Genomic DNA, 922,746 nt, shown 5'->3' on the forward strand with positions numbered 1-922,746 from the left:
ATTATATGGCATGGGCGACCAACTGGCTAAAGCCTTGGTTCAAAAAGGATATCGGGTGAGAATGTATTGTCCTTATGGGGATTTATTACCCGGAATGTCCTATTTAATTCGGCGGTTATTAGAGAATACGGCTAATAGTTCTTTTATCCGTCAAAGTTCGGAAAATCGCCCGGTTGACGAGTTATTATCTCCCCCCAAAGATAACCCGAATAGCAATATTTTTGATACCTGGAAACCCGTATTTCCTAATTCAGCCGATACCAATTTTTCTAATGCTGCCTTACGCGATAAAGGGGTGCGGGCTTTAGAAATTGTCTATAACCAATTGGGACAAACCTACAACCCATTAATTAATGGTCAATATGTTAATACCACCCAAATTATAGACTCGGTAAACCCCTCTAACCCCTCGGAAATTGTTGGAAAAGTCGGGTTAATTAATGTTGAACAGGCGGAAACAGCTATTCAAGCCGCTAAAACTGCGTTTCCAAAATGGCGGCATACTCCTGTGCGGGAACGGGCAGGTGTGCTACGGAAAGCAGCCGAACTGTTTGAACAACGACGGGCGGAGTTCAGTGCTTGGATGGTCTATGAAGTGGGCAAACCCCTGCATCAGTGTGATGCTGAGGTGTCAGAAGCGATTGATTTTTGTCGCTATTATGCCGACGAAATGGAACGGCTAGATCAGGGCTACCAGTATGATACTGCTGGCGAAACTAACCGTTATAACTATCAGCCGCGCGGCATTTCTCTGATTATTTCCCCCTGGAATTTCCCCCTGGCGATTCCCGTGGGCATGACGGTGGCATCTTTGGTAACGGGTAACTGCACGTTACTCAAGCCTGCGGAAGTGTCATCGGTGATCGGTGCTAAGATTACGGAAGTATTAGTCGATGCGGGTGTGCCACCTGGTGTGTTCCAATTTGTGCCAGGAAAAGGATCGACGGTGGGTTCCTATATGGTACAACACCCGGACGTTCACATGATTACCTTCACGGGTTCCCAGGAAGTCGGGTGCCGGATTTATGCTGAGGCGGCACTGCTAAAACCCGGACAGAAACACCTAAAACGGGTTGTTGCCGAAATGGGGGGCAAAAATGCCGTTATTGTTGATGAAAGTGCCGACCTTGACCAAGCGGTGGCGGGGGTGGTCTATTCTGCCTTTGGGTATACGGGGCAAAAATGTTCCGCCTGTTCCCGGGTGGTGGTGTTGGAACCCGTTTATCAGGCTTTTGTTAACCGTTTAACTGAGGCAGTACGGTCTTTAAATGTGGGGGATGCAGCGTTACTGAGTACGCAGGTTGGCCCGGTAATTGATGCCAATGCTCAACAGAAGATTAAGGAGTATATTGAGATCGGCAAACAAGAGGCCGAACTTGCCATCCAAGTGACTGCACCGGAAACGGGTTATTTTGTCGGCCCAACGGTTTTTATTAATGTTTTACCGACGGCAAAAATCGCCCAAGAGGAAATTTTTGGCCCGGTTTTAGCGGTGATCAAAGCCAAGAATTTTGATGAAGCTTTGGATATTGCTAATGGGACTAATTTTGCTTTAACCGGGGGTTTATATTCAAGAACTCCCTCCCATATTAGCAAGGCTAAAGCGGAATTTGAAGTGGGAAATTTGTATATTAACCGAGGCATTACGGGGGCAATTGTTTCCCGTCAACCCTTCGGTGGTTTCAAACTTTCCGGTGTCGGTTCTAAGGCGGGGGGCCCAGATTATTTATTACAATTCTTAGAACCCCGTCACATCACAGAAAACATTCAACGTCAGGGTTTTGCCCCCATTGAAGGAATGGAATAACCCCGTTGTTGCGCTTTAGCGCATTAAAAGGCGATCGCTCTTTTAAAAAGGGCGATCGCGCTATAATCATAAAAAAAGGAGGAAACCCTAATGAGACAAGTGATCATTTATCCGGGTGAAGATGGCTATTGGATAGTTGAATGTCCGAGTTTACCTGGCTGTATTAGTCAAGGAAAAACTAAAGAAGAAGCGTTGATAAATATTAAAGAAGCGATTGAGCTTTATATTGAAGTGTGTCAAGAAAAAGGGCAACCTGTGTCAGAAGATCCCCTATAATAAAAAAATAAATTTTAACTCTAGTCCAGATAATCTTACAAAATTTCTGGCATTTCTAATCTGTTATATTTTCTAGCTATTTTTATTTTTCTTGGATGATTGATCAGGTGTATTTATATATACTGATAGATCATTCATAATTACTTGTTCATCTACTGTTGTTCTATAACCACCTCGTAAACTTTCATAATATCTACGACCTGCTTCCAATGCAGCTTTTCTAAGTTTAATATCTGTAGGATTTTTGCTTAAAGATTCTTTAGCTTGTTCATATTGTTTAAGTTTATCAACTTGAGAATCAAAGATTAGATAACCTATTATTCCAATAATGAGTAAAGAGACTATAAATGCAAAATAGAAACCTATACCTATTCTGGATTGAACTGTAACCTCAATCCAGGCTTGCCGAAGCAAGATAATATCTAAAAAAGATAAAATTAGTAGACTTAAGTTTAATTTTTGTTTAAGTGTTAACTTTTTCATAATGTAACAACTCTGTTTTTCTACAGAACAGTAAATCAATATAATATTGTACTGCCTTTTAATAAGATTGACAAGGGGTGCTGTTTTCGCAACAGAGAGCGATCGCTTTTTTAAGTTAACTGTTAAAAATTGCTAGGTTAGTGGCACAGAGCGTGCAACGACAAACAGACAATCGCTAAATCCTATAAAACAACTCCCTTAACGTACTCACGGACTGCGGAAGTCCTTGTTTTATCAGCGTGTCCAGATATTCGTCAGGTGTTTTAGGGGGATTTTTGAGTCTCATTCGTTGTATTTCGGCTGCGCTACAGACTATTGCTGGGTTTAAGTCGAGTAAGTGCAGAATAAACTCATCCGGGTGCTGCGCTTCAACACCATATTGTTGAAGTGCTTGACTGGGAAAATCATCAAGATTAAAAGTAACAATTACATCAGCATTACAGCGAATTGCAGCAGCAAGAACATGGCGATCATCTGGATTCTGATCCATTCATCGTGAATAGCATCTGTCCAACGCGCCTTAAATAAGTCAGTGATGGCAAGTTCCAGTGAACTACTCCTAGCCGGCTTCGCCTGAGCTAGTAGCTTCGTGTATCATTTGCCAATGCCTCTGTTAGTAAGCTAACTTTGGTCTTACTTAGCATCTCTGGTATTGCTACCTTTACCAGTACAAGACTAGACCCACGCAGAAGTCCTAGTTCCTAAGACCTATATAGTTTTTGTTTTGACCTGACTAAGGATACGCTTTTATTGCTATTGCCCTAGTCACCTTCTCAGACTGAGATCGAGAGCGAGTCCCCTGGCACACTTCTGAGAGCCTGATAACTGGGTAAGTACAGGTTTGATCGTGGTTATCAAGAACATCTTTATTATCCTTTGATTGGGGTAATTTAGTCAAGCATAAAGTTCAAAAATGTGTTCGCTTTCATGCCCACACCGCTATCTGAATGTGGGGACTTCTCGCTCACAAACTGTTAAAAAATCACGAAGCGGTGCTGGATATAAAACACAAGCATCGTAGACAACGGAAAAATTAGCCACTACATGACTCCTTCATATCCCATATTCAGTTCTTGAGCTTGAATAGTAAGCTCATCAAGAGTTTTCCGTCGTGCTGCATCAACTCGATTTTTGTAGTCCATTAAATCTTGGTAACGCACCCTTCGGCGCGTACCCACTTTACGAAAAGGGATTTCTCCAGACTCCAGCAGTTGCACCAAATAGGGACGGGAAACATTCAAAATGTCAGCAGCTTCTTGGGTGGTAAGTTCTGCTTGAATTGGAATCAGCGTTACAGCATTTCCCTTCGCCATCTGTGCCAAAATCTCAAGCAGTAGACGAAAAGCCTCAGCAGGTATGACAACAACTTCATCTTGACTGTCATCTTGCACAAGCTTGATGGTACGGGTACATCCATCTTGGTTGTTGATGTACTGTGCTAAAGACGAGCTACTGGCTTGTGCAATCGTAGCTTCTTCTTCCGTAGGTAGAACAGACCGCAAGTTTGGAGCCTCTGTAAGTGTCATTGATTCAGCCTCTCACTATCTAAATAATTCTTGATGGAGGTTTTTAGACAGGTAAAAATCATGATTTTCCGCCCCGTCTTTTGGCAATTGACTTAAAACTTCTTCAGGAATATCTTTAATAATATCATCTGCTACTTCCCAAATGGGTTTATACGGTTTTTCTGTCGGTTTAACGGCTTGCTTAAGAGAGCGAATGAAATCTAATACCTCATCCAGTTGAGAAGAAGGAATTTGTTCTAATTCGTGTAGGATTATTTCTTTGGTTGTCATAGTGTTTTTATTGATTAACGTAAGTTAATTATACCATCTTAGTAAATTGTATCAGAGGCGATCGCATTCCAACACATGAACCCAGTCAGAAAAGCGATCGCCATTTTTAAAATAGCGATCGCTCTACACCCAACAAAATTAATATTAGAATATCAAATATCTCCAATATTACTATCAGGATCATTATTACTATCAGGAGCATCGACGAATAAAGCTGCAAAACCGCCAGGATCATCATTACTATCAGGAGCATCGACGAATAAAGCTGAAAAACCGGCTATAACCGTAGTTACAGATACCAGAAATTTCCCCCCTAATCCTAGGATTACATTGAATGGAAATAAAACCCTTACTAAAATAGCTCCTAGCTCATTAAAAAAGCCTCTTACAAAAGCAAGAATAGATTCCTTAGCAACTTTTTCAGGAAATTTATCGTCCATAATTACTCCTTAATATTATTATCGAACCTGTTTGAGTTTAGTTTTTAATAACTGTATCAAAACTATATTGTGATTTCTGGAAAAAACGATAATGTTTTGGACAAAAGCTATTTTTTGCTAAACTCTTTAATATGCTAATATATAACTCTGGTTTTTGTCAACCGTATAAGTGCAGAAAATTTTATTCTGTCATCAATCCGTATAAACACATAAATTTTCTAATAAAGACTGTATTAAAAGTTGAATCTTAAATTTACTTGACATTTAGATAGATTATAAATAAAATATAGATTGATCACCATTGATGATTAACCAGGGGTTTGATTATGAATGCTTTTATAAAAGCCGATTTAGAGTCTCTAAAAGACGAACAACTAAAAAATATTTTTAACAACCTTAATCTGATTAATGTTAATATTTTTCCTCCTAAACGACAGGAAATGATAGATAAGATTTACAGTTTTCTGCAAAACCATACTAAGTCTGTAAAAGGTCTTAAAAAAGTTGATGATCAAGACATTATTGATTGTTGGCAGGACTACATAACCTCTCTTTTGCAAAAAACACAGGAAAAAGATAATAATTTAAAGAAACAAAAAAAACTGATATTAGCAGAAATTTATAAGATTGATACAGTCCCAGAAATTAGTGAGCAATTAGCAGCGATCGCACGCAGTATTTTACTGTTTGTATTTCAATCATTAGGAGAAAAAGAGCAAAAACAATTAATCAAAAAAATTCGGGAAGAAACTGCTGTTAAGTATCATTTCAAACTAGCCGATGGCATACTCAATAAAGCTTTGATTGAAGCCATTTTAGGCGGTGCTGCTCCAGTGGTTTTAGGTGCTGCACTACCTATAGTCGCTGGTTTCTTATTTAACTATTTAGCAGCAGGTTTCCTATTCACTGTTGTACTCCCGGCTATTTTAGGTGTTTTGGGGATCAACTTAGCTGCATTCATAGGAGGTTTAGGAGTTGTAGCAGGCCCTATTGGATGGGGAATTGCTGGTGGTGTTGGTTTAGTGGCAACATTATTAGCAGGTTCTAAGTTTTTTAAGCAAAGAGATGAAGTATTATTGATAATGACAATACTTTTTATCTATACTAGCATATATCAAAACGGAATGCTCACATTACCAGGAAATTAATAATATGAATAATATGTATGACGAGCTTTTAAAACAATTGACTCAACTGAATCATTTAGGAGAGGTAACGATTAATTTTGCTAGTGGTATTGCTAGGAATACTGCTACTCAGGAAGTTATTGCTCATGTCGAGCAAATCTTAGCTTGTAGTGATGTGGCGACCTATGCGGAAATTGTACTATCGTCTGCTGGGACTGTAATTGTTAATTCCATTGATATCAAAAAAACCTTGACTCTTGTTAAACAAATTCATAGTTTATCTGGGATTAATATTGCTCTATCAGGAATGAATTTAGGCGTTAATTTAGTCGGTTATTATCTAATTAGCTCCAAGTTAGAAAACCTTGATAAACAATTATTTATTGTTCAAAATCAAATAGAAAGCTTAATCAAACATGAACAGCGTCAACTTTTATCCGAGAGTAAATTCTTAATTAAACATTCATTAAGCTTAATTCAGCTTTTAGAAGATTATGGGCTGAGTGAAAATACAGCTATAGATATAGAAAAATTATTAAATAAACAGGAAACTCATCTAAGAGACTTAATTAGCCGTCACAATAATCGAGAGCAAATCAGCTTATCCTTAGATCAGATTTATATTATCTACTCAGCTTATATAAATTTATTCAAAGCTTATCTGACAGCGATTTACTTAAAACAGCAAAATCTAACTAGACAGAAAAATCGGATTCAAGAAGCTCGTGAAATTAATAATCTTTTATTGTCTAAAGCCATTTTATATTTTATTTATCAAGAATGTTTATTTAATCCTCGAAAGATTTTAACTGAATCAGAGATACAAGAGGTTATTACTTTGTATCAATTATATTGCCAGAGTTATACTGATAATCTCAAAAATCATTATGATTTTTTAATAAAAACTCCTTTAGATAAGTATCAAGATTTTCAGCAAAAAACCAATAATGCTTATCAGCCTATGATTTGGATTAAGCATTGAGTTATTGCACAAACACAATGATTTACCCAACCACCAAAAACCAGGCGTATTATTTATTGGTGTTAACGATGATGGAACTTGTGCCAATATCAGCGTTACTGACGAACTGTTGCGAACGCTCTCTGATATGCGCTCGGATGGCAATATCCTCCCTTTTCCCAGCATAACCGTGCAAAAGCGAACTTTAGCAGGTTGTGAGTTAGCTGTTGTGATTGTAAAACCGTCAGATGCTCCCCCCGTTCGCTTCAACGGACGAGTTTGGGTGCGAGTAGGGCCACGTCGCGCCACTGCTACCCATGAATGGGAGATAAGTTTTTTTCGAGATAAAGAGTTAACAGATAACTTGTCATAATCAATTATCCGAAAAAAGTAATTGAATAAAAAAATCGACCCAAAAATCTGTCTAAGAATGACAGAGAGATTCATAACTAAAAAAGTAATAGCAATTGCCGTTTCGGAAGTATGAGCTAGTTTATTCATACAGCAACCGGAAGATTAGGGGCGACCAGTTCCCCCGTTTTCAAGCAGGTTAGGGGGGATAAATTCCCCCATTTTTAACGGGGTTAGGGGGGATCAGTTATTGAAACATAGTATCGAACAGTTGTCACAATTCGACATTGATTACTCCGTAAAGCTTGGCGAATAAATAAAGCGGTTTGGTTGTGTAATAGTTCTTCCCACCAATAGCGGGTAACAATTAAAAGAAGCCGCCGCCACCAACCCAGCGTGCAGTCCGAGGTTTTCCTTCGCTACTAAATAGGCACTTCCACCTTGAGGGTAAGCGCGAATCGTTTGACGATAGGATAAGGTAATTACAAACAACAGTAAAATGATTCCCCCGGCAATGGGCAGAGACAGTCCTAAAGCACTACTTCCGGCGGCCACTAAAACCAAGAGAATTTCTTCCGTTGCGTAGGCCACAGAAGACAACGCATCAGAGGCTAAAATTGCTAAGGCGGCAAAGTTTGTTAGTCTTTCCTGGGCGTAGGCACTGGTTGGTAAGGGTTTCCCTAGTAGAAAACGATTAATTTGAGATAGGGTTGGCATAAAGACCTAAAGGGATAAAAACTTAACTAACAGCAGGGAAGTCCCTCGGTGTATTTAGAGGGGATGTCTCGGAGCGCTGGCGCGGAGTACCCCGATTAAATCACCGCTCCCGATGAAATGCTCGTCGGACTCCGTACCTCCGTCCGACAATTATACTTCGGGTAACATATCATCTAAGTGTTGAAATAATCTATACTAGAAACAGGTCGAAAAGGAAGTTTTCAATGCAACTAACGTACAAATACCGCCTTAAACCCACAAAAGCCCAAGTTGTAACGATCACTGCTCACCTAGAACTCTGCCGGAGGCAGTACAACTACCGCTTAGGTGAAAGATTTAGATGGTGGGAATCCACAAGGACACCTATCAATGCTTGTCCTTATAAAAGTAAATAAAATTATTAAGAGAAAACAAATTTTTTAAAGGGTCTGAGTTTGTGCAGCAATCCAGTCTAAATAACCTACTAAACCATTAACAATAGGTAAAGCGATAACTTCAGGTACTTCATAGGAGTGAAGTTGTTTAACCCTTATGGTTAAAGGCTCAAATTTTCTGAGATCCGTTTTAATAATTAATTGCCATTCATCTGCTCGGCATAATTTTGATTCCCAGGTATAAATAGAATGAATTGGCATTAAACTTACGCAGGCTGCTAGTTTTTCTTCCACTAACACTTGAGCAATTTTTTCCGCTTCCAAACGAGAACTTGCCGTAACAAAAACCACAGTATAATCTGTTTCCATGAATGCGCCGTTAAATCTGAATTTTAATTATCCTAACTCAAGTTCACACTTCTGAGTATGAGCTTGATATAAATTAGAGCAGGTCATCGCTAAATCCAGATAAAGTTTTAAAGATTGCGGTAATTGCGCTCCTTGGAATTGAGTATTTTCAAGGTTAGCTCCCAATAATGACGCATCTCTTAAATCCGCATCTCTCAAGTCTGTTTGTGATAAATTTGCCCAGTTTAAATTTGCCCACATTAGACTAGCCTGTTCTAAATTAGCTCCGGTTAAATCAGCTTTAGTTAACCTAATACCTCGCATTTGAGCTTGACTTAGATTAGCATTTATCAGGTTTGCCTCCTCTAAATCAGCCCCATTCATTCTAGCTTCATGCAGATTAACACCCTCAAGATTAACGCAACTTAATTTAATCCCATTTAAGTAGGCTCTTTGTAAATTAACTCCCGTTAATTCCGCCCCAAATAAATTAGCCCCACTGAGTTTTGCCGCCACTAAATTTGCCCATTTTAAATTAACTCCGGTTAAGTTTGTTTCTCTTAAATTCGAGAATGGCAAGTTAGCCGAGCATAAATTAGCATTCGGTAAGCTGGCGCGTCTTAAATTAGCTCCGGCTAAAGTTGCACCGCTTAAATTAGCATTGGGAAGTTTAGCTTTAACCAAAAAAGCCCCCGTCAAATTGGCTTTAGTTAAGTTTGCATCCCCCCCTTGTGCCTCATTCATTTTGGCATAACTCAAATTCACTCGATGCAAACACGCCCCATTGAATTTAACCCGACTCAGGAAGGCTCGACTCAAGTTGGCTCCCGTTAGGTTAGCTCCCGAAAGGTTAACCCCAATCAAAATTACCCCGGATAGGTCTGCTCCTTCGAGGTCTACCTCCGTAAACTCTCTTTCCCCTTCTTCGTATTCCCTCAACAGTTGACTGACTTCCATGGGTGTCTCACTCCAGTTACTTCTGCTGCTATTTTCAATATAACCATAAAATCTTAATAAAGTTTTTATATTTTTGTGTTTAACATTTTTTAATAATTTAATTTTGGCAATCGGGTTCCATTATTTTTGATTTAGTTTAATAGGCTGTTAATCTTCTAAATAGGGTATGTAGAAACTAAGTGAACAGACTTAAATTTAGGGTTTTAACTATTTTTTCCAGAAAAAATAAACCTCCGATCGAATTTCCTTGGGGATCAAGGGGTGGACTGTAACAAGCGATCGCTCCCTGTAGGGGAATAATTGACAATACCGCCCCACTCACCCCCGATTTAGTTGGGATTCCCAACTTCAGCGCAAAATGTCCCGATGTTTCGTATAACCCACAGGTGATCATTAAGGTTTTGACGATGCGAATGGCGCTTTCCCATTCCGGGTTAGTTGGTTGTAGCAATAACCAACCCAATTTGGCTAAATCTGAAATTGTGGCCGATAAACAACAAATTTGGTTATAGGTATCTAAGGTAATATCGGGATGCTCCACATAACCCGCAGTCGCCAGGGTGGAAACCAGGGCCAGGTTTTTGGGATTGGGGGATGAACGCACGGACTCCAGAATATCCTGGTCTAAAACTAACTGACAATCGGCTAATTGATTTAACCAGGAACAGAGATACTGACAGCGAGTATCCGCATCCTGACCGGGAAGTAATCCAGCTAGGGCGATCGCCCCACTATTAATCATTGGATTACGCGGCCATCCGTGATCGGATTGTAGCTGTTCGAGGGAATTAAACGGTTGATCGGAAGGCTGATCCCCCACTTGTTGGAAGACCCGCTCCTCCCCCAATTCCAGCAGTCGATTTAATAATAGAAAGCACTTGATCACACTCATCACGGGAAATCGGAGGGTTTGATTCCCCGCCCGATAAGATTGGCCCTGGAGCGTCAGGATTTTGACCCCGAATTCCTGGGGGTTCACCTGGGCTAACTGGGGAATATAGCTGGGTAACTGGCCGAATTGACTCCGTTGTTGTCCTTCCTGAACCCAAGTATTGACCTGCTCCTGAGTTAACCTGTCTAATGGATTAAACTCCATATTCACTGAGAATCCCTCCGAATTTGTTTTCTTTAGTCTAGCTTTGCGGGGAAGACTCCACCAAAAGCCCCGTCAAAAAAATTTTCCCAGCAAAGGCTTGACAAATAAAAAAAAAGCAGTAATAATAAAAATTGTCGCAAAAAAAAGAACGACAGCAAGGGACTGTAGTTCAATTGGTTAGAGCACCGCCCTGTCACGGCGGAAGTTGCGGGTTCGAGCCCCGTCAGTCCCGTTCTAAAGTTAATAATCAAGAAACCGGGTTTCTAATTAAGTTAATTGCTACAAATCAAGATATCTTGAGAAACCCGGTTTCTGATTCCTCAACTTCTGTAATATATTCTTTAACATGAATTGAAATCTCAAATCCCAAACTATTCAATAACTCAATAAAACCATAAATTTCAGCACAACCTGATTTTGTTAACAGGTGATTAAGTTTTTCATAACATAATTTGGCTTCGTTTGATAAATCTTGATTTTGATATTTTGCTTCAATTACCTTAGCGATCGCATTTTTCAATAATTCAGGTTCGGGGTTTTCTTCTTCTAATATTGCGGTCAAAAAACCCGCAGCGTGTTCAGAATTTTTCAGCTTTTCAATGATAAAATCCTGATAGGGTTTAGAAGTTGGTATTTTAATGTTTGTCATAATCTTTCCAATACTCCTGAGCTTTCTGAACTCATAAACCCCTGCTCCTACAAAACGGTAATCTCCTAAATTACCTAACGCAATTCGTTCTATCCTTTATTATCAAATCCCCCAATGCGATCGCAATACCCAAAGAAACCCGGTTTCTGAAAGCGATCGCAAATTGCCAAAAGACTTGATAACTAGGGTTTATTGCCTTCAATATAGATTACAGTAATTGTAAAAAATCATCAACACTTAATCCAGCCCCTCTAATAATTGATCTTAAAGTTCCTTTATCCAGTTCGGAATGATTTGGAACAACGACTTGTGTTAAAGGTTCATTACGTCTGAGAATCAGATGGCTACCTTGTTGTCGTCTCAAATAAAAACCTACTTTCTCTAAAGCTTTAACACATTCCTTACCTGAAATTCTAGGCAATTTACTCATACCACTAATAGTAAATTTTCTAAAGTCTCAACATTTTCGAGGGGTACAGGTAAACCATCTTCTTCTAAAGCTAGAATATAGCCTTGAATTGCTTCTTTAATATTGATTAATGCTTCTTCTTGGGTTTTTCCCTGACTCACACAACCGGGTAAACTCGGACATTCAACAACCCAGTAACCATCCTCACCGGAATAAATTGTTACTCGTCTAATCATAATCACAGCAATTAATAATATTGTTTCCTGGTTTTAGAATAACAGAAATTTTTCTATATCGTAGGGGCGGGTTCGAGACAATCTCTGTTTTGATCCCCCTAAATCCCCCTTAAAAAGGGGGACTTTGAAGTCCGGTTCCCCCCTTTTTAAGGGGGGCTAGGGGGGATCAGGAATTGTTGATAGGTTGGGGGCGGGTTTATTCAGATTTCTGCTGATTAACCAAGATTAACGCGAACCCGCCCCTACGGTGCTCGCCACAATTTAATCGTGTTGTTCCAACCCCCACTCCCACTGGCTAACGTCCGACCATCGGGACTGAAGGCTACAGACTTGACCCGATATGAATGTCCGGTGAGAGTAGCAATTTCCCGTTGGCTCTGCACATCCCACAATTTTATCGTCCCGTCAGCACGCCCACTGGCTAACGTCCGACCATCGGGACTGAAGGCTACAGAGTTGACAAAACCTGAATGTCCGGTGAGAGTAGCAATTTCCCGTTGCTTCTGCACATCCCACAATTTAATCGTGGTGTCCCAACTCCCACTGGCTAACGTCCGACCATCGGGACTGAAGGCTACAGACATGACAAAATATGAATGTCCGATGAGAGTAGCAATTTCCCGTTGGCTCTGCACATCCCACAATTTAATCGTCCCGTCAGCACTCCCACTAGCTAACGTCCGACCATCGGGACTGAAGGCTACAGAGTTGACAAAACCTGAATGTCCGGTGAGAGTAGCAATTTCCCGTTGCTTCTGCACATCCCACAATTTAATCGTGGTGTCCCAACTCCCACTGGCTAACGTCCGACCATCGGGACTGAAGGCTACAGAGTAGACATCATCATATCCGGTGAGAGTAGCAATTTTCCCTTGGCTCTGCACATCCCACAATTTAATCGTCTTGTCATTACTCCCACTGGCTAACGTCCGACCATCGGGACTGAAGGCTACAGAGTAGACATCATCTGAATGTCCGGTGAGAGTAGCAACTAAAGCAGCATTTTGCGAGGATACTTGGGGTGAGGGGGCGGTTGTGGCAACGGCTATGGGAGTTGGTGATATTGTAGAATTGCTGATCTGATTTTCCGTTGGTGTGGGAGTTGATTGGGCGATGGGTGAGGACTTTTGATTAGAAGTATTTTTATTCGTATATATAGCAAGTCTGACTAACAGCAATATCCCAATAGATAATCCGACTAACAGCAATATCCCAATAGATAAACCCACCCAGAAGTTAATATGATTATTGTGGGTGCGCGTTGGTTTCGGTGTTGGCTTCGGTGTTGGCTTCGGTGTTGGCTTCGGTGTTGGCTTCGGTGTTGGCTTCGGTGTTGGCTTCGGTGTTGGCGCTGGTTGTGGTGGTCGTATTATCTGTAAATTCTGTAACACCTGATCAGCAGAAGAATAACGATCTTCAATATCTTTTTTTAATAGCTGATCAAGAACTTTCTTTAATTGTGGACTCAGAGGTTGCTTGACATATTTTTGCCAATTTGTCGTCCAACTGTAACCGTCATCTAACCATAATTCCAGAGGTGAAATTTTAGTTAATAGATAAAAACAAGTTACTCCTAAACTATATAAATCACTAGCGGCATAGGCTTCCCCCCCTTGCATTTGTTCCCGGCTTGCATATCCATGAGAACCAACACGGGTTCCGATTTGGGTATATACCACCGTTCCTGATAAATCTTTCGCTACGCCAAAATCAATTAATACATATTCCCCATTTCCACGACGCATAATATTATCGGGTTTGAGGTCACGGTGAATCACCTTTTGCTGGTGAATAAATTTGAGAACAGGTAATAAACTGATTAATAATTCCTTAACTTGCTGTTCTGTCCAAACCCCTTGTTTTTGTAAAATTTTATCTAAAGTTTCCCCTTCAATATATTGCTGAATTAAATAGAGTTGATTATTTTCTGAAAAATAGCCCCATAATGCCGGAATTTGCGAATGGTGTCCTAGTTGTTGCAGTTGTTTCGCTTCTCGTTTAAATAATTCTAAAGCTTTTTGTAGTCCTGCTGTCCCTTGGATCATGGGAACAAACTGTTTAACTACACATTTTTCATCCAGTTTATCCCGATCTTCGGCTAAATAAGTCCGACCAAACCCCCCTTGTCCTAACAGTTTGATCATGCGAAACCGTCCCCGCAGGAAGTCGGGTATGGGGACGCCGCAGCTTTGACAGTAAACCGTATTATCGGGGTTGTTTGGGTTCGGACATTGGGGGTTGATGCAACATTTCATCGTTCTCAAGGGTTAGAATATTCTCTCTATTTTGTCTCAATTTTGGGAAACTGGAATATCAACGGGGATATTGCTGCTTTAAGGCTCTAACCTTGAGAGGGAGTCCTAAAGGACTCACTACGGTATTAACGCGGATATCGTTGTATTAAGGCTCGAACCTTGAGAGGGAGTCCTAAAGGACTCACTACGGTATTAACGCGGATATTGGTGCATTAAGGCTCGTACCTGTTCTGCGTGGTAGGAACTGCGGGTTAGGGGAGAAGCCACCACCTGTAAGAAACCGATAGACTCACCAAACTGCTGCCAAGTATCAAATTGTTCGGGTGGGATAAATCCCTCGACGGCTAAATGTTTGGGTGTGGGTTGGAGATATTGACCCAAGGTTAAAATATCACAATCAACGGCTCGCAAGTCCTCCATGGCCTCTCGAACTTCCGCATCGGTTTCACCCAGTCCCACCATTAACCCAGATTTAGTATAAACTTCGGGTCTGAGTTGGCGCGATCGCTTTAATAACTCCAAACTGCGCTGATAGTCGCCTTGGGGACGAACCCGCCGATACAGCCGTTTGATGGTTTCGGTATTATGGTTGAGAACTTCCGGTTTAGCCTGCAAAATTATTTCTAAGGCGTCCCAGTTACCACACAAATCGGGAATTAAGACCTCAATAGTGGTTTGGGGAGAGAGCGATCGCACCCCCTCAATACACCGAACAAACTGGGACGCACCGCCATCGGGTAAGTCATCCCTATTCACAGAAGTGATCACAACATGATTCAAGTTCAGGCGTCGTACCGCTTCCGCTAGTCTTTCGGGTTCAGTAATATCTAGGGGTTGGGGTTTTTTCTCAAAATCAATATCACAGTAGGGACAAGCCCGGGTACAAGCTGGCCCCATAATTAAAAATGTAGCGGTTCCAGCATTGAAGCATTCCCCAATATTGGGACAGGAGGCTTCCTCACAGACGGTGTTTAAGCCTAAATCCCGCAAAATCCCTTTGACGTTGCCAACACGCTCCCATTGAGGGGCTTTGACTCTTAACCAGTCTGGCTTGACTACCACGGGCTACCTTTTCCTAATAAATTCACATCTTTATAGATCCTAACTGATCTTTTCTGTGTTATACTCACTAAAGGTGTCTTAATTAAGGCATCGGGATGTAGCGCAGCTTGGTAGCGCACCTCGTTCGGGACGAGGGGGTCGTAGGTTCAAATCCTATCATCCCGATTTTGACGGTTGTCGAGTGTCAAATTATTTGGAGGAAGAAGAAAGAAATTGTCCCAGAGTCCCCCTTCACTGATGACTGATAACTGATGACTGATAACTGATTAACGCTTCTCCCAAATTCCGATAAAACCATAAATGAATCGGTTCTCCTTGTAATTCTATCCCTTTTTGATAACAATTAATTGACTCTTTTAAATAGCCTTGACGATGTAATTGTTGTCCTAGATCCTGATAAGTTTCAGGATCTGTAGGACGGTTTTTCTGCATTTCCCGATATCGAGAGAGGGGATCTAAGTTAACTCCCTTTTTTTTTTGAAATCACGCGACCCATGGCTTCATAGGCTAAATCAAAGTCTGGTTTTAGGTTAATTGCTTTCTGCAAATAAGCCAGAGCCTCTTGATAGTTTTCTTTCTGTTCTAAGGCTTCTCCCCAATGTAAATGAATATCGGGAGAATGGGGATAAATCTCGCAAGCCCGGCGATAACAACTAATAGCTTCATCCCACTTTTGTAAGATGGCAAAGGTATGACCTAAAAGGTGATAAGCGACTGGAGATCCGGGGTTAAGAACACAGGCGCGACGTAGGGCTACAATAGCATTTTCAATATCGCCTTGTTGTCGGAGAGTTTGTCCTAAATTTTGATAGGATTCAAAGGAATTAGGATTAAACTCTTGGGTACGACGATAGATGGCGATCACTTCTTCAAATTGACGCTGTTTCTCTAAAATTTGTTGTAGGCGGGCTTGAATTTCACCCTGATTTTCAGGATTCAATTCTAAGGCTTGGCGATAGGTGGCGATCGCTTCTTCAAATTGATAAAATTGTGCTAAAGTTTGTCCTAATTGATCATATAACTCAGCCGAAGAAGATTCTAAATAACAAGTTTGACGATAAACTTGAATCGCTTCTTCCCAGTTATAAACTTGAACTAAGGCTTTAGCTAAACTCCATTGATATTCAACAGAATCAGGATTAAGTTGAACACAACGTCGATAAACTGTTACGGCTTCTTCCCATTCATTTTGTTGAAATAAAGCCTGTCCTAGCTGTTGATAAGCCTCTATAAATTCAGGATTGAGTTCACAAGCTCGACGCAAAGCAATGATACCTTCTTCCCATTCCTGTTGGTGAATTAATCCTGTTCCTAAATCATAATAGGCTTCGGCGGAGTTAGAATTCACCTGACAACAACGACGGGAGAGTTTAATGAGTTCTTCCCATTCTTCCTGCTGTTCTAAGATAGTTCGCAAACTCTGATATGCTTCTATTAAATTAGGATTGAGTTGACAACTCCGATGATAATTCTTAATAGCTTCATCGGTCTGACCTAAGTTATCTTGAATCTTGGCTAATTCTAAATAACATTCCGACCAATAGGGATTAATTTCTAAGGCTTGATGGTAAGCTGCGATCGCCTCTTGCTTTTGGTTTTGTTGTGTGAAAGCCTGTGCGAGATAGTAATAAGTTTCCCCATCATTGGGCTTTAGGGCTAATGCCTTATGGAAGGAAGAAATAGCTTCTGAAATATTGCCTTGTTGAGTCAAAGCCATACCCAAATTGGTGTAAAATTCAGAAAAGCTGGGATCGAGAGCAATGGCTGTTTGAAAGCAACTTATGGCTTCACTCAACTGTCCAGCTTGCAGTTGCATACTACCTAAGCGATCATGAAACCAAGGGGAATTAGAGTTGAGATCCACCGCTTTTTGGTAAGCTGCGATCGCTTCTTTAATACTTCCGGTATTGACCAGGGCTTCCCCTAAATTGTAGTAAGACCAAGCCGATTTTGGGTTTTCTTCAATCGCTTTTTGGTAGCTTTCAATGGCATTGTCAAACTGACTTTTTCTTAACAGTTGATTGGCGGTCTCAAAATAGCTAACACTCATACCAAAAATCTCAATAAGTTTTATGATTTAATTAAAGGTAGATTCTACCGGAGGACGAAAACTTTAGCCAAACACTTAGGAATTGAGAAGTTAATCACGACCCGATTGTTCCAACCGAATTTCCGCCCCATTGTACCTATTCTGAATTTTACACCGAATTGATGTCATTTTCTGTTTCCCAATTAAAAAAGATTGCAGCATTAAAAGAACCAGAAGTAGGACAGGAGTTAAAGCAGAAATTAGAAACAATCGGTCAAAAAGTAGAACTCTGAACCACTCAACTTTCGAGAAAAGACTATTTAGAGCAGCTAAATCGTGCTACAATAACAGTGTTTCTCCCCAACCAAAAAGAAGGAGAGGGTTTTTATCTTCCGGCTTTAGAGGGAATGGCAGTTGGAACACTGGTCATTTTTCCAGATTGTATTGGTAATCGTTCCTTTTGTCTGTCGGGGTATAATTGTTTCCGTCCCGACTATACCACAGAAAGTTGATTCCGAACGAGCTAACAAGCCTTACAATATTCTCAGACTCAAGTTCAGGAAATGTTAACCCATGGGAAACAAACCGCCAATGAACATAATCTACTAAAAGAGCGTCAGGCTTTTTGAGAGATTCTCGATAATATCCGAGAAATTTGGTAGGACAGGCAACCCATTTATACTAAAATTATTTAATTGACATAGTATTCAAAAATTATGCAAAAATCCCACAGCGAACAAACCGTTTTCATTATCACCGGAATGCACCGTTCAGGAACCTCCTTAACTGCATCAATTCTGCAAAGTGCAGGGGTTCATATTGGTCGTCGTTTGATGGAAGCGACCGAATTTAATGCCAAGGGATATTTTGAAAACCCAGATTTTTTGGAATTTCATTTGGATGCCTTTCGTGCCCTAGGGGTTAATATTGATGGATGGACACTTGAGGAAAATCTACAGATTAATGCACCCTTAATTGACCGAGCTAAATATATAGTAGAACAAAATGGGTTAAGTTCTGTTTGGGGATGGCAAGAACCTCGAACTACCTTATTTTTAGACTTTTGGGCAAAACTGTTACCCGAAGCCAGATTTTTATTAATATATCGTTCTCCTTGGGAAGTGGCTGACTCCTTGTATCGACGGGGGGATGAAATGTTTCAATCTCAACCCGAATTAGCGATCAAATATTGGCAGCATTATAATCAAAAAATTCTCAATTTTTATAATCGGGAGCAACATCGTTGTTTGTTAACTAATCTAAAAACAATTGTTCAATATCAAAACGCCTATATTGATACAATTAATCATAAGTTTAACGTTGATTTAAGTCATCCCGCCCCCACTGCTTATGATCCTTCGTTGTTGAGAACAGAAATTTCATCTAATAGTCAGCGACCCACATTAATTGACCATTACTTTCCCGAAGCCATTGAACTCTATCAAGAACTAGAAGGGAGAGGATGGCATCCTGAACAAACACCTGATTTTTCTTGGCAAGAATTATTAAAACCTTCCCTATACAAAACTTGGGCTTTTCAAGAATGGGTTAATTTACGTCAATTAGAAATAGAGAATAAATCCCTAAAATCTCAATTGCAGGAGGAACAAGTTGAATTAGAAGAAGCCAAAGTCATTCAAGCTGAATCAGAGCAAACAAAAACCCAACTAAAAACGGCGGAATCTCTATTAGACGAATCTCAATCTCAGTTACAAGAAGCCGAATCTGTTTTACAACAATTTCAAACTCAGTTAAGTAAAACCGAGTCTGTTTTACAACAATCTCATAATCAACTCCATCAAACTCGTACTGAATTAGAAACAGTTAAAACCCAATTAAGTCAAGCTCAATTTGATGTGATGCGGTATCAATCGCAATTACATCAAACTCAAGAAGAATTAGAAGACTATGAAATTAAGTATCCTCAAATTCAAGAGGATTTAAAACGCTCTCAATCTCAACTAGATGAAGCGGAAGCTCAACGGAATGAAGTTGAATCAATTTTAAGTCAATTAACAATACAGTTACAACAGGCGCAAAAACGGGAAGAACGTTTTCAAATTCAACTGCATCAAAGTTTAGAAGAATTAGAGAAAACTCAAATTAAACTCCAACAAGATCAAGATAAATTACAAGAAACGAGCAATCAAGTTAAACAACTCAAACGAGACTTAAAACGTTCTAATTCCCAACTATATCAAGTCGAAAGTGAGTTTGATTTGTCCCATTCTCAATTACAACAGTCCGAATCTCAACTCGAACAAGCTCAAACCGAATTAACAGAAATTAAATCTCAATTCCAGGAAACCAAACAGGAGTTAGAACAACAACAGACCTATATCAAGGAATTAGAAACATCAGTCTCCCAACTCCAACAAGCTCAAACCGAATTAACAGAAATTAAATCTCAATTCCAGGAAACCAAGCGAGAATTAAAACAAAAACAAGCCCAAGTTAATCAACTGCAAACCGAATTAAAACGATCGCAATCTCAAATGTATCAACTTCAAATTGAATTAGCTCAATCTCAATTGCAAACCCAACAAATCCAAGAGCGCCAACAACTGGAACAAACCCTCAGCAATGATCCTAAAAAACATACGGAGATGGACTATAACCTCCTAATTTGGGATGCTTGGAACGCCTATCGTAACGGTAAACTGCCGCAAATGAAAGCCCACCTGCAAAAAGCCTTAAAGTTAACCACAGCTTCCCCTAGCGAAATCATTTTAACCTGGTTAGAAAGTTTCTCTAAATTGTCCTTAGCCCAGGGCATGGAACTAGATTCCGAAAGTTTAACTAATTCTGAGGAATGGCAACAGTTAGTCCGACAAATGACACTAAAAAAAGGTGTTACCCTGACCGAAAAATCTCATGACCCAAGCAAGACCCAAGAGGTTGAAGAAGAAGTTGAAGCGGTTGAAACCGCAGCTACACAAGCAAAACCCGCCGATGCGGGTTGAAGATTTGGATGCTGTGGACGTTATTTGTCCGCGCAGGCGGACATCGTTTGTTTAGCTACGGTTTTTAATTACCCGGCGGTTGAAACCGCAGCTACACAAGCAAAACCCGCCGATGCGGGTTGAAGATTTGGATGCTGTGGACGTTATTTGTCCGCGCAGGCAGACATCGTTTGTTTAGCTACGGTTTTTAATTACCCGGCGGTTGAAACCGCAGCTACACAAACAAAACCCGCCGATGCGGGTTGAAGATTTGGATGCTGTGGACGTTATTTGTCCGCGCAGGCGGACATCGTTTGTTTAGCTACGGTTTTTAATTACCCGGCGGTTGAAACCGCAGCTACACAAGCAAAACCCGCCGATGCGGGTTGAAGATTTGGATGCTGTGGACGTTATTTGTCCGCGCAGGCGGACATCGTTTGTTTAGCTACGGTTTTTAATTACCCGGCGGTTGAAACCGCAGCTACACAAGCAAAACCCGCCGATGCGGGTTGAAGATTTGGATGCTGTGGACGTTATTTGTCCGCGCAGGCGGACATCGTTTGTTTAGCAGCGATTTCAATCGCCGAGATTTCTTTTTGTCAGAAAGGTTCCCAAATGTAGTAAACTCTGGCTGACACCCAAAGAACTTCTTGCACCTGTAACCTCAGATGCCCCACCATCTGTACCACCTACTCGCTTTTTTAATTTCGGCTCTAGTTGTGATCTGGAGTACCCCGATTGTTAAGAAAATCGCCATCCGTTTCGGGAAGGGTTGATTTGCCCAATGATCGAAAAGTTCATCAACAACCAATGGTGCGCTTAGGTGGCGTTTCCATCTTTGCTGGCGCCTTAATTGCTCTGTTATTTGTTTGGGGGTCAGGTGGCTTTATTGATGCCACCGGAAAACCCCTAAGCCCCCAGGATGAATATGAAATTTGGGGCGTGACCCTTGGGGGTATTGCCTTTTTTCTGATTGGTCTGGCGGATGATTTATTTAACCTATCCCCTGTGACTCGCCTAATCCTACAAACCGGGGTCGCGAGTCTGGCTTGGTGGGTAGGTGTCCGAATTGACTTTTTAACGATTCCGAATTTGGGTCTAGTTCACATTGGATGGTTGAGTTTACCTATCACGGTTATTTGGTTAGTGGGGATGACCAATGCGATTAATTGGATTGATGGTTTAGACGGACTGGCGGCGGGGGTTTGTGGTATTGCCGCCGTGGTCATGTTGATTGTCAGTTTATTTATGAATCAACCCGCCGCGGCTTTAATTGCAGCAGCCTTAGCGGGAAGTTCCCTAGGATTTCTCAGGTATAACTTTAATCCCGCCCAGATTTTTATGGGGGATGGGGGTTCCTATTTCATGGGATTTACCCTAGCTGGGGTTGGGGTGATTGGTTTAGTCAAAGTAACGGCTGTAACCTCGGTGATTCTCCCATATATGATTCTAGCGGTTCCGATTTTAGATATGTCGGCGGTGATTTTAGATCGAATTCGCCATGGTAAATCCCCCTTTACTGCGGATAAACGCCACCTGCATCATCGACTTTTAGACGCGGGTTTATCCCAACGGAGAACGGTATTATTTATCTATTCTTTAACCCTTTGGGTAGGAAGTTTAGCCCTGGCTTTTTCGGGAATACCCAGTGGTTTAGCCTATGCTATGGGTGCAACTGGATTATTAGGATACACCAGTTGGCAAGCCTTAAAACGAGCCAGATTATAACAACCGTAGTCACCCCTGAAGGGGTTTCTTAATTATTTATTTAATTATTGAATTCAAAAAGATAAAGTAGTAACCCCTTCAGGGGTTTCTTAATTATTTAATTCAAAAAGAAAGAGCAGTTGATTGAACTTCTTGCCAATGTAAACGATAAAGTTGCAGGGGTTCGGTTTTCCCTTTAACAATAACAGGAGGTATTGTTTCTAAAGGCAAACTCCGATCTTTTAACTGATCAAAAGTTGATTGAGAAATTAAAATTTCATTTTTATTAGCTGCTGAACAAATCCTACTAGCTACATTCATGGTATCACCAGTATGGGTATATTGAATCAGTTTTTCTGAACCAATATTTCCCGCAGCTACCTGTCCGGTATTCAGTCCAATATGAATATAAATTGGTTCTCCATAACGCTGTTTCCATTTTTGATTCATTCTATCTACCGTCCACTGCATTTCAATGGCGGCTCGCACCGCTCGATCCACATCATCATGGCGGGAATAGGGAGATCCCCAAACCGCAACTAAAGCATCCCCAATGTATTTTTCTAAGGTTCCTTCAAAGGGAAAAACAATTTCCTCCACCATCAGTTTAAAATATTCATTTAACATAGAAATAACTTGACGAGGCTGCATTCGAGAAGACATTTCTGTAAATCTAGTAATATCAGAAAATAGGGCGGTAACTTCACTTTCTACAATGGCATCAAATTTTCCTTCTTCCCGAAGTTTTCGACTCACTGCTGGAGGAAAAAACCGTTCTAATTTATTTCTAATTACGGCTTCTTCCTGCATTTTTTTATAGAGTTCGGCATTGTCAATCGCGATCGCGGCTTGATTGGCTAAGGCGGCTAAAAATTCTACATCTTCGGGAGAATAAAGATTAGATAAAGATAAATTATCCACATACAAAACCCCAATCACAATATCCCGTAACTTTAAGGGCGCACACATCGAGGCATGAATGGCTTGACACAGAATCGACTCAGACCCCTCAAATCGCTCATCGGCTTGAGCATTATCTATTAATACGGCATTTCCTGTTTCTCTAACAATATTGGTAATTTTTTTACTATAAAAATGTTCATCGGCGAGGGGTTCCTCCCGAAATTTAACCGCCTTATTTTCTAAGTTATTGGTTTTAGGATTAACTAACAAAATCGCCGCCCGATCCAGATTCATTATTTGAAATAATAGATCTAAAATTTTATCTAAGAGTTTATTGGGTTCATTCGGAGAAGATAACTCTTTACTAACTTCTAATAAAATTTTTAACTTATCAACAATTCTTAAATTAGCATCTTGTTGTCGAATATTTAAAACTGAATTTATGGCTTGAGAAGTTCCTAATAAATCTTGAATAATGGTATAACTATTATCGGTAGCAAATTCGTGAATAACCGAGGTTTGATGATTTTCAGCCTCCGATTTTAAAGAGGGTGTGAGGGAAACATTCATAAATTTAAACACTACACGACCACAACGAATTAAATCTCCAGATTTGAGATTCGCGTGTTCAATTATCACCTCATTCACAAAGGTATGATTACTACTCTGCATATCGGTAATCGTGTTTTTTCCCTCGCTGACATCAATGCGAGCGTGATGACGAGAAAGACTCACATCTGCTAAACAAATTGTGTTATCCCGCCCCCGTCCGATGGTATTTACACCGAACTGTAGGTTAAAGGTCATAGCCCCGGTTGTATCGGGATTATAAATTAAATATGGCACTGTCCTCTTATCAGTAATTAGTTATCAGTAGGGACGTGCGATGGCGCGTCCGTATCGGTGATTTCTACGGTTTCCATCCCTTCCCCCTTCCAGTGTAACCCCAATTCACCGATTTATCTAGTTTATAGCATCGTAGCACCGAATTAGCATTGGGTAACAACTCAAAACTTCATTAGATACTATGGTAAAGTAATTCGTAATTTGTAATTCGTAATTACCTATTCCCTCTTGCCATGTATTTGAAATTATTATATCTACGACAGTTTCGCAATTATGCCGATCAAAAAGTTATATTTGAAGCTCCTAAAACAATTTTATTAGGAAATAATGCCCAAGGGAAATCTAATTTATTAGAAGCAGTTGAATTACTTTCTACCCTCAAAAGTCATCGAGTTAGTCGAGATCGGGATTTGATTTTTGATACCCAACCTACCGCACAAATTACAGCTACTTTAAAACGGGATTTAGGCACATTAGATTTAGGGATTACTTTGCGTTCCCAAGGGGGGAGAACTGTTTGTTTAAATGGGGAATCCCTGCGCCGACAGTTAGATTTTTTGAGTGTCTTAAATGTAGTACAGTTTTCTAGTTTAGATTTAGAATTAGTCCGGGGTAGTCCCGAATATCGGCGCAATTGGTTAGATCGTTTATTAGTGCAGTTAGAACCAATTTATGCTTATATTTTACAACAATATAATCAAGTTTTACGCCAAAGAAATGCTCTATTAAAACAAATTAAACAAAATCCAGAAACATCAGAAATTCACCATAAACAAGAGGAATTAGAACTCTGGAATGTTCAATTAGCTGTAGCTGGAACTAGGGTTATCCGCCGTCGCGATCGCGTTTTAGAACGTTTAGTCCCTCTGGCTAAAATTTGGCATGAATCTATTAGTGGAAATACGGAATTATTGGATATAATTTATCAACCTAATGTTAATTTAGAGTTACCAAATTACAGTTTATCAATAACTCCACCAGAAAAAATTCAACAGGCTTTTTTTGATAAAATTAGAACCAGGGCGATCGCTGAAAAACAACAAGGAATTTCCTTAGTGGGGCCCCATCGAGATGATGTGATTTTTAGTATCAATCAAACTCCAGCCCGAAGTTATGGGTCATCGGGTCAACAACGGACTTTAGTTTTAGCCCTAAAATTAGCGGAATTACAACTAATTGAAGAAGTAGTTAAGGAACCGCCTTTACTGCTTTTAGACGATGTTTTAGCTGAATTAGATATAAACCGACAAAATCAACTTTTAGATGCGATTCAAGACCGATTTCAAACTTTAATTACAACTACTCATTTAGGTGCTTTTGATGCTCAATGGTTAAAACATACTCAAATTTTAAATGTTAAAGCTGGGGAGATTAGTCCGTTTATATATTAGGGAATTACGAATTGGGAATTACGAATTACGAATCGGGAATCTTGCTATAGTTATAACTTACGCATCAACTAATTGTCTAACGGATTTTTTACCTGATTCGGCTTGTTTAATTGATTCTAATAGGTGTTCTGCATTGGCTGGATTTGATAATAAATATAGTGTTTCTTGCCAAGAGTTAAATTCATCTAAAGACATTAAAACAGCTTGTTTACCTTGATCATTACATAAGATAGTCGGCTCCGCATCAAGGATCACTCTATCAATGATTTCATCTAATTTTTGTTTGGCTTGGTTACTTGTAATTGCTTTCATTTTTTAGCTAAGTAGTTACACAAAATAAATTACCTAGTTGAGAGAGGGAACAGCCCCCCCAAACCCCCCGTGCACGCAGGGCTGTTTCAAAGTCAGGTGAAAAAGAGTAAAGAAAGAGCGATCGCCACCTGATAAAATGGAGAGCGATCACCATTTTTTTCTAAAATAAAGATGCTAACAAGTTTAATAGAAAATTTAAAAGAAGTCAAGGATTTCCGAAAAAATCAGGGAAAAAGGTATAGTTTATGGGAAGTGCTATTAGTAGTAGTTTTAGGGGTGATGTTAGGGCATCAAGGATATCGAGAGATGGAATATTTTGTCAAAGCCAACGAAGTTATCCTGAAAAGAACATTCAATATCTATAGCCAAGGAATGCCATCTTATTCAACAATAAGGAGGGTGATGAGAGGAGTAGACGAGAAGGATTTAAGCAAAATAGTAAAAGAATGGTCAAGAGAGAATTCTCCTAAATTAAAGGGAATAGAGGGATTAGCAATAGATGGAAAAAGTTTAAGAAGTACGGTAAAAGACCCAGGCAATCAGCAGCAAAACATGGTAATAATGGTATCTCTATTTAGTCAAGAAACCGGATTAGTATTAGCGACGGAAAAGTTCGAGAGTAAAACCGGTTCAGAACAAGCTGTAGCCCAAGGGATAATAGAAGAATGTGGTCTAAAAGGAAAGTTAATAACTGCGGATGCGTTACATTGTAATGTCACCACAGTCCGAAAGATTATCGAGAGTGAAAACGATTATTTAATCGCGGTTAAAAAGAATCAAATCAAACTGTATAATCAAATTGAAAAAATTACAAAAACGACGAAAGCTGAAAGTATAGATACTCAAAAAGAGAGGGGTCATGGACGAGAAATAACTCGTCGGGTATCAGTGTTTAAAAATTCGATAAAAATTGAAAGCCCTTGGGAACATATTCAAAGTATAATTCAGGTAGAAAGGTGGGGATACAGAGGAAAAAAGCCTTATAGAGAAACGGTTTATTATATAAGTAGTATCTGGGAAAAGGCGGATTTTTTTTCCAAAAAAATTAAAGGGCATTGGGGGATTGAGAATCAAGTTCATTGGGTAAAAGATGTGTTATTTAAAGAGGATAGTATGAAAATTCATCAAGTACAAGCCGCGACTAATTGGGCACTGCTCAACACCCTAGGATTGAATATTTTCAGAGGTTTAGGATTTTTGTCAATAACAGAGGGAAGAAGGTGGTTAGGAAATCATTGGGAGAAATTACTGGCTATCTCTTAATCCCAAAGTTAAAAATGAAAAAATAGAGCGATTAATTTAGGAAAAATAGATAAAAATCGGGAATGTAAGTCTTACTCCATAGGGAATAAGAATATTTATGCTGCTTAGATAATACCTCCTATAATTAATATTAATATAGCAATTATATGAAATATTAATTATTCGGAAAATAGCTATCATGTTTGAGAATTATGACCCAAAAGTAGGCTATAATTTTCAAACATGAAACAGCCCTGCCCGTGCACGGGGGGCTAGGGGGGGAGGGAACAGGGTGGAGGATGTGTAATTAATTTTGTTTAGGTACTTATTAGACTGCTATTTTCCTTAAAGATAACATATATTGAGATGTTGATATCTAGCAAGCGAGGACGCTCGCACTGCTTCCTCGTTTTCTTACCCAACTTCACCCCATAAAACCATCTTTAATTACCTTAAGTTGTTTCGGATAATGGCGGCGGAGTGTCGGTTTTAAACACAATTCGCAGTAAAGGAGGCGCTAAGAAAGTTGTGATAATTACCATCAGAATAATTGCCACATCCAACGCGGGAGATAATGCACCACTAGCCGAACCAACAGCCGCGAATACTAATCCCACTTCTCCTCGCGGAATCATCCCGACACCAATTCCAAGACGGTTGGGATTATCCAAACCAAATACCCCCCAACCAGCGGCAATTTTGCCCACAATAGCCACCACAATCAAAAAGGTAGCAATAATTAACCCTTCCCGATTTTCAGGGACTGCTGGGTTCAAAACCCCTAAATTTGTTTTTGCCCCCACCGCCACAAAAAATACCGGAACAATTACATCTGCAATGGGTTTAATTAGTTCTTCTAACTCCCTACCGGGTTCAGTTTCATCTAACACTAACCCGGCTGCAAATGCCCCTAAAATTGCTTCCAGGTGAATCGCGCCGCCAATATAGGCTAAAATCAACGCTAAAGTTAGGGCAGGTACTACAACCCGACCCCGGGTTTTAAATTGGGAAGCCAAGGCCACAAAAGTCCCGTTAAAAAACTTCCCTAAAACAATTGCACCGACAATAAAAACGGTGGCACTAATAATCAAATAGATGATATTAGTTACATCAATTTCTCCGGTTTTAGCTAAACTGGCAACCACCGCTAAAATCAAAATTCCTAAGACATCATCAATCACGGCCGCACCCAAGATAATTTGACCTTCTTGGGTAGATAAACAACCAATTTCTGATAGCACCCTAGAGGTAATTCCGATACTGGTAGCGGTCAATGCTGCACCCGCGAAAACCGCCGGAATTACAGGAACATGGAAAACAATCATTAATCCGGCTGTTCCCGCCACAAAGGGAACCACAACCCCCAAAGAAGCGACAACAAAAGCTTGAATTCCAACAGCAAGAAGTTGTTCAACATTGGATTCCAGACCAATTTCAAACAACAGAACAATCACACCCAGTTCCGATAAAATCTCTAAAACTTCGCTTTGACTTTTAAAAGTCGCTTCTGCGGCATCTGGACTTAACCCGGCGGTTTTTTCCAGAATACTGATAATTACGGAGTGAGAACTATCAATACCGCCTTCTGGAAAAATCACTAAATTCAGGGCAGAAACCCCAATAATTACGCCTCCAAGTAGTTCTCCAAGCACGGGAGGAAACCCTAACCAATTGGCAAATTCTCCCCCCGCTTTACTGGCTACAAAAATAGCCACTAAACTGAGCATAACTCCTAGGAGTACCATGGTTGATTCGGCTTCAACGGCAGGATGGGCTTCCGTTGCTGTCCCCAAAATTGGGAAGAAATTTAATCCCCAGCTTGAGAATATAGAGTCTAGCGATAAAAATCCTGTAACTAGATCCACAGTTAGCTCCAGATAAATCAACCCAATCACTTTAGCGAAAATAGGGATATTAAGAAAGGGGGAGGGGAAAAATCAATATATACCCGTTTAAACTCTAAATGTTAAGGATTATTTAGCCAAAGGAAGTGAAAATCTAAAAATACTACCTTGTCCTAAATTACTGGAAACCGTAATTTTTCCGCCCTGTAATTCCACTAAGCGACGGGTGATAGCTAATCCAATTCCGGTTCCCCCGGAATGTCGAGAACGGGAACGGTCGGCTCGCCAAAACCGTTCAAAAACATGGGGTAAATCTTCGGGAGAAATGCCAATTCCGGTATCAATAACCCCAATCCACAAAAAGTTTAAGTCATAACCTATTTTAACAGTAATGGTTCCGGTTTCTGTATAACAAATTGCATTTCCTAATAAGTTAACTAAAATCTGTTCAGTTCGATCTAAATCGGCTAAAACTAAAGGTAAATCCGGTGAGGATTCCAACTGAATAATCGGCCCATCTTCTAAGATTTGATCGGAAAACTTTTGTACTAATGATACTAATAAAGGATATAAATTAACGGGTTTTTGATGGATGGGTAAATAACCGGATTCGACTTTCGAGAGTTCCTGTAAGTTATTCACTAACCTTTCTAAACGTTTTGTTTCTTTAGCTAATTGTTGATAAATTTCTGGGGAAGGGGCAATATTTCCGTCGGCTATTTCTTCTAAATACCCTCTAACAATAGTTAAAGGAGTTCTTAATTCGTGGGTTAAATCACCAATCAATTCCCGTCTACCTTTTTCAACATTTTGTAAACTAGCCGCCATTTGATTGAAACTCATAGCTAATTGATTTAATTCGGGAATATCATTAGGAGACATTCGTTCTGACCATTCCCCAGAAGCAAATTTCTGGGTAATTTCTTCCATTTCGGTGAGGGGTTTAGTAATACGTTTAGTTAACCAATAACTGAGTCCGACGGCGGCAGTTGTTCCGGCTAAAACTGACCAAAAGGTGCTACGGTTCCAGGCTATTTCAAAGCCTTTGACCAGACGAGTTCTAATATATTGTAACCGAAATCCTGGGCCTTCGAGTTGTTCTAAATTACTGACGAAAAACCTAGGAGAATATATTTTTCCAATAATTACTAAGGATGTTACCCCAATTAACATTACTAACAAATGGGATAAAAATAAACGCCCTCGCAAACCAATTTTATTCATATCAGTAGTAAGCCCTTCAGGGCTTTATTAAATCTTTGTTAACCACCTCAATCACAAATAAACCCAGCTAGGGAACAGCCCCCCAAACCCCCCGTGAACGGAGGGCTAGGGGGGGAGGGAACAGGGAACAAGCAAACAGTAGGTTATCCCTTTTTACAAGGTTTAGTATTGTCAAACATCTTAATTGGTAGCTGTACAGTAATAACTGTTGACTATTGCCCATTCTAGTTTACCAAATAACGCGATCGCTAATTTTCTCTAATAATTTTGGCCCAAAACCAGATACCTGATCTAAATCTTCTAGGGAAGTAAAGGGTTTTTTCTGTCTAGCTGCTATAATATTTTTAGCTAACTTTTCCCCGACTCCGGGTAAGGTTTGTAACTCCTCTTGAGTAGCAGTATTGAGATTGATTTTAGTAGTTAGATTTGCTTTTGCAGAAGGGGTTTGAGAGACAACAGAATCGCCACAGGCTTTTAAATCTTTTTCGATTTTTGTTAATAGCCAATTGGGAATCCCTAGGGCGGAATTTTGATATAAACGTTCAAATTCTCGCTGAAAATGAGACGCAACTGTTGGATTTTCTACTACAATTAGAGTTTCATCATTTTGGGTATTAGCGGCTTCTGTCCAATTATGGGAACCTGTAATTACAATTTTACCATCAATAATTCCAAATTTATGATGTAGGCGATCGCCCTCTGGTAAATTAGGAATTCCTACGGTTGAAATCGGCTGTTTCCAAGGATTATTTCCCGATTCATAACGACACTTATTAACTAAAGAAATTCCCATCATATCCAAACCTTCACTATAGAAACGATAGGCAAAACTCGGATCAATTAATCCCCGAATTGAGACGTTATTTTGATGTTTTCTTTCTAAAGTATTAACAATATCTTGGGCGGAAAAAACAAATAAAGCGAAATCAAAGGATTGATTAATTCTCAGTAATTTTTGATTAATTAAACCATTAGTGCTATTTTGCCAAGGTTGTTTTTGAGAAGTAGGAGAAAATTGAACTTTTACCGGAGTATTACCAACTGAAATATTCTGCACCCCGCGAAAAGTTTTTTCAATCCCAAATAGACTATCCTTTTTTTTGCCAACTCCATCCCCCCACATTAAGTTAAATTCTTCGGAAAATAGTTTTGCTAATTTTGAACTTTCAATTTTTAATAAATTATTGGCATTTCCTAGACTTTCTATGGTTTGAAAATCTCCATGAACATCGCTGGTTGTCCAGTTAGCAGAAGTTACAATTAAATTTTTTTTGTCTACTACCATAAATTTATGGTGCATTAACCCCGTACCTTTAGAACCATTTTCAGTATCATCAATAATCGGAATCCCAGCCTTTTCTAAGATAATTAAAGCATCCCGTTGTTGACTTTCCTCCGGGCTAACTTTTCCATCTTGGTTCAAATCAGCTAGTAAGATAAATTCTTGATATCGATTCTGTTCTTGTTCAGGTAACTATAGAGTTAAACTGATCTGCAAAGATATCTTGACAAGTTGACGCACGACCATAAAAAAATCGGGGCTTTTCTGTTATATTAACTAATGATTGTAATAAGTACCTAAACAAAATTAATTACACATCCTCCACCCTGTTCTCTCCCCCCCTAGCCCCCCGTGCACGGGGGGTTTGGCGGGGCTGTTCCGGTGTTCCCTCTCTCAACTAGGTAATTTATTTTGTGTAACTACTTATCAGAATAGACCTTAAACTCAATTCGGGGACATTGATTTTTAACCGAGATTTTAGATAACAATCAAAAAATAAACAACTATTGTCCATTGCCCATTTTTCTAAAACCCATTGCCTATTAACCATTGCCTAGCTTCATGATTCAGGTAATCTATTAATAGGACGAGATTAACTTAATTTCTGCCAAGTCACCGACGGAAAAAGATGTAACAGTCTGTCAGCGCCGTAAGCACTTGCTCAGAGCTTGTAGGCGCGGGTAATCACCCTCACTGCTGTGCTATGCCAAAACGAAAGAGGACATTTCCCTGTGGCCATAAAGGATATGGGAAAATCTGTCATCGTTGTAATCAACAAGAGGTGACACAGGATTCCCACAGTCAGGCTATAGAGGACAAACGAACCAAAAAACTAGAATGGGAAGCCTCCTTTACTCAGGATATCATTGATCTCAGAGGCTTACCCGATTATGTTGTGATTAAGGCCAGGACTATTTTAGCGGGCTTAAATGACCAAAAAAATTATCGAGACTTTGGAGGGAAGCGACTGCGCCATAATCGTTTTATTATCAGTATTCCCGTAACCCGAAATTATCGAATGCTTTGTCAAGATAGCGGTAATTTACTCGTTCCTCAAAAAGTCCTTTCCCATGAAGATTATAACGTTTGTAAACCAGGAGATTAATTAACTTAAACACCTTCAATTTTAACGATTTTTAATTGTGCTTGCGGAAAATAAAACTCAACTTTTGATTGATAAAAATTTATGCAAATTTACCTCGATCATAGCGCTACCACTCCTCCCTCAGATGAAGTTATCGCCCTTATGCAAACGGTGATGACTCAAAATTGGGGAAATCCTTCTAGTATTCATGAGTGGGGTAACAGAGCCGCGATGATTTTAGAACGCTCGAGAATACAGGTGGCCCATCTGATTAACGCTCCACCGGAATCAATTATTTTTACCTCCGGGGGAACCGAATCCGATAATCTAGCTATTATGGGGGTCGCCCGTCAATATTCCCAACCCCAACATCTGATTATTTCTGCGGTGGAACATTCGGCTATTTCTGAACCCGCAAAACTCCTAGAGCAGTCGGGATGGCAAATTACCCGCTTACCCGTGGATAGTCGCGGACGCATTCACCCCCTGGACTTACAGGCGGCCATTCAACCGAATACGGTTTTAGTATCGATTATTTATGGCCAAAGCGAAGTGGGAACCCTGCAACCCATTGAAACTTTAGGCAAAATTGCCCATACTCACGGGGCTTTATTTCATACCGATGCGGTACAGGTGGCGGGACGTTTACCCCTGGATATGCAGCAGTTACCCGTTGATTTATTATCCCTGTCCAGTCATAAATTGTATGGCCCCCAAGGAGCCGGAGCCTTATATGTGCGGGAAGGGGTACGGTTAACTCCGTTGTTAGCCGGAGGGGGGCAGGAATTTCAACTGCGTTCAGGGACACAGGCTGTTCCCATCCTGGCTGGATTTGGGTTAGCTTGCCAATTAGCAGCCCAGGATATTGTGACAGAAACCTCTCGGTTAATTAGATTACGCGATCGCCTATTTGACTTATTAGCCGATGTGCCGTATTTATTACCCATAGGCGATCCTTTAAATCGTTTACCCCATCATGTTAGTTTTTGTCTTACCCCAAAACACATCAACCCCACCACCTTGACGGGAAAAACCCTAGTCCGTCAACTGAATTTAGCCGGAATTGGCATTAGTGCAGGTTCGGCTTGTAGTAGTGGTAAACTCAGTCCCAGTCCGATTTTATTGGCAATGGGATATGACGAAATCACCGCGTTAGGTGGGATTCGTTTTACCCTGGGACGGGATACCACCGAAGCTGATATTGATTGGACAGCAATGGTTGTGAAACAAGTCCTCAAGCGTTTGATTCCAAATCAGTTGTTAGCCATGAGTATTTAACTTAAAATCAAGTTTGTAGAATTCTAAAGAGTATGATTAATGCACTTGAACAACAGTTTTTTTCATATTCACATATTGCAGGGGAAATTCCTTGTAATCTGGAGTCAGAAAAATTTATAACCGTTCAGAGAAAGCCACCTCTGAAAATCTACTCTTTAGGATTTCAACCTGCCAAATTTATTCCTGAGATTCCCCGTTGGTTTCTCAAAAAATATGCTTCACCTTCTTTTACTGTACTTGATCCATTTTGTGGATCAGGTACAACTTTATTAGAAGCAATTCAACAGCAGATTTCAGGTTATTGGTTGGACTATCATCCTCTCAGTCGTTTAATTTGCCAGGTCAAAACCACTGTATTTTCACCCCTAGATGTTTTAGAAGCAACAACCCAAATTATTGAAAAAGCATCAACCCAAAAGTTTGCAGAATCAACTATCAATTTTGCAAATAAAGATTTTTGGTTCCAACAACCCGTACAAGAAGGTTTGGAAATTTTAAGAGAACATATCCTCTTAGCCAAATCTACCCTTCAACCCTTACTCTGGTTAGCGTTTGCCTCTACAGTTAGAAAGACTTCCAATATGAATGATGGGATGATTTTGGCAGCCAGACGTCCCCATATTGAGAAAATCCCTGATCGTTCCCGTTTAGATGTATTTCAATATTTTCAACACTATGTTAAACAATCCATTGAAGCGTTTGTGGAATGGAACCCTTTCTTAAAAAGATTTGGGGCTCAAATTCAACAACTCTCATCTCAAGATGCTCGACAACTTCCAGAACCTTTAAAAGTTGATGCAATTATTACTTCTCCACCCTATATTAATGCAATTGATTATGTTTGGGCTTCTAAGTTTGAACTGCATTGGTTGGGCTTAGTAGGTCATGACCAAGAACGTTTAAATTTATACTCTCAAGAAATCGGAACTGAACGAATACCTAAGCAAGAGTGTAAAGAATTAGGAAAAACTGGCTATTTGCATTTAGATCAGTTGATCGAAGATATCTATTTTGGGAAAAAATATCAAGCAACTTCGGGTCAAAATCAACTTAGATCCAGAGTTGTTTATCAATATTTTATGGACATGAAAGAGCATTTTTTACAGAGTTTACAGGTATTAAAACAAGGAGGATATTATTGCTTTTCCGTGGGAGATGTTAGTAATATTTGTGGTGTTGAGATACCCGTTGCTTATTTTTTGTCAGAAATAGCTTTTGACTTAGGTTTTAAGCAAATATTCACTTTTAATCTTCTGTTGAAAAATCGACGTTTGAATCTTCCAAGAAACGTTGATTGGGCAGGGACGATTAAACATGATACTACTATTGTTATGGAGAAAATAAATTAATGTCTAATTCAATAGATGATGACCAACTTAAATCAATTTTACAAAAGTATAGTCTATCATTCACTGACAAAAAATTTATAAACAAATTGTCGGGAGAAGATGATTTAATGATGGTTTTTGGCTTAACACAAGAAATCAAAGATCTCAATAAACAGTATTGGGGGAGAGAGTTAGGGAAATGTTGGGAACGTCTGGTTATTGAGGTTTGCAGACAAGGTTGTGCAGACTTTTCCCCAGCTATCCGAGATGGAAAAGATGAATTATGTGATTTAGTGATCGGAACTGATGCTATCGATACAAAATATAGAATTGGATCAGGAGATTCAGGAACTTTAAAAAAGTTCAGAGGACACGCTGAACGATTAAAGAATAGAGGATATACACCTGTTTTACTGATTTTGCGAACTGATAGTTTACCTCAAGCTGTCAATACTTGTAGTGTTGGAGGGTGGAGAGTGCTATCTGGGCAAGATACCTTTGAGTATTTATCTCAAACAACAGGTTTTGATTTACAAGCTTGGTTACAAGCCCTAAGAGGGTTATACTTAAGATGAATTAACAAACAACAGCAACTTAATCAAAACAATTAATAGTCACATCATACCTATGTCGCAGCTACCTAACAGTTTAGAAGCAGCCGTTGAACAAGCCAAACAAGCAACTAAAGCCGCTTTAGATGATGGTTATAAATTAATTCAAATCGAATTAGTTTTTCCTGAAATTGAACTCGAAGCCCAATCTATAGCCCTAGAATTTATTCCCGTTATTCAAAAACCCGATAATCAATTAGTCGTCTTATTTCCCGATACCGGAGCCGCCGCTTTAGCCCGTCGGGACTGGGGAGAAACCTCTTTTCGAGTCACGGATTTAGGGACTTCTCGTTCTCCGGTAGAAACTCGTTTACAACCCGAAGATCAGCAATTTTTAGTGGTATCTCCTTCTGCGATAGAAGTGGCACAGATGGAAAAATTGTCTCAATTAGCCGGAGATCGCCCAGTAATTTTACTTAATCCAAAACTAGAAGATATTGCTATTATAGGAATAGGATATGCTGCTCGTCAGTTGCGAGAACGGTTTATCAAGACCATTGAATCTTGCTATTACCTTAAGTCCCTAGAAGGTGCAGCACTCAGGCGTTGTTATCCTTCAATGTGGGAAGTTTGGTTAGAAGTGGATGGACAGTACCAGTTAATCACTGAACAACCGACAAAACCCGTCGGCGATGAGTTGGATCTGATTTTGGCACAGGCGACCCCCGGAGGTGACTCGTCAGTGACACAATCTGTACAACGGCCCAAAAAAGGTGTTTTATCTGGACTTCAGAGTTTTATTCGCGCCTTAAGTCGATAATTTCCAGTTTGAAGAACACCTTATGTGTGTGCAATTAAATAAAAAATGCTGACTCGACGCATTGTTATTGGTGATGTACATGGCCATTATGATGGGTTAATGACCCTATTAGATCGTATTGCTCCTAATGCAAATGATCAGGTCTATTTTTTAGGGGATTTAATTGATCGTGGCCCTAAAAGTGCCCAAGTGGTTAATTTTGTCAAAAATAGTCCCTATCAATGTTTACGGGGCAACCATGAACAACTGATGTTAAATGCGTTGCCCGATGAAGGGAAAAATCCTCAAGCTTGGCAGGCTTGGTTATATAGCGGCGGTTTAACGACCATTACCAGTTATCAGGATTTAGGAATTATTCCCAGGGATGACGTGCATTGGATGGCTTCTTTACCTCTATATTTAGATTTAGGGGATGTTTGGCTAGTTCATGCGGGGGTGCATCCCAAAATGTCAATTAAAGAACAAAATGAGGAAGAATTTTGTTGGATACGGCGAGAATTTCATAATATCCCCAAACCATATTTTGCTGATAAATTAATTATTATTGGTCATACCATTACCTTTACTTTTGATGGCATTGAACCAGGACAGTTAGTTCAAGGTCAGGGATGGTTAGGAATTGATACGGGAGTTTATCACGCAAAAAGTGGCTGGTTAACTGGATTAGATATTACGAATAAAAAGGTGTATCAAGTGAATGTGATGCACCATAATCAAATTCGGATTTTACCTTTAAATCGGGCTGTTACCCATTTAAAACCGCCCTCTTTCTTGGCCCGATTGGGTTATGTTAGACCATAAAGATGTGGCAAGAAGTTTTTAGAAAAAGAATCCGTGTGTTAAAAGCTGCAACCAGGAGCTATAGCAATCTTAAATGATTTGCGATCAGAATATAGAACCCCACCCTAGCCCTCCCCTTACTAAGGGGAGGGTTGGGAGGGGTCGAGATAGATGGAAATATTACAACTGATTTAGGATTGCTATAGTGATGTTGCAGAATTGACACTCCCACGGGTGAACCGCGTGGGATTCTCCTGTCTAGCCCCGATTGCTCGGTATTCATGGAGTTGCCCCCTACTGTTTCCAGAATTGCTTCACAGCAATATTAAAGGAGAGTACGAGACTCTGAGGAATGCCAAGTACCTCGTCCCAATTGACGGCTACGACTATTACAGTCTTTGGCTCTGCCAAGATTTTTCGGAGCTTTCTGTAGTCAACAGGGATAATCACAGTGGTTGCCTTTTTCTCGCCATTGACAACTTGTTTTTAAGGAGGTCAGAACATCTGACCAGATAAGCGAGGAACATCCTTGCTATACTCTGATAATAGAGTCTTAAATAGAGTATGTCAAGGGAAAAGAAAATTCAGTTTAATGTTAACGAGAAAGAATATGAACGTCTCAAAAGTCATGCTGAATCAGAAGGATTATCAATGGCTGAAGTTCTTAGGGATTACATTAAAACCCTCACACCCCTAAAGGGGGTCGCACTACATCCCACGACTGAAGTGCGTGGGCTTTGTGCGAGGTTGTTGTAAATTTTTGTTAATTTTTTATGTTATCAGCTAATCTTTTCTCTAAATCATGGTAAGCTTTCCGACAAGGGAAGCACTAGGGTGATTACCTCCAGAATATTGGGCAATCACCTGTCAACAATATATCGGGAAGCAAACTAATTATGGAACAATTGTTAAACACCCTAAAAAACATCAATATTGATGTTTCAGGTGTCCCCGTCGGCAAAATTCTTCTAGTCATTCTGATCCTGACAATAACACAGGTATTCAGACGATTTTTGATCGAAGCAATTATTAAACGCATTGAGTATTTAACCCGAAAAACCGAGAGTACACTGGATGATGAATTAATTGCCATTCTCAAACCCGCCTTAAGTTGGCTGATTCTGATTGGTGGATTTTTGCTAATGAAGGAGATTCTGGCGACCAACATTGGGCCACAATTGAGCGAAGCAATTACTAAAGTTCTTAACTTAATTGTTTTTTTCATCGTTGCTTATGTGATTTATCGCAGTGCTTCGATCTTCGGGCAGCTAATTGCTAACGTCGTGCTGCGGACTGAAACCGAACTCGATGAGTTACTCAGACCATTGATGCCCAAGATTTTTCAATCGACAGCAATTATCGTCATCGCAATTAAAGTCAGTGAGATATTTTTAGGACAATCAGCAGCGGCACTCGTGGGTCTATTAGGGGGTGCTGGGGTTACTTTGGGTTTGCTGTTGAAAGATATTGTTTATGACTGGTTTTGTACAGTTATTATCTATTCTGATGGTCTCTATCGAGAAGGAGATTGGGTTTCAGTCTCAGGATTACAGGGTTTTGTGCAGATCATGAGTATTGGATTTAGAACTACAACTCTCCATGTCTATCAATGGGGTTCAATTGTGAAAATGCCCAACTCCAGGATGATTACTGGAATTGTAGAAAATTGGTCACAAAATGCGGGTGAGGAATTAAAGTGGGGTATTAGTTTAACCCTCAAAATTGATGGTATTTCAGCCAAGCAAACCGCCAGAATCTGCGATGCTATTCGAGAAATGCCTCCATCTATTCCGGGGTTATCTAAAGAGATGATTGTTCGGTTTAGCAAGATTGAAAATAATGCCCGTGTGATTAACATTGGTGCCTTTGTTAATGATAATAATCTCTACGTTGATGCCGAGAAAAATTTGAACCTAGCTATATTAGAAATGCTAGAACAAGAGGGGATTGATTTCTTGTATGTGGATCTGCGAACCGATCCCGAAAACTATAAACAAAGTCAGAAAGCTGCGAACAATTAAATCTAGCAATCCTATTCAGTCTAACCAACTTTATTCCCATTAACTATGAACACTCTCGTATCTAATTGTCCTCCTCAACTTAATTGTTGCGATCGCCAAACCCTGATTAATTATTTTCAGGAGGCTTGGCAACTCGAAGATATGCTCCTAAAAAGTTTAGTCGGGGAAGACACATTTTATCTGAATCCCGACCCTTTGAGAAATCCGTTAATTTTTTATCTGGGACATTCGCCATCTTTCTATATCAATAAATTAGTTCAGGTGGGATTATTAGAAAAATGTCTGAATCAGGACTACGAAATTCTGTTTGGAGTTGGCGTCGATCCCGAAATACCAGAGGAGTTAAATCAAGCGATCGCCCACATGGAATGGCCAGAAGTTTCCTCAGCTTGGGAATATCGAGAACAAGCCTATAAAATCCTATCAGAATTAATTCAAAAAACGCCGATTACTCTGCCGATTCTTCCCGATTCTCCCCTGTGGGCCTTAATCATGGGAATTGAACACCAGCGCATTCATGTCGAGACGTCTTCGATGTTATTTCGCCAGCTTCCCCTAGAGCGAGTCAAACGCCCCTCAAACTGGAAATATGCACCTTCTAAAAGTTATATTCCAGAGAATGAAATGCTTAAAGTTGCCGGGGGAATTGCCCAACTTGGTAAAGATTTTGATGATTCCACCTATGGTTGGGATATTGATTATGGGTCACGCACCGTTGAAGTTGCACCTTTTTTAGCTAGTAAATATCTAATTACCAATAGCGAATTTCTGGATTTTGTTAAGGCGGGTGGCTATGGAAATCAAGAGTATTGGGATGAAAAATCTTGGCAATGGAAAACTGAAAATAATATCCAACATCCAAAATTTTGGAGCTCACAAAATGGGAGTTATAAATATCGCGCCCAGTTTGATGAAATTGATTTACCTTTAGATTGGCCTGTGGAAGTCAATTATTATGAAGCAATGGCTTATTGTCGTTGGCAAGGTAAAGATACTCGTTTAATGAGTGAAGCTGAGTACAATGTAGCAACTTATGGGAATGGTTTGGTAGAAGATGTAGACGATTATAACCTGAATTTTAAATTTGGTTCACCGAGTCCAGTTGGAATGTTAGAAACCGCCAAAAGTCCCTCTGGACTTTATGATTTGCGGGGGAATGTTTGGGAATGGTTGAGTGATAATTTAAACCCCCTTTCAGGATATGAACCCCATTTTCTTTATGAAGATAATTCTGCTATCTTTTTTGATACCCAACATCAAATGATGTTAGGAGGATGTTGGATAACAAATGGCACGGAATCTTTAAAATATTACCGCAATTGGTTTCGTCCCAATTTCTATCAACACGCTGGTTTTCGGATCGTTCAAGATATTTAATTAATACAGTCATCAGTGTAGAGACGTGCCATGGCGCGTCTTTACCCGTTAGCAGTTATCAGTAAATAGTCTATTAAACTCTTGACTCTGAAAACGAAATGAGCGACATATTAATTATCTTGGCTGAAGTCAGCCTAGTGATCATTATTTTTCTATTCTTGATTGCGTTAGTTAGAAATTCATCCCAACTATTAGTTAAATTTTCAATATTTAAAAGTGACGATTCTCGACTTAAAAATCTGCGTCGAAACATCACCCGATTGTTGGTATTGATTGGCTTAGTGTTGTGTATTGTAATTGTCGGTGCGAATAGTTTTTTGCTATATCAAGGTAAAAATATTCAACAATATACACTCAATTTAATTAGCCGTATTCCCCCAGGATTTTGGATTACCTTTGGCATTGGTATTGCTGAAAGTATTGGTGCGGTTATTGTAGCCATAATTGCCCTTAAACTGCTGAAATATTGGCTAAAAATAGCCAGCACTCGCGCCAAAAACATTGAAAGAAGCACCGCCGACGATGAAAGTATAGATGCTTTCTTTACCGCCCTTTATCAAAGAGTTCGAGGCGGAATATGGCTGTGGGTAATAATTTCCTGTACTCAATTTCTCAAATTACCTGCAATCATTTCTGAATATCTCTATATCGCACTGCGAATCTATCTAATTATTGCAGTCGGATTACTGATCCTAAAAGCCGTCGCCACCATTGTCGATACCCTCGATATTCTCACTCTCAAATACTCCAACTCGGATAACCTGTTGCGATTTTATGCTCGTCTCCAACACCTGATTCCATTATTAAAACGGTGTCTGGAATTTGTTATCTATGTCTGCATTGCCACATTAGTAACACAACAAATCCAATTAATCGCCCAACTCTCTACTTTTGGTCTACGAATTATTAAGATTATTGCCATAGTTTTCTTGAGTCAGGTGTTATCTGAAGTCATCCACTTACTGGTAGAAGAAGTTGTATTTAAAGAGCAGAATTTGACGGAAATTCAAAGAAGTAGACGCTTAACTCTAATTCCCTTGTTTAAGAGTTTATTGCAATACTTAGTGTATTTTACCGTTGGAATTTTCATTCTTTATACCCTTGATATTAATCCCACTCCCATATTAGCAGGTGCGGGTATCGTTGGTATCGCTGTGGGTTTAGGAGCCCAGACCCTAATTAATGATATCGTCAGTGGCTTTTTTATTCTGTTTGACAATTACTATTTAGTCGGTGATTATATTGAAGCGGGGAAAGTAGAGGGTACGGTGGAGGCGATAGAATTGAGAACAACCCGCATCCGACATCCTAATGGTCAATTACAAATTATTCGCAATGGTGATATGGGTTCAATTACCAATTATTCCAAACAATATATTTTTGCCGTAGTAGATGTTAGCGTCCCTTATGATTCTAATTTGGCTCATGTTTATCAAGTTATTGAGGAGGTAGGACAACAGTTAAAAGCCAATTCTACAGATATACTCGAACTCACACAAATTGATGGCGTAGAAAGTCTGAGCGAGTCTAACTTATTGTTACGGACATTAACCAAAGTCAAGCCCGGAAAACATCTTCAGATTCAGCGTATTTTGCGAAAGAATTTTATGGATACCTTGTTACAAGAAGGGATTCTACTTCCGGCTAACCCTAAAATTAGTGAAGATTAATTGGGTATTATTGGGGATGTTATAAATCTTAAAATGTAGCGATCAATTTTGTAGTATGATCGTTTACAGAAACCATAATCACTAATCTAGTCTTGCATAAAGATCACAAAGATTGGCGTTAGCTAACCCAAAACAGCATCCAAACTCGGTAATTTTATCCTAAATTTATCAGGAATAAAAAATTAATAATTTGCACAATTAAACCCAGAACCCTTTATTTTTTTGACCAAAAAAGTATGAGTGATCCTAAACCCAAAATCCGCATCGAACATCTGATCAAGATCTATGGAGAGAATTGCTCTGCCGCCCTGAAGCTGTTTTCACAGGGAGCCAACCGAGAAGCTATCTTACAAGCCACAGGTCAGGTTCTCGGCATTGCCGATGTATCTTTTACCATTAACCCAGGGGAAATTTTTGTGGTGATGGGTTTGTCCGGTTCGGGTAAATCGACTCTTATTCGTTGTATTAATCGTTTGATTACACCAACCCGGGGACACATTTATATTGATGATGAGGATATTGCTTATATAGATGAAAAACGAATTCGTCAAATTCGTCTTACTAAAGTATCAATGGTATTTCAGCATTTTGGGTTATTTCCCCATCGAACCGTCGCGGATAACGTAGAATACGGACTAAAGTTACTTGGGATGAGCAAAACCCAACGCCGGAACAAAGCCTTGGAAGCCTTGGAAGTCGTGGGGTTAGCTCAATGGGCAGACTATCGACCCTCTGCTTTGAGTGGGGGAATGCAGCAAAGGGTTGGGCTGGCTCGTGCTTTGGCAACGGATGCCGAGATTTTGCTGATGGATGAACCGTTTAGTGCCCTCGATCCCTTAACTCGCAGGGAGATGCAGAATGAATTATTACGACTTCAGAAAGAGTTGAATAAAACCATAGTTTTTATTACTCACGATACTCAAGAAGCCCTAAAATTAGGCGATCGAATTGCGGTGATGAAAGAGGGGGTGATTGTTCAACTTGGGACACCAAAAGAACTGTTAAATCAACCAACTAATGACTATATCCGTGATTTTATTCAAGATGTTAATCGCGGGCAAATACTCAAAGCAGGAACCATTGCCCGTCCAACTATTTGTTTAATTATTGGTGAAGATTTGGAGCCAGGAACACTCAAACAGATACAGAAGCAAAACCTCCAGCGCATCTATATACTCAATTCTGATCAAGAACCTATTGGTTTTATTAATCCAGAACAGCTTGATCTAGCAATTCAGCAAGACCTTAAAAATATTACCAATAAATTGATACAAACCAACTTTTCCCAGGTTAAATCCACAGTGCCTTTAGAAGATATTTTTCACCTTTACCGCAACGAACAAAGCCTAGTTGTGGTTGATGAAACCGGAAAGTTTAAGGGAGTTTTAGAATCGGCAGATGTCCTTGCTAGTATTAGTAAGTTCACCTAAATAGATTGTAATAATTTACAATTGAAGGGAACAGGCAATAGGCAATAGGCAATAGGCAATAGGCAATAGAAAGAGTTTACCTGCCTCCCCTGCTCCCGCTACCTTGGGGACTGCTATATTATCCCCATTCGTAATTCGTAATTCGTAATTCATAAAGATGATCAAACAACGCCTAAAAAAATCAGTTTTGTTAGTTCTGACAACTATATTTCTGATCGGTTTAATCAGTTTTTCCTCCGGCGCACAAACTACAAATTCTGCTCTACCCGGAAATGCTATTACTATTCGTTCAGGGACAAGTGATTGGATTGAGGATTTTTTTCAAACTGAGATTGTTAATATTGGGTTGGGGAGACTCGGCTACAAAACAGCCCCACTGGTGGCGGTAGCCTATCCAGCCCTCTATACCGCCATCGCTAATGGTGATTTAGATATTGCTCCCGTCTTTGGAGACCCCGGACATAACGAATTTTATAAAAATGCTGGCGGTGAAAAAAAGTTGGAGAAATTGGGTCTGCTTTTTCCGATTATACAGGGCTATCAAATTGATAAAAAGACTGCTGATAAATATGGGATTACTAACTTACAACAATTTCAAGATCCAAAAATTGCCCAGTTATTTGATAGCGATGGAGATGGCAAAGCCGATCTAGTAGGTTGCGATCCCGGTTGGAGTTGTGAGTTAGAAATGAAGCATCATTTAGATGCTTACAAACTACGCGATACTGTTGAAATCAATCAGGGAAATTATACCGCCTTACTTGCCGATGCCTTAACTCGTTACAAACAAGGAAAACCGTTTTTTTCCTATGCTCATAGTCCTTTCTGGCTGGGTCAGGTGCTAAAAGTCGGTCAAGATGTTATTTGGTTAGAAGTTCCTTTTACTGCCTCTAATATTGAAAATCTTACCGCCAAAGATACATCTGTAAATGGGAAAAATCTGGGGATGGTTCAAGGTAAATATCGAGTGATTGCCAATAAGGAATTTTTGGCAAAAAATCCATCGGTAAAACATTTCTTGGAACTGGTTGAAATTCCTTATGAAGATATGATTCAGGAAAGCTATCGGATTAAAAACGGTGAAAATAAACCCCAAGATATTCGTCGTCATGCCGAAGAATGGGTTAAGCAAAATCAAGATGTTTTTGATGGCTGGTTAGCTCAAATAAATCAGAGCAGTAATAATTTAGTAGAAAATTCCTCAAATATAGGAAATAATACTAACAGCAAAAATCCACAAGGACTGAATATATTACTAAATCCCTTCCAACTTTACACCATTCCTTTAGATAAATGGATTACAGGCGGCATTAATTTCCTGGTAGATAACTTTCGTCCCTTTTTCCAGACTATTCGTATTCCTATCAGTTGGGTATTAACACAAATTCGCGGTTTATTGCTGGCAATTCCCCCTCTGATTTCTTTACTTTTAATTAGCCTGATGACCTGGAAAATTGCCGGACAAAGTATAGGAATTTATAGCCTGCTTGCCCTAACTTTGATTGGTTTTCTTGGGCTGTGGGAAGCCGCCATGGTTACCCTTGCCTTGGTGGTTACGGCGGTTATATTCTGTATTATAGTCGGCATTCCCTTGGGTGTGGCCTGTGCCCGGAGCGATCGCTTTGAGCAAGCATTTAGACCCCTGCTCGATGCCATGCAAACCCTACCAACTTTTGTCTATCTAGTTCCCGTGGTGATGCTATTTGGGATTGGAGAAGTTCCGGGGGTAATTGCCACGATTATCTATGCCCTTCCCCCCTTAATTCGGTTTACTAATTTGGGTATTAGACAAGTCTCGGCAGATGTTGTGGAGGCGGCCTATGCTTTTGGTTCAACCCCTGGACAAATCCTGTGGGAAGTGCAAATTCCTCTGGCCATACCAACAATTTTGGCAGGAGTGAATCAAACAGTATTATTTGCTTTGGGAATGTCGGTAATTGCTTCCATGATTGCAGTACCCGGACTTGGTTTAACTGTATTACAAGGAATGGGGCGTTTGGATGTGGGGATGGCCGCAGTGGGGGGATTAGGAATTGTTTTGTTAGCAATTCTGCTTGACCGGATTACTCAAGCCATGGGAAAATCAAATAACTCTTGAGATCTCTATTTTGTAGAGGATTAGCTCTGATATTGAACCCGGCGATCGCTTTCTTCAGCAACAGAATAAGCCTGAATTATTGTGTATAAATCAGTATCTCTTTCTAATAAACAGGCATGACCGCTATCGGGTAAAACCACCATTTGAGCATTAGGTAAAGTTTGGGTTAAAAATCTTGCTTCTAACACAGAAGGTAATAATCTATCAGCACCACTGGCAATTACTAAAACCGGAATATTAACCCGATTCAGATCGGATTTACTGGGTTTAAATAGGCGCAATAATTCTAATCGCCAAACTGAAGTTCCTTGGGGAACGGACTTCATCGCTGTTAATAGGGCTTGACGTTCTGAAGCTTCAATCCGTCCTAAAGCTCCTAAAAAGGGCAATAAACCAACAATAGAACTGGGATAAAACCAATCGGGAAGCCATTGGGTTAAATAGGAACCCCATTGTAACCAAGGCTGTTGTTTAATAGATGAAGCGGGATTAACTAAAATTAAACGACTAAACCAATGGGGGGCAAAAATTGTGACTAATAACGCCAAACATCCCCCAAAGGATTCTCCACATAAATAAATCTCCCGTTTGGGGTTAGTTTTACGTTCTATTTCAATTAAATCTATAGTTTTTTTAACTAAGGTTTCCCAGTTAGATTGATCGGTTTGGGGAATAGTTAAACAACGAATTTCAAACGCATCCATTAACCGAGGAATTTGAACTGTGAATAGTTGACCTGTTCCATCCATTCCTGGAAAAAAGAGGAATAGGGGTAAATCGGGTCTGGGATCAGTGGGTTTAAGAAAATTCAAAGTATTTTAGGTGATTCTAATTAATATTCCCCGTTGTTGCGCTTCAGCGCAATCTTAGAGGCCCTCAAGTGCAACAACGAACCTTAGTATATTTTCTTTCGTTGTCGTTGTTAAGGCTCTTAAGATTGCGCTGAAGCGCAACAACGGTTGTCAGATTGCGCTGAAGCGCAACAACGGCAACAACGGCAACAACGGTTGTTATATGTTTTGTAACAGAATTTCGGGACAAGTCCGTTTCATTAAGCCTGTAAGGACGTTTCCAGGGCCAATTTCTACAACTTGTGTCACCCCTAATATTGATAATTGTAAACAAATTTCTCGCCATCGCACAGAACCCGTCATTTGTTGGGTGAGACGTTGTTTTAACAGAGTAGCATCAGTTGTGGGTGTGGGATCAACATTGGAGAGAACTGGAATTTTGGCATTATTAAAGGCAATTCCGTCTAAAACCTGTTGAAATTGTGTGGCGCTTAGGTGCATTAAGGGGGAATGAAAAGCGCCGGAAACGTTTAATTTTACCGCCCGTTTGACTTTAATATTTGCTAAGACATGATCAACCGCTTCTGGGGTTCCAGAAATTACCACCTGGGCGGCACTATTATCATTCGCCAGAACAATATTTGGGGTTTGTTGAATTTGTTGATCCAGTTGTTCTCGATCAAAACCAATTAACGCCGCCATTTGTCCCCCGACCGAACTATTCATTAATTCAGCCCGACATTGAACTAATTTCAAACCCGTTTCAAAATCAAACACCCCCGCAACATATAACGCCACATATTCCCCTAAGCTATGACCTGCAACATAATCGGGGGATTGTCCTTGTTTTTTTAAATGATCAACTAATAGGCTTTCAACCACATATAAACTAGGTTGAGTATATAAAGTTTGAGATATTTTATCTTCGGGATGTTGACAAATTTCAGGAACAGACCAACCCAGAATTTTTTCAGCTAATTTTAATCGTTCTTGATGTTCAGATTGTTCAAATAAATCCGATCCCATCCCAATTTTTTGTGAACCCTGACCCGGAAAAATCCATGCTGTTGTTGTCATTTTTATTAGTCAATTGTTAATTGTTAATAGTTAATTGTTAATGAGCGGGGACACCCCCCTACCTCCCCCATTCAAACAAAGCCGCCCCCCAGGTTAATCCCGCACCAAAACCAGATATCATAATCCGATCACCCGGTTTAATTTTTCCCTCTCGCACCGCTTCATCGAGGGCTAAGGGAATCGAAGCCGCAGAAGTATTACCATATTTTGCCAAATTACTAATCACTTTTTTCGGGGGAATATTTAATCGTTCTGCGACCGCATTTAAAATACGTTGATTGGCTTGATGGAGAATTAACCAATCAATTTGATCGACGGTTAAATTGGCTCTAAATAATGCTTTTTCAATGACTTCTGGAACCTTTTTTACCGCAAATTTATAGATTTCTTGACCATTCATCGTAATCGGGTTATAGGTTCCTTGACCAATCGTAATTCCGGTTAATATTTCCTGTGGTTCGGGTCGATAGGATAAATTTAAAGACTGATTTTGCCTACCATCACTTCTAATTTCAAATCCTAATAAGCGATCGCGTTCATCCGCTTGTAAAACCACCGCCCCGGCCCCATCTCCGAATAAAATACAGGTTCTGCGATCTGACCAATCAACCCAACGGGAGAGAATATCAGCCCCAATTAAAAGAACATTTTGATAGACTCCAGTGCGAATAAATTGAGAGGCGGTGACTAACCCAAATACAAACCCCGAACAGGCGGCGGTCATATCAAAAGCCACCGCTTTAGTTGCACCTAATTGATATTGAATAAAACTAGCACTGCCAAACAGATCATCAGCCGTGGATGTAGCTAAGATAATCAAATCAATATCCGCCGGGTCAATTGCTGCCATGGCGATCGCATTTTGAGCCGCCGCTATTGCTAATTGACTCAACGACGTATCAGGGTCAGCTAAACGTCGCTGAGTAATTCCGGTGCGAGAAGTAATCCATTCATCGGAGGTTTCGACCCGTTCAGAGAGTCCATGATTATCCAGTAAAACCGAGGGTGTAGCCGATCCGCAACCCGTAATTGAAATGCCTGTTGTTATCATTGTTTCTGTTCCGGTGTTCCGGTGTTCCCTATTCCCTGAAATAGCGATTAACCACTGATCACCTTTTCATCCGGTTGAGGGTGTTTTTGATATTGGGATTGAATCCTTTCTAGGACTTGGTTATCGATCGCTTCTTTGGCCAAACGAACCGCATTCGCAATCGTTGCCGCTTTAGAAGATCCATGACTAATAATGCAAACCCCCGCCACCCCAAGGAGTAAGGCGCCCCCATGTTCAACATGATCCACCCGTTGTTTAAACCGCATTAAACTAGGTTTGAGCAGAGTAGTCCCTAATTTAGCCTGTAATCCAGAGGTTAATTCCTCCTTGAGCATTTGTAAAACCGCTTCTCCCACTCCTTCAGCAAATTTCAAAAGCACATTCCCCACGAAACCATCGCAGACAATCACATCAAATTTCCCCGTCAGGACATCCCGCCCTTCGGCGTTTCCATTAAAGGCAATTTCAGGATGATTTTCTAGGAGTTGATAGGTACGAATGGCCAGATCATTGCCCTTACAGGATTCTTCACCAATATTGAGTAACCCCACTTTGGGTTCAGAAGTTCCCAGAACATAACGACTGTAAATCGATCCCATTACAGCAAACTGTTCTAAAAATTTGGGCCGACAATCGACATTCGCCCCCACATCTAACACCAAAACCGGGGAATCAGGCTTCATGGTGGGTAAAACGGCCCCGATCGCTGGGCGATCAATCCCCGGTAGGCGTCCTAAACGCAACAGAGCCGAGGCCATGGCTGCACCGGAATGACCCGCCGAGACGACAGCATCGGCTTTTTTTTGCCTAACTAGATTCATAGCCACGTTAATCGAAGCTTTGGGTTTGCGTTTTAACGCACTCAAGGCTTCTTCGTGCATTTCGATCGTGCCTTCAGCCGGAATAATTTGAGACAGAGGGAGCTTGCTATGGTGGTGTTTGAGGGCTGCTTCAATTTGATCGGGGTCGCCAACCAACAAGACTTCTACATCCCATTTTTCCTGTGCCATTAGCGCTCCAGCAACGATGTCGGCAGGAGCATGATCTCCGCCCATAGCGTCAATTGCAATTCGTGCGCGAGTTGAACTCATTGACCAACTTTTGAGAAACCTTCAGGATTTTACCAAAAAAACGGCTCTAAAGCCCTGTCTTTTCCTCGCGGATGCGAGAGATGGCTTTTTAATTGGGGTGATAGAGTCAATCTTGATCTGGTGCTGGCACGATCAACGGCATAATAAATGAATCAGGACTTACGCTATTACGCTATATGTAGCGCATAGAAAAATTGATATTTTATGATGTAATTTTCCCCTACTTTCAACAATAGCCATGAACAATATAGAAAAAATTTACACTTTATATTTTGCAATTGATGATCTAACAAATATAATTTGCAGTATTATTAATAATCGAGATAATTCAAAAAAAGTTAATAGTGATGAACTGTTTAATAAATTCTGGACTAAAGCCAAAAATCAATATTCTGATTTACACTATGATCTTGTTTGTGAAATTGGGGCAGCTAACTATAAGGCAGAACAGGAGTTTGGGAGAATTGCATCAGCCATAAACAATTCTTTAGGGAAATTAGAAGGTGATCGGAATGTACAATTGATTTATTACCTCTGGTTTGCTTTAAATTTAGCTTTGGTTGAATATGCTTTTACCTCTCCCGCAGCTAATAGCCATAATCTATATTCTGAGATGGAAAATAGGTTGAAATTGGGTTCTGAAAAATATCTTTCATTGTCCCAATCTAGTCTTAAAGATTGGCAGAATCTTGATTTGAGCATTAAGTCAAAATTGGGGGAGTTTTAAAGGAGGGTGTTAGGAAATATAGCAATCTTAAATAGGTCGTAACACTTTAATACTGATATGAAACAACCCTAAGTATTATCCGGTGTTCCTAGCCCTGCGTGCACGGGGGGTTTGGGGGGGTTGTTCCCTGTTCCCTGTTTGCTATATAATTAATTAAAGAATAGAACAATTGTTGGATGATGATAAAACCATGAATAAAACCCCTAGAATTTTTATTCCCCCAGAAGTCAGAAAATATGTATTTGGACGGGACAATTATCAGTGTAAGAGTTGTGGTAAAATGGAAAATGAAGCTCAACTAACTGTTGATCATATTATTCCCTTAGCCAAGGGAGGATCTAACGATATTAGTAATTTACAAACCTTGTGTTTTCAATGTAATCAGAAAAAAAAAGCCGATCTTGATCCCCGTTTCAAACGGCACTTCACAAATTGAAAATTGATCCCATGATCCCAAAAATGATAAAATAGTAGATGCAGACTACCCAATTCTTGATTTGAACTGGTAAAGATGATAAATCCGCTTAGAAAAAAACTGCACTACTTAGTGGATCAGATCTCCGAAGAAGACTTAGGGAAAGCATGGAAATCCTTACAAATCCTAATTTATGATACCTATATGCTCAAAGCCATTCAAGAAGCTAAGGAAAATCTCAGACCCGGGGATTCCTTAACCTATGATGAAGCCTTACAAATGCTAAATTTTGAGTATAATCGATCTACCACTACCCATCCAGAACATCCTACCTATCGTCCCATGCCAAAAGTGAATGAGTAAATAAATAACCCTGTCGTGACTCTCGATGTTCGCTATGGTCGTTTTTTTGTCCATGACCTGATGAACTTAGAAGCATCAGCTTATTCTAGGGTCTATCATTTTGTGTTTGTCGAATTTAAAGAGGTTAACAACATCAAAGATTTACCGGAACTTAAATCTTTAGGTTCCAGTGCTATTTTTTATAGATTTACTTTAGAAAATCATTTAATCGGAATTGAAGTGACAGGTCAAATTGTTAAATTTGTCCGTATTTTGCCCAAACCCCATCTATGAGAGTAGGGGGATTCTTGATTCAAGGGTATGCACCCATTTCTTTGATAAGATGGGTAGCACCTGATCTGTTCATCTGGGAGTAGAGAATCGCATGAGTCGGGGAGATGGTCGAAAGCTGAAACTCATGGTCGTCGATGACGAACCAGACAACTTAGATTTGTTGTTTCGGACATTTCGCCGGGACTTCCAAGTGTTCAAGGCCGACAGCGCCCTCAAAGCTCTGCAAATTCTCGACGACGAGGGTGAAATGGCTGTGATTATTTCTGATCAACGAATGCCAGAAATGAACGGAACCGAATTTCTCGGTAAAACCGTTGAACGTTTCCCAGACACCATTCGGATTCTGTTAACCGGATATACGGATGTCGAAGACCTTGTGGAAGCGATTAACTCTGGCCAAGTTTTCAAATATATCACCAAACCTTGGAATCCCGAAGAACTCAAGTCTGTAATTCAACAATCTTCGGAAACATACAAATTCTTCAAACAACGGACAAACACCCTGCGCCGGGCCCTGCGTCGGGAATCTCTATATAACGATGTCGTCAGCGCCCTACGAGAGTCCCTAGACTACTCCAGTATGCTCCAGACGATTGTTCGTACCCTGGGAGAAACCTTTAATGCCACGGGCTGCTGTATTCGCTCTGCCGAAGCGGGGAAACTTTCTGCTCAAACTTTTTCTTATGGGGGAGAAACAGAGAATGTTCAAACTTGGTTATCTCAACTCGAAACCCCCATGCAAGGGGTCTTAGAAAGTCGAGATACTCAAATTCAAATCGAGGAAAACCCCAACCCAGTCAGTCAAATCATTTTACCCCTGACCTATCAACATGATTTACTGGCAGTATTAGCCATTTATCAAGAAAACAGTCCCTCGCCTTGGTCAGAGGATGATATTCAACTGTTAGAAGTAGTTTCCGAACAAGCCTCCTTAGCACTGTCCCAAGCCAAACTCTATCAACGCACGCTAGAATTAGCCGAACAGATGCAAAATGAACTCAAGGTCGCCAGCCAAATTCAAAATAATCTCCTGCGTCAAAGTTGGCCAGAGTTTGAGACCCTGCGAGTACAAGCCTGTTGTCATCCGGCTAGGGAAGTCGGGGGAGATTTCTTTGAAGTCTTTACCCATCCCCAAGGAGATATTTGGGTAGGTTTGGGAGATGTATCGGGTAAAGGAGTTCCGGCGGCCTTATTTATGGCCAGTGCGATTTCCGTCATGCGTCGGGAACTTTCCGTGGAAACTTCCCCAGAACCCGATCAAGTCATGCAAAATCTGAATAGCATTTTGTCGGATGATTTAGTCAGTAATAATCACTTTATTACGATGGTTGTGGCTCGTTACACCCCGTCTACGGGACATTTAGCCTATGCCAATGCCGGACATATTTATCCATTGGTTTGGTCAAGGCTGAATAGTAACCTGGGGGAAAATCACCCAAATCCATCTGTTCCCGTCGAACCTTTGTTTCTCAAGACCCGTGGGATTCCTTTAGGAATTCTTCCCGTCTGGAGAGGCAAAGGAGACAGTCTCACCCTGAATCCAGGTGATATATTTTTAGTCACCAGTGATGGGATTACTGAAGCTACAGTGGTGCAAGAAACAAGCGATGGCAGTCCTGCCATTCGTTCAATGTTGCAACAGGAGGGACTTTGGAAGTTACTCCAACAGCAAGAAAAACTAAATTTAGATGGCTTATTAGCCGCTATCCGAGAACATAATCCCGTTCAGGAAGATGATCAGACTATACTCTCTCTGGAGGTTTTGTTGACCGATGAAAACTGAGCTTCAAGTGCCGAGCGATATTAGGTTTTTAACCATCGTTGAAAACTGGTTATTGAGCAGTTTGGAAGTCGAGCTAGGAGATCACGTCGATTGGCCCCGTCAGTCAAATCGGTTTCGCCTTGTCCTTGCAGAAGCTTACTCCAACGTCATCCGTCATGCTCACCGCGATCAACCCCATCTTCCTGTGATGGTTCGTTTAGAATTACAAGAACGAGATATTTCCTTAGAAATTTGGGATCACGGTACTGGTTATGAAGTCGATAATTATAATCCACCCAAACCAGAAGATAAACAAGAAAATGGTTATGGTTGGTTAATCATGAATCGATTAATGGATCGAGTGGATTATTCTTTACGAATTGAAGGTGGCAATTGTTTAAAATTACAAGCGAGTTTACCCGATAAAACCCCGAAAGCATAGGCGCTGATTCAATGCAAACCGGAGACAGGAGGAATGTTAAATTTTCTCCTTCTGTATCCCAATTAGTTTTTTTAAAAATAGCACTACGCGCTAGGGAACAGGGAACACCGGATCTGGGAACAGGGTTTAGAAGTGTCCTAACTGTAATGAGTAGCGCTATAAATATTAATCACCCCATCAAAACCCCCTTTCCTTTCTTTGTGTCTTCCTGTCTTTGTGGTTCCTGCTTGTCTTTATGAATTCACTAATTAACACCAATCTAGTTAAACAAAAAGCCCTAGATTTGGGATTTCATCAAGTTGGGATTGCGGCAATTACTGAAACCGAACAAAACCGTCAACACCTACAATCTTGGTTAGATCAAGGATATGCGGCGGATATGGCTTGGATGAATAGCCCCAAACGCCAAAATATTCGTGAATTAATGCCAGAAGTTGCATCGGTTATTTGTGTAGCACTTAACTATTATACCCCCGATCAAGTACCCGATAATCCCGAATTGGGTAAAATTTCTCGTTATGCCCGGGGACGAGATTATCATAAGGTTTTACATAAAAAATTAAAGACTTTTTCCGAATGGTTACAACAACAAGCAACAGGAATTCAAGCTAGATATTATGCCGATACCGGGCCAATTCAAGATAAAGTTTGGGCAGAAAAAGCCGGAATTGGATGGATTTCTAAAAATAGTAATCTGATTACCACAAAATACGGATCTTGGGTATTTTTAGGGGAAATTTTAACTAATTTAATTCTAACTCCCGATATTCCCCATACTCAACATTGTGGGACTTGTACCCGATGTTTAGAAGCCTGTCCCACGGGGGCAATTACTCAACCATTTGTGGTAGATGCTAACCGTTGTATTGCCTATCATACCATCGAAAATCGGGCAGAAACCTTACCAGAAAATATTAGCAAAAATTTAAACGGTTGGGTCGCTGGATGTGATATTTGTCAAGAAGTTTGTCCTTGGAATCAACGTTTTGCCCAGGAAACTGATGTTCCAGAATTTCAGCCCTATCCTGAAAATATTGCTCCTAAATTAACCGAATTAGCCGAACTTTCTGAAACCGAATGGGATCAACGATTTCGGGCTTCTGCTTTACGACGAATTAAACCGCAAATGTGGCGTCGGAATGCGCGAGCAAATTTGGATTATTAATACAAAAAAAATCGGAGAAAATTGGGGACTCAATTTGAGTCCCTAATTTTGTTTGTAGGGGGATTTAGGGGGATCGACCAAACGTCTGTAATCACCAGTTTTCGACTTATTTACTATTAATTCGACGCAAGGTTAATACATCGCTGATATTTTTGATTTGGGTACAAGTGCGTTCAAACTGTTCGCGATCGCAAATTTCAATTCCCAATTCAATTAACGCCGGAGCATCGGGAAAAGTCTTAACTTGGGCACTACAAACATTAATATTATTATCTTTCAAACGGGATAAAATATCATTCAAAACCCCCACTCGATCCAATACTTCAATACAAACATTTACCCCATAAGTTTGAGGACGTCCGCCCTGTTGATAGTTAGGATTCCAACTCAAAGGAACGAATCTTTCTCCCTCCACGGTTAAGGTATTAGAACACCCTTGTTGATGAATGGAAATTCCTTTTGTGCGGGTGACAACCCCAATAATCGGTTCCCCTGGAATCGGATTACAACATCCTGCAATATGATAAAGTAATCCTTCAACTCCCGTAATCGGAGAATTACTGGGGGAAGAAGACGGAAGTTGAGAATAGGAAGGTAGGTGAGGAACCTGTAAGGAAGTGGTAGTCAGTTCTTGAGAAACCGTTTGAATTTGATTCTGGGATTTCAACACATCCCGCAAACGATTCACCACTAAATTTAAAGTGATTTCCCCATAACCTAATGCGGCTAATAAATCATCAACATTATGATAGTTAAAGCGCTTAGACACCGATACCATCCGTTCAGATTTGAGCAGGGATTCAAAGCCATTTTTTCCCATTTCTTTCTCTAATAATTCCCGTCCTCGGTCGATATTTTCATCCCGGTGCGATCGCTTATACCACTGACGAATCCGGTTTTTAGCAGTATTGGTTTTAACAAAATTCAACCAATCTAAACTAGGGCGAATATTTTTCTGGGTTAATATTTCCACAATATCGCCATTTTTCAGGGGAGTATCTAAGGTTACAATTCGCTCATTTACCTTTGCCCCTTTACAATGATTCCCAACTTCACTATGAATCCGATAGGCAAAATCCACCGGGGTCGCCCCGTGAGTTAAAGCAATTACATCTCCCTCTGGGGTAAAGACATAAACATCATCAAACTCTAAATTACTCTTAACACTTTCCAGATATTCTGTAGCATCTTTTAAATCACTTTGCCACTCTAATAATTGCCGTAACCAAGTGAATTTATCATCCATTCCGGTGACTTCACCCATATTAGAATTGCCCTTTTCTTTATACTTCCAATGGGCGGCAATCCCATATTCAGCAATATGGTGCATTTCTACGGTACGAATTTGGACTTCAACGGATCTTCCCGTATTGCCAATTACCCCCGTATGTAAGGACTGATAGCGGTTAGGTTTAGGTAATCCAATATAATCTTTAAAACGACCCGGAATTGGACGGAAAGCATCATGAACAATTGCCAAAGTCCGATAACATTCTTCATTAGTTTCAACAATCACCCGTAAAGCGGCAATATCATAAATTTCATGGAACTGTTTCTGTCTTTGGTTCATTTTTTTATAAATGCCATACAGATGTTTAGGTCGTCCACTAACTTCATAACATTTAATTCCCGCTTTCTCTAGTCTTTCTCGTAAAACTTGAGCAAGTTGGGCTAATTTTTCTTCTCGAAATGCTCGGCGATCAAAAACTAATTCCTTAATATTTTTGTATGCTTCCGGTTCTAAATATTTGAAGGATAGATCTTCTAATTCCCATTTTAACCGACCGATGCCTAAACGGTTAGCTAGGGGGGCAAAAATTTCGCGGGTTTCTAAGGCAATGCTACGCTGTTTATGTTCGGGTAAAAAGTCCAAAGTTCGCATATTATGGAGTCGGTCAGCGAGTTTAACTACAATCACCCGAATATCTTTCGCCATGGCTAAAAACATCCGGCGGAAGTTTTCCGCTTGACGTTCTGTGGTATTAGAAAAATTAAATTTAGATAGTTTGGTGACGCCTTCGACTAAATGACGAACTTCCGCCCCAAAATGCTGTTCTAGTTCTTCCGGGGTGACTTCGGTATCTTCAATAATGTCATGGAGAAAACCGGCCGCCACCATCGCCGAATCCCCTCCTAAATAGCGCAATAAACCCGCTACGGCAATGGGATGATTAATATAGGGTTCTCCTGATTTGCGATACTGTCCCCGATGCAATTGATAGGCAAATTGAAACGCCCGCACAATTAAATCGCCGTTTTTTGAAACAGATGTATCAGATTTGACTAGATCTCCAGATATCTCCATACACTGTTGCAACCAATCGGGGATGCTACAATCATAGGAAAAGTCTTTTTTGGCAAGGGTTTTAATATTCATGATAGTTCCACCTAAAGGGTAATAATACTGATAAAACGATCAGATAACTAAAAGTTATGTGCTTTTTTATACTTGTGCAAAGGATAAAATCCCCAACGAGTGAAAGGGTTAAGTTTCACGGAATTGAATTGCACTTTATAGAAGAATAACACCTCTTAAGGTAAGCTTAATCTGCCTCTTAATCCATTTTTACAGCAGAGGCTTAACCGCAAATCTCCCTGAATATCAGGATTTGGTCTATGGGGTAGCGGATCGGATTTAGCTAAAAACGGGCAAAAACCCGATCACAATACTTATTTATTATTTAATAATTGTAGACAAGTTTCTTAATAATATGTTGTCAAAATCTGCCTGTGAAGCGATCGCCCAGTTCCAAAATAGCTTAAAACAGTTTGATCGTAAGCTAATTTTAGTTCCGGTTGATCCCATCGGTTTAAAACAAAGTTTTCAGCAGCTAAAAGCCACCTTTGAAACCGAAATTATGGGGATCAGCGATGGTGATTTTGATCCCCCTGTTGAGTCTCCAATTCAATCCTATTTAACCGAAACCCATAAACAGATGCGACTGCTAGAAATGGATTTCAAATTTCTGCAAGCCGCCCGTCAAAGTGCCACCTTTAACAATCGTCTGATCCCAATTCAAAACCGCCTTAATACTTTATTAAGTTATTCTGAGGATATTTTGAAGTTAGGGGAGATCAAAGGTCTGTAATAGCATGAACACTCAATATCACAATTTTTTCATTCGAGATTGGCAACCGCAGGATCGTCAGGAAGCGGTGGATTTAATTGATTCTGTTTTAACTGAATATGGCTTAGGTTGTGAACCTGATGGCGCGGATGTGGACGTTTATAAAGTGGAGAAATATTATCAACAGACTGGGGGAGAATTTTGGGTTATAGAACAGAATCAAAGATTAATCGGAACGGCTGGATTTTACCCGATTAAACGGGGAAATCTGGCGGTAGAAATTAGAAAAATGTATTTATTATCCGAAGCTAGAGGAAAGGGATTAGGAAAGTTTCTGTTATTACAATTAGAACAAACCATTAAACAAAAAGGGTTTAAGGAAATTTGGATCGAAACCGCATCGGTTTTAAACGAAGCGGTACAACTCTATGAACATTCTGGTTATGAACCTACAACGGGAGTCGAAACCAAACGTTGTGATTTGGTTTATAGAAAAATGGTTATATAAAAGATTGAGTCCTTCAGGACTCACTACGGGTTAGGATTAAATAGTTGGAAAATTTGCCGACAAAAGAGTTTTAATTTTTCCGCCGATTCGGGTTTGGGTTCCGTTTTGCCGACAAAATTCCAATTTTCAATGGTGGAGAGTTTCCACTGTTGTCCTTGATGGTCATATCCGGCGGCTTCAACACCAATGACCCGACGGGTTTGATCAATCGGATCGTGATAAAATCGAATTTCAATTAAAATGCAGCGACTTTGCAATAACCGACTCCGACCCGGGAAGTGGAAACCAATATCAATAGAATCAGGATCAACCAGTTCTCGCGTCTCTGGGTCATTTGTCCAGGGTTTGAGATCGACCCGGGCGTCGGGAAATTGAGTTTTAAATAAAGTCACAACCGATGCAATTTTGCTGGCAACCACCACGTTATTCGCCTGTTCAGCAGCATTCACGAACCTACTCTCCTTAAAAACAACTGTCTGAGTACCTGGAATTAACTTAGATTAACTATAGGTTATGGGTAATGGGGATCACGGATTTAAGAAGATTTCACGGATTTCACGGATTTTAATCTGTGTTAATCTGCGTAATCCGCTTAAATCCGTGATCGGGAATGGGGAATGGTTAAGATCAAGAGTTCAGTTTGAGTATCAGTTTATCGAAAATTTGGGTTTAAAATCCCATGGAATTTGATATAATTAGTAAAATAGATTATTCTAAAAGTCTCTATAAAATTTAATATTAATTTAATTTTTACTATGACGACTTCAGAAATTTGTTCTCATTTTCCGAATAGGGGATACCAAGTGTTACAGTCCCCAACCTGGGATGCACGATGGCAGATGAATCAATTTTTGGGAGTGATTCATGATCTGATCGTGATTATTGATTGTGAACAGCAACAAATTCATGTTTTACCCACGAAAGCGTCTCCTAATTTATCTTCGGAATCGAACCCATTTTCTTGGGTTTTACAAGAGTTAAAAAATTGCCAGGAATCCTCTGAGTTTCCCCATCTAATTCAACAGGTGATCGAGACTCAAATAGCCCAAAATATTATTTATAAATGTGATCAGGATCGGTCAGATTATCATATTTTAGTTGAGATTTATCCCCTATCAACAACAGAAGTTATAGCCGTAATTAAAGATCTAAGTCAATGTTCAACGGTGAAAGCAGTTCTGCAAAAAGTATCTGAAAAAACCCATTCCCCAACTCCAACTCCCACCCCCGTACTTCAAACAACTCAAGAATCCTTAAAAAGACAAATTGAAGAACGACAACGGATTGAAACTCAACTTCAAGCTCGCAAACAAAAACGCACCTTTGCGGAAACTCAGAAACAAAATCAATTTTTAAACCTATTAACCGAAATTACTTCAAAAATTAGGCAATCTTTAGAAATTAATTTAATTTTAAAAACCACTGTTGAGGAAGTACAGAAAGTTTTAAATGTTGATCGAGTGATCATGTTAAAATTAGATTCCCAGAGAGGAGGAACCGTAGTTCAAGAAGCGGTTATACCCCAATGGTTATCCCTATTATCCCATAGAATTTATACCCCGGAATTAATCCCCTACCTGTCCGATGCTGCCGTACCGGATCGAGTGCTTATTTTTAGCGATTTGAGTCAAGAAAATTTAGATGCTTGCTATTTAGAATTAATGGAATTTTTCCAAGTTAAGGCGAGTTTAATTGTTCCGATTTGGTTAGAAAAAAAAGAAATTGATTCGATGATCACCCCACCCAAAAATCCAGAATCAACGAATGATTCCTCCGACCCTAAACCGAAATTATGGGGATTTATGATGGCCCATCAATGTGCAGAACCTCGCCAATGGGCAACCCTAGAAACTAACTTTTTAAAACAACTGGCTGATCAAGTCGGAATTGCCTTAAAACAGGCTCAATTAATTGCCGAATTAAAACAGGCTCATCAATGTTTATCCTGTCATTTTGATAATTCTCCCTTGGTGGTGATTGAATGGGATCAGCAACTCAAAATTAAACGCTGGTCATCCCAAGCTGAAAGGATTTTTGGTTGGACATCGGCGGAAGTTTTAGGTCAACAATGGTCTACCTTTCAAGAAGTTTTTGCCACAAATATCTTGCAAGTGAATCAAGAAATGATTCAACTGATTGATGGCACCAATAATCACCAAATTATTGAAGCTCAAAATCGCACTAAAGACGGCAGAGTGATTGATTGTGAGTGGTATAATTCCGTGGTTCGAGATGAAGGCGGGAATTTAGTTTCCCTCTTGTCCTTGGCGCAAAATGTTAGCGATCGCAAACAATCCGAACAAAAATTACTCAAAAGCGAAGAACGATTCCGAACCATTTTTGAACAAGCCGCCGTCGGATTTGCGGTTGTTGATTTATCGGGAGAACTTCTGCGAGTCAATCAACGCTATTGTGAGATTATAGGCTATTCCGAAAAAGACTTAATCGGTCAAACTATTCATAATTTTATTCATTATCCCAATTCCGCAGGAATGGAGTGGTTAGAACAAATTCAAGATCAAGATTTATCCGAAACATTTTCCATCGAAAAACAGTATATTCGCCCCAATGGTCAACGTAATTGGGTGCAAATTTTTGTGTCTACCCTAGATCAATTATGGCAAGGAAAAAAATATATCTTATTAGCCTTAGAAGATATTCAAGAACGTAAACAAACCGAAGAAGCTCTGCGAAAAAGTGAAGAACGCTGGCAACTGGCTTTAAGAGGAAATAACGACGGAATTTGGGATTGGAATATTCAAACAGAGGAGGTATTTTTCTCGCCCAGATGGAAAGAAATGTTGGGCTATCACGAACAGGAAGTCTGTGACCATTTAACCCAATGGAATCAACGAGTCCATCCCGATGATTTACCTTGGGTGATGAAAGTCATTCGAGAACATTTAGATCAAAAAATACCTTTTTATATTACAGAGCATCGAGTTCAATGCAAAGATGGCAGTTATAAATGGATTTTAGATCGAGGTCAAGCCCTATGGGATGATCAGGAAAATTTAGTGCGGATGGTGGGGTCTTATACTGATATTAGCGATCGCAAACGAGCCGAAGAAGAATTACATCGAGTTAATCGAGCTTTAAGAACCATTAGCGACTGTAATCAAGTCTTAGTCAGAGCTACCACAGAAACCGAATTACTCCATGATGTTTGTCAGATTTTAATTAATATTGGAGGCTACCATTTTGCTTGGGTTGGTTATACCCAATATACCCAAGGAAAACAAATTATTCCAATTGCTAAAGCCGGATTTGAAGCGGGCTATTTAGATAATTTAACCGTAACTTGGGATGACAGTGAATGGGGTCAGGGGCCTTCGGGAACCGCCGTTAGAACCGGGCAAACCTGTGTTTTTCAAAACTTTGAAACCAATGGCAATTATGCCCCATCGAAACAACAGGCTCAAAAACGGGGTTATACCTCCTCGATTGCCATGCCTTTAATCATGGCGACCGACTCTCACAACCAACATTTACAACCAAAATTGAACGGAGAGATTTTATCAATTCCCTTTGGCGTACTGAATTTATATTCCACTCAAACTAATGCCTTTGATCCAGCCGAAGTTAAATTACTCAAAGAATTAGTGGATGATATTGTCTATGGAATTATAGCATTAAGAATTAGAGCCTCCCATGCCGAAACCGAGAAAAAATTCCGCCAACTAGCTGAAAATATTGATGATGTTTTTTGGATTACCAATGCTTTAGGTAATCAGTTTATTTATGTGAGTCCTGCATATCAACAAATTTGGAATCGAAATGTTAACGCCCTCTATCAGAATTTCCCAGCCTTTATTAATACCATTCATCCCCAGGATCAAAATCGGGTTTTACGCGCCCTGCAAAATCCCGATGGTCGGGGATTTGATTTAGAATATCGCATTCTGCGTCCCGATGGCTCCTATCGTTGGATTTGGGATCGGGGATTTCCAATTTTGAATGAAACCGGAGAATTAGAGCGTCGGGGGGGAATTGCCAAAGATATTACCCATCGCAAAGAAACCGAACAATTATTGCAAAAAAATAATGAAGAATTAGAATTACGAGTCACTCAACGCACAACCGAATTAGAAACCGCCAATGAGCGCTTACAATTTGAACTGATGCAGCGCCATCGGACGGAATTTAAACTGCGAAAAAGTGATGAACAATATCGCACCTTAGTTAAGAATTTTCCCGATGGAGCGGTGTTTTTAGTCGATCTGGATTTTCGTTATACCATTGCCGATGGTATGGGCTTAGTCCTCAAGGGATTATCTCGAAAAATATTAGAAGGAAAAACCATTTGGCAAGTTTTACCGACCGCCCTATTAGAGATTGTTGAACCCCTGTATCGTTCTGCTTTAGCTGGAGAAATAACAATTTCTGAAGTAGAATATGAGGGACGAATTTATTATCATCAAGCCTTACCCGTTCGCAACGAACAGGAAGAAATTTTTGCCGGAATGGTGGTGATGCAAGATATTACCCAACGCAAACAAGCCGAAGCCGAACGAGATAAATTGATTGCTATTATCGAAGCGACTCCCGACTTTATTTCCTCGGCAAAACCCGAGGGAGAAGTGGTTTATTATAACCAGTCGGCTCGACGAATTTTGGGATTAGATAGACAGGGAAAAATTAGCGATCAACATATTCCTCAAAATCATCCCCAATGGGCGGTTGAAGTTATTAAAAATCACGGAGTTCCGGCGGCAATTCGAGACGGATCTTGGATCGGTGAAACCGCATTGACCAGCTATGATGGGCGAGAAATTCCCCTATCTCAATTGATTATTGCCCATAAAAATCAGGAAGGACAGGTGTATCTTTTATCCACAATGGCTCGGGATATTACCGAACAAAAACAAAGTCAAGCGAATTTGCTCGAAGCCGAAAGACGGTGGCGGAGTTTATTAGAAAATGTCCGGTTATTAGTGGTCGGATTAGATCGGAATGGTAAAGTTGAATATGTCAATCCTTTTTTATTGGAAGTCATGGGCTATACCCAAACTGAAGTTTTAGGAAAAAATTGGTTATCAGATTTTCAAGAAAATTCGGCTCAAAGGCTCAGTGCCTCAGACTTTGCAGAACTATTAGAATATGATTTTAAACCCTATAGTCAACAGTTGATTGAGACAAAATTAGGCGAGGAAAAAATTATTAGTTGGAATCATACCCTGTTAAAAGATTTACAAGGAAATGCGATCGGGATGATGAGTATTGGGGAGGATATTACCGAAAGATACGCTATTGAAAGAATGAAAGATGAATTTATTTCCGTGGTTAGCCATGAATTGAGAACTCCCTTAACTTCCATTCATGGCGGGTTAAATCTGTTATCGACAGGATTAATTAATCCCCAGTCCGAACGGGGAGTCCACGTTATGAAAATTGTCGCCGAAAGTGCCGAACGTTTAGTGAGATTGGTGAATGATATTTTAGAATTAGAACGGTTAGAATCGGGAAAAATTTGTCTAAATAAACAAGTTGTGAATGCGGCAGATTTACTTTTGCAGGCTACGGAACAAATGCAGGTTATGGCTAATCGAAGCGGGATTAATTTGGAGGTTAGTAGCAAAAGTTTACAATTCTATGCCGATCCTGATCGAGTATTACAAGTTTTAACTAATTTATTAAGTAACGCGATCAAATTTTCCGAGTCCCGGGGGGGTAATATTAAGTTGAGTGTGGAGACGGAACTTCCAGAAAATCTCGAAGAAATACCCAAGATTTTATTTAAAATTCAAGATCAAGGTCGGGGTATTCCTTCTGATAAAATTGAAAGAATATTTGAGCGTTTTCATCAAGTCGATGCCTCAGACTCTCGGAAAAAAGGTGGCACCGGGTTGGGTTTGGCCATTTGTCGTTCGATTGTTGAACAACATGGTGGGCAGATCTGGGTACGCAGTAAAGTAGATCAGGGTAGTTGTTTTTACTTCACCCTACCGATGGCAATATTAACAGAAGTGGATCATGACAACAAAACGAATTCTGATTATTGATGACGATGATGGGGTGCGGGAGATTATCCAAATGTGCCTGGAAGTTGCCGGGGGTTGGGAGGTCATAACCGCTTGCTGTGGGAGTGATGGATTGGATTTAGCTCAGAAAGCGCAACCGGATGCTATTCTCTTAGATGTGATGATGCCCGAGATGGATGGAGCCACCACCTTTAAGTATTTACAAGCTAATCCCGAAACCCAGCATATTCCCACGATTTTGTTAACTGCTAAGGCAAAAATGAGTGAAAAACAGCAATTTATTCAGTTAGGAGTAACGGGAGTGATTACTAAACCCTTTGAAGCCATGGATTTAGTGAATCAAATTCGTACCCTTCTGCAATGGACGGAGTGAACTGTAACAAATTATTGCAAAATCAGCATGGGAATTTTTTCTTCACAAAATCTTCAAATTTATTAGTTACAGTTCAACCATAGGCAATTGCTTTTTTTTAGGTTCAACTGTGTTCCATGTATTTAAACTCTAAAAGTCTAACTTCGGTTGACAACACCCCGACTTCGATTGATCCCCTTCCTGAATTCGTCAAAAGTAAGTGTTCCATTGTTAGCTTTTCCACCTGTTCATCTTTAAATCAACCTTTTCACAGCCTTAGTCATTCGGGACAGGAAAATATGATTAACTCATCGGATCAAGAAAGGGAAAATCAGGGTGAGATGGATCATTCCTATGTAGAATTGACCATTGATGTTCTCCGTGCTCAAAACCGGGAATATATCCAAGCATTAAAGAATTTTTTAACGGTTTTGCCCAATCCTGGCTGGATTGAATTGGTTTTAATCAAGGCGATTTATCAACTTGCCGAAATTGATAGGGACGCTTGCAGTTGGGTTTTGGATCATTCTTCCTATTTGATGCCGGAGTTGGATGTCAACAATTATGCGGTGCAATCGGTTTGTTTTAAACTCCAATCCCAGGGATTTATTTTCAATCAAGATTTTTGGTTTGCAGCCCCTTTGCAACTCGAACTCACGAAAAATGCTGAACTGGAATTATGGCAGGATGTTTCTATCGGCGATCGCTTAATTATAGAAGAAATTTTGAAAATTCATGACTCCTAAATTGTATTTTTCATCAGGGTTTAAATCCAGTTCTAATCTTGAATTTCTTGAATTTTTTTAATTGTTATTATTTCCAATCCTGACTTTGAGGAAGTTAATTATGTCTAACGTGATTTGTCCCTGCTGTTCATCTACACTCCTGCGCCATATTCGCCACACAGGAGTTTATTGATATTGTAGTCGTTGCCATGAAGAAATGCCTGATTTGTCCCTGAATCCTATAGAAAAAGAGAAATATAAGGAAATTGTTCCATTATCTTCGGTGAAAGAATTGCCAAATTTTAAGTTTAATTATATTTGTTGAATCAATCGAAAGAATTTGTTAAAAATTGCTAGTTCAGCCTGATTTAATGTTACAACCTATTTAGGGTTGCCATAATCTTCAACTGATCTTTCCCTTCTCCATCGAAAGTTCCATGACAGATAGAGCAAAATTTGTTAAAATTCCCATGTTAATGGAATCAATTCCAAAACACAAAAGTCAATTAAATTTTAATTAGGAGAAAAAATGGCTGATAACAGACTTCGTAACTTTTTAATTGGTGCCGGAATTGCCACTGCGGGTGCTATTGGAACTAAAGTCGCCGTTGATTATTTTCGGAACAAGGGCAAAGAAGAAGTAGTAGATGCAAGTCAAGGAGATGCGATCGCCGCTTCTCCAGAACAAGTGAGTTATGCTGTAGTTCAACCCAGTGAAGTCCAGACCTTTTTAGATACCAGTTTTGGCGAACCCGGTCGTTATGTTCCCCTTCGAGAACCCAAAGTTTTTGATTATCAAGATCAACAATATATGGTGATTTGGGCCGAAGATAATAAAAACAAAAAAAATCAAATGATGGCCTTCCAATATACGGACTCCGGCCGGAAAATGATTGCCAGTGTCGGCTATACTTCTGCAAAAACCGATTATAACCTTCCTGGCCTGGATAGTACCCCCTTTGCGGTGGAAGTCAATGGTCAAAAATTAACCTCCGGTAAAGGAGAAACAGGCGGCAGTAACGACGTCGATTTTGTTCTAGCTTAATTATTCCTTTGTAGAGACGTGCCACGGCGCGTCTCTCTATCTTTAAGGCGATCTACCTAACTCAGTTGACCAATTTTCTGTTGACAATTCTATAATTTGTCCAAAGTCTGACTGATTACAGGTGAGTAAAATAGCTTGATGTGTCAAACTAATAGCAGCAATTCTCAGATCCATAGTCCCTAAACGAGGGTAAGATTTTCGGAGTTGTTGATATGCGATCGCTGCGGTTCCATTAAACGGAAGAATTGGAATTGAACAGTAGTCTGTTGCCAATTGTTGTAGTCCTTGATAGGCTAAAACTTGTTCATCTATATTTTTAGCTCGTCCTAAAAAACTAAGTCGCCCTCTGGTTTGTTCTTCATAAGTAATAATCGTGACAGCAACTTCAACTTTTTCTAGGGTTTCTAGTCTTTTTAAAATGCGTTTTCCCTGTTCTCCATTGCGCTGAATTAAGCTCAGATGGTCGGTGTCTAGGATGTACATAAACAAATCTGATTAACCTACTTCACAGAGTTACGCCACTCTTTCCCTAATTCTAGGACAGCATCAAAGGTAGGGTCATTTTCGCAACTACCCGCGACTTTTTGCCACCAAGGATTTTTCTGCTCAATGAAGCTAGATAAAATCTGTTTCATCTCTGCGAGTTCCGTTTCTAAAATGGCAACTCGTGCTTCAATTTTTGGGGGCTTTTCTTCAGTCTGTTGAGATATCATAATTTAGGAGAAGTTTATTTAAGATTTTGTATTGATTAAAGTATAGCTCAGGGGAAGCATCGCGTAACCTAATATTGACTCAATCTCTAGTTTTTGTTCGGAATCAACTATTTGCCACTCCCTAGCCATATTTTAATCCTTATTAAAATGAATGGTATAAAATAGCAACAATATTTCCACCCTGCCCAGTGCCATGAACGAACAACGCCTACTCGCCTATCTGTCCCTAATTCAAGCACTCCTCGACTGTCCCAGTGGGGAAGAAAACCAAATCCTCAACCAACATCTCGATTCCTTCACCAACATTTAACAAAGAAACCGGGTTTCTGAGGTTTGGGAATGGGGTAAAATAAAGGGGCTATCCTAAAAATGTGGCGTCATGCTCACCACCGAAACCGAAATACTAGCTATCCTTCGCAACCTACCCCAACCCGCCCTGGAAGAAGCCAAAATATTCTTAGACTTTCTAGCTTGGCGGTATCAAAACCACTCGCCTCAAGGAGCAAATTTAATCGCCAGTCTGCGGGGAAAAGCCACCGGGGAGATGACCACTGATGAGATTCTCAACTTAACGCGGGGTGAAAAATGACGGATTTCCTCGTGGATAGCAATGTGATTCTGGATCTGTTAACGGAAGATCCCCATTGGTTTGATTGGTCATCAGCGCAACTGGCTGATTGTGCCCAAACCGGAACACTGCATATCAACCCTATTATTTATGCAGAAGTATCCATTGGGTTTAAAGATGTAACAGAAGTCGAATCGGTATTATTTTCTAGCTTTTTTCAGAGAGACGCATTACCTTATGAAGCGGCATTTTTAGCGGGTCAAGCCTTTTTACAATATCGTCGCCGGAAAAGAAACCGGGTTTCTAGCAGCATCTCGATTCCTTCACCAAGATTTAACAAAGAAACCCGGTTTCTGAGGGTTGGGAATGGGGTAAAATTGGGGTCTATCCCCTACCTGATGCGCCACGATGAACGAACAACGCCTACAGGCCTATCTGTCCCTAATTCAAGAACTCCTCGACTGTCCCAGTGGGGAAGAAAACCAAATCCTCAACCAACATCTGGAACTGCTTGATGGGGCATTTGTGCAGGTGTGCGAACAGAAGGCCGAACAATTGCAGAGTGACGGACAAGAGAATAACGCGGGTTTTCTGCGACATCTGGCGCAACGGGTGGGGGCGTTTTTGGCGCAGCAGGGAACTGGCGGAAATCAGCAAGAAGTATTACAACAGTTTTGGCAACAACTGCTCAAAGCCGAAATGGAAAGCGGGGGGAATGAGGTCGCAGTCCATCAGGTGATGCTGCAAAATATGGGGTTGATTGTTCCCAACCTGGGGGATACCATTGTCCAGTCAATACCAGGACTTCTAGCTCAGTTTCCTGACCAAGCCGAAGGAGTGGCAGGCTTAATACAAAATACCTGCAACAGTATTCAACAATTCCCCTATGGTCGGTATGCAGAAGCCTTAGAGATTGCCATTCGCGGCTATGGGGTGGTGCTGGAACTGCGGGCGGATAACCCCGAAAAACGGGCGCAAACCCTGAATAACCTCGGAGTTGCCCGCCGCACCCAAGCCGAGATGGGCATCAACCCCGCCGCCAATCTCGATAGGGCGATCGCTGCCTACGATGAAGCGGCAGAAATTCTGCGGCGGTTGGGGTTAGAAAAAGACCTCTCCCAAACCCTGACTAACCTCGGAGTTGCCCGCCGCACCCAAGCCGAGATGGGCATCAACCCCGCCGCCAATCTCGATAGGGCGATCACTGCCTACGATGAAGCGGCAGAAATTCTGCGGCGGTTGAAGTTAGAAAAAGACCTCTCCTCTACCCTGACTAACCTCGGAGTTGCCCACCAAACCCAAGCTCAGATGGGCATCAACCCCGTCGCCAATCTCGAAGGTGCGATCACCGCCTACCATGAAGCCGCAGCCATCAGGCGGGCGTTGGGGTTAGATAGAGAAATCTCCAGTACCCTGACTAACCTAGCAGTCGCCTATCTTACCCAGGCTGAAATGGGCATCAACCCGGCAGCTAATTTGGAGCAAGCAATCAGTCATTACCAAGAAGCTTTAGAGATTTTGACCCCTGAAGCATTTCCTATAGATTGGGCAATGACGCAAAATAATTTAGCAAATGCTTATAATCAACGTATTCATGGAGAACGTGCAGCTAATATAGAACAGGCAATGCAGTGTTATCATGCTGCATTAAGGATTTTAAATAAGGAAAGTTTTCCAGAAGAATGGGCAAGAACTTACAATAACTTAGGAGCAGCATATTCTTTACAGATCAGAGGAGATCAGCGCACAAATATCGACACGGCAATTAATTGCTATAAAACAGCATTAGAGGTTTATAGTCGTTCATCTTATCCAAAAGATTGGGCTAGAATTCAAAATAATCTGGGAACCTTGTACCTCAAGCAATATCTAATCAGTCAAAGTAATGAATCCTAACCTCTACCAGTCGATTAAATATTTTGAGCAAGCGTTGAATGTTTATACACCTGATTTATTTCCTCAGCAAGCGTCTGAGACATACATTAATCTTGGCTATGCTTATTTACAATCTGGACAGTTTAACGAAGCTAACAATGCTTTTGTTAAGTCAAGCCAAATTTATACAAACTTGAGTGCTTGTCGAAAGTGGGCAGATATTCAGCTAAAGATAGGATTTGCCCTACATCAAACATCGAATATTGATTGTCTTAGGGCTGCTATTAGCTACTTCTCTGCATCAACACATATATTTCAATTACTAAAGCTAAGTGATGGCTATCTAATATCTTTACTTAATCTTGGTTTGACTTATAAAAAAATAGGTTTTTTTGACCTTGCTTTTCAAACACTAGAAAAGGTTGTTCAAACTATTGATTTTGACAAAAAAACTTTAGAATCTATGCAAGAAGCAACACAGGTATTTATAGAAAAAACATCTAGAAAGCCTTCAAATTTGCAAAGTTTTAAATCAGATACAAACGGCTTAATTAATGAATTAATATCAGAAGAAACAACAATTGACACAGTTGACTTTTTGCAAGTTGACATGGGATTAAAAAGCGCGAGATCACCAAATCTCCGAGAGAGTACACATCAACTGTATCAATCCATTGTAGAAATTTGCCTTAATCTTGGGAATTGGGAAAAAGCTATTGAATATACCGATCGCAGTAAAGCCCGCAACTTGGTGGAACTCATGGCTACCCGTGACGCTTATCCTGGTGGCGTGATTCCCGATGACATCCATCAACAGTTGCAATCCCTCAAAACCGCTATTAGTCAAGAAGACCGTCGCCTGCAACAAGAGGAAAACCCAGATTATACCCACCTCAACCAACTGCGACAACAAAAGCGGGAACTCGAACCCTATAAACCCCTGCATTTCCAGGGGATGCAAGAGTTACTGGATAAAGAAACCGCCATCCTGGAATGGTACATCCTGGGGGATAAATTCCTCACCTTCACCCTCACCGCCCAAACCCTCAATCTTTGGACATCTTCAAAGGAAGACCTAGATAAACTCATCGACTGGACTAATACCTACATCAACGACTACCGCCGCCTCAAAAGCGATCAATGGCGAGACATTCTCCCCCAACACCTCGAACAACTCCCCAAAATCCTGCATCTGGATGAAATCCTGGCTAACCTACGGCAACAACTCCCCAACTGCCAAAAACTTATCCTCATCCCTCACCGCTTCCTGCACCTGTTCCCCCTCCATGCCCTACCCATTCCCACAGAAGACGATCAAGGCCAACTCCTACAAGACCTGTTCCCCAAAGGCGTGGGTTATGCCCCTAACTGCCAAGTCCTGCAACAATCCCAAAAACGCATCAATCAACGCCTCGACTTTAATCACCTTTTCGCCATCCAAAACCCCACCCAAGACCTCCACTTCACCGATATGGAAGTGGAAGCTATCCAATCCCTATTTAACCCCCACCAAGTAGTCCTCAAACATGACCAAGCCGAAAAAGCCGACATTGATGCCGAAACCCTGAAAAACGCCAACTGTGTCCACTTCTCCTGTCATGGCTACTTCAACTTTGAATATGCCCTCAAATCCGCCCTCATCCTGGCTAAAAGTGAATTTACACCCCCGCCGCCCACCGATGACCCCAGCCGCTATCTGTCCCTAGAAGACAACAAACTCCTCGACCTGCAAAAATGTCTGACTTTAGAGGATATCTTACGCCTTGACCTGAGCAACTGCCGTCTCGTCACTCTCTCCGCCTGCGAAACGGGTATCACCGACATCACCTCCAGCAGTGATGAATATATCGGTTTACCCAGTGGCTTCATTTTGGCGGGTTCTCCCAATGTGGTCAGTACCCTCTGGGCGGTGAATGACCTCTCCACGGCGATTTTTATGATTCAGTTTTATCAAACTCTCCAGCAACAGCCTGAACTGTCGGTGGTTTTGGCGTTGCGGCAGACTCAGACTTGGCTGCGAGAAGCCACGGTGCAAGATTTGTTAGACTGGGTTGATGGCTGTGCGGTGATTAGTCCAGAACGGCGGAAGCAAATGCAAAAACGACTCACTTTTGGCGCTTGGAAAAATAAACTGGATGCTAAACGGTTTGAGTCTCCTTACTACTGGGCAGCATTTTGCGCCATTGGAGCGTAAAATCTTGAGACTGCCCTCCTCTGTATTTTAGTCGTTAAGCCAGATTAGGATAATTATGAACCCAGAAGACCTTATCAGCGCTTTTCTATCGGTTTGGGAAAAAAACTCAGAACTGTTTAACAATTCAGAAGTCTCGGACAGTTTAGGAGACTTGCAAAAGCAATTGGCTGAGTTGGAAACTGCATCTGATGAAGAAATAGCCAATTGTTTGGAAGATTGGTTGTCAGCTTATGAGGCAATAACCGATGCAGTGGATGCAGCCAGTACCCGCAAGCTAAAAGGTTCTGATAATGATTCCCACAATACAGGGGACACGGCTTATAAAAATATCTATCCGAAAATTACGGAAATTCTGCGAACCCGCGCTCCGATAACGGGCAAAAAAGAGGGTCAATCTTGATGGGTTTTCAACTGTAATGGCAAACCATTTTTACAGGTGGCAGAGCCGCAGAATGGCGTGTTACGAGAGTAGCCCAGTTTATGGCACATAATTTAATAAAATGAAACATCAAAAATTACCGGAGATTATAGAATTTATTAAAAATTGGTTTAAAACCAATTATTCTGAACAGGTTGTTCAAATTATTTTATATGGTTCTCAAGCTAGGGGGGAAGCTAAACCTGATTCAGATATTGACTTACTGATTGTGATGAAATCCGCGTTTAATTACTCTGATGAAATCAAAAAAACCAGTGAGTTTATTCAAGAATTATCCTTAAAATATGATACGGTTATCTCCCGTGCTTTTGTCTCTGAGCAGCGTTTTAATCAAGAAAAAAGTCCATTTATTTTGAATGTTCATCGGGAAGGAATTGTTCTATGAGTGATGAACAAAAATTACTACTAGAAAAAGCTAAACGGAGTCTAATGGGTGCAGATTTATTGGTGGAAAATAATCTAGCCGAACTGGCAACGTCCCGTGCTTATTATGCAATGTTTTATATTGCTTCTGCCTTTTTGTTGGCAAAAAACTTAAGTTTTTCTAGCCATTCTGCTGTGATTAGTGCTTTCGGTCGAGAATTTGCCAAGGACAATCAAAAATTTCGAGAATTTCACAGGGCTCTAATTGATGCACAGGATATGCGAAACCGGAGTGATTATGATTTAGATGTTAATATTACCACATCTGAAGCTAAACAACAAATTGATATTGCTAAACAATTTATGAATTTTTGGGAAACTTATCAGGGGAATTAAATAGAGTCAAGCCAAACAACAACGCGCCGATGGACAAGCTACTTTAAGTTATTTTGAACAGGGCACGGGGTTAATTAGTCAGGCGATCGCCTCGATTCGCGCTATTGTAGAAATTGACAGCACCTTGGAGTCTTCCCACACGCGATAACTGGATGAAATCCTTTCCCCTTCCCCCTTTTATTATCGCCCTGCTTTTGAGTGCATTCTGTTCTTGGGGAGCATGGAAATTAATGAAATGGCGAATTGAGAGTCGAAGAAAGCGATCGCTAAAATCTACCTCACAAAAATCCGCTCTTGAGTCCGATAAATCAGGGATTTATAAATCATAAAAACCTTGTAGTACGAGCGTCCTCGCTCGCTAGAATATATACTTTAAACGCTAAAAATTATCTCACAAAAACCCGCTCTTAAACCCGATAAATCCTACCTGACCGGACTCGAACCCGCAGGACATTTTAACCCTTCTCCGGGTACAGGAGTTGAGGATAAAGCCGGGGGTTCGGTGGAGGGTTGATCAGTTTTACAAATATTCGCTATAGCCATTACACCGCCTGCTGTGTGGCTTACGGTCACGACTCCAGCATAACTAGGGAGTCCGTCTTGTTTGGCCGCCGCCGTCATCAACACGGTTTCCGCATATTGACCTTCAGTATTAACGCTATAGCGATATTCTCCCGTGTCTAAATTCGCATTCAGAGATAACCCTTGAATGGAATTCGCAAACTGACCATTGGCTTGATAATAAGCTTGTTGTCCTGTGGTCATAGTTTGCATAACAAATTCGGCTTTATCGCTTTCATTCACTTCGGGTAAGGACAAATTCAGAGAACAACTCGTTAACAGGACAGGAGTAACGAGGAGAACTCCCGAAAGCCATTTTCTTAAAGACTTATCCATATTTACCTTAACCTGTAATCACCGGGTATAACGTTTGTTATCCCCATCTACAAGGTTAAACCAGAGTATTCCTGAATTCTTCATCTTTAGGGTTTATAAACTTCTAAAGTGGTAACTCGGTTGGGAGTTTCCGATACACTCACCCGCATAATTTGGATATGGCTATCAACCGGAATTCGAGAAAAATATAGACACATTTCCTCCGTAGTTCCATGGGGACATAAGGGATGATCATTAACAATTTCGGGTAACTGTTTTGCCCAAACTTGTAATTGATTTTCCATTTCTACCATATCCAACCCATACAAATCTTCAGGATGTCTCACAGCTTGCAATTCTAAGCTAATTTCAAAATCATGAAAATGGCAATCTTTCCAAATCGGCGGATTAAAATGTTGACGGTGTAAAGTGGTTTTAATGGTATAATTAAAGGTTAAGGATTCTCGATAAATCTGTTCATTCACCCCAACAATATTCCGATAGGGAATAGTTTGTTTTTCTAGCCATTCTGGAGGATAGTGGGAACGGAATTCTGGTTTCATAGTTATAACGGGGAATAGGTAATTACGAATTACGAATTACGAATTGGTAAATAAATAGGATTTTAGACCTGAACAAAATAATTTTAAATTAAGGAACTTGTAACCATTTATGAATTTGGACTGATAACCGATAGTGAGGAAATTTTTTTAATAATTCTAAAACTAAAGGTAAAGTGCGATCGCGTTGGTTCCATTCCGGTTGTAGAAACACGGGAATTTGATCATTAAGCTCTAAATATTCAGCATAAAACTCTAATTCCGATCCGGTTTCAATCACTATTTTAATCTCGTTTGCTCGTTTCCATATTAACGGAATTACAGGATAATTGGGACTAACATGATGTTTAGGACTGAAAGTTACCCAAACAGAATTAGGAATATCTTGCCAAAAAGAACCCGATGTTTCAATCGCAACAGTTCTGACCGTCGCTTCAATAGTTTGAATTAACTGGGGAAGTTGAGCATATATCAACGGTTCTCCCCCTGATATTACCACCCTTGGCGATCGCAATTCTGCGATTAACGAATCAAAAGATCTAACCTTACGGGGTAAATTCATTCCCCCATCTCCATAACCCGTATCACACCAAGGACAACCAACCGGACAACCTGCTAACCGAATAAAATCTACAGGAGTTCCGACCCAATATCCTTCTCCTTGAATCGTCGATTGAAAAGTTTCATGAACTGGAATTTCAAACATCAATATTTTAACAATTTATCCCCCACTAATTTTAGCTTTATATCCTAATTTTATCAAGGTTTCCATCACTTTAGGACGATGATCACCTTGAATTTCAATCGTATTTTCTTTAACCGTTCCCCCCGCCCCACATTGGTTTTTTAACTGTTTAACTAACAATTCCAAAGTTTCCGGTTTAACTTGAAATCCACTAATTACCGTTACAGTTTTTCCCCTGCGTCCTGAACGAGTTGCTTGGACTTTCAGATTGTGTTGATTGGGGGGAAGTTCAGGAACAAAACCTTGAGAACGTTCTAAAGCCGCTGAATTTGTTCCCGTCCCAAACTCCGAATAAACCACACGGTTTCCCCCAGAGTTAACCTTATCCTCAGAATCCCGTTTTGATGTAGCCATAAGCCAGAGCAAGAATTATATTTAAGGGTAAAAAAACAATCTTTACAAAGATAAAAATTTCCTGATCATCGCACATTGACAACAGATTTGTATTCTTTGCGTCTTTGTGTCTTTGTGGTTAAATTAGGCTAAACAAGCCGCAACCAAAAATAAACTATCAACCAAAATTGTACTCAATACCGCTCCCCCAAAAGCCCACCAATGTTGTTCTTTTGATTGTAACGGAAAAACACCAACTCCAAATAAAAATAGGGCAAATCCGACGGCCCAACTAATCCCCCATGGGGTAGTCACTATTTGCAGGGCGTTTTGAAATATTGGTAAGGCTAAGGCGGGTTCAACGTGCATCAGTTGGCGCCAACTGGGAATTAATCCGGCGATATAAAAATATCCGTCCGTGACCGCCGTACCAAATAGGGAACCCAAATAAAACCAGTTTCCCACCTTTCCCCAACCTCGATATAAACACCAGATGGCAAAGGGGACGCCGATAGCTTCTACGGGTAAATGTAAGAGGGGTTCCCAGCATAACCAACCCCAATAGATTGCACCCGTAAACCAACTCCAACTAAAGCCGAATAATAAGTCTCCCCAAACCCAAGTGGCGGGTTGTCTGATTAATCTCCAACTAATTCCTAGCCATCCCAATGTCAAAATCACGCTAAATTCTGGCCATTGTCGGACTAGGGGGGCTTGGAAAAACACCGGGACAGTCACGAGAAATACCGACGCGAAAAATACCAGCCAAGTCTGGGAGATCCTAACTTTGGCCAGAACTCTCTGAAGGAATCCAGAGGTGGGTTGAATCGGTTGAGTGGTAGTCAAAATAGAACCTAGTAGGATGTTGAGCAATATCTTTAAGATTTATTAAGTAGGTTATCATAATTTAATATATCTTGACAATTATCCCCCCCTAGGGGATTTAATCTTTAATTTAGCATAATGGGGATCGGGTATCTGGTGTCAAAAAATGTTACATATTGTTGCATGGGTTCAGAAAAACGCCAGATGAGTTGCCGAAATCCCCTAATCTGTACTATAGCCAAGCCTGTCGCTCTAAAGCCCTGAGCGATCGGGGCAACACCCGACCACAAGATAAAAAATAAAGTTGACCTTCAAAATTAAGGAGATATTTAAGGTGGCGCTTCCTTTATTAAGTTATGGCCCGACCAGCCGCAATGTTCGCGTGGCTGGCTTTGAAGTAGCGGGTGATGAACAACCCAGAGTATTTACGACGGAAAATCTGCCTTCGGCTTCTGAGTGGAATGAGATCATTTGGGCTGCTTATCGCCAGATTTTCAGTGAACATCAAATGCTCAAAAGCAACGTTCAAACTTGCTTAGAGTCTCAGCTTAAGTTTGGTCAAATTAACGTGCGGGATTTTATTCGGGGTTTAGCGACTTCCGATCCTTTCCTGCGTCGCAATTACCAAACCAATAGCAACTACCGTTTTGTCGAGATGTGTGTCCAACGCATCCTCGGACGGGACGTTTACAGCGAACGTGAAAAGATCGCATGGTCTATCGTCGTTGCTAACAAAGGCCCTAAAGGGTTTATTGATGAGTTACTCGATAGCGATGAATACCTAGATAACTTCGGGTATGATACGGTTCCCTACCAACGTCGTCGGGTACTACTTCAACGCAATCAAGGTGAAGTTCCCTTTAACCTGAAAACCCCTCGTTACAACGAGTACCACCGGAACCAACTGGGCTTCCCCCAACTGGTTTGGCAAAATGCGGTTCGTCGTTTTATTCCCCAAGAAAAACAAATCAAAGCTGGCGATCCCGCACAGTTCCTGGGTTTAGTTACTCCTACCGTTATCCCTGTGACTCGCATTGCTTTAGGTGATATCAATATTGAAACCATGGTTCCCTACCGCAAACGCTAAGGTAAACCGATTTTCAACACAAATATTATTAAAATATTGTTGAAAATTGATCAATTCTAGGGGCGGAGAATTTGGATCTAAAGTGATGAGAACACCATCATTTAATATCTGAATCCTTCGCCCCTAATTTTTGAGAATATTGATTACACAAAGGAACGAATAACCCCGTTTAAATTACTTTTTAAGGGTGTTCCTAATGCTTTGAATTTCCATTGTCCGTTTTCTTGAGAGAGTTCCCCCAGTAACATAGAAGTTTGTCCTGAGTAAGCAGGTTCACCCGAAAGACTATAACGAGCAATTTCTTTACCCTTAGCATCTATGGCTCGGACAAAGGCATTTTTAACCATCTCGAAGTTTTGTTGGCGGTCTTCGGCGTGGTATATATTCACTCCTAAAATAATTTGATGATAGGTTTTAGGAAGGGTTTTAAAATCAATAATAATTCGTTCATCATCTCCCGATCCTTCCCCTGTGAGGTTGTCTCCTGAATGAACTACGGTATTATTTTTGGTGGCTAAATGTCCGAAATAAATCACATCTTCTTGCTGATTTTTTAATTTTCCTCGCTCATCTAATAATAGGGCAAATCCATCTAAATCGAAATCAGCAGATCCGCTAAATATTCCGCCAAACATTCCTTTTTTAGAGACATCCCACCCTAAGCCCATGACCATTTTTGATAGGTCATATTCGCTTTTATCGAGAACAATGCTTTGACCTTTTTTTAAATTAATCGCCATTGTTTAGAATCCTCAAAATAAATTAAACGTATTTGTCTACAAAACTTTGTAAACCCGCATTATATCCCTGTCCGACGGCTTGAAATCTCCATTCACCATTTTTGAGATATAATCTGCCAAATTCCACGGCGGTTTCCCTGGAAAAGTCTTCTTCTAAATCATATTTTGTGACTTCGGTTTGAGTGTCGCCATCATAAATTCTGATATAGGAATTTTTCACCTGTCCGAAGTTTTGACGCCGTTGGTCAGCATCGTGAATAGTCACCACAAAAATTAATTCTTGAATCTCAGGATTGATTTTTGCTAAATCAACAACAAGAGTTTCATCATCCCCGCTTCCTTCTCCGGTGCGACTATCTCCTAAATGTTTGACGGATTGATCAGGAGAGTTTAAGTTGTTATAAAATACGAAATATTCATCAATGGGAATTTTACCATCTCCTGCTAACATAAACAGAGAAGCATCTAAATCAAAGGCTGTTCCGGTATCACTAGCATTGACATCCCAGCCTAAACCAATGGAGGCTCGTTTTAACCCTGGAGCTTCTTTCGATAAACTGATCCTTTCGCCTTTTTTAATATTAATTGACATGGTTAATCAATTCCTGAAATTGTGAACAAAAAACTAGGTTTTGGGGTTAATCTTTTTAGGTATACTGTTTAACAAAGGTTTCTAAACCTGAATTATAACCTTGTCCAACGGCTTGAAATCTCCATTCACCGTCTTTGCGATAGAGGCGACCGATTTCGATGGCGGTTTCTCTGGAAAAGTCCTCCTCTAAATCATAGCGAGTGATCTCGACGTCGGTTTCATTGTTATAAATTCGGATATAGGAATTACGAACTTGTCCAAAATTTTGTCTTCTGTTTTCGGCTTCGTAAATAGTGACAACAAAGACAATTTCTTGAATATTAGGATCAACAGTATTTAACTCAACAAAAACTGTTTCATCATCTCCGCCTCCTTCTCCGGTGCGATCGTCTCCTAAAGATTCTACTGAACCATCGGGAGATTTTAGGTTATTATAAAATACGAAATATTGTTCGTTGGGAATTTTACCATTACTCCCGATCATAAATACCGATACATCTAAGTCAAAAGCAGCCCCAGTATCAGAAGCGTTAGTATCCCATCCTAATCCCACTCCGGCTTTTTTGAGACCGGGTGCTTCTTTAGATAGACTAACTCGTTCACCTTTACTTAAATTAATGGTCATGGCGTTAATTATTTTCCTTAAAATTGACTTACAAACATTCTACAATAATCAATGGAACTATTCCGCAAAATCAAGATCGCTGATTTAGATGGATTTCACACAAATCTAATCTGTGAAATCAGCGAAATCCGTGAAAATCAGCGATCCGTTTTTGATATTCGGCTTCGGTAACTAAATCTTGGTTACTTTCAACCCGATCTACAAATACAATTCCATTCAAATGATCTAGTTCATGTTGAAAAATTCTAGCGACAAAATCTGTTAATTGTTGATAGCATAATTCTCCTTCTCGGTTGGTATATTCAATTTCTATAGCCTGATACCGAGGAACTAATCCCCTAATTCTAGGGACACTTAAACAGCCTTCCCAGTCTTTAATTGTTTTGTGAGAATGGTTAAGAATTTTAGGGTTAATCATGGCTGTGGGTTCCATCAAGGGTGCGTTAGGATAGCGCAATGTGGGACGGGAGGAAATAATAAATAAGCGATTGCTAATTCCCACTTGAGGCGCGGCAATCCCCACTCCATTAGCTTGAGATGCGGTGATAATTAAATTATCAATTAAGGTTTGAATTCGCTCCTCCCTAACATTATTAATCGGATCAGCATAATGTCGTAAAACTTGGTTGCCCAATTCAAAAATGCCTAAAATTTCACTCATAAATCTCTTTCCATTCAACAATAAACAGCTTAGTTAATCCCCTGCTCCTGCGGCATATTGCCAGTTTTAACTTCTAAGATTAGGGGATTTCCTTGACGGTTTAGCTCTACTTTCATCGGTATTCCGACATTCTTATTTTGAACTAATTCTTGAACATTATCGGATTTTGTCATAGGTTTTTCATCAATTTTTACAATAATATCTCCTGGTTTTAATCCAGATTTCATCGCCGGTGAACCTGGAATTACCTTCATAATTAACACACCATTATCTTGAGTAATGGGGAAATCTAAATCATGATTTTCTTTTAATTCTTGCAGTAATTCCGGGCTGAGTGTGACCATTTCAATACCTAAATAGGCGTGTTCCGCCCGTCCAGTTGTAGCTAATTGTTGGGCAATTTGTTGAGCTTTATTAATCGGAATGGCAAAGCCTAAACCTTGAGCACCACTAATAATAGCGGTATTCATTCCGATCACTTCTCCCTTGGCATTTAATAGTGGCCCCCCAGAATTTCCGGGGTTAATGGCGGCATCGGTTTGAATAAAACCAATCCGTTTATCAGGAACGCCAATATCACTACTTGACCGTCCGGTGGCGCTAATAATTCCCACCGTCACCGAATTATCTAATCCTAATGGGTTGCCAATGGCGATCGCCCATTCCCCAGGGGATAGGGCCTCAGAATTGCCAATTTTTACGCTAGGCAAATTATCAGCATCAATTTTGATTACGGCCACATCCGTCACCGCATCCGATCCTAATACCTTGCCATCGAAGCGACGACCATCTTTTAAAACCACTTGCACCCGCTCAGTTCCCTCTACAACGTGGGAGTTAGTCATAATCACGCCATCGGCCGAGAGAATAAACCCGGAACCAGTCCCCTGTTCAATCGGGCCATCGGAGCGGCGTTTGGGGGGAGTCGCCCCAAAAAATTCTTCGGGAAAGCCATTTCCAAACTGCTCCAATCCTCGGCGCTTGGCTTGACGAGAGGCATTAATCCGAACCACAGCCGGCCCAATCTCGTTAACAGCATCGACAATAAAGTTAGAATCTACGGGCTTTGCAGCCACTTTTTGAGCTAACCAGCTAGTCGGACTGGAGGCAGAATTAGCCTGACCGTTGAAATTAGCAGCAGGGGCGGGGGCAGTTTCGACAGGAGTTTCAGCGATTGAGGGCGGAACAGTTGAAGCGGTACGGGTGGCTAACCAGCGATCGCCCATCAAGGCTAACCCACCTCCAATTATCAACAGAAACAGGCTCCAGAGAGGGCTTTTACGATTTTCTTTGTCAGATGTAATTTTCATGTATTGATAACATCAGTAGTTTTGAGGTATTTCCTCGGCTTGCTGGGTTTTTCCAAGCCTCCGGTTTACGGTATTAACTGTAATCAAAAAAGATATCGAGAGGTTTTTAGGTTATAATCAGGGGTTTGGTTCTCTCGTGAACGTCAGAAATTGTCGGCATTATTATTATGCTAACACATACTAATGGAGGTTAACTATGAAATTTATTGTTGAGCAGGACAAATTAAGTTCTAATTTATCTTGGGTATCGAGGGCAATTCCATCCCGCCCGAATCATCCAATTTTATCGAATATTTTAATTGATGCTGATGCAGAAAATCAACGGTTAAATTTAACCGCATTTGATTTAAGTTTGGGGATTCGGGCGAGTATGTCGGCGACGGTCACGGAGGGAGGAACCTTAACTGTTCCGGCTAAATTATTTAATGATATTGTCTCCCGTTTACCTGGGGGAGAAATTACCATTGATGATGAAGTTGGGGAAGCAATTGTTAATTTAACTTCCAGTTCAGGAAAGTATCAAGTTCGAGGGATGGCGGCGGAAGAATATCCCGAATTACCTTCTATTGAAACGGGGGATTCTATTCATTTGGCGGCGGAATCTTTAATTTTGGGATTGAAGGGAACGTTATTTGCTACGAGTTCCGATGAAACTAAACAGGTGTTAACGGGAGTACATTTAAAAGTTCAAAATAATACGATTGAATTTGCATCAACGGATGGTCACAGATTAGCAGTTGTGCAAACAGAAAATTTAAGTGAAACCGATCCCGATGAGGAATTAGAGGAATTTGAGGTAACAGTTCCAGCTAGGGCTTTAAGGGAAGTAGAACGCATGGTGGCGATGCGAACTGTTGACAATCACGGCGGCTCTAAAGATGATTCTCCCGTGGTGATTACCTTGCGATTTGATGAGAGTCAAGTGATTTTTGAACTAGGGGAACAACGGTTAAATACCCGTAAATTAGAAGGGGCTTATCCGGCTTATCAACAGTTAATTCCCCATCAATTTTTAAATCAAATTAATTTAGATCGGCGGGGATTTGTCGGCGCGTTAGAACGAATTGCGGTTTTAGCTTCCCAAAAGAATGATATTGTTAAATGCAGTATTGATCATGTTAATCAACTGATTGCTTTATCCGTAGAAGCCGCCGATGTGGGTAATGCTTTGGAATCTCTCCCGGCTCAAATTTCTGGGGATGAACCCAAGGAATTAGCCTTTAATGTTAAATACTTATTGGAGGGTTTAAAAGTATTTAATACTTCGGAGGTTTCCCTACAATTGAATGCCGCCACAACCCCAGTTATTGTTAATCCTTTGGGGGGGATTAAAATGACTTATTTAGTCATGCCTGTACAATTAAGAAATTAATCCCCAAGAAATCGGGTTTCTGGGAGAAACCCGGTTTCTGTATTCTATCAAACTTCCCTAAAACATTCTTGAAAATATTGACGATATAACTCACAACTGGGAGTAACTAAATTTCCATCAATATAAACCAGTCCCATACTTTTTAGTTTAAACGCTTTCACTTGTTCAATTTTAATAGGTTGATTTGTACTAATAATTTGTTGATAAGCAGTGACTAAATCAGGATCTTGCTCTAGTAACCATAACTGTTCGTGCAGATGATCTGCATAAATTCCTGTATCACTGGGAGCTTTTTCTATTAACTCTTGTAGGGAAAAATTATGGCGGACACTATAATCAAGGGCTGATCTAACTAAATAAGGAAATCCTCCTACAAATTCTGTAAATTGTGTTAACTCTTGATCTGTTAAGTTTAATCCATATCGTTGAGCTAAAGTTTTAATTTGACTAATATTAAACGGAAGCAAATCAATTCCTAAACCTACATTAAACGGAGATTTATTCGTATCTAAAGGAATATAAATATCCGTTGAATAGACAATTACAAACCTTAATTTTTTCCAATTACTAATATCTCTAGTTTCTTCATGCCAAGATCGTAATAAAGCTAAGACATCCCGAGCTAAGGACGGATACTCAAATAATTGATTCACTTCATCAATAGCTAAAATAATTGGTTCTTGAATTGATTCTAATAAATACCCTTGAAAATATAGGGAACTACTGACTAATGTTCCCACATCTTCATCCCAAAAATCATCTATTTTAGACTCTAATTTCAACTGTTGAGTCACATTTGCACACAGCCAACGGAGGAATTTTTCCGTTGAAGTAAAGACTACACCACTAGCCAGATGGAGACTTAAACGAACGGGATAATAACCTTGTTGTTGAGCATAATCTAAAATTCGGGCCATTAAGGAGGTTTTACCCATCTTTCTAGGGGCTTTAATTCGCAGTAATGCTCCTTGATTTTGAATCTCTTGATAACAAGTTGATTCAATGGGCGATCGCTCAATATAAAATATAGAATTAAGCGGAACTTGACCCTGTGGGGATTCTAAAATATTATGTTCGTTAAAATTGATTTTTGGAAATATTTCATGGCTATTTTTCTCGCTTAATTCTCTTTCTAATAAACAGCGACAATTGGTTTTACCGACTTTTTCCCCCACTATATCCGATAAAAGTTGCCAAAGGTGCGGAGCAACTCCATTTTTTAAGTAATTGGGGGAATAGCCATTTTCTTCAGCAATTTGATCATAGGTTTTTTTATTTTCTAATAGGGCTTGTTTTAAAATAATTTTCTGGATATAACTCAGAGAGTTTTTCCCTTTAGCAATAATTAACGCTTCTATTAATTCTAAAATTTCCTCAACACTTTTGACCATGTTAACCCCAATATTTTTATATCAATAAATTAGACTAATCAATCTGAGTATTTTAAGACTGCTTTAACTAATATACTTATATTCTTATATTATATACAAAAATTGTATCTTTGTATAGAGCTACCCATTAAGCTTAGGACAATACTAAACTTTGTGGTAGGGGAAATTAATGAATTGCCCCTACCAAAACCTATTTAGGATTGCTATATTTAATCCAAAGTTCAATTCCTTTTTGAGTGGGTTTTCCCGTGGGAGTAAATGCCCAAATGCTTCGTTTATGTTGGGGGCCATAACTGATATGAATCGGTCGATTTTTGCCATAAAAATATAGAGAATCAAAAGGAAGTTGTTGTTTTAAAATCCAATCCACTAATTGATCACTATCTAAATCTAAAATTAGGAAATCACAAGCCGCCCCTAACCTTTTACAGTAATATTCTCCATTTTTTTTAACTTCATGGCCAATATGTTGATCCAATTTAGGAGCTACGCGACCATTTTTTATTCCGGTAATCGGATCTTTTTTGTCTAAATAAATTCTTAATTTATGGGAACAAAAACCATAGGTTAGTTTAAATTTAGCTAAACCAAAATAATCAATAACCGGATCAACAATATAATAATTTAGGTTTTTTAATGCTTGAATTGATTCTTCTGAAGTAGGATAGGGATTAATTTTATCAGAATATTTTTGATAAGTATTTGTACAGGTACAAAAATCATTTAAGCTGAGGTATTTTCCTAATTTAACATTTTTCATGGACAATTGACTAGATTTTTGACTATCATATAATTAATCTTAGCCGAATCAGAAACGACGGGATCTAGTTTTGTAGTTAACTAAAATCACGTTATCTTCCAAACCCAAACGATTATGTCTAACCGAACTGAAACATCACTGACTCAGGAACTCAAAAGCCATATCCTAATTTTAGGGGGAATTGTTGCCTTCCTGTGGATAATTGAAATTATTGATTTTTTTGTATTTAGAGGCGCGTTAAATGGTTTAGGAATTCGTCCCCATCATATTCAAGGGTTACAAGGTATTTTCTTTGCTCCTTTTTTACACGGAAATTTCAACCATTTAGCCGCCAATACCTTACCCTTGATCATACTGGGTTGGTTTGTGATGCTGCGGGATGTTAAAGACTTTTTTGTTGTCACATTCATAACCATGATTATCAGTGGTTTGGGAGTGTGGTTATTCGGTTCACCTAATACAATTCATATTGGGGCGAGTGGAGTTATTTTTGGATACTTAGGATTTCTACTGTTAAGAGGATTTTTTGAACGCAGTTTTGCTTCTATTGCCCTATCCTTAGTTGTTGGTTGGCTTTATGGAGGCTTAATTTGGGGGGTTTTACCCTCACAATATGGGATTTCTTGGCAGGGACATTTATTCGGATTTATCGGCGGTGTCTTCGCGGCACAAATACTGACTAAATTCCATCGGACTAAAGCCTAATTGGATTTTCCAAAAATTCATAAATTAAGGTAAAATAAATATAAAGCCCTCTATAATAGAGTTAAAATTCTTACTATAGAGGGTGTTAGTGTGACATCAAAATAATAATCTAAAAATCTAATGGACTGGCTTTCTATTTCAGGAAATTGGGTGTTAATTCCCCCGCGCCCTCAAGCAATACTGCATTTTTTGGGGGGTGCTTTTGTAGCAACTTTACCCCATTTAACCTACCGTTGTTTACTCGAAGAACTCGCCCATCAAGGTTATGCAATTGTGGCGACTCCTTTTATCAATAACCTAGATCATACAGCGATCGCTCAAGAAGTTTTCGAGATATTTGAAGATGGATTATATGATTTATATGATTTGCAATTCTTAAAACGGCGCGGTTTACCCATTTATGGATTAGGACATAGTATGGGGTGTAAAATTCATTTGTTAATTGGTTCTTTATTTCCTGTCGAACGTTCAGGAAATATTTTAATGTCCTTTAATAATTATGCCGCCAGTCAATCTATTCCTTTAGTTGAACAAATTTCACAATTCATGGATGTAGAGTTTACACCTTCTCCCGAAGAAACGAACCTTTTAGTTAGCGATCGCTATCAAATTAGAAGAAACCTTTTAATTAAATTCTCTAAAGATACCCTCGATCAAACCTCTAATTTACATCATATTTTAGATCAAAAGTTCCCAGGGTTAACTACTTTACAAAAATTAAATGGCGATCATCAAACTCCCCTGGGCCAAAATATCAACTGGTCAGTGGGAGAAACCTTTACCCCTTTAGATGCTATTGGCCAATGGATTAAACAAGCAGTTTATCAAGATTTAAACCAACTGAAGAAACAAATTTTGTATTGGTTAAATCCTTTATTAAAGTAACCACAAAGGCACTAAGACATTAAGTTAAGATGATTGGGGAACTAATTGGGATTAATTCAGTCTGGTGCTGAGGATTATTTGGGTTAAGGTTGATTTATGGTGTCAATATTTTTACAGCTAAGTTAAGAGAAAATTAATCTTTTTTTCATCTTAAATCCGGTTCATAAGTCTTTGAAACTTAATTGCTATTATCTATTCAGATTGGGAAGATTTTCTAAAAGAAGTCAAAGTTCATCCTTAGCCCTGTCAACAATAGGGATTTCAAATCACCAATTACGGAGAGAAATTGAACACTATCAACAGGAAGTGATTCAAGATCCTGATTCCGATTTAGCCTATTATAATCTAGCGGTTGCGCTACAAAAACAGGACTTACTTGATGCAGCCCAGGAAAGCTATCAAATCGCAATTCGGCTGAATCCTGAAGCTGTTAATGCCTATATTAATTTGGGATTAATTTGGGTTCAGAAAGAGAATTGGGAAGCCGCAATTATAACCTTTAAACAGGGGTTAATTCATTCTTCACAGTCTGCTAAACTCTATCATAACCTTGCCCATACTTATTTTAAACAAGGCAGTTTTGATCAGGCGATCGCTGGTTATTTGCAAGCTATTCAACTGCAACCTGATTTAAAAGAATCTTACTTAAATTTAGGTAAGGCTTTTCAGAAACAAGGGTTACATGAAGTTGCTATTCAATATTTTAAACAACTAATTCAGGTTGAACCCGAATCAATTGCTGCCCATAGTGAATGTGTAAACTCACTTTTACAACAGGATCAACTGGCAGCATCCCTATTTCATTTACAAAGAATTATTGAGTTAGAGCAACCTTTTATTACTGCTTACTGTCAGAATGTTAAACAGTTAAAAGGAGATGACGAACTCGATCAAGCCAGAATTACCTGTGGAAAATTAATTGAGGGTTTACAACAGAATCCCCAATCTCCAGAGGTTTATCACGATTTTGCCAAGGTGTATTTTCATCTGGGAAATACTTTAGCAGAATATCGCAATTATCCGCAAGCGGAATATTATTATCAACAGTCTATTAAAGCTGATTCTAATTGGATTGATCCTTATTTAAAATTAGCAGAATCTTTTGTCCAGCAAAAACAATTTGTTTCTGCGGCAATTTATTATCATCAAGCATTAGGAATTAATCCAGAACAACCGGAAATCTATCAACGGTTAACGTGGGTATTAGAACAGCAGAAATCAGACCACAAAAAGCCAAAATTAGCGGGTTTGAAAGTTAAACTAAATGCTAATTTTGATCCCACCGATTCTAACCATCCCCAATGTCAGGGTTTAGACTGTCCAATTTGTTTAAATCGAGTGTTTAAACTTTTAAATCCAACTCGTTTAGCAGAAGGAATTTATGACTGTTCTCAACCTCAAGATATTTCTGGGAATATACCACCCCAATCTATTACTATTATTCCTAATGGAAAGGCTTGGATTGCACCTCAAAAAAGTTGGTGGAATGTTTGTAATGCGATCGCTATTCTCAACTCCAAAAATGAACTTTTAACCGATTTATCCCGATTTTATCCCACTCCCTTACCCGGATCAGATCCGATTGATTGGAAACAACATCAAATCTTTTTTTTAGAGGAATTTCCGCCTTTAGAAAAAATTTCCGGTTCCGTCGCTGTGTTATCGGGATTATCAGGAAATGTGTATTTTCATTGGATGGTTGATATTTTACCCCGCTTTGCTATTTTACAACAGGAGAAACCCGATTGGCAAGAGATTAATTGGTTTTTAGTTAATAGTATAAAAGCCTCTTTTCAGCGAGAAACCTTACAAAAGTTAGGGATTACCGAATCTAAAATTATAGAAAGCGATCGCCATCCTTATATCCAAGCAAAACAATTAATTATTCCTACCTTTACCGGGTCAGTGGGATGGGTAACACCTGAAACTATCAATTTTCATCGGCAGTTATTTTCCGAGGCGATTACACCCTCTAATAATCCCTATCCAGAGCGGATTTTTATTCGTCGAAACCAAGCCAAATATCGGCAAGTTTTGAATGAAAATGATGTGATTACTTATTTGAGTGAATGGGGAGTTATTCCTGTTGAATTAGAAACCCTATCTGTTGCAGAACAAGCAAGTTTATTTGCCCATGCTAAGGTTATTATTGCCCCCCATGGTGCGGGATTAACAAATTTGATGTTTTGTCGTCCTGAAACTATTGTTATTGAACTGGTTTCTCCCCATTATATTCGTCATTATTACTGGATAATTAGTCAACAATTAGGACTAAAACATTATTATATCACAGGGGAAGTTTTTCGATGTTATACCCTGCGAAATTTAATGTATCAATCACCATTAATTGAGGATATTTATGTCAAAATCAATAATTTAGAAAAAATTCTCAAAATCTTAGATTCTGATCTCCAGAATCAAACCCCAATTTACTTTGCTTCTACCCTTGTTAAAGCCAGAGATAAACCAAAAATAGACTTAATTGAAAATACCAATATTTCGTCAAATTTACAACAAATTCAAACCCAAAGTTATCAAAGGAGTTCGATTAACATGGTCACTACTTATTCTAATAAAAACGGACATAACCATTATCAGGGAGAATTAACAGTAATTGAAACTAAAAATTCAGGTAATTCTTTGACTTCTTTAGAGTTATTTCGTCTCTCCAAACAAGATAATACAAACGTTAAGGAATCTAATTTAATTGAAATAGAAAATAGTATTAAAACGGCTGAAACTTACTTTGAACAGAAAGACTATCAACGGGTTGTTCAGGTATGTCAAAAAGTGATTCAACTTGACCCGAATACCGTTGAGGCTTATCACTTGTTAGGAAAATCTTTACAGGGTTTAGGTAAACCAGAAGCAGCCTTAAAATGGTATCAATATATTATTAATCTTAAACCCAATGAAGCTATTGTTCATGCAAATTTAGGGAATTTATATGCCCAACTCAAACAGTGGAAACTAGCTATTTATTCCTATCAAAAAGCGATAAAATTACAACCTAATTTAGCCCTAGCTCACCGAAATTTAGGAAAAGTTTGGAGTAAAATTGGTAAACCCGAACTAGCGGCTTATTGTTGGTATCAAGCCTTCAGTTTAGAACCTCAAAATATTAAACCAGAAGAACATCTTTCCCTGGGTAATATTCTATTCCGTCAAGGCAAAATTGATCAAGCCGAAATTAGTTATCGTCGCGCCCTGGAGGGAAATTCTAACCCCATTGAAATCTATCATAATTTGGGAGAACTCTTTGCAGCCCAAGGAAAATTAGTAGAAGCGGAAAGTTTTTACAAACAAGCAATTCATTGTAATCCCAAATCCTTTGAATGTTATAATAGTTTAGGAAAGGTATTAGTTGCCCAAGGAAAATGGGAAGAAGTGGTTTCTTGCTATCGTCAAGCCTTGGAATTAAACCCTCGGTTACTATTAGCACTGCAAAACCTAACCCAAGCCCTTTTACATCAGAATAAAGGCATCACGGGAAGTTCTGACTATCGGCAAATCCTATTATTAATGGCGGGTAATTTACCCATTCAATCTGTCCTAACAATGGGAATATCTTCCGCAAATATAATTTCAGAAAATCCTGTTCCCCAATTTACTGTAACCGCACCTATTTCTCTGCAACAAGCGCAGATTTATTATCAGCAACAACAATATGAATCCTGTTTGCGTTTATGTCAGCAACTTTTACAACAAACTCCTAAAGATGTTGCTATTTATCAACTGTTAGCCAAGGTATTCACTGAACAAAAAAATTGGGAAAAAGCTAAATTGTGTTATCAAAAAGCAATTTCTCAACAGCCCAAAAACGAAAAATTGTATTTAGAATTAGGGGATATTTTTGCTCAACAACAACAATGGCAACAAGCGATCGCTTGTTATCAACAAGCCATTTTAATTCAACCCCAACCCCAAGACTACCATCAATTATCCCACCTGTGGCAAATATTAGGACGTTCAGAAAATGCCGAAGATTGTTTATATGAAGCCCTACAATTAGCCCCAGAAAAAGCCACCTTAGAGGATTATTTTAGTTTAGGAAATGCACTTTGGAAACGGGGACAAATTAGTCAGGCGATGATCTGTTATCGGCGGGTATTAGATCGTGATCCCCAGCACGTTATTGCCCATCAACGGTTAGCCCAGGGGTTACAACAGCAAAATGAATTAGAAGATGCGATCGCCCATTATAAACAAGCCTATCAAGTGGCAATTCAACAACTCAATCCCACCCATCTATCATCGGGAAATACTGATTTTTCAGCCTCGAATGAAACGGGTTGGTTAGCCGAAACTCAAGCCCTATTAGGAGATATTTATTCACAGCAGCAACAATGGCAGGAAGCGATTATTTGTTATCAAGAAGCGGTGAAATTAAATCCTAAATTAGTTTCAATTCAAGAAGCATTAGGGGATATTTGGTTTGAATCTCAGGACTGGGAATCAGCAACTAATTGTTATCGTCAAATTATCGAATTAGAACCGAATGCTTGGCAAGTTTACCATAAATTAGGTGATGCTTTACGAGAACATGGTCATCTCAAAGAATCAATTAAAGCCTATCGTCAAGCAACGGAATTAGCTAAGAAATTAGTTAGTTAAAAGTCTCCCAATTAACTTTCAAAATAGAATCATGAAAAAGCATACGCCCTATAAGTTAAACAAAGCGTGTGCTTTTTTATTAAGTACCTAAACAAAATTAATTACACATCCTCCACCCTGTTCCCTCCCCCCCTAGCCCCCGTGCACGGGGGGTTTGGGGGGGCTGTTCCCTCTCTCAACTAGGTAATTTATTTTGTGTAACTACTTAGAAATATATTGGAAATGCAGTTTTAGGATTACCCCAATAGAAAAATTCCTAAAACGACAGGGAAAAGATGACCTGTAACTTTTAAACAGTAAGCTTTTAACCTTAACGAGTATGGAGGGACTCGAACCCCCGACCCTCAGGACCGGAACCTGATGCTCTATCCACTGAGCTACATACCCAAACTTTTGTTAATATAGCATATTCTTGAGAAAATATCATTTTATTTTTAGAATTATGGACTCAATCCACATTTCAGGGATTCGCAGCTACGGTTATACCGGATATTTACCCGAAGAACAGGTTTTGGGACAATGGTTTGAAGCCGATATCACCCTGTGGTTAGATCTAAGACCCGTGGGTAGTAGTGATGCGATCGCCGATACCCTCGACTATCGCCAGACCATCAAAACCGTTGAGAACGTGATTAAAACCAGCAAATTCGCCCTATTAGAACGATTAGCCACGGAAATTACCGACACCCTATTACAACAACCCTTAGTAGAAAAAGTCCGGGTACAGTTAACCAAACCCGCCCCCCCCATTCCCGATTTTAGTGGAAAAATCCAAATTGATATCACCCGTTAAGTCATCAGTCATCAGTCATCAGTTATCAGTCATCAGTCATCAGTTATCAGTTATCAGTTATCAGTCATCAGTCATCAGTCATCAGTTATCAGTCATCAGTTATCAGTGTGAGATTTGATTTGTGATCAGTTAATCATAATCAGTGATCAATGAACTGATTACTGATTACTGATTACTAATAACTGATTACCATTGGGGCGGTGATAGGAGTAGTTTAAAGGCTTGTTCGGGGTTGAGTGGGGCGCAGAAGAAATACCCCTGGCCAAAATCACAATTTAACTGTCTTAATTTTTTTAATTGTTGGGCGGTTTCTATGCCTTCTGCAATCACATTCATCCCCATTTTTTGAGCAATATTAATAATCACGGGAACTAGGCTAAATTGTTGAGGATCTTCGTCTAATTCCTGAATAAAAGAGCGGTCAATTTTCAAGGTATCAACGGGAAATGAATGCAGATAACTTAAAGAAGAATATCCCGTACCAAAATCATCTAAACTGAGTTGAATTTTTCGCTCTCGTAACTGATTTAATATAATCTGTGCGCCTTTGACATTATTCATAATTGCACTTTCTTTAATTTCTAATTTTAAACAATTATAATTGAGATGGGTTTGCTCTACAATTTCATCCAATTGAGCAATTAAATTATTTTGAGTAAATTGTCGAGGGGTAAGATTAATACTAATAGTTAAGGGAATTTCCGAAAATTGTTGTTGCCAACAATAGATTTGTTCTCCCGCTTGTCGCAAAACCAAATTGCCGATTTCTGTAATTAAACCCGTTTCTTCGGCTACAGGAATAAACTCATTAGGAGAGATTAAACCTCGTTGGGGATGTTCCCAACAAACTAAGGCTTCAAATCCCACAATTTTTCCGGTTTTTAATGCAACAATAGGCTGATAATTCACTCCGAGTTGTTTTTCTTTAATTGCCGTGCGTAAATCCACATCAAGCTGTAAAAAAGATAGGGCATTTTTATACATACTGGAATCAAAAACTTGATAATAGGAAATGCCTCGGGATTTTGCCCGATACATCGCCGTATCCACATCGCGTAAAATTTGTTCCGGTTGGGTATAGTCCGGTTGACTATAAGCAACTCCAATACTGGCATTAATATAAATGGGATAGGAGAGAATAGAAAACGGTTCAGCCAAAACTTCAATAATTTTCTCGGCCGTTTGAATCGCAATTTCCGGTTCAGTTAAATCCCTTAATAAAATCGCAAATTCATCTCCCCCAAATCGAGATAAAATATCAATATTAGATACGATAGATTGTAACCGTTGGGCAATAGCAACTAATAATTGATCCCCAACGGAATGTCCTAAAGAATCATTAATCACTTTAAACCGATCGCAATCCAAAAACAACACCGCAAAGAGATAATTGGGACAATCTTGTAATTGTTTAATAGTCAATTCTAAATGTCGAATAAATAAGACTCGATTGGGAAGGGCAGTCAACTCATCATAAAGGGCTTTTTTCAGTAATTGAGCATGAACATCTTCCAGTTCTTGGGTACGTTCTTTAACTCGTTGTTCCAATTCCATATTCAATTTTACAATTTTTTGTCGAGCAAATTGTAACGACAATTGATTTTGAACCCGGACTAAAACTTCATCAAATTGAAACGGTTTAGTAATATAATCAGCCCCCCCAGATGCAAAGCCTTTAATTTTATTCTGAACTTCGTCTAAAGCACTTAAAAAAATCACTGGAATATCGGCGGTTTCAGGATTATTTTTAATCTGTTTACATACCTCATAGCCATCTATCTGAGGCATCATAATATCCAATAAAACGATATCGGGTCGTTGAATTTCAATTGCTCTCAAGGCAATCATTCCATTCAACGCTTGACGCACTTCATAGCCTCGGCGGATCAACATTATAGATAGTAGACGCAAATTTTCAGGATTATCGTCGATAATCAAAATATTGCCTTTAGAAATCTCGGATTGGTTTTCAATCATTGTATGTTTTTCCCAGAATCTTCAGGTTGTTTCGCCCATTCCATTACTTGATCAAAGTGGAAATTATCCACTAAATGGTTTAAATATTGAGCCGTTGCTTCATATTCAGAAGGAATTTGATTAATCAACTGGAGTAATAAGTGATCGCTGCACTGGGCCGCTGCGTGATAGAGTTGTTCCACCCATTCGGGTGGCATCACCAAGGCTGTAGCAGTAACCAGAGGTTGAGCCATAGTATTAGTATCAGACTGGGTAAGGAATCCCGATGATTGAGATAAAAATGGGGGCGCATATTGATACTGCACCTTTAAATATTCACCTATTTTACTCAAAAGTTTATCCTCTGGAAAAGGGGTATCCAAAAAGTCATCACAACCCACCGATAAAGCCAAAAGTCTATCCGTCTCTGACCCCGATGGAATCATTGCTAGAATAATTGTTTGATGAGGGCTGACACCCTCGAATTCGGCTTCAGAATTGATCAACCCCTGAACAGGATTTTCCATGGAAAATTCTTCCTGACGAATTTTTTGAATCGCCTCATAACCATTCAAAATCGGCATCCACATTTTCATCAGAATTAAGTGAGGTTTCCAGGTTCGCCAAAGGATTACAGCCTGATCACCATTTTCTGCTTCTCTAATAGTAAACCCCATCTGTTCCAGAAATTCAGTTAGATAGGAATCTGTGGAAATTTGATCCTCAACCACCAACAGACGATAGTTGAGTTGATTCGGGGATAGACCTATAATTTTTCCCAAGGAAAATACCGAAGATTGCGGTGAAATTTCGGGGAGTTGGACAGGAATTACCAACTTTAATTTTATCCCCTGATTTGAGGAATGTTCCATCATAATTGTTCCTTCCATGAGGTGCAGAAATTGTTGACTAATGGGTAAACTTAAATGTTTAGTATTGTCCAAGGTGAGACTGCGTTGAATTGATGTAAAGGGCTTAAACAAATCTTGAATTTCCAAGGATTGTCTATTTGATCCGGTGGTTTCAATTTCAAATTCCAGTTGAATATTTTGGGTAGAAAAATTAGACTCCAAACCCGAAGATTCTAAAGGAGAAAATAAAGGTTTAACTCGAAATTTAAGCGTCCCCGATTCTGTCCAACTCATTAAATGTCCCAAACAATTTAGCAGAATTTGTCTGAGTTTATTTTCATCGGTAATAATCCATTGGGGCAGATTTTCAGCCAGTTCTAATTCAAATTCTAATCCCCTGATTTTAATTTTCGTTTTGAGTAAATCTCGAATATAATCTAAACCTTGAAATAAATCAAAGCGAGTCGGATTTAAGCTAATCCGGTCGGCTTCTAGCTTAGACATCTCCAGAATGTCATTAATTAAGGCTAATAAATGTTTGCCACTCCGATGAATAATCCTAATCTGTTCTTGTTGTTCTGAACTTAGGCTAAAATCTTGATTCATCAATTGTGTAAAGCCCAAAATTGCATTCAGAGGAGTGCGTAATTCATGACTCATATTCGCTAAAAATTCACTTTTAGCCCGGTTCGCAGCATCGGCAGTTTCCTTAGCTTGAGAAAGTTCTTCCGATTGTTGTTGAGTATGGGTTAATAACGCCACTTGTTGCAATGCTACTCCTAATTGGGCGCCAATTTGTACCACTAAATTAATTTCTGATTCTTCCCAATGACGGGGACTTGAATGTTGATAGACCACCAACAATCCCCATAATTTTAACTTAGCTGGAACTGAGATAGAACTTTCGAGTGTAACGTCCACCGTAGGTGACACTATTTGACAAAAAATCGGCACAATTAAATAGGCTTTAACCTGCATCCGTTTTAATAACTGTAAATAACAATCGGGAAATCCAGCTTGGTAAATATCAGAAATACACAAATAACTTAAACCATCTCGATGTACTCCTTCCTGAATATCTCGGAGATAGGTGTCTTGAATTTCATCTTCCTGATTTAAACTCGATAAAACACAATTTTCTGGTTCAAAACTGCTCGGATCAAAGTGTAAGTCTTGAATTGATTGATAGATTAAGGGTTCACAACCCGATACCAAAGATTCCGCCACAAATTGACCTTGACCATCGGAATTAAACTGATAAATTCCTACCCGATCACTATTTAATTCAGAACGCAATTCTTGAGTCGCCGTGGAAAAAATCGTCTCCGCATCCAGGGTTTGACGCATTCGACCAATAATTCGCGCTTGGGTTTGTTGACGCCGGGCTGTTTCGCGTAATAGGGTTTCTGCCTGTTTAGTTTGGGTAATATCAATAATTAAACCATCCCATAAAATGCTTCTATCTGGTTGAGATTCAGGACGGGCATTTCCTTGCAACCATTTAATTTGACCTTCGTTATTAATAATGCGCCAGGTATGACTCCAAGGCATTAAACTTTCAGCCGAATTAGAGATAGAATTGAGCACTCCTTGAAAATCTTCAGGACAGACTTTTTCAAATAATTGATGCACATTGATCATCGCCTGGGCGGGAGATAAACCATATAAATCCCAACAGCCTGAACTGGCATAGGGTAAACTCATAGAACCGTCAGGATGTAAGACAAATTGATAAATCATCCCAGGTATATTATCGGCTAAATTTTGATAGCGGGTTTTACTCTGTTCTAAAGCCTGTTGAATTTCTTCCGTGGTTTGACGAATGGCAATTAATTCGCCCACCAGTTTCAGCCAACTCTGGATTTCTAATGTCCATTCAGTACACCGATGTAAGTTCATAATCCCCATAAATCCCTTAGCTTTTCCGCCTTTAATTAAAGGAATAAAAATCAGAGATTGACAATTGAGACGCCGTAGGGTTCTGCGATCCTGGGGGAGTAAATCGGGAAACCGATCTGGATCGGAAATTGCTAGAATTTCAGTTTTTTTCAGTTGTAATTTTTGATGAATAGATGGGATAGTTTGATTTGATAAAATTGGACAATAATTCTGTTCGATTTGTTGTTCCGTTTGCCACCATTGATCCGTAATTTTCCAAGATATAAGTTTAGAATTACAGTTAAAAATAAATGCCCAATCACAATCAAGGAAATGACAGACTTCTTGCAGAGTATAACGAATAGCATTTTCTATAGTATCATTAATAAATAGCCGAGAAATATGGGTCAGCAGGTTATCCATCTGGGATCGATATTGTAGCAATTCCTCGGCTAATTGCCTCTCTAGTTCCGCACCTGCTCGATTGGCAAAGATTTTTAAAATAGATTCTTGACTCAGATTCAGTTGTTTATCTTCAGTATCTATTATTACTAATATCCCAATCACGTCTCGATTAGAATCAAATAAAGGGATTCCCCAATAACTTTGAGCTTGCAATTCAGCTAACTCTGGAGCATTCGGAAATAAAATCTGTACATTTTCACTAAAATGACAGGGTTGAGCCATTTTAATCACCTGATCACAAGGGGTTCCCAATAATTCATAAACCCCAGGATCTTGCCAGTTTTTTCCATCCCAAAACGCTAACGTAGTTAATTTGGACGAGGGAAATTTTAAAAGTTTAAAAATCCCAGCATAACGCACTTGCAAGACTTCAGTTAAATAGTAAACACAGGAACAAAAAAAATCTTGACCTGTTTTTGCAGCCGTTCCTTCTACAATTAGTTGTAAAGCTAGTTCCGTTGTTTTGTATTCCGTAATATCGGATGCTGTTAAATGGGTAATGGGTAATGAACTGTTCCCTATTTCCTCCCCCCCGTTCCCTGTTCCCCGTTCCCTTTTTTTCTTGTCTTTTTGCGATATTTTCTTTTCGTTGATATCATTAAAAATTGATAAAATATAAGTTTTTTTTTCTAAAAAAATTACTTCTTCTGACAATAATAATTGTTTAATTTCTCCGGTTTTGGTTCGATACCCGACTACCTGATTATGAATGGTTGTTCCCGGTTTATTTTTTTGGATTAACTCCTGTTCATCTTGAGGATTAACCCACAAATTTAAGTCTATCGCTCGTTTACCAATCACTTCAGATTCTTGATAGCCAAATGTCTTGAGAAAACTAGGGTTAACATCTACAAAATATCCCTCTTTCTCTGTTCTCAAGGTAATTGGATTCGGACTATTTAAAAAAACTTTAGAAAATTTTTCTGACCGTTGTTGACGGGTTTCTATTTCAGCTTCCAGTTGAAGATTTTTAATTTTGAATTGATAATGTAAACCTTGAATCGTCAGTTGATGGTGAATTCGAGCTAGAACTTCATCTTTTTGTAATGGTTTGGTTATATAGTCCGCCGCCCCCCGTTGAAACGCTTTTACTTTTTCCGATACTTCTTCAATTACACTCACAAAAATAATGGGAATATGCTGAGTTGTAATATCCGCTTTCAACCGTTGACAGACCTCATACCCATCCATAACTGGCATCATAATATCTAATATGATCAAATTGGGCAAAGTCTCTAAAGCCATCTTTAAGCCCAATTCCCCAGAATTCGCCAATTGAACTTGATATCCCTGCAATGTGAGAAGTTTCCCCAAATATTTAAGGTTAATTGGGGAATCGTCAACAATTAAGATATTCAGCGCTTGATATTCAGTAGCATCCATAATCAGTGATCAGTCATCAGTTATCAGTCATCAGTTGTTAGTCAACAGTCATCAGTTGTAGGGGCGGTGATTAGCAAATATATAAAAGAACCCGCCTGTACCAGTTAACTGTGTTTAGCCCATAAATATTAACAATGAACTCTTTACTGTCAACTAATGACTGATACCTCTTACACTGTCAACTAATGACTGATAACTCTTACACTGTTAACTGATAACTGATAACTGATAACTGATTCTAGGCTTTTTTTAAGAGTTCTGTCCGAATTGATCCGCCTTTCCATGACCAGTTCTCCCGTTCTTCGGTGGGGACAAAACAGGCCCACAGACTGCCCGGAGATACTTCGTAGAAATTTTGAATTTCTGCGATCGCCACATCTCCCCAGGGCGCTCTCACCTCAATTAGATCCCCCAAATGAAACACTTCACCCCCTTGATTTTGGGCTTCTTCGAGTTCAATCCAAGGTTTAGGCGGGGTCACATCGGGGCGACGGGGTTTACTAAACGAAGGTTTATCCCGATCAAACGAAGATTTATCCCGATCAAACGAAGATTTATCCCGATCAGATGGCGAATCGGTGGGACGGACTGACTTTTCGCTTCCAGCAGGTGTGAGTCGAATCTCCAGCGCTGGTTTCGGTCTAATAATTGCTGGGGTTTTCTCATCCATGAATAAACGGCTCCATCAAAATTGAATATCACAAATCCAGGTTCAGGTTCAGATTAATATTCTAATCCAACACACGGAATGAAAAAGCCCAATTGTTAAGAAATCGAGGATTTTTCCCTCCACCGATGCCCCCCAATTGTATATCAGGTCTATTTGAATCGACACCAAAACAAATTTGCCCTGATAAACGTGCTAGGTTAGTTTTAGGCAATAAGCTTGTTTATACCTTTTTTCCTCGCCTTGCTGTTCCCCGACCGTTCTATCTTTCGGAATCTGAGTTAATCGGGTTGTTTTTTGTAGCAAGCAGCAAAGATTCACCGTTTCAGGAGTCACCCCGTCATGAATCAAAAACCCCAGGATCTTCGTCGTAGTGCCGCCGAAAAATTTATTGAGTCTTTTGATCAAGAATTATTGCGTGCATTTCAAGAGTCGGAGGCAGTGACTCCTAACCCTCGGCCCGCACCGCCAGAACAAACTGTCTCTGTTCCCTCTCCCCCCAAAGTCCGCGAAGCCATTAGCCTATCGGATTTGGAGGCTGCGATCTCTGATATTGAACAATATCTACACGATCAAAACATTTCAACTTCAGACAACCCCCAAGAATAACTTTCCCTAAATAGCTTGGCGTTGGCGTTGGGCTTCATAGAGCATAAGGGCGACGGAAATCCCCACATTCAGAGATTCTACCCCTCGCTGTAATGGAATTTGAACCTGATGGTCTGCTAGGGCTTGAATATCGGGAGAAAGTCCAACCCCTTCATTCCCAAATACCAGCAGGGTCGGCCGGGTCAAATCCAATTGCCAATAGGACATCGAAGCCTGGGGGACTGTCGCTACAATTTGTAATCCCTGTTGCTGACAATGGCTGATATCCCTGGCTAAGTTAGGGCTAACGGTTTTATTTAAACCAAACCAAGCCCCCGCAGAAGCCCTTAATACTTTCGGGTGGTCTAAATCTACACTATCGGCACTCAACCATAACCCCTCTACCCCCGTGGCTGCTGCTGTCCGAATAATAGTTCCTAAGTTACCCGGGTCTTGCAGGGTTTCTAAAGCAATCCCTAAACCCTCAAGGGTCTGGGGTTTAGAAGGAATTCGAGGTGCGAGGGCGATCACGCCATCGGGATGAACAGTTGTGGCCATCGCCTCCAATACTTCTGGACTCACCCATTCACATCGGGGGGTATCTTGGCTTAAACGTTCAAGGAGCGGTTGATGACGCCCTTGCCAGAAGGAGGTATAACACACCGTGGTGAGGGGATAGCCTACCTCACAGGCGGCTTCTACTAAGTGGGTTCCTTCGAGTAAAAATAACTGGTGTTCTTTGCGTCCCTTGGCTTGATGCAGCTTGCGAATTTGCTTCACCAATGGATTTTGCAGACTCGTTAACATAAGACCTGATGGCTAAACAACAACAGGGGCGCGAAAATCACACCCCTAACCGTTCAATGCGGAACCCGGGACTTGAACCCGGAAGTCTTTGCAAACACTAGAACCTGAATCTAGCGCGTCTACCAATTCCGCCAGTTCCGCTTTTTTATTTAATTGCACAGTTATTAATCCTGTCATAGTTTTTGAAATTTGTCAATCCCCCAGAATCGACAAATTTCAGGCAACACTGGGGAAAAAGCCAAAAATTGTGCCTATTGCCGTTCATTTAGGGGATAATCAGGATCACCGAGTCCACCCACCCGGTCAGGGGGCCAAAACCGCACCGTTGCCCGACCAATAATATTTTCCCGGGGGACAAAACCCCAATAGTGGCTATCGTAACTATTATTGCGGTTATCTCCCAAAACTAAATACTGTCCTTCGGGAACAGTCCCCGGCCCCCAGTTATATTCGGGTCGTTCGGCAATATACTTTTCTGGGAGAGGTTGACCATTAATAAATACAGAGCCGTTTTTTACCTCCACCGTTTCACCAGGTAAACCAATAATTCGTTTGATGAAGGCGTCCTTATATTGTTTTTTTAGTTCATCTGTGGGGTTAAAGACCACGACATCACCCCGATGGGGGTTAACCAACTTATAGCCGACCTTATCAATAATTAATCGATCATTAATTTCTAAAGTCGGTAACATTGAACCAGAGGGAATATAACGAGCTTCTGCAACGAATGTCCGAATCCCTAGGGCTAAAAAGATACTCAAACTAACGGTCTTCAGGATTTCTACCCAGGGGTTTTCTTCCGGTTGAGGGGAAGATTTAACGGGATCTGGTTCTTGATTGGGTAGGCTACTCATAAGCGGTGGTCACAGGACAAAAAACTATATTTATTATATCAAATTTGTCTACAATTGGGCGGTGATAGTTGCCTCCGGCGACAAATTCGTGGTTAAATAGTTTTATAGCAGATTAGATCAAGGTAATTATGTCTGACTTTTATAGTGTATTGATTAATCAAGCTCGGATTTTGTTGCCAAATGGTGATTTTTTACTCGGAGATGTTGCTATTGTTGATGGGAAAATCCTTGAGATAGCTCCAGAAATTGATCATCATATACTAGGGGAAGATGATTGGGAAATTATTGATGCAGAAGGGTTGACTTTATTGCCCGGTGTGATTGATCCCCAGGTACATTTTAGAGAACCGGGTTTAGAATATAAAGAAGATTTATATACGGCCAGTTGTGCCTGTGCCAAAGGGGGAGTGACTTCGTTTTTAGAAATGCCCAATACTCGCCCCTTAACTACAACTCAAGCCCTCTTAGATGATAAATTAAGACGGGCTGCGGAAAAATGTATTGTTAATTATGGTTTTTTTATTGGGGCGACGGCGGAGAATTTACCAGATTTATTAGAAGCTAATCCCACCCCTGGAATTAAGATATTTATGGGGTCGATGCACGGAGATTTATTAATTGATCAAGAAGAAATATTAGAGAGTATTTTTGCAAAAGGCGATCGCTTAATTGCAGTTCACGCGGAAAACCAAGCTCGAATTAATCAACGCCGTCAGGAATTTGCTGGAATCACAGATCCGGCAATTCATTCTACAATTCAAGATAATCAAGCGGCATTAGAAGCCACTCAACTCGCCTTAAAACTTGCTAAAAAATATCAACGACGGTTACATATTCTGCATCTATCAACGGGGGAAGAAGCGGAATTATTACGTCAGGAAAAACCAGAATGGGTAACAGCAGAAGTCACGCCTCAGCATTTGTTATTAAATATAACAGATTATGCTAAAATTGGCACATTAGCCCAGATGAATCCCCCCTTGCGATCGCCCCAAGATAATCAAATATTATGGCAAGCGTTATTAGATGGAGTGATTGATTTTATTGCTACCGATCACGCCCCCCATACCTTAGAAGAAAAGGCAAAAGGCTATCCAAATACGCCATCGGGAATGCCCGGAGTTGAGACTTCTTTACCCGTAATGTTAACACAAGCGATCGCAGGAAAATGCACTGTTCAACAGGTATCAAATTGGATGTCTACCGCCGTGGCAAAAGCCTATAAAATCCCCAATAAAGGGAAAATAGAAGTGGGTTATGATGCGGATTTAGTGTTAGTAGATTTAGAGAATTATTATCCAGTTTTGCGGGAAGAAGTGTTAAGTAAATGTGGTTGGAGTCCCTTTGAAGGTTGGGAGTTAACCGGATGGCCAGAATATACGATTGTTGGCGGAAAAGTCGTTTATGGAAATGGAAAAGTTAATCCAGAAGTTCGAGGTCAGGCGTTAAGGTTTGATGGGTAACTTGGGGAATATAAGAAATTCTAATCTGAATAGCTTAATCCCCCTTTTATTTAGGGAATTTGAGGGAAGTGACAGCCTGGCAACCGATAAATCAAGGTTGTCCCTTCCCGCTAGAAAAAAGGGTAAATATTAATATCTGGGCAAAGTAAACCCTTCCGCCGCCGCCCGATATTCCTCAACATCCTCATTAAAATCAATCGGTAAAACAGCAACAACATTTTCATGGGGACGGGGAATAATCACCCAAGTTTCTAATGCCGCACCATAGGCTTTATCAACGGCTGCAATTCCGGCATCCATCGCGGTTTTAACTTCGGAAACATCCCCTCGAATCATAATCGTAAACCGTGCACTTCCTGCCCGAATATAGCCCACCAAAGTCACCCGACCCGCTTTAACCATTGCATCGGCGGCGGCTAAAACCCCCGGAAATCCCTTCGTTTCTAAAGCTCCAACTGCTTGTTCTGCCATTAAATTTCTCCCAAATTAACTAGACTTTAAAAGTGTTGCAATTGAATATTTTTCGCAAAATAGAAATTATATTAAGTGCGAAAACGTTCACTCAATTCTGTGTAACCAATAGACATAACATCTACAATGTTCTCAGGGGGGTTGGGAACAACATAGTAAGTAATTAGTGAACAGCCAAACGTCTTTTCGGCTGCTTCAACACCAGCTTTTACAGCAGGAACCACCTCCGATGTTGGGCCACGAACTGCCACTATAAATTCACCCCGTTCTGCTAAATCATAGTAAACAAGGGTAACTCGCGCAGCTTTGACCATCGCATCTGCTGCGGCTAAAACCCCTGGAAAACCCAGGACTTGTATGACACCCACTGCCTCTGGCATTGAAGTCTCCTAGTAAAAACGGAACCGATCAATATCATTGTACGACTCAATGACACTTTCAAGACCCTCTGACTGTTTTATTTCCTAGAAGATCCTGCTAAATGGGAGATTGCGTAAGTCCTGATAAAGAAAGATTAATTGAAACTTTGAAAGTTCTCAAAAACTGAAATAATATTCCTGTTGTCTATTGTCTGCATTGCTATTCCTGAACCCAAATCGAAACCGAACCCGCAATACAAGAAAATTCACCCCAACCCTGATCATTGGTTTCAATGGGTTCTTGTATATTCCCCGTGAGATCATAGAATTTAGTATTAGGTTTCCCGACTTCCATCGGTTTAATTCCTTCTGGGCCATCACTTAAAATTACCGCCATGGCTTTCGGATGTTCTTCGTCTCCTAGACAAGTCCAACCAATAATATCCGGGTGATCAAAATAGTCATATTGGGGGCCGTAAGCGAAATTTTTACGCGCATAAAGACACTGATCAATAAACTGTTTACAGGAAGGTAAAACAACTTTATGTGTATTCCCATCCCGTCCTTTATCTTCATATTCTGCCCCGTAATAATCGCCATGAAAAATACAAGGATAACCCTGTTGACGTAATAATATTATAGCATAAGCTATGGGTTTAAACCAAGGTTCTACCACGGATTCTAAGGCTTGTAACGGTTGAGAATCGTGATTTTCCACAAAAGTAACGGCATTCATGGCCCGGTCTTTGACTAATGTTCCATCCAGAATCGTCCGCATATCATGATATCCCCCGGCTTTACTGGCATAGTGAAAATTATAATGTAAGCTAACATCAAATACCGACATTCTGTCACCTACAGTGTCTAAATACCAATTCAAAACGCTACTATCAGGCGACCAATATTCCCCGACTGTAAAAAATTGCCGACCTGTATGTTTTTCTATTTCATCTAACCACTCAGGAAAAAACCAAGCCGAAATATGTTTAATCGCATCTAAGCGAAATCCATCCACACCCGTAGTATCAAGATACCATTTTGTCCAGTTGCTAATTTCCTTTCTGACTTCTTCGTTTTGGAAGTCTAAATCTGCTCCCATTAAATAGGCAAAATTGCCATTTTCTAGGGCGACATAATCATCAAAGGTTTTACCTTCAAATAAATAAACCGTTCCCGATTCTTTGCTAAATTCATCATAATCAACGGCATCAAAATGCCACCAATGCCACTCAAATGTAGAATATTTTCCTTTCCGACCCGGAAAGTTAAATAGAGTGTAAGCCTTAATATCTCGTAAATCTCCTTTAGGATTTTTTCGATTATTATTAGGGAAGGGCGTTGCTTTAGCAATTTCGCTTCCATCCGCCCCGATTTTATGATTTAATACCGTATCTGCATAGACTTCAATTTCTGATTTATGCAGGCTATTAATGGCATCTAAATATTGTTGACGAGTGCCATATTTAGTTCTAATTGATCCTTTTTGATTAAATTCTCCCAAGTCATAAATATCATAAACCCCATATCCCACATCCATCCCGCCCCCGGTTCCTTTATAAGCCGGAGGCAACCATAAGGCCGTAATTCCCGCATCTGCTAACTCCTGGGCGTTGTTTTTGAGTTGATTCCACAGACTTCCATCAGCAGGAAGATACCAGTGGAAATATTGCATCATCACACCATTGATTTTAACCATGTTCCCTGATTGATATAAAATAGTGAATATGGATTGAGTCTATCTTTGATACAATCTAATGTAAATGGGATAAAAGGGTATGATCGCACCTTTATTGAAAACATGAACATAGAAGACATCCAAGACAGCGTTCGGATTGGTATTGAAGTTACCGTCATCCTTAGAACAGGACATCAATTTTCTGGTGTTCTTACTGAGATAAGGGAGACAAGCATTATTTTACGTCAAGCCTCTGGGACAAAAATGCCTTTGTCTGCTGAAGCGATTGACTGTATTTTCCCAATACAGAGTACGGATTTATCTATTGAGATAACACCAATCTTACAAAGTGCGGGGACTACCGCTTCATTACCTACTCGTCTATCCACTTCTTCTAATTTACAAAACAATCTTGAGCAAAAAAACTCCTTACTACCTTTAAAAACAAATGAATCTCAGTTAGAAAGTCCCACAAACAATAACATTCCTAGATATGCCATTGAAGTTATTACTAAAATAGTAGAAATAGAGACTCGTTTTAGTACGGCAATTGCTCAAGTCAAACTGGAGCCTTTACCACCTGATTTTAGTACACCTATTGAAATTATTTCTTCACCATCTTTAGGAGAAAAGAACAGTATGCTCGCTGTATGGAATAAGGTAAAAGAGCAATATGATAATGCTATTAAGAATAAAGATTCTCAACTACTTAATCGACCAATTGAAAGTTGTGAACAACTCATCAAAAAGTATCCAAAATTAGGTTGTTCTCGATTCAATTTAGGTTGTATTTACTACCAACAGGGACAGAATCATAAAGCTGTTGAAGTATTTGAATTAGCCGCTTCTAAATCAAAAGACCCGCGTGTATTTTATAATTTAGCAATCATAGTTCTAAAATCTGAACCAGCTAAATCCTGTTATGCTTTACATGAATATTTTAAGATTTCTTCTCCATCAGAAAATATCGTAGCTTGGTATAAGTTTATTGATTTATCACTTAATTCGGGTGTAATTAATCAACTCACCAATCTTTTTGAACAAGCTATTGAAAATAATAGAGAAAATGACGGTCGTTTAATAATTGAGAGTGCTGTATTTGCACTGAAAAAGCATAATCAAAATAAAGAAGCAGAAGAATTGACGGCTTCTCTCATACAACACGATTCGGAACTTGCAATACTGTCACAAATGTTAAAGTCAATGCTGTCCAATCTTGGGCTAGAAGCAACAGAAGCATATCTTAAACAAGAACAAGAATTAAAACAAGCTCAAGAAAAAGCAAAACGTCAGGACAATCAAATTAAACAACAAAAAGAAGTTGATAATCTAATTGATTACGCTAAAAGTTTGGCAAAGCGACAACTATATAATCAAGCTATTGCTGAACTTCGTAAAGTTATTGAAAAATCTCCAGAAAATCAGATAGCCCAAAACCTTTTAACAGAATATCGTGAAGCAGACAAAGAACGGGGGCTACCCACAGGTTCCGGGGCTTATCCTCAAGCTAAACGTGCCGAGATTATAGATAAAGACTTAAAAAAAGCAGAAAAACTATATCGTCAAGCTATTAATGAGAATGACAATGCTGAAAATGCTGTTAAAGATTTAGCTGCACTTCTTACAAGACAAAATCGAGATCAAGAAGCAATAAAAATTCTTAAAGAATATCTTAATAAAGTTAGTAATAAGCAATCAATTTTAAATATGCTGGCTAATGTCTATCAACGAGCAGGTAAATACGAAGATGAAATAGATATTTTAAAACAAGTTTTAACTTTTACTAGCTATGATAAACGTTCTACAGTTCTCAAGCGAATTGCATCGTCTCAGTTTAGATTAGGTGAATATCAAAAAGCAAAAGAAACATTAGAGCAAGCTGTAAAACAAAATCCCAGAGACGAGACTGTACTTAATCTACTCGAAGCATTGCGTGAGGGAGAGAAAACAGGCGTTTATACAAAATTAGATGCTTTATTCTTAACACAAGAAGGCATGGGTGATATTCAAACTACTTTAAGTAGTTTTCTAGCATTTCATGTTCACCAATGTGATTATTCAGGAATAGAAGCTTCAAAAATAACATCTAAACAATTCAATGAAAAAGATGTAGAGAAACTACAACAAAGAGCAGGTGAAATGCTTGGTACACAACGCCCCAGAGAACGAGCCAGTTATTACCTCTCAGCAGCTAAAATTTTAATAGACTTGGGTTCTAAAGCAGAAGAATTACTCCCCAGAAAATACCTGAGAAATTTTTGTGCCGCAATGGGTGATGCCTGTATAACAGAGCAAAAACATAGAGACGTAGCACGGAGCTACTATGCGGAAGCTTTTTTGATTGCACCTGATTGGGTAAAACAGTTGGACATTAAGCTATCACAATACATTATGCTTTACTATTCTCAAACCGAAGAATTACTTAAAACAGAAATTCCATCTGTAGAATCTTGCTTAGAACAAGCTTTAAAAATTACAAACAAAGACTTAGGAACTTCTGTTATTGAAGGATTACTTTATCTTTCCTGGCTTAATCGTGAAGTGGGTCGTGTCCTTATTAATAAAATCAATCCCAATAAACGGTTACGGGAATTAGTACAAAATTTATGTTATCAGACTTGTGGTGAAAAAGGTGAACCAACAGGTGATGATTCTGTTTTCTTAGAACTATGGGAGCGAGGACGTGAACTTATTCGCCGTCGTAATCAAGAGGTTTTGGATGAGTTTGCATTCCTAAACTCAATAGTAATTAGTTTAGATTCTGTAAGAGAACAAATTGAGAAGGTTCAATTATTGGGACAAAAAGTACGAGGGACATTAGACAAACAACGTCTCAATATAATCCAAGAAATATTAAATTCTATGTATGATTATAGTCAGCAGCAATCCTATATGGAGCGTGAATATTTTAAAGCAATAATACAAAATCGAGTTTCAGAAGTTCTTGAAGATATAGAAAAAAATCCTACTAAATATTCATGGGAGTTATTTCGTCCTTATCTGTTAGATTTGTCTAGCACAATTAAAAATCATTTTGATGGAATTCAAAAAGTATCTGAACCCGAGCAATTAATCACTGAACTTTCAATTGATTCTTATACGCCTGATGAGAATTCAAATATCGAGTGTCAAATTACGATTACCAATGAAAATGGAAAGAGTCCAGCAAGTTCTATAAAAATTTGTGTGCAGCCATCCCCAAATAATGAATATATTGTTCAAGTCAAACATATTGATGTTAGTGAAGCATTATATGGAGGTAAATCTGTAACTTGTCTAATTCCCGTAACTGTTACTGAAATAGCGAAAGAATCACAGGTATTTACATTGTACTATGGGCTATCCTTTATCACTCGTAGAGATGAAAAGAAAACAAGCGAAGATACCCAGTCTATTAAGCTTTATTCAAACACAGAATTTAAAGAAATAAAAAATCCTTATGCTACTTATGCACAAGGTAGTACAGTAGAAAATAAAAATATGTTTTATGGACGCGATCAGTTAATTAATGTTTTACTATCATCTATTCGTAATGCTTCTTCTGCAAAAAGTTTGGTAATATACGGACAAAAACGAGCGGGTAAATCATCTGTACTTTACCATTTGAAACAACAACTAGAATTACCTATTATTCCTGTTTCTTTTAGCATAGGCGATATTATAGATGATTTTTCGGTAGGAACTTTTTTATATCGAATTATTCAATGTATTGAAGATACTTTTGAAGACTTAAATGACGAAGGCTATCCAGCTATTGAAGTTAAACGCCCTACATTAGAAGAACTTCAACAAAATTCTCAACTTCAATTTCAGGATTACATGACTAACCTATGCCGAAGTTTAAAGAAAGTAGAGGAATATAAAGAAGCTACAATTATGCTTTTAATTGATGAATTTTCCTATATTTATGGTGAAATTATGCGAGGCCGTATTCGAGATACATTTATGAAATCTTGGAAAGCTTTACTAGAAAAACGCCACTTTGGGGCAGTTTTAGTAGGGCAAGATACAATGCCTCAGTTTATTGCTCATTTCCCTAATGAGTTTCAAGTAGCAGAAAGTCAGCGTATTTCCTATTTAGCAGATGATGATGCTCGTTGTTTAATTATTAATCCTATTCTAATTCCTGATACGAAAGAAAGTCGCTATAAAGGAGATGCTGTTAATTTATTGCTCAGATTAACAGCAGGAAGCCCTTATTACATTCAGATATTTTGCAACCGATTAGTTGAATATATGAATCGGAAAAAGGCTATTTATGTAACTGATGCAGATATTGAAACCATAAAAGAAGATTTAATTAGTGGACATAATTCTCTTGATGATTCTGTTTTTGATAATTTAATTAGTGCAGGTGATAGTAGTATTGATGATATAGGCAAAGAAGATGCGTTAGCTGTTTTACGAGATATTGCGAATGGGGCGCGAATTCAGTCCCACTGCGATCGCTCTGCTATTAATTGCCATACTTCACAACCTATAGATAAAATTTTAGATAATTTTGTTGGAAGAGAAGTTATAGAAAAACAAGGGACGTCTCTCTATCGAATAAAAGTTGGTTTGTTCAAAGAATGGTTACTAGCACATCAATAAATAAGGAGATTAAAGACAATGCAAGATAATTTTTGTAATCCCTTTGCCAATAACGGTAATATTGTTTATGGGGATGATTTTATAGGTCGTCAAGATCAAATAAGAACTATTCAACAACGAGTTATTAATTCCTCACAAGCAGGTTGTTTAGCTATTGTCGGTGCGCCTAGAATTGGTAAATCAAGTCTAGCTTATCATGCTTTAATTTATCCTCAGAAAAAATTGAATGAACAAAGAATATTAAGTTTTAGAATTAACCTTCCAGATGTTAAAAACCATCAAGAGTTATTCCGAGAATTGGTAAAACAAACATTAGAAACTTTAGATGATGCTGATTCTGAAGATGAATCTCTCTTTATTAAAGGAAAATCATTACTTGAGAAAAATCTTCAGTGGCTAGACCTTCAATTTGAAGTGCGTCGTTTTTTTAAAACGGTTAAACGTTCTAAATGGCGTGTCGTTGCGGTGATCGATGAATTTGATGAAGCACGCCATATTTTTAAGGATGGTGTGGGATTTCAAGCATTAAGAGAATTAGCCTATCAACCTGAGTGGAGTATCTGTTTAGTTACAGTTTCAAGACGTTCTTTATCTGAAATTGCTAACCAAGCTGATTCTGATATCTCTAATCTTCCTGGTATTTTTAAAGATGAAACTCTCCGATGTTTTAATCAAGAAGAACTCCGAGACTTATTGAATAAATTGCAAAAAATCGGTTTTGATGTTACTGATGAGTCTTTTAAATTTATCTGGGATAATACAGGAGGGCATCCACACTTGGCTTCAGCTTTAGCATTTGAATTAGCTAACTCATGGTTAAATAGTCACCAGTATAATTTAGAGCAAACTCTGCAAGAATCTACATCTGAATTTTTAAAATATTATGATAATTTAATAGATATTCTTAAAGAAGATGGTTCTCTTGATAAATTGCTTCAAATTTTGTTTGGCCCTTTAATTACAGTTACTAAATTTGATGTAGAAAAATTTATGAGGTATGGATTGATAGAACCTAATAGTGATGGATATTACAAAGTTTTTTCCTCTCATTTTGAGGATTATCTACGATTAGTAGGACGTTCAATAGATTTATGGCCACTTTGGCGAGATACAGAAAAAAAATTGCGATTACTAATTACTCAAATTATGGAAAATCAGTATAGGGAAGATTGGGTTTCTCAATTGGAAAAGGATCACCCTAAATTAAAAAAGATGATTGATCAATGTCGATTGGCTCAAGAAAAAGAAAAGAAATCATTTGGAGGACGAGCCTCAACTAACATACTAGACTTTACTTATCCAATGAATCTATATGATATTATCACGGCAAACTGGAATTTATTTGAACCAATTCTTAAACAAGATAAAAAGTATTGGTCGGATCGCTTTGGACTTCTTGCTAAACTTCGTAATCCGATGGCTCACATACGAGATGAAGTCATACAAGAGCATGAACGGCAAATGGCTGAGGGATATTGTCAAGAAATACTTTATAATTTGGAAGCATATCAAAAAAGAGAAAGCTAGATGATTAGAGGACTAGAACTTAGTTGAGACTTAAAACAATTGCTAGAGCGTCACTGATCTCTTGTATAATTTGATCGCTGCATAGTCCTGATACTTATAGAAATCTTGATCGCCTGAATCAACAAACTGAGTCAAATCACTGCCTTCTACATAGTAAGAACGCATTATTTCAGCCGCATTAATTAAGCTGAGTTTTTCAGGTTTCTCCATTTCTTCACGCACTAACCGCAACGCAAATTCAATAATCTCTAGGCGTTCCCGATTCGGCATTTGCTTAATGGCTTCGAGGATTTGAGGCTTGATCATAGTTTTTGATGTTGTTACTCCATTACAGCATTTACATTAATGGGGGAAGCGTTATAGGTTCAGAACTTACACACCCAACCCCCACAGTTTTTTCCACAACTGAATATGGAATGGATTTATTTTTCAGTTTTGGGTTTGTAAGTTGAAGTAACTTGGAGTTCCTTTAACTGTTTTTGATCAACACTTGAAGGGGCATTAGTTAATAGACAGCCCGCTTGTTGGGTCTTAGGAAATGCAATCACATCTCGAATAGATTCCTCTCCAGATAATAACATAGCCAATCGATCTAAACCGTAGGCAATACCGCCATGGGGAGGGGTTCCATATTCAAAGGCTTCTAATAAAAAGCCGAATTTGCTGTAGGCTTCCTCCAGGGTTAATCCAATAGTTGAAAATACCTGTTCTTGAATTTCTCGTTTATAAATTCTTAGACTACCACCGCCTATTTCATAGCCATTTAAAACTATATCGTAGGCCTGCGCCCGGGCTTGGGATAAATCATTAATATCCTCTGGATAGGGAGCCGTAAAGGGGTGATGTAGGGCTTCTAAACGTTTTTCTTCGTCATTCCATTCAAACATGGGAAACTCAACAATCCACAATAAATTAATTTTACTCGGATCAATTAGTTCTAATTCTTTCCCAATAAATAGACGTAAACGGTCTAAGGTTTTATTAACTGTGGCAATATCCCCCGCCCCAAATAATAGTAAATCTCCGGCTTTAGCATTGGTTCGGGTTAATATTTCCTGTTTTTGTTCGGCGGTTAGGTTATCTTTAATTGCGCCAATGGTATCAATACCATCCTCCCGTACTCGAATAAATGCTAACCCTTTAGCCCCCGCTTCACAGGCTTCTTTAAACAGATCGCCACCGGGTTTAATTCGCACATTAGAAATCGCATCATTTCCCCCCGGAATCGGTAAAATTTTAACAATTCCTCCCGATGCTACCGACCCTGAAAATACCTTAAATCCACAGTTTTTAACAATATCAGAAACATCCACTAACTCTAAACCAAAGCGAGTATCGGGTTTATCGCTACCATAACGATCTAGGGCTTCTTTATAGGTTAAACGGGGGAAAGGAAGGGGAATTTCTATACCTTTAACGGTTTTAAAAATATGAGCAACTAAGGCTTCATTTAACGCCAGAATTCCTTCCTGGGTCATAAAGCTCATTTCCATATCTAATTGGGTAAATTCCGGTTGGCGATCGGCGCGTAAATCCTCATCTCGGAAACATCTTGCTATTTGATAATATCGATCAAATCCTGATACCATTAATAATTGTTTGAACAGTTGGGGCGATTGGGGTAAAGCAAACCATTCCCCAGGATTAACTCGACTCGGAACTAAATAATCCCGCGCTCCTTCAGGAGTTGAACGGGTAAGAATTGGGGTTTCAACTTCGATAAAATGCTCTTGATCTTCTAAAAACCGCCGCATGGCTTTGACCACTTGATGACGCAATTGTAAATTGCGAGTCATGCGTTCTCGACGTAAATCTAAATAGCGATATTTGAGGCGTAAATCTTCCCGAACTGTTTCGGTTTCTGAGGCGGAAATTTGAAAGGGTAATTGTTTTCCCAGTCCATTCAGTAGTTCAATGTGATCGGCGTAAATTTCTATTTCTCCGGTGGCTAATTTGGGGTTGAGGGACTCGGGGGGACGTTGGGAGACTCGCCCGGTGATTTTAACTACATATTCATTTCGCAGACCTTCGGCGGCCTTGTAGGAGTCGGGGGTTCGTTCTGGGTCGCTGACAATTTGAACAATACCCGTGCGATCGCGTAAATCTAAAAATATTACACCCCCATGATCGCGACGCCTATCAACCCATCCGCAGAGGGTGAGAGTTTCGCCAAGATGGGTGGATCGGAGATTGCCGCAGTAGTGGGTTCGCATGACTCTTAATGAAAGTTAAACTAAGGTTTAAATTAGGGCAACTTATCAGTATAAGTCAATGAGACATCACTCGTCAGGGAATAGGGAACACCGGAACAGGGAACACCGGATCAGGGAACACCGGATCAGGGAATAGGGAATAGGGAATAGGGAATAGGGAATAGGGAATAGGGAATAGGGAATCAGTTTGGTGTAAGTTAAAATATCAACTGCCGAATTTGGGGTTGATGGGTAAACAAATTCTAAATAGACTTCCCTGACCGATTTGGGATTCCATTTGAATCATGCCTTTGTGGGCTTCTACAATTAGTGAAATTAGGTGTAATCCTAACCCACTACCGGAACGTTTATTATTGCCTTGACGGAATCGTTCAAAGATGAGAACTTGATCTTCGGGAGCTATACCAATTCCGCTATCTTCAACTTCCAAAACCATGACTTTTTGAGGTTGATTGCTAATATTAAGTTGCATTTCTGTTAGATACAGACGAATTTTGACACTCCCCCGATCGGTAAATTTAATCGCATTTCCGACTAAATTAGTGACAACCCGCCGAATTTCTAAGGGGTCGCCAATAATAACTGAAGTCTGGGTTAGACAATCCTGGGAAGGGGTAAATTCTAGGGATAATTCTTTATTTTGAATCAGGGGGCTGAGTTCTGCAATTACTTCTTGGACTAATTGACCTATATCAAAATAGGAGAAGGTTAAGGTTTTTCGACCCGCTTCATACCGATAAACCTCCAGTAAGGTATTAACCATTTGCAGAAGGTTTTGGTTACTTTTAATCATGGATGCGATCGCTTCTCCCATCGTAGAAGAAATTTCCCCTAGGGCACCTTGTTGGAATAAATGTAACATTCGATCGGCTGCTACCAAAGGCGTCCGCAGATCATGGGTCAGGCGGGAAACGAAGTCTTCCCGTTGTCGAGACATCGCTTTCTGTTGATCAATGCTATGTTTAAGTCTCAGGAGCGAGCGTACCCGGGCGAGTAATTCATCAACCTCAACGGGTTTGCGAATGAAGTCATCCGCCCCGGCATCTAATCCCTCAACCACACTAGAATGATCATGGGCAGTAATTAATAAAATGGGGATAAAGGGAAGATCGAGATTTTTGCGAATCCGTCGAGTGACTTCATAGCCATCAATTCCCGGCATCATTACATCTAATAATATTAAATCAGGAGGCTCGGTTTTAATCAAAGCTAAGGCAGAAATGCCATCGGGTTTACAGATAACTTCGTATCCTTCTTCGGCTAAAATAGCTTCCACTAAAAATAGGTTATCGGGGGAATCATCAACGGCTAAAATTCGATCAATGGATTTTGCAGGGGGGGTAATAGAACGGGGCATAATTTTGAAAATTTTTTCTGAAATAAACATGGTGATGAGGTTAATATCAGCCTTGAATTTGGGATTAATTTTAACAACAAATTGGCGAATAATAAAGAACTTTACAAAGCCAGGGTGGGAGCGTGAAAGCCCACTGGCTTCAGCCGTGGGATGAAACGCGACGCAGGCACTTTTAAGTGCCGTCATCTACCAATTAATTTGTACCCAGTTATTAGATATTTATGTTATCATATTTTCCATGATCAAAGTAACTCGGACGATTAAATTAAAATTCGCAAAACTCAACCGTTGTCAAGCTCAAATGTTTGAGCAAATGACGGAAGAAAACACGCAGATTGCTAATAAGCTGTTGTCATTGCCAATTAAAGAACGGCGAAAAATGACAACAGCTAAAATCATGTCCGAGTTAAAATCTGCTCTGGTCAATCAAGTTATTCGACATACCACATCCCCAACGGGTCGTAAAACCAAGCAATATAAAGTTCTTCCTGTAGAAGTTAACAATCAAAATTGGAAATTAACTCAAAAAGGGAGTACCTATTCAATTAGCTTCCCGACCCTCAAAGGTGAAAAAAGAATCCCCATTGAAGTAGCATCTCCTCATTGGCAACCCGTTTTAGATGGATTGTTAGAGGAAACAATTCAAGGGGGTTCTTTTAAATTGATTAAACATCGAAATAAGTGGTATGCCTATCTGTCAATTACAGAGGATGTTCCAGAAGTTGAGACAGAGAAAAGATTGGGATGTGACCGAGGGCAGAATAATTTAGCGGTAGTTGCACCAAAAGAAGGTTTCGGCAAGTTCTTTAATGGTCAAAGTGTTAAGCATCGAAGACGTTATTTTCAACAACGTAGAAAACAACTTCAAGAAGCTAAAAAGTTTCGAGCTTTAAAGAAATGGAACAAAAAAGAGCAACGATGGATGGAAGCTATTAACCATACAGTCAGTCGCCGAATTGTTCGTTTTGCCCAATACCATAACGCCGATATTGTTATAGAGGATTTGGAAGGATGTCGTAAAACCATGAAACAGAGCCAGAAATCTCGTTATGTCATGACTAAAATCAATATTGTTCTGGTAGAGGATCATGATTTAACCCGGGTGGGGTTGAGAACGGCGTTACAACAGGACAGTAATATCAAGATTGTTGGGGAGGCGGCTAATGGGAAAAAGGGTTTGGAAATTCTCAAACAAACCCAGCCCGATATTGCGATTATTGATATTGGTTTACCTGATATGGATGGTATTGAATTAACCCAAAAATTTAAGCAACATATTGCCAGCAGTGGGGCGCGGGAAACTAAAGTTCTGATCCTGACTATGCACGATAATGAGGATGCGGTTATGGGAGCTTTTGCGGCGGGTGCAGATTCCTATAGTGTTAAGGATGTGAGTCTTGATAAACTCAAGGATGCGATTCATACTACCTATGAAGGAAATGCTTGGATTGATCCTGTAATTGCTCGTACAGTTCTCAAACAAGTGAAGAATAAACAACCGGATATTACGACTCCGGGTGATCAGAAAACCGTGATGATTAATGCGGTAGAACCTGAGTATCAAGAATTTTTAAAATCTTGCCCTTTAACAGAAAGGGAATTAGAGGTTTTAGAATTAATTGTGGCTGGACGGAGTAATGCTGAAATTGCCGAAAAACTTTATATTACGGTAGGAACGGTTAAGACCCATGTTCGCAGTATTCTGAATAAGCTCTGTGCTGATGATCGTACTCAGGCTGCGGTTCGGGCTTTGCGTTCCGGTTGGATTGATTAGGGTTTTTTGGGGTTAATTTGACAGGACTTACGCATCACCGCTATCAATAGTAGGGGTAATTCATGAATTACCCCTACATCTAGTTTTGATTAAATAGTTGATTCAGATAAAATTTCTTCTTGTACAAAAAGCCGAACTCGAATTAAGCACTGTTCTAGTTTTTCGACTAACTCCATTGCTCCTTCTAAATTTTCTGCTTCGGCGAGATCTTCAAGTTCTTCAGCAATTTCTGGGATCATTAATATTGCTGCGGTTGCACTTGATCCTCTTAAAGCATGAGCTTGTTGTTTAATACTGATGAAATCCCGATTGATAATCCCTTGGCGCAAGCTCTGAACTCGGATTTCGGCTTGTTTGAGGAACAGGTACAGCAATTTTTGTTGAAGTGGGAAGTTTCCTTTGAGTAAACGATTTAGACGTTCTAAATTCACTGGAAGAACTGGAATGGTTAAGATATTCATAATTTATCTTTTAAACCCTGTAAAAATGATATTTTATTGCTTATAGGTTAACCGTCATAGGATATTTTGTCTATTATGTAGCAATTCCTGAATATATTTTAATATTTTATCAATAAAATGGGTTTACAACCCCTAAGTTCTACTTAGGCTTTATATTATGTCAGTTGAAAAAGGAATTCGCAGCAATTCGACAGGCTCACTGCGAATCAGGTAGGGCATACCCAAACTTACGCAAGGGCGTAAATCCCACCTCTGATTAAAGCACCCAAAGGTACTTTGATTAAGTGGTTTCGTTGCACCAAGAATTTCCACACCTTTAGGCACAGGGAGGGTCAAAAAACCATTTGTAGTTGATACCCCATCATCGTAACAGCTACAAATCCGGCAATAATCATTAATCCAGATGGCATAAATTTACGGGTTTTGAGTAAACGAGAAATAAAAGTAATTATCAGAAAAACCGATAGCACAATGGAAAATATTAATCCCCAGCTTACGCCTTGGATTTGGATAATACCACCCAAAATTAGCAAAATTCCAGTGGAACAACCCGCAAATAGAGATATTTTACTTTTGGCTTTAGTATAACCCACAATACCACCGATAAAAGCCAATAAACCGTAGGCGATCGCCGCAATTACTCCAAAATCCATCATAACCCATGCCCAAAAAACAATTACAAAGTTTGTTTATACAACTTCTAGGAATCTATTGATTAACAATTCTTCTAAATTGTATCAAAAATTAAAATTTGACGTTATAAAAGTTTATAGTATTATTGACTCAATCTTTGCTATGATGCAAAGTTAATCATTAATTACTATGTGTTACTTTTTAATCATATTTTATGTCTTCTCTGAATAGCCCTATTATTTCACAGGTTAGGTTTCTACAGCGTCAGGTTGCCACTTTACTACTATATCAAGATATTTTTGATCATGAAATTGGCCAAGCATTTCTATATCTTTTAGAAATATTTCATCATAGTGAATCGAGTATTTTAAATTATTTAAAAGCCTATGGAACTTGGTTTCAAGTCCAAGCCAAATATCAACAAAATTGGCAAGAACATCTAATCACTCAAATTTTAAGGGCGGATAATCCCTTTACCCAACAGGCCCAACAAACCACTTTTGATCAATTACCTCCGGTATTAATTGAAGCGGCAAAACAAGATTTAAAAATCCTCCAAAGTCTCTATCAATATAATGGGGGAAAAATCAGCCATTGGTTAAGAACCGTCGCCCAGTTATCGGAAAACCCGATAATTTGGCAGTCGCAACCGCAACCGTTAGAAAAAATCCAAGAATCACCCTTACGCAATCAATTAAAAACCCTGGAAAATTGGTCGGAAGCAGTAGAAAATTTAGCGAATCATTATCATCAATTTGGAACGGGTTTATTTGCCCAAGCCTATGCTTTTCGTTGGCAAAATGGCAAGTTACTGACTATTAATCACCCAGATCCGGTGCATTTGAGCCAGTTAATTGGATATGAAAATCAACGGGATCTTTTATTGAAAAATACAGAAATATTATTAGCAGGATATCCGGCTTTAAATGTTCTATTATATGGCAGTCGGGGGTCGGGTAAATCCTCCTTAATTAAATCGTTATTACATGAATATAGCGATCGCGGTTTACGTTTAATTGAAGTGGCAAAATCCGATTTAAAAGACTTACCGTTAGTGGTGGAACAATTACGAGGGGGGCCGCAGAAATTTATTATTTTTGTCGATGATTTATCCTTTGAAGAAGATGACGATGCTTTTAAATCTTTGAAAGTCGTATTAGAAGGAAATTTAACCGCCCGTCCACAAAATGTAATTGTTTATGCTACTTCTAACCGTCGTCATTTAATTCGAGAATATTTTGAAGATCGACCTTCCCCGAAAGATCAAGATGAGGTTCATGTTTGGGATACGGTACAGGAAAAATTATCCTTTAGCGATCGCTTTGGTTTAACCTTAACCTTTCCACCTGCTGACCAGAATACCTATTTGAATATGGTACGACATTTAGCCAGTCAAGGGGGAATTAAAATCAGTCCCGAAGATTTGCAGTTTCGCGCCTTACAATGGGCGACTCGTCATAATGGACGTTCGGGACGAACTGCGCGGCAATTTGTTGACTTTTTGACGGCGGAATTGGCGGTTTTTGGAAAATAAATTGGAAAAAAACCGCAGATAGTGTAATCATAAACGTGGGAAAAATCTACGATAACGCGAAATCACCTCAGGAGGTTTTCACAATGTCAAGCGCGATTCAATTCAACTCTGCGGAAGCGTTTGCAGCGATCGCATTAATTGCGGTAGCTGCTGATGGTTATATTACTGGAAGTGAATCCCAAGCTATTACCACAACCTTCTCTCGAATGCAGCTTTTTAGTGATTATTCCGGGGAAAAAATGCGAGGAATGATTGATCAACTCCTAAATCAATTACAAGCACAAGGAGCGGATATATTATTAAAAGAGGCGGTGAAAAAATTGCCCCATGAACTCAGAGAAACTGCCTTTGCTGTGGTTACTGATATTACTTTAGCCGATGGAGTTATTACCGAAGAAGAAGAAGCCTTATTAGATAAGCTGTTTAATGTTTTAGAGATTTCTGAACCGATGGCTAATAACATTATTGATGTGATGTTAATCAAAAATAAAGGATAATAGAAGCTGATCACGGATTTAAGAGGATTTCACGGATTTCACGGATTTAATCTGTGTTAATCTGTGTTAATCTGCGTAATCCTTTTAAATCCGTGATCGGTAATAGACTAATAAGTACCTAAACAAAATTAATTACACATCCTCCACCCTGTTCCCTCCCCCCCTAGCCCCCCGTGCACGGGGGGTTTGGGGGGGCTGTTCCGATGTTCCCTCTCTCAACTAGGTAATTTATTTTGTGTAACTACTTAACTAATAACTGATGACTGATTTGGGATACATTTATAAGCGAATTATTCGTTTTCAAGATACGGATGCTGCGGGGGTGGTTTATTTTGCTAATATTTTAGCAATGGGTCATGAAGCCTATGAAGCATCTCTAAATCAGGTAGAAATTAACCTTAAAAGTTTTTTTGTTAATCCTGATTTTGCGATTCCAATTGTTCATGCGAGTGTTGATTTTCGGTTTCCCTTATTCTGTGGAGATCAAATTTTAATTGAATTAAATCCTGAAATAATTAATGAAAATTCTTTCAAAATTCAATATAAAATTAGATTAGATAACTCTGATCAATTAATTGCTGAAGCGATAACAAAACATATTTGTATTAATCCTAAAACTCGTCAACGCCAACCTTTACCTCACGCAATTATTCACTGGTTAGAAAAATACAAAGAGGGTTGGGTCTCTTAACCCCTACAGTAGAGACGTTGCAGGCAACGTCTCTACTGATTAATCAGTAATCTTTTATGGGTTTAAAGACTTCTGAGAATTAAAGAATTGGGGATATTTTTCTACAAAATAGCCATTGAGAAAAGCATTCACGGCGGATAAAATTACAGGGCCTAAAATAAAAGCTAATAAACCCTGTACTTGAAATCCAGGAATAAAAACCGAAGCTAACCAGAAACAAAAACCATTCACAATGAATGAAAAACCACCTAAACTTAAAATATTTAGGGGAATGGATAAGGTTGATAAAATCGGTTTAATAAAAGCATTGACTCCACCAATAGCCGCCGCCGCAATTAAAGCTGCTAAAAAGGTAGATAAATTTACCCCAGGTACAACTAAATCAACCACTAATAAACTTAGGGCTGTTGCTACCAACGTTAATAATGATGCGATCATAAATTTTGCCTCAGATTGTTTTAAAGGGTATCTTTGTTGATATCAGATGAATCCTCTTTTTTTTCATCAGGTTGGGACTGATTATTAGTAAAGGTTTCAGAAATTGACTTCCACAGATCGTTTAAACGCTGTTTAATTTCTTTTTCTTTTTGAGCGATCGCCGTTCCCGCTTCTCCTAATTTAGTTTCAAAATCTTTGCGTTTATGATCAATTTTTTCGGTATGAATTTCGGGTTCATCTTTGGCTTTTTCATACCAAGATTGTGCTTCTTCTAAATAATCTTTAACCTCCTCATAACGTTGTCCATAGCGTCCAACTAAGTTAGCATTCACGATCGCCAATTGAGCTTTAAGTTGGGCGTAACGTTTCTGCATTAAGGTAGATTCTTCGCTATTTTTAATGGTTGTAATCGCGGATTCAATCGCCGTTTTAACCTGATCTGATTTATTAGTTCCAACTTCTTGAATATCGCTTAAAGCCAAATTAATATTATTTTGTAACTCCTGTTCGTGTTGATCAATTCGAGCTTGAAGTTGTTTCACTTCCGCTTGAGTTTTAGCAATTGACTCCTGTTTTGCTTGACTAATACCATCAATTACTCCTTCAATAGAAGCAGTCACATTTTCTTGAACTTCCTCACCTTTTCCTTTGACGGTTTCTAAAACGGTTCCTACAACCTGTTTAACTAAATCTCGAATTTCTTGAGAACCTCCTTTAAATTCTGAACCAACTTCTGAGATGGAAGATTTAACAATTTCCCGAATTCGTTCAGCGCGTAATTTACCTTCAGATTGGGCTTTTTCTAAATCCGAGGCGAGTTTATTTTGAGTGGGTTCTGACATGGCTATATCCTCAATAATAGGCTCCATTTCCCCTCTATGATAAACAAATTTTTACGATTGTGTAAGTAAAGTTTTCTACACTCTGGATAATAGTCATTTGATGCTAACAGATCTTGATCAAATCACGGAGTTGCGAAGGCGATGGGTTAAAGTGGCAACACAAGCGACTAATTCATCAGCCACAATGGGTTTAGCTAAGTGGATTTGAAATCTGGTGTCCCTAGTGAGAGAGGCGTTGGTTTCTTCTGGATTTGTGGTTAATCCGATCACGGGAATTGATGATGTGTTTCTGACCTCATCTCTAAATATATAGGCCTCCATGTCCGGCATCGCTATATCTGAGACTAAGACATCGGGGGAAAACTCTTGAATCATCAAGAGTGCTTCCTGAGCGGAGCTTGCCATTTTTACTTGGGCTCCGGCCTGGGTTAAGATCGATCCAATTAGAGTCCGAGTCTCGGCTTGATCATCAATGGCTAAAACTCGCAAGCCAGTTAAATTAATGGAGTTGATCTCTGGATTTTGAGGTTGTAGAGAAGTGCCATGGCACGTCTCTACTGGATTTTGAGGTTGTAGAGGTGTACCATGGCACGTCTCTACAGATTTCATTAAGGGTAACTGCACCGAAAACGCAGCCCCTAAATTTTCGCCTAAACTGTTGGCGCTGACTGTTCCTCCATGTAATTCCGTTAGGTGTCGGACAATGGCGAGTCCCAGTCCCAAACCCCCAAATTTGCGGGTATTTGTGCCATCCTGTTGACGAAAATAGTCAAAGACATAGGGTAAAAACTGAGGATTAATACCAATTCCGGTGTCTTTGACCTGAATTTGGACGTGATCTTCCCCAGATTTTAAATAAATCTCGACAATGCCTCCGGGGGGAGTAAATTTAATTCCATTAGATAATAGATTCCAGATAATCTGTTGCAGTCGGGTTTCATCCCCCAAAACATAGATTAAAAGGGAGGAGAAACCAGAATTTTGAGCGATTTCAAATCTGACTTGAATGCCTTTGGCTTCAGCAGCTAATTTAAAAGTTTCTATTACCGAGGTGATGATTGTAATTAAATTGACGGGTTGTTTATGTAAGACCATGTTTCCTCGCAACATTCGAGAAATATCTAATAAATCCTCAATCAGTTGGGTTTGGAGTTTAGCATTCCGTTCGATGGTTTCTAAGGCTTGGGCTGTGCCTTGGGAATCGAATTTACGAGTTTGTAGGAGTTTTGTCCAACCCAAAATCGGATTCAAGGGCGATCGCAATTCATGGGATAAAACCGTGAGAAACTCATCCTTAATCCGGTTGGTCATTTCGGCTTGCTCCCGGGCGGCCTGTTCCCTGATTAAGAGTTGTTCTCGTTCCTGTTCGACTCGTTTGCGATCGCTGACATCCAAAAACGCCCCAATTACCCCCCGAATCTCCCCTGCTTCATCTCGCAACGGTACGGCCCGACCATAAATAGAACGAACTTCCCCATTTTCAAAAACAAACTCAAATTCCGATTCAATATTTTCTCCCGTCCGTCCCGCTTGCTGCATGGGCAAATCTTCTGGAGGAATATCTTGGCCCTGGCGTTGAATCTTGAACTCAAAGGGATAGGAGCCATCCTCGGGGGTCGCCGTCACCAACGATCCCGAGGCTAACTGCACCAATTCATGGGCTGCCCAGTTCGCCGTCATCTGGTGGCATTGGGGGTCATGGGCAATCCAGACCGCGGCTGGAACGGTTTCCATAAAAGTTTTCAACTCCTCAGTCCTTGCCCTTGCCTGGGCTTCACTTTGGCGCAGGGCTAACTCTATGCGTTTGTAGTCGGAAATATCAACAGCCGCACAAGTAATCCCGATAATTTCATGGTTAGGATTGTGTAGGGGTTCAATGGTTAAATCAAAACAGTATTGCTGTCCGTCGGCGAAAATAGGAACTTCCTCCCGCGTCCCGATCCCGGTTTCCAGCACCCGGCGTTTGAGTTGAGTCAGTCGAGCGACTCCCGCCTCGGGGAACAACTCAAAATCCGTGTTATCGATAATCTCCTGATCGGATTGGTTGAGGGTGGGATTATGAACCCAGGTGTAGCGGAGGGTTTGATCCTGATTAAATAAGGTAATTGGCGCACTTTTCAGGGCAACCCGTAATCGTTCTTCGCTTTTGAGTAAAGTTATTTCTGCCTGTTTGCGTTTGGTAATATCTCGCCAATAAATGGCTAAACCCTTTTCATAGGGGTAGACATGAACTTCATACCAGAGGTTGTCTTGAGCCAAACAGGTTTCAAAATTATCAGCCACCTGAGTTTGGATTACCTGACGCAGTTTCTCCTCACCTTCAAAGCCCATTAAATGAGAATAAATATCCCAAAAATTACCCCCTAACAATTCCTCTCGGGTTTTACCAGAGAGCCGTTCCGATGCTCCATTCACATAAGTTAATCGCCACTGATGGTCTAAGGACAAAAAGCCATCGGTAATGCTTTCGAGAATATCAGTCACCCGGGCTTTGGTGTTGATTAATTCCTGTTCTCGAATTGTGGCTTCTTGGCGGAGTTGGGTCATTTCCAAAATCGACTGGACACGAGCCAGGAGTTCCCGGGCAGAAAAGGGTTTAATCAGATAGTCATCGGCTTTCGCTTCTAGGCCTTCAATCCTGGCATTTTCCTCCGCCCGGGCTGAGAGCAGAATAATTGGAATCCTTTGGGTGTCAGGATCGTGGCGCAGAATTTGTAGCAGTTCCAAGCCGTTCAATTCCGGCATAATCACATCGGTAATCACTAAATCGGGTTTTTGTTCCCGAATGCTCTCTAATGCGGCTAACCCACTATTCACCGATTTTATCTGATATTTTTGACTCAGTAAACGCTGAATATAATTGCACAGATCCGGATTATCATCCACTAACAATATCTGGGGAAGGGGTAATTGGGGGGGGGGCATCTGCTGAACCTGAACCACAACATTGGTTTCCGCAGACCAACTCTTGACTTCATCTAAATAGGTTGCCGTGGTGATTCCGGTATCCTGTACTTCTAATTCAATACCATTTGTGACCCAGCGCAGAGAAAGTATGATTTCACCTTTAAATGTAAATTTAAGAGCATTAGAAAAAAGATTCATTACTATTTTTTCCCACACTTCTCGATCTATATAAATAGGTTCGGGTAGGGGCGGACAGTCTATAATCAACTGTATTCCCGCCCGTTCGATGCTCGAACGAAACATACTGGCCAGTTCAATTGTTAAAGTGGCTAAATCCGTAGGTTCATAGACCGCTTGAATTCGTTCGGCTTCAATACTGGAAAAATCAACGAGGGTATTAACCAATTTGAGTAATCGTAAACTATACTGCTTGTTGATCTTTAACATTGATAAAATAATGTAAAAATCATGAATCATTAGATGCAATTTACCAGATATTGTGTTAACCTTAGCATCTACCTAAAGATAGACTTATTTTTTTTATCTAAAATTTATAAAGATCAAAAACTGATAAAAAATGCAGTAGAGATCATCAATTATCTATCTCTACTGCATTTTTAGATTTATATTATAATCAGGAAATCCGATCAGTGATTGCAACCCTATTTAGCTAACGGAAACATCCACAACGGTTTGATTATGACCCATTGCATCAACTGGATTCACCTCGGTCGCCTTCTGGGTTTGTTTGCGACGGTTTAACCCTTCAACCAGTAATTGAGATACTTCGGTAACTAAAATTGTAGCAATAATCCCATCATCTAACCATCCGACAATCGGTAGAAAGTCAGGAGAAATATCCAGGGGACTCACCAAGTAAATTAAACTTCCTAAAATTACAACCCAACGATATTTTGTATTCCGTAGCGTCACACGATACCAATTATAAAAAGATTGAATCAGATTTTTCATTTTACAGTCCTAATATTGCCTACCTGTATCTAAGATGACAAATTCTATGGGGATTGAGAAGTGTAGAAAACCCTGTATGGTTGTAGGGATGTTCCACCCCTGCTGTTTCCGTAATCCTTGGACGTTCAACTGTTCTATCCTAGGTAAACAGGGTTTGTACCCTTGTGCCCCAATCAACCTTTAATTTTTGTTGAGCATTTCCCCCATTCAATGCGATTTCTACCCAACCATGGGAACCCACTAAGGCGACAAAGTGACCCAAGGGAACATCGCCGTAGGTTTGACCCGCACCAATCAGGTAGGATGAACCGGAAAGAATTTGCTGTTGGGAATTGAGGTTTTTTTTAGATTTCTTGTGTTTATTTTTCCGCGATTTTTTACGTTTATTATTTTTTTCTTTACTAATCGCCACATACCAATATTTATTAGCTACTATTTCCCCCGGAATATTGGTGACTAAATTTCCAAATCCATCAATATATTGAATACATCCCTGTATTTTTAAATCATGGACTTGACAAGGCGGTAAAGATAACCTAACTAAAGTTTTATGATCAATTATAGTTCCCAGTTTTTCTAGGGGAACACCAGAAGCTAAATGCGCCCCAACCGAAGCAAAAATATCTCGACCATGAAAGGTTGTACTAGGTTTAGCAGTACGCCAATATTCAGGATAATTTAATTCAACTGCAATCACGTTGTTGCGATTTATCGCCTCCATATTGTTGTTGCGATTTATCGCCTCCATATTGTTGTTGCGATTTATCGCCTCCATATTGTTATTGAGATTTATCTCCTCCATATTGTTATTGAGATTTATCGCCTCCATTTCACAAGTTAAAAAAGGTTCTAATATTCCCGTCAATAATCCATTATCTGGCCCCACCAAATAATTGTTATTAAATTGAATTGCGATCGCCCTTCTTTTGGTTCCTACTTCTGGATCAACCACCGCAATATGAACGGTTTTTTCAGGAAAATAGGGATAGGCATTCAGTAAATTAAATCGCCCCGCAGCAATATTTTGAGGCGGGATATCATGGGTTAAATCAATAATATTAATTTTAGGATTAATTTGATAAATCACCCCTTTCATGACTGCTACATAAATATCTTTTAACCCAAAATCCGTTAACAGTGTGATAATTTTATGATCTTGTTTCATCATCAGTATTATTAATTAATAAAAATCAAAAATTATATTAGAGGGCGAGAAGACCTCGCCCCTACGAGGATTAAGTTATTATCCATTCCATTGTTACCCTTTGACACAGAGAATTTGTTTCAAAGTAGCCACAACTTCAACTAAATCTGATTGTTGTTTCATAACTTCATCAATGGATTTATAAGCCCCCGGAATTTCATCAATAATTCCTGTATCTTTGCGACATTCAACTCCTTCAGTTTGTTGAATTAAATCATCCAAAGTAAAGGTTTTTTTAGCTTTACTTCGAGACATTAAGCGCCCCGAGCCATGCGAACAGCTACAGTAACTATCATGATTTCCCTTCCCTTTCACAATAAAAGATTTCGCCCCCATGGAACCAGGAATAATCCCATAATCCTGTTCTGCCGCGCGGACAGCACCTTTACGAGTCACATAAACTTCCTCGCCAAAATGTACTTCTTTTTCAGAATAATTATGATGACAATTAACCTCTAATAAGGCTTTAGTTGGTTTCCCTCCCGCCACGGCTGTTTCTACAATTCGTTTAAACCGTGCCATCATAATATCTCGGTTGAATTTGGCGTAATGTTGCGCCCATTGTAAATCATTCCAATAGGCTACAAATTCGGGAGTTCCTGATACAAAATAAGCTAAATCAGGATCAGGAAGTTTGAGTTCTGCTAATTTTGCCAGGTTTTTTGCTGTGTCAATATGGTTCTGGGCTAACATATTTCCAATATGTCGAGAACCGGAATGCAACATTAACCAAACGTTGTTTTCTTCATCTAAACACAGTTCAATAAAATGATTTCCTCCCCCTAAAGAACCCATTTGTTTAATCGCTTTTGATTCTAAGTTTTGAACCTTGGAATGCAGGTCTTTAAATTCTCGCCATCCTTGCCAATTAGTGACGGCTTTTTCAATATGTTTATTTTGATCAAAACCCACCGGAATTGCGGCTTCAATTTCCTGGCGAATTTTCTTTAGTTTTCCCTCCATTTGTTCAGCAATAAACGGTAATTTGATCGCACACATTCCGCAACCAATATCAACCCCCACAGCCGCCGGAATAATGGCTTCTTTTGTCGCAATTACAGAACCTACTAATGCCCCTTTTCCTAAGTGAACATCGGGCATTAAAGCAACGTGCTTGAATACAAAGGGCAAAGAAGCGACGTTTTTCGCCATTTTGGTTTCTGCTGAACCTAAATCGTGATTCGCCCAAGATAGGACGGGTTTAGGGCTAGAAAGATTTAACGTTTCGTAAGGCATAAGGATTTTATGGGCTATCTAAATATCAATTTATATCAATCATATTACATCTGTAGTATATTGTCAAGAGGTGTGCGGATTTATGGTAGGGTTCAGTTAAGTAAACTAGAAACCGGGTTTCTGTAGGGGCGGGTTCTGTAATAATTTTCGTTTCCCACCAATAACTTTTATAAACCCGCCCCCTAGTAGTCATAATATATTCAATCCTAGAATTAAGTTAAACCTAAATATCCTATGTACCCAACTAATTCTCAAATTGAATTTAAGCAAATTCAGCATCTTGATCACCCTGATTTTGAAAGCGCGATCGCACTTTATGAACAAACATTCCCATCTCCAGGACAAATTCCGATACCTTGGATACGGGAAGGAGTTTTAACTCAAAAAACTCAACTCTGGTTGGGTTATTTTCAACAAGAATTAGCTTTAATATCAATTTTATATCCCCTTCCTGATTCCAATTTTATCTTATTAGCTTATTTAGCAACAGTCCCCCATTTGAGAAATATTAAAATCGGTTCTCAATTTTTAAATTATCTGATAGATTTAGTTAAAAAAGAGTCAAAAACCTTAGTCTTAGAAGTTGAACATCCTGATTTTGGAGATAATAGAGAATTAAAGCAGCGTAGAATTGCTTTTTATAAACGGTTGGGTGCAAAAGAATTACAAGATATTATTTATATTTTTCCTGCTTTAGATGGAACTAAAACTACAGAAATGCTCTTGATGATTATTGATGATAATAATTCAGAAAATATCCAAAAAAAGGTTATTCAAAAGTTAGTTAGAGAGTTATATATAGAAGTTTATCATCTGCATCCCGATCAACCTATTTTTAATTGGATTGAGGATATTCAGGATAATATTGCTTTGATTTGACACTCGACAGAGAGAATCCATACTGTGCAGGAATCCGAGGAGTTTTAAATTAATGGACACAAGTGGACTCGAACCACCGACCCCCACGATGTCAACGTGGTGCTCTAACCAACTGAGCTATGCGTCCGACAATTTATTAATGTAGCACAACCACCCAGATCATGCAAGCTTTTTCCAGATCTTTTTTTCTGCGTGGGTAATCACAAGAGCAGATGGGTTTTAGCTGGTCGTTTATTTGAAAACGGTCTAAAGCCATCTAACCCAGTTTTTAGTTTGTCTATTTGCTCTAATTTAAGTGGATAATTAATCGTTAAATAGCGATTGATTAAAGGGGTTGATGAAAATTTTTGAAGAAAGAAAACTCCACCCCCCCCCATCTATTTCAACGAGTTTCCAATCAATTAATTTCCCTAACGAGTAGGGAGTTGCTGTAGGGCCGTGGGCTGGCAAAACTGCTATGGCGTTTCCAATCAATTAATTTCCCTAACGAGTAGGGAGTGGAAGTTACGGTGATCCTTGCAGTAACGCGGAGGCTATGGCGTTTCCAATCAATTAATTTCCCTAACGAGTAGGGAGTCCTCCCATTTTAAACCCATACTTGATACTCCCCACGTCTGAAGCCGGGGGATTCTTGAAGATCTGTGAACCGTTTCAATGGTGCTATCAAGACACCCTACACGCTCAAAACAACTACCAGTACGACAGGTATTGCAATTGCGCTTACTTTGATTTTTTTCGCTTTCCGAGTCCATCACAACGCCAGTTAGGTACGCTCAACATCCTGCCATTATTTGCCCTTTAACTATTCCGAATCGAGTCGGATATGTCCGTTGCCGGGATTACTCCGCACTAGGATGGTTCAACACGCAGATGGTTATTCTTACTTGCTTTGTTTTGATTATATCACTATGGCTAAAGCCACGCAATCGTTTCACGGGATTTAAAAATCCCTACCGATTAATCAAAACCCTAGAACCCATACCCAGAGGGATAGCGAGGCTACCAACAACAGAATCAGCATTACAGCGATTTTACCTGAGCCTCGCAGAAAAGATCAATTGACATCAGCGATCAAGTAATTGTTGATAAAAAATTAACAATTCTTGAGCGAGTGCCCTATTGGTGTATTGGGTCATGGCTCTTTGATAACCTTTTTCTCCTAACTGTTTTGCTAATTCTGGATTTGTCATTAACTGTTTTAAACTGTTTTGTAAGGCTTGATCATTTCCTTCTGGAAATATTAATCCAGTATCAGCAATAACGTGGGGAATTTCACCGGAGTCGGAGCCAATTACGGGAACTTGACAGGCCATAGCTTCGATTAAAACATGACCAAATTGTTCTTTCCATCCGGCGGCGGTTAAGGTTTTAAATTTGTAGGTGGTTTCGGATGGTAAAACTAGGGTATTCATCAGGTTAATATAGCGTTGTACTTGATCATGGGGAACACTTTCGATTAATATTAATCTATCTTTAAATTCAAATTTTTCGGCTATTTCTAGGAGTTGCGATCGCAATTCTCCTCGACCTAATAATACCCATTTCCAAGGATATTCTTTTAATCCTGCTAAGGCTTTGGCTAAAGTTATTAACCCTTTTTCCTCAACAAAACGCCCCACAAATCCAACGACAAATTCATCGGGTTTAATCCCTAATTCGGCTTTTAGTTCCGGTTGAGGTTCGGGTTTAAATAATTGTTCATCAATGCCTAATTGGGGCATAACTTCAATCGGTTTATTATATCCTTTTTGGCGTAAAATATCTTTGCCATCTTGATTTCCCACTACAATTCCATCGGTATATTTCAGGTTATATCCTTCTAGGAGAGAAACGGGAAATTTTAAATCATAAGGTAAATTCCACCAAGTAAAAAAGATGTTTTTTGCTTTTAAACCTAAAAGATTATTTAAGGTGATAAATTGACTATAGGTTAGGGCTTTAGAACCCTGTTCCACTTGAATTATATCAGGTTTAAAGGTTTTTAGCAGAGAAACTAAATCCCAACCAAAGGTAAGTAAACCTTGATTATTTTGACTAAAATTATAAATAGGAACTACTTTAAAGTTACCTTCATCTAAATATTGGGATTCAATAATTTTATTCTGAACTCCTCCGGGTCGCCAACGTTTAGGAACAACTATTGTTACTTCTATATTGGGTTGTAAACGGGCTAAAGCTCTAAATTTTTCTCGGTTTAAGTCAACAATATAGGTGTGGCTGGCTACTATAATTTTCATAGGTTTTTTGCATTTTTAATGTTTTTACTGTTGTTGGGCTTGTTGTTGGGCTTGTTGTTGGGCTTGTTGTTGGGCTTGTTGTTGGGCTTTAGCCCCTCTTATAAGATTTGCGCTTAAGCAGACAAACTATTAAACATTTTACTGTTGTTGGGCTTTAGCCCCTCTTATAAGATTTGCGCTTAAGCGCAACAACGGGTTAAGGGTCTTGTTGGGTGTAGATTTGTCCTTGATCCCAAAGGGAGGTGATCCAGGTTCCTAGGGCTTTAATTAAGCCTAATTTATAGAAGAATAAACGACTAATAATTTTGAGGGGAGAACCACTTTTATTGCAGGGAGGATGTCCTAAAACGTGACAATCAAATAGTTTAGCAAAAAAGCGAAAACATTGACCTGGAGTTAGGTTTTTTAACCCCATAAAGAAGTGATTATGGTAGAAGGTAATCTGATATTGTACAGAACGGGTACTCATATCATGACAGCCTCCGGCTTCTTCTCCTAGATGAATTAAATGGGCTTCTGGATCATACCAAATAATATAACCTGTTTGTCTTATTCTTAAACAAAAATCCGATTCTTCTCGAACTGCACTACCTTTAAATCGTTCATCAAAGGTTAAACCAAATTGTTCAAAAATTTCTCGCCGGAAGGACATATTACATCCTCTGGCGGAAATAACTTGTTGGGGTTTAATCGTATGAACTAAATCAAGATGATACCAAGCAATACCAGGATCTTGAGCTTCGGGAGGTAAGTTTTCAATGGTTAATCCTCCGCCAGAATCGCTTAATTTCATCCGATCAAAAACTCGTCCCGCAACGGCTCCAATTTTCTCTGGTGCGGCGGTTTCTCCTGGGATATAATTACGAGCATGGGCCATTAAAAATCCTTCGGGAAGTTGCACATCATCATCAATAAATAATAGAATATCTCCTTGAGAACGTCGAACAGCATAATTTCTGGCACCTGGTAAACTTGCCCATTCTAAACGATACCATTTAATTTTTCCAGCTTGGGTTAACTGTTCTAAATAGGTTTGGGTTTCGGGTTCATGGGTTGGGGTTTGATCGACTACTAAAACTTCAAAATTGGGATAGGTTTGTTGTAATACTTCTGCTAAGGTTTCCCGTAATACTTGTTCACGGTTATAGGTGGGAATGATTACAGAAATTAGCGGTAAATTCATAAGTTTTTTTTCTAAAATGAAGGTTTTAATCTCTTTCAAATTGTTTTTCTGATCAATTTTTCTAAATGAATAAATCCTATTAAATAGATACTGAGTAAGATGCTAATTCCGATGATGGAAATTATAATTTTTAGATAGGGATTTATGCTTAGAGAATGATTGAAAACAGGAAGAATAACAAAGAAAAGTGGCTGATGAATCAGATAAATCTGATAAGAATAAATTCCCATTAATGATAACAGGGTTAATCCATAGAATAAATATCCTTTGTATTGTTTTAACCATTCAAACAACCTGTAACATCCTAAAAACATTAGGGGAGTAAAGAGGATATCAAATCCTAGCATATAAACAATATCAACTTTCGTCAAGGCTAGATAAATATATAAAATTAATCCTAGGCCAAAGGCGAGGGCTGAATAGGTGAAATCATGAGTTCTAAAGCGATTTTGATTTCGATAGTAAATAATTCCCCAATATAGTCCTATGCTATATTGAAAAAAGTAACTTAGAAATATATTATTTCCCAAGAAAAAGCCAAACCATTTAGATTGAGCTTCTAACAAATAAAAACCAAAAATTTTGGTAATAATTCCAATAATAATTCCTAGAATTAAAATTAATTTTGGTCTACTTTTACAACTTAAAAAAATTAAAGGTGTGAGCAGATACAATTGTAAAATAACAGTAAAAAACCAAAATCCCGGGTTGATTGATTGCCATTGATAACCTGCTAACCCGAGGAAACTGAGAATAAATTCAAGAGAAGATTTAATCCTGTATTGATATCCGAAAATAAAATATAGCAATAAACTACAAACGACAGCTAAAAAGTAAGTGGGATAAATTCTATCTAATCGTTTCAGGAGCCAAGATTTCCAGTTTGTGGTAATTTCCGGTAAATTATACTTTTGAGCCGCAGCAGCGAGAATATAGCTGGTGTTAAATCCTGCCATTATAAAAAAGATATCAACGGCTGCATAACCAATTTTTGCGCCATTTCGACCTAAGATAGAAACCAAAGGAAGTTTGTCGGGATAATTCTGAAAAAAGTGAAAGAAAATAATTCCTAGAATCGCTAAACCTTTAGTTTGATCAATCCAATCTAAACGCTGTTTTTGAGATGGATTTACTGTACTAGACATGAAAAGATATCCTCATTTATATTTCTGGATCTAGTTCACCTGCTTCGATCAATTTTTTGCGTTCTTCCCGATCAATTTCGGGTAGTTTAAACAGTACCCCGGCAAAATACCAATAATAAACCGTAACCGGATCAACATCTAGGGGGTAATAATAGGTATTGTAGCTAATGATTAACACAAAAACCCAAAAAGATGCCCCAAAACTGCGTAAATTTTTATCTTTAACGGAACGATAGGATTTAAACCCAATCACGACCATGGTAGTAACTAAATAGAGAAAACCTCCGACTCCAATTGGCCCAATTTCAAAAATTAGTTTGGGATAGTAGGTTTCAATTAAAGCGGTTTTCCCAAAAATCCGAGCGGCATTTGTGGCTCGTCCCACTCCTTTTCCTAAAATCCCTTTTTGCCCTCCGCTACTTTGTCCAAACTGTTCTGAGATGAAATCGCTGGGGGGGGAAGCATTCCAACGACCGACAAAGCTATCGACTCGTTCTTGTAAAAATGCCGGGCTGGCTGCCATTGCAATTCCTAATATTAAACCAAGTCCGGCGAGGATGGGAAGAAATCGTTTTAAGTTGGCAACTTGTCCGGTTAATATTAATAGAATAATCGTCACAACGGGAACTAATGCTAAGGCAATTCGTTGACCGGAAATTACAGCATTTACAAATACCAGTGCCATTCCGACTAAACCTGTCATTCGCCAGAGGGGAGAAGGGTCACTAAAAGCACTCGCAAAGGTAAAAAAGGCATTAGCAATTAAAAACCAAGCCCATTGCCAAGGTGCGACAAAGGTTCCGGGTAAACGAATCATATTTTGAGAGGGACTAAAAACTAAAGACCCGCCCACTAAACATTTAGCATCCAGAGTGGCTTTGAATAAATCATCTCCGACTAAATGATCGGTTCCTTTGCAACGGCCACTGGCCAGCATTTGATATTGAATGACTCCTAAAACACAACAAATTATGGCTAAAACCAGGGTTAAACGAGTTAAAAATAATAGTTCTTTTTTGCCTTTAATTTGATAGTAGGCACAGGTAATTAAGGGCAGGTATCCAATGAAAGATTTTAACCCCATTAGTCCAAGTAAAATCGGTTTGTCTCCTGCGGGTTTGAGTTGTTGCAATCCATTTACTAACAATAAAGTTAACCCACAAATGGCGAGAAGTACCATCAAAGGTTGCTTTAATCCTTTGGGAACAATCATCGGCATTCGCTTGCTTTTCCATTCCTTATATTTGGCAAATAAGGCGGGAAAATAAAAGCCATCTTTAGCTAGTTGAAAAATCGGGCTGCCGCCACCAATCCAGTAGGTGACTGTGCCACTAAATGGTAAATAAATTAAAAATCCCCATAATGCCATGTCAGGGTAAAGATAGGATAGGCCTACAATTAAAATTCCTCCTCCCCCGGCGATCGCTAATTTCGGGCCAGCAACAACAAATAAAATCGCGCCAATAACGGCAGCAGCAGCAATAATTCCTGACGATGAAGATATAACTTTCTTAATCGCTTTTGACCGTTGCTTTTGGCGAAGTTTTATTTCTGTTTTACTTAAAGTTGGTTTCTTAGATTTCGACTTTTTTTTAGTGGTTTTTCGCTTTTTTTTAGCTTTTGTAACCATGGGAACAGGGCGTGAATTTAGCCCCATTATAGATCAAGTTTTAAGGGGCTGTTAAAAAAAAGATAAATAAATCGCTGGGAGATAGGGATTCAATTGAACCTTTTCTCGCCAGCGATAAATCATTTATTTAAAATAATATCAACTGTTAAACGGCTAAATATTGCTGAACTACTGATACTAACTGTTCTGCCCAATAGTCAGCTAAATCAGCACCTTCAGCTTCTACCATTACCCGAATTAAAGGTTCTGTTCCCGACGCCCTAACTAAAATTCGACCCCGATCTCCCATGGCTTTTTCTGCGGTTTCAATAGCTTTAACAATAGGTTCACAGTGTTTCCAATTGCGCCGTTTATGAACGTCCTCAACCCGGATATTTTTTAACAGTTGGGGATAGGTTTGAAAACTATTATTAACTAATTCCGCTAGAGACTGACCGGAACTTTTAACTAATGTGGCCAAATGTAATGCCGTCATTAACCCATCCCCACTAATTCCATAATGGTGACAGAGAATATGTCCCGACTGTTCACCCCCTAACATCGCCCCCGTCCGTTTCATTTCCGCGTGAACGTGCTGGTCGCCTACGGGAGTCCGAATCATTTTACCCCCGAACTGTTTCCAAGCCCGTTCAAAACCCAGATTGGCCATTACCGTTGAAATAATTAAATTTTCCGGTAATTGTCCCGCTTTGCTGAGGGTTTGGCCCCAAAAATATAGAATATAATCTCCGTCTACCGTCCGACCTTGGCCATCGACGGCTAAAACCCGATCTGCATCCCCATCAAAGGCAAATCCGAGATCGGCATTGTGTTCCAAAACCGTCTGTTGTAGGGCTTGTAGATGGGTAGAACCACAATTTACATTGATTTGATGGCCATTGGGTTGATCATGGAGACAAATCACCTCCGCCCCCATTTCTGTAAAGACTTGGGCCGCCAAGGGAACTGCCGCCCCCCATGCCAAATCTAAAACCACCCGCATCCCTTGTAAATTCGTGACTGGGAGTAATGGCCTATGTAGAGATTGGGCATAATTTCTAATCAGTTCTGGCCGATAATAGTGTTGGCCACACTCGCTATAAATAATCGGAAAATCGGAATTTCCTCTAATTCCCGCCTCTATTTGCCCTTGTAAGGCGGTGGATAATTTTGTACCATCTTTTCCAAAAAACTTGATTCCGTTGTCTTCCGGGGGGTTATGGCTGGCGGAAATCATCACTCCACCAATAGCCTCGGAGGTTAGGGTTAAATAGGAAACTCCAGGGGTGGGACAGACCCCAATATGCCAAACTTCCAACCCCGCAGCAATTAATCCGGCGGAGAGGGCCATGGCTAACATATTGCCGGAGGTACGGGTATCTTGGCCTAATATGACTGGGCCAGGATGGTGGGCTTGCTGTCGGAGAACTTGGCCCGCCCAGAACCCCACTTGTAAAGCCAGAGGCGCATTCAGGAGTCCGCCCACCCGTCCCCGGATACCATCGGTTCCAAATAGGGGGGTAGTGGGGAGTTCCCCAACTTGATCAATAAAGCCGAAATGGGATATGGTTCGAGGTTGGGCGGTGTTAGCTTCTTTTTGCGGGGAACTAAAGTTCTGAGTCCGAGCGGGTGTTGCGACCATAAAATTCACTCCTCTTAATATATATTCACACACTCAATGTGGAGCATAGCACGTCAGGAACATAGGTCAAATATCTTAACCAAGGTGATGTAAATTACGAGGGTGAAAATTGACTGATTTTATATTATCCGTTCTCGGTCTATTTTTTTAAGTTTAAATCAATTATGGAAAATCAATCCCTTGACAGGATGGCCCCAAAACAAGATACTTAAAAAACTTACTTTGCATCGGGTTATCTAAATTTTAACACGGTAATGAAAATAAAATCTTTTCCAAAAATATCTTTTTATTCAATTATTTTAATCGTAATTATTGCCCTAACTGGATTTATTGCTTATTCTAATATCCTGAATAGTTTTTTTCTCTCGGATGATTTTGTTTTAATTGCGCTATTGTCAAAATTAGGGCCTTTTGGGTTATGGTTTAATCAACAACATGGTCAATCGTTATTTTTTCGGCCTCTATTGGGATTAATTAGTTTTTTAGACTATAAAATCTGGGGTTTGAATCATTTTGGCTATCATTTGACAAATTTTGGCTTTCATTTAGCTAATTCTTTTTTAGTGGGAAGTATAGCATTTTTATTCAGTTTAAATTTAAGATTAGATTTAAAATTAAAACGGTTTATTCCCTATTTTGCTGGATTTATTTTTCTATTATTACCTTCCCATTCCGAAGCCGTTTCTTGGATTTCCGCCCGAACAGACGTTATCGCCACTTTTTTCGCCTTACTATCCTTTTCCATCTATTTAATACCAATTAATTATCCTAACCTGACTCCTTCCAGTTCCCCCCCTTACCAACCAGGAACTAAAACTCCTTCCAATTCCCCCCATTACCAAGGGGGGGTTAGGGGGGGTAAAACCCTTATCTCCTTAACTGCTTTTTTAGCCGCCTTATTATGTAAAGAATCTATTGTTAGTTTTCCAGGTTTAATTATAGCCTATGAACTCTATCAATATTCGCAAGCAAAGCCCAAAACCATCAAAAAACCTTTAATTAATTGTTTACTATATATAGCAGTTTTGGGATTTTATTTTGTTTGGCGATATCTAAAATTAGGAACCTTAGTTGGAGGTTATGGAGAAGGCATTCATCTTAAATTTAATCCTATACAAATTTTATATAACTTAATTATTTATCCAACACGAAGCGTTTTAACTGGACAATTCAACTCTAGTTTAACCTTCTGGATTTTAACTTTTATAGGTTTAGTTTTAATATCCATATTTGCTCTAATTTTAGGTTACTATAAACATCAACTAAAATCTCAAATTCCTCAAACCTTACTTTTAATTATTGTAGGATTTTGGATTTGTGTGTTACCCGCGATTAATGTTTCCGTCTCTCCCTTTGATAGTCAAGGAGAACGTTATTTATATTGGGCTTCAAGTTTTATGTCTATTTATATAGCATTAATTATCACAATTTTGGTCAGTAATTTTCAACTCTGTTTAATCCTATCCTCAATTATATTAGTTAGTTTAGGATTATCCCTGCATTCAGTTAACCAAAACTGGAAATTCGCTGGAGAACTCTCCCAAAGTTTATTAACCAGTATGCAAAAAACACCCATAGAATCCCCGATTATTACCAGTGTTCCTGATAACTTTAGAGGAGCTTATCTATACAGAACCGGATTAATTCAAGGACTCCATCTTTTTGACCTTGATAATCGTTTTAACGTTCAATTTGAGCAGAAATCAACGGATAAACCCTTTGAAACCGTGAGATTTTATACCAACAATATTTTATTGGTAATAATGAATACCCTACGAGAACCCACCGATAAAATTACTATTAATACCCTAAAACCGAATCAATATCAATTTCAATTATCCAATCCCCAAACCCTATTTTTTCCCACCCCCAAAAATACATTAGTCACTAAAGACTATCAAGTTAGTGATGTACAACCCCAAAGCTACACCCTAACCCTCAACAATCCTAACCGTTTTCAGGATTTATTATTGTATTCGTCGGGGGAGTTTGTTAAATTATCCGATTAATCTTGTATTATAGAAACAATTTATCAAACGATAATATTAGGTGTGATGGAACCAATTTATATTTTAGGTGCTGGCCCAGCCGGACTCGCGGCGGCTTATACTTTAACCAAGCAAGGTCAGTCCGTGGTTGTGGTTGAGCGGGATGGTCAGGTCGGAGGATTAGCCAAAAGTATAGAATATCAAGGCTTTATCTTAGATTATGGCCCCCATAGATTTTATACAAAAATTGCTCCAGTTTTGCAACTTTGGGATGAAGTTTTAGGGGATGAACAAGTTACAGTTAATCGTTTAACTCGGATTTATTATGGGGGAAAATATTTTAGTTATCCCTTAAAAGCCAAACAAGTTTTATCCGCATTAGGATTAATTGAAAGTTTAAGAATTGTGCTATCCTATTTAGCTGTTAGATTATTTCCTAAACCCCAAACTAATAATTTTGCTGAATGGGTAGAAAATAAATTTGGCAAACGACTATCAGAAATATTTTTTGAAGGTTACACCGAGAAATTATGGGGTATTCCTTGTACAGAAATTAGTCCTGACTGGGCCGCCCAACGCATTAAAGGATTATCGTTATCAAAAGCCATTAAAAATGCTATTTTAGGCAATGATGGGAAAGTTAAAAACCTCATAGACCAGTTTCAATTTCCCCGTTTGGGTTCGGGTCAACTCTATGAAAAAATCGCCGACTATTTACAACAACATCAACAACCGATTTTATTAAATACGGAAGTTATTCAAGTTCATCATCACAATTCTCAAGTTTCCCATATCACCCTGAGAAACCGCATTACAAAAGCGGAAAATACCGTGGCTTGTGGGGGATTAATTTCTTCTATTCCTTTGACCCATTTTGTTCAACAATTGCAATCTTCTCCCCCTGAAAAAGTTATAGATGCTGCTAAGTCTCTGAAATTTAGAAATACAATTTTAGTCTATTTAATTGTAGAAGGTGGCAATCTTTTTCCCGATAATTGGTTATATATTAATGACCCCAGAGTTGAAGTTGGACGGGTGACAAATTTCGCCAACTGGTCGCCAGAAATGTTAGCTAATACTGAACAAACTCCCCTTTGTTGTGAATATTGGTGCAATTTTGGCGATGATTTATGGCAATGTCCAGAAGATGAATTGAGAATATTAGCTGAAAAAGACCTACGCAAAATTGGGTTATTAAAAAATCAAGCGGTTTCCGATGGATTTATTGTTCGTTTACCCCGAACTTATCCTATCTATGCAGGAAATTATCAAGCTGCTTTATCGGAAATTCAAGGCTATTTACAAACCTTCCAAAACTTGCAATTAGTCGGACGTTATGGTGCATTTAAGTATAATAATCAAGACCATAGTTTATTAATGGGAATTTTTGCGGCGGAGAACGTTCTAACTCCTGGGAAACATAACCTCTGGAATGTTAATAGTGATAGCGAATATGTGGAAGAAGCTCACGCAGAAGCCGCCACAACCGCAGCCACAAATACTCGTCTATCCCGACGTCGCCAAACCTTAAAAACCTTACGAGAATTTGGCGGTTATTTATTCACGGGTGGCGCGGCTACTATTGTCGATGTTCTGATTTTTTCTATTCTCATTCATTCAGGATTATGGTATGTTTTTGCATTAGGAATTAGTTATTTTATCGGATTAAGTACCAACTTTTGGCTCAGTCGTCGCTTTGTATTTGGAATTTATTGGAAAAACTGGTTTGTTCAATATGGCGTGTTTGCGACGGTTGCTTTAAACAGTTTGTTAGCCAATTTAGGGTTATTACAACTGTTAATTAATGAATTGGGATGGCATCCAACTATATCTCGTTTAGCCAGTGCTGCTTGTGTCGCCACGATTAGTTTTACCGGACATAAGTTGTATTCCTTCTCATCCTCAAATCAATCAAATAATCAAGTTTCTGAACTGCAATCTTAACTATAGCAATCCGTGTAGGATTTGTGATAAAAACCTGTAGGGGTTTGGTTTCCAAACCCAGGCGCAAAGAGGGTTGGGAGACCCAACCCCTACGATAAAATATTCAACTTTTCCTACCTGTTCCCTGTTCTCTGTTCCCTGTTCCCTTCTTAAAAATGTCTGAACAAAAACAACAGGCTAAAGTGAATTTAACCACTATTTTTGTGATAACTTTAGCCACTTGGTTGATTCTGATTCCTTTCGTTAATTCGATTAAAATTCCCTTTGGAAATAATCAAACTGGGGTAATTTCTTTAGCCAGTATTAATAATATTAGTCCCTATACAGACTATCTCAAATATATTATTTTACTCCTAACTCCCCCGTTAATTGCGACTCTGGTTTTAAACCTAAATCAAAAACCCCTGAGAATAATTTTAAGGGTTATTAACCATCGTTATACTTGGATAGTAATTAGTTCTATTCTATTACTAACTTGGTTAATTAATACTCCCTTTAACCAATTTAGAATTAATTCAACCTTAATTGATTCTTTCCATGAAGGGGAATTTTTAGGATTTTTACCTAACTTTATACAACTCAAACAACCCTTTATTGATACCATTTTAATTCATGGATATGGCGTAGATGTTCTTCCCAGTTGGTTAGCCAAAAATCTCGCTACTCAAAATAATGGCATCGCCTTAACTCGGTTATTCGTAAACCTAGAAAATGTAATTACCTGTTTAGGCTATTTTTGGATATTGTGGGAATTAATTAATCTGGCAGAAATCAATAAAAATAGATTAAAAATATTCTTAATTTCTTGTATTATTTTTTGTGTTTTTGATGGAATTTTCTATAAATTCGATGGCCGCCGGGGAACCAGTTTCATTATTCAATTAGCTTTAACCTTACGATTTTTTAGAATAGCGGAAAGTCAACCCAAGCAAGCCCAATGGTTATCGGTGTTAATTGGAGCTTCAATTCCCAGTAGTTTTTTCTATATCTATGACCGAGCTATTTATTTTATTGCCGTTTATCTTTGTGCTTCTATTCTATCATTATTTCTTGATAAAAAAACCACAATTATTTGGCTTAGAGGAACGTTAATTGGTATTATTTCTGTTACTATTATTAGTATAATATTCCTGGGTTTTGAACAAATTAATGCCATTATCTCTCAAGTTCTATATTGGGGAAAATATGGACGCTATATTTCTTTTATTCCCCTTCCCCCCTTAGAATTAAGCTGGACTTCCCAAACCTTTTGGTTATCAATGTTTTTTCAAAGTGCGGTTTTAGTTTATCTAATTTTAGACTTTAAAAATCAAGAATTAAAACTCCGTCCCTTTGTTCAAAAAAATACTCTAATTATTCTACTCTTAACTCCTGCATCCGTTTACATGAGAATTACCCTTGATAGAAGTGACATCGGACACGCCTATCATGGCGCATTAATTACCACATTTTTAGTTATTTACCTAATTTATCTGGGATATAAACATCAAATAGAGCCGCAATTATCCCAACTTAATATAAATCCAATTCAACAAAGTTTAACCGTTCTTCTCTTGATTGTAATTATTTTATCAGAACCCGGTTTTAATCTGGTGAAAGGGATGGAAAAAATAACTCAACTCCCTACATTTTTATCCACTCCCGACTCCAAACTTTTAAAACCAGATTATTTAGAAGCATGGAACACTCTTAAACCCGAAATCGAGCAACAATCTTGCTTTTTCACCTTAACCTCCGAAGGATTATGGTATTATTTATTTGATAAACCATCCTGTTCCAAATATGGTTATGTTCTCTATGCTAAACCTACGGTTGCTCAACAGCAAGTAATTCAACAACTGAATGAAACCAAACCCAATATTTTATTATTAACCAATGAAATCTGGTATCAAAATCCTTGGGATGAGATTTTAAAATCCGAATCTGCGTCTTTAATTTATCAGAATGTTTTAACCACCTATCGACCCTATAAAACCGTTGAATCCCATTGGTTTTGGAAACGTAATAATCAACCATTAAAATTAACTCAAACTCAATCTTTAAATGGTAATATAGAATCCCTTCCTACCCAACCTATTCATCAAAGTGATAATTTATCCATTGGTGGTTGGTCAATTCTTCCTGAATCTTCCCAACCTGCGGATGCAGTTTATTTAAGTTTAGGGAAAAAAAATCAACTGATTGCTGTTGGTCAAGTTAATATTCCTAGACCCGATGTAGTCCAAGTTTTATCTAATCCTAAATATGAAAAATCCGGCTGGATAATTCGAGTTCCAACAGCAATTTTACCCCCAGGAAATAATCAAATGAAAGTCTGGAGTTATGACTCTAAAAAAAATCAACTTACTCAAATTGGAAAAGGTTTCAATTTAGAAATTCTCTCCTAACCCCCGTTGTTGCGCTTGAGCGCACTCTTTCAAATAATTTTTATTAATTTGGGATTACCTTAATGGAGAAAGCCATGAAGAGCTTACTACGGCAATTTTACCCCCAGGAAATAAGTTGTTGCGCTTCAGCGCACTCTTACTCAATAAAATAATTTTTATTAAATTAAACATTTTATTGAGTTTAATATGACATAATTAACAGAGAAAATCTGAAAGATTGTTTCCTATGGCGACCCTAAACCTGAAACCCACCCATAAACCCATTAGAGCTTATTATGACGCTTTACAACAGTTTGCAAAATTGGGAGTTTCCCACGAATTAGCGGTTAAAGACGCCTTTGCAGACCTGTTAAAAGCCTGTTGTCCGCAATTTGAGTTAACCTTGATTCCTGAAAAACAAATTAAATTACCCAACGGTAAAAGTATTCGGGTTGATGGTGCTTTAGTTCGGGATGGAAGTATTAGATATGGCGTTTGGGAAGCGAAAGATAGTCAAGACAAATTAGAGCGAGAAGTTAAACAAAAGTTTGCGTTAGGTTATCCTAAAGAAAATATTATTTTTCAATCTCCTGAACGAGTAATTTTATGGCAAGGGGGAAAACAAATCTGTGATCAAGATATCACAAAACCGCAGATTTTAGTAGATACTTTAAAGTTATTTTTTGAATATCGCACCCCGGAAATTGCCCAATGGGAAATAGCGGCGGCAGAATTTGGCGGACGGGTTAAAGATTTATCGGGTAAACTGATTGATTTAATTGAAACCCAACGCAAAATTAACCCGAAATTCATTCAATCTTTTAGTGAATTTACGGAAATTTGCCGTCAAGCAATTAACCCGAATCTTTCTGAAGCTGCGGTGGAAGAAATGTTAATTCAACATTTGCTAACAGAACGAATTTTTAGACAAATTTTTAATAATCCCGATTTCACCCGTCGTAATATTATTGCGGTAGAAATTGAAAAGGTAATTCAAGCGTTAACGTCTAAATCTTTTAGTCGAGATCATTTTTTAGGGGAAGTTGATTATTTTTATCGCGCTTTGGAAGATGCGGCTCAAACCATTGATGAGTTTAGCGATAAACAGCATTTTCTGAATACGGTTTATGAGAAATTCTTTCAAGGGTTTGCGGTTAAAGTTGCGGATACTCACGGAATTGTTTACACACCGCAACCCATTGTTAATTTTATGGTGAAAAGTGTTGAGGATATTTTACAAAAAGAGTTTGGCAAGTCGTTAAATGATAAGGGAGTGCATATTCTTGATCCCTTTGTGGGGACGGGTAATTTTATTTTACGGGTGATGCAGGAAATTAAAAAAACTGCCCTTCCCTATAAATATGAACAGGAATTACACTGCAATGAGGTGATGTTATTACCTTATTATATTGCTTCAATGAATATTGAACACCAATATTTTGAAGCAACGGGAGGTTATAAAGCTTTTGAAGGTATTTGTTTAGTTGATACTTTTTCTGACCAACAGGTGCAACAGTTATCTTTATTTACGCCTGAAAATACCGCCAGAGTTCACCGTCAAAGAAGTTCACCGATTTTTGTGATTATTGGAAATCCGCCTTATAATGCTTGGCAGGTTAATGAAAATGATAATAATAAAAATCTAAAATATACGAATAAAGATAAAACCGGAATTGATGATCGGGTTGCTGCAACTTATTCTAAAGATTCAAAAGCAACGAATAAAAATTCCCTTTCTGATCCTTATGTTAAAGCAATTCGCTGGGCATCAGATAGAATAGGAGATGAAGGAATAGTTTCTTTTGTAACTAATAATAGTTTTATTAATGCTCTTGCTTTTGATGGTATGAGACAACATTTAGAGAAAGATTTTGATTTAATTTATCTTATTGATTTAGGTGGTAATATCAGAACAAATACAGATCCTTCAAAAAGTATTCATAATGTTTTTGATATTAAAGTCGGAGTCAGTATTAACATTTTTATTAGAACAAATAGATTTAATGAATCTAAGGCTACTAAAATTTATTATGCTAGTGTTGGTGAATTTTTGAGAAAGGAAGAAAAGTTTAATTATTTAAACCAACACCAGCAATGGGATACTATTAACTGGCAATTAATAGACCCTGATAAAAAGAACAATTGGTTAACTGAAGGATTAGAAAATGATTTTGATATATTTATTACTTTAGGAAATAAAGAAGCTAAACTTTCTAAAAATAATGATGATGGAATAATTTTTAAGATATTTAGTTTAGGAGTTAGTACAAATCGAGATACTTGGGCATATAATTTTAATTCTGATGAATTGGTAAGCAATATTCAACGCATGATTTCCACTTATAACGAACAGGTTAGGAAATGGCAAGATCGCAGCGATAAATCAGTTGACGTAGATAATTTTGTAATTTGTGATGATCATAAAATTAGCTGGAGCAGAGATTTAAAAAAAGATTTAAAAACAGGGAAGTACCTAGAATTTTCTCAAACTAGAACAAGGCGATCACTTTATCGTCCATTCGTAAATTCTCATCTTTATTTTGCGGATGGTTTAAATGACAGCCCAGGTAAATTTCCTTTAATATTCCCTACACCTGAAACTGAAAAAGAAAATTTTATTATTTCTATTGCTGGCGTTGGTGATAGAAAAGGATTTGGTTGTTTTATCAGTAAATTTATTATTGCTTTAGACTTTGCTTTTGAAAAAGCTCAATGTTTCCCCTTCTACACCTACGACAAAGACGGAACAAACCGAAAAGAAAATATTACCGACTGGTCACTCGAACAATTCCGAAACTATTACCAAGATCCGACTATTACAAAATGGGATATCTTCTATTATACCTATAGCCTTTTGCATCATCCCACCTATCGAGAACGCTACGCCGCCAACCTCAAACGGGAACTTCCTCGCATTCCCTACGCGCCAGATTTTCGCGGTTTTGCTGATGCGGGAAAACAATTAGCAGACCTGCATCTTAACTATGAACAACAACCCGAATATAGCCTTAAATTCATTGAAAATGATGAAGTTCCCTTAGATTGGCGAGTGGAAAAAATGAAACTCAATAAAGATAAAACCCAAATAATTTATAATGAATTTCTCACCTTAAGCGGTATTCCTCCCGAAGTTTTTCAATATCGTTTAGGAAATCGTTCTGGGTTAGATTGGATAATTGATCAATATCAAGTTAAAATTGATAAACGTAGTGGAATTGTTAATGATCCTAACCGTTTAGATGATGAACAATATATTGTTCGGTTAATTGGTCAAGTGATCACTGTTAGTTTAGAAACCGTTAAAATTGTTGATAGTTTGCCCGATTTGGGATTAGTTTGATGGAGAAAGCCCTAAAGGGCTTACTACTTTTATTATTTTTAATTGATTCCACCGCTTATTACGAGGAACAAAAACCTGGGCTTGGGTAGAGTTTTTAGGAGAAGTCAAAGAGACAGTAAACTTCCTCATGCTATATCCTGAAGCTGGTTCAAACGTTAGAAGTTTTGTTCGTCGGGTGATTTTGCCCAAGTTTTCTTACTCTCTATTTTATCGTATCCTAGAAGAAAATCAGATAGAAAGGAGGAGTAATCACTCTTTAATTACCAATAGATATAGAGCGCGAATTCTTAGTCATATATCACCTAGATTGCTTCGGCAGATTGCAATTGATATTGGCTTGACAGTTGAGGAAATGTTGGAGTCGCGGTGAGTTAAAATAGAGAGCGATCGCTTCTTTTATATTAATAAAAGCGATTTGCTAATTTGGGGGAAACGGATTGGTTTTGATGCGGTTTATGCCGTTGGTGGTACATTGGTTAGGACGGCTAACGGTTCTTGTGGATGATATTTTGTGATCGTGAGTGGTGAATCTGCCCAAATTGCTCTATACTAGAACAAGAACCCAAAAATCTTAACAGAGAGTCTATGCCTACTTATAACGAGGTAATGAATCAAGTTCAAACTTTGACTATCACTGAGCAACTCCGATTATTAGGAGACTTGAAAAATATCGTCGAGCAAGGAATAGAAGTGGAAGGAGATGATGAGGTAATTTCAGCGGCAGAAATAGTCGCAAGTGAAAATGCTTTGCAGGATTATTTGGCGGGACGCGATCGTGGAATATCTTCAAAAGAACTGAAATTGAAACTATTTGGAGAAAAAATTGACTGACTACATTCTGTTGAAAGCAGCCGAACGCTATTTAGAACGAATGCAACTGGACGATCAAGTGCGTATTGTTAAGGCTTTGGATGCGTTAGTTACAGATTCAACAGGACTTGATATTAAACCCCTGAAAGGTCGTCCTGAATTACGATTGCGAGTGGGTAAATATCGCGTAGTGTTTTTAGAAGACAGAGACAATCAAGTTTATGTTGTAACTCAGATTGGTTCTCGCGGAGATGTTTATAAATAGCCTTTTTGTTTGGGTAAGAGTATGAAATTAAAGTGCGATCGCACTTCTTCTGCTACTTATGAATTTTGAATTTAATTTCAATTAATCAATTCTAGTAAACTTGAATCACTCACCCCTGTAATTGATCAGCTAATTAACAAAGCTGGATTTCGGATTTCCCCTGAGTTGTTAACACAAATTCTTAATCAGTCATAATAATTTAGAGCGATCGCTTCTTTTATATCAATAAAACCGATCGCTCTAGGATTAGTATTTCAAGGTAGAATCTTGATTATAGGATTTGAGATGGCAACGTTAAGATGATCAGTATAACGAGTTACTCGGTTTAGCAAGCGATATGTAGTAAAATGTTATCTAACAATAGATAAAATAGTTATAAGCTAAATATGTTAACTCAATACATTCAGGCTGCGATGAAGCAAGCTCGGTATGAAATTTTTCCTGATGACGGGACTTTCTACGGAGAAATTCCTATCTGTGAGGGAGTCTATGCAAATGCTGTAACTCTCGAAGCTTGTAGAGAAGAATTGCAAGAGGTATTGGAAGACTGGATTTTACTTGGTCTCACGCTGAATCTTCCTTTACCCGTCCTTGATAATATCGACCTTACAATTACTAAAGAAGTTGCCTGATGCCTCCTTTAAAACCAATTAAAGGGAGTGGTGAGAGTGCGTCCATCCATTAATTCCACACTAAAAGCATCTTCATGGATGAGTACATTTTTTACACGAATATCAGTTTGAATTGCCAAAGTATTCATATTATTCTCCTATTAATGCCAGTGCTTGATTCATTACCCGGTCAGACAGATACATCCCTGATAAGCGTAATTTTTCTAAAATCGGGCGGGCGGTAGGAATGATACCTTGTTGTTTAGCATGGAGAACTAAACCTAGTGTTCCCCGAACCGGAATTCCCAATGCTGCTGCACAGCGGCGGGCTGCTAGATCATCGAGGATTACCTCTGTCCCAGGATGGACATAACCCCAAGTTAGTACGGCGGATTCACCTGCACCTAAATCCCAACTCTGAATCACAGTTGGTACTGGCGGAGTTTCCACAACAACTAGCCAGTTTTTCTGAACAAGTGCTATGGCGGTTACATCCATTTCTCCATAGGCCTGAATCTCTGTTGCTACAGCGGCAGGTACGATAATTTCTTGACTGATGATCTGCAATAATTCCAAAACCCCACCCTTTGTTAAGAATATTAGAGGAGATGTATTGATGGCAGGGGGGATGACTTTCTTATCCAAAGAATCAGCCACGCTCAAGCTCCCGTTGTAGGTCATTAAAGTCAATTACAAACACATCAACTTGCTCACGCGCTAGAGCATCCAAGAAGTCTCTGCGGTTTAAACCCGCAATTTGGGCGGCTTTTTCCTGAGAAATTTCAGCTTTTTGATACCAATAGATAGCAGCAGCTAGGCGCATATCCTGAACAAAATCTTCTGGGGGAAGGCGACGGGCTGAAAAAATTTCTTCAGGTAACTCTAGTGTTACTGTGGTCATGTTTTTTGGGGAGGTTGACGTTTTTTATATGATCATAGCAGTTCCAACTAGAACCAGGAAACGATAGAATACAATTTCAACTCTTACCTTAAATTTATTGATAATAAACGAATATGGGAATACAAATTTCAATTTCTGATTCTGTTCTACAAGCAATTCGTTTACCCGAACAACGTATTGAACAGGAATTGCGACAAGAATTAGCGATCGCTCTCTATAGTCAGGATCTATTATCCTTTGGTAAAGCACGAGAACTGGCTGTTATGGATAAATATGAATTTGGACAACTATTGGGAGAGCGTGGAGTTTTACGACACTACACACCAGAAGAATTAGATGATGATTTGACTTATGCTCGTAGTTAGTGGTTATTGAAGCAAACTTTAGATCAAGGAGAAAATGAATAAATTAGTTCAGCAAGTTATGGAAGAATTGGAAAAACTTCCCGAAGACGAACAAAATGCGATCGCAACCCGTGTTTTAGCACAACTTCAGGTTGAAAATACTGAAAAAAACTCTCAACTTGCTACCTTTAATCGGAATGATTTAGGATCAAAACCATCTGGACGTTCTCGTTGGGATATATCGGTTTATAATCGTGAAAACCAACTGATATTAATTGTTGAAGTGAAGCGACGCTCTAATCCTTCACTCCCTTGGGTGCTAGAATTAGGCTGGAAAATTTTTGAGAGTGAAAATTTTCCAAAAACCCCTTACATTATGTTAGTTTTTACTGATTCAATCTATTTATGGTCTAATCTGAATCATCAAAAACAGATCGCAGAACCTTCTTATATTATTGATGCAACTCCGATTTTTCAACCTTACTTTGAACGGGCTGGAGTCACCGCAGATCAAATCAATCCCCAGAGTTTTGAAATGATTGTTACTTCTTGGTTAAGAGAAATAATTCATTCTCAAACCTTTGGTAAAGAGGGTGATCAATCTCAACAATGGTTAGTTGAGTCAGGGCTAGGGACAGCTATAGCAGGTGGTTATTTTCAATATGAGGATATTGCGTGAATATTTACGTTGAGACTAATTTTATCCTATCTGTTTCATCTACAGCAGAATCAACCAACAATTGCTTGTTTTTTAAACCGTAATTCAAGAGATTTCGATACACCAGAAATTAAAGCAGAATTGAATAGTTTTAATTGCAGAATGATATCACAATTTGATCAGGGATTAAGTTTTATACAATCTCAACTTTTACCTTAAATTTATTTATAATAATAGCGATCGCCTCTTTTATATAAATAAAAGCGATCGCTCTAGGATTAATATTTTAAGGTAGAATATTGAAATGAGCAACAAGAGAATTTATACTAGGGATTGCATTTGATTTTGAGGAGCCGCCGCACCGCGTAATAATCCTTCGGTACTAATATCTTCATCTATTTCTTCCCAATGAATCCCATAACCCCCGCCACAAATTTCCCATTTTTGTAATTGTTCGGGATTAGCTTTTAATAGTCGAGGAAACCAAGCTAAGGGGGTGGTGAGAGTGCGTCCATCCATTAATTCCACACTAAAAGCATCTTCATGGATGAGAACATTTTTTACACGAATATCAGTTTGAATTGCCAAAGTATTCATACCATGCCTCTAAAAATTTTTGTTGATTGACTTCCACAAGGGATTGTATTTTTCTTAACTCTTTAGCATTAAATCCTATATTTTTGGCTAAAGATACGGTCGATAACCAGAATTTAGCTGAGAGATTATCTCTATCAATGTGAATATGGGGAGGTTCGTTGGGTTCATGGCTGTAAAAATAAAAGCGATAGCTTTCAAATCTTAAAACTGTTAGCATTTTTAATAGATACTTTTACCCTAATATATTTAATCATATTGATTTGATTTTGTCAATTTCAGTTGAACAAACAGACATTAACCATCATACATTCCCAAGCATGAGCCTGGGAACGAGGAAATTCTTAACCAGTCCTAATAATTTAGAGCGATCGCTTCTTTTCTATTACTAAAAGCGATCGCTCTAGGATTATGATAGAATTGAGCTATCATAAAATCCTTAAATACTATGACTATTGAAAATCTGGAAGCTCAAGTTATGGCATTGCCAAGGGATTCTCAGGCAATATTGCTATCCCGACTCCTAAAACACTTGGGACAAAGTAGGGAAATTGATCCAGAAGTTACGGCTATCTGGAGTGAGGAAGCCCAAAGGCGCGATCGCGAAATGGATAGCGGCGAAGTTATTGGCATTCCGGCTGAACAAGTGTTTGATCGACGGGGTAAAGAACTTTATGAAAATGTTATCCGCGCTCAAGTAGAGACACCGGAGAATATTGGCAAGATTATTTCAATTAATGTGGAGACGGGTGAATATGAAATTGGTGAAGACTTGGTAGTAACAAGTGGCAAATTACAGGCTAAACAGGCTAATGCAATAATTTGGGCAGAACGGATTGGTTTTGATGCGGTTTATGCCGTTGGTGGTACATTGGTTAGGACGGCATAAATGATGCAAGAAAATGTAGTTGGGCGACAATCGAAAGCAAATCTTATGAAAACATTTACTGCTATAATCGAAAAAGATTCTGATACCAATCTTTACGTTGGTTATATTCCTGGGTTTCCTGGCGCACATTCCCAGGGAGAAACATTGGATGAGTTACAGGAGAATCTGCGTGAGGTAATTGAGATGCTCCTCAACGACTGTTCCTTTTCATAAAGGGCGTGATATATCACCTAGATTGCTTCGGCAGATTGCAATTGATATTGGTTTCACAGTTGAGGAAATGTTGGAGTCGCGGTGATTTAAAATAAAAATAACTTCTAGGAGGCTATAGGTATGACAACCTTATCTAACGAACAAACAGCTATTATCCGTACAGAAAGAGGATTAACAATCGCAGGTACACGCATCACTATCTACGACATCATGGACTATGTGACGGCTCAATATCCACCTAAGTTTATTAGGGGATTATTTGATCTGACAGAAGCACAAATTAACGCGGCTTTAGCTTATATTGATGCCAATCGTGCTGACGTTGAAGTTGAGTATCAACAGGTGCTTAAGGAAGCTGAAGAACTGCGGCTGTATTATGAAGAAAAAAATCGCGATCTGATTGCTAGAATTGCCGCGCAACCTCCCCAACCAGGAACCGAAGCTGCATGGGAAAAACTACGAGCAGCTAAGGCAAAACGTGAGGCTAAAGCATGATTTTTTTGATAGATCATAATCTCAACGGACACGCTATGATTTTCTTTGGTTCTATTGCTAATCAAGGTTGGCTTGATATCCTACCCATTCGCTTTATCACCTTTGATGAAATAGGCTTACCAATTAATACTAATGATCGGGTTGTTTGGCGGCTTGCTCAAGAAAATCAGATGATTTTGCTCACAGCTAATCGCAGTATGAAAGGCAAGGATTCTTTAGAGCAAGTAATGCGTGAAGAAAATACTCCTAATTCATTACCTGTGATTACAGTTGGAAATGCCGATAGACTACTGAATGATTCGGAATATCGAGAACGTTGTGTTGAGCGTCTAATTGAAATTGTGATTGATATTAATACTTATATGGGTGTAAGTCGGCTTTTTATCCCATGAAGTAGGGTAGAGGTTGTTGAAGAAATGCGATCGCTTCTTTTATATCAATAAAAGCGATCGCTCTAGGATTAGTATTTTCTCGTTTCTAGGTTCTACCTAGAAATGATATTCGGGTGGCTCTGCCACCTAAAACCAGAGGCAGAGCCTCTGATCAGACATTCCCAGGCTCCAGCCTGGGAACGAGGGAAATTGAGTGTGTTGTTGATACAGGTTTTGAAGGCTTCTTGACCTTGCCATCTTCTGCGATCGCCAAACTTGGGTTGCCTTACATTGGTGAAATTAATGCAAATTTAGCCGATAATTCTAATGTGGCAACTAACGTTTATTTGGCAACTATTTTGTGGGATGGTGTAGAAAAAGATGTTGCAGTGCTAGGAATGGGTCATCGTCCGCTCATCGGGACTGCACTACTTGAAAATTATCATCTCAGTATAGACTTCTGTGATGGTGGTACGGTTCTTGTGGATGATATTTTGCGATCGTGAGTGAGGAGGAATTTGATTTTGTCAATTTTAGTTGGACAAACAGACATTAACCATCATACATTTCCAAGCATAAGCCTGGGAACGAGGAAATCAAATCAATCCCCAGAGTTTTGAAATGATTGTTACTTCTTGGTTAAGAGAAATAATTCATTCTCAAACCTTTGGTAAAGAGGGTGATCAATCTCAACAATGGTTAGTTGAGTCAGGGCTAGGGACAGCTATAGCAGGTGGTTATTTTCAATATGAGGATATTGCGTGAATATTTACGTTGAGACTAATTTTGTCCTATCTGTTTCATCTACAGCAGAATCAACCAACAATTGCTTGTTTTTTAAACCGTAATTCAAGAGATTTCGATACACCAGAAATTAAAGCAGAATTGAATAGTTTTAATTGCAGAATGATATCACAATTTGATCAGGGATTAAGTTTTATACAATCTCAACTTTTACCTTAAATTTATTTATAATAATAGCGATCGCCTCTTTTCTATCAATAAAAGCGATCGCTCTAGGATTGGTATTTTAGGGTAGAACCTTGAAACTAGCAAACCTTGAAACGAGAAAAATGTTGGAGATGGGGTGAGTTACCTTGAAAAGAGATAATTACAGTTTGACTATTTTTGTGATGGTATTTTATGATACAGTTTTTATGCCTAGAAATAGTGTAATATTAGATATTTAAGTATAATACATTTAATAGGTTTATGTCTCATAATTGGAATGTCATTCTTGTGAAAGTCCCTAGCGATAGTAAAATCTCTATCTTGAAGGCTGTTCGCGAGATAAGCGGTTTAGGATTGAAAGAAGCAAAAGATACCGTAGAATCTGCTCCTATATCTATAGTAAAAACTGCTACAGCAGAAGAAGCGGAGAAATTGGAATTGAAATTAAAAAATGCCGGAGCAATAGTGACTATAGAAGTTTATGAAGAAGAACACTCAGAAAAACTGTTGTTAGATAATTTGCTGGTCGGAGAAAATATAAGTTTTTTAGATGCTATGCAGCAAATTAAAGAGCAGATAGCTATGTTACGAACAAAAGAAATTAAAGCAGAGGAGGAGATATTAACGGCGAACAATACTTTAACCGAAGTCCAAGAGAAATTCAAAGGAATGGCATCAGAGTTAGAAAATTTCGGAAGAACCTCTTTTGGCGATTACGAGAGAGCATATTTAATATCATCCCATCCTGAAATTGTAATTACTGTAGAAGAAATATCTAAAACTAAAGCAAAATTAGCAGAGGCTGAAGATGTGCGATTAAAACGTCAAGAGGTATCAAAGGAAGGGTTGTGGAGCCAAATAAAGAGCTCGGTAGGGAGCTTATTTGATATGGTAGACACTTATAAAAAAGAACTTGAGGAAAATTACATAAATTTAGCTAAGTTAATAATAGTTAATGACGAGCAAAGCGAAAATTTGAATCTAATCTATTTAAAAAATCTTATCAGCGAAGTAAGAAGGCTATATCAGTTGCAATGTTCGGCTGAAAGTGCCAAGAAAGATTTTTTGGCTATAAAAAATCAAGTCGCTTATGAAATAAAATCTTTGGAACGAATTGCTCAGCAAAATATCTCTTTGTGCAGTAACTTTAATGACTTCGAGATAAGCATGAATGGTTTCGATCCAGAACTTAGCAAAAATCTGCGAAAATTAGCAGAAAAAGTTATACCCAAGAAAGAGCAAACAGCAGAAAAAGACTATCCGTATGCTAAAAATACCATTGGTGGAGAGGTCGCTTTAATTGATGATTATGTAGTTATCAGTCAGGGTGCTATTGGCAAATTTTTTAACTTTTTTGACCAAGATGCTAACGTTGTAAAGATTCCAGTGGAAAATATAACAGTTATCAACTTTAAAGCAAGTGGCATTCTTGATGGAACTATTGAATTTGTATATCCTGGATACTTTCCAAAGCCTAATGAGATGAAGCATCAACAAGAAAATGTAATTACTTTTGGAGGAAAAGAGTGTAATGAAAACTTCAGAGCGTTTAAAGAGCTTGTAGAAAAACGAATGAGAGAAATAAAGCAACAACTAGCTAATACTTCAGGAAAACCCTCAGTAGCAGATGAACTAGCTAAGTTTGCAAAGTTACACAAGGAAGGAGTTCTTACTGATGAAGAATTTTCAGCTTTGAAAGCTAAATTACTAGGGTTATAATTTTTAACCGATCAAAATGATATCTATTTGGGGGACTTAGAACCCAATTTAAAATCTTACTTAGAGCGTTTATCGGAATCAGAAAAACAAGTGATATATTGGTTAGCGAATCAAGATCAACCTGTGAATATTTCCCAAAAACCTGCTAATATTGAATTATCAAAACCTCAATTCTGGCAAGTGATACAATCATTAATTCGACATAATTTAATTGAAAAAGTCGAAGCAGAAGGGCGATCGCTATTTCTATTAAATCCAATTTTTCAACACTATATTAAACAGAAGATTAAGGGTTAGGATTGCTATAGTTCTTAATCTTCTCAGAATTAATCGCTATCATTCTCCGACAATCACTCAAAGAATGATAGCTGAAAATATCAATGATCTTTGTCTTTTTTGTACCTAATTTTTAGTGAATAAAACAGTCATGATGAGGGACTTTCAATCTGGGTTTCAGTCTTCATTTATTAGTGTCTTTGTGGTTTATTAAATCACAGAAAATTGTTTTAATTCCCCAGGAATAACCGCCCCTTTTTCTGTTATAATAGCGGTAATTAATTCCGCCGGAGTCACATCAAAAGCCGGATTAAAAAATTCCACTCCTTCGGGACAAATTCGAGTAGTTCCCACCTGATAAAGTTCCGTAGGATCTCGTTCTTCAATCGGAATTTCATCCCCGGTTGCTAATTTAAAATCCACCGTTGATAAGGGTGCAGCCACGAAGAAAGGAACGTTGTGAGCTTTAGCCACAATTGCTAAACTATAGGTTCCAATTTTATTCGCCGCATCGCCATTAGCTGTAATTCGATCTGCTCCAACAATTACCGCATGAATTAACCCCTGTTTCATACAATGGGCTGCCATATTATCGGAAATTAATGTTACTGGAATTTGATCTTGTACGCACTCCCAAGTGGTTAATTTAGCTCCTTGTAACCGGGGGCGAGTTTCGTCGGCATAAACTCGATTTAACCGTCCTGAATTCCAAGCGGAACGAATAACTCCCAAGGCGGTTCCATAACCTCCGGTTGCTAAGGAACCTGTGTTACAATGGGTGAGAATATTCAGTTTTTCGGGTATTTTAGGTAATACAATTAACCCCGCTTCTCCGATGGCAAAACAGGTTTTAATATCGTCTTCCCGAATCGTATTGGCTTTGTGTAATAGGGCGGTTTTAATCTCCTCAATTGTGCCGGGGGTTTCGGTTGCTGTTTGCAACATTTGATCAATCGCCCAAAACAAATTAACCGCCGTGGGACGGGTTGCCCGCAGGACTTGGGCAATGGGTTCTAGTTGGTTCAAAAATTCCTGACGGTCTGAAGTTTGAATCTCCCTCGCCCCCAAATATAAGCCATAGGCTGCGGCAATTCCAATGGCGGGAGCGCCCCGAACAATCATGGTTTTAATGGCTTCTGCCATTTGTTGATAGGTGGTAATTTCTATGCGGGTATATTCATCGGGGAGACGGGTTTGGTCGATGAGGGAAGCGCGATCACTTTCCCAAATAATCGGATAAACTTGAGTTAAAGTTGAGGTCATTTTTAGAGTTAAAATTGATAGTAGAATATTGTTGCCAGTTATTCAATTATAAGTCTAAGAAGTCTCCCATCCTCTAGCTCATAACCAGTATCGGTATCTTGAGCATAATTGAGAAACTCCTGCAAGGACATGATTTTTTCAGTCGTTGCATGGGTCATAGTTGCTTGTCCTCCCATCAACCTATCGGGTGATCCTCATCTATTATAATAATCCTAGACAAAATTAGATTAAATTGAGTTTAAGTTTTAATCTTGTCCAAATCCCACTAATTTTATAGCGCAAATATTTGAACCCAGCTTTATATAATCGTTTAAAATCATAGTCAAATAAAATAGCCATCATATCTTCTAAAGATAAATCCTTGAGATAATAAACTCCTTTATCAATAGACTGGTCACTATATTGTAAATATTTACTCAAACCCATTTGTTCTGACCAGTTCCAAGTTTGAGTATAGGTTTGTTTAATTTCTTGACGATATTCGGCAAAATTAGTTATTTTTCCCGATAGATAATCCTGAATATATCCCGCCGCAATATTAGCATTTTCCATTCCGTGACGAATACCCTCCCCACCCAACATATTAACCATAGAAACTGCGTCTCCAATGGCAATAATATTATCCTGATAATAAATATCTTCTAACCCACTAGAATATTTTAACATTCCCCCATGATGGTTAATAATTTTACAGGGAATTTCTGTTAAATAATCCGTTAGTAATAATTCCAGATATGAACGTAAAGTCTGAGTTTGATTTACCCATTCATGGGAACGATTTAATTTGGCAGAACCGACTTTTAAGCGATTATTTCCCATCGGAAAAATCCAAGAATAGCCCCTGGGCATCCAACGATGACCCAAAAAGAAAATTAAATCTTGAGAATATTTTTGATAATCATTTTCTGAAAGTTCAATTAAATATTCAATTCCTGTCCCGGTTAAATAATTAGGTTGGGGTGCTTTTTTAGCATACATAACAGCCCGAGTCGGCCCAGTCCCATCGACTAAAACTTGAGTTTCTACTGAAATAATTTTCCCGGTAGACCGTTGTTTTAATTCAACAATTGTATTTTGATTCTCTTGAAAATGCTTAATATAGCGATATCCCATCCATACCTCACCGCCCTGGTTAGTAACTTCTGTAGCTAAAAATCCCCGTAATTTGGCAAAATCAAAAACAGCCCCCAAAGGTGTTGGAGACTGCCATTTTTGATTAACATTTGTGGTAATAATCACTAGATTTTGCCAAAAACTTCCAACAACAGTTTCAGGTAAATTAAATTTTTCCAAGGTTTCTAAAGGTGTGGCGGCACTGGAAAAATCATTTTTAGAGAAAGTTTCATGTTGTTCAACTAATAACACTTGCTGACCCGCTTGGGTAAGTTTTCTTGCACATTGACCTCCGGCTGGCCCCGCACCAATAATCACAACATCAAAACGTTTCATCGGAATAAAATCTCAAGTTTAAAGAGCTATTATAGTTTAACAAATTACTGTTAATTTGATCTGATGATTTTGGATAGATGCACGGAGGTCAATATTTTGCGCGGTTTAATTTTTAGAATTGATTTCTCCTTTTAATTCAGGACTTTTTGAGGAGGTTATACTCGATGAAGATTGCAGAATTATTGGGTTGAAAGCAGGAACTTGACAGGTGACTGTATTGGTTTTAGGTAAACAAGCAATGGGTTGAGTCAAAACCGAAGGAATAGAAACAAATTCACCTTTTAAAACAAAGTCATCGGCATTCAAGACAACGCCTAAAATTTCTTGGGTAGATTTGATTTTAATAACTGCATCATCAGTCCGTCCATCCCCATCAAAATCAATTAATTTCGTATAGTCTAAATCTATTTCATTGATGCCATCGGTTAAGCCAATTTTATCCCCATCATTGAACCAATCAAAATTAGAAATCACAGGAGCATGAAACATATTATGGCTGGCATCTTGGGTTTTAAGGACAAATATATCAGTATTGCCGTTACTACTGGGGGTTTGGGCATTTCCCGACATCGGCATGAACAAACTAATCATAAAAGGAACAATTGTGGCAATTAAACAGCTACGAACTTGATTGGAAATCATACATTTTCCTAATGCTTTGATTTCACTCTACCTGGGGATTGAATAGCTTTAGTGGTTAGTGAGTGCTACTATTCTAAGTTCTACAAGGTTGATAGAAAATTGGGGGGTCTATTCCAAGAGAAAACCCTGATTAAATCAAGCAAAATCAGGGTTTTAGAGGTTGTGTCTGTTGGTGAGAAAATAGACAGTTAGAAAATTGGAAAGTTTGCCTTTACACTCTTTAATATCCAGGGGAAACCCGGATTATCCCAAACCCCTAATTTTAAGGATTGGATTTCCCAGTTGTTTTTTGCCTCTTATTTCAACACGGTTTTAGACACAATTCGGGTTTTCTTCTTATCACTTTCGGATAATTCTTCTCCCGATTGTAAGCGAGTAGCGCTGGTTTGTAACACCGTTGCTGCGTTTTTATCCCCCATTTGTAAAGCAGTTTTAGCCGCAGTTTGTAACATAGTTGCTGCCCCCGCCCGGTCGCCTTGTTGCAGTTTGGTTTCGGCAATTTGAGTTTGACGATATTTGGCTAAGGTTAAAATTTGTTGTTGCACAAACCCATCCATTTTGGGTTGATAATCACTGACAAAATTACCTTCCACCATCACCAAATCAGAATATAAATTTTTTAAATCTAAGGAAGGATCATCATAGCGGACTTGAACATGGGCGATCGCTTGTTTTCCGGGGGGAAATTTGTCAAAATATAAATTGGCTAAGACCACCCGATCCATATCTTTCATCACATCCCCTAAACGGACAATCCATTTATCTCCTTCTTTTTGGATTGGTAATTCAATCGTATCGGGGGCAACTTGGGCGATGGGTTTGAGTTCTGCTAACCGAACATTAGGCATTAAATCCAATAATAAATAGGAATTAGTTAAGCCCACCGACTGCATTTTATTGAACAAACGGCTGAATTGATCCAACGCTTGTTCAGGATGTTCAATATAGGCTAAAGTTCCCCCGGCAGCATCGGCAATTTTTTCTAAAACATCGGAGTTCCAATCTTCACCAAACCCCAAAGTATTAATAGTTAAGTTATAACTAGCGGCGAGTTTGGCTAATTTTAAACAGCGATCATTGTCTCCATGTTCGTTTTCACCATCGGTTAATAAAAACCCTTGAGAAATTCGTTCCTGTTTGCCCTTTCCTAATTCTTCAATTCCTAATTTTAGCCCTTCATCAATGGCCGTCCCCCCGGAGGTTTTTAAAGCGTTGATTTTCCGTTTAATATTTTCCAAATCCGTAATATCTTGATTCGGAATTAAAACTTTAGCGCGATGATCAAAGGTTATAATAGAAATGCGATCGCCAGGTTTTAATCGATCCACTAACTCAATTGCCGCCTGTTTCACGGTTTCTAGGGGTTTTCCACTCATAGAACCGCTATGATCTAAAATTAGGCACAAATTCAAAGGGACATCGGCATCACTTTGAGAGGGAAAAGCCGAAATGGAGATCGCCAACTGACGTTGACTGTTGCCAACGGACAGATCAAAGTTGGGATCACTAAGAATTGCTTGTAAACTGAGTTTCATTATGATTACCTGAAGTTGCGCTACTATTTTTATAAGTTTAAGGTTGAGAATTCCTGATGAGAGAACCCATTCAAGCTGTGCAATCGGCATATTCTTACACCGATAGCCCGATTCGGACTCCCCCGCCAGATTTGGAATCCCTTCTGTTGAAGGAAAGGATTGTCTATCTGGGACTTCCCCTGTATTCGTCCGATGACATCAAACGCCAAGTGGGGATTGATGTTACTGAACTGATTATCGCTCAACTGCTTTACTTACAGTTCGACGATCCTGATAAACCTATCTATTTCTACATCAACTCCACGGGAACTTCCTGGTATGGAGGGGATGCAATTGGGTTTGAGACTGAAGCTTTTGCCATTTGCGATACTTTGGGCTATATTAAGCCTCCGGTTCATACTATTTGCATCGGTCAAGCCATGGGAACCGCAGCCATGATTTTAGCCGCGGGGACTAAAGGTTTCCGGGCGAGTTTACCGAATGCAACCATTGTTTTAAATCAAACCAAAAGTGGGGCAAGAGGTCAAGCAACGGATATCCAAATTCGGGCAAAAGAAGTTCTCGATAATAAGAGAACTATGTTAGAAATTTTAGCAAAAAATACCGGACAATCGGTAGAAAAAATTTCTAAAGATACCGATCGGATGTTCTATTTAACGCCAGAAGCAGCCAAGGAATATGGCTTAATTGATAAGGTGTTAAAAAGTCGAAAAGAACTTCCCGCATTGGTGGCAACGGTTTAAAATTAATTGAAGTTAAAAAGGTAAAAGCTATGCCGATTGGAGTTCCAAGTGTCCCTTATCGTCTTCCAGGTAGTCAATACGAAAGATGGATTGATATTTATACCCGTTTAGGTGTAGAACGCATTTTATTTTTGGGTCAAGAAGTCACCGATAGTTTAGCCAATCGGATTGTGGCACAAATGCTATATTTGGATGCGGAAGATTCTAATAAGCCAATTTATTTGTATATCAATTCTCCGGGGGGATCGGTAACAGCAGGTATGGCAATTTACGATACCATGCAATATATTAAAGCCGATGTGGTGACGATTTGTGTGGGTTTAGCGGCTTCCATGGGAGCTTTTCTATTAGCCGCAGGAACCCCCGGAAAACGGTTAGCTTTACCCCATGCCAGAATTATGATTCACCAACCATTAGGCGGGGCAAGGGGTCAGGCAACGGATATCGAAATTGAAGCCAGAGAAATTTTGAGAATCCGCAGTTTATTGAATGACATTTTAGTCACTCGTACCGGGCAAACTTTGGAGAAAATTCAGAAAGATACGGATCGGGATTATTTCTTATCTGCCCAGGAAGCCAAGGATTATGGTTTAATTGACCAAGTGATTGAAGAACGGGCGACCGTGGCTTTAACCGCAGGTTAAGGGTTAACAATTCACTATAATATTGGATGGGTTTTTCCCATCCATTTATCCTCTATTTGCTTTTCTATTTGTGAAATTTACTTCCCATATTATTAACTTAAGTCACTGATACAATTAGTGATGGATACAACAGACTATTACCGACAATTAGGGTTAAGATTAGGGGCGAGTTTAGAGGCGGTGAAAACCTCTTATCGGCAGCTTGCCAGACAATATCATCCTGACGTCAATCCTGGAAATGAAGTCGCTAGAGATAAGTTTATGGCGATTACAGAAGCCTATAAATTTTTATTAACTATCGCTAAATCAGAAGCGGAATTAGCACCCGTTACGGCTTCAAAAAAAACCGTTACATCGGGATCTAAAGTTCCCCAATATCAACCTACAAAAGTTAAAATCACGCCCAAAAGTCCACCGATTGAGTTTAATCCTGAATTAACAAAAGAAGAACAAAAAATTAAGGAAAATTCCTATTTACAGTTACAACAATTATTAAAATACAAGCGTTTTCCCAGGGCGATCGCATTAATTGAAGGTTTGGCCCAACGCATTCCCCATGATCCTGAAATTCGCCAATGGCAAGCGATTTCCTATCAACGTTGGGGACGACAATTAATTACGGAAAAGCAGGTTGATAAAGCGAGAAATTATTTAAAAAAAGCCTTAAAAACCGACCCCCATAATCGGGCATTATGGGCAGAAGTGGAACGGGATTTTAGACAGTTGGAAAAGATTTATTAATCTCTAGGTGCCGGGTTTTTGAACTATACTTTTGCGAAGATTTGTAAAAAAAGATAAAAAATCCCAATGATGCTTGATTTGCTGGGCTTTTTTAGGTATAATCGGGTCATTTATTATTTTCGCCTAAAATTTGTTATATGAGACACAAATCTCTAGTTTTCACCGGCTTAATTGCCTTGTGTAGTAGCTTTTTAGCACCTCAAACGGCTTTGAGTCAACCCGCACCAGGACAAAAAGGGTTTTTCTGCGATACCTCCACTGGAACCCCGACAACACTGTATCAAAACACCCAAGGAAGTCGAGAACCTTGGATTAAATGGGAGTCTGATGTGTTTTCAGGAGCAGGTTATGATCCCCTAAGACGGTGTACAGAAGTCAGTGGACGTTTAGAAACCTATCGCCAGAACAAACAGCTTAAATATATCACGGGAGGGATAATGAACAGTCAACCCGTCATCTGTACAGCCAGTCAAGTTAATGGTCGTTGTGAAGGATTGATTTTTACCCTAAAACCCGGTCAGGACGTGATCGCCACATTGAATAAACTGTTAGCTTGGCGAGAAGGACAAGCGGGTGTTCCCTCTCTGTCTGAAAGTGGCGCAATTCCTTATATTGATGTGAGTGGACGCTTGGAAAATGATAGCAATTCCGTGACTACTCCTCAATTAAATTCTCAACCCGTTGTTGCACCACAAACTACACCTAGCAACGGTTCACGGGAGCTTTAAACACAGATGAATTGCCATTTCATCAGGACTGGAATTTGTATAACAACACTGATGATTCTATCAGGACATCATCCCGTATTGGCAGAAATTCCAGAGATTAATCATCGTTTCACTGAACAGCAAACGGTCAATATTGAAAGATTAGCACGGTTAACAACGGTTCGTCTTTTAACCCCTAATGCTTCTGGTTCCGGTGTAATTATCCAACGACAGGGACAAACTTATACGGTAATTACCAATTGGCACGTTCTCGCATTTAGTCAGCAACAAACGGTGATTACTCCTGATGGGCAAAAGTATCAATTATTTGGAGCCAAACAGTTAGGAAATAACGATTTAGCGATCGCCCGTTTTAATAGTAACACCAATTATCAAATTGCTCCTATTAGTTCCGGTGCGATCGCAGTTGGAGAACCCGTTTTTGCGGCCGGATTTCCCATGTATGAAGAACACAATTTTCAAACCACCTTTGATCAAGGTTTGCAAGTGTTTCGTTTCACCCAAGGGATTATCTCTATTTTACCGCCAAAATCTTTACCGCAAGGATATCGTTTGGGTTATACCAATGAAATTCGAGTAGGGATGAGTGGCGGGCCAATTTTTAACAGTTGGGGGCAATTAATTGGGATTAATGGCAGACTGAAAAACCGTGATCCTGATTTTGGTGTTTATGCCTTTGAAGATGGCACAGAACCCTCTCAAGAAATGTTGGAATTAATGGTTAATTCCAGTTGGGGGATTCCGATTATTCCCTATTGGCATAATACCTTAATTCCTCAACCCGTAGGGGCGGGTTCCGTACAAATTTCTGATACCAACAGATCACCTTTCTAAACCCGCCCCACCCCACCGTTAATATTCAGTTAATCATTAATTTGGGGATGGGTTCGGGGCGGGTTTTGGGAGATTGTTTGTGGGTATTAAAGGTTAACGCGAACCCGCCCCTACGGGAAAATATTTGATTTTGTTTCACAATTTTGATTAATTGTCAATGATTCACAGAGGAAAATTATGAATAATCGATTTTTGGGTTTTAATTATGTACCCAGTATTTTTGTAGGAACTGTGGCAGCATTAGTAATTGTGCAACCTGCGATCGCTAAAACTGCAAAAGAAGTGGCTCAAATTGCAATTCCAACTACAGTACAGATTAACAATATAGTAGCCCCTAATTTGGGCGGTTCAGGAGTGATTATTTCTAAAAAAGGCAAGACCTACACGGTGTTGACTGCGAATCATGTGGTGACAAATCCTAATTCTGAGTATGTGATTCGGACTTCTAAGGGGAAAGAGCATAAAGTGACGGCTGTGAAGGGTTTTCAGAATAATGAAAGCGGGCCGGATTTAGCTGTTGTGATGTTTGAGAGTGGAGAAGAATATTCAGTAGCACCAATTAGTAATTCCGATGAAGCCGATATCGGTTCAGGAGTTTATATTTCAGGGTATCCTTTGCCAGCAGAGGGTAGTAAAGAACGGGAATATGCGTTTACGAATGGGCTAGTTTCTAACGTGCGATCGAGTAACGAGCGAGGATATACGATGCGTTATGATGCGGTGACGCGGCGGGGGATGAGTGGCGGGCCAGTTTTTGATGTTAGCGGTCGAGTAATTGGCATTCACGGAGAGGGAGAAACGGTGGGACTTGCAACTGTTAGCAAACGTGATGAGGCAAGTCAGGAAAGTGGAGAAGGTGGGCAAAGTGTAAAAACTACCGAAGGTCAAGAAGAGGTAAAAACTGGGTTCAATTATGCAATTCCGATTAATACTTTTGTGGGCATGATGTCGCAGGCGGGGATGGAGAAATCGGATTGCAAGATGGATAATAAAGCCACGGAAAATGTGGATGCAGAAAAAGTGGATGACACACAGGTTAATAATTGGTTTGATAATTTTGCTCAAGATTTAATTAAAGATGTAATTCGTAACGAAGTCCAGCGAGGACTACGGCATATTTTACCTTTTTAGCAACGTACCCTCCTCGTTTCTAGGCTCCGCCTGCGCTGACCTATTCAACTTTCATTTTAGAGGTTGACGAGGCAGAGCCTCTTTAACAGCATTCCGAGTTAACCCGCCCCTACGAGGTTAATTAGAAGATTATTTTAGTCATTGAGTTGAGGTAAATTATGCGTCGGATTCGTATTTTTGCTCTGGGTATTGTCAGTTTTTTTGCTGTTTTAATGGGTACTTTGTTGGCTCCGGGTACGTTTGTTAATCGCGCTTTATCGGCTGCACTTTGTACGGTTTTTAGTTTTAGTTCGACGGTTTGCACGGTGAATTTAGCTAAGTCTTCGGATCGGGTGGTGGCGGCGACTCCGCCTGCTGTGGAAAGGAATATTTCGGATTGGTTGGTGCAGCGAGATCCGGGGGAGTTTGATGATGCACCGAGTGTGCCGGCTGGGAGTAATCCGCAAGCGCCGCCTTTTCCTCAAGATCCGGGGCCGAATCAGCCATTGCGTCCTGATTTTGATAATCCTGGTTCGGGTCAACCTAATCCGCTACAATCCGATAAAGAGTCTTTAGCTGGTATATGGTTATACAGCATTTATGGCTCTTCATCAGAGAGTGAACTTGCTTATGTTGCTCCTGTAGAAATCACTGAAAGCAATGGACAGTTCACAATATCTACGTGTGAAACTAACTGTGGTCAACTTCAAACATCAACCAAGTTCCCAACAGAGAATTTCTTGACAGAAACCTATGAAGATATAATTATAACCTGGGTAGGTAGCCAAGACAGACAAACTAGATGGGCAATAATTCTTGACCAGAAAAATGGGGACGAAATTTATGTATTAATGGAAAAAATGAATTCTAGCCTGTCATTATATAATTCAAAAAATTTGAAAAATAGACAGAACTATAATTCTCCAATAGTTGTAAGCATGACTAAAAAAGAGTCTTTTTTGCCTCTACTTACAGAAAATCCATTCAGACCCGAATATAATAATCGAGAATATTTTGAGTCTGAAAAAAAACTGCGGGAATTTATTAAAAATAGCAAAAAAGACTCATTTGGTCGAAGAGATATAGCACCAGAACCCGTTAACAGTCAGCCACCAGCTACCAATCAGGCACCTACAACTAACAGACCAAGCACCAATCAGCCACCTACTACCAACAGACCGCCAATCCCTCGAACACCCGGATATGAGGGTCAAGGGCTTACCAATGAACAACTTAATCGTCAGCCACCAAGCACCAATCAGCCACCTACTACCAACAGACCGCCAATCCCTCGAACACCTGGATATGAGGGTCAAGGGCTTACCAATGAACAAATCTCTAGATCGCAACCAGTCAGACAGTGGGGAGGAACAGCCAATCTATCTAAGTACAAAGAAAAATTGGCGCGAATAGCAGATAAACTGGGCAAAGTAGGGGGCGCGATAGGCAAAGTTGCAGGAATTATAGGTAACGCCTACACAATAGACATCTCCAAAATATAAATTGGGAAGGATAGCAAGATGGTAAAATTGGATTTTACCCCAATAAGAGATGAGTAACTTAAGAGAGTATCTGGACAAGAATCCCCAGCAAGCAAAAAGGCTATTAGGGATGGAATATGAACAGTTGATAGAACTCATTCAAGCTGCGGAGTTATTAGAACAAGAAAAACGACAGGAACAAGAAAAAACTAAAATCAGGTTGATTAAAGCAGGTGGGGGTCGTCGCCAGAAATTATCTGTGGATGAACAAATATTACTAACTCTAATTTATCTGCATCAGATGCCCACATTTCAAATGTTAGGGTTACAGTTTGAAGTGAGTGAATCAACAGCGAATGATATTTTCCATAACTGGATAAAAATCTTCAGAGAATTACTACCAGCGAGTTTAGTTGAGCAAGTAAAAAAAAACGAGAGTGATTGGGAGTGGGTAGAAAAAATTCTGCTGGAATTTGAGTTAATAGTAGATAGCTATGAACAGCCCATGCAAAGACCAACAGACAATGAAGAGCAGAAAAAATATTACTCAGGAAAGAAAAAAACACATACGTTTAAAAATCAAGTGATTGTCATGCCAAATGGGAAAGAAATAGTGGATGTAGTAGTGGGTTATACCGGAGCAACAAGCGATCTAAAATTGTGGAGAGAAAGAAGCGAGGAATTGGGGAACAATCAAAAATACAGAGGGGATAAAGCTTATGTAGGGGAAACAGCAATTAATACACCACATAAGAAACCGAGAAATCAAGAAATATCGCTTGAACATCGAGAAGAAAATCGGTTAAAAGCCAAACAAAGGATTGTAGTCGAACATTTAATAAGACTGATAAAAATTTATCGAGTTGCTTCAGAAAGATTTCGGTTAAAGAGGGAAAATTATGAAGCAGTAATCTTGACAGTATGTGGACTAATAAGATGGCGAATAGGAGCGATTGTATTATCATCTAAGAATTGCCCATAATTCTTGTAAAAAATGATTGAATATCAGAGATAAAATTCATTAATTATTATTAATGTAACTGAAAAAGCCTATAAATCCGTTACTTTGGGAGAACCCGGCACAGGAGTGCTAGAGGTTCAAAAATTAGCGATAGATGGCATTTGGGGATTTTCGGAGATATCTAATAGGTAAGGGACTAGCGATCGCAGATTGGTGTTTAAACAATTTTGAAAAATGCAAAATTTGTGCAAGTGACAGAAAATGCCAGCGACTCCTCGATCCCACTGAACTGTCTGGGAAAATTCGAGATGTTGTAGACCCGCCAACACAACCTAGTCCCTCAAGTGGTAGCGCACCCGTCGTTACCAGCTTCACTTGTAATGGTGGAAAAACCTGCACAGTAGGATGGGGGTCAACGGCTCCGCTAATGTTCACCTATGAGGATAAAGATGGTAATGCCAGCAGTTGGGAAGTATCTGGTTATACTACAGGAACTCCTGTTGACAAAGAAACAATCTCACCACCCAATGGTAGTGGCACAATTAACTCTAAAGTAAAATGTGTTGGAAGTGGAAGTGGGGGGCCGAAGGATTATTCAAACTCTGTGACTGTAACTGATGTAACTGGTTTGAAAAGCAACAGTTTGTCTGTAACTGTTAAGTGCCATTGAATAAAATTTGTAAGGGCGGGTTCACCGATCAATTTTATCACCCACCAATAATCTTAATAAACCCGCCCTCACTCACCCAAAGAGGATATATTTGCACATTTGTATAGTTGACAAATGTGCAAATATAAATTATCCTATAATACTAAATATTCTACGTTATCCTTCAAAAAAATTATTAATAGTGAAACTGCCCAATGGTCATCTAGTAGATTTAGGCAATAAAATAGAAGAATATTCTCTAAATCTGAATCACCAAGCCGGAAAAAATAAAGCTATTTTGTTTGCCAGTAAGTTAGGCATTAACCTAGAAAATGCTGAACTGCTCAAACAGGCTTTAAAAGAAGCTGCTATCAACGAAAATGTTATTATTCAGAAAACCAATGAATACGGAACACATTACAACATGAAATTCTGGCTTCAAACCGAAGTAGGTGAGTCTCTGATTCTAGCGGCTTGGATCATCCGCTCAGGTGAAAATTTCCCTAGATTAACAAATTGTTATCCCGTCAAAAAGTGAGGCAAAAACAATGCAAACAATTAAAGACCTAGATATTGTTGCTTTAACAGAAGACATAGAAGCAACCCATTTTGAAACCAAAGAAATCATTAAATTATCTAAAGGACAAGTAGGAACAGTCGTAATGGAATTTGATGGCAGTGCCTTTGAGGTAGAATTTTCTCATCAAGATGGCACAACTTATGCAATGGAGACAATTCCCGCCACAATGTTAATGCTTTTACATTATGAATTAGTAGAATCTGTAAGTGCGCGATCGCGATGAATTTTGCCACTCATCAATAATCTTAATAAACCCGCCCCCGCCCAACCAATAACCCCTTTCTCGGATATGATTAAAGTATTGCTGTCACCTTGCCACAATTTTAATGTCTGCTTATGCCCAAAAAGATTCGAGAACTCAAAAGCCTACTGCTAAAAGCTGGGTTCACTTATCGTTATTATGAAATTACCTTATATAATTGTTATTCAATGGTCTGATGAAGATAACTGTTACAAGCGTGCATTTACCTGATTTTCCATCCCAGCAGTTCCACACTCACGGAGATACCTACGAGGAAGCTTTGAAGAATGCAGTAGAGGTATTAGAGCTTTTAGTTGAAGAATATCAGATAGATGGTAAATCTCTCCCCAAACCTAAAAATATAACAGAAAACCTTCTGTTTGCTTGAACATAGGTTGGAAGCGATCGCGCCTTAAAGAGTGGAGGCGACGGGTTTACATAATTTGTCGATGGGTATCAAATATCTGGGTGAACCTGCCCCTACAGGGATGGTGAAATGTGGAATTGACAGATAAGTAAAAAGGAATTATTATGGGAGACTAGAGGTTATTAGAGTATATTTTTGTATTGGGAGAGTATTATGAAATTTATTAAATATAACTTTGGTAAGCTCGTTGTTAATTATTAAACCAGCTTATCTTGCTGTTAGTTTATGAAAATATTTCTTTGGAATGAAGACAAAAATAATCAGCTTTTAGCGGAAAGAGAAATCTGTTTCGCTGACGCAATTCAAGCTATCAGTCAGGGAGATTTATTAGATGTAATCCAGCATCACAATCAACAAAAGTATCCTAACCAAAAGATTTTTATCATAAAAATTAAGGAGTATGTCTATCTAGTCCCGTTTGTAGAGAATGATACCGAGATTTTCCTCAAAACTATTATTCCCAGTCGCAAAATGACCAAAAAATATTTAGGAGTATAAAACATGAATTCTTTAGAACCAGAAGAAAAAAACTTGTTAGATAGTGTAGAAAACCAGGAATGGCAGAGTATTGCTAATCTGACTCAAGAAGTAGAGAATTATCGGGAATTTGCCCAAAATCATGTTACTAGACTAGCAGAAAGTCCGATTAGTATTACACTCGATCCAGATGTAGCGAAAGTATTTAAGACTTCCGAATTAGTTAATCAAGTTTTGCGTGTAATAATGAAAAAAAACCTAGCAGTTTCCCTAGAAGAAACTGAATCGTGAACTATCAGTTTAAGTTTGAATCCTGAATTGAGGTAAATTATGGATAGGATTAAGTTTTGGCGAATCGCTTTTATCATTTGAATCAATGTAGGGGCGGGTTCACCGATCAATTTGGCCACCCACCAATAATCTTGATAAACCCGCCCCCACTCAACGAATAACCTCGAATAACCATCCCCGCCTCACCGTTAAATTCAATAAACCAATGAATACGGCACACATTACAACATGAAATTCTGGCTGAAAACCGAAGTAGGTGAGTCTCTGATTCTAGCAGCTTGGATCGTCCGCGAGGGTGAAACTTTCCCCAGATTAACAAATTGTTATCCCGTCAAAAAGTGAGGCAAAAACAATGAAAACAATTAAAGACCTAGATATTGTTGCTTTAACAGAAGACATAGAAGCAACCCATTTTGAAACCAAAGAAATCATTAAACTATCTAAAGGACAAGTAGGAACAGTCGTAATGGAATTTGATGGCAGTGCTTTTGAGGTAGAATTTTCTCATCAAGATGGTACAACTTATGCAATGGAGACAATTCCCGCCACAATGTTAATGCTTTTACATTATGATTAAAGTGTTGGTGTCACCTTGCCACAATTTTAATGTCTGCTTATGCCCAAAAAGATTCGAGAACTCAAAAGCCTACTGCTAAAAGCAGGGTTCACTTATCGTTCGGCAAAAGGCAGTCATACCAGATGGGTTCATCATGAGCTACCTAATGAACCAATTACCATTGCTGGAAATGATGGCGATGATGCGAAACTGTATTTAGAGAGAGAAGTTAACCGAAAACTCGGAATATTGAAAGCCATTAAAGAAGAGGACTCGGAATTATGAAATTACCTTATATAATTGTTATTCAATGGTCTGATGAAGATAACTGCTACCTAGTGCATTTACCTGATTTTCCATCCCAGCAGTTCCACACTCACGGAGATACCTACGAGGAAGCTTTGAAGAATGCAGTAGAGGTATTAGAGCTTTTAGTTGAAGAATATCAGATAGATGGTAAATCTCTCCCCAAACCTAAAAATATAGCAGAAAACCTTCTGTTTGCTTGAACATAGGTTGGAAGCGATCGCGCCTCATTAAATTATCTAAAGGACAAGTAGGAACGTGGATACGAATATTTTGCTGCGGTTTGCCGATCGATCCAAATACTATCTCTGAACAATAAAAGTCGATCGGACATTTCTCTCAAATCCGATCACCCTTAAACCAACTCTACATAACACGCACTCCTTAATGCAAAATCTACGAGGGCGATCGCTCTTTTTTAATAAGTAACCCAAGGTAAATAATACGATATTTTCTAATTGTATCAGTAATTCTGGATTAATTTCACCAATTTTACTTCGCAATCTTGTTTTATCTAAGACTCGCATTTGATGACACAATGCAACGGAATCTTGAGCTAATCCTCCCTCACTGCCGGGAATAAAAACACAGGAAGGAAGAGAGGCACGGCGCAGATTATTTGTGAGAGGAATACTGATAACAGTAGTCGTGTACCTCGAAATAGTATCGTTCTGAAAAATAATTGTGGGACGTACACCAGCCTGTTCGGAACCTTGTGTGGGATCGAAGTTGGCAATCCAGATTTCACCTCGTCTGATTGTCATACTAAATCTTCATGTTTTAGGAGTTCTGCATATTCACTAATGCCGAGTTCTGCAAGTTGTTGGTCTTCTTCGCCAAATTCGCTGTAAAGTGCTGCTAAGTTAGTTTCATCAATTGCTGGAATAGTAACTAATCTGGCACGGAATTTTAGAAATGCAATAAATTCAAATACTTGTTTGAGTTGTTCTTGATCGAGCTTTTCTAACTCTTGTTGGATTAAATGTTTCATAGCAGTTATTCTTATTGTCAAGCTTTCTCGATTATAGAATAGAGGCGATCGCCTACCTCTTTGAATATAGCTGAATCCAAGAGGGCGATCGCGGAGAATTGTCACTATCAATGCGATCGCACCCAATGACTGTAGGGGCGGGTTCGCCTGAATATTTGACACCCATCAACAAATTATCAAAACCCGTCCCAACCCCACCGACCAATTAACAATTAATTCAATTTAATGGTTATTCAGTGATAGTTATTCGGGATTATTCGTTGGGTGGGGGCGGGTTTATTCAGATTATCGGTGGGTGACATAATTGATCGGTGAACCCGCCCCTACAAATTTGATTAAATCGCGATCACCCTTAAACCAACTCTACATCACACTGAAATTCCAAATAATTCCTGTAGGGGCGGTGCCCCCGTGCCCGTCCAATTGTAGCCGTTATAGCAGTGTCAAACCCTCTACGGAACTAACCGAATAGACATTAGGCAAAAAGTCAACATTTGGACCTGGCGCTGCCAGAAGATCGAATGATTGTTGACGATAATTAACAGTATCAAATAGTTGTCCCCCCCCTCCAGTCCCAATTGTAACGTCTAAGAAATTATCCAGGCTTGCACTACCCTGTCCTCCTAGCTCTGTACCGATATTGGTCAGAGTGAAATTAAACTCTCCTTGACCTTTTTTATCTTCTGGAATTAGAAATGTGGGATTTAAAATACCTTCCCGGCCACTACCCGAAATCTCTATATTTTTGCTGTCGTTGTCTGGATTCGAGTATTTGACATTCAGGTTACCAGTCTCCTGATAAGGGATAGCAGACGGCTTTACCTCTATTTTTAAGAAGGGAGTGGATGGTGTTGTTGGAGGCGTTACAGTTGGTGGAGGCGTTACAGGAGTAGTCGCAGGTTCGTCGCAGAAGCCTAACCCCAGACTCTTTCTGAGCGTCTTCATTCCATCCCCTTTGCTAAATCCGACTGTATTGGCAACCTTGTCGTAAAGCTTGGAAGTGAAGTTATAAGCAATATCTTTTCGTGCATCGTCCACTTGCCCAAAAAGATCCTTAGCAACTGCCTTACCATATATTTTGTTTACATTAGCAGCCAGTTCGCTTCTTTCTGTAACAAAATTGATTGCCTTTCTCGTTACTTTCAGGAGAGGACGCACAGCATTACCGAGTGCACTACCTTTAGCGAATAGTTTACCGAAAGGAATTAAACCAAAGGCTTCCCTGGCTATATCTCCATCATTACCATTGAGAACAAGGCAAACAGTATCGAACACTTTGACACCAGCAGAGGCTATCTCCAAAGCACCACCTACTGATGCTCCTATCAGCGCACTCTCCCCTAATGTCGCTGGAGCCGCCACAACCCCAACTCCTACCGCGATCAAGCCTCCAAGAGCAAGGTTATCGGAAACATCATTCTTTTCTGAAAGCTCGCAAAGTCCCTTAAATAATTCGCAGGGGGTTATTGATGTTGGTGCGGCTGGGGTAGTCGGTGTGGTTGGTATTGAGGGGTCACTTGGGCCAACTATGGTAGCAATCGTCTCCTCACTACCAGCCCCATTTTTTCGCTTGGCAACGATTGAACCGTCATCTTGCCGATCAAAAATTGATTTGCTGGTCGAACCTTGAACCTGAGCCTCCATCCGCTTACCGTCAGGACTCATGTTAAGGGTGTGAGCGGGCATACTGCTTTGAGGGCCAGGTTGGTAGCGCAACTCACGGGCGCTGATTTCATCACTCGATCGCTTAATATTGACAACATATTGACTGCCATCGCTGCCGTTCAAAATGAAATCATAGGTATTCGACCCGGTACTGCGGACAACAGGTGCTTCATAGGTGACAGTCTCTTCCGGGAGGGCGGGGTTAGCATCCAAATTAACGAAGCGACCGCGTAAATCGTCAGGTGCCGCCCCCTGAACCACTCCCAATACTGAATTGGTGCCAGCAACACGGATAATCGTACTCGATCGATTATTGGCGACCGTTGGTTGGAGCAATAGATCGGCCTCGGTGAGATCGAGATCGATCGCGATGAAATCTTCGCTTTTGTTAAAGTCTGTCAGAATATCTGCCTCACTCACGACAGATGTACCAGTATTAGAGCGCAGCACGAAGGTATCATTTCCAGAGCCACCCGTTAGTGTATCAATGCCAAAATCGCCGATGAGCAGATCGTTACCAGCCTCGCCGTTGAGAAGATCATTGCCACGACCGCCCCGCAAAACATCGTTATCTTCACCGCCAAACAGCGTGTCTTCCCCCTGATTGCCATTGAAAGCATCTATGCCCGCTCCACCGCGCAGTAGATCGTTGTCCTCGCCACCGCTAAGAACGTCATCGCCTTCATCACCCGCGATTGTATCCGCACCAGAACCGCCATAGAGCAAATCGTCACCAGCACGACCAGAGATAAAGTCATTTCCTGCGTTACCATTCAAAAAGTCTTCTGCGACAGAGCCTTGTAGTGTGTCGTTTCCCCCCAAGCCAAGGATACCCTGGATATACTGACCTGACTGATCGGGTGTCGCCGTAAATAGGTCGCCACTTTCAGATAAGCGAAAAGCGCGACCATCGCCGACTTGAGAAAGCGATCGCCTGATATTCGCAGTAGAACTGGGGAGAAATTCGTTTCCTGTGTTAGCATTTAATCGGTCTTGCGTAACAGAACTTTCTAGCGTATCGTTGCCCCCAGGGTTGAGGATACTCTGGACATTCTGAGCATTCGATACCGTTTCTTGAGTCGGGGCTTTTTTGAAGGGACAGCCGCAATCCTCTTGACTTTCTGCACTGCTACCATTCAGTAAGTCATTGTTCTTTTCTAACAAAGCTACATTGTCAGGCATTGTGTCTCACTTTCACTCAGATAAATTTGTGACTACTATACCTGACCTTGATTGCATTTGTCTTGACCAAAAAAGCCTGAGAAAGCCTGAAAAAGCCCGAAGTTTTACACAATTTTATTTTTCCTTGACTCAACATAAGCTCCCCAAGGAGGATCGCCCGTTGCAAGCCGTCCCTGACGAAAACGAACTGCTGAAATTGGTCGATTGCCTGATCTTCGAGAAAACGGGCAAACATCTCAACACGCTACAACAGCTAGTGTTTCAGGGAATGTATGATGGCAAAACCTACGAAACGATCGCGCACGACACCCGCTACACTACCAAATACGTCCGAGAAGTCGGCTACAAGTTGCTCAAAACTCTCTCGGTAGTTATGGATGAAGATATGCAAAAAGGTAATCTCAAAGCTGCTTGCGATCGCAGAAATATTAGCAATAACTCAAACTTCGGTAGGGATTATATTCATCAATACGTTGAATACGTCCACACCCTCAACCTCAAACCCTGTATTTCATCGCCTAGCGAATCTGACAACAATCAACCCACTGAATCCAGATTCAAAACTCAGAGCGAACGCCTCGAAATTGATGTCGCTGATGTCGTTTGCAAATTGCACAGTCAAGGTATCGAACCCTGCAAAATTGCTCAATTACTTGGTCTTCCCGATGGGGTGATCGAAACAATATTGCGTGAATTATCTTGACACTCTCGCCGTTAACCTTTCAGGTTTAACGGGAGTCCTCTTTTTGCATTACAGATAGATAAAATACTTCTTTTCACAGATTTAAGCGGATTACGCAGATTAACACAGATTAAAATCCGTGAAATCCGTGAAATCCTCTTAAATCCGTGATCATTATTTACCGTAGACGTTTTTCGTCTTCTCTACGTCTGCGATCGCGCCATTCAGCCACCGTTAAATAAATGACACCTCCGGTAAAAATTATCAACATTGAGAAAGCCAATAATACCAAAATCTCAACCAGGGTTAACTCTTGTAAAACTTCCATAGGTTAATTGAAACAGTGCAGTTTTTATCTATTTTAATTCAATTTGTAGAGGGAATCATGATTTGATTCACTCTACAACAATCTAGCAAAAGTATTAATCTGTGAAACTGGGTAACAGTAGTTTACAACAACCTCGCACAAAGCCCACGCGGTTCACCCGTGGGAGTGTCAAACCGCAGGTAACTCATCTAAAATGGTAAACCGAACATGATTAATTGCTAAGCTTCCCAGAGAGACTTTTTCGCGGTCAACATCAACCCCTTCACTGGTCAATCGTTGAAAGCGGATACCCTTGCCAATTTCAATATGATACCAAGCTAATCCCATAAAAAATCGCAGAGGATAGGGCCCACCTTCTTGAATATCATCGGGGTTAGATTCCATAGGAACCCAACCAAAACCAGGGATATAAAATTCCAACCAAACATGATTATATTCCGGTTCTAAAGGAACGCCTCGACGGTCAGCAAATTGCGGGCATTTATAACGTCCAATAGTTCGACAAGCGATGCCATTTAATCGGGCTAAAGCTAATAAAACCCCCACATATTCCCCACAGGAACCAATTCCTCGCTGCAAAACTACATCGGGATTTTCAATTTTAGAAGTCAGACTATAGGATAACTGATCATAGACATAATTACGAATACCTAAAAGTTTTCGGAGAAAATTAGTTTCATTGCGAATTGCTTCCTTGGCTGCGGCTTGGACAACTGCCGTATTCATAGCCAAATGATCATCATCTATAAAATATTTTTCGGGAAAATCCGAGGAAAGTTTAGGTAAATTTTCTACTTGACGGGGATGAATTTGATATTTAATACTCCGAACTTCTAACAATGCTTTCCAACCAAAAATCAAACGTTCCGTCGAAGTCAAAGGATTAAATTGAAATACCGCGACTCTTTCCCCATCTTCAAATTCTTCTCGAAAAGGAATTCCAATCGCCGAAACCTCTAAAACTTTCTGGCGATTTGTATTAGAAGGTAAGGCAATTCGCCATTCTAAATTTTCGATATGAACCGCATCTAAAGGTTCTAATTCCTCCACATAGGACATTTCAATCAAATAGCCATTAGATGTGGCGTAGTTTTCCTGTTGATTAAAATGAAAAGAGAGGGGATGGATAAAAGTACGATTGCGTTTTGCTAATTCAAATTGCTCATAGGAACTGGGATTATCTCGGATATAAAGTTCACTGCCAGCATAGGCTACATAGAGAACTTCTTCTTGGGTTTCCGGGTCAGTATAAAAGGTTAAACCAGTAGGAGATTCAAAGGGAGTTAACACACTAAATCGAGTTTCTCCTGTGGCTTTTTCCAAACAATAAACCGTCTGTTCTTCTCGATCGCAAACCCATAATTCTTCATTTCTAATCGTGAGGTTTTCTAGTCCAATCCCTGGGGCGGAAAAGCGGGTAATTTCTCGTTTGGTATTTTGACTATAAACTAGGATAGAAGCAATGCGATCGCAAGCAAAATAAAGAGTCGATTCATAAACCGCAATTCCAGTAGCTACATCGGGTAACAGTATAAACAATTGAGGTTCAAGATTAATAATAGAATTACCTTGAACAACCTGGGGACAAAAATAGACTTCATTGCCGCGAGTAAACCAAAGATTATCCTGCCAAATTGCCAAACCCGTCACATCTCTAAAAGCTAAAGTTAAATCAGGATTAACAACCGTTGCATTATCTGTTTTGGGGTCAATTTGCAGCAAAAATCCCCGGGAGGTATCAATCGCTAATAGGGTATTTCCTAACCCCGTTAAACCATATAAAGCCGAAACCCCAATAGGTCGAATTGTCCGAGGTTTAAAACCGCTATTTTTTCCAAAAGTCAATGAGTTAAGATTCATAGAAATTGTCATTATAGTTGAAACCAGGATATTTATTGATCGAATCAGGTCAAAGTTCAGACTTAAGATAGGCAACAACACCTAAATTTTCCTAAAATCTGATTCAGACTCAAACATTTAAGATTAAGCACAGATTTTGACAAATTTTGCAGGAACATTAGATACAATAGTGATGTCGATAAATGCTACTATCTCTGCCCATCGGTAAGCGTGATTAATTATGGCTATGCCAATGTTTTTCCTCCACCGTGCAACCCTTGGACTAACGTTATTGTTGCAAATCGTGGTTGCTAATAGTTTGATTGTGACTGCCGCCCATTCAGCCTCCTTACCTCAGAATCTGGGGGATGAACAGAATCAGGTTAATTTTGGGGATCGGGAACGGGTTCAGCAACCTGAACAATCGGGCCAAAGCAGTGATTCACCGTTTACCAACTGGAATGCCTTTACACCACCCGAACGGGGAGTACCCGGGCGTCGAGAAGGGGGCGGAACTCGGGGCATAGGTTGTCCTAGTTCGATGACTGCTTTAATTCCAGAGTCTACAATGGGTCGCACCGCATCAGGTCAACCCGCATTTTTTCTTTATATTTCAGGGACAGTCGATCAAAAGATATTAGAATTTGAGATTGCAGATGAAGGGGATAAAACCCTTTACAAAACCACATTTCCCATCAGCACCGATCGCCCTGGAATAGTAGGAATTCAGTGGTCTGAGAATGCTAAATCCGTAACTTTACAAGACAATAAAAATTATCGTTGGTATATAGCACTTAAATGTAACAGTAGTGATGCTTCTAATGATCTTCTCGTGAGTGGCTGGATTAATTCCGTTGCTTTAAGTCCCAATCAAAAACTTGAATTAGGACAAACAACCGATCCCTTAGAACGTTTAAAAATCTATGCCAACCAAGGACTTTGGCATGAAACAATATCAACTTTAGCAACCTTAAAATTGAATGATTCTGAAAATTCATCTCTTAACAATCAGTGGAACGATCTATTAAAATCTATTGGCTTTGATCCGGATCAAAAACAAACTCAGATTGATAAAGAAAAAGCTCAATCTATCCTCGATGCTCCTATTCTGAAAATTCAAACCAATTAGTAATCCCCGTAAATGGAAGTAGACAGTCATTGTAACCGAAAAAAGTTTGATTTTATTGTTTTAATGATTGACGGTTGACTGATTACTGATTACTGTTAACTGATAACTGATAAAAAAATAGGCATTCTATGGGTAGGAGTGAAAATTTTACAAAATTTTGTCACGGTGGTCTGATAGTTACCAGTACCCTATTGCTGGTTGTTTCCCTATTTTCTCGTCAAGGCCTTTCTCAAGAATCTCCAACCCTAATCTCCTCTGTCATAGAAACCCCCGAATCCCTGACCCCCGAGCACGAGATTCCAGTTGTAAAATCAATCCCATTCCTTTCTCCTTCACCTGTAACACCCTCAGAACTTGCTGATATTCCTCCAATTCCTCCTCTACAAACCCTGAACTTTGCGGATTTCTCAGGAAAAGGGGTTTCAGGAGAATCTTGTGATTTTGGGAATTGTCCCACTTTGGCCCAAGCCACACCAATTAATATTCCCCCCCAGGTTCCCCAGCCCGATCCTAACAGAGATCGCTTTTTACCCCGACCTCCTATCCCCCCGAAACCCGAACCCCCGCCAAATCCTGAATTAACCCCCACTCCTACCCCCGCCCCTACCCCGCCAACGGATGAAACCCCGATTCCGGTTCAACAGATTAACGTTACTGGTAGCACTATTCTTACCTCAGAGGAAATAAAAACCTTAGTTAACCCTCTGGAAAATACTTCTGTCACCCTAACTAAACTGCGAGAAATCGCCGATAAAATCACAGCCATTTATTTGGAACGGGGTTATATTACCTCCAGAGCAATTGTTCCCGAACAAACCATTAATAATGGCATTGTCGAGATTCAGGTAATTGAAGGAACCCTAGAAAATATCGAAGTGGAAGGAATCAAACGCCTCCATCCCTCCTATATCACCAGTCGGATTAATTTAGGTGCGGCTAAACCCCTGAGTACCGCCGCCTTAGAAGACCAATTGCGACTATTAAGAATTAACCCCTTATTTGAAACCGTAGAAGCCAGTTTAAGGGCTGGAACCCAAGAAGGTCAGAGTATTTTAATTGTGCGGGTCGTAGAAGCACCGCCCTTTGGGGTTAGTTTGAATGTGGATAACTATTCTCCACCGAGTATTGGTTCTGAACGCATGGGGATAAGTGTCCGTCATCTCAATCTTACAGGTCGCGGGGACTTCCTGGGACTGTCTTATAATACCACTCGCCTGATTGCGAATGGGGATTCAGATATTATTGATGCTTTGTATAGTATTCCGATTAACCCCATGAACGGAACCATACAACTGAGAGTTCAACCTTACCAAAATCGGATTACTCAAAAGCCCTTCGACGCCCTGAATATTGAAGGGAAATCTCAACGTTACGAAATTAGCTATCGTCAGCCACTGATCCGTAACCCAATCTCGGAATTTGCCCTCTCTTTTGGCTTTGCTTACCAAGATAGTCAAACCTTTTTAGACAATAACGGAGAACCCTTTGCCTCCGGGCCAGATAGTAAGGGATATACTCGCACCAGTGTGCTGAAATTTGGACAGGACTATCTGATTCGAGATACACAAGGGGCTTGGGCCTTGCGATCGCAATTTAACCTCGGTTTAGATATCCTCGGCGCCACCGATGTCAGTACCCCCAATGCGGCGTTTTTCAGTTGGTTAGGTCAAGTCCAACGGGTACAACGTTTAGGGGAAAATAATCTTCTAATTGCCCAAGGGGATATTCAATTATCGGCTGATCCGTTATTTCCCTCACAACAATTTGTTATAGGAGGTGCGTTATCCCTCAGAGGATATCGTCAAAATGTTCGGGCTGGGGATAATGGCTTTCGGATTTCCTTTGAAGATCGGATTACCCTCGATCGCAATAAAGACTCTGAACCTGTGTTTCAACTGGCTCCATTTCTCGATTTTGGTGGGGTTTGGAATCATGATCGCAACCCTAACCGAATTGTCGGAAAAACCTTTTTAGCAGGTGCAGGACTTGGATTAATTTGGCAACCAGTTAACGGCTTAAATCTTCGCCTAGACTATGGGATTCCCTTAATTAGTATTAGCGATCGGGGTAATAATATTCAAGACGATGGGATTTATTTTAGCGTGACTTATACCCCTTAAGTTACTTTTTCAATTGATTAAATTCTGCGACCGTAATTCCCATTTGCTTCAAAATTTGGGACAATAGCAACCCAGCGATTAGAAATCGTGGCTACACAGACAAAACCCGCCTACGCGGGTTTAAGACCCTGATTAAACTATTGTTAAAAGTCCGCGCAGGCGGACTTAGGTTGTATAGCCCGCCGTTTCAACGGCTGGGAACTTTTTTTGGGTACTTTTTCCCCAAGCATGACAACCCGAAATGGCACCGAACGTAAGCGACAAATGTTCCATTATCATCAGGACGGGTAACAATCGTATAGTCTTGTAAAATTTTCATAGCTATCTAATCACGCACATAATATCCAGAATTAGTTAATTCAATCATATCTAAATCTAGGTATTTTGGCTACTGCAATTAACCCCAATCTCCTCGTTTCTAAGTTCTACCTAGAAATGATATTAATGGAGGCTCCGCCTCCTGTTATTTGAGGCAGAGCCTCAAAGTTGGCATTCCAATGCAGAGCATTGGAACGAGATCATTATTACTCTTATTGATTAATTTGAGAGGCAAATTGAGGACAAAAATGTTTAGTAGCTAAGACCAAACGAAAACTGACAAGGCGAAGATTAGCTCTGTATGTTGCTGAACCTTCATCTTGTTGAGACAGTTTTTCAGATTCAGATTTAATAATATCTTGGTAAGATTGACCTGATTGAAAAGCAGCACAAAACTTTTTGGCTTCATTAACTTCTCCATCTGGTGAATTTTTAATTGTGCTTAATAGAAGACTTTTTAACAAAGGTTCTTCCTGGGAATTAGCTAACTTTTTATAGTTTTGAATAAAAGATTGTTCTACTGATAAGTTATTCAAAATTTGAGCAGGATTTTGAATAGTAGAATTTAATCTTCCACACATATAAGTTGGAATTCGCATATTTTGATCGAGAGAATTGATCCAAAAGCAACCCTCAACTTCTTGAGCTTTAATGTCTAAAATTGAAAAAAAGAAAGTATTAAATAATGTCAATGGTAGAATAAACTTTGACATTATTTCATTGATTTTCATGTTTATATATCCTTAAAATATCAATACCAAATTATTATCTCCAGTCTACAAAAACGGGTGGTATTTTTATATCGCTTTCTCTGCGACCTCCTAAATCTGTGTCTTTCAAAACAGGTTTTCTAAATTCACGTCTTTGGTTGGGAGCCAAATAAGCTTCTACATCTAATGTTTCAGTTGTAATCACATCTCCTGTTGATTTATCCTCAAATTGTAAGGTTATCTGACTAACCTGAATAGTTTCATTTGTTGTATTAGTAATTGTACCTATTATAAAAGGAAATTCTGATCTTTCCCTAATTATTTTTGTATTAGTTAAAGCAATGCCTTTAATAATAGCCGGAGGCTCTAACTCTGCTTTTAATTCAGGGATACAGATTCCATCTAAATTAATAACTCGGTCTGCATGATCAACAATAAAACAACCAGGATTTTCCTGTGCTATAGCAACATTTTGCTGATCAGAAGTTACTAAAATAGTAATCGTTGATACACCCAAAAGTGAAATCAAGCTAATTCCTACAACTTGATTGAAACCGTTAAATTGATTAAGCATACGTTCTCCTTCTGTTTGAAATTTAGCTAGATAGAAACCCGAACATTTTCAATGCCTATAGTTTCTATCTAGCTAAGTTCAAACTTGTGTTAAAATTAGCTAGTTTGAATTAAAACTATTCAGATATTGGATAGCGGGGTTAAATCAAAACTTAAAACTATTTATTTGGGCTAATTCGCTCAGATGAATAATTACTACACATCATTTCAACTAGGTATTATTATCGGATAATTTGTGATTCTGTACAGTCGGAAAAAGTCGGATTAAGTCGGGAATTTTATATTTTTTTCAGATTTGAGAAAGTCGGAAAAAATCGGAAAAGGTCGGAGAAAGTGGTTGAGGTCGGAAAAAGTCGGGTACAATAGAGACAAAACTAACATCTAACACAGGGTATGGACGTGCAAGAAGTCCTCAGACTAGCGGATCACTTGGTTTTTACCAAGACGGGAAAGCGCCTGGATGATCTTCAAGAAGCGATATTAAGGGGGAGTTTAGAGAACGAAAAATACTCAAAAGTGGCGGATGCGTTTCACTGTTCTGAGGGTCATGTCAAGGATATTGCTTCTGATTTATGGAAAATTCTCTCCGATGCTTTAGGGGAAGAAGTGAGAAAATATAATTTACGTTCGACTCTGAATCGGCAAAAATCTTCTAATTTCCTAAATTTTGCTAAAGATTCTGTACAAATTAATCATATTAATGTTTGTCATAAACCTCCTTTATCCTCAGATGATTCTGCTACACCTAAAAACAATAAAAATGAACCTTTATTAAGAGTTAATTTAGATGATGCACCGGATGTTTATGAATTTTTTGGACGAACAGAAGAACTGGAAACTTTAACAGATTGGATACTCGAACAACGCTGTCGAGTGGTGATGCTTTTGGGGATGAGTGGAATCGGAAAAACAGCATTAGCGGTTAAATTAGTTCAAGAGATTCAAGAAAATTTTGATGCGGTAATTTGGCAAAGTTTGGAGGCTCAACCCGCTTTAAATGAATTATTAATAAATTTACTGCAATTTTTATTAGACCAACCAGCAAATCAACTTCCAGTAACTTTGAATGAACAATTGAGTGAATTAATGAAGGTATTGCGATCGCAACGTTGCTTAATTATTTTAGATGATTTTCAAACTTTATTTAATTCAGGTCAATTAGCTGGAAATTATCGACCCAATTTTGAGAATTATCGGTTATTTATTAAAAAAATCAGTCAATTAAATCACCAAAGCTGTATTATACTAAATAGTTGGGAATTACCAAAAGATTTAATTGAATTAAGAGGGAAAAATACAGCGATACATTATTTATTGCTTTCTGGTTTAGGAGAATCAGCAAAAGATTTGTTAAAAGCTCAGGGATTATCAGATATTGAAAATTGGAATACTTTACTTGATTATTATGGGGGAAATCCATATTTTCTAAATAGTATTTCTACAGTTATTAAAAATTTATTTGGAGGTAAAGTTTCTGAATTTTTAGACTATGAAACTTTATTTCTAGGAGAGGATTTAATGGAAAGTTTAACCCAACAGTTTAATCGGTTATCGGAATTAGAACAAAAAATTATTATTCATTTAGGACAAAACCCTAACAGGATTATGCTATCAGAGTTTCAATCTAATCTGAAAATATCTCATTCAGATGTATTAAAAGCCTTAGCTTCTTTAGGACAAAGGTGTTGGATTGAAAGATTACAATTAGAAAGTCGCATCTATTTTACCCTTCAACCGATGCTGAAATATTATATAGCGAGTCTAAATGAATTGTAAAAAATAGGGGTCAATATTTTGAAATATTATCAGGGGAAAATATCTTACCCCAATTCACCCTAAACTTAGAACAAATTTGATCAACCCCGTTGTTGCGCTTCAGCGCAATCAGAAACCTATAATCAAAACAATTAACCTCAATAATTTTCTCGTTTCTAGGTTCTACCTAAAAATGCCGTTGATGGAGGCTCCGCCTCCTATTATTTGAGGCAGAGCCTCAAAATTGGCATTCCAATGCAGAGCATTGGAACGAGGGGAAATTATTCTGAAATATGGAGGTACGCCCAAAAAACCAGGTTTCTTCAAAAAACTAGGTTTTTAATCCTCTGCGGAAAAATTTGCAAAAATTAACATTTAACCGGGTTAGTTTTGATCAAGGAATTTTTAGGGTAAATAATCAGTAAAATTGCTTAGTCTTTTTGGCCAAAAATTCCTGAATTACGATGGGATACCAGAGTCAATGATCACTCTTTAACCGATAACTGATTAGGGTAAAGGGTTTTATGGGGGTAACTTTTGGACATTTCAACCCAACCTGGTTTTTATTTTTTTGCTTATTGTAACTATTTTTATAAAAAAAGTAATATAAAAAATTAAAAAATATTACTTTGAGGCTTAAAATTGATTCTGATTTGATATAGTTAAAATTAATCTTTAATCCGCGATAAATCTTGAATTTATAGCCATATCCATTAAAATCACCCCTTTCCTTTCTGGGGTAGTTAGACAATAATGGCTGTATCAAACCAAGAAAACCACTGCCAACAGTCAACAGTTTTTAATCAAAACCGATAAGGAGAAACAATCGTGAAATTAGCAGTCTACGGTAAAGGCGGAATCGGTAAATCAACTACAAGCTGTAACATTTCTGCCGCTTTAGCCAAACGGGGTAAAAAAGTCCTGCAAATTGGATGCGATCCCAAACACGACAGCACCTTTACCCTCACGGGATTTTTAATTCCCACGATTATTGATACCTTGCAGGAAAAAGACTTTCATTACGAAGATATTTGGCCAGAAGATGTAATTTACAAAGGCTATGCCGGGGTAGATTGCGTTGAAGCGGGTGGCCCTCCGGCGGGTGCAGGATGTGGCGGTTACGTCGTGGGAGAAACCGTCAAACTCCTGAAAGAACTCAACGCCTTTGACGAATACGATATCATCCTGTTTGATGTCTTAGGGGACGTGGTTTGTGGTGGTTTTGCTGCCCCCCTCAACTATGCCGACTATTGCGTAATTGTCACCGATAACGGTTTTGATGCCTTATTTGCAGCTAACCGCATCGCCGCTTCGGTACGCGAAAAAGCCCGGACTCACCCCCTACGGTTAGCGGGTTTAATTGGCAACCGCACCTCCAAACGGGATTTGATTGAAAAATATATTGAAACCGTCCCCATGCCCGTTTTAGAAGTGTTGCCCTTAATCGAAGATATTCGGGTTTCTCGCGTTAAGGGAAAAACCCTATTTGAGATGGCCGAAACCGATCCGTCCCTCAACTATGTCTGTGATTATTACCTAAATATTGCCGATCAACTATTATCCCAACCCGAAGGAGTCGTCCCTCAAGACACCCCAGATCGGGAATTATTCTCGTTGTTATCAGATTTTTATCTGAATCCGACTCAACCCCTTGTTCAAAGTCACGATCCTGAGCTAGACCTGATGATGGTTTAATATGTCTAGCTATCTCAGGATGAGGATATAGAGGTTATGGCTTTCTTCAAAGACTTTTCCGTCGCACTTAAAGATAAGTGGTTGCAATATTACCAGGCCAATCGGGATTGGCTGGTGCTGCAAATGGATTTGAATTCAATCCCGACCCCAGATGGCGGTCGAAGACCTGCCTCATCCCTCATTTTGGGAACGATCAACGCGCTTGACCCCGAGGCAGCCCAACTAATGTTGCCATTTTCGAGGCTCAATCCCGATCCCGAAAAACTGATTGAGGTGTTAGGGCTACATTTTGACCCGGATTTGGCGTTGGCGGGTAGGTCTACATCGGAACAGCCTGCAACCGTTGCGGTTCCAGCCTATCAAGCCCCAGCCGTTGCCCCAGGTTATGCTCCATCGCCGGAAATACCCCTATTCGTGGCTAAGGCTGTCCCGGGATATCATCATCCAGCACCTCCAGAAACATTGAGTTTGGAGGAGGACATCACCCCAGCACAAACACTCAATGTTGCGGGTGCTGTGGCGGCAGTGGCGGGCGCTACTGCGGTTGTGGGTGTGGCTGCGGTGATGGAGAAAACCCAGGATGACTTCAATCTCGAATATGATGACTTGGGCATGGGGGATCTGGGTTTAGATATCGACACAGAGACCGCTAACATAGCCGAGGAAGACTTTGAGCTTGGGTTGGAGGATGAATCAGAATCTCTGGGGACTGATGACCTAGACATGGATTTGGAGTCCGATGATTTGGATATGAGTTTGGAGTCCGATGAACTTGAGTCCGATGATTTGGATATGAGTTTAGAATCCGATGAACTTGAGTCCGATGATTTGGATATGAGTTTAGAATCCGATGAACTTGAGTCCGATGATTTGGATATGAGTTTAGAATCCGATGAACTTGAGTCCAATGATTTGGATTTTGGGCTAGAGTCGGAAACAACATCGGCGGAATTGGACATCAATACCGACTCTGATGTCTGGGGAGATGATGTTCAGACCGAACTGGGCGAAGAAAATGGTTTAACCGGTGAACTCGATCTCAGTTTAGATGCCTCCGATGATCTGGGTTTAGATGGGATGGACGATTTTGGGTTAGAAGCGGACGAACTCGGTTCAGAAGGTTTAGGAGGGTTGGAATTAGGAGATACGGATTCCGGTCTGGATGATGATCTCGGTGATTTCGGGTTAGAAGATAGTTCCTCCAATGGCTTAGGTCTTGATGCTGGTGGAGATTTAGATGATTTGGGATTAGGAGATGATGATTTAGGGGAGTTTAATCTCGACGATATGGGGGATTTAACCACGGGAGATATGGATGATATCGATATCGAAGGGTTAACTGGTTCTTCAGATGATGATGAAATTTCCCTGTCGGATTTTAAATAATTTACCGACCTAGTTTCCTAATCCTTAATCGGGTTTGGACTTTGAATCTGCACGATTCAAAGTCATAGATGGTCTTGTCAAATTTTGATTAACAAACATCCGATTAAGAGGAAAAAATTATGACCGTTGCTCAACCACAACCGGAAGGTTTAACTTTTGAGTGTGAAACCGGAAATTATCACACCTTTTGTCCGATTAGTTGTGTCGCTTGGTTATACCAAAAAATTGAAGATAGTTTCTTTTTAGTGATTGGGACAAAAACCTGCGGCTATTTTCTGCAAAATGCCATGGGGGTGATGATTTTTGCCGAGCCCCGTTATGCGATGGCAGAATTAGAAGAAGGGGATATTTCCGCTAAACTGAATGATTATGATGAATTAAAGCGGTTGTGTTTACAAATTAAACGAGATCGCAACCCCAGTGTGATTATTTGGATCGGCACTTGTACCACTGAAATTATTAAAACGGATTTGGAAGGGTTAGCGCCGAAATTAGAATCTGAACTGGGTATTCCGATTGTGGTTGCGCGGGCTAATGGCTTAGATTATGCCTTTACTCAAGGGGAAGATACTGTATTAGCAGCAATGGCAGCCCGTTGTCCTGATAAAGCTCCGGTGGCAGAAACGGAAAAAAATGAACGAAATGCGATTCAAAAATTACTGAATTTTGGCAAACAAAAAGAAGATGTTGCTCAAGAAGAATCGGAATATGCTAATCATCCGCCCTTAGTTTTATTTGGTTCTTTACCTGATCCTGTTGTTACTAATTTAACCTTAGAATTGAAGAAGCAAGGGATTAAAGTTTCCGGGTGGTTACCTGCAAAACGTTATACAGAATTACCTGTATTAGAAGAAGGGTATTATGTAGCAGGAGTTAATCCATTTTTATCTCGAACTGCTACAACATTAATGCGGCGTCGTAAGTGTAAATTAATTGGTGCGCCCTTCCCGATTGGCCCCGATGGAACCCGGGCTTGGATTGAAAAAATCTGTTCTGTTTTTAATATTCAACCCAAGGGTTTAGATGAACGGGAAGCACAAATTTGGGCGAGTATGGAAGATTATCTTCAAATTGTTCGGGGGAAATCTGTGTTTTTCATGGGGGATAATTTATTAGAGGTTTCTTTGGCACGGTTTTTAATTCGTTGCGGAATGACTTGCCCAGAAATTGGTATTCCTTATATGGATAAACGGTATCAGGATGCGGAGTTAAGACTATTAGAAAAAACCTGTCATGAGATGGGTGTTCCTTTACCTACTATTGTGGAAAAACCGGATAATTACAATCAAATTCAACGAATTTATGAGTTAAAACCGGATTTAGTGATCACCGGAATGGCTCATGCTAACCCATTGGAAGCCCGGGGTATTAATACTAAATGGTCGGTGGAATTCACCTTTGCCCAAATGCACGGGTTCACCAATGCACGGGATATTCTGGAGTTAGTAACTCGGCCGTTACGTCGAAATAACAGTCTCAAGGATTTGGGTTGGGATAAGTTAGTTAAGGAAGATGCGAAGGTTTAATTATTTCTTTCCTTTTAGGGAATAAATGATTATAATTAAAAGGGTGATCGAATGCGATCGCCCTCTTTGCTATAATCCTCAGTAATCGGTGCATCAAATAGAAGGAAAATTTTCGTCTCCTCAGAGTAAATATCCAGATCGTTGTGGTAATTAACGAATAAAATAATATCGTTAAACCGTTGGGGATCAATATTTTAGGAAAATCACCCCAAAAAAACCCGGAAAACTTTCAATTCCCTTAAGATTGTTTATGAAATCGTTAAGTTCACAGAAAAGTTAACCCTTTGCTATGACAATGGAAATACTATATAGAGTTTTATTGGATTATGATCGTTAACTCATCAGTTGATGATCCTATCTGGAGGATTTAAGTCTTATGTCTCCCCAAGCTAACCTCCTGACTTTCCTTCAGGTCGTCCCTGTTTGTCACTATGACGCTTCCCTGGAAACCTTGGGATTTATTTTTTCCCAGGGAAATTGTGAACAGGTGGTGATTGTCAACTCCCAATATCAGCCCCTAGGAATGATTTCGTTGCGTCGTTTCCTTCCCTATCTGCTGAATCAGATTCCTGTTTCCCCACCGAGTCAGACTCAACCGTCCCTCGGAGAAATTTTTCAAGCCATCATTGAGCCTGTGATTGGTATTCCCTCCCATTTAAACCTACAAGAATTCTGGCTCTATTTACAATATCAGAATTCCCAGACTGGGGCGGATCAGACTCAAACTCAAAGTATATCCTTAGCTTTAGTGAATCAGACGGGGGAATTTATCGGATTAATTGATAGTTTACAGGTGTTAGACCATTTGGTAAAGCATTCCCAACCGTTCCCCCCCGTTGAGTCACCGAAAGCGTCACCCCTTCAAACTTTCGACTGGAAGACAGAAAACTCACTCGAATTAAGTTTTTTATCCCCAGACAATTCTACTTTTTCAAATCATTTAATTGAGTTTTTAAGTGAACTACCTATTCCCTTAATGATTCAACAGAATGATGGCACGATCATAAGTCAAAATTTAGCTTGGCGATCGCTAATTGGGCGAGGAGCAGAAGTCGTACAGGAAGTCGCAGAAGCAGTAACCCGTTGGACTGAAACCCCTGAACTATTTTCTGAGCAGGAAAACGGGCTGAATTCCCCTTTAGAAACTACTGGAAACTTGGGATTTTTATCTAACCCCTTAACCCATGTTGCTGAACCTTTAGCCTCAAATTCAGCCTCCTTAGAAATGCCCCAATGGTGTCAATTTGGGAACAAACCAGATACTTATATTTGCATTTGTCCTGTTACTCAAAATCAGGAGCGGGTATGGCAATTTACCCGTCAACGGTTGAACCCAGAATCAGAAATCGCATTATGTTTAGAAGAAAAGACTAATGACCTGTGGTTAGTGTTAGCTCAAGATATTACAGAACAGCATCGAGTTGCCCAGGAACTCACTGCTAAAAATACCGATTTAATTCAACTAAATCGCATCAAAGATGAGTTTATGGCTTGTATTAGTCATGAACTAAAAACTCCTTTAACGGCAATTTTAGGTCTATCGAGTTTATTAAAAGATCAAGTCTTAGGGGAACTCAATGAAAGACAAACCCGTTATGCCCAACTAATTCATAAAAGTGGTCGTCACCTGATGTTAGTGGTGAATGATATTCTGGATTTAACCCGCATAGAAACCGGACAATTAGAGTTAGTTCCTGAACCTTTACATATTCATACCGTTTGTCAAGCTGCCTTTGATTTAGCAATTCAACATTACCAAAGCCAGGATAAATCGGATATTAAACTACAAGCAGAAATCCTAGCCCAAGTTAAACGTCGATTTCACTTAGAGATTGAACCCGGTTTAGAAACCTTCGTCGCGGACGAACTTCGCTTACGACAAATGTTAGTCAATTTGTTGTGTAATGCCCTAAAATTTGCCCCCGATGGCAGTGATTTTGGTTTACAAGTTAGTCGTTGGGAAAATTGGGTAGCTTTTACTATTTGGGATCAAGGAATTGGGATTCCTGATGATAAACAACATCTGATTTTTCAAAAATTTCAACAGTTAGAAAGTCCCCTAACCCGTGAATTTGAAGGAACAGGACTAGGGTTAGTATTAACCCAACATTTAGCGCGACTACATGGGGGAGATGTCAGCTTTATTTCTAAACCCAATCAAGGCAGTAAATTTACGCTATTATTACCACCAAATCCCCCCCGTCACAATTGGGAATTAAGACATAAAATAGGTAGTCAAGACTCTCAATTTTCGACTTCTACTCCTGTAGTTTCCTCGGAAAAATCTCGGTTAGTATTAATTGTAGAAACCGTTCCCCAATTTATTCAAAACCTGAGCGAACAACTGACTGATTTAGGGTATAGAGTCGTGGTAGCCCGTTCAGGAACAGAAGCGGTTGAAAAAGCTCGTTGTTTACAACCTAGGGCGATTTTATTGAATCCTTTAATTCCTTTATTATCTGGTTGGGATGTTTTAACCCTACTCAAAACCGATCTAAAAACCCATCAAATTCCCGTGATTGTTACCGCCACGTTAGGAGATAAACAACGGGCAAAGATGAATCATTGTGATGGATTTCTCCGCCTTCCGGTTCAAGGGTTAGAGTTAGAAAAAATGTTGGCAGAATTACTCCCAGAAGTTCCATATTCTGTGCCACAACAGTTAATTATTCTTTGGCTGAGTTTATCGGGAAATCCTCAAAATTTAGTCTCAACGGGAGCTTGGGAAAATAAAAACTATATTTATCATTCAGCCTTATTTTTATCTCGATTTTCCCATTGCCGAATTTTAGAAGTAGATGATATTAGTCAAGCCTCCATCATGGCTCAAATTTGGCATCCTAATGTCATGGTTTTAGAGCGAGATAGTTCGATACAAAATCCATCCTATGTTTTACGGGAAATTAGTCAACAAGAAAGTTTAGCCCGTTTGCCCATTGTCACCCTAGACCCCCTGACCACTCAGGTTGCTAATCAAGTTGAAAATTTATCAATTTTTCCTTGTTTAGCTAATTCCCCAGAAGACCAACTCAACTCTCAAAGTTTTCCTTTATCTATCAGTTCAGCTTTATTAGAAGTCGTTCAAATTGCGACCCGTTTAAGTTGGAAACCTAGTATTTTAGTGGTCGATTCTTCTGTTTTACATGAAGAACAATTCGGTCATTTATTAGATTCTGAAGACCCTAATATAAACCCAGAGTTTAATTCTGAATTAATATTAGGGTCTGACAACAACTCCCCCTGTAATTTTGAGAAAAATCCAGCCCGTCTTGATCGGATCAATGATACTAATTTTAAGATCGATCAAGCCCTAGTTCAATATATTGAAATTGCTGGATTTCAAGGAATTATGGGGAAAAATTGGGAAGAAATTATTCGGAAAATTCAATGTAAAAGTTTGGATTTAATATTAATTTGTTTTCGAGGTCAATCCTTTGCTAATATCGTTGAAGCCTTGTCAACTTTGGAAAAAATAGAATCAAAAATCCCCATAATTATTTTAGCACAATCAGATATTAATATCTTGAATCAGACCCTCAGTAAAAAACAAGGAAATAAACCATCTTCTACCGTTGAATTAGAGGAGCATATTTGGAAAAAAATGGCTATTTATTTGCAACGCTTTACTTCTAGTTTTCCCCTTAAAGTCTTACCCTTTAATTTATCCGTAGATTCTTTGTTGGAGGAAATTAAAGTTTTACTAACTCACCCTAAACCCTATAAATGAATTCGGCAAAACGTAAATGGTTGATAGATTCCATAATATTTAATCAATTCTTAAAATTTCTAAAAGTCGAATGATTTTATACTGGACTTAAATAGAGTTATATGATTTTACAATAAAATAGGAAAAAACTATGCACTGGTTTTCATCTTTTACCTTAACAATAGCCTCTGTATTATTAACAAATCTTCCCGGAATTGCCGCAGAATCAATTCTTGTCCCGTTGGGAAAAACAAGCATTTCTATCTCCATTGATTCCTTAGAAAATTATGCCCAAAAAGGCACAATTAATTCCCAACAATCCTTGGCGACCTATCTACAACTATTAAATCCCGAACAAAAACAAACCCTAATCCGACTATTGAAAATTCGTTATACTAATCAATATATTTCTATTCAACCTTTTTTTAATTCTCCTTTAATCTTAGCCTTTTTAAGCTATTTGGGAAATATTATTCAAACCCAATCTGGTGATAATGGAGTAGAAGCAATTCAGACTAGCTTAATTGAGGTTGCTAATATCCCCAATGGTTTTACCATTATAGATGTGATGCGTCGGTTTCCTAGTCCAGAAATTCGTTTAGATGTTGAACAAATATTAGACATTTTAACTCGGATTTTTACTTTAGTTCAGCAAACTCAGGCCGTCACAAAATCTTTAGAAGTCTTATCAAATATCGAAGCTAAACAAGCTGATTTTACCGATTTTAGTCAAAAACAAGATTTACGGAAACCAGGAATATTTAAGAGTATTAAAAAAACCATAACAGTCAATAATCCCGAAAACAATCGGAACTTCGAGGTTGATATTTATTTACCCGATACTTCAACTTCTTCAGATCAAATCTATCCTGTGATTGTTATTTCCCATGGGTTAGCTTCTGATCGTTCTCGCTTTGAAAGTTTAGCTCGACATCTCAACTCCTATGGTTTTGCTGTGGCGGTTCCCCAACATCCAGGGAGTGATTATCAACAATTTCAATCCTTACTTAAAGGGGAAGTAAAAGACCTATTTGAACCCGAACAATTTATTGATCGACCCCAGGATATAACCGCCTTACTGAATCATCTTGAAAAACTCAATCCCAGTGATTTCAATAATCAATTAGATTTAAAAAATGTGGGCGTAATTGGTCATTCTTTAGGAGGATATACGGCTTTGGTTTTAGCAGGAGCTACCCTTGATTTTACCCAATTAAAAACCATCTGTAAACAGTCAGATATTCCCTTGAATCCTTCGGTTTTTCTTCAGTGTCGAGCTTTAGAACTTCCTGATAATAACTATAAACTCAAAGATTCAAGAGTCAAAGCTATTTTTGTATTAAATCCAGTGAATAGTATTATTTTGGGAAAATCGGGTTTAAGTGAAATCAAAATTCCCGTTTTTATCACAGCAAGTACCGGAGATTTTCTCACTCCTGCATTATCAGAACAGTTGCAAGCTTTTACTTGGTTAACCACCCCCAATAAATATTTAATGATGCAAAATCATGCAACTCATTTTTACGATATTACTTCAGAAAATACCTCTGAACTCTCTAAACTCCATGAATTTGTCCCTCCCACCTCTAAAATTAGTCGAGAGTATATTAAAGCCCTAAGTACGGCATTCTTTAACACCTATTTAACTCAAAATGCTCAATATAAACCCTATCTGAACGCGGCTTATATTCAAACTATTAGCGATCGGGCCTATCCTTTGAGTTTAATTCAATCCCTAACTCCCAATCAATTAACTAATGCCATTAAGGGGATAACTTCCGATAAAAATTAATCAATTAAATCTCAAAAAGGTTGACATAATTTGATTTTTAATGGTATTATAAATAATGATCAAATAATTCTCCTTTAATTTTATGTTAAAACCTATTAAAAATCTCCATGACTATCAACCAAATAAAAACAATAAAAGGATTCAGTCTCTCTCGACTCAACTGATTAAAATTGGCTTAGGAATACTATCGGGTTTAATCGCCACAACCTCCTCAGCAATAGCCGCCGAACAAATTGCAGTTCGGTATAGTATTGGTACGATCTTGATTTCCATTAAAGACTTAGCCACATTTGCCCAACAGGGAGAAATCTCGCCAATTCTATCAATTCCTGAAACAATTCTTAGCCCTGAAGATGTAGAAAAACTGCGTCAACTTTTAGTTACTCCCATGACAGCCAGCCCTTGGAGTATTCAACAATTTAATGACACCCCTACGGGGACTGTAATTCTAACTCGCTTTGGCAATTTTATTCAAACCGATAATGGTGAAAATGGTTTAAATTCTTTAAAAACGGCTATTAATCAAGCCTCTAAACTTCCTGGTGGTTTAACTTTACTCGGTATTTTAGAAAATTTTCCGGGTAAAAGAATAGAAATCGACCTTAATTTTGGTCGGCAAGTAATTCAAGATTTATCTCAAATTATTTATGAAGATCAATCTATTATTAATTGGATTAGAGAACAGGCTAAAGCTGAAATCAATAATCCAGCCCTGCAAAATCGGCCAATTAATTTGAGAAATCCTGGTACAACTGAATGGAAAAAAGAATCCTTGACATTTCAAAATCCTCGACGAAATCAGCCTTCTCCCGTTGATATTTATATCCCCCAAATTTCAACTCCAGCCCCTGTAATTGTGATTTCCCATGGTTTAGGTTCCGACCGAACAACCTTCAAATATTTAGCGGAACATTTAGCCTCCCATGGCTATTTTGTTGCGGTTCAAGAACATTTAGAAACCAGTGCCGATGGCTTGGCTAATTTCTTACAGGGAAACGCTCAACCTCCTGGTGCAGACGCATTTGTTGATCGTCCTTTAGATATTACTTATGTACTTAATTTATTAGAAGAAAAGGCAAAAAAATCCGCATTTCCTAGCGATTTACTCTTAGATAATGTGGGGGTTATCGGTCAATCCTATGGCGGTTATACGGCTTTAGCGGTGGGGGGAGCGACCTTTAATACCAACAGAATTAATCAAGAGTGTGCTAAGGTTGCAGACCAACAACTTACTCTAAATATTTCGGTTTTACTGCAATGTCAAGCCACTTCTATTGCTAATAAAGGTTATGATCTTCAGGATAAACGGGTGAAAGCGGTGATTGCTGTGAATCCAATTACCAGTGTGGTATTTGGACAAGAAGGCATGAGTAAAATTCAAATTCCCGTGTTAATGATTGGAGGAAGTGATGATTATGTAGCCCCGGCTGTTAGTGAACAAATTTATCCCTTTTCTTGGTTAACTAGCCCTAACAAATACTTAATGTTATTAGAGAAAGGAACCCATTTTTCCTTCTTAGCGTCAGGGGAATCTGTAATTCCTGTCCCGGATCAAATTATCGGCCCAAATCCCGAATTAGCCTTTCCCTTTTTAAAAGCAATCAGTTTAGTATTTTTTAATAGTTATATTCGAGGTCAAGCCGAATATTTACCCTATTTGAATGCTGGTTATATCCAGAGAGTTGAAACCTCTCCTTTTAGTTTGACAATTGTTAATTCTTTAACCCAGGAAAATATTCAAGAAGCAATTCGCAAAGTTCGTAAAAAGTAATAAAAATTGTTTGACCAACTGACAGCAACCTATTATTAAACTTAAACATGATTGAACCGATTTACAATCCACCTTTCGCCCTAAAAAATGGCTTTTTAATGACTATTTATGCAGCATTAAGAGCTAGTCGCACTTGGGAAAAAAGTATTGACTTACCAGAACCTCCCTATCAAGAAACTGTCTTTTTAGGAGCCGCAGGTGTTCCGATTTATGGGATTGTGGCAATTCCTGAAAACCCAAGAGGAACAATTATTTCCACCTATGGAATTACTGGCACTTTAGACAATCAATGGTTTTTAAGAATTTGGGGAAGAAAAGCCTTTGCTGCGGGTTACGCTGTGGTTTTATTTGATTGGAGAGCCCATGGAAAAACCGCCGAATTATCTCCGACTTTAACCTCCGATGGTTTATATGAAGGGGAAGATTTTGTTAGAATTGCGGCTCAATCTAAATTAATGGGTTGTCCGGCTCCTTTTTGGTTTACGGGTTATTCTTTAGGGGGACAATTAGCATTATGGGGGGTTAAAACGGCTCAAACTGTCAATCAATGGGGAACAGATTTAGACCTAAAAGATTCCGATATTGCTGGAGGCGCAGTAATTTGTCCTAGTTTAGATTCAACTCGTTCCTTATCTTATTTAGTCCAACATTCCTGGGGAAAATATTTAGAAAGAGCTATTACGAAAGAACTCAAAAAATTAGCCAGAAACCTTTATCAACATCATCCCAATGATATTGATCCAGAGGCGATTAAACGGGCAAATTCAATCTGGGGATTTGATAATGAATTAGTGATTGGACGCTTAGGATTTAAGAGTGTGGAAGCCTATTATGAAGCCAGTAGTGGGTTACAGTTAATTCCTAAACTTAGGAAACCCACGTTAATTTTATATGCCGAGGATGATCCTCTATTTGATCCAACTATTATTCCCGATTTAAAAGCAGCTAGTTATCAGAATCCAGCCATTAATTTAGTATCAACAAATTATGGGGGTCATGTCGGTTATATTAGTAGTAAAATTTGCCAAAATCAATTTGATGACCCTGACCGATGGTGGGCTTGGAATCGGATTTTGGATTGGCTTGATCAACAGGAGAAATCAAAAGATAAGTGATAATACCAAAATTGATTGGGTTAATATTATTATGAAATAAATAGGCTAAAATTAAAATACTTTAGGAGGCAACCTCAATGGTACAAACCCCATCTAAAATTATCACTGTAGCCGAGTTTCTGAAACAACCTGAAACGAAACCTGCCAGCGAATATATTGAAGGTAAAATCATCCAAAAACATAACCCACAAGGAAAACATAGTACAATTCGAGGTGAACTTGTTACCGCCATTAACGCTATTTTAAAACCTGCCAAAATTGCCCGCGCATTTCCCGAACTGCGCTGTACTTTTGAGGAACGTTCAATTGTTCCCGATGTTTCTGTTTTTACTTGGGATAGAATTCCTCGTGATCATAATAGTGCAATTGCCAATAGTTTTCTAATCGCACCCGACTGGATGATTGAAATTTTATCACCGGATCAAAGTCCAACAAAAGTGATTAAAAAAATTCTCTATTGTCTGAATTATCAAACTCAAATGGCTTGGTTAATTGATCCCGAAGAACAATCTATCTTTGTTTATCACTCCCAACAACAAACAGAAGTCTTTGAACAACCGGAATCACCAATATCTGTTCCCCCATTTGCCACGGATATTAAACTAACGGTTGGCGAGTTATTTGCTTGGCTTTTAGAATAAAAAAGATTATAGATTGTTAATAAATATTCAAAAATATGCCAATTAACCCTAGGAATACTCTACAATTCAACCAGGTAAATTGCAGCCAGGAGAATTAGACTCTAAAAACAATTGTCATCAATTGTTGACGATTGGCGAACCCAAAAAGCAGCTAATGGGGAAAACTAGGAACCTGAACTGTTCAGCAACAGCTATATTAATATATTGAACAATCTTGACCGTGCATACCGATTAAGATGACTAACCACCAATACTCAAAAGTTTAACGGAAACAACTATGGGAAAACCGACCGGATTCTTAGAATATCTGCGGGAGTTACCGTCTGAACTCGCCCCCCTTGACCGGGTTCATAACTGGGATGAGTTCCATCTGCCCATGGAGGACGACAAACTACGCACCCAAGCCGCCCGGTGTATGGACTGCGGCACCCCGTTTTGTCATACGGGAAGTATTATTAGTGGCATGGCCAGTGGTTGTCCGATCAATAATCTGATCCCGGAATGGAATGATTTAATTTATCGGGGACTGTGGAAAGAGGCCCTAGACCGTCTGCACAAAACCAATAATTTCCCCGAATTTACGGGTCGGGTTTGTCCGGCACCTTGCGAGGGTTCCTGCGTTTTGGGCATTCATAACCCTCCGGTGACGATTAAAAATATTGAATGTTCGATTATTGATAAGGGTTGGGAGGAGGGTTGGATAACTCCTGAACCTCCGGCCAAACGCACCGGGAAAAAAGTCGCGGTGATTGGTTCTGGCCCGGCGGGATTATCGGCGGCGGCCCAACTGAATAAAGCGGGTCATTGGGTGACGGTTTTTGAACGGGCTGATCGTCCAGGGGGCCTGTTAATGTATGGTATCCCGAACATGAAGCTGGATAAGGAACAGGTGGTATTGCGGCGTCTGAAGGTCTTAGAAGACGAGGGCGTTAAGTTTATTTGCAATACGGAAGTGGGTAAGGACTTTCCCGCCGAAAATCTGTTAAAAGAGTTTGATACGGTACTTTTATGTACTGGAGCTACTAAACCCCGGGATTTACCCATTGAAGGGCGCGACCTCAAAGGGATTCATTTTGCCATGGAGTTCCTCACTGCCAATACTCAAGCTGTTTTAAATAAGCAACCCGGCAGTGATTTTATCTCCGCAGAAGGCAAGGATATTGTGATTATTGGCGGGGGAGATACGGGGACGGATTGTGTCGGGACGTCTATTCGTCACGGTTGCAATACGGTGGTGCAGTTGGAAATTATGCCCCAACCGCCCTCGGAACGGGCTGCTAATAATCCTTGGCCGGAGTGGCCGAAGGTTTATAAAATGGATTATGGCCAGGAGGAAGCCGCAGCTAAATTTGGCTCTGATCCTCGTGTTTATCTAACTACTGCAACTAAGTTTGAAGGGGATGAAAATGGGAATGTAAAAGCGATTCATACCGTTGAGGTGGAATGGGCGAAAAATGAGCAGGGCCAGTTTATTCCTAAGCATATTCCTGGCACGGAAAAGGTGACTCCAACGCAGTTAGTATTATTGGCGATGGGATTTCTGGGGCCGGAACAACCGTTATTAGACAGTTTGGGTTTAGAACGGGATGCCCGCAGTAATGTTAAGGCTGAACATGGCAAGTATGCTACCAGTATTCCTGGGGTATTTGCGGCGGGGGATTGTCGTCGGGGTCAAAGCCTTGTGGTTTGGGCGTTTAATGAAGGTCGTGGCGCCGCCCGGGAATGTGATTTATATTTGATGGGACAGACGGATTTGCCTTAATTTGTTGTTAGAAATCTCTCCTGTTTTCCACCTAGATTAGATCCACCAAAGCCCCCCTTAATTAAGCGGGGGCTGTTTCATGCTTGGTTGTAAATTGTATGACCTAACCCCCCCAGATTATTCGGCGGTTGAAACCGCGTCTACACAGACAAAACCCGCCGTCGCGGGTTGTGAGCCGTTGGATTTCTCATCTGTCCGCGAAGGCGGACATCGTTTGTATAGTCGCGAATTTCATTCGCCGGATGCTTCTTCTTATTTCATGTTATCATAAAATCACTTCTATATAATAATAAAAAAACCGAGTGTCACAAAACCTTATATGAAATCTTCTCGATTCCAAAAACTGATCGACTATCTGCGTCCCCATAAAAAACCTACAATATTAGGAGTTGTGGCGTTATTTCTTGTTAATGCTTTAGGGGTTTATATTCCAATTTTAATTAGGGATATTATTAATGAACTTCAAGTAGCGATTAACTTTGATACTGTACAAACTCAAGTGTTTTGGATTTTTATTTTAGCCTCGATTATGTGGGTTATTCGGATGATCTCCCGCACTCTAATTTTTGGGGTCGGTCGTCAAGTTGAATTTGATTTAAAACAAAAGATTTTTAATCATTTATTAACCCTAGAATCTTCCTATTTTTCGGAAAGTACCGTTGGAGACTTAATTAATCGCGCTACCAGTGATGTTGATAATATCCGCCGTTTATTAGGTTTTGCGGTTTTGAGTATTGCAAATACCATCTTTGCCTATGGTTTAACTCTTCCAGTGATGTTAGCCATTAACTTCCGCTTGACTTTATTATCCATTTCTGTTTATCCCTTCATGTTGATTTTAGTGCAGGTTTTTAGTACGAAACTCAGAGATCAACAAATGAAAGTTCAGGAAAAACTATCAAATATTAGTGATCTGATTCAAGAGGATATGAGTGGAATTTCTTTAATTAAGATTTACGCTCAGGAAGAAAATGAACGCCGAGCCTTTGCTCAGAATAACCAACAGTTATTTGATGCCAACTTGGATTTAGCTAAAACCCGAAATATTTTGTTCCCTATTTTAGGTGGAATTGCCAGTTTAAGTTTTTTGATTTTATTGGGAATTGGGGATGAATTTATTGCCAATGGAGAACTAAGTATTGGTGATTTTGTGGCGTTAATTTTATATGTGGAACGTTTAGTATTTCCCACGGCTTTATTAGGATTTACGATTACAGCCTATCAACGGGGAGAAGTGAGTATTGATCGAGTTGAAGCAATTTTAAGTGTTGAACCTCAGATTAAAGATCCCTTAGAACCCTTACCTTTGCCAACTCCGGTTCAAGGATGGTTAAGTGCATTTAATCTGAGTTATACCTACCCCAGAAGCAAAATTCCGGCTCTGAATGATGTTAATTTTATGATTAAACCAGGGGAAACTGTTGCCATTGTTGGCCAGATTGGTTCTGGAAAATCAACTTTAGCTAATGCTATTCCTCGGTTATTAGATATTAAAATAGATCAATTATTTGTAGATGGTCAGGATATTACTCAATTAAAGTTATTAGATTTAAGAAGTGCGATCGCTTATGTTCCTCAAGAGAGCTTTTTGTTTAGTACCAACATTAAAAATAATATTGCTTATGGTGACCCAATAGCAGAACAATCGGAAATTGAAATAGTAGCTAAAATTGCTAAGATTCATGAGGAAATTTTGAATTTTCCTAAACAATATGAAACCCTAGTCGGAGAACGGGGAATCACCCTATCCGGTGGACAACGACAACGAACCGCCCTAGCCAGAGCTTTATTAGTAGATGCACCAATTTTGATTTTGGATGATGCTCTTTCGAGTGTGGATAATCAAACCGCTACGGAAATTTTACAGAATTTAAAAGTCGGAACCCAAAGAAAAACCGTTGTTTTTATCTCCCATCAAATGTCTGCGGCGGCTATGGCAGATCGGATTTTGGTGATGGAAAAAGGTAGCATTATTCAAACCGGAACCCATAGTGAATTAGTCGCCACCAAAGGACTCTATCAAACCCTATGGAATCAACACAAATTAGAGGAATTATTGGTTTAATTCGGGTAAGTTAGGGAGGGGATAAATTTTAGAGACAAAACCCCTAAAATAAAACATTATAACCTCGGTACAGATCGATCTATATTTATTATGATCAGATGACCTTGTTCTGTTTTAGAAAAATTCGACATAATACAGAAAGCACAATATTCTGTCATGCTCCTAAAAATCCATGAACCCCGTTGATTATCTTCGCATTAGTTTAATTGACCGTTGCAACTTTCGGTGTCAATATTGTATGCCCGAAGGCACGGAAATTAATTATATCCTACAACAGAATTTATTAACTTTGGATGAACTCCTAACCCTGTTACAAGAGGTATTTATCCCGGTTGGATTTACTCGATTTCGCTTAACTGGAGGTGAACCTTTATTGCGTCCTGGGGTAGTGGAATTGGTGCAGCAAATTAATGCTTTTCCTGAAACCAAAGATGTGGCAATGACAACAAATGGTTTTTTATTAGCAGAAATGGCAGAAGATTTATATAATGCTGGACTGCGACGGATTAATATTAGTTTAGATTCCCTTGATTCTGATATTTTTGATCAAATTATCGGCAACCGAGGACGCAGCCGATGGCAACAGGTTTGGGCAGGAATACAAGCAGCCTATCAAGTGGGTTTTAATCCCTTAAAATTAAATGTCGTGGTCATTCCTGGGGTGAATGATCATGAAGTTTTGGATTTAGCAAAATTAACAATAGAACGACAATGGCACGTTAGATTTATTGAATTTATGCCCATTGGAAATAACGATTTATTTGCCGATCGCGGTTGGATTTCTTCAGAACAATTACGCCAACAAATTCGCGAAAAATGGGGTTTAGAAGCCTCACAGGTGAAGGGAAACGGCCCTGCGGATGTATTTCAAATACCGGGAGCGCAGGGAACATTAGGATTTATTAGTCAGATGTCTGAATGTTTTTGCGATCGCTGTAACCGCATGAGATTCTCCGCCGATGGTTGGTTGCGGCCTTGTTTATTAAATGAAACCGGACAAATCGACTTAAAAACTCCTCTGCGTCAGGGTGCGACGTTTGAGGAGTTAAGAGAAAAGGTAAGTAACCTATTAGGAATTAAACCCGATATTAATTTTAAACAACGGGACTCTGGTACAACAGGAAATTATGCCCGTACCATGTCCCAAATTGGCGGATAGCAACCTGAATAATAAGCAGGTGGGGTACGTTATTTTTAGTCGATAACGCCCCACATAAAATAGAACGGTGAGGAACTCTTAGGCTTGACGAGAATAAAATTCAACCACTAACAGTTCATTAATTTGTAAAGCCACCCATTCCCGTTCAATGACGCTATTTACCTTTGCAGTTAATTGTTCTTTGTCCAACTCCAGATGACCAGGAATATTGGCTAAACCGGGATATTGTAAATTGGCTTTCACCAGTTCACGGGATTTTTCGGTATTTCTAACACCAATTAATTCCCCAGGTCTGCATTGATAGCTAGGAATATTGACACGACTACCATTAACGGTAACATGACCATGGCTGACTAACTGACGAGCCGCTGGAATTGTGGGGGCCATTCCTAAACGGAAAATGGTATTATCCAAACGCATTTCCAAGGTTTGCAGCAACACTTGTCCGGTGGAACCGGAAGCGCGGCGAGCTTTACGGACATAACGCAATAACTGACGCTCGGAAACGCCGTAGTTATAGCGCAGTTTTTGTTTTTCTTCTAACCGAACCGCGTATTCTGAACGTTTACGACGGGCTTGGCCGTGTTGTCCAGGGGGATAGGCCTTTCTGGGGGTCTTCCGAGTTAATCCAGGCAAATCGCCCAAACGACGAACAATTCTCAGACGGGGGCCTCTATATCGAGCCATCTAACTTTTTCTCCGCATAAAATTTTTTGCACCAACCTTCTATTATACTATGTATTCCCCCTGATTGATCTGGTTTTTGAGTAATGGCCCGAATCCGGCTTGCTGGAAATGAGTATCGGCTGTTAGTGCATCAGTCATTACCCTCCTTCACCCCTTCAAAGGGATTGCAGAGTGTTAACTCAGGCACTCGCTTGAAATCATAAGAAAAAGATGGGAGAGTGGAAACTCAGTGTCTTCAGACCTGAGAGGAAACGCGACACAGGGGAATTTATTCCCATTGAAATATCAAAAAATGTGCTAGAATCAAAAACACATGAGTAAGAACAATAAATATCTGCGTGTTGAAGTATCCTAGTATCGGAGAAATCCCGGCTCCCCTGAAACAACGGCTAGATTTAATTCTAACGGCAGTATGACAAGCAAGGAGCAAGTAAAGGCAGGATATGGAGCGTACCGCAATTTGGCTTAGTGATATCTTCTGAAAGTGTTTTGATTCAAAAGTAAAAGTATCGGGAAGATCGGGTTTTTCGTCCGATCAACTCAGTAGACGATCTTTGGCAATCGTAGCGAGAATTAGATTAAACTAATCCTGTCCGCAGAATCTCAGTGTCTTCAGACCTGAGAGTGTCAACCAGATTTCTAGTCATCACACAAGCAGAGCAGTGCAATGCCGTTGCAGCAATCAGGGCATCGGGAAGTTTGATGCGGTGATGTCGCCGTAATTGAATGGTGCGATCTTCGATTTGGGGCAATAGGGGTACTCGTTCAAACTGCATCAACAAATCAGCAATTACTGCTTCTTCTTCGTTGGATAACTCTGGAAAACTCAGCAACTCAATTCGCACAATCGAGGAAATGATCACCTCATTTTTACTGAGAAATAATTCTGAGAAAAGCGGCAATACTGCTGTTTCTTCAGCCAGGTAGTCAATAAAGATGTTGGTGTCGTAGAGATACTTCACTGATCCCACTCCTGACGTATTGTGTCGAGATGAGCCAGCATTTTTTCTCGCTTATCTTTTAGCAATCCCTTAGCTTTAGCAACCTTGGCATAATCCCGTTGCCACATCGACACCACTGAAGCCGGGACATCCACGGTAATAAACTCTTCATTCTGGTCGATTAAATACTGCTTGGAAATTTTGATGATGGGCATCGTTTTTTTCCTGGAATGCTTACTCTGAATTTTACCCCTTCATCGTTCCAGGTTGTGCAACCACTGGAGGATATTGGCAAAATGTTTTGGGGAGTTGTTTTTGGGGTAATATTGTTTCAACAATAATTCTCACCCTTGTACCTACATCCAGGTTTAAGGGAGATTCCAGTTGAAGGGATTTACCATCAAATATTGCATTAATTGCTTGAATCATAATAATTAAAATGCGCTCAAACCAGTTTTTTAATGATTTATATTAATCCCATAATAGCATTTTTTAGGGAGGCATATCACGGGTTTCGGGTAACACCACAACCCAATGCCGAAACCAGGTTTCTATAATTTTGGAGGGTTGGGATGTGCGAAACTGCCATCTCCGATGCTGTTGTCTCGTGATCTTTTAATACTGAAAGCCGAAGAGTTGACAGACAACCTGTCTCGTGGTTAGATTGCAGGGCTGAATGTACAGAGTGATCGTGTGAATGTCAGGGCAGCGACTGTTACAATAGATTGTCTTTGCTATAAAACTACTAGAAGTAAGATATGCCAGGAAAACAGATACCTGATACTGCTATCGAGCAAGTTGCTCAACACATCAACACCAGAAGTAATAAAAATCACGGTATTCCCGTGATTGGACATGAAGAGAATATAGAAACTCCTCAAATATTTGAAATTATTCAGTTTGACAAAATTGATGATAGCGATAGGAGGTTCTACGCGATAGATGGCAGTTACAACAGTGAGCAGTTTTATAATGGTCTAGCCATAGCAATTTATGCTGCTGGTTACATTTGCTTTCATCGAGGTAAGCAAATTAGAATGAATTCATTAGACGATCCAGTTGTACTTGGACAGGCATACTATCCGCAGAATATTTTAATCACACATCACGATCACTTAAATGCCATTTATGATGAATTTTTAACCTTAGAACCAATAAAATATCTATTCAAATTTCTTGAAGATTCACCAGAAAATGTTTTTCCATATAAAAAAGAACAAATTTGCACAAACTTATCAACATTGCTCGGATTCTGTCAGGAAGTCCTAGAAATTGCGCTGATTTTGGAAGTGATTGATCGCCCAGAAACAAAAGCTGGCGATTTTATTTTAAGAGATGGTACATTACGTCCTCTCCAAATAAAGCAGAAATACTTAGTAAATTTGGGAGAGTATGCTTATAAAAAACAGATAAAAATAGTGTCTGTGACTAAGCAATCTCCAGTTAAAATGGAACTAGCTTATACATTCAGACAGATTGATAATTATCTGCAAGATCAGCTTAAGCATGAGTATCCTTTTGTAGAAACAGAATCCAAACGCCAAAAACTGTGCTGCTGGTTTGAAATTCCAGATGTTGTTCTTAAAGCAGCATATCAGGGTGATATGTTTATTAAAAAATCAATTAGTGGAGGAAGAGGATTTGGGCTATTTATGGCAGCGAGATTAGATTATGTAGAAAAGCTCCAAAACTATGACTGGCTTATAGCTGATATCAACATTTTTGATGCTATTCCACAAATCCGAACAGGCTCGTATGAAAGATGTAGGGAAGAACTTGAGTTAATATTTAAGGAGCTAACTCGGCTTACACAAGAACACTATATTCTTGGCTATCCTTACCCATTATGTGAAGTACATAATTTCATATCCTTGAAAAGAAATTTTAAAGATGAGATAATTGCTCGCCTTAAATACTCTCTTTATAAGGATCAGAGAATGGATAACGTCGATATTGAAAATCTATTTTTAGACACACACGACAGATTTTAGGAGCGAACACTATGGGAAAAGCAGATTTTGGCGTTTTATATGGGCAGAAAACAACTGAAGATGCCCTATTGATATACTCATCCTATGAGGATGCTAAAGCTAGTCCACAAACTGGCGACTTTATTGTTCTGACACCCAAAGATGAAGGAAATACAAAGTATCTTGCTAGGGTCGAAGCTGAAATTTATGATGAAGATCCTATCTTTAAGTCACAGGAAAAAACGTTAGTAGCAGTACATTATGCTCGAATTGCAGAAAGAGAGCTTTCTGAGCGAGACAAACAGAAAATGTTCAGTTACACCTACAAAGTTCGGATTCTAGGAACATTTAAAGATAGTGGCTCTACCATTGACTTTACAACGGCTGTTAGGAAACTCCCCACAGTTTCTTACATTGCAAGACATCTAAACAAACGCGAAATAGAGTCAATTCTCAATAAAACCAATGAAAATGGCGCTGAAATTGGATATCTTTGTGTAGGAGAAACTATTTTTAAGGACAAGGGGCCAATTCTTTTCCAAATCGATAAATTGCGTAACAAACGCACGATGGTATTTGCTCAATCAGGCTTTGGCAAAACTAATCTTGTTAAGGTACTGCTTTACCATATGACTCGTGATAATTCCTATGGAAAGTTGATTTTTGATTTGAACGGCGAATATTTTTTGCGTGGCACAGCTACATACGGATTGGGAGATATAGATGAAAATTCAATCCGTGATAATGTTGTCGTGTATACCGACAAAAAGTTACCAGACACTTATCAAAAACAGAATCGATTTACTTGCGGTGGCAAAGTTACGCTCAATATGCACAGGCACTTAGCAGTAGGAGACATATTGAATTTTGGTGGTGGTTTTTCTGAAGTAATGAAAGCTTTTCTTCTCTACCTTGATGAAGACGGTGTATCTAATTTTGTGGGAAATATTGATAACTATGTTCAAACTCCAAGCAATCTTTATCGAGATTTTTCGGATTTCTTTGGCGAACAGAAAACAGATAAAAATGGCAACATTAAAGAAGATGTATCTGCCAGGAAAACAATTATGGCAATTCGGAAAAGGATCCGTCATTTAATTGATGAAGGTAATTTACATTCTGGAGGATCAAATCTTATAGAAGATGTATTCAAATATTTGAAGCAAGGAAAGACTGTTATCATTGACCTATCCCTAAAAGACAACATGGATGCCAGCATTATTTCAACTATTCTGGTTCGGAAATTGTTTGAAAGCAACAAGGAAAAATTCACTTCAGATCAACCAGAAGAAGTTGTCAATGCCGTTGTATTTGTAGAAGAAGCTCAAAATGTTTTATCTCAGGAATTCGTTAAGAGTAATGCCAATCCATTTGTTAGAGTTGCCAAAGAAGGACGCAAATTTGGCTTGGGATTAGTCGCTGTAACACAACGCCCATCCGCTATTTCTGATGAAATTAGAACCCAAGCAGAAAATTTCTTTGCTTTTCATATGGGAAATTCTGACGATATTAAAGCACTGGTAAAGTCTAATATCAATTATGATGGGGTGATATCGAACTTTATTCAGCGTGAGACAATTGCGGGTAATCTCTATATGGTTTCATCTGATCAAGCTTTCGCCCTCCCTGTACGAGTAACCGAATTTGAAAAGCTCGTAGAATCAAAAGTTTATAGAGAATCTAAATTTAATTAATGGAAAATAATGATTTTTGTACAATTGATCAGAAACTCCTGATTAAAGAACAGATTATCCAAAACCTAGAAGATTATGGAGTTTTTTGGGATCGAGATAATCACAAAATCATTGTAAATGACCCCAATGATTTTAGAGAAGTCCAAAGAAAACTCTCTGAACAAACTAACTTAAAGGGTCAAGAATATAAAGAAAAAGTTCAGAAGTATTTAGCAGAACCTTCAGATATTAATATATCTAAAATAGATCCATATCTTGTTATTGTTGAACCCATAGCAGAACATCGAAGATTATGGGCGTATGCTATATCTCACTGGTCGATACCCGTTACAAATGGTTATGGTAGACGGATTCGATATTTTGTTTTTGATAGCCAAAATCATAAATTAATCGGAATTATTGGACTTTGTGACCCTGTAATTGGTTTGGGAGTACGAGATGAAAATTCTATTAATTGGACAAAAAACCAGAAATTGAAACGACTTTATAATTGTATGACAGCCTATATTTTAGGAGCTATCCCTCCATACAATCGAGTGCTTGCCTCAAAATTAGTTGCCCTTGCTGTAATGTTTCCAACAGTTCGTCAAGACTTTTATAGAAAATATAAGGATAAATCTTCTCTTATTACAGGGGAAAACAAAAAATCTGATCTTGTTTATATTGATACGTTAGGAGCCTTTGGGAAGTCAGCAATCTATAATCGTTTGATTAACTGGGAATTTGTTGATTATACTAAGGGTCAAAGTCATCTTCATATAACAGCAAATGGAAGTTGGGAACTAATTAAGCAAGTTGTACCACCAGATATTTTTGAAACATACAAATTTGGAAAGGGGCCAAATTGGAAAATGCGTATCTTAAAAAGGGGACTAAGAGAACTTGGGTTATCAACAGATATGTTAAGCATTGGTTGGCAGAGAGCATACTATTGTTGTCCATTAGCGGAAAATTGGAATGAATATTTATTAGGAGAGACCGATTCTGTTGTCTGGCGAAAATTTACACAAAAAGACTTAGTAACTTATTGGCATCAACGATGGGTTAATCCCAGAATGGATGTACTACAAGGTAAACTAGATGAGGAGTGACTCTAACATTCCAGTGTACCGCACCCCTTTACACCAAAACCTCATATGTGGGATCAGCCAGAATTCTCTCATCAAACTCCATATTTTCCCACTAAAGATAGGAGAAATGACGCGATCGCGATTCTCCTGGGGCGACGCGATTAGGACTATTCATAATCAATTTCTTGTTGATCTAATGCTAAGAATAACTCTTCAGCATTTAAGATATCGCGTCCTGACTATAATATAATAATCAACATGATTAAATAGCCGATCAACCGTTGGATGCAGAAATCCTCACAAAATTATGATAGAAACCAAAATTTTAGAGGCTATTAAACAGATGCCGAATGTAGAGCGTTTAAAGATTATTGAGTTTACATTGCGGCTGGTGCGCGAAGAAATGGAAAAACCCGAAAAACTTAGTTTAAGAGATGCGGCTGAAATGATGCGTCCTTACTATGCAGAAGGAAGCGATTTGACGGAGTTTGTTGATAGGTCGCATGGGGATTTTTACGAGTATCAAGACTATGCTTAGAGGTCAGATTTGGCTGTTGTTTTAAACATTTAAGGTCATATCGCGTCTCTGATTTTGCTCTGACTCTAATCCCAAAGAGATTTAGTTTTCAGCAATGTATCTAGCTTTTCATTTTCGACTAATGACTAACCCATGATATCATTGTGCAAAACTTGAAATGGCTATGAATCCTTCTATTGTGATGTTTTCTGGATTAAAACAAGCACTTCTGACCCACCTCCCAGGACACCACCGTTGGTTATCCGTAGTGGCGACGGTGAGTTTGTTTCCGTTGTTTGTTTCCGTTGCTCCGGCTGAGGCTTTTCCTTCCTTTGTCTTAATTCGGCGACAGGACTATAGAAACTGCACTCAACAGTTAGTTACGGCGGGGCTATCGGTAGAGTTGGCAACTCAAGGCTGCGGAATGGCATCTCGGCCTAGGAATATGGGATATTGTGTCACCCAAATGCAGAGAAATGTGGCCGCTCTACCCGTAGAAAAAATCTTATCCGGTTGTCTACAGGTACGGCGTCCCGATGAATTAGCTAATTGTGTGGTTAATATTAACAGAAATACCAGTGCATCTGATCCGTTAAATGTTCTGGATAGTTGTCGTCGGAGTGTATTACCGGAAACCTTTTCCAATTGTGTTGTTGGAATGAACCAAGCTAGTACAAATTTAGGAGTTGATCAATTATTGAAAACCTGTTTAAATCCTCCTGAAAATGTTGTTAAATTAGAACAGGAAAAATCCATTGATTTGCAACTCAATACACCCAATCAGTAATTAAAAAACCCTGCAAAGACGCGCCGTGGCAGATACGCGCCGTGGCTCGTCTCTACAGGATAGGATATTTAGAACAGGATTACATCATCAGGATTTAGGGTTGTTATGCCCGTAACTCCTTCTAATTTAGCCAGAATCCGAGAATCATTCCCGGTTAAATTATTCCCATTGCCATCATAAATTAAGTAGGTATCCTTACCACTATCAAAGGCAAATAAACCTGGGCTATTTCCCGATAGAACATTCGTTGAAAGATTGGTTTGTACCGTCAGCAGAATATTACCAGTACCCGCAATTAAACTGGTGGATAAACCAATTTGATCGCCCCCAACCTGACCTAAACCCTCAAAATTGTTAATAGAATCATATAAACTACTACCAATTTGAGCATTAATTCCCGTCCCCACCGCATTAAACCCGATACCGCCCCCATCCAGGGAGTCCGTATAAATAAACAGGTCTTTTTCTCCAACACTCCCAATTAAACTATCCCGTCCTAAACCGCCCTGAAGTGTATTGTTGCCAATTCCACCCTGTAACAGATCGTTTCCACTTCCTCCCGATAAACTATCATTTCCAGCATCCCCTCGCAGGGTGTCATTGCCACCCAGACCGCTCAGGGTATCCTCTCCACCCTGACCATTGAGGTTATCGCTAAAACTGCCTCCGGTGAATGAGTTGGGGTTATTATCAGCAACGGTTAAGAGGTCAATTGTAATATTGGCCGTAGCTGTTCCCCCTTGACCATCACTAATAATATAGTTGAAGGTATCTGGCCCGGTCGCATTTCCCAAACGGGTGTACTGAACTAAGGAACCCGCCCGAGTCACTAACCCCTGGGCGGTCGCCGGATTATCCACCGAGGTCAAGGTGAGAACCCCTCCATCGGGGTCACTATCATTATCCAGGGGAGAAATAGCGAATTGGATACTATTGTTCGTGAAAATTTGGCCGTCATTAACCGCAATCGGAGGATCATTAATCTCCGTGATACTAATAGTTAAGGTTTGACTCACCGCCGGATTTTGACCATCACTGACACTATAGAGGAAGACCCCCGCCGCCCCGCTAATATTGGGTTTGGGAACAAATTCTAACTGAGTAATTTCAGCACTGGTTAAGGTTTGACCAATAATAATCGAGTTAGTTTGACCCGTAATTCTGACGATTCCTTTATTACTATCGGGAATACTATTAACAGTAATAATTAACGGATCATTATCGGGATCAATCGGAGCCACAATCCCTAAATTAGTGATTACATCTTCATTAATATTAACCGTTGTATTCCCTGGAACAATCGGAGGACGATTTAGGCCAGCAAAATCATTCACATCAAGGGTTGTAACCCCATTCACATTATCTAATTTAGCTAAAATTCGAGAATCATTCCCTGTTAAATTATTGCCATTTCCATCATAAATTAGGTAAGTGCTACTACCATCATTAAAGGCAAATAGACCCGGATTTGTACCGGGAATCACGTCCCCTGTAATATTAGTTTGTACGGCTGTTCCAATACTTGCAAAAGAGGCAATTACCGTTGTAGCAAAACTAATTCGATCTCCAACCGGAGCCCCTAACCCTTCAAAGTCGGTAATTGTATCATATAAATTACTACCAATTCGGGATTTAACCTCAGTATTAGAACCAGCATTAAACCCAGACCCTCCGCCATCATCAGCGTTATCATAGCGGAATTGGTCATTTCCAGCATTTCCCGTCATGCTATCGGGGGCTAAACCACCGTTTAGGGTATCGTCTCCAATACCACCCTGTAACAAATCCGTTCCACTTCCTCCCAGGAGTAAATCATTCCCTGCATCTCCTCGGAGGGAATCTTTCCCATCCAGACCGCTTAGGGTATCATCTCCTCCTAGACCATTGAGGTTATCGCCAAAACTGCCTCCGGCGACTGAATTGGGGTTATTATCAGCAACGGGTAAAAGGTTAATCGTAATGGTGGAATTACTGGTACCTCCCTTCCCATCACTAATACTGTAGTTGAAACTATCTGGCCCGGTCGCATTTCCTAAACGGGTGTACTGAACTAACGAACCCGCTTGAGTTACTAAACCCTGGGCTGTGGCGGGATTATCCACCGAGGTCAAGGTGAGAATATCTCCATCGGGGTCAGTATCATTATCTAAAGGAGAAATGGGGAATTGGATGCTATTGTTGGCAAAAATTGGGCCGTCGGGAACCGCCACCGGAGGTTGATTTAGAGCAATTACCGTAATGGTACTAGCTGCGGTATTACTATTGTTAGTTCCATCATTCACCTTCACCTCTACTGTCCGGGTAGTGGTATTCGGAGGATTGGCCGTATTGTTATAGATAATTTGTCCGATCGCCGTTTGATAAGCACTAATCGCAGCATTCCCGGTTAGGGTCAAAACGCCTGTGTTGCTGTTATAACTACTGGCTGTAATCCCCGTAGGTAACACACCATTAACCGATAAACTTTCCACACTGCCATTCAGGGGGTTAGTTAAGGTGATGGTAGCTGACTCGGCGTTGGGATTATCAGGATCGGTAATCACAATATTAGTGGCATTGGCGATCGCAATGGCTGGCTGTCCCTGGGAAAAGGTTACTTGAGTATTATTTCCCGCTTGACTACCATTTAAGTCTAGGGTTGGGGGTTGATTGGGATTAACAGTAATATTGACCGTCGCGCTACTGGTGCCGCCATTTCCATCACTAATAGTATAGAGGAAACTAGCTGGCCCAGTATGGTTAGGGGCGGGAGTAAATAGAACATTAGTATTATTTAAAGTCACTGTTCCATTAAACGGATCACTCACTTGAGTAATAGTTAACGGATCATTATCGGGATCGGTATCATTGGCTAATAGGGTTGAAGATGCGATCGTCAAGAGTACATTTTGCGTCCCCACCACACTATCATTGACCGCATTCGGTGGCTGGTTGGGTTGATTAATCGCAATCGTGCTGGAGGCTTGTTGAGGGCCACCACTACCCGTATTTCCTTGATCCGTTGTTACCACTTGCAGGGTTGCTGAGGTGGTAAAGGATGCGGGTGGGGTAAAGGTTAAACCATTGAGGGCGGTATTAATATTATCAACTTGACCAACTAAGGTAATAGTTGTGGTTCCATCCCCAGAAATTGTGACATTATTCGGGGTTGTACCCAAGGTTAGGATTCCGGTACTAGCGGTTAAAGTAACCTGTACAGGATTAACGCCAGCATCAGGATCACTAATAGAAATTTGATTCCCAGCAGCTTGACTAAATAAAATCGGTTGGCTACCGTTGGCATTTTGTGACCCGGGAACCGTATTTACAGGAGGATCATTAACCGCATCCACTGTAATCGTGCTAATCGGAATATTACTACTATCTTGGCGATCGGTAACAACAACATTAACTACCCGATTTTGAGTATTGGGATTTTGGGAACTATTGCTATAAACCAGTTGAGAAAGTGCCGTTTCATAACTGGCAATTGGGGCAGTTCCAGTTAGGAGAATAATTCCCGTTGCTGGGTCATAATTTCCGGCGGTAATACCACTGGGCAAGCTTCCCAGGATAGATAACCCTTCAATTTTACCATCAGGAATATTGGTTAAAGTAATAGTAGCAGAGGTAAGATCGGTATCATCAGCATCAATAATACTGACACTTCCAGTAATCGCAATGGGAGTTGTTCCTTCAACAAAAACCGTACTGTAATTATTCCCGGGTTGGGAACTGCTGAGATCCAAAATAGGAGGAACATTAACCGATACTACATTAACTGTAACGGTTGCGGTTCCTGTTGCTCCGTTATCATCTCGGATTTTATATTCAAAACTATCAAAACCGGAAAAGTTTTGATCAGGAATATAAGTAATTGATCTTGCACTTCGATTTAAGCTGGCTGTCCCATTGGCAGGTTCTGTAATTCCAGTGATGGTGAGCAGCCCAACTCCCGTATCATTAGCAGTGATGGTACTATTGGGAATCTGCAACAGAGTATTCTGTAAACCCGATACTGTGTCATTCTCCATCGCTAAAATTGCCGGAGTTGGAGGTTCAACAGGCGGAGGTGTGGGTTGAGATGGAGTTGGCGGTGGTGGTGTAGTCGGTGAGGTAGTAGGTGGGGTAGTGGTTGGCGGGGTTGGCGTTGTTGGTGTGGGAGTTGGTGAAGTTGTTGGTGTCGGAGTTGGTGAGGTTGTTGGTGTCGGAGTTGGTGAGGTTGTTGGTGTCGGAGTTGGTGAGGTTGTTGGTGTCGGAGTTGGTGAGGTTGTTGGTGTCGGAGTTGGTGAGGTTGTTGGTGTCGGAGTTGGTGAGGTTGTTGGTGTGGGTGTGGTGTGGGGGGTGTTGTCGGAGGAAGGGGGGCAGTGGGGTCAATAACAAAGTTAGATTCGCTTAAAATACTGGCATTAACTCCCTGTAAGACGGCTAAAAATTCACCTGTATTTTTATCTTTAATAATTGTATTACTGGAATTAGAGGCTTGACCTTGGGAAATTTGCAGATCTTGAAATGTCAGTCCTCCAGATAACCCAATTTTATCGTTTGTCGTAAAATCCGTAACAATATCCGCTAATTCAACGCTAGTGCCGCCCGTAGTTCCCGTAATAAAACTACCGCCATTAGGAGCTTGAGTAATCACATAACCAAGAACAAAAATATCATCTCCCGCGCCCCCTGTGAGGGTATCTAATCCAGCTTCCCCGGCTAATAAATCATTCCCAGCATCACCGGAGAGGAAATCCCGACCGTTACCGCCATTGAGAATATCTTCCCCGGCACCTCCATATAAATTATCGGCTCCATTATCTCCATTCAGGACATCATCCCCGGCATTCCCAAATAGTTGATCATTATCATCCCCGCCAGAAAGGGTATCATTTCCCAAATCTCCATAGAGAACATCCGCCCCAAGACCGCCGACTAAACTATCATCATCTCCGCCACCAAAAAGTTGATCATTGCCAGCATCTCCACTCAGGAAGTCCTGACCGGAATTACCATATAAAATATCGTCTCCATCTCCTCCAGTAACACTATCGTTACCAATATCACCCGATACCGTATCATTGCCTTTATCCCCATAGAGGAGGTCATCTTCCCCCCCGCCTCCGATACTATCATTGCCTTGGCCACCATACAAACTATCGGCTCCGGCTCCACCATTCAATGTATCATTATCTCTATCCCCAAAAGCCAGATCATTCCCGGCATCCCCAAAGATTAAATCATCTCCTTGACCTCCGCGTAGACAATCATCCTCTGAGCCTCCGATAATGGCATCATTGCCTTCATTACCATTAATTTGATCCTGTCCAGCATCTCCTTGGAGGAGGTCATTCCCTCCTAATCCAAAGATACTGTCATTCCCTGCTAATCCAGAAATCGTGTCATTTTGACTACTACCAATAATGGTGTCATCTGCCTCTGTCCCTGTCCCCGCACCCTGAATCCGAATTGGTTCGAGTTTGGGACTAGGGGTAGGTGTGGGAGTTGGTGAAGTTGTTGGTGTGGGAGTTGGTGAGGTTGTCGGTGTAGGACTAGGAGTAGCTGTGGGACTAGGCGTAGCTGTAGGACTAGGTGTGGCTATGGGACTGGGAGTGGCTGTGGGTGCAGGGGTTTCCGGGCTAAATCCATCGGGAGTAAAAATCAAACTTCCGGCTGGCCCGGTTTTAACAGTTCCGGTTGTTTGACCATTCAGGGTTTGAAATTGACCAGTTTCTGTTTCAGCTAAATAAACAGGTGTATTAGTTTCAATAGATATTGCTTGTACAACAGGTGTATCGGGTACAAATACGACCCCCCCGGTTGCACCGGGTAAGGTAGTTCCGATGCCATTAGAAAGGGGAACAAAAGACTGAACATTTGCTGGAAAAGTCTCAAATCTTCCTTGAATTCCTGATGAAAAAATTAATACTGAATTTCCCGTATTGTACAGGCTATTACTAGGAGAAATTCTTAAGGATAAATTGGCGGGAATTGTATTGATAATAGAACTTGTCATAATCAGAATCCTTTGCTGGGAATAGGGATATTAATGTTAAATTTGTAGTAAGCCCTTTAGGGCTATCTGAAGACAGCCCTAAAGGGCTTACTACAAAATGCCTAGATAATCACAAAATCACTAGGCCCAATTAAGGTACTAATATTATTTGTTTGTGGATCAAGGGATGGTAAAATTCCTAAATCAAAAGCCGGAAGACTATCATCACTTAAATTCGGATCATAGCCCATAACATAAGCACCCGAAAAACCGGCATAAGACAAGTTATTTCGATAAACAAAGAAAGCGGCAGTATCACCCGATCCATTTTGATTTTTCAAGGCAGCATTCACCGCTTGAACATTATCAAAGGTATCTTGGAAAATGATCACCTGTTTATTACTAATATTATCTCCCCCCGAACCCAGGTTAGAAACAATAATCCCCTGTAGGGGAACCACTGTTCCTTCTGCGGTGGTGAAACCGGGGAAACCTAAAGAATTAAATAGGAATCGATCATCACCATTAACATTAAATTCGGTGATCACATCAACACCTTCGGTGGGGGCTAAATAATAGTAGGAATTATTCCCCAAATTTCCAATTAAACTATCCGCACCCCCGCCCCCGGCTAAGGTATCATCATCTTCACCCCCAAACAGGGTATCGTTGCCCTCATCGCCAAAGACTAAATCATTGCCAATTCCTCCAAATACCGTATCCAAGCCATCTCCAGCAAAAATACTATCGTCTCCAAGATCACCGATAATCGAATCATTTCCAGCAGCACCAAAGACAGAATCATCTCCAATCCCGCCGAAGATTGTATCGGCACCGTCCCCACCATTTGCGAAATCATCTCCATCACCGCCGATAATAGAATCATTCCCGGTTCCACCAAATACGGTATCATTGCTTTCCCCGGCATCAATGCTATCGTTACCTGGGCCACCGAGAACTAAGTCTCGACCGACTCCGGCAAAGATTAAGTCGTCTCCATCCTCTCCATAGAGGGAATCATCTCCGGCATTCCCGGTTAGAGAATCATTACCACTTCCCCCTAACAGGGTATCGTTCCCAATCCCACTAATCAGGATGTCATCGTTATTACCACCGGAGAGTAAATTACTATCATCTCCGGCAATTAGGGTATCATTTCCATCTTCCCCTAACAGGGTATTGCGACCCGCCCCGCCATCGAGAGAATCATTGCCTTGACCGCCAAAGAGAGAATCATTGCCGACTTGACCGAGGAGCGTATCATTTCCTTCTTCTCCTTGCAGGACATCATTTCCTTCTCCCCCTTCAAGGGAATCGTTTCCCGTCCCCCCTTCGATAATATCTCGGTTGCCAGCACCGATGAGGGTATCATTCCCGGCAAATCCCCTGATATTTTCACTGAAACCAGTACCAATAATCAGGTCATCTCCATCGGTACCGGTGATGATGTCATCGACAATGGTGATACTAAAAGAATTTTGGGCTGTAGTTCCAATATTATCGGTCAGGAGAAATAGAAATTGATCTCCTCCTGATACATTCCGAGCGCTAAATTGGATGGAACCCGTATCAATATTTTGTTGAGTAAATGAACCCCCGGTATTAATTCGTTGGGGTGTAGATCCGACAATTTGTAAATTCCCTAAGTTGGGTTCTTGGGTGATGCGGTAAAAAATTTCATTGGGGGGATTATCCGGGTCTACCGCAAACAGATTGACGGGAGTGATATTTTTCTGATCATTTTGTAAAACAATAATTCCATTATTGACTAATAATGTCGGGGAAATATTAACAGTAATGAAGACTTGAGCCGTGGACGTTAAGCCATAACTGTTTTGAATGGTATAGGGAAAGGTTGATGGCCCTGTAAAGCCCGGGTTAGGTGTGAAGGTAATATTTCCCCCAGCCGTAATTGATGCACTGCCATTGGCGATTGTTCCCACGCTCACTAAGGTGAGTTGACTTCCCTGGGGATCGGTATCATTTTTTAGTACGTTAAATGTCACTGAACCATCGGGAGGCCGTTTTACCGCATCATTTTGGGCGATGGGTGGCTGTAGGGCGGGAGTCGTGGGTGTTGGTGGTGTTGTCGGTGTGGGAGTTGTTGGGGTGGGAGTTGTCGGTGTTGGTGGGGTTGTTGGTGTGGGAGTTGTTGGTGTTGGTGGAGTTGTTGGTGTTGGTGGAGTTGTTGGTGTGGGAGTTGTTGGTGTTGGTGGAGTTGTTGGTGTGGGAGTTGTTGGTGTTGGGACTGGAATTGGAATAATTGTACCGGAAATTGGAGTAAAACTATCGGCGGTGATGGTATTACTATCCACACCAATTAGAACTGCAATATAGCTTCCAGCACTACCGTTTCTAATAATAGTATTGCCTGCGTTTTCACTACTTTGGCTAATAAATAAGTCACTAAATTGTAAACCTCCAGCTAAACCAATGCGATCGCCGGGTTCAAAATCATTAACAATTTGAGCATCTCCTAAATTTGCACCGCCACTTTCGCTAGTCATCACAAAGGTATCATTTCCTGAGCCTCCGGTCAGGGTATCGACACCTATACCCCCAAACAGGAAATCATCCCCGGTTTCCCCGGAAAGTTGGTCATCGCCTTCGCCCCCAAATACGACATCGTTACCAATACCGCCAAAGATTGTATCGTTTCCTTGGTTTCCATAGAGGTTATCGGCGCCGTCATTGCCAAAAATCAGGTCTTCTTCTCCACCACCATAGATGGTATCGTTGCCCCCATCGCCCCAAAGGACATCACTGCCTTTATCCCCAAAAATAAGATCATTGCCCTCGCCGCCCCGAACACTATCTGCTCCTTGGCCTCCATAAAGGCTATCATTGCCTAAACCGCCAATAACGGTATCATTACCCAGTTGTCCAAACCCGGTATCATCTCCAGCACTGGCATCGAGGACATCATTATCCTTACCGCCATTAAGTTCATCGTTCCCTTCACCTCCGGTGAGGGTATCATTGCCTTCATTTCCGTAGAGGGTATCATTGTCTTCATCCCCTCGCAGTTCGTCATTTCCTGCTAAACCAAAGATGGTATCGTTTCCGGCTAAACCATTAATAACATCATTTCCAGAGGAACCTGTAATATAGTCGCTGGTTTCTGTGCCTTTACCAATACCTTCAATAATAATAGGTTGATTCCCCGCCAATACTTCAATAAAAACTTGAGCCGGGGCGGTTCCATTGGTAACAGTATAACTAAAACTATCTACTCCAAAGAATTTGGGGTCGGGAGTGTAGGTAAAAATTCCTCCCCCATTAAATACTAGGGTTCCGTTTGCTGTTGAACTAAACTGATTAACGGTGATACTGGTTCCACTTCCACCCTTAACCGTATCGTTTTCCAGAACATTAAAAAATGTCGCCTGTCCTAAATTAGTTTGAAAAAAGTCATTATTGGCAACTGGGGCTGGACTTGTCCCACCATTATTATTAGAAGAGGTGGGGGTCGGAGGAGTGGTGGGGGATGCTGTTGGGGTCGGAGGAGTGGTTGGGGCTGCGGTCGGGGTCGGAGGAGTGGTTGGGGCTGTTGTTGGGGGAGGTGCTGGGCGATTTTGAGGCACAAAAATGACTGTTCCGTTAGCACCAGGAAGGGTTTCCCCCACTAGCCCAGTAAAACTTTGAAATACACCCGGTATTTCCGTCGGAAATATTAATAGCACTTCCTGAGTATTAATTACTCTGGCACTAACGGTATTAATTACTGCACTTGTCATTTTTTTGTCTCCTCATGAATGAACCCACTCGATCAAATCTACCTTTAACACCCCGACCCAGGATTAATTTATATTATTCCCAGAATAACTGATGATAATAACATCAATCCCCGGGAATTTATTGAATTAATTTCTTGATTTTGAAAACAACATAAATAACCTCATTTTTTATATTATAATTAAGGTTGAATTTAACTTTTTTGGTTGCCTTTTTGAAAGACAATTATCTGAAAGTTTGGTCAAAACTATTCCCTATATTATCTGGGTTTGAAGATAGCGCTCAAGGGCTGACTACATGAACTAGGGGTAAAAGGGGGCCGAATTGTTCTTGACCATTAACGGCTAAATCACTGTGACAGAGAATTAAGCGATCGCTCACCCGACTTAACAAATCTACAATAATACGGTGCAATCGTTGTAGATCAGCCGACCTTGTATTTGCTTCTGTCCCTGAATACTCCGGTTGTTCCTTGAGAAATAGAGGCGCTCCCCAGAGAATACTCGCTCCTCCACTCAACCACAAGGGAGATCCCACATCTAGCCAAAAGTGCCAAGCATGGGAAGCTCGACTAGCTCGATATTGAAAAATTGTTCCCAAGGTTACGGCCGGAGGTTTAACCCCCAAACTGGATACCGGATAAGGGTTAGCAGAAATCACTCCCTGTCGTAATAACTGAATAAACTGGCCGACTTGTTCCGAGATGATCCCATCGGTTTTCGCCTGTAAACGATTCTGCACCTCCCAATAGTGGAGTGCCGTTTCCATTAACTCGCGTAGTGCAGAGAGTTGATCGTTTCTCAAGCTGCGACCCGTGCCATTACCCAGAAAAAATTGCTGAATCCCTCGATCTAATAACACTACTGGACTGGCTAATAACTGGTTTTGATAGTCTTCCCGTTGAACTTCCAGCCAGTGCAAAATCTGATTATAGGCGACCGTCGCCTGATATCCCAACCGATCCCAACGGGGAAAAGCATTCACGGTCAGTAACCGAGGATTATCTAAGTCAGGCACAAAACAATGATCAGCTAATAACCCCGCCCGTACTGGGTCGATGGAGAAGCAGGGGGAAAGAGTGTCATGGGTGTAGCGGCTCAGGGTAACGAGCATTTCGGCGATCGCATCTCGATGCACCAGATGACCATTCCCCGGATAGACCAATACCATTAAGGTTAATAAGCCTCGAACTAGGGAAGAACTGATTAGGGGACGTTGTTCCTGCATCGACTCAACGGCTATTCCTGCATGGTTTAAAATTTCTCGCAGGGTATAACGGGCGATCGCATCTAAACCAGGGCCAATTAGGGCAATTTCATCGGGCCGTACCTGGCCAGTTTTAACCCCGGCGATAATCTGTTCGGCGGTTTGTCGGAGCAAATCGGCCCGTGATACCGTTTGAATTGATTGAATCTGAGTAGAAAATAACAGGGAGTCGGGAAAAGCGATGGCATTCTCCAACACCAAATCTAAAATCGGTTCGGCCAATTGTTTCCCTAAACCCCTGGGTTGGTCTAAGGTTTCTGTACGACATCGCTTTTGTAAATCCAAGAAGGCGATCGGGTCGGCCCCTAACCCCAAACGTACAGCCCCATTGGAATTGTAGGTAAATGCAGCCATTTTTCCCTGCTCCAGAAAGAACTCAAACAAGTGACGGGCTAGGACGGGATATTCGTCCACGTCGTCGGCTAAAACTACCGGATATCGACGCAGTAGGTGTTTTTGATAGGTGGGATGATGCAGCAGGTGTTGACCATAGAGATCGGCAATCATCCCATAGGTGAGTAACCCCCGCTCTAAGCACCATTCCCGCCATTGTTGTAGCCATTCTCCTATCTGTTTGTAGGGGGTTTCGATGTCGCCCGTGGGCAGAAATCCCTTTTCTAAAATCTGGGGAATAGCCTCTATTGAGGTAACACTCAGGGCCGCTAGTTGCAGAATATCCAGAATTTGGCGCACCATCCGGTTAAGGCTAATCCCTGGACGTCTGAGGGGACTGATTTCCAGATCATGACTCCAAAGCCGGAGGGCAAGTTCCTGTTCGGTTTCGGGGCGTAAGCGCAGGGGAAATTGGGCTTTTAACCCTAACTTTTCGACTAATAGGGGCCAAAACAAAATTACTTCGTCTTGAAAAAACCCTAAAGGGGTTGTGGAATAAAAGGAATATTGTCCCTGGGGGGTAGTAGTTAAACGGTTAACCAGGGCAATGCGATTATCACCATTGGCGGCAAAAATTAAGGTCGTGGTGGCGACAGACTCAGGGTTTAACCTGGGTTTGCGTGGAGGTTGTGGGGGGTGGGGAAGGGTTCCCAGTAGGGGTGTCCACTCACAAAATAATTCGATCAGGCGAGTGGTTTTGCCACTTTGGGAACTTCCGGTAATCCAGAGAGCAGGAGACAGCACGGCAATCGGTCTAAAATTTGTTAATATACCGATCAACTAAACCTACTCAAACCTACTTAAAGGCTGAAAGTTCAGTCATTCGTAGTGGGTCAAGCACCACAGGGTTAAACGGCAAACCCTTTATTCCCTGGTCAACGACATCAGGAATTACTTTTCGAGTGATATTAAATGACCCATTAACATCGGCATTTAATAACCTACCCTTGGCTGTTTTATACAAGCCTCTAGCTATTCTATGTCCCTGAAATCTTGGTCTTTTTTCACCATATTTAGGTAGAGCATCCCCATCTACAGCACTGGCAACAGATGTGTAAGATTCTTCTGTAATCACTACCCGGATTCCTTTCAGTTGGGCTTTATAGGTCAACATTTCGATTAACCGATAATGGGGAATGTTTACAAATTGTTGATTATTCCTTTTACCTAAGTTAATTGATTGTTTCCAGGTAGCATTATGCCCAATTACTAGGATTCCGATTTGATGTTGTGTACACCAATCTATGACTCTTTTGCTGGCTGTATGTAGATAATTTTCTACTCTACAGTTGCGTTTATGAGTCAGATTTTTTAATCTTTGAGATTGGGTTTGATTATGCTTGAGTTTTAGCTGGGATTGTAAAGAAGAACGTTGTTTATTGTAAAAGGTATTAATCGCTTTTAAGGGTCTGCCTTTAATCAAAAGAGGTCTAACACCTATTTGATTGGTAGTTACAGCCATTAAATTATTAACTCCTAAGTCTATACCTGCTATTTCTTGATAATTGGTTGTCTCCTCTGCTTTTTCATAAACGATTTCGATGACATAACAACTACTTTTCGGTACTATCCTCGCCTCGATTATTGACCTTTGTGATGTGGGAATTTTTATTTCACTCATCGAGAGGTGACAAATTCCTTTTTTCAAGGCTTTTTTCGAGATTGATTCGTGAGGATAAGGGAGAATATTGCGCCCTTTGGTTTTATGTTTATATCTAGGTATTTTAGGTTGACCTAAGAAGTTTTCGGGATGTTTTTGCCAGACTTTTACAGCTTGAAAATAACTTGTCCAGGCTGAATCTAATCGGCGGATGATTTGCTTGCTAACTTTTGTGGGTAAGGCTTTGTAGTCTGGGGTTTGTGATAGGAGATGGTAAAGTTGGTTAAAGTTTAATTTCTGGTAGTGTTGAAAGAAGTGTTGACGATAATGATAATTCGCTAGGTTAAACAAATTTTTCGACAAAAAGGCTTTCTGGTCAAGGTCTGACCAGAGGGGATGGTTTTTTGTGACGAGATGACGTTCAACTAGCTTCATGTTGTGATTATACTGTGAACAGGGTTTTCTGAAAACCCCCCTCGCCAAAATTGCTCATTATTGGCATTTAGCTATCAAAATGACTAATATTGAGCAGAATTAGTTAGATTTTTGGCAGTTGCATTTACCCCCGTACATTGTACCGATGTTCCACCAGAACGTCTTTAATTAATATTCATTCCACTGATTCTTAAGGGGTCTAAACCATGGCCGCTGCTGATTCTAATGTATTTAAACAATTCTTTGGCAATGCTAATCAATGGTTTCGTGATACACCGGAACGGGCTTTAGATCAAGCTTATGATGCTGCCTTAAAAATTCGTTCCCTTGAGAATGAGCATTTTCAAGGTGAAAAAATATCTCTGGAATTTCATCCTGAATATAGCGATCGCGTCCTTTCTTATTTTAATTCTGAACTAAAAAAATATCTCAAAATTATTCAGAATCGCTTAATGGTATTTAATGCCAGCCGTTCGGTTTTGGGGTGGTCGGAACAAATCAATCCCTCATCGGGTATTAACCTGGAATTAGAGCAAAAAGTTACCTCGAATGGATCATTACCTCACGGGAAAATAGTTGAGGCTATTTGTGAAAAACTCGATTATATTGATGCGGTAGTTACTCGTTATCAAGCCCCAGAATCCTCGGATTTTTCTCTAAATTTAACCCCAAATTCTCCCGAAAAATCTGTATCACTAAATCCTACAGGAAACCCCCCAAATTCAACTCCAAATTATATCTCTGAAAACAAGAATTTTTTGAATAGTAACCGGAATCCTAGTTCCAGAAAAACGATGAAACCGGGTTTGAGGAACAATAATTCAACTCGGGTTTTACCCCGTTCTTTATTAAGAACATTAGGTCGAATTAAACAGGAACTCAGACCCGGATCGGAGTCGGAAATTATTGCGAGTTATAAGCAAACTCAAGCTAAAACCGTAATTTCTATCCGATTTATTCTGTTGTTGATTTTGATTCCTTTATTGACTCAACAACTGGCTAAAAATTTCTTGGTCGGGCCGATTATAGATGGAATATTTACAAATAAAGAACAAACACCTATTTTTATCAATATTGATCTGGAGGAGGAAGCCTTTATCGAATTAAAACAATATGAAGAACGTCTTAGATTTAAGGCATTGATTAGTCAAGCTCCTGCCTTAACTTCAGAGGAATTAGATGAAAAACTCAAGGAAAAAGCTAAAGGAATAGCTGAACAATATAAGGGAGATAGTAGTAGCGCGATCAAGAATGTTTTCGCAGATATTATCTCGGTTTTTATGTTCGCTTTTATTTTAGTTTCCAACCGCAGTGAGGTAGAGATTCTCAAATCATTTATGGGGGATTTAATTTATGGATTGAGTGATAGTGCGAAAGCTTTTATTATTATTTTGTCTACGGATATGTTTGTGGGGTTTCACTCTCCCCACGGTTGGGAGGTGATTTTAGAAAGTACCGCCCGACATTTCGGACTTCCTGAAAATCGGGACTTCAATTTTTTGTTTATTGCGACCTTTCCAGTTATCTTAGATGCGGTGTTTAAATATTGGATTTTCCGTTATCTCAACCGCAGTTCTCCTTCTGCTGTTTCTACTTATAAAACGATGAATGAATAAATTAATGTGAAAAAAATAGAAGAAATTCGTCATCAACTCCAATCAGGTAAATTTGACTTTAGCCGTCATGCTTTTAGGCGTGCCGTAGAGCGGAATATTTGTGAATTTGAATCAATGGATTAACTATTCCCAAAGGAGATAAAATGTCTCAATGTCATGTTTGTGGCGCAACAGAATTTCACACAGAACAAGTCAGTGAGATTTTCCAAATTAATGGAAAATTCTATCTGGTAGAAAAAATTCCTGCTCAGGTCTGTTCTAGGTGCGGTGAAGTTACATTTAGTCGGGAAACGACGGAAAATATTAGAAAGATGTTACATGGAGAATTACAACCTATTAAATCTATTAATTTGGATGTATTTGCCTACCAATAGCTTCTTTTATTCCATTTCTTTGGGTTGGTTTTCTTGAGGTAATAATGCTTTTAAGGCTTTGACTTCCTCCTGTAATAATTTAACCTGTTCTAATAATTCTTGATTACTCTCGGTTAAAACTTTGGTTTGACTACTTAAATAGGGGTCACTTTCCCACCAATTAATCCCAATTTCCCTAGCTTTATCGACGGAAGCAATTAACAAACGAATTCTAATATTTAGGAGTTCGGTGGAACCCACGGAAACGGAAATATCCCCAGCGATGACAATACCCTTATCTAAAACCCTTTCTAAAATATCAGCTAAACTCGATCCTTGGGTCGATGTGGGAACACCCCGTTGTATATTTGATGGACGTTGCTGTGAGTTCATGGTTGAATTAATTCTCCTTGTTTGTTCACCGCAAAGAAACGATTATCCTGCTGTTTCAGATGTCCTTGTTTTAATAAAGAGCGCAATACATTAGTGGTTTGGACTCGATTTAATCCTAACGCTACTTCAATTTCTGAAACCCTGGCGCTGGTGGTTTTCTGTAAATATTGATAAACTTGTTCTTCAATTTCTAAGGAGTTATTTTCGGTTAATTGAGTTTCTGATAGGGGTAAAAAACTGTTAGTTGATGTGTCACCATCGGTTAATACGGTTTTGATCACTTTTTCTAATTTATTCTGAGCTTCTGTTAGGGATAGGTTGGTACGGGATAATAAAATATCGGCACAAACTTTAATAAAATCCTGATTATTTTCCTGAATAGAAATATCATGTTCATGACAGATTTTGGCAATAATCAATCCGGGTCTTAATCCCGATGCTTTATCAATATGGGGTCGGGCAGCTTTACCATTTTGAACGGGTTTAATTTCTTTTTTTTGGGTGGTTATTTCTAAATAAATTTTGACTATTTCAATAATGTTTTTGGCATCTTCGGGGGAAATTCCGATTTTTTGAATTAAAATTTCCTGCTGGGTTTCGTCATCTGGTTCGGGCATATCAATAGTAATTAACCGATCTAATAACGCATCTTGAGTCCCATAAACTCCACAATATTCTTCGGGGTTTGAGGTAAAAATAGCTCTAAAATGGGGGTTAACTCGAATATATTCTGAACGGCTATTATTCGGAGGCAGCACTAATAATTTTTCTTCTAAAGCAGACAGTAAAACGTTATTCACCTCTGGACGGGAACGGTTAAACTCATCATAAACCAGGGTAAATCCTTCTTTACACGCCAAGGTCAGACGAGAATCAATCCAATTTTGTCGTAATTCATCTTCTAATTTAACAACACTATGAATAAAATTATCAACAACTTTCTTGCGAGTATAGCCTAGTTGGTTGCCAATTAAATCGGAGGATTTGAGTTCATCATCCCCAAAAATTAAAACGATGGGACGGTTTAATAAATCGGCTAAGTGCATCGCCAGGGTGGTTTTTCCGGTTCCGGCTGGCCCCCGTAAGTGCAGAGAAAAGCCACTCTGAAGATACCTCAAGGCTCTAATTGTAAGTTGTTCAATGGTTGGAGTATTAACAAAGCCTTTAGGACGAGCTTGAAGCACGGTAGTCATATTTTTAATGGCGTTATTTAGCTAAAATACTGCCGAGTTAGGGATTAGCGGCAGGTTTAATTTAATGTTATATCAGGGAACCGAGAATGGAGGATAAACCTACAAACCTAGGATTTCTTAACAGGAATATAAACGCGATGGAATAGAGCGTTGCGGGGTAATCGCTTTTCGCGGTTTTCGGTGGGAACTCCCCCAAACTGTCTGTTGAAGTTTGAGGTGATAGTCTTGCAGTTCGGCGCGAAATACCCCTAAATCCTCAAATAACTTCTGAACAGCGTCTTTTCTTTCCGTCCGACTCTGTTGGAGTTGTTGTTGTAATTGTGCGGCCATTTGCTGGTGCAGAATATCTAACTCCCCTAAATATTCTTCGACTTCCCGATATAGGGTTTGACGAAAAATAGCTAAGTCCTCAAGTAAAGTTTCCCTAGCTTCTAGGCGCTGTTTCTGATAATTAGCTAACAGATCCGTTACCCGATATTCTAGGTCTTCCCGAAATTCAGATAATTGCTGATGCAGTTGGGCTGCGACCTGTGAGCGTTCTTCGATGGTTTGCTGCAAAAACTCACCCACTTCCTGGGATAATTGCTGGATAAAGTTTTCCAGTTGTTCTCGCTGTTGCTGGGCTACCCACAAACGCTCGGTGCTGATGTTTGTTAATAATTCTTGGGTTTGTTGTTGTACACCCGTGACAAACCCCTGTCGAGATTCTTGATCATCTAAAGCCTGATTTTGGCGCTCTTGTTGCCAGAGGGATAGGGTGGTTTGAACTTGCTGTTGCCGTTCTTGAACTCCCTGTTGGCGTCCGATACGATCCTGTTGCCACTTGTCTTTTAAAGCCATAATTTTTTTGAAACCCTCGTGTCAGTGGGTTGTGCATTTCTGGGCATTGGGTATGGGCAGTGAATTGCGTTGACTATACTTACACCCTGAATTATTAGTGGGTAAAACTTTATCCCAAACCATAATGAGTGAAGCGTTCTGCTTTTTTTGCTCCATACCCGTTGCCTATTCCATCAATCTTAGACCGAAGGAACAGCCGCCTGTGCGGTTAAACCAACGGCTTCTGCGTACTTGAGATAGGTTTCAACAGAAGCGATCACGATTCTTGCTTCTATGGATAGAAGCTCGATTCCAACGAGGGAAACCCGTACCCAAGCGTCAATCACAATGCCTTTATCTAAGATCCGATCGATAACTTCGGCCAGACTGGAGGATGAGTTTACTTTTTCAACGGCCATGAGTCTATTACTCCTTTTTGGTGGAAAGAACTGGGTATATGCTTATAGAGTTCTTTAGGCTAATCATACCCCGAAAGTTGCTAATTTTGATGTTTGTTTGTTACTTATTTTTACAATTTCTCAATCTTTATTTATCCCTGGGGTTGATCCAGGGTCGCAGGTTGAGGCACTCCGGGGTTAACGGTGGATTGGGGTTTAATAGAATGGGGAATGGCTTGGGATCGGCTTTGGGTATGGGCAGTAAATTGCGTTGACTATACTTACACCCTGAATCATTAATGGGTAAAACTTTATCCCAAACCATAATGAGTGAAGCGTTCTGCTTTTTTTGCTCCATACCCGTTGCCTATTCCATCAATCTTAGACCGAAGGAACAGCGCCTGTGCGGTTAAACCAACGGCTTCTGCGTACTTGAGATAGGTTTCAACAGAAGCGATCACGATTCTTGCTTCTATGGATAGAAGCTCGATTCCAACGAGGAAACCCGTACCCAAGCGTCAATCACAATGCCTTTATCTAAGATCCGATCGATAACTTCGGCCAGACTGGAGATGAGTTTACTTTTTCAACGCCATGAGTCTATTACTCCTTTTTGGTGGAAAGAACTGGTATATGCTTATAGAGTTCTTTAGCTAATCATACCCGAAAGTTGCTAATTTTGATGCTTGTTTGTTACTTATTTTTACAATTTCTCAATCTTTATTTATCCCTGGGGTTGATCCAGGGTCGCAGGTTGAGGCACTCCGGGGTTAACGGTGGGTTGGGGTTTAATAGGATGTCGGTGGGAACTCCCCCAAACTGTCTGTTGAAGTTTGAGGTGATAGTCTTGTAGTTCGGCGCGAAATACCCCTAAATCCTCGAATAACTTCTGAACAGCGTCTTTTCTTTCCGTCCGACTCTGTTGGAGTTGTTGTTGTAATTGTGCGGCCATTTGCTGGTGCAGAATATCTAACTCCCCTAAATATTCTTCGACTTCCCGATATAGGGTTTGACGAAAAATAGCTAAGTCCTCAAGTAAAGTTTCCCTAGCTTCTAGGCGCTGTTTCTGATAATTAGCTAACAGATCCGTTACCCGATATTCTAGGTCTTCCCGAAATTCAGAAGCCTGATTTTGGCGCTCTTGTTGCCAGAGGGATAGGGTGGTTTGAACTTGCTGTTGCCGTTCTTGAACTCCCTGTTGGCGTCCGATACGATCCTGTTGCCACTTGTCTTTTAAAGCCATAATTTTTTTGAAACCCTCGTGTCAGTGGGTTGTGCATTTCTGGGCATTGGGTATGGGCAGTGAATTGCGTTGACTATACTTACACCCTGAATTATTAGTGGGTAAAACTTTATCCCAAACCATAATGAGTGAAGCGTTCTGCTTTTTTTGCTCCATACCCGTTGCCTATTCCATCAATCTTAGACCGAAGGAACAGCCGCCTGTGCGGTTAAACCAACGGCTTCTGCGTACTTGAGATAGGTTTCAACAGAAGCGATCACGATTCTTGCTTCTATGGATAGAAGCTCGATTCCAACGAGGGAAACCCGTACCCAAGCGTCAATCACAATGCCTTTATCTAAGATCCGATCGATAACTTCGGCCAGACTGGAGGATGAGTTTACTTTTTCAACGGCCATGAGTCTATTACTCCTTTTTGGTGGAAAGAACTGGGTATATGCTTATAGAGTTCTTTAGGCTAATCATACCCCGAAAGTTGCTAATTTTGATGCTTGTTTGTTACTTATTTTTACAATTTCTCAATCTTTATTTATCCCTGGGGTTGATCCAGGGTCGCAGGTTGAGGCACTCCGGGGTTAACGGTGGGTTGGGGTTTAATAGAATGGGGAATGGCTTGGGATCGGCTTTGGGTATGGGCAGTGAATTGCGTTGACTATACTTACACCCTGAATTATTAGTGGGTAAAACTTTATCCCAAACCATAATGAGTGAAGCGTTCTGCTTTTTTTGCTCCATACCCGTTGCCTATTCCATCAATCTTAGACCGAAGGAACAGCCGCCTGTGCGGTTAAACCAACGGCTTCTGCGTACTTGAGATAGGTTTCAACAGAAGCGATCACGATTCTTGCTTCTATGGATAGAAGCTCGATTCCAACGAGGGAAACCCGTACCCAAGCGTCAATCACAATGCCTTTATCTAAGATCCGATCGATAACTTCGGCCAGACTGGAGGATGAGTTTACTTTTTCAACGGCCATGAGTCTATTACTCCTTTTTGGTGGAAAGAACTGGGTATATGCTTATAGAGTTCTTTAGGCTAATCATACCCCGAAAGTTGCTAATTTTGATGCTTGTTTGTTACTTATTTTTACAATTTCTCAATCTTTATTTATCCCTGGGAATGAATTTGTGCATTGACACTCTCAGGTCTGAAGACGCGCTCGATTCTTGGTTCAACGAAACCACTTAATCAAAGTACCTTGCAGTGCTTTAACCAGAGGTGGGATTCTCCCCAAGCTAAAGAGCGGGTATGCCCTACCCTATTCGCATTAATGCGAGTTCTTTTTTGCTTAAAAACTGTTCGTCTAGCTCCCATGAATCTTTTACCCACTGCTGGGGGAAAACTAGAACTTTGCAGTAGAACCCTATAGATTCAATTGTCAAGGTTCAGCGTCTTGCCGTTAGGCGACTAGGTTTTTATACAGGTTGTTTACCTTTTCCTGTTACTGGATATATTAACATAGATTGAAGAAATATTCACGGGGGTTAAAACCCCCTGAGTCGCTTTTCATCTCAGGTCTGAAGACACTGAGTTTTCAAGCTCCCAGACTTATGTTATAATTAATTCCGATTTCAAAAATTGTTGCATAAAAAACCAAAAAATGTTATAATCATTTGCGCCGTTTAAGTTATCAGTTAAAAATCAAAAATAAAGAGTGGAGATTTATATTTTATCTTTACTGATAACTGATAGCTGATTATGTTGTGCCCAAATCACCGGATTAAATAATGCCCCGGATATTAGTCATAGATGATGACCCCGCAATTTCGGAACTGGTAGCCATTAACTTAGAAATGGCTGGTTATGAAGTGAGCCAAGCAGAAGATGGGATTAAAGGGCAAGCCCTGGCGATGCAATTGTTGCCAGATTTAATTATTTTGGATTTAATGTTGCCGAAGGTGGACGGGTTCACCATTTGCCAACGTTTACGCCGGGATGAACGCACGACAGATATTCCGGTGTTGATGTTAACTGCATTGGGACAAACCCAAAACAAAGTTGAAGGGTTTAATTCGGGGGCCGATGATTATTTAACCAAACCTTTTGAGTTAGAAGAAATGTTGGCAAGGGTGAGGGCTCTGTTGCGAAGAACTGATCGCATTCCCCATGCGGCTAAACATAGCGAAATTCTCAGTTATGGCACTTTAACCTTAGTCCCTGAAAGGTTTGAAGCGATTTGGTTTGAGACCACCGTTAAATTGACCCATTTGGAATTTGAACTTTTACATTGCTTGCTGCAACGTCATGGTCAAACCGTTGCGCCTAGTGAGATTTTAAAAGAAGTTTGGGGTTATGACCCCAATGATGATATCGAGACGATCCGAGTTCATATTCGCCATTTACGCACAAAAATGGAACCCGATCCCCGTCATCCTCGCTATATTAAAACCATCTACGGTGCAGGATATTGTTTGGAACTTCCCACGGGCAAGGGGAAACCCGATGATCTCGCCCCCCCTACGGAGTCCTCTATAGACGGAAATGGAGCCAAGGGGAAGAAGAAATAGGGAGCAGGGGGAGGGGAGGCAGGGGGGAGAAATCATTAACTCTGGTCTTTTGTCCCCGGTCTTCTGTCTCCTGTCCCTATATAAAGAAGTTAGTCGCCTGTAACTTGTTCTTTGTAGGATTTGAATTCTTGAACTAATTCCTGACGGGTTGAGGCTTTGAGCAGGTAACGATAGACAAACCAAGCGGTATATCCCATACCAATTAACTCAAAGGTTGGAGCTAAAAGAGGAACATCATTCAGAGCATCGATCACCGCAAATAAAACCTTCAGAGTCACAAGGGCGGATAAAATCAGAACAATGGTAATAATTGGTTTTTGGTAGGAGCCAAAAAAACTGGAGATGTAACCCGGAAGTTCGGATAAGACAACTACAACTTTTTCTTTAATTTCATCAAACTGGGCATTGGTTGAAGGGGAGGTAATAGCACCACCTGTTTCTACAGTGACATCTATTTTGGCTCCGGTAGGGGTGGATGTGTCCGTGATCTTCGTGGGTTCTTGCATTTTTCGTCTCCTTGTTTAAAAAAATATGCAGTACCAATAGATTTTAAGCCAGAGAGAACAGGTTTTTGCCAGAATTAGACTATTTGACCCAAAAAAGGGTCTGAAGCCCCGTCCTAGAAGGACGGCTTTTTATTTGTAATCAAGAAATACCGGGTTAACGGTTTTGGACTTGGGGAGTTTCAGGTTGAGAACAGCCGATCAGAGAGGCTACAATTAAACCCATTAGACCACTGTATTGAATTTGTTGTTTTTTCATCGAAATCTGGTAAATACAATCTTTCCTCCTTATTTATAGGAAACAAGTTTTTCTCAAAATTTACAATACCCCCTAGGGGATTAAATCTAATATAAATCTTAATAATTACTTCTTAAGATAGATGATAATTTTAACTAATTATTATAAAAATGATCAACTGTTGTCATAATGGGTAAAGTGTTTTTAGGTTAAAGACAAAGCATGAGAGATCTTGATCAAGCAAAAGCCATTCAACTCCTCAACACGATTATGGAATTCGAGTTAGCAGGGGTGGTGCGTTATACCCATTATGCTCTGATGATAACCGGGCCGAATCGTTTGCCCATTGTACAGTTTTTCAAGGCTCAAGCCACAGAATCTTTGCTTCATGCTCAACAAGCTGGAGAAATTCTTACGGGTTTAGAAGGACACCCTAGCCAGAAAATTGCCCCCATTGAGGAAAGTTATCAACATTCGGTCAAGGATCTTTTACAGGAAAGTTTAGCTCATGAGCGCAAGGCTTTAGAATTGTATAAGGATTTGCTAGAAGTGGTTGAAAATGCGAGTATTTATTTAGAGGAATACGCTCGGACTATGATTGGTCAGGAGGAATTACATAATATTGAAATCAAGAAAATGTTGCGCGATTTTAGTTGATTTAAGATGTTTTTAGGGCTGGTTAATCCTGGCCGCTTTTCAAAATCATTCATTTTTTTTACGAATACAATTATCATGAATATAACCGAAGCATTACCTACATTTTTTATTACCTTACGAGAAGGGTTTGAAGCGGCTTTAGTGGTGGGAATTGTTCTAGCTTGTTTGAAAAAAGCCGAACAAAGTTATCTCAATTCCTGGGTATTTTCTGGAGTGGGAGTAGGAATTATTGCTAGTGCATTTTTTGGTCTATTATTTGGGTGGTTAATTCAAGGAATTGCTACGTCTGAACATCCCTACGCTCCAGTTTTTGGCGAATTTTTAGAAGCAGGAATTGGGTTGTTTGCGATCGCCATGTTAAGTTGGATGTTAATTTGGATGACTCAACAATCTAAATCCTTAAAATCGGAAGTAGAAGGAGCAGTTAAAGCCGCCATTAATAAAAATAAAACCGCAGCAGGTTGGGGAATTTTTGGGTTGATTTTTATTGCAGTTTTACGCGAAGGACTGGAAACCGTTATTTTTATCTTAGCTACCTTTGAACAGGGAATTATGCCTGCAATTGGGGCGGTTTTAGGTTTATTTGTCGCCGCAGGATTAGGAATATTACTCTTTAAGTGGGGGGTAAAAATTAATATTCGTTTGTTTTTTCAAATCATGGGAATTTTTCTGTTATTAATTGTAGCAGGATTAGTAATTTCAGTTCTCAAACATTTGGATGCGGGAGTAGGAATATTATCCCAAATTAATCCTGAATATGCGGGATTATGTTTAACTCAACCTGCTTCTTGTTTATTAGGGAATTTGGTATTAAATACCCAGGGATTTTTACCCGATAAACAATTTCCAGGGATCGTTTTAAAAGCCTTATTTGGCTATCGAGATCAATTGTATTTTGTCCAAATTGTAAGTTATTTTCTGTTTTTAATTACAGTGGGATGGTTTTATTTACAAGAAGTTAATGGAAAAGCGATCGCACCCCCAAAAACAGAAAAAACGGTTTCTTAATGTTATTTTAAATTAAGCGATCGCCAATCCCGTTAAACTGGGTATAGATTGTCCGATCACCTGGCAATATTGGGTATACTAATAGTAGTCCTGAATTTATCAACCATGAGTAAGTTATGCTAAAGTTCGTGATGGCAGCTTTAGTGGCTTTAGAAATCGTCTTGCTGAGTTCCTGGGTGATTCCCCCCGCTAATGCCACATCCCCCAATTCAGAAGTGTATATTTGGGATTATGCTTCAGTTGGGAATAGTCAAATGGTCTGTAAAAAAGTCGTTTTCCATGTCGAAAATCGTCCTTTACCTCCCGGTGTAGAGGTTCAACCTGCAAGGATTGATTCTAGGATTGTTAATGATGTTGATTGTAGTCATTTAACCAAACCTATTTTAAAATAAAATAGTAAAGGAAAGTAAGTTGAAACCATCCTAAAATTAGGAATATTCAATTTTCTTTCTTTCTTTTTTTGTTAAATAGTATTTGCTTCCAAATTTGCTCATAAATCAGTCAAATTGACATTTTCATTTTCAATTAAAGTTGCAATCTGATCAATCAATCTTCGTTAATAGCAATTTCAAGATTTTTTAATTCTTCTACAATTGTTTCAAATTTAGGGGCATTTCCTAGCATCATACCTTGCATATCTTGGTAGTCCTTTTTAATAGTCTGAAGCAATTTACCCTCTGGGACTAAATGAAAAGATCCTGGTATCGCCTGATCAAATTTCATCCAAGCTTTGTTGAAAAATAGTTGATTATGCTGATGAACATTCTCTCTCAATTTAGGATCGGAAATTGCTTTTAGGCCAAACTCAGTTTTATAAATCATCGCCACGTCATAATAATGACGAGAGATTCGTTGGCGATCGCTGGGTAAGCGTCCTTCGTCTCTATGTCCACAATACCAACCATGCAAAATCATCACTTTATCCCAGAAGGTTCTTTCTGGTCTAATAGTGATGATATTAGGTATTGAAAAGTCCCGGTCTGAAAGTATTTGGTTAATGAAAGGTTTTATGATAAGTTGTTCGTGAGGATCGAGTGCTGAACGACCACCGCCTTCAAGTTTCACGCGAGGCTGAATATACGCATCGGTACCCTCTGCAAATAGGCTGGGATAATGAAATAAAAGAGTTGATTTGTCTCGATCTTCTGTATCTGTTATTACGTTACATTCAGGTGCTAAAGTTGAAGCTATAGCCTCTAAATCTTGCCTCAGTTTGTTACAGATATATTTAGAAGTGGCTTCCATTATATTTTCTGAACGGCGCTTTCGTTCTTTCCCAGATATTTCTGGTGTTGTGGGATCTTTGCTTTCATCAAAACCGATATCCTTCGAGAAAACGGTAAAATCAACATCTTCAGAGAAACGATTGATTAAGCTATATCCTTTTGACAGAGAGGTTCCACCTTTGAATAGAAGCCGAGGATGATCGAAATTAAAGCCATTGTAGAGAATATCAAGGACTAAACAAACCCAAAAATCTTTCTCTACATAGCTTGATCGAGTATCAAGATTCTCGGCTTCAGCTTCAAAGACATCTTGGCGCTCCTGTTTAGATAATTCAAGAAAGTGTTTAAATTCCTGATTCATTACGCAGCAACACTCACACTTTGAGTAATACTATCTACAATTTTCGCCATCCAAATGGGCAAAAGATCGATACCTTTTACCAAGTCTTGCTTAACATTATCAGGCAAACGCGATCGCAAGATATTAATAATTTCCGAGTCGGAAACTACTTTTTTACCAAGCCAATCTAGGGCTAAAACAACTGTTAACCCTGGACGCTTCAGCCATGACATTAAGTGCTTTTTGGCGTGTTTGATCTGAACAGTACGACCTCCCACATTTAAGATTCTTGTCGTGCCATTTGTAAGATAAGCCATCTTAGCAGGAACAGCATTTGTCAAGCCTAAACTATTTGCTGCAACGATACCATCTGGCATAAAAATTGTGTGATCTCGTCTTGCCAGTGCTTTGATCGTGGCATCAATATCCGGTGGGGCTAGACGGTTTAAAATACTGCTCATGCGAGGAAGATCGTATAAGCCTTTGCTTATACGTCGCAGTAAACCATCCTTAACTAGACGTGACAGTGCTTTATCTATAGCGCTTCGACTACCCAGGTCAAGGAAATTCTTGGGCGTGCAAACCCAACGGCCACGACCATAGCCACGAATCCGCTTCATAATTTTGTCTGCAACTCTAATCATAGTCATCCTAGTATGGTAAGTTAACCAGCATCTTATCCAAAATTATAGCAGATTTTTCTGACAAGCACCAATTCAAACTTAAGTGTTGTGACAGTAATCTAACAGGTCAATACTAATTTTGTTAAAATTAATAGCATTGAAAGAGGTAATCATCATGAGTATCCGTGACCTTGTTCTCGCTAAATTAGAAGAACTTCCCGAAACTCTGTTACAGGAAGTTAACCAAGCTATTGATAAGATCATTGACCAAAATCTTGATAAAACGGTTCAGAGTAATGTTGATGAAAAGCTGCTAAAAGCCTGGTTAAAATGGTTTGAAGGAGTCGATCAGTTAGAGATAAAAACTGCAACACCCACTAACGAATACCAGCAAATTCTACTCAATAAATATCGCCAGCAAGGTCTAAACCTATGATTCTTTGTGATGCAGGTGTTTTACTTTGTCTAGTTGATTCCAGTCAACCGAAACATCTAGCCTATAGGGGTGCAATTCAAAAATTAACAAAACCTCTGATCACAACCTGGCCATGTTTAACAGAAGCCATGTATCTTGCTTTGCATCGTGGCGGTTGGGTTATGCAAAAACATTTAGGTCAACTTCTCTTAAATAAATTACTGACTATTTATGAAATTGAAGAAAATGACTATATTCGTTTGTTTGGGTTAATGGAGAAATATATCGACCAATGGATTTAGCGGATGCAACCTTAGTTTTAGTAGCTGAAAAAACAGGGTATCATCAAATTTTAACCCTTGATTCTGACTTCTTATTTTATCGAATTGACAATCAGGATACTTTCGATATTATTCAAGTTCCATAATTAAACGTTCATGGTCAAAAAATAGTAGGGAATATGACACCGCCATATCCCCTACAAATCGATGTTAACTAAAGCTGAAATTACGCATCATTTAACGCTGCAATTCCAGGTAATACTTTCCCTTCTAACAATTCCAAACTGGCGCCACCTCCAGTAGAAATATGGCTCATTTGTTCGCCTAAATTCAACTGTTCAACAGCAGCAACGGAGTCACCACCACCGATAATAGTAATCGTGCCTGTTTTGGTTAAATCTGCTAAAGTTAAAGCGATCGCTTTTGTCCCGGCGGCAAATTTCTCAAACTCAAAAACCCCCATCGGGCCGTTCCAAATTACTGTTTTACAGTCGCCTAAAGCTTTTTGGAAAACCTCAATAGAATCGGGGCCAATATCTAATCCCATCCAACCATCGGGAATGTCATTAATGCTAACGGTTTTTGCTTCCGCATCGGGAGCAAATTTATCCGCAATAATCACATCGGTAGGTAACAGAAAAGCCACGCCTTTTTCTTTGGCTTTCGCTTCTAATTCGCGGGCTAATTCCAGTTTATCTTCTTCCACCAAAGAGTTACCCACATTCAAACCGCGAGCTTTATAGAAGGTGAAAATCATCCCACCGCCCAACAGCAATTTATCGCATTTATCTAAAAGAGCTTCAATCACACCAATTTTAGAAGACACTTTAGAACCGCCAACAATAGCAGCTAAAGGACGTTTGGGTTCTTCAATAGCACCTTGTAAAAACTTGAGTTCTTTTTCAATTAAATAACCCGCGACAGAAGGCAAATAATGAGTTACTCCTTCAGTAGAAGCATGGGCACGGTGGGCGGTTCCAAAAGCATCATTAACGTATAAATCAGCAACAGAAGCTAATTTTTTCGCAAATTCAGGATCATTATCTTCTTCTTCGGCATAGAAACGGACATTTTCTAATAATGCCACATCGCCATTTTGGAGTTCAGCAACTCCTTGGGTGACTTCATCCCCAATACAATCGTCAAATTTCTTAACGGGTTTACCTAACAATTCCGATAACCGGGCTGCCACAGGGGTTAAACGCAGGGACTCGTCTACGCCTTTAGGACGGCCAAAGTGGCTGGTTAAAATCACTTTAGCGCCTTTAGAAGTTAAATCTTGGATAGTCGGCAGAGCCGCACGAATCCGTGTATCATCGGTAATTGAACCGTTATCTAGGGGAACATTAAAATCAACGCGGACTAATACCCGTTTCCCAGATAAATCTGATGCGGATAAATCTGCTACAGTTTTTTTTGACACAGGATAATCCTCCTAGGATATGTTGTTGTCTAAATCAGATTAAATTTAGGTGGCATGGGTCAGGTTTCGGACAGTTTAATCCTGTCTGTCAACCCCATCCGGTCTACCACCTAATCGTTCACAGTAAACATTCTACCTAAGTCCGCGTCTTGGAGATGCGCGATTATGTTTAAAACCATTTTATTTGCTGTTGACCAAAGCCGTGAAGCCCACGAAGCGGCGGTAATTGTGACCAACCTGGTCAAAACCTTTGGGTCTAGTCTCTATGTTTTGGCGGTTGTGGAACCCAATGCTGAGGTGACCGAACCTCAACCCCATCCTGAACAAATGTCGTCCCCGGAAGCGGTGGCGGACTTACTAAAACAGGCTCAAACCCTGTTTTCTAAGGATGGTATTGAGGCTCAAATCCTAGAAAAAGAGGGAAAACCCGCTTTTACGATTTGTGACGTTGCTGATGAAATTAATGCGAATTTAATTGTCATGGGGAGTCGAGGAATTGGTCTGACCGAAGATGGTGCGGCCGATAGCGTTACTAACCGTGTAATTAATTTGTCTCCCTGTCCTGTCCTGATTGTTCCTTAAGGGAGGGTGTTGACGGTTGACTGTTAAACTGCTCCCTCTAAGAGAGTCCTAAAGGACTCACTACGGTAAGACACCCGCCCTGCCTCCCCTGCTCCCCCTGCTCCCCCTGCTCCCCCTGCTCCCCCTGCTCCCATGCCCCCTACCTCCCCTGCTCCCCTAACATAATGTCTATCCAATGGTATCCCGGTCATATTGCTAAAGCGGAACGCACCCTTCAGGAACAACTGAAACGGGTGGACGTGATTTTGGAGGTGCGAGATGCTCGTATTCCTCTGACGACCCATCATCCCAATGTTCCGCAGTGGGTGGGAAGTAAAATGAAGGTGTTGGTGATTAACCGTATGGATATGATTCCCTCCCATATACAAAAACAGTGGGAGGAGTGGTTTGAGGAACAGGGGGAAACGGCCTATTTTACGAATTCCAGGTTGGGAAATGGGGTGGATGCGGTGGCGAAAGCTGCCCAAGCCGCCGGGTCACAAATCAATGAAAAACGGGCCGGACGGGGGATGTTACCCCGTCCTGTGCGGGCGGCGGTAATTGGTTTTCCGAATGTGGGAAAATCGGCCTTAATTAATCGGTTATTGAATCGGCGAATTGTTGATAGTGCTAGACGGGCGGGGGTGACTCGTCATTTGAAATGGGTGAGAATTTCCGAGACTCTGGAATTATTAGATGCTCCTGGGGTAATTCCGACCAAAATCAGAAAAGAGGAAGATGCTTTAAAGTTGGCAATTTGTGAGGATATTGGGGAAGCGTCCTATGAAAATTTACAGGTTGCAACGGTATTGATTGAGTTGTTACAGGATTTTAATTTACAGCATTTGTTGGTTTCCCGATATCAATTAGAGTTTACGGCTCTGAGTGGAGATATCTATTTACAGGAGTTGGCAGAATATAAGCATAAAGGAGATATCGAACGCACTGCCCGTCAAATGTTAAATGATTTTCGCAAAGGTTTATTAGGAAATATTGCCTTAGAGTTACCGCCTAATAGTTAGTTTTCAGTCAATTGTTTTAACCAGATATAATATCAGTTTATGAACACTTCCCTAATGTCGTCTAATTACATTTCTCGCCAATTTTTGATTCAATTTCCTTCCCAACCACAAACCTCTCAATTTCCTCCCCCAAATCTTACTCTGATTGATCAAAAAGGGCAAGATTTAGTGGAAATTGGAGCCGTTTTATTGGCAATTAGTCTGATTTTAGTGACCAGATTATTGAGCAAAAAAGTAGAATATGCGCTAATTTTTGCTGCAATTGTAACGGCTATTTTAGTTCCTCTTTTGTGGTTTTTGTAACCTCAAGAACCAACAGTTAACGGTCAAGTTTTAACCGTTAACTGGGGTAATTTAGGGTTAATTATTAACTATTAAAAGGCTGTCCAAAGTCAACCCGAATCCTAGTGACAAATTCCGGTAAAAGTTTGACCACTATGCTTAATTTGAACTACACTGTAGTTACCAAGCAGTGTAAAACTAATCGGACTTCCGGCTTGAGATTTTCCGCTAAAAGTATCGTTGCCTTGATAGGTTGTGGAAGCTAAACCTGCGGGTTCCATTTCTCCATTAATGGACTCATTGATGGTAACAGAAACGGGTTGCTTTTTCTGCATGGTGTTGTCATCAATGACAGAGGTATAAACGAATCATTCTTTAAGAGGAATTTAAAGTTATGGCCACATTAACAGTTTGGAAATTCAATACTGCCGAAGGTGCTGAAACGGCACTTGCTAAGTTAGTCCAACTTGAAAAACAGTATTTAGTTGAAATTTTGGAACATTAGTTGGAGCACTTTCGGGTCAATTTAACGATTATGGGATTAATGATGACTTTATTAAAAGTGTGCGTGAACAAGTCACAGAAGAAACCTCTGCCCTATTTTTGCTAACAGGTAAAGTCACGATAGACAAAGTAGAAGAAGCGTTTAAAGATTTCGATAAAGGAGAACTGATTCAGTCTAATTTATCAACGGAACAAGAAGCAAAATTGCGAGAGCATTTTGGGGTAGAATAATTAAAAGTTAACCACAAATCAACCCAATTATATTTGATTTTGAGGTTAGAAATTATCAAATGTAATTGGATTTTGTCTTAAATATTGATTAAAATCTATCAATATTTAATTTGCATTGATTTTAGTCAATGCAACCTCTGGTAAAAATTTATATACAAATCGTTACAAAGTTGAGTACAATGCAATTATTCACGGATAAGTATTTGTTCTTACTGTCATGATGGCGGATCAATTTCCCTGGCTGACTACGATAGTCCTGTTCCCACTCCTTGCTTCAGTGCTAATTCCTGTACTGCCTGATCAAAACGGCAAACAGTTGCGCTGGTATGCCCTGGGTGTAGGCATCGCCGACTTATTATTAATGTGCTATGTCTTCTTGAAGTATTACGATCCCAGCAGTGCAAATTTCCAACTGGTGGAAAAGTTTCCCTGGGCACCGCAATTGGGTTTGAACTGGGCCGTTTCTGTTGACGGAATTTCCCTTCCCCTGGTACTTCTGGCTGGACTGGTTACAACTCTATCTATTTTTGCAGCTTGGCAGGTAGACCAAAAACCTCGTCTGTTCTACTTCCTGATGTTGGTGCTGTATTCGGCCCAAATCGGGGTGTTTGTGGCTCAAGACTTGCTGCTGTTATTTATTGTCTGGGAACTGGAATTAATTCCGGTGTACCTATTAATTTCCATTTGGGGCGGGCCAAAACGCCGTTACGCCGCAACTAAATTTTTATTATATACGGCCGCTGCCTCTTTATTTATCCTGGTGGCTGCCTTAGCAATGGCCTTCTATGGCGGTGGCCCCTTAACTTTCGATATGGTGGAACTGGGTCTGAAGGATTATCCTCTCACCCTAGAATTATTTACTTATGCCGGGTTATTAATAGCCTTCGGCTTGAAATTGGCGGTTTTTCCCCTACATACTTGGCTCCCGGATGCCCACGGTGAAGCCTCGGCTCCGGTTTCGATGATTTTGGCTGGAGTGCTCTTAAAGATGGGGGGATACGGTCTGATTCGAGTGAATATGGGGATGCTACCCGATGCCCATATCTACTTTGCCCCGATTCTGGCAATTTTAGGGGTGGTTAATATTGTCTATGGTGGCTTAAATTCCTTTGGCCAGTCGAATATGAAGCGCCGCTTGGCCTATTCCTCTGTGTCTCACATGGGGTTTGTGTTGCTGGGAATTGCCTCCTTTACGGATATTGGGGTGAGTGGAGCATTGTTACAAATGATCTCTCACGGTCTGATTTCGGCGGTGCTGTTCTTCTTGGCGGGTGTTACCTATGACCGCACCCATACTCTGGCTTTGGATGAAATGGGTTATATCGGTAAGGCGATGCCCAGGGTGTTCACTCTATTTACCGCCGGGGCGATGGCATCTATGGCCTTACCTGGGATGAGTGGCTTTGCTAGTGAGGTGTTGGTGTTTATCGGAATTAGCACCAGCGATATTTATAGCACGACTTTCCGAGTGGTAATTGTGGCTTTGGCGGGTGTGGGATTAGTTCTGACCCCGATTTATTTACTGTCAATGCTCCGTCAGTTATTCTATGCAACGGGTGAAGCGCCTGTTTGTATGTTGGGTGATACGGTTTCCAAAAATTCTGATGACCAAGAGGCATTTTGTTTTGGAACCAGTTGTGTACTGCCCTCGGAAGCTACTTTTAGTGATGCTCGACCCCGGGAGATGTTCATTGCTGCGAGTTTCCTGGTGCTGATTGTGGGAATTGGGTTATATCCTAAACTGGTGACTAAGGTTTATGACGCCACAACCGTTGCCCTGAATACTCAGATGCGGGATTCTTATGCTCAAGTGGCTAAGGCTAATCCTGATTTGTATGCTAAAGGGTTTATGGCTCCTCGGATTGCTAAACCGGAGGTGGCTTCGGTTTCGGGAATGTTGAAATAGATAGAAACCGGGTTTCTTTTAGAATAAGCGATCGCTTTGATTGAAAAAGGCGATCGCTTATTTTATAGTTAGGGTTGGGGTTAATTTAACCACAAAGACACAAAGACACAAAGGAGTTGTCAAGACTAATCTGCCGATTGCTATAGAATGTTTTAATATTTAATTGAGGGAGTAGGAAAATCAATTGCGTTACCGTTTTTTATCGTTAATTATCTTAGTATTAATATTTTTGACCAGTTGCAGTCCCAAGGATGTAGACACAATATCTGATTCTCAACCGCAATCCATTCAGGGACAGATTTTAGTTTGGCATTCCTTTGAGGACAAAATCAAGGAAATTATGCAAGATTCCTTGAATGATTATATGCAAATATATCCTAATGTTAGGATTGTTAGTGAATATGTTCCCAATGATCAATTAGAGCGGCAATTCCGCCAACAAGTTAACAGAGGTTTGGGGCCGGATTTTATCTTTACTGTTTCTGGGGTGATTCCGAGTTTAGTTCAGGATAATTTGATTCCGGTGATTGAAGACTTTGATTTTTCGGGTTATCTTCCTACGGCGATTAGTCATGTTCGCTATCAAGGAAAAATGTATGGTATACCCACCTCGGTGATGACTCAAACTCTTTGCTATAACAAGAAGAAAGTTAAGTTACCGCCTAAAACTTTAACTGAACTCTTGCAACAAGCAAAGATGGGTTACTCGGTGGGGATATGGTCTAATTTTGTAGCTACTTTTTGGGGGGTGCAAGTTTTTGGGGGGAAATCTTTTGATCTCCAAGGTAATTTTGTTTTTGATCAAAATATTTGGGCAAAATGGATGGAGTGGCTAAAAATTGCCCAAAATGAACCGAATATGGTTTTTAATGATGGTATTGAAGGCTTGGAACAGGGGTTTATTAATAACCAATTGGCCTATGTTTTTTGTGATTCTTCGCGGTTGCCCAAATATAGCCAAGGGTTAGGAAAAGATAATTTGGGTGTTGCCTTATTACCAGGGGAAGATAACAACCCCGCCGGGCCTTTTCTCTATTCCCGTGTGATTTTGTTTAATCAAATATCGAGTCCTAATCAACAAAAATTATCCCTACAATTGGCTCAATTTTTTACAAATCCAGAACAAACTCGCAAGCGGTTAAGCCTCCTAGAAGGCTCTTTTATTCCGGCTAATAACAATGTTAATGTTAATAGTCGTTTGTTTCCTCGACAATCGATATTAGTTGAGCAAGCTAAAACTGCAATAGCAATTCCCCTAGATCAAGTTGAATTAGCGCGGGTTTGGGCGAAGATGGGTAATAGTTTATATCCTCAAGTATTAGGGGGAAGTATCGCTGCTGAAGATGCTGCTCATCAGATTACTGAAACTGTTAATCAGAAATCAAGTCAACCTTAAAAAAAATCCGATATGTCTAATCAACCCAATTTAACATTTATTGTTGATCAAATTACTAAACTCTTGATTTTTTTGAATCGCTCTCCGGTACAAATTCAATTGTTGGTAATTTTGATCTCGATTTTAGTCAGTCATAGCCTATCCTATTGGGTCGGTAAAAAAATCAAAGCAAATTTTCCACAACTAGCAATTAATCTAGCCCAAGAAACAACTTTAGCTCCCTATTGGTGTGGATTAATCTTAATTCCTGATTTAGTGGGTCGGGGATTTAGCTTAATTGTCTTAAATTTATTTCACAATTTATTCATTAATCAAGGATGGATTGCCGGAATTTTAACGATCGCAATTAATATTTTATGGGTTTATCTATTTTATCGAATTTTTATCGTTAGTTTATGTCTATTTATTCCGATTAATCGGGTTCAAGAGTGTAATTTCTATTTTTTTAGACCGATATTTATTTTATATGTTTTGAGAGAAATTTTAAGTTTATTTGTAGATTTTGATCAACTTCTGCAAGTAGTGGTGATTAATTTATTTGGCAGTTCAGTCACCATAGGAGTAATTATAATTAGTACCGTGGGGTTGTATTTATGGATTGTTGCTGTCAATATTTTACAATATATCCTTTGGCAGACTATTATTAATAGTACGAAAATAGATTCGGGTGGTGCTCAAGCCTCTTTGATTTTAGTTCGTTATTTTTTAATTACTTTTGGAATTGTGATTGTTATTGGATATCTAGGATTTAATTCTACAACATTTGCTGCGATTACGGGCGGGTTATCTGTCGGTATTGGCTTTGGGTTAAAGGAAGTATTTAGTAATTTTATTAGTGGGATATTTTTGTTATTTGAAGGTTCGTTAAGACCTGGAGATATTATTGAAATCGGCGGAGAATCCAGTGAAGTTAAAAAAATCAGTATGCGAGCGACAACGGTACAAGTGATAAGAGATAATTCAGAAAAAATTATTCCGAATCAAATCTTTTTTACCCAAGAACTTAAAACCATGACGGGTAGCGATCGCCGGGTGCGAAAGTCTTTAACTGTGGGAGTCAGTTATGATTGTGATCCGCAAAAAGTGATTGAGATTTTGTTAGAAATTATCTATAAACATCCCGAAACTTTAAATGATCCGGCTCCTTTGGTTAGTTTTATTAATTTTGGAGAATCTAGTTTAGATTTTGAGATCACAGTCTGGTTAGCAACTCCGACTGGAGGAAAACGAATTATGAGTGAAATTGCTTGTGAAATTTGGAAAGTTTTTGCTGAGAATAATATTGAAATTCCCTATCCTCAAAGAGATTTACATATTCGCAGTGATATTAGAAAGGAAGTTGATTGAAAAAACTTGTTTATTTAGGGTTAAAATGGAATAATTCAGATTAGAAAGCCGCCAATAACATGACCAGTTCTAAACGTCTCATCGTGGGTATTAGTGGGGCTAGTGGTATTATTTATGCGGTGCGTCTGTTGGAATTGTTGCGGGAAACCGATGTGGAAACCCATCTGGTTGTTTCTCGGGCGGGAGAAATCACTAGAGCCCATGAGTTGAATATAGATAGTAAACAACTTCACAACCTGGCCAACGTCAGCTATCCTATTGGAGATGTGGGAGCCGCTATATCTAGTGGTTCGTTTCGGACGATGGGGATGGTGATTCTTCCCTGCTCGATGAAAACCTTGGCTGAGGTGGCGACGGGAGTGACGAGTAACCTCCTAACCCGGGCGGCGGATGTGGTGCTCAAAGAACGTCGTCGGTTAGTGTTAATGGTACGGGAAACCCCTCTCCATGCGATTCATCTTAAAAATATGTTAACGGTGACAGAATGTGGGGGAATTATTATGCCCCCGGTTCCTGCATTTTATACGATGCCAGAATCTATTGATGAAATGGTTACAAATACGGTTTGTCGGGTGCTTGATCTTTTTGATATTGATGGGGGTCAGATGAAACGCTGGGAGGGAATTAGCAATCAGTAATCAGTGTAGAGACGTGCCATGGCGCGTCTGTACCAGTTATTACCCATTACCTATTACCTATAGCAATCCTATTTGAGTTGTGTTTAAAATCCCTGATCAAAAGGGAACACCGGAACAGCCCCCCCCAAAACCCCTGTGCACGGGGGTTTTGGGGGGGAGGGATCTGGGGTAATACTTCTGGCCGTTTCATATCAGTATTGAAATGTTACAACCTATTTAGGATTGCTATATTACCCATTACCTATTAACTATTACTCACTTAACAATTATAACTTTTTATCTTCAATGCCAATTTCTTTGCCTAAATTTCAGTTAATGTGGATTAAGATTGTTCGGAAAAGTCGGCGTCCGATTCCGATCCGAACGGTTTTGATTATACCTTTTTTACTGCAAATTTTTGGGGCGGTTGGGATTGTGGGATGGTTGTCTTTTAATGCAGGACAGAAGGCGGTCAATGAGGTGGTGAGTCAATTACAAAATGAAATTAGTGCTAGGGTTGAACAGAATTTAGAAGCCTATTTAGCTATTCCAGAAAAGATTAATCAAACTAACTTAAATTTACTTCAGTCGAGAATTTTAACCTTTCAAGACCTAACCCAGTGGGAAAAATATCTTTGGCGACAGGTACAAATTTATCCTGATATTAACTTTATTAAAATTACTAATGCCGCTGGACAGGAACGCACGGGGGAACAGTTGGGGGATGGGTCTTTAAGAATTAATGTGATTGACAAATTCACTAATTTTGACTTCTATTCCTATAAGACTGATTATAAAGGCGATCGCACCGAAGTTGCAACCATTGTTAAAGATTTTGATACCCGAAAAGGTGTATGGTATAAAGATGCAGTAAAAGCCGGAGATGCGACTTGGAGTTCGGTGTATTTATCGTTATTAGAACCGACTCTATTAATGAGTGCTTTGCTTCCGGTTTATAATCCTCAAACCCGAGAAGTTCAAGGAGTTTTAAATACCGCATTACGGTTAGATGAAATTGGAAATTTTTTAAATCGATTAAAGGTAGGAAAATCAGGACAAACCTTTTTAATTGACAGTGATGGCACATTATTAGCCACTTCTACTTTAGAAAAACCCTTTCTAGTAGTTAAGGATGATAGACAGTTATTTGCGGCAATAAAAAGCCAAAATCCCTTAACTCAAGCCACCGCAAAATATTTAAGCAAAACCTATACTAATCTCAAGGATATTAAGCAAGGAAAAGAACTAGAATTTACTTGGAATCATGATCGTTATTTTGTCAAAGCGTTACCTTTTCAAAAGGGCAAAACCGTTAATTGGTTAATTCTTGTAGTTGTTCCTGAATCCGATTTTATGGAACAAATTAATGCCAATACTCGCACCACTATTGCTTTATGTAGTTTAGCATTATTGGGAGCTACATTAATAGGATTATTAACCGCACAATGGATTGTAAAACCGATTTTACAGTTAAATATTGCCGCCAAAAAAATTGCCCAAGGAGACTGGGAACAAAAAGTAAACCTGAAACGGGAAGATGAATTAGGTCAGTTAGCTAAATCTTTTAATAGCATGGCCAAACAGTTAAAAGAATCCTTTACTATTTTAGAAGCCAAGAATGAAGAACTGCAACATTTAGACCAATTAAAAGATGAATTTCTAGCCAATACTTCCCATGAATTACGAACTCCTTTAAATGGAATTATTGGCATTGCTGAATCTTTAATTGATGGGGCGACGGGAGATTTATCCCCCCAAACTAATGGTAATTTAGCCATGATTGCGGCTAGTGGTCGCCGTTTATCGAGTCTAGTGGGTGATATTTTAGATTTCTCTAAACTGCGTCATCAAAATATAGAACTGGAACTGCGACCCCTTGATATTCGGGCAATTGTGGATGCGGTTTGTATTTTGAGTCAACATCTAATTACGCATAAAAATTTACATATTATTAATCGGATTTCGGTTGATTTTCCCCTAGCGGAAGCTGACGAAAATCGGTTACAACAAATTTTCTATAATTTAATTGGAAATGCGATTAAATTTACCCCAGAAGGAATCGTAGAAATTTCAGCCATTATTTTACCTAAAGGCAATAAGTCTCAAATTGCAATTACAATTTCTGATACGGGAATTGGGATTCCTACTAATAAATTAGACCGAATTTTTGAATCCTTTGAACAGGGAGAAGGGTCAACTGCTAGAGAATATGGCGGCACCGGATTAGGATTAACCATTACCAAACAATTAATTGAATTACATAGGGGTGAAATTACTGTGGAATCGGAGATGGGTATCGGTTCTCGATTTACGTTTACCCTGCCCATTGCTGAAAATACAGTTAAAACGCCGACGGAAAACCGAGTAAAAAATCCACTACAACCTCAAGAAATTAATACCTTATTATCAATTAATTCTAGTTTTGTTCAACCCCAAATTAATCTTTCTTCGGAAGTTATTAAGATTCTAATTGTTGATGATGAAGCCGTTAATCGTCAAGTCTTATTTAATAATCTTTCATTAAATCAATATGCCGTTTTTCAAGCCATTAATGGCGAAGAAACCTTGGAATTAATTGCTAAAGGACTCAGACCTGATGTGATGTTATTGGATGTAATGATGCCTAAAATGACTGGATATGAAGTGACTCAAAAACTGAGAGAAAAGTTTAATGCCACGGAATTACCGATTATTTTATTGACGGCTAAAACTCAAGTTCAAGATATTGTAACGGGGTTAAATATGGGTGCTAATGATTATATGATTAAACCCTTTGCTAAGGATGAACTTTTAGCCAGAATTAAAACCCATGTTAATATTAGTCGCCTACAAACGGAAAATTTACGGTTAGCAACGGAATTAGAAGTAACTCGTCGTTTACAACAAATGATTCTACCTAGACCGGAGGAACTCGCAGCTATTCAAGGAGTAGAAATTGTGGGATTTATGGAACCTGCGGAGGAAGTTGGCGGAGATTATTATGATGTTTTAGAAACCGATGGTGTGGTGACATTGGGGATTGGAGATGTCACCGGACATGGTTTAGAAAGTGGGATTTTAATGTTAATGACTCAAATGGGAATTCGTACCCTCACGGAAATTAGAGAAACTGACCCCATACAATTTCTGACTATTCTTAATAGCACTCTTTATAAAAATATTGAACGGATGAATGTGGATAGAAACTTGACTTTGGTACTATTAAATTATTATCAAGGATTGTTAACTATTAGTGGACAGCATGAGGAAATTTTGATTGTTCGTTCTGATGGTAATATTGAACGGATTGATACGATGGATTTAGGTCTTCCGATTGCTTTAGATGAAAATATTACGGAGTTTATTAATTCCGCAACTGTCGAGTTAAAAACCGGAGATGGAGTGGTTTTATATACCGATGGAATTACAGAAACCTTTAATGTTGATAGACAACAGTATGGACTTGATAGACTCTGTGATGTTATTTCTGAAAATTGGCAACACCCGATAGAAGATATTAAACAATCTGTGATTAATGATGTTTTGACATTCCGAGGAAAAGAAAAACAGTTTGATGATATTACCCTATTAATTTTGAAGCAAAAAGCATAAATTCATAGTTGTTGCGCTTCAGCGCTCCATATTTGTTGTTGCGCTTCAGCGCTCCATATTTGTTGTTGCGCTTCAGCGCTCCATATTTGTTGTTGCGCTTCAGCGCTCCATATTTGTTGTTGCGCTTCAGCGCTCCATATTTGTTGTTGGGATGAATGCCCCTTTATGGAGCGCTAAAGCGCAACAACGAAATTTTGTATTGATGACCCCCTACTGATTATTTTTCAACTTGATTGTTAATTAACCTTTGAATACTGGCGATAGTCGGGTTAAATTCATATCCTTTTTGTTGGGGATTTTGTAAATAGGCTTGTTGTTCTTCTTCTATCATTAAAATATCCTGTTTAACTAACCCATCCAATAGTTTTTGGGCGGAACCAAAACATAAATTTTTGACAAATTTTCTGAATTTTATAGGCAGTTTATGGAGTCGCCAAAAGGCATTTAATGAGGTAAAATGAATTAAATATGCCTTGGTTTCTGTTAAACTAATCGGACAAAATAAACAATATATTTTAAAATAGTCTCCCAAAGTAGAAACCCAATGGGGATAAATATAACTAACCGTTAAAGGTTCAGGATGAAGTTGTCTTAAACCGGGAAAAAATAGCTGGGAAATTGACCAAATTTTATCAATTTTATAATAACTTTTAGCTTGATAGTAAGCATCAACTCGGTTTTCATCTGCTTCTATCTTGTCTAAAATAGCATCCGTCCATGCTTGTAAATCTTGATGTAAATGTCCGTGGTACATATCCATTAAATTCTCAATTAAAAAGGAAAAATGTCCTTGATAATGAATAACTGAAACCGTTGCAATATAATTTAGATTATCCCATTCTGGAATTGCTAAGGGTTGAATTAAATTAGGATTATCCCCAGGAAAAAGCCAGATAAAACCATCTAATTCTTTAACTGAATATTCTCGGATTTTACAATTTTTAGGTAATTTTTGGTTATCCTCTAAATAGGGAACTTTGACACATTCTCCCTGAGAATTAAATTGCCAACCATGATAAGCGCATTCTATATAATCTGATATGATTTTACCATGACTTAATTTAACTTGTCGATGGGGACAGCGATTTTCCAATGCTTGAATTTTGCCTAAACTATCCCGAAATAAAACAATATTTTGATTCCATAATTTTACTTCCAGGGGTTGAGTTTTGACTTCATGAATTGCTGCTACAACATACCAATGATTCGGGTTTATTCCTGACTGTCGAATATCGTTGGTTTTTGATGTTGTATTGGATAATTTTTCTTGATTCATATTAACCTGGGCGATTTCAATCGCAGCTACACAAACAAATTCCGCCTACGCGGAATTAAAGTAATATCAATTTTATATCTTTAAAAATCCTTCTGGATTTACAGAAAAAAGCGGTCGTTTTTGCAAACCCTCCTGATATAAAATTTCATTTGCTGCTAATAATCCACTACTAACAGCCCTTTCCATTAAACCACAGGGAAAGGGCATTTTTACCCAATCTCCCGCAAACATTAAATTAGTAACCCCAGAATTTGTAGCCGGACGATTTGCATAACTTCCGGGGGGATATCCGGCAAAATTTTTCTGATTGACTAATTCTCGATGTAATAGGGTAGCTAATTTTAATTCGGGGACAATTTCATAAAGTTCCTGTTCAAAAGTTATTAATAAAGCTTCTTGTGTGGGAAATTGCGTTTCTTTATAACAATAAGCATGAAGTTCTACCACAGTCCCCCCAGTTTCTTTATACCATTTAATATATTCCTCTTGAATACGATGATAAAGGGTAATACTATCGGTTAAATTATAACCTGATAAAGAGGTAAAATGGCTATATTCCCAAGGGAAATCTCGGTCAAACCAAAACCTACAAACTGCAAAGGGGTCAGCGACTTGTAGTTGTTCAATTTGTTGTTTCACCTGTTGATTGATTTCCCCATTCATCAAGGTAAATAATCGTTGCGTCCCAGGAATATCCGTCGCTAATACATAATAATCTGCCTGGATATTATTTGTAATAGATGAATTTCTGGTTATATTATTAATACCAACTAACTTAACTTGATTATCCTGTCTTTCTATTACCTGATAATTTGGTAAATCTCGTTGTGCTGGGCCAGAAATTACCTGACCTTTTTGATTAAAAACTGCCCCATGACAAGGACAATGAAAATATCCATCTTCTGCCATTTGTACCGTACAACCTTGATGGGTACATTGCAAAGAAATAGCTTGATTATTCTCTCCAGATACCGCATAAATATCATCTCCAGACCCAAAATATTCTAAACAGTCACCCCCGACCAATTCCTGATATTCACCCCCGCTTACCAAGGGGGGGCAGGGGGGGTCAATTAATGATAGAATTGGATTATATTTTACCCAAAATGGAACTGAATTAATTTGATTACCTTGAAAATAACTAATAGAATCAATTTTTCCTTGATTCCAGTTAATATTATTCACGGTAACATCGGTTAAAACTTCTCCTCCTTTTTGTTGAATTGCTTTAACTAAAGGTTGGACTAAACTGGTTCCCATATCTTGACAAGTTCCATTAAAAGCCAACCCTTCAGGATTACCAAAAAAATAGAAATGGAAAAACTGCATCAATTCCCCCACACTCAATTTATCCGGTGCATTTAAACTCGATTTAGCAAAGGGAAGAAAATATAAATCATACAAACCTTGAGGGAAATCTTGACTCACCCAGTCCGCCACAGAAATGTCATCCAAACGTTGAAAACTATTGGGAATTTTAAACCCACCAATTTCTCTAAATACTTTCCAATGATTCAAATGAGTCAGATTAATTCCCCAGTTTAAACGATTAGCAGAAGAGAACCCTAAATCCACCACATTCCAAGGAAATGCAGACCGACTAGGACGGAATATTTCCGGTTGATATTGGTTATTTTTAAAAACCACGGCATAGGATTCTAATGATTTAAAATTATCTTCAATTTGGATTTCTTTAACTAAGGATTTTAAGTTATAATATTGGGGAAAGAACCCATGAAAACCATGTTCCATTTTAAAGGTTTTATCACCTATTTTAATATCCCAACTAGCAATTTTACCGCCCAATTGGGGAGATTTTTCTAATAAAGTAACTTTAAATCCCCGTTGACTCAATTCATAAGCACAGGCTAATCCGGCTAATCCTGCACCGACAATTACAACGTGCTTATGTTGGGTCAAAAATTGGGGTAAATTCAGGATATTTGGCTGGAAAATTGTTGGTTCAGGTTTATGGAATCGAGAATACCCTAAGAGCCCAGCCACTGCGCTAATACCGAATAATTTAAGAATAAAACGACGAGAAACATTAGAATTTTCAGAAGGATTAAATAGTTCAGTCATGGATAAAATAAACTTAAAATTTTAAAGCCAGATTATTTTCTAATCTACGAAGCGATGACGCTCACCGTATAATGATTATATCAATTTTGTAGCTATTGGCAAATTAATTATTATTAACATAAACATGATGTTGTATGTTGTTGGGCTTTAGCCCTCAAGATTGCGCTGAAGCGCAACAACAGCGCAACAACAGCGCAACAACGGGATTTTTTTTTATTTGTTGATAAAAATATAAAATTTTATGGTATAATCATGAACAGATAATTTTTTAGATCACTATAAATGGCAATAGAAATTGAACGAAAATTTTTAGTTCAGGGGGATGAATGGCGATCGCTTGCAGTGGGAGAAACCTATCGTCAAGGCTATATTGCTAATATCAATGGTCGCACGGTGCGGGTGCGGGTCGTAGGAAGTCAGGGATATTTAACGATTAAAGGGCTAACAACAGGAAGTAGTCGGGCAGAATTTGAGTATGAAATACCCGTTGATGATGCTCAAGAATTATTAGAAACATTATGCGATCGCCCTTTAATTGAAAAAACCAGATATAAAATTAATATCGGGGATTTAATTTGGGAAGTTGATGAATTTTGGGGAGAGAATCAAGGATTAATCTTAGCAGAAGTAGAACTAGAAACAGAAGATCAAAATATTAATATTCCCCATTGGATCGGAAAAGAAGTCACCTCCGATCCTCGGTATTATAACTCCAACTTAGTTAAAAACCCCTTCAAACCGTAGTAAGCCCTGAAGGGCTTCCCTCTTTTCTTTCTTTTCCCGTCTCCAGGCTCTATGACTATTTTTCCATATTCTATATTGCGATTTTAATGCTCAGGTTTATCTATTAAAACAACTAGATATAGTCGCGCGTGGGACTCAGAAACCGGGTTTCTCCACAAATCCCTCGGTTGAGCAACAAAGATTATGGCAGAAACCGGGTTTCTACTGTCAAATCTTATTGATAAATATCCCAACAACCGACTATTTTTTCCCCTCTTTCCTCTTTTTCGGCTAACTCTAGGTTGAGTTTTAATAATTTCTCTAAAAGATCATCATCGGGATTAAATCCATAAGCTTCCATTGCTAATTTATCTAATTGTTGATGGAGTTTATACAGTTGACTACTAGGCTCAGTAAAAAATTTGTTGTATAATTTGGTGATTCCCCATTGTTTTTTCTCCATTTGCTCAGTGCGATATTCATGGAGTTTAATCATGGTTTCTCTGATTTTTTCAACTATCTTTTTAGTCGGTGTTTGCGGAAAGGGGAAGGTTTCAAAACAGGTTGTATTAGTATAGCGGGTATCTCCTTTTAAAGTTGAACTTTGCGCTTTTACCCAAATACGATGAATATTTGATGTTAATATTCCTAAGATGTAATAATCCTCAGAAGTAATAACAGTTAAAGAATTATTTGGCAAATATTCAATAAAAATAGGCAAAAATATAAACCATTTAGAATGACATGGGACAACAAAATAATAAGATAATTTTTTAAGTTCTTTTCTTAATTTAGGTACAGTTTCACCAAATTTCCACCAATTTAAACGACGAATTTTTCTGTGATTATTGTCTCTAATTGGTTTTACTGTTAATTCAACATGAGAAAAAGGTAATTGATAATCACTAGCATCTTCTAAACTCATATCATTGAAATCAATTATAAACCGATTTGGTTTAATATCAATACTATCAGTTAAATCTGTTGCCGATACTAAGATTTTAATAACTTCTTGATTTTTAGGAACATTTTTTATCCATTCATTTGCTATTTCTTGAGAAATAAAAAACCCCTTGCCATTAGGTTGTACTCCTAAAAAACTTTTATTTTGATTCGCCTTTAATTTAATAGCTTGAGAAACATCAGTTAAAGAAGTCAGAGAAGAATTAATAAAATTAACAGGTTGATGATCTAAAAAATAAGTATCAGGTTTAATTTTACACCAGTTAACAATACTAACATGAACTTTAGCTTCGCCAGACCAGATTTGAGTAGAAATTGCTTCATAAATATAGCCATTATTATTAATAATATAATCTAAAGATACATTTCTATTTAAGCCTTGACTAATGGAATTAGTAGCAACTAAACCCACTCTACCATTTTCGTTAATATTATCATGAGCTAATCTAAACCAATAAATAGAAAAATCTACTTGTGCGCGAATATCTGCAAATTTATTAAATAGTTTTTCTGCATAATTATCCCCTAATTCTTGACGTATTCTATAACCGCCCAAAAAAGGCGGATTGCCAATAATAGCATCAGCCTTCACCCAATCACTAAAAAGCGCATCTTTACAGACAATATTATTATCTAAAGTATCTAAAGGTAGAGCAGGTTCAGTCAAATTAAACTTATCAATTGCCACCTTCCGCGCTATCATTAAAGTAACTCTAGCTAACTCCACCGCAAAAGGATTAAGATCCATTCCATAAAACTGATGGGGAGTAACAAAACTAATGTGTAATTGATCAACATTAGTGGTTTTTTTACTCATAATTTTATGAATTAAAAGCTGCTCAATGCGTTTTAATTCTTGATAAGCAATATAAAGAAAATTTCCACTCCCGCAAGCCGGATCTAAGACTTTATAATTGAGTAAGTCTAGCTGTAATTGATATAATTGCTTAAGGGTATTTGCTTCCTCAATACGCTCCTCCCAATACTGACTAATAGTAGGGCGAATAATGTTCATTATATCACTTTCTGAAGTATAATGAATTCCGTAGGAATGACGGTCTTTTTTATTAACCGAGCCTTCAAAAATATTCCCAAAAATAGCGGGTCTAACCTTACTCCAATCCTGTCTCGCAGCCACATCTAAAAATTCTAATTCTTTCTCAGTTAAATCAATTGGATAAATCGTAGAAAATAGCCCACCATTAAAATAATCAACACCTTTATAACGCCCAGCCGGAGTAATTCCGGTTTGATTCATTTCTCTAAATAATCCCCCAATGATATCATAAGAGCTTAGTTTATTTTGCAGACAATCTTGTACACAAGCAATAAATAAATCTTGAGGTAATAATCCCCGATCTTCAGCAAACATGGCTAACACACATTGTAAAATAAAACGTTGAGCGATTAATTCAGAATTGGTTTGTTTTGATAATCTTTGCTGTAAAGTTGTAAATAATTCCCCCATTCTTCGCGCCGCAATTTCAGTAATTTCTACTTGATTATTTCTAAAAACAGGAGTCCGATTTCCTAACTCCATAAAAGCAAAAGCACTCGCTCTTTCTACTAAGTTAATCAGAGCGACTTTATCAACAGGTTCATCTAATTGATTATCAAAATCAAAAATCCAAAATTCATCAAAATTACAAAGAATCACATAACGAGGGCGATTAGGTACTAAACGTTGCCAATAAGCAAAAGCTTGGGCATAATGTTTATTAAGATCCTCACCCCGTTGTTTCATCTCAATTAAAACTTTAGGTTTCCAAATTAAATCAGCAAAACCAGTTTTACCTTTTTGACTCCCTTTTTTGATGGCTTTTTCGTATTCTGCGCCCGCTTCTAAAGCACCCTCATAACCGAATGCTTTAAAAAAACGATCTAAAAAAGTTTGTGCTTCTTTTCTTTCCTGTCCTGTGATATGTTCTTTACAGAAATCAATAAATTTTTGTAAACTTTCCGGTGTTGCTGACATTTGACAATCCTCGCTCTTTTAAAGTGTCTTTTAACGTTCAGGAAATAGCTTACATTCCCTGAATGTAGGTTGATTCACTTCCCCTAAACGGGAGTCTAAAAATCGATCCATCCAATTCTCAAAATAGATCCGATTAGCTTGTTTTTGTTCGGGATCATTAGTATTAATAGAATGGGGTGCTAATCCCAAAATAGCAGCCGTTGTCACACAGAACATTGACTTTTGAAAACTTTGACAAATTTGCACTCTTAAATCGTCTTCCCCGCGACAACTATTTTGATAAATATTATGTAAATAATCGGGGAGAAAATGACGCATATCCTGCATTAATTGAGTTGGGGGAATACCTGAACCGCCAATTGGTAGAGGATCGGCGTATAATGCACCATAGGCAAAGTCTTTTTGTTCTGTGGGAATTTGATGGGCTTGGGCATTATAAGAAACAGTTCCCTGAAAAGGAGTTCCCCTAAAGAACACGGCTTCAACGTAGGGAACGGCGGTATCCATTAAAAAGGTTAATTCGGCAGATTTTGGCAGGATATCATAAACTTTATTATTGATTTTGACGCTATAGGTAATCGGTTTATTGGCAGCTTCTACTAATGCCAATAAAATATGATTCACCACTTCAGGAATAGATTTAATTTCCCCTTGATCATACAGATCAGAAAGGGAAATAAACATATCACTCATCACCCGCCAAAATTGACCTAATCCACTATAATAGGAGAGTTGTCGGATTTGTTCGGGGAGAAATCCTGGGAAAAAACGATGTAGGGTTTGAATCATCAAATTTCCCTTAGTTTTAGCTTGAATTGCTGTTTCTGCTAATTTCAGAAATTCAGGAGAGTCTAAGTATTGATCTAATTTGCCGCCTCCATGCCAAAACATGGTTTTCATACAATATTCAGCATATTCAAAGTTAATCCGATCATGCCACAAATATTGCAATAGTTTTTTGATATTGACTTCTCCATTAAAATATTTAAAAAAGGGAAATAATTCTAAAAACTGTTCATCTGCAATATAAATTAAATTCTTAGAATAGGCATCTAAAACAATCCCATAACTTTTCAAGATACCCACAACTTCAACCAAATTTTCAGGATAATCTGGTAATAATGCTTCGCCGGACTCTAGGCGATGAATATATTCAGATAAAGGATGTTTAGACATGGCATTGAAATCGGTAATTGTCATTTTGTTTAAAGGTTTAATTAAAATTAATCTCTGAAAAAGTGATAAAGTAGGTTTAATTTTCCACTTAATTATTTAGACCCACTTTATCAAGAAATTTAAACTTTTTCCGCGAGATGATGAGCAAATAAGGGTTGAGTATGGGCTAATGCTGTGGTAGACGCATCAGTTAATCTCACCAGTAAGTTCGGTTGAATTCCTAAGATCACAATAATTAATGCTAAAATCATAGCTGGAATGCGATCGCGCCATTGGACAGAAGGCAAATTCACCACGGATTCCGAGAGGCGACCAAAGAAAGCTTTATTAATCATAATCAGGAAATAAACTGAAGTTAATCCGGTTCCAATCATGCACAATAAAGTTTGTACTGGAAACACTTCCATACTGCCTCGAAAGATGATAAATTCTGCCACAAATCCCACCAAACCAGGTATTCCCGCACTCGCCATTACTGCCATAATCATAATAGTACCAATCACGGGTAAACCTCGTTCTGGATTGAGTAACCCTTGAATAATATCTAAATCTCGACTTCCGGCTTTTCGATAGACAACTCCAACGGTTAAAAACATTAATCCCGAGATTAAACCATGACTCACCATTTGCATCACAGCCCCTAATAAACTGGTGGAGTTAGCCGCAGCAAAAGCCAATAAAATATAGCCCATGTGAGCAATAGAACTATAGGCGACTATTTTCTTCATATCTTTTTGAGAAATAGCACAAAAAGCTCCATATAAAACACTAACTACAGCCCAACTTGCCACCCAAGGAGATACTACTAACCAAGCATCGGGAAATAAGCCTACACCAAACCGTAATAACCCGTATGTTCCTAACTTTAATAATACCCCGGCTAACAGCACAGAAACAGGGGTTGAAGCCTCAACGTGAGCATCAGGTAGCCAGGTATGGAAGGGAAATAAAGGAATTTTAATTCCGAATCCAATTAACAGACCTCCTAATAAAATCAGTTGGGTGGTTAAAGGTAAAGATGAGACTCCCAAGGCTGTAGCACTAATGGTATCTAAATCAAAATCTAGGGTATGGGTCAGCCAAACAATTCCTAAAAAAGACGCTAAAATTAGAAATCCCGAAACAGCCGTATACAGTAGAAATTTAGTGGCTGCATAGCCTTTGCGTTTGCCTCCCCAAATCCCAATTAACAGATATAAAGGGATGAGTTCAACTTCATAAAATAGCAGAAACAATAATAAATTTTGAGATAAAAATGTTCCTGAAATTCCTGCCGAAATCAGTAAAATTGAGGAATAATAGAGTTGATGGCGACTAATAAATAAATCAGTAATTGCGATCGCAATCGTAATTAATAACCCATTTAAAATTACCAAAGGTAAGGATAAACCATCAACCCCCAAAGTATAATTTAACCCCAAAGGTTTAATCCAAGGAATATATTCTTTAAACTGTAAAGCCGGATTATCTGGATCAAATATTCCCGCTAAAACCAACGACCATAAAAACAATCCGACTGTGATCACTAAAGACAATTGACGAGCCGTTTTACCCGATAAATTCGGCCAAAAGGCAATAATAGCCGCACCCAATAAAGGAAGCCAAATTAATACACTAAGCATAAATAAATTGGTGTTGATAGTTGATAGTTAACTTCCGTAGATTAAGAAAAGAAAGCCCTAAAGGGCTTACTACAGTTAGAATTGCCACAACATTAATCCCAGCAATACTCCTACTCCTAAAGCAATAGTTAGGAGATAAAATTGGGACTGTCCAGAAATACTGTATTTTAAGCCTTCTCCGCTAAACAAAGTGGCTAAACCAAAAGCATTCACAATGCCATCAATAATATAGCGATCAATCCAAGCACTAAAAGTGGAAATTCGACTAACAAATAAAACCACAGTTAGATCGTAAATTCGATCAATATAGAAATCGTAAGCGAATAAATCTTGCAATCCTTTCCAGGGTAATTTGTAAGGTTTAGAACCCATTCCCAATAAATAAATCCCGCCCCCAATTGCCACTCCTAATAAACCCGAAATTACCAGTAAAGGAACCGCGGCTTGACGCACAATCTCAGCAAATCCCGTCCCGGGAGCCACCACTAAAGGTGCTCTCCAACTAATTAATAATTGCCATTGTTGTAACATCAGGGGTACTAACAGGGTCAAAATGGTCATGCTCACAAGCGGCAAAGCCATTGGCCATGGAACTTCCGGCGCTCGCCGGGTTTTTTGTTGGGGTTTTCCCGCAAAAACTAATCCGAAAACCCGGGTTAAACTCAAAGCCGTTAAACAATTAACCAGCAGCAAGACCAAAATCAACCACAGAGGTAATGTCCAAAATCCATTCACCCAACGGCGCATTGTCCAAAAAGTACCCAAGGGCATTAAGGCGACTAAACCCGCCGCACCCACAATAAAAGCCGTTGTCGTTGCGGGCATTTTTGACCATAACCCCCCCATCTCCGTTAGATTTTGGGTATTGGTGGTTAGAATTACCGAACCCGCACTCATGAAAACTAAGGCTTTGGCGATCGCATGGGTGAACAATAATAACAGAGCAATATCAACTTGACTTTCTCCCACCGCAATAAATACCAACCCTAAATAGGCACTGGTAGAATGGGATAAGGCCCGTTTGAGATCAATTTGGGCAATGGAAACCAAAGAAGCACCAATAGCGGTAATTGTCCCCAAAACCACCAAAGTTGTAGATGCAATTGGGGAAAGGGCCAAAACCGGTTGCAGTTTAATTAAAACATAGGCTCCACTGGCCACCACCACGGAATTTCGCAGAATCGAAGCCGGGTTTGGGCCTTCCATCGCCTCATCTAACCAGAGATTTAAGGGAAATTGGGCGCATTTTCCAATCGGGCCAGAAATCAAGGCCAGACCCAGTAAAGTCGCATGGAGGGGCGTTAAGGTGGCGGTTTCAGCCCATCCTTCCAAATCGGAAAAGCTCAAACTTCCGGCCAGGGTGGAGAGATACACCACCCCCATCAACAGCAATACATCTCCGACCCGTTTGGTTAAAAACGCATCCCGAGCCGCCGTTACCACCAAGGGTTGAGCATACCAGAAGCCCACCAGCAGATAGGTAGAGAGGGTTAATAACTCTAGGAGGATATAACTCAGTAATAACGAATCACTTAGGGCTAACCCACTAATAGCAGCCTCAAAGAATCCCATCAAGCCAAAAAACCGAGCCAGAGCCCAGTCCTTTTCCATGTATCCCAGGGCGTAGCATTGAGCAATTAAACTCAAACCCGTAATTAATTCTATTGCCCCCAAACTCACCGGGGAGATTTCTAGGGCAAAAGATAGGTCTAAATTGTTGGTGTGTACCCAATGGAAAACAATTTGCTGAATGGGTTCATCCCAGGTAGTGCGGAAAACAACCGAACCATGGACAAGGGCTAAAACCGTCATTAACAAATTAAAGTAGGCTGCGGGTCTAGGCCCAGTGCGTCGCACCAGTCCCGCTGACCAAGGTAAGGTCAAGATTGCCCCAATTAAGCCATAAAAAGGTATCCACCAACTGGTGTGGAGGAGAAAATCTGTCATTTAACTTAAAATTAAAAAATTCTTAGGAATTCTCAGCTTACTATATCAAAATTTCGGATTCATAGGTCTTTGGGTTAACTTTCAGCCTGGATTGGTGAGTTTTTATACTATTTTATAGAGCTATATACACAAAAAGTCTTTTTATTAGAGTCTTACCTACATTGGCACGGTTATAATTCTCAAAAACTTAACAAAACTTAATTAAAATTCATTATCAACAAAAATAATATTAAAAATGAGAAAATATAATCCAGATTAATATTGTCAAGAGTGTCACCCTTCTCCTATTCTTATAGAGGGAGGTTCGTTACTATTTCTGTAAATTGAAATTGTAGGTAATCTGCTGATCTCCGTTTCCATCCTCAATGGCATGGAAGTAAGCAATAGGAAAATATAACTATTGCCAAATCTAGGGATCAATAAGCCATAAAATTAGACTTAAAGGGGAACTACAACATCTGAGTGTAGCCCAAAATCCGACGGTTGAATCTGTTGGAAAGTCACTTATCGCTTAAAAATACAGTGTAGTTTGTTTTGTTCATTAACTAGGAGTTAAACCATGTCAATTGCTGTGGGAATGATTGAAACCCTGGGTTTTCCGGCTGTCGTTGAAGCCGCAGACTCGATGGTGAAAGCCGCTCGGGTCACATTAGTTGGATATGAGAAAATTGGCAGTGGCCGAGTCACCGTAATTGTACGGGGGGATGTTTCCGAAGTGCAAGCATCCGTAGCAGCCGGAGTTGAATCTATCAAACGAGTCAACGGTGGTCAAGTGCTTTCGACCCATATTATTGCCCGTCCCCATGAGAACCTAGAATATGTTCTCCCCATTCGCTATACCGAGGCAGTGGAGCAGTTCAGGGCTTACTAAGGACTCAAAAAATCTCACGTTGAATTGACCCGTGTAGAAGTTCTAAAAAGTAATTTCACAACCCCAAGTCAATTTTAATTAAAATCGGAATTATCCCCATTTTATGGCGAAATTCTGTATTATTCCCGAACTGTTTTGATTGATTTTAGGAGTCAAATTTAATGGCGATTGCAGTTGGCATGATCGAGACTTTAGGCTTTCCTGCCGTTGTAGAAGCGGCGGATTCAATGGTTAAAGCCGCTCGAGTCACCTTAGTGGGTTACGAAAAAATCGGCAGTGGCCGTGTTACCGTAATTGTGCGCGGGGATGTATCCGAAGTGCAGGCTTCCGTATCCGCAGGGGTTGAGTCGATCAACGCACGAGTCAAAGGTGGAGAGGTTTTATCCACCCATATTATTGCTCGTCCCCACGAAAACTTAGAATACGTTTTACCCATCCGCTATACCGAAGCAGTAGAACAATTCCGCGAAAGCGTCAGTGGGATTGGGATTCGTCCTTTAAACCGTCCCTAATTTCCAGAGGATTTTAACAATCGGTAAATTGACCCTGAATCCTTTGATAAATCGCTCCAAATTCCCATTTATTCTTCCTCAGACTCATTATGCAAATTGCCAAAGTGATTGGCACAGTTGTTGGCAATCAGAAAGAACCTAGTTTAAGGGGTTCCAAGTTTCTACTTTTACGATTTGTTGATGAACATGGAGAAGATATCTCCAAGGAGTATGAGGTCGCAATTGATGTGGTGGGAGCCGGAATCGGTGAATGGGTACTCGTGAGTCGAGGTAGTGCGGCTCGCCATGTTGAAGGGAGTGAAAAACGACCCAGTGATGCGGCGATTGTTGCAATCATCGACACCATCAATGTGGAAAATCGAACGATTTACAGCAAAAAAGATCATTATTAACAGGAAAAAAGTGGGAGTTATTGAGAAGCGAAAGACTTTAAATTTTTAAGAGGACAAAAGTTGGGCAAGGTGTTATTAATAGGATAAATTAAATTTTGAAAAAAAATTGAAATTCCGCACCCGAAATTAAAAACTTCAGAACTTCTTAATGTTTAACTGGATCAACTTCTTAATCATCCCTTTTGCTCCGGTGCGATAACGAACGATTGAAAACAAACAACAAACAACTATTCGGTTAGGAGAAATTAAAATATGGCAGTTCGTGGCCTAGCGGCTCCTCCAACCCCTTGGTCGAAGAACTTGGCAGAGCCGAAAATCGACCCAACGGCTTATGTACATTCTTTTTCTAATATTATTGGTGACGTTCGGATTGGTGCTCATGTCTTAGTAGCCCCGGGTACTTCTATTCGAGCCGATGAAGGTTCACCCTTTGCCATCGGGGAAAATAGCAATATCCAAGACGGCGTGGTGATTCATGGCTTAGAAGAAGGCCGTGTCAAAGGGGATGATGGTAAATCTTACTCCGTATGGGTAGGTAAGAATTGTTCCCTCACCCACATGGCCCTAATTCATGGCCCAGCCTATGTGGGAGATAATTGTTTTATCGGATTCCGTTCTACGGTATTCAATTCCAGAGTCGGGAATGGTTGCATTGTGATGATGCACGTTTTAATTGAAGACGTGGAAATTCCCCCAGGAAAATATATTCCCTCCGGTTCAATTATCACCAATCAACAACAGGCCGATCGCTTACCCAACGTCACGGATGCGGATTTGAGCTTTGCTAACCACGTCATCGGGGTCAATCAATCCCTAAAAGCGGGTTATCAGTGTTCTGAAAACTCCTCTTGTATTAACCCGATTCGTAATGAAGGGACTGGAGTTGGTAATGGTAGTGGTCGCGATCGCTCCTATGCCTATACCGGAAGTTCTAATTTAGCCCCTGAAATTGTGCAGCAAATCGGGGATCTGTTAGCCAAGGGCTACAAAATTGGCACGGAACACGCCGATACCCGTCGTTTTCGCACCGGATCTTGGCGCAGTGGCGCTCCGATCAATGCTAAAACCACCGGGGAAGTCGTTGCAGCCTTAGAAGCTGGCCTCAGAGATCATGGCGGAGAATATGTCCGTCTGTTGGGGATTGACTCGAAAAATAAACGTCGTGTCCTAGAAGAAATCATTCAACGTCCCGATGGCAGCGTAGCCCCAAAATCCAGTAATGGCAAGGTCAGTGCTTCGGTGGCTACTTCTGCGGGTTCGGCCAGTGTTGCCAGTTCGGGTATCGGGGGACAAATTGGCGATTTGTTGGCCAAAGGCTACAAAATTGGCACAGAATACGCCGATGTTCGTCGCTTCCGTACCGGATCTTGGCGTGGTGGCCCCAGTATCTCCGGTTCAGGGGTAGCAGATATTCTTTCTAAATTAGATGCGATCGCTAGTGAGCATCAGGGGGAATATGTGCGTTTAATTGGAATTGATCCCAAAAACAAACGCCGTGTCCTAGAAGAAATTATTCAGCGTCCCGATGGCCGCGTAGCCACAAAAGCTGGCACTGCTAAGGTCAGCACTTCGGTGACTACGGCTTCGGGTTCAGCCAGTATTGCCAGTTCCGGTCTCGGCGGACAAATTGGCGATCTGTTAGCCAAAGGTTACAAAATTGGCACAGAATACGCCGATGTTCGTCGCTTCCGTACCGGATCTTGGCGTGTTGGCCCCAGTATCTCCGGTTCAGGGGTAGCAGATATTCTTTCTAAATTAGATGCGATCGCTAGTGAGCATCAGGGGGAATATGTGCGTTTAATTGGAATTGATCCCAAAAACAAACGCCGTGTCCTAGAAGAAATTATTCAGCGTCCCGATGGCAAAGTAGCGCCAACGGCTTCGGCTTCGGCTCCGGCTTCCACCAGTCGTCCTAGTGCAGCAACCGTCAGCAGTGGCAAACTAGATAATGGTGTTGCGGATCACGTTCGGGGTCTGTTAGCCAAAGGCTACAAAGTCGGCACAGAACACGCGGATGCTCGCCGCTTCCGTACCGGATCTTGGAACAGTTGTGCTCCGATTCAATCTAACAATATCTCCGAAGTGATGGCAGCTTTAGATGGTTGCTTAAACGAACATCGTGGGGAATATGTACGGTTAATTGGGATCGACTCAAAAGCCAAGCGTCGGGTACTGGAGGAAATTATCCAACGTCCCTAACATTCCTCTATAAAGGGGATTGAGAATTAAAACGCAACGCTAGAGGTTCGAGTAAAGGTCAGCACCCCGCGCTGAAGCGACGGGGCTTCATGCCTCACCGACCGTATTAGCTGACCAGCCTAAGTCTTAACTGACTACTTTTTTGAGTCAAGACACCCTGCGGATGCGCGAGCCGCGTCCCTGGCTCTGTCGTTAGTGGTTAAACATCTTTATCGGGTTAAGGAAGTGCTGCTAACCTAACAAGCTCTTAAAACATTGGCGTTCGCGTAGCGTGTGCGAAGCACTCAGCTAACTTTACCCTAGAAATAGGTGTTAGGAGACAACCATATCTCCACAGAGGGGCAACCATACCCCTCTACCCCGAAAGGGGAAATGTAAAGCCTAACTAGAAGTTAGGGGTTTCTACCCATTTTTCTGATGAACATATCGCCACCGCAACTCCTAAACCCAGATGTTTATGTGAGTGGCGATGTCACAATTGATCCCGGGGCTACCCTAGCACCTGGGGTGATCCTACAAGCGGCAGCCGATGGTCAGCTTAGAATTGCTGCGGGGGTTTGTATCGGAAGGGGGGTGATTATTCAGGTTTACCAAGGTATCCTAGAGATAGAGACAGGTGTAGTCTTGGGGTCAGGAGTATTAATTTTAGGGGCAGGAACCCTTGGGGAAAATGCCTGTATTGGTTCAGAAACAACGATCTTGGAGAGTTCTATTGCATCTCAACAAGTTGTTGCCGCGGGATCTTTGATTGGGGATCGCTCTCGTGTATTAGAACCCGAATTAGAACCCGAACAGGTATCTCCGCCACCAGAACTTACTCCTGAACCCACGATCACCTCTCCTTGGTTTGAGGAGCCTGAGCCGATTTTAGAGTTGGTATCCTTTGCCCCTGAACCGGAGAATACCCCGGTATTGGAAGAAATCACGGCTCAACCATCGGAGGTTTTATTCATTCCTGCTGAAACTGAAACGGTCATCCCCTCTAGCCCAGAAAAAACGGAGGAAACGGCTCTGGTTCCCCAGTCCCCAGCATCCTCGGAACTGTCGTCTGGGCCCATTCCTCCGGTAATTTATGGGAAAGAAAATCTGAGTCGGTTATTGGATACCTTGCTTCCCCATCGCAAAGCTTTCAATAACTCCCAGAGTTGAAGAACAGGAGAGCAGGGGGAGCAGGAGAGCAGGGGAGGTAAAGGTAAACTCTTTCCATTACCTATTACCCATTACCCATTACCTATTACTCATACGCCACATCCGATTTATCGGAATGATTAAAAATGGACGCAAACAGACGAAATTCCGGCCCTTCTGAACGGTCAAACCAGACCGATTTTAGAGATATGGCCCTGGGTTTAGTTTCTACCCAGAGCTTCCCGGCGATTGTGGGAACGGCGGATATGATGTTAAAGTCCGCCGGGGTTCATTTAGTGGGCTATGAAAAAATTGGTGGGGGACACTGCACAGCAATTGTCCGGGGGAAAATTTCTGAGGTGCGTTTGGCGGTGGAAACCGGAACGCAAACGGCTAAACAGTTTGGTCAATTTGTTTCTAGCTTAGTAATTCCTCGACCCTTTCCAAATTTAGAACTGGTGCTTCCAATTAGTTCCCGTTTATCCAATCTAACTAATGGGGCGGGTCATCGTTTAAGTAATCAGGCGGTGGGGTTACTCGAAACCCGTGGATTTCCGGCGATGGTGGGGGCGGCGGATGCCATGTTGAAGGCGGCGGATGTGAGTCTGATGTCCTATGAACGGATTGGGGCGGGGTTGTGTACGGTGATTATTCGGGGCCCGGTGTCCGATGTGGCGATGGCGATTGAGGCGGGAATGTTTGAAGCTGAACGGATTGGGGAGTTAAACGCCGTAATGGTGATTCCTCGACCTTTGGAAGATTTGGATCAAACCTTACCTTTAGCCAGTTGTTGGTTAGAACAGCGTCAACCTTTGAGAGTGCCAATTAGTGTGAAGGAACAGGAGAAAGAACTGGTGGAAATCCAAGATTTACAAAAGTTACCGAATTCTATTCAAGAAGAATATTTATAGGTTTTAATATTATCTTTTGCTAATTTTTTAGGGTGGGTTTGCAATAATTGAGGTCAGTTTAATTGATGTCATACTCAAGCATGAAAATTGCGATCGCTCAACTTAACCCCACCGTTGGAGATTTAACCGGAAACGCGCAACGGATATTAGAAGCAGCAGAAACAGCGTTTGCAGCCGGATGTAGTCTGTTATTAACAACGGAATTATCCTTAACGGGATATCCTCCCAGAGATTTATTAATTCGTCCTAGTTTTATTCAGGCAGCAACGCAAAAGTTACAGCAATTAGCAAGAGATTTACCGCCACAAATTGCGGTATTAGTAGGAACAGTTGAACAGAATTTAGACTATCAAAAAAATGGGGGAAACCCTATTTATAATAGTGCAGCATTATTAGAACAGGGTGAAATTAAACAATATTTTCAAAAGCGATTATTACCAACCTATGATGTTTTTGATGAGGATCGATATTTTGAACCTGGATTAGAAAGTAATTTTTTTGTTTTAGAAGAAACTATTAAAATTGGGGTAACAATTTGTGAGGATTTATGGAATGATGAATCATTCTGGGGTAAACGGAATTATGCTTGTAATCCTTTAGCAGAATTAGTAGAAAAAGATATAGATTTAGTGGTTAATTTATCCGCTTCTCCCTACCAAGTCGGTAAACAGAAGTTCAGACAATCTTTAATTAGTCATAGTGCAAAACGTTATAATATTCCGATTTTATATGCAAATCAAGTGGGGGGAAATGATGACTTGATTTTTGATGGTTGTAGTTTTGCTTTGAATAAAAATGGCGATCAGGTTTTAAGTTTAAAACCCTTTGATACAGATTTTGAGATGGTAGAATTTGATCAAAATACACAAGATTTAATCTCGGTTTTAGTGGATAATACCCCCCCTAGCCCCCCCTTACCAATGGGGGGGAATGGAATCCCTGCCTTGGGAATGGGGGGTAGTGGTATCACCTCAAATCAGGAAATAAACTTAATTGAAAGTGAAGATCAAGAAATTTGGTTAGCGTTAGTTTTGGGGGTGAAAGATTATGTGCGAAAGTGTGGATTTTCTCAAGTTATTTTAGGTTTAAGTGGAGGAATAGATTCGGCTTTAGTTGCTGCGATCGCAACCCAAGCATTAGGCAAAGAAAAGGTTTTAGGGGTATTAATGCCCTCTCCCTATAGTTCCGATCATTCGATTCAAGATGCCTTAGAATTAGCCAATAATTTAGGGATAAAAACCCAAACTTTAACCATTGGGGATTTAATGAAAACCTTTGATCAAACCCTAGATCCAATATTTGCGGGAACGTCTTTTGGAGTAGCAGAAGAAAACCTCCAATCTCGTATCCGAGGAACATTATTAATGGCGGTTTCTAATAAATTCGGACATTTATTATTAACTACAGGGAATAAATCGGAAATGGCGGTAGGATATTGTACTTTATATGGGGATATGAATGGTGGATTAGCGGTAATTGCCGATGTGCCTAAAACCCGGGTTTATTCCTTGTGTTCTTGGTTTAATCAATATCATAGCAAAGAAATAATTCCTAATCATATATTAACAAAAGCGCCCAGTGCAGAACTCAAACCAGGACAAGTTGATCAGGATTCTTTACCTCCTTATGAAATTTTAGATGATATTTTATATCGTTTAATTGAAAAACATCAATCCTTAGCTGAAATTGTAGAAGCAGGACATCAAGAATTGGTGGTTAAAAAAGTGATTAAATTAGTAATGATTGCGGAATTTAAACGCCGTCAAGCCGCCCCAGGATTAAAAATTAGCGATCGCGCTTTTGGGACTGGATGGAGAATGCCCATTGCGAAAGGGATTGATTGGTAATCCCTGTTTTGTCACTTTTAAAAAAGCATTAATTTTTAGCGGGCTGCTAAGAAGCCCACATCATACCCGTAACCAGGTTGATGTGGGAGTATGTGTCACGATTATGCCGACTCATGTTGTCGATGCCAGGCGGGATGCCATAATATTTCTGCTGTGGAACGTTTTTCTACCATTTCTTGGGTAATCACACAGTGAACCACATCTTTTCTGGAGGGAATTTCATACATTACTTCTAACATTAATTCCTCCAAAATTCCCCGTAAGGCTCGCGCCCCAGTTTTCCGACGGAAGGCTTCTTTAGCAATAGCTTTTAACGCTTCCGGTTCAAATTCTAACCGGACATTATCCATGCGTAATAGCTTTTTATATTGTTTAACTAAAGCATTACTAGGTTCGGTTAAAATCTGCATTAATGCTCCTTCATCCAAAGGCGAAACCCTAGTTAATACTGGAAGTCGGCCAATAAATTCAGGAATTAAGCCAAATTTAACTAAATCTTCCGGTTGAACATGATACAAAACTTCGTCGGAATGGAGAGGAGTAACCGGAGTTTTATGATCTTCTCTTGACTGCACAAAACCCAGGGATTTTTTGCCTAAACGTTGTTCAATTAGTTTTTCTAAACCAACGAAAGCCCCGCCACAGACAAATAGAATTTTGCTGGTATCAATTTGGATAAAATCTTGATATGGATGTTTGCGTCCACCCTGGGGAGGAACATTAACTACCGTACCTTCTAACATTTTTAATAGGGCTTGTTGTACCCCTTCTCCAGACACATCTCGGGTAATGGAGGTATTTTCACTTTTGCGGGCTATTTTATCAATTTCATCAATATAAATAATCCCCTGTTGTGCGGCTTCAATATCAAAATCGGCAACCTGTAATAACCGTAATAAAATATTTTCCACATCATCCCCAACATAACCGGCTTCGGTTAAAGTGGTGGCATCAGCAACAGCAAAGGGAACATCTAATAATTTTGCTAAAGATTGGGCGAGTAAGGTTTTACCGCAACCCGTCGGCCCCATCAAGAGAATATTTGCTTTTTGCAATTCTATCGCATCATCAGCCTGGGCATCAGAATCTTTTAACTTTTCTACACTCAGACGTTTATAGTGGTTATAAACTGCAACAGATAGCACTTTTTTTGCCCCATCTTGACCGATGACATGATCATCTAAATAGTTTTTAATTTCGATGGGTTTAGGAATAGAAGTCAGAGAAAACCCTTTATTCGTAGACTGTTTGGGAGAACGTACCCCCGGTTGTCCTGTGACTGAAGCCGCGGCTAGATTTTTATCGGAAAATTCTTCTTCTAAAATCTCGTTACAGAGTTCTACGCATTCATCACAGATATAAACACCAGGGCCGGCAATTAATTTGCGAACTTGCTCTTGAGATTTACCGCAGAAGGAACACCGTAAATGAGAATCATATCTGGACATATTGAATTAATGTTTAATTAACTGCTGGTGGCTTTTCCCTAAATAGGGGAGATAGACCGAATTGCTTGGCTACTTGAACTGGGATAGGTTCCTTCTGGAAACATCCGCAATCTTGATCAATCTCATACTATCTTCCCTTAAACTAACACTAAATGAAGAAAACGTGGGAATTGTTATTGATTATTTTGTAACCTTTAGATTAAACTAGGGCTGTTGGAAGATAAACTGTAAACTTAGAACCGACTCCAAGTTGGCTAGAAACGCTGATTTGTCCTCCCAGCATTTTGCAATAGTGATGGGTAATTGCTAAACCTAAACCTGTACCACCATACTCCCGACTTAAAGAATTATCAACTTGGGTAAAGGCTTGAAATAAATTTTTTTGTTGTTCACGAGAAATACCTATTCCGGTGTCGGTGACTTCAAAACAAATCCAATCTGAGTCTTCATTGTGTTCACGCTTCAAAGTTACGGTAACTTTGCCCTGATGAGTAAATTTCAGAGCATTACTAATTATATTATAAAGAATTTGTCGAATTTTAGTGATATCTCCCTCCATGATATCCAAATTATTTTTACAACAAATTTGTACCGTGTTTTGATTTTGCTCGGCTAGGGGTTGTAAGCAAGTCACCACATCATGAACAAAACTAGCCACTTCAAAGGTTTCTAAAGATAAAGATATTTGTCCGGCTTCAACTTTGCATAAATCCAGAATATCATTAATTAAGGTAAGCAAATGATAGCCGGACTGATGAATTTTTTCCACATCGGGTAATAGGTCATAGAGTTTTTGATCCACTACTTCTTCGAGTAATAAATCGCTAAAACCGATAATGGCGTGTAGAGGTGTTCGTAACTCATGACTCATGTTTGCTAAGAAGGTACTTTTCGCTTGGGAAGAAGCTTGAGCTTGATGTAAAGCAGTTTGTAAAATCCCTTCTACTTTCAATCTTTCTACCATTTCTATTCGCAACTGTTGGACAGCTTCTTGTAATTCTGTCGTGCGTTTTTTAACTCTAATTTCTAACTCATTCTTGACCTGAGCTAATGCTTTTTCAGCTTTGATCCGTTCAAATCGTTCAATTGCTAAGGCGACTAAATTGGCTAAGGAATCAATAAATATCCGATCTTCTAGGCTAAAGTCCTGTTGATCAATGGGATATTCAACACAAATAAACCCAATAATTTTTCCGTTTAACCAAATCGGTCTATCTAAACAGTGACTAAAAAAAGAGGCAAGACTATTGCCAATTAGTTCAGATGATTTGGATAAAGATTTAGTTAATAAATCGAGGGGATAAAATGAGAATTTTTTCAAATTAAACGGATTTGAACATAGGGAAAAGTTGTGATTAATAATTGCTGATTCCTCGGGGGAATGGTGATGGTTTTGACGTTCATACAAATCTAAACAAGTCCATTCCAAAGCATTTTGTTTAACCCAAAGTTCGTCCTCACAAGCTGGGTTTAAATCATTAACCCGTTCTTGTTCTGAAATCGAATCCCCCAGGCCACTATGGAGCCAAACACTCACTCTGTCAACATCTAAAGTATGAGCAGCGGTTTCAGTAATTTGACGAATGGCTGTATCAATATGATCATAATTACGGGTTTGTTCTCGACTTAAATCCCGTAGGGCAACATTTTGACGATAGAGGCGTTCCGTACTTAATTGTAGGGTAGCTTCGGTTTTTTTTCGCTCCGTAATATCATGAAAAATAGAAAGAATAGCTTGTTCACCTTGAAAGGGTAGAATTTGGAAAGAACCCGTCACCCAAAAGGGAGTCCCATCGGTTTTTTTAACTTGCAGTTCATGGTTATGAATATAGCCTTCTGCGATAATTTGATCAATTAATTTTTGTCGTTCTAAGGCAATAGGATAAAATCCTAGAGTTGTGATAATTTTGATTTGATTCAGGGGGAAATCAAATAACTCACTACAGAAGGAATTAGCATATAAGATTAAACCATCGGATAAACGGCTAATCATAATCGGAATCGGTGTGACTTCTGCGATCGCTTCAAAAATTTCTCGTTGTGGTGGAATCATGAGTTCAGAACTATCGGCAGAAACAGGAGATTTATTTTTTTGTTTTTCATGCCAAATTTTTAGGTCAACGGTAGTATTTTTCCAGTTTTCAGATTCTGGAAAAATAGGATTTTTTTGATCCATAAAAGATTCTGGAGAAAGTTTGTTTTCTAGCATCATTCAAGGGTTTAAGGGTTGAATCAAAGTTCGATTAACTGGTTTTTGCTAATTGTTAAGTTAGGGAAAAATAGACCCGCAACTAATCTAGTTGTGTGTATCTCTTATTCTCTAGTTAATACTAGGTAGAACCTAGATCCGTATTCTGCCGATGACCGTTACTTTGCGGGGGAAGTGTATCGTCCTTTACATTTTCCCTGCACCCTGGAGATTCTAAATAGTGTAGAACAGGATAGTCTGATTTGGGCAAAGATACCCTGATTTTATATGTTCCTCTAATTTAATTCCCAAGCTGTGGGATATTAATTGTTGCACTCTCTCGGACGGATGTTTGCTGTGTCGTTAACCTATGCAATGGTTCATGAATGGTTAACACCCCTGGCGACGGGAGGTTCAGAACTCGTTGTCCAGGAAATTCTCAACCATGTTCAGGCGGATGTTTACTCCCTGATTGATTTTGAATCCACCAACCCCGATAGCTATTTGTATCAACGCTCCATCGGTACAACCTTTCTGCAACATTTCCCCCAAGCGCGTTCGGGGGTACAAAAATATCTGCCCTTACTACCTCTGGCCATCGAACAACTAGACATCCGAGGGTATGACGTGATTCTCTCCTCCTCCCATGCGGTGGCTAAAGGAGTGCTCACCAGTCCCCATCAACTGCACCTCTGTTACTGCCATACACCCATGCGCTACGCCTGGGATTTAACCTTTGACTACCTGAACAGCAGTTTAGCTGGAAAGGGTCTGCAAGGGGCATTTACTCGCTATCTGTTGCATCGTTTGCGGCTGTGGGATGTGGTCTCGGCGAACCGGGTGGATTATTTTATGGCCAATTCCAAACATACAGCCCGACGGATTTGGCGCTGTTATCGTCGCCGGGCTACGGTCATTTATCCCCCTGTACAGATAGAACGCTTTCAGTTTCAACCGCAAAAACAGGATTTTTACTTAACGGTTTGTCGTTTAGTCAGTTATAAAAAAATCGCCTTGATTGTCCAAGCCTTCAATCGTCTAGGATACCCGTTAGTTGTGATTGGGACTGGGGCGCAATTGAATGCTATTCAAGAAATGGCAAAACCCAATATTCAGGTGTTAGGGTGGCAACCAAATGACGTCGTAGACCAGTATATGAGGGATGCTAAAGCCTTTGTTTATGCCGCCTGTGAGGATTTTGGTATCGCCTTAGTCGAAGCTCAAGCCTGTGGGACTCCGGTAATTGCCTACGGGGTCGGAGGTGCTTTGGAAACGGTGCGAGATCTGCGACAATATCCAGATTCTGCAACGGGTTTGTTATTTTCCGCCCAAACCGAGGAGGCCTTAGTGGAGACAGTAGAAGCCTTTGAGCAGTCTAAGGACAAGTTCAACCCCGATATGGCCCGATTAAATGCCACTCAATTTAGCCCGAAACAATTTCAAGAACATTACTTGGGATTCGTAGAGCATTGTTTGCAACAGTTTCAATCGGGCAATATCAGCTAAAATGCCAATTAATTTCGGACTTATGAAAATCCGTTCCCGATTATAGAGGGTTGAAAACCAAGGAATACCTAGATTTGTGGGTAACAAAATTTAGCTGTTTCCCCCTCTGTCCTTGAGTTTTCCCGTTTTAAGCAGAATGCTTTTCTATCCGAATTTTGACGAACTAAAGCCGAATTACCTATATTGGGTGTCTTGAGGCTTTATGATCAGGACTGTGTGTGGTGTGAATTGAAGGAGTAAGATGACTGCCAATAGCCAACTCATCTTTGGTAAGGGACTTCGGCGTGGGTTCACAAGGCGAGGGGTTTTACCCTTGGCCTATCGAGCAATACCTGAACGCCTCTCTCTACAGCGTGTAGATGAGGAATTTTGGAAGCGATTATTTGATATTGTCTTCTCTCTGTCTGTTTTGATTTTATTTGCTCCGGTTTACTTAATTTTGGCTCTGCTGATTGCATTAAGCTCTCCAGGGTCAGTTTTTTATGTACAGGAGCGCGTCGGAAAAAACCGCAAGTTATTCGGCTGCATTAAATTCAGAACGATGGTGAGTAATGCCGATGAAATATTAACGCAAATCATGGAAACTTCTCCCCATTTACGAGAAGAATTTCAGAACAATTTCAAACTCAAACATGATCCTAGAATTACTTGGATAGGTCGGTTTCTGCGGGTAACCAGTTTAGATGAATTTCCCCAATTTTGGAATGTTTTAATCGGAGACATGAGTGTAGTTGGCCCTAGACCTTTGGTTGTGGAAGAACTACACAAATATGGTCGTCACATGGATAAAATCCTAACGATTAAACCCGGGATTACTGGACTGTGGCAAGTTTCGGGACGCAATGATATTCCCTATCCTCGGCGAGTTCAGATGGATTTATACTATGTCACTTTCAAGAATTTTTGGACAGACTTTGGAATTGTCGTTAAAACTATTGGGGTTGTGATTTTTCCTAAAAATAATGGAGCTTATTAGTTCAAACAGAAAAATACATAGGTAATTTTATTTCCCCTTAACTCTTTTATCGACGGGTTTAGGGGTTTTCTTTTGAGTCTAGTAGAGGTAGAATTAAATACTTAAGTTAAGTTTATATCTCCGGTTTCTAAATTAAACGGGTAGAAGTAGGAATTTAGCCTAACCTTGAATTAAACCTGATCTAAGGTTAATTTGGTTGTAGCTACGATCCTAAAACTCAAGGATCTACAAGATCACCTTGACTCCGAAATTGCTGAATATGTTTCAGGGTGCAGATTAAGTAGTTACACAAAATAAATTACCTAGTTGAGAGAGGGAACATCCCCCCCTAGCCCCCCGTGCACGGGGGGCTAGGGGGGAAGGGAACAGGGTGGAGGATGTGTAATTAATTTTGTTTAGGTACTTAACACACTCCCTAGATTAGTTATTAGGTATAATCAAACTAGGGAACATTAACCGATAAAACTCTAAGGAATAGTTTAAATGACAGAACGTAAACGGGCATTAATTACTGGAATCACTGGTCAAGATGGCTCGTATCTAAGTGAATTATTACTAGAAAAAGGCTATGAAGTTCATGGGATTATCCGCCGATCTTCTAGCTTTAATACCGATCGCATTGACCATATTTATAAAGATCCTCACAACCCTGATGCTCGATTATTTCTACACTATGGAGATTTAACCGATGGTACAACTTTACGGCGGATTATTGAAGAAGTTAAACCCGTAGAAATTTATAATCTGGGCGCTCAATCCCATGTTCGGGTCAGTTTTGACTCTCCAGAATATACGGTTGATGCCGTTGGGATGGGGGTATTACGTCTATTAGAAGCAATTCGAGATTATCAACAACGTACCGGAATTGAAGTTCGATTCTATCAAGCAGGTTCCTCAGAAATGTTCGGGAAAGTGTTAGAAATTCCCCAAAAAGAAACCACACCATTTTATCCCCGCAGTCCCTACGCCTGTGCTAAGGTTTACGGACATTGGCAAACCGTAAACTATCGAGAATCCTACGGTTTATTTGCCTGTAATGGGATTTTATTTAACCATGAAAGTCCCCGTCGTGGCCCTACTTTTGTCACCCGAAAAATTACCCGGGCGGTGGCTCGAATTGTCAAAGGAAAACAAAAAGAAATCTATTTAGGAAATCTCGACTCAAAACGAGATTGGGGCTATGCTAAAGATTATGTTCGAGCTATGTGGCTGATGCTCCAACATTCTGAAGCAGATGATTATGTAGTTGCTACAAATGAAACCCATTCGATTCGGGAATTTCTTGATATTGCCTTTGGTCATGTTAATTTAGATTGGCAAAATTACGTCAAATTTGATGAGCGTTATCTGCGTCCGGCGGAAGTAGATATTTTAATTGGTGATCCGGGTAAAGCTAAAGAAAAATTGGGCTGGGAACCCAGTATTACCTTTGAAGGATTGGTGAAATTAATGGTAGATTCCGATCTTAAAGCCTTAGAAGAAAATCAAGAACCAACCCATCAATTTGATTAATTACTGATACAATAGAGGCTAAATTTATGAATTCCTTAGATTTGAAAAATAAACGGATTCTGGTAACAGGAGGTGCAGGTTTTTTAGGACGTCAAGTGGTCGCTCAACTACTCCAGTCGGGCGCCGATCCAAATCAGATTATGATTCCTCGTTCTCAGGAGTATAATCTTTGTACCTTAGATGCTTGCCAAAAAGTTGTTCAGGGTCAAGATATTGTGATTCATTTGGCCGCGCACGTTGGCGGAATTGGCTTAAATTTAGTAAAACCTGCGGAACTTTTCTATGATAACTTAATGATGGGAACTCAATTAATTGAGAGTGCCTATCGTGCGGAAGTCCAAAAGTTTGTCTGTGTCGGAACAATTTGCGCCTATCCTAAGTTTACCCCAGTTCCTTTCAAAGAAGATGATCTTTGGGAAGGTTATCCCGAAGAAACTAACGCACCTTATGGAATTGCTAAAAAAGCCCTATTGGTGCAGTTACAATCCTATCGTCAACAGTATGGTTTTAACGGTATCTATCTGTTACCCGTGAATTTATACGGCCCAGAAGATAATTTTAATCCGAAAAGTTCCCACGTGATTCCCGCGTTAGTTCGTAAGGTTTATGAAGCTCAAAAACGGGGAGATAAAACCCTTCCGGTTTGGGGAGATGGCAGTCCGACCAGGGAGTTTCTTTATTCAACGGATGCGGCGCGGGGAATTGTGATGGCAACTCAATTATATAATGAACCCGACCCAGTTAATTTAGGAACAAATCACGAAGTCACAATTAAAGACTTAGTAGAAACGATTTGTGAATTAATGGAATTTCAGGGAGAAATTGTTTGGGAAACCGATAAACCTAACGGTCAACCTCGCCGTTGTTTAGATACAACTAGAGCTAAAGAAAGGTTCGGGTTTGTGGCAGAAGTTGGCTTTAAAGAAGGGTTGAAAAATACTATTAATTGGTATCGTCAACACGCGGAATAATAGTTTGAAATAATAATTAGGGTGTGTTAACATTAAGTTACGCACCCTTTTTTGATCAATATTAAATCCCTTGTTGTTGGGCTTTAGCCCAAGAATATAGGGGCTAAGGCTCAACAACTGGGGAGTTTTGTTTTGGGCTAAAGCCCCCAAAAAAGACAGGGCTAAAGCCCAACAACGAACAACGATAATTAGCTTAATCTCAAGGAGTTTGACTAGCAAAACAATTGTAACAAATTATTGTCAATTCTTGTCAATTTAAGAGTGATCGTTTATAATATATGGTATGAACTGGAACTAAGGCATAATTAGTTATTGTTTATCGTTCTAAAGCTGTCCAATTTTGTAATACTTTTTTATGAGCGTCTTCATTTCTTATTTCCAGAGCTAAAATATAGCTAGTATCTAAAAAATAGATATTTTTCATGGAATATACAGATAATGATCATGGTTAACTGCGCCATCTTTTACATCACATTCCACAGGGTTTGAACCTAAATCCCAAATAGAAGATTCTTTTTTGATACTCGTAATAATAATTTTTTCCTGTTCTTGAATGATTTCAAACTCTTGCTCTTTTCCTAACATTTCTTTAGGTATTAATAATCCTTGCTCTGTTGCTATTAATCTCATTTAAAATTACCTCAATTGATTATGTTATTTAATTTGTCGAGTGAGTTATGCTATTCAATTATAATCTATTTTAGCCGCGATCGCACCTTTTGTTATTTGGGAAAAAAAGGAAGATATGTTATAATGGCATCATACTATTGATAATAACCACACAAACAATGAACAAAGAAAACATAATGCTAACATTGGACAGCGAGAAAAAAGCTGCAATTTCTGCGATCGCTACCCTAATGGAAAGGGATTTCAGCGACGTAGTTAATGAGGCAATTGCCAGCTATCTGGATATTAATCAATGGCTAAGTTCAGAGATCGAGAGAGGTATTGGTGAAGCAGAAGCAAATGACTTTGCCAGCGATGAAGAAGTTCAAGGTGTTTTTGCTAAGTTAATCAATGAAAATTAAGTGGCTGCGAAGGGCGCTGCGAAATCTGGAGATATTGTACACATATATTTCTTCTGACGATGCAGACGCAGCAAGGCAAACTATTGTGAGGATTCAAGATGCTGTGAATCAATTAGCACAATATCCATTTATGGGAAGATATGGTCGTGTAGAAGGTACTAGAGAACTTGTCATTGCTAATAAGCTGTTATGCATTTAAACTGTGATTATAGCATTACCTTTGTTTTTAAGTTTACGTCCCCATTTAATAGATAACTGTCCCTCATTTAAAAGCTGATGCAATAAACACTCTAGCTCATCAACTGATTTAAAGAGTCGATTAGCAATATATTCTTTAGCTGAATGCCAGACCAATTCAATTAAATTATAATCTGGACTATATTCTGGAAGAAATTCTAAATAGATATTAGGCATTTCTGCTTTAATTTTTTCTAGGTATTCTTCTTTTTTGTGAAAACTTGCATTATCAAGAATAATGACAATCTTTGCTCCTTTTTCTACAAATTCTTCTGCTTGATTTCCCGCTAATACCCACTCATGAATTAGCTCTTGATAAAAACTTTTTAACACTTGATAAAAATTATTTGCATTCCCTTTATCCAGAAATTCTACAAATCTTTTTTTGTCCGAGTACCTCAATCCTCCCATAACATTAACTTTTCCTTTCCTTCTGTCTCCTCTAATCTTTCTTCTCTTTCCTTTTTCACACCAGTTCTTTCTTTTTATTACTCTTAAATTAAATCCACTTTCATCCCAAAACCATACCTGTAATTGTTCTGGACTTTCTTTTGTTATTTTTAAATATTCTTCTATTTTATTTTTAAATAATTTCCTTTTTTCTGGATCTCTTTTCTCTTCCAAGCTATACTTTGCCCACAAGTAAACATACTTTTTTTTCTTTAATATCCTTCTCACTTGTGAACCACTTAATTTTATTTCTGTGATTTGTTCTAAATAAGTTGCCAATCTTTCTCCTGTCCATCTCCCAAATTCATATCCTAATTCTTCCGGTTCTTTTTCTACAGTTTCTAATAATATCTCTATATATTTATCTGTGGCTTTTCTATTATTTCCTTTCATTCTTTCATCTTTCAGGCTTTCTAACTTGTCCGGATCTCCATGTACACACCAATAACATACTTTATTTATTGAACATCCCAAAAAATTGGCAATTTCACTTTGTTTTTTACCATCATTTAGCAATAGTAGAATCAAGATTCTTTCTCTGATTTGTCCATTTTCTTCCTCTTTCAATCTTTTCTGTAGTTTCTCTACTTGCTTTTCATTTAAGTGATTTTTAGCAGGCATCTTTTTATTGATTTTTCTAAACTTAGTTTTTCATTATACCCTATTTAGATGCTGAACAGCTTACACCTTATCTTGTCATTTACCGAGTAAAAGAGGAAACTGTACAAATCATTCGGCTTCTTCATGCTTCCAGAAAATATCCAGAATGAGGGCAAGTTGTTTTGAAATCGGGGAATGAAGAAAATAAGAACGATCGCATCTTCTAAATAAAGAGTGATCGCCCCTAATAAAAAAGGAGCGATACCAGTACATTTATTCATTAATTAGAGTTCGGCTAATACTATTGGTGAATAGTTAAATTTTTAGCGGCGATCGCGCTGCATTTGTTTGTGCTAACATTAAAGAGCTTAAACATTAACTATTAAGAGTCTTTTACTATAATGTCTAAGGAATCTGTCATCACAGAACATATTGAAATCACCCCTGGAGTTCTTGGTGGTAAACCGTGCATTTCCGGTCATCGAATTGCTGTAGAATACATCGCCGAAATGTATCTCAAAATGGGGATTTCTATAGAAGAAATCGCGGGTAAGTATGATTTGCCTCTAGCCTCTGTTCATGCAGCAATGACTTATTATTACGATCATAGAGAAGAAATTGATCGTCGCACTGCTGAAAGTCGAGCTAGGGTGGAAGAATTAAAGCGCAATAGTCCACCATCTCCGTTACAAGAAAAATTGATCCTAATTAGGAGGTGAGGGGGAGTTATAATGAAACTACCCGTGCGAGACGTTCGGTGCCAAAGTCAAGGATTAAACCCCGAAACGTAAGCAGGGAGATAGGTTCAGACAATTGGCAAATGGAGTTAAATCCACTAATAAATCCAATTAAGCCTGTCTTAACTTTGGAAATGTGACCTTAAAGGAAGGTCAATCTCGGAGTCAACGGTACGGATTACCGTACCTGAGAGATATAGGCAATACCCACAGAGCCAGACTGATTATCAAAACTCTGAAGCTGGGTATAACGGGAAACCGGGTGTAAGTCAAATGCCTAAGGAGTTCTCTAGCCAATTGCTCAAGAATAACGTAAGTGAACATCCGACTTGAACCGTCGTAATCATTAAGTAGCGAAACGACTTGTCACGCTGCGTTCAAAAGAACAAGGGGAACAGATAGAAGTTTTTATGTACTTCTATAAAAGGTAAGGTTTTGAGTAGAACACTTACTTAGACTCCCAAAAGTACCCCGGCGGATAGGATGATTCTAAAGGCAATAAACCCATTTTCAAGGAACGTTAAAACCCCCTCATATACCCCTACAGAGGTCGAATATTGTTAGGTAGCCACAAATCTAAGGCGTATGTTATGAGGGCGAGAGATGGAGTCAGAAGCCAATGCCTAAATGTAATGTTTAGGATACGCAGACAGATTCCGGTTTAGTTGTTAGGTAAGGTTGTTAACAGCAGTATAAACGGTGAAAACGAGTTTCAAGACTACGGAAGCATGGAATACTATAAATTGGGCGAAAGTTCAAAGAAAAGTATTCAAGCTGCAAAAGCGAATTTACCAGGCATCATTATCGGGACAAAATGCAAAGGCTCGAAAACTTCAAAAACTTCTAGTTAAGTCATATTACGCCAAACTCTTAGCAGTTAGAAGGGTAACTCAAGATAATCAAGGCAAGAAAACAGCCGGGGTAGATGGTGTTAAATCCATCACACCCAAACAACGATTAGAACTTGTCGGAAACTTGAATAAATACCAAAAGGCGAAACCACTCCGAAGGAAATGGATACCCAAACCCAACGGAGAAGAACGTCCTCTAGGAATCCCAACTATAAACGATAGAGTCAGACAAGCCTTGGTGAAATCTGCATTAGAACCACAATGGGAAGCCAGATTTGAAGGTGAAAGCTACGGGTTCAGACCCGGACGCTCTACCCACGACGCAATGTCAAGAATCTTCCAAAGCATCAATAAAGGTGAATATTACATCTTAGATGCTGACATCTCAAAATGTTTTGACCAGATCAACCATGAATACCTACTGTCCAAAATTGATTGTCCATCAACAATGAAAGCTCAAATCAGACAATGGTTAAAAGCTGGAGTTATGGATAACGGCATATTTAGCGCAACAGAGACAGGCACTCCACAAGGAGGGGTCATTAGTCCTCTACTTGCTAACATCGCACTGGATGGAATGATGAGTTTAGTTAGGAGCTTGTTCCCAAAGAAAACGAGCAACAACAAAAACTACGCAACAGTCATCAGATATGCCGATGATTTTGTGGTTATTAGTCCACAATTAGAGGTCATTCAACAGTGCCAGGTTGCTATCGAAGAATGGTTAAAACCTGTAGGGTTGGAACTGAAACCAGCCAAAACCCGTATATGCCACACACTGAAAGAAATTGAAGTAAAAGGCGAAAAGGTAGCACCAGGATTCGACTTTCTAGGCTGGAACTTTCGACAATACCCAGTGGGAAAACACCATTCAAGTAAAACCGGAAGTCAAAAACCCAAAATATTAGGGTTTAAAACCATAATTAAACCTAGTAAGAAGGCAACTAAAGCTCACGCGGAAAAAGTCAAAGAAGTGATTAAAACCCACAGAACTGCACCTCAATACGCATTAATCAAACGCCTAAACCCGGTCATAAGAGGATGGTGTAATTACCATTCCAAAGTTGTTTCAAAAGAAACATTTTCCTCATTAGACCATATTACCTGGCAAAGATTAAGAGCATGGACAGTTAGCAGATGTAGAAAAGCAAGTTACAAGAAACTGAAACAGTATTTCAGAAAAAACGGAAATAGAGCATGGAGTTTTGAAACCCAAGATGGACATAAACTACTTACCCATGCAGAAACACCTATTACCCGTCATGTAACCGTAAGACCTGAAGCATCACCTTATGACGGAAACTGGACATATTGGAGTACAAGAAAAGGCACGTCTTATGATGTACCTAAACGAATAGCAACTCTGCTTAAAAAACAGAAAGGTAAATGTAACTTCTGCGGGCAATATTTTATCCCAGAAGATATTGCAGAAATCGACCATATCATCCCTACGACATTAAGCGGAAAAGATGAATATAAAAATCTGCAATTATTACATCGCCATTGTCACGATATTAAAACGGCAACCGATGGGTCTTATAATTTAAAAGGAAAACCGGATGCTCTGATGATAATAGTCAACTAGACTAGGAGCCGTGTGCGGTGAAAGTCGCAAGCACGGTTTTGAATGGGAGGTGAGGGTTGTAAAGCCCTCGTCGACCCTAATAGGACGATCTCGGAACCAATTTACAAAACAACAACTTAGGAGGCAATTTTATGGCGCTCGTACCCATGCGGCTTTTGCTAGATCATGCGGCTGAAAACGATTATGGACTTCCTGCATACAATGTGAATAACATGGAGCAGATCCAAGCCATTATGCAGGCTGCGGAAGAAACTAATAGCCCTGTGATTTTGCAAGCTTCTCGCGGCGCTCGTCAATATGCGGGCGAAAGCTTCCTACGCCACCTGATTTTAGCGGCGGTGGAAACCTATCCCCACATCCCCATTGCCATGCACCAAGATCACGGCAACTCTCCCGCTACCTGCTATTCTGCCATGCGTCATGGCTTTACTAGCGTGATGATGGATGGTTCCCTGGAAGCCGATGGTAAAACCCCTGCCAGCTTTGAATATAACGTGGCTGTCACCCTGGAAGTGGTGAAAGTGGCTCATTCCATTGGCGTTAGTGTTGAAGGTGAACTGGGTTGTTTAGGTTCCCTGGAAACCATGCAAGGTGACAAAGAAGATGGTCACGGTGCAGAAGGAAAGTTAACCATGGAACAACTGTTAACTGACCCCGACCAAGCCGTTGAGTTCGTGGAAAGAACCCAAGTAGACGCTTTAGCGATCGCTATTGGAACCAGTCACGGAGCTTACAAATTCACACGGAAACCGACTGGTGAAATTCTGGCCATTAGCCGCATTGAAGAAATTCACCGCCGTTTACCGAATACTCATTTGGTGATGCACGGTTCTTCTTCTGTTCCTGAAAATTTGTTAGAAATCATTAACAAATACGGCGGTCAGATCCCTGAAACCTACGGGGTTCCTGTGGAAGAAATCCAAAAAGGAATTAAGAGCGGTGTTCGGAAAGTTAATATTGATACTGACAACCGTTTAGCCATTACCGCCGCCTTCCGGGAAGCCGCGTTCAAAGATCCTTCTAACTTTGATCCCCGTCACTTCCTGAAACCTTCTATCAAATATATGAAGGAAGTTTGTGCGGATCGTTATAATCAATTCGGTTCTGCGGGTAATGCAGATAAGATCAAAGTTCAAACTTTAGATGAGTTTGCAGCTAAGTACGCTAAAGGTGAATTGAGTGCTACTACTAAAACGGCTGTGGCAGTTTAATTAATCGGCCCTCAGTTTTAGCTTTAAAGCGTCTAAGTTGATGAATTGAAAGCCTGGTTTCTTAAAAAAGAAGCCAGGTTTTTCCTTGTAGTAAGCCCTTCAGGGCTTAATTTTGATTTGAAACTCAGTGATTAAGATTTCCGTCCTGGCAAAAAAGGGGGATTTCAAAATCAACTTTGCAAGATAGCATAGGAGGGGAAGTTTTAATATAGCAACCGCCAAGGCAGTTAAGACACCAGACGGATCTTGGAACCCAGACGGTAAAGTGTTTTCCCCCTGGCCGTGCACGGGGGGTTTGGGGGGCTGTTCCCTGATCCGGCGTTCCCTGCTATATCGCTAAAAATTAACCTTTGGAGCAACTGACGGGTGTAATATATGGGGCAAAAGCTCAGACAATCAATGGAGCTAAAGCGAGGAGTGCCAATTGCTATAATAGCTTTGATAGCATTGGGAGTTATTGCTTATCTTGCTCACAGTTTTTCGGTATCCAAAGTATTGATACCGATTGTTTCCGTATTAGTGGCTTTTTTCAGTTCTCTAATGGCGTTAATTTATTATCAAAATCTGCAACAGTTAAAACAAAAAAATGCTTCCTTAGAGGCACTATTACAAACTACGAAAGAACGGTTTTTACTAGAAAAACATGATCTAGGAAAACAACTGAAAACAACGGTTGAAAAATATAGCAATCTTGAATCTAAAAATAAAGTTTTGCAGGAGATGAATCATCGAAAAGATGATTTTCTGAGGCAAACATCCCATGAGTTAAGAACTCCGATGAATGGGATTATTGGTTCCTTACAACTCCTATTGGATGATTTATGTGATGATCGAGATGAAGAACTGGAGCTTTTAAAACAAGCCCATGATTCTTCCCTGCATCTATTAACGTTAATTAATCAGGTTTTAGACTTAGCTCGAATTGAAGAAGGTAGAATTTCTTTTGATATTAAAACTATTGATTTACAGGCGTGTTTAACGGCCGCTCTTTACCTACAATTTTCTAATATTCGTCAAAAAGGATTACGACTCTATAAACAGGATTATTCCCACCGAATTAATGTCAAAGCTGACCCCACAAAACTTAAGCAAATTTTCATTAATATTATTGGGAATGCCATTAAATTTACAGACCGAGGCAGTATTTCAATTAGTACAGAAATTCGTCATGGTAATCATCCTCAAACACAAGAGAGTGAAGAAATAGCTGTGATTACGATTAAGGATACGGGAATTGGGATTTCACCTCACATTCAAGAAAAACTATTTCAACCCTTTGTGGTGGAAGATGAATCTCGACTCCACACCCTAGGAAGTACCGGATTGGGATTAGCAATTTCAAAAAATTTAGTCGAAATGATGGGAGGTAGAATTCAATTAGTTAGTCCAGGGAAGAATCAAGGAACCATCATTGAAATCTTTTTACCCTTAAGTGATGGAGAAACCTACAATTCATATTTAAACGAATAAACTAACCTCAAGGAGTCGGGAAAAAGAGAAAGGAAGATGTTAATAATTGTTGGGGTTGAATATTTTCTAAAAAGCCAATAATTTGACCTGTGCCTTGAACTTCAATTAAAGTTCCACCGCCAAGGGTACGTTCAATACTAGGAAATACCCCTCGCACAGCTTCTGGGGGAATGGAGGTTAAACGCAACTGAGCAAAAGAAGGAACTCCACTAACAATAATTAGATCTTCTCCGGGGGTAAAATCCGTAATTATATCTGCATTAGTGGGAATAAAATTGGATGAAGAACCTGTATTTTCGGGAGGAAAAGCACGAACCGAAAAGTTGTCAATCCCAAATCCTCCGGTTAACTGATTTATCCCTTTATCTCCGGCCAGATAATCATTTCCTCCTCCGCCCAAAAGGGTATCATTTCCCTGTCCTCCATAAACAGAATCATTCCCATCTCCGCTATTAATATAATCCGCACCTAAATTTCCTTGAATAATATCATTGCCATTTAAACCGATCAAAGAATCGTTTCCTTTCCCTCCAAATAAACTATCATCTCCAGCACCTCCCGATAGGGTATCCTGCTCCTCTAAACCATAAATGGCAAAGTTAAACGGGGCAAGAAACGGAGAGACTTGAATATAATCTGGGCCACTTGTGCCAATATATTGACCCTTTCTATTGACATCTTTTTGGGTAATCGTAATAATATTAACCCCCACTAGGGAAGTTGTAGTCCCTGTGGACATTGGCACAGGTTGTGAAACAGATAGAGATGAAAAATCTGGTTGCATTGTCATAAATCGACTCTCCCTAAAACATTAAGGCAAAGGAAATCACTGGGTTTCAAAAGCAATAACATCTTACGGTGATTGATCCTACCCTGGATTGGGGGCGATCTCGACAAGAAATTGAAAATTTTTCATGATTGACCCTGAAATTCTGCCCATAACAGTTAAGATTTAAGGAATAGTCGGGACTCGCGTTTGCAAATGAATCCAGAATCCACACTCAATCAGCTTAAATCGTCCCTTGGGGATGGTCAACTGCCTTCTAGTTACGGTGTCTACTTCAAAAATACCCTAGTTGCCCTGTGTCATGCCCTCGAAGATCACATTTTACAAAATAGTGATGCCACACCGGATCAACAACCTCTAGTATTAGTCACATTTCAGGAGGGAAAATGGTATCTTCAAGAAGCCGAACGGTATTTTGATATGGTTCAATCTTGTCGCCATGTTGTGATTAGTGCCGTTGCGGATAGTGGATTTTTGACCCATCGCACCGGGCAATTAGAGAATGTTTCTTTAATTAATTTAGACCCTTCTGATAGTTTAGTGATGGAGTGGAATTTAATTATTTTAGCTCCGAGCTATACCACTATGGTATTGTGCCATGAATTGATGTTGGAAGAATATCCGGCTCATAGTCAACCCACTATTGATACTGAACGAAAGTTTTATGGATTATGGACATTTGATCAGAAATTAGTTCAGAAAGCTGCTGAAATTTTAATTGAGCGTTTTCGACCATATAATCCCGAATTAGCAGATAATTTATTGGCACAACATCAGCAAATTGTAGCTACACCTTATCACCAGATTCCTGATTTAACCAGCGTGGTTTCTCGGATTGTTAGTTATTTACAATCTTCTCAACAAGAATTAATTACCGTTAACCGCCAAACCCGGGAATTATGGGAATTAGAAGGGCAAGCCAAACGAGTCAGCCGGAATATTAGTGGCAATAAATTACAGGCGTTTTTAAGAATGGCACAACGGGTGGATGAACGAGATCACGATAACCCCTGTGCTTCCTTACAAGTAGCAGCTTTATCAGAAACCATTGGTCAAATTTTAGATTTGCCTACGGTGACTTTAAGGCGGTTACGGTTAGCGGGATTATTATATAGAATTGGGTTAGCATCAGCACCGGATGAGGTGTTTAATCAAACCCCGGAAGAAATGGATGATGCCACGAAAAGGTTTTGGTCAGAACGGACATTAATTGGGGCTAGATTATTGGAATCTATGCCAGAATTATCGGAAGTTCGGGATGTCGTGTATTATTATTTAGAACATTGGGACGGCACGGGCAAACCCAATGGTTTAAAAGGAGAAGAAATTGATATTAAATCCCGAATTTTAGCTGTTGTAGCTTATTTTCAAGCCTTTATTCAACCCCGTGGTAAACGTCCGGCTTTGGGTTTAAGTGAAGCGCTAGAAAAATGTCAGGAGTTGAGTGGAACTCGGTTTGATCCAGCCATAATTGAATCTTTAAAAACCGTTGTAAAATTAACGGAAATAGGGTTGATGCAATTGCCAACTCAACCCAGTCAATTACCGAATATTTGGTTAGAGGAGGAGTTAACTTCTAAATCTCAACCTCAAAAAGAATCTAAAATTTAAGTTGTTTCAATCATCATTGATTATGACTATGACTCGCACATTATCGGTTGATTTTAATGCCATTAAACAAGGAAATATTAAAGACCTGACTAATATGAATTTATCCGGTATTGATTTGTCCGGTATTGATTTGTCCGGTGCTAATTTATCTGGGGCTAATTTATCTGGGGCTAATTTATCCGGGGCTAATTTACAAGGAGCGCAACTCCGAGCTAATTTAAGAGGGGCTGATTTATCCGGGGCTAATTTATCTGGGGCTGACTTGAGAAATGCTGATTTAAGGGGGGCTATTCTATTCGATGTTGAGGTAAAAGAAGCGAGTTTTGCTGGAGCTTTTTTAACCGGAGCCACCTGTGGAAATTTGGATTTAAGTGGTATTGATTTAAGAGGTGCAGATTTACGCGGTGTTAATTTATCCCAAGGAATTTTATATCAAGCGGATTTAAGAAATACTAATTTATCCGGTGCAGATTTATCTCAAGCTGATTTAGAAGAAGCTAATTTATCCGGCGCGGTGTTGCGAGGAACAAATTTAGAACGGGCTAATTTACTATGTGCAATTCTGGAACAAACCTTATTTCTAGGTGTGGTTTTAGATGGCGCTTGTCTGGAAGGAACAGAGTTAGGGAATTGTTGATGGTTTCTAGTTTAAATCCGTCTAAAATTTGTTATTTATGCTTTCACCTCTGCACTTGTGGACACTGTTTCTGTTAACATATTAGCTGCAAGGAAGTTGGCCTAATATGTACAGGATTGAGTTTCATGGTAGATAAACGTCGTGGGTTGATTAGTGTAGTTTTGGTTTTAGCGGTGATTGCCTTTGTGGGATTTTCTATGGGGCCACTGATTAGTGGGATTGTCCAGAACAATCAGTCGAAACAACAACCGACTCCCACTCCCACACAATCGGCTCAAACGGGTAAACAATCCGATTTACAAGCACAAGCCCGGGGTTATGAGTTAGTATTGCAGCGAGAACCCGATAACGAAACGGCTTTGAAGGGTTTATTACAAGCCAGGTTAGAGCTAATTCGGTTTAAGCAAGCCGAAATGAAGGATGTGATTGAACCTTTAGAGAAACTGGCAAAAAAACACCCTGAAGATACACGCTACAGTGTTTTATTGGCACAGGCGAAAGCCTATACCGGAGATCAAGAAGGATCGGCTCAAATTTATCGTACAGTTTTAGCCAGTCAACCCGGAGATATTCAAGCCTTACAAGGTTTAGCAAATTTATTCCTACAACAAAAACGTCCAGAAGCGGCGATTGGATTATTACAGGATACCCTGAAAGCCGCTGCAAATGCGAATCAAACTGTACCCAATACGATTGATGAAATGTCGGTGCAGTTAATTTTGGGACAGGTTTATGCAGAGGATAAACGCTATGATGAGGCGATCGCTATTTATGATGAAGCGATCAAAAATGATGAGAAAGATTTTCGTCCAGTTTTTGCTAAAGCTCTAGTTTTAAAAGAACAGGGAAATGCGGGAGAAGCGGAACCTTTATTCGCTAAAGCGGTGGATTTAGCCCCAGCAGTTTATAAAGATCAAATTCAAAAACAAGCTGGTAGTAGTATAGCTCCAGCTAAGTCTGTTAAACCCGGTTCTCCTAATGCTTTGGAAACTAAACCGGAAGCTAATTCTGCACCCAAAAAATCGGCCGAGTAAACTGGTGGCTTTCTCCTGCAAAATCTAGTTATATTCCCTAGAATATAGTTAGGGAAACGTTAATTTTTTCAATCTAATTATGAACTTGAAACGTCTAGGCCATGTTGCTATTTGTGTGAATGATATCGACTCATCCGCAGCGTTTTATCAAAACTTAGGGATGGATTTGGTTTGGAAGGATACGGACTGGGCTTATTTAAAAGCGGGTGAGGATGGATTAGCTTTACTGAGTCCGGGTTATGATCAAGCTGGCCCTCACTTTGGTTTTGTATTTAGCGATCGCACCGAGATGGAAAGTGCCTATCATAGCTTAAAGGCTCAAGGGATTCCGGTGACAACAATTCATGAACATCGGGATGGTACGGCTTCCTTTTATGGGCGAGATCTTGACGGAAATGGCTTTGAATACCTGTATGAACCCATTAAATGAGTTAAGGGCGTTTTAACTAAAAACTATGTTTCAAAAAATTCGATGGGGAAGTCGCCGGAGTTCAATGTTTTATACTTGGGTTGAGGTAGATTTGTGGCTGATGGGAGCCTGTCTTCTTCTCACCGTATTTGCAGGAATTATGATCCGCAGTGTGGAGTTAAATCAAGGTTTAACTGATTGGTGGCAACATTGGGTGACGGGAGCGATTGGTTTAACTTTAGCTTTGATTTTTTCCCGTTGTCGTTATGAACGTCTGATTCAGTGGAAATGGGTGATTTATGGAATCACAAATTTATCGTTGGTTGCGGTACAAATTATTGGGACAACGGCATTAGGGGCGCAACGATGGATTAATATTGCGGGTTTTCATGTCCAACCCTCGGAGTTTGCTAAGGTCGGAATTATTATTACTTTAGCAGCCCTACTCCAAGAGTTAAAAAATCCAAATTTGAGGGATATGATTCGGATTTTAGCGATCGCTGCTGTTCCTTGGGGGCTGGTTTTTATTGAACCTAACTTGGGAACTTCTTTAGTGTTTGGTGCGATTACTTTAGGGATGATGTATTGGGGTAATATTCATCCTGGTTGGTTGATTTTGCTCCTTTCTCCAGTGATCACTGCAATTATTTTTAATGTCTATCTTCCGGCGGGAATTGTTTGGGTTGTATTAATGGGTTTTGTCGGTTGGTGGAGTCTCCCTTGGCGATGGCTGACTGGCCCTTTAGCTCTATTAGTGAATTTAGGAGCCGGAGAGTTAAGCCATATTCTCTGGAATGTGTTGCAAGACTATCAAAAAATGCGACTGATTGGGTTTTTGAATCCTGAACAAGATCCCTTGGGGAGTGGTTATCATTTAATTCAGTCTCGAATTGCCATTGGTGCGGGACAATTATATGGACGGGGACTTAATCATGGGACTCAAACTCAATTGAATTTTATTCCTGAACAACATACGGATTTTATCTTTTCCGCCATCGGTGAGGAGTTGGGTTTGATCGGTTGCATTGCAGTATTAGCTATTTTTTGGTTTATCTGTTTACGTCTAGTGATTATTGCCCAAACTGCTAAGGATTCTTTTGGATCTTTAATTGCTATTGGAGTCCTTTGTATGTTATTGTTTCAGGTGTTTGTTAACATTGGGATGAATATTGGCATAGCACCAGTTACCGGAATTCCTCTACCTTTCTTAAGCTATGGTCGATCTTCATTACTGAGTAATTGGATAGCCATTGGGATTGTACAATCGGTGGCTAACTACCGGCAAAAGCTTAATCTTTAAGCAATTTTACCTTTAATACCTATAGGAAATATTGCCTTAACTTAACACTTTTTTTCTTAAAAAATCCATTCTTTCTTACTCTATGCGAAAAACATTACAAGTTTGTTTTCTGGTATTTATAATTGCCAACTTTACGGCTTTTGTAAATCTGAGTTTAGCCACACCTGAAACATTGATTGCCCAAAATGTTCAGTGTAAGCCCGATGGCAATACTTTAGAAATGCGAAAATGTGCCTCTGATCAATATCAAATCGCGGATCAAAAGCTGAATCAAACTTACCAAAAACTCATCGGTCAATTATCTCCCGAACGCAAAAAACGGTTAATTGAAGCCCAAAGAGCTTGGATTTCCTTTCGAGACAAAACCTGTAGTTTTGAATCGAGTCAAGTTTTAGGGGGTACAGCCGAACCTTTATTTTTAACCCAATGTTTAGCAAAAGTAACTCAGCAAAGGGTTCAAGATTTGCAAGACTATTTAGCTGAAATTAAGTAATGTCCAACAGTTTAGGGTTAAATTCCGAGATGAATCGAATGCGTAAGATTGTGCCTTCTCTTCTCGGCTTTTTTCTATTTTGTCTCTCGATTTGGGCCATTAGCCAAAAGCTGGAAAAATATTCTATAGATGATGTTTTGATTAGTCTATCTAATATTCCTCAAATTAATAGGCTGGGTGCAATTGCCCTAATGACAACCAGTTATTTAATGACCACAGCTTATGATATTTTAGCGTTTATTTATATCGGGTTTCCCCTGAATTATGTTAAAGTCGCCCTCGGTGCATTTACCAGTTATGCAATTAGTAATAATGTTGGTTTGTCCCTATTGACAGGGAGTGCCGTTCGTTATCGGTTATATTCAAAATGGCGTGTTCCTCCAGGTATAATTGCCCAGGTAATTGCCTTTACTAACTTAACATTTTGGTTAGGATTATTGGGAGTCTGTGGATTAGTTTTTCTGTTGACCCCCTTAAAGGTTCCCAGTATTTTAGATTTACCCTTTGTTTCAGTTCGTCCGGTGGGAATCATCTTTCTTCTCATCATTGGAGTCTATCTATTATGGGCAAGTTTTAATCATAAACCTGTCAAACTTGGAGAATTAGAATTAAACTTTCCTACCGTCAGTGTTTCACTGGCTTTAATTGCTTTTGCCTCCGTAGATTGGGGAGCCGCCGCCGGGGTTTTATATGTATTATTACCTGAAGGTAGCACCGCTTCTTATCTCAGTTGTTTTAGCATTTATTTATTAGCAATGACGGCTAGTATGGTTAGTAATATTCCAGGAGGTTTAGGGGTCTTTGAAACTGTGGTTTTAACCTTGGTTTCTTCTCAAGTAAATCCAGCTAATGTTTTAGGATCTTTATTAGCCTATCGTGCCATTTATTATCTACTTCCAATGATTGTCGCAACTATATTACTGGGAATTAATGAACTAAAAAAGCATCACTAAGCTGTTTAAAAGTTATCCGCTATAGGTGATTATGACGACGAAATTTGAACCCCCAATTTCTACTCAACGTACAGGTTTATCTCTCCTCGTCGCTAGAATTTTAGCTCTGATTGTTACGGCTAATTTTTGTTTAGTCGTTTTTGATTTAAGTTATATTAAACTTCGTCGATTTTATTTACAATGGAGTCAACATCAAGCCCAATCTGAAAATACACCTAAAAATCAATATTTGCAGCAAGTTGATCAACTTGAAAAAACAATTAATCAATTTGGAATTGAGTCTAAAGAAGTTAAGTTAGCATTAAAAAATATTCGTGAATCGAGTTTACAAATATTTATAGAAAATCCCCCATTTCGGGTTTTAAATTCCTATGGAACTTTAGTAGAAATTCAAAAACGCTTTCAGAACCATGTCAAAATTAATAATTTTCAGCAAGCCTTGGAAACCTTCTGGAGTCCTGATTTTTTCAATCAAAAACAATGGCAAAAAGAGTTAAAGTTTTTTAATCAAAATATTAGATTTTTAATTTTATTTAATGAACCCAGTTTAACCTATGATATTATTAAAGGGATTGAACCCGATCGTATGACTCAAAGTTATTTAGTTAAAGTTTCCGAATTAAAAGTTTATTTAAAATACAATGAGTTAAATACCCCGAAAGCCGAAACTTTACTCAAAGATCTACGAGAATCAAGTGCTAAGATTATTGATCGGACTTATTTTTTACAATTAGAACATAATTTGGGGCCATTAACCGAAGCTAAATATCGCATGATTGATCATATTTATAGTCGAGATCCCAGGGTGACAACTCGGCTGACCCCTACCCTAAAATTTTTATATAAAATTAACCTATTAAATTTTTTAGCCCCGGAGTTAATTTGGGCTGATCGCTCCTCCAGACAGGCTTTTTATGTCTTTTGGAGTGTGGAAAATTTAGAAAAACAAGGATGGGAAAAAGAACTCAAATTTTTTGAAAATGATATTCAAAGTTTAATGGAGTCATTCTATTTTCGACAATTGAGTTTAAATGGTCAATTTGTGAATCGATTTTGGTTGATTGATTTACCTTGGATCAGCCTGTTTTTCTTAATCTTCTTAATGGAAATCTATGTTCTTCGTTCTCGCCAACCCCAACTAACACTAAGGGAGGCAATTTTAAAATTATGGTATTATGTATTTTTGTTAATTCCTAAATTATTATTTTTACGTTTTATTTCAGCCATTTATCACTTAAATCGAGCCAATTTTCCGAGTTTACAACCAACTATTGATTACCTAAAATTAAAAATAATCTATAGTTTTGCTCAGGAATTAGTTCAAGTTTTGGTGAATCAAGGGGTTGATAAAATCAAAGATTTTGTTAAACAAGGAAGCCTGAAAAAGTTAGTTAATCCTCCTTCTTCCTATCAATCTATTTCCTTAGAAGATATTGAACTTGAATCCCAGTCTCCCCCCGGAATTTCTAACCAAATTGTTGAAATTACAATTGCTAAAGTTTTACCAACCATTCGCCCTGAATTAGAGGCTTACTTACACTATCAAGTCACTAACTCGATTCAACAGTCTCCGATTTATAAAGGATTAAATAAAATTCCTTTTATTGGACATTTGCCTCAACAAGTTGCTGATAGTTTTGTTAAAAAAATTGCAATTACCATTTCAGAAAGTCCTAAAAAATCCCTGGAAGCAGGAAAAAACAAACCTCCAGATTTTATCGCCATACAGTTACAAAAACGCTTGACACGACAGTTCGTAGATACATTAAGAATAGAATTACAAAAAGAACAAATTTTTGATGATGCCGAACTAATTTTAGTCAAGTGGTTAGAAGGGTTAAAATCCAATCAAGTTAAAGATTTAGAAGCTAAACAAATCATTAAAACAGTTAACATCGAAGACAATAAACAAATTTCTCCGAGTCCAGATTCATAAAATCAAGCGATGGCTTTTCCCCTGGAGAGGGACAAGTTTGACGGCCTGTCTTTTGACAAGGGGGAACCCATTTTGCACCATAGAATAATTGATTCAATTTCCTAACAGGAGAACACCGATGAAAAAAATAATTTCAGTTTTGTTAGTCATGACCGTCGCTATTTTAACTTTTGTTCCCAGTGCCTTCGCCGCCGATTTAGCAAGTGGAGCTAAAATATTTGCGTCAAATTGTGCATCTTGTCACGCCGGGGGGAGAAACTTAATTAATGCGAGCAAAACTTTGAAAAAATCGGATCTGGAAAAATATGGGATGTATGATCTCCAGGCAATTATAACCCAAGTAACAAATGGGAAAGCAGCCATGCCTAGCTTCAAAGGTCGTTTAAAAGACAATCAAATTGCCGATGTTGCCGCTTATGTATTAGCTCAAGCGGATAAAGACTGGAAAAAGTAATCTAAATTAACCTGGGATTTTAATACAGTTAAACCTCTTAAGCTCTTTAATTAATTATAGTTTTGGGAGGTTTTCTGTTTTTTTGCATTGAGTTAAGAAATTAGGAAAACTTGATTTTGGTTCAAATAATCTGTTACAGTAAATAATTAGTCTTATTTTTATGTATTTCCTATGGCTCCTTTGCCTAATTATCGTCCTCGGCAACTTTCCCTCGGCCCGTTAGAAACGGAAATCCTAGAAATAGTCTGGGAATTGGGTATAACCACGGTTAAAGACGTCCATGAACGGATTTTATCTGACCCAAATCGAGAATTAGCTTATACTTCAGTAACAACAGTATTGCGTCGTTTAACAGATAAGGGTTGGTTAACTTGCAATAAACAGGAGCGGGCTTTTTATTGGCAAGCTTTACTCACCCGTGAACAAGCCCAGGCTATTTTAGCTTATGATCGTTTAAATAGATTTTTAGCCATAGGTAATCCCGATATAGTTGCTTCTTTTGCTGATAGTTTAGATACTGCAAGTTTAGATCAAATTGATGCTATTGCCTCACGCCTTGATGCTATTCGTCGCCAACGGGAGGGACAACAATAATGCACTTAATGATTATTTTATTCGCCCTAGGATGCGCGGTCGGTTTGCGACTCATCCCCTTACCTCAAGGGGGAAGTTGGCATCAACGCTGGCAAAAATCTCTATTTTTGTTCGTCTGTCCGCCTTTGGTTTTATTGATGACCGCTTTGGCTGTATTATGGATGGGAACAAAAGGGGAAATGTTGGGACTCGAAGCCAGTTGGTTTAGTTATATTCTGGCTTTGGGATTTATCGGTTGGGGAATATTAACGGTTATTAAGTTAATCGGTCAATTGTGGCAATCTCAATACCGAATTCATCGCCTATCTCAACAGCTTGTGATGGGAAAAACAGCACGAATTTTAGAGGATGATTTTCCCTATAGCGCTCAAATTGGATTTTGGCAGCCGAAATTGGTAGTTAGTAGAGGATTATTAAACCTCTTAGATGAGACCCATTTAGAAGCAGTGATTGCCCATGAACAAGCCCATTTAAACTATCGAGATACTTTTTGGTTTTTTGCATTAGGCTGGCTACAAACTTTAACCATTTGGCTTCCTAATACCAACCAACTCTGGCAAGAATTACTATTATTAAGGGAAATGCGGGCTGATCGTTACGCCACCCAACAAGTTGACGCTTTAGTATTAGCAGAATCCCTATTATATCTTGCTAAAGCTCCTTTTGAATCTCCCGATTATGGCAATTTATCCTTTAGTTGTTCCATTCGTAGTAGTCGTTTAGAAGAAAGAATAGATGCAATTCTAATGGAAGATTCTGCTCCTTTAACCTGGGGATGGTGGGTGTGGATATTACTATTTTGGGTCTGTTTACCTTGGATTACAGTCCCCTTCCATTATTCCTAATCATACCAATTCTTTGAATACCCTTAACCCCGTCATATTTTAACATTAAAGGACGGGGATTTTGGTTTGTTGACGATAGCGATAATAGGCAGCACAAGCTCCTTCAGAAGAAACCATTGGAGCCCCTAACGGATGTTCGGGAGTGCAACGGGTTCCAAAAACCGGACATTCCTGGGGTTTTTTAATCCCTTGGAGAATTTCACCACTAATACAATCTTGGCAGGGGGAAGAAACCGGAATTAACTGTTGAGAATTAAACCGTTTTTGAGCATCAAAATTAATATATTTTTGTTTAATTCCTAACCCACTTTGGGGAATTTCTCCCAATCCTCGCCATTCACGCGGTACAATTTCAAAGACTTCTTTAATTATCGTTTTAGCAGTTTCATTCCCATCTTGACGAACAGAACGATTATATTGATTTTCTAATTTATATTCTCCCTTTTCCATCTGTTGAATACATAAATAAATTCCTTGTAAAATATCAATAGGTTCAAACCCAGTTACCACAATTGGAATATTATATTTATCAACAATAGGCTCATATTCCGTATATCCCATCACGGTACAAACATGACCCGCCGCTAAAAACCCTTGCACCTGACAATTAGGACTCGATAAGAGGGCTTCCATCGCCGGAGGCACCAGAACATGGGATACTAAAAGGGAGAAGTTATTAATATTTTGTTGGTGGGCTTGATAGACTGCCATGGCGGTAATTGGGGCGGTAGTTTCAAAGCCAACGGCAAAGAAAATCACCTGTTTTGTGGGGTTTTGTTGGGCAATTTTTAAACAGTCTAAGGGATTATAAATAATTCGGATATCTCCCCCGGTAGCTTTAACACTTAATAGGTCTTTTTCACTCCCCGGAACCCTTAACATATCTCCAAAGGAACAAAAAATAATATTAGGCAAGGAAGCGAGGGCAATAGCTTGATCAATAATATTAATATCGGTGACACAAACGGGACAGCCAGGGCCATGAATTAAGGTAATTTCTGAGGGGAGAAGTTCATCAATTCCGTATTTAACAATAGAATGGGTTTGTCCTCCACAAATCTCCATGATTTTCCAGGGTTTTGTGGTGATTGATGCGATCGCTTTTGCATAATCTTGAGCGAGTTTTCCATCCCGGTATTCATCAACAAATTTCATAATATTTTCTACCTAGAAATACTTTTGGGGTGATTCTAACACCCTAATGTTAAGGCAGAAACTATAAAAAAGCATTCCCCGGCCGAAACCAGGGAATCAGGGAGAAGATATTAACCGCCGACCTTGATTGGCTGTCCATCTGCGTCTAATAGCGCTCGTTTCGGGCCGTGAATCGGATCTTCAACAATAATAGTTTGATCTCGACTCGCACCTAGGGAAACAATTGCGATCGGAACTTTCATTAATTCCGCCAAAAATTTCAAATAATCTAACGCTGTTTGCGGTAAATCTTCTAATTTCCGACAGTCGGCGGTTGATTCTTTCCAACCTGGAACCGTTTCATAAATGGGTTCACACCGGGCAAAAGTTCGGGCGCTACTGGGGAAATGTTCGCACCGTTCGCCATCAATATCGTAGGCGATGCAAACCTTAATTTCATCTAGGCCATCTAAAACATCTAATTTAGTAATGGCCAAACAGTCTAAACCATTAATTCTGACGGCATAACGGCCAATCACCGCATCAAACCAACCACAACGGCGTTGACGTCCGGTGGTGGTTCCGAATTCCGCACCGCGATCGCACAATATCTGGCCAATCCCATCCACCATTTCCGTCGGGAATGGCCCCTCACCGACCCGGGTAGTATAGGCTTTCGCCACCCCAATTACCCGATCAATCATTGTCGGGCCAACTCCCGTACCCACACAGGCACCACCAGCAACGGGGTTAGAAGATGTGACATAGGGATATGTCCCATGATCCAAATCTAACAGTGTTCCCTGTGCCCCTTCAAATAAAATATTCCGTCGATCCTGCACCGCAGCGTAGATTTTTAGTGACGCATCGACGACATGAGGACGCAAGCGTTCTGCATATTGCAGATATTCCTCAATCACCGCTTCCGGGTCAAGGGGCGGGAGATTATAGAGTTTTTCGAGAATAACGTTTTTATTGCTAATCGTCCAGCGCAATTGTTCGGGCAAACTCTCGGTTTCCATCAAATCAATGATCCGAATTCCCGTGCGTTCAGACTTATCGGCGTAGGTCGGGCCAATTCCCCTGCCCGTTGTCCCAATCTTTTGAGATCCCCGTTGTTGTTCCGATGCTTGATCCAAGAGGCGATGGTAGGGCATCGTAACATGGGCCGTCTGGGAAATCATCAAATTTTTGGTGGAAATCTTCAGAGACTCCAGTTGATCCAATTCTTCGATTAAAATTCTGGGATCAATTACGGTTCCTGAACCGATAATGCACTCGGTATCGGGATATAAAATGCCTGAAGGAATCAAGTGCAGTTTGAAGGTTTGATTGTCCACAACAACCGTGTGACCTGCATTTACGCCACCTTGGTAGCGGACAACTACATCTGCTGAACCACTGAGCAGATCTGTGATTTTGCCCTTTCCTTCATCGCCCCACTGGGCACCGATAACAACTACGTTAGCCAAGAGAGTTTTCACTCCGACAGTTTACACAAATCCTGATTATCTATGATTACAGGCACTCTGTCAAATTAAGTTTTGTGAAATCTTTTGTGGAGACGCGGCATAGCACCTCTCCACTGAAGATGCTGATCTTGATAAGCTGTACTGCATTTAAACTGTATATTCCAGCGAGCGAGGACGCTCGCACTGCATAGGATTCAAGATTTCTGCATGACTAATTTAGATGCAGCAACAGCTTATCGGTTTTTTCAGCAAAAAAACAGTAATCTGTAGTGCGAGCGTCCTCGCTCGCTAAAATATATGGTTGAAATATATGGTTGAAATATATGGTTGAAATATATGGTTGAAATATATGGTTGAAATTCTCAAAGGATTACAACCTGTTTAGAAGACTTGCTACATTTTTATACAGCCTTTCATTATAACAAAAAAAATAGGTTTTGGTTGATTATCCTAAAAAACAATAATCTTCATAAAAATACTAGGTTTGACCCCATATTTTTTTAGGGCTGTGCTATGGTGAATAGTCAATATCATCATCAGTTTATTATGCCGTTACACGCCGAGTTACATCGCCATTTAGGGGGTTCAGTTGTACCGCGCATTCTGTGGCGGTATTTCCAACGTCATAACCCTCAGTTTACCCAAGGTTTCGCAGAATATGAAGGGTTTGAAGATTTTTATACCAAGCCCCGCAATACCTTAGATGAATATTTAGAACTGCATACTATGGTTGAAAGTGTGCAGACCGTTGAAACCCTCCCCTATTTTATTTATCGGTTGATGCGCGGGGCTTATACTTTTGAAAATTTAGCCTATTTAGAATTACGTTATACTCCTTATTTACGAACTCCAGAACATCTGAGTCAGTCCCAAAGAATTGACTGTATGGCTGAAATTGTTGAGGTGGTGGGAAAAGCTAGTCAACTGAGTGATACTCCTATTATCACTAGCCAAATTTTATGTATGCACACCCGACTTCCCTTTGAAGTCAACCGAGCTATTATTGATTTAGCTGCCCAAATGCCCCAATATGTTTGTGCTGTTGATATCGCCGGAGGGGATAATCATTATGGTCAACGGTTGGATGAATTTATTAATTTGTATAAATATGCCCTATCCTTGGGCTTGAAAACCACCGGACATTTATATGAAACCCCGGAAGGTTGTTATCCTGAATTATTGCCCTATTTAATGCGAATTGGTCACGGTATCCAAATTCCGTTATTACATCCCGAATTATTACCGGAATTAGCCAAAAATAATCAATGTTTAGAGGTTTGTCCCACGACCTATATTAAAACTGGAACCCTCAAGGATATTCAGCAGTTAAAAATAGTTTTTGAACGCTGTTTTGATGCCGGGGTTGATATTGCTATTTGTACCGATAATGCCGGGTTACATAATGTTCGTTTACCCTTTGAATACGAGAATTTATTAACCCTCGATATTATCGAGTTTGAACAATTAGAAGCCTGTCAGCAAGCCGCCTTTCGTCATGCCTTTGCCTGGCCCCATCAAAACCCGCCCACACAAATTCTTCATGGTTTATTAAAACCAGAACCCATAATCAGTTATCAGTAGAGACGTGCCATGGCGCGTCTCTACCCGTGATCAGTTATCAGTTTAAAATTGCTTAATAATTAATAGACAATTGCGTCCATCTTCACCGTGATCATAACTTAAATAGTCCGCAATATCGCGCATTAATTTTAAACCCCTTCCTCCTCCTGAATGGTGATCAATATCCATGGGAATATCCTTGATGTATTTCATTAAATCAAAAGGTGCGCCAAAATCCCAGATCCGAATTTCAATTTGTCGATCTAAAATAGTAACTTCTAAATCAATTTGTAAATCAGAAGAAAGTCCTTGGTGAGCATGACGAACAGCATTGGTAAATCCCTCCGCTAAAGCTAACTGACAGCGTAGCCAAACGGATTTAGGAATAAAGGACTGATACAGTTGATCAAACCAAGACAAAACCTTAGCTAGACTATCTAGGCTAGAAGGAACTTGAAGTTGAGTAATTTGGGGTAATGGCAATGGTTTTAAACCCTCTTATTCAATCACAATAAGTTTGACTGATTCCCTAAGTCTTGAACAGTATTTAGGGATGGACTTCCCATAATTCTAGCCATAGTTGGCGATATTTGTCTATACTGCATTTTTAAAAAGTTTTGCAGTGGGGTTGAACCGCAGTTGTGCCAAATCAAGTAAAATGCTTCTTTATTAACTGAACATCATGCTAAATTGCTTGAATCTCAAATTCAGTCAACCTTCCAATTAGACTATACTCAAAGATCAAAAGAGCAAAGTCTTAACTTGGCCTTGATTACCCTCATCTGGTGTACCGACCTACCTCAACACTCATGTTTAAAATTCTGGTTATCGATGATGATGTTGCCATTTTAGAACTTCTGAAAAGAACGCTGAAGAAACAGGGTTATGATGTCAGCGTGGCAACTAATGGTGAAGAAGGTGTAGAACAGGCTAAACAGCTATGTCCGGCATTAATTATTTGTGATTGGATCATGCCCAGGCTGACGGGGATTGAGGTCTGTCGTCAAATTAAAGCCACCCCAGAATTATCAACAACACAGTTTTTTTTTATTAACTTCTTTGGGTTCGGTTTCTGACCGAGTTACGGGGTTAGATGCGGGGGCTGATGATTTTATTTCTAAACCAATTGAAATGAATGAACTCTATGCTAGAGTTCGGGCTGGGTTGAGATTACATCAATTGAGTCAGGATTTACAAACTCAAAAACAATTAATTGAGGCTGAACTCGCCGAAGCTGCTGAGTATGTGCGATCGCTCCTTCCTGAACCTTTAACGGAACCGATTAGAATTGATACCAAATTCATTCCTTCTCGTCAATTAGGCGGTGACTCCTTTGACTATTATTGGCTGGATTCTGACCATTTATCAATTTATTTATTAGATACATCAGGACATGGTTTAAAAGCAGCACTCCCTTCGGTTTCCGTGCTGAATTTACTCCGATCTAGGGCAATTCCTAATATTAATTACTATCAACCCAGTAACGTTTTAAAACCCACATTCCGCAGATAGGGGTCAAATTTTCCACTAATTCTAAAAAATAGAAACCTATTCCAATTTTTCGGTGAACTTCCGAGGCTTTACTATCAAATTATATAGCTAGTTTACCGCTATTTAACTAAACATAAATAATTACTATTTTTTAATAGAAATAGAACTCCATTTTTTTAATATATTTGTATTTTATCACCAAATTCTTTTCAGCCAAGAGTTCTCATCTTGACTCATAACTTAGATTTTTTACAACTATTTCCCCCTTTCTTTTAATCTTTATCCCCCAGGAATCATTAAATAGTATTGACAGCAATCTTTCCCTAAATGCTGCAATATTTCTTGACGTTCTTGGGTTAAGTTACTCACTTGGTTTTCTCCATTTATCCTGACTAAATGCACCGCTTGGAACATTTGAAATATCCACCGCATCGTCGGTTTATTCGTTAATTTCTTGACCTGATTTCTTACCCCTTCTTGGGCTGTTTCTAATTGTTTTCTCAATTTTCTTTGAGCTAGGTTATACACTAACAAGCACAATCCCATTATCATCGCTATTGCTTCCACTCTCTCTGGTTTTTTCACGAATACACTTGCTGTGAAAAATAACGGATCTTTTAAAAATCTAAATCCTCTCTCGTTACTTTGCTGCGCTTTGTATTCGGCTAATAGCTTTTCATTACTCACCTCTTTCTTGTCTAATATATTTGTCGCTAATATAAATCTTCCGGCTTTGATTTTTTCCGCTTCTATCACTGATTCTCTAGGTTCTATCTCTCCTGTTACTTGATAAACTATTGTCTTTTCTTGATTCCCTTTTTCTGTTTTACTTTGGCTTTTTTTACTGGCTTTTTCTGTGCATTTTATTTCTTTTATTTCGTGATATTTCCACGAATCTGATAACATTTTTATCCCAATCTCTGCATCCGCTATGCAAGCATACTCTTGTTTCAATAGCTTCCGCAGTGATGCTTTGGCGTTCTCTAACTGTTTTTCTACTTGCTCTGATATTTTTTTTAGGGCTGCTTTTTTCCTGGCTTCACTTTCTACTACTAACCATCTTTGTTTTATGTTTGCGTACTCACTTGATTTCGTTGCTATTCTATATCCTTTTATTTGACTCTGCTCCCATTCTTCCTCTTCTATCTCTACAATCTTATTTTGCGCTTCTTTTATACTTAATGGTACTCTTGTTATCCATTTCATTCCTGCCATTGCTCCTATATTCTCTGCTGTGTATAATGCACTGTCTGCTACACATATTCCTTCAAATGTCCATTGCTTTTTAAATTCTTTTAGTCTTTCTACAAATACGCTTTTATCATCGGCGTTTCCGTCATCTATTTTTAGATATAATGGCACATCTCCGTCTCCGCTTACTACCATATCTATTATAAATTGTTTCAGATCTGGTCTTTTATCTCTTGAGTATCCATGCACTATTTTTATGGCTTTCATTTCTTCTTCTATTTCCTGATTTTCTTCTTCTTTACTTTTGTATTCTCCCTCTACTGATATCGAACTGCTATCTAGGTGTACGCTTTCCTTTTCTACTTGGAATTTTTGGGCGGCTTTTAGGGCTATTGCTGTGAATAGATTTGTTGTTCCTACTTCATAATATTTATCTAATGCTCTCCCGATTCTGTCATCATTTAGTTGCTCTGCTATTACTCCTTCTCCTATTAAATGTTCTGTTGCTTTCCCTACGAAAAAGTTCTCGAATAGGTACAGCGGCGCGCTCAAAAACCCTAATCCATTCAAAATCATTGCTTTCATTACCTGTCCTGGGCTTATGGCTTCTTTTCCTCTTAATCCCACTTTTTTATTCACTTCTTCTACTAATTCCATCTCATCTATTACGCCTGCTACTATTCCTAAATGGTCTAAATTCACGATTTCTATCGCTTCTAGGGGGTTTTTCATATTTTTATTTGTTCAGCTACTCTAATTATTATTCTACATTGAAAATAGCCCAAATGATTGCCATATAATGATTTGGGCTTTTATTTATTCCAATTTAATTGGCAATTCAATTGGCTTAAATATCTGCGGAATGTGGGTTAAAAGCATTAAATACCACCTTTCAAATGACCTACCAAAACGATAAATATTTTACGATTTGGTATGGGGTTTATGATTTCTCAACTCGAAAATTATTGTATTCTAGTGCTGGTCATCCCCCAGCTATTTTGTTAACTGGCAAAGATCCCAAAAATCTCAAAATTGAAATGTTAAAAACCCGGGGAATGCCAGTTGGAATGTTTTTAGAAGCCGAATATATAGATGCAACCCACGATATTCCAGAATTCAGTAATCTTTATATTTTTAGTGACGGAGTTTATGAAATCCAACAACCGGAGAATACAATGTTGGGTTTAGATGGATTTATCTCTATTTTAACAGAATATAATCATTTACAATCGAACACTTTAGAATTGGTCTTAAATACAGTTAAAAAATACAACGCTGATAATCCTTTTGATGATGATTTCTCCTTACTAAAATTAACTTTTGATTAACCTTTTGCCCAGAATTACTGTCCAGACTTGTGACAGAAATGTAAAACTTAACCGAGGGTGAAATTGGGAAACACCAATCTGTTTGAATTCAGATTACCCCCCGTTTTCACCCTAACTTATTGACCCAATTGAATAATCACTTCCAAAAATTTTTCTTGGTTTTCAAAAATCTCGAATACCCGATCCATGCTGGTAAGTTCAAATAAAATCTTAATTTGCTCATTAATAGAGCAAACAAATAATTTACTTCCAGCCGCTCTCACTCCTTTCAAAGCTAAGACCAATGCACCCAAACCAGAACTATCCATAAACGTGACATCTTGGAAGTCAATTAATATGATCTTGGCTCCTTTTTCAACTAAAGCAACAATATCCTGCCGAAATTGACTTGCTTTAGTGCCATCCAAAATCCCGTTAGGTTTAAGAATTTTAACATCAGAACTCATAGTTTTCTAAGGGTTGAACCCTCCATAAGACTCGCTCGACTCCGTTAGTATAGCTTTGAGTTGAACTCCATGCCAAATACATCCGTTTAACTCAAACACGCCTATACCGGACTGACCTTAGCGCGATAGAGCAGTTTACTTCCATATCGGTATCCAGTATATCGCACAATCACTGGTTCTCCGGGTTTAGCCGTTCCCTCCAAAAGCTGATGGAGATGGGGTTCATAGGGAACTTCTGCCCCAACAGGTGCGATCGCTTCTACTCCCCATTCTCCCATAAGCTGTTCTACCGGACTTACAAAACGTAATAATTTGACCGCCGGGAGTTGGGGATTTTCTTGAACGCGATACACCACCGTTGGCCATTGCAAGAGCCAAGACTCCAGGGTGTGCAGACTTTCCTGTTTCCACTCATCGAGCAACACAGAGCGTTGTTGTTCTATCTGGGTTTGTAAACGTTGATATTCCTGTTCTAAATTCCCTTCAGAGGCTTTTTCTTCATCCGGGACAGAACCTGGAGCAAACACGGATAAGAGTTCCGTCAGGGAAATCTTTAAACCATGGCTAATTTTCAGCAAAACACCCACAGGGGTTTGCAGTGCAAGTCCCCGTCGCAGTCGAATAATCTGTAACGGGGAAACCCCAGCATTTTGACTAAGTTCTTCTAGGCTAGAAACCCCCGCCCGTTGCATTAATTCCTGCAACTGGGAAGTATAATCAGGCAAAGCAGATTCACTCATTCTAAGTTTTAGTTCACGAGTCATCTGCCATTGACGGCTCTTTAATTGCCTTGTAAATGGGATTCTAAGAACCACAAGCGCTGATCAATGGCGCGGGAAATTCCAGTATATAAATCGGCTGTATCCGCGTCGCCTAGTGCGCCTGTTTTATCAATGGCTTCTCGAACCATTTTGCCATAAGGAGCATAGCGATCGGCTAAGGCCACTACATAATCTTTATCATTGGCTAGATCTAAGGGAAATTCAGGTAAAATAGTGTCGGCAACCGCCATCCGAGCCGTTCCCATAGCTGTCCCTCCCAAAGCCGTCGCCCGTTCTGCAATTAAATCCACATATCCTTCTAATTCCGTTGCCATTTCATCAAACAACAAATGCAACTGATAGAAATTAATCCCTTTGACATTCCAGTGAGCTTGTTTGACTTGGGTTTTTAAGTCTAGTGTTGTCGCTAAACTGTGATTAAGAATCTCGATAATTTCGGCGCGGGTAGCTTCGGGTAAATCAATTCGAGTCGCATAAAGACGTTGTTTACGGCTAGTTGTTACCATGATTGAAAATTCTCCTTTAAGGGTTTTATCGGATTAAAAAAAATCAAAATAGACAATAAACTAAGGAAATGATATCGGATTTTAAACCTTTCTAAATCTGCCTCAAGCCAGATGTTTTTGCAGAGTCGATGCGAGAATACTTGGCTTTAAACCATTAAGTCGAGTCCTTTGATTAATGTAGTATAATTGAAACTATTTGTAACTTAAAGATTGACAAAACTAGACGGTACAGTCTATGCTGATATTGTTACAAAAGTATACTGTTTAATCAATCCGCATGAGGGCGCACTTATGGATATTATTTCTTTAGTAATCATTTTAGGTGTGGTTGTAGCATCGGATGAAATTCTCAACAATCAATTGAAAGTTTCAAAACGCTTGTTAGATTGGTTAGATAAACAATAGGGATCACGGATTTAAGAGGATTTCACGGATTTCACGGATTTTGATCTGTGTTAATCTGCGTAATCCTTTTAAATCCGTGATAGGTAATGGGTAATAGTGATTTATTTTTTCACTAATAAATTAACTCTTGCACTGATAACTGATAACTGATGACTGATAACTGATTCAATATGTCTTATTATGTTTCGCCTCGTTTTCTCGATAAACTAGCAGTTCATATCACCAAAAATTTCTTACAATTGCCTGGGGTGCGAGTTCCTTTGATATTAGGAATTCATGGCCGCAAAGGAGAGGGAAAAACCTTTCAATGTGAATTAGTTTTTGAAAAAATGGGTTTTGAACCCGTGATGATCTCCGGTGGAGAATTAGAAAGTCCCGACGCGGGAGATCCGGCGCGTTTAATTAGATTACGGTATCGAGAAGCCTCGGAACAAGTGAAAGTCCGGGGGCAAATGTGCGCCTTATTTATTAATGATTTAGATGCGGGTGCAGGACGTTTTGATTCAGGAACCCAATATACCGTTAATACTCAATTAGTTAATGCTACATTAATGAATATAGCGGATAATCCAACTAATGTACAATTACCCGGAAGTTATGATGCAACGCCCTTAAATCGGATTCCAATTATCGTCACAGGAAATGATTTTTCCACCCTATATGCTCCTTTAATTCGGGATGGACGGATGGAAAAATTTTATTGGGAACCGACTAGGGAAGAACGCATTGGAGTGTTAAGTGGAATTTTCCCCACGGCGGAATTATCTCAACAGGATATTACCCAATTAGTAGATACTTTTCCTGAACAATCTATTGACTTTTTTAGTGCGGTGCGATCGCGGATTTATGATGAACAAATTCGTGATTTTATTCATAAATTGGGAGTAGAAAAAATTTCTAAACGAATTGTTAATAGTGCAGAAAAACCTCCCGAATTTCAAAATCCCAATTTTAAATTACCCCATTTAATTGAAATGGGTAAATTGATGGTAGGAGAACAAAAACGCATTCAAAATATGCGATTAGTTGAAGAATATAATCAATTTCGGACATTTAATAGTCAATTTGGAGTACCCTCAACCCAGGTAAATTCTGAAAATCCAATTAATTTACAGAACAAAATAGAACCAAATTCTGATGGTAAAAAATTACCAATTGAAGTTTTAGAACAAATTGATTATATTTTATCCAGTAGCTATCGTATTGGCTTAGAATATGCCGATAAACGTCGATTCAAAACCGGATCTTGGAATAGTTGTGGGTTAAATAGTAATGAATCAAAACCTAATATTATTCAAGGAATTGAAACCTGTTTAACCGAACATCCACAGGATTATATTCGTTTATTAGGAATTGACCCCATTGTCAAGCGGCGAGTCATTGAAATGATCATTCAGAAACCAGAATAAGGGAAGATTTGTAGGCAAAATTTAAGGATTTTAAGGATTTTATATTATATAAGTACCTAAACAAAATTAATTACACATCCTCCACCCTGTTCCCTCCCCCCCTAGCCCCCCGTGCACGGGGGGTTTGGGCAGGGCTGTTTCATGTTTGAAAATTATAGCCTACTTTTGGGTCATAATTCTCAAACATGATAGCTATTTTCCGAATAATTAATATTTCATATAATTGCTATATTAATATTAATTATAGGAAATATCATTTAAACAGCATAAATATTCTTATTCCCTACGGAGTAAGACTTACATTCCCGATTTTTATCTATTTTTCCTAAATTAATTGCTCTATTGTTTCAGTTTTAACTTTCGGATTAAGAGATAGCCACTAATTTCTCCCAATGATTTCCTAACCACCTTCTTCCCTCTGTTATTGACAAAAATCCTAAACCTCTGAAAATATTCAATCCTAGGGTGTTGAGCAGTGCCCAATTAGTCGCGGCTTGTACTTGATGAATTTTCATACTATCCTCTTTAAATAACACATCTTTTACCCAATGAACTTGATTCTCAATCCCCCAATGCCCTTTAATTTTTTTGGAAAAAAAATCCGCCTTTTCCCAGATACTACTTATATAATAAACCGTTTCTCTATAAGGCTTTTTTCCTCTGTATCCCCACCTTTCTACCTGAATTATACTTTGAATATGTTCCCAAGGGCTTTCAATTTTTATCGAATTTTTAAACACTGATACCCGACGAGTTATTTCTCGTCCATGACCCCTCTCTTTTTGAGTATCTATACTTTCAGCTTTCGTCGTTTTTGTAATTTTTTCAATTTGATTATACAGTTTGATTTGATTCTTTTTAACCGCGATTAAATAATCGTTTTCACTCTCGATAATCTTTCGGACTGTGGTGACATTACAATGTAACGCATCCGCAGTTATTAACTTTCCTTTTAGACCACATTCTTCTATTATCCCTTGGGCTACAGCTTGTTCTGAACCGGTTTTACTCTCGAACTTTTCCGTCGCTAATACTAATCCGGTTTCTTGACTAAATAGAGATACCATTATTACCATGTTTTGCTGCTGATTGCCTGGGTCTTTTACCGTACTTCTTAAACTTTTTCCATCTATTGCTAATCCCTCTATTCCCTTTAATTTAGGAGAATTCTCTCTTGACCATTCTTTTACTATTTTGCTTAAATCCTTCTCGTCTACTCCTCTCATCACCCTCCTTATTGTTGAATAAGATGGCATTCCTTGGCTATAGATATTGAATGTTCTTTTCAGGATAACTTCGTTGGCTTTGACAAAATATTCCATCTCTCGATATCCTTGATGCCCTGACATCACCCCTAAAACTACTACTAATAGCACTTCCCATAAACTATACCTTTTTCCCTGATTTTTTCGGAAATCCTTGACTTCTTTTAAATTTTCTATTAAACTTGTTAGCATCTTTATTTTAGAAAATAATGGCGGTCGCTCTCTATTTTATCAGGTAGCGATCGCTCTTTCTTTACTCTTTTCCACCCGACTTTGAAACAGCCCTGGGGGTTTGGGGGGGCTGTTCCCTCTCTCAACTAGGTAATTTATTTTGTGTAACTACTTAGCAACCGACATGACTATTAAGACAAAATATAGGTAGTAATTCCCGCCCACGCACCGAATCTATATCCTAAGCGTTATGGTAAATGCTATACAACTAATTTAAAATTGCTATATAATATAGGAATCCTAAATAAATTCTAACGATTTCAGACCTTGATAAAATAACTAAAAGTTCATTACCCATTACCTCTCTTATCCTTTAACCAAATACAATGAGTGTAAAAGACAAACCCAAATTTCCTCGGAATCTTCCCATCGGAAGTATCCTATTTTGGTTAGGAATTATCTTTTTAATTGCTAACCTCACCTTACCCGGATTGTTCGGGCCACAAATTCCCCAGGTTCCCTATAGTTTATTCATTAAACAAGTCGAAGACGGACAAGTATCCCAAGTTTATCTCAGTCAAGATCAAATCCGCTATTTAGTCAAAAGCGAACAAGAAGAAACCGGACAAATCCTATCAACAACCCCAATTTTTGATATGGATTTACCCAAACGTTTAGAAGCCAAAGGGGTCGAATTTGCCGCCGCCGCCCCCCCTAAAAATACTTGGTTTTCTAGTTTACTCGGTTGGGTGATTCCCCCCCTAATTTTTGTTGGAATTTGGGTAGCTGTCGGACAATTTATGCAAAGTCGCGGCGGAGGTTTTGGCGGGCCCCAGGGAGCACTTTCTATTAGTAAGAGTAAAGCCAAGGTTTATGTCGAGAATGAAGCAACTAAAGTCACCTTTCAAGATGTAGCCGGGGTAGAAGAAGCCAAAACCGAATTAGAAGAAGTGGTGGAATTCTTAAAGACTCCTGAACGATTTTTAAAGATAGGAGCTCGAATTCCTAAAGGGGTGTTATTAGTCGGCCCACCAGGAACAGGAAAAACCCTATTAGCCAAAGCCGTAGCCGGAGAAGCAGGCGTTCCATTCTTTAGCATTTCTGGTTCAGAATTCGTAGAATTGTTCGTCGGTGCAGGCGCGGCACGAGTTCGAGATTTATTTGAACAAGCCAAAAAGAAAGCCCCCTGTATCATCTTTATTGACGAATTAGATGCTATTGGAAAATCCCGTTCTAGTGGCGGAATGTATGGGGGAAATGATGAACGAGAACAAACCCTAAACCAGTTATTAACCGAGATGGATGGGTTTGCCGCCGGACAAGCCACGGTGATTGTTTTAGCTGCTACCAACCGACCCGAAACCTTAGACCCAGCTTTATTGCGTCCAGGTCGATTTGATCGCCAAGTTTTAGTTGATCGCCCTGATTTATCGGGTCGTTTAATGATCCTAGAAATCTATGCTAAAAAAGTTAAAATCGGGCCCGATGTGGAGTTAAAAGCGATCGCGACTCGCACCCCCGGTTTTGCTGGTGCAGATTTAGCTAATATAGTTAATGAAGCTGCCTTATTAGCTGCTAGAAATAAACGGGAAACCGTGAGTCAAGCCGACTTTGCTGAAGCCATTGAAAGGGTGATTGCTGGGTTAGAAAAAAAATCCAGGGTTCTCAACGAAAAAGAGAAGAAAATTGTTGCCTATCATGAAGTCGGTCATGCCATTGTTGGATCAGTAGTTTCCGGTCAAAATAAAGTGGCTAAAATCTCAATTGTGCCACGGGGAATGGCGGCTTTAGGATATACTTTACAACTGCCCACCGAAGACCGTTTCTTACTCAGTGAAGAAGAAATTAAAGGCGAAATTGCTACTTTATTAGGGGGACGTTCGGCCGAAGAAGTTGTGTTTGGAAGTATTACCACAGGCGCAACAAATGACCTACAACGGGCAACAGATTTAGCTGAACGCATGGTCACCAGTTATGGGATGAGTAAGGTATTGGGGCCCTTGGCCTATGAAAAGGGTCAACAAAATACCTTCCTCGGTGATAATATGATGATGAATCCTCGCCGTTATGTCAGTGATGAAACCGCAAAAGCCATTGATGATGAGGTGAAACAATTAGTGGAAAACGCCCATGAAATTGCCCTAGATATCCTGAATCAAAATAAAGATTTAATGGAGCAAATTGCCCAACAAATCTTAGAAACAGAAGTGATTGAAGGGGATAATTTACAACACTTGTTAAATCAAGTTAAATATCAGGCTAAAGTTGCCACTGCGATCGCATAATTGATCTATTCCTCTCTCGTTCCTCGTTCCCTGGTTCTACCAGGGAATGCCGATCAGAGGCTCTGCCTCTGACAATGCTATCCTATTTAAAGAATGGTGGCAGAGCCACCCTAGGAGCATTTCTAGGTAGAACCTAGAAACGAGGTTAACGAGGTTAACGAGGTTAATGAGAGTAAACTAGAACCAAATTTTATGAGTATTAAAAAAAGACCTAAATTACCCAGTTCTCAAAAAATTACCCAATTTTTATTAATCTCAGCCGGAGTAATCTTAATTGGAAATTGGTTATTACCTCAATTAACTCGCCCTCGGTTTCCCAAAGTCCCCTATAGTTTTTTTATCCAACAAATTGAAGATGGTAAAGTTTCAAAAGTTCTAGTCGGAGAAAACGAAATTCTTTACCAAATTAAAGCACAAAATGAACAACCGGAAAGAATTTTATCCACAACCCCTATTTTTGATTTAGAACTTCCTAAACGCTTAGAAACTCGGGGAATTGAATTCGCCGCTTCTCCCCCTCCCAAACAAAGTTGGGTGAATGTGATCTTAAATTGGGTAATTCCCCCGTTAATTTTAGTCGTCGCGTTTCAATATTTCATGAAACGAGATCCCCAAGGGTCATTATCCATTAATAAAAGTAAAGCTAAAGTTTATGTTAAAGGTCAAACCGATAATATTACCTTTGCAGATGTCGCGGGAGTCGATGAAGCCAAAACCGAATTAGCCGAAATTGTTGATTTCCTGAAAAGTCCTCAAAGATTCACCGAAATTGGGGCAAAAATTCCCAAAGGCGTGCTATTAGTTGGCCCCCCAGGAACCGGAAAAACCCTATTAGGAAAAGCCGTTGCTGGAGAAGCCGGAGTTCCCTTTTTTAGTATATCCGGTTCTGAATTTATAGAATTATTTGTCGGAACCGGAGCCGCCCGGGTGCGCGATTTATTTGAACAGGCGAAAAAGAAAGCTCCCTGTATTATTTTTATTGATGAATTAGATGCTATTGGTAAGTCCAGAAGTAGTGGAAGTTTCCAGAGTGGCAGTAATGATGAACGGGAACAAACCCTAAATCAATTATTAACAGAAATGGATGGGTTTGGGGTAGGAGATGCGACGGTGATTGTATTAGCAGCCACTAACCGCCCCGAAGCCTTAGACGCGGCATTATTACGCCCCGGACGCTTTGATAGACAGGTATTAGTCGATAGACCCGACTTAGCCGGACGCAAAGCCGTATTAGAAATTTATGCTAAAAAAGTTAAATTAGAAGATAACGTAGATTTACACACAATTGCCACAAGAACTCCTGGTTTTGGCGGGGCAGAATTAGCTAATTTAGTCAATGAAGCAGCCCTATTAGCGGCTAGAAATCAACGAAAAACTGTGAAGCAAGAAGATTTTTATGAAGCTATTGAAAGGGTGGTTGCTGGGTTAGAAAAACGCAGTCGCGTGTTAAACGAAAAAGAGAAGAAAATTGTCGCCTATCATGAAGTTGGTCATGCCATTGTGGGGGCATTAATGCCGGGGGGCGGAAAGGTAACTAAAATTTCTATTGTGCCACGGGGAATGTCAGCTTTAGGATATACTTTAAGAATGCCAACGGAAGACCGTTTTTTAATGGATGAAATCGAATTTCGGGAACAAATTGCCATGCTATTAGGAGGACGATCTGCCGAAGAATTAGTCTTTGGAAATGTTACCAATGGTGCCTCCGATGACCTACAACGGGCAACGGAATTAGCTGAAAGAATGGTACTTAATTATGGCATGAGTAAAGCCCTGGGGCCCTTAGCTTATGAAAAAGCCAAACAGAATAATTTTTTAGGCAATTCGGAGGCAAATTTGCGCCGTCCCATGAGTGAAAAAACCGCAGAAGCCATTGATGATGAGGTGAAGGATATTGTTAATAATGCTCATCAAAAAGCCTTAGCTATTTTGAATTATAACCGAGAATTATTAACAGAAATTGCTCAAAAAGTGTTAGAAACAGAAGTGATAGAAGGGGATGAATTACAACAGTTATTAGATCAGGTTAAACCTGTGTCTCGATAATTCATATTTTCCATCTCAGATTAGATCAGGGTCGTCTTCAATTCAAGAAAGATGAGGACATTAACTTTCTTCAGTGGGCAAACTAGCTTTCCAAGATTTACAAATTGCTTCCGAACCTGCTTTGGCAATTTTTTTAACGACTAACGTAGCAATTAAAGTAGCGATCGCCGGAGCTAGTCCTAATCCAGATACGAGAACAGGAGCCAATATTCCTGCCGCTTTAGTATAATTTTGGTTAATGACTTCATCTAATACTTTCTCTGTTTCTGGATCAGAACCTAAAGGATTACACATCAGATCATAAAGTCCTGAATTGAGTTGTTTCAGGAAATGTTTACCTGCTGCTAATACTTCAGGATTTATGGCTGCTCTAGCGGTGGCATTAATATCAATGGAATCTAGTGTACCTTCAACTTGAAGACCCAACTGTTCTTCTAGGGATTCTTCATCTAGTTCTAATAACTGTGGGATTAATTCATTGTAATCTTGCATTGAAAAACTCCAGCTAAAGTCAGTCTATTGTTTGGAGGTTAACCGATTTAAAATAGGGTTTTATCCCTATCTATTATAGCAGGGAACAGCGATCACAGATTTAAGAGGATTTCACGGATTTCACGGATTTTAATCTGTGTTATAGCAGGGAACACCGCAGGAAAAGATTTCTCTGTGCGCGGTTTTAGCATCAGTCTATGTCCTAACACCCCAGGCGCGACTGCTATATTTAATCTAATTAACTTTAGCTAAATTTTACTAAAAAACTTTGTTAAAGTCAATTATAGGAGGGAACAGGGAACAAGCCCCCCCAAACCCCCCGTGCACGGGGGGCTTGGGGGGAGGGAACAGGCAGGAAAAGAGTTCTCTGTTTAGGTTTCAAAATCCTATCCCCTGTCTCCTGCTATCAAACAAAACTAGATTTTTTTCACCACAAATTCCACCTTTTCCGTCGTCCATTCTTCACTTGCATCAACCACAACTTTAATATTTCGCGTTGGTTTATCTTCATCCGCAACAGCCGATAATAATTTCTCTAAGGAATTAGTTGGTTTTTGATCCCCAAATCCTTTTCGAGCTTGGTCTAAGGCTGGCAATTCCAACAATTGAAAATTTGTACTATATACCGTCGCAAATACTTTAATTACATCGACCCCTTCCTGATAATTTTCTGGCAGTTCGATATCCAAGCAAGTTTCTCTAAATTTTCCGGGGTCTACCCCTTCACCAGCAGTACCTTCAGGATAGAATTTGATAATACTCAAATCCGCCTGAAGTATCAAAGCCGAAATACTTAAAATGCGATTAGCTTGATTATAAATTCGCAGGGCAACCCGTTCTCCTACTTCCAATTCAGGCACCTTATCTCCAGTATTTACAACTACCTGTTGCCGTTTTTCAGATTTCACTAATTCAACCTTCAGTTTACCATTTAAGGGAGCAAAAGCATCCTCATTATCCAAATCTAAAACAGTATAATATCGAGCAACATGAATGAGGCGGTTAATTAACCTTTCCTCGGCTTCCGGTTCATCGACTTTTATCGGAAATAGAATATTTTTAATCCGTTGTTTGTTGGCATCTAAAATCCAATATTCCCCTTCTGAATTCAGGGAAACAAAATAATCTACATTGTCATCAGGTTCTTCTTCTGAACAGAATTCTATCCAGCGATGACCTTCCACTCTTTCTTTACTTTGTTTAATTTGTGTTGGAATTGATAACAGATTAATACCGGGAAATTGCACTGATGCGTCAGGTAAAAGCATCCGAACTTTGCGAATTTGTTTTACTCCTGGCCCTACATAATAAGCAGGAAAACCAATATCAATCATTCTTTCAGCTAATTTAGGACGGGGTTCTCTGCTTATAAATTCGTTGTGTAGCTCCGTTATTTCTACCCAACAGTCAGAGGCTCCCAATTCTACAACTGTAGCTGATGCAATGCGCTGGTCGTTATCCTTAAAATCCCTGGTTCTGAATTTAAAAATATCGAATTCTGCGCCTTTTTTAATCCCACTGGCTTGACCCATTTGCAACTGGACTCGATTTTTGGCAACATCTACTTTCTTCACTGGAGCAGTCCGGCTAACCTTGACTGTTTGAGTACCAAAAAAAGTACGTTCTGTCTCTCCAATTAACATCGGGGATTGTCGTTGAAAGTCATTATTAACGAGATTAGAAATACGATCATATAACTCTTGGGCGGAGATTTCTGCTCCGAATTGCCGTAGAGCTTTTAACAAGAAATACGTTAAAGCACCGTTACGTTCTGTGCCTTCAAATACCTTTTCATAAGCTAATTCATTATCCCGACAAGCCGCTATTAAGGTGTAACCATTTGGAGTTGGAAATAAACTATCAGCAACCGTACCACCGCGACTATTAGTAACAATATTTCGTGACATTTGGGCAAATTCTTCAGGAGGAGCAACTAAACTATCTTTCGGTCGGTCTGTCATATCAATAAAATTGTAACCCCGCGCATCTTCATCTTCTCTTAGATCTCTCGATGCGCCACCCGAATGACAACTATCAAAAACCACCGTTACGGCTAACTGTTTTTGCACCATATCATCGAGAAGTTTGGCTAATTCCAAATCTCGTAAATAGCGGGAATTGGGTTGACCAATATCGGTGGGAACTAACGCTTCATCAAAGGCTGCAAACCCCTTAATATCTTCATAAATTGTTTTAGCCCGTCCCCCGTGACCAGAATAGTGAATATAAACAAGATCTTGAGGTTGAGCTTTGGCGGTTACTTCTTTAAATTTGTTAACAATATTTTCATAAGTTGGTAACAATTCCGGGGGTTCTTGGGGTTGCTCAGGATTATCGGAAGCTGTCGCCGTGAGTTTAATAATTTGGTCAGGGGTGAGGTTAAAGGTATTTTTTAAATAGGTTTCGACGTGGTTAATATCTTGAACACAGCCCTTTAAGTTTTTGTAGCAGTTCCCTTCCGGTAAGCGATGGGGGAAATAGAAATTAATACCGATAAGTAGAGCGTGGAAGTTGGGCGTTGAATTAGTCATCTGTTTAAGGGGATAATGTTTGCAAAGGCTTGAGTTTATTGAGAAGGGGATGTCTATCTTTTAGATAGTTTACTACACAACTCCCGTTCAATTTCTTTGGCATCGGGATCATCAGGATTAGGCTTGAGATAATTATTAATAAAATAGCATCCCTCCTGAACTAAATAATCAAAATCTAATCGCCACAGCCTCACCGTCTTGTCACCACTCGCCGTCGCCAGCTTTTTGCCATCGGGGCTGAAACTCACCCCCCAAACCGACTTCGCGTGCCCGCCTAATGTGTTAGGTGCTGCAATATTGGAGACGATATTCAATAATGCGAGTTCTACCTGGGTATGGGTATCGGCATTAACCCAAGGTGTACGTCGCATTTGCAGAACGGCTTTTAAACTGGTTTTGATTGCTTTTGACCCGTCTAAATTTAAAAGTGCATCAGAATATTGAGCTAGACCATTAATTTCATTGATACTAGCCTTCCATAAACCGAAACTTGCCATTCCTGCTAAACCCAAAGCGATAACAGAAAAACCACTTAACCCCATTAGGGTTAGTCGTCGCCTGCGTTCAATTTCCCGTTTTTCCCGATCGCGTTCTTTAATGCTAACCTGAATAAAATCTCGTTCCTCCTGGGTCATTTCATCAGCGCGTTGACGCAACCAATCTTCCGCCACCGTCAAGAGTGTCCCCCACAATAACCATTCAACATCCTGTTTATTATTTTTCCATTCTCGCAATGATAGTTTTAGCCGTTCTTGCCACGTCCGAAACTCACGGTTATCATTAATCCACTGCCGCAGCGTTTCCCATTCTCGAATTAACGCTTCATGGACGACTTCGACTGTATCTTCAGTTTCCTGTCGTCCCGTCACCACCAACCGAGCTTGATATCCCGCTAAATAACTGACTAAATTCCAATTCTCGTCCCCCACTTCCGCACGGGTCGCCACTCGTCGGGTGTCTTCTGTTCCTTCTCCTGGACGCACTAACTGCACAAAAATTCGCTGGGCTTGTTGTTTCTCCGTTTCACTCAATTTTTGATAAACTTGTTCTGCATGATTAGCAATAGCTTTTTTAACCCCCCCAATTTCTTGATATGCTTGGTGAGTTAACTCTCGGTTTTTCTGTTTTTCCCATAACCGAGTTAAAGCAAATTCTAATAACGGCAAATTCCCCGGTTCTTCCCCCACATCATCGAGAATTCTTTGGGTTAAATTCTCTTCTAATTGAACGTCTAATTTTTGGGCAGGTAATTCAATGGCGGCTTGTAATTCCTCCCGTTTCATGGAACTGAGTAACTGGGGGGTATATTCCTGCAAGGCATCTCGAAACGGACGATAGGACAAGACATAACCATAAAAATCCGCCCGTAATGTAAACACTACTGTAATATTTTCTTGGGTAATAGCCGCCAATAATTCATTAGCAAAGCGTTCCTGTTCTTCCTTCACTGGACACAGGGTATAAAGTTCTTCTAATTGGTCAGCGACTAATAATAATTGTTTCCCAGGATTTCGTTCTAAAATTCGAGAAATCACCTGTTGTACTGTGATTCTCCCTTGTTGAAAATCACTAGCCAGTCCCACAGATTCCCGCAAAAATTGAGTTTCTCCCGCTTCTGGTTCCAGTTGTCGCACTAAAGCAGAAGCTAAGGCTAAAAACGGTTCTTTCCCTGGACGGAAAACCTCAATTAACCAGTTCCCCTGCTGTCGCAATTTCGGAATTAAACCTGCAAATACTACCGAGGATTTTCCACTGCCACTCGGCCCAATTATTCCTACTAACGGTTGGTTTTGCGTAACTTCTACTAATTTATTAATAAAGTTTTCTTGCCCAAAAAAGAAGTCGGCATCTTCTTCCTCAAAAGCAGCTAATCCTTGATACGGGTTCGGAGGAATAACGTCGTCAAAAACCGGAATATCTGTATTAATTAGAGTCGGAATTAAGGGTTTTTTCTTGAAAACCGGAGTTTCCTGTTCAAAAAAACTGATCATCTGCGAACATCCTAACTCGTAGGCTTCTTCGACTTCATATCCAGCCGATAAAGCATCATAAAAAGCAACGGAAAAGGCAACGGCGGCTTTATCTCCCACCGCTTTCTTCATCCCTAATACATAATCCACATATTGACTAATTGCCTCGGCTTGAACTTCTGAATAACAAGCGTTTAAAATAACGCACTCTACACCTTTTTTTGCAAACAATTTAAACATACTGGCGAGGGCATTTGTCTCCAGTAAAACCATTTTTCCCGTATCATCTTCGAGGACAATTCCATCCTGTTCCGATCCATGTCCGCAAAAGTGTACAATCTGAGGTTGATAATCTAATATGGCTCGATAAAAATCACGGGAACGTACCGCCCATTTCTGTTCTAATTTATACTGATGTCGTTGATTAGCCCGTCGTAATCCTTCATCAATTTCCCGAATTTCTTCATCCAACCGCAGGGGGGCTGTATTCTTAGGATTAGCAGCTAGAATCAGAATTGTCTTAACAGCACCATTGTTATTCATCGGGAAAAAAAACCAGATTATGTTTTAGCCCACATTCCGCAGATATTTAAGCCAATTGAATTGCCAATTAAATTGGAATAAATAAAAGCCCAAATCATTATATGGCAATCATTTGGGCTATTTTCAATGTAGAATAATAATTAGAGTAGCTGAACAAATAAAAATATGAAAAACCCCCTAGAAGCGATAGAAATCGTGAATTTAGACCATTTAGGAATAGTAGCAGGCGTAATAGATGAGATGGAATTAGTAGAAGAAGTGAATAAAAAAGTGGGATTAAGAGGAAAAGAAGCCATAAGCCCAGGACAGGTAATGAAAGCAATGATTTTGAATGGATTAGGGTTTTTGAGCGCGCCGCTGTACCTATTCGAGAACTTTTTCGTAGGGAAAGCAACAGAACATTTAATAGGAGAAGGAGTAATAGCAGAGCAACTAAATGATGACAGAATCGGGAGAGCATTAGATAAATATTATGAAGTAGGAACAACAAATCTATTCACAGCAATAGCCCTAAAAGCCGCCCAAAAATTCCAAGTAGAAAAGGAAAGCGTACACCTAGATAGCAGTTCGATATCAGTAGAGGGAGAATACAAAAGTAAAGAAGAAGAAAATCAGGAAATAGAAGAAGAAATGAAAGCCATAAAAATAGTGCATGGATACTCAAGAGATAAAAGACCAGATCTGAAACAATTTATAATAGATATGGTAGTAAGCGGAGACGGAGATGTGCCATTATATCTAAAAATAGATGACGGAAACGCCGATGATAAAAGCGTATTTGTAGAAAGACTAAAAGAATTTAAAAAGCAATGGACATTTGAAGGAATATGTGTAGCAGACAGTGCATTATACACAGCAGAGAATATAGGAGCAATGGCAGGAATGAAATGGATAACAAGAGTACCATTAAGTATAAAAGAAGCGCAAAATAAGATTGTAGAGATAGAAGAGGAAGAATGGGAGCAGAGTCAAATAAAAGGATATAGAATAGCAACGAAATCAAGTGAGTACGCAAACATAAAACAAAGATGGTTAGTAGTAGAAAGTGAAGCCAGGAAAAAAGCAGCCCTAAAAAAAATATCAGAGCAAGTAGAAAAACAGTTAGAGAACGCCAAAGCATCACTGCGGAAGCTATTGAAACAAGAGTATGCTTGCATAGCGGATGCAGAGATTGGGATAAAAATGTTATCAGATTCGTGGAAATATCACGAAATAAAAGAAATAAAATGCACAGAAAAAGCCAGTAAAAAAAGCCAAAGTAAAACAGAAAAAGGGAATCAAGAAAAGACAATAGTTTATCAAGTAACAGGAGAGATAGAACCTAGAGAATCAGTGATAGAAGCGGAAAAAATCAAAGCCGGAAGATTTATATTAGCGACAAATATATTAGACAAGAAAGAGGTGAGTAATGAAAAGCTATTAGCCGAATACAAAGCGCAGCAAAGTAACGAGAGAGGATTTAGATTTTTAAAAGATCCGTTATTTTTCACAGCAAGTGTATTCGTGAAAAAACCAGAGAGAGTGGAAGCAATAGCGATGATAATGGGATTGTGCTTGTTAGTGTATAACCTAGCTCAAAGAAAATTGAGAAAACAATTAGAAACAGCCCAAGAAGGGGTAAGAAATCAGGTCAAGAAATTAACGAATAAACCGACGATGCGGTGGATATTTCAAATGTTCCAAGCGGTGCATTTAGTCAGGATAAATGGAGAAAACCAAGTGAGTAACTTAACCCAAGAACGTCAAGAAATATTGCAGCATTTAGGGAAAGATTGCTGTCAATACTATTTAATGATTCCTGGGGGATAAAGATTAAAAGAAAGGGGGAAATAGTTGTAAAAAATCTAAGTTATGAGTCAAGATGAGAACTCTTGGCTGAAAAGAATTTGGTGATAAAATACAAATATATTAAAAAAATGGAGTTCTATTTCTATTAAAAAATAGTAATTATTTATGTTTAGTTAAATAGCGGTAAACTAGCTATATAATTTGATAGTAAAGCCTCGGAAGTTCACCGAAAAATTGGAATAGGTTTCTATTTTTTAGAATTAGTGGAAAATTTGACCCCTATCTGCGGAATGTGGGTTTTAGCGTTTTTATTAATTGTTAGTACCGATTTAACACATTAATTAATGATTGTCAATGTATTTTTCAATTCAGATCACAATCAGGATAGGTAATAAACTGAACTTTTGGCTAGATGCCAAATAAAATAAGAGATGCCATAGATAATTTTTTATACTTTCAAAATCAAGAGGGAGGGTGCGATCGCTTAACTTTCAGGCAAAAAATCACGATCAAGTACCTGTTCAGAAGTCAAGGGACAAGTTAACGAAAAAACACCTAACGGTAAACCCGTTTCAACAGATGCTAATATTCTAGCATCTTGATAGGTTTCATCAAAAATTTGTTCAAAATATCCCTTTAAACTGGGACTGGCTTTTAAGTCTTTATTAATTCTAATTCGATGTTCTATTATCGTAGATAGCCAACTATTAGAACGGCGTTCAGGTTGATATTGATATTTCAGTAAGTGCATTAACAAAACTCGTAAATTACTCTCGATCACTCGTTTCTCACTCCTCCCCATAGTCTCTAATTCTTCAATTAAATGATCTCGATCTAGTTCTAAAAAATTTTCTGTCCTTAATAAATTAACCGTTTTTTCAAGCCATAAATAAAAATCTTGATCATACAAACTAGAGAACGGAGGAGTTTCTGATCGGGGTTGAAAGATTGCCATTTTGTTCTTTCCCAGTCACTAATTCCACAATAGCTTAAAATTTGTGAACGAGCCTGTTGCCTATTCACTACCCCAATTACAGAACAATGGGGTAAAGTAAAAGATTCAGCACCACTGACTAAACTTGCTATGCCTCAAACTTCCTCAACCCAGAATCTAATTTCCACTTCGGTTGTAAGTTTAAATATTGCCCCAGCCCAAGTTTTACGCGGCAATAACGCCTTAACACAAGCAGGAGAGGCGATCGCAGGCTTTGGTCAACGGCCCTTAATCATTGGTGGCGATCGCTCCTTACCCCTGACTGTTCAAGCCCTACAACCCATTTTAGAACGTCATCAACTCCAATATTCTCAAATCTACTATGGGGCTGACTGTAGCGAAACCAGCTTAACCGCCCTACGTCAAGCCGTTAGCAACCATAAGGCCGATTTTATCATCGGGACGGGGGGCGGAAAAGCCCTGGATGCGGCCAAACTGATCGCCCATCAATGTCATCTCCCGATCGTTACCATTCCCACTTCTGGGGCGACCTGCGCCGCTTGGACAGCCCTCTCTAACGTTTATTCCGAGGATGGGGCTTTTTTATATGATGTTAGTTTAGCCCGTTGTCCCGATTTATTGATTTTGGACTATAACTTAATTCAAAGTGCCCCCCAACGGATGTTAGTGGCGGGTATTGGGGATGCGATCGCTAAATGGTATGAAGCCAGCGTCAGTAGTGGACATTCCGATCAAACCTTCATGATCGCTGCGGTACAACAGGCGCGAGTCTTGCGAGATATATTATTACAAAAATCCTTAACCGCCTTACAAGACAACGGTGGCGAAACCTGGCGGGAAGTTGTCGATGCGACGGTATTACTGGCCGGAGTTATTGGCGGTATTGGTGGCGCCCAATGTCGCACCGTTGCGGCCCATGCAGTTCATAATGGGTTAACCCATGTTGCGGCTAGTCATGGGACTTTACACGGTGAAAAAGTCGCCTTTGGGATTTTAGTACAACTGCGTTTAGAAGAAATGGTACAGGGCAACCAACTCGCGGCTACTGCTAGACAACAATTATTAAAGTTTTACACCGATTTAGGTTTACCCCAAACCCTGAATGATTTGGGAATGGGTAAAATCACCTTAGCCGAACTGCGACAAGCCGCCGACGTTGCTTGTAATGAACGTTCTGATATTCACCGTTTACCGTTTAAAGTAGTTCCAGAACAGTTAATGGCGGCAATGGTATCAACTACAGCCCCCATCGTTGAAATCAAACTAAAGAATTCAACTCCTTAACTCTATATAGTAGGGAACAGGGAATAGGGAATAGGGAATGGGCCCCCCAAACCCCCCGTGCACGGGGGGCTAGGGGGGGAGGGAATAGGGAATAGGGAACACCAAAGACTCTTACCTAGAGTCCTAGACAAATTGCGATATCAGAATTAAGAATTGAGAAGGGAAGGAAAAAAGCAGACCCGATCGGGGGAAAATAAAGAATCACTTTTTTTCTTCTACTGAACACATTAATTTTAACCTCACATAATCGACCAATGACATTAGATTGGATTAGCCCTGCTGACCGGATACAAGCCTTACCTCCTTATGTTTTTGCCCGTTTAGATGAATTGAAAGCCAACGCCCGTCAACAGGGCTTAGATTTAATTGATTTAGGTATGGGAAATCCTGACGGGGCCACACCTGAACCGATTGTTGAAGCGGCAATTGAAGCATTAAAAAATCCGGCAAATCATGGCTATCCACCCTTTGAAGGAACGGCTAATTTTAGACGAGCAATTACTAATTGGTATCACCGACGTTATGGTGTTTCCCTCGATCCCAATGGCGAAGCTTTACCCCTATTAGGGTCAAAAGAAGGATTAGGTCATTTGGCTTTAGCTTATATTAATCCGGGGGATCTGGTGTTAGTTCCTAGTCCTTCCTATCCCGTGCATTTTCGGGGGCCAATAATTGCAGGGGGAAAGGTTCATTCTATTATTTTGAAGCCGGAAAATAACTGGCTAATTGATTTAGGATCTATTCCTGATTCTGTTGCTGAACAAGCTAAAATTCTCTATTTTAATTATCCCAGTAACCCCACGGGTGCAACCGCTCCCAGGGAATTTTTTGAGGAAATTGTTGCCTTTGCCCATAAATATCAAATTCTGCTAGTGCATGATTTATGTTATGCCGAATTAGCTTTTGACGGTTATCAACCTACGAGTTTATTAGAAATTCCGGGGGGAAAAGAAATCGGGGTAGAATTCCATACTATGTCTAAAACCTATAATATGGCAGGTTGGCGAGTTGGTTTTGCGGTGGGCAATTCCAAGGTTTTACAAGGGTTAAGAACCTTAAAAACTAATTTAGATTACGGGGTATTTTCGGCACTACAAACGGCGGCGGAAACTGCTTTGAATTTGCCAGATTCCTATTTAAAAGAAGTTCAAGAACGCTATTGTACCCGGCGAGATTTTCTGATTAAGGGTTTAGCAGAATTGGGTTGGAATGTTCCTAAAACCTTAGCTACAATGTATTTATGGGTTCCCTGTCCAGAGGGGATGAATTCCACGGATTTTGCTCTCACGGTGTTACAACAAACAGGTGTGGTTTTTACCCCTGGAAATGCCTTTGGTATCGGTGGAGAAGGCTATTTTAGAATTAGTTTAGTGGCAGATTGCGATCGCTTGGGAGAAGCATTAAACCGCTTAAAAGATGCTAATATTCGGTATCAACCCTAATCCGTTGTTAAGCTGTTGTTGTGCTTCAGCACTCATTGAAGAAGGGCTAAAGCCCAACAACGGTACAACAACGAGGAAAATTATTAATATTATGAATAATTGTTTGTTATGGAATATGAAAACAATCTGAATTTATGTAATTTTATTACTCAAAAAATCAAGGAAAATCCCCAAAATAGAATTACTTTTGCTGATTATATGAACTGGGTTTTATATCACCCAGAATATGGATATTATAGCATTAATAAACCCAAATTAGGCGCGGAAGGAGATTTTGTTACCTCTCCATATTTAGGGTCAGACTTTGGGGAAATGTTAGCAGAACAATTTTTCCAAATCTGGGAAATTATGGATTGTCCTAACTCCTTTACTTTAATAGAAATGGGTGCGGGACAAGGAATATTAGCTAGTGATATTCTGTTATACTTACAAAAAAAATATCCTGATTTTTTTCAATGTTTAAATTATATTATTATCGAGAAATCTAATTTTCTCAAAGCTCAACAACAACACCAACTCAAAAAAACTCTCTCCGATTCAATATCAATTCAATGGTGTGACCTTGAGGATATTCCAAATAATAATATTATCGGTTGTTTTTTCTCTAATGAATTAGTTGATGCTTTTCCCGTCCATCAAATTATAGTTCAGGATCAACAGCTTCAAGAAATTTATATTACCTTAGATTCAGAAGTAAGATTCAAGGAAATTATTGCTGAACTTTCTACCGAAAAAATTACAGATTATTTTAAATTAATTGATATTGATTTATGTTCTAATTCTTACCCAGAAAGATATCGAACAGAAGTTAATTTAGCTGCCCTAGACTGGATCAAAACCCTAGTGACCAAACTGAATCAAGGCTTTATTTTAACAATTGATTATGGTTACACCGCCCAACGATATTACCTTCCCAGTCGCAAAGAAGGAACCCTACAATGTTATTATCAACATAGTCATCATAACGATCCCTATCTGAATATTGGTCGCCAGGATATCACCGCCCATGTTAACTTTACCGCCTTACAACTTTATGGGAAAGACTGGGGAATTGATGGCGTTGGGTTTACACAACAGGCTTTATTTTTAATGGCGTTAGGGTTAGGCGATCGCATTTCCGCCCTATCCCAACCCTCAAACTATTCTATTTCAGAAATATTACAAAGACGAGAATGCTTACACTCTTTAATTGATCCTATGGGTTTAGGCAATTTTGGCGTCCTTCTACAATCTAAAGGCTTAAGTCCATCTCAACAACAAATTCCCCTTCAAGGTTTCAGTTTTCCCATTTAAAGCCCAAAAAAGCTCCGATAGTCAAAAACTTGATGCTGATCTGCGTTTTTTTGCGGATATTGCCGAGGATTAAGTATAATTTGCTACCTATATACGGAGATATTTGTACGGGATATTGTGATCAAACTCACAGCTTTTATCCTGAAACATTCATTTTTATTTTAGGTAGATATAAAGTCCACACATCCGATAGAAAGGTTTTTTTAGCTAATTTCATCATCCCTTTATATTTGTACCGACCCACTGTAAACCTTCGGTAAAAATAACCAATATTTCCAAAAACCTATAGACAACCCCAAACTAATTGCGTAGTATTAGTAATAGGGTAGGACAAAGAGACCAAGAACGCCTAAGTTCAATCCCCTTGTTTCTACCCCAGGCTAAAAAATATAAAGGATGAGGCTGAGATGAAAAACACAATATCTAAAATTATCGGTTCCACTGTATTAGCTACTGGAGTTGCCGTTTCCCTAGTTGCAGCACCTGCACAAGCAAAACCTCCATCACCCCCAGCACCCAGTTCGACAGTTGCAGCACCTGCTGCACAAGCAAAACCTCCATCACCCCCAGCACCCAGTTCGACTATTCCTGTTAATACTTCAGATTTGGGGATATACGATACAAAAACCTTTGGATTTAGCAACGTCTTCGGTGGCGACACAGTTGGAGATGGTCTTGTTAGCCAATTCAAGTTTAATGTTAGCAAAACCAATACCAATCAAGTTTTGTTCCAGTTTGAAAATACAGGTGCAGTATCAACTGCATTTATTAGCCAGATTAAATTCTCTGATACCAGTAGTGATTTAACTAATAATTTATTTGGAATCTCTGCTATCGGATCTTTTTACAATAAAGGAGTTGTTGGTTTTGAAAAAGATCTAAATAGTACAAATTTGGCTCAATCTAACCTGATTACAGGTTGGGACGATCCTGATAGTATTGGTTTTAATTCAATCCGGCAAGGTTCTAATAAAGACGGAATTGATCAGACAGAAAAGTTGGGTTTGCTGTTTGACGGTAGCTTTGACAAAGTGATCAGTAAGTTGAATTCTAATCAGTTAAAAGTTGGAATGCACGTTCAAGGAATTTATGGCAAAAGTGACACTTTTGCCAGCTATGTAGAACCTCCCACTCCCAAACCCCCCGTTGAAGTTCCCGAACCCGCCACACTCGTTGGTTTAGGTTTAGCTTTTGGTGGAATGCTGGCTTCCCGTCGTCGTCAATCTAACTAAGAAAACGATGATTAAATTAGTCATCCCAAACCACTCAAAAATTGCATTAATATCTGTCTCAAATGATTGAGACCCTCAGCCTTTATCTCATCTCAATAGTAGCGGTACTCATCATGCCGCTACTTTATTTAAGAAATAGATAACTCCAATTCAGGCTGTAGTTACAAGATTTAATCAATTGTATATCCAAACAATAAAATTACTATCAAAATCAGAGTACCGGGTGCATTTATCTATTAATAAACATCAAAAAATACAGTTTTAACTCAGGTAGAATTTTAATCTCCCTGAGTTTTTTTAAAGTTAGCGATCGCTTTTTATTGAATATTAACTAACAAATTGAGGCATAATTTCCGCCGCCGTAAATAAACCGTGAATCCCTCGACGATGTAGTTGAATTCCTGCCTTTAAATAGCCGAAAGCCGGCCCACAAACATTAGCTGCCATACTGGTTTCATCCCCTAAAGTAAAGGTATGGGTTGAAACTTTCCCTTCAAAAGTTCGGCCTGTAATTTGAACGTTTGTACTTAAAGGTTTTTTGGGGTTGCGAGTATCCACAATTCCACCCACGGTAACGCGATCGCGTGAACAAATACCCGCCAACTCTAACATAATATCATCGGCGTGTTCCATATTTTCTAAGGTCAGTAACCCGCCCGTTTCTGCTAATAAAGCTTCTATTTCTGCATCGGTCATCGCTCTGGCCTGTTCAACCGTATATCCGGGTAAATGACCAATATCTTCTCGAATAGTAGCGCGATAGGCTTCCCAATTAGCAATCCCGACTCCAAAAGTAATTTTAATGTTGTGAATTTCTGTATAACTTTGGGCGGCGAGGGCGGCTGCTGCTGTTAATAACCCAGGTGTCGCTCCACATCCGGTCATATAGGTAATTCCGGCGGTTTGTAACTCATCTTTGAGTTCTAATAATAATTCCACGGCACTCGTCCGTTTAATCGCATCGACTAATACCCCTCGCCATCCCAACCGAATAAAGGTTTTAGCCACACTAGCCATAAAATCATTAGGTAAATTCGGCAAAGCCAGAAAATATCCTTCAACCCCTGGGGCGGTTTTAACTAAATCTTCAATACTGTTACTACTCAAAACTCCATGGGTTTCTAAATATCCCACCGACCCTTGAGCTTGATATATCTCAATACAGCGATTCGGGTTCAGTCCCTCCCCATCATAAGCATAGCCCTTCTGATCGGCCACAGCCACCCACTGCATTTGCTGTTTTGGGGCTAAAACCCTTGTTGCTGCCTGTCCTAGCCCGCCAAATCCTAAAATTCCTACCCGAATCGGAGACAAACCTGCATTAACCATTACTGGACTCATTGAATCTGATTGAATTTAGACAATTCTCCATTATAGTCCTTTCTTTACTATTACCCATTACCCATTACCCATTACCCATTACTTAATTTCCAGACCCATTGGTGTCTCCAGACGCTGGGGGAGAAGGCTCAGAAGTGGGACTAGAATTGGTTTCTGGTAATACTTCGTCCTTCTTGGGTTCAGCTTGAGGAGCCGCCGGAGGAACTGTTACATTAACATTGGGAGCAGCTTGAGGAGCCGCCGGAGGAACTGTTACATTAACATTAGGAGCAGCTTGAGGAGCCGCCGGAGGAACTGTTACATTAACATTGGGAGCAGCTTGAGGAGCCGCCGGAGGAACTGTTACGTTAACATTGGGCTTAGGTTGGGGGACTTGCACGGGAACAGGAACAACTTGAGTTCGATTTTTCTCAATAATTACCGTATCTCGCCCTGGGGTTTGAGTTTTGGGAGTATTAAGTTCCGATTGTCCTGGCCCTACGGTTGGAGCTTTGGAGTCATCGGGTTTAAATAAACTAGGCCAAACTAGAAAACCAATTCCCAGTGATAATAATACAGCAATTCCTATGCCAATTATGGTACTCCAAGCTATGTCATTATTAACTTTAGTTCTTTCATTTTGACGAATAGATTCATCCCTTACTGGGTCAGGATTATCCCGATTAGAATGGGGCTGATTTAAAGGTCGATTATTCATAAATTTTTACCAAAGTTTATCCCAATTAAAAACGAATTGATTTAGATGAGATGATTAAATTAAATGTACCTAAAATTCTGGCCTAAATTCATCTATCTGAAGGCATAACCTATTGTGATATAAAAGTTGTTGGGCTTTAGCCCTTCTTGAAATCGGTGCTCAAGCACAACAATGAGGAATTTATTAATAGATTGATTTAAACTTTATTCTATTAGTTCTAATCACCTACAATTATGATTATTTTTACGCAATTAATTCCAGAGAAAGAGCATCAACAGGTTACAGTTAATCTGGCTCTAACCGCAGAAGAACGCACAAAAACCCGTCAATATATTGAAACTTTAGAGGGTAAAACCTATTATCTTCGTCTTCCTAGGGGAATAGTTTTAAAAGCGGGGGATTTATTAACCTCTGATGCTCAAGATATTTGGGCAAAAGTGATTGCTAAACCTGAACCTATTATTACAGTCAGGGCTAACCATTCCCTCGATTTATTAAAAGCGGCTTATCATTTAGGAAATCGTCATGTTCGGTTAGAAATTACCTCCGACTATTTACGATTTTCCCCCGATCCTGTACTATCTTCAATGTTAGTAAATCAGGGATTAACAATTCAAGAAGAAATTGCGCCTTTTTATCCTGAAGGGGGAGCCTATGGACATCATCATTAATTATAGCAATAAGCAGGTTAGTGTTGACAACTTCTTTGTGTCTTTGTGTCTTTGTGGTTAAATTAGGCTTGACCTTTGTAAAGATATCCACAAGAACTGCTATATTATCAATGATTTTAAATTTATTACAACTTTCCAGTCCGGCTTTACCCTTGGGTGCTTATAGTTATTCAGAGGGTTTAGAAACCTTAGTTGAAACTCAAGTTATTACTGATCATTCTAGTTTATTACAGTGGTTAATTCAAGACCTGAATTATGGCGCAATTCGACTGGAAGCTGCCTTAATGGTTCGGGCTTATCGCTGTGTTATCAATCAAAATTATAACCAATTTGTTTATTGGAATCAATGGTCAACAGCGGCTAAAGAAACATCGGAATTGCGACAACAAAGTTGGCAGATGGGAAATACTTTAATCCAGCTTTTAGTTAATTTAGAAGCGGTTAAAACAACAGATTTAGAATTACCTGATCTGAAAGATTGGACGGAAAAAGTGGGCAAACCTTGTAATTATGCGATCGCATTTGGATTAGGTGCAGTATATTGGCATCTTGATCTAAAAAATGCCTTACTAGGATATCTCTATAGTTGGGCGACTAATTTAATTAGTGCTGGGGTAAAACTAATTCCATTAGGTCAAACTATGGGTCAAACTTTACTCTTACAATTACACCCGGAAATAGAATCAACAGCTACAGCTATTTTACAATTAGAAGATGAGGATTTAGTGAGTTGTAATTGGGGGTTAGCATTAGCAAGCATGGCCCATGAAACCCAATATAGTCGATTATTTAGAAGTTGATTTTATTAAATTTATGCTATAATTAATATGGGTAATTTTAGTTTTAATTTTATGTCTGGTTTACGAGTTGGAATTGCTGGGCCAGTAGGTTCGGGAAAAACAGCCTTAGTTGATGTTTTGTGTAAGCAAATGCGAACCTCCTATCAATTAGCGGTAGTTACAAACGATATTTATACTCAAGAAGATGCTCAATTTTTAGTTAATTCCCAAGCCTTAGAAAGCGATCGCATTTTAGGGGTAGAAACCGGAGGTTGTCCCCATACAGCTATTCGGGAAGATGCTTCATTAAATTTAGCAGCTATTGAACAATTAGAAACCAAATTTAATCATTTAGATTTGTTATTTGTAGAAAGTGGTGGGGATAATTTAGCCGCTACCTTTAGCCCAGAATTAGTGGATATTACTATTTACGTTATTGATGTAGCCGCCGGAGATAAAATTCCCCGTAAAGGTGGCCCAGGAATTACTAAATCCGATTTATTAGTAATTAATAAAATTGATCTCGCGCCCTTAGTGGGTGCAGATTTAGGAATTATGGAAAGAGACGCGAAAAAAATGCGCGGTAATAAACCTTTTGTATTTACAAACCTAAAAACCCAACAAGGATTAGATGCTATTATCAAATTTATTAAATCCCACTTAATCCCGTAGTAAGCCCTTCAGGGCTTTCTTTATTCCCTAGATTTAATAGTAAAAACCAACATTAATAACGATGTATAATTAGTAGTAAGCCCTTCAGGGCTTTCTTTATTCCCTAGATTTAATAGTAAAAACTAATATTAATAACGATGTATAATTATTGGTTTGGTAACGATAAAAACTTGAAGAAGCCCTAAAGGGCTTACTACCATTAATAACGATGTATAATTATTGGTTTGGTAACGATAAAAACTTGAAGAAGCCCTTTAGGGCTTACTACTTTTATGAAAAATTTAGAAATTAATCCCTCGCAATGGCAAGGAATATTAGAGTTAGATTATCAAAAAATCAATAATTCTACTCAGTTAGTTAAAGCCTATAGTCAAGCCCCGTTAAAGATTCAGCGTTCTTTTTATCCTGAAGGTAAGGATATCTGCCATAGTATTATATTACATACTGCCGGAGGAATGGTAGGCGGCGATCGCCTATCCCAAACCATTAATTTACAGCCGGAAACCCAGGTTTTATTAACTACTCCCGCAGCCAGTAAAATTTATCGAAGTTCGGGAGAAACCGCCCAAAATACTATTAATATTGAAATCCAAGAACAAGCTTATTTAGAGTTTATTCCCAGGGAAATAATTATCTTTAATGGAGCTATTTTTAGTCAAAATCTTCGAGTGAATTTAGACCCGAATGCTTGTTATTTGGGATGGGAAATTACCCGGTTTGGACGTACAGCTAGGGGAGAAATATTCAACCAAGGACAATGGAAATCCTGTACGGAAATTTGGCAGAATGGCTGTCCAGTTTGGATTGATCGACAGGGGTTTATTGCGAATGAAGAAATATTGAATAGTCCCCATGGTTTGGGGGGAAAACCTGTAATTGCCACCTTAACTTGGGTGGGACAACCTGTTTCTGAAGATATTGTGAAAAATATCAGACAATTGTGGTCGCAGCGAGAAACTTCTAGTCAAGCTGGAGTGACGCAATTAATATCAGGATTACTCTGTCGCTATCGGGGAAATTCTACCCAAGAGGTGATAAACTGGTTTACGGATGTTTGGCAATTGCTCCGTCAAAATTATACGGGAAAATCAATTGTCAAACCTCGCGTCTGGCAACTTTAATCCTTGAAAAATTATTAACATAAATCTATGCAATTATCCCCGCAAGAAAAAGATAAGTTATTGATTTTTACGGCTGCTTTATTAGCAGAAAGACGCAAAGAAAAAGGACTAAAATTAAACTATCCAGAAGCCGTTGCTTATATTACTGCTGCTATTTTGGAAGGAGCAAGGGAAGGACGAACAGTTTCGGAATTAATGAGTTATGGAAAAACAATTTTAAGGCGAGAAGATGTTATGGAGGGGATTCCTGAAATGATTCATGACGTACAGGTTGAAGCCACTTTTCCCGATGGAACAAAATTAGTTACGGTTCATGATCCTATCAGCAATTAGTAGAGACGCGCCATGGCGCATCTCTACAGCCTGATTACTGATTAACGGGGATAGCTGCGGTTTTCACGTCTAAATTGAGAGGTTGACCTTGACGTTTAATTTCCATTTTTAACGAACTTCCTACCGTTACATTTTCAACAATTTGTTGGATTTCATCGGCTTTAGTAACTGCGATATTATCCACTTGAATAATCACGTCTCCAGCGCGTAATCCTGACTGATGGGCGGGAGAATTGGGCATAACTCTGGCAATCAAAACTCCTCGATCTTCATTCACACTAATCGGACTATTGGGATCTTGATTTAGACTTTCTTTGACTTCAGGAGAAAGCGTTACCATTTGAATCCCTAAATATGGATGTTCAACTTTTCCAGTGGTAGAAATTTGATCGGCAATGTGTTGAACTTGATTAATCGGAATCGCAAATCCTAAGCCCTGGGCGCCTTGAATAATGGCGGTATTCATCCCAATTACCTCACCCTTTTGATTCAGTAACGGCCCACCAGAATTACCCGGATTAATAGCGGCATCGGTTTGAATAAAACTAACTCGTTTATCGGGAATACCAACTTCACTTCCCGAACGACCTGTAGCACTAATAATACCCACAGTTACAGTATTATCTAATCCTAATGGGTTGCCAATGGCGATCGCTAATTCCCCAGGTTGTAAAGTTTCAGAATTACCAATAGTTAAAGTCGGTAAATTATCCGCTTGAATTTGAATCACAGCAACATCCGTTACCGGGTCAGTACCCACTACTTTTCCTTCAAATTGACGACCATCTTTTAATACAACCGATACCTTTGTAGCCCCATCAACAACGTGAGCATTAGTAATAATTCGACCATTGGAATTAACAATAAATCCTGACCCGGAACCCCGAACAATTTCCTGTTTAGGCGCATTGGGCATTTGAGAACCAAAGAAACGTTCAAACGAGGGATCATTAAACTGTTGTGGCATCTGATTTTCAACGGTTTTGGTCGCATTAATTCGGACAACAGCTGGCCCGAAATGCTGTACCACCGAAGCTACCAAGTCAGGAGTGGTAATTGTCCCCTGCTTGGCACTGACTGGGGCAGGGAGGGCGGTCGGGGGTACGGGGGATGTCACCGTCGGGGGGCTGGGTTGAGGGCGTTGGAGTTGAGGCAGAATAGACATTCCAGCGATTCCTGCCCCTACCCCTAATAAAACTAAAGATAAAGATGTTAAAGATGAGGTTTTCGGGCGTTGAGTAGGACGGGGTGTTTCCGTCCATTCCAACCGAGAAGACTCTAGGGGAGAATTTAAAGCATCAAAATCAGATTTCATTGTAATACCTCTATCTATAAAGAATTAAGGGGGTAGAAATGTTTTTGCCCCGATATTCTTTAAGTTACAGGGTGAATATGACGCTACTGTGGCAAAGATATGACACGGAGATGAAGATTTAATCCGTATCCCGTAGTAAGCCCTTCAGGGCTTCTTCCCCATCTTTAAATATCATCAGAGAGTCCTAAAGGACTCACTACGGTTAGCGAACATCAATTTTTGCTAAAGTCGTATTCTGATAATAGTGGGCTAGAATCTGTTGATAATTGTATCCACCCCGAGCCAAATTATAAGCACCCCATTGACTCAAACCCACTCCATGACCAAAGCCACGACCCGTGACTTGAAAACTGGTCGTCCCACTTTTTCGATTCACTTGAAACCGGGTGCTACGAAGTCCCAGGGCTGAGGCAATATCATCCCCACTCATCACTCGCGCCCCTTTGTCCCCAACTACTTTCATCGCCAGAATACTACCATAGGCCGAAGTCCGTTGCGGAGTCATCGTCGTAATATTCCCGACACCAGAAATCCGTTTACTTAAATCCGTTTGTGAGAAGGTTTTTGTCCATTCAAATACCGGAGTTCCTTGGTCAAAGTCTGGGACTCCCCGTAAATAGGGTAAGGGTTCATTCCAGACATCCTCAACATTTTCGGTATGTCCTCCAGAAGCCGAATGAAAAGCCGCTAAAATAGCTTGACCGTTATAGGTCAAAACCTGTCCCCTGGTCGCATTCACCGCCGCCAGAGTTCCCGTGGATTCAGTAATTAAACCTTTATAGACCTGGGAATTTTGATCATCTCCAACATCAAAAACCCCATTACTGCGTTGACGTCTGTAGAGAGCGTAGGTTCGCGCCGCCACCGCCTGAGCTTTCAGGGCTTCCTGGGGCCATCCGCCATCCATTTCCGCCCCCAGAACACTATAGAGATATTCTTCTAAATCAACATAATTAATCGCCGTTAAACCGCCATTCCGAGGCACTAATAACACCCGTCCTCGATACCAACCATTACCTATCCACACATTCCCCCCATTGCTGGGGTCAATCCAGAGTTGGGAACCTTGCCAGTTGCCCAGGGCGACCTGTCCGGCTTTGGCTTGGGCGACACCGCCTCCCATCGCTGCCAACTCCCCTAGGACTTTACCATTGCCATCTCGGACAACAGCCTGGGTGGTGCTACCGACTTTAACCTGATTCGCACCGTCTTTAATAGCGACCCGCAATAATAATTGGGCTTGGGCCGGGGCAACCAGACAGAACCAAATCAGCAACGTCGCCCACCCATAGCGTTTGAAACGTTGCACGGAGTTAGTAAAAGTATTCTGAGGTTGGGTCAGGGAACAAACCATAATCTCGATCAGATCCAGCACCGACTAATCTATCACAACTTCCCAAACCAAAACACCCTCCCCTAGAAATTTTAACTTTAGGGGAGGGCTAATTCAAAAAATACTGACAACTTTTTTAGAGATAGGATAGTTTAAAGTAATATTGCTGACGGGTTACAAGGGGGCTAAAAGGTATATGGGTTCTGGAAAAGGCTTAAAAATTAAGCAATTGGGGTAACAAAAATATATTAATAGCTGACAAGAATTAAGCCGTGTCTCTAATTGAGTTAGGGTTTTGCTAAGGGAATCGAACATTGAGTCCGATTAAAATTAGAATCTTCTCCCTCAGAAGGAATCGCTAAAATTTCTAAACGACCCTTCATTAAACTCAATAAAGTTTGATTCATCAACAGCCGCATTCCTGGGGATAAAGTTCCTTGCTCAAACGGAGGTTGATCAATATCTAATGTGGATTTTAATAAATCCCAAGACTCACTCCAAGCACTAACCGGACGTTGATCATCAACCCAAATATGCACAAATCCCGTTTCGGGAGAAGGATGTGCAGAAACATTCACACTTCCCTCGGTCATTTGAGCGATCGCAGTATCCACTAAACTGACTAAAACTTGTCGCAGTCGAGGTAAATCTGCCATCACATAAATATCACTATCAGGAGGATCAATTTTTAATCTAATACTACGATTTTCCGCCTGCATACAAGTTAAATCTTCTACCTCATCCATCAGTTTTGCTAACCCAATGGCATGAATATCCATAGTATCTGTGCCATATTCTGTTTTAGCCACAGAAATCACTTCATCTAATAATCTCACCATTTTCAACGCTGATGTGTGGGCGAGATTGATAAATTCTCGTTCCTCCTCTGGGTTCTCGCAGAGATCGGAAATAATTATTTGTAACGTACCAATCATGCTACTAAGGGGCGATCGCAACTCATGGGACGTCCGCGCCAAAAACCCCGCTTTAAATAAACTCAATTCCGTCGCCGAATGATAGGCAAGTTGAGTTTGTTTCAATTGATAAGATAGGGTTTGCACCTGCTGTTGATAATCGACATCTTTGGAGGTGTCTTCTGTCCCAACTGGGTCGGGCGATTTTTTTCCTTTTCCCAGCCATAGCTGATTTAGGGCGACCCCTAACCCCAACCCAAAACCTAAATATAAAAATTCGCTCCAACCCATTTCAGTTATCAGTAATCAGTTATCAGTTATCAGTGTAGGAGTTGATCAGTTATTGGTCAACTTCAGTAATCAGTAATTAGTTTCCCCCCTTTTCCAATGGGGGGCTAGGGGGGTAAGAGTTAAGAGTTGATCAACAGTTTAAAAGCTCGGAGTTAATCAACAGATTAGTATTTATTCTTTACTGATTACTGATTACTAAATTACCCTGTCTTAGAATTTTCCATTGACCATTGCTTTCCCATTTTACCACCGTTGAAGGAATAGTTGATGGGATGATAGTTGGATCAAATTCCGAGGAAAATAACGTGAAAACATCGGGAAATTGAGTATTAATTTCAGCCATTGTTAACAGGGGCGGTTGTCCTGATAAATTAGCGCTAGTGGTTGCCATCGGGCCAGTGCGGGCTAAAATAGATTGAGCGATCACACAATTCGGAACCCTTACCCCAATTGTAGACGGATCAGCCGGATTCATTGCCGGAGAAACTTTTTCAGAAGCAGGTAATACCAAAGTTAAGGCTCCGGGCCAATACTGTTGGGCGATACTTTTCCAAACTAATAATTCTTCAACTGTCCCATTCACATAAGGCCATAATGTTTCCGGTGTGGCGGCCATTAATATTAATGGTTTATCTTGACTCCTTTGTTTCGTCTGAAAAATCAATTCCGCCCGATCGGGACGGGTGGCTAAAGCGGGTACAGTGTCGGTTGGGAAACTAACCACACCCTCACCAGCAATTGCCATATCAATTAGAGCATCAACAGAGACTTGAACCATAGATTTGAATCATAATGAAGAGATCTGTTTTTCTTATAAGCTATAACAAAACGATCAAATCCCGCTAAGTCAGGAATAATTTTAATCCCAGAGTAACTTCCTTGAGCCTCTAACAACCTGGCAACCCCTTCTCCTTGTCCTGCCATCATTTCGACAATCCAAACCCCTCCAGGGCGCAAATAATGGGGTGCAGTTTCTACTAAATAGCGAATACAATCAAAACCATCGTCACCACCATCTAAGGCTAAAGTTGGCTCATGTTGGGCAACTTCCGGTTGCAAAGTCGGAATAATATCAGAGGGAATATAGGGAGGGTTAGATACCATTCCCGTTAGTTGTCCTTTTAAGAATTGTAGCGGTTCCCACCAAGACCCGTGATGGAATTGGATACGGCTACTTAAACCTGTGGTTTCAGCGTTAGATTCAGCGATCGCCAAAGCCTCTAAACTGGTATCTACACCATGAATTTCAGCCGTTGGAAAACTATCAGCCAAACCCAGAGCGATCGCACCACTTCCCGTCCCCAAATCCACCCAAATCCCATTATTATCAATATTTTCAATAGCAGATACAGCTAAATCAATAATTAACTCCGTTTCAGGACGGGGAATCAGAACCTGCGGAGACACCTTTAACGTAAAATGACGCCAGTAAGTTCTCCCCGCAAGATATTGCAAAGGGATACGCTCGGTCAAGCGTCGTTGCCACAGTTGAGTTAATTCCGACCAAGGAACTAGAAGGGGAATCGCAGGTTGTTGTTTGAAGGTTTGTAAACGTAGAGCTAATCGATCCAAACCCCCTAACTCTTGGAGAAACCAGTGGACTTCACTTGATGAAATCCCCAAGGCGGTGCATTCAGCATCAGCCTGTTCCATCCACCCTTGCAGTTGCCAACCCGATATCGTTTCCCCCATGATAGTTTCCTAGGATTGATTCAATTAACGAGGGGCGGGGGCGGGGGCGGCGGGGCGGGCGGGTTGATTTTTTTGTAAATACTCCAAAGTTTCACGAGGCGGAATCAAGACAACCCGATTTAAGAATTGATCATTATCCTTTTTCAACGCATCCAACAGGCCTTCGAGATTAACCACATCAATTTTAACGTTAGAGATTAAATCAGGCTGTTGAGTTTTAAATTGAGTCAACATATTTTGCAGATCCTCTTTGTAGAAGAACATTGGGATCACCTGTTCATTACCATTTTGAATCGTCAGATAGCCATTATCTGGGCCACCCTTAGCAATAAACAACGGAACACCGTTAAACTCGCTTACACCTTGTCCATTTTCTTGTAAAACAGTCTTGGCTAAATCCACTTGTTTTTGTACCGGGACGTAGGCAAACTGAACTTCATCCGCCGAACCCTGACCTTGTTGGCTCATCCGGTATACTTCCCCCAGGGAAACCGTGGTGACTTGAATAGTCGAAGCCAATTTGGGGTCACGACTTTTTAAGCGATCGATAAAGGCCACAGCATCCGTGCGACTAATAAACACACCCGCGACCGCAGCTTTTTTATCTCCCTGGGGTACAGTCGCAACTAAAGGGGCTCCCTGGGTATCAGTAATCGTAAAAACTGGAATCGAACGAAGTTTTTCTAGAATTTGGTTTTCTGGAATTGCATAAGCTGGCTCAGTTCCCACCGGAATCAAGCTAAATAAACGTAATCCCGAATCAGGACTTAGTAAAAACGTACCGCCCACAACTCCCAATACCGCGCCCAAACGAACAATTGATCTGATCATGTTTCCAAATTTTGAATTAAATATTTTTTAGATTGCAGATGCAGTGTGTACCACTGAACCCAGGGGGATGCAGTAGGAGTAACGCTAAACAGAGAACCCGGGTCATGTTGACCACCGATAAGTTGCACTGACGATAAAGGAGTTGTTTTTCTCCCCAAAATCTCAAGAAATATCAACCAGAGAAAATTTTAATCCAAGTCAGCCTGCCCCTTAAACATGACCCATCCTAACACACCGATCACGGGATGGACAAAAAGAATCAAGACTAATCAAAACCAAGTTAAAATTTAGAATCGGGATGACAGGATTCGAACCTGCGGCATCCTGCTCCCAAAGCAGGCGCGCTACCAAGCTGCGCTACATCCCGTTTAATCTTTTCTGAGTATAACCTAGATTTACACAAATTGGATTAAAAATTGCAAAATTGATTCAGAAGAAGCTAGGGTCGGTTGTCTGTTGTCGGTTATCAGTTATTTGTTCACACCTCCATACCTCAACACCTCAACCGCCAACCCAGGCTTAATCTGGATACCAGAACATTCCTTTGATCCCCTCTGGATCGGATATAAAACCCAAATTTCGGTAAAAATCCACAACATGAGGGTCAGCAAATAGAGTAATGTTGCTGATATCATCGCTACGGAGTTTTTTGATGATAAATTTCATCAGGGCTTTACCCATACCCTTATTCTGGAAATCTGGGTGAACAACCACATCCCAGAGCGTAGCATTAAAAGCATGATCGGATGTGGCTCTAGCAAAACCAATCAGCCGTCGCTGATTCCCTCGAATTTGCCACATAGAAACTACAAGGAAACTATACTGAATGGCTTTTTTAACTTTACGCAGGGGTCGCCGAGACCAGCCCACTGCATTGCAAAGTTCTTCCAATTCATATAAATCAATGTCCCGATCCGTGCTAAAAAAAATCCGACCATTATTACTCGATGACGAGCGAGAGTTTAGGGATACTGACTCCTCGCCTCCACCCTCATACCCCTCATACTCCACCTGGCAGGAGGACGAGGAGGAGGACTCTGAACTGCTAAACAAGTTTTTCCAAAAACCCATGCAGGCGTAGTTAAGGTAATAGATTTTCAATGAACGTATTAGATAGTATATCTCCCGTACCTTCACCTCAATTATGGCTCCGGGCTTAAAATCCTCAACTTTAGAACTCCTAAAACGCTTCAATCGGGCGTTTCCACAGTTTTATGAGCAATTTGTCAGTAGTGAAATTCAATTGCAAAATCTTAAACTAGCCTATCAAGTTTACCAAACCAAGCAGGCTGTTATTGAAATTCAGCCGGACAGTAACAAAAGTGCCCTCCATTTTTCCTATCGGAATCAATCATTTTTACTCAGCGATATTTTTGGGGTTTTGGCGGCCTATGGCTTGACGATTCATAGTCTGAGTTTGTATGGCCAAATTTATCCGCCGATGTTGGTGTTTATTAAGTTAGTGGTTTCTCGTGGAGGAAAAGCTCTCACGGATAAAACCTCAGAAAATGTTTGTCGGGCGGTGCGAGAAGCCTTGGCGGGACATTTTGAGGTGGAAGAAATGTTGGCGGTGGAATTTAACCTGGATGCTGGGTTAGAGGATGTGGCCACGGAATTTTATGTTGACCCGGTGTTTCACCTCCCGGCGTTATTAATTGAAGCGGATAACCAACCTGGATTGTTTTATAAGGTTATGTATGCTATCTGGCAGGAGGATTTATTGGTGGTGAATGCTAATTTATTAGTTTGGCGGGGACGCACTCGGTTAATTTTATATTTATTGGGGCCAAATGAAAGTTTGATTCCTGAATATCTTGGTCAAAAAATTGCCGAGGGAATGCGACAACGGTTAATGGGAGAACGATTTTAAACAGTTATTTTCATGATTACTGCGGTTGATTTATTTTGTGGTTGTGGTGGTTTATCTCTTGGATTTAAAGAAGCGGGAATTGAGATATTAGCAGCTATTGACAATAATGTTGCATTCCTAGAGGTCTATCAAGCAAATTTTGATCATTTAGCGATTTTACAAGACCTCACAGATGAAGTTGCAGCTATCAAAATTATCCAACAACTTGCTCCTGAAATGATCATTGGTGGCCCCCCATGTCAAGATTTTTCTAGTGCTGGCAAACTTAATATAAATGGTAGTAGAGCTAATTTAACTTATAACTTTGCTAATATTGTTTGTGCCATTAAACCCCAATGGTTTGTCATGGAAAATGTGTCAAGAATAACTAAAAGTCCGATTCTGACACAAATATCTGAGCAGTTTTTGAAAAATGGTTATGGTTTATCTGCAATTGTTTTAAATGCGTCTTTTTGTAATACACCCCAATCGCGATCGCGTTTTTTTTTAATTGGTGAACTTGCAGGTAAAAATAATGCTTTGGTAGATTTATTAAAGTTGGGTTTATCAAAAAAACCAATGACAATTAGAGATTATCTTGGGGATAGATTAAATCTCCAATATTATTATAGACATCCCAGAAGCTACGCTCGACGAGGGATATTTTCTATTGATGAACCTAGTCCAACTATCAGAGGTGTCAATCGTCCGATCCCACCCAACTATAAACTCCATAGTGGTGATCCGCAAGATATTGATCTAACCACAATTAGACCTTTATCTACAATAGAACGGAGTTATATTCAAACCTTCCCCGATTCTTTTAAATTTTGGGGAACTAAAACCAATTTAGAACAAATGATTGGAAATTCTGTTCCTGTGAATTTGGCTTTTTTTGTCGCCTCCACTCTTTTGAAATATCTATATCAAGATATTGGTCAGAGTTGAATACTAATGCGGATGGCGAGACTCGAACTCGCAAGGACAAAGCCACACGCCCCTCAAACGTGCGCGTATACCAATTCCGCCACATCCGCTTATGAACACTGCGTTTAATCTTGCAGCTAATTTACTAATATAGCACAGCTTCCTCAACCTGTCACCCCTTTTCTAAAAATTTTTTGAGATCCGGCAAATTTGGGGGTGGTAGTGGTACTGAAAGTCTATTCCCATAGCAAGATAGGCTTGAAAGGAAGATTTTTTCAGCAATCTTACCGTTTTAATAATACCTTGACTTTAATTCTAATTAATTGATAATCTCCCTGATCCTGCAATAATTGATAATCAGAATATTGTAATCCTAGTTTGGCTATATCTTTGGGTCTGGTGATAATTAAAACCGTGTCAACGGGAGTATTTACAGGAAATAATTTTAATAATCTTTGCTGAATATCATAGGTCATAAACTCTATATTTTGTTGGGTATAATAGACCAAACTAGGTCTAAAGACCCCAATCACTAATAGGGGTTCATTCGGTTGATGAACTTGGCGTACTGTGGTTGATAATTGTCTGAGGGGTAAGTTTCGTTGAGTATCTAATAATTGACCCACAGGTAAAGCTACTAAACCCATAAAAGCAAAGAATCCTAGGGCATTTCCCGCCCAAACTGCCCGTCGCCATTGAGGTTTAATCAGACAATAGAGAGTAATTCCACTAGCAATCAACCAGATAATTCCTGATACCGTTGTTAAATGACTGCTTTCTAATAATTGGGAAAAATTGGGGGTATCATCTCCGACTAATTGAGGACTAATAAAACTAGCGATCGCTAATATCAATAACACCAAAATATTAACTAAACCTGTGATTAAAAATGGTAGAGAAATTTTATTTTGATCAGACTCAATATTATTTTGTTGATTTCCCCATAAACTAATTAAAATAACGCCCGCCGGAATCGAAGGTAAGATATAACTGGGTAATTTCGTCGCTGAAAGACTAAAAAATACAAAGATAATTACCAACCAAAATAGAGCAAATAAGCCCAAATGTTGAGACCGATCTTGCGATCGCCAATCTTGGATTTGCCAAAATTTAACCTGATAAATTGCTACAGGTAAATACACCGACCAAGGTAATAAAGCCACTAAAATTACTGGAAAATAATAAAACCAAGGGCCAGGATGATTACTGACAACACTGGTAAAGCGTGCAAAATTATGATGTCCAAAAAATGTGTTTAAATAGGCTTGACCATTAGCCATAGTAACTAGAATAAACCAGGGGACAGCAATAATTAAAAATACCAAACTTCCCTTGATTAACTGCATTTCCCAGATAACTTTTTGCCATTGTTTCGTATAAATTAGAAATCCTCCAATAATCAAAATTGGTAAGACAATTCCAATCGGCCCTTTAGCTAAAACTGCTAAAGCTGCAAAACTATAAAATATAAAATACCAGCCCTTTTGTTGGCGAGTTTTTGGTTGAGCATAACCCAAGAAAAATGCTAATAATGAAATAGTGATAGAACTAGCCAGAAGCATATCAGAAACCCCCGCCCGTCCCCAAGCAATCCAAGCGGGATTTAATGCCATCATTGCCATTCCCCACCACGCTCCCCCCCCTATGTCCCCCCGTAGACGGGGGGAATTGAAGGGGGGGCGGGTGCGAGCAGATTCCGTTTCTAAAGATATTAACCCCCCGAAAGAAAGCAGGGTATAAAATACTAAAAAGGTAGATAATATTGCGGTTATGGCTGAAGGTAATCGCGCCCCCCATTCATTTACCCCGACGGTTTGAAACGCTATTACTATTAACCAATAAATTAAGGGCGGTTTATCAAAGCGAGTTTCCCCATTCCAATAGGGCGTAATCCAATCTCCTGTTAGGTGCATTTGTCGGGCAGCTTCAACAAACATCGGTTCGGTTTTATCAATTAAACTAATATCGCCTAAATGACTTAAAAATGCGATCGCACTCAACAAGAATAATCCTACAATAGAAACGCCCCAAGTTAGCTTAGGATGGTTTTCCCAGGATTCCAAAATTGTTTTAAAAGATCGGTTTAATTTTGACTTTTGACTGTTCATTATTCTCTAATTTTTTGATTTTCACGCGCAATTTTTAACCAAGCCAAACTAATCGTTAAACAGATATAACCCAAACCATAACCTGCGAGGATATCGCTCGGCCAATGACATCTTAAATAAACACTACTAAACCCAATAATTAATAACCAGATTGTCGCAAATCCATAAATATAGGGAGTCGATTTTGGATAACGTTCTGCAAGAAGATAAGCTATAAGAAAATAAAACAAAATATTCCCCGTCGCATGACCACTAGGAAAACTTCTCCCGACGGATTTTACGAGTCGATCCAAAGGGCGACTACGCTCAATCATTGGCTTGAGAATTCTATCGACTAAAATTAAAATTCCCAAAGTAGAAAAGGCTAAAACTTTGGCTTCAATCCAATACCGTTTCCAAGCCAAAAAAACCAAAGTCAAAGCCACAATTACCGCCGTTCCTTTTACCCCAGTTAACAAATAAAGAAATCTAAAAAAATCATCCCAACTCCGGGGAAAAATCTGATGGGGAACTTGAATTAAAATTTGGTCTAAAGCTAAATTCTCATTAACCGAGACTCGAATCGACAGTAAAATAAATGCACATAAAATAGCTAAACAAATCCAGAGTTGCCGTTGAGGAATTGCTTTTTTAAACGCAATTAATTGATGAGTTAAGGTTAAACGCATTATTTTTTACGTTTACAGATCAGCAGTTAAGCAACTTTTGATTATACAATAAGTTGAGATACTGGGTTAATGCTGAAAAAACAGAAGTTAAAAAAGTTGTTTAGGTTTTCAATGTATGGGAGAAAAAGAACTAGAATATCTAATCAGAACTTCATGAGGATGGGAGAGTCTATGCTAGATACCCTAGATCTAACCTTATCAATGGACAAAGAAAGCTACAAAAGCCAAATAGAGGCTTTAATGAAGGAGTTGCGATCGCTTCAGCATACCTGTCGAGAAAAAAAATTACCAATTATTATTGTTTTAGAAGGTTGGGCCTCCGCCGGAAAAGGGGGACTGGTGAAGAAAATGGTCGGATATATGGACCCGAGAGGATTTGCCGTCCATCCCATTTGGCCATCAACCAATGAAGAATCCCGCTATCCATTTCTCTGGCGGTTTTGGCAGAAATTACCCCCCGAAGGCAGTATTGGTATTTTTTACCATAGTTGGTATACCTATGTTTTAGAGGATCGTTTATTTGGACGCCTCGAACAACAGGAAGTCCCGATGGCGATGCGACAAATTAACGCCTTTGAACGTCAACTGGTGGACGATGGGGCGGTGATGGTGAAATTTTGGATACATTTGAGCAAAAAGGAAATTAAACAACGCCTGAAAAAAGCCTCAGAAGATGAGTTAGAAGCCTGGCGGGTGCGTCCTGAAGATTGGCAACAGGCCAAAAATTATGATACCTATAGAAGCCTAGCGGAAGAAATGGTAATTCATACCGGGACAGGTTCCGCCCCTTGGACATTGGTAGAAGGAGATTGTAAACGCTGGGCCAGAGTCAAGGTATTATCAACGGTGGTGGCATCAATTAAAGAAGCCTTAGACCGTTTAAATATTCAGTTACCCCCCGTATTTACACCCTCCCAAACCCATTTAGAACCCACGGAACCCCACCCCCTAGCGGCGGTAAATCTGAAAGTTACTTTATCTCCAGAAGACTACAAAAACCAACTGCGTCATCAACAGGCTAATTTAGGTCAACTCCAACAAATTCTCTATCAAAAACAGATTCCGGTTTTAGCCCTATTTGAAGGTTGGGATGCGGCGGGTAAGGGCGGGGCGATTAAACGATTAACCGATATTTTAGATCCCCGAAGTTATGAAGTGAACACCTTTGCCGCTCCCACAGATGAGGAAAAATCTCGTCATTATTTATGGCGGTTTTGGCGACGCTTACCTCCGGCGGGTAAATTGGGGGTATTTGACCGCAGTTGGTATGGTCGGGTTTTGGTAGAACGAGTTGAAGGTTTTGCTACAGAATTAGAATGGCGGCGGGCCTATCAAGAAATTAATGAATTTGAAGAACAGTTAACCAGTGCGGGCTATGTGTTAGTTAAATTTTGGTTACATATTGACCAAGAAGAACAGTTAAAACGGTTTGAGGAACGAAAAGAAAACCCCTATAAACTCCATAAACTCACAGAGGAAGATTGGCGAAACCGGGAAAAATGGCCGTTGTATGAAGTCGCCGCCAATCAAATGATTCAACGGACTCATACCCCTAATGCGCCCTGGACATTGGTAGAAGCTAATGATAAATATTATGCTCGGGTTAAAGTTGTTGAAACTGTTGTTGATGCAATTCGCCATCATTTGAAACATTATTAATTCCCGGCCAGATTTATGAAATCCGATTGATATTAGGTTGGTCTTTTTTGCTTAGGGTTAAGTAAATTACTAAGCTGATGATGATACAAAGGAAAAGTATAGTCGTTTCCTTTGTACCTAAAATAGCAGCCCAATAGAATAACTCCCTTTTGGTTGTTACAATGGAGTGCATCGTCAAGGTTTTTTCGCTCAAGTACCAAGCGATAAAAACTGCCACCATAGCAATGCTAAAAACTATAGTGCTGGTTAATACGCTAACTCCAAAATCGTCTACCAATTTATCAGTAATCAGCGTGCCAACAATACTAATTAAAACGACTACAAGCCAGTAACTTGCAGGGACATACCGTTTCAGCCAAAACTGGACAAAAAGCGCAATAATCAAAAGGCTACCCATAATCAAGGATGCAACCGTTAAACCCAGGTTTAATGTTCCTGATAGGAAATCTGCGGCTGTTTCGCCTACTGTAGTAGCTAAAACCTTAATTATCCAGAAATAAATCGTAATTTCTGGAACTCTGATTAACGCCTTGGGAATACGATCTAAAGTCTTCTCCACGATGTTTCTCCTCCTTTTTGATGTAATTTTAGCCGTATGATCAGAAAAATTTCTCTAATCCAATGTTTGTTATTCTAACTCGAATTTTATTTCTGTTGCTAGTTGCTGCCATTATATTTAAAGCCTGGGAAATTTTGGGTAGTAAGAATAATGGCTTAATTAATCGCTTATTATTTATCCTGGTTTTAGTTTTAATTCTTGTCGCTTTATTTTTCCCAGATAGCCAAGTTGGGTCAGTGGTATTAGGAATTTTATCAATTCTTTTTAGACCTCTTGGCTTTTCAATTTTGCTATTATTAATTGCTTCTATTTTTATTAAAAATGGTAAAATTGATAAACCTGGGCCGGGTTTAATTTTAATAGCATTATTAATTTTAATTGTAGCTAGTACCCCCGTATTTGCTAACTGGTTAGCCCAACAGGTGGAAAAGGTGGCTTTAAAAACCGTACAAACGGATTTATGTTGTGGAGAAAGGGCGGGAGCTATTGTATTATTAGGACGGGGAACCACCGAACCGAAATTACCTTATCGGAAACAAATTCAATTAACCGATACAGGCGATCGCATTCCCTACTCCGCCCAACTATTTAGACAGGATCGAGGCCCGTTTATTATTGTTAGTGCTGGCCCCCGTAATCAATTAGTTAATCCCTTAGTTGAAGCTAATGATGTTAAACAACTTTTAGTTTATATGGGGATTCCTCCTGATAGAATTATCTTAGAAACTCACGGCGGAACCACCCATAATAATGCCGTTGAAATTTATCGAATTATGCAAAATCACAATTTAGGTAGAACTATTATTCTAGTGACTTCCGCCCTAGAAATGCGTCGAGCTAGTCTCGCTTTTGCTCGAATTGGGTTTAAAGTAATTCCGGCTCCAACAAATTTTTATACATTTGTTCATCAGACAAAATATCTGCGTCACATTACCGGGGCTGATTTTGCGCCGAATGCTGAAGCATTACTACTGACTACAAGAGTTTTGGATGAATACTTTTTAACCTTCTATTATTTTATCCGAGGTTGGTTAGTACCAACTATTTAACATCTAGGATTTTGAGAATTGGGATGAGAAGGATCTCGTAAGCAGGGATTTGAAAATGAATCTACTTCGCCAGAACTTCCCACAATTACAATCAAAGAAAACAGAATTAAAAATAAAACTCCCAGTATTTGCCAATTATAATTGGGTTTTGCCTCCTGTTTAATCGGTTTAACATCAACTTGAATTTCTATCTTTTTACCCTGGATTGGGCCAGCTAGTTTAATACTTTTACAGGTAATTTGATCCGGGATATTATCTTTATTTGACATGATGCTCCCACAATGTAAGTCTTTTATCAATTCGCTAATTAACTACACCAGGGTTAAAGACGATTCTGGATCAAATCCTAAGCAAAAAAAATCTGTAGAGATTTGGAGACCAAAGCCCTACAGTCAAAGATGACAAATTGTTTGAGAAAATTAAGCTAAATAGAAGCAAGGGAGGAAACTTGCACTCCTATTTAACCCTAATTAATCATTGCCGAATTTAGAGAGAAAATTGCGAAGTTGTTCCCCCGCCACATCTCGTCCACCTAAACCGAAGGCAATGGCGATCGCCACCGCCACGGCTCCTAATAACAAACCAAAGGCTAAATTGACAATATCACTGGCAATGCCCATTTGTTGTAAGGCCATGGCACCGACAAAGATAATAATGGCAATCCGAGCCGCCTGGGCTAACAGACTCGATTGACGAGTCCCAGAACTGACAATTAAATCATGGGCTAAATTAGCAAAATATAACCCAATCCCAAACACAATCACGCCAATCAAAACTTGACCCGAGATCGCAATGATTTGATTGATAATTACAGTTAAAGCAGCTAATCCCAAAATATCCGTTGCCGTAACCGCCGCAAATAACATAATACCGACTAACACCACAATTCCGATTAACTCAGAAGGAGTACGTTGGGTTAATTGGGCAGAAACAGGAGGGACTGTATACTCATTGGTTTCGGGGGTTTCCGTGGGAATATACTCCTCAACAATTGGAGATACGGGAGTATGAATCCCCAACCAGCGAAACACATTATCAAACCCCACACTGGTCAGAATATTCGTGACCAAATTGGCGATAAAACGGCCAATAAAATAGGCAGCAATTAAAACTAAAATTGCTAAAAATACTTGGGGTAAGGCGTTAAAAATTTCCGTCAGCATTAAAATAGCTGGCTCAGAAATTGCCTTAACTTGCAGGGCTTCTAAGGCAGAAATCGCGGTAGGGATCAAAATTAAAACGTAAACAATCAATCCAATAATGGAAGATGCTTTTTGATTCCCCGCGACCTGATTTAAGCCGAAACGAGTTCCGAATTGATCAATTCCGACAGCAGCTAAAAGGTTAGTAACAATTCGACTCACCACTTGAGCCACCAGCCAACCCGCACCTGCAATTACTAAGGCTGCCACAATATTCGGCAGAACTGCCAGGATCTGATAGAGCATATTTTGAACAGGCTCTAATAATCCTTGTAACTGAAGGGTACTGAGAATTGCTGGTAAAAATAACAGCACCACAAACCAATACAGGGCACTTCCTAGGGTTTCACTCAGGGAAAATTGGTCGGGAGAGACAACCTCATTATCACTAACTTGTTGATTTAAACGTTCATCCAGACGAAGTGTTCGGAACAATCGAATCAATAAAGTTCGGGCAATAGTGGCTAAAATCCAAGCCGCCGCAATTAAAATCGTCGCCCCAAAAATTCGGGGTAAATAACTGGTGACTTGGTTGAGTAAATTGGTTAGGGGTGTCGATGCTGCGGTCAACTGAAGCTTATCCAGAAAGGCAACCACCGCAAAGATAAAAACAATCCAGAAGGCGACGGTTCCCGCCCAAGATTCTACCGGAAGTTTGTCTTCTGGTGCTGTTGAACCTGAAACCCAACTGGCAATTTGGTTGTCTAAGCCTGTTTTTTTAAACAAGCTTTTAACTAAAGATTGAGCAAATAAGGCAATCAGATAACCAACCAGTAGAATCGCACAAGCTAAGGCAATATCCACCACGGAGGCTTGACCAAGCTTTATGTCATTAATATTGGTAGGGATAGCCAAGGAGTTATCCTGGGCAAAATAAAGGGGGGATAGGGAGGATAAGTCCGTTCCCCAAAAGGGTATTAATTGATCGATTCTATTCATAATTGTTCCAGTAACTTATTCGATGTTTTGATACTCGTGCGCTGTGGTTTGAACGAGAGTGCATCTTAAGTCTGGTTAAAATGGCAGAAAAAACCGCTAAAATTTAAGGTTTTTTTTGTTTTCTGATGCGCCCCTCGTTTATACTAAGATTCTTTCATGTTTTCCATGAAATTAATCTGCCTATAGCTTGAAGGTTATGATGCCATATCGTCAAGTTTTTGAACAATCTATTTTAATTTCGGCCAATTCTGGGGTTGTGGAACGGTGTTTTACAGATTTGGAACTGATGCACCAATGGTTGAATCCGATGTTACGCTGTGAACCGATTGACGTATGGGATACAACTGTGGGGGGGAAATGCCGATTTTTGATTCAAATTCCCATATTTCAACCGAGTTTAAAAACAGTGGTTTTAGAACGGGAACCGGGGTTAATTGTTTGGGGATTTGAAGGCTATTTTAAAGGATGCGATCGCTGGGAATGTGTACCGGAAATCCCAGGGACTAAACTTTTAAATAGATTTGAATTTGAAATCCCTAATCCTCTAATTAAATTCGGTTTTAATCTCTTTGCTGCTGCTCTAACAAAAGCAGATATGGAAGCCCAATTAAAACGATTAAAACAAGTAGCAGAAAATCTTTAATCAGTCATCAGTCATCAGTCATCAGTTAACAGTCATCAGTTAACAGTTTATTACCCATTACCGATCACGGATTTAAAAGGATTACGCAGATTAACACAGATTAAAATCTGTGAAATCCGTGAAATCCTCTTAAATCCGCGATCCCTGTTCCCTTAAAATAAAAAGGAGTTTTTAACTTCATAGTCAAAACCCCTTTTTACTGTTTAAAAAATTAAAGGTTCAATTATTTGCAAAGCCGCATTTGAACAGCCGGTTGAGCTTTTAGGAAAGCGATCGCCTGATCGCCTAAAGCATAAACATCATTGTAGAGATTGATCAGATTTTGAACGTTAACCGTAATTGCGGTAATTCCTCGGTAACTTAGAAGTAATTCCAAAATTGAAAGTTGACCATCCCCGGCGGATTCACGTAAAGCAGTAATCACTTTATCAACCGCGATATCAACGGTGCTTCCCGAAGAAACAAATTGATTAAAAGCTCCTACCAATAATCTGCCATAGGTAGAATCTAGTAGATCATTAACAACATTATTAGGAATTTTGACAGAGAAATTCAGTGCTTTCTGGAATTGCTCAACCTGATCGGGAGTCAGTTTTGCTAAAGTAATCATAGAACGAAGTTGATTAGACTGTTCTCCCGTTTGAGCAAAGGTTTGTAAATCAGCAGTGGCTAAGGATATATTTGCTGGGCCATAGATCAATCTTAATTCATCAATAGCCGGGGAAGGTTGAGCAAATATTCCCAAACTAATTGTTAATCCCAATACTATAGCTAACCCCAGGGATATATATTTAGATAGACCCTGCGTAAAAAATTGATAGGGGTTACGAATACCCCGAAACCAACGTCCTGAATTTAAGTTCATTTGTTCCTTCCTCACAAGTTAAATTGAGTAACACAGTTCTGTTGTTGTCCCATACTATAGGTCTGTTTTAACCCTATTTAGGTTCCTTTAGATAGAGACTTCTCAAACTGTTAGATATTCTGGCTCATCTGATCCAGTATTTGCCGAATTATAGCAGTATCCTGAGCCGTCGGTAGAATTTCTAAATAATTCTCTAAATCTTGCTGTGCTTCTCTCCATCGCTGAAGATGGTAGTACATAATCCCGCGATCTCGTCTTTCATGGGGTGAATCTGGAAACAGTAGTAAAATCCGTTCTATTACCCCCAATGCGAGTTCTATTTTGCCTTGATTAAAATAAATAACTTTTAAATTCATTAACATTCGACCCAGGAATTGATAGGGGGTAACAGTTACTAAAAATTCCGGTTGCATTTGCATTGGTTTTTGATAAATTTCCGCTAATCGAGTAACACAATCTTCAACAAATAAAATCTCTCCTTGATTAAAAGCATCGACATAAATTCCCGCCTCTTCAAATTCAGGACGGATTAAAAAATGTCCCGGCATTCCAATCCCCACCATCGGAAAATCAATCCGTTTAGATAACTCCAAATAAACCAGAGAAAGGGTTATAGGGATACCTGTCCGCCGATCAATCACTTCATTAAAGTAACTATTTTTAGGATCATAATAGTGATTTTGATTTCCCCTGAACCCTAAATCTTCATATAAATAATGATTAATGGTTTGAATAACTCGCAAGGGATACCGTTGCTGGGGTAATCGTTCTAAAACTTCCGAAGCCATGGTATCTAAGGCATTAAGATATTCTTCGGGTTCTATCTCAGGATATTGTTCCTGGGCAATATAAAGAGCAGTTTTTGCTAAATTAATCTGTGTTTCCGGTTGCTGAATTTCTTGAATAAACCGTTGTCTAGCTGGTAAAAAATTCATTTTTTATTAATTTTTTTTAAAATTAATTAGTGTTTAATTTCATCTGTTAAGGTTATTAATCCAAAACAAATCTCTATCTTTAGATATAGCAACCGCGTTGGCGCAGCCTGCGCTTTGCGCTTAGACACCGAATCCCTTTTAGACACAAAAATCTGCGGGTCAGACAACCTAATTTTCCCTGCTTCCTGGGAAATTTAGGTAGATCATAATCCATGGATAAATTAATTTATTTGGCTTAAATTACCCCCTAAAAAGGGCATTAATTAACTTAAAATTCCTCCGATAAAAAAGGATTTTCTGTGGGAAAACTGGGCAAATTAATTGATGCTAAAGACTCTAATTTTTTTCTTCGTTGCGGATAAACCAAAGGGGCTGGCCAATTAGCACTATTTTCTTTTTGATTGGGTTCCTGCACGGCTACAGAACCCGCAGTTTTGAATTTTGTTTCTCCTAAATTAAAAGACTGACCCCCCATAGATTTAGTCGATTGTGGTTGAATAGCTGTATCTTCTGATGTTACTTTTAATGAAAATAGATCAGTATCTTCTGAAATGAAAGAGGCATATTCTAGGCGAATTCGCTCTAATTCTCCTTCTAAAAATCGAGGTTTAGGTAATTCTTCCACAGGAATATTGTTAATTGAAGCTGTCAACTCTACGGGAGGTTTAAAACCTGGTTCAGAATTCAGTTCCGATGTTAAGGATTCTAACCCATGATTAAGAGGAATCTCCTGTTCTAATTCTGAAGATATTGGATCTAAATCCTTGGATGAATTAACTGCATCCTCCATCAAATTCATCGGGTTATGATTCGGGTTTAAAGCGTCTGACCAAGGTTTAACAGGGGGTGCTTTTGGGACTAATAAAGTGGCAGATGAGGATAGGGATTGTTCTTCCGTAATTACCGATAGGGTTTCTAGGTTTTGTTTTCCGGTTTCAAACTGGATTTGATTGTTCAAACACCGTTCTAAAGCGACTTTAAATTGGAGGGTTTGGCGCTGTTGACGATGGAGACGCGATCGCAATTCTCGGTTACTATTTTGAGATTGAACTAACTCATGGAACTGTTCATTATAGCGTTGTTGAGTTAATGCCGTATCCCTTTCCATCTGCGCGAGTCGGTTTTGGGTAACTTCCCATTGTTGGGTTAAGGTTTCGACTAAAACCTGTTGCTGTCGAATCACTTGATTGGCAATTTCCAACTTTTTAAACAGTCGTTTAACTTGATCCTGTGTCGCCCCTAATTCCTGGGTATGTTGCAATAATTGTGTTTTTTGATCCTGTTGATTTTGCCGACTTTCATCTAATTCTGCTTCTAATTCAGTCACCCGATTAATTAAATCTCGGTTACATTCATGGAGAATTTGCACCACTTTTACCGGATTTTCTTGGGTTTCTGCTTCCACTGACATCAGCGAAGCAATCGCCATTTCATTCCCCTGAGAACCCTCAACAAATATCTCCTCTGGAACTACCAAATCTCCACTATTAGACTCCGTTTCTGCTTGTTCTAACTCGGCAACGAACTGGGTCAATAATTCCTCCAGGGGGATAGCATTGGGAAAGTTCACCGTCTCCCAATCCTGATCCGGAGTCACAACCGGACTAACGGACTCCTCCGATGGGGGAAAGGGTGGGGATAAAGGTGCTTCAGTAGGCTGATCAAACGATTCAGGAATGGGGAGATCGGCTTCAGACATAGCTTTATTTATTGGGTTTGTTATTTTAATTCTTGATACATGGTGAAATGTATTGTTACTGATAATAAGGGAAATTGAGAATTAAGTCAAGTTGCCAGGATTATTTTAATTAGCAATGTATTGTTATTAACTAATCATTAATGTTTCTATTAATATTGTATTGTCCCGGTTAATGTTTATGCAGTGGGTTTATTATGAAAGCGGAATATTCAACTTGAGCAGGATTGTTCCCCCAGATCAAACCACCCTGGCGACCCTCCCGACCGTCTTTTGTGTCCACCATGAACTTTTTAGGGTTCCCATAAGACGCTTGACTGTGTACTGTTGACACCAGAATAAAAAAAAGCCAAATTATGACAACAACGAACTCAAAAACTTGGAGCCAACGGTTTGAGAAATCTCTGCATCCTGCGATTGCAGAGTTTAACGCCAGTATTAGTTTTGATATCCAACTGATTGAATATGATTTGACCGGATCAGTTGCCCATGCTAAAATGTTAGCAAAAACTGGTATTATTAGTCACGAAGAAGCCGAAAAATTGGTTTTGGGTTTAGAACAAATTCGTCAAGAATATCGAGAGGGAAATTTTAATCCTGGTGTTGATGCCGAGGATATTCATTTTGCCGTTGAACGTCGCTTAACTGAATTAGTGGGAGATGTGGGTAAAAAACTCCATACCGCTAGATCTCGCAATGATCAAGTCGGAACTGATACCCGTTTATATTTACGAGATCAAATTCAACAAATTCGACAACAATTAGTTGATTTTCAAAAGGTATTATTAGATCTAGCTGAAACCAATGTGGAAACTTTAATTCCAGGTTATACCCATTTACAACGGGCGCAACCGATTAGTTTAGCCCATCATTTATTAGCCTATACGGAAATGTTAAACCGAGATTGGGAACGTTTAGGAGATGTCTATAAACGGGTTGATATTTGTCCTTTAGGGAGTGGAGCATTAGCTGGAACAACTTTTCCGATTGATCGCCATTATAGTGCTGAATTATTAGGATTTGGTCGAGTTTATGCTAATAGTTTAGATGGAGTCAGTGATCGAGATTGGGCGATTGAATTTTTGAGCGCGGCGAGTTTAATTATGGTACATTTAAGCCGCCTTGCTGAAGAAATTACTCTCTGGGCTTCTCAAGAATTTAGTTTTGTTACTTTGACCGATAGCTGTTCCACGGGTTCGAGTATTATGCCTCAAAAGAAAAACCCCGATATTCCTGAATTAGTGCGGGGAAAAACCGGGCGAGTATTTGGGCATTTACAAGGATTATTAGTGGTGATGAAGGGATTACCTTTAGCCTATAATAAAGACTTACAAGAGGATAAAGAGGCATTATTTGATGCGGTCAAAACCGTTAAAGGCAGTTTAGAATGTATGACCATTTTAATCGCAGAAGGCATAGAATTTCGCTCTAGTCGTTTAGCTGAAGCGGTGGCGGAAGATTTCTCTAATGCAACAGATGTGGCTGATTATTTAGCCGCGCGAGGAATTCCCTTTCGTGAAGCCTATGGTTTAGTGGGAAAAGTGGTTAGAACTTGTTTAGAAGCGGGGAAATTACTTAAAGATTTAACCCTAGAAGAATGGAAACAATTACATCCTCAATTTGAAGCCGATATATACGAAGCGATCACTCCTCGTCAAGTGGTTTCGGCTCGAAATAGCTATGGGGGAACCGGATTTGATCAGGTCAAACAAGCCTTACAAAATGCCCGTCAACGGGTTGAATAATTGTTAGGAATAAGGATCACGGATTTAAGAGGATTTCACGGATTCCACGGATTTTAATCTGCGTAATCATCTTAAGTCCGTCCCAGATTGCTCTATTGGTGGCTCAGATCACGAAGGAGCGATCGCTTCCTAGAATACATAAAGCAATATTTTTGTCAAGTTCGGCTTATGTAGTAAAAACCGTCCATTAAATCAATATAATTCAATATTAAATTTCGCTAAAGTGGGAAAAAAGATTAAATTTAGGTCAATATAATGTCTAGTCCGATTAATCCTCCTGAATCTGAAGTGGTTGTTTCTCAAGTTCCTGCTAGATTATTATTAGTAGATGATGAACCCGGACTGCGAGAAGCTGTACAAGCTTATTTAGAAGATAGTAATTTTAGTGTTGATACGGCCAGTAATGCCAAACAAGGGTGGGAAATATTACAGCAAAGTTTACCCGATTTAGTGATTACTGATGTAATGATGCCGGAAGTTGACGGTTATCAATTTTTACAACAGATGCGGGAAGACCCCCGTTTTAAAGCCTTACCCGTTGTTTTCCTAACTGCTAAAGGGATGAAAAGCGATCGTATCCAAGGGTATCAAGCCGGATGTGATGCTTATTTATCTAAACCTTTTGATCCTGAAGAATTGGTAGTAATTGTTAAAAATTTATTAGCCAGACAAGCCGCCCTTCGTAATAGTAGTGGTGATGGCAACCCCGATATTGCCACCTTAGCAGGTCAAATTGCCCGGATTGAAAATATGTTAAAAGGCAAAAGTGGAATTCATCAAACCCCACCCCCAATTAAAATTGATTTAACCCCTCGAGAACAGAGTGTTTTAGATTTAGTCGCTAAAGGATTAATGAACAAAGAAATAGCGCGGGATTTAGAAACCAGTGTGCGGAATGTGGAAAAATATGTCAGTCGTCTGTTTACAAAAACCGGAACCAATAGTCGGACAGAATTAGTCCGTTATGCCCTCGAACATGGATTAACTCAGTAAAGAATAGTGAAGATGGGAAGGAGAAATCCTTCCATGTTTTAATCTTAGGGGAACGGATATCATTAAGGCTTTGATTAGCTTCTGGACTTTAAAGCCGCAGTAACAAGTTACGACCATGAGTATCTGTACCACAGGTGTTGAGCAAACCATAGCCATCTGTTAACTGTTTAACTTGGTTGGTAATTTTAGCGGTCGGTAGCCAAGGGTTTGTATGACGATAGGCATAATAGACTTCAATCCCATCAATCCCTAAATGAGCCGCTTCCGTAATTAATTCCGGCACCGGATAACGATAACGGGCTGGATGAGCTAAAACAGCCAATCCTCCCGCCTGTTGAATCGCAATAATCACGTTTTTAGCAGAATAGGCATCTGTTCCCTCGGTGGTGCAGCCTTGTAGATAGGGTTGCAAACTAGAAGCGTCGGGATCAAAAGCATAACCGAGAATATGGACATCCACAGCCAATAACCGGGCATTAATTTCTACTCCCGTCCATAACCGAGGAGCCTGATTCACCCGTTTAGGATACTTATGTTTCCAGTTATCTAACCACTTTTGAGCTTCTTTGTAGCCTTGGGTACTATGATGATCGGTAATGGTCAGTCCTTTTAAACCAATTTCAATCGCCTGTTCCATGACTTCATAGGGTTCTAACTGCCCATCTGAACGTCGAGTATGGAGGTGAAAGTTATAGGACTTGGGGCAGCTTCTCGCATTCAAGGTTTGAAAGACCTGTTGCAGTGAAGACCGATCTTGGGCTGGGGGTGTCAATAATGATGATTTCACAAATCCTGTCTGGATGTGAAACCACCTTGATAACGATTCAAAATCTGAGGTTAGATTAACACTCATACCGTCTTCATCTTAATAAACTGTTACTATAATCTACTGTATCGAATTTATTGGGCAGTTGCTACCAGATAGGGTTAAAATTGACCAATTTTAGATTTAAAATTCTTATATAAGGAAATGGGCAATAGGTAATAGGGTGTTATGGGTTAACGGTATTCACGGTAAGTGATTAAAGATACTATAATTGCTGAACACCTAAAACTCGAAACCCTGGGGTAAGACTTGTCCTCACCCCCTACTATTATTTGGGTCGATAAATTTTGTAATTGCAATCACAAATAAGTTGTAAATTACAACCTTAGTTCTCTATTTACCGTGATTCCTCTTTGAGCTAACTTACGGAATTTATTATCACCTTTTAAGTGAATTCCATTAGAGGCAATCCAATGAAAAGACTTTGGCTCTTTATTCAATTCAGGGGCATCATTGATAAGAAAATCTTTTAACCACTGAAGCTTATTCAGAACAGACTTTACTTCATCTGTTTTAGCAGTATGTACTTCGATAAAATAAGTTTTACCATCATATCCAACTGCATAGTCCCAACGTGAAGCATTAGGATATATTGATTTAACTGCTGTATCAATATCAACACTCCCTTCACATTTACTGGGATCAAGAGGTTTTACTTTGCTACGATTTGAACCTAGAGCTTTTAATCCCTTTTCAAAAGCATTCTCTAATAAAGGGGTATTCTCGATCGCTTTCTTAAAACTCATTCCTTCTCCTGAATCGCTTGGGAAACAACATCCGATGCCTGACTACTAAAGCTAGTTAATCCCCCCCAGTTAGCGATCGCAGGGTCAGGATCAAATGGATCTAAAGATGAAATATCACGCACATAAACACCGTCTTCTTTTTGGTCGAAATAGTAGGTCGAAAAAGTCTTATGATTGAGAATATTCTCAAATAATTTTGTAGTTGGGGCAGACGACTTCAGAGCAAAAAGTTTATAAAGATATTTGATATCAGTATTCTGTTCTCGTAAGAAACGAATAGCCCAAACCGCTTCTAAAAGCACAGGAGAGTGAGTTGAAATCAGTAAGCGATATCCTCGATGCAAAAGTTCCAAACACATCAAAATTACTGATAAAATTGCTTGAGGATGCAATCCCATTTCTGGTTCTTCAATTACGACCCAATCTATATCAGACTTTTTAGATGCTTTTGATATCGGCATTAGCCAATAAAGACCTAGAAGTAAAGGCATAAATTCTCGTTGTCCAGCAGACCAAGACATGAAGGATAAGCGATTTCCATTCATATTAATTTGGATGCTTTTACTCATTCCAGTGGTGTTAAGTTCTACCTGAGCACCGTGAAAAATACTATGATCTAGTGAATCACGAAGTTCTTGTTTAAGGCGACCTTTCTGGGGAAAGATTGGACTGCCTTTATTACCCAAACCTTGTTGCATTAGTAGCAATAAATGCTCGCTAAAATTGCGAACGACATAGGGAGCTCCATTAAAGCTCCGAAACAATCGAGGCCATCCATTCTCGATGGTTAGCACACGCTGGGCTGGCATAAAGAAAAGCTGCTCTTTTTTTCGGCTATTTTCATTCAATAATTGGTCTAAATTTATAATTTTGTTATCGCCACATATTTCTGTGTTTTTACTCCAGATATTCCGCATTCCCTCTCCGAAATAAAGCTCGATTAAATTATTGATATCTCCTTCCCAGTCATAGCCATTTTTTTTGATCGTATTCACAATATCTCCACTATCAAGTAAGAGTTTTATTAATTGCAATAAAATACTTTTTCCAGTAGCTTGAGCGCCAATGAATAAAGTTAAATCGCCAAATTCTATGTCTGCTTTTTTAATTTGTCCTAAATTAGTAAGGTTAAGTTGCTTCATGCTTTTATCTATTGATTGTAAAGAATAAATGAGATTGATTTTAAATTAATATTAAAACCCAGTTTCTTAATTGTAGCATATTTGGGAAATTGTATCACAACCAGAAACTGGGTTTTGGAGAATTAAAATTTGTAATTGCGATCGCGCACCCACAAACTAACTGGAATTGCTTTTCCTTGAGCATTAATTTTCACTTCCACAACAAAAGATTGTTGATTATTCCTTTGTGCTTCTGTAATGGTATTATTAATTTGATCACGTTGGTTTTCTGGCATATAATATCGTTCTAAACCGTATTCAATATTCCATCCCGTTGATTTTCCCTGTAAAGCTATTTGATTATTAGATAAATTATCAGGATATTCAGCACTGACTTTTATCGGTTTCCAAGCTGAGGGATGTGGAGATTTAGACGCATCTTTGGGTTTTTCTAAGATCACATAAATTAAGGTTCCCTGGGGTAAATATTCCGCGCCTTGAGCAACTTCTTTCCAACCGGGAAGTGCTTTGAGAGTATCAGCACTGGAAATATTATAACTCAGGGTTTGATAATATCCTCGGAAAAAATCATAGGGGTCAACGGGGGCGGTTTGTAATACCACAGTTTTTCCCGTTACCTGAGTATAAAACGCTTGGGAAGGAACTGCTAAAATTAGGATTAATTGAAATAATAACGGAAATAAAAATTTCCAAACATGGATCTGTTTTTTAACAACAGGAGACGGAGTTAAAATAACGGAAGATTGAGTATCATTCGAGTTAGAAGAATTCATGATTTTGACTCCTAAAAATTGATGAATTAACGATTTTGGGTTCTAGCAGCAGCTAATAAATGGCGTTCAAACCATAATCCAGCCAGAATTACCCCCACACCACATAAGGTAAATACAAAGGCTTTTAAAATCAATTCTGTGTTATATTCAAAGGTACGACTCATGATTTGGGTAACTAATAAAATCATCCCGCCCCAAAAGGCAAATCGTTGAGTTTGGGCGAGTCCAATTCTAATTAATCCCGTTGCTAATGTAAACATCTGCACATTGAATAAAAATGTGGCTATTTCAGGAATTAAATTGATTTGTAAATGCCAGAAAAAGATAAATCCTGTTAATCCTAAAAATCCGGCAATGACGCTAGTAACCGAATCAAATCCCCATCTATTCGGGTGAATAGCACCGGGTTTAATCAATTGAAACCATTGCCATAAAACTATTCCTAGAAAGATATAAAAATCAATCAGAAGGAAATTACTCATGAACACTGAATTGTTGGAATTGTTCTGTAAAAGATCATTCCAAACTCCATTAAAAGATAAACCAAAAAATACAATACTTAACTGAATAATGGAGAGAGTGCGGGCTGAGGGTTGAAAGGGTCTACTATCAATCATCGGCCATAAAATATCATCATAACTCCACAGTAAAGCGGGAGTAAAAATAAACATAATGGCGAAGATTAACCCTTCGGGTAAATCAGAATTTAGCAGGGGAAGAATGCTGATTTGTAAAGCGGGAATGAGAATCAGTAAGGTCATAATAAATAAGACCCGGGACTGACAACGATAGGCGAGGGGAATGAATAGAAATCCGGCAATTAAAGGGGTATGTTCTAGGAATAAATGTAATATAGAAAAGGGTTGAGGTGAGTATAAATTAGATGCTCCACTCCAATAACCCATACCATACAATAGTAGTCCTAAAAATCCTAAAGAAGTCAATTGCAGACTATAGGACATGGCTAAAACACCAATTCCCCAGACTAAAAATAGTTCATAAACTGAACCACTTTGATGAAAAATTTGCCCCATCAAGGCAATATTTGCTCCTAAAATTAAGGCTCCAAATAGTAATAATCCTTGACCTAATTTTTGTTTTCTTCCTACTTCAAAGGAGTCTGATGGTTGTTGCCATAAATAAAAGCCAGTTGCATTGACTCCTATAAATAAACTCAGAAGTAGGATGACTTTAACGGTTTTTGACCAGTCCTGCCAATTAGCTGCCACAAAGGTAATGACACCTAAACCTAATAGAATGGCTCCTAACCCTATTAAAATCATGACAAACCGACTACTGGCGGCGGTTTCAAGATGATTAAATTGATAGCGGTTGGCTAACTGTTGATAGACAGAATCATCAATTATTTGTTCTTCTTGCCAGAGTTTGGCTTCGTGACGAAGTTGGCGACGGAATTTTTCGTTAATCATTTGAGGTGATATGAAATAATGTTAAAACTGAGTGATATAATCCTATTTTAGTTCTAACCTAAATATTCTGGAAAGTACAATTCTGGTTTTAATTGAAAATCAGGATTAATTATTTAGGTCTGTGACAGATTGTTAACTTGCACAGAGAAAAAATACTCAAAATCCTAGAATGGCTTTTTTCTTGATTTAGATGCTAAAAAAGTTAGCATTTTTTCAAATACTTGGACGGCTAGTTCTGGATCATTATCTCTAGTAAATATATCATAATTGGGATGGGAATTTGCCTCTATAAACCAATATTGATGATCTTTGTCTATGGCAATATCTAACCCGGTATATTTTAAATCTAATTCTTGAAAAATAGGTTGACAAAATGTTTCTATTTCTGATATAATACGAGGATTATTAATATATTTGGCTCGCGCTCCTTGCCAATGTAAAGGACTTAGATTTCCGGTAAAGGTTGCTTGAGTAATATCTTTTTCATAGAGTAAAATTAATTCTTGATTTAAAAAAACGGCTCGATATTCCCGTTGGATTAAAATATACTCTTGAGCAACAGCAATATAATCATAACTTTTATCATGAATGTTAAAAATTGTGGTTAATGCGGTTTCAATTTCCTCAAAACTTTTACATAAAAAAACATTCTGCCCACTGGAACCAGAATTACGTTTAACAATCACGGGAAATGGGAATATCCTCTCAATTTCTTGAGCAATATCAGGAATGGTTTTAAACTTTAAATACTCTTGATATTTCTCATCGCAAAATAGGGAAAGAAAGCCCGATGTTTTCGGAATTTTAATTTTTCCCTTTAAAATCGAGTAAGTATATTCCTTATCTTTGAGAATTTTGAAAACAGATTGATCGACAAAAGGTGTGCTATAATTACAGAAATAATAATTTTTATCGAGTTTGATTTTGATTAAATTCTCATGATCATGGAGAATTTCATAATCAATATTTAGATTCTGGCAAGCCTGGAGTAATAGCCTAATATTATTTAACATAAAAATAGTAGGGAATTATGAATTACGAATGGGGGAAAAATCTGTAAACGGAAATTGGAGACGGCTGAAAAGACGCTTTAAATAACGCCTAGGCTATCTCCTAATTCCATTATCATAGAGTTACCGAGTGGGATTATTTCCCTGTACTTGTTGGCGACCATTACGAATCACTCGCATCATTTCATTTAACTGTTGTTCGATGCTTCCTAGGACGTGATCTGCATAGTCATCGGCGCCGTTTTGAATTTCTTCGCATTCAGCCATAGTCCGCGATCGCATTTCCTCTAATTCCTGTTGAAGACGATAACGAATTTGTTCAATTTCAGACAAGGTTTGTTGCTGAAGCGTGTCACATTCATTTTGAACCTGTTGACGCAATTGATCAGCTTCAGATTTTGCTTGTTGAATCAAACCCATTTCATTTAATATTCTAGCGGCTCTTTGTTCAGCCATAGTGACAATTTCCTGAGCATATTCTTCCGCTTCTTGGAGAATTTCATCCTTATGACGGACAATAATATCTGACTCTTGAAATGCACTAGGTAAATTCAATCGAATCAAATCTAATTGATCCAGTAATTGTTCTTCATCGACTAAAGTTCGTCGAGTTAATGGAATTCTAGGACTATCGAGAATCATCTCCTCCAGTCGGTTAAGTTCCCGTTGAATATCAATTCCAGGGGAATTACTGACAGTAGTTTCCGGTTCTACACGGAGTCCATTTTGTTCGGGTTCTAGTCTTGGGGTTGATTCCTGGCGTAACATTTATATAATTCTTTAGCAACGTGATTAGGAACAAGATGATCAACAGAACCTCCAAATCGGGCAATTTCTTTAACAACACTACTAGAGAGGAAACTATATTCCTTTGAGGTTGCCAAAAATACCGTTTCAATTTCTGTTGATAGAGTTTTATTGATATGAGCCATTTGCAGTTCTAACTCAAAATCAGAAAGAACTCGCAGCCCTCGAATTAACACTTGAGCATTCCGTAGTTTTGCATAGTCTACCGTTAGACCGTCAAAACTGGCTACTTCCAGATTGTTCAGATGTTGGGTACTGTAGCTGATTTGTTCCATCCTTTCCCCTACGCTAAATAAAGGCTTTTTATTAGGATTTCCCAATACCGCCACAATCACCTGTTCAAATAGTTTACAACCTCGCTCAATGACATCTAAATGTCCTAACGTAACCGGATCAAAGCTACCAGGATAAAGGGCAATCACTCGTCATGGCAAGATGAATATTATTACCAGATTATAGAGCGAAGGGGGAACGGAGCCTTAAAACACAGTTATGTCGTAAATCTAACCCGAACAAAACCTTAAAATGTTCCAAGGACTGCGACTAGATCAACCCATAACCTGTTAACGTGATCTCTTGTCTCAACTCTTTGAAGCCTGGGACACCTCTTAACGGACTAATAAAGGATAGATATAGATATGTCAGACAGTGGAATTCTTACTATTATTGCCCGTGAAATCCTCGACTCTCGCGGACGCCCAACTCTCGAAGCCGAAGTCTACCTCGATAACGGAGCCTATGGACACGCTCAAGTTCCCAGTGGAGCCTCCACCGGAAGCTTTGAAGCCCATGAACTCCGAGATGGAGATAAAAGCCGTTATGGGGGTAAAGGAGTTCTAACAGCAGTTAAAAACGTCAACGAAGTCATCGCCCCAGCCCTGAACGGAGTTAGTGCCCTAGAACAAACCGTCATCGACCAAATCATGCTCGACCTTGATGGTACTCCCAATAAAAGCAACCTGGGAGCTAATGCCATCCTAGGCGTCTCCCTAGCCGTCGCTAAAGCGGCCGCCGAAACCCAGGGTTTACCCCTATACCGTTACTTAGGCGGCCCCATTGCCAACCTCCTCCCCGTTCCCCTGATGAACGTGATTAACGGAGGTTCCCACGCTGCGAATAACGTGGATATTCAAGAATTTATGATCGTTCCCATTGGGGCTCCCACCTTCAAAGAAGCCCTGCGTTGGGGTGCGGAGGTGTTTGCATCCCTGAGTGACGTCTTGAAAGGTAAAGGCCTCCTGGGTGGCGTGGGAGATGAAGGCGGTTTTGCTCCTAATTTGGGTTCTAATCAAGAAGCCCTAGATATTCTCATCCAAGCTATTGAAATTGCGGGTTATAAACCCGGTGAACAGGTCGCACTGGCTCTGGATGTGGCCGCGAGTGAATTCTATAAAGATGGTATCTATACCTACGACGGTCAACCGAATAGTGGGGAGCAACTGACTGAATACCTGAGTAAATTAACCAGTCAGTACCCGATTATTTCCATCGAAGACGGTCTCCACGAGGATGACTGGGTTCACTGGAAATCCCTAACGGAAAAACTCGGTAGTAAAGTGCAACTGGTGGGCGATGACCTATTTGTGACTAACCCAACCCGTTTAAAAAGAGGTCTTGAGGAGAAAATAGCGAATTCTATTTTGGTGAAACTCAACCAAATTGGTTCTCTGTCGGAAACCTTAGAAACCGTTGACCTAGCAACCCGCAATGGTTATACTTCCATAATTAGTCACCGTTCCGGGGAAACTGAAGATACCACGATTGCAGACCTGGCCGTTGCTACCCGAGCCGGACAAATTAAAACGGGTTCTCTGTGTCGGAGTGAACGGGTCGCCAAATATAACCGTTTATTACGGATTGAAGACGAACTCGGTGCCCAAGCGGTTTATGCTGGAGCCGTTGGTCTAGGCCCCCGTTTCTCGAAATAACTCGGAAACACCAATAAAACAGTCCAGCCTTGGGCTGTTTTATTAATATTATTTGGAAAAATCACAAAAAATCAAACTAGACATGAACAGAAACAAAAATATTCAGAAGGGTGCAATGCTTTTCTTAACGGGATTAGCAACGGTCGGTTTAGTTTTAGGAGAAGCGGTATTTTCTTCAGCCAGCGCTGCTCAACAGTTATTTTGTAATGGACGAATGAATAATGGTTGGACTTATTCAGCCCAGTTTCTTAACGGTCGTTTCACAGAAATTCGTTGGGAACGTTCAGGACAGCCCCCCATCGTTTCTAACCTAAGTTTTCAATCCACCAATAACGCCAGACAACCTGTTTATACAGGGTCAATTATGGCAGCCACAATGGTAACTTTAGTTGATCTTTCTCGTGGTAATGTGCGACCGGGTTCACAAATATCGGTTACGGCGGAAGAATGGGGCACCAGCACCGGAAATTGTGGTCTCTCCTCGGGTAACTCGATGGGAAACTCCTCTGACTGGTTTACTAACGCCCGGAAAAATTTAATTGGTTCTAATGAAAATCAAGCCAGACGTTGGCTGACAAGAAACAATTTCGTCTTTAATCAAACGATGGAACATACTAATCGCCGTATCATTGAGCGATGGAGTCGTAATAACCCCAATGGAGTTATTGATGTGATTTTTGTCAATAATAGGGTGTCTGATGTGGTGATGGTTCGTTAATACAATTGGCAAAGAAATAGGTAATGGGTAATGGGTAATGGGTAATTGGTAATTGGTAATTGGTAATTGGTAATTGGTAATGGGTAATTGGTAATTGGTAATGGGTAATTGGTAATGGGTAATGGGTAATCGGTAATGGGTAATCGGTAATGGGTAATCGGTAATCGGTAATCGGTAATGGGTAATCGGTAATGGGTAGAGTTTCTTGTTCTTCTAAATACGCATTTAATTGCAAACAATTAAGGGCGCATTTACTATAAAAAATGAACCTAAAAACCCATTATCCATTACAACAACCTCGCACAAAGCCCACGCACTTCAGTCGTGGGATGTAGTGCGACCCCCTTTAGGGGGTGTGAGGGTTTTAATGTAATCCCTAAGAACTTCAGCCATTGATAATCCTTCTGATTCAGCATGACTTTTGAGACGTTCATATTCTTTCTCGTTAACATTAAACTGAATTTTCTTTTCCCTTGACATACTCTATTTAAGACTCTATTATCAGAGTATAGCAAGGATGTTCCTCGCTTATCTGGTCAGATGTTCTGACCTCCTTAAAAACAAGTTGTCAATGGCGAGAAAAAGGCAACCACTGTGATTATCCCTGTTGACTACAGAAAGCTCCGAAAAATCTTGGCAGAGCCAAAGACTGTAATAGTCGTGTGCCGTCAATTGGGACGAGGTACTTGGCATTCCTCAGAGTCTCGTACTCTCCTCTAATATTGCTGTGAAGCAATTCTGGAAACAGTAGGGGGCAACTCCATGAATACCGAGCAATCGGGGCTAGACAGGAGAATCCCACGCGGTTCACCCGTGGGAGTGTCAACATAAGTAACAAATGCTTGCTATCTTGTTTGGGTTAACAAAAAGTTATGATATTGCATCCGGTCTTCCCTCAAGGTGGATTCAATTCAATGTCCAAGTTCATCCCACGCGGAAAAGACGTGGGTTTTGTGCGAGAATCGCTATAAGCTTAATTAATTAAGTAGTTTGGTGAAAACATCAACTCTCCGACCCGATCTTTAAGGATACCCCAAAGGGGGAAGGGGGGTGTAAATCAGCAATAATAACTTATTTGTGATGAGGAGATTGTAAATCTATGCCACAGGTTGAAGCTATTACGATTGACTTCCAATCTGAAACCTATAAAGATGCCTACAGCCGAATTAACGCCATTGTGATTGAAGGAGAACAGGAAGCCTACGACAATTACATCAAGCTGGGTGCAATGTTACCTGAGCAGCAAGAGAATTTGGCAGGTTTAGCCAAAATGGAAATGAGCCATAAAAGGGGGTTTCAGTCCTGTGGTCGGAATTTAACCGTCACACCGGATATGGAATTTGCCCAGGAATTCTTTTCTTCCTTACACCAAAATTTTAAGGATGCCGCGACTGAAGGCAAAGTTGTCACCTGCTTGTTGATTCAATCTTTAATTATCGAATGTTTTGCGATCGCCGCTTACAACATTTACATTCCCGTAGCCGATGATTTTGCTCGCAAAATTACCGAAAGGGTGGTCAAAGACGAGTATATGCACCTCAATTTTGGGGAAGAATGGCTAAAAGCGAACTTTGAAGCCTCCAAAACCGAACTCGAAACGGCTAACCGCCAAAACCTGCCGATTATTTGGAGAATGCTTAACCAAGTCGCCGATGATGCTCACATTCTAGGAATGGAAAAGGAAGCATTAGTCGAGGATTTTATGATTGCTTATGGGGAAGCTCTAAGCAATATCGGGTTTTCGACCCGCGATATTATGCGAATGTCCGCCTACGGTCTCATCGCCGCCTAAAATACCCTTTGGATTTTAGATCAAATCGAGTAGAGACGTTCCATGGAACGTCTCTACTTTAGACGTTAAACTCTAAAATCCATCTTAAAATCTATAGTTGAATCATGTTTGGTTTAATCGGTCATCTTACCAGCCTAGAACACGCCCAAGCCGTTGCCAGAGATTTAGGATATCCTGAATATGCTGATCAAGGGTTAGATTTTTGGTGCAGCGCCCCGCCTCAAATCGTTGATGATATCAAAGTCACGAGTATTACAGGTCAAACTATTGAAGGCAAATATGTAGAGTCTTGTTTTTTGCCAGAAATGTTAGCCAGTCGTCGCATTAAAGCGGCCACTCGCAAAATTATCAATGCGATGGCTCATGCTCAAAAAAATGGCATTAATATCACAGCTTTAGGGGGATTTTCCTCGATTATTTTTGAAAATTTTAACTTAGAACAAATTCAACAGGTTCGGAATATTAAGTTAGAGTTTGAACGGTTTACCACCGGAAATACTCACACCGCCTATATTATCTGTCGTCAGGTAGAAAACGCGGCGGCTCGGTTAGGGATTGATTTAACTAAGGCTACCGTTGCTATTTGTGGAGCCACAGGGGATATTGGTAGTGCGGTTTGTCGTTGGCTCAACAGCCACACAGAGGCCGGAGAATTGTTATTAATTGCCCGGGATAAGGAACGTCTCAATGCTTTACAGGAGGAGTTGGGACGGGGAAAAATTATGGGATTAGAAGAAGCCGTACCCCAAGCAGATATTATCGTTTGGGTGGCGAGTATGCCCCGAGGAGTCGAAATTAATCCCTATACCTTGAAAAAACCCTGTCTGCTAATTGATGGTGGTTATCCTAAGAATTTAGCCACAAAAATTCAACATCCTGAAATTTATGTCCTAGACGGCGGAATTGTGGAACACGCCCTTGATATTGACTGGAAAATTATGAAAATTGTCAATATGAAGTTACCCGGACGTCAACTATTTGCCTGTTTTGCGGAATCAATGTTACTGGAATTTGAGAAAATTTATACTAATTTTTCCTGGGGTCGCAATCAAATTACTGTTGAAAAAATGGAACAAATTGGAAGGGTTTCTGTGAAACATGGCTTTAAACCTTTAGCTTTACCCTTGTAATCAGTTATCAGTCATCAGTTATCAGTTATCAGTTTAAGAGTTATCAGTTTAAGAGTTATCAGTTTAGGAGTCGTCAGTTATGATTCCTGTTAGTCCAATTTTTCTTTCAACAGAAGTAAGAGGATATTAAGGCTAAATCTAAATAGCATTTTTCGGGAATATTCCCCTCTAATACCGTAAACGGTTTATTCGGTTCGCCCAGATGATTTACTACTAATAAAGCATCGGTAAAATCTTGATTTTTTGTATAATCGTTGACAGTAATAATTGTTTTTAATCCAGCTTGTTTAGAGGCTGAAAATCCATGATAGGAGTCTTCAAATACTAAACAATCTGCTGCATTTAATCCCAATTTTTCTAAGACATAAAAATAAATATCCGGGGCAGGTTTTTTGGCTGAAACAATATCCCCGGCGGCAATAATTTCAAACCAGTCTGGATGAATTGCTGTATTTTCTAGTAAAGCTAAAACATTTGGTAAGGCGCTAGTAGTTGCGATCGCTAACCTAATTCGGTGCTCCTTTGCTTCTTGAATTAATCGTTGTATCCCAGGACGCAAAGGAATTGAACCCTGATCTAATAATTTTCGATAATATTCATTTTTTAACTGATGTAGATCCCTAATTAAATCATCTAATTTTTCTGTTAATAAAAAATCCGGTTCATATTTTTCAATATAATAACGAATCCGCTCTTTTCCTCCACCAATTGCCAATAATTCACCATACAAATCTACAGACCAATTCCAAGATAAACCCACCTGAAAAAAGGCTTGATTAAACGCAAGTCTATGGCCATCCCGTTCCGTATCCGCTAAAGTACCATCCACATCAAAAATCAAAGATTTTAAATTTACCATACTTTTAAATTCAATATTTTTTCTATTACCTATTACCTATTACCTATTACCTATTACCTGTTCCCTGTTCCCTGTTCCCTGTTCCCTATTCCCTATCAATTAAACTTTTGTTTAGCCTGCTCATAAACCTCAACGGTAATTTGAGTAACGCCTAATTCCTGAGCAAACTTTTCAATCTTTTTCCGCGCCGCCGGACGGACAAAAAAGGGAATTTCTTTTAAACGAGTTTCGGCTTCTGCTGTCCATTCCATAGAATTAATTAAAAAATTATCTTAATTTATAATACACTGCCAACGGTTCGATTTCGTCCTAGGGTTTTGGCTTGATAGAGAGCATGATCCGCCGCATTAATTAAATCCAAAGGAAACCGCTCAACCGTAGGAATTAAACTACAAATCCCGATACTCATTGTTACCCGGTCAGCAACATTAGAACTACGATGGGGTAGGTTAAACTGTTCAAGGACATCTTGAATTTTCTGAGCCACTTCCAAAGCACCTTCCTGATCGGTGTGGGGTAAAATTACCACAAATTCTTCCCCCCCATAACGAGCAACTAAATCAATAGAACGTTGAACACCTTGCTGGAGTGCTTGAGCCACCTGTTGTAAACAGATATCTCCTTGAGAATGTCCGTAGGTATCATTATATTGTTTAAAATAATCAATATCACAAAGCAATAATGAAAGGGGGCGTTTTTCTCGGACTAAACGATGCCATTCTTGATGTAAGATCTCATCAAAACAACGACGATTAGCAATTTGGGTGAGTTGATCCACCATGGCTAAATTTTGTAATTGTTGATTAGCTAGTTGTAATTGTTGATGGAGTTCTGATTGGTGAATGGCGATCGCTAATTGAATTGCTAATTGCTGCATCAGTTCAATTTCTAGGTTTTGCCATTCCCTCGGCTTAGTGCAATCATGGGCGATTAATATCCCCCATAAACCCTGGGTTTGTAAAATAATCGGAACCACTAATTTTGCTCGTACTTGTAACTTTTCTAATAATTCAAAATGACAGGGAGTAAGCCCGGCGGTATAAATATCAGGGGTCGCTTTAATCGTGTTTTGCTGATAGTATTGTCCATGATTTTCCACAAAATAGCTATCGGTAATTTCCATCTTCAGAATAGCTTTTGTCCCAGGACTCACAGATTCCTTAACCACCAGACCACTCCAATCGGAATTGAAACGGTAAATCATCACCCGATCTGTCTGTAGGAACTGACGCACCTCCGCGACTGTGGTTTGCAGAATTTCATCTAAATCCAAAGACTGACGAATGCGTTGGGTGATGGTATAAATTATCCGTTCCCCTTCAACCTGTTGTTTTAAGGTTTCTTCTACTTGTTTACGGGCTGTAATATTGGTAAAAGAAGCTACCACTGCATAGGGTTCGGGTGGGTTGGGATGAAATAAAGGTTGGGAATTAATCGAAATCCAGGTTAAATTTCCATCGGGTTTATATACTCCCATAATTACATTAAATTGAGGTTTTCCCGTCTTTAAAGTTACCATTGTCGGATGGTTTTCCCCTGGAAAATTCGAACCATCCTCTTGAATGGCTCGCCATCGGGGGTCAATGGAAGTTAAGCCCATCATCTGGTCGGCCGTTAACCCTAAAATATCTTCTGCACTTTGATTACAGGCGGTGATCTGACCATCGGCTTGCTGGAGGACAATGCCTTCAGCCATGGCTGCAATTACAGAGCGATAACGTTCTTCACTTTCCCTAAGATTGATTTCTACCTGTTGGCGATCGCTAATATCCTCAAAAATATATAAGCGTCCAAAATAGTGATCGCTTTGATCTCGAATTTGACTAGAAAAACGGCGAATAGTGCGCCCATCAGAAAAGGCAATTTTATCCTCAATTACCGCCCGATTTTCCTCTGATTGCAAGGGTTTACAGGACTCGGCAAAGGCAGGAACATCAGCAATTAAAGTAATACAATCGGGAATAATATCATTATTTTTTAAAACTCCTGCTAACATCTGAATTTCTAAGTGTTCAACTCCCCAAATTTTACAAAAACGATGATTAAAATAGATAATATTATCCGTGCGATTATCAACAACAAAAAATGCCAAGTTAGACGTATCCGTCATCGAACGTAATAAGGCTTCTTTCCATCGCAATTCCTGTTCAGTATGCAGATGTTCAATCAGGGCAGTTTGCTGTTCTGTAATATCTTTTTCATTAACAAGAAGCATAGCATTTCCCGTTACTGGATCACGGGTACAACGCACATCTAAACCATGCCAACGAATCCCATTTAAAGTATAAACCTGAGTCTCAATACTAAAAACTGCCCCGGATTGGGCAGTTACGATGGCGGTTTCTCCAATCTGAGGATCAACAAAATGGCGAACAAAGGCATTATCGTGATTGAGATTTGGATAGAGGGTATCGCCATAACACTCAAGAGCGGAGGGATTTTGCATTAAGGGGACACCATCGAGGGTGTATAGGGAAATCATCACAGTCGTATGATTCAGGACTTCAATCGCCCGCAGGGTTTCAGGAGAGCTTTGATTAGCAACTTTTGTAATCCCTTCTACTAACATCGCTATCCGACCTGTTTCGATGGTAATTCCTGAACAAGTACAACGAACTGACATTGGTTGACCTTGGGGGTAAAATGTCCAGGTTTCCGTAACGGTTTTTTGGTGTTTAAATTGTTGTAAATAAGCGTTTAAATGAATGCGCGTAGCTTCTGAAATATCCTGAAAGTTACGTTGAATTAATTCCTCTCGATTGGTACTATTCCAGAGATGAAGGGCGGCATGGTTAGCCCACCACATTTGTAAATTCTCAATATCAAAAATCCAGATTGGGGTTTGGAGTCGATCTAGTCCATTTAATTCCGTAATTGAGATAGCGTTGTTAGATTTTTTCGTTAAATATTCATCACCAAGATGACAATATTGGCAATCCTGGGCGATGTTTATTTCTTGGATGGGTAGTAATATTCTTTGCGATTTTTGTTGATATAATTGCCAGGGATATTGATTAGCTTCTCTATATTGAATAGCAATTCCTAATTGCATCGCGATTTGTTGCAGAAATTGAATATCTAGGGTTTTCCACTGACGGGAACTTTGACATTGATGAACAATCAATAAACCCCAAAGATCGGGTAAGGTTGGAGAAATTTGAGACGATGGAGATCTGGTAATTAAAATTGGGACAACCAGATTGGCACGGATTTGCAATCGTTGTAAAAGCTGTTTGTAACAAGCTTGCAGCGGCTTAGTCTTTACATCCTCAATTAAGCTAATCTCTCCTCGGCGATAGAGGTCTACCCATTCCGCCTGAAAGCAGGGATCATGGATTAGTTTACCTAAAATTGGCATCCATTCAGGACTGACGGATTCTTCTACGATCACCCCATCGCCATCAGCTAAGAAACGATAGACGACGGCCCGATCGCAACCCAGGATTTCCCTAATTCCTTTGACCGTTACGTCTAAAACCTCGCCTAATTCAAGCTGTTGGTGAATTTGTTGCGTAAGTCTCATGATTTGATTCAGGGTTTGCTCCGAAACAAGTTGATATGCCAATATATGGCCTGAAGACATGGCGACAGTAGAAAACTTCTATTTGTATTATTAACTACTTTTCCTTCCCCCGCATTGATTATGTTTAAAACTTCATAAAAATTTGATCAAAACTTGATGAAAAGGGGTCTGCACTGTATTAAAAATTTACAATTGCTCCAGGGCCTAATATAGCAACCGCCAAGGCAGTTAGGACACCAGACGGATCTTGTAACCCAGACAGTGAAGTATTTTTTTCCCTGTTCCCTCCCCCCCTAGCCCCCCGTGCACGGGGGGTTTGGGGGGGCTGTTCCCTGTTCCCTGCTATAACACACCGGATCAATCTTGAATTAGGTATATATACTAATTCCTGTAGGGGTTGGGTCTCCCAACCCTCTTGGCGCCCAACTCAGATAAATAACCTTAACCAGAACAAAAATTTTGATGAAATCCCTAAATTAAAATACAATTAAAAGAGCAACGATCAACTGTATTTTAATTGGGAGCAGTAGCAGCTTTTCGTTCCGCTATTTTTTGATTATTAGCATATAGAACCGCCCTATCTTTAGCCAGCGTAAACTTAGGATGGGAATTAGGAACCTTTTTCATCAACTCACTGGCCCGTTTCCATTCCGTTGCCACTTTTGTCCATTCCGCCTTGGTTTGGGCTTTCTGCACTAAGTTTGCAGTAGTGATTGCGGTTTTAACTGCTTCAGAAAATGGGTCAGCAGGTGTGGCTGGAGGTACAGGCGGTTGAGGAGAAGTCGAAGTTGAAGGAGTAGAGGGGGACTCTGGAGAGGAGGAACCTGTGGGGAGGAAGGGTAAGCGGAAAATTCCGGCAAAATGCAATCCCCCTAAGATAGCCAAAACAGCCAAAACCCCTAACAAAATCAATGGCAAAACCTGGCTTTTTGGCTTTTTAGGTTCAACCTGTCGGGTGGTTTCCTCAATCTCATCATCGGGATCATCATCCTCCTCGGGATTGTAGGCTGGTGCTACATTACTATTGTTGGAGGGTAAATATTCATCATCATCAATCATGTCGTCATCATCAATGATTTCGTCGTCAATATTGTAGTCTTCATCTTCATCATCCACCAAAGGGACAGAAGATTCATCCAAAAGGGCATCATCAATTGGACTGATGACGGGTTCTGGCGGAGTTCTCAGAATAATTTCTTCTTCCCAAACGGGTAAATCATCTCCGAACTGACGCCCATAAACCTTAACGGTGTAGATCGTTTCAACACCGAGGCGATCCATGCCATTGCGGACTAATTTTACTAAGTCTTTTTGATAGTGGGGAACCTGATCCCCCTCCATCATGACATGGAGACAGCCGTTCTCCCGCACGACATCTGCGTTAATTCCTTTGGATTTGAGGGAACGGTTAATCGCGTCTGCGATTACCTTGGGATCGCCCTGTTTAGCCAGTTCTCGTGAGCTTTGATCTTGTGATGACATAGCTAAAATGATTTCACCTGTCCATGACAATGATACTATCACTCATTAATTGCTGTGCAACTATTTTCTAAAAATTAGCATTTTTACCGCCTTTGAAATAGACTACACAGTTCAATAATATGGGTTTGTAGGGTAGAGAGTTCTTCCCCTCCGCGTTTAAGATAGGCTTCTAGTTGCAGCAATAGGGGTAAACTCTGTTGAAATTGCTTGAGTGTGGAAGTTTGTACCTCTTTTTGCAAGAAAAATACTCGGTTGGGGTTGCCAATTTCGGCGGTTTTAGCAATTTCGACTTTATCCCTAACTCCGGTTTCCATCATTAATTTAATCCACAACCAAGTCCGAAACTGACTAACTAAAGTTGCCACAATTTTCAGGGCGGGTTCATTATGTAGGAGCAGATCTGCTATCAACTCTAGGGCTTCGCTGGTTTGTCCGGCCTTAATACAACTGGCAAGTTTTAGGCTATTTTGAGTATTGGACTGAACTAATCGGGAAATGTCCTCCACACTCAAGGGTTGGTGAGTCTTTCCACTAAAAAGTTGTAGTTTTTCCAATTCGTTATAAAGTTGTCGGATATCATTTCCGACTAACTCCGCCAGGAGGTCGATACCATTCGGGGTCAGTTTTACCCCGCGTTCGCTGGCCAGGGTTCTAACTTGCTGTTGTAACTTATCGGTTTCCCAAGGTTTGATTCGAGAAAATTCCCGTAATTCTCCTTTGGATTTCCGAATCTGGTCTTCTAAGAATTTAGTAGATTTAAGCCGTTTATCAGGTTTGTTGGCACTGGTTAATAGTAAGGTGGTAGTATCGGGGATCGCGGGCAGGGTTCGTTCTAACTCCTGATAAACCTCCGTTGAACATTGCTGCATCAGGGGGGTATCGGCTAACCAAACAAAGCGTCCACCTAACCCAAACGGGGGAGTCATGGCTTGATTGAGTCCCATTACGATAGAATTTGCTTGATCGGACACAATTCTGTCAGAATTGAAACTATCCCAACTGGGATCAACGACGGCCGATCGCAATCGTTCCACCGCTTGCAATAAGGAAAAGTCATCGTCTCCCCAGTACAGGTAGATTGGCATAATAACTTAATTTTTTCAAAAGAGGCGATTAAAATTGGACGATACTTATCAAGTTTATGTGAATCGGGTGGCGCGGTTAACGCTACCAGAATCCTATCATTCTCAGTTGGAGTATATTCAGGAGTCCCCAAAGTTTAAGCCTGACTCCCAGGGTAAACGCCAAGCTGTGCCTTTTCCTGGTTATACCATTATTACTCCCCCGGCTGAGGAGGATTTGGATAATCAAGAGTTCTATAAAAATCTCCAAGATTGTCAACAGCAACTTGGTGAAAAGTTTGATCCTAATTTTTTAATTACTATCCCCCCAGATAGTTTACATTTTACCCTGGCTGATCTGGTTTGGGATAGTGCCTATCGAGATGGTAGTCAAGATCCTAATTTTGAGCCGAATTTGCATCAAGCGATCGCTCAATCTTTTCAGGGGTTTGAATCAACTCCAATTTCTCCGGGTATTCGCTGGCAAATTTTTGGTTTTATGTTATTACCAAGGGCGATCACCGTTTGTTTGGTTCCCCGAGATCAGGAGTCCTATCAAAAAACCCTTGAATTCCGCCGAGCTATCTATCAAAATCAGGGTTTAATTCCATTAGGTGTCGATCAACAATATTATTTAACGGCACATATCACTTTAGGTTATTTCGGAAGTATTCCTGAAGATTTAGATCGGGCAAATTTTTGTAATATTCTATCTTCTTTTAATCAACAATGGTTAGATTCAACTCAAGAAATCTGGGTTAACCGAGCCGAACTCCGCAAATTTGATGACATGAATCGCTATTATCGAGAACCAGACTGGCCTGTTTTAGAGTTTAAATCCTAGGGTTTAGTGATTGGTTGTTCGGGTGTTGATGGTTAGTCTCTAACGGTCAACACCTCTTAAGAAGAAACAGGAAAAGGGCAACAGGTAACAGGAAATCCTTATAGATGATTCATGTTATTGGAATTGGGTTAGAAGGAGCATCGGGACTGAGTGAGTCTGTGCTTAATTTAGTTATAGGAGCGACGGTATTAGTCGGAAGCGATCGCCATTTAAGTTATTTTCCTGAACATTCAGCCACCCAGTTAACCTTGGGAGATTTAACAGAAACTATTGTCGCCATTCGTCAACAACTGATTAGATGGGAAGTTGAAAATAAACAATCTAGTAATAATTATATTGTAATTTTGGTATCAGGTGATCCGTTATTTTTTGGGTTAGGTCATTTATTAATAGCCGAATTTTCCCCGGAACAATTAACCTTTCATCCCCATATTAGTTCGATTCAATTAGCCTTTAATCGAATTAAAATCCCTTGGAAAGATGCTAAAATTCTCCGTGCCCAGAGTCGCTCGATGGAAACTTTAATTCAAGCCTTAAAACAGGGGGTAGAAAAAATAGCAATTTTAACGGATACTATTTATAATCCCCAAGCGATCGCCCAATTAATCGGTAGTTTGGATTTACCTAATGGTTATCAATTTTGGGTTTGTGAAAATTTAGGGGGAAAGGATGAACAGGTGCAACAATGGGATATAAAAATATTAAAAAATCAAGTTTTTTCACCCTTAAATATTGTTATTTTATTACGTCAATCTCGCTCATCCCTAGAACCCTTAGATTTATCTAAAATCCCGACTTTTGGCATTCCCGATCAACTATTTTTAAGTTATAGCGATCGCCCCGGATTAATAACAAAACGGGAAGTTAGGAGTTTAATCTTAGGAGAATTAGGATTACAACCTAAACAAACGATCTGGGATATTGGTGCCGGAATGGGTTCGGTTTCCATAGAAATTGCCCGACTTTTTCCTGATTCTACTATTTATGCGATCGAAAAAACAGCAGTTGGAACCAGCTTAATTGAACAAAATCGCCAACGGTTTCAAGTGAATAATATGGTTTCAATTCATGGGGAAGCACCGGATATTTTACATCATTTACGTTCTCCTCATCGAATTTTTATGGGCGGATTTGGAAAAAATTTAAGCGAAATATTAGGGATTTGTAGTATTCGTTTAAGTCCGGGCGGTGTGATTGTTTTAGCTTTAGAAACCATTGAACACTTAAACACCGCTTTAAATTGGTTAGAACAACGAAAACGCATTGAGGGAAGTTGGAGTTATCGCATTCTCAATATCCAGTTATCTCATTCCGTTCCCATTAATCATCTAACCCGTTTTTCTCCCTTCAACCCCGTCACTCTTTTAACAATTACTCACCATAGCTTATTTGCCTAGGAATTAGGAGGGCAGGGGGAGCAGGGGGAGCAGGGGGGAGGGAAGGGATAGGGGGAGCACCAAGCAGTGCGAGCGTCCTCGCTAGCTGAATATCACCCAAAACCCAAAACCCAAAACCCATTCGTAATTCATAATTCGTAATTCGTAATTCGTAATTCCCTAATTCGGCTGGCGACTAAACAATTTAAAATAGGTAGAAACCCAGAATTGTTTAATCGGGAAAGCAATAAAAGTTAAAGGATTAATCGTAATAATGATATTACGAACATCTCCTTGAGCTAGTTTAATCACTTGTTTCGCAACCCAGTTAGGAGACATTACCCCAATGGGGTTTAAGTTACTTTTGAATGGCCCTAAAATTAATTTCCGAATCACACAGGGTGCATCCAAACGACGGAGAGTAATTAAATCTCCTAAAGTCCGTTTACTCATTTCGTAGAGGGGACTAAATGCTGGCCCGACTTCCGCTTCCGATGTGTTGACCCAAACTTCTTTTTTGGCAATATCAGCGTTAGTTTTAACGGTACTTAGGAATAATTCTAATAGACGCCAACCGGAAAACGTATTCACCTGATAGGATTGGCTAATCGCTTCTTCGGTTCTCATTCCGTTAACATTAATCCCATGATTAATAATTAAAATATCTACTTTTTGGAATAACTCCCCTAATTGTTGTTCCTGTCCGACTTGCCAAGTTACGGTTTTGATGGGAATTGTTTCCCCCTCAACCGTTAAACTCAAAGGTTGATCACCGGAAGTCAAAGCCAGAACTTTTGCTCCTTTAGCATGGAGATGAAATAAAAGAGCTTGTCCGAGAGTTCCCGATGCTCCAGTCACAGCAACGGTTTTTCCCTTCAATGAAAGCGCCGTTCCCATGATTTTATCTAATAAAGTCAAAGTGCCACAAAAATAGGAATTTTGATTATCAAAATGATGTCGCCAATGGTAGGTTCGATTTACCATCCAAGGGGCAGGAGGACGGTCAAATTCCCCTGGAGTATGGGTTAAATCCGTAAGTTTATCTATATTGGGAATTCCCATTCCTCGACCAATAGCTGAGAATAGAAAACTGAGGGTATAAATACAACCGAGAAGGGCAAATCCCTGGTTTTCGGGGGTGTAAATATGGGCGATCGCCAGAAATATCAAACTAAAACTTAACATCACCCCCGCTTCGGGGACATCATTATACCAATGGGCTTGGCGATAAATTTCCTCACTCACGGGAGTTAAATCGGGACGGAATACCCGATGATGCCAATTGTGCAAACGAATTAAGGGCGGGAAAATATGAGCCGAGACATGGTAAAGATCCCTTACCATTTCTACTCCGACGATAGAACCGACTCCCCAAGCTAAATTTCCGATCCAAACCATTATCATATCTAACCCCACACACCTTTAATTCGCAAGTTTTCCGCCCACTGTAAGTAAGACTTGAGTTTAATTGTAGTCAAATTTGGCTCTAATTTTATGGGTAAACCAAAATCAGGGATTTCTGGGTAATTTTATCAAAAATGGGAGCCAGAAGACCCGCACCATAAGGAAAGTTATCATAGGATTTTAACCGTTGTGAATCTGTGTTAAAATCAGATTGTGAGTTAGGAATAATTATCTACGTTTGAAACCATCCTAGGTATGATCGAATGAGTCGAATTCTCATTGCTGAAGATGAACCTCGAATTGCCTCCTTTTTGGAAAAGGGACTGCGGGCTAATGGATTTATCACAACCTTAGCTTGCAATGGACGAGAAGCAGTAGAAAAAGCCCTCGCCCATGAGTTTGACTTGTTAATTCTCGACTTAGGACTTCCCGATCAAGATGGGTTTCAAGTTTTAGAACAATTACGGGGTCAAGGAGAACAAATTCCGATTATTATTTTAACCGCCCGGGATGATATCACGGATAAAGTGGCGGGGTTAGAGGGGGGTGCAGATGATTATGTGACTAAACCCTTCCGATTTGCAGAACTTTTAGCTCGGGTTCGTGTCCGTTTGCGACATCATCCCCAATTGACGAATCATGAAGATAAGGCTTTAACCGTTGGTCAAATTACACTGGATTTATATACCCGTCAAGCTTGTTTGGGAGAAACACCCATTACCCTATCGGCTAAGGAATTTCAACTGTTAGAAACGTTTTTGCGCCATCCGGGTCAAGTGTTGAGTCGGGAACAACTATTGGATCAGGTTTGGGGATATGACTATGATCCAGGCTCGAATATTGTTGATGTTTATGTGGGCTATCTGCGTAAAAAGTTGGGGGGTCAACGGATTGAAACGGTACGGGGAATGGGGTATCGTTATTGTTTGAATTCATAACAAATGATCCTTGGATAGTTTTCAGGATTAGCCAAGGATTAAAAACCCCTGGCTAATTTGATTATAAATCTCGATGGGTAAACGGTTTCGCGTTACTTCCCGAATAGGTTTCTACAATATGTCCGTCCCCAACGACTTGATATTTATAAGTAACTAACCCTTCCAAACCAACGGGGCCACGGGGAGGCATTTGTTGGGTACTAATTCCTACTTCTGCACCGAAACCATAGCGAAATCCATCCGCAAATCGAGTTGAACAATTATGAAAAACTCCCGCCCCATCGACTTGATTTAAAAAGGTATTTGCTGTGGCTTGATCTTCTGTTATAATAGCATCGGTATGACCGGAACCATAAGTATTGATATGGGCGATCGCTTCTTCTAAATTACCGACTATTTTAATAGATAAGATTAAATCACTATATTCCGTTGACCAATCTTCCGCCGTTGCGGGTTTAATATTAACAATTTTTAGGGTTTGATCATCCCCGCGCAATTCGACATTTTTAGCTTGTAAAGCCGTTACCGCTTCTAATAAAAACCCAGGGGCGATATCTTGATGAACTAATAGGGTTTCCACCGCATTACAAGCCGCCGGATATTGGGTTTTTGCATCAATTGTAATGGCGATCGCTTTTTTAATATCCGCCAATTTATCAATATAAATATGACAAATTCCTTCGGCGTGACCTAATACTGGAATCCGAGTATTATCCTGAACAAACTTCACAAAAGAATTAGACCCACGAGGGATAATTAAATCCACATAATCATCTAATTGTAATAACTCTAAAATTTCCTCACGGGTGGTTAAAAGTTGAACTGCATCGGGATCAATTGCCGTTTGGGATAATCCTTGACGAATGGCTTTAACCAAAACTTGACAAGAATTAATCGCCTCTTTTCCGCCTTTTAAAATTACCCCATTCCCCGATTTAATTGCTAAGGCAGAAATTTGAATCACCGCTTCCGGGCGAGCTTCAAAAATTACCCCTAAAACCCCTAACGGACAGGTGATTCTTTTTAGGATTAAACCCTGATCTAATTCTCGATGAATTTGCACAACGCCCACCGGATCAGGCAATTTAGCAACATCTCTTAATCCGGCAATGGTACTCTTTAATTTAGAAGTATCAAACTTGAGACGATTATATAAAGGTTTAGCAATTCCTTCAGCCTCAGCGGCGCGACAGTCAGCTTCATTAGCCGCAATAATTTCCGACGCAGCCGCTTCTAAAGCCTGAGCAATGGCTTCAATAGCTTGATTTTTTTCTGCTGTTGATAATATCCCTAATTTCTGTGCTGCTACACGAGTTTTTGCAGCAAGTTCCACTAAAGGAATAGAACGGGTTTCCGAGACTGTCATTGTTAAAATTTAACCCCAAATTAGTCAAAAATTACTATTTTTTTATCATACAGTCATCAGTGTAGAGACGTGCCAATAGCCTACGGCATCGCTGCGATCGGGCGCGTCTCTCTAGCAGTGATCAGTCTATTACCGATAACCCTGTTACTGAGCGAAGTCGAAGTATTACCAATTCGTAATTCGTAATTCGTAATTCTTAACAGCGATCGCAAATTCTGAGATGATGGGGAAGCTCGGACTATTGATATCAGTGTATAGCTTGTATGCGGATTGCTCTTTTCACTGAAACTTTCTTACCCAAAATTGATGGGATCGTGACGCGGCTGTGTCATACGGTGGAACAGTTACAACGGTTAGGAGATCAGGTTTTGGTGATTTCTCCCGCCGGGGGACTCACGGAATATAAAGGGGCTAGAATCTATGGAGTGGAAGGGTTTCCCCTACCCCTGTACCCAGAGTTAAAACTGGGTATTCCCCATCCTGGTATTGGCGTGGAATTAGAAAAATTTCGACCCGATCTGATTCACGTTGCCAACCCAGCAATTTTAGGGCTTGGGGGATTATATTACGCCAAAAAGTTAAATATTCCTTTGGTGGCGTCCTACCATACCCATCTTCCCCAATATTTGCACCATTATGGTCTAGGAATGTTGGAGGAGGTACTCTGGAGTATGTTAAGAGCGGCCCATAATCAGGCGCAATTGAATCTTTGTACCTCAACGGTGATGGTAAAAGAACTGCACGCCCACGGAATTGAAAGGCTAGATTTATGGCAAAGGGGAGTAGATACAGAAATGTTTCAACCTTCTTTGGCTAGTGTGGAAATGCGCGATCGCCTTAGCCTGGGAAACCCGGACTGTAATCTATTACTATATGTTGGTCGTTTAGGTGCAGAAAAAGAAATTGAACGAATTAAACCAGTTTTAGAGAAAATTCCCAATTCCCGTTTAGCCCTGGTGGGAGATGGCCCTAACCGTCAAGTCCTAGAAGCCCATTTTCGGGGAACTCCCACCCATTTCGTCGGTTACTTACGGGGAAAAGACCTAGCAGCCGCCTACGCCTCGGCTGACGCCTTTATTTTCCCCTCCCGTACCGAAACCCTGGGATTAGTGCTATTAGAAGCCATGGCCGCGGGAACCCCCGTAGTCGCGGCCAGGTCTGGGGGGATTCCCGATATTGTTACCGATGGCGTTAATGGCTATTTGTTCGATCCGCGTCAGGAAGATGGGGCGATTACCGCGACTCAACGGTTATTCGACAATTCTCAAGAACGGGAAATCCTACGGCAAAATGCCCGTAAAGAGGCAGAATCTTGGGGATGGGCCGCAGCTACCCAACAGCTACGACGCTACTATCAAGGGATTCTCAGCCGTTACTCCTTTCCCTCCGTTGCCTAGTATTCAGTGGAAACTTCAAGCCCCAGGCAAGGATGTCAACCATGACCATCCTTTGTCTGTTATCATCTACTCAATTACTCAATCTATTAATATCTTCTAGTTGGGAAGGTTTCTATTCGAGCAAACCCAGTTAACTTCCTCTAATCAGAGTTTTTCAGTTCTCTATCCCTCACCCAAACTATCCCCTTCCCATGACTTTTTCTAATGCTGGTAGCATCTTAGCTACGCTGACACAAGTGGATCGTATGGGCCTATTGGCGGCGCGTGTTAAGAATCTGCCAATTGGGGAATTTATCTGTATTTTAGATTTTATTACCGCAGAATTTCAGCAATTTCTTCGGGCAATTGATCTGATTAATAATGAAGGAATAGAGACCCTATTAGAACAATTACTCGATGCCTTTACCCTCAAAATTGGGCAAATTCTGCAAGCTGATCGCACCACTATTTTTTTAGTCAACCGCAGTAAAAATCAACTCTGGTATACCAAAGTTGATGAAGAAACCGGACTAGCAAAAGAAATCCGTTTACCAATGGATTCGGGGATTTTAGGATATGTTGCCCGCACGGGTCAGGGAATGAATGTCAGCGATGCTCATACCTGTGAATTATTTGATGTGGATGTGGATGAACCCCCCGGATATTATGCCCGCACCATTCTGTGTATGCCGATTTTTAGTAGCCAAAATCCAGAAGAATCCGTGGCGGTGGTACGGTTATTAAATAAAGCTGGAGATACGGAATTCACCGAGGAAGATGAACAACAATTTCGAGCTTTTGCTGATTCAATTGGGATTATTTTAGAAAGTTGTCAATCGTTTTTTGTTGCCGCCCGAAATCAACGGGGAGTCGCCGCTTTATTAAAAGCAACAACAACTTTAGGGCAAAGTTTGGATTTAGAAACAACCTTGCAAGCGGTGATGGAACAGGCGCGGGATTTAATGCAAGCCGATCGCAGCACCTTATTTTTATTACAAAAAGAAACTCAAGAATTATGGACAAAAGTAGCTAATGCCGATGGTTCAAAAATGATAGAAATTCGGATTCCTGCTAATCGTGGAATTGCCGGATATGTAGCTTCAACGGGTCAAGTTTTGAATATTCCTGATGCCTATTGCGATCCTCGGTTTGACCCCAACACTGACCGCAGGACGGGCTATCAAACCCGAAATATTTTATGTATGCCAGTGTTTAATGCGGCCGGGGAATTAATTGGGGTGACTCAGTTAATTAATAAACATAAAGGTAGTTTTACTAATTCCGATGAAGAATTTTTAAGGGCGTTTAATTCTCAGGCGGGAATTGCCTTACAAAATGCTCAGTTATTTGAAAATGTCATGGTGGAAAAGCAATATCAGAAGGATATTTTACAAAGTCTTTCTGATGTGGTGATTTCCACGGATTTACAAGGAAAAATTGTCACGATTAATGATGCAGCTTTGGAATTATTGGGGTGTCCAAAACCCCAAGTTGGCGATCGCTCTATTCGTCAATATTGGGAAGAAAAATTAGCCGGACGTTATGTTTGGGAAGTCCTACCAATTGAAAATTTAAAATTCCGTTTAGAGGATAGTCTGCGCCACGCCGCCCGTCATTATGTGCCTGAACAAAGTTTAACCGTGGGTTTAATTAAAGTCGAAGAAACTCAGGGAGATGTTATCCAAACGAGCTATATTTTAGGAACTCCCGATCGCTCTAATCCTGAAATTTATCACCCTTGGGGAGAACCCACAGACGCCCAACCCAATAATATAACCTATCCTAAACAGCAAGTTAGACAAATAGAACGCAGTATTAATTTAACCGTTAATCCTCTTACTAATCCAGAAGGAGGGGTTAGGGGGGGGTTAGTAGTTTTAGAAGATATTAGTCGGGAAAAACGGATGAAAACTACCATGTATCGCTATATGACTCCGGGGGTAGCCGAACAGGTTATGGCTTTGGGAGAAGATGTTTTAATGGTAGGAGAACGCAAAGAAGTGACGATTTTATTTTCCGATATTCGTGGTTATACCACATTAACAGAAAATTTAGAAGCCTCGGACGTGGTGGCATTATTAAATCAATATTTTGAAACCATGGTAGAAGCGGTTTTTTCCCATGAAGGTACTTTAGATAAATTCATTGGGGATGCTTTAATGGCGGTGTTTGGGGCGCCTCTACCTCTGCGAGATAATCATGCTTGGATGGCGGTACAATCGGCTTTAGATATGCGTCGCCGCCTGAAAGAATTTAATCAAATGCGACCCGATGAACCGCAAATTAGAATCGGAATTGGCATGAGTTCAGGGGAAGTGGTATCGGGAAATATTGGTTCACAAAAACGCATGGACTATACTGTTATTGGGGATGGGGTAAATTTAAGTTCTCGCTTAGAACAAATTACTAAACAATATGGTTGTGATATTATTATTAGTGAAATGACTTATCATTTATGCCAAGATAAAATTTGGGTACGGGAATTGGATCGGGTGCGGGTGAAAGGCAAGAATCAGGCGGTGAGTATTTATGAATTAATTGGTAATCGGTCTATTGATTTAGATGACCAGGTAAGAGAGTTTTTAGATTGTTTTAATCAAGGGAGAGTGGCTTATTTAGCGAAAGAGTTTAAGCAAGCAATTCGGATTTTTGAAGAAGCAAAAAAAATGCGTCCTGATGACCGGGCGGTACAAATTCATCTAGTGCGATCGCAACAATATTTACAAACTGCTGTTCCAGAAGAATGGGATGGAGTTTATACAATGACAACCAAATAAAGCCCTGTGAAACAGTCAGTATTTACCGATTTATTTTCACAGCTTGCTATAATCAAGTGCCTATTCCCTTAAATAGTTTTACTAAAAAATATGAAAGCCTCGGAAACCAAACTACAAAAAATCCTAGAAGGAACCCAACAATATCTCGTTCCCCTCTTTTAACGTCCCTATAGCTGGGAACGTCAACAATGGGAGAATTTATGGGACGATCTAATAGATTTGACCGAACAGGAAACAATGAACCCTCATTTTATGGGTTCTATTGTCACGATGCAGACGGTTTCTGTCCCTGAAGGAGTGTGTAAATATTTATTAATTGATGGGCAGCAAAGACTAACAACGATTTTAATTTTAAAGGAAACTAACAAATATATTAGTGATTCTCTGATGCGGATCAAAAGGCTAGAATTAACTACGGTCTATCCGTTTCTACTCAATTGTTACGATGATTACAGCGACGGTAAATTTACTGTTGATGAATTTGTAGAAATCTTAAAGATTCTTGAAAATTTTATTATTCGGCGTTTTGTTTGCAACTTTGCCACTAACTCCCTCAACAAAATGTTTCCTTCTTTATACAGTCAAATTAGACAAAAAATTGATAAAAACTTTATGGACGGGTTAAAAGAAATTCTTTCCCTAAAAAACTATCCCAGCAATGATCAGTTTAAATCGATGTTAAAAGAAGTGGAACTTTATGCGACTAGGGTTAAAGCAGAAAAAGCCAAACTAATTTTAGAATCAATAGAACAGTCATTTATTCATAAAGAAAGGGTATTTTTTGAGAATCTTTCAATCGAACACATTATGCCTCAAAAGCTCAATAAAGATTGGGAAAAATCTTTGGGCGAAGATTGGGAAACAACTCACCAACTGTTGCTACATACCCTTGGAAACTTAACTCTAACTGGATATAATCCTGAACTTTCTAATAAACCTTTTGATAAAAAACGGGACATTTTACTAGAAAGTCATTTACAATTAAACGAGTATTTTAAAGATAAAATAAATTGGAATAAAGAAGATATTGAAAAGAGATCAGAAGATTTAGCAGAAATCTGTTTAAAAATATGGCCTTACTTTGGGAATGTTTTACAAAAGCAAAAACTAGAGGGTACAGTTAGACGAACAAAACCCAGAGTATTATCCGTCCGTAACGAAAAATATCCCGTTAAAAATTGGCGAGATGTGTTGGAAACCACCCTCAATATTGTTGCTGACTTAGATGAAGATGTGTTTCAGGGACTAATTCAAGACTATCCTCGTTTAGTAAATTGGAATAATCAAAAGTTTAGATACACTAGAACTCTCAAAAATGGAGCTTTTGTTGAAGTTAACTTATGTGCGGAAGATATTAATTCATTTTGCTTAAAAGCAATTCAAAGAGGCGGATTAAGTTCCGAAGAATGGCAAGTTGAGACGATTTAAAAATCTGATGGGGTGACAACGCCCTCAGCGAATTCGTACTTTTCCCGCACGATTTAGCTACTTACCTTGTCGTTTAACTTCCTGTTCAATTTGATTCGGAATATTATCTATTTCTGTTGAGAGTTTTTCCAGAGATTGTTCCACCTTTTGATGCAGTTCATTCATTTGATGTTGTTGTAAATTTCCCCATTGAGGCAATTGATTAATAAATTGTTGCAGATCCACAATCACATGGGTTAAACTATTAATCTGGTCTAACTCCGGCCGTTTCTGAAACGCTTGCACAATAATTTCTAACTCCGATTGCATCATACTTAAAGTCTTTTCTAATAAATTTTGACGTTCTAAAAGATTTTGAATTACCGCCATTAAAGATTGCAATTCCTGGGCTAATTGAGCATTGGGATTAATTGCCAGTCCCGAAGATATATTTAAAGTCGAGATGGTTCTCTGTAACTGATCCATCAGTTGATCTAAATCCGCTTTATGTTGTTGAATTAAACTTTTATTTGTAGCACTATTTTTGCGAATTTGTTGGGCTAACAATTGACGATTCAGCCAATTTAATCCTAGGGCGAAGGCACCCGGAATTGCTGCATAGGTGATTGGTTGTCCCGTGAGCAAACCAAAGGAACCGATAATTGCTGCAATAATAAAGATTAATTCGACGAGTTCCGGCCATTGCTTTTTATTAAACATATTATTTGTATTAAATTCAAGGGGCTAGGAGCTAAAGGAGTTGATACTAGGAAAGGAATTGAATCATTGTCACCCTACCATTTGATCATGGGTAAAGGATTCCGCCCATGGGTTAATAATTCTGTCTTTCCAAGATTTAGTAGATTTTCATGAAATCCTAGGTTGGGAAATGTATCTAAGACTTTTTGAAGATCATTTTTTGATAGATCAAATGATCTTTTCCCCATTGATACATCAATCCAGTCCGCTTTTCTAAATACTTCAACTAAAGCATACTGACTATCTCGATATCTTCTAATTTTATGGTGTTGATCGATCATCAACTCAATTTCTTTTGACCACTGTTCTTTGCCATTATCCTGCAAATATTTTTTGGCTACCTCTATAGAAGGCTCCAAATAATCGACCGTATTATCTGTCCAGATTCCAATATCATGAAAACAACCAGCAATCACGAATTTTTCCTGGTCATCTTGCGTAGATTGATGTAGTATCAGGCAAAAATTAACCACCCGATAGACATGGTTTTTATAGGGTTGATATTGACTTCCTATCGTTCCCTTCCACTGCTCAAGGATTTGTTCCAATAAAGGAATGCGTTTTTGAATTACCATCACTTTTCTTTACGGTTTGCCAAGGAACTAATTATACTATAATTAACAGGACTTACGCAAATTTGGGGATGTAACCCTATATGTAGGGGTAATTCATGAATTACCCCTACTATTGATAGCGGTGATGCGTAAGTCCTGATTAATTAACTTTAGTAAACTTAGTAATGATTAAAATATTGCATCTTTCGGATATTCATTTAGGAAGTGGTTTTTCCCATGGACAAATCAATCCTGAAACGGGCTTAAATACTCGCCTAGAGGACTTTACGGCTACCTTGGGACGCTGTATTGATCGAGCGATCGCAGAACCCGTAGATTTGGTCTTATTTGGCGGAGATGCCTTTCCTGATGCGACTCCCGCCCCCTATGTCAAACAAGCCTTTGCCGCCCAATTTCGGCGGTTAGTGGATGCAGAAATTCCCACGGTTTTATTAGTAGGAAATCATGATCAACATTCCCAGGGACAAGGGGGAGCCAGTTTAGGGATTTATCGAACATTAGGAGTTCCCGGTTTTGTAGTTGGGGATAGTTTAGCAACCCATACGATTCAAACCCGCAACGGTGCGATTCAAATTATTACTTTACCTTGGTTAACTCGGTCAACTTTATTAACTCGTCCCGAAACAGAAGGATTATCTTTAGAAGCCGTTAATCAACTCTTAATTGATCGTTTAACTGTCGTTTTAGAAGGAGAAATTCGGCAATTAGACCCGAAATTACCAACTATTTTATTAGGACATTTGATGGCGGATAAAGCCAATTTAGGAGCGGAAAGGTTTTTGGCTGTTGGTAAGGGATTTAATATTCCCCTGTCTTTATTAACTCGCTCTTGTTTTGAGTATGTAGCATTAGGTCATGTCCATAAACATCAAAATCTGAATCGGACTAATGATCCCCCAGTTATTTATCCAGGGAGTATTGAGCGAGTGGATTTTAGCGAAGAAAAAGAAGACAAAGGATTTATTTTAATTGAAGTCGAAAAAGGTCAAGTTAAATGGCAATTTTGTCCGTTAACTGTGCGATCTTTTTGTACGATTAAAGTGGATCTTTCTAAATCTGATGATCCTCTCCAAACCTTAATTAAAGTGATTGAAAAAAATCACATCCAAGATGCAGTTGTTCGGTTAATTTATCAACTGCGTTCCGATCAATTAGATTTGATTAATAATACAGAATTATACCAGCTTTTGAGTGCCGCCCATAGCTATACGATTAAACCGGAATTAGTTAGCCAATTAGCCAGACCTCGTTTACCTGAATTGGATTCTGGTAGCAGTATTGATCCCCTGGATGCGCTCAAAACCTATTTAACCAGTCGGGAAGATTTACTAGGATTTCAAACCGAAATGATCGAAGCGGCTCAACTGCTATTAGCGGGAGAATAATAGAATTAAGATTCAGACGGGGGAGAATCATTTCGGTGTTTTAAAGTTCGTTCAATTAACTCAATTAAACCTTTACCATTGGAGTCTGAATTTATTTGTTTCTCAGGAGTATGATCTAAGAATTGAATCAACTCAGGGCTAATATCCTTAGCTTGTTCCACAATTAAAATAATCAAATTAGGATTATAATTATCAATCAGGTGTTTTAATTCCTTCATCACCATTTCCACTCGTTCTAACTTCAAGGAAACTGAGCGAGAAATACCGGATTGATTTTGAGCAATATCTTGGAGTTTGTGAACATGAAATTTAAAATGATTAGCCATCTTATTCATCTGCTGATTAATATTTAAAATTTGATTCAGCATTTGATTAATTTCTTTATTAATTTGATTGAAGCCTTGAGGTGTAGATTGGGATTGATAGGCGACAATCGATCCTTTAATAGCTAAATGACGAATTTGTTGGATAATTTTATTAATTAAATTAGAAGCGGAGTGCATTGAGTCTAAATCATCAGCAATAGACGTACTGATCTCTTGGATATGATTGGTATTAGAATTAATGGAATTAGTATTGACAACAATTTCATTAAAAGATTTGTCTGTTTCCTTAATAACTAGCTGACTAATTTGCAAAAAATTTTCATTAATCTCAGTAATTTTTTGGGCTGTTTCAAAAATTTCTTGTTGTTTGACTTTCAAAAAATCTTTATAATTTTTCTTGAGTAGTTCTTGTTTACTTTGATAATATTTACTGCATTTTTGAACTTTATTTTTTTCGATTTTGATGATCTCAGAAGATTGTTGAATTCGAGATTGTTGTTGTTGAATTACATTTTGAGCATAATTGAGTAGTTGATTCTGAGCTAACAATAGCACTTGAATATCAATAATTCTAAAAATATTATTTTCACAAACAATCACAACTGGCTCATAAATTAATTCTTTAGATCGATTTAATACACTATTAACGGCATCTGCTATTTTAGAATTATGATCTAATAATAAAGGAGGAGTTCTGAGATAGTCAAGAAGCACTTGAATAGGACTATTCAAATAAAGATTTTCTCGCTGTAGAGTGTTCATTTGTTCTCGAAACTTTGCCCGTGAAATCATCCCCAAGAAACGAGTTTCATCCATGACAATTACTCCAGGTAAATTAGGGTTTTGTGCGAAGTTCTGAGCGACAACTTTTCCTAAAGTGGTGGAACTGACTCGAAAATCATGAGAAAGGACAAAAGCTAAGGTAGAATCAAAAGTTATGGAAGATTGGCTGCTCATCGAAAATTTGGGTAGAAACCCCGTCCCTTCGACCGTTCGACTGGCTCACGGCTCAGGACAGGCCTTTAGCGAAGCGGAGGACGGCTTTATATTTCTTTAACAAGTAATAATTAAACCGTTTGAACGTCTAATTAAGGTTATTTTGCTAAAGGCTATCTGTCCTAACCGTTTCCAGTTAGCATCGCTGACAGATATTTGTTTTTTAGTTTGACCAGAAACGTAGCCAATTCCTTTTGGAGAATTAACGCGCGTCGCCTTTTCTCAAACCAAATTCTGTTGTAGTGCCACCATATTTTCGTCTAACGTTACCCTGGGAAGGAACCATTAAATGAAGTTGGCGACGACTAATAGGAGGACGTTTAATTACTGCAAAAGGACAAGACGTTATCGTTACATTCCCTTGCCAACTATGTCCATGAGTATTGCTAGAAAAATGAGCTTTATACTCAAGAAAATAATAGCAAGCTAAAGTAATACCATCTACAGCATGAGATTTGACTGTTTGTTCTGACTTGTCTTTTGATTTCTCTAACTTAAGATATTTTCTTAGATTAGATGTTTGCCAACCATAAATAGTATGTACAGTAGCTAATTGACTCAACCAATTAACCATGTGTTTTTGACCTACCATAACGGCTGAAAATCCTTTTCCTGATTTAGCTCCTTTCCGTCCAGACGTTAAATCAACATCAGCTTTGACGTACTCAAAATAAATGTCGGTAATTGGAAACATTTTAAAAAGCTCTTTTACAACTCGTAATTCAAGTTGTCGATTAGCTCTAATTGATGGGGATAATTTACCTTGCCTACGGTTTGAAAATCGTACTTGACGATGCGCTCTTTGGTTGAAAGGAATATTACGGTTAATCCGTCTTCCCCTTCTTCCATGCCGCATCATTCGTCGATTATCCATGCGTTCTCGAACTTTCTTAAAAGGTAATTCAAGATGTCCTGTCCAGAGGGTGAAATTGGCTGATTGAACACCAATTCCTGAGTACAGCTTCCCAGGATCAATACCGACAGCAATGGGTTGAATTTTGTCGTCAAGTGGTTCAACTTTTAGTTGGACATAAAATTGTCCTAAATCGTTAAATTTACCAATAGCTTTACCTTCTTTGATCCATCGTCTAGCTCGACTAGATTTAGTCGGCATTAAAGGTTGATTATTAGAAGATATTACAGGTACTCTTTGCATGGAGATAATCCTCAAGAGTTAAGTTAATAGTCCCTTTGCCCACCGTTAGAAATATGACTTGTCTTTAACAACACCTGAACCAATCAGGTTTAGAGGGAATCCGAACTAGGGAAGTATTCGGAGGTCTGTAACATCTAACGGCTCTGCGGGCTATTCACCTCTTGCGTCAACCGAATTGGTTCGGTCAATCCCCGTCCGTTTTACGGCGAGGTTGGTGAATTTAGCGGTTTGGCGCAAACAAGGGTAATTCTAAGATCATATTTTAAGCCTTTGAGTAGATTTAAGTAGGTTTAGTTGAGCGGTAATTACCCATTCTCCCCCAAGAACCGTTAAAATCAGAAGTTGAGTTGCGACCGAAGGTCGGGAATTAACCCTAGTTTCCTTTTGTTGAAGTGTTGATTAGATTCAAAATTGAAGCGGTAGACCCGCCCCGCTTCCCCTTGAAGATGCCACCAGAGCCTCTCAATTGATTAAACTTTAGGTGGGATATCTATAGAACCTGATTATTAATGAATTTTTTATCTTTGCGATTAACAACATTGGGACTGTTGACCATTGGAGCCTTAATTCATGTTCCGGTTGCCAATGCAAACCTATCAAAAACCATTTATCCTGCCCCCCCATCCTCCCTTCCTGCTAAGGATTTAATCTCTAATTACGGTTTTGATTCTCCTCTGATTTTGGCGGCTGATAAAGAAGAAGAAATCAATATTAAAGTCTATGAAAATGCCAGTCCCGCCGTGGTTTCCATTGATACAAAAAAAACTAATGGCAGTGGAACCATTATTAGTCCCGACGGTTTAGTATTAACCAACGCCCATGTAGTATCCGGCGGAGGCACCGTCACCGTCACCCTAGCCGATGGCCGCAAGTTAGAAGCAGAGGTCATCGCCTTTGGAGAACCTGGACTCGATTTAGCCGTGCTGAAAATTCGCAATATTCAAAACTTACCCACTATTCCCATCGCTAGTCCCAATTCGGTGAAAGTGGGGCAACGGGCCTTTGCCATTGGCAACCCCTTTGGCCAATTCCAAAATACCTTAACCGTAGGAATTGTTAGTCGTTTAGACCAAAACCGTAATTTAATTCAAACCGATGCAGCGATTAATCCAGGGAACTCTGGGGGCCCCCTGCTGAACAGTGATGGGGAATTAATTGGGGTGAATACGGCGATTTTTACCAGAGGTCAGGGCGGGGGAAATATTGGTATTGGTTTTGCCATTTCCGTTGACCGGGTTCCCCCATTTTTACAAGCGGTGAAAGAGGGACGGGCATCTCGCACCCCGACGGCGGAAACCCCGGCTTTTGAAAAGGAAAATGCCAAACAAATTCAATTAAATGACCCGGAAGTGACGGATACTTTGAAACAGGGAGATGAAGTTTTACCCGTTGATAATAGTTTTTATCATGTTTATGCTTTTGAGGGGAAAGCGGGTCAACAGGTAACGATTGAAATGAATAGTAATGAGATAGATTCCTATTTAATTTTGTTAACAGAAGATGGAGAGGAGTTGGCTCAAGATGATGATGGGGGAGGAGAGAAAAATGCCAAAATTACTACCACTTTACCAAAGGATGGAACTTATCTTTTATTAGTTAATTCCTATGAGGCAGGAGAGGCGGGAGTCTATCGTTTACGCTTGAAAGCAACGGAATCTTCCTCCAATTCGGAAACAGGTCAACTGATTTTAAATGAAAAAGGAGTATTAGAAGATCAGGATTCTGTTTTGTCATCCGATGGTAGTTTATATGATGAATATACCTTTGAAGGAAAACAGGGACAGTCTATTTTAATTCGCTCAGAAAGTCAAGATTTTGATTCCTATTTGGCATTATTTGATCCCAAGGGAAAATTAATAGCTGAAAATGATGATGCCAGTCAGTCTGATAAAAACGCAGAAATTCGGGTGACTTTACCCGTCACAGGTCGGTATCGAGTGGTAGTCAATGCTTATGATAAAACAGGTCGAGGTCAGTATCTATTAACTGTCCGTTAGCGACTGAATCATCCCACACACATATTGAGGTTTTTATGCGATCAATGTTAATCTGGACAACAACAATGGGTGTATTCGCGGTGCTTCAGACCCCATTATTGGACGTTATCAAAGTCTCTAATTCCTATCCCTTAAGGGGTTTAGTCCTTGAAAAAGTCCTAGCCCAAGAAACCCCTAATCCTGAACCTTCCGCTAGTCCTGAACCTCCGGTGGAGGAAACACCCTCACCTAGTCCAGAACCCTCTCCAGAACCCTCTCCAGAACCCTCTCCGGTACTCACCCCTCCGGCATCTGCTCCCCTATTATTAGATAAGCAAGGTGAACTCAAAGAAGGAGATCAAGTTTTAGCGTCGGATAAGAGTTTGTATGATGAATACACTTTTGAAGGAAAAGAAGGTCAACAAATCACTATTTCATTAGAAAGTTCTGAATTTGATCCCTATCTTGCCCTGTTTAATTCTGAGAATGAATTACTGCAAGAACACGATGATATCAGTCAAACCAATGCCAATGCTGAAATTACGATCACTTTACCCAAAACCGGAACCTATCGAGTGATTGTTAATGCTTATGATAGTAAAGGTAAAGGAAAATATTTACTCAAAATCAAGTAAATAAGGGAGACGTGCCCAGGGTGCGTCTCTGCTACAAAGCAATACTTTCTAATAGTACCCAATAGCGATTATCAATAATTAATTGACTGATTTGTTCAAAAATGTCTCGACAGTGATTCTGGCTTTGTAAAGGTAGGGATTCATTTTTAATAAAAACAGTCATTTTAGTTTCGTCTATCATCGCAGTGGCGGTATCAAAAACTATTTCAGCAATCACTAATTGATTCACACTCACTTGACCAATATTTTCCCTGGCAATAATAGAACTCGGTGTTTGATAGGTGATTTCTAGGTTACAGGATTTCAAAATATCAATCATCATCGGTCGGATATCTTCGAGACCGACATTAACAACAAAAAATCCGGTGTAGCGGGCCATAGGGAACTCCAGATGTGCAATAAATTAATTAGAACTTCAAAGGGATTGACACTCTCAGGTCTGAAGACGCTGAGATTCTGCAGACAGAATTAGTTTAATCTAATTCTCGTTACGACTGCCGCATATCGTCTACTGAGTTGATTAAGCGACAAACCTAATCTTCCCGATACTTTTTTTAAAATATTAGCTGCACCATTTAAGTCAGCATTAACAACAAAACCATCAGATGTCCGATAAAGACCACGCTTAATTCTGTTTCCAGATGCTTTCCACCCCATCGGTTTCTCACCGTATTTAGGTAGGGAGTCCCCATCTAAGAAACTAGCTTTTGAAGTATAGGCTTCCTCGGTTTCAATAAACCTAATCCCGTGTACATCACAAAGTTGTTTTACACGGGATTTTAGTGTACTCAAAGGCATTTGGACAAACTTTTGATTGTTCAAATTACCCAGATTAGCATTAGTTTTGAAACCTTCATTCCAACCAATTACCAGTGTTCCAATACCATATTTAAGACAGTGGTTAATAATTAGTTTTGCTGCTTTATTAATCCCGTCACGCATTTGGTGATTGCGCTTACGAGTTACACAGTCTAACCAATTATCCCAATAATCTTGGGATTTACCTTCTTTACGAGTTGATACTTTTTTGTTCCAAAGTTGATTTTTAGCTTTTAAATCTCTGGCATCAATCAAAAAGGAATTTCCCAAGGTATCAACACAAGCTGCTAAATTGTCGGCAGTACCTAAATCAATAGACAAGGCTTTATTAATATCTAATTCATGGTTTTGTTTCTCTACTTCATAAGACATTTCTAAATAAAAAGCACCATTCTTAGGAAGAATCGTAAACTCTTTAACAGTAGAATAATCAAGATTTGATGGCATGGACAAGAAAAATTCAGATACCCCAAACCATCTTTTAACTGTTAGTCCCAGGGAAAACCTAAGTTGACCATCAATCAATGTTGGTCTTTGTCCTCCAGAATTGGGATAGGCAACTTTGAACAACTTTGAACCTTTTAAATAACCAGGAGGTTTAGGTCGAAAATGTAATTGACCTTTTTTATGTAAATCTCTCAAATTCTTAAAAGATTTAAAGGATTCTGTTACCGACATTAGGGTCTGCTGCATCGGTGTTGATGGCATTGATTGTGCCAATAAAGATTTTGATACCGATGGTTCAAATGCTAAATCAAATTTTCCCGTTAATAATTTACCTGTCTTAAAAAACGTTTGACGGGCAAAATAAATCCCTGTATTGTACAATTTACCCGATTGTTGACAAAGATATTCTATCAACGCACGGGTTTCTGGATCTGGAGACAACAAGATTTGCTGCACTCCCATTGTTTTACTTGCTTTAGTCATTGACTCGACTATCACGACCATGTTGGTTTCTTTATGATAGCATTACTAAATATTTCTAGGGGAATAAATTCCCCTGGGTCGTGTTTCCTCTGGTGGTCTCAAGACACTGAGTTTCCACACTCCCATCCTTTTTTTATGATCCATTCCAGACCTTATCATATTTATACAACGTTTTGAATGCCAAGAGATAATTAACAGATGCAGGGAAAATTAATTGTTTTTGAAGGAGTGGAAGGAGGGGGGAAAACCACTCAAATGCAACGTATCCAATGCTGGTTACAAGGTCTGATAGATACCCCGGTGATCATCACACGGGAACCTGGTGGCACGCTATTAGGCCAGGAGTTAAGACGGTTATTATTAGAATATCAGGGGGATGAACCCATCGAAAATCGGGCAGAGTTATTAATGTATGCCGCCGACCGCGCCCAACATATTGAGGGATTTATCAAGCCTTTATTATATCAGGGAAATATTATTTTGTGCGATCGCTACACCGATTCAACGATCGCCTATCAAGGCTATGGTCGAGGTTTAGATCTCAATTTAATTCATCAGTTAAATCAAATTGCCACTCAGGGGTTAGAAAGTGATTTAACCATCTGGTTAGAAATTGATGTGGAAATCGGACTCGCCAGAACTCGAAATCGAGGTAAAATGGATCGGATGGAACAAGCTAATTTGGAATTTCATCAGCGTGTACAACAGGGATTTCAACAATTAGCTCAAGAGCACCCAGAGCGAATTATACCGATTAATGGGATGTTAAATCTTGATCAAGTCACAGAAACAATTCAATTAATTTTAACTCAAAAATTAACAGCCTGGGGATTCGCAATTTAGGGTGATCAAAATAACATGAATACCTTTTTTGACCAATTAATTGAACAACAAGCCGCCATTGAGTTATTAACCCAAGTTGTAGCCCAAAATCGCATTGCTCCAGCCTATTTATTTGCCGGGGTTGATGGTATTGGTCGGACATTAACTGTTAACTGTTTTATTGAATTTCTATTTTGCCAAAATCCCGATAAACCTGTCAATCAAAAACAGATTCATTCTCGTATTCAGCAGAAAAATCACCCGGATATTTTATGGGTAGAACCCACCTATTTACATCAGGGAAAACGACTTTCTCCCAAAGAAGCGACAGAAGCTGGAGTCAAACGGAAAGCCCCCCCTCAAATTCGGATTGAACAAATTCGAGAAATTAGTCAATTTTTGAGTCGTCCTCCCCTAGAAGCATCTCGGTTAATGGTAGTAGTTGAACACGCGGAATCCATGCCGGAATCCGCCGCCAATGGACTTTTAAAAACCTTAGAAGAACCAGGAAAAGCTACAATTATTTTAATAGCACCCGGCATTGATTCTTTATTGCCAACTTTAGTTTCTCGCTGTGCTAAAATCCCCTTTTACCGTTTAACAGATGCAGGCATGATTCAAGTCCTAAAACGCCATAATTTTGATGATATTATATCCCATGCTGAAATTTTAGCTATGGCACAAGGAAGCCCCGGACAAGCCATTTACCACTGGCAACAATTACAAACTATTCCTGTAGAATTTTTAAATAAAGTCAAAAAGCCTCCCTCTAATTTAAGATTGGCTTTAGAGTTAGCAAAGGAAATTAGTCAAACTTTGGACAGTGAAGCGCAACTCTGGTTAGTTGATTATTTACAACATTGTGATTGGCAAGATCAACAAAAAACCGGAATTATTGATCAAACCTTCTTAAAACAGTTAGAAAAAACTCGACAATATTTATTAAGTTATGTGCAACCTCGATTAGTTTGGGAATGTACATTAATGAGTCGATTTTGAAAAGATGATAATAGGCAATAGACAATATAATTCTTTATGAACAAAAAATTTTTAAATCAACAATTTGGTTTTCTATTCAAACCCAGTGGAAATCTCAAATTAGCCCGGGCTTTGAGATTAACTATTGCCCTATCTGTTGCCTTGGCCGTTGGAAAATTAACGGGTCATTCTGATATGGGTTTTTATGTGGGTCTGGATAGCTTATTTTTTCTGTTGAGTGATACTGGGGGATTTTATTCGGCTAGGGCTATTTCTCTATTATTTACAGTTTTGGTTTCCACTTTATTCGTTGCTTTGGCTACCTTGCTTTCACATATTCTATTACTTAAACTCATATTTTCATTTTGTAGTTTATTTTTAGTCGGCTATATGAGTTTATATGGACACCCAGGAGTTTTGTCTGGAATAGTAATTGGTTTGTTTACTTTATTTACCCTAAATTTACCCTCTGGAGGTTGGGAAATTGTCAGTGAAAGAGTGATTATTTGTCTAATAGCTGGAACTTGGACAATAGTATTGTGTTTGGGTATTTGGCCATTAAATCCCTATCTTCCTTTAAAAGAATCAATTAGTCAGTGTTATCAAGCTATTGCAAAATATATTAATCAAGCTAAAAATATATCTGAATCTCAAGAATTAAAACACGTTATTCAACTCAGAGAAACCCTACAGAATGCCCGTAAAGCCTGGACATTAGACCGAAAATTAAGATTAGGAAATACTAGGTTAGGGGAGTCAGCTATTATTTTAATTCAGGATGCGGATAATTTAATTACATCCATTGTTACGGTGACAGAATTAGTCCAACTTCATCAAGATGACCCTCAATTTGTGACTGTCCGTATTTTAGTCAATGATGCTTTAGAAAAAATTGCTTCATTTTGTCTAAATTTAGTTAAACTATTATGGAATAAATCGGTTTCCGTTGATACAGGTTACTTACAATCTATTGTAACTGCGATCGCCCAACAAAAACAACTCCAACAAAAAACCATAGCCGATCATGCTGAAGATTATCCGGCTTTAGTTGTTATAGAACAGATTATTTCTACCTTAGAAACCATTATTATTCAATTAGATTCTACCGCATCCACCGTCATTCAAATCAAAAATAATCAATCAATTAATCGTATCCCCAAAGACAAAATTTTATCCGCAGAATCAGAATTATTATCAGGAAGTAAAACCCCATCTTGGTTTGATTCTTTACGAGATAATTTTACCTTTGACTCCAGCTTTTTTCGTCACGGACTCCGGTTAAGTATCATGACCACAATTGGAGTAGCTATTTATAGTATAGCAGAACTTCCCCAGGGAAATTGGTTAACTATTACAATTTTAGTGGTATTACAGCCTAGTTTTGGCAATACCTTTCAACGATTTTTTCATCGGATGTTAGGAACAATTTTAGGCGCGATAGTTACCCCGATTTTTTGGTTACTAATTCCCAGTCAATTAATTTTACAAACCATTAATTTAAGTTCAATTGTGATCGGATTTGCTTTAATTCCTTTTCATTATGGTTTAGCTGTATTCTTTATCTCTATATTTGCTATTGGAGCAGAAATGAGTAGACAGGGGGGAGATTGGCAAGTCGCAATGATTCGTTTTCTCTGGACTTGTGTGGGGTCAGCCTTAGCTTTTGTCGGGGCATTTTTATTATTTAGACCAAATGAAAAAGAACAGTTATCGGTTAAATTAGTCAAAGCGATCGCAGCTTCCTTAGATTACTTTAATGCAGTTTTATTGGTTTATTTAGGAACCATCCCTTATGATTTAAACCTAATTATTAAACAACGACAAAAAACCCGTTTAGCCTATTTTAATGCTCAAGCAGCCTTACAACAGTTAAGCAGTGATCCGAATACCTCGGCCACGGATATTGAACCGAAAATAGCACTATTAATTTATTTACATCGATTTAGTCGTTCTGTGAGTGTTTTACTCGCACAACTTGAGCATTTTAGTGGCACTGAACCCCATCCCGAATTAGCGAATTTTGTTGAACAAGTTAATCAATTTTTTCTACCTCTAATTAGCTCCATTTTAACCGGAACTTTACCGCCTGCCTCACCCACTTTTGAACCTTCAATTCAAACCATACAAACCCACTTACAAACCTTACAAGTAACTCGCCTCCAAGAATTTGCTGCCGATCAAGACTATACCCCTACCCGTCAAATTTTAAAAGATTATACCATTCTAGGAATTGAACTTAATCAAATGCTCAATTCCCTCAACTCTATTGATTCTACCGTTGTCCGTTTAAACCAATAAAAAACCCCTCAAATCAGATCGAGGGGGGATAATTTGGATAACTATATTGTTAACATTGTTAACAGTTTGATCTCAAATTGATTTCAAATTAATGAATCCATTCGGGTATCGCTTCTTCTTTCGTATTAGTCCGACGTTCCGGGGTTTCACGCACAAACTTGAGATGGACAGAACGGGTTTGTTCTCCATCGGCGGCTACGGCGAAAATCGGGAAGTCGAGTAAACCATCTTGGAAAGACATCTGTAACCGGAATGTACCATCGGAGTTCAGTTTAATCGGACGTCCACCAATAGTTAAGTTAGCACTAGGTTCGGTCGCCCCATAAACAATTAGTTCAGCATCGGCCACTAACCAGAAGTCCCGGGGACGTATGGGAGGCATTGAAGCGCCCATCCCAATACCAGACATTCCCATCCCAGACATTGTATAGCCAAATCCAGCACCAGACTCCGTATAACCCACACCCGATTGAGTGTAACCAATACCAGATTGAGTATAGCCAACACCAGACTGGGTATAACCTAATCCAGCACCAGACTCCGTATAACCCACACCCGATTGAGTGTAACCAATACCAGATTGAGTATAGCCAACACCAGACTGGGTATAACCTAATCCAGCACCGGACTCCGTATAACCCACACCCGATTGAGTGTAACCAATACCAGATTGAGTATAGCCAACACCAGACTGGGTATAACCTAATCCAGCACCGGACTCCGTATAACCCACACCCGATTGAGTGTAACCAATACCAGATTGAGTATAGCCAACACCAGACTGGGTATAACCTAATCCAGCACCGGACTCCGTATAACCCACACCCGATTGAGTGTAACCAATACCAGATTGAGTATAGCCAACACCAGACTGGGTATAACCTAATCCAGCACCAGACTCCGTATAACCCACACCCGATTGAGTGTAACCAATACCAGATTGAGTATAGCCAACACCAGACTGGGTATAACCTAATCCAGCACCAGACTCCGTATAACCCACACCCGATTGAGTGTAACCAATACCAGATTGAGTATAACCAACACCAGACTGGGTATAACCTAATCCAGCACCGGACTCCGTATAACCCACACCGGATTGAGTGTAGCCAATACCCGATTGAGTATAACCAACACCCGACTGGGTATAACCTAATCCAGCACCGGACTCCGTATAACCCACACCCGATTGAGTGTAACCAATACCCGATTGAGTATAACCAACACCAGATTGGGTATAACCTAATCCAGCACCGGACTCCGTATAACCCACACCGGATTGAGTGTAACCAATACCAGATTGGGTATAACCAATACCAGATTGGGTATAACCTAATCCAGCCCCAGACTCCGTATAACCAACACCGGATTGAGTGTAGCCAATACCAGATTGGGTATAACCAATACCCAGACCCACACCAGAAAGACCAATACCCGACTGGGTATAACCTAATCCAGCACCGGACTCCGTATAACCCACACCGGATTGAGTGTAACCAATACCAGATTGGGTATAACCAATACCCAGACCCACACCAGAAAGACCAATACCCGACTGGGTATAACCTAATCCAGCCCCGGATTCCGTATAACCCACACCGGATTGAGTGTAACCAATACCAGATTGAGTGTAGCCAATACCTAGACCCACACCAGACAGACCAATACCCGATTGGGTTTGTCCAACACCGGACTGGGTATAACCCACACCCGATTGAGTGTAACCAATACCAGATTGAGTATAACCAATACCTAGACCCACACCAGAAAGACCAATACCCGATTGGGTTTGTCCAACACCGGACTGGGTGTAACCCAAACCGACACCAGACTGAACTTCACCAACACCTGAAGCCCACATTCCCACGCCGGAGGGGAATATAAAAGAACTCACAGCCTTTTCGGGTTTAACAACTTGGTGCATCGAACCAAAGAAAGAACCCGCAATCCGCTTGGATTCTGCTTCCTTGGATAACCCAAATACATCGCTATGAACCCCAGCCAGAACATAGGATTTTTTGGGGACAGGGAACTCATAGAAGGTTTTCCCTTTTAATTCTTCTTCCCAAGAAACGGTAATAAACTGATCGTCAATCCATTCTGTGGGATAAACCGGAGGAATCCGAGTCGCCGCAGAACGAGCTAATTCTAACCAACGACCGTCAACACAGCGATAACCAATTTCAACAACATAGTCGCGATCGCTGACTGGTATGGGTAAATACCATTCCCTCGCTAACTCATCACGGGGATATTCTTGAATACTATGGGGACTTTGAGAGTCTAAATCAATATCAGTAACATCATAAATCCGCAGGGCTAACTGTTGCCCTCCTTGGCGTCGAAACATTTCCTTCTGTTCGTTAGAAACGTCCCAGTAAGTATAGGCTGACTCAGGATCTCGGGACATCATGACAATCTGGCTTTCACCATACCCACCGGGTAAGTCGGCTAAACCCTCATCCACGGAGGATAGGGAATCAGCTATCTGATAGTTCTGACCGGCTAGAGAAAACTTTGCAACTTCCACTTCTTCTTGTGCCTCCAATGCGCGAGATGGATTAGGGGTTCCAAACTTCTGACTTTCGATTTCCTCGATAGCTTCTAAAAGCTGAGATTTACGCATTCGACTATAGCGAGAAATGCCATATTCACTTGCTACTTTGCGAAGTTGCCGCAGTGTCATAGTTTCTAAAGGTGGGCGTTCCTTTGACATAAAAGAGTGATCTCCATTGGCTTAAACAGCAGATTGATAACTCTGTAGAAATTCTTAGGGATCATGGGGATCGCTTGATTACTCACCATATTGCAGAAAATATTAAGTTTGGTCAAGGGGTAAACGGATATTGATAAGTAAATATACACAGTTTTCGGGATTTTGGGGATCATTATGTCATGAAACCCTGACATTTGGAGGTAAAAAAAACCTCTTTGGGGATCAAAGAGGTTTTTTTCCATCAACGAATCACTTGCCAATCTTCAATGCGCCAAGCTCCATCCTTGCGAATAAACCGATACTGAATCTGTAAAGAGGCATCCTCAGTATTTTGGGCCTGACCGCGACTGAAAAACTGGGTTTGTTCCTGAACATTGGCAATGGCGATCGCTTGGTTGGGATTGGTCTGATCCATCTGGACTTCACTAACTTTGACGTTGTGTTTATAAGTGCGATGGGAACCATCTTGTTTCATATTTTGTGACATAGCCACCCAACGGGCCAAGGCTGGATCAACTAATATTTCCCGCAGCCCCTCAACTTGATACTCTGGCCCCAGGGCAGCGGATTTTGCCGATAACCATTGATTCAGTTTGGCTTCCGCCACTTCGGGAGTGATTTTTTCCGGTTCGGCGGTAACGGGTGTCGGTTCAGGAATCGGTAAGGGAGGCTGGCTTAACTGCACCATTGCCTGTTCCCCTTTCAAAGTTGGCCCAGACCAGCCCAAAACATCGGCGAAGGCTCCCCAAACCCTGGAAAGTAAGAACCAAAGCAACCAAAGTCCGAATAACCCTCCCAGACCTAGAATTAATAACCGACGCCATTGACTAGAATCATTTTTCCGTTGAATCCGACGCAGACTGCTGCTATTGGCAGAGCTAGAAGCGTTTTTGGAGGCGGGAGTTGGAGGGACATTAGCCGACGCCGCCGGGTCTGGGAGCGGTTGTGGGGAAGTTTCGGAAGCACCGCGACGGGAAGATTCAGGAATTTTGTGATTTCCTTGCAAAGATGTTGCCGTAGAACCCGTTTCTACCGCAGTCCGAACACTGGCTGGGGGTTGGGAGGGGGCTAAGGGTTCTTGGAGATTGGCACTCGATACCCCCATATTTCTAGCGGCTAAAGTGGCCGTTAAAGCGTCTAAAGAAGCCTGGGTGAGTTGAGGACTCGTTTCCGTTGCACCGGGGGCTGGGGTCATGGACTTTGATCCAGAACCTGGGTTTGTCGGCGGACGTCTTGGTTGCACTACCACCCACTCATTAGAAGGGCTGCCCGTTTCATTGGGTAGGGCTTCGAGATAGGCCTGGACATGGGGATCGGCAAAATAATCCTTCAAGGATACCGACTTATCCAGCAAATCCCGAAAATGGGGAAACACCTCATCCTGTAACCAGCTTTCCGCATATAAACATAATCCGGGTAACAGGTCGGGGGAATTCTGGGAATTTTCTCTGATAAAGGCAATGGGTTCGCGTTCCTGACTTAATTCTAGGGAACGACTGGCTTCTTCGGTTTGCCCCAACAATAAGGCACAAACAGCCTTTTCTAAATGCACATCCTGTCGCCGCCCCAACTGCATCAGCATTAATTTAGCCTTGCGAATTAGGGCGGGTTGGGCCTCGGCAAATCCTTGAGCAATTAAGGCATAAACCGCTAAATAGGTGGCAACGGCCGAAGGGCGACGGGCTTCGGTTTCAAATAACCCCTGTTGTTCGGCGGTGGTCATCTGGCGACGGAGTTGCTGCACAAACCGCAGAAAGTCTTCAACGCCTAAACCTGACCCATCATCCCCTTGACCATCAATACCGCTACGTTCGTGGAGCATTTCCCGGAGGAGTTGCAGTCCTTTGCGACGTTCTGCGGCTTTTTCTAGGGGGAGTTGGAGTAATTCTAAAATCCGATAGGGACGGAGTTTGTAGAGATCCGTTTGCATTTCACCTCTTAAACTGGCAAATAAGCTTTCCCTTAATAATAGATTCTGTCCGGCTTCTAAGGAAGAAGCGGCATTTTCATATTGTCCTTGTTGCCATTGTTCTCGACCCAGTTCTAAATAGGCACTGGTGACGGTTAAAACAATATCGGGAACAATTAGGGAGGCTTCCCCAAAACGGCCATCTTTTAACCCAATACTGCCCGTATTCAAATAGGGGTGACAGAGTTTCACCACTAATTCATATTCCCCTAACTCATGCAGGAGTAATAAAGCTCCCACAAATTGTTGATCTTCGATCTCAATACTGGGGGTATGGGCATCGATCACGGGTTCGAGGGCTGTGGATTCGGGGGTGGCCCGTTTCCCGAAGGCCGGAGTTTTAACTTCTGATTCGGGTTCGTAGGTTTTGGCTAAAAACCCCATATCATAAGCATTTCGCTGATCGGCATCCGATAAAATAGCATAAGCCTCGTCAATCAACTGTTTGCGCGCGGCGATCGCTAAATCAGAATACTCCCGTCTCGGAAGTTGCAAAGTGCGATCGCGGTGCGCTTGCTTCAGTTGTTCTGGAGTTGCTTGAATCGGTAAGCCTAATATTCGGTAATAATCGAGTGGAATACGCACGGGCAACTTCCCCAACGGTGAGAAACTGATTTAGCCATATTAGCAGGAAATGGCAGAAATAGAAATAAATTACGAATTACGAATTACAAATTACGAGTTATCAACTCTTAAATTCTTAATTCCTAATTCGTAATTCTTAATTCGTAATTGTTTAAAGGGTGACAAATTCTTCTCCACTACTGGGGTGAATTCCCATGGTATTATCAAAGTCTTTTTTGGTCGCTCCCATATTAACCGCGATCGCTACTCCTTGAATTAGTTCCGCCGCATCTTTTCCGACAGTATGGGCACCTAAAACCTGATCGGTATTAGTTTCCACAATTAATTTAATAAATATTTTATCTTCTGATCCAGTAAAACTATGGAACATGGGACGAAAACGGGCCGTGTAACATTTAATATTGTCACCAAATTTTTCCCGGGCCTGGGTTTCGGTTAAACCCACGGTAGCGGCTTCGGGATAGGAAAAAACTGCCGTGGCAATATTTTCATGGGTAATAAATCGGGGTTGATGACCAAATTCCGTATCGGCAAAAGCTCGTCCTTCGGCGATCGCCACCGGGGTCAAATTCATCCGATCGGTACAATCTCCCACGGCAAAAATATTAGGTTGATTGGTACAACTATCGGCTGTCACCACAATTGCGCCTTTTTTATTAATTTCTATCCCGGCATTTTCTAACCCTAATCCGGCTAAATTAGGTTGGCGTCCGGTGGCACAAAGTAGGGCATCTACGGTTATAGATTTTGAGTTTTTCCCCTTAAAAGACAACTTTAATCCAGCATCTGTTTTTTCAATTTTTTTAATTACTTTTTCGGTTAAGAATTGAATACCATGATTGGTCATGCCTTCTTGAATATTATTTCTAATATCTTCATCAAACCCATTTAAAATTAAATCTCGGCGAATAATTTGGGTGACATCACTACCTAATCCTTTGAGAATACTAGCAAATTCCACCCCAATATAACCCCCACCCCAAACGGCAAATTTTTGAGGTTGTTCTGGGAGTAAAAACATTTCCCGGGAAGTAATACTATGTTCAATACCAGGAATATCGGGTTTAACCGCTTCTCCTCCCACGGCAATTAAAATTTTATCGGCGGTAATTTTTTTGTCTCCCACTTCTACCGTATGGGGATCAATAAATTTAGCATAACCAGAAATCAGTTCAACTCCAGCTTTTTCCAAAAAACTAATATGCAGTTGACTTAACCGTTTAACTTCCGTATCAACAGCAGTAATTAATTTATTCCAATCAAATTTAGGTTCAACTTCTCCCCATCCGTAACCCTGAGCATATTCGTACATATAGGAAAATTGAGAGGCATAAACCATTAATTTTTTAGGAACACAACCCCGAATTACACAGGTTCCTCCGACTAAATCATATTCAGCGATCGCCACTTTTGCCCCATAGGATGCCGCCCGTTTTGAAGAAGCTAATCCACCGGAACCTGCACCGATCACAAACAAATCATAATCATAACTCATAATCTAATTACCTCTTTTATGACCCTTGAATATTAATCTGTTCAATCCAGTTTAAATTATAGGGGTTTTTCGTGCCGTTATAGAGAACGGGTAATGGGTAATGGGTAATGGGTAATGGGTAATGGGGAATAGGTAATGGGGAATAGGTAATGGGGAAGATATAAAATTTTTAATCAACAAGGGATAAAATAATTTCTAAATTGGGTAGTCCTATAATATTGATGATCTAACTCAAATCAAACAATATGCAATCCATCTCATCAGAAACAGAATCCGTGAGCATCCGAGCACCGAGACACGCAGGGGAGGATCATTCCAATATTCCGGTAATCTCCCAACCTTTAACCCCTGGAGATCTGAAATCAGGGCTATTTTTATTAACGGAAAATGCCGATACCGTTGAAATTGCCCCCGGAGTCCTCGGAAGTAACCCCCTAGGGATCTCTAAATATCCCAATGGGTTAGCCGCCTTGGGGGGAGATGATTATGTTCGGGGCTCCACAGACTCAGAAGCAATGAGGGGAAATCAGGGAAATGACACCCTCGAAGGTCAAGGGGGAAATGATACCCTGTGGGGGGGTCAAGACTCCGATGTGCTTTATGGGGGTACGGGGGATGATCTGCTCAGTGGTAATTTGGGCAATGATTATCTGTTTGGGGATGCAGATAATGATTTACTGCGAGGGGGTCAAGGGGAGGACGCCTTAGTCGGTGGGGCGGGAAATGATACCCTGATCGGTGATTTGGGCGTGGATCGGCTTTGGGGTAGTGAAGGTGCGGATGTATTTGTCCTACGCACCGATACCGCCACTCCTCCGCCAGTGGACTGTGGTTGCGGTAACGTTGATGGTCTTGACGAGATTACCTCTGATTTTATCCTTGATTACAATAGCGTCCAAGGGGATAAAATCGGCTTGACGGGGGGGTTAACGGTTAATGATATTGTGTTAACCGAAAAAACCATTACCTATGGCGATCGCCGAGATTATGATAGTAGTGGCCCTTTGCCTCTGGGTCAGATTAGAACTTTGGATTTTCAAATTGAATCAGCATCGGTGACAGTAATTACAGAAGCTAAAACCGGGAATGTTTTAGGTTTAGTCAAAGGAGTTTCTCCCGCGCAACTTCAATTTGTTTCTTTTTCAGATAGTATTTAAGGGAACAGGGAAGACCGGATAATACTTCTGGCTGTTTCATATAAGTATTAAAATATTACAATCTTGACGCGGATTGATATATAGCAATCCTAAATCAATCGCGGTAGGGGTAATTCATGAATTACCCCTACCGTCAGGGTTAAATTTGAAAAAATATGACAACTCAAATAGGATTGCTATATGAAACAGCCGGTGTTTACTTTTAAGCCGAAATCTTGGATATAACTCAAATAGGATTGCTATAAAATTGTTAGATTCAGTTTAACAATTCTGTTGCTAAATTTTCTGCTTGTTCTCGAATTTCTCTGACTGCGGTGGTTTCCCAGCGAGATCCTTTACAGGCTGTACCTAAAGTATATAGTTGTTGAGAAATTTCACCTTTTTGATCAATTAATGCTCCAGTTTTGGTGACATCTAAACCTAAATTTAATGAATCAGAACGAATTAAACCGCTTTTGAATAAGTTACCCAGTAGAGGATTGTTAAGTTTATGATAATCACCGACTGAATTAGTACAGTTAATGACTAAACTAACTCGTAAATTCAATAATTCTTGATTGTGTCTTTGACGAATCATCACGTCTACATGATCGGAATTTTCAGAATATTCTAAAATTCGACCTGCATATAAAATTAACTGTTGATTATTGAATAACTCTTGGATTTGTTGGTGAATATCGGGTGCAATTCTATGCCGCAAAACCTCCCAATAGGGTTGGACATGGCGCAAAAATCGAGCCTGTTCTGGGGGTGAAAGATGATTCCAAATTGAGGGGGTTTCAACCCGTAAAGAATCAATTACTGCCCTCCAATCATATCCTTTTTTAGCAGAATTGTCAATTGTTTCTCGAATTTTATGAAGTAATTTTCTTGTGGTTTTGGGGGCAGATTCTGGGGTTAAAAATGGGGGTAAGGGTTCGACTTTTGCGTGGGGTTGGGGGAATAAACCGCGTCGAGAGATAACATAAATTTTACCCTGATGGTTTTGCTCTTTTAGAGTAGCAATAATATCAATAGCGGTTAATCCAGATCCGATTAATAATAGGGGTTCATAGGTTGATATCGAGGGTAATTGAGGTTCAGACCAAGCCCAAGGAACATAACGGTAACTCTGATAAAATGAAGGGTCAGAAATAGCCGGATTTTGAGGCGGAAAATTGCCTAGGGCTAAAACAGATTGATCAACGGATAGTTGTTCTCCACTTTTTAAAGTTATAATTAAATTGCTGGGTGTTTTGTCAATAGCGATCGCTTCATCTAAAACCCGATAAAAAAGAACTCCAGCCCGAGCTTTTTGTTCAGCGTCTTGCAAAATTGAGCGCAGATATTCACTATAAAATTTTCTAGGAACAAAGGTTTTATCCGTAATTAATTTATCTGGATAATGAACATTCAGCCATTGTAAAAAATTGTCATGCTGATTCGCAAAAGCACTCATTTTTCCGGCAGGAACATTGAGCAAATGATGATCTAAAGGAGTGCTATAGGCAATCCCCTCCCCCAATTTATTTCTGCGTTCTATTAAATAAATATTTAAAGACTGGGAGGCTTTTTGGAGGAGATGAATTGCCACCATCACCCCACTAAAACCGCCCCCAATAATTGCAATCTTTTGAGTCATAAATAGGAGTTAATTCTGATGATTAATTTTTAGATGTTTATAAAAATCAACTGCCCTCTTTTGGGCATGAAAGCAGTTGATAGGCTGAATTTTAATTTGTTTGTATTGTAAGTGTATTTCAATTCATTTAAGATGTCAAGCCCTAAAAAGTCATCTATCGCACAAGACCAAAGAAACCCGGTTTCTGCGTAAGCCAGGTGCAAAGCGATATCCTGTTCTTAGCGTCTCTACCATGATAAATTCAGGGGTTTGCGTCCTCTGATTTTTCCGTATCGACAAACCTGTTTGTTAATTGTTGATTTTCCGACTTAAGCTAGAATTGAAAGTAATTGCTGAATCCACCTCTACAGTTATTGATCTTAATGTTGACTTCTTTTGCTTTTCGTCGTTTCCAGCCCCTAATGGTCTTATTGCTAGGTCCTGGTTTTTTCATCCCGGCTGATCAGGCGTTATCCTTAACGAATGAAGAAGCACAAGTCTTTAGTAGCGAATACATGAACGGCTGTTTAGAAGGGGTAAGTCAATTTGGTCTTGAGCCAGAAAAAGGAGAACAGTATTGTCGTTGCACCCTGAATAATTTACTGAAACTTCCCGATAAAAAATTACAGTCTTTAGGGATGTTGAGCAAAGAACAAATTAAGCAAGATTCAGAAATTCAAAATGCCATCAATAGTTGTCTATCGACTTATATTAAACCCGATCAATAGTTAATATAGCTAGTCCAAATCAGTTATCAGAAAAATGGGTTTAAAACCCCGTCCTTCTAGGACGGCTTTTTATTAAGCTGTCTATTAACGGCGGATGTCAACTTTCTAACTTCCGCCACTGCCCAAAATATATAAACTCAATAAAGTGCCACTATTCCATAATCCGTGCATGAACATGGGGGCTAATAAATTGCGCGATCGCGTATAGACAAACCCTAGAACAATTCCTAACGTCATTAAGGGCAAAATTTCCGAAACATTAAAATGCGCCACGGCAAAGAGAAATCCACTTAAAATAATTGCACTTCCCAGGGGAAGATAACGGGTTAAAGACGGTAATAAAAATCCTCGAAACATAGTTTCTTCAAAGATCGGTGCCGCGATGGATGCAGTGATAAAAAATATCCCTAAAGCCACACTATCTCGACTTTCTAAAGCAATTGGTAATAAAGGATTACTGCCTCCCTGTCCATCCCAAAATTTCTGATTAATTAAAGACACTAAAATCACCAAAGGTAAGGCGACTAAATATCCCCCCAAACCCCAAACAAACCAATTATCTTTGAGTTTGAAGGTAAACCAACCTTCTGGTAAGGGGAAATAGGATTTAATCGAGAAATATAAAACCGAAAATCCTCCTACCATTAATAATAGATAGGTGATTAAAATATAAACCGCTTGACTCCTGACATCAAAACTACTGGGTTGAAGATTTAAGCCTTGAAAAACCGCTCTTAAAGTTAGGGGAATAAAGAATTGCCCCAATAAAGAAAAACCCACTACAAAAACTTGTAAGATAATTTCTCCATTCCAAGGAATTAACCAAGCCACATCCATATTAGTGGCTAAAACAGAATCCTTGCCTTTAAATATTAATTGAATTCCTAAAACAATAGCTAATAATAATCCCAGGATTAATCCTATACCTGGAATAGCACTAACAATCATTAACTTAAAAATTGCTTGTTCAGAGCGTTCCTGTTGTTGGGTTTCTAAAGTTACTAAGGCTTCTGGACGCTGTTGTAACGTATAGAGTTTAACTAAGGCTTGATAACGAAACCAACCCTCTAAATAGTTTTGTAAAATTGGTTCGGCATCGGGGAATAATCGGGCGGGAGTTTGCCATAATCCGATTAACACCTGTGCTGTTTTTGCGGTTTTGATTATACTATTTTTATCCCCGGATGCAGGAAGTTTTTCCGAGGTTGTTTCTACCAAAGTCTTCCAGGTTTCTATGGCTTGGTCAGTAGATCCTAACTGAGTTTTTAAAATCCCGATTCTCAGTTGTAAATCTCGATTTAGTTGTTCTAATTCCTGTAAAGAGCTTGCTGCTATTTGTTCATTATTTTCTCGAAATTTAGCTAAGTTTTTTGCAGCAGATTCTTGTACTTGTTGATATTGTTTAAGGGCTTCTTGTACCGGAGTTTTACCAATTAAATTATCGCGTAATATGATTGAATTATCGGCTTCTGTTCCCTTACCTTGCCATTGGGAAGCATGAAGCAGTAAATTGGTTTGATATAATTCTAAACGGCTTTGAATTTGGGGTTGAGTCCAACTATTGAGTAACGATAAACCCAAAAAGCTAATTGCTAATAAGGTTAAAATTGCTAAAATCCAGCGTTTGGGTGTCATGATTTCAAAACTTGAGAATAAAATATTGCCGAGTTGGAGCCATAGACTCAATATTTTAACCGATGCTGTCCGAAACGCGGTACAATCACATCTGGCTTAAATTCGGTTCAGTCCAGAGTCCAAAATTCCCACTCCTCAATTTAACAATGACGACCCGTGTAATTCTTGTCCGTCATGGTCAAAGTACCTATAATGCCCAAAGTCGAATTCAAGGTCGCTTGGATGCCTCTGTTTTGACAGAGAAAGGTTCTGTGGCCGCTCAGAAAGTCGGTGATGCCTTGAATGGTTTAAAGTTTGATGCTCTCTATTGCAGTCCCCTGCAACGGGCGAAACAAACAGCCCAAATCATCGTCACCTATCTGTCTGACCCCCCTAAAGTAGAGCCCAGCGACCTGTTAATGGAAATTGATCTTCCCCTGTGGGCGGGGATGGAACGTCAAGCGGTGATGGAACAGTTTCCCCAAGAGTATCAGACCTGGCACGACTCGCCCCATGAGTTTTCGATGCTGGTTTCAACTCCTGAAGGAGAAAAACAACATTTTCCCGTATTAGCATTATTTGAACAGGCTAAACAATTTTGGCGGGAAATTTTAGCCCGTCATCAAAATCAAACGGTTTTATTAGTGGCTCATAATGGAATTAATCGTTGTTTAATTGCGACGGCTTTAGGAATTCAACCGCAATTTTATCAAAGTGTACAACAGTCTAACTGTGGGATTAGTATTTTGAATTTTACTAATATTATCCCCGGAGAATTACCGAAACCTGCGGATGTTCAGTTGGAGTCAATGAACTTAACAACTCACGTTGGTCATAAAGTGCCTTCTGTACGTCCTGGTCATCAAGGGCCGCGATTATTATTAGTTAGACACGGGGAAACGGAATGGAACCGCATGGGTCAATTCCAGGGACAAATTGATGTTCCTTTGAATGATAATGGTCGAGAACAAGCTCGGAAAGCGGCGGAATTTCTCAAGGAAATTAAAATTGATTTTGCGGTAACAAGTCCCATGGCACGTCCCAAGGAAACCGCAGAAATTATATTACAAAATCATCCGGGGATAGAGTTACAATTAGAACCGGAATTTTGTGAAATTAGTCATGGTTTATGGGAAGGTAAATTTGAGGCGGAAATTGAACAATTTTATCCGGGATTATTAGAGGAATGGAAAATAGCACCGCAAACGGTTCAAATGCCTGAAGGTGAGAATTTACAACAGGTTTGGCAACGTTCTTTAATTGCGTGGAAGCAGATTGTTGAAACCTATAATCACCAAAATGTAACTATATTAGTGGTTGCCCATGATGCCATTAATAAAGCCCTTTTGTGTCAATTATTTAATCTGCCTCCGGATCATTTTTGGAACTTTAAACAAGGTAATGGGGCGGTGACAGTAATTGATTATCCCCAAGGAATTGAGGGTTTACCTGTGTTACAAGCTGATAATATTACTAGCCATTTATCGGGTAGTATTCTCGATAAAACGGCGGCGGGAGCGTTATAGGTTGACTGTGTGGAGAGAGAGACGCGCCGTGGCACGTCTCTACTGCACCCTAAAACCAACACCTGATACTCGAATATGAATTGTCAACTTTTAAAGCAAGTTCGTGTGATTGATCCGGTTTCTAAACGGGATCAAATTGCTGATATTTTAGTGATTGATGGTTATATTAAAACTATTGAATCTGAAATTAATGATTATCCTGAAAATACCATTATTATTAATAGTAAAGGGTTGATTTTAGGGCCGGGATTAGTTGATTTATATAGTCAGAGTGGGGAACCGGGATTTGAAGAAAGGGAAAACTTAAATTCTTTATTAAATGCTGCTGCTGCTGGAGGATTTACTCGATTAGGGATTTTACCTAATACTATTCCAGCAATTGATAACCCGGCAACGGTGACATTATTACAACAACGATCTGAAAAAGTTGCTATTCTCAATTCTGAGTTTCAGCGTCCGAAATTATATCTTTGGGGCGCATTAACTCAAGATGTGGCGGGTCAACAAATGACGGAATTAAGTGAATTAGCGGATACTGGTGTTGTGGGTTTTGCTGATGGTAAACCTCTGGAAAATTTAGCGTTATTAAGAAGAATATTAGAATATTTAAAACCTTTAAATAAACCCTTGGCTTTATATGCTTGCGATCGCCAATTAGCGGTTAATGGAGTCATGCGAGAGGGGAATGATTCTATATTATGTGGTTTGCCCGGAATCCCCCAATTTGCTGAAACCGCAGCCTTAGCCGCGATATTAGAATTAGTAGAAGTAACGGGAACTCCTATTCATATTATGCGGGTTTCTACGGCGCGAAGTGTAGAATTAATAGCCCAAGCTAAAGCCCGTAATTTACCAATTACCGCCAGTACAACTTGGATACACTTATTATTAAATACCACATCTATTAATCGGATTTGGAATCAACCGTTAGAAGATCAAGATTCAACGATTATTCATGCTATTCCTCTCCCATACAACCCTAATTTAAGAGTAGATCCACCTTTAGGAAATCCATCGGATCAACAGGCTTTAATTCAAGGACTGGAAACGGGAATTATTGATGCGATCGCCATTGATCATACCCCCTATTCTTATGAAGAAAAAACCGTTGCCTTTGCCGATGCTCCCCCAGGTATGATTGGGTTAGAATTAGCATTACCTCTATTATGGGAAACCTTTGTTGAGTCGGGGCGATGGTCAGCCTTAGATTTATGGGGATTTTTAAGCAGTAACCCGGCTATTTGTTTACAACAAACTCCCTATTCTATTCAACCGGATCAACCCGCAGAAATGATATTATTTGATCCTAAGACTTCTTGGGTTGTTAATACCAATACCCTCAAATCTCGCTCTATTAATACTCCCTGGTTAGGGCAAGAAATTACCGGGCTAGTGATCAAAACTTGGTCGCATGATGTTAGTATATCTTAGCCTGTGGTCACAAGAAACTAGACTCTAATTTAACATTTTTAAGTAAAAATAATTGACTGTGAAGACTCAAAAACGACCGATTGCTATAGATTTATTCGCGGGTGCGGGAGGTATGACCCTCGGTTTTGAACAGGCTGGATTTGATGTTTTAGCCGCCGTAGAAATTGACCCAATTCATTGTGCTACCCATGAATATAATTTTCCATTTTGGAAGGTGTTTTGTCAAGGTATTGAAACCCTGACGGGATCAGAAATTAGACAGGATTCTGATATTGGAAATAGAGATATTGATATAGTATTTGGTGGGCCACCTTGTCAGGGTTTTTCGTTAATGGGAAAACGGGCTTTTGATGATCCTAGAAATAGTTTGATGTTTCATTTTATTCGGTTAGTTGATGAATTACAACCGAAATATTTTGTTTTGGAAAATGTTCCGGGTTTAACGGTCGGAAAACATCGACAATTTATTACTGAGATTATTGATAAGCTGCAAAGTCAGGGTTATCAAGTCATAGAAAACTATCAAGTCTTAAATGCTTCCTATTATGGTGTACCTCAAGATCGATCACGTTTATTTATTCTAGGATCTCGAAAAGGTTTACCCCTACCTGGTTATCCTCAACCCATCACAAAATCCCCAAAAGTTAATCCTAGAATTGATAATAAATTAAATAACTTATCTCCCTGTCCGACGGTTTGGGATGCCATTGGAGATTTACCCACTATTGAACAATATCCTGAATTATTCTTAAAAGATTATACCTTAGCGGAATATCAAAAATCAAGTTTTTATGCTCAATTATTGCGGGGATTACTTGCGGTTAAGGATAATTTTTCTTATCCGAGAATTTTTGATAAAAATTTGTTAACTTGTAGTTTGCGATCGCAACATTCTCCCACCTCTACCGCACGATTTGAAGCCACGGAATGGGGGAAAACCGAAAAAATCAGTCGATTTCATAAACTCCATCCTCAAGGTTTATGTAACACTTTAAGAGCCGGAACACCCAGTAACCGAGGCGCCTTTACTTCCCCTCGTCCAATTCATCCCTATACCCCTCGATGTATTACGGTGAGAGAAGCCGCCCGCTTACATTCCTATCCCGACTGGTTTAGATTTCAAGGTACAAAATGGCACGGTTTTCGACAAGTTGGAAATTCGGTTCCGCCCTTATTAGCTAAAGCCGTGGCGGGGGAAATTATCAAACTTTTGGAAATAATTCCTAGTCAACCAACGGAAAAGGAAAAATTAGGTGATGATGCGTTATTATATTTGAATATGTCCCAAGCGGCAAAACGCTATAATGTTGATCCTCATGTAATTGAGCCTAGAAAAAGAGGAAATAAGGGTGAATAATTTATGGCAGATAAAAGCAAGAAATCAGGAAGATATGATGCAATTATTGCTGAAATATTTAGACAGCATTATCAAGAAGGTATAACTAATTTTGAATTCAGTCGTTCTGAATTTACTGAAGTTGCTCAAAGTCTCAATATCCCATCTCCTAAAAATTTAGGTGATGTTTTATATTCTTATCGTTTTAGGCGAAAGTTTCCAACAGTAATATCTGATACTGCACCTGATGGTTTAGAATGGGTTATTGAGTTAGCAGGACAAGCAGTTTATAGATTTAAACTGAGTCCAATTAATCGAATTACTCCTAACCCCAATCTAATTTGTATAAAAATTCCTGACTCGACACCTGAAATTATTAGTAAGTATGCTTTAACTGATGAACAAGCATTACTAGCAAAGGTACGCTATAACCGATTAATAGATATTTTTCTAGGAATTACAACATATTCCTTACAAAATCATCTGAGAACTACAGTACCTAATATTGGACAAATTGAAATAGATGAAATTTATGTAGGAGTAAATCAAAATGGTGCACAATATGTCATTCCAGTTCAAGCTAAAGGAGGATCTGATCAGCTTGGTGTTGTTCAAACAAAACAGGATATAAGCTGTTGTATCAGTAAATTCCCTGATTTGATTTGTCGTCCCGTATCTACCCAATTTATGCAAGATAATGTTATTGCTATGTTTGAATTAACCCTAGAAGATGAGCAAATTAGGATTGTTAAAGAAAAACATTACCAGTTAGTTTTGAGCAAAGATATTTTAAGAGCGGACTTAGAACAATATAAAATATGGGAATAATTTTAGCAAAGATAAATAAGCCAAAATAGCTATATAATAGAATTAATGTATCACTGAATTACAATCAATTTTATGGCTAAATCTATTAATCCTAATGGATTAGATATTACTCCCTATATTGACCATACCTTACTGAATCAAACCGCAACCCCGGAACAAATTCAACAGTATTGTTATGAAGCAGAAAGATATAAATTTGCTAGTGTTTGTGTGTTTCCCAGTTATGTTATACTAGCTAAAGAATTGCTACAAGGAAAATCCACAAAATTATCTACAGTGATCGGATTTCCTACCGGAGCCACAACTTCCAAGGTTAAACTCTATGAAGCTCAGGAAGCCGTTGAAAATGGCGCGACGGAATTGGATGTGGTGATTAATTTAAGTTGGCTGAAAACTGGAAAAACCGAAGAATTGCATCGAGAAATTGCCGAAATTTGTGAAGAAACCGGACAAACAGTAAAGGCAATTATTGAAACCAGTGTACTAACAGAGGAGGAAAAATGTCTAGCGGTTGAGGTATTAATGGATACGGGAATTGCTTATATTAAAACCAGTACGGGATGGTATGGTGGGGCGACGGTTGCAGATATTGAACTAATTAAATCTGTTACCAAAGGACGCATCGGAATTAAAGCCTCCGGCGGCATTAGTACATACCAACAAGCTGTTGATTTAATTGTCGCGGGAGCCACTCGTTTAGGAACTTCTCGCGCCGTTGAGATTTTGAAAACTGAAACCCAAAAAGATAGTTAATAGCCAAAATTTAATGAGTAAAACCTATAGTGCTACGGGGATTAATTTAAAAGCTCAACCCTTTGGAGAATCCGATCGACTATTAACCATTTTAACCCAGGAATTTGGATTAATTAAAGCCATTGCACCCGGAGCCAGAAAAGCAAAATCTCCGTTAGGAGGACGGAGTGAATTATTTGTTGTGAATCAATTATTAATTGCAAAAGGGCGATCGCTTGATAGAATAACCCAAGCCGAAACCGTCACCACCTATGCAGGCTTAAGTAAAAATTTAGGTAAATTAGCTGCTAGTCAATATTTAGCAGAATTAGTCCTAAGTCAAGCCCTCAGCGACCATCCCCAAGAGGATTTATTTATCCTACTTAATGAACATTTAAACCGTTTACAAAGCCTTTCTAATTCCCATTTAATTGCTAATTCCACTCAAATTATTGCCTGTTTAACCCAAGGAATTTTCCATCTTCTCGCCCTGGGGGGAACAGCACCTCAAGTTCAATTATGTTGTTTAAGTCAACGGCTACTTATTCCTAATTTTACCGATGAAAATTGGCGAGTTGGGTTTAGTATTGAGACTGGGGGAATTATTAATTTATCGGAGTGGACGCCATCACCAACTCCATCCCGTCCTAAACCCCAAAAACCGATTCCAGTCACCTCAAAAACCCCTACAGTTCAAGATTCTGGGAATCTTTACACCATAGAAAGTGTTCCTCAACCTCAACTTAAAATTAATACGAAACTCACCGCCGGACAGTTAGCCATTCTGCAACATTTGGCCCAACCCGAACTCCTTGACCCGGTGATGTCGCGTGAAATGATTTTGGCTGGGGACTGGATGACCGTAGAACGGACGTTACGACAATATACAGAATATCATTTAGGGTGTTCGATCCGTTCCGGGTCGCTGATTGATACCTTTACCCACCAATTTATTATTGATCCCCCATTCTAATATTAGTCATGCTACTGATCCAATTAATCACTAAAATGTTAGGTAGAGAGTGTCAATTTTCGCTCAAGTCTGACTGCTTTTAGAATAACGATATATGCGATCGCCAGATTTAGAAAAAAACTTTAAATCCCATCACCCCTTGGCCATTATGAAAGATTGGGAGACTGACTCCTTGATAGAAATTACCCCGTCTAGTTCCGCAAAATTGGACAATGAAAACAATCATTCCGATCACAATAGTCCTGTTCCCGAACCTACCGAGGAAGGAGAACGGGGATTTTTACCCGTCCTGAGAAACAAAAATTTCCTCGCCCTTTGGAGTGGACAACTTTTTTCTCAACTAGCAGATAAAGTTTATTTAGTATTAATGATTGCAATTATTTCGACTCGATTTCAACAAGCTGATCAAACCATTAGTGGTTGGGTATCAGCAATTATGATGGCGTTTACCATTCCTGCAATTTTGTTTGGGGCGGGTGCGGGAGTATTTGTAGATCGATGGTCAAAAAAAGCGGTTTTAGTGATTACCAATCTATTACGCGGGGGTTTAGTTATGGCTTTACCCCTAATTTTATGGCTATTTCAAGATCAACAATTCGGTCAATTACCCGTTGGGTTTTATATTTTATTAATTACCACTTTTTTAGTATCTACCTTAACTCAATTTTTTGCCCCTGCTGAACAATCGGCGATTCCTTTAGTTGTGGAAAAACGTCATTTATTATCCGCTAATTCTCTTTATACAACAACCATGATGGCGTCGGTTATTGTGGGGTTTGCGGTGGGAGAACCTTTATTAGCCCTAGCGGATTTAATTTCTAATCAAATCGGTTTACAATCTATAGGAAAAGAATTAATTGTCGGGGGAGAATATGTAATTGCTGGGTTAATTTTGATGCTTTTAAATACCCAAGAAAAAAATAATAATGCCGACCATGAACAACCCCATATTTTAGAAGATTTACGCGATGGGATTCGTTATTTAAGCAATCATACTTTAATTAGAAATGCTTTATTACAATTAATTATTCTGTTTTCTATTTTTGCCGCCTTAGCGGTTTTAGCCGTGCGTTTAGCCGAAATCATTCCTGAGATTAGTTCCTCCCAATTTGGCTTTCTATTAGCCGCAGGAGGGGCTGGAATGGGCATTGGTGCAACAGTTCTGGGTAATCTAGGTCATAGATTTACTCATTTCCAATTGGCGTTAATTGGTTCTTTTGGAGTCGCCGGATCATTAGGGGGATTATCCCTATTTAATGAACGATTATGGCCGACTTTGATCCTAATTTTATTATTAGGAATTTTTGGAGCAATTGTAGCAATTCCGATGCAAACCACAATTCAAGCCGAAACCCCCGAAGCAATGCGAGGAAAAGTCTTTGGTCTTCAGAATAATGCCATTAATATTGCTTTGAGTTTACCCTTAGCTTTGGCGGGATTTGCCGAAACTTTAATCGGGTTATCTAATGTATTTTTAAGTTTAGCAGGATTAGCGATCGCCGGAGGTTTCATAACTTGGTTAATCTCTCGAAATGCACCCCATATTATAGAAGGAGAAAAAACTTAAGTTATAATTTAGCCAATAATTTTATAATCTAGTTAACAATTTTATAATCTAGTTAACAATTTTATAATCTAGTTAACAATTTTATAATCTAGTTAACAATTTTATAATCTAGTTAACAATTTTATAATCTAGTTAACAATTTTATAATCTAGTTAACAATTTTATAATCTAGCGAACGAGGACGTTCGCACTGCTATTAATTAATATTTGATTCTAACGCAGTGCGAGTATCCTCACTCGCTAATACTCATAACCAACACTCGCTAATACTTAGAAAACTAAATCCTATGAATGATGATCTTCTGTTGTTAGAAAAAGTAGCTCAATTTGTGTTAACAGGTAAAGGAGAAAAGCCAAATTCTTCTATGATCGCTGAAACCTTAATTAGATGTGAAAATCAAGCCAAAAAAACCAAAGAAAAGCATAGCTTTGAATCCTTGGTCGGAAATTGGCGACTTTGTTGGGTAAGTGGAACCCAGAAAATCCGTAAACAAGCCGGAATTGTTAAGGGAAACGGACTTTATATTCCTAGTTTTTTGAATCTACAAATTATCTATTCCCGATATCCCCATCCCCTCTTAACAATAGAAGTACCCACAGAAATAGACGCCGGAATTATTCAAAATTGCGTTCAGTTAAATCAGTTTAATTTAACGCTAACTGGCCCCGCTAAATTCTTAGAAAAAAAGAATATTCTCGCCTTCGATTTTACCAATCTTACCTCTAAACTATTTGGCTTAAATATCTATGACGGTAAAATGCACGGAACCTCAAGTAATGCCCAACAATTTTATCAAGATTCCATTAAAAAACAAGCCTTTTTTGCCTTTTTTGTGATTACTCCTGATCTAATTGCAGCTAGAGGTAGAGGCGGTGGTCTTGCCCTCTGGACAAAAGTTTAAAAAGCAGATACCAAACCCTTGTATCATAGAAAATTAAGTGACTTTTCAACACTGAAATTACGCCCTAAATTTGCATTTGTAATCAACTATGGCAACCCTTAACGATAACTACCTCAAACTCAAAGCCGGATATCTGTTTCCCGAAATTGCCCGCCGGGTGAATGCGTTTGCAGAAGCCAACCCCGACGCCAAAATCATCCGTTTAGGCATTGGCGACGTCACCGAACCCTTACCCCAAGCCTGTCGCCAAGCCATGCTTCAGGCCGTCGAAGACATGGGCAACCGCGACACCTTCAAAGGTTATGGCCCCGAACAGGGTTATGCTTGGTTACGCGAAACCATCGCCGCCCACGATTTCCAGGCCAAAGGTTGCGATATTGACGCCGATGAAATCTTCATTTCTGACGGTTCAAAATGTGACACAGGCAATATTTTAGATATTTTTGGAGACGATAATATTATCGCTGTAACTGACCCGGTTTATCCCGTTTATGTCGATACAAATGTGATGGCGGGACACACCGGAGATGCCAACGAAAAAGGAGAATATGGGGGATTAGTTTATATTCCAATTACGGCGGAAAATAATTTTACTGCTGCTATTCCTACCCAAAAAGTTGATTTAATTTATCTCTGTTTTCCTAATAATCCCACGGGGGCAACGGCAACTAAAGAACACTTAACCGCCTGGGTCGAATACGCTCAAGCTAACGGTTCTATTATACTATATGATGCCGCCTATGAAGCGTTTATTTCTGACCCCAACCTCCCCCGTTCTATCTATGAAATTGAAGGAGCAAAAGATTGCGCCATTGAGTTTCGTTCCTTCTCCAAAACCGCCGGATTTACCGGAACTCGTTGCGCCTTTACTGTTGTTCCAAAAACCTTAACAGCTAAAGCCAAAGATGGTTCCGATGTGGAATTATGGAAGTTATGGAATCGTCGTCAAGCCACTAAATTTAACGGCGTTTCTTATATTATTCAACGGGCGGCGGAGGCAGTTTATTCTGAAGCAGGAAAGGCTCAAGTTAAGGCGTTAATTCAATTTTATATGGAAAACGCCCAAATTATTCGGGAGCAATTAACCTCGGCTGGATTAAGCGTTTATGGAGGAGAAAATGCCCCCTATGTTTGGGTAAAAACTCCCCAAGGTTTATCGAGTTGGGATTTCTTTGATAAGCTGTTACAAACCTGTAATGTTGTGGGAACTCCGGGTTCTGGTTTCGGTGCGGCAGGTGAAGGATATTTCCGTATTTCTGCTTTTAATAGTCGGGAAAACGTAGAGGAAGCCATGCGTCGAATTACCGATAAGTTTAAGGTTTAAATTGTTGGGTGGGCAATGCCCACCTGATTAGGATAAAATTATGAATTAGTTTGTATACATTAATTTGACGGTCAAATGACGGAATTTATTGATCATTTTAAACTCCCTTATGTTGATTTATTAGATAGAAAAAATTTACCAAATTGTCCCGCTATTTATTTTGCGATAGATTCACAGAATAGAGTGCTTTATGTAGGACAAGCCACTAATTTAGCCACCAGATGGAAAAATCATCGCCGAGTATATCAATTACAAGAAATCAATAAAGATTCTCTAGTCAGAATAGCTTGGCAACCTTGGACTTTAGAAGATTTGAGTGAAGCTGAAAGATATTTTATCAACAATTCAAAAAAAGACTTAAAATAGTTGTGCTAAAATCCGATTAGTTCTAATTGTGGTTGAGTTATGCGAACCGTTGAAGAATTAATTACAGAAGCATTATCTTTACCCAGTGCGTCGAGGGTGCTTCTCGTCGAGAAATTAATCGAAAGTTTGGAGTTTGATGTTGATGAAACGATACAAACACTATGGATAGCAGAAGCCAAACAGCGTCGAGATGAAATATGGACTGGTATAGTGCAACCCATACCAGGGGAAGAAGCATTAAGTCAGATTTTGAGGAGTGTAAATTATCTGGCTAGTACAACTTCTTATCCCTAAAGTTAATCTATAATTAAAATATCATTTACGATTTCTAAAATTTATGCCTGAAACTAAAATTAGTTTAGATGAACCCCTGCAAAATGCTCTGGCTGAAATTTCACGAGAAACGGGCAAAACTGAAAGTCAATTAATTAGCGAAGCAGTTGAACGATTAATTAAAGACTATCAACGGCAAAACCGATATTTATTAATACAACAAGCTAAAGGAATATGGGCTGATCGAGAAGATATCCCTGATGTACAACAATTACGTCAAGAATGGCAGAGATTTTAACAAATTTTATTATTAAATATGCCTATAAAATTATTAATTGATACCGATGTTTTAATTGATTTTTTACGAGGGCGATCGCAAGCTGTCGCTTACTTAGAAAATTTAATAGAAGAATCTGTTCTAATTTCAAGTATTACTGTTGCTGAACTTTATTCAGGCGTTCGGGAAGGGAAAGAAAGAGAGGTGTTAGATACCTTTTTTCTTGCCTTTGAAATTGTGCCTATTAATGAAGAAATTGCTATTAAAGGGGGATTATATCGCCGAGATTATGGAAAAAGTCATGGTGTAGGACTGGCTGATGCGTTAATTGCTGCTACTGCTGAAGTTAAACAAGCTCACTTAGTAACTTTGAATCAAAAACATTTTCCAATGCTAGATACTGTGATTGTTCCTTACAAAAAACAATAATTTATTCAATTGTAATCAGGTTGATTTTAATGAGTGGTAGTATGATCGCCGCTTCGTAGGCTGGGTTGACAACAGGAAACCCAGAATTGCTTTTCTCTGGTAGCACTAACCAGAAGCCAGATTGCACTTTAAGCTGTAACTGTGGATGCGATCGCAAAGCTAAAATGAGACAGCGATCAGTGTATCGGTTTTGAGTTAGAGGCGATCGCTGATAAACTATCTATAGAAACAAAAATATAAAATTTTTAAGGAGATAAATATGACCTTTAGTGAAGTCGTAGAAGCTATTAAAACCCTATCATTGGGCGAAAAAAAAGAGATACAATCTCTTTTGGAACAGTTTTTAAGAGAAGAGCAACGTGACGAAATTTATCAAAACTATTTATTAGCCAAACAGAACGAGAAAGAAGGAAAACTAAAATTTTCCTCAGATATTGATCAACTAATGCAGTTTTTAGAAGAATAATGATAGAAATTAGTTTTGATGATTCTTTTAAGCGAGCCTTCAAAAAACGTTTTCAAGGCAACCATTAGTTAGAAAGAAAATTTCGGATAAAGCTAGAAAAATTCAAAGAAAATCCGTTTGATCCATCTCTCAAAACTCATAAATTATCAGGTAAACTTAAAGAACTGTGGAGTTTTAGTATTGAGTATAATCAAAGAGTGATATTTTATTTTACAGACGAAGAAAAAGCCGTTTTTGTTGATATTGGTAATCACGATCAAGTCTATTAATTGAAAGCGATCGCCTAAAACTCACGACTCACGGTAATAGCGATCTGAATACTCTGAATATAATTCGGACTATCGTGTAAGAGTCTTTGAATTTTTTGAGCTATAGTATTGTCATACAGAGTTATGACAAGCAAAAATATGAGAGTTAATGCAAGGCTCGATAGCGATCGCGCTAATAAGTTTAATTACATTCGCCAGCGTACCAATCAAGGTGTGTCTGACATCATGAAAGCGGCGATCGATCTTTACTATGAAAAATTATATCAAGAATCCTCTGTAAAGCCTTTGCAACTTCTTAGGGAATCAGGGTTGATTGGTTGTGCTGAAGGGGACTCTGATTTGTCGGTTAATTACAAGCAATATCTGACTGAAAGTCTTAACGAAAAATATGGTCATCGTTGATTCTGGCTTTTGGATAGCATTAATCAATCGCCGTGATGATTATCATGTTCTCGCTCAAGAAGTTTTAGATACGATTGATGAGCCTCTGGTTACAACATGGTGTGTGATTACGGAAGCTTGTCATATTCTCTTGAAACGTACAGGCACAAATGCTCAACAGACGTTTATTCATAGCTTAGAAATTGGTGTTTTTGAGGTTTTTGATCTCAAGGTTCAAGATGGGAAAAGAATCAGTGAATTGATGAATCAATATAGTTCTCTGCCAATGGATTTAGCGGACGCTTCATTGATTATTCTTGCGGAACATTTGGGGCATGGGCGGATTCTATCTGTGCCAGCAATTAAAATAAACCACAGCGTAAAAAGACAAAAAGAAGAATGAAGTATAAAAACATAAGAGAAGAAGAACTAAAAAATAAAGTTGGTGCAGACTGGTTTAAGCAATTTGACACAACCGAAATTTTAGGAAATATTGACTTTACTGTTTTTCCAAAAAATGACAGTTTATTTGGACGGACACCACTTTTATGGGCAGAAGCTAAAACAGGAAATTTTGACGTTCCGACTATGTTTGTGCAACTCATTCTAACTATCGGTAAAGCACGAACGTTTGACAAAACATTGCCTCCTGCTTTTTTGGGTGCTTTTGACTTCAAAAAAATTGCTTTTGTTGAGTACAGTAACGTTCAAGATATTTTTTATCTCAATGATTTTAACTGGAACGTAACGCCAAGCAACCACGAAACAAAAGAGTTTCGACTCATCAAAGAACGTATTGAAAGTACGCTCAAAGAAAATACTTATGTTTTTGATTTTGAAAAAGACGATAAAGAACTACGAACATTTATCAAAGACAACATAGCCAATGCCACAACAATAAGTAAAATAAAGATTGATAAAAATAATTTTATTCCTATTTATTTAAGATGGATTGAAACGGTAAAACCTATCATTAATGTAAATTGGGAAGAACTCAAAAAAGCCAATATTTTAGACAGCGATTTTTATCTTGCAGACCTTTTTGTGGACGATAAAGACACCCAAAACATAGAAGATGACAGCAGCATAAGAGATAATTTGTTTGTCGTTTTTCAGAATCAAGGCTATAAAATAGCCAAAGAAAACCTCAAACAAATGTTTGATGCTACCATAAACATTAAAAATAAAGATATTTATTCCCAATTTTGGAAACTCTACAAACGACCACCCCTAAAAGAGTTTCAAGATTATATCATCGAACGTAGAGATTTACTTACGCCACAAGACATTAGAGAACGAAAAGGTGCTTTTTTTACGCCACGAATTTGGGTAGAACTTTCACAAAAATATCTTACTGATTATTTAGGCGAAAACTGGCAAGACGACTATACTATTTGGGATTGTGCAGCAGGAACAGGAAATCTTTTGGCAGGACTGACCAACAAATACAACATTTACGCAAGTACATTAGACCAAGCTGATGTAAACGTAATGCACGAGCGTATAGAACACGGAGCAAATTTATTAAAAAATCACGTTTTTCAATTTGACTTTTTGAATGATGACTTTACTAAACTCCCTCAAAGTTTGCAAGACATTATTAACGATGAAGAAAAACGTAAAAAATTGATTGTTTATATTAATCCTCCGTATGCAGAAGGGGGAAGTAGTAAGCAAAAAACTGGAACAGGAGAGTATAAGAAAGGAGTAAATGAAAATAAAATCCACGATAAATATCACGATAAGTTATCTGGAGGAAATCGAGAACTATTTGCACAATTTTTAGCAAGAATTTATTTTGAAATCTCTGGTAGTAAGATTGCAGAATTTTCAACCTTAAAAATTCTGCAATCTTCTCACTTTTTAGATTTTCGTCAGCATTTTAGAGCAAAGATTGAAAAAGTTTTTTTAGTTCCTGCTGATACTTTTGATAATGTAAAAGGGAAATTTCCTATCGGATTTAAAATTTGGAATACCAATAAAAAAGATATTTTTAAAGAAATTGAAGCTGATATTTATGATAAAAAAGAAAGTTTTATAGGTACAAAAATTTTATATTCATACGAAGATTTTGAATATTACAGTAAGTTTGTAAATTCAATTAAATTAAAAACAGGATTTACCATTGGTTGGTTGGAAGGGACTACAAGAAATTCATTTCAACATAACAGTATTATACAAATTGTAAATAGTAAAGAACAAATGGCTGTTCCTCGTGGAATGTTTGTTTTTTCGGAAAACTTAATTAAGTGTTGCGTTTGTTATTCAGTTCGTAAAGCAATCGACGCAACTTGGCTAAACGACCGAGATCAATTTTTATTTCCAAATGATGGTTGGCAAAATGACACAGAATTTCAAAACGATTGTTTTATTTATACACTTTTTAACAATAATATTCAAAGCAAATTTGGCACAAACCATTGGATTCCCTTTACTGAGCAAGAAGTAAATGCACAAAATAAGTTTGAAAGTCATTTTATGACTGATTTTATCAATGGAAAAATGAAAGTAGAAGAAGAAACGGTTTTATTTGGTTCGGCAAGTTCTCCAAATCAAAAAAGGGAATTTTCAGCAGAAGCAAAGGCAGTTTTTGATGCAGGAAGAGAATTTTGGAGCTATTATCATAAACAGCCAAATGTAAACGTCAATGCAAGTCTGTATGACATTAGAGAATATTTTCAAGGCAGAAATGAAAAAGGTAGAATGAACTCAAAAAGCAATGACGCACACTATATGCAGTTAATAGGCGAACTCAGAAACCAACTCAACTTTTTAGCCGACAAAATCAAACCGAAAATATACGAATACGAATTTTTAAAAGAATAATAAATGATAGAAATTAGTTTTGATGATTCTTTTAAGCGAGCCTTCAAAAAACGTTTTCAAGGCAACCATGAGTTAGAAAAAAAATTTCGGATAAAGCTAGAAAAATTCAAGGAAAATCCGTTTGATCCATCTCTCAAAACCCATAAATTATCAGGTAAACTTAAAGAACTGTGGAGTTTTAGTATTGAGTATAATCAAAGAGTGATATTTTACTTTACAGACGAAGAAAAAGCCGTTTTTGTTGATATTGGTAATCACGATCAAGTCTATTAATTGAAAGCGATCGCCGAAAACTCACGACTCACGGTAATAGCGATCTCAATACTCTGAATATAATTCGGACTATCGTGTAAGAGTCTTTGAATTTTTTGAGCTATAGTATTGTCATACAGAGTTATGACAAGCAAAAATATGAGAGTTAATGCAAGGCTCGATAGCGATCGGGCTAATTCATTGACTCCTAATTCGTAATTCGTAATTCGTAATTAATAATTCTTAATTTTTTGAATTGCCCATTTTGCCCTAGCTCTAACTGCCAGAACTTCATCAATATTTGCTAATTGTTGTAACTGTTCTTGAATTTTATTCAACCATTCTGGTTGAGTTTTTTGAATAGCTATTGCTAAACCCTCTAACCCAAAAACACCCGCATATCTAACAATCCATTCGGGATCTTCTACGGTTTTTTGTAATATTTTAAAAGTTTCAAATTGAGCATCAGCAAGTTGTTCAAAAGGTAATTTGTCCCAGTGAATATTCCCTAATCCTCTGGTAGCTGCCCGACGAACACTTAAAGCAAAATCACTCCCGGCGGATTCTAATAAAACCTCTAAACCACGAGGATCACCAATACCTGATAAGGCACGAATAGCCCAAGCCCTTGCCCCATAATTATAACCATCCAATTGTTCTAATAAGGGAATAACCGCAGGTTCACCCAACTGAGTTAATCCATCCACCGCAGCCACCGCAGCCCCAGGATTATTATAGCCTAAAACGGTAATTAATGTCGGAATTGCTTCAACAGAATTAGCTTGAGCTAAGGCAGAAACAGCTTTAAATAAAGAGGCAGCAGAATCAGCTTTTTCAACAGATTGAATTAATATTTGTACAGTCATATTTTTACTATTAGCTAATATTTTTTATAATAAATAATCCATTAATTCCATGACTTCAATTGCTGATTCAGACAAATTAAAATCAGAAGTATCGGTTAATTGATATTCTAAAACTCCTTTTAAAGCAATTAATTTTAAACTATTTTCTGCAAAGGTTTCGGCGATCGCTTTTGCCCCAGGTAAATATCCAATTGCCCCTAAGTCCATTAAGGCGGTGCGGCGTAAGGTTAAATCATTGCCTTTTAACGCCTCTATTAACCGTTGTCCGTAGCTATTTTCGCCCGTTAATTGATACATTGCTCTGAATGCCGCATACCGAACTTTAGGCACGAAATGTTCTACAAACGGTTGAACAAACGGTATCGCAACGGTGGCTTTTAAACTGCCTAATGCTTCTAAAATGGCATCATAGGGTTGAACTAAATAGGGTTTTCCAGGGACAAATTGAGCGACTTCTAATCCCCCTTCTAATAATTTTATTAAGACGGGAACACAACGCTCATCCCCTAATTGTTCTAAAGATTGAGCCGCCGCCTCTCGAACATAAACATCAGCACAGTCTAAACATTCAATTAATGCCGAAACTGCCCGTTTATCTCCTAGTTTTCCTAAAGCTCTAGCCGCATTTCTGCGTAGGGGATAACCGCCTTCTTCAGTGCGATCGGATTCATCATTTAAAGCTAAAATCAAGGCATCTACCGCCCCCTGTTCATTCACTCGAAAACGTCCTAACCACCAAGCTGCATAATAGCGATGTCCTAATTCTTCATGGCTAAGATTAGCGATCGCTTGTTCAATGGTTAAAGATTCTTCCTCTTGAGTGCTATTGTTTTCCGTTGATTCATGCCCTAAATCTTGCATTATGTTAAGGTGTAATGTTTTCAACCTATTGATCATAACAGAAATCAGCAATCAAAGGGAAGTCCAGATTTAAGTTCAACAGGACTTACGCAGATGCGTATATAGCAATCCTAAATAGGTTGTAACATTTCAATACTGATATGAAACGGCCAGAAGTATTACCCCAGATCCCTCCCCCCTAGCCCCCGTGCACGGGGGGTTTGGGGGGGCTGTTCCGGCGTTCCCTTTTGATCACAGAAAATATACAAACCCATACTTTCCCAACCTCAAATCACTCATTAATCCATTGATTGATTTTTCATTCCTTAGCTGTAATGCGATCGCCCGATTCCACATTAATTTCCGATTGCTTCTTAATATAATCAATCACCACATCCGCCAATAAAAATCCCGTATCAACTTGATTTTTACCCGATTTCATCACCTCATAACCATCTCCCCCAATCGACATAAAATTATTCGCAACGACTCGATAGGTAGCAGTTAAATCTATGGGTTTTTCTTGTCCCGATTGATCAACAATAGTAACGGAAATAACGCGATCACCCGCCGGAGCTTTGGGGTCATAAATAAACCTTAATCCTGACACTTGGGGGAATCTTCCCTCTCCTAATTCCACTTGACTGACACCATGTTCTAAGGCTTGTTTGAGTTGTTCTCCGGTTAAATCTAAACGAGCAATTGTATTCCCAAAAGGCATGACTTCAATCACTTGACTAACACTAATATTTCCGGCGGGAATACTAGACCGAATTCCTCCAGAATTTAATAGGGCAATTTGAGCGCCATCGGGTCTTAATTTATTTAACATGGCATCGGTAATTAAATTACCTAAATTAGTTTCTTGAGTTCTAACTAAATCTCGACTTCCTTCTAAGGGAGTTAAGGTTTTTCCAATAATTGTTTGACGTAAAACTTCTAGGGAAGCGGAAAATTTTGCTAACTGTTTGGCAAAGTTGGCATCCGGTTGAATTTGATCATTAATAGCATGGGGTGTTCCTGTCCAAGAAATTACTTCTCCTCGGCGATTAAATTTAACTTCTAAATCCCCTAAATATTTCCCCCATTCCCAAGATGTCACCACTAAAACTTTCTCACCCTTTGGTGTGGTTTCAACAATAGGATAGGGTTGTTTAGCATTAGGCATCGAACCTAACGGTGTGTGGCTATGTCCGCCGATAATAATATCAATATCATTGACGGTTTTAGCCAGTTCTAAATCCGATTCTAAGCCAATATGGGTTAACCCAATAATTTTATTCACTCCTTGTTTTTTTAACTCAGAAACCGCTTTTTTTGCTGCTTGAATAGCATCAGTAAAACGTACTCCTTCCCCTGGACTTGACATATTAGCTGTAGCTTCTGTGGTTAAGCCAAATACCCCGATTTTTTTACCTTTAACCGATAGAATTACCCAAGGTTTTACTAACCCCGCTAAGGGAGAATTAGGCGCGATTTCAAGATTAGCCGAAAGCATAGGAAACTTGGCTTTTTTAATAAAATTAGCTAAAACAGTCTGTCCCCTGTCAAATTCATGGTTTCCCAGGGTAACTGCCTGATAATTCATCTGATTATAAAAGGGTAAATCCGCTTGACCTAAATATTGATTAAAATATAAAGTTCCTTGAAAAATATCCCCGGCATCTAGGAGGAGGGTTTCTTGAGAATTTTTGGTTTTTAAACTATCAATCAGGGTTTTACGTCGGACAATGCCGCCTAGTTCCTTGTCGTTAACGGTAACGGGTTCTAAGTGGGCATGATGATCATTACTATGGATAATTCTTAGGTTAAATTCAGGATTGAATAATCCTAAACTGGGGGGTGCAATCGCTAAAATTATTCCGACAAAAAATAAGATAAAACTGTATTTTAATATTCGTTTCATAAGTTTGATTGAAATTGGTATTTCCCCACGGAATAAATGATTTTAAACACTCCATAGGGAAATATAGCATAATTATGAGACAGTTTTAGATAAAATTTAACAAGTTGTGATTTGAGTTTTATGTTACTCCTGAGTCGTTTGCTCTACTGGGGTTTCTGGTGAATTTGATTGCTCATGAACCACTTGCGGGACTTCATAACTAATATCGCCAAAAACCGAAATAAAATTCCCCATTTCCGTGGTAGCATTGACTACAGAAAACTGCTCAGGATACAGAATTACATTTTCATATTCAAAACCCGATTCTCCGGTTTCACTAAGAATAGTCAGGTCAACCGCATATCCCTCTTTAGGATGTTCATAACATTCGATTACTGTTCCAATTGTTCCCTTGGGAATTAGGGATTTTCCAAAATCTGCGGGAATATCCACTAATGTTTTAATCCGATCATAGGCTTGTGCTTTCATTTAAAATCCTAAAATGGAGTTGATTTATTATACTGGCATGAAGCAGTCAAAAGTATTAATAGACTATAATATAGCAATCCTAAATAGGTTGTAACATTTCAATACTGATATGAAACAGCCAGAAGTATTACCCCAGATCCCTCCCCCCCTAGCCCCTCGTGCACGGGGGGTTTGGGGGTCTGTTCCGGTGTTCCCTTTTGATCAGGAATTTTGAACACAACTCAAATGGGATTGCTATAGTAAATATAAATTGAATAAGAGGGCAACATGACCAACTCCAAAATAACAGGGAAAACCCTTAACCCCAACCCAGAGCATCGCAGCGACGGTAGCGAACTCATTCCTGCTGAAATTCCCACAAATGATCCCCAATCTCCTGATATTGCCGCTGAAACGGGCTACACTAAAGATGATGAAGGTTTGCTCAATAACTTTGCGGTCGAGCCTGATATCTACCCCTCGGAATATCCCTCAACCCGACAACAAAAACGATATATTTTCTTAGGAGCGGGGGCGGTTTTGTTCGTTGTTATTTTGCTAATGATTACCTTTTCTGTTAGCTAAATATTAATAGGTAGTGAGCAATGAGCGATCAAAAATGGGCGATAGTCAATTTTGGAATAGGTAATAGGTAATCTGATAATTTTGATATAATTGAACCGTAGCCAACTCAATTAGGATAAAATCATGGAAACTATTACAATACCCACACCCTTTGAGTTAACTATTGAACTAACAGATGAGCAGTTTTTTCAGCTATGTCAAAATAACCGGGATTTGAGATTTGAGCGCAGTGCATCGGGAGATTTAGCTATTATGCCCCCCACAGGTAGCGAAACTGGCAACCGAAATATTGATCTATCTTATCAACTGCAAAGCTGGAGTCGTCAAAATAATTTAGGATTAGCCTTTGATTCTTCAACGGGTTTCAGGCTTCCTAATGGTGCAAATCGCTCCCCCGATGCTGCTTGGGTCAGTAACCAAAGATGGGAGGTTTTAACCACAGCAGAAAAAGAAAAATTTGCTCCCCTATCTCCCGATTTTGTTGTTGAATTACGCTCAAAAACTGATTCCTTAGAAAAGCTACAGGCTAAAATGCAAGAATATATAGAAAATGGGACAAAATTAGGATGGTTACTAGATAGACACAATCAGCGTGTAGAAATTTATCGCCATAATCAAATAGTAGAAATTATCCCATCTCCCCAATCTTTATCGGGAGAAAATATTTTACCAGGATTTATATTAGATTTGACAAATATTATCTGAAATTATGTATAATTTTGATGGGGATTTAAGCCCCTACAAGAGTGTTGTATCAGTAAGGAGCGATTAATATGAATATTAAAAAATAATTAAAAAAACTCAAATGTATTGACAAAAGTGTTTATTTAAGTTAACGTTTTAATTTCTGAAAACCATTTGTTGATGTGTTCATAGAAAGTTATATGACTAAAAAATAAAATTTTAATTCCTGTACCAATCCCTTTTAATAATATGACAGAAAACACCCAGAATAATAGCCCTGAACAGCCAGAAAAATTTTTTGTGGTAGCCATCGGTGCATCAGCCGGAGGTTTACAACCTTTAGAAGAATTTTTTACCAACTTACCGAATAATCCCGGTGCAGCTTTTGTAATTTTGCAACATCTTTCTCCCGATTTTCCTAGTTTGATGCCAGAATTAATTCAAAGACGCACCTCCTTAGAAGTTGAACAAATAAAAGATGGGGCACAATTACATCCTAATCATATCTATGTATTGCCCCCGCGTCACACTTTAACAGTCGAAAAAGATTACTTACGATTAGAACAACATCTTGCCGAGCGGGTAAATGATCCAATCAATATTTTCTTCAAATCCCTCGCCGCGCAATGGGGAGAAAAAGTGATCGGAATCGTGCTATCTGGAACTGGAAACGATGGCACAGAAGGATTACAAGCTATTAGTCAAAAAGGCGGAATTACCCTAGTTCAATCCCCAGAAACCGCCCAATTCACCAGTATGCCAAGTAGTGCCATACCTTGTGATTGCTTGGATGGGATTTTATCCCCGCAGGATTTAGCCCAGGCGGTTTATAGTTTAGTCGGCTATTCCCTCAACTATCCCATTTCTCAGGTCAAAGCCGGAGATTTAATTCCCGTCGAACAATTTGAACAAATCCTGAGTATTTTATCCAAATACGAAAAGATTAATTTTTGTCAATACAAAATTAGTACCCTAAGTCGTCGGATTCTGAATCGTTGTGGCATCAACCAATCCCCGGATTTGACTCAGTATATTGTCTTATTAAACCAATCAGAAACCGAAAGAAAATTACTCCGTCAAGATTTATTAATTAGTGTCACCCAATTCTTTAGAGATCCTCCCGCCTGGGAATTAATGGAACAGCAGGTTTTACCGGAGTTAATCGAATCTTTAGAACCTCAAGAACAACTCCGAGTCTGGGTTCCCGCCTGTGCCACCGGAGAAGAAGCCTATTCCTTAGCCATATTAATTGATGAAGCAATTCAGGCGACTAATAAACAGGTCAGCGTCAAAATGTTTGCCACTGACCTCGATAGTAAAGCCCTGGAAGTAGCCTCTCAAGGAACGTATAACGAAAGCATTAAAAATAATATTACTCCTGAACGTTTAGAGAAATACTTTACCTGTAAATCCGGCTCCTATCAAGTCAAACGGCATTTACGCGAGATGTTAATTATTGCCCCCCATGATTTAACTATAAATGCGGGTTTTTCTAAAATGAATTTGATTAGTTGCCGGAATGTGCTGATTTATATGCAGCCTCTACTTCAGCAACAAGTATTACGCTTACTGCATTTTTCTTTAGCTTCCCAAGGGATTTTGTTTTTAGGAAATGCCGAAACCTTGGGAGACATAGAAACAGAATTTATTCATATCAATCAAAGATGGAAAATCTTCCGCAAACACCGAGAAGTTCAACTGAGTTTAATGCCGCCCGTATCCCAGCTACCACTAATAGCTCCAGTCACGACACCACCCGCCTCTAATCGCAATATTTTTAAGTATGAACGGATTTTAGATTCAGTTTTTAATCTTTGTTTTGCAGAACAACGTCTGACCTGTGTATTAATCAATCAAGACTTCCAATTGCTGCATATTTTTCATAATGGTGCAGATTTGCTATCCTTTTCCACGGGAAAGGCTAAATTAGATATCACGGAACTGGTTCCCATTCCTTTAAAATTACCCCTGAGAACAGCTATTCACCGTGCTAAACGGGAACAACAAAATATTTTATATACGGGAATTAATTTGTTTAGAAATGGGGTGAATGAGACCTTAAATTTAAAGATAGCATTTCCCAATAAATACCCAATCATTAATGAATTTATGTTGGTTTTATTGGAGGTAAAAACAACATTAGAAAACAAATCCAATCAAATTGAGTTTCAGGTTGATATTGAAACCGTTAAACAAATCACTGAATTAGAATATGAACTGCAACAAACCCGAGAAAATTTACAAGCGACTATTGAAGAATTAGAAACAACCAATGAAGAACAACAGGCTACCAATGAGGAATTACTGGCTTCTAATGAAGAATTGCAAAGTACCAATGAGGAATTGCAGTCGGTAAATGAAGAACTTTATACCGTTAATTCAGAATATCAGATTAAAATTCAACAACTCACCGAACTAACCAGCGATATTGATAATTTACTTCGCAGTACCGATATCGGAGTCATCTTTCTGGATAATGATCTGAATATTAGAAAATTTACCCCGACGACCAGTAATATTATTAATATTCTTCCCACTGATATTAACCGCCCCCTAACCCATTTTACCCATAATTTAGACTGTCCTAACTTAGTTGAAATTTTATCGAATTTTGTGGTATCTCAAATTCCCCTAGAATTAGAAGTGATCAACCAAAAGACTCAAGAACAACTCTTGATGCGAGTGCACACCTATAAAGGGGAAAATAATAACAATGATGGAGTTGTTGTTACCTTTGTCAATATTAATCAGTTAAAAAAATTTCAAAATCAACTCCAAACCAGTAACAATTGGTTAGACAATATTTATATTAATAGCCCCGTGGGATTATGTTTACTGGATCAAAATCTAAAATTTGTTAAAGTTAATGAAAACTTCGCCAAGATTAATAATTTGTCCGCAGTAGAACATATTGGCAAAACCGGACAGGAGTTATTTCCTGAATGGGCAAATATTTATGAACCTTTGATGCGTCAACTCTTAGAAACGGGTGAAACTCTGAGAAATGTAGAATTTAAAACCCTAACTCCGGTGTTTTTACAAACTCGATATTGGATCGGTAGTCTTTATCCAGTTTTATTAGAAAATGGACAGTCTGGAGTCGGGGGAGTAATTACAGAAATTACAGAAGAAAAAGAGACTCAAAAAGAGGGAAAAAGAGCAAAAGATCGCCTAGAAGAAGCTCAAAGTATTTCCCATCTGGGAAATTGGGAATTGAATCTCCAAACTCAAAAAATGCGCTGTTCCAAGGAATTATTTAAGATTATTAGTTTTGATTTTAATTTAGGAGAACCCACCTTAGCCCAGTTAATTACTTGCATTCATGTTGAGGATAAGGCTAGATTTTTAGAGGCTTTAGAACAACTCAAAACCCAAGGGATTGCTTATGATATAGATATAAAAATTATTCGTTGTCATGATGGGGAAATTCGGCATATTAATGCTATTGGGAAGCCCGGTTATAATCAAGAGAATCAGATCACAAATATTTATGGAACAATGCTAGATATTAGCGATCGCAAACAAGCCGAAATCGCCCTATCCAAAGCCAAGGAAGGCGCGGAAGCTGGAACCAAAGCTAAAGGTGATTTTCTAGCTAATATGAGTCACGAAATCCGTACCCCGATGAATGGCGTGATTGGGATCATTCAACTTTTATTAATGACCGATCTTTCCCCGGAACAAAAAAAATTAGTTGATATGATTCGGGATAGTGGGAATCTGCTCCTAACTATTATTAATGATATTCTTAACTTATCAAAAATTGAATCGGGGAATTTTGAACTAGAAGAACATCCTTTTGTTTTAAGAACTGTCGTCCAGTCGATCTTTGATCTCCTCCAGAGAGAAATTTTAGATAAAAAAATTGACTTCACCTATTCGATTGATCCTGATATTCCTGATGGTTTTTTAGGAGACAGTGATCGATTGAGACAAATCTTCTTAAATTTATTAGGAAATGCGGTTAAATTTACTGACAATAGCAGTATTTCTATTCAGATCATCGGTCAACCTATTTCCGAGCAGAAATATGAGTTAATTATCTCAATTCAAGATCAAGGAATTGGGATTGATTCCGATAAAATCAATCATCTATTTCAACCCTTTAACCAAGCAGATACCTCTATTAATCGTAAATATGGCGGTACGGGTTTAGGATTAGTAATTAGTAAAAATTTAGTGAATTTAATGTCAGGAACAATTTGGGTGGAAAGTCAGGGGAATATTGGCGGAAATCCTCCCCCAGATTTTTTCCTAGATCCTGAAGAACCTCAAACCCAAGGTTCAACCTTTTATTTTACCCTACAATTAAAACTCGCTTCTGAGAGCGAAATTAACTTACTAACAAATCCCCCTCTACCTCAAATCAAAAAAATTTATGATCAATCGCAATTAAAAATTTTGATCGCCGATGATGATGAGATTAATCAAGAATTTGGATTATTACTGCTGAAAACTTTTGGCTATGATGCTGATATTGCTAACAATGGATTAGAAGTATTAGAATTGTTAAAAAAACAATCCTATGATATAATATTAATGGATATGCAAATGCCGGAAATGGATGGTTTAACCGCCACCAAAATGATTCGTGAATCTTCCCAAACTCAACCCTGGATTATTGCGGTTACGGCTAATGTTTTGGAGCGCGATCGTCAAAAATGTTTAGAAGTAGGAATGAATGATTATCTGAGTAAACCGATCATGATTGAAGATTTTAATCATGCTATTTCTAAATATTTAGGATCACTGATTTAAGAGGATTTCACGGATTTCACGGATTTTAATTTGTGTTAATCTAAAATATCCCAGAAAATCGAAGAAAGCTGATTCTAAATTCTGCCAAATCGTTGTAAACCGATCATGATTGAAGATTTTAATCATGCTATTTCTAAATATTTAGGATCACTGATTTAAGAGGATTTCACGGATTTCACGGATTTTAATTTGTGTTAATCTAAAATATCCCAGAAAATCGAAGCACGCTGATTCTAAACTCCGCCAAATCTTTCAATTGGCCAAAAACGAAAGACGGCGCGACCAATAATATTTTCCTTGGGAAGAAAACCCCAAACATGGGAATCATTACTATCGTTGCGATTATCTCCCATGACAAAATAGGAATTATCAGGAACTTTTACCGGGGATAATTGATAATGGGGTTCTTCAGCAATATAACGTTCAAATTGGGGTTCATTATCAATATAAACCCGACCATTTTTAACTTCAATGATTTGACCCGGTTTACCAATAATTCGTTTAATAAAGGCTTGATCAGCCCCATAGCCAATTTCTTGTAATTGCGAAGGAGGAGTAAAAACAATAATATCGCCAAATTGGGGAGAGTTTAAATAATAGGATACTTTTTCTATGACTAAGCGATCATTTATTTCTAAGGTCGGAAACATCGAATCTGAAGGAATAAATCGAGGTTCAGCCACAAAAGTTCTAATTAATAATGATAATCCCAGGGCGATCGCTAAAATTACAATATTCTCTCGGATTTGATTCCAGAGACTTTTTTCAGGAATAGTAGGTTGTGGCTTTTGAATAGCTGGTTTTTCCATGGTTTTAATGTCTAGTATTTTTATCTATAAAAACAAATTAAGAATTAAGAATCATAGCGGAATTACGATTCTTAATTCTCAATTATTAATCCCTTAAATTTCAGGGATAAATTGTTAATTCTCATGGGAGGATTTATGATGAAAACGGATTCCCAAAAAGACATCATAGAGGAAACCCCAAAAGTCTTTTTTTCCTTCTAATATTCCCAAGGTTTGGGGAGAACCTTTTTCATCTAACAGGGGCTTCATAAATTCATAGGTTGGCTTATAATAATACCAAGGAATAGACGGCCACAAATGATGAATCAGATGGTAATTTTGCCCCAAAATTAACAGATTTAAAACCGAACCCGGATACACCCTAGCATTTTTCCAGCGACCGCGTTCTTGAAACGGACGATGGGGTAAATAATCAAAGAATAAACCCAAAGCTATGCCCACAACCAAAGCCGGACAAAACCAGAAATTCAGAATATAGCCGAGGAAGTCATAATGAATAGAGATCGCAACAATAGTCACTACAAATAAGCGACTCAAAAACCATTCCAAAAGCTCATATTTTTTCCAAAGTCGGCGCTTGAAAAAAAACACTTCATGGTAAAAGAAACGTGCCGCAATCAACCACAAGGGGCCACCTGTGGAAACAAAATGATCCGGATCATTGTCTGGATCATTAACATGGCAATGATGTTGGATATGCACCCGTGTAAATACGGGAAAAGCGAACCCTAACATCAAAGCACTACCGTGTCCTAATACCGAATTCAAAATCCGGTTTTTGTGGGCAGAATTATGGGATGCGTCATGGATCACTGTCCCCGAAAGGTGCAGCGCCAAAACATTAATCAAAAAACAACACCAATCTGGCCAACCCCAAAGCCAGTATCCCAATGTGGAACAGATCACCATTACTACCGCACCGAAAAACATCAGTAGCGTGGTGTTAAAACCATCCTCTGCGGCGAGGTATTCCTTGGGGACTGTCAGTGGCTTGCTTGCCTCCGACATTACAGTTTGCACTCCTTGAAGTTTCACACCTGAGTATTTTATGAGAAAAGTAACAAATTGTAAAGATTTATAAAATCACTAAACCCGAACGTAATTGCCTAAAATACCACAATTTTATCCCCAGGAGAAAATATTTATGTCTAGCTTACTACTGCGTAGATCCTTAGTCGGATTTGTTGGTTTATCAATTACCCTATCAATCCTGGGTTCTGCGACCGGGGCTAACGCCAAACCTCGGTGGCCATCTTTACCCAGTTTGACCGATCTGCTGCAACTTCCCCGCAACACAACCCAACCGCCCCAACCGATTCCGGTTCCCCCTACCAATACCACCCAACCGCCAGCCCCCCAACCTCAGCCCACGGATCAAGGCCCCCTAATTCCTCAAGTGGAAGTGGAAACCGGGGACACGGCAATTGCTCGGTTTCGATGTGAAGTAATTGGCGGTCAATATACGGTCATGTATTATCCCGTCAGCCAACCCAATCAAGGCTATGCTTGGGCAGTTCCTAGCAATATGGGGGGCGGATGGACACCGGAACGCCGTTGTGGAGAGATTAGTCGCCGTTTAGAGTCCTATCGTCCCGATGGATTAGCAGAAATCAGCACAGCAATTGAGAATGGTTACAATACCCTCTGCGCCACCACCGAAGATGTTCCCCAATGTCGGATTGTCTTAACCGTGCCCCCTGGGGAAGATCCCCTATTTGTGCGCGATCGCATTTTCCAAAACCTCGTAATTGCCGACAGTGGCCAAAGCACCCAAGGCATCAATACCCTGGTGAATGAAAAAAGTACCGGAGACATCATTCGAGGGGCTTTAGGACGGCCAAGAACTCGTTCTACTGGTATTCCCCTACGTCAATTCCTCGACCCCACCGATGGCGGCACCGGATCACGCTTAAACCCCCGTTATTTTCCTAAATAGATTAAGAGGGAACACCGGAACACCGGAACAGGGGAGGTAAACTCTTTTTATTACCCATTACCCATTACCCATTACCCATTACCCATTACCCATTACCCATTACCCCTTCGTAATTCGTAATTCGTAATTCGTAATTCCTGATCCTGATGTGTCCCTGACATGGTTAAATTCTGTTTATGATCTGTAGAGAGAGACGTGCCGTGGCTCGTCTCTACGGACAATCCCCTAGATCTTTAATTGAGTCATGCAACCGCAAAATCTACTGCATCGAACTAAAATAGTCGCTACAATCGGCCCTGCTACCCAGAAGCCTGAAGTTCTCCGCGCATTGATTGAAGCGGGTGCAACGACTCTGCGCTTAAATTTTTCCCATAATACCCATGAGGATCATCAACGCAGTATTCGGATGATTCGACAAACCGCCTTTGAACTGAATCAACCCGTGGGGATTTTACAAGATCTCCAAGGCCCAAAAATCAGATTAGGGAAATTTGAGACGGGTTCGATTATTCTGAACCGGGATGATCAGTTTATTCTCACCAGTGAAGACGTGGTGGGAACCCAAGAAATGTCCTCTGTGACCTATAAACCTTTAGCCGATGAAGTCCCAAATGGGGCGGTGATTCTCCTCGATGACGGTAAAGTGGAAATGGTCGTAGAGAAAGTCGAACCATCAAAAGGACGCTTATATTGTCGTGTGGTTGTAGGCGGGACTCTTTCTAATAGTAAAGGGGTGAATTTTCCTGGGGTTTATCTCTCCATTAAAGCCATGACCGAAAAAGACCGCAAGGACTTAATGTTTGGTTTAGACCAAGGGGTTGATTGGGTGGCTTTAAGTTTCGTCAGAAATCCCCAGGACGTCTTAGAAATTAAAGAATTAATTGCGAGTGCGGGTAAGGATGTTCCCGTGATTGCCAAAATTGAAAAACACGAAGCCATTGAACAAATGGAAGAAATTCTGGCTTTGTGTAATGGGGTGATGGTGGCCCGGGGTGATTTAGGGGTGGAACTTCCGGCCGAGGATGTGCCGATTTTACAAAAACGGTTAATTATCACCGCTAACCGTATGGGAATTCCGGTAATTACCGCGACTCAGATGTTAGATAGCATGGTGAATAATCCCCGACCGACCCGGGCGGAAATTTCCGATGTGGCTAATGCGATTTTAGATGGTACCGATGCGGTGATGCTCTCCAATGAAACCGCCGTGGGTAACTATCCGGTGGAAGCGGTGGCGACCATGGCCCGGATTGCGGTGCGGATTGAACAGGAGGGGGCGACCCGCAATGTTTCTAAAGTAGAAGATACCGGACGTTCTATTCCTAATGCCATTAGTCAGGCGGTAGCACAAATTTCTCACCAGTTGAACGCGGCGGCGATTATGACCTTAACTAAAACTGGGTCTACGGCTCGGAATGTCTCGAAGTTCCGACCCCAAACCCCGATTTTAGCGATTACCCCCCACGTGGAAGTAGCCCGACAGTTGAGTTTAGTTTGGGGGGTGAAACCACTATTGGTTTTGGATTTACCTTCGGCTGACCAAACATTTCAAGCTGCTGTGAATGTGGCTAGGGAAAAAAATCTCCTGGCCGATGGAGATTTGGTTGTGACCACGGCGGGAACTCTACAGGGGGTTGCCGGATCTACGGATTTGATTAAGGTAGAAGTGGTGACGGCTGCTTTGGGGAAGGGAACGGCCGTGGGTCAGGGCTGCGTGACTGGACGGGCGCGGGTTGCCCGTAGTGCTGGAGAGTTGGCTGATTTTAACCCTGGGGAAATTTTGGTCACGGTTCAAACCAGTGCCGATTTTGTGGATGTGATGCGAAAGGCGGGGGGTGTGGTCACCGAAGCCGATAGTTTGACCAGTCACGCGGCGGTAATTGGTTTACGGTTAGGAGTCCCTGTGATTGTTGGGGTAAATAATGCCACCCGCTTAATTCGAGATGGGGTGATTCTGACCTTAGATATGGAGCGCGGGATTGTATATTCGGGAGCCAACAGTGGTTCGGGGACTGAAAATATCTGAAGTAGTTTCCCTTTTCTATTAGATTGATTAAGATTAGATTTTTTCAAAAAAATTAGCGATCGCCGGATGATAAAATCATTCGTTGATCGCTAATTTTTTATTCTTTCTGACCCAACTTTGAAACAAATTATTCCTAACGGTCAACCGAACCCATAATAATATCGATACTACCGAGAATGGCTACCAAGTCAGCGATTTTTTCCCCTCGAACTAATTCTGAGAGAATGGGTAAATTGCAGAAATCCGCCGCCCGAATTTTGAACCGCCAGGGAAAGACATTATCATCTCCAATGATATAAATACCTAGTTCCCCTTTGCCACTTTCAATTCTTACATAATGTTCCCCTTTAGGAATTTTGAAAGTGGGGGCGATTTTCTTACCAATAAACTGATAATCAAAACCATTCCATTCGGATTTTGGCCCGGCCATCATCCGTTGGGCTTCTAAATTTTCGTAGGGGCCGCCGGGAAGGGCTTCGAGGGCTTGATACAGAATTTTGAGGGATTCTCGCATTTCTCGAATCCGCACAAAATAGCGGGCTAAACAGTCTCCTCCCGTGTCCCACTGCACATCCCAGTCCAACTCGTCGTAACATTCGTAGTGGTCAACTTTGCGTAAATCCCACTTCACCCCAGAGGCGCGTAACATTGGGCCGGATAATCCCCAGTTAATCGCCTGTTCCCGGGTAATAGTCCCTAAACCCTCAATCCGACGTCGGAAAATCGGGTTATTGCTAATTAAGCGTTCGTACTCGTCAATTTTTGGCCCGAAATAATCGCAAAAATCTCGACATTTCTGCACCCAACCATAGGGTAAATCGGCTGCTACTCCCCCAATCCGAAAATAGTTATTATTCACCATTCGGTATCCGGTAGCCGCTTCCCAGAGGTCATAAATGAGTTCCCGTTCTCGGAAAATGTAGAAAAAGGGTGTTTGGGCGCCGACGTCGGCCAGGAATGGGCCAAGCCATAATAGGTGATTAGCAATGCGGTTGAGTTCGAGCATAATCACCCGAATATATTGCGCCCGTTTGGGGACGGTGACTCCAGCCAATCGTTCCGGGCCATTCACCGTCACCGCTTCGTTGAACATTCCAGCGGCGTAGTCCCATCGGCTAACATAGGGGACATACATGACAACGCTACGACTTTCGGCGATTTTTTCCATACCGCGATGCAGATACCCAATCACGGGTTCACAGTCCACCACATCTTCCCCATCCAGGGTGACAATTAACCGTAAGACCCCGTGCATGGAGGGATGGTGTGGCCCCATGTTCAAGACCATCGGTTCTGTGCGGGTTTCAATTCTACTCATACTTTTCTCGGTGTTCCCTAACGCGGATTTATGGCTTTTTGGGGATTTTTGTTCTAATTATAGGATATATGATTAGGTTGTTGGCGATCGCAATGTTGTATTCTATATTTTATTAAGGTATCGTTTTAACTCCACATTCATCAGGAGTCTAGTATGCACTTACTACGAGTTCAAGTTCCTAATTTTAGGGCTTTAAATCAAGTAGATATTACCTTTGAAAAAGATTTCTTTCCTCAAATTTTTCCGCTAGGAAGTCAGAATGGAGGGGGGAAAAGTACACTCTTACAGTTGATTTTTACCCTTCTCCACTGTTCTGCTTCTGACGAGAGAACGATTTTTTTACAAAATTTACTTCATAGATTCAATCCTAATCAGTCATCAGAGAAAACTATTTTAGCTATCTTCGATATTTGGGACGGTTCTAAGATCCACACTATCGAGTTTTTTTCTCATCAAACCATTGATGCAATAAATGCCAAAATAAATTCCAAGGATTACAACAAAAAACTGCCGATTTCTATTTCTTCTAAAAATAATCGTTTTTTACGACTACCTATTGAATCAATAAGCAGGCTGCTAGATGACTGGGAACGAGAAAATTTATTGTTTATTTGTACTTATTCTTCAACTAAAGATCAATTAGTTAAAGACAAATCATTACTTTGTAAAATAGGGAATTTGTCTTCTAATGAAGCTAGATTTTTTTTGGATAAGTTGTCAAGAAAAGTATTTCTTGCTTCTCATATAACACAAGATTTTCTATTTATGAATGGAGAATATAGAAAGTTATTTTCTGAAAAAAAAGATGATTATGAAAAAAAAGACTGTTCTAACATAAATTCCTTAAAAACAAAAATCCCAGGTTTTTTTACTTATGATTTTCTCGCAGTAGATCTGGTAAATCAATTATTTATAGATGCTAGAAACAAAGATGGAAATGCAATAAAAGATAGAGAAGACAGTAATTACTATGAAACTTTATTGAAGCAGGATATAAATTCAATTTTGATTAATAAAAAAATCTATTTTTCTCCAGATTTAAACCAAATAACCTTTAAATTAGATAAACAGGGTCAAGAAGTAGACCTATATCCCGAAGATCTTAGTCGTGGCGAATTAAAAAGACTCAGTATTTATGTTTGGCTAAAACATAATGAAATAAAAGATGCTATTGTTTTAATGGATGAAATTGAAATTACATTACATCCAGACTGGCAATATATAATTATTTCAGATTTAGAAAAATGGGAACCCAGCAACCAATATATTTTAGCAACCCACTCTTACGACTTATGTGAGGCATTAACCCCTGCTCACGTTAAAGCAATTAAGCTGAAATTAATTAAAAATAAAAATTAGTATTGAGTAACATGAGTCTGAACCCAGAGGAATTACAAGAACATTGTAAAATTATTCTTAAATCTAACAGGATTGAAAATAAAATTTTAGTTTTGTGTGAAGGGAAGATTCCCGAACTTGGGGGGAGACGTTCACCGGAAAGCTATAAAGAAATGGAGCGGATACCTGATGCGAACTTTTATAAAGCTTGTATCCCTCAAGGATGGAGTCAATACCGACCTCAATTTTTTAATTGTGGCGATCGCCAAGATGTGATTAATACTTATTTTAGTTTATTAGATTTACATGAACAAAATCCGATTAACTCCTATTTAGACCCTACAAAACTATTTTCTATTGTTGATTTAGACCTTCAATCTAAAGAGATTGGTCATAATTATCAATTTCCAGATACTGAAACCATCTTTTATGACCTTTATCAAGGATTAAAAGTTAATCAGCAAACTGCACCAAAGCATCGAATTTGGGTAACAGGCTTAATTCATAAAGAATCCTATTTTATTATACCTGAATTGCAAGAAACGTTTGATAGTTGTGTGATGCTTCCTGTTCCCCTTTATAAAGGAAACAATCTTTTACTAACAGATATCTATAAAGATATGGCTGAATTAATTAATCAAGATCCTGATTTAAAAAATCATCTGATAACCGCCTGTCAAAGAATCAACTATTGTCCAGGTTTAAACTGTACTGATACCACCGAATTAAAAACTTCATGGATTCAAAAATTTAACTCTACTGAAGATCTAACTTGCAAAAATGAATTAATTTATGCGTTGTTAACCCTAATAAAAGCTAAAAACTTTTGGCGTAAAATTGAACCCCCTCCTGATTGGAGTCGTTCACCAGAAGTTTACAGAGATCAATTACTATTAGAGATAGGAAAATTTTATTCAGAACATAGTGATGCTGAATATCATCTGAGTGTTTTCTTTAAAATTTTATATCAGTTTGTATAAAACGCTATATTGATAATAACCATTCTATAGGAATAATTACATTGTCTGAAATCGAAACAGTGGAAGAAAATACTCAAACCCCCCCTTCGACAGAGCTCAGGACAGGCTTTGTCCATATTCCTGTGTTGAGTCGGGAATTAATTGCGGGGTTAGAAATTTGTGCGGGGGGGGAATATCTGGATGCAACCGTTGGCGGTGGCGGACATAGTTTGTTATTGTTGCAGGCGGGGGAGAATATCCAGTTAACAGTAATTGATCAGGATCAAGAAGCGATCGCCGCCGCCCGGGTTAAATTTGAACAAGCAGATCCTTCTTTCTTGGAAAGAGTGCAGTTTTGGCAAGGGAACTTTACTCAATATAACCCCAAATCCAAACAATTTGATGGAATTATAGCGGATTTAGGGGTGAGTTCCTATCAGTTTGATCAACCAGAAAGAGGGTTTAGTTTTCGCCATACCGCCCCTTTAGATATGCGAATGAATCAACAACAATCTTTAACGGCGGCGGAGATTATTAACCATTGGGATGAGAAGCAATTAGCTGATATTTTTCATCATTATGGGGAAGAAAGATTATCGAGACGAATTGCTAAACGAATTGTAGAAAAACGGCCATTTCAAACTACAACTGATTTAGCTTATGCGATTGGTGGTTGTGTTCCGGCGAGTTATCGTCACGGACGGATTCATCCGGCTACCCGTGTATTTCAAGCATTAAGAATTGCGGTGAATCAAGAGTTAACTTGTTTAGAAAAATTTATAGACCAAGCACAATATTGGTTAAAACCTGGGGGTAGAATTGGGGTGATTAGTTTTCATAGTTTAGAAGATAGAATTGTTAAACATCGGTTTAAAGAGTCTCCTATTTTACAGGTATTAACTAAAAAACCGATTCAACCCCAACCCGATGAACTGAATAATAATCACCGTTCTCGTTCAGCTAAATTAAGATTAGCAGAACGAAAGATAATAGAATAGTCAAGATTATAAACCCTAAAAAAACCTAGATTCTATTGTTGGGGCGAGAAGACCTCGCTTCTACTCTTTTGTGATTTGAGGTAATTTATACAACTCGCTATAGTTGCTATAATACCAAAATTGAGTTAATAGTCTATTTCCGATGCTTATGAACATTCTGAAAAAATATTCTGTATTTATTCTGCTGGTCATGGCGATTTTGATCGCTCCTATTTGGACAATGATCACCTCCGCACAAACCCCTAATACTTTAAAAACTCAAGTCATACAATATCGTCAAGGAGATGCGGTTTTAGAAGGCTATTTAGCTTATGATTCCTCACAAACAGGCAAACGTCCGGGGGTGTTAGTTGTACATGAATGGAAAGGTTTAGATGAATATGCTAAAAGTCGTACAGAACAACTAGCACGTCTGGGTTATGTCGCTTTTGCTGCGGATATTTATGGCAAAGGAATTAGACCCCAAACCGCAGAGGAAGCTAAAACTCAAGCGACCCTTTATCGCAGTAACCGGGCACTATTAAGGGAACGGGTTAATGCTGCTTTAACAGAACTTCGTAAACAACCTCAAACTGATTCTGAAAAGTTAGCCGCTATTGGATATTGTTTCGGAGGAACAACGGTTTTAGAATTGGCAAGAAGTGGTGCAGATATTGATGGGGTGGTGAGTTTTCATGGTGGTTTAGATAGTCCTAATCCCCAGGATGGTAAACGAATTAAAAGCAAAGTTTTAGTCTTACATGGGGCGGATGATCCGTTAGTTTCTCAAGAGGATATTAAGGCATTTGAGCAGGAATTGCGGGAGGGAAATGTAGATTGGCAAATGGTAAATTATGGTGGAACGGTGCATAGTTTTACTAATCCAAAATCGGGGAATGATCCCTCTAAAGGAGTAGCTTATAATCCCGATTCTGATCGTCGTTCTTTTGAAGCAATGAAGGTGTTTTTTCAGGAAATTTTTTAGGGAATGAAGGTAAGATCGCTTTTTTTAAAAGGCGATCGCATCAATTTTCTATGGGATTATATTAAATTAAACCCGCAATAATATTAATACTCATCGCCACAATTACGGTATTAAAGAAAAAGGAAAGAATGCCATGAAATAGCGATAAACGCCTTAATGACCGGGAAGTTATTTGTACATCTGAAACTTGACTGGTCATGCCAATTACAAAAGCAAAATATAAAAAATCCCAGTAGTCAGGCTCTATATCTTCGGGAAAATCTAGTCCTGCTGCTGGAGAATTACTGAGAGTTTTATGGTCTTGATAATATTCATGGGCATAGTGAATCGCAAAAATTGTATGAACCAGTAACCATGATCCAATAATTGTGATCACCGCTAAAATTATATGGGTAATAATTATATTAATATTCTGATCTTTTGTTTCTCTTAATATAAAAGTTATCGCTAATATACTAGCACAGGCAGAAGCCGTAATTAAGCTCAAAATTACTAATCGTCCTTCATCCTGGCTTTGAGCATTGCGGCGCATTGTTTTGGGGATTGCTTGCACCATTAATACCCAAGTTGAGATTAAAAAACAGATCATTCCCGCATTCCATAATGATAGAATCCGAGTGGATAAACTAAACCAAGATGGCAGAAAAAATGATACTATTAAAGAAAATAAAGCCGATAAAATCAGGCGATAGCGAACTTTCCATTGGTGAGAAATCTGAGGTTTGAGCATAAATTTATATCCCAAATTTCATTCATTAAAGTTAAAAGGTTTTGTGATTCCAAATAAACCGAAACTGATGCACTAAATCTTTAAGTTTTTCGGCAATATTAGCGGCTTGAGCGAGGGTATAGGAAATAAAGAATAGGCAATCTTGCCTTTAGTTAAGGTTTGAAACCAACGGCCTCAGAAATTGAATTTAACCCATATTGATCTAATTTTTTTAACAGTCCTGCTAATATGCTTTTTACCATTCCTGGCCCTTCATAAATCCAACCCGTATAGACTTGAATTAAACAAGCTCCTGCTGTAATTTTTTCCCAAGCATCATCGGCGGTAAAAATTCCCCCAACCCCAATAATAGGTAACTGTCCTTGGGTATTTTGATGAATCCAACGAATTACTTCTGTTGATCTTTCTTTTAGGGGTGCACCACTAATTCCTCCCGCTTCTTGGGTAATATAACTTCCGGTTTGGGGTAGCCATTGGGTTTTTAATCCGTCGCGTTTTATGGTAGTATTAGTAGCAATAATTCCGGCTAATTTATGGGTTTGGGATAAATTAACAACATCGGCGATCGCATCCCATTCTAAATCCGGTGCTATTTTAATTAAAATTGGTTTATTATCTGTATTTTCAGTATTTAAAACCGCTATAATTTTACTTAATTGTTCCGCATCTTGGAGCGATCGCAATCCGGGGGTATTAGGAGAAGAAACATTAACCACAAAATAATCCCCATAGTCTTTTAACAGTTTAAAACTCCCTAAATAATCTTCGGCGGCTTCTTCTAAAGGAGTAATTTTAGATTTTCCTAAATTAATTCCGACTGGAATCATAAATTTTTGTTGATGTTTTTCCTCTAACCGTTGCGCCAATATTTCCGCCCCTTGATTATTAAATCCCATGCGATTTAAAATGGCTTCATCCTCAACTAATCTAAATAATCTAGGTTGGGGATTTCCTGGTTGCGGATGGAGGGTAACTGTCCCTAATTCCGTAAATCCAAAACCCAAACTTTGCCAAATTCCAGCAGCAACTCCATCCTTATCAAACCCGGCGGCTAAACCCACGGGATTAGCAAAATTTAAACCCCACAATTGTTGCTGTAAACGGATATCCTGTAAACAGAATGATGGTTTAAGTTGAGATTCTAGCCAATTTAGGGGTGAATTAGACTGATTTTGGTCAATCCAACTCAAGACTTCTAAAGCGCGATGATGGGCCCATTCTGGATCAATTTTGAGTCCATAAAATAAAAGGGGTTTAACGGCGCTGCGGTAAATATCCAAAATAGTCTCCTATGCTTAGGTCTTAATTCCCAGTTTTAAATTTAGTCTATTTTTTGAGCAAAATGGTGAAATATTAAGGGTAAGATAGAAGCATCAGCCAGATCAACGGGTAGAGTATTTTTCTTCCCCTATACCAGAAAACTGCACAGGTTTAGGATCTTAATTAAAATTTTAGTTTTTAATGTTAATTAAAATATACAATTCGGGAGTTTATTATGGGTCAATTTGAAGAATCGACCGCATTAGAGCAACCCATCATGACATTGGGGCGTGTTCTCCAGACCCTACAAGATGAAGACAATGTTGATGTTTTAATCGAAACGATTTTAAACTATTTAAAAACCGAGTTTAATTATAGTTTAATTTGGATTAGTTTATATGATCGTTTAGATCATCGTTTAATTGGCAAAGGAGGAGTTACCCCAACGGAAGATAATTGGTTAATCAAACAAAGATTTGTCTTATCTCCTGGAGATTTACTCGAACAGTTAGTAATTCAAATGCGACCTTTAGTTGTCCCCGATCTGCGGTCAGAAACTCGCGCTGGAGGATGGCAAAAAGCTGCCCAAGCCTTTAATATTCAGGGGTCAATTTTATTCCCCATGCGCTATAAAGATCGCTGTTTTGGTGTGGTTTTATTAGGATCAACCGAGTGGGGAATTTCTCCGAGTTCAACGGAAAAAGAACTAATTTCGATGGTTTTAGGAACCTTAGCGACTTCTTTATTTCAAATTGAAACCACTTGGATGTATCAACAAACCAAAAGACCTGACCAACCTTTTTTGAAACTTTTAACTCAATTTAGAACCCTGAATACTTTAGATCGATGTTTGGAAGTAGCGGTAGAAACAACCCATGAATTTATTGAACCGACTCGGACAAATGTGTATTGGTATTATCGAGAAGGCCGTTATTTTTGGCGGCGGGCGAGTAATCAACAAAAACTTCCGAGTGTCAGTTTAATGAAACAATCGGCTTCGGGGGTAACAGTACAGGATTTAGGGGAATTTTATCAAGCGTTAACTTCCGATCATTTAGTGTCTATTGGAGAGTCTTATAGTTCCTTAAGAGCGGATACAACGGAACGATTAATGGAGAAAATTCGCGCCCGTTCCCTATTAGCAGTTCCGATTCTTTTTAATCAAGAAATGTTAGGATTTATTGCCGTTGAAGGTCAAAATCCGAGGATTTGGCAGGAAAATGAAAAACAATTTTTGCGGGGTGTGGGACAATTAATTTCCCTAACTGCTCCCTTAGCGGAAATGGAAGTTAAAATTCGACAAGCGGAATTAGATCAATCCTTAACTGCTAAAGTTACCCGTACTATTGTTAATGATCAAGATTGGCAACTTTCTTTAAAGACTACCGCTAATCTATTGTGTCAGCGATTAAATGCGGGACGATTTTTATTAATTAAACGTCATCTTAAAACAGCAAAATTTGAGATTATTTATCAATATTATCCTTTAAATAGAAACGCAATTTTTTCGCCTTTAGATTCTCTGAGTTCCCAAGATTGGCAATCTTTAAAAAATCAGAACGAAATTTTGCTAATTGAAAATTATGATGAAGATGAAAAATTAAAACCTTGGCGCAATCAACTCAAGGATGCCGGAGTGCGATCGCTCATTCTTTGCCCGATTAACTCTTGTTTGACTTCGGAAAAAAATCAACAAGACAATACACCTCAAGAGTGGTTATTAATCGGTCATGATGCTCCCAGAACTTGGGATCGAACCGAACAAAAATTAGTTAAAATTGTGGGTCAACAATTAAGTGTGATTCTCCGTCAATGGAAGTTAAATCAACGAATTAAATCTCAAGAAGAATTTAATCAAGCCTTAGAGCAGGGCTGGTCAATCTTAGAAAAAACTGAGCAATTACAAGACCTAGAACAACAATTTACAGAAAAAATAGCCCAATTATCAAAAAGTCCTTTAGTTCTATTATTAACCTGGCTAGAAGGAGCCAAAAAAGCAAAAGTTGCCCATTGTATTGCTCGTCAATCTAAATTTTATATTGACTCAGAGCGGTTAATTTCTATCGCTAAAGATCCTTTAATTCAACACGCTTTATCAACAAAAACAATGTTTTTGTGGCCGGTACAGGAGCTATCTGCTTATACTCGCCAATGGTTTACAAGCACCGTCGATAAAATTTTAGTCACTACCCTGCATACCGCTTCTGAACACGATCCTACGGGTATTTTGATTGTTGCTGATCCTGAGCAAATTCAAACAGAATCTGGCATATCTTTAACTCTGCTTAATTCCTTGATCATGCAGTTTTCTTGGTCACGGCGCTATCTCAGAATTCAAGAGGTATTAACAACTCAACACGAAGAATTACAATGGATGAATTGGTATAAACAACGGCGCTTAGAAGAATTGTATCGAACCGTGGGCGGAGGACTGAAACAATTAAACGAATTAAATCAATCTCCATTTCAATCAACCGATCCACAAAAAAACCAACTTTCCCATTTACGCTATCAACAATTACTCCGTCAAATGGGAAGCGCTTTAGCTTCTACCAGTTCTTTAATTAAACAGGAACAATGGCGACTTCATCATCAAAATGATATTATTCCAATTACTAATTTATTGCGAAGGGTGGGGGAACGAATCAATGCTATTATTAGAAATAAACAAATCCAATTAGTGATTAAACAACAGGAAAATTTTAATGTTATTGGCGATCATATTAAATTAGAACTGGTTTTTTATGAAATATTATTAACCACCTGTCACCGCGCTGAACCAGGTGGCGTCATTGAGATGATCACTCAACCTTTAAATGATCATCAATTACAACTAATGATTACAGATTATGGTATAATTAACCCGCAACTAATTCTGGAGTTAAAAATCGGTCATTCTCCCGATTTACTTGCTCCCTCTCCCCTATCTTCTCCCCCAGGTCAACAGCTTTTAATTTGTCAACAAATGTTAGAAAAAATGGCAGGAAAATTCCTAATAGAATCAGGAGAAAATCAACAAATTATAACTCGGATTATTTTAACTTTAGCTCCAGCAAGCTAGATCAATGATTTACTAATAACTTGTACGGACGGGTGGCTCAAGATTGAAGTAATGAATATAAAAATTACTTCTAAAACTGATAACTGATCACTGATAACTGATTAATATGTTACTTTCCCTAAGAATAGAAAACTTTGCTTTAATTGATCATTTAGATTTAGATTTAGGTAGCGGTTTAAATGTATTTACCGGAGAAACCGGAGCCGGAAAGTCAATTATTTTAGATGCTGTTGATGCAATTTTAGGGGGAAAAGTAGACCGTCGTTCCATTAGAACAGGAGCTACAAGATCATTATTAGAAGGAACATTTGAGATCGAAAAAAAATGGTTTAATTGGTTAACAGAACAAGAAATTGATTTAGTCGATGGCAGTTTAATTGTTTGTAGTCGGGAAGTAGTAATTACCGGAGATAAACTTCGCAGTCGATCCCGGGTTAATGGGGTATTAGTTAATCGAAAATTAATTGAACAACTGCGCGATCGCTTAATTGAAATTACCGCCCAAGGACAAACCTTACAACTCGGTCAACCTGAACTACAACAGGAATGGTTAGATCTCTATGGCGGTCAACCCTTAATCAAAGCCAGAAAAGCCGTAGCATCGACCTATACCCAAGCTCAAACCTGTAGCCATGCCCTAGAAAAACGCCGTCAATTTGAACAGCAACGCCTACAGAGATTAGATTTATTAACCTATCAAATTCGAGAATTAGATACAGCTACTTTAACCACAGCCGACGAATTAGAACAATTACAAATTGAACATCAAAGGTTGAATCATATTGTTGAACTTCAACAACAAAGTTATCAAATTTATCAGGCCCTATATCAAAGTGAAACCGGGTTAGCGGCGGCGGATTTATTAAGCCAAGCGGAAAACAAACTCAGTGATTTAGTCGAATATGATCCCCAACTTCAACCTATTTTAGAAATAGTCAGTGAAGCGGTGGCTCAAATTACCGAAGCCGGAAGACAAATTGGCAGTTATGGTGAACAATTAGAATCCGATCCTCAACGCTTAGAAGAAGTAGAAGATCGCATTCGAGACTTAAAACAAATTTGCCGCAAATATGGACAAACTTTAGAGGAAGTGATCGAATATTATCATCGCATTCAAGAAGAATTAAAGGATTTAGAAGATGAAGATCAATCAATTGAATCCTTAGAACAGACCTATCAACAGGCAGTTCAAGCCCTAAAAGAAACCTGTCAACATCTGACTAACCTCCGTCAAGAAGCCGGCCATCAATTAGAAACCCATCTTCTGAAAGAACTCAAACCTTTAGCGATGAATAATGTTAAATTTCAAGCGGAAATTCATCCGATTTCCCCGACTGCTATGGGGGCGGATCAGATTCAATTTTGCTTTAGTCCCAACCCCGGAGAACCCCTGCAACCCTTGGGAGCGATCGCATCCGGGGGAGAAATGAGTCGGTTTCTCTTAGCCTTAAAAGCCTGTTTTTCTCAAATTGCTGGGTCGGGAACTTTGGTATTTGATGAAATTGACGTCGGGGTATCGGGACGAGTGGCCACCGCCATTGCTCAAAAACTCCACCAACTGAGTCAGCGCCATCAAGTCCTCTGTGTCACCCACCAGCCCCTCGTAGCCGCCATGGGAGATCATCATTTTCGGGTGATTAAAGAAACCATCCAAACCGACTTAGAACCCAATTCCCAGGCTCCAGAAACCCGCACCGTCGTCCGGGTGACTCAGTTAACCTCCCCCCAACGTCGGGAAGAATTGGCTCAATTGGCCAGTGGAGAATCGGCCCAAGAAGCGATCGCCTTTGCTGAGTCCCTTTTGACCCAAGCGGCGTTGATGAAAAACTAGCGATATATAGCAATCCTAAATCAGTTGTAATATTTCCATCTATCTCGACCCCTCCCAACCCTCCCCTTAGTAAGGGGAGGGCTAGGGTGGGGTTCTATATTCTGATCGCAAATCATTTAAGATTGCTATATTATTAATTGTTAACTAATAAGTACCTAAACAAAATTAATTACACATCCTCTACCCTGTTCCCTCCCCCCCTAGCCCCCCGTGCACGGGGGGTTTGGGGGGGCTGTTCCCTTTCTCAACTAGGTAATTTATTTTGTGCAACTACTTAATATAGAATAGGATATGAGATAGTTAAAATTTCTCCATGAACATTCAATGAGGATATGACTATGAATGCTTTAACTGTCAATTTGAAATCATTAATAGAAATGACTGATGAGCAGTTTTTTCAGCTATGTCAAAACAACCGGGAATTGAGATTTGAAAGAAATGCAAATGGAGAGTTAATAATTATGCCACCAACGGGAGGAGAAACGGGAAATCGTAATGGTAGACTAAATCAACAATTATTTAATTGGACTGATGCTGATGGTACTGGCATTGCTTTTGATTCTTCGACTTGTTTTAAATTGCCTAATGGTGCAGATCGTTCTCCTGATGCTTCTTGGATTAAGCTAGAAAGATGGGATGCTTTAACCGATGAAGAAAAACAAAAGTTTCCCCCTATTTGTCCTGATTTTGTAATTGAGTTACTTTCTCCTAGTGATAGTTTGAAGACTACACAAGAAAAGATGAGGGAATATATAGATAATGGTGTGCATTTGGGTATATTAATTAATCGGAAATCTCGTCAAGTAGAGATTTATAGACCAGGAAAAGAGGTTGAGTTTTTAGATTCTCCTGCTACGGTTTCAGGGGAAGATGTTTTAAAGGGTTTTGTGTTAAATTTGGGGATGATTTGGTGAAATTATATAGGTATTTATTTAACCAGATAAATGATTTTGGATTTATTGGGGTTAATTCTATTATTTAACTATGTGGTTATTGAATAGACATCTCCAAGAATTATGTTAGAAGCCTTGATATACCGTAACCAAATCCTAATTTCTGGAGATGTCTAATGAATAAGTTTATTCTTGAGCCAACTGATGAAAATTTAGAACTCCTGAAAAAGTTCAAAGGCAGTGAAGTTTATTGGCACACGGCAGATTTTTTTCAGTTCGATCTTAGCCTAAAAGATTCATTGTCGGTCATCTTTGATGCTTATATGGATGCACTGATGGAGTCTGAAGAAGATGATGAAGATGAAGCTATTCGTAAAATTGGATTTTCAATTGGAAGGATGCTGGTCAAAGCGGCAAGAAAAATGGGAATTTCTTCCCAAGACTATCGCGATCAATTCAATAATTATGTAACAGTCATTTGGACTCCGATCTGTATATGGAGAAAAGACGAGTCTGGTAAAATGCGTTATTCGCTAATGAGCAATTTATAATCAAACTAAGTGCGATCGCCTTTAGAAGATAGATTGTTGATGCGATCGCAACCAAAGCCCAATGTTCTTGTGTGCTATAATTATGGAATAATTCGCTAAAAGCTAAAAGGGAAACAATATGGCACGCGCTGTAGATGTGGCGAAATATATCCTAACCAAAACAGGAGAGATGACTGCGATGAAGCTTCAAAAGCTTGTTTATTACAGTCAGGCTTGGTCTCTTGTGTGGGATGAAAGCCCCTTATTTGAGGAAGATATTCAGGCTTGGGCTAATGGACCTGTGGTGCAAGTTCTGTATTCTTATCATCGAGGTCAATTTAAGGTTAATAAGGATACCTTTGCCGATGGAAATGTTGACGCTTTAACTCCTAATCAGAAAGACTCTATTGACAAAGTGCTAGAGGCACTTCAAGACAAGAGTGGGCAGTGGTTAAGCGAGTTAACTCACATGGAGTCTCCTTGGAAAGACGCTAGAGGCGATCTGAAACCTACAGAAAGGGGTGATAACCTTATCCCCTTAGCTGCAATACATGAATATTATTCCAGCCTATGACGGACAAACCTTCAAAAGCTGAGAAGAGGAGACAAAGGCAAGAGGAAAAAGCTCAGGCGCACAGAGCAAAGTCAGTAAAATTTTCGTCTAGCGTGGAAAACTTGGCGACTAAAACTGTGAAAATAGCGCCAATACCTGAGCTTGCCTTGAAGGTCGTTAAGGTTCAGGAAAATCCAAGTAGAAACAAGTTTGTATATCTTCCTAACGAAGAAGCATTTTCAAAAGCCTGCCATTTGACGTGGTGTACGACTATATCTGATTTAGAGGGAGAGTGGTCATGGCAAGAGCAAAGGTGTTGGACTGAGGAAGAATGGCAAACTCAAATACTTCCAAATCTCAGTTCGTTAGAAAAATCAACTTGGTCTGAAATTTTATTTGAGCAAAAGACACCTGCAAAGGGCGGCAAAAGCGTACCTAAGCATCACTCTCAAGAGCTAATTACTTTGGTGAAAGAAGCTCAGAATAGGTGGATTGAAATAGGTTTAGAGGAGTACGACACGGCTTTTCGCTTTAGATTTGCTAATACAGTCAGAGCTTGGGGTGTAAGGCTAGAAGGACATTTTTATTTGGTTTGGTGGGAAAGACATCACAAGATATATCAACTCCCTCAGCCTTAACTATCAGTCCTCTCAGTCAGTAAGATGTACTATATATTAGACCGTGAACCGTCGTTTAACAGACAGGATAAAAGGCTTATCAACCTAATATAGTCAGTTTAAACTCGTAAACAGTATCAGTTGATTTATGCTTGACTGTGTACTAAAAATCACGACTCACAGGAATAGCGATCGCCACTTCAAAAAAATCAACCAGCGATCGCATTCCCCATACCCAAAATTTATCTATCTAAACTTGAACTAACGGCTGATTGTTGATAGATGAACGAGGTTGAATCGTCTTTTGAATTTCTTCTCCCGCTAACTCTTGGGCTAGGCGTAACTCATAAGCTTTTTGCAAATTAAGCCATAGTTCTGCACCAGTGCCAAACCATCGTCCTAGACGTAATGCCGTGTCAGCAGTAATACCTCTTTGCCCTTTGAGAATTTGCGTAATCCGATTTGTGGGTATATGGAGCGATCGCGCTAGTTCTGATGCACTAATTCCCAGTTCTTCTAGTTCATCAGATAAGATTTCACCAGGGTGAATTGCGGGTCTTACCATAGTTATTTTCTCCTTTAGTGATAATCGACAATTGCGATATTAAATGGGCGATTTTCTGTTTCTGTCCACTCAAAACAAATACGCCATTTGTCATTTATGCGGATGCTGTACTGTCCTTTTCTATCTCCGCCTAGTGCCTCAAAACGATTACTTGGCAAAGCCTTCAAGGATTCTTTATTAGGTGCGGCTTCTAGGATTTCTAAGCGCTTGTATGCTTGTCTTTCAAATGCCTGAAATTCTTTGACACGATCACCAGCAGCAAATTTGGCTGTGCGTTTGTCTTTATATTTTTGAGGTATAGGCAAGTGTTATGCGTTACGTTAAACATAACATTTATATCGCAACTTCGCAAAAAATCAACCAGCGATCACCCCATCAACACCCAAAACATCATGATCGCCTAAAAATCACGAGTCATTGTACTGGCGATCGCCTTTAGTAGATGATTGTTGAGGCGATCAGTGCATAACACATCATTGGTGTGGACAAAAATGTAGTATTCTGGTGAAGAGTAAAATTTCTCTTGCACTCAATTAATCCGTTAGCCGAAAACAGAGGACATAAATGTCGAAACTCAATGTTGATCAAAAGTCCATATTTGACTTATTATCAGACAAAAAATCTGACTTCCTCATCCCTGATTACCAAAGACTATATGCTTGGGATGATCAACAATGTCAAACTCTTTGGGATGACTTATTTTTATTTTCTTTTCCAAATAATAATTGTGATGAATTCGACGATAACGAAGAATATTTTCTGGGATCAATAGTTACATTTAAAAATGAAAATGGTAAGTCAGAGGTGATTGACGGGCAACAGCGACTTACTACACTACTATTAATCCTTCGTGCCTTTTATGACAAATTTTCAAATATGCAGGACAGAAATTCTATACTTACTAGGGAACGAATTGAGAAGTGTATATGGAAAACTGACACCTTTGGTAGCGCAGACAAATCACTATTAAAAATAGACTCCGAAGTAGCTACCGACAACGACAAAGATGAATTTCTTGAACTGCTAAGGACAGGCGATGTAAAGGCTAGTGCTAAGAGTCAATACGTTCAAAATTACAAATTCTTTCAAAATAAAATAGAAGATTTTTTACTAGGTTTTGCTGGTTATTTTCCATATTTTCCTGCTCGAATTTTAAACAACTGCATTCTTTTACCTATTGAGGCAGAGTCCCAAGATACGGCATTACGAATTTTTTCGACACTAAACGATCGTGGTCTTCCACTCTCAGATGCTGATATTTTTAAAGCCCAGTTTTATAAATACTTTAGCGACTCCAATAAGAAAGATGAATTTATCAAGGACTGGAAAGAACTTGAGGAATTATCAAATACAGTGTTTCATCCAATAACTGGCACACCAATGGATGATCTATTTTCTCGATATATGTATTTTCTGCGAGCAAAAGAGGGAAATAAAAGTTCAACTACGGAATCACTGCGAAAGTTTTATGAACGGAATAAATATAAATACTTAAAGGAAGAAAATACTATAAGTGATCTAAAAATGCTGGCTAATTTTTGGAAAAGTATCATCCTTCAAGACAAAGAACAATTCTCGGATAGCATTATCAAAAAACTATTTGTACTACATTTTGCTCCAAATGGTATGTGGCAAAATATTACATCTGTCTATTTTTTGCAAAACAAGAGCAGCGAAGGTCTTCTGGAGGAAAGCGCTTTTGGCACTTTCCTTGACCGAATCACGGCTTTTATATTTGCATACGCAATAACTAATCCTGGAGTAAATGCCCTTCGCACTCCTGTGTACGATGAAATGATTACCATTGTTAATGGCTCAATCGCTACTTTTTCAAAGTATAAGTTTAATGAGACTCAATCTCGTGCTCAATTTGAAAATTATACATTTACGAACCAAAGGTCAATTACACGCTCCATGATAACTTGGTATGCCCATTCTTTTCCAGAACAAAAACTCCTTGATTTGAAGCAAGGATTCGATATTGAACATATCTATTCGAGAAAGCGACAAGATATCGAAGGTGGTTTAAAAAACGAGAACAATCTTGAATCCTTGGGGAATAAAATACTTCTGGAAGAAAGTATAAATATAAGAGCATCTGATTACGGATTTGATGATAAGAAGAAAATATATAGTGGTAGACAGCGTCGGGGGAAATTTAAAGACCCAAGCCAAATTCATGAAATTAAGAATATTATTGAGTTGAAGGAGTTTGACGAAAACCAAGTGATTACAAGAAGTAAAAATATTCATGATCGTTTTTTTCAATTTTTAAATGAACAAGACCTGATTGAGTTTCAGCAGTGAATCGGCAATAAATATTCGCCTAACAAAGCGTTCACCTCACGCGGAAGTCGCGCACATGAATGCCGACATTATACCGAAGCCGATACGCTTATTAAAATTGTCTGTTTTTAGCCCAGATTAGGCAATCAAAAATGATTTGCTTCGTTGATGAGTTCCGAGAAGTTATAGGCGACCGCAAAGACAAATAATTATTAAGCGATGCGATCGCCTAAAAATCACGACTTACAGTAATAGCGATCGCCAAGCTCAAAAAGGAATATTCAGTTAATATATAATAGGATATGAGATAGTTAAAATTTCTCCCTGAACATTCAATGAGGATATGACTATGAATGCTTTAACTGTCAATTTGAAATCATTAATAGAAATGACTGATGAGCAGTTTTTTCAGCTATGTCAAAACAACCGGGAATTGAGATTTGAAAGAAATGCAAATGGAGAATTAATAATTATGCCACCAACGGGAGGAGAAACAGGAAATCGTAATGCGGGTATTACTGCTCAAGTTTGGATTTGGAATGAGCAAAATAAGGAGGGTATAGTTTTTGATTCTTCCACTTGTTTTAAATTGCCGAATGGTGCAGATCGCTCTCCTGATGCTTCTTGGATTAAGTTAGAAAGATGGGATGCTTTAACTGATGAAGAAAAACAAAAGTTTCCCCCTATTTGTCCTGATTTTATAATTGAGTTACTTTCTCCTAGTGATAGTTTGAAGACCACACAGGAAAAGATGAGGGAATATATAGATAATGGTGTGGGTTTGGGTATATTAATTAATCGGAAATCTCGTCAAGTAGAGATTTATAGACCAGGAAAAGAGGTTGAGGTTTTAGATTCTCCTGCTACGGTTTCGGGGGAAGATATTTTAAAGGGTTTTGTGTTAAATTTGGGGATGATTTGGTAAATAGCGATCGCCACTTCAAAAAAATCAACCAGCGATCGCATTCCCCATACCCAAAATTTATCTATCTAAACTTGAACTAACGGCTGATTGTTGATAGATGAACGAGGTTGAATCGTATGAATGAATTTCTTCTCCCGCTAACTCTTGGGCTAGGCGTAACTCATAAGCTTTTTGCAAATTAAGCCATAGTTCTGCACCAGTGCCAAACCATCGTCCTAGACGTAATGCCGTGTCAGCAGTAATACCTCTTTGCCCTTTGAGAATTTGCGTAATCCGATTTTTGGGTATATGGAGCGATCGCGCTAATTCTGATGCACTAATTCCCAGTTCTTTTAGTTCATCAGCTAATATTTCGCCAGGGTGAATTGCGGGTCTTGCCATAGCTTTTTTCTCATGAAGTGATAATCGACAATTTCTATATTAAATGGGCGATTTTCTGTTTCTGTCCACTCAAAACAAATACGCCATTTATCATTTATACGGATGCTGTACTGCCCTTTTCTATCTCCGCCTAGTGCCTCAAAACGGTTACTTGGTAAAGCCATTAAGGATTCTTTATAGATTATCAATATTTTTTAGAGCGAGCGCAAGAAATTAAGGAGATTCTCAAACGAAGGACAGCGATCGTAACATAGAGCTAGATTTAGCCTCGCCGCCAATTCAACATTCATGTTGGTACTGTAACGAGGCTTTCTATTTTTTCCAACCGACAATTCTATTAGTTTTTCTTTAGGAGATTTAATTTCGTGAGGGTTAGGATGTGCTTTACCTTTTTCACCACCAAGATATTTGATAACTTCTGGATCAGACCAGAACCAGGCTTCTAATTCTTCAATGGGAATACAGATATGTTTTTTAAGACTTTCAATTTTAGAAGATAATTCTTCTAATTCCGACCGCAATTCTGTCTCATTATTGAGGGAATCATTCTGAGGATTACGATCCAAATCGTGAACGATAATAAAAATACTACAGCCTTCATTGGAGAGTAATTTAATCTTTGCTGTTAGCTTTTTCTTTAATGTACTACAACCTTTAGAAGCCCATTTTTTAGTTGTCACATCTTCACCAAGGACACGATGGACAATTTTACGAATTGCGTTACAATCCGTATCATCCTCAGCAATTAAGGCGATTTTAATATTACTCATCATCGAGAACACCACTGTAAATCCATTCGCCCAAGTCACCTTCTTCAGAGAGGTATTCAATAACATTGTGAATCTGATCATCGCCTAATTTCTGAACAAATGTCCGTCCATTATCTCGATGAACTAGAATAATTTTTTCTGGTCTAGTCCATGAAATGACTTGCGGTGAGTGAGTCGAAAGAATCAAGTTTTCTCCAAAAGAGTAGGTCTCGATTTCATTCAGTAACTTTGCAAGCATACCAGGATGAATTTGTGTCTCAGGTTCTTCAATTATTGTCGTCGTATTAGGAGATGATGCAATTATTTCAATCAGAATCGACAAAACTCGGAGGGTTCCATCAGATAGTAACCCTATATTGACACCATCCAGCAATACTGAAGAAATATATTCTTCATCTTCATTTTCAATTTTTTCTCCAGAATCTCTGCTTAAAATAAACTTTTGTACAGATATCTTGCTGCCAAGTCCAACTCGCTGACATATACTCTCAATTTCGTATAGTTCATCTTTCGCAATAAGACGTAGTATTTTTCGAGCTAGAATATCACCTAAACTGAAAGAACGAGTAGAAATACCTTTGCTTGATACTCTTAGTTGTGATGGTTGTCGTCTAGTCCTTTGTCTAATAGAAGCTTTCCCTAATAAGTGAACTCCTCTCAAAACAGAATAAACCCAAAGCATTTCGTTAGGTAGCTTGATTGGGGAGGTTTTTGGGAGCGATTGTCGGAGAGAGTGCGTATTCCCAAGAACAGTGATAATTGGGTCATCCCCAGTATGAAAAGTTGTTACCCCATTATCAGTAGTCCAAAGATGATCTTCCCCTTCATTAATATATCGACAGTAGTCATTCCAGGAGAAACGACTTACTTCTGATTTTTCATCTATGGAGTCATCGGAGTCATCAAAATTCAGATCATCATCAGAACTAGCAAGAGTTGTAAATTCATACCTATATTCAAGCCTACGATCAGTCGGAGTCAAAATTTCGATTTCTAATATTTTAGGAAAACTTTCGCTATCATACACAAGTTGATTAAACCTGCCAATCGCGCATAATGAGATTGCTTCAAACCCTTCAAGAATAGCTGACTTTCCAGCCCCATTGCGACCAACTAATACTGCAACACCATCGTCTAAAGACACAGTAACTCGACTACCTAAAACAGACCAACCGTCAAGGGTAAAAGATAAAAGGCGAGGCTGATTTGTGTTGGAATCTGGGTTGGACAAAATAGAATTTCCTTTCCAATACTAAACAATCTTGCTTAAATTTTAGCCGAATACGTCTTGTTTACTACCATCCTTCCGAATACCCAAAGCCACAATCATCACAGTGACTTGAGCTTGCTCGATCGCGTAAATGATCCGATATCTTTGTCCAACTGCACGCACACTGTAATAACCATCTAGTTCACCGAGTAATGGTTTCCGGTGCATTTCGGGAGATTCTTTCAGCTTGTCAATGCGATCGCTAATTTTTTGACGGATACGGCGATCGCTGATTTCTTTTAATAGTTTGAAAGCCGTAGGTTGAATAACGACGCGATACATTACAGGTCTAATTCTCGTTTAGCTGATTCCCAATCTATTCCTTGTGCTGATTTCGCCTCGGTAATACCTTGATGCAAGTTAGCCATAAGGTTCGCATCACCAAGTATTTCTATGGTTTCGAGTATTGCTTCGTAATGTTGCCATGTCATCACAGCTAGGACGGGCTTACCTCTGCGGGTAATTGCCAGTGTACCGCCTTGCTGGGCAAGTTTTTCAGGTAATGAGGTTAACTCGTTTCTTGCTTCTGTAATAGGAATATTGGATAGCATTATTTTTGAATCTATCTGTACATCTAAGTGTACATCTAAAATACAGCAAAAGCGATCGCCTAAAAATCACGACTCACACCGAATAGCGATCGCACTTCATCAGAGAAAGTGATCGCAGTAACTTGACAATTAGCCGAAAAAACATTTATAATGGTACTATTGATATCGGCTTTTTTTAAACTTAATCTAATTTCTTTGTATAAAATTTTAAGGTGTAAGATCATGTCTAAAAAACCATACCTAGAACAATTTGAAGAGTTTCTATCTCAACAAGAATTAGAAAAAGTCAATTCACTTATTGACTATGAGGTAGAGAAAGAAACATGGCTTGGTAACATTGATGATTTTTATAACTTAATTCGAGGATTTGTTGGTAATTATCTTAAACAAGGTAAAATTATTGAGGAGCAGAAAACAATTAAACTTCAAGAAGATAATTTTGGAGAGTATCAGGTTCAACAATTAATTTTAAAAATCGGTAAGAAAAGGCTAATTTTTAAACCTGTTGGTCGCTTTGTGGTTGGTTGTAATGGTCGTATTGACTTAGATTCTAGTTTAGGGAGCGTTCGATTTTTATTCCTTCCTAAAGATTTTGATAAACCAAGCACTTTCTTTATGGGTGATTTTAGCCCTCAGACAGAATGGTGTTGGAAAATTGCAACTCCGCCACCTAAAGTTAGCTACTTAGAGCTTACGGAACAAAGTTTTTTTGAGGCTTTAATGGAAGTTGTTAATGCTTAAAAAAGTTTCATTATCGGGTCAAAATTTATCGCTGTCAGATATTAATGATTATTATAGGGAGTCGTGCATCTTTAGAGGATGATATTTTAAGACTGTGGAAGGAGGCTTATCCCGAATATAAAGGTTTTATTTCAGAAGTGATTACTGCCTTTAAATATCGGCATTGGTTGGCTCATGGTCGTTATTGGGAGCCTAAATTAGGTCGAATTTATGATTATTATTCGTTGTATGATTTAGCCGATGCTGTAGAACATTTAGTGACTTCTCTAAACTGAAAACAAGCAGTGATCGCATTTCTATTTTGCTGAGATATTAAGCGGCGATCGCATTACGTTCTTGCTGTAGTGATAAACAGCGATCGCCTAATAATCACGACTCACACCGAATAGCGATCGCCAGATCATCTAATTTATTAACTATCTTTTTTCTTAACTCGCTTTTTCTTCTCGACTTTCAGTAATGGCGCACTTAGGGCTTCATAGAGGCTAAATAAATACTCAATGCGATTTAATTCGCTAACGAAAGGCTGGGGACGATAGCAGAGGTCTACCGCTTTATCTAGGGCTTGATGTGCCTTTACCAAATCGGGCGGCATGGTGAGGGGATCGTAAAGATCGGCGAGGCTACTATCGGGATATTTTGCCCTTGTGTCTAATACTTTTTGTGCGGAAGTTTCCACTTTTTGCTTTTGTTTGTCGCTGACATTTTCAGGGAATGGATAGTTGTTGTAAACGATGTCTTTGGAATATCGAAAATCACTTTTCAATCTTCCACAAACATACTTAACCCACGTCATGTGCATTGCAGAAGTCAACATCCCAAATAAATACAGATCTCCATTAGGAATTGCTTGACAAGTATCACTGACAATATTATCCGCCGTAAAGAAACCGAGTGGAATATATCTTCTGTTCTCCGAAGTAGTTCTAGGAACAAGAATATAGTCTGACTTTGGCTGTGTAACTTGTCTAAACAATGTATGGCTCGAATAATCTCGCGTAGAAGAAGCTACACTTTCGGATCTAAACTTCCTAACTGCTTCCACTCTTTTAAGAATCTCAGGCATTTTTTTAAGTTCATTGGGCTGTATATCTACTAACCATAAGCAATATCTCTCACCACCATTTAAAAACTCTTTCGCACTAATAAAGGGTTTAATAAATTTTTCCGAATCTGGTTCTTTCTTTAGAAATTCTGTTTTTTCTTCTTGAGTTAATAAAAAATATCCCCCATCAGTTGGTTTACTTCCATACATCATTGCCGGGACATTGCATATCGGCTTATTTCTATTAGGGATAATCAAATTACTGGCATCCACCAAATAAGGATTAATATTTTTTGCCCTTATTAACTGCGGTTCTCCTTTTATGTCCTGATAATCAAATATATATTTCTCATCAGTCTCATAATTAGCGAAGCCAATAATAACGCAATGTACAGCAGCATTACCTTTTGCTTCATTATTCCACTTAAAAGTTCGGTGAGCGAAATGTATAATCACCCTAAACTTATCGAGTAAAGCACCCCATAAAATCCCTACTTGCTCGCCTTGTGAAACAGAATTAGTTGACACAAAACCAACCTTGATTTTTGTGGATTGAATGTACTGTGCAGCCTTGTAAAACCAAGCTGATACATAGTCCATAACCCCAGCCGATTGAACGTCATGAAGTATATAATGTAAATCTTGCTTTTGAGCAATTGACTGATAATGATGCCCGACAAATGGAGGATTACCCAAAATAAAATTTAACTTCTCTTTGGCAACAACAGACTCCCAATCAATCCGCAACGAATTACCATGCACAATCTTCGCCGCTTTCTTTAATGGTAAACGCACAAAATACTGCCCAAACTCATTACTCACCTTCATATTCATCTGATGATCAATTAACCACATCGCCACCTCAGCCACCCGCACCGCAAATTCATCATATTCAATCCCCGCAAACTGATCTACATCCACTTGAATAAAAATTCTTACATCAACAAAACCCTCGTCTTTTCTATACAATTCACGCAAAATTTTAATTTCTAAATCTCGCAATTCCCGATAGGTAATAATCAAGAAATTACCACAACCACAGGCAGGATCAAGGAAATATAAATTGGCAATCTTTTTATGTAATGCTTCTAGTTTGCCCTTACTACCCTTTGCCTTCTCAAATTCAGTATAAAGATCATCCAAAAAAAGCGGCTTAATCAACTTTTGGATATTCTTTTCAGAAGTGTAATGTGCCCCTAAATTGCGCCGTTCCGTTTGATTCATTACCGCCTGAAACATCGACCCAAAAATCGCCGGGGAAATTTTACCCCAATCAAATGCACAAGCCTTTAACAACATTTCACGCATCTGCTTATCAAAAGCCGCAAGTTGCAAAGGTTCCTCAAATAACTTCCCATTTACATAGGGAAACTGTGTCAGATTCTCATCTAAATTTTTTAACCGCTTCTCATCAGATGTATTCAAAACATCAAAAATCGAAGCAATGTGCATCGCCAAATCGCTGCCATCTTCCTTCGTATGAAGATCAATATATTCCCAAAAAATTCCCTCCTTATCAAAAATGCCCGTATCATCGGCAAACATACAGAACAATAGCCGCACCAGATACACCTCTAAATCATGCCCTATATAGCCAATTTCTTTGAGGCGATCGTGCAGTTCTCCCATCAATTCCGCCGCTTTAATATTGACAGGATCTTCATCCTTATAAACCCGTTTTTCATATCCCGCCATAAAGCCGAATAGATGGACATGATTTACAAAATCCTTTAGCTCAAACTCTTTGGTTTCGTTCGTATCTAAATCATAAAGCCTGAATTTTTGGAAATCCGAAACTAAAATATATTTTGGTAACTCATGCTCTTTTAAATTTGGAAAATAATCTTTTGCCTGTTGTGTAGCTTTATCTAAGTCCTTACCCCTAGACTTATGCTCCACCAAAATCATCCCTTTCCACAAAAGATCGATAAAGCCTTGTTTATTATCCGCTTTTTTAATTGGTAGCTCAAAACTTCCCACCCGCCGCCGTGAAATGCCAAACACATTAAAAAAATCATTCCAGAATGATTGTGATTCTGACTTCTCTGAAGTTTCAGTTTCCCATTCCTTAGAAAAGGCGATCGCCCTTTGCTTAATTTCATTCCAACTTAGAGGCATATCGGCAAATGTTAAGGCATAATTTTAGGCAATCTTTATACTATAGCAACCGCCAAGGCAGTTAGGATAGAGACGGATCTTGGAACCCAGACGGTGAAGTGTTTTCCCCCTGTTCCCTCCCCCCCTAGCCCCCCGTGCACGGGGGGTTTGGGGGGGCTGTTCCCTGCTATATCATTCAGAACGGACGGGGATTCCATCTATCAGGACTTACGCAAGTACACCATATATAGCGTGCTTGCCTGAGTCCTGACAGATTAAAATCCGTGAAATCCGTGAAATCCGCTTAAATCTGTGATCCCTCTTGCCCTATTTTGTCCAAATTGGTAGAACAAAACACAGATGAGAATCTATACTAAGTGGAATAATAGTTTCACAAACCGGGCTTGCCCTAAATCGGATACAATTTAGCCACTTGTCAATATCCAACGTAAACTGGTAAACAGTAATTGTCTATGGGCTATTTTCTTTTGATAGTTCAAAACTTAAAAAAATATTAATTTTCCCCTAAAAGACTGTTTGAACCCCAATCTATGTATTAAAACCCTATGAAATCTGCATCCCCGACCAATTCTATATCAGGAGAATCAACGGTTGTTTCAGCACAAGTAATTGATGTAACACCCGTTGAGGAGTCTACAGTTAATCGAAAGGGTATCAGCAAAGTGGGGGGTGAGACCCCTCTTGAAGAATCATCTTCCTCAACGAATGGGGGTTTAGTTCTCACAGGTGCAGGAGGCAGCAGTTTCTCCTCCATTCTGGCTCCTTTAACCAAAGACAATTTCGTTATTGTGGTTAAAGAAGTTGAGGATAAACTAAAAACAGTTAATCAAACCCTGTCGATGCTGAATAATCTGCTCGATGCCCAGGGGTTTGAGGAGATTCTCAATGAAATGTTGCGGTCGATTACTATTAAGATAGGAGAACTTTTAAATGCCGATCGGACAACGATCTGGCTGGTAGATGAAGAAAAACACGAACTCTGGTCAATTGTAGCTGGAGGACAGGATGGTAAACCCTTAGAATTGAGAATCCCATCCACCGCCGGAATTGCTGGGGAAGTGGCGACCACTCGCAATGTGGTTAATATTCCCTACGATTTTTATGATGATCCGCGTTCGGCCGCCGCCAAGAAAATGGATCAGAAAAATGGCTATCGGACATATACGATGGTCGTTATGCCTCTTTTAAATGATGAAAATGGCTTGGTGGCGGTGGTACAATTACTAAATAAATTAAAACTGAATTCAAGCCACCTAGATCCCTTAGATGAAAAAATAGACTTAGAGGGATTTACGGTAGACGATGAAAAACTATTTGAAGAATTTGTCCCCTCGATTCGCCTAATTTTAGAGTCCTCTCGTTCCTTCTATGCGGCCACGGTCAGACAGCGAGCGGCTGCGGCTTTAATGAATGCGGTTAATGCCCTCAGTAAGAGTAGTTTGGACTTAGAAGAAACCCTAAAAAATGTTATGGATCAGGCAAAAGAATTAATGAATGCCGATCGTAGCACCCTGTGGTTATTAGATGAAGAAAAAAGCGAACTTTGGACAAAAATTCCGATTAATGAAAAACTGATAGAAATTCGGATTCCTAGAAATGCCGGATTTGCTGGAGTTGTTGCCCAAAGTGGTGAACCTTTATTAATTTCCTTTGATCTGTATAACGATCCCCGTTCCGAAACCTCTAAACAAACGGATCAAAAAACTAAATATCGGACTTGCAGTATGTTATGCACACCCGTTTATAATGCTGACAATCAACTGATTGGTGTGACTCAATTAATTAATAAGAAAAAACAAGGAGAACACCCGCCTTATAATCCAGAAAATTGGCCAGAAGCCCCGGAACAATGGAAAGCCAGCTTTAATACTAATGATTTAGAATTCATGCAGGCATTCAATATTCAAGCGGGGGTTGCCTTACAAAATGCCAAATTGTTCCAAAAAGTCAAAGAACAGGAACAACGGCAAAAAGATATTCTGCGATCGCTCAGTAATGGAGTCATTTCTACCGACAAAGAAGGTCGAATGATTGCCACGAATGATTGTGCCATGGAACTCCTAGGAATTCGGGAGGAAGATGTTGTTAAGGGGCGTTCCGTCCGAGATTTAATTCAGGTTAAAAACGGAGATTTTAGCAAATGGTTTGATCTAGCTTTAGCCCCGAAAGATATTAAAGACAGACAACAATATTACCCGGATCAAACTTTATTCTCCGAAACAAATGAATCCTCTCGGAGTGTGAATTTATCAATTAATTCCATGTCTGATATCAATAACCCAGAAAAAGTTAGTGGGGCTTTAGTGGTGATGGAAGATATCAGTGGCGAGAAAGAAATCAAGAACTTAATGTATCGCTACATGACTCCAGAAGTCGCTGAACAACTGTTAGCCAGTGGGGATACCGGGTTAGGCGGAAAACGCAAAGACGTTACCGTTTTATTTAGTGATATTCGCGGCTACACCACCCTCACCGAAAAACTGCAAGCCGAAGAAGTAGTCACCATGCTCAACTCCTATTTTGAGGAAATGGTAGACACGGTATTGGGCTATAAAGGAACCCTGGACAAATATATCGGAGATGCGTTAATGGCCGTATTTGGTTCTCCCGCCCCCCTTGCGGATCATCCCTGGATGGCGATGCAAGCGGCCGTGGAAATGCGCTACCGTTTAGCCGAATATAACGAAGGTCGGGTCGCCCAGGGGTTAATGCCCATTGGTATTGGTATGGGTCTCCATTCCGATGAAGTGGTATCGGGAAATATTGGGTCAAGTAAACGGATGGAATTAACCTCTATTGGGGATGGGGTCAACCTCGCCTCCCGTTTAGAAGGAACCAGTAAACAATATGGCACGGATATTGTAATTAGCGAGAATACCTATATCAATTATGCCGATAAGGTAATTGTGCGGGAACTCGATTTCATCACCGTTAAAGGCAAAAGCCAACCTGTGAGAATTTATGAACTCGTTGGTATTCGGGAAGGGAAATTAGTTCGACCCGTTTCTGAAAAACAACAGGGGATCATTGATCACTATCATCTGGGACGGCAATATTACCTCAAACCCGCCACGGACAAATTAACCGCAGAGGAAATAGTGCCGTTATTAGAAGAACTCGAAGAAGTCTCCGAAGTTCAAATGAAAAAACTATCCTATGATGATAAGGATTTATTGGGACAAATGTTATTAAAAAATTCTCTGGAGAAACTAACCGAAATGTTAGATGAAAATATCATCAAGCGGTTAGCCATAGAAGACTTTAAACGGATGCCGATGGAGGAAGCCTTAGCCATTTTACCGGAAAAAGTCAAAGGATTTACTCCCCGGGAAACTAAAAAATTACTCATCGTTAAACTAAAACAGTTTACAACCGATGAGAATACCCAAAAAATGTTGGAAGACGAAGCCGCAGAAATGCCCCTAACCAAACTTCGGAAAATGGTTGATTTAGCCAAACGCAAATTTGCAGCAAAAGCCAAAGAATCTTTGCGGACTGCTAAACGGGAATTTCTGGCGGTTTTGGATCTTGATCCGAAAAATAAGGCCGCTAAACTGCACGTTGATCGCTGTATTCTGTATGAAACCACCCAACCCCCAGATGAAACTTGGGATGGAGTGTGGAACCTGACTGAGAAGTAATTGAAGATATTGAATGGAGAGACGCGCCGTGGTACGTCTCTTTTAATTTTATAGCAGGGAACAGCCCCCCCAAACCCCCCGTGCACGGGCCAGGGCTGTTTCATGTTTGAAAATTATAGCCTACTTTTGGGTCATAATTCTCAAACATGATAGCTATTTTCCGAATAATTAATATTTTATATAATTGCTATATTAATATTAATTATAGGAGGTATTATCTAAGCAGCATAAATATTCTTATTCCCTACGGAGTAAGACTTACATTCCCGATTTTTATCTATTAAATTTTCTATTAAACTTGTTAGCATCTTTATTTTAGAAAAAAATGGCGATCGCTCTCCATTTTATCAGGTGGCGATCGCTCTTTCTTTACTCTTTTTCACCTGACTTTGAAACAGCCCTGGGGTAAAGGGGGACTTTGATCTCCTCGACCCCATTTAATAAGGGGGTTATTTTTTATTCTTCTTCTCCAGATTCTCCAGATTCTCCAGATTCTCCAGATTCTCCAGATTCTCCAGATTCTCCAGATTCTCCAGATTCTCCAGATTCTCCAGAATTGGATAGACTTTCCACGTCTTCTTCCCCGGAAGCGGGAACAATGGCCACCGCGGCAATGGAATCTTCCTCGTATAATCGCTGAACACGAACCCCAGTAGCACTTCGAGATTGTAGGGGAATGGCATTCACGACTTGACGAATAATAATCCCTCGACTGCTAATTAACATTAATTCATGGGTTTCATCCACGACTTTTAAAGCCACTACTTCATCTTTCTTAGCATGGGGTTTAAACTTGGTGGCAATAATCCCTTTTCCAGCCCGATTTTGTAAGCGGAATTGAGACACTGGAACCCTTTTTCCATAACCACTAGCGGTTATGACTAAAACCGATAGTCCTAGGGAGTTGACCTCCGCTACTACTTCGGTTTCTGTTTCGTTTTCTTCGGTAGTTTCTGCGGTTGTTAGTTCGTTTTCTTCGGTAGTTTCTGCGGTGGTTAGTTCATTTTCTTCCTCGGTAGGAACTACCGTTGTGAGCATCAATTCGTCATCGGTTTCAATTTCTTCTCCCTCCGCTTCAGCGAAATTAGAAATAATTGCACTGGGCAAAATATCCATACTGATTAAGGTATCATCCCCTTTCAATTTCATGGATTTAACGCCACGGGTTGCCCTTCCTAACGGTCGCAATTGTTTATTATTGGCTTTAAAATGAATTGCCATACCGTGACGGGAACCAATAATAATGCCATCGTCAACTTTTGCCCGTCTCACCCAGCGTAATTCGTCTCCATCTTCTAAGGAAATAGCAATTAAACCATTAGTTCTAATATTACTAAAGGCGGATAATTGAGTTTTCTTAATAAATCCACCTTTGGTTAACATTACTAAGTATTCATCATCGCTAAATTCGCTAACATGAACAATAGAAGTGATCCGTTCTTCCTTGGGAATGGGTAACATTTGGATGATCGGAACCCCCCGGGCTGTGCGGGATGAAGCCGGGATTTGATAGGCTCTGATACTATAAACCACCCCACGATTACTAAAGAATAAAATCGTGTCATGGTCGCAACAGGTAATAAAGTGTTCAACTCCATCATCCTCTTTCATTTTTGTGCCTTGTTTACCTTTTGTGGCTCGACTTTGGGCAGCAAAAGTATTAACAGGCATTCGTTTCATGTAGCCCTGTTCTGTTAACAGAATTAAGGCTTTTTCATTGGCAATTAAATCGGTATCTTCTAACTCGCCTTCTGTATGTTCAATCACAGTACGACGAGGGGTATTAAACTTTTGTTTGATTTCTAGGGCTTCATCTTCAACGATTACTAAAATTCGTTCTCGTCTAGCTAAAATATCCTCTAAATCAGCAATTTTTATTTGTAATTCTTGGTGTTCTTGGTCAATTTTTTGGGATTCTAAAGCTGTTAGCCGTCGCAATTGCATTTGTAAGATGGCATCGGCTTGTTGTTCAGATAACCCATAGTTAGTAATTAATTCTTGTTTAGCTATGGGAATATCTGCCGCATGACGAATTAAGGCAATAATTGCATCTAAATTGTCTAAGGCAATTAATAATCCCAGTAAAAGATGATCCCGTTCTTGAGCTTTTCTGAGTTCATATTCCGTGCGTTTGCGGATAGTTTGTTCCCGAAAATGCAGGAATACTTCTAAAAACCGTTTGAGGGTGAGAATCTCAGGACGACCATTAACTAGGGCTAACATATTCGCCCCAAAATTGGTTTGTAGGGGCGTTTGTTTGTAGAGGTTATTGAGGATAACTCTGGGGTAAGCATCCCGTTTGAGTTCAATTACGATCCGCATTCCATCCCGATCGCTTTCATCACGAATATCGGAAATTCCCTCTAATTTCTTATCATTAACCATTTCAGCAATGCGTTCAATCATCGCCGCTTTATTGGTTTGATAAGGTAGTTGGGTGACAATAATTGCTTCTCGATCGGGTCTACCTTTATGTTCGATGGTTTCAATGGTAGCAATCCCGCGCATGGTAATCGAACCCCGACCATCATTATAGGCTTCTTTAATACCCGATGTGCCTAAAATTTGCGCTCCAGTAGGAAAATCTGGGCCGGGAATATGGCGCATTAATTCGGCAATAGTAATCTCAGGATTATGAATTAATGCCAGTAAACCATCAATTAATTCTCCTAAATTGTGGGGGGGAATATTGGTCGCCATCCCCACAGCAATTCCTGATGATCCATTTAATAGTAATTGGGGAATTCGTGCGGGTAAAACTAAGGGTTCCTGTTGAGATCCATCGAAGTTATCGCCAAAGGCAACGGTTTCTGAATCAATATCTCGCAGGAGAGAATCACTGGTTAAGGCCTGTAGACGACATTCCGTATACCGCATAGCCGCCGGAGGATCATTATCCACCGATCCAAAGTTGCCATGACCGTTAATTAAAGGCGATCGCATGGAAAAATCCTGTGCCATCCGCACTAAGGCGTCATAAACGGCCACATCTCCATGGGGGTGATATTTACCGAGTACCTCCCCCACCACACGGGCGCATTTACGGAAGGGCCGATCGGGTGTTAAGCCCAGTTCGTTCATCGCGTACAAGATCCTACGGTGAACGGGTTTCAAACCATCCCGTGCATCTGGCAGCGCTCGGCCTACGATTACGCTCATGGCGTATTCTAGGTAGGACTGCTGCATTTCGTTTCTCAGATCCGTCGGGACAATTCTCGACTCAGAGGTACTCATACCTTCAAAAACTCCATTACAATTTAAAATTAGTCACATTTAACCGAAAATATTAATAGAAAAAAAATTACTTTCGGTAGGGGTTATAAAATTAGTGACTAATGCTTAAAATTCTACCATAATTTGCCTTCTTTTTGGGGGTAAAATCTGGGATTTAAAATTGCAAAAAACTCTTGACAAATGCTAACAGTTATTTATTCTGATGAATTCCTCAACCATAAGACGGGATTATTCCATCCCGAACGGCCAGAAAGGTTAACGGCGATTGTTAATGCTCTAAAATCCGTGTCTTGGAGAGAACAGTTACGATGGCAACAGCCGACTCCGGTGGCCGATCGCCTGGACTCTTTAATTAAGCTCTTGGAAAAAGTACATACTCCGACCTATATTCAGCAGGTGAAAGCGATCTCGGATCGGGGGGGTGGTTATTTAGATGGGGATACCCCGATGTCGGCGGAAAGTTATGATGTGGCACTTTTGGCGGTGAGTGCTTGGTTGGATGGGGTGGATCGGGTCTTGGATAACGGACGTCCGGCTTTTGTTTTAGCTCGTCCCCCTGGACATCATGCGGAAAAAGATCGAGGGATGGGATTTTGTTTGTTTTCTAATGCGGGGATCGCAGCCTATTACGCCCTGAAAAAACCGGGAATTAATAAGGTAGCTATTTTAGATTGGGACGTCCATCATGGGAACGGAACTCAAGGGTTAGTGGAAGATAATCCTCGGATTGCTTACTGTTCTTTACATCAATCTCCCTGTTATCCGGGGACGGGATATGTGGATGAGCAGGGATCTCATAAAAATGTTCTGAATATTCCTATGTCTCCGGGTAGTACCATTGGGTTATACAAACCTGCCTTTGAAGATTATATTATGCCCTTTTTACGTCAGTTTCAGCCGGATTTACTGATTGTGAGTGCCGGGTATGATGCCAACGCGGATGATCCCTTGGCCAGTATTGCCCTACAACCAGAAGATTACGGACTTTTTACCGAATACTGTCTACAACTGACGTCTAAAATTGTCTTTGGACTCGAAGGTGGCTATGATTTGCCGAGTTTATCTCAATCAGTTGTGGCTACCTTAGAAAAATGTTTGTAGGACGGGGAATGGGGGGAAATCTTTCCCCCTCTAGGTTGGACTGTCAAACTTCATCGGCCCATTGACTCAAATCACAACGGTTATCCAGATCAATCACAAATTTACATAGCTTTGAATCACTGAATATTCTGTACAAAAAGTTCACAATGAATATATACAAGCTCACAGACTTTTATCTTTGAGCAAGCCATTCTAAGTAGAGGTGATTTATGATGACATACTGCCCGATCCCCCTGGAGGAGCTTTTTGGTCAAATTATGTTTTCTAGTGTGGTGACTCGTAGCGATCGCCAAAACCTGAGATCCGCCATTTTAGGAGATAGTTTGACTGAAGACGAAAAGGCAATTATTAACCGATTACTTTACAATGTTCGCAGAGGTTGGGTGAAGTTGGTAGATATGTAGTTGATGGTTTTAGAATTAAAACATGATCAGCAACTTTTTTTAAAAAAATTATTTTGGTTTGTGCTTTCTATTCCCAAATTTGTTGAAGTTGATCAATTTTCGATACAATATCAATCGTTAACCGCATATTCAGGATTGATCCTAACCCTTGTTATCCCCATCTCTACTGGTTGCCCATGGTAGCCGCGATCCTCGTCCCCAACAAGCCTTAAATCAATTGGCTAAACATTTAGGGGAACTTCCAGGCTGTTCTTTAGTTGGAACTGCAACTTTAGAATTAGCTCCCCTTCCTCTACATCAACAGATTCAAAATTTTGCCAAGTTAAGTCAATATTGGGGATATTCTCAAGTACAAATTTTACCGTTATTTCTCTCGTCGGGTGTTCATGTTAACACGGATTTACCCGAAGAAATTTCGATCGCTCAAGCACAAATTGGCTCGGAAATTCAACTCAATTTATTACCTTATTTTGGTTCTAAAGTCAACCGTTTAGCCCCTTTGATCTCCACAAAAATGGCAACGGTTGAAATAGATAATTGGATTTTAATTGCCCACGGAAGTCGCCATCTGGAGGGAAATCAACCCATTGAACAATTAGCGGCTCAAATCGGGGCAATTCCTGCCTATTGGTCGGTTACTCCGAATTTAGAAACTCAAATTCAAGTATTGATTGCATCGGGAGTTAACCGAATTGGAATTATTCCTTATTTTATGTTTTCCGGTGGAATAAGCGATGCGATCGCCCAATCAATTAAACAGTTTTCTGAACAATTCCCCACAGTTAAATTTGATTTAATTTCACCTTTAGAAATAGATGAAAATTTAGTTAATTTAATTAGGGATTTATTGCTATAAATACAAACAACAATAACTCAAATTTTACTATCTTTTTAACCTAAAATTCCTACTTTTACCAATTACCCATTACCCGCTTGTAACTTGGGAATTTCAATCACACATTCTGTCCCCAACCCAGTTTCTGAAACGCAGGATAATTGACCTTTATGGGTTTCAACGATAATTTTATAACTGGTAGACATTCCTAAACCTGTTCCTAACCCGACATCTTTAGTTGTAAAAAACGGATCAAAAATTTTCGCTAAAATCTCGGCGGACATCCCAATTCCATTATCAGCAATTCTAATTTGTACGCGCTGGGAATCTGTTAATGAGGTCGTGATCCAAATCATCCCCGGATCGGCAATAATTTCCTTTAATGATCGTTGTTTATTGCGTTGTTCCACGGCGTCAATAGCATTCGCCAATAAATTCATAAAAACTTGATTTAGTTCCCCTGCATAGCATTCAACAGGGGGTAAGTTTCCATATTGTTTAATCACTTGAATAGCTAGATGATGGGGTTGTTCTTTGAGGCGACTTTCCAATAACATTAAGGTACTATCTAAATTTTCATGTAAATCAATATTTTTCAGTTCTGATTCATCTAAACGAGAAAAAATTCTCAAGGATTTAACAATATCTCTAATTCGCTCCGCCCCAGTTTTCATTGAATTCAATAATTGAGGGAGATCTTCTGCAATAAAATCGAGTTCGACATCTTCTAATTTTTCTTCTATTTCTAAGTCAGGATGGGGATAGTGTTTTTGATAGAGTCTAATGACAGAAAATAAATCATCCAGATATTCTTTAGCATAGGTAAGATTTCCAAAAATAAAGCTGACTGGGTTATTGATTTCGTGGGCAATTCCAGCAACCATTTGTCCTAAACTTGACATTTTTTCGGAATGGACTAACTGGATTTGAGCTTGTTGCAATTTAGAAACTGTTTGTTCTAATTCTTGAGTTTTTGCTGTGGCTATTATAGCAGATTCTTGAGATTTTGTATAGAGTTTTGATTGATTAATTGCAATTTCTAACTGATTGATAATAAAGCGTAAAAGTTCAACTTCCTGGGGTTTCCATGGTCGAGGCTCCTGACAATGGGCTAAGACTAAAACCCAAATATCACCGGATTGAAGTTTTATCGGCAAAATCAAAACGGATTCTAATTCTAAAACCATTAAAAAATTCCGCACCGATGGAATTTCATAGGTAATTACCTGATCAATTTGGATAATTTTTTCTTGTAAAATAATTTCACTAATGGGGTGGAGGGCATTCCCTGGATATAGTTCAGAAATACTGATTAAATTAGGGGCTTTAGATTCCTTGAGCATTTCCCATTCTGGAGGATTTAATTCTAAGTTATATCCGACACAATAACAGCGATCAACTCCTAATAATTGACGAATTTCTTCTACCGTTGTCTCTAAAATGGTATTCCAATCTAGGGAATTTCTAATCAAATTACCGATGCAGTTTTGCATCTTTTCTCGTTCGGCTAATTCCCGCAATTGTTGTTCTGAATTTTGCCAAGCTGCTTCGGTTTGTTTGCGATCGCTAATATCTAAAAGTAAACCATCCCAAACAATTGATCCATCCGGTTGTTTACCTAAACTTCCTCGGCTTGAATCCATTTGATTTTGCCCGAAGGAGTAATTAAACGGTATTGATGTTGCCAAGGTTTTCCCGTATCTACAGCTTGAGCCATGGAATCGACAAAGCTATTCAGATCATCAGGATGAATTAGTTTCCACAAGAAATCAGCATTTTTTAAAATCACTTCGTGTCTAATTTCTGTTAATTCTAAACATTTGGGGCTTAAATAGGTAAAACAGCCCCGTCCTTGATGATTATATTGATGATATTGATAGGTAACACCAGGGACATTTTCTGCTAATTGTTGGAAGCGGATTTGTGAATTTTGCAACGCTATTTCTGCATTTTTTCTGGCGGTGATATCCAGAGAAGTCCCAATAATTCTATAGATTTTCCCACTGGAATCTGAAATAGGATTGAGGGTGGTTAAAGAAAAGGTTTGTTTATCCTCAAACCAAATTTCTTCTTCATATTGAATTAAGGTTTTTGCCTGAACACAATCTCGATAATGTTGGAGCATTTTTTCCCCTTCCACTAAACCAAAAATTTCTGTAAAGGTTCTTCCATAAACTTGGGTAGATTTTTGTCCTGTGATTTGTTCGGTTTTAGGATTCCAACCCAAACATCGAAAGTTCTTTTCATTAAAAACCGCAATAATAAAAATAACCTGTTCTACGCCGTTATAAATATTTCTTAAAAATTCTTCTTTTTCTTCTAAAACTGCTTCTATTTTTTCCGGTTCTATTGAGTCATCTGAGGAGTCAAATCGGCTTAAAACTTGTTCAATTTTATTGGTTGTAATCCTTTCAATCTCGCAGGTTTCAGGGTGACAGCGACAAGAATTATCGAGGGTTTGGGGTGGAATTTCTAAAATTAATCCATCCCAAACTAGATCGCCATTGGGTTGAGGACAAGGTTGGGCGATCGCAGATAAATATTTGATTTTTTCCGATGGAGTTTGATATTGCCATTGCCGTTGCCAAGGAATTAATTTTTGAGCGCAGGTTACAAGGGATTGAGTAAAAACCTGTTGATCCCGATCATTCATCAATCCCCACATTAAAGCGGCATTATGCTGAATTTCATCGGGTTCTCGCTCGTAAATTCTTCGGCAACTAGGACTAATATATAAATACTCTTGGGAACCATCAGGGTGTAGCAAAAATTGATAAATTACCCCTGGCAAATTATCGGCGATCTGATACAGATATACTTGGTTCTGCTCACCCTGTGGAATTGTGCTTGTCATCTTAAAGGCGCATCCGAAAACCTAAAGAAATTATATCATTTTTTAGGGTTTTCTGACTCTTAATTGTTATATTTTCGGGTCTAAATTTTGCCAAAGTCGATTAGAATTAAGATATTAGACTGACTGTCCCATTCAAGATTTTTTCAATCGTATGAAGCAGTTCTTCTTCAGAGAAAGGTTTAGTCAAATATTCCGTTGCCCCCGATAATCGACCCTCCACCTGATCATGCGGCGCATTCCGTGAGGTTAACATCACAATAGGTAGGTGATTAAAATTAGGCAATCCCCGCAAAACTCGACATAGTTCTAAACCATCCATTCCCGGCATAGATATATCTAAGAGCATTAAATCAACCGATTGCTGATGGAGTGTTGTTAAAGCTTCACTGGTATTGTTAGCAAAAATTAGCTGATAGTGGTTTTCCAAAATCCGTTTAATCATTGTCTGCACAGGAATGCTATCATCAACAGCGAGAACTGTACTCCGGGATTTTACAAATGCACACATCTTGATTTCTCCATTATATTCTCTAAGTTGTTAATATTAGGTGGCTTTTAAAATCAACTATTTTGGCAGCATTGATCCAGCACATAAATTAATTATACCCTACCTAAAACCATTTTTTTCCTGTGTTATGATCATTTTGTTAAACTATATAAATCTTCATAATACACAATGGAAATTAACGATTTGATTGTCCACTTAAGATAAACTTAGTCACCTTTTTAGGATATAATGACAATTACCCCTATTTTGATTTAAAGGAGGAGGTTAATAATCTGTGTCAAGCCTAGATTACCAAGCAAAAAGAGCCTATCAACGGGGAGTTAAATGGCTAATTATTGCGACTCTATTTACTGGAGTCAGTTTAGTGGGTGTGGCTTTGTATTATAAACTACAAAAAAACGAGGCAGAAGCGGTTGCCGCTGGGTTACAGAAAGTCGAATTAGGAACGATTGAAAATAAAATTAGTGAAGGGGGAACCGTTGCATTAGGTGGACAACGCACAATTAAATCTCCGGCGGATAGTGCAGTTGATCAGGTTTTTGTTAAGGTAGGAGATCCCATTGTTGCGGGTCAAAATTTAATTAGTTTGAGATCTACAACAGCAGAAAATTCATTACGCGAAAAACAATTAGAGATTCAGAAGCAAGAACTTGCAATAGAACGAAATCGCCAAAAAGTAGAAGAAGCACAAAATAAATTAAAAATTGCCAAAATTACCTATAAAAATGATTTAGAAAAGTATCAACAGCAAGTTAAATCCAAACAAATCAGTCAAAGGATTGAAATTCAAAAGAATCAAGCTCAATTGGAACGTCAACAACAGAAAGTTATTGAAGCGCAAGAAGATTTAACCGTCGCAGAAGCGGAGTTAAATAAATCAAATAATCTCTTGGAAAAAGGGTTCATTTCACAAACGGACTTAGATCCAAAGAAAGCAGATATTCGGACAAAAGAAGCAAATTTAAAAAATGAACAATTAACCTTAAAAAATAATATTCTTGACTTAGAAAACAGTAAAAATAAATTTGACCCAACCCCAGATCCCACCAATGATATCTTAACTGCTAAAAACGAACTCCTAACTGCTCAGTCTGAACTTCAACAAAGTTTAAGTGAATTCCAGAAACTTAAAGTAGGATATAAGGAACAAGAATCAAAGTTAAAGAATAATCTAGTAACTTCACCCTTAGAAGGAGTTGTGCTAAATATTAATGTGAAACCGAAGGATGGTATCAAGCTAGGAGATGATTTAATTACCATAGGAGATCCCGATCAAGAATTAGTTCAACTTCAGTTATCTACCCTGAATGCTGCTCAAGTTAAACCCAATCAATCCGCACGAATTACAATTATCGGCCCTAATTCTAAACCCTTTCAAGGACGAGTAGAATGGGTGAATTTACAAGCAACCCCCGAAAAGAGTCAATCTGGTAGTTCATCGGGTCAACCAACGGTTCCTGCTACAGTAAGATTAGATCAACCAACCCGGGTATTAATTCCAGGGGGTCAGGTGAGTGTTGAGATTATTTTAGAACAACAAAAAGATGTGATTGCGATTAATACAGAATTAATTCAATCCGAAGGAAAATCATCTTTTGTCTGGAAATTAGACGCAAATAATCAAGTTCAAAAACAACCCGTCACCCTGGGATTAAAAGATTTAACTAAAGTTGAAATTAAATCCGGTTTAAAAGTGGGTGATACCTTAGTAATTGCTCCAACCGATATCCCCCTAAAACCGGGAATGGTAATTATTGAGGAAGAAAAAGATAAAAATTCGGATTCAGAAAGCTGATGGGGCTGTAAAATGCTATGATCAAAGATTAGATTTATCCTTAATATTTTTAACCGATGGTAAACCTGTGGAATCAATTACAAAATCTGCATCCATTTTCCCGAAAATTTCTGACTAAATGGATAGGTTTATTTTGCTTATTTTGTCTAATTCTTGTTAGTTGTAGTTCCCAGCAAAGGATTAGTTCTTCCTCTCCATCCTCATCGGATAATGGACGAATTACTATTGGAACAACCTTAAAACTCCGCACCCTTGATCCGGCCGATGCCTATGAAGTTATTTCAGGAAATATCCTGTATAATTTAGGCGATCGCCTCTATGATTATGAAATAGGAACCAATCAACTTATCCCTAAATTAGCCACCGCTTTACCCACCCTGAGTTCCGATGGATTAACCTATACTATTCCGATCAGAAAAGGCGTTTTGTTTCATGATCAAACCCCTTTTGATGCCGCCGCGATGGAATTTTCTATTAAACGATTTATTCAAAATGCTGGGTCTCCCTCCTCATTATTAGCAGATACAATTGATACTGTTCAAGCAACAGGAGACTATGAATTAACAATTAAACTAAAAAAACCCTTTGCCGCCTTTCCTTCCCTATTAGCTTTTTCAGGAATTACGGCGGTTTCTCCCCAATTTTATGAAATTGGAGAAGGGAAATTTAAACCCAATGAATTTGTCGGAACTGGGCCTTATAAATTAAAATCTTTAGGGATAGATGTAATTCGCTTAGATGCTTTTGACCAATATTGGGGCGAAAAACCTGCTAATACAGGTATTGATATTCAACGTTTTTCTAGTTCCTCTAATTTATTTAATGCCTTTAGAAGTAGTGCGGTTGATATTGCCTATTTATCCTTAAATCCCGATCAAATTTCGAGTTTACAAAAAGGAGCCGAAGCCGGGAATTGGCAAATGATTTCTGCTAATGGAAATACGATTAATTATCTACTAATTAATGTTAAATCCGAACCCTTAAATCGGATAGAAGTTAGACAAGCCCTAGCCGCTTTAATCAATCGTTCTATTATTAATGAACGGGTATTACAAAATCAAGGAGAAAAACTATTTAGTTTAATTCCTACCACCTTTAGCGATTATAAACCCACCTTTTATTTAAAGTACGGTGATGGTAATATTGAAAAAGCCAAACAACTTTTAACCCAAGCTGGATATACGCCAGAAAATCCGGCCATCGTTGAGCTTTGGTATGCGTCTAATTCCTCTAATAAAGGGTTTTTAGGATTAACCTTAAAAGCCTTAGCAGATAGGGATTTAGGCGGGTTACTAAAATTACAACTCAATAGTGTAGAATCGACTACAGCCTTTAAATATTTAGAGGAGGGAATTTATCCAACTTTTGTGTTAGATTGGTATGCAGATTTTCTCGATGCTGATAACTATATTCAACCTTTTTTAGAATGTAGTAAAGGTTCAGTTGAAACTGGATGTGTCAAGGGTTCTAGTCAATATCAGGGTTCTTTCTATTATAGCGATCGCATGAACCAATTAATTGCCCAACAGCGACAAGAACAAAACCCAGAAACTCGCAAATTAATCTTTCAGGAAATTCAAGAACTTCTCGCCGAAGATGTGCCTTATATCCCCCTTTGGCAAGATAAAACCTATGTTTTTGCTAAAAACGGAATTGACAATATTCGGTTACAATTAACTCAACAGTTACCCTTTTGGACAATTAAAAAATAAACCGACCCTATGAAAAAACTACTCCTATCCCTATCCGTTGCTAGTCTATCCATTCTGTCTATGATTAACCCCTCTATGGCTTCTGATGCTCTCAGTGGAACCTCCTGGAAATTAATATCCTGGGGGAATGAAAAATCCACCCAAACGCCCCTAGATGAAACGGAAATCACCCTACAATTTGAAAATAATCAAATTAGTGGTTCATCGAGTTGTAACCGTTACTTTGCATCCTACACCCTTGAGGATGAACAATTAAAATTTGGTGTAGCCGGGAGAACTCAAATGGCTTGTCCAGAAGAAATTATGAAGCAAGAAGATCAATTTCTCTCAGCTTTAGAAAAAACTCAAACTTTTCAGATTAATTCTGAAGGTAAACTACAAATTAACTATAAAACAAATCAAGGATCTGGGGTAATGATATTTACCCCAAATCAACCCGAATAACCCGTAGTAAGTCCTTTAGGACTCTCTATATTTGAGTCCTAAAGGACTCACTACTTTTTATGGAAATTAATCTTGGGGTAGAATAGCAATTAGTTGAGCTTTCTTCATCTTTGAATATCCTTTGATATTTAGTTCTTTCGCAATTTTTTTGAGTTGAGCTACAGTCATATTACTATAGTCTTGCTCCCTAATAGTCTCCGTGTCAGTGGGCTTTTTACCTAGTTCATTAACAATAGCCATTAAATCCTTAACAGTCTTTTCAAGCTGTTGTAATCGATTATTAATTTCTGAATCACTAGAAGCTATGATTTGAAATAACCTTTCTAATTTATCATTTGTTTCTCTATGATCTCGATTATGTAATTCTCTGAGTTCATAAAGTTGTTTTTCTGATCGTGATTCTAAGGATGTTTCATCTATAACTTTGACTTCTTCTTGTTGAACAGGAAATGAACGATTCTTTAAAAAATCAGCCTGCTTTAATAAAGTGTCCTGATTTGAGGGTTGTACAATAACAGCATTAATCATTTCACCCTGTCTAGGATTCTTTTCTTTAGCTCTGACTGCTGCATAATATTCTAAATCTCCGACTAAAACGTTGTAACTATTAATTCCAGTTTGAGTTAATAAAATAACGTTTAAAACGCCTTCAGACTCTAAGATCATATCTGCTAATTGTTCAATTTGTTCCTCAGAAAAATTAGAGCGAGGAACATTAGATTGAATAGCTTTTACGTCAACGAAATAAAATTTAATCATTAGTTAATTGCCATTTTACTTAAGACTTCTTCTGCTAAAGACTCAAACTCAGCCGCCGATTGACCTGCGTTTGCATGAGTTTCTTCATATTTAAAAATAGACTGGGGATTAGGGATTTCTAAATCTCCTACGGTGATGGTTTCATTTAAACATTGAGCTAATGCAGTCCGTTCAAAAATCACACTATCCATCAAAGGTAGTTCGTATTTATGGGGAATAACAACCATTTGACGCGGTAAAACATATTTTTGATATTGGGCATTTGTAGAGATTTTACAGGGAAGCACACCCATAATTTTTAAGGGGAGTTGTCCAGAGGAGGCGCGAAATTCGTTAACGTCTTTGACTGATTGTTTAACATTGGTTAAACCTTGATTAGCAAAAGGTTTTAAATCGGACGGAATAATTAAATAATTAGCCGCAATTAATGCTATTTTTGCATATAGATCTCGAGAAGGAGGAGTATCTATAATTACAATATCATAATCTCCTTCAACTTGTTTAAGTTTGTTAATTAAGCGAAATAGACTCGCAGGAAAATTTTTGAGTTCATCCTGACGTTGTAACAATTCAATATGAGAGGGAATGACATCAATTTCAGGATGATTAAAATCCACCGACTTTCTAACTAAATCGGGAATAAAATCAAAATCTCCTGACTTAATTAAATGATAAATATAGCGTTCTCTGATATTATCATCTTCTTCAAATTGAAATTTAATCAATCCTGTGGCAAAAGTTGTATTCGCTTGACTATCAAGATCAATAATCAGAACTCGATAACCTTTTTTACTTAAAGCTGCGGCGAGATTAACAACAGTAGTTGTTTTGCCAACGCCGCCTTTATTATGATAAACAGCAATAATTTTCATCGAGGCTTGATTCTCCGTTTCACAAGGGATAATTTCAAGGGGTTGACTCTGATTCTCAGTGAGTTGAGACTCAGGAATATTTTCTATATTTTGTTGATTACTTTCAGGAAAAATAGCAACTTCTGGATGAGAATTAGGTTCGGAATTATCATCAGAAATAGATATAATACCTTGGGATTGTCTATATTGTAAGCTATCTCGGCTTACTAATCCTTTAATTTCTTCTATTCTTGCCTGAATTTCATTGCCTTGACATTGAAAAACTAATTTAACTTCGTCGGTCGATCTGGCATAGATTCTTAATTCTTTCCCGTTAGTCAATAAACCATATCTAACATTTAAACTTGTTAGATAGCGTTTCAGTTTCCGAATATGCCGATCTAAATTTTGTTTAGGGTTTTTTGCCTCTAAAACTAAACTTAAAGGAGAATCTGCATTGAGGGTAAATGGGATAACTTGAACAGCAAAAGATAGGAAATCTAAGCGAATATTACCAAAGGTGATCTCTTGATGCCAAGTATCGGGAGTATAGCCCAACTCCGGTAGTAAATAACTGACAATCAGTTTACTTTCTACCTCGCTTTCATTGCGACATTGATCAGAATTGAAGATCAAAACTGTCTTTTTCCTCTATTCCTAATAAGTTAGTAGTGAGTCCTTCAGGAGTAAAATATAGAGAGTCCTAAAGGACTTACTACTAAAAAGTAGTGAGTCCTTTAGGACTCCAATTACTGCTTGTATTCACTGAAAGAAACATAAGCATTTTCAGGATCATATAAATGACACTGATCTACGATATGAGTCATTAAAGACCAGGAAAAATCACATTCAGGATACAGATATTCACCCCAATTGTCTTGAATAATTTTATAGGCTTTCCGTAAATTGTAGGAAGGAATAGCCGTAGAAATATGGTGAGGAATGTGAACATTAATATCGTGGCAGAAAAACTCAACCCAAGCGGGATAATTGCAGTGAACTGTTCCCGATAATTGGGCTAAGGCTTCATTCCAATCTTCAGGTTCTTGAAACTGAATATCGGGGGCAGTGTGGTGAACAATTGTGAAGGTACTCATCCAGAAATGGTACACTAACCAAGGCATTAACCAGAATTTAACAAAGCCCCAAATTCCCAGAGTAAAAATCATTGTAGGAAATGCGATCGCCGCACATCCTATCACAAATAAAGCCGAAAATTTAACCTGTTCCTGTCCTTTTCCTTCAAACTTGCGCCAATCAAAGTTAACAATTGCCCAATGCAAAATTGAACCTAACCACCACAGTCTAGCTCGGGTTAATTTATAAGCAATTTGTACGATTTTAGGGGACGCTTCATAATTTTCAATTTTCCAGGGTTCCCAAGCATTATCTTCAGTCAGTTTATTAGTATGTTTGTGATGATGATTATGTCCTAAACGCCAACCATGGAAGGGATAAATTAAAGGAAGAAATGCCAGATGACCGACTAAATCATTCACCCAACGACGGTTAGAAAAAGAACGATGTCCACAGTCATGACCAATGACGAAAAACCCCGTTAATGCTGTCCCTGTAAAAACCCAAGCTAAGGGTAAAAGAAACCAGGGAGAGTAAGCAACCGCAAAATAGCCCGCAACAACCAGAAGAACATTAATAAAAACCGTCAACCAAGCTTTTTTCTGATCTTTAAGAAAAACTTCCCGAGGGAGACTTTTGATAATGTCCTTTAAACGTAAATCCGATGGAAAACTAGCAGAAGAAGATGCTAGGGTTTGAGGTTGAACAGAGGATAATGTCATAGAATCTTTTAAACTTTTAAATCCCTCAGCACTGGGGGCCAGGGTAATACTAAGGTTACGTGGTTTTATCTTCCCAATTTTTGGGTAGTCTGATCAATTACCTAATTTGACAACAAAAATTTCACCTGCATGGGAAAAACAGGCACTTTCCGTTGATCCATTTAACTCCAACTCCGATATTAACCCTCCTCTAAATAGAGTCAATCAAAAACTAGGGTGTTTAGCTGTTTTTGCTAAACCCAGCTAGTAATGATCGGGGGAGTTGAACTTAGAGGATAACTCAATTTACGGGTGAGGCTGTTTCTTGGCGCTGTTGCTTGATGGTTTGCAATTCCAGAAGCAAGGTTTCAACTTCAGCGTGCAAATGTAGAAACTTCACTTGCTGATCGGTGTTGTACAGATTTTTCATCGTATCAATCGTCAGCGGCTTAGACATAACAGAACCGGAAGTCCGACTTAAAGGGGCATCTAAGGTTTGAGTCCCAGATACGGTGGATGAACGAGTGGGCATCAGCAGTTGATTTGACATCTAAAAATATTAGCTCAACAAATCTTAACTATATTTTACCCTCAAGGTCTACTCCCATTGAAAAAAACATCAAAATTGATTAGTTTTTTCACGGAATGTAAACGAGAAGGTAAACTAAATTAAGGAATACACCCAACGGCTGATCCTGTCAACTGATACAGTTTATGGATTTAAACCGTTAAGTGGGTTCTTGTATATCATGAATCTGTTAATTTGTCAATCCTTAACCGGATTATTTTTGGTTTATTATTAATGACTACCGAGATGACGTTGACTTTGCCTACAACCCAGTCCTCATTAAAGTGCTGGCCCGGTCTGATTGAAGCCTACCGCAACTATTTACCTGTTTCCGAATCGACACCCGTTATCACCCTACAAGAAGGCAACACGCCCCTGATTCCGGCCCCAACCATTGCCGAAATAATTGGCAAACAGGTGCAGGTCTATCTGAAATATGACGGACTCAACCCCACAGGCAGTTTCAAAGACCGCGGCATGACCATGGCGATTTCTAAAGCCAAAGAGGAAGGCAGCAAAGCCGTTATCTGTGCCAGTACCGGAAATACTTCGGCGGCCGCAGCAGCCTATGCCCTTCGAGCCGGAATGAAGGCTTTTGTCTTGATTCCCGATGGTTATGTGGCCTTGGGGAAACTAGCCCAAGCCTTATTATATGGGGCGGAGGTCTTAGCAATTAAGGGCAATTTTGACAAGGCCCTTAATATTGTGCGGGAGATGGCCGAACATTATCCGATTACTTTAGTTAATTCGGTCAATCCCTATCGTTTGGAAGGTCAAAAAACGGCCGCCTTTGAGGTGGTGGATGCCCTGGGAGATGCCCCCGATTGGTTATGTATTCCCGTGGGAAATGCCGGGAATATTAGCGCCTATTGGATGGGATTTTGTCAATATCATGCCGTTGGTAAATGTTCCCGTTTACCCCAAATGATGGGATTTCAAGCCGCCGGAGCCGCACCATTAGTTTTTGGCCATCCGGTGGAAAACCCCGAAACCCTAGCAACAGCTATCCGCATTGGAAATCCGGCTAGTTGGGACTTTGCGGTGGCGGCTAAAGATGCCAGTAAAGGTAGTTTTAACGCCGTCACCGATGCCGAAATTCTCGACGCCTATAGATTATTAGCTTCTGGGGAAGGGATTTTTTGTGAACCCGCTAGTGCCGCGTCCGTTGCGGGATTATTGAAAGTGAAAGATCAGGTTCCAGAAGGAATTAAAATTGTTTGTGTGTTAACTGGAAATGGGTTAAAAGATCCCGATACGGCTATTACTCACAGCAACAATAAATTCAAAGCCGGAATTGCACCAGAAATGGAAGCTGTTGCAACAGTAATGGGATTTTAATTTGTTTGTAGAGGCGTTGTTAAATGCAATGTCTCTACTGAGTTTTTAAGGGTATTTTCGGTTAAGTATTCCAGTATTTATTGGGACTGTTCAAAGATGACTAGGATCAATAACTTTAATTTGGGAACACCAAGAAAAATCCTTGACATTAAAAGTGTAAATACTGGTGACTTGATGAGATAACATAATGGCAATATGAAGTAAGTCAAAAATTCCTCCATTGGTCACAGGTTGTTCTTCTAATAACCTCATCCAACCTTCAAAAAGATCGAGAGGAGTTGAGAGCAAGCAGACATGAGGCATTTGACAAATTCGTTGAATGCGGTTAATGGCTTCTGTTGGCTCTAGGGGTTTTGCTAAGATAGCAGGATTCGTAATGTAGGAGTAAAATTCTGCTAAAACTTGTGATGAAACGCAGAGAATTTCTGTTTCACAGGGTCGAAAGATTTCTAATGCAGACCTGTGGTGAGGTGCTTTGGTATTAGCAACATAAGCGAGAACGTTGGTATCAAGATAAATTCGTTTAGATTCTGTTGCCATAAAGCAGACTCCGATTAAACGGTTGAAGGATTTCACTTTCAAAAAACAACTCCGTTGGATCAAATTCTGATATTTGATCTTCTGTTAATGGGTGTTGATGTTTATTGATACCCCTAAATGTGTTGATCATTGCATCAATTTGCTCGATTTGTTCAGGAGTCAAGCCAGTCACATCAAGAGTTTCTCTCATTGCTGGCTCTAAATCTATCCCCTTAGCCGCTAGTAAAGCATCATAAAATTCGGTTTTCTTGGCGCGGATTTTGTGATCTTTTGTTTCGGTATAATACCCGCACAATCGAGCCACTTCTGATCGGGGTAAGTTCCCTAAATCTTTAACTTTCTGTAACAAGGCTTTGCCCGTTATGGGAGTGCTTGAAGGTTTTTCTGTTACTGTTTTTGCCATAAATGTTCTCCAGATATAACTAATTTTATCCTATCATATTTAACGAGTTTGTTTGTCCTAAAAGAGCAACACCGTTAATATTTTAATATATTTATCGTCAAATCGATGTCACCACTTATCGAAACCAGGGGCATCGCTGCGGGGGTTGTTTGTTTGATTTGTCATTCTCTAACAGCCGTATCGCCTACTAATCTTAAATTTAACCCGTCGAACTCACGTTTTGTTAGGGTTCAAAATGTAAAGGTTGTTCTAATTACACCAATAACTGCATCATCATTATTATTATTTTGGGCGGGTGCTGTTAACCAAATTAACCCAGGAGTGATCGCAATATAATCATTTAATCGATATTTATAAAATGCTTCAATATGAAAAGGTATCCCTCTTCTGTCACTCTCCGAAAAATCTTGCATTTTTTGAGCCCTAGAGCGTAGACACAGCAAGCGATCACGCTATTTTTTCCGAGTAGCAATTCCTGAGAGTGTGAAATTGGCTAAAATGCGATCGCCCCATCCCAGATAGTTGACTATAACGTGGCTTTGGAAATTACTAATCATAGGAAAAACCGGAGAGTGACAGAAGAGGGATATAAGTTTGTTTATGGATACATCGAACTGAGACAGGGCGGGCTGAGGTATTCCAACCCCAACCATCATTAAATCTTTCAACAAGCAGAGGTTCTTCTGGGTGAGCGATAGCAGATTCTAAAGCATCTCTCCATTGTTCTCGTTGTTGCTGGTGGGTTGGTTTACTATTCACAAATTAACCTTAAAGAGTCAGGTCATCTCTACTAAATTAGTACATAATAAGTTATTATTTAATCCTGAAGATAAGATGAATAAATTTTATCTAAATCAGAAGTCATCAAATATTATCAATGGTTAAAATAAAATATTGAGAATTTCCATAATTTTTAAAAAAATGATACAATAGCAAGGCTTAGACAGTGCGATCGCTAACTCTAGCTGAATTTGAAACAGGATAGATGAGATCAGATAATAGGGTAACACTTCCTTTACACTGAAGGGTCACGGGCGAAAAGCTCGATAGAGCCTAAACTTTAGTTTATGAAATTTAATGGGCGATACGGGATTTGAACCCATGACCCCTTCCGTGTGAAGGAAGTGCGCTACCACTGTGCTAATCGCCCGCACAATTCATGAATATAACACAGCTTTTTACAGATTGTCAACCCCAAGATCTCTCCGTTGAGTTTGAGAATAAGGCAAGTTATTCTGTTGTCTGGATTTTGAAGGGTTGAGAATTGTTAGCTAGAATAGATAAATAAGGACTCTGGTGGATAACCTCTGATAATTTTATGTTTGTTCGCTGTATTAGTTATTCTTTGACTCACCTAACTTTGCTTGTAGGAATTCCCCTGATTTCCGCCTTCCCCGTTAAAGCCCAAACCGCTCCTCTAATTCCGCTTCTACCCAAACGGCAACCCTTGCTAGGAAACCCAGTTCGGGATTTTCCTTATGTTTTAGGAGTGGGGGATAAAATTCGTGTGGATGTTTTTGGAGTAGAACGATACGGGGGCGAACAATCGGTTCTCTCCGATGGAACTATTAGTCTTCAAGGGATTGGGCCTGTCCCTGTGGTGGGTTTGACTCTGGTGGAAACTCAAAAATTAATCACTCGACTCTATTCTACGGTACTCCGACAACCGATCGTTACCGTTAATTTAACATTACCTCGTCCTGTACAGATTGCGATCGCTGGGGAAGTCTATCGTCCCGGTTCCTATAATCTACCAGTAGATCAACAATTTTCTCGACTAACCCAAGCCATCAAACTCGCTGGAGGTCTAACTCAAGCGGCGGATTTAAGTTTAGTTCAACTGCGACGGACTAGCCCACAACAACCCATTGTCACCTTAAATTTAGCAGAATTATTAGATCAGGGAAACTTAAAGCAAGATCCGATTCTCAGGGACGGAGATAGTATTTTTATTCCCACGATGACGGGTTTTAACTCAGAACAAATGCGCCAAATCGCTTCTTCTAGTTTAGCCGGGTCTGCCAGCCAATCAATTCAGGTGGTAGTTGTCGGGGCGGTCTTTCGTCCGGGGGCCTATTCCTTAACTTCAGAAGCAAGTGGAACCGATACTACCAGTACCAGTTCTGGAAACACAGCAACAGCAGCAGTCAGAATCAATTTACCCACGGTTACCCGGGCGTTACAAACGGCGGGAGGGATTACCAATATAGCTGATATTCGCCATATTGAAATCCAACGGATTACGAGAACCGGGGTACAAACCACAAAAATCAATCTTTGGGAACTGTTGCAATCGGGAGATATCAACCAAGATGTATTTTTACAGGAAGGGGATACTGTAATTGTCCCGACGGCTACTAATATTGCCACGGTCGATTTACAAAAAATTGCTTCCGCCAGCTTTTCACCCGCCACCATTTTTGTGAATGTGGTCGGGGAAGTCAAAAATCCCGGTGTGATTCAAATTCCCCCTAATCGTCCTTTGAATCAAGCCTTACTATCGGCGGGAGGGTTTGATAACAACCGTGCTAATAAAAGTTCCGTGGAACTGATTCGTTTGAATCCCAATGGTTCAGTAACTCGAAGAACAATTGATGTAGATTTTACATTGGGGAATGCCCAGGAGAATAATCCTGTATTACAGAATAATGATGTGATTATTGTCCATCGGTCTTTTATAACTAGATTAGGTGATAGCGGTTCTTCGTTGTTGCAGCCGATTCAGAATGCCTTTACATTGTATCGGTTATTTAGTGATGTAATTCCAACTAGGTTAAAGAAATAGTGATTGATGAACAGTAATCATTAATCAGAATATTGACCTTTGCGTCCGGGTTTATTTACATCCCCGGCATTCCTGAATGTCCACCTAATATCGCAGGACTCAGCATTCCAAAAATCATGGCAATATGGGCAACAATCAGAAAAATAGCCACAAAAGTAGCGTGAATTTTGAGTTTATATTCTTCACTTTTATGTTTAGCAATTAGGTTTAATTCTAAAAGACTAATTCCCAACAAAGGCACAACCCCTAATAAATAAAATCCCACCGCAATCACGTCAATAATGGTTCTCCATTGTCCCGCTATTGTGATGGGAATTACGGCTTTAAAAAATAGATGTAAAAAGATGATTAAAAAGTAAAAACCAGCTAAAATACCTGCTACTTTATTAATAGTTCTAACTTTACCTTTCAAATTTCGAGTAAATAAAATATAAAGTTCAGACACGGCAATTGTTTCTGCCAAAATAACAGGCACAGCCATAAAAATCAAAAGATTCCAGGGCTGGTTAGTGGCTAGAAGCTCCATATAATGAGTCATATTCATGGGACATTTTCCTATATTTTTATAACTAATTATTAATCTATCACATTCCTATTTGATTGGCGTCCAAAATTTCTGATTCATCGGGAATAGGCGATGGTTTTTAGGAAAAGGGGGAATAGGGAAGATGACGATAGGATGAAAGTCATACAGGGCGAGGTTTCTAGGAATAATTCAATCTTCGATTACTTTTATTTATCATTTTAAAAACAAAGAACATTTGCTTCTATTGTTGAATCGGTATAGATTAAAAGTAATCAGAAAAAAACCAAATTGAAACAAGAATTTACAAGTGAAATATTCAACAGATTAAGGAGAGATAAAAATGAATGAGATTTTTACTGCTATTTTTACTGGTATTACAGCTTTTACTGCTACAAATTTGGATGATTTAGTTATCCTCACCTTACTGTTTTCTCAAGTTAATGCCACCTTTCGTCGTCACCATATTGTTATCGGTCAGTATCTCGGTTTTTGTACTTTGATTCTTGCTAGTTTGGTGGGTTTTTTTGGGGGCTTAATATTACCCGCCGAATGGATTGGACTTTTAGGTTTAGTTCCCATTACCATTGGACTTAATCGGTTACTCAATCCTGATGATGATAATGATTCATCTTCTGAGCCGGAATTGGATACTAAAATTTCCCCCGCTTCTGGTTTAGCCAGTTTAATTTCTCCTCCGGCTTATAGTGTAGCAGCGATTACGATTGCCAATGGTAGCGACAATATCAGTATCTATATGCCCTTATTTGCTTCTACGGGTATCTCTAGTTTACTGATTATTATTTCAGTCTTTTTGCTACTGGTTGGAGTTTGGTGTTATATGACCTATAAATTAACTTGTCAACGGGATATTTCCAATTTACTCGCCCGTTATGGGAATCATTTTGTGCCCTTTGTGTTAATTGGTCTGGGTGTATTTATTATCCTTGATAGTGCTTCTTTGAGTCCCATTGCTTTAATCACTAGCTGTTTGTGTTTAATGGGATTAATCAAAATTATTCAAGCCTCACAATTGAAAACTCAGAGTTTGTAAACGAAAAACAAGATGAAGGTTTTCCATGTCTGTCGTTGTATTATTACTAGGAATTAACTTCTTTGTTTCTCCCTCCTCTTGGGCAGAAACCTCCCCGACTTCAACCAGCAATTCCGATGCTCTGGAAGTGGGTCAAAAAGTCATTTGGCTTTATAAAGCCCGTGCTGATTCGGCGAATGTTCATAAAGTTCCGGCGGAAATTGTTAAGCTAGGTTCTAAGCAAGTACAAATTAAGTTTTGTAGGAATAATAATGAATTTGTCAATCGCTGGGTGAACCGAAATCGACTGGAAATGATTCCTTCTATTCCCAGTCCCGACCCAGAAATTTAATCAATTAAATTTATTAAAATGACAAGTAAGACTATTTGCTTTTATTAATTGATGTCACTTAAACTAAGGTTATAGCAAATTAGAGCACAATGGCTATAATTCAATTGTTGACATCTACCCAATTTTTAAAAAAGGAAAACAATATGCGGTTTCTCAAAATTGTCCTTGTCGGTCTTTTATTATGCGTGAATCTAATGATTGCTCAACCCTCTTGGGCAAGCAAAGATTTTACTAAAGGGGCTGATTATACAGAGGTTACTCAGGCATTAAATCAACTTCTACTGGTTAAAGATACACCAGAAGAAGCCGGTTATACTCCTGAGCAATTTCAACAGCGATTAGCTCAATTAGAGTCCCAGAAAAAAATTATAGAAACTGCGAAAAAACGGGCGCAGTGCCGCAATGAAACAGGGAAAACCATCGGGGTTTATGCTAGTGACGGAGGCAAAACTCCTAGCGAACTTTATTTCCTAGCAACAGGTCAAATTACCGATGATGATTGGGATTGTGATGGGTTTTACTTACCCGCAGGAACTCAAGTAATGTTCAGTCCTAATACTCCCGCCCAAGAGTTAACCGAAGCCATTACGGTGAAGTTTGTTGATGGTAGTCAGTCCATTGCTACTGCTGACCCAACCACCGGGGCAATTCAATTAAATCTTGAACCCGCTAAAATTGTTAAAGCCGGGGAAAGTAACGGGTTAATCCCCACATTATCCCCAGCAGAAATTGATACCCAAATTCCGAGTCCAGAGTTGATTGACTAACAGTTAAGTTCAGGGAATCAATTAAAACTAATTTATTCCCTGGGCTTGAATAGCGGTAATCGCAACGGTATTCACAATATCGGTAATCGTACAGCCCCGACTTAAATCATTAACGGGTTTATTTAAACCTTGTAAAACCGGGCCAATGGCAACAGCATCCGCAGACCGTTGTACGGCTTTATAAGTATTATTTCCGGTGTTTAAATCGGGAAAAATAAATACCGTTGCGTGTCCAGCTACTTCGCTTCCTGGTAGTTTAGTTTGAGCTACCCCTTCATCAACAGCCGCATCATATTGGATAGGGCCTTCTATTTTTAAATCTGGGCGTAATTGACGGGCAATTATTGTAGCCTCTCGAACTTTATCCACATCTTTTCCTTGACCCGATTCTCCGGTAGAATAGGATAACATTGCTACTAAAGGTTCAACCCCAAATTGTTGAGCAGTTAAGGCCGAACTAATGGCAATATCGGCTAATTGTTGGGGGTTAGGATTAGGATTTACCGCACAATCTCCATAGACTAAAACCTGGTCTTCTAAACACATAAAAAACACACTAGAAACAATTGAACATCCCGGTGGAGTTTTAATAAATTCTAAGGCGGGACGAATGGTATGTCCAGTGGTATGAATAGCCCCAGAAACCATGCCATCGGCCATGCCTTTATGAACCATCATTGTGCCAAAATAACTTAAATCGTGCATCACATCTAAGGCACAATCTTCCGTAATTCCCTTATGTTTTCGCAGTTGATAATAGGTTTGAGCATAGTCTTCATGCCAGGGGGAGGTCATGGGATTAACAATATTTACCCCTTCTAATTTTAGGCCTAGTGAAGTTGCTTTTTCGCGAATTTCTTCGGGATTTCCTAATAAAGTAATATCGACAATTCCCCGTCTTAATAGAATTTCAGTGGCTTTTAAAATTCGTTCTTCTGTGCCTTCGGGTAAGACAATATGTTGACGTTGTTTTTTCGCCCGGGCGACCAGTTCGTACTCGAACATAATCGGAGTAATGCGGGAAGAATGGGATAGAGAAATCCGGTTTTCAATTTTAGACGTATCAATATGGTTTTCAAAAAGTCCTAAAGCAGAAGCAATTTTTCGTTCATTGTCGGGGGTAATTTTTGAGTGAATATTATTAATGATGGTTGCAGTATTATAGGTATCGGTTTCTACCGTAAACATCGGCACTGTCCATTTTTTAAACCCTTGAATCAGTTTTTGCAGGGAAGGAGGCAATTCAAACCCCCCAGTTAAAATAATTCCGGCAATATTGGGGTAAGTTTCTGAAAAAGCCGACGCTAAACAAGCTAAAATAATATCAGCCCTATCCCCCGGAGTAACAATTAAACAGCCTTCTCGAATATGATAAAGAAAATTAGGAACGTGCATCGCCGCCACTTTAAACGATAACACTTCCTGTTTTAATTGTTCAGGATCGCCATGGACAAATTTAGCGTCAAGGGCAGTCACAATTTCCCCAACAGTAGGTTTAGAAAGAGCTTCTATTTCAGGTAAAATAAATACCGGATCATCATAACACCAAATCTGTTCTAATTCCTGGGTAACGGATTGAAATTGTTCTAGGGAAATCCGATTAACCATAGTTGCCACAAGAGTCAAATCCTTTTCTATAAAAGCTTTTCGTTCACTTTTAACACTACTAATCACATCTTCTTGGCTTTTTCCCTGTCCATTCGCTACCAATAAAATCGGTGCGTCTAATTGATTAGCAATTTCCGCATTAAAGTTAAATTCAAAAGCAGAAATAATATCAGTAAAATCCGTGCCTTCACAGACAATAAAATCACATTTTTCTTCTAAAGCCTTATATTTCTCAATAATCCGTTTCAGGATTTCTTCAAACTGTCCCTCCGCAATTAAAGCCCTGGTTTCTTCATGGGTAACGCCATAATAATCTTGATAGGGAAACTCTAAATGATAGCGACTGCGAATTAGCTCAATATCATTATCCGGCTTAATTCCCGCCTGAATAATTGGACGGAAAAATCCTAATTTTCGGATGCGTTTCGAGAGTAATTCCATAATTCCTAACAGAATTAAGGATTTACCGCTATCGGGTTCAATGCTAGTAATATATAGGTTGCTAATCATAACTTAAAAAGGATATACAGATTGTTGGAGTTATTGTAGGCTGATTTTCGGGTTAAAGGGTTGTAATCCCAGTAATTTCAATCTTTTTTTAAGATTGTTACATTTATTAACAAATTAGGGACATCCAGAACCCACCCGAATGAGATAATCAATAATTGGTCTTTACTAAAAATATTTTTACCCCGTTTCTTATGTCTTCAGAATCTCATAAAAATGCCCTAAATCTGGTTCAACGTCCCCGTCGTCTGCGTCGCACCGATGCCCTACGGCGGATGGTTACGGAAACCCAGCTTACTGTCAATGACTTAATTTATCCTCTGTTTATCATGGAGGGGGAAAATCAAAAGGTTGAGGTTTCTTCCATGCCCGGAAGTTACCGCTATACCTTAGATTTACTATTAAAAGAAGTCAATGAAGCTTGGGAATTAGGTATCCCCGCCATCGCCTTATTTCCCTTGGTGGCGGAAGAAAAAAAAGATAACGCCGGAACTGAAAGTTATAATCCAGAGGGCTTAATTCAGCGTACTGTCAGGGCAATTAAACAGGCGATTCCTGAGATTATGATCATCACGGATATTGCCCTTGATCCTTTTTCCAGTAAGGGTCATGATGGTATCGTCAGCGAGGAGGGCGAAATTCTCAATGATGAAACCGTGGAAGTTTTAGTTAAACAGGCGATTTCCCATGCCCAGGCCGGGGCCGATATCGTCGCACCTTCGGATATGATGGATGGTCGGATTGGGGCGATTCGTCAAGGGCTAGATGAAGCGGGATATACTCAAGTAGCGATTTTAGCCTATACCGCTAAGTATGCCTCGGCCTATTATGGCCCTTTTCGGGATGCCTTGGATTCGGCCCCGAAATTTGGGGATAAGAAAACCTATCAAATGAATCCGGCTAACTCCAGAGAAGCCTTGACAGAATTAGCTTTAGATGAAGCTGAAGGCGCCGATATTGTCATGGTTAAACCCGCCTTAGCCTATTTAGATATTATTCATCTGTTGCGTTCGGCAACGGATTTACCTGTGGCGGCCTATAACGTCAGTGGGGAATATGCGATGATTAAGGCGGCTGGAAAAATGGGTTGGATTGATGAGAAAAAAGTCATGTTAGAAACTCTCACCAGTATTAAACGGGCTGGGGCTGATTTAATTCTCACTTATTTCGCTAAGGAAGTTGCCCTAATTTTGCGTCCTTGACACTCCCACGGGTGAACCGCGTGGGATTCTCCTGTCTAGCCCCGATTGCTCGGTATTCATGGAGTTGCCCCCTACTGTTTCCAGAATTGCTTCACAGCAATATTAGAGGAGAGTACGAGACTCTGAGGAATGCCAAGTACCTCGTCCCAATTGACGGCTACGACTATTACAGTCTTTGGCTCTGCCAAGATTTTTCGGAGCTTTCTGTAGTCAACAGGGATAATCACAGTGGTTGCCTTTTTCTCGCCATTGACAACTTGTTTTTAAGGAGGTCAGAACATCTGACCAGATAAGCGAGGAACATCCTTGCTATACTCTGATAATAGAGTCTTAAATAGAGTATGTCAAGGGAAAAGAAAATTCAGTTTAATGTTAACGAGAAAGAATATGAACGTCTCAAAAGTCATGCTGAGTCAGAAGGATTATCAATGGCTGAAGTTCTTAGGGATTACATTAAAACCCTCACACCCCCTAAAGGGGGTCGCACTACATCCCACGACTGAAGTGCGTGGGCTTTGTGCGAGGTTGTTGTAAGGAATGCGAGTATTACTTAAACTGAAACCCTTAAGACCTAACCCCTTAACCTTCTTCCCTTATGGGGAAGGAGGGATAGTAAATGTTTGTCAATCTCCAAGATATTTAATATTATGAATTATTCACCCCATCTCCTTTTTTTTACAAGCTCTTGAAATGTTGCGTTAGCGAAGCTTGCCGAAGGCATCGCTAATTTTCCCTTGGGTTTTATCCCCATAAATTTTAGCAAACTCATAAAATTTATTCGAGATTATAATAAATCTAAATGTTCTGACTTTGCCATATTTTTTATCGTATTTATTCGGGATTAAAACTACCTAATAATTATCTCATTACGAGGGTAGCAAAGCAATCTCAAAGCCGGGTTAAACCGTTATAGCAGGGAACACCGGAACAGCCCCCCCAAACCCCCCGTGCACGGGGGCTAGGGAGGGAGGGAACAGGGGGGAAAACACTTTAATGTCTGGGTTCCAATATCCGTCTGGTGTCTTAACTGCCTTGGCGGTTGCTATACTATCCGTAAATCCCGTGAATCTCTGCCACAAATATTCAAAAAATTGGTTCAAACTCGACTGCAACAGTTATAATTTATCAATGCCCTCGCGTCTATCTCACTTAAGCCCATGAGTAACCTTACAAACCCTCCAGGCGGCGGCGATCCCCCTGATCGCTTTAGAAATGTAGGAGAACAAATTCAGTCATTCTTCGATTTTGCTGAAAACAACCCTGATCAGGCTGTTCCTTTTTTCGTCAACATCTGGGAAACTCAAGCATCCCTAACCACGCGGGCTCTAGCGCTGCAAGGCTTAGGCGTGGCTGCACAACACTATCACGTTAAGGAGGCTCTAGCAGACTGGGATGTGCTCAGAGATATCGCCAAGGAAGTCAAGGGGAAGGGGGAAGTTAGCAACGATTTGACTCGGTGGGCTGCGGCTTCTGCGTTGGAGGCGATCGGATATTCTCAGCAGAGTTTAGAACATTTAGAAGGAGGGGGTTTTACTGAACCCCTTGATCGCATTCGCCGGGAAATACGCGATCGCAAGCTGATAGAGATTAACAGAATTCCACGCCTAAACACCAGAGGGGAAACAACCGCAGAATATGAAAGGCATCTTGAATTTTGGCTGTACGGGCCGGCTGATGAGTTATTAAATGATAATGATAGCTCTCTGAATTATCAGGATTTAATCGGGGATGTCATTTCTAAGTTACATGGGCGTGGGGTGTTTTTGGGATTAATTTCACCTAATCGTATTGTACAAGGGGCCGCACTGCGACAAGCTAGGTTAATTTTTAAAGAATCTACTGAGATAGAAGACTATCTTTATGGGCTTTTGGAAGAGTTTTTGCTTGATTCCAAGCATGAAATATCATTGAGAATTCATGCGGCTAAGATTATTAATACAGCCACAGATATAAACAGAAGGCTGAAAACATTGAGTCAATTATTATTGGAAGAGAATAATCCACAATTGCATGAAGTGGTGTTGCATCAAGCTCAGTCAATATTTCAACAATCTGCTGAAACTGAAGAATCTCTCTATCAGCCTCTGGAAGAGTTTTTGCTTAATTCCAACCATGAAATATCATTGAGAATTCATGCGTCTGAGATTATTAATACAGCCACAGATATAAACAGAAGGCTGAAAACATTGAGTCAATTATTATTGGAAGAGAACAATCCAAAATTGCATGAAGTGGCGTTGCGTCAAGCTCAGTCAATATTTCAACAATCTGCTGAAACTGAAGAATCTCTCTATCAACCTCTGGAAGAGTTTTTGCTTAATTCCAACCATGAAATATCATTGAGAATTCATGCAGCTGAGATTATTAATACAGCCACAGATATAAACAGAAGGCTGAAAACATTGAGTCAATTATTATTGGAAGAGAACAATCCAAAATTGCATGAAGTGGCGTTGCGTCAAGCTCAGTCAATATTTCAACAATCTGCTGAAACTGAAGAATCTCTCTATCAACCTCTGGAAGAGTTTTTGCTTAATTCCAACCATGAAATATCATTGAGAATTCATGCAGCTGAGATTATTAATACAGCCACAGATATAAACAGAAAGCTGAAAACATTAAGTCAATTATTATTGGAAGAGAAAGAGTTACGGAATGCGACAGTAAGGCTATTGACTCCATACAAGGAGGAGTTAGCTAGAGTAGAGCCTGATGCTAATAAGGTATTAGAGGTGCTGATTGTTGATCAGTTAAATAAACCTCAACTAAAAGATTTAACAATTTCACAACTAAAAAATTATGTTTCATCAACAAGTGGTTATCACAAGGAAATTTCAGAGATATTTACAAGTGCCATAACAGCATCCAAATCATTAGGGAAACGATACGGGAGAACCAGTTCCATATTGAAAGAAGTTCTACAAAATAAGCAGGATGGGCATCTGTCAGCTATTGAAAGTTGGATGCAACTATTAAGAAATCAAATTTCGGATACATTAGCCTTGCAAGAGACAGTTAAATCCTCTCAATCCATCCTGGATAAAACTTTTTATGCAATCGCTAATATAGATACTAAGCTCTCTCAAACAATCAAAAGTTTACCTAATTCGGAAGTGATAGAGAGTAATTATGATTTAAGTTATAACCAATATACAAAAATGTTATCTGACTTGAATTTACTAAAAAATAAAGTCGTTAATGAACTAAATAGCAAATCCGATCTACTACTTAGTAAAAGTACAACAATAGAAAGTGAGACATCCTGGAAATTAATTTTGTCGGGTTTAGCGATAATTGTTGCGGGATATGTATGTTATTTTACGTTTATAAATTATTCAAATCAAGGTTCTCGTTCCAATAGCTATACGACAACAGCATGGTATGCTAGTGGTTTTCCTAAGAATAGCTGTGGTAGTTCTTCAAGTCCTAATAATTGTTGGTATCCTGTTTTTATTAAATACAGTGATAACAACTGGAATACGGTTATATCAAATTATTGCGGTGATATTGGACAGGCACAAAGTCCAAAAACAGCTAGGGAACTGGGTCAAATACAAGTAGCTTCATTTGGTGATTCTAACGAAGCTCAAGGGTTTGCTAACTATATGCAAGGTTGGGTTGGACAACAAAAGTGTTATTAAATTAGATTTTTAGAATAATCAGGAGGAATTTTTATCTATGGAATGGTTTTATCTTGTAGGTACTGTTTTAGTCAGCATTGGTATTGGTAGATTCATCATTGCCTTTCAACTCAAGAACAGAGCAAAAACAATTAAACGTATTTCTGACAACTTATCTAATAACTGGAGGAGATAAATGTTTGATCGAAATTTTCCTATATGTTATCAACTTTACCCTCAACCGAGTCATCAAAAAGACAGCCAAACTGAACTCCGTAAAAACCTCCTACAAACCCAACAACAGCTAATAAGCTCAATTAGCCGCCTTGGTATTAACCTAACAATTTCTCTCCGCTACATCTATGACCCCAATCAATCCCCCAAACTCAAAACCTACCTTCTAATTAATCACCCCCACAACACTCAAACCGAAGAACATTCTGAACAAATTCTGAGCCTTCTCACCAAAGGCAAATTAAGCCAATTCTTCACCCTCACCCCTCAACCTAACCTTAACATCTTTCAAAACTTAGACTGGGTGCAAATGATTGGCGAAATTCTCAAATATGAAGAATTTATCGCACCCCAAAATTACTACCTCCCTCACATCTTTGAGTCAAATCAAACCAATGATATGTCAGCCGTCTGCGATGTCATCCACCGCTTAGACAGCAAACTCATTTTAGAAATCACCCTGCAAACCTATCACAACCCCAATCAAAAATTATTGTGGGTAAATGCCATCAACCAAATGCTGGCTCAATTGGAGAAAGTCAACGCCAACACCAACGGAATTAAAGACAACATTTTATCAGTAACATCGGCACTTTACCAAAAATATCAACAGTCATATCCTAACAGCGATCTATTCCAATATAGCATCAAAGCCTTAGCAGAAAATCGGGCCGATGCTTTTCCCGTCCTCAACGCCCTCATTGATGAAGCCATCAAAGAAACACCTCACGGGAAACGATGCAGAATCATCCAAATTAGCAAAGATAAACCCGGATTTTATGAAAGCTTGGAAGCTACAAAAAATGTAGATATTTCCAGTAATATCGAATGGGAAGGCTGGGATAAAAACGATAGTCAACTGTTAATTAAGAATGCAATTCAGCCACAAAAAAAAGGATTAGCAAAATTCGGCGGTGATTCGGGGAGTCTTCCCGAAAAACCATTATTTAACCATCAAAATCAACCACCCTTGATAGGTGGTATCAATTCAGAGCAAAATCAAAATTTACCGCAATTATATGATACTGTTTCAGATGGTTCGGCTTTAGCGAAATTTTCATCAAGTCCGCCACCCTCTCGGATAGTGGATTTAAAACCATTACATCGACTGGTGACGGCTCAAGAAATTAGCGGTTTTTTCCGCATTGGTATTCCCAAAGAAACCTCTATTGAAAATATGACAGAAAAATCCTTACCGGTTGCTAATGCTGAAGACTTATTCAATCATCATCGAAACCTAATCGATGCAGATACTTACATCGTCGGCATTGATGACCAGGGAAATCCCATAATATCAAGCTGGGCAGAAATTGCTCATCGTTTAGTGGCTGGTGTACCAGGTGCCGGTAAAAGTAATTTTCTCAATTGGGTGATTTTTCAGTTTATATATGCTAATCCCACAGGAAAAATTTATATTGCCGATTTTGCTGGAGTTGACTTTAATTTTTTGGTCAAGTATCTCAAAGATAATGTTGAAATTGTCACAACCATAGAAGAATGTCAGTTATTCGTTGAAAAACTCCACACCGATGAGTACCAAAGACGAATTGAATTACTGAAACAGTATGAAGTGCTGAATATCCAGCAATTAAAGGAACAGGGAGTTGATATACAACGTACCCTTTGGATAATTGATGAAGCCGCTGCCATTGCTCGTGCTTCTGATAAAATGCAACGAATTATTGAAAATCGATTAATTCAGTATGCTAATCAAGGGAGAAAATGCGGTTTTCATGTTGTTTTTTGCACCCAAAGACCTACAAATGCGATAATTTCAAACCAGGTGCTTGATTCCTGTGAAGAAAAAATTGTTTTCCGGGTAACAGAAGAAGCTAGTGGACTGATTCTAGAAAACAGTTTAGCTGGGACAATACCTAAAAAAGCGGTTGGTAGGGCTGTTCTAAAAGGATCTGAAGGTGATAATATATTCGTGAATACTCCCTATATTGGCATTCCTGTAGGGAAAACAGTTTCACTACAAGATACGCTCTGGCGTCATCTAGTACCTGAATCTTAAGTGGAGATATTTGTATGTATTTATCAAAGGAGGTTAGTCAATGAGCTTATCATCTGAAATTGAAGAATTCCGGCGTATGATTAGCAGAATAGTTGAGTCACTGGAAGACGTAAATACGTCCTCAAGAAAAGTTCCTGAGACTGTTCAAGCTGAACTAAGCAGAAAATTCTCAAGTTTATCGGATGGATGTGAGGAGGTATCTAGCGAACTAAGAACAGCGATAGAAATGCTTGAAGGAATTAAATCCCGTTGGGGTTAAGGAGTAGAATATGGGGACACTCAGAGACGAAATCGAACAATGGCGAAGTAAAGTTGCCCAACTACTAGAAGCGATGGAAGAAGTTAGTTCTTGCGCCGATCGACTCTCTGAGTGTTATGCTTCTGAGTTAGGGTGGCAGTTTTCCAGGCTGCTAGAAATGTGCGAGGAAAGCTTAAGTCAAGTTGAACGTTTAAGAGAGGAATTGGAAGAGATACAAAATAGGTGGGGTTTTGGTAAAATTAGGAATCAAAGTTTTTTACCTTCAATTATTCATCCAACAATTAAACTAGCAAATACAGCTATTAATGATCTTTCTATTCAAGATGCGATCGCTCAAACTAATAATATTTTTACCACGGCAATTCAATCAGGTATCCCAATATGGTTAGGACTTGAACTAGCTAACCTTCCAGGTGATGCTTGGATTTTATATGACAACCCCAATGCACAAGAAAGACTCACTGATTTAACCCAAAATCCTGCAAGTGACTATTATCAGCAAAAACCGGATAAAAAACTACAAGGAGATCAAGGAGAAGTAGCCTTATTAAAAATGCTGTTGGACTCTGATAATATAGAAAATCTTCAGTCAAGTTTGCAAATTAAACCGAAATTTTATTTGCAAAACGGTAAAGACCACTGTGAACCAGATTTTTATCTAACATCTCACCGTTTAATTTGTGATGCTAAGGCTTATAAACCTAGTTCAATCTATTCGATTAAGAAAGCCTCTAAGAAATATGTTAAATATCTTCAGGAAAATGGAGGAGGTGAGGTCAGATTTTATGTACCTAGAGATACTTATGTCAACTGTCAGGACAGACTCAAGCGACTTGAATCTCAAGAAAATGGGGTGAGTGTTACTATCCATCCTATGACAATTGATTATGAACCTATCCTTTGGAAAAAAGAATTAATTTATACTTATCTTAAGTCTTTGCTAAAGTTTAAGTAACTCCTTGAGCATAGAAAAGAACCAAAAATGGTGAATAACGGGACTAACCAAACCCCTAAGCAAAATTCGGCTAATTGTGGCAGTATTGATGAATCAGAAAGAGCTTTTGGTGCAACCGAAAGAGCGATCGCGGAATTTCTCGAAAGAGAGGGAAAAAATGTTAAAGCCTTAGCAGAAAAAACCGATGGAGGTAGAAATCCCGATGCTGAGGTAGATGGAAAACCTACTGAATTTAAAAGTCTGGATTTTGGTGCTACAAGCGCGACAGTAAAAAATCAGATTAACAACTCGATTAGACGAGGGGGACAAGCTAGGGATATAATTATAGATGCTAGGACATCTGGGTTGATAGAGTCTGAGGCTGAACGGGGTTTGCAGAGGGCGAAAAATATTACACGCGGAAAAATCGATCGCGTCCGAATTATTGGCGATCGCTATGACATCACTTTTACTGATTTTCAATAAAGGAGGTTTTTATGTCTCGGACACTAGATATTTTTGTAGACTTTCCCCAGGAAATCGAATATTTAATCAAAGAATTAGAGTTAATATTGGCTCTAAAATTCGAGCTTGTTTCTGATGGTATTGACAATTGGTATGAGTTTCGTAACTCAACCATCACTCTTACTATAGGAAAGCATGATTTTGAAAACGATCACGATATCAAATTTGAAGAATACCCTTATAATCTATCAATCAGATCGCGGAACATCTCCAATGAATTTGAGAGAAAAAAGTGGTGTGATGATTTTGCTAGTTATGTTTTCCAAAAGTTGAAATCTACAGAAAGGTATCGTTTAATGCTCGTGGATGACTTACAAGTGCAATTAGAGGAGTTTGTTCCCGTGGTGAAAGTTTAATTGAACATTATAATGCGCGATCGAGTTCAAAAGGAGATAGACTTATCTTTGAATATAAAGTGGATTATCGTTAAATTCTGTTGTGACACAATCATTTTCAAATAATGCTCCCATTCCTTGCTTTTCTAATCAGTCTCCTGGGACTTTAAATGATGAACTTCGATCGGCAGATGAGTTAGGCATCAGACCTATTAAAGTGGGAGAAGCAGGATTTGACGATATAATTAATGAAGGGACTGTCAAATGGGCAGTAACAACAAAACTAGAACTCTTTGTAATTCCGAAATTTTTAGATGTTAACAATGAAATCTATCATACGGTTATAACTCGTGGTCAGCCTGTTTTGGCTGCGGGAGAAGCCGAGATTGTAGGTAGTAATGGTTCGTATATTTTGCTAACAATCAGCAATCACAGTGGCCATTTTCGACCCACTTCAGACAGTTTAGAACTAGGAATAACAGCCTTTAGGCAGCAAGGAGTTGACACAAGTAATGCTGATATCGAATATGTGGAGTAGATAAATTATGACTCAATCTCCTACGACAATATCCCTCGATCGCGTCCTCGAACAAGATGCCGAATCTATACTGATTTGGGTAAAAAAGATATTTTCAGATCAAGCCACCCAACCACAAGAGTTTAACTGGCTATTATTAGCCGATGTTTCCTCTGCTAAGGCTCGAAAAGGTCAAAATAGTTCAGGTTTACCCGATCGCGAATGGGCAGAAATAGCAACTACAATTTACGATCGCCTAGCCGATGATGCCGAACACAAAAAAACAGGAAGTGGCGAGTCTTTTAGGATTTCCTCAATGATGCTCCGGGCTGGCGCGATCGCGAAACTTGGAGTAATTTCCGATCATTGTGTTCTCGATGTTAACTTAATTTTACAATGGTTTTGGGATAACATCAAAGAATCGCCCGAAGATGTGGAAAAAAAGGCCGCGAAGTGGAAAATGCTACCCATTGCAGAAATTCGTGAATTAAGACAACTGAAAAATAGATTGAAAGTGATCGCAGCCCTCGCGGATAGTGATAAATATGTTTTGGATGAATCTCTCAAATATTGGCTTGACTTGCGCGAAAAACTACCGTAAAATCAGCTTAAATTGGCTTTACTTAAAATTGTAATCGAGCTAAATGTTCTAAATTTGCCATATTTTTTCTCCTAATTTATTCGGGATTAAAACTGCCTCCGTATTCTCGTCCCGATACATTTTCAATCGCTTCTAAAGCCGCTTTTGAACCCGCCATAATATCCCGTTCTTCTCCCCCTAAATACAACCGTCCAAAACTACCAACGGCCGTCACTTGCAGAATATTAATTAACGAGGCTTTTTCCGCTTCATTCGCCGCTAAAGCAGCATAAGCTGCGGGTTGAACTTCCAAAATATATAAACTTTGACCGCCTAAAATTAATTGTCCTCGACGGTTACGATTAATTAATTGAGCTTGGTGGGGGTCAAGATTACGAATAATTTGACTAGACATAACTTGAGGTTTGAGGCGATCGCTTTCTCGTAACCCTAAAAAATCCAAAATTGCCCGTCCTGCGGTAATTGTATCCCCTTGACGGCTCGAATGAATTTCCAAAAGACCATAAAGCCGCTCAATAAACAACACCCCAGGACGCACCGAGGTAGCTTTCAAAGCAATATCTGTAATTCGGTTAATTTCAATCCCAGGAGAAACTTCAATCCACAAAGAAGAATCCCCAGGTAAAGGCAAAAAACCCAGGGACACCGTACCAATATAGGCCGCGTGTTGCCGTTGAAGATTATCTAAATAGACGTAACTGCGTAATTCTATTCCCATTTTTAGTTATCAAGTACCCGCATTATCAATTATCAGTGTAGGGACGTGCCTTAGCAAAGCTATGCCGATACAAATGATTCTATAGTCAGTCATTGAATTAATTCAGAGGTTGAAGTAGTGCTACAATCACTCTAACAGGTCAGGGTAACAAACCTGTCTAAACACCCCAATAACCGAACAAAACGCTATACTTTCACCCATTACATCCCCTTGTGTTTAGACCGGGACGCTCAATTGCATGAATTCAGACGAAACTCAAATCCGAGATCAAAACCCACCTGTAAGCGGGGTAACTTCTTCAACAACGCCACCCTTTAATCCCTCTCTTGGAGAAACCGGAGGGAACTCGATTAATATGAATCCTTTACCCATTGCTGACCCTTGGGAGTCCAACGAATTCCACAATCCTGAACCGGGATCAAATTCCGCAACCTCACCGAGCTTGTCCGAACGTCTGATGTCCGAACCCATAGAAGAAGTCACCACCCAGTTAGACCAACGGGTGAAACGATTACAGATTCAAGAACAGGAACTACAAAAAAGAATTATCGGGTTACAGGAGACCAACGAACGCATCCAACAGGAACAACTGGTATTAACCCAGTCCATGGGGAAATTAATCTCCTCCGCCTTAGATCAATTAGAACAACGCAAACAAACCTTACAAATCGAAATCGAAAAACTCGAACGTCGTCGCGATCGCATCCAAAAAGAAATGCGAACCTCCTTCGCCGGAGTCTCCCAAGAACTCGCTATCCGAGTCCAGGGATTTAAGGATTATTTAGTCGGGAGTTTACAGGATTTAGTCGCCACCACCGAACAATTAGAACTCATACCAGAAAACCCACCCGAACCCCAAATCCCCGCCCAACCGCGAGAGGTGACGAAGGTGATCATCCCCGTAGAAAATCCTCAAAACACTGCAAACCCACAATTTTCAGAACAGGGTTTTGCCGAACAAACCCAACGAATTCGCCAACTCCTCGATCAATATCGCAGTAATCCCGACTATTATGGCCCCCCTTGGCAACTGCGCCGTACCTTTGAACCGATTCACGCCAAACGGGTTTCCAATTGGTTTTTTAACCAAGGAGGACGGGGCGCCTTACGCACCATGGGCAGTCGTTTACAGAATATATTAGTCGCCTCGGCAACGATTTCTATATTGAGAAATATCTATGGAAACCGTCTACGAACCCTGGTTTTAGCCAATAGTCCTGAACGGTTGGGAGAATGGCGTCGCGGTCTACAAGATTGTTTAGGGATTGACCGCCGGGATTTTGGCCCAGAACAGGGAATTGTTTTATTTGAAGAAGCGGAAGTTCTTTCTCAAAAAGCCGATCGTTTGGTCAAAGAAGGACGCTTACCCTTCATTATTATTGATGATATGGAAGATAGAATTAGTCTATCTTTATTGCAATTTCCCCTCTGGTTGGCACTCGCCCCCGACCCCCAAACCCAACAACCACCTACTGAACGGTTTTAACAACTTCGGCAACTTGAAAATAACGGTCTTTTAAACATGATTGAATGGTTATTAATTAATACCGGATTATTAGTAACAGCCTATTTCTTGGGTTCCATACCCACGGGATACGCCATCGGACGCTGGTTTTATGGAGTTGATATGTTGGCTGAGGGTTCCGGTTCTACGGGTGCAACCAATATCCTGCGAACCTTGGGAAAATTCCCCGCAGCACTGGTTTTATTAATTGATATTTTAAAAGGAACCTTAGCCGTTCTTCTGGTTTTTTGGACTTATTCCCTCTCTTTTGCCTCGGAACTCGCTACCAATGCCGGAATCCAACATCCTGATATATTACAATATTGGATCGCTATTCTAGCCGGATTAATTGTAATTATTGGTCATACAAAATCCATTTGGATCGGATGGAAAGGAGGAAAATCTGTTGCTTCTAGTCTGGGAATTTTATTTGCCTTAGATTGGAAATTAGCCTTAGCAACCCTAGGAATTTTTGCCATGGTTTTAGCAATTTCTCGAATTGTTTCCTTGAGTTCAATTTTCGGGGCGATAGGAATTGCAATTTTAATGATTATAACTGGGGAACCTCTGCCCTATCAAATTTTTGCGATCGCCGGGGGAATTTACGTTATCTGGCGACACCGGACTAATATTGATCGAATTCTCAAAGGAACAGAACCCAAACTAGGCGAGAAATTAACTACCCAAATCCAATAATTATTGGTTAAAATCAAGGCAATCATCCTTGCTAATTAATGGGATTAGGTGCGAATCGTTGATTTTGATATCAGGGACAATCACTATGGCATCTCTATCTCGTCGTCTATTAGGATTGAATAAAAAAGCACCTAAACTATCCCTGCGGGTTGTTTTTGTGGTTCCTTTTCTGATCCAAATTTTTGCATCCGTCGGACTAACAGGATGGTTGTCTTTTAGAAATGGTTCGATAGTCGTTAATGATTTAGCAACTCAATTAAGAATTGAATTAAGTAACCGCATCCAACAGGAACTTAATACTTATTTAGAAACCCCCCACATCATCAATCAAATTAATGTTGATACCCTGAGAATGGGATTAATTAGTGTGGATAATATTCCCCAGATGGAAAAGTATCTGTGGAGTCAGTTAAAACAATTTAAAACCGCTAGTTATATTGGAATTGGATTACAAAATGGCTATTATGTAGGCGCTAATCGTAATGATGATGGTACGATAGAATTTGATATTGTTGATAAAAGTACCGCCGGAAAGTTTCATAAATGGTTAACTAATAATCAAAGCGATCGCCAAGAATTATTAAGTGTTAGAGAAGATTATGATCCTAGAGTTCGTCCTTGGTATGAAGCGGGAGTCAAAGCAGGAAAACCCGTTTGGAGTGAAATTTATGCTTATTTTGGTTCTAAAGTTTTAGTAATTTCCGCCAACCAACCTATTTATAATCGCAATAAACAGTTATTAGGAGTAGCGAGTACCGATTTAACCCTAGAACGCATTAGTCAATTTCTAAACCGTTTAAAAATTGGTAAGACCGGACAAATCTTTGTCATGGAAAGAAACGGATATTTAGTCGCCACCTCAACCCTAGAAGAAACCTTTATTGTTCATAAAAAAGAGAAGGAAACCAAACGAATTAAAGGAATTAAAAGTAGTGATATTTTAACTCAGGCTACCTCTAGTTATTTACTGCAATATTTTGGTAATTTAGATCAGATTAAAACCTCAACTCAACTGACCTTTGAGATTAATGGAAAACAACAATATTTACAAGTTACTCCCCTATCTGATCAACGGGGAATTAATTGGTTAATTATCGTTGTTGTACCGGAATCGGATTTCATGGCGGAAATTCATGCTAATACTCGGACAACTATTTTATTATGTATTGTGGCGTTATTAGTAGCCACATTATGTGGCATTTTTACCGCCCGTTGGATTAGTACCCCGATTTTTCGTCTGAGTCAAGCTAGTCAAGCGATCGCCAGTGGAGAATTAGAACAAACAATCCCGGTCGAACCCATTAAGGAATTAGGGATTTTAGCTACTTCTTTTAATACCATGACCCAACAGTTAAAAGCCTCTTTTAATGAGTTAGAAAAAACCAATGCCGAATTAGAACAAAGGGTCGAAGAACGCACCGCCGATTTAAGGTTAGAAAAAGAAAGATCGGAACAATTATTATTAAATATTTTACCCGAAGTTATTGCCAATCAACTCAAACATAATACAAAAGCCATCGCTTCTGCGATTGAAGAAGTGACCATTTTATTTGCCGATGTGGTAGGATTTACTCCCCTATCTTCTCAAATTCCGCCGATAGAATTAGTCAGTGTTCTGAATGAAATGTTTTCGATTTTTGATCATTTAGCTGAAAAAAATGGTCTGGAAAAAATCAAAACCATTGGTGATGCTTATATGGTGGTCGGAGGTTTGCCCTTACCCAAAGCCAATCATGCCGAAGCGATCGCCGATATGGCATTAGGAATGCAAGCAGCCATGGCTGAATTTAAAGTACCTTTAGAAAGATTTAATATTGACTCTCAATTTCAAATTAGAATTGGAATTAATACCGGATCTGTAGTAGCGGGAGTCATCGGAATTAAAAAGTTTATTTATGATTTATGGGGGGATGCGGTTAATATTGCTTCTCGGATGGAATCTTCCGGTGACCCAGGACGAATTCAAGTCACAGAAGCCACTTATCACAGAATTAAAGATGAATATAATTTTGAAAAACGGGGCATAATTTCTATTAAAGGGAAAGGAGAAATGACCACCTATTGGTTGACAGGTAAAAAATAAATTTACCCTTTGTAATTAGGAGGTTTAAGAGAAAGTTAAACTAGGATAAATCAAGCGTAACACAACTACAATTAAATTATTAAATTTATATTAAAAATTCGGTTTGATTTATCGATCATGGATTATTATAGTTTGACCTGTGTTAATGATAGTTTTAAGTTTACACTCCAGCCCCAAAGTTAGGATAAAAAAATGAGAACATGGAATGAGTCTTTGAAAATTGGTATCCCCTTACTCGACTGTCAACACGAACAGTTATTAGATCAAATGGATCAGTTATTAACTGCCATGGATAATCACAAAGGCGATCAAGAACTTCGATCAATTATGGGATTTCTAAAAATGTATACAAATAATCATTTTAATTATGAAGAATCCTGCATGGATAGCTATAAATGTCCTATTGCTTGCGATAATAAAAAAGCCCATGCTAATTTTTTAACAACCTTACAAGATATTAATAGTAAAATTGATCAAAAGCAACCGTTAGAATTAATTCGAGTTCAGGTTAAACGAGAGTTAGTAGATTGGTTTGTCAACCATATTAAAAATATTGATACCCAGCTTAAATCCTATATTCCTAAAAAATAAAGCATAATAGGCTATTAGAGATTGCACCTATAAAGAAAGACCCAATCAATCAAAAACCAAATCTAACTTACAATTAGAATTACCCTTAAAATAATGCCAAATCTTTATATAATTGGTGGGGCAAACGGTTCGGGTAAAACCACCTCAGCTTTGCAAATTCTCCCTTATTTTCTCGAAGTTTTTGAATATGTCAATGCCGATGAAATAGCATCGGGACTTTCACCTTTTAATCCTGAATCTGTCGCTATTCAAGCCGGACGATTAATGTTAGGAATGAAAAATAAATAACTTGCACAATTAAACCCTGGAAACCCTTATCTACCGTAAACTATTGCTCAATTAGTCACCTTATTGGTTTTCCATTCCTTAATGGATCTGGGGTTTGAGTGAGGTCATGTTCGGCTTGACCTACTGGACTGTTGGAGAGATTACCATTAATGCTGATGGACTGTTTAGAGCTAGGCTGAGAGGATGAATCATCTTTCTTTTGAGCTTGTTGAGCTTCCTGAAGATCTGAAATATAATTTCGAGGTCGATAGCGAATTTGTGGAGTATCCGACTCCGGTATTCCTTCTAAATTAATCGAATTACAAGCAAGGTTGAAACATTTATCATAAGATTTTCCTGCACCTAAAGCTTCATAAAATGCCGTAGAGAAATTAATCGCTGTGTTATCCCCAACTTCTTTATTCATCCCCACAACACAATCAATATATTGATGAATAGCTTGGGCTTGTTCCTCACTGTGGCAAGCATTAAGAACAACACATTGAATTTCCGTTTGAAACTGTTTAAACAGCTTGGCTAAAGCCTCACTACTCACGAGTTGAGTTTTTCCTGAATCATTTTCTAAAACCAGTCCGTTAGTCCCAGAACCATGACCCGAAAAGTGAACAATTGCAGGTTCATATTCTAATAATGCTCGTCGCAAGTCTTTCACCCGAACGGCTGACTCACTCTCAACTTTAAATTGTTCTCGATTTTTGGACTGTTTCAATGCTTCTTTGATTTCGCGGATTTCTTCGTTCAAACGCAACTGGACAGAATCTTTAGGATTGGATAATAAAATCAGTATGGTCTTCATGGTTAAATCTCCTTGATGTTACAAGTTTAGTTAGAAATACTATCAGAATTTAGTGCAGTTCCACACTTTGAACAAAAGTCAAAGTCAGATGGATTTTCATGTTGGCAATTTCCACAAATTTTATTAGAGACTGATTCGGCTTCTAATGTCTCAACGGTTTTTAAAGTCTCAAGTTCTTCTGAGTTAACCGGATTTAATTCTTGTGCAGTGGACGCATTTATCAGGTCTATTGACTGAGAAACTTGAACTGAACTTTCTGAAATAGTTTCGGTTTCAACTTGGGCAAAATGTTCGAGTAGCATCCGGTGAATAAAGATGTAACCGCCCCCAACTTTTTGCAGGAATATTAGTTCTGTGGCGTAGTCCAGAAAACGAGCATAATTCCAGGGTGAAAAACCTTTTATGTAAAGCATTGAACGCAAAGTTAAGTGTTTAATACAAGCATTCCAGCCTCCGATAATTAGTCCTAAAACCAGGCAAAATCCTCCTAGACAAATCCAAAAACTATCCTCTAAATAATAAAAAAAATGTGAAGCTAAAAATCCGATTAATCCTCCCATAACCAAGCCGATGCTACCAATAATTAAAGCATTAAAAACAGATGTTTTTATTCCTTGATTTGAAACTTTTTTGTTCTCTACTTCGGCTCCTTTTACTCCTTGATTAATACAATACAATAGTCCAGAACTTAGGCCATAACATAGCCCTCCAATTGGCTTAAAAATTACTCCAAAAGTTACCCAACCAAGCCCTCCCAAAATGATCCCTTTCTTCAGACTATTTTTAAATTCTTTACCCGACCATTTTAAGCTTTCAACGGTTTTTATTTCTCCTTCATATAGTCCTACAATCAGCCCTAATATCAGCCCAGAAATTGCTCCTAAAAACTGTCCTAAAATCGACGCAGAACTTGGCCCATAGTCTCCCCCAGAAATCTGCTTATAAATAGGTCCAAAAATTAGCCCAAAAATTACCGCAAAAATTACCCCAGAAGTTAATCCACTGGTAATGCGATAAAATATACGTTCTGCTTTTATTTCCAACCAGGTTGGCTGTATTTTTTCTATCAAAAACACCGTTTGAGATTCCTGCACCATCCGAGTCGCTAACCAAGTGAGCCAATGTTTAGTTTGCTCTGGCGTATATTTGCTCCTCGCTGCCCGTCCATGACGCTGAAACATTCGCTCAATATAGGTTTCAAAAAGATGGCGACGACGTTCTTTAATGGAACCGAATTGCTGTAAATTGTCAACAGAGATATCTTTGTAAGCCATGCTGACAATACTGAGAGTCAGGGGAGATTTCATCATCTCCTGCATCGCTATATCTTGTTGCAATAGGGTTTTGACTCCCTGAAGTTGTTTTCCAGCATTGTCTAAATATTGGTTAACTTGTTCTGAGGTCAGAGGTTGAACGCAGATAGCCCCCCGCACTTGTAGACGATTTGAGAGTGCTTGATAGTCTTTTATTCGACTACAAACCACCATCTCCGTTATTCCATAGTCTTCCATAAATTGGTTGATGGCTTCTACACAAGCTTCTCGATGTTTGGCACTCACCTCATCCAAACCATCCAATAACAGTAACAATTGTTGGTCTTGCACCCAAACTTTACCAAGAGATTTAGATACACCATAGTTGCTCTGAAGTTCATCCACTAACCAATCAGCAATTTTTTTCTGTTTTTTTACCCAAGAAGATAAGTTAAGAACTACAGGTATGGGTCGATTCAAATTTTCCGATGTTTGAGCAATTAAATCTCGCGTTAATTTTAACAATATCGTTGTTTTTCCGGCTCCGGGTTCACCCAAAATCAGCAGCGTTCGTCCCTCTCCCATCCGATTAAATGCAGTGTTAATTCCTCGACTTGTAGATAAAGGTTTTTGTGATTGTTCTGGGGAGATTTGAATATTACTAAAAGGACGCTTTACTAAATCGGGTCGTTCTTCGAGTCCGAGGTCAATCATCGCCTTATTATGCAGTGACCCTTCTAAGACACTCTCCACCCAAAACTCTTTAACTTGGTCGAGTAATTTTTGTCGGAAGCGATATTCTTGTTGGGTTGGGGGTTTAACTTCTCGATGAAATAAACCTGCAAAACTCAAACTTTCATAGACCGTTACATTTTGAATCAGATCACGTCCAGCCTGCCCTATTGGAGAGTTTTCTAGGGTCTGACTATCAATATTGAGTCTGTAATTGGGTTGTTGAGTCATATGCCCGTTTTTTGAGAGATTGTAAAAATCAAGGTTATCAGATTAACTTAATTTATTTTTGGTTACAAAGTCCAGAATTGGCGATCGCCAGGGTACGCAGACGGGTAGAAAGCGGGGGTCACAATATCCCAGAAGATGTCATTCGCCGCCGTTATCAACGGGGACGGAAAAACCTGACTGATTTGTATTTCCCCCTCTGTAATCGTTGGATAGTTTATGATAACTCTAGTCTCAATTTGCAGATTATAGCTGAATGTCCTTTAAACCAAGACCCGATTATTTATCAACCTCAATTGTGGACACAAATTACAACTTCTGACGATGAATAAACCGATTCCTGATAAATTATCAAGCCAAATTGACACAGGTGTAAAACTGGCTATTGCTAAAGCCGTAGAAAGGCATCGCAAACTTGGAGAATCTATCAGTATTTGGCAAGATGGAAAAGTTGTCACCTTAACCGCAGAGGAAATTCCTCAGTTTCCAACTGTTTCAGAGTATTACCAGCAATTTAGAACCAGAGGTTGAGATATGACATGATCCAACATCAAACAGCCCAGCCCTGCTCCCCCTAACTCGTCCGGTGCTACCATGACTTTATAGTAAATGCAGGCATTTAACAAATATGCACCTAAGTGAAATTACTCATCCCAATCAACTCCATGGCTTGTCGATCCATCAACTCGAACAAATTGCCCGCGAGATCCGCGAGAAACACCTAGAAACCGTTGCCGCCACCGGAGGACATTTGGGGCCAGGGTTGGGAGTTGTGGAACTAACATTGGGTTTATATCAAACCCTCGACTTAGATCGAGATAAAGTGATTTGGGATGTGGGACATCAGGCCTATCCCCATAAATTAATCACCGGACGTTATCAAAATTTCCACACTTTAAGACAAAAATACGGCGTTGCAGGCTATTTAAAACGCTGTGAAAACAAATTTGATCATTTTGGAGCCGGACACGCTTCTACCAGTATTTCTGCGGGGCTAGGAATGGCGATCGCCCGTGACATGAAAGGGGAAAACTTCAAAGTCGTTGCCATTATTGGGGATGGGGCCTTAACCGGAGGCATGGCCTTAGAAGCCATTAACCACGCCGGACATTTACCTAATACTAATTTAATGGTAGTTCTTAATGATAACGAGATGTCAATTTCTCCCAATGTGGGGGCAATTTCTCGTTATTTGAATAAAATGCGTTTGTCTCCTCCAGTTCAGTTTTTAACTGACAATTTAGAGGAACAATTTAAGCATTTACCTTTTGTGGGAGAAGCCCTGACCCCAGAAATGGAACGGATGAAAGAGGGGATGAAACGGTTAGCAGTTTCTAAAGTCGGGGCGGTGTTTGAAGAATTAGGTTTTACCTATGTGGGGCCGGTTGATGGTCATGATTTAAAAGAATTAATTAATACCTTTCAACAAGCCCATAAAATACCAGGGCCAGTGTTAGTTCACGTCGCCACGGTGAAAGGAAAAGGTTATGCGATCGCTGAAAAAGATCAAGTCGGTTATCATGCTCAAAACCCCTTTAATTTAGCCACTGGAAAAGCTGTTCCGGCGAGTAAACCCAAACCTCCTAGTTATTCTAAAGTCTTTGGGGAAACCTTAGTTAAATTGTGCGAAAATGACTCTCGAATTGTCGGTATTACGGCGGCAATGGCAACGGGAACTGGGTTAGATATTCTCCAGAAAAAACTGCCGAAACAATATATTGATGTCGGTATTGCCGAACAACACGCTGTTACCATGGCGGCGGGTTTAGCAACGGAAGGAATGCGTCCAGTGGTTGCTATTTATTCCACCTTTCTACAACGGGCTTATGATCAAATTATTCATGATGTTTGTATTCAAGAACTTCCAGTTTTCTTCTGTTTAGATCGGGCGGGAATTGTTGGGGTAGACGGCCCCACTCACCAGGGAATGTATGATATTTCCTATCTCCGATGTTTACCCAATTTAGTGATTATGGCTCCCAAAGATGAAGCCGAATTACAACGGATGTTAGTCACCGGAATTGAGCATACAAACGGCCCCATTGCCATGCGTTATCCTCGCGGATCGGGTTTAGGTGTTCCTTTAATGGAAGAAGGTTGGGAAGCCTTACCTATCGGCAAAGGAGAGATTTTAAGACATGGAGATGATCTGCTATTAATGGGTTATGGCAGTATGGTGAATATGTCAATGCAAGTAGCAGAAATTCTCAGTGAACATGGCATTGAAGCTACTGTAATTAATCCCCGTTTTGTTAAACCTTTGGATGTAGAATTAATTGCGCCTTTAGCCAAACAAATTGGTAAAGTCGTAACTATAGAAGAAGGTTGTTTAATGGGTGGTTTTGGTTCCGCCGTTGCGGAAGCTTTATTAGATAATAATGTGGTGGTTCCAGTGAAGCGTTTCGGGGTTCCTGATATTTTAGTTGATCATGCTGAACCTAATGAATCTTTTGCTGATTTGGGTTTAACCAGTTCTCAAATTTCTGAACAAATTCGTGAAGCCTTTTTTGTTCAGAACAAACAACCCTCTAAAGTTAGTTGATTTGATCAAAAATCACTAATTTTGAGATAGAAACTGGGTTTCAAATATATAGCAGGGAACGCCGGATCTGGGGAACAGTCCCCCCCAAACCCCCCGTGCACGGCAGGCTAGGGGGGGAGGGAACAGGGGGAAAATACTTCACCGTCTGGGTTCTAAGATCCGTCTGGTGTCCTAACTGCCTTGGCGGTTGCTATAGCAGTTATTGTGGCTATTTTTACAAGGATAAAGCCTAATTTAACCACAAAGATACAAAGACACAAAGAGTTTGTAAACACGCTCTATATATAGGAGAAAATGATGACACAAGCTAACTTTTTACAACCGCTTGCGGTCAATATTTCACCATCGTTAATACTATCGATCACCCATGAAAATTTCATTCAGTTAGCTCAAATAAATCGAGACTTACAATTAGAAAGAACGGCTAAAGGAGAGTTAATTGTAATGCCACCAACGGGAAGTGAAACCGGAAATCGAAATCTTGATATCGCCGGACAACTTTGGTTATGGAACCGTCAAAATCAATTAGGGATAGCTTTTGATTCTTCTACAGGTTTTCATCTTCCCAATGGTGCTGATCGCTCTCCTGATGCCTCTTGGATACGTCAAGAAAGATGGGATTTACTAACACAGGAAGAACGGGAAATCTTTGCGCCAATTTGCCCTGATTTTGTATTGGAATTGCGTTCAAAAAATGATGCGATAGAGAAGTTGCAAGCTAAAATGATAGAATATATAGAAAATGGAGCTAGTTTAGGTTGGTTAATTGATCGCAAAAATAAAACTGTAGAAATATATCGACAAAATCAGGATATAGAATTATTAAATCATCCATTAATCTTATCAGGAGAAGATATTTTACCGGGGTTTATGTTAAATTTAACTGAAGTTTGGAATTAACAAAAATATCTAGTTAGGGAGAATGAAATGGTCGTTACATTTGAATTACAACAAATTGATATTCAACCCGGACAACACCTAATTTTGCGTCAGGTGAGTTGGAAGGAATTTGAAGCCATTTTAGAAGAAATGGGAGAACATCGCGCTTCACGGGTCGCTTATTATCAAGGAGTGTTAGAAATTCGGATGTCATTACCAGAACATGAAACAAAAAAAGAATTAATTAGCGATTTTGTAAAAATTCTATTGGATGAATTAGAGTTAGATTCACAAACTTTTGGATCGACAACTTTTAAGCGACCAGAAATGGCAGCAGGTATCGAACCAGATAACTGTTTTTATATTCAAAATGCTGCTTTAATGATCGGAAAGCAACGAATTAATTTATCTGTTGATCCTCCTCCTGATTTAGCTATTGAAGTCGATGTTACCTCAAAAACTAAACTCGATGCTTATTTAACTTTAGCTGTACCCGAATTGTGGATTTATACAGAAGGAAAACTACAAATTTTTGTTCTACGACAAGGAGAATACTTGTCAATAGAAACTAGCCCTATCTTTGGAAATTTGCCAGTTATAGACAGAATTTTACAGTTTTTACAGGAAAGTGAAATTAGAGGAGATAGTGCAGCAAGGCGAGGATTTCGGCAGTGGGTGCGATCGCAATTCAATCGTTAATTTTAGACTTGCTATAAATATATTATTGTCAAAAAAATAATTAACCTAATCTTAAATCCAGTAGAGACGTTCCATGGAACATCTCTACATTTAGATTTCGTTTAAACTTAAGATTTTTCTGAAGAAACTTTAGCCCGTTTTTTACGAAAAATTCCCGTCATATTAATTCCGGTGACAATCATGGCAATTAATCCTACACCAATTAAAGCAACGTAAATTGGTTTTCCCACCGAGCCAAAATAAGCACCTTGATGAATTGTGAGTAAAAATTCAGCCGATTCATCTGACACACCCAACCAATTTGTACCGATTGCATATAGAATCCCTGTTGAAGCACTTAAAAACAAAGGTAATAATAAAATGGGTGCTAAAATTTGATGAACTTTTCTAGCATTCAATGGAGAATCTTTAGCAGGATTTTTACGTTTTTTTTGCGTTAACCGAACCATTGTCAATCCCGTGACCAGCATGGCTATTAGCCCTAAACCTACCAATAATACATAAATCGGAACTAAGGGTTCTCCTAAAAATTCTCCTTGATGAATCATCAGAAAAATATTTGCTTGATCTTTTGGCATTCCCATCCAAGTCCTTCCCAGGCGATAACCCATTCCGGTGAAAGCAGTTAAAAAGAAAGGAATAAATATAATCGGTGCAATTTTGCGATGAAGTTTCCAAAGCTGATGAGATTTAAAAAACTGTAGATTTGCCATTATTATTAACCTAAATAATTATATACTTGTAGAGATGTAAAGTTTCTACGTCTCTACAGTTAGGGACAGGAGAAAGGGAATGCCTCTTAATATAACAACAGAAAGACGATTATCCTAACCCCGAGTTTTAGAATAAACTTAAAAAGTGACAAACTGGTGACAAATTGAGATGTTACCCATGAAATTATGGGATTTTAATTCGGTATTAAGTGTGGGCTAGAGTGGGAAAACGCACAGAAAAACAGCTACCCTTTCCTAACTGACTGGTGGCTGTGATTTCTGCTTGATGATTTTGGGCTAAAGTTTGAGCGATCGCTAACCCTAACCCAGACCCTCCTTTTCTGCGATTTCGAGCTTGATCAGCACGCCACAACCGATCAAAAATCAAGGGTAATTGTTCAGGAGAAATTCCGATTCCGGTGTCTTCTATTCGTACCCAAACCCATTTCTCTTGCTGCTCTAAATATACTGTTACTTTCCCCCCGGTATCAGTATAATAAATTGCATTTTCTATTAAGTTTAAAAATAATCGCCAAAGTTGATTTCCCTCCCCTTTTATTTTAATTTCATTATTCATATCTAAGATTAATTGCACCCCCTTTTCTTCAGCTTGATACAGGAGAAATTCCACCAAATCTTCTAATAGTTCATTCATGGGAATAATTACTAAATTCGTTGTTATCGGAATAGAATCTTGATCTGTGCGAGCCAAAAGTAATAAATCTTCTACTAAGCTGGTCATTTGATTGACGCCACTGGCGATCGCTTTTAATTTATCAATATCAGCAGGATGAATTCGTTCTGGATGACTCTGCATAACTTCCACACAAGTCCTAATTCCCGCTAAAGGATTTCTCAATTCATGAGAAGCATCGGCGGTAAATTGTTTGAGTTTTTCAAAACTTTGTTCAATCGGTTTTAAAGATTGTTTTGTTAACCACATTCCTCCAAAAGCAGTTAATCCTGATACTAATATTCCCCCTAACATCATTCCTAATCTTAATTTTATCAACACCCTTTCCACGGGTTTTGTAGACTCACTGACCCGTACATAACCGATAATCTGTTTTTGTAATTCTGATTCTTTATTAATCTGTAAAGTTAGAGTACGAATTTTTTTGCCGTCAACTATATAAGTCCAATGATAATGGGATAAATCAATAGGAGGAAACACTTTTCCGGTTTTAGCAATCAGTTGGCGGTTTTGATCAAACCATTCAATTCCTTGACTGGCTTGCTGAATATTTTGCCAAGGAATATCTAGATCACCATCATCATCTAATCCTCTAAAATCATCGGTTTCAAATGCTTCTTTATGTTCTTTAACCTCTGATAAACTATGGGTAGCTGCATCTGCTAATATTAACAATTGACGATCTAATTGTTGATATAAACTCAGGGAAAAAAACTCATAAACGGTAATCATTGATATTCCTGAAATTGCCATCATCACTCCTAAATAGGAAAGCAATAACCGCCAACTTAAATATCTAAATTGAGGGTTAATTTCCTTGCGTTTTGAGCCGATATCCCAAACCATAAACTGTTTCAATTAATGTAGAGGGTACACCAACTATTTTAAGTTTTTGTCTTAATCTTTTGATATGGGTTTTCACCGTATCATCACCCGGAATATCCTCAAAAGACCAGAGATGCTCTAAAATTATTTCCCTAGAAAGCACTCGTCCGGGGCTGCGTAAAAATAACTCTAATAAACCATACTCTTTAGGTGTTAAAGATAAAAGTTTTTCTGCATAAGTGACTTCACAACTATTCGGATCTAAACGAAGACTTCCCCATTCTAACACCGGAGGTAAGGCCGAATTTCCCCGTCTTAATAAAGCCCGAACTCTTGCTAATAACTCCTGTAAATCAAAGGGTTTAATCACATAATCATCCGCTCCCACATCTAAGCCTAAAACTTTATCAGCACTGGTATCTTTTGCCGTTAACATCAATACGGGTGTAGTTTTCCCCTGTTGTCTTAATCGTTGGCAAAACTGAATCCCACTCAGTCCGGGTAACATCACATCTAATATAATTACATCATAAGCAGCCGATTCTGCAAACTCCCACCCCATCTGACCATCATGAACGACATCCACCACATAATGATGATCCATTAACGCTTCTGCTAAGGCTTTCGTAATCCGTTCATCATCTTCAACTAATAAAATTCTCATCTTTCCCCATTTTAATTTTAGATAAAATTAAAACTATTTTTTTATAGTATAGCAAAACTTCACCGAAAATGTTGATCAAAAATATCCTAGCTGAAAGTTTAATTCAGATTATTAGAGATTAATTATTATGAACATCAGTCAAAAGTTAACACATTTTTAAATTAACAACTGAACCAATTACAGCGATCGCCGGAGCTTCAAAACCCGTTTCTGCTACTTTTTGAACAATCGTTTTTAAGGTGGCAATTAACTCCTCCTGCTCCGGTCGAGTTCCCCAACGAATTAAGGCGATCGGAGTCTCTAGGGGCTGTCCAGCATTAGTTAACTGTTGAATAATATAGGGTAAATTATGAACCCCCATATAAATTACAATCGTTTCTGAACCAAGCGCGATCGCTTCCCAATTCACCTGCGGGCGATATTTTCCGGCGGTTTCATGACCCGTTACAAAGGTAACTGACGAACTATGATCTCGATGGGTTAAAGGAATTCCCGCATAAGCAGGCGCCGCAATTCCCGAAGTAATTCCGGGGACAACTTCCACAGAAACTCCGGCTTGAATTAAGTCTTGCATTTCCTCCCCACCGCGACCAAAAATAAACGGATCTCCTCCTTTAAGTCGCACAACAACATCGTGAGTTTGAGCCTTCTCAATTAACAGTTGAGTTGTTTCTTCTTGCAATAATGAATGTTTCCCTCGCCGTTTTCCGGCATTAATTTTTTCAGCTTTAATATTAATTAAATTCAAGATTTGATCACTAACTAAGGCATCATAAATTACCACATCTGCTAATTCTAATAAAGTTTTTCCTTTAACGGTTAACAGACCGGGATCTCCCGGCCCAGCACCAACTAAATATACTTTACCTAAACTTTTTTTAGATTGATTCATTTTACTCAAATTTTAGTTAGTTAGCAATTTTTGGGAAATAGAAGAGGATAAGTATAGAATAATACGAAACGGTTGAATTTTTAGGAAAAAATGATTTAGATTTAGACATTGATATTGATTTTATATTTTACCGAGAAAACTTCATGGATTCCATCAATTCAGCATCAAGAGGACAACGGACTTGATAAAAGTTGGGAACAGGAGGTAGAATCGGAGTTGGAGCAGTCATCGAGGAGTTAGGACTTTTACAAATTCCTCCCACCAGTACGACAGAGTTATTTGTTTTAATCTTAAATAAAGCTCCAGAGTAACTAACCCGACGCCAAATAATCGGAATGGCTTCAAAAAATACCTGATCCGATTCTACCGTCATTTTAAATTTATAAGTTCCGATTCCTTTTGAAGTCCCCCGATATAAGTTTTCTAGGTTAGGTGTAAATTTACCATGGGTTTTAAATTGTTGATCTTGATTTTTAATCAAAGTTTTTAAAATCGATCTACCTTGGGCTTGATGACCACGGCGAATTTTATTGTCGAACCGGAATAAACCCAAGATAAATAGGATTAAAAGCACACCAAAAAAAGATAAATACATCCATTTTTTTGGGGGATTTAAAAAAGTGAATTTAGACATATTTTTAATTATTAACTCAATATAAACAGATAGTCAATCTCATTTAATGATTCAAAGTTTACACTAGAGATTTTGAGTGAAAAAATTACTGATAGTCACTATAATATAATTTACAGCAACTCAAGTTAAAATTTTCTCGGTGAGTATAGAAGCTCATAGCGAGTCGCTAACAGTTAAAAGCAAGATGAATATTGATCAACTTGAAATTTTACTAGCGGTAGCAGAACAAGGAAGCTTTTCAGAAGCAGCATTGAGTTTAAGTACCTCTCAATCCTCCGTCAGTCGGGCGATCGCAGCTTTAGAAGATGAACTCGGCATTCCCTTACTACTGCGAGGACGCTTTGGCGCTCGTCCTACCCTGATCGGAGAACGGGTGATCTTACACGCCAGTAAAATCCTAGAACTGCGTGAAAAAATCGATCATGAAGTCAATTTAGAAAAAGGTTTACATCGAGGGAAAATTCGAGTTGCCTCCTTTCGTAGTGCAGCAACCCATATCCTTCCCTCAAAAGTGGCCCAGTTTCGCAGTCGTTTTCCTGACATAGAAATCACCATTACCGAAACCGATCCCCTAGGGATTGAACAAAGTTTACGCACAGGCCAAGTAGATATTGGGTTACTTCCCTTACCCCGTTCGGAAGAATTTGAAACTTGGGAAATTGCTAGAGATGAATATGTAGTTTTACTTCCCAACCTCCCTAGCTCCCCGTCTACAGCAGGTTTGGGGGGAGCGGGTCAAATTCCCGAAATCCTAAGCTGGGAAGAACTCTCGACCTACTCTTTTATTTTATTCAATTATGCCGAATGTACTTCTGCGGTGCGGGAACATTGGTCAAAATGGGGACAATCGTTAAAAGTCGCCTATCAAATTAAAGAAGATTCAACGATTGTCAGTATGGTAGCTCAGGGATTAGGGGCCGCCATTTTACCCCGTTTAGCTGCTTTACCCATTCCTACCCAAGTCCAAGTCAGAGCCTTACCTGTTCCCCTAGAAAGAGTCATCGGAGCCGCCCTCTGGTCAAATGGCTTCCATGTCCCTGCGGTTTTTGCTTTTCTGGACGTCCTCAGAGGAACCGGAATATTTTCCAAGTAGACTAAGGCTCGTCCACCGACTGATAACTGATTACTGTTAACTGAATACTGTTAAGTAGATTTCCGCTTTGAGCCAATCATACGTTCAATACTCATCGCCCCCACACCCAAAATTACTAAGGCCATCCCATAGATTTGTTGTTGCTTAATCGCCTCACCAATAATCCAGAAGGCAAACAACGCGGTTAATGCTGGCCCGGTTGTCCCAATAATGGAGGCTAAGGAAGCTCCCGCCGAGCGAATAGCGAAATTATTTAATAAATAACTCGATAGAGTGAGAACACCTAAAACCACACCCCCAATCATTAATCCATTCCAAACTCCCGGTTCAATATTAACCCCCAAACTATCGGGTAGTATCATTAAACTCACAGAAGAAAAGACAAAAATTGATGCAAAGTTCACCAAACTAAAGGGAATAGGATGGAGTTTTCCCGCAGCCACCTGAGTTAGCAAAACATACCCGGCAAAAGCCACACCCGCAAAGATCGCAGCAATCACCCCCACCTGTACATTGCCCATGGCAATATTAGGATTTCGGGCTGGTAAACAGAGAATCCCTCCAGCCAGAATAATAATCATGGCAATCACCCGAATTAGGGTCGGTCGATCTCCAAATAAACCCCAAGAGGCAATTACCGTCACAATCGGATAGATAAAGAAAATCGTAATCGCAATTCCGGTAGGAATCTGACCAATGGCTACATAGATAGCGACTTGAGATAAAAACAAGAAAAATCCACTACCAATTACCGTCAACATTAAACGACGATCACCGGAATGAAGAAAACGTCGCAGATCACCCCACACCGGAGGATAAAGGAACGTTGCCACAATCGGCATTAGTGCCATGACCACAATCATGCGGAGTAACAAGATTAATAAAGAATTCCCGATCCCCGGAGAAATAATTCCTTCTAAGGAAAATATGCCAAAGATTTCTCGGGGTTGTGGCCCTTTGAGAATAATCTTTAAACAAACGTTAAACAACGATAGAGATACCGCCGAAAGTAACGCCAAAAATAAACCCACTTGCACTGGAGAAGACTTAGGTTTAGGACTAGCAACGGATTCCGCGCGATTTGTGAGTCCCGTATTTCCAGGGGGAAGGGCCTGATGACCGTCGCCCGGAAGTTCCCGTCTGGAATTATCCCCCCTTATGGTGGGTTGTTCCACCTGTTCTTGCAAACGATGAACCAGGGTTTCCAGCAAGGCTTCAACCTGCTGTTCCAAGGTTTGCATATTGTTCAAACGTTGAGACAGGTTACTTTGATAGTGACCTAACTCCTCCTGTAAACTTTGAAAAGTTTGGTTCAGACTGGTTTCCAAAACCGCTTCCAACTCTCGATTATTGAAGTTTTCTGCATCGAGATCCTCACCTGGAAGCCGTCCACTCGAATCAGCCGCTAATAAAGGCGGATCACTGGCTGCTTTAATTTGATTAATGCGTGCGATCAAAGATTGCTCCACATCACGCGCCACAATTTGAGTCAGTTGTTTAAGCCAAGCTCGATTGGGAGGAACGCGATCGGACAGTGTTTGTAACTGCTGGGATTGCAATCGCCGATATTCCGTTTGTAGATTTTCAATATCCTCAACTAAGCGAACTTTATCCGTTTCCAGTCGTTGGATATCCGACAGATATCTTGCCTTAATCTGGTGATGGAATGTTTCTAATTCCTGTATCACCGAACTTAGGATTATTTCTGCGGATGTGCTTTCTCCCGATCCTAAAGGTGGCGGTTGATTGTCCTGTGTCCCCATTCGTGATTAACCTCTTATTGATCTGCTGATTCAGCTATGACGCCACTCATACCAACGCTGCATACCGGGTTTCACAATTTACAGACTAGAAATCCTAGTCTCTACCGATAAAGGCACAACGGGAAAAATGGCAGAGCCAGGGAAGAATTATCCCCAAAAACCTAAACTAAACAATAGCTCACTGAGCGTCTAAAGACACGCTAGTTTCCAATGTGCCACATTTTATTTATAGTCTATTGAATATTTTAAATAGAATCCCACTAATTATAGCGGCACTAGGAACAGTAATCACCCAGGCTAAAGCAATAGAACGAACGGTATCCAAGCGTACCTCTTTTCCCCCCTGTACCAATCCAATTCCCACCACACCCCCCACCAACGCATGGGAGGTAGAAGCGGGTAATCCTAAACGGGATGCCAATAATACGGTGGTAGCCGTGGCCAATTCCGCACAAAATCCCTGACTCGGAAGCAGGGAAATAATATTTTCTCCGACGGTTTTAATCACATTTTTACCCCAGATGGCGAGTCCGGTAACAATCCCACTCCCCCCCAACAGTAAAATCCAAATCGGGATTTCAATATCGTCTAGGGGAACTGAACCCGTTTTAATTACGGCTAAAATCGCGGCTAAGGGAGCGATAGTATTTCCTACATCATTTGACCCATGGGCAAAAGCTACAAAACAGGCACTAATTACCTGAAATCCCGCCATTTGTTTTTCGATCCCAGGGAATTTTTCCGGTATGGAATTAGAACTAGAATCCTGCTGCTGTTGATCTAATTGTCGCCAACTAACCCAAGTTAAACTGATTGCAGCGATCACCCCAATCCCCACAGGAATATCATGAACGGGTAACGTCCACCCCCATTGGGTTAAGATTTTTTGCAACGGCGAACTCAAAATTGGGAAGACAATCACCCCAAAAATTCCGATTAAGATACTACTTAACCAGGGAATCCATTCTTGAATTTGGCGCTTGGGATCGGGTTGGTCTAAAATCCAATATTTGATCAGTTTGTAAAATAACGCTGCAATTAAACCACTGATCACCGGAGTGACTAACCAAGTCAGGGAAATTAAACCGATAGTTTGCCAGTTTACCGCCTTGACCCCAGCAGCAATACAACTAAATCCAGCGATCGCTCCCACCACCGCATGGGACGAAGATACGGGTAATCCCTGACGGGTGGCAATTTGTAACCATAATCCCGCCGAAAGCAATACCGATACCATCCCGATCACAAAGACTTGAGGGGTGGAGCTAAAAACTTCCGGGTTAATAACCCCCGTGGCTAAGGTTTTAGAGACTCGCTCTCCAAAAAATACCGCCCCGCTAAACTCTAAAATCCCGGCGACGATAATTGCTTGTTTCAGGGTCAACGCCTTGGAACCCACCGACGTCCCCATCGAGTTTGCCACATCATTAGCCCCTAGATTACAGGCAACATAGAAGGCTAACCCGCACAGCAACACAATTTCAACGATGATTGGAATGGATTGTTCTAACATCTTTGTGAATCCAGGTGAATGCTATGGATTTTACAGTCCTTTTCGATCTATAATCAGATCTTGTGAGTTTTGGAAAATTATCATGAAAGCGGGAGAAATTATCCGTTCTATTGAAACGGAAGAAATCGAAAGCCTCCGACAGCAACTCAATAAACCCGATCTTCCCGATATTTATGTCGGTGATACGATCAAGGTTGCGGTGAAAATTCAAGAGGGTGGCAAAGAGCGAATTCAGCCCTATGAGGGGGTTGTGATTGCTAAACGTCATGGCGGAATTAACGCCACCATCACTGTGCGGAAGATTTTTCAAGGAGTAGGAGTTGAGAGAGTTTTCTTAATCCATTCTCCGAGAATTGCGGATATTAAAGTTATCCGTCGAGGTAAAGTCCGGCGGGCGAAACTATTCTATCTCCGCGATCGCATTGGTAAAGCCACTCGCGTTAAACAACGGTTTGATCGGAGTCTGTAATTTGGGCAATGCCAGAGATTCCATGATTCCCCTGGTGATGATCGGAAAAAAAGTTTAACTAAAGTCTGTAATTTGTGTTAAGCTAAATAAGGTGGAAGATCAGCCACTCCGCTATGCGCTCTTAGTTCAGTTGGTAGAACGCAGGTCTCCAAAACCTGATGTCGGGGGTTCAAGTCCTCCAGGGCGCGCTGGATACCTCCAATGCCCAGACGCAAGATTACTTTCGTCTGGGCATTGTTCCGAAAAGCAACAAATCGGGACATTGTGTTGATGGGTTCAGTATGATAGTTTTAAAAGTTTGGGCGGCTGTGTGACCCTCTTCCAGCTAAGATCAGGATCAGATACCGTAAGATCGCAAGGGGAGTTCATGGTGGTCAACAAGAAAGAAGAAGTTGCAATTGAAGGAACGACTTCTGGCTTTAACGCTTCTACGTTCCTCAAAGAAACGAAAGAGGAATTAGACAAAGTGGTCTGGCCTGGCCGACAGCAACTACTGAGTGAGTCGGCAGGGGTATTGTTGATGATCACTCTCTCGGCTAGCTTGATCTATTTAGCAGACAACTTCCTTCGTTGGGCGTCGGGGCAAATCTTCGGATGACTTTTACATCAGACGAATCACAACATTCAGACCTCATGGCAGATACGGACGAACGTTCCCAGGAGTTTTCACCCGGAGAGCGACGTTGGTATGCTGTTCAGGTAGCTTCTGGCTGTGAAAAACGAGTCAAAGCGAACCTGGAACAACGGGTACAAACCCTAGATGTTGCGGAACGAATTTTGAAGGTGGAAATTCCCCACACCCCAATGATTAAACTGCGGAAAGATGGCAGTCGTCAACATGGTGAGGAGAAAGTGTTTCCAGGTTATGTTCTCATCCAGATGAGACTAAAATGGAATAACGAACTCAATCGCTGGGAAATTGACGATGAAGCTTGGCAGGTGGTCAAGAACACACCGCACGTTATCAACTTCGTTGGGGCGGAACAAAAACGGCATTCCGGTCGGGGTCGAGGTCACGTTAAACCTCTACCACTGAGCAATGCTGAGGTGGAACGAATCTTCAGACAAGCGCAACAACAGGAACCGATTGTCAAGGCAGCAATGGCGATTGGGGATCATATCACCGTGCTTTCAGGGCCTTTTAAAGACTTTGAAGGAGATGTGATTGAAGTTAGTCCAGAGCGGAGTAAGCTTAAAGCTCTACTTTCGATTTTTGGACGGGATACTCCAGTAGAATTAGAGTTTAATCAGGTTGAAAAACAAGGCTAAGGAATGGCAAAGAAAGTTGTAGCAGTTATTAAGTTGGCAATTACTGCGGGCAAAGCCAACCCTGCACCCCCAATTGGCCCAGCCTTGGGTCAACATGGGGTGAATATTATGGCGTTTTGCAAAGAGTATAACGCCAGAACCGCAGATAAAGTAGGTCTTGTAGTTCCGGTAGAAATTTCGGTTTTTGAAGACCGGAGTTTTACCTTTGTTCTCAAGACTCCTCCGGCTTCGGTATTAATTCGTAAAGCCGCTGGAGTTGAACGGGGATCGGGAGAACCGAACCGCAAGAAAGTCGGCCAAATTACGCAAGCTCAGTTACGAGAAATTGCAGAAACCAAAATGCCCGACTTAAATGCGAATGATGTGGAAGCGGCCATGAAAATTGTGGCTGGAACCGCCCGCAATATGGGTGTGACCGTTGTTGATTAAGCTTATTTGTGACTGATCACCAAAAAACGAGCGAGAAGCCCCTGGCTTTAGACATGGGGAGGAAAGTGGCTGCGGTTTCAACCGCCTTCAATATTTCCTGATCTAACTGATTGAAAAGTTGAGTTAGAATAGATCGTAAGTAAAACAACCATCTGCGTGTTGAAACACTCTAGTATCGGAGAAATCCCGGCACAGTGAGCCACCACACTCCTTGAGGAGTAGTAAGCCTGTATAACTGACAAGTAATGGCAGAGTGTGAAGCGTACCTATCTGGCGTTGTGATGGTCTATGAAAACAAACACAATTTAAAAGTAAGCGCAATTGCAATATCTTTTATAAGGGTAGTTGTTTTGAGCGTGTAGAGGTGATTTGATAGCGCCTTTGAGAGTTTTCGGATTCATTCAAGAATCCCCGTGGCTTCAGCCCTGGGGAGTATCAAGGCATTCAAACTGTTGGTGGTCTCAATAAGCAGCCTATTGGCAACAAGTCAATTAATTCCTAGTAGTTTAGGGAATTTCCGTTAACCCTTTATTGGGGGAGAGGTACATCTTCGTTATCACCCCAGGAGATATAGAATAGAATGGCAAGACAAGAATCCCGTCGATTACGAGAACTAAGAAAAAAGGTTGAAGACCGACCTTACGAACCTTTAGAGGCGATTAATCTGTTGAAGGAAACCGCTACAGCTAAGTTTCCTGAATCAGCCGAAGCCCATATTCGTTTAGGTATTGACCCCAAATATACCGACCAACAACTCCGAACAACGGTAAGCTTACCCAAAGGTACGGGTCAAGTGATCCGGGTGGCGGTATTAGCAAAAGGGGAAAAAGTCACCGAAGCTCAAGCAGCCGGGGCTGATCTGGTTGGATCTGAAGATTTAATTAATGATATCCAGAAGGGAATGCTGGATTTTGATTGCTTAATTGCCACACCGGATATGATGCCTCAAGTGGCGAAACTGGGGCGTTTATTGGGGCCGAAGGGCTTAATGCCTTCTCCTAAAGGGGGAACGGTGACAACGGATGTGGCAAAGGCGATCGCCGAATTTAAGGCTGGGAAGTTAGAATTCCGGGCTGATCGTACCGGGATCGTTCACGTTATGTTTGGGAAAACTGCATTCTCCGCAGCAGATTTGCTGGTGAACCTATCCACTCTGCAAGAGTGTATTGACCGCAACCGTCCTTCTGGGGCTAAGGGTCGTTACTGGCGTAGTGTGTTTGTCGCGTCTACGATGGGGCCGTCAATTGAAGTGGATATTACGGCTCTGCGGGAACTGAAAATTGCGGACATCGTTTAATCAAAGGATTTCAGCCATCCTGTGGGTGTAATTCGCCTAGAGGATGTTCTGATTTCCTTGGTGATCTAGTCGGAATTGGGGGTTGACAAATCCAATAAAATATGCAATGATTAAAGACTGCGTATTTAAACCAATAAACGACTAACTCACCGCAGACAGCAGGGGCGAAACGCTTAATTTCCTGCCGAGGTTCAATAAGTTTAAAGCTAAACAATCAGGTTACAGACCTAACTAATCTGTCTGTGTTGATGATTTATGTTTAAGTTTTAAGTTTTGACCTCGGTGAAAAAACCGAGGTTTTTTATGGCGAAATCGCTGCTGTTTTATCGGGGAAGGAGTCAACCGTTGTGGATCATTACATCGCCTTGAGGAGATGAAAATGGGCTGCAATGCTACACGGAGGTTCAACAAGAATGGGAAGAACCCTAGAAAATAAACAAGAAATTGTTGCTGAACTTAAGGAAACCCTTAAAGATTCACAACTGGCTATTGTGATTGACTATAACGGTCTGTCCGTTGCAGAAATCACTAATTTACGGCAACAGTTGCGTCCTTCAGGTAGTGTTTGCAAGGTAACAAAAAATACCTTAATGCGAATTGCCATTCAAGGTCAAAGCAACTGGGAGCCGTTGAATGGGTTGCTCAAGGGTTCTAACGCCTTTTTATTAATCAAGGAAGACTTCGGTAGTGCCATCAAAGCCTACCAAGCCTTCCAAAAGGCTTCTAAAAAGACGGAAGTTCGCGGCGGCGTCATGGAAGGCAGGCTGCTGAGTGAAAGTGACGTTAAAGCATTAGGAGATTTACCCTCCAAAGAGCAACTTATGGCTCAAATTGCTGGGGCTATCAATGGTGTGGCGACTCAACTGGCCGTCGGTATCAACGAGGTTCCGGGATCTTTGGCACGGGCACTTAACGCCTATGTCGAAAAAGATCAAGATGGCTCAAATGACGAAGCTGCTTAGTTTTTATCTGGCTTTGGCAACAAGTCTCAAATACAAACCGTTACATTGTCTAGGAGTTTAAGAAATGTCTGCAACTACTGATCAAATTCTGGAACAACTGAAGTCTTTAACGCTGTTAGAAGCGTCTGAATTAGTCAAACAAATTGAAGAAGCTTTTGGTGTGAGCGCCGCGGCTCCTGTGGGTGTTGCGATGGTTGCTTCTGGTGCGGCTGCTCCCGTGGAAGAAGTTGAAGAAAAAACCGAATTTGATGTCATCTTGGACGAATTCCCTGCTGATAAGAAAATTGCCATTCTGAAAGTGGTGCGTGAACTGACTGGTTTAGGTCTGAAAGAAGCTAAAGATTTAGTGGAAGCAGCACCCAAAGAGGTTAAAAAAGCTACTAATAAAGATGACGCTGAAAACACCAAGAAAAAACTTGAGGAAGCTGGTGCTAAAGCTTCCATTAAATAGTTTTAACGGAGTTTTGTTTTAGTTTTTTTATTCATCCCTAACCTGGTTTCTGATTCAGAAATCAGGTTTTTTGCTTGATGAAAAATAGAAAAAGAGACGCGCCGTGGCCCGTCTCTACAATCAATTAAAATTAATCCTTTTAATCTTCAGGTTGCTGTACAACTAATACGGAACATTTGACATGGTGAACCACATAATTACTCACACTTCCTAAAAATAATTCTGCCAATTCTGAACGGTTGCGTCTTCCGACAATCACTAAATCAGCGCCCCATTTTTTGGTCATTTCTCGTATCCAATATCCCGCTTCTCCCACTTGATATTCCGTTTCAATAGAAACTCCCTGCTGCTGGGCATAACTAACAAAGGTGGCTAACCACCCAGAGACTTGATTAATTTCTTTTTCAATTAATTCATGTTGAATTTGTGCGACTTGGTTTAACCGTTGACCATATAAATCCCCCGGAGAACCCAAAATCATCGGTGATACACTAATACAATGAAACAGTTTTAACTGACTTTCGTACAGTTTGGCTAGTTGCAAAGCTTGATCAAAAACAAACTCTGCTTGGGGAGTTCGATCAATTGATACTAAAATTTTTTGATAGGCCATATTCTTGTCCTCCTTAACTGGTTTAATTCCGTTATTGGTCGAGTTCTAAAATCTCTTGTCTAAAAATGTTTAATTTCCCACTTCCTATTTTAAACTAAACATGATATTTTTTCGTAAAAGAATGCTATATTTGAAGGTTGGGCGATCGCTAACCCGGTTCACCCTCGTCTAAACTAATCTGTTTTGTTTTCTTAGGATTATGAGTCAAAACTACCGCATTACTCTCCTTCCTGGCGATGGAATCGGCCCTGAAATTATAGCGGTGGCGGTCGATGCGTTAAAAGTCGTTGGCAACCAACTGAATATTACTTTCGATTTTCACCAAGCATTGATGGGAGGGGCTGCCATTGACGCCACCGGAGAACCCCTTCCCCCAGAAACCTTAGAACATTGTCTCAAGAGTGATGCGGTGCTGTTAGCGGCGATTGGCGGATACAAATGGGACAATTTACCCCGCCATCAACGGCCAGAAACCGGGTTATTAGGGTTACGGGCGGGATTAAAATTATTTGCTAATTTGCGTCCCGCTACCATTTTACCTCATTTAATTGATGCTTCTTCTTTGAAAAAAGAAATAGTAGAAGGGGTGGATATTATGGTTGTCCGCGAACTTACTGGGGGGATTTATTTTGGACAACCCAAGGGCATTTTTCAGACGGAAACCGGAGAAAAACGGGGTGTTAATACGATGGCCTATACCGAATCTGAGATTGATCGGATTGGCCGTGTCGGATTTGAAACCGCCCGGAAACGTCGGGGGAGACTTTGTTCTGTGGATAAGGCAAATGTCTTAGATGTGTCTCAGTTATGGCGGGATCGAATTATCCTACTTGCCTCTGAATACCCCGACGTTAAATTATCTCATTTATATGTTGACAACGCGGCTATGCAGTTAGTTCGCGCCCCGAAACAGTTTGATACGATCGTGACGGGGAATTTATTTGGTGATATTCTCTCCGATGCTGCGGCTATGTTAACCGGAAGTATCGGGATGTTACCGTCTGCTAGTTTGGGGGAATCTGGCCCTGGGGTATTTGAACCCGTTCATGGTTCAGCCCCCGATATTGCGGGACAGGATAAGGCTAATCCCCTTGCCCAAGTCCTGAGCGCGGCGATGATGTTACGCTATGGTTTAGATCAACCCGTGGCGGCGGATAAACTAGAAAATGCGGTTTTAAAAGTCTTGGATTGGGGATATCGGACTGGGGATATTATGTCTGAGGGGATGAAATTAGTCGGTTGTCAGCAAATAGGAGAAATATTGTTAAAAGCCCTAGAAGAAAACTATAGCAATTAAAAATAATAAAGAGCGCTCTCCCCCTTTCAGTTCAACAGAGCGCTCAGTCCCCAAAATTTCATCACAAAAGTATTTTATCATAGCGGCCTCGAAAACGATACTCCCCTAGGGTAGAAAATTTTAGATAGCATCCATTTCATGAGTACAATAGCAGGCGCGTCCCTGCTGTTTAGCTAGATACAAGGCTTGATCCGCACCCCCAATTAAAGCAGAGGGGGAGATTTCATCGGAAGGGATGGTACAAGCTATTCCTAAACTCAAAGTTAGCCATTGACTGACCCTGGAATTGGCATGGGGCAATTGCAGTTGTAGCATAGAATTTTGAATGTGTTGCGCCAGCTTAATCGCCTGATTCCAAGAAGTATGCGGCAAAATAATTGCAAATTCTTCGCCACCATATCGAGCAACCAAATCCACAGGATCTCGTAGAATATTCTCAAGGGCTTGAGCGACTTTTTTCAAACAGCTATCTCCGGTAAGATGTCCATAGTAATCATTGTATTGTTTGAAATAGTCAATATCACATAAAATCAAAGCTAAAGAACTTTTTTCCGCCTGTAAATCTTGCCATTGTTGTTCCAAATATTGATCAAAACGGCGACGATTGGCAACTTGAGTTAAACCGTCAATGGTAGCTAGGCGTAGTAATTGTTGGTTAGCAATTTGTAATTCTTGATAGATTTTAGACTGTTGAATTGCGATCGCTAATTGTTCTGAAATTGCACAGGTTAACTCGATTTCCGATTCTTTCCAACCATTCAGATTTTGCTGTTTAAGTAATCCCAAACAGCCCCAAATTTCAGAGCCAACCCGCAAAGGAATCGGCAACCAATTTCCTAAAATTCCGGTTAAATGTTGAATTTCCTCGGAAGTAAGAACATTAAAATCATCACTTTCTAAACAATATGTTTGTTGCATCGGAGAAAAAACTGGAGGAATAATAGAGTGATGATCACCAAAGCAAGCCACCTCTTGCCATTGTTTTTGCTGGGGAAGATATTGCAAAATACAAGCCCTATCCAAGCCTAATACACTAACAATTTCAGTAATAGCCATTGAAAAAATTGTATCCAAGTCTAAGGATTGACGAATTACTTGAATCACCTGATTTAAAATTTGGGCGCGATGAGCTTGATCTTGAATTTCTTGATAGAGGTGACCTTGTTGAATTGCAATTCCCACCTGTTCTGATATTTGTCGCAATAAGTTGGCTTCCCATTTTAACCAATGGCGTAAACCCTGATTTTTATCAACAATTAAAAGTCCCCAAAGTTGATTCATTTCCAATAAAGGAACCATAATTGCAGAATCAATTCCCCAATATTTGATCACCTTAAACATTTCTGGATCAGTCGGATCATGATGAATATTATTCAGAACTCTAATTCCACCTTGACTAAATTTTTCATAGCAGTCTAAAGGAATTAAAGGAGTTGGCGAGGGTTGGGTTTTTAACAATTCATTGGGGTTGGTTTCCGCAATAATTTTTCCTTGACGATTAGGAAAAATTCGATAAATAAAAACCCGATCACATTCAAGTAACTGTTGAACTTCCGTGACTGTTGTATTCAGAATATCCTCTAAATTCAAGGATTGACGAATTTTATGGGTAATTTCCCAAATCAAATGTTCTTGAACAATCATTTGACATAATGCTTTTTCGGCCCGTTTCAGGGGCGTAATATCTTGAAAAGTGGATAAAAATAACGGATTATCCTGATCTTCCATCATTACTGTAGATAAAAGCAAGGTTTTTAACTCTCCATTTTTAGTAGGAATTGTTGTTTCTGCATTAAAGATTGAACCCATTAAAGCCACATTGTCTAATCGGCTTTGAGCTTGGCTATAGGATTTGGAACCCGGATATAATAGGGCTAAAAAATCTGAATGAGATTGAGCATCTTCCAAAGAGTATCCAGTGATTTCTGTCATTTTAGAATTAAAAATATAAAAATTACCTTTTTGATCACTGAGGGTAATTCCACTACCAACGGTTTCAATCACTGTTTTTAAACGATTTTCTGCTGTTGATAGTTGCATTTCTGCTTCTTTGCGATCGGTGATATCAACGAAGTAACCAAGGATTTCGGAAATATTTCCTCCTTCATCTTTAATCAGGAGCATTTCCACTCGTAACCAGCAAAAATTTCCGTTAAAGTGTAGGAATTGAGCTTCATGAATATAGTTCCCCTTGACTAATAATTGCACAAAAGCATTCTGCCATTTATCTTGATCTGAAGGAGGAACATAGGTGTGCCAAACATCATTTTCTCTTAACAATATAGCAACATCATATCCTAATAAGATTTTAACATTATTACTGATAAATGTTATTGGATATTTGGGTTGTGGTTGACAACTAAAAATCACCACTTGGCTACTATCAAGAAGTTGTTTAACCCTTTCTTTGGTTTGGAAAGAATGATTCAGGAGCCCATTATTATTTGAATTTGATTCAATTAGATCTGCTGTTTCATTTTGAGAATCTGGGTATTGCATAAAATTAATTTGACGGATTATCCACTCCGTTAATGTTTTAATCAAACTCAGACATTTATGAACTAATATTGATCGACCTAAAGTGATGACTTTCATTTAGATTTAAAAAATGTCAGTATTTGAGAGAACGATCAATATTAGCCTTAATTTTCTTAATTTTTCCTCTATCTAAGGCTAGGAAAATACTAGGCAAATAGGCTTATTTTTTCAAAAAAATAATTTTTCAGATGAAGACTATTACCCCCAGAGTCAAACCTGGAGGAAAATTGGTTGCTATAGAAAAAAGAATAGATGTGACAGGCACTATTATGATCAAACTTCAAGCTGGACTTGATTGGCGTTGATCCTAGCATACCAACGAGAATAATGGAGAATAGGGGATTCGAACCCCTGACCTCTGCGGTGCGATCGCAGCACTCTACCAACTGAGCTAATTCCCCCGGTGCGAGTCAAAGGATCAAAGTGTGAGGAATGATCTCTGACTCCGATTTACTATTGTAACACAACTAAACCTGAGATTGCAAAGGTTCCTGTAAAAATATTTTTTGCATCCGCTCAAGTTCGAGATCACCGAAGCGATCAACGGCCCAATTTGCCAGCGTTGCAGGATATGGAGGGGATAGGTATGGGCGACACCAATAACTTGCATTCCGGCCCGCCTCGCCGCCGTGATCCCCACGCAGGTATCCTCTACGGCTAGACATTCCGATGGTTGTAAATTTAGGTGAGGGTAAGCCTGATTTAATCGTTGCAGGCCTAACAAATAGCCTTCCGGTTCAGGTTTACTTAGGGTAATCTCATCCCCGGCCACAATAATTGGAAAATACTCTTTCAGGCCACTACGAGTTAACACCAATTCCACTTCCGCCCGTAACGCCCCGGTGACAATTGCTAATTTCAGATCCGCCGCTTGCAACTGTTGGAGCAATTTCTCCAGACCTGGATAGAGGGGCAGTTGTGCTAATTGTTCTAAATAATTGCGATAGCTAATAGATTTACGTTCAATTAACTGATCTAAATAGGCATTAGTAACAGCGCGATCTCGATAGGTTAATAGGTCAGTTAAACAGGCGCGATCGCTCCTTCCCAAAGAAAATTTGCGAATTTCATCAGGTTGAGAACGGAGGTTTTCTGTTAACAAAAGTTCGGCAATGAGTCGTTCATGAATGGACTCATCGTTAATAATAATTCCATTAAAATCAAATAGAACTGCCTTTAAACTCATGGTTTTTTACAACCCTTGATCTAACGTTCTGTGGCTAACCAAGCCCGGAGAATTTCTCCCACCGACCAGGCTTGGGCAATACAACCCCGGGGGTGCATCGGGGCGTTACCATCAAAAATTTCGCTAATTGTTCCCAGTCCCCCCGTGGTCAGGTGGTTGATCATGGGCTCTAGGAAACTGCGGGCAAGATTGGGATTTTGAAACACCCGTAAATGGGCGATGACAAAAGGCCCTAAAAGCCAAGCCCAAACCGTTCCTTGATGATAGGCACTATCTCGTTGTACCGGATTTCCTTCATAATATCCCCGATAGTTCAAATGATTTGGGGCCAGCGATCGCAATCCTGATGATGTTAACAAAAACCGTCCGCAGGTTTCAACGATGGCTTTTTGTTGTTCGTGGGATAGGGCGCTATGGGGGAGGGAAACGGCAAAAATTTGATTGGGGCGTAGGGAAGCATCATCGCCATAAATCCCATCAATGACATCGTAACAATAGCCCAGTTCAGGACTCCAGAACCGTTCAAACCGAGCTAAGGCGCGATCAGCCAGGGCATCATATTCTTGATAGGGTCTGCCAATTTGACGGGCAAATTTCCCCATAATTCGTAGGGCGTTATACCAAAGGGCGTTAATTTCCACGGGTTTTCCGATGCGGGGAGTTACAACCCAGTCGCCGATTTTGGCATCCATCCAGGTTAACTGCGATCCCTGTTCCCCCGCGTATAGTAAACCATCGGCGGGATCGAGGTGGATATTGTAGCGAGTTCCGCGACAGTGATATTGAATAATATCAGCTAAAACGGGAAACAAATTTTCGACGATATCAATATCTTCGGTGAGGTCATAATATTGACGAATCGCCTCAAAATACCACAGGGTTGCATCAACCGTATTATAGTCCGGGGTTTCTCCCTCGTCGGGGAAACGGTTGGGTAACATTCCTTCCTTTACATATTTTGAGTAGGTATAGAGGATGGCACGGGTAATTTGGAGGCGTCCGGTGGTGATGGTAATACCGGGTAAGCTAATCATGGTGTCCCGTCCCCAATCCCCAAACCAGGGATATCCAGCAATAATGGTTTTACCGATCGGATTTTCAGGAATACCCCGATTAACTACAAATTGATCGGCCGCAAATACTAACTGTTGTAACCCTTCGGGTACTTCCCTAATATTGACTGGACAGCTATCTTGCCAAAATCCTAATAATTTGCGTTCGTAGCTACGACGGACTTCTAGGGCGGCTTCCCCGTTTAAACTGGGGTTAGCTTCGGTACTTGCGACAAAAATTATGGATTCCCCAGGATGCAAGGTGGCGGTAAAGGTGGCAATATGGAGGTGATCTTCGTGATCCATGAGGCCGCGATCGCGTTCCCTAGATAAATCAAAGTTATAACACCATTGATGGGTAGGTTGTACCGTCGCCCGATCCGTTAATAAATAGAAGGGAGTAGCCTGGGGAAAGGCGGTGACACAAACCCCGTTTTCCACCGCTTCCACTTGCATTTTCCAATTCCCAGCATGGGTATCGCTATGATAATCTCGATGATTGACTAGGGCTTTAAGCCTAAGGGTAATTGGCCCAGAGGCGCGGGTTAAGTTATAGCGAACATAAGTAATATTAGCTTCTGGCTGCATCCAAATTCGTTTTTCTAGGATGGCATCGGCGCAGGCAAATTTCCAGGTGGGTATGGTACGTTCTAGGTAAAATTTTTCAATATGATAATGTCCATAACCATTAATTGCACCGCCTCTCCAACGATTTGTATAAAGGGGATAAGTTTGTTCGTGATATTCTACAATTTCGTCTATTTTTGTGACTAATAAAGTCCGTCCTAATGGGGGGTTTAAAGCCGCTACTAATAAACCATGATAACGGCGTGTCAGTAAGCCTGCTATTGTTCCCGAAGCATAGCCGCCGATGCCATTGGTAACTAACCATTCTCGTGTTTCTGAACTCGGTAAATCACCGCAAATTTCTCGTCCAAAATTAATAGTCATACCCAATCAGTAATCAGTAATCAGTTAAAGAGTATACAGTTAATTTATTAATTCTTAAACTGGTAACTGATAACTGGTGATTTAATTATAACGTTTTATTGTCAAAATTAAAACCCCCACTTTGTGAAATCGAATACGGATTAAACAGATTACTCAAGTCTGACGGAATATTGCAGAGTATCAAAAGTTTTTTTAGGATCTGTGTTCCAGAGTATAATTAAATTTGTATTTTTATTGTCTGGCAATTGCTCAAGATTTAGTTTTATGACAAAATCTAACCTTTTGGCTCCTTTACCTATTTTAGAAGACTTGCGTTCTGGTCTTCCTAATTTTTGTGGCTGGGAAGCTGAAATTCAAGCCTTAGTTAATCATAATCATCCTATATTTTTGTCTCAAACTAATTTAAAGTTAGATCAAATTAAAGCGGGTTTTGCCTGTGGGTTACATTTTCATCAACCCACTATTCCAGGGGGCGTTAATGGGGAATTAATCAGCAATCTACAATATATGTTTGAACATCCCCAAGAGGGAGATAATCATAATGCGGAAGTTTTTGCTTGGTGTTATCGTCGGATGGGAGAATTTATTCCTCAATTAATATCCCAAGGGTGTAATCCTCGAATTATGTTGGATTATTCGGGGAATTTGTTATGGGGATTACGCCAAATGGGCCGGGATGATATTCTCAATGATCTGAAAAAAATTACCTGTGATCCAAAATATCAACCCTATGTAGAATGGTTGGGAACTATGTGGAGTCATGGGGTAATTCCTTCGACTCCTATTCCTGATATTTTACTCCAAATTCAAGCTTGGCAACATCATTTTGCCAGTATTTTTGGAGAAGATGCTTTACAGCGAGTCAAGGGTTTTTCTCCTCCAGAAATGCACTTACCCAATCATCCTGATACTTTATATGAGTATATTAAAGCCTTGAAAGCCTGCGGTTATCGTTGGTTATTGGTTCAGGAACATTCTGTCGAAACTTTAGAGGGTTTGGGATTACCCCACGACCAAAAATATATTCCTAATCGTTTAATTGCCCGCAATTCTAAGGGGGAAACCTTGAGTATGATTGCTTTAATTAAAACTCAGGGATCGGATACTAAATTAGTTGCCCAAATGCAGCCCTATTTTGAAGCGAAAACCAAGGAAAAACAATCTATTTCTGGGGTTAATATTCCGCCGTTAGTTTCACAAATTGCTGATGGAGAAAATGGCGGGGTGATGATGAATGAATATCCTCGTGATTTCTTGCGGATTTTCTATGAATTGCGGGATCAAAATAATGGGGTGGTGGCAATGAATGGAACCGAATATTTAGAAATATTAGAAGCGGCGGGGGTGAACCCAGAAGATTATCCGACTTGTCAAGCGGTTCAGCAGCATAAAATTTGGCAAAAAGTTGATCCAGTTGTTGGGCTTAAGCCCCTCTTAAATCATCAAGAATCTGTGGAAGAAGCGATCGCAATTTTAAAACAAACCGATCACCAATTTCAAATGGAAGGTGCATCTTGGACAAATAATTTAAGTTGGGTTCAAGGTTATGAAAATGTGTTAGAACCGATGAAACAATTAAGTATTGCCTTTCATCAAAAGTATGATTCTCTAGTTAAAGAAAACCCAAATATTACTAAGGAATCTCACTATCAACAAGCACTATTGTACAATTTGTTATTACAAACCAGTTGTTTTCGCTATTGGGGACAGGGAACCTGGACAGATTATGCTAAGGAAATCTATCGTCGGGGGATAATCAGTAATCAGTAATCAGTAATCAGTTATCAGTCATCAGTCATCAGTCATCAGTTATTAGTTATTAGTTATTAGTTATCAGTGTAAGAGTTAAGGCTTGCATTTTTTATTTACTAAGATAATAGGTAAAGACGCGCTAATCGCTGCGCCCTTGCCACGTCTAACCACTGATAACTGATAACTGTTTACTGATAACTATTTACTCCGGATGGGTTTTTCCAATCATAATCATTAGGAAATTTAAAATTAATAAAAGAAACGGAAATACTCATTTCTAAACCTTTAACATAATGCCACCATCCCACAGGAAGAAAAATCACTTCCCCAGGGTGTAAGATCACATCAATAGATCGAACATTTCGATATAATGGATAACGATTATAGTCAGGATTTGCCGGATCAATGGGACTAAATACCCCGATATTATTATAAATAAATGGGGTCTGTTCAGGGGAAATCATTTTAATTAATTTTCGCCCAGAAACTTGAGCTAAAAAGATATTAATGGTATCATGATGTAAGGGGGTAACAGTTCCGGCTGAACCAAACCAGAAAAAGGTTTTTCCCACTGTTTGTGCTGGGTCTAAATATTCGGGAAATACCTCCATATCCTCAAAAAGTCCCTGCATTTCTTCACGATTCAGGGTATTATTGTTGGCAACCATATAGTAATCATTGGTTTCTCCAGCCCGCACTACCCAATCAATATAATCTCCAAATAACATCGTTTTTCGATGCTGTTCTAAATTAATTTCATAATTCGGGTCGGAGTCACGATTTCCCTGGACTTGAATACTAACATTGCCATAGTTTTCTTTTAAATAGTCTGGTGTCCATCGTTCCATTGCTTCCCAATTTTTCATGATACCTGTTAAAATAACGGGTTTATTTTGGGAATAATATTGGTCTAAAAATTCATCTTTGGATAGAAACGGAATCCGAGGAATACTATTATAATTAGATCCTAAAGCTGATAATTGGTTTTGAATTTGTAGAATAGATTCTAATTTTTCTAGCTTTTGTAAAACCTCCTGTGCGGCTTGAAAATAGGGTTGGTTAGCGAGGTTTGTGACTTCCTCAACGGCCAACTTAACATCAATCCCATTTTTAACCATACATTCAATTAAGGCATCATCGGATTTATGCAGAAACTTATTAGCTGCAATCCATTTTTTCCAACCATCAGGAAGCGGAGGAGGTTCAGGAATTTCCGGGGGTTGAGGATGTTGAGGAGACTCTGTTACAGGGGATTGAGGAAGCCATTGCAAGCTGACTTGTTGGCCATCATTTAAGGTGATTTGTAAGGGGGGAAGGGTGATTTTTAAGGGTTGAATATCGGTCATATTAATAATAAGAGATTTTAATAAAAATCTGACTCGTGAAAACCGGAAGTAAGAATATATTTTAATTATATCCTAATTATTCTCAGTTGTCTACAAGAATTAGTGATTATTTAAGCATTCAATCCATTTTCTAGTACCGAAATGTAGGCAAGATTGAGATGCAATTTGGGCAGATTGAGTCAAAGCGGTGGGGAAGTTTTCAGATAGAATAAAATGGCAAAATGCTCCATGAAAAATATCTCCCGCACCTAAAGTATCAACTGATTGAATCGTGGGAATGGGGATACTACCGTTTCCTGCTTTGAGACTAATATATTGAATCGGTTTTTCTCCTTGGGTAATGGCAATATTAGGAATATTCATAGCTTGAAGATAGGCAAAAACATCTTCAGAGGTTTGACAATCGGGCGGATAAAAATTATTAGAACAAATGGCATAGTCAATATCTGGTAAAATAGTTTCTAAGCCCGGTTTCCAACTTCCGCCATCTAAAATAACAGGAATTTGTTTAATTTTTGCCTGTTGAATTAAACTTTGGCTGATGGGAATTTGATGACCGTCGATTAAAATAATATCAATATTGTCTAAATATTGGGATAAATTTGAGTGGTTTGAGATTTGAGATTTTGTAGCATTAATTGAGATAACGGTGCGCTCTCCGGTGGTATTATTTACCATAATAGATGAAACAGGAGGTGCTTCTAAACGAGTTGAATCTAAGTCTATAATATTAACAGAATATTGTTGTAAATCTTTTCTAATTAGTTGAGTTAGGTCATGGCTTCCTAATCCACCTAATAGTATGGATTGGTTGCCTAAACTATTAAAAGTAACGGCGGCATTAGTCGCTGGCCCTCCGGCTGCAACGGTATAATCAGAAGCAACAATTTTTTGATTTTCCTGGGGATATTGAGTAATGGAATAAATCAAATCGAGTGTAATCAATCCAACAAATAAACCTTTAACCATGGGATTATTTAAACCAAATTCAAATCAAAACTCTAAGAAATTATATGTTTTCTTGTATTTTTAAATAAAGGGCATAACAACTATAAAGTAGTTGTGTCAACTCTCAAGGATATCTGATATTATCCTTGAATAAGTGTATTTTATATCACATTTATATTTCTGTAGAGCCTTAAATTTAAGATGACCAATCAAGCTGGAACCCTTTATATTGTAGGAACTCCCATTGGGAACCTAGAAGATATCACCTTGCGGGCGATAAAAATTTTACAAAGTGTCGATTGGATTGCCGCCGAAGATACCCGTCATACGGGCAAGCTATTACACCATTTTGAGATTAAAACTCCCCAACTCAGTTACCATGAACATAATCAACAACGCCGGATTCCGAGTTTGGTGGAATCTCTGAGTCAGGGACATACAATTGCCTTGGTTACGGATGCGGGAATGCCAGGAATTTCTGACCCCGGATATGAACTAATTAAGGCTTGTATTGAAGCAAATATTGCTGTAATTCCGATTCCGGGAGTTAGTGCTAGTATAACAGCTTTAAGTGCGGCGGGACTTCCCACAGATCGATTTATTTTTGAAGGGTTTTTACCTACCAAAAACAAAGAACGTCAACAGCGTTTAAGCGCTTTACAAACCGAATCTCGCACCCTGATTTTATATGAAGCACCCCATCGTCTTGTGGAAACCTTAGAAGATTTAGCTCTAATTTTAGGCTCAAAACGGTCTATTGTAATTGCACGGGAATTAACAAAAATCCATGAACAATTTTGGCGAGGAACCTTGGAAAATGCAGTACAATACTATCAAGATCACAACCCCAAAGGTGAACTAACATTAGTTATTGCGGGTGTCACCGAAACCCCAACCGTGATCACCGAAGATCAAATTAAGGCCGAACTCCAATGTCTACTCCAACAAGGGATTACCCGTTCTCAAGCCAGTCGCCAACTCGCAGACGCTACCTCCTTACCCCGTCGTCAAATCTATCAAATTGCTTTAACTTTACCCGATGTGGAGGAATAAATATGTTGGTATAATTATCGTTAACTTAAAAAACTTCGTTGTTGGGATGAATGCCCACTTCTGCTATCCTAGATTTATTTTCCTATTGTCTCTAATATGGCTTATATTACCCAACGTCGTCGTTCCGTTAGAAATTCTACTGTTCCTAATCGTTCTTTAAGGCGATCGCCTGTTAGAGTAGGGACTAGAACACCTCATAGATTAGCCAAATTAAACTACCCTCGAATTATATTTTTAATTGCCCTATTACTAACCGTTAATTGGACAGTCGGAGCACTGTCAAAGCTATTATTTCCACCTGCAAAACCGCAACCCCAAACTCAGAATATTACCATTTCTGCCCCAGCGGCGACCGAAACCGATAAAACCGTAGTTTATAATATTAAAACTCTTCCTAATTTAGCCCCCAATCAAGACTTACAAACTATTATTGATGGTGCAGTTGATATTGCCAAAAACCAAGGATTACCCACAGAATCCCTATCTATTACATTAATTGATGTTAGTAAATCTGCTACCCATAACATCGCCGGATATAACAATACTAAACTCAGATTTCCCGCCAGTGTTGCCAAATTATTTTGGATGGTTCAATTTTTTGGCTATGCAGAAAAAGGATATATTCCCAAGGAATCCCCCTTTTATACCGACCTATCCCAGATGTTGCGAATTTCCGATAATGATTCAGCCAGCCGCATTGTTGATGCGATTACCAAAACCGAATCAGGAGAAAAATTAGACAAATCAGAATTAGATAAATGGGTAGAAAAACGCAGTCAAGTTAATCAATTCTTTGAGAAATCCGGTTATACTGGAATTAATTTAACCACTAAAAATTATCCAATTACTGGGATAGGAGAAGAACCCACAGGTCGAGATTTACAATTACGAGAAAATCCCGCCTATTCCAAAGGAAATTTCGTCACCACCGACCAAACAGCCCGATTAATGTATGAAATCTACACAAAACAAGCTATTTCTCCCTTAGCTAGTACCAAAATGGCATATTTATTAACCCGTGATTTAAACCCAAAAGCCTGGAAAAATATTGATTATAACTCCGTTGCTGGATTTTTAGGAGAATCCTTACCTCCCGATATTTACTATGCTTCTAAAGTCGGTTATACCAGTCGTTCTCGTCAAGAAGTCGCCTTTGTTAGAACCTTAAACGATAAAGCAATTTATGTGTTAGCCGTATTTGGAGATGATCCCGCCTATTCAAAAAATGAACAGGTTTTCCCCGACATTTCTCGTTATATTTTTAATCGTTTAAATCAAACCCCCTTAAAAGCCACTTCCGAAAAAATAACTCAATTCAATCAATTATCCTTTCCCATGGTAGGAACGAATAATTAAACCGTAGTAAGCCCTTCAGGGCTTAATCACAATCATTGTAGTAAGCCCTTCAGGGCTTAATCTTATGAAAAAAAACAAAATCATTGATCAAATCTGTCCCCATTGTCAGGGAAAAGGCTATATAGAAATTCGAGATTGTTCCGGGGAAATTCAACGGGAAGAAACCTGTGTTTTTTGTACAGGAACAGGGAATAGGGAACAGGGAACAGGAAATAAACTGATAACTGATGACTGATAACTGATCACTGATTAAGTGGTGTATTCAGCGTTAATTTTTACATAGTCATAACTTAAATCACATCCCCAGGCTTTACCAACACCGGAGCCATTGCCAATTTTAACTGAAATTAATACCGTGTCTTCTTTGAGATATTCTCCTGTTTTGGCTTGTTTTAAATACTCATTAGCCGCATTCCGATCAAAAGGTAAGGGTTGACCCTGCTGCATTAAGACAAAATCCCCTAATTTGATTTCTAAATCATTCTGATCAAAATGGACTCCCGCCCGGCCAGCAGCCGCCGCAATTCTTCCCCAGTTAGGATCATGACCAAAAATGGCGGACTTCACCAAAGAAGAACCTACAATGGTTTTAGCCACTTTACAAGCCGAGGCTTCATCTTCTGCCCCCGAAACTTGAACTTCAATTAAACAGGTGGCCCCTTCCCCATCCCGGGCGATCGCTTTGGCCAAATATTCACAAACGGCCGTTAACATTCCTTCTAATTTTTCCGCTTCTGGCCCCATAGCCGTAATCGCTGGAGTCCGAGACGCCCCATTTGCCAAAGCAATTAAACAATCATTCGTACTCGTATCGCCATCCACAGTAACTTGATTAAAACTCCGGTTAGCTGCACGACTTAACATTTCTTGCCAGAGGGCAGGAGAAACCACCGCATCGCAGGTGACAAAAGCCAACATTGTTGCCATATTGGGGTGAATCATCCCAGACCCTTTACAAATTCCCCCCACTCTCACGGGACGATCCCCAAACATGGTTTCTAGGGCAATGGTTTTCGGGACTAAATCCGTGGTCATGATCGCCTTAGCCACGGCCGCGTTACCATTCTCTGACAATTCCTCAACTAACTTGGGAATCCCAGCCTTGAGGATATCCATTTTAATCCGTTGACCGATGACTCCAGTAGAAGCCAGTAAAATCGATTCCGGTGCAATATTGAGGACTTGGGCTAGGGCTTGGGCAGAGTCTACCGCATCTGTCCAACCTGCTGATCCCGTGGCGGCATTCGCCTGTCCTGAATTACATAAAATGGCTTTGGCACTGGGTTTGGTTTGTAGTTGTTGACGACAATAATCGACACAGGCGGCTCTAACTTGACTGGTGGTAAATACCCCGGCTGCGATCGCATCTACATCGGAGACAATTAAGGCTAAATCCGGTAATCCCGATGCTTTCAATCCCGCAGTAATTCCCGACGCCCGATACCCTCTAGGGGCAGTCACCCCACCCTCAATAACTTTCCAATCTGACATGATTTCCCCTTCCGTTTCCAAGATTACTGAGAAGGGATTATATCAATAACACTGACCCGAAACCCGAAACTGAAAGGTGGTGTTTATGTGTTGTCCCCGTGATCGCTCCCAAATCTTTTAATTCTTCTGTGTGATTTGCTAAAATTGCCAGTGCTTCTTCTGTTTTCATGCTCCCTAAATTAATATTAATTTGAGTATGGAAGCTCTGAATGGCTTACTACGTTTTACTAGATAGATGTTAAATCTAAGATAACTCTAACAATTACCTTTCTTTTTTGATGGCTTGCTGCACACCATATATAGTGTACCTGCCTAAGTCCCCTAGGATAATATAAATATTCAGAATACTTGTGCCGATTTTAACAGAAAAACTAAAATTTTTTAGTCGATAATGGGGATCGATGTAAACAATCATGACAAAATAGGGAAAATTTATTTTCCACATCTTAGGAATATGTACGACAAAATCACTCCACCGACCACAGGCGAGAAAGTTACCTTCAAAAATGGTGAACCCATTGTCCCGAATAATCCGATTATTCCCTTCATTCGGGGAGATGGTACAGGGATTGACCTCTGGCCAGCTACCGAGAAAGTTTTAGACGCGGCTATTGCAGCCTCCTACGGAGATCAACGTAAAATTAGTTGGTTTAAAGTCTACGCTGGGGACGAAGCCTGCGAACTCTACGGCACTTATCAATATTTACCGGAAGACACCACTAACGCCATCAGGGAATATGGTGTCGCCATTAAAGGGCCCTTAACCACTCCCATCGGAGGCGGGATTCGGTCTTTAAATGTGGCATTACGACAAATTCATGATCTGTATGCCTGTGTACGTCCGTGTAAATATTATACTGGAACCCCTTCCCCCCACAAAACCCCGGAAAAATTAGATGTGATTATCTATCGGGAAAATACCGAAGATATTTATTTAGGAATTGAATGGCGTGAGGGAACCGAAATTGCGGAAAAATTAATTAATTTTCTGAATACGGAGTTAATTCCGGCGACTCCTGAACATGGGAAAAAACAAATTCGCCTGGATTCTGGAATTGGAATTAAACCCATTAGTAAAACCGGATCTCAACGGTTAGTTCGTCGGGCTATTTATCAAGCATTGCGTCTACCTAAAAATAAACAAATGGTGACGCTGGTGCATAAAGGTAATATTATGAAATATACCGAAGGAGCCTTCCGAGATTGGGGTTATGAACTGGCGACTACGGAATTTCGTAACGAATGTATCACCGAACGAGAATCTTGGATTTTAGGGAATAAAGAAAAAAATCCCAATCTTTCCATTGAAGATAATGCCAAGATGATTGACCCGGGTTATGATTCCCTAACTGCTGAGAAAAAAGCCGAAATTTCTCAAGAAGTGGAAGGAGTTCTCAATGCTATTTGGGAAACTCACGGTAATGGGAAATGGAAAGAAAAAATTATGGTCAATGACCGGATTGCCGATAGTATTTTCCAACAAATTCAAACCCGTCCCGATGAATATTCTATCCTGGCTACGATGAATTTAAACGGGGATTATTTATCCGATGCGGCTGCCGCCATGGTCGGGGGTTTAGGAATGGGCCCAGGGGCAAATATTGGCGATGAATGTGCTATTTTTGAGGCCACCCATGGCACTGCACCCAAACACGCCGGGTTAGACAAAGTTAACCCTGGTTCTCTGATTTTATCGGGGGTGATGATGTTAGAATATATGGGTTGGCAAGAAGCCGCTGATTTGATTAAAAAAGGGTTAAGTGGAGCGATCGCTAATCAAGAAGTCACCTATGATTTAGCTCGGTTAATCGAACCCCCTGTTGAAGCCTTGAAATGTTCAGAATTTGCCGATGCAATTATTAAGCACTTCAATGATTAATTTGGTAGTGAGTCCTTCAGGACTCTGATTAAGCCCTGAAGGGCTTACTACTTTGTAGTGAGTCCTTTAGGACTCTAAGTTGAGCGATCGCAACCCCACACCCTAACCTTAGACCGCAGAGCAATTATTCTATCTTGCTTCCAGATGACATTTGTACATTCTAATAAGCAAAATTCAGGGATATAAAACTGATCTCCTTCCAAGAGGCGATTAAAAAGTATTCGGGTTTGTGCAGTGTATTCTTGCTGAATAAATCGCTGAATCACAATACTAGCATCAATAATATAATGATTCATTATTTATTGCGATCCTCCTGTAAAAGTTGTAAGGTAGAAGGAACAGAGTTAGGAGGATTCCAAATATGAGAATCAATAGATTTAAAGATTTCCGTCAACTGGTGTTGATTAGAAGATTGTTTGATAATTTTTTGTTCTCTAAGTCTTTCATCAACAATTGAAACAATTAGGGTTTTTAATTCTTCAAAGTTGAGATTAGATAACGGTTGTTTTAACATAATTTTTAGCTCGTCCAGTTATTTATCATTGAGACACTTTCTATTTTATCCATAAATTACGTTTAATTACATCCCAAGAAACTCTTTCTTTATTTTCAGGATCATTTTCAGCTTGAATCGCATCCTTTAAATCCAGAAAATCTTCTAATTCTTCAGGATTAATAACCGTTAATTTCCCTTGACTAATTCGTTCTAATAATTCGGTAACAGATAAATCAAACTGTTGAGCAACGGTTTCCATTGCGGTTGCAATCTCTGGAGATATTGTTAATGGATTAATCATCGGCTTTACATTTAGCAATATTATTGATAATTACTATATTATTATAGCATAATATCAATTTTATAAAGTGCGATCGCATTTCAATACCTGAACTGAGTTAGAAAAGCAATCGCACATCCAACTCCCCAAAAGAGCGATCGCCCCTCCAACTTCCCTACAAAAATAATAAAATGTTATAATCTGATCGAACTGTTTTATCAAAAACTTGAAATAATATTTTATGGCTATGAACATTGAACAAATTGAAAAGGCAATTTTAAATCTTTCTGAACAAGATTTTAGTAAATTACGCAATTGGTTATTAGACTTAGATTATCAAGAATGGGATAAACAGTTAGAACAAGATATCATAAAGGGTAAACTTGATGATATAGCATCTGAAGCACTTGCTGAATTTGAAGCCGGAGATTATCAAGAAATGTAATGCACTATACTAATCGCAAATTTTGGTTATTTTATAATCAGCTACCTGAAGATATACAACAGATAGCAGATGCTTCTTATGAATTATTAAAAACTAATCCTAATCATCCTTCGTTACATTTTAAGAAAGTTAATAAATATTGGTCTGTAAGAGTAGGTAAAGCTTATCGTGCGTTAGGAATTGAGGTTAAAAATGGAATTTTATGGTTTTGGATTGGTACTCATGATGAATATGATAGATTAATCAGTAAATAAAAGCGATCGCACCCTAAATCCCAGAAAGAGCGATCGCATTTCAACACCTGAACTGAGTTAGAAAAGCAAAGGGATCTTCTCCTGTAGCCAGTTAATATTAGATTGTGATAAAATCAGTTAAATTGTACTAATAAAAAATCAAAATATGAAAATTAAAGTTATTGTTTGGCAAGAAGATAACGTTTGGTGTGCGAGTGTTCCTGCATTACCTGGTTGTCGTACTTGGGGTGAGAGTTACGAACATTTAATGGAAATGGTGAAAGATGCGATCGAAGGTTGGTTAGAAGTTGCAAGTGAACAACAATCTCCCACTGAAAAACAGCAATTAGTGGAGATTTCTCTATGAAGTCAGTTTCAGGGAAAGTGCTGTGCAAAATTGTTGAAAAGGTGGGATGGAAATTAAACAGGGTAAAGGGAAGTCATCATATTTATAGTAAAGAAAATAGTTCAGTTATTCTTGTGATTCCTGTTCATGGGAATAGAGATTTACCCATCGGAACATTAAAAGCGATTCTGAAGGATGCGGGTTTAACTGAAGATGATCTTAATTTATAATTGATTGTTTTTCTTGTTCCCAGGCTGGAGCCTGGGAATACTTTCTATGAGGCTCTGCCTCAATTCTTCAGTTTTTTTAGTCACCAAAACCCAATGAAACCCAACCTATAAAACTAATTTTATTCATTAAGATAGCTAGATTCTAACGTTTCCTCTAAACTAAACGGTGACTCCTTGGGGAAAAAATTCAATTTAATCCCTTCTCTTTTGTTCTTCAACAACTTTTAAGGAAGTTTGCCGTTGATAAATTGCTAATTCACGCTGAAAATCTTGATTTAATTGTATAATTTACAATTGTAATGACTTTTCTTGTTCAAAACGCCATCTTTGAAAATCAAGATTTTTGTCATTAATTACCAATTCAAAACCATAATCAAACCTCCATGAATTGTACTAAATTTTAAAGTTTGTAGTTGGGCTTTAGCCCTATCTTAACTTTAATTAAACTAAAGTTAATACTTGATCATATTCTTGTTGATGAATTTGCCAAGCATTCCAAACATCAACTTTTTGCTGAAGATTTAACCAAAGTCTATGACCATTACCAAAAGCTTTACCAATTCTAATAGCTAAATCAACAGTAATCGGTTGTTCACCTTGAATAATCTCATTAACAACTTGATTAGAGACTCCTAAAATTTCGGCAAATTGTGTCGGAGTAATTGCTAAATCTTCTAAAATATCTGCAATAACTTCGCCAGGATGTACTGGTTTTTCGGGTCTGTCTTGGATCAAATCGTCTCTTTTCTGTATCATAATTTAACCTTCCTGATGAATTACATACTTTACTATTTTAATGATAATCTTCGAGGTTGACATCATAAACCTCACCATCCTCAAAGCTAAAGGTAATTCGCCAATTTCCTGATACTTTAATTGACCAAGTTCCTTGGCGATCGCCTTTAAGTTCATGTAAATCATAACCTGGTAATCTAATATCTTCTAACATTAATGCTGAATCTATGACCTCTAATCTAATTCTTATTTTCTTTTCTAAATTATGAGGTACTCCTTTATTAATATTTTCTTGAAAGAGTTTTTCAAGAGCTTTATTTTTAAAGGTTTGAATCATTCATCAAATCTCCCTTATCCTATTAAATTTAGTAAATAATAAGCCGCATTCGCTCTTAATAATTTCCGTCTAATTTCATAATCTATAATTTCGGGTAAAATTACTTGATAACCTCTTTGAGAAAGACTTAAAAACCATTGTTGACATTGTACTGATAAAGGCGTCGCTTTAGGATTAGTAATTAATCCCACTGGTGCAGAATCTAATAAAATAACTTTACTCATTAAATTGAAACATTCTCCAGAGATTGAATAATTTGGGCAACGATCACCATATATTCCTTGATCTTTTTAGGCTTATCCGTAAAATTATACTATTTTATTGTCGCAGGAGCAATAGCTAAAGTATAGCAGGGAGTAGGAAAACAGTCACAACAGATGTTACTCATTAACATAACTAGATTCTAAAGTTTCCTCTAAACTAAACGGTGACTCCTTTGGAAAGAAATTTAACTTAATCCCTGTTTCATCCGATGCTTTTAGACGTGCCTTTTGATAACAGTCCTCAAATACTTCTGAAAGCAAAGGTTTCAAACTAGGACTATCTTCTAATAACCCTTCAATACAAATCCGTTGTTCTGTGATGGTACTGCGCCAACTTTCACTGCGTTTTTCCGGTTGATAGTGCCATTTTAATAGGTGCATTAATAACACAATTAAACGACTTTTTAATTCCCGTTTTTCACTTCTTCCCATACTTTCAATTTCTTCAATTAAATTTGGAATATCAATTTCATTTAATTTATTTTCTTTTAACTGTTGAACAGTGGTTTGTATCCAGAGATAAAAGTCTTGTTCATAAAGAGTATTAGGTCTTGTCGTGGATGAGTTAATCATGGTTAATCGCCTTTAATTTATCATTTATGATTAAATATGTATCCTATTTTTATAAGAAGTTACAAAAAACCTATAATTTGTTGTAAAACCCCCCTGTAAATTTTGTCTGATCTCTTGATTTTTAATTCTAAATATTTTTAATCCTCTAGCAGTTAAAATAGCATCCCGTTCTTGATCTGACTCAACCTGTAGGTCATGAATTTCTCCATCCACCTCTATAACTAATTGAGCTTGATGGCAGTAAAAATCTACGATAAAACCATCAATAATTTGCTGACGGCGGAAGTGTAATCCATTTAAGTTATTTCTTCTTAACTGTTCCCAGAGGATTTTTTCTTCTGGAGTCATTTCCCGACGCAGTTGTTTAGAACGCTGGTATTTTTCAGATGTTATCTTTTGTCCGACAACAATATTCTTAGGTTCCATCTTGATATGTTTTATAGCATTAAAATTTTATATTGTGTGCGATCGCTTGTTTGACCTCTCCCCCAACCCCTCTCCTATAAGGAGAGGGGAGTAAGAGTATTGTTTATGCTCACAACAAAAGTCTACCAGATCATCCCCCCATTCCCTCGCACCGGAAGGGGGGTTAGGGGGGTTAGGTCAACCCTTGCGACCTCTCCCCCAACCCCTCTCCTACAAGGAGAGGGGAGGAAGATTAGTATTTGTGATCACAACAAAAGTCTACCAGATTATCCCCCCATTCCCTTGCACCGGAAGGGGGGTTAGGTCAACGCCGGAATACCCAAAATATCTTCAATTTTTGGCATTTCTGCTAACGGAATCACCCGACCTTCATCCTCAAATCCAGCAATTTGATCAAAGTTCAGATAACGGTATAAATCCGCCGCAAACGGGTCAACTTTCTTAGTCACAATTTCCCGATATTCTTCAACCGTTGGAATCCGTCCTAATAACGCACAAACCGCCGCTAATTCTGCCGAACCTAAATAGACCCGCGCATCCTTGCCCATGCGATTATTGAAGTTACGAGTAGAGGTTGAAAACACCGTTACCCCATCTGCAACTCGGGCTTGATTTCCCATACATAAGCTGCATCCCGGCATCTCATTTCTCGCCCCAACAGCATCAAAAACCTCGTAAATTCCTTCATCGCGTAATTGCTTTTCATCCATGCGAGTTGGGGGACAAATCCACAGACGAACATTGGTTTTCGATGCCCCTTCTAATATCTTAGCAGCCGCCCGATAATGCCCAATATTCGTCATACAAGAACCGATGAATACCTCATCAATTTTGTCTCCCGTACATTCCGACATTAACTTAATATTATCGGGGTCATTAGGAGCCGCCACAATCGGTTCTTTGATCTGGTTCAAATCCACTTCAATAATATCAGCATATTCGGCATCTTCATCCCCTGCCATTAACACCGGATTTGCTAACCATTGTTCCATTTTTGCCACCCGTCGCATCATGGTTTTGGCGTCTTGATAACCCCGTGCCACCATATTAGTCATTAGGGCAACATTGGAACGTAAATACTCGGCAATGGTTTCTTGACTGAGCTTAATCGTAGATCCAGCACAGGAACGTTCGGCTGTTGCGTCGGTTAATTCAAAGGCTTGTTCCACCTTTAAATCTGGTAAACCTTCCATTTCCATAATCCGACCATTGAAAACATTTTTCTTGTTTTCCTTAGCCGTAGTTAACTTGCCTTGCTGCATGGCAACATAAGGAATGGCGTTAACAATATCCCGCAACGTCACACCCGGTTGTAATTCTCCTTTAAATCGGACTAACACCGATTCCGGCATATCCAAAGGCATCACACCGAGTGCTGCGGCAAATGCTACCAACCCCGAACCCGCCGGGAAGGAAATCCCCAGGGGAAAACGGGTGTGGGAGTCGCCCCCAGTTCCCACCGTATCGGGTAACAGCATCCGATTTAACCAAGAGTGAATAATCCCATCCCCCGGACGCAGGGCCACACCACCCCGAGTGGAGAAGAAATCGGGTAATTGTTGATGGGTTTTGATATCAACGGGCTTGGGGTATGCTGCGGTGTGACAGAAACTCTGCATCACCAAATCGGCGGAAAATCCCAAACAGGCGAGTTCCTTGAGTTCGTCCCGGGTCATCGGGCCAGTGGTATCCTGGGAACCTACGGTGGTCATCAACGGTTCGCAGGATGTCCCTGGACGTACACCCGCCAACCCGCAGGCTTTTCCGACCATTTTCTGGGCGAGGGTAAAGCCTTTTCCGGTTTGATCCCCCCTTGATCCTCCCTTACTAAGGGGGGTTGGACGTACAAATAAATTAGAAAGTTCTAAACCCAAGGCGAGACGGGTCTTATCGGTTAAGCTGCGACCAATTAATAAGGGAATCCGACCCCCAGCCCGGACTTCATCTAAAATAGTATCGGGTTTGAGGGTAAAGGTAGAAATTACGTCTCCGGCTTCGTTGGTGATTTCTTCTTTATAGGGATAAATGGTAATCACATCCCCTGTATTAAGTTGACTCACATCACACTCAATCGGTAAAGCACCGGAGTCTTCGGCGGTATTAAAGAAAATCGGGGCAATTTTTCCACCCAAAATATAACCGCCAGAGCGTTTATTGGGAATGTAGGGAATATCGTTGCCAATATGCCACAATACGGAATTAATCGCGGATTTCCGAGAAGAACCCGTGCCGACAACATCTCCGACATAAGCGACAGAATGCCCTTTTTTCTTCAGTTCAGCAATGGTTTCTAACCCTCCTGGCATCCGACTTTCCAACATAGCTAAAGCGTGTAAAGGAATGTCAGGGCGGGTTGTGGCATGGGTAGCGGGGGAAAGGTCATCGGTGTTGGTTTCCCCAGGTACTTTAAAGACAGTTACGGTAATGGTTTTAGGCAGTTTCGGACGTCCGATAAACCAATCTGCTTCCGCCCAAGCGTCAATGACTTGTTTAGCAAAGGGGTTAACCTCTGATAAATGCAGAACATCATTGAAGGCGTCGAAGACTAATAGGGTTTTACTGAGGGCGGTAGCGGCGGCGGTGGCAATATTCTCATCCCGGGCTTTAAGTAAGTCGATTAAAGATTGGACGTTATAGCCTCCCACCATTGTACCTAAAAGGGAAACCGCGCCTTGATGGGAAATCAGGGGGCTGGTGATTTCGTCTTTGGCAATAGCGGTTAAAAAGGCGGCTTTGACATAAGCGGCTTCATCGACACCGGGGGGGATACGGTCTCTGAGCAATGTCATCAAGAATTCTTTTTCCTCCTCCGGCGGGTTTTTCAAGAGTTCGCAGAGTGCGGCGGTTTGTTCGGCGTTGAGGGGAAGGGGCGGAATACCCAGTTGGGCGCGTTCTTCGGCGTGTTGACGATAGGCTTGTAGCATGGGTGGGGGTGTTCTCCTGTAATACCTTAATTTTGTTATTGTATTGTAATAGGAAGTTTACGGGAGTTACTGGTAAACGAATTGATCAGAAAAGATGATTTATAGATTATGATCAAGAATAGAATCTTTATTTTAGGTAGGTGACTATGGTTACAAAACAAATAATTCAAGAAAAATTAGAAAATTTAACAGAAGAACAACTTAATGAAGTTTATGGCATGATTGAACAATTAAGTAGTTCAGAAAAACCTGTTAAAAAGCCTAGTTTAATGTCTCAATTACAGGAAATTTCTATTGATGCTCCTGAAGATTTCTCTGTTCAAGTTGCTATTCGTTTAGGGAGAGATATGGGTTAAAAATATTTTTTGTTGTTTCGATACTTTTTATGTAATATTAATAATTTTAAAAAATAAAATGAAAATTTATAAGCTAGATAATTTGCCATCAAAAGAAGAATATATTCAGGGATTTAAGGATATAAAAGAACGCATAAGCAAGAATCAATTATGCTTACTACAAAAACAATATTATTCTCCTAATAAAATAGTTACAGCTACACAACTTGCAGAATTAGCAGAGATCAATGGAGGTCGTTCAGTTGTTAATTCTCTTTATGGCCGTTTGGGACATTTATTATCAGATTCAATTGGATTAAAACCTAATCAAAGGAAATCAGGGGATTATGAGTGGTGGAGTATTTTATCCAGTGGTTATGCCAATAAAAATTATTTTTACTGGCAAATGTATGAAGTAGTTGCTCTAGCTTTAGAAGCATTAGGTTGGGTTAATCAAAAATCCGATATAAACAGCACAAATTATATTGAAAGAGAGATTGATAATTTATTGGCTTATAATACACTAAATAACATATTTTTTACATTGCCTGATGAATTATCAGATGAAACTGAAATCATAAATCTTTATGAAGGGGCTAAACAAAGTATAACTGTAAATCGTTATGAAAGAAATAATCAAGCTCGGAAAAAATGTATTGAATATTATGGAACAGGTTGTTATGTTTGTGCATTTAATTTTGAGAACATTTTTGGAGAAATAGGAAAAGATTTTATTCATGTTCATCATTTAATACCTTTATCTGAAATTAATCAAGAATATGAAGTTGATCCTATTCAAGATTTACGTCCAGTTTGTCCAAATTGTCATGCAATGATACATAGAAAAAATCCTCCTTTTACTATAGAAGAAATTAAAAATTTACTTAATATAAATAATTAAAGTTATTGCTTGTTAAGGGAGTTAGAAGTGAGATCGCTTGTTATTTATTGCTTAATTTACCATTGTTCAATAGATAAACCATCTACATAGGTAAAATCACTATCACAAGTTGCTAAAATCCAAATATTGATTACCGTTTAAATAGCGAATAACCACTGATGTATCTAAAGCAATACTACCATTCATCTTTATTTACTTGATTAAATTCTTGATTAATAATAGTTTCAAGTTCTTGAGCTTCTTGATCACTAAGAATACCAGCAAATTGTAATAATGGATGAGATGAATTTAGATTACTCTCAATAACAAGATTAACTTGACTATTTTCTGGTAAATTAGGATTATGCAAAGGACGCAATAACCCATTTTCATAAATTGCTGACACTTGTTGAATCATAATAAATTAGACTTTGAGTTTAACTAATTAATTCTTATTATAACCTAATCAACAAGATTTAGTTAACAGTGCGATCGCTTCTTAGAAACCAGGTTTCTAATGCACGTTTATTCATTCCCATAAAATTCATCTAAAATCAAATTAATCTCATTAATGCTAATATCTTCCTGTTCAGATTTACTGTAAATCGTTAACAATAAAACAGAAGTTGGAGATTCAACACAATAAATTAACCGATAACCTCCACTTTTGCCTTTTTGAATATTACTATTTTTAACCCTGACTTTGTAAATAAAATAACTGATCCCAAATCCTTGCAAGCGATCGCCAATAAAATTGCCTTTTTGCAGTTCTATAATAACAGACTGAGTATCAGAACGAATATTTCGGTATTTTTTGGCTAAATCTCTTAAATTTCGTTTATACTCAGGTGTTAAATCAATGTTAACGAATGATGAATTATTCTGCATCTATCCCCTCCCACATTTTTTCTAAAGGAATTCTTTGTCCTGTTTTCATTTCGTGTAACCCTCGTCTTAAACTAGCTTTAATTTCTTCCACAGGAGTATCATCAGGATCAGATTCTGATTCATCTTGGGGAGAAACTAAAACAATCACTTTAACCCGACTCGGTGTATTAATATCAAGGTGATGATCTAAAATTAATTGCCCTTTTTCATCCACTGTTCCCATGACTTCAAATGCTTGCATAATTTCATCTTTTATAACAGTTTACTCAATATTATTATAACAAATTTTATGAAATTAGGATAGGGTATAAAGTGCGATTGCTCAGAAACCCTGTTTCTATTATGTGCAACTGTGGATTTAGGAAGATTCTTCACGATAGCCAAGTAGTCTTTTATTTTCTAATATTGCTCCCGCTTCTAACCATTTGATAACTTCAGATTCTTTGTCAGGATTTAACCATAGAATTAATTTAACTTCAGGGATATTTTCAGAAATTTCGGCTAAATAATCCCTAACTTTATCATCTAATGATATAATAATTTTATCAGTAGCGATCGCTGCTTCCACAAGACAAATATCTTTCCAAATTGCTTCTCTGGTTTTATAAGTTATATCTAATTGTTCAAGTTTATTCCTTAATTCACTTAACGTTACATTTTCACAATATTTATACTTTCTTCTGGCTATCATACTAACTCGCCATTTTCTAGCAAATGTTGATTCATGTTTATTCCATTCTGCTTTTAATTCATCAGTCATTACCATAGAATGGCATATTTTTAAAACAGCATTTAAAAAATCACGGCAATTTTTTGAAGTTGGATGTTTAGCGTCTTCTCCGCCACAAGAACGAGCAACAGAAGCATCAATAACTAAATATTTTGATTGTTTATTCTTCATTAAAGCTAATTAGATTCATTCATAAGTTTTAATTCTGCCGCATCTAAATAGCGACTTTCTTCTTGTAAATCAACTTCGCTAAAATCTTCGGGCCAATCTCCAAATGTACCTGCTTTATCTAAATCAGCCGTTGTTATATTTGTACAACCTTCTTGATCACGAGTAAACCAATGTAACTTAACTTTATCAGGTTTAATTCTATCTTCTGCAACTAACGATTGAATTCGTTTTAAAATCAAGTCACTGTGAGTTTCTATCACAACTCTTACCCCTCTATTCGCCGATTCAATTAATATATCAGCTAAGGCAGCTTGAGCGCGAGGATGTAAATGAATTTCTGGTTGTTCTAGGTAAACTAATTGTTCAGGTTCAGCAACTAATAACGCAACCAGAGCAGGTAAAGTTTGAGAAACGCCAAAACCGACATCAGCAATGCTAACCATCTCTGTAGATTTAGTTTTAGGATTAAAATTACAAGGAAGTCGAGCTACTCTAATTTCAACTTGAGTATCATTAATCTGTTTAGTGTCAACTTTACCTGTTAACCCTAAAATCTTTAAATATCTAGCCAAGTCTTTAAGTTTAGAAGATTTTGTTATTTGCCAATTATTAATCACACTAGCGACATAATTCTCAAAAGTACCTGGAAATTGTTCCCCAATTGCTGTTACTGGATAAGTCCGTTCTGGATTTCCCCTTAAACCAGGTACATGAATAATATCACGAATATATTTTTGAAATAGTCCTGAGCGAGTAAAGCTAAAAAATGTTTGCGGGATAGATTTATCATCTTGATTTATAAGTAATTTAACTTCCAAAAAACATCTAATTCTCTCTACATTAAAATAAATCATTTTTGAAAACTCATGATCATTATTTATTTTACTTGATAAATCTTGATAAATTTTTTTAACTTGTTTAGGTAAATTCTTTTCAATTTCTTCTGGAGTCATGTCTGTTCTAAAAACTGCTTCTGGTTCGCCGTTTTCTTGATAAACCATTTGTTTTATGTCAATATTTTTAGTCGTTTTATAAAAATTAAGTCTAATAGAACTAGATTGATTTATTTCGGTTTCAATAGAAAAATCTTTGTATTTTTTAGAAGATAGCTTAGAAAAAACTTGTTCTGTAGATGTAAATTTAACATTAGCACCATTTAACAATAAAGCGCCTGGATCATAAGTTGCTTCCAAGGTTTGTTTGAGCAGAAGTAAAGGTTGCATAATACTAGATTTACCAGAACTGTTGGCTCCTGAAAGTATTGTTAAATTTTGAATTTCTATAGAGCAGGGATTAGCAATAGATTTATAGCCACTAACAGATATTTTAGTAATTCCTTCAAATTTCTCATTTTTTGATTTTGTAGAATTACTTTTTTGAACTGATTTAACCATAATTTAATCTTTTATAACAGTTTACTCAATATTATTATAGCAGATTTTATTAAATTTTTATTAAATTAGGATAGGGTATAAAGTGCGATCGCTCAGAAACCCGGTTTCTCAAAGAAGTTTCTAATGCACGTTTATTCATTCCCATAAAATTCATTTAAAATCAAATTAATCTAATTAATGCTAATATCTTGCTGTTCAGATTTACTGTAAATCGTTAACAATAAAACTGAAGTCAGAGATTCAACACAATAAATTAGTCGATAACCTCCGCTTTTTCATACCCCCCAAGCCTGAAAACTCAATTTTCTATACAGAGCTACGCTAGGCATAGCGCATCTGCGTAAGTCCTGATAAAGTTAAATTCAAAACAATATTATAGCCAAACTGTTCTAACTGACCTTGAATTTCTCGAACCTTAGCCCCGGGTTCACCGCCTTTTAAAATCATGTTTAACTCCTTTGATTAAAGTTCCGGTTTTGTGCTATATTATGGGAATAATAAACAACCCTTAAGATTATCTTTTATATATTAAACCATTCTCCTAACTTGATTAACACAATTTACCCCGATTTCTACTCTTATCAATGAGGTTAACAGAATGGATAGACGGCAATTTTTAAAATTTGTAGGAATTTCAGGCACATCAGCGATCGCAACTTTAGGTACTCAGGGATGGATTGCTAAAAGTTTAGCGGCTTCCCCCGGCTCAAAACGCTTAATTGTGGTTTTTCTCCGAGGTGGAATTGATGGTTTAAATGTGGTAGTTCCTTATGCTGAACCCGGATATTATGCCGCTCGTCCGGTGATTGCCATTCCCAAACCTGGAGCCGAAAAAGGAGCGTTAGATTTAGATGGGTTTTTTGGGGTGCATCCGGCTTTATCTCCCGTCATTCCTCTTTGGAAACAAAGCAGTTTGGCTTTTGTTCATGCCGTTGGTTCTCCGATTTCCAACCGTTCCCACTTTGAAGCCCAAGACCAGATGGAAACCGGAACCCCCAACAATCAAAAAACCCCCGATGGCTGGATGAACCGTTTATTGGGTGTTTTGCCCGGAAAAACTCCCGTTGAGGCTGTCAGCGTGGGTACGGTGATTCCCCGTATTTTATCAGGTTCCCAATCGGTAGCTAATATTACCCTCAATTCCAATAGTACCCGGGAACTCCCCATTGATCGAGATCAAGTCAAAACCGCCTTTGATCAACTTTATGCCAGTAACGATGCCCTCAGTTTAGCCTACCGAGAAGGGAGAAGCGCCAGGGAACAACTCCTGAAGGAATTGGACGCGGAAATGCAAGCCGCCAACCAAGGAGCACCCTTACCCAAGGGATTTGCGGGGGAAGCTCGACAACTGGCGAGTTTGTTAGTGCGAGATCCTAGTATTCAACTGGCGTTCATGAATCTAGGGGGCTGGGATACCCACGTTGGTCAGGGGGGAGCAACCGGACTGTTAGCGAATCGGTTGGCTTTTTTATCAGAGGGATTGATGGCGTTAGTGGAACGGTTGGGGGATGTTTATTCGGATACAACGATTGTGGTGATGTCGGAATTTGGCCGCACGGTTCAGGAAAATGGTAATGGCGGGACGGATCACGGCTATGGGAATGTGATGTGGCTCTTGGGCGGGGCAATTCAAGGGGGAAAAGTTTATGGAAAATGGCCGGGTTTAGCCAAATCGGAGTTATTTGAACAACGGGATTTAAAGGTGACAACGGATTTTAGAGAGGTAATTGCTCAGATTTTAGCGAGTCAATTTAAACTCAATTCTCAGCAGATGGGTCGAGTTTTCCCCGACTTTACTCCGACTCAAACCGTAAGTTTACTCTGAAATTGAGATTTTCTGTTAGAAAGTCAGTAAAATTTGGTAAATTATTAAAATATTCTAAAAATACAGGGTTATCTGCTAAATTGATGATTCCTGTTTTAAACTTATACACTTGGGTTTCATGGCGAAAAATTCGTGGCGATATGGTCTTTCAAAAGGCACAAAACAAATACTTAAATCAATTTCTCTGATGATTTTGGGGCTGGGATTAATAGTTTTATTATCTGCTCACCCTGGTATTGCAAATACTCCCAAAATATTTCCAGAAATTCGAGGAGTTTGGGTAACTACTAATGATACAGATATTGTTAGAGATCATGCTAAATTACAGGAAGCAGTTAATCAACTAGCACGACTAAATTTTAATACGATTTATCCGGTGGTTTGGAATTCTGGTTATGTGTTTTATCCCAGTGGAGTTGCTCAAGCGGGAGGTTTTCAACCATTTATTCGTAAAGGATTACAGGGACAAGATATTTTAGCAGATTTAATTAATCTAAGTCATCAAAAAGGATTATTAGTAATTCCTTGGTTTGAATTTGGATTTATGACCTCACCGTCTTCGGAATTAGCTTTAAATCATCCCCAGTGGTTAACCAGCCGTCAAGATGGAATTCAAACCTGGGAAGGCGCCGCCGGAGAGGTAGTTTGGTTAAATCCTTTTCATCCAGAAGTACAACAATTAATTACCAATTTAGTTTTGGAAGTCATGACTCAATATCAAGGGGATGGTATTCAATTTGATGATCACTTGAGTTTACCGATTGAATTTGGTTATGATCCCTATACGGTTAAGTTGTATCAGCAACAAACAAATTCACTCCCTCCAAAAGACCCAAAAGACCCAACTTGGGTGCGTTGGCGTGCGAATAAAATTACAGAATTTGTGGAAAAATTGAATAAAACCGTGAAAGCGAAAAATCCTAAAGCGATTTTTTCCGTTGCTCCCAATCCCTATCATACTGCTTATAATAGTCATCTGCAAGATTGGGTTAGTTGGGTGAAAAAAAATCTAGTTGATGAGTTAATTGTACAGATTTATCGACCCGATTTACCGAGTTTTACTAGAGAATTAATTAAGCCAGAAATTCAAGAGGCGCGGGGAAAAATTCCGACTGGAGTAGGAATTTTAACGGGTTTAAGAAATCGACCGATCTCGATGCAACAAATTCAAGCTAAGATACAAGCGGCGCGTCAAAATGGCTTAGGGTTTTCGTTCTTTTTCTATGAAAGTTTATGGGATGAAGCGCCTGAGCCTGCTAATGAAAGACAAGCAAAATTTCAATCCCTATTCTATTATCCAGCTTCGCGGGCATTTATGAGATAATCTTTAAAATTCGTTAAAACTCGTTGTTGGGCTTTAGCCCTAAAAAGGGGTTTAAGGGAAAGTCTCCAAACCCAAGCACAAAGAGGGTTGGGAGACCCAATCCCTACTTAATAATTCAACAATTGAGCAATAACAGAAGGCATCGGTAGGATAATTAATAATAATAATCCCAAGGTTGATAACCCAATAATATCTCGAATATTATTGAGTTCACTGACATCATTCAAGGCGGGTTCATCTTGTAAAGGAAAAAAGAATAATAATAGGGCAAAGATCAAAAATTCACTGTGAATTAATCCTAAAATTAAGATTAAGAATCGTGCCACTTGACCGATAATTAGACTGGTTTTTTGACCCAACATAGCATGAACAATATGACCGCCATCTAGTTGTCCGATTGGGATTAAATTAAATGCTGTGATCATTAATCCCAAATATCCAGCGATCGCCACTGGATGTAAATTAATCGCGTGTTCAGAAGTTAACCCAGCACCTAATATCAACTTACTTAATACTGTTAACAAAAATGAAAAACTAGGATTCAAGGATTCAAAATTTAAAAATCCTGAAATTTTCGGATCAAAAGGAACAACCGTTGACTGACTTAACCCCAAAATTAATAGCGGTAAGCTGATGATAAATCCAGATAAAACTCTAACAATACTAATATCAAATAATGCTTGACGATGGGGAAAAGGCGATCGCATTTGAATAAAAGCACCCACAGTTCCTAACCAAAAAGGAATCGGGATAAAATAAGGTAAAGTCGCGTTGATTTTATACCAGCGAGCCGTTAAATAATGGGCGGACTCATGAATCCCTAAAATTACCATTAAAGCAATACTATAGGGTAGTCCTGCCAATAATAAACTGGGGTTGTCTTGCCAATCATCCAGGGGAATATCTGCCATTTCAACACCCGCCACCGTGGTTGTAAATAGAGTAATTAAAAATAAACATAAAGCCAAAATCGGCTGACTTAAGGGTTGAGATTGAATCGAATCAGCCTTTTCTTGATATGGATTAGGGACTAAAGCAAAAAATGGTTTATCTTGGAGATCCTGTTGAAAAGCAATTAAAAAGCGATCGCTAAATTTAGCCTTAATATTGTCTCTAATCGTCTGATAAGCCCGATCAGGATTAGACCGTAACTGACCCCGACAAATCACCGATTGTAAACGATATTCAATATTATGTAAGGGAAACACCGTCCAAGGAAAACAACTGCGAAGAATGTCTTCTTCCTGTTGATCTAGGGGGCGTGGTAAACTGGGTTTTTCCAGGGGAAGAATCGAGTTTTTTGGAGTAGCAATATCTGATTCCGGTGATGGCGGAGGAAGACGCCCCCACTGCACCAAAAACCAATATAAACAGGGACAAACAATAAAGGGAATAATCACTAACTCGGCGGGAATCGGTTTTTGATCGTAGATCCAAATCCAAGTCCCCCAAATGAACGCCGGAGTCATCATCACCAACCAAAGTAACCAAACCGGAGTCCGGGTAATTTGAGCCACACCCCTTTGTAGAAGCCAGTAGGTCATCAACCCCAAAATTATTAACCAAAATAACATGATCATCGGTAGTTTTAATTAAGTTAAAATCGACAATTACACCCTAAAAATTAATCTAATAATATGTTACAGGAGCGTTCTGTACCCAAAACCCCCCGGCTTGTGCTGGAAAATATTTATGCTTTCCCACCCAACCGGGAAACCTTGGGCGGAACAGCCTATTTCATTGTAGAGAACCAGGGGAATATCCTAATTGATGCTCCCCCTTGGAATCCGACTAATCAGCAGTTTATCGAGCAGCTAGGGGGCCTTCAGTGGTTATTTATTACCCATCGGGCGGCTATTGGCTCATCGCGCGAAATTCAAAAATCCACCGGATGCAATATTCTGATCCAAGAGCAAGAAGCCTATTTACTACCTGAGTCCAACGTCACCACTTTTGAGACTGAGTTAAAGTTGAGTTCCCAGAGTTCGGTTTTTTGGACACCAGGACATTCTCCGGGTTCATCCTGCCTCTATTTTAGTGGACATGGGGGGGTATTGTTCACCGGACGTCATCTATTACCAAATCTCCATGGCCAACCTGTTCCCCTCCGCACCGCCAAAACCTTCCATTGGCCACGACAATTAAACAGTATTCGATTAATATTAGAGGGCTTTAATTCCGATACCTTGCACCATATTTGTCCGGGGGCCAATACCGGAGCCTTACGGGGAGAACGTTTGATTAATCAGGCTTACAACCAATTGGCCACCCTGGATTTAGAAGCCTGTTTGCTGACAGCAGCGATTTTTTAGCCCAGAGGACTTTTAATAGATGCTGACTCCCCTGACTCGCAGTAAAAATTAACAAAAACTAAACTCCCCCAAATGAAAACCGCATCCCCCCTCTGATAGACTAAAACACTGGGAGTGTCTAATAATTCGGCAATCTCAGTTCTTGGGAGGAAAAAATTCTGTGGATAATGTTATTGGGTTAGAGATTATTGAAGTCGTCGAGCAAGCTGCGATCGCATCGGCTCGTTTAATGGGGAAAGGCGACAAAAATGGGGCCGACCATGTGGCCGTGGAAGCCATGCGTAAACGCATGAACCAAATTCACATGAGAGGACGGATCGTAATTGGGGAAGGGGAAAGAGACGAAGCCCCCATGCTTTATATTGGTGAGGAAGTTGGGATCTGTACCCAAGAGGATGCAGCCAAATTCTGTAACCCCGACGAACTTCTGGAAATTGATATCGCCGTTGACCCCTGCGAAGGAACTAACTTAGTCGCCTATGGTCAAAATGGCTCCATGGCCGTCTTAGCAATTTCTGAAAAAGGCGGTCTATTTGCGGCTCCTGATTTCTACATGAAGAAATTAGCGGCTCCTGCGGTGGCTAAGAATCACGTTGATATTAACAAATCTGCCACCGAAAACCTGAAAATTCTCTCCGACTGCATGAATCGCTCCATTGAGGATTTAGTGGTGGTGGTTATGGATCGTCCCCGCCACAAAGACTTGATCAATGAAATTCGCACAGCCGGCTCTCGGGTGCGTTTGATCAGTGATGGAGACGTTTCTGCTGCCATTTCCTGTGCCTTTTCGGGAACCAATATTCACGCACTGATGGGAATTGGGGCGGCACCAGAAGGGGTGATTTCGGCCGCAGCAATGCGGGCTTTGGGCGGTCACTTCCAAGGTCAGTTAATCTATGATCCAGAAGTGGTGAAAACCGGATTGATTGGGGAAAGCAGAGAAGGTAATCTAAATCGCCTCGAAGAAATGGGAATCAATGATGCTGATAAGGTCTATGATGCCCATGAATTAGCCTCTGGTGAAACGGTGTTGTTTGCGGCTTGTGGGATCACACCCGGGACTTTGATGCAAGGGGTACGCTTCTTTAGTGGTGGCGCTCGGACTCAAAGTTTGGTCATTTCTTCTCTGTCTAAAACTGCTCGTTTTGTTGATACTGTTCATATGTTTGGCGCACCCAAAAATATTCAGTTGCACTAATTTTTAAGCAGTCAGTAATCAGTTTTTGGTTTTTGGTTTTTGATTTTTGGTTTTTAGCTAACAATTGATAACTGATAACTGGTACGGGCAGGTTCTTTTAGATCTTTGTTAATCACCTAAATCTCGATGAACCCGCCCCTAAAACTGATCACTGGTCACTGATTTTTTAACCCCAATTTATAACAACTGTTTTATGAATATTGCTGTTGTAGGTCTAAGTCACAAGACTGCTCCCGTTGAAGTTCGTGAAAAATTGAGTATTCCCGAACCTCAATTAGAAGCGGCGATCGCTCATTTATTAAGTTATCCCCATCTCCAAGAAGTTGCGATTCTTAGCACCTGTAACCGCTTAGAAATTTATTTGGTAGCAACCGAAACTCAACCCGGAATCCGAGAAGTCACTCAATTTTTATCGGAAAAAAGTAAATTACCTTTAAATCAATTACGGCCCCATTTATTTACCCTGATTCATGATGATGCCATCATGCACTTAATGCGAGTAGCCTCCGGGTTAGATAGTTTAGTTTTAGGGGAAGGACAAATTTTATCTCAAGTTAAACAAACCCATAAATTAAGTCAACAACATAAAGGGATTAGTCGCATTCTAAACCGTTTATTTACCCAAGCATTAACAGCCGGAAAACGGGTCAGAACCGAGACCAGTATTGGTACAGGAGCAGTTTCTATTAGTTCGGCTGCGGTCGAATTAGTGCAGATGAAAGTCCAGAACTTAAGTAATTATCGAGTTGCCATTTTAGGTGCTGGTAAAATGTCTCGGTTATTGGTTCAGCACTTATTATCAAAAGGTGCAAACCAAATTTCTATTTTAAATCGGACGTTAGGACGGGCAAAGGAATTAGCCAATCAATTTCCCGATGCTGATTTACGGATTTATACCATGTCGGAAATGATGTCTGTAATGGCGAATTCTGATATTGTATTTACCAGTACCTCCGCTACGGAACCCATTATAGACCGAGCTAAATTAGAAACGATTTTAACCCCATCTCAACCCCTAATGTTAGTGGATATTTCTGTCCCTCGAAATATTGCTACGGATGTCACGGAATTAGCCAATGTTCAAGCCTATAACGTGGATGATTTAAAAGCAGTTGTAGCCCAAAATCATGAAAGTCGTCGTAAAATGGCACAGGAAGCCGAAGTTTTATTAGACGAAGAAGTCCAAGCCTTTGAGGTCTGGTGGCGTAGTTTAGAAACTGTTCCTGTGATTAACTGTTTACGCGATAAAATTGAAACCATTCGAGAACAGGAATTAGAAAAAGCCCTATCTCGCTTAGGTTCAGAATTCGCTGACAAACATCAAGAAGTGATTGAAGCTTTAACGCGAGGAATTGTTAATAAAATTCTTCATGATCCAATGGTACAACTTCGCGCTCAACAGGATATTGAAGCTCGACGTCGGGCGATGCAAACTTTACAAACTTTGTTTAATTTAGAACCTGAAAAAAATTCTAGTCAACAATACAGTTAGGTTGACTGTTTTTTCTCAAGACTGACTCCTGATCTTAAAGCCATCAACAAGAGTTTTGATGGCTTTAAGATTTTATAAACCTCTGTGACCTAACCCCCCAGCCCCCTTCCCTGCAAGGGAAGGGGGAGCAATTAATATTTTAAAATCTCTCAGAGATTTCATATTAGGAATTTTTCTCCCCTCTCCTTGCAGGAGAGGGGTTGGGGGAGAGGTCACACAGGAATCTGTCTCCAGAATGAAACAGCCCTGGTCTACAGGGGGGGTTTGTAGCAAACATTTAGGAATTTCATATAAACTCTGAATCACAATTGTCAAAAAATCTTGCCGATTCTCAAAAACGAGGTTAAATTGATACTAATACCCGACGTATCTACCCCAGTACCATGAACTCACGTCTAGGATTAATCGCTTTATTCACTTTATTAACCAGTTTAACCTTAACAATTCCCTCTCCACTCCTATTGGGGAAAAAATTTGAGAGGGGTAATAGAGTATTCGCCCAAACGGTTACAGAACGAAAAGCCGAAGCAGACCGATTATTAGAGCAGGGAAGACAACAAAATACAACTAGCCAATACCAAGCCGCAATTCAGTCTTTAGAAACTGCATTAAACATTTATCGTGAAATCGGCGATCGCAATGGAGAAGGAAAAGCTCTCAATAATTTGGGTATTGCTTACAGTGACTTAGGACAATATCAAAAAGCAATTGAGTTTTATCAACAGTCTTTAACTATTACCCGTGAAATCGGCGATCGCAATGGAGAAGGATTTGCTCTCGGTAATTTGGGTATTGCTTACAATCGCTTAGGACAATATCAAAAAGCAATTGAGTTTTTTCAACAGTCTTTAACTATTTTCCGTGAAATCGGCAATCGCAATGGAGAAGGATTTGCTCTCGGTAATTTGGGTATTGCTTACAATAGCTTAGGACAATATCAAAAAGCAATAGAGTTTTATCAACAGTCTTTAACTATTTTCCGTGAAATCGGCAATCGCAATGGAGAAGGATTTGCTCTCAATAATTTGGGTCTTGCTTACAATCGCTTAGGACAATATCAAAAAGCAATTGAGTTTTTTCAACAGTCTTTAACTATTGTCCGTGAAATCGGCGCTCGCAATGTAGAAGGAAATGCTCTCAATAATTTGGGTTCTGTTTACCGTAGCTTAGGACAATATCAAAAAGCAATTGAGTTTTTTCAACAGTCTTTAACTATTGTCCGTGAAATCGGCGCTCGCAATGTAGAAGGAAATGCTCTCAATAATTTGGGTTCTGTTTACCGTAGCTTAGGACAATATCAAAAAGCAATAGAGTTTTATCAACAGTCTTTAACTATTGCCCGTGAAATCGGCAATCGCAATGGAGAAGGATTTGCTCTCAATAATTTGGGTCTTGCTTACAATCGCTTAGGACAATATCAAAAAGCAATAGAGTTTTTTCAACAGTCTTTAACTATTTTCCGTGAAATCGGCGATCGCAATGGAGAAGGACTTGCTCTCAATAATTTGGGTCTTGCTTTGTTTAAATTGAAGAATTTTCCTGAAGCTGAAAAATATCTGTTTTTTAGTCTCGAAGTCAGGGAATCTCTGCGACAAGGAATTCAAGACGACCTCGATAAAGTATCTCTTTCCGACACTCAACGCAGTTCCTATAATCTGCTTCAACAAGTTTTAATTGCTCAAAATAAAACTGAGCCAGCTTTAGAAGTTTCTGAACGAGGTCGGGGGAGAGCGTTAGTCGAGTTATTAACTCAACGATTCAACCCCAATTCAGAACCCTTTTCTCCGGTTGTTTCTTTAGCCCAACTCCAAGCCATTGCTCGACAACAAAATGCAACAATTGTTCAATATTCTAGGATTTTTGATCAATTTTCACGAGACGGTAAAGAACAATACCTAGCGTCAGAATTATATATTTGGGTAATTAAGCCCACTGGAGAAGTTGAGTTTAGACAAACCGATCTTAAACTTCTTTGGCAAGAACAAAACACTTCTCTAGGTCGTCTCATTTTCGCAGCGCGTTGCTTTGGTAATGATGCCTGTAGAAGTGATTTTATTACCGCTTCAGCTAGTTCTAATGTTGTAACTCGTTCTAATTTGACAAGCACTCCTCCTCAATATCGAGAGTTAAAAGAACTCCATCAACTGTTAATTAAACCCATTGAAGATTTATTACCGACTAACCCAGATGAACGAGTAATTTTTGTTCCCACAGACGCTTTATTTTATCTACCTTTTGCGGCTTTGGTAGATGAGGAAGGAAAATTCTTAATTGAAAAACATACAATTGTAATGTCTCCTGCCATTACTGTGTTAGAAACGACTCACAAACAACGGCAAAATTTGTCTTCTTCTGCCCAAGATATTGTGATTGTGGGTAATCCACAAATGCCGAAACTTGCAACGAGTCCAGGGGAAGAACCTCAACCGTTAGCTTCCCTTCGCTATGCTGAAAAAGAAGCGATTGAGATTGCTAAAATGTTCAATACTTCGGCTTTAATTGGAGCCAATGCAACAGAATCAACGGTAGTTGAACGCTTGAAAACTGCTCGAATTATTCATTTTGCTACTCACGGAATTGTTGATAATATTCAACCTTTAAATAGTAGCGTAGCGTTAACTCCTGGGGGTTCGGAGGATGGATTATTAACGGCGGATGAAATTTTTGACTTAAAATTAAATGCAGAATTAGTGGTTTTAAGTGCCTGTGACACTGGACTTGGACAGTTAACCGGGGATGGGATGATTGGGTTATCTCGTTCGTTTTTGAATGCAGGAGTTCCGAGTTTAGTGATGTCGTTATGGGCTATAGATGATCGAAAAACCTCTCAATTGATGGTACAATTTTATCAGAACTTACAGACGACACCCAACAAAGCCCAAGCGTTACGACAAGCGATGTTAACGATGAAAAATCAATATCCTGATCCTTATTATTGGGCGGCGTTTACTTTAATTGGTGAAGCTGAATAATTATTTTGCCAGATCATTTGACTCAAAATCACAGAGAAGGGTTAAAGAGAGAACCCGCCTTTTGGTAATTTGCTGTCAAGCTCGGTCGCTTGATGGCTTAAAACCCCTTCCCTCAAGACTTAGAGACTGCATTACCAGAAAAAGTGGGTGATTGCAAAAGACCTCTTGAAATCCCTAAGCCAGCTTGCAATAATAAAAAACAGAAAGGCACATTACGAGGGTTTCAAGGAGCTGGAGGTAATGTGTTTATGGGAACACAATACTTCCAGCGTTCTTGCTTTTTTCTGTGAAACCCGTAAAAATTAAGCCAAGAGTTCAAACATTAAGTAGATCGCAGTGTTTGTTTAATCGGAACACATCTTAGCGAAATTATACACAAAAATTGTTGAACAAGCTACATTAAGCTTCAAAAAACATCATAACCCCTCAATTAACCGCTCAGATCCGTGAATTACAAACCTGGTTTTGTAGCCTAATTTCTGATAGCTGTTTTTAGATCTTGACAGAATTGACCAATATCTGCTAAAGCTTGTTCCGGTGTTCCTTGAGCTAATCGTTTGACAAAAGCACTACCAACAATCACCGCATCCGCACCCCAATTTCGCATTTGGGTAGCCTGTTCGGGTTGAGAAATCCCAAACCCAACTCCAATGGGTTTATCTGTAAGACTCCGCATTTCCTTCAGGATATCTTCAACACGGGTTTGAACTTGCGATCGCATTCCTGTGACCCCAGTGACACTGACTAAATAAATAAACCCTTGAGATTGACGGGCGATTAATTCAATTCGTTCTTTAGGGCTAGTGGGTGCTACCAGTAACGTGACTTCTATGCCAATTTCACGGGCGGGTTGTAGTAAGGTTTCTGCTTCTTCTAAAGGTAAATCCGGGACAACTAAACCCCTAGCTCCGGCTTGATAAATCTGTTCTAAAAAGGGTTTAATCCCTCGATGCAAAATGGGATTATAATAGGTAAATAAAATAATGGGGGCTTTCAGCGTTGGGCTAACGGTTGCCACCATTTCTAATACTTGATCTAAACGAGTTCCTTTTTGTAAGGCGCGAGTTGCAGCCGCTTGAATGACTGGGCCATCTGCCAACGGATCAGAATAAGGAACTCCTAATTCGATTAAATCGGCTCCATTTTGATCCAGAACTTGTAAGGCTTTCGCCGTTGTTTCTAAGTTCGGATCACCGGCGGTAATAAACGGAATTAAAGCACAGTTTTTTTTATCCGAAGTTCTTAAAGCTTCAAAGCATTGAGAAACAGAAATCATTAAAATTAAACTCAAATAGACTAATTTATTATCCAATTATTGCAGAGCAAGAGAAGAAAAAAATAGTAAAATTTTTACTTGTTTTTCTCTTCTTCGACTTCCGCTTGAAGTTGAGCCAGTTCTTCTGGAGTCATTTCTTCTAGTCGTTTTTGTAAAACGGCATCTTCATAGTTTTTTAGTTGTTGGTTATAGGTCATATTTCGACTTCCCACTCGGAATAAATAAGTGAGTAACCAAATAAATAAACCACCTACTAAAAACGTTTGACTCCAGATGCCAGCATCAACGCTATTCAGACCCACCCATTGTAAAATTAGGTAGATCGATCCACCTGTCAAAAAGACAAGCATTCCAATAGCAATAACATCAATTCGTCGCATTAGCTGGCAATTTTTCTAGGTTGAGGACGGAAATTTATAAAAGGAGCCAGAAGAATTAATCCAGGGAAAAAGAAGAAGACTAAAAAGTACATAAACGCTCGCTCAAAGGAACTTACTACATACCAACGAGCATTCATATAGGCATATAAAGCAGCCGGAAGAACTAACAAATAAGCACCCGCTAAAGCGGCGTAGAGTAATAGGGTAATCAGTAGCATAATTGCAGGTTTAAAAATAAACAGCCACTTAACATCAGACAATTTTAAACTATAGCACCCAGTGGAGGGAATCGGGACAGGGCTGTTTGATTTTTTCCAAAAACGGGTGTGACCTCTCCCCAGTTTCTCCGCGTCGTTGAACCTCCACTGGCTAAAGCCGAGTGGATTCTTTTTTCACAGGCTCTTAACTAGGATGTATCCCCCGTCAGAAAAATTTGGATTTTAATCCCGTTGCGATCGCCTCCTATATTTTTCCTTAAGTTGACACTAATGGTTGCTCGGATACCCCGATAAACCCTTAAAATTGGGTAAGATTTTATAACCATGGGAAGTTAACGAGTTATGGGCATTAAAAAAGGTGATTTTGTTCACGCGGTTCGGGAAAAGTTAGAAAACAGCTTAGAAGCAAAAGCTAGTGATCCTCGATTTTCTGCTTATATTTTTGAAACTAAAGGGGAAATCATGGAATTGCGGGGGGACTACGCCCTGATTAAATTTGGACAAGTTCCCACCCCTAATATTTGGTTAAGATTGGATCAATTAGAATCAGCTTAATCAGTCATCAAGCATCCGCATTATCAGTTATCAGTTGAAGAAATAAGTAGTTACACAAAATAAATTACCTAGTTGAGAGAGGGAACAGCCCCCGGGGGGCTAGGGGGGGAGGGAACAGGGTGGAGGATGTGTAATTAATTTTGTTTAGGTACTTACTATCTCGAAGGTGCGGATTTCTATAATATTACCCATTACCTATTACCTATTACCTATTACCTATTACCTATTACCTATTACCTATTACCTATTACCTATTACCTATTACCTATTACCTATTACCTATTACCTATTACCTATTACCTATTATGTTATCGATTCCATTTTTTCCTCCTTCTTGTCATTCAACTCGGGTTTCTATTATTGGGGCGGGAAAAGTCGGAAGTACCCTCGCCCAGCGTATTATTGAACAAAATATTGCTAATGTTGTTTTATTGGATATTTTAGAAGGAGTGCCTCAAGGAATTGCTTTAGATTTAATGCAAGCGGGTTCGGTGGAAGGTCATGATCGACAAATAACTGGCACAAATGATTATCGCGATACTGCTAATTCAGATATTATTGTTATAACTGCCGGAAAGCCTCGAATTCCTGGGATGAAGCGGGATAATTTAATTAGTATTAATGCCAAAATTGTTGTCGATGCGGCTCAAAAATCAATTCAATATTCCCCGGATGCAGTATTTATTATTGTGACTAATCCCTTAGATATTATGACTTATATTGCTTGGCAGGCAACAAAGATTGAACCCCATCGCGTGATGGGCATGGCTGGGGTTTTAGATTCATCGAGATTTCAAATGTTTATCGCTATGGAATTAGGAATGTCTATGGCGAATATTCATGCCACCGTATTAGGAAGTCATGGGGATTTAATGGTTCCTTTACCCCGTTATACAACTGTTAATGGGATTCCAATTACAGAATTAATTGATCAAAAAACCATTAATAAAATTGTCGAACGTACCCGTCAGGGCGGGGGAGAAATTGTACAATTATTAAAGACAGGAGGAGCTTATTTTGCCCCGGCATCTTCGATTAGAATTATGGTGGAATCAATTTTACGTCAACAATTGAGACTATTACCCGCCTGTTCTTATTTACAAGGGGAATATGGCTTAAACGATATTTTTCTGGGGGTTCCCGCCTGGTTAGGTTGTCGGGGAGTAGAACGGATTTTGGAACTCGATTTAACCGAATCTGAACATCAATCTTTGATCGAATGTAGCACATCAGTTAGAGCCGGAATTAATCAAGCTCTGGAATTTTTAGGATAGATCATTTAGAATTGCTATAGGTTTCCATTGGTTCCTTAATCCAACGAATATAAAAGTGTCGGAAACTAGATTTCAAAACCCTAGGTAAACCAAAATCAATTGGAACCAAAGCTGCGGGTAATTTCCAATCGGAAATTTGTAATTCTTTAGGAGTTAATAAAGGATAATTAATCTCCGTTAATTCGGGACATAATCCTAATCGTTGAGCCGCCATAATAGTTGGAACCCAACTCGGATCAACTTGAAGCAGATCAACAACAGTTCTATCTAGGGAAAATACATGATCAGAAGCGGCTAAAATCCCTAATTCCTTGGGTTCTCCATTACTGGGGCCATTACCTTCATGACCAATAATAGCATCTAAAATGGTTAAATTGGGATTAATTGTCCGAGCCGTTTCTACTAACATTTCCCCAAACCGATCAACATCTTTTCCCGCTTCTAAATGCCACCAGGCTTTCATTTTTCCGGGGACACAACCAAAAAGATTTTTCACCCCCATAGTTAAGGTTAATTGAACATGGGATTTTAATTTAGGTAAATTAATCACCACATCGGCTTCCATTGCTTCTTTACTTAACCGTAAATGATCGAAGCCTTCGCCAACAGTTTCATAGCGTTTTCCCTTAAATTCAATAATGGGTAAATTCAAGGATTCAATTAAGGGTAAATAACCATTTTTGCGGGCAACACCTAAAGCACTCCCAAAGGCAGGACTATCCCCTAAAAAGGGTTTTCCTCCCGCTTGAATCACCGATTTAGCCACCGCCGCCACCAATTCCGGGCGCGTGACGCATTCTTTGGTTGGACGACTTCCAGTTAATAAATTGGGTTTGAGTAAAACCCGATCGCCCGGTTTCACAAAAGCGGTCATTCCTCCCATGGGTTCGAGTAAAGTTTCCAGGGATTTTTCTAATATTTGAGGGTGATAAGAATGAGTCCGAATTAAAGATACAGTTGGCATAAATTACCGAATTTTATGGGTTATTTAATAACTTTATTCAGCCATTTTTAAACGACCGACCGCACCTCGATGGAGGGCAGTTACCCGTTGAGAATTTAGGAAAATTCCCTGTCCTTGTAACTCTGGAACTGGCGGTTTTAACTCCACTTTATCTACCTTAGCCATGTTGACCATTACCGTTTGATCAATTAGATGAAAGGTCAGCCAAGCTTGATGCAAAAGTTCAGGGAGTTGCTGAACTAATTCCACAGGCGGAATCGGAACGCTAAAAGATTCCTCATGACCATTATCATAATAGAAGGTGATTTGTGTTGTCGTGGTGTTGTTCAATTGTGCAAAAGACCCTCTGGGCATAAGTCAATTTCTCCTAAAATGGGACGATTTCGCAAAATAATTAAATTTTGATTATCCTATTTTAGATCATTTTGGTCTATATTGATGTACCAAGATCAGATACAATCACATAAATTATTCTATAGTTTTCCTGTGGCTGCAATGTCTAAATCTTCTCATCCTGGTAATATCCTCCTAAAAAATATCCCTTGGCAGGATTTAGAAACGATTTTGTTTAAACGGCAAAAAAATGGCGAGACGCTCCTTGCTTATGATAATGGAACTTTAGAATTAATTACCCCCTCACTTGAACATCAAGAATATCGTGAAATTTTAGAAGAATTTATTATTGCTTTATTGGATTTACAAAACATTAATTATCGTTGTTTGGGTTCGGTATTATGGCAACGACCGGATTTACAAATTAGTTTAGAAGTGGATAGTTGTTTTTATATTCAAAATCTATCTGCTATTGAGAAACAATTAACCATTAGTTTACCCGAAAATCCTCCCCCGGATTTAGTCTTAGAAATTGATTTAACCCAAAAATCTCTATCCAGACGTTCAATGTATGCTCGTTTAGGCATTCCTGAAGTTTGGCGTTGTGATCAAAATAAACTGAAAATTTATCAGTTACAGGGTGAAGATTATCAACAAACACCTAGAAGTTTAGTTTTTCCTGAAATAGCATTAGAAAGTTTGCCACAAATTATTAAACATAATATTAAATCGGGTCGAGTTTCTGTTCGGCGTGAATTTCAAAAATGGTTAATAACTATTTAGAGGATAAAAAAAATGACTCTCTTATTATTAGGGGAATTTGAAGATACTCAAGTTTGGATTTCTGCAATTAAAACCCATCAACCCGATTTAAAAATCGAAGTTTATCCCAATTTTGATAATTTAGCAGATATTGACGCGGTTTTAGTTTGGATGCACCCATTAGGAGTTATTGAAAAATTCTCTAATTTAAAGGTAATTATCTCAACGGGTGCGGGTGTAGATCATATTTTACGAGATCGGAATTTACCTGCTAATATTCCCATTGTCCGGTTAGTAGATAAATCTTTAACCTCCCAAATGTCGGAATATATCATATCAGCAATTTTACACTTTCATCGTCAATTTGCGGACTATAAAATTCAACAAAATCAACAATTATGGCGAGGTTTATCCCCTAGAAATACGGAAAATTGTACCGTAGGAATTTTAGGTTTAGGGGTTTTGGGTTCAGATATTGCTCAAAAATTAAATATATTGGGGTTTTCGGTGCGAGGTTGGAGTCGGACACCTAAAATTTTAGATAATATTAATTGTTTTTCGGGAGAAACACAATTAAATCTATTTTTAAGTGAATGTTCGGTTTTAGTTTGTTTATTACCCTTAACACCCGAAACCGAAGGAATTTTAAATCAAAACACCTTTGCTGCTTTACCCCAAGGAGCTTATTTAATTAATGTAGCTAGGGGTAAGCATTTAGTTGAGGAAGACCTATTAACTGCGTTAACATCCGGTCAACTTTCCGGCGCTTGTTTAGATGTTTTTCCAATTGAGCCCTTACCCGAAAATCATCCTTTTTGGAGACATCCCCAAATTATTATAACTCCTCATATTGCGGCTAAAACTATTCCCGCTTGTGTAGCACCCCAAATTATTGCAGCCGTCCAAAAAAGTCAAGAGGGATTACAATTAAATAATCAGGTTGATGTATCTAAAGGATATTAAAAACCCTACAACTTCATTCAAGCGTTGACAATAATTCTATCACAATATTTGCTAATTTTTGGGTGGCTCCGGGGTTTCCTCTAACTTGTCGTAAACGCTGACGCATTGCTTCTAATTTTTCGGGATGGTCTAAATAATTTAAGACTAAATTTCCGATATCTTCTGCTTTTAATTCCCCCACTAATTCGGGAACAATTTCCTGTTTTGCCCAAATATTCGGCCAAGCAAATAATTTACCCTGTTTTAATACTAATCTATTAATAATTTTAGCAAAAATAGCACCAAACCCTGGTAAATTAGCTAAAATTCCGGGGATACCATCCCAAGACCGCATTGCATCTAATTGTTGAGTAGGTAATAACACAATCATCGGTACAGCTAAGGCTCCTAATTGAGCGGTATTTGCTCCCACTGTGGTTAAACATATCTGACATTTTGAGAGTAAATCACAAGCGGGAAATTGGGTATAAAGTTCTATTTTAACCCCATTTTGAGTTTCCAAATAAGCCGGATTTCCTAAGTTTAATTTTCCTGAAATTCCTCCAAATTGTGCTATAATAGGATTGGATTCGGCATCGGCAAATTTGGCTAAGGTTTGTAAATCTAAGGTAGGAGCAACGGGAATAACTAATCTAATTTCAGGACGTTTTTGATGCAAATATTCAGATATTGCTAAGGCTAATGCCATTCCTTGGGTTAATTTTGAGGCTTTGGAACCGGGTAATAATCCAATTATAATATCCTCAGAAATAATAGCAGAAGAACTTGATAAAGTCACATCTGCCATTAAATCTCCGATCACTTCTAATTTAGCTTGATAGGGTTGGGGAATATTATCTAAAATATTGGGTTTCATCACCCCAAACCGATCAATATAACGCCACCACCGCGCCTCCCATTCGGCATAAATAACGCTCCGATATCCCAATCTTTTACTAATTACTAAAGTAAAAAATTGATCTCCTCCTAAAAATAAAACCACACCTTTTTGATACCAGTCCCAATTAGCTGCGGTTTTTCCGAATAACAAAAATTGCCAAAAATATTCCGCGCCTTGAATTCGATCAATTTCCGGGTAAGAACTAGCAATATTAACTTCATTTCCTGTAGCATTAGGACAAGGAGATAATATTAGGGAAATTCTCACCTGAAAGGATTGATTTTGTAGCTGTTTTCGTAATCCTTGAACAACCGGATATACCCAAGTTGTGATTTCACCTGGGCCATTAGAAAGGATGACAATATCAATTGTGTTTTTCATATTAAATAAGAAAATAAGAGTGCGCCCAAGCGCAACAACGGGATTATTTATAAGGTATTAATTGCTGAATTATTGTTGGGGTTAATGCTTCTAAATGACTTAATACTATTGTTGCTCCGGCGGTTTCTAAGTTATGTTGATAGGCTTGACGACGTTCTGGATCAGCCTGTTGAATATGGGGCGGAAGTATCCCCACACCGACCCAAATGCGATCGGGTTGGAGTTGTTTTGCTCTTGTTACTGTGTATAAATCAGCCACCGTATCCCCAACATAAAAAACCGGAGTTAGTGAATTTTCTGCGGTTTCTAATTCGGCGATCGCTTCAAAAAGTCCCGTCGGGTCAGGTTTTCCGGGGACATCTTCCATCGCCCTTAATACGGGATCACCTAAATTCAGTTTACCCTGTAAAACATAGAGGGCTTCATCCCGCATCGCCCCGCTAAAGAAACCCCAGGAAATATTATTTTCTGTCAAGTCTTGAAAGTATTTAGGGGTGCACAGTAGGGGCTCAGAGGTAATATAACCTGTCCATTCATCGGGATTTGGGCCACGATAGCGGGACTGGAAAAAATCAACCAGGTGTTGATAGTTGAGGGAAATCTGGGCGCGGTTTTGTCCCTGGGCTTCCCAGTAACGATAGACTAATTCTTGAGAGGCTTCCCAATCATTATTCCAAATTCCTTCCGATTTGAGATCATCAATATCGGTGATGCTGGGACGGTAGGAACTGGTAAACTGTTCTACGGTATCTGCGATCGCCCGTCGATAGGAACCTCCGACATCCCGAATCACACCATCAATATCAAAAACAACAATAGCCGTTTTCATCCCGTTGACCTTCAATTTCGCTATGCTCAAGGCTACACCCGAAGGCTACACCGACGCAAATCTTGATTAGAAGTAATTTAGTGAACAAATTATGTAAGATTTGGTGAAAGATATGATAAGATAGAGGATTGTAATATTTTTTGTGGGCTTAGGATAGACAAGGGAGGTGTAATTGTCAAGGTTTGTATTAAAAGTTCTCTGGCTAGATGAGAATGTGGCCCTGGCGGTGGATCAAGTGGTAGGTAAGGGAACAAGTCCTTTAACCTCCTACTTTTTCTGGCCCCGCAACGATGCTTGGGAAGAACTGAAAACGGAAATGGAATCCAAACATTGGATTTCTGAACCCGATCAAGTTGAACTGCTGAATAAAGCAACCGAAGTGATCAATTACTGGCAAGAAGAGGGCAGAAATCGCCCCATAAGCGAAGCTCAATCCAAATTTCCTGAAGTTATCTTTACGGGGAGCAGTTGATCTCCTTGAGCTTGAGAAATTATTTGATTGTGTGAAATTTCCAACGCCATAGCAAATGCAACGGCGTTGGTTTTGCGTCTGGGCAATTTGTGAAAGAAATTCTAGTTGCGGTTAGCATGGAAATAATTGGATAGGAGATTTTCCCAGGAAGGAGGAAAACATGACTAGCACATCCCAAATTTCATACACCAGGGAACAAAGTCTGGCGTGGATGCGTGGACTTTTAACCATGGCTTGGGCGGATGGAAATTTTGATGAGGAAGAACATCAGTTAATTGATGCGTTAATCCATGATGAATTAGTTGCTGTGACTGATGTTGATAGTTTAGAACCCATTTCACCCCAGGAATTAGGCGCTATTTTAGGAACTAATCCTAAACTAGCAGAAAACTTCCTGAGAACGGCTGTAATGGTGGCTTTAGCCGATGGAATTTACTCTATTTGTGAGGATGATTTATTACATCAATTTTGTCAAGCATTAAACCTCAAAATTGAGGCCGTAGATACATTGCGAAAAACCTTACAAGATTTGTCTCAAATTCAATCGGGGGAGTTACCCCAAATCTGTATTGATCATAACCCCCATGACCATCATCATATTGATGTTCTTTTCCCGGTTAAACATTGGTTAGATGATTTAGAGATTCATGATTCTAAAGTCGCTCATGCTGTCTGTAAATTGATTCCGCCTCAGTGTCCTTTTGAACGAGATTTGATCATATTTGGACGCAAAATTGTTCATATTCCTCCGATGTGCAAATTGAATCCTTTATATGAACAATTCACCGGACTACGCTTCCGGGCGTTGTGTTATTTAGCAGATGAATGTCATGAAGATATCTCTAAATATTGTTAGGTAATAAGTACGGGGATCACTGATTTAAAAGGATTACGCAAATTAACACAGATTAAAATCCGTGAAATCCGTGAAATCCTCTTAAATCTGTGATCCTATTTATTTAAAACCCGATAAAACCAGTTTCTAACATTTCCCAACCATAATTTAGGATGATCCTGGGGTCTGTAATGAGTATTATACATAGAAATAATTAAGGGTATACCTCCGACTTTAATCGCCATTAAAACATGAATCATAATCGAAAATAAAATTATCACCCAAGCGATTAAATGTACAAAATACCATGGGTGATTAAATTCTCCATTTGGAAGCCAATCTTCTTCTTGAAACTTGCCTGAAATCACCGACAATGCCACAGCAATTAAAGCTAAAGTATTACTAATTCTAAGTAAGGTATACCACCAAGCGGGTTTATTAATTTTAGTTAATGTTTGCAGAGTATTTCCTTGAATTAACTTTTTTCTTTCTGCAATTAAACTGTAGACAGCAAAAACAAAATAAACAAACAACAAGAAAAATCCAAAAGTTCCATGAATATCAATTAAACTGCGCTTTTCTTCGGTTAATCCTAAGCCACCAAAACGCCGATCATAACTATCATAAACCAAAAATCCAGTAATGAAAGCACCCAGAACCAAAAAAGCATTTAAAGCGTGGGAAACTCTCAAAAATAAAGGTTGATAGGGCTGTGACTTAGACATAGTAAGATCCTTATTTGGGTTTATTGTTAAGAAATTATGAATCAATTATGAATCATAATTCTTGCCGTTTGAGTGCAAAAACTGATTTTATTATAAACAATTTTACTTTTGAATTTCCCAGACAAAATAATTAATCTGATTCAACATAGCAAGCACTAAATAGATTGTATAGATAGAGAATTTATTGTATAGTAGACCGTAAGTATACTAAAAATTTTACCGCGATCGCAAAAATTCCATGAATTCTTATGATTGGATTGTAGTTGGGGCTGGAATTACAGGTTCTGCACTCAGTTATGAATTAGCTAAAAAAGGATTTAAGGTACTTTTATTAGATCCAAATCCTCTTTTAAACAATGCAACTCGCTATAGCTACGGCGGCTTGGCTTATTGGTCGGGGACAACGGAACTCACCCGAACGTTATGCGAAGAAGGAAAAACATATCACCAGACTTTATCCCAAGAATTAGGGATAAATACGGAGTTAAGAGAATTAGATTTAATTTTACCCTTTAATTTCGATATTGATCCAGAAATTATAGCTGAAAAATATCGCAATTTTGCCACACCCCCTGAGTTAATTACCACTCAAGAAGCCTGTGAATTAGAACCCCTATTAAATCCTAATGGTATCGGTGGAGCCTTTACCGTTCGTCATGGTCAAATTTCCCCAGAACATCTGAATAATGGATATCTTCAAAGCTTTAAAAATTTAGGGGGAACCCAAATTATCGATCAAGTTTTACAAATTAATCCTCTGAAAAATCAAGCCGTTAATATCATCACAAGATTAGGAGAATATCAAGCTGAAAATGTGGCAATTTGTGCGGGGGGATTCACTCGTCAGTTATTGAAAAATGCTGGAATTTCGGTTCCGATTTATTTCACTCATACCGAAATTCTGGAAACCCCACCCGTTGATTTAAAATTACAAACCATTGTTATGTCTGCGATGATGGAGCGTTTCCAACTCGAAGCCAAAGCCACCCAACCCGAATTAGAACCTTTATGGGAACAACCCGGTCATGAATTAACCCCATTTATGATCGATAAAAGTGCCGCCCAGTTACTCGATGGTCGGATCAGAATCGGTCAACCTTCTCGGGCTTTAAGTGATGTTAATGCGACTGTAAACCTCAGAGAAAGTGAAGCATTAATTCGTCAGGAAATCGCCACAATTTTACCCGCTTTAGCTAATTTACCCGCAATTTGCTATGATTGTTTAGTAGCCTTTAGTTCCGATAGTCTACCCTTAATTGGTACAGTGGCAGATTTTGATCGAATCTTTTTGTTTTCGGGGTTTAGTAATCCTTTAGTGTTTATTCCCCCGTTAGCTAAACGATTCGCCAACTTGATCACAGGACAACCCGATTCCATCATCACACAATTGTCCCCCAGGCGTTTGATCTCAAACACCCGCTAACGGTTGAAAGTGTGATTCAATGGTGGATGATTTTTGAGAATTCTTGCTTTTATTCTCCGGGTGTGTTAACTAATTAATTAAGATCTGTAAACATAAGTCAACTATCGGATCATTAAAAAACTCGTAATTGCCTTTGATATTGATCCTGTGCATCTATCTGACGGTTTTCTATAGCCATCCCCCCTGAAGTCTCACAAGTGACATCGCAACAAAAAGCTTAGAAACTTTTGAGGATCTAAAATTTCATCCTCAATTTTTCATATCAATGCTGAATCAAAACCTCGTTGAAACTTATATCTTTTTTCAGCAAAATTCCGGCTGAGTTGAATGATATCCCATAGGAGTATAGTTATTATGAATACCTCGGTAAAACCCAGAAACAGAATTTTAATTATTGATGATAATTCCATCAATCTTGATTTATTGTCTGAGCTTCTTGATTATGCCGGTTTTGAAGTTTGGACAGCTTTAAATGGACAAACAGGGCTGGAAATAATCAGTCAAAAAATCCCAGATTTGATCCTATTGGATATCATGCTCTCGGACTGGGACGGATTTGAGATTTGCGCTTATTTGAAAGCTGATCCAACCTATGCACAAATCCCGATTATTTTTATAACCGCCTTAAGTCAATCCCAAGAGAAAGTCAAAGGATTAAAATTAGGAGCCGTAGATTATATTACCAAACCTTTTGATCAAAGTGAAATTATAGCCAGGATTAATCTGCACTTAAAACTTCATAGTTTAAATACCCAATTAAAGCATGAAATTCATCAAAAAAAGCAAGTAGAACAATCCTTATATCAACTAAATTTGGAACTAGAACAACGAGTAGAAGAACGCACCGCCCAACTCCAAATTACCTTAGAAGAACTACAAGAAGCCCAAAAAAACTTATTAGACCGAGAACAACAATTACATTACAAAGCCTATCATGATCCCCTAACAGAACTCCCGAACCGATCTTTGTGTCTTAATCAGCTTAAAACCTTAATTGAACAGACTAAATCCGATTGATACCTTAAAAATTGATCGCTCCTTTGTAAATCGTATTGGTTCAAATCAAGGAGAAATTGAATTAATTAGAACTATTATTACCTTGGCTCATGGATTAGGAATGGATGTGGTGGCTGAAGGTATTGAAACCAAATCTCAACTGAATCAACTATCATTATTAGGCTGTGAATGGGGGCAGGGATTTCTATTTTCAAAATCCTTAAATACCACCGATGCCACTCAATATATTGCCGATTTTTTTCCGTTTAAATGGCAACAAGAACGGGTTAAAGCCTCGCCGATCTAAACCCGTTCTGTAAAAATATTTCAACCCTAAATCTTAAGCAAAAGTCGAGTTACCAAAATCAGGTGGAACATCTTGCCATCGTCCTTGACCGACGGCTTGAATTGCTTCCTTTAAATTAATATCCCCGGTATAGATAGCCCGTCCGACAATTACATCCGTTACCCCTAAAGGTTCTAGGGATAATAAACTTAATAAATCCGTAATTGAACTGACTCCCCCAGAAGCAATCACTGGAATTGCAACAATATTGGCAATTTCTCGTAACGCCTCCAGATTCGGCCCGGTCATAGTTCCGTCCCGGTGAATATCGGTATAAATAATAGCAGCCACCCCTAATTGTGCCATTTGTTCGGCTAAATCCGTCGCTAAAACTTCCGAGGTTTCTAACCATCCTTTTGTCGCAACTTTGCCATTTCTGGCATCAATTCCCACCGCAATATGACCCGGAAATTCTGCACATAATTCCGCGATTAATTTCGGATTTTCAACGGCAACAGTTCCTAAAATTGCCCGTTCTACGCCTAAATTCAAGAGGGTAGCGACGTTATCTCGATTGCGTAATCCTCCCCCGACTTGCACCGGAATATTAATGGTATTAGCGATCGCTTCAATGACGTGATAATTAATTGGTTGTCCAGTTTTTGCCCCATCTAAATCCACTAAATGTAGACGGGTTGCTCCTTGTTCTACCCAGTCTTGAGCAACTGCAATCGGATCTTCATTAAAAGTTTGAGCTTGGTTATAATCTCCTTGATATAAACGTACACAGCGTCCGTCTAATAAATCAATGGCTGGAATAATATTCATCGGATAGCTTTATAATTGACAATATTAAGTTTCCCACAGGTTCAAACATAAGGCTACACAAAAAAAACCATTTGAAGTAAAATAATCAGTTAATTGAAGCGATCGCCACTTGGAGAGAACCACTCACCCGCAAGGAAAACTATGATTCAAACAACCATTAAAAATCAACTAACTTTTGAGGAATATTTAACCCATGATGACGGCACAGATAACCGCTATGAGTTGGAAGATGGAGAATTAATTCCGATGAATCCACCCACATTTCGTCATGCGTTTATCGTTAGTTTTTTAACTGATGTGTTGACGACACAAATTAAACAGCTTAGTTTACCTTGGAAAATATTATCAGGGATTGGAGTCACGAGCAAAAAATAACTATTTTAACCTTAGTGGAGGGATTCTATGAACAGATAGAATTTAGAGGAAATGAAAGAATTGTTTCCCAGATATTTCCCGAATTAGTATTAACGGTGGAACAGATATTGGAAGCTTGATTTCATTGTCTTGCCCAATTTCTGATCGCCCGCCGTACTGCCAGCTTACCATCAAGACGATATTGCTCAATTATAGTTGGAATTTCCTGCACCCGCAGCATCGGAAATACCGAACTTGTTTCTACTTCTCCATAGGTTTCCTGTTGGAGTTGGTAAATTTTTAATTCGCCAGAATCGTAACACCAAATTTCGGGTATTCCCAACCGAGCATAAATCGGAAAGCGATTTAAAGATTTATGGGTCATATCAATTTCTAAGGCTAAATCTGGAGGGGGATCTTGATTCAAATTAAACTCTAATCTGCCTCGAATTTTAGCTTCATTCTGAAAATAAAAGCAGTTGTCAGGTTCTATTCCGGCTAAACGCACTTCCCGTTTCCAAGTTGTTGAACCATAACTTTCATAATTGATGTCTAATTCTTCGGCAATATCTTGAATAGAAATTCCGATTGCTTCCTTATAATATTCGTGTTCGGGTAAGGGGGTCATAATTTCAAAAGTTCCGTTATCATAGGCAATTCTAGCGGCGCGAGTTTGTCCTAAGTCAATCAGGAGATTTTCAAATTGCTGCCAACTAATATTGTATAAAACAACGCGATCAGCACGATGTTCAGTGAGTTGCATAGGATTTTCTTAGCAATTTATAAAGGCTATAATTCTAGTGTAATTGATGCTAGATATATTGAGCATTTTAAGGCATAATCATCCCCGTAGTAAGCCCTTCAGGGCTTTCTTCTATTCCCAGAATTATCCCTATGGAACTTTGCAGATTGTTCCTTCTGAGCAAACAAAATCTGGAAAATTCTGGAAATGGGATATTGTTCTGTCTCCCTATCAATGGAAGACCCCATTTCCACATCGGAACTAATACAAAAGTACGACGGGTGAAAGGAATCTATCTTTCTACCCGTATAATTGCTAATCATATTGTTGACAGATGGCTTGCGCTTCTTGTTTGAAGCGATCGCGCACACTCTCGGGAGCAACAATTTCACACAGGGAGCGATAGGCCAAAATCTCGCGGATCAGCCAAAAGGTATTCGACACCTGACGCACCACTATCAGGATATCACCCTCTCGTCTGCTGCTGAGATCGTCCTGTTTTGACTCGTAGCTGTTCGCCAGTTCTCCCTTAAAGTGTAAGTACACTTTGACAGAATCTAAATGCTCTCGCCATGTCCCCTCCCCAGGGAGAATATTCAGATCCGTAATCCGATCCAAACGCAGGGAACGGTTGTGGGCCAGTTCGGGTAAATCCTGGTTGCCCTCGGTTTCCTCGCTCCAGATCTCCAAATATAGCCGTTTTTCCCTGGGCCAAATTTGGGCATAACGGACGGTAAACATCCAATCTCGCCCTTGGGCATCTCGGTAGAGAAGGCGAAAGGGTTGACGACGGGCAATTTGCTGATCGAGTAACACCCGCCAAGCCGGGAGGGATTGACTGATCTGTTGGACAAAGGACTGACGGAGGGGGGAAGCCAGATTTCCCCGTTCTAGGAGCAGGGCTATTAATGCTTGGGCTTCGCTAATGTCACCGGAATCAATCAGGGCTTTCGTCCCTTTCTCTAAAGATTGTACTTGTACTGAAGTCAGGGTAAAGCGATCGCCGACTTCCAATTCCGAACGGGCGATCGCCACTAACAAGCCCGATATACTAGGGCGATCGCCCCATAGAATCTGGAATTTAGCTGCGATCGCCTCTAATTGCTCCTTCGTACCCGGGGGAATAGACAGTGTAATAGTTTCTTTTTTTCGAGCCATTTTAATTTTATACTTGCATATTTAATAAAGCTGTGCCATAATCGGTCTATTAACAACTATAAACCACCCGTCACTATTCTAGGGGAAATCGTGAAAATTACGTTACTTCCTTTATATTCTCAGCAAAATACCGATGTAGATGGCTGCCCATTGGGATGTCGGGGTGAGTGCAAAGTCAAACAGCAGGCCCCGAACTTTGTCAAAAATCCAGAGATTTCCTGCCCTTTGTCCGTACACCAGGTCAAAACCTGTGCCGAAGTGCTGCATGGCCCGGCTGAGATTATTTTTAACACCTCAGCCACCGGAGATGGTAAATCCCTGGCGGCTTACTTAGGGGGATTACTTAATCCCAAATTTCGGACAATTGCCCTATATCCGACCATTGAATTAGTCACAGATCAGGAAAAACAAGTTAGAAATTATTGCCAAGATTTTAATTTAGATGGGAGTCGGCGCGTCGATAGTTTGTATGGCGTGGAATTAGCCCGACGGGTAGAAATTGCCGAAAAAAGTAACAAATTTAAGGAATTATCAAAAGTCATTCAACGCAAACCCGTTATTCTAACAAACCCCGATATTTTCCACTTAATTACCCACTTTCGTTATTATAATCCAGGCTTTAATCACACCTGGTTGACCTCTTTAGTGATAAATCCTGATCTCTATGTTGCAGATGAATTTCATGTTTTTGGAGTGCATCAAGAAGCCGCTATTCTGAATAGTTTGCTATTGATTCGTTATAGCCGACCGCGTAAGCGTCCGATGAAGTTTTTATTCACTTCTGCAACCCCTAAACCCAGTTTTATTAACACCCTAGAAAAAGCGGGATTTCAAGTGACTAAAATAGCAGGAAATTATGTTTCACAACCCACACCCGGATATCGGCAAATTTTGCAGTCAGTCGAACTCAAATTTGTGCAGTTAGATCGAGATTCAGATAGTTTAACTTGGTTGAAAGAACAAGCGGAACTGATCCGAAAGTTGCTAGAAACAGAAGGTCGAGGACGGGGGTTAATTATTCTCAATTCCGTCGCCCAAGTTAGTCGCGCTGTTCGAGAATTACAAGCAATTTTTCCCGAAGATCAAATCAAAGTTCGAGAAATTAGTGGTCGAATTGATCGACAGGAAAGAACGATCACCCAAACGGAGTTAAAAAATGCGGAACAATCGGTTTTAGTAGTAGGAACATCGGCGGTAGATGTGGGAGTAGATTTTAAAATTCATTTGCTTATTTTTGAGGCAAGTGATTCTGCAACTTGTATTCAAAGGTTAGGTCGTTTGGGTCGTCACCCTAATTTTTCCAGTTACAACGCTTATATATTACTTCCCGGTCGCGCTCCTTGGATTGAAGCCAGATTAGCTGAAAAATTAACATCAGGACAAGAAATTGATCGCACAAATTTTAGAGAAATTCTTGAAGATGCTTTTAATCCCCCGACGGAATTTGAGCAATATCGGAGTTATTGGGGAGCCTTACAAGCTCAAGGAATGCTGTTAAAAATGACCGGGGAAAATTCCGCCTTAATGGAGCAAATTTATCAGAATATGAGTCAGGATTTAAGACAAGTTTATGGGGAAAAATTAGATAAAAAACGGGGTCATTGGTTTGCATTAAATAACAATCCAACGGGTGAGGCGGTACAGGAGGAATTATTACGATTTCGAGGCGGGTCAGACCTACAATCGGCGGTTTGGGAGGGTTCACGGTTTTATACCTATGATTTATTACGACTTTTACCCTATGCAGAAGTAGAAATTATTGATGCTCAGACTTTTATAGAAGCTGCTGAAAAATTCAACCATCCAGCGACGGAATTTCCCGATCAATATATCCAAGTTTACTTAAAAATAAAACAATGGACAGATCGACGATTTGAGGTGCAGTTAGAATGCGATCGCACCACCGAAGAACTCAAACAATGTACGTTAATTCTACTCGATAAACTTACAATTGTTGGACACCCCCAAGCCGAAGTTGAAAAATGTCTTCGTAAACGCAAATTACTAGCATTTATTGTTTCGGTAAACCGGAATCAAGCCTATAGTCATTGGGAAGTGAGTCGCAAATTGCATCTTAATCCCACCTTTGGATTATATCGTTTAACCGATGCCGATGGTGTTGCCTACGCCTGTGCTTTTAATCAAGATGCCCTGCTTTTAGAAGCGATGAAATGGCGACTTAAACCTTGCGAAACCGCCCAACCTTATATTTTTTAAAATCATGGAAAAATTCACCCTTCTGCAAACCTTACTAATTGAAACCTTACCCGAAGATACTGATCCGATTTTGCGTTCCTATATTGAGATTATTCTCCCTGCAATGGAACGACAATTTTCAGTAATTACCGCTTTAGGAGGTTCCTATAAAAGCCATTTAAACAAATTAGAAAAACAAGGCGATCGCCATGCCGAAGAAAAAGCCCAACGGTGGTCAAATAGAGCCGATCAAGGTTTACAGGTTCATGTTCTGAATGCTTTGTTAACTGCTTGGAATTTGAGTCAATATTTACCCGATGATTTACAACTTTCCGAAGAAGAAAAACGGCTATTATGTTTAGGAATAACCTTGCATGATTATAATAAAGTTATTCAAGGTCAAACTGAAGCATCTACATCTCCAAAAGCCCATGAAATTCGGCAAATTTTGCAAGTCTGTGAAACCTGGGGAGAAAAACTTAATTTTGATGGGTTTTGGCATCAGTGGCGTGAGTATTTACTTGATATTGCCTATTTAGCTCAAAATACTCAATTTAAAGTGGGAAGTAATACGTTCATTTCTAATTGGGAAATTGATGATTTTCAGGTACAAATTGAGGATGATCGGCGCTTAGATTTACCCCTGCGTCACTTGTTAGCTTTTGGTGATATTGCAGTGCATTTTAATGATCCGACGGATGTGGCAATTCAAACGGGAGGCGATCGCCTACAAGATCATTTAGACTGGTTAGAAATCGAGAAAAAATTAGTCTACCATCGCCTGCGGGACTGTCGGGGTTTGCTAACTAATCGTATTCATAATGCCGTGGTTAGTTTTGTAGAAAAAATTGGCTGGGAACCCCTATTATATTTTGCCCATGGTACAGTTTATTTGGCTCCAAAAAACCCTGAAATTCCCGATTTTACAACCATTGAAACTGCTATTTGGCAGAATATTATTCAAGGGGATCAAGATAAAAATATTCGAGGTCTAGCTGAATATTTTAGTCGGGGTGATATCGGGTTTGTCCGAGATGGGAAAGGCTTAAAAGTTGCCCCCCAAACCCTGGAATTATTCAGTCCCGCAGACCTAATTCGACAACTTCCCCATGTTGTAGAAGTTAAAGTTGCTAATGCTAAAAATCCGGCAACTCCCAAGCGAATTGAAAAGTTAGACATTCCCCAAGTTGAAAAAGAAAGACTATTAAAAGCGGCGGATTTGCGGGCGGATCGGATGGCGGAATTTGTGATTTTAACTCAAAATCAATTTTTTGAAACCTCTGGGGAATACGCCCCCCAAGTTCTAACCCTGCTAAATTTAGAAACCCAAATTTCCCCAGAAGAAACAGCAATTCAATCCGGGGGGGTTAATTATGGTTGGTATCGAGTTGCAGCCCATTATATGGCTGATCATTTAACCCTAGATTCAGAACAAGTCACCGAATTTTTAACTGTTTTTGCCGATCGCCTAGCAACTTGGGCAGAAGAAAAAGGGTTACTCAAACAACAAAGTAGCCCAACTCGTGAAGTCTTTGGCGATTATTTAGAGCAGTATTTAGAGATTTGGGGGTTAACAGCATTACCCCATAAATTCCCTAATGAACTAACGGCTTATACCGAGGCAAAAGTTACAAATCAACCGATTTGTTCATTAAGTTCTGGGGAATTTTCCGCCGAAGATCAACTGGATTCAGTAGTGTTGTTTAAACCCCAACAATATAGTAATAAAAATGCGTTAGGAGGAGGTAGAATTAAACGAGGAATCTCAAAAATATGGGCTTTAGAAATGTTATTACGGCAGGCTTATTGGTCTGCCCCGGCGGGAAAACTAGAAGATAAACAACCTGTTTTTCTGTATATTTTCCCTGCCTATGTTTACTCACCCCAAACCGCTAAAGCGGTGAAAGTATTAACGAATACTTTAATTAAAAGAATGAATCTTTGGGAGGTTCGTAAACATTGGATTGATGCTAATTTGCAAATTGACGGCTTACAAACCTTAGCTTGGCAAGATCAAGATGAAGTGGAAGCAGGAAGGTTTGGAAAGCATCAATATTCGGTTCAAGACCTGCCATTTATGGCGATTAATTACACAACACCCATGGGAAAAACCGTAACGGATGCTTGGATAGAACCTGCTTTTTTAGCCCTAGCTTTGCCCAGGCTTTTAGGTGTAAAAGTCGTAGCTACCACCAGTCCCGATCCTCTTTATACCAGTGATCAAGAGTTTCTGGAAACCGTTAAATTAGACGGAATTGCTGGGTTTTGGAATCTGCTCAGTTTAGATTCATCTATTCGTTTAGATGGCTTGGAAACGGCCTTAAAACGCTTGTTAATTGCCTATAGCATTCATTTAGATAATCGGAGTGCTAAACCCGATGCCCGTTGGCAAGCGTTTAATGGCACAGTGAGGGATTTAGCCACGAATGTGTTGAATATTTTTGCGATCGCTAATGAGGGATTTCGGCGTGATAAACGAGAACCTTATGGCAATGAAATTGATCGCTATTGGCAGTTTGCTCAAATTTGGTCAAAAGGAGATGATGTTATGGAGAAAACCATGGAGTTTACCAAAGATTTAGTCGAAAAATATCGCAAGTTCTATCAAGTCGATATCAAAGATTCTAGCCATTCAATTTTGTTACCTATGACTAAAGCTTTGGAGGTGATTTTATCGAGTCCCAATGATCTTGATCCCCAGGATTTAATCTTTCAAGGTGCTGGACAATTGCGCGATGCTTTGGATCGTCAAGAAGTCTATAAACGTCCCTTGATTAAAGATAAATCTGTGGATTATGCCCAGCGTCAACAACAGGAACTTGAAGCCATTCATGGGTTTATGAAGACCTTTGTGGAGGAGGTTTTTTTGAAGCAATATAAAGGCGATCGCGCCCTACTTCAAGAAAACCGGAACCGCATCAAAGCGGGGGCGGAATTTGCCTACCGTTGGTTGGCATTGCAAGACAAACAACAACAATCTTAAACCCAAAATTAACACTTTAAAGGAGATAATCACAATGGCAATTCTCGAAACACTTAAACCAGAATTTCAAGCCGCTTTTCCCCGTTTAGCTTCGGGTAAATATGTCCATTTTTTAATGGTGCGTCATAGTCAATCTTTCCCCGTTTTTCAGACCGATGGTGTGCTGAATACCGCACGCACTCAAGCGGGATTAACTACAGTTGATTTTCTCAGTCGTTTGGTGATGTTTAAGCGCAAACAAATTACCCCGGAACGATTAGCAGGACGGGAATTATTAAGGTCTTTAACCTTAACCAGTGCCACCGAAGGTGCAGAAAATGGTTGTGAATATAATGGGGAAAAATCCTGTAAAAAATGCCCCGATTGTATTCTTTATGGGTTTGCTATTGGTGATAGTGGATCGGAACGTTCTAAAGTATATTCTGATTCGGCTTTTTCTCTGACTCCTTACGAAAATTCCCACCGTAGTTTTACCTTTAATGCTCCCTTTGAAGGAGGAACAATGAGCGAAAAAGGAGTAATGCGAAGTGCAATTAATGAATTAGATCATGTTCTGCCGGAGGTAGCATTTCCGACGGTAGAAACCCTGCGCGATTCAACCTTTGAAGGGTTTATTTATGTGTTAGGAAACTTGTTAAGAACCCGACGTTACGGCGCACAGGAATCACGCACAGGAACCATGACCAATCATTTGATAGGAATTGCTTTTTGTGATGGTGAAATTTTCAGTAATCTGCATTTTACCCAGGCAATTTATGATCAATTAAAGCCGGATATTAATGCCCCAATTAGTGATATTTTGACTAAAGCAACGGAAGTGGCTGATAATTTAATCAAAAAGGAACCTGTGCGAAAAACTCAAGTAATTTTGCGTCCTCAATTGGATGAATTATTAACAGAAGTGAGTGCAATTTATCAAGATGAAACGCGCTTGCGGGAAACTTTAACTACTCTGTATCAACAGACGAAAAGTTATGCCGAAACCTATGGTGCTTTAACTAAGGAAAAAGGCAAAGCGAAAGGAAAATCCAGTTCTTAATCAGTTGTTGTGCTTTAGCACTCAGTTGTTGTGCTTTAGCACCCAGTTGTTGTGCTTTAGCACCCAGTTGTTGTGCTTTAGCACTCAGTTGTTGTGCTTTAGCACCCAGTTGTTGTGCTTTAGCACCCAGTTGTTGTGCTTTAGCACTCAATCTTGGTATTAAATTAAGCTGGAAATTCCCTGTTTTCTTTTAAACCTTTGGGTGCGCTAAAGCGCAACAACTTTTATGAGTGCGCTGAAGCGCAACAACTTTTATGAGTGCGCTAAAGCGCAACAACTTTAATTTTTGAGGAAAATTTAATGGTTCTTTATCACTGTCATTTGACTTTACATGATAATGTTTTTTTTGCGAGTCGGGAAATGGGTATTCTTTATGAAACCGAAAAATATTTGCATAATTGGGCATTAAGTTATGCGTTATTTGAAGCGGTTTATATTCCTAAACCCTATCGACTACATGGGAAAAATGCTCAAAAACCCGCTTATTTAGATAGCGATCGCGAACAAAATTTACTCCATCTCAATCAAGCCCAAATTTATGTTTTTCCCGCCCAACCTTTGTACTGTTCCTATCAAATTAATACCTTTAAAGCCGCTCAAGTAAATTACTATGGAATTCCCAAACAATTTGGGGCTACAGGAGCAAGCCGCAACTATCCCATTAACTACGGTCGAGCCAAAGAATTAGCTGTAGGTAGCCGATATCAGACTTATATTATTGCACCGCCAGAGGTGAAATTTCCGGCTTGGATACGGTTAGGAAAATGGGCGGCAAAAATTAAAGTTGATGTGACACCAATTCCTGATTCTGGGATTAAAAAAAAATCGGGAGAATATGTCTGTCAACATCCCTTAAATCCCGTAGATTTACCACAATCTTGTCGCTTACTTTTATATAATCGGATTGTTATGCCTCCGGTTAGTTTATTGAGTCAGGCACAATTAATAGGCGAATATTTAGAAATTTCAAAACCGAATCAAGGGCAAGAAATGCCAGAATGGTCACAATTAACCGAGTTATCTTTTCCGATCAATTTACCTTTAGGAGTGGCTTATGGAGCTAATACCATTGCAGTCTGATAAATCTTTTAATTTATATGCGATCATTGTCCAAATAGCCGCTATTAATCGGGGTTATTTACCTCCCACTTTAGGACGTGCGATCCATGCTCAGGTTTTGTACTGGTTACAAATGGGCGATCCAAATGCTTCTGAATATGTCCATAATAGTCAGGATTCTCCCATCAGTTTATCGGGTTTAATTGGTCATCGTCGTGGCGATGGAATTCGCTCAGGAGATGAGTTTTATTTTCGGATTGGTTTGTTAAATGGGAGTCTGCTGGAACCCCTATTAAACGGCATTGAACAATGGGGAAGTAAACCCCTAACTTTAGGTAAATTTCCCTTTATTATTAAAGGCATTCATTCCTTACCTGGTACTCATCCTTGGGTGGGTTCGGGGGATTATCAAATGTTAGCAAAACTGCCAAAAAATTCCGATGATATTACCTTAGAGTTTCTTTCCCCCACCAGTTTTAAGCAACAAAAATATGTGCAACTTTTTCCCTCACCAGAATTAGTGTTTTCTAGTCTGATGAAAAGATGGAATGCTTTTGCACCGGAGGAACAAAAAATGGAGGCGATCGCTTGGCAAGGTTTTGTTTCTGCTTATAGTTTAGAAACCCATGCTTTAAAGATGGAAAATAACGTAGAAATTGGGGCAAAAGGATGGATTAAATATCGATTTCCCGACCCTCAAGAAGCAAAAATTGCGAATATCTTAGCCCATTTTGCCTTTTTCTCCGCCATCGGTCGTAAAACCGCCATGGGAATGGGACAAACAAGAATCACTTCGTAGAGACGTGCCATGGCGCGTCTTGGTTTATGTTGAGCGCGTCTTGGTTTATGTTGAGACTCCCTTAAAATTCTTTTTGCTATCCAAAAAAAACCAGAATTAGGAATAATGAATCAAGGAAAATTATCCCAGACAACCAATAACTGAGACGCGCCGTGGCACGTCTCTACACTGATGACTGATATGACCGATTCTTATTTGCCTTTAGCTTATCTCAACGCTTGGGAATATTGCCCCCGTCGATTTTATTTAGAGTATCAATTGGGGGAAATGAAGGATAACGAACATATTATTATGGGGCGTTATCTCCATGAAAATATTAATGAAGAAGGAACTACTTTTGAAGGTGATACTATTATTCACCGTCAGCAGTGGGTCTGGAGTGAACAGTTGAAAGTGAGTGGAATTATTGATGCTGTGGAAGAACGGGACAATCAACTGATTCCTTTGGAATATAAAAAGGGAAAAATGGCGCAACATCTTAATGATCATTTTCAACTTTGTGCGGCGGCTTTATGTTTAGAAGAACGCACGGGTAAAGTAATTCCCTATGGTGAAATTTTTTATCATGGAAATCGCCGTCGTCAACGGGTTGAATTTACCCCAAAATTACGACAAATGACCCAAGAAGCGATCGCCTTAGCTCACAAAACCGCCATGGGCAAAATCCCTTTACCGATTAACAATTCTAAAAAATGTCAAGCCTGTAGTTTAACAGGAATTTGTCTACCTTTTGAAGTAAAAGAACTGATTCGTCAAGGAGTTTAACTTAAAATGTCTATTCTTTATATTACCCAACCTCAAGCAATTTTAGGTAAAAAATATGAAGCCTTTACCGTTGCAACTCAAGAAGAAAGTGGCAAATGGAATAAACAATCTGTTCCCGCCCAAACCGTGGAACAAGTGGTATTAATGGGCAATCCTCAAGTGACTGGAGATGCCCTCACCTATGCTTTAGAATTGGGAATGCCTGTTCACTATTTAACCAGTTTTGGCAAATATTTAGGCAGTGCTTTACCCGGATATTCTCGGAATGGAGCCCTACGGTTAGCTCAGTTTGAATTATATCAGGATACGGAACGCCGCTTGGAATTAGTTAAAACCATTGTATCGGCTAAAATTCAAAATCAAGCTACGGTTTTATATCGTCAGAAAATTGCCGATAGTCCTTTGAAAAATCATAAGAAATTAGTCTTTAAAAAAGCCACTTTGGATGAAGTCCGAGGAGTGGAAGGAATTGCGGCAAAAGATTATTTTCGAGAATGGTCGGCGATCTTAAATGAACCTTGGTTTTTTCCTGGTCGTAACCGTCGTCCACCGACCGATCCGGTGAATGCTTTATTAAGTTTTGCCTATGGTTTATTGCGGGTACAGGTAACAGCATCGGTGCATTTAGTGGGACTTGATCCTTATATTGGATATTTGCATGAAGTCAGTCGGGGTCAACCCGCAATGGTGCTGGATTTAATGGAGGAATTTCGTCCTTTAGTAGCGGATAGTTTGGTATTTTCGGTATTGAATAAACGGGAAATTCAGCCGGATGATTTTACCGAAAGTTTGGGTGCTTATCGACTCAAAGATGAGGGACGTAAGCGGTTTTTACAAGCATTTGAACGGAAAATGAATGATGAGTTTAAACATCCAGTTTTTGAGTATCGGTGCACCTATCGACGGGCGATTGAATTACAAGCTCGATTATTAGGACGCTATTTACAGGAAGACTTGGTTTATAAACCTTTGGTATTACGATGAAAAATACGTTATTTTATTTGGTGATTTACGATTTACCCGATAGCAAAGCGGCTAATAAACGGCGCACAAGGTTACATAAATTGTTGTCGGGTTATGGCAAATGGTGTCAGTATAGTGTGTTTGAATGCTTTTTAACAAGTGTTCAGTTTGTGAACTTACAACACCAAATTGAAAAGTTAGTTAAACCTGCTGAAGATTCGGTACGGATTTATGTTTTGGATGCGGGATCTTTGAAACGCACAATTACCTATGGGTCTGAACACCCCCGTCAAGATCAGGCTATTGTCATCTAGTTGAATTGAATAGGATACCGTTGACCCTGTTTCCGTTGGAGGCGGGGTTTTTTATTTGAGGTCAGGGGTCTGGGGGCGATCGCAATATCATATAAGATTCCCCTTGACAAGAAAATTGTTTTGGTTTATGATTACTTTCGTGAACCTAAGCGGGGGCGAAAACCTGGGGGGGTTCACGAAAAACGCTAGAACCTTGACAAATCAATAGTTTATACTTTTGACTCCGGTTAGTTATTGATAATCTGTTGCAATAACGAAGCCTGAAATGAGGCAATTTTTGAGGTTCACGAAAATGGGCTCCAGAATCACCGCCCCATCAGGGTTTCAGACGGCAGACTTTCAATTAAAATAATCCTGCTTGCGGGACTGAAACCCTTTGGAGTATGACTTACAAAAATTGATCCATGTCTTTCAATTAAAATAATCCTGCTTGCGGGACTGAAACTCTTCCATCAGAATTTTGTCGGTGATCGCCTTGATACTTTCAATTAAAATAATCCTGCTTGCGGGACTGAAACAGTCTAACATAGTTAACACAAGTTTACTAGCATTGTTCTTTCAATTAAAATAATCCTGCTTGCGGGACTGAAACAAGATACGATCAACGGTAGAAGGAGCGAGTGAGTCCACTTTCAATTAAAATAATCCTGCTTGCGGGACTGAAACTTCTAGGGATATGTAAAGTTTTATTACAGCCTATTGATCTTTTCCTACTTTCAATTAAAATAATCCTGCTTGCGGGACTGAAACATCAGTTAATCGTAAAAAATTATCTGGTAACTAAAATCTTTCAATTAAAATAATCCTGCTTGCGGGACTGAAACATCGCTTTAATAGCTTGGTTGATCTTGTCGGTTAACTTTCAATTAAAATAATCCTGCTTGCGGGACTGAAACACCCATAGAAGATCAATGGTTTGAGAAGTCTTTTTCTTTCAATTAAAATAATCCTGCTTGCGGGACTGAAACAAGAGTCACCCTATCAGTTTTGATGGATTTAAGCGGCTATATCTTTCAATTAAAATAATCCTGCTTGCGGGACTGAAACCTTATTAATGGCTATTATTCTTCGACAATGACTCAAAGAATGATAGCCGAAAATATCAACGATCTTTAGCTTGTTTGTACATAAATTTTGGCTGATGAAACAGCCCTGGCGTTCCCACTGGAGTTAGCTCAAACTATTAGTTAATAATTAAAAAAAGAAAAAGAAAAGAAGAAAGAATTAACCAATTATTTCAATTTTTGTCTAAATTAGATGATGAAACTGAACAAAAAGAAACCTTAAAAATTATTGAATCTCTTGAGGATATTATGAATGGATTGAAGTCGATTATTATGCGAGTTGGTCAAGATTAATTAAATATCTGAAAAAAGTGCTTGGCAATTTAGCTGTTTTTTCAACAAAACGTAGGTAACTATAAATAAATACCTACGTTTTGTTAAATTTCATCTAATTTTGATCTAACTTACAATTTGAGGAACTTTAAGTCGTTTTTTCTAGTTTTTTTCAATCTTCCTACGCATTTTAAGATTGAACTTGAAAATAATGATAAAGATTAGCAACGGTTAAATCGGGTACTTCTTCCCAATTTTTAGGGGCTAATCCATTTAAACCTGTGGCGATCGCTTTATTAAAAATATAAGATTCATGCTCCCGGCGTAATTCAGGTTTAACGACAAATTTTAATTGATCTCGTAAAGCTGAATAGTGGGATTTTTGTTTTAAATCCTCATAGATTTGCATTTCTAAAGGTTTAACTATTATGTCATTTTGTGGTAATTCTAAATTAACCGATTCTGAGGTTTCCGGTTCTAACATTGCTAACTGTTCCCGTTCATCATTAGATAAGGTTTTAAACCAATTAGTATGATCTTGCCAAGATTTTAATGCTGTACAATCATGTATTTTAATTCTGGCTATTTCAGGAAATAGAAAATCTAATTCTTCTTGAGAACTACATTGATCAATAATATTCAGTAATCCTTGATAAATTTTATTTTGAAGTTGTTCTAGGTGTTCATTAGCGGCTGTTAATTGATTTTGGGCTTGATAAGCAGTAATAATGGCTTGTTCAATCGCCCAAGTGCATTCGAGTCTACGAAGTTGACCCGCAGCACAAACATTGTTTAATAGCTGGGGATTAGAGTAATCAGCTAAAGCATGGTATAGCATACTTAACACCCCGTTAATTTGATCGTTTCTGGCATTTGGTTCTTCAATAGTCATTGCCACTTTAAACCACTTTAAGGCTTCTGTAAATTTGCCATAAGCTGTAATTAAAATTAACCGATGTTGATTATATTTAATATCTTCTGCAACTTCATCAATCCGTCTAATAATACTATCACCTTGATTTTTTAAGGCAGATTTTAGATCAATAAATCCTCCCGTTACCGTTAATTTAAGTTGTTTGATATCTTCTCTTAACTTTAAAGTCTGATATAAATTTACAGCCGAAAGAACACCCGTTACCGCTACACCGACACCAATAACCGCAGTCGTTGATTGTAGAACTCCGAGACTTGCTTGTAACTGGTTAATTCCTTGATAGGTTTTCTGAAATCCTTGATGAACCTGATACATTTGAACTAAACCCATACCCACTTCCACAGGTGTGGTAATCGGTGCCAGGGGAATATTATTGATTATCGTACCTCCTGAGTTGGAAGAAACTAACTCAGAAAAAGTCTTGACTAAAGTAATACCCACTTCCACAGGTACAGTAATCGGTGCTAGGGGACTATTGTGCATTATTGTACCAATGGCGTGACCTGCAAACTGACCCGCATTTGCTGTTCCTGACGCCCATCTAACTATGCTTAAAGGTACTCCTGATTTGGAATAGACTAACTCATAAACACCCTTGGCTAAACCTTCTTGAATTGCGGGGGAAAATACAAATTGCATTGCAGGATTGAATAAAAACATAATTTTTGACTTAATTCTTTAATTTAATTATTATAAACTCATAATCCTCTGAAAATCAACAGATATTGACAAAAATTTTATTAATTAAAATTAAATATGACTGACTTCAGTATTTTTACGGAAGATAAGTTTATATTGACTAGAATTTGTTTTTTAAAAGCGTATAAACACGGATAAATAATTTATAAATTGTTACTGACTTATTGATCATTCCTCTAATGTTGTAAAGTAGAACTATATGCTTAATTGAGGTTGGCTGCAATGAATGAATTTTTAACTGTCTTCGAGTCCATGACTGATTCAATGGTTTCTGTACAAAATAATCCAGGTGAATCTTCCGAGTTGAAACAATCCGCAACGGAGTTAAATCAGTCGATTCAATCCTGTACAGAGGAGTTAAGACAGTCCGCAGCCAGATTAAAAGAGTTAATGGAAGTTAGTTATAAAGATTTAGATCATGCTGAGGATGTCTGGAATAGTAAACCTAGAATTATGTCTGTCCCCAAGTCTGAACTTTGGGAAGAAATAGGAGAATTAACGGCGATTGATTTTAGAATTCGTGAGTTACAGAAGAAATGTCAAACAGAAGTGATTCCAGAAATTAAAAATTCATGGTTAAATCAATGTGAACAGCTTAAAGAAACGTGGTTTAAAGATAGTAAAACCGGAACATATAAGCAAGACTTGGGTTATTCAGATAAAGATGGTATGATTCAAGGGTTAGATAAGGCAATAAAAGTTATCAATAATGAAATGATCAGCAGTATCAATACAAATTTATTATTGTTAAATGACGATTTGTTAAATTTGAATTTAGATTGTCTTCATGCAAAAATTAATTTTATAAATTTGAAAGATGGAATTAATTTTGCACTTAAAATAAGTTTTTATTCTGATCACAAAAATGAGGTAATTCATATAATAGAAAATAGTAGTGATCTTTTTTTAGAGTGGATAAAACCAACTTGGGACTCATTCTTAAGCAACTTAAACAACATTTTTTCTCTAATCAAAAGAGAAACCTGGGATGATTTGGTTCTTAATGTTAATAAAATCCTAGAAGACAATGTTCAAGATAGATTTTCTGAATGCTTTGATTTTGCTTTGACTACTACAACAGAAATTATTAATTTTTACAATGATATTTTAGAGAAACAAAACCGATATGAACAAGAAACCAGCGAACAACGAGAAGCGGAAAAAGTCTGGATAGATCAACAACGTCAAAAATTAGATGAGGTTCAGAAACAAATTGATGTGATTTTGAGTGTTAATTAGGGTGAGCCATGCCCACCCTAATCTTACATTAATACAGATTAATGTCCAATCCCGACATATTGGAAACCTGCGGCTTCCAATTGTTTTCGATCTAAGAAATTACGGCCATCAATCATAAATGCCGAGTGCATTTTTTTCGCCATTTTCCCATAGTCGAGGGTTTGGAATTGTGCCCAGTCGGTAATTAAAATTAACGCATCACAGCCATCCGCTAACAATTCAGGATCGGTTTCAACAATCACTCCCGTTAACCCATGACGCATTCCACTTTGGGAAATAATTGGATCATAGGCTTTAACTTTTGCCCCCAAACGGTTCAATTCTTGGATAATATCTAAAGCCGGAGCATCGCGTAAATCGTCCGTATCGGCTTTAAAAGTTAATCCCAATAATCCGACGGTTTTGCCTTTGAGAATTTTCAGCACTTGTTGTAATTTGTCAATAGCAATCGTGCGCTGACGGTTATTAACTTCCACCGCCGCTTTTAACAATTGGGCGTCATAATTATAGTCATCAGCCGTATGAATTAAAGCCGAAACATCTTTAGGGAAACAGGAACCCCCCCAACCAATTCCAGCTTGTAAAAACTTATTCCCAATTCGAGAATCTAAGCCAATTCCTTGAGCTACTTGTGTCACATCCGCACCGACGCGATCGCAAATATTAGCAATTTCGTTAATAAAGCTAATTTTAGTTGCTAAGAACGAGTTAGCAGCATATTTAATCATTTCTGCCGAACTTAGATCAGTTAACACAATTGGAACCGGGGGTAAGGACGGATGATCAGAATGTTTTCTCGATACTAAAGGTGCATACAATTCCTGCATCACCTCCAAGGCTTTTTTGTTGTTGCTTCCTAACACAATCCGATCGGGATTAAAGGTATCATAAACCGCCGAACCTTCGCGTAAAAATTCCGGGTTACTAACAACATCAAATTCAACTTCAATCGGTGTTCCTGTTGACCCTGTTTCTTTTTGTCGCTCGGAAACACCATCTAAAACAATCATCCGCACCCAGTCCCCGGAACCAATGGGTACAGTGGATTTATTCACAATCACTTTATAACCTGTGGTCAGGTTCGCTCCAATCCCCCGCGCCACCGCTTCGACATAACGAGTATCACTTTCTCCACTTGGTAAAGGAGGAGTTCCTACGGCGATAAATAACACCTCACCATGTTCCACGCCCGCAGCTAAATCCGCAGAAAAATCCAGACGCCCAGATTCCATACAGGATTTCATTAATTCCGGCAGTCCGGGTTCATAAATCGGGGACTGTCCCGACTTCATTAATTTGACCTTTTCCTCATTATTATCAATACAAATAACATCATGTCCGATCTGTGCCAGACACACTCCGGTTACTAAACCCACATATCCCGTCCCAATCACACAAACACGCATAAATCTATCCTCAATTTTTTGACCGAAACATTAACAATCTTGTTAACGCTCAATGATTGATCGTTAACAAGGATTTCACTCTTTTCAACTGTTGTAGATGCGTTCCCGAAAATCTTTCACCGTCAATTCTAATCCTTGATCCAGTGGGATAGTCGGTTCCCAATTCAGGTAGGTTTTAGCACGAGTAATATCGGGTTGTCGCTGTTTAGGATCATCCTCCGGTAGAGGTTTAAATTGAATTTCCACATCCGGGTTAACCAGATTCTGAATTTTTTGGGCTAATTCCAAAATGGTATATTCCCCTGGATTCCCGATATTAATAGGGCCAATCTGATCGCTATTCATCAAGCGGATAAATCCCTCTACCAAGTCTGACACATAACAGAAACTCCGGGTTTGGGAACCATCCCCATAAACTGTTAAGGGAATCCCTCGCAGGGCTTGGACAATAAAGTTACTGACCACACGCCCATCATTTTCTAACATTCGGGGGCCATAGGTATTAAAAATCCGTACCACCCGAATATCTACCCCATTTTGACGATGATAGTCAAAGGCTAAGGTTTCTGCAACCCGCTTTCCTTCGTCGTAACAGGATCGAATTCCAATACAGTTGACATTGCCTCGATAGTCTTCCGTTTGGGGGTGAACATCGGGATCTCCGTAGACTTCAGAGGTGGAGGCGAGGAAAAACCGGGCTTTGATCCGTTTGGCTAACCCCAACATATTCATAGTTCCCAATACATTGGTTTTGATGGTTTTGACCGGGTTGTATTGGTAGTGAACGGGAGAGGCGGGACAGGCTAAATGGTAGATTTGATCGGCTTCTAAGCGAATTGGTTCGGTAATATCATGACGGATCAGTTCAAAATAGGGATTACCAATCCATTTCAGGATATTTCGTTTTCTCCCAGTAAAAAAGTTATCTAAACAAATCACTTCATGGCCCTGTTCCATTAAGCGATCAATTAGGTGTGAACCCAAAAAACCCGCGCCACCTGTAACTAAAATTCTCATGCTTACACTCACTCAGAAATTGTAGAGAGTTAAACTTGGATGGACAACAATCAATCGCAGGTAAGCTGAATCCACTATCAGTTTAAAGTTAAGACTTGGCTTTGAATACACCCCAGCTATACCCAACAACATTGATATGTTGCTGTCCGTTCCACATCTATCCTACTCGATTTTAGATTTTTAGCGAATATTTAATATTTCTTTTACAGTCAAATTAATATCACTTGCAATTTTTCGTAACAGTGTTGGTGAAATATCACGACTTGGATGAACTCGAAATTTATCAGCTTAATACACGGCTTTTGTCTGACTCCAATAATGTCTCTAAATACAATTCAATTTCCTCCTGAATATTCACTTTAATCTCATCAAATGAATCACCCTGAGATTGACAACCTGGAAGTTCATGAGCATAGGCATAATAACCGTCATCGTCTTTTTCAATAATCACACTAACTTTATATGACATATAGCAATCCTATTTGAGTTGTGTTTAAAATTTAGGCTTAAAAGGGAACAGGGAACACCGGAACAGCCCCCCAAACCCCCCGTGCAAGGGGGGCTAGGGGGGGAGGGAACACCGGAACAGTTTTGTAGAGACGTTAAATTTAACGTCTCTACAACAATAAATTTAACGTCTCTACTACAATTTAGGATTCTTGATTTAACCGTAATACCGCCATAAATGCTTCTTGCGGAACATCTACAGAACCCAAGGATTTCATCCGTTTTTTACCTTTGGCTTGCTTCTGTAAGAGTTTTTTCTTCCGACTAATATCTCCCCCATAACATTTGGCTAACACATCTTTTCTTAATGCTGGAATACTTTCACTAGCAATAACTTTAGACCCAATTGTGGCTTGAATAGGAACTTTAAATTGATGACGGGGAATCAATTCTTTGAGTTTTTCCACCATTGCCCGTCCAACATGATAGGCTTTATCTCGGTGAACAATCATCGCCAAAGAATCGATCGGATCTTTATTAATCATAATATCGAGTTTAACTAAGGCATTTTCTCGATATCCAATAATATGATATTCCATACTTGCATAACCACGAGAACGGGATTTCATCTGATCAAAAAAGTCCGTTACTACTTCCGCTAATGGCACTTCATAAACTAAGGTTGTCCGTCCCTGGGCTAAATATCGCATATCCTTAAATTCACCCCGACGACCCTGAGCCAACTCCATTAAACTGCCCACATAAGCTTCAGGAGTAATCATTTCTACCCGCACATAGGGTTCTTCTATTTTTTCCCGATGGTTAGGTTCAGGTAAACGACTGGGGTTATCGATCATCATCACTTCTCCCTTTTGAGTTGTAACTTGATAAACCACCGAAGGAGAAGTCACAATTAAGTCTAAATCATATTCCCTTTCCAAACGTTCTTGCACAATTTCCATGTGCAGTAACCCTAAAAATCCACACCGGAAACCGAACCCCATGGCACTAGAAGTTTCTGGTTCATAAGATAACGCCGCGTCGTTTAATTTGAGTTTTTCTAAGGCTTCTTTTAGATTAGGATATTCATCAGAATCCGTGGGAAATAACCCACAAAACACCATCGGTTTTGCTTCGGTATAACCGGGCAAAGCTTGTTCGGCTTGACGATTGGCTAAAGTAATAGTATCCCCAACCCGGGCATCTTCAACGGCTTTAATCGCAGCAGAAAAATATCCTACTTCCCCCGCGTGGAGTTCATCAACGGGGATTTGAGTAGGAGATAATACGCCAATTTCATCAACTTCATATTCTTTTTCCGAAGCCATTAAGTGGACGCGATCGCCTTTTTTTAGCCTGCCATCCATCACCCGAAAATAAACAACTACCCCGCGATAACTGTCATAATAACTATCAAAAATTAACGCCCGTAATTTCTGATCAACCGTATCCTGGGGAGGGGGAACTAAACGGACAATAGACTCTAAAATTTCATGAATTCCCACCCCTTCTTTCGCTGAAGCTAACACCGCCCCGGAACAGTCTAACCCAATAATTTCTTCAATCTCACTTTTGATTTTCTCTGGTTCTGCTCCGGGTAAATCAATCTTATTTAAAACCGGAATAATTTCTAAGTTATTTTCTAAGGCGAGATAAACATTTGCTAAAGTTTGAGCTTCTACCCCTTGAGACGCATCCACAACTAATAACGCCCCTTCACAAGCCGCTAAAGACCTAGACACCTCATAAGAAAAGTCAACGTGACCCGGAGTGTCGATTAAATTTAATACATATTCCTCACCGTCATCGGCTTTGTAATTCATCCGGGCGGCTTGCAATTTAATCGTAATTCCCCGTTCTCGCTCTAAGTCCATGGAGTCAAGAAATTGTTCCTTCATTTCCCGTTTTTGAACCGCACCCGTCGCCTCCAAAAGTCGATCCGCCAGGGTAGATTTCCCATGATCAATATGAGCAATAATAGAAAAATTACGAATTCGAGAAACAGGAACGTTAGTCATAAAATGATATTCACAGGCATAATAGGGGAGACTCCCGTTAAACTAACGAGGGTCTAGTTAATGTATTTTAACAAAATAAACCCAAGGACACCGATTTTTTCAGGGAAATAGAGGGGATTAGGGCTGTTTTTCTAATTCCGACTTCATCCGTTCTAGGGTACGGTGCATCTGTTCAAACATTTGGTCGGGGGTAATCCCAAATTGACCGAGTTGGGTGCGTAACTGTTCAACGGTCATCTGGGCCATGAAATCCTCGGAAAGTTCAAACCGCTTCATGAAAATCCGGTAACGATCCATAACCGCTTCCATTTGCTCAATATAGAGTTTTTTCCCAGCCCGATCAAACTTGCCATAATCACTGCCCAGTTTGACCATAGATTGATAATCTTCAAATAGCTGTTTAGCTTCTTGTTGTACGATGTCTGAATCAAAGAATCCCATAGTTTCTCGATTTTTTTTGCTAGTAGGGGTTTGAGTTTTATAGACTTGGAAAGATTCTCCCCTATCTTAACCTTTTGAGAGCGGGTTACTCACACTCCCACAGGTGGCAATTTCCGTACCGATAGCCAGGGTAGAGGATGACAACCCTATTTAGGTCGCTTTTTGAGGGAGTGAGTCAAGAAAGGTAATTGGTATTAGTGTCAAGAGTAGAATGTGATTATAGACTTTAATAATTCTTCTACACCGGGAGAATGGACTAAATTGAATTTTAACGGCTAGGAACAAAATCATGATCAAAATTATCAAACAACTCAGTATTATTTTTTGTGCCATTTTTCTGTTGAGTGGCTGTGTTAGGTATGATGTGGGAGTGGCATTTCAGGATCAAACCCATGGTCAAATTGTTCAAAAGATTCAATTAGGAGAACAATTAACTAAATTTAGTCATGATGTGGTAGATGAATGGATATCTAGTTTAGAAAAACGGGTTAAACAGTTAAAAGGAAAAACCAAACGACTGTCTCAACAGGAAATATTAGTTACTATTCCTTTTAATAATGGTCAGGATTTAGAGACAAAATTTAATCAATTTTTTAATCCTGCTGAATTCAACAATAAAAAATCCCAGAAAAAACCCGATATCGAAATTCCTCAATTTTCTGCAAATTTAAACCTTAAACAAAATAATTGGTTTTTTGCTTTACGCAATTATCTCAACTTAGAATTAGATTTGCGATCGCTTTCCCTACTCTCTACCTCGGAAAATGTATTAATTAGTTCGGGGAACCTATTAGAATTAGAATTTGTCTTAAACACTCCCTGGGGTGCGACTGTGATTAATCCCATCGGTATTCCTGAAGGCTCGGAAGCACCTCTATTATTAAATGTTGATCTGAATGGAAAACAGGTTATTTGGACACTTAAACCCGGAGAAATTAATCAATTAGAAGCGATTTTCTGGGTTCCCAGTCCGATTGGAATGGGGACAGTTATAATTATCCTGATCACGGCTTTAGGAATTTATCTCAAATATACTTTTATCCCCAAATTCAAAGCCGGACAGTCCCCAATTCCCACTCGTATTTAACCCCTGTCCCCTCCCCCCTAGCCCCCCGTTCACGGGAGGTTTGGTGGGCTGTTCCCCTAGCCCTGCCGTGCACGGGGGGTTTGGGGGGGCTGTTCCCTGTTCCCCGTGCACGCAGGGCTGTTTCAAAGTCAGGTGAAAAAGAGTAAAGAAAGAGCGATCGCTACCTGATAAAATGGAGAGCGATCGCCATTTTTTTCTAAAATAAAGATGCTAACAAGTTTAATAGAAAATTTAAAAGAAGTCAAGGATTTCCGAAAAAATCAGGGAAAAAGGTATAGTTTATGGGAAGTGCTATTAGTAGTAGTTTTAGGGGTGATGTCAGGGCATCAAGGATATCGAGAGATGGAATATTTTGTCAAAGCCAACGAAGTTATCCTGAAAAGAACATTCAATATCTATAGCCAAGGAATGCCATCTTATTCAACAATAAGGAGGGTGATGAGAGGAGTAGACGAGAAGGATTTAAGCAAAATAGTAAAAGAATGGTCAAGAGAGAATTCTCCTAAATTAAAGTCTTATAAAGAAACGGTTTATTATATAAGTAGTATCTGGGAAAAGGCAGATTTTTTTTCCCAAAAGATTAAAGGGCATTGGGAGATTGAGAATCAAGTTCATTGGGTAAAAGATGTGTTATTTAAAGAGGATAGTATGAAAATTCATCAAGTACAAGCAGCGACTAATTGGGCACTGCTCAACACCCTAGGATTGAATATTTTCAGAGGTTTAGGATTTTGGTCAATAACAGAGGGAAGAAGGTGGTTAGGAAATCATTGGGATAAATTACTGGCTATCTCTTAATCCGAAAGTTAAAAATGAAAAAATAGAGCAATTAATTTAGGAAAAATAGATAAAAATCGGGAATGTAAGTCTTACTCCGTAGGGAATAAGAATATTTATGCTGCTTAGATAATACCTCCTATAATTAATATTAATATAGCAATTATATAAAATATTAATTATTCGGAAAATAGCTATCATGTTTGAGAATTATGACCCAAAAGTAGGCTATAATTTTCAAACATGAAACAGCCCTGGGGGATTTAGGGGGATCAGATCCCTGCTAAAATCAAAGTCTTTCAGGGTAAAGTTAGCGTCAAAAACCCTAACTCACCCTGAAACCAGATAAATAATCTAACGGGCTAGGAGGGATTCGAACCCCCGACACCGTGGTCCGTAGCCACGTGCTCTAGTCCACTGAGCTACAAGCCCCCGTCAGTTCAGCACAACAATCTCAAAAATTAGATTTTTTTGACTGCTTTATTAGCATAACACATTTTTCCAAAATGGCAAACATTTTTTCAGATCCCCCCGATCGCCTTTCCCACCTGGATGAAACCGGGGAAGCGAGGATGGTAGATGTGTCGGGGAAGGTAGCAACTCGTCGCGAGGCGATCGCCGGGGGACAAGTCCGAATGTTAAAGGCCACCTTTGCCGCTATCGAAGCCGGAAACGCACCGAAAGGGGATGTTTTAGGGACGGCGAAACTGGCCGGAATCATGGCTGCCAAACAAACAGCCCAGTTAATTCCCCTATGTCATCCCTTGCCCTTAAGCAAAATTGATGTCCAAATTCTGCCCGATCCCAAATTACCCGGGTATCAGATTCGGGCGGAAGTTTTGACCAAAGCGGAAACCGGGGTAGAAATGGAGGCATTAACGGCCGTTTCCGTGGCGGCTTTGACCCTCTATGACATGGCTAAAGCCTTGGAAAAATCCATTGTGATTGAGGAAATTCGTCTGTTGAGTAAAACCGGGGGAAAATCAGGGGACTACCAACAACAGATAGAAGTCAATCCCAGTTAGGCCTAAAATGGAATAGAAAATCTTGGGAATTAATTGTCTATGCCTCCTCGTTGGCCCCGTCAACCTGACCGGAAAGATCCAGACTATCGCCGTTTGGATGATCGGATGAATTTTGCCATCCATGTTGCTATTTTTGCCCCGATTAATTCCGGTTTATGGTTTTTCCATAATCTACAATCAACCGATTGGTCTTGGTTAACCCCATTTACCCTGGTTTGGTTATCTGCGATCGCCCTTCATGGTCTTTATATTTTTGCGATCGCCGACTATTCTCCCGTCACGCCCAATCAATAAAATTTAGGTTAACGATTCATCGTTAACCCTCAATAATTTAGGAGTTTAATTATGTCTGTTTTAGATACAAGAAACCTGGAAAAATTAGCCTCTGAAATTGGAGAAAATATCTATATTGATATTGCCAAATGGCATCTGTATTTAGCCAATGCCCATTTGCATACACAATTAGCCGAACAACTTTGTCCCCTTTTAGATCAGGGAGATTTTAGTGAAAGTGATGTTCAACAGGTCTTACAAAAAATTTCTGTAACTTTAGGGGGAGGAAAACAGACGACATCCTTAGTAAATTTAATTCCCAATACAGGAATTCAAGACTTGGTAAAAATTTTAAAAGACTTCCAAGAAGACCTATAAATTTTGTAGTGAGGCGTTCACGCCTCCATCAAATTTCCATTATCTCCAACTATTATCAGTATGATTGAACTTTACTATTGGCCGACTCCCAACGGTCACAAAATCCCGATATTTTTGGAAGAAACTGGATTAGACTATCAAATTATTCCGATTAATATTGGCACGGGGGATCAGTTCAAACCGGAATTTCTCAAAATCGCGCCTAATAATCGAATGCCTGCCATTATTGACTTCGATCCGGTGGATGGCGGTGAACCTTTATCTATCTTTGAATCCGGGGCAATTTTAATTTATTTAGCCGAAAAAACCGGACAGTTTTTCCCTGAGAATTGGCGCGATCGCAAAACCGTTTTAGAATGGCTATTCTGGCAAGTCGGAGGATTAGGGCCGATGGCAGGACAAAACCATCATTTTGTTCAGTATGCACCGGAAAAAATTCCCTATGCGATTGAGCGTTATGTCAAAGAAACCAATCGTTTATATGGGGTTTTGAATCGTCAATTGGCCGGAAAAAACTATATTGCGGGAGAATACTCAATTGCAGATATAGCTTGTTATCCTTGGATTGTTCCCTTTGAACAACAACAGCAAAATTTAGAGGATTTTCCCCACTTAAAAGCTTGGTTTAATCGGATTAAGTCCCGTCCAGCAGTAGTGCGGGCTTACGAAAAAGGAAAAGCCTATGCTTCCGGTACAAAAATGACTGATGAAGCTAAAAAAATCCTCTTTGGTCAAAGTACAAAAACCCTTGAAAATTAGGATTTAGTAAAGCAGAAATACCGGGTTCTGAAGTTTAAGATACCCGGTTTTTGAACGAGTGGAAAATGCCATTATTAACTAACGCAATAGGGTTTTAAACAGTTTAATTCCATCGGTATTTCCTAACATGGGATCGGAAGCACGTTCTGGGTGGGGCATCATTCCGAGAACGTTACCTTGAGGGTTACAAATTCCCGCAATATTATTCAAAGATCCGTTAGGATTTTCTTCTATTTTCGGGGTTTTATCAGTTCCATAACGGAATAAAACTTGATGATTTGCTTCTAATTCTTCTAGGGTTTTTTCATCAGCATAATAACAGCCTTCCCCGTGGGCAATGGGTAAATTAATTACTTCCCCCACTTCATATTCAGAAGTCCAGGGAATATTACTATTAATTACCGTCAAAGGAATCGACTCACAAATAAAATGTAAATCCCGATTTCTAACTAATGCTCCGGGTAATAATCCGGCTTCAGTTAATACCTGAAATCCGTTACAAATTCCTAGAACAAATTTCCCTTGGTTGGCGTGTTCAATTGTTGACCGCATGATTGGAGAAAAACGGGCGATCGCACCACAGCGCAAATAATCCCCGTAACTAAAACCCCCCGGAATTACCACTACATCAATATCCGATAAATCCGTATCTTCATGCCAAATCATCCGGGTCGGTTGTCCCAATAATCCTTGAGTCACCCAAGCCACATCTCGATCGCAATTAGAACCCGGAAACACAATAACCCCAAATTTCATAATGTATTTATGTAGTAAATTAGTAATAGAAAGGAGTTGATCAAAAAAGATATTTAACCTCATTTTTGATCAACTCAACTGTTCATCAAATTAACAAGTAACGGCCGCAACTTCCGTTAGATCAAATCTATAGGTTTCAATCACCGGATTTGCTAACACTTGATCGCAAATTCGGTCAAGTTGAGTTTTTGCTTCCGTTTCATCCGTTGCTGAAAGCGTCATTTCAATATATTTACCAATCCGCACCTGTTCAACATTGTCATATCCCAGATGTTGAATCCCAGATCTCACCGCCACGCCTTGAGGATCAAGAACAGAAGGACGGAGGGTAATATAAATTCTAGCTTGGTAGTGATGGGTCACAACAATCCCTACTCTAATGGCACAGTATTGATTATCCCTCAAAGATTGAAAAAACGAACCTGTAAGTCTAATTTTCCGTCTGTATGGTTTGAATGGAGTGCATTAACTGTAGGAGAAACTTAAAATGAAATTACGCCATTTAACCTTGATGGGATGGGTTTTCAGCCTGTTTTTAGCCTTTGCACCCAACGCTTGGGCCGACCGCCAACAAATCAGCCCAGGAGGTTCTCTTTCCCTCTCAGGAAGCTCTGGTGGGCCTGTGAATAGTCAGGACTGTGGGTTTATTGCTCAAACCCCAAACCACGTTATTCAGATTACCGAAGATTTACCCTATTGGCGAATTATGGCTACCACATCGGGTTCACCGACTTTATTAATTGATGGCCCCACCGGACGTTATTGTATGTTACCCGAAGGTTCTGCCAATAGCGGTGTTTTACAATATTCAGGTTACGGAACACCCGGTAATTACAACATCTATATTGGCGATCGTCAACAGGGTCAAAACCCTTATCGGATATCAATTTCCGATCAAAAATAAGAGTTTAGTTCCGAAAAAATTGCTCTGATTTAGATTAACAAAGCTGTTAAATATCCCCTGCGAAGTCACCAAACTCATACTATACAGCGCTTGTTAGTCCGAATAGTTTACTAATAAATATTAAACACCAAAAAACGCCCCCCTTTCGGAGAGCGTCTTTTGTATTATTTAGGTTAAAAATTAACCATTGATTTGAGGAGCAATCAAAGCCACAGGAGCAGATTCACCAGAAGCTAAGTCTAAGGGGAAGTTGTGAGCGTTGCGCTCGTGCATTACTTCCATACCCAGGTTAGCGCGGTTTAACACATCAGCCCAGGTATTGATCACGCGACCGGTAGAGTCGATGATTGACTGGTTGAAGTTGAAACCGTTCAGGTTGAATGCCATGGTGGACACACCTAAAGCGGTGAACCAAATTCCGATGACAGGCCATGCGCCTAACAGGAAGTGTAAGCTACGGCTGTTGTTGAAGCTGGCATATTGGAAGATTAAACGACCAAAGTAACCGTGGGCTGCAACGATGTTGTAGGTTTCTTCTTCTTGACCGAATTTGTAACCGTAGTTTTGTGACTCGGTTTCGGTGGTTTCACGAACTAAGGAAGAGGTAACTAAAGAACCGTGCATGGCGGAGAATAAACTACCACCAAAGACTCCAGCAACTCCTAACATATGGAAGGGGTGCATTAAGATGTTGTGTTCGGCTTGGAACACTAACATGAAGTTGAAGGTTCCAGAGATACCTAAAGGCATACCATCAGAGAATGAACCTTGACCGATGGGGTAGATCAGGAACACGGCGGCTGCTGCTGCAACTGGTGCAGAGTAGGCGACGCAGATCCAAGGACGCATCCCTAAACGGTAGGAGAGTTCCCATTCCCGTCCCATGTAGCACAGAATCCCAATCAGGAAGTGGAAAATCACTAACTGGTAAGGGCCTCCGTTGTACAGCCACTCATCTAAGCTGGCTGCTTCCCAAATGGGGTAGAAGTGTAAACCGATGGCGTTAGAGGAAGGAACAACTGCACCGGAGATGATGTTGTTTCCGTATAACAGCGAACCAGCTACGGGTTCACGGATACCATCGATGTCTACGGGGGGAGCCGCGACGAAGGCGACGATGTAGCAGATGGTGGCGGTTAATAAGGTGGGGATCATCAGGACTCCGAACCAACCGATATAAATGCGGTTGTTGGTGGATGTCACCCAGTTACAGAACCGTTCCCAGATGGAGGCGCTTTCGCGCTGCTGAATCGTGGTTGTCATGTTGGTTATGATTGCTATGTATTTGTCGAGGTACGTTTGGTATCTATGTCTACTACATTAACGGCTTTGTTACGGTTTGTAAAGTATTTTAACATCAGAGTTTTGCATATAAGCTATAAGTTTTATTAATGTTATCGCTTTTCTGTCACTCTCCAAAAATTTTTGCCGTTTCTGGATTATGGAGCTTTTGCATAGAAAGCGATTTTCAAATGAAGGAGAGTTATCTATATAAATGGGGACGTAAACTTAAAAACAAAGGTAATGCTATAATCACAGTCTAAATAAACAAGAGCTTATCAGAGTTTTCATTTAATTTTCCTTGAACTTCTGTTCTGGCTTGTTCTGTTCTAATTTGATCTTCTAACTTTTGCTGTTTTATCCAGTAGTCTAAATGTTTCATAACTGGATTTATTTTTTATTTTGCTGTTTTAATTGAGTTAATGAATTTTGATAATCCTGCCGATCAGGATATAATTTCACCAACTTTTCTAAGGGTTCAATTGCTCCTTGAATATTATTTTGTTGTAGGCGAACATTCACTAATCCTTCCAATGCTGTGGGGTTATTGGGTTCCCGTTTTAATACAATTTCGTAGCCTTTTTCTTGCTTTTGTAATAAAGCACTTGCAGATTGTTGTTCTGTGGTTTGAGTCGCTTCAGGTTTTTTTTCAAATCCACTTTTAAACACTTTTCCTAATCCAAATATACTCGTTCCAAAAAAAGACAGTATTGATAGGATCATAATCACTCTTTGTACCTGTTTAAAGCGTTCCATTTTACGGATACGCTCTGATCCATATTGTTTTTCTAATGATTGTTTCTCGGCGGGATTCATTGCTTATACCTTCCTCTTATTTTCAATTAGTTGGCTTTTTAATCGTACCTATTTTCAGAATACCCAATGTGATCTCAAAACTAATCAGAACTGAGTTCGGGTAATTCGCCAAACTGTTGACGGTAGCGGTTGAGTAAGGTTTCTAACTCCTGGGAACGTTCTTGGGCTTGTTCGGCTTGAAGTTGGGCTTGTTCGGCCTGAAGTTGAGCTTGTTCGGCCTGAAGTTGAGCTTGTTCGGCCTGAAGTTGGGCTTGTTCGGCTTGAAGTTGGGCTTGTTCGGCTTGAAGTTGGGCTTGTTCGGCTTTTTGTGCAGATAATTCATCGGGTGTCGGCAGAATTTCACCTTCTGAAGTTGCCCATCTTAACCATACCGTTTCAACGGTTTTATAAACCCCTGACCATCGGACTAATGATAAGCCTAATTGTTGACTGAATAACCGATTAAATTGATCGGGAAAAATTGGTTCATAACTACCATTAATTAGGATAAATCCTGCCAAATCATCAGGCTTAAAGGGGTCAAACCAGAAATATTCAGGAACCCGAACTTGATTTTGATAGATAATTTTTTTGTTGGTTTTATCTTCTTGGGCGGTACTGGGTGATAATAGTTCAATGATCACATCGGGGGCTTTTCCTTCTTCCCAAACGACCCAACTTTTTCGTTCTTTTTTGGGAACTCCTAATACGGCAAAAAAATCGGGGCCTTTGAAGTCTTGATTCCGCACTTGGGCTAAACTAAAATAGAGGAACATATTGCCCCCAACATAACCATCTTCTCGCGGTTCTAACCAAGGAATTAACGGATCAATTAGTAAATCCATTTGCATTTTATGGCGTTGGGTTTCCATGGGGACTCCATCGTCAAAGGGTAGTTCGTCTTGGGTAGGAGGTAATATTAACCCAAAGGGGATTGTTTCTTGTGATAGTGACATGGCTCTCAATTAATCAATAGATTAATGATTTTTAGGATATTATATCACAGTCAAATACCGATAGTGTGGGTAGTAACTATTAAATTTACAATCAAACAGTTTGTTGTTGCGCTTCAGCGCTCTTTTTAGGAGTGCTAAAGCCCAACAACTAGGTTGGTTTAGATTGTTTTTGACTTTTAATTAATACATTCGCAAACCAAGGACTAATTAATAATATCAATAACATTCGAGTCATTTGCATAGCTAATACAATTCCGGCATCTCCTCCGAGTTGAATTACCGTTGCGATCATTGCTGTAATTCCTCCGGGTGTGGAACCTAATATCGCCGTCATGGTATCAACTTGGGTAATTTGATGGAAAATATAACCTGCACCCAAACAGAATAAAATTAAGATCAGAACTAAAACAATTTCAATTAAAACAGCCTTCCAAAGTTTTTTGGCATTCTGCCAGTCAAACTTTAAACCAACAGAAAACCCGACAAATAATAGCCCAATAGTAAATAGCAAAGGAGGCATTTTAATTGAATATGGAACTGTCCAAAAAACAATTAAACTAACTAGAAACGGCCCCAAAAACAAGGCTGAAGGTAAACGCAACTTTTCCCCAAAAACGATTCCTAATGCCGCACAACCTCCCAGAATTGCTAGGTTGTAAAACATTGGTAAAGCAGGTGAAGTGTCAAGGGAAGTAGATACCACAGACCCAATAGCCACATCCCCCGCAAACCAGAACCCGACGAGGGCAGGAACAATTAATGCTACTAATAGAATCCGCAGATATTGTAACAGAGCAACGGCGATCGCATCGGCCCCCATTTCCTCACTCATGGCAATTAAACTGTAACTCGCCCCAGGGACACAACTGAGAAACCCTGTCGCCCGGTCAATTCCGCCCCAGCGCCCTAAAAAATAACCATTCAAAATACTCATCCCCCCGGTCACCAAAATACAGAGCATCAGGGGAAAGGCGTAAGTTCCCATTAAACCGATAGTATTAAGTGAAAAGCCCGTAGCTGTAGAAATCGCCACAATAGCTTGACCGACAATAAAAAAGATCGGGGGTAGGGGCTGAGGTTTCCCCTGAAACACCGCATAAATAATCCCCGCCACCATTGGGCCAATCAGCCAAGCAACGGGAACCTGCAACCAATTGAATAGATAACCAACGCCCACAGCTAACATAAATAGAGGTAGAAGATGGGCAAGTTGGGGCAAAGTTTGAGATAACTCTTGCCTCCAGTGGGTGAGGGTATTTTGATAGTTTATATTCATTGAATAGAGGCGATTTTTGATTAAAATTCTATGGCTTTGGAATCGATTTAAGAGTCGTTAAAGCCTCATCAACGTGACGCCCAAAATCCAGCATAGAATCAAACAGATGTCGCACCACACCCTCCCTATCAATTACATAGGTAACGCGACCCGGTAGCACCCACATCGTTGCTGGAACACCATAGAGTTGACGAACTTTATTCCCGGTATCGCTCAACAAAATAAATGGAAGATTGTATTTTGTGGCAAACTGTTGATGAGATTGGGCCGTGTCTGAACTAATCCCAATTACTTCGGCTCCCGCATCTGTAAAGACTTGATAAGCATCTCGAAAGGCGCAGGCTTCGGCGGTACAGCCAGGAGTATCATCCTTGGGATAGAAGTAGAGGACAACGGATTTTTTTCCCTGAAAGTCTTCGATACTCACTAATTCGCCCGTTTGCGAAGCTAAGGTGAAATCAGGAGCCATATCTCCTACTTTAACGGCCATATTGGTAATAACCCTGTATGATTTGGTGAAATGTTAACATTTGTATCATAGCGCCAACAATGAGATCCAGAGATCCAGCGATTGAAATCGTGGCTACACAACCCAAACCCGCCTGCGCGGGTTGAAGATAAAATCAGAGAACATTATGTTAATCTGTTAATTAGTCCGCGCAGGCGGACTTAGTTTGTGTAGCCGCGATTTCAATCGCTGGGTGAAAAATTATGGGTGAAAAATTCATTTGTACTATTTAACGAATTCTCTAAAATAATATTAACCCCAAATTACCATTTTTCCCATGAAAACATTATTAATTTATCCCCAATTCCCGTCTACATTTTGGTCGTATGAAAAAATCCTAGAATTAGTTGATCGCAAAGTATTGTTACCGCCCCTGGGATTAATTACGGTAGCGGCAATTTTGCCTCAAACTTGGCAATTCAAACTGGTTGATCGTAATATTACTGCTGTAACTGAAGCCGAATGGGAATGGGCAGAATTAGTCATCCTTTCGGGAATGATTGTGCAGAAATCCGATTTTATTGCTCAAATTCAAGAAGCCAAAAAACGCGGAAAATTAGTTGGAGTTGGTGGCCCCTATCCCACTTCTGTCCCCCATGAAATTGAAAGTTCCGGGGCAGATTTTCTGATTTTAGATGAAGGGGAAATTACCCTACCCATGTTTATAGAAGCTCTGGAAAAAGGTGAAACTTCCGGGGTATTTCGCACAGAAGAAAAACCCAGTGTCACCTCAACTCCTATTCCCCGTTACGATTTATTAGAATTAGATGCTTATGATTCTATGTCGGTACAATTCTCCCGTGGATGTCCGTTTCAATGTGAATTTTGTGACATTATTGTGCTGTATGGTCGCAAACCCCGCACTAAAACTCCAGAACAATTATTAAAGGAATTAGACTATCTTTATGAATTGGGATGGCGACGATCAATATTCATGGTAGATGATAATTTTATCGGGAATAAACGGAATGTGAAATTACTGTTAAAAGCTCTAAAAATCTGGCAAGCGGAACATCAATATCCTTTCCGATTTAATACAGAAGCCTCCATAGATTTAGCCGATGATGGTGAATTAATGGAATCGATGGTGGAATGTAACTTTGATGCGGTTTTCTTGGGAATTGAAACCCCAGATACCAGTAGTTTAGAAATGACCAAAAAATATCAAAATAACCGCAGTCCGTTATTAGAAGCCGTTGATAAAATTATCCGCACTGGCTTACGTCCAATGGCGGGATTTATTCTAGGATTTGATGGGGAAAAACCCGGGGCGGGATATCGAATTATTGAATTTGTCGAAAAATCTGCGATTCCCACGGCTTTATTTAGTATGTTACAAGCCTTACCCAATACCGCTTTATGGCATCGTTTAGAGAAGGAAGGACGGTTAATTAATCCTAAAAAGTTTGATATTAACCAAACCACATTAATTAACTTTGTTCCTACCCGTCCCGTTGAAGAAATTGCCCAAGAATATATTGAAACCTTCTGGCAATTATATGATCCCGAACGTTATTTAGAACGCACCTATCGCTGTTTCTTGAAGTTGGGTGCGCCCAAATGTAATCCCCCAGGTAAATTCCCCAGTTGGATTGATTTAAAAGCCTTAACAACTGTAATTTGGCGACAGGGAATTAAACGCCAAACTCGCTGGAAATTCTGGGGATATTTGTTTAGTATTATCAAACATAATCCCGCCGTCTGCGGGCAGTATTTAACCCTATGCGCCCATAACGAACATTTCTTAGAATATCGCCAAATTGTTAAAACTGAAATTGAACAACAGTTGGCAGAATATCAAGCCCAAAAAGCCCAACTTCCCACCAAAATTCCCGCATAATTCAATCATTAACCCGTAGGGTGCGGCCATTAACGCCCTGTAGAGACGTTCCATGCAACATCTCTACAGGAGAGATTTCAGCTTAATTTCACACTAATGCTTACCCATCCCCTGGTTATTGATAAATTTATTTTAAAGACATGGAATAATAAATGATATTTATACAAAAATAATATTTTTTATAATTTCTTAATAATTTATTTAAGATTTTATTAATTTTTCTGAATTTGCTAGATATGACACCAAAATTGATCAATTTTATGGTAAGTTTCAACTGAAACTCATCAGGATTAAAACTGATAGTTAAATTCAAGTGCATTCTCAAGAGGTTTAATAATGCCATTGACTAAGAAGTGTCTTGCCGAGTTCATGGGAACATTTTGGCTAGTTTTTGGAGGGTGTGGATCTGCTGTTTTTGCCGCCGCATTTCCCGATGGAACTACTAACCCCCTTGGGATTGGATTTGCCGGGGTTGCATTAGCTTTTGGTTTAACCGTTTTAACCATGGCCTATGCCATAGGTCATATTTCCGGTTGCCATCTCAATCCGGCGGTTTCCTTTGGATTATGGGCGGGTAAACGCTTCTCTGGAGGTAAAGATTTAGCCCTTTATATTGGATCTCAAGTTGCCGGGGCAATTGTAGCATCCTTAGTGCTTTATTTAATTGTCAATGGGAAAGCCGGATTTGATGCAGTGGCTTTTAAAGGTGGTTCTAACCCCTTTGCCACCAATGGATATGGCGAACATTCTCCCGGCGGTTACAATCTCGTTTCCGCTCTGCTGGGTGAATTTGTGTTGACATTTATGTTCTTGATGGTGATTATGGGATCAACCGATAGTCGCGCACCTCAAGGATTTGCCCCGATTGCTATTGGTTTGGGATTAACCTTAATTCACCTAATCGGAATTCCAGTCACCAATGTATCTGTAAATCCAGCCCGTAGCACTGGCCCAGCATTATTTGTTGGCGGTTGGGCAATTCAGCAATTATGGTTGTTTTGGTTCGCCCCTATTTTGGGAGGAATTGCCGCCGGGTTCACCTATAATTCCTTATTTGGTGAATCCCCATCTGATCCCAATTCTTAATCAATCAAAACTCTAAATTAATCCTCGTTTTGTGTTTAATACTTTCTTCTGTAAGTAGGTGGTCAAAAAGCCCGTTGTTGCGCTTAAGCGCAATTAAGTGGTGCGCAGCAAGCGCAACAACAAGTTTAAAAAGCCCGTTGTTGCGCTTAAGCGCAATTAAGTGGTGCGCTTAAGCGCAACAACAAGTTCAAAAAGCCCGTTGTTGCGCTTAAGCGCAATTAAGTGGTGCGCAGCAAGCGCAACAACAAGTTCAAAAGCTCCTTGTTGTGCTTGGGCGCACTAACCCGATGCGCAGCAAGCGCAACAACAAGTTAAATCCTATTCTTCCTCTCCCGATTCAAGCGGTTGAATTGAAACTACCGGAGCAATAGAAGTCAGTTTTAACTCAGGATGATCGGCTTCAGCTTGACGACAATTCCATTCATTTTTAAATAGTAAAACCGGACGATCCCAACTATCTTTAACCACCGCAGCGTTAAAAATTCGTCCAACTTTATTTAAAACTTCCCAACCTCCTGTTACCCAACGAGCCACACTATAGGGTAGAGGTTCTAATAGAGTTTCGGCCCCATATTCATTTTGCAATCTAAACTGAACTACCTCAAATTGAAGTTGACCGACCGCAGCCAAAATTGGATCTCGTTTAGCTTCATCAATGGAAAACATAATTTGTACCGCTCCTTCTTCTCGCAATTCCAAAACCCCTTTATGGAACTGTTTAAACTTAGAAGGATTAGGATTTTTTAAATAGGCAAATAACTCCGGGGTAAAACAGGGAATCCCTTCATATTCTAATTTTTTGCCCATATAAATTGTATCCCCAATGGCAAAAACCCCAGGATTATTTAATCCAATTACATCCCCAGGATAGGCAGTTTCAATTGATTGTCTTTCCTGAGCAAATAATTTTTGAGGACGGGAAAGACGGACAACTTTTCCCGTGCGGGCATGATTTACCGTCATATCTTTTTCAAATTTTCCTGTACAAACTCGCACAAAAGCCACCCGATCTCGGTGTTTGGCATCCATATTAGCTTGTAGTTTAAATACAAAGCCCGTAAACTCAGGATATTCGGGTTCCATATCCCCCAAGGTACTCAGATGGGAACCGGGTTTTAAAGCATAATCTAAGAAGGAATCTAAGAATAATTGAACCCCAAAATTAGTCATGGCACTGCCGAAGAAAACCGGGGTCATTTTTCCAGCATGAACTAAATCCAGATCAAATTCCGAACCCGCGTGTTCAAGTAGTTCTAATTCTTCTTTTAATTGATGATAAAGATCCGGATCTAATAATTCATTAATTCTAGGATCATCTAAATCAAAAACCCGATCTAAAGCTTCTCGACTGCCATGGGCGGTACGTTCAAATAAATGAATTTTTTGTTTGCGACGATCAAATACTCCTTGAAAGCGATCGCCCGTACCAATTGGCCAATTTATGGGATAGGTTTTTAACCCTAATTCTTTTTCAATTTCATCAAGTAATTCTAAGGGTTCTTGACCCGGACGATCCATTTTATTAATAAAAGTAAAAATAGGCAGACCTCGCAGTTTGCAGACTTCAAAAAGTTTGCGAGTTTGCGGCTCTAAACCCTTGGCGGCATCTTCTAACATCACCGCGTTATCGGCTGCGGCTAAAGTGCGGTAGGTATCTTCACTAAAATCTTGGTGTCCGGGTGTATCTAGCAGATTAATTTGACAGTTGTTATACTCGAACTGCAAAACCGTTGAGGTAATCGAAATTCCCCGTTGTTGTTCCATTGCCATCCAGTCTGAGGTAGCATGACGTTGAGCCTTCCGTACTTTAACAGCACCTGCTTCGTGAATGGCACCTCCGTAGAGGAGTAATTTTTCTGTCAGGGTGGTTTTTCCAGCATCAGGGTGAGAAATAATTGCAAAATTGCGACGTCGCTCAACCTCCGCTTGAATTTCGGTTTGAATTTCGGTTTGAATTTCTGTAGTCATGAGAGCCTAAATCTGGAATTTGTGATCAAACTTATAATTATAGAGGCTAAAGTAGATTTTTGCTCAATGCTATATAATCAACCTATACTTTTGGAGTGTTTATTAATCAATAATTGCGTTATTTTTGTAGTTTAATTCAATTTTTTATTGTGTTTTTTCTTTGATAAAAAAATTTATCAACGGTTATGACTTTCACCTGGATAATTTTACAACAAATGGTTGCAATGGCTTTATTGATGTCTCCTAATTCCTGGGATTTTTGGCAATCTCAATTAATCGCGCTTCATCTTGTCTCAGATTTGGTGATTGCACTGGTTTATTTTGCGATTCCTATTTCATTCATTTACTTTGTTCGTCAGCGTCAAAATTCATCCTACTCCAGTATTTTTATCCTGTTTAGTATATTTATTTTTGCCTTTGGAATCAATCATTTGATGGCGATTTTAACCCTTTGGTATCCTGTGTATTGGTTATCGGAAGGACTGAAGACTATCCCGGCTATCATTTCTGTTGTTACAGCCTGTACAATTATTCCTTTAGTCCCCAAACTTTTAAAACTTAGAAATCCCGATAAATTAGAAAAAGTTACGCGATATATTGGCATAATTATTGATATAAATGGTCAAGAAAAAACCGAGAAAGCTCTAAAAGAATCCCAACAAATGCTGCAATTAATTATGAATACGATCCCTCAGAGAGTTTTTTGGAAGAATCGAAATTCCGTTTTTCTAGGGTGTAATTTACAATTAGCTTTGGATGTGGGATTAAAGTCTCCTGAAGATATTATTGGTAAAACAGATTATGATTTCAGTTGGACTTTGGATCAAGCTGAATTTTATCGACAAGTTGATCAAGAGATTATGGAAACGAATACCCCTCGTTATCGGATTATCGAAACTCAATTACAAGCAAATGGCAAACAATGTTGGATAGAAACCAATAAAATTCCCTTTCATGATTCTGAGGGAAATGTGGTAGGAATATTAGGAACATACGAGGATATTACAGAGCGGAAATTAGCGGAAGAATTATTAGCAGAATCTGAAACTCGATTTCGACAATTAGCTCAACAGGAAAAACTAATGAATCATTTAGCTAATCAAATCCGCAATTCCTTAGATTTAAAGACAATTTTAGAAACAACAGTTTTACAGGTTTGGGAATTAATGAAGGTTGATCGATGCTATTTTTGTTGGTATCGACGGGAAGAAACTAAATTTAATTTAGATAGTAAAAATCCATCTCAACCTTATTCAAGTGGGGCCTATTGGGAAATTGCTATTGAAGCTAAAGATCCGGCTTTTCCAGATATTGTTGGTCAATATTATTTAGAAGAAGTAGGCATTTGGTCGGAGCAATATTTGAATTTAAACATAGGACGAATTGATTATGTTAGTAATCTTCCTGATTCTCAAGAAAAATCATGTTTACTCCAGTTTGGATTTGTTTCTGTGCTGTCTCTCCCCATCCAAACCCAAATGGGAGAAATCGGGGTTTTAGTTTGTGGAAATCATCAAGAAACCCGTTGCTGGAGTGATTCTGAAGTCGAATTATTACAGTCTGTGACGGCGCAAGTGGCGATCGCAATTAATCAAGCCCAACTCTATAACCAAACCAGGGAAGCGGCGACTTTAGCTAGAGCTCAAACCCTAGAATTAGAAGCGACTTTAAATAAATTACGACAAACTCAAGCCCATTTAATTCAAACGGAAAAGATGTCTTCTTTAGGTCAGTTAGTGGCAGGAGTTGCCCATGAAATCAATAATCCCATTAATTTTATTTATGGAAATGTTGATTATGCTGCCCAATATCTGGATGATTTATTAAATTTAGTAGCCCTATATCGGGAGCGTTATCCCGATCCCGTTTCTGATATTCAAGAAATGATTGAAACCGTAGATATAGATTTTTTGCAACAAGATTTTCCGAAATTATTAATTTCAATGAAAGTCGGGGCGAGTCGGATTCAACAAATTGTTTTATCCCTAAGAAATTTTTCGCGTTTAGATGAAGCAGATGTCAAACAAGTTAATTTACATGAGGGCTTGGAAAATACATTATTGATTTTACAAAATCGCTTATCAGAAACTGGAGAAAGACAAAAAATTCAGGTGATCAAAAACTATGGGGAATTGCCCTTAGTCCATTGTTATGCAGGTCAGATTAATCAAGTCTTTATGAATTTACTCACTAATGCTATTGATGCTATTCAGGAGCGAATTGTAGAACAAAATCAACAAATTATTTCTCATCTTAATTCTAATGATGTAGAGTTATATCCTGAAGATGATAAGCTGTTCAGCATCTAAATAGGGTATAATGAAAAACTAAGTTTAGAAAAATCAATAAAAAGATGCCTGCTAAAAATCACTTAAATGAAAAGCAAGTAGAGAAACTACAGAAAAGATTGAAAGAGGAAGAAAATGGACAAATCAGAGAAAGAATCTTGATTCTACTATTGCTAAATGATGGTAAAAAACAAAGTGAAATTGCCAATTTTTTGGGATGTTCAATAAATAAAGTATGTTATTGGTGTGTACATGGAGATCCGGACAAGTTAGAAAGCCTGAAAGATGAAAGAATGAAAGGAAATAATAGAAAAGCCACAGATAAATATATAGAGATATTATTAGAAACTGTAGAAAAAGAACCGGAAGAATTAGGATATGAATTTGGGAGATGGACAGGAGAAAGATTGGCAACTTATTTAGAACAAATCACAGAAATAAAATTAAGTGGTTCACAAGTGAGAAGGATATTAAAGAAAAAAAAGTATGTTTACTTGTGGGCAAAGTATAGCTTGGAAGAGAAAAGAGATCCAGAAAAAAGGAAATTATTTAAAAATAAAATAGAAGAATATTTAAAAATAACAAAAGAAAGTCCAGAACAATTACAGGTATGGTTTTGGGATGAAAGTGGATTTAATTTAAGAGTAATAAAAAGAAAGAACTGGTGTGAAAAAGGAAAGAGAAGAAAGATTAGAGGAGACAGAAGGAAAGGAAAAGTTAATGTTATGGGAGGATTGAGGTACTCGGACAAAAAAAGATTTGTAGAATTTCTGGATAAAGGGAATGCAAATAATTTTTATCAAGTGTTAAAAAGTTTTTATCAAGAGCTAATTCATGAGTGGGTATTAGCGGGAAATCAAGCAGAAGAATTTGTAGAAAAAGGAGCAAAGATTGTCATTATTCTTGATAATGCAAGTTTTCACAAAAAAGAAGAATACCTAGAAAAAATTAAAGCAGAAATGCCTAATATCTATTTAGAATTTCTTCCAGAATATAGTCCAGATTATAATTTAATTGAATTGGTCTGGCATTCAGCTAAAGAATATATTGCTAATCGACTCTTTAAATCAGTTGATGAGCTAGAGTGTTTATTGCATCAGCTTTTAAATGAGGGACAGTTATCTATTAAATGGGGACGTAAACTTAAAAACAAAGGTAATGCTATAATCACAGTTTAAATGCATAACAGCTTATCAAATTGTAGTAGAAAGACATCTAGGTCAGTTAAAGTGTTCTTCTCAAGTTAAAAACGGATCGGAATTTACAATTGAGATTCCTATTCAACAACACAAAAATCTTACTCTTGATCAAAGCTAATTCCTTCATATAAAAGCTCAATCGGGCATTCAAATTCTATGCTTTGTAATGCGATCGCATCTCCATTTGTGTATTCATAATAACGCCACATTTTACCTTCCCCTCTCTGATAAACCTCAACAGACATGGATTCTGAATCAATTAACACATATTCTTGTAAACTGGGAATCTGACGATAATACTTAAATTTCTCAATGCGATCATAATTTGCTGTACTTGGAGAAAGAACTTCAACAATAACTTTAGGGTTTTGAATAAACTCACGAGATTTTAAATCTTCGGGGTCGCAAGTAACAACTAAATCAGGATAGAAATAACGACTATTTTTACTAGCTTGAACTTTCACATCGGATACATAAGATTCACAACCTCTATGACCTAGATGGGGGTACAAACTCCTGTATAAGTTGAGGTAAATCTTGGTGTGAGGAATACTACCCCCGGTCATCGCCACAATATCACCATCGACATATTCATGGCGCATTTCCTGTGTGGCTTCCCATTTTAGGTATTCTTCTGCTGTCATTTTTTGAGAATCTTGAAGATTGGCAATCATGATTTTTTCCTGTATTAATCTCGACTATTGAATAGCTACCTACTGACAATATTAACATTGATTATCTAAATTGTCATCTATCTTTAGCTATAATATTATAGTTGATTTATTTTTCCTCAGTCCAGTGCCAATATTTAAACTGATAATTTATTCCCTTAATTGCTAAGGTTGCTAGATAGTTTTCTGCGGTTTCAATAGTTTGCATTGTCCAATTTTTAGCTAATTCCGAATCCTGGGAAATTTTCAAAATTTTTAGGTTTGAATCCAGAGGAGTGAAAATTTCAATATCCTGTAAACCAACTAAACCTTCTCCCGTGGCTTTTAAGTAGGCTTCTTTGCACGTCCAGAGTTGAAAAAATGCAGTATATTGTGCTTCTGAATCAAGGGAATTTAACCACTGATATTCAGAGTTACAAAAAAACCGTTTTGCTAAAGATATAACTTCAATTTCCCGAATATATTCTATATCTATGCCGATATTTTCTTGAAGGGCGATCGCATAAATTGCTTTTCCATAGGCATGAGATAGATTAAAATTTAGGGGTAAGGGAGCTTGATCTAAACTCGGTTTTCCATTAGAGCTATACTTAAATTGAATCTGTTTTGGAGCCAGGTTTAAATAGTGGCTGAGAATCATTCTTAATGTTCCTCTGGCAATCATAAACGCCTGTTGATCCCGTTCAAACTTAAACCGTCTAGCCCGTTTTAGCTCGTCATCAGCCAGAATACTTTGATAAAATTCTAGGTGTTGGGGTGATCGTGTTAGATTAGTTTGCCAAATATGAACCGTATGGGAAGATAACTGAAAATCCGATAAAACCATTGTCCTGATTAATCTTATTAATGAAGTCAGCAATTTCACTTGTTTTGTTTAATTCTAGTGCGGATCACCTCAAAAATAAATAGTATGAGACTATTAAGGGTGAATAGATCAGATAATATTAGATAATCAAGGTAAACCGTCCAATCTAACCTGAGATGATCACTATGGAATCCTCAAAAAATCAGCGAAAAAAGCAAGTAAAGCGAAAACTTGAAAAAACACCCACTCCGCAATACGTTGATCACTATATTACCTTAGCTAACCTCAGCTATTACCTGCAATTCCAGCAACAGTATTAAGGAAATTTGATAGATGTCATGCTTCAACTACAGACCGATGTTGATCTCCGGTGATATCATACCGAATGGACAAATAAATTAATACTGAACATGGTTAGCTTAACACCGAATCCTAGTTATAGCGTTACAATTCGTCTGGAACTGCCTAACCGCGCCGGAATGTTGGCTAGTGTTTTTCAAGCGATCGCCACCGTCGGGGGAAATTTAGGCCAAATTGACTTAATGGAACAAACTCTGCACAAAACAATTCGAGAAATCAGTGTAGATGCCTCTAGTGAAGAGCACGCAGAACAAATTGTCCAAGCGGTAAAAGGTTTAACTGAGTTAAAAGTATTAGCGGTTTATGACCGAACATTTAATCTCCATCGCGCCGGAAAAATCAGTATTCAAAGTAAAATTCCCCTGAAATCTCAATCGGATTTAGCCATGGCTTATACTCCGGGTGTGGGTCGAATTTGTCAAGCCATCGCTGAAGATCCAGAACAAATTTATAAGCTGACAATTAAACAAAATACCGTCGCTATTATTACTGATGGTAGTGCGGTTTTAGGCTTAGGAAATTTGGGGCCAGGTGCAGCTTTACCCGTGATGGAAGGGAAAGCCATGCTCTTTAAAGAATTTGGAGATATTGATGCGTTTCCGATTTGTTTGGATACCCAAGATACAGACAAAATTATCGAAACGGTTAAATATCTTGCCCCAGTTTTCGGAGGAATAAATTTAGAAGATATTGCCGCCCCTCGCTGTTTTGAAATTGAAGCCAAACTGCGGGAATGTTTAGATATTCCGATCTTCCATGATGATCAACATGGCACGGCAATTGTGAGTTTAGCCGCCTTAATTAATTCCTTAAAATTAGTCAAAAAATCACGGGAAGATGTCCACCTGGTTTTAAACGGGGCGGGTGCTGCGGGGGTAGCAATGGCGCGTTTATTCAAAAAAGCCGGAGTGCGTAATATTACCCTCTGTGATTCTAAGGGAATTATTAGCCATAATCGTACCGATATTAACGAACAAAAACGGGAATTTGCCGTTAACTTATCAGGAACTTTAGCGGATGCGATGAAAGATGCTGATGTGTTTATGGGAGTTAGTGCCCCTGGTGTGGTGACACCGGAAATGGTAAGATCTATGGCAAAAGATCCTATTGTTTTTGCCATGGCTAATCCGATTCCTGAAATTCAACCGGAATTAATTCTTAATGATGTCGCAGTCGTGGCAACAGGACGGAGTGATTATCCCAATCAAATTAATAATGTTTTAGCCTTCCCTGGTCTATTCCGAGGAGCCTTAGATTGTGGGGCTAAAAGTTTAACTATTTCTATGTATTTAGAAGCAGCAAATGCGATCGCTTCTTTAGTCTCTCCCACGGATTTAGATCGGGAATATGTTGTGCCTTCAGTGTTTGATAAACGGGTGGCTACGGCGGTTGCTAGTGCCGTTACCCATACCGCCCGTCAAGAAGGTTTAGCCCGCACTTAATCCATCCTTAATAATCGTAGTGAGTCCTTCAGGACTTTCTTAGAGGCGTGAACGCCTCACTACGATTATTTCTATAAAAAATTTATTTTAGAGAAACAACCATGGCTAAAATTCTTGTGATTGAGGATGAAGAATTAATTCGAGATAACATTGTAGAACTACTAGAAACAGAAAACTTTGAAGTTTTTACTGCTGAAAATGGCAAAATCGGTTTACAATTGGCAATTCAGCATCAACCAGATTTAATTTTGTGTGATGTGAGGATGCCGGAAATAGATGGTTATGGGGTGATCACTGCTTTACAAAACAATCCCATCACGGCAACTATTCCCTTCATCTTCTTAACAGCAAACGCCGATGTAGGTGACCTAAGAAAAGGAATGCAGCTTGGGGCTGATGATTATTTAACCAAACCTTGCACCCCCACAGAATTACTCAAAGCTATTGTAATTCGTTTGGAAAAACACGCCATTTTAAAAGCTAATTATAGTCAAAAATTAAAATTAGCTGAATCTAAATTTAATCAATTAATTTATCAAGATAGCACCACTAACTTACCCAACCGTTTATACCTGTTGGAATATTTTCAACAAATGCTAGATAAGTTGTCATTGCTATCTATTACCGATCAAAATTGGCAACAAAATGGGATGATCCCAATTATCTATTTACGGATAGATCGGTTTGGCAGAATTAACGATATTTTAGGATATGAAGGGGGAGATTCCCTTTTAAAAGCGGTAGCAGAGCGGTTAAGAAAAAATTTACCTTCCGAGTATATTATTACCCATATTAATGGCAATCAATTTGCAATTTTATCCCCACCAATTCTGGATCAACAAGAGATTAATACCGTAATTAAAAAGTTGCAACAGCAGATATCTGATCCCTTTATCTTAACAAATCGGGAAGTTTTGATTACCTTTAGTGCTGGAATTTCCCTTTATCCCCAAGATGGTCGGGATATTATTCAACACCTGCTGCGGGAAGCCAAACAAGCCATGAATCAAGTTAAACAACAAGGAGGAAATGATTATAGTTTTTATATTCCCGCCTCAGAACATCAACTTTCGGAAAGGATTGATTTAGAAGTTGCCTTGCGGTATGCTTTAGAAAGAGAAGAATTTGAACTTTACTATCAACCGCAAGTCAGTTTGAAAACGGGAAATATTATTGGTGCGGAGGCCTTACTTCGCTGGAAACACCCCCAAAAGGGCATGATTTCCCCAATAAAATTTATTCCTATTGCGGAAGAAATAGGTTTAATTGAACCCATTGGCGAATGGGTTTTATCTCAAGCCTGTCAACACAGTAAAGCCTGGCGATCTCAAGGTTTAGGAAATTTGCGCGTGGCGGTAAATTTATCCGGTCGGCAATTCCAAACACCTAATTTGTGCCAAAAGTTAATGGAGATTTTACTCAGTACGGACTGTGAACCGGATTATTTAGAATTAGAATTAACCGAAAGTTCATTAATTCGAGATCCTGAATTATCCATCCAACAGTTACAGGCCTTAAAAGCCTTGGGAGTAACCATAGCCATTGATGATTTTGGGACGGGATATTCTTCTCTCAACTATCTGCAAAAATTCCCCTTTGATGTGCTAAAAATAGATCAATCTTTTGTTCGCAATCTCCATACTAATAAAATCAATGTAGCCATTACAGAATCTTTAATTTACATGGCTCATCTTTTAAATTTAAAGGTGATTGCTGAAGGGATAGAAACTCAAGAAGAATTAAATATCTTGCAGGGCTTTCAATGTGATGAAATTCAGGGGTATCTATTTAGTCGTCCGCTCAATTTAGAGGATTTTCAAACCTTAGTTAGAAGTGGAAGTCAATTAAAAATTTCTCAACCTGAGCCATAAGAATCCTGAATTAACATTATTGAGTAAATTGAAATGACCAAAATTTTAGTAATTGAAAATGAAGAATTCATTCGAGAGAGCATTTTAGAACTGTTAGAAATTGAAGAATTTGAAACCCAGTCCGCCGAGAATGGCAAAATCGGTTTACAAGTTGCTCAAAAATTTAATCCCGATTTAATTTTATGTGATGTGGTCATGCCCGAAATGAATGGTCATGGGGTATTAGAAGCATTACGAAAAGCACCAGAAACTAAGATGATTCCGTTTATTTTTCTAACGTCTAAAGCCGATAAATTAGACATAAGAAAGGGCATGGAATTGGGGGCGGATGATTATTTAATTAAACCATTTACCCCCAAGGAATTGCTGAAAGCGATCGCCACTCAACTAGAAAAAAAAGCATCAGTTGAAAAATTTTCCCAGGAAAAATTAGATGAACTTCGCAACAATATTACCCATTCCCTGCCCCATGAATTAAGAACGCCTTTGAATGGAATTTTGGCATCAACGGAATTTTTACTGGATGAATTAGATTCTATGGAAACTAATGAAATCCGTGAAATTGTCGAGCAAATTTCCCTATCTGGTAAACGTTTATATCGGTTGACAATGAATTTTCTGCTCTATGCTGAATTAGAACTAATTGCCACCGATCCCAAAAAGATTGCCAGCTTACGTCAGGATAAAACCCTATCCTCGCAAAGAGTAATTACGGCAAAAGTAATGGATCAAGTTCAAGAAGAAAAACGGGAGGCAGATTTATTTCTCAATCTACAAGATGTGGCGATCGCCATGGCAGAAATGAGACTAGAAAAACTGGTTGAAGAATTAGTTAATAATGCCATGAAATTTTCCGCCATCGGACAACCGATTGAAATTAACGGATTTGTTAAAAATCATCAATTTGTTTTATCAGTTAAAAACTTTGGACGAGGAATGACCCCTCAACAAATAGCTCAAATTGGGCCCCATGTTCAGTTTGAACGCAAATTGTATGAACAACAAGGTCCGGGGTTAGGATTAGCCATTGTCCAAAAAATGATCGAACTTTATCAAGGTCAACTGATCATAGAAAGTCCCAGCGATCAGCAAACTATTGTAACCGTTTATTTACCTTTGTTTGCTTGACGGTTGACTATGGCTTTTTTGTTGGAATAACAACTATAATATCCGGTGATTTATGACAAAAAATAATTGTAAAAAAGAGAAACAATACCTGCTTGACCAACAGGAACAAATAATTGAACAACGGGTACAACAACGCCTGCGGGAACTCCAAACTCCCCCCGCATCTAACCCGCAACCAAGTATAGAAGCCGAATTAGCACAAGCCCATCAACAGTTAACATTTCACGTCGAAAATTCGCCTTTAGCTGTGATTGAGTGGGATCAGCAGTTTCGGGTCAAACGGTGGTCGCCCCAAGCCGAAAAAATCTTTGGCTGGAAGGCAGAAGAACTGATGGCTCGCCATTGGAATCAGTGGGAATTTGTACATCCAGAGGATTTAGAACAGGTAAATGCGATCTCGTCGCGGTTGCTCAATGGTGAGGACAACCGGAATATCTGTTGCAATCGGAACTACACGAAACTGGGCAACTTAGTATATTGTGAGTGGTATAATTCTGTTTTAAAAGATGCAAGCGGACAAGTTATTTCTCTTTTGTCCTTGATTCAGGATGTTACTATCCGTGAAACAGCCCAACAGGAACTCAAGCGTCGCGCCCGACAACAACAGGTGATTGCCGAATTAGGTCAATATGCCCTCTCACAAACCAACTTAGAGCACCTGGCAAAAAAGGTTGTAACCTTGGTGGGACAAACATTAGGGATCAAATATGTTCAAATTTGGGAATTACTCCCCAACCAAGGCACATTTTTGTTAACGACGGGATTAGGTTTGCGTCCTCGTTCGGTGGGGCGAGTGACCCTGAGCAATACCCCCCAGTCCCAACCGGGCTATACATTATTAGTGAAACAACCCGTTATCGTTGAGAATTTGCAGGTCGAAACCCGCTTTAGCGGTTCGGAATTTTTTTCTAATCATCATATTGTTAGTGGGGTAACAGTTTTAATTTCTGGAAAAGAAAAGCCCGTTGGGGTGTTAGGAATTCATTCTCAGGAGCAACGAACCTTTAGCCCCGATGAAATTAATTTTTTACAAGCGGTTGCTAATATTATTGCCTCTGGTGTAGAGCGCCAACAAGCCGAAGTGGAGTTAAAAATCGTAAACCAAGATTTAGAAGTTCGAGTGGCTGACCGGACAACAGAACTAATTTTCATGAATGAAAAACTCCAGCGCCAAGTTGTCGAGTTAAAGAAAATAGAGTCTCAATTAGAAAATAAAGCTAATCAACAAGCGATTATCGCCGAATTAGGTCAAAAAGCCCTATCAGAAACCAATTTAGTTTCCCTCATTAATGAAGTTGTGATTCAGATTGCTAACAATTTAAACGTTGAATATTGCAAAGTTTTAGAATATAGTTTAGAGGACTGTTTTCTAACCTTAGCAATTTGGGATGAACCCCTTAATAATTATATTCTTCTGAGTCATGAACCCCTATTTTCACTATCCTTAAGCATAAATCAACTCCCCGGTAATCAAGATGATTTAATATCTAACTTATTCTCTTGTAGCTGCAAATATAGCCAGGATTTAGAGCCAAAAGAGCTTAATTATGGCAAGTTTAATTTTGTTAATCAAGGAATTTGTATTCCGATTCGGGGACAAAATTACCAGCAGTTAGGACAGATAGAAATTTATGGTAAAAAAAATCAACTGTTTCGCGAATACGAGGTAAATTATTTGCAAAGTGTGGCAAATATTTTAGCAACGGCAATTGAAAGAAAACAAACGGAAGTAACCCTACGGTTTAGTGAAGAACGATTTAAAATTACGCTAAAAAATTCGCCTATTGTTGTGTTTAATCAAGATTTAGAGTTACGCTACACCTGGATTTATAATCCGACGGGAGCATATGAATCAGAAGCCGTTATTGGTCAATTGGATTTTGATATTTTTCCCCGGGAAAATGCGATTCAACTCACCCAACTTAAACAACAGGTTTTGAACACAAAAGTTGGTTTGCGAAAAGAGGTGACTACTAATTTGGAGGAAAATTTTCAATGCTATGATTTAACCGTTGATCCTTTATGGGATTTAGAAGGAAATATTATCGGAATTACTGGCGCGGCATTAGATATTACGGATCACAAAAGAATTGAAGAACAATTGTGGGCAACTACATCTCGATTAAGCACATTAATTGAGAATTTACAGTTAGGGGTTTTAGTCAAGGATGAATTTGATAAAATTGTATTAATTAATCAAGCCTTTTGTAATTTATTTAATATTAAAGAATCCTCCGATAAACTGATCGGTATGGATGGCAAAACATTTTCCTTTGAATATCAAAATCTATTTAGCGATCCCGCACAATTTATTATTAGAAATAAAGAAGTCATGGGCAGAAAGCGAGTGATCACGAATGAAGAAATCTCTTTAGTTGATGGACGGACTTTTGAACGAGATTATGTTCCGATTATGATTCAAGGAGTCTCTCAAGGTCATTTATGGATGTATCGAGATATTACTGAACGCAAAAAAGCAGAAGATACCCTGGTGACATCCTTACGAGAAAAAGAAGTTTTACTCAAAGAAATTCACCACCGGGTCAAAAACAACTTGCTGGTGGTTTCTAATCTTTTAGAATTTCAATCGGATATGTTCACCGAACCTGAATTAATTAAGGTTTTGGACGATAGCCGAAATCGGATCTATTCCATGGCTTTAATCCATGAAAAACTCTATCGTTCAACTAATTTAGAAAAAATTAATTTTGCAGATTATTTAGAAGATTTAATTGATAATTTATTTGACTCTTATAATATCCAAGCTGGTCAAATTGAGTTTAAACTCGATATTGAACCCGTTAGTTTGAATATTGAAACCGCTCAACCCTGCGGTTTAATTGTGAATGAATTAGTATCTAATATCTTAAAACACGCCTTTTCTAATGGTCGCTCAGGAATTGTTTATCTGGGACTACACCAAAACCAGGAAGATAAAATTATTCTAACTGTTGGAGATAATGGCATCGGTTTTCCCGCCGGAGTAGACTTTAGAAATGTTGAATCCTTGGGAATGGAATTAGTTTGCACTCTCACGGAGCAAATTGAAGGAACTATTACCCTAAACCAAGAAAACGGAACTTTATTTACCCTTAGTTTTTCCGAACTTCAATATCGACATCGGCTTTAATCGGAAGTAATTTTCGGTAGCCTGTATAGCTTCTCCCACGCACTAACAGATTATCCGTATACAGCCAAACTGGATCAAATAAAAAAATGTTAATATAGTTAATAGGGAAAGGAGGGAAAAAAATGGCAGCCATTAAAATTTTAATCGTCGAAGATGAATTGATCATTGCCAAAGGATTGGCGAGGAAATTAGAAAAACTAGAATATGTGGTGGTGGGGATTGCGTCCTCTAGTGTATCGGCATTAGAAAAAGTGACAGAAACCCAACCGGATTTAATTTTGATGGATATTGTAATTAAGGGGGATTTAGATGGAATTGAAACGGCAAAAATTATTCAAGAAAAGTTTAATATTCCGGTTATTTATGTAACAGCTTATGCTGATGATGAAACCTTAGAACGGGCTGAAAAAACGGAATCCTATGGATATATTCTGAAACCGTTTAAGGATCGAGAAGTTCATGCGGCGATTAAAATTGCCTTGAAAAAGCATCAAGCCTCCTTACAAATGCAGCATTCTTTGCAAGAAGCCCAATCGGTTAACGATGATAAATCGCGGTTTTTCTCCATTGCTTCCCATGATTTAAAAACCCCATTAACAGCGATTCAAATGTCCGCCGGAATGTTGAAAGATTATAGTGAAAAATGGCCAGAAGATAAAAAGCAAAAACATTTAGATAGAATTCAAAACTCAGTGCAGAATATGAACAATCTTTTAGAAGATTTGTTAATATTAAGTCAGGCTGAATCTGGGAAACTAATCTTTAGTCCTGAACCCCTAGAAATTGTTGAATTTTGTCAAGCCATTATCGAAGAAATTAAACCCATTGCTAATAATAAAAATCCCCTGGTATTAATCACTTTTCCAGACGTTATTTTGGGAAACTTAGATAAACATTTATTGCGTCATATTTTATTAAATTTGTTATCTAATGCGATCAAATATTCTCCTGATGGGGGTAAAGTAAGCCTGACAATTCACCAAGAGGGTCAATTTGTCCGGTGTGAAGTGGCCGATCAAGGAATTGGTTTACCGAAAGATTATCAAAATAAACTATTTCAACAATTTGAACGCGCTAGTAACGTAGGAAATATTAAAGGGACAGGGTTAGGATTATCAATTGTTAAACAAGCTGTTGATTTACACCAAGGTAAAATTACAGTTAAAAGTGAACCGGGAGAGGGAACAATATTTACGGTAATTTTGCCTTTGTAGACCCTAATTTTTTTATCGTAGTGAGTCCTTTAGGACTCTCTGAGAGCCTTGAAAGGCTCACTACGGTTAACGGCGGCGTAGGACTTCTAAAAGCGTTTTTAGAGTATCTGGAATTGGAGCGATCGCTTCAATTATTTCTCCTGAAATTGGATGATTTAAGGTTAATTTCCAAGCATGAAGCGCCTGTCCGGGTAAATTCACACCAATCGCTTTTCCTCGACTATATTCAGGATCACCAACAATCGGATTTCCCATAGAAGCAGTATGCACCCGAATTTGATGGGTACGTCCGGTTTCTAAGGTAAATAACATTAACGTATAGTTCCCGATTCGTTCTTGCATTTGCCAATGGGTAATCGCTTCCCGTCCCCCGTTTTCTATGGGAACAATTGCCATTCTTTTGCGATCAATCGGATGACGACCAATAGGTTGATTAATCGTTCCTGAGTTGGTTTTAGGAACCCCATAAACCACGCCTAAATATTGACGCCGGGCAGTTTTAGACTTAATTTGAGCTTGTAAACTTTGCAGGGCAAAATCCGTTTTTGCCACCACTATTGCCCCGGTGGTATCCTTATCTAAACGATGCACAATTCCTGGTCTTTGTACCCCACCAATTCCTGATAATTGATCACAATGGGCTAATAAACGATTAACTAGGGTATCATTCTGATGTCCTGGAGAGGGATGAACTACTAATCCCGCAGGTTTATTTAGAATTAAAAGACAATCATCTTCATATAAAATATCCAGAGGAATATCTACTGCTTTCAGGTCTAAAGGTTGGGGTGGTGGGAGAATAATTTCTAAGCGATCGCCACCTTGCACAGACACTTTTTTAGTCGTACAAACCTGTTGATTAATTTTTACCCATCCGGTACTGATTAAAGTTTGAATTCGTGATCGAGATAGATCAGGAATCTGTTGAGATAACCACACATCTAACCGTCGATGTTGTTTATCCTGGGGGAAATTTTCTGTATCTACAGTTAACTCAATCAGAGCGGAATCATTCATTATTTTGCTGAGGTTGTTGTTCCAGGGTAATTCCCAAGGTGTCTAAGGTTATACCCTGGCTTTTTTCTAAATTCGTTAAAGCATTCAGATACTCTATTTTAGCATTTAACTCGCGATTTTTGGCTGTATTTAATTCAGATTGAAATTGTACTAGATCTAAGAGTGTAGCTCCCGGTAAACCCAACTTTATTTTATCCACTTGGTTGCGAAGTTGCAGATCAGCTAACTCCGTTGCCCGTCGAGTTAACTCAACTTGTTTAAAGTTCAATTCAATATCTTGTAAATTTGTAGTTACATCAGTATTAACTTTTTGTATCGCTTCTTTTAAATTGTTTTCTGCTTGTAAAACATTAACTCGACTCCGTTGAAACTCACGCTCTAAGCTGCGATCTCCGAGAGTTTTACTAAAGGTTAATCCGGTGCTGAATTCCGTTTGATCGTCGTCACTATACGGTGCGGGATTATGTTTAACCACCGTTTGTAAATCAATATTCCAACGGCGATTATTTTCAGCAACAATTAATTTTGTTTTGGCATCTTCTAAATTCAATTTTGCGGTTAAATAACTCGGTTGATGCTCAAGACTAGACTGTCTAATCTGATCAATATCTAAGATTGGGGGCTGAATTTCTAAATTGTCAGAGGCTATAATATTAACATCTTCATCAATATCTAATAATCCCAATAAATTTAGTCGTGTTTGCTTTAAATTATTTCGAGAACTTAATAAAACTATTTCTCGATCAGCAACTTGAGATTGTACCGTAATTAAATCGGCTCTAGGTTTACGTCCGGCATCAATTAAAAACTGGGTATTTTCTACTGTTTTTTTAGCATTTTCTAAAGCTTGTAAATCAATTTTAACTTGTTCTTGGGCTTTTAATAAATTGCGATAGGATATAATAATTTCAGTGATTGTATCAATTAAAATTGATTTTAACTTGAGTAAATTAATCGTTTCTGTAATTCGTGCAATTTCAATATCAGCACGATTAACCCTTTGGCCGGCTCCCCTTAATAAAGGTTGTTTAAAAGTTAATTCTAAATTTTGCCTTAAAACATCTCGATCCGAACCTCCTGAACCTTGATAATTTTGTTGTTGTCGCTGTCCAACCCAACCCATATTCAACTCTCCTCCCGTGGGAATTTTAATCACTACTCCTGCTGATAACACTAAACCATTAGTTATTGTTGTTAAATTTCCTTGAGTAATATCACTCCAATTAATTGATAAATTCGGGGTAAAATTAGGATTAAATTTATCTTCAGCAACGATTAAATCCTGACGTTGGACAATGCGTTCTAAATATTGATTTTTAATCGTTCGGTTATTTTCTAAGCCCAAAATAATCACATCATTTAAGGTTAATTCAACGCCATCGGTTTCAGCCATAACCGGAGCCGGGGGAGAAGGTTGAACCTCTGGAGGTTGTTGAGTAATTCTCTGATATTGGGGACGATTAGCGGTTAAATTCAGAGAAGTCATACTATTTTCAATCATTTCCCTGGGATTTGGTTCCTCTGACTCAATTTTAAACGAATAATTACCTATATTAAAAGGTTCAGGATCGGGAGTTAAATATATATTTTTCTCCAAATTATTCAATTCAATAACAGAATTATTATTAGATTTAGTATTTTCTAAAATCCCAAAAATATCGTTAGATTTGATAGGATTTGGAGCGATTAAATTTCCCGTGATAAAATCAATCGGAGCAGGTGGAGGAACTGGATTAAAATTAGCTGGAGGTTGAACCGCAGGAATTAGAGGAGAGAATAATTCTAACTTTGTAGAGGATGGATTATTAATCGGTTGAGAAGGAAGGGCGATAAAAACTATCCCGCTTATACCGGAGATTAAAGTTATAATAATTCCTAAAGGTAAAAAATTAAAAGATTCAGATTCAGTTGAATTTTCCGAATTAACTGATGATTCTAACCCTAAATTATGCTGTTCTTCCATAACCATTAATCCTTGATTTTGTGTTCAATTCTTTATTTTCCCCTATTCTCCTTTTAAGGCTTTTACCGGGTCAAGTTGACTGGCGCGTAAAGCCGGGAAAAATCCGGCTCCTACTCCTACTAATATAGCTGAACTTAGAGCTAGTATAGCCGTTTTCTGTTCAAATTCATAAGGTAACTTAAATTGTTTAGCTACAACAACCGTCGCACCATGAACAGTAATAATCGCAATTGTTCCCCCAACAAAACTTAAAATCGCTGCTTCTAAAATAAATTGCAACAGAATATCTAATTGGGTCGCACCCACCGCCCGCCTGAGTCCAATTTCTGGAGTTCTTTCTATTACCGATGCGATCGTAATATTAGCAATACCAACCCCTCCCACAATTAAAGCGATCGCACCTACAACTAATAACGCTTTAGACACAGAATCCAAGGTTTTTTGTTGTTCTAAAATGTCATCAATAGTATTCGCCACATAAAATTCATCCCCAGGAAATCGTTGTTCTAATATTTTTTTAGCTTGCTTACTTAAAGTCTCTAAATCTTCAATTTTATCGGGACGTAATTGTAAAAATCTAATGTTTTGGTCTCCTGTGATTGCACTATAAATCGCCATTGGAATATAAACATAACCTGTTGGTTTCTCTTCCTCACTATAATATCTACTAGCAACAATCCCAATCACAGTATAAGGTCTAAAGTTTACATAAATATTTTTTCCTAAAGGATTTATTTTTTCAAAGAGTTTATCGGCTAAAAATTGATCAATAATAATCACAGGTTTATAGTTTTTAAAATCATTGGCATCAAAAGGTCGTCCAGCAACTAATCTCTGTCCTGATGTGTTGAAAAAATTGATTGTTATCGCTCTTGCATAGGGATTAGCTGGCTGATCTTGAAAAATAACCTCTGGGCTTCCTATCCCATTCGTGCCACTAATTGATCGTAACCCTTTTAACTGTTTTTTTAAGATTTTTATATCTTCTAAACTCAGTTGTGGTGGAGTTTTTGTTATGGGGTTTCCCCATGACAAAATGCGGATTTGTGGTGCATCTCGTTCAGCTAATTGTTGCTCAATGATCGCCGTGCTAATATTACCCACTTGCAAGGTTGCACTCACCGCAGCCACCCCCATAAATACCCCAATTCCTGATAAAAAAGAACGGACTGGATTACCTAATAACGAACTACAACTTAATTTAATTAAACTTAGAATAGAAAGACTCATAATGCTGTATTTTTAATGTTTTCTAATCTCCTCTTAACGCTTTTACCGGGTCAAGTTGACTGGCGCGTAAAGCGGGGAAAAATCCGGCTCCCACCCCAACTAATATCGCTGAACTCAGAGCTAATGCAGCCGTTTTATTGTTAAATTGATAGGGTAACTTAAATTGTTTAGCTACCAAAATTGTCGCACCATGAACGGTAATAATCGCAATATTTCCCCCAATAAAACTTAAAATAGCTGCTTCTAAAATAAACTGTAACATAATATCTAATTGGGTCGCACCCACCGCCCGCCTGAGTCCGATTTCTGGGGTACGTTCGATCACCGAAGCAATAGTAATATTAGCAATCCCAACTCCTCCGACAATTAAAGAAATAGCACCTACAACTAATAACGCTTTAGAAACAGAATCTAGGGTTTTTTGCTGTTGTAAAATTTGTTCAACTGTATTCCCACTCCAAACTTCATACCCAGGAAAGCGTTGCTCTAATATTTTTTTTGCTTGTTTTTCTAAAGTATCTAAATCTTCGATTTTATGAGGACGTAACGACAAACTTTCAATTGATTTTTGTCCTGTAACTGCACTATAAATTGCCATAGGAAGATAAACTAATCCTTTGGGTTCTTGCCCGCTCCATAGAGGTTTAGTCACAACAATCCCAACCACCACATAAGGTCTAAGATTTAGATAAATAGTTTTTCCTAAAGGATTTGATTTTTCAAAAAGTTTATCTGCTAAAAATTGATCAATAATAACTACAGGTTGATAGTTTTCAAAATCACTGGGATTAAAAGCTCGTCCAGCAATTAATTTACGTCCTGATGTGTTTAAAAAATTGATTGTTGTGGCTATAGTCTCAGGATTAGCTTGCTGATTCTGAAAAATAACCTCTGTGGAATACATCGAACTTATTCCGCTAATAGATTGTAACCCTTTTAACTGTTTTTGTAGGATTATAATATCTTCTAAACTCAGTTCTGCCAACTGTTTTGTAATCGGGTTCCAGGGTGAATATATGCCAACTTGTGGTGCATCTCGTTCAGCCAATTGTTGTTTAATAACCGCCGTGCTAATATTTTTAACTTGCAAGGTTGCACTCACCGCCACGACTCCCATAAATACCCCAATTCCTGATAGAAAAGAGCGAACGGGATTACCGACTAGGGAACTGCAACTTAACCGAATTAAACTTAGAATAGAAAGACCCATAATATTATTTATTAAACCTCATAATTTTGGTGATTATAAAGGATGTAAGAGAGCCCTGAAGGACTCACTACGATTGTGATTATAAAGGATGTAAGAAAGCCCTGAAGGGCTCACTACGATGGCAAGATTATTCATGCAATTTATTGTAAACTTCCTGAATATCTTGCCACATTAACCATTTCGGTGATCCCTGTTCCTTAGAGGGATTTCTTAATAAATAAGCTGGGTGAAAAATTGGCATACATAATCGCCCTTCCCACTCCATCCATTGCCCTCTAATTTTACTAATTCCTCGTTTATCTCCTAATAAAGATTTAACCGCCGTTGCTCCGGTTAATAAAATAATTTTTGGATTAACTAAACGAATTTGTTCTAATAAATAGGGTTTACAGGCTTCGATTTCTTGCGGGGTAGGAGTGCGATTATTCGGCGGACGACAGCGAATGGCATTAGAAATATAAACCTCTTTATCCGTAGTTAAACCCACGGATTCTAAAATTTTTTCTAACAGTTGTCCCGACCTGCCAACAAAGGGTAAACCCTGTTCATCTTCATTTTGCCCCGGTGCTTCTCCGATAATCATAATTGGCGCTTGAATATTACCTCTACCAATGACCGCATGGGTACGATTTTGCCCTAATTCACAACGATAACAATGATTACAATGGTTAGCAATTTCTTCTAAGGTTTGATAAGTTCCTAAAGGAATCGCAATTTTAGCATCAGTCGGAATTAAATCCCGATTCAAATTTATTAACGGAGCAGCAGGTTCAGTATTTTTAAAATCAAATAAACTCAATTGTTCGTGATCAGACATAATCAAATAGAGTAGGGTATGGGGTATTAATGATTAACCGATACCCAATTTACAACTATTTTCCATCCAGTGGGAATTTATCAAGTTGCAACTCTCAACAGCAACAGTCATCATAGAGTTGATGGGATGGCAGGGGGCAAGCAGATCATGTTATTCACACCAATATTTAAAGATCGGACTCAAGCGGGTGAGCAACTGGCAAAAGAAATTTTGTTACAGATAAGTTTAGAACACCCAAATCGGGATACAAAAATAGTGGTTTATGCCTTACCCCGTGGAGGTGTACCCGTGGCTGTGCCTATTGCTCAAGGGTTGCAGGCTCCTTTGAGTGTAATTGTGGCCAAAAAAATCACCTTCCCCGATAACCCAGAATTGGCCTTGGGTGCAGTCACCTCCGATGGTCATGTATTATGGTCGAAACGCAAACCCCTCGATCTGGAGCTTCAACAAAGGATATTAGAACAGGCTCAGACCAAAGCCCAGCAGGGTTGGGAACAGCTTTCTCCGGCTTGTCCAGATGTTAACCCCCATGGAGCTTTAGCCCTGATTGTTGATGATGGTATTGCCACTGGAATGACGATGGCTGTGGCGGCAAAGGCATTGAAAGCTCATCACCCCATGGCAATTTGGATTTGTGTTCCCGTGGCCCCGCTAGAATTAATTCCTTCTATGCAGCAATGGGGCGATCGGGTTATTGTCTTAGAAACCCCCGATCCCTTTTTTAATGTTGGTCGGTTTTATCAACAATTTGAACAGGTAGAGACGGAAACAGCTTTATCCGATTTACAACAACAAACCTGACTACAATAAATCTACAATAAATAGTGATTTACAGTTGATAATTAATCATGATTAGACGTTGGAATTTTTGGTGGCAAACTTTAGTATTATCAACCCAATATAACCCCCCTCAATTTATTGAGTTACTGATGTTAATGTTAGGATTTTTTTTACTTTTAATTTGGATGGGGAATCAACAATGGCCCTATTTGGTACTGTCGATGAGTTATGTTGCGGGATCATCCACTTCGATTCTAGTTAGGGAAGCTATGATTCCTTCCCCCAGTTTACAACTCACCCAAAAACTGGCAATATTATTGTTAATAATGAGCCTTTACACCCTCTTAGATTTAATGCGGTGAATAATTCCCCTAAATTTGATATAAAATTAAACGGTTTCCCATCGGATCATAAGCATAAATTTCTCGACCGTGGGCAGCCGTAATGATTTCTCCAGGGGGAGGATATCCTAATGCTTCTAAATGGGCGATCGCTTGTTCTAAATTTGGGACTTCTAAACACAAACTCATGCCCGTTTTACCCGTCGGAGAAAATTCAGAAATATCAGTAGTTTGGGGTTTAAAAATTCCTAATTTCAAACTCGGTAACTGAAATTCTGCATAACGATGGGGAATATAATTTAACGGTTGTATTCCCAATAGTTGAGAATAAAACTCAACCAAAATTTCCATTTTCGGATCGGCGAGGGTGACAAATGCCTGATTACAGTGTAAAACCATAAAGGGAATCAAAATATTTAACCTTAATATTAAACTTAAAATTGAGAGCATAAACTAATGACAAGAATTTTTTTATCCGCAGGTCATGGAGGATTTGAAAATGGTGCAAGAGACCCAGGTACGGTTGCTGGAGGGACAACCGAAGCCCAAGAAATAATTCGGATTCGGGATTTAGTCGTTGGTGAATTGCGCTCTAGGGGTTTACAAGTGATTTCGGTTCCTGATGATTTGAGTCAAACTCAAACTATTGATTGGATTAATGCCCATTCTCGCTCAGGAGATATTGCTTTAGAATTGCAAATGGGAGGCTCATCAAACCCTCTAATTCGAGGGGCTACAGCCTTTTATATTGCGGGTAATCAATCCCGAAAACAAGACGCGGAATCCCTATTATTATCCCTGCTTCAACAAGTCCCTCAACTTCCCAATCGCGGGACAAAACCGGACACCGAAACTGGCTTAGGAAGTTTAATTTTTTGCCGTTGGATTAGTATTCCTTCTCTCTATCTGGAATTGGGATTTCTAACTAATCCCACTGATCGGGCTTTAATTCAAAACCGACGTCAAGATATAGCGATTGGAATTGCTAATGGACTCACTAATTGGTTAGGAAATGGTTCAACAAATCCTATTCCAAATGTTCCCCCAGGTACACCCGTTTATGGTTCGATTGGAATTAATATTAATGGCCGTCGCTATGGGGAAAATGGAATTTTAGTCAATGGAAATGCTTATATTCCCATTGATTTAGTCGATAAATTTGGCTTGAATTTATCAGAAATTTCTTCTAGGATCAGAAGAATTAGATATAATAATATTGTTTATATTCGAGCCGTTGATTTCAAAAATTTTGGAATTTCTGTGGGCTGGGATAATCCCAATCGAAGTGTGGTTTTTCGTTCTAATATTCGTCCCTATAATAGTCAAATGGATCAGATTATGGGCAATGGCTTAACCACAGAAGTTCAACTAATTATGTTTATCAAAACTCAAGATTCTAATATGATTAATACTGTTCCTGAAATTGCTAAATTTTATCGAGAAGAATCGGCTACAGAAGGAGTGAATCACGATATTGCGTTCTCTCAAATGTGTTTGGAAACCAACTTTCTACAATTTGGCGGAACTCTCAAACCCGAACAAAACAATTTTGGAGGTTTAGGAAGTTTGGGAGGTGCTTCCGAAAGTGCTTCTTTCCCGACAATTCAAATCGGAGTTAGAGCCCATATTCAACATCTAAAAGCCTACGCGAGTTATGAACCTTTAGTCCAAGATATTGTTGATCCTCGCTTTGAATTTGTCACACGAGGAATTGCTCCTTTTGTCCAACAATTAAGCGGGAGATGGTCAGATGATTCCACCTACGGCGATCAAATTTTAGCTTTATTAAGAAGACTTTATGAAATTTAAGCAAACACAAAGACACAAAGACACAAAAAAAGGGAGAGAAATAATTATTTTTCCTTCTCCCCTCAATTTTTATGCTTCTTTTACAAATCTAATAATTTCTCTAACATGATTGAGGAATTTTCCATCGGTGGTTAATTGAGCGATCGCATTTTTTGCCTCTTTTTCTAAACGCTCATGTTCGGATAAATTAGTGGCTTTTAATGTTTCTAAATCCGCCGTTAATCGGGTGAAATCTTGACGGGTTGCTTGCCATCTTTGTTCCTGTTGAGAAGCCCAAGAATCGGCATATTTAAGGTTTAATTGGCTTTGTAATTCTTTTAAGGTTAATTCTACCGTTTCAAAACGATTTCGCAATTCTACCACGTCCTCACGGGGGTAAGAAATCTGACGTCTAACCATTGATAATCGTGCCGATAAATATTGGTAAGCCCGCACCGATGGCCGTAAAATTGTTAATAATAAAGCCGCCCCCGCACCCAAATAACCGACTAAACTAATTCCCGACCAAGCTAACCCATAAAGTCCTAAAGTAGATATTAAGTGTAAACCCAAAGCTACCCCCAGGGAACGTCGGGCTAATTTGGTTACATATTCCACTTGTTTCGGTTCAACGGGAATCCCTTTTTTTTTCGATTCTTCGGCTTCGGCTAAAACTTCTTTAGCTTCAAAATGAATATTCCAAGGAACAGTTACAATTAATAATAACCACCAAAAAATTGCACAGGCAATTACCCAATCTAAAAAGGTTCCTGCCGAAATTTGTAACCATTGTAACACACTAAACAGAATTAACAAAATGATAGTTAATCCTAAACCAAAAAAACCATAATTAAACTGAACTCTCATGGTTATTAATCCTAATTAATGATAGATGAAATTTAGTAAGTGCTTTCTATTTAAAAGCCGGATTTCCCTGTTTCCTTTTAACCCCGATTATGGATAAAAATATTAAAATTGCGATCGCCCCTGTGACACTTCTTAAAGTTTCACACCCTGAAATTAGGATAAAATCAGATTTGAACCTTAATTTTTATGAAATTTATCAATGATCAACCCAACTGGAAAAGTTTATTTAATGGGGGCTGGGCTAGGGGAAATTGCCTATCTTACCCTACAAGCCCAACAGTTACTTTCCCAAGCAGAAGTAATTATTTATGATGCCTTAGTAGATAATTCTATTTTAACCTTAGTTCCGGCAAATTGTTTAAAATTAGAAGTCGGAAAACGAGGTGGAAAACCCAGCACTCTCCAGACGGAAATCAATCAATTATTGGTTAAATATTGTCAAGAAGGAAAACAAGTTATCCGTTTAAAAGGAGGCGATCCTTTTATTTTTGGACGGACAACATCGGAAATTCAAGATTTAATTGAATCGGAATGCAAATTTGAAGTAATCCCCGGACTTTCTTCGGCTTTGGCGGCTCCAACCCTCGCCCATATTCCCCTAACAGACCCGGTAATGAGTCGTTGTTTTGCCGTCCTAACTGCCCATGATTTAGAAGCCCTAGATTGGCAAATTGTTTCCCAAATAGAAACCCTAGTTATTTTAATGGGAGGACGGAATTTAGCCGAAATTGTCCATCAACTTTTACGCCATGAACGACTTCCTCAAACCTCAATTGCTATTATTCAATCGGGCGGTTGTCCCCAACAAAAAGTTTGGGTTGGCAGATTAAATGATATTGTAGAAATAACAGCCAATCAATCCCTATCTCCCTGTGTGATTGTGGTGGGTGAAGTTGTTCGTTTACGCGATTTTATCAACCCTGATCAATACCCTTGGCAACAGAATCAACTACCAAAAAATACTATTTTAAATCAACATATTATGAACCAACTACTATTAGGTAAAACTATATTAGTTACTCGCTCCGTAGAACAATCAAGCATCCAAAGTGACTTATTAAAAGCTCAAGGAGCAATTGTTATTGAAATGCCCGCTTTAGTGATTACACCTCCATCTAGTTGGGAAAGTTTAGATCAGGCTATTGTACAATTAGGAAGTTCATCAGAAAATCCCTTTGATTGGTTAATTTTAACTTCTTCTAACGCAGTTCAATACTTTTTTAATCGCTTAATTACCCTAGGAAAAGATACCCGCAGTTTAGGTCAAACTAAAATCGCCGTAGTCGGTAAAAAAACTGCCGCTAGTTTGCAAGAACGTTATTTAAAACCTGATTTTATTCCGCCGGATTTTATTGCGGATTCCCTGGTCGAACATTTTCCAGAATCCTTAGCAGGAAAAAGAATTTTATTTCCCAGAGTTGAAACCGGAGGACGGGAAATTTTAGTGCAGGAATTGACAGCAAAAGGAGCAATTCTTGTGGAAGTTGCCGCTTATGAATCCGGTTGTCCTGATAGTATTTCTCCTGAAGTTTTAGACGCTTTACAGACCCAAAAAATTGATATAATTACTTTTGCTAGTTCTAAAACCGTCAAAAATTTCTGTCAACTGATTCAAACCCTACCGGAACAATCTTTACCCCCCAATTATTTAGACACAATTTGGATTGCTTCGATTGGCCCCCAAACTTCTAAAAGCTGTCAAAGTTTATTAGGAAGGGTAGACATCGAAGCCCAAGAATATACCCTAGAAGGATTAACCCAAGCGATTATAGAAATATCCGGTAAGCGTAAAACTCAGTGTCTTTAGACCTGAGATATCAGCGAATCGTGCGGTTTTAACCGCATAAAGTTTCTTTATTTAAGAAATGACTCAACCTTTGGCTTTTTTGTACCTAATTTTTAGCGAATGAAACAGCCCTAATCTTAGTAAAAAAAGAGGGCTTATATGGATCTAAAGTAACCAAGTGCTACTCGAAAAATCCTCATTAGAAGCGGGTTGAGAGGTGGAAGAATAGGGACGACGGGATAATGGATAGGCCTTGGGTTTTTCGAGTGCTTTCGGGGGTAAAGGTTGAAGTTTGGGTTCCAAGGCTGTTTTCAAGGATTCATTTTCTTGTTTTAGGGTTTTCAATTCTGCAATTAATTTAGAATTTACCTCAGATAATTGTAAGGCTGTATCTTGAGCTTTTTGTAATTTCCCTTTTAAATCGGCTTCTTGAATTTCAGTTTTCATTCGATCAATAAATAGATTTTTGTCGTTTAATTCCGCTTGTAATTGTAAGACTTTTTCTTGAAGCGATCGCTCCTGATTTTCAGATGTTGTGGGTAAGGCGGTTGATTCAGTCATAACCACACTTTCATCAGGTACAATTTCCACTTCAGCCATTGAACTTTTTTCTGTTTCTTGGCGTACCATATCGGAAAGACGTTTCCGCACCATCATTCTTCCCCTTGAATGAGTATTGATTTCCCGATCATAACCCTAATCTGCCCTTGAGAGACAATAAAAAAAAGGAATCAGGAGAGACTTTAACTTTCCTCGATTCCCCAAAATCTCAATAATATCTAAACTAGATTAAGGTTCCACAATCACCGGAGTTCCGACATCAACCTGTTCAAATAGGGCGACAACATCCTCATTACGCATCCTTACACAGCCATGGGAAGCCGCCTGTCCGATGGAGTTTACCGTTGGGGTGCCATGGAATCCAATCGCATCTTTTCCATCTGTCCAGAAGCCAATCCAACGCAATCCCAAGGCTGTATTTGGCCCCGGAGAACGGACTTCTCCCGTCCAGGGATCTTGCCAAACCGGGTTTTCAATTTTTTGCATGACTTTAAAATTCCCGGTTGGGGTTTCCCATCCCTCTTTCCCTACCGCCACTGGATAACTGGCAATTACCTGTTCTCCCTGATACAAATAAACCCGGCGTTGACCTAACCGTAAAATTACACGCTTAGGCTGTTCTAAGGAGGGCAAAAACAAGCCCGGGTTATCCAAGGGTGGAACTATGGGGTTGAGGGACTGACTGGGAATAATCGGGATAGGGGTAGAGGAAGCCGCACTGAGGTTTTCCGGGGCGGGGGCGGTTTCGGCGGTACCGGGTTGCTGTCCCCCTAAAAATAACGCGGCTATTGCGATACCAGCGCCGATTAAATATTGAGATAAACCTTGAGCGCTGACTTTGATGGTCATATTTGACTCCTCACTTAGAAATAATATTTAGTATTTACAAAATACGACTGGGCAAAAATCAAACTGTTCCTTAATTGCAAAGTATCATAGCAGGGCAGCAGCGATTTACTGCCCCGGTTTTCTATTTACTTTTTCTTTTGCAATTCCTTTAGGACAGCTTGGGATTTTTGCACTCCTTCAGTATTTCCTTGTTGTTGATAAAGTTCCAGAGCTTTTTGGAAAAACGTGATCGCCTGTGTCTCCCGACTCCCCCGACCTTTAAGGGCCATTCCCATACCAAAATGGGCGGAAGCATCATCGGGATTATTTTCAATCACCCGACGATAACTAATAATCGCCCCGACATAATCTTCTTTTGCTAGTTGAATTTCACCGAGGGCTGCATTGGCCGCCATCAGGGTCGGTTTTAAGGCTAAAGCCCGTTGATAGGCTTGGCTGGCGGCTTCAAAGTTCTGTTCCACCCTGAAAATTTCACCGATTTGGAATTGCACATCGCCATCCCGGGGGGCGAGTTGGGCGGCTTTTTCAAAGGCTGCAATTCCGCCATTGCGATCGCCATATTTTAATAAAGCGGCCCCTAATTTAATCTGGACACTGGCTTCATTCGGGGCTAACATCTCCGCCTGTTGCAGCACTTCTAAGGCTTTGCTGACGTTCTCTTGCTTCAGAAAAGCCATTCCCATAGCAGAATAGGCTTGCCAATTGCGCGGATCAACGGTCAGGAGGGTTTGATAGGCTCGGATTGCCCCCGCATAGTCCCCTTTACGGAATAGGGTAGCCGCTAATCCCTGGTGAGCCGGGATGTTGTCTCGTTTGAGCATGGTGGCTCGACGATAGGCGTCCGCGGCCGCATCATATTGTTTTAAATTGGCGAGGGTAAACCCTAAACCGTACTGAAAATCAGCATTATTCGGTTCTAGGATTAAGGCGTTTTGATAATATTGGGCGGCCACTTGGAAGTTACCGCGTAATGCTTCTAGGTAGGCAATCCCAGAATAAATTTTAGGGTTTCTAGGATCTAAACTAACGGCCTGGGTATAGATGCTAATGGCATTTTCTACATCTCCAGAATCCACCAACTTCCGACCCTGTTCTAACAAATCGTTAAGCTGTTTGTTAGCTTGGGGGTTGGCTTGAGCTACAATTTCCGTAGCTTGAGTAATTTGGGGTGTACTTATAGCAATCACAGCCATAAATACACTACTGATTAATAATTGAGTTCGATTTAACACGGCCTATTTTGTGTGAGAAGTTGAGCGAGTTGTCACTGGAGTTCCTAACCGATGGTTAGGGGTGAAATTGATACTGACATACTTCGGGCCATTTGTGAAGCTATCCGGTTGATCGGATTTCCCTGATTTTAAGGGGTTGTATCTCCCCTGATAGGGGTCAATAAAATTGAACCTCGGATCTGATCCCCCTAAATCCCCATTAAAAAGGGGGACTTTGACTGTCCGCTCCCCCCATTAGTAAGGGGGGTTAGGGGGGTCTTCCCAGGGTGCAAGTCAAATTATTGTTAGTTTCCCAGTCTATTTTTAACCTTTTATTTAATTATTTATATGCGATCGCCCCAACCCCGCAAACAATTCGCTCAACATTGGTTACGCAGTGAAAAAGCCCTGAGTAAAATTGTTAAATCTGCCTTATTATCCCCATCGGATTGTCTATTGGAAATTGGCCCAGGAACAGGCATTCTCACGACTCAATTATTATCGGTAGCTCGGTCGGTTGTGGCAGTGGAAATTGATCGGGATTTATCTCAAAATCTAGTTAAAAGATTCGGCAATCGGGATAATTTTTTATTACTAGAAGGAGATATTCTTACTTTAGATATCGACGGTCAACTCCAAGGGTTTCCTAATTTCCAAAATCCGAATAAAGTTGTTGCTAATATTCCCTATAATATTACCGGGCCGATTGTTGAACAATTGTTAGGAACCATTTCTGAGCCTAATCCTCACCCATACCAATTAATTGTACTATTAGTTCAAAAAGAAGTCGCCCAACGCATCACCGCCAATGCTGGATCTAAAACCTTCGGGGCGTTGTCGGTGCGAGTCCAATATCTGGCTAACTGTGAATATATCTGTGATGTCCCCGCCAAGGCCTTTTATCCAGCCCCTAAAGTCGATTCTGCGGTACTGCGTTTATGTCCCCGTCCCATTGCCCATCCCGCCAATAACCCCCAATATTTGGAAACCTTACTCAAATTAGGATTTTCCAGTAAACGAAAAATGTTAAGAAATAATTTACAAAGTGTGATCAGTCGAGATCAATTAACCCAATTACTGGAACAATTAGAGATTAACCCCCAAGTTCGCGCCGAAGACCTCAGCGTTGAACAATGGGTTAATTTAACTAACTTGATGGAAATAACTGATTTAGTCACCGATTAAAATAGTTTTTCTCCTGTCTTTTCTGTCTCTAATTCCGAATAAAAATGCGTTCCTATTCTTTAATTGCTCCGGCAAAAATCAACCTTTACTTAGAAATTATAGGCGATCGCCCCGACGGATATCACGAACTGGCGATGGTTTTACAAAGTATCAGTTTAGCCGATCAAATTGATATTCAACCGATTGGAATTGACACCATTATTGTCCGTTGTGATCATGCAGAAGTTCCCAATGATCATACCAATTTAGCCTATCGGGCGGCGGCATTATTAACTCAACAATTCCCCGAAGCTATGGCACAATTTGGGGGAGTAGAAATTAACATCAAAAAAAATATTCCCATTGCCGCCGGGTTAGCCGGAGGTTCCACCGATGCGGCTGCGGTTTTAGTCGGTTTAGATCTGATGTGGCAATTAGGCTTAACTCAAAGCGAATTAGAAGTATTAGGGGCTCAAATTGGTTCCGATGTTCCCTTTTGTATTCAAGGAGGAACGGCTTTAGCCACCGGACGGGGGGAAGAACTTTCTCCTTTGAAAAATTTAGATAATTTATATGTGGTTTTAGCCAAACATCGTCACCTAGGAATTTCTACGATTTGGGCTTATCAAACCTATCGTCAACAGTTTAGCCAAACCTATATTTCCCAAGCTCAAGATTTAGAAACCCGTCAACACCGAGTCCATTCGGGGCCGATGGTTTCTGCTATCATGCACGCAGACGGCTCGGCCATTGGTAAATTACTGCACAATGATTTAGAGAAAGTCGCCTTACCCGAACATCCTCAAGTATTGGAACTGCGAGAGGCTTTTGAGTCTCAGGGAGTTCTGGGAACGATGATGTCCGGTTCCGGGCCAACGGTTTTCGCCTTAACAGAATCTGAAGCCGAAGCATTACGGGTTTTAGAAGCAGTTAAAACCCAAATAGCTAACCCAGAATTGGATTTTTGGACAGCAAAATTTGTCTCCACTGGTATTCGTTTAGCCCAATCATAAACCATGACTAAAACTACTCCTAAAACCTCTGAAATTTCCTCAAAAACTGATTCAGTTAATTTATTCCGTTGTATTAGTAATGCAGGGATTTATGCCGCCGTTGCCTTCGGTTTGTATAATGTAACCCATGCTATTTCTGGAAAGTTTGCAGCCAAACCTATCCATTCTGAGAATTTTACCGTGATCCAAATGTCAGCAGCCGTTCGGACTCTGGTGGTTGGTGTATTGACGATGGGAACGGTTTTATTTTCTTTCCTGGCTGTAGGATTAATTGGATTAGCATTATACGTTAGTATTCAAAGGTTAATTAAACCTAAGATTCCTTCCTCTGATGGTTGAAAACCGTAGTCAGGCGTTCACGCCTCTAATCTAAGCTAATCTAAGCCCTGAAGGGCTTACTACCGTAGTATATTTTAGGGAGCGAGGACGCTCCCACTACAGATCGGTTGAAATTAATTTGGGAAAGAAAATAGAGCCTATTGACAAACTTTCAAACGTTCTCGCTCATCTGGACGATTAACAAAGTAACTTGATAACCAATTACAACCTCTTTCCAGTAGTTCATCTAAGTTTTGAGGAACAGACCAAACTACAACTTTATTATCTTCTCCAACAATCGCCACATATCGCCAGTCAGGACTAAAACGTGCAACAATTCCATAGTCAGGATGAGGGTTAACTTCCCATCGAGCTAATTTCCGACCGAGTAAATCATAAATTTCTACTACCCCATTTTTAGTAATTATAGCGATCCTTTGTCCATCTGGACTAAAGCTAAAATATCCTAATTGGCTGACTTTCAAAACAGTTAAAATTTTACTCGACAAGTCCCAAATATATACTATTCTGTCTTGATCTATTCCAGCAATATACTGACCATCGGGGCTTAAGATTGCATTAGAAATAGAATCATAATTTTTATCCTTTAATTTTAATAAATTTTTACCCGAACTATTATTAATCAATATTGTCCCATCTTTTTCTGTTTCAACTTTAAGGTTTTCGCCAATTTGAGGGTTACTTTGAGCCGGACTTTGATTATTAGTGTTCTCAGTGTTTAATAATTGGCCTGACAAGCTCCAAGTCTGAACATTTTTATTTGTTAAGACATCAATCGTTTTACCATCCTGATTAAAATTGACACTATCAATGTAATCTGACTGAGTTTTGATTGAATTTAAAATCTTACCTGAAAATGTCCAAACTTGAACAATTCCATCTTTTTCAATTGTAGCAATATACTTATTGTCAGGACTAAAAATAACATCTCTAACCCTATTTTTGCTATTTTTCAGTTGAGTAGCCTGACGACCTGATACATCCCAAAGGCGAATTAGACCATCTTCTCCATAAGTAATTAAACTTTTACTGTCAGGACTAAAATAAATAGAAAGTACAGTTCCTCGATGTCCTGTCAGTTCAAGCTGTTCTTGACCTGATAAATCCCAAAGACGAATTTTACCATCAGCCCCACCTGTTGCAATGAGTTGACCATTAGGGCTAAACCTCACTGATGCAATACTTCCTCTGTGTCCTTTAAGTTCTGCTATTTGTTCACCTGAAAAATTCCAAACTCTAGCAATGCCATCTGTTCCACCCGTGACTAACTGTTTACCAGTAGGACTAAAACTGACATCCAAAACACCAGATTTATGACCTTTAAGTTCTGCCAATAATTTTCCTGATATATTCCAAAGATAAGCTTTACTATCAAAGTCAATCGTTGCAACAAACTGACTATCGGAGCTAAAAATAACTCGGTAGCCATTGAGTTTTGCTATTGGCTGACCTGACCAATTCCAAATAGTAGGCTTAGAACTATTTTCTGAAGTAACAATATATTGGTGGTTAGGAGTTGTATCAACAATTGCTGAATCTATTGTAGGAGGAAGCCAATTCAATTTTGCTAAAACTTTACCAGAAAAATTTAAAATATAAGCTTCGCTTTTTTCAACTGGATGAATCAGAAGATGTTGGCTATCATGACTAAAATCGATATTCGCAAAATCACTTTTATCGTACTTAAATTCTGTTAATTTTTTTCCAAATTTATTCCAGACACGAACAAAACCATCTTTTCCGGCTGTTGCAATATATTGACTATTAGGACTAAAAATAATCGAATTTCCAGACCCCTTATGTGCTTTAAATTTCAGTAAATATTTACCAGAAAAGTTCCAAACATGAACAAACCCATCTTCTCCTACTGCGGCAATATATTGACCATCGGGGCTAAAAACAACTTGATTAACCACACCTTGATGTCCTTTCAACTGAGTCAAACTTTGACCTAGCCAGTTCCAGACATCTAAATCTATACTTCCCTTTGATGATGCTGTTACAAAATATTGATAATCAGGACTAAAGCTTAATGAGTTTAATGCTCCAAATGTATTGCGTTCATAAATGTTATCTAAAATTTGTTGTAAGCTAAAAATAGGGGTAACTGTAGGATAATTTTTCAAAGAATGAGTATTAGACGTTATAGGCTTGAAGTCTTTACCTGTTGTTCCATTCTCCCTGAAGATGGAAGCTTGCTTAAAGGTGGGGTTTAAATTTTTAAAATCTTTACCTATTGTTACTGCCTGCATTAAGGCTTCTATAGGTTCATTACCTGAGTAAAACTGTTGTAAAGCATTTATTCCTTCATTTTCTAGTCTATTATTTTCTCCCTGTAGTATTAGCTTAAAACCAGTAAAAAATCCTATAATTATAGACAAACTAATAAGCAAAAACAATTGTTCTTTTTGTTTATTTAATTCTTCACTTTGTTTCATAAATTTTTGAGAAATTATCATAAATTTTTTAAGATATACATATAATTCTTCATTAATTTTATTCAAATTTTTATTCTGTTTATTTAAGGAATAAACTACACTTTTATTAATAAAATCATAATCTTCATAACTAATCAGTTTTTGTTCTGACCACTTTACAGCTTTCTCCAAATATTGACCTTTCAAAAGTTTAGAATTATCTCTTTTTCCTGAATTTAACCAAGCTTGTAGTTGTTTATGAGAGTAAGGCCGTGATTGATTTAATTGTTTATCTACCCATTCTTGATCAAAGGTAAGTTGATATATTAAATTAAACGGTTGTAAAAAATTATGATCTCTAATAACTAACCCTGATAACCTTAATTTTGATTGTTCAAAACTACCATCTACTTCAATCTTGCCCTGTTTTAGAATGTGCTGATACAATCCTAATAAACGATGAGAGATTTTTTCATTATAAAGGATGCGATCGCGGATTGTTTTTAAATGTTCAGGCTCATCCTGAGATTCCCAATTATTGATAATATAGGTTCGCACAATCTGCTCAATATTAGGGGTTCTATTTTCTGCTTTTTCAACAACTAGCTGGCATAACTTTTGAGTCAGAAAAGGCTGTCCGCCTGTCCAATTTAAAATTTCTTTTAATATTTCTTCAGGATTATCAACAACTTCCCTCAACCCTTGAGTTAAAGATGATTGTGCTTCAGAAAATTCAAAACCTTTTAACTCAATGGCTTGACCAATATTAAAAGGAGTCCGTGTTTTGTCTTGAATCAAATCAGAAGGCGTTGCGACTCCTAATAAACAAAACGTTAAACGTTTATATTCTTGATTCTCTGAACGCTGATTGTAAAATGAACGAATTACGGCGAAGAATTCATCTTTAAACTTTATTTTTATAATACTGTCGATTTCATCTAAAAAAATAATTATTTTTTCTTGTAACTGAGATAAAATAATAGTTTCAATAAACTGGTTAAATTTTTGCAACGGTGATAAATAACTACATTCTTGCAACCATAATTCAAAGTTGACTTTTTGATCTAAGATTAACCCTTGAAGCAGCATAAACATTAGATCTCCATACCATTCTTCCGCACTGCCATAACTACTAATTTTTGTCATATCAACAGATACACATTTGAATCCTTCTTGCTTTAATTTCTTTGCCATTTTAACTCGTAAACTAGATTTACCCATTTGTCGAGAGTTCAAAACATAGCAAAACTCACCATTTTTTAAAGCATTATAAAGTTCATCATCTGCTTTGCGCTTTACATAGGTAGGGTTTTGATGGTCTAAACTTCCCCCAATACTGTATCGATATCTAGCCATATAATTAACTCCTTGATATGACCATTAATTAAAGATATTGTTGAAAATATTTATAGTATAAATCGCAACGAGCTTGAGCTAAATAACCTTGTTTTTTAATTAATCCCATACTGTGTAGTTTATAAGATTGCATAGGTTCAATTTGTATAGGTTGATCTGCATTAATAACTTGCTTAAAAGCTTCACAAAGTTCTGGTTTTTGCTGCAAAGCCTCTAAATGACGTCGCAGGTGATCATCATAAATTCCTGCTGGAGTTGCTGCATCTTCTAACAACTGATCGAATGATAAACTGTGACGAGCAAGATGATAAAATGCTAATCGTGCTAAATAAGGATGCCCACCTATCATGTCGTATAATAAATTAATCTCCGGTGAATCTACCTTAATGTGTAATTGATGACGTTTTGCTAAATCTATCATTTGTTCTAAGGTAAATTCGCTTAAATTAACTGGAAATCCTATATTAAACGGTGACTGATTAATGTCTAAACGTCCATAGTCTTCTGTAGAATGGACAACTAATAATCTTAGATTTTCAAAAATTTCTAAATCTTTGGCATCTTCATACCAACTTCGTAATAATGAAAAGAAATCTTGATAGATTTCAGGATAATCAAAAATTCGATCAATTTCATCAAATCCTAAAACTAATGGTATGTCAATTTCTTCTAATAAAAACTTTAAATAATTACTGCAACTAACTTTACTACCTCGATTCCAATATTGATCAAGCTGCTCTGTAATTTGTAAGTGATCGCTCATATCAACACACAAAAAACGTAGAAAATGATCTAAACTCTTAAATGCCTCACCATCCATCTTTTGCAAGTTAAAACGCACTGTTCGATAACCCTGCTGTTCTGCATGGTGAAGAATTCGGTTTAATAAAGATGTTTTACCTATTTGTTTTGGTGCTTTAATCCGAATTAATGCTCCTGGTTGTTCAATTTCTTCATAACAGTCGGATTCAATAGGTAAACGCTCAATATAAAAAGGGGAGTCTAAGGGAACAACCCCTTCTGGATTGTCTAGTTTCATCTTTGGTAAAGTTCCGCCAAGATACTTAGCAATGATTTCAGGATTTACATATTCAGGCTTATACTTAGCAAATAATTCCACCAAATCATTCCGAAGACGTTCATGTTCATTCTTTTCGTTTTTAATCCCAAATATATTGCAGGCTTTTGCAATGTGCTTTCGGATGGTAGATGAATGAACATCTCGTGTTTCCGCAGTCGTTGTATCTGAATCTCCTGCAAAAAAAGGCTTTAGTGCCTGTTTGTTCTTAGGAGTCAGTTTTTCGTATGCCGTATCGAATTCTTCTTTATTCATATTCTAAGTTTAGCAAAAATCCTATAAGTCTTAGTTTTGGGAATTTTTTTTCACAAAACCATTATATACAGAGTTGCTTGTGAAAGTATGGGAAGTTTTAGACTCATTTGCAAGTTTGAAAAAAATATATTTTATGCTGAAAACGTAATCAGAAATTTCTTATTAGGAGAAATTAACTATGTCGGCTTATAACTCCCTCAATAATCAAAATTTTATTCAACGCCAAGCCCATTCTCTTGATCTGCGTAGCTTGTCACAACTTGACACCCGTTTAGCTCACTGTCAAAACTGCTATGCAATTCACCCCAGCTTACAACGAAACCAACAAAAACAAATTTTCTGCCCAACTTGCGGAATTCAATATATTGTCAATAGTCCTGAACCTGCAAAAGTAATTCAATCTTATTTCCGAGATAAAAATCTCTACTTTAATGATAATGACCTTGATATTGAGCAATATAAAAAATTAGGAGCGATCGCACAACGCCTTAATACTGACCCCAATTATCCCCTCATGGCAGGTTTATTAAAAGCAATGAATCTAGCTAAAAAGTTTATCCATTTTATCAGTCTGGGGATTAGTCATCAATTTCTAGGCGCATTAAAAACAGTATCCCAAGGGATTCCAGTTAAAGGTATTGTTTCCTTAACCTCTAGTCAAACCTATCAATTACCCGAATTATCAAACTACACCCATGAAAGCCCAAACCTAGAGATTAAACCGATGTGTGAAACTATTTTTAATTGGGATAGAATTCCTCATCAAAAACTAATTGTTATCGATGGATTAATAGCCTTTAAAGGCAGTGCAAATCTGACCCTTACCGCTTGGCGAAAGGCAGAACGCAATTTAGAAGAAATCGAATTGATCACCAATCTTGAAGAAGTAATTTATCTCCATAATCGCTATTTTTCACCCGTTTGGGCTGATTTTAGTTCGGATGGAAAAGCCATTATTATTGATCACGATAACCTTGAGGATATGGCAGCTTAAAAAACATCAATTCCTGTAGGGGTAACGCTCACATAGATGGAATCCCCGCCCGTTTTACGGCGGGGCGGCGGATGTCAACGACAACCTAGCACCGCTTTTGGATAAGCAATTCGTTTGTGATTAACTTGTTCCCAAACCCTGACAAAGATTTCGGCGATTTTTGCCATTTCTGCCCTGGTTAAACCCGAATCAATTAATTGATTATCTTGCCATCGAGCCTTTAATATTTTATTAACCATATTTAATGCTTCTTCGTGGGTGGCATCCTTAAGCGATCGCAATGCCGCCTCACAGGAATCTGCTAACATCACAATCCCCGTTTCTTTAGATTGGGGAATCGGCCCATCATAGCGAAAATCATCTTCTCGGACTTCCAATTCAGGATTTTCTTTAGCAAGTTGTTGGGCGTGATAATAGAAATAAGCAATCTGCATACTTCCTTGATGTTCAGGAATAAATGATTGAATCGCTTTTGGTAAACGATATTTTTTCGCCATTGCTAACCCCTCGCCAACGTGCTTTTTAATAATTTTGGCACTTTCCCATGGGTCATCAATTGTATCATGTTTATTCGTTCCCCCCATTTGATTTTCAATAAATCCTAAAGGGTCGTGCATTTTTCCAATATCATGATATAAAGTTCCAGTTCTGACTAATTCCACATTACAGCCCAATTCTTGAGCGGCGGCTTCGGCTAAAGTTGCCACAAACATCGTATGTTGAAATGTTCCGGGTGCTAGGGTTGCTAATTTTTTTAATAACGGTCGATTGGGATTTGCTAACTCAGCTAATCGAATCGGAGTAATTAAATCAAATAGATGTTCTAAATAGGGACTTAACCCCAAGGCGACAATACTCCAAGCCACTCCTTCTAATACTTGTAATCCTACAACCTTGAGCATAACATACCAAATTGATCCGGCTGTTGCACTCGCCATTAAATTAAAAATTAAGTAAACAGCACCTTGAGCAATTCCCACCTCTAATCCTAGTAATGCTAATTCTTCTCGACTCCGAGATTGCCCTGCCAAAAGACTCCCAACTAATCCTCCCACGGCACTGGCCAGTAAATGAAAATTATCAATTTCCATGCCAATTGGTAATAAAATTGAAAGTAGACCCACAACCGTTACTCCCACAGCCGAGCCATAAAAACTTCCTACTAATAACCCCACCGCAGGTAAATTAATCAGAGGTAATTTTAACAAAATAATAATCGGTGTACTTAGGGTTAGCAGTAATAATAAAAGCCGATCTCGACGACGTAAACCTCGATGAAATTTCCATTCAACCAATAAAACAATTCCGACTCCTAGACTAACTAACCCTACTAACTTAATTAATCCTTTTGAATTAATTCCCCGTTCACTCAAACCAAAATAATCCAGTAAGACAAAATCCCGTTGAGTAATTTTTTGTCCTCTGTTAACAATAACTTCTCCCATGCTAATATTAACTAACACAGGTTCAATTTTTTGTGCGACTAACTCGGCTCGATGACGGGTTGCTTCTGGATCTTTAACTAAATTTGCTTTTAAAACTTGATTTAATAAATTAGTTGCAAATAATTGAGTTTCTAAAGGAATTGTATATTTAATATGAACTTCAATAGCTTTTTTCAGGATTTCATCGGGTACACCAGGAGCAATCCCCTGGGCTAACATCTCTTGAGTAATTTGAGCAATTCCTGTTTGGGTTTGCAACCAAATTTGATCAGACCAGCCAAAGATGGACTCACTATAAAAGACTGTTTGATCAACAGAGGATTTCTGGGAAAAGGAATTCAATGATGCGGCATATCGCCAACGGGCTTGGGTCACATCGGATAATAATTGTGAAAATTCAACCTCAGTGGTTCGCTGACGGTAAGCCTGTAATTGTCTGAGGGTATGTTGGCGAATTTCGACTAAGTTGGCTTCTTGCCAATCGGTAAATTTGGTCGGATTTTTTTTACTTGGGGTTTTTGATGGGGTAGTTGAGGGAATTTGTACACTCACCTGTTCAACTTGGGCAATTAAATCTTGCCATTCTCGTTCTGGAACCCCGCGCAAGTAACGCTGAACTTCCGTCGATAAAATTCCCGTATTCACAAAAGGAAAAGGTTCGGCGATATTGCGGATAGATGCCCCCTGGGCTAATACCTTTTGAATGGTTTGCTCGATATCTTGATTGACGGCATTGTCAATCACTAAAACCGGAATCGCACCAATTTCAGCCGCTTTGCGCTTTTCATCGGTGGTTTTCAGGTCAGGAACATTGGCATCCGAGGGGGCGTTAATGGTTTCCTGGGCAATACGACCGACATCTAATTTGGGTTGGTTGTAAAATCGAACCCCGATAACGCTAGTTAAGGAAACTACACTTACCAAGAAAAAGATTGGACTCGTCAGAGAACTCAATTTTTTTTTGACTTTTCGGGGTTTAGGATTGGATAACAATGAAGGGTTGGAACCGGATAGTTTTGTGGGTGAAGGCTGTATAGGAGGCGAGGCGGAATGGGCGCGGCTACAAAGCCGTTCAATCTGTTGCGTCAGAGTAGGTCGCGTATTCATCAGCTTGGAAACTAGATCAAGGGGTTTAGCAGCCGTTTGAATTTAATTGTATAGTATTGTTTTGAGTTTTTAAGGAAAGCTAATAACCATTGGTTTTAAAGGGTGATACACCCCTGACCAAAGAGCAAATAGATTCTGGGCTAACTCTAGCAGTTCTTCCTGAGTGGGGTTGAGTTCTACAGGGTTATTTTCAATTTCTGGATCAGTTGAAGGCCAAATAGAGGGGTCTTGAAACTCCAAACGCCATTTGACTGGAATTGCGATGTAGCCTTGATAGGCACCGGATAAAGCCCCACTGATGGCGGCTGTGATTTGGGGATGGTATCGGGTTTGTAGCGATCGCAAAACCGTTAAAGAATAGTCTTCTGGGGTGCTGAGAAAACAATAGAAGCCCAGAGCCAAGGCCGTCCAATTTTCAGGCTCGAAATGATTTGGAACAGTCGGTTGAGGAGAATAACTGAGTTTTGAGGTTTGGGTCAGTTGACGAACGGCCGTTTCTAAGCTGGCTTTTTGCTGTAATAGGGTTTGAACTTGTTTTAATTTAGCCGTTAAAGCCGATTCGGTCGGTAACAGCTTTAATAAATTGGGAATCAGTTGATGGAGTTCTGGATTTTGAGTTAGGATCTGTGCGATCGCGGTCGCCATGACCAAAACCCCATCCCAAACACTGGGTAACTGTTCCGGGATATTCGATCTTAACTGTTTTAAAGAGATCAAATTATCGTGAAAAAATAAGGCTAGTGGGAAGCCAACAATAGCCGCCTCACTACCTGAATTTAACCCCTGTGGGCATGGTATCGAGGGTTTTTGAGAGATTTCCAATTTTGGAGATTTTTCCCTGTGGTTCGCCACTAATGCCCAGTAATCAATCGGATTAAATCCTTGATATTTGATTAAGCTTTGAGCGAGTTGGGGAATCAGTTCCCCCCAATTTAGGGAACAACCAGGAGATAGGTTTTCAGACCTGGGTTTAATTTGGCCTAACCGATAACCGAGGACTGTGCCTAGAAAGGCCCCTTGAAATTGGCTAGATAGTGAATATTGGTTCATGGAGAGGATTCTAACGGTTTTTGCCCCTGCAAATGACGAACCAAAGCCTGTAGTCCCAAGCGGTAACTTTCTGCTCCAAATCCACTAATTTGTCCAATCGCCACTGCTGCAATAAAAGAATGATGCCGGAATGGTTCTCGACGGTAAATATTGCTTAGATGTACCTCAACGGTAGGAATCCCAACTCCTGAGATCGCATCTCGCAGGGCAATACTGGTGTGAGTATAGGCTCCGGCATTAATTAGCAAGCCTTGGTGTTGCCCGAATGCGGAGTGTATTGCATCCACCAAAACCCCTTCGTGGTTAGACTGGATGATTGAGAGTTTAACAGAGAGTAACTGAGCCTCCTGTTCCAACAGTCGATTGATTCCTTCTAACGTTGTTTTCCCGTAAATTTCAGGTTCTCGCTGACCCAAGAGATTCAAATTGGGGCCATGCAATACTAAAAGACTTAGCAAAGGATTAACCTTAATCAAATGTTAAATTAACTACCTCCGACGGCGGGGCTCATCCACAGGTACAGGAATTGGCTCTGCTTCGGGTTGAGCCGCCGGGCCCAATAGGGCATCAATAAGCTCCCGCGCCCATTCTTTTAACTTTTCCAGTATTCTATCAATGTATTCCATTGAACAAAAAGCTCCTCGCTGTAAACTAGCTACGCAACTGGACTGGGGGTTAAGGTTAACCGAATGGTTAGCCCAATCACCGTATAACGCTCAAAACCAATGCTTGCTATGGGTTAGCAAGTTTTATCCTTAACGGATATCTGCTCTATATTTCCTATTCTATTATATTACTCCAATTCTGGCTTAAAATTTCATAAAAGTTTCTAAAATTTTAAGCACTTGGTAATAGGACATCCTAGAATAATCTCTTTAATTTAGGGGATTTTTACACCCCCAACCATCTCCTAGATCCATGGCATTTAGGATTAGTTGAAAATTGGTTTGATCGGGGTCGCTAATTCACAACTGCCTAACTCAAATAAACCTAGAGAGACACTGTACTAGCTCCATCTTACCAAATTTTTCAGTTATGGTTAGGTATTTAATTGAACAACACCACCCTCAGCATAACGAATCTTTACAAGTTTAGGCAATAGCTTGACAATTTCTTGTTTTCCCCAACCATTAACCTTTACCGAGAAGATGACGACGCAGAAGGTCAAGGGCCGTACTGCTGCTTACCCGCCGTATCCAGTCCCGACTCCGTTTTTCCCCAAAACGACATTCCAGACTCTCTACTGACCCCTGGGGCGTCGCTAAACCAATGTAAACCAGTCCGACGGGTTTGGTCGTAGTACCGCCTCCTGGCCCAGCAATTCCGGTAATACTTAAGCCCCAATTGGTTTGCAAGAGATTTTTGACACCGATGGCCATTTGTTCAGCGACGACCGCACTAACAGCCCCGTATTCCTCTAAATCATCGAGGTTGACATTGAGCAGAGAAGCCTTCACCCGATTATTATAGGCAATTACACCGCCGAGAAAATATTCAGAACTGCCGGGAATTTGGGTCAGGATGTGTCCTAAACCTCCTCCAGTGCAGGATTCAGCCACACTCAAGGTAGCTTGATGTTGTTGCAATAATTCCCCCACCACTGAAGCCAAAGTTTGATCATTGGCCCCATAACAATCGAGTCCAGCAATTTCTCGCAGTTGGGTTTCAATGGGGGTAATTAATTGTTGGGCAATTTCTGGAGAGTCGGCCCGGGCAGAAATTCTTAATTTCACTTCTCCATGATTAGCATAGGGAGCAACGGTGGGATTTTTTAGATATAGGAAATCAGCAACTTTTTCGGCTAAAGTGGATTCGGCTATGCCCCAAAATTTTAGGGTACAACTTTGAATAATTCCTTGACACCAATTGTTATTTTTTAGATAGGGAATTGCCACATCTGACCACATTTGATAAAGTTCTGCGGGAACCCCTGGAAAGGTTAAAATTGTTAATCCATCTCCCCTGGGTTTCCAGATAATTCCCGGTGCAGTTCCGGTTAAGTTTGCAAGGATTTCTGCCCCTTGAGGAATTAAGGCTTGTTTACGATTACTCGCCGACATCACCCGTCCCCGTTGATTAAATTTTTGAGTGATATCTTCAATAATTTCCGGTCTTTCTATCAGGGGAAATCCAAAAAAATCAGCGATGGTTTCAACGGTTAAATCATCGGGAGTCGGCCCCAAACCCCCGGTAAAAATCAATAATTGAGAGCGTTCAGATGCGATCGCAATTACTTTTTTTAGGCGTTCTCGATTATCTCCAACTACACTTTGATAATAATGGGGAATGCCTAATTGAGCTAATTGTTGTCCCAAAAACTGAGCATTGCTATTGAGAATATCACCCAAAAGCAGTTCCGTACCGACACAAATAATTTCAGCAACCATAAGCTCAAGATAAGATAGATTTTGACATCCGCCCCGCAGTAAACGGGCAGGGATTCCATCTATTTTAGCAGGTTAACCCTTCGACCGTTCGACTGGCTCACGGCTCAGGAGATAGCTGCTGAAATTCTGGCGGGATAATAAGTACCTAAACAAAATTAATTACACATCCTCCACCCTGTTCCCTCCCCCCCTAGCCCCCCGTGCACGGGGGGTTTGGGGGGGCTGTTCCCTCTCTCAACTAGGTAATTTATTTTGTGTAACTACTTATAATTTTTGAAGAAAAATTACCTCCAGAATGAATAGTTAACGTAATAATTTTATACTCAATTAAATGGGTTTGATTCAGAGGTTTTTCGGTTCCTGAGTTCACGGGATAAGCTGGAAAACAAGCCCCACTGATACTTAAACGCAAACAATGGTTTTGAGGAATTTTAATACAAGTAGGTTGCAATTTAATTTGATAAGAATTTATATTTTTATCTTGACTAAAATCATTATTTGTGTTAAGATTAATGGTAGTAATTCGTTGATAACCTTGACTAAAATTATAAACACTGCCATCGGGTTTAACTTCTGATAAAACCGCAGATAAATCAAACGTTGGCTGGTCTGCTGTACAATAAATTTCTACCGCTAAATCCCCGGCTAAATGTAAATCTTGACTCAAGGGTTCCGAGGTATAAGTAACAATATCACTGCGACAATCTAAGCTAGAACGGTCAAAAGAACCCGTGGGATACATGGCATGACCTCCCAGGGCGGGAACCGGACGCCAAGGGTCATGAACAAAGATATCTTCTTGAGAATTTTCAGGACAATTTGGCGTTAAAATTCCGGCATCTTCTCGTAAATTTGCTAGTCCATTTGTGGATAAATAATAAATCTGGGAAGGTGATGACGGCCATTGTTGAAATTGTCGCCATTCTTGACTTCCCATCTCAAATAAACAAACCTGATTTTGATTAAAAATTGGGTTTTCTTTTCCTTTTAAAAAAGTATCAAACCATTGAATTTGCAGGTTATCAATAAAGCTGGATGCGGTTAACCCATAATTCACAGACCCGACCTTTCTCCCCCAGGGAAGATGCGCCCAGGGGCCAACAATTAAATATTGGGGGGAGGAGCTACGCTTGACCATTTCTTGATAAAAATTAATTGTTCCTCTTAAATAGGTATCAAACCATCCCCCAATATGCAGCATCGGTAAGTCTAAATTATCTAATTTTGGCGATAGATTTTGCCAATATTCATCGGGTTGATTATGGGCTAACCATTGGTGATAAAATGAATCTGAATCATGGATTTTTAACACTTCTGGACTAGCAGGAATGGGATCAAAAAAGGGTAAATTTCGAGAGGCTTGATACAGAGAATTATAGGCGGTTTTATCCCCTTTTAATCGGGCTGTTTCGGCGGCAATTTGAATCGCCCATCCTAAGTTAGCATATAAACAAAAAGCCCCTCCTTCATAGGCCCAATCTCTATATAAATCATAACTCATCATCGCCGGACAGATAGTTTTTAATGCTTTCGGGCGACTAGAAGCGGCATAAACTTGAGTTAATCCTTGATAGGAAAATCCATACATTCCCACCTGACCGTTACTATTAGGAAGATTTGCGACCCAATTAATAGTATCTAAACCGTCTTCTATTTCATTAGTAAAAAGTTTGAATTTACCTTCTGAGGTTCCCCGTCCTCTCACATCTTGAATTACTACAATATACCCCTGTTGAGCATACCATTTTGGATGGGCATAAACAACGGTAGATGCGATCGCTCTCCCATAGGGTTGTCGCATTAATAAAACGGGTAATTTTTCCTCTGTATCGGGTCGATAAATGTCCGCATCTAGTCGAATTCCATCCTGGGTAATTAGAGAGGCTGTTTCTTGAATAATCATCTTTTTTAGTTATCTATAAATAAGATAATTGATAAAGACGCGCCATGGCACGTCTCTACATTAACTGATTATTTTGATGTTTCTTGGACAATATCTTTCAAATCAAAAGCAGCATCACTGAGTTTTTTAATTCCGAGCTTAATTTGACCCATACCCTGACTACTATCCTGAGCATTTTTATTCAGATTATTCATCGCTACCACAACTTGTTGAATGGCTACAGCCTGTTGTTTAGAATTTAATGAAATTTGCTGAGAACTCTGAACAATGTTACTCAGTTCTGAGGACATATTATTAAAAGCAGAAGCGGTTTTTTGGGCTAAATCCAAAGTATTTTCCACACTTTTAATTCCAGCTTCAGTGACGACTCCAGTTAAATTATTAGATTGTTTAATTCCCATCACTAAGTTATTAATTTGATGGGCAGATTTTTGGCTTTCATCGGCTAATTTTCTAATCTCTGAAGCCACGACCGAAAACCCTTTTCCATATTCTCCGGCTCTGACAGCTTCTACGGCGGCATTGAGGGCTAACATATTAGTTTGGTTAGCTAAATCACCCACCAATTGAGAGATATTCCCAATTTGATTAGTTTGTTCACTCAGACGTAAAATTTGTTCAGCAATTGCTTCAACTTTTTCTTTCATTTGGTTCATTTCTACCAAAGTTTGCTTAACTAATTCATTGCCATTTTCTGCTAGGTTTAAAACCTGTCTGGCTCCTACAGTTGAAGTTTCCGCCTGTTCGCTGGCTTGTTTTGCCGAAAATTCTAATTCATCCATAGTGCGGGTGGTTTCATTCACCGAACTTGCTTGACTACTGGTAATTTTTTCCTGTTGGTCAACGGCAATATTAATTTCTAAGGAAGAATTATCAATGGCGTCAATGGCTTGAGTAATTTTACGACTGACTAAGGAAGAAATTAACCAAGCAATAATAAAAGCAGTTAACGCTGAAATAATGGAACCAAAAACTAATAGGTTGATTGCATTTTGCAGGGTATTTCTAGCTTGAGTATTTTCTGCATTGAGTCTTTTTATTTCTGTGGCGTTAAATTCAGAATTAAGAGTTAAAAAATCTGAAAGAAGTTTACTACCTATACCAGCTTTAAAAAGCTCTACACCTTCTTTTCTCTTTCCATTTTCTAACAAACTAGCTAACTTATTGTGATGTTGATTATAGTTTTTTGCAATTTCATTCATTTGTTCAAATCGTTTTCTTTGTTCGTCAATAGTAATCGTATTATCCACATTATTACTGGCTTCTTGGAAACCCTGCCAACTTTGTTGATATAACTCTAAAAATTTCGATTCTTCAGAAATAAGATAACCCCGACTATTGGCGACCATATTACTCCCAGACAACGCCATTGTATCCGTTTCAATAATATTTTTTTGGACATTTTCTACCTGATTAAATGCCTCAAATACCTTATTCGCATTGCTATAAACAATATAGGTAGAACCCGCAAACATAAAAACGGGAATTGCATAACCAAAAAGCATCTGAGTTCTAAGTTTAAATTGACTCAATAAACGCTTTTTATCTCCGAAGTTTTTGTCAAAACTATTAGCCATGTTTTTAACTCCTAATCTATAATGATTTTTAGAATAATTTGATTGACTATAGATTACTATATTTTTATGATTAGCAACCTAAATTTTATGGGTCTTGAAAAATATCCTATTTTAGAAAGATTCAATCGGAAAATAATCAATTTTCTCGACTTAAAATGTTTAAATCTTCTTCATCCAGTTCTATTCGTGTACCACTGCGAATTAACTCTACAAAATTTTCATTGGGAACCATAATACAAAGAACATACAAGCGAGTTGAGCCAGTATTTTTAATAATATGTGTTCCGGTAGGAGGAACTAAAATACTGTCTCCCGCTCTAATTTTAACTGTTTTTCCATCACAACTTGCCACTCCTTCTCCTTTAATTACAAAAAACATTTCTACGGCGAGTTGATGACGGTTAGGAGGCGTTTTTCCCTGAATATCAAAAATTTCTATACAAACCGTTAAAGAGGCATTAGCCGCATCAGGATCAAAAACAATGGCTAATCGATTAGTGTCTTGAGGACTAATCCGATAAGCTGGATAGTCTTTAGGAGATTTGACAATCGGAATCATACAATGCTCTATCATTTTACCTCTTTTATCGGGTTCATAATTAGGGTTTAGGGTTCAGGGTATTGAGGTGCTAATTAATTCCGAAGGTAAGACTTGATTAAGTTTTCCGCTTCGATATCCCTCCAAATCTAAAGTAACATAAATAAACCCAAATTCTTGGAAGGTTTTCACTAATTTAGGCAGTTCAATAATTAATACAAAGTCTTTAATTTCTTCTGGAGATAATTCGATGCGGGCCGTATCTCCTTCTGAACGAACTCGTAGATTTTTCCAGCCTAATTTTTTTAAATACACTTCGGCTCTACCAACCCGTTGTAATTTAGAAATTGTGATTTCTTCTCCATAGGGAAATCTGGAACTTAAACAGGGTTGAGCGGGTTTATCCCAAGCTTTTAAACCGAGATATTTAGAAATTTCTCGGACTTCAGTTTTGCTAATCCCTAATTCCGCTAAAGGTGAACGGACTCCCCGTTCTTTTGCTGCTTTAATTCCTGGGCGATAGTCGCGTAAATCATCGCTATTCACTCCATCAATAATATAGGGATAACCCCAGGTTTGAGCCAGGGGTTTTAGAGTATCATGGAGTTCACTTTTGCAAAAATAGCAACGATTAACTGGGTTTGATGTATAATTAGAATTAGCCATTTCTTGGGTTTGAATTTCTTGGTGTTGAATCCCAATTTCGGCGGCTTGAATTCGAGCATCTTCTAAGTCTTCGGGTAATAGGGAGGGAGAAACGGCGGTTACGGCTAAAGATTGATCTCCTAATACATCATAGGCAATTTTAGCGACTAGGGTACTATCTATTCCTCCAGAATAAGCGATTAATGCCCGTTCCATTTCTTGAAATAGGGCTTGGAGTTGTTGTAATTTTTCTGTGATGATCATAGTGTAGATGAAACCTATTTTTATAATTTAACTAAAATTCTCTCTGCCAAAAAACTGCAATGGACAGGGATAATATAAGAACCATATAAATGATAGCATAAATCCCATTAGTTATTAACACTGAAGATGGGGGTAAGTAACCATAAACAGCCTCATTTTTCAAATCCAATCTTGCTAAATCGGGTAAGATCATATAGGTGACTTTCATCATTTGTTCTAAGGTGGGGTTTTCGCTAATTTTTCCTAATGCGAGTAAGTCACGACTGAGACTTCCCATTGCATAAACACCTAGGGTTAATAAACTCGCGAGGAGGGAACTGGTAAATACTCCTAATAAAATACCGACCGCCGCCACTAAAGATAATTGTAGCCACATAAATATAAAAGCAATACTTAGGGAGGTGAAGGGGTAGGGAATTTTATTGAAACTGAGAATGCCAAAAAATAGCAGGGTCATCACCAAGATTAAAACTGCAATAAAAGCCGAGATACCAAAATGTTTTCCGATAATTAATTCCGCCGGACTGACGGGTTTAGAAACCAGGAGATAAACGGTTTTTTTGTCAATTTCTTTGTTAATCAGATTAGCACTCACAAAAACTGTAATCAGTAAGCCCAATAAGCTAATCATGGCGATGCCAAAATCTAGGGTTATTTTGTTTTCTAACCCGGCGGAAACTTCAGGAAGTAAACGAATAGAACCCATCAAAAACACAGCAAAAATGCCAATAATATAGAGAATGCGGTCACGAACGACTTCTAAGAAAACGTTACTGGCAATAGTAAAAATTCGGCTGAAATTCATCTTGATTTCCAGATTATTATTGTGATCAGGTTTGACATAAAATAAGCAATATCCTTATTCCTGTTTCATTCCCAGAAATAAATAGGATTGAAACTCTGGGTTGATTTTAGCAGAATCCGGCTGCAAAGTCTCTGGTGTAGGAAGAATATCTGGAACTTTTCTTACCCAATTTTCCACGCGCAAAGAAAATTCTATCCAACAGTAAATATTAATGTGAATTAGGAAAACAATAATAAACCCCATACGAACTAAAGGCGGGGGAGAATGAATTTTAAATTTATCTTTAATAAATTCCAGAATAAAGATTAAACAAGCTGCGATGATTGGCCAAGATTTTAAGGCAAAATTAGGTTGATTTATTTCTGTATTTTGATATATGATTAGACATAGTAAGAATGAAGTAATCCAAGGACTTAAAGAAATATTTCCCATTATAAATGGAGGTTTATTCGTTCGGATACTAATAGCAACAGTTAGCATTAATAAACTCAGAAATACCAAACCATTTCTAGTATATTCATTGTTAATTACAAAAAAAGATGCCATCCAAATAGCAATACCAATCAATATAAACGTTCTCCAGTCTAAGGGATGAGAGGGTTTAATTATATTTAAAAAATTAATTAGTTTTTTCATTTTATTTTAAAATTAATAATGTAAATGCTAACCCTAAAAACAGAGAATAACTGAAAGTATGTGCTAGTAATATTACTCTAAAATCCTTATATTTTTCTGACATTTGAATCTGGTCTTCTGAATTTCCTGAAAATACTTTACTAAAATTAGTAAAGTCTGTGCTTGATAAAAACCGTAGGGTTTCAAAGCCTATCCATTTAATTAATAGTAAGAAAGTAAAATTAAAAACCGTTAATAAAAAAATAACGAAGGAGGTTGTATCAAGCTGTTCTACCAATAAATAATTAATTAATTGTGTTCGAGCTTTCAATGGTAATATTGCTTCTGCATTTACAACAATCATCCATTCACAGGCACTTGCTAATAAATTGAGAGCCATGGTATATTGTACACTCAATTTTGGGGAGATATTGAAACTTTTTTTGAAAATCCAGGCTTCAATAGTAATAGACATTAAAAGCCGAATAATTCTTAATAAAATAACTCTTAATATAGTCCTGACTGGCATATATAGTAGGGAGATTAGGTAAGAGGCAAGAGACAAAAAGCAATAGGGATGAAAACCAGATTATATTTTTAAGCATACTCTGATTTTAACGGATTAGAAACCATTTGAGGATCACCAAGCCCCTAAGCTAATTTTAATCACGGGGGATTTCCCTGTTCCGTTCCCTGTGCTATCTGAATATCCATTTGAGTTTCAATTTTTTGTGCTACAATTCACCCTAAAATCAACAGTTAACTGATAACTGATATATGAATCATCCCATTCCCACAAGCCCCCAAGAAATGATGGCTCTGCGACAACAACCTGTTACTGATGATTTAGTCGTAACGGCGTTGGCAGGAGTCGTAAAAATTGCGCGTTCTCGTCAACAATCTTTAGAAGATCTTAAGGCTGAGGTTTTAGCCGATGATAGTCTACTCAATCGAGAACAGCGAGTCTGGTTAAGTGAATTAGTCACCCATGCTTGGCAATCTTTACCCTAGGAAAAAATTTAGGATTTTTAGAAAAATAGAGCATAGGAATTGATTATTACCATTGAGGATGGGAGAAAAGTAGAGTTTCTGCGGCTTCTACATCCAAAGGTTGAGCGAATAGATAACCCTGAGCTAATTCGCAACCTAAAAGCCTCAGAAGGGATAATTGTTCTGGTGTCTCAATGCCCTCAGCTACAACACTCATTCCTAAATGATGGGCGAGATTGAGAATGGCTTGAACCACTTCTAAATTTTTTCCAATCAAATCTAAGTTACTAATAAAAGAGCGGTCAATTTTAATAATATCTAAAGGAAATCGGTGTAAATAACTTAAGGAAGAATATCCCGTCCCAAAGTCATCTAAACTTAACTGAATGTTGCGCTTTTTGAGTTGTTCAAATAGCTGTGATGCTAATTCAGAATTATCCATAATGGCACTTTCTGTAATTTCTAATTTTAGATTTTTGCTATCTAATTTTAAATTCTCAAGAACTTGATCAATTTGTTCAATTAAATTGGGTTGAGAGAACTGTTTAACAGATAAATTAACACTCATCGTAACATCAAAAACTTCCCCTCGTTGGGCTGATTTTTCTTGCCATTGTTTCAGTTGACGACAGGAGTTTTCTAACACCCAAAATCCCAAGGGAACAATTAAACCGGTGGCTTCAGCAATAGGAATAAAATGATCTGGTGGAACTAAGCCCCGTTGGGGATGTCTCCAACGAACTAAGGCTTCAAAACTACTAATTATTCCCGTTGATAAACAAACAATTGGTTGATAGTAAACAATAAATTCTTGACGTTCAATCGCACGTCGGAGGTCATTTTCTAACTGTAAACGAGTTAAAGCACGGGTGTGCATCTCTCGATTGAACACCTGATAACGGGCTTTTCCTAGAGTTTTAGCCTGATACATTGCCGTATCTGCATCCCTGAGCAAATATTCTGGCTGTTCGTAATCAGAATTTCCTAAAACAATCCCAATACTGGTATTAATAAAAACTTCATGTTCATGGAGTAAAAAAGGTTTAGTTAAAGCCTGTTGAATTGTTTCCGCTAATTGGGTAGCTTCATCAACGGATTCAATCTTTTCTAACAGGACAGTGAATTCATCCCCTTCAAATCGAGCCAAGGTATAATTAGGATTAATACAATTGCTTAATCTTCTCGCCACCGCCTTTAAAAGTTGATCTCCAGCTAAATGTCCCAAAGAATCATTAACAACTTTAAAATCATCACAATCGAGAAATAATACCGCAAATTGAGAGCTAGAACAGGTGTGGGTATAAGCCAAAACTGTCATCAATTGTTCCATAAAAAACACTCGATTCGGTAAACCCGTAAGTGCGTCATGGGATGCCATGTATAATAATCGTAAATTAGCTAGTTCTAGTTCCTCAGTGCGTTCTTTAGCCCGTTGTTCCAGTTCGGTATTGAATTTTTTAATTTGTAATTTTGCCTCTTGTAAATTTAATTGATTTTTGATTCTAACTAAAACTTCTCGAATTTCAAAAGGTTTAGTAATATAGTCTAAACCGCCCACTTCAAAGGCTTGAATTTTATCAAAAACTTCATTTGATGCACTTAAAAAAATTACAGGAATATCTCGGGTGCGTTCGGAAGATTTTAACTTTTTGCAAACATCATATCCACTCATTTGAGGCATCCGAATATCTAATAAAATTAAATCCGGTGGGTCAGAAATCGCCACCATAATCGCAGATGAACCATTAATAACACAGCGAACATTATACCCCTGTTCTGTTAACATCGCTGACAAAAGATATAAATTATCGGGTGTATCATCAACAATCAAAATACTGTTGAGTGAGTGATTTGGTTGAGCGTCATTCATCAGAAAAGACTATAAATACAAGAAAAGATAGGTGGTAAGTGCTGGTTGAGTTAAGGTTTAGCGCAAAATTTCTTCAATCATCTGATTAGCTTGTCTACCATAGCTCCCTCCAAATAAGTTAAAATGATTTAGGATATGGTAAAGATTATAAATCATTTTACGACGCGCATAACCAGAATTTATCGGAAAAATCGTCTGATAACCTTGATAAAAACGGGGAGGAAACCCGCCAAATAATTCCGTCATAGCTAAATCAACTTCTCGATCTCCAAAATAAATAGCCGGATCAAAAATTACTGGTTCTCCTGCTGAAGAAATCGCCGCATTTCCTCCCCATAAATCTCCATGAACTAAGGAAGGTTTAGGAGTATAATTAGCTAATAACTCTGGGATTTTTTTTAGTAATTTTTCTTCCTGTTCAAAATAGCCTCCTCGCTGTTTAGCTAGTTTCAATTGATAGCCAATTCTATGTTCTTGCCAAAATTCTACCCAATTATTTGTCCAGGTATTGATTTGAGGTGTAGAACCAATTGTATTATTAATTTCCCAGCCAAAGTTTTCAAACCCAGGATAATTTTGTTCTGGTGTCCAGTCATGGAGTAAAGCTAAGTTTTTTCCCATTTCTTCCCAGGCTGAAGGATCATTTTTTCCATCTAAATTCAGCCATTCTAAGACTAAATAAGCGGAATTTCCCAACCCTCCCCAACAAATGACTTGAGGAACTCGAATAGTCTGGGTTTTCCCAATTTGTTGAACCCCTAAAGCCTCAGCTTCAAACATTCCCACTTGACTAATTTTATTCAGTTTAATAAAATAGTGACGGGAACCTTGGCTAATTTGATATCCTTGATTGATACATCCTCCACCGACGCCATGGCGATCGCAAATTTTAAACGGTTCTCCCGTAGCCTGTGTAATTTCTTCAGCAATTTCATCCCACATCATATCTGAGTTTTTTATTCTTCTAACTGATTATATCAAATTTTAAAAACTCAATTATAATTATTATATTTCAGCAAAAATCCCGATAAAAACGCTAAAATTAAGATATAGCAATCCTAAATAACTCAATTATGCACATTTTTGGACTGGGTAAAAAACTAAAAATGCCTTCAGCTTCCGACGCCTTACCCGGACGGAAACAAGCCATATCCGTACCCGACAAACACTATGTCAATGGTAATCCCCTGAAACCCCCCTTTCCCCCAGGATTAGAAATGGTGGTGTTTGGGATGGGTTGTTTTTGGGGTGCAGAACGTCGATTTTGGCAGCAAGAAGGCGTGTTTAGCACCTCCGTGGGCTACAGTGCCGGATTTACTCCCAACCCCACCTATGAAGAAGTTTGTAGCGGGCTAACGGGACATAATGAAGTCGTGTTAGTGGTTTATGATCCAAAAGTCATCAGTTATGAACAATTGCTAAAAGTCTTTTGGGAAAGCCATAATCCGACTCAGGGAATGCGCCAGGGTAACGATGCTGGGACACAATACCGTTCAGGAATTTATGTTTATTCCGAGCAACAACGGGAATTAGCAGAAGCCTCACGGGACATCTATCAAATCGCCCTGAAAAAAGGAGGTTATGAAACCATAACCACAGAAATTCTGCCCGCACCAGAATTTTATTATGCCGAAAGTTATCATCAACAATACTTAGCCAAAAACCCCAATGGCTACTGCGGTTTAGGGGGAACAAAAATCAGTTATCAGTAATCAATTAGTTATCAGTTATCAGTTATCATCAAGATATCCAGAAATCTAAAATAAAAGTGTTGTAAGATCATGCCCACTGTCAAAATTGAAGCCCAAATATCAGCCTTAGATTTACTCCAAGCTGTTCAGCAATTAAATCAAGCTGAATTAGAGCAATTTATTGAGCAAATCCTACAAGTTAAAGCTCAAAGAATTGCTCCTAGTCTATCAATAAATGAGTCTGAATTATTGATCAAAATTAATCAAGATTTACCTCAAGAATTACGACATATATATCAAACTTTGATGGAGAAACGCAATCAAGAAATTTTAACAGAATCAGAGTATCAGCAACTTTTAGAATTAACTGAGCAAGTAGAAAAATATCAAGCTCAACGCTTAGAATATTTAACTAAATTAGCTCAAATGCGTAAACTCTCTCTCACCAATTTAATTACACAAATGGGGCTTCAACCAATTAATAATGACTGATAACAAACTCACCTCTCAACTTAAACAAGAAGTTAGATTAAGAGCAAAAAGTTGCTGTGAGTATTGCCATTCTCAAGAAAAATTTGCTACCCATAGTTTTTCTGTTGAGCATATTCAACCTTTAAGTAAAGGTGGCGACAGTAATCTTGATAATTTAGCCTTATCCTGTCAAGGATGTAACAACTATAAATACAACAAAACTGAAGGGAAAGATCCCATTACTCAATCAATGGTTTCTCTTTATCATCCTCGACAACAAAATTGGCAAGAACATTTGAGTTGGAATCAAGATTATACTCTAATTATTGGTTTAACTCCCATAGGAAGGGCTACTGTTGAAGTTTTACGCTTAAATCGAGAAGGTTTAGTTAATCTACGATGTATTCTCTATATAATGGGGGAACATCCTCCTTTATGAAAATGAATTTTTTTCAATTTAACTGATAACTGATGACTGATGACTGATAACTGATGACTGATAACTGATTACTTATTCGTTTTCCAGTCAGCGATCGCTTTCTGAGCCGCATCATAGGCCGATGTATTTTCGGGAACTAACTTAGCCGCTTCAATAGCATTAACATATTGCTTTTTCTTAGCACGGGATTGAGCAATTTCCCAGATTTGATTTCCCCATTGATTGATTAATTTTTCCGCCTCCAAATATCCAGGCTGATCCGCCGGAATTTTTTGGACAAGACCGATGGCATCACTATAGGATGAAGCTTGACCGGGCTTAATTAAAGCCTTAGCCTGGCTCAAAATTCCTTGATTATTTTTCAGGATGCTTAACTGAGCCTCCCACTCCTCAAGTTGTTTTTGTCCCTGTTGATAAATCTCAGGATTAGCGTCAGGGAGCAACTTGAGCGCATCAACGGCTGCTGGTAAATTTTGACTCAGGGCGCGTCCTTGGGCAATCACCAAGATCGTTTTACTCCATTGTTCAATATCCCCTTGGGCTTCCTTGTACTGGGGATCGCTCGCCGGAATTTGTCGAATGATGGCGATCGCTTTACTAAAATCAGAAGCGGAAGCATCTTTTAATAGGAGTTTCGATTCATCTAACAATTGAACCGGACTTGCAGGAGTTGGAGTCGGGGGTGTGGTTTCCGGTTTTGTGGTCGCGGGCAGTGGTTTGGGAGTTTTAACCACCGTTGAAGTCTCAACAGAAGACTTAGCGGTTTTTTGACCTAAAAATATTGGTTTATTGGTCAGAAACACACCCAGTAACAGTACCAGCGCCGTTGCGCCACTCCAAAGAATTAACCGTTGTAAAAATGAACTTTCTGTCATAGTGTCCTCTGTTGAACTTGCAGGCGGTTGGGAGTTCATCTGAACTACAGAAGCTGGAGAATTTGGGGGTAAATTCCCAGGTTCGACGGGTTCACCTGTCGCAGAACCCCGATCTCCATTTCCTTGATCAGAGGATAGGGATAATTTCAGGGGATCTTCCGATATCGGAGCAGTCCCATTTTGATGAGATTCTACAGTTGCCATATTTATTTCTCTAATACCGTTGGAAAGATTAATAGCCACCTGACGAATTTCAGGTAAAAGTACCTGCTGGAGTTTAGAGGCTGGATAAACTGCAAATACGGGGTTTTGTCGGGGTCTTAAATGTTGTTCCGTCACTTCCGGTAAACGTTTCTCCAGTCCATGAATTAATCGGTCTAAGGTTGAAAACTGTCCGGCTTTCAACCCTTCCAATAATACCGAAGTAAAGAATCCTTGGCGCAAAGCCGAAGTTTCCCGGGACAACTGTTCGGGCTGACAGGATAAAATCGTCGGAATTTTTAATTTTCGGGCGATTTCAGCCGTTTGAGTTCCCACACTTTCCCCCGCGTGTGCCCCCTGAGCGCGGTTAATATCCAGCAACACCAAAATTTTATCGGTTGCCGCGGCTTTAAAATAGTCAAATAACTCTTGAATCGGAATTCCCGTTGTTTCTAACTGAGTCGGGTTCCCATCAATCGGCAATAGATAATCCCGCCCATCCTTGGCAAACCCATGACCACTAAAGAAAAACCAGAGGACATCCTCCGGGCCGAGTTGCTCTTTACAGAAAGACTCCACCCAATCTACAATATTTTCCCTGTTGGGATAGGTGGACATCCTCGACATTTGGGGGGACTTATCGGTGATCAATAAACTCTGATCGCGAGGAAACCCGGCAACATCAACCAAATATTCATAAATAGCCTCTGCATCCTTTTGGGCATAATTCAAGGGTTGCAGATATTGATATTGATTAATGCCAATGGCAATACAAATATAGCGTTTCATCCCTTATGCCCCATAAATTTCTATTTTAGTCATACTCAACTTAAAACCCCATCATACATCATTACAGCAATATCTATCGCAGTGTGCAAAGAAATTAGGACATCAACAAGATCGTTAAATTCGCTCCTGAAAAATGACTTTCCATGAAGCTACCTATTTCCCGTTATTTTGCCAAACACTGGATGGGACTCAAATTCAATTTCAGTTAATAAATTAAAGGGGACAAAATCAGAAAAAATATCGGGTTTTATTTTGGCAATATGCTGATCTAAATAGCCATTCAAATCAGTAGAAATATCATTTGCTATACTATGTCTTCCTTCTTCTATACACACTCTGGTTGTCACTCCTGAACCCGCAAAAAAATCAAGCACAACGGAACCAGGGTAAGACATCGCCCGGACAATTCTTCTAATTACTTCCGTTGGTTTTTGGGTGGGATGTCCTACTCTTTGCAGGGAATTACCATTCAATCTTCCAATCTCCCAAACATTCGTCGGATTTTTTCCTTTCTCAACACTCTCAGGCTTTAATCTTTTATCTTTCAAGTAAAGGGTTTTAGTCTCTTGATCAAAAGGTATACGAACTGCATCTAAGTCAAAAACATATTTTTTTGTCTTCGCAAACCAAGCTATTTCCTCATGGCGATTGGCAAAGAATCTATGGGCACTCATTCCATTTTTATAATACCAAATAATCACGTTGACTAATCGCATTTTGCTATGACGGCGCATATACATCATAATTTCCAGTAAATCACCACTTCCGGCTTCAGTTTGATATTGAAACCCACCAAATATAACAATATTTCCTGTCTCAGATAGGACTCTCTCGCTCTCTATCAACCATTCAGATGCCCACTTAATATAATTATCAAAATTATCCCATTCAGCAAGATTTATATTATAAGGAGGATCACAAACAATCAGTTGAACCGAGTTTGAGGGAATCTTTTTAAGCAGTTTAAGACAATCAAGATTCATAACAGCATGAACGGTTTCTTGATATTTTTTAATTTCAATTTCAAGTTCAGAAGTGTGAACCCCGTTACGTTTTCGCAGGGCATTCATTCCAATAAGTCGTGTATTTCTGTGAGATCGGTTAGCCATGTTTTTTCTATAGTTGAATGTACTCTGTTTCTGTTAAGTGGTAGTTATTTGTTAGGAAATCTGCTCCAAATAATTCTCGTAAAATACTAACATCATCACTATAGCAAGTCTAAATCATTTGTACAAAAGCATCATATTTTTCTAAGTTGGGAGGATTGAACAAATTAAACTTAAAGAAAAGCTGGAATAACTTTTTAGCTATTGAGAAGTTTCGACACCGATAATAAAACCGTCTAATAAAATTTTTCACTTGTAACCAGATCGCTTCTACTGGATTTTCTTTCGGGCCATAAGGTGCAAATAAACAACAAGTTATCAACCAATCTTTCTCTTCGATTAGATGCCTTTCTAACTCGGAGATGTTTCGTCTTTCTAAGGGAATTAGCCACTGTTCAATTTCTTCAAGTTGTGAGGGTGTTAAATAGCTTTTTGAACTTCGATCTGGTGTAGCAGTCATTCCAAGCATAAATCTTGGTTTGAAATAGGAAAAAATTTCTCTGTAAGAAGGTGTTTGACCATGATAAACTTCATCAATAACAATATAGTCAAACTCATCATGTCTATACTTGGTTAACTCGGTAGTTTGACGAAGAGTATCTTTAGATGCAAATAAAATATCACAATTTAACTCGTTCTCTCTTGACTCTCCAGTGAGTATCCCAATTGTTGCCTGATTCCAGACCTTTTTATATGCAGAGATACTCTGTTTTAGGATATCTAATCTATGAACAATAAAAAGCACTTTTCCTCGAAATATTCTAGCATCTAAAGCCGATAATATAGTTTTACCTGTACTTTTAGGTAAGATCACAACGCCTTTGTTCCAACCTTTTGATCTGTAGAATTCTAATGCTTTGAGTGCATTTATTTGAAGAGGGTTAGGCTCAACTAACTCTTCTCCAAGAAGATTAGGAGCATAATTAGAAAAGAAGTTTCTTAAAGACTGCATTACTACTGGTCGCCACTGAAGAGACTGGAGCATACTATAAGAAAATCGAATTAACTTCTAACCATCTTGTAATATTTCATTTTGGCGAAATAAGTTGTCGTCAAACACCTCGTTAGGGACAATACCTTCTGCATGGTAAGTCTCGCCGTTGACTTCAATTGCCAGCTTGCTACTACCCTCAACATAAGAAAAATCAATCCGCCTGTTTTTGCCCGTGCTGTCAATGAAAGTGCGTTGAGGGATGATGTAGCCTATTTTTGTGCCAAGCAGAGTCCACAGGAATTCATCAACGAAGAGGCGTTCGCTCTCTTGAGTAATGCGAGATCCGAACTCAGCATAATAACCATCTTTTGTTAACTCAGGCATGGACGGTAGTTTCAAATCTTGACCTTTTAGAGCATACCACTTTTCATTGTCTGATTCTTAAGAGTTTAAATATTATCAGGAGAACATTTTTAACCGCTTAAAGTATGATTTGGTCTTGTCTTTTCATGATATTTTAGCACCATATACATCATAAAAGTATTCATTCAATTTTTGCAAATCTTGATCATTAATAATATTAGACTTAGATAATATAACCAGCCGCCCCACTTCTTTTAATATAGTTTCTAATAACTGTTTTTGTGGTATAATCAAGGGTATTTTCTTGATATAATTAGCGGAATTATTGGTGCTTATATTGATAGTTCTAATCAGATCATTACAAGCTTTACTATTAAAAAAACCCAGTAAATAGTAAATTAAATCCTGGTAATCTTGGCGGGGAAATATTCCCACAATAGACTGATCAAATAATCTACCATCAAGCAATGATCCCGTAATTGAGGAGGAGGATATCATCGGTACAGCAATTCCTTGACGGAAATAAAATTGAGAATTCTGAAATCTAGCTTTTTGCTTATTAGTAACTTTATAATCATGAACTGCTTTTTCTCCCCAGTCCATAAACCATTCTGATTGTTTGTAGAATCTTTGATTACCACCCTTGACAATAGGAACCCAATAACAATCATTTTTGATGCCATTCAGGGGCGGATTAATAGAAAGATTATCCCTACATATCTTATTATTCTCTACAATAGCATACTTTTTAGTCCCCCTAGTAACAGAGGGCGATCGCCTTAAATACTTACCATCATTACCCGAATAAAAACCCGTTACCACAAAACAAATATCACCTATTGTTAGATTATCGGAACTCAGAATTTGAGAAATCCAGTCTTTTGAAGACAGAAAAAAAGCCTGGGATGGATTGTTAATAAGCTGATGGTAGGAAAGTCTACAAACTTCATAATTTTTCTTGGTTTTGGTTAATAATTCTGTCAACTCTGACGGTGAATGCAGACCTTTATAAACAGGAAAATTATAGTCAATATTTGGTTTTTCCTTAACAATAGATATTATACTTAAACCCGCATAGCCAAAGTTGACACCCGGGAAAAAATCAGAAGGAAAAAGCGTGATTGATTCTATTTTATAATTACTAATAATTTCTTTTCGCAAACCTTGATGATGATGGAGTGATAAATAGGTATCTGGAATAATAAAAACCAGTCGTCCGTCCTGTTTCAATAATTCCAGCGTTTGAATTAAAAATAAACCGTAGGTTTCCTTAGCATATATATGGGGATATGCTTTTTTTAATTGTTTTCTTTTTTCCGGTGATTGATATGCTCCATAAGGGGGATTGGCAATCACTCTATCGAATTTTTTGTTAGTGTTTGCCAGGATAAAATCTTGATGTATAATCTCAATATTTTTTAAATCATTATATTTAATATTCAACTGATTTACAGCATCAATATTTAACTCATAGGCAGTAATTTCTGGAGTTAATTCCTGTTTTAATAACTCGTCAATAAACACACCCTCACCCGCACAAGGTTCAAGCACAGACATATTATTATCACATTCGAGAAGTCCTACCATATAGGAAGTAATATGATCACAATTCGTGTAATAGGATTGAAATTTATCTTGCTTTCTATTTGTGGGAGCTACCATGATTAAAAACTGCTATATTGATATTTTATAATAAATTCAGGACTTACGCAGGCACACTATATATAGTGTGCAGTAAGCCAGCGAACGCTGCCAATTGTTCAAGTATCTGCGCCAGCAATATAAAATTTACAGGACTTACGCAAGTACGCTATATATAGCGTGCTTGCGTAAGTCCCGTGTTACTAATGTTAATGACTTACCGACAGGAATAGTTAATATTACGGGTACAGCAACACAAAACCAAACCTTAACTGCAACCAATACCTTAGCCGATATTGATGGTTTAGGAACATTAAATTATCAATGGCAAGAGTCAGCAGATAATGGAGTTACCTGGACTGATATTAGTGGAGAAACTAATGATACTTTCACCTTATCTCAAGCACAAGTCGGGAAAAAAGTACAGGTAAAAGTTAGTTATACCGATGGACTAGGAACACAAGAAATCGTTAATAGTAGTCCAACTTCTGTTGTTACTAATGTTAATGATGCTCCTACAGGAACAGTTAATATTACAGGAACACCCGAACAAAACCAAACCTTAACTGCCACAAATACCTTATTTGGGTATAGTCTTACCTTGAGAGAATCCAACATTGCCGCTGTACTTTTAAAAAAATCTTGTTTTAAGATAAGATTTATTTGGTTTTTGTGCAACCTCTATCTACATCAATAAGCAATAACCTATGAGCACTCCCAAAACCCTAACTGTTCCTTACTCACGACACTTTCTGGAATGGCTGCACCAACACCAAGTCAGCGTCGCCCTGACTACCTACCAAACAAACCGCCTTTGTTTGATCGGAGTCCAACCTAACGGCCAAATTTCCACCCCCGTTTGGGAATTTGAGCGACCGATGGGACTTTATGTGACATCAGAACGCTTTTACCTCGCCACCCGCTATCAAATTTGGCGGTTTGAAAATATCCTCGAAAACGGGGAACTTTTACAGGATAAATATGATCGCGTCTACGTTCCTCGCGTTGCCTACACCACCGGAGATGTAGACGTACATGACCTTGTAGTTGATCCTCAAGGTAACATCATCTTTGCTAACACCGAATATAGCTGTTTAGCGACGCTCCATCCTCAACACAGCTTTACTCCTGTATGGCAACCGAATTTTATCAGCAAACTCGCCCCGGAAGATCGCTGTCACCTTAACGGGTTAGCCGCCCTTAACGGTATTCCCCGCTATGTAACGGCGGTTAGTCATTCGGATGTAGCATCCGGTTGGCGACATCGACGCAGTGATGGGGGAGTGGTGATTGATATTCAAACCAACGATATCATCGCTAGGGGTTTATCCATGCCCCACTCTCCCCGATGGTATCAAGGGAAATTGTGGTTACTCAACTCAGGAACAGGAGATTTTGGATACATCGAAAACGGGGAATTTGTTGCGGTTACATTTTGTCCGGGGTATGGACGGGGGTTAGCCTTTGTCGGAGATTTTGCCGTTGTGGGTTTATCTAAACCCAGAGATTATCATTTTTCCGGTTTATTACTGGGAGAAAAGCTGCAACAAAAACAAGCCGAAGCCCGTTGTGGCATCCTAATTATTGACATAAAAACCGGAAATATTGTCGAATGGCTAGACATGGATACCGAAGCCACAGAACTTTATGATGTGGCTATTTTTCCCCAAGTTCAATGTCCGATGTCCTTGGGTTTTAAAAGTGGGAATATTGCTAAATTAGTTACTATTGGGGGCTTTAAAAAAGTCAACAATAATTATAGTAATTATACTTCAAAAACCACCAATAAAATCAGATATGATTTACCCTTATTTTTGAGATTATTTCGCTCAGTTAACTGGCGAGAAGGGGAAAGATTAAGTGAAGCGATCGCCTGGATTTATATTCAGTTAAATAAACCGATAGAATTAGGACAAAATCAGCTTAATTTTTCCCATAAAAAAACTTCTAATAAAGAACAAGCCATTGCTAATTTTAATCAAGGTCAAGACTGGAAAAAGCAAGGAAAATTTGAACAAGCGATCGCTTGTTTTCAAAAAGCCATAGCAGCCGACCCAAATTATATTCCTGCCCATAATAATTTAGGAACCTTACTGCAACAGCAAAATCGCTTATCTGAAGCCATAACTTGTTATCAAAATGCTCTAAAAATTAACCCAAATTCTGCGTTAACCTTAACAAACTTGGGGTCAATCTACCTAATTGAAGGTCAATTAAATCAAGCTGAGGAGTTATTAAAACGCGCCTTGGAATTAAACCCTGAGCTTGTTCCAGCTTTATATAATTTAGGTTTATTGTATAAACAACAAGCCAAATTAGACGAAGCCATTCAGCTATTCCAAACCGCAGCTAAACACCAACGGAACTACGCGGATGCCTATTTTGAATTAGGGCAAATTTGGGAATTTCAGAGTCAATTTACCCTAGCGAAACTAGCCTATGAACGAGTGCAAAAACTCAACCCTAATGCTCAACATTTATTATCCCATATTGGTTTTGTGAAACTCAATCTTTGCGACTGGGAAAACTATGATAGTTTCATAGAACAATTAATTGATTCTACGACCCAATATATTCAGGAAGAAAACGGCGGTGTCACCCTCGCACCCTTTCAGTTAAACGCCCTTCCTATTCCTCCAGAATTATCTCTAGCAGTTGCTCAAAAACACGCCACCGCCATTGAGAAATCTGTTAACTCGAAAAAACCTCAATTCATCTATTCTCAAAAAAACGATAAATTGCGGGTGGGTTATGTTTCCCCAGATTTATGCAGTCACGCCGTCGGACGCTTAATTTCCCAACTCTTTGAAGCTCACAACCGAGACCAGTTTGAAATCTTTGGCTACAACCTATTAAATGTCAACGATGAAGTCACAGAAATGATTAAAAATGGCTGTGATCAATTTCGAGATATTTACCAACTTTCTGCCGTCGATGCGGCTCGCCAAATTAATGCTGATGGCATTGATATTTTAATAGATTTAGCGGGTTATACAGGTTACAGTAAAACGGAAATATTTGCTTATCAACCTGCACCTGTACAGGCGAGTTTTCTGGGATATCCCAATACAATGGGAGCGAATTTTATCCCCTACTTGCTAACGGATGAATGGGTTGTACCAGCAGATTTAGCTAAAAATTATAGCGAGTCAATCATCTATTTACCCCATCAGTTTATCTGTTCACCGATGGAGATTTCCAACAAACAAGTTAGTCGGGCTGAATTCGGGTTGCCAGAAGATAGTTTTGTCTTTGTTTGCTGCAACCGACACTTTAAAATTACGCCAGATTTATTTGCCGTTTGGATGGGGATATTACAGCAAGTTGAAGGCAGTGTTTTGTGGTTATCTTTGGCAGTAGAAGAGACCATGCAAAACCTCCGTCGCCGTGCTGGGGAAATGGGGGTAGCACCCGAAAGACTAATTTTTGCCCCCAAAATTCCCCATCCCGAATATTTAGCCCGCTTGCAGTTAGCAGATTTAGCCTTAGATACATGGATATATAGCGGGGGTTCCACCACTGTAGCAGCGTTGTGGGCGGGTGTACCCGTACTGACAAAACCTGGTTTGACCAACGCTTCCCGCATGGGGGCGAGTATTTGTGCCAGTGGCGGACTCCCAGAAATGATTGCTCACAGTGGGGAGGAGTACCAACAAAAAGCGATTGACTGGGCCAGCCATCCCCAGGAGTTGCAACAGTTGCGTCAACGGTTAAAGGCACGAGATGCGCCGTTATTTAACGTATCAGGGTTTGTCAGCCACTTAGAATCGGCATTTCGACAAATGGGAAACCGTTAACCCCCAACCATCAGAAACATCTTGATACCCATTAGGGATAAACCGACTACCCAATTAAAGGAAATTAAGAAAATGACTTCTAGTTTTAACTTTACCGAAAACACGAACATCTCCCTCACCGGTGTTTTCAGAAGTTCCGTCACCACAGCCGACTTTGACAAAGATGGGGACACCGATATCCTGCTCACGGGCTTGGATAGTTCTAGTAACCCCATCAGCAAAATCTATAGCAACAACGGCAGTGGCGGTTTTAGCGAAAACACGAACATCTCCCTAACTCGTGTTTCCTTTAGTTCCGTCACCACAGCCGACTTTGACAATGATGGGGACACCGATATCCTGCTCACGGGCCGGGATAGTTCTAATAACCGCATCAGCAAAATCTATAGCAACAACGGCAGTGGCGGTTTTAGCGAAAACACCAACGTCTCCCTCACCGGTGTTGCCGATAGTTCCGTCACCACAGCCGACTTTGACAAAGATGGGGACACCGATATCCTGCTCACGGGCCGGGATAGTTCTAATAACCGCATCAGCAAAATCTATAGCAACAACGGCAGTGGCGGTTTTAGCGAAAACACCAACGTCTCCCTAACTGGTGTTGCCTATAGTTCCGTCACCACAGCCGACTTTGACAAAGATGGGGACACCGATATCCTGCTCACGGGCCGGGATGGTTCTAGTTCTAATAACCGCATCAGCAAAATCTATAGCAACAACGGCAGTGGCGGTTTTAGCGAAAACACCAACGTCTCCCTCACCGGTGTTTCCAGTAGTTCCGTCACCACCGCCGACTTTGATAAAGATGGGGACACCGATATCCTGCTCACGGGCCAGGATAGTTCTAATAACCGCATCAGCAAAATCTATAGCAACAACGGCAGTGGCGGTTTTAGCGAAAACACCAACGTCTCCCTCACTGGTGTTGCCTTTAGTTCCGTCACCACAGCCGACTTTGACTCTGATGGGGACACCGATATCCTGCTCACGGGCCAGGATAGTTCTAATAACCGCATCAGCGAAATCTATAGCAACAACGGCAGTGGCGGTTTTAGCGAAAACACCAACGTCTCCCTCACCGGTGTTCGCTATAGTTCCGTCACCACAGCCGACTTTGACAATGATGGGCACACCGACATCCTGCTCACGGGCCAGGATAGTTCTAGTAACAGCATCAGCAAAATCTATAGCAACACCCTCAACCCCCCCACCTTCAGCAGTTTTGCTGGCCCGGTTGACACTACCAACGAAGATACAGAAGTCGAACTCACCTTTGCTGACTTCGCTGCCCAAGGAAATGAAGCGGATAATGGGGGGACGGTGGATGCCTTTGTTGTGAAAGCCGTCAGTAGTGGTACGTTAAGAATTGGGAGCGATGCCACCATCGCCACAGCTTGGGTTGCCGGGAGTAATGATACGATAGATGCCACGAAAAGAGCTTATTGGACACCGGATGCCAACGTTAACGGCACGGTCAATGCGGTTCAAGTGGTGGCTAAAGATAACGATCGTTTGCAGTCTCCTACCCCAGTCACTGCCCAAGTCACGGTCACGGCCGTTAACGATGCACCCGTATTAGCTAATACCAACTTCACCTATACCCTCACCACCATTAACGAAGATGATAGCACCTCTATTGGGGATGTTATCAAAGATATAATTCCATCTGGAAGTATTAAAGAAAACACCAACATCTCCCTCACCGGTGTTCGCTATAGTTCCGTCACCACAGCCGACTTTGACAATGATGGGGACACCGATATCCTGCTCACGGGCTCCCCTAGTTCTGGCCGCATCAGCAAAATCTATAGCAACAACGGCAGTGGCGGTTTTAGCGAAAACACGAACATCTCCCTCACCGGTGTTGCCAGAAGTTCCGTCACCACAGCCGACTTTGACTCTGATGGGGACACCGACATCCTGCTCACGGGCCAGGATAGTTCTGGTAAACCCATCAGCAAAATCTATAGCAACAACGGCAGTGGCGGTTTTAGCGAAAACACCAACATCTCCCTAACTGGTGTTGCCTATAGTTCCGTCACCACAGCCGACTTTGACAAAGATGGGGACACCGACATCCTGCTCACGGGCTACGATAGTTCAGGAAACACCATCAGCAAAATCTATAGCAACAACGGCAGTGGCGGTTTTAGCGAAAACACCAACGTCTCCCTCACCGGTGTTGGCTTTAGTTCCGTGACCACCGCCGACTTTGACAAAGATGGGGACACCGACATCCTGCTCACGGGCTCCTCTAGTTCTGGTAAACCCATCAGCAAAATCTATAGCAACAACGGCAGTGGCGGTTTTAGCGAAAACACGAACATCTCCCTCACCGGTGTTGCCTTGAGTTCCGTCACCACAGCCGACTTTGACAATGATGGGGACACCGACATCCTGCTCACGGGCTTCGATAGTTCATTTAACCCCATCAGCAAAATCTATAGCAACAACGGCAGTGGCGGTTTTAGCGAAAACACCAACGTCTCCCTCACCGGTGTTTCCAGTAGTTCGGTCACCACAGCCGACTTTGACTCTGATGGGGACACCGATATCCTGCTCACGGGCCGGGATAGTTCTAATAACCGCATCAGCAAAATCTATAGCAACAACGGCAGTGGCGGTTTTAGCGAAAACACGAACGTCTCCCTCACCGGTGTTTCCTTTAGTTCCGTCACCACAGCCGACTTTGACAAAGATGGGGACACCGACATCCTGCTCACGGGCTCCTCTAGTTCTGGCCGCATCAGCAAAATCTATAACAATCTTATCCCCATATCCGATGTAGACACCACCACCATCACCGAAGCCATTGCAATTACAGCCGCCGACAATAACGGCACTTGGCAATATTCCACCAACAACGGCACAACCTGGACAAACTTCCCCTCCGTCAGCGACAGTAACGCCCTATTATTAGATGCAGGGAATAAAGTTCGTTTCCAACCCAACACCAACTACAACGGGACTATTACCAATGCCCTCACCTTCCGGGCTTGGGATAAGTCCACAGGTACAGCCGGAAGTACAGCCGACACCAGCACTAACGGCGGGACAACAGCCTTTAGCAGTAACACCGCCACCGCCTCCATTGTGGTAACGGCCGTTAACGATGCACCTACCGGCACGGACAAAACCCTAACCTTTAACGAAGACAGTAACTATACCTTTGCTGCCACGGACTTCGGTTTTAGTGATGTAGACACCGGAAACACCCTAGCTTCGATAAAAATCACTCAACTGCCCACCGCCGGGACATTAAAACTCAACAGCACTGCTGTCACAGCTAACCAAGTGATCACTGCTGCGAATATTCCTAACCTACAATTTACCCCAGTTGCCAATGCCAACGGTAGCGGTTATGCCAACTTCAAGTTCACCGTTAATGACGGCACTCTTGATAGTGTGGCAGCTAATACTATTACTATTGATGTCACGGCCGTTAACGATGCACCCACAGGTAATGTTAGTATTACAGGGACAGCAACACAAAACCAAACCTTAACCGCAACCAATACCTTAGCAGACGCAGATGGTTTAGGAACATTAAATTATCAATGGCAAGAGTCATCTGATAATGGAGTTACCTGGACAGATATTAGTGGAGCAACTAATAATACTTTTGCCTTATCTCAAGCACAAGTCGGGAAAAAAGTACAGGTAAAAGTTAGTTATACTGACCTATTAGGGACAGTAGAAACCGTTAATAGTAGTCCGACTTCTCTTGTTGCTAATATTAACGACTTACCCACAGGTAATGTTAGTATTACAGGGACAGCAACACAAAACCAAACCTTAACCGCAACCAATACCTTAGCAGACGCAGATGGTTTAGGAACATTAAATTATCAATGGCAAGAGTCATCTGATAATGGAGTTACCTGGACAGATATTAGTGGAGCAACTAATAATACTTTTGCCTTATCTCAAGCACAAGTCGGGAAAAAAGTACAGGTAAAAGTTAGTTATACCGACCTATTAGGGACAGCAGAAACCGTTAATAGTAGTCCGACTTCTCTTGTTGCTAATATTAACGACTTACCCACAGGTAATGTTAGTATTACAGGGACAGCAACACAAAACCAAACCTTAACCGCCACAAATACCTTAGCAGATGTTGATGGTTTAGGAACCTTAAATTATCAATGGCAAGAGTCATCTGATAATGGAGTTACCTGGACAGATATTAGTGGAGCAACTAATAATACTTTTGCCTTATCTCAAACCCAAGTTGGGAAAAAAGTACAGGTAAAAGTTAGTTATACTGACCTATTAGGGACAGTAGAAACTGTTAATAGTAGTCCGACTTCTGTGGTTACTAATATTAACGATGCTCCCACTGCGACTCCTATCGGCAACCAAACCGTTAACGAAGATAGCAGTTTCAGTCTCAATATTACTAATAATTTCAGTGATATTGATGCAGGAGATAGTTTAACCTATACCGCCACCTTAGCCGATGGTACAACCTTACCCAGTTGGTTAACATTTAATAGCACAACCGGAGCCTTTACCGGAACACCGACTAACAGTGATGTTGATGCGTTGACTATTAATGTTACTGCTACCGATAAAAGTGGGGCAAGTATTAGTGATAGTTTCCTGTTGAGCATTATACCCACGCCAACACCGGAACCGACACCGGAACCGACACCAACACCGACACCAACACCGACACCAACACCGACACCGGAGCCAACACCGGAGCCAACACCGGAGCCAACACCGGAACCGACACCGACACCGGAACCGACACCGACACCAACACCGACACCAACACCGACACCAACACCGACACCAACACCGACACCAACACCGACACCAACACCAACACCAACACCAACACCAACACCGACACCAACACCGGAACCGACACCGGAGCCAACACCGGAACCGACACCGGAGCCAACACCGACACCAACACCGACACCAACACCGACACCAACACCGACACCAACACCGACACCGGAGCCAACACCGGAGCCAACACCGGAACCGACACCAACACCGACACCAACACCGACACCAACACCGGAACCGACACCGGAGCCAACACCGGAGCCAACACCGACACCAACACCGACACCAACACCGGAACCGACACCAACACCGGAACCGACACCGGAGCCAACACCGACACCAACACCAACACCGACACCGGAGCCAACACCAACACCAACACCGGAGCCAACACCGGAACCCACACCCACGTCAACACCGGAACCAACACCCAACTCCACTCGTGATTTTTATGAGCCTAGCAATTTCATTAAAACCCTTGATTTTCCTGCTTTAAAAACTAACACAAACTCCCCATCCCAGGTTTCCAGTAATGGCAATGAGGAGATCTCAGGTACAGCCGAATCTGATCAAATCTTTGGTAAAGACGGTGACAATAACATTGAAACCGGAGATGGCAACGACGAAATTAACGGCAATCAAGGGAACGACTATATCAATGCGGGCAAAGGCAAAGATCTAGTTTTCGGTGGCAAAGGCAACGACCAAATCGACGGCGGCGATGATGATGATGACTTGTTTGGCAACCTTGGTAACGATACCATTGCTGGAAATACTGGCAATGACTCGATTAATGGGAATCAAGGAGATGACCTGATTGATGGTGGTGATGGCAAAGATGAACTGTTCGGAGGTCAGAATAATGACTTTGTTAAAGGTGGTAATCAAGATGATATCATCTTCGGCAACCAAGGAACAGACCGACTCGAAGGAAACGACGGTGACGATACCCTCTTTGGGAACCAAGATAGTGATACAATCTCTGGTAACTCCGGTCAAGATCTAATCTATGGTGGTGCTGACAACGACCTGCTCGACGGCAACGACGGTGACGATACCCTTGGTGGCGGAGGAGGTAACGATACCCTTGGTGGCGGAGGAGGTAACGATCTTCTCACCGGAGGCCAAGGCAACGATATCTTAGTGGGGGCTGAAGGTGCTGATACTCTGACCGGAGGCGAAGGTAGTGACCGCTTTGTTCTGGTTTCGGGATTTGGCCCTGATACGATTACCGACTTTACTTCTGGGGTGGACATGATTGTCCTTGATGGCGGTCTCACCTTTGAACAACTAACTCTCACCCTGGTCAATGGTTCCACTCAAATTCAGGTCAATAATCAAATTCTCGCCACCCTGAATAACGTTAACCCTAACTTATTGACCTCTGATAACTTTACAACTTCTATCTTCTAAAAAAGCTTTAAGTTGTTTTCAATATTATTAGGCCATTAATTAATCAACTCAAGAGAAAACCATGAAAAAGCAACCCCCGATGAATCAAAAATCCCTTCTCTGGGTACTATTTCGTCGGTTGAAAATCAACCTTATTTTGCCAAATCAGGGATACTCAAATGGGGGAATTGATGAACATAATTCGGTTCAAAGCCATAAACTTCGATATTTACCCTTCTGCCTAACTGAAGAATATAGTCATCTATTTTATCTGTAATGTCAATATTCTCCCACCGTCCAACCTGCTCCTAAGTCAGAGGAATCACCTTCGGTGGGTGCCAACACCCTCGAAACCAAATACAATAATTGATCAGAAAGTGATTCTAGGATGGAAAATTAATGAAAACTGCGTTAATTACAGGAGCGTCTGTTGGGATTGGGGCGGCGTTTGCAAAGGAATTAGCCTCTCGGAAAATTGATGTGGTTTTAGTGGCCCGTTCTCAAGACAAATTAGAAAAACTTGCTGAACAATTGCGATCGCAATATAATATTAAAGCATATCTAATTCCTCAAGATTTAACCCAACCCGATGCCACACAATCGGTTTTTGATGCTATCTCTCAACAGGGATTAACTATTGATTTACTAATTAATAATGCGGGATTTGGAGATTATGGAGCTTTTGCAGATCGTCCCTTAACTAAACAAGTGCAAATGATTCAGTTAAATATTACAGCCTTAGTTGAACTGACTCATTTATTCTTAACAGATATGAAAAAACGGGGTTCAGGTGCGATCGTTAATGTCGCTTCTATTGCGGGTTATCAACCCTTACCTTATTGTTCGGTTTATGCGGGAACAAAAGCCTTTGTTTTGAATTTTACCGAGGCTTTATGGGCGGAAAATAAAGACTCTGGGGTGAGGCTTTTAGTGGTCTGTCCTGGCCCTACCGAATCTAACTTTTTTGTCGCAGCAGAATTTCCTCAAACCCTTTCCGGCGTTGGACAAAATTATGCCACGGCGGAGGAAGTTGTTCAAGACACATTAACAGCCTTAGAAAAAGACTTTTCAACTTTAGTAACGGGAGGATTTAGTAATCAATTTATTGTGAATTTACCTCGATTTTTCCCTAGGGATACGATTGTTAGTTTAGTGGAAAAACAGTTTAAACCTAAAAAATAAATTGTTGTTGGGCTTTAGCACAAAAATTAGGAGGGCTAAAGCCCAACAACATAAAACTTAAGGATAGAAACACAATTGGGGTAAACCCAAGGTTTCTTCCCAACCCATCATAATATTCATGCACTGCACTCCTTGTCCGGCTTGACCTTTAATTAAGTTATCAATAGCAGACATAACAATCACTCGTCCGGTGCGCTGATCAACTTCAATTCCTAAGTAACAAAGGTTAGTTCCACAAGCCCATTTTGTTTGAGGATAGGTACCACCAGGTAATATTTTAACCAGGGGAGAATTGCGATAAAAGGCTTTATAAATAGTAATTAAATCCTCTCTAACTAACCCTGGATCTCGTAAAGTTGCATAAACCGTGGCTAAAATTCCCCGTACCATTGGCATTAAATGGGGAGTGAATTGAACTAAAATATCATGTCCGGCTAAGTCACTACAAACCTGTTCAATTTCTGGGGTATGGCGATGATGACCTCCGACACTATAGGCCCCGATTGAACTATCAGCTTCGGCTAATAACATATTAACTTTAGCCTGTCTTCCTCCTCCAGAAGTGCCGGATTTGGCGTCAATAATTGTGGTATGGGGATCAACTAATCCCTGTTTTAATAGGGGAGAAATTGCTAATAAACTTGCTGTTACATAACAACCCGCACAACCAACTAATTGAGCCGTAGCTAGGCGATCGCGATACAATTCAGGTAAGCCATAAACGGCCGTTGCTGTGATCGCTTGATCCGTGCGTTCTCCCCCATACCATTTTTTATAAATGTCTAAATTAGAAAACCGATAATCTGCCGATAAATCTAATACTTTACATCCTTTTTCTATTAATTGAGGCGCCATTGTATAGGCTAAATTATTAGGTAGGGATAGAAAAACAATTTGACATTTAGAGGCTATTTTATCAATATCAATAGGTTCGATCACTAAATCCACGCATTCATTCAAATGGGGATAGAGACTACAAAAGGGTTTTCCGGCGCTACTATCCCCGCCCAAATAAGCAATTCTGACCAGGGGATGATCCTGTAACAAACGCACCAACTGCACACCACCATAGCCCGAGGCTCCAACAATACCGACGGGAATCCGTTCTGCATTAACCATATTACCTAACTCCTAGAAAAATGACCTAATCTGTTTGACAATCCTTCGACAAGGCTCAGGATAAGCTTTTGCTGCATGATAGCTGATTATGGAAAAATTTGGAAAAATGTTTTGAAATTTATCTGGGCTCTCTCAAACTCGAAAACCCATTTCCCCGAGTTCCTGACGTAAACGTTGGGCTTCTGGGGAGTTATTTTGTTCGTGTAATTCTATGGCGGCTTTAAACATCATTGAGCTATCGCTGAGTTGACCAATTTGTAGTAAGAGAACTCCTAAATTTTGGAAGGTTTCGGCTGAGTTGGGATTTAATTCTAGGGCTTTTTGATAGGCGGCGATCGCTTCTCGATAGGCTCCCATTTCTCTCAAGGTCATACCTAAATTATAATAGGCGATCGCTAAACTAGGATCAATTTCTATGGCGGTTTGATAGGCAATTTTTGCGGATTCTAGTTCTCCTTCTTGTTTGAAAATATTGCCTAAATTATTATAGGCTCCTAGCTTTAATTGTGGTATAATATTAATACCAATGGCGGTTTGATAATGATATTTTGCTAGGATAAATTGTCCTTGTTTACTATAGGCTATGCCCAAATGATAATGGAGTTCATATAAAACCCCATCTTCTCCATTACTCTCTTGAGATAATCCTGATTTTAATAGTTCAATTCCGCGCTCTAAGTCGCCAATTTCAACGTACAAAGCCCCCAATTTACTAGCAGCATATCCATCAGTTGGATGTTCTTCTAAGTAACGCTCCATTGATGTTTTTGCCAGTTGCCATTTATTCCGTTTCGCGATCGCTTCGGCTTGGTATCCATAATGTAAAATAGAAACTTGGGGTAATGTTCCAATTTGCCATTGCGGTTTTTGGCGGATTAATTCAGTTACACTATCATCTACCATGGCATGATAGGGACGGGAAAAACAGATTTGGGGATGATTTCTAAATAGTCGAGAAACTAAGGAATAAGGAGACTGACTGGCGCCGATTTCCTGTCTAATTAAGTTAACTACAATTAAATTACGATTTTCCATAATTTGATGCAGTTGTGGCCCAATTTCAGGGTCTAAAATTTCATCTGCATCTAATACTAAAATCCACTGTCCGGTTGCATAACTTAACGCGGCATTTCTAGCTTTAGCAAAGTCATCACACCAATTAAAGGAATGAACTTTTGCCCCAAATTGTTGAGCAATTTTTGGGGTTTTATCCGTTGACCCCGTATCAACAATAATCATTTCATCAACAATTCCTTTAACACTATTTAAACATTTTGCTAAAGTTTCTTGTTCATTCTTAACAATCATGCAAAGGCTTAATTTCATAAATAGGAAATTGAAAATGGGATATGTTGACAATGATAAAGCCTAATTTAACCACAAAGACACAAAGACACAAAGACACAAAAAAGTTGTAAATACTAACCTGTTCATTTCTATATTTTAGACATGAGATGCACCTATTTTTTTTCTATTGCCTATTCCCTATTTTAGCTTATTTAGGTAGAATTAAAATTTGATCAATAACATGAATTACTCCATTACTCGCCGGAATATCAGAATCAATTATCGTGGCATTTCCGACTTTAATTTGATTTTTCTTTGTCTTAATAGTAACAGAATCTCCTTCTAAAGTTTTGAGTTTTCCTGATTTTAAATCTGTTGTTGTAATTTTACCAGGAATTACATGATATTGTAATAGTTCGGTAAATTGGTTGAGGTTTTGGGATTTTAGAATAGCATCTAAAATTTGCTGCGGTAATTTAGCTAGAGCTTCATCTGTTGGCGCAAAAATGGTAAAATCTCCCTGTTTTAAGGCATCTAATAATCCAATAGATTGTAAAATCATCCCTAGGATTTTAAAGCGTTCATCGGCTAAAATAACCGTGGCTAAATCTCCAACAACACCTTGAATCACTTTTGGAGAAATAGGCATTTGAGCCAAATCTTGGCTGGGTTGGCGACAAATTAGTTCGGAATTGACAGACATTTGAACTTCGGCGGCGACTACGGGGGAAATAGTTCCTAATGTTAATAAACTCAAAATACTGATAATTCCTAAACTTTTACCTTGATTTTGATTTTCTATTAAACTATTCATGGTTTTATCCTCTTGAAATAATTAAAATTATTCGGGTAAAATCACCGCATCAATTACATGAATTACACCATTTCTAGCAGGAACATCGGCTTTAATTACCGTTGCGTTATCAACTTTTACCGATGAACCTACTTGAATATTAACCGTATCTCCTTCTACGGTTTTAATTTCTCCAGATTTTAGGTCAGTTGATAATACCTTTCCCGGGACAACATGATAGGTCAAAATTTTAACTAATTGGGCTTTATTTTCCGGTTTCAGTAAGTTTTCTAAAACTCCTGGGGGAAGTTCGGAAAAGGCTTTATCTGTTGGTGCAAATAGGGTAAATGGCCCTTCTGCTTTAATCGTATCAACTAAGTCCGCCGCTTGTAATGCTTGGGTTAGAATTCTAAATTCACCCGCGCTAACAATAGTATCAATAATATCCAGGGAAGTTGTAGCCGGAATTTGAGTAATTTGGGTTGAGTTTATTAAGGTGTAATTATGCAGTTGAGCTTGAACGGGTAAAATCCCGAATAGCGTCAACCCAACAATACCTACAAACCCAGCGATTAATTTTTGCGAGTGATTTTGAATGGTCATAATAGTTATAAAACATCAATAGGGATACTAACCTTAACTGTCTATTTTGCCCTATATCAAAAGGAATAAGAATATATTTTTTTAAAAGGGGATAGACAGTCAAAATTATTAAGGGAACTTTCAGTTAACTTTTAGGAGTTACATCAAAGTTATAACTTAAGACGTTAATTATCGGCCCTTGTTTCGGTAAATCATCTGCGGTTAATCTCAGTGTATCGGTTTGTTTAATTTGTATTGATGTTCCCGCCATTACGGATAAAAAATTATCCACAGGTTCGATATCACAGGCCGTTACATCCGCCGCCAAGGTGCGATAATGGGTGGGGATAACAATTTTAGGGTTGAGAAATTCAATCGTCTTTCTGGCTTCTTCTGGAGTATAGGATTTCGCCCCACCTCCCACCGGAATCAACATTAAATCTGGACGACCAATTAAAATCCGTTCTTCCATTCCTAATGGCCCAGCTAATCCACCTAAATGTAAAATTTTAATTCCCGCTTGTTTCCACAACCAAGCTACATTTACCCCAAATTGTCGGCCATTAAATCTATCTTTAATGGTGCGAATTCCTTGAATTTGATTACCATTAAATTGATAAACCCCGGGTTCATATAATAAGGATGGATTTCCTGTAAATCCTTCGGTCACACCCTCATCTAAAAGACGGCTACTAATTAAGATTAAATCGGTTTGAATTTGTTGAGGATTTCGATAACCTGCGGTACATCCAATTGGGCGAAAAGGATTAACTAAAATTCTTAATCCTCCCCCGGTAAATAAAAAGGAAGTATGTCCTAACCATTGGACAGTTAAGGTATTTTCAGAAGTAGATTGTGCGGAAGAATTTTGCCATTGAGACGTTAACCCAGTCGCTAAAGTGGTTAATAATGTTGTAGTTGTTAATTGAATTAATTTGCGCCGTTTCATAAGTATTTAGGTTGACGTATCAATGGATTAAAGGACAATTATATTCGTTCTAGGAAGTTTTTTAGAAGTTGTTTGCCATTCTGGGTCAAAACGCTTTCCGGGTGAAATTGTACCCCTTGAATGTGGGGATAGTCCCGATGACGAACCCCCATAATTGTCCCATCTTCTACCCATCCGGTAATTTCTAAACTATCGGGACAGGTTTCTCGTTCAATCACTAAACTATGATAGCGAGTTGCTGTTAATGGATTATCTAAATTTTTAAACACACCAACGCCTGTATGATGGATAGGAGATGTTTTTCCGTGCATTAATTCCGGTGCCGAAATAATATTTCCCCCAAACACCTGGCCAATACTTTGATGACCTAAACATACTCCTAAAATGGGTAAAGTCGGCCCCAATTCTCTAATTAATTCTAGGGAAATTCCAGCATCTTCGGGACGACCTGGCCCTGGAGAAATAACCACGGCGTCGGGTTTCATTTGACGAATTTCTTCTAGGGAAATCCGATCATTTCTAAACACCTGAACTTCAGCAGCAATCGGTAATTCTTGCCCTAGTTCGCCTAAATACTGAACAATATTGTATGTAAAACTATCGTAATTATCAATAACAATAATCAAGGGTTAAACTCCTGAAACTATAATTTGAATCCAGGTGAACAGAGGAGGTAAAAGTAATATTCCAGCTACCAATAATGCCACGAAAGCGGAAATTAAAACCGCCGCCGCCGCACAATCCTTCGCAATTCTGGCTAAATCATGGTAGGACTGACCAACGCTTAAGTCAACCACCGATTCTATGGCTGTGTTCAATAATTCCATGGTCATCACCGCACCGATAGTCAGGCCAATAATTGCGATTTCCACCCGGGTTAACTGCAAAAAAAGACCCAAGCCAATTGCTAGGGTTCCTATGATAGTATGAATCCGAAAGTTTCTTTGAGTTATAAAAGCATAACTAATTCCTGTCCAAGCATATTTAAAGCTAACTAATAAATTAGAAGCGATTTTCCACGATAATTCTCGGTCATATTTTTTACCCATAGTCTCGGAAAGATTAGACTTAGATAAAGTTGTTGTTTGAGGAATAGGAATTGACGGTGTAGGAAATGTTGAAAGAGAGGGTTTTTCTACATTCATTTCTAAGTCCTTCGCTGAATAAGTTTTCACTACCAGCAGTTTTAGGTCTGTTATAGGAAGCAATTTATCACAGTTTTCTTGATAATTTGTTTATTGAGTTACTAGAATTTATGGCTATTTTGGATTAATCTAACTCACCTGTTAAACTCCTAAATTAACTATTTCTAGTAGTACCCGTTGTTGCTCCAACATTTCGGTTAAACTTTGATCATCGGGATGATCCCAACCTAAAAGATGTAGTAAACCGTGAGTTGCTAACCATCCTAGCTCGATTTTTAGGGAATGCCCTTGTTGTTGAGCTTGAAGGTTAGCCGTTTCCACCGAAATTACAATATCACCAAGATACAGCGATTCAGCAGAAAATTCTTCTGGAGGTTGGGGACAATCGACCTCTAATGTAGCAAAGGCTAACACATCGGTTGGTTTATCTTGAGAACGATACTGAGTATTTAAGAGTTTAATTTCATGATCATCAGTTAGACGTAAACTTAACTCGTAACTGGATGCCAATGGTAGATAGGACTCTAAATAATTTAACCAACTTTGGAACCAATATTCCCATTCTGTGATAGTCAAGGGACAGTCAATTTCCCGGGGAGAAGACTCTAGCGCATCATTGGGAATGGTGTTATTTTCGGAGTTTTCTAACTGTTCCCAAAAACAGTCTTGTATACTAACTTCAACCTGTACAGTCATTAATAAAAAATCTAATCAGAATTTAAAGGATTTAGCGGGTTAGATAAGCCATTCCAACTAGAAATCCGACTAAACCCACTGTGGTTAAGGCAAAGTGAAATAGGGATTTTCCGCCCTTGCGAACCATATTCCGCATCGCTAATTTAACATAGCTGGGTTTGGGTTCGTTGGGTTTAACTTGGGGTTCTAGTTCTGGGGTAGAGGGGGAAGATGGGGTATTCATTTAGGCGATGAGGATGGGAAAGTAGGCCGACTGAATCGATCATAACAAAAATGTTACATTTTATGAAGCGATCGCCCGGTCGAATCTATATTCGGTCATCTCCCGCAGATATTTACTTCTGGGTTGGAACTAACTCCGTGTTAAATTCATTGAAGGAACGACGCCGTAATTCCACGGATTCATTACGAGGTAATAAATTAAAGACTTGGCGAAACCCATCATCAACGGTTTCAAAGGCGACCTGTCCCGGTTTATCTAAAACGACTTTCCCCGACTGGTTAATTAATACGGTTTGGGGAACATAGCCTTTGTAATAATAACCCGGTTCCTGGGGGGAATTTTTGGCATCGGGTAATAGGGTATCAACATTTACCGGAATAAAGTCTGCCTCCCTTCCGTAAAAACGCTGAAGTTCTGATACTGTGGTGACAAATTTTTTACAATCTTTACTATCATCCAAAAAGAATACTAATAATGAGGGTCTACCTTGGTTCATGGATTCTGTTAAGGTGACTCTAGGGGGAACCAAGGAACCATTCCCAGCATACAGCGCAAAAATATTACCATCAAAGCGATCATCATCCAAACCCGCTAATGCCGAAGGAGTAATGGTCAAAAAGAATACACAAATGATCACCAAGGTAGTCAGCAGGGTTTTGAAACCCCTAAAACCCTGAAAGCAAGGTTGCCGGACATTGAACTGGGGAGAATGCCATCGAGTTAAACGCATATTATGGGGAAAGCCATTGAGATTCTAAACAGAATCTATTGTTACATTTTTGGGTTTACTTTACCCCAGTGAAGGGAGGGGAAAACGAGCTTGATATCGGTTCTAAAACATTAATATTTCAACTGTCAACACCTCAACCGTCAACCCGCGATTTCGGTGGTAATGTTAAAAACTATTACAATATCGCTCAGAATGTGTACTCCATGCCTGAAAATACAAGCGATAGGTAGTGACGGTGTTGGGCAAATTAATGTCCAAAGCTAGTTACCCCATCGACTGTGGCCCCAAGGGGAGCAGTTTGGGAATCCATTGCCTAAAAGCCAGTGGAGGATGTCGAACTTGTGGATTGTCCCCTAAAAATCTCAAAAATTTTTGAGGGTACAAAGCAGCAAGAAGTGAAGCAGTAGAAATCTCAAACCGATAGATTTGATTGCGGATCAAAAACACAGATGCACTCTATGTCATCACCTGACCCAGACTGTATCTGAACCAGCACCGAACGCTCATCGGTAACGATGAGGCTCTCCGACTCAGTTAATGGGTTTCGGGAGAGCGTCAATCAGGAAAACGTTAGCTAAACGCTTTTGTAGAAAATGAGTATCGTCACAAAATCCATTGTTAATGCCGACGCCGAAGCGCGTTACCTCAGCCCTGGTGAGTTAGACCGGATCAAAGCCTTTGTTACCTCTGGTGCAAGCCGCATTCGTATCGCCGAAACCGTGAGCGGTGCCCGTGAGCGGATCATCAAAGAAGCTGGAAACCAATTGTTTCAGAAACGCCCTGATGTGGTCTCCCCTGCTGGTAACGCCTATGGCCCGGAAATGACCGCTACCTGCTTACGCGACCTTGACTACTACCTGCGTCTGGTCACCTATGGAGTCGTTGCGGGTGATATTACCCCCATCGAAGAAATTGGGATTGTTGGCGCACGGGAAATGTACAAATCTCTGGGTACTCCCGTTGAAGCCGTTGCCGAAGGAATTCGTGCGCTGAAGAGTGTTGCTACAGGTCTGTTATCTGGTGAAGATGCAGCCGAAGCCGCAGCTTACTTCGACTATGTGATCGGTGCGCTCTCATAAGTCCGATCGCCTTATCACATTTTTTAAACGATTCCTAGATTCAGCGACTACAAGGAAATAGAACAATCATGCAAGACGCCATTACTTCCGTAATTAATTCTGCTGACGTTCAGGGTAAGTACCTGGATGCCAACTCCCTGCAAAAGTTAAAAGCTTACTTCGCCACCGGCGAACTGCGGGTTCGTGCTGCTTCAACCATTAGTGCTAATGCAGCCAGCATCGTCAAAGAAGCAGTAGCCAAATCCCTGCTGTATTCTGACGTGACTCGTCCCGGTGGCAATATGTACACCACCCGTCGCTATGCTGCTTGCATCCGCGACTTAGACTACTACCTGCGTTATGCCACCTATGCTATGTTAGCTGGCGATCCTTCCATTCTCGATGAGCGTGTTCTCAACGGTTTGAAAGAAACCTATAACTCCCTGGGTGTTCCCATCGGTTCTACCGTGCAAGCCATCCAAGCCATCAAAGAAGTTACCGCTAGTTTAGTGGGTGCTGATGCTGGCAAAGAAATGGGTATTTACTTAGACTATATCTCCTCTGGCTTAAGCTAAAACCAAGGTTAGGTTTGTGAGGGCAGTCACTCAGTTTGATTCCCCATCCCCAATCTAAACGACCTTCAAGGCCAGGGAAGTCTGGAGTGAATGCTAGACCGCCAAAGGCTTGTCTGTTTTCGGTGATAAGTTTTAGCGAGCTAGGATTAACTCCCGACTCCCGGCCTTTGAGCATTTTAAAATTGATGTAAAACTTGTTAAATTTGCCTAGGAGAGACGAACCTCATGCGGATGTTTAAAGTAACAGCTTGTGTTCCAAGCCAAAGCCGGATTCGTACCCAACGGGAATTACAAAATACCTACTTTACTAAGTTAGTTCCCTATGACAGTTGGTTTAAAGAACAACAACGGATCATGAAAATGGGCGGTAAAATTGTCAAAGTGGAACTGGCAACGGGCAAGCCCGGAACTAACGCCGGATTGCTGTAGAAGACAGGAGGCTGGGGACAGAAGGTAGAAAGAACACCGAAAAAAAGAAAAAAGATTAATTCTTAATTCTTGATTCTTGATTCTTAATTCTTCCTGCCTCCTGCCTCCTGCCTCCTGCTGTTTTGCTGCCATCCAATTCCGCTATCATATTGGAGAAACGAAAAACCACCTAATATAGAGGCGGGAAATGGCAAGTTGGGAATTTTTACTGCAAAAAGAAGGGGACAATAGTTGGTTGACCTTAGAATCCCCGGATGTTGAGATTTTAGAAGGACGCTACCGGATGGTAGCCCGGTCTGGATATAAAAACACTTCAATTGATGTTCGGATTATTTATCAAGATTTTGATGCGGTTCCACCTGTCCAACAGGTTCAAACTCGGACACTAACCACAAATGCCGAGGGTTTGATGGTGGTTATGCCTTATACTTCCCTGAAACCTGGGAATTGGCAATTTTCTTGTGCGCCTCAACTGACGTCTGGGTTATTAGCAACCGTGGGTAAAAAAACCATACAATTAAGGGTTCTCAACTCGGAAGCAGAAGAATTTGATCAATTTTTTGGGGATACGGAACCACCGACGGCTGATATTACCTCCCCAGAGCCCCCGACTGTTGAACCGCAAACGGATCAGTCTTCTAAGGTTGTACAGTTCCCAACCGATCGCCTCTATGTTGTGCCTGAACCGACTCGGCCACCACTTTCGGTTCTGGAGACTCCCGAAGCATCCCCACAACCCCTTGATCCGCTAGAAACGTTACTCAATTCTCTGCATATCTTCCTAGAACAAGATACCTTTGTTGGCCGTTTAGGAGAAGCCTTAGTTGTTTCGGGACGGGTGGAATTGCCAACCCCTAACCCATCTTCTACTTACCCAATTCTGACTGACGGACAATTGCAATTTCGCTTACGCGACCCCCAAAGCTCAGAACCCTTATTTGAGGTTAACCAAACCCTTTCTTCCTGCGACTTCCCGCTATTTTTTTCCGGTGTGGTTTATATTCCCTTTGAATGTAAAACCCGTTTAATTTTAGGGGAAGTGATTTTTTCTCATGATGGGGCTTTGGTGACGACTCAATCCTTTAATGTTGTTACCCAGGTTGAACATCTTTTAGAAGCTATAGATCAGGGTTTTAGTCCAGAATTGGATCAAGATGACTTCCCCGACCTTGCTAATTTGGATATGGGAGTTCTGGAATTACCTGACCTGACCGATACCACTAACAGGGCTGAAGTTTTAACCACGGAAACGACTACGGTGCTTCCTCCCAAACTGAATAATTCTAGCTGGGAATCTCGATCTCCTACATCCCTAGATTTGCCAATATTCGGCTCTAGTTCCACAACTGGGGAAGTTAAACCTGCACCAAAACCGGATCAAAGTGTTGTATCGTCTGAGGATCAGGATTCATCGACGGTTGTTAACTCTTGGGAATCGAATTATACAGATATATCAACTTCAATTTCACCGCTATTAGTAGGAGAATCATCGGAATTAATCCCGGCGACAGATGGGATTGAAAAAATTGAACCAATAGCTAAACCGAAATCCGATCCAGAAGTTCAAGAAGCCTTTCAAGCGTTAGATTTGAATAATCGGTTTTGGTCACGGTTGAATGCTTTAGCGGGTGATCAAGAATGGTCACAATGGGTGAAACGGGCGAATGTTAATCCCTTACCTGAGATTCCTTTTAATGCTGCTAGTAATATTGTTAAACGTTCTGAACCAACATCATCGGATACAGCACCTTTGCCACACCCAGAAGTAATCAATGCCCAGGAAGAATTAGAGGAAATTGTAGTGGATGATGAACCTTTAGAATCCCCTGGAGCATTTTTTCCTCGGCGTAAACAGATCAAGGGAAGTAAACCTGAAGCCCCGGCGACAAATCAACCAATTTCTTATGTTTTACCTGAAGATCAACTGGTTCCTGATCCCCAAATTGAAGTCTTATCAACGGAAATTATTGCTGGAAGGTTAGTTAAACTGAGGGTAAGACTTCCCGATGGTTTACCCCGAATTTATGTCAAGGTTTGGCTGTTTGATCGGCAAACTCGCACTGTTGTTGATGGCCCTCGTTGGTTAACGGAATTTTCACCGAATGGATTTGATCAAATTGAAACAACCCTTGATTTAGAGATTCCTTATAGTAGTTTGGAAGTTTTATTTGAAGCGATCGCAGTGGAAATGCAAACCCAACGAGAAAGCAATAAAATTACGATTGAAGGTTCCGTTAATCCCCCTCCAGGGCCTTCTTTACCCATTCATTAATTAATGCCTTGTAGAGACGCGCCATGGCGCGTCTCTACAAGGATGGCGCGTCTCTACAAGGGATGGCGCGTCTCTACAAGGGATGGCGCGTCTCTACAAGGGATGGCGCGTCTCTACAAGGGATGGCGCGTCTCTACAAGGGATGAGAACTTTTCCTAAATAACTCCCGCGTTACCCAGGGCTAAAATTACCCCAGCCCCTAAAATATGTCCAAAACTAGCAGTCGCTAATAATTCAGGAAATCCAAACCCGGTAAACATCCGGGGTAAACCGGGTAAACTCGGCCCTTTGCCACGATTTTCTTTAGAAATGGCATAGAAACCGATGAAAATTGCCAATAGGTTTGAGATAATCATCACAATGGCTACACTGGGAGACCAACTCACGGTGGCGGGAACGTTGCTTTGTATTGACATCAGTAAGGAAGTGTAAATCAAGTTTCTATTCTCCTGAGCAATTTACGATTTTTTTAATTTCAACGGTTGATTATAGAAACCCGACGCTAAAAATTACCAATTTGTTGAAAAAGTTAATATAGCAGGGAATAGGGAATAGACAGAATGCACCCGATTGAATAATTATTGTAAAATTTTGATCAGAATTGTCTGCTGTGAATCAGACCTTAAACTCAACTTCAAGAGCATCAATGCGAATTAAAATTTGTGGAATTACTCGACCGGATCAGGGTTGTGCGATCGCCCAAATGGGGGCGACAATGTTAGGATTTATTTGTGTTCGGTGCTCCCCTCGTTATGCCACGTCGGAGCAAATTCGCAGGATTTTAGAGAATTTACCCAACTCGATTCAAACTATTGGTGTATTTGCTAATGTGAGTGTGGAGGAAATTTATCAAACGGTCAGGGAAACGGGATTAACTGGTGTACAACTGCATGGGGATGAATCTCCTGATTTTTGCGATCGCCTGCGTCAAATTCTTCCTGATACAGAACTGATTAAAGCCCTACGGGTTAAATCCCCAGCGACTTTAATTCAAGCTCAAGACTATTTTAATTATATTGATTCCCTATTATTAGATGCTTATCATCCGCAACAGTTGGGAGGGACGGGTCAAAGGTTAGACTGGCAAATTTTGAAACCATTTTCCCCCCCCTGTTCCTGGTTTTTAGCCGGAGGATTAACCCCGGATAATATTGGGGAAGCATTGCAACAGTTACAGCCCGATGGTATTGATCTCTCTAGTGGGGTTGAACGTTCTGCTGGTGATAAAGATTTAGCAAAAGTGAGTCAATTATTTCAAGTTCTCACGGATTTTTATTCTTAAATAATCATTGAATTGATGGTAGTTTTAACCCTGGCTTAAAACTTTGATGAGTGATTCATCGCCGCCAACTCCTTAAATTTATTCTGAACTTAATCCTGATTTTTGTTACCCTCCCCATCTGGATCAACTTCCTCCTCTAATGTAACTTCTGGAAATTCCCGATGTAAATTTTCCATCATAGATTTGAGAGAACTCCGAGGAATATAAGGCCAACCCCCTTTAGATTCAATTTCTCGTAATAAATGATAGAGTTTTTGACGACTATCGGGTAAAGATTGCTGAAATAAACTTTCTCGGATGTTCTGGTGTAACTGTTCTAAAATTCTCAGTACCGCTAAAATTTCCAGAGGGTTTCCTTCGGCGGTTGTGGCTAAGGTTAAAACCTTTTCTGCCAGAAATTCAAGCTGAGTTGACCGAGCTTGTGAATCAAATTCAGTGGAATTGTCCATAATTGAAATCTATCATTGCCAAAAACCTAATGAGAGAGGGCGCTCAATAAATTAACTTAATTAGTTTAACTTATCGTTGAAAAATTTGTACTTCGTCAGAAAAACAGTCACGAGCCTTGTACGGGTATGGTGTAGAATCACTATTGGGTTAAGATTCAGCTACCAAATAGCTCCGGTGATTCAACGTGAACAACTCCGTTGAAACAAAATTCCTCCCGTCTTTGTACCGAGGAGTTCGAGAACGCAACCCTAGAAGTGTTAAGACTTGTGGCTAGGTCGCCAACAACGATTTTCTTCGCCACAAACCTAATTTCACCAAAAAACGAGCGAGAAGCCCCTGGCTTTAGACATGGGGAGGAAAGTGGCTGCGGTTTCAACCGCCTTCAATATTTCCTGATCTAAAAGTAAGCGCAATTGCAATATCTTTTATAAGGGTAGTTGTTTTGAGCGTGTAGAGGTGATTTGATAGCGCCTTTGAGAGTTTTCGGATTCATTCAAGAATCCCCGTGGCTTCAGCCCTGGGGAGTATCAAATATCAATTTTGCATATTTGAGGTTGACAATGAGATATCGCGCTTTGGTTGCTGCACTATTAGCAATCTGTTTAACTGTACTTACAGCCTGTTCTGATGGCCCAGAGGCTAAAGATCCGAAGCTACTGACCTATGATGACATTAGAAATACAGGATTAGCTGTGAACTGTCCGACTTTACCCGAAACAGCCCGGGGTTCTATTGCGATTGATGGTGGTAAGTCCTACAGTATCAGTGGTTTGTGTCTGCAACCCACCAGCTATTTTGTCAAGCAAGAATCTACCAACAAACGCAAAGAAGCTGAATTTGTTCCGGGTCGTTTATTAACCCGATTCACCTATAGCTTAGATCAAATTGGGGGTAACCTGCTGGTGGGTTCCGATGGTAAACTCACCTTTGAAGAAAAAGATGGGATGGATTTCCAACCGATTACGGTTTTATTACCCGGTGGTGAAGAAGTTCCTTTCTTGTTCACGGTTAAAGGGTTAGTGGCGAGTTCCCAACCGGGATTATCCAGTATCAACACTTCTACCGATTTACGCGGGGATTTTAACGTTCCTTCCTATCGAGGCGCAAACTTCTTAGATCCTAAAGCCCGTGGGGTGAATGCTGGCTATGACAACGCCGTTGCTTTACCTGCAACCGCCGATGGAGCCGATTTAAGCACTGCTAATGTCAAGTTAGCAGATACCAAAGTTAAAGCGGGTCAGATTTCTTTACAAGTTTCTAAAATTGACGGCGAAACCGGAGAGGTGGCTGGAATTTTTGAAAGTGAACAGCCTTCTGATGATGATTTGGGTGCGAAGGAATCCTTGGCTGTGAAAGTTCGGGGTGTTTTCTATGGTCGGATTGAAACTGCTTCCTAAGCTGATCTATCCTTGAATTAAGTCCTGATTTGATCCAGGAAGAATGGGGGATCAACAGTTGCCTGTCTCCGGTTTGTGGACTTAATCACTGATTGGTGGTAGGTAAGGGTTCAGCCCTCAGCCTTCCTGAATTAACACAAAAATTTTTCGCCAAGTGAATATATATAGTTCCCAATTTCAGGAAATATTAATCAAATTTTTCTAAATATCTTGCGTTAACCCTGTAAGTTGGGCTACAATAATATGTTATTAGCCATAATAGTGTATATAAATTTGCTAAAGCTAGGCTTCTAGCCGATGGCTTAAAAGTCCTCGTTTAGTGCTTCAGCGACCTCACATTGACTATTAAATATAGGTTCAGAGTCCCCCCCATGTTGGGGCTAACCCTCTAACCTCCCATGCCATTAAAGCCTAGTGTGGTCAAGATTGATACGGAACTTATTAGCCAGCCCTACCAACGCAGGATATTGTCATGCCTACTCAAGTTGTCAATTACCCTAGGGGAGAAAGTTTAGAACTGTTACACCAATATCAACAGTCTGCTTCCAAGGATATCCGTAACCGGATTGTTCAGTTAAATATTGGATTGGTGCGTAAGGAGGTACACCATTGGGTGAACCAATGTACGGAAAGTTATGAAGATTTACTTCAAGTCGGTTGTATTGGCTTAATTCGTGCAATTGAGCGATTTGACCTGTCGAAAGGTCATGCCTTTAGTTCCTTTGCGATTCCCTATATTCGGGGGGAAATTCAACACTATTTAAGGGATAAAAGCCCGTCGGTGCGGGTTCCCCGTCAATGGTTGACCTTACAACGGCAATCGGTGAAGGTAATTCAACAACTTCAGTTAGAACTCAAGCGCCCGCCTACGGATGGGGAAGTGGCGGAGGTTTTAGGAATTTCTGTGAATGAGTGGAATGAGGTTAGGTTAGCTAATAGCAACCGTTCTGTGCTGAGTTTGGATGCTCCGATTATGGATGGGGAAGATGGAGCGACCTGTTTAGGGGAAATGGTTCCCGATGGTCGTTATCGGAGTTTTCAGTTGGCGCAGGAGGATCAAATTCGTGTCCAGCAGGCTTTGGCTAAATTAGAGGACGGAACCCGTAAGGTTTTGGAGTTTGTGTTTCTGTATGATTTAACCCAGAAGGAAACGGCCGAACGTTTGGGTATTAGTTCGGTGACGGTTTCCCGTCGGGTGAAAAAGGGGTTGAGTTCTTTGCAGAAAATGATGTCTGGTGGTGAGTAGTTGAGTTTTTGGGAATTGACACTCTCACCGTATAAAGGTGAGAGTGTCAACTGAATGTACCTGAAATTTATGGGCAAATTGGTTACTGTAGTTACGGGGTTTGCGGATCATGACGATGTGTGACCTTCTGGAATTCCTGGCAAAGAGTGAAATTCAACACTTCCTTGATTTGGAGTTAGAGTTTGATAGAGAAGTTCTTGACAATGATTATTTTCATCAGCCACGATTATTTTCGCTTCGTGTCCATTTTTTAAGATTTCGGAGCGATCGCATTGTTCATTTGCCCAAATAATTAGTAGATCATCTTTCTGACATAGCAGTGCTGCCCCACCATTTGGACAAACTATGCCAGAACCTGCTTCACCTGGTAAAACATAGGTTGACCAACGGTTGCCATTATTGATATTGACGATTTGTACTTCTTCTAAAGGTAACATTCCTACCTTTTCTAACAAGTCTGAGTCTATGGTTAAACTACCAACATAGTCACGCTTTGCCTCTGTAACCCTGACCCGATGAAGTTTTGCGTGCATTAGTTTGATTATACCCATTATTTTCCTTTTTGATTTATTTGTACAATTAGAGTTTTTAGAAAATCAGAATACCTGTACCCGGCCCGACATCTAGGATAGTGACATCAAAAAGCCTAAGTAGAACTTAGGGGTTTTAACCCATTTTTCTGATAAGTCCCCATTAAAAAGGGGGATTTAGGGGGATCTGGTCTGGGATGAAAGCAACGAGATTATTGCTTAATTTGATTACACAGGTACTATAGCAGGGAACAGCCCCCCCAAACCTCCCGTGCACGGGGGCTAGGGGCAGGGCTGTTTAGTTAATAACAATAGCGATCATTAGTATTGGGTTTGGTGTTTTCCTTTCCAATGCGGGTCACACCGAGAACGGTGGAAATAATCACGCAGCGTTTAGTGTTGCCGAGGTCGGGATGGTTCAGGGTGATGGTTCCGAGCGCTTGTAAACTGGTTTGGGTGCATTCGTCGTTGGGGAAGTAGACGGGACAGCCTTTGTAGTTGAACAGGGTGCGGTACATTGTGCCTGATGTGGTGACTTTGTTGGTGGTTGGGTTAATTTTACGCAGGCTGGTTTCGAGTTTGCCCTTGGGGTTGGGTTGTTTATCATCAATAATAATACCGGGTTCTAGGGTTTGCCAACTGCCAGCCGGGAGTTGAACTGGGGGGATACTAGCGGGATGGAGGGCAAATTTAATCGTTTTGGGGGTTTGTTGGGTTTCTTGGGTTTCTTGGATGCTGACTTGCCATGCGGTTTTTTCCCGTTTGGCGTCGCTTTGAGCCATTTTGAATGCCCATTGCAGTTGTCCTGTGGAGGAGGCGAGACGATGGCGGTAAATGAAACCTAACCAACTGGGGATAGCAATGGCGCCTAGAACACCAATTATAAATATAATAATTAGTTGTTCAATTAGGGTAAATCCGCTATTAGAGGAGGTTAAGGAGCGATCGCTGGTCTTTTTTTGATTGATCATTTTAGCACACCTGATTTTAACTAAAGTAGTTATGTTTTCTGAGCGAACCTAACTACCAGTCTGCAAAAAATCAGGGGCTTTGACCACGGGAGAATTACGGATCTTTTAAAATTATTTTGAACATTGAAATTTTAATCAATCAGTGAAATTACGGAGTTATGGTAGCTTTTGTGGCTATCCTGACAGGGATTGAGCTTAATTTACCCATTGCTATAATTGCAATGTTGCAAGATGGCGGCTACGCGATCGCATTCTTTCAATATTTAGGGAGGGGTGGGACAATCTGTTTTTTCTGCGGTTCTCATTCCTCCTAACAGAGTTTGAACAATGGTACAGTGTTTACCTTTGCCATCAGGAAGGGAGACTGTTGCTATGAAGGGCAATTCTTGCTTAGGAGTCATTTTTTTGATACTTCCTCGATAATCAAAAACAATATCTGAATCGGCGGTTACTGTCGTATCTCCTGCACCTGTAACAAGTTTAATAGTTCCTGCTTTAATTTCACCAGAAACATTGAGCTTCTCTACATTACCGTTATAAGTAACGGTAGGTGGATCAACTGGAGGAACACTAAATGTTAGAGTAACATCACCTTTTTTCCGTTTTGCTTCAGCTTGGGCTGATTTAATCGCTTGAAATACCTGATTATTAACTGTTTTAAGTCGTTGTCCGGTAGTAAATGCTTGCCAACTGGGGGCGGCGATCGCACTCAAAACGCCAATCATTAAAACCACAACTAACAATTCAATTAGGGTAAATCCCTGATCAGATTGAACGGGATTTTTTTTTAACCGATTTATTAACAGCTTATTTAATATTTGTTGAGTTTTCATAATTAATCCTTTTTGATTATTTAATAATTTGAGTTAATTCTAATTTCCCAGACCACTTAATCCTCGCAATTGAACTGATGATTTTGGACAATAGGGTGAGTTAGGGTTAGCAATAGGATCACAAACCGCATTAGCATCATTACGTCTTAGTGCATTTCCCTGAATTGTTAATTTAGCTAAGTCATTTGTTGAGCTATCATCCAGTTTGAAATCTTGAATGTAGTTAACTAAAACAGTTTGTGTGACATCGGCTATTGTCGCTGCGTCAGTAACATTCTCTAAAGGTTTAGACAGAGTAAAATCAGGATTATAGGGTAGATTATCCTTACTACCCTTCCAATAGCTTCTCAAGTTTGGGTTTTCGTCTGTTCCTAGGTCGTCTTTTGTATAGTAGGTTCCATCAGATTTTGCTAACCCATCAGAAATTTCATACCGAACTATTCGACTAGGACAAGTTGATCCTGAAGGTTGACACCAAATTGATTTGTCATCTGTTTCTGGAAGTAATTGATAACTGACTAACGATAAAACGTAGGTATCATTACAGGTCGTTGGTGTACAATCTTTAGGCAGTACAGCAGAATCTACTGGAACCGAATCTTCTACTAATTTTCGTTTCCAAAAAACAAGAACAGGTTTTTCATTATTAGGAGTTCCAGTATTCGGTAAAAAACCATTATCTTTTAGACTTTTAATTTCATCAATCGGCGCTCCTGTTGTTATTGGATTAGGTTTTTGATTCACATAAATATAGAGAGCTTGACTAACATCTTCTCCAATATAATCTAATGCAGATTGGATTTCTTCTTCGGTGTTTGCTTTGGCACTTTCTCGTTGATCATCATTTAATAGACCAAGCACCATTCCCATCAAAGGAGTGATCACAATAAAAGCAATAATTGTACCCACTAACAGTTCTATCATTGTCATGCCCTTGACTTGATAGTTTCGATCAAATTTTGCCGGATTTGACCTAACTTGATGTTTAAGTAATAATTTTAGAAAGATACTCATTTTTATTGCTCCATTAACTTAAGAAAAGTATGTGAATTAAGTTAGACTTAAAATATTACGGTCAAGGTGTACCCTGTAGTCGGTCTCTAAGATTTTCAAAGGTTGCATCTGACGGTAAAACTTCAGTTTTCATCATAACTAAAGGCAAACCACGATTACCTAACGCATTCGTTGTTAAGCTGTCCGACTTAGTAGGTGACTGAAGCGTTACACCAGGGGCAAAAGAGTTAGCCCGATAAACTCTAACTTGCATTCCATAGCCTTTTTCTGGCTTCGTAGCATCAGGAATGATGATAATGGGTTGAACCACCATATCAACAGGGCTATTTGTTTGACACCCTGCTGTTTCATCAAGATTTACACAGTACAATTTTTTATCGGTTGTTGTACAATAACCATCTTTTGATGTGCAATCACTTGTTAAATCACCTGTTGCTGGAGCGGTAATTGCAGTTTGTTTGGGTGCTCTTTCTTTTATTGCATTGGGATCAGAAGCAGCTTTCACCCAATCAATATAACTTTTTCCCGCTTGAGTTGCCAGTTCAACTCGTTTGGCTTGCACGCGAGTCCCCACAGAGAAGGCAATAACGGGGCCAATTGCTAACAACATGACAGATACAACAATTACCGCCATGAGTCCCTCAAGGATGGTATAGCCTTCTTGAGAAGGTGAGCGTTGATTGAGTGGGCGTTGCTTTAAAAACATGACCTTTTCCTCCTATAAAACTTAGCTACCATATTTAGCAGAGCAAGTTTGACCGGGTATTGCTCTGGTTGTGGAGATCGTTCCGGGGTAGCGGTTGGTAACGGTGCGACCTTAGAACACAACAACCCTTTAACCCAATCATCATCTCGGCTAACTTCGCGGAAATATTCATCGGGGTCAATACTTTCATCCGGTAGAGAGAATTTCTGGGCAAATAAATCCGGTGGCTGAGATAACAGACCGACATCAAAACCCCATTCCCGTTTCGGGAGTAAGAAGTAGCCAATCTTACCACCCCCTGAATTAATTCTGTATCGACTCGCGTTGTTATTACCAGCATCATTCCCAAATATTGCAGGTGGACGTTTAGCGTAGGGGGGATTGGGGGGATTGTCGGGATTGGGGGGATCGGGATTATTATCCATGAGGCTAAAGTAGGGAGCGGAAGCGTAGGAACTGCGACTGGTCTGAATAAAAGCACCCGCGATAGTCGCCGTTTGCTCTGGAAATTGCCAGTTTTCTAGGAAGCGGGGTAAGTTTTGTAAACCGCCATTGTTGTCTCTAGGGCGTGCTGGAATGTCTCCAGTTGCCATGACTAAGTTAAACTCGTTCAAGTTAGTCGCCGTCTTCGGTGCAGCCGGAATCGCCCACCGATTGTTTGTAGTCCCTCCTGGATTATTGCCTACAACAAATGTACCTGTTGTAGTAGGGGAGTCAGTGGCATGAATTTGCAGGACGGGAACTAACAGGGGTTGTTTGGTCGTGTTAGTAAAATTGGTATCGGGATTAGTCGATTCATTAGCTGTTGTAGAAAGATCATCTTGCTGATAGTACCACAAAGGATTAGTACCTACGTTAGTGCGCTTATCTTTATCTCCATCTCTGTTACGAGTTTGGAACCAAAGAGCGTTAGGTTGATTGGCTCTAATATCAGTAAAAACGCTAGTAATGGCATTAGGAGTAGTCTTATGAATTCCCAAGGGTTTTGGTAGATTACTATTCAAAACCAGTTGATTACTATCATTCCGTTGAAAGGCAACACGACGGGGGAAACGTTGATACTTGAGATCAGGCGGAGTAGCAGTTGTCCCTGAACCATCTATCAACGCAGTGCCACTCGCATTATTAATTAATTCAGATGCCGTTCGTAAACTCTGATCATCTTTATCAATAACTTTCCAGTCATCAGGATCACAAGCAGAAACAGGCAGTTTTAAACATATTTCAGTCAGAAACTCTTTGGGATTATTATCGAGTCGTCGCTGAACCGGAGTAACAAAGTTATTGAAGTAGGAACTATTCAGAATTGTTCCTGTAGTTGAACGGTAATTCTCATCTTTAGGGGTAGCTTCATCAGCAGCGATTGTTCCATCATCATTAACATCAAACTTCCCTGTACCTCCACTACTCAAACCATTAATGGCATAGTCATTATTCAAGAAACCGTTTTCCAGACGAGCCGTTTTTGCTGAAACCCAATTATTATTAGTGTCTTTTTTAATCGTTGCGCCACCCGCATTATTTCTGAGGTCAAAATCTCCCTCATCCCGATAACCAAATCGGAAGTTATCAGACAGCAGAGTAATAGCATCCGCTAGGACGTTAGCGGGACGCCAATCGTCTCCGGTATCACATTTGAACGACCCAGCTTGAATTCTTGGATCTTTTGCATGACAAGCAAAGTTAGGATTGAGGTCGCTCGCTTTACGGCCATAGTAATCGTTAAAAGTCCAACTAAAAGTGCCTGTAAATTCGCTTTGGGTATGTCTATTAAAATCCCCTTTAATATAAACAGGCAAGTTAGAGACTAAAGTGAGTCCTTTGTCTTGAACAACATCTTGTACTGTAACTGGAGATGGAGGCCAGGGACGCTTTAAACTACCATTGGCGAGAAGAATCCCATTCGGGCGACGGGTAGGATCTAATTTTAAGTCCGCCGCACTTGCTTCGAGATCAGCAGGGGTGTCACGGGTGTCGGGTTGGGCGCTTAAATCGGGAAGTGCATCATCCCGACTAGCGTAGATAATTCCACTCAAGGGTAATAGATATTCCCCCTTGCCTAAACTGGCTTTTGGCCCTGTAGTTACACCTTGGGCAATATCTTTATTTGCCAATAATTTTAAATCAATCTTAGTCACGCGAACTTCCTGGGGCATCCGTTCTTCTAGGGGCAGGGTAGGGCTGGCGTTTAACTTCGCTTTCTCGGCAGCAACATCAGGACGACTGCTGAGGGTGAAGGTTTCATCAACGGTTGTTGTTGGATCATCCGGTTCATTTGCCTTGACCTCTCTGGCATTTAAAAGCGTAAGTTCCGAAATCGCTCCATGAGGAATTACCGCGTCAGATGGGGTAATGTCGCCACTGAGAATATCTAAAGAACAGAGGGTGCTATCAATGGCCGCTTGATTAGCTAAGGTCAGAGGTTTTCCTTCTACTAGGGTTTTTAAGGCATCTCTCAGGGCGGAATTAGCAAATCGGCCATCGGGGAAAACATAGTTAGCTTGGTTTCCCAGTTCCGCAGCCGCATCAGAGACCGTATAGAGTCCTGTCGTAGCACTGTAAGAAGCGGCAGTCGGTCTGGCTGTTGTGGGTTTAGGGTAGGCTACACCGTTATTAGATTTACCATTGGTGGTATCTTTTTCCAGTCCCTCAACGTCAATGAGATTTTTGGCTGTAATTCGATTGGTTGGATCATAGTAACTACTAACGCAGGCAATCGGTTGTTGATCGGTGTCGCTATTGACAGGATCATAGGGATCGGAGGCATAGTGATAAACAGCCGTTGCCCGCATCCGCAAGTCACCTTGGGATTTTGTAGGATTGGTACTGAAAGGAACCCAAGGTGTAGACGGTGGAGTAAAGGGAGTCTTCGGAGAACCATCGGCGTTATATAAGCTCGTGTTGTCATACACCTGTGAACCCACACCAGGAGACATGGGCATTGTATCCGGCCAGACAATCGGAAAAGTTTCCGTTGCTGATGTGGCGGGATCATCATAAGTTGCGTTCCCTTCAACTACTGGGGTTCTTGGATCATCCCATAAGGGGGGCGGTAAAAAGGAGTTCTTACGTTCATAAATTCCTGCACCTGTAATCACCCGTAACCCACCAATGGCATCTAATGGAGCTTTGGGTTTTTGGGCTGCGGCTTTTTCCCAATAGCCATCTCGTTTGGTATTCCCTAAGTTGGGTAAGGGTTTAACTTGGGTGCTGCGAGTTCGATCCACCGCATTCGGCGGCGACGGTTCAGTCCATTTCTTGCCCGTAATGGGTAAATTTGCCGCGGCTTTCCAACGGGTATCTATGGCTGAATCATATTTCAGGGCGGGTAAGTTATTTCCGGCGATGACGCGATCGCCCAAATAGTTTTCTTTTCCATTTTTCTTCTGAGTCTCAGGTTCGGTTTGCTGAAGTTGGTCGAGTTGAAAAGTTAAACCAGAGGTACTGCCTGTTCCTGCTTCGTTAGTTGGCAACATCCAAGTGTCTTTGGCGGGTATTAAATCTTCTGTTCCTAATCCTATTACCACTTTACCTGCTTTTGGAACAGGCCATAGATCAGTAGGCCGTACCTCTACTTGTGTCACTTTCCGAATTCTGGCTTTAAAATAAGCCCTCAGTTCTTCTTCGCGGACTGTATCATGTTTTAGTGTTGAATCTTCTGCAATCCGCTTTAGAACCACTGCTTCCACTGAGGGCGGCATATTACTTGCCACAATGTCTGTGCCTTTATCTCCTGCCGTTGCCCTCAAATCATCAATCAAAGCACTGAGGCGAGCTTTATAAGCAGCATCATCATACATTGCTTCGTTAACAACAGTAGCAGTGCTGGTGACCGATTGATTAGCCGTTGTAATTTGAGCGGTGGTTGGGTTAGTTCCGGCTCCTTGGTACAAATGCACCTGTACAGAATAGTTTTCAGTGGGTTTATCCGTTATGCCGTTTATAACGTTACCCGCTACAATCACCTTGCTATTTTCTTCTTTATAAAAACAAGAGTTAATTCCACTAACTTGATATAATTTCAATTCGTCGTTAGTATTAGAAGGAGAAGCGATTAAATTGCTGTTGGTAAAAATCCGCCCGTTTAAGTTAGTGGCAACAGGATTAATAATTAAATCATCTTCATAAAGAACTGCATTATTTGTTAGGGGAACCCGTGTTGCATCAAGTTGATATTCTAAAGCTGAAAAGCTAGGTGTTCCTTGAAATTGACTATATTTATCTGAGGTAAAGACTAATTGATTTTGACTATTTTTAATCAGGTTTGAACTGCTAATATCTGCTAGAGTAATCGGTACAGTTGTTGTATAAACAAAAAAAGCTTTTTTCAGGTTGCCATCTAACCTTGACCAACCGGAATCATCGACTAGACCGCTCGTTCCCCCGGAGGCAAGAACCGCTTGACATTCCTTGCTCACCCCAGAAGTTAGAGTCATGGGAAGGGTTCTAGCATCTAAAGGGTTTCTAGTTCTATCCGTTCCAGGTTTGCGGAAGAAAATCCCGTAGTAGGTAAAACTATCAAATTTCCCATCATTATTAGTATCTACCGGAAATCGCCAAGCGGTTTGAATAGCGTTTTGATCTTCGAGTTTTTGATTAGTTGTTATTACATCTATTGTAGAGTTGCCATCAACGTCATACTGAATTTGTAAGCGTTGCTCATCACCTAAGTTATAAAAAACATCATTTAAAGCCCGACTCAACTCATTATCAGAGGGTGTTTCTCTAGGTAATGATTTATCGTTTCCTGATAACAAATATTCAATTTTAGCTTTTGCCCGATCTAATGCCGGGGTTGCAGCTTGTAGAACTTGTTCATCCACCCGCCGATATTGAGCCATTTTTGCCCGATCCATCGATCGCAACATAATAGATATCTCCGAAAATCCCCAAATGCCATCTATCGCTAATTTTTGAACCTCTAGCACTCCTGTGCCGGGTTCTCCCAAAGTAACGGATTTATAGGCTTTTTCAGTTACATTAATAATAATTAATGAATTTTATCTCTGATATTCAATCATTTTTTACAAGAATTATGGGCAATTCTTAGATGATAATACAATCGCTCCTATTCGCCATCTTATTAGTCCACATACTGTCAAGATTACTGCTTCATAATTTTCCCTCTTTAACCGAAATCTTTCTGAAGCAACTCGATAAATTTTTATCAGTCTTATTAAATGTTCGACTACAATCCTTTGTTTGGCTTTTAACCGATTTTCTTCTCGATGTTCAAGCGATATTTCTTGATTTCTCGGTTTCTTATGTGGTGTATTAATTGCTGTTTCCCCTACATAAGCTTTATCCCCTCTGTATTTTTGATTGTTCCCCAATTCCTCGCTTCTTTCTCTCCACAATTTTAGATCGCTTGTTGCTCCGGTATAACCCACTACTACATCCACTATTTCTTTCCCATTTGGCATGACAATCACTTGATTTTTAAACGTATGTGTTTTTTTCTTTCCTGAGTAATATTTTTTCTGCTCTTCATTGTCTGTTGGTCTTTGCATGGGCTGTTCATAGCTATCTACTATTAACTCAAATTCCAGCAGAATTTTTTCTACCCACTCCCAATCACTCTCGTTTTTTTTTACTTGCTCAACTAAACTCGCTGGTAGTAATTCTCTGAAGATTTTTATCCAGTTATGGAAAATATCATTCGCTGTTGATTCACTCACTTCAAACTGTAACCCTAACATTTGAAATGTGGGCATCTGATGCAGATAAATTAGAGTTAGTAATATTTGTTCATCCACAGATAATTTCTGGCGACGACCCCCACCTGCTTTAATCAACCTGATTTTAGTTTTTTCTTGTTCCTGTCGTTTTTCTTGTTCTAATAACTCCGCAGCTTGAATGAGTTCTATCAACTGTTCATATTCCATCCCTAATAGCCTTTTTGCTTGCTGGGGATTCTTGTCCAGATACTCTCTTAAGTTACTCATCTCTTATTGGGGTAAAATCCAATTTTACCATCTTGCTATCCTTCCCAATTTATATTTTGGAGATGTCTAATAGTTATGGTCAATAGCACCACCACTAACAAAACCATCACCACCGTAGGCAACACAAAGCCCGCCCGACCATAACGATCTTGACGGTTGATCCTCATCCAAACCCTAAGAAGCGATCGCATTGTCCGCCGGGTCATCCGTTGAAAAGCAATCCGGATCGAGCGAGACAAAGACAGAATAGGATTAGAGAATTTGTTGTTGTGATGTTGTGACATAATATATGCCTACCTAACCTGTGATTGGAATGGTTGTGATGGCGAATAACGGGAAAAACTCCCTACCTTTAGTTTTAGCATTTCTGCCCCAGAATCGCCTCGGTAAAAATACCGATATTTCCGAGTTTAGTCGCGCTTGCTATTAATGTAAGAAATACAGTTTAGGGATTCTCCTCTATTATTTATAATGCCCAATTTTTTTTGAAAAGCGATCGGGATCTGGATATATTAAGTTTTTCCTTTTTGAATCCTAAGACCTAACCCCCCAGCCCCCTTCCCTGCGAGGGAATGGGGTGTAATCGATCCTAAATCTCTTTGAGATTTAATATTAGAAATTCTTCCCCCTCTCCTTGTAGGAAAAGGGCTGGGGGAGAGGTTACACAATTTTTTAATCTCAAAATAAATATCCCCCCTGTTGTCTAGGGGGGGTTAGGGAAGTTCTGGCTATTGTTCGGCCCCATTTAAAATTTGTTCAGATCAAGTCCTGCTTTTTTTGCCATGGCTTGTAACCCTTTCAGTTCAATAGTTTTAATCGCTTTTGTAGAAAGTTTTAATCTCACAAAACGATTCCCTTGGGGCCACCAAATCCGTTTCCACTGTAAATTCGCTTCCTGCAATTTGTGGGTGCGACGGTGGGAGTGGGACACGGCCATACCGTTATTGGCTCTCTTTCCCGTTAACTGACAAATCCGAGACATGGTTAACTCCAGCTTACTCTTGTTTTAAAAGTCCAAACCCCCATTATACAGAATTTTGGTTCTAACAATCCCGTGGCTTTGAAAGTCCTTTGATTTTATAGCAGGGAACAGCCCCCCAAACCCCCCGTGCACGCCGGGGATAGGAGGAAGGGAACAACAGCCCCCCAAACCCCCCGTGCACGGGGGGCTAGGGAGGGAGGGAACAGGAGGTTTGGGTTAAAAAGTTCGCATGGTCGGGAACATAATCACATCTCGAATGCTGGCGGTATTCGTAAATAACATTACTAACCGATCAATTCCAATCCCCATTCCGCCACAATTTGGCATCCCTAAAGATAGGGCTTGAATGAAGTCTTCATCCATCGGATGAGCTTCTTCATCCCCGGCATTTTTCTGGGTTAATTGTGCTTCAAATCGTTGGCGTTGGTCTTTGGGATCATTCAATTCAGAAAAGCCATTAGAATATTCTGTCCCATGAATAAATAACTCAAAACGTTCTACAAATCCCGATTTAGAACGGTGACGTTTAGCTAATGGACTGACTTCCACCGGAAATTCCGTAATAAAAGTGGGTTGAATTAATTTAGGTGAAACTAACTTATCAAAAACCGTATAAAGGACATATCCTAAACTTTGGATTTCTAATTTTGATAAATGTAACCCTAAACTTTCTACTGCTTTCAGGGCTTCATCTAACTCTAAAGTATCAAAATCTAACCCAGTTGTTTCTCGCACCGCTTCCACCATTGTTTGTACTTTCCAATGGCTTCCGGTAAAGGTGGGATATTGTTCAGAATAGTTATATTTTCGTTCTAAACTTATCACATCTCCCTGATATTCTAGTGAAGTTTGTTCTCCTAAAACATCCTTAGCGATCGCACAAATCACATCTTCTACTAAAGTGATCACATCAAAATAATCAGCGTAGGCTTGATATACTTCAATCGAAGTAAATTCGGGGTTATGGGTACTATCAATACCTTCATTTCTAAACACCCGCCCAATTTCAAATACCCGTTCAAAACCGCCACAAATTGCCCGTTTTAAATGCAATTCCGTAGCAATTCGCAGATATAAATTAATATCCAAACTATTATGATGGGTAACAAAAGGACGAGCCGCCGCCCCGCCATAAATTGCCTGTAATACAGGAGTTTCTAATTCCTCAAAACAATTATCCCATAAATAAGTCCGAATCCTTTTCAGAATTCGATTTCTAGCTTTAAAGGTTTCTAAGGATTTCGAGTTACTAACTAAATCAATTTCTCGATGACGACGACACAGTTCCGGGTCATTAACTCCATAATAGGAATCAGGAAAAGGCATGGTAGCTTTAGAAACAATAAAAATCCGTTCCACCTGTACGGATAATTCCCCTCGGTTAGTCCGACAACCAATTCCTTCGGCGGCAATAAAATCCCCCAAATCCAGGTATTTTTTAACCTGATTAAAGGATAATCCTGTTTCGCCCGTAACTATTTTTTTCTCTAATTTGAGTTGAATTATTCCCGCAATATCGGTTAAACCAATAAACCCAATACTACCACTATCGCGTTTAAAAGTAATCCGTCCACAAACCTTTAAAGGAATAGCATCGGCGTCGCTTTCCCCATCATTTAATTCTTTACCTGGTTGGGCGAATAAGTCTTTAATGTCCTGGGTTGTATGTGACCTTTGAACTGAATGACTGGGATAGGGTTCTATTCCCAATTCTCTCAACTCATCGACTTTTTGAGAACGAACTTCTACTTCATTGCGGGTTTCATTTTTAGCCATGTTGATGATTTCCTATATCAATTTATGCTCAATCTTTTATAATAACAGTGATTTGCTATTATTTATAATTCTTCCTAACTCTCGTTTCTAGGTTCTACCTAGAAACGCAATTAAGGTGGCTCTGCCACCAGAATACTATCATAATATTATAATAGAGGCAGAGCCTCTATTTAGCATTCCAAGGAAGAGCCTTGGAACGAGGAATCTCCTGGGTTGTATGTGATCTTTGAAGGGAATGACTGGGATAGGGTTCTATTCCCAATTCTCTCAACTCATCGACTTTTTGAGAACGAACTTCTACTTCATTGCGGGTTTCATTTGCAGCCATGTTGATGATTTCCTATATCAATTTATGCTCGATCTTTTATAATAACAGTGATTTGCTATTATTTATAATTCTTCCCAACTCTCGTTTCTAGGTTCTACCTAGAAACGCAATTAAGGTGGCTCTGCCACCAGAATACTATCATAATATTATAATAGAGGCAGAGCCTCTATTTAGCATTCCAAGGCAGAGCCTTGGAACGAGGATATTTAGGAGTTGATATTAATGATAAACTAATACAAGGATAATTAAGAGGTGAATTATGGACATCAAAGAATTTTTAGAGAAACGTTCTAAAGGTGAATCTAACTTTCAGAATGTACAATTATATAATGTAAACCTTGAAGGAACAGATTTAGGTGGTATTAATTTCTCTGGTGCTAATTTAGGAGGTGATAAATTAAGCCGTGCTAGATTATATATGGCTAATCTCAGTTATACCAGATTAACATCAGTTTATCTTGAGCAAGCGTATATCTCTAATGCGAATTTGACAGCAGCTGATTTAACAGGTTCTATTCTGAATAGAGCAGATTTTACAAGTGCAAATTTGACGGGAGCTAATTTAACAAATTGTAGTCTGAATAGAGCAAATTTTACAAGTGCAAATTTAAGTCGAACTGATTTAAGAAGAGGACAATTTGAAGGATGTAATTTTATATCATCTAACTTAAATTTTGCCAACTTAAGTGATGTAAATTTATCGTCAGTAAACTTTATAAATGCCAATTTGGAATGTGCCAATCTTGAAAATGCTAATTTAAACAAAGCTATACTTAAAAATGCTAATCTAAAAAAGGCTGATTTGCGAGGAGCTAATTTAATTAATGCAAATTTAGAGGGTGCAAACTTAACTCAAGCTGATTTAACAGATGCTAATATTTATGGAGTCAATCTTCAAAATGTTAACTTAACAGATACAATTATGCCTAATGGAGAATGCTATCAACCTGAAGATAGCACTCCTGATTTACCAGACCCAATAGACACATTAACAGACACAGAAAAAACCATGACTCGAAAAATCATTAAAACCGAAAACGCCCCCAAACCCGTTGGCCCTTATAATCAAGCGGTAATGGTCAATAACATGATCTTTTTATCAGGACAAATTGCCATTGACCCCCGCGTTAACGACATTCTTTATCCCGATGACATCACCAAACAAACCGAAAGAGTGATGTCAAATTTAGAAGCCGTATTAACCGAAGCCGGCGCCACCTGGGAAAACGTAGTTAAAACCACAATATTCTTAAAAGATATGAACGATTTTACCCAAGTTAATGAAGTCTATTCCAAATATTTTAAACCCGAAACCGCACCCGCTAGGGCGACCGTTGAAGTTTCCCGTCTTCCCAAAGATGTATTAGTAGAAATTGAGTGCATCGCCGTCCTCTAAAAATTTCGTTGTTGGGCTTTAGCCCTCCAAATATTCAGGGCTTTAGCCCAACAACGGTTTTTAATTTGGTGTTTTATTTGATATCTTCATCATCAAGTCCAGGTCTGGGAACATAAGTAATATGATCTTGATCTTTAATGGGAATAAAGAAGATAGTTAATAACCCTGGAATTACCGCCATTGCACTCAATAAAAAGTAGTTTTGATAGCCTAAATTCGCTTGAATATATCCACTAAATACCCCCGGAATTAATACCCCCGCCGCCATAAATGCCGTTGTAATTGCATAATGGGAGGCTTTATATTCAGGACGGACAGTTTGCATTAAAAATACAGTATAGGCGGCTACTCCTAAACCATAGGTAAATTGTTCCAGGGAATTAACCACATAGGCCCAAATAATTTCCGGTTGAGTTTTAGCTAATAACCAATAAAAGATATTAGTAAAATTTTGTAAAATTGCCATCGGCCATATCCAGGTTTTTAACCCTTGTTTAGCGATTAAAAATCCCCCTAATAACCCTCCAAATAATAGGGAAATTACCCCAACTGTCCCCGATAAAATCCCGATTTCGGCCGTCGTAATTCCTAACCCGCCTTTTGCAGCCGTATCCATTAAAAATGGAGTTGCCATTTTGAAGGTTAAAGCATCTCCTAAACGGAATAATAAAACAAAAGCGAGAGTCCAACCAATTTTATATTGAGTAAAATAGGTTTTGAATGAGTTAATAAAATTAGCAGAATTGGAGAGATTTTCTGTTTCTGAAAAAGTTGCTTTTTGAGGTTTGGGTAAATATATTTTCTGAAATCCGTAGATGAATAAAAAGATTAAACTAGCGAGAGAAAAAGCAATTGACCATCCCCATTGTAATGCAGGAATTGAAAAATTAGACCCCAAAAAATTAAACTGAACCGGGTTATATAAAATTTCCCCCGTCGGACTTTTCCCATTACTATATTTTTCAGCAATATCTCCAGCTAAAAATACTAAACCTCCGCCTCCGGCTAAAACTGCCATCCGATAAGCGGTATTTCTAACCCCGACATAAAACGCCTGTTGGTCTAAATTTAACACCGTCAAATAAAAGCCATCAATTGCTATATCATGGGTAGCACTAATAAAAGCAATCAGGGCAAAAATTGCAATAGAAATCGGAATAGCTTGCGGAAATAGTGCGCCTAATGCTAAAATCAAGAATAGGATTGTACATAAGATTTCCATTCTTAAAATCCATCGCCGTTTGGTTGAATAAATATCAACAATTGGCCCCCATAATCCTTTCATTACCCAAGGGAGAGATAAAAAACTGGTTAACCCAATTAATTCGTTACTCGCCCCTAAACCTTTTAAAAAAACCACCGACATGATATTAACAACGGTATAGGGAAATCCTTGAGCAAAATATAAAATTGAAATCCACCAGCCCGGATGCAGTTTTTGTTCTTGATTTTTCATGTTTAATGCTTAGTTTTAAGTTATGATAATCAATGATCGTGAGAATTGTTTTATCCTACAACAATAGTGAATCTCTGCCAATGGTTAAAATTACCCATAATCTCAAAAGTTTAGTCAACAACGGATTATGCTCAAGTATCTTATTGATGAAAATATGGATTCCTAAAATGTAAAATTTTGGTCACACAATCGGCTACTATTATAATAATGTATGTGAGGTCGCCAAAATTTATTTATGAGTCCAACTATTTTGCCCTTTGATTCTGCTCTTAACGGTTTTCCGGTGTTGGGTTTACCTGTACATTTAACTAATAATTATACTAATTGGTTATTAGAACGTTGGCAACAAGGGTTAGGAACTCATGTTATTACTTTGAATGCAGAAATGGCAATTCAAGGAGAAAAAGATCCTAAATTAGCAGAAATTATTCATTCAGCAGAGTTAGTAATTCCTGATGGTGCGGGGGTGGTGCTTTATTTACAATATAAAGGTAAAAAAATTCAACGTTGTCCGGGTATTGAATTAGCAGAAACCTTGATAGAAAATATTGGTAAATTAGATAATTCTGAATTAGTCTTTTTCTATGGGGGAAAACCAGGAATTGCTCAACAGGCGGCCGATAATATTCAACAAAAACTGCCAGGTCTGGGAATTTCTAGTTATCATGGTTATCTGTCTGCTTCTGAAGAAGAAGATTTAAAAATTACCCTAAAAGACTTACAACCAAGATTAATATTAGTGGGTTTGGGTGTTCCTCGTCAGGAATTTTGGATTAAAGAAAATCGTCATCTTTGCCCAAATTCGATTTGGATAGGTGTGGGAGGAAGTTTTGATATTTGGTCAGGAATTAAACAACGGGCACCGGAATTTTTCTGTAAATATCATTTAGAATGGTTATATAGATTATATCAAGAACCCTGGCGTTGGCGTCGGATGTTGGCGTTACCGGAGTTTGCGATTAAAGTGTTGATTCACCAATAGGATGTTATTGTGGCTATGTTGACAAAGGTTAAGCCTAATTTAACCACAAAGACACAAAGACACAAAGAAGTTATCAACACTAATCTGCCCATTGCTATATTTAGGAAAAAATAGCCCCGTTTAAATTAGCGAATTTTAGGTCAACTCCGGTTAAATTGGCTCCGGTTAAATTGGCTTTACTTAGGTTTGTCCCTCTCAAATTTGCGTAGGATAAATTGGCATTTTGTAGATTAGCTTTAATTAAGGTTGTCCCTCTTAAATTAGCTTTGGTTAAATTTGCTTGATAAAGATTAGCTTTGTTTAAATTAGCAAATCTCAAATCAGCTTCGCTCAAATCAGTTTCGCTCAAATTAGCCTGATATAAATAAGCTCCATTCAGATGTACTTTAATTAGTTTGGCATTATTTAATTCCGTCCGATATAGATAAGTTTCAATCAATTCTGCTCTATTTAATATGGCTGTGCTAAGATTGGCTTGACTTAAATTAGCTTGAAATAATACAGCTTTACTGAGGTTTGCTCGGTGCAATTGAGCTAAACTTAAATCGGCTTGTTTTAGATTTGCCGAGCTTAAATCCGTGGCAATTAAATTGGCTTTACTTAAATCAGTATTTTGTAAATTAATTCCGTTTAAATCAGCCCCCATTAAGTTGGCTTCGCACAAGTCCGGCTGAATATTAGGATTATTTGAACGCCAAATTTGCCAACGTTGAGATCCCCATTCTAATAAATCTAAATGTTCTGAATTTGCCATATTTTTTTACTAATTTATTCGGGATTAAAACTACCTATAGCAATCCTATTTGAGTTGTGTTCAAAAGTCCTGGGCAAAAGGGAACAGGGAACAGGCTGCGTCGTGAGCCGTGAGCCAGTCGAACGGTCGAACGAGAACAGGGAACAGCCCCCCAAACCCCCCGTGCACGGGGGGCTTGGGGGGGAGGGAACGCCGGATCTGGGGTAATACTTCTGGCTGTTTCATGTCAGTATTAAAATGTTACAACCTATTTAGGATTGCTATAGTAATTATGTCATTGCGAGGGTAGCAAAGCAATATCAAAATTCGTAATTCGTAATTCGTAATTCGTAATTCCTCGTAATTCTACACCCCTATTCCTCTATTAATAGCAAGTAACGCACTTCCATAAGCCGCTTCTGTATGAATAGAATTAACCATATTAACGTTTAAATAGCGCTGACGAATGGCTGTCCAAACGGGATTTTTTGCCCCTCCTCCGGCGGTATAAACTTGAGTTAGGGGAGTGGCTCCAAGTTGTTGTAAAAGTTGATAACCTTGGGCTTCAATTTTGGCAATTCCTTCTAATAAACCCTGTAGAAATTCAACAGAATTATCGGGACGGGGTTGCAAACGGGGAAGTAATTCGGGGTCGTTAATAGGGAAGCGATCGCCTTTTTTAATTAAGGGATAATAATTTAAGTTACTATTATAATTGGGGTTAATTTGACGGCTGAAATTTTCCAGTTCAAGATCACTAAAAAATTGACGTAAGACCGCACCCCCGGTATTAGAAGCACCTCCAGTTAACCACAAATCTCCTAAGCGATGGCTATAAATGCCGTATTTAATATTATTTACAGGAATATTACTGAGGAGTTTTAAGACTAAAGTTGAACCTAAAGAGGTTACTGCTTCCCCTGGAATTTTTGCGCCACTGGCTAAAAATGCGGCTATACTATCGGTAGTTCCTGCACAGATAACACAGGCTTTAGGTAATTGTAACTGTTCTGCTATTTCGGAGGTAATGGAAGCAATCGAAGTTCCAGGAGCAACCACATCGGGCAGTTTCAATAATTCTAAATTGGTCAGGGATTGTAAACCGTTAATTAACCAATTGGGATAGGTCAAATTTTCGACATCGTAGCCTAATTTTAAGCTATTATGATAATCACTAATCCCTAATTTTCCATGTAATAAAAATGCTAACCAATCGGCTTGATGCAGAAAATAACAGACCGAGGATTTTTGTGGTTTAGTGTTGGTAGTTTCAGCAGTTAACCACCAAATAAGTTTAGCTAAACTAGAAGTGGCACTGTTGACGATATGATCGGGAGGAGCGATTTTTTTTAACAGTTCTAAGACGGTAACAGCCCGACTATCATTATATAGAATTGGGGATTGTAGTGGAATGCCATTAGGATCACAAAGTAGCACGGTGGCGGAGGTTCCATTGATAGCGATCGCATCTATTTGACGGCGAAAGTGTAACGGAATTTGTTGAATCACGTCAAACAGAGCCGTTTTCCAAAGGCTAACCAATTCCCAGGTATCCGTAAATGGGGGGAAAGGAAATTGAGTTTGGGCCACCACTGTTCCTTGAGAATTAATTGTAATTGAACGAGTGCCGGATGTGCCAAAATCAATCCCGATATAAAAATTAACCATTATTTCTATCTAAGTTCAATTCGTATTTTTTTATTTATAGTATGATAGTAGGTTTGCGAATTATAAGATTGTCAGTTATTTTGTTAAGTTTTAATAAAATGTACGGAAAAAGTAAAATTACTCTGGACGTTAATGGCTCACAAAGTTATAAATTAAGAGTCGGTAGTTGAACTTTAATCGGATCAACTGCTGGCTATCGTACTGTTAATGCGTTAATCAAGGATTTTATGGATACTCTTGCTTACAATCATCTAGTTTCTGCTTATGAGTCCCCTCGCCAAACCCATTTCACAGGGGATTTGGTACTACTGCGATCTGTGAATTGGAGTAAAATATCAACCGCTTGCTGGTTGCCCATTGTAGCAACGGCTATTGGCTTGTCTGTGATGAGTGTAAGCCAACCTGCCAGTGCTGCCATCTCCCGTGGCGATAGCGGTCAGGGTGTGAAAAGTGTTCAATATGCCTTGCAGAATTACGGCTATTTTAACGGAAGAGCAACGGGTTACTTTGGGTCGGTGACAAAACACGCCGTCATCGCCTTTCAAAAGGATTATGGCTTAAATCCCGATGGAATTGTTGGCCGTTCAACGGCACGGGCATTGGGAGTAGGTTCTAAGAGCTATGGCTATAGCAATGCTAGTCATCATAACAACTGTGGTCATTGTGGCGGTGGTGGCTCTCTGTCGCGGGGTGACAGTAGCCATCATGTCAAACAACTACAAAATCGTTTAGCCAACCTGGGTTATTTTAATGCGAATTCCACAGGTTACTATGGCAAACTGACAGCCCAGGCTGTTAAATCCTTCCAAGCAAGTTGTGGACTCTCCGTTGATGGTGTTGCTGGCCCGGCAACCATGGCAGCATTAGGAATTTAGCTTCTTTCGTAGAGACGTGCCATGGCACGTCTCTACGGAGTTGATATTAACGTAACCACAATTTAATAGTTTTGTCCTTACTTCCACTGACTAAACTATTGCCATCGGGACTAAATTTAATCGAATAAATCTCATCTTGATGTCCGGTTAAGGTATTTAATAATTCTGCCGTTTTTAAATTCCATAGTTTAATGGTTTTATCTCGGCTGCTACTAGCAATAATATTGCTATTGGGACTGATGGCGACGGATAACACATCGTTAGAATGTCCGGTTAAAGTCTGAATTAACGCACCAGTTTCTAGGTTCCAAACTTTAACAGTATCATCCAAGCTACCACTAACAATAATTTTACCATCAGAACTAATTGCCAGCGATCGCACCCCATCTAAATGTCCGGTAAGCGTGTTTAATAATTCTCCTGTTTCTACCTTCCAAATTTTAATGGTTTTATCCAGAGAAGCTGTAACTAATAGTTGACCATCGGGACTAAAAACAACCGCATAAACCTGATCTTGATGATCGGTTAAATTCTGTAAAATAGCACCCGTTTGTCGATCCCAAATTTTGACGGTTTTATCCGCACTTGCACTAGCAATTGCTTGATTATCAGGACTAACATCAACTGACCAAATAGTTGCTAAATGTTCTAGGGGGGGATAGACTTTTCCAGTAGTCAGATTCCATTCTAAAATCCGCCATAACCCACTTCCAGAGGATATTTCTGTACCATCGGAGTTAAAATCTACAGCATAAATTGGGGAGAAATCTCCAACTAAACTTTTAGTTTCATTTCTACTTTTAATATCCCACAATTTCAAAGTTGTATCTTGACTCCCACTGGCAATAGTTTGACCATCAGGACTGAAGGTAACTGCCCAAATCGCATCAGCATTTTGAGCAAATTCTTTAGGCGTTACGGTTTTCCAAAACACTTTATCTCGACATTGTTGAATTAGATTTTCAATAGCTTGATTTTTCAAGGCGGTTTCAGGAATATTGTCCGCTTCATTTAAACATTGCTCATATTTCCCTGCGACTAATAATCCCTGGATAGCATTAATTTTCTGGGTTTGAAATTGTTGTAGATTTCTCCATTTTTGATATTCAGATATTGCCAGAATTATTCCCAATAAACTTACCAGTCCTAAACCTAACCAAATCAGTTGAGAAAGACGAATTTTTTTTAAGAATTTAGACTCTATATTTTGAGATTTAGCTAGGCTAGGAATTGGGCGAAAATTCTGGATAAATTGAGCAAATTGAGTTAAAATAGATTGGGGTAAAACCTGTTTTTCAATAATGGCAATATCTTGATCATTTAACCCTAAAAGTTGTTGAAATCGTTTGAGTTCTTCCCGGGTTTCGGGACTAAAAGGATATTCTTGCTTGATTGTGGCAATTAAGGCTTGTTCATAACGTTCTCCCTTTTCATGATATTTACGATAGGGGTTTAAAATTTCATCTTCAATAGCTTCTGAATCTTCGGGTAACAGATCTAAACTTAAGCGTAATTCCTCTAAAATTTGCCGACCAATAATAGAAATTTCACCCCGATGATGGTTGGCACACCGTTGAACTTCTTCCCGATAGATTTCTAGTTTAGAAAGATTAGGTGCTGAGGAGGAACGCAGAGTTTTCAGAACAGATAAAACGTCATCGACAGATTGATAACGTTGGTGATAATCAGACCGCACCATCTTGTCAACAATATCACCCAATTCAACACTAACAATTGCTAAATGTCGCCAAAATATTTCTCCTGTATCTGAACCATTATTTCTTCGCAATTTTGACAATTCCGATGCAGGCAAACCCGTTAAAGATTGAATGGCAACCATCCCCAAAGCATAAATATCGCTATTAAAATGGGGATGACATTGAAACTGTTCAATGGGCATATATTCAAGGGTTCCAACCCGACTACTGGGGGAATCTTGATCAGAATTCAAATTAATTTCTTGAACCGCCCCAAAATCCAGTAAAATAATTTTTCCATCGGTTTGACGACGGATTAAATTACTCGGTTTAATATCCCGATGAATCACTCCCTGTTGATGCACAAATCGGAGTATGCCTAATACATCGGTGAGTAAATTAATGACTTGATTTTCGGTCAAGGGCTTACCGGGTAAGATCTCATCCATTAATGAGTGACCCGCAACATAAGATTCAACTAAATAAAATTCTCGATTTTCTTCAAAATAAGCTAACAGTTGGGGAATTTGATCATGTTGGGAGAGTTTTTCTAAAACCTTGGCTTCCTGTTGAAAGCGCTGACGGGCTACATTAACGAGTTTGGCATCTGCTGGAGTCAGATGCAAATGTTTAACAAAACACAAGGACTCACCGGGTCGGCGAGTATCCCTAGCGAGATAGGTTTTCCCGAAATCCGTTGACTCAATCACGTCTATGACTTGATAGCGTCCGTCTAAAAGCTGACCAACCATAGCAAAAACATTGACCCTATTTTGTTTGATTATGACATTAATCGTCAGTAAACTTATAAAATATTAATTTTAACACCTCGAATTGAATAATCTAGTAATTCCATTGGGTGCATTAAATTAATATCTTTTCCTTGCAATTGTAAGTGTTTTTTAATTTGCAAAGAACAACCAGGATTAGAAGAAGCAATTAATTCTGCTCCCGTATTTGTTAAATTGTCTACTTTTTGCTGTCCTAATTCTTCGGCAATTTCCGGTTGCAATAAATTATAAATTCCCGCACTTCCACAACATAAGGAAGCATCTATCGGTTCGCGTAATTTTACCCCCGGAATTTGTTGCAGCAGTTGACGGGGTTGGGAACTAATTTTTTGTCCATGTAATAAATGACAAGCATCTTGATAAACAATAGTCAATTCTCCGGTTTCTGTTAAGGGAGATAGGGGTGTTGTTAACCCAATTTCGACTAAAAACTCCTGAATATCTTTAACTTTTGCTGAAAATTCTTGCGCTGCTTCTCGATATTGGGGATCATCTTTTAAGATATGTCCATATTCTTTTAAGGTATGACCACAGCCCGCCGCATTAATAATAATACCATCTAAACGAGTCCCAGAAAATCGATCAATCATTTGTTTAATTAAGGTATGGGACTGTTCCGTTTGTCCTTGATGTTCGGGTAAAGCTCCACAACAGCCTTGATTTCTCGGAATCACAACTTCACACCCATTGGCGGTTAAAACCCTCACCGTGGCTTCATTAACCGGGTTAAATAATAACCTTTGTACACAGCCTAAAATTACTCCAACTCGATAGCGTTTTTCGCCTTGGGTGGGAATAATTACCGGGAAATCTTCTCGAAAAGCGTCTTTAGGAATTGCAGGTAAAATTGATTCCATTGCGGCTAAACGGGGAGATATTTTTGGTAATAAACCTGTTTGTCTGACTATTTTTTGTAACCCTAATTTTTGATAGATGAAAAGCGGAATTAAAAATGCTTGTAAACGTTTAGGATAGGGGAATAAATTAAAAATTAATCCTCGAATTAAACGGTCGGATAAACTTCTAGGAACATTTCTTTCAATTTGAGGACGAGTAGCGGCAATTAATTGATCATATTTAACACCTGAAGGACAAGTAGTAACACAAGCTAAACATCCTAAACAGGTATCAAAATGTTCGGCGCTTGTTTCCCCCAAAGAAGCATCGTTTTTAGAAATAGCATCCATTAAATAAATCCGTCCCCTAGGGGAGTCCATTTCTGTTCCTAAAACTCGATAACTGGGACAAGTGGATAAACAAAATCCGCAGTGTACACAGGTACTAATTAAATTAGGATTTGGGGGATTTGTGGAGTCAAAACCTGGAATTTCAGTCGGGTTTAAATGGGGATTTTGCCCTAAAAAGTTACTTTGTTTAGCGGGAATTGATTTCGGGTCAATAGTTTGATCAGATGTTTGCATTTTAACTAAATTCTCCTAAAATAATTTATTAATTAAATTCCACCGACAAAACGGTTGGGACTAAACTGATTTTGAGGATCAAATTGTTGTTTAATTTGACGCATCAAATTCAAAGCATTTCCCGAATATCCCCAAACTTCTAACTGTTGTTTTAGGTCTACAGGTGCTTTTAATATTGATAAAAACCCTCCTTGAGATTCACACCAATTTCTTAAGTTTAACAGAGTTTCTGGAGAAACGCTTTCAAACCTTAATACCCCTAAACCAACTCCAGCATGAATTATTCCCAGGGTTTGACATTGGGTTAAGGTTTTGACCGCAGAGGTGGGGGCAATTCCGATTTTACAAACAATATCAGTATTAGATTCAGATTGCCAGATTTGCTGTTTTAATTGTTGCCATAAATTCTCCTCATCGGAGTCAATATAAATTGCTTTTAACCCTAATTTTTCTCCTAATTCTATTAAGCGTTGAGATTGTTGTTTAACACCTTCTGCAATACTTTGGAACCTCACCATCAAACCAATATTATCTCCAAATCCCAATATTTTTGATAGGTCAGATGAGATTAAATCCACAGCAACAGGAGTTAAGGCAGAAGCTAATAAAATTTGATTTACTTGAGAAATAGCTTCAGCTTCTCCGGTTAATATTACCGTCCCTGACGCTTCAGCTTGGGGATAAACTCGCAGGGTAATTTGACTAATAATTCCTAAAGTTCCATAGGAACCTGTGAATAGTTTCATTAAGTCATAACCCGCCACATTTTTAACAACTCGTCCCCCAGCTTTAGCGATTTTCCCATCATAACGAACAATGGAAATCCCTAAGATCAAATCACGAATACCACGATAACGCTGTCGGAGAGAACCTGTATCTCCAGTGGCAATAATTCCGCCAATTGTTGCGGTTTCAGGATAACTCGGATCAAATCCTAAAACTTGATTTTCCTGGGCTAAAATTGCTTGTAATTGGGAGAATTTCATCCCGGCTTCAACTGTAACAGTTAAATCGCCAACGGCGTGCTCAATTAGTTGATTCATGCCCTGGGTACTAACGGCAAAATCAATATTTTTGACCAGTCCTCCCCAATCAATTTTACTACAAAAACCACAGGGTAAAACCTTTAATTGCTGTTGGTTAGTATAGGCAATAACCTCCGCTAATTGTTGTTGAGTTTGAGGATAAATTAACCCTTGAATTGGGGTTCCTGATGCCAAACCTTGAATGATTTGTTGTTGTCGCACGGATTCAATTTCGTCCCAAGGTTGGACATTCCCTACCCCGACAATTTTTTCTAATTCCTGTTGGTTTTTAGGGTGAGTGCTAGAAATGGCGTTCATTTAAAAAATTCAGAGATTGATTGAGGCAAAATTAAGTTATAACTATTCTATAACAAAAAACACCATAATTGGGAATAGGGGAAAGAAGATTCAAGTAATGGGTAGTAATTTTTTCTAGGAGACCGTTATGGAATTTAAGGATATTATTGGATTAATCCATCCTGTGTTGGCGGTAGTTTTTGTGTTTCCCTTAATCGGGATTTCTGTATATATGGCATGGCAAACCCGTCAACGCCGTCTACATCATTCTAATCAAGAAAATAAGAGTAAAATCCCGCCGAATGTTGGACAAGAACATTTAAAAATAGGTCGGTGGTTAACGGGTTCAGTGGTGGGAATTACGTTAATTGCTTTAGGGTATTCGATTTATTTTAAGGGGGTTTTTAAAGATTTATCTCCTGAGAAAATGCCTCAAGCAATTTTTATTGTTTTTATGTTTATATTCACTATTGCTTCACTGATTTTACTCTATAAAGCTAAACCAAATCAACGGATTTGGCGAGGAGTTTTTGCCACTTTAACCGGAATGGGAATTGTTGTTATCGGATGTCAGGAGGGAGTGTTTAGACGGGGTTATGAGTGGCAATTCTCCCATTACTATTACGGGGTAGCATCGGCGTTATTAATGGTTTTTGCTTTGGCAATTGTCCCTGATATTTATCAATCAAATCGCTGGAGAATTACCCATACGGTTTTAAATTGTATGGCTTTATTATTGTTTCTAGGTCAAGGGATGACGGGAACTAGAGATTTACTAGAAATTCCCCTCAGTTGGCAACAACAACATCTCTATCAATGTGACTGGAATCAGAAAACCTGTCCTCAACCGCCTCAAGGTTAGGAGTTAAAGTTTTATCCCCCAAATTGGTCTTATATAGCGCTACCAATTAAGGTATTTGACAATAGTAAACCTCCCATAGTCTACTATTACCTATTACCTATTAAGCTGTTCAGCATCTAAATAGGGTATAATGAAAAACTAAGTTTAGAAAAATCAATAAAAAGATGCCTGCTAAAAATCACTTAAATGAAAAGCAAGTAGAGAAACTACAGAAAAGATTGAAAGAGGAAGAAAATGGACAAATCAGAGAAAGAATCTTGATTCTACTATTGCTAAATGATGGTAAAAAACAAAGTGAAATTGCCAATTTTTTGGGATGTTCAATAAATAAAGTATGTTATTGGTGTGTACATGGAGATCCGGACAAGTTAGAAAGCCTGAAAGATGAAAGAATGAAAGGAAATAATAGAAAAGCCACAGATAAATATATAGAGATATTATTAGAAACTGTAGAAAAAGAACCGGAAGAATTAGGATATGAATTTGGGAGATGGACAGGAGAAAGATTGGCAACTTATTTAGAACAAATCACAGAAATAAAATTAAGTGGTTCACAAGTGAGAAGGATATTAAAGAAAAAAAAGTATGTTTACTTGTGGGCAAAGTATAGCTTGGAAGAGAAAAGAGATCCAGAAAAAAGGAAATTATTTAAAAATAAAATAGAAGAATATTTAAAAATAACAAAAGAAAGTCCAGAACAATTACAGGTATGGTTTTGGGATGAAAGTGGATTTAATTTAAGAGTAATAAAAAGAAAGAACTGGTGTGAAAAAGGAAAGAGAAGAAAGATTAGAGGAGACAGAAGGAAAGGAAAAGTTAATGTTATGGGAGGATTGAGGTACTCGGACAAAAAAAGATTTGTAGAATTTCTGGATAAAGGGAATGCAAATAATTTTTATCAAGTGTTAAAAAGTTTTTATCAAGAGCTAATTCATGAGTGGGTATTAGCGGGAAATCAAGCAGAAGAATTTGTAGAAAAAGGAGCAAAGATTGTCATTATTCTTGATAATGCAAGTTTTCACAAAAAAGAAGAATACCTAGAAAAAATTAAAGCAGAAATGCCTAATATCTATTTAGAATTTCTTCCAGAATATAGTCCAGATTATAATTTAATTGAATTGGTCTGGCATTCAGCTAAAGAATATATTGCTAATCGACTCTTTAAATCAGTTGATGAGCTAGAGTGTTTATTGCATCAGCTTTTAAATGAGGGACAGTTATCTATTAAATGGGGACGTAAACTTAAAAACAAAGGTAATGCTATAATCACAGTTTAAATGCATAACAGCTTACCTATTACCTATTACCTATTACCTGTTCCCTGTTCCCTATTCCCCAGCACTATGCTATTTTCGTCTTGACTCTAATTTTTGATAAACATTTCTTAACTCAACATCGTGATAAGCTAAGGCAACTAAGGTATGATAGAATAAATCCGCAACTTCCCCGGCGATCGCATCTTTTTCATTATCCTTACAAGCCATAACTACTTCAGCCGATTCTTCTCCAATTTTTTTGAGAATTTTATTATCTCCCCCCGCCAATAATTTACAGGTATAGGACTCTAATTGTGGATAATCCCGGCGATCGCAAATTACATCAAATAACCCCGATAACGTATTTCCTGATAACTCTTGATGCTGTTCTTCCACCCCGATAATCACCATCGGACTATCATCATTGTAACGAATTTCCTTTACCGTTATTTCCGAATTCCATAACACAATCGCTGTTTCTTGACAAGACCAAACCTGTTTTGATGTAATCGTTTTTTCTAGGGCTTCTGCATTCATCCAAACCCAATTTAACACCGTTCCTTCTAAACAATCTTGGATGATCGCCAAAATTAATCCGTTTTTGTTGTAACGAATTGTATCAATTTCACTGAACAGGCTTAACTCTAAGGGTTTTAAGGTTGACATAAATTTACCGAATACAACGAGATCCCTAACTTGATTACAATATCATCTGGTTGGTTAGGCGATACCCAGTAAAAGTAATCGGAATATTGCTTTTTGCCCATTAACCCAAACTATATATAGTTCAAGGAGATTATTTCAGAGTGACCCTACCCTTAACAACTACAAAATCAGAAGAAATCTTTGCCTCTGCCCAAAAAATCATGCCCGGTGGCGTGAATTCTCCCGTGCGGGCGTTTAAGTCCGTCGGGGGACAGCCCATTGTTTTTGATCGCGTCAAAGGTGCCTATGCTTGGGATGTAGACGGGAATCAATATATTGATTATGTTGGCTCTTGGGGGCCGGCTATTTGCGGTCATGCCCATCCCGACGTCATTAACGCCCTGAAAGCAGCCCTAGAAAAAGGTACCAGTTTCGGGGCTCCCTGCCTATTAGAGAATATTTTGGCAGAAATGGTGATTGATGCCGTTCCCAGCGTGGAAATGGTACGATTTGTCAATTCAGGAACCGAAGCCTGTTTGTCAGTCTTGCGCTTAATGCGAGCCTTCACCGGACGGGAGAAACTGATTAAATTTGAAGGCTGCTATCACGGACACGGGGATATGTTCCTGGTAAAAGCTGGTTCCGGGGTCGCCACATTAGGTTTACCGGATTCTCCTGGGGTTCCTAAATCCGTTACTATTAGTACCCTCACGGCCCCCTACAATGACCTAGAAGCCGTCAAACAGCTATTTAATGAAAATCCGGGTGAAATTGCCGGAGTCATCCTAGAACCGATTGTAGGCAATGCTGGTTTTATTCCTCCCGATGGCGGTTTCTTAGAAGGTTTACGGGTGTTAACTCGTGAAAATGGGGCTTTATTGGTGTTTGACGAGGTAATGACCGGGTTTCGCATTGCCTATGGCGGAGTTCAGGAGAAATTCGGGGTGATACCAGACTTAACGACTTTAGGAAAAGTCATTGGTGGCGGTTTACCCGTAGGGGCCTATGGCGGACGCCGGGATATTATGTCGATGGTGGCTCCTGCTGGCCCGATGTATCAAGCCGGAACGTTATCGGGAAATCCCCTAGCGATGACCGCAGGAATCAAAACCCTAGAGTTATTACAAAAACCAGGAACTTATGAATATTTGGATAAAATCACCAAAAAATTAAGTAATGGTTTGTTACAAATAGCTAAAGAAACAGGTCATGCAGCCTGTGGTGGTCAAATTAGTGGAATGTTTGGTTTATTCTTTACTCCTGGGCCAGTCCACAATTATGAAGATGCTAAAAAATCCGATTTAGCCAAATTTAGTCGTTTTCATCGGGGAATGTTAGAGCGAGGAATTTATTTAGCCCCCTCTCAATTTGAAGCTGGGTTTACCTCTTTAGCCCATACGGACGAAGACATTGATAAAACCTTAGCGGCGGCTAGAGAAGTTATGTCTAGTTTGTAATTTTTTCCTCCCCTACGAATTGAATTGAATGTAGGGGCAATTTTGTTGTCAAGAGACGCGCCATGGCACGTCTCTAAAGCCCGAAAATAAATTTCGGGCTTTTGGCGTTAAATTGACAAAGGATTCACCTATCATTCTGAACAATTTTCTGTAGCGTGAAACAAAAATTGGACTAAACCAGAAAATCAAATCATATTATCGTAGGGTTGGATCTTCCAACCCTCTTTTCGCTTAGGTTTGCAGACTTTTAAGACTTAATTTTTAATCTTTTCTACATAACCCCATAAACTATAATCTCGACTTAACCAACCGTGAAAAAATGCCATTTGGCTGGGATTTTCTTGAACCCGTTTATAACGATATAAAATTCGTTCATTAATAATTTGTAGGGCTGTGTATTGGTTATTTCCGCGTTCTAAGGCTTCCTGGGTTTCTGAATCAAATACTCCAGTTTGAGGTAATCCTAATGCTTGTTGTAAAAACGTAATTGAGTTATTAATTCCAAAGTTAACAGAAGTATCAAACATCACAATAGCCAGGGACGGGTGCATTTTTGCAGCCTCACTTCCTTGCCAATAGCTATTATAAATTTCAATTAATTCTGTCTCAGACATTTGACTCACATCTAGGCCAGGTAATCCTCGATTAGAACGATAGACATTATATTCCGCTTGGGTAATTCCTCGATAGGTTCTTCCCCCAACATCGGAGGGGTGATCACTGAATCCTCCTTCAAAATACAGGGTAAATCCTAAAGCCGCATTAAATAATTTGGTTTCATAATCACTTCTAATTTTATTTCTTGCCCAACTTTGGCTACCAATCACAACCGAAAATGCTAGGGTTAATAACACCATTCCGGCGATCACCTGGGGCTTGAGTTGGGTCTTTAGTTTTCCAGGGAGCATTTGCTGCCAATTCATAGGTTTAGAGGGGATGAAATTTACCATAGGGCTATTTAGCGCACTAGGGACTAACAAGCCAAAGTCTAGGATAGCAGATCTGGTTAATAGTTGAGGCTTAGTTATTCACCCCAGCAAGGATGTCTCCCCTCCTCCACCGCTCTAAGTGGTAAACTCACCCCTAGGAAGTTCGGTTCTACGAATGTACGAATCAGCCAAATGTCGCTATGGTGAAAGCATAACAAACCGTTTATAAATTACGAATTATAAATTACGAATTACGAATTATAAATCTTTAACTACTTAACTCGTAATTCGTAATTCTCAATTCGTAATTCTTAATTCTCAAGGGGATGATGATGAACCAAATATTATTACCAACGCTCAGTGAGATTTTAACAGAAGATGAAACCCATAAATTAGGTTATTCCTATTCGTCTCAATTTCTGTGCCATTCAGAAAATCATCCTAATATTGCTTCTGAGGTAAAACGATATTTAAAGGCAGAGAAGGAATGGTATAGTGGCGTTAAATCCATGAATTTTTTATTAGAAGAGCTCCAATCTAATATTAATATAATAGCAGAAAATTCGATTTCAAGTTCCGATCCCTTATTCCATTTAGGATTAATTATTTCTGGGCCAGTTCCGGTTTTAATTCATCCCGATTTAGCGATTCATTTTGCGACTCAAATTTTTACCCATGACCTATCAAAATTAGGGGATGAATTAGTTTTAAAATTACATCATCCTAAAGCATTACTTCCGGCATCGGATGAATTTTATAACTCTATGCCTCAAACAGAAGCCTGTCCTTTACATGGGAAAGATCCTCTAGTTAAAGAACAGTTTTGTTTGGTTTTAACCAGTCAGTTTAGTTTAGTTATGGTATTGGGTCAGGATTTAATCGGAAGTCCGGCTTTTCTATTTTCTTTTGATCCTGATATTGTCGAAAAAGCATTATTGATTTTGTGCGATCGCATGGAATTAATTAAAGCCACAGCAAACCGTGATTTAGGGATGGAGGTAGCTAGACAAAAAGCCAAATTAGAAGAAAGCATTGCCCAGTTTATCCCCATTGAACCCAATTATAAAACGGTGATGCAATTTAGTCGTTTATTATTAAATAATCTATCCTTAGAAGTAGAAAAAAAATCAGAAATTGAACCTTTAAAAAATAAGTTAAAAACCGTTGAAATCGCAGTTAAAAAAGCAGCTAATTCAGATAAAAACAAGAGCCAAAAATCCTATCATTCAGGGCTGGAAACAACTATTCTGGAAAATCCAATTCCAACGGCAGAAGTCGAATTATTACAAGCGATCGCCCATGAAGTTCGGACACCTTTAGCAACAATTCGCACATTAACAAGGTTACTATTAAAACGACCAAATTTACCAGCCGAAGTAATTCATAAACGTTTAGAAATGATCGATCAAGAATGTACAACCCAAATTGATCGGTTTAACTTAATTTTCCGGGCTGTTGAATTAGAAATAGAACAAAGCCGACAAAATAGTCGAGGAAATAGTAATGATCAACCCCTACCATTAACAGCAATGTCATTAGGAGATGTATTTCAAAGTAGTCTATCTCAATGGCAAAAACAAGCAAGTCAGCGTAACCAAACCTTAGAGGTAATTTTGCCACATAAACTACCAACAGTAATCAGTGATCCGACTATGCTTGATCAAGTCTTAACTGGAGTCATTGATAATTTTACCCGCAGTCTTCCCTGTGGTAGCCATATTAAAGTCGGGGTAAGATTAGCAGGACATCAGTTAAAATTACAATTAGAATCCCAACCCGAAAAAGAAGGTAATTCCCCCTTTGCGGTATCTCCCCAATCTCCATTAAAATCAATAGGGCCGTTATTAATGTTCCAACCGGAAACGGGAAGTTTAAGCCTAAATATGGCGGTGACAAAAAATCTATTTCATGCGTTAGGTGGGAAACTGGTAATTAAACAGCGCCCGCAACAAAGGAACATAATGACGATTTATTTACCCTTACAAAATACCTCGGAAACCGAATGAAAAAAAATTGGATAAAACAACATTTTCTATTAGTTAGTGCTTCTGTTCTCGTCTTAGAAAGTTTAATGGCCGGGGTCGCCCTAGCTCAACCCGATCGTTATGGAGCGATCGCCACCTCAATATCGGGGGGTTGGGGTTATGGTTACGATTATCCGACTAGAAAAGAAGCCGAACAAAAGGCTTTGAAAGAATGTGCTAAATCCGATTGTAAAGTCCAGGTTTGGTTCAAAAATGCCTGTGGTGCAGTTGCTAAGAATCCAGAAGGAATTATCGGCTGGGGTTGGGCGATCACTCCCGAACAAGCCCAAGGTAATGCTCTAATTGAATGTGGTACGGGGACTTGCAAAATTGAAACCTGGGCTTGTACAACCCGATAATCAGTTCAATGGTAAAAATAGAGCGGACTGGGGCAATGAGAACGGAGGAAGATGCTATGATCGAAATCGGGTCGCTCTAGCGTCTTGCCATACTTACCACTAACCTTGAGTAATGGAATGCGTTTTCATGACAATAGACTTCGGTAGTATCAAAAGCTACAATCCTGATAGAGGATTTGGGTTTGTCGGTCATACTTTTTCTGATCCTAATGGAAAAGTTTTCTTCCATATCAGAAAAATCAAGAACAAACATCCTGAATTAGCCCAAAAATTGGACAATAGCGAAACTTTTGAAACAGTCAATTTCTGGTATGAAATTGAAACCACTGAAAAAGGCGAACAAGTTAGTAAGTTTTGGCTAAAGGCAGAGAATATCCCTCAAAGCTACACAGATGAATTATCTGGTTTGATCCAAAAAGTAGAGAGTATCTGGAAAAATGTGGACTCTCCAAAACATAGTTGGCTTGACCTTGTAACGATAGAGTTGGTTGGAGTTGATCGCAGGCAGGAACTAAGTGTTGAGCGAGATAACTTAGAGAGTCAACTTAGAGAGGCAGAGGAGGAGCGACGCAGGGCAGCAGAAGCTTTACGAGAAAATGAAATTGGAAGAATAGCTAAGTGCTATGATTTAACAAAAACGGAAGCTGATGAGTTAGAGCAACTATTAGCAGAGATGCGTCCTTTAGAATTTACACATAGTAAGCAACTATCGAAATATATTAAAAACCATCGACTTGGTTATAGGTATCCAAATATCTCAGGTATTGTGAGAATGGAAAAAGACGATACAGAATGGGATTTTCACGGGGGATTTCCTCCTGATATTTATAAAGTTATTTGCAGGGAACTCGATTTGGATAATCAGGGAACTCGTGTTAATCTTTTAGAATTTGTTGATGGAATGATTGAGTTGAGTGATCAGTACGAAAATGTCACGGCTGAAAATCTAGTTCAAGTCTCACGGGAGGAAGTTCAAAGGGCTCTGCGGGGTTTTTATCTGTCTGGTCTTCTTAGCAGAATTACAGTTAACCCTAGACAATGCGGTGGTCGTCCCTGCATCCGAGGCATGAGAATTCGGGTATCGGATGTATTGGATTTATTTGCGGCTGGTCTGAGTGCAGGAGAAATCCTAGAAGAAATGCCCGATCTCGAAGCAGATGATTTAAAGGCATCTCTTTTGTATGCCTCGCGGAAACTTAATCATCCGGTATTAGTGGCATGACAATCTGGGTAGATGCACACTTGTCTCCTGCGATTGCGACCTGGATTACAAGCACGTTCGGAGTTAATGCAGTAGCCTTGCGTAATCTTGGGCTAAGAGATGCTGAGGATACTGAAATTTTTGAAGCGGCAAAAGCCCAGCAAGCTATTGTCATGACTAAGGACAGCGACTTTGAGGATTTGGTTAAGCGACTTGGTTCACCGCCACAAATTATTTTGTTGACTTGTGGTAATACATCCAACGCTCGATTGTGTGAGATTCTAAGAGAAACCTTGCTCTTTGCGTTAGAACTTCTGGATGCTGGCGAGGCACTGGTAGAAATTAGCGGAGACTAGCAGTTTATTTGATAGCTTTTTTCAAAGAAAATCAATTCAACCTGTAATTAAACGTCATCAACTTAAATTGATTGTTTTTAATGATAAAAAAGAGGAGATTATATCATGGATAAAATTATAAAATATCGAGAGTTAATTAAAAGTATTTTAACAGAATATGATCAGTTAGTTCATAAATCACCTGATTATAATACTGAAACTTGTTTAGTTTTTGATGAAACTCACGATCATTATCTTTGGTTAACAGTTGATTGGAAAGAGGATAAACGACTAAAATCAACTCATGTTCATATTCGCATTAAAAATGAAAAAATTTATATTGAGGAAGATTGGACAGAGGAAGGTATTGCTAATGAGTTATTAACCGAAGGTGTACCAAAAGAGGATATTGTTTTAGCTTTTCATGATCCTGAAACTCGTAAATTAACTGAGTTTGCTGTTGTTTAATAGTTTTTGTTTATAATGGTATAATTAGTGACAAAGGAGGACAATGCCAGCAAAAGATATTTACCATGAAGCAGTTAAAAACGCTCTAATTAAGGATGGTTGGACGATTACAGCCGATCCCTATCCTCTGGAATATGAGGATGTTGAACTTTATCCTGATTTAGCAGTAGAAAAGGTCATTTCAGAAGAACAAAAACAACGTAAAATTATTATTGAGATTAAAAGTTTTATTAGTTCTTCATTAATGAAAGATTTTGAATTAGCTTTAGGACAATATATACTGTATCGTGATTTAATTCAATTAGCTCAAGATGAATACCAAGAAATTTACTTAGCTATTAAAGATGAAATTTATGACACTTTTTTTCAAAGAAAATCAATTAAAGCTGTGGTAAAATTAAATCAAGTTGCTTTACTTGTTATTAATACGGATAAGGAGGAAATAGTACAATGGATAAATTAACTAATTATCGTCAAACCATTAAAAAGATATTAACAGAACATGATTATCTTGCTAATCGTTCATCGAAGAAAAAACATGAAACTTGTTTAATTTTTGATGAAACTCATGATCATTATTTATGGATGTCTGTAGATTGGGTTAATCAAAAGAGAATTAATAATACTCATGTTCATATTCGCATTAAAAATGATAAAATTTATATTGAGGAAGATTGGACAGAGGAGGGTATTGCTAATGAGTTATTAACTGAAGGTGTACCGAAAGAGGATATTGTATTAGCTTTTTATGATCCTGAAACTCGTAAATTAACTGAGTTTGCTGTGGCTTAATTGTATGGCTAAGTTTAACTTTGCTGTTTTTTGTCTTTTCCTGAGATTAAAAATTTTTAACGAAAAGAAACATTTGAGTTCTAGTTTAGATTTTAGGAATCAAGTGGGCTTTTTACACCTCTACCTCCTCTAATAACATCGCGTAGGAGGATTAGCCAGAAACTTGACTTTCAGTTTAAACACTGTGTATGATTGAAAATTATGGCTTAAACGCCTGAAAAACATAAGCAGTAGGATTAAAGATATATCGCAAGCAGTATTTGAGCGTACTAAACCGCATATTAACCTTATTACTATCGGTCATACAGGTCACGGTAAAACCACACATTCCAGAACCTTTAACGTGAGTGTTATCTTTCTGCACAAAAAAGTCTGCATGACCTCGCCAGTCGTGAGGGAATTTCTATTGATCAGTTTATATCGACCACCCGGTAAATTGTACAACACGGGAATTTATTTTGCCCGTCAAACATTGTTTAAGACAGGTAAGTTATTAACAGGAAAGTTTGATTTAGCTTTTGAACCATCGGTATCAAAATCTTTATTAGCACAATCAATGCCATCAACACCGATGCAGCAAACTTTAATGTCGGTAACAGAAGCATTCAAATCTTTCAAGAATTTGAGAGATTTACACAAGAAAAGTCAGCTACATTTTAGACCTAAACCTCCCGGTTATCTCAAAGGTTCTAAACTATTTAAAGTTGCTTATCCTAATTCTGGAGGTCAAAGACCAACATTAATTAATGGTCAACTTAGATTCGCTCTGGGATTAACAGTTAAAAGATGGTTTGGGGTATCAGAATTTTTCTTACCTATGCCATCAAATCTTGACTATTCCAAAGTTAAAGAGTTCACGATTCTACCTAAAAGCTGCTTTGTGTAACCAAAATCTGATGGCAACTTTTACTGTAGATGGAGCTTGTAATCGAATGATCTTAACAAGATTGAGAACTGTTGGTCGTGGTTAAAGAGTCGAATCCGTCATCAATTAACTCACTTTGATTCCTTGCGAGAGGCAATTGAGAATGTACTGCGTCTTGCGTCCTAAAAGCCTTGGCGGGCGCTATATCAACTACTCTGGTTGTTTTCGTGTTGTTAGTATTACTATCGACCTCAGATAAAAACACGAAAAAACCCCCAGGTGAAACTGAAGGCTTGAAAGACAACAAGAGTGGAATACCCCCACTGACTTGGAGTACCAAGTACAGTGTCTGCTTTTGTAATCACGGGGGAATGCCGCAACTTAGACTTTCGCCCAAGATGGAGTCTGACATCCCCGTTCGTACAATACCGCAACAACTTGACGATATTTATTTCTGGATTTACTCCCGCTTTCGCAAGGGCATACTTTCTTCAAGGTAAACTCCGGCAATGAATCCATGTCCTAACCGTGATCACGGTTACTGTACTACTTTCCAACTGTAGCAGGTTGCAGTAAAGCAGCTTTGAGTAATTCTGCTTTATCGGTTTTCTCCCAAGGTAAATCTAAGTCTATCCGACCTAAATGACCATAAGCAGCCAAATCTTGAAAGAAACGACCTCCCCGCATACCCGGTAATTTTTGTAAATTAAACGATTGAATCATTCCCCCCGGACGCAGTTCAAAGTTGGCTTGTACAGCTTCGAGCAGTTTATCTTCATCCACCTTAGAAGTTCCAAAGGTTTCAATCAAAATGCTCACGGGTCGAGCCACCCCAATTGCATAGCTCAACTGAACTTCACACTTATCCGCTAACCCCGCAGCAACAATATTTTTCGCCACATAACGGCAAGCATAAGCCGCGCTGCGGTCTACTTTTGTGGGATCTTTTCCTGAAAACGCACCGCCACCATGACGGGAATAGCCGCCATAGGTATCGACAATAATTTTACGACCCGTTAACCCAGAATCCCCTTGAGGGCCACCAATCACAAATTTGCCCGTTGGATTCACTAAAAAGCGAGTTTGGTCATCGGGTTTAACCGCAATATCCTCGAATACGGGTTGAACAACAGCAGACCAGAGATCGGCTTTGATTTTTTCTTGTACCGCCGCAGTATCGGTAATGTCCCCAATCGTCTCAGTATGTTGAGTCGAGACTAAAATAGTATCAATTCCCACGGGACGATCATCTTCATAGATCACGGTCACTTGGGTTTTACCATCGGGACGTAAATAGGGGAGTGTCCCGTTTTTCCGTACCGTTGTCAATTGCCGAGCAATCCGATGGGCTAAACTAATCGGCATGGGCATCAGTTCTGGGGTTTCATTGCAGGCAAAACCGAACATAATCCCCTGATCCCCTGCACCAATGGCATCGAGTTCTTGGTCGCTTAACAGTTCTCTGGCTTCGTGGGCTTGGTTCACCCCTTGGGCAATATCAGGAGACTGTTTATCTAGGGCAATCAAAACGGAGCAGCTACTCGCAGAAAAGCCGTTATCTGCATCAACATAACCAATTTCCGCAATTTTTTTCCGAGCTAAATCAATATAGTTAATTTGCGCGTTGGTGGTAATTTCACCTGTGATCAATACTAAACCTGTATTGACAACCACTTCTGCGGCCACACGGCTTTTAGGATCTTGAGTTAATAAGGCATCTAAAATCGTATCGGAAATTTGATCGCAGATTTTATCGGGATGGCCTTCAGTCACGGATTCAGACGTAAACAGGTAACGGCGAGACAATAATCATTCCTCCTTGTATTCGAGTGAGATTGATTCAGTAGAACCGGATTGAAATTACACTACTACAGCATCATCTCTTAATCCCCATCAAATTCGCAAGTTTACTTTTAGGATGGGACGGATTCTATTATAGAAAGTTGCGACGATCAGCAATTATACAGGGGTTATTCCCAATTTACCGAAAATCATGGGTTTAAAACTCAAATTGTTTTAAGAATCCCCGTCGCCATATTCGCCCAGAGTATCAAATACGAGCAATAGCGGCTATCTTAGTCAGCTTATTTGTGTTGAGTCCATCTAGTTCATTAAGATGTAGCCAACCATCTTTAACCAAACTGGCAAAAACAAAAATTAGTCCTGAATATTCATAATCATATTTGCCATCTATATTGTGTCTTCTAGCACTTAAAAAGTCGTGCAAACGCCAGATATCATCAATTTCTACAATCTCACTTGATTGTTTACGAACTTCGTCTATCAAAGCATTTATTTCTCGTTTATAAGCCATATCAAAGGCAGCTTTAGCTACTTCTTTTTCCGCCTCAGACCATTCAATCTCATTTACTTGCATCATCACTAAAGTTAAAAGGTTTATTAATCAGAACTTACACAACCATAATTAGGCTTATGTTTGTTAAATCGCACCAACAGGGAAAATAAAAACTATTTATTATCTTCCCCCTTAAATCACAAGTTAAAATACACTATTTATTAAAAAATAGACTCTAAAAAACCCACACAATCAGGGTTTTATCTGGGTGGCAACGGGTTTAAACCCGTTGCTATATTAAATTAGATTCGTTTATTAATTAACGAACTAAATTTAACAACTCTTTAGGTGATGCTAACAAGTCAATTGCCACAAAGAAAATTTTATTTTCAGGACTTAGCAAAAATCTCCAAGCCATATTCATGCCCACACCAGCACCAAACCAAGGAGTTTGCACTTTACCAGTTACTTTGATTTGGGTATAACCACCATCTGCGGGTTCTGTTACGCCTCGCTCTGGAATCAACTTGAGATTCTGACACTCTTCTCGGAAAAATCGAAGAACAGCATCTTTCCCCACAATTGGTTTCTGAAAAGGAGGTTGAAGCGCGCCATCGGGGGTGAATAACTCAATCAGCACCTCAAAGTCATTGGCGTTCATGTTATTCATGTAGTTGAGAACCGTGGGATTATCAATGCCTTCGATAGTAACTTGAGTCCGTTGTGCCATATCTCTAGGAACAACCACAGGTTCAGAAACTCTCTGAGAACTATCAAGCTTACTTGTATCAAATCCCATGTCAACAACGCAATTGCGTAAAACAGTGATTTGTTGACCTGATTCTAGTGCTTGAATTGCTTGCAGTACAGAAGCTGCATTAGCTGATAGCTTATATGCTGGTGGAATTGGAGCGACAATTCCTTGAGCCATCCATTCTCCAAGCTGATACCAAAAACCTAGCTTAATGTTGACAGTCCAACTACCGTAAGCTCGTGAAATTGGTGTATCGGTTCGGTTTGCCAAATCACACATGACCTGTGTTTGTTCTTGGAAAGACATTTGCCGAATTTGATTCATCGTTATTTCAGCAAACTGCATATTAGCCGCGCCTAAAGCAGCAACGGTAATCGTTTTACCCATTTCAAGGTAAGCAAACCAGATTAATGCCAGTTGATCTTCAGCATTAAGTTGATTGAAGCGGGCGATTGTAGCCGGTACTACGTCAGCAGTTAAAGTATTTGGAAAAATCCCACGGGCTGAATCGACTGTAAATGACATAAAGTAAATTCCAGACTAAAATTTGGACAAAAACCAATCCTGAGTTTTAAAACAGGGGATGAACTTTAACAGAACATAATCTTAAAAATTGCTCATCTTTTGACTATACCACACAAATCTTAAGGAAAGTACAAAAATCTTTACATAAATTTTCTGAAAATATTACGATCTTTGCGAAAAGTAGTAGCAAAATTAGGGTTAGATCCTAGTCGAGTGGGCAGAGGCGTTTTGATATCGCCGTTAAAAGTCAAATTGTTTTAAGAATCCCCGAAAGATATTCTTGGGAGTGTCAAGCTCTTAATTTTCAATTGATCCCAATGGGAGATCACCACCGTCGCCCGATTTAGGTGTTTAGGGTTGGATTGGTTCCAAAAAACCCCCACACAACCCGCAGCCCCAGCCCCGATCGCCATATCAATATCTCCTTGAGCATCCCCTACCATTAAAGTCACAGAAGGATGCACTCCCAGGGCTTGACAAGCATTCAGGAATAAAATCGGATCGGGTTTAGTTGGGCCGCCATCTACTCCCTGATGAAATTTAATATAGGGTTCTAACTGATGGTGGGTGACAAAATTTTGGACTTCAGCCGTTGGAGCCGCCGACACAATTCCTAATTTTAACCCCGCATCGGATAGGGATTTGAGGGTTTCTAAACCCCCGACAAATAAGGTCGAAGGGGGGCTAGATTTCAAATATTGATCCGCATCGGCAAAAGCATGATGGGCAATATTGACAGACTCTAACCATCCTCGTCCAGTTTCCGCAATATAGGCCGCCGCCGCAATTTCATTTTCCCGTCGGCTACCCACGGCCATTAATCCTGTAGGATCAAGGGTATCTCCTTGAACGCCAAACGCCATTAATAAGGGTTCCCCAACTCCTGGAATTTGGGCATCAATTAAACGCGATCGCTTTTGAGCCAAATTTCTCAAGAAATCTCCAGAATCCTCTAGGGTTCCATCCTTGTCAAAAATAACGGCTTCGATATTCTTAAAGGTAATATTTTGAACTTGCAGGGTAACCAATCTCAAAAACTCCCAATTCAATTTTTATAGGTTTCTCATCGGTTTCAGACCAGCCATTTAACCTGAATCATGACCGTGAATTGAAATATTTAAACCTCTATCCCGAATTACCATAGAAGCAGCAATATCTCTATCAATTCGATGTTGTAGTTTTTTCCAATTGTTAGAACCTAAAACTTTCTTTTTCAGCTTTCTTTGTAGTAATTGAATCTTACGCAGTGCTTGATCAAGAAACTTAGGTCTGGGAATAACTAAACCATCGGAGGTTGATAGCATATTTAAAATACCTACATCAATTCCTATAGCATGACCATGGGGAGTAGGTTTGGGAACATTAACATCAAGTTCAATCATTAGATTAGCATAATATCCAGATGCCTTATTTTCGATAAAAAAAAGAGGGACAATCCCCCTTTTTGTCTTTATGAGTTAAACCCTAGACCTCTCCGGCCACAGGTTCAATATCTTCTTCGACCACAGAGGGGATATCTTCCTCAACAGCCGATGGAATATCTTCCTCAACAGCCGATGGAATATCTTCCTCAATAGCCGATGGAATATCCGCTTCGTCCAGTTCCGTCGGAACTTCTTCCGTCGCGACTCCCTGCCCCGCAGCCAAGAGTTTCTCCCTGAATTTGGCAGCCATTTCCTCAGCCTTCTCATAAACAAGCTGAGGATTTTTAACCATAGCTCCTGGTTCGGGTTCCAGTTGTTTTGTAGAAAGGGAAATCCGGCCTCGATCTGCATCGAGATCAATAATCATGACTTTGACCTCATCGTTGACATTGAAAACACTATGAGGTGTGTCAATGTGATCGTGAGAAATCTCTGAGATGTGGAGCAGACCACTCACGCCACCAATGTCAATAAACGCCCCGTAAGGTTTAATGCCTCTAACGGTTCCTGTTACCACTTCACCCACTTCTAAGCGGTTCATCTTCCGCTCAACTAAAGCCCGACGATGGCTTAAGACAAGACGATTGCGATCCTCATCAACCTCTAGGAATTTTAAGGGTAATTCTTCAGCAACGAGTTCTTCTTTAGGTTTGCGCGTGCTAATATGGGAGCCAGGAATAAAGCCCCGCAATCCTTCAATCCGAACCAAAGCGCCGCCTCGATTTGTGGCAAAGACTTGAGAACGGACGGTAGCATCTTCCGCTTGCAGTTGGCGAACGCGCTCCCAGGCCCGCATATACTCAATGCGACGAATGGAAAGAGTCAACTGACCGTCTTCGTTTTCATCGGTCAGGATAAAAAACTCACGGGTCTCATTAGACTGTAATACTTCATCAGGACTTTCCACCCGATTAATTGACATTTCTTGTAGTGGAATGTATGCTGCGGTCTTAGCGCCAATGTCAATCAGAGCGCCCCTTGGCTCCAGACTAAAAACTGTCCCCGCCACTACATCACCGGGACTAAAGTGATAGTCGTATTTATCGAGTAAGGCGGCAAAATCTTCGTGGGTGAAGCCCACATCTTTTGGTTTTGTTTTCTGATTGATCATGCGAGTTTTATCCTAAAGTTGCTCCTATTAAATGGTTGTTTTGCAGTAAGTGCTCTTGTTTTTGATCATGACCGATAGGGTCAATTTTTGAGCTTAGATCAAAACTGCTGACTTGACATCGTTCGTGCCGGGCATACCTGTCCAAGACAGAAAAAGCGAGCATTACCACGTCCAGTCGATTTTACATTCTCACCATCACACCATAATCGATGCAATAAGAGAGTCTTGTTGCAAGGGGTCTGTTTAGTTTTAGATCATCTCTGTCCTAAAAACCACGTTCAGATTCTTTTACACAAGCACTTATTTAGACTCCACTGACTGTCCGACAGCAGACCAAAAAACCTTAACTATAATCTGAATTCCCGTTCATCAACAATGTCGCCCCTGTGATCAGGTATTTATATTTCGGCTGGACATTTTGTTAAGAGCGAGAATCACTAATCTTGCTGATCTTGGCACAGTTTGGTAGATTAGCTTTTCTATCTTATCATTTTTTTTTTACTTTGGATCATTTTTTTGGTCGCAACCGACCTGCCGTTAAGTTGATCAACTGTAACGGGAGTCACCGAAGGCTCCGGCCGAAACAAAATTAGTGCTGATCTCTAGGTCATTAACTGGATATTGGACGAATGCCGATACTTTTTCGCTGACTTTTGTTTTGATATTGAGGCAATATATATCTTGCCTGAATCCTAGCATAAACTAGAGACTGTTAGCAAACTAACAACGGGTGATTAATCTTATTAATGTTGAGATCCGAGTAGGGATGCAGAACACAGAGAAGCAGAGGCATCCATTGATGAATCCTCACAGTTACAGACAGAATTTTCTTCTGAAACGATTTCTAACTCTTGAGCATGATCATTAGCCGTTTCAAAGTGATTCAGTGCTTCTGCAAAGTCTCGAATCCCTTGAAATTGTCGATAAACCGAAGCAAATCGGACATAAGCCACTTCACTCAAGGATTTGAGTCGGTGTAAAACCAATTCTCCGATTTCCTGAGTCGGAATTTCCCGTTGGGAACGTTGTTGCAATTCTGCTTCGATTTCATCAATAATTGATTCTAAATCGGGAGCAGAAAGTCCTGTTTTTTCACAAGCTCGAACCATTCCGCGCAGTAACTTGGAACGGTCAAACGATTCCCGTTTTTTATCCCGCTTGATCACCGTAATCGGGACAAATTCAATCCGTTCATAGGTGGTGAAGCGATGCTGACACTGAAGACATTCCCTGCGTCGTCGAATGCTTTTACCCGATTCAGCAGCACGGGACTCAAGAACTCGACTATTCGTATATTGACAAACTGGACACTGCATGATTAACGTCCTTTGAGCGGTTGTTTCACTGAATAGGAGTTTTTTGATCAGCGATTACAAGCACAGCCTTTAACTCTTTAACAGTCCAATACTGAGTTATGAGAACTCAGGGTTTTATTTAAACCAGTGAACACCCCAATCCCTTGTTAAAATTTAGGCGCGTCTGGGTTCGCTCAGTGCAAAAAGCGTTCAATCAACCTTAAAACCCATGACTCAGTATTGGAGTGGACGAAGATGCTCTGATTGTCACTTACTTACCAATCCGAGGCGGTTCCCGGAATGCAATTGCAAAAAAGATAACTCCCAAAGCCAATGTCAAAACTAAGATGTAAGCAACACTTTCCATGTCAATTTTTCCTAAACCTATTATTTTCTAATAGTCTACCATTGAGCGAGTGAACTACCCACTGCATTTAAACCCACATTACCAGTTTTAGAAGAAAGAAAAAACCGATTAACTTTGACCCACCAATTCCCCATAAAGAAAGAGTTGGAGACTTTATGAATAAAGTTCCAACTCTTTTGAAAATTAGGGTTTACAAAAATACCCCACAAGCCTGAACTAGAGATATCCTAGACGGTCTTTTTAACACGAGTGGTTTTGTCACCCAGTTTTTGGAACAGACCCCACTCCACTTGTTCTTCCAGATCGGCTTCCACCCCAGCGAACACATCGCGGAAGATCGTCCGAGAACCGTGCCAAATATGGCCAAAGAAGAACAATAACGCAAAGCAAGCGTGAGCGTAGGTGAACCAACCCCGGGTACTCGTCCGAAACACACCGTCCGATCCCAAGGTTTCCCGATCAAACTCGAAGGGTTCCCCTTGTTGAGCTAAACGGGCATATTTCTTGACGGTAGGAGCATCCTTAAAGGTTTTGCCATCTAAGTCACCACCATAGAAACTGACCGTCACCCCAGCTTGTTCAAAGCTGTAGCGAGACTCAGCCCGACGGAAGGGAATATCCGCCCGAATCACACCCTCTTTATCCGTTAGGATAACCGGGAAGGTTTCAAAGAAGTTAGGAAGACGACGAACCGATAATTCCCGTCCTTCAGAATCTTTGAATACAGGATGGCCTAACCAATTTTTGGCAATGCCATCGCCGTTATTCATGGGGCCGACCCGGAACAAACCGCCTTTCGCGGGGCTATTGCCCACATAGTCATAAAAGGCAAGTTTTTCAGGAATTTTTTCCCAAGCTTCAGAATAGCTATCCCCACGGGCAACGCCAGATTGTACCCGGCGTTGAATTTCCTGTTGGAAATAACCGCTATCCCATTGATATCGGGTAGGGCCAAACAGTTCGATGGGGGTAGCAGCAGAACCGTACCACATAGTTCCCGCTACGACAAAAGCCGAGAAGAACACGGCGGCAATACTACTGGATAAGACTGTTTCAATGTTCCCCATCCGCAGGGCTTTGTATAACCTTTGGGGCGGACGAACGGACAGATGGAACAGACCCGCAACAATCCCCACAACCCCAGCCGCAATATGGTGAGCCACGATTCCCCCCGCATTGAACGGGTTAAATCCCTCTGGCCCCCAAGCGGGTGCAACGGGTTGAATACTGCCTGTAATGCCGTAGGGATCGGATACCCACATCCCCGGGCCAAATAAGCCGGTTAAGTGGAAGGCTCCAAAACCAAAGCAAAGCAGACCGGATAAAAACAGGTGAATCCCAAACATTTTGGGCAAATCCAAAGCGGGTTCGCCTGTACGGGGGTCGGTAAACAGTTCCAGATCCCAAAAGACCCAATGCCAAACGGCAGCGAGGAACAGTAAACCAGACAGAATGATATGAGTAGCCGCTACCCCTTCAAAAGACCAAATTCCAGGGTTAGTTACTGCTTCTCCGGTGAGACTCCAGCCACCCCAGGATTGGGTTACTCCCAAGCGGGCCATAAAGGGCATGACGAACATCCCTTGACGCCACATCGGGTTGAGGACGGGATCAGAAGGATCATAAATTGCGAGTTCATACAGGGCCATAGATCCAGCCCAACCTGCCACCAAAGCGGTGTGCATCAGGTGCACAGAGATTAACCGTCCCGGATCATTCAGGACAACTGTGTGTACACGATACCAGGGTAGTCCCATTGACTACGCTCCTTCTAATTGATAATGGTTACTTTTTTTTGACACTCCCCGCTCTAAAGAGACGAGAATTCTTAATTCAGCGACTGACCTTTAAGAACCATGTCCTTGCGGCAATTCTTAAACTTCTTAACCGTACTACTGTACCAATTACAAAGTCTAAGTCATAGCTACCCCAGAGGGTCTATCCCCAAAAGCTTACTAGGATACTACAAGCCTAGAGTTCGGGCGTGTCCCGCCCTACTGAATTAAGTAAACCTAATTATTTATTTTCTGGTAGAGAGAATTAAGTTGATTCTCTTGCTGTTTTAAGAGTTTTCGCCGCTCTTGGCCCAATGCTTTACGCCTAAAAGTGTGTCTTAACCGTTTCACGATGGCGAAGGAGTTTAACCTTGACATTGACATTCTAGCAACAAGCTGAACAAGGGATTAGGGGTTTAAAACCCAATGTCTTGATCACTTTGCTTTGACGTTCTCAGATATAAAGGCACTGAGATTCTCAAGAGAGCAGTAATATAATATCACGAACGCTGACTACAATTAATCCTACACGGATTATAGGCTTTGGTTGATTTGACATTCAGTTGCAGCACTGGCTAAACGTTCTAGGACTTGTTCCGCCGTAATTAATCGGGTGAGAACCACTTGACCAATGGTGTTAGAGGAGTCGGTCATTGTGGCAATGTCTGGTCTAACTTCTAACATCAGGACAGAATCTTCCACCCTATACAGCCACATCTTTTCTTGTTGATTCCGATCCCAAAGACACAAATCCATTCTTTGAATTTCTGGTGGACGTCGCCGCAGAGCTTGATCCCACAAACCCCCTACTCCCCAGACCCGTCCAATTGTCCATCCATCGGTTAAAAAAAAGTATTTCACAGACTTCCTTAAACGAACTGACTTTGGCTCCGATTGTTTAGAATACCGCGAAAATATCTATCCTTCACAATTGAGAGGTAAAATTTTTGTAAGTCCAATACTTCGGATCAGAAGTCAGGAGAGACCGAATCACAGAAACAGGTTGTCTATATTTGGTGTTTCTAGTTGGGTGCTGATATCTTTTCTGGAAAATTGACCGCTTAAAATCTATCTGTAAAGAGTGAACTACCCACACTTCTCTACGAGTAAGTGTGGGCTTCTAGCATCAACGGGGATAGCATCAGAAGAAACAGAAGTTTGTTCCGGTGACTGACATCCCCTCAGACTAGCAGTATCGCTGGTTCCCAACGATAAAATCCGCAAGGCTTCAGTTTTAATATTGATTGCAGCGTTAATATCTCGGTCATGAGTTGTTTGACAATGTTCGCAAGTCCAACTTCTAATATCAATACGAGATAATTTTTGTTGTTTTCGCTTTAAATTGCGTTGATGTTTAGCAAAGTGTTTGGGGTTACTATATTTATCTCCATCGCTGGTGATTGCAAAGTGTGTTAATCCTAAGTCAATGCCAATTGCTTTTCCATTGGTTGATGAATTAGGTATTTCCTTACCGTCATCAACTAACACCGATGCGTGGTATTTCCCATCACGATTCTTTGAGATAGTAACGGTTTTGATTAGCCCTTTAAATTCTCGGTGGCGACGACAATAAATCAACCCCACTTTACCGGGTAATTTCAGGTAATCCCCTTCAAATTTAACACTTTGGGGATAACTGATTGATTGTCTGCCATGCTTGGATTTGAATTGAGGTAATCTTGCCCGTTTCTCAAAGAAGTTTTTGTAAGCGGTAGACAAATTGAGAGCGACAACTTGTAAGCATTGGGAGTAAGCATCTTTTAACCAAGGATATTCCTTTTTGAGTTGAGGTAACAATCCTTGAATTGCTTTTCTGGATAATCCTTTTCTCGTTTGCTTATAGGTTTCTTGACACAAATTTAGGGTGTAATTCCAATACCAACGGCAACAACCAAAGCTTTTGGCTAAGGTAATCTGCTGTTCAGTCGTTGGATAGATTCGGAACTTATACCCTTGAAACATTGTTGCTTTCAAAACTCTTTGATATACTCTAACATATTATTGTTAATTTTGTCGGGATTGACCGACCAAAATTAACTTGGGGGAGTCCATGTAACCCACACTGATTTGGTGGTTGTTTTTTTGTTTTGTGAAATTCAGTGTGGGACTTATCGCTCCCCCAAACCCCCTCGTCAGTTAAATTAACTATTGACACTATTGGAACCATGAACAATTCCCCTTATTTAGTTCGGTTATACCAATTATCTCCTTCTATGGCGGTGATGCCCAATTTTTTGAAACCTGGTCATCGAGTCCAAAATCAAGGCTTATCTCCATTAATATTCCTGGTTTCAATTTTATTATTGACCACAGGATTGATATTAATTGATGATACTGGAGCCTTATCTCAAGAACATCCTGGTTGTTTTCTGAAAACAAAATCAGGACGGGTTATATCTCTAAATGAAGTTTGTGTTTTTCCACAAGCCGACCCAAAAACTGCTGTTGCTCCCCTAAAAACACCGGGAGTTTATCAGGCTAAAATTATTAGAAAACAAGGTGGAATCCCGGTTATTCTAGTAATTTTTAATGACCAAACTCCTTTTGAAATGTTGGTAGATACTGGAGCCAGTGGCACAGTTATTACTTCTATGATGGCGGAACAGTTGGGGGTGACTCCAACCGGAAGAGGTAAAGCGGATACACCTAGTCAAAAGGGAGTTGAATTTGAAATAGGTTCAATTCAGACTATTAATGTTTCTGGAGCTATCAAAAACAATCTGACCGTTGCGATCGCTCCAGCCCTGGATGTGGGTTTACTGGGTCAAAATTTCTTAAGTGGATATGATGTTACTATTAAGGAAGATGTGATTGAATTTAGATCCAGAACTTAATCAGTTATCAGGGGAAGAAATAGCCTTTAATTAATCAAATGTTAATTGATTAATTATTCACTTCTAAACTGTTAACTGATTACTGATTATTGAGGAACTCTAAATAGGTTTGACTTAATTCCTTAACGGCTAACTCATAAAATTGTTGACCATGTTCAGGGGTTGCCAAGGCAGGGTTAGAGCCCATCCGACCATCGGGATAGTGTTGGCGAAAATCCTCCGAGCCATAGATAGGATGTCCTTTAGCCACTTCTGGTGTCAGGAAACCTTGTTTAATCGAATCAGGATAAACATATTGTGTTAAAGCGACTTCGCTGGGTGTGGCATGGGAACCTTCTTGATCGCCATAGAGTTCTTTTGCTAACTTATAAACTGAGCCACACATAAACCAATTTCCGATTTGACATTTGACTTGATGGGCTTTGGGTATATTGATATCGGCTAAATGGCTGTAGGTTTCAGAAAAAGCAGCTTTTAGGGTAGCAATATTTCCCCCATGTCCGTTAATAAAAAAGTAGTGAGTAAATCCAACTTTGGCTAAACTTGTGATATAGTCATTGATTACCTGAATTAAAGTTGTCGGTCGCAAGCTAATAGTACCTGGAAAAGCTGTGTGGTGTAGTGCCATACCAACATTGATAGTCGGGCTAACTAAGGCCTTGGTTGCTTCTCCTACTCCTTTGGCGATCGCTTCAGCGCAAATTGCATCAGTGCCGATTAATCCTGTTGGCCCATGTTGTTCTGTGGAACCAATAGGAATGATGATACCGCCAGAGTGGGTTAGATAAACTTCTACTTCTTGCCAGGTACTCAGATGTAGTAACATTATGTTAAGTTAAGTTAAGTTAAGCAATTTTAAAATTTCAGATTTACAAAGCCAGGGTGGGAGCGTGAAAGCCCACTGGCTTCAGCCGTGGGATGAAAAGCGACGCAGGCACTTTTAAGTGCCGTCATCTACCAATTAATTTGTACCCAGTTATTAGATATTTATGTTATCATATTTTCCATGATCAAAGTAACTCGGACGATTAAATTAAAATTCGCAAAACTCAACCGTTGTCAAGCTCAAATGTTTGAGCAAATGACGAAAGAAAATACGCGAATTGCTAATAAGCTGTTGTCATTGCCAATCAAAGAACGGCGAAAAATGACAACAGCTAAAATCATGTCCGAGTTAAAATCTGCTCTGGTCAATCAAGTTATTCGACATACCACATCCCCAACGGGTCGTAAAACCAAGCAATATAAAGTTCTTCCTGTAGAAGTTAACAATCAAAATTGGAAATTAACTCAAAAAGGGAGTACCTATTCAATTAGCTTCCCGACCCTCAAAGGTGAAAAAAGAATCCCCATTGAAGTAGCATCTCCTCATTGGCAACCCGTTTTAGATGGATTGTTAGAGGAAACAATTCAAGGGGGTTCTTTTAAATTGATTAAACATCGAAATAAGTGGTATGCCTATCTGTCAATTACTGAGGATGTTCCAGAAGTTGAGACAGAGAAAACATTAGGATGTGACCGAGGGCAGAATAATTTAGCGGTAGTTGCACCAAAAGAAGGTTTCGGCAAGTTCTTTAATGGTCAAAGTGTTAAGCATCGAAGACGTTATTTTCAACAAAGAAGGCAACAACTTCAAGAAGCTAAAAAGTTTCGAGCTTTAAAGAAATGGAACAAAAAAGAGCAACGATGGATGGAAGCTATTAACCATACAGTCAGTCGCCGAATTGTTCGTTTTGCCCAATACCATAACGCCGATATTGTTATAGAGGATTTGGAAGGATGTCGTAAAACCATGAAACAGAGCCAGAAATCTCGTTCTGATTCTGGTCAATCTCGACACACTTGGTCTTATTATTCTTTGGAGCAAAAACTTAATTATAAGTTAGCTCTTAAAGGATTGAAGTTAATCAAAAGACCTGCACCATACACCTCTAAATCTTGCTCAACTTGCGGTGTTATTGGCAAAAGAAATCGACATGATTTCAATTGCCCTAATGGTCACTACCACAATTCTGATTTTAATGCTGCACGAAATCTGTCTCAATGGGATGGTTTCGCTTGTGATTTAAACCTAAAGAGAGATGCTTCTGTAATGGATTCATCCGGTTTAAATTATGGGGTGTTTGGCGCACCCCCGAACTCGGTGAAAAACAATCAAAAAGAGTATATTCAACTGTCTTTATTTGATTGGGCTAGATACGAGAATCCCACCCCTTTAGCGTAGCGTAGGGGTGGGAGTGTCAATCAATATTGTACCTGAGTTATCTGTTCACCTAATAAAAACAAAAGTCAAACAGACTCTAGGAATTGACACCCTACCAACCCAAAATACGACCCGTTCAGAATTTTAATTTTATTAGAATAATTTAACCATAAGATTACTAAGCCTTTACCTTTTGTTAACCTTTCCCTATTATCATGAAGCTATCGACCATATTCAGATTTCCAACAACCAGGCAAATTGAGCGTTAACAATGCTTAAAAACCTAGAACCGAGGCTAAATCAGGATGAGTCTGGCGACCTCCCAACAAAATCGGGGGTTGGATTTGCTATAGCAGTCCAATATCGGTCGTCTCTATGTGAAGGAATTCGTAACGGAGAACATAATTACGTTGGATGGTTGACACTGGACTAACTCCTCAGAATGTCGAGTTACTTGTGGCGACAATAGCCAGTTTCAACAACTTCTACTTATCCAACCCGCAAAATTTTTTTTATGTTTTCTCCTGAATTAAGCAAGATTCCTTACCGTTCTGATGTAAGACAAAATGGCCATATTTTACTTTTGGAAAACGAACAGCCTTGGCGAGAAATGCTTTCCCTAGCTTTGGAAGAACAGGGTTATCGGGTGATGGTGACTTCCGATGGACGAGATGCTCTCCCTTCAATTCAGAAACCTAATTATCCCGTCGGGGATTTTCCATTCAACCTTTTAATTATGGACTCGATTAATGGTTTGGATCTGTGTCGTATGTTACGACATCAGGGAAATTCTGTGGCCATTTTAATTATTGGGTTGCGGGAGAGCGCGAATAATTCGGCTTTTTATTTAGAAGCAGGAGCCGACGACTATTTAACTAAACCTTTCGGAATGCGGGAGTTTATGGCGCGTTGTCGGGCTTTAATGCGACGAAGACGCTATTGTCAACTTCCAGAGCCAGTCATGCTGCAATATAAAGAAGTGATTTTGTATCAAGAAGAATGTCGGGTTCTGGTTCGTGGCCAAGAGGTGAAACTATCTCCTAAACAGTTTCGTTTACTAGAGCTATTTCTAAGTTATCCTCGGCGAGTTTGGTCACGGGAACAATTATTAGATATTATTTGGGGACAAGATTTTATTGGGGATAGCAAAACCGTTGATGTTCATATTCGCTGGTTACGCGAAAACCTAGAATTAGATCCGAGCAAACCAGAATATGTGATTACAGTTCGGGGTTTTGGCTATCGATTTGGTTGAAGTTAGATGAATTACGAATTAGCAATTAAGAATTACGAGTTACGAGTTACGAGTTACGAGTTAAGAATTATTAATATTTAATTCTCAATTCGTAATTATTGATTCGTAATCCCCATTCCCCATTTGTAATTCGTAATTCGTAATTTGTAATTCCCTTTTCAGAATTTAACACAAATTTATGTCTGTGAATCGTCGTGATTTTCTATTGTTTTTGAGTGCAGGATTTACGACACTAGCCGTCGGTTCCTGTCAAAATTCCTCAAAATCACCTAATATCTTCTCATCCCCGGAACCTAAATTTCCTCAATCTTTACCGTTTAAACCCATCAAAGGGCCACTACCTAATAGCTTAGATTTGATTCAAGCCCAAACTTCTAAATCCGTAATTCCAGTTAGTGATAATTCCCTTTCTGCACAACAAATTCAAGCCTATAGTACCTACGAAGTCGTTGATGATTTAGTTCTACCTGAAGGATTTACTTATGATGTTATTGCCACTTGGGGAGACAAAGTAGGAAATTCTCGATTTGGCTATAACAATGATTATGTTTCCTTTATTTCTACGGGAGAAGATCAAGGTTTTTTAACCGTTAACTTTGAGTACATTAGTTCTGCTGTTTGGTTAGAAACCTATCAACAGATTATCGGTGAACCCTTACCTCTAAAAAATCTTCAATCCTCCGATCCAAAGCAAACAATAAACGCTTTTGAATTACCAGAAAAAGACCCCTTACGCCGGGATATTTTAAAACTGTCTCAAGAAGGCTTAACCGATTTAGGTATAGCGGTGATTTCTGTTCAGCGTCAAGCTGATGGTCGTTGGGTGAGAACCAATTCTGCTGCTGATCGAGTTATTAGCGGACTATCGGGTTGGGAAAATAACCAATATTTAAAAGCGACCGGGCCGGCCGTTGCCGTATTTATAAAAAAAGGTCAGGGGTACAATGATCAATTAGGGGAAAAAATTATTGGAACTTTCGCTAATTGTGCCGGGGGAACAACTCCCTGGGGGACGGTCTTGAGTGCGGAAGAAAATTTCCAAAGTCAGGTAACTGAAGCCGTTTATCCCGATGGAACAACTTATCCTCCTGGTGAAACTCCTTTTTTATTAGAAGAAATGGAGGGTTTGGGTAATGTATTTGGACTAGCGGGAAACAAATATGGTTGGATCGTAGAAGTTGATCCGACAAACCCCCAGGACTATGGCACAAAACACACTTGGTTAGGACGTTATCGCCATGAAGCGGTGGGAATTCGGGTCGAAGTCGGTCAACCCTTGGCGTTTTATTCAGGATGCGATCGCCGCAGTGGACACCTATATAAATTTGTCAGCAAAGGGACAGTTAAAGACCCCCAAGACAAAAAAAATTCCCAATTATTAACTGATGGGATGTTATATGCGGCCAAATTTAATCCTGATGGTACAGGGCAATGGATTCCGTTAAAAGCGGATACGACTATAAATCCTGATCAGCCAAATGTTCATGCCGGGGGAATTATTGCCTTACCCCAACGACCAAAAGGTGGGAGTTTTCTTGCTAAAACCGATGAGGATATCCAAAACTTCAAACAACAGTTTAAAACCCTAGGAGATTTGTATACCGGAATTCCAGAAGAACAACAAGGAGCAATTTTGATTGATGCCCATTTAGCTGCTAGTGCCGTGGGCGCGACCTGTGCGGCTCGTCCTGAAGATACGGAAATCGCGCCTGATGGATCTTTATTTATTGCCTTCACATCAGGTACAGCCGATGCCCAAACCGGGGGCCCTAACCTAGAAATTTTTCAAGCACCTTCGGAAAAGAAACAATATGAGTATGGATGGCTGATGCGTTTGGTGGAAGATGGGAATGTTCCTCAAGCGATGACCTTTCGATGGCAAATGGTGGCCACCGGAGGAGAAATAGCCCAAGGAGGGTTAGGATTTGCCAACCCTGATAATTTAGCCATTGACGGCATCGGGAATTTATGGATGGTGACGGATATTTCCACCAGCAAACATAATAAACCCGTTGCCCAGGGCCGTCTTGACAAGAATCAACAACCCTTAGAAGATACAGAGTTATTGGGACTATATGGTAATAATTCGTTTTGGTTTTTACCAACATCAGGGGAAAATCTAGGTCAAGCCTTTTTATTTGCCCTTGGGCCAATGGAATGCGAACTAACTGGGCCATTTTTTACTTCTGATCAAAAAACCCTATTTATTGCTGTCCAACATCCGGGGGAAAAGAACCAAACTCGCCGGGATATGGCAACAAAAACCCTCGAATTTGCTTTACAAACCACCCAAGGAGAAGAATTTATCCAAACTCGTCAAGTTCCTTGGGGATCAAATTGGCCCAGTAAACAAACCAATGATCCACCCAAACCATCATTAGTGGCAATTCGACGGATAAATTCTGAACAAATTGTAGAGAAGCCAAACCCTCTCTAAGTAAAGGTTATACCGATTGAATCCGGTTGAAAACAAGTCTTAACTTTTGTTCCCCCACTTGACTGTGGAAAAACTATAGTTAAGATATGATACTATTGGTTCAGTCGAGCTAGGGACTCCCTTGCTTTGTGGTATTTTAAGTGTCGGTGTGAGAATTGAGATGATGAACAAAGTTTTATTGAACACTCTAAAGCATAGTCCAGGCGTTCTGGGAGCAGCTATTCTCTTAACGAATGCAGCCTTCGCAACCGAGGCTCCATCGGAGAAATTGGCAAATGCGACAGATACAGCGACCATCACCCTCGAAGCTGCCCTTGCAGTTCCGACAACTGGACAGAATAATGAGTTGCAACCTCAAGCCAATTCCGAGTCATCCGCAGAGCAACTAGCCCTGTCTTTGACCCCTGATGTTGCGGTTGAACCCACCAATTTAGTCAATGGTGAGGCTACAAACGAGAACGAACCGCAGACTTTTGCCACGGCTCAAAAGTTAAACATCCTAACTTCAGAGGCTTCGGCCCCACTACAAACTGCTCAAGCTTCTGAGTTCCAAGTGGCTCAGATGTCATCAACTGAGCCGAGCGAAACCAGCGTCTCAGGCTTAGAACAAATTAATGAATATGCTGAAGCTGCCGATGCCCTAGAGCAAGTCACTTCAGTTTCTCAATTATCTGACGTTCAACCCACTGACTGGGCATTCCAGGCTTTGCAATCCTTGGTTGAACGCTATGGTTGTATCGCGGGTTATCCCGATGGAACCTTTAAAGGCAACCGGGCCATGACTCGTTTTGAGTTTGCCGCGGGTTTAAATGCCTGTTTAGAACGGGTTAACGAACTAATTGCGGCGTCTGTAGCCAATTTGGTCACCCGTGAAGATTTAGCCGTTCTGCAACGGTTACAAGAAGAATTTGCGGCGGAATTAGCCACTCTACGCGGTCGTGTCTATGCCTTAGAAGCTAGAACTGCCGAATTAGAAGCCAATCAGTTCTCTACTACCACCAAACTCCGTGGAGAAGTCATCTTCTGGGGTGGAGACGCCGCCGGAGATCGGGCTACTTATAACGTAGTGGGTCAGTTCGCTCACCAGGATAGTGATCCAACGGAAGCCTATTTTGGCTACCGCGTTCGTTTGAACTTTGATACCAGCTTCACGGGCCAGGATTTATTGAGAACTCGTTTACAAGCTCGATCTATTCCTAACCTGTCTGCCTTTAACGTCACCAATACCTTGATGACTCGTACCTCCATCGATGGTGTGGATAATGGTGTCGTATTAGATGATTTGTACTACCGTTTCCCCATCGCCAATGCCAAAGGCCAAGTCTACGTTGGAGCTCGGGGTCTTGACAATGATGATATCTATGATACAGTAACCCCCTTTGGTGGTTCTGGGGATGGGGCGCTCTCTCGCTTTGGTCGCTATAATCCGACTACCTTCCGAGGGCCTGAAGGAACGGGTGTGGGTCTGAAATATGCCTTCAGTGATCAGTTTAAAGTCAATTTAGGCTACTTGGCTGACCAGGCCAGTTCATCTTTAGCCAACCAAGGTCAGGGTATATTCAATGGTGGCTACAGTGCGGGTCTGCAATTGGTGTTTAAACCCAGTCCTAAGATTGGTGTGGGTTTAGAGTATAACCACCGCTACTTCACCAATGACAGTGTGTTTGTCTCTGGGGGAACAGGAAGTTGGATTGCCAATAGACCCTTTGGTCAAAATGCAACCACCACCGAAAACCTGGGTTTCCAAGCCAACTGGCGGATTTCCAAAAACTTTGAGTTGGGTGGCTGGTTTGGTTCCACCTGGGCTAACCAAAAGAATGGCGGTAATGACAGTGCGACCATTATTAACTGGGCTGTTTCTTTGGCGTTCCCCGATGTCCTGAAAGAAGGCGGCTTAGGTGGTTTAATTGTCGGTATGCCTCCTAAAGTAACCAGCCATGATATCAGTGCTTTAGAAGATAGAGATACCTCCATTCACATTGAAGGTTTCTACCGCTATCCTCTCAACGACTACATCGCCATTACTCCTGGTTTCTATGTAGTTACTAACCCCGACCAAAATAGCAATAACAATACAATCGTGGTCGGAACTCTGCGGACTCAATTCCGCTTCTAAATCAGTAAACAGTTATCAGTGTAAGAATTAACAATTAAGAGTTAAGAGTTAAGAGTTAAGAGTTAACTCTTAACTTCTTTTTTTTACTGATAACTCATTAAGGCATTCGCCAAATTTTAATGGTTTTATCCTCACTACCACTAACTACAATTTGACCATTTGAACTTACATCTAAAGCATTAATAGGTTTATCATGACCCCACAAAGTCACCCGTTTTCTGCCCGTTTTTAGATCCCAAATAATTACACTATCACCCCCACTCACAAGAGTCTTACCATCCTTTGTGATTGCCAATGATTTCACAGGACTATTATTAGCTTTCCAGACTTCTTTTTGTTCTCCCGTATCTGGGTTCCATAGCCGAATCGTACCATCATCGCTGGCACTAATTAGGGTTTTGCCATCTGGATGATAAATCAGAGCATTAATGCTACCGTCATGACCTGAGATACTTCGTTTACGAGTGCCCGTCTCCAAATTCCATAACCGAATTGTTTGGTCTGAGCTTCCACTGGCTAGAGTTTGACCATCAGGACTAAATGCAAGGGCATGAATTGCGCCTTCATGACCCGTAAACATGAATTGTCGAGATCCCGTATTTAAAGGCGTAATCAGAATAGTTTTATCATCACTCCCACTGGCTAAGGTCTGACCGTCAGGACTGAAAACAACGATATTTACACCTTCAGTATGTCCTTCAATTGTTCGTGTTTTCTTTCCATTCTTTAAATCCCACAGACGAATCGTTTTATCATTGCTACCACTGGCTATGGTTGCATTATTGGGACTAATAGCCAAAGCCTTGACCCAACTAGAATGGGCTGCAATCGTTCGTGGTTTGACATCTGTTGTTAAATTCCAAATTTTAATTGCCCCAAAACTCCCCACAGCCAGGGTTTTATTATCGGGGCTAATCACAATAGCATAAATTTCACCAACGGCTCGTTCGTACCTCTCTAAAAAAATACTGCCTGGCAATCCTTTTAAAATTAAAATTGGATTAGCCGGGATAAATCCATAACGGATATAGCCATCAATTTGTGTATAAACTCCGCCCAATACCATTAAGGATGTTCCTAAAACCCAGAAGTATTTAAGCTGAATTTTAGGAAATTTAATTTTAGGAATAGAAAAATTAAACCCACTATTCCAATTTTGCTTGACTTGCTTTTTGTCCGTAGGGGAAGGCGGGGGAACTTCTTTTTCTTCGCCTAGAGGTTTAATATCTTCTAAACATTTCAAGATTGCTTGCGGAGTCTGAGGGCGATTACCCGGAAAAGGGGCCATCAAAAAATCAATAGTTCCCGCAAATTGATCAGAAAGATTGGGTGCGCCCTTTCGCCACAATAACTTTCCAGTTCGAGGATTTTCTGGATAAGCAGTGGGAGGTTTTCCCGTTAATAAATAAATAAAAGTTCGTCCCAGGGCAAAAAAATCGGATTGAGGAACAGCTTTGCCATTCGTTTGTTCTGGGGGTGTATATCCAGGGGAAACAATCCCGGTTACATTTTGCCCCTGTTCTACCTTAGCAATATAGGTTCCTGAAACTTCCCTTGCAGTTCCAAAATCAATTAATACTAACTGTCCATTGGGTTTCCTCATAATATTTTGAGGCTTAATATCCCGATGGAAGTATTGCAAATTATGAACTTGCTCTAGGATCTCAGTCAGTTCTCTTAACCATTCCAAAGCGTGTTCTTGACTGATGGGTTCTTTTTTTCGTTCTTTCATCCAGTCTTGTAAATTTAGCCCTTCAATTTTCTCCATCACCAAACAGTGAAGGGCTTCGTCACTCCCTTTGGGAAGATAGGTAAAATAGCCATCGGGATCAACTTTAGGAATTCCAGGATGATTAAGCTGACTCAAAACTTTCGCTTCTTGTTTGAACAAAGCGACGGCTTTAGGATGATTTTTTAATAAAACTTTTACAACCTTACATTTGCCTTGATCATCAATTTCAAAGGTTTTGCCAAAACCTCCTCCTCCAAGTTGTTTGATCACACGATACCGTCCTTCCAGCAAAAGATCCGAGCCACATTGACAGCAAGTGCGCCGATTCTCGTTTGCCGGATCAGTTGGATTTGGACACTTAGGATTAAGGCAATAACTCACATTGATCGAGAACCCAGATCTAGGTTGAAGAGTTGTTGTTAATTTATATCTAGGTTTTTGTTCAAATTTAGCTTTATTAAACAGCAACACGGTTAGGTGTGACTCCGCACTTAACCAATTTAGTTAAGTTTTTAGGTTGTTTAATTATGCTCAATTTAAAAACCTGTGACAATAATAGCACTCCAGACGCAAATTTGACATTAAGATTCTCCACTATGACAGCTTGGCTATCGCTGACCAACTTATGACTAAGTTTATGTAGAAAATCTTGCCGGGAATTACTAACTCGTTCGTATAATGCGGCCACAATTTTTCTATACTTTTGTCTTGACTGACTCCCACTTCGACTGGGGCTCTCCTGAGCGTAGCCGAAGGGCTCAGTACAGGCTTTTTGTTTACGCGCTAATTTCTTTGACACCGATTATACTGATTAAGAGGATTAACGCGGATTATATTCCTTGCTTCGCACTAAATTATTTATCTAATACGAAGTTAAAGATGTAATCGGTGAAATCCTCTTAATCCGTGAGAAATCCGTGATTAATCTTTGGGCTAGTAGTGCTTTTTGCAATGCAGTTGGATACAGACGGACTTGTACAGCTTGATTTAGCACTCGATTTGCACCTCCTGGTCCGAATATCTTACTACATACTACTAAAAACAGTAGAGATAATCGGAAAGATGGGGTCAACTCCGTACCTACGTTGACCCGCCTTTCATCCCACCGCTTACCTGGGTACAGTTAGAGCGGGGGACTTCCCGGCGGTGTAAGTTAAAAATACCAAGGATTTAGTTTCGGTGATCCTTGTGTTTTACCCAAGGTCTGAAGAACCTCAATATCCACTATTCCATGATTATTTTCTTATGAGCCTAAATATTGTTACGTTGGTTGGTCGCGCTGGTGGCGATCCAGAAGTCAAATACTTTGGTGCGACTCGTTAAGCGTAAAAGTCATCAACATCTGATAGCGTAACGCTTGGAAGGAATTGTAGATAAGATACAAGTCCTTGATAACTTAATTCCTGAGTGGGTGAGATTTCCAAGAAATGTTACAAACTTAGCAAATCTTTAGAAATCAATTCCCACCGTCTAAATGCAAGACGAAGCAATGCTCCCACTGGAGAGACTGACCATCAAACTGGTGAAGCGGGGCATAACGGAGGTAACTGGTGAACCTATCAGGGAATCCCTTCTAGCCCAGATGAGCATGAGTAAGGAAACTAAATCTGCGACTGAACCAACGTCATTGACAACAGCCTACATAGGTTATCGGCTGGGCCAAAAGGCAAGGATAAGGGCTAGGCATCTCGAAGTGTGACCTAGAGCATTCCCAAAGAAACCCGTTGGATAGCAGGACTCTAACCTCATCGCAAAGCAGGAATTAGGAACGAGATAACTTCTTGTGTAATCTCTCAGGAGGTCGAAAACCTGAGTAGGCAGTCAAGCCGCATGATGCTAAGAAGCGAGATTGATTCAGAAGCCAACGCCTTTAGGAAATCTAAAGGATATGCTGACGGAATCACGGTGATTTGGAGATAGAAAATCAAGTAAAGGTGCAAATGTCATGAACACGGCTCTTAAACCGATGTATGAATGGGAAACAATAAACTGGGCAAAAGTCCAGAGATATGTTTTCAAGCTTCAAAAGAGAATCTATCAAGCCTCTGAACGTGGTGATGTTAAGGCAGTTCGTAAGTTACAAAGGCTGTTGACTAATTCGTGGTATGCCAAAGTTCTGGCGCTCAGGAAAGTGACCCAAGATAACAAGGGTAAAAATACTCCCGGCATTGATAGGATAAAGCGTCTTCGCAATCCTCAGAAAATCAGGTTAGCCAAAGAGTTACACTTCAATGACAAATCCGACCCCACCAAAAGGGTATGGATTCCAAAACCAGGCAAAGAGGAAAAAAGACCTCTGGGAATACCCACGATGACGGATAGAGCGAAACAAGCCCTAATGAAACTGGCCCTTGAACCCGAATGGGAGGCTAAATTTGAGCCTAACTCTTATGGATTCAGACCAGGGCGGTCAGCACATGACGCAATAGCGGCAATTTTCAATGGCATCAATCAAAAACCGAAATATGTTCTTGACGCTGATATTGAAAAGTGTTTCGACCAAATTAACCATTCAAAATTACTCGATAAATTAGAAACCTCACCCACCTTTAGACGGCAAATCAAAGCATGGCTAAAATCAGGGGTTGGGTCAGGCGAAAAACTATTTCCAACGGATGAAGGAACTTCGCAAGGTGGGGTCATATCGCCCCTATTGGCAAATATCGCCTTACATGGGATAGAAAACGCCCTAGAAGGTAAATTCAGTCGGAGAGTCGGCAAAACCAGTCAAAAGCGTGACATAAGCTTTGTAAGATATGCCGATAATTTTGTAATTATGGATGAAGATTTAGAAGTAATCCTCAAAGCAAAATTAGTAATCGAAGAATGGTTAAAAGAAATAGGGCTAACCCTCAAAGAAAGCAAAACCAGAATCACCCATACCTTTGAAAATCACGAAGGAAAAACGGGATTCGACTTTCTAGGTTTCAATATCCGACAATACCCATGTAGTGACAAACAAAGTGGGTCAATCGGCGGAACTGAAAATAAAAGAGGACATAAAACGCTCATTAAACCCAGTAAAGAAGCTATTCAAAGACAACTGGCTAAAATTGATGACCTATTGAAAAGGAATCGTACCTCAAGCCAAGAGCAAGTTATTAACGCCTTAAATCCAGTAATACGGGGTTGGGCAGCATACTACTCAACGGTGGCAAGCGCAGATACCTTTAGCAAAATGGACAGCATAATTTTTTCCAAGTTGCGAGGATGGGCTAACAGAAGAAGTGGACGAGGACAGAACAAAACTGAAATCATTTCAGCTTACTGGGGGGTCAACAGAGGATTAGGCTGGAAATTTATCACCCAAGATAATAAATATGTACTGGAACTACACCAGAACATGAAAATTCGTCGCCATATCAAAGTAAAAGACTCAAAAAGTCCTTTTAACGGAGATTGGGCATATTGGGGACAAAGATTAAGCCAACATCCAATGCTAAGAAATATGGCATCCAAACTTCTTAAAAAACAAGAAGGAAAATGTAACCACTGTAATTTGAGATTCATTAGTAATAGCTTGCTTGAAATCCATCACATTGATAGAAATCGGGCAAATAACAAAATTAATAATCTTGAGTTACTACACACGCATTGCCACGACATCAGACACGCAGAAAGAGGTACTCTAACCAGCCAAGTCACTGAGGAGCCGTGTGAAGCGAAAGTTTCATGCACGGTTCTGAACGAGAGGTAAAAATGGTGACATTTTTATCGACTCTAATAGTCCGGTAGTGTTGTCTGTAATTTAACCTTAGCGGTTAACCGTCGGACTAAAAAAACGGATCAACCCGATTGGTTTAACTTAGAAATTTGGGGAAAAACGGCAGAAGTTGCAGCGAACTATGTCCGTAAGGGCAGTTTAATTGGGATTAAAGGGGTGTTAAAGTTTGAGTATTGGCAGGATCGTGGTACTGGAACTCAACGATCAAAACCTGTCATTCGGGTTGATGAATTAGACCTATTGGGTTCTAAGCGGGATGAGGAAGGTGCGCCTCGGAACAACTATGATGAGTTTTAAATAGGGAAAACCGTGGCTGAAAAACCCTTAGATACCGTTAAAATTGCATATCAAGCGGGTCAGTTTGCCTTTGAACAGGGGCGTTATCGAGAGTCGGTTCAATATTTAGAACAGGCTCGTCAAGCTGTGGAACTCAATTCTCCTCTGGGTGGAGAGATCCAAATGTGGTTAGTCACAGCATTTGAAGCCTCTGGCAAAAGGCAAGAAGCGATCGCTTTATGTAAACAGTTGACTCGTCATCCGAATATTGGCACTCGTCAACAGGCTCGTCGTTTACTCGAAGTCCTAGAAGCTCCTAAACTCTATATTGACCCAGAGGGATTTGTAAAAATTCCTGATTTGGGTCATCTGGATGTCCAAGGAAATTACCGACCTCAAAACAATTCGGTGGCGACGGTTCGGTCTATTCCCAAACCCCCGGTTTCGCATAAGGTGAACTCTGGGGATAGGGTGAAGACTCAAGACAATCAATTTTTGGGGATCGCTTTAATCATCGTGCTTTTGGTGAGTGGCGGATTAATCTGGGTCAGTTCTTTAATCGGTAATCAGTAATCAGTAATCAGCTATAATCACAAAATCAGTGGTTAGAGACGCCATCGCAGATCTAACCACTAATCACCGATAACTGATAACTGGTATCAATAAACGTTCTTCAAAAAGAATCGGTATAGATGGAAGTTGAAATTCCCCAACTAGAAAGTGTTAAGCGCTAACTCATGAACCATCAGAGACCCAAAAAGCCTAAGATGTTGGTCGTTGACGATGAGCCGGATAATTTGGATCTGCTCTATCGGACATTTCGACGTAACTTTGATGTATTTAAGGCGGAAAGCGGGGGTCAAGCTTTAGAAATTTTGGCCAACGAAGGAGAAGTGGCGGTCATTATTTCCGACCAACGAATGCCAGAGATGAAGGGTACAGAGTTTCTCAGCAAAACTGTGCCGGAGTTCCCCAATACCGTGCGAATTATTTTGACCGGATTTACAGATATTGAGGACTTGGTAGATGCGATTAATTCAGGACAGGTGTACAAATATATTACAAAGCCCTGGGATCCCAATGAACTCAAAGCCGTAGTAGAAAGAGCCGCCCAAACATATCAATTGCTGAACCAACGCACCGCAGAACTCAATCGCGCTCAGGCTCAAACCCAACTGTTAGCGACGATTATGGAAGCGGCCCAAGCAGCGACGACCCTAGAAAGTTTACTCACTGCATTGTGCACAGCCGTCGCATCGGGGTTCCGAGCCGATGTTTGTATTTTGCAACAAATTAAAGACAATCGCTTAAATTCTATAGAAGGTCATTATAGTTCCACTGGTGTTGTGGAAAACTGGTTAGAGATTGATCCTTTAGTTCAGGAAACCATAACTACCAGAACTGTACAAGCATCGACTAATATTACAACTGATCCCGCCTTAGCTACTCTGGCTCACTATCAAAGTTCGGGAATTCAAGCCCATATCAATATTCCGATTACCTATCGGGAACAACTAATCGGTCTATTATCAGTACAATGGAAACAGCCTTGTCAGATGAGTCCTGATGATCTGATCACGGTTCATTTAGTGGCTCAACAAATCGCTTTGGCTTTAATTAGTCTGGGGCATTAATCAATTTGAAGAAGGGAACAGGGAACAGGCAATAGGCAACAGGCAATAGGCAATAGGCAATAGTTAACAGCTAATTAGAGGAATGGTTCAGGAAAATAACCCGATTCAAGAGATTTTTAATCGCATCGCCCCGGTCTATGATCAGTTAAATGATGGGTTAAGTTTAGGCCAACATCGGATTTGGAAAAAAATGGCCGTAGCCTGGAGTGGGGCTAAACCTGGAGACACCGCTTTAGATTTATGTTGTGGCAGTGGAGATTTAGCCCTATTATTAGCACAACAGGTTGGAGAACCGGGACAGGTGTTTGGGGTAGATTTTTCCAGTTGTCAATTGGAAATTGCCCAGCACCGACCCCGACCCTTTACTATTCCAACGGCTAAGATCTCTTGGATAGAAGCGGATGTATTAAGATTGCCGTTTTCAGACAACACCTTTGACTGTGCTACTATGGGCTATGGTTTACGGAATGTTGTAGATATTCCCCGCAGTCTTGAGGAACTTCATCGGGTACTCAAGCCCGGGGCGAAGGCTGCAATTTTGGATTTTCACCGTCCTCCGGGTTCCCTATTGCGTACTTTTCAACAGTGGTATTTACAGCAGTTTGTGGTTCGCACGGCGGAACGATTTGGGTTTCGAGAAGAATACGCTTATATTAACCCCAGTTTAGATCAATTCCCTATCGGTACAGAACAAGTTCAGTTAGCCCAGCAAGCAGGATTTTCAACCGCCACACATTACCCAATTGCAAGCGGTATGATGGGAGTATTAGTAATCACTAAAGCCAATTAAGTTTTAGGTATTCGGTGTGTTCAGTGACAATTGCTAATACATCAGATGGTTTCCTAGTGGGCTGCTACGATAAGAATGGTCAATTTTTCTGAACAGTTGGTTTTAATCACACCTCCGATAGTGGGTGGAATTATTGGCTATTTTACCAATGATTTAGCCATTAAAATGTTATTTCGTCCGTATCGACCGCTACAGATTTATGGCCGAAGGGTTCCGTTTACTCCCGGTTTGATTCCCAGAAATCAAGAGCGTTTAGCTAAACGAATTTCCGATACCATTATGGGGTCTTTATTGACTCCCGAAGAATTACAAAAATTAGCGCGTCGTTTGCTCGAAACAGAACGAATGCAAGCCGCTATTAGTTGGTTTTTAAGACTAGCTTTAGATCAAATTAAAGCCGATACAGAACCAAAAACAGCTAAAATTTTAGCGGGAATTTTACGGGATTTTATTGGAGAGTCTTTACCTAAAATTTTAAGGGTTTTAGCCAAAAAAGATGACTTTCTGGCTCCTCAAATCAACCAAATTTTTGATCGAATTTTATTAGAATTTCAATTAAATGATCAACAATCGCAACACCTATCTAAATGGCTGTTAGAGGTTGTATTAACCCCGGAAATATTGCGACAGGCTTTAATTGATTTTCTCACGGATAAAAATATTTCAATTATTGATGAAGGATTCCGTGAACAAAGCACTGGAACCTATTGGGTGGTAGCAAATTTGTTGGGATTACGCAATAGTTTAACCCGTTTACGAACCTTTTGTTTAGACGAAAAAGAAGAAACTAATCGACGATTAACCGCATTAATTAAATCTTTAGGATTACGAGAAAGACTACAAGAGTGGTTACAAAATATCTCTTTACAAAATTTACCTGTTTCTACCGTCAAACAGTTAAGAAAAACGATGGGAGATGCTGTGAAAACCTATATTCAAGAACAAGGTATTGATGTGCTTCAAGAGTTAAGTCAATCCATTGATTGGGATAATGTTTCAAATTGGATTTTAAAACGTTTACAAATTTCTCCAGTGATGAATACATCTTTAGAATTAGTCAGTCAGGAATTAGCTTTAATTTTAGAACGGTATTTAGAACGGGATATAGAGAAAATTATGGCTCAAGTGATTCCGATTTTGAATATTGAACAGGTGATTATTAATCGAGTCAAGGAAACTTCTCCTGAAAACTTGGAAGCCGCCATTAATGGTATAGTTAAAAGTGAATTGCAAGCTATTGTTAATTTAGGGGGAATTTTAGGGGTTGTGATTGGGTTATTTCAGACAGTTTTGTTAGTATTAAGATAGATAAAATAGGTAATGGGGATCACGGATTTAAGAGGATTTCACGGATTTCACGGATTTTAATCTGTGTTAATCTGAGTAATCCGTTTAATCCGTGATGCGGATTTAAGAGGATTTCACGGATTTTAATCTGTGTTAATCTGAGTAATCCGTTTAATCCGTGATTGGTAATGGGTAATAGACTGATAACTAATAACTGATAACTAATATGACAACTCCTAAATCAAATAATTCTCAACAAAACTCCCAACTGAGTCCCGAACAATATACCCGTCTGAGGGCGGAAGCCATGGCTCCTTATCGGGGTTTACGACAGTTTATTTATATTGGTTTTGGGGCTTCAGGTTTTATTGGGGCGGTGGTATTCTTCGCCCAACTGTTAGCCGGACGGAATATCACCTCCGCGTTACCAAACTTAGCTCTACAGGTGGGAGTGGTGGCTCTAATGGTGGGCTTATTTCGTTGGGAACAAAAGGCCAGTCGCCGTCTATCAGACAGAAAGTAACATAACTAAATATTTCTCAATCTAACAATACAAGACGCAAACACAAGAAAATAAAGAAAATATTACGAAATTAAGGTTTTGCCTTGATCCCTGGCATGATTATATATAGTTAATCAATTGAGTTCAGCTTTCTCTGGAATCAATCTAGTATGGATATTCCTGTTAAATGTTGAGCCATAAGAACCGCAGGACTTGCGGGGATAGTCTGTGGAGCGAATGTAAGACCAAGACTTATTGAAGGTGGAGGCAGTTGCAAAGAAACAGAAACCTAAATCGTGAGGTTTAGGAATCGCCGTACTTTTAGAGCGGTGAAGATGTCAAAAAGACCTTAACCATAAATCCGATTGAGTCGATCAAATGGGGTCAGTTTGTATAAAGACCCTAAACATAACAAACCTACATATAAAAATATGAAGGTCAGCTTCCCTCAGTTGGAAGCTGGCTTTTTATTTTCAGAACTCTACTGCACCGGAGATGCGGGTTTGATCGATTTCATTTCCAACAACTGTCAGGGTATAACCGCGTGTGGCATTATACACATCATAGCGACCATTACTCCGAATAATATTTTGACCAGGACTGGCGGTTGTGCCTAAATCCGGTTGAGCTTGGGAGATTGCCACCACTCCATCTCGTTCATTATTTTCAATTAAATTATTTCGTAAAATAGGTTTGGCTTGGTGAGAAATCACAATTCCATCTCGATTTTCGATAATTTTATTTTCCATAATTGTAGGAGACGCTTCATCATTAATCGAGATCCCAAATCCGGTATTTTGGAAAACATTATTCCGAATTTCTCCGGCTCCTGAACGGGCAATTGAAATCCCATTTCCAGCATTTTGAGTAAATATATTACTCTGGATTTTTGGATTACTTTCAGAAGTAATAAAAATTCCATCCCGCTTACTTTCAATAAACGTACAGCCACTAACTACAGGACTAGAAGATTCTATCCATAAACCCGTTCCTCTAGTATTGGGATTGGTAACTGTAACCCCGATAATTTGACTATTTCCTTGGGTTTTAATTGTGGCATTTTGTCGAGCAAAGGTGGGACTCACGAAATTTCCCCCCCCCATAATCACCGTATTTTGTCCATTGCTGGCTTCATCTCCTTGTAATGTCACCCCATCTTTTAGGGATATCGGAAACACTTCTCCGGTTTCCTGACTGTAGGTACCTGGGTTAAGTTGAATTACTGTACCCGATTGAACCCTTTGCAGCGCATAAGTAATCGAACGATAGGGGCCAGTTTGACTTCCTGTAGAAGTTTCGCTATCACGTCCAGTGTTGGGATCGATATGGATGATTGAATTTTGAGCCAAATTTTGGGACATCAATGGGGGATTGGGCCCAATCCCTGGGATATGAGCCAAAACAGGACTTCCCATTTCTGATATCAGTCCTAATCCTAAAATGATTGTTACCCATCCTCTTAACCCACTGGGGCTGGGGTGTCGATGCCATTGGTAGAGTAAAGTCAATCGTTGCATCGGCTCCTGTTGATGTGACATAGATATCGCTGGGATTCGTTTAACTTCAAGCATTTTAGCCGATTCAGATCAATCAATTCAGTTTTCTTGAATAAAACGGTGATTCTGTTGGGAACTTCCCAGTAACAAGGTCAGTCAGAGAAGCCAGATTGTTTTTACGTCCGGTTCCAGGTCGGTGTCACGAGGACAGTTCTAAGCGGGGGTGTCAAGAAATCCTTGTATCTAGGACTCCTTTGCTCCCGTCGGGCGGTCAATCATTTCACATCAAGCGATAGCCAGTTTTGCCGAACCCAAGAACGGATGTGAGATCAGGGCGTATTCCTGTTGTGTCCATTGAAGACCAAGATATAAATTTCTCAATCTCTTGCTATTTTATTGACACTTCTGTTAAGCTGATACGATATTTTTTTACTCATTACTGACGGGTGCTTGGCTTCACTCCAATGGGTTCTAGTCGGTGGTGTCAAACCATTGTTTGCACCTACAAGAGATGGACTTTGCTCAATTTTCAACATCGTCCCTTTTTCTGTTAAAATGCAATGGATTGTTTGTTCTCTTTAGGATAAACTAAGCGTGGTGTTCATTGACCGACTGGAATCTCTGGTAAGTTGAAGTTTAATCATCTCTAAAGCTACCAGTAACTAAGTTCCTATTGTAGAATCCCCAAAGAATCGAAACGCTAACATTATTTAACTCAAGTGAGGAGCACTTAAATGTCTCAGATAGTAACATCCGAAGGCGTAGCATCAGTAACACTAGCAGGGGGCGGAGTTGCCCTAAATGGTGTCCCAGGTAAGGCTAATAGTATTTCAGGTACGGCCGACACCAATTTAATTCAAGGTGCTGGTCTTGATGATACTCTCTCGGCTGGAGCCGCAGCCCCTGTTATCATTTATGGTTTCAGTGGCAATGAACTGATCTCTGGTAGCAACGCCGATACCGATGAGCTTTACGGGAACCAAGGAAGTGACAGCATCTATGGTCTAGGTGGCAAAGACTTCATTGCTGGTGGTGAAGGAAATGACCTGCTTTATGGTGGTGATGGAGATGATACCGTCTTTGGTGACGTAGGAAACGATACGATTTCCGGTGGCGCTGGCAATGACATCCTTGGTGGCGGTGATGGAAATGACTTAATTTATGGTGATGACGGCAATGACATTATCTGGGGTGAACAGGGTAATGACAACCTCTATGGTGGTGCCGGAAACGATACCATCTATGGTGGTGCCGGCAACGATGTGATTGCTGGTGGAGACGGAAATGACTTCATTAATGGAGACAAAGGCAATGATAACTTATCTGGTAATGCCGGAAGTGATATCTTCGCCTTCTCTAGCTTTGGCAGTGCTAATGCTGATGTAGTGGTTGATTTCGTATCGGGAACTGACAAGATTGCTTTGGCTTCTAGTACGTTCACATCTCTGGGTGTCAGTGTAGAAACCAGTGAATTCACAGTGGTTGCTAACTTCAACCCTGCAACTCCTGCTGCTACTGCTGGATTGGTTTATGACTCTAACAATGGTAAGTTATACTTCGTCACTGGTGGTGCTGCACAAGAAGTAGCTACCTTTGTGAATAATCCTGCTCTGAAAGCTACTGACTTTGAACTATTCTAAGTCTTAATTTGTAGTAATTCAGAACTAGGGGTAGCTTAGTCTACCCCTTTTTTATTTATCAGTCTAATCTTCGGGTTTGGGAGGAATAGGATCATAACCCCCTGGATGATAGGGATGACAGCGTAAAATTCGCTTGAGGGCCAACCAACTTCCTTGAATAATTCCAAAGGTTTCTAGGGCTTCAATGGCATATTGGGAACAGGTGGGATGGAAGCGACAAGCGGGGGGAAATAGGGGAGAAATTAACAATCTGTAGCCTTTAATTAGGGTAATTAATAGGGTTTTGATCATATTAAAAAAATGGTTAATTTTCAGTGAGAACAACTTGAGGAGCAAGGAGAATTTGTTCAGGAGTTTCGATTAATTTTCCTATTCCTAATAGTTGTTGATTTTGATCATAGACACTCACGGGACGATCTTCTATGATTTGATTTTCTACAATAATAGATTGTCCTTGAAACCAACGTTTTGTTGATTCATAATTTAGGATAATTTTTGTTAAATGATTTAAGGCAATATTTGGAGATAGGGGCAAAAATATTTGCTGTTGAACTTGGGTTTCTAAGGTTTCCAAGGTTAGACTATTTTCTAAACCAAAACCACTGCTTTCGGTTCTGATTAAATTAGCTAAAGTAGCTCCAGTATTAAGTATAGCTCCTAAATCCCTAGCAATAGAGCGAATATAGGTTCCTGAACCACAGGCGATCGCAATTTCTAATTCGGGAAATTCCCCCGGATACCAGTTAAGAATTTTAAGCTCAAAAACTTCTACTATCCGACTAGGAACTTCAATAATTTCTCCTTTTCTAGCTAAATCATATAAGCGTTTTCCTTGAACATGAATCGCACTATAAATAGGAGGAACTTGTTCAATTTTACCGATAAATTGAGGGAGAATTTCTTGAATTTGTTCAAGTTGTAAATGCGGTACAGATTGAACAGTTAAGGTTTCTCCTTCTAAGTCATCGGTGGTGGTGGTGACACCGAATTTAATTCTAGCATGATAAGCTTTATGAGAAGGGAGAAATTGCAATAAACGAGTGGCTTTTCCCAGCGCCATTGGTAATACTCCCGTTGCGGCGGGATCGAGGGTTCCGGCGTGTCCGACCCGTTTTAATCGTAATATTCGGCGAACTCGCGCCACACAGTCATGGGAGGTGAATCCGGCAGATTTATTAAGGTTGATAAACCCGTACATTAGTATTAAATTTCCTGTATTAAATGGTTGTTTTCTGCTATTATTTATTAAGGTAGAGATTTAAAATTAACCGATGTTAAATTGCCTGTAAAACCAGGAATAAATGCTAGATAAGTGGGGTTATCTCGATCATCTGTCCGAATCAATAAACCGTTAACTCCATTCACACGGTCTGTTTCAAATTTTAGTTTACTAAAAGCTAAATCGTTGGGTAGCAAAATAACATCATCATTTTGATTATAGTCTACAATAATATCTGTTAAAGCAGCATTTCCACTACCAGAATTAACCGAAATAAAGAAAGTATCTTTTCCGTCACCCCCAACTAAAATATCTTGACCTCGATCACCGGATAAAAAATCATCTTTATTTCCTCCAACCAGACAATCATCTCCGGCTCCACCATACAGGGTATTATTATTATCGTCCCCTCCGATCAACAGATCATTATCGTTATTTCCGAATAAAAAATCTTTACCATTTCCACCTTCTAAAGTATCTGCACCTTTGCCTCCAAATAGGGTATCATCTCCATCACTACCGAGAATAGAATCCCGACCTTGATTACCATTAATATAATCATTTTCAGTTTCCCCATCGATCAAATCTTCACCGTCATCACCAAAAATTGTGTCTCCTCCTCCGCGACCATACAAACTATCTCGCCCTATATTTCCCCTGATAATATCTGCCGCCCCAGTCCCAGCTAGACTAACACCCAGGGTATCTGTGACTTGAGGAATTTGGTTTCCATTTCCACTCAAGCTGCTATTGCCAGAAACGGTACTATCACCTCCGGGAACCGTTGTGCTACCATTAGTCAAGGTGTCCCCGGGTAGGGTGTTGTCGTATAACAGAAAAACTAAATCGGGATCAAATGCGGATGTCATAATCAGTTCAAAATTAGGTTGATCTGAAATTTTGCCCACACCGGGACAACGGATTAATAGAATATAATTAGCTTAAGCCTTAAAACCCATGACTAGATAGCTAATTATCTGGTCTGTAGCACTTTATTTAACTAATAAGTTATGCTTAATGCCACAGCGATTCTAATTGATGTCTTTGTTCAGCAATTACAAGCTGGATACCGTCGAACTTACGGCGGGTTTAAACCCAACTACCCCGAAATTATTGCCTGGGCTGGAACAATGGCACTGGAAAATATTGCCAATTGTGACGCTCTTTACCACAACGTTGAGCATACCATGTTAGTGACGTTAGTGGGACAGGAAATTTTACGCGGAAAACATATTCGCGAAGGTGGAGTTACGACCGAAGACTGGTTACATTTTATCATTTCTTTACTGTGTCATGATATTGGCTATGTGAAGGGTGTTTGTCGTCAAGATCAAGAATCTTTGGGTTTATTTGCAACGGGAATTGGGGATGGAATTGTGCCTATTTCGGTGGGAGCCACATCAGCTAGTTTAACTGCTTATCATGTTGATCGAGGAAAGTTAGTAATTGATGAAAGATTTGGGGGACATAATTTAATTGATGCGGAACAAATTAAACGGAATATTGAGTTAACTCGTTTTCCTGTTCCTGCTGATGAAACCCATCAAGATCGACATAATTATTCGGGACTAGCAAGAGCGGCTGATTTGATAGGTCAACTCAGTGATCCCCGGTATCTGAAAAAGATTAGTTCCCTATTTTATGAATTTGAAGAAGTGGGAACTAACAAAGTTTTAGGTTATAAAACTCCAGGGGATTTACGCCGAAATTATGCTAAATTTTACTGGAATGGAGTGTTTCCTTATATTCCAGCGGCATTGAAATATTTGGAATTAACCCAAGAAGGAAAACAGATTGTGGCTAACCTTTACGCCAATGTATTTCAAGTGGAAAATGAATCTCGAATTTTGCAAGGAATTAATCAATTTCCGGCTGATGTCAATGGTGGAAGTCAAAATGATAAGAACAAAGAGAACGACTTAAATGATCAAAAATCCTTTGAGTTGACGGGTTTAAATTTATAGAAACTCAAAATTGATCGGAAAAAAGGTAATTCCTAATTGAGAAAGGAAGGTTAATTTATTAATCTTCCTTTTAATCTATTTTATATTAACAGGTTTGAGGTATTAACAATGATAGAAATTACCCCAAAAATACAGCAACGAATTGAAGAATTAAGACGGTTATTGCAGAAAGCTAGTTATGAATATTATGTCCTAGATGCGCCAACAATGGCGGATTCTGTTTATGATCAATTATATCGAGAACTGCAAGATTTAGAGCAACAATATCCGCAATTAATTACAACCGATAGCCCAACTCAAAGAGTAGGAGAAAAACCCGCGACTCAATTTCAATCAGTTAAACATAATATTCCTTTGTACAGTTTAGATAATGCTTTTAATTTTAATGATTTAAAAACTTGGCAAGAGCGAGGTCTAAAAACAGCTACAAATACATCAGAATTTCCGACTTATATTTGTGAATTAAAAATAGATGGATCTGCCTTAGCATTAACTTATGAAAACGGAATATTAGTTAGATGTGCAACCCGAGGAGATGGGATAACCGGGGAAGAAATTACTCAAAATGTAAAAACAATTCGTTCAATTCCCTTGAAATTAGAATTAGAAAATCCACCTAATTTAGTTGAAGTTCGAGGGGAAGCATTTTTATCATTAAAAGTATTTGAAATAATTAATCAAGAAAGACAAAAAGAAAGGGGATCATTATTTGCTAATCCTAGAAATGCTGCGGCTGGAACTTTAAGACAATTAGACTCTAAAATTGTCGCCCAACGGAAACTAGATTTTTTTGCCTATACTTTACATATTCACGAACAGAATAATTTAGAAATAGTTTCTGCTCAAACCCAATGGGATAATTTAGAATTATTGCAAAAAATGGGGTTTAAAGTTAATCCTAATCGTCAACTTTGTTCTAATGTAGATGAAGTGATCAAATATTGTGAATATTGGGATCAAAAACGGCACAATTTACCCTATATGACCGATGGAGTGGTAATTAAAATTAATCCCTTATCTCTACAGGAAAAATTAGGATTTACCCAGAAATTTCCGCGATGGGCGATCGCCTATAAATATCCGGCCGAAGAAATGCCAACTCAAATTAAATCTGTTACTGTACAAGTGGGGAGAACTGGAGCTTTAACCCCCGTTGCAGAACTTAACCCGATTTTACTGGCAGGTACAACGGTGCAAAGAGCAACATTACATAACCGCGATCGCCTAGCTGAATTAGATCTGCATATCGGTGATACGGTAATTGTCCGCAAGGCCGGGGAAATTATTCCCGAAGTCGTAAAAGTATTATTAGAATTGCGCCCCCAGGACGCTAAAAAGTTTGAAATGCCAACCCATTGCCCAGAATGCGGTCAGGCGGTTGTACAGTCATTAGGAGAGGCGGTAACCAGATGTATTAATGATTCTTGTCCGGCAATTTTACAAGGATCTTTGATTCATTGGTGTTCCAGAGATGCCTTAGATATTAATGGTATTGGGGATAAATTAGTTCAACAGTTTGTTAATAAAAAATTAGTTAATTCCGTAGCAGATTTATATGATTTAACCGTTGAACAATTAATGACTTTAGACCGGATGGGGGAAAAGTCAGCGACTAAAATTATTCAGGCGATCGCAACTTCTAAAAACCAACCTTGGGCGCGGGTATTATATGGTTTAGGAATTCGTCATGTTGGCAGTGTGAATGCCGAATTAATTACCAAAAAATTCAAGAGTGTTGAACAATTAACCCAAGCATCCGCCGCCGATATTGAAGGAGTTTATGGCATCGGGCCAGAAATTGCCTATTCTGTCTATGAATGGTTTAATCTTCCTGCTAATCAACTATTAATAGAAAGATTAAAAACCGCAGGATTAGAGCTTGCAAATTCAGAAAAAATAGACTATAATCAAAGTAATGAACCTCAAACCTTGGCAGGCAAAACTTTTGTAATTACAGGAACATTACCAACATTAAAACGGGAAGACACAAAAAAATTAATTCAAAATGCCGGAGGAAAAGTCACGGATTCAGTTAGTAAAAAAACAGATTATCTAGTAGTAGGAGAAGAAGCAGGATCTAAACTTAAAAAAGCCCAAGATTTAGGAATTACCCTATTATCAGAAGCAGAATTACTAACTTTGCTGTCTGGTCTTTGACATTCTCCCCTTCAGTATTCCAGATTTGTTTTATATTCCATCCTTTAATGTTTGCTACGCATCCGTATCAAGTAGAGACGTGCCATGGCGCGTCTCTACTTGAGGTTTAAACAACCTTAATTAATATTCGGGAACTGAAGCATCAATTTCTCGACTCCAAGCCAGAATTCCACCTTTAACGTTAGTTCCTGAAATGCCAGCTTCCTTGAGAATCCCTAAAGCTTTTCCCGAACGCATTCCCGATTTACAATGGGCAATTAAACGATGACTATTTAACAGTTCTTTGACTTGTTCAATGCCTTTTCCCTGCTCAATATCGGGTAAAGGAATTAACACCGAACCCGGAATTTTAGCGATTTCATATTCATGGGGATTACGAACATCAATTAATAGGAAATCATCCGCCCCACTATCAAGTAATTGTTTAAGTTCCTCAACGGTGATTTCAGGAATATCCATTTTCTGTTTAGCCTCCTGTTCTTGTGCTTGAGGAATTCCGCAGAACTGCTCATAATCAATTAACTTTTCAATCACTGGACGAACAGGATTGGGACGTAATTTTAACTCACGAAACGTCATTTCTAAAGCGTTATATAATAACAAACGTCCGCTTAAAGTTTGTCCTTTTTCCAGAATAATTTTAACGGTTTCTGTGGCTTGAATTACGCCAATCATTCCTGGTAAAATCCCTAAAACCCCGCCTTCTGCACAGGAGGGAACCATTCCGGGGGGAGGAGGTTCGGGGTATAAATCCCGGTAGTTGGGCCCATCTTGGTAATTAAAAACCGTTGCTTGACCCTCAAACCGAAAAATTGACCCGTAGACGTTAGGTTTGTTCAGCAAAACACAGGCGTCATTCACCAAATATCTGGTCGGGAAATTGTCGGTTCCATCTACAATCACATCATAAGGTCGCAGCAGGTCGAGGGCATTTTCTGAACTGATGCGGGTATTGTAGAGGTCAACTTGACAAGCGGGGTTAATCTCCAAAATCCGGTTTTTCGCCGATTCAATTTTGGGTTTCCCCACCCAAGCCGTCCCGTGAATAATTTGGCGTTGCAGGTTGGAGGTATCAACAACATCAAAATCAACAATTCCGATGCGTCCAATACCCGCCGCGGCCAAATATAGCAGCAAGGGCGAACCTAGTCCCCCTGTCCCAATACAAAGTACACTCGCCGCCTTCAGGCGTTTCTGACCTTCCAGACCGACTTCTGGTAAAATCAAGTGGCGGGAGTACCGTTCGTAGTCGTCTTTCGTTAACTGGATTTCATCCAGATTCGGATTTAGCATAGCAATTTTGACAAAAAATATAACCGTCCCAGTTAGGGATTTGGGTCATCAAAACTATAGATTATAGCTGAGGATGGGGAAGATCGGTTAATGTGTGATTAAGGGTTCGGATTGAAACTGATGATGCTGATCTAAACTCCAGTTTTGCAGGTCGGTGGTTTTTCCTTTTTCGACGGAAATAATAATATAAGAATAGTCTGACCACGCACAAACTCGATCAAATTCTGAGGGAATGGCGGGATGATCGGGATGGGAATGATAAATTCCGATTATGATTAAATTGCGATCGCGACCTTGTTTTTGAGCTTGAATCATTTGTTGAGGAGAAATGGTAAACCTACGTTCTGAGGTAACGGGTTTATTAGTAGTTTCTACTTCCTCAAAGGTTTTGGCTGTTTCAGAATTCCAAACGTTTTCTGTCGGAATAATATCTACAATTATTTTATCATAATTTTCGTTAATTTCGCCCATTAATAAACCGCAACATTCCTGGGGATAGGTTTGTTCGGCGTGGGTAGAAATAGCTTTAATCTGTTCTGAGGATATTATTAATTTAGACATCGGTTAAGGTTTATTTTAGAATAGATCAGAATTGTCTTTATTCAGTTATTTTGGGAATTGTTAATTTCGGCAAAAATAATACCAAAAAAGTTGTAATTAAAAATGCCATCATCCCCAAGCGATAATTGATTATAAGGTCAACAGTTCCCAATTGTTTGATGATGAAATCATATCCACTCATCGCCAAAGAAAACGCCCCAAAATATACTCCTATTCCTAAACCGCTCTTCTGGGATGGAAATAAAGAAAAGGCAATGGGGACAATTCCATTGGCGACTAAACTATAGCTGGCAATCATTAATAAACTAACCAGAATAATTATAATTTTATTCACAACAAAAGACGAGAATAATAATAAAATAGCTGTTGTTATTAATCCAAGTAATGTTGCTTTATTATTGCCAATTTTAACAGCAAACAATCCCGCAGGAATGGAAGTAAATGCTAATAAAACTAACCCAGAAAACATAATTAATTGGGTATTGCCACCATAATTTTTGATCACTTGAGGAAAAACTTCCCCTAAGATTAATCGAGATCCTAATGCTACAAATAACCCTAATAATGCCACAAAAACTAAGTTTCTGAAATATAATTTTTGAGTCGGTTCTTCTGACTGAGGAATAACGCTCAAATCAGGATTAAAATATCTTAAAATACCCACAGAACCCAATAAAACTAAAGACCCAATAGTAAAGGTAATTCCCGATCCTAAACTGAGAATAAACTGACTAGAAATAGGACGAATTGCCCCGACAATACCCCCCATAACAACTAAAATACTCATGGCTTGGGGGAGTTTTGTTTGTGCAGCATATTGACCTAATAAAGCCGTAACTGGACTTCTAAAAAGCGCCATGGCAACGGCCCATAAAATCAATAGAATTGGGAATATCCAATGTAAGGAATTAAGAGATTGACCAAAAATATAAAAGGCGGGAATGGCAATAAATAAAGCTGAGGCTAAAATTACTCCTAAACTAATTAAGGGAAAACGAGTTCCCAGCCATCGCCGTTGACGGTCTGAGAAATTTCCTGCTATCGGTTCAATAATTACCCCTAACGCATTTTCAATTACTAAAATAGTTGGGAATAAACCGGGAAATCCAAAAGTTGTTAAGAGTTGAGGAACATATAATCTATACAGTAACCAAGTTAAGCTAATTGCGCCTTGAACTAAGGCTAATCCGATTAACTGAAACCAAAGAATAGACGGTTTAGAAGTTGAGGTTGACATCGGAATTAAGGATTAATACGATTATTTACTAATTCTATGCCCAAATCAATAGCTGCTTTCATACTTGACCCATCAGCTATTCCTTTTCCCGCAATATCAAAGGCTGTGCCATGATCGGGAGAAGTTCTAATAAAGGGTAAACCAATTGTAGTATTGACTGCCCGATCAAATGCCATTAATTTAACCGGAATTAACCCTTGATCATGATACAATGCGATGTAGGCATCATGGGCATTTTTTCCTAAATTAAACCAGGCTTGACCGGGCTTAACCCACATTGTATCAGGGGGAATGGGGCCGTCTAATTGAATATAGGGATAGCGATCGCGTTGTTGATTTAACCAAGGAATTAACCAGTCTTTTTCTTCTGTTCCTAACTGCCCATTTTCTCCGCTATGGGGATTTAATCCGGCTACGGCAATTCTAGGATTTTCTAATCCAAATTCATGGCGTAAACAATCGACCAATAACTCTAATTTTAAACTCATTAATTCCGGGTTTAAGGTTTGGGAAATTTGCGTTAGGGGAATATGGGTCGTAGCTAATAGAGTTCTTAATGTCCAGCCTGTATAGGGAGAGCGGGCAACAAATAGCATTCCAAAGCGTTTAACCTTGGCTTTTTCTGCTAAAAATTCCGTTTGTCCGGGATAATTATAACCCGCTAAATTCCAGAGATTTTTAGCGATTGGCCCGGTGATAATTCCATCAAATTCTCCTTGTAAAGTTCTGGTAATAGCTGTATCTAAATATTGAAAACTGACCGCCCCACTGGTTTGATTTCCGACCCCGATTTCTAATGGGGGTAAACTCGGATCAGGCTCTAAATCAATCACCCGTAACTGATTAGGTTTTGCCGCCTGAAATCCCTGATTTTGTAATTGCTGATAGGTTGCTTGTAAAATGCGATCGCTTCCCACTATAGTTAGATCACACTGTTGATGCAGTGCTGGATCAGCTAAAACTTTTAATATTACTTCTGGCCCGATGCCTGATGGATCGCCTAATGTTATCGCTAAACGAGGTAATTTTTTAGACTGAAGCATAATTCAATATCCTTAAAACCATGTTAATTTTAATTGATATCATACAATAATCCTAAAATTGTAGTAAGCCCTTCAGGGCTTTCTTTCCCTTATTTCTCCCCACTTTTAACCAAATATGAATATTCCCTCAACCCTTAATGTCGCCATCGGCTTATTTTTTATTTATTTACTTCTGAGTTTATTAATATCAGAAATACAAGAATTTTTAGCCAGTTCTATTTTTGATTGGAGAGCCAAAAATTTATATCGTTCTATTCAATTTATTTTAGGAGATTCAGCAACAGAACTTCTGTACCAATACCCTTTAATTAAATCTTGGAAAGATTATAAACAACGGGTGAATAAAAATTCTGTTGGGCCATCTTATATTCCTAATTCAACCTTTGCTTTAGCATTAATTAGTGTAATTATAGAAAAGTCTGGAGTTCAACCCGAAATCAATAGTTTAACCATTGATGATTTTATTCTAGCGATTAACTCAGAGGAGATCAAACAGTTTTTTGATCCAGATCAAATTAAACTATTCAAAATTTTAGCCATAAAAACCAAAAATCAAGCCGGAGATACTGCTAATTTTGAATCCTTAGAAACAGCGATCAGCGATTGGTTTCAACAGTCTATGAACCGGGCATCGGGAGTCTATAAACGGCAAGTAAAAATGATTACACTTACCATTGGATTCCTAGTCGCCATGGGATTAAATGCCGATACATTAAATATTACTAATCGTCTTTTTCAAGAACCTGTTTTACAGGAAAATCTCAGTCAAAGTATTGATATTATCCTAACTAACAATCTTAATTCTCCTTTGAATAACTGTTTAAACTCAGATGCTGACTTGACAAAAAATTGTCAAGATTTAACCGAAAATTTTCTCTATTCTTATTTATTTGACTTTTCTTCCTTGCCTTTAGGATGGGATCAATCTAACTTAAATCAACAGTTTAATTCAGGGGAAAATATTGTTATTCAACTATTTAAAGTTATCATGGGCTGGGGATTAACTGCGATCGCAATTTCCATGGGTTCTTCCTTTTGGTTTGATCTTCTCAACAAATTAATTAACGTTCGGAATACCGGATCAAAACCCCAATCTTGAAGTCATAAAAAAACCAGCCTCTCAAAGAAACTGGTTGATTCAATAAATATTAAAAGGGAATTAGAAGCGGAAAGTTGTCCGCAATGTTCCCACAACAATCGTGTTGTTGTTGCTATTATGATCAGGATTGGTGACGACGTAGAAACCCGGTGTCACAGCGATGTACTCGCTGAGGGGTAAGCGATAGAAACCTTCAATATGAATAGAGGTGTCTCTGTCTTCCAAACCACTAATAGAATGACTGGTGACTTTCGGAGGCATCCCCACAATTAAACCCCCAGTATCTCCTTCTCGGAGTAAATCGGGGAATCCTAACACCGCAGCCCAGTTAATAATGGTGGCGCTGCCGTTTCCTCCGCGTTTTTGATCAGCCCAGGTACTCCCAAACCAACCGCCGATGGAGAAATGGCTGGCCACTTTCCAGTTCATTTGTACGCCCAGGTTATCTGTGGTTGTGGCGTTTTCACCGAAGGGTTTATTAGCACCCCAACTGCCTGTACCACCGGAAACGTATACGTTATCGTTACTGAAGTAACGGTGGTTATAATCCAAGGAAAAAGCCAGGTTATCAGTTGGCGCAAAGACTAATTGAGCCATAGCACCATAGGTACCATTGAACATACCTGTACCCTGGCTGGCTTGAGAAGCAAAACCATCATCGGCCATATAACCCAGGTTAGCTTTAAAAGCGTGACTAAAGGCATATTCCACACCTAAGCCCGTACCAGAAGGCCCTTGGAATGTCGTCGGGTTAAACCGTCCAAAGCGGGAAATCGAACCAGCGGCATCATCACCAAAGGGAGTCAGAACATCTTGAATATCATCCAAGGCTAAACCTTTTGCACCAACCCAGACTAACCCTTTTCCTTGGGAGAAGGGGTAACGGTAGGTGAGGTTATCCAGAGTCACGTTGCCAGGCTGACCATCAATGCCCGTCCGAGACATTAGGGTATTGGTGACATCAAAAGCACTCAAATCCGGTATGGATTGGGCTTGTAAACGGGTTCTGAGTAAATCTTGGCCCGTGAAACTGGTATCAAAGTTTAAACGAGCGCGGTAGCCAAAATAGGCTTCGGCGGGGTCATCGCTCGTATCGGCAAACTGACCGACCACATTATAAGACGCCCGATCTCCAAGGGCATCTCCTGGCCAGAACACCACTTCTCCCCGTAGTTTAGTAGTGGTAGAGAATTGATTGGCTTCCAGTTCTCCGGCGCGGGCTTCTAATACCGTAATTCTTCCGCGCAGACTGGCTAATTCGGCTGCAAATTCTTCCATGAGGCGTTGCAGTTGCGCCAAATCCTCACGGGTGACTAAATCTTTGGTTGAGGCAGCAATCAGTTCATTAATCCGCTCTAAACAGGCATTCACCCCAGCAGCGAATTCAAAACGGGTTAAAGCACGATTCCCTTTGAAAGTTCCATCGGGATATCCTGCAATACACCCATAGCGTTCTACTAAGGATTGTAGAGCTTGGAACGCCCAGTCCGTCGGTTGAACGTCGGACAGTTGGGAGACGGAGGTAACTTGAGCTTGACGCTTGTTGCCCCGACCTTCACGGCCATATTCATTAAGCTGTTGCATCACCTCGGCGTTATTGGCCGCATCGCCTTGAGGTGCAGCATCGAGATCAGCTAGGGGAATCTCGCTGTTAGCGGGAGTTTCGATGCCTCTACTGTTCCCTGCTCCAGCATGGGGATTCACGGGAACCTGAGCTAACTGTTGCGGTGGGGTGAGGGTCAAAATGTCCAAAGGATTCACAGAGACTTGCTCACTGATTTTTAACTCAGTTTGGATGGGTTCCAAAGGGGTTTCTGCCGGGGCAGATACTTCGGTTGCCGCTGCAATCGCAGTGGGCCCGGCCTTAGTCACGGGTAACTCTGCTAATGCTGTCATCGGGGCTAATAAACTAGCTCCTAAGACGGCAGGACTGAGTAGCCATGCTTTCAGTAGTATTTTCGACACTCTATTTGCTCCTCACACGGGTCTAATTTTGATATTCTAGCAAGCACTTTCACCAAACCTACAACCATCAATTAAAATCTGGGATTTTTTTGATGTTGGTTTTGTTCCGACTTCAGGGGTGGAAGTGTTGGCACAATCCAGTCCACAGGCTCCCACGGACAAGTTATCCGCCGAATATTATTCACTCACTTGATTGTTGTGAGGTTGTCTGTGGTTCTTGAATTTTTCAGATTCTATCAGACTGAATCTGATTTAACCAGGTTATGCTGATCTGTTGGAAATCCCTATTCTACCCTAATTCTTGCCAGATGACCTAACAGATTAGAGCTTAGACCATTTAATGGGTAATGGGTAATGGGTAATGGGTGTAAGGATGAGGTTAGGGGTGAAATACAAACTGCCCATGCTATTGAATCAGACGCCGAATTTTGCCGTATGCGGCGTAGGATTTGCCGTCGGCAGACTCGCGGACTTCATCCACCACATATAGAACTCCTTCAGCTACCCTGTTCCCTCCCCCCCTAGCCCCCTGTGCACGGGGGGTTTGGGGGGATGTTCCCTCTCTCAACTAGGTAATTTATTTTGTGCAACTACTTATAAGTATTTTAACTCAAGGATTGTAACAAAACTTTATATTCTGGGATCGGGTTCTCATTCTACTGATCCTCGTAATCTGATAAAATGGGGTTAACAGAACTGGCAAAACAGCCTCAGTCCTCTCTTGATTACCAGAATAGTTGGAATCAAAACAAAAAGATGAAAGATGTTTAAAAAACTTTAGAAGGAGAATCTATGGATTTCGATTTTCGCATTTTGATTGTTCTATTACCCCTAATTGCAGCATTGGGTTGGGTTTTTTTTAATATTGGTGCGATCGCCATTGGACAAGTTCAACGCTTTTTAAATAAAAGTTAAACGTAACTTCTCAGCGATATTTCTTCCTATCCTGTTATGATACGGGGTAGGTTTTTTTCTAAAATGGGTAATGGCTAATGGGTAATGGGTAATGGGTAATTACGAATTATGTCAATCACAGTTACGGTGAAACTATTTGCAGTCTTTCAAGAAGCCTACAAAGTTCCAGAATTAGTATTGAATTTTCCACCAAAAACTCCCATTTCTGCAATTTTAGATCGGTTAATTCAAGAACACCCAGAACTAGAAAAATGGCGAAATGTCACCAGGTTTGGAATTAACCTAGAATTCGTTAATCCTGATACTGAAATACAGGATAAAGATGAAATTGTTTTAATTCCTCCGGTTAGTGGTGGTTAATTCCCTGAACTATTAAAAAGGAATTATTAGACTCCAAAATGCTTGGCTAAATCCTCAGAACCACCAATTAGTTTTCCATCAATAAAAACTTGAGGAACTGTGGTACCTCCGGTGACTGCTTGCAAACTTTTGGTTGTAATTTCTTTCCCTAAAACAATTTCTTCAAAAGCAATTCCTCGCTCTTTTAATAGGGCTTTAGCACGGGCGCAGTAGGGACAACCTACTTTTGTAAACAGCGAAACTAAAGGGAGTTTGACCGCATTAGGATTAATATATTTGAGTATAGTTTCTGCATCGGAAACTTCAAATGGATCGCCAGCAACTTCCGGCTCAATAAACATTTTTTCGATGATCCCATCTTTGACTAACATGGAATAACGCCAGGAACGTTTACCAAATCCCAAATCGGTTTTATCAACTAACATTCCCATCTTTTCTGTAAACTCTCCATTCCCATCGGGAATTAAGGTAAGATTATCTGCTTCTTGATCTTTTGCCCATTCATTCATCACAAAAGCATCATTCACAGAAATACAAATAATATCATCAACTCCATTTTCCTTAAATACGGGTGCTAAATCGTTATAACCCGGAACATGACTACTCGAACAAGTAGGAGTAAATGCACCGGGTAACTCAAAGACAATGACGGTTTTCTGTGAAAATAACTCATCGGTTGTTACATGAACCCATTCATTATTTTTCCGCGTTCTAAAGGCTACATTGGGAACCCGTTGACCTTCGTGATTTTCTAACATTGGTTTCACTGTTGTAGTGGTTACTAATCTGCCATGATAACATTATTAATGTTTTGTTTAAAAATATTAACCCATACAACTGAATATTACAGTAGATTGTGGATATGTTAAGTTTGATAACAAATTGAAAACCTATGTTATCATAAATAGGCAGCAATCTAAGCATCAGACTGAATCACCCACCCCAAAAACAAGTGAATTTCCGTCCCATCATGTCATTGTGCAGGTTGTCGGAATTTGTGGGTTGAAGCAGTCCTGAGAACCTGTAAGCATTGATGTGATTTGCTTTTGCCTTGCTCGATTAACGGCTGATCCATCTATTATAAAACCAGATATGAGTTTACAAACACAATTTGATGAAAAACGCAACGGCGAAAAAATTCTAGTTGCCGATGATGAGTCTGCGATTAGACGGATATTAAAAACTCGTCTTTCGATGGTGGGCTACAATGTGGTCGTTGCCGCTGATGGTTTAGAAGCGCTGGAAATGTTTGAAAAAGAAAGTCCTGATCTTTTGGTTTTGGATGTAATGATGCCGAAATTAAATGGTTATGGCGTGTGTCAAGAACTTCGCACAAAATCGGATATTCCGATTATTATGTTAACTGCATTAGGGGATGTGGCGGATCGAATTACGGGTTTAGAATTAGGAGCAGACGATTATTTAACTAAACCGTTTTCTCCTAAAGAATTAGAAGCTCGAATTCATGCGATTTTAAGACGGTTTAAAGACACGACTCCATCCCATAGTTTGAGTCCAGAGATGATTCAACTCGAAGCCGTGCGGATTGATACGGTTAAACGAAGGGTTTATAAGGGTGATAAAGTGGTTGCCTTAACCTATATTGAATTCAATCTTTTGGAGTTATTAGTTAAACGTTCTGGGAGTGCGGTTTCTCGTTCGGAAATTCTCAAGGAATTATGGGGATATACGCCTCGACGGATTGCGGATATGCGGGTTGTGGATGTTCATGTTGCGCGGTTACGAGCAAAAATTGAAGAAGATCAACGCAATCCTGAATATATTTTAACGGTGCGAGGTGTCGGTTATTCCGCCCAACGTTTACCCGGTGTGGAAGAAGCTATTGGCGCTTAATTTTTTTCAAATAAAAACTTTTCAAAATTTAAAGGCAACTTTCGTTTTTCTGTTTTTTGTAAATTTTAAACCTCGATTTCCCCCCCTGAAAAATAGTTATCATCAGTTATAGATTAATATAATTTAGGGTCTAAAATCGAGAATTGGAGGAGAAATATTCAGGCAAAAATTACAAGTCTGAATGTTTCTCCTCTGTTGTTTTAATCAGATGTCTTGATAAATAAAGCCCGATAAACGGGTTCATTTCGTTCTAAAGTTGATTGTTCTCGTTCTGTGGAAAGGGGAAGGGGATTTTCCGTTAACCAGTCATTTTGGGTACGATGAAAAGCGGGATGTTCAGAAAAGCGATCGCACATTTCTAATGCAACTTCTCGTATATCAGACTGGATAAAAATTTCTGTTCCTGCTAATAAATAATCGGCTAAATTATTAACTAATTCCGGTTGAACAACTCGGCGTTTTTGATGGCGTTTTTTAAACCAAGGGTCGGGAAATTGAATACTAACTCGTTTTAATAATCCTGTTGGTAAGGAGGCTAAAATCGGTTGAATTGAAGTATTGGCATTACAAAATAAATAATGTAAATTCGTTAATTCCAGTTGATCTCGGATAATATTAGCTTCTTCAACTAAGCTTTCTCTAATTTCTAATCCCAAATAATTCCATCGAGGTTCTAATTGGGCAAATTCCCATAAAAATTGACCTCTAGCGCAGCCAATATCTAAATGAATGGGTTGGTTAGAATTGGTATAAATCTTTGACCAGTCAGGCGGAATTACCGGAATTAGATATTTTTGACTGAGGGGATTAACGTGCTGACGAACTCGGACGCGGGCCATAAATAATGATTGTAAAATGAACAATAGGATTTAATGAAATTGGGAGTATAATAGTTCTTTATGAACTTTTGCCCGATCCACAAAAAACTCGATTTTTCCCTGGGAAAAGGGTTGATTATTAGCATAACAATCAATCCAGATTTTACTAATTAAGTTAGGATCTTTTGGGAGTTGATCAATTTCCCATCCGGGTAATTCTAATTCTTCTATTAAACGGCTAACTTTAGGATCATAACTCAAGGCAAAACAGCGACATTGTTCTGTTGCTGCCATAATTAAACTATGAAATCGCATTCCAATCAAAAATTCAACTCCTCGAAATACTCCTTTTAATTGTCGAGGATCATCTAATATTAGAATTTGACTATTTTCGGGTAGGGCTTGATGTATAATTTGGGCGATCGCTAAATCCTGAATAGGCTGAAACGGAATTAATAAAATAAACGTTTGGGTAGCTTTTTGAAAAGATATTAATGCCTGAGTAATTAATAATAACCGTTCCGGCGTCAATTGGGGGTGAGGTCGCAAAGTCAGGGCAACTCGTGGCGCGGGTAAATCCCACAACCCGGCCACGGGTCGAGATTCCAAGGCCCAAACCGGATCAGGGGCCAGGGTAAAGGGAATATTCCACTTAGATAATAACCTTGCAGAACCCACATCACGCACGCTGACGGCACTACAGCCCGAAAAGGTTTTTTTTGCCAGCCATCGAGAAATAGAACGGTTCAAGGGGCCAATACCCTGGGCCCAGGCAATAGTTGTGAGTCCCATCCGTTGCGCTAATCCCATCAAAGCGCCATAATAAAAAGGACTGATGGCACTGGTCACATCTTGGATCAGACTCCCCCCGCCCCAAATTAAAGCATCGGCGCGACAGAGGGCGTTGAAAACTTCCATCCCATTCATCCGGTCGCAGGCTTCCACCTGATAATGGTTTTGGGTTTGGCTGGGGTTTCCCGACAAGATAATTGGTTCAACCGTAGGCGGTAGCATTTGTAACAGCGATGCTAACAAAGCCTCATCCCCGCCATTGCCCTTTCCATAATATCCACTACAAATTACCCGTTGCATGGCCTCCCCTTTCTCCAGTTCCCAATATTAATATCAGATTGTACGCTAATTAAATTAACATAAATATCAGACTCAAATATTAACTAACTTTCTGTTATCAATTGTCAAATTATGCACGCTTTATCTATTCCGACCTGGGTAATTCATATTTCGAGTGTGATTGAGTGGATTGTCGCGATTTGGTTCATCTGGATTTATGGAGAAGTGACTCAAAATCGAGCTTGGTGGGGTCTTTCCTTCGCCATGTTACCATCTTTAGTCAGCGCCATGTGTGCCTGTACCTGGCATTATTTTGATAATCCTGCCTCCTTAGAATGGTTAGTTACCTTACAAGCAACGATGACGGTGGTAGGAAATACGACCCTTTGTGTGGCGGCTTGGTGGATTTGGCGTAATGCAAATTCCGTTAAAAATTAAGGTGTTTAGCTTGATTATACACAATATTTGATGCCCTCTAACCTCTAAAAAACAATGTTTTCAAAAGATACTTTATTTGCGATTTCTCTATTTCCCTATTTAGGGTTTTTGTGGTTTTTAACTCGTTCTGGACAAATGCCCCGTTTAGCTTTAATGGGATTCTATGGAACATTAGTATTTGTCGCGGTAACAATTCCGGCGGGAATTTATGCCAAAGTAGTTTATCAGGAATCTTTAGCTAATATTGATTGGTTACATGGCGGGGCAGAAGTCTTTTTAACCTTGGCTAATATTTTACTGGTTTTAGGATTTCGCCAAGCGATCATTGAAAAACAATCCTCGCCAGAATAAAAAAAATGAGTTCTCCTAAAACTAACCAGGCTTTAATTTTAACCATAAGTGCCATCTTGAGTTTATCTTTATTTGGCATTATGGTTTATCTTTTTGTTAATCCTAAAACGGGTTTAATTCCATTAGTATTTTCAGAAAAAAAACAACCAATAAACCGTTTAGAGACAAATTCCCTAACTATTGGAATTTTAGTGAAGTCAGATGATTATACCCCATTAGTTGAATATTTAAAACAACAGTTTGGTGATCAAATTACCATTACTATTGATAGCAAACTTAGGGAATCTTATCAAGAGGTAAAAAACAAACTGGCTACTAAAAAATGGGATATAGCTTTTACCCTTTCCCCGATGATTTCCGTAGCCGCTAAAGATAACGGATATATTTGGGTAGCGCGAATGTTTCCCCAGTCTCCACCCTATTATCAATCGGCATTATTTGTTGAAAAAAATAGTTCAATTCAGTCTATTTCTGATTTCAAAAATACCACCGTTATTGCTTTAGGAGATTTTAACTCTGCTTCTAGTTTTTATATGCCTAGTTATGATTTATTTGGCAAATCTCTGCGGGTAACCATGGGACATAGGGGGGAAGTCATTCAAGAGTTAGTTAGAACTGGGAAAGCCGATGTCGGTGCGACATCCTATGAAGCGGTTAAAAATGATCCTAATTTTAGGGTGATTCAGAGGAGTAGAAATATTCCAGGGTCAGGGGTATATCTTTCTCCTAATTTGTCAAATAATGATCAAAAAGCGATTACCCAAGCGTTAGTTAATGCTCCTGTAAATATCCAGAAAAAAGCAAATTATGGTGTTGATGGAGAACCGGATTTTTCCTCCTTTATTCAAATTAGTCAGAGAGCAGAAGAAGTATTAAAATGTGCGGATTTCACTCGAAATCCGGTTAACTTTTTCTGTTCTCCAGTAACTTCTACTATTTCATCGTCTTTGACAACAAAATCTAATCAAATTATAGGAATTGTTAATGGTTTAACCATAGTAGAAAATCAAATAACTCGGTTAACATTACAATCAAAAGATCAAAAGATTTATTATGTTTTCCTGAATCCAAAAATTTTGAATCAGATTCCTAATGCTGGAAGTGGGTTAAATCTACAAAATAAAACTATTGTAATTAAAGGAGTTATTCCCGAACAACAATCTAATAAAATTGATAAAATTGTGATTACTGACTCCAATCAAATCAGTGTTTTAAATTAACAAATTATCGAGTCGGAGGTAAACTATTATTATTAAATTGTTTTTAATAGGTTTATTACCTATTGTTTTCACTTCTAAAAGTTTTTATCCATCCATAATCGGTTTTTCTTCGAGAGAAATTAAACAGATTATAGCTACGATTATTCCCGATTTTTCTATCCCTAAAATTACTCCTATACAACCTGAGAAAATAGACCTTGACCAATGCGATGAAATTCCATCAGGCTACGGAATTCCTGGGTTTAGGCCAGGTATTGATAAAAATCAAGTCTTTCAGATGTTTGGGACTCCCGCAAAAATAGAAACTGGGTATTGGCCGAATACCCAAGCTGTTTTTTATCATTTAATTCCTAACCGCGTTAGTCTAGGTTTTTTGTTTGATGAAAAATCGGGTAAATTGCGACAAACGGAAGCTGCATTTTCCCAAGAAGTTGAATTACAAACTATTTTAATTACTTTTAATAGTATGTCAGGTTGTCGCTTAAATTCCACCCTAGAAGCTGGCTTAAAAATGGTTTATAACCGCAAAGATAACGATTATTCTTTTGCAATTGATTCACTCAAAGGTATTGTTGAGCGACAACAATCTGATCGCATTTATATCGGAATTTGGGAAACCGATTTACATTAGCTTGTTTCAATCAAAAAGTTCTTTAGTATCTGGTATGCTATATTTTTAAAAGACTGGAGATTATCCCCTTAAATTGTTTTATGAATTTTTGATCAATATAATCTTTCCATCGCCAAAATAAAGAATTAGGCCCAATATTAAACCATCCTTTTGATGCGATCGCTTTTTGATCTCCTGTCCCAATTAAAGTTAAAAATTCCTTTTGAGGAATAAAAGATTTCAGAGGTTTTTCTTGCGAACTTCTTTTTAAATTTTCAAATAGTGGTTGACCTTGACGCACAGCAAAAACTCCCGCTTTGGGTCGAGGATAATTAACCATTGTGGCGATATCTCCAGCGGCAAAAACTTGGGGATGGGAAATAGATTGTAAGTAATTATTGACTAGAATAAATCCCCTTTCATCCGTTGAAATTCCTGTTTTTTGTACCCAAGGAGATGCTGATGCTTGTGTTACCAAAAAAATGCGATCGCATTCTAGGGTTAGTCCTGATGTACAGCTAATTATTTTAACCTGATTCTGATCAATATTACTTACTGTTTGATTTAAGTGTACATTAATATTACGATTTGCGAGAATAGTTTTTACTTTCCGACTTAAATCGGGATGACGTTCAGATAATAGCCGATTACCGCTATGAATCAGATGTAATTCTAACTGATTTAAAGGTTGATTAAATTGTTGATAAATTTGGGTTAGATGGCTATGAATATTCAAGGCTAATTCAACGCCTCCCGCACCGCCACCGACAATGGCTAATCTAATTTTTTCTTGCGGATTTTGCTTGATTTTCTGAATTAATTGATCCCAATATTGCAAAAATTGAGAAATAGGTTTAACAGGAATAGTATATTTTATCGCCCCAGGAATAGTTAAGGTTGTTGGAATACTACCAATATCAATTGATAAAATATCAAAGGGAATAGGAGTATTATTTTTACAAATAACCTGATTTTTTTCTAAATCTAAACCTATTGCTGAATCAATATAAAGTTTAGCTTGAGCAAATTGAGCTAAGGACTGTAAATTAATATGACATTGATTAAAACTATAAAACCCCGCAATATAACCGGGTAACATTCCTGAATATGGGGTTTGAATTACATCCGTAATTAATGTTAATTCAACATTTGATAAGGGATTAATTCCCAATTGTTTTAAGGCGATCGCATGGCTATGTCCTCCACCAATTAAAACCAGTTTTTTCATGACAATTTAGGTGATTAAGAAAGATATAATAGAACCCTGAAGGGTTCACTACGAGGTGATTAATAAAGATATAATAGAACCCTGAAGGGTTCACTACGAATGATGATTATATTGTTTTTGCGAGGGAAGGAATAGCGGATAATAGGGTTTGGGTATAGGGATGTTGGGGATTAGTAAATATTGATTCTGTTTCTCCTAATTCAACAATTTTACCGCCGTTCATAACCGCAATCCGATCGGATAAAAACCGAGCCACCCATAAATCATGGGTAATAAACAAATAGGTTAAATTAAACTCTTGTTTTAATTCTAACATTAAATCTAAAACTTGGGCTTGAATACTCGCATCTAACATACTTACGGGTTCATCACAAATTAATAATTGGGGACGGGTCATTAAAGCTCTAGCGATCGCTACTCGTTGTTGTTGTCCCCCCGATAATTCCCCCCCATATCGTTGATAATATTCAATTGCTGGTGTTAATCCCACCCTTTCTAACATCGCTAAAACTTGGTTTTTTGCCTCCTCTGGAGTTGCTAATTTATGAATAAAAAGCGGATCAGCAATACTTTCTCCCACCGTCATCATTGGATTTAAGCAAGCATTAGGATCTTGAAATACCATTTGCATTTGACGGCGATATTTTCGCACCTGTTCAGAGGATAATTTAGTTAAATCTGTTCCTAAAAATTCTACACTACCATTTGTTGCCCGAATTAGTTGTAAAATAGTCCGAGAGAGGGTACTTTTTCCACAACCCGATTCTCCCACTAAACCCAATATTTCCCCAGGATATAATTCTAAATTAATCCCATCAACAGCCTTAATCACGGATTTTTTTTGTTTGGAAAAAAGTTGTTGAATAAATCCAGCTTCTAGGGTATAATATTTTTGTAAATCCTTAATTGATAATAGGGGTTTAGTAGCAGATGTACTCGTTTCTAAGCCAGGATTAACTGCTTTATTTTCAATATCCTGTAAATGTAAAGCTGACTTTAATAAAGATTGAGTATAGGGATGTTGGGGATTTTTAAACACCGTTTCCGATGCTCCCATTTCCACCATTTTTCCCTGATACATTACCGCAATCCGATCGCAATATTCCCCCACCATGGCTAAATCATGGGAAATCAATAAAATAGCTGTTCCCCGTTGTTCACAAAGTCGGGTTAATTCCTGTAAAATTTGAGCGGAAACTGTGACATCTAAACTGGTGGTAGGTTCATCGGCTACAATTAATTTAGGGTCAAGTAATAAAGCTAAAGCGATCGCTACTCTTTGACGCATTCCCCCACTAAATTCATGGGGATATTGTGACCAGCGATTGGCGGGAATTTTTACCGATTCTAATACTTCTAATGCTTTATTTTTAGCTTGGGAATTAGATAATTGAGGACGATGAGCTTTGAGGGTTTCTAAACAATGATCGCCAATGGTCATCAACGGGTCAAGGCGAGTCATGGGGTCTTGAAAAACCAAAGCCACCGCCTCCCCCCGAAACTTTTGCAACCGTTTTTCATCCATCCCAAACACGGGTTGTCCTTCAAACCGCACCTGTCCTTCAATTTGGCTGGTCGTGGGTAACAACCGCATCACCGCCCGCCCAATGGTGGATTTTCCGCAACCGGACTCCCCTACAAGTCCCAGACGTTCTCCGGGTTGTAGGGAAAAGCAGACATCATCAACGGCCCAAATTTGAGCCTTGCGGGAGTGGGGATAGGCGACCCTCAGATGTTCAACATCAAACAAACTTGGCATAATAACAGGGGATAAAGTTCACTGTTGATTGTTAGCAGACAAAGGAAAACCATTGTCTTGTATAGTTAGTATAGGGAAACCCTGCACTCATAAGATCAATTCTGACAATGATACAACAACTTAAAACAATATTAAATCGAGGGAACTTATTAACAGGATTCATAATTTCCCTCCTGTTAACGGTGATTCTTGGATTTTCAGCAACTCCGGCTTTAGCCACGGGAGTTTATCAAGTTCCAACTGTATCTTCCGGTGAGCAAACTTGGGTTGTGGAACTCGATGGCGTTCTTAGCCGTAGTACGGAAGGACGTTTAAATAATAGCTTATCTGAGTTAGCAAAAACAACCGGATATGAAGTTAGATTTTTAACTATTCGCCGTTTAGATTATGGAGAAACCATTGAAACTTTTACCGAAAAAGTCTTTCAAAAATGGTTTCCGACTCCTGAAGTTGCGACGAATCAAACTTTGTTGGCTTTAGATTTACTAACGAATAATGCGGCGATCCAAACAGGAGAAAAAACCAAATCTTTATTAACCGATGAAATAGCTGAAAGTGTGGTGGAAAAAACCCTAAAATATCCCCTTCGTAAAGGAGATAAATATAATGAGGCGTTTATTGCAGCCAGCGATCGCATCTCTGCTGTTTTATCAGGAGAACCCGATCCTGGCCCGCCCCTAGAACAAGATAATATTAGTGTTGAAAGCACCTTTAAATCGGCTGAAGAAACTGACGATATGAGTGCTACAATTATAGTAGTGGTCTTGTTAATCGTGGCGACGGTGGTTCCGATGGCAACTTATTATTATTTCCAAGCAAATCGGAGCTAAAAATCAATCAGATCCCTATAACCCCTTGAAAAAAGGGGGTATAGGAGGTTCCAAGATCCTACTCATTTCAAATTAAATAAAATGCAATTTATTGATCAGGTTGAAGTTGAAGTCGAAGCCGGAAAAGGAGGCGATGGAGTCGTTGCTTTTCGACGAGAAAAATATGTTCCTGCTGGGGGCCCAGCCGGAGGGAATGGCGGGAAAGGAGGTTCAGTTATATTAATTGCGGTTGACAACCTACAAACCCTCTTAGATTTTCGATATAACCATAAATTTAAGGCCGATGATGGTAAACGAGGCGGCCCGAAAAATATGACGGGAGCACAGGGAGAAGATTGTATAATTGAAGTGCCCTTGGGAACAGTGGTTTATGACGCTAATACCGATGAAATATTAGGAGATTTAATCGAAAAAAATCAACAATTTTGTGTCGCAGCCGGAGGTAAAGGAGGTTTAGGAAATAAGTTTTTTTTAAGTAACCGTAATCGCGCTCCTGAATATGCTTTACCCGGATTAGAAGGAGAAAATCGACGGTTAAGATTAGAATTAAAATTATTAGCAGAAGTCGGAATTATTGGTTTACCTAATGCCGGAAAATCCACCTTAATTTCCGCATTATCCGCCGCCCGTCCTAAAATTGCTGATTATCCGTTTACCACCTTAATTCCTAACTTGGGAGTCGTCAGAAAACCCACGGGAGACGGTACGGTTTTTGCCGATATTCCTGGGTTAATTGAAGGCGCCCATTTAGGGGCGGGGTTAGGTCATGAATTTCTGCGACATATTGAACGAACTCGCGTTTTATTACACTTAATTGATATTACCGATAGTGACCCCATTGCCAATTATCATACCATTCAAGAGGAATTAAAAGCTTATGGGAGAGGATTAGGAGAACGCCCTCAAATTGTAGCTTTTAATAAAGTCGATGCAGTCGATACTGAAAGCCCAGAAATTCAAGCTCTCGCTGCTCAATTGCAAGAATTGAATCAAAGCCCTATTTTTATGATTTCTGCGGTGGCTGGAATGGATTTAGATGCTTTATTACAAGAGGTTTGGAAACAATTAGATCAACTGTATTTAATTGATAAACAGAAGTTAGAACTCGAAACATTGATGTCTAACCCCCTATCAAGTTGATAATAAAAAGATTAACTTTATGTAAAGTTTTATCCCAAAATCTCTAATTCTCGGCTAATCTGGAATGAAACTCATCTATAGAGGAAGAATCGTGAAGAAATCCATGGTCGGTGTTCTAATGGGTGGAATGGTCAGCCTGATTGCTGCTGTTTATCCAGCAATGGCTGAGAATTGGGTGTATATTGGAAAAGCATCGACTGGAGAAGAAATTTATGTTGATGCGGATAGTATTTCGTCAGCCCGAGAAGGAATCAGATTTACTTACAGCATCGGTAATGAAACCCTTCAGGCGGCAGCTAACTGCAATAATAATACTTGGTATGTCCTGCAATATGATACTACTTATTCTCCCCAAAGTCAGGCAACTCAAGATCTGTTAGGCTATGTTTGTCAAGCCGGAAGTTAAATTAAAATCAATAGTTTTATTCATCAGTGAACTTAGCCGACTGTTTAGACTTACCTTCCTTAAACCTAGTAGGATTAATTATAATCGCCTACACTGGATTGATAAATGTCTTTTTCAATCGGCCAATCTTCATTTTCACCACCAATAATAATTTTTTCAATGGTGACATATTCTTGACTAAGTTGACGAAAGGTGTTAATTAAAACATCAAGAGCAAAAGCATCACTGGTTCCTAAATCAAACCAACACCGCGCCCAAACTCCTTCATATTCTATTTCCCCCATATTGTGCATCAATGCCATCATACTATTATCCACGATGGCATCATCATAAGTCATATAATTTAGGTCAATTCCTGTGTCCTGAACCTGGAGATTTTCAGCATTAAATCCGCCCATTTTTCCTAATAAAAACCAAGAATCAAAAACTTCCTCAATATAATCCCGTTCACTGCGGGAGGGGACGGTTTGAAATTGTAGCCAAATCCAAATATCAAAAGGATTACATTCTCTAAACAAAACTTCCATAATTAAAAGCTATAAGGGTGGTAATTGATTCGCAGTTGGCCCCCAAAGACCATTAGCATTTTTAATTGTATCTCGCAATGGATCACAGGGACGGCTTTGATTATCAATGCGGTTCAAATTTTTGCATTGTTCATAAAAAATTTGAGCCACTAATCGTTTAGGAAGTCGATCAGATTGACCCAAAGATTGAGTAAAATATTTTTGGGCTTCTTTTAATTGGGTCGGGGTTGTGGTTTGATTTTCTGTTTTCAATTTTTTCCCCTGGTCGGCTAAGATTTGCGCCTTTAAATATAATACTTCTGGATGGTTGGGAGCTTCTAATAAAGCTTTATCAGTATAAGTTAAAGCTTGATCCGGCTGACCTAAATTTTTATAGCCCACAGCAATTCCTCGATAGACTAAATAACGAGGTTCCGCTTGTTTTTCTAATTGATTAATTGCTTTTTTTGAGTCAGAAAAGGGAAGATTTAAGGATAATAATAAATCCATATAACCTTGAATTAAATTGAGTTCGGGATCTTGAGGATCGATTTTTTGAGCGACATCTAAAAACTTTAACACCTCTTGTAATTTATTGAGTGCTTTAGGTGCGCCCTTGAGTGTGCCTTCGCTGACTAAAGTATGACCTCCCTGTAAAAATAAACCGACCGCCACATAGAGATTACCGCGTAAAGGGTCTTTTGTACTTAATAACTTGGCGGATTCTAGGGTTTTATCGCTATAGGTTTTTAAGGCTGTAAAATCCTGATCCTGATAAGCTAAAGAAGCTAAAAGAGCATAAACTAAAGGTTCATTGGTTTCTTGAGATTGCGCTTTTTCTAAATATTCCTTGGCTTGTTTATAATTCCCCTGGGCAAACATGGATTTAAAAGCAGATTCCGTTTGATTTCCAATCGGACGAGGCTCATTTTTACGAAATGGATCAGCAGCAAAAACAAGATTTACCCCCAAACTAAATACAATTAAACCTGTATTAATGCCCAGGACAAATTTTTTCAAAATTGAAAATAGTTTGGGATTTTTAAAATAAGAATAAATCATTATTTTTAATCAATGAGTAAACAACTAAAGAGTGATTAAATTGGAAAGGAACAAAAAGTTAACTGTTAATTAATCAACTGATTACTGATAAATATGTTATAATCCAAAGCAATTAGTGATTTGACCATTGCTTTTGCCTCGTTTTTGGGTTGGACTATCAATGATTGAAGTCTTTACCCCTGTTCCCTCCCCCCCTAGCCCCCCGTGCACGGGGGGTTTGGGGGGCTGTTCCGGTATTCCCTCCCCCCCCGTGCACGGGGGGTTTGGGGGGGCTGTTCCGGTGTTCCCTGCTATATTTTTCTGATGCTTTATATCAAAAACTTAGTTTATCATCCCGCCGCTAGTGACCACTCGATTTTAACCCAAGTTAACTTAGAATTGGCGCCACAGCAAATGGGACTGATTATTGGGCCTAGTGGATCGGGGAAAAGCACACTACTAGAGATTCTATCGGGTTTAGCCACAAAAACCCAGGGAAATATTCGCTGGCGGGAGCAAGAATTGACCCCAGAACACCTACAACAACTGGTGGGTTTAGTGTTTCAATTTCCAGAACGACATTTTTGCGGGGGTACAATTTTAGAGGAATTGCGCCTGGGTCATCCCGAAATCGACGCAGAACAGGTTGATAAAGCCTTAGAGGAAGTGGGATTGGGCCATTTATCTTTACAGGTCGCGCCCCATTCCCTCAGTGGCGGACAGCAAAGACGTCTGGCCTTAGCGGTACAATTAATTCGTCAACCCCATATTTTAATGTTAGATGAACCCACCGCCGGGTTAGACTGGTCAATGCGACAACAATTAATTAATTTATTAGGTAAATTAAAAAAACATTGGACGTTATTAGTTGTTACCCATGATGCCAGAGAATTATTTAGTTTGGCTGACCGTTGTTGGTCATTAAAACAGGGTCATTTAACCGCCCTAGATATTAATGCCATGGCAATCGAAGAAAAACACAAAATTGCCGCTTTTCCTCCCGTTTAATTTTTAGTGAATTGAATTATGAATCAAATTTCCGCTCCCCAATTACCTGATATGAACGCCGTTTGGCAAGAAACCTTAAATTGGCAACCAACTCCCGAACAACAGGTTTTATTTCAACAATTATTTGAGTTAATTATTCAATTTAATCAACAACTTAACTTAACTCGCATCACTGAACCCCAAGAATTTTGGGAAAAACATTTATGGGATTCTCTCCGAGGAATTTCCTTTTTATTATCAGAAAAAAATCTCCTCTCCCCAGGGACAAAATTTATTGATATTGGGACAGGTGGGGGTTTTCCTGGCATCCCGTTGGCAGTAATTTTTCCTGAGTCTTCCGTCACCCTTTTAGACTCAACTCGGAAAAAAATTACGGCATTAACTACTATTTTAGAAGAATTAAAGATCAATAATACTATTCCTTGGGTGGGTCGGGCGGAAGCTCTTGGTCAACATCCAAAACATCGAGAATCCTACGATTTTGCCCTATTAAGGGCCGTTGCACCGCCCTCGGTGAGTGCTGAATATGCACTACCCTTATTAAAGGTGGGAGGGACGGCAATTCTCTATCGGGGTCATTGGACACCGGAAGAAGAACAACAGTTAATCTCGGCGGTTAAACAATTAGGGGGAGTGCTAGAATCTGTGGATGGGTTTACCACTCCTTTAACCCAAAGTATTCGCCATTGTTTATATTTAAAAAAAGTCAGACCCACGGCTAAACAATATCCCCGCGCTATTGGAATTCCTGGTCAAAAACCTCTGTAGTAAGCCCTTCAGGGCTGAAAATAGGGGTTTTTCGGTAAATATAATCAAATCCAATTACTGAATCAACCACCAGCAACCGCCGGAACAATACTCACCTCATCCCCAGATTCTAGTTTGGTTTCAGTTCCTTCTAAGAAACGAATATCTTCGCTATTCACATAGAAATTCAAGAATTTCCGTGGTTTTCCTTTCTCATCACAGAGACTTTTTTTAATACCGGGAAAACTTGCTTCTAAATCTTCAATCAATTCAGAAATGCTAGAACCTGCACACTCAACCTTTGCTTGATTTTTCGTAAATTTTTGCAGGGGTGTGGGAATTAAAACTTTAACGGTCATAGGTTCAACAGGACAATAAATTAACAGTTGGGGTTGAGCAGAAACGTTTTAGACTATTTTAAACCTAAACTAACACTTGTTGCCATTCCAAACGATCTAAAGTACGAGCGCGTTCAATTGCCCGTTCAAAACTTTCTAATTTCGGTTCAATAGTTAAGGGTTCACCGACATAACCTTGGATGGCTTCTTGAGTTTTTAAGCCATTTCCAGTAATATAAACAACGGTAGTTTCTTCAGGATCAATTTTACCCGCTTCTACCAATTTTTTCAAGACGGCAATAGTTGTTCCTCCGGCAGTTTCTGTAAAAATACCTTCGGTTTCAGCTAATAATTTCATTCCTTGAATCACTTCGTCATCATTGACAGATTCAATATTTCCGTTAGTTTTGTTCGCTAATTCAACAGCATAAATTCCATCGGCGGGGTTGCCAATAGCAATGGATTTAGCAATAGTATTAGGTTTAACTGGAGTAATAAAATCCCGTCCTTCTTTAAACGCCGTAGCAACGGGAGAACAACCTTCCGCCTGGGCTCCACTGAAACGCACGGGTTTGTCATCAACTAAACCGACTTCAACAAATTCTCGGAAACCTTTATGAATTTTAGTGAATAGGGAACCGGAGGCAATGGGAGCAACAATATGGTCGGGTAATTTCCAGCCCAGTTGTTCGATGACTTCATAGCCCAAGGTTTTTGAACCTTCGGAATAGTAGGGACGTAGGTTAATATTCACAAATCCCCAGCCGTGGGTATTAGCCACTTCTGAACAGAGGCGGTTGACTTGATCGTAATTACCTTTAACGGCCATTAAAATCGGGTTGTAGATTAAAGTCCCCAGGATTTTACCCGCTTCTAAATCTGCCGGGATGAACACGCAGCAGTCCAGACCTGCTCTGGCAGCAATGGCGGCCGTGGAGTTGGCCAAATTTCCGGTACTAGCACAGGAAACCGTCGAAAATCCTAATTCTCTAGCGCGACTCAAGGCAACGGACACCACCCGATCTTTGAAGCTCAGAGTGGGCATATTCACAGCATCGTTTTTAATATACAGATTTTTTAAACCCAGGCGACGGGCCAACCGTTCCGACTTAATCAGGGGAGTCATTCCCGTACCCACATCAATCACATTCTCAGTGGCCACAGGCAGGAACTTCCGATAACGCCAAATCGAGTTAGGGCCAGCTTCAATCGTAGCGCGAGTTACGGTTTGGCGGAGCAGGTCATAGTTGTACTGGACTTCTAATGGGCCAAAACAGACTTCACAAACGTGCTTGGCTTCGGGGGCGTATTCTTCCCCACACTCTTTACATTTTAATTTGTCAAAGGTAGCGCCTGTGAGTGCTAAGTTGTTGGTTGTTGCCTGAGTCATGACCTGTCCTCCACTGTGAATCTGATACTGCGATGTTGAAATTAAGGTATCACAACCTCAAAAATGTCGTCAACAATACCCGACCTTTTTTGTCGGGATTAAAACTAGATTCAACAGTGCTAGGTTTAGGGTTCACCGCTCCGTCTCCTGAATCCCTTGATCGATTCAGAGAAAATCCGGTGATTTACAAACTTAGGTGTATATGGTATTAGAAGAGCAGTCCTGAACACTTTTAGTAACGGGATAGAGGGTGTTGTAGTTCATCCAGTGCGGTTAGTGGCTAAGTAAGACCTGAGATATTTGTCTAGGGTTTTCAGAACTATACAACTACCGATCAGACTCAATTTGCCTAAAATCTAAAAATATTAGTGCAAAATGCCATCTGAAAAATGTTTGCTAGGGAGTATCGGTAAAAAACAATTCTTGATATGATATCGCGTGTTATTGGTGTGGTGTGGTGTGGTGTGATGAGGAGTAATTGATGCCAATTTCTGTAGATTTCAGTGGCAGGCCTTTTCACTTTATCGGGATCGGCGGGATTGGAATGTCAGCCCTAGCCTATATCCTAGCGAAGCGAAAGCTACCTATTTATGGCTCGGATATTCAACGTAGCCATATTACTCAACGCCTACAAGATTTAGGCGCCGAAATTTTTTGCCATCAACAGGCAAGCAATTTTGAGTATGTTAAACAACCCCAGGAGCGGGGGAATAAACAACCGATTGGGGTGGAACTGGAATTATCCGTCGCTCAAAACGGCGTAAAAACTGCCCTAGCTGGGGTAAAAGTCGAAAGTTTGAAGGGGAAAGGACAAAACTCCCCAAAATTACCTCAAGTCATTTGTTCGACCGCCATTAGTTCTGGAAATTTGGAATATCAAGCCGCCCAGGAGTTAGGTTGTCCGATTTTTCATCGTTCCGATTTACTAGCGGCCTTAATTCAAGAGTATCAAAGTATTGCTGTGGCTGGAACCCATGGCAAAACCACTACCAGTAGCATGATTGCCATGATCTTGCTGGTGGCGGGTCTTGATCCCACCATTTTAATTGGGGGAGAAGTGAATGCCTGGGAGGGGAATGCCCGCATGGGTCAGGGGCCCTACATGGTGGCGGAAGCCGACGAATCCGATGGTTCCCTGGTCAAAATTAAAGCCCAAATTGGTGTAATCACCAATATTGAGTTAGATCACCCCGATCACTATGAAAGCTTAGAACAGGTGATCAACACCTTCAAAGTCTTTGAGAACAACTGTCAAACCTTAGTAGGCTGTATTGATTGCGAAACTGTACGGGAGCAAATCCAACCCAGTATTACCTACAGTTTAAATCCTGACTCCGGTGCCGATTATATCGTTAAGGATGTTGAATATCGTGCCAATGGGATCTTAGCCCCAGTATGGGAGCGAGGCAATTTCCTTGGTAAGTTAGAGTTAAAGTTGCTCGGGCAACATAATCTCAGTAATGCCTTAGCTGCGATCGCCGTAGGACGGCAGTTAGGCCTAGAGTTTTCCATCATAGCCAAGGCATTAGCAGATTTTGAAGGGGCAAAACGTCGTTTTGAGCATAGAGGGTGTTTTAATGACATCCTGTTTGTAGATGACTATGCCCATCATCCCAGTGAAATCCGCGCCACCCTCGCCGCTGCTCGCCTGCGGATGCAAGATAGTATCTTAAATACCCAACCCCACCTTCAACGTATTGTTGCTATTTTTCAACCCCATCGGTATAGTCGAACTCATGCCTTTCTTCAAGACTTCGCTCAGTGTTTTACCGATGCCGATGTGGTAATTCTGACCGAAATTTATAGTGCCGGAGAACCGAATAGCTGGGACATTGATGGCCAGAAAGTCGCAGACTTGATTGGTCATTACCACCCTCAAATATTGTATCAGCCCTCTATGAATGACGTTAAGGGCTGTTTGGCTCAACTCCTACAGCCCGGAGATTTAGCTATATTTCTCGGTGCCGGTAACCTCAATAAAATTATTCCCGAGGTGATGGCATTTTATCAAACCTCTCCCTGATACTAAGGGGACTGAGGCAGGGTGCTTCTCCCGATTGACAGACTGATCTATATGCAATCGGTGATTTATATCCAAGTTCTAAGGTATTCATTTTGATATGGTCATGACACTCTCTTATGACTCCCCCAGTCAAACCAACTACTCTCAGCCACGCTCCATAGCCCTACCTGAAACGGACTGTTTGATTCAATCTTTAGTTCCTTTAACCACCTTCACCTCCTTTCGGGTCGGAGGGCCAGCCGAGTGGTATGTCGCACCTAAAGGAGTAGAACAACTTCAAGAAGCCCTCTTATGGGCCGATACTCAAGGATTACCGATCACCCTCTTGGGGGCGGGATCAAATTTATTAATTAGTGACCAAGGGTTATCAGGATTAGTGATTGCAACTCGTCATCTACGTTATGTTGACTTTGATTCAGAAACAGGGTTACTGACCGCCGGGGCGGGAACTTCCCTTCCCCGTTTAGCCTGGAAAGCCGCTCGCTTGGGATGGCGGGGACTGGAATGGGCCGTAGGCATCCCCGGAACCATGGGGGGGGCGGTGGTCATGAATGCTGGCGCTCACCGATCCTGCACCGCAGAAATTTTAGTCCATACCCATGTTCTATCCAAGTCCGGGGAATTACAGATTTTAACCCCGGAAGATTTAGCCTATCGCTATCGCACCTCAATTTTGCAAGGGGGCGATCGCTTTGTGACTCAGGCGACTTTCCAGTTAGAACCAGGTCATGATCCCCAACAGGTTCTTGCGGATACAACTGCCCATTTTAATCAACGTCGCAATAGCCAACCCTATCATCTACCCAGTTGTGGCAGTGTATTCCGTAACCCGGGTCTGAAAACGGCGGGGTGGCTGATTGAACAGGCGGGTTTAAAAGGTTACAGCATCGGTCAAGCTCAGGTAGCTGAACGCCATGCTAATTTTATTCTTAATTGTGGCGGTGCAACGGCCGGTGATATTTTTTCGTTAATTCGTCATGTTCAAGAACAGGTTGAACGGCGCTGGTCGTTTTTATTGGAACCCGAAGTTAAAATTATGGGTGATTTCCCGGGGTTTTGATTCCCCACGGGGATCGGGGTAGGGACAATCTCTTACCCCAAAACGCAGTTAATCCGCCAAAAAATGCTACTATAGCTTACTTATATGGCGTCAACTTGACTATACAAAGCGTTTTCAGCGCTCGATAAACAAACTATGACACAAGAAAAAGAAAAACCAGGATTTGGTTTTGGTCTGGGCAAAATGAAGGAACTGGCTGAGGCTTTTAAAAAGGCGCAGCAAGTTCAAGAAGGAGCGAAAAAGCTCCAAGAAGACCTAGATCAGTTAGAAATTCTAGGGGAAGCTGGGGGCGGCTTAGTTAAGGTATACCTGAGTGGAAACCAAGAACCCCGTCGGGTGGAGATTTCACCGGATGTTTTAGGCGAGGGCGCTGAGGTGATCTCTGATCTGGTTTTGGTTGCCATGCGGGAAGCTTATGGTAACTCCACTGCAACCATGCGCGAACGGATGGAAGAACTGACCGGGGGTTTGAATTTACCCGGGTTAGGTTAGATAACCCATAAACCTCAAACAAGGCACTGCCAGCGTCCTCGCTGGCTGTGTTTTTTTGGTTAAACATAGAACAAATTATTGGTCAGATCCCTAATTTGGGGTCTTGAGTTTTTAGCTTAATTCTTCACTTATGCCTTATAAATTATTATTTGTGTGTCTCGGTAATATTTGCCGTTCTCCGGCCGCGGAAAATATTATGAATCATTTAATTGACCAGGCAAATTTGAATACTCAGATTGTTTGTGATTCTGCGGGAACATCGAGTTATCATATTGGCAGTTCCCCCGACCGACGCATGACTCAAACTGCTAACCAAAGGGGAATTAAAATGACGGGAAAAGGTCGTCAATTTCAGCGAGATGATTTTGAAAAATTTGATTTAATTTTAGCAATGGATCAAGAAAATTATGAAAATATTCTCCATCTTGATTCTTTAGGAAAATATCGCCATAAAGTTAAGTTGATGTGTGAGTTTTGTCGCCATCATACCCTCAAAGAAGTTCCCGATCCCTATTATGGAGGGACGGAAGGATTTAATCAAGTGATTGATTTATTATTAGATTCCTGTGAGGGCTTGTTAGAGTTTATTATTCAAGACCAAAAATTATAAACTCAAGCCTAGAAGGGAACAGGGAACAAGCCGCGTCGTGAGCTTGTCGAACGAGAACAGGGAACAGGGGGAATTGGGATTAAGCAGAATATCTCTACTCAATATAAATCTGTCCTGCTGTTTCTTGATCTAGGGTGGCACGAGTCCTACCGATTTTAATAATATAGGAAGGAAATTTCTGCTCTAATTGAATCTCAATTCCAGGCATAATTCCCAGAGCCATTAATTTATTAATTAGGCTAGGATCAATAGTTTTTAAGCCAGAAACTATTCCTTTTTCCCCAGTTTTTACCGATGATAATGACATCATTTTAGAAACTAACTCCTAAACTATTTAAAGCTAAATTTGTACAGTAACCAACTAAGAAGGCAAAGGGAAAGATAAAAGAAGTCATTAATATTGTTATCAGCTTTCCTTGCTCTTTAAACATCATTTGTAATTGGGCAATACAAGGTAAAAATAAAGTCAAAACAATCGCCGCAATAAACAACTGATTGCCATTAAAAATCCCCTGTTGCTGCATATCAAATAGCCCCGCAGCCCCATAATCTCGTCGGAAAAACCCATATAAGAAAATAGGAGCCGCTTCCTTGGGAAGTCCTAAACTTAAACTAATTGGTTCTAAACCTCGAATGAGAATATCAAATAAACCCGTTAATTTTCCTAACCAAATAAACACCGATGCCCAAATAAACAGAGGTAAAATTTCATAAAAATACCATGTCATTCGCACCCAGGTTTTAATCAAAATATTCCTGAATTTAGGAAGTCTTAAAGGTGGAATTTCCATATAAAATCCCGCCGGTTTTCCGGGGATAATTTTTGAGGTTAGAAATCCCATTCCCAAGAAAATAAAGATTAAAAATACAGCCCAAACGATTAATGCTGTTGGTTTTTGCGATAATAACCCGACAATTACCCCCCATTGTGCCGCACAAGGAATCGCTAAAGAGAGTAAAAAAACCGCAATTAATCTTTCCCTACGGGTCTCTAAAGTTCGGGTTACCATCGTTGCCATCGTATCACAACCAAACCCTAAAACAATCGGAATTACAGACCTTCCCGATAATCCAATAGATTTGAATACCCGATCTAACATTAAGGACAATCTGGGTAAGTAACCACTATCTTCTAAGATAGAAAACATTAAAAAGAAGGTGGCAACAATGGGTAAAACAATAGCAGTTGCATAACGAATTCCCAAGGTAATAATCCCATAGTCATTGGCAATTAAATCCTGTAAAGGTTGCCAAGGAAAAATGAAAGCTGTCACCTGATTAACAACCGGATTAATCTGTTGTTCAAAGAAAGTTTCAATTAAATCAACTAAAGTTCCAGCCCCAAATTCTCCGACAAATTTATACACCCCATAATATAGAATAATCATTAATATGGGAAATCCGGTTAGGGGATTAACAGTGATTTGATGCAGTTTTTCTGTGAATAAAGTTTTTTCCTGATCTGGCTCAGTCAGCACCAACTTTTCCAGGTTTCTAGCCTGTTGATGACGAGTCTGGGCAATAGCCGCACAAAGGGATTCTTCTAATTGATTTTGGGTGGTTTTCAGAATAATTTCTACTTCTTGAGATCGGGTTTGATCCTGTTGAAGTAATTGCCAAAGATTGGGATCTTTTTGCAACAGGAGTAATGCTAAACTGCGACGAGAAATTGCATAATTATCCACCCAATTCGGGAGAGAATCTTCAGAGAATAGAGACTCGATTTTGGAAATGGCGTTCTCGATTGGTTGCGGATAAATTACTGGACTCAACATGGTTTATAATCCTTTCTTTTAACAGGCGTAATCCTTGGTTTAAAGCGGCTGCCATTGTGACAATGGGAATGCCTAATTTAGTTTCTAAATCTTCCGTTTGAATGGCTAACCCTAATTGTCTGGCTTCATCCATCATATTAATAGCTAGTAAAACGGGTAAACCTGTTTCTATGAGTTGAAATGTTAGAGGTAACATTCGACTTAAATTTTTAGCATCCACAACATGAATAACTAAATCAAACCATTCGCCCATTAATAAATCTCTGGAGACTTTTTCTTCTTCGGTAATCGGAATCAGAGAGTACATTCCTGGGGTATCAACAACCGCAATCGGAGTATTACCGATTTTCATTTCCCCCCTGGAGATTTCTACCGTTGTCCCAGGGTAGTTGGACACGGTAACATACGTCCCCGTTAACCCGTTAAAAACTACGCTTTTGCCAACATTCGGCATTCCCACCAGGGCAATTCTAGGGATTTTGTGGGGCTCAATCACGGTTTCCGGTTGCTTCTTGAGAAAATATCTCAAGAATTTGTCAAAAAAACGCGGAGAATGACTAGAACATTGGTTGGAACATTTGTGGCAGTCCATAGTTATTCAGAATTTGACCATGTATTTAAGCAATATAGCCGATTATAAAACCAATATCTATCAAAAAATCATCAAGAAATGTAAAAATAGTTGGGGAAATTGTATAGATTTATAAAATTAACTTGACTTTTGCTGAAAATATGGTGATAAAATTCAGATCCTGAGTGAAGTTAGTCATAATTAGTTAAAGCCACTTATCGCTATAAACTGTCAAGAAATTAAATATAGTAATCGCGCTTGACGGTGCAGCCTATTCCCTGTTCCCTAAGACCAATTCTCTGAATAAGGGAATGGAAAACTGATGCGATTCAGGATAAACCTGACCATGTAAGTATTATTAATGTTCCTAATCCTGAAACACACGGAAAGGAAGCAAAATATATTGCAAGTAAGTTAGCAAAGAAATCTCGATTATTTTTAGATCGTTTAAATAATCCTATTATCAACAAAAAGTAGATTTCTATTATTTAATCAGCTATTTTTCTTGCCTTGATGTCGAGGCTCAACATCATAAGTGATTTAACTTACTCAAAGCTGTGCAAAAGTGTCATTGACATTGCTTGTTAAGGTGTTTTTGAGTTTCTGGGGTCAAACATCCCTCATTTTCAGGTAAAATAATAAAAATAATATTCACCCTGTGTAACAGTAATTTTGAGTGTGGCTAATTCTAATCGAAAACCAATTCTCCTTGACTTTGAAAAGCCTCTAGTTGAGCTAGAAAGCCGAATTGATCAAATTCGTCAGTTAGCGAATGAAAATGGTGTGGATGTGTCCGAGGAAATCCTACAACTCGAAGCCCGCGCCAGCCAATTGCGACAAGAAATTTTCAGTGGTTTATCTCCCTTACAACGGCTACAACTGGCTCGCCATCCCCGTCGCCCCAGTACCCTAGATTATATTCAAGCCATGACCGATGAATGGATGGAACTCCATGGCGATCGCCGGGGTTATGACGATCCCGCGTTGGTGGGAGGTGTAGCTCGTTTAGGGGGACAACCTGTGGTTATCCTCGGTCATCAGAAAGGACGGGATACCAAAGATAACGTCGCCCGTAATTTTGGGATGGCCGCCCCCGGTGGTTATCGGAAAGCGATGCGCCTGATGGAACACGCTAACCGCTTTGGGATGCCAATTCTGACATTTATTGATACTCCTGGGGCTTGGGCGGGAGTGGACGCCGAAAAATTAGGCCAAGGAGAAGCGATCGCCTATAACCTCCGAGAAATGTTTGATTTAGAGGTTCCAATTATCTGTACTGTTATTGGTGAGGGCGGTTCCGGTGGTGCATTAGGCATAGGTGTGGGTGAAAAACTGCTGATGTTAGAATATTCGGTTTATACTGTAGCTACCCCCGAAGCCTGCGCCGCGATTTTGTGGAAAGATGCGGGTCAAGCGCCTCAAGCAGCCCAGGCCTTGAAAATTACCTCCAAAGACCTCAAACAATTAGGCATTATTGATCAAGTTGTGCCCGAACCCGATGGAGGCGCCCATAGCAACCCTTTAAAAGCAGCAGAACTACTGAAAAAGGCTTTAATTCAATCTTTAGGGGAACTTCTGGCTTTAACAGCCCAGCAGCGTCAAGAAATGCGCTATCAGAAATTTAGAAATATTGGAGTTTTTGCAGAAGCTAAGGTTTAAACGATGGATAATACCAGGGAAGAATAAGCAGAGAACCCAAACATTTGAAAATATGGCCAATAAAATCCCTTTAGAAGTTAAAATTAGTGGTTCATTTTTTGCCCTGGTATTTGGTATTGTTCTTCTGGGTTTCTATGGAGTGTCCCGTCTGAATAGGCAGATTGAAACCTTGGGTTATACTGTAATTCCCAGTATTCGGGGTTTAAATAGAATTAATGAAGGACAAACCCAACTTCAATCGGCGGAACGGTTATTAATCAATCCTTTATTAACAGAAGAAGAACGATCAAAAGAATTAAATCGCATTGAAAAGGCGTGGTCACAAATTAAGCAGGGATTTGAAGAATACGAAAAAACCGAACAAACCGAAGCCGAAAAAAACAGCTATGAACAGTTTTTAATTGATTGGGAGCAATGGCGTCAGTCCCACCAAGATTATTTAGCGTTAGAAGCCAAATATCATCAATTAGGCATAACTAACCCTTGGAACAGTTTACTGCTTTTAAAAGATCAAAAAAACGTTGATCGTGCTGAACTCGACAAAATAGAAGCAGCCTTAAAATTAAGGCTAGAACTAGATAAAATTGATCAAGAAAACCGTAAAAGATATTACCTGTCAGAGCAATCTCTTTTACCAGTTTTAGAAATAAATAATAAATTGGGTGAATTAACTAAACAAGAGGCTATTAATGATGTTAAAACCATTAGTTTTTTGATGATAGTAGCAATTATTGTTTGTCCTACCTTGGCTTTGATATTAGGAAAATTTTTGAGCCGAGGGATTATTAACCCGATTCTAAATAGTATTAATCAGATTGCTAATTCTTCTAGTCAAATTGCCACCACTATCGAAGAACAAGAACGAATTACTGCTCAACAAGCGGCGGCGGTGAATGAAACTACAACGACTATTGATGAATTAGGGTCATCTTCTCGCCAGTCGGCGGAAAAGGCAAAACTCGCGGCTAATAATGCTATTGAAGTCGCTGATATTTCTGAAGAAAATAAAAAACTGGTTCAAAGAACTTTAGCCGGAATTTCTGCCTTGCAATCTACAGTAGAACAAATTTCTAATAAGATGACGGGTTTAGATGAGCAAATGAATCAAATTAGTATAGTTACTAACTTAGTTACCGATTTAGCTAATCAAACTAATATGTTAGCGTTGAATGCTTCTATTGAAGCGGTGAGAGCCGGAGAATATGGGAAAGGATTTGCCGTCGTCGCCGGAGAAATTCGCAAATTAGCTGACCAAAGTAAAAATTCTGCGACTCAAATTAATCATTTAATTACCGAAACTCAAAAATCCCTGCAAACAACTGTTTCTGTGACCGCATCGGGCAAACAAAATGCCATAGATGGGATTGAATTATCCCAACAAACCGCTATGGCTCTGGAAAGGTTGTTTAATGGAATTAATCATGTAATGATGATTAATCAAGAAATTGCCTTAACTTCTCAACAACAAGCAACAGCAGTGGAACAACTCGTCACCGCCATGAACCAGATCAACCAGGGGACTCAACAAAGCGTCTTAGGAATTAGGGAAACCCGTGGTAGCGTTCAACAAATCAACCAAGTTGCCGTTAATCTTCAAAACCTGGCGGGAAAAAAAAGTTGAGTTCTTTGTTGAGTTCCTTGAAGTTGAGAAGGATTCACCGAGAATCCTAAATCCTTAATGCTTTTGATGATATACTGATGGCAGTAACAAATCTTTACATATTTCTCAGATTCAGCAGTTTATAGATTTGTAACATTAGTTTGTATTGCGGGCGTCCTCGCTCGCTGGCATGGTCGAAAACTTAACAGGTACATGAATGAGCCTCGTGCAAAAAAGAGCCTTGATCACAGGAGCCAGTAGTGGCATCGGTCGGGCAACAGCCATAGCCTTTGCCAAAGCCGGGATTGATATTGCATTGGTCAGTCGCCAAAAGGATCGCTTAGAGTCTGTAGCCAAAGAAGCCCGCAATCTGGGTGTGGAGGCGAAAGCCTTCCCCCTAGACTTAGCAAAAGTCGAACAAGTTCATACCCAAATCGATAGTATCGTGGCTGCTTTTGGCCCCGTTAATATCCTCGTCAATAATGCCGGGATGGGATATACCGGACACTTAATCGAAACCTCCCTAGCCGATTGGCAAAAGGTGATCGACTTAAACTTAACCAGCGTATTCCAGTGTATAAAAGGTGTTCTACCAGGGATGCGGGATCAAGGAAGTGGAACCATTATTAATGTTGTTTCCATTGCTGGTCTAAAGGTTTTTCCCAACTGGGGGGCTTACTGCGTAAGTAAATTTGGTTTGATGGCTCTCTCCAAAACCCTGAACATAGAGGAACGGGCCAATGGAATTCGGGTAACGGCCCTCTGTCCGGGTTCTGTGAATACTCCCATCTGGGATAGCGAAACCGTTAAAGCTGACTTTGATCGCTCCGCAATGCTGACACCGGAGATTGTGGCTGAGTCAATTCTCTATGTGGCATTATTACCCACCTCTGCGGTTATTGAAGAATTAACCCTGATGCCAAGCGTTGGTACGTTTTAAATCGTGTTCAATATCGATTTTAAAACAGTTTAACTTTGTTGTTTTTAAACCTTGATTCAAGATACACCATGACTATCTCCACAAACACCAATGGCGTCAAAAATGAGGACACTACTGGATTTTCGATTAGACCGGATCGAACTTTATCCTATAGTCAAAGCACTCCCTCCCAACTCTGCACAGAGGTGAGTGATGAGGAAATGATGGGGGCGGTTCGCACCATGCTTTTAGGTGTCGGTGAAGACCCCGAACGGGAAGGATTGCTCAAAACACCAAAACGGGTAGCTGAAGCCATGCGCTTTCTCACCAGTGGTTACAGTCAATCCCTGGAAGATTTGGTGAATGGGGCTATTTTTGATGAAGGCCATGAAGAAATGGTGCTGGTACGCGATATCACTTTTTTCAGTATGTGCGAACACCATATGTTACCTTTCATGGGTCGGGCGCACGTTGCCTATATTCCCAATCAAAAAGTAATTGGTTTAAGCAAACTGGCTCGAATTGTGGAAATGTACAGCCGTCGTTTACAAGTTCAAGAACGTCTAACTCGCCAAATTGCCGAAGCGGTTCAAAGCGTATTGGAACCTCAAGGAGTCGCCATTGTCATGGAAGCCACCCATATGTGTATGGCAATGCGAGGGGTGCAAAAACCCGGGTCTTGGACAGTGACTAGTGCCATGGTCGGTGTATTCCAAGATGAACAGAAAACCCGTGAAGAATTCCTAAATTTGATTCGCCACCAACCTTCGTTTTTTTAACACGGATTATACGGATTAAGAGGATTTCACAGATTACTGTTTTCTGTTGATCAACAAGTATTTGCGCTCGTTTCTCCTTTCTTAGTTCACTAACTAAAAAATTGATCATGACTCAACCGATTAAGTTTGGAACCGATGGCTGGCGCGGTGTGATTGCTGCGGACTTTACCTTTGAACGAGTGGCTTTAGTCGCCCCCATTGCGGCTCAGATTCTCTATCAAACCTATGGAGAAACAACCGGAAGCCGGACGATTATTGTTGGCCATGATCGACGTTTTTTAGCTGAGGAATTTGCCCAATGTGCGGCCGAAGCCATCCAAGCGGCGGGCTTTGATGTGAAACTGAGTGAAACTTATGCCCCCACTCCGGCTTTCTCCTTAATCGCCTATCAACAAAAGGCTTTAGGGGCGATTGTGTTAACGGCTAGTCATAACCCCGGTAAATATTTGGGTTTAAAAGTCAAAGGGGCTTTTGGTGGGTCAGTGGGGCCAGAAATTACCCAACAAATTGAGGCGTTATTAGAGCAACCCCCAACCTTTGAAACCCTACCCGGAACCTTAGAACGCTTTAATCCTTGGCCAAGTTATTGTGAAACTTTACGTTCTAAGGTGGATATTGGGGCAATTAAGGAGGCAATAAATCAAGGAAAATTAACGGTTTTTGCTGATGTGATGCACGGGGCGGCGACCGGAGGATTAACCCAATTATTGGGAGATAATATTCACGAAATTAATCCCGATCGTGATCCGTATTTTGGCGGAACGGCGCCGGAACCTTTACCTCGTTATATTCCTAAATTGTTTGAACAATTAGAATCCCATCGCTCTACTAACGGGGGTTTAGCCATTGGATTTGTGTTTGATGGGGATAGCGATCGCATTGCCGCAGTGGATCAAAATGGTAATTTTCTCAGTTCTCAAATTTTGATTCCAGTATTAATTGAACATTTATCTACTCGTCGCGGATTTACGGGAGAAATTGTTAAAACCGTCAGTGGTTCTGATTTAATTCCTCGAATTGCTAAATTATTTAATTTATCGCTGTATGAAACGGCGATCGGTTATAAATATATTGCTGATCGAATGTTGGCTACTGAAGTTTTAGTCGGGGGCGAAGAATCGGGAGGAGTCGGCTATGGAACCCATATTCCTGAACGGGATGCGCTGTTATCGGCGCTGTATGTCTTAGAAGCGATGGTACAGTCTGGGGAAGATCCGACCCAAACCTATCAACGGTTACAGGCGCAAACGGGCTTTGATTCAGCCTATGATCGGATTGATTTACCCTTAGCTAGTATGGATGTGCGATCGCGTCTAGTTGAACAACTTAAAACTCACCCCCTACAAGAAATTGCGGGACAGGCTGTGGTTGATTGTTTGACCGTTGATGGCTACAAATACCGCCTCGCAGATAGTCGCTGGTTATTAATTCGCTTTAGTGGGACAGAACCGGTTCTCCGTCTTTATTGTGAAGCTCCCGACATGGATAGGGTTCAAGAAACCCTGGCCTGGGCAAAGGATTGGGCAAATCAGTTTTAGTATGGATCAGGGTGAGGTGTCCTTGCCCTTCCTCGTTAATTATTAGCACTTGAATATGACCGAAAAAATATTAATTGTTGCAACCGGAAATCCAGGTAAACTCAAGGAAATGCAGGCTTATTTGGAGGATTTAGAGATTGAATTGCAGCTTAAACCTCAAGATTTAGAAATAGAAGAAACCGGAAAAACTTTTGTTGAAAATGCGGCTTTAAAAGCGTCCCAAGTTGCCTTAGCGACGGGGGAATGGGCGATCGCCGATGATTCAGGATTGGCTGTAGAAGTCTTAAATGGAGAACCCGGACTCTATTCAGCCCGTTATGCTCCTACGGAAGCTGAATGTATTGTGCGGCTGCTCAAGGAACTTGGAGATCACCCTAACCGGAATGCTGAATTTATTTGTGCAGTAGCGATCGCCCGTCCCGATGGTTCCATTGCTTTAGAATATCAGGGAATTTGTCAAGGAACAATCACAAATGAACCAACTGGAATCGGAGGTTTTGGTTACGATCCGATTTTTTACGTTCCCGAAGTTAACATGACCTTTGCCCAAATGTCTGCGGAATTGAAACATAAAATCTCCCACCGGGGTCAAGCCTTCCAAGGGATTTTACCGCAACTTCAGACCTTGTTTTAAACTGCAAGCGGATGGGGATACGACAATGCCGTATCCCTGATGGCAAAAAAACTTAAATTGCCTCTAAATTTTTCTCTCCAGTCCGAATTCGGATAATTTGTTCCACTGGAGATATAAATATCTTACCGTCACCGATTTCCCCTGTACGGGCAGCAGAAATAACTTTCTCCAAGACCATATCAACCTGACTATCTTCGACAACAATTTCGACTTTAAGTTTTTGCAGGAACTCCACGGTGTACTCAGAACCCCGGTAACGTTCTGTTTGACCCTTCTGACGTCCGAACCCTCTAACTTCAGAAACCGTCATCCCCACAATACCCGCATTGACCAGGGCGATTTTAACCTCATCAAGCTTAAAAGGCCGAATAATTGCTTCTATCTTCTTCAAAATCCTCACTCCTCAAGTTAAATATTTCTTGTAGTCGTCACTTAGCATTCTATCTGTTGATATCACCGCTAAGAGACAATTATTTGTAAAATATGCTACAATTTATCACCTAAATGGAATTAGGGTTGACTTAGCCTAACATCTTGATCTCAATGTGATCTAATCAGACTAGAGAACAAGACAAAAGCCACCGAACCAGCCCCAAATCCATCAGAGATCTTACCATACTTTGGAAAGTTAGGATAATGGTTTAAGAATCGATAGACAGACTTCATCGAAAATCTATCTGATCTCCCTGAAAAATCCCAACATCCTTAACAACTTCACTGATATTGTAAAGTCTTGTTAAAAGTGGCAGTCTCTCAGGCCTGAGAGCTTGGTAACTTTTAAAATAAAAAAACTATCTACGGGCGGGTTAATCAAAATCAAATTTTAGTGTCAATACACTAATTGAAAAACCTACCCCCAGTCAACTTAAACACAGTTCGAGGAATTACTGTGCAACTAAAAACTAAAATAGCTGCAAAACGAGCAACGGGTGCTTACGCACTGATGGATAGTTTGAAGCGCCATGGCGTCAAACACATTTTCGGATATCCCGGTGGGGCGATTTTGCCCATTTATGATGAACTCTACCGCTTTGAAGCCGCGGGGGATTTAAAACATATCCTGGTGCGTCATGAACAAGGAGCCGCCCATGCCGCCGATGGTTATGCCCGGGCAACGGGCCATGTAGGGGTCTGTTTTGGGACTTCTGGCCCCGGAGCCACTAACTTAGTTACGGGGATTGCCACAGCCCAAATGGACTCGATTCCGATGGTGGTGATTACCGGACAGGTTCCCCGATCGTCCATTGGGACGGATGCCTTCCAAGAAACGGATATTTATGGGATCACCCTGCCAATTGTCAAACACTCCTATGTGGTGCGTGACCCGAAGGAGATGGCTCGAATTATCGCCGAGGCTTTCCATATTGCCAGTAGTGGACGTCCTGGCCCGGTATTAGTTGATATTCCTAAAGATGTAGGTTTAGAAGAATTTGATTATGTTCCCGTTAATCCTGGGGAAGTCACCCTACCCGGATATCGGCCAACGGTCAAGGGAAATAGTCGCCAAATTAATCAAGCCATTAAATTAATTCGGCAAGCTGAAAAACCGTTGCTCTATGTTGGAGGCGGGGCGATTGCTGCTGGAGCCCATCGAGAAATCCAAGAATTAGCCGAACTATTTAATCTCCCCGTGACCACAACCCTGATGGGTAAGGGAGTGTTTAGTGAAACCCATCCCCTATCGGTGGGAATGTTGGGAATGCACGGCACTGCTTATGCTAATTTTGCGGTGACGGAATGCGATTTATTAATTGCCGTGGGCGCCCGTTTTGATGACCGGGTGACGGGGAAATTAGATGAATTTGCCTCCCGTGCCAAGGTGATCCATATTGATATTGATCCGGCCGAAGTTGGGAAAAATCGCGCTCCGGAAGTTCCCATTGTTGGGGATGTTAGACAGGTGTTAGTGGATTTATTGCGCCGATGTCAGGAAACGGTCGAACCCCCCCCCAATCCCCCGTGCACGGGGGGAGCGGAAACCAGTCTAACGGCCGAATGGTTACAACGCATTCAACGCTGGCGGGAAGATTATCCCCTGGTTGTGCCGATTTATCAAGATTCTCTTTCTCCCCAAGAGGTGATCGATACTTTGGGGAAAATGGCTCCTGATGCTTATTTCACAACCGATGTGGGACAGCACCAAATGTGGGCGGCTCAATTCCTGAAAAATGGCCCGCGACGATGGATTTCCAGCGCCGGGTTAGGGACAATGGGCTATGGAATGCCCGCAGCGATGGGGGCAAAAATGGCTCTCCCGAATGAACAGGTGATCTGTGTGGCTGGCGATGCTAGTATTCAGATGAATATTCAGGAGTTGGGGACTCTGGCTGAATATGGAATTAATGTTAAAACCGTGATTGTCAATAATGGTTGGCAAGGTATGGTGCGTCAGTGGCAAGAAACCTTCTATGGCGAGCGCTATTCTTCTTCTAATATGCAGGCGGGAATGCCTGATTTTGTGATGTTAGCCCAGGCTTACGGGGTTAAGGGGATGCAAGTCACCCGCCGGGAGGACTTGAAGGATGCGATCGCAGAAATGTTGGCATTTGAGGGCCCGGTATTAATGGATGTGCAGGTGAAACGGGATGAAAACTGTTATCCCATGGTCGCCCCAGGTAAGAGCAATGCTCAAATGATTGGTTTACCCGAACGGACAAATTTAGAAACCATTGAGTTAGTTTATTGTAGCAATTGTGGCGCGAAAAATGTGGGCAGTAATAATTTCTGTCCTGAATGTGGCACTAAATTGTAAATTAACCAGATTTCAGGTGATCAGCAACCCCTATATGGGGTTGTTTTTTGTTGATTTCAGGTGTACGGTTTGTTGTTGTGCTTTAGCACTCTGATTCGGAAGTGCTAAAGCACAACAACGGGATCAGAGAATTTTTAGTTATTTATTTTTAGTTTGATTTAATGAATAGTAATCATGAATCGGTATCGGAACTTACCCTTGAATATTATATTAATTTAGGTCGGCAATATTATCAAGGGCAAAACTGGGAAGCGGCGATTAATAATTATTTAAGGGCTTTAGAGTTACAGCCGGACTATTTCGGGACTTACTATGCTTTAGGGTATAGTTATTTTCAAGATGGTCAATGGGAAAAGGCGATCGCAAATTACCTTAAAGCAACGGAATTAAAACCGGATTTAATTGATTGTTACCAAAATTTAGGCTATGCTTATATTAAATTAGGTCAAGGTTATCAAGCCTTAGAATATTATAATCAATTATTAACTTTTGAAGGAGCTATTCTCTATCCTCCCCATAACTATTTGCGAGAAATGTTAATTCAATGGCAAAGTATTAATTTCTCGGAGATCAGTCATAATTCAGATCGGAAAATTATCAAGATTTTTCAAGCTGACCCCGGGTTATATAGTATGCTTAATCGTTTATCTTCTGGATATCAAAAACAGGTTTTTTCTCGACTTCAAGAACAAGGAATTGAGGTGACGGAAGATCAAACGGAAGCGGATATCATTATTTCTCAATATATTGTTCTTTTAGAAAGTTTTGCTCGTCAATATAAGCAGCAAAAAAAATACCTTTTATATACAGAAGAACCCCGGTTTGATCTTAATTTTGAGTCTAAAGTTAATATTGATGGAGTCGAAATTAATATTATGAATATTTATACCGGAGATGTTTTTGTTAATAATTATCATCTTTGTATTTGGCGGGGTAATGTGTTTAGTCAACCCTTACAATTCTTCACCGATGATGATTTTGGACGACCTAAACATCGGAAAATTGCAGCTTTAATGTCAAAAAATCCGGTGGCTGGATTTACAACTTTAGTCAGGGAGGGAAAAAGTATTGATTTATATAATTTACGGAATCAAATTGCTTTAGAAGGTCATCAATTAGGGAAAGTTGATATTTATGGAAATGGTTGGGAAATCGGAATTACTATAGAAAATTCTAGGGATGGAGACTGGACAACTCGCAAGTTTGAAATTCTCCAAGATTATCATTTTAATCTGTGTTTTGAGAACACTATTGCCCCCTATTATTGTACAGAAAAAATTTGGGATGCCATTATTGGCGGATGTTTACCGATTTATTATGGGGGAAAAGATGCAACTATTTATCAGGATTTCCCCCGGAATAGTTTTTTAGACTATTCTGATTTTGAGCATCCTAGGGAGTTGTTTCAATATATCGAAAATATGACCTTTTTAGAATATAAACAACGGTTGAATTTATGTATTGAGACATTTAACCGTGTCGGGGAAATTCTCCGAAATCATGATTTTTATATTCCTCAACGGGCGGATAATTTAGCTGAAAAAATTAGAAGTATCGTTTTTTAAAACTCAGTCATCGTTGTTGTGCTTTAGCACTTCCTAATCCGAGTCCTCACCAGTCTAACAACCGGATAACGGAGGATTCTTGTAAAGAATTGAAACGTTTACTTGTGCATGGAGACAAGGGGACTGAAACAATAAAATACGGAGGCCCTAAAGAGCCTACTACATTATCCGCGAAATCTATTTAATCAGCAAGAGCTTTTAAATGTCTACTAATTAATTCCGCAGCGAAACTATTTCCGGCGATATTCCAGTGGGTATCGTTGGGTTTATAGAGGCGAGTTGTTTTAGAAGCGGCGACAAAACTCGGTAATAAATCCAAATAGTCAATATTGGCCTGTCGTAAGCGCTCTGTTAACATTCGGTTAGGAAGTTCAAAATCTAATAAATTCGGATCATTTGGATCAAAAGCTGTTTTTACTTGCTGTTGAAGTTGTGAATTAACTTGAACTTCATCAGGGATAATTACAATAGTTAAGGGGATATTTTGAGAATCGGCAATTTGTTTAATTTTAATTAAATCCTGCATCGCATCTTCTAAAAAACCTTTAAAGATATCATCCGGGGGATTTCGCACAAACATATTACTTTTGCTAACCGTATCTTGCAGATATTTAGCACTATCAATACTCGGTTGGTTATCGTCATATTTAAGCACCGGGTTGATGAATGTACCTTGATAATGGCTTTGAAGTTTAATTAAAGATTTAATTAGAGCAATAACATAGGAATTTTCCTGTTTTCTCAGGTGGGCGGTCATAGAATTATCTAAAAAATCATTGCCCATATAGAAGGATAAAACAATTCGGTCTGGATTTAATTTTAATCCTTCATTAACTAAAATAGATAAATAATCCCTTGGCCCCAGCCCTGGAATACCCATATTAATTACTTCGGTTTTTTGACCGGATTTATTTAATTTTTTTTCTAACAGGGTTAAATAATTATATTGATAGGGAACAATACCATAAGCAAAGGAATCTCCTATCCCTAAAATTCGGTGGGTTTGGGCAGGTTTTTCTACGGTAAATTCTAAATCTTTAAAACCTTGGGAATTTAACTTAAAATCATAGTCGGGGGCGTTGGCTTTTCCCCGAAAACGGTTATAGGAAGAATCATAAAAAACAAAACTAGGATTAATTTTATTATAAATTCTTAGGGTAATTTCGGACATCACAAACGTAATTAAAGCGATTAATGCAGTTTGTCCGAGAATTTGAGTAAAAGCTTTTAGTTGGGTTTTTTGCATTTTAAATTTTATTGGAAGAAGGGGGAAAAAGTTTAAAAAATTGATTGGTTTTGGGAATTAACTTCTCAAATAATATTTCCGCAGCCAGTTGATTTCCGGCTGAATTCCAGTGAGGTTCTTGTAACAAATATAAGGGGCGTTGTTTTTGTTCAGCGTGAAACCGAGGACGGAAATCTATATAGGTAATTTGTTGTGATTGCAGATGGGGAATCAAAATATTTTGCATACAGTTTGGCTCATATTTGGATAAATTCAAGTCATTTTTTTCCTGAATTTGATTTAATAAATTAGGATTGACTTGAAACTCATCGGGATATATCGCCACAATAAACTGAGTATTTCGCTGTTGTAATAGCCGATTCATTTCATCAATACTCTGGAGAATATAGTTGATATTACCATTCCAAACTCCTTTTTGCAAATCTTGACGTTTACAAAAGTCTAAGCGGGTTTTTTCCGTCGCTAGAAAGGTTTCTAGGGATAAAATACCAGGGGACTTTTCCGGTTCAGCCTGATTAATCACAAATTGTACCTGATAGGGTAAAACTGATTGTTTTTGAGCTTTTTTGGCTTCTCGAAATACTTTATATTTTTGTTGAATAAAGAGTAACAAACGAGATTGATTAATAATCGGATAACCGAATAATTTTAACTCCTTGCGTTTATCAATATCAATATAAATATCATTCACAATAATCCGTTTTCGGTTGGGTTTAGCATCAATAAAATCATTGCCAACAAAAAAACCTAATATAACCAAATCAGGATGATATTGTAGGGCATATTTTTTTAACAGGGCTAATTGTTCTCCGGTGTGAGTTCCGGGGTATCCAGCATTAATAACTTCAACTTGAGAATTTTGATAATATTGGGCAAATTTCTGTTCTAATAAAGCGGTATAGTTTCCTTCTTTTCCCCCCGCCCAATTAAAGGAATCACTGAGAATCAAAATTCGATATTTTCCGGGTTCTTTTTGTAGGGAATAATCTCGATCATTAAACCCAAATTGATTATTACCATTGGCATGAGGGCGAATTTTAAACCCTAAATCGGGATCATATTGATACGCTCCTTGGGATAAATAGGGTTCGAGGACAATCATTAATACTTCCACTAAGAATAATGGTACAATTGTCCAACAGAATAATAATAGCAAGATTTTGGATAGAGATTTTTTAATCATAAATAACCGGGAATTATAGCAGAAAAGATTGATTTAACCACAAAGACACAAAGACACAAAGAAGTTTTAAACACTAACCTGCTTTTGGTTATAGCGATCGCAAACTTACTAAATTCTAGCGTAATTCAGAGAATAATTTATTTTTTTCAAGGTTCAATAAGCTGATTATTTTTATTCAAAGAAGGAGGAACAATTAATACTTTATCAACACGGTTGCCATCCATATCCATCACTTCAATGCGTAAATTTTGCCATTCAAAATGATCGGCAGCAGCTGGAATCCGCCCTAACTGAGTAATCACAAATCCTCCAACTGTATGATAGTTTCCTTCTGATTGTTCTAATAAATCTTCTAAATCAAATAACTCAAAAAATTCCTCAACGGGCAACATTCCATCTACAAGCCAAGATCCATCTTCCCGTTGCACTTTTTGAGGTTCTTCGGGATTATCCCAGGAGGGCATATCGCCGACTAATTCCATTAGAATATCATTTAAAGTTACTAATCCTTGAATTACGCCATATTCATCAACAACTACAGCAAAATGGGTTTCTCCCTGTTTAAATAATTCTAAAATTTTTAAAACAGAAGTGGTTTCAGGAACAAATAAAGGACGGCGTAAATTTACAGTTAAATCTAAGGGATGACCGGATAGGGATTGAGTTAATAAATCCGCGACTTTAATAAACCCTAAAACATGATCTAAATCTTCCTGACAAACTAGAATGCGAGTGTAACTATTTTGGGCAATACTCTGACGATTTTCTTCGGCAGAATCATCAATATCAATCCAAAAAATCTCAGGGCGAGGTGTCATTAAACTTCTGACTTGGCGATCGCCTAATTCAAACACTCGTCCCATAATATTTTGTTCCGCTTCCTCCACAATTCCCGATCGCGTTCCCTGCTCAATCATAATCTTAATTTCCTCCTCGGTAACTTCCGGTTCCGTCGAGGTGTTACTACCCAAAAGCTTTAAAATTAATTCCGTAGACATACCCAATAAATGTACAATTGGAGAACTAAAATTAGATAACCAACGCATGGGAATTGAAACGCTAGTTGCGATGGATTCAGGAGCATTCAGAGCTAACCGTTTAGGAACTAATTCCCCGATTATTAATGATAAATAGGTAATAATGATCACAACAATTGTAAAACTAATTGCATTGCTGTGGGGAACTAAAATCGGAATTTTGTTTAGTTGGATGGCTAATCGGGCTGAAATTGCCGCCCCTCCAAAGGCCCCGGCTAAAATCCCAATCAGGGTAATTCCAATTTGCACCGTTGAGAGTAAACTATTGGGAGAGTTGGCTAATTCCAAAGCTACTTTTGCCTTTTTATTGCCTCGATTGGCTGACTGTTGTAAACGAACTTTCCGCGCCGAAAGAATCGCAATTTCTGACATCGCAAATACGCCATTGGCGACAATCAGAAGGAAAACGATTAGAATTTCTTGGAATACAGATGACATTTTGAGGTCAGAATAGGAAGATAAAAGATTAGAATAACTGATCTTATCAAGATCTGATTATCTTAGTTCCCTATTCCCTATTCCCTCACCCCCCAAGCCCCCTGTGCGCGGGGGGTTTGGGGGCGCTTATTCCCTATTCCCTGTTCCCTACTGCAATATGACATTTTCCTCCATCGTGCGTGCATTGGGGCGATCGCCCTTAACGGCTGAACTCCTGACCAAACTGAATAAATCTCAGTCCCTCTACCTAAATGGTCTGTCTCGCATTCCCAAGGGGTTAGTCGCTTCAACTTTAGCCCAGGAGTCGGGATTAAATTTATTTGTGGTGACAGCCACCCTGGAGGAAGCGGGACGGTGGGCGGCCCAATTGGAAGCCATGGGATGGGCGACAGTTCAGTTTTACCCCACTTCCGAGGCGTCGCCCTACGAGTCGGTGACTTCCGAGGAGATGACCTGGGGACAAATGCAGGTGTTAGCGGAGTTGGCGGGACGGTTGCAGACACCTTCGGCCGTACCGATGGCAATTGTGGCCACAGAACGGAGTTTACAGCCCCATTTACCCCCGGTTTCGGCGTTTCAACCCTATTGTTTAACCCTATATCGGGGGATGACCTCGGCCGGAAAAACCCTTGATGAACAGTTTGCCAAGTTAGGCTATGAGCGGGTATCCTTGGTGGAAACCGAGGGCCAATGGAGTCGGCGGGGGGATATTGTGGATATTTTCCCCGTGGCTTCGGAATGGCCCGTGCGTTTAGAATGGTTTGGGGATGAGTTAGAACAAATTCGAGAACTAGATCCCATCACCCAAAGATCCTTAGATAAAATTGAAAATCTAATTCTCACCCCGACCAATTTTGATGTAATTATTCAAGGGAATTTAGCCTCGGCTGAAACCTTAATTTCCCAAATTATTCCCCCCATCCCTAAACCAGAATTTCAACTCGATAATAATAACTATAAATCCCCTAAATCCTATAATTCCTTATTGGGTTTAGCTTTTGAACAACCCGCTTGTTTATTAGACTATTTAACCGATACGACTTTAATTGTGATTGATGAAATTGATCAATGTTGTGCCCATAGCGATCGCTGGTTAGAACATATTGAAGAACAATGGCAAGCCTTACCCGAAAAACCGCCTAAAATTCATCGTTTATTTACCGAATCTTTGCAACAAATTGAATCCTTTGATAAACTCTATTTATCTGAAATAGGGGATTATCAACCCAGCCTAGTTAATATTACCAATGTTCCCAGTTTAAACCTATCTTCTCGTCCAGTTCCGGCAACTCCCCATCAATTTGCTAAACTGGCGGAATTAATTCGTTATGAGCGACAACGATATTTTTCTATATTTATTGTTTCCGCCCAACCTAGTCGATCGGTTGCCCTATTATCAGAACATGATTGCCCCTCAAAATTCATTCCTAACCCGCGAGATTACCCCGCCATTGATAGCTTAATTAAAAATACCCCCGTCGCCTTAAAATATACCGGACTTGCCGAATTAGAAGGGTTTATTTTACCCACTTTTCGGTTAGTTTTAATTACTGACCGAGAATTTTATGGTCAGCATTCCTTAGCCACCCATGGTTATATTAGAAAACGACGACGGGCGGCATCAAAACAGGTTGAACTGAATAAACTCCGACCAGGGGATTTTGTGGTTCATCGTCAACATGGGGTAGGGCGATTTACTAAATTAGAAAGTCTAGTGATTAATAACGAAACTAGGGAATATTTGGTTTTACAATATGACGATGGTACGTTAAGAGTTGCCGCCGATCAAGTTGGCAGTTTATCGAGGTTTAGAAGTACCGGGGGCAAAGTTCCCCAACTGAATAAACTTAGCGGACAGGCTTGGGAAAAAACCAAGGAAAAAGTCAAAAAAACCTTAAAGAAATTAGCCGTAGATCTATTAAAATTATATGCCCAACGCGCCCAACAAACGGGCTATGCGTTCCCCCCTGATATGCCTTGGCAACAGGAACTAGAAGACTCCTTTTCCTATCAACCAACCCCCGATCAAATTAAATCTACCCAAGACGTGAAACGGGATATGGAAAGCGATCGGCCCATGGACAGGTTAGTTTGTGGAGATGTAGGATTTGGGAAAACAGAAGTCGCAATTCGGGCTATTTTTAAAGCCGTTACTGCTGGAAAACAGGTAGCATTATTAGCCCCCACTACAATTCTAACCCAACAACATTATCATACCATAAAAGAACGATTTTCTCCCTATCCCATAGAAGTTGCTTTAATTAATCGTTTTCGCACCAATTCAGAAAAACAAGAGATATTAAAACGGTTAGCAACGGGAGAAATTGATATAATTGTTGGCACTCAATCCTTACTGGGAAAAGGGGTACATTTTAAGGATTTAGGGTTATTAGTCGTTGATGAAGAACAACGTTTTGGAGTTAATCAAAAGGAAAAAATTAAGACATTAAAAACCCATGTTGATGTCTTAACTTTAACCGCTACTCCTATTCCTAGAACCTTATATATGGCATTATCTGGGATTCGAGAAATGAGTTTAATTACCACTCCTCCTCCTTCCCGTCGCCCAATTCAAACCCATTTATCTCCTTTAAATTTAGAAATAGTTAGAACAGCAATTCGTCAGGAATTAGATCGGGGGGGACAGGTGTTTTATGTTGTGCCTAGAATTGAAGGAATTGAAGAAAAATCTGCCCAAATTCGAGAGATGATTCCTGGGGTGAGATTAGCGATCGCCCACGGACAAATAGACGCCTCCGAATTAGAATCAATTATGTTAACATTTAGTTCTGGGGAAGCGGATGTTTTAGTCTGTACAACCATTATTGAATCGGGGTTAGATATTCCCAGAGTTAACACCATTTTAGTCGAAGATTCCCACCGTTTCGGCCTAGGTCAATTATATCAATTACGCGGTCGGGTTGGACGTTCGGGAGTGCAAGCTCACGCCTGGCTATTCTATCCCACAACGGCCGACGGACGGGTTAATTTAACTGATGATGCTCGTAAAAGATTGAGAGCAATTCAAGAATTTGCCCAGTTAGGATCGGGTTATCAATTAGCGATGCGAGACTTAGAAATTCGGGGCGCGGGAGACATTTTAGGGGCCGAACAATCGGGTCAAATGGATGTGGTAGGGTTCGATCTTTATAGTGAAATGTTACAAGAAGCTATCCAAGAAGTCAGGGGTCAAGAAATTCCCCAGGTTGATGATACTCAAATTGACTTGAGTTTAACAGCTTTTATTCCTTCCAATTATATTACGGATTTAGATCAAAAAATGAGTGCTTATCGGTCAGTTGCTGCTTGTCAAAGTCGGGATGAATTATCTCGAATTGAGGAAGATTGGTGCGATCGCTATGGCCCAGTTCCTACCCCGGCGCGTCAATTAATTAGAATTATGGAACTCAAACAAATTGCTAAGAAATTAGGCTTTTCTCGGATTAAACCCGACGGAAAACAACATATTTTATTAGAAACCCCCATGGAAGAACCCGCATGGAATTTATTAAAAGCCAATTTATCAGAAAGTTTACATACTCGGTTTGTGTATAGTAAAGGTAAAGTTACGGTGAGGGGATTAGCGGTATTAAGTGCGGATAAACAGTTAGAATCTTTAATAGGTTGGTTAGCTCAAATGCAAACCGCTTTACCGGAAAATTCTGTTGTTTAGATAATCCCGTTTTTCTGAATTTTCAAACCCAAAAAATCAAGGTCAAAAACATGAACACTAAAGAATTATTAATTAAAGAAGTAGAAAATAGTCCTGATTTCATCTTACAAGAGGTTTGGGATTTTCTGCAATTTCTTAAAACCAAATATCAGCAAGAACAGTTAGAAATTAGTATACTGAGTGAATCTTCCCTACAAAAAGATTGGTTACAGCCGGCGGAGGAGGAAGCATGGAAAAATTTGTAAAAGGTGATGTAGTTATTGTCCCTTTCCCCTTTTCTGATTTAACACAAGCCAAGCGACGGCCTGCATTAGTAATAGCAACCTTAACAGGAGATGATCTAATTCTTTGCCAGATTACTAGCCAAACTATCGGTGATTGCTATGGTATTACCCTTGAAAATAGCGATTTTAGTGAGGGAGGACTCAACCAAAATAGCAATATTAGACCTAATCGTTTGTTTACTGCTGATAAAGGAATTATACTGTATAAAGCGGGTCAAATTAAACCCCAAAAGTTAGTAGAAGTTATTGCTACAATAGTTAAAATTATTCAGTAATCATTTTCTTAATCATAGAGTTAATAAATACAATGACCGATCAAACACCGATTGAAACCCCAACCTTTAACCCCTGGAATTATAAACCCTGGTGGTGTCAACCTTGGTCAATTCTATTAACTGGAATTACCCTAATTTCAGGGAGTTGGTTTCTATTTAAAACCCTGTGGATTACAATTTTAGTCGCTATTCCTTTGTTGGCCTGGATGGGATTTTTTGTATTAATCTGGCCGAAGTTAATGGCGGAGGTTTATTCTCAGGAGTATTTAAGTAATGAGGAATAAGTTAGAACAACAGAAACCGGGTTTCTTAATTTAATCTTGGATAAGCCGCAAAAATTGTCGCAGAAACCCGGTTTCTTATGTGGTGGAATCCTTGGGATAGTGGTAAGATGGAAAAGTAAATTCAAGGTTGTTTTATGTCAAATCCTGAATTATTAGCTCAACTGCGGCAATTATCCCGTGCGGATAAGTTTCAAATGATGCAGTTTTTAACGGCTGAATTGGCAAAAGAAGAAGGAATTATATTAGGGAATGAAGCAGCAGAAATTATTGGTGCAGTGCATACATCTAATGGTGCAGCAGAACAATTGATGCAGTTACTAGAAACAGAAAAAAAGCAAACTCAAAATGTTTAATATTAGGCGATATCCTTTTCAACCTAAACGGGATGAGTTTGGCGTTTTAGCTGATGTTCCCTATCTGCCTTTAACACTAACTTATCAAAATCGTTCGGTTGAGGTTATGGGTTTGCTCGATACAGGAGCTAGTGTTAATGTGTTGCCTTATAATATTGGAATACAATTAGGAGCAATTTGGGAAGAACAAAGATTTTCTATTGCTTTAGCGGGTAATTTAGCAAGTGCTCAAGCAAAAGCGTTATTAGTTTTGGCAACAGTAGGGGAGTTTGAGCCAGTTCAGTTGGCTTTTGCTTGGACTAGGGTAAATAATATTCCAATTATTTTAGGACGGACTAATTTTTTTACTGAGTTTGATGTTTGTTTTTATGGGTCACAATTAGCGTTTGAAGTATGTCCTAAATTTAGGGATAGTTGAGATTATTAATCTTCTAAAATAGTCCTTTGTAGCCAAGTAATAATAGTTTGAATCAGGTGCGGATCTTGTTTTTCCCCAGAACAGAAACCGGGTTTCTTAATTTAATCTTGGGTAAGCCGCAAAAATTGTCGCAGAAACCCGGTTTCTTATATGGATTGAAGTTGATGCTTAAGCGAAGTCGAAGGGCTCACGATGCGGCCTATTGCGGTGTTCCCTGCTATAAACTATTTGGTAAAGTTTGCCTGAAATTAAATTTTTATTGAAAGAATTAACCTTCCTTGCAAGACTTTCTGATGGCGTTGATAATTAACTATTTTCTGGAGTCTCATCAGGAGGTTTACTAATTCCTAGACTTTTTTTCGATGAACGTAATTTTTTCCAAAGTTGTTTGATTTGTTGATAGGCTTCCTCTGAACTTACTTTCCCATTCGTTTCCAATCCACAAATATAGTTAACTCGCTGGGCAAATTCCTGCAAGTTGGAATTGAAAATCAGTTTTTCTGGCGTAAACTCTCCCTGGTAGCGACTACGGGGATAAAGAAAATCATCGCGTTCTGACATAGCTATCTCCCAAAGAATTAGGAATGTGGGGTTCCAAATAGGACGGAAAATGGACAATTAGCCACTACCGAGATTCATCAAAAGCAGTTAAGGGCTTAATTGACATTCTATTGGGTTTAATCCTCATCGTACTCAGCATAGCCTATCTGCTTGATTAATTCTGTCTTTAACAACTATTCACAAAGCCGTGGCTGAATATTAAGACGGGGAGTAGTAGGGACTGTTGGTAAATCTGATAGCACCGAGAGCCTAAACCCTTACAATATTTGTGAGTAGAATCGTGTTTAGGATGTAAATTTCAGTGGCTAATCCATTTTTAACCGTTAACGACGAACCCATTATCTTAGGTCAAGCCCTAAAATACTTGCAAGCGGCTGGAAAACTACAGCCCATGGTAACTGATATTTTGCGAGAATATATTCTGGATCGGGAATTGCAATCCCGAACGGATTTGGATATCCCTGCTGCTAGTATTGAACAATCCGTAGTGAATTTTAGATTGGAACGTAATCTCAGCGACCCCCAAGCCTTTCAACAGTGGTTAGAAAGTAACCGCATGACCTACGAAGCCTTTCACCAACAAATTGTTTCTGGGTTCAAACGGGAAAAACTCAAACTTTCAATCGTACAACCTCAACTTGAGGAGTATTTTCAGCAACGAAAACCCGCCTTAGATGCAGTGGTGTTATCACGAATTTCCTTAAATGACTATGAACTTGCAGAAACATTAGTATCCCGTTTAAAAGAACAGGAAAGCCGATTTGAAGAATTAGCCCGAGAGTATTCCATTACCAATGAACGCTCTTTTGGTGGCATGATGGGGGCCGTGGGTTGGTCAACCATTCCCGATAATCTCAAGGTGATTTTACAGCAAACCCCACCCGGACAAATTGTTGGCCCGATGGAAGTCGAGGGCGGTTGGTGTATTTTCCGAGTAGACGAGTTTTTAGAAGCCTCCTTAGACAACCCTCAAGTTAAACAACGGCTGCAAAACGAATTATTTGATCAGTGGTTAAATCAACAACTACAATCCGCTAAAATTACCCTGAATATTCAAGATTAACTCTCTTAAAAATACAGGAGTTAGGATTGTTTATAACATAAGTCTGGGAGCTTGAAAACGAGCGTGTCTTCAGACCACCAGATGAAAAGCGACCCAGGGAAATTTATTCACCGTGAATATTTCTCGAATTCATGTTAACATAAGGTAGGTCGAAAAAAGGAGATTTCTATGATAGTTTTGGAATATAAGTGCCAAGGCAAACCCAATCAATATAAAGCGATTGATGAAGCAATTCGCACCACCCAATTCATTCGCAATAAAGCAATTAGATATTGGATGGATAATTCAAGAGAATTAAAGATTGATAGATTTGCCTTAAATAAATATTCTACAACTCTCAGAAATCAATTCCCCTTTGTTGCCGACCTAAATTCAATGGCAGTCCAATCCGCAGCCGAGCGAGGATGGTCTGCCATTAGTCGTTTTTACGACAATTGTAAGAAAAACATTTCCGGTAAAAAAGGATATCCCAAATTCCAAAAAAATTGCCGTTCCGTTGAATATAAAACATCGGGATGGAAACTACACCCAACCAAAAGACAAATTACCTTAACCGATAAAAACGGCCCCCCCCTAGCCCCCCCGTGCACGGGGGGGTTTGGGGGGGGTAAACTCAAATTATTGGGTAAATGGGATATCCATACTTACAATATTAAAGACATAAAACGGGTGCGTTTAATTCGTCGTGCCGATGGATATTACGCACAATTTTGTCTGAATATTAATGTCACCGATATTCAACCCAAAACCGGAAAAGAAATAGGACTTGATGTTGGTATTGAGTCGTTTTACACAGACTCCAATGGATATCAAGAAGTTAATCCTAAGTTTTTGAGAAAAGCTGAACAATCAATTAAGCAATCTCAGAAACAAATCTATAAGAAAGTTAAAGGTTCATCGGGGAGACGGAAAGCTAGGAAAGTTTACAGTAAAAAACACTTAAAAGTAAGTAGACAACGGAATGAACACGCAAAGAGAATTGCGCGTAACGTATGCACATCTAACGATGTAGTAGTCTATGAAGATTTAAGTGTTAGAAATATGGTTAAAAACCATTGTTTAGCTAAATCAATTAGTGATGTTAGCTGGTATTTGTTGAGAAAATGGATAGAATATTTTGCGGCTAAATTTGATAAATCAGCAATTCCGGTTGCACCCCATTACACTTCACAGAAATGTTCTAATTGTGGGGTAATAGTGAAAAAATCTCTATCAACCCGCACCCATGTTTGTAATTGTGGATGTGAGTTGCATAGAGATACAAATGCTGCAATTAATATTCTAAATCTTGGTAAACAAGCTAGGGGAGGGCATCCCCAAAGTAACGCTAATGGACTGGAAACCTCTACTCCTCTTGATGAAAGTCTGGTCGAGCAAGTGTCCAGGTTGAAGTTAGAATCGAGCGTGTCTTCAGACGGTGAGAGTGTCAATACTTCTGTATTTTTAACATTCTTAAACGTCTTGAATTACTGTTCTTCCTCCTTTGGCCCGAATACCATTTGTACCACCATGGTTTCTCCTCCCGCTTGATGATATCGATCCGCCCATTGCCGAATAATTTCATCTAATTCTTCAATGGCTCGATCAATTCGTTCCGGGGGTATATCTAATTCTTCTAAAACCCTTATTACCCTAGGTTGACGTTCAGCCCAGTCCTTCATTAATCTAAAATATCTGGCTGTATCTTCCACCATAATAAAAGTTCTTTCCTCCTGATCTTCAGGGGAATAGGTGGCTCGATTTAGGGCATAAAACGGCATTCCCCAAGGGGATTCGATTTTGATTACGGTTTCAGAATAGGTTAAACGGCGCTTAATATGTTCGGCTAAGGCTTCACTCAAAGGCATTCTCCGATTCGGTTCTAAATCTTCCTGAGAACGTGTATGTAAAAAATCAATTAATTCCATAAATTGAAAAGAATTAATTAATTGAGCATCGGGTAAATATTTAGGGAGTTTAGTTTCAATCACCCGCTTTTCTTCTTGAGTTAAACTACTACCTGAAATCCGAGAGCGTCCCGGTTGCCAAGGATAATTTTCTAACCAAACATAGGGAAACTGAATCAAATATCGAGGTTCTTGAGACCCCAACATTTTTAATAGTTTGCCTTCGGTTAATGCTTGTTGAACTTCTTCAACAATCACCTTGACTCGCTTGGGTTCAATATGGTGCAGGTGTCCTGTCATTCTCAGGTTTTTTCCCTGTTCCATATAGGTCATGTAAATGGCACATTTCGCCGCCGTGGCAGCCGCATCGAGGAACGCCCCATGTCGATGTCCACTGGTTCGCATGGCGCTAAAAGCCAGATATAACAGAATCTGATCCATGGCACTGGGGCTAAGACTTTTGATCAGATCGGTGTCTTTTGTCATAGAAACCTCATAGAAATTTAGAAACGAGCATGGCTTTAGCCATGAGCAGAAAAGAGACTGAAGGGATCTCAGTCACCTAGAAAATTCTCAAGTTGATGACAGCAACCAACCAACGATAGCACCGTCATGAGTCGGCAGGCACTTGGTGCATTGTTGATTAGCCTATCAAAATTAAGTAGATTATTCAGCACCCTTGGCACTCAGGGTTCCAATATTAATTGATCGATCACACAAGTCTATTCTATCTTAAATATTACCAGAGATTTGGGTTTAAAGTCTTGCCCTTCTAAGCCAACTTTTGGGGTCAACCCATCAACAATCAAAAAAAACCAAAAGCCCAAAAAACTATTAACCTCCCCAGCCTGATGCAGATAGCTAGAGAGGTTGATGGTTTTGACACTTCAGCAGATTAGGAGCGATTCATCTGATTTGCCATATCTGTGAACATCGCCAGACTCGGCCCGGGCCGACGACGGGGGGTAGGGGATGAGGAGGTTAAATATTCCGTAGAAAAGTTCATACCAGCAGGGGTTTTTACCTGGGGGTTAAGGGGGGCGGGTTCCTCAACTGGGGGGGGTTGAGGGGCAGGAGGAGCAACGGTTGTGGTTTGGGGTTTAGCCACAGCCACAGTTTCGGGTTGATCTTTTGCTGCTTTTGCTGATGCTGCTTTTGCTTTAGGTGCGGGTTTAGACTCGGCTGGAGATGCTTGTTTATCTTGAGCATCGCCAAACTCTAAATAATATCCATCTTTTTTCTTAGAACCAAAAAATTTATTTAACATTATACTTACTCCGTGGGTATTTTTAGGAAGTTTCAAGCCTGAGCCTTGAATTCAGACTAGGGAAAAATGAAAGATTTGTCTACAAAAATTTACATATTGTTACATTTTGTTTAAACAAAACTCCCGATTTTCCTAGGTTTCGGTAAAAAATCTCTCATCTGTTTGCATTTATTTACAAATTTCTCAGAATAGGAGTGAGCAGTTAATCAATGACCAGTTGCAGGAATGGCCCCTAGTTGCATCCAGAATCTCCCGTGATAGTCTAAGTTGGAACCAATATTAATCCAATTTAAAATCCCATGGATAACAGCAGCCCTCGCCATCCGGTTTTATTGATTCACGGTATATTTGATACCAAAGCAATTTTTAAAACCATGACAGCCCATCTAACTAAACGGGGATGGGATATTCACAGTCTGAATCTGATTCCTAATGATGGTCGATTTGGCTTAGAAGCCTTAGCCCAACAAATTACAGCTTATGTGAATCAAACCTTCCCCCCGGAACAACCGATTGATTTAATCGGGTTTAGTATGGGAGGAATTGTTAGTCGTTATTATGTCCAACGCTTGGGAGGAATTGAACGAGTTCAACGTCTGATCACGATTTCCTCCCCCCACAACGGAACCTTAACGGGATATCTTTACCCCACCTTGGCTGCATCCCAAATGCGTTCCCATAGTCCGTTTTTAGAAGACTTAAATCGGGATTTAGAAGTCCTAGACTCGATCAATTTTACCTCCATTTGGACACCTTTGGATGGGATGATTGTCCCGGCTGAAAGTTCTCATATCTCTATTGGTGAAGAATTCACGGTTAATGTTTTTCTCCATGCTTGGATGGTAAACGATCCCAAAAGTTTAGCTATGGTAGAGAAAGCCTTAAATTCACCTCTAAAAACCTTGACCCGTTCGGTGTCACCCGCTACCCTTTAAATGTCGCCAACCTGGGCGTATTCGTTACAGCCAAATACGGCTTCGGGATGACAGTAATATTTGAATTCCAAGAGATTATAAAAAGGATCTTCTAGGAAAAAAGTGCGGTGTTCTGTAGGTAAACTCGGAAAACGGCGTTTGGGCTCTTGGTAAAATTTCAGGTGTTTTTTTTGGGCACGGTCTAAGAGAGTTTCCCAGTCTGTCTCGGAAGTAAAGATTAACCCAAAGTGTCGGGGATAAATCCCATTTTGGGGTGTTAGGGGTTCTTGACCGACATGGGCGACAATTTGATGGCCGTAGAGGTTCATAATGATGGAATTGCGGGTTTCTCGACCGATTTCGCACCCTAAACCCTCCCCATAAAAGGCTTTAGTTTGTTCGATATTGTTCACGGGAAAGGCAAGATGGAATAATGTTTTATTCATGGTTTTGAGATCAAATTTATGATTTATGAATTAGTGTCGCTTAATCCTTGGTTATTTGCGATCGCTTTAAATACAGTTTTAATTAGTTTAGGGGTGATTGCCGCCAAAAAGTTATTAACCCCCGCCGGATGGATTCATGCTTGGATATTGGGAGTGCTGATTTGGGGATGTTTGGGTTGGCGAGGTTATCTGATTGTGGTATTCTATTTTTTGGTGGGTTCGGGTGTTACCAGAATTGGTAAAGCCGAAAAGGAAGCCTCTGGAATTGCGGAAAAACGCGGGGGAGCCCGGGGGCCCGAAAATGTCTGGGGTTCGGCGTTAACGGGAATGTTATGTGGGTTAGGGGTATTTTCCCTACAATTATTTTTTCCTGATACAGTTGGAATACAATCTTGGATTCCGTTATTATTATTAGGATATGTTGCCAGTTTTAGTACAAAATTATCCGACACCTGTGGTAGTGAAATTGGCAAAGCCTACGGGAAACAGACTTTTTTAATTACTACATTAAAACCTGTGCCTAAAGGTACGGAAGGGGCTGTGAGTTTGGAGGGGACTTTAGCCGGGGTGGTGGCTTCTATTGTGGTTTCTGTGTTAGCTTGGAGTGCGGGTTTAATTGATAGTTGGGGGATTATTTGGAGTGTGATAGCGGCGTTTATTGCTACTAATTTGGAAAGTGTGATTGGGGCAACCTTACAGACAAAATGGACATGGTTAACTAATGAAATTGTGAATTTTATTAATACATTAATTGGGGCAATTACGGCAATCTTTTTCGCTTATCTTTGGCGGTTTTTATAATCAGCTTTAGGGGTAAAAATCAGACTCGCCCCAAAACCCTGTTTCTATGACCTTATTAACTCAAATTGTTAGATTATGACGCTGATTGTTGCTGGAGAAAGGAGTGGAGTTGGTAAAACAACTATTACACTAGCTATTTTATCCTATTTAAAAAAACACAATTCTAATATCCAATCTTTTAAGGTTGGCCCCGATTATATTGATCCCATGTTTCATCACTATGTTACGGGTAAACCTTGTTATAATTTAGATTCGATTTTAACTTCAGAATCCTATATTAAAGCCTGTTATAATCAACATATTCAGACCTGTGATTATGGTTTAATTGAAGGAGTTATGGGTCTGTTTGATGGGATTCCTAATGGGGAAAAAGTTCCGATTGCTTCCACGGCTCAAATTGCTTTGATTCTTGATTTACCTGTAATTTTAGTCTTAGATTGTAGTCGATTATCGGGTTCTATTGCTGCGATCGCCCTAGGGTTTAAAAACTTTAATCCTGATATAAAATTGGAGGGTTTAGTTTTAAATAAAGTGGGAAGTGATCGCCATTTAGAACTATTAAAAGCCTTCTTAGAACCTGTGAATATTCCGATTATTGGAATAATTAAAAGACAGGAAAATATTGTGATTCCCGATCGCCATTTGGGGTTAATTCCCACGAATGAACTGCCGCAGATGGATTTATTCATTCAAGAGTTAGCTGAATTAGCCCAAACTTGGTTTGATTGGGAAAAATTATTACCCTTATTAAAAAATACTCTAATTTCTGATCTGAGTAATTCAGTTAAGCGGGAAAATTCTATCCCTACCTTACGGTTTGAACATAACTATCAACCGATTAGAATTGCGATCGCCAAAGATGCGGCATTTAATTTTTATTATGCCGATAATTTAGAGATTTTACAACAGTTGGGTGCAGAATTAATCGAATGGAGTCCTTTAAAGGATGAGCAACTTCCGACCGATATTAAAGGATTATATTTTGGCGGAGGTTTTCCCGAAGTATTTGCTCAAGAATTAAGTCAAAATCAGTTAATTTTAAACGCAGTTAAAACGGCTATTTTATCAGGGATACCGACTTATGCAGAATGTGGGGGGTTAATGTATTTGTGTGAAAAGATTATTGACTTTGAAAATAATGCTTGGTCAATGGTGGGAATCTTACCGACCACTGCGGTTATGGGAAAACGCTTAAAATTAGGGTATTATCAAGCAAAGGTTTTAAAAAATACTCCTTTATTATTAGAGGGAGAAATCATCACCGGACATGAGTTTCATCGGTCTGAACTGATAGAAAATCCGTCTGATCCTTTATATGAAATGCAGCGTTTTATGTCCTCGCAAACCACTGCCCCCGTATTAGAAGGTTGGGGAAATTTTTCTAATGTTCATGGGTCTTATTTACATCTCCATTGGGGAAATAGAATTGATATTCCTACCCGTTTTTTAAAGTCTTGTACACAATTAAGTAGTTACACAAAATAAATTACCTAGTTGAGAGAGGGAACAGCCCCCCAAACCCCCCGTGGGGGGATAGGAGGGGAAGGAACAGGGTGGAGGATGTGTAATTAATTTTGTTTAGGTACTTATAGCGGTGAATTTATGATTTGGTCAGAAAACTTAGAAACTGCGGTGATCCCCGATCCGATAACAGTAACACCCGATACCCCGTTAGATCAGGTGATCGAATTAATTACTCACACCAGAAGCATTTGTTATCCTACCTCACCGGAATTTAACCTCCTAGAAAATGCCAAAACAGAAGGACGGGGAAGTTGTGTAATTATTGTGGATAATAATAGTAATAATAGACCCATTGGTATTGTTACAGAACGAAATATAATTCACTGGATCGCCACAGGAAAAAACACAACCGGGGTTAAGGTCGCAGAGGTAATGAGTCAACCTGTTGTGACGCTTCAATATTTAGAACCGCAGGATATTTTCTCTGTCATCGAGCAGTTTCACCGGAATTCCATTCGTCATATCCCGGTAGTTAATCAAGATAAACTGGTGGGATTAATCACCTATGATACGATTATAAGTTCTATAGAACCAGCAAATTTGTTGCGGTTCAGAAAAGTTTTTGAAGTGATGAATCTCCAGGTGATTTGTGCGACTCCTCAAACTCCTTTATTAAATATAGCACAACTGATGTCAAAGCATCATATTAGTTGTGTAGTGATTGTTGAGGAAACCCCACAACCCATTCCGCTTGGAATCATCACAGAACGAGATTTAGTCCAGTTTAAAACGTTAAAACTCGATTTTAATTATACTCCATCGGCAAAGGTTATGAGTTCACCCCTGTTAACATTGCGTGGTGAAGATACTTTGAATATTGCCTATGAAACAATAGAATCCCATCACATTGGTCGCTTAATTGTGACTGGAAATCAGGGGGAATTAGTGGGACTGGTGACCCGAACTAATATTTTACAAGTGTTACAGCCCTTAGAAGTTTATAATGTTATTGAAGTCTTACATAAACAAGTTAAATACTTACAAGATGAAATAATTGAACTGCTAGAAGACCGTAACCTTAACTTGGAAAAACAAGTCCAAGAAAGCAATGAAAAATTGTATTATCGAGAAAAAGAGTTTCAAGTTATTGTTGAAACCAATCCTGATATTATATTTAGAATTGATTTAGATTATCGGTATCTCTATGTTAATACTGCAATTCAAAAATTTATCCAAGTTCCCCCTCAAGATTTAATCGGTAAATCTTTAGAGGATGTAGGATATGATCAAGAGCTAGTCAATCTTTGGAAAACCGTGTTTCAAAAGGGAATAGAAACAGAGAAAGAGCAACTGATTGAATATCCCTTTCCCACAATGTCAAGTTCAAACTGGTATGAAACTCGACTGGTTCCTGAATATACACCCGATGGCATTTTAATATCTTTTTTGGGAATTTCTAGGGATATTACTCCCCAAAAACAGTTAGAAGAAAAACTGCATCAGCAAGTCAAATTAGAAAAAATATTATATAGACGAACAGAAAAAAAATTACATGATCAAAATCAGAAATTAGAGTTATTGGCTGATATTACCCTCAATATTCGTCAATCTTTGCAACTAGGAGATATTTTGCAAGCCGCCGTGACAGAAATTCGCCAGATTTTAGATTGCGATCGCGTATTAATCTATCGAATTTTCCCCAACGGATCGGGAAAAACAATTACAGAATCAGTTATTTTTCCTGACTTATCAATACTTGATCAATATTTTACCGACGAAACTTTTTCAAGTGAGTGTGAACGCTTTTATGAACAAAGAAAAGTGAAAGTGATTGATAATATCGAAGCAGCTTATCCATCGGACAGACCTGAAAGTTTGTGTATGAGAGCATTAATGCAGCAGTTACAGGTGAAATCAAAATTAATTATTCCGATTTTTCAAAATCAGCAACTTTGGGGATTAATGTTAGCGCATCAATGCTTTGCACCCCATAAATGGACAGAGTTTGAAATTGAGATCATGCAGCAAATTTCCGATCAAGTGGGAATTGCGCTTGCTCAAGCTCAATTATTAATAGATTTACAAGCAAGTCAAGAACAGTTGCAGGATTTATTTGAAAATGCCAGTGATTTAATTCAACTAATTTCCTCTGAAGATGGACATTTTATTTATGTAAATCGAGCTTGGAAAGAAACCTTAAAATATAGCGATGAAGATATTAAAAATTTATCAGTTTTTGATATAATTGATTTTAACCAGACTCCTAAATGGCGTCAAATTTTTGAACAGTTAAAAAATGGAACTATTACCAAACAGAATTTAATTGAAACAAGATTTTTAACAAAAACCGGAGAAATTGTGATTTTAGAAGGCAGTGCTAACTGTCAAATTAAGGATGGTAAACCAACGGTTATTCAATCATTTTTCCACGATGTCACCGCTAAAAAACAGGCAGAAGAACAGCTACAAAAAGCTCTCAAAGAATTAACTTATCATAAATTAGCCCTCGATGAAATGGCAATCGTCGTAATTACAGATGCTAACGGGTTGATCACTTATGTTAATGATAAATTCTGTCAACTCTTTCAATATTCTCCTGAAGAATCTTTAGGCAAAACCCATAATTTAATTAATTCTGGCTATCATCCTCCGAGTTTATTTCAACAACTTTGGTTAACCATTCCTCAAGGCAAAGTTTGGCAGGGAGAAATCAGAAATCAAGCTAAAAATGGAGACTATTATTGGGTAGATAGTACGATTGTTCCCTTTGTCAATCAGGAGGATAAACCGTTCCAATATTTATCAATTATGTTAGATATTACAGAGCGCAAATTAGCAGAAGCCAAACTTTTAGAATTAAATCAGTTTCAACAAGCGATTTTAGATGGGGCAAATTACGCGATTATTTCTACAGATATCAATGGCATTATTCAAGTTTGGAACCGGGAGGCAGAAAATTTACTCGGTTATCAAGCCGAAGAAATTATCGGTAAAAAAACTCCAGCTATCATTCACAATTCTCAAGAAATTATAGAACGTTCCTATAGTTTATCCTTAGAATTAGGAACAGAAATTAAACCCGGATTTGAAGTATTTGTTGCTAAATCTCGTCTCGGACAAAAAGAAGAACGAGAATGGATTTATGTTCATAAAGATGGCACACATTTTCCAGTCTTACTGTCCGTTTCTAGCTTACGAGATCAAACGGGAAATATTAGTGGATTTTTAGGTATTGCTCAAGATTTAAGAGAACGCAAACGCACAGAAACTGAAATCAAAGTCGCTCAAGAACGGTTTCAGTTAGCCATTCAAGCCGCCCAAGATGGATTTTGGGATTGGGATTTTGTCACAGGTAATCTTTATTTATCACCTCGTTGGAAAGAGATGATAGGCTATAATAATGACGAATTACCGAATCAATTATCCTCCTGGGATCAAGTCATTTTTGCCGAGGATAAAATTGCCGCTACAAAATTAATTGAAGACTATAACCAAGGTCGAATTGATCGGTTTGAAGCTGTTCAACGTTTTCATCATAAAAATGGCTCCACCATCTATACTTTATGCCGAGCAGTTCATCTTAAAGATAACCTGGGAAATGTCATCCGCATGGTGGGAGCCCATACGGATATTACAGAACCTCAAAAAGCTCAAGAAGTCTTAAAACAACAGTTAGCTGCCATTGAAGCTGCCATTGATGGCATTGCTATTTTAAAGGATGGACAATACATTTATTTGAATCAAGCTCATGTTGAACTCTTTGGTTATACTCATCCTGAAGAATTACTCGGAAAAGGTTGGACGGCACTGTATAAACCCGAACAACTAGACTATTTTCAACAGCATACTTTTCCGATTTTATCCGAACAACGTCATTGGCAAGGAGAAGCCACTGCTCAACGCAAAGATGGCAGTATTTTTATAGAAGAAGTCTCACTAACTTTAACCGATGATGATTTATTAATTTGTGTCTGTCGAGATGTCACGGAGCGCTTAAAAGCGGAAGAAAAAATTAAAGCTTCACTCCTAGAAAAAGAAGTTTTATTGCGAGAAATTCACCATCGAGTTAAAAATAATCTCTATGTAATTTCTAATTTATTAGATTTACAAGCAGATACCTTGGAACAGGAGGAACAACGCAATTTATTTGCCGAAAGTCAAAATCGAATTCAAACAATGGCACTAATTCACGAACAGCTTTATCAATCAAATGATTTATCACAGGTGAATTTTGCCAATTATATTCAAAATCTTGTGGAAAAATTATCGTTATCCTATCAAACAAAACACTGTCAGGTTGAAATCATTCTCGATGTTCAACCCGTCACATTAAGTTTAGAAAGTGCGATTCCCTGTGGACTTTTAATTAATGAGTTAGTCACAAATTCTTTTAAATATGCTTTTCCAAATTCTCAATATGGAGCCATTAAAATCGAGTTAAAACTTGAGCAAAAAGAACAGATTTTTCTGAAAATCAGTGATAATGGTATAGGGATTCCCAATGACTTTGATTGGGAAGATACTCCATCCTTGGGATTAAGATTAGTTAGTATTTTAGCAGATCAATTAGAGGCATCCCTTGAAGTTGATTGTAGCAATGGTACAAGTTTTACTCTCATTTTTCAAGAACAAAGCTATAATTAATTTATGAATATGTGATTCGTTTAACCCAGTTGACAAGACTGGTGATAAATGATTACATTTATAGATAAGATACAGTGTATCAAGTCCTATCCCTCAATTGCATCAGGTGAAAGCATAACCCCCAGTTTGTATGGGTAGCAACCAACAGGCTAAAGCAGGGTTAAAAGATAGAAATACTGGTAGCCAAATCTGGTAACTATAGAGCAAGGAGAAAGCAAAGATGCGCTGAACCATCGTTAATTAAAATGGCGAAAAGGCTAAATCAGAAATAAAACTTGTTGGAAAATACAGTAAAAATCTGATTAACACCAACCTATAGCAGGGAACAGGGAACGCTCCTATCGACTCTAACATATACCATAGTCGTCAAAACTATGAGGACATAAACTGATTTTGAAACCTAGACCGTGAACTCTTTTTTTTCTGTTTCGGTGTTCCCAGCCATAATTTTAATAATCAGAGGGTTTTAACCAAATGACGGCTACTATTCTAATTGTAGAAGATGAGTTAATTGCCGCTGAAAGTATCGCCAGAAGTTTGAGAAAACAAGGGTATACAGTTATTTCTCGGATTAATTCTGGAGAAAAAGCCTTAGAACAGGTGGCGAAAAATCTCCCGGATTTAATTTTAATGGATATTCATTTACGCGGGGAATTAGACGGTATTGAAACGGCTAAACGCATTCGAGAACATCATCAAATTCCGATTATTTATATTACGGCTTATTCTGATAGTTCAACGATTGAACGCAGCCAAGAAACTAATCATTCTGGATATTTAATTAAACCGTTTAAATCCCAAGAGGTGATTGACGCTGTTGAAAAAGCCTTGTTATAGCAGGGAACAGCGAACAGCCCCCGCCCGTGCACGGGGGGCTTGGGGGGGAGGAAACAGCCCTCGATTCCCCCTTTTCTAAGGGGGGTTAGGGGGGTCAAAAAGTTAGTTAAATTGACTTAACCTTTCTTGGAGAATCTCCGCTTGTTTTTCCGCTTCAGCTAAACTATTGCGGGTATTTTCTACAACTTCCGGTTCGGCACGGTTAACAAAATTAGAGTTATTCAAATTACGTTGTAACCCTTGAATTTCTTTTTCAACTTTTGCTAATTTTTTCTGTAATTTCGTTTGAAATGCAGCTAAATCAACCACCCCGGCTAAAGGCATTAATACCTGTACAGTTCCCACGACTCCCGCAATACTTTGTCCTTCATTTCCAGTTAACTTTTCTGTAATAGTTAACGCTTCAACTTTTCCTAACTCTTGAATATAGGTTTGTCCTTGTTTCAAAATTTTTTGTTCCTTGGTGCTTTCGCTTTGCAGAATAGCGTTAACCTTAACCTTGGGTTTAATATCCGCCTCCGCGCGTAAATTTCGGACGGTACGAATAGCGCCAATAATTAACTCAAAATCCGCCTCCAATTTCGGATCAATAATGCTGATAATTTCACTGGATGGCTCTTGACAAACTGCGGAATAAATGTTAGGCATTTCTAGGTTTTTATCTGCTTCTGCACTACCGATAAATTCCGTTTTCAACTCTTGTAAAATCTTCCCAAGTTCCTCCCGTTGGGACGCTTTCACCAAATAACGATAAACAAACCAACCGGAATATCCCATCCCAATTAATTCAAAAATTGTAGGTAATAAGGGTAACTCATTAATCGCATTTAACGCCGCAACAAAACATTTAATTGTTAAAAAAGCAACAAAGAATAGCCCCGTCAGAATTAGCGGTTTTTGATATTGTTTAAAAAACCCTCCTAAAACTTCCGGTAATTCAAATAAAATTCTGATTGATTGACCTACAATTGAATCAGGATCATTAACAAACTTTCCTAACCGTTGAACTTCCAGAATCTCATCTTCTACCACCACCGGATAGGGTTGCAACGCTAAACAAGATTCTTCTCCCGTTTGCGTTAAACTATGCCAAATTTCTTCGGTAATATGGGGCATAAACGGGTGGAGAAGTTTTAAAATCCCTTCTAAAACATAAGCTAAAGTTTGTTGGGAAACCTGACGAGAGGCGTTATTTTCTCCTTGTAAACGGGGTTTAGCTAATTCAATATACCAATCACAAAAATCTCCCCAAATAAACTCATAAATCCCTTTAGCCGCTTCACCAATACCGTAATTATCCATATCCTCACGGGTTTGTTTTACGGTTTGGTTAAAGCGAGATAAAATCCATTTATCACTCAGTTCTAACTGATTAATATTGGGTTCTCCTAACTGTTTCGGAGATTTTCCGTCTAAATTCATCATCACAAACCGAGAAGCATTCCAGAGTTTATTAGCAAAATTTCGAGACGCTTCCACAGATGCAGATTCGTCGGTTTCTCGATTATATTCTAAGCGAATATCCTGCCCCGCCCCGATAACTTCTTTCATTAAGGTAAACCGTACCGCATCGGTTCCGTATTTATCAATCAGCAATAACGGATCAATACCGTTTCCGGCGGATTTTGACATTTTCTTGCCATTTTCATCCCGAATTAACCCATGAATATAAACGGTTTTGAAAGGCATTTTATCGGTAAAATATGCTCCCATCATCGTCATCCGGGCAACCCAGAAAAAGATAATATCAAAACCTGTTGATAGGGTACTGGTAGGATAATATTTGCTTAAATCTAAGGTTTGTTCCGGCCATCCTAAAGTAGAAAACGGCCATAAACCGGAAGAAAACCAAGTATCCAAAACATCGGGATCTTGTTCTAAAACAACAGTTTCTCCGAATTTGGCGATCGCTTTTTCCTGGGCTTCTGCTTCATTTCTGCCAACAACAAACGGTGTATTATCGGTAATTTTACCGCCAGTTTCACTAATAGCATACCAAGCCGGAATTTGATGCCCCCACCACAATTGTCGAGAAATACACCAATCATCTAATTTAACTAACCAATCTCGATAAACCTTCGTCCAACGGTCAGGAACAAAGACGGGAGCATCCTGTTGATCTAAACAATTTAACGCCTTATCAGCAAGGGGACGAATCTTAACAAACCATTGAGTTGATAATAGCGGTTCTACCGGAACCTTACCACGTTCGCTATAGGGAACCGTATGTTTATAGTCTTCAATTTTAACTAAAAATCCCTTATCTTTGAGGAATTGAATTAGATTTTTTCGGGCGACAAATCTATCTTGTCCGGCAAATAGCCCCGCGTTTTCATTTAACGAACCATCCTGATTCATAATATTAATCATCGGCAGTTGATGCCGTTGACCCATTTGAAAATCATTCGGATCATGGGCAGGAGTTACTTTAACACAACCAGTGCCAAAATTCGGATCAACAAAATCATCGCCAATAATCGGAATTTCCCGTTTAATAATAGGTAAAATTACTGTTTTCCCAATTAAATCTTTATAGCGAATATCCTTGGGATTCACCGCCACCGCCGTATCCCCCAACATCGTTTCCGGTCGGGTGGTTGCTACTTCTACATAACCACTACCATCGGTTAAAGGATAGCGAAAATGCCATAAATTCCCATCAACTTCTTTATTTTCTACTTCTAAATCCGATACCGCCGATTGACTGGCTGGACACCAATTAACTAAATATTTTCCCCGATAAATTAACCCATCTTCATATAATCTAATAAAGGCTTCTAATACCGCTTTTGATAACCCTTCATCCAGGGTAAATCGTTCCCGTGTCCAATCACAAGAAACCCCCAAACGGCGTAACTGATTAACAATTGTTCCGCCGGATTCTTCCTTCCATTCCCAAGCTCGTTGTAAAAATTTTTCTCGCCCTAAATCGTCGCGAGTTTTCCCTTCTGCTTTCAGTTGTCGCTCTAAAATTGTTTGGACTGCAATACTGGCGTGATCCATCCCCGGCAAATACAAAGCGTTATAACCCTTCATCCGATGATAGCGAATCAGAGCATCAATTAGGGAGTTATTAACAGCATGACCGATATGGAGATTTCCCGTCACGTTAGGGGGGGGAATCATAATACAATAGGGTTCCCCGGGTTGGTTGGGGTCAGCTTTAAACACCTGATGAGCTTCCCAATACTGTTGCCATTTGGCCTCGGTACTAAAGGGTTCGTATTTTGTGGCTTGGGTTGGAGTGGTTGCAGTCATGGGTTTGGACAAGATGGGCAATTTTAGACAATCTTTTCTATTTTGCCATATTTGGGCTTATCGTTGTACTCTAGGATCTTTCAATTCTTGGATAATCTTTTTTTTAGTTATTTTATCGTTTTCCAATCTATTAATCCCAAATCACGCAATGGAGGTAATTCTTCTACAGCTTCTTCAAACGCAGGAGTTTCTTGAAAAATATCATCAAGTGTTAATAAATGAATTTTATAGTTATCAATGTACCGATGACCATATAATCTTTTGATAAAAGTATCTTTATAACCACTTCCTGCTAACATTACACTTAGATCGACACGGTGGTAGTCAATATCTGAGTAATACATACGGGCATCATCTTTATCTAATAGTTTAGACCTTAATTTGCATTGAAAATGGATTTTGCGGTTTTGATCCCAACCAAATCCATCAATTCCATCATCTGGCCCCGCTACACCAGGAGTTAGCCCCAGACGCGCAGCAAATCTACGACCTAATTCTTGTTTTTTAGAATTATTAGCCGATAGTATAACCTGGATAATTTCATGAATTATTAAAGGATCATCCATAGTATTAATTAACTTGATTGTTAAGGGAATAGAATGTGTTGTAAAGTAATTTAATTCCCACAATAGCACACTCACTAAATTGATCTTTCATTCCACAACTTTCAAGCACACTTAAAGTTTCAACACTTAGCATTACTTCCGTTTCCTGTGAACCTAATTCCTTTGGATACTCTTGTAAATCCTTTAGTTTTTTGTCTTGTTCTTTTATATATAATAGAGTCCCTCTGATTGCACAGTTAATCAAGGATTGAAATGATAAACCCAATCCTTGAGAAAGAATTTGAACCATTCTTTCTTGATCTTTAGTGAATTTAACTATGCTTATGTTTTTAGGAGAAGTATCTTTACTTTGCTGAGTAACTGTCTTAATTTCTTGTTCTAGCAAAGGGTCGTCAATAATATTTTTTTTATCGTTAATAGTCATTTTTAATCCTCCAACTTTCTATAGGTTAATTAGTGAACAAAAATTTTCATAGAGATCCTCACAATTTTCATAAGTCCAAATATATTTTTTGTCCTCATATAAAGCCTCTTGCATTTCATCTTGCAAATATCTGATTTCTTGAGAAATTTCGCATTGATGGGGAACTATAGAAATAGTTTCCAATTTATTGTTGATGATATCTTTGGATACCCCCAAAGGGACAATAGTAACTTGAACTTTATCAGGAAGCCCTGTATTGGATTCTAGCTTAGATACCATACCAAGAATTCTATCAAGATTACCTAAAGCTTTACTTTTTTGGGACGCATTAATAGGGATTAAAATTTTATCTGGATTGTCATTCACAATAACCTTGACAGTATCTTCTCTGGCTCCTTTTGCATCAATAACGATATGATCGTATTGGGTTGGATCAACAATATTTAAAAGATTCTCTCGTTTAGGATTGTAAATTAATGATAAATTATCCTCCAAGAATACCTCCAATTCTTTCTTCGGCTTGCTTGGAGCAAAAAACTCCCAAGCTTGGTGTTGGTCATCACAGTCTAGGAGTAGAGTCCGAGCCCAGGGAAACTTTGATATAAGAACACCTGTTATATGTACAGCAAGAGTAGTCTTACCTACCCCGCCGTTATTATGAGTGCATAGAATGATCAATATTACTCTCCTTTGGTTAGATGTTTTCAACTATAGCATAACCTCCCTTGATATTGTAGCAGTACGACTGCCCTGAACCCTATCCTGCTTATTTCTCAGTCGTTTTCTGCCTCTCCCCAAAAAAAAATTGAAAAAGGGGTTGACATTCCCAGAAAAAGGGAGTAGATTAGTAAATTGTGAGAGGCAAGCAAGCAAAACACAAACGGCTGCAAACCTCAAACCCAGGTAAAAGTTTATAGAGCTTTCCTGGTGCCTATGGCTCAGTGGAACCACTCCGATCCATCTCGAACTCGGAAGTGAAACGCTGACACGGCGAAGATACTTGGAGGGTAGCCTCCTGGGAAAATAGCTCGGTGCCAGGTTAATAATCAAAAACCCCCTTCTAGTGGTAAATCGGAAGGAGGTTTTTGTATGAATGGGTTTTTATTAATTTTGTACTTGGTTAATATAAGATAAACTACAAAGGTAAATATTGAACTCATTTTAATAGCCCTTGAGCGCGTAATCTAGCAGCAAAAGGAGATTCACCAGCTTCAATTTCTGCCTGTTTAATATAGTCTTCTCGTCGCTTTATTTCTGTGTCGAGTTCTGCTTTATGATCCCAATAATAAGCTAAGGCAGAAAGAATTTGGCTCATGGTTAAATAACGATGATTAAGGTGTAATTCTGCTGGACTCCAACTATAAGCAATTTGAGCTTCAACTAATTCAACGACTTTCATTATAGTTCCCGCTATGATAGGAACATTATCCTGATTTAGCTCTACATATTTATACTCGGTTTTTGTAAGTGTCATATTTCCTGCTTTGTTGATTGGCTTTTAAATAGAATGTCTATTTTCTAGTATACCTCGCCAAATCTATTTAATTAATCGTTATTATATCGAAATCTCCGGTAGTAGATCTAGAACAGATTTTAGATCTGCTGCTCGATAGTGAAGATAATCCTCCCTTCTAGTTCTGAAAGATGAATCAGTATTCATGATTGAAGGAAGAATACTTGTATCTGTCAAAGCTAAAACAGTTTGTTTAGCAATCTGTATATAATGAAGGCTTGATCTATTTCCCGCCAACTTATGTATTAAAGTCGGGTAACACACAAATTCATAAACGATATTTTCTAGCATAAAGACAAGAATAAATGCAGGTTTGAGGTTAGGGTCAGCACTTCCACATTCGCTTTCGTAGACCTTCCAATATCCCTCAAGACTTTTTCCTTTTCTGCTTTGTGATTTTTGACATGAGTTGATGATAGGCCTGTCATGATCGTTGATACTAACGACTATCACAACGCAGTTATATTCTTTTAAAGATCCATCTTCATCTTCATCTATTTCTGTATAGTATCCCAGCACTACAGACCGCACATCAGGGAATAGGGTAGTCTTCTTATTGATAACTTTGAGAAGGCGACTGATTTCTTGATTGGGTTGTATGGGTTTTCTTGCGTATGTTTTAACCCGACTGTAGTTAAGGTGTGGTTTGAACAAATCAATATATAGCTGCTCTTTTTCATTAAGTTGTTCGGTGGTAAATAATTGCCAGTAAATTCTATATAACCTTTGATTGTTTGTGCGACTTAATTGTGGATACCTGTGGTGTCCTCTCCCATTCCAACGAGCATTAATATTGATAGATCGCCCTACATACCACACTTCTTGTTCTGCATCGACAACCACATAGATCCCTGGTTGCGGGGGTAATTGTTCACGTTGTTTAAGGGGAAGACTAGACCATGATTTCCATTCCATATAAGTATAATTTCCTAAGTTGATCTATTAATTGATGACTTTTCTGTTATAAGTAAAGGTAGTGGTAATTTTTCCCTATTCCTGATTAAATTGGGGTGGAAAAATAAATTTTTGAGTTTGATCAATAGAATAATCTGTAGCAGAATTCATCAGTTGATTTACCCTTTCATTCGCTTCAAAACCAGGCTGTTTTAGGGTTGAAGATTGATTAATAGTTGAGAGTGTAACCTGAGTTTTTTTAACCGCTTCTGCTAGAGGTTCTAATTTTTCCGACATTGATTTTTGTCGTTCTAAACGTTGAGTTGAGTTAAATAATTTCCCCAAACCATTAATTAAGTTTTTCAGGTTATTTTGTAATTGTTCATCCCCGGTTAATTGGTTCACATCTTCACTAATTTTTTGCAAGGTTTGTAGGGTATCTCGAGTGGAATTTAAAGTTTCTTGAATTAGGATTAAATTTTCAGGATCACTGACTCCCTTTGATAAATCTCTGAGGTTAGCTGATGTGGCTTCTGCATTAGCTGAGGCGGCTTCCAAATTTTTAATAATATTAGCCTGTTCTAATTGAGTCATGATCGGGGTTAGACTTCCGACTAAAACACTGAGTTCTTTTGTGGTTTGATTAATATTTTCTAAAGTAGAAACTAAACTAGATCGATTATTCGCTAATAATCCATTAAATTGATTAGTAAGAGCGCTAACTTGATTAGCCGCCTGACTGATAGAATTGGCGGAATTAACAGTGGCTTGAGTGACTTCTTTTGTATCTCTTTGAACACCCGTTGAAAGATTAGTCATTTCTGAAGTCAAAGCATTAACTCCTTGACTCACCGATTGATTTAACCCGCCAATTCCAGTCCCTACAGACGCATTAAGTTGTTCAATTTCTGACTGGGTAACAGACAAAAACTCTGATATTTTCCCACTTAAATTTATAGCTTCTTGGGCGGCACTAGAACTGTTTTTGGCTGCGGAATTTAAGTTAGCAAATAACTCTGGATTTCCATAGATTTCTGCAAATTGATATAAACTGCCAATTAGTTTCATAATATCAATTCCTAGCTCTCCAGGAATGCGAGTATTATTACAAAGAATAGTTTCAGGACAATCGGGACTAAGAGGATCTGCATCTGCGAAGTTTTGAGAAAATTTTTCCTTGGGAATAATATCAATATATCCTTCATTTAATAAACCAATTTGGTTAGATTGAATGATCACATTGCGAGGAATAATAAAACTACTCGGTGTAATTTCTAAAATGGCATCAACAGCATTTAAGGATGCTTTAAGTTGAACCAATCGACCCACTTTAACCCCTCGATATCTGACAACTGTTCCGATTTGTAATGCAGACGCATCAGAAAATTCTGCAATAATTGTGTAACTACGACTTCCTAAACTAATATTTTTCAGCCATAAAACTACGGCTCCGAGTAAACCCAATCCCAACAAAATTAATAAACCCACAGAACCTTCCCGAATAGCTCGCGATCGCATAGTTTTCTCTCTCACAATTAGGGTAAACTTTTAACATCATAAATCTGGTATTTCCCTCTAACTTAACTGGACAACAATTTGATTTTCTAAAAGCAGTTTATCGGTTAACAAGTCTTCAACCGTAATTCTTAAAAATCGTTTTTCATCTACTTGAAATAAGACTTTAATCCGATCACTTGCTGGGTTTCCTAGAGGGGCTAATTGAGCAATGGTGCGACCGCCTGGGGTATCATTTAAAGATTGAACAATTTGGCTTTGATCTAAACGACGAGTGACCAAGCGATCGCCATCAAAATAAACCTCTGTTCCTCCGGTTTCATCCCCCAATTCTCCTAAAATCAATTCAATACTGGGTTGATTTTCCAAAGATGCACCCAACATTAATTCTATGGGTGTCGTCATCGGATAGGGTTGACCTGATCTTATAATTGAATGCCAACTATGGCAATTATCCCGACGATTCCAATAGCGAATACCATAACTATGATATAAAAAATCTTCTATTTTTATCCCTTGATTCAGTTGTAAAGCACCATGGGAAATCGCCTCAAAAGGTTTTTCACAGCGAATTTTATCGCTATCAAAATATTGCTGAATCCAAGTTTGTACCGATGGAATTTGAGCACTTCCTCCCACTAATAAAACAGCATTGATATCAGAAACTTCAATTCCTTGACGGCGAGCTTGTTGGAAAACTTTACCAATAGAATCATCTAAGGTTTCAAAAAAACTAGCATTAGTAAGAATAGTTTCAAACTGATTCCGCGTTAAGGTTAATTCATAACTATCTAAGGTTTGGTCATCAAAATAAACTTCTGTCGCTTGAGTTTGTAAAGATAATTGAATTTTTAAACGTTCAGCTAAACGAGTAGTTAGGCTATTTTTGGGTAAACCTTGGGTTTTAGTAAAGTAATCTAATAACCAATTATCAATATCAGAACCCCCTAAATTTTGCCCTGCTTTAGCTAAAACTCTAGCAGTTTGTACCCGTTGTCCTGATGATTCTGTAAAGGATTTTTGCCCCCATTTTAAAATAAAACCTAACGGTTTTTTATTGCTATTTGCTTCTAAACGAACTAGGGAGAGATCTAACGTTCCTCCACCTAAATCAATTACCAGTAAAAGCTCTTGATCTGCTAATCCATAACCTAAAGCAGCCGCCGTGGGTTCATCTAACAGTTTTACCTGTTCTACATCAAGAGATTCAGATACTTTTCCAAGCCAATAACGATAGGATTCAAAGCTGTCAACTGGAACGGTAAATACCAAAGAATCAACCTCCATAGGTATTTGACGAATAGCATTCACAATTCCTCTTAAAAACAATTCTCCCACTCGTTCAAAGCTAATAATTTGACCATCAATTTCGGGTAAAAATCCCTGAATATTACTCCCAATTCCCCGTTTAAAATTCTTGAAAAAACGAGGATCATTACTAATATCATATCCTCCATCCCGCACTTGTTGACCCAATAAAATATCCGGTTGACTCGCATCTTTTAAATAAACTAAACTCGGAATCAGGGGCGGATTTTGACTGGAAATTTGGGATAAATTAGGTAATTTTAATGTTTCAGGTTTTTGTGTCGCCGAATTCCAACGGGAAATAACAGTATTACTGGTTCCAAAATCAATCGAAATAGTCATTTTTCTAAATATTTTATAATAGAAATAATTAAGAGTTTGCTTCTTTTTCTAAGATTAACGTAACCGGGCCATCATTTTCGATTGAAACTTCCATCATGGCGCCAAATTGACCTGTTTCTACTTTTAAACCACTCAAACGCAATTGTTCAACAAACTGTTGATAAAGCTTTTCAGCCGTTGCTGGAGGTGCTGAACGATCAAAGGACGGACGCCGACCCTTGCGACAGTCCCCATAGAGAGTAAATTGACTTACCACTAATAATTCACCTTGAATTTCTTGAATGGATTTTTCCCATTTTCCAGTGTTGGTTTGGGGATCGGAAAATAATCTTAATTCTAAGCATTTTCGCACCATCCAATTAATTTCTATTTCGGTATCTGTTTGAGCAATTCCTACTAATAGGTTGAGTCCTCTCCCAATTTGACCGATGATTTCACCTCCGACGGTAACTTGAGACGCATTAACTCGTTGAACAATTACCCGCATATCAGTAATCAGTAATCAGTTATTAGTCATCAGTTAATAGTAGGGTGCGTATTATCAGTACACGCACCATTACTATTGTTCACCTATTAACTAATATTTTATTTCCCAAATCCTTTTCCACGACTGGTAGAGGGAAGACATAAACAATGATTGAGTTGAGATCGTAGAATTTCATGATCTAATTCCTGACCAATTAAAACTAATTGGGTTTTGGGTTCGGTTTTCCATTCATCATCATCAATTGAAAACCGTTTTCCACTCAGATGAAAAATATGACGTTTGGGACTTTCATCAAACCATAAAATTCCTTTGGCTCGAAACACACTCGCCGGAAGTTGGTTATCCAAAAAGTATTGAAATTTTCTTAAAGAAAGGGGTTGATCACTTTGGAAAGAAAGGGAGGTAAAACCATCATTTTCTAAGTGATTAGAATGGTCATGATGATCATGATGGTGCTGATGATCATGATCATGATCGTGCTCACAATGGTCATCACAGACATGATCCTCATGGTCATGGTCGTGATCATGTTTGTGATCATGATGGTCATGTTCATCGGATTGATCATCAAAATATTGATCGGATTGAAATAATCCAACACTCAGAATTAAAGGTAAGGAAACTTGAGAGTTAGTGGTGCGTAAAATTCGGGCATCTTTTTTCATATCCCGAATTCTGACTTCCAATAAATCTACCTCGGCTTCATCGACTAAATCGGTTTTATTTAAAACAATAATATCCCCATAGACAATCTGACTATTGGCGGCTTGACTATTGAATAAATCCAAACTAAAATTAGCACAATCTACTAATGTTACAATGGAATCTAAACGAGTCATATCCCTTAATTCTGTACTTAAAAAAGTCAGAGCGACCGGAAGCGGATCGGCGAGTCCGGTGGTTTCTACCACCATATAATCCACTTTTTCAGGACGTTCTAAAACCTTATAAACCGCATTAACTAAATCTTCATTAATGGTGCAACAAACGCAGCCATTACTTAACTCAACCATTGTATTATCTTCATCGGTATTGATAATCAATTCATTATCAATTCCAATTTCACCAAATTCATTCACCAGGACGGCGGTTTTGATTCCCTGCTGATTGGATAAAATATGATTCAGCAGGGTGGTTTTCCCACTTCCTAGGAATCCTGTAATAATGGTTACAGGCATTCCCCGCTTGGGGTCATCCATGGTTAATTCTGTCTTAGGTGTGACGGTGGACTGCATAGGGGTACTACCAAAAACGTCAAAAATTTAACTGGTAATTTTCAGTGTATCCTATTCTTTCCCAGATGACAATTTTAGAATTAAAGATTGTGGAATAAAACCTTTAATAATTGCTCAACAACAATTTTCCATGTAAATCTTTTTGAGACAAAATCAGGCCCGATTTTTTGGAGGGATTGATAAAGGGTTTCTTTTTGAATTACCATTTCCATTAATTGTAATAAATGTTCCTGATCCGGTTCTAAAAAGAATCGCGTTTCCCCTGTTTTTAGAGTGATTTGCTCAAATCTACTTCTGATTTTATAGACTAATTTTTCATCTGTAAAATCATCCGTTGGCCCCCCGTCGGTACAGATAACGGGAATACCAGAAGCCATCGCTTCTAACACCGGAAGATTAAACCCTTCGGCGGCATAAGGAGACACATAAGCATCGGCGGCTTGATACAATTGTGCCATTTCTAAGGATGATAAGTTATTACCAATATAAACCATTCGAGAGGAAATTCGTTGTATTTCTGTCTCGTTTAATGTGTCTTTTGTAGCTTGTTTGAGATAGTCTTTAGAAGGAAAAATTGCATCTCTCCCTTTTAAAACTAATCGGGCTTGGGGATATTTTTCTGTAATTTGAGCAAAGGCTTTTAAAATCCGATCAATTCCCTGACGTTCATTCCACATTACCCCAATATTCAGGAAGATAAAACCATCATTCCAGCCAAATTTTTTTCTTAATTCCTGTCGTTTTTCTTCGGGTAAAGGATGATAAATATTAGGGTCAATTCCTAAAGGAATTACCACTACTCGTTCAGGAACAGCGCCACTGCGAATAAATCCTTCCCTCGACCAATGGGAGGAGGTAATAATTAAGGTATCAGAATTGCGATGAGCTTCTCTAAAACATTCAATTTTCATGCCATTTAAAATAGAACGTGGCACAATTCCCCATTCTGTACAGCCAAAAATAGCGGTTTTTTTACTAGATGAAGCTGTCAAATTAAACGGACAATAAACCCGCAGGGTAACATCCACTTGTTCCTTGGTTTTAGGAACAGTAATTTGGTCTAATATATCTTCAGCTTCGATACTTAATAAATGTTTGCTAGGTTTCCAGTCTGAGGTAACATAAGGAATGTCTTTATGAAAAACTTTTAAAGCTGGATATTTAACCATTTCTAACAGTTGATAACTGTTAATAAAGGAATAGGAATGGGGAATATCTCGCCATCCTTCGACAATAATACTATGGGGATCAGATAAAGAAACAGAATCTTTAATTATGGGATTTGCCCAGGATATTGCTGTTTGATCTTGGCAAATTTCTAAGAGTTGATCAACGGTATGTTTCCAGGTATAATGTTGATTAACCCAATCGGGCGCAGTTTTTCTAGCCTGTTCTCTCCAAGTAGAATTATCTATAGCTTCCTGCATTAATTCTGCCAGATGTTTCCAATTTGGATGTAGAAAGAATTGACTTTGATTTTGAATAATTCGAGTTTTAAATCGAGTATCTATTTTTAAGGTAAACTCTGGATTAATAATTTCTTCTGTGGCTCCTCCAGAAGCATAAATAATTGGTAGTCCCGATGCTGCTGCTTCTAATACTGATAAATTAAAAGCAGTGGCAATATCCACCGCTAAATAAGCATCGGAAATCTGGTATAATTGGGCTAGGGATGCACAGGATAGGGTTTGATTAAAATAGGCAACTCGCTGTTTAACTTTAGTAACTTCTTCCTCGGTTAATACTTGTTGACTAGCACTGGTTAACCACTGGTTAGAGTCATGAAAAAAATCCGATCCTTTTAATACTAATCGCGCCTGGGGATATCGTTCTATAATATTAGCAAAAGCTTTTAAAATGGGTTTAATTCCATCTTGATCCTGTAAACTTCCGACATGGAAAAATATAAAATAATCTTCCCATCCCCATTGTTTTCTAAGTCTATTTCTTTCGGTTTCATCTAAGGGATAATAAATTTTAGGATCAACACCCCAGGGAATAACCTTTATCTGTTGAGGATTTAGACCACTGCGGATCAGTCCTTCCCGTGACCATTGGGAGGGCGTAATCATAGTAACATCGGGATTAATTATTTGATTTTTTAAGTGAAATAGGGGTTTAAGTTGTGGCGAAGAATCAATTAAAATTCCCCAAGGAGCAGTGGTATAGATCAGGGTTTTTTGACTTTGAGATGAGTTAAAATTAAAGGGTTGATAGAGACGGATAGTAACATCAGCAGGGGGATTAATTGCTTGAGGAATTTGTTGTAACTGGGTTTCTAATTCCGATGGGAATAATCCGTTTAAATGTTTCCACTGGGGTTTTAAACCGGGAATATCTTGATGGGTTATTTCTAATTGCGATCGCTTTAACAGTTCCAAAAGTTGGAATTGATTGGTGATACTATAAGCATGGGGGATAAAACGCCAACCTTCAACATGAATTTTCATAGATAATTTTTTCCTTAAATATAAATTAATGAATAATTTCTCTTGACGAATGTTCCCTTAATGATTAAAATAAATCAAGGCAGCAAATAGAATTAAAACATAGTTTTCGATCATGATCAACCCCTGAGACTAACTTACTGAAAATCTATGAAATCTGAACGACGTATTTCATTTTCCCTCTCTAGTCTGCTGCTGATTTTAGCATCTGTATTTCTACTGATTCTGCTCTGGCAAATTCGAGGTTTAATCGTTCTATTAATGATTTCTGTGATTTTAGCCGCTTCTATTGTTCCTATTGTTAATTGGGCAGAAACAAAACAGGTTCCTCGATGGTTAGCTGTGGTTTTAGTTTACCTAACCCTAATTGCCGGATTAACAGGATTTGGATTAGTCATTGGGCCGGCTGTGGTGGATCAAATTACCCTATTAGTGCGTCAATCTCCAATTTTTGCAGAAAAAATAATTGGAATTACCACTAATTTAGCAGGTCGATTAGGAGCAGATACCTCCACTTTTATTGAACAATTAATTGATACTCAATCCTTAACCAGTTGGGTAATTCGTTCGAGTCAACAATTGATTTTACGCTCCTATGGTATTACTAGGGGAATTGTGGGCGGGGTTGCCAGTTTAATTTTAGCTCTATTTATTTCCGGCTATATGGTAGCTGATAGTAAAACCCTAATTAATAGTTTGATTCAATTTTTTCCCTATCCTTGGAATCAAAGATTAGCCGATCAAGTTAATCCTATTAGTCAACGGATGGGGGGTTATATTCGCGGCCGAATTTTAGTCTCGGCAATTTTAGGGATTGCTACCACAACGGCGTTAGGATTTTTAGGATTACAAGATTTTGCTATTGGTTTAGGCGCGATCGCTGGAGTCACCAATTTAATTCCCTTTTTAGGCCCAATTTTAGGGGCAATTCCGGCGTTAATTGTTGCCTTAGCTAAAGGCGGATTTATAGTCGTTTGGGTGTTATTATTGTATGGAATTATTCAAAATATTGAAACCTACATTCTTGATCCTTTATTAGTCGGTTCTTCCGTGGGAATTCACCCGTTGTATCAGCTTTTATCCGTCCTGGGCGGGGTACAAATTCTCGGTATTCTGGGTGCATTAATTGTACCCCCTTGGTTTGCAGGAGTGGCGGCATTAGTTGAAAATCTGTATCTACAACCCAAATTAATCGCCGAACAACAAGAGGAAAGTTCTGCCCCGGGTGATGAGGTATCCTCCAGAAACTAATTTTTCAATTTTGATGACTTACCAATTCCAGAGGTTAAACTAGATCCGTTGCCCCAAAAAACATTGGGAAAACTAGCCCCCCCTAGCTCTGTTTTCCCCTGACCGCATCCCGACTTCTTCAACCATGAGATTCTATGCACTACGCGCTCCAACGCCAACTCAAACGCCTGGGTCTTGATCGACAAACTCCTCCAGTTGATATCTCTACATGGCAAGAATTTCTGGAAGTCATTAACCACAGCTACAATGAAGCGGATCGAGAACGAAATTTAATCGACCGCTCCCTTACCATGTCTTCCCGGGAAATGTTGGAGTTATATAACCAACAAACTCAGGAATCAGAAACCCGTTTACAAGCAGAAAGGAATCGAGCCAAATCCGTAATTAGTTCCCTGGGGGCGGGGTTATGTATTTTAAATCCCCAGGGCCGTTTGTTATCAATGAATCCTGAAGCGGAAAGGCTACTAGGATGGTCGGAAGTCGAATTGGCGGGAAACCCTGTCTTAGAGTGGATTGGAGGGCGATCGCAATTATCCTTAGATGGGTTTCAACAACTTACCGAATCCGCCTCCACCCCCGCAGAGTTAACCTCCTTCCTAGAACCGATCAAATCCAGTGACGATCAGTTTCTTCGTGCCGATGGCAGTATTTTACCCGTTTCCTATGTATTAACTCCGATTTTAGAGAAAAACACCTTTGTAGCAGCCGTCTTAGTATTTTTAGACATTACCGAACGCAAACAAGCTCAGTTAGAAGCCGAACGTTCGATCTCTCTCCTACGCGCCACTTTTGATTCCACCGATGCCGGAATTTTAGCCGTTGATCGCACGGGAAAAATCTTAAATTTTAATCAGAAATTTGTGGAAATGTGGCAAGTTCCCACCACCCTATTCAAGCCTCCCCACGATCAATCTGCCTTAGCCTTTGTGTTAAGACAATTAAAAGATCCGCCTCGATTTCTAAAAACGGTCATGCAGCTTTCTTCTGAACCTCAAATACCAACTTATGATGTGGTAGAATTCAAAGACGGCAGAGTTTTTGAGCTATATTCCCATCCTTCCAAAATGGGAGAAAAATTAGTTGGGCGAGTTTGGAGTTTTCGAGATATTACCCAAAGAAAACGAGTCGAAAAAGCCCTACAATATCGGGTAGAATTTGAACAATTAATTACTAATTTATCGACTCACTTTATTAGTTTAACCACCGATGGGATTGAAAATGGTATTCAACAGGCTTTAGAACGAATTAGTATCTTTATTGAGGTAGAACAAAGCTATTTATATTTATTCGCCGATCAGGAAATCCAGATGAATTCGGTTTATCAGTGGTTAGCAATCAAAAGTCTAAATCTTGGCCTACAAGAAAACGCAAGATTAACCGATTTATTAAAGAAAATATTACCCTCAAAACTTTACATTTTTGATATTCCTTGGTTAGAAAAACAACTCAACCGCTATGAAAATATTTATCTAGCGATTCAAGATTTACCCCCAGAAGCACTAAAGGATTTAGAATATTTACGACAATTTCATCAAAGTTTAGAATTATCATCTTATTGCGAAACCGATACTTCACCTGCAATTGCATCCATTATTCTAGTTCCGTTAGTCTGTCGTCGGGCCTTGGTGGGCTTTCTGCGATTTGATTCTATCTATTCTAGTTATACTTGGTCATCGGATAATATTGCCCTATTAAAAATGGTAGGAGAAATGTTTTCTAATGCCATTGAGCGGAAACAAACGGAGGAATTCTTACGACAAACCGAAGCTAAATATCGCAGTATTTTTGAAAATGCGGCGGAGGGAATTTGTCAAACTACCCCAGAAGGCAGATATATTAGTGCTAACCCGGCATTAGCAAAAATTCTAGGCTATGATTCCCCAGAGGATTTATTACAAACAGTCACAGATATTAGCCATCAATTGTATGTTAATCCCCAGCGTCGGGCAGAATTTATTGCAGCTATTCAAGCCAATAATTCCGTATCGGGGTTTGAATCCCAAGTTTATTGCCGAGATGGAAGTATAATTTGGATCTCAGAAAATGCCCGGGCTGTTCGAGATCAAGCCGGACAACTGCTCTGTTTTGAAGGCACAGTCGAAGATATTACCGAAAGTAAACAAGCCGCAGAAGCCCTGAAACAAGCCAAAGAAGCCGCAGTTGCCGCCAATCGAGCTAAAAGTAGCTTTTTAGCCAATATGAGTCACGAACTCCGCACTCCTTTAAATGCGATTATTGGCTATAGTGAGATTTTGGCAGAAGAAGCCGGAGACTCAGGATATGAAGATATTGTTCCTGATTTAGAACGAATTCGCACGGCTGGACGTAACTTACTATCTTTGATTAATGATATTTTGGATATTTCTAAAATAGAAGCGGGGCGGATGGATTTGTATTTGGAAACCTTTGAGATTCCCATGTTAATTGAAAGTGTCGTCGCCACGGCTCAACCGCTTGTAGATCAAAATAGAAACACATTGGACATTCACTATGCCCCCAATACCCCCAGCACCATGCTCGCCGATTTAACTAAAGTTCGACAGGTCTTATTGAACCTGATTAGTAATGCAGCTAAATTCACCTCAGCAGGCCAAATTACCCTCGATATTTGTCTAGCCCAAACCCTGCCATGGGAAGACGTTCACCCGCAAAATCTGACCGTCGATCCCAAATCAGGCTATATTGCTTTCCAAGTCCGAGATACCGGAATTGGCATTACTCCCGAACAACAAAAACAACTATTTGAACCCTTTACCCAAGGAGACGCCTCAACCACTCGCCGTTATGGGGGAACGGGATTAGGACTAACGATCAGTCAACGCTTTTGTCAAATGATGCAGGGTTCGATTAGCGTTAATAGTGAACTATCCAAGGGTTCCACCTTTACCGTCTATTTGCCCCTCTGGGTTCAATCCCTATTCCCAGAAGCGGAATTGGAATCCGAACCAGAGGAACCTTTGGGAGAACAAGATTTAATCTGGGTTGAACCTACCTTGACAGTTAATAGTTCATCGGCAACGATCTTAGTCATTGATGATGATCCCGATACCCGGAATTTAATCGAGCGATCGCTAATCGAGCACCGAATGCTCGTAGAAACCGCAGCAACAGGGGAAGAAGGACTTCAGCTTGTCCAAGAACTGCGTCCCGATGCCGTGATTTTAGATATAATCCTACCAAAAATGAGCGGTTGGGCGGTATTATCAACATTAAAAGCCGATCCTAATCTAGCTGATATTCCAGTGATCGTGTTATCGTTCATCAGCAATAAAAATCGAGGGTTTGCCTTAGGTGCATCGGACTATCTAACAAAACCTTTTGATGGGAAGCGTCTGGCTACTTTACTAAGTAAGTATCAACCTGATCGGAAACCGGATATTCTGCCCCTAGCTAATCACATTTTAGTTGTTGAAGATGATCCTATAATCCGACAAATGTTACGCGGATTATTACAGCGACAGGGTTGGATAGTTCAAGAGGCGGCCGATGGTGAAGTCGCTTTGCAATTGATCCAACAGTCCGCTCCCAGACTAATTCTGCTGGACTTAGTTCTTCCCCGAAAAAGTGGTTTTGAGTTGATCCACGACCTTCAAAAAGCTGAACCGTGGGCGCATATCCCAGTTATCGTAATTACGGCTGCGGAATTAACCCCCTCAGAATGGATGCAATTGCGGGGATATGTGGAGCAAATTCTTCAGAAAGGCAGTTATAGCGGTGAAGATCTTTTGAAAGAAATTCATACGTTGTTGAATGCCAGCTTGAAACAGTTTCCATTAAATTCTAAATCGTGAAAATTCTAAGCCTAAACTATTAATGTTGAGATCAGATCATGGTAAAGATTTTATTAGTTGAAGATAATGAAATGAATCGGGATATGCTCAAACGACGTCTATTCCGCAAGGGATATGAGGTATTTATTGCCGTGGATGGGGCTGAGGGTGTGGCACTGGCCCATTCAAAAATGCCCGATCTGATCCTGATGGATATGAGTTTACCCGTGATGGATGGATGGGAAGCTACCCGACAAATTAAAGCCGATCCAAAAACCAAAGCCATTCCCGTAATTGCGTTAACGGCCCATGCTATGGCGGGCGATCGGGAAAAATGTTTGGCCGCCGGGTGCAATGATTACGATACAAAACCCGTAGAATTTTCCCGTCTATTGGACAAAATAGAAGTCTGTTTAAAGAAAGCCACCGCACCCTAATCAGTTATCAGTAAACAGTCAACAGTCAACAGTTATCAGCCAAGAGAAACTATAAATCTCTACTCTTAACTCTTACGGAAATATTGTAGAATCTGCTGAAAGCGATCTCAATTTTTATCTGAGCAACTGATTTGATGAAAACCTTAGCTGGAGGCGTGGTACTTGTTGTTACTATCCCAAAACGACAGTAGGAGCCACTAATAAGAGATGGAAGCTCAACCCGATCGCGTGCTAATTGTTGATGATAATGAGGTTAACCGTGACCTCCTGGCTAAAAGACTCCAGCGCCAAGGTTACGGCGTGACTGTGGCTTCTAATGGCTTTGAAGCCCTGGAAATGATGGCATCAATGTCCCTGGACTTGGTGTTACTGGATATTATGATGCCTCAAATGAATGGCTATCAAGTCTTAGAGACTTTGAAAGCCGATCCCGCCCTGCGTCATATTCCCGTGGTGATGATTTCGGCGGTTAATGATATTGATAGTATTGTTCGTTGTATTGAATTAGGGGCCGAAGATTATTTATCTAAACCCTTTAATCCGGTTTTATTAAAAGCTAGAATTAATGCCTGTTTAGAAAAAAAACGCCTACGGGATCAAGAACAAGCATATTTAAAAAAGTTAGCTGAAGAACAGGAAAAATCGGAACGATTATTATTAAATATTTTACCCGAAGCGATCGCCCAACGTCTAAAACAGGGAGAAAGCACCATTGCCGATAGTTTCGCCGATGTCACGGTTTTATTTTCAGATATTGTTAATTTTACTAAATTATCCGCTAATTTATCCCCGGCTCAATTAGTGGAAGTTCTCAACGAAATTTTTTCGGCTTTTGATGAATTGGCGGAAAAATATGGCCTAGAAAAAATTAAAACCATCGGAGATGCTTATATGGTAGTTGGGGGACTCCCTACTCCCCGTCCTGACCATGCAGAAGCGATCGCTAATATGGCCTTAGATATGCAAAGCATTATCGGTCAATTTCGTCTCGAAGGCAATGAACCTGTACAAATGCGAACCGGAATTAATATCGGGGCGGTAGAAGCGGGAGTTATTGGTACCAAGAAGTTTACCTATGACCTTTGGGGAGATACGGTAAATACCGCTAACCGCATGGAGTCCCATGGCGTCGCAGGCAAAATTCAAGTCACAGAAACTACCTACCAACGTTTAAAAGATAAATACATTTTTGAGGAGCGCGGCATCATTGAAATTAAAGGCAAAGGCGAAATGTTCACCTATTTCCTCATCGCCCGAAAAGATTGAATTGGGTAATGGGGATCGCAGATTTAAGAGGATTTCACGGATTTCACGGATTTTAATCTGTGTTAATCTGCGTAATCCGTTTAATCCGTGTTCAGATTTCACGGATTTTAATCTGTGTTAATCTGCTTAAATCCTTCGTCGTAAAATAGTTAAACTTAATCCAAATAATCCCAAAGATAGAGATACACCAATAGCTGTGACTAAAATTAAAGGTTGGGTAGTTTGGCGAACTGCGATCGCACAAAGTGCCCACATAATCACAAAAGGATAGGCAATTTCATTCCGTTCAATAATTAAAATAGACGCTACAGTTCCAGCAATTACTAATAAAATTGCTGTCCATAATTCCGGTGAAATTCCCCCGCCTTTCCATTGCCAATTTTCCAAGACTAAAGCGACATTCACAATGGTTGCGACACTAATCCAACCTAAATAAATACTAATCGGAAGATCAACATACCAGCGTTCTTGTTTAGAGACTTTAACCCTACCAATATTTAATCTTAAATAAGCCACAATTAAAGAATTTAAAATGGCTATCATTGCCCCCAGGGACAAAAAAAACATCTGATATTGAAATAAAAATACCCAAATTATTTGGGCAATACTGGCTAAAACCAAGGCAAAACCTAACTTCTCTAATCGCGGATTTTCCTGGTTTTGAGGTAAAAATTGATATAGGGCAAAACCGAATAATCCTAGATAAATTAAGCCCCAGATAGCAAAGGCATAATTAGCCGGAATAATTTTAACATCTCTAAAAACTGTATTAGAAATTTCTCCAATAGTTAAACCATTAAAGGGAGCTAAGTTCGCTAATACATTAATTCCAAATGCGGCGATAATCGCCATTAAATTTGCCCATTGTCTGAGGGAGTTAAGATGAGAGTCCTGAGAATTAGTCTGCATGGGTCTACTAATTAGGTAATTGGTAATTGGTAATTGGTAATTGGTAATTGGTAATTGGTAATTGGTAATTGGTAATTGGTAATTGGTAATTGGTAATTGGTAATTGGTAATTGGTAATAGAAAGAGTTTGCCTTCCGTGTTCCGGTGTTCCCTCCCCCCTAGCCCCCCGTGCACGGGGGTTTGGGGGGCTGTTCCGGTGTTCCCTGTTCCCTACTAAAAAAAAATCCACCAGACACGATCAATTGCATCTGGTGTATCTATTTTAATCGGTAGAAACCGTCATTCGTTGAATCCTATTCAACGCCCTGGGACACCGAAGGACGAGGAACCACCCGACGATTTAATTTCGGTTTAGAAGACGGGAGTGGCATTTCTTCTTCCTCAGCCGGGAATTCGGAATCTAACCAACTGGGGCGAGTTTGATCGTAGGCCAGTTGTAAAGCCGCCGCGGCGATCGCCTGGGGATCGTATTCCTCACTCAATTGGGCCACAATCGGTAAGAAAGAGGCAACCCGTTCACCCGTTAAGGCTTCCTGCACTCGTCCTTGAAGTCGTTCAATATAACGGCCTTCAATTTGCGAGCGCTTAGGAATCGACAACACCGTAAAGTTATGATTCAAATGGCGCTCAATTAACCGCAGTTTCCGGCGATCAATCGGTTGAATCAACGTAATTGCGATCCCTTCCCGTCCGGCGCGACCTGTACGACCAATCCGGTGCACATAACTCTCGGCGTTATCGGGTAAATCGTAGTTAATCACGTGGCTGAGATGATCCACATCCAATCCCCGGGCAGCGATATCCGTGGCCACGATCCAACGCACCTGACGACGGCGGAAGCGTTGTAGCAGCCGTTCCCGTTGGGTTTGGTTCAAGTTACCATGATATTCGTCAACACTGTGACCTGCGGCTTGCAGGAAAGTAGTTAACTCCGCAGCAGCCTGTTTAGTGCGGACAAAAATAATCGCTGATTCTGGATCTTCTAATTCTAAAATCGGTTGCAACGCCCGGGCTTTTGACCACCCACGGGGAGCCATATAAGCACGCTGTTCAATGCGTTTGGGAGTAGCTTTGGGGTTTTCAGCTTTAATGGTGACTGGATTTTTGAGGAATTTCTTCACCAGTTTCCAAATCGAAGGCTCCATCGTAGCCGAGAAAAACGCCGTTTGCCGATCTTCAGCAACGGATTCCAGAATTTTTTCTACATCCTGAATAAAGCCCATGCTTAACATTTCATCGGCTTCATCCAACACTAACCACTTAATCCGGTCAAATTTCAGATTCCCCCGGTTGAGTAAATCTAAAATCCGTCCAGGTGTGCCAACAACAATCTGCACGCCCTGTTGTAACCGTTGGATTTGTCGTTCAATCGACTGACCGCCATAAACGGTTAAAATATACAAGCTGCGATCATCGGTCATTTTCCGAATCGCTTCTTTAACCTGCATGGCTAACTCCCGAGTTGGGGTCAGGATTAACGCTTGTACGCCCTTTGCACTTGTATCCAGTTGCTCCAGAATGGGCAATGAAAAGGCGGCTGTTTTGCCCGTCCCGGTTTGAGCCAGTCCCACCACGTCCCGTCCAGACAAAATATGGGGAATTGCTTCGACTTGAATGGTGGTTGGCTCGCTAAAGCCTATTGTTTCCAGATAACTAGCACGTTCTTCGGAAATTCCTAAGCTTGCAAAAGATGGACTCATTCATTCTCCTATCTATGTGTTTTAGCCCGGTTCCTGACCTTACCCTATCCATTTGAGACACTTTTACTACAATGCAGAGGTTTATTAGTTTTGCTATAACGCTTGACGCAGCTCTCTACAAACGTTGAGTTACGCTGTCTCTTGGGCATCTTGGAACCTTATTTACATTCCAAGGTCTTCAAAGTTCCTGAACTCACTTTTTGTCACAACCATTGAGGTTGTTTAGTCAATCAGACTCTTTATAGACCATCTCTCTCTAGGATAACGCTTAACATTCAGAAATATAACAACAAATTTCTTAAAATTTGCGGCGATTTCGGTGAAATGGCTTACCTGTAAGCTTTTAAGGGCTAACGTTTTATTCTAAGACGTAACCATAGAGATCATAAACATCAGCATCGGTGATTTGGACTTTCACCATTGAACCCAAACGAGCATCGCCTTCAATATAGATTAAGCCATCTACTTCTGGGGCGAAACGGGAAGAACGACCGATCAATTCTCCGGTTTGGGGATTTTGTTGTTCAATGAGAACGTCTACCACCTGGGCGATGGATTTTTGATTTTGCTTGAGGGAAATGGGTTGCTGTATCTCCATTAAGGTATCCCGACGGGCATCCATTATCCCTTGAGGCAGTTGATTCGGCAATTTATAAGCAGGGGTTCCTTCTTCGGGAGAGAAGGTAAACACGCCGACGTGATCGAATTCGTGGCGTTGCACAAATTCCCGCAGGTGTTCAAAATGTTCCTCAGTTTCTCCTGGGAAACCAACAATAAATGTGGTACGAAGCACCGCATCTGGTATAGCGGTTTTCAGCGTTTCGATAATTCGATCGTTGACTCGCCCTTGCCAAGGACGGTTCATTGCCCGTAACACATCGGGGTGTGAATGTTGTAGCGGTAAATCTAAATAGGGTAAAACGTTAGGGGTCTCTTGCATTGCTGCAATTACTTTTGGGGTTAACCCCGTGGGATACGCATAGTGCATCCGTATCCAGGGAATATCAACTTTTCCTAATGCCCTTAATAATTCTGCCAGTTTGGGTTCACCGTAGAGATCCAGTCCGTAGTTGGTCGTGATCTGAGAAATAAGGATTATTTCCTGAACCCCTTGCTCGGCTAATTGCTGGGCTTCAGTAACAATTGATTCTATAGTACGCGATCTTTGGTTTCCGCGCAAGTGGGGAATGATACAAAAAGCGCAACGATAGTCACAACCCTCTGCTACCCGCAGATAGGCAACTCCCTCGCTAGTGGTACGATAACGGGGGACGGTTTCATCGGCGATATAGGTGGGTTCGGCGGAAACTTCTTTAACTCGTTCTCCCTGTTCCACCCGTCTGATCACATCGACAATTTTATGATAATCTCCGGTTCCCACAACGGCAACGGCTTCGGGGAGTTCGTCTAAAAGTTGTTCTTGGAAGTGCTGGGCCATGCACCCGGTAATCACAATTTTTTTCTTGGCGTCGGCTAATTCTACCAAGGTGCGAACCGATTCTTCCCGGGCGGCTTCGATAAAACTACAGGTATTGACAATAACGTAATCCGCTAATTCTTCGTTAGAATCAACCTGATAACCTGCCTGTACCAATAAGCCCAGGATATGTTCGGTATCAATGCGATTTTTTTCGCAACCGAGATGAGAGATCGCAATAGTTGGCTGTGTTGCCATTCTAATCAAATTCTGTATAAAGATTACACAACGAATTTTGGATTATACCATATATTTTAATCTTTGGTTAAAATCTCTAGGGTGTGGCTATTCCCGCCCACGCACCAAAACTGTTGTTGACAAAAAACCTTGTTTCTGAATCAGTCGGTGACTATTTCAAACTAGGCGCAATTAAAGTTAACTGAATTTCTCGAATCACTGTTTCTAAGTTAACAGGATTAAGAGCAGATACTTTTTGGTAAACTTCTACAATTTTCTGAGAAAAACTGTAGACTAATTTATTTTCCATATATAAAGGATGACCAATATAGTGAGAATCTTTAAGTAATTTATTCATTTTGCTTAATCGTTTAGGAGGAATAATTAAAACCAGACTTTTCGCCAGGTTTGGAAAGATTTCTAATACTTCCATAAACCTTTCAATTCCGGTTGTAATTGGGGTACTTGTTTCGACTTCAAAAGCAAAAACGGGATCACCTTGATTGTCAAACCAAATTAAATCAATTTGCTGAATTTTATTTTTTTGCCAATCTGTTAGAGGTTTCTGAATCGGCAATTTATTCAAGGATAGCTGATTAAAAGATTCTCCATTCCAGTGACTTGTAGCTTGTTCTTTTTTGCCTATATGAACTTTTAAACCTGCCGATAGAGCTATCTTAGCTAAAATATAAATTATACAATCGTGTTCTATTTTATTAGGATCTTTAGGAAAATCGAGACTTGGAAATAAAGGATTTTCAAAGGAAATTCCTAAATCTAATTCCATTTGAATGATATCAGATTTACCAAATTGCCAGTGTTTACCATCGGGGGAATAGGCAATTTTTTCTAAAACATTTAAAATGGTTTGATTGGCCGGGGTTGTGCCATTAATTAGATTTGGCATTACATTCAATATAATTTGATCGAAGGTGGCTGATTTTTCTTGTCTTTCTAGGAATTGTAAATAATCGATCAGATAAAAACGAATCCGATCTTCCAGAGGAATAAAACAGCCTATTTTTGTATTGGGTTTAATCTTCCAAAGATGATCCAATTCAGAAAATATAAATTCTTCGTTGAGAATAGGTGTAATATCATCTAATTGTTTTTTAACCTGATTCAATAAGCCGTTTTCTAACAATTTAGGAATTAAAGCATTATAAATATCTTCTGTAGAAGCACCGGAATTTTTGACAATGGTTAATTCAGCTACTTCTTTAATTAATTGTACAACATCAGTACCGACTTTACTAATAGCGATTGTTTTAGGATTTCTAACTTTTATGAAATTTAATACTAACTCACCCGATAAAACTTTGAGGGGATTTTGTCGTTTGTATAAAGAAGGTGTACTTGAGGTCTGAATCGCACAATTAACATACTGAAATCCTGAATCTTGTGCTGATTTAACAATAGCATCCCAAAAAGCAGGATCTTTGTGAGCAAAGACAATACTCATCCACCGATCAAATTTAAGAACTTTGAACATTTCAGCTATAGAAGCATGGAGCAAATTAATATAATCTTGTTTAGATTTGTTTAAATCTCCGCCTTCAATCACTTCTAATTGTCTAGCTTCGTCACTGACTTCAAAACCTAGCCAAGCATTCCACATTGTAGACAAATCCAGATAGGCAATATGTTTACCATAAGGGGGATCAGTATAAATATAATCAATAGACTCTGGCTGAATTTTATCAGTTAAATTTGTAGCTGAAACATTGAATATAGAGAAGTTATCTTGATAAAAATTTTCAATTAATAAGTTAGTTTCTAGTTTCGCCTGAACAATATACTTAAATTTTTGTTCAAAAACTTCCCAAACATTTAGATCCAGTGTTTGTGGCGGAATCCAATAACTATAACGGTGCATAATTCCACTATTTCCCCTGCTTGCTTTTCGGCCATGAGTAGAACTAAATGTTAAGTTAGTTTTGTTTAAACTGGCGGAAAAAACAAATTTCATCAGATTCTTAATGGTTAAATCTTGAATTGTATTAATTTCATTTAATAATAATGATAAACAGAAAAATTGACGTTTAGTAAACAGTTGTTCAATATAATCTGGCTTGCCATTTTTAGGCATTTTCACATTTTGAGGATACCAATATTTTATTTCTAAATTTTCAGCTTCTTCATCAGAAAGTGAATAAGCTAAATTAATGGCATCTTTGCATTTTTTTTCTATTTCATCGAAAGCTATTCTAAAACTCTCGATATTAATGGGACTAACAGCAATTTGAGAACAAATAAAATTAGCCATTGGGTTAATATCACAATGAATTGCTTGGCGACGCAATACTAAAGATTCAACTGCTGTCACCCCTGAACCCCCAAAAGGGTCTAAAATAATATCTCCCGGTTGGCTAAAAGTGCGAATATATTCTTGAACAACATTCCAAGCTCGTCGAGTAAAATAGGGATGACTACCCCAATGGCGTTTTGCGCCTTGTTTCTTGGGTTCGATGGGTTGACTAATAGGTTGAATGTTCTGATAATCAAAATATTGTGAGGGTGTCATCGTTAATTTTAGGGAATATTTTGTTTTCTGTAAAACATTATACCTGTTTTTAAGACTATAATATTTTTTATAAAGTTACCAATCTTGTATCCAAAAGTATTACCTTTGATTTAGAATTGCCAGAGCAACAGATATAAATTAAATAAGGCAGTGGCTACGCGATCGCATTTTTGGTAAGATAATTTCAAAAATCAGGAGAGTTTTTTATGTTCTTAAAGCGAATTTTATTACTCGGAACTATTTTATCTTTAGGGGTAAATTTCCCTATACCTGTCAAAGCAGAATCTACTCTAAAACCTGAATTAGAATTATCTCAACAATCTGTTTCTGAAAGTAAACGCAAACTGATCAGAGAATTAATAGAAATCACCGGAGGAGAAAAACTATTTAGACAGGTTAGCCAAATTTCCGCCACCCAACTTCAACAAGAATTTACTGGTATTTTAGAATCTATTGTCCCAGAAACATCAGGAATTTCTCCAGAAAAAAAACAAGAAATGATTAATAAAATCAACCAAGATATGAGTCGCATTCTCACCCAATATAATCAAAGATTAATGGAAAAACTTGATTTTAACCAAATTATGGAAAAAGTTTATTATCCCCTGTACGATAAATTTTTTACAGAAGAAGATTTACAAACTATGATTGACTTTTATCAAACCCCCACAGGTAAAAAAACAATTACTGTTATGCCCCAATTATTACAAGAATCAGTCCAACGATTCTCCCAAATTATTCAACCTCAAGCCACCCAAATTTTTAAAGAAATATTTCAACAAGAAATAGACCGTTTTAATTCAAAATAATTGATTTTTGATTAAAGAAATGGTTGCCTCTAGTCATCATTAAAAAAGCCTTCCCTTTCCCAAAACCTGGTTTAATTCAAGAGCGATCGCTACCAATTAATTACCATTAAAGTTGTTACCTTTGCCAACTCTTGATCGGCTGTCACCAGACTAGCTGAATTTTGGATAGCCATTGCTGTAATAATTGCATCTGGTAGTTTCAAGCGATATTGCTGGCGAATTTCAATGATTTTATCAATTAAAACAATATCAATTGTGGCTAAATCCATAACCTCAACTCTTTGCAGAAACTGATCAAAAATCTGACGATCATCTTGAGTCAACCCAGGAAATACCAGAAACTCTATTTGGCTAATAACTGAAACTCCGATCCAATCAGCATCTTTAAGTAATTCGATGAGTTGAATATTTCCTTGAAGTAGAGCTACAATAGCATTTGTATCCAACACATAGCGATTACCACTCATCGCGTAGATTCCTCTGTATTATTACTGCTTCCCCCTGCCAATTTAATCGCCCCACCAAATCAGAGAAATCATAGTTTGATTTTTGCTTACCCTCTGACAAAACTGGATTTATAACCCCTAAAATTTCCTGTTCTTTTAGTAATTGTAACGCCGCTAGTATGACTTCAGAAGCCGATGAATATTTGCCGTTTTTGACTGTTGACTGAACAAACTGCTCAAGCTCAGGAGTTAAGGATATATTCATAATAGTTTAGAGGGTTACGTCTTAGGGTTTATAATAGAAAATGAAACAGCCCTACCCTAATAAATCTAACATGAAATCCGATCTTTTTTCCATCTTAACTCACGGATTAATTGTCTCCTGTCAAGCACCAATTGATTCCCCCTTACATGATCCGATTGTAATTGCAGCCATGGCTAAAGCCGCCGTTAACCAAGGAGCATTAGGGGTGAGAATAGATACCCCAGCCCATGTTGAAGCCGTGCGTAAATGGGTTTCTCAGCCTATTATTGGGTTATGGAAACAACAAATTCCAGGGTTTGATGTGTATATTACGCCACGATTTGAAGATGCCATTGCGATCGCTAACTCCGGGGCTGATATAATTGCGATTGATGCTACCTTGCGAGAACGTCCCCAAGGAGAAACTGTAAAGAATTTAATTGCTAAAATCCATCAGGAATTAGGCAAATTTGTGATGGCGGATGTGGATAGTTTAGAAGCAGCTATAGAAGCGGTAGAAGCGGGTGCAGACTGTGTAGGAACAACCTTATATGGTTATACAAAAGCCACCCAAAATCAATCTCCCCCGGGCTTTGATTTATTAACCCAAATGGTTCAAAAATTGCCAGTTCCTATAATTTGTGAAGGCGGAATTTCTTCACCAGAAATGGCTAAAAAAGCCTTAGATTTAGGTGCTTATGCTGTGGTTGTTGGTACAGCGATTACGGGAATTGACTTATTAGTTAAAACTTATCAATTAGAATTATCTAAAAATCTTTGATCTAATTTGGCTAATAATGCACCCAGGGTTTCAGCGAGAATACTGACTAAACGGTAAAATGCGATCGCACCCAATAAAATAGCCGGGGAAAATTGTTGACTCAATAAAGCTAAAATAGTGGCTTCAAAAACTCCTAATCCTCCGGGGGCACCCGGAATTAATAACCCCAATAACCAAGCAAAACTATAGGCTCCTAATAATATCGGAATTTGCTCAAAAGTTAGGGGAGTTAAGGCGAGTAAAGTCAACATAAAACCCGACCATCTTAACAAAACGAAACTTGCTCCTCCGAATAGGGGTTTGAGGGGATAATGATCTAATTGACAGGAGGCTTCTTTGGGAAAATCAGACAGTTGTTTTTTAAATTTTGAGGTTTCTAAATATTTCAGAATTGGGTTCAAAATCCGAGGATGAATCCCAATTCCTAAAGCAATTAAACCTAGAATTTGTATAATCCAATAGGAACTATGATAGCTGATTAATGCCAACCCTAATGCGGCAACTGCCAGGATCAAAGGCTCAAGTAATACACTTAATGCCGCCGCTTCTAGGGCAATACCAGAGTCTTTCATCGCCATAATTCGCCCATAAAAGTGCCAAATATTCCCCGGCAGATATTTCGCAAGATTAGTGATTAAATAAAGCTGTAATCCCCAACGGGGTCTAATTATTTGCTTAAACTCTTTAACAATAATTAACCAGACAAAGGCTGACCAAATATGGGCGCAAAGGGTAATAATCAGAGCTAATCCGAGATAGAGCCATCCCGTTGAACTAATATCAATTTCTGAAATTTCTTGCCAATGCTTTCTAAAACTTGCAGCCAAGAAAAATAATGTTCCTCCTAGGACTATCCATCGTAAATAAGGTTTAAGGAAGCCGAGGAGACCGATCGCAAATTTCATTAAACGCCCTAAAAATTTAGATTTTGTATCAGCTTTTAAAGGCTGAATTTTAAGTTTTATAGGTGGCATTGTCAAGTTCTCGTGATTAACAGACTTCCCCCATAAGGTATAATCTAGCCAGAAATCACCACAAGCAGGAAAAGGTAACTTAAGTATGGCACCAAAATCTGTATCTCCCGTTGTACTTATCATTTTGGACGGATGGGGTTATCGTGAACAAACCGACGGAAATGCCATAGCCGTTGCCAATACCCCGGTGATGGATAGTCTGTGGACAGCTTACCCCAGAACCCTAATTCGCACCTCTGGGAAGGCCGTGGGCTTACCCGTGGGTCAAATGGGAAATTCAGAAGTGGGTCATTTGAATATTGGTGCGGGGCGCGTTGTCCCTCAAGAGTTAGTTAGAATTTCCGATGCGGTTGAATATGGCACAATTCAAAATAACCCGGCATTGTTAAAAGTTTGTCAAGATGTTTTAGATAAAAACGGCAAGTTACACTTGATGGGTTTATGTTCTGATGGTGGTGTTCACTCCCATTTAGATCATTTATACGGACTTTTAAACTTAGCAAAAGCTAAAAATATTAGAGATGTTTGTATTCATGCCATTATGGATGGTCGAGACACTAATCCTAAAGATGGAATTAAATATATTAAGCAACTTCAAGAACAAATTGATGCTATTGGTATCGGTCGTATTGTAACAATTAGTGGCCGTTATTATGCCATGGATCGAGATAAACGATGGGATCGAGTTAAACAAGCTTATGATATCATGACTACCGATGGGGAAGGTAATGGATTATCGGCCGCCGATGTGATGTTATCTTCCTATTCTGAAGGCATAAAAGATGAGTTTGTGTTGCCCTGTAGAATCGCATCTGGGGCGGTGGAAGCCGGGGATGGGGTGATTTTCTTTAACTTCCGTCCTGACCGGGCGAGGGAGTTAACTCAGGTGTTTGTTGATGCTGATTTTAAGGATTTTGAACGTTCCTATATTCAGCCCCTGAGCTTTGTAACTTTGACTCAATATGACTCTAATTTTCCCGTTTTAGTTGCTTTTGAACCCCAAAATCTGAATAATATTCTCGGGCAAGTTATCGCTGAACATGGGTTAAAACAATTACGCACGGCGGAAACAGAAAAATATGCCCATGTCACCTATTTTTTTAATGGCGGTTTAGAACAACCCTATCCGGGGGAAGACCGAGAATTAATTCCCAGTCCCTCCGTTGCTACTTATGATTTACAACCGGAAATGTCCGCCGAAGCTGTAACAGATGTGGCAATTGAGGGTATTGAAAAGGGAATTTACTCAATGATTGTAATTAATTACGCTAATCCTGATATGGTCGGACATACGGGGATTATGGAGGCGGCGGTGATAGCGGTTGAAACCGTTGATCACTGTTTAGGGATATTATTACAAAGTATTAGTCAAGCTGGGGGGACGGCGATTATTATTGCTGACCATGGTAACGCCGAATATATGTGCGACGCCGAAGGAAATCCCTGGACAGCCCACACAACTAACCCCGTTCCCTTTATCCTAGTAGAAGGGGAAAAACGCAAAATCCCAGGTCACGGAACCGATATTCCTTTACGGACAGATGGCTGTTTAGCGGATATCGCCCCCACGATTTTGCAGATTTTGGGTATTCCTCAACCCCCGGAAATGACGGGTGTTTCTATGATTGAATCCGCCGCCTATGAAGTTCGGGAAAATCGGACTCCGATGCGGGTAAAACTTTAACCTAATTCCCTAAAAAATAGGTTATAATTAAAGGTTTGACGCTTTAATTTTTCTGTTCAAATTATCAACTTCTTAACATGGTTACTCAAGTATTACAAGCAATTTGGTCTTTATCTGCTGTAGGGATTATTATTCTGGTCTTACTCCATAGTCCTAAAGGCGACGGTATTGGTGGTATTGGTGGACAAGCTCAATTATTTACTAGCGCCAAAAGTGCCGAAACTACCTTAAATCGGATTACTTGGATGTTAGCGATTATTTTTATGGGAATTACTGTTATTTTAAGTGCAGGTTGGATTAAATAGGATTGTCAATTTATGATCGAATCCTTAACCCTCTTTCTCTACAAGAGCAAGGGGGTTAATTTTTGTTTTTAATCCCGATGGTAATATTATGGATTTAAAATCTTTATCAATAAATTAGCTATTTCTTGTAAAGAATCTGATTTATTTTTTAACAGCCACTCGGTTAGCTCATAGGAATGTTTTGTTTTTATAAATGACACTTTATTATCGGTTTTTTCTGAAAACAGCTTTTTTAAAAGGTTTGCTCCATCTACAACTTTTAACCAATCTGCGTCTTCTGATGTTTCTTTAATGAATTGGTTTTTATTGACATCTAACCAACTTTGGATTTCATTTTCATAAATAGGTTGGTCTCTGCTGCAATCCTCTTGATTAATAACATGAGCTATGGCTTCAGGCTCAAGTAAATAATTCTCATAAAGTTTTCGAGTTAGAAATTCTAATTTATTACCATTTTTTTTACTTCGTCTTTTTAAGTCGTCTTTTTTCTGCTGTGTCCTCCCTTCTTCATCCAAGATAAAACCTATAGCTGCTGGAAACAATGTATTACCTCCACTAAGCTTGTCATAAATATCAAACACTAAATCAGCGTGTTTTCCTTCTAAATCTCCTGTATTTTGCACAGCTAAAATCTGAGTTCCCCTTAACTTGATATCAGTTAATTTATCCAAAATTAAAGGAAAACATTTTTCCTCAGTAGGCCCTTCAACCCACAAAATGTTATCAGCCCCAAACACATCAGACAAGCTTACTCCCAACTCATCTAAGAGTGAACGCAATTGTGCTGTTTGTTTAGCATCAATTATTTGGGCTTTAGTTTCCCCATCAATATAGGAGAGTTGAACAATTGTTGCAGGGTTAGCAGCCGTTATAATTTGAGGAGAATGGGTAGCAATAAAATATTGATGCTGAGGAAACTCTTTAAGGATTTCTATTAACTTCTTGGCAGCACTAGGGTGAAGGAATGACTGAGGTTCATCAATAATAATAACTTGAGATTCAGAAGTAGTTATTACAACATATAATATTGCGAATACCTGACTAACTCCAGTTCCACATTGAGATAAAGGTAATGCAAAATCTTTAATATCTTCTTGGTCAGCTTCAGGCGACCACACTAAAATCTCGTATTCATCATCCTTTGTTGAAGTTTTAGGGTTTAACTCAGCAGAAACACTTTTAATATCAGGAAATATAATGTTAATATAATTATTAAAAATTTTATAATTTTTTTTATTTCCCCGTGCTTGTAGTTGATTAATGACTTCAGCTAAATTGCTGGCATCCGGTCTTAACTTTGACTTAATTCCTGTTGAGCAGCTACAAAGATGAAACCTTTCTGATTCAAATCTATAAATTTTACTTCCAAAGTTACTTTTAAACACATCAAAAAAAGCTTCTTCTAATCTAATATTTGCACGCTGGTTATCATAAATGAATTGTTTGGTGGTCTGTATATTATTTTCTTTAATAATTATGTTTATAACTTCTATTTTTCTACGAGATTTCATACTATTCTTATCAATACAAAAAATATCAATACCATCTGGAATATCTAATTTTTTTCTCAAATAATTATTTTCTTTATTTGGATTGTAATCATAAATACAAAATTCTTTCATGCTGCAATTACCAATCCATTCTTTTAATAAATTTAAGTCTTTTTCAAAATTATCATTTATTAAAGCATAAATATTTATTTCTTTTAGGATAAGATAAATATCTGATATATCAAGATTAAATGTAATATTAACCGTCGATAAATTTGTTAATGGTGAAGACTGACGTTTTTTTTGAGGCTGTAATTTTTGTAATTTTCTAATATTCTTATGAGGATGGTCACTAAAATTTAATTCTAATGCTTCTAAAAAAGCCGTCTTACCAACATTATTTTGACCAATGATAATATTGATACCAGGCTTAAATTCTAACAGTGTAGAATCTTTAAATGATTTATAGTTACAAATCTGAAATTTTGAAATATACATATTTTATATTGCTAACAAGGTAATTTTTTTAAATCATTTACGAATAAATTGATTATTATTCAGCCCGAATATACATTCCTAAAAATACTAATTGATTAACCATGACTTCTGCGGACTGTTCAGAAATTAACCTTAATATTCCTCGTAATTGTTCACCGATGGAATAACTTTGTCTAGGAACAACAATAATCCCGGCATGAGTTACTCCATCACTAATAAATATATTATGTAAACGGCAAAAATCACCCATATTGAAACTATAGATAATCCGATTTTGCTGAGTTGCCCATAATAATTGATCTTGATCGGAATAACCCATTCTATTCGCTTCTGGTGTCGTCAAAACATCTATATCTTCATTTCGTAACGCCTCAACTAAGGACATATTGCCCGAATCTTCATCAAAATATAAACGAATTTGACTCACGAAACCGTCCTCGCGCTATGTTCTTTTTCTAAGCGATCGCATTCTTCATAATAAGCCATAATTTCTTGATCCATACTTGACTTATTCACATGATAATAAGTTAAAGCTGCATAAATTTGTCCTAAATTCAAGTGCGGAAATTCTTGTAAAATTTCTTCAACAGTCATGCCAGCATTATAATCAATTGCAATACTCATCACCGACATTCTTGTTCCAGCAATTCGAGGACGACCCCCACAAATTCCGGGTGTAGAAATAATTAATGTACCGATATCCGTTAAAGTTGTTGACATATTAAGATTAGTAGTAAAAAGTTTAAGTTCATCCTCAGTTATATCTTGAGTTAAATCTTGGGCAATTTCCCAAATGGGTTTTCTTTTAGTTTCAGAGGAAACTTGATGTTGATAATCGGCTTGAATAACAGTTTTTAACTCAGAAAAAATTAAATCCAGTGAATCTCCTTGAAAGGTTTGTTCAGAGAGTTCTGGACAATAGGCTAAATATCCTGAATCCGTTTTTTCTATGGAAACATTAACTTTATAGGACATAATGGTTAGAAAAATTACAGAAGGATTAAAGAGGTGAGCAAAGCCCACCCTAATATTTACAGATTAGATTCCTTGAGGTTTATAATTGTGCCAATCCGTGGCTTTTTCATAGGCATTAGCAACTTCTAATAACCGAGATTCCCCTAACGGTTTCCCAATTAATTGCATCCCAATCGGTAAGCCTTGATCATCAAACCCACAGGGAACACTAATTCCAGGTAAACCCGCTAAATTAACTGGAATAGTCATTAAATCCGATAAATACATACTCAAGGGATCAGCCGTTTTTTCACCCGCTTTAAAAGCCGTTGAAGGTGCAGTCGGACAAACTAAAACTTCCACTTGACTAAACGCCCGATCAAAATCTTCCTTAATTAAAGTTCTCACCTTTTGGGCTTTCAAATAATAGGCGTCATAATATCCCGCCGATAATACATAGGTTCCCATCATAATCCGGCGTTTGACTTCCGCCCCAAACCCTTGCGCCCGGGTTTTCTGATACATTTCAATTAAATTATCAGCATCGGGATAACGAAAACCATATTTCACCCCATCATAACGAGCTAAATTAGCAGAAGCTTCCGAAGGTGCAATCACATAATAAGTTGGTAAACCATAGCGAAATCGAGGACAAGAAACCACCTGAATTTCTGCTCCTAATTCCTGTAAAACACTAATTGCTTTGGTGACAGTTTGTTCAACAATTGGATCTAATCCTTCCCCAAAAGTTTCCTTAATTACTCCAATTTTAATCCCACTTTTGGCTCTTAAAGAAGGTCTAAGGGCTGAAACATAATCGGGAATGGGAAGGTTTAAACTGGTGGCATCTTTCGGGTCGTGACCGGCGATCGCTTGTAATAAAATAGCGACATCTTCCACAGAACGTCCAAAGGGCCCAATTTGATCTAAAGAGGACGCATAGGCGACTAAGCCGTAACGAGAAATTAAGCCATAGGTGGGTTTAAGCCCGACAACCCCACAGAATGACGCGGGCTGACGAATCGAACCCCCCGTATCTGAACCCAGGGAAACCACCGCTTCTCCGGCTGCTACGGCCGCAGCAGACCCCCCCGATGACCCCCCCGGAACCCGTTCTAAATCCCAAGGATTAGCTGTCACCTGATAGGCAGAGTTTTCGGTTGAACTCCCCATAGCAAATTCATCCATGTTGGTTTTTCCCACCATCACCGCCCCAGCCGCAGCGAGTTTCTGGGTAACAGTAGATTCGTAGGGCGGGATAAAATTCTCTAAAATTTTGGAGCCACAGGTAGTCCGAATTCCCTCGGTACACATATTGTCCTTAATGGCGATGGGAATTCCTGCTAACAGACCTATTTCTTCTCCTCTGGAAATTTTGGCATCTACTTGACGGGCCTGTTCTAAGGCTCTATCCGCCGTCACATAGAGGAAACTCTTTAGTTGGGGTTCAAGTTGTGCAATCCGATCCAGCGCTTCCTGGGTGATCTCAACGGCGGAGCGTTCTTTTTTGATCAGTTGTCGGTGCAACTTACGGATGGATGCCATACTCTGTTATTCCTCATATTCTTAAAAATACCCATATCAGAGTTTAACACCAGGAGGGGCAGGGGGAGCGGGGGAGGCAGGGGGAGTAAACCCATTACCCATTACCCATTACCCATTACCCATTACCCATTACCTATTACCTATTACCCATTACCCATTACCCATTACCCATTACCTATTCGTAATTCGTAATTCTTAGAAATTCTGGCATTGATCCGGAAAACCCTTAAAACCATCAGATAGACTAACCAAATTTCCTGATGCTGAATCGGAGGAATGCCACCTAAAGCGCACATCGAACCGTATCTAACGCCCGATGACCTGAAAGCTCGCTATCGTCAAGCACGAGACACGACAGAGGCCCGTCGATGGCATTTGCTTTGCCTTGTGGCAGGGGATTGGACAATTAAACAATCGGCTGAAGTGGTGGGGTTAAATTACGACTATGCCAAGGAAATTATCCGGCGCTATAACCGCGAGGGGCCCAGTTCTATTAAGAATCGTAGCCGGGAGCGCCAACCCCCGATAGCGAAATCTTTACTCACTTTAGGCCAACAACATGAACTGATGCAGGCGTTAAAGGGGCCAGCACCGGATGGTGGCTCTTGGTCTGGCCCGAAGGTGGCGGAATGGATTGCTGAAAAAACGGGGCGTCCTCATGTTTGGCCCCAAAGGGGTTGGGATTATCTCAAACGTTTGGGGGTGAACTGGAAGCATTAGACCCTAAAAAATGATGAGGAATCAATTTTAACCAAAAACCTCATTTTCTATTCCCAACCACCACTCCCCCAAATTCATTAATTCTTGATGCAGTTGGGCTAACTCTTGAATATATTCTTCCTGGGAAATTTCTGAACGACGTTCTTCAAGTTTTTTTAACCGCAATTGTACTAATAACCAGGACTTAGAAATACCATTAGTGCTTTCAATATATCGGGCAAGATCTTGACTATTCATGGTTAAAATTTGAATTAATTGGGATGATAAAAAAAGCAAGACAGTTCTAAAAATAGAATGACTGTCTTGCTTGTGGTTCAATCTATTTCAGAAAGAATGCTCAATTATGCAGCCGCGAAGTTTTCAGCCACAAAATCCCAGTTCACTAATTGATTTAGGAAGTTTTCAATGTAAGCAGGTCTGGCATTTTGGAAGTCTAAATAATAGGCGTGTTCCCAAACATCTAAAGTTAATAAAGGAGTTAATCCATCCACAATAGGAGTTCCTGCATTAGCGGTTTTGGTAACTTTCAGAGTGCCATTATTTAATACTAACCAAGCCCAACCACTACCAAATTGAGTAGTCGCGGCGGCTTTGAATTCTTCGATAAATTTGTCAAAGCTACCAAAGTCGGCATTAATTTTTTCGGCTAAAGCGCCTGTGGGTTGGCCGCCTCCAGAGGGTTTCAGACTATTCCAGAAGAAAGTATGATTCCAGACTTGAGCCGCATTGTTGAAAATTCCAGCTTTATTCGGGTCATTGGCGGTTGCCTTGATAATTTCCTCTAGGGATTTATCCGCTAGTCCTGTCCCATCAATCAGTTTATTCAGGTTCGTAACATAAGCCGCGTGGTGCTTACCATGATGGAAGGAAAAGGTCTTGGCCGACATTTTGCTAGATTCTAAAGCATCGTCGGCAAAGGGTAGGGCGGGAAGTTCAAAAGCCACTGTATTTTCTCCTCTCTAAATGGATGTCGGTTATTCTAAACAAATCTTCACATAAATTTGATTTTATATCAAAAATTACAAAAGTTGGCGATTTTGGCCCTTCAACCCTTAATTATCTGTCTCTAGGAAGGGGTCAGTCCCGGTCAACCGAGATTGGTGAGAAATTTGTTAATATTTATTAACTGAGTTCAATTCAACTTTGGTCAGGGGGGGGTTATCTTTTGGGGCGATCGCATTTATCAGAAAATTTTGAACAATTATTAGAGGATAATTGGTATCCACAAAATAATTTAAACTGTATTAATTAACAGTAATTTTAATGCCTAGAGTTAGTGTAATTATTCCGACTTATAATTGCGATCGCTTTCTTCCTGAAGCGATTGACAGTGTTTTAATGCAGACTTATCAAGATTATGAAATTATTGTTATTGATGATGGATCAACGGATCAAACTTGTCAAGTTTTAGAGTCTTACCAAAATAAAATTAGATATTTTTATCAAGAAAATCAAGGTTCGGCTGTCGCTCGTAATTTAGGGATTAAACAAGCTCAGGGTGAGTTTATTGCTTTTTTAGATGCGGATGATTTTTGGATTTTACCGGAAAAGTTAGCAGAACAAGTGAATTGTTTTGAGCAACAGCCGAGTTTGGGGAGTGTGCATACAGGTTGGCGAATTGTGGATGGAGGGGGTGAGAAAATTATTGATGTGGAACCTTGGCGTGATGTTCCTGATCTGAATTTGGAAAGTTGGTTAATGTATAAACCAGTTAAAACCAGTGGCATGATGATTCGTCAACAGTGGTTAGAACAGGTGGGGGGGTTTGATGGGGAGTTGCGCCAATCCCATGATGTTGATTTGGTGTTGCGTTTGGGGTTGATGGGGTGTGAAGCGGCTTGGTGGCGGCGGGTGGCGGTGGGTTATCGCAGGTATGGGGGGAACACGACTAGAAACACCAAAACTCAAGCTGAATGTGTGGTGAAGGTGTTGGACAAGTTTTTTGCTCAATGCAATTTACCCGAACACATTCAAAAAATGGAGTCTCCAGTGCGTTATCATACGTTGGTATGGTTGGCTTGGTATCACTATGACAGGGGGTTTTATGGGGAAATGGCTCGATTTCTGGATGGGTCTTTGGAATATACTCCTTACTACAGGGCGGAAACTATTTCAGATTGGGTAGAGCAGTTTAAAAAGTTTTCAGTTCAAAATCACTTGAATTTGGATATTTGTTTTTTGACGGATTTATCGGAATGGCAACAACTTATGTTTGGGATTATTGAAAACTGTTAGCTAGACATTTACATAAGTTAGACCAATCTGTGCGTTCAGGGGGATGGCTACAACTTCCAGGGATGACTCTACGGGGTAAAACCTTGGGTGTTATTGGTGTGGGGAGTATTGGACGGGGAATTGTTAAGCGGGGTGTGGCGGTGGGAATGTCTATTCTGGGTTATGATGTGATGCCGATTCCTGATGCTGTTCAGGGGGAATTAGGAATTGAATCGGTTAGTTTTGAGGAGTTATTGCAACAATCTGATTTTATTGCTCTTTCTTGTAATTTGACCCGCGAAAACCACCATTTATTGAGTCATCACCAGTTTGAGTTGATGAAACCTGGGGTGCGTTTGGTGAATGTGGCGAGAGGGCCATTAATTGATGAAACCGCGTTGGTTGCTGGGTTGGAGTCTGGGAAAGTGGCGGGGGTGGCTTTAGATGTGTTTGAAATGGAACCTTTAGCGATGGAGAGTCCTTTACGCCAGTTTGACCAGTGTATTTTTGGAACCCATAATGGTTCTCATACGAGGGAAGCTGTATTACGGGTGAATGAGATGGCGATTAATAATTTGCTGACGGGTTTGGGAGTTGAGGGGTGATAAATCGTTGTTTTTGGGTTGGTTTGGGTGTTGAATGGTGTCTGAATACAGAATTTATTTTGATGTTTGCTGCTTAAACCGTCCTTTCGATGATTGGACGCAAGAGCGTATTCGCTTGGAAGCAGAAGCAGTTCTTAATATTATCAATCGAAGTCACTCTCAAGACTGGCGGGTTATTATGAGTGAAGCGATCGCGGCAGAACTAGAAAAAATGACTAATATTGAGAAATTAGAAAATATCTGGGAAATTCTACAAATGGCTAAAATTTTTGTTAGTATTGATGATGAAATTAACCATCGTTCACAGGAATTAGAAAATTTGGGCTTTGGACTTTATGATTCTTTTCATATTGCTTGTGCTGAAAGGGCGAAAGCAGATGTTTTATTGACGACGGATGATCGCTTACTTAAAAATGCCATTCGCTCTCAAAATCTGCTTCTAGTAACATTAAGTAATCCTGTGACTTGGTTAATGACTATTTTTCAGCAAGAAGAAGGAGAAATTGACAATGACACCCATTGAACTTAGAAAAAAAGGGTATAAGGTTTTAGTTAATAATCTGGGGCAAATTAACGCTATTCGCTTTTTACAACAGGTGGGGTGGGGCAATGGTGATTACACTAAACAACGGGAAAATCGACTCAGTGAGGTAACGCGAGAGGAGTTTTGGCAGGATATTCAACGGATTAGGAATCGTAAAACATAGCAATATTTGACTTATTTATTGGGTAATATTAGGATTAATCTGATGGGTAAATTAGTTGTCTTAATTACTGGGGTTTTAGGCGGTATTGGTAGAGCTACTGCTGAGTTGTTTCAAAAAAATGGCTGGTATGTGATAGGGGTTGATCTGGGTGAAGTTACCACTCCATTAACCGAGGTTGATTTGTTGATTCGGGCTGATGTTTCTGATGCTTTGGCTTGGGGAAATATCGCCCACCAACTATCGGGAAAGGTTGAAAATATAGTGGCTATGGTGAATAATGCGGCAATACAAGTTTGTAAGCCTCTGGTAGAGACTACACCGGAGGAATGGGATCGGGTGATGGCAGTCAATGTCCGCTCGGTTTATTTGGGTGTCCGTCAGCTTTATCCTTTGATGAAATCTCAAGGCGGGGCAATTGTGAATGTGAGTTCGGTTCATGAGATCGCCACCTGTCGGTTAAGTACAGAGTAAAAAATAAAGCACTATACTAACCAAATGTTGTTAGGAGGTAAAAAATGGTTGCGGTTAATCAAATTCAAACAAAAATCACCTTAGAGGATTTTTTAGGATTTCCTGAAACAAAACCTTCTAGTGAATATATTAATGGACAAATAGAACAAAAACCCATGCCCCAGGGAGAACATAGTCTGATTCAAACTTATTTATCTGCAAAGATTAATGAAGTCGGAAAAGCAAATAAAGCAGCCTTAGCTTTTACAGAATTAAGGTGTACTTTTGGTGGACGTTCTCTAGTACCTGATCTTGCCGTTTTTACTTGGAAGCGCATCCCAAAAACAGAACAAGGGAGAATTGAAAATCGCTTTGAAATTTACCCTGATTGGGTCATTGAAATTCTATCTCCCGAACAATCTCCTAACAAAGTTATTAAAAAGATTATTTTTTGTCTGAAGCATGGAACAGAATTGGGATGGTTAATTGATCCTAAAGATGAATCAGTCATGATATTTCAGCCTAATCAATTTCCTGACATCAAATCAGAGTTAGAAATTTTACCGGTTTTAGAAAGTGTTAAAGATATGAAATTGTCGGTGACAGAAATGTTCACTTGGCTGAACATTGAATGAGCATTAAATTAAGATTAATATTTAATCAACTTGTTTAACCTGTACCCTTTGATGGTATAGTAAGGATGGGTGAATGTGAGTTCGGTGGAATATACTCCTTACTACAGGGCGGAAACTATTTCAGATTGGGTAGAGCAGTTTAAAGAGTTTTCAGTTCAAAATCACTTGAATTTGGATATTTGTTTTTTGACTGTTTCTTTCCGCAGTATTTAATTTTGGTAGTCCTAGATTCGTTAGAATTCTATCTGCTATTTCCAGCAACACTAAGTTAGTAGGATGATTCATAGAATGAAATAATTTAATTTTCGTCCAATTTTCTTCTATGAAATCCGAAATAATTATATCTGTTATCATTTCTCTTTTTCTCAATTCACTTAAACTATTCTTAGCATTTTCCCAGATAAAATCATTACTATAATATTCAATATCTAATATGCTTGATACTACGTCAGACTCACTTTTTCCCAGAAGGTAGTCTTTGATAACATTTGAATCATGATAATCACAAAAACGTTTAACTATAATACCATTATGTTTTAAGTAAGTGGTTTCTGGATTGTATCCTTTATAATGACTATTGGGAAAAGATATTTTTAGACAATTAGGTTTTAGCATTTTCAACAAAAAATCTGTCGATGATTTTTCTCCGTAAGATGCTCCATTATTTTGATATATAAACAAATCTATATTTTCAATAATTTGACAAAAGGAAAAGTAGCTCGAAGCTCGGTGTTGTAGCGATACAACTCGGCACGACTAACTTTTTCATTGTCTATCCAATACCGTAAACATTAGCAATTTTAATGCCTAGAGTTAGTGTAATTATTCCGAATTATAATTGCGATCGCTTTCTTAGGTGAAGCGTTTGCGTGTTAACATCATAGATAGGATTCTCTGTCTAAGTCTGGGCGGGGATTGTTTCTCGGTCTAAATCGCATGGGAGAGGGGGCTTTATGCAGTCAATTAGGGGTATTTTTAAAGATGGGGTAGTTCATCCCAGTGAACAAGTTTCTTATGGCGAATTTCACCCAGTTATTATAACTTTCTTGGATACACCGACAACTGCTACAACAGTAGGTATATCATCGGATGAATCTGCATCTGGGTGGGACAGGTTGTTATCGGTTATAGAAGAGTGTCAAATGGAAACGGGAATAACTGATTTAGCAGATCAACACGATCATTATTTGTATGGTACACCTAAGCATGATGATCAAGGGACATAAAGTTTTTGTGGATACATCGGCTTGGATAGCTTTGATTAATCAGAGTGATCATCTCGCGGCTCAATCTGAACAAATTCTGTTGAAACTTAAGCAACAGAAGATTACTTTAGTGAGAACAGACAGGTTTTGATTACAAATGATTTAGGATTATGAATCAACAAAATTTTGACGATTTTTATCAAAATAAATTAAACAACTTTTACCCAATTAGTTCTGAACAGTTTACTTTAGTTTCAAATCTCAATCCAATGGATGTGAGTGATCAAGATTTTTTACGAATTACGGAGAAATTCAACAATGAAGAATTTGTCCGTGCAGCTTATAAAGCTTATCTTAAGCAAGAGGTGAGTCAACAATATCTTAAATTTTGGACAACAGATATTGAATTAAAAAGAAAGCGTATTATTGTTCTAATTGCTTTAAGAAAAACAGATAGATTTCAAGATATATACTCTATAAAAAACATTTTCTTCTCAAAACTATTTCAATTTGAAAATAGCTGGATACTTTATTTTTGTGTTTCATTAATTCGGTTAATACAAAAAATATTTTTTGGTCTTAACAATATTAAAATTTTATCTATTATTAATCTAATTCCAGAATCGACTGATGAAATTTTAGGAACTTGGATTGACCACCCAAAAAAAGGAGATAAAATTAAACAGTCAAAATTGTGGATTGCGGGTTGGTTCGTTCCCAAAAAAAGTCAGTCAGTGACGATCAGATTAATTGATAAAAAAGATAAAAAAGTTTTAAGTGAAGTTCCTTTAATCGTACCTCGTCCCGATGTAACTAGCTTTCATTGTCTTAAGTCAACCACTCATCTTTGGGGATTCAGTATTTACTTAGATATAAAAGATTTATCTGATCAGGGTGAACTACAATTACAAGCTATTTTTAAAGACAGTCAAAAAATAGTACCTATTATCATAATTAAGTATCTTAAAGTTTAATTTTTTTGACTTTTTTAATTAAAAATAGAACCCAATTTTTCTGAAAATATTTGATGAGAACATTCGGTTTCTACTCGCTTCAGGGCATTTTTTCTAAGTTGATTCCATAGGGTTGAATCTTGATAAAGTTTGACGCATTGTTGAGCAAAATTTATAGGATTATCCGCAACTAATAATTCTATTTCCGGGTTCCATCCTAACTGTTGAGCTATTAAGGATGTGGTAATAATGGGTAAACCATAAGCAGCGGCTTCATGAACTTTATGGGGAATTCCGGCTGCGTATCGGGTTGGGGCTACAAATAATCGAGCTTGGTTATAGAAAGGTGTTAAATCATCAACTTTGCCTAATAATTTGATTGATGAATTGTTTAAATTATTAATTTTTTGTTTAATTTCTTCAACGGTATTATTACCAATAATTATAAGTTCAATTGTCTGATCAAATTGATTTTGAATCAGGGGAAATATTTCATGGGTTAGCCATAACAATGAATCAGCATTAGGAGATTCTAGTTCATAAATTGAACCCACAAATATTAAATTTTGCCGTTCGGCAAAGGGTTTAGGAGTGGGATGGAGTGAAAAAGTATGACCTAAAATGCTAACGTTTGTGTAGCCTTGTTGAATAAATTGTTGTTTTTCTTGGGGAGAAACGGTAATAATATGATGGCTATTTTTAGCTAGTTTAATTTCCTCTGTAATAGCTTTTTGACGTTCTTCTTCAGTAAAATTAATTTTATTTAAACGTTTATATTCATAATCTCGAATACTAAAAATTGCTTCTGCGTCATAAATAATTTTTGCTGAATTTAGGAAATTTTCTTTAACTAAAATGGAGTTTAAATGTTTAATATTATGGGGACGACTAACAAAAACTAGATCATAATATCCTTGGCGTTCTCTGAGAAAATCTTCTAACATTACTAACCCATAACCTCGCATCACTTCAACAGTTTGGGGAATATCAGCATAAATCATTGACCAATCTTCGAGATAACGGAGATCCCCAGGATAAAGGGTAATAGCATAGTCTAATTTAACAATATGAGACAGAATAGAATGACTGCGAGTATAGCCTGAACCGACCCAAGGATGAGGGATTCTATCATCAATATATAATAGGCGTTTTTGTTTTTCTCTGGCTTGAGTTCGAGCAAATATTAGGCTTTTGAGATCGGAGGGATATTGAGATTGAAACCAGTCTTTGTGTTTTTCTTTTAAAAGTTGCTGATTTTTTTCCATGAGGGCGATCGCATGATCACTTGAACCCCTATTACTAGAACTAGCAAACTCATAATGAAGAATATTAACATTAGGATCATAAATAATTTTTTTGCCGATTTTTTGCAGTCGAATACAATAGTCGGTTTCTTCATAATAAGCGGGTTGATAATCTTGATCAAACCCGCGTAACTGTAAAAATAAATCCCGTCGGGTTAACAGAAAAGCGGCAGAACAATAATCAACAGCACGTTTAAATAAATATTGGGGTGCATTAGGTGAGTCTCCCCGTCCATAACCTAAACAAGTTCCATCTTGCCAGATAATACTCCCTGCTTCTTGCAAAGTTCCATCGGGAAGAATCAGTTTTCCACCGACTGCACCAATATCCTCTGAGGATTTAATTGTATTAAAAGCCGAAGAAATACTATCCCCTAAAATTTGAGTATCATTATTTAAAAATAAGAGATAATTTCCTTGAGCAATTTTGGTGGCTTGATTACAGGCAAGCAGATAATGGAGATTTTGATCATTTAGAATAACTTTTGCCCCGTTTATCCGTTGCAGAAGGGTTCGGGTTTGATCAGAAGAGTTATTATCAACTAGAATTAATTCAAAGGATTGAAAGGGGGTTCTTAACAGCGAATATAAGCAGTTTAAGGTAAGTTCTACCCGGTTATAGAAAATGATAATAATGCTAATTTCGGGATGTTTAATTGGAGGAAAATTAAGTTGTGAATTGGTATTTAAAAAGCTTTCTAAGGCTATTTGGTTAATCGTATCTAAGGCTTGTTTGGCTTGATCAAGTGTTAAGGTTTGAGGAGAAGATGGGAGTGCTATTTTGAATTGAGTGTTTCCGGGTTGGGGAATAATACTTTCTAGGAGGGTAGTGGCTTGAGGATGATCCGGTTGCAGTTGCAGAACTTTTTGATAAGCGACTGTGGCTTGATCTAAGCGTCCTGTTTTGGCGAAAGTTTTTCCTAACCCTAGGTAAATTTCTATATCATTAGGATGAAGTTCTAAGGCTTTATAATAAGTTTGTAGATCATTGGGGTTTTCCTGAATTTTTTGTTGATAAATGTTAAGGAGATGTGAGCGTTCTGATGTGGCTTGTTTGTGGAAGGCATCACCTATTTTTTGATGAATTCCTGGCAGGTTGGGGTTGAGTTCTAGGGCGCGTTGGTAGGCTGCGATCGCTTCTTCCCACTTCTCACTCATCAAGTAGTCACTTGCTTTTTGAAGATAAGTTTCAGATGTTTCTCTCATAAATTCAGTTAAATTTCAGAACACATTATAGAACTGAATTATAACCTGGCTTCATCACCCTAAGTACGGGAGAGCCAAACCTTCTGCTTTCTGAGATTCTTCAAAGTCTGCTTCTGGAACTTATTAAAGAAGGTGGAATTAAACTGTATTGTTGCTTAATTCCACCTTGACTTATTCAATCGGATCAAACAGAGACTGCTTGACGATAGCAATTTATGGCTTCGGTTTCTCGGCCTTGCTTCATCAATAAATCTCCAAGAATATGATTCATTTTGTTAGCATCGGGTTTCAGTTCCTTGGCTTTTTGATAGGCTTGCAGTGCTTGTTCTAAGTGGTTTTGTTGTGTCAAAGCATCCCCCATATTTTTATAAGCTGCAAAGCTATCAGGTTGCAGTTCTAAAACTTTTTGGAAGCTACTGATCGCTTCATCTAGCATACCTGCTTTGAGTTGAGCTTGTCCCATATTAAGATAGTTAATCGATTGATCGGGTTTCAGTTCAATCAATTTTTGGTGACAGGGAATAGCTTCTTGAAAACGTCCAGCTTGATTCAGAGCTTTAGCTAAGTTTTTATAAACTTTTGGGGGTAAATCGGGTTTCAGTTCAATGGCTTTTTGATAGGCTGCGATCGCTTCTTCAACTTGATTCTGCTCACTGAGAGCATCTGCCAAGTCTAAGTAAACTCGGAAGGGTAAATCGGGTTTGAGTTCAATGGCTTTTTGGTAAGCTGCGATCGCTCCCATAGATTGATTGTTTTCCTTGAGCAACTTAGCCAAGTTAATATAAGCAGCTACATTTTTTGAACGGAAAACTATCATTCTTTGATAGCAGTTAATCGCTTCCTCAATCTGATTTTGGCTTTGGTAAATTTCCGCTAACTTTTGCAGGGCTTGAGTAGAACTAGGACTCTGATTTAAGAGCCTTTGATACTTTTTAATCGCTTCCTCAATTTGACCTTTTTCTTGTAATTCTTGGGCTTGAGCGAAAATTTTATCTACTGGCTTAGACTTAGATTTAACTTCAGTTGTCATAGGATTTAACCTCATATTTAAAATGAAAACTTTTACAAGATCTTTTTGGGTTCTTAAAATGCAGCCATTTATCCCAATAACGACAGATTTTAAGTGTGACTAAAAGGTTTGACTCTCCTGGTTGAGATCAATTTGTACACCCTAGCTTAGATTATAGCAGAAACTTTACGGCTTTAACATGGCTACTGCGGAAATTCCAAATAAATTTTTATAAAGCTCGATGTCCTGTTGATATTGTTCACGAACCTTAGTAATCAATTTATCATGATACATTTGGTAGGGTAAAAAAACAGCATTTTGAGACGGGCGAATTGGCCAAAGGTTTTCCCTATGAATTGTCCAAGATTAATCTCAATCAAGATAGACGCTCTGACTGGAATTTCCAGAGATGCAAAACAATTTCTTGCCATGCTTCAGGAGTTAAATAACTCATCAGCCATTCTTGAAATTGCTCTCTAGTCACCTCTACTGGAACTGAAACATCAGTTTCATCAAGATTAGAAAATATTCCTCGATTTCCGTTAAAAAATGTATCTTCAAGCCATAAATACTCTTTCTGACAGTTTTGCTTAATAAGTTTTTTCCACTGATCAGGAAGACTCAACTTGGGCAAGGTTTTTGAAGGCTTAAGTTGCATAAGAGCTTTCTGTAACTCCTTCCATTGTGGATTTTGTCCTTTCTCAATAAACCTGGGTAATTTTTCCTGAGATAAAAGAGAGATAGCTATTGTTGCTGCACCGCAAATAGACTCATTAGCATAGACAGGATTCAAATTCATCAAGCTTTGATCATCAGTTACAAGAAAACGTTTAAAGAAATCTCTAACGACATCTCCCTCATACAAAGAGTCACGGGAGAACTTAACAACAAAGATTTGTTCAATACCAAATTCCTCAACATATTTAGATATTTTAGCTTTTATGCTTAAATTTTTGCTAGGAAGGGGGAAGGTAATAAAAACATTTTTGCCAACCTTAGCCTGTTGCTGAAGTTGACTGCAATATAAATCTTCAGCCGGTCTAATGTAAGCAATAATTTTTACAGAATCAAATCTGTCTGTCAGAAACATTTTAAACTTAGGTATTAAAAAAGAAGGAATTCCAGAGAAATCTTCAGCCGATAGAATGCAAGTGTGACCCTTGAAACTAGCTATTTGTTCGTCTAGCTCTTTAATTCTTTTTTGTAGCCAAATATTGACATCCTTACTGTTCATTCCCATGCTTTTGAGCATATTGTAATTTTCTGGTGTCTCAATAAAGTTGGGAAATAAAGGCCAGTGTTGATTTTTATTATCAAGAATAGGATAAAGAAATCCATTCTCAGCCAAGATTGATCGAGATATTTTTAAACTCTTCTGAAGAGAACTTGTTCCAGTTTTATGATACCCAATATGCACTAATACCTTCATAATTAGACTCATTTAATTTGTTGTTTTTATTTTTTATTCAGAAGATTCGCAAACTTGACATAGACATTGAAAGGCAAATTTGGTTTGCGTTGTTTTTTGGTAGTCTGCGATCGTTCCCATTAATTGATTGTTTTCCTTGAGCAACTTAGCCCGATTAAGATAAGCAGCTACATTTTTTGAGGGTTCTTAATCAATTCATCAATCTAATTTTGGCTGACGAAACAACGAAATATTCTAGGATCACGGTCTTAACATAGCTTCTGCGGAAACTCCAAATAAATTCTCATAAAGCTCAATAAGCTGTTAAGCATTTAAACCGCATATTTTAGAGGCTGAAAGCCCTTACTGGCTTGGATCGCCTCGAAAATTTAGATGCTTAACAGCTTATCCTGTTTATACCGTTCACGAACCTTAGCAATCAATTCATCATTATACATTTGATAGGGTAGAGGAACAACATTTTGAGACTTGCGAATTTGCCAAAGCTCTTCCCCATGAAGTTTCCAAGGTTCACCCACATCAAGATAAGCATAGGGAGTAGTATTTTTAGCAACATTCTGCTTAGGAATTTTTATATCTAATGCTTTTTCTAGTTTAGGAATATCTTGCTTCAAGTTTTCAAACTGAAGGTACATATTATAAGAATTGTACAATAAGAAATCAACTTGAGGTCGCCAGTGTACATTCAGTTGTTGTGAAGGAGTTTTTTCCACATATTGAATAAAATCTTGAAAAGTCATGAGTCTTGATTCATTCATTATTTTGAAATCTTGACCAAAGTTTTCTAAATTATTTCTATCTTTTATAACTAACTTATTTAAATATGCACTGATTAACCTTAAAAAAGGATTTCTAACAATTATGAATTTGAAATAAGATTCATTAATTAATTCTGTAACTTTAGGCTTAAGTTGGTTTGTATGGGAATGTATTTTGCTGGCTTTTTCTAATTCATCTTCTGAAGAAAAAATCGAATATTTGGCTGTAACTGTTTTAAATGTTGTGCAGGCATTTTTAGGAATAAAACAATACAAAAATTTTTTACTTTCACAACAAAGGTGTTGTTTGATGGCGAATTCATAATCTTTATTCATTAAAAATAAATCTGAGTTTTTTTGTAAATAGTTAGTAACAATCAATGATATTTTTTGTGATTTTACATTTTCACTACTGGATTGAGTTAAACGCTGTTTTAAATGAATTTCAAAAATTTTTAATTTCTGAGTATTTTCTAAAATGACTTCTATTTCTAAACAACTTTCATCCAACAATATTTGCTTACTACTTAGTTTAAATTCAAACCCACAATTGTCTGCGTAAGCTATATCTTTAAATTTTTCCGCAATGTGAGGACGAAGTTGATCTACAGGAACTTGACAAAGAGGTTTGTGATTAAAAGATACTTCTAGAGCGTCAACCGGAGCATCTTTTCCTAATATCCATCCCTTAAATTCCAAAGTTTCTGTATCCCATAGCTCTCCTTCTTTAGGAGTTGATAATCCAAATCCAAATAAGTTTTTTTCCCAATCTTGACGTTTAGCTTTTTTGACTTGACTGATTTCCATGAATGGAATGCGATGAATCTTGCATCTTAGCCACCAGGATTCAAGTTGACTTTGAGTTTGCTCTAACTGTTGTTTTAATTGCACTATTTCCTCTTCATAAGCCTTTATTTTATTCTCTAGGTTTGATAAATTAAGCTCAAAAGTGTTTTGATTTGAAAACATAAGTTTAATCCTTATTTACAATTTGAGTAAAGAACTTGATAGCCATATTTTTTAAAATTTATTAATTTGTATTTTCTAAGAAATAGGATGAAGATTCACTATATCCAAATTTTTTACTCACTTCCTCACAGTGCTTCCTAAAGATTGCAATTTCTTTGTCTGTCCAACCTGTTTCTTGAATAGCTCTTGTGTGAAGTGATTCATTGACTCCTGTATATTCAGGCTTTTTATTTTTAAAAATATGCTCTATTTTGGTAGTTTGAGAGCCATTCAATCCTAATAACACTGCTAGAGATTCAGAAACCAATTGAGGCTGTCTTAAAATTTCTATTTGGTCTACTTCAATATAGATATTTTCTGACAAGTATTGCTGACTTTCCAACCAACACTCCATACAACTTTTCCACATAATACAGTGGCTTTCAAATGAAGGTTTAGGAAATTTTTTTAATCGAGATATTATATTTTCTATTCCTCGCCTTTTTGCAAAAATAAAGCGAGCTTCAGGATACATTTTTAAAATAAATGGAACAGCTTTAATCATCTGATACCCTGGGGTCTTATCTAACCAAACCTCATGAGAAAGCAAGGCTGAATATTGAGCTTTAAAAAAATTTATTATTTCACTTTCTATACTGTCTTGGCTAACATTAGCAATAGCGATTGCTGAATGTTTTAAAATATTTTTATCTTTGTAATGATTGGTAATCGTTTCTATTAAGGGAGGAATTATTGATAAAATATGACCCTCATTGTATCCGACAATACCCGCACCATTTCTAAGAGCTAAACCGATTATACTTGTTCCTGATCTGGGGGAACCTAAAATAAAAATAGGTTTTGTCATTCTTTGCCTGAGATTTTTTATTTAGAGAAGTTTACTTATGTTGGATTATATATCATCAAAGCTGATCATGCAACCTCATATAGTATATTGATAGGATGAAGACTCACTATAACCAAATTTTTTACTTACTTCCCCACAGTGTTTTCTAAAAATCTCAATTTGTTCATCTGTCCAACCTACTTCTTTTATATCTTGAGCTTTTAATTCTTCTACTCCTCCGGTACTTTGGGGTCTTTCGTGGGTAAATATATGTTCCATTTTAGCAATTTTTTCCGGCTCTAGTCCTAAAAAATTCCCGATCTTTTCAGCCATAACTTTAGACTGAAGTGCTATCTCTCTCTGATCAACTTCTATGTAACAAGTTGGACTCAATGTTTTCCTGACATTTAACCAAGATGCTATACAATCTTTCCACAAAATACAGTGATCTTCAAAAGAGACATGGGGAAATTTTTTTAAGCGAGATTGAACATTTTCTATTCCTCTCCTCTTAGCCAAGATAAAACGAGACTCCGGCCATATTCTGAGTAAATAAGGTATAGATTTAATCATGGCGGAGTCAGGAGACTTATCTAACCAGGTTTCAGAAGGACATAAAGTTTCACACCGTTGGCGGAACATCTCTAATATTTCCTCCTCAATATCATTTTGACTCAAATGAGTCAGCAGATGGCGTTCATCTGTGAGGAGTTGTCGTTTAGAAAAATAATAACGTTCTATATCTTTCATTAAGAACAGAATTAGAGGGAGAAAATGTCCTTCTAAGTATCCATTTATTCCTCCTCCTTTGATTAAAGCACCTGTAATTACACTTGTTCCTGAACGACCTGACCCAATAATAAAAATCGGCTTTACCATGTTTAATTTGCTCCTCTAGTTAATTTTTATTTTTAGGGAATTCTAAAAACGAAGTTTATTGATTTAAGTTGCTACATCATCAAAGCTGATCATACAACCTAGTATAGCACATTGAACAGTCTTCAATTGATAAACGAGGTTGAATCTGACTCACTAGCCGTTTCCATAGCTCCCCATCATAACTGGCTTTTTCCATAGTTTTAGCCAAGCTGACAGCATTGCCCACTCGAAAATGTAATCCAGTCACTTGATCTTCCACCTTTTCAGCCATTCCTCCTATATTACTACAAATGATCGGTCTTTTGTGCATGAAAACTTCTTGAATAACAAGGGGAGAGTTTTCCCACCAAGTTGAAGGGACAATAACCCAATCAACGGGTTGAATCAGTTCTTTCAGTTCTTCTAATTTATACTGACCATTATAATTGACATAATCTTTAAACTCGTCCAAAAACTCCCAAAATTTTTCCTGAAAATCTGGAAAGCCTTGAGCCATATTACCACAAATTTCCACCCGAAAATCTTGGTAATTGTTTTTAACCAAAAACTTTACAGCTTCTAAAATAACAAGTATCCCTTTATAGGGATTGATTTGGCCAAAATATCCAAATACATTCCGTTTTTCCCCTTCAACTAATACTCGATGGGGTGCAGATTCTGTAATTGGACGACCGTTTTCTATGACTCTCATTTTATCAGAGGGAATACCCCACTGGATAAAGCGGTTTGCCAAAAAGTGACTAGAAGAAATAAACATATCTATTAAGTCTAAATGAGCTTTAATAAAAGCCTCCCGCATTTTAAACTGCTGAGGCGAAAACTCTGGAAAGCATTGGTGACAGCGATCTGGAGAAGCATACTCACACAATTCATTATTCTGTGTGCGTACCATCTGACCATCACGATGACATATCAAGAGATATTCATGAATAGTATATACAATTTTTACATTTGGCAAGACTTGACGAGCAATTTGCAGAACTTCCAAACCGATTCTAACAATATGATGAAAATGGATAATATCGGGTTGAAGTTGTTGGAGAAAAAATTTAAAATCACTATAAATAAAATTCAAAACCTTTTGAGAATGATAAAAGTAATCATAACTATCACCCCAAAATAAAACTTCATTAGGACTATCAACCAGCATTTGAAAAGGTGTACCTTCATGACAAATTTTTCGGCTGACTCCAGCTACTGCAGCTAGAAAAAACGCTTGGTATTCATTTTCCTCCTTATCAATAGCTTTAAATAAGTCATAAGCTACAATCTCAGCACCTCCTGGGAAAAATAGAGGATGATTATGAGCAACAATTAAAATTTTCTTTTTTCGCGTTTCCGAAAGAGTTTCAGAACGAAATTGCACTTTTTTTATTGATAATTTTACCATGATTTAATGAAAATAGTGAAGTTTTTAATCGAAATTGGTATGCTAGTTATTGGAGATATTTTTCATAATGATTTCAATATGACTCTGCCATTTACGATGATGGAGCCAAGCATTATAACGCCAAGAAAGTGTCCCAGAAAAATCATTATTTAGTAGCATCGACTGCCTCTCTAAATGATAAAGCTCTACTTCAGCAAAGTACCAGCTTTCATAACCCAATTCAGAACACTTAAAACACAAATCTGAATCTTCAAAATCCCCAATAATATACTCTGTAGTATAGCCTCCAATTTGTTGATAAAGATCTTTTTTGATCATTAAGCAAGCCCCGGTTACAGCCGGAACACGGCGACTCCTTTGTGCTGGTTGATAACGGTTAGGAAAACCTTTATAGTAGTGAGCAGTAACCCAAAAAGGAAAAGTTGTTTTTTCAAAGAACATTCCTGCGTGTTGCAAAGATTGATCCTCATAAATCAATTTAGGAGTCAATGCTCCAATTTGAGGATAAGCTGAATAGAATTTAAGCATTTTTGATAACCAACCTTTGCTTTTGGGAAATACATCCGAATTCATTAAAACTAAATATTCGCTTTCGGCATATATAGCACCGATATTATTTGCTGCTGCGTAACCACTATTATAATCCATAACAACTAATTTAATGGGTAAATCATAAATTAGGTTGTAATTTTGTAATAAGTTTTTAACCTCTTGTTCTTGCTCAGGAGAATCTAAGACATAAATAATTTCAGATTGCTGAATATCCTGATCATTTGCCATTGTCGCTAACTGAACTTTAACAAAATCTAATTGTTTATAGAGAGGAATAATAAGAGATGCTAAAGGTTTTTCAAGGGATGGCTTGATTTGTAAAAACTCTTTTGCTTCCACTTTTTGCATACAGATTCTCTGTAACTTAGAGGCTATTACACTCAGACATTTTTCTAAAGTTTTATCAGTAATTTTATCGGGCGGAGCGATTTGCAAAATCATATTTCGAGATGTAAAAACATCGTAATATTTAGCATCAGGAATAATAGTGATTTCAATATTACCTTGAAATTTAAACTTGAACCGAAAGCTATGCAATTCAGCTAAATCGTCAAGTTTATTATGTATTTCATCAGGAATTTCAATATAGGCACAGAATCCTAATGGATGATTAGAGGATTGATAGCGCGTTTTAGCAATATACTCATTCACATCAAGTCGATCAAAATTGTATATATTTTTTCGACTAATTTCAATAGAAAATCCCAAATCTGAAATCGCTTCGATACTTTCTAAATGATGATGAGCATCATGAAACCAACCCCACAAAGCTACCCCTTCACATCCAATAGGAATAAAATGATCAATAAAAATATTAACAGGTAAGTTAGAATCTATTAAAGAAGTGGGCTTAAATTTTATAAAATATTGCAATTTATCAATGATTTTTCTCACTTTTTCCTGAATAAATTCTGGAGTAACTTCGATCAAACTCCAATTTATTGTATCTCGAATTAAAATTCTTTGGTGCTCAGAAAGACTGTTTAAATAATCTATAAATTCAAGACTGTAAGCTTTTTGATTAATTGTACCATCAATTAAGATAGGATGATGATTAAAAATTACTATAAGCTCATATAATTGGTGATTTTGATTATAAATTTCTTGGTTGAAAATGGCTATAGCAGCTATCTTCTCAGGAGATATTTGAAAAAAGTGAGTTGGAGTGACTTGGCATATATCATTAGCTAATAGTAAGATTTTAGTCGTTTCTAAAATCCAGCATCCTTCAACTATAGTTTCAAAATAAACAACATTAGGTGATAACCAACATCCATAATCTATTGTTAGTTTTGGATATTGGGGAAGATTTTGTCGTAATTTGGCTATTGTTTTATAATATTCATGATCAGATGATGGCTTTAACTTTTCTAGGGTATTTACAAAAAATAACAAGATTTTTTTGAGTTCAATTTTTAAAATTAATGAGTCTAAAAAAGCGATTAATTGTTTGCTTGGAAGAGGAGATATTTGCTCTGATAAAATTTCAAAATCAGATAAATCTTGAATATTAATTAAAAATGGCTCATTACTTATTTGAAACGCCTTTACATCAGAAAGAATAAAAGCATAGTAAATTTGGTCTTGATCTTGTAAAATTTTTTCAAAATTAACCTGTTGAATTTGTCGGTCATTAACCCATATCTTTAAATCTTCTTTAAAATTGATGCACCCTGAAATGATCAGCAGTAATGTATCATTTCCTAAATAAATTGATTGAACAGAATTTAAGTTATTGTGAGAAGTATTATTGATAGGAATAGGACTCACTTTTTGGGAAGAATCCAAGTCAGATATAGTTTCTAATACTGAGTTTTCGATTGTGATCAGTATTTGAGCTAAGTTTTTATGCGCTTCTTCTAAATCAGGTTGAATTAGAAGTAACCTTTGATAAGTATCCCTTGCTTTCTGGTACTCCATCTTCTGATGCCAAGCATTCCCTAATCCCAAATATAAATCAACATCATCCGGCTTAATTTCTAAGGCCTTTTGATAACTTTCAATATCCGTTGGATCATTTTCAATTGCCTTCCGATAATAACTTAATGCTGTTTCTAATCTAGTTTTAACTTGTTGATGCAATGCCTGATTTAATTTTTCTTCTACTTCTGTTAAATCAGGTTTAATCTTTAAGACTTGACCATACGCTTCAACTGCTTCATCCCATTGATCTAATTTTACATAAACCTCAGCCAAATTATAATATGACCAAACAAAATTCGGATCTAAATCAATCGCTTTTTGATAAGCCACGATCGCCCCTTCCCAATCTTCTTTTTTAACTAAAACATCCCCTAAATTATGATGAGATAAAGCAAAATCTGGTTTCAATTCTATCGCTTTCTGATAAGCCTGCACCGCCTCGTCCCAGCGTTGCAAATCCCGCAAGCCATCCCCTAAATTATTATAAGACCAAGAAAACTCAGGATTCAATTTAATCGCTTTTTGATAAGCCGCGATCGCATCTTCCCAGCGCTGCAACTTGAGTAAGGCATCCCCTAAATTATGATAAACCTCAGCCGACTCCGACCGCAGACTGATCGCCGTTTCATAAACCTGAACAGCCTCATCCCAGCGCTCCAACTTCAGGAACAAATCCCCTAACTCCCGTTGCACTTCAACCCAATTCGGTGTTATTGTTAATGCTTGCTGATAGGCTGCGATCGCTTCTTGCCATTTTTCCTGCTCAACTAAAGCCTGGGCTAACCTATAGGGAGGTTCGGCCGGAGAAACGGAGCGACGACGACTTTTAACCATAGAAGACACCTGGGGACGATCAGAAAGACTTGAGGGTTGTTGCTGAATAACCATAATGATTACTTTACCCAAAACGAAGGATTAAATTAAGGCACTTTCGATAACTCCGCAGCCTGTTGATAGGCTTCAACGGCCGCTTCTAGTTCCCCCTGTTGCCAGAGGACATCACCTAATTTATGATGCACTTCCCATAACTCCGGCGACCTCTCCAGCACTTGCTGATAACAAGTGATCGCCTTTTGACACTGTCCTTGATGTGACCAGATATCCCCCAATGCTTCTTGAACAGAAGTCAATTTCGGGTTTAACTGAACTGCCGTTTGGTAATATTCGGTGGCAGCGTCCCATTGCTTCTGTTCTGCATAGATATCCCCTAACATCCCATGGATTTCCGGATCTTCTGGCCGAAGTTTTCGCAGTTGTTCATAAACAGCCAAGGCGGGGGCAATTTCTCCTTGATTGTATAAAGCCTGGGCCATTAACCTATAGGCTTCTACCTGTTCTGGCTCCTGCTGAATCAGTTGACGACAAATCTGGATACAAGTTTCCCACTGACTTAACTCCAAATTCCGAGAGGCTTGTGAGCGTAATTCCGTTTGATCCTGTTGAGTTAAGGCAGGTTCACCACTCTCATAAATATCAATAGCCGGGTTTGTCAAAGACGGTTCTAACTCTTGATATTCCTGGGACTGGGGTTCGCGTAACCTTTGCCCTAACTGGGGATGGCGAACCGCTAGATGGGGATCTCTAACTAGGGCCTGACCATAACAAATGATCCCCTGGGTTCTTTGTCCCCTTTGCCAGAGGGCATCCCCCAGTTGCAAACAGTCCTGTCCTGAAACCCTATCTGGTTCTAAACGGAGAGCCTCATACATACAATCCTCGGCATTTTCCCGATTTCCTAGGGCTTGCCACCCTTGGCTTAATCTTCGATAAACCAGAGCAGAAGGCCGGAATTGAATCACTTTTTGATAACAAGCAATGGCTAGTTTCCAGTTTTTCTCCCGGTCGTAAAGTTCTCCTAAGCCCAGATATCCTTCTGGCTGCTGGGGTTGTAGCTTAATTCCCTGTTGATAGGACTGTTTTGCCTTTTCCCCATTCCCCAAGGCGGCCCAAGATTTCCCCGATAACCAATAAACGGCAACTTCTCGGGGGTAGGAAACCAATAGTTGCTCACAGTCGCTGATACAGTTCTCATACTGACCTTGCCCAAACCGAGTCCGAGCTTGTTGATACTGACTCGACTCCTCTAGGGATGGCAAAATAGATACTGCGGTTGTTGTCCAGGTTTCCCCAACTTTACCGTTTTGTAACTCCCGTCTGGGTGGGGATGTTCCGATCTGAGTTTGTCCAGGCAGAAAAGTCTTTGTTAACAGGTGCAATATCTGATCAGAGTTCTTACTATGAGGCAAAGATTGACTGCTTTGAATTAGGGCTTGAGTGAGATTCTGCACCGCCATTAATAATCGAGGATTCAATTCCAAAGCCCGATGATAACAGGTTAAAACCTCTGGCCATCTACCTTGGATGCCTAAAGCCTTGCCTAAACTATTGTAGGTTTCAAAGGCCTGGGGATTAATTTCTAAAGCTCGTTGATAGTGGGCAATTGCCCGATCCCACTGTCCTTGGGTGGCCAACACTTCCCCTAAGTTATGGTAGGCTTCAGCACAGTCTGGATCTAGCTGAATCGCCCGTTGGTAACAGGTGGCGGCTTCTAGGAGTTTGCCCTGACGGAGTAACAAACTGCCCAAGGCTAAATGCTGACTGGGTTTCGCCGCTTCTGGTTTTAGGCTAAATCCTTGATACCAATATTCGACGGCGATATCCTGCTTTCCCACCCGATCTAATACTTGGGCCAAATTCCGATAGGCTACGGCTAAGTTAGGATTGATGGCGATCGCTCTCTGATAAGCGAAAACCGCCGATTGCCATTGTCGTTGTTTAGCGTATAAATTCCCTAAATTTGTATGGGCGATCGCATCTTCAGGGCTGAGTTTGACTAATTTTCGATAGGCTCTGACGGCCATATCTAAGCGTCCCAGTTGATTTAAGGCTTTCCCTAAAATCTCGTAGGCTTTAGTTTGGTTGGGAGATTGGGCAATTACCTGCTGGCATTGGCTGATCGCCTCTTTTAACAAATTGTTTTTAAGATCTAGTTCTGCCTGTTGTAAGATTTTTTGATCATCTAAAAGAGTTATTTTTGGATCTGAAATAGATGAATTTATTTTTTTATGGTTGGAAATAGAAACTTGATCGGATTTGAGTTTCGCCCCCTGAGCTTTAGCTAATAGTATCTGAGCCTGTTTCCAACTCGGATTTGACTTTAAAACATAGTTAAAACAAGCGATCGAGAATTGAATTTTTCCCTGTTCTAATAAGGTTTTTCCTAACTGCATAAGCTCCTGGGCTGTTACCTGTTCCGGCTGTAACCGATAACTATGATACCAGCACTCCGTCGCTTCATTCGGGCGATTTAATTTTGTTAAAACCTTAGCTAAATTGCGATAAAGTTTCTCACAATTAGGTTTATATTTTAACGCTAATTGATAATATTGAACCGCCAAGTCCCATTGTTGTTTCCTAGCATACAAACTCCCTAAATTTCCTAAAGGTTCCGGGGATTCAGGTTGTAACTGAATTGCGGTTTTATAGGAATTATGAGCTTGTTCAAACTTCCCTTGAAGTTGTAGCACGTTGCCTAAAATCGTGTAGGCTTCCCCACAATTAACATCAGTTTCCAATACCTTTTGACAGGCTAAAATCGCGGACTCAAAGTGGTTTTGAGCTAAATGATTTTTAGCCTCTTGCAACCTATTGGCTAAGGTTGTGACCTGATCAACAGAAGATGGCATAATTATTCTGGGTTTACCAGAGGAATTATAAGATTTACCCTTATCTTTAAGGATATCACAAACTTGCAGCAATCTTTGTAAAGATTTCAGATTAATTTGTATATCTTCAAACAGTGGCGTAGGATACATCAGTTGTCGCAAAAAAGCGCATTCCAAAGATTCCCCCTGGATAGAATAGTGTTGGAGTCCTAACTGCTGACTAATTTGCCAATAATAAGGGCGCAGATAATGGGGAGAAACTAACTCAATGACAACGGTATGGGGTTGACAAAAAACTAAATTAGTTAGTCCAGCCCCATGAGGTGCAATAATAACTTCAGCCTGGGAAAATAAATTAGCCTGTTCTTGAACAGTTAGGGTTTCTAACTCTACAGAAACAAATCCCCATTGACTCAAATAGTCTAAAATTTCCGGTTCGTTCAAAAGTCGCCGATATCGGGCTTGATTACGACTAATATAAATTCGGGGGGGATAGGTTTTTATTGGCGGGGAAATATCGGTTAAAAACAGACTTCGCAGAAAGTTAATCGTATTGGGGACAACCCACCCTACAGAAGCAGGATAGGAAGGAACAATTAAGCTG

Annotated in this window: 842 protein-coding genes, 11 tRNA genes, 1 rRNA gene, 9 pseudogenes, 1 CRISPR repeat array and 1 other annotated feature (2 of these 865 only partly in view); of the genes and pseudogenes, 448 read left to right on the top strand and 415 right to left on the bottom strand. The window is 39.4% G+C overall.

Translation table 11 applies throughout. The features are described 5' to 3' along the window. Positions 1-1,807, top strand: partial view of an L-glutamate gamma-semialdehyde dehydrogenase gene (pruA, locus tag NMG86_RS05625; RefSeq protein ID WP_071783111.1) — the 3' portion only. Its footprint begins 1,169 nt before the window's first position; only the last 1,807 of its 2,976 coding nucleotides appear in the window; its start codon lies beyond the left edge, outside the window; the stop codon is at positions 1,805-1,807. A gap of 90 nt (positions 1,808-1,897) precedes the next feature. After that, positions 1,898-2,083 (top strand): type II toxin-antitoxin system HicB family antitoxin, encoded by a 186-nt coding sequence (locus tag NMG86_RS05630; protein ID WP_026797197.1) that lies wholly within the window; start codon positions 1,898-1,900, stop codon positions 2,081-2,083. 72 nt (positions 2,084-2,155) lie between these two features. Here the strand turns inward: NMG86_RS05630 and NMG86_RS05635 are convergent, their stop codons facing one another. The 5 genes from NMG86_RS05635 to NMG86_RS05655 form a co-directional block, all read right to left on the bottom strand. Further along, positions 2,156-2,566: a hypothetical protein gene (locus NMG86_RS05635; RefSeq protein ID WP_026797198.1), complete on the bottom strand. Its 411-nt coding sequence runs from the start codon at positions 2,564-2,566 to the stop codon at positions 2,156-2,158. Between the two features lie 175 nt (positions 2,567-2,741). Next, positions 2,742-3,056 carry a VapC50 family PIN domain-containing toxin gene (locus NMG86_RS05640; RefSeq protein ID WP_052338645.1) on the bottom strand — a complete coding sequence of 105 codons (315 nt, stop codon included), beginning with the start codon at positions 3,054-3,056 and terminating at the stop codon, positions 2,742-2,744. Positions 3,057-3,606: 550 nt separating this feature from the next. After that, the gene (locus NMG86_RS05645) at positions 3,607-4,092 is read right to left on the bottom strand and encodes a helix-turn-helix domain-containing protein (RefSeq protein ID WP_026797199.1); all 486 of its coding nucleotides are present in this window, start codon (positions 4,090-4,092) and stop codon (positions 3,607-3,609) included. A 15-nt stretch (positions 4,093-4,107) separates the two neighbouring features. After that, positions 4,108-4,362, bottom strand: a complete 255-nt coding sequence (locus NMG86_RS05650) for a hypothetical protein (RefSeq protein WP_026797200.1) — start codon at positions 4,360-4,362, stop codon at positions 4,108-4,110. A gap of 152 nt (positions 4,363-4,514) precedes the next feature. Further along, the gene (locus NMG86_RS05655; protein WP_026797201.1) at positions 4,515-4,802 is read right to left on the bottom strand and encodes a hypothetical protein; all 288 of its coding nucleotides are present in this window, start codon (positions 4,800-4,802) and stop codon (positions 4,515-4,517) included. A gap of 326 nt (positions 4,803-5,128) precedes the next feature. Between NMG86_RS05655 and NMG86_RS05660 the strand changes: the two genes are divergently transcribed. Genes NMG86_RS05660 through NMG86_RS05670 form a run of 3 tightly spaced genes read left to right on the top strand, consistent with a single transcriptional unit; the run spans position 5,129 to position 7,263 of the window. Beyond that, positions 5,129-5,950, top strand: a complete 822-nt coding sequence (locus NMG86_RS05660; protein WP_026797202.1) for a hypothetical protein — start codon at positions 5,129-5,131, stop codon at positions 5,948-5,950. Between the two features lie 4 nt (positions 5,951-5,954). Then, a complete protein-coding gene (locus NMG86_RS05665; protein WP_026797203.1) occupies positions 5,955-6,911 on the top strand; it encodes a hypothetical protein in 957 nt (318 codons plus the stop codon). A gap of 4 nt (positions 6,912-6,915) precedes the next feature. Further along, positions 6,916-7,263 carry an AlbA family DNA-binding domain-containing protein gene (locus tag NMG86_RS05670; RefSeq protein WP_026797204.1) on the top strand — a complete coding sequence of 116 codons (348 nt, stop codon included), beginning with the start codon at positions 6,916-6,918 and terminating at the stop codon, positions 7,261-7,263. Between the two features lie 211 nt (positions 7,264-7,474). Here NMG86_RS05670 and NMG86_RS05675 read toward each other — a convergent pair whose 3' ends face one another. Next, positions 7,475-7,636 carry a hypothetical protein gene (locus NMG86_RS05675; RefSeq protein ID WP_499103731.1) on the bottom strand — a complete coding sequence of 54 codons (162 nt, stop codon included), beginning with the start codon at positions 7,634-7,636 and terminating at the stop codon, positions 7,475-7,477. Between the two features lie 546 nt (positions 7,637-8,182). On the opposite strand from NMG86_RS05675, the gene NMG86_RS05680 reads away from it, so the two are divergent. After that, on the top strand, positions 8,183-8,353 hold the full coding sequence (locus NMG86_RS05680) for a helix-turn-helix domain-containing protein (RefSeq protein WP_081692358.1): 171 nt from the start codon (positions 8,183-8,185) through the stop codon (positions 8,351-8,353). 24 nt (positions 8,354-8,377) lie between these two features. Here NMG86_RS05680 and cutA read toward each other — a convergent pair whose 3' ends face one another. The 3 genes from cutA to glsA all read right to left on the bottom strand — a co-directional run bounded on the left by cutA (position 8,378) and on the right by glsA (position 10,733). Next, on the bottom strand, positions 8,378-8,701 hold the full coding sequence (gene cutA, locus NMG86_RS05685) for a divalent-cation tolerance protein CutA (protein ID WP_026789034.1): 324 nt from the start codon (positions 8,699-8,701) through the stop codon (positions 8,378-8,380). 27 nt (positions 8,702-8,728) lie between these two features. After that, entirely contained in the window at positions 8,729-9,637 is a 909-nt protein-coding gene (locus NMG86_RS05690) for a pentapeptide repeat-containing protein (protein ID WP_026797206.1), read from the bottom strand. A gap of 175 nt (positions 9,638-9,812) precedes the next feature. After that, positions 9,813-10,733: a glutaminase A gene (gene glsA / locus NMG86_RS05695; RefSeq protein ID WP_026797207.1), complete on the bottom strand. Its 921-nt coding sequence runs from the start codon at positions 10,731-10,733 to the stop codon at positions 9,813-9,815. Positions 10,734-10,891: 158 nt separating this feature from the next. Here glsA and NMG86_RS05700 point away from each other — a divergent pair. Next, positions 10,892-10,965: transfer RNA gene (locus tag NMG86_RS05700), tRNA-Asp, on the top strand. A gap of 54 nt (positions 10,966-11,019) precedes the next feature. On the opposite strand, the gene NMG86_RS05705 is transcribed toward NMG86_RS05700, so the two are convergent. The 5 genes from NMG86_RS05705 to lipA all read right to left on the bottom strand — a co-directional run bounded on the left by NMG86_RS05705 (position 11,020) and on the right by lipA (position 15,344). Continuing rightward, positions 11,020-11,382: a hypothetical protein gene (locus NMG86_RS05705; protein WP_052338646.1), complete on the bottom strand. Its 363-nt coding sequence runs from the start codon at positions 11,380-11,382 to the stop codon at positions 11,020-11,022. A gap of 208 nt (positions 11,383-11,590) precedes the next feature. Further along, positions 11,591-11,812: a type II toxin-antitoxin system HicA family toxin gene (locus NMG86_RS05710; RefSeq protein WP_026789039.1), complete on the bottom strand. Its 222-nt coding sequence runs from the start codon at positions 11,810-11,812 to the stop codon at positions 11,591-11,593. Further along, positions 11,809-12,027 (bottom strand): type II toxin-antitoxin system HicB family antitoxin, encoded by a 219-nt coding sequence (locus NMG86_RS05715; protein ID WP_199918700.1) that lies wholly within the window; start codon positions 12,025-12,027, stop codon positions 11,809-11,811. Before NMG86_RS05715 ends, NMG86_RS05710 begins: the two co-directional genes overlap by 4 nt. A gap of 242 nt (positions 12,028-12,269) precedes the next feature. Next, positions 12,270-14,282 (bottom strand): serine/threonine-protein kinase, encoded by a 2,013-nt coding sequence (locus tag NMG86_RS05720; protein WP_026797208.1) that lies wholly within the window; start codon positions 14,280-14,282, stop codon positions 12,270-12,272. 192 nt (positions 14,283-14,474) lie between these two features. After that, a complete protein-coding gene (gene lipA / locus NMG86_RS05725; protein WP_026797209.1) occupies positions 14,475-15,344 on the bottom strand; it encodes a lipoyl synthase in 870 nt (289 codons plus the stop codon). 91 nt (positions 15,345-15,435) lie between these two features. Between lipA and NMG86_RS05730 the strand changes: the two genes are divergently transcribed. After that, a tRNA-Pro gene (locus NMG86_RS05730) sits at positions 15,436-15,509 on the top strand. A 66-nt stretch (positions 15,510-15,575) separates the two neighbouring features. On the opposite strand, the gene NMG86_RS05735 is transcribed toward NMG86_RS05730, so the two are convergent. Then, the gene (locus tag NMG86_RS05735; RefSeq protein WP_499103559.1) at positions 15,576-15,776 is read right to left on the bottom strand and encodes a hypothetical protein; all 201 of its coding nucleotides are present in this window, start codon (positions 15,774-15,776) and stop codon (positions 15,576-15,578) included. Positions 15,777-15,804: 28 nt separating this feature from the next. Continuing rightward, positions 15,805-17,394, bottom strand: coding sequence for a tetratricopeptide repeat protein (locus NMG86_RS05740; protein WP_499103561.1), 1,590 nt, complete (start codon positions 17,392-17,394; stop codon positions 15,805-15,807). A 329-nt stretch (positions 17,395-17,723) separates the two neighbouring features. Here NMG86_RS05740 and NMG86_RS05745 point away from each other — a divergent pair, with 329 nt between their 5' ends. From NMG86_RS05745 to NMG86_RS05755, 3 genes and pseudogenes are all read left to right on the top strand, one after another. After that, positions 17,724-17,885, top strand: coding sequence for a glycosyltransferase family 4 protein (locus NMG86_RS05745; protein WP_141296287.1), 162 nt, complete (start codon positions 17,724-17,726; stop codon positions 17,883-17,885). 204 nt (positions 17,886-18,089) lie between these two features. Then, positions 18,090-20,336 (top strand): sulfotransferase, encoded by a 2,247-nt coding sequence (locus NMG86_RS05750; RefSeq protein WP_087882211.1) that lies wholly within the window; start codon positions 18,090-18,092, stop codon positions 20,334-20,336. Between the two features lie 647 nt (positions 20,337-20,983). Then, positions 20,984-22,043 (top strand): annotated as a pseudogene (locus tag NMG86_RS05755) (glycosyltransferase family 4 protein). 102 nt (positions 22,044-22,145) lie between these two features. Here the strand turns inward: NMG86_RS05755 and NMG86_RS05760 are convergent. After that, positions 22,146-23,771, bottom strand: a complete 1,626-nt coding sequence (locus tag NMG86_RS05760; RefSeq protein WP_026789046.1) for an adenylate/guanylate cyclase domain-containing protein — start codon at positions 23,769-23,771, stop codon at positions 22,146-22,148. Between the two features lie 233 nt (positions 23,772-24,004). Between NMG86_RS05760 and recF the strand changes: the two genes are divergently transcribed. Further along, entirely contained in the window at positions 24,005-25,162 is a 1,158-nt protein-coding gene (gene recF / locus NMG86_RS05765; RefSeq protein ID WP_026797211.1) for a DNA replication/repair protein RecF, read from the top strand. A 57-nt stretch (positions 25,163-25,219) separates the two neighbouring features. Here recF and NMG86_RS05770 read toward each other — a convergent pair whose 3' ends face one another. Further along, positions 25,220-25,474, bottom strand: coding sequence for a type II toxin-antitoxin system Phd/YefM family antitoxin (locus NMG86_RS05770; RefSeq protein WP_026789048.1), 255 nt, complete (start codon positions 25,472-25,474; stop codon positions 25,220-25,222). A 171-nt stretch (positions 25,475-25,645) separates the two neighbouring features. On the opposite strand from NMG86_RS05770, the gene NMG86_RS05775 reads away from it, so the two are divergent. Further along, positions 25,646-26,737 carry an ISAs1-like element ISPlr1 family transposase gene (locus NMG86_RS05775; protein WP_087882301.1) on the top strand — a complete coding sequence of 364 codons (1,092 nt, stop codon included), beginning with the start codon at positions 25,646-25,648 and terminating at the stop codon, positions 26,735-26,737. A 431-nt stretch (positions 26,738-27,168) separates the two neighbouring features. Here NMG86_RS05775 and NMG86_RS05780 read toward each other — a convergent pair whose 3' ends face one another. The 3 genes from NMG86_RS05780 to NMG86_RS05790 all read right to left on the bottom strand — a co-directional run bounded on the left by NMG86_RS05780 (position 27,169) and on the right by NMG86_RS05790 (position 31,207). Further along, positions 27,169-28,545 carry a cation:proton antiporter domain-containing protein gene (locus NMG86_RS05780; RefSeq protein ID WP_026789049.1) on the bottom strand — a complete coding sequence of 459 codons (1,377 nt, stop codon included), beginning with the start codon at positions 28,543-28,545 and terminating at the stop codon, positions 27,169-27,171. Positions 28,546-28,689: 144 nt separating this feature from the next. Continuing rightward, complete coding sequence (locus tag NMG86_RS05785; RefSeq protein WP_026797212.1) at positions 28,690-29,784, bottom strand: sensor histidine kinase; 1,095 nt, start codon at positions 29,782-29,784, stop codon at positions 28,690-28,692. A 229-nt stretch (positions 29,785-30,013) separates the two neighbouring features. Continuing rightward, positions 30,014-31,207, bottom strand: coding sequence for a DUF655 domain-containing protein (locus NMG86_RS05790; protein ID WP_244639577.1), 1,194 nt, complete (start codon positions 31,205-31,207; stop codon positions 30,014-30,016). 562 nt (positions 31,208-31,769) lie between these two features. Here NMG86_RS05790 and NMG86_RS05795 point away from each other — a divergent pair. From NMG86_RS05795 to proX, 12 genes are all read left to right on the top strand, one after another. Next, positions 31,770-32,171 (top strand): DUF7682 family zinc-binding protein, encoded by a 402-nt coding sequence (locus tag NMG86_RS05795; protein ID WP_026797214.1) that lies wholly within the window; start codon positions 31,770-31,772, stop codon positions 32,169-32,171. Between the two features lie 81 nt (positions 32,172-32,252). Further along, positions 32,253-33,428, top strand: a complete 1,176-nt coding sequence (locus NMG86_RS05800) for a cysteine desulfurase family protein (RefSeq protein WP_026797215.1) — start codon at positions 32,253-32,255, stop codon at positions 33,426-33,428. Between the two features lie 32 nt (positions 33,429-33,460). Next, the gene (locus NMG86_RS05805) at positions 33,461-34,777 is read left to right on the top strand and encodes a TRM11 family methyltransferase (RefSeq protein WP_026797216.1); all 1,317 of its coding nucleotides are present in this window, start codon (positions 33,461-33,463) and stop codon (positions 34,775-34,777) included. Then, entirely contained in the window at positions 34,777-35,331 is a 555-nt protein-coding gene (locus tag NMG86_RS05810) for a hypothetical protein (RefSeq protein ID WP_026797217.1), read from the top strand. Before NMG86_RS05805 ends, NMG86_RS05810 begins: the two co-directional genes overlap by 1 nt. A 52-nt stretch (positions 35,332-35,383) precedes the next feature. Continuing rightward, a complete protein-coding gene (locus NMG86_RS05815) occupies positions 35,384-36,127 on the top strand; it encodes a DUF1995 family protein (protein WP_026797218.1) in 744 nt (247 codons plus the stop codon). 45 nt (positions 36,128-36,172) lie between these two features. Further along, a complete protein-coding gene (locus NMG86_RS05820; RefSeq protein WP_026789054.1) occupies positions 36,173-36,928 on the top strand; it encodes a metallophosphoesterase family protein in 756 nt (251 codons plus the stop codon). Positions 36,929-37,471: 543 nt separating this feature from the next. Further along, positions 37,472-37,663, top strand: a complete 192-nt coding sequence (locus tag NMG86_RS05825; protein WP_043938667.1) for a ribbon-helix-helix protein, CopG family — start codon at positions 37,472-37,474, stop codon at positions 37,661-37,663. 140 nt (positions 37,664-37,803) lie between these two features. Further along, complete coding sequence (locus tag NMG86_RS05830) at positions 37,804-38,928, top strand: mechanosensitive ion channel family protein (RefSeq protein WP_026797219.1); 1,125 nt, start codon at positions 37,804-37,806, stop codon at positions 38,926-38,928. Positions 38,929-38,973: 45 nt separating this feature from the next. After that, the gene (ovoA, locus tag NMG86_RS05835) at positions 38,974-40,305 is read left to right on the top strand and encodes a 5-histidylcysteine sulfoxide synthase (protein WP_026797220.1); all 1,332 of its coding nucleotides are present in this window, start codon (positions 38,974-38,976) and stop codon (positions 40,303-40,305) included. 98 nt (positions 40,306-40,403) lie between these two features. Then, entirely contained in the window at positions 40,404-41,975 is a 1,572-nt protein-coding gene (locus NMG86_RS05840) for a mechanosensitive ion channel family protein (RefSeq protein ID WP_026797221.1), read from the top strand. 236 nt (positions 41,976-42,211) lie between these two features. Further along, positions 42,212-43,405, top strand: coding sequence for a quaternary amine ABC transporter ATP-binding protein (locus tag NMG86_RS05845; RefSeq protein ID WP_026794388.1), 1,194 nt, complete (start codon positions 42,212-42,214; stop codon positions 43,403-43,405). Positions 43,406-43,562: 157 nt separating this feature from the next. Continuing rightward, positions 43,563-45,503 (top strand): glycine betaine/L-proline ABC transporter substrate-binding protein ProX, encoded by a 1,941-nt coding sequence (proX, locus tag NMG86_RS05850; RefSeq protein ID WP_081694454.1) that lies wholly within the window; start codon positions 43,563-43,565, stop codon positions 45,501-45,503. Positions 45,504-45,523: 20 nt separating this feature from the next. Here the strand turns inward: proX and NMG86_RS05855 are convergent, their stop codons facing one another. The 4 genes from NMG86_RS05855 to plsX form a co-directional block, all read right to left on the bottom strand. Beyond that, entirely contained in the window at positions 45,524-46,315 is a 792-nt protein-coding gene (locus tag NMG86_RS05855; protein ID WP_026789059.1) for an alpha/beta fold hydrolase, read from the bottom strand. Positions 46,316-46,513: 198 nt separating this feature from the next. Beyond that, the gene (gene fabD / locus NMG86_RS05860; RefSeq protein ID WP_026797222.1) at positions 46,514-47,371 is read right to left on the bottom strand and encodes an ACP S-malonyltransferase; all 858 of its coding nucleotides are present in this window, start codon (positions 47,369-47,371) and stop codon (positions 46,514-46,516) included. A gap of 58 nt (positions 47,372-47,429) precedes the next feature. Then, a complete protein-coding gene (locus tag NMG86_RS05865) occupies positions 47,430-48,422 on the bottom strand; it encodes a beta-ketoacyl-ACP synthase III (RefSeq protein ID WP_026797223.1) in 993 nt (330 codons plus the stop codon). A 47-nt stretch (positions 48,423-48,469) separates the two neighbouring features. Then, positions 48,470-49,513 carry a phosphate acyltransferase PlsX gene (gene plsX / locus NMG86_RS05870; RefSeq protein WP_026789062.1) on the bottom strand — a complete coding sequence of 348 codons (1,044 nt, stop codon included), beginning with the start codon at positions 49,511-49,513 and terminating at the stop codon, positions 48,470-48,472. A 238-nt stretch (positions 49,514-49,751) separates the two neighbouring features. Between plsX and NMG86_RS05875 the strand changes: the two genes are divergently transcribed. From NMG86_RS05875 to queG, 7 genes are all read left to right on the top strand, one after another. Beyond that, positions 49,752-50,240, top strand: a complete 489-nt coding sequence (locus NMG86_RS05875) for a hypothetical protein (protein ID WP_026789063.1) — start codon at positions 49,752-49,754, stop codon at positions 50,238-50,240. A 190-nt stretch (positions 50,241-50,430) separates the two neighbouring features. Continuing rightward, entirely contained in the window at positions 50,431-50,676 is a 246-nt protein-coding gene (locus tag NMG86_RS05880) for an HNH endonuclease (protein ID WP_026789064.1), read from the top strand. A gap of 75 nt (positions 50,677-50,751) precedes the next feature. After that, entirely contained in the window at positions 50,752-51,018 is a 267-nt protein-coding gene (locus NMG86_RS05885; RefSeq protein ID WP_042152946.1) for a hypothetical protein, read from the top strand. Between the two features lie 15 nt (positions 51,019-51,033). Continuing rightward, the gene (locus NMG86_RS05890) at positions 51,034-51,291 is read left to right on the top strand and encodes a hypothetical protein (protein WP_026789065.1); all 258 of its coding nucleotides are present in this window, start codon (positions 51,034-51,036) and stop codon (positions 51,289-51,291) included. Positions 51,292-51,382: 91 nt separating this feature from the next. Continuing rightward, a complete protein-coding gene (locus NMG86_RS05895) occupies positions 51,383-53,074 on the top strand; it encodes a SpoIIE family protein phosphatase (RefSeq protein ID WP_026794381.1) in 1,692 nt (563 codons plus the stop codon). Then, positions 53,064-53,495 (top strand): ATP-binding protein, encoded by a 432-nt coding sequence (locus tag NMG86_RS05900; RefSeq protein WP_026789067.1) that lies wholly within the window; start codon positions 53,064-53,066, stop codon positions 53,493-53,495. The genes NMG86_RS05895 and NMG86_RS05900 overlap by 11 nt, the downstream gene beginning before the upstream one ends. A gap of 235 nt (positions 53,496-53,730) precedes the next feature. Further along, positions 53,731-54,660 (top strand): tRNA epoxyqueuosine(34) reductase QueG, encoded by a 930-nt coding sequence (gene queG / locus NMG86_RS05905; RefSeq protein ID WP_026789068.1) that lies wholly within the window; start codon positions 53,731-53,733, stop codon positions 54,658-54,660. 106 nt (positions 54,661-54,766) lie between these two features. Here the strand turns inward: queG and NMG86_RS05910 are convergent, their stop codons facing one another. Next, positions 54,767-57,037 carry a RelA/SpoT family protein gene (locus NMG86_RS05910; protein ID WP_026789069.1) on the bottom strand — a complete coding sequence of 757 codons (2,271 nt, stop codon included), beginning with the start codon at positions 57,035-57,037 and terminating at the stop codon, positions 54,767-54,769. Positions 57,038-57,371: 334 nt separating this feature from the next. On the opposite strand from NMG86_RS05910, the gene patD reads away from it, so the two are divergent. Both patD and NMG86_RS05920 read left to right on the top strand, forming a co-directional pair. Then, positions 57,372-57,749 carry a heterocyst frequency control protein PatD gene (gene patD / locus NMG86_RS05915; protein WP_026789070.1) on the top strand — a complete coding sequence of 126 codons (378 nt, stop codon included), beginning with the start codon at positions 57,372-57,374 and terminating at the stop codon, positions 57,747-57,749. Positions 57,750-57,753: 4 nt separating this feature from the next. Continuing rightward, positions 57,754-58,236 (top strand): GNAT family N-acetyltransferase, encoded by a 483-nt coding sequence (locus NMG86_RS05920; protein WP_026789071.1) that lies wholly within the window; start codon positions 57,754-57,756, stop codon positions 58,234-58,236. Positions 58,237-58,259: 23 nt separating this feature from the next. On the opposite strand, the gene NMG86_RS05925 is transcribed toward NMG86_RS05920, so the two are convergent. Beyond that, complete coding sequence (locus NMG86_RS05925) at positions 58,260-58,685, bottom strand: Tery_1686 family protein (RefSeq protein WP_026797224.1); 426 nt, start codon at positions 58,683-58,685, stop codon at positions 58,260-58,262. A gap of 306 nt (positions 58,686-58,991) precedes the next feature. Here NMG86_RS05925 and NMG86_RS05930 point away from each other — a divergent pair, with 306 nt between their 5' ends. The 4 genes from NMG86_RS05930 to NMG86_RS05945 all read left to right on the top strand — a co-directional run bounded on the left by NMG86_RS05930 (position 58,992) and on the right by NMG86_RS05945 (position 66,339). After that, positions 58,992-64,238 carry a PAS domain S-box protein gene (locus NMG86_RS05930; protein WP_081692354.1) on the top strand — a complete coding sequence of 1,749 codons (5,247 nt, stop codon included), beginning with the start codon at positions 58,992-58,994 and terminating at the stop codon, positions 64,236-64,238. Then, on the top strand, positions 64,210-64,590 hold the full coding sequence (locus NMG86_RS05935) for a response regulator (protein ID WP_026797225.1): 381 nt from the start codon (positions 64,210-64,212) through the stop codon (positions 64,588-64,590). Before NMG86_RS05930 ends, NMG86_RS05935 begins: the two co-directional genes overlap by 29 nt. A 278-nt stretch (positions 64,591-64,868) precedes the next feature. Then, positions 64,869-65,315 (top strand): hypothetical protein, encoded by a 447-nt coding sequence (locus NMG86_RS05940; RefSeq protein WP_144018170.1) that lies wholly within the window; start codon positions 64,869-64,871, stop codon positions 65,313-65,315. 508 nt (positions 65,316-65,823) lie between these two features. Further along, entirely contained in the window at positions 65,824-66,339 is a 516-nt protein-coding gene (locus tag NMG86_RS05945) for a hypothetical protein (RefSeq protein ID WP_026789075.1), read from the top strand. A 42-nt stretch (positions 66,340-66,381) separates the two neighbouring features. Here NMG86_RS05945 and NMG86_RS05950 read toward each other — a convergent pair whose 3' ends face one another. Both NMG86_RS05950 and NMG86_RS05955 read right to left on the bottom strand, forming a co-directional pair. Further along, positions 66,382-66,822 carry a type II toxin-antitoxin system VapC family toxin gene (locus NMG86_RS05950; RefSeq protein WP_026797227.1) on the bottom strand — a complete coding sequence of 147 codons (441 nt, stop codon included), beginning with the start codon at positions 66,820-66,822 and terminating at the stop codon, positions 66,382-66,384. A 17-nt stretch (positions 66,823-66,839) separates the two neighbouring features. After that, positions 66,840-67,052, bottom strand: a complete 213-nt coding sequence (locus NMG86_RS05955; RefSeq protein ID WP_026789077.1) for a hypothetical protein — start codon at positions 67,050-67,052, stop codon at positions 66,840-66,842. Positions 67,053-67,431: 379 nt separating this feature from the next. Here NMG86_RS05955 and NMG86_RS05960 point away from each other — a divergent pair, with 379 nt between their 5' ends. The 7 genes from NMG86_RS05960 to NMG86_RS05990 all read left to right on the top strand — a co-directional run bounded on the left by NMG86_RS05960 (position 67,432) and on the right by NMG86_RS05990 (position 72,887). Next, complete coding sequence (locus tag NMG86_RS05960; protein ID WP_026797228.1) at positions 67,432-67,641, top strand: hypothetical protein; 210 nt, start codon at positions 67,432-67,434, stop codon at positions 67,639-67,641. Continuing rightward, positions 67,638-68,135, top strand: a complete 498-nt coding sequence (locus NMG86_RS05965) for a type II toxin-antitoxin system VapC family toxin (RefSeq protein WP_237747587.1) — start codon at positions 67,638-67,640, stop codon at positions 68,133-68,135. The genes NMG86_RS05960 and NMG86_RS05965 overlap by 4 nt, the downstream gene beginning before the upstream one ends. Then, positions 68,029-69,516: a tetratricopeptide repeat protein gene (locus tag NMG86_RS05970; protein ID WP_043939339.1), complete on the top strand. Its 1,488-nt coding sequence runs from the start codon at positions 68,029-68,031 to the stop codon at positions 69,514-69,516. The genes NMG86_RS05965 and NMG86_RS05970 overlap by 107 nt, the downstream gene beginning before the upstream one ends. After that, positions 69,506-71,689, top strand: a complete 2,184-nt coding sequence (locus NMG86_RS05975) for a CHAT domain-containing protein (protein ID WP_144018171.1) — start codon at positions 69,506-69,508, stop codon at positions 71,687-71,689. The genes NMG86_RS05970 and NMG86_RS05975 overlap by 11 nt, the downstream gene beginning before the upstream one ends. Positions 71,690-71,744: 55 nt before the next feature. After that, positions 71,745-72,089, top strand: a complete 345-nt coding sequence (locus tag NMG86_RS05980; RefSeq protein WP_026797231.1) for a hypothetical protein — start codon at positions 71,745-71,747, stop codon at positions 72,087-72,089. Positions 72,090-72,189: 100 nt separating this feature from the next. Continuing rightward, a complete protein-coding gene (locus NMG86_RS05985) occupies positions 72,190-72,513 on the top strand; it encodes a nucleotidyltransferase domain-containing protein (protein WP_026794373.1) in 324 nt (107 codons plus the stop codon). Beyond that, positions 72,510-72,887: a HEPN domain-containing protein gene (locus tag NMG86_RS05990; protein WP_026789083.1), complete on the top strand. Its 378-nt coding sequence runs from the start codon at positions 72,510-72,512 to the stop codon at positions 72,885-72,887. The genes NMG86_RS05985 and NMG86_RS05990 overlap by 4 nt, the downstream gene beginning before the upstream one ends. A 423-nt stretch (positions 72,888-73,310) precedes the next feature. Here NMG86_RS05990 and NMG86_RS05995 read toward each other — a convergent pair whose 3' ends face one another. The 5 genes from NMG86_RS05995 to NMG86_RS06015 all read right to left on the bottom strand — a co-directional run bounded on the left by NMG86_RS05995 (position 73,311) and on the right by NMG86_RS06015 (position 76,277). Continuing rightward, the gene (locus NMG86_RS05995; RefSeq protein ID WP_026789084.1) at positions 73,311-73,784 is read right to left on the bottom strand and encodes a type IV pilin-like G/H family protein; all 474 of its coding nucleotides are present in this window, start codon (positions 73,782-73,784) and stop codon (positions 73,311-73,313) included. Positions 73,785-73,870: 86 nt separating this feature from the next. Next, complete coding sequence (locus NMG86_RS06000) at positions 73,871-74,326, bottom strand: 6-carboxytetrahydropterin synthase (protein WP_237747588.1); 456 nt, start codon at positions 74,324-74,326, stop codon at positions 73,871-73,873. Positions 74,327-74,414: 88 nt separating this feature from the next. Continuing rightward, complete coding sequence (locus NMG86_RS06005; RefSeq protein ID WP_026789086.1) at positions 74,415-75,029, bottom strand: 7-carboxy-7-deazaguanine synthase QueE; 615 nt, start codon at positions 75,027-75,029, stop codon at positions 74,415-74,417. Positions 75,030-75,044: 15 nt separating this feature from the next. After that, the gene (locus NMG86_RS06010) at positions 75,045-75,422 is read right to left on the bottom strand and encodes a translation initiation factor (RefSeq protein ID WP_026789087.1); all 378 of its coding nucleotides are present in this window, start codon (positions 75,420-75,422) and stop codon (positions 75,045-75,047) included. A gap of 123 nt (positions 75,423-75,545) precedes the next feature. Beyond that, positions 75,546-76,277: a DUF3120 domain-containing protein gene (locus NMG86_RS06015; protein WP_052338650.1), complete on the bottom strand. Its 732-nt coding sequence runs from the start codon at positions 76,275-76,277 to the stop codon at positions 75,546-75,548. Between the two features lie 283 nt (positions 76,278-76,560). Between NMG86_RS06015 and NMG86_RS06020 the strand changes: the two genes are divergently transcribed. After that, a complete protein-coding gene (locus NMG86_RS06020) occupies positions 76,561-77,313 on the top strand; it encodes a phycobilisome rod-core linker polypeptide (RefSeq protein ID WP_026789089.1) in 753 nt (250 codons plus the stop codon). Positions 77,314-77,456: 143 nt separating this feature from the next. On the opposite strand, the gene NMG86_RS06025 is transcribed toward NMG86_RS06020, so the two are convergent. From NMG86_RS06025 to NMG86_RS06045, 5 genes are all read right to left on the bottom strand, one after another. Next, positions 77,457-78,053, bottom strand: coding sequence for a TerD family protein (locus NMG86_RS06025; RefSeq protein ID WP_026797233.1), 597 nt, complete (start codon positions 78,051-78,053; stop codon positions 77,457-77,459). A 22-nt stretch (positions 78,054-78,075) separates the two neighbouring features. Beyond that, positions 78,076-78,645, bottom strand: a complete 570-nt coding sequence (locus NMG86_RS06030; RefSeq protein WP_026797234.1) for a TerD family protein — start codon at positions 78,643-78,645, stop codon at positions 78,076-78,078. 55 nt (positions 78,646-78,700) lie between these two features. Next, positions 78,701-79,270 (bottom strand): TerD family protein, encoded by a 570-nt coding sequence (locus NMG86_RS06035; RefSeq protein WP_026789092.1) that lies wholly within the window; start codon positions 79,268-79,270, stop codon positions 78,701-78,703. Positions 79,271-79,388: 118 nt separating this feature from the next. Further along, positions 79,389-79,931, bottom strand: a complete 543-nt coding sequence (gene def, locus NMG86_RS06040) for a peptide deformylase (RefSeq protein ID WP_026797235.1) — start codon at positions 79,929-79,931, stop codon at positions 79,389-79,391. 29 nt (positions 79,932-79,960) lie between these two features. Continuing rightward, entirely contained in the window at positions 79,961-81,241 is a 1,281-nt protein-coding gene (locus NMG86_RS06045) for an HhoA/HhoB/HtrA family serine endopeptidase (RefSeq protein WP_026797236.1), read from the bottom strand. A gap of 196 nt (positions 81,242-81,437) precedes the next feature. Between NMG86_RS06045 and dnaN the strand changes: the two genes are divergently transcribed. Continuing rightward, positions 81,438-82,613 (top strand): DNA polymerase III subunit beta, encoded by a 1,176-nt coding sequence (gene dnaN / locus NMG86_RS06050; RefSeq protein WP_026789095.1) that lies wholly within the window; start codon positions 81,438-81,440, stop codon positions 82,611-82,613. 47 nt (positions 82,614-82,660) lie between these two features. Here the strand turns inward: dnaN and NMG86_RS06055 are convergent, their stop codons facing one another. Together NMG86_RS06055 and NMG86_RS06060 are read right to left on the bottom strand one after the other, a co-directional pair. Next, positions 82,661-84,004, bottom strand: a complete 1,344-nt coding sequence (locus tag NMG86_RS06055; RefSeq protein ID WP_026797237.1) for an AAA-like domain-containing protein — start codon at positions 84,002-84,004, stop codon at positions 82,661-82,663. Positions 84,005-84,194: 190 nt separating this feature from the next. Further along, positions 84,195-84,764, bottom strand: coding sequence for a hypothetical protein (locus NMG86_RS06060; RefSeq protein ID WP_026789097.1), 570 nt, complete (start codon positions 84,762-84,764; stop codon positions 84,195-84,197). Positions 84,765-84,878: 114 nt separating this feature from the next. On the opposite strand from NMG86_RS06060, the gene NMG86_RS06065 reads away from it, so the two are divergent. The 3 genes from NMG86_RS06065 to NMG86_RS06075 all read left to right on the top strand — a co-directional run bounded on the left by NMG86_RS06065 (position 84,879) and on the right by NMG86_RS06075 (position 90,968). Next, positions 84,879-85,469 carry a rhomboid family intramembrane serine protease gene (locus NMG86_RS06065; protein WP_026789098.1) on the top strand — a complete coding sequence of 197 codons (591 nt, stop codon included), beginning with the start codon at positions 84,879-84,881 and terminating at the stop codon, positions 85,467-85,469. A gap of 120 nt (positions 85,470-85,589) precedes the next feature. Next, positions 85,590-86,354, top strand: a complete 765-nt coding sequence (locus NMG86_RS06070) for a DUF1350 family protein (protein WP_026789099.1) — start codon at positions 85,590-85,592, stop codon at positions 86,352-86,354. A gap of 201 nt (positions 86,355-86,555) precedes the next feature. Further along, the gene (locus tag NMG86_RS06075) at positions 86,556-90,968 is read left to right on the top strand and encodes a tetratricopeptide repeat protein (protein WP_026797238.1); all 4,413 of its coding nucleotides are present in this window, start codon (positions 86,556-86,558) and stop codon (positions 90,966-90,968) included. Between the two features lie 314 nt (positions 90,969-91,282). Here NMG86_RS06075 and NMG86_RS06080 read toward each other — a convergent pair. Further along, positions 91,283-91,355 (bottom strand) — tRNA-Arg (locus NMG86_RS06080). Positions 91,356-91,410: 55 nt separating this feature from the next. Between NMG86_RS06080 and folB the strand changes: the two genes are divergently transcribed. Beyond that, positions 91,411-91,761 (top strand): dihydroneopterin aldolase, encoded by a 351-nt coding sequence (folB, locus tag NMG86_RS06085; protein ID WP_026789102.1) that lies wholly within the window; start codon positions 91,411-91,413, stop codon positions 91,759-91,761. A gap of 186 nt (positions 91,762-91,947) precedes the next feature. On the opposite strand, the gene NMG86_RS06090 is transcribed toward folB, so the two are convergent. The 3 genes from NMG86_RS06090 to NMG86_RS06100 all read right to left on the bottom strand — a co-directional run bounded on the left by NMG86_RS06090 (position 91,948) and on the right by NMG86_RS06100 (position 98,964). Continuing rightward, on the bottom strand, positions 91,948-93,738 hold the full coding sequence (locus NMG86_RS06090; protein WP_026789103.1) for a putative bifunctional diguanylate cyclase/phosphodiesterase: 1,791 nt from the start codon (positions 93,736-93,738) through the stop codon (positions 91,948-91,950). After that, complete coding sequence (locus NMG86_RS06095) at positions 93,735-98,294, bottom strand: response regulator (protein WP_026797239.1); 4,560 nt, start codon at positions 98,292-98,294, stop codon at positions 93,735-93,737. The genes NMG86_RS06090 and NMG86_RS06095 overlap by 4 nt, the downstream gene beginning before the upstream one ends. A gap of 238 nt (positions 98,295-98,532) precedes the next feature. Then, positions 98,533-98,964 (bottom strand): hypothetical protein, encoded by a 432-nt coding sequence (locus NMG86_RS06100; protein ID WP_051319582.1) that lies wholly within the window; start codon positions 98,962-98,964, stop codon positions 98,533-98,535. A gap of 339 nt (positions 98,965-99,303) precedes the next feature. Here NMG86_RS06100 and NMG86_RS06105 point away from each other — a divergent pair, with 339 nt between their 5' ends. Continuing rightward, entirely contained in the window at positions 99,304-99,570 is a 267-nt protein-coding gene (locus NMG86_RS06105; protein ID WP_026794358.1) for a hypothetical protein, read from the top strand. A gap of 6 nt (positions 99,571-99,576) precedes the next feature. Here the strand turns inward: NMG86_RS06105 and NMG86_RS06110 are convergent, their stop codons facing one another. The 3 genes from NMG86_RS06110 to lepB (NMG86_RS06120) form a co-directional block, all read right to left on the bottom strand. Continuing rightward, complete coding sequence (locus tag NMG86_RS06110; RefSeq protein ID WP_026797240.1) at positions 99,577-100,356, bottom strand: TrmH family RNA methyltransferase; 780 nt, start codon at positions 100,354-100,356, stop codon at positions 99,577-99,579. 57 nt (positions 100,357-100,413) lie between these two features. Then, positions 100,414-100,497: transfer RNA gene (locus NMG86_RS06115), tRNA-Leu, on the bottom strand. Between the two features lie 110 nt (positions 100,498-100,607). Beyond that, positions 100,608-101,210, bottom strand: a complete 603-nt coding sequence (gene lepB / locus NMG86_RS06120; RefSeq protein ID WP_026794356.1) for a signal peptidase I — start codon at positions 101,208-101,210, stop codon at positions 100,608-100,610. A gap of 128 nt (positions 101,211-101,338) precedes the next feature. Here lepB (NMG86_RS06120) and NMG86_RS06125 point away from each other — a divergent pair, with 128 nt between their 5' ends. Further along, positions 101,339-102,673 carry a dihydroorotase gene (locus tag NMG86_RS06125; RefSeq protein ID WP_026797241.1) on the top strand — a complete coding sequence of 445 codons (1,335 nt, stop codon included), beginning with the start codon at positions 101,339-101,341 and terminating at the stop codon, positions 102,671-102,673. A gap of 129 nt (positions 102,674-102,802) precedes the next feature. On the opposite strand, the gene NMG86_RS06130 is transcribed toward NMG86_RS06125, so the two are convergent. From NMG86_RS06130 to NMG86_RS06140, 3 genes are all read right to left on the bottom strand, one after another. Then, positions 102,803-103,144, bottom strand: coding sequence for a carbon dioxide-concentrating mechanism protein CcmK (locus NMG86_RS06130; protein WP_026789109.1), 342 nt, complete (start codon positions 103,142-103,144; stop codon positions 102,803-102,805). Between the two features lie 71 nt (positions 103,145-103,215). After that, complete coding sequence (locus tag NMG86_RS06135; RefSeq protein WP_026789110.1) at positions 103,216-103,524, bottom strand: BMC domain-containing protein; 309 nt, start codon at positions 103,522-103,524, stop codon at positions 103,216-103,218. A gap of 199 nt (positions 103,525-103,723) precedes the next feature. Then, the gene (locus NMG86_RS06140) at positions 103,724-105,199 is read right to left on the bottom strand and encodes an alpha-amylase (protein WP_026797242.1); all 1,476 of its coding nucleotides are present in this window, start codon (positions 105,197-105,199) and stop codon (positions 103,724-103,726) included. Positions 105,200-105,244: 45 nt separating this feature from the next. On the opposite strand from NMG86_RS06140, the gene NMG86_RS06145 reads away from it, so the two are divergent. Both NMG86_RS06145 and NMG86_RS06150 read left to right on the top strand, forming a co-directional pair. Further along, positions 105,245-109,771 (top strand): tetratricopeptide repeat protein, encoded by a 4,527-nt coding sequence (locus tag NMG86_RS06145; protein ID WP_148291974.1) that lies wholly within the window; start codon positions 105,245-105,247, stop codon positions 109,769-109,771. A gap of 18 nt (positions 109,772-109,789) precedes the next feature. After that, positions 109,790-111,298 (top strand): ATP-binding protein, encoded by a 1,509-nt coding sequence (locus NMG86_RS06150; RefSeq protein ID WP_026797244.1) that lies wholly within the window; start codon positions 109,790-109,792, stop codon positions 111,296-111,298. 42 nt (positions 111,299-111,340) lie between these two features. On the opposite strand, the gene NMG86_RS06155 is transcribed toward NMG86_RS06150, so the two are convergent. From NMG86_RS06155 to NMG86_RS06165, 3 genes are all read right to left on the bottom strand, one after another. Next, positions 111,341-111,604, bottom strand: a complete 264-nt coding sequence (locus NMG86_RS06155; protein ID WP_043938814.1) for a hypothetical protein — start codon at positions 111,602-111,604, stop codon at positions 111,341-111,343. Between the two features lie 116 nt (positions 111,605-111,720). Continuing rightward, a complete protein-coding gene (aspS, locus tag NMG86_RS06160) occupies positions 111,721-113,511 on the bottom strand; it encodes an aspartate--tRNA ligase (protein ID WP_026797245.1) in 1,791 nt (596 codons plus the stop codon). A gap of 205 nt (positions 113,512-113,716) precedes the next feature. Beyond that, the gene (locus NMG86_RS06165; protein ID WP_026797246.1) at positions 113,717-114,868 is read right to left on the bottom strand and encodes a sensor histidine kinase; all 1,152 of its coding nucleotides are present in this window, start codon (positions 114,866-114,868) and stop codon (positions 113,717-113,719) included. Between the two features lie 397 nt (positions 114,869-115,265). Here NMG86_RS06165 and NMG86_RS06170 point away from each other — a divergent pair. Both NMG86_RS06170 and NMG86_RS06175 read left to right on the top strand, forming a co-directional pair. Beyond that, a pseudogene (locus NMG86_RS06170) lies at positions 115,266-115,805 on the top strand (transposase); the annotation flags it as partial. Between the two features lie 117 nt (positions 115,806-115,922). After that, positions 115,923-116,642, top strand: coding sequence for a response regulator (locus tag NMG86_RS06175; protein WP_026797247.1), 720 nt, complete (start codon positions 115,923-115,925; stop codon positions 116,640-116,642). 89 nt (positions 116,643-116,731) lie between these two features. Here the strand turns inward: NMG86_RS06175 and NMG86_RS06180 are convergent, their stop codons facing one another. Next, positions 116,732-117,103 carry an Hpt domain-containing protein gene (locus NMG86_RS06180; RefSeq protein ID WP_026797248.1) on the bottom strand — a complete coding sequence of 124 codons (372 nt, stop codon included), beginning with the start codon at positions 117,101-117,103 and terminating at the stop codon, positions 116,732-116,734. Positions 117,104-117,435: 332 nt separating this feature from the next. Then, positions 117,436-117,759: a TMEM14 family protein gene (locus NMG86_RS06185; RefSeq protein WP_306439072.1), complete on the bottom strand. Its 324-nt coding sequence runs from the start codon at positions 117,757-117,759 to the stop codon at positions 117,436-117,438. A gap of 191 nt (positions 117,760-117,950) precedes the next feature. Here NMG86_RS06185 and NMG86_RS06190 point away from each other — a divergent pair, with 191 nt between their 5' ends. The 3 genes from NMG86_RS06190 (at position 117,951) to NMG86_RS06200 (ending at position 120,458) form a co-directional block, all read left to right on the top strand. Then, positions 117,951-119,270: an ATP-binding protein gene (locus NMG86_RS06190; RefSeq protein WP_026789117.1), complete on the top strand. Its 1,320-nt coding sequence runs from the start codon at positions 117,951-117,953 to the stop codon at positions 119,268-119,270. A gap of 83 nt (positions 119,271-119,353) precedes the next feature. Next, the gene (locus tag NMG86_RS06195) at positions 119,354-119,767 is read left to right on the top strand and encodes a tellurite resistance TerB family protein (RefSeq protein ID WP_026794349.1); all 414 of its coding nucleotides are present in this window, start codon (positions 119,354-119,356) and stop codon (positions 119,765-119,767) included. Positions 119,768-120,026: 259 nt separating this feature from the next. After that, positions 120,027-120,458: an acyl-CoA thioesterase gene (locus NMG86_RS06200; protein ID WP_330943140.1), complete on the top strand. Its 432-nt coding sequence runs from the start codon at positions 120,027-120,029 to the stop codon at positions 120,456-120,458. 54 nt (positions 120,459-120,512) lie between these two features. Here the strand turns inward: NMG86_RS06200 and NMG86_RS06205 are convergent, their stop codons facing one another. The 6 genes from NMG86_RS06205 to NMG86_RS06230 all read right to left on the bottom strand — a co-directional run bounded on the left by NMG86_RS06205 (position 120,513) and on the right by NMG86_RS06230 (position 128,057). After that, on the bottom strand, positions 120,513-120,896 hold the full coding sequence (locus NMG86_RS06205; protein ID WP_026789120.1) for a phage holin family protein: 384 nt from the start codon (positions 120,894-120,896) through the stop codon (positions 120,513-120,515). Positions 120,897-120,916: 20 nt separating this feature from the next. Then, positions 120,917-121,738, bottom strand: coding sequence for a hypothetical protein (locus NMG86_RS06210; RefSeq protein WP_026797250.1), 822 nt, complete (start codon positions 121,736-121,738; stop codon positions 120,917-120,919). Between the two features lie 117 nt (positions 121,739-121,855). After that, the gene (locus NMG86_RS06215; protein WP_237747589.1) at positions 121,856-125,092 is read right to left on the bottom strand and encodes a response regulator; all 3,237 of its coding nucleotides are present in this window, start codon (positions 125,090-125,092) and stop codon (positions 121,856-121,858) included. 219 nt (positions 125,093-125,311) lie between these two features. After that, positions 125,312-125,617: a YkvA family protein gene (locus tag NMG86_RS06220; protein WP_026789122.1), complete on the bottom strand. Its 306-nt coding sequence runs from the start codon at positions 125,615-125,617 to the stop codon at positions 125,312-125,314. A gap of 139 nt (positions 125,618-125,756) precedes the next feature. Next, entirely contained in the window at positions 125,757-126,782 is a 1,026-nt protein-coding gene (locus NMG86_RS06225) for an SAM hydrolase/SAM-dependent halogenase family protein (RefSeq protein ID WP_052338652.1), read from the bottom strand. Positions 126,783-126,875: 93 nt separating this feature from the next. Beyond that, a complete protein-coding gene (locus NMG86_RS06230) occupies positions 126,876-128,057 on the bottom strand; it encodes an RtcB family protein (RefSeq protein ID WP_026794347.1) in 1,182 nt (393 codons plus the stop codon). Between the two features lie 234 nt (positions 128,058-128,291). On the opposite strand from NMG86_RS06230, the gene NMG86_RS06235 reads away from it, so the two are divergent. Beyond that, on the top strand, positions 128,292-128,936 hold the full coding sequence (locus NMG86_RS06235; protein WP_026789124.1) for an N-acetyltransferase: 645 nt from the start codon (positions 128,292-128,294) through the stop codon (positions 128,934-128,936). A 53-nt stretch (positions 128,937-128,989) separates the two neighbouring features. Here NMG86_RS06235 and NMG86_RS06240 read toward each other — a convergent pair. The 6 genes from NMG86_RS06240 to glmM all read right to left on the bottom strand — a co-directional run bounded on the left by NMG86_RS06240 (position 128,990) and on the right by glmM (position 136,752). Beyond that, positions 128,990-129,063, bottom strand: a tRNA-Val gene (locus NMG86_RS06240). 937 nt (positions 129,064-130,000) lie between these two features. Continuing rightward, positions 130,001-131,173, bottom strand: a complete 1,173-nt coding sequence (gene hpsO, locus NMG86_RS06245) for a hormogonium polysaccharide biosynthesis glycosyltransferase HpsO (RefSeq protein WP_026797252.1) — start codon at positions 131,171-131,173, stop codon at positions 130,001-130,003. Between the two features lie 196 nt (positions 131,174-131,369). Then, complete coding sequence (gene hpsN, locus NMG86_RS06250; protein ID WP_026789126.1) at positions 131,370-132,356, bottom strand: hormogonium polysaccharide biosynthesis glycosyltransferase HpsN; 987 nt, start codon at positions 132,354-132,356, stop codon at positions 131,370-131,372. A gap of 35 nt (positions 132,357-132,391) precedes the next feature. Next, the gene (locus tag NMG86_RS06255; RefSeq protein ID WP_026789127.1) at positions 132,392-133,501 is read right to left on the bottom strand and encodes an acyltransferase family protein; all 1,110 of its coding nucleotides are present in this window, start codon (positions 133,499-133,501) and stop codon (positions 132,392-132,394) included. 16 nt (positions 133,502-133,517) lie between these two features. Further along, positions 133,518-135,131: a hormogonium polysaccharide biosynthesis protein HpsL gene (gene hpsL, locus NMG86_RS06260; RefSeq protein ID WP_026797253.1), complete on the bottom strand. Its 1,614-nt coding sequence runs from the start codon at positions 135,129-135,131 to the stop codon at positions 133,518-133,520. Positions 135,132-135,276: 145 nt separating this feature from the next. Then, entirely contained in the window at positions 135,277-136,752 is a 1,476-nt protein-coding gene (glmM, locus tag NMG86_RS06265; protein WP_026797254.1) for a phosphoglucosamine mutase, read from the bottom strand. Between the two features lie 254 nt (positions 136,753-137,006). On the opposite strand from glmM, the gene NMG86_RS06270 reads away from it, so the two are divergent. The 7 genes from NMG86_RS06270 to NMG86_RS06300 all read left to right on the top strand — a co-directional run bounded on the left by NMG86_RS06270 (position 137,007) and on the right by NMG86_RS06300 (position 148,097). Beyond that, positions 137,007-138,761, top strand: a complete 1,755-nt coding sequence (locus NMG86_RS06270; protein ID WP_043939663.1) for a hypothetical protein — start codon at positions 137,007-137,009, stop codon at positions 138,759-138,761. A gap of 45 nt (positions 138,762-138,806) precedes the next feature. After that, entirely contained in the window at positions 138,807-140,684 is a 1,878-nt protein-coding gene (locus NMG86_RS06275) for a GtrA family protein (protein ID WP_026794341.1), read from the top strand. A gap of 155 nt (positions 140,685-140,839) precedes the next feature. Next, positions 140,840-143,071 (top strand): hypothetical protein, encoded by a 2,232-nt coding sequence (locus NMG86_RS06280; protein ID WP_026797256.1) that lies wholly within the window; start codon positions 140,840-140,842, stop codon positions 143,069-143,071. Positions 143,072-143,297: 226 nt separating this feature from the next. Continuing rightward, complete coding sequence (locus tag NMG86_RS06285; protein ID WP_026797257.1) at positions 143,298-146,390, top strand: type ISP restriction/modification enzyme; 3,093 nt, start codon at positions 143,298-143,300, stop codon at positions 146,388-146,390. Positions 146,391-146,996: 606 nt separating this feature from the next. After that, positions 146,997-147,221: a hypothetical protein gene (locus tag NMG86_RS06290; RefSeq protein ID WP_237747590.1), complete on the top strand. Its 225-nt coding sequence runs from the start codon at positions 146,997-146,999 to the stop codon at positions 147,219-147,221. Further along, positions 147,214-147,465, top strand: a complete 252-nt coding sequence (locus NMG86_RS06295) for a type II toxin-antitoxin system RelE family toxin (RefSeq protein WP_026789135.1) — start codon at positions 147,214-147,216, stop codon at positions 147,463-147,465. Before NMG86_RS06290 ends, NMG86_RS06295 begins: the two co-directional genes overlap by 8 nt. A 386-nt stretch (positions 147,466-147,851) precedes the next feature. Further along, the gene (locus NMG86_RS06300) at positions 147,852-148,097 is read left to right on the top strand and encodes a type II toxin-antitoxin system HicB family antitoxin (protein WP_026789136.1); all 246 of its coding nucleotides are present in this window, start codon (positions 147,852-147,854) and stop codon (positions 148,095-148,097) included. 129 nt (positions 148,098-148,226) lie between these two features. Here the strand turns inward: NMG86_RS06300 and NMG86_RS06305 are convergent, their stop codons facing one another. Both NMG86_RS06305 and NMG86_RS06310 read right to left on the bottom strand, forming a co-directional pair. Beyond that, entirely contained in the window at positions 148,227-148,733 is a 507-nt protein-coding gene (locus NMG86_RS06305; protein WP_237157162.1) for a PIN domain-containing protein, read from the bottom strand. After that, positions 148,726-148,977, bottom strand: coding sequence for a UPF0175 family protein (locus tag NMG86_RS06310; RefSeq protein WP_026789138.1), 252 nt, complete (start codon positions 148,975-148,977; stop codon positions 148,726-148,728). Before NMG86_RS06310 ends, NMG86_RS06305 begins: the two co-directional genes overlap by 8 nt. Positions 148,978-149,090: 113 nt before the next feature. Here NMG86_RS06310 and NMG86_RS06315 point away from each other — a divergent pair, with 113 nt between their 5' ends. Continuing rightward, positions 149,091-149,342 (top strand): UPF0175 family protein, encoded by a 252-nt coding sequence (locus NMG86_RS06315; protein ID WP_026789139.1) that lies wholly within the window; start codon positions 149,091-149,093, stop codon positions 149,340-149,342. A 34-nt stretch (positions 149,343-149,376) separates the two neighbouring features. Beyond that, complete coding sequence (locus NMG86_RS06320; protein WP_199918697.1) at positions 149,377-150,000, top strand: hypothetical protein; 624 nt, start codon at positions 149,377-149,379, stop codon at positions 149,998-150,000. 300 nt (positions 150,001-150,300) lie between these two features. On the opposite strand, the gene NMG86_RS06325 is transcribed toward NMG86_RS06320, so the two are convergent. Both NMG86_RS06325 and NMG86_RS06330 read right to left on the bottom strand, forming a co-directional pair. Beyond that, positions 150,301-150,576: a DUF2442 domain-containing protein gene (locus NMG86_RS06325; protein ID WP_026789141.1), complete on the bottom strand. Its 276-nt coding sequence runs from the start codon at positions 150,574-150,576 to the stop codon at positions 150,301-150,303. Further along, positions 150,551-150,793, bottom strand: coding sequence for a DUF4160 domain-containing protein (locus tag NMG86_RS06330; RefSeq protein WP_026797258.1), 243 nt, complete (start codon positions 150,791-150,793; stop codon positions 150,551-150,553). Before NMG86_RS06330 ends, NMG86_RS06325 begins: the two co-directional genes overlap by 26 nt. A 228-nt stretch (positions 150,794-151,021) precedes the next feature. On the opposite strand from NMG86_RS06330, the gene NMG86_RS06335 reads away from it, so the two are divergent. From NMG86_RS06335 to NMG86_RS06370, 8 genes are all read left to right on the top strand, one after another. Next, positions 151,022-151,462 carry an addiction module protein gene (locus tag NMG86_RS06335; RefSeq protein ID WP_043938008.1) on the top strand — a complete coding sequence of 147 codons (441 nt, stop codon included), beginning with the start codon at positions 151,022-151,024 and terminating at the stop codon, positions 151,460-151,462. Further along, a complete protein-coding gene (locus tag NMG86_RS06340; protein ID WP_043938009.1) occupies positions 151,463-151,675 on the top strand; it encodes a type II toxin-antitoxin system HicB family antitoxin in 213 nt (70 codons plus the stop codon). Between the two features lie 120 nt (positions 151,676-151,795). Then, positions 151,796-152,170, top strand: coding sequence for a DUF433 domain-containing protein (locus NMG86_RS06345; RefSeq protein ID WP_026789144.1), 375 nt, complete (start codon positions 151,796-151,798; stop codon positions 152,168-152,170). Continuing rightward, positions 152,167-152,562 carry a DUF5615 family PIN-like protein gene (locus NMG86_RS06350; RefSeq protein ID WP_026789145.1) on the top strand — a complete coding sequence of 132 codons (396 nt, stop codon included), beginning with the start codon at positions 152,167-152,169 and terminating at the stop codon, positions 152,560-152,562. The genes NMG86_RS06345 and NMG86_RS06350 overlap by 4 nt, the downstream gene beginning before the upstream one ends. Before the next feature lie 113 nt (positions 152,563-152,675). Then, positions 152,676-153,047, top strand: coding sequence for a clan AA aspartic protease (locus tag NMG86_RS06355; RefSeq protein WP_237157161.1), 372 nt, complete (start codon positions 152,676-152,678; stop codon positions 153,045-153,047). Positions 153,048-153,162: 115 nt separating this feature from the next. Next, positions 153,163-153,306: a hypothetical protein gene (locus NMG86_RS06360; RefSeq protein ID WP_158442145.1), complete on the top strand. Its 144-nt coding sequence runs from the start codon at positions 153,163-153,165 to the stop codon at positions 153,304-153,306. A 447-nt stretch (positions 153,307-153,753) separates the two neighbouring features. Continuing rightward, on the top strand, positions 153,754-155,211 hold the full coding sequence (locus NMG86_RS06365; RefSeq protein WP_052338653.1) for a ribosomal protein L7/L12: 1,458 nt from the start codon (positions 153,754-153,756) through the stop codon (positions 155,209-155,211). Positions 155,212-155,238: 27 nt separating this feature from the next. Further along, entirely contained in the window at positions 155,239-155,508 is a 270-nt protein-coding gene (locus NMG86_RS06370; protein ID WP_026797260.1) for a hypothetical protein, read from the top strand. 189 nt (positions 155,509-155,697) lie between these two features. Here NMG86_RS06370 and mtnA read toward each other — a convergent pair whose 3' ends face one another. The 4 genes from mtnA to NMG86_RS06390 form a co-directional block, all read right to left on the bottom strand. Further along, entirely contained in the window at positions 155,698-156,750 is a 1,053-nt protein-coding gene (mtnA, locus tag NMG86_RS06375) for an S-methyl-5-thioribose-1-phosphate isomerase (RefSeq protein WP_026797261.1), read from the bottom strand. A 222-nt stretch (positions 156,751-156,972) separates the two neighbouring features. After that, positions 156,973-158,199 carry an NAD(P)/FAD-dependent oxidoreductase gene (locus NMG86_RS06380; RefSeq protein ID WP_043938811.1) on the bottom strand — a complete coding sequence of 409 codons (1,227 nt, stop codon included), beginning with the start codon at positions 158,197-158,199 and terminating at the stop codon, positions 156,973-156,975. Between the two features lie 105 nt (positions 158,200-158,304). Continuing rightward, positions 158,305-158,841: a hypothetical protein gene (locus NMG86_RS06385; RefSeq protein WP_052338654.1), complete on the bottom strand. Its 537-nt coding sequence runs from the start codon at positions 158,839-158,841 to the stop codon at positions 158,305-158,307. A gap of 296 nt (positions 158,842-159,137) precedes the next feature. Then, complete coding sequence (locus NMG86_RS06390; protein WP_026797262.1) at positions 159,138-160,376, bottom strand: vWA domain-containing protein; 1,239 nt, start codon at positions 160,374-160,376, stop codon at positions 159,138-159,140. Positions 160,377-160,432: 56 nt separating this feature from the next. Between NMG86_RS06390 and NMG86_RS06395 the strand changes: the two genes are divergently transcribed. The 17 genes and pseudogenes from NMG86_RS06395 to NMG86_RS06475 all read left to right on the top strand — a co-directional run bounded on the left by NMG86_RS06395 (position 160,433) and on the right by NMG86_RS06475 (position 171,348). Next, positions 160,433-161,119 carry an ATP-dependent Clp protease proteolytic subunit gene (locus tag NMG86_RS06395; protein WP_026794325.1) on the top strand — a complete coding sequence of 229 codons (687 nt, stop codon included), beginning with the start codon at positions 160,433-160,435 and terminating at the stop codon, positions 161,117-161,119. Between the two features lie 29 nt (positions 161,120-161,148). After that, positions 161,149-161,763: an ATP-dependent Clp protease proteolytic subunit gene (locus tag NMG86_RS06400; RefSeq protein ID WP_026797263.1), complete on the top strand. Its 615-nt coding sequence runs from the start codon at positions 161,149-161,151 to the stop codon at positions 161,761-161,763. A gap of 120 nt (positions 161,764-161,883) precedes the next feature. Then, positions 161,884-162,504, top strand: coding sequence for a J domain-containing protein (locus tag NMG86_RS06405; protein WP_026797264.1), 621 nt, complete (start codon positions 161,884-161,886; stop codon positions 162,502-162,504). Between the two features lie 137 nt (positions 162,505-162,641). Continuing rightward, a complete protein-coding gene (locus NMG86_RS06410; protein WP_026798697.1) occupies positions 162,642-163,232 on the top strand; it encodes a COP23 domain-containing protein in 591 nt (196 codons plus the stop codon). A 51-nt stretch (positions 163,233-163,283) separates the two neighbouring features. Next, a complete protein-coding gene (locus tag NMG86_RS06415; protein WP_081694457.1) occupies positions 163,284-164,066 on the top strand; it encodes a S1 family peptidase in 783 nt (260 codons plus the stop codon). A gap of 177 nt (positions 164,067-164,243) precedes the next feature. After that, complete coding sequence (locus NMG86_RS06420; RefSeq protein ID WP_052338655.1) at positions 164,244-165,197, top strand: S1 family peptidase; 954 nt, start codon at positions 164,244-164,246, stop codon at positions 165,195-165,197. 158 nt (positions 165,198-165,355) lie between these two features. Continuing rightward, the gene (locus NMG86_RS06425; protein ID WP_026798696.1) at positions 165,356-166,678 is read left to right on the top strand and encodes a hypothetical protein; all 1,323 of its coding nucleotides are present in this window, start codon (positions 165,356-165,358) and stop codon (positions 166,676-166,678) included. A gap of 49 nt (positions 166,679-166,727) precedes the next feature. Further along, positions 166,728-167,639, top strand: coding sequence for an IS5/IS1182 family transposase (locus NMG86_RS06430; protein ID WP_026788241.1), 912 nt, complete (start codon positions 166,728-166,730; stop codon positions 167,637-167,639). A 133-nt stretch (positions 167,640-167,772) separates the two neighbouring features. After that, the gene (locus NMG86_RS06435) at positions 167,773-168,288 is read left to right on the top strand and encodes a hypothetical protein (RefSeq protein WP_026797266.1); all 516 of its coding nucleotides are present in this window, start codon (positions 167,773-167,775) and stop codon (positions 168,286-168,288) included. 181 nt (positions 168,289-168,469) lie between these two features. Next, positions 168,470-168,805, top strand: coding sequence for a DUF6883 domain-containing protein (locus NMG86_RS06440; RefSeq protein ID WP_026797267.1), 336 nt, complete (start codon positions 168,470-168,472; stop codon positions 168,803-168,805). 10 nt (positions 168,806-168,815) lie between these two features. Next, the gene (locus tag NMG86_RS06445; RefSeq protein WP_026797268.1) at positions 168,816-169,070 is read left to right on the top strand and encodes a DUF4926 domain-containing protein; all 255 of its coding nucleotides are present in this window, start codon (positions 168,816-168,818) and stop codon (positions 169,068-169,070) included. Between the two features lie 177 nt (positions 169,071-169,247). Continuing rightward, positions 169,248-169,476: pseudogene (locus NMG86_RS06450) on the top strand (type II toxin-antitoxin system HicB family antitoxin). A gap of 264 nt (positions 169,477-169,740) precedes the next feature. Then, positions 169,741-170,013: a BrnT family toxin gene (locus tag NMG86_RS06455; protein WP_026794323.1), complete on the top strand. Its 273-nt coding sequence runs from the start codon at positions 169,741-169,743 to the stop codon at positions 170,011-170,013. A 3-nt stretch (positions 170,014-170,016) separates the two neighbouring features. Further along, a complete protein-coding gene (locus NMG86_RS06460) occupies positions 170,017-170,283 on the top strand; it encodes a hypothetical protein (RefSeq protein WP_237747591.1) in 267 nt (88 codons plus the stop codon). A gap of 352 nt (positions 170,284-170,635) precedes the next feature. Continuing rightward, entirely contained in the window at positions 170,636-170,860 is a 225-nt protein-coding gene (locus NMG86_RS06465; protein WP_026789157.1) for a DUF4926 domain-containing protein, read from the top strand. Positions 170,861-170,899: 39 nt separating this feature from the next. Then, complete coding sequence (locus NMG86_RS06470) at positions 170,900-171,124, top strand: type II toxin-antitoxin system HicA family toxin (protein WP_026789158.1); 225 nt, start codon at positions 170,900-170,902, stop codon at positions 171,122-171,124. Continuing rightward, positions 171,121-171,348, top strand: a complete 228-nt coding sequence (locus NMG86_RS06475; protein WP_026789159.1) for a type II toxin-antitoxin system HicB family antitoxin — start codon at positions 171,121-171,123, stop codon at positions 171,346-171,348. Before NMG86_RS06470 ends, NMG86_RS06475 begins: the two co-directional genes overlap by 4 nt. A gap of 99 nt (positions 171,349-171,447) precedes the next feature. On the opposite strand, the gene NMG86_RS06480 is transcribed toward NMG86_RS06475, so the two are convergent. From NMG86_RS06480 to NMG86_RS06490, 3 genes are all read right to left on the bottom strand, one after another. Then, positions 171,448-171,909: a type II toxin-antitoxin system PemK/MazF family toxin gene (locus NMG86_RS06480; RefSeq protein WP_081693654.1), complete on the bottom strand. Its 462-nt coding sequence runs from the start codon at positions 171,907-171,909 to the stop codon at positions 171,448-171,450. Continuing rightward, positions 171,906-172,136: a hypothetical protein gene (locus tag NMG86_RS06485; protein WP_043938010.1), complete on the bottom strand. Its 231-nt coding sequence runs from the start codon at positions 172,134-172,136 to the stop codon at positions 171,906-171,908. Before NMG86_RS06485 ends, NMG86_RS06480 begins: the two co-directional genes overlap by 4 nt. 432 nt (positions 172,137-172,568) lie before the next feature. After that, positions 172,569-174,983, bottom strand: a complete 2,415-nt coding sequence (locus NMG86_RS06490) for a calcium-binding protein (RefSeq protein ID WP_052338656.1) — start codon at positions 174,981-174,983, stop codon at positions 172,569-172,571. Positions 174,984-175,011: 28 nt separating this feature from the next. On the opposite strand from NMG86_RS06490, the gene NMG86_RS06495 reads away from it, so the two are divergent. Beyond that, positions 175,012-175,686, top strand: coding sequence for a helix-turn-helix domain-containing protein (locus NMG86_RS06495; RefSeq protein WP_237747593.1), 675 nt, complete (start codon positions 175,012-175,014; stop codon positions 175,684-175,686). A 157-nt stretch (positions 175,687-175,843) separates the two neighbouring features. Here NMG86_RS06495 and NMG86_RS06500 read toward each other — a convergent pair whose 3' ends face one another. Both NMG86_RS06500 and NMG86_RS06505 read right to left on the bottom strand, forming a co-directional pair. Beyond that, a complete protein-coding gene (locus NMG86_RS06500) occupies positions 175,844-175,993 on the bottom strand; it encodes a hypothetical protein (protein WP_162832330.1) in 150 nt (49 codons plus the stop codon). 168 nt (positions 175,994-176,161) lie between these two features. Beyond that, complete coding sequence (locus NMG86_RS06505; RefSeq protein WP_026797270.1) at positions 176,162-177,853, bottom strand: transglutaminase-like domain-containing protein; 1,692 nt, start codon at positions 177,851-177,853, stop codon at positions 176,162-176,164. 220 nt (positions 177,854-178,073) lie between these two features. On the opposite strand from NMG86_RS06505, the gene NMG86_RS06510 reads away from it, so the two are divergent. Both NMG86_RS06510 and NMG86_RS06515 read left to right on the top strand, forming a co-directional pair. Beyond that, positions 178,074-178,961, top strand: coding sequence for a DUF928 domain-containing protein (locus tag NMG86_RS06510; RefSeq protein ID WP_051340011.1), 888 nt, complete (start codon positions 178,074-178,076; stop codon positions 178,959-178,961). A 128-nt stretch (positions 178,962-179,089) separates the two neighbouring features. Further along, positions 179,090-181,081 (top strand): ShlB/FhaC/HecB family hemolysin secretion/activation protein, encoded by a 1,992-nt coding sequence (locus NMG86_RS06515; protein WP_052338657.1) that lies wholly within the window; start codon positions 179,090-179,092, stop codon positions 181,079-181,081. A gap of 530 nt (positions 181,082-181,611) precedes the next feature. Here NMG86_RS06515 and NMG86_RS06520 read toward each other — a convergent pair. Then, positions 181,612-182,130, bottom strand: coding sequence for a hypothetical protein (locus NMG86_RS06520; protein ID WP_026789165.1), 519 nt, complete (start codon positions 182,128-182,130; stop codon positions 181,612-181,614). 34 nt (positions 182,131-182,164) lie between these two features. Beyond that, positions 182,165-182,683, bottom strand: a complete 519-nt coding sequence (locus NMG86_RS06525; protein ID WP_026794317.1) for an FxLYD domain-containing protein — start codon at positions 182,681-182,683, stop codon at positions 182,165-182,167. A 392-nt stretch (positions 182,684-183,075) separates the two neighbouring features. Here NMG86_RS06525 and NMG86_RS06530 point away from each other — a divergent pair, with 392 nt between their 5' ends. From NMG86_RS06530 to moaA, 12 genes are all read left to right on the top strand, one after another. Further along, on the top strand, positions 183,076-184,458 hold the full coding sequence (locus tag NMG86_RS06530; RefSeq protein ID WP_026797271.1) for a helix-turn-helix domain-containing protein: 1,383 nt from the start codon (positions 183,076-183,078) through the stop codon (positions 184,456-184,458). Positions 184,459-185,265: 807 nt separating this feature from the next. Next, on the top strand, positions 185,266-186,132 hold the full coding sequence (gene bchL, locus NMG86_RS06535) for a ferredoxin:protochlorophyllide reductase (ATP-dependent) iron-sulfur ATP-binding protein (protein ID WP_026794315.1): 867 nt from the start codon (positions 185,266-185,268) through the stop codon (positions 186,130-186,132). Between the two features lie 36 nt (positions 186,133-186,168). After that, complete coding sequence (locus NMG86_RS06540) at positions 186,169-187,518, top strand: DUF5331 domain-containing protein (RefSeq protein WP_026789170.1); 1,350 nt, start codon at positions 186,169-186,171, stop codon at positions 187,516-187,518. Positions 187,519-187,637: 119 nt separating this feature from the next. Continuing rightward, on the top strand, positions 187,638-189,044 hold the full coding sequence (locus tag NMG86_RS06545; RefSeq protein WP_026789171.1) for a ferredoxin:protochlorophyllide reductase (ATP-dependent) subunit N: 1,407 nt from the start codon (positions 187,638-187,640) through the stop codon (positions 189,042-189,044). Between the two features lie 376 nt (positions 189,045-189,420). Further along, positions 189,421-192,771, top strand: coding sequence for a hybrid sensor histidine kinase/response regulator (locus tag NMG86_RS06550; protein WP_026794312.1), 3,351 nt, complete (start codon positions 189,421-189,423; stop codon positions 192,769-192,771). A 130-nt stretch (positions 192,772-192,901) separates the two neighbouring features. After that, positions 192,902-194,542, top strand: a complete 1,641-nt coding sequence (locus tag NMG86_RS06555) for an alpha/beta hydrolase (RefSeq protein WP_026798694.1) — start codon at positions 192,902-192,904, stop codon at positions 194,540-194,542. A gap of 82 nt (positions 194,543-194,624) precedes the next feature. After that, positions 194,625-196,313 carry an alpha/beta hydrolase gene (locus NMG86_RS06560; protein WP_052338658.1) on the top strand — a complete coding sequence of 563 codons (1,689 nt, stop codon included), beginning with the start codon at positions 194,625-194,627 and terminating at the stop codon, positions 196,311-196,313. Positions 196,314-196,360: 47 nt separating this feature from the next. After that, the gene (locus NMG86_RS06565; protein ID WP_026797273.1) at positions 196,361-197,428 is read left to right on the top strand and encodes a YheT family hydrolase; all 1,068 of its coding nucleotides are present in this window, start codon (positions 196,361-196,363) and stop codon (positions 197,426-197,428) included. Between the two features lie 77 nt (positions 197,429-197,505). Beyond that, positions 197,506-198,069, top strand: coding sequence for a Uma2 family endonuclease (locus NMG86_RS06570; protein WP_026797274.1), 564 nt, complete (start codon positions 197,506-197,508; stop codon positions 198,067-198,069). 277 nt (positions 198,070-198,346) lie between these two features. Beyond that, positions 198,347-199,831: a glutamate synthase small subunit gene (gltD, locus tag NMG86_RS06575; RefSeq protein WP_026797275.1), complete on the top strand. Its 1,485-nt coding sequence runs from the start codon at positions 198,347-198,349 to the stop codon at positions 199,829-199,831. 319 nt (positions 199,832-200,150) lie between these two features. After that, complete coding sequence (locus tag NMG86_RS06580) at positions 200,151-201,896, top strand: ABC transporter ATP-binding protein (protein WP_026789177.1); 1,746 nt, start codon at positions 200,151-200,153, stop codon at positions 201,894-201,896. Between the two features lie 172 nt (positions 201,897-202,068). After that, on the top strand, positions 202,069-203,055 hold the full coding sequence (gene moaA / locus NMG86_RS06585) for a GTP 3',8-cyclase MoaA (protein WP_026794305.1): 987 nt from the start codon (positions 202,069-202,071) through the stop codon (positions 203,053-203,055). Positions 203,056-203,133: 78 nt separating this feature from the next. Here the strand turns inward: moaA and rpsD are convergent, their stop codons facing one another. The 4 genes from rpsD to NMG86_RS06605 all read right to left on the bottom strand — a co-directional run bounded on the left by rpsD (position 203,134) and on the right by NMG86_RS06605 (position 205,112). Further along, positions 203,134-203,742: a 30S ribosomal protein S4 gene (rpsD, locus tag NMG86_RS06590; RefSeq protein WP_026789179.1), complete on the bottom strand. Its 609-nt coding sequence runs from the start codon at positions 203,740-203,742 to the stop codon at positions 203,134-203,136. A 578-nt stretch (positions 203,743-204,320) separates the two neighbouring features. Further along, a complete protein-coding gene (locus NMG86_RS06595) occupies positions 204,321-204,704 on the bottom strand; it encodes a type II toxin-antitoxin system VapC family toxin (protein WP_043939664.1) in 384 nt (127 codons plus the stop codon). Then, on the bottom strand, positions 204,701-204,898 hold the full coding sequence (locus NMG86_RS06600; protein WP_026797276.1) for a hypothetical protein: 198 nt from the start codon (positions 204,896-204,898) through the stop codon (positions 204,701-204,703). Before NMG86_RS06600 ends, NMG86_RS06595 begins: the two co-directional genes overlap by 4 nt. A gap of 31 nt (positions 204,899-204,929) precedes the next feature. Further along, positions 204,930-205,112, bottom strand: a complete 183-nt coding sequence (locus tag NMG86_RS06605; protein ID WP_043938804.1) for a hypothetical protein — start codon at positions 205,110-205,112, stop codon at positions 204,930-204,932. Positions 205,113-205,441: 329 nt separating this feature from the next. Here NMG86_RS06605 and NMG86_RS06610 point away from each other — a divergent pair, with 329 nt between their 5' ends. The 5 genes from NMG86_RS06610 (at position 205,442) to NMG86_RS06630 (ending at position 210,721) form a co-directional block, all read left to right on the top strand. Beyond that, positions 205,442-206,674, top strand: coding sequence for a DNA double-strand break repair nuclease NurA (locus NMG86_RS06610; protein ID WP_026797277.1), 1,233 nt, complete (start codon positions 205,442-205,444; stop codon positions 206,672-206,674). Between the two features lie 11 nt (positions 206,675-206,685). After that, complete coding sequence (locus NMG86_RS06615; RefSeq protein WP_026797278.1) at positions 206,686-208,347, top strand: ATP-binding protein; 1,662 nt, start codon at positions 206,686-206,688, stop codon at positions 208,345-208,347. Next, positions 208,347-209,438, top strand: coding sequence for a Druantia anti-phage system protein DruA (locus NMG86_RS06620; RefSeq protein WP_043938802.1), 1,092 nt, complete (start codon positions 208,347-208,349; stop codon positions 209,436-209,438). The genes NMG86_RS06615 and NMG86_RS06620 overlap by 1 nt, the downstream gene beginning before the upstream one ends. Before the next feature lie 286 nt (positions 209,439-209,724). After that, positions 209,725-209,955: a hypothetical protein gene (locus NMG86_RS06625; RefSeq protein WP_026794302.1), complete on the top strand. Its 231-nt coding sequence runs from the start codon at positions 209,725-209,727 to the stop codon at positions 209,953-209,955. A 163-nt stretch (positions 209,956-210,118) separates the two neighbouring features. Continuing rightward, entirely contained in the window at positions 210,119-210,721 is a 603-nt protein-coding gene (locus NMG86_RS06630) for a hypothetical protein (protein WP_144018175.1), read from the top strand. Positions 210,722-210,789: 68 nt separating this feature from the next. Here NMG86_RS06630 and NMG86_RS06635 read toward each other — a convergent pair whose 3' ends face one another. The 5 genes from NMG86_RS06635 to NMG86_RS06655 form a co-directional block, all read right to left on the bottom strand. Further along, a complete protein-coding gene (locus tag NMG86_RS06635) occupies positions 210,790-214,734 on the bottom strand; it encodes a beta strand repeat-containing protein (RefSeq protein WP_499103590.1) in 3,945 nt (1,314 codons plus the stop codon). Positions 214,735-214,736: 2 nt separating this feature from the next. Then, positions 214,737-216,704: a calcium-binding protein gene (locus NMG86_RS06640; RefSeq protein ID WP_499103592.1), complete on the bottom strand. Its 1,968-nt coding sequence runs from the start codon at positions 216,702-216,704 to the stop codon at positions 214,737-214,739. A gap of 101 nt (positions 216,705-216,805) precedes the next feature. Next, positions 216,806-220,420: an Ig-like domain-containing protein gene (locus tag NMG86_RS06645; RefSeq protein WP_026797280.1), complete on the bottom strand. Its 3,615-nt coding sequence runs from the start codon at positions 220,418-220,420 to the stop codon at positions 216,806-216,808. Positions 220,421-220,700: 280 nt separating this feature from the next. After that, positions 220,701-222,821 carry a recombinase family protein gene (locus tag NMG86_RS06650; protein WP_414093000.1) on the bottom strand — a complete coding sequence of 707 codons (2,121 nt, stop codon included), beginning with the start codon at positions 222,819-222,821 and terminating at the stop codon, positions 220,701-220,703. Between the two features lie 52 nt (positions 222,822-222,873). Beyond that, positions 222,874-224,112: an RNA-guided endonuclease InsQ/TnpB family protein gene (locus NMG86_RS06655; protein WP_026789185.1), complete on the bottom strand. Its 1,239-nt coding sequence runs from the start codon at positions 224,110-224,112 to the stop codon at positions 222,874-222,876. A 206-nt stretch (positions 224,113-224,318) separates the two neighbouring features. Between NMG86_RS06655 and NMG86_RS06660 the strand changes: the two genes are divergently transcribed. Both NMG86_RS06660 and NMG86_RS06665 read left to right on the top strand, forming a co-directional pair. Continuing rightward, positions 224,319-225,728 (top strand): proton extrusion protein PcxA, encoded by a 1,410-nt coding sequence (locus NMG86_RS06660; RefSeq protein WP_026797281.1) that lies wholly within the window; start codon positions 224,319-224,321, stop codon positions 225,726-225,728. A gap of 143 nt (positions 225,729-225,871) precedes the next feature. Then, positions 225,872-226,102 carry a YgiT-type zinc finger protein gene (locus NMG86_RS06665; protein ID WP_026797282.1) on the top strand — a complete coding sequence of 77 codons (231 nt, stop codon included), beginning with the start codon at positions 225,872-225,874 and terminating at the stop codon, positions 226,100-226,102. A gap of 6 nt (positions 226,103-226,108) precedes the next feature. Here NMG86_RS06665 and NMG86_RS06670 read toward each other — a convergent pair whose 3' ends face one another. From NMG86_RS06670 to gvpA (NMG86_RS06705), 8 genes and pseudogenes are all read right to left on the bottom strand, one after another. Beyond that, positions 226,109-226,474 carry a gas vesicle protein gene (locus tag NMG86_RS06670; RefSeq protein ID WP_026797283.1) on the bottom strand — a complete coding sequence of 122 codons (366 nt, stop codon included), beginning with the start codon at positions 226,472-226,474 and terminating at the stop codon, positions 226,109-226,111. Next, on the bottom strand, positions 226,471-227,667 hold the full coding sequence (gene gvpN, locus NMG86_RS06675; protein ID WP_027254984.1) for a gas vesicle protein GvpN: 1,197 nt from the start codon (positions 227,665-227,667) through the stop codon (positions 226,471-226,473). Before gvpN ends, NMG86_RS06670 begins: the two co-directional genes overlap by 4 nt. A gap of 117 nt (positions 227,668-227,784) precedes the next feature. After that, positions 227,785-228,507, bottom strand: coding sequence for a gas vesicle protein GvpC (gene gvpC / locus NMG86_RS06680; protein ID WP_026794296.1), 723 nt, complete (start codon positions 228,505-228,507; stop codon positions 227,785-227,787). 179 nt (positions 228,508-228,686) lie between these two features. Next, entirely contained in the window at positions 228,687-228,905 is a 219-nt protein-coding gene (gene gvpA, locus NMG86_RS06685; RefSeq protein WP_026789190.1) for a gas vesicle structural protein GvpA, read from the bottom strand. Between the two features lie 377 nt (positions 228,906-229,282). Then, positions 229,283-229,475, bottom strand: a pseudogene (gene gvpA / locus NMG86_RS06690) (gas vesicle structural protein GvpA); the annotation flags it as partial. A gap of 133 nt (positions 229,476-229,608) precedes the next feature. After that, the gene (locus NMG86_RS06695) at positions 229,609-230,127 is read right to left on the bottom strand and encodes a hypothetical protein (protein ID WP_499103596.1); all 519 of its coding nucleotides are present in this window, start codon (positions 230,125-230,127) and stop codon (positions 229,609-229,611) included. Positions 230,128-230,306: 179 nt separating this feature from the next. Further along, positions 230,307-230,525 carry a gas vesicle structural protein GvpA gene (gene gvpA / locus NMG86_RS06700; RefSeq protein ID WP_026789190.1) on the bottom strand — a complete coding sequence of 73 codons (219 nt, stop codon included), beginning with the start codon at positions 230,523-230,525 and terminating at the stop codon, positions 230,307-230,309. 360 nt (positions 230,526-230,885) lie between these two features. Then, entirely contained in the window at positions 230,886-231,104 is a 219-nt protein-coding gene (gene gvpA / locus NMG86_RS06705; RefSeq protein ID WP_026789190.1) for a gas vesicle structural protein GvpA, read from the bottom strand. 751 nt (positions 231,105-231,855) lie between these two features. Between gvpA (NMG86_RS06705) and rpaA the strand changes: the two genes are divergently transcribed. Further along, the gene (gene rpaA / locus NMG86_RS06710) at positions 231,856-232,635 is read left to right on the top strand and encodes a two component system response regulator RpaA (protein WP_026789191.1); all 780 of its coding nucleotides are present in this window, start codon (positions 231,856-231,858) and stop codon (positions 232,633-232,635) included. Between the two features lie 89 nt (positions 232,636-232,724). Here rpaA and NMG86_RS06715 read toward each other — a convergent pair whose 3' ends face one another. Next, positions 232,725-233,141 carry a CAAD domain-containing protein gene (locus NMG86_RS06715; RefSeq protein WP_026789192.1) on the bottom strand — a complete coding sequence of 139 codons (417 nt, stop codon included), beginning with the start codon at positions 233,139-233,141 and terminating at the stop codon, positions 232,725-232,727. Between the two features lie 154 nt (positions 233,142-233,295). After that, entirely contained in the window at positions 233,296-233,397 is a 102-nt protein-coding gene (locus NMG86_RS06720) for a cytochrome c biogenesis protein ResB (RefSeq protein WP_141293416.1), read from the bottom strand. A gap of 201 nt (positions 233,398-233,598) precedes the next feature. Here NMG86_RS06720 and NMG86_RS06725 point away from each other — a divergent pair, with 201 nt between their 5' ends. The 3 genes from NMG86_RS06725 to NMG86_RS06735 all read left to right on the top strand — a co-directional run bounded on the left by NMG86_RS06725 (position 233,599) and on the right by NMG86_RS06735 (position 235,433). Next, positions 233,599-234,033 (top strand): ferritin-like domain-containing protein, encoded by a 435-nt coding sequence (locus NMG86_RS06725; protein ID WP_026789193.1) that lies wholly within the window; start codon positions 233,599-233,601, stop codon positions 234,031-234,033. A 75-nt stretch (positions 234,034-234,108) separates the two neighbouring features. Then, positions 234,109-235,041: an FTR1 family iron permease gene (locus NMG86_RS06730; RefSeq protein WP_026789194.1), complete on the top strand. Its 933-nt coding sequence runs from the start codon at positions 234,109-234,111 to the stop codon at positions 235,039-235,041. 116 nt (positions 235,042-235,157) lie between these two features. Next, on the top strand, positions 235,158-235,433 hold the full coding sequence (locus NMG86_RS06735; RefSeq protein ID WP_026794294.1) for a hypothetical protein: 276 nt from the start codon (positions 235,158-235,160) through the stop codon (positions 235,431-235,433). Positions 235,434-235,587: 154 nt separating this feature from the next. On the opposite strand, the gene NMG86_RS06740 is transcribed toward NMG86_RS06735, so the two are convergent. Both NMG86_RS06740 and NMG86_RS06745 read right to left on the bottom strand, forming a co-directional pair. Further along, the gene (locus tag NMG86_RS06740) at positions 235,588-236,628 is read right to left on the bottom strand and encodes a nucleotidyl transferase AbiEii/AbiGii toxin family protein (protein ID WP_026789196.1); all 1,041 of its coding nucleotides are present in this window, start codon (positions 236,626-236,628) and stop codon (positions 235,588-235,590) included. Beyond that, the gene (locus NMG86_RS06745) at positions 236,628-237,251 is read right to left on the bottom strand and encodes a DUF6088 family protein (RefSeq protein WP_026789197.1); all 624 of its coding nucleotides are present in this window, start codon (positions 237,249-237,251) and stop codon (positions 236,628-236,630) included. The genes NMG86_RS06740 and NMG86_RS06745 overlap by 1 nt, the downstream gene beginning before the upstream one ends. A gap of 154 nt (positions 237,252-237,405) precedes the next feature. Between NMG86_RS06745 and NMG86_RS06750 the strand changes: the two genes are divergently transcribed. From NMG86_RS06750 to NMG86_RS06760, 3 genes are read left to right on the top strand one after another with little or no spacing between them, the layout of a single operon-like run. Then, positions 237,406-237,666 carry a hypothetical protein gene (locus tag NMG86_RS06750; RefSeq protein WP_026789198.1) on the top strand — a complete coding sequence of 87 codons (261 nt, stop codon included), beginning with the start codon at positions 237,406-237,408 and terminating at the stop codon, positions 237,664-237,666. Next, positions 237,663-237,947, top strand: a complete 285-nt coding sequence (locus NMG86_RS06755) for a type II toxin-antitoxin system VapC family toxin (RefSeq protein ID WP_043938017.1) — start codon at positions 237,663-237,665, stop codon at positions 237,945-237,947. The genes NMG86_RS06750 and NMG86_RS06755 overlap by 4 nt, the downstream gene beginning before the upstream one ends. After that, complete coding sequence (locus NMG86_RS06760; RefSeq protein WP_264477968.1) at positions 237,938-238,072, top strand: hypothetical protein; 135 nt, start codon at positions 237,938-237,940, stop codon at positions 238,070-238,072. The genes NMG86_RS06755 and NMG86_RS06760 overlap by 10 nt, the downstream gene beginning before the upstream one ends. Before the next feature lie 80 nt (positions 238,073-238,152). Here NMG86_RS06760 and NMG86_RS06765 read toward each other — a convergent pair whose 3' ends face one another. Then, positions 238,153-239,349 carry a phosphoglycerate kinase gene (locus tag NMG86_RS06765; protein WP_026794289.1) on the bottom strand — a complete coding sequence of 399 codons (1,197 nt, stop codon included), beginning with the start codon at positions 239,347-239,349 and terminating at the stop codon, positions 238,153-238,155. Positions 239,350-239,514: 165 nt separating this feature from the next. Here NMG86_RS06765 and NMG86_RS06770 point away from each other — a divergent pair, with 165 nt between their 5' ends. From NMG86_RS06770 to NMG86_RS06780, 3 genes are all read left to right on the top strand, one after another. Then, positions 239,515-239,931 carry a universal stress protein gene (locus tag NMG86_RS06770; RefSeq protein WP_026789200.1) on the top strand — a complete coding sequence of 139 codons (417 nt, stop codon included), beginning with the start codon at positions 239,515-239,517 and terminating at the stop codon, positions 239,929-239,931. A gap of 164 nt (positions 239,932-240,095) precedes the next feature. Next, on the top strand, positions 240,096-240,932 hold the full coding sequence (gene ylqF, locus NMG86_RS06775; RefSeq protein WP_026797285.1) for a ribosome biogenesis GTPase YlqF: 837 nt from the start codon (positions 240,096-240,098) through the stop codon (positions 240,930-240,932). 39 nt (positions 240,933-240,971) lie between these two features. Beyond that, positions 240,972-241,235: a hypothetical protein gene (locus NMG86_RS06780; RefSeq protein WP_026789202.1), complete on the top strand. Its 264-nt coding sequence runs from the start codon at positions 240,972-240,974 to the stop codon at positions 241,233-241,235. A 101-nt stretch (positions 241,236-241,336) separates the two neighbouring features. Here the strand turns inward: NMG86_RS06780 and NMG86_RS06785 are convergent, their stop codons facing one another. Beyond that, entirely contained in the window at positions 241,337-241,549 is a 213-nt protein-coding gene (locus NMG86_RS06785; RefSeq protein ID WP_052338661.1) for a hypothetical protein, read from the bottom strand. Between the two features lie 205 nt (positions 241,550-241,754). On the opposite strand from NMG86_RS06785, the gene NMG86_RS06790 reads away from it, so the two are divergent. The 6 genes from NMG86_RS06790 to NMG86_RS06815 all read left to right on the top strand — a co-directional run bounded on the left by NMG86_RS06790 (position 241,755) and on the right by NMG86_RS06815 (position 250,806). Beyond that, a complete protein-coding gene (locus NMG86_RS06790) occupies positions 241,755-241,949 on the top strand; it encodes a DUF1269 domain-containing protein (protein WP_337587947.1) in 195 nt (64 codons plus the stop codon). A gap of 217 nt (positions 241,950-242,166) precedes the next feature. Further along, positions 242,167-243,855: an NAD(P)H-quinone oxidoreductase subunit 4 gene (locus NMG86_RS06795; protein ID WP_026789203.1), complete on the top strand. Its 1,689-nt coding sequence runs from the start codon at positions 242,167-242,169 to the stop codon at positions 243,853-243,855. A gap of 229 nt (positions 243,856-244,084) precedes the next feature. After that, positions 244,085-245,251, top strand: coding sequence for a sugar ABC transporter substrate-binding protein (locus tag NMG86_RS06800; protein ID WP_141293410.1), 1,167 nt, complete (start codon positions 244,085-244,087; stop codon positions 245,249-245,251). Positions 245,252-245,263: 12 nt separating this feature from the next. Further along, positions 245,264-246,598 (top strand): mechanosensitive ion channel family protein, encoded by a 1,335-nt coding sequence (locus NMG86_RS06805; RefSeq protein ID WP_026798693.1) that lies wholly within the window; start codon positions 245,264-245,266, stop codon positions 246,596-246,598. 59 nt (positions 246,599-246,657) lie between these two features. Further along, complete coding sequence (locus NMG86_RS06810; protein ID WP_026789205.1) at positions 246,658-247,236, top strand: UbiX family flavin prenyltransferase; 579 nt, start codon at positions 246,658-246,660, stop codon at positions 247,234-247,236. Between the two features lie 285 nt (positions 247,237-247,521). Further along, positions 247,522-250,806, top strand: a complete 3,285-nt coding sequence (locus NMG86_RS06815) for a SpoIIE family protein phosphatase (RefSeq protein WP_052347369.1) — start codon at positions 247,522-247,524, stop codon at positions 250,804-250,806. 217 nt (positions 250,807-251,023) lie between these two features. On the opposite strand, the gene NMG86_RS06820 is transcribed toward NMG86_RS06815, so the two are convergent. Then, complete coding sequence (locus NMG86_RS06820) at positions 251,024-252,082, bottom strand: aromatic ring-hydroxylating dioxygenase subunit alpha (RefSeq protein ID WP_026797287.1); 1,059 nt, start codon at positions 252,080-252,082, stop codon at positions 251,024-251,026. 72 nt (positions 252,083-252,154) lie between these two features. Further along, positions 252,155-254,164 carry an FAD-dependent oxidoreductase gene (locus NMG86_RS06825; RefSeq protein ID WP_026797288.1) on the bottom strand — a complete coding sequence of 670 codons (2,010 nt, stop codon included), beginning with the start codon at positions 254,162-254,164 and terminating at the stop codon, positions 252,155-252,157. A gap of 282 nt (positions 254,165-254,446) precedes the next feature. Between NMG86_RS06825 and NMG86_RS06830 the strand changes: the two genes are divergently transcribed. Then, entirely contained in the window at positions 254,447-254,908 is a 462-nt protein-coding gene (locus NMG86_RS06830) for a CYTH domain-containing protein (RefSeq protein ID WP_026789208.1), read from the top strand. A 214-nt stretch (positions 254,909-255,122) separates the two neighbouring features. On the opposite strand, the gene NMG86_RS06835 is transcribed toward NMG86_RS06830, so the two are convergent. The 4 genes from NMG86_RS06835 to NMG86_RS06850 all read right to left on the bottom strand — a co-directional run bounded on the left by NMG86_RS06835 (position 255,123) and on the right by NMG86_RS06850 (position 262,570). After that, positions 255,123-257,825 (bottom strand): DNA methyltransferase, encoded by a 2,703-nt coding sequence (locus tag NMG86_RS06835; protein ID WP_026797289.1) that lies wholly within the window; start codon positions 257,823-257,825, stop codon positions 255,123-255,125. Between the two features lie 30 nt (positions 257,826-257,855). Further along, positions 257,856-259,025 (bottom strand): CO2 hydration protein, encoded by a 1,170-nt coding sequence (locus tag NMG86_RS06840; protein ID WP_026797290.1) that lies wholly within the window; start codon positions 259,023-259,025, stop codon positions 257,856-257,858. Positions 259,026-259,120: 95 nt separating this feature from the next. Next, positions 259,121-260,623 carry an NADH-quinone oxidoreductase subunit M gene (locus NMG86_RS06845; protein WP_026797291.1) on the bottom strand — a complete coding sequence of 501 codons (1,503 nt, stop codon included), beginning with the start codon at positions 260,621-260,623 and terminating at the stop codon, positions 259,121-259,123. Between the two features lie 75 nt (positions 260,624-260,698). Further along, positions 260,699-262,570, bottom strand: a complete 1,872-nt coding sequence (locus NMG86_RS06850) for an NAD(P)H-quinone oxidoreductase subunit F (RefSeq protein ID WP_026797292.1) — start codon at positions 262,568-262,570, stop codon at positions 260,699-260,701. Between the two features lie 559 nt (positions 262,571-263,129). Here NMG86_RS06850 and NMG86_RS06855 point away from each other — a divergent pair. The 7 genes from NMG86_RS06855 to NMG86_RS06885 all read left to right on the top strand — a co-directional run bounded on the left by NMG86_RS06855 (position 263,130) and on the right by NMG86_RS06885 (position 270,430). Then, positions 263,130-263,441: a carbon dioxide-concentrating mechanism protein CcmK gene (locus tag NMG86_RS06855; RefSeq protein ID WP_026797293.1), complete on the top strand. Its 312-nt coding sequence runs from the start codon at positions 263,130-263,132 to the stop codon at positions 263,439-263,441. Between the two features lie 161 nt (positions 263,442-263,602). Continuing rightward, entirely contained in the window at positions 263,603-263,953 is a 351-nt protein-coding gene (locus tag NMG86_RS06860) for a carbon dioxide-concentrating mechanism protein CcmK (protein WP_026797294.1), read from the top strand. An 89-nt stretch (positions 263,954-264,042) separates the two neighbouring features. Next, positions 264,043-264,345 (top strand): beta-carboxysome shell vertex protein CcmL, encoded by a 303-nt coding sequence (gene ccmL, locus NMG86_RS06865; RefSeq protein WP_026797295.1) that lies wholly within the window; start codon positions 264,043-264,045, stop codon positions 264,343-264,345. Positions 264,346-264,597: 252 nt separating this feature from the next. Further along, positions 264,598-266,544, top strand: coding sequence for a beta-carboxysome scaffolding protein CcmM (gene ccmM / locus NMG86_RS06870; RefSeq protein ID WP_026797296.1), 1,947 nt, complete (start codon positions 264,598-264,600; stop codon positions 266,542-266,544). Positions 266,545-266,961: 417 nt separating this feature from the next. After that, complete coding sequence (ccmN, locus tag NMG86_RS06875; protein WP_026789217.1) at positions 266,962-267,693, top strand: beta-carboxysome scaffolding protein CcmN; 732 nt, start codon at positions 266,962-266,964, stop codon at positions 267,691-267,693. Positions 267,694-267,818: 125 nt separating this feature from the next. Continuing rightward, the gene (gene ccmO / locus NMG86_RS06880; RefSeq protein ID WP_026789218.1) at positions 267,819-268,583 is read left to right on the top strand and encodes a beta-carboxysome assembly protein CcmO; all 765 of its coding nucleotides are present in this window, start codon (positions 267,819-267,821) and stop codon (positions 268,581-268,583) included. Between the two features lie 80 nt (positions 268,584-268,663). Further along, on the top strand, positions 268,664-270,430 hold the full coding sequence (locus NMG86_RS06885) for an NAD+ synthase (protein ID WP_026797297.1): 1,767 nt from the start codon (positions 268,664-268,666) through the stop codon (positions 270,428-270,430). A 101-nt stretch (positions 270,431-270,531) separates the two neighbouring features. Here NMG86_RS06885 and clpX read toward each other — a convergent pair whose 3' ends face one another. Together clpX and NMG86_RS06895 are read right to left on the bottom strand one after the other, a co-directional pair. After that, positions 270,532-271,878 (bottom strand): ATP-dependent protease ATP-binding subunit ClpX, encoded by a 1,347-nt coding sequence (gene clpX / locus NMG86_RS06890; protein WP_026789220.1) that lies wholly within the window; start codon positions 271,876-271,878, stop codon positions 270,532-270,534. A gap of 199 nt (positions 271,879-272,077) precedes the next feature. Further along, positions 272,078-274,090: an ATP-binding protein gene (locus tag NMG86_RS06895; RefSeq protein WP_081694458.1), complete on the bottom strand. Its 2,013-nt coding sequence runs from the start codon at positions 274,088-274,090 to the stop codon at positions 272,078-272,080. Between the two features lie 324 nt (positions 274,091-274,414). Here NMG86_RS06895 and NMG86_RS06900 point away from each other — a divergent pair, with 324 nt between their 5' ends. The 4 genes from NMG86_RS06900 to NMG86_RS06915 all read left to right on the top strand — a co-directional run bounded on the left by NMG86_RS06900 (position 274,415) and on the right by NMG86_RS06915 (position 279,031). Continuing rightward, positions 274,415-275,572 (top strand): glycosyltransferase, encoded by a 1,158-nt coding sequence (locus NMG86_RS06900; protein WP_040957543.1) that lies wholly within the window; start codon positions 274,415-274,417, stop codon positions 275,570-275,572. 241 nt (positions 275,573-275,813) lie between these two features. Continuing rightward, complete coding sequence (locus NMG86_RS06905) at positions 275,814-276,548, top strand: undecaprenyl-phosphate galactose phosphotransferase family protein (protein ID WP_026797299.1); 735 nt, start codon at positions 275,814-275,816, stop codon at positions 276,546-276,548. Positions 276,549-277,031: 483 nt separating this feature from the next. Beyond that, positions 277,032-278,060 carry a GDP-mannose 4,6-dehydratase gene (gmd, locus tag NMG86_RS06910; protein WP_026797300.1) on the top strand — a complete coding sequence of 343 codons (1,029 nt, stop codon included), beginning with the start codon at positions 277,032-277,034 and terminating at the stop codon, positions 278,058-278,060. A 26-nt stretch (positions 278,061-278,086) separates the two neighbouring features. Then, on the top strand, positions 278,087-279,031 hold the full coding sequence (locus NMG86_RS06915; RefSeq protein WP_026797301.1) for a GDP-L-fucose synthase family protein: 945 nt from the start codon (positions 278,087-278,089) through the stop codon (positions 279,029-279,031). Positions 279,032-279,451: 420 nt separating this feature from the next. Here the strand turns inward: NMG86_RS06915 and NMG86_RS06920 are convergent, their stop codons facing one another. Beyond that, positions 279,452-279,661 carry a hypothetical protein gene (locus tag NMG86_RS06920; RefSeq protein WP_026789228.1) on the bottom strand — a complete coding sequence of 70 codons (210 nt, stop codon included), beginning with the start codon at positions 279,659-279,661 and terminating at the stop codon, positions 279,452-279,454. Between the two features lie 176 nt (positions 279,662-279,837). Here NMG86_RS06920 and NMG86_RS06925 point away from each other — a divergent pair, with 176 nt between their 5' ends. Continuing rightward, positions 279,838-280,062: a CopG family ribbon-helix-helix protein gene (locus tag NMG86_RS06925; RefSeq protein WP_233422960.1), complete on the top strand. Its 225-nt coding sequence runs from the start codon at positions 279,838-279,840 to the stop codon at positions 280,060-280,062. Beyond that, the gene (locus tag NMG86_RS06930) at positions 280,052-280,261 is read left to right on the top strand and encodes a type II toxin-antitoxin system RelE/ParE family toxin (RefSeq protein ID WP_087882222.1); all 210 of its coding nucleotides are present in this window, start codon (positions 280,052-280,054) and stop codon (positions 280,259-280,261) included. Before NMG86_RS06925 ends, NMG86_RS06930 begins: the two co-directional genes overlap by 11 nt. On the opposite strand, the gene NMG86_RS06935 is transcribed toward NMG86_RS06930, so the two are convergent. After that, entirely contained in the window at positions 280,258-281,370 is a 1,113-nt protein-coding gene (locus tag NMG86_RS06935; RefSeq protein ID WP_026797113.1) for an IS630 family transposase, read from the bottom strand. The two genes, NMG86_RS06930 and NMG86_RS06935, sit on opposite strands and share 4 nt — an antisense overlap. A 35-nt stretch (positions 281,371-281,405) precedes the next feature. On the opposite strand from NMG86_RS06935, the gene NMG86_RS06940 reads away from it, so the two are divergent. The 5 genes and pseudogenes from NMG86_RS06940 to NMG86_RS06960 all read left to right on the top strand — a co-directional run bounded on the left by NMG86_RS06940 (position 281,406) and on the right by NMG86_RS06960 (position 287,203). Further along, positions 281,406-281,519 carry a type II toxin-antitoxin system RelE/ParE family toxin gene (locus NMG86_RS06940; protein WP_280518000.1) on the top strand — a complete coding sequence of 38 codons (114 nt, stop codon included), beginning with the start codon at positions 281,406-281,408 and terminating at the stop codon, positions 281,517-281,519. Positions 281,520-281,750: 231 nt separating this feature from the next. Then, the gene (locus tag NMG86_RS06945) at positions 281,751-282,068 is read left to right on the top strand and encodes a DUF433 domain-containing protein (RefSeq protein WP_026797302.1); all 318 of its coding nucleotides are present in this window, start codon (positions 281,751-281,753) and stop codon (positions 282,066-282,068) included. Positions 282,069-282,785: 717 nt separating this feature from the next. Then, positions 282,786-284,527: pseudogene (ltrA, locus tag NMG86_RS06950) on the top strand (group II intron reverse transcriptase/maturase). 126 nt (positions 284,528-284,653) lie between these two features. Next, entirely contained in the window at positions 284,654-285,733 is a 1,080-nt protein-coding gene (gene fba, locus NMG86_RS06955) for a class II fructose-bisphosphate aldolase (RefSeq protein ID WP_026787600.1), read from the top strand. A gap of 399 nt (positions 285,734-286,132) precedes the next feature. Then, complete coding sequence (locus tag NMG86_RS06960) at positions 286,133-287,203, top strand: sensor histidine kinase (protein WP_227358183.1); 1,071 nt, start codon at positions 286,133-286,135, stop codon at positions 287,201-287,203. Between the two features lie 7 nt (positions 287,204-287,210). Here the strand turns inward: NMG86_RS06960 and NMG86_RS06965 are convergent, their stop codons facing one another. Further along, positions 287,211-287,993 carry a calcium-binding protein gene (locus NMG86_RS06965; protein WP_051319792.1) on the bottom strand — a complete coding sequence of 261 codons (783 nt, stop codon included), beginning with the start codon at positions 287,991-287,993 and terminating at the stop codon, positions 287,211-287,213. A 192-nt stretch (positions 287,994-288,185) separates the two neighbouring features. Between NMG86_RS06965 and NMG86_RS06970 the strand changes: the two genes are divergently transcribed. From NMG86_RS06970 to NMG86_RS07020, 11 genes are all read left to right on the top strand, one after another. Continuing rightward, entirely contained in the window at positions 288,186-289,601 is a 1,416-nt protein-coding gene (locus tag NMG86_RS06970) for an HD domain-containing phosphohydrolase (protein WP_026797303.1), read from the top strand. Positions 289,602-289,623: 22 nt separating this feature from the next. Then, on the top strand, positions 289,624-290,238 hold the full coding sequence (locus NMG86_RS06975) for a pentapeptide repeat-containing protein (RefSeq protein ID WP_026787597.1): 615 nt from the start codon (positions 289,624-289,626) through the stop codon (positions 290,236-290,238). Positions 290,239-290,363: 125 nt separating this feature from the next. Further along, a complete protein-coding gene (locus NMG86_RS06980; protein WP_026787596.1) occupies positions 290,364-291,272 on the top strand; it encodes a tetratricopeptide repeat protein in 909 nt (302 codons plus the stop codon). A 79-nt stretch (positions 291,273-291,351) separates the two neighbouring features. Next, positions 291,352-291,702, top strand: a complete 351-nt coding sequence (locus NMG86_RS06985; protein ID WP_026787595.1) for a VOC family protein — start codon at positions 291,352-291,354, stop codon at positions 291,700-291,702. 25 nt (positions 291,703-291,727) lie between these two features. Further along, a complete protein-coding gene (gene rodA / locus NMG86_RS06990; RefSeq protein WP_026797304.1) occupies positions 291,728-292,981 on the top strand; it encodes a rod shape-determining protein RodA in 1,254 nt (417 codons plus the stop codon). Between the two features lie 82 nt (positions 292,982-293,063). Next, the gene (locus tag NMG86_RS06995; RefSeq protein WP_026797305.1) at positions 293,064-293,474 is read left to right on the top strand and encodes a lysozyme inhibitor LprI family protein; all 411 of its coding nucleotides are present in this window, start codon (positions 293,064-293,066) and stop codon (positions 293,472-293,474) included. Further along, a complete protein-coding gene (locus NMG86_RS07000) occupies positions 293,474-294,427 on the top strand; it encodes a lysylphosphatidylglycerol synthase domain-containing protein (protein WP_199918696.1) in 954 nt (317 codons plus the stop codon). The genes NMG86_RS06995 and NMG86_RS07000 overlap by 1 nt, the downstream gene beginning before the upstream one ends. Positions 294,428-294,458: 31 nt before the next feature. Then, positions 294,459-296,363, top strand: a complete 1,905-nt coding sequence (locus NMG86_RS07005) for a hypothetical protein (RefSeq protein WP_052338664.1) — start codon at positions 294,459-294,461, stop codon at positions 296,361-296,363. A 118-nt stretch (positions 296,364-296,481) separates the two neighbouring features. Next, on the top strand, positions 296,482-296,817 hold the full coding sequence (gene petJ / locus NMG86_RS07010; RefSeq protein ID WP_026787591.1) for a cytochrome c6 PetJ: 336 nt from the start codon (positions 296,482-296,484) through the stop codon (positions 296,815-296,817). Positions 296,818-296,988: 171 nt separating this feature from the next. Next, on the top strand, positions 296,989-297,411 hold the full coding sequence (locus tag NMG86_RS07015) for a BlaI/MecI/CopY family transcriptional regulator (protein ID WP_026787590.1): 423 nt from the start codon (positions 296,989-296,991) through the stop codon (positions 297,409-297,411). Continuing rightward, positions 297,411-298,256: a M56 family metallopeptidase gene (locus tag NMG86_RS07020; RefSeq protein WP_026797307.1), complete on the top strand. Its 846-nt coding sequence runs from the start codon at positions 297,411-297,413 to the stop codon at positions 298,254-298,256. The genes NMG86_RS07015 and NMG86_RS07020 overlap by 1 nt, the downstream gene beginning before the upstream one ends. A 45-nt stretch (positions 298,257-298,301) precedes the next feature. Here NMG86_RS07020 and hypD read toward each other — a convergent pair whose 3' ends face one another. Beyond that, positions 298,302-299,411 (bottom strand): hydrogenase formation protein HypD, encoded by a 1,110-nt coding sequence (gene hypD, locus NMG86_RS07025; RefSeq protein ID WP_026797308.1) that lies wholly within the window; start codon positions 299,409-299,411, stop codon positions 298,302-298,304. 110 nt (positions 299,412-299,521) lie between these two features. Continuing rightward, positions 299,522-300,862: an adenylosuccinate synthase gene (locus tag NMG86_RS07030; protein ID WP_026797309.1), complete on the bottom strand. Its 1,341-nt coding sequence runs from the start codon at positions 300,860-300,862 to the stop codon at positions 299,522-299,524. Positions 300,863-301,408: 546 nt separating this feature from the next. Here NMG86_RS07030 and NMG86_RS07035 point away from each other — a divergent pair. Beyond that, a complete protein-coding gene (locus NMG86_RS07035; RefSeq protein WP_026787586.1) occupies positions 301,409-302,443 on the top strand; it encodes an amidohydrolase family protein in 1,035 nt (344 codons plus the stop codon). Positions 302,444-302,485: 42 nt separating this feature from the next. Here NMG86_RS07035 and NMG86_RS07040 read toward each other — a convergent pair whose 3' ends face one another. Then, positions 302,486-302,905 (bottom strand): ATP-binding protein, encoded by a 420-nt coding sequence (locus NMG86_RS07040; RefSeq protein ID WP_026787585.1) that lies wholly within the window; start codon positions 302,903-302,905, stop codon positions 302,486-302,488. Positions 302,906-303,231: 326 nt separating this feature from the next. Here NMG86_RS07040 and NMG86_RS07045 point away from each other — a divergent pair. Next, a pseudogene (locus NMG86_RS07045) lies at positions 303,232-303,916 on the top strand (response regulator transcription factor); the annotation flags it as partial. Between the two features lie 276 nt (positions 303,917-304,192). Here the strand turns inward: NMG86_RS07045 and NMG86_RS07050 are convergent. Next, entirely contained in the window at positions 304,193-305,836 is a 1,644-nt protein-coding gene (locus NMG86_RS07050; RefSeq protein WP_026796751.1) for an IS1634 family transposase, read from the bottom strand. A gap of 119 nt (positions 305,837-305,955) precedes the next feature. Between NMG86_RS07050 and NMG86_RS07055 the strand changes: the two genes are divergently transcribed. After that, positions 305,956-306,432, top strand: coding sequence for a PP2C family protein-serine/threonine phosphatase (locus NMG86_RS07055; RefSeq protein WP_499103732.1), 477 nt, complete (start codon positions 305,956-305,958; stop codon positions 306,430-306,432). Between the two features lie 116 nt (positions 306,433-306,548). Here NMG86_RS07055 and NMG86_RS07060 read toward each other — a convergent pair whose 3' ends face one another. The 3 genes from NMG86_RS07060 to dps form a co-directional block, all read right to left on the bottom strand. Continuing rightward, positions 306,549-306,878: an STAS domain-containing protein gene (locus NMG86_RS07060; protein ID WP_026797310.1), complete on the bottom strand. Its 330-nt coding sequence runs from the start codon at positions 306,876-306,878 to the stop codon at positions 306,549-306,551. Positions 306,879-306,979: 101 nt separating this feature from the next. Beyond that, the gene (locus tag NMG86_RS07065) at positions 306,980-307,642 is read right to left on the bottom strand and encodes a helix-turn-helix domain-containing protein (RefSeq protein WP_244639572.1); all 663 of its coding nucleotides are present in this window, start codon (positions 307,640-307,642) and stop codon (positions 306,980-306,982) included. Positions 307,643-307,659: 17 nt separating this feature from the next. After that, positions 307,660-308,166, bottom strand: a complete 507-nt coding sequence (dps, locus tag NMG86_RS07070) for a DNA starvation/stationary phase protection protein Dps (RefSeq protein WP_026787581.1) — start codon at positions 308,164-308,166, stop codon at positions 307,660-307,662. A 210-nt stretch (positions 308,167-308,376) separates the two neighbouring features. Between dps and NMG86_RS07075 the strand changes: the two genes are divergently transcribed. Both NMG86_RS07075 and NMG86_RS07080 read left to right on the top strand, forming a co-directional pair. Continuing rightward, a complete protein-coding gene (locus NMG86_RS07075) occupies positions 308,377-308,571 on the top strand; it encodes a hypothetical protein (protein WP_141292508.1) in 195 nt (64 codons plus the stop codon). Between the two features lie 170 nt (positions 308,572-308,741). After that, positions 308,742-309,980 (top strand): RuBisCO small subunit-like domain-containing protein, encoded by a 1,239-nt coding sequence (locus tag NMG86_RS07080; protein ID WP_026787580.1) that lies wholly within the window; start codon positions 308,742-308,744, stop codon positions 309,978-309,980. A 365-nt stretch (positions 309,981-310,345) separates the two neighbouring features. On the opposite strand, the gene NMG86_RS07085 is transcribed toward NMG86_RS07080, so the two are convergent. Further along, positions 310,346-311,437: an ISAs1-like element ISPlr1 family transposase gene (locus NMG86_RS07085; RefSeq protein ID WP_026795269.1), complete on the bottom strand. Its 1,092-nt coding sequence runs from the start codon at positions 311,435-311,437 to the stop codon at positions 310,346-310,348. A 365-nt stretch (positions 311,438-311,802) separates the two neighbouring features. Between NMG86_RS07085 and ftsH4 the strand changes: the two genes are divergently transcribed. Together ftsH4 and ftsH are read left to right on the top strand one after the other, a co-directional pair. Then, complete coding sequence (gene ftsH4 / locus NMG86_RS07090) at positions 311,803-313,701, top strand: ATP-dependent zinc metalloprotease FtsH4 (RefSeq protein ID WP_026797312.1); 1,899 nt, start codon at positions 311,803-311,805, stop codon at positions 313,699-313,701. A gap of 192 nt (positions 313,702-313,893) precedes the next feature. After that, positions 313,894-315,747: an ATP-dependent zinc metalloprotease FtsH gene (ftsH, locus tag NMG86_RS07095; RefSeq protein ID WP_026797313.1), complete on the top strand. Its 1,854-nt coding sequence runs from the start codon at positions 313,894-313,896 to the stop codon at positions 315,745-315,747. Positions 315,748-315,807: 60 nt separating this feature from the next. Here ftsH and NMG86_RS07100 read toward each other — a convergent pair whose 3' ends face one another. The 3 genes from NMG86_RS07100 to NMG86_RS07110 all read right to left on the bottom strand — a co-directional run bounded on the left by NMG86_RS07100 (position 315,808) and on the right by NMG86_RS07110 (position 321,283). After that, positions 315,808-316,239: a hypothetical protein gene (locus NMG86_RS07100; protein WP_026797314.1), complete on the bottom strand. Its 432-nt coding sequence runs from the start codon at positions 316,237-316,239 to the stop codon at positions 315,808-315,810. 416 nt (positions 316,240-316,655) lie between these two features. Further along, positions 316,656-318,770, bottom strand: a complete 2,115-nt coding sequence (locus tag NMG86_RS07105) for a caspase family protein (RefSeq protein WP_026797315.1) — start codon at positions 318,768-318,770, stop codon at positions 316,656-316,658. Positions 318,771-318,823: 53 nt separating this feature from the next. Then, positions 318,824-321,283 carry an nSTAND1 domain-containing NTPase gene (locus NMG86_RS07110; protein ID WP_237747596.1) on the bottom strand — a complete coding sequence of 820 codons (2,460 nt, stop codon included), beginning with the start codon at positions 321,281-321,283 and terminating at the stop codon, positions 318,824-318,826. Positions 321,284-321,448: 165 nt separating this feature from the next. On the opposite strand from NMG86_RS07110, the gene NMG86_RS07115 reads away from it, so the two are divergent. Then, positions 321,449-323,092 carry an IS1634 family transposase gene (locus tag NMG86_RS07115; protein WP_026796751.1) on the top strand — a complete coding sequence of 548 codons (1,644 nt, stop codon included), beginning with the start codon at positions 321,449-321,451 and terminating at the stop codon, positions 323,090-323,092. Between the two features lie 463 nt (positions 323,093-323,555). On the opposite strand, the gene NMG86_RS07120 is transcribed toward NMG86_RS07115, so the two are convergent. Next, complete coding sequence (locus NMG86_RS07120; protein WP_026797316.1) at positions 323,556-324,026, bottom strand: DUF29 domain-containing protein; 471 nt, start codon at positions 324,024-324,026, stop codon at positions 323,556-323,558. 129 nt (positions 324,027-324,155) lie between these two features. On the opposite strand from NMG86_RS07120, the gene NMG86_RS07125 reads away from it, so the two are divergent. From NMG86_RS07125 to NMG86_RS07140, 4 genes are all read left to right on the top strand, one after another. Continuing rightward, the gene (locus NMG86_RS07125) at positions 324,156-325,310 is read left to right on the top strand and encodes an iron-containing alcohol dehydrogenase family protein (protein ID WP_026797317.1); all 1,155 of its coding nucleotides are present in this window, start codon (positions 324,156-324,158) and stop codon (positions 325,308-325,310) included. A gap of 254 nt (positions 325,311-325,564) precedes the next feature. Continuing rightward, positions 325,565-326,752 carry an aspartate aminotransferase gene (locus NMG86_RS07130; protein ID WP_026787575.1) on the top strand — a complete coding sequence of 396 codons (1,188 nt, stop codon included), beginning with the start codon at positions 325,565-325,567 and terminating at the stop codon, positions 326,750-326,752. Between the two features lie 108 nt (positions 326,753-326,860). Next, positions 326,861-328,045 carry a class I SAM-dependent methyltransferase gene (locus tag NMG86_RS07135; protein WP_026797318.1) on the top strand — a complete coding sequence of 395 codons (1,185 nt, stop codon included), beginning with the start codon at positions 326,861-326,863 and terminating at the stop codon, positions 328,043-328,045. A gap of 407 nt (positions 328,046-328,452) precedes the next feature. After that, complete coding sequence (locus tag NMG86_RS07140) at positions 328,453-329,277, top strand: PEP-CTERM sorting domain-containing protein (protein ID WP_026797319.1); 825 nt, start codon at positions 328,453-328,455, stop codon at positions 329,275-329,277. Positions 329,278-329,604: 327 nt separating this feature from the next. Here the strand turns inward: NMG86_RS07140 and bioU are convergent, their stop codons facing one another. After that, complete coding sequence (bioU, locus tag NMG86_RS07145; protein WP_026797320.1) at positions 329,605-330,618, bottom strand: (S)-8-amino-7-oxononanoate synthase BioU; 1,014 nt, start codon at positions 330,616-330,618, stop codon at positions 329,605-329,607. 82 nt (positions 330,619-330,700) lie between these two features. Continuing rightward, on the bottom strand, positions 330,701-331,315 hold the full coding sequence (locus tag NMG86_RS07150; protein ID WP_026797321.1) for a hypothetical protein: 615 nt from the start codon (positions 331,313-331,315) through the stop codon (positions 330,701-330,703). Between the two features lie 233 nt (positions 331,316-331,548). Between NMG86_RS07150 and ureE the strand changes: the two genes are divergently transcribed. The 5 genes from ureE to ureA all read left to right on the top strand — a co-directional run bounded on the left by ureE (position 331,549) and on the right by ureA (position 334,891). Beyond that, entirely contained in the window at positions 331,549-331,986 is a 438-nt protein-coding gene (ureE, locus tag NMG86_RS07155; protein ID WP_026797322.1) for an urease accessory protein UreE, read from the top strand. A 110-nt stretch (positions 331,987-332,096) separates the two neighbouring features. Further along, positions 332,097-332,786, top strand: coding sequence for an urease accessory protein UreF (locus tag NMG86_RS07160; protein WP_026787569.1), 690 nt, complete (start codon positions 332,097-332,099; stop codon positions 332,784-332,786). 51 nt (positions 332,787-332,837) lie between these two features. After that, positions 332,838-333,437: an urease accessory protein UreG gene (ureG, locus tag NMG86_RS07165; protein ID WP_026787568.1), complete on the top strand. Its 600-nt coding sequence runs from the start codon at positions 332,838-332,840 to the stop codon at positions 333,435-333,437. Between the two features lie 272 nt (positions 333,438-333,709). Then, positions 333,710-334,558, top strand: coding sequence for an urease accessory protein UreD (locus NMG86_RS07170; RefSeq protein ID WP_026797323.1), 849 nt, complete (start codon positions 333,710-333,712; stop codon positions 334,556-334,558). A gap of 27 nt (positions 334,559-334,585) precedes the next feature. Next, the gene (ureA, locus tag NMG86_RS07175) at positions 334,586-334,891 is read left to right on the top strand and encodes an urease subunit gamma (protein ID WP_026787566.1); all 306 of its coding nucleotides are present in this window, start codon (positions 334,586-334,588) and stop codon (positions 334,889-334,891) included. Positions 334,892-334,925: 34 nt separating this feature from the next. Here ureA and NMG86_RS07180 read toward each other — a convergent pair whose 3' ends face one another. From NMG86_RS07180 to NMG86_RS07215, 8 genes are all read right to left on the bottom strand, one after another. After that, positions 334,926-336,206, bottom strand: coding sequence for an HhoA/HhoB/HtrA family serine endopeptidase (locus NMG86_RS07180; protein ID WP_043938798.1), 1,281 nt, complete (start codon positions 336,204-336,206; stop codon positions 334,926-334,928). Positions 336,207-336,408: 202 nt separating this feature from the next. Beyond that, entirely contained in the window at positions 336,409-337,560 is a 1,152-nt protein-coding gene (locus NMG86_RS07185; protein WP_043938796.1) for a SpoIID/LytB domain-containing protein, read from the bottom strand. A gap of 266 nt (positions 337,561-337,826) precedes the next feature. Further along, positions 337,827-338,744, bottom strand: a complete 918-nt coding sequence (locus tag NMG86_RS07190) for a sensor histidine kinase (RefSeq protein WP_026787563.1) — start codon at positions 338,742-338,744, stop codon at positions 337,827-337,829. Between the two features lie 178 nt (positions 338,745-338,922). Further along, positions 338,923-339,522: an L-threonylcarbamoyladenylate synthase gene (locus tag NMG86_RS07195; protein ID WP_026797326.1), complete on the bottom strand. Its 600-nt coding sequence runs from the start codon at positions 339,520-339,522 to the stop codon at positions 338,923-338,925. Further along, entirely contained in the window at positions 339,495-340,436 is a 942-nt protein-coding gene (gene prmC / locus NMG86_RS07200) for a peptide chain release factor N(5)-glutamine methyltransferase (RefSeq protein WP_026797327.1), read from the bottom strand. Before prmC ends, NMG86_RS07195 begins: the two co-directional genes overlap by 28 nt. 24 nt (positions 340,437-340,460) lie before the next feature. Beyond that, the gene (locus tag NMG86_RS07205) at positions 340,461-341,267 is read right to left on the bottom strand and encodes a Tic22 family protein (RefSeq protein WP_330942940.1); all 807 of its coding nucleotides are present in this window, start codon (positions 341,265-341,267) and stop codon (positions 340,461-340,463) included. A 293-nt stretch (positions 341,268-341,560) separates the two neighbouring features. Continuing rightward, positions 341,561-341,634 (bottom strand) — tRNA-Pro (locus tag NMG86_RS07210). 152 nt (positions 341,635-341,786) lie between these two features. After that, complete coding sequence (locus NMG86_RS07215) at positions 341,787-342,320, bottom strand: GNAT family N-acetyltransferase (protein WP_373282671.1); 534 nt, start codon at positions 342,318-342,320, stop codon at positions 341,787-341,789. Between the two features lie 91 nt (positions 342,321-342,411). Between NMG86_RS07215 and NMG86_RS07220 the strand changes: the two genes are divergently transcribed. Beyond that, positions 342,412-343,137, top strand: a complete 726-nt coding sequence (locus NMG86_RS07220) for a hypothetical protein (RefSeq protein ID WP_026787558.1) — start codon at positions 342,412-342,414, stop codon at positions 343,135-343,137. Positions 343,138-343,149: 12 nt separating this feature from the next. Next, positions 343,150-344,064: a DNA cytosine methyltransferase gene (locus NMG86_RS07225; protein WP_026787557.1), complete on the top strand. Its 915-nt coding sequence runs from the start codon at positions 343,150-343,152 to the stop codon at positions 344,062-344,064. A gap of 7 nt (positions 344,065-344,071) precedes the next feature. On the opposite strand, the gene NMG86_RS07230 is transcribed toward NMG86_RS07225, so the two are convergent. The 3 genes from NMG86_RS07230 to NMG86_RS07240 form a co-directional block, all read right to left on the bottom strand. Beyond that, positions 344,072-344,153, bottom strand: a tRNA-Leu gene (locus NMG86_RS07230). A gap of 174 nt (positions 344,154-344,327) precedes the next feature. Next, positions 344,328-346,151 carry an ArnT family glycosyltransferase gene (locus NMG86_RS07235; protein WP_087882224.1) on the bottom strand — a complete coding sequence of 608 codons (1,824 nt, stop codon included), beginning with the start codon at positions 346,149-346,151 and terminating at the stop codon, positions 344,328-344,330. Further along, positions 346,151-346,819: a phosphatase PAP2 family protein gene (locus NMG86_RS07240; protein WP_052338666.1), complete on the bottom strand. Its 669-nt coding sequence runs from the start codon at positions 346,817-346,819 to the stop codon at positions 346,151-346,153. The genes NMG86_RS07235 and NMG86_RS07240 overlap by 1 nt, the downstream gene beginning before the upstream one ends. Positions 346,820-346,990: 171 nt before the next feature. Here NMG86_RS07240 and pap point away from each other — a divergent pair, with 171 nt between their 5' ends. Continuing rightward, complete coding sequence (gene pap / locus NMG86_RS07245) at positions 346,991-348,478, top strand: polyphosphate:AMP phosphotransferase (protein WP_026797330.1); 1,488 nt, start codon at positions 346,991-346,993, stop codon at positions 348,476-348,478. A gap of 13 nt (positions 348,479-348,491) precedes the next feature. Here the strand turns inward: pap and NMG86_RS07250 are convergent, their stop codons facing one another. After that, on the bottom strand, positions 348,492-349,037 hold the full coding sequence (locus tag NMG86_RS07250; RefSeq protein ID WP_026798692.1) for a COG4705 family protein: 546 nt from the start codon (positions 349,035-349,037) through the stop codon (positions 348,492-348,494). A 62-nt stretch (positions 349,038-349,099) separates the two neighbouring features. Here NMG86_RS07250 and NMG86_RS07255 point away from each other — a divergent pair, with 62 nt between their 5' ends. Further along, the gene (locus NMG86_RS07255) at positions 349,100-350,086 is read left to right on the top strand and encodes a YdcF family protein (RefSeq protein ID WP_026797332.1); all 987 of its coding nucleotides are present in this window, start codon (positions 349,100-349,102) and stop codon (positions 350,084-350,086) included. Here the strand turns inward: NMG86_RS07255 and NMG86_RS07260 are convergent. Together NMG86_RS07260 and NMG86_RS07265 are read right to left on the bottom strand one after the other, a co-directional pair. Next, the gene (locus NMG86_RS07260) at positions 350,083-350,355 is read right to left on the bottom strand and encodes a hypothetical protein (RefSeq protein WP_026797333.1); all 273 of its coding nucleotides are present in this window, start codon (positions 350,353-350,355) and stop codon (positions 350,083-350,085) included. The two genes, NMG86_RS07255 and NMG86_RS07260, sit on opposite strands and share 4 nt — an antisense overlap. Before the next feature lie 201 nt (positions 350,356-350,556). Continuing rightward, entirely contained in the window at positions 350,557-352,227 is a 1,671-nt protein-coding gene (locus NMG86_RS07265; RefSeq protein ID WP_026797334.1) for a mechanosensitive ion channel, read from the bottom strand. 199 nt (positions 352,228-352,426) lie between these two features. Between NMG86_RS07265 and NMG86_RS07270 the strand changes: the two genes are divergently transcribed. Continuing rightward, positions 352,427-352,870, top strand: coding sequence for an SRPBCC family protein (locus NMG86_RS07270; protein ID WP_026787550.1), 444 nt, complete (start codon positions 352,427-352,429; stop codon positions 352,868-352,870). A gap of 223 nt (positions 352,871-353,093) precedes the next feature. Here NMG86_RS07270 and NMG86_RS07275 read toward each other — a convergent pair whose 3' ends face one another. From NMG86_RS07275 to NMG86_RS07285, 3 genes are all read right to left on the bottom strand, one after another. After that, positions 353,094-353,735, bottom strand: a complete 642-nt coding sequence (locus tag NMG86_RS07275; RefSeq protein ID WP_026787549.1) for an alpha/beta hydrolase — start codon at positions 353,733-353,735, stop codon at positions 353,094-353,096. 110 nt (positions 353,736-353,845) lie between these two features. Continuing rightward, positions 353,846-354,670 (bottom strand): SirB1 family protein, encoded by an 825-nt coding sequence (locus NMG86_RS07280; RefSeq protein WP_026787548.1) that lies wholly within the window; start codon positions 354,668-354,670, stop codon positions 353,846-353,848. Between the two features lie 268 nt (positions 354,671-354,938). After that, the gene (locus NMG86_RS07285) at positions 354,939-356,369 is read right to left on the bottom strand and encodes a hypothetical protein (RefSeq protein WP_026797335.1); all 1,431 of its coding nucleotides are present in this window, start codon (positions 356,367-356,369) and stop codon (positions 354,939-354,941) included. Positions 356,370-356,722: 353 nt separating this feature from the next. Between NMG86_RS07285 and argH the strand changes: the two genes are divergently transcribed. Together argH and NMG86_RS07295 are read left to right on the top strand one after the other, a co-directional pair. Beyond that, the gene (gene argH / locus NMG86_RS07290; protein WP_026787546.1) at positions 356,723-358,111 is read left to right on the top strand and encodes an argininosuccinate lyase; all 1,389 of its coding nucleotides are present in this window, start codon (positions 356,723-356,725) and stop codon (positions 358,109-358,111) included. A 255-nt stretch (positions 358,112-358,366) separates the two neighbouring features. Beyond that, entirely contained in the window at positions 358,367-359,104 is a 738-nt protein-coding gene (locus NMG86_RS07295) for a response regulator transcription factor (protein WP_036832967.1), read from the top strand. Between the two features lie 88 nt (positions 359,105-359,192). On the opposite strand, the gene NMG86_RS07300 is transcribed toward NMG86_RS07295, so the two are convergent. From NMG86_RS07300 to coaD, 8 genes are all read right to left on the bottom strand, one after another. Continuing rightward, on the bottom strand, positions 359,193-359,957 hold the full coding sequence (locus NMG86_RS07300) for a PHP domain-containing protein (RefSeq protein WP_026787544.1): 765 nt from the start codon (positions 359,955-359,957) through the stop codon (positions 359,193-359,195). A 290-nt stretch (positions 359,958-360,247) separates the two neighbouring features. Beyond that, entirely contained in the window at positions 360,248-360,676 is a 429-nt protein-coding gene (locus NMG86_RS07305) for a hypothetical protein (RefSeq protein WP_051319663.1), read from the bottom strand. After that, the gene (locus tag NMG86_RS07310; RefSeq protein WP_026797336.1) at positions 360,673-361,818 is read right to left on the bottom strand and encodes an AAA family ATPase; all 1,146 of its coding nucleotides are present in this window, start codon (positions 361,816-361,818) and stop codon (positions 360,673-360,675) included. Before NMG86_RS07310 ends, NMG86_RS07305 begins: the two co-directional genes overlap by 4 nt. Before the next feature lie 122 nt (positions 361,819-361,940). After that, the gene (locus NMG86_RS07315) at positions 361,941-362,591 is read right to left on the bottom strand and encodes a GDYXXLXY domain-containing protein (protein WP_193372467.1); all 651 of its coding nucleotides are present in this window, start codon (positions 362,589-362,591) and stop codon (positions 361,941-361,943) included. 26 nt (positions 362,592-362,617) lie between these two features. After that, positions 362,618-364,021: a DUF2157 domain-containing protein gene (locus NMG86_RS07320; RefSeq protein ID WP_026797338.1), complete on the bottom strand. Its 1,404-nt coding sequence runs from the start codon at positions 364,019-364,021 to the stop codon at positions 362,618-362,620. A gap of 164 nt (positions 364,022-364,185) precedes the next feature. Then, positions 364,186-365,034: an ATP-grasp domain-containing protein gene (locus NMG86_RS07325; protein WP_026797339.1), complete on the bottom strand. Its 849-nt coding sequence runs from the start codon at positions 365,032-365,034 to the stop codon at positions 364,186-364,188. A gap of 120 nt (positions 365,035-365,154) precedes the next feature. Then, positions 365,155-365,799, bottom strand: a complete 645-nt coding sequence (locus NMG86_RS07330; RefSeq protein ID WP_026787539.1) for an ATP synthase subunit B family protein — start codon at positions 365,797-365,799, stop codon at positions 365,155-365,157. After that, the gene (coaD, locus tag NMG86_RS07335) at positions 365,769-366,260 is read right to left on the bottom strand and encodes a pantetheine-phosphate adenylyltransferase (protein ID WP_026787538.1); all 492 of its coding nucleotides are present in this window, start codon (positions 366,258-366,260) and stop codon (positions 365,769-365,771) included. Before coaD ends, NMG86_RS07330 begins: the two co-directional genes overlap by 31 nt. 216 nt (positions 366,261-366,476) lie before the next feature. Between coaD and eno the strand changes: the two genes are divergently transcribed. Continuing rightward, a complete protein-coding gene (gene eno / locus NMG86_RS07340) occupies positions 366,477-367,766 on the top strand; it encodes a phosphopyruvate hydratase (RefSeq protein ID WP_026797340.1) in 1,290 nt (429 codons plus the stop codon). A gap of 82 nt (positions 367,767-367,848) precedes the next feature. Next, the gene (locus NMG86_RS07345) at positions 367,849-368,484 is read left to right on the top strand and encodes a hypothetical protein (protein WP_199918695.1); all 636 of its coding nucleotides are present in this window, start codon (positions 367,849-367,851) and stop codon (positions 368,482-368,484) included. Here NMG86_RS07345 and NMG86_RS07350 read toward each other — a convergent pair. Then, positions 368,447-368,719, bottom strand: coding sequence for a hypothetical protein (locus NMG86_RS07350; RefSeq protein WP_026798691.1), 273 nt, complete (start codon positions 368,717-368,719; stop codon positions 368,447-368,449). The genes NMG86_RS07345 and NMG86_RS07350 overlap by 38 nt on opposite strands. Positions 368,720-368,802: 83 nt before the next feature. Then, entirely contained in the window at positions 368,803-368,964 is a 162-nt protein-coding gene (locus NMG86_RS07355) for a ribbon-helix-helix protein, CopG family (protein WP_141292963.1), read from the bottom strand. A gap of 619 nt (positions 368,965-369,583) precedes the next feature. On the opposite strand from NMG86_RS07355, the gene NMG86_RS07360 reads away from it, so the two are divergent. Both NMG86_RS07360 and NMG86_RS07365 read left to right on the top strand, forming a co-directional pair. Beyond that, entirely contained in the window at positions 369,584-370,276 is a 693-nt protein-coding gene (locus NMG86_RS07360) for an aldehyde oxygenase (deformylating) (protein ID WP_026787536.1), read from the top strand. A 104-nt stretch (positions 370,277-370,380) separates the two neighbouring features. Further along, positions 370,381-371,406 carry a long-chain acyl-[acyl-carrier-protein] reductase gene (locus NMG86_RS07365; RefSeq protein ID WP_026787535.1) on the top strand — a complete coding sequence of 342 codons (1,026 nt, stop codon included), beginning with the start codon at positions 370,381-370,383 and terminating at the stop codon, positions 371,404-371,406. Between the two features lie 106 nt (positions 371,407-371,512). Here the strand turns inward: NMG86_RS07365 and NMG86_RS07370 are convergent, their stop codons facing one another. The 5 genes from NMG86_RS07370 to holA all read right to left on the bottom strand — a co-directional run bounded on the left by NMG86_RS07370 (position 371,513) and on the right by holA (position 378,355). After that, the gene (locus NMG86_RS07370; protein ID WP_026787534.1) at positions 371,513-372,265 is read right to left on the bottom strand and encodes an HAD family hydrolase; all 753 of its coding nucleotides are present in this window, start codon (positions 372,263-372,265) and stop codon (positions 371,513-371,515) included. A gap of 95 nt (positions 372,266-372,360) precedes the next feature. Beyond that, entirely contained in the window at positions 372,361-372,516 is a 156-nt protein-coding gene (locus NMG86_RS07375) for a PCP reductase family protein (RefSeq protein WP_026787533.1), read from the bottom strand. A gap of 26 nt (positions 372,517-372,542) precedes the next feature. After that, positions 372,543-375,788, bottom strand: coding sequence for a diguanylate cyclase domain-containing protein (locus tag NMG86_RS07380; RefSeq protein WP_052338667.1), 3,246 nt, complete (start codon positions 375,786-375,788; stop codon positions 372,543-372,545). A gap of 513 nt (positions 375,789-376,301) precedes the next feature. Beyond that, on the bottom strand, positions 376,302-377,270 hold the full coding sequence (locus NMG86_RS07385; protein WP_036842494.1) for a hypothetical protein: 969 nt from the start codon (positions 377,268-377,270) through the stop codon (positions 376,302-376,304). Between the two features lie 83 nt (positions 377,271-377,353). Next, on the bottom strand, positions 377,354-378,355 hold the full coding sequence (gene holA, locus NMG86_RS07390) for a DNA polymerase III subunit delta (protein ID WP_026797342.1): 1,002 nt from the start codon (positions 378,353-378,355) through the stop codon (positions 377,354-377,356). Between the two features lie 34 nt (positions 378,356-378,389). Between holA and NMG86_RS07395 the strand changes: the two genes are divergently transcribed. Further along, a complete protein-coding gene (locus NMG86_RS07395; protein ID WP_026787530.1) occupies positions 378,390-379,175 on the top strand; it encodes a DUF1868 domain-containing protein in 786 nt (261 codons plus the stop codon). Between the two features lie 104 nt (positions 379,176-379,279). Continuing rightward, the gene (locus tag NMG86_RS07400) at positions 379,280-380,572 is read left to right on the top strand and encodes a bifunctional cobalt-precorrin-7 (C(5))-methyltransferase/cobalt-precorrin-6B (C(15))-methyltransferase (RefSeq protein WP_026797343.1); all 1,293 of its coding nucleotides are present in this window, start codon (positions 379,280-379,282) and stop codon (positions 380,570-380,572) included. A gap of 159 nt (positions 380,573-380,731) precedes the next feature. Here NMG86_RS07400 and NMG86_RS07405 read toward each other — a convergent pair whose 3' ends face one another. After that, on the bottom strand, positions 380,732-381,955 hold the full coding sequence (locus NMG86_RS07405) for a bifunctional sterol desaturase/short chain dehydrogenase (protein ID WP_026797344.1): 1,224 nt from the start codon (positions 381,953-381,955) through the stop codon (positions 380,732-380,734). A gap of 263 nt (positions 381,956-382,218) precedes the next feature. Here NMG86_RS07405 and NMG86_RS07410 point away from each other — a divergent pair, with 263 nt between their 5' ends. Beyond that, complete coding sequence (locus tag NMG86_RS07410) at positions 382,219-382,893, top strand: response regulator transcription factor (RefSeq protein ID WP_026797345.1); 675 nt, start codon at positions 382,219-382,221, stop codon at positions 382,891-382,893. A gap of 61 nt (positions 382,894-382,954) precedes the next feature. Here the strand turns inward: NMG86_RS07410 and NMG86_RS07415 are convergent, their stop codons facing one another. Then, on the bottom strand, positions 382,955-384,259 hold the full coding sequence (locus tag NMG86_RS07415) for a glutamate-5-semialdehyde dehydrogenase (RefSeq protein ID WP_026797346.1): 1,305 nt from the start codon (positions 384,257-384,259) through the stop codon (positions 382,955-382,957). Between the two features lie 263 nt (positions 384,260-384,522). Between NMG86_RS07415 and NMG86_RS07420 the strand changes: the two genes are divergently transcribed. The 4 genes and pseudogenes from NMG86_RS07420 (at position 384,523) to NMG86_RS07435 (ending at position 389,840) form a co-directional block, all read left to right on the top strand. After that, complete coding sequence (locus NMG86_RS07420; protein WP_026797347.1) at positions 384,523-385,656, top strand: glycosyltransferase; 1,134 nt, start codon at positions 384,523-384,525, stop codon at positions 385,654-385,656. A gap of 191 nt (positions 385,657-385,847) precedes the next feature. After that, complete coding sequence (locus NMG86_RS07425; protein WP_026797348.1) at positions 385,848-388,412, top strand: GAF domain-containing protein; 2,565 nt, start codon at positions 385,848-385,850, stop codon at positions 388,410-388,412. Positions 388,413-388,586: 174 nt separating this feature from the next. After that, a pseudogene (locus tag NMG86_RS07430) lies at positions 388,587-389,036 on the top strand (DUF262 domain-containing protein); the annotation flags it as partial. Further along, positions 389,025-389,840, top strand: coding sequence for an HNH endonuclease family protein (locus NMG86_RS07435; RefSeq protein ID WP_337587948.1), 816 nt, complete (start codon positions 389,025-389,027; stop codon positions 389,838-389,840). The pseudogene NMG86_RS07430 and the gene NMG86_RS07435, both read left to right, overlap by 12 nt. 57 nt (positions 389,841-389,897) lie before the next feature. Here NMG86_RS07435 and NMG86_RS07440 read toward each other — a convergent pair whose 3' ends face one another. Continuing rightward, positions 389,898-390,539: a hypothetical protein gene (locus tag NMG86_RS07440; RefSeq protein WP_026787520.1), complete on the bottom strand. Its 642-nt coding sequence runs from the start codon at positions 390,537-390,539 to the stop codon at positions 389,898-389,900. 74 nt (positions 390,540-390,613) lie between these two features. Beyond that, on the bottom strand, positions 390,614-391,153 hold the full coding sequence (locus NMG86_RS07445; RefSeq protein ID WP_026787519.1) for an HD domain-containing protein: 540 nt from the start codon (positions 391,151-391,153) through the stop codon (positions 390,614-390,616). 164 nt (positions 391,154-391,317) lie between these two features. Here NMG86_RS07445 and sbcD point away from each other — a divergent pair, with 164 nt between their 5' ends. Beyond that, positions 391,318-392,538: an exonuclease subunit SbcD gene (gene sbcD / locus NMG86_RS07450; RefSeq protein ID WP_026787518.1), complete on the top strand. Its 1,221-nt coding sequence runs from the start codon at positions 391,318-391,320 to the stop codon at positions 392,536-392,538. Positions 392,539-392,543: 5 nt separating this feature from the next. On the opposite strand, the gene NMG86_RS07455 is transcribed toward sbcD, so the two are convergent. Both NMG86_RS07455 and NMG86_RS07460 read right to left on the bottom strand, forming a co-directional pair. Continuing rightward, positions 392,544-393,821, bottom strand: coding sequence for a CBS domain-containing protein (locus tag NMG86_RS07455; protein WP_026797350.1), 1,278 nt, complete (start codon positions 393,819-393,821; stop codon positions 392,544-392,546). Positions 393,822-394,062: 241 nt separating this feature from the next. Next, positions 394,063-395,016 carry an RRXRR domain-containing protein gene (locus NMG86_RS07460; protein WP_337587927.1) on the bottom strand — a complete coding sequence of 318 codons (954 nt, stop codon included), beginning with the start codon at positions 395,014-395,016 and terminating at the stop codon, positions 394,063-394,065. A gap of 509 nt (positions 395,017-395,525) precedes the next feature. Between NMG86_RS07460 and NMG86_RS07465 the strand changes: the two genes are divergently transcribed. Together NMG86_RS07465 and NMG86_RS07470 are read left to right on the top strand one after the other, a co-directional pair. Next, entirely contained in the window at positions 395,526-397,013 is a 1,488-nt protein-coding gene (locus NMG86_RS07465; RefSeq protein WP_026797351.1) for a trypsin-like peptidase domain-containing protein, read from the top strand. 35 nt (positions 397,014-397,048) lie between these two features. Beyond that, positions 397,049-397,627, top strand: coding sequence for a PPC domain-containing protein (locus NMG86_RS07470; RefSeq protein WP_043937216.1), 579 nt, complete (start codon positions 397,049-397,051; stop codon positions 397,625-397,627). Positions 397,628-397,658: 31 nt separating this feature from the next. Here the strand turns inward: NMG86_RS07470 and NMG86_RS07475 are convergent, their stop codons facing one another. Together NMG86_RS07475 and NMG86_RS07480 are read right to left on the bottom strand one after the other, a co-directional pair. After that, on the bottom strand, positions 397,659-398,006 hold the full coding sequence (locus NMG86_RS07475; protein WP_026787515.1) for a hypothetical protein: 348 nt from the start codon (positions 398,004-398,006) through the stop codon (positions 397,659-397,661). Positions 398,007-398,095: 89 nt separating this feature from the next. Next, entirely contained in the window at positions 398,096-399,376 is a 1,281-nt protein-coding gene (locus NMG86_RS07480; RefSeq protein ID WP_199918694.1) for an RNA-guided endonuclease InsQ/TnpB family protein, read from the bottom strand. A gap of 198 nt (positions 399,377-399,574) precedes the next feature. Here NMG86_RS07480 and tmk point away from each other — a divergent pair, with 198 nt between their 5' ends. From tmk to NMG86_RS07495, 3 genes are read left to right on the top strand one after another with little or no spacing between them, the layout of a single operon-like run. Continuing rightward, positions 399,575-400,219, top strand: coding sequence for a dTMP kinase (tmk, locus tag NMG86_RS07485; RefSeq protein WP_026787514.1), 645 nt, complete (start codon positions 399,575-399,577; stop codon positions 400,217-400,219). A gap of 15 nt (positions 400,220-400,234) precedes the next feature. After that, the gene (locus NMG86_RS07490) at positions 400,235-401,197 is read left to right on the top strand and encodes a DNA polymerase III subunit delta' (protein ID WP_026787513.1); all 963 of its coding nucleotides are present in this window, start codon (positions 400,235-400,237) and stop codon (positions 401,195-401,197) included. 36 nt (positions 401,198-401,233) lie between these two features. Next, positions 401,234-403,474: an FUSC family protein gene (locus NMG86_RS07495; RefSeq protein ID WP_026797352.1), complete on the top strand. Its 2,241-nt coding sequence runs from the start codon at positions 401,234-401,236 to the stop codon at positions 403,472-403,474. Between the two features lie 88 nt (positions 403,475-403,562). On the opposite strand, the gene NMG86_RS07500 is transcribed toward NMG86_RS07495, so the two are convergent. From NMG86_RS07500 to gor, 3 genes are all read right to left on the bottom strand, one after another. Beyond that, positions 403,563-406,190, bottom strand: a complete 2,628-nt coding sequence (locus NMG86_RS07500; protein WP_498618219.1) for a DUF4912 domain-containing protein — start codon at positions 406,188-406,190, stop codon at positions 403,563-403,565. A gap of 241 nt (positions 406,191-406,431) precedes the next feature. Continuing rightward, positions 406,432-408,744 (bottom strand): IMS domain-containing protein, encoded by a 2,313-nt coding sequence (locus tag NMG86_RS07505; protein ID WP_026797355.1) that lies wholly within the window; start codon positions 408,742-408,744, stop codon positions 406,432-406,434. Between the two features lie 151 nt (positions 408,745-408,895). After that, on the bottom strand, positions 408,896-410,239 hold the full coding sequence (gene gor, locus NMG86_RS07510; protein ID WP_026797356.1) for a glutathione-disulfide reductase: 1,344 nt from the start codon (positions 410,237-410,239) through the stop codon (positions 408,896-408,898). Positions 410,240-410,484: 245 nt separating this feature from the next. On the opposite strand from gor, the gene NMG86_RS07515 reads away from it, so the two are divergent. Continuing rightward, complete coding sequence (locus NMG86_RS07515) at positions 410,485-411,396, top strand: calcium-binding protein (RefSeq protein ID WP_052338669.1); 912 nt, start codon at positions 410,485-410,487, stop codon at positions 411,394-411,396. A gap of 256 nt (positions 411,397-411,652) precedes the next feature. On the opposite strand, the gene NMG86_RS07520 is transcribed toward NMG86_RS07515, so the two are convergent. After that, complete coding sequence (locus NMG86_RS07520; RefSeq protein ID WP_026797358.1) at positions 411,653-413,017, bottom strand: FAD/NAD(P)-binding protein; 1,365 nt, start codon at positions 413,015-413,017, stop codon at positions 411,653-411,655. A gap of 362 nt (positions 413,018-413,379) precedes the next feature. Here NMG86_RS07520 and NMG86_RS07525 point away from each other — a divergent pair, with 362 nt between their 5' ends. Next, positions 413,380-413,724, top strand: a complete 345-nt coding sequence (locus NMG86_RS07525; RefSeq protein WP_026797359.1) for a hypothetical protein — start codon at positions 413,380-413,382, stop codon at positions 413,722-413,724. 105 nt (positions 413,725-413,829) lie between these two features. On the opposite strand, the gene NMG86_RS07530 is transcribed toward NMG86_RS07525, so the two are convergent. Continuing rightward, positions 413,830-415,359 carry a CPBP family intramembrane glutamic endopeptidase gene (locus NMG86_RS07530; RefSeq protein WP_026787505.1) on the bottom strand — a complete coding sequence of 510 codons (1,530 nt, stop codon included), beginning with the start codon at positions 415,357-415,359 and terminating at the stop codon, positions 413,830-413,832. Between the two features lie 146 nt (positions 415,360-415,505). Here NMG86_RS07530 and NMG86_RS07535 point away from each other — a divergent pair, with 146 nt between their 5' ends. The 18 genes from NMG86_RS07535 (at position 415,506) to NMG86_RS07620 (ending at position 431,517) form a co-directional block, all read left to right on the top strand. Further along, on the top strand, positions 415,506-416,864 hold the full coding sequence (locus NMG86_RS07535; protein ID WP_026797360.1) for a histidine phosphatase family protein: 1,359 nt from the start codon (positions 415,506-415,508) through the stop codon (positions 416,862-416,864). 75 nt (positions 416,865-416,939) lie between these two features. After that, positions 416,940-418,295 carry a dihydroorotase gene (locus tag NMG86_RS07540; RefSeq protein ID WP_026787503.1) on the top strand — a complete coding sequence of 452 codons (1,356 nt, stop codon included), beginning with the start codon at positions 416,940-416,942 and terminating at the stop codon, positions 418,293-418,295. A gap of 58 nt (positions 418,296-418,353) precedes the next feature. Next, positions 418,354-419,652: a DNA cytosine methyltransferase gene (locus tag NMG86_RS07545; RefSeq protein ID WP_026787502.1), complete on the top strand. Its 1,299-nt coding sequence runs from the start codon at positions 418,354-418,356 to the stop codon at positions 419,650-419,652. A 3-nt stretch (positions 419,653-419,655) separates the two neighbouring features. Next, the gene (locus NMG86_RS07550) at positions 419,656-420,459 is read left to right on the top strand and encodes a hypothetical protein (RefSeq protein WP_026787501.1); all 804 of its coding nucleotides are present in this window, start codon (positions 419,656-419,658) and stop codon (positions 420,457-420,459) included. 72 nt (positions 420,460-420,531) lie between these two features. Further along, entirely contained in the window at positions 420,532-421,212 is a 681-nt protein-coding gene (deoC, locus tag NMG86_RS07555) for a deoxyribose-phosphate aldolase (RefSeq protein ID WP_026787500.1), read from the top strand. Between the two features lie 13 nt (positions 421,213-421,225). After that, a complete protein-coding gene (gene recO, locus NMG86_RS07560; protein ID WP_026787499.1) occupies positions 421,226-422,164 on the top strand; it encodes a DNA repair protein RecO in 939 nt (312 codons plus the stop codon). Positions 422,165-422,258: 94 nt separating this feature from the next. Beyond that, positions 422,259-423,731 carry an MFS transporter gene (locus tag NMG86_RS07565; protein ID WP_081694459.1) on the top strand — a complete coding sequence of 491 codons (1,473 nt, stop codon included), beginning with the start codon at positions 422,259-422,261 and terminating at the stop codon, positions 423,729-423,731. 287 nt (positions 423,732-424,018) lie between these two features. Beyond that, entirely contained in the window at positions 424,019-424,633 is a 615-nt protein-coding gene (locus NMG86_RS07570; RefSeq protein ID WP_026797361.1) for a hypothetical protein, read from the top strand. 88 nt (positions 424,634-424,721) lie between these two features. Further along, positions 424,722-425,957, top strand: a complete 1,236-nt coding sequence (locus NMG86_RS07575) for an LL-diaminopimelate aminotransferase (protein ID WP_026797362.1) — start codon at positions 424,722-424,724, stop codon at positions 425,955-425,957. A 75-nt stretch (positions 425,958-426,032) separates the two neighbouring features. Beyond that, on the top strand, positions 426,033-426,323 hold the full coding sequence (locus NMG86_RS07580) for a GIY-YIG nuclease family protein (protein ID WP_026797363.1): 291 nt from the start codon (positions 426,033-426,035) through the stop codon (positions 426,321-426,323). Between the two features lie 39 nt (positions 426,324-426,362). Further along, entirely contained in the window at positions 426,363-426,617 is a 255-nt protein-coding gene (locus tag NMG86_RS07585; RefSeq protein ID WP_026797364.1) for an addiction module protein, read from the top strand. A gap of 43 nt (positions 426,618-426,660) precedes the next feature. Further along, positions 426,661-426,894 carry a ribbon-helix-helix domain-containing protein gene (locus NMG86_RS07590; RefSeq protein WP_026797365.1) on the top strand — a complete coding sequence of 78 codons (234 nt, stop codon included), beginning with the start codon at positions 426,661-426,663 and terminating at the stop codon, positions 426,892-426,894. An 18-nt stretch (positions 426,895-426,912) separates the two neighbouring features. Beyond that, entirely contained in the window at positions 426,913-427,302 is a 390-nt protein-coding gene (locus NMG86_RS07595) for a type II toxin-antitoxin system VapC family toxin (RefSeq protein ID WP_026797366.1), read from the top strand. Positions 427,303-427,561: 259 nt separating this feature from the next. After that, complete coding sequence (locus NMG86_RS07600) at positions 427,562-427,768, top strand: hypothetical protein (RefSeq protein ID WP_026787491.1); 207 nt, start codon at positions 427,562-427,564, stop codon at positions 427,766-427,768. A 392-nt stretch (positions 427,769-428,160) separates the two neighbouring features. After that, positions 428,161-428,439, top strand: coding sequence for a ribbon-helix-helix protein, CopG family (locus NMG86_RS07605; RefSeq protein WP_199918692.1), 279 nt, complete (start codon positions 428,161-428,163; stop codon positions 428,437-428,439). After that, positions 428,426-428,821: a type II toxin-antitoxin system VapC family toxin gene (locus NMG86_RS07610; protein ID WP_043938793.1), complete on the top strand. Its 396-nt coding sequence runs from the start codon at positions 428,426-428,428 to the stop codon at positions 428,819-428,821. Before NMG86_RS07605 ends, NMG86_RS07610 begins: the two co-directional genes overlap by 14 nt. Further along, positions 428,818-431,244 carry a hypothetical protein gene (locus tag NMG86_RS07615; protein WP_499103628.1) on the top strand — a complete coding sequence of 809 codons (2,427 nt, stop codon included), beginning with the start codon at positions 428,818-428,820 and terminating at the stop codon, positions 431,242-431,244. Before NMG86_RS07610 ends, NMG86_RS07615 begins: the two co-directional genes overlap by 4 nt. Before the next feature lie 3 nt (positions 431,245-431,247). Continuing rightward, the gene (locus NMG86_RS07620) at positions 431,248-431,517 is read left to right on the top strand and encodes a type II toxin-antitoxin system RelE/ParE family toxin (protein WP_227358198.1); all 270 of its coding nucleotides are present in this window, start codon (positions 431,248-431,250) and stop codon (positions 431,515-431,517) included. Here the strand turns inward: NMG86_RS07620 and NMG86_RS07625 are convergent. From NMG86_RS07625 to NMG86_RS07645, 5 genes are all read right to left on the bottom strand, one after another. Continuing rightward, on the bottom strand, positions 431,514-431,651 hold the full coding sequence (locus NMG86_RS07625) for a hypothetical protein (protein WP_158295789.1): 138 nt from the start codon (positions 431,649-431,651) through the stop codon (positions 431,514-431,516). The two genes, NMG86_RS07620 and NMG86_RS07625, sit on opposite strands and share 4 nt — an antisense overlap. Positions 431,652-431,729: 78 nt before the next feature. After that, positions 431,730-432,362 carry a C-phycocyanin alpha-cysteine-84 phycocyanobilin lyase subunit CpcF gene (gene cpcF / locus NMG86_RS07630; RefSeq protein ID WP_026787490.1) on the bottom strand — a complete coding sequence of 211 codons (633 nt, stop codon included), beginning with the start codon at positions 432,360-432,362 and terminating at the stop codon, positions 431,730-431,732. A 24-nt stretch (positions 432,363-432,386) separates the two neighbouring features. Continuing rightward, positions 432,387-433,223, bottom strand: a complete 837-nt coding sequence (gene cpcE, locus NMG86_RS07635; protein WP_026787489.1) for a C-phycocyanin alpha-cysteine-84 phycocyanobilin lyase subunit CpcE — start codon at positions 433,221-433,223, stop codon at positions 432,387-432,389. 298 nt (positions 433,224-433,521) lie between these two features. After that, on the bottom strand, positions 433,522-435,108 hold the full coding sequence (locus NMG86_RS07640; RefSeq protein WP_026797370.1) for a bifunctional metallophosphatase/5'-nucleotidase: 1,587 nt from the start codon (positions 435,106-435,108) through the stop codon (positions 433,522-433,524). Positions 435,109-435,231: 123 nt separating this feature from the next. Next, positions 435,232-435,576: a hypothetical protein gene (locus NMG86_RS07645; RefSeq protein ID WP_043938788.1), complete on the bottom strand. Its 345-nt coding sequence runs from the start codon at positions 435,574-435,576 to the stop codon at positions 435,232-435,234. A gap of 267 nt (positions 435,577-435,843) precedes the next feature. On the opposite strand from NMG86_RS07645, the gene psb34 reads away from it, so the two are divergent. The 3 genes from psb34 to NMG86_RS07660 all read left to right on the top strand — a co-directional run bounded on the left by psb34 (position 435,844) and on the right by NMG86_RS07660 (position 441,582). Continuing rightward, a complete protein-coding gene (gene psb34 / locus NMG86_RS07650) occupies positions 435,844-436,140 on the top strand; it encodes a photosystem II assembly protein Psb34 (RefSeq protein ID WP_026787488.1) in 297 nt (98 codons plus the stop codon). 123 nt (positions 436,141-436,263) lie between these two features. Next, positions 436,264-436,845, top strand: coding sequence for a Uma2 family endonuclease (locus NMG86_RS07655; protein WP_026797371.1), 582 nt, complete (start codon positions 436,264-436,266; stop codon positions 436,843-436,845). Between the two features lie 228 nt (positions 436,846-437,073). Further along, positions 437,074-441,582, top strand: a complete 4,509-nt coding sequence (locus NMG86_RS07660) for a chemotaxis protein CheB (RefSeq protein ID WP_043938786.1) — start codon at positions 437,074-437,076, stop codon at positions 441,580-441,582. 233 nt (positions 441,583-441,815) lie between these two features. Here NMG86_RS07660 and lepB (NMG86_RS07665) read toward each other — a convergent pair whose 3' ends face one another. Both lepB (NMG86_RS07665) and crtR read right to left on the bottom strand, forming a co-directional pair. After that, the gene (lepB, locus tag NMG86_RS07665) at positions 441,816-442,391 is read right to left on the bottom strand and encodes a signal peptidase I (RefSeq protein WP_043938785.1); all 576 of its coding nucleotides are present in this window, start codon (positions 442,389-442,391) and stop codon (positions 441,816-441,818) included. Positions 442,392-442,505: 114 nt separating this feature from the next. Further along, positions 442,506-443,399, bottom strand: a complete 894-nt coding sequence (gene crtR, locus NMG86_RS07670; protein WP_026793443.1) for a beta-carotene hydroxylase — start codon at positions 443,397-443,399, stop codon at positions 442,506-442,508. Between the two features lie 136 nt (positions 443,400-443,535). On the opposite strand from crtR, the gene NMG86_RS07675 reads away from it, so the two are divergent. Together NMG86_RS07675 and pyk are read left to right on the top strand one after the other, a co-directional pair. Further along, positions 443,536-444,327, top strand: a complete 792-nt coding sequence (locus tag NMG86_RS07675) for a COP23 domain-containing protein (RefSeq protein ID WP_026787484.1) — start codon at positions 443,536-443,538, stop codon at positions 444,325-444,327. A 244-nt stretch (positions 444,328-444,571) separates the two neighbouring features. After that, complete coding sequence (gene pyk / locus NMG86_RS07680; protein ID WP_026787483.1) at positions 444,572-446,353, top strand: pyruvate kinase; 1,782 nt, start codon at positions 444,572-444,574, stop codon at positions 446,351-446,353. A gap of 133 nt (positions 446,354-446,486) precedes the next feature. Here pyk and NMG86_RS07685 read toward each other — a convergent pair whose 3' ends face one another. Next, positions 446,487-447,671, bottom strand: coding sequence for an NAD(P)H-quinone oxidoreductase subunit H (locus NMG86_RS07685; protein WP_026787482.1), 1,185 nt, complete (start codon positions 447,669-447,671; stop codon positions 446,487-446,489). A 153-nt stretch (positions 447,672-447,824) separates the two neighbouring features. On the opposite strand from NMG86_RS07685, the gene NMG86_RS07690 reads away from it, so the two are divergent. The 4 genes from NMG86_RS07690 to NMG86_RS07705 all read left to right on the top strand — a co-directional run bounded on the left by NMG86_RS07690 (position 447,825) and on the right by NMG86_RS07705 (position 451,930). Next, entirely contained in the window at positions 447,825-449,030 is a 1,206-nt protein-coding gene (locus NMG86_RS07690) for an AAA family ATPase (protein WP_026787481.1), read from the top strand. Positions 449,031-449,041: 11 nt separating this feature from the next. Continuing rightward, positions 449,042-449,989, top strand: coding sequence for a hypothetical protein (locus tag NMG86_RS07695; RefSeq protein WP_026787480.1), 948 nt, complete (start codon positions 449,042-449,044; stop codon positions 449,987-449,989). 59 nt (positions 449,990-450,048) lie between these two features. After that, positions 450,049-450,966, top strand: coding sequence for a 16S rRNA (cytosine(1402)-N(4))-methyltransferase RsmH (gene rsmH / locus NMG86_RS07700; RefSeq protein ID WP_026787479.1), 918 nt, complete (start codon positions 450,049-450,051; stop codon positions 450,964-450,966). Positions 450,967-451,108: 142 nt separating this feature from the next. Next, positions 451,109-451,930, top strand: a complete 822-nt coding sequence (locus NMG86_RS07705; RefSeq protein ID WP_043937201.1) for a dienelactone hydrolase family protein — start codon at positions 451,109-451,111, stop codon at positions 451,928-451,930. Between the two features lie 61 nt (positions 451,931-451,991). On the opposite strand, the gene NMG86_RS07710 is transcribed toward NMG86_RS07705, so the two are convergent. Next, entirely contained in the window at positions 451,992-452,660 is a 669-nt protein-coding gene (locus tag NMG86_RS07710; RefSeq protein WP_036833872.1) for a DUF1345 domain-containing protein, read from the bottom strand. 152 nt (positions 452,661-452,812) lie between these two features. Next, entirely contained in the window at positions 452,813-453,940 is a 1,128-nt protein-coding gene (locus NMG86_RS07715) for a quinone-dependent dihydroorotate dehydrogenase (RefSeq protein WP_026793449.1), read from the bottom strand. 215 nt (positions 453,941-454,155) lie between these two features. Between NMG86_RS07715 and NMG86_RS07720 the strand changes: the two genes are divergently transcribed. The 6 genes from NMG86_RS07720 (at position 454,156) to NMG86_RS07745 (ending at position 461,426) form a co-directional block, all read left to right on the top strand. Then, positions 454,156-456,981: a sensor histidine kinase gene (locus tag NMG86_RS07720; protein WP_026797374.1), complete on the top strand. Its 2,826-nt coding sequence runs from the start codon at positions 454,156-454,158 to the stop codon at positions 456,979-456,981. Between the two features lie 106 nt (positions 456,982-457,087). Beyond that, entirely contained in the window at positions 457,088-458,812 is a 1,725-nt protein-coding gene (gene recN, locus NMG86_RS07725) for a DNA repair protein RecN (RefSeq protein WP_026797375.1), read from the top strand. 338 nt (positions 458,813-459,150) lie between these two features. Beyond that, positions 459,151-459,726: a Uma2 family endonuclease gene (locus NMG86_RS07730; RefSeq protein WP_026787473.1), complete on the top strand. Its 576-nt coding sequence runs from the start codon at positions 459,151-459,153 to the stop codon at positions 459,724-459,726. Between the two features lie 155 nt (positions 459,727-459,881). Continuing rightward, the gene (locus NMG86_RS07735; protein ID WP_026787472.1) at positions 459,882-460,256 is read left to right on the top strand and encodes a hypothetical protein; all 375 of its coding nucleotides are present in this window, start codon (positions 459,882-459,884) and stop codon (positions 460,254-460,256) included. Positions 460,257-460,374: 118 nt separating this feature from the next. Beyond that, the gene (locus tag NMG86_RS07740; RefSeq protein WP_026787471.1) at positions 460,375-460,809 is read left to right on the top strand and encodes a Panacea domain-containing protein; all 435 of its coding nucleotides are present in this window, start codon (positions 460,375-460,377) and stop codon (positions 460,807-460,809) included. Then, positions 460,806-461,426: a hypothetical protein gene (locus NMG86_RS07745; protein WP_026787470.1), complete on the top strand. Its 621-nt coding sequence runs from the start codon at positions 460,806-460,808 to the stop codon at positions 461,424-461,426. The genes NMG86_RS07740 and NMG86_RS07745 overlap by 4 nt, the downstream gene beginning before the upstream one ends. 229 nt (positions 461,427-461,655) lie before the next feature. On the opposite strand, the gene NMG86_RS07750 is transcribed toward NMG86_RS07745, so the two are convergent. Both NMG86_RS07750 and NMG86_RS07755 read right to left on the bottom strand, forming a co-directional pair. Then, positions 461,656-461,970, bottom strand: a complete 315-nt coding sequence (locus NMG86_RS07750) for a HigA family addiction module antitoxin (RefSeq protein ID WP_026797376.1) — start codon at positions 461,968-461,970, stop codon at positions 461,656-461,658. 14 nt (positions 461,971-461,984) lie between these two features. Then, entirely contained in the window at positions 461,985-462,275 is a 291-nt protein-coding gene (locus NMG86_RS07755; RefSeq protein ID WP_199918689.1) for a type II toxin-antitoxin system RelE/ParE family toxin, read from the bottom strand. 259 nt (positions 462,276-462,534) lie between these two features. Here NMG86_RS07755 and NMG86_RS07760 point away from each other — a divergent pair, with 259 nt between their 5' ends. Then, complete coding sequence (locus NMG86_RS07760; RefSeq protein WP_026787468.1) at positions 462,535-464,277, top strand: DUF262 domain-containing protein; 1,743 nt, start codon at positions 462,535-462,537, stop codon at positions 464,275-464,277. 328 nt (positions 464,278-464,605) lie between these two features. Beyond that, entirely contained in the window at positions 464,606-465,181 is a 576-nt protein-coding gene (locus NMG86_RS07765; protein ID WP_026797377.1) for a Uma2 family endonuclease, read from the top strand. A 57-nt stretch (positions 465,182-465,238) separates the two neighbouring features. On the opposite strand, the gene NMG86_RS07770 is transcribed toward NMG86_RS07765, so the two are convergent. From NMG86_RS07770 to NMG86_RS07800, 7 genes are read right to left on the bottom strand one after another with little or no spacing between them, the layout of a single operon-like run. Continuing rightward, a complete protein-coding gene (locus NMG86_RS07770) occupies positions 465,239-465,562 on the bottom strand; it encodes a HigA family addiction module antitoxin (protein WP_043938779.1) in 324 nt (107 codons plus the stop codon). After that, complete coding sequence (locus NMG86_RS07775; protein WP_081694460.1) at positions 465,526-465,726, bottom strand: type II toxin-antitoxin system RelE/ParE family toxin; 201 nt, start codon at positions 465,724-465,726, stop codon at positions 465,526-465,528. The genes NMG86_RS07770 and NMG86_RS07775 overlap by 37 nt, the downstream gene beginning before the upstream one ends. Before the next feature lie 30 nt (positions 465,727-465,756). Continuing rightward, positions 465,757-466,335: a DUF4276 family protein gene (locus tag NMG86_RS07780; RefSeq protein WP_199918688.1), complete on the bottom strand. Its 579-nt coding sequence runs from the start codon at positions 466,333-466,335 to the stop codon at positions 465,757-465,759. Then, the gene (locus NMG86_RS07785; RefSeq protein WP_026797378.1) at positions 466,325-467,563 is read right to left on the bottom strand and encodes an AAA family ATPase; all 1,239 of its coding nucleotides are present in this window, start codon (positions 467,561-467,563) and stop codon (positions 466,325-466,327) included. Before NMG86_RS07785 ends, NMG86_RS07780 begins: the two co-directional genes overlap by 11 nt. A gap of 42 nt (positions 467,564-467,605) precedes the next feature. Beyond that, positions 467,606-467,884, bottom strand: coding sequence for a type II toxin-antitoxin system RelE family toxin (locus tag NMG86_RS07790; RefSeq protein WP_026787465.1), 279 nt, complete (start codon positions 467,882-467,884; stop codon positions 467,606-467,608). Beyond that, on the bottom strand, positions 467,884-468,153 hold the full coding sequence (locus NMG86_RS07795; RefSeq protein WP_026787464.1) for a type II toxin-antitoxin system Phd/YefM family antitoxin: 270 nt from the start codon (positions 468,151-468,153) through the stop codon (positions 467,884-467,886). The genes NMG86_RS07790 and NMG86_RS07795 overlap by 1 nt, the downstream gene beginning before the upstream one ends. A gap of 59 nt (positions 468,154-468,212) precedes the next feature. Then, the gene (locus tag NMG86_RS07800) at positions 468,213-468,377 is read right to left on the bottom strand and encodes a hypothetical protein (RefSeq protein WP_155806228.1); all 165 of its coding nucleotides are present in this window, start codon (positions 468,375-468,377) and stop codon (positions 468,213-468,215) included. On the opposite strand from NMG86_RS07800, the gene NMG86_RS07805 reads away from it, so the two are divergent. Both NMG86_RS07805 and NMG86_RS07810 read left to right on the top strand, forming a co-directional pair. Then, entirely contained in the window at positions 468,376-468,894 is a 519-nt protein-coding gene (locus tag NMG86_RS07805) for a hypothetical protein (RefSeq protein ID WP_026787463.1), read from the top strand. The genes NMG86_RS07800 and NMG86_RS07805 overlap by 2 nt on opposite strands. Before the next feature lie 44 nt (positions 468,895-468,938). Continuing rightward, positions 468,939-469,169 carry a hypothetical protein gene (locus NMG86_RS07810; protein WP_026797379.1) on the top strand — a complete coding sequence of 77 codons (231 nt, stop codon included), beginning with the start codon at positions 468,939-468,941 and terminating at the stop codon, positions 469,167-469,169. A 137-nt stretch (positions 469,170-469,306) separates the two neighbouring features. Here NMG86_RS07810 and NMG86_RS07815 read toward each other — a convergent pair whose 3' ends face one another. Further along, positions 469,307-472,057, bottom strand: a complete 2,751-nt coding sequence (locus tag NMG86_RS07815; RefSeq protein WP_026797380.1) for a class I SAM-dependent DNA methyltransferase — start codon at positions 472,055-472,057, stop codon at positions 469,307-469,309. A gap of 545 nt (positions 472,058-472,602) precedes the next feature. On the opposite strand from NMG86_RS07815, the gene NMG86_RS07820 reads away from it, so the two are divergent. Continuing rightward, positions 472,603-475,698 (top strand): adenylate/guanylate cyclase domain-containing protein, encoded by a 3,096-nt coding sequence (locus NMG86_RS07820; protein ID WP_026797381.1) that lies wholly within the window; start codon positions 472,603-472,605, stop codon positions 475,696-475,698. 456 nt (positions 475,699-476,154) lie between these two features. On the opposite strand, the gene gyrA is transcribed toward NMG86_RS07820, so the two are convergent. Then, positions 476,155-478,932, bottom strand: a complete 2,778-nt coding sequence (gene gyrA, locus NMG86_RS07825; RefSeq protein WP_081694461.1) for a DNA topoisomerase (ATP-hydrolyzing) subunit A — start codon at positions 478,930-478,932, stop codon at positions 476,155-476,157. A 180-nt stretch (positions 478,933-479,112) separates the two neighbouring features. Between gyrA and NMG86_RS07830 the strand changes: the two genes are divergently transcribed. From NMG86_RS07830 to NMG86_RS07840, 3 genes are all read left to right on the top strand, one after another. Continuing rightward, positions 479,113-480,033, top strand: a complete 921-nt coding sequence (locus tag NMG86_RS07830; protein ID WP_026797382.1) for a histone deacetylase family protein — start codon at positions 479,113-479,115, stop codon at positions 480,031-480,033. Positions 480,034-480,245: 212 nt separating this feature from the next. Further along, entirely contained in the window at positions 480,246-480,437 is a 192-nt protein-coding gene (locus NMG86_RS07835; protein ID WP_026797383.1) for a hypothetical protein, read from the top strand. 148 nt (positions 480,438-480,585) lie between these two features. After that, positions 480,586-481,293: a sirohydrochlorin chelatase gene (locus tag NMG86_RS07840; RefSeq protein ID WP_026797385.1), complete on the top strand. Its 708-nt coding sequence runs from the start codon at positions 480,586-480,588 to the stop codon at positions 481,291-481,293. A 62-nt stretch (positions 481,294-481,355) separates the two neighbouring features. Here the strand turns inward: NMG86_RS07840 and NMG86_RS07845 are convergent, their stop codons facing one another. The 3 genes from NMG86_RS07845 to NMG86_RS07855 all read right to left on the bottom strand — a co-directional run bounded on the left by NMG86_RS07845 (position 481,356) and on the right by NMG86_RS07855 (position 484,634). Continuing rightward, positions 481,356-482,915: a sensor histidine kinase gene (locus NMG86_RS07845; RefSeq protein WP_052338670.1), complete on the bottom strand. Its 1,560-nt coding sequence runs from the start codon at positions 482,913-482,915 to the stop codon at positions 481,356-481,358. Then, complete coding sequence (locus tag NMG86_RS07850) at positions 482,891-484,126, bottom strand: PAS domain-containing protein (protein ID WP_026797386.1); 1,236 nt, start codon at positions 484,124-484,126, stop codon at positions 482,891-482,893. Before NMG86_RS07850 ends, NMG86_RS07845 begins: the two co-directional genes overlap by 25 nt. A 106-nt stretch (positions 484,127-484,232) precedes the next feature. Then, the gene (locus tag NMG86_RS07855) at positions 484,233-484,634 is read right to left on the bottom strand and encodes a response regulator (RefSeq protein ID WP_026787454.1); all 402 of its coding nucleotides are present in this window, start codon (positions 484,632-484,634) and stop codon (positions 484,233-484,235) included. A gap of 274 nt (positions 484,635-484,908) precedes the next feature. Here NMG86_RS07855 and NMG86_RS07860 point away from each other — a divergent pair, with 274 nt between their 5' ends. From NMG86_RS07860 to NMG86_RS07870, 3 genes are read left to right on the top strand one after another with little or no spacing between them, the layout of a single operon-like run. Next, positions 484,909-486,429: an efflux RND transporter periplasmic adaptor subunit gene (locus NMG86_RS07860; protein WP_026797387.1), complete on the top strand. Its 1,521-nt coding sequence runs from the start codon at positions 484,909-484,911 to the stop codon at positions 486,427-486,429. A 56-nt stretch (positions 486,430-486,485) separates the two neighbouring features. Next, positions 486,486-488,141 carry an ABC transporter substrate-binding protein gene (locus NMG86_RS07865; RefSeq protein ID WP_043938777.1) on the top strand — a complete coding sequence of 552 codons (1,656 nt, stop codon included), beginning with the start codon at positions 486,486-486,488 and terminating at the stop codon, positions 488,139-488,141. Between the two features lie 9 nt (positions 488,142-488,150). After that, a complete protein-coding gene (locus tag NMG86_RS07870; protein ID WP_081694462.1) occupies positions 488,151-488,585 on the top strand; it encodes an META domain-containing protein in 435 nt (144 codons plus the stop codon). A gap of 66 nt (positions 488,586-488,651) precedes the next feature. Here the strand turns inward: NMG86_RS07870 and NMG86_RS07875 are convergent, their stop codons facing one another. The 4 genes from NMG86_RS07875 to NMG86_RS07890 all read right to left on the bottom strand — a co-directional run bounded on the left by NMG86_RS07875 (position 488,652) and on the right by NMG86_RS07890 (position 492,523). Then, a complete protein-coding gene (locus tag NMG86_RS07875; RefSeq protein ID WP_051319728.1) occupies positions 488,652-489,344 on the bottom strand; it encodes a Rho termination factor N-terminal domain-containing protein in 693 nt (230 codons plus the stop codon). Further along, positions 489,344-490,831, bottom strand: a complete 1,488-nt coding sequence (locus tag NMG86_RS07880) for an AAA family ATPase (protein WP_026787450.1) — start codon at positions 490,829-490,831, stop codon at positions 489,344-489,346. Before NMG86_RS07880 ends, NMG86_RS07875 begins: the two co-directional genes overlap by 1 nt. Before the next feature lie 113 nt (positions 490,832-490,944). After that, positions 490,945-491,994, bottom strand: coding sequence for a fatty acid desaturase (locus NMG86_RS07885; protein ID WP_026797389.1), 1,050 nt, complete (start codon positions 491,992-491,994; stop codon positions 490,945-490,947). A 280-nt stretch (positions 491,995-492,274) separates the two neighbouring features. After that, positions 492,275-492,523, bottom strand: coding sequence for a hypothetical protein (locus NMG86_RS07890; RefSeq protein WP_026798689.1), 249 nt, complete (start codon positions 492,521-492,523; stop codon positions 492,275-492,277). A 264-nt stretch (positions 492,524-492,787) separates the two neighbouring features. Here NMG86_RS07890 and thrC (NMG86_RS07895) point away from each other — a divergent pair, with 264 nt between their 5' ends. Next, positions 492,788-493,879, top strand: a complete 1,092-nt coding sequence (thrC, locus tag NMG86_RS07895) for a threonine synthase (RefSeq protein WP_026797391.1) — start codon at positions 492,788-492,790, stop codon at positions 493,877-493,879. 90 nt (positions 493,880-493,969) lie between these two features. Here the strand turns inward: thrC (NMG86_RS07895) and NMG86_RS07900 are convergent, their stop codons facing one another. From NMG86_RS07900 to NMG86_RS07920, 5 genes are all read right to left on the bottom strand, one after another. Continuing rightward, complete coding sequence (locus NMG86_RS07900; RefSeq protein ID WP_026793472.1) at positions 493,970-494,419, bottom strand: type II toxin-antitoxin system VapC family toxin; 450 nt, start codon at positions 494,417-494,419, stop codon at positions 493,970-493,972. Next, complete coding sequence (locus tag NMG86_RS07905; protein ID WP_237745600.1) at positions 494,403-494,822, bottom strand: hypothetical protein; 420 nt, start codon at positions 494,820-494,822, stop codon at positions 494,403-494,405. Before NMG86_RS07905 ends, NMG86_RS07900 begins: the two co-directional genes overlap by 17 nt. Positions 494,823-495,052: 230 nt before the next feature. Then, complete coding sequence (locus tag NMG86_RS07910) at positions 495,053-495,235, bottom strand: carbohydrate porin (protein WP_026793473.1); 183 nt, start codon at positions 495,233-495,235, stop codon at positions 495,053-495,055. A 136-nt stretch (positions 495,236-495,371) separates the two neighbouring features. Next, a complete protein-coding gene (locus NMG86_RS07915; protein ID WP_026793474.1) occupies positions 495,372-495,581 on the bottom strand; it encodes a hypothetical protein in 210 nt (69 codons plus the stop codon). 319 nt (positions 495,582-495,900) lie between these two features. Then, positions 495,901-495,972, bottom strand: a tRNA-Val gene (locus NMG86_RS07920). A 168-nt stretch (positions 495,973-496,140) separates the two neighbouring features. Here NMG86_RS07920 and NMG86_RS07925 point away from each other — a divergent pair. Beyond that, complete coding sequence (locus NMG86_RS07925) at positions 496,141-497,607, top strand: SLBB domain-containing protein (RefSeq protein WP_043939668.1); 1,467 nt, start codon at positions 496,141-496,143, stop codon at positions 497,605-497,607. A gap of 55 nt (positions 497,608-497,662) precedes the next feature. Here NMG86_RS07925 and NMG86_RS07930 read toward each other — a convergent pair whose 3' ends face one another. Further along, complete coding sequence (locus NMG86_RS07930) at positions 497,663-498,151, bottom strand: DUF6803 family protein (protein ID WP_026787444.1); 489 nt, start codon at positions 498,149-498,151, stop codon at positions 497,663-497,665. A gap of 322 nt (positions 498,152-498,473) precedes the next feature. Here NMG86_RS07930 and NMG86_RS07935 point away from each other — a divergent pair, with 322 nt between their 5' ends. The 3 genes from NMG86_RS07935 to NMG86_RS07945 all read left to right on the top strand — a co-directional run bounded on the left by NMG86_RS07935 (position 498,474) and on the right by NMG86_RS07945 (position 500,282). Then, positions 498,474-499,184, top strand: a complete 711-nt coding sequence (locus tag NMG86_RS07935) for a cadmium resistance transporter (protein ID WP_026797392.1) — start codon at positions 498,474-498,476, stop codon at positions 499,182-499,184. Between the two features lie 25 nt (positions 499,185-499,209). Next, positions 499,210-499,515: a hypothetical protein gene (locus NMG86_RS07940; RefSeq protein ID WP_036833315.1), complete on the top strand. Its 306-nt coding sequence runs from the start codon at positions 499,210-499,212 to the stop codon at positions 499,513-499,515. Between the two features lie 143 nt (positions 499,516-499,658). Beyond that, the gene (locus NMG86_RS07945; RefSeq protein ID WP_026793477.1) at positions 499,659-500,282 is read left to right on the top strand and encodes a hypothetical protein; all 624 of its coding nucleotides are present in this window, start codon (positions 499,659-499,661) and stop codon (positions 500,280-500,282) included. Between the two features lie 27 nt (positions 500,283-500,309). On the opposite strand, the gene pta is transcribed toward NMG86_RS07945, so the two are convergent. After that, the gene (pta, locus tag NMG86_RS07950) at positions 500,310-502,400 is read right to left on the bottom strand and encodes a phosphate acetyltransferase (protein ID WP_026787441.1); all 2,091 of its coding nucleotides are present in this window, start codon (positions 502,398-502,400) and stop codon (positions 500,310-500,312) included. A 191-nt stretch (positions 502,401-502,591) separates the two neighbouring features. On the opposite strand from pta, the gene hemB reads away from it, so the two are divergent. The 10 genes from hemB to NMG86_RS08000 all read left to right on the top strand — a co-directional run bounded on the left by hemB (position 502,592) and on the right by NMG86_RS08000 (position 512,641). After that, a complete protein-coding gene (gene hemB, locus NMG86_RS07955) occupies positions 502,592-503,599 on the top strand; it encodes a porphobilinogen synthase (protein ID WP_026787440.1) in 1,008 nt (335 codons plus the stop codon). A 341-nt stretch (positions 503,600-503,940) separates the two neighbouring features. Continuing rightward, positions 503,941-504,102, top strand: coding sequence for a ribbon-helix-helix protein, CopG family (locus NMG86_RS07960; protein WP_141292963.1), 162 nt, complete (start codon positions 503,941-503,943; stop codon positions 504,100-504,102). A 654-nt stretch (positions 504,103-504,756) separates the two neighbouring features. After that, a complete protein-coding gene (locus NMG86_RS07965; RefSeq protein ID WP_499103641.1) occupies positions 504,757-507,240 on the top strand; it encodes a synaptonemal complex protein 1 in 2,484 nt (827 codons plus the stop codon). 175 nt (positions 507,241-507,415) lie between these two features. Then, the gene (locus NMG86_RS07970; protein ID WP_026797395.1) at positions 507,416-509,470 is read left to right on the top strand and encodes an FtsK/SpoIIIE domain-containing protein; all 2,055 of its coding nucleotides are present in this window, start codon (positions 507,416-507,418) and stop codon (positions 509,468-509,470) included. A gap of 40 nt (positions 509,471-509,510) precedes the next feature. Beyond that, positions 509,511-509,729 (top strand): hypothetical protein, encoded by a 219-nt coding sequence (locus NMG86_RS07975; protein WP_026797396.1) that lies wholly within the window; start codon positions 509,511-509,513, stop codon positions 509,727-509,729. 10 nt (positions 509,730-509,739) lie between these two features. Beyond that, positions 509,740-510,684 carry a hypothetical protein gene (locus NMG86_RS07980; RefSeq protein WP_026797397.1) on the top strand — a complete coding sequence of 315 codons (945 nt, stop codon included), beginning with the start codon at positions 509,740-509,742 and terminating at the stop codon, positions 510,682-510,684. Positions 510,685-510,711: 27 nt separating this feature from the next. Next, entirely contained in the window at positions 510,712-511,149 is a 438-nt protein-coding gene (locus NMG86_RS07985; protein ID WP_043938773.1) for a CdiA C-terminal domain-containing protein, read from the top strand. Positions 511,150-511,160: 11 nt separating this feature from the next. Next, positions 511,161-511,544, top strand: a complete 384-nt coding sequence (locus NMG86_RS07990) for a hypothetical protein (RefSeq protein WP_026787435.1) — start codon at positions 511,161-511,163, stop codon at positions 511,542-511,544. A gap of 82 nt (positions 511,545-511,626) precedes the next feature. Next, the gene (locus NMG86_RS07995) at positions 511,627-512,061 is read left to right on the top strand and encodes a hypothetical protein (protein ID WP_026797398.1); all 435 of its coding nucleotides are present in this window, start codon (positions 511,627-511,629) and stop codon (positions 512,059-512,061) included. A 7-nt stretch (positions 512,062-512,068) separates the two neighbouring features. After that, positions 512,069-512,641, top strand: coding sequence for a hypothetical protein (locus tag NMG86_RS08000; protein ID WP_026797399.1), 573 nt, complete (start codon positions 512,069-512,071; stop codon positions 512,639-512,641). A 76-nt stretch (positions 512,642-512,717) separates the two neighbouring features. On the opposite strand, the gene ccmP is transcribed toward NMG86_RS08000, so the two are convergent. Then, positions 512,718-513,359, bottom strand: coding sequence for a beta-carboxysome protein CcmP (gene ccmP, locus NMG86_RS08005; RefSeq protein WP_026797400.1), 642 nt, complete (start codon positions 513,357-513,359; stop codon positions 512,718-512,720). Between the two features lie 238 nt (positions 513,360-513,597). Here ccmP and NMG86_RS08010 point away from each other — a divergent pair, with 238 nt between their 5' ends. From NMG86_RS08010 to NMG86_RS08030, 5 genes are all read left to right on the top strand, one after another. Further along, on the top strand, positions 513,598-514,845 hold the full coding sequence (locus tag NMG86_RS08010) for a DUF3086 domain-containing protein (protein WP_043938771.1): 1,248 nt from the start codon (positions 513,598-513,600) through the stop codon (positions 514,843-514,845). 36 nt (positions 514,846-514,881) lie between these two features. Further along, the gene (gene plsY, locus NMG86_RS08015) at positions 514,882-515,559 is read left to right on the top strand and encodes a glycerol-3-phosphate 1-O-acyltransferase PlsY (protein ID WP_026797402.1); all 678 of its coding nucleotides are present in this window, start codon (positions 514,882-514,884) and stop codon (positions 515,557-515,559) included. Between the two features lie 85 nt (positions 515,560-515,644). After that, entirely contained in the window at positions 515,645-517,642 is a 1,998-nt protein-coding gene (locus tag NMG86_RS08020) for an adenylate/guanylate cyclase domain-containing protein (RefSeq protein WP_042156748.1), read from the top strand. 192 nt (positions 517,643-517,834) lie between these two features. After that, positions 517,835-518,233 carry a bacteriohemerythrin gene (locus NMG86_RS08025; RefSeq protein WP_036842460.1) on the top strand — a complete coding sequence of 133 codons (399 nt, stop codon included), beginning with the start codon at positions 517,835-517,837 and terminating at the stop codon, positions 518,231-518,233. A gap of 93 nt (positions 518,234-518,326) precedes the next feature. Further along, a complete protein-coding gene (locus tag NMG86_RS08030) occupies positions 518,327-518,521 on the top strand; it encodes a hypothetical protein (RefSeq protein WP_026797405.1) in 195 nt (64 codons plus the stop codon). 55 nt (positions 518,522-518,576) lie between these two features. Here the strand turns inward: NMG86_RS08030 and NMG86_RS08035 are convergent, their stop codons facing one another. Further along, the gene (locus NMG86_RS08035; protein WP_071783075.1) at positions 518,577-519,317 is read right to left on the bottom strand and encodes a CHAT domain-containing protein; all 741 of its coding nucleotides are present in this window, start codon (positions 519,315-519,317) and stop codon (positions 518,577-518,579) included. A gap of 26 nt (positions 519,318-519,343) precedes the next feature. Next, on the bottom strand, positions 519,344-521,533 hold the full coding sequence (locus NMG86_RS08040; RefSeq protein ID WP_052338672.1) for an NACHT domain-containing protein: 2,190 nt from the start codon (positions 521,531-521,533) through the stop codon (positions 519,344-519,346). An 11-nt stretch (positions 521,534-521,544) separates the two neighbouring features. Between NMG86_RS08040 and NMG86_RS08045 the strand changes: the two genes are divergently transcribed. The 5 genes from NMG86_RS08045 (at position 521,545) to NMG86_RS08065 (ending at position 525,650) form a co-directional block, all read left to right on the top strand. Further along, a complete protein-coding gene (locus NMG86_RS08045) occupies positions 521,545-521,862 on the top strand; it encodes an ATPase (RefSeq protein WP_199918686.1) in 318 nt (105 codons plus the stop codon). Continuing rightward, positions 521,855-522,061: a hypothetical protein gene (locus NMG86_RS08050; protein WP_026797406.1), complete on the top strand. Its 207-nt coding sequence runs from the start codon at positions 521,855-521,857 to the stop codon at positions 522,059-522,061. Before NMG86_RS08045 ends, NMG86_RS08050 begins: the two co-directional genes overlap by 8 nt. 97 nt (positions 522,062-522,158) lie before the next feature. After that, a complete protein-coding gene (gene dxs / locus NMG86_RS08055; protein WP_026797407.1) occupies positions 522,159-524,072 on the top strand; it encodes a 1-deoxy-D-xylulose-5-phosphate synthase in 1,914 nt (637 codons plus the stop codon). A 294-nt stretch (positions 524,073-524,366) separates the two neighbouring features. Further along, entirely contained in the window at positions 524,367-524,972 is a 606-nt protein-coding gene (locus tag NMG86_RS08060) for a Uma2 family endonuclease (protein WP_233428015.1), read from the top strand. A 27-nt stretch (positions 524,973-524,999) separates the two neighbouring features. Further along, entirely contained in the window at positions 525,000-525,650 is a 651-nt protein-coding gene (locus tag NMG86_RS08065; protein WP_026797409.1) for a Uma2 family endonuclease, read from the top strand. A 107-nt stretch (positions 525,651-525,757) separates the two neighbouring features. Here NMG86_RS08065 and NMG86_RS08070 read toward each other — a convergent pair whose 3' ends face one another. The 5 genes from NMG86_RS08070 to NMG86_RS08090 all read right to left on the bottom strand — a co-directional run bounded on the left by NMG86_RS08070 (position 525,758) and on the right by NMG86_RS08090 (position 530,072). Then, positions 525,758-526,363 carry a PepSY domain-containing protein gene (locus NMG86_RS08070; protein WP_026787422.1) on the bottom strand — a complete coding sequence of 202 codons (606 nt, stop codon included), beginning with the start codon at positions 526,361-526,363 and terminating at the stop codon, positions 525,758-525,760. 205 nt (positions 526,364-526,568) lie between these two features. Next, complete coding sequence (locus NMG86_RS08075) at positions 526,569-527,903, bottom strand: sensor histidine kinase (RefSeq protein ID WP_043938768.1); 1,335 nt, start codon at positions 527,901-527,903, stop codon at positions 526,569-526,571. Next, positions 527,866-528,546 (bottom strand): response regulator transcription factor, encoded by a 681-nt coding sequence (locus NMG86_RS08080; protein ID WP_026797411.1) that lies wholly within the window; start codon positions 528,544-528,546, stop codon positions 527,866-527,868. The genes NMG86_RS08075 and NMG86_RS08080 overlap by 38 nt, the downstream gene beginning before the upstream one ends. Before the next feature lie 145 nt (positions 528,547-528,691). Beyond that, entirely contained in the window at positions 528,692-529,438 is a 747-nt protein-coding gene (gene cobA / locus NMG86_RS08085; protein WP_193372468.1) for a uroporphyrinogen-III C-methyltransferase, read from the bottom strand. 127 nt (positions 529,439-529,565) lie between these two features. Continuing rightward, positions 529,566-530,072 carry a type IV pilin-like G/H family protein gene (locus tag NMG86_RS08090; RefSeq protein ID WP_026793499.1) on the bottom strand — a complete coding sequence of 169 codons (507 nt, stop codon included), beginning with the start codon at positions 530,070-530,072 and terminating at the stop codon, positions 529,566-529,568. A 184-nt stretch (positions 530,073-530,256) separates the two neighbouring features. Here NMG86_RS08090 and NMG86_RS08095 point away from each other — a divergent pair, with 184 nt between their 5' ends. Next, positions 530,257-531,165, top strand: coding sequence for a LysR family transcriptional regulator (locus tag NMG86_RS08095; RefSeq protein WP_026787417.1), 909 nt, complete (start codon positions 530,257-530,259; stop codon positions 531,163-531,165). Positions 531,166-531,215: 50 nt separating this feature from the next. Here the strand turns inward: NMG86_RS08095 and NMG86_RS08100 are convergent, their stop codons facing one another. Continuing rightward, complete coding sequence (locus NMG86_RS08100) at positions 531,216-532,928, bottom strand: DMT family transporter (protein WP_026797413.1); 1,713 nt, start codon at positions 532,926-532,928, stop codon at positions 531,216-531,218. 226 nt (positions 532,929-533,154) lie between these two features. Next, positions 533,155-534,441 carry an inorganic phosphate transporter gene (locus NMG86_RS08105; RefSeq protein WP_174236006.1) on the bottom strand — a complete coding sequence of 429 codons (1,287 nt, stop codon included), beginning with the start codon at positions 534,439-534,441 and terminating at the stop codon, positions 533,155-533,157. A gap of 82 nt (positions 534,442-534,523) precedes the next feature. Between NMG86_RS08105 and rplS the strand changes: the two genes are divergently transcribed. The 8 genes from rplS to rplL all read left to right on the top strand — a co-directional run bounded on the left by rplS (position 534,524) and on the right by rplL (position 539,318). Further along, positions 534,524-534,910 (top strand): 50S ribosomal protein L19, encoded by a 387-nt coding sequence (rplS, locus tag NMG86_RS08110; RefSeq protein WP_026787414.1) that lies wholly within the window; start codon positions 534,524-534,526, stop codon positions 534,908-534,910. A 115-nt stretch (positions 534,911-535,025) separates the two neighbouring features. Further along, positions 535,026-535,098, top strand: a tRNA-Trp gene (locus NMG86_RS08115). Positions 535,099-535,277: 179 nt separating this feature from the next. Then, positions 535,278-535,508 (top strand): preprotein translocase subunit SecE, encoded by a 231-nt coding sequence (gene secE, locus NMG86_RS08120; RefSeq protein ID WP_026787413.1) that lies wholly within the window; start codon positions 535,278-535,280, stop codon positions 535,506-535,508. Further along, positions 535,505-536,179, top strand: coding sequence for a transcription termination/antitermination protein NusG (nusG, locus tag NMG86_RS08125; RefSeq protein WP_026787412.1), 675 nt, complete (start codon positions 535,505-535,507; stop codon positions 536,177-536,179). The genes secE and nusG overlap by 4 nt, the downstream gene beginning before the upstream one ends. A 3-nt stretch (positions 536,180-536,182) precedes the next feature. Beyond that, positions 536,183-536,608 carry a 50S ribosomal protein L11 gene (gene rplK, locus NMG86_RS08130; protein WP_026787411.1) on the top strand — a complete coding sequence of 142 codons (426 nt, stop codon included), beginning with the start codon at positions 536,183-536,185 and terminating at the stop codon, positions 536,606-536,608. 580 nt (positions 536,609-537,188) lie between these two features. Next, the gene (gene rplA, locus NMG86_RS08135; protein WP_026787410.1) at positions 537,189-537,905 is read left to right on the top strand and encodes a 50S ribosomal protein L1; all 717 of its coding nucleotides are present in this window, start codon (positions 537,189-537,191) and stop codon (positions 537,903-537,905) included. A 131-nt stretch (positions 537,906-538,036) separates the two neighbouring features. Further along, positions 538,037-538,218 (top strand) — a sequence feature (ribosomal protein L10 leader region). Positions 538,219-538,318: 100 nt separating this feature from the next. After that, positions 538,319-538,867 carry a 50S ribosomal protein L10 gene (gene rplJ, locus NMG86_RS08140; protein WP_026787409.1) on the top strand — a complete coding sequence of 183 codons (549 nt, stop codon included), beginning with the start codon at positions 538,319-538,321 and terminating at the stop codon, positions 538,865-538,867. A 64-nt stretch (positions 538,868-538,931) separates the two neighbouring features. Then, the gene (gene rplL, locus NMG86_RS08145; protein ID WP_026787408.1) at positions 538,932-539,318 is read left to right on the top strand and encodes a 50S ribosomal protein L7/L12; all 387 of its coding nucleotides are present in this window, start codon (positions 538,932-538,934) and stop codon (positions 539,316-539,318) included. 139 nt (positions 539,319-539,457) lie between these two features. On the opposite strand, the gene NMG86_RS08150 is transcribed toward rplL, so the two are convergent. After that, complete coding sequence (locus NMG86_RS08150; protein WP_026787407.1) at positions 539,458-539,931, bottom strand: universal stress protein; 474 nt, start codon at positions 539,929-539,931, stop codon at positions 539,458-539,460. A gap of 199 nt (positions 539,932-540,130) precedes the next feature. On the opposite strand from NMG86_RS08150, the gene leuB reads away from it, so the two are divergent. Continuing rightward, entirely contained in the window at positions 540,131-541,228 is a 1,098-nt protein-coding gene (gene leuB / locus NMG86_RS08155) for a 3-isopropylmalate dehydrogenase (RefSeq protein ID WP_026787406.1), read from the top strand. A 120-nt stretch (positions 541,229-541,348) separates the two neighbouring features. On the opposite strand, the gene NMG86_RS08160 is transcribed toward leuB, so the two are convergent. The 4 genes from NMG86_RS08160 to NMG86_RS08175 form a co-directional block, all read right to left on the bottom strand. Next, positions 541,349-543,823, bottom strand: coding sequence for a sensor domain-containing diguanylate cyclase (locus NMG86_RS08160; RefSeq protein ID WP_052338673.1), 2,475 nt, complete (start codon positions 543,821-543,823; stop codon positions 541,349-541,351). 271 nt (positions 543,824-544,094) lie between these two features. Further along, a tRNA-Ala gene (locus tag NMG86_RS08165) sits at positions 544,095-544,167 on the bottom strand. A 17-nt stretch (positions 544,168-544,184) separates the two neighbouring features. Next, the gene (locus tag NMG86_RS08170) at positions 544,185-544,952 is read right to left on the bottom strand and encodes an HAD family hydrolase (protein ID WP_337587928.1); all 768 of its coding nucleotides are present in this window, start codon (positions 544,950-544,952) and stop codon (positions 544,185-544,187) included. Between the two features lie 20 nt (positions 544,953-544,972). After that, the gene (locus tag NMG86_RS08175) at positions 544,973-546,955 is read right to left on the bottom strand and encodes an amylo-alpha-1,6-glucosidase (protein WP_026797415.1); all 1,983 of its coding nucleotides are present in this window, start codon (positions 546,953-546,955) and stop codon (positions 544,973-544,975) included. Between the two features lie 264 nt (positions 546,956-547,219). Here NMG86_RS08175 and NMG86_RS08180 point away from each other — a divergent pair, with 264 nt between their 5' ends. Further along, entirely contained in the window at positions 547,220-548,725 is a 1,506-nt protein-coding gene (locus tag NMG86_RS08180; RefSeq protein WP_026787401.1) for a polysaccharide deacetylase family protein, read from the top strand. Between the two features lie 170 nt (positions 548,726-548,895). Here the strand turns inward: NMG86_RS08180 and NMG86_RS08185 are convergent, their stop codons facing one another. Together NMG86_RS08185 and NMG86_RS08190 are read right to left on the bottom strand one after the other, a co-directional pair. Continuing rightward, positions 548,896-550,053, bottom strand: coding sequence for a cupin-like domain-containing protein (locus tag NMG86_RS08185; RefSeq protein ID WP_026787400.1), 1,158 nt, complete (start codon positions 550,051-550,053; stop codon positions 548,896-548,898). Positions 550,054-550,152: 99 nt separating this feature from the next. Continuing rightward, entirely contained in the window at positions 550,153-551,022 is an 870-nt protein-coding gene (locus NMG86_RS08190; RefSeq protein ID WP_026787399.1) for a sugar kinase, read from the bottom strand. 180 nt (positions 551,023-551,202) lie between these two features. Here NMG86_RS08190 and rsmI point away from each other — a divergent pair, with 180 nt between their 5' ends. The 3 genes from rsmI to NMG86_RS08205 all read left to right on the top strand — a co-directional run bounded on the left by rsmI (position 551,203) and on the right by NMG86_RS08205 (position 553,645). Beyond that, on the top strand, positions 551,203-552,054 hold the full coding sequence (gene rsmI / locus NMG86_RS08195) for a 16S rRNA (cytidine(1402)-2'-O)-methyltransferase (RefSeq protein WP_026787398.1): 852 nt from the start codon (positions 551,203-551,205) through the stop codon (positions 552,052-552,054). Positions 552,055-552,150: 96 nt separating this feature from the next. Next, the gene (locus NMG86_RS08200) at positions 552,151-553,410 is read left to right on the top strand and encodes a serine hydrolase (RefSeq protein WP_043938766.1); all 1,260 of its coding nucleotides are present in this window, start codon (positions 552,151-552,153) and stop codon (positions 553,408-553,410) included. Between the two features lie 64 nt (positions 553,411-553,474). Next, positions 553,475-553,645: a hypothetical protein gene (locus NMG86_RS08205; RefSeq protein ID WP_026787397.1), complete on the top strand. Its 171-nt coding sequence runs from the start codon at positions 553,475-553,477 to the stop codon at positions 553,643-553,645. Between the two features lie 14 nt (positions 553,646-553,659). On the opposite strand, the gene argJ is transcribed toward NMG86_RS08205, so the two are convergent. Next, positions 553,660-554,901: a bifunctional ornithine acetyltransferase/N-acetylglutamate synthase gene (argJ, locus tag NMG86_RS08210; protein WP_026797416.1), complete on the bottom strand. Its 1,242-nt coding sequence runs from the start codon at positions 554,899-554,901 to the stop codon at positions 553,660-553,662. A 37-nt stretch (positions 554,902-554,938) separates the two neighbouring features. Continuing rightward, positions 554,939-555,070 carry a hypothetical protein gene (locus tag NMG86_RS08215; protein WP_267879837.1) on the bottom strand — a complete coding sequence of 44 codons (132 nt, stop codon included), beginning with the start codon at positions 555,068-555,070 and terminating at the stop codon, positions 554,939-554,941. Positions 555,071-555,355: 285 nt separating this feature from the next. On the opposite strand from NMG86_RS08215, the gene NMG86_RS08220 reads away from it, so the two are divergent. After that, positions 555,356-556,780 (top strand): NADP-dependent isocitrate dehydrogenase, encoded by a 1,425-nt coding sequence (locus tag NMG86_RS08220; RefSeq protein WP_026797418.1) that lies wholly within the window; start codon positions 555,356-555,358, stop codon positions 556,778-556,780. A gap of 74 nt (positions 556,781-556,854) precedes the next feature. Here NMG86_RS08220 and NMG86_RS08225 read toward each other — a convergent pair whose 3' ends face one another. From NMG86_RS08225 to NMG86_RS08235, 3 genes are read right to left on the bottom strand one after another with little or no spacing between them, the layout of a single operon-like run. Next, the gene (locus tag NMG86_RS08225) at positions 556,855-557,076 is read right to left on the bottom strand and encodes a PIN domain-containing protein (RefSeq protein ID WP_026787394.1); all 222 of its coding nucleotides are present in this window, start codon (positions 557,074-557,076) and stop codon (positions 556,855-556,857) included. Then, positions 557,076-557,294 (bottom strand): hypothetical protein, encoded by a 219-nt coding sequence (locus tag NMG86_RS08230; RefSeq protein ID WP_026797419.1) that lies wholly within the window; start codon positions 557,292-557,294, stop codon positions 557,076-557,078. Before NMG86_RS08230 ends, NMG86_RS08225 begins: the two co-directional genes overlap by 1 nt. Before the next feature lie 40 nt (positions 557,295-557,334). After that, positions 557,335-557,577: a hypothetical protein gene (locus NMG86_RS08235; RefSeq protein ID WP_043938764.1), complete on the bottom strand. Its 243-nt coding sequence runs from the start codon at positions 557,575-557,577 to the stop codon at positions 557,335-557,337. A gap of 220 nt (positions 557,578-557,797) precedes the next feature. Here NMG86_RS08235 and NMG86_RS08240 point away from each other — a divergent pair, with 220 nt between their 5' ends. The 4 genes from NMG86_RS08240 (at position 557,798) to NMG86_RS08255 (ending at position 558,810) form a co-directional block, all read left to right on the top strand. After that, positions 557,798-558,001: a hypothetical protein gene (locus NMG86_RS08240; protein WP_237745587.1), complete on the top strand. Its 204-nt coding sequence runs from the start codon at positions 557,798-557,800 to the stop codon at positions 557,999-558,001. Continuing rightward, on the top strand, positions 558,001-558,255 hold the full coding sequence (locus tag NMG86_RS08245; protein ID WP_026787390.1) for a ParE family toxin-like protein: 255 nt from the start codon (positions 558,001-558,003) through the stop codon (positions 558,253-558,255). Before NMG86_RS08240 ends, NMG86_RS08245 begins: the two co-directional genes overlap by 1 nt. 145 nt (positions 558,256-558,400) lie before the next feature. Next, positions 558,401-558,601, top strand: coding sequence for a type II toxin-antitoxin system HicB family antitoxin (locus NMG86_RS08250; RefSeq protein WP_026797421.1), 201 nt, complete (start codon positions 558,401-558,403; stop codon positions 558,599-558,601). Beyond that, positions 558,598-558,810 (top strand): type II toxin-antitoxin system HicA family toxin, encoded by a 213-nt coding sequence (locus NMG86_RS08255; RefSeq protein WP_026787388.1) that lies wholly within the window; start codon positions 558,598-558,600, stop codon positions 558,808-558,810. Before NMG86_RS08250 ends, NMG86_RS08255 begins: the two co-directional genes overlap by 4 nt. 441 nt (positions 558,811-559,251) lie before the next feature. Here NMG86_RS08255 and NMG86_RS08260 read toward each other — a convergent pair whose 3' ends face one another. The 6 genes from NMG86_RS08260 to acnB form a co-directional block, all read right to left on the bottom strand. After that, positions 559,252-559,566, bottom strand: coding sequence for a HigA family addiction module antitoxin (locus tag NMG86_RS08260; RefSeq protein ID WP_043937183.1), 315 nt, complete (start codon positions 559,564-559,566; stop codon positions 559,252-559,254). 37 nt (positions 559,567-559,603) lie between these two features. After that, the gene (locus NMG86_RS08265) at positions 559,604-559,882 is read right to left on the bottom strand and encodes a type II toxin-antitoxin system RelE/ParE family toxin (RefSeq protein WP_026787386.1); all 279 of its coding nucleotides are present in this window, start codon (positions 559,880-559,882) and stop codon (positions 559,604-559,606) included. A gap of 14 nt (positions 559,883-559,896) precedes the next feature. Then, positions 559,897-560,106, bottom strand: coding sequence for a hypothetical protein (locus NMG86_RS08270; RefSeq protein ID WP_052338674.1), 210 nt, complete (start codon positions 560,104-560,106; stop codon positions 559,897-559,899). A 156-nt stretch (positions 560,107-560,262) separates the two neighbouring features. Next, a complete protein-coding gene (locus NMG86_RS08275; protein ID WP_026787385.1) occupies positions 560,263-560,718 on the bottom strand; it encodes a DUF29 domain-containing protein in 456 nt (151 codons plus the stop codon). 30 nt (positions 560,719-560,748) lie between these two features. Next, a complete protein-coding gene (locus NMG86_RS08280; RefSeq protein ID WP_043937182.1) occupies positions 560,749-561,144 on the bottom strand; it encodes an endonuclease domain-containing protein in 396 nt (131 codons plus the stop codon). A 299-nt stretch (positions 561,145-561,443) separates the two neighbouring features. After that, on the bottom strand, positions 561,444-564,068 hold the full coding sequence (gene acnB / locus NMG86_RS08285) for a bifunctional aconitate hydratase 2/2-methylisocitrate dehydratase (RefSeq protein WP_026797422.1): 2,625 nt from the start codon (positions 564,066-564,068) through the stop codon (positions 561,444-561,446). A gap of 146 nt (positions 564,069-564,214) precedes the next feature. On the opposite strand from acnB, the gene NMG86_RS08290 reads away from it, so the two are divergent. Both NMG86_RS08290 and NMG86_RS08295 read left to right on the top strand, forming a co-directional pair. Continuing rightward, the gene (locus NMG86_RS08290; RefSeq protein WP_026793521.1) at positions 564,215-564,424 is read left to right on the top strand and encodes a hypothetical protein; all 210 of its coding nucleotides are present in this window, start codon (positions 564,215-564,217) and stop codon (positions 564,422-564,424) included. A 58-nt stretch (positions 564,425-564,482) separates the two neighbouring features. Continuing rightward, a complete protein-coding gene (locus NMG86_RS08295; RefSeq protein WP_237745588.1) occupies positions 564,483-565,304 on the top strand; it encodes an HNH endonuclease in 822 nt (273 codons plus the stop codon). A 175-nt stretch (positions 565,305-565,479) separates the two neighbouring features. Here the strand turns inward: NMG86_RS08295 and NMG86_RS08300 are convergent, their stop codons facing one another. From NMG86_RS08300 to NMG86_RS08325, 6 genes are all read right to left on the bottom strand, one after another. Further along, positions 565,480-565,701 (bottom strand): antitoxin family protein, encoded by a 222-nt coding sequence (locus tag NMG86_RS08300; RefSeq protein WP_036833099.1) that lies wholly within the window; start codon positions 565,699-565,701, stop codon positions 565,480-565,482. A gap of 107 nt (positions 565,702-565,808) precedes the next feature. After that, a complete protein-coding gene (locus NMG86_RS08305) occupies positions 565,809-566,171 on the bottom strand; it encodes a type II toxin-antitoxin system RelE/ParE family toxin (RefSeq protein WP_026787379.1) in 363 nt (120 codons plus the stop codon). Continuing rightward, on the bottom strand, positions 566,161-566,412 hold the full coding sequence (locus tag NMG86_RS08310) for a type II toxin-antitoxin system RelN family antitoxin (RefSeq protein WP_026797423.1): 252 nt from the start codon (positions 566,410-566,412) through the stop codon (positions 566,161-566,163). Before NMG86_RS08310 ends, NMG86_RS08305 begins: the two co-directional genes overlap by 11 nt. Before the next feature lie 117 nt (positions 566,413-566,529). Further along, on the bottom strand, positions 566,530-567,072 hold the full coding sequence (locus NMG86_RS08315) for a hypothetical protein (protein ID WP_026797424.1): 543 nt from the start codon (positions 567,070-567,072) through the stop codon (positions 566,530-566,532). Positions 567,073-567,077: 5 nt separating this feature from the next. After that, entirely contained in the window at positions 567,078-568,466 is a 1,389-nt protein-coding gene (locus NMG86_RS08320) for an AAA family ATPase (protein WP_026787376.1), read from the bottom strand. 321 nt (positions 568,467-568,787) lie between these two features. Further along, positions 568,788-568,913 (bottom strand): hypothetical protein, encoded by a 126-nt coding sequence (locus tag NMG86_RS08325; protein WP_267879836.1) that lies wholly within the window; start codon positions 568,911-568,913, stop codon positions 568,788-568,790. A gap of 151 nt (positions 568,914-569,064) precedes the next feature. Here NMG86_RS08325 and NMG86_RS08330 point away from each other — a divergent pair, with 151 nt between their 5' ends. Both NMG86_RS08330 and NMG86_RS08335 read left to right on the top strand, forming a co-directional pair. Continuing rightward, positions 569,065-570,291 carry a DUF1501 domain-containing protein gene (locus tag NMG86_RS08330; protein ID WP_026797425.1) on the top strand — a complete coding sequence of 409 codons (1,227 nt, stop codon included), beginning with the start codon at positions 569,065-569,067 and terminating at the stop codon, positions 570,289-570,291. Between the two features lie 118 nt (positions 570,292-570,409). Beyond that, on the top strand, positions 570,410-571,615 hold the full coding sequence (locus tag NMG86_RS08335) for a glycoside hydrolase family 10-like protein (RefSeq protein WP_043937179.1): 1,206 nt from the start codon (positions 570,410-570,412) through the stop codon (positions 571,613-571,615). 107 nt (positions 571,616-571,722) lie between these two features. Here the strand turns inward: NMG86_RS08335 and NMG86_RS08340 are convergent, their stop codons facing one another. Continuing rightward, the gene (locus NMG86_RS08340) at positions 571,723-573,195 is read right to left on the bottom strand and encodes a site-2 protease family protein (protein ID WP_026787374.1); all 1,473 of its coding nucleotides are present in this window, start codon (positions 573,193-573,195) and stop codon (positions 571,723-571,725) included. 57 nt (positions 573,196-573,252) lie between these two features. Between NMG86_RS08340 and NMG86_RS08345 the strand changes: the two genes are divergently transcribed. The 4 genes from NMG86_RS08345 (at position 573,253) to NMG86_RS08360 (ending at position 579,589) form a co-directional block, all read left to right on the top strand. After that, on the top strand, positions 573,253-573,927 hold the full coding sequence (locus tag NMG86_RS08345) for an MBL fold metallo-hydrolase (RefSeq protein WP_026787373.1): 675 nt from the start codon (positions 573,253-573,255) through the stop codon (positions 573,925-573,927). 160 nt (positions 573,928-574,087) lie between these two features. Next, positions 574,088-575,125 (top strand): class II fructose-bisphosphatase, encoded by a 1,038-nt coding sequence (gene glpX, locus NMG86_RS08350; RefSeq protein WP_026793527.1) that lies wholly within the window; start codon positions 574,088-574,090, stop codon positions 575,123-575,125. 193 nt (positions 575,126-575,318) lie between these two features. Beyond that, positions 575,319-576,617, top strand: a complete 1,299-nt coding sequence (locus NMG86_RS08355) for a glutamyl-tRNA reductase (protein ID WP_026797426.1) — start codon at positions 575,319-575,321, stop codon at positions 576,615-576,617. A 383-nt stretch (positions 576,618-577,000) separates the two neighbouring features. Continuing rightward, a complete protein-coding gene (locus tag NMG86_RS08360; RefSeq protein WP_498604475.1) occupies positions 577,001-579,589 on the top strand; it encodes a CHAT domain-containing protein in 2,589 nt (862 codons plus the stop codon). A gap of 472 nt (positions 579,590-580,061) precedes the next feature. Here the strand turns inward: NMG86_RS08360 and trpA are convergent, their stop codons facing one another. From trpA to ndhL, 3 genes are all read right to left on the bottom strand, one after another. Continuing rightward, positions 580,062-580,865: a tryptophan synthase subunit alpha gene (gene trpA / locus NMG86_RS08365; RefSeq protein WP_026793530.1), complete on the bottom strand. Its 804-nt coding sequence runs from the start codon at positions 580,863-580,865 to the stop codon at positions 580,062-580,064. 74 nt (positions 580,866-580,939) lie between these two features. Then, positions 580,940-581,245: a DUF3007 family protein gene (locus NMG86_RS08370; protein WP_026797428.1), complete on the bottom strand. Its 306-nt coding sequence runs from the start codon at positions 581,243-581,245 to the stop codon at positions 580,940-580,942. Next, positions 581,245-581,463: an NAD(P)H-quinone oxidoreductase subunit L gene (gene ndhL / locus NMG86_RS08375; RefSeq protein WP_036842436.1), complete on the bottom strand. Its 219-nt coding sequence runs from the start codon at positions 581,461-581,463 to the stop codon at positions 581,245-581,247. The genes NMG86_RS08370 and ndhL overlap by 1 nt, the downstream gene beginning before the upstream one ends. A 342-nt stretch (positions 581,464-581,805) precedes the next feature. Between ndhL and NMG86_RS08380 the strand changes: the two genes are divergently transcribed. Then, entirely contained in the window at positions 581,806-582,018 is a 213-nt protein-coding gene (locus tag NMG86_RS08380) for an NAD(P)H-quinone oxidoreductase subunit O (RefSeq protein WP_026787367.1), read from the top strand. A 305-nt stretch (positions 582,019-582,323) separates the two neighbouring features. Next, entirely contained in the window at positions 582,324-583,292 is a 969-nt protein-coding gene (gene mdh, locus NMG86_RS08385) for a malate dehydrogenase (RefSeq protein ID WP_026797429.1), read from the top strand. A 1-nt stretch (position 583,293) separates the two neighbouring features. Here the strand turns inward: mdh and NMG86_RS08390 are convergent, their stop codons facing one another. Beyond that, positions 583,294-584,256, bottom strand: a complete 963-nt coding sequence (locus NMG86_RS08390) for an Npun_F2552 family protein (RefSeq protein WP_026793534.1) — start codon at positions 584,254-584,256, stop codon at positions 583,294-583,296. A 33-nt stretch (positions 584,257-584,289) separates the two neighbouring features. Then, positions 584,290-584,610 carry a hypothetical protein gene (locus NMG86_RS08395; RefSeq protein WP_026797430.1) on the bottom strand — a complete coding sequence of 107 codons (321 nt, stop codon included), beginning with the start codon at positions 584,608-584,610 and terminating at the stop codon, positions 584,290-584,292. A 141-nt stretch (positions 584,611-584,751) separates the two neighbouring features. Between NMG86_RS08395 and NMG86_RS08400 the strand changes: the two genes are divergently transcribed. Together NMG86_RS08400 and NMG86_RS08405 are read left to right on the top strand one after the other, a co-directional pair. Continuing rightward, positions 584,752-585,372, top strand: a complete 621-nt coding sequence (locus NMG86_RS08400) for a Uma2 family endonuclease (RefSeq protein WP_026793536.1) — start codon at positions 584,752-584,754, stop codon at positions 585,370-585,372. Positions 585,373-585,384: 12 nt separating this feature from the next. Further along, positions 585,385-586,314: a 2-hydroxyacid dehydrogenase gene (locus NMG86_RS08405; RefSeq protein WP_026797431.1), complete on the top strand. Its 930-nt coding sequence runs from the start codon at positions 585,385-585,387 to the stop codon at positions 586,312-586,314. Between the two features lie 13 nt (positions 586,315-586,327). Here the strand turns inward: NMG86_RS08405 and NMG86_RS08410 are convergent, their stop codons facing one another. Both NMG86_RS08410 and NMG86_RS08415 read right to left on the bottom strand, forming a co-directional pair. Next, positions 586,328-587,575, bottom strand: a complete 1,248-nt coding sequence (locus tag NMG86_RS08410) for a glycosyltransferase family protein (protein ID WP_026797432.1) — start codon at positions 587,573-587,575, stop codon at positions 586,328-586,330. A gap of 43 nt (positions 587,576-587,618) precedes the next feature. Then, positions 587,619-588,404 (bottom strand): TIGR01548 family HAD-type hydrolase, encoded by a 786-nt coding sequence (locus tag NMG86_RS08415; protein ID WP_026797433.1) that lies wholly within the window; start codon positions 588,402-588,404, stop codon positions 587,619-587,621. A 172-nt stretch (positions 588,405-588,576) separates the two neighbouring features. On the opposite strand from NMG86_RS08415, the gene NMG86_RS08420 reads away from it, so the two are divergent. Together NMG86_RS08420 and NMG86_RS08425 are read left to right on the top strand one after the other, a co-directional pair. Beyond that, positions 588,577-588,876, top strand: a complete 300-nt coding sequence (locus NMG86_RS08420; protein ID WP_026787359.1) for a 30S ribosomal protein PSRP-3 — start codon at positions 588,577-588,579, stop codon at positions 588,874-588,876. A 160-nt stretch (positions 588,877-589,036) separates the two neighbouring features. Then, positions 589,037-589,732, top strand: coding sequence for a Mo-dependent nitrogenase C-terminal domain-containing protein (locus tag NMG86_RS08425; RefSeq protein ID WP_026797434.1), 696 nt, complete (start codon positions 589,037-589,039; stop codon positions 589,730-589,732). Positions 589,733-589,827: 95 nt separating this feature from the next. On the opposite strand, the gene NMG86_RS08430 is transcribed toward NMG86_RS08425, so the two are convergent. Continuing rightward, complete coding sequence (locus NMG86_RS08430) at positions 589,828-590,436, bottom strand: cytochrome b/b6 domain-containing protein (RefSeq protein WP_026787357.1); 609 nt, start codon at positions 590,434-590,436, stop codon at positions 589,828-589,830. Positions 590,437-590,674: 238 nt separating this feature from the next. Between NMG86_RS08430 and NMG86_RS08435 the strand changes: the two genes are divergently transcribed. The 3 genes from NMG86_RS08435 to NMG86_RS08445 all read left to right on the top strand — a co-directional run bounded on the left by NMG86_RS08435 (position 590,675) and on the right by NMG86_RS08445 (position 593,162). Continuing rightward, positions 590,675-591,859: an NAD(P)/FAD-dependent oxidoreductase gene (locus tag NMG86_RS08435; protein WP_026787356.1), complete on the top strand. Its 1,185-nt coding sequence runs from the start codon at positions 590,675-590,677 to the stop codon at positions 591,857-591,859. Positions 591,860-592,213: 354 nt separating this feature from the next. Next, positions 592,214-592,876 (top strand): response regulator, encoded by a 663-nt coding sequence (locus tag NMG86_RS08440; RefSeq protein WP_026787355.1) that lies wholly within the window; start codon positions 592,214-592,216, stop codon positions 592,874-592,876. After that, positions 592,854-593,162, top strand: coding sequence for an EAL domain-containing protein (locus NMG86_RS08445; protein WP_026787354.1), 309 nt, complete (start codon positions 592,854-592,856; stop codon positions 593,160-593,162). The genes NMG86_RS08440 and NMG86_RS08445 overlap by 23 nt, the downstream gene beginning before the upstream one ends. Before the next feature lie 33 nt (positions 593,163-593,195). On the opposite strand, the gene hisA is transcribed toward NMG86_RS08445, so the two are convergent. Then, positions 593,196-593,969, bottom strand: a complete 774-nt coding sequence (gene hisA / locus NMG86_RS08450) for a 1-(5-phosphoribosyl)-5-[(5-phosphoribosylamino)methylideneamino]imidazole-4-carboxamide isomerase (RefSeq protein WP_026787353.1) — start codon at positions 593,967-593,969, stop codon at positions 593,196-593,198. Between the two features lie 141 nt (positions 593,970-594,110). Here hisA and NMG86_RS08455 point away from each other — a divergent pair, with 141 nt between their 5' ends. Continuing rightward, positions 594,111-594,344, top strand: coding sequence for a Uma2 family endonuclease (locus NMG86_RS08455; protein ID WP_026797435.1), 234 nt, complete (start codon positions 594,111-594,113; stop codon positions 594,342-594,344). Positions 594,345-594,465: 121 nt separating this feature from the next. Here NMG86_RS08455 and NMG86_RS08460 read toward each other — a convergent pair whose 3' ends face one another. Next, positions 594,466-595,086 (bottom strand): Uma2 family endonuclease, encoded by a 621-nt coding sequence (locus NMG86_RS08460; RefSeq protein WP_026787351.1) that lies wholly within the window; start codon positions 595,084-595,086, stop codon positions 594,466-594,468. A gap of 294 nt (positions 595,087-595,380) precedes the next feature. After that, on the bottom strand, positions 595,381-596,223 hold the full coding sequence (locus tag NMG86_RS08465; protein ID WP_026787350.1) for a helix-turn-helix transcriptional regulator: 843 nt from the start codon (positions 596,221-596,223) through the stop codon (positions 595,381-595,383). Positions 596,224-596,313: 90 nt separating this feature from the next. Here NMG86_RS08465 and cas3 point away from each other — a divergent pair, with 90 nt between their 5' ends. The 3 genes from cas3 to cas7d are packed head-to-tail and all read left to right on the top strand — an operon-like array spanning position 596,314 to position 602,441. Continuing rightward, complete coding sequence (gene cas3 / locus NMG86_RS08470) at positions 596,314-598,440, top strand: type I-D CRISPR-associated helicase Cas3' (protein WP_026797436.1); 2,127 nt, start codon at positions 596,314-596,316, stop codon at positions 598,438-598,440. Positions 598,441-598,444: 4 nt separating this feature from the next. After that, positions 598,445-601,402, top strand: coding sequence for a type I-D CRISPR-associated protein Cas10d/Csc3 (gene cas10d, locus NMG86_RS08475; protein WP_043938760.1), 2,958 nt, complete (start codon positions 598,445-598,447; stop codon positions 601,400-601,402). A 34-nt stretch (positions 601,403-601,436) separates the two neighbouring features. Beyond that, positions 601,437-602,441 (top strand): type I-D CRISPR-associated protein Cas7/Csc2, encoded by a 1,005-nt coding sequence (gene cas7d, locus NMG86_RS08480; RefSeq protein ID WP_026787347.1) that lies wholly within the window; start codon positions 601,437-601,439, stop codon positions 602,439-602,441. On the opposite strand, the gene NMG86_RS08485 is transcribed toward cas7d, so the two are convergent. Continuing rightward, entirely contained in the window at positions 602,401-602,592 is a 192-nt protein-coding gene (locus NMG86_RS08485; protein ID WP_026797438.1) for a hypothetical protein, read from the bottom strand. The genes cas7d and NMG86_RS08485 overlap by 41 nt on opposite strands. 149 nt (positions 602,593-602,741) lie before the next feature. Between NMG86_RS08485 and cas5d the strand changes: the two genes are divergently transcribed. From cas5d to cas2, 5 genes are all read left to right on the top strand, one after another. Further along, positions 602,742-603,521, top strand: a complete 780-nt coding sequence (cas5d, locus tag NMG86_RS08490) for a type I-D CRISPR-associated protein Cas5/Csc1 (RefSeq protein WP_026787345.1) — start codon at positions 602,742-602,744, stop codon at positions 603,519-603,521. Then, positions 603,496-604,299: a CRISPR-associated endoribonuclease Cas6 gene (gene cas6, locus NMG86_RS08495; RefSeq protein ID WP_036834491.1), complete on the top strand. Its 804-nt coding sequence runs from the start codon at positions 603,496-603,498 to the stop codon at positions 604,297-604,299. Before cas5d ends, cas6 begins: the two co-directional genes overlap by 26 nt. Positions 604,300-604,479: 180 nt before the next feature. Further along, positions 604,480-605,064, top strand: a complete 585-nt coding sequence (gene cas4, locus NMG86_RS08500) for a CRISPR-associated protein Cas4 (RefSeq protein WP_026787343.1) — start codon at positions 604,480-604,482, stop codon at positions 605,062-605,064. A 6-nt stretch (positions 605,065-605,070) separates the two neighbouring features. Beyond that, the gene (cas1d, locus tag NMG86_RS08505) at positions 605,071-606,048 is read left to right on the top strand and encodes a type I-D CRISPR-associated endonuclease Cas1d (RefSeq protein WP_026787342.1); all 978 of its coding nucleotides are present in this window, start codon (positions 605,071-605,073) and stop codon (positions 606,046-606,048) included. After that, positions 606,045-606,341 (top strand): CRISPR-associated endonuclease Cas2, encoded by a 297-nt coding sequence (gene cas2, locus NMG86_RS08510; protein WP_026787341.1) that lies wholly within the window; start codon positions 606,045-606,047, stop codon positions 606,339-606,341. Before cas1d ends, cas2 begins: the two co-directional genes overlap by 4 nt. A 336-nt stretch (positions 606,342-606,677) precedes the next feature. Continuing rightward, positions 606,678-607,388: a CRISPR direct-repeat array (repeat unit 37 nt; unit sequence CTTTCAATTAAAATAATCCTGCTTGCGGGACTGAAAC). A 480-nt stretch (positions 607,389-607,868) separates the two neighbouring features. Here cas2 and NMG86_RS08515 read toward each other — a convergent pair. After that, on the bottom strand, positions 607,869-609,272 hold the full coding sequence (locus tag NMG86_RS08515; protein WP_237747600.1) for a hypothetical protein: 1,404 nt from the start codon (positions 609,270-609,272) through the stop codon (positions 607,869-607,871). Between the two features lie 261 nt (positions 609,273-609,533). Between NMG86_RS08515 and NMG86_RS08520 the strand changes: the two genes are divergently transcribed. Further along, entirely contained in the window at positions 609,534-610,550 is a 1,017-nt protein-coding gene (locus NMG86_RS08520; RefSeq protein WP_026797440.1) for a hypothetical protein, read from the top strand. Between the two features lie 38 nt (positions 610,551-610,588). Here the strand turns inward: NMG86_RS08520 and NMG86_RS08525 are convergent, their stop codons facing one another. The 5 genes from NMG86_RS08525 to NMG86_RS08545 form a co-directional block, all read right to left on the bottom strand. Next, the gene (locus NMG86_RS08525) at positions 610,589-611,956 is read right to left on the bottom strand and encodes a UDP-glucose dehydrogenase family protein (RefSeq protein WP_026797441.1); all 1,368 of its coding nucleotides are present in this window, start codon (positions 611,954-611,956) and stop codon (positions 610,589-610,591) included. 84 nt (positions 611,957-612,040) lie between these two features. After that, the gene (locus tag NMG86_RS08530) at positions 612,041-612,973 is read right to left on the bottom strand and encodes a UDP-glucuronic acid decarboxylase family protein (protein WP_026797442.1); all 933 of its coding nucleotides are present in this window, start codon (positions 612,971-612,973) and stop codon (positions 612,041-612,043) included. Between the two features lie 283 nt (positions 612,974-613,256). After that, on the bottom strand, positions 613,257-613,442 hold the full coding sequence (locus NMG86_RS08535; protein WP_026787333.1) for a type II toxin-antitoxin system HicB family antitoxin: 186 nt from the start codon (positions 613,440-613,442) through the stop codon (positions 613,257-613,259). A 181-nt stretch (positions 613,443-613,623) separates the two neighbouring features. Next, positions 613,624-615,438, bottom strand: a complete 1,815-nt coding sequence (gene lepA / locus NMG86_RS08540; RefSeq protein ID WP_026787332.1) for a translation elongation factor 4 — start codon at positions 615,436-615,438, stop codon at positions 613,624-613,626. Positions 615,439-615,555: 117 nt separating this feature from the next. Then, positions 615,556-615,879, bottom strand: coding sequence for a DUF1825 family protein (locus tag NMG86_RS08545; RefSeq protein ID WP_026787331.1), 324 nt, complete (start codon positions 615,877-615,879; stop codon positions 615,556-615,558). A 289-nt stretch (positions 615,880-616,168) separates the two neighbouring features. On the opposite strand from NMG86_RS08545, the gene NMG86_RS08550 reads away from it, so the two are divergent. Together NMG86_RS08550 and NMG86_RS08555 are read left to right on the top strand one after the other, a co-directional pair. Beyond that, positions 616,169-616,966 carry a DUF3153 domain-containing protein gene (locus NMG86_RS08550; RefSeq protein WP_043937168.1) on the top strand — a complete coding sequence of 266 codons (798 nt, stop codon included), beginning with the start codon at positions 616,169-616,171 and terminating at the stop codon, positions 616,964-616,966. 207 nt (positions 616,967-617,173) lie between these two features. Next, positions 617,174-617,764, top strand: coding sequence for an ISAs1 family transposase (locus NMG86_RS08555; protein WP_071782521.1), 591 nt, complete (start codon positions 617,174-617,176; stop codon positions 617,762-617,764). A gap of 337 nt (positions 617,765-618,101) precedes the next feature. Here the strand turns inward: NMG86_RS08555 and NMG86_RS08560 are convergent. Beyond that, a tRNA-Arg gene (locus NMG86_RS08560) sits at positions 618,102-618,175 on the bottom strand. 74 nt (positions 618,176-618,249) lie between these two features. Between NMG86_RS08560 and moaC the strand changes: the two genes are divergently transcribed. Genes moaC through NMG86_RS08580 form a run of 4 tightly spaced genes read left to right on the top strand, consistent with a single transcriptional unit; the run spans position 618,250 to position 620,178 of the window. Next, the gene (gene moaC / locus NMG86_RS08565) at positions 618,250-618,768 is read left to right on the top strand and encodes a cyclic pyranopterin monophosphate synthase MoaC (RefSeq protein WP_026797443.1); all 519 of its coding nucleotides are present in this window, start codon (positions 618,250-618,252) and stop codon (positions 618,766-618,768) included. Positions 618,769-618,807: 39 nt separating this feature from the next. Then, positions 618,808-619,062 (top strand): 2TM domain-containing protein, encoded by a 255-nt coding sequence (locus NMG86_RS08570; RefSeq protein WP_026793558.1) that lies wholly within the window; start codon positions 618,808-618,810, stop codon positions 619,060-619,062. Positions 619,063-619,113: 51 nt separating this feature from the next. Next, positions 619,114-619,419: a DUF3181 family protein gene (locus tag NMG86_RS08575; protein ID WP_071782520.1), complete on the top strand. Its 306-nt coding sequence runs from the start codon at positions 619,114-619,116 to the stop codon at positions 619,417-619,419. A gap of 60 nt (positions 619,420-619,479) precedes the next feature. Beyond that, positions 619,480-620,178: a glutathione binding-like protein gene (locus NMG86_RS08580; RefSeq protein WP_026787327.1), complete on the top strand. Its 699-nt coding sequence runs from the start codon at positions 619,480-619,482 to the stop codon at positions 620,176-620,178. A gap of 78 nt (positions 620,179-620,256) precedes the next feature. Here NMG86_RS08580 and purQ read toward each other — a convergent pair whose 3' ends face one another. Then, complete coding sequence (gene purQ, locus NMG86_RS08585; protein ID WP_026797444.1) at positions 620,257-620,934, bottom strand: phosphoribosylformylglycinamidine synthase subunit PurQ; 678 nt, start codon at positions 620,932-620,934, stop codon at positions 620,257-620,259. A 90-nt stretch (positions 620,935-621,024) separates the two neighbouring features. Further along, the gene (gene purS, locus NMG86_RS08590) at positions 621,025-621,297 is read right to left on the bottom strand and encodes a phosphoribosylformylglycinamidine synthase subunit PurS (RefSeq protein ID WP_026787325.1); all 273 of its coding nucleotides are present in this window, start codon (positions 621,295-621,297) and stop codon (positions 621,025-621,027) included. Between the two features lie 124 nt (positions 621,298-621,421). Between purS and NMG86_RS08595 the strand changes: the two genes are divergently transcribed. Continuing rightward, complete coding sequence (locus NMG86_RS08595; protein ID WP_043937162.1) at positions 621,422-621,838, top strand: hypothetical protein; 417 nt, start codon at positions 621,422-621,424, stop codon at positions 621,836-621,838. 180 nt (positions 621,839-622,018) lie between these two features. On the opposite strand, the gene psbA is transcribed toward NMG86_RS08595, so the two are convergent. The 5 genes from psbA to NMG86_RS08620 form a co-directional block, all read right to left on the bottom strand. After that, entirely contained in the window at positions 622,019-623,101 is a 1,083-nt protein-coding gene (psbA, locus tag NMG86_RS08600) for a photosystem II q(b) protein (RefSeq protein WP_026787323.1), read from the bottom strand. A gap of 408 nt (positions 623,102-623,509) precedes the next feature. Continuing rightward, complete coding sequence (locus tag NMG86_RS08605) at positions 623,510-623,935, bottom strand: tetratricopeptide repeat protein (RefSeq protein ID WP_026797445.1); 426 nt, start codon at positions 623,933-623,935, stop codon at positions 623,510-623,512. Between the two features lie 80 nt (positions 623,936-624,015). Next, positions 624,016-624,870 carry a Uma2 family endonuclease gene (locus tag NMG86_RS08610; protein WP_043938757.1) on the bottom strand — a complete coding sequence of 285 codons (855 nt, stop codon included), beginning with the start codon at positions 624,868-624,870 and terminating at the stop codon, positions 624,016-624,018. Between the two features lie 148 nt (positions 624,871-625,018). Next, positions 625,019-626,146 carry an AbrB family transcriptional regulator gene (locus NMG86_RS08615; RefSeq protein ID WP_026787320.1) on the bottom strand — a complete coding sequence of 376 codons (1,128 nt, stop codon included), beginning with the start codon at positions 626,144-626,146 and terminating at the stop codon, positions 625,019-625,021. A 28-nt stretch (positions 626,147-626,174) separates the two neighbouring features. Further along, positions 626,175-626,636, bottom strand: coding sequence for a peroxiredoxin (locus tag NMG86_RS08620; RefSeq protein ID WP_026797447.1), 462 nt, complete (start codon positions 626,634-626,636; stop codon positions 626,175-626,177). A 295-nt stretch (positions 626,637-626,931) separates the two neighbouring features. Between NMG86_RS08620 and NMG86_RS08625 the strand changes: the two genes are divergently transcribed. Both NMG86_RS08625 and aqpZ read left to right on the top strand, forming a co-directional pair. Further along, positions 626,932-628,494 (top strand): B12-binding domain-containing radical SAM protein, encoded by a 1,563-nt coding sequence (locus NMG86_RS08625; RefSeq protein ID WP_026797448.1) that lies wholly within the window; start codon positions 626,932-626,934, stop codon positions 628,492-628,494. A 336-nt stretch (positions 628,495-628,830) separates the two neighbouring features. Then, positions 628,831-629,580: an aquaporin Z gene (aqpZ, locus tag NMG86_RS08630; protein WP_026787317.1), complete on the top strand. Its 750-nt coding sequence runs from the start codon at positions 628,831-628,833 to the stop codon at positions 629,578-629,580. Positions 629,581-629,898: 318 nt separating this feature from the next. Here aqpZ and prfC read toward each other — a convergent pair whose 3' ends face one another. After that, entirely contained in the window at positions 629,899-631,548 is a 1,650-nt protein-coding gene (prfC, locus tag NMG86_RS08635; protein ID WP_043938756.1) for a peptide chain release factor 3, read from the bottom strand. A gap of 185 nt (positions 631,549-631,733) precedes the next feature. Here prfC and NMG86_RS08640 point away from each other — a divergent pair, with 185 nt between their 5' ends. Further along, on the top strand, positions 631,734-633,857 hold the full coding sequence (locus NMG86_RS08640; RefSeq protein ID WP_199918683.1) for a PAS domain-containing protein: 2,124 nt from the start codon (positions 631,734-631,736) through the stop codon (positions 633,855-633,857). Positions 633,858-633,901: 44 nt separating this feature from the next. Next, positions 633,902-635,014, top strand: a complete 1,113-nt coding sequence (locus NMG86_RS08645; RefSeq protein WP_026797113.1) for an IS630 family transposase — start codon at positions 633,902-633,904, stop codon at positions 635,012-635,014. Between the two features lie 119 nt (positions 635,015-635,133). Here NMG86_RS08645 and NMG86_RS08650 read toward each other — a convergent pair whose 3' ends face one another. Both NMG86_RS08650 and NMG86_RS08655 read right to left on the bottom strand, forming a co-directional pair. Further along, positions 635,134-635,709 carry a Uma2 family endonuclease gene (locus NMG86_RS08650; protein WP_026787315.1) on the bottom strand — a complete coding sequence of 192 codons (576 nt, stop codon included), beginning with the start codon at positions 635,707-635,709 and terminating at the stop codon, positions 635,134-635,136. 106 nt (positions 635,710-635,815) lie between these two features. Then, entirely contained in the window at positions 635,816-636,532 is a 717-nt protein-coding gene (locus NMG86_RS08655) for a 4'-phosphopantetheinyl transferase family protein (protein WP_026793565.1), read from the bottom strand. A 389-nt stretch (positions 636,533-636,921) separates the two neighbouring features. Here NMG86_RS08655 and NMG86_RS08660 point away from each other — a divergent pair, with 389 nt between their 5' ends. The 5 genes from NMG86_RS08660 to NMG86_RS08680 all read left to right on the top strand — a co-directional run bounded on the left by NMG86_RS08660 (position 636,922) and on the right by NMG86_RS08680 (position 645,656). Continuing rightward, complete coding sequence (locus NMG86_RS08660; protein WP_026793566.1) at positions 636,922-638,313, top strand: malic enzyme-like NAD(P)-binding protein; 1,392 nt, start codon at positions 636,922-636,924, stop codon at positions 638,311-638,313. 101 nt (positions 638,314-638,414) lie between these two features. Continuing rightward, positions 638,415-640,184 (top strand): EAL domain-containing response regulator, encoded by a 1,770-nt coding sequence (locus NMG86_RS08665; protein ID WP_026797450.1) that lies wholly within the window; start codon positions 638,415-638,417, stop codon positions 640,182-640,184. Positions 640,185-640,217: 33 nt separating this feature from the next. Then, complete coding sequence (locus tag NMG86_RS08670; RefSeq protein ID WP_026797451.1) at positions 640,218-641,312, top strand: hybrid sensor histidine kinase/response regulator; 1,095 nt, start codon at positions 640,218-640,220, stop codon at positions 641,310-641,312. Between the two features lie 52 nt (positions 641,313-641,364). Next, positions 641,365-644,442, top strand: coding sequence for a PAS domain S-box protein (locus NMG86_RS08675; RefSeq protein WP_026797452.1), 3,078 nt, complete (start codon positions 641,365-641,367; stop codon positions 644,440-644,442). A gap of 122 nt (positions 644,443-644,564) precedes the next feature. Beyond that, entirely contained in the window at positions 644,565-645,656 is a 1,092-nt protein-coding gene (locus NMG86_RS08680) for a hybrid sensor histidine kinase/response regulator (protein WP_026797453.1), read from the top strand. Between the two features lie 66 nt (positions 645,657-645,722). On the opposite strand, the gene NMG86_RS08685 is transcribed toward NMG86_RS08680, so the two are convergent. From NMG86_RS08685 to NMG86_RS08705, 5 genes are all read right to left on the bottom strand, one after another. Next, positions 645,723-646,673, bottom strand: coding sequence for an RluA family pseudouridine synthase (locus NMG86_RS08685; RefSeq protein WP_043938755.1), 951 nt, complete (start codon positions 646,671-646,673; stop codon positions 645,723-645,725). Next, positions 646,666-648,636 (bottom strand): TolC family protein, encoded by a 1,971-nt coding sequence (locus NMG86_RS08690; protein ID WP_052338676.1) that lies wholly within the window; start codon positions 648,634-648,636, stop codon positions 646,666-646,668. The genes NMG86_RS08685 and NMG86_RS08690 overlap by 8 nt, the downstream gene beginning before the upstream one ends. Before the next feature lie 42 nt (positions 648,637-648,678). Next, complete coding sequence (locus tag NMG86_RS08695; RefSeq protein ID WP_026787307.1) at positions 648,679-649,866, bottom strand: ABC transporter permease; 1,188 nt, start codon at positions 649,864-649,866, stop codon at positions 648,679-648,681. Positions 649,867-649,888: 22 nt separating this feature from the next. Further along, complete coding sequence (locus NMG86_RS08700; protein WP_026797455.1) at positions 649,889-651,076, bottom strand: ABC transporter permease; 1,188 nt, start codon at positions 651,074-651,076, stop codon at positions 649,889-649,891. 127 nt (positions 651,077-651,203) lie between these two features. Continuing rightward, complete coding sequence (locus tag NMG86_RS08705; protein WP_026797456.1) at positions 651,204-651,893, bottom strand: uracil-DNA glycosylase; 690 nt, start codon at positions 651,891-651,893, stop codon at positions 651,204-651,206. Between the two features lie 147 nt (positions 651,894-652,040). Here NMG86_RS08705 and NMG86_RS08710 point away from each other — a divergent pair, with 147 nt between their 5' ends. Continuing rightward, a complete protein-coding gene (locus NMG86_RS08710) occupies positions 652,041-652,694 on the top strand; it encodes a phosphoribosyltransferase (protein WP_026797457.1) in 654 nt (217 codons plus the stop codon). Positions 652,695-652,741: 47 nt separating this feature from the next. Next, complete coding sequence (locus NMG86_RS08715) at positions 652,742-653,035, top strand: hypothetical protein (protein ID WP_264477077.1); 294 nt, start codon at positions 652,742-652,744, stop codon at positions 653,033-653,035. Positions 653,036-653,044: 9 nt separating this feature from the next. On the opposite strand, the gene NMG86_RS08720 is transcribed toward NMG86_RS08715, so the two are convergent. Continuing rightward, positions 653,045-653,413 (bottom strand): VOC family protein, encoded by a 369-nt coding sequence (locus tag NMG86_RS08720; RefSeq protein ID WP_026787302.1) that lies wholly within the window; start codon positions 653,411-653,413, stop codon positions 653,045-653,047. A gap of 57 nt (positions 653,414-653,470) precedes the next feature. On the opposite strand from NMG86_RS08720, the gene tftA reads away from it, so the two are divergent. Then, on the top strand, positions 653,471-654,823 hold the full coding sequence (gene tftA, locus NMG86_RS08725; protein ID WP_026797459.1) for a hormogonium tapered terminus morphoprotein TftA: 1,353 nt from the start codon (positions 653,471-653,473) through the stop codon (positions 654,821-654,823). A 69-nt stretch (positions 654,824-654,892) separates the two neighbouring features. On the opposite strand, the gene NMG86_RS08730 is transcribed toward tftA, so the two are convergent. Then, positions 654,893-655,669, bottom strand: coding sequence for a hypothetical protein (locus NMG86_RS08730; protein WP_026787300.1), 777 nt, complete (start codon positions 655,667-655,669; stop codon positions 654,893-654,895). Positions 655,670-655,868: 199 nt separating this feature from the next. Between NMG86_RS08730 and cobA (NMG86_RS08735) the strand changes: the two genes are divergently transcribed. Beyond that, positions 655,869-657,476, top strand: a complete 1,608-nt coding sequence (cobA, locus tag NMG86_RS08735; protein WP_026787299.1) for a uroporphyrinogen-III C-methyltransferase — start codon at positions 655,869-655,871, stop codon at positions 657,474-657,476. Between the two features lie 144 nt (positions 657,477-657,620). On the opposite strand, the gene NMG86_RS08740 is transcribed toward cobA (NMG86_RS08735), so the two are convergent. The 3 genes from NMG86_RS08740 to NMG86_RS08750 form a co-directional block, all read right to left on the bottom strand. After that, positions 657,621-658,112, bottom strand: a complete 492-nt coding sequence (locus tag NMG86_RS08740; RefSeq protein WP_141293957.1) for a hypothetical protein — start codon at positions 658,110-658,112, stop codon at positions 657,621-657,623. A 132-nt stretch (positions 658,113-658,244) separates the two neighbouring features. Further along, positions 658,245-658,865 (bottom strand): L,D-transpeptidase, encoded by a 621-nt coding sequence (locus NMG86_RS08745; protein ID WP_026787297.1) that lies wholly within the window; start codon positions 658,863-658,865, stop codon positions 658,245-658,247. 125 nt (positions 658,866-658,990) lie between these two features. After that, the gene (locus NMG86_RS08750; protein ID WP_026797460.1) at positions 658,991-660,097 is read right to left on the bottom strand and encodes a tetratricopeptide repeat protein; all 1,107 of its coding nucleotides are present in this window, start codon (positions 660,095-660,097) and stop codon (positions 658,991-658,993) included. A 327-nt stretch (positions 660,098-660,424) separates the two neighbouring features. On the opposite strand from NMG86_RS08750, the gene rsmA reads away from it, so the two are divergent. Genes rsmA through NMG86_RS08765 form a run of 3 tightly spaced genes read left to right on the top strand, consistent with a single transcriptional unit; the run spans position 660,425 to position 662,592 of the window. Continuing rightward, on the top strand, positions 660,425-661,261 hold the full coding sequence (gene rsmA, locus NMG86_RS08755) for a 16S rRNA (adenine(1518)-N(6)/adenine(1519)-N(6))-dimethyltransferase RsmA (RefSeq protein WP_026797461.1): 837 nt from the start codon (positions 660,425-660,427) through the stop codon (positions 661,259-661,261). 44 nt (positions 661,262-661,305) lie between these two features. Then, complete coding sequence (gene ispE, locus NMG86_RS08760; protein WP_026797462.1) at positions 661,306-662,253, top strand: 4-(cytidine 5'-diphospho)-2-C-methyl-D-erythritol kinase; 948 nt, start codon at positions 661,306-661,308, stop codon at positions 662,251-662,253. A 3-nt stretch (positions 662,254-662,256) separates the two neighbouring features. Then, positions 662,257-662,592 carry a DUF3082 domain-containing protein gene (locus NMG86_RS08765; RefSeq protein ID WP_026797463.1) on the top strand — a complete coding sequence of 112 codons (336 nt, stop codon included), beginning with the start codon at positions 662,257-662,259 and terminating at the stop codon, positions 662,590-662,592. A 137-nt stretch (positions 662,593-662,729) separates the two neighbouring features. On the opposite strand, the gene NMG86_RS08770 is transcribed toward NMG86_RS08765, so the two are convergent. Beyond that, positions 662,730-666,365: an AAA-like domain-containing protein gene (locus NMG86_RS08770; protein WP_026797464.1), complete on the bottom strand. Its 3,636-nt coding sequence runs from the start codon at positions 666,363-666,365 to the stop codon at positions 662,730-662,732. A gap of 28 nt (positions 666,366-666,393) precedes the next feature. Continuing rightward, positions 666,394-667,698, bottom strand: a complete 1,305-nt coding sequence (locus NMG86_RS08775; protein WP_026787291.1) for an AAA-like domain-containing protein — start codon at positions 667,696-667,698, stop codon at positions 666,394-666,396. 178 nt (positions 667,699-667,876) lie between these two features. On the opposite strand from NMG86_RS08775, the gene NMG86_RS08780 reads away from it, so the two are divergent. Continuing rightward, entirely contained in the window at positions 667,877-668,692 is an 816-nt protein-coding gene (locus tag NMG86_RS08780; protein WP_026797465.1) for a phospholipase D-like domain-containing protein, read from the top strand. 74 nt (positions 668,693-668,766) lie between these two features. Here NMG86_RS08780 and NMG86_RS08785 read toward each other — a convergent pair whose 3' ends face one another. The 12 genes from NMG86_RS08785 to fraC form a co-directional block, all read right to left on the bottom strand. After that, the gene (locus NMG86_RS08785) at positions 668,767-671,244 is read right to left on the bottom strand and encodes an HD family phosphohydrolase (protein WP_026797466.1); all 2,478 of its coding nucleotides are present in this window, start codon (positions 671,242-671,244) and stop codon (positions 668,767-668,769) included. A gap of 69 nt (positions 671,245-671,313) precedes the next feature. Next, the gene (locus tag NMG86_RS08790) at positions 671,314-672,294 is read right to left on the bottom strand and encodes an ADP-ribosylglycohydrolase family protein (protein ID WP_026797467.1); all 981 of its coding nucleotides are present in this window, start codon (positions 672,292-672,294) and stop codon (positions 671,314-671,316) included. After that, the gene (gene aroQ, locus NMG86_RS08795; RefSeq protein WP_026797468.1) at positions 672,291-672,752 is read right to left on the bottom strand and encodes a type II 3-dehydroquinate dehydratase; all 462 of its coding nucleotides are present in this window, start codon (positions 672,750-672,752) and stop codon (positions 672,291-672,293) included. The genes NMG86_RS08790 and aroQ overlap by 4 nt, the downstream gene beginning before the upstream one ends. 30 nt (positions 672,753-672,782) lie before the next feature. Continuing rightward, on the bottom strand, positions 672,783-672,920 hold the full coding sequence (locus tag NMG86_RS08800) for a hypothetical protein (protein WP_162832325.1): 138 nt from the start codon (positions 672,918-672,920) through the stop codon (positions 672,783-672,785). Positions 672,921-673,424: 504 nt separating this feature from the next. Next, a complete protein-coding gene (locus NMG86_RS08805) occupies positions 673,425-674,681 on the bottom strand; it encodes a competence/damage-inducible protein A (protein WP_026787286.1) in 1,257 nt (418 codons plus the stop codon). 247 nt (positions 674,682-674,928) lie between these two features. Beyond that, positions 674,929-676,584: a CocE/NonD family hydrolase gene (locus NMG86_RS08810; protein ID WP_026797469.1), complete on the bottom strand. Its 1,656-nt coding sequence runs from the start codon at positions 676,582-676,584 to the stop codon at positions 674,929-674,931. A gap of 68 nt (positions 676,585-676,652) precedes the next feature. Beyond that, positions 676,653-678,161 carry a methyl-accepting chemotaxis protein gene (locus NMG86_RS08815; protein ID WP_043937154.1) on the bottom strand — a complete coding sequence of 503 codons (1,509 nt, stop codon included), beginning with the start codon at positions 678,159-678,161 and terminating at the stop codon, positions 676,653-676,655. A 136-nt stretch (positions 678,162-678,297) separates the two neighbouring features. After that, the gene (locus NMG86_RS08820; protein ID WP_043937152.1) at positions 678,298-678,720 is read right to left on the bottom strand and encodes a cupin domain-containing protein; all 423 of its coding nucleotides are present in this window, start codon (positions 678,718-678,720) and stop codon (positions 678,298-678,300) included. 54 nt (positions 678,721-678,774) lie between these two features. Continuing rightward, the gene (gene larE / locus NMG86_RS08825; RefSeq protein WP_026787282.1) at positions 678,775-679,605 is read right to left on the bottom strand and encodes an ATP-dependent sacrificial sulfur transferase LarE; all 831 of its coding nucleotides are present in this window, start codon (positions 679,603-679,605) and stop codon (positions 678,775-678,777) included. Between the two features lie 34 nt (positions 679,606-679,639). Beyond that, the gene (locus NMG86_RS08830) at positions 679,640-680,413 is read right to left on the bottom strand and encodes an ABC transporter permease (protein WP_026787281.1); all 774 of its coding nucleotides are present in this window, start codon (positions 680,411-680,413) and stop codon (positions 679,640-679,642) included. Between the two features lie 54 nt (positions 680,414-680,467). Beyond that, the gene (locus NMG86_RS08835) at positions 680,468-681,049 is read right to left on the bottom strand and encodes a DUF5357 family protein (protein ID WP_026797470.1); all 582 of its coding nucleotides are present in this window, start codon (positions 681,047-681,049) and stop codon (positions 680,468-680,470) included. 1 nt (position 681,050) lies between these two features. Further along, positions 681,051-681,557 (bottom strand): filament integrity protein FraC, encoded by a 507-nt coding sequence (gene fraC / locus NMG86_RS08840; protein WP_141293971.1) that lies wholly within the window; start codon positions 681,555-681,557, stop codon positions 681,051-681,053. Positions 681,558-681,805: 248 nt separating this feature from the next. On the opposite strand from fraC, the gene NMG86_RS08845 reads away from it, so the two are divergent. Next, entirely contained in the window at positions 681,806-682,039 is a 234-nt protein-coding gene (locus NMG86_RS08845; protein WP_026787278.1) for a hypothetical protein, read from the top strand. A gap of 46 nt (positions 682,040-682,085) precedes the next feature. Here the strand turns inward: NMG86_RS08845 and NMG86_RS08850 are convergent, their stop codons facing one another. Together NMG86_RS08850 and NMG86_RS08855 are read right to left on the bottom strand one after the other, a co-directional pair. After that, on the bottom strand, positions 682,086-683,888 hold the full coding sequence (locus NMG86_RS08850; RefSeq protein WP_026797471.1) for a two-component system response regulator: 1,803 nt from the start codon (positions 683,886-683,888) through the stop codon (positions 682,086-682,088). A 57-nt stretch (positions 683,889-683,945) separates the two neighbouring features. Further along, positions 683,946-684,830, bottom strand: coding sequence for a fructosamine kinase family protein (locus tag NMG86_RS08855; RefSeq protein ID WP_026797472.1), 885 nt, complete (start codon positions 684,828-684,830; stop codon positions 683,946-683,948). Between the two features lie 131 nt (positions 684,831-684,961). Here NMG86_RS08855 and msrA point away from each other — a divergent pair, with 131 nt between their 5' ends. From msrA to NMG86_RS08870, 3 genes are all read left to right on the top strand, one after another. After that, the gene (gene msrA / locus NMG86_RS08860) at positions 684,962-685,600 is read left to right on the top strand and encodes a peptide-methionine (S)-S-oxide reductase MsrA (RefSeq protein WP_026793597.1); all 639 of its coding nucleotides are present in this window, start codon (positions 684,962-684,964) and stop codon (positions 685,598-685,600) included. A 69-nt stretch (positions 685,601-685,669) separates the two neighbouring features. Then, entirely contained in the window at positions 685,670-686,071 is a 402-nt protein-coding gene (locus NMG86_RS08865) for a hypothetical protein (RefSeq protein WP_026787274.1), read from the top strand. Then, positions 686,064-686,489, top strand: a complete 426-nt coding sequence (locus NMG86_RS08870) for an HNH endonuclease (protein ID WP_026787273.1) — start codon at positions 686,064-686,066, stop codon at positions 686,487-686,489. The genes NMG86_RS08865 and NMG86_RS08870 overlap by 8 nt, the downstream gene beginning before the upstream one ends. 68 nt (positions 686,490-686,557) lie before the next feature. On the opposite strand, the gene NMG86_RS08875 is transcribed toward NMG86_RS08870, so the two are convergent. From NMG86_RS08875 to NMG86_RS08895, 5 genes are all read right to left on the bottom strand, one after another. Next, positions 686,558-688,354, bottom strand: a complete 1,797-nt coding sequence (locus NMG86_RS08875) for a caspase family protein (protein ID WP_026797473.1) — start codon at positions 688,352-688,354, stop codon at positions 686,558-686,560. A 149-nt stretch (positions 688,355-688,503) separates the two neighbouring features. Beyond that, positions 688,504-689,463 carry a DNA-methyltransferase gene (locus tag NMG86_RS08880; RefSeq protein WP_052347362.1) on the bottom strand — a complete coding sequence of 320 codons (960 nt, stop codon included), beginning with the start codon at positions 689,461-689,463 and terminating at the stop codon, positions 688,504-688,506. 109 nt (positions 689,464-689,572) lie between these two features. Continuing rightward, positions 689,573-690,412: a DEAD/DEAH box helicase family protein gene (locus NMG86_RS08885; protein ID WP_158442146.1), complete on the bottom strand. Its 840-nt coding sequence runs from the start codon at positions 690,410-690,412 to the stop codon at positions 689,573-689,575. Between the two features lie 57 nt (positions 690,413-690,469). Beyond that, the gene (locus NMG86_RS08890) at positions 690,470-690,778 is read right to left on the bottom strand and encodes a hypothetical protein (protein WP_026797475.1); all 309 of its coding nucleotides are present in this window, start codon (positions 690,776-690,778) and stop codon (positions 690,470-690,472) included. A gap of 123 nt (positions 690,779-690,901) precedes the next feature. Then, positions 690,902-692,419, bottom strand: coding sequence for an Eco57I restriction-modification methylase domain-containing protein (locus tag NMG86_RS08895; RefSeq protein WP_052338678.1), 1,518 nt, complete (start codon positions 692,417-692,419; stop codon positions 690,902-690,904). Positions 692,420-692,582: 163 nt separating this feature from the next. Between NMG86_RS08895 and NMG86_RS08900 the strand changes: the two genes are divergently transcribed. From NMG86_RS08900 to NMG86_RS08920, 5 genes are all read left to right on the top strand, one after another. Further along, on the top strand, positions 692,583-693,095 hold the full coding sequence (locus NMG86_RS08900) for a DUF8696 domain-containing protein (RefSeq protein ID WP_026797476.1): 513 nt from the start codon (positions 692,583-692,585) through the stop codon (positions 693,093-693,095). A gap of 10 nt (positions 693,096-693,105) precedes the next feature. Next, positions 693,106-696,195 carry a TIGR03032 family protein gene (locus NMG86_RS08905; RefSeq protein WP_071783076.1) on the top strand — a complete coding sequence of 1,030 codons (3,090 nt, stop codon included), beginning with the start codon at positions 693,106-693,108 and terminating at the stop codon, positions 696,193-696,195. A 72-nt stretch (positions 696,196-696,267) separates the two neighbouring features. Then, positions 696,268-702,408 (top strand): FG-GAP-like repeat-containing protein, encoded by a 6,141-nt coding sequence (locus NMG86_RS08910; protein ID WP_499103676.1) that lies wholly within the window; start codon positions 696,268-696,270, stop codon positions 702,406-702,408. Positions 702,409-702,469: 61 nt separating this feature from the next. Then, positions 702,470-702,664 carry a hypothetical protein gene (locus tag NMG86_RS08915; RefSeq protein ID WP_026793602.1) on the top strand — a complete coding sequence of 65 codons (195 nt, stop codon included), beginning with the start codon at positions 702,470-702,472 and terminating at the stop codon, positions 702,662-702,664. A 122-nt stretch (positions 702,665-702,786) separates the two neighbouring features. After that, positions 702,787-703,569, top strand: a complete 783-nt coding sequence (locus tag NMG86_RS08920) for an SDR family NAD(P)-dependent oxidoreductase (RefSeq protein ID WP_026797478.1) — start codon at positions 702,787-702,789, stop codon at positions 703,567-703,569. Between the two features lie 57 nt (positions 703,570-703,626). Here NMG86_RS08920 and argC read toward each other — a convergent pair whose 3' ends face one another. The 10 genes from argC to NMG86_RS08970 all read right to left on the bottom strand — a co-directional run bounded on the left by argC (position 703,627) and on the right by NMG86_RS08970 (position 711,093). Beyond that, positions 703,627-704,688 (bottom strand): N-acetyl-gamma-glutamyl-phosphate reductase, encoded by a 1,062-nt coding sequence (gene argC, locus NMG86_RS08925; protein WP_026797479.1) that lies wholly within the window; start codon positions 704,686-704,688, stop codon positions 703,627-703,629. Between the two features lie 132 nt (positions 704,689-704,820). Continuing rightward, the gene (locus tag NMG86_RS08930; RefSeq protein WP_026797480.1) at positions 704,821-706,014 is read right to left on the bottom strand and encodes a glycosyltransferase; all 1,194 of its coding nucleotides are present in this window, start codon (positions 706,012-706,014) and stop codon (positions 704,821-704,823) included. 169 nt (positions 706,015-706,183) lie between these two features. Continuing rightward, positions 706,184-706,789 carry a fasciclin domain-containing protein gene (locus tag NMG86_RS08935; RefSeq protein ID WP_052338679.1) on the bottom strand — a complete coding sequence of 202 codons (606 nt, stop codon included), beginning with the start codon at positions 706,787-706,789 and terminating at the stop codon, positions 706,184-706,186. 27 nt (positions 706,790-706,816) lie between these two features. Next, positions 706,817-707,371, bottom strand: a complete 555-nt coding sequence (locus NMG86_RS08940) for a fasciclin domain-containing protein (RefSeq protein WP_026787268.1) — start codon at positions 707,369-707,371, stop codon at positions 706,817-706,819. 124 nt (positions 707,372-707,495) lie between these two features. Next, positions 707,496-708,299, bottom strand: a complete 804-nt coding sequence (locus tag NMG86_RS08945; RefSeq protein WP_026787267.1) for an MBL fold metallo-hydrolase — start codon at positions 708,297-708,299, stop codon at positions 707,496-707,498. Positions 708,300-708,337: 38 nt separating this feature from the next. Next, the gene (locus NMG86_RS08950) at positions 708,338-708,925 is read right to left on the bottom strand and encodes an anthranilate synthase component II (RefSeq protein WP_026793607.1); all 588 of its coding nucleotides are present in this window, start codon (positions 708,923-708,925) and stop codon (positions 708,338-708,340) included. Between the two features lie 3 nt (positions 708,926-708,928). Beyond that, positions 708,929-709,444: a diacylglycerol kinase gene (locus NMG86_RS08955; protein WP_026797481.1), complete on the bottom strand. Its 516-nt coding sequence runs from the start codon at positions 709,442-709,444 to the stop codon at positions 708,929-708,931. A 141-nt stretch (positions 709,445-709,585) separates the two neighbouring features. Then, positions 709,586-710,140 (bottom strand): rRNA maturation RNase YbeY, encoded by a 555-nt coding sequence (gene ybeY / locus NMG86_RS08960; RefSeq protein ID WP_026787264.1) that lies wholly within the window; start codon positions 710,138-710,140, stop codon positions 709,586-709,588. Between the two features lie 31 nt (positions 710,141-710,171). Further along, positions 710,172-710,363 (bottom strand): DUF3285 domain-containing protein, encoded by a 192-nt coding sequence (locus NMG86_RS08965; protein ID WP_026787263.1) that lies wholly within the window; start codon positions 710,361-710,363, stop codon positions 710,172-710,174. 112 nt (positions 710,364-710,475) lie between these two features. Continuing rightward, a complete protein-coding gene (locus NMG86_RS08970) occupies positions 710,476-711,093 on the bottom strand; it encodes a thylakoid membrane photosystem I accumulation factor (RefSeq protein ID WP_173400996.1) in 618 nt (205 codons plus the stop codon). Positions 711,094-711,686: 593 nt separating this feature from the next. On the opposite strand from NMG86_RS08970, the gene apcA reads away from it, so the two are divergent. The 4 genes from apcA (at position 711,687) to NMG86_RS08990 (ending at position 715,427) form a co-directional block, all read left to right on the top strand. Continuing rightward, positions 711,687-712,172 carry an allophycocyanin subunit alpha gene (gene apcA / locus NMG86_RS08975; RefSeq protein ID WP_026787261.1) on the top strand — a complete coding sequence of 162 codons (486 nt, stop codon included), beginning with the start codon at positions 711,687-711,689 and terminating at the stop codon, positions 712,170-712,172. 68 nt (positions 712,173-712,240) lie between these two features. Next, complete coding sequence (gene apcB, locus NMG86_RS08980) at positions 712,241-712,726, top strand: allophycocyanin subunit beta (protein ID WP_026787260.1); 486 nt, start codon at positions 712,241-712,243, stop codon at positions 712,724-712,726. Between the two features lie 225 nt (positions 712,727-712,951). Beyond that, positions 712,952-713,155 carry a phycobilisome linker polypeptide gene (locus tag NMG86_RS08985; protein ID WP_026787259.1) on the top strand — a complete coding sequence of 68 codons (204 nt, stop codon included), beginning with the start codon at positions 712,952-712,954 and terminating at the stop codon, positions 713,153-713,155. A 187-nt stretch (positions 713,156-713,342) separates the two neighbouring features. Continuing rightward, complete coding sequence (locus NMG86_RS08990) at positions 713,343-715,427, top strand: hypothetical protein (protein ID WP_026797482.1); 2,085 nt, start codon at positions 713,343-713,345, stop codon at positions 715,425-715,427. Between the two features lie 155 nt (positions 715,428-715,582). Here the strand turns inward: NMG86_RS08990 and psaK are convergent, their stop codons facing one another. Continuing rightward, entirely contained in the window at positions 715,583-715,843 is a 261-nt protein-coding gene (gene psaK / locus NMG86_RS08995) for a photosystem I reaction center subunit PsaK (RefSeq protein WP_395649463.1), read from the bottom strand. Between the two features lie 230 nt (positions 715,844-716,073). Between psaK and NMG86_RS09000 the strand changes: the two genes are divergently transcribed. Further along, entirely contained in the window at positions 716,074-716,709 is a 636-nt protein-coding gene (locus NMG86_RS09000; RefSeq protein ID WP_026787256.1) for a phosphoribosylanthranilate isomerase, read from the top strand. Positions 716,710-716,798: 89 nt separating this feature from the next. Here NMG86_RS09000 and NMG86_RS09005 read toward each other — a convergent pair whose 3' ends face one another. Then, positions 716,799-717,158, bottom strand: a complete 360-nt coding sequence (locus tag NMG86_RS09005; RefSeq protein ID WP_036834084.1) for a hypothetical protein — start codon at positions 717,156-717,158, stop codon at positions 716,799-716,801. A 561-nt stretch (positions 717,159-717,719) separates the two neighbouring features. On the opposite strand from NMG86_RS09005, the gene NMG86_RS09010 reads away from it, so the two are divergent. Continuing rightward, positions 717,720-718,556: a photosystem II manganese-stabilizing polypeptide gene (locus NMG86_RS09010; RefSeq protein ID WP_026787255.1), complete on the top strand. Its 837-nt coding sequence runs from the start codon at positions 717,720-717,722 to the stop codon at positions 718,554-718,556. Between the two features lie 472 nt (positions 718,557-719,028). Continuing rightward, positions 719,029-719,802 carry an RNA polymerase sigma factor SigF gene (locus NMG86_RS09015; RefSeq protein ID WP_026797483.1) on the top strand — a complete coding sequence of 258 codons (774 nt, stop codon included), beginning with the start codon at positions 719,029-719,031 and terminating at the stop codon, positions 719,800-719,802. A gap of 107 nt (positions 719,803-719,909) precedes the next feature. Here the strand turns inward: NMG86_RS09015 and panD are convergent, their stop codons facing one another. From panD to NMG86_RS09055, 8 genes are all read right to left on the bottom strand, one after another. Beyond that, positions 719,910-720,353 carry an aspartate 1-decarboxylase gene (gene panD / locus NMG86_RS09020; protein WP_026787253.1) on the bottom strand — a complete coding sequence of 148 codons (444 nt, stop codon included), beginning with the start codon at positions 720,351-720,353 and terminating at the stop codon, positions 719,910-719,912. 281 nt (positions 720,354-720,634) lie between these two features. Beyond that, positions 720,635-721,303, bottom strand: a complete 669-nt coding sequence (locus NMG86_RS09025; RefSeq protein ID WP_043938747.1) for a pilus assembly FimT family protein — start codon at positions 721,301-721,303, stop codon at positions 720,635-720,637. A gap of 263 nt (positions 721,304-721,566) precedes the next feature. Continuing rightward, entirely contained in the window at positions 721,567-722,136 is a 570-nt protein-coding gene (locus NMG86_RS09030) for a type II secretion system protein (RefSeq protein WP_026797485.1), read from the bottom strand. 39 nt (positions 722,137-722,175) lie between these two features. Next, a complete protein-coding gene (locus NMG86_RS09035) occupies positions 722,176-723,150 on the bottom strand; it encodes a hypothetical protein (RefSeq protein ID WP_052338680.1) in 975 nt (324 codons plus the stop codon). A gap of 61 nt (positions 723,151-723,211) precedes the next feature. Then, entirely contained in the window at positions 723,212-723,856 is a 645-nt protein-coding gene (gene hpsB / locus NMG86_RS09040) for a hormogonium polysaccharide secretion pseudopilin HpsB (protein ID WP_026797486.1), read from the bottom strand. Further along, positions 723,847-728,784 (bottom strand): hormogonium polysaccharide biosynthesis protein HpsA, encoded by a 4,938-nt coding sequence (gene hpsA / locus NMG86_RS09045; protein ID WP_499103680.1) that lies wholly within the window; start codon positions 728,782-728,784, stop codon positions 723,847-723,849. Before hpsA ends, hpsB begins: the two co-directional genes overlap by 10 nt. Positions 728,785-728,889: 105 nt before the next feature. Beyond that, complete coding sequence (locus NMG86_RS09050) at positions 728,890-729,801, bottom strand: IS5/IS1182 family transposase (RefSeq protein WP_026788241.1); 912 nt, start codon at positions 729,799-729,801, stop codon at positions 728,890-728,892. A gap of 35 nt (positions 729,802-729,836) precedes the next feature. After that, entirely contained in the window at positions 729,837-730,040 is a 204-nt protein-coding gene (locus NMG86_RS09055; protein ID WP_499103682.1) for a hypothetical protein, read from the bottom strand. A 65-nt stretch (positions 730,041-730,105) separates the two neighbouring features. Here NMG86_RS09055 and NMG86_RS09060 point away from each other — a divergent pair, with 65 nt between their 5' ends. Continuing rightward, positions 730,106-730,231, top strand: a complete 126-nt coding sequence (locus NMG86_RS09060) for a hypothetical protein (RefSeq protein ID WP_264480730.1) — start codon at positions 730,106-730,108, stop codon at positions 730,229-730,231. Positions 730,232-730,546: 315 nt separating this feature from the next. Here NMG86_RS09060 and rpmB read toward each other — a convergent pair whose 3' ends face one another. The 3 genes from rpmB to NMG86_RS09075 form a co-directional block, all read right to left on the bottom strand. Next, positions 730,547-730,783, bottom strand: coding sequence for a 50S ribosomal protein L28 (gene rpmB, locus NMG86_RS09065; RefSeq protein ID WP_026787250.1), 237 nt, complete (start codon positions 730,781-730,783; stop codon positions 730,547-730,549). 216 nt (positions 730,784-730,999) lie between these two features. Next, complete coding sequence (lysS, locus tag NMG86_RS09070) at positions 731,000-732,559, bottom strand: lysine--tRNA ligase (protein WP_026787249.1); 1,560 nt, start codon at positions 732,557-732,559, stop codon at positions 731,000-731,002. 166 nt (positions 732,560-732,725) lie between these two features. Next, entirely contained in the window at positions 732,726-732,887 is a 162-nt protein-coding gene (locus tag NMG86_RS09075) for a hypothetical protein (RefSeq protein WP_158442057.1), read from the bottom strand. Positions 732,888-733,146: 259 nt separating this feature from the next. Here NMG86_RS09075 and NMG86_RS09080 point away from each other — a divergent pair, with 259 nt between their 5' ends. Then, positions 733,147-734,283: a Rid family detoxifying hydrolase gene (locus tag NMG86_RS09080; protein ID WP_026797487.1), complete on the top strand. Its 1,137-nt coding sequence runs from the start codon at positions 733,147-733,149 to the stop codon at positions 734,281-734,283. A gap of 73 nt (positions 734,284-734,356) precedes the next feature. On the opposite strand, the gene NMG86_RS09085 is transcribed toward NMG86_RS09080, so the two are convergent. Next, positions 734,357-735,739, bottom strand: a complete 1,383-nt coding sequence (locus NMG86_RS09085; RefSeq protein ID WP_026797488.1) for an MFS transporter — start codon at positions 735,737-735,739, stop codon at positions 734,357-734,359. Positions 735,740-735,974: 235 nt separating this feature from the next. Between NMG86_RS09085 and NMG86_RS09090 the strand changes: the two genes are divergently transcribed. Next, positions 735,975-736,721, top strand: a complete 747-nt coding sequence (locus NMG86_RS09090) for a WecB/TagA/CpsF family glycosyltransferase (RefSeq protein ID WP_043937141.1) — start codon at positions 735,975-735,977, stop codon at positions 736,719-736,721. A gap of 100 nt (positions 736,722-736,821) precedes the next feature. Here the strand turns inward: NMG86_RS09090 and NMG86_RS09095 are convergent, their stop codons facing one another. Then, positions 736,822-737,475 carry a pentapeptide repeat-containing protein gene (locus NMG86_RS09095; RefSeq protein ID WP_026787245.1) on the bottom strand — a complete coding sequence of 218 codons (654 nt, stop codon included), beginning with the start codon at positions 737,473-737,475 and terminating at the stop codon, positions 736,822-736,824. Between the two features lie 345 nt (positions 737,476-737,820). After that, complete coding sequence (locus tag NMG86_RS09100) at positions 737,821-739,122, bottom strand: FGGY-family carbohydrate kinase (protein WP_036831490.1); 1,302 nt, start codon at positions 739,120-739,122, stop codon at positions 737,821-737,823. A gap of 227 nt (positions 739,123-739,349) precedes the next feature. On the opposite strand from NMG86_RS09100, the gene NMG86_RS09105 reads away from it, so the two are divergent. Continuing rightward, on the top strand, positions 739,350-739,997 hold the full coding sequence (locus NMG86_RS09105; protein ID WP_026797489.1) for a peptidoglycan-binding domain-containing protein: 648 nt from the start codon (positions 739,350-739,352) through the stop codon (positions 739,995-739,997). A 46-nt stretch (positions 739,998-740,043) separates the two neighbouring features. Here the strand turns inward: NMG86_RS09105 and NMG86_RS09110 are convergent, their stop codons facing one another. The 3 genes from NMG86_RS09110 to NMG86_RS09120 are packed head-to-tail and all read right to left on the bottom strand — an operon-like array spanning position 740,044 to position 745,249. Further along, positions 740,044-742,446, bottom strand: a complete 2,403-nt coding sequence (locus tag NMG86_RS09110; protein WP_026797490.1) for a serine/threonine-protein kinase — start codon at positions 742,444-742,446, stop codon at positions 740,044-740,046. 53 nt (positions 742,447-742,499) lie between these two features. Continuing rightward, positions 742,500-743,906, bottom strand: coding sequence for a (Fe-S)-binding protein (locus NMG86_RS09115; protein WP_026797491.1), 1,407 nt, complete (start codon positions 743,904-743,906; stop codon positions 742,500-742,502). A 32-nt stretch (positions 743,907-743,938) separates the two neighbouring features. Next, positions 743,939-745,249 carry an FAD-binding oxidoreductase gene (locus tag NMG86_RS09120; protein ID WP_026797492.1) on the bottom strand — a complete coding sequence of 437 codons (1,311 nt, stop codon included), beginning with the start codon at positions 745,247-745,249 and terminating at the stop codon, positions 743,939-743,941. 127 nt (positions 745,250-745,376) lie between these two features. Between NMG86_RS09120 and NMG86_RS09125 the strand changes: the two genes are divergently transcribed. Further along, entirely contained in the window at positions 745,377-746,090 is a 714-nt protein-coding gene (locus tag NMG86_RS09125) for a DUF4079 domain-containing protein (protein WP_026797493.1), read from the top strand. A gap of 164 nt (positions 746,091-746,254) precedes the next feature. After that, on the top strand, positions 746,255-747,367 hold the full coding sequence (locus tag NMG86_RS09130; RefSeq protein ID WP_026797113.1) for an IS630 family transposase: 1,113 nt from the start codon (positions 746,255-746,257) through the stop codon (positions 747,365-747,367). A 69-nt stretch (positions 747,368-747,436) separates the two neighbouring features. On the opposite strand, the gene hisE is transcribed toward NMG86_RS09130, so the two are convergent. Beyond that, complete coding sequence (gene hisE / locus NMG86_RS09135) at positions 747,437-748,012, bottom strand: phosphoribosyl-ATP diphosphatase (protein ID WP_026797494.1); 576 nt, start codon at positions 748,010-748,012, stop codon at positions 747,437-747,439. Between the two features lie 140 nt (positions 748,013-748,152). On the opposite strand from hisE, the gene hemL reads away from it, so the two are divergent. Next, entirely contained in the window at positions 748,153-749,448 is a 1,296-nt protein-coding gene (gene hemL / locus NMG86_RS09140) for a glutamate-1-semialdehyde 2,1-aminomutase (RefSeq protein WP_026787237.1), read from the top strand. Positions 749,449-749,702: 254 nt separating this feature from the next. On the opposite strand, the gene NMG86_RS09145 is transcribed toward hemL, so the two are convergent. Then, entirely contained in the window at positions 749,703-750,371 is a 669-nt protein-coding gene (locus tag NMG86_RS09145) for a glycoside hydrolase family 108 protein (protein WP_026797495.1), read from the bottom strand. A 332-nt stretch (positions 750,372-750,703) separates the two neighbouring features. Here NMG86_RS09145 and NMG86_RS09150 point away from each other — a divergent pair, with 332 nt between their 5' ends. The 9 genes from NMG86_RS09150 (at position 750,704) to NMG86_RS09190 (ending at position 756,442) form a co-directional block, all read left to right on the top strand. Beyond that, positions 750,704-752,383, top strand: coding sequence for a sensor histidine kinase (locus NMG86_RS09150; RefSeq protein ID WP_026797496.1), 1,680 nt, complete (start codon positions 750,704-750,706; stop codon positions 752,381-752,383). After that, on the top strand, positions 752,380-752,760 hold the full coding sequence (locus NMG86_RS09155; protein ID WP_043937136.1) for a DUF4189 domain-containing protein: 381 nt from the start codon (positions 752,380-752,382) through the stop codon (positions 752,758-752,760). The genes NMG86_RS09150 and NMG86_RS09155 overlap by 4 nt, the downstream gene beginning before the upstream one ends. Before the next feature lie 997 nt (positions 752,761-753,757). Then, entirely contained in the window at positions 753,758-753,982 is a 225-nt protein-coding gene (locus tag NMG86_RS09160) for a DUF433 domain-containing protein (protein WP_026787602.1), read from the top strand. 20 nt (positions 753,983-754,002) lie between these two features. After that, a complete protein-coding gene (locus NMG86_RS09165) occupies positions 754,003-754,317 on the top strand; it encodes a DUF5615 family PIN-like protein (RefSeq protein ID WP_237747601.1) in 315 nt (104 codons plus the stop codon). A 34-nt stretch (positions 754,318-754,351) separates the two neighbouring features. Beyond that, positions 754,352-754,438: a hypothetical protein gene (locus NMG86_RS09170; protein WP_373282691.1), complete on the top strand. Its 87-nt coding sequence runs from the start codon at positions 754,352-754,354 to the stop codon at positions 754,436-754,438. Beyond that, on the top strand, positions 754,423-754,764 hold the full coding sequence (locus NMG86_RS09175; RefSeq protein WP_026797497.1) for a XisI protein: 342 nt from the start codon (positions 754,423-754,425) through the stop codon (positions 754,762-754,764). Before NMG86_RS09170 ends, NMG86_RS09175 begins: the two co-directional genes overlap by 16 nt. Positions 754,765-754,807: 43 nt before the next feature. Continuing rightward, positions 754,808-755,227, top strand: a complete 420-nt coding sequence (locus NMG86_RS09180; RefSeq protein WP_026787231.1) for a XisH family protein — start codon at positions 754,808-754,810, stop codon at positions 755,225-755,227. Next, positions 755,215-755,556 (top strand): XisI protein, encoded by a 342-nt coding sequence (locus tag NMG86_RS09185; protein ID WP_026787230.1) that lies wholly within the window; start codon positions 755,215-755,217, stop codon positions 755,554-755,556. The genes NMG86_RS09180 and NMG86_RS09185 overlap by 13 nt, the downstream gene beginning before the upstream one ends. 406 nt (positions 755,557-755,962) lie before the next feature. Then, positions 755,963-756,442, top strand: a complete 480-nt coding sequence (locus NMG86_RS09190; RefSeq protein WP_199918678.1) for a hypothetical protein — start codon at positions 755,963-755,965, stop codon at positions 756,440-756,442. Positions 756,443-756,967: 525 nt separating this feature from the next. Here the strand turns inward: NMG86_RS09190 and metK are convergent. The 11 genes from metK to NMG86_RS09245 form a co-directional block, all read right to left on the bottom strand. Beyond that, positions 756,968-758,227, bottom strand: coding sequence for a methionine adenosyltransferase (gene metK, locus NMG86_RS09195; RefSeq protein ID WP_026797498.1), 1,260 nt, complete (start codon positions 758,225-758,227; stop codon positions 756,968-756,970). A gap of 244 nt (positions 758,228-758,471) precedes the next feature. Next, positions 758,472-758,801: a fluorescence recovery protein gene (frp, locus tag NMG86_RS09200; protein WP_040957450.1), complete on the bottom strand. Its 330-nt coding sequence runs from the start codon at positions 758,799-758,801 to the stop codon at positions 758,472-758,474. A gap of 235 nt (positions 758,802-759,036) precedes the next feature. Continuing rightward, positions 759,037-759,996, bottom strand: a complete 960-nt coding sequence (locus NMG86_RS09205) for an orange carotenoid-binding protein (RefSeq protein WP_026787227.1) — start codon at positions 759,994-759,996, stop codon at positions 759,037-759,039. 257 nt (positions 759,997-760,253) lie between these two features. Next, positions 760,254-761,024 (bottom strand): HAD family hydrolase, encoded by a 771-nt coding sequence (locus NMG86_RS09210; RefSeq protein WP_043937555.1) that lies wholly within the window; start codon positions 761,022-761,024, stop codon positions 760,254-760,256. A gap of 57 nt (positions 761,025-761,081) precedes the next feature. After that, positions 761,082-761,378: a transposase gene (locus tag NMG86_RS09215; RefSeq protein WP_026787226.1), complete on the bottom strand. Its 297-nt coding sequence runs from the start codon at positions 761,376-761,378 to the stop codon at positions 761,082-761,084. A gap of 82 nt (positions 761,379-761,460) precedes the next feature. Then, positions 761,461-762,531: a 30S ribosomal protein S1 gene (locus tag NMG86_RS09220; RefSeq protein WP_026797499.1), complete on the bottom strand. Its 1,071-nt coding sequence runs from the start codon at positions 762,529-762,531 to the stop codon at positions 761,461-761,463. Between the two features lie 743 nt (positions 762,532-763,274). Next, complete coding sequence (gene nrdR, locus NMG86_RS09225) at positions 763,275-763,847, bottom strand: transcriptional regulator NrdR (RefSeq protein ID WP_036831501.1); 573 nt, start codon at positions 763,845-763,847, stop codon at positions 763,275-763,277. A 250-nt stretch (positions 763,848-764,097) separates the two neighbouring features. Next, positions 764,098-764,193 carry a photosystem II reaction center protein T gene (locus NMG86_RS09230; protein WP_071782559.1) on the bottom strand — a complete coding sequence of 32 codons (96 nt, stop codon included), beginning with the start codon at positions 764,191-764,193 and terminating at the stop codon, positions 764,098-764,100. Positions 764,194-764,420: 227 nt separating this feature from the next. Beyond that, positions 764,421-765,950: a photosystem II chlorophyll-binding protein CP47 gene (gene psbB / locus NMG86_RS09235; protein ID WP_026793641.1), complete on the bottom strand. Its 1,530-nt coding sequence runs from the start codon at positions 765,948-765,950 to the stop codon at positions 764,421-764,423. A gap of 552 nt (positions 765,951-766,502) precedes the next feature. Beyond that, entirely contained in the window at positions 766,503-766,829 is a 327-nt protein-coding gene (locus tag NMG86_RS09240) for a hypothetical protein (protein ID WP_026787223.1), read from the bottom strand. Between the two features lie 225 nt (positions 766,830-767,054). After that, positions 767,055-767,930, bottom strand: a complete 876-nt coding sequence (locus NMG86_RS09245) for an RNA-guided endonuclease InsQ/TnpB family protein (protein WP_026787222.1) — start codon at positions 767,928-767,930, stop codon at positions 767,055-767,057. A gap of 203 nt (positions 767,931-768,133) precedes the next feature. Between NMG86_RS09245 and NMG86_RS09250 the strand changes: the two genes are divergently transcribed. Continuing rightward, positions 768,134-768,802, top strand: coding sequence for a retropepsin-like aspartic protease family protein (locus NMG86_RS09250; RefSeq protein WP_237157191.1), 669 nt, complete (start codon positions 768,134-768,136; stop codon positions 768,800-768,802). 79 nt (positions 768,803-768,881) lie between these two features. Here the strand turns inward: NMG86_RS09250 and NMG86_RS09255 are convergent, their stop codons facing one another. Then, positions 768,882-769,628, bottom strand: coding sequence for a creatininase family protein (locus NMG86_RS09255; RefSeq protein ID WP_026787220.1), 747 nt, complete (start codon positions 769,626-769,628; stop codon positions 768,882-768,884). 180 nt (positions 769,629-769,808) lie between these two features. On the opposite strand from NMG86_RS09255, the gene NMG86_RS09260 reads away from it, so the two are divergent. The 4 genes from NMG86_RS09260 to NMG86_RS09275 all read left to right on the top strand — a co-directional run bounded on the left by NMG86_RS09260 (position 769,809) and on the right by NMG86_RS09275 (position 776,813). After that, positions 769,809-771,026, top strand: coding sequence for an RNA-guided endonuclease TnpB family protein (locus NMG86_RS09260; RefSeq protein ID WP_087882186.1), 1,218 nt, complete (start codon positions 769,809-769,811; stop codon positions 771,024-771,026). A 493-nt stretch (positions 771,027-771,519) separates the two neighbouring features. Next, entirely contained in the window at positions 771,520-772,260 is a 741-nt protein-coding gene (locus NMG86_RS09265) for a winged helix-turn-helix domain-containing protein (RefSeq protein ID WP_026787219.1), read from the top strand. 178 nt (positions 772,261-772,438) lie between these two features. Next, the gene (locus NMG86_RS09270; protein ID WP_026787218.1) at positions 772,439-774,697 is read left to right on the top strand and encodes a PhoX family protein; all 2,259 of its coding nucleotides are present in this window, start codon (positions 772,439-772,441) and stop codon (positions 774,695-774,697) included. Positions 774,698-774,860: 163 nt separating this feature from the next. Continuing rightward, positions 774,861-776,813 carry an iron uptake porin gene (locus tag NMG86_RS09275; RefSeq protein ID WP_026797500.1) on the top strand — a complete coding sequence of 651 codons (1,953 nt, stop codon included), beginning with the start codon at positions 774,861-774,863 and terminating at the stop codon, positions 776,811-776,813. 97 nt (positions 776,814-776,910) lie between these two features. Here NMG86_RS09275 and NMG86_RS09280 read toward each other — a convergent pair whose 3' ends face one another. Further along, positions 776,911-778,815: a protein kinase domain-containing protein gene (locus NMG86_RS09280; protein WP_373282676.1), complete on the bottom strand. Its 1,905-nt coding sequence runs from the start codon at positions 778,813-778,815 to the stop codon at positions 776,911-776,913. 187 nt (positions 778,816-779,002) lie between these two features. After that, positions 779,003-779,344, bottom strand: a complete 342-nt coding sequence (locus NMG86_RS09285) for a transposase (RefSeq protein WP_026787215.1) — start codon at positions 779,342-779,344, stop codon at positions 779,003-779,005. Positions 779,345-780,490: 1,146 nt separating this feature from the next. On the opposite strand from NMG86_RS09285, the gene ltrA (NMG86_RS09290) reads away from it, so the two are divergent. The 7 genes and pseudogenes from ltrA (NMG86_RS09290) to NMG86_RS09320 all read left to right on the top strand — a co-directional run bounded on the left by ltrA (NMG86_RS09290) (position 780,491) and on the right by NMG86_RS09320 (position 786,779). After that, positions 780,491-782,242 (top strand): group II intron reverse transcriptase/maturase, encoded by a 1,752-nt coding sequence (gene ltrA, locus NMG86_RS09290; RefSeq protein WP_026787213.1) that lies wholly within the window; start codon positions 780,491-780,493, stop codon positions 782,240-782,242. Positions 782,243-782,272: 30 nt separating this feature from the next. Continuing rightward, positions 782,273-782,566: pseudogene (ssb, locus tag NMG86_RS09295) on the top strand (single-stranded DNA-binding protein); the annotation flags it as partial. 12 nt (positions 782,567-782,578) lie between these two features. Further along, the gene (locus NMG86_RS09300; RefSeq protein WP_026787212.1) at positions 782,579-783,118 is read left to right on the top strand and encodes a tetratricopeptide repeat protein; all 540 of its coding nucleotides are present in this window, start codon (positions 782,579-782,581) and stop codon (positions 783,116-783,118) included. A 164-nt stretch (positions 783,119-783,282) separates the two neighbouring features. Next, positions 783,283-784,179 (top strand): response regulator, encoded by an 897-nt coding sequence (locus NMG86_RS09305; protein WP_087882185.1) that lies wholly within the window; start codon positions 783,283-783,285, stop codon positions 784,177-784,179. 82 nt (positions 784,180-784,261) lie between these two features. Beyond that, the gene (gene ubiE / locus NMG86_RS09310) at positions 784,262-784,969 is read left to right on the top strand and encodes a bifunctional demethylmenaquinone methyltransferase/2-methoxy-6-polyprenyl-1,4-benzoquinol methylase UbiE (protein ID WP_026787210.1); all 708 of its coding nucleotides are present in this window, start codon (positions 784,262-784,264) and stop codon (positions 784,967-784,969) included. A 75-nt stretch (positions 784,970-785,044) separates the two neighbouring features. Beyond that, the gene (locus NMG86_RS09315; RefSeq protein ID WP_026797501.1) at positions 785,045-786,277 is read left to right on the top strand and encodes a DUF445 domain-containing protein; all 1,233 of its coding nucleotides are present in this window, start codon (positions 785,045-785,047) and stop codon (positions 786,275-786,277) included. A gap of 205 nt (positions 786,278-786,482) precedes the next feature. After that, positions 786,483-786,779 carry a DUF3493 domain-containing protein gene (locus NMG86_RS09320; RefSeq protein ID WP_026787208.1) on the top strand — a complete coding sequence of 99 codons (297 nt, stop codon included), beginning with the start codon at positions 786,483-786,485 and terminating at the stop codon, positions 786,777-786,779. Positions 786,780-787,231: 452 nt separating this feature from the next. On the opposite strand, the gene NMG86_RS09325 is transcribed toward NMG86_RS09320, so the two are convergent. Beyond that, positions 787,232-788,275: a DUF1565 domain-containing protein gene (locus NMG86_RS09325; protein WP_043939275.1), complete on the bottom strand. Its 1,044-nt coding sequence runs from the start codon at positions 788,273-788,275 to the stop codon at positions 787,232-787,234. 713 nt (positions 788,276-788,988) lie between these two features. On the opposite strand from NMG86_RS09325, the gene NMG86_RS09330 reads away from it, so the two are divergent. Continuing rightward, positions 788,989-789,894, top strand: coding sequence for a calcium-binding protein (locus NMG86_RS09330; protein ID WP_026797502.1), 906 nt, complete (start codon positions 788,989-788,991; stop codon positions 789,892-789,894). A 63-nt stretch (positions 789,895-789,957) separates the two neighbouring features. On the opposite strand, the gene yidD is transcribed toward NMG86_RS09330, so the two are convergent. The 3 genes from yidD to NMG86_RS09345 are packed head-to-tail and all read right to left on the bottom strand — an operon-like array spanning position 789,958 to position 791,982. Continuing rightward, entirely contained in the window at positions 789,958-790,182 is a 225-nt protein-coding gene (gene yidD / locus NMG86_RS09335) for a membrane protein insertion efficiency factor YidD (RefSeq protein WP_026787206.1), read from the bottom strand. A 16-nt stretch (positions 790,183-790,198) separates the two neighbouring features. Continuing rightward, positions 790,199-791,092, bottom strand: coding sequence for a tRNA pseudouridine(55) synthase TruB (truB, locus tag NMG86_RS09340; RefSeq protein ID WP_026797503.1), 894 nt, complete (start codon positions 791,090-791,092; stop codon positions 790,199-790,201). 47 nt (positions 791,093-791,139) lie between these two features. Next, positions 791,140-791,982, bottom strand: a complete 843-nt coding sequence (locus NMG86_RS09345) for a calcium-binding protein (protein WP_026787204.1) — start codon at positions 791,980-791,982, stop codon at positions 791,140-791,142. A gap of 141 nt (positions 791,983-792,123) precedes the next feature. Here NMG86_RS09345 and NMG86_RS09350 point away from each other — a divergent pair, with 141 nt between their 5' ends. Further along, positions 792,124-793,077, top strand: coding sequence for an Npun_R2479 family HD domain-containing metalloprotein (locus NMG86_RS09350; RefSeq protein WP_026797504.1), 954 nt, complete (start codon positions 792,124-792,126; stop codon positions 793,075-793,077). A 108-nt stretch (positions 793,078-793,185) separates the two neighbouring features. Beyond that, positions 793,186-795,234 carry an NAD-dependent DNA ligase LigA gene (gene ligA / locus NMG86_RS09355; protein WP_026797505.1) on the top strand — a complete coding sequence of 683 codons (2,049 nt, stop codon included), beginning with the start codon at positions 793,186-793,188 and terminating at the stop codon, positions 795,232-795,234. Between the two features lie 120 nt (positions 795,235-795,354). Here the strand turns inward: ligA and moeB are convergent, their stop codons facing one another. From moeB to pdxA, 4 genes are all read right to left on the bottom strand, one after another. Continuing rightward, entirely contained in the window at positions 795,355-796,527 is a 1,173-nt protein-coding gene (gene moeB, locus NMG86_RS09360) for a molybdopterin-synthase adenylyltransferase MoeB (protein WP_026787201.1), read from the bottom strand. A gap of 87 nt (positions 796,528-796,614) precedes the next feature. Beyond that, positions 796,615-797,088, bottom strand: a complete 474-nt coding sequence (locus tag NMG86_RS09365) for a M67 family metallopeptidase (RefSeq protein WP_026793654.1) — start codon at positions 797,086-797,088, stop codon at positions 796,615-796,617. A 37-nt stretch (positions 797,089-797,125) separates the two neighbouring features. Then, complete coding sequence (locus NMG86_RS09370; protein ID WP_026797506.1) at positions 797,126-798,325, bottom strand: MFS transporter; 1,200 nt, start codon at positions 798,323-798,325, stop codon at positions 797,126-797,128. A 5-nt stretch (positions 798,326-798,330) separates the two neighbouring features. Then, positions 798,331-799,368 carry a 4-hydroxythreonine-4-phosphate dehydrogenase PdxA gene (gene pdxA, locus NMG86_RS09375; protein WP_036831508.1) on the bottom strand — a complete coding sequence of 346 codons (1,038 nt, stop codon included), beginning with the start codon at positions 799,366-799,368 and terminating at the stop codon, positions 798,331-798,333. Positions 799,369-799,483: 115 nt separating this feature from the next. Between pdxA and NMG86_RS09380 the strand changes: the two genes are divergently transcribed. After that, entirely contained in the window at positions 799,484-800,467 is a 984-nt protein-coding gene (locus NMG86_RS09380) for a hypothetical protein (protein WP_026797507.1), read from the top strand. 60 nt (positions 800,468-800,527) lie between these two features. On the opposite strand, the gene NMG86_RS09385 is transcribed toward NMG86_RS09380, so the two are convergent. After that, complete coding sequence (locus NMG86_RS09385; RefSeq protein ID WP_026797508.1) at positions 800,528-802,432, bottom strand: iron uptake porin; 1,905 nt, start codon at positions 802,430-802,432, stop codon at positions 800,528-800,530. A gap of 792 nt (positions 802,433-803,224) precedes the next feature. Here NMG86_RS09385 and NMG86_RS09390 point away from each other — a divergent pair. Next, complete coding sequence (locus NMG86_RS09390) at positions 803,225-803,347, top strand: photosystem II protein Y (protein ID WP_026787195.1); 123 nt, start codon at positions 803,225-803,227, stop codon at positions 803,345-803,347. A gap of 108 nt (positions 803,348-803,455) precedes the next feature. Then, a complete protein-coding gene (locus NMG86_RS09395) occupies positions 803,456-803,707 on the top strand; it encodes a MoaD/ThiS family protein (protein ID WP_026793659.1) in 252 nt (83 codons plus the stop codon). Positions 803,708-803,733: 26 nt separating this feature from the next. On the opposite strand, the gene NMG86_RS09400 is transcribed toward NMG86_RS09395, so the two are convergent. After that, complete coding sequence (locus tag NMG86_RS09400; RefSeq protein ID WP_026787193.1) at positions 803,734-804,465, bottom strand: glutathione peroxidase; 732 nt, start codon at positions 804,463-804,465, stop codon at positions 803,734-803,736. 334 nt (positions 804,466-804,799) lie between these two features. On the opposite strand from NMG86_RS09400, the gene rpaB reads away from it, so the two are divergent. After that, the gene (gene rpaB / locus NMG86_RS09405) at positions 804,800-805,561 is read left to right on the top strand and encodes a response regulator transcription factor RpaB (RefSeq protein WP_026787192.1); all 762 of its coding nucleotides are present in this window, start codon (positions 804,800-804,802) and stop codon (positions 805,559-805,561) included. A 200-nt stretch (positions 805,562-805,761) separates the two neighbouring features. On the opposite strand, the gene trmB is transcribed toward rpaB, so the two are convergent. Beyond that, a complete protein-coding gene (trmB, locus tag NMG86_RS09410; RefSeq protein WP_026787191.1) occupies positions 805,762-806,400 on the bottom strand; it encodes a tRNA (guanosine(46)-N7)-methyltransferase TrmB in 639 nt (212 codons plus the stop codon). Positions 806,401-806,430: 30 nt separating this feature from the next. Further along, entirely contained in the window at positions 806,431-807,471 is a 1,041-nt protein-coding gene (csaB, locus tag NMG86_RS09415; protein ID WP_026797509.1) for a polysaccharide pyruvyl transferase CsaB, read from the bottom strand. A gap of 111 nt (positions 807,472-807,582) precedes the next feature. On the opposite strand from csaB, the gene NMG86_RS09420 reads away from it, so the two are divergent. From NMG86_RS09420 to NMG86_RS09435, 4 genes are read left to right on the top strand one after another with little or no spacing between them, the layout of a single operon-like run. Continuing rightward, positions 807,583-807,888: a DUF2499 domain-containing protein gene (locus tag NMG86_RS09420; RefSeq protein ID WP_026787189.1), complete on the top strand. Its 306-nt coding sequence runs from the start codon at positions 807,583-807,585 to the stop codon at positions 807,886-807,888. A 54-nt stretch (positions 807,889-807,942) separates the two neighbouring features. Then, complete coding sequence (locus NMG86_RS09425) at positions 807,943-808,239, top strand: DUF3593 domain-containing protein (protein WP_026787188.1); 297 nt, start codon at positions 807,943-807,945, stop codon at positions 808,237-808,239. A 5-nt stretch (positions 808,240-808,244) separates the two neighbouring features. After that, complete coding sequence (locus tag NMG86_RS09430) at positions 808,245-809,459, top strand: phosphate/phosphite/phosphonate ABC transporter substrate-binding protein (protein ID WP_052338682.1); 1,215 nt, start codon at positions 808,245-808,247, stop codon at positions 809,457-809,459. A gap of 37 nt (positions 809,460-809,496) precedes the next feature. Continuing rightward, entirely contained in the window at positions 809,497-810,090 is a 594-nt protein-coding gene (locus NMG86_RS09435; protein ID WP_237747602.1) for a hypothetical protein, read from the top strand. Between the two features lie 37 nt (positions 810,091-810,127). Here NMG86_RS09435 and NMG86_RS09440 read toward each other — a convergent pair whose 3' ends face one another. Further along, a complete protein-coding gene (locus tag NMG86_RS09440; RefSeq protein WP_043938744.1) occupies positions 810,128-811,297 on the bottom strand; it encodes an FAD-dependent oxidoreductase in 1,170 nt (389 codons plus the stop codon). Positions 811,298-811,403: 106 nt separating this feature from the next. After that, positions 811,404-813,056, bottom strand: coding sequence for an ABC transporter ATP-binding protein (locus NMG86_RS09445; RefSeq protein ID WP_026797511.1), 1,653 nt, complete (start codon positions 813,054-813,056; stop codon positions 811,404-811,406). 107 nt (positions 813,057-813,163) lie between these two features. Here NMG86_RS09445 and psb32 point away from each other — a divergent pair, with 107 nt between their 5' ends. The 3 genes from psb32 (at position 813,164) to NMG86_RS09460 (ending at position 815,432) form a co-directional block, all read left to right on the top strand. After that, positions 813,164-813,886, top strand: a complete 723-nt coding sequence (gene psb32 / locus NMG86_RS09450; protein WP_026787184.1) for a photosystem II repair protein Psb32 — start codon at positions 813,164-813,166, stop codon at positions 813,884-813,886. 81 nt (positions 813,887-813,967) lie between these two features. Then, on the top strand, positions 813,968-815,026 hold the full coding sequence (gene obgE / locus NMG86_RS09455) for a GTPase ObgE (protein ID WP_026787183.1): 1,059 nt from the start codon (positions 813,968-813,970) through the stop codon (positions 815,024-815,026). Between the two features lie 64 nt (positions 815,027-815,090). Then, on the top strand, positions 815,091-815,432 hold the full coding sequence (locus tag NMG86_RS09460) for a hypothetical protein (protein ID WP_237747799.1): 342 nt from the start codon (positions 815,091-815,093) through the stop codon (positions 815,430-815,432). A gap of 74 nt (positions 815,433-815,506) precedes the next feature. Here the strand turns inward: NMG86_RS09460 and NMG86_RS09465 are convergent, their stop codons facing one another. Together NMG86_RS09465 and NMG86_RS09470 are read right to left on the bottom strand one after the other, a co-directional pair. Next, complete coding sequence (locus NMG86_RS09465) at positions 815,507-815,959, bottom strand: DUF3531 family protein (RefSeq protein ID WP_026787182.1); 453 nt, start codon at positions 815,957-815,959, stop codon at positions 815,507-815,509. Positions 815,960-815,968: 9 nt separating this feature from the next. Beyond that, positions 815,969-817,000: a Sll0314/Alr1548 family TPR repeat-containing protein gene (locus NMG86_RS09470; RefSeq protein WP_026797512.1), complete on the bottom strand. Its 1,032-nt coding sequence runs from the start codon at positions 816,998-817,000 to the stop codon at positions 815,969-815,971. A gap of 303 nt (positions 817,001-817,303) precedes the next feature. Here NMG86_RS09470 and NMG86_RS09475 point away from each other — a divergent pair, with 303 nt between their 5' ends. Both NMG86_RS09475 and rsmG read left to right on the top strand, forming a co-directional pair. Next, on the top strand, positions 817,304-817,987 hold the full coding sequence (locus NMG86_RS09475; protein WP_026797513.1) for an ABC transporter ATP-binding protein: 684 nt from the start codon (positions 817,304-817,306) through the stop codon (positions 817,985-817,987). 18 nt (positions 817,988-818,005) lie between these two features. After that, entirely contained in the window at positions 818,006-818,755 is a 750-nt protein-coding gene (gene rsmG / locus NMG86_RS09480) for a 16S rRNA (guanine(527)-N(7))-methyltransferase RsmG (RefSeq protein ID WP_026797514.1), read from the top strand. A gap of 62 nt (positions 818,756-818,817) precedes the next feature. Here the strand turns inward: rsmG and NMG86_RS09485 are convergent, their stop codons facing one another. Next, positions 818,818-819,093, bottom strand: a complete 276-nt coding sequence (locus NMG86_RS09485) for a MoaD/ThiS family protein (RefSeq protein ID WP_026787178.1) — start codon at positions 819,091-819,093, stop codon at positions 818,818-818,820. A gap of 64 nt (positions 819,094-819,157) precedes the next feature. Next, the gene (thrC, locus tag NMG86_RS09490; protein ID WP_026787177.1) at positions 819,158-820,462 is read right to left on the bottom strand and encodes a threonine synthase; all 1,305 of its coding nucleotides are present in this window, start codon (positions 820,460-820,462) and stop codon (positions 819,158-819,160) included. A 481-nt stretch (positions 820,463-820,943) separates the two neighbouring features. On the opposite strand from thrC (NMG86_RS09490), the gene murC reads away from it, so the two are divergent. The 4 genes from murC to NMG86_RS09510 all read left to right on the top strand — a co-directional run bounded on the left by murC (position 820,944) and on the right by NMG86_RS09510 (position 824,647). Then, positions 820,944-822,485, top strand: a complete 1,542-nt coding sequence (gene murC / locus NMG86_RS09495) for a UDP-N-acetylmuramate--L-alanine ligase (RefSeq protein ID WP_026797515.1) — start codon at positions 820,944-820,946, stop codon at positions 822,483-822,485. Between the two features lie 97 nt (positions 822,486-822,582). Next, positions 822,583-823,545 (top strand): UDP-N-acetylmuramate dehydrogenase, encoded by a 963-nt coding sequence (gene murB / locus NMG86_RS09500; RefSeq protein ID WP_026793673.1) that lies wholly within the window; start codon positions 822,583-822,585, stop codon positions 823,543-823,545. 135 nt (positions 823,546-823,680) lie between these two features. Then, positions 823,681-824,037: a YbaB/EbfC family nucleoid-associated protein gene (locus tag NMG86_RS09505; protein ID WP_026797516.1), complete on the top strand. Its 357-nt coding sequence runs from the start codon at positions 823,681-823,683 to the stop codon at positions 824,035-824,037. Positions 824,038-824,167: 130 nt separating this feature from the next. Beyond that, complete coding sequence (locus tag NMG86_RS09510) at positions 824,168-824,647, top strand: low molecular weight protein-tyrosine-phosphatase (RefSeq protein ID WP_026797517.1); 480 nt, start codon at positions 824,168-824,170, stop codon at positions 824,645-824,647. A gap of 94 nt (positions 824,648-824,741) precedes the next feature. Here the strand turns inward: NMG86_RS09510 and NMG86_RS09515 are convergent, their stop codons facing one another. Genes NMG86_RS09515 through NMG86_RS09525 form a run of 3 tightly spaced genes read right to left on the bottom strand, consistent with a single transcriptional unit; the run spans position 824,742 to position 826,918 of the window. After that, positions 824,742-824,957 (bottom strand): FeoA family protein, encoded by a 216-nt coding sequence (locus tag NMG86_RS09515; RefSeq protein WP_026787172.1) that lies wholly within the window; start codon positions 824,955-824,957, stop codon positions 824,742-824,744. 1 nt (position 824,958) lies between these two features. Next, entirely contained in the window at positions 824,959-826,422 is a 1,464-nt protein-coding gene (locus NMG86_RS09520) for a ferrous iron transporter B (RefSeq protein ID WP_026787171.1), read from the bottom strand. Beyond that, positions 826,352-826,918 carry a FeoB small GTPase domain-containing protein gene (locus NMG86_RS09525; protein ID WP_233422998.1) on the bottom strand — a complete coding sequence of 189 codons (567 nt, stop codon included), beginning with the start codon at positions 826,916-826,918 and terminating at the stop codon, positions 826,352-826,354. Before NMG86_RS09525 ends, NMG86_RS09520 begins: the two co-directional genes overlap by 71 nt. A 753-nt stretch (positions 826,919-827,671) precedes the next feature. On the opposite strand from NMG86_RS09525, the gene accA reads away from it, so the two are divergent. From accA to rdgB, 6 genes are all read left to right on the top strand, one after another. Further along, complete coding sequence (gene accA / locus NMG86_RS09530) at positions 827,672-828,652, top strand: acetyl-CoA carboxylase carboxyl transferase subunit alpha (protein WP_026797518.1); 981 nt, start codon at positions 827,672-827,674, stop codon at positions 828,650-828,652. A 52-nt stretch (positions 828,653-828,704) separates the two neighbouring features. Then, positions 828,705-830,273 (top strand): HAMP domain-containing methyl-accepting chemotaxis protein, encoded by a 1,569-nt coding sequence (locus NMG86_RS09535; RefSeq protein WP_043938741.1) that lies wholly within the window; start codon positions 828,705-828,707, stop codon positions 830,271-830,273. A 196-nt stretch (positions 830,274-830,469) separates the two neighbouring features. Continuing rightward, positions 830,470-831,192: an SDR family oxidoreductase gene (locus NMG86_RS09540; protein WP_026793679.1), complete on the top strand. Its 723-nt coding sequence runs from the start codon at positions 830,470-830,472 to the stop codon at positions 831,190-831,192. A gap of 68 nt (positions 831,193-831,260) precedes the next feature. Beyond that, positions 831,261-831,950: a GTP cyclohydrolase I FolE gene (gene folE, locus NMG86_RS09545; protein WP_026787165.1), complete on the top strand. Its 690-nt coding sequence runs from the start codon at positions 831,261-831,263 to the stop codon at positions 831,948-831,950. 107 nt (positions 831,951-832,057) lie between these two features. Beyond that, the gene (locus NMG86_RS09550; RefSeq protein ID WP_026787164.1) at positions 832,058-833,488 is read left to right on the top strand and encodes a phosphoglucomutase/phosphomannomutase family protein; all 1,431 of its coding nucleotides are present in this window, start codon (positions 832,058-832,060) and stop codon (positions 833,486-833,488) included. 55 nt (positions 833,489-833,543) lie between these two features. Then, positions 833,544-834,122: an RdgB/HAM1 family non-canonical purine NTP pyrophosphatase gene (gene rdgB / locus NMG86_RS09555; protein ID WP_026797519.1), complete on the top strand. Its 579-nt coding sequence runs from the start codon at positions 833,544-833,546 to the stop codon at positions 834,120-834,122. 52 nt (positions 834,123-834,174) lie between these two features. On the opposite strand, the gene NMG86_RS09560 is transcribed toward rdgB, so the two are convergent. Then, on the bottom strand, positions 834,175-834,513 hold the full coding sequence (locus NMG86_RS09560; RefSeq protein ID WP_026787162.1) for a P-II family nitrogen regulator: 339 nt from the start codon (positions 834,511-834,513) through the stop codon (positions 834,175-834,177). A gap of 498 nt (positions 834,514-835,011) precedes the next feature. Here NMG86_RS09560 and ilvB point away from each other — a divergent pair, with 498 nt between their 5' ends. After that, positions 835,012-836,874: a biosynthetic-type acetolactate synthase large subunit gene (gene ilvB, locus NMG86_RS09565; RefSeq protein WP_026787161.1), complete on the top strand. Its 1,863-nt coding sequence runs from the start codon at positions 835,012-835,014 to the stop codon at positions 836,872-836,874. Positions 836,875-837,035: 161 nt separating this feature from the next. Next, entirely contained in the window at positions 837,036-838,439 is a 1,404-nt protein-coding gene (locus tag NMG86_RS09570; protein WP_052338683.1) for a tetratricopeptide repeat protein, read from the top strand. A 181-nt stretch (positions 838,440-838,620) separates the two neighbouring features. On the opposite strand, the gene NMG86_RS09575 is transcribed toward NMG86_RS09570, so the two are convergent. The 3 genes from NMG86_RS09575 to NMG86_RS09585 form a co-directional block, all read right to left on the bottom strand. Further along, the gene (locus NMG86_RS09575; protein ID WP_043938739.1) at positions 838,621-839,685 is read right to left on the bottom strand and encodes an SGNH/GDSL hydrolase family protein; all 1,065 of its coding nucleotides are present in this window, start codon (positions 839,683-839,685) and stop codon (positions 838,621-838,623) included. Between the two features lies 1 nt (position 839,686). Next, positions 839,687-840,868 carry an SGNH/GDSL hydrolase family protein gene (locus NMG86_RS09580; RefSeq protein ID WP_026797521.1) on the bottom strand — a complete coding sequence of 394 codons (1,182 nt, stop codon included), beginning with the start codon at positions 840,866-840,868 and terminating at the stop codon, positions 839,687-839,689. A gap of 146 nt (positions 840,869-841,014) precedes the next feature. Next, positions 841,015-842,343: a hemolysin family protein gene (locus tag NMG86_RS09585; RefSeq protein WP_026797522.1), complete on the bottom strand. Its 1,329-nt coding sequence runs from the start codon at positions 842,341-842,343 to the stop codon at positions 841,015-841,017. Positions 842,344-842,500: 157 nt separating this feature from the next. On the opposite strand from NMG86_RS09585, the gene mfd reads away from it, so the two are divergent. The 6 genes from mfd to NMG86_RS09615 all read left to right on the top strand — a co-directional run bounded on the left by mfd (position 842,501) and on the right by NMG86_RS09615 (position 847,630). Then, entirely contained in the window at positions 842,501-846,016 is a 3,516-nt protein-coding gene (gene mfd, locus NMG86_RS09590) for a transcription-repair coupling factor (RefSeq protein ID WP_026797523.1), read from the top strand. A gap of 50 nt (positions 846,017-846,066) precedes the next feature. Continuing rightward, complete coding sequence (locus NMG86_RS09595) at positions 846,067-846,261, top strand: hypothetical protein (protein WP_026787155.1); 195 nt, start codon at positions 846,067-846,069, stop codon at positions 846,259-846,261. After that, positions 846,246-846,575, top strand: a complete 330-nt coding sequence (locus NMG86_RS09600) for a type II toxin-antitoxin system PemK/MazF family toxin (protein WP_026787154.1) — start codon at positions 846,246-846,248, stop codon at positions 846,573-846,575. Before NMG86_RS09595 ends, NMG86_RS09600 begins: the two co-directional genes overlap by 16 nt. 32 nt (positions 846,576-846,607) lie before the next feature. Next, positions 846,608-846,859, top strand: coding sequence for a DUF6737 family protein (locus NMG86_RS09605; RefSeq protein WP_026793689.1), 252 nt, complete (start codon positions 846,608-846,610; stop codon positions 846,857-846,859). A gap of 134 nt (positions 846,860-846,993) precedes the next feature. Then, entirely contained in the window at positions 846,994-847,212 is a 219-nt protein-coding gene (locus NMG86_RS09610; protein ID WP_026787152.1) for a hypothetical protein, read from the top strand. Beyond that, positions 847,205-847,630 (top strand): pepsin/retropepsin-like aspartic protease family protein, encoded by a 426-nt coding sequence (locus NMG86_RS09615; protein WP_026793691.1) that lies wholly within the window; start codon positions 847,205-847,207, stop codon positions 847,628-847,630. Before NMG86_RS09610 ends, NMG86_RS09615 begins: the two co-directional genes overlap by 8 nt. Positions 847,631-847,936: 306 nt before the next feature. On the opposite strand, the gene NMG86_RS09620 is transcribed toward NMG86_RS09615, so the two are convergent. Beyond that, positions 847,937-848,191, bottom strand: coding sequence for a DUF7219 family protein (locus tag NMG86_RS09620; protein ID WP_026797524.1), 255 nt, complete (start codon positions 848,189-848,191; stop codon positions 847,937-847,939). Positions 848,192-848,492: 301 nt separating this feature from the next. Here NMG86_RS09620 and NMG86_RS09625 point away from each other — a divergent pair, with 301 nt between their 5' ends. Together NMG86_RS09625 and NMG86_RS09630 are read left to right on the top strand one after the other, a co-directional pair. Then, positions 848,493-849,254 (top strand): peptidylprolyl isomerase, encoded by a 762-nt coding sequence (locus NMG86_RS09625; RefSeq protein WP_026797525.1) that lies wholly within the window; start codon positions 848,493-848,495, stop codon positions 849,252-849,254. Positions 849,255-849,422: 168 nt separating this feature from the next. After that, entirely contained in the window at positions 849,423-850,784 is a 1,362-nt protein-coding gene (locus NMG86_RS09630) for an RNA-guided endonuclease InsQ/TnpB family protein (RefSeq protein ID WP_244639565.1), read from the top strand. On the opposite strand, the gene hetR is transcribed toward NMG86_RS09630, so the two are convergent. Both hetR and NMG86_RS09640 read right to left on the bottom strand, forming a co-directional pair. Continuing rightward, positions 850,721-851,626, bottom strand: a complete 906-nt coding sequence (gene hetR, locus NMG86_RS09635; RefSeq protein WP_026797526.1) for a heterocyst differentiation master regulator HetR — start codon at positions 851,624-851,626, stop codon at positions 850,721-850,723. The two genes, NMG86_RS09630 and hetR, sit on opposite strands and share 64 nt — an antisense overlap. Positions 851,627-852,035: 409 nt before the next feature. Next, positions 852,036-852,407: a hypothetical protein gene (locus NMG86_RS09640; protein ID WP_042151069.1), complete on the bottom strand. Its 372-nt coding sequence runs from the start codon at positions 852,405-852,407 to the stop codon at positions 852,036-852,038. Positions 852,408-852,706: 299 nt separating this feature from the next. Here NMG86_RS09640 and NMG86_RS09645 point away from each other — a divergent pair, with 299 nt between their 5' ends. Continuing rightward, positions 852,707-853,342: a lipase family alpha/beta hydrolase gene (locus NMG86_RS09645; RefSeq protein WP_026787146.1), complete on the top strand. Its 636-nt coding sequence runs from the start codon at positions 852,707-852,709 to the stop codon at positions 853,340-853,342. On the opposite strand, the gene NMG86_RS09650 is transcribed toward NMG86_RS09645, so the two are convergent. Continuing rightward, positions 853,339-853,767, bottom strand: coding sequence for a VOC family protein (locus NMG86_RS09650; RefSeq protein ID WP_026787145.1), 429 nt, complete (start codon positions 853,765-853,767; stop codon positions 853,339-853,341). The two genes, NMG86_RS09645 and NMG86_RS09650, sit on opposite strands and share 4 nt — an antisense overlap. A gap of 18 nt (positions 853,768-853,785) precedes the next feature. Here NMG86_RS09650 and NMG86_RS09655 point away from each other — a divergent pair, with 18 nt between their 5' ends. The 4 genes from NMG86_RS09655 (at position 853,786) to NMG86_RS09670 (ending at position 861,513) form a co-directional block, all read left to right on the top strand. Beyond that, complete coding sequence (locus NMG86_RS09655) at positions 853,786-854,568, top strand: TIGR00297 family protein (RefSeq protein WP_026793694.1); 783 nt, start codon at positions 853,786-853,788, stop codon at positions 854,566-854,568. A 75-nt stretch (positions 854,569-854,643) separates the two neighbouring features. Then, positions 854,644-856,053: a cobyrinic acid a,c-diamide synthase CobB gene (locus tag NMG86_RS09660; protein WP_026797528.1), complete on the top strand. Its 1,410-nt coding sequence runs from the start codon at positions 854,644-854,646 to the stop codon at positions 856,051-856,053. 117 nt (positions 856,054-856,170) lie between these two features. Then, a complete protein-coding gene (locus tag NMG86_RS09665) occupies positions 856,171-860,676 on the top strand; it encodes a PAS domain S-box protein (RefSeq protein WP_026797529.1) in 4,506 nt (1,501 codons plus the stop codon). Between the two features lie 474 nt (positions 860,677-861,150). Beyond that, positions 861,151-861,513: a response regulator gene (locus NMG86_RS09670; protein WP_026787141.1), complete on the top strand. Its 363-nt coding sequence runs from the start codon at positions 861,151-861,153 to the stop codon at positions 861,511-861,513. A 102-nt stretch (positions 861,514-861,615) separates the two neighbouring features. Here the strand turns inward: NMG86_RS09670 and NMG86_RS09675 are convergent, their stop codons facing one another. From NMG86_RS09675 to NMG86_RS09690, 4 genes are all read right to left on the bottom strand, one after another. Further along, positions 861,616-864,771: a valine--tRNA ligase gene (locus NMG86_RS09675; protein ID WP_026797530.1), complete on the bottom strand. Its 3,156-nt coding sequence runs from the start codon at positions 864,769-864,771 to the stop codon at positions 861,616-861,618. 107 nt (positions 864,772-864,878) lie between these two features. After that, entirely contained in the window at positions 864,879-865,337 is a 459-nt protein-coding gene (locus NMG86_RS09680; RefSeq protein ID WP_026793698.1) for a hypothetical protein, read from the bottom strand. Between the two features lie 4 nt (positions 865,338-865,341). Continuing rightward, a complete protein-coding gene (locus NMG86_RS09685; protein WP_026797531.1) occupies positions 865,342-865,761 on the bottom strand; it encodes a hypothetical protein in 420 nt (139 codons plus the stop codon). An 18-nt stretch (positions 865,762-865,779) separates the two neighbouring features. Further along, positions 865,780-866,439: a nucleotide-binding protein gene (locus tag NMG86_RS09690; RefSeq protein WP_026793700.1), complete on the bottom strand. Its 660-nt coding sequence runs from the start codon at positions 866,437-866,439 to the stop codon at positions 865,780-865,782. Positions 866,440-866,684: 245 nt separating this feature from the next. Here NMG86_RS09690 and rrf point away from each other — a divergent pair. Beyond that, positions 866,685-866,801, top strand: a 5S ribosomal RNA gene (gene rrf, locus NMG86_RS09695). 116 nt (positions 866,802-866,917) lie between these two features. On the opposite strand, the gene NMG86_RS09700 is transcribed toward rrf, so the two are convergent. The 7 genes from NMG86_RS09700 to NMG86_RS09730 form a co-directional block, all read right to left on the bottom strand. Beyond that, entirely contained in the window at positions 866,918-867,235 is a 318-nt protein-coding gene (locus NMG86_RS09700; RefSeq protein WP_026793701.1) for a DUF433 domain-containing protein, read from the bottom strand. A gap of 81 nt (positions 867,236-867,316) precedes the next feature. Further along, positions 867,317-868,189, bottom strand: a complete 873-nt coding sequence (locus tag NMG86_RS09705; protein WP_051319598.1) for a GIY-YIG nuclease family protein — start codon at positions 868,187-868,189, stop codon at positions 867,317-867,319. 75 nt (positions 868,190-868,264) lie between these two features. Beyond that, complete coding sequence (locus NMG86_RS09710) at positions 868,265-869,686, bottom strand: MlaD family protein (protein ID WP_043938733.1); 1,422 nt, start codon at positions 869,684-869,686, stop codon at positions 868,265-868,267. Positions 869,687-869,743: 57 nt separating this feature from the next. Beyond that, positions 869,744-871,333 carry an Hsp70 family protein gene (locus NMG86_RS09715; protein WP_026797532.1) on the bottom strand — a complete coding sequence of 530 codons (1,590 nt, stop codon included), beginning with the start codon at positions 871,331-871,333 and terminating at the stop codon, positions 869,744-869,746. 28 nt (positions 871,334-871,361) lie between these two features. Then, complete coding sequence (gene dtd, locus NMG86_RS09720; RefSeq protein ID WP_026797533.1) at positions 871,362-871,820, bottom strand: D-aminoacyl-tRNA deacylase; 459 nt, start codon at positions 871,818-871,820, stop codon at positions 871,362-871,364. A gap of 98 nt (positions 871,821-871,918) precedes the next feature. Beyond that, positions 871,919-873,055 (bottom strand): CobW family GTP-binding protein, encoded by a 1,137-nt coding sequence (locus NMG86_RS09725; RefSeq protein ID WP_026797534.1) that lies wholly within the window; start codon positions 873,053-873,055, stop codon positions 871,919-871,921. Positions 873,056-873,135: 80 nt separating this feature from the next. After that, positions 873,136-875,505, bottom strand: a complete 2,370-nt coding sequence (locus NMG86_RS09730; protein WP_026797535.1) for a glycosyltransferase family 4 protein — start codon at positions 875,503-875,505, stop codon at positions 873,136-873,138. A 147-nt stretch (positions 875,506-875,652) separates the two neighbouring features. Here NMG86_RS09730 and NMG86_RS09735 point away from each other — a divergent pair, with 147 nt between their 5' ends. From NMG86_RS09735 to NMG86_RS09750, 4 genes are all read left to right on the top strand, one after another. After that, entirely contained in the window at positions 875,653-876,753 is a 1,101-nt protein-coding gene (locus NMG86_RS09735) for an AI-2E family transporter (protein WP_026798683.1), read from the top strand. 134 nt (positions 876,754-876,887) lie between these two features. Then, entirely contained in the window at positions 876,888-880,544 is a 3,657-nt protein-coding gene (locus NMG86_RS09740) for a PAS domain S-box protein (protein WP_026797536.1), read from the top strand. A gap of 38 nt (positions 880,545-880,582) precedes the next feature. After that, positions 880,583-880,960: a response regulator gene (locus NMG86_RS09745; protein WP_026787131.1), complete on the top strand. Its 378-nt coding sequence runs from the start codon at positions 880,583-880,585 to the stop codon at positions 880,958-880,960. Between the two features lie 207 nt (positions 880,961-881,167). Further along, positions 881,168-882,226, top strand: coding sequence for an adenylate/guanylate cyclase domain-containing protein (locus NMG86_RS09750; RefSeq protein ID WP_026787130.1), 1,059 nt, complete (start codon positions 881,168-881,170; stop codon positions 882,224-882,226). A gap of 126 nt (positions 882,227-882,352) precedes the next feature. Here the strand turns inward: NMG86_RS09750 and NMG86_RS09755 are convergent, their stop codons facing one another. The 5 genes and pseudogenes from NMG86_RS09755 to NMG86_RS09775 form a co-directional block, all read right to left on the bottom strand. Further along, a complete protein-coding gene (locus tag NMG86_RS09755) occupies positions 882,353-883,135 on the bottom strand; it encodes a TspO-related membrane protein (protein WP_026797537.1) in 783 nt (260 codons plus the stop codon). A gap of 293 nt (positions 883,136-883,428) precedes the next feature. Continuing rightward, positions 883,429-884,835: a DEAD/DEAH box helicase gene (locus NMG86_RS09760; RefSeq protein WP_026787128.1), complete on the bottom strand. Its 1,407-nt coding sequence runs from the start codon at positions 884,833-884,835 to the stop codon at positions 883,429-883,431. Between the two features lie 358 nt (positions 884,836-885,193). Further along, entirely contained in the window at positions 885,194-886,510 is a 1,317-nt protein-coding gene (gene rimO, locus NMG86_RS09765) for a 30S ribosomal protein S12 methylthiotransferase RimO (RefSeq protein ID WP_026793706.1), read from the bottom strand. Positions 886,511-886,661: 151 nt separating this feature from the next. Next, the gene (locus NMG86_RS09770) at positions 886,662-888,755 is read right to left on the bottom strand and encodes a type II restriction enzyme NmeDI-related protein (protein WP_498607896.1); all 2,094 of its coding nucleotides are present in this window, start codon (positions 888,753-888,755) and stop codon (positions 886,662-886,664) included. A 12-nt stretch (positions 888,756-888,767) separates the two neighbouring features. After that, positions 888,768-889,058: pseudogene (locus NMG86_RS09775) on the bottom strand (DNA methyltransferase); the annotation flags it as partial. Between the two features lie 161 nt (positions 889,059-889,219). Between NMG86_RS09775 and NMG86_RS09780 the strand changes: the two are divergent. Beyond that, positions 889,220-889,822 (top strand): DUF2059 domain-containing protein, encoded by a 603-nt coding sequence (locus tag NMG86_RS09780; RefSeq protein ID WP_026787126.1) that lies wholly within the window; start codon positions 889,220-889,222, stop codon positions 889,820-889,822. Positions 889,823-889,911: 89 nt separating this feature from the next. Here the strand turns inward: NMG86_RS09780 and NMG86_RS09785 are convergent, their stop codons facing one another. Then, entirely contained in the window at positions 889,912-890,289 is a 378-nt protein-coding gene (locus NMG86_RS09785) for a type II toxin-antitoxin system VapC family toxin (RefSeq protein ID WP_026787125.1), read from the bottom strand. Beyond that, the gene (locus tag NMG86_RS09790) at positions 890,279-890,533 is read right to left on the bottom strand and encodes a type II toxin-antitoxin system ParD family antitoxin (RefSeq protein ID WP_026787124.1); all 255 of its coding nucleotides are present in this window, start codon (positions 890,531-890,533) and stop codon (positions 890,279-890,281) included. Before NMG86_RS09790 ends, NMG86_RS09785 begins: the two co-directional genes overlap by 11 nt. A 70-nt stretch (positions 890,534-890,603) precedes the next feature. On the opposite strand from NMG86_RS09790, the gene NMG86_RS09795 reads away from it, so the two are divergent. Then, on the top strand, positions 890,604-891,293 hold the full coding sequence (locus tag NMG86_RS09795) for an N-acetylmannosamine-6-phosphate 2-epimerase (protein WP_026797539.1): 690 nt from the start codon (positions 890,604-890,606) through the stop codon (positions 891,291-891,293). On the opposite strand, the gene NMG86_RS09800 is transcribed toward NMG86_RS09795, so the two are convergent. Next, positions 891,266-892,267, bottom strand: a complete 1,002-nt coding sequence (locus NMG86_RS09800) for a lysylphosphatidylglycerol synthase transmembrane domain-containing protein (RefSeq protein WP_337587929.1) — start codon at positions 892,265-892,267, stop codon at positions 891,266-891,268. The two genes, NMG86_RS09795 and NMG86_RS09800, sit on opposite strands and share 28 nt — an antisense overlap. Before the next feature lie 85 nt (positions 892,268-892,352). Between NMG86_RS09800 and gpmI the strand changes: the two genes are divergently transcribed. Both gpmI and secG read left to right on the top strand, forming a co-directional pair. Further along, complete coding sequence (gene gpmI / locus NMG86_RS09805) at positions 892,353-893,951, top strand: 2,3-bisphosphoglycerate-independent phosphoglycerate mutase (protein ID WP_026797541.1); 1,599 nt, start codon at positions 892,353-892,355, stop codon at positions 893,949-893,951. A gap of 77 nt (positions 893,952-894,028) precedes the next feature. Next, a complete protein-coding gene (gene secG / locus NMG86_RS09810; protein ID WP_026797542.1) occupies positions 894,029-894,256 on the top strand; it encodes a preprotein translocase subunit SecG in 228 nt (75 codons plus the stop codon). A gap of 86 nt (positions 894,257-894,342) precedes the next feature. Here secG and NMG86_RS09815 read toward each other — a convergent pair whose 3' ends face one another. From NMG86_RS09815 to gatA, 4 genes are all read right to left on the bottom strand, one after another. Then, entirely contained in the window at positions 894,343-896,244 is a 1,902-nt protein-coding gene (locus NMG86_RS09815) for an AAA family ATPase (protein WP_026797543.1), read from the bottom strand. A gap of 55 nt (positions 896,245-896,299) precedes the next feature. After that, positions 896,300-896,671, bottom strand: a complete 372-nt coding sequence (locus NMG86_RS09820; RefSeq protein WP_026787118.1) for a DUF5615 family PIN-like protein — start codon at positions 896,669-896,671, stop codon at positions 896,300-896,302. Then, positions 896,668-897,219, bottom strand: coding sequence for a DUF433 domain-containing protein (locus NMG86_RS09825; RefSeq protein ID WP_237157233.1), 552 nt, complete (start codon positions 897,217-897,219; stop codon positions 896,668-896,670). The genes NMG86_RS09820 and NMG86_RS09825 overlap by 4 nt, the downstream gene beginning before the upstream one ends. Before the next feature lie 63 nt (positions 897,220-897,282). Then, positions 897,283-898,743: an Asp-tRNA(Asn)/Glu-tRNA(Gln) amidotransferase subunit GatA gene (gatA, locus tag NMG86_RS09830; protein ID WP_026797544.1), complete on the bottom strand. Its 1,461-nt coding sequence runs from the start codon at positions 898,741-898,743 to the stop codon at positions 897,283-897,285. Between the two features lie 276 nt (positions 898,744-899,019). Here gatA and NMG86_RS09835 point away from each other — a divergent pair, with 276 nt between their 5' ends. Next, a complete protein-coding gene (locus tag NMG86_RS09835) occupies positions 899,020-899,463 on the top strand; it encodes a helix-turn-helix domain-containing protein (protein WP_026787115.1) in 444 nt (147 codons plus the stop codon). A 27-nt stretch (positions 899,464-899,490) separates the two neighbouring features. Here NMG86_RS09835 and NMG86_RS09840 read toward each other — a convergent pair whose 3' ends face one another. Beyond that, positions 899,491-899,700, bottom strand: coding sequence for a hypothetical protein (locus NMG86_RS09840; protein WP_026787114.1), 210 nt, complete (start codon positions 899,698-899,700; stop codon positions 899,491-899,493). A gap of 104 nt (positions 899,701-899,804) precedes the next feature. Next, on the bottom strand, positions 899,805-900,407 hold the full coding sequence (locus NMG86_RS09845) for a superoxide dismutase (RefSeq protein WP_026787113.1): 603 nt from the start codon (positions 900,405-900,407) through the stop codon (positions 899,805-899,807). A 319-nt stretch (positions 900,408-900,726) separates the two neighbouring features. On the opposite strand from NMG86_RS09845, the gene NMG86_RS09850 reads away from it, so the two are divergent. From NMG86_RS09850 to NMG86_RS09875, 6 genes are read left to right on the top strand one after another with little or no spacing between them, the layout of a single operon-like run. Then, complete coding sequence (locus NMG86_RS09850; protein ID WP_043937123.1) at positions 900,727-901,698, top strand: glycosyltransferase family 2 protein; 972 nt, start codon at positions 900,727-900,729, stop codon at positions 901,696-901,698. 29 nt (positions 901,699-901,727) lie between these two features. Beyond that, positions 901,728-902,282 carry an NAD(P)-dependent oxidoreductase gene (locus NMG86_RS09855; RefSeq protein ID WP_235750921.1) on the top strand — a complete coding sequence of 185 codons (555 nt, stop codon included), beginning with the start codon at positions 901,728-901,730 and terminating at the stop codon, positions 902,280-902,282. A 34-nt stretch (positions 902,283-902,316) separates the two neighbouring features. Next, entirely contained in the window at positions 902,317-902,805 is a 489-nt protein-coding gene (locus NMG86_RS09860) for a PIN domain-containing protein (protein ID WP_026797545.1), read from the top strand. Then, positions 902,792-902,989, top strand: a complete 198-nt coding sequence (locus tag NMG86_RS09865; RefSeq protein WP_026787110.1) for a hypothetical protein — start codon at positions 902,792-902,794, stop codon at positions 902,987-902,989. Before NMG86_RS09860 ends, NMG86_RS09865 begins: the two co-directional genes overlap by 14 nt. A 42-nt stretch (positions 902,990-903,031) precedes the next feature. Further along, positions 903,032-903,460, top strand: coding sequence for an SDR family oxidoreductase (locus NMG86_RS09870; RefSeq protein WP_081694468.1), 429 nt, complete (start codon positions 903,032-903,034; stop codon positions 903,458-903,460). A 44-nt stretch (positions 903,461-903,504) separates the two neighbouring features. Further along, positions 903,505-904,074 carry a Uma2 family endonuclease gene (locus tag NMG86_RS09875; protein ID WP_026797546.1) on the top strand — a complete coding sequence of 190 codons (570 nt, stop codon included), beginning with the start codon at positions 903,505-903,507 and terminating at the stop codon, positions 904,072-904,074. 150 nt (positions 904,075-904,224) lie between these two features. Here NMG86_RS09875 and NMG86_RS09880 read toward each other — a convergent pair whose 3' ends face one another. Beyond that, positions 904,225-904,755 carry a WcbI family polysaccharide biosynthesis putative acetyltransferase gene (locus tag NMG86_RS09880; RefSeq protein ID WP_158442147.1) on the bottom strand — a complete coding sequence of 177 codons (531 nt, stop codon included), beginning with the start codon at positions 904,753-904,755 and terminating at the stop codon, positions 904,225-904,227. 272 nt (positions 904,756-905,027) lie between these two features. On the opposite strand from NMG86_RS09880, the gene NMG86_RS09885 reads away from it, so the two are divergent. Both NMG86_RS09885 and NMG86_RS09890 read left to right on the top strand, forming a co-directional pair. Beyond that, a complete protein-coding gene (locus tag NMG86_RS09885) occupies positions 905,028-905,300 on the top strand; it encodes a hypothetical protein (RefSeq protein WP_026797547.1) in 273 nt (90 codons plus the stop codon). A 149-nt stretch (positions 905,301-905,449) separates the two neighbouring features. Continuing rightward, positions 905,450-906,253 (top strand): hypothetical protein, encoded by an 804-nt coding sequence (locus NMG86_RS09890; RefSeq protein WP_026797548.1) that lies wholly within the window; start codon positions 905,450-905,452, stop codon positions 906,251-906,253. A 14-nt stretch (positions 906,254-906,267) separates the two neighbouring features. Here the strand turns inward: NMG86_RS09890 and NMG86_RS09895 are convergent, their stop codons facing one another. The 9 genes from NMG86_RS09895 to NMG86_RS09935 all read right to left on the bottom strand — a co-directional run. Continuing rightward, positions 906,268-908,742 carry a glycosyltransferase gene (locus NMG86_RS09895; protein WP_026797549.1) on the bottom strand — a complete coding sequence of 825 codons (2,475 nt, stop codon included), beginning with the start codon at positions 908,740-908,742 and terminating at the stop codon, positions 906,268-906,270. A 184-nt stretch (positions 908,743-908,926) separates the two neighbouring features. Then, positions 908,927-909,772, bottom strand: coding sequence for a tetratricopeptide repeat protein (locus tag NMG86_RS09900; protein ID WP_026797550.1), 846 nt, complete (start codon positions 909,770-909,772; stop codon positions 908,927-908,929). A 355-nt stretch (positions 909,773-910,127) separates the two neighbouring features. After that, positions 910,128-911,180: a hypothetical protein gene (locus tag NMG86_RS09905; RefSeq protein WP_026797551.1), complete on the bottom strand. Its 1,053-nt coding sequence runs from the start codon at positions 911,178-911,180 to the stop codon at positions 910,128-910,130. Between the two features lie 368 nt (positions 911,181-911,548). Further along, complete coding sequence (locus NMG86_RS09910) at positions 911,549-912,907, bottom strand: sulfotransferase family protein (RefSeq protein WP_026797552.1); 1,359 nt, start codon at positions 912,905-912,907, stop codon at positions 911,549-911,551. Between the two features lie 61 nt (positions 912,908-912,968). After that, entirely contained in the window at positions 912,969-913,754 is a 786-nt protein-coding gene (locus tag NMG86_RS09915; RefSeq protein ID WP_026797553.1) for a sulfotransferase family protein, read from the bottom strand. A gap of 75 nt (positions 913,755-913,829) precedes the next feature. Continuing rightward, positions 913,830-914,612, bottom strand: coding sequence for a sulfotransferase (locus tag NMG86_RS09920; RefSeq protein ID WP_026797554.1), 783 nt, complete (start codon positions 914,610-914,612; stop codon positions 913,830-913,832). Positions 914,613-914,691: 79 nt separating this feature from the next. Next, positions 914,692-916,002 (bottom strand): glycosyltransferase family 4 protein, encoded by a 1,311-nt coding sequence (locus NMG86_RS09925; protein WP_043938731.1) that lies wholly within the window; start codon positions 916,000-916,002, stop codon positions 914,692-914,694. Between the two features lie 42 nt (positions 916,003-916,044). Then, entirely contained in the window at positions 916,045-919,365 is a 3,321-nt protein-coding gene (locus tag NMG86_RS09930) for a tetratricopeptide repeat protein (RefSeq protein WP_052338685.1), read from the bottom strand. A gap of 32 nt (positions 919,366-919,397) precedes the next feature. Continuing rightward, positions 919,398-922,746, bottom strand: partial view of a tetratricopeptide repeat protein gene (locus NMG86_RS09935; RefSeq protein ID WP_158442148.1) — the 3' portion only. 1,784 nt of this gene lie beyond the right edge of the window; only the last 3,349 of its 5,133 coding nucleotides appear in the window; the start codon falls outside the window, past its right edge — the gene reads right to left on this strand; it ends in the stop codon at positions 919,398-919,400.

The sequence above is a fragment of the Planktothrix rubescens CCAP 1459/22 genome (assembly GCA_904830895.1).
GTDB lineage: Bacteria > Cyanobacteriota > Cyanobacteriia > Cyanobacteriales > Microcoleaceae > Planktothrix > Planktothrix agardhii.

Excerpts from the sequence above, each read along its gene's own strand:
- NMG86_RS05630 (WP_026797197.1), top strand. The coding sequence starts at position 1,898 with ATGAGACAAGTGATCATTTATCCGGGTGAAGATGGCTATTGGATAGTT.
- NMG86_RS05635 (WP_026797198.1), bottom strand. The coding sequence starts at position 2,566 with ATGAAAAAGTTAACACTTAAACAAAAATTAAACTTAAGTCTACTAATT.
- NMG86_RS05640 (WP_052338645.1), bottom strand. The coding sequence starts at position 3,056 with ATGGATCAGAATCCAGATGATCGCCATGTTCTTGCTGCTGCAATTCGC.
- NMG86_RS05645 (WP_026797199.1), bottom strand. The coding sequence starts at position 4,092 with ATGACACTTACAGAGGCTCCAAACTTGCGGTCTGTTCTACCTACGGAA.
- NMG86_RS05650 (WP_026797200.1), bottom strand. The coding sequence starts at position 4,362 with ATGACAACCAAAGAAATAATCCTACACGAATTAGAACAAATTCCTTCT.
- NMG86_RS05655 (WP_026797201.1), bottom strand. The coding sequence starts at position 4,802 with ATGGACGATAAATTTCCTGAAAAAGTTGCTAAGGAATCTATTCTTGCT.
- NMG86_RS05660 (WP_026797202.1), top strand. The coding sequence starts at position 5,129 with ATGAATGCTTTTATAAAAGCCGATTTAGAGTCTCTAAAAGACGAACAA.
- NMG86_RS05665 (WP_026797203.1), top strand. The coding sequence starts at position 5,955 with ATGAATAATATGTATGACGAGCTTTTAAAACAATTGACTCAACTGAAT.
- NMG86_RS05680 (WP_081692358.1), top strand. The coding sequence starts at position 8,183 with ATGCAACTAACGTACAAATACCGCCTTAAACCCACAAAAGCCCAAGTT.
- cutA (WP_026789034.1), bottom strand. The coding sequence starts at position 8,701 with ATGGAAACAGATTATACTGTGGTTTTTGTTACGGCAAGTTCTCGTTTG.
- NMG86_RS05690 (WP_026797206.1), bottom strand. The coding sequence starts at position 9,637 with ATGGAAGTCAGTCAACTGTTGAGGGAATACGAAGAAGGGGAAAGAGAG.
- glsA (WP_026797207.1), bottom strand. The coding sequence starts at position 10,733 with ATGGAGTTTAATCCATTAGACAGGTTAACTCAGGAGCAGGTCAATACT.
- NMG86_RS05705 (WP_052338646.1), bottom strand. The coding sequence starts at position 11,382 with ATGACAAACATTAAAATACCAACTTCTAAACCCTATCAGGATTTTATC.
- NMG86_RS05710 (WP_026789039.1), bottom strand. The coding sequence starts at position 11,812 with ATGAGTAAATTGCCTAGAATTTCAGGTAAGGAATGTGTTAAAGCTTTA.
- NMG86_RS05715 (WP_199918700.1), bottom strand. The coding sequence starts at position 12,027 with ATGATTAGACGAGTAACAATTTATTCCGGTGAGGATGGTTACTGGGTT.
- NMG86_RS05720 (WP_026797208.1), bottom strand. The coding sequence starts at position 14,282 with ATGAAATGTTGCATCAACCCCCAATGTCCGAACCCAAACAACCCCGAT.
- NMG86_RS05735 (WP_499103559.1), bottom strand. The coding sequence starts at position 15,776 with ATGCAGAAAAACCGTCCTACAGATCCTGAAACTTATCAGGATCTAGGA.
- NMG86_RS05740 (WP_499103561.1), bottom strand. The coding sequence starts at position 17,394 with ATGAGTGTTAGCTATTTTGAGACCGCCAATCAACTGTTAAGAAAAAGT.
- NMG86_RS05750 (WP_087882211.1), top strand. The coding sequence starts at position 18,090 with ATGCAAAAATCCCACAGCGAACAAACCGTTTTCATTATCACCGGAATG.
- recF (WP_026797211.1), top strand. The coding sequence starts at position 24,005 with ATGTATTTGAAATTATTATATCTACGACAGTTTCGCAATTATGCCGAT.
- NMG86_RS05770 (WP_026789048.1), bottom strand. The coding sequence starts at position 25,474 with ATGAAAGCAATTACAAGTAACCAAGCCAAACAAAAATTAGATGAAATC.
- NMG86_RS05775 (WP_087882301.1), top strand. The coding sequence starts at position 25,646 with ATGCTAACAAGTTTAATAGAAAATTTAAAAGAAGTCAAGGATTTCCGA.
- NMG86_RS05785 (WP_026797212.1), bottom strand. The coding sequence starts at position 29,784 with ATGAATAAAATTGGTTTGCGAGGGCGTTTATTTTTATCCCATTTGTTA.
- NMG86_RS05795 (WP_026797214.1), top strand. The coding sequence starts at position 31,770 with ATGCCAAAACGAAAGAGGACATTTCCCTGTGGCCATAAAGGATATGGG.
- NMG86_RS05800 (WP_026797215.1), top strand. The coding sequence starts at position 32,253 with ATGCAAATTTACCTCGATCATAGCGCTACCACTCCTCCCTCAGATGAA.
- NMG86_RS05805 (WP_026797216.1), top strand. The coding sequence starts at position 33,461 with ATGATTAATGCACTTGAACAACAGTTTTTTTCATATTCACATATTGCA.
- NMG86_RS05810 (WP_026797217.1), top strand. The coding sequence starts at position 34,777 with ATGTCTAATTCAATAGATGATGACCAACTTAAATCAATTTTACAAAAG.
- NMG86_RS05815 (WP_026797218.1), top strand. The coding sequence starts at position 35,384 with ATGTCGCAGCTACCTAACAGTTTAGAAGCAGCCGTTGAACAAGCCAAA.
- NMG86_RS05820 (WP_026789054.1), top strand. The coding sequence starts at position 36,173 with ATGCTGACTCGACGCATTGTTATTGGTGATGTACATGGCCATTATGAT.
- NMG86_RS05825 (WP_043938667.1), top strand. The coding sequence starts at position 37,472 with ATGTCAAGGGAAAAGAAAATTCAGTTTAATGTTAACGAGAAAGAATAT.
- NMG86_RS05830 (WP_026797219.1), top strand. The coding sequence starts at position 37,804 with ATGGAACAATTGTTAAACACCCTAAAAAACATCAATATTGATGTTTCA.
- ovoA (WP_026797220.1), top strand. The coding sequence starts at position 38,974 with ATGAACACTCTCGTATCTAATTGTCCTCCTCAACTTAATTGTTGCGAT.
- NMG86_RS05840 (WP_026797221.1), top strand. The coding sequence starts at position 40,404 with ATGAGCGACATATTAATTATCTTGGCTGAAGTCAGCCTAGTGATCATT.
- NMG86_RS05845 (WP_026794388.1), top strand. The coding sequence starts at position 42,212 with ATGAGTGATCCTAAACCCAAAATCCGCATCGAACATCTGATCAAGATC.
- proX (WP_081694454.1), top strand. The coding sequence starts at position 43,563 with ATGATCAAACAACGCCTAAAAAAATCAGTTTTGTTAGTTCTGACAACT.
- fabD (WP_026797222.1), bottom strand. The coding sequence starts at position 47,371 with ATGACAACAACAGCATGGATTTTTCCGGGTCAGGGTTCACAAAAAATT.
- NMG86_RS05865 (WP_026797223.1), bottom strand. The coding sequence starts at position 48,422 with ATGATAACAACAGGCATTTCAATTACGGGTTGCGGATCGGCTACACCC.
- plsX (WP_026789062.1), bottom strand. The coding sequence starts at position 49,513 with ATGAGTTCAACTCGCGCACGAATTGCAATTGACGCTATGGGCGGAGAT.
- NMG86_RS05875 (WP_026789063.1), top strand. The coding sequence starts at position 49,752 with ATGAACAATATAGAAAAAATTTACACTTTATATTTTGCAATTGATGAT.
- NMG86_RS05880 (WP_026789064.1), top strand. The coding sequence starts at position 50,431 with ATGAATAAAACCCCTAGAATTTTTATTCCCCCAGAAGTCAGAAAATAT.
- NMG86_RS05885 (WP_042152946.1), top strand. The coding sequence starts at position 50,752 with ATGATAAATCCGCTTAGAAAAAAACTGCACTACTTAGTGGATCAGATC.
- NMG86_RS05895 (WP_026794381.1), top strand. The coding sequence starts at position 51,383 with ATGAGTCGGGGAGATGGTCGAAAGCTGAAACTCATGGTCGTCGATGAC.
- NMG86_RS05900 (WP_026789067.1), top strand. The coding sequence starts at position 53,064 with ATGAAAACTGAGCTTCAAGTGCCGAGCGATATTAGGTTTTTAACCATC.
- queG (WP_026789068.1), top strand. The coding sequence starts at position 53,731 with ATGAATTCACTAATTAACACCAATCTAGTTAAACAAAAAGCCCTAGAT.
- NMG86_RS05910 (WP_026789069.1), bottom strand. The coding sequence starts at position 57,037 with ATGAATATTAAAACCCTTGCCAAAAAAGACTTTTCCTATGATTGTAGC.
- patD (WP_026789070.1), top strand. The coding sequence starts at position 57,372 with ATGTTGTCAAAATCTGCCTGTGAAGCGATCGCCCAGTTCCAAAATAGC.
- NMG86_RS05920 (WP_026789071.1), top strand. The coding sequence starts at position 57,754 with ATGAACACTCAATATCACAATTTTTTCATTCGAGATTGGCAACCGCAG.
- NMG86_RS05930 (WP_081692354.1), top strand. The coding sequence starts at position 58,992 with ATGACGACTTCAGAAATTTGTTCTCATTTTCCGAATAGGGGATACCAA.
- NMG86_RS05935 (WP_026797225.1), top strand. The coding sequence starts at position 64,210 with ATGACAACAAAACGAATTCTGATTATTGATGACGATGATGGGGTGCGG.
- NMG86_RS05940 (WP_144018170.1), top strand. The coding sequence starts at position 64,869 with ATGATTAACTCATCGGATCAAGAAAGGGAAAATCAGGGTGAGATGGAT.
- NMG86_RS05945 (WP_026789075.1), top strand. The coding sequence starts at position 65,824 with ATGGCTGATAACAGACTTCGTAACTTTTTAATTGGTGCCGGAATTGCC.
- NMG86_RS05950 (WP_026797227.1), bottom strand. The coding sequence starts at position 66,822 with ATGTACATCCTAGACACCGACCATCTGAGCTTAATTCAGCGCAATGGA.
- NMG86_RS05955 (WP_026789077.1), bottom strand. The coding sequence starts at position 67,052 with ATGATATCTCAACAGACTGAAGAAAAGCCCCCAAAAATTGAAGCACGA.
- NMG86_RS05960 (WP_026797228.1), top strand. The coding sequence starts at position 67,432 with ATGCTCACCACCGAAACCGAAATACTAGCTATCCTTCGCAACCTACCC.
- NMG86_RS05965 (WP_237747587.1), top strand. The coding sequence starts at position 67,638 with ATGACGGATTTCCTCGTGGATAGCAATGTGATTCTGGATCTGTTAACG.
- NMG86_RS05970 (WP_043939339.1), top strand. The coding sequence starts at position 68,029 with ATGAACGAACAACGCCTACAGGCCTATCTGTCCCTAATTCAAGAACTC.
- NMG86_RS05975 (WP_144018171.1), top strand. The coding sequence starts at position 69,506 with ATGAATCCTAACCTCTACCAGTCGATTAAATATTTTGAGCAAGCGTTG.
- NMG86_RS05980 (WP_026797231.1), top strand. The coding sequence starts at position 71,745 with ATGAACCCAGAAGACCTTATCAGCGCTTTTCTATCGGTTTGGGAAAAA.
- NMG86_RS05985 (WP_026794373.1), top strand. The coding sequence starts at position 72,190 with ATGAAACATCAAAAATTACCGGAGATTATAGAATTTATTAAAAATTGG.
- NMG86_RS05990 (WP_026789083.1), top strand. The coding sequence starts at position 72,510 with ATGAGTGATGAACAAAAATTACTACTAGAAAAAGCTAAACGGAGTCTA.
- NMG86_RS05995 (WP_026789084.1), bottom strand. The coding sequence starts at position 73,784 with ATGGATAAGTCTTTAAGAAAATGGCTTTCGGGAGTTCTCCTCGTTACT.
- NMG86_RS06000 (WP_237747588.1), bottom strand. The coding sequence starts at position 74,326 with ATGAAACCAGAATTCCGTTCCCACTATCCTCCAGAATGGCTAGAAAAA.
- NMG86_RS06005 (WP_026789086.1), bottom strand. The coding sequence starts at position 75,029 with ATGTTTGAAATTCCAGTTCATGAAACTTTTCAATCGACGATTCAAGGA.
- NMG86_RS06010 (WP_026789087.1), bottom strand. The coding sequence starts at position 75,422 with ATGGCTACATCAAAACGGGATTCTGAGGATAAGGTTAACTCTGGGGGA.
- NMG86_RS06025 (WP_026797233.1), bottom strand. The coding sequence starts at position 78,053 with ATGGCGATTAATTTAAAAAAAGGTCAAAGCATTGTTCTCGATAAAAGC.
- NMG86_RS06030 (WP_026797234.1), bottom strand. The coding sequence starts at position 78,645 with ATGTCAATTAATATTAAAAAAGGCGAAAGGATCAGTTTATCGAAAGAA.
- NMG86_RS06035 (WP_026789092.1), bottom strand. The coding sequence starts at position 79,270 with ATGACCATTAATTTAAGTAAAGGTGAACGAGTTAGTCTATCTAAAGAA.
- def (WP_026797235.1), bottom strand. The coding sequence starts at position 79,931 with ATGAGTGAAATTTTAGGCATTTTTGAATTGGGCAACCAAGTTTTACGA.
- NMG86_RS06045 (WP_026797236.1), bottom strand. The coding sequence starts at position 81,241 with ATGAAAATTACATCTGACAAAGAAAATCGTAAAAGCCCTCTCTGGAGC.
- dnaN (WP_026789095.1), top strand. The coding sequence starts at position 81,438 with ATGAAATTTATTGTTGAGCAGGACAAATTAAGTTCTAATTTATCTTGG.
- NMG86_RS06055 (WP_026797237.1), bottom strand. The coding sequence starts at position 84,004 with ATGGTCAAAAGTGTTGAGGAAATTTTAGAATTAATAGAAGCGTTAATT.
- NMG86_RS06060 (WP_026789097.1), bottom strand. The coding sequence starts at position 84,764 with ATGAAAAATGTTAAATTAGGAAAATACCTCAGCTTAAATGATTTTTGT.
- NMG86_RS06065 (WP_026789098.1), top strand. The coding sequence starts at position 84,879 with ATGTCTAACCGAACTGAAACATCACTGACTCAGGAACTCAAAAGCCAT.
- NMG86_RS06070 (WP_026789099.1), top strand. The coding sequence starts at position 85,590 with ATGGACTGGCTTTCTATTTCAGGAAATTGGGTGTTAATTCCCCCGCGC.
- folB (WP_026789102.1), top strand. The coding sequence starts at position 91,411 with ATGGACTCAATCCACATTTCAGGGATTCGCAGCTACGGTTATACCGGA.
- NMG86_RS06090 (WP_026789103.1), bottom strand. The coding sequence starts at position 93,738 with ATGATTGAAAACCAATCCGAGATTTCTAAAGGCAATATTTTGATTATC.
- NMG86_RS06095 (WP_026797239.1), bottom strand. The coding sequence starts at position 98,294 with ATGGATGCTACTGAATATCAAGCGCTGAATATCTTAATTGTTGACGAT.
- NMG86_RS06100 (WP_051319582.1), bottom strand. The coding sequence starts at position 98,964 with ATGGATGAGAAAACCCCAGCAATTATTAGACCGAAACCAGCGCTGGAG.
- NMG86_RS06105 (WP_026794358.1), top strand. The coding sequence starts at position 99,304 with ATGAATCAAAAACCCCAGGATCTTCGTCGTAGTGCCGCCGAAAAATTT.
- NMG86_RS06110 (WP_026797240.1), bottom strand. The coding sequence starts at position 100,356 with ATGTTAACGAGTCTGCAAAATCCATTGGTGAAGCAAATTCGCAAGCTG.
- lepB (WP_026794356.1), bottom strand. The coding sequence starts at position 101,210 with ATGAGTAGCCTACCCAATCAAGAACCAGATCCCGTTAAATCTTCCCCT.
- NMG86_RS06125 (WP_026797241.1), top strand. The coding sequence starts at position 101,339 with ATGTCTGACTTTTATAGTGTATTGATTAATCAAGCTCGGATTTTGTTG.
- NMG86_RS06130 (WP_026789109.1), bottom strand. The coding sequence starts at position 103,144 with ATGGCAGAACAAGCAGTTGGAGCTTTAGAAACGAAGGGATTTCCGGGG.
- NMG86_RS06135 (WP_026789110.1), bottom strand. The coding sequence starts at position 103,524 with ATGCCAGAGGCAGTGGGTGTCATACAAGTCCTGGGTTTTCCAGGGGTT.
- NMG86_RS06140 (WP_026797242.1), bottom strand. The coding sequence starts at position 105,199 with ATGGTTAAAATCAATGGTGTGATGATGCAATATTTCCACTGGTATCTT.
- NMG86_RS06150 (WP_026797244.1), top strand. The coding sequence starts at position 109,790 with ATGCAAGATAATTTTTGTAATCCCTTTGCCAATAACGGTAATATTGTT.
- NMG86_RS06155 (WP_043938814.1), bottom strand. The coding sequence starts at position 111,604 with ATGATCAAGCCTCAAATCCTCGAAGCCATTAAGCAAATGCCGAATCGG.
- aspS (WP_026797245.1), bottom strand. The coding sequence starts at position 113,511 with ATGCGAACCCACTACTGCGGCAATCTCCGATCCACCCATCTTGGCGAA.
- NMG86_RS06165 (WP_026797246.1), bottom strand. The coding sequence starts at position 114,868 with ATGCCCCGTTCTATTACCCCCCCTGCAAAATCCATTGATCGAATTTTA.
- NMG86_RS06175 (WP_026797247.1), top strand. The coding sequence starts at position 115,923 with ATGACTAAAATCAATATTGTTCTGGTAGAGGATCATGATTTAACCCGG.
- NMG86_RS06180 (WP_026797248.1), bottom strand. The coding sequence starts at position 117,103 with ATGAATATCTTAACCATTCCAGTTCTTCCAGTGAATTTAGAACGTCTA.
- NMG86_RS06185 (WP_306439072.1), bottom strand. The coding sequence starts at position 117,759 with ATGATGGATTTTGGAGTAATTGCGGCGATCGCCTACGGTTTATTGGCT.
- NMG86_RS06190 (WP_026789117.1), top strand. The coding sequence starts at position 117,951 with ATGTCTTCTCTGAATAGCCCTATTATTTCACAGGTTAGGTTTCTACAG.
- NMG86_RS06195 (WP_026794349.1), top strand. The coding sequence starts at position 119,354 with ATGTCAAGCGCGATTCAATTCAACTCTGCGGAAGCGTTTGCAGCGATC.
- NMG86_RS06200 (WP_330943140.1), top strand. The coding sequence starts at position 120,027 with ATGACTGATTTGGGATACATTTATAAGCGAATTATTCGTTTTCAAGAT.
- NMG86_RS06205 (WP_026789120.1), bottom strand. The coding sequence starts at position 120,896 with ATGATCGCATCATTATTAACGTTGGTAGCAACAGCCCTAAGTTTATTA.
- NMG86_RS06210 (WP_026797250.1), bottom strand. The coding sequence starts at position 121,738 with ATGTCAGAACCCACTCAAAATAAACTCGCCTCGGATTTAGAAAAAGCC.
- NMG86_RS06215 (WP_237747589.1), bottom strand. The coding sequence starts at position 125,092 with ATGTTAAAGATCAACAAGCAGTATAGTTTACGATTACTCAAATTGGTT.
- NMG86_RS06220 (WP_026789122.1), bottom strand. The coding sequence starts at position 125,617 with ATGAAAAATCTGATTCAATCTTTTTATAATTGGTATCGTGTGACGCTA.
- NMG86_RS06225 (WP_052338652.1), bottom strand. The coding sequence starts at position 126,782 with ATGAAACAAGATCATAAAATTATCACACTGTTAACGGATTTTGGGTTA.
- NMG86_RS06230 (WP_026794347.1), bottom strand. The coding sequence starts at position 128,057 with ATGCCTTACGAAACGTTAAATCTTTCTAGCCCTAAACCCGTCCTATCT.
- NMG86_RS06235 (WP_026789124.1), top strand. The coding sequence starts at position 128,292 with ATGTACCCAACTAATTCTCAAATTGAATTTAAGCAAATTCAGCATCTT.
- hpsO (WP_026797252.1), bottom strand. The coding sequence starts at position 131,173 with ATGAAAATTATAGTAGCCAGCCACACCTATATTGTTGACTTAAACCGA.
- hpsN (WP_026789126.1), bottom strand. The coding sequence starts at position 132,356 with ATGAATTTACCGCTAATTTCTGTAATCATTCCCACCTATAACCGTGAA.
- NMG86_RS06255 (WP_026789127.1), bottom strand. The coding sequence starts at position 133,501 with ATGTCTAGTACAGTAAATCCATCTCAAAAACAGCGTTTAGATTGGATT.
- hpsL (WP_026797253.1), bottom strand. The coding sequence starts at position 135,131 with ATGGTTACAAAAGCTAAAAAAAAGCGAAAAACCACTAAAAAAAAGTCG.
- glmM (WP_026797254.1), bottom strand. The coding sequence starts at position 136,752 with ATGGTCGCAACACCCGCTCGGACTCAGAACTTTAGTTCCCCGCAAAAA.
- NMG86_RS06270 (WP_043939663.1), top strand. The coding sequence starts at position 137,007 with ATGAAAATAAAATCTTTTCCAAAAATATCTTTTTATTCAATTATTTTA.
- NMG86_RS06275 (WP_026794341.1), top strand. The coding sequence starts at position 138,807 with ATGGAACCAATTTATATTTTAGGTGCTGGCCCAGCCGGACTCGCGGCG.
- NMG86_RS06280 (WP_026797256.1), top strand. The coding sequence starts at position 140,840 with ATGTCTGAACAAAAACAACAGGCTAAAGTGAATTTAACCACTATTTTT.
- NMG86_RS06285 (WP_026797257.1), top strand. The coding sequence starts at position 143,298 with ATGGCGACCCTAAACCTGAAACCCACCCATAAACCCATTAGAGCTTAT.
- NMG86_RS06290 (WP_237747590.1), top strand. The coding sequence starts at position 146,997 with ATGAATCAAGTTCAAACTTTGACTATCACTGAGCAACTCCGATTATTA.
- NMG86_RS06300 (WP_026789136.1), top strand. The coding sequence starts at position 147,852 with ATGTTAACTCAATACATTCAGGCTGCGATGAAGCAAGCTCGGTATGAA.
- NMG86_RS06310 (WP_026789138.1), bottom strand. The coding sequence starts at position 148,977 with ATGACCACAGTAACACTAGAGTTACCTGAAGAAATTTTTTCAGCCCGT.
- NMG86_RS06315 (WP_026789139.1), top strand. The coding sequence starts at position 149,091 with ATGGGAATACAAATTTCAATTTCTGATTCTGTTCTACAAGCAATTCGT.
- NMG86_RS06320 (WP_199918697.1), top strand. The coding sequence starts at position 149,377 with ATGAATAAATTAGTTCAGCAAGTTATGGAAGAATTGGAAAAACTTCCC.
- NMG86_RS06325 (WP_026789141.1), bottom strand. The coding sequence starts at position 150,576 with ATGAATACTTTGGCAATTCAAACTGATATTCGTGTAAAAAATGTTCTC.
- NMG86_RS06330 (WP_026797258.1), bottom strand. The coding sequence starts at position 150,793 with ATGCTAACAGTTTTAAGATTTGAAAGCTATCGCTTTTATTTTTACAGC.
- NMG86_RS06335 (WP_043938008.1), top strand. The coding sequence starts at position 151,022 with ATGACTATTGAAAATCTGGAAGCTCAAGTTATGGCATTGCCAAGGGAT.
- NMG86_RS06340 (WP_043938009.1), top strand. The coding sequence starts at position 151,463 with ATGATGCAAGAAAATGTAGTTGGGCGACAATCGAAAGCAAATCTTATG.
- NMG86_RS06345 (WP_026789144.1), top strand. The coding sequence starts at position 151,796 with ATGACAACCTTATCTAACGAACAAACAGCTATTATCCGTACAGAAAGA.
- NMG86_RS06350 (WP_026789145.1), top strand. The coding sequence starts at position 152,167 with ATGATTTTTTTGATAGATCATAATCTCAACGGACACGCTATGATTTTC.
- NMG86_RS06360 (WP_158442145.1), top strand. The coding sequence starts at position 153,163 with ATGATTGTTACTTCTTGGTTAAGAGAAATAATTCATTCTCAAACCTTT.
- NMG86_RS06365 (WP_052338653.1), top strand. The coding sequence starts at position 153,754 with ATGTCTCATAATTGGAATGTCATTCTTGTGAAAGTCCCTAGCGATAGT.
- mtnA (WP_026797261.1), bottom strand. The coding sequence starts at position 156,750 with ATGACCTCAACTTTAACTCAAGTTTATCCGATTATTTGGGAAAGTGAT.
- NMG86_RS06380 (WP_043938811.1), bottom strand. The coding sequence starts at position 158,199 with ATGAAACGTTTTGATGTTGTGATTATTGGTGCGGGGCCAGCCGGAGGT.
- NMG86_RS06385 (WP_052338654.1), bottom strand. The coding sequence starts at position 158,841 with ATGATTTCCAATCAAGTTCGTAGCTGTTTAATTGCCACAATTGTTCCT.
- NMG86_RS06390 (WP_026797262.1), bottom strand. The coding sequence starts at position 160,376 with ATGAAACTCAGTTTACAAGCAATTCTTAGTGATCCCAACTTTGATCTG.
- NMG86_RS06395 (WP_026794325.1), top strand. The coding sequence starts at position 160,433 with ATGAGAGAACCCATTCAAGCTGTGCAATCGGCATATTCTTACACCGAT.
- NMG86_RS06400 (WP_026797263.1), top strand. The coding sequence starts at position 161,149 with ATGCCGATTGGAGTTCCAAGTGTCCCTTATCGTCTTCCAGGTAGTCAA.
- NMG86_RS06405 (WP_026797264.1), top strand. The coding sequence starts at position 161,884 with ATGGATACAACAGACTATTACCGACAATTAGGGTTAAGATTAGGGGCG.
- NMG86_RS06410 (WP_026798697.1), top strand. The coding sequence starts at position 162,642 with ATGAGACACAAATCTCTAGTTTTCACCGGCTTAATTGCCTTGTGTAGT.
- NMG86_RS06415 (WP_081694457.1), top strand. The coding sequence starts at position 163,284 with ATGATTCTATCAGGACATCATCCCGTATTGGCAGAAATTCCAGAGATT.
- NMG86_RS06420 (WP_052338655.1), top strand. The coding sequence starts at position 164,244 with ATGAATAATCGATTTTTGGGTTTTAATTATGTACCCAGTATTTTTGTA.
- NMG86_RS06425 (WP_026798696.1), top strand. The coding sequence starts at position 165,356 with ATGCGTCGGATTCGTATTTTTGCTCTGGGTATTGTCAGTTTTTTTGCT.
- NMG86_RS06430 (WP_026788241.1), top strand. The coding sequence starts at position 166,728 with ATGAGTAACTTAAGAGAGTATCTGGACAAGAATCCCCAGCAAGCAAAA.
- NMG86_RS06435 (WP_026797266.1), top strand. The coding sequence starts at position 167,773 with ATGGCATTTGGGGATTTTCGGAGATATCTAATAGGTAAGGGACTAGCG.
- NMG86_RS06445 (WP_026797268.1), top strand. The coding sequence starts at position 168,816 with ATGCAAACAATTAAAGACCTAGATATTGTTGCTTTAACAGAAGACATA.
- NMG86_RS06455 (WP_026794323.1), top strand. The coding sequence starts at position 169,741 with ATGAAAATATTTCTTTGGAATGAAGACAAAAATAATCAGCTTTTAGCG.
- NMG86_RS06460 (WP_237747591.1), top strand. The coding sequence starts at position 170,017 with ATGAATTCTTTAGAACCAGAAGAAAAAAACTTGTTAGATAGTGTAGAA.
- NMG86_RS06465 (WP_026789157.1), top strand. The coding sequence starts at position 170,636 with ATGAAAACAATTAAAGACCTAGATATTGTTGCTTTAACAGAAGACATA.
- NMG86_RS06470 (WP_026789158.1), top strand. The coding sequence starts at position 170,900 with ATGCCCAAAAAGATTCGAGAACTCAAAAGCCTACTGCTAAAAGCAGGG.
- NMG86_RS06475 (WP_026789159.1), top strand. The coding sequence starts at position 171,121 with ATGAAATTACCTTATATAATTGTTATTCAATGGTCTGATGAAGATAAC.
- NMG86_RS06480 (WP_081693654.1), bottom strand. The coding sequence starts at position 171,909 with ATGACAATCAGACGAGGTGAAATCTGGATTGCCAACTTCGATCCCACA.
- NMG86_RS06485 (WP_043938010.1), bottom strand. The coding sequence starts at position 172,136 with ATGAAACATTTAATCCAACAAGAGTTAGAAAAGCTCGATCAAGAACAA.
- NMG86_RS06490 (WP_052338656.1), bottom strand. The coding sequence starts at position 174,983 with ATGCCTGACAATGTAGCTTTGTTAGAAAAGAACAATGACTTACTGAAT.
- NMG86_RS06500 (WP_162832330.1), bottom strand. The coding sequence starts at position 175,993 with ATGGAAGTTTTACAAGAGTTAACCCTGGTTGAGATTTTGGTATTATTG.
- NMG86_RS06505 (WP_026797270.1), bottom strand. The coding sequence starts at position 177,853 with ATGAATCTTAACTCATTGACTTTTGGAAAAAATAGCGGTTTTAAACCT.
- NMG86_RS06510 (WP_051340011.1), top strand. The coding sequence starts at position 178,074 with ATGGCTATGCCAATGTTTTTCCTCCACCGTGCAACCCTTGGACTAACG.
- NMG86_RS06515 (WP_052338657.1), top strand. The coding sequence starts at position 179,090 with ATGGGTAGGAGTGAAAATTTTACAAAATTTTGTCACGGTGGTCTGATA.
- NMG86_RS06520 (WP_026789165.1), bottom strand. The coding sequence starts at position 182,130 with ATGAAAATCAATGAAATAATGTCAAAGTTTATTCTACCATTGACATTA.
- NMG86_RS06525 (WP_026794317.1), bottom strand. The coding sequence starts at position 182,683 with ATGCTTAATCAATTTAACGGTTTCAATCAAGTTGTAGGAATTAGCTTG.
- NMG86_RS06530 (WP_026797271.1), top strand. The coding sequence starts at position 183,076 with ATGGACGTGCAAGAAGTCCTCAGACTAGCGGATCACTTGGTTTTTACC.
- NMG86_RS06540 (WP_026789170.1), top strand. The coding sequence starts at position 186,169 with ATGGCTTTCTTCAAAGACTTTTCCGTCGCACTTAAAGATAAGTGGTTG.
- NMG86_RS06545 (WP_026789171.1), top strand. The coding sequence starts at position 187,638 with ATGACCGTTGCTCAACCACAACCGGAAGGTTTAACTTTTGAGTGTGAA.
- NMG86_RS06550 (WP_026794312.1), top strand. The coding sequence starts at position 189,421 with ATGTCTCCCCAAGCTAACCTCCTGACTTTCCTTCAGGTCGTCCCTGTT.
- NMG86_RS06555 (WP_026798694.1), top strand. The coding sequence starts at position 192,902 with ATGCACTGGTTTTCATCTTTTACCTTAACAATAGCCTCTGTATTATTA.
- NMG86_RS06560 (WP_052338658.1), top strand. The coding sequence starts at position 194,625 with ATGTTAAAACCTATTAAAAATCTCCATGACTATCAACCAAATAAAAAC.
- NMG86_RS06565 (WP_026797273.1), top strand. The coding sequence starts at position 196,361 with ATGATTGAACCGATTTACAATCCACCTTTCGCCCTAAAAAATGGCTTT.
- NMG86_RS06570 (WP_026797274.1), top strand. The coding sequence starts at position 197,506 with ATGGTACAAACCCCATCTAAAATTATCACTGTAGCCGAGTTTCTGAAA.
- gltD (WP_026797275.1), top strand. The coding sequence starts at position 198,347 with ATGGGAAAACCGACCGGATTCTTAGAATATCTGCGGGAGTTACCGTCT.
- NMG86_RS06580 (WP_026789177.1), top strand. The coding sequence starts at position 200,151 with ATGAAATCTTCTCGATTCCAAAAACTGATCGACTATCTGCGTCCCCAT.
- moaA (WP_026794305.1), top strand. The coding sequence starts at position 202,069 with ATGAACCCCGTTGATTATCTTCGCATTAGTTTAATTGACCGTTGCAAC.
- rpsD (WP_026789179.1), bottom strand. The coding sequence starts at position 203,742 with ATGGCTCGATATAGAGGCCCCCGTCTGAGAATTGTTCGTCGTTTGGGC.
- NMG86_RS06600 (WP_026797276.1), bottom strand. The coding sequence starts at position 204,898 with ATGCCCATCATCAAAATTTCCAAGCAGTATTTAATCGACCAGAATGAA.
- NMG86_RS06605 (WP_043938804.1), bottom strand. The coding sequence starts at position 205,112 with ATGATTCAAGCAATTAATGCAATATTTGATGGTAAATCCCTTCAACTG.
- NMG86_RS06610 (WP_026797277.1), top strand. The coding sequence starts at position 205,442 with ATGCCAGGAAAACAGATACCTGATACTGCTATCGAGCAAGTTGCTCAA.
- NMG86_RS06615 (WP_026797278.1), top strand. The coding sequence starts at position 206,686 with ATGGGAAAAGCAGATTTTGGCGTTTTATATGGGCAGAAAACAACTGAA.
- NMG86_RS06620 (WP_043938802.1), top strand. The coding sequence starts at position 208,347 with ATGGAAAATAATGATTTTTGTACAATTGATCAGAAACTCCTGATTAAA.
- NMG86_RS06625 (WP_026794302.1), top strand. The coding sequence starts at position 209,725 with ATGATAGAAACCAAAATTTTAGAGGCTATTAAACAGATGCCGAATGTA.
- NMG86_RS06630 (WP_144018175.1), top strand. The coding sequence starts at position 210,119 with ATGAATCCTTCTATTGTGATGTTTTCTGGATTAAAACAAGCACTTCTG.
- NMG86_RS06635 (WP_499103590.1), bottom strand. The coding sequence starts at position 214,734 with ATGGAGAATGACACAGTATCGGGTTTACAGAATACTCTGTTGCAGATT.
- NMG86_RS06640 (WP_499103592.1), bottom strand. The coding sequence starts at position 216,704 with ATGACAAGTTCTATTATCAATACAATTCCCGCCAATTTATCCTTAAGA.
- NMG86_RS06645 (WP_026797280.1), bottom strand. The coding sequence starts at position 220,420 with ATGACAAGTGCAGTAATTAATACCGTTAGTGCCAGAGTAATTAATACT.
- NMG86_RS06655 (WP_026789185.1), bottom strand. The coding sequence starts at position 224,112 with ATGAAGCTAGTTGAACGTCATCTCGTCACAAAAAACCATCCCCTCTGG.
- NMG86_RS06660 (WP_026797281.1), top strand. The coding sequence starts at position 224,319 with ATGGCCGCTGCTGATTCTAATGTATTTAAACAATTCTTTGGCAATGCT.
- NMG86_RS06665 (WP_026797282.1), top strand. The coding sequence starts at position 225,872 with ATGTCTCAATGTCATGTTTGTGGCGCAACAGAATTTCACACAGAACAA.
- NMG86_RS06670 (WP_026797283.1), bottom strand. The coding sequence starts at position 226,474 with ATGAACTCACAGCAACGTCCATCAAATATACAACGGGGTGTTCCCACA.
- gvpN (WP_027254984.1), bottom strand. The coding sequence starts at position 227,667 with ATGACTACCGTGCTTCAAGCTCGTCCTAAAGGCTTTGTTAATACTCCA.
- gvpC (WP_026794296.1), bottom strand. The coding sequence starts at position 228,507 with ATGGCTTTAAAAGACAAGTGGCAACAGGATCGTATCGGACGCCAACAG.
- gvpA (WP_026789190.1), bottom strand. The coding sequence starts at position 228,905 with ATGGCCGTTGAAAAAGTAAACTCATCCTCCAGTCTGGCCGAAGTTATC.
- NMG86_RS06695 (WP_499103596.1), bottom strand. The coding sequence starts at position 230,127 with ATGGCTTTAAAAGACAAGTGGCAACAGGATCGTATCGGACGCCAACAG.
- gvpA (WP_026789190.1), bottom strand. The coding sequence starts at position 230,525 with ATGGCCGTTGAAAAAGTAAACTCATCCTCCAGTCTGGCCGAAGTTATC.
- gvpA (WP_026789190.1), bottom strand. The coding sequence starts at position 231,104 with ATGGCCGTTGAAAAAGTAAACTCATCCTCCAGTCTGGCCGAAGTTATC.
- rpaA (WP_026789191.1), top strand. The coding sequence starts at position 231,856 with ATGCCCCGGATATTAGTCATAGATGATGACCCCGCAATTTCGGAACTG.
- NMG86_RS06715 (WP_026789192.1), bottom strand. The coding sequence starts at position 233,141 with ATGCAAGAACCCACGAAGATCACGGACACATCCACCCCTACCGGAGCC.
- NMG86_RS06720 (WP_141293416.1), bottom strand. The coding sequence starts at position 233,397 with ATGAAAAAACAACAAATTCAATACAGTGGTCTAATGGGTTTAATTGTA.
- NMG86_RS06725 (WP_026789193.1), top strand. The coding sequence starts at position 233,599 with ATGAGAGATCTTGATCAAGCAAAAGCCATTCAACTCCTCAACACGATT.
- NMG86_RS06730 (WP_026789194.1), top strand. The coding sequence starts at position 234,109 with ATGAATATAACCGAAGCATTACCTACATTTTTTATTACCTTACGAGAA.
- NMG86_RS06735 (WP_026794294.1), top strand. The coding sequence starts at position 235,158 with ATGCTAAAGTTCGTGATGGCAGCTTTAGTGGCTTTAGAAATCGTCTTG.
- NMG86_RS06740 (WP_026789196.1), bottom strand. The coding sequence starts at position 236,628 with ATGAATCAGGAATTTAAACACTTTCTTGAATTATCTAAACAGGAGCGC.
- NMG86_RS06745 (WP_026789197.1), bottom strand. The coding sequence starts at position 237,251 with ATGATTAGAGTTGCAGACAAAATTATGAAGCGGATTCGTGGCTATGGT.
- NMG86_RS06750 (WP_026789198.1), top strand. The coding sequence starts at position 237,406 with ATGAGTATCCGTGACCTTGTTCTCGCTAAATTAGAAGAACTTCCCGAA.
- NMG86_RS06755 (WP_043938017.1), top strand. The coding sequence starts at position 237,663 with ATGATTCTTTGTGATGCAGGTGTTTTACTTTGTCTAGTTGATTCCAGT.
- NMG86_RS06760 (WP_264477968.1), top strand. The coding sequence starts at position 237,938 with ATGGATTTAGCGGATGCAACCTTAGTTTTAGTAGCTGAAAAAACAGGG.
- NMG86_RS06770 (WP_026789200.1), top strand. The coding sequence starts at position 239,515 with ATGTTTAAAACCATTTTATTTGCTGTTGACCAAAGCCGTGAAGCCCAC.
- ylqF (WP_026797285.1), top strand. The coding sequence starts at position 240,096 with ATGTCTATCCAATGGTATCCCGGTCATATTGCTAAAGCGGAACGCACC.
- NMG86_RS06780 (WP_026789202.1), top strand. The coding sequence starts at position 240,972 with ATGAACACTTCCCTAATGTCGTCTAATTACATTTCTCGCCAATTTTTG.
- NMG86_RS06785 (WP_052338661.1), bottom strand. The coding sequence starts at position 241,549 with ATGCAGAAAAAGCAACCCGTTTCTGTTACCATCAATGAGTCCATTAAT.
- NMG86_RS06795 (WP_026789203.1), top strand. The coding sequence starts at position 242,167 with ATGATGGCGGATCAATTTCCCTGGCTGACTACGATAGTCCTGTTCCCA.
- NMG86_RS06805 (WP_026798693.1), top strand. The coding sequence starts at position 245,264 with ATGTCTAATCAACCCAATTTAACATTTATTGTTGATCAAATTACTAAA.
- NMG86_RS06810 (WP_026789205.1), top strand. The coding sequence starts at position 246,658 with ATGACCAGTTCTAAACGTCTCATCGTGGGTATTAGTGGGGCTAGTGGT.
- NMG86_RS06815 (WP_052347369.1), top strand. The coding sequence starts at position 247,522 with ATGCCAATTTCTTTGCCTAAATTTCAGTTAATGTGGATTAAGATTGTT.
- NMG86_RS06820 (WP_026797287.1), bottom strand. The coding sequence starts at position 252,082 with ATGAATCAAGAAAAATTATCCAATACAACATCAAAAACCAACGATATT.
- NMG86_RS06825 (WP_026797288.1), bottom strand. The coding sequence starts at position 254,164 with ATGACTGAACTATTTAATCCTTCTGAAAATTCTAATGTTTCTCGTCGT.
- NMG86_RS06830 (WP_026789208.1), top strand. The coding sequence starts at position 254,447 with ATGGCAATAGAAATTGAACGAAAATTTTTAGTTCAGGGGGATGAATGG.
- NMG86_RS06835 (WP_026797289.1), bottom strand. The coding sequence starts at position 257,825 with ATGTCAGCAACACCGGAAAGTTTACAAAAATTTATTGATTTCTGTAAA.
- NMG86_RS06840 (WP_026797290.1), bottom strand. The coding sequence starts at position 259,025 with ATGACAATTACCGATTTCAATGCCATGTCTAAACATCCTTTATCTGAA.
- NMG86_RS06845 (WP_026797291.1), bottom strand. The coding sequence starts at position 260,623 with ATGCTTAGTGTATTAATTTGGCTTCCTTTATTGGGTGCGGCTATTATT.
- NMG86_RS06850 (WP_026797292.1), bottom strand. The coding sequence starts at position 262,570 with ATGACAGATTTTCTCCTCCACACCAGTTGGTGGATACCTTTTTATGGC.
- NMG86_RS06855 (WP_026797293.1), top strand. The coding sequence starts at position 263,130 with ATGTCAATTGCTGTGGGAATGATTGAAACCCTGGGTTTTCCGGCTGTC.
- NMG86_RS06860 (WP_026797294.1), top strand. The coding sequence starts at position 263,603 with ATGGCGATTGCAGTTGGCATGATCGAGACTTTAGGCTTTCCTGCCGTT.
- ccmL (WP_026797295.1), top strand. The coding sequence starts at position 264,043 with ATGCAAATTGCCAAAGTGATTGGCACAGTTGTTGGCAATCAGAAAGAA.
- ccmM (WP_026797296.1), top strand. The coding sequence starts at position 264,598 with ATGGCAGTTCGTGGCCTAGCGGCTCCTCCAACCCCTTGGTCGAAGAAC.
- ccmN (WP_026789217.1), top strand. The coding sequence starts at position 266,962 with ATGAACATATCGCCACCGCAACTCCTAAACCCAGATGTTTATGTGAGT.
- ccmO (WP_026789218.1), top strand. The coding sequence starts at position 267,819 with ATGGACGCAAACAGACGAAATTCCGGCCCTTCTGAACGGTCAAACCAG.
- NMG86_RS06885 (WP_026797297.1), top strand. The coding sequence starts at position 268,664 with ATGAAAATTGCGATCGCTCAACTTAACCCCACCGTTGGAGATTTAACC.
- clpX (WP_026789220.1), bottom strand. The coding sequence starts at position 271,878 with ATGTCCAGATATGATTCTCATTTACGGTGTTCCTTCTGCGGTAAATCT.
- NMG86_RS06895 (WP_081694458.1), bottom strand. The coding sequence starts at position 274,090 with ATGATGCTAGAAAACAAACTTTCTCCAGAATCTTTTATGGATCAAAAA.
- NMG86_RS06900 (WP_040957543.1), top strand. The coding sequence starts at position 274,415 with ATGTTTGCTGTGTCGTTAACCTATGCAATGGTTCATGAATGGTTAACA.
- NMG86_RS06905 (WP_026797299.1), top strand. The coding sequence starts at position 275,814 with ATGACTGCCAATAGCCAACTCATCTTTGGTAAGGGACTTCGGCGTGGG.
- gmd (WP_026797300.1), top strand. The coding sequence starts at position 277,032 with ATGACAGAACGTAAACGGGCATTAATTACTGGAATCACTGGTCAAGAT.
- NMG86_RS06915 (WP_026797301.1), top strand. The coding sequence starts at position 278,087 with ATGAATTCCTTAGATTTGAAAAATAAACGGATTCTGGTAACAGGAGGT.
- NMG86_RS06920 (WP_026789228.1), bottom strand. The coding sequence starts at position 279,661 with ATGAGATTAATAGCAACAGAGCAAGGATTATTAATACCTAAAGAAATG.
- NMG86_RS06925 (WP_233422960.1), top strand. The coding sequence starts at position 279,838 with ATGCTAACATTGGACAGCGAGAAAAAAGCTGCAATTTCTGCGATCGCT.
- NMG86_RS06930 (WP_087882222.1), top strand. The coding sequence starts at position 280,052 with ATGAAAATTAAGTGGCTGCGAAGGGCGCTGCGAAATCTGGAGATATTG.
- NMG86_RS06935 (WP_026797113.1), bottom strand. The coding sequence starts at position 281,370 with ATGCCTGCTAAAAATCACTTAAATGAAAAGCAAGTAGAGAAACTACAG.
- NMG86_RS06945 (WP_026797302.1), top strand. The coding sequence starts at position 281,751 with ATGTCTAAGGAATCTGTCATCACAGAACATATTGAAATCACCCCTGGA.
- fba (WP_026787600.1), top strand. The coding sequence starts at position 284,654 with ATGGCGCTCGTACCCATGCGGCTTTTGCTAGATCATGCGGCTGAAAAC.
- NMG86_RS06960 (WP_227358183.1), top strand. The coding sequence starts at position 286,133 with ATGGAGCTAAAGCGAGGAGTGCCAATTGCTATAATAGCTTTGATAGCA.
- NMG86_RS06965 (WP_051319792.1), bottom strand. The coding sequence starts at position 287,993 with ATGACAATGCAACCAGATTTTTCATCTCTATCTGTTTCACAACCTGTG.
- NMG86_RS06970 (WP_026797303.1), top strand. The coding sequence starts at position 288,186 with ATGAATCCAGAATCCACACTCAATCAGCTTAAATCGTCCCTTGGGGAT.
- NMG86_RS06975 (WP_026787597.1), top strand. The coding sequence starts at position 289,624 with ATGACTATGACTCGCACATTATCGGTTGATTTTAATGCCATTAAACAA.
- NMG86_RS06980 (WP_026787596.1), top strand. The coding sequence starts at position 290,364 with ATGGTAGATAAACGTCGTGGGTTGATTAGTGTAGTTTTGGTTTTAGCG.
- NMG86_RS06985 (WP_026787595.1), top strand. The coding sequence starts at position 291,352 with ATGAACTTGAAACGTCTAGGCCATGTTGCTATTTGTGTGAATGATATC.
- rodA (WP_026797304.1), top strand. The coding sequence starts at position 291,728 with ATGTTTCAAAAAATTCGATGGGGAAGTCGCCGGAGTTCAATGTTTTAT.
- NMG86_RS06995 (WP_026797305.1), top strand. The coding sequence starts at position 293,064 with ATGCGAAAAACATTACAAGTTTGTTTTCTGGTATTTATAATTGCCAAC.
- NMG86_RS07000 (WP_199918696.1), top strand. The coding sequence starts at position 293,474 with ATGTCCAACAGTTTAGGGTTAAATTCCGAGATGAATCGAATGCGTAAG.
- NMG86_RS07005 (WP_052338664.1), top strand. The coding sequence starts at position 294,459 with ATGACGACGAAATTTGAACCCCCAATTTCTACTCAACGTACAGGTTTA.
- petJ (WP_026787591.1), top strand. The coding sequence starts at position 296,482 with ATGAAAAAAATAATTTCAGTTTTGTTAGTCATGACCGTCGCTATTTTA.
- NMG86_RS07015 (WP_026787590.1), top strand. The coding sequence starts at position 296,989 with ATGGCTCCTTTGCCTAATTATCGTCCTCGGCAACTTTCCCTCGGCCCG.
- NMG86_RS07020 (WP_026797307.1), top strand. The coding sequence starts at position 297,411 with ATGCACTTAATGATTATTTTATTCGCCCTAGGATGCGCGGTCGGTTTG.
- hypD (WP_026797308.1), bottom strand. The coding sequence starts at position 299,411 with ATGAAATTTGTTGATGAATACCGGGATGGAAAACTCGCTCAAGATTAT.
- NMG86_RS07035 (WP_026787586.1), top strand. The coding sequence starts at position 301,409 with ATGCCGTTACACGCCGAGTTACATCGCCATTTAGGGGGTTCAGTTGTA.
- NMG86_RS07050 (WP_026796751.1), bottom strand. The coding sequence starts at position 305,836 with ATGAAAAACCCCCTAGAAGCGATAGAAATCGTGAATTTAGACCATTTA.
- NMG86_RS07060 (WP_026797310.1), bottom strand. The coding sequence starts at position 306,878 with ATGAGTTCTGATGTTAAAATTCTTAAACCTAACGGGATTTTGGATGGC.
- NMG86_RS07065 (WP_244639572.1), bottom strand. The coding sequence starts at position 307,642 with ATGACTCGTGAACTAAAACTTAGAATGAGTGAATCTGCTTTGCCTGAT.
- dps (WP_026787581.1), bottom strand. The coding sequence starts at position 308,166 with ATGGTAACAACTAGCCGTAAACAACGTCTTTATGCGACTCGAATTGAT.
- NMG86_RS07080 (WP_026787580.1), top strand. The coding sequence starts at position 308,742 with ATGTCTTATTATGTTTCGCCTCGTTTTCTCGATAAACTAGCAGTTCAT.
- NMG86_RS07085 (WP_026795269.1), bottom strand. The coding sequence starts at position 311,437 with ATGCTAACAAGTTTAATAGAAAATTTAAAAGAAGTCAAGGATTTCCGA.
- ftsH4 (WP_026797312.1), top strand. The coding sequence starts at position 311,803 with ATGAGTGTAAAAGACAAACCCAAATTTCCTCGGAATCTTCCCATCGGA.
- ftsH (WP_026797313.1), top strand. The coding sequence starts at position 313,894 with ATGAGTATTAAAAAAAGACCTAAATTACCCAGTTCTCAAAAAATTACC.
- NMG86_RS07100 (WP_026797314.1), bottom strand. The coding sequence starts at position 316,239 with ATGCAAGATTACAATGAATTAATCCCACAGTTATTAGAACTAGATGAA.
- NMG86_RS07105 (WP_026797315.1), bottom strand. The coding sequence starts at position 318,770 with ATGACTAATTCAACGCCCAACTTCCACGCTCTACTTATCGGTATTAAT.
- NMG86_RS07110 (WP_237747596.1), bottom strand. The coding sequence starts at position 321,283 with ATGAATAACAATGGTGCTGTTAAGACAATTCTGATTCTAGCTGCTAAT.
- NMG86_RS07115 (WP_026796751.1), top strand. The coding sequence starts at position 321,449 with ATGAAAAACCCCCTAGAAGCGATAGAAATCGTGAATTTAGACCATTTA.
- NMG86_RS07120 (WP_026797316.1), bottom strand. The coding sequence starts at position 324,026 with ATGGCAATCTTTCAACCCCGATCAGAAACTCCTCCGTTCTCTAGTTTG.
- NMG86_RS07125 (WP_026797317.1), top strand. The coding sequence starts at position 324,156 with ATGCCTCAAACTTCCTCAACCCAGAATCTAATTTCCACTTCGGTTGTA.
- NMG86_RS07130 (WP_026787575.1), top strand. The coding sequence starts at position 325,565 with ATGACATTAGATTGGATTAGCCCTGCTGACCGGATACAAGCCTTACCT.
- NMG86_RS07135 (WP_026797318.1), top strand. The coding sequence starts at position 326,861 with ATGGAATATGAAAACAATCTGAATTTATGTAATTTTATTACTCAAAAA.
- NMG86_RS07140 (WP_026797319.1), top strand. The coding sequence starts at position 328,453 with ATGAAAAACACAATATCTAAAATTATCGGTTCCACTGTATTAGCTACT.
- bioU (WP_026797320.1), bottom strand. The coding sequence starts at position 330,618 with ATGAGTCCAGTAATGGTTAATGCAGGTTTGTCTCCGATTCGGGTAGGA.
- NMG86_RS07150 (WP_026797321.1), bottom strand. The coding sequence starts at position 331,315 with ATGAATAATCGACCTTTAAATCAGCCCCATTCTAATCGGGATAATCCT.
- ureE (WP_026797322.1), top strand. The coding sequence starts at position 331,549 with ATGATTATTTTTACGCAATTAATTCCAGAGAAAGAGCATCAACAGGTT.
- NMG86_RS07160 (WP_026787569.1), top strand. The coding sequence starts at position 332,097 with ATGATTTTAAATTTATTACAACTTTCCAGTCCGGCTTTACCCTTGGGT.
- ureG (WP_026787568.1), top strand. The coding sequence starts at position 332,838 with ATGTCTGGTTTACGAGTTGGAATTGCTGGGCCAGTAGGTTCGGGAAAA.
- NMG86_RS07170 (WP_026797323.1), top strand. The coding sequence starts at position 333,710 with ATGAAAAATTTAGAAATTAATCCCTCGCAATGGCAAGGAATATTAGAG.
- ureA (WP_026787566.1), top strand. The coding sequence starts at position 334,586 with ATGCAATTATCCCCGCAAGAAAAAGATAAGTTATTGATTTTTACGGCT.
- NMG86_RS07180 (WP_043938798.1), bottom strand. The coding sequence starts at position 336,206 with ATGAAATCTGATTTTGATGCTTTAAATTCTCCCCTAGAGTCTTCTCGG.
- NMG86_RS07185 (WP_043938796.1), bottom strand. The coding sequence starts at position 337,560 with ATGGTTTGTTCCCTGACCCAACCTCAGAATACTTTTACTAACTCCGTG.
- NMG86_RS07190 (WP_026787563.1), bottom strand. The coding sequence starts at position 338,744 with ATGGGTTGGAGCGAATTTTTATATTTAGGTTTTGGGTTGGGGTTAGGG.
- NMG86_RS07195 (WP_026797326.1), bottom strand. The coding sequence starts at position 339,522 with ATGGTTCAAGTCTCTGTTGATGCTCTAATTGATATGGCAATTGCTGGT.
- prmC (WP_026797327.1), bottom strand. The coding sequence starts at position 340,436 with ATGGGGGAAACGATATCGGGTTGGCAACTGCAAGGGTGGATGGAACAG.
- NMG86_RS07205 (WP_330942940.1), bottom strand. The coding sequence starts at position 341,267 with ATGATCAGATCAATTGTTCGTTTGGGCGCGGTATTGGGAGTTGTGGGC.
- NMG86_RS07220 (WP_026787558.1), top strand. The coding sequence starts at position 342,412 with ATGGCTCCGGGCTTAAAATCCTCAACTTTAGAACTCCTAAAACGCTTC.
- NMG86_RS07225 (WP_026787557.1), top strand. The coding sequence starts at position 343,150 with ATGATTACTGCGGTTGATTTATTTTGTGGTTGTGGTGGTTTATCTCTT.
- NMG86_RS07235 (WP_087882224.1), bottom strand. The coding sequence starts at position 346,151 with ATGAACAGTCAAAAGTCAAAATTAAACCGATCTTTTAAAACAATTTTG.
- NMG86_RS07240 (WP_052338666.1), bottom strand. The coding sequence starts at position 346,819 with ATGCGTTTAACCTTAACTCATCAATTAATTGCGTTTAAAAAAGCAATT.
- pap (WP_026797330.1), top strand. The coding sequence starts at position 346,991 with ATGCTAGATACCCTAGATCTAACCTTATCAATGGACAAAGAAAGCTAC.
- NMG86_RS07255 (WP_026797332.1), top strand. The coding sequence starts at position 349,100 with ATGTTTGTTATTCTAACTCGAATTTTATTTCTGTTGCTAGTTGCTGCC.
- NMG86_RS07260 (WP_026797333.1), bottom strand. The coding sequence starts at position 350,355 with ATGTCAAATAAAGATAATATCCCGGATCAAATTACCTGTAAAAGTATT.
- NMG86_RS07265 (WP_026797334.1), bottom strand. The coding sequence starts at position 352,227 with ATGAATAGAATCGATCAATTAATACCCTTTTGGGGAACGGACTTATCC.
- NMG86_RS07270 (WP_026787550.1), top strand. The coding sequence starts at position 352,427 with ATGCCATATCGTCAAGTTTTTGAACAATCTATTTTAATTTCGGCCAAT.
- NMG86_RS07275 (WP_026787549.1), bottom strand. The coding sequence starts at position 353,735 with ATGAACTTAAATTCAGGACGTTGGTTTCGGGGTATTCGTAACCCCTAT.
- NMG86_RS07280 (WP_026787548.1), bottom strand. The coding sequence starts at position 354,670 with ATGAATTTTTTACCAGCTAGACAACGGTTTATTCAAGAAATTCAGCAA.
- NMG86_RS07285 (WP_026797335.1), bottom strand. The coding sequence starts at position 356,369 with ATGTCTGAAGCCGATCTCCCCATTCCTGAATCGTTTGATCAGCCTACT.
- argH (WP_026787546.1), top strand. The coding sequence starts at position 356,723 with ATGACAACAACGAACTCAAAAACTTGGAGCCAACGGTTTGAGAAATCT.
- NMG86_RS07295 (WP_036832967.1), top strand. The coding sequence starts at position 358,367 with ATGTCTAGTCCGATTAATCCTCCTGAATCTGAAGTGGTTGTTTCTCAA.
- NMG86_RS07300 (WP_026787544.1), bottom strand. The coding sequence starts at position 359,957 with ATGAGTGTTAATCTAACCTCAGATTTTGAATCGTTATCAAGGTGGTTT.
- NMG86_RS07305 (WP_051319663.1), bottom strand. The coding sequence starts at position 360,676 with ATGAGTTTTAAGAAAGCGATCGAGAATACCCCTTTATTAGAGAATGCT.
- NMG86_RS07310 (WP_026797336.1), bottom strand. The coding sequence starts at position 361,818 with ATGAAGCAACTTAACCTTACTAATTTAGGACAAATTAAAAAAGCAGAC.
- NMG86_RS07315 (WP_193372467.1), bottom strand. The coding sequence starts at position 362,591 with ATGAATTCTTCTAACTCGAATGATACTCAATCTTCCGTTATTTTAACT.
- NMG86_RS07320 (WP_026797338.1), bottom strand. The coding sequence starts at position 364,021 with ATGATTAACGAAAAATTCCGTCGCCAACTTCGTCACGAAGCCAAACTC.
- NMG86_RS07325 (WP_026797339.1), bottom strand. The coding sequence starts at position 365,034 with ATGTTAAATAATATTAGGCTATTACTCCAGGCTTGCCAGAATCTAAAT.
- NMG86_RS07330 (WP_026787539.1), bottom strand. The coding sequence starts at position 365,799 with ATGTTACGCCAGGAATCAACCCCAAGACTAGAACCCGAACAAAATGGA.
- eno (WP_026797340.1), top strand. The coding sequence starts at position 366,477 with ATGTCAGACAGTGGAATTCTTACTATTATTGCCCGTGAAATCCTCGAC.
- NMG86_RS07345 (WP_199918695.1), top strand. The coding sequence starts at position 367,849 with ATGAACAGAAACAAAAATATTCAGAAGGGTGCAATGCTTTTCTTAACG.
- NMG86_RS07355 (WP_141292963.1), bottom strand. The coding sequence starts at position 368,964 with ATGTCAAGGGAAAAGAAAATTCAGTTTAATGTTAACGAGAAAGAATAT.
- NMG86_RS07360 (WP_026787536.1), top strand. The coding sequence starts at position 369,584 with ATGCCACAGGTTGAAGCTATTACGATTGACTTCCAATCTGAAACCTAT.
- NMG86_RS07365 (WP_026787535.1), top strand. The coding sequence starts at position 370,381 with ATGTTTGGTTTAATCGGTCATCTTACCAGCCTAGAACACGCCCAAGCC.
- NMG86_RS07370 (WP_026787534.1), bottom strand. The coding sequence starts at position 372,265 with ATGGTAAATTTAAAATCTTTGATTTTTGATGTGGATGGTACTTTAGCG.
- NMG86_RS07375 (WP_026787533.1), bottom strand. The coding sequence starts at position 372,516 with ATGGAATGGACAGCAGAAGCCGAAACTCGTTTAAAAGAAATTCCCTTT.
- NMG86_RS07380 (WP_052338667.1), bottom strand. The coding sequence starts at position 375,788 with ATGAGACTTACGCAACAAATTCACCAACAGCTTGAATTAGGCGAGGTT.
- NMG86_RS07385 (WP_036842494.1), bottom strand. The coding sequence starts at position 377,270 with ATGTCATCACAAGATCAAAGCTCACGAGAACTGGCTAAACAGGGCGAT.
- holA (WP_026797342.1), bottom strand. The coding sequence starts at position 378,355 with ATGCCAATCTACCTGTACTGGGGAGACGATGACTTTTCCTTATTGCAA.
- NMG86_RS07400 (WP_026797343.1), top strand. The coding sequence starts at position 379,280 with ATGATTCATGTTATTGGAATTGGGTTAGAAGGAGCATCGGGACTGAGT.
- NMG86_RS07405 (WP_026797344.1), bottom strand. The coding sequence starts at position 381,955 with ATGATAATGGTTTGGATCGGAAATTTAGCTTGGGGAGTCGGTTCTATC.
- NMG86_RS07410 (WP_026797345.1), top strand. The coding sequence starts at position 382,219 with ATGAGTCGAATTCTCATTGCTGAAGATGAACCTCGAATTGCCTCCTTT.
- NMG86_RS07415 (WP_026797346.1), bottom strand. The coding sequence starts at position 384,259 with ATGACAGTCTCGGAAACCCGTTCTATTCCTTTAGTGGAACTTGCTGCA.
- NMG86_RS07420 (WP_026797347.1), top strand. The coding sequence starts at position 384,523 with ATGCGGATTGCTCTTTTCACTGAAACTTTCTTACCCAAAATTGATGGG.
- NMG86_RS07425 (WP_026797348.1), top strand. The coding sequence starts at position 385,848 with ATGACTTTTTCTAATGCTGGTAGCATCTTAGCTACGCTGACACAAGTG.
- NMG86_RS07435 (WP_337587948.1), top strand. The coding sequence starts at position 389,025 with ATGGACGGGTTAAAAGAAATTCTTTCCCTAAAAAACTATCCCAGCAAT.
- NMG86_RS07440 (WP_026787520.1), bottom strand. The coding sequence starts at position 390,539 with ATGTTTAATAAAAAGCAATGGCCGGAACTCGTCGAATTAATCTTTATT.
- NMG86_RS07445 (WP_026787519.1), bottom strand. The coding sequence starts at position 391,153 with ATGGTAATTCAAAAACGCATTCCTTTATTGGAACAAATCCTTGAGCAG.
- sbcD (WP_026787518.1), top strand. The coding sequence starts at position 391,318 with ATGATTAAAATATTGCATCTTTCGGATATTCATTTAGGAAGTGGTTTT.
- NMG86_RS07455 (WP_026797350.1), bottom strand. The coding sequence starts at position 393,821 with ATGAGCAGCCAATCTTCCATAACTTTTGATTCTACCTTAGCTTTTGTC.
- NMG86_RS07460 (WP_337587927.1), bottom strand. The coding sequence starts at position 395,016 with ATGCAAAGAGTACCTGTAATATCTTCTAATAATCAACCTTTAATGCCG.
- NMG86_RS07465 (WP_026797351.1), top strand. The coding sequence starts at position 395,526 with ATGAATTTTTTATCTTTGCGATTAACAACATTGGGACTGTTGACCATT.
- NMG86_RS07470 (WP_043937216.1), top strand. The coding sequence starts at position 397,049 with ATGCGATCAATGTTAATCTGGACAACAACAATGGGTGTATTCGCGGTG.
- NMG86_RS07475 (WP_026787515.1), bottom strand. The coding sequence starts at position 398,006 with ATGGCCCGCTACACCGGATTTTTTGTTGTTAATGTCGGTCTCGAAGAT.
- NMG86_RS07480 (WP_199918694.1), bottom strand. The coding sequence starts at position 399,376 with ATGACTAAAGCAAGTAAAACAATGGGAGTGCAGCAAATCTTGTTGTCT.
- tmk (WP_026787514.1), top strand. The coding sequence starts at position 399,575 with ATGCAGGGAAAATTAATTGTTTTTGAAGGAGTGGAAGGAGGGGGGAAA.
- NMG86_RS07490 (WP_026787513.1), top strand. The coding sequence starts at position 400,235 with ATGAATACCTTTTTTGACCAATTAATTGAACAACAAGCCGCCATTGAG.
- NMG86_RS07495 (WP_026797352.1), top strand. The coding sequence starts at position 401,234 with ATGAACAAAAAATTTTTAAATCAACAATTTGGTTTTCTATTCAAACCC.
- NMG86_RS07500 (WP_498618219.1), bottom strand. The coding sequence starts at position 406,190 with ATGTCAAAGGAACGCCCACCTTTAGAAACTATGACACTGCGGCAACTT.
- gor (WP_026797356.1), bottom strand. The coding sequence starts at position 410,239 with ATGAGTTATGATTATGATTTGTTTGTGATCGGTGCAGGTTCCGGTGGA.
- NMG86_RS07515 (WP_052338669.1), top strand. The coding sequence starts at position 410,485 with ATGCAATCCATCTCATCAGAAACAGAATCCGTGAGCATCCGAGCACCG.
- NMG86_RS07520 (WP_026797358.1), bottom strand. The coding sequence starts at position 413,017 with ATGACTCAAAAGATTGCAATTATTGGGGGCGGTTTTAGTGGGGTGATG.
- NMG86_RS07525 (WP_026797359.1), top strand. The coding sequence starts at position 413,380 with ATGTTGACTTCTTTTGCTTTTCGTCGTTTCCAGCCCCTAATGGTCTTA.
- NMG86_RS07530 (WP_026787505.1), bottom strand. The coding sequence starts at position 415,359 with ATGACACCCAAACGCTGGATTTTAGCAATTTTAACCTTATTAGCAATT.
- NMG86_RS07535 (WP_026797360.1), top strand. The coding sequence starts at position 415,506 with ATGACGACCCGTGTAATTCTTGTCCGTCATGGTCAAAGTACCTATAAT.
- NMG86_RS07540 (WP_026787503.1), top strand. The coding sequence starts at position 416,940 with ATGAATTGTCAACTTTTAAAGCAAGTTCGTGTGATTGATCCGGTTTCT.
- NMG86_RS07550 (WP_026787501.1), top strand. The coding sequence starts at position 419,656 with ATGGCAGATAAAAGCAAGAAATCAGGAAGATATGATGCAATTATTGCT.
- deoC (WP_026787500.1), top strand. The coding sequence starts at position 420,532 with ATGGCTAAATCTATTAATCCTAATGGATTAGATATTACTCCCTATATT.
- recO (WP_026787499.1), top strand. The coding sequence starts at position 421,226 with ATGAGTAAAACCTATAGTGCTACGGGGATTAATTTAAAAGCTCAACCC.
- NMG86_RS07565 (WP_081694459.1), top strand. The coding sequence starts at position 422,259 with ATGCGATCGCCAGATTTAGAAAAAAACTTTAAATCCCATCACCCCTTG.
- NMG86_RS07570 (WP_026797361.1), top strand. The coding sequence starts at position 424,019 with ATGAATGATGATCTTCTGTTGTTAGAAAAAGTAGCTCAATTTGTGTTA.
- NMG86_RS07575 (WP_026797362.1), top strand. The coding sequence starts at position 424,722 with ATGGCAACCCTTAACGATAACTACCTCAAACTCAAAGCCGGATATCTG.
- NMG86_RS07580 (WP_026797363.1), top strand. The coding sequence starts at position 426,033 with ATGACGGAATTTATTGATCATTTTAAACTCCCTTATGTTGATTTATTA.
- NMG86_RS07585 (WP_026797364.1), top strand. The coding sequence starts at position 426,363 with ATGCGAACCGTTGAAGAATTAATTACAGAAGCATTATCTTTACCCAGT.
- NMG86_RS07590 (WP_026797365.1), top strand. The coding sequence starts at position 426,661 with ATGCCTGAAACTAAAATTAGTTTAGATGAACCCCTGCAAAATGCTCTG.
- NMG86_RS07595 (WP_026797366.1), top strand. The coding sequence starts at position 426,913 with ATGCCTATAAAATTATTAATTGATACCGATGTTTTAATTGATTTTTTA.
- NMG86_RS07600 (WP_026787491.1), top strand. The coding sequence starts at position 427,562 with ATGACCTTTAGTGAAGTCGTAGAAGCTATTAAAACCCTATCATTGGGC.
- NMG86_RS07605 (WP_199918692.1), top strand. The coding sequence starts at position 428,161 with ATGACAAGCAAAAATATGAGAGTTAATGCAAGGCTCGATAGCGATCGC.
- NMG86_RS07610 (WP_043938793.1), top strand. The coding sequence starts at position 428,426 with ATGGTCATCGTTGATTCTGGCTTTTGGATAGCATTAATCAATCGCCGT.
- NMG86_RS07615 (WP_499103628.1), top strand. The coding sequence starts at position 428,818 with ATGAAGTATAAAAACATAAGAGAAGAAGAACTAAAAAATAAAGTTGGT.
- NMG86_RS07620 (WP_227358198.1), top strand. The coding sequence starts at position 431,248 with ATGATAGAAATTAGTTTTGATGATTCTTTTAAGCGAGCCTTCAAAAAA.
- cpcF (WP_026787490.1), bottom strand. The coding sequence starts at position 432,362 with ATGACTGTACAAATATTAATTCAATCTGTTGAAAAAGCTGATTCTGCT.
- cpcE (WP_026787489.1), bottom strand. The coding sequence starts at position 433,223 with ATGCAAGATTTAGGGCATGAATCAACGGAAAACAATAGCACTCAAGAG.
- NMG86_RS07640 (WP_026797370.1), bottom strand. The coding sequence starts at position 435,108 with ATGAAACGAATATTAAAATACAGTTTTATCTTATTTTTTGTCGGAATA.
- NMG86_RS07645 (WP_043938788.1), bottom strand. The coding sequence starts at position 435,576 with ATGAAAGCACAAGCCTATGATCGGATTAAAACATTAGTGGATATTCCC.
- psb34 (WP_026787488.1), top strand. The coding sequence starts at position 435,844 with ATGACCAACTCCAAAATAACAGGGAAAACCCTTAACCCCAACCCAGAG.
- NMG86_RS07655 (WP_026797371.1), top strand. The coding sequence starts at position 436,264 with ATGGAAACTATTACAATACCCACACCCTTTGAGTTAACTATTGAACTA.
- NMG86_RS07660 (WP_043938786.1), top strand. The coding sequence starts at position 437,074 with ATGACAGAAAACACCCAGAATAATAGCCCTGAACAGCCAGAAAAATTT.
- lepB (WP_043938785.1), bottom strand. The coding sequence starts at position 442,391 with ATGGAAAAACCAGCTATTCAAAAGCCACAACCTACTATTCCTGAAAAA.
- crtR (WP_026793443.1), bottom strand. The coding sequence starts at position 443,399 with ATGTCGGAGGCAAGCAAGCCACTGACAGTCCCCAAGGAATACCTCGCC.
- NMG86_RS07675 (WP_026787484.1), top strand. The coding sequence starts at position 443,536 with ATGTCTAGCTTACTACTGCGTAGATCCTTAGTCGGATTTGTTGGTTTA.
- pyk (WP_026787483.1), top strand. The coding sequence starts at position 444,572 with ATGCAACCGCAAAATCTACTGCATCGAACTAAAATAGTCGCTACAATC.
- NMG86_RS07685 (WP_026787482.1), bottom strand. The coding sequence starts at position 447,671 with ATGAGTAGAATTGAAACCCGCACAGAACCGATGGTCTTGAACATGGGG.
- NMG86_RS07690 (WP_026787481.1), top strand. The coding sequence starts at position 447,825 with ATGCACTTACTACGAGTTCAAGTTCCTAATTTTAGGGCTTTAAATCAA.
- NMG86_RS07695 (WP_026787480.1), top strand. The coding sequence starts at position 449,042 with ATGAGTCTGAACCCAGAGGAATTACAAGAACATTGTAAAATTATTCTT.
- NMG86_RS07705 (WP_043937201.1), top strand. The coding sequence starts at position 451,109 with ATGCTTATGAACATTCTGAAAAAATATTCTGTATTTATTCTGCTGGTC.
- NMG86_RS07710 (WP_036833872.1), bottom strand. The coding sequence starts at position 452,660 with ATGCTCAAACCTCAGATTTCTCACCAATGGAAAGTTCGCTATCGCCTG.
- NMG86_RS07720 (WP_026797374.1), top strand. The coding sequence starts at position 454,156 with ATGGGTCAATTTGAAGAATCGACCGCATTAGAGCAACCCATCATGACA.
- recN (WP_026797375.1), top strand. The coding sequence starts at position 457,088 with ATGTTACTTTCCCTAAGAATAGAAAACTTTGCTTTAATTGATCATTTA.
- NMG86_RS07730 (WP_026787473.1), top strand. The coding sequence starts at position 459,151 with ATGAATGCTTTAACTGTCAATTTGAAATCATTAATAGAAATGACTGAT.
- NMG86_RS07735 (WP_026787472.1), top strand. The coding sequence starts at position 459,882 with ATGAATAAGTTTATTCTTGAGCCAACTGATGAAAATTTAGAACTCCTG.
- NMG86_RS07740 (WP_026787471.1), top strand. The coding sequence starts at position 460,375 with ATGGCACGCGCTGTAGATGTGGCGAAATATATCCTAACCAAAACAGGA.
- NMG86_RS07745 (WP_026787470.1), top strand. The coding sequence starts at position 460,806 with ATGACGGACAAACCTTCAAAAGCTGAGAAGAGGAGACAAAGGCAAGAG.
- NMG86_RS07750 (WP_026797376.1), bottom strand. The coding sequence starts at position 461,970 with ATGGTAAGACCCGCAATTCACCCTGGTGAAATCTTATCTGATGAACTA.
- NMG86_RS07760 (WP_026787468.1), top strand. The coding sequence starts at position 462,535 with ATGTCGAAACTCAATGTTGATCAAAAGTCCATATTTGACTTATTATCA.
- NMG86_RS07765 (WP_026797377.1), top strand. The coding sequence starts at position 464,606 with ATGAATGCTTTAACTGTCAATTTGAAATCATTAATAGAAATGACTGAT.
- NMG86_RS07770 (WP_043938779.1), bottom strand. The coding sequence starts at position 465,562 with ATGGCAAGACCCGCAATTCACCCTGGCGAAATATTAGCTGATGAACTA.
- NMG86_RS07775 (WP_081694460.1), bottom strand. The coding sequence starts at position 465,726 with ATGGCTTTACCAAGTAACCGTTTTGAGGCACTAGGCGGAGATAGAAAA.
- NMG86_RS07780 (WP_199918688.1), bottom strand. The coding sequence starts at position 466,335 with ATGATGAGTAATATTAAAATCGCCTTAATTGCTGAGGATGATACGGAT.
- NMG86_RS07790 (WP_026787465.1), bottom strand. The coding sequence starts at position 467,884 with ATGTATCGCGTCGTTATTCAACCTACGGCTTTCAAACTATTAAAAGAA.
- NMG86_RS07795 (WP_026787464.1), bottom strand. The coding sequence starts at position 468,153 with ATGCTATCCAATATTCCTATTACAGAAGCAAGAAACGAGTTAACCTCA.
- NMG86_RS07805 (WP_026787463.1), top strand. The coding sequence starts at position 468,376 with ATGTCTAAAAAACCATACCTAGAACAATTTGAAGAGTTTCTATCTCAA.
- NMG86_RS07800 (WP_155806228.1), bottom strand. The coding sequence starts at position 468,377 with ATGATCTTACACCTTAAAATTTTATACAAAGAAATTAGATTAAGTTTA.
- NMG86_RS07810 (WP_026797379.1), top strand. The coding sequence starts at position 468,939 with ATGATTATTATAGGGAGTCGTGCATCTTTAGAGGATGATATTTTAAGA.
- NMG86_RS07815 (WP_026797380.1), bottom strand. The coding sequence starts at position 472,057 with ATGCCTCTAAGTTGGAATGAAATTAAGCAAAGGGCGATCGCCTTTTCT.
- NMG86_RS07820 (WP_026797381.1), top strand. The coding sequence starts at position 472,603 with ATGAAATCTGCATCCCCGACCAATTCTATATCAGGAGAATCAACGGTT.
- gyrA (WP_081694461.1), bottom strand. The coding sequence starts at position 478,932 with ATGAGTACCTCTGAGTCGAGAATTGTCCCGACGGATCTGAGAAACGAA.
- NMG86_RS07830 (WP_026797382.1), top strand. The coding sequence starts at position 479,113 with ATGCTAACAGTTATTTATTCTGATGAATTCCTCAACCATAAGACGGGA.
- NMG86_RS07835 (WP_026797383.1), top strand. The coding sequence starts at position 480,246 with ATGACATACTGCCCGATCCCCCTGGAGGAGCTTTTTGGTCAAATTATG.
- NMG86_RS07845 (WP_052338670.1), bottom strand. The coding sequence starts at position 482,915 with ATGGATTCAAGCCGAGGAAGTTTAGGTAAACAACCGGATGGATCAATT.
- NMG86_RS07850 (WP_026797386.1), bottom strand. The coding sequence starts at position 484,126 with ATGACAAGCACAATTCCACAGGGTGAGCAGAACCAAGTATATCTGTAT.
- NMG86_RS07855 (WP_026787454.1), bottom strand. The coding sequence starts at position 484,634 with ATGTGTGCATTTGTAAAATCCCGGAGTACAGTTCTCGCTGTTGATGAT.
- NMG86_RS07865 (WP_043938777.1), top strand. The coding sequence starts at position 486,486 with ATGGTAAACCTGTGGAATCAATTACAAAATCTGCATCCATTTTCCCGA.
- NMG86_RS07870 (WP_081694462.1), top strand. The coding sequence starts at position 488,151 with ATGAAAAAACTACTCCTATCCCTATCCGTTGCTAGTCTATCCATTCTG.
- NMG86_RS07875 (WP_051319728.1), bottom strand. The coding sequence starts at position 489,344 with ATGATTAAATTTTATTTCGTTGACGTAAAAGCTATTCAATCTAATGTT.
- NMG86_RS07885 (WP_026797389.1), bottom strand. The coding sequence starts at position 491,994 with ATGACATTATCCTCTGTTCAACCTCAAACCCTAGCATCTTCTTCTGCT.
- NMG86_RS07890 (WP_026798689.1), bottom strand. The coding sequence starts at position 492,523 with ATGTCAAATCAACTGCTGATGCCCACTCGTTCATCCACCGTATCTGGG.
- thrC (WP_026797391.1), top strand. The coding sequence starts at position 492,788 with ATGACGTTGACTTTGCCTACAACCCAGTCCTCATTAAAGTGCTGGCCC.
- NMG86_RS07900 (WP_026793472.1), bottom strand. The coding sequence starts at position 494,419 with ATGGCAACAGAATCTAAACGAATTTATCTTGATACCAACGTTCTCGCT.
- NMG86_RS07905 (WP_237745600.1), bottom strand. The coding sequence starts at position 494,822 with ATGGCAAAAACAGTAACAGAAAAACCTTCAAGCACTCCCATAACGGGC.
- NMG86_RS07910 (WP_026793473.1), bottom strand. The coding sequence starts at position 495,235 with ATGCAAGATTTTTCGGAGAGTGACAGAAGAGGGATACCTTTTCATATT.
- NMG86_RS07925 (WP_043939668.1), top strand. The coding sequence starts at position 496,141 with ATGTTTGTTCGCTGTATTAGTTATTCTTTGACTCACCTAACTTTGCTT.
- NMG86_RS07930 (WP_026787444.1), bottom strand. The coding sequence starts at position 498,151 with ATGAATATGACTCATTATATGGAGCTTCTAGCCACTAACCAGCCCTGG.
- NMG86_RS07935 (WP_026797392.1), top strand. The coding sequence starts at position 498,474 with ATGAATGAGATTTTTACTGCTATTTTTACTGGTATTACAGCTTTTACT.
- NMG86_RS07940 (WP_036833315.1), top strand. The coding sequence starts at position 499,210 with ATGTCTGTCGTTGTATTATTACTAGGAATTAACTTCTTTGTTTCTCCC.
- NMG86_RS07945 (WP_026793477.1), top strand. The coding sequence starts at position 499,659 with ATGCGGTTTCTCAAAATTGTCCTTGTCGGTCTTTTATTATGCGTGAAT.
- pta (WP_026787441.1), bottom strand. The coding sequence starts at position 502,400 with ATGATTAGCAACCTATATATTACTAGCATTGAACCCGATAGCGGTAAA.
- hemB (WP_026787440.1), top strand. The coding sequence starts at position 502,592 with ATGTCTTCAGAATCTCATAAAAATGCCCTAAATCTGGTTCAACGTCCC.
- NMG86_RS07960 (WP_141292963.1), top strand. The coding sequence starts at position 503,941 with ATGTCAAGGGAAAAGAAAATTCAGTTTAATGTTAACGAGAAAGAATAT.
- NMG86_RS07965 (WP_499103641.1), top strand. The coding sequence starts at position 504,757 with ATGAGTAACCTTACAAACCCTCCAGGCGGCGGCGATCCCCCTGATCGC.
- NMG86_RS07970 (WP_026797395.1), top strand. The coding sequence starts at position 507,416 with ATGTTTGATCGAAATTTTCCTATATGTTATCAACTTTACCCTCAACCG.
- NMG86_RS07975 (WP_026797396.1), top strand. The coding sequence starts at position 509,511 with ATGAGCTTATCATCTGAAATTGAAGAATTCCGGCGTATGATTAGCAGA.
- NMG86_RS07980 (WP_026797397.1), top strand. The coding sequence starts at position 509,740 with ATGGGGACACTCAGAGACGAAATCGAACAATGGCGAAGTAAAGTTGCC.
- NMG86_RS07985 (WP_043938773.1), top strand. The coding sequence starts at position 510,712 with ATGGTGAATAACGGGACTAACCAAACCCCTAAGCAAAATTCGGCTAAT.
- NMG86_RS07990 (WP_026787435.1), top strand. The coding sequence starts at position 511,161 with ATGTCTCGGACACTAGATATTTTTGTAGACTTTCCCCAGGAAATCGAA.
- NMG86_RS08000 (WP_026797399.1), top strand. The coding sequence starts at position 512,069 with ATGACTCAATCTCCTACGACAATATCCCTCGATCGCGTCCTCGAACAA.
- ccmP (WP_026797400.1), bottom strand. The coding sequence starts at position 513,359 with ATGGGAATAGAATTACGCAGTTACGTCTATTTAGATAATCTTCAACGG.
- NMG86_RS08010 (WP_043938771.1), top strand. The coding sequence starts at position 513,598 with ATGAATTCAGACGAAACTCAAATCCGAGATCAAAACCCACCTGTAAGC.
- plsY (WP_026797402.1), top strand. The coding sequence starts at position 514,882 with ATGATTGAATGGTTATTAATTAATACCGGATTATTAGTAACAGCCTAT.
- NMG86_RS08020 (WP_042156748.1), top strand. The coding sequence starts at position 515,645 with ATGGCATCTCTATCTCGTCGTCTATTAGGATTGAATAAAAAAGCACCT.
- NMG86_RS08025 (WP_036842460.1), top strand. The coding sequence starts at position 517,835 with ATGAGAACATGGAATGAGTCTTTGAAAATTGGTATCCCCTTACTCGAC.
- NMG86_RS08030 (WP_026797405.1), top strand. The coding sequence starts at position 518,327 with ATGCCAAATCTTTATATAATTGGTGGGGCAAACGGTTCGGGTAAAACC.
- NMG86_RS08035 (WP_071783075.1), bottom strand. The coding sequence starts at position 519,317 with ATGAAGACCATACTGATTTTATTATCCAATCCTAAAGATTCTGTCCAG.
- NMG86_RS08040 (WP_052338672.1), bottom strand. The coding sequence starts at position 521,533 with ATGACTCAACAACCCAATTACAGACTCAATATTGATAGTCAGACCCTA.
- NMG86_RS08050 (WP_026797406.1), top strand. The coding sequence starts at position 521,855 with ATGAATAAACCGATTCCTGATAAATTATCAAGCCAAATTGACACAGGT.
- dxs (WP_026797407.1), top strand. The coding sequence starts at position 522,159 with ATGCACCTAAGTGAAATTACTCATCCCAATCAACTCCATGGCTTGTCG.
- NMG86_RS08060 (WP_233428015.1), top strand. The coding sequence starts at position 524,367 with ATGATGACACAAGCTAACTTTTTACAACCGCTTGCGGTCAATATTTCA.
- NMG86_RS08065 (WP_026797409.1), top strand. The coding sequence starts at position 525,000 with ATGGTCGTTACATTTGAATTACAACAAATTGATATTCAACCCGGACAA.
- NMG86_RS08070 (WP_026787422.1), bottom strand. The coding sequence starts at position 526,363 with ATGGCAAATCTACAGTTTTTTAAATCTCATCAGCTTTGGAAACTTCAT.
- NMG86_RS08075 (WP_043938768.1), bottom strand. The coding sequence starts at position 527,903 with ATGGTTTGGGATATCGGCTCAAAACGCAAGGAAATTAACCCTCAATTT.
- NMG86_RS08080 (WP_026797411.1), bottom strand. The coding sequence starts at position 528,546 with ATGAGAATTTTATTAGTTGAAGATGATGAACGGATTACGAAAGCCTTA.
- cobA (WP_193372468.1), bottom strand. The coding sequence starts at position 529,438 with ATGAATCAATCTAAAAAAAGTTTAGGTAAAGTATATTTAGTTGGTGCT.
- NMG86_RS08090 (WP_026793499.1), bottom strand. The coding sequence starts at position 530,072 with ATGTCTAAATTCACTTTTTTAAATCCCCCAAAAAAATGGATGTATTTA.
- NMG86_RS08095 (WP_026787417.1), top strand. The coding sequence starts at position 530,257 with ATGAATATTGATCAACTTGAAATTTTACTAGCGGTAGCAGAACAAGGA.
- NMG86_RS08100 (WP_026797413.1), bottom strand. The coding sequence starts at position 532,928 with ATGGGGACACAGGACAATCAACCGCCACCTTTAGGATCGGGAGAAAGC.
- NMG86_RS08105 (WP_174236006.1), bottom strand. The coding sequence starts at position 534,441 with ATGTTAGAACAATCCATTCCAATCATCGTTGAAATTGTGTTGCTGTGC.
- rplS (WP_026787414.1), top strand. The coding sequence starts at position 534,524 with ATGAAAGCGGGAGAAATTATCCGTTCTATTGAAACGGAAGAAATCGAA.
- secE (WP_026787413.1), top strand. The coding sequence starts at position 535,278 with ATGGTGGTCAACAAGAAAGAAGAAGTTGCAATTGAAGGAACGACTTCT.
- nusG (WP_026787412.1), top strand. The coding sequence starts at position 535,505 with ATGACTTTTACATCAGACGAATCACAACATTCAGACCTCATGGCAGAT.
- rplK (WP_026787411.1), top strand. The coding sequence starts at position 536,183 with ATGGCAAAGAAAGTTGTAGCAGTTATTAAGTTGGCAATTACTGCGGGC.
- rplA (WP_026787410.1), top strand. The coding sequence starts at position 537,189 with ATGGCAAGACAAGAATCCCGTCGATTACGAGAACTAAGAAAAAAGGTT.
- rplJ (WP_026787409.1), top strand. The coding sequence starts at position 538,319 with ATGGGAAGAACCCTAGAAAATAAACAAGAAATTGTTGCTGAACTTAAG.
- rplL (WP_026787408.1), top strand. The coding sequence starts at position 538,932 with ATGTCTGCAACTACTGATCAAATTCTGGAACAACTGAAGTCTTTAACG.
- NMG86_RS08150 (WP_026787407.1), bottom strand. The coding sequence starts at position 539,931 with ATGGCCTATCAAAAAATTTTAGTATCAATTGATCGAACTCCCCAAGCA.
- leuB (WP_026787406.1), top strand. The coding sequence starts at position 540,131 with ATGAGTCAAAACTACCGCATTACTCTCCTTCCTGGCGATGGAATCGGC.
- NMG86_RS08160 (WP_052338673.1), bottom strand. The coding sequence starts at position 543,823 with ATGAAAGTCATCACTTTAGGTCGATCAATATTAGTTCATAAATGTCTG.
- NMG86_RS08170 (WP_337587928.1), bottom strand. The coding sequence starts at position 544,952 with ATGAGTTTAAAGGCAGTTCTATTTGATTTTAATGGAATTATTATTAAC.
- NMG86_RS08175 (WP_026797415.1), bottom strand. The coding sequence starts at position 546,955 with ATGACTATTAATTTTGGACGAGAAATTTGCGGTGATTTACCGAGTTCA.
- NMG86_RS08180 (WP_026787401.1), top strand. The coding sequence starts at position 547,220 with ATGACAAAATCTAACCTTTTGGCTCCTTTACCTATTTTAGAAGACTTG.
- NMG86_RS08185 (WP_026787400.1), bottom strand. The coding sequence starts at position 550,053 with ATGACCGATATTCAACCCTTAAAAATCACCCTTCCCCCCTTACAAATC.
- NMG86_RS08190 (WP_026787399.1), bottom strand. The coding sequence starts at position 551,022 with ATGGTTAAAGGTTTATTTGTTGGATTGATTACACTCGATTTGATTTAT.
- rsmI (WP_026787398.1), top strand. The coding sequence starts at position 551,203 with ATGACCAATCAAGCTGGAACCCTTTATATTGTAGGAACTCCCATTGGG.
- NMG86_RS08200 (WP_043938766.1), top strand. The coding sequence starts at position 552,151 with ATGGCTTATATTACCCAACGTCGTCGTTCCGTTAGAAATTCTACTGTT.
- NMG86_RS08205 (WP_026787397.1), top strand. The coding sequence starts at position 553,475 with ATGAAAAAAAACAAAATCATTGATCAAATCTGTCCCCATTGTCAGGGA.
- argJ (WP_026797416.1), bottom strand. The coding sequence starts at position 554,901 with ATGTCAGATTGGAAAGTTATTGAGGGTGGGGTGACTGCCCCTAGAGGG.
- NMG86_RS08215 (WP_267879837.1), bottom strand. The coding sequence starts at position 555,070 with ATGAAAACAGAAGAAGCACTGGCAATTTTAGCAAATCACACAGAAGAA.
- NMG86_RS08220 (WP_026797418.1), top strand. The coding sequence starts at position 555,356 with ATGTACGACAAAATCACTCCACCGACCACAGGCGAGAAAGTTACCTTC.
- NMG86_RS08225 (WP_026787394.1), bottom strand. The coding sequence starts at position 557,076 with ATGAATCATTATATTATTGATGCTAGTATTGTGATTCAGCGATTTATT.
- NMG86_RS08230 (WP_026797419.1), bottom strand. The coding sequence starts at position 557,294 with ATGTTAAAACAACCGTTATCTAATCTCAACTTTGAAGAATTAAAAACC.
- NMG86_RS08235 (WP_043938764.1), bottom strand. The coding sequence starts at position 557,577 with ATGATTAATCCATTAACAATATCTCCAGAGATTGCAACCGCAATGGAA.
- NMG86_RS08240 (WP_237745587.1), top strand. The coding sequence starts at position 557,798 with ATGGCTATGAACATTGAACAAATTGAAAAGGCAATTTTAAATCTTTCT.
- NMG86_RS08245 (WP_026787390.1), top strand. The coding sequence starts at position 558,001 with ATGCACTATACTAATCGCAAATTTTGGTTATTTTATAATCAGCTACCT.
- NMG86_RS08250 (WP_026797421.1), top strand. The coding sequence starts at position 558,401 with ATGAAAATTAAAGTTATTGTTTGGCAAGAAGATAACGTTTGGTGTGCG.
- NMG86_RS08255 (WP_026787388.1), top strand. The coding sequence starts at position 558,598 with ATGAAGTCAGTTTCAGGGAAAGTGCTGTGCAAAATTGTTGAAAAGGTG.
- NMG86_RS08260 (WP_043937183.1), bottom strand. The coding sequence starts at position 559,566 with ATGATACAGAAAAGAGACGATTTGATCCAAGACAGACCCGAAAAACCA.
- NMG86_RS08265 (WP_026787386.1), bottom strand. The coding sequence starts at position 559,882 with ATGATTCAAACCTTTAAAAATAAAGCTCTTGAAAAACTCTTTCAAGAA.
- NMG86_RS08270 (WP_052338674.1), bottom strand. The coding sequence starts at position 560,106 with ATGAGTAAAGTTATTTTATTAGATTCTGCACCAGTGGGATTAATTACT.
- NMG86_RS08275 (WP_026787385.1), bottom strand. The coding sequence starts at position 560,718 with ATGATTAACTCATCCACGACAAGACCTAATACTCTTTATGAACAAGAC.
- NMG86_RS08280 (WP_043937182.1), bottom strand. The coding sequence starts at position 561,144 with ATGGAACCTAAGAATATTGTTGTCGGACAAAAGATAACATCTGAAAAA.
- acnB (WP_026797422.1), bottom strand. The coding sequence starts at position 564,068 with ATGCTACAAGCCTATCGTCAACACGCCGAAGAACGCGCCCAACTGGGT.
- NMG86_RS08290 (WP_026793521.1), top strand. The coding sequence starts at position 564,215 with ATGGTTACAAAACAAATAATTCAAGAAAAATTAGAAAATTTAACAGAA.
- NMG86_RS08295 (WP_237745588.1), top strand. The coding sequence starts at position 564,483 with ATGAAAATTTATAAGCTAGATAATTTGCCATCAAAAGAAGAATATATT.
- NMG86_RS08300 (WP_036833099.1), bottom strand. The coding sequence starts at position 565,701 with ATGATTCAACAAGTGTCAGCAATTTATGAAAATGGGTTATTGCGTCCT.
- NMG86_RS08305 (WP_026787379.1), bottom strand. The coding sequence starts at position 566,171 with ATGCAGAATAATTCATCATTCGTTAACATTGATTTAACACCTGAGTAT.
- NMG86_RS08310 (WP_026797423.1), bottom strand. The coding sequence starts at position 566,412 with ATGCAAGCATTTGAAGTCATGGGAACAGTGGATGAAAAAGGGCAATTA.
- NMG86_RS08315 (WP_026797424.1), bottom strand. The coding sequence starts at position 567,072 with ATGAAGAATAAACAATCAAAATATTTAGTTATTGATGCTTCTGTTGCT.
- NMG86_RS08320 (WP_026787376.1), bottom strand. The coding sequence starts at position 568,466 with ATGGTTAAATCAGTTCAAAAAAGTAATTCTACAAAATCAAAAAATGAG.
- NMG86_RS08325 (WP_267879836.1), bottom strand. The coding sequence starts at position 568,913 with ATGATTTTAAAAGGCGGTGAACCCGGGGCTAAGGTTCGAGAAATTCAA.
- NMG86_RS08330 (WP_026797425.1), top strand. The coding sequence starts at position 569,065 with ATGGATAGACGGCAATTTTTAAAATTTGTAGGAATTTCAGGCACATCA.
- NMG86_RS08335 (WP_043937179.1), top strand. The coding sequence starts at position 570,410 with ATGGCGAAAAATTCGTGGCGATATGGTCTTTCAAAAGGCACAAAACAA.
- NMG86_RS08340 (WP_026787374.1), bottom strand. The coding sequence starts at position 573,195 with ATGATCATGTTATTTTGGTTAATAATTTTGGGGTTGATGACCTACTGG.
- NMG86_RS08345 (WP_026787373.1), top strand. The coding sequence starts at position 573,253 with ATGTTACAGGAGCGTTCTGTACCCAAAACCCCCCGGCTTGTGCTGGAA.
- NMG86_RS08355 (WP_026797426.1), top strand. The coding sequence starts at position 575,319 with ATGAATATTGCTGTTGTAGGTCTAAGTCACAAGACTGCTCCCGTTGAA.
- NMG86_RS08360 (WP_498604475.1), top strand. The coding sequence starts at position 577,001 with ATGAACTCACGTCTAGGATTAATCGCTTTATTCACTTTATTAACCAGT.
- trpA (WP_026793530.1), bottom strand. The coding sequence starts at position 580,865 with ATGATTTCTGTTTCTCAATGCTTTGAAGCTTTAAGAACTTCGGATAAA.
- NMG86_RS08370 (WP_026797428.1), bottom strand. The coding sequence starts at position 581,245 with ATGCGACGAATTGATGTTATTGCTATTGGAATGCTTGTCTTTTTGACA.
- ndhL (WP_036842436.1), bottom strand. The coding sequence starts at position 581,463 with ATGCTACTGATTACCCTATTACTCTACGCCGCTTTAGCGGGTGCTTAT.
- NMG86_RS08380 (WP_026787367.1), top strand. The coding sequence starts at position 581,806 with ATGGGCATTAAAAAAGGTGATTTTGTTCACGCGGTTCGGGAAAAGTTA.
- mdh (WP_026797429.1), top strand. The coding sequence starts at position 582,324 with ATGTTATCGATTCCATTTTTTCCTCCTTCTTGTCATTCAACTCGGGTT.
- NMG86_RS08390 (WP_026793534.1), bottom strand. The coding sequence starts at position 584,256 with ATGCCAACTGTATCTTTAATTCGGACTCATTCTTATCACCCTCAAATA.
- NMG86_RS08395 (WP_026797430.1), bottom strand. The coding sequence starts at position 584,610 with ATGCCCAGAGGGTCTTTTGCACAATTGAACAACACCACGACAACACAA.
- NMG86_RS08400 (WP_026793536.1), top strand. The coding sequence starts at position 584,752 with ATGTCTAAATCTTCTCATCCTGGTAATATCCTCCTAAAAAATATCCCT.
- NMG86_RS08405 (WP_026797431.1), top strand. The coding sequence starts at position 585,385 with ATGACTCTCTTATTATTAGGGGAATTTGAAGATACTCAAGTTTGGATT.
- NMG86_RS08410 (WP_026797432.1), bottom strand. The coding sequence starts at position 587,575 with ATGAAAAACACAATTGATATTGTCATCCTTTCTAATGGCCCAGGTGAA.
- NMG86_RS08415 (WP_026797433.1), bottom strand. The coding sequence starts at position 588,404 with ATGAAAACGGCTATTGTTGTTTTTGATATTGATGGTGTGATTCGGGAT.
- NMG86_RS08425 (WP_026797434.1), top strand. The coding sequence starts at position 589,037 with ATGACTAGCACATCCCAAATTTCATACACCAGGGAACAAAGTCTGGCG.
- NMG86_RS08430 (WP_026787357.1), bottom strand. The coding sequence starts at position 590,436 with ATGTCTAAGTCACAGCCCTATCAACCTTTATTTTTGAGAGTTTCCCAC.
- NMG86_RS08435 (WP_026787356.1), top strand. The coding sequence starts at position 590,675 with ATGAATTCTTATGATTGGATTGTAGTTGGGGCTGGAATTACAGGTTCT.
- NMG86_RS08440 (WP_026787355.1), top strand. The coding sequence starts at position 592,214 with ATGAATACCTCGGTAAAACCCAGAAACAGAATTTTAATTATTGATGAT.
- hisA (WP_026787353.1), bottom strand. The coding sequence starts at position 593,969 with ATGAATATTATTCCAGCCATTGATTTATTAGACGGACGCTGTGTACGT.
- NMG86_RS08455 (WP_026797435.1), top strand. The coding sequence starts at position 594,111 with ATGATTCAAACAACCATTAAAAATCAACTAACTTTTGAGGAATATTTA.
- NMG86_RS08460 (WP_026787351.1), bottom strand. The coding sequence starts at position 595,086 with ATGCAACTCACTGAACATCGTGCTGATCGCGTTGTTTTATACAATATT.
- NMG86_RS08465 (WP_026787350.1), bottom strand. The coding sequence starts at position 596,223 with ATGGCTCGAAAAAAAGAAACTATTACACTGTCTATTCCCCCGGGTACG.
- cas10d (WP_043938760.1), top strand. The coding sequence starts at position 598,445 with ATGGAAAAATTCACCCTTCTGCAAACCTTACTAATTGAAACCTTACCC.
- cas7d (WP_026787347.1), top strand. The coding sequence starts at position 601,437 with ATGGCAATTCTCGAAACACTTAAACCAGAATTTCAAGCCGCTTTTCCC.
- cas5d (WP_026787345.1), top strand. The coding sequence starts at position 602,742 with ATGGTTCTTTATCACTGTCATTTGACTTTACATGATAATGTTTTTTTT.
- cas6 (WP_036834491.1), top strand. The coding sequence starts at position 603,496 with ATGGAGCTAATACCATTGCAGTCTGATAAATCTTTTAATTTATATGCG.
- cas4 (WP_026787343.1), top strand. The coding sequence starts at position 604,480 with ATGACCGATTCTTATTTGCCTTTAGCTTATCTCAACGCTTGGGAATAT.
- cas1d (WP_026787342.1), top strand. The coding sequence starts at position 605,071 with ATGTCTATTCTTTATATTACCCAACCTCAAGCAATTTTAGGTAAAAAA.
- cas2 (WP_026787341.1), top strand. The coding sequence starts at position 606,045 with ATGAAAAATACGTTATTTTATTTGGTGATTTACGATTTACCCGATAGC.
- NMG86_RS08515 (WP_237747600.1), bottom strand. The coding sequence starts at position 609,272 with ATGTTTTTATTCAATCCTGCAATGCAATTTGTATTTTCCCCCGCAATT.
- NMG86_RS08520 (WP_026797440.1), top strand. The coding sequence starts at position 609,534 with ATGAATGAATTTTTAACTGTCTTCGAGTCCATGACTGATTCAATGGTT.
- NMG86_RS08525 (WP_026797441.1), bottom strand. The coding sequence starts at position 611,956 with ATGCGTGTTTGTGTGATTGGGACGGGATATGTGGGTTTAGTAACCGGA.
- NMG86_RS08530 (WP_026797442.1), bottom strand. The coding sequence starts at position 612,973 with ATGAGAATTTTAGTTACAGGTGGCGCGGGTTTTTTGGGTTCACACCTA.
- NMG86_RS08535 (WP_026787333.1), bottom strand. The coding sequence starts at position 613,442 with ATGTCATATAAAGTTAGTGTGATTATTGAAAAAGACGATGACGGTTAT.
- lepA (WP_026787332.1), bottom strand. The coding sequence starts at position 615,438 with ATGACTAACGTTCCTGTTTCTCGAATTCGTAATTTTTCTATTATTGCT.
- NMG86_RS08545 (WP_026787331.1), bottom strand. The coding sequence starts at position 615,879 with ATGGGATTCTTTGATTCAGACATCGTACAACAAGAAGCTAAACAGCTA.
- NMG86_RS08550 (WP_043937168.1), top strand. The coding sequence starts at position 616,169 with ATGATCAAAATTATCAAACAACTCAGTATTATTTTTTGTGCCATTTTT.
- NMG86_RS08555 (WP_071782521.1), top strand. The coding sequence starts at position 617,174 with ATGCTAACAAGTTTAATAGAAAATTTAAAAGAAGTCAAGGATTTCCGA.
- moaC (WP_026797443.1), top strand. The coding sequence starts at position 618,250 with ATGGCAAACATTTTTTCAGATCCCCCCGATCGCCTTTCCCACCTGGAT.
- NMG86_RS08570 (WP_026793558.1), top strand. The coding sequence starts at position 618,808 with ATGCCTCCTCGTTGGCCCCGTCAACCTGACCGGAAAGATCCAGACTAT.
- NMG86_RS08575 (WP_071782520.1), top strand. The coding sequence starts at position 619,114 with ATGTCTGTTTTAGATACAAGAAACCTGGAAAAATTAGCCTCTGAAATT.
- NMG86_RS08580 (WP_026787327.1), top strand. The coding sequence starts at position 619,480 with ATGATTGAACTTTACTATTGGCCGACTCCCAACGGTCACAAAATCCCG.
- purQ (WP_026797444.1), bottom strand. The coding sequence starts at position 620,934 with ATGAAATTTGGGGTTATTGTGTTTCCGGGTTCTAATTGCGATCGAGAT.
- NMG86_RS08595 (WP_043937162.1), top strand. The coding sequence starts at position 621,422 with ATGAAATTACGCCATTTAACCTTGATGGGATGGGTTTTCAGCCTGTTT.
- psbA (WP_026787323.1), bottom strand. The coding sequence starts at position 623,101 with ATGACAACCACGATTCAGCAGCGCGAAAGCGCCTCCATCTGGGAACGG.
- NMG86_RS08605 (WP_026797445.1), bottom strand. The coding sequence starts at position 623,935 with ATGAATCCCGCCGAGAAACAATCATTAGAAAAACAATATGGATCAGAG.
- NMG86_RS08610 (WP_043938757.1), bottom strand. The coding sequence starts at position 624,870 with ATGTCACTATCACAAGAAACAATCCCCTTTGGGTTAATATTACCTCCT.
- NMG86_RS08615 (WP_026787320.1), bottom strand. The coding sequence starts at position 626,146 with ATGAATATAAACTATCAAAATACCCTCACCCACTGGAGGCAAGAGTTA.
- NMG86_RS08620 (WP_026797447.1), bottom strand. The coding sequence starts at position 626,636 with ATGGCCGTTAAAGTAGGAGATATGGCTCCTGATTTCACCTTAGCTTCG.
- NMG86_RS08625 (WP_026797448.1), top strand. The coding sequence starts at position 626,932 with ATGAAAACATTATTAATTTATCCCCAATTCCCGTCTACATTTTGGTCG.
- aqpZ (WP_026787317.1), top strand. The coding sequence starts at position 628,831 with ATGCCATTGACTAAGAAGTGTCTTGCCGAGTTCATGGGAACATTTTGG.
- prfC (WP_043938756.1), bottom strand. The coding sequence starts at position 631,548 with ATGACTACAGAAATTCAAACCGAAATTCAAACCGAAATTCAAGCGGAG.
- NMG86_RS08640 (WP_199918683.1), top strand. The coding sequence starts at position 631,734 with ATGACTTTCACCTGGATAATTTTACAACAAATGGTTGCAATGGCTTTA.
- NMG86_RS08645 (WP_026797113.1), top strand. The coding sequence starts at position 633,902 with ATGCCTGCTAAAAATCACTTAAATGAAAAGCAAGTAGAGAAACTACAG.
- NMG86_RS08650 (WP_026787315.1), bottom strand. The coding sequence starts at position 635,709 with ATGATTGCCAATCTTCAAGATTCTCAAAAAATGACAGCAGAAGAATAC.
- NMG86_RS08655 (WP_026793565.1), bottom strand. The coding sequence starts at position 636,532 with ATGGTTTTATCGGATTTTCAGTTATCTTCCCATACGGTTCATATTTGG.
- NMG86_RS08660 (WP_026793566.1), top strand. The coding sequence starts at position 636,922 with ATGGTTAGCTTAACACCGAATCCTAGTTATAGCGTTACAATTCGTCTG.
- NMG86_RS08665 (WP_026797450.1), top strand. The coding sequence starts at position 638,415 with ATGGCTAAAATTCTTGTGATTGAGGATGAAGAATTAATTCGAGATAAC.
- NMG86_RS08670 (WP_026797451.1), top strand. The coding sequence starts at position 640,218 with ATGACCAAAATTTTAGTAATTGAAAATGAAGAATTCATTCGAGAGAGC.
- NMG86_RS08675 (WP_026797452.1), top strand. The coding sequence starts at position 641,365 with ATGACAAAAAATAATTGTAAAAAAGAGAAACAATACCTGCTTGACCAA.
- NMG86_RS08680 (WP_026797453.1), top strand. The coding sequence starts at position 644,565 with ATGGCAGCCATTAAAATTTTAATCGTCGAAGATGAATTGATCATTGCC.
- NMG86_RS08685 (WP_043938755.1), bottom strand. The coding sequence starts at position 646,673 with ATGAATGATTCCGCTCTGATTGAGTTAACTGTAGATACAGAAAATTTC.
- NMG86_RS08690 (WP_052338676.1), bottom strand. The coding sequence starts at position 648,636 with ATGGAAGAACAGCATAATTTAGGGTTAGAATCATCAGTTAATTCGGAA.
- NMG86_RS08695 (WP_026787307.1), bottom strand. The coding sequence starts at position 649,866 with ATGAGTCTTTCTATTCTAAGTTTAATTAAATTAAGTTGTAGTTCGTTA.
- NMG86_RS08700 (WP_026797455.1), bottom strand. The coding sequence starts at position 651,076 with ATGGGTCTTTCTATTCTAAGTTTAATTCGGTTAAGTTGCAGTTCCCTA.
- NMG86_RS08705 (WP_026797456.1), bottom strand. The coding sequence starts at position 651,893 with ATGTCTGATCACGAACAATTGAGTTTATTTGATTTTAAAAATACTGAA.
- NMG86_RS08710 (WP_026797457.1), top strand. The coding sequence starts at position 652,041 with ATGTTATTCACACCAATATTTAAAGATCGGACTCAAGCGGGTGAGCAA.
- NMG86_RS08715 (WP_264477077.1), top strand. The coding sequence starts at position 652,742 with ATGATTAGACGTTGGAATTTTTGGTGGCAAACTTTAGTATTATCAACC.
- NMG86_RS08720 (WP_026787302.1), bottom strand. The coding sequence starts at position 653,413 with ATGGTTTTACACTGTAATCAGGCATTTGTCACCCTCGCCGATCCGAAA.
- tftA (WP_026797459.1), top strand. The coding sequence starts at position 653,471 with ATGACAAGAATTTTTTTATCCGCAGGTCATGGAGGATTTGAAAATGGT.
- NMG86_RS08730 (WP_026787300.1), bottom strand. The coding sequence starts at position 655,669 with ATGAGAGTTCAGTTTAATTATGGTTTTTTTGGTTTAGGATTAACTATC.
- cobA (WP_026787299.1), top strand. The coding sequence starts at position 655,869 with ATGATCAACCCAACTGGAAAAGTTTATTTAATGGGGGCTGGGCTAGGG.
- NMG86_RS08740 (WP_141293957.1), bottom strand. The coding sequence starts at position 658,112 with ATGATGGTGCGGAAACGTCTTTCCGATATGGTACGCCAAGAAACAGAA.
- NMG86_RS08745 (WP_026787297.1), bottom strand. The coding sequence starts at position 658,865 with ATGACCATCAAAGTCAGCGCTCAAGGTTTATCTCAATATTTAATCGGC.
- rsmA (WP_026797461.1), top strand. The coding sequence starts at position 660,425 with ATGCGATCGCCCCAACCCCGCAAACAATTCGCTCAACATTGGTTACGC.
- ispE (WP_026797462.1), top strand. The coding sequence starts at position 661,306 with ATGCGTTCCTATTCTTTAATTGCTCCGGCAAAAATCAACCTTTACTTA.
- NMG86_RS08765 (WP_026797463.1), top strand. The coding sequence starts at position 662,257 with ATGACTAAAACTACTCCTAAAACCTCTGAAATTTCCTCAAAAACTGAT.
- NMG86_RS08770 (WP_026797464.1), bottom strand. The coding sequence starts at position 666,365 with ATGGCTAGATATCGATACAGTATTGGGGGAAGTTTAGACCATCAAAAC.
- NMG86_RS08775 (WP_026787291.1), bottom strand. The coding sequence starts at position 667,698 with ATGAATAAAGAAGAATTCGATACGGCATACGAAAAACTGACTCCTAAG.
- NMG86_RS08780 (WP_026797465.1), top strand. The coding sequence starts at position 667,877 with ATGTCGGCTTATAACTCCCTCAATAATCAAAATTTTATTCAACGCCAA.
- NMG86_RS08785 (WP_026797466.1), bottom strand. The coding sequence starts at position 671,244 with ATGAATACGCGACCTACTCTGACGCAACAGATTGAACGGCTTTGTAGC.
- NMG86_RS08790 (WP_026797467.1), bottom strand. The coding sequence starts at position 672,294 with ATGAACCAATATTCACTATCTAGCCAATTTCAAGGGGCCTTTCTAGGC.
- NMG86_RS08800 (WP_162832325.1), bottom strand. The coding sequence starts at position 672,920 with ATGGAATACATTGATAGAATACTGGAAAAGTTAAAAGAATGGGCGCGG.
- NMG86_RS08805 (WP_026787286.1), bottom strand. The coding sequence starts at position 674,681 with ATGGTTGCTGAAATTATTTGTGTCGGTACGGAACTGCTTTTGGGTGAT.
- NMG86_RS08810 (WP_026797469.1), bottom strand. The coding sequence starts at position 676,584 with ATGATTATTCAAGAAACAGCCTCTCTAATTACCCAGGATGGAATTCGA.
- NMG86_RS08815 (WP_043937154.1), bottom strand. The coding sequence starts at position 678,161 with ATGGCTAATAGTTTTGACAAAAACTTCGGAGATAAAAAGCGTTTATTG.
- NMG86_RS08820 (WP_043937152.1), bottom strand. The coding sequence starts at position 678,720 with ATGATTCCGATTGTCAAATCTCCTAAAGACTATCCAGCTTATCGGATT.
- NMG86_RS08830 (WP_026787281.1), bottom strand. The coding sequence starts at position 680,413 with ATGAATTTCAGCCGAATTTTTACTATTGCCAGTAACGTTTTCTTAGAA.
- NMG86_RS08835 (WP_026797470.1), bottom strand. The coding sequence starts at position 681,049 with ATGAAAAAACTAATTAATTTTTTAAATATAATTAAACCCTCTCATCCC.
- fraC (WP_141293971.1), bottom strand. The coding sequence starts at position 681,557 with ATGCCAGTCAGGACTATATTAAGAGTTATTTTATTAAGAATTATTCGG.
- NMG86_RS08845 (WP_026787278.1), top strand. The coding sequence starts at position 681,806 with ATGAATCATCCCATTCCCACAAGCCCCCAAGAAATGATGGCTCTGCGA.
- NMG86_RS08850 (WP_026797471.1), bottom strand. The coding sequence starts at position 683,888 with ATGAATGACGCTCAACCAAATCACTCACTCAACAGTATTTTGATTGTT.
- NMG86_RS08855 (WP_026797472.1), bottom strand. The coding sequence starts at position 684,830 with ATGTGGGATGAAATTGCTGAAGAAATTACACAGGCTACGGGAGAACCG.
- msrA (WP_026793597.1), top strand. The coding sequence starts at position 684,962 with ATGCACATTTTTGGACTGGGTAAAAAACTAAAAATGCCTTCAGCTTCC.
- NMG86_RS08865 (WP_026787274.1), top strand. The coding sequence starts at position 685,670 with ATGCCCACTGTCAAAATTGAAGCCCAAATATCAGCCTTAGATTTACTC.
- NMG86_RS08870 (WP_026787273.1), top strand. The coding sequence starts at position 686,064 with ATGACTGATAACAAACTCACCTCTCAACTTAAACAAGAAGTTAGATTA.
- NMG86_RS08875 (WP_026797473.1), bottom strand. The coding sequence starts at position 688,354 with ATGAAACGCTATATTTGTATTGCCATTGGCATTAATCAATATCAATAT.
- NMG86_RS08880 (WP_052347362.1), bottom strand. The coding sequence starts at position 689,463 with ATGGCTAACCGATCTCACAGAAATACACGACTTATTGGAATGAATGCC.
- NMG86_RS08885 (WP_158442146.1), bottom strand. The coding sequence starts at position 690,412 with ATGCAGTCTTTAAGAAACTTCTTTTCTAATTATGCTCCTAATCTTCTT.
- NMG86_RS08890 (WP_026797475.1), bottom strand. The coding sequence starts at position 690,778 with ATGCCTGAGTTAACAAAAGATGGTTATTATGCTGAGTTCGGATCTCGC.
- NMG86_RS08895 (WP_052338678.1), bottom strand. The coding sequence starts at position 692,419 with ATGGTAGCTCCCACAAATAGAAAGCAAGATAAATTTCAATCCTATTAC.
- NMG86_RS08905 (WP_071783076.1), top strand. The coding sequence starts at position 693,106 with ATGAGCACTCCCAAAACCCTAACTGTTCCTTACTCACGACACTTTCTG.
- NMG86_RS08910 (WP_499103676.1), top strand. The coding sequence starts at position 696,268 with ATGACTTCTAGTTTTAACTTTACCGAAAACACGAACATCTCCCTCACC.
- NMG86_RS08915 (WP_026793602.1), top strand. The coding sequence starts at position 702,470 with ATGAAAAAGCAACCCCCGATGAATCAAAAATCCCTTCTCTGGGTACTA.
- NMG86_RS08920 (WP_026797478.1), top strand. The coding sequence starts at position 702,787 with ATGAAAACTGCGTTAATTACAGGAGCGTCTGTTGGGATTGGGGCGGCG.
- argC (WP_026797479.1), bottom strand. The coding sequence starts at position 704,688 with ATGGTTAATGCAGAACGGATTCCCGTCGGTATTGTTGGAGCCTCGGGC.
- NMG86_RS08930 (WP_026797480.1), bottom strand. The coding sequence starts at position 706,014 with ATGAAATTAAGCCTTTGCATGATTGTTAAGAATGAACAAGAAACTTTA.
- NMG86_RS08935 (WP_052338679.1), bottom strand. The coding sequence starts at position 706,789 with ATGAATAGTTTAATAGAAAATCAAAATCAAGGTAAAAGTTTAGGAATT.
- NMG86_RS08940 (WP_026787268.1), bottom strand. The coding sequence starts at position 707,371 with ATGACCATTCAAAATCACTCGCAAAAATTAATCGCTGGGTTTGTAGGT.
- NMG86_RS08945 (WP_026787267.1), bottom strand. The coding sequence starts at position 708,299 with ATGAAACGGCGCAAATTAATTCAATTAACAACTACAACATTATTAACC.
- NMG86_RS08955 (WP_026797481.1), bottom strand. The coding sequence starts at position 709,444 with ATGAATGTAGAAAAACCCTCTCTTTCAACATTTCCTACACCGTCAATT.
- ybeY (WP_026787264.1), bottom strand. The coding sequence starts at position 710,140 with ATGACTGTACAGGTTGAAGTTAGTATACAAGACTGTTTTTGGGAACAG.
- NMG86_RS08965 (WP_026787263.1), bottom strand. The coding sequence starts at position 710,363 with ATGAATACCCCATCTTCCCCCTCTACCCCAGAACTAGAACCCCAAGTT.
- NMG86_RS08970 (WP_173400996.1), bottom strand. The coding sequence starts at position 711,093 with ATGCGTTTAACTCGATGGCATTCTCCCCAGTTCAATGTCCGGCAACCT.
- apcA (WP_026787261.1), top strand. The coding sequence starts at position 711,687 with ATGAGTATCGTCACAAAATCCATTGTTAATGCCGACGCCGAAGCGCGT.
- apcB (WP_026787260.1), top strand. The coding sequence starts at position 712,241 with ATGCAAGACGCCATTACTTCCGTAATTAATTCTGCTGACGTTCAGGGT.
- NMG86_RS08985 (WP_026787259.1), top strand. The coding sequence starts at position 712,952 with ATGCGGATGTTTAAAGTAACAGCTTGTGTTCCAAGCCAAAGCCGGATT.
- NMG86_RS08990 (WP_026797482.1), top strand. The coding sequence starts at position 713,343 with ATGGCAAGTTGGGAATTTTTACTGCAAAAAGAAGGGGACAATAGTTGG.
- psaK (WP_395649463.1), bottom strand. The coding sequence starts at position 715,843 with ATGTCAATACAAAGCAACGTTCCCGCCACCGTGAGTTGGTCTCCCAGT.
- NMG86_RS09000 (WP_026787256.1), top strand. The coding sequence starts at position 716,074 with ATGCGAATTAAAATTTGTGGAATTACTCGACCGGATCAGGGTTGTGCG.
- NMG86_RS09005 (WP_036834084.1), bottom strand. The coding sequence starts at position 717,158 with ATGGACAATTCCACTGAATTTGATTCACAAGCTCGGTCAACTCAGCTT.
- NMG86_RS09010 (WP_026787255.1), top strand. The coding sequence starts at position 717,720 with ATGAGATATCGCGCTTTGGTTGCTGCACTATTAGCAATCTGTTTAACT.
- NMG86_RS09015 (WP_026797483.1), top strand. The coding sequence starts at position 719,029 with ATGCCTACTCAAGTTGTCAATTACCCTAGGGGAGAAAGTTTAGAACTG.
- panD (WP_026787253.1), bottom strand. The coding sequence starts at position 720,353 with ATGGGTATAATCAAACTAATGCACGCAAAACTTCATCGGGTCAGGGTT.
- NMG86_RS09025 (WP_043938747.1), bottom strand. The coding sequence starts at position 721,303 with ATGATCAATCAAAAAAAGACCAGCGATCGCTCCTTAACCTCCTCTAAT.
- NMG86_RS09030 (WP_026797485.1), bottom strand. The coding sequence starts at position 722,136 with ATGAAAACTCAACAAATATTAAATAAGCTGTTAATAAATCGGTTAAAA.
- NMG86_RS09035 (WP_052338680.1), bottom strand. The coding sequence starts at position 723,150 with ATGAGTATCTTTCTAAAATTATTACTTAAACATCAAGTTAGGTCAAAT.
- hpsB (WP_026797486.1), bottom strand. The coding sequence starts at position 723,856 with ATGTTTTTAAAGCAACGCCCACTCAATCAACGCTCACCTTCTCAAGAA.
- NMG86_RS09050 (WP_026788241.1), bottom strand. The coding sequence starts at position 729,801 with ATGAGTAACTTAAGAGAGTATCTGGACAAGAATCCCCAGCAAGCAAAA.
- rpmB (WP_026787250.1), bottom strand. The coding sequence starts at position 730,783 with ATGTCTCGGATTTGTCAGTTAACGGGAAAGAGAGCCAATAACGGTATG.
- lysS (WP_026787249.1), bottom strand. The coding sequence starts at position 732,559 with ATGGCTAAAAATGAAACCCGCAATGAAGTAGAAGTTCGTTCTCAAAAA.
- NMG86_RS09075 (WP_158442057.1), bottom strand. The coding sequence starts at position 732,887 with ATGGCTGCAAATGAAACCCGCAATGAAGTAGAAGTTCGTTCTCAAAAA.
- NMG86_RS09080 (WP_026797487.1), top strand. The coding sequence starts at position 733,147 with ATGGACATCAAAGAATTTTTAGAGAAACGTTCTAAAGGTGAATCTAAC.
- NMG86_RS09085 (WP_026797488.1), bottom strand. The coding sequence starts at position 735,739 with ATGAAAAATCAAGAACAAAAACTGCATCCGGGCTGGTGGATTTCAATT.
- NMG86_RS09090 (WP_043937141.1), top strand. The coding sequence starts at position 735,975 with ATGAGTCCAACTATTTTGCCCTTTGATTCTGCTCTTAACGGTTTTCCG.
- NMG86_RS09095 (WP_026787245.1), bottom strand. The coding sequence starts at position 737,475 with ATGGCAAATTCAGAACATTTAGATTTATTAGAATGGGGATCTCAACGT.
- NMG86_RS09100 (WP_036831490.1), bottom strand. The coding sequence starts at position 739,122 with ATGGTTAATTTTTATATCGGGATTGATTTTGGCACATCCGGCACTCGT.
- NMG86_RS09105 (WP_026797489.1), top strand. The coding sequence starts at position 739,350 with ATGGATACTCTTGCTTACAATCATCTAGTTTCTGCTTATGAGTCCCCT.
- NMG86_RS09110 (WP_026797490.1), bottom strand. The coding sequence starts at position 742,446 with ATGGTTGGTCAGCTTTTAGACGGACGCTATCAAGTCATAGACGTGATT.
- NMG86_RS09115 (WP_026797491.1), bottom strand. The coding sequence starts at position 743,906 with ATGCAAACATCTGATCAAACTATTGACCCGAAATCAATTCCCGCTAAA.
- NMG86_RS09120 (WP_026797492.1), bottom strand. The coding sequence starts at position 745,249 with ATGAACGCCATTTCTAGCACTCACCCTAAAAACCAACAGGAATTAGAA.
- NMG86_RS09125 (WP_026797493.1), top strand. The coding sequence starts at position 745,377 with ATGGAATTTAAGGATATTATTGGATTAATCCATCCTGTGTTGGCGGTA.
- NMG86_RS09130 (WP_026797113.1), top strand. The coding sequence starts at position 746,255 with ATGCCTGCTAAAAATCACTTAAATGAAAAGCAAGTAGAGAAACTACAG.
- hisE (WP_026797494.1), bottom strand. The coding sequence starts at position 748,012 with ATGTCAACCTTAAAACCCTTAGAGTTAAGCCTGTTCAGTGAAATTGAT.
- NMG86_RS09145 (WP_026797495.1), bottom strand. The coding sequence starts at position 750,371 with ATGAATTGGCAGCAAATGCTCCCTGGAAAACTAAAGACCCAACTCAAG.
- NMG86_RS09150 (WP_026797496.1), top strand. The coding sequence starts at position 750,704 with ATGATGATGAACCAAATATTATTACCAACGCTCAGTGAGATTTTAACA.
- NMG86_RS09155 (WP_043937136.1), top strand. The coding sequence starts at position 752,380 with ATGAAAAAAAATTGGATAAAACAACATTTTCTATTAGTTAGTGCTTCT.
- NMG86_RS09175 (WP_026797497.1), top strand. The coding sequence starts at position 754,423 with ATGGATAAAATTATAAAATATCGAGAGTTAATTAAAAGTATTTTAACA.
- NMG86_RS09180 (WP_026787231.1), top strand. The coding sequence starts at position 754,808 with ATGCCAGCAAAAGATATTTACCATGAAGCAGTTAAAAACGCTCTAATT.
- NMG86_RS09185 (WP_026787230.1), top strand. The coding sequence starts at position 755,215 with ATGGATAAATTAACTAATTATCGTCAAACCATTAAAAAGATATTAACA.
- frp (WP_040957450.1), bottom strand. The coding sequence starts at position 758,801 with ATGATGCAAGTAAATGAGATTGAATGGTCTGAGGCGGAAAAAGAAGTA.
- NMG86_RS09205 (WP_026787227.1), bottom strand. The coding sequence starts at position 759,996 with ATGTCATTTACAGTCGATTCAGCCCGTGGGATTTTTCCAAATACTTTA.
- NMG86_RS09215 (WP_026787226.1), bottom strand. The coding sequence starts at position 761,378 with ATGATTGAACTTGATGTTAATGTTCCCAAACCTACTCCCCATGGTCAT.
- NMG86_RS09220 (WP_026797499.1), bottom strand. The coding sequence starts at position 762,531 with ATGATCAATCAGAAAACAAAACCAAAAGATGTGGGCTTCACCCACGAA.
- nrdR (WP_036831501.1), bottom strand. The coding sequence starts at position 763,847 with ATGCAGTGTCCAGTTTGTCAATATACGAATAGTCGAGTTCTTGAGTCC.
- NMG86_RS09230 (WP_071782559.1), bottom strand. The coding sequence starts at position 764,193 with ATGGAAAGTGTTGCTTACATCTTAGTTTTGACATTGGCTTTGGGAGTT.
- psbB (WP_026793641.1), bottom strand. The coding sequence starts at position 765,950 with ATGGGACTACCCTGGTATCGTGTACACACAGTTGTCCTGAATGATCCG.
- NMG86_RS09245 (WP_026787222.1), bottom strand. The coding sequence starts at position 767,930 with ATGTTTCAAGGGTATAAGTTCCGAATCTATCCAACGACTGAACAGCAG.
- NMG86_RS09250 (WP_237157191.1), top strand. The coding sequence starts at position 768,134 with ATGAACAATTCCCCTTATTTAGTTCGGTTATACCAATTATCTCCTTCT.
- NMG86_RS09255 (WP_026787220.1), bottom strand. The coding sequence starts at position 769,628 with ATGTTACTACATCTGAGTACCTGGCAAGAAGTAGAAGTTTATCTAACC.
- NMG86_RS09260 (WP_087882186.1), top strand. The coding sequence starts at position 769,809 with ATGATCAAAGTAACTCGGACGATTAAATTAAAATTCGCAAAACTCAAC.
- NMG86_RS09265 (WP_026787219.1), top strand. The coding sequence starts at position 771,520 with ATGTTTTCTCCTGAATTAAGCAAGATTCCTTACCGTTCTGATGTAAGA.
- NMG86_RS09270 (WP_026787218.1), top strand. The coding sequence starts at position 772,439 with ATGTCTGTGAATCGTCGTGATTTTCTATTGTTTTTGAGTGCAGGATTT.
- NMG86_RS09275 (WP_026797500.1), top strand. The coding sequence starts at position 774,861 with ATGAACAAAGTTTTATTGAACACTCTAAAGCATAGTCCAGGCGTTCTG.
- ltrA (WP_026787213.1), top strand. The coding sequence starts at position 780,491 with ATGAACACGGCTCTTAAACCGATGTATGAATGGGAAACAATAAACTGG.
- NMG86_RS09305 (WP_087882185.1), top strand. The coding sequence starts at position 783,283 with ATGAACCATCAGAGACCCAAAAAGCCTAAGATGTTGGTCGTTGACGAT.
- ubiE (WP_026787210.1), top strand. The coding sequence starts at position 784,262 with ATGGTTCAGGAAAATAACCCGATTCAAGAGATTTTTAATCGCATCGCC.
- NMG86_RS09315 (WP_026797501.1), top strand. The coding sequence starts at position 785,045 with ATGGTCAATTTTTCTGAACAGTTGGTTTTAATCACACCTCCGATAGTG.
- NMG86_RS09320 (WP_026787208.1), top strand. The coding sequence starts at position 786,483 with ATGACAACTCCTAAATCAAATAATTCTCAACAAAACTCCCAACTGAGT.
- NMG86_RS09325 (WP_043939275.1), bottom strand. The coding sequence starts at position 788,275 with ATGCAACGATTGACTTTACTCTACCAATGGCATCGACACCCCAGCCCC.
- NMG86_RS09330 (WP_026797502.1), top strand. The coding sequence starts at position 788,989 with ATGTCTCAGATAGTAACATCCGAAGGCGTAGCATCAGTAACACTAGCA.
- truB (WP_026797503.1), bottom strand. The coding sequence starts at position 791,092 with ATGTACGGGTTTATCAACCTTAATAAATCTGCCGGATTCACCTCCCAT.
- NMG86_RS09345 (WP_026787204.1), bottom strand. The coding sequence starts at position 791,982 with ATGACATCCGCATTTGATCCCGATTTAGTTTTTCTGTTATACGACAAC.
- NMG86_RS09350 (WP_026797504.1), top strand. The coding sequence starts at position 792,124 with ATGCTTAATGCCACAGCGATTCTAATTGATGTCTTTGTTCAGCAATTA.
- ligA (WP_026797505.1), top strand. The coding sequence starts at position 793,186 with ATGATAGAAATTACCCCAAAAATACAGCAACGAATTGAAGAATTAAGA.
- moeB (WP_026787201.1), bottom strand. The coding sequence starts at position 796,527 with ATGCTAAATCCGAATCTGGATGAAATCCAGTTAACGAAAGACGACTAC.
- NMG86_RS09365 (WP_026793654.1), bottom strand. The coding sequence starts at position 797,088 with ATGTCTAAATTAATAATATCCTCAGAACAGATTAAAGCTATTTCTACC.
- NMG86_RS09370 (WP_026797506.1), bottom strand. The coding sequence starts at position 798,325 with ATGTCAACCTCAACTTCTAAACCGTCTATTCTTTGGTTTCAGTTAATC.
- pdxA (WP_036831508.1), bottom strand. The coding sequence starts at position 799,368 with ATGCTTCAGTCTAAAAAATTACCTCGTTTAGCGATAACATTAGGCGAT.
- NMG86_RS09380 (WP_026797507.1), top strand. The coding sequence starts at position 799,484 with ATGAATATTCCCTCAACCCTTAATGTCGCCATCGGCTTATTTTTTATT.
- NMG86_RS09390 (WP_026787195.1), top strand. The coding sequence starts at position 803,225 with ATGGATTTCGATTTTCGCATTTTGATTGTTCTATTACCCCTAATTGCA.
- NMG86_RS09395 (WP_026793659.1), top strand. The coding sequence starts at position 803,456 with ATGTCAATCACAGTTACGGTGAAACTATTTGCAGTCTTTCAAGAAGCC.
- NMG86_RS09400 (WP_026787193.1), bottom strand. The coding sequence starts at position 804,465 with ATGTTAGAAAATCACGAAGGTCAACGGGTTCCCAATGTAGCCTTTAGA.
- rpaB (WP_026787192.1), top strand. The coding sequence starts at position 804,800 with ATGAGTTTACAAACACAATTTGATGAAAAACGCAACGGCGAAAAAATT.
- trmB (WP_026787191.1), bottom strand. The coding sequence starts at position 806,400 with ATGGCCCGCGTCCGAGTTCGTCAGCACGTTAATCCCCTCAGTCAAAAA.
- csaB (WP_026797509.1), bottom strand. The coding sequence starts at position 807,471 with ATGCAACGGGTAATTTGTAGTGGATATTATGGAAAGGGCAATGGCGGG.
- NMG86_RS09420 (WP_026787189.1), top strand. The coding sequence starts at position 807,583 with ATGCACGCTTTATCTATTCCGACCTGGGTAATTCATATTTCGAGTGTG.
- NMG86_RS09425 (WP_026787188.1), top strand. The coding sequence starts at position 807,943 with ATGTTTTCAAAAGATACTTTATTTGCGATTTCTCTATTTCCCTATTTA.
- NMG86_RS09430 (WP_052338682.1), top strand. The coding sequence starts at position 808,245 with ATGAGTTCTCCTAAAACTAACCAGGCTTTAATTTTAACCATAAGTGCC.
- NMG86_RS09440 (WP_043938744.1), bottom strand. The coding sequence starts at position 811,297 with ATGAAAAAACTGGTTTTAATTGGTGGAGGACATAGCCATGCGATCGCC.
- NMG86_RS09445 (WP_026797511.1), bottom strand. The coding sequence starts at position 813,056 with ATGCCAAGTTTGTTTGATGTTGAACATCTGAGGGTCGCCTATCCCCAC.
- psb32 (WP_026787184.1), top strand. The coding sequence starts at position 813,164 with ATGATACAACAACTTAAAACAATATTAAATCGAGGGAACTTATTAACA.
- obgE (WP_026787183.1), top strand. The coding sequence starts at position 813,968 with ATGCAATTTATTGATCAGGTTGAAGTTGAAGTCGAAGCCGGAAAAGGA.
- NMG86_RS09460 (WP_237747799.1), top strand. The coding sequence starts at position 815,091 with ATGAAACTCATCTATAGAGGAAGAATCGTGAAGAAATCCATGGTCGGT.
- NMG86_RS09465 (WP_026787182.1), bottom strand. The coding sequence starts at position 815,959 with ATGGAAGTTTTGTTTAGAGAATGTAATCCTTTTGATATTTGGATTTGG.
- NMG86_RS09470 (WP_026797512.1), bottom strand. The coding sequence starts at position 817,000 with ATGATTTATTCTTATTTTAAAAATCCCAAACTATTTTCAATTTTGAAA.
- NMG86_RS09475 (WP_026797513.1), top strand. The coding sequence starts at position 817,304 with ATGCTTTATATCAAAAACTTAGTTTATCATCCCGCCGCTAGTGACCAC.
- rsmG (WP_026797514.1), top strand. The coding sequence starts at position 818,006 with ATGAATCAAATTTCCGCTCCCCAATTACCTGATATGAACGCCGTTTGG.
- NMG86_RS09485 (WP_026787178.1), bottom strand. The coding sequence starts at position 819,093 with ATGACCGTTAAAGTTTTAATTCCCACACCCCTGCAAAAATTTACGAAA.
- thrC (WP_026787177.1), bottom strand. The coding sequence starts at position 820,462 with ATGACTCAGGCAACAACCAACAACTTAGCACTCACAGGCGCTACCTTT.
- murC (WP_026797515.1), top strand. The coding sequence starts at position 820,944 with ATGCCAATTTCTGTAGATTTCAGTGGCAGGCCTTTTCACTTTATCGGG.
- murB (WP_026793673.1), top strand. The coding sequence starts at position 822,583 with ATGGTCATGACACTCTCTTATGACTCCCCCAGTCAAACCAACTACTCT.
- NMG86_RS09505 (WP_026797516.1), top strand. The coding sequence starts at position 823,681 with ATGACACAAGAAAAAGAAAAACCAGGATTTGGTTTTGGTCTGGGCAAA.
- NMG86_RS09510 (WP_026797517.1), top strand. The coding sequence starts at position 824,168 with ATGCCTTATAAATTATTATTTGTGTGTCTCGGTAATATTTGCCGTTCT.
- NMG86_RS09515 (WP_026787172.1), bottom strand. The coding sequence starts at position 824,957 with ATGATGTCATTATCATCGGTAAAAACTGGGGAAAAAGGAATAGTTTCT.
- NMG86_RS09520 (WP_026787171.1), bottom strand. The coding sequence starts at position 826,422 with ATGTTGAGTCCAGTAATTTATCCGCAACCAATCGAGAACGCCATTTCC.
- NMG86_RS09535 (WP_043938741.1), top strand. The coding sequence starts at position 828,705 with ATGGCCAATAAAATCCCTTTAGAAGTTAAAATTAGTGGTTCATTTTTT.
- NMG86_RS09540 (WP_026793679.1), top strand. The coding sequence starts at position 830,470 with ATGAGCCTCGTGCAAAAAAGAGCCTTGATCACAGGAGCCAGTAGTGGC.
- folE (WP_026787165.1), top strand. The coding sequence starts at position 831,261 with ATGACTATCTCCACAAACACCAATGGCGTCAAAAATGAGGACACTACT.
- NMG86_RS09550 (WP_026787164.1), top strand. The coding sequence starts at position 832,058 with ATGACTCAACCGATTAAGTTTGGAACCGATGGCTGGCGCGGTGTGATT.
- rdgB (WP_026797519.1), top strand. The coding sequence starts at position 833,544 with ATGACCGAAAAAATATTAATTGTTGCAACCGGAAATCCAGGTAAACTC.
- NMG86_RS09570 (WP_052338683.1), top strand. The coding sequence starts at position 837,036 with ATGAATAGTAATCATGAATCGGTATCGGAACTTACCCTTGAATATTAT.
- NMG86_RS09575 (WP_043938739.1), bottom strand. The coding sequence starts at position 839,685 with ATGCAAAAAACCCAACTAAAAGCTTTTACTCAAATTCTCGGACAAACT.
- NMG86_RS09580 (WP_026797521.1), bottom strand. The coding sequence starts at position 840,868 with ATGATTAAAAAATCTCTATCCAAAATCTTGCTATTATTATTCTGTTGG.
- NMG86_RS09585 (WP_026797522.1), bottom strand. The coding sequence starts at position 842,343 with ATGTCATCTGTATTCCAAGAAATTCTAATCGTTTTCCTTCTGATTGTC.
- mfd (WP_026797523.1), top strand. The coding sequence starts at position 842,501 with ATGACATTTTCCTCCATCGTGCGTGCATTGGGGCGATCGCCCTTAACG.
- NMG86_RS09595 (WP_026787155.1), top strand. The coding sequence starts at position 846,067 with ATGAACACTAAAGAATTATTAATTAAAGAAGTAGAAAATAGTCCTGAT.
- NMG86_RS09600 (WP_026787154.1), top strand. The coding sequence starts at position 846,246 with ATGGAAAAATTTGTAAAAGGTGATGTAGTTATTGTCCCTTTCCCCTTT.
- NMG86_RS09605 (WP_026793689.1), top strand. The coding sequence starts at position 846,608 with ATGACCGATCAAACACCGATTGAAACCCCAACCTTTAACCCCTGGAAT.
- NMG86_RS09610 (WP_026787152.1), top strand. The coding sequence starts at position 846,994 with ATGTCAAATCCTGAATTATTAGCTCAACTGCGGCAATTATCCCGTGCG.
- NMG86_RS09615 (WP_026793691.1), top strand. The coding sequence starts at position 847,205 with ATGTTTAATATTAGGCGATATCCTTTTCAACCTAAACGGGATGAGTTT.
- NMG86_RS09620 (WP_026797524.1), bottom strand. The coding sequence starts at position 848,191 with ATGTCAGAACGCGATGATTTTCTTTATCCCCGTAGTCGCTACCAGGGA.
- NMG86_RS09630 (WP_244639565.1), top strand. The coding sequence starts at position 849,423 with ATGATAGTTTTGGAATATAAGTGCCAAGGCAAACCCAATCAATATAAA.
- hetR (WP_026797526.1), bottom strand. The coding sequence starts at position 851,626 with ATGACAAAAGACACCGATCTGATCAAAAGTCTTAGCCCCAGTGCCATG.
- NMG86_RS09640 (WP_042151069.1), bottom strand. The coding sequence starts at position 852,407 with ATGTTAAATAAATTTTTTGGTTCTAAGAAAAAAGATGGATATTATTTA.
- NMG86_RS09645 (WP_026787146.1), top strand. The coding sequence starts at position 852,707 with ATGGATAACAGCAGCCCTCGCCATCCGGTTTTATTGATTCACGGTATA.
- NMG86_RS09650 (WP_026787145.1), bottom strand. The coding sequence starts at position 853,767 with ATGAATAAAACATTATTCCATCTTGCCTTTCCCGTGAACAATATCGAA.
- NMG86_RS09655 (WP_026793694.1), top strand. The coding sequence starts at position 853,786 with ATGATTTATGAATTAGTGTCGCTTAATCCTTGGTTATTTGCGATCGCT.
- NMG86_RS09660 (WP_026797528.1), top strand. The coding sequence starts at position 854,644 with ATGACGCTGATTGTTGCTGGAGAAAGGAGTGGAGTTGGTAAAACAACT.
- NMG86_RS09665 (WP_026797529.1), top strand. The coding sequence starts at position 856,171 with ATGATTTGGTCAGAAAACTTAGAAACTGCGGTGATCCCCGATCCGATA.
- NMG86_RS09670 (WP_026787141.1), top strand. The coding sequence starts at position 861,151 with ATGACGGCTACTATTCTAATTGTAGAAGATGAGTTAATTGCCGCTGAA.
- NMG86_RS09675 (WP_026797530.1), bottom strand. The coding sequence starts at position 864,771 with ATGACTGCAACCACTCCAACCCAAGCCACAAAATACGAACCCTTTAGT.
- NMG86_RS09680 (WP_026793698.1), bottom strand. The coding sequence starts at position 865,337 with ATGGATGATCCTTTAATAATTCATGAAATTATCCAGGTTATACTATCG.
- NMG86_RS09685 (WP_026797531.1), bottom strand. The coding sequence starts at position 865,761 with ATGACTATTAACGATAAAAAAAATATTATTGACGACCCTTTGCTAGAA.
- NMG86_RS09700 (WP_026793701.1), bottom strand. The coding sequence starts at position 867,235 with ATGACACTTACAAAAACCGAGTATAAATATGTAGAGCTAAATCAGGAT.
- NMG86_RS09705 (WP_051319598.1), bottom strand. The coding sequence starts at position 868,189 with ATGGAATGGAAATCATGGTCTAGTCTTCCCCTTAAACAACGTGAACAA.
- NMG86_RS09710 (WP_043938733.1), bottom strand. The coding sequence starts at position 869,686 with ATGCGATCGCGAGCTATTCGGGAAGGTTCTGTGGGTTTATTAATTTTG.
- NMG86_RS09715 (WP_026797532.1), bottom strand. The coding sequence starts at position 871,333 with ATGACTATTTCGATTGATTTTGGAACCAGTAATACTGTTATTTCCCGT.
- dtd (WP_026797533.1), bottom strand. The coding sequence starts at position 871,820 with ATGCGGGTAATTGTTCAACGAGTTAATGCGTCTCAAGTTACCGTCGGA.
- NMG86_RS09725 (WP_026797534.1), bottom strand. The coding sequence starts at position 873,055 with ATGCAGTCCACCGTCACACCTAAGACAGAATTAACCATGGATGACCCC.
- NMG86_RS09730 (WP_026797535.1), bottom strand. The coding sequence starts at position 875,505 with ATGAAAATTCATGTTGAAGGTTGGCGTTTTATCCCCCATGCTTATAGT.
- NMG86_RS09735 (WP_026798683.1), top strand. The coding sequence starts at position 875,653 with ATGAAATCTGAACGACGTATTTCATTTTCCCTCTCTAGTCTGCTGCTG.
- NMG86_RS09740 (WP_026797536.1), top strand. The coding sequence starts at position 876,888 with ATGCACTACGCGCTCCAACGCCAACTCAAACGCCTGGGTCTTGATCGA.
- NMG86_RS09745 (WP_026787131.1), top strand. The coding sequence starts at position 880,583 with ATGGTAAAGATTTTATTAGTTGAAGATAATGAAATGAATCGGGATATG.
- NMG86_RS09750 (WP_026787130.1), top strand. The coding sequence starts at position 881,168 with ATGGAAGCTCAACCCGATCGCGTGCTAATTGTTGATGATAATGAGGTT.
- NMG86_RS09755 (WP_026797537.1), bottom strand. The coding sequence starts at position 883,135 with ATGCAGACTAATTCTCAGGACTCTCATCTTAACTCCCTCAGACAATGG.
- NMG86_RS09760 (WP_026787128.1), bottom strand. The coding sequence starts at position 884,835 with ATGAGTCCATCTTTTGCAAGCTTAGGAATTTCCGAAGAACGTGCTAGT.
- rimO (WP_026793706.1), bottom strand. The coding sequence starts at position 886,510 with ATGGCAACACAGCCAACTATTGCGATCTCTCATCTCGGTTGCGAAAAA.
- NMG86_RS09770 (WP_498607896.1), bottom strand. The coding sequence starts at position 888,755 with ATGGCTAATTTTATTTGTTCTCAAATTGCTGTTAGTCCCATTAATATC.
- NMG86_RS09780 (WP_026787126.1), top strand. The coding sequence starts at position 889,220 with ATGTTCTTAAAGCGAATTTTATTACTCGGAACTATTTTATCTTTAGGG.
- NMG86_RS09785 (WP_026787125.1), bottom strand. The coding sequence starts at position 890,289 with ATGAGTGGTAATCGCTATGTGTTGGATACAAATGCTATTGTAGCTCTA.
- NMG86_RS09790 (WP_026787124.1), bottom strand. The coding sequence starts at position 890,533 with ATGAATATATCCTTAACTCCTGAGCTTGAGCAGTTTGTTCAGTCAACA.
- NMG86_RS09795 (WP_026797539.1), top strand. The coding sequence starts at position 890,604 with ATGAAATCCGATCTTTTTTCCATCTTAACTCACGGATTAATTGTCTCC.
- NMG86_RS09800 (WP_337587929.1), bottom strand. The coding sequence starts at position 892,267 with ATGCCACCTATAAAACTTAAAATTCAGCCTTTAAAAGCTGATACAAAA.
- gpmI (WP_026797541.1), top strand. The coding sequence starts at position 892,353 with ATGGCACCAAAATCTGTATCTCCCGTTGTACTTATCATTTTGGACGGA.
- secG (WP_026797542.1), top strand. The coding sequence starts at position 894,029 with ATGGTTACTCAAGTATTACAAGCAATTTGGTCTTTATCTGCTGTAGGG.
- NMG86_RS09815 (WP_026797543.1), bottom strand. The coding sequence starts at position 896,244 with ATGTATATTTCAAAATTTCAGATTTGTAACTATAAATCATTTAAAGAT.
- NMG86_RS09825 (WP_237157233.1), bottom strand. The coding sequence starts at position 897,219 with ATGTCCTATAAAGTTAATGTTTCCATAGAAAAAACGGATTCAGGATAT.
- gatA (WP_026797544.1), bottom strand. The coding sequence starts at position 898,743 with ATGGCATCCATCCGTAAGTTGCACCGACAACTGATCAAAAAAGAACGC.
- NMG86_RS09835 (WP_026787115.1), top strand. The coding sequence starts at position 899,020 with ATGCCACCTAAAGCGCACATCGAACCGTATCTAACGCCCGATGACCTG.
- NMG86_RS09840 (WP_026787114.1), bottom strand. The coding sequence starts at position 899,700 with ATGAATAGTCAAGATCTTGCCCGATATATTGAAAGCACTAATGGTATT.
- NMG86_RS09850 (WP_043937123.1), top strand. The coding sequence starts at position 900,727 with ATGCCTAGAGTTAGTGTAATTATTCCGACTTATAATTGCGATCGCTTT.
- NMG86_RS09860 (WP_026797545.1), top strand. The coding sequence starts at position 902,317 with ATGGTGTCTGAATACAGAATTTATTTTGATGTTTGCTGCTTAAACCGT.
- NMG86_RS09865 (WP_026787110.1), top strand. The coding sequence starts at position 902,792 with ATGACACCCATTGAACTTAGAAAAAAAGGGTATAAGGTTTTAGTTAAT.
- NMG86_RS09870 (WP_081694468.1), top strand. The coding sequence starts at position 903,032 with ATGGGTAAATTAGTTGTCTTAATTACTGGGGTTTTAGGCGGTATTGGT.
- NMG86_RS09875 (WP_026797546.1), top strand. The coding sequence starts at position 903,505 with ATGGTTGCGGTTAATCAAATTCAAACAAAAATCACCTTAGAGGATTTT.
- NMG86_RS09885 (WP_026797547.1), top strand. The coding sequence starts at position 905,028 with ATGCAGTCAATTAGGGGTATTTTTAAAGATGGGGTAGTTCATCCCAGT.
- NMG86_RS09890 (WP_026797548.1), top strand. The coding sequence starts at position 905,450 with ATGAATCAACAAAATTTTGACGATTTTTATCAAAATAAATTAAACAAC.
- NMG86_RS09895 (WP_026797549.1), bottom strand. The coding sequence starts at position 908,742 with ATGAGAGAAACATCTGAAACTTATCTTCAAAAAGCAAGTGACTACTTG.
- NMG86_RS09900 (WP_026797550.1), bottom strand. The coding sequence starts at position 909,772 with ATGACAACTGAAGTTAAATCTAAGTCTAAGCCAGTAGATAAAATTTTC.
- NMG86_RS09905 (WP_026797551.1), bottom strand. The coding sequence starts at position 911,180 with ATGAAGGTATTAGTGCATATTGGGTATCATAAAACTGGAACAAGTTCT.
- NMG86_RS09910 (WP_026797552.1), bottom strand. The coding sequence starts at position 912,907 with ATGTTTTCAAATCAAAACACTTTTGAGCTTAATTTATCAAACCTAGAG.
- NMG86_RS09915 (WP_026797553.1), bottom strand. The coding sequence starts at position 913,754 with ATGACAAAACCTATTTTTATTTTAGGTTCCCCCAGATCAGGAACAAGT.
- NMG86_RS09920 (WP_026797554.1), bottom strand. The coding sequence starts at position 914,612 with ATGGTAAAGCCGATTTTTATTATTGGGTCAGGTCGTTCAGGAACAAGT.
- NMG86_RS09925 (WP_043938731.1), bottom strand. The coding sequence starts at position 916,002 with ATGGTAAAATTATCAATAAAAAAAGTGCAATTTCGTTCTGAAACTCTT.
- NMG86_RS09930 (WP_052338685.1), bottom strand. The coding sequence starts at position 919,365 with ATGGTTATTCAGCAACAACCCTCAAGTCTTTCTGATCGTCCCCAGGTG.